This window comes from Chitinophaga sp. NPDC101104 (genome assembly GCF_050277495.1).
GTDB lineage: Bacteria > Bacteroidota > Bacteroidia > Chitinophagales > Chitinophagaceae > Chitinophaga.
This window is the reverse complement of sequence record NZ_JBNNSF010000001.1, coordinates 3,889,448-4,574,353: the sequence shown is the minus strand read 5'-3', so window position 1 is coordinate 4,574,353 and position 684,906 is coordinate 3,889,448. Positions and strand designations below refer to the sequence as shown.

At 55.5% G+C, this 684,906-nt stretch carries 537 protein-coding genes, 8 tRNA genes and 3 pseudogenes (1 of these 548 running past the window's edge); 309 read left to right on the top strand and 239 right to left on the bottom strand.

Annotation, left to right across the window (positions count from 1 at the left end):
• Window positions 1-314 precede the first annotated feature (314 nt).
• The 6 genes from ACQKLP_RS18480 (at window position 315) to ACQKLP_RS18455 (ending at window position 7,047) form a co-directional block, all read left to right on the top strand.
• Window positions 315-2,780 (top strand): TonB-dependent receptor domain-containing protein, encoded by a 2,466-nt coding sequence (locus ACQKLP_RS18480; protein WP_427324349.1) that lies wholly within the window; start codon window positions 315-317, stop codon window positions 2,778-2,780.
• 157 nt (window positions 2,781-2,937) lie between these two features.
• Window positions 2,938-3,504, top strand: a complete 567-nt coding sequence (locus ACQKLP_RS18475; protein ID WP_427324347.1) for an RNA polymerase sigma factor — start codon at window positions 2,938-2,940, stop codon at window positions 3,502-3,504.
• On the top strand, window positions 3,501-4,043 hold the full coding sequence (locus ACQKLP_RS18470; RefSeq protein ID WP_427324345.1) for a hypothetical protein: 543 nt from the start codon (window positions 3,501-3,503) through the stop codon (window positions 4,041-4,043). The genes ACQKLP_RS18475 and ACQKLP_RS18470 overlap by 4 nt, the downstream gene beginning before the upstream one ends.
• Window positions 4,033-5,100, top strand: coding sequence for a hypothetical protein (locus ACQKLP_RS18465; protein ID WP_427324344.1), 1,068 nt, complete (start codon window positions 4,033-4,035; stop codon window positions 5,098-5,100). Before ACQKLP_RS18470 ends, ACQKLP_RS18465 begins: the two co-directional genes overlap by 11 nt.
• Window positions 5,101-5,135: 35 nt before the next feature.
• Window positions 5,136-5,858: a head GIN domain-containing protein gene (locus ACQKLP_RS18460; protein WP_427324343.1), complete on the top strand. Its 723-nt coding sequence runs from the start codon at window positions 5,136-5,138 to the stop codon at window positions 5,856-5,858.
• A gap of 40 nt (window positions 5,859-5,898) precedes the next feature.
• Complete coding sequence (locus ACQKLP_RS18455) at window positions 5,899-7,047, top strand: C1 family peptidase (protein WP_427324342.1); 1,149 nt, start codon at window positions 5,899-5,901, stop codon at window positions 7,045-7,047.
• Window positions 7,048-7,095: 48 nt separating this feature from the next.
• On the opposite strand, the gene ACQKLP_RS18450 is transcribed toward ACQKLP_RS18455, so the two are convergent.
• From ACQKLP_RS18450 to ACQKLP_RS18380, 15 genes are all read right to left on the bottom strand, one after another.
• Window positions 7,096-7,326 carry a helix-turn-helix transcriptional regulator gene (locus ACQKLP_RS18450; RefSeq protein ID WP_341840533.1) on the bottom strand — a complete coding sequence of 77 codons (231 nt, stop codon included), beginning with the start codon at window positions 7,324-7,326 and terminating at the stop codon, window positions 7,096-7,098.
• Window positions 7,327-7,482: 156 nt separating this feature from the next.
• The gene (locus ACQKLP_RS18445) at window positions 7,483-7,752 is read right to left on the bottom strand and encodes an acylphosphatase (protein ID WP_427324341.1); all 270 of its coding nucleotides are present in this window, start codon (window positions 7,750-7,752) and stop codon (window positions 7,483-7,485) included.
• Window positions 7,753-7,799: 47 nt separating this feature from the next.
• Complete coding sequence (locus tag ACQKLP_RS18440) at window positions 7,800-8,096, bottom strand: hypothetical protein (RefSeq protein WP_427324340.1); 297 nt, start codon at window positions 8,094-8,096, stop codon at window positions 7,800-7,802.
• A 1,538-nt stretch (window positions 8,097-9,634) separates the two neighbouring features.
• Window positions 9,635-10,222 (bottom strand): 2'-5' RNA ligase family protein, encoded by a 588-nt coding sequence (locus tag ACQKLP_RS18435; protein WP_427324339.1) that lies wholly within the window; start codon window positions 10,220-10,222, stop codon window positions 9,635-9,637.
• Window positions 10,223-10,408: 186 nt separating this feature from the next.
• Window positions 10,409-11,167: a triose-phosphate isomerase gene (tpiA, locus tag ACQKLP_RS18430; RefSeq protein WP_427324338.1), complete on the bottom strand. Its 759-nt coding sequence runs from the start codon at window positions 11,165-11,167 to the stop codon at window positions 10,409-10,411.
• A 42-nt stretch (window positions 11,168-11,209) separates the two neighbouring features.
• Window positions 11,210-12,376 carry a putative sugar nucleotidyl transferase gene (locus ACQKLP_RS18425; RefSeq protein WP_427324337.1) on the bottom strand — a complete coding sequence of 389 codons (1,167 nt, stop codon included), beginning with the start codon at window positions 12,374-12,376 and terminating at the stop codon, window positions 11,210-11,212.
• 70 nt (window positions 12,377-12,446) lie between these two features.
• Window positions 12,447-12,701 (bottom strand): type B 50S ribosomal protein L31, encoded by a 255-nt coding sequence (locus ACQKLP_RS18420; protein ID WP_126248846.1) that lies wholly within the window; start codon window positions 12,699-12,701, stop codon window positions 12,447-12,449.
• Window positions 12,702-12,765: 64 nt separating this feature from the next.
• Window positions 12,766-13,257: a YajQ family cyclic di-GMP-binding protein gene (locus ACQKLP_RS18415; protein ID WP_427324335.1), complete on the bottom strand. Its 492-nt coding sequence runs from the start codon at window positions 13,255-13,257 to the stop codon at window positions 12,766-12,768.
• Between the two features lie 132 nt (window positions 13,258-13,389).
• On the bottom strand, window positions 13,390-15,810 hold the full coding sequence (locus ACQKLP_RS18410; protein WP_427324334.1) for a M56 family metallopeptidase: 2,421 nt from the start codon (window positions 15,808-15,810) through the stop codon (window positions 13,390-13,392).
• Window positions 15,811-15,817: 7 nt separating this feature from the next.
• Window positions 15,818-16,255 carry a BlaI/MecI/CopY family transcriptional regulator gene (locus tag ACQKLP_RS18405; RefSeq protein ID WP_427324333.1) on the bottom strand — a complete coding sequence of 146 codons (438 nt, stop codon included), beginning with the start codon at window positions 16,253-16,255 and terminating at the stop codon, window positions 15,818-15,820.
• Window positions 16,256-16,292: 37 nt separating this feature from the next.
• Window positions 16,293-17,195 carry a sterol desaturase family protein gene (locus ACQKLP_RS18400; RefSeq protein WP_427324332.1) on the bottom strand — a complete coding sequence of 301 codons (903 nt, stop codon included), beginning with the start codon at window positions 17,193-17,195 and terminating at the stop codon, window positions 16,293-16,295.
• A 123-nt stretch (window positions 17,196-17,318) separates the two neighbouring features.
• The gene (locus tag ACQKLP_RS18395; RefSeq protein ID WP_427324331.1) at window positions 17,319-17,933 is read right to left on the bottom strand and encodes a hypothetical protein; all 615 of its coding nucleotides are present in this window, start codon (window positions 17,931-17,933) and stop codon (window positions 17,319-17,321) included.
• A 40-nt stretch (window positions 17,934-17,973) separates the two neighbouring features.
• Window positions 17,974-18,846, bottom strand: a complete 873-nt coding sequence (locus ACQKLP_RS18390) for a DUF4249 domain-containing protein (RefSeq protein ID WP_427324330.1) — start codon at window positions 18,844-18,846, stop codon at window positions 17,974-17,976.
• 18 nt (window positions 18,847-18,864) lie between these two features.
• Window positions 18,865-21,237: a TonB-dependent receptor gene (locus tag ACQKLP_RS18385; protein WP_427324329.1), complete on the bottom strand. Its 2,373-nt coding sequence runs from the start codon at window positions 21,235-21,237 to the stop codon at window positions 18,865-18,867.
• Window positions 21,238-21,548: 311 nt separating this feature from the next.
• The gene (locus ACQKLP_RS18380; protein ID WP_341840522.1) at window positions 21,549-21,758 is read right to left on the bottom strand and encodes a hypothetical protein; all 210 of its coding nucleotides are present in this window, start codon (window positions 21,756-21,758) and stop codon (window positions 21,549-21,551) included.
• Window positions 21,759-21,853: 95 nt separating this feature from the next.
• On the opposite strand from ACQKLP_RS18380, the gene ACQKLP_RS18375 reads away from it, so the two are divergent.
• Window positions 21,854-22,846: a helix-turn-helix domain-containing protein gene (locus tag ACQKLP_RS18375; RefSeq protein WP_427324328.1), complete on the top strand. Its 993-nt coding sequence runs from the start codon at window positions 21,854-21,856 to the stop codon at window positions 22,844-22,846.
• Between the two features lie 69 nt (window positions 22,847-22,915).
• Here the strand turns inward: ACQKLP_RS18375 and ACQKLP_RS18370 are convergent, their stop codons facing one another.
• From ACQKLP_RS18370 to ACQKLP_RS18310, 13 genes are all read right to left on the bottom strand, one after another.
• Window positions 22,916-23,776 (bottom strand): NmrA family NAD(P)-binding protein, encoded by an 861-nt coding sequence (locus tag ACQKLP_RS18370; RefSeq protein WP_427324327.1) that lies wholly within the window; start codon window positions 23,774-23,776, stop codon window positions 22,916-22,918.
• A 54-nt stretch (window positions 23,777-23,830) separates the two neighbouring features.
• Window positions 23,831-24,241 (bottom strand): Rrf2 family transcriptional regulator, encoded by a 411-nt coding sequence (locus ACQKLP_RS18365; RefSeq protein ID WP_427324326.1) that lies wholly within the window; start codon window positions 24,239-24,241, stop codon window positions 23,831-23,833.
• Between the two features lie 104 nt (window positions 24,242-24,345).
• Entirely contained in the window at window positions 24,346-24,885 is a 540-nt protein-coding gene (locus ACQKLP_RS18360; protein WP_427324325.1) for an adenylyl-sulfate kinase, read from the bottom strand.
• 153 nt (window positions 24,886-25,038) lie between these two features.
• Window positions 25,039-26,253, bottom strand: a complete 1,215-nt coding sequence (locus ACQKLP_RS18355; RefSeq protein ID WP_427324324.1) for a glycosyltransferase — start codon at window positions 26,251-26,253, stop codon at window positions 25,039-25,041.
• A 75-nt stretch (window positions 26,254-26,328) separates the two neighbouring features.
• Window positions 26,329-27,315: a hypothetical protein gene (locus ACQKLP_RS18350; RefSeq protein ID WP_427324323.1), complete on the bottom strand. Its 987-nt coding sequence runs from the start codon at window positions 27,313-27,315 to the stop codon at window positions 26,329-26,331.
• 201 nt (window positions 27,316-27,516) lie between these two features.
• Window positions 27,517-29,742 carry a sodium-translocating pyrophosphatase gene (locus tag ACQKLP_RS18345; RefSeq protein ID WP_427324322.1) on the bottom strand — a complete coding sequence of 742 codons (2,226 nt, stop codon included), beginning with the start codon at window positions 29,740-29,742 and terminating at the stop codon, window positions 27,517-27,519.
• A 123-nt stretch (window positions 29,743-29,865) separates the two neighbouring features.
• Window positions 29,866-31,377: an NAD(P)H-hydrate dehydratase gene (locus tag ACQKLP_RS18340; RefSeq protein ID WP_427324321.1), complete on the bottom strand. Its 1,512-nt coding sequence runs from the start codon at window positions 31,375-31,377 to the stop codon at window positions 29,866-29,868.
• A gap of 74 nt (window positions 31,378-31,451) precedes the next feature.
• Window positions 31,452-31,988, bottom strand: coding sequence for a hypothetical protein (locus ACQKLP_RS18335; protein ID WP_427324320.1), 537 nt, complete (start codon window positions 31,986-31,988; stop codon window positions 31,452-31,454).
• 37 nt (window positions 31,989-32,025) lie between these two features.
• Window positions 32,026-32,496: a hypothetical protein gene (locus ACQKLP_RS18330; RefSeq protein ID WP_427324319.1), complete on the bottom strand. Its 471-nt coding sequence runs from the start codon at window positions 32,494-32,496 to the stop codon at window positions 32,026-32,028.
• 86 nt (window positions 32,497-32,582) lie between these two features.
• Window positions 32,583-33,770, bottom strand: a complete 1,188-nt coding sequence (nhaA, locus tag ACQKLP_RS18325; RefSeq protein ID WP_427324318.1) for a Na+/H+ antiporter NhaA — start codon at window positions 33,768-33,770, stop codon at window positions 32,583-32,585.
• Window positions 33,771-33,791: 21 nt separating this feature from the next.
• Window positions 33,792-35,438, bottom strand: a complete 1,647-nt coding sequence (locus tag ACQKLP_RS18320; protein ID WP_427324317.1) for an OstA-like protein — start codon at window positions 35,436-35,438, stop codon at window positions 33,792-33,794.
• Entirely contained in the window at window positions 35,435-36,430 is a 996-nt protein-coding gene (locus ACQKLP_RS18315; RefSeq protein ID WP_427324316.1) for an MlaD family protein, read from the bottom strand. Before ACQKLP_RS18315 ends, ACQKLP_RS18320 begins: the two co-directional genes overlap by 4 nt.
• Window positions 36,431-36,536: 106 nt before the next feature.
• Window positions 36,537-37,724, bottom strand: a complete 1,188-nt coding sequence (locus tag ACQKLP_RS18310; RefSeq protein ID WP_427324314.1) for an N-acetylmuramoyl-L-alanine amidase family protein — start codon at window positions 37,722-37,724, stop codon at window positions 36,537-36,539.
• Between the two features lie 323 nt (window positions 37,725-38,047).
• Here ACQKLP_RS18310 and ACQKLP_RS18305 point away from each other — a divergent pair, with 323 nt between their 5' ends.
• Window positions 38,048-40,741, top strand: coding sequence for a putative LPS assembly protein LptD (locus ACQKLP_RS18305; protein WP_427324313.1), 2,694 nt, complete (start codon window positions 38,048-38,050; stop codon window positions 40,739-40,741).
• Between the two features lie 80 nt (window positions 40,742-40,821).
• Here ACQKLP_RS18305 and ACQKLP_RS18300 read toward each other — a convergent pair whose 3' ends face one another.
• Together ACQKLP_RS18300 and ACQKLP_RS18295 are read right to left on the bottom strand one after the other, a co-directional pair.
• Window positions 40,822-41,406 carry a hypothetical protein gene (locus tag ACQKLP_RS18300; RefSeq protein ID WP_427324311.1) on the bottom strand — a complete coding sequence of 195 codons (585 nt, stop codon included), beginning with the start codon at window positions 41,404-41,406 and terminating at the stop codon, window positions 40,822-40,824.
• A gap of 148 nt (window positions 41,407-41,554) precedes the next feature.
• A complete protein-coding gene (locus tag ACQKLP_RS18295; RefSeq protein WP_427324310.1) occupies window positions 41,555-41,788 on the bottom strand; it encodes a hypothetical protein in 234 nt (77 codons plus the stop codon).
• 106 nt (window positions 41,789-41,894) lie between these two features.
• On the opposite strand from ACQKLP_RS18295, the gene ACQKLP_RS18290 reads away from it, so the two are divergent.
• Complete coding sequence (locus tag ACQKLP_RS18290; RefSeq protein WP_427324309.1) at window positions 41,895-42,173, top strand: helix-turn-helix domain-containing protein; 279 nt, start codon at window positions 41,895-41,897, stop codon at window positions 42,171-42,173.
• Here ACQKLP_RS18290 and ACQKLP_RS18285 read toward each other — a convergent pair whose 3' ends face one another.
• Entirely contained in the window at window positions 42,174-42,914 is a 741-nt protein-coding gene (locus ACQKLP_RS18285; protein ID WP_427324307.1) for a glycosyltransferase family 2 protein, read from the bottom strand.
• Between the two features lie 153 nt (window positions 42,915-43,067).
• On the opposite strand from ACQKLP_RS18285, the gene ACQKLP_RS18280 reads away from it, so the two are divergent.
• The 3 genes from ACQKLP_RS18280 (at window position 43,068) to ACQKLP_RS18270 (ending at window position 46,241) form a co-directional block, all read left to right on the top strand.
• Window positions 43,068-44,027 (top strand): hypothetical protein, encoded by a 960-nt coding sequence (locus ACQKLP_RS18280; protein WP_427324306.1) that lies wholly within the window; start codon window positions 43,068-43,070, stop codon window positions 44,025-44,027.
• A 17-nt stretch (window positions 44,028-44,044) separates the two neighbouring features.
• Window positions 44,045-45,064, top strand: coding sequence for a hypothetical protein (locus ACQKLP_RS18275; RefSeq protein ID WP_427324305.1), 1,020 nt, complete (start codon window positions 44,045-44,047; stop codon window positions 45,062-45,064).
• A 121-nt stretch (window positions 45,065-45,185) separates the two neighbouring features.
• Window positions 45,186-46,241, top strand: coding sequence for a DUF5694 domain-containing protein (locus ACQKLP_RS18270; protein ID WP_427324304.1), 1,056 nt, complete (start codon window positions 45,186-45,188; stop codon window positions 46,239-46,241).
• Window positions 46,242-46,417: 176 nt separating this feature from the next.
• On the opposite strand, the gene ACQKLP_RS18265 is transcribed toward ACQKLP_RS18270, so the two are convergent.
• Window positions 46,418-46,491: transfer RNA gene (locus ACQKLP_RS18265), tRNA-Arg, on the bottom strand.
• A gap of 91 nt (window positions 46,492-46,582) precedes the next feature.
• Between ACQKLP_RS18265 and ung the strand changes: the two genes are divergently transcribed.
• Window positions 46,583-47,254 carry a uracil-DNA glycosylase gene (gene ung / locus ACQKLP_RS18260; RefSeq protein WP_427324303.1) on the top strand — a complete coding sequence of 224 codons (672 nt, stop codon included), beginning with the start codon at window positions 46,583-46,585 and terminating at the stop codon, window positions 47,252-47,254.
• 26 nt (window positions 47,255-47,280) lie between these two features.
• Entirely contained in the window at window positions 47,281-48,024 is a 744-nt protein-coding gene (locus tag ACQKLP_RS18255) for a lysophospholipid acyltransferase family protein (RefSeq protein WP_427324302.1), read from the top strand.
• Here ACQKLP_RS18255 and ACQKLP_RS18250 read toward each other — a convergent pair.
• Together ACQKLP_RS18250 and ACQKLP_RS18245 are read right to left on the bottom strand one after the other, a co-directional pair.
• Window positions 48,015-48,395 carry a VOC family protein gene (locus ACQKLP_RS18250; RefSeq protein ID WP_427324301.1) on the bottom strand — a complete coding sequence of 127 codons (381 nt, stop codon included), beginning with the start codon at window positions 48,393-48,395 and terminating at the stop codon, window positions 48,015-48,017. The genes ACQKLP_RS18255 and ACQKLP_RS18250 overlap by 10 nt on opposite strands.
• Window positions 48,396-48,459: 64 nt before the next feature.
• A complete protein-coding gene (locus ACQKLP_RS18245; protein WP_427324300.1) occupies window positions 48,460-49,254 on the bottom strand; it encodes an AraC family transcriptional regulator in 795 nt (264 codons plus the stop codon).
• Between the two features lie 165 nt (window positions 49,255-49,419).
• Between ACQKLP_RS18245 and ACQKLP_RS18240 the strand changes: the two genes are divergently transcribed.
• The 3 genes from ACQKLP_RS18240 to ACQKLP_RS18230 all read left to right on the top strand — a co-directional run bounded on the left by ACQKLP_RS18240 (window position 49,420) and on the right by ACQKLP_RS18230 (window position 54,556).
• Window positions 49,420-50,694, top strand: a complete 1,275-nt coding sequence (locus ACQKLP_RS18240; RefSeq protein ID WP_423737976.1) for a Gfo/Idh/MocA family oxidoreductase — start codon at window positions 49,420-49,422, stop codon at window positions 50,692-50,694.
• Window positions 50,695-50,721: 27 nt separating this feature from the next.
• Entirely contained in the window at window positions 50,722-54,129 is a 3,408-nt protein-coding gene (locus ACQKLP_RS18235; RefSeq protein WP_427324298.1) for a DUF1080 domain-containing protein, read from the top strand.
• Between the two features lie 226 nt (window positions 54,130-54,355).
• Window positions 54,356-54,556 (top strand): hypothetical protein, encoded by a 201-nt coding sequence (locus tag ACQKLP_RS18230; protein WP_427324297.1) that lies wholly within the window; start codon window positions 54,356-54,358, stop codon window positions 54,554-54,556.
• A 25-nt stretch (window positions 54,557-54,581) separates the two neighbouring features.
• Here ACQKLP_RS18230 and msrA read toward each other — a convergent pair whose 3' ends face one another.
• The gene (msrA, locus tag ACQKLP_RS18225; protein ID WP_427324296.1) at window positions 54,582-55,136 is read right to left on the bottom strand and encodes a peptide-methionine (S)-S-oxide reductase MsrA; all 555 of its coding nucleotides are present in this window, start codon (window positions 55,134-55,136) and stop codon (window positions 54,582-54,584) included.
• 330 nt (window positions 55,137-55,466) lie between these two features.
• Here msrA and ACQKLP_RS18220 point away from each other — a divergent pair, with 330 nt between their 5' ends.
• The 5 genes from ACQKLP_RS18220 to ACQKLP_RS18200 all read left to right on the top strand — a co-directional run bounded on the left by ACQKLP_RS18220 (window position 55,467) and on the right by ACQKLP_RS18200 (window position 64,844).
• Window positions 55,467-57,572: an endonuclease MutS2 gene (locus ACQKLP_RS18220; RefSeq protein WP_427324295.1), complete on the top strand. Its 2,106-nt coding sequence runs from the start codon at window positions 55,467-55,469 to the stop codon at window positions 57,570-57,572.
• Between the two features lie 77 nt (window positions 57,573-57,649).
• On the top strand, window positions 57,650-58,537 hold the full coding sequence (locus ACQKLP_RS18215; protein WP_427324293.1) for a helix-turn-helix domain-containing protein: 888 nt from the start codon (window positions 57,650-57,652) through the stop codon (window positions 58,535-58,537).
• Between the two features lie 456 nt (window positions 58,538-58,993).
• Complete coding sequence (locus tag ACQKLP_RS18210) at window positions 58,994-60,175, top strand: efflux RND transporter periplasmic adaptor subunit (protein WP_427324292.1); 1,182 nt, start codon at window positions 58,994-58,996, stop codon at window positions 60,173-60,175.
• Window positions 60,176-60,252: 77 nt separating this feature from the next.
• Window positions 60,253-63,420 carry an efflux RND transporter permease subunit gene (locus tag ACQKLP_RS18205; RefSeq protein ID WP_427324291.1) on the top strand — a complete coding sequence of 1,056 codons (3,168 nt, stop codon included), beginning with the start codon at window positions 60,253-60,255 and terminating at the stop codon, window positions 63,418-63,420.
• A gap of 17 nt (window positions 63,421-63,437) precedes the next feature.
• The gene (locus ACQKLP_RS18200; protein WP_427324289.1) at window positions 63,438-64,844 is read left to right on the top strand and encodes an efflux transporter outer membrane subunit; all 1,407 of its coding nucleotides are present in this window, start codon (window positions 63,438-63,440) and stop codon (window positions 64,842-64,844) included.
• Window positions 64,845-65,480: 636 nt separating this feature from the next.
• Here ACQKLP_RS18200 and ACQKLP_RS18195 read toward each other — a convergent pair.
• The gene (locus ACQKLP_RS18195; RefSeq protein ID WP_427324288.1) at window positions 65,481-66,404 is read right to left on the bottom strand and encodes a bestrophin family protein; all 924 of its coding nucleotides are present in this window, start codon (window positions 66,402-66,404) and stop codon (window positions 65,481-65,483) included.
• A 21-nt stretch (window positions 66,405-66,425) separates the two neighbouring features.
• Complete coding sequence (locus tag ACQKLP_RS18190; protein WP_427324286.1) at window positions 66,426-66,908, bottom strand: hypothetical protein; 483 nt, start codon at window positions 66,906-66,908, stop codon at window positions 66,426-66,428.
• A 185-nt stretch (window positions 66,909-67,093) separates the two neighbouring features.
• Between ACQKLP_RS18190 and ACQKLP_RS18185 the strand changes: the two genes are divergently transcribed.
• The 5 genes from ACQKLP_RS18185 to ACQKLP_RS18165 all read left to right on the top strand — a co-directional run bounded on the left by ACQKLP_RS18185 (window position 67,094) and on the right by ACQKLP_RS18165 (window position 72,519).
• On the top strand, window positions 67,094-67,801 hold the full coding sequence (locus ACQKLP_RS18185; protein WP_427324285.1) for a response regulator transcription factor: 708 nt from the start codon (window positions 67,094-67,096) through the stop codon (window positions 67,799-67,801).
• Window positions 67,788-69,155, top strand: a complete 1,368-nt coding sequence (locus ACQKLP_RS18180; protein WP_427324284.1) for a sensor histidine kinase — start codon at window positions 67,788-67,790, stop codon at window positions 69,153-69,155. Before ACQKLP_RS18185 ends, ACQKLP_RS18180 begins: the two co-directional genes overlap by 14 nt.
• An 84-nt stretch (window positions 69,156-69,239) precedes the next feature.
• On the top strand, window positions 69,240-71,681 hold the full coding sequence (locus tag ACQKLP_RS18175) for an alpha/beta hydrolase-fold protein (protein WP_427324282.1): 2,442 nt from the start codon (window positions 69,240-69,242) through the stop codon (window positions 71,679-71,681).
• Window positions 71,682-71,807: 126 nt separating this feature from the next.
• Window positions 71,808-71,892, top strand: a tRNA-Ser gene (locus tag ACQKLP_RS18170).
• A gap of 539 nt (window positions 71,893-72,431) precedes the next feature.
• Window positions 72,432-72,519: transfer RNA gene (locus ACQKLP_RS18165), tRNA-Ser, on the top strand.
• 186 nt (window positions 72,520-72,705) lie between these two features.
• Here ACQKLP_RS18165 and ACQKLP_RS18160 read toward each other — a convergent pair.
• On the bottom strand, window positions 72,706-73,092 hold the full coding sequence (locus ACQKLP_RS18160) for a hypothetical protein (RefSeq protein WP_427324281.1): 387 nt from the start codon (window positions 73,090-73,092) through the stop codon (window positions 72,706-72,708).
• A gap of 146 nt (window positions 73,093-73,238) precedes the next feature.
• On the opposite strand from ACQKLP_RS18160, the gene ACQKLP_RS18155 reads away from it, so the two are divergent.
• The 8 genes from ACQKLP_RS18155 to ACQKLP_RS18120 all read left to right on the top strand — a co-directional run bounded on the left by ACQKLP_RS18155 (window position 73,239) and on the right by ACQKLP_RS18120 (window position 79,895).
• Window positions 73,239-73,928: a helix-turn-helix transcriptional regulator gene (locus ACQKLP_RS18155; protein WP_427324279.1), complete on the top strand. Its 690-nt coding sequence runs from the start codon at window positions 73,239-73,241 to the stop codon at window positions 73,926-73,928.
• 99 nt (window positions 73,929-74,027) lie between these two features.
• The gene (locus tag ACQKLP_RS18150; protein WP_427324278.1) at window positions 74,028-74,453 is read left to right on the top strand and encodes an ester cyclase; all 426 of its coding nucleotides are present in this window, start codon (window positions 74,028-74,030) and stop codon (window positions 74,451-74,453) included.
• 43 nt (window positions 74,454-74,496) lie between these two features.
• The gene (locus ACQKLP_RS18145) at window positions 74,497-75,027 is read left to right on the top strand and encodes a hypothetical protein (RefSeq protein ID WP_427324277.1); all 531 of its coding nucleotides are present in this window, start codon (window positions 74,497-74,499) and stop codon (window positions 75,025-75,027) included.
• Window positions 75,028-75,038: 11 nt separating this feature from the next.
• Complete coding sequence (locus ACQKLP_RS18140; RefSeq protein ID WP_427324276.1) at window positions 75,039-75,713, top strand: class I SAM-dependent methyltransferase; 675 nt, start codon at window positions 75,039-75,041, stop codon at window positions 75,711-75,713.
• Between the two features lie 74 nt (window positions 75,714-75,787).
• The gene (locus ACQKLP_RS18135) at window positions 75,788-77,248 is read left to right on the top strand and encodes an alpha/beta hydrolase-fold protein (protein WP_427324274.1); all 1,461 of its coding nucleotides are present in this window, start codon (window positions 75,788-75,790) and stop codon (window positions 77,246-77,248) included.
• A gap of 90 nt (window positions 77,249-77,338) precedes the next feature.
• Complete coding sequence (locus ACQKLP_RS18130) at window positions 77,339-77,845, top strand: GNAT family N-acetyltransferase (RefSeq protein ID WP_427324273.1); 507 nt, start codon at window positions 77,339-77,341, stop codon at window positions 77,843-77,845.
• A 227-nt stretch (window positions 77,846-78,072) separates the two neighbouring features.
• A complete protein-coding gene (locus tag ACQKLP_RS18125; protein ID WP_427324272.1) occupies window positions 78,073-79,344 on the top strand; it encodes a hypothetical protein in 1,272 nt (423 codons plus the stop codon).
• Window positions 79,345-79,355: 11 nt separating this feature from the next.
• Entirely contained in the window at window positions 79,356-79,895 is a 540-nt protein-coding gene (locus ACQKLP_RS18120) for a cupin domain-containing protein (RefSeq protein WP_427324270.1), read from the top strand.
• Between the two features lie 57 nt (window positions 79,896-79,952).
• Here ACQKLP_RS18120 and ACQKLP_RS18115 read toward each other — a convergent pair whose 3' ends face one another.
• From ACQKLP_RS18115 to ACQKLP_RS18085, 7 genes are all read right to left on the bottom strand, one after another.
• Window positions 79,953-80,255, bottom strand: coding sequence for an antibiotic biosynthesis monooxygenase (locus tag ACQKLP_RS18115; protein ID WP_427324269.1), 303 nt, complete (start codon window positions 80,253-80,255; stop codon window positions 79,953-79,955).
• 15 nt (window positions 80,256-80,270) lie between these two features.
• Window positions 80,271-80,489: a hypothetical protein gene (locus tag ACQKLP_RS18110; protein ID WP_427324268.1), complete on the bottom strand. Its 219-nt coding sequence runs from the start codon at window positions 80,487-80,489 to the stop codon at window positions 80,271-80,273.
• 175 nt (window positions 80,490-80,664) lie between these two features.
• Window positions 80,665-81,270, bottom strand: coding sequence for a YceI family protein (locus ACQKLP_RS18105; protein ID WP_427324267.1), 606 nt, complete (start codon window positions 81,268-81,270; stop codon window positions 80,665-80,667).
• Between the two features lie 18 nt (window positions 81,271-81,288).
• Window positions 81,289-81,753: a cupin domain-containing protein gene (locus ACQKLP_RS18100; RefSeq protein ID WP_427324266.1), complete on the bottom strand. Its 465-nt coding sequence runs from the start codon at window positions 81,751-81,753 to the stop codon at window positions 81,289-81,291.
• Window positions 81,754-81,881: 128 nt separating this feature from the next.
• The gene (locus ACQKLP_RS18095) at window positions 81,882-82,640 is read right to left on the bottom strand and encodes a LytR/AlgR family response regulator transcription factor (RefSeq protein ID WP_427324264.1); all 759 of its coding nucleotides are present in this window, start codon (window positions 82,638-82,640) and stop codon (window positions 81,882-81,884) included.
• Window positions 82,627-83,715, bottom strand: a complete 1,089-nt coding sequence (locus tag ACQKLP_RS18090) for a sensor histidine kinase (protein WP_427324263.1) — start codon at window positions 83,713-83,715, stop codon at window positions 82,627-82,629. Before ACQKLP_RS18090 ends, ACQKLP_RS18095 begins: the two co-directional genes overlap by 14 nt.
• Before the next feature lie 99 nt (window positions 83,716-83,814).
• A complete protein-coding gene (locus ACQKLP_RS18085) occupies window positions 83,815-84,144 on the bottom strand; it encodes a DMT family transporter (RefSeq protein ID WP_341840463.1) in 330 nt (109 codons plus the stop codon).
• 137 nt (window positions 84,145-84,281) lie between these two features.
• On the opposite strand from ACQKLP_RS18085, the gene ACQKLP_RS18080 reads away from it, so the two are divergent.
• A complete protein-coding gene (locus ACQKLP_RS18080) occupies window positions 84,282-84,752 on the top strand; it encodes a GNAT family N-acetyltransferase (RefSeq protein WP_427324262.1) in 471 nt (156 codons plus the stop codon).
• Here ACQKLP_RS18080 and ACQKLP_RS18075 read toward each other — a convergent pair whose 3' ends face one another.
• Window positions 84,753-85,481, bottom strand: coding sequence for a DNA alkylation repair protein (locus ACQKLP_RS18075; protein ID WP_427324260.1), 729 nt, complete (start codon window positions 85,479-85,481; stop codon window positions 84,753-84,755).
• A gap of 47 nt (window positions 85,482-85,528) precedes the next feature.
• Here ACQKLP_RS18075 and ACQKLP_RS18070 point away from each other — a divergent pair, with 47 nt between their 5' ends.
• The gene (locus ACQKLP_RS18070; protein ID WP_427324259.1) at window positions 85,529-85,996 is read left to right on the top strand and encodes a GNAT family N-acetyltransferase; all 468 of its coding nucleotides are present in this window, start codon (window positions 85,529-85,531) and stop codon (window positions 85,994-85,996) included.
• Here the strand turns inward: ACQKLP_RS18070 and ACQKLP_RS18065 are convergent.
• The 3 genes from ACQKLP_RS18065 to ACQKLP_RS18055 all read right to left on the bottom strand — a co-directional run bounded on the left by ACQKLP_RS18065 (window position 85,993) and on the right by ACQKLP_RS18055 (window position 88,321).
• Entirely contained in the window at window positions 85,993-86,952 is a 960-nt protein-coding gene (locus ACQKLP_RS18065; RefSeq protein ID WP_427324257.1) for a hypothetical protein, read from the bottom strand. The genes ACQKLP_RS18070 and ACQKLP_RS18065 overlap by 4 nt on opposite strands.
• A gap of 69 nt (window positions 86,953-87,021) precedes the next feature.
• Entirely contained in the window at window positions 87,022-87,456 is a 435-nt protein-coding gene (locus tag ACQKLP_RS18060; RefSeq protein ID WP_427324256.1) for an FKBP-type peptidyl-prolyl cis-trans isomerase, read from the bottom strand.
• 58 nt (window positions 87,457-87,514) lie between these two features.
• Complete coding sequence (locus ACQKLP_RS18055) at window positions 87,515-88,321, bottom strand: DUF6232 family protein (RefSeq protein ID WP_427324254.1); 807 nt, start codon at window positions 88,319-88,321, stop codon at window positions 87,515-87,517.
• Window positions 88,322-88,509: 188 nt separating this feature from the next.
• Between ACQKLP_RS18055 and ACQKLP_RS18050 the strand changes: the two genes are divergently transcribed.
• Window positions 88,510-90,975, top strand: a complete 2,466-nt coding sequence (locus tag ACQKLP_RS18050) for a phosphocholine-specific phospholipase C (RefSeq protein ID WP_427324253.1) — start codon at window positions 88,510-88,512, stop codon at window positions 90,973-90,975.
• 2 nt (window positions 90,976-90,977) lie between these two features.
• Here ACQKLP_RS18050 and ACQKLP_RS18045 read toward each other — a convergent pair whose 3' ends face one another.
• A complete protein-coding gene (locus ACQKLP_RS18045) occupies window positions 90,978-91,625 on the bottom strand; it encodes a sigma-70 family RNA polymerase sigma factor (protein WP_427324252.1) in 648 nt (215 codons plus the stop codon).
• A 123-nt stretch (window positions 91,626-91,748) separates the two neighbouring features.
• On the opposite strand from ACQKLP_RS18045, the gene ACQKLP_RS18040 reads away from it, so the two are divergent.
• Window positions 91,749-92,123 carry a hypothetical protein gene (locus tag ACQKLP_RS18040; protein WP_427324251.1) on the top strand — a complete coding sequence of 125 codons (375 nt, stop codon included), beginning with the start codon at window positions 91,749-91,751 and terminating at the stop codon, window positions 92,121-92,123.
• A gap of 2 nt (window positions 92,124-92,125) precedes the next feature.
• Window positions 92,126-92,512: a GTP cyclohydrolase I gene (locus tag ACQKLP_RS18035; protein ID WP_427324250.1), complete on the top strand. Its 387-nt coding sequence runs from the start codon at window positions 92,126-92,128 to the stop codon at window positions 92,510-92,512.
• 65 nt (window positions 92,513-92,577) lie between these two features.
• Here ACQKLP_RS18035 and ACQKLP_RS18030 read toward each other — a convergent pair whose 3' ends face one another.
• Window positions 92,578-93,180: a YdeI/OmpD-associated family protein gene (locus ACQKLP_RS18030; protein ID WP_427324249.1), complete on the bottom strand. Its 603-nt coding sequence runs from the start codon at window positions 93,178-93,180 to the stop codon at window positions 92,578-92,580.
• 171 nt (window positions 93,181-93,351) lie between these two features.
• Here ACQKLP_RS18030 and ACQKLP_RS18025 point away from each other — a divergent pair, with 171 nt between their 5' ends.
• The 4 genes from ACQKLP_RS18025 to ACQKLP_RS18010 are packed head-to-tail and all read left to right on the top strand — an operon-like array spanning window position 93,352 to window position 96,058.
• Window positions 93,352-93,888 (top strand): hypothetical protein, encoded by a 537-nt coding sequence (locus tag ACQKLP_RS18025; RefSeq protein ID WP_427324248.1) that lies wholly within the window; start codon window positions 93,352-93,354, stop codon window positions 93,886-93,888.
• Window positions 93,889-93,913: 25 nt separating this feature from the next.
• Window positions 93,914-94,579: a hypothetical protein gene (locus ACQKLP_RS18020; RefSeq protein ID WP_427324247.1), complete on the top strand. Its 666-nt coding sequence runs from the start codon at window positions 93,914-93,916 to the stop codon at window positions 94,577-94,579.
• A 10-nt stretch (window positions 94,580-94,589) separates the two neighbouring features.
• Window positions 94,590-95,330, top strand: coding sequence for a sensor histidine kinase (locus tag ACQKLP_RS18015; RefSeq protein WP_427324246.1), 741 nt, complete (start codon window positions 94,590-94,592; stop codon window positions 95,328-95,330).
• Window positions 95,331-95,389: 59 nt separating this feature from the next.
• The gene (locus ACQKLP_RS18010; RefSeq protein WP_427324245.1) at window positions 95,390-96,058 is read left to right on the top strand and encodes a response regulator; all 669 of its coding nucleotides are present in this window, start codon (window positions 95,390-95,392) and stop codon (window positions 96,056-96,058) included.
• Between the two features lie 3 nt (window positions 96,059-96,061).
• Here ACQKLP_RS18010 and ACQKLP_RS18005 read toward each other — a convergent pair whose 3' ends face one another.
• Window positions 96,062-97,012 (bottom strand): quinone oxidoreductase family protein, encoded by a 951-nt coding sequence (locus ACQKLP_RS18005; RefSeq protein ID WP_427324244.1) that lies wholly within the window; start codon window positions 97,010-97,012, stop codon window positions 96,062-96,064.
• 107 nt (window positions 97,013-97,119) lie between these two features.
• On the opposite strand from ACQKLP_RS18005, the gene ACQKLP_RS18000 reads away from it, so the two are divergent.
• The 18 genes from ACQKLP_RS18000 (at window position 97,120) to ACQKLP_RS17915 (ending at window position 115,200) form a co-directional block, all read left to right on the top strand.
• Window positions 97,120-97,506 (top strand): winged helix-turn-helix transcriptional regulator, encoded by a 387-nt coding sequence (locus ACQKLP_RS18000; RefSeq protein WP_427324242.1) that lies wholly within the window; start codon window positions 97,120-97,122, stop codon window positions 97,504-97,506.
• Between the two features lie 50 nt (window positions 97,507-97,556).
• Window positions 97,557-99,959: a S9 family peptidase gene (locus ACQKLP_RS17995; protein WP_427324241.1), complete on the top strand. Its 2,403-nt coding sequence runs from the start codon at window positions 97,557-97,559 to the stop codon at window positions 99,957-99,959.
• A 120-nt stretch (window positions 99,960-100,079) separates the two neighbouring features.
• Window positions 100,080-102,995, top strand: coding sequence for an outer membrane beta-barrel protein (locus ACQKLP_RS17990; protein ID WP_427324240.1), 2,916 nt, complete (start codon window positions 100,080-100,082; stop codon window positions 102,993-102,995).
• A gap of 50 nt (window positions 102,996-103,045) precedes the next feature.
• Window positions 103,046-103,612, top strand: a complete 567-nt coding sequence (locus ACQKLP_RS17985; RefSeq protein WP_427324239.1) for an RNA polymerase sigma factor — start codon at window positions 103,046-103,048, stop codon at window positions 103,610-103,612.
• A 46-nt stretch (window positions 103,613-103,658) separates the two neighbouring features.
• A complete protein-coding gene (locus ACQKLP_RS17980; protein WP_341840442.1) occupies window positions 103,659-104,003 on the top strand; it encodes a hypothetical protein in 345 nt (114 codons plus the stop codon).
• Window positions 104,000-104,527: a Spy/CpxP family protein refolding chaperone gene (locus ACQKLP_RS17975; RefSeq protein WP_427324238.1), complete on the top strand. Its 528-nt coding sequence runs from the start codon at window positions 104,000-104,002 to the stop codon at window positions 104,525-104,527. Before ACQKLP_RS17980 ends, ACQKLP_RS17975 begins: the two co-directional genes overlap by 4 nt.
• 26 nt (window positions 104,528-104,553) lie before the next feature.
• Window positions 104,554-104,949: a hypothetical protein gene (locus ACQKLP_RS17970; RefSeq protein ID WP_427324237.1), complete on the top strand. Its 396-nt coding sequence runs from the start codon at window positions 104,554-104,556 to the stop codon at window positions 104,947-104,949.
• A 123-nt stretch (window positions 104,950-105,072) separates the two neighbouring features.
• Window positions 105,073-106,545: a cardiolipin synthase gene (cls, locus tag ACQKLP_RS17965; RefSeq protein ID WP_427324236.1), complete on the top strand. Its 1,473-nt coding sequence runs from the start codon at window positions 105,073-105,075 to the stop codon at window positions 106,543-106,545.
• A 64-nt stretch (window positions 106,546-106,609) separates the two neighbouring features.
• Entirely contained in the window at window positions 106,610-106,879 is a 270-nt protein-coding gene (locus ACQKLP_RS17960; RefSeq protein WP_109698935.1) for an ArsR/SmtB family transcription factor, read from the top strand.
• 75 nt (window positions 106,880-106,954) lie between these two features.
• The gene (locus ACQKLP_RS17955; protein WP_427324235.1) at window positions 106,955-107,713 is read left to right on the top strand and encodes a glucose 1-dehydrogenase; all 759 of its coding nucleotides are present in this window, start codon (window positions 106,955-106,957) and stop codon (window positions 107,711-107,713) included.
• A gap of 134 nt (window positions 107,714-107,847) precedes the next feature.
• On the top strand, window positions 107,848-108,333 hold the full coding sequence (locus tag ACQKLP_RS17950; protein ID WP_427324234.1) for an acyl-CoA thioesterase: 486 nt from the start codon (window positions 107,848-107,850) through the stop codon (window positions 108,331-108,333).
• A 185-nt stretch (window positions 108,334-108,518) separates the two neighbouring features.
• Window positions 108,519-109,127: a TetR/AcrR family transcriptional regulator gene (locus ACQKLP_RS17945; RefSeq protein WP_427324233.1), complete on the top strand. Its 609-nt coding sequence runs from the start codon at window positions 108,519-108,521 to the stop codon at window positions 109,125-109,127.
• Window positions 109,128-109,175: 48 nt separating this feature from the next.
• Window positions 109,176-110,429: a TolC family protein gene (locus ACQKLP_RS17940; RefSeq protein WP_427324232.1), complete on the top strand. Its 1,254-nt coding sequence runs from the start codon at window positions 109,176-109,178 to the stop codon at window positions 110,427-110,429.
• 1 nt (window position 110,430) lies between these two features.
• Entirely contained in the window at window positions 110,431-111,327 is an 897-nt protein-coding gene (locus ACQKLP_RS17935) for an HlyD family secretion protein (protein ID WP_427324230.1), read from the top strand.
• A 5-nt stretch (window positions 111,328-111,332) separates the two neighbouring features.
• Window positions 111,333-112,247 carry an ABC transporter ATP-binding protein gene (locus ACQKLP_RS17930; RefSeq protein WP_427324228.1) on the top strand — a complete coding sequence of 305 codons (915 nt, stop codon included), beginning with the start codon at window positions 111,333-111,335 and terminating at the stop codon, window positions 112,245-112,247.
• Window positions 112,244-112,975, top strand: a complete 732-nt coding sequence (locus tag ACQKLP_RS17925) for an ABC transporter ATP-binding protein (RefSeq protein ID WP_427324226.1) — start codon at window positions 112,244-112,246, stop codon at window positions 112,973-112,975. The genes ACQKLP_RS17930 and ACQKLP_RS17925 overlap by 4 nt, the downstream gene beginning before the upstream one ends.
• Before the next feature lie 3 nt (window positions 112,976-112,978).
• Window positions 112,979-114,085: an ABC transporter permease gene (locus ACQKLP_RS17920; RefSeq protein WP_427324225.1), complete on the top strand. Its 1,107-nt coding sequence runs from the start codon at window positions 112,979-112,981 to the stop codon at window positions 114,083-114,085.
• A complete protein-coding gene (locus ACQKLP_RS17915) occupies window positions 114,085-115,200 on the top strand; it encodes an ABC transporter permease (protein WP_427324224.1) in 1,116 nt (371 codons plus the stop codon). Before ACQKLP_RS17920 ends, ACQKLP_RS17915 begins: the two co-directional genes overlap by 1 nt.
• 59 nt (window positions 115,201-115,259) lie before the next feature.
• Here ACQKLP_RS17915 and ACQKLP_RS17910 read toward each other — a convergent pair whose 3' ends face one another.
• Window positions 115,260-116,672 carry a PLP-dependent aminotransferase family protein gene (locus ACQKLP_RS17910; RefSeq protein ID WP_341840427.1) on the bottom strand — a complete coding sequence of 471 codons (1,413 nt, stop codon included), beginning with the start codon at window positions 116,670-116,672 and terminating at the stop codon, window positions 115,260-115,262.
• A 90-nt stretch (window positions 116,673-116,762) separates the two neighbouring features.
• Here ACQKLP_RS17910 and ACQKLP_RS17905 point away from each other — a divergent pair, with 90 nt between their 5' ends.
• From ACQKLP_RS17905 to ACQKLP_RS17850, 12 genes are all read left to right on the top strand, one after another.
• Window positions 116,763-117,233 (top strand): DinB family protein, encoded by a 471-nt coding sequence (locus tag ACQKLP_RS17905; RefSeq protein ID WP_427324223.1) that lies wholly within the window; start codon window positions 116,763-116,765, stop codon window positions 117,231-117,233.
• Window positions 117,230-117,787: a methylated-DNA--[protein]-cysteine S-methyltransferase gene (locus ACQKLP_RS17900; RefSeq protein WP_427324222.1), complete on the top strand. Its 558-nt coding sequence runs from the start codon at window positions 117,230-117,232 to the stop codon at window positions 117,785-117,787. The genes ACQKLP_RS17905 and ACQKLP_RS17900 overlap by 4 nt, the downstream gene beginning before the upstream one ends.
• Before the next feature lie 184 nt (window positions 117,788-117,971).
• Window positions 117,972-119,399, top strand: coding sequence for a pyridoxal phosphate-dependent decarboxylase family protein (locus ACQKLP_RS17895; RefSeq protein WP_427324221.1), 1,428 nt, complete (start codon window positions 117,972-117,974; stop codon window positions 119,397-119,399).
• Window positions 119,400-119,481: 82 nt separating this feature from the next.
• Window positions 119,482-120,396, top strand: coding sequence for an EamA family transporter (locus ACQKLP_RS17890; RefSeq protein ID WP_427324220.1), 915 nt, complete (start codon window positions 119,482-119,484; stop codon window positions 120,394-120,396).
• Window positions 120,380-121,315, top strand: coding sequence for a GNAT family N-acetyltransferase (locus ACQKLP_RS17885; RefSeq protein WP_427324219.1), 936 nt, complete (start codon window positions 120,380-120,382; stop codon window positions 121,313-121,315). Before ACQKLP_RS17890 ends, ACQKLP_RS17885 begins: the two co-directional genes overlap by 17 nt.
• Window positions 121,302-121,742: an N-acetyltransferase family protein gene (locus tag ACQKLP_RS17880; protein WP_427324217.1), complete on the top strand. Its 441-nt coding sequence runs from the start codon at window positions 121,302-121,304 to the stop codon at window positions 121,740-121,742. The genes ACQKLP_RS17885 and ACQKLP_RS17880 overlap by 14 nt, the downstream gene beginning before the upstream one ends.
• Window positions 121,743-121,830: 88 nt before the next feature.
• Window positions 121,831-122,388: an NUDIX domain-containing protein gene (locus tag ACQKLP_RS17875; protein ID WP_427324216.1), complete on the top strand. Its 558-nt coding sequence runs from the start codon at window positions 121,831-121,833 to the stop codon at window positions 122,386-122,388.
• Window positions 122,389-122,407: 19 nt separating this feature from the next.
• A complete protein-coding gene (rlmB, locus tag ACQKLP_RS17870; RefSeq protein ID WP_341840419.1) occupies window positions 122,408-123,181 on the top strand; it encodes a 23S rRNA (guanosine(2251)-2'-O)-methyltransferase RlmB in 774 nt (257 codons plus the stop codon).
• A 32-nt stretch (window positions 123,182-123,213) separates the two neighbouring features.
• The gene (locus tag ACQKLP_RS17865) at window positions 123,214-124,059 is read left to right on the top strand and encodes a hydroxymethylglutaryl-CoA lyase (protein ID WP_427324215.1); all 846 of its coding nucleotides are present in this window, start codon (window positions 123,214-123,216) and stop codon (window positions 124,057-124,059) included.
• A 25-nt stretch (window positions 124,060-124,084) separates the two neighbouring features.
• Window positions 124,085-125,059, top strand: a complete 975-nt coding sequence (locus tag ACQKLP_RS17860) for a GSCFA domain-containing protein (protein ID WP_427324214.1) — start codon at window positions 124,085-124,087, stop codon at window positions 125,057-125,059.
• Between the two features lie 144 nt (window positions 125,060-125,203).
• On the top strand, window positions 125,204-125,818 hold the full coding sequence (locus tag ACQKLP_RS17855) for a hypothetical protein (RefSeq protein WP_427324213.1): 615 nt from the start codon (window positions 125,204-125,206) through the stop codon (window positions 125,816-125,818).
• A 59-nt stretch (window positions 125,819-125,877) separates the two neighbouring features.
• Complete coding sequence (locus ACQKLP_RS17850) at window positions 125,878-126,255, top strand: hypothetical protein (protein WP_427324212.1); 378 nt, start codon at window positions 125,878-125,880, stop codon at window positions 126,253-126,255.
• Window positions 126,256-126,368: 113 nt separating this feature from the next.
• Here the strand turns inward: ACQKLP_RS17850 and ACQKLP_RS17845 are convergent, their stop codons facing one another.
• Entirely contained in the window at window positions 126,369-127,865 is a 1,497-nt protein-coding gene (locus ACQKLP_RS17845) for an MFS transporter (protein WP_427324211.1), read from the bottom strand.
• Between the two features lie 113 nt (window positions 127,866-127,978).
• Here ACQKLP_RS17845 and ACQKLP_RS17840 point away from each other — a divergent pair, with 113 nt between their 5' ends.
• The 4 genes from ACQKLP_RS17840 to ACQKLP_RS17825 all read left to right on the top strand — a co-directional run bounded on the left by ACQKLP_RS17840 (window position 127,979) and on the right by ACQKLP_RS17825 (window position 131,473).
• Complete coding sequence (locus tag ACQKLP_RS17840; RefSeq protein WP_427324209.1) at window positions 127,979-130,201, top strand: patatin-like phospholipase family protein; 2,223 nt, start codon at window positions 127,979-127,981, stop codon at window positions 130,199-130,201.
• A gap of 26 nt (window positions 130,202-130,227) precedes the next feature.
• On the top strand, window positions 130,228-130,551 hold the full coding sequence (locus tag ACQKLP_RS17835) for a hypothetical protein (RefSeq protein WP_427324208.1): 324 nt from the start codon (window positions 130,228-130,230) through the stop codon (window positions 130,549-130,551).
• A gap of 63 nt (window positions 130,552-130,614) precedes the next feature.
• Window positions 130,615-130,968 carry a hypothetical protein gene (locus ACQKLP_RS17830; protein WP_427324207.1) on the top strand — a complete coding sequence of 118 codons (354 nt, stop codon included), beginning with the start codon at window positions 130,615-130,617 and terminating at the stop codon, window positions 130,966-130,968.
• Between the two features lie 31 nt (window positions 130,969-130,999).
• A complete protein-coding gene (locus tag ACQKLP_RS17825; RefSeq protein WP_427324205.1) occupies window positions 131,000-131,473 on the top strand; it encodes a hypothetical protein in 474 nt (157 codons plus the stop codon).
• 62 nt (window positions 131,474-131,535) lie between these two features.
• Here the strand turns inward: ACQKLP_RS17825 and ACQKLP_RS17820 are convergent, their stop codons facing one another.
• Window positions 131,536-132,135, bottom strand: coding sequence for a tRNA-(ms[2]io[6]A)-hydroxylase (locus tag ACQKLP_RS17820; RefSeq protein WP_427324204.1), 600 nt, complete (start codon window positions 132,133-132,135; stop codon window positions 131,536-131,538).
• Between the two features lie 55 nt (window positions 132,136-132,190).
• Here ACQKLP_RS17820 and ACQKLP_RS17815 point away from each other — a divergent pair, with 55 nt between their 5' ends.
• The 4 genes from ACQKLP_RS17815 to ACQKLP_RS17800 all read left to right on the top strand — a co-directional run bounded on the left by ACQKLP_RS17815 (window position 132,191) and on the right by ACQKLP_RS17800 (window position 136,419).
• A complete protein-coding gene (locus ACQKLP_RS17815; RefSeq protein WP_427324203.1) occupies window positions 132,191-133,294 on the top strand; it encodes an aminotransferase class I/II-fold pyridoxal phosphate-dependent enzyme in 1,104 nt (367 codons plus the stop codon).
• A 47-nt stretch (window positions 133,295-133,341) separates the two neighbouring features.
• Entirely contained in the window at window positions 133,342-133,827 is a 486-nt protein-coding gene (locus ACQKLP_RS17810; protein ID WP_427324201.1) for a hypothetical protein, read from the top strand.
• A 5-nt stretch (window positions 133,828-133,832) separates the two neighbouring features.
• Window positions 133,833-136,247, top strand: a complete 2,415-nt coding sequence (locus tag ACQKLP_RS17805; RefSeq protein WP_427324199.1) for a penicillin acylase family protein — start codon at window positions 133,833-133,835, stop codon at window positions 136,245-136,247.
• A gap of 99 nt (window positions 136,248-136,346) precedes the next feature.
• Window positions 136,347-136,419: transfer RNA gene (locus ACQKLP_RS17800), tRNA-Lys, on the top strand.
• 176 nt (window positions 136,420-136,595) lie between these two features.
• Here ACQKLP_RS17800 and ACQKLP_RS17795 read toward each other — a convergent pair.
• Window positions 136,596-138,203, bottom strand: coding sequence for a hypothetical protein (locus ACQKLP_RS17795; RefSeq protein ID WP_427324198.1), 1,608 nt, complete (start codon window positions 138,201-138,203; stop codon window positions 136,596-136,598).
• Window positions 138,204-138,557: 354 nt separating this feature from the next.
• Here ACQKLP_RS17795 and ACQKLP_RS17790 point away from each other — a divergent pair, with 354 nt between their 5' ends.
• The 8 genes from ACQKLP_RS17790 to ACQKLP_RS17755 all read left to right on the top strand — a co-directional run bounded on the left by ACQKLP_RS17790 (window position 138,558) and on the right by ACQKLP_RS17755 (window position 145,406).
• Window positions 138,558-138,842: a hypothetical protein gene (locus ACQKLP_RS17790; RefSeq protein WP_427324197.1), complete on the top strand. Its 285-nt coding sequence runs from the start codon at window positions 138,558-138,560 to the stop codon at window positions 138,840-138,842.
• A gap of 558 nt (window positions 138,843-139,400) precedes the next feature.
• Window positions 139,401-140,393 (top strand): hypothetical protein, encoded by a 993-nt coding sequence (locus ACQKLP_RS17785; RefSeq protein ID WP_427324195.1) that lies wholly within the window; start codon window positions 139,401-139,403, stop codon window positions 140,391-140,393.
• Between the two features lie 53 nt (window positions 140,394-140,446).
• Complete coding sequence (locus ACQKLP_RS17780) at window positions 140,447-141,223, top strand: hypothetical protein (protein ID WP_427324194.1); 777 nt, start codon at window positions 140,447-140,449, stop codon at window positions 141,221-141,223.
• 171 nt (window positions 141,224-141,394) lie between these two features.
• Complete coding sequence (locus ACQKLP_RS17775; protein ID WP_427324193.1) at window positions 141,395-142,558, top strand: hypothetical protein; 1,164 nt, start codon at window positions 141,395-141,397, stop codon at window positions 142,556-142,558.
• A 120-nt stretch (window positions 142,559-142,678) separates the two neighbouring features.
• Window positions 142,679-143,272, top strand: coding sequence for a hypothetical protein (locus tag ACQKLP_RS17770; protein ID WP_427324192.1), 594 nt, complete (start codon window positions 142,679-142,681; stop codon window positions 143,270-143,272).
• A gap of 98 nt (window positions 143,273-143,370) precedes the next feature.
• Complete coding sequence (locus ACQKLP_RS17765) at window positions 143,371-144,015, top strand: Crp/Fnr family transcriptional regulator (protein ID WP_427324191.1); 645 nt, start codon at window positions 143,371-143,373, stop codon at window positions 144,013-144,015.
• A gap of 112 nt (window positions 144,016-144,127) precedes the next feature.
• Window positions 144,128-144,802, top strand: coding sequence for a hypothetical protein (locus ACQKLP_RS17760; RefSeq protein ID WP_427324190.1), 675 nt, complete (start codon window positions 144,128-144,130; stop codon window positions 144,800-144,802).
• Entirely contained in the window at window positions 144,786-145,406 is a 621-nt protein-coding gene (locus tag ACQKLP_RS17755) for a hypothetical protein (protein ID WP_427324189.1), read from the top strand. Before ACQKLP_RS17760 ends, ACQKLP_RS17755 begins: the two co-directional genes overlap by 17 nt.
• Window positions 145,407-145,458: 52 nt before the next feature.
• On the opposite strand, the gene ACQKLP_RS17750 is transcribed toward ACQKLP_RS17755, so the two are convergent.
• On the bottom strand, window positions 145,459-145,665 hold the full coding sequence (locus ACQKLP_RS17750) for a hypothetical protein (RefSeq protein ID WP_427324187.1): 207 nt from the start codon (window positions 145,663-145,665) through the stop codon (window positions 145,459-145,461).
• A gap of 44 nt (window positions 145,666-145,709) precedes the next feature.
• Complete coding sequence (locus ACQKLP_RS17745) at window positions 145,710-146,468, bottom strand: hypothetical protein (RefSeq protein WP_427324186.1); 759 nt, start codon at window positions 146,466-146,468, stop codon at window positions 145,710-145,712.
• Window positions 146,469-146,654: 186 nt separating this feature from the next.
• Here ACQKLP_RS17745 and ACQKLP_RS17740 point away from each other — a divergent pair, with 186 nt between their 5' ends.
• From ACQKLP_RS17740 to ACQKLP_RS17725, 4 genes are all read left to right on the top strand, one after another.
• A complete protein-coding gene (locus ACQKLP_RS17740; RefSeq protein WP_427324185.1) occupies window positions 146,655-146,864 on the top strand; it encodes a hypothetical protein in 210 nt (69 codons plus the stop codon).
• 192 nt (window positions 146,865-147,056) lie between these two features.
• Window positions 147,057-147,578 carry a hypothetical protein gene (locus tag ACQKLP_RS17735; protein WP_427324183.1) on the top strand — a complete coding sequence of 174 codons (522 nt, stop codon included), beginning with the start codon at window positions 147,057-147,059 and terminating at the stop codon, window positions 147,576-147,578.
• Between the two features lie 60 nt (window positions 147,579-147,638).
• Complete coding sequence (locus ACQKLP_RS17730; RefSeq protein ID WP_427324182.1) at window positions 147,639-149,078, top strand: hypothetical protein; 1,440 nt, start codon at window positions 147,639-147,641, stop codon at window positions 149,076-149,078.
• A gap of 14 nt (window positions 149,079-149,092) precedes the next feature.
• The gene (locus tag ACQKLP_RS17725) at window positions 149,093-149,539 is read left to right on the top strand and encodes a hypothetical protein (RefSeq protein WP_427324181.1); all 447 of its coding nucleotides are present in this window, start codon (window positions 149,093-149,095) and stop codon (window positions 149,537-149,539) included.
• A gap of 74 nt (window positions 149,540-149,613) precedes the next feature.
• Here the strand turns inward: ACQKLP_RS17725 and ACQKLP_RS17720 are convergent, their stop codons facing one another.
• The gene (locus ACQKLP_RS17720; protein ID WP_427324180.1) at window positions 149,614-149,850 is read right to left on the bottom strand and encodes a helix-turn-helix domain-containing protein; all 237 of its coding nucleotides are present in this window, start codon (window positions 149,848-149,850) and stop codon (window positions 149,614-149,616) included.
• Window positions 149,851-150,036: 186 nt separating this feature from the next.
• On the opposite strand from ACQKLP_RS17720, the gene ACQKLP_RS17715 reads away from it, so the two are divergent.
• Window positions 150,037-150,300, top strand: coding sequence for a hypothetical protein (locus ACQKLP_RS17715; RefSeq protein WP_427324179.1), 264 nt, complete (start codon window positions 150,037-150,039; stop codon window positions 150,298-150,300).
• A 36-nt stretch (window positions 150,301-150,336) separates the two neighbouring features.
• Entirely contained in the window at window positions 150,337-150,774 is a 438-nt protein-coding gene (locus ACQKLP_RS17710; RefSeq protein WP_427324177.1) for a hypothetical protein, read from the top strand.
• 280 nt (window positions 150,775-151,054) lie between these two features.
• Here the strand turns inward: ACQKLP_RS17710 and ACQKLP_RS17705 are convergent, their stop codons facing one another.
• Entirely contained in the window at window positions 151,055-151,684 is a 630-nt protein-coding gene (locus tag ACQKLP_RS17705) for a sensor histidine kinase (protein ID WP_427324175.1), read from the bottom strand.
• 358 nt (window positions 151,685-152,042) lie between these two features.
• On the opposite strand from ACQKLP_RS17705, the gene ACQKLP_RS17700 reads away from it, so the two are divergent.
• From ACQKLP_RS17700 to ACQKLP_RS17685, 4 genes are all read left to right on the top strand, one after another.
• A complete protein-coding gene (locus ACQKLP_RS17700; protein WP_427324174.1) occupies window positions 152,043-155,972 on the top strand; it encodes a hypothetical protein in 3,930 nt (1,309 codons plus the stop codon).
• Window positions 155,973-156,013: 41 nt separating this feature from the next.
• On the top strand, window positions 156,014-160,384 hold the full coding sequence (locus ACQKLP_RS17695; protein WP_427324172.1) for a DUF6443 domain-containing protein: 4,371 nt from the start codon (window positions 156,014-156,016) through the stop codon (window positions 160,382-160,384).
• Window positions 160,385-160,386: 2 nt separating this feature from the next.
• Window positions 160,387-160,887 (top strand): hypothetical protein, encoded by a 501-nt coding sequence (locus ACQKLP_RS17690; protein WP_427324171.1) that lies wholly within the window; start codon window positions 160,387-160,389, stop codon window positions 160,885-160,887.
• 354 nt (window positions 160,888-161,241) lie between these two features.
• On the top strand, window positions 161,242-161,550 hold the full coding sequence (locus ACQKLP_RS17685) for a YbbC/YhhH family protein (RefSeq protein WP_427324170.1): 309 nt from the start codon (window positions 161,242-161,244) through the stop codon (window positions 161,548-161,550).
• A gap of 210 nt (window positions 161,551-161,760) precedes the next feature.
• Here the strand turns inward: ACQKLP_RS17685 and ACQKLP_RS17680 are convergent, their stop codons facing one another.
• Window positions 161,761-162,135 carry a hypothetical protein gene (locus tag ACQKLP_RS17680; RefSeq protein WP_427324169.1) on the bottom strand — a complete coding sequence of 125 codons (375 nt, stop codon included), beginning with the start codon at window positions 162,133-162,135 and terminating at the stop codon, window positions 161,761-161,763.
• 565 nt (window positions 162,136-162,700) lie between these two features.
• Here ACQKLP_RS17680 and ACQKLP_RS17675 point away from each other — a divergent pair.
• From ACQKLP_RS17675 to ACQKLP_RS17665, 3 genes are all read left to right on the top strand, one after another.
• Complete coding sequence (locus ACQKLP_RS17675) at window positions 162,701-163,696, top strand: DUF1573 domain-containing protein (RefSeq protein ID WP_427324167.1); 996 nt, start codon at window positions 162,701-162,703, stop codon at window positions 163,694-163,696.
• Window positions 163,697-163,832: 136 nt separating this feature from the next.
• Complete coding sequence (locus tag ACQKLP_RS17670; protein WP_427324166.1) at window positions 163,833-164,117, top strand: carbohydrate-binding module family 14 protein; 285 nt, start codon at window positions 163,833-163,835, stop codon at window positions 164,115-164,117.
• A gap of 490 nt (window positions 164,118-164,607) precedes the next feature.
• On the top strand, window positions 164,608-165,657 hold the full coding sequence (locus tag ACQKLP_RS17665) for a DUF5694 domain-containing protein (RefSeq protein ID WP_427324165.1): 1,050 nt from the start codon (window positions 164,608-164,610) through the stop codon (window positions 165,655-165,657).
• Between the two features lie 102 nt (window positions 165,658-165,759).
• On the opposite strand, the gene ACQKLP_RS17660 is transcribed toward ACQKLP_RS17665, so the two are convergent.
• The 9 genes and pseudogenes from ACQKLP_RS17660 to ACQKLP_RS17620 all read right to left on the bottom strand — a co-directional run bounded on the left by ACQKLP_RS17660 (window position 165,760) and on the right by ACQKLP_RS17620 (window position 177,297).
• Window positions 165,760-167,328: a S8 family peptidase gene (locus ACQKLP_RS17660; RefSeq protein ID WP_427324164.1), complete on the bottom strand. Its 1,569-nt coding sequence runs from the start codon at window positions 167,326-167,328 to the stop codon at window positions 165,760-165,762.
• Window positions 167,325-167,891: a TlpA disulfide reductase family protein gene (locus ACQKLP_RS17655; protein ID WP_427324163.1), complete on the bottom strand. Its 567-nt coding sequence runs from the start codon at window positions 167,889-167,891 to the stop codon at window positions 167,325-167,327. The genes ACQKLP_RS17660 and ACQKLP_RS17655 overlap by 4 nt, the downstream gene beginning before the upstream one ends.
• A 2-nt stretch (window positions 167,892-167,893) precedes the next feature.
• Entirely contained in the window at window positions 167,894-168,658 is a 765-nt protein-coding gene (locus tag ACQKLP_RS17650; RefSeq protein WP_427324368.1) for a peroxiredoxin family protein, read from the bottom strand.
• 39 nt (window positions 168,659-168,697) lie between these two features.
• Window positions 168,698-169,015 (bottom strand): annotated as a pseudogene (locus tag ACQKLP_RS17645) (DUF4369 domain-containing protein); the annotation flags it as partial.
• Between the two features lie 68 nt (window positions 169,016-169,083).
• Complete coding sequence (locus ACQKLP_RS17640) at window positions 169,084-170,535, bottom strand: RagB/SusD family nutrient uptake outer membrane protein (protein ID WP_427324161.1); 1,452 nt, start codon at window positions 170,533-170,535, stop codon at window positions 169,084-169,086.
• Between the two features lie 18 nt (window positions 170,536-170,553).
• The gene (locus ACQKLP_RS17635; RefSeq protein ID WP_427324159.1) at window positions 170,554-174,192 is read right to left on the bottom strand and encodes a SusC/RagA family TonB-linked outer membrane protein; all 3,639 of its coding nucleotides are present in this window, start codon (window positions 174,190-174,192) and stop codon (window positions 170,554-170,556) included.
• 132 nt (window positions 174,193-174,324) lie between these two features.
• Window positions 174,325-175,503 carry a FecR family protein gene (locus ACQKLP_RS17630; protein WP_427324158.1) on the bottom strand — a complete coding sequence of 393 codons (1,179 nt, stop codon included), beginning with the start codon at window positions 175,501-175,503 and terminating at the stop codon, window positions 174,325-174,327.
• A gap of 154 nt (window positions 175,504-175,657) precedes the next feature.
• Complete coding sequence (locus tag ACQKLP_RS17625) at window positions 175,658-176,272, bottom strand: RNA polymerase sigma factor (protein WP_427324157.1); 615 nt, start codon at window positions 176,270-176,272, stop codon at window positions 175,658-175,660.
• A 368-nt stretch (window positions 176,273-176,640) separates the two neighbouring features.
• Entirely contained in the window at window positions 176,641-177,297 is a 657-nt protein-coding gene (locus ACQKLP_RS17620; RefSeq protein ID WP_427324156.1) for a DUF1266 domain-containing protein, read from the bottom strand.
• A gap of 441 nt (window positions 177,298-177,738) precedes the next feature.
• Between ACQKLP_RS17620 and ACQKLP_RS17615 the strand changes: the two genes are divergently transcribed.
• The 5 genes from ACQKLP_RS17615 to ACQKLP_RS17595 all read left to right on the top strand — a co-directional run bounded on the left by ACQKLP_RS17615 (window position 177,739) and on the right by ACQKLP_RS17595 (window position 183,234).
• Complete coding sequence (locus ACQKLP_RS17615) at window positions 177,739-178,257, top strand: hypothetical protein (RefSeq protein WP_427324155.1); 519 nt, start codon at window positions 177,739-177,741, stop codon at window positions 178,255-178,257.
• Complete coding sequence (locus tag ACQKLP_RS17610) at window positions 178,155-178,775, top strand: hypothetical protein (RefSeq protein WP_427324154.1); 621 nt, start codon at window positions 178,155-178,157, stop codon at window positions 178,773-178,775. Before ACQKLP_RS17615 ends, ACQKLP_RS17610 begins: the two co-directional genes overlap by 103 nt.
• Window positions 178,776-178,790: 15 nt before the next feature.
• Window positions 178,791-180,842: a tetratricopeptide repeat protein gene (locus ACQKLP_RS17605; RefSeq protein WP_427324153.1), complete on the top strand. Its 2,052-nt coding sequence runs from the start codon at window positions 178,791-178,793 to the stop codon at window positions 180,840-180,842.
• Between the two features lie 18 nt (window positions 180,843-180,860).
• Window positions 180,861-182,339, top strand: a complete 1,479-nt coding sequence (locus ACQKLP_RS17600) for a PQQ-binding-like beta-propeller repeat protein (RefSeq protein WP_427324152.1) — start codon at window positions 180,861-180,863, stop codon at window positions 182,337-182,339.
• A 211-nt stretch (window positions 182,340-182,550) separates the two neighbouring features.
• Window positions 182,551-183,234, top strand: coding sequence for a TetR/AcrR family transcriptional regulator (locus ACQKLP_RS17595; protein ID WP_427324151.1), 684 nt, complete (start codon window positions 182,551-182,553; stop codon window positions 183,232-183,234).
• 137 nt (window positions 183,235-183,371) lie between these two features.
• Here ACQKLP_RS17595 and ACQKLP_RS17590 read toward each other — a convergent pair whose 3' ends face one another.
• The 5 genes from ACQKLP_RS17590 to ACQKLP_RS17570 all read right to left on the bottom strand — a co-directional run bounded on the left by ACQKLP_RS17590 (window position 183,372) and on the right by ACQKLP_RS17570 (window position 187,955).
• The gene (locus tag ACQKLP_RS17590; RefSeq protein ID WP_427324150.1) at window positions 183,372-183,716 is read right to left on the bottom strand and encodes a hypothetical protein; all 345 of its coding nucleotides are present in this window, start codon (window positions 183,714-183,716) and stop codon (window positions 183,372-183,374) included.
• 224 nt (window positions 183,717-183,940) lie between these two features.
• A complete protein-coding gene (locus ACQKLP_RS17585) occupies window positions 183,941-184,678 on the bottom strand; it encodes an SDR family oxidoreductase (protein ID WP_427324149.1) in 738 nt (245 codons plus the stop codon).
• A gap of 62 nt (window positions 184,679-184,740) precedes the next feature.
• The gene (locus ACQKLP_RS17580) at window positions 184,741-185,607 is read right to left on the bottom strand and encodes a helix-turn-helix domain-containing protein (RefSeq protein ID WP_427324148.1); all 867 of its coding nucleotides are present in this window, start codon (window positions 185,605-185,607) and stop codon (window positions 184,741-184,743) included.
• A gap of 234 nt (window positions 185,608-185,841) precedes the next feature.
• Entirely contained in the window at window positions 185,842-187,038 is a 1,197-nt protein-coding gene (locus ACQKLP_RS17575; RefSeq protein WP_427324147.1) for a serine hydrolase, read from the bottom strand.
• Window positions 187,039-187,253: 215 nt separating this feature from the next.
• Window positions 187,254-187,955, bottom strand: coding sequence for a DUF2461 domain-containing protein (locus ACQKLP_RS17570; RefSeq protein WP_427324146.1), 702 nt, complete (start codon window positions 187,953-187,955; stop codon window positions 187,254-187,256).
• A gap of 198 nt (window positions 187,956-188,153) precedes the next feature.
• Between ACQKLP_RS17570 and ACQKLP_RS17565 the strand changes: the two genes are divergently transcribed.
• Entirely contained in the window at window positions 188,154-189,041 is an 888-nt protein-coding gene (locus tag ACQKLP_RS17565; RefSeq protein WP_427324145.1) for a winged helix-turn-helix domain-containing protein, read from the top strand.
• A 7-nt stretch (window positions 189,042-189,048) separates the two neighbouring features.
• Here ACQKLP_RS17565 and ACQKLP_RS17560 read toward each other — a convergent pair whose 3' ends face one another.
• The gene (locus ACQKLP_RS17560; protein ID WP_427324144.1) at window positions 189,049-189,543 is read right to left on the bottom strand and encodes a RidA family protein; all 495 of its coding nucleotides are present in this window, start codon (window positions 189,541-189,543) and stop codon (window positions 189,049-189,051) included.
• Window positions 189,544-189,750: 207 nt separating this feature from the next.
• On the opposite strand from ACQKLP_RS17560, the gene ACQKLP_RS17555 reads away from it, so the two are divergent.
• Together ACQKLP_RS17555 and ACQKLP_RS17550 are read left to right on the top strand one after the other, a co-directional pair.
• On the top strand, window positions 189,751-190,170 hold the full coding sequence (locus tag ACQKLP_RS17555) for a hypothetical protein (protein WP_427324142.1): 420 nt from the start codon (window positions 189,751-189,753) through the stop codon (window positions 190,168-190,170).
• A gap of 83 nt (window positions 190,171-190,253) precedes the next feature.
• Entirely contained in the window at window positions 190,254-191,033 is a 780-nt protein-coding gene (locus ACQKLP_RS17550) for a CHAD domain-containing protein (protein WP_427324141.1), read from the top strand.
• Here ACQKLP_RS17550 and ACQKLP_RS17545 read toward each other — a convergent pair.
• The 5 genes from ACQKLP_RS17545 to ACQKLP_RS17525 all read right to left on the bottom strand — a co-directional run bounded on the left by ACQKLP_RS17545 (window position 191,017) and on the right by ACQKLP_RS17525 (window position 194,885).
• The gene (locus tag ACQKLP_RS17545) at window positions 191,017-191,448 is read right to left on the bottom strand and encodes a DUF1801 domain-containing protein (RefSeq protein WP_427324140.1); all 432 of its coding nucleotides are present in this window, start codon (window positions 191,446-191,448) and stop codon (window positions 191,017-191,019) included. The genes ACQKLP_RS17550 and ACQKLP_RS17545 overlap by 17 nt on opposite strands.
• A 421-nt stretch (window positions 191,449-191,869) precedes the next feature.
• Window positions 191,870-192,331 carry a GNAT family N-acetyltransferase gene (locus ACQKLP_RS17540; protein WP_427324139.1) on the bottom strand — a complete coding sequence of 154 codons (462 nt, stop codon included), beginning with the start codon at window positions 192,329-192,331 and terminating at the stop codon, window positions 191,870-191,872.
• A gap of 11 nt (window positions 192,332-192,342) precedes the next feature.
• A complete protein-coding gene (locus tag ACQKLP_RS17535; protein WP_427324138.1) occupies window positions 192,343-192,714 on the bottom strand; it encodes a hypothetical protein in 372 nt (123 codons plus the stop codon).
• A 14-nt stretch (window positions 192,715-192,728) separates the two neighbouring features.
• On the bottom strand, window positions 192,729-193,400 hold the full coding sequence (locus ACQKLP_RS17530) for a M24 family metallopeptidase (protein ID WP_427324137.1): 672 nt from the start codon (window positions 193,398-193,400) through the stop codon (window positions 192,729-192,731).
• A 339-nt stretch (window positions 193,401-193,739) separates the two neighbouring features.
• A complete protein-coding gene (locus ACQKLP_RS17525; RefSeq protein WP_427324136.1) occupies window positions 193,740-194,885 on the bottom strand; it encodes a serine hydrolase domain-containing protein in 1,146 nt (381 codons plus the stop codon).
• 132 nt (window positions 194,886-195,017) lie between these two features.
• Between ACQKLP_RS17525 and ACQKLP_RS17520 the strand changes: the two genes are divergently transcribed.
• Together ACQKLP_RS17520 and ACQKLP_RS17515 are read left to right on the top strand one after the other, a co-directional pair.
• Window positions 195,018-196,028: an NAD(P)-dependent alcohol dehydrogenase gene (locus ACQKLP_RS17520; RefSeq protein WP_427324135.1), complete on the top strand. Its 1,011-nt coding sequence runs from the start codon at window positions 195,018-195,020 to the stop codon at window positions 196,026-196,028.
• A 146-nt stretch (window positions 196,029-196,174) separates the two neighbouring features.
• A complete protein-coding gene (locus ACQKLP_RS17515; protein WP_427324133.1) occupies window positions 196,175-196,552 on the top strand; it encodes a hypothetical protein in 378 nt (125 codons plus the stop codon).
• A gap of 54 nt (window positions 196,553-196,606) precedes the next feature.
• Here the strand turns inward: ACQKLP_RS17515 and ACQKLP_RS17510 are convergent, their stop codons facing one another.
• Window positions 196,607-197,362, bottom strand: coding sequence for a sulfite exporter TauE/SafE family protein (locus ACQKLP_RS17510; protein ID WP_427324132.1), 756 nt, complete (start codon window positions 197,360-197,362; stop codon window positions 196,607-196,609).
• Window positions 197,363-197,725: 363 nt separating this feature from the next.
• Here ACQKLP_RS17510 and ACQKLP_RS17505 point away from each other — a divergent pair, with 363 nt between their 5' ends.
• The 5 genes from ACQKLP_RS17505 (at window position 197,726) to ACQKLP_RS17485 (ending at window position 205,624) form a co-directional block, all read left to right on the top strand.
• Window positions 197,726-198,292 (top strand): RNA polymerase sigma factor, encoded by a 567-nt coding sequence (locus tag ACQKLP_RS17505; RefSeq protein ID WP_427324131.1) that lies wholly within the window; start codon window positions 197,726-197,728, stop codon window positions 198,290-198,292.
• 69 nt (window positions 198,293-198,361) lie between these two features.
• Window positions 198,362-199,645, top strand: coding sequence for a FecR domain-containing protein (locus ACQKLP_RS17500; RefSeq protein ID WP_427324130.1), 1,284 nt, complete (start codon window positions 198,362-198,364; stop codon window positions 199,643-199,645).
• Between the two features lie 56 nt (window positions 199,646-199,701).
• Window positions 199,702-202,911, top strand: coding sequence for a SusC/RagA family TonB-linked outer membrane protein (locus ACQKLP_RS17495; RefSeq protein WP_427324129.1), 3,210 nt, complete (start codon window positions 199,702-199,704; stop codon window positions 202,909-202,911).
• Window positions 202,912-202,952: 41 nt separating this feature from the next.
• Window positions 202,953-204,713, top strand: a complete 1,761-nt coding sequence (locus ACQKLP_RS17490) for a RagB/SusD family nutrient uptake outer membrane protein (RefSeq protein WP_427324128.1) — start codon at window positions 202,953-202,955, stop codon at window positions 204,711-204,713.
• A 20-nt stretch (window positions 204,714-204,733) separates the two neighbouring features.
• Window positions 204,734-205,624 (top strand): metallophosphoesterase, encoded by an 891-nt coding sequence (locus ACQKLP_RS17485; protein WP_427324126.1) that lies wholly within the window; start codon window positions 204,734-204,736, stop codon window positions 205,622-205,624.
• A 61-nt stretch (window positions 205,625-205,685) separates the two neighbouring features.
• On the opposite strand, the gene ACQKLP_RS17480 is transcribed toward ACQKLP_RS17485, so the two are convergent.
• From ACQKLP_RS17480 to ACQKLP_RS17470, 3 genes are read right to left on the bottom strand one after another with little or no spacing between them, the layout of a single operon-like run.
• The gene (locus ACQKLP_RS17480) at window positions 205,686-206,096 is read right to left on the bottom strand and encodes a DsrE family protein (RefSeq protein ID WP_427324125.1); all 411 of its coding nucleotides are present in this window, start codon (window positions 206,094-206,096) and stop codon (window positions 205,686-205,688) included.
• Between the two features lie 11 nt (window positions 206,097-206,107).
• Window positions 206,108-207,031 (bottom strand): c-type cytochrome, encoded by a 924-nt coding sequence (locus ACQKLP_RS17475; protein ID WP_427324124.1) that lies wholly within the window; start codon window positions 207,029-207,031, stop codon window positions 206,108-206,110.
• Between the two features lie 3 nt (window positions 207,032-207,034).
• Window positions 207,035-207,730 (bottom strand): twin-arginine translocation signal domain-containing protein, encoded by a 696-nt coding sequence (locus ACQKLP_RS17470; protein ID WP_427324122.1) that lies wholly within the window; start codon window positions 207,728-207,730, stop codon window positions 207,035-207,037.
• A 560-nt stretch (window positions 207,731-208,290) separates the two neighbouring features.
• On the opposite strand from ACQKLP_RS17470, the gene ACQKLP_RS17465 reads away from it, so the two are divergent.
• The 7 genes from ACQKLP_RS17465 to ACQKLP_RS17435 all read left to right on the top strand — a co-directional run bounded on the left by ACQKLP_RS17465 (window position 208,291) and on the right by ACQKLP_RS17435 (window position 220,273).
• The gene (locus ACQKLP_RS17465; RefSeq protein ID WP_427324120.1) at window positions 208,291-209,109 is read left to right on the top strand and encodes an HAD-IIA family hydrolase; all 819 of its coding nucleotides are present in this window, start codon (window positions 208,291-208,293) and stop codon (window positions 209,107-209,109) included.
• Between the two features lie 195 nt (window positions 209,110-209,304).
• The gene (locus ACQKLP_RS17460; RefSeq protein WP_427324119.1) at window positions 209,305-209,931 is read left to right on the top strand and encodes an RNA polymerase sigma factor; all 627 of its coding nucleotides are present in this window, start codon (window positions 209,305-209,307) and stop codon (window positions 209,929-209,931) included.
• A 64-nt stretch (window positions 209,932-209,995) separates the two neighbouring features.
• Window positions 209,996-211,168 (top strand): FecR family protein, encoded by a 1,173-nt coding sequence (locus tag ACQKLP_RS17455; RefSeq protein WP_427324117.1) that lies wholly within the window; start codon window positions 209,996-209,998, stop codon window positions 211,166-211,168.
• 197 nt (window positions 211,169-211,365) lie between these two features.
• Complete coding sequence (locus tag ACQKLP_RS17450; RefSeq protein ID WP_427324115.1) at window positions 211,366-214,842, top strand: SusC/RagA family TonB-linked outer membrane protein; 3,477 nt, start codon at window positions 211,366-211,368, stop codon at window positions 214,840-214,842.
• A gap of 28 nt (window positions 214,843-214,870) precedes the next feature.
• Window positions 214,871-216,364: a RagB/SusD family nutrient uptake outer membrane protein gene (locus ACQKLP_RS17445; protein ID WP_427324113.1), complete on the top strand. Its 1,494-nt coding sequence runs from the start codon at window positions 214,871-214,873 to the stop codon at window positions 216,362-216,364.
• Window positions 216,351-217,838, top strand: coding sequence for an FG-GAP repeat domain-containing protein (locus ACQKLP_RS17440; protein ID WP_427324111.1), 1,488 nt, complete (start codon window positions 216,351-216,353; stop codon window positions 217,836-217,838). Before ACQKLP_RS17445 ends, ACQKLP_RS17440 begins: the two co-directional genes overlap by 14 nt.
• Window positions 217,839-217,861: 23 nt before the next feature.
• The gene (locus tag ACQKLP_RS17435) at window positions 217,862-220,273 is read left to right on the top strand and encodes a GEVED domain-containing protein (protein WP_427324109.1); all 2,412 of its coding nucleotides are present in this window, start codon (window positions 217,862-217,864) and stop codon (window positions 220,271-220,273) included.
• A 52-nt stretch (window positions 220,274-220,325) separates the two neighbouring features.
• Here the strand turns inward: ACQKLP_RS17435 and ACQKLP_RS17430 are convergent, their stop codons facing one another.
• A complete protein-coding gene (locus ACQKLP_RS17430) occupies window positions 220,326-222,965 on the bottom strand; it encodes an ABC transporter permease (protein ID WP_427324107.1) in 2,640 nt (879 codons plus the stop codon).
• A 1-nt stretch (window position 222,966) separates the two neighbouring features.
• Window positions 222,967-223,299 (bottom strand): PadR family transcriptional regulator, encoded by a 333-nt coding sequence (locus tag ACQKLP_RS17425; RefSeq protein WP_427324105.1) that lies wholly within the window; start codon window positions 223,297-223,299, stop codon window positions 222,967-222,969.
• A gap of 166 nt (window positions 223,300-223,465) precedes the next feature.
• Here ACQKLP_RS17425 and ACQKLP_RS17420 point away from each other — a divergent pair, with 166 nt between their 5' ends.
• Window positions 223,466-224,224, top strand: a complete 759-nt coding sequence (locus ACQKLP_RS17420; RefSeq protein ID WP_427324103.1) for a DUF3667 domain-containing protein — start codon at window positions 223,466-223,468, stop codon at window positions 224,222-224,224.
• A gap of 54 nt (window positions 224,225-224,278) precedes the next feature.
• Here the strand turns inward: ACQKLP_RS17420 and ACQKLP_RS17415 are convergent, their stop codons facing one another.
• Together ACQKLP_RS17415 and ACQKLP_RS17410 are read right to left on the bottom strand one after the other, a co-directional pair.
• Window positions 224,279-224,707, bottom strand: coding sequence for a VOC family protein (locus tag ACQKLP_RS17415; protein ID WP_427324102.1), 429 nt, complete (start codon window positions 224,705-224,707; stop codon window positions 224,279-224,281).
• A gap of 87 nt (window positions 224,708-224,794) precedes the next feature.
• Complete coding sequence (locus ACQKLP_RS17410; protein WP_427324100.1) at window positions 224,795-225,598, bottom strand: pseudouridylate synthase; 804 nt, start codon at window positions 225,596-225,598, stop codon at window positions 224,795-224,797.
• A 162-nt stretch (window positions 225,599-225,760) separates the two neighbouring features.
• Between ACQKLP_RS17410 and ACQKLP_RS17405 the strand changes: the two genes are divergently transcribed.
• The 4 genes from ACQKLP_RS17405 to ACQKLP_RS17390 all read left to right on the top strand — a co-directional run bounded on the left by ACQKLP_RS17405 (window position 225,761) and on the right by ACQKLP_RS17390 (window position 234,059).
• Window positions 225,761-225,833 (top strand) — tRNA-Lys (locus tag ACQKLP_RS17405).
• A 421-nt stretch (window positions 225,834-226,254) separates the two neighbouring features.
• A complete protein-coding gene (locus tag ACQKLP_RS17400; protein ID WP_427324098.1) occupies window positions 226,255-228,345 on the top strand; it encodes a family 20 glycosylhydrolase in 2,091 nt (696 codons plus the stop codon).
• Between the two features lie 635 nt (window positions 228,346-228,980).
• Window positions 228,981-232,286 (top strand): SusC/RagA family TonB-linked outer membrane protein, encoded by a 3,306-nt coding sequence (locus ACQKLP_RS17395; RefSeq protein ID WP_427324096.1) that lies wholly within the window; start codon window positions 228,981-228,983, stop codon window positions 232,284-232,286.
• Between the two features lie 30 nt (window positions 232,287-232,316).
• The gene (locus ACQKLP_RS17390; RefSeq protein ID WP_427324094.1) at window positions 232,317-234,059 is read left to right on the top strand and encodes a RagB/SusD family nutrient uptake outer membrane protein; all 1,743 of its coding nucleotides are present in this window, start codon (window positions 232,317-232,319) and stop codon (window positions 234,057-234,059) included.
• A 97-nt stretch (window positions 234,060-234,156) separates the two neighbouring features.
• On the opposite strand, the gene ACQKLP_RS17385 is transcribed toward ACQKLP_RS17390, so the two are convergent.
• The 4 genes from ACQKLP_RS17385 to ACQKLP_RS17370 all read right to left on the bottom strand — a co-directional run bounded on the left by ACQKLP_RS17385 (window position 234,157) and on the right by ACQKLP_RS17370 (window position 241,915).
• Window positions 234,157-234,987, bottom strand: a complete 831-nt coding sequence (locus tag ACQKLP_RS17385) for a TylF/MycF family methyltransferase (RefSeq protein WP_427324092.1) — start codon at window positions 234,985-234,987, stop codon at window positions 234,157-234,159.
• A gap of 258 nt (window positions 234,988-235,245) precedes the next feature.
• Complete coding sequence (locus ACQKLP_RS17380; RefSeq protein ID WP_427324090.1) at window positions 235,246-238,980, bottom strand: glycosyltransferase family 2 protein; 3,735 nt, start codon at window positions 238,978-238,980, stop codon at window positions 235,246-235,248.
• Window positions 238,977-240,311, bottom strand: a complete 1,335-nt coding sequence (locus ACQKLP_RS17375) for a glycoside hydrolase family 2 TIM barrel-domain containing protein (protein ID WP_427324088.1) — start codon at window positions 240,309-240,311, stop codon at window positions 238,977-238,979. The genes ACQKLP_RS17380 and ACQKLP_RS17375 overlap by 4 nt, the downstream gene beginning before the upstream one ends.
• Window positions 240,312-240,523: 212 nt before the next feature.
• Window positions 240,524-241,915, bottom strand: a complete 1,392-nt coding sequence (locus ACQKLP_RS17370) for a DEAD/DEAH box helicase (RefSeq protein WP_427324086.1) — start codon at window positions 241,913-241,915, stop codon at window positions 240,524-240,526.
• A gap of 65 nt (window positions 241,916-241,980) precedes the next feature.
• Here ACQKLP_RS17370 and ACQKLP_RS17365 point away from each other — a divergent pair, with 65 nt between their 5' ends.
• Entirely contained in the window at window positions 241,981-243,408 is a 1,428-nt protein-coding gene (locus ACQKLP_RS17365; protein ID WP_427324084.1) for an MFS transporter, read from the top strand.
• 78 nt (window positions 243,409-243,486) lie between these two features.
• Entirely contained in the window at window positions 243,487-245,415 is a 1,929-nt protein-coding gene (locus tag ACQKLP_RS17360) for a hypothetical protein (RefSeq protein ID WP_427324082.1), read from the top strand.
• On the opposite strand, the gene ACQKLP_RS17355 is transcribed toward ACQKLP_RS17360, so the two are convergent.
• Window positions 245,416-245,790, bottom strand: coding sequence for a glyoxalase (locus ACQKLP_RS17355; RefSeq protein ID WP_427324080.1), 375 nt, complete (start codon window positions 245,788-245,790; stop codon window positions 245,416-245,418).
• 82 nt (window positions 245,791-245,872) lie between these two features.
• Window positions 245,873-248,209 (bottom strand): S41 family peptidase, encoded by a 2,337-nt coding sequence (locus ACQKLP_RS17350; RefSeq protein ID WP_427324078.1) that lies wholly within the window; start codon window positions 248,207-248,209, stop codon window positions 245,873-245,875.
• A gap of 159 nt (window positions 248,210-248,368) precedes the next feature.
• Between ACQKLP_RS17350 and ACQKLP_RS17345 the strand changes: the two genes are divergently transcribed.
• Window positions 248,369-249,007: a class I SAM-dependent methyltransferase gene (locus ACQKLP_RS17345; protein WP_427324076.1), complete on the top strand. Its 639-nt coding sequence runs from the start codon at window positions 248,369-248,371 to the stop codon at window positions 249,005-249,007.
• A 74-nt stretch (window positions 249,008-249,081) separates the two neighbouring features.
• On the top strand, window positions 249,082-249,240 hold the full coding sequence (locus tag ACQKLP_RS17340; RefSeq protein ID WP_427324074.1) for a hypothetical protein: 159 nt from the start codon (window positions 249,082-249,084) through the stop codon (window positions 249,238-249,240).
• A 92-nt stretch (window positions 249,241-249,332) separates the two neighbouring features.
• Here ACQKLP_RS17340 and ACQKLP_RS17335 read toward each other — a convergent pair whose 3' ends face one another.
• The 7 genes from ACQKLP_RS17335 to ACQKLP_RS17305 all read right to left on the bottom strand — a co-directional run bounded on the left by ACQKLP_RS17335 (window position 249,333) and on the right by ACQKLP_RS17305 (window position 255,796).
• On the bottom strand, window positions 249,333-249,746 hold the full coding sequence (locus ACQKLP_RS17335; RefSeq protein ID WP_427324073.1) for an EamA family transporter: 414 nt from the start codon (window positions 249,744-249,746) through the stop codon (window positions 249,333-249,335).
• Between the two features lie 9 nt (window positions 249,747-249,755).
• Window positions 249,756-250,148: a VOC family protein gene (locus ACQKLP_RS17330; protein ID WP_427324071.1), complete on the bottom strand. Its 393-nt coding sequence runs from the start codon at window positions 250,146-250,148 to the stop codon at window positions 249,756-249,758.
• Between the two features lie 34 nt (window positions 250,149-250,182).
• On the bottom strand, window positions 250,183-252,108 hold the full coding sequence (locus ACQKLP_RS17325; protein WP_427324069.1) for an LTA synthase family protein: 1,926 nt from the start codon (window positions 252,106-252,108) through the stop codon (window positions 250,183-250,185).
• 283 nt (window positions 252,109-252,391) lie between these two features.
• A complete protein-coding gene (locus ACQKLP_RS17320) occupies window positions 252,392-253,099 on the bottom strand; it encodes a phosphatase PAP2 family protein (protein WP_427324067.1) in 708 nt (235 codons plus the stop codon).
• Window positions 253,100-253,111: 12 nt separating this feature from the next.
• Window positions 253,112-254,410 carry a sensor histidine kinase gene (locus ACQKLP_RS17315; protein WP_427324065.1) on the bottom strand — a complete coding sequence of 433 codons (1,299 nt, stop codon included), beginning with the start codon at window positions 254,408-254,410 and terminating at the stop codon, window positions 253,112-253,114.
• The gene (locus tag ACQKLP_RS17310) at window positions 254,407-255,075 is read right to left on the bottom strand and encodes a response regulator transcription factor (RefSeq protein WP_427324063.1); all 669 of its coding nucleotides are present in this window, start codon (window positions 255,073-255,075) and stop codon (window positions 254,407-254,409) included. Before ACQKLP_RS17310 ends, ACQKLP_RS17315 begins: the two co-directional genes overlap by 4 nt.
• A gap of 169 nt (window positions 255,076-255,244) precedes the next feature.
• Window positions 255,245-255,796, bottom strand: a complete 552-nt coding sequence (locus ACQKLP_RS17305; protein ID WP_427324061.1) for a dihydrofolate reductase family protein — start codon at window positions 255,794-255,796, stop codon at window positions 255,245-255,247.
• Window positions 255,797-256,061: 265 nt separating this feature from the next.
• Here ACQKLP_RS17305 and ACQKLP_RS17300 point away from each other — a divergent pair, with 265 nt between their 5' ends.
• The gene (locus ACQKLP_RS17300; protein ID WP_427324059.1) at window positions 256,062-256,661 is read left to right on the top strand and encodes a hypothetical protein; all 600 of its coding nucleotides are present in this window, start codon (window positions 256,062-256,064) and stop codon (window positions 256,659-256,661) included.
• Window positions 256,662-256,776: 115 nt separating this feature from the next.
• A complete protein-coding gene (locus tag ACQKLP_RS17295) occupies window positions 256,777-257,223 on the top strand; it encodes an SRPBCC family protein (protein WP_427324058.1) in 447 nt (148 codons plus the stop codon).
• Window positions 257,224-257,304: 81 nt separating this feature from the next.
• On the opposite strand, the gene ACQKLP_RS17290 is transcribed toward ACQKLP_RS17295, so the two are convergent.
• Window positions 257,305-259,638 (bottom strand): TonB-dependent receptor domain-containing protein, encoded by a 2,334-nt coding sequence (locus ACQKLP_RS17290; RefSeq protein WP_427324056.1) that lies wholly within the window; start codon window positions 259,636-259,638, stop codon window positions 257,305-257,307.
• A 200-nt stretch (window positions 259,639-259,838) separates the two neighbouring features.
• On the opposite strand from ACQKLP_RS17290, the gene ACQKLP_RS17285 reads away from it, so the two are divergent.
• Together ACQKLP_RS17285 and ACQKLP_RS17280 are read left to right on the top strand one after the other, a co-directional pair.
• The gene (locus ACQKLP_RS17285) at window positions 259,839-260,915 is read left to right on the top strand and encodes a sensor histidine kinase (protein WP_427324054.1); all 1,077 of its coding nucleotides are present in this window, start codon (window positions 259,839-259,841) and stop codon (window positions 260,913-260,915) included.
• On the top strand, window positions 260,912-261,631 hold the full coding sequence (locus ACQKLP_RS17280; protein WP_427324052.1) for a LytR/AlgR family response regulator transcription factor: 720 nt from the start codon (window positions 260,912-260,914) through the stop codon (window positions 261,629-261,631). The genes ACQKLP_RS17285 and ACQKLP_RS17280 overlap by 4 nt, the downstream gene beginning before the upstream one ends.
• A 59-nt stretch (window positions 261,632-261,690) precedes the next feature.
• Here the strand turns inward: ACQKLP_RS17280 and ACQKLP_RS17275 are convergent, their stop codons facing one another.
• The 7 genes from ACQKLP_RS17275 to ACQKLP_RS17245 all read right to left on the bottom strand — a co-directional run bounded on the left by ACQKLP_RS17275 (window position 261,691) and on the right by ACQKLP_RS17245 (window position 272,375).
• On the bottom strand, window positions 261,691-263,061 hold the full coding sequence (locus ACQKLP_RS17275) for a TlpA family protein disulfide reductase (RefSeq protein ID WP_427324050.1): 1,371 nt from the start codon (window positions 263,059-263,061) through the stop codon (window positions 261,691-261,693).
• Window positions 263,062-263,140: 79 nt separating this feature from the next.
• The gene (locus ACQKLP_RS17270; RefSeq protein ID WP_427324048.1) at window positions 263,141-264,589 is read right to left on the bottom strand and encodes a PKD-like family lipoprotein; all 1,449 of its coding nucleotides are present in this window, start codon (window positions 264,587-264,589) and stop codon (window positions 263,141-263,143) included.
• Window positions 264,590-264,619: 30 nt separating this feature from the next.
• Window positions 264,620-265,369 carry a DUF4843 domain-containing protein gene (locus ACQKLP_RS17265; RefSeq protein WP_427324046.1) on the bottom strand — a complete coding sequence of 250 codons (750 nt, stop codon included), beginning with the start codon at window positions 265,367-265,369 and terminating at the stop codon, window positions 264,620-264,622.
• 32 nt (window positions 265,370-265,401) lie between these two features.
• Window positions 265,402-266,817 carry a RagB/SusD family nutrient uptake outer membrane protein gene (locus ACQKLP_RS17260; RefSeq protein ID WP_427324045.1) on the bottom strand — a complete coding sequence of 472 codons (1,416 nt, stop codon included), beginning with the start codon at window positions 266,815-266,817 and terminating at the stop codon, window positions 265,402-265,404.
• 11 nt (window positions 266,818-266,828) lie between these two features.
• A complete protein-coding gene (locus tag ACQKLP_RS17255; RefSeq protein ID WP_427324044.1) occupies window positions 266,829-270,257 on the bottom strand; it encodes a SusC/RagA family TonB-linked outer membrane protein in 3,429 nt (1,142 codons plus the stop codon).
• Window positions 270,258-270,489: 232 nt separating this feature from the next.
• Window positions 270,490-271,704: a FecR domain-containing protein gene (locus tag ACQKLP_RS17250; protein ID WP_427324043.1), complete on the bottom strand. Its 1,215-nt coding sequence runs from the start codon at window positions 271,702-271,704 to the stop codon at window positions 270,490-270,492.
• Between the two features lie 77 nt (window positions 271,705-271,781).
• The gene (locus ACQKLP_RS17245) at window positions 271,782-272,375 is read right to left on the bottom strand and encodes an RNA polymerase sigma factor (protein WP_427324042.1); all 594 of its coding nucleotides are present in this window, start codon (window positions 272,373-272,375) and stop codon (window positions 271,782-271,784) included.
• Window positions 272,376-272,596: 221 nt separating this feature from the next.
• Between ACQKLP_RS17245 and ACQKLP_RS17240 the strand changes: the two genes are divergently transcribed.
• Window positions 272,597-273,301, top strand: coding sequence for a DUF481 domain-containing protein (locus ACQKLP_RS17240; RefSeq protein WP_427324041.1), 705 nt, complete (start codon window positions 272,597-272,599; stop codon window positions 273,299-273,301).
• Between the two features lie 4 nt (window positions 273,302-273,305).
• Here ACQKLP_RS17240 and xth read toward each other — a convergent pair whose 3' ends face one another.
• Entirely contained in the window at window positions 273,306-274,079 is a 774-nt protein-coding gene (gene xth / locus ACQKLP_RS17235; RefSeq protein WP_427324040.1) for an exodeoxyribonuclease III, read from the bottom strand.
• A 107-nt stretch (window positions 274,080-274,186) separates the two neighbouring features.
• On the opposite strand from xth, the gene ACQKLP_RS17230 reads away from it, so the two are divergent.
• Window positions 274,187-275,281, top strand: coding sequence for a Gfo/Idh/MocA family protein (locus ACQKLP_RS17230; RefSeq protein WP_427324039.1), 1,095 nt, complete (start codon window positions 274,187-274,189; stop codon window positions 275,279-275,281).
• 50 nt (window positions 275,282-275,331) lie between these two features.
• On the opposite strand, the gene ACQKLP_RS17225 is transcribed toward ACQKLP_RS17230, so the two are convergent.
• The gene (locus tag ACQKLP_RS17225) at window positions 275,332-276,468 is read right to left on the bottom strand and encodes an energy transducer TonB (protein ID WP_427324037.1); all 1,137 of its coding nucleotides are present in this window, start codon (window positions 276,466-276,468) and stop codon (window positions 275,332-275,334) included.
• A 352-nt stretch (window positions 276,469-276,820) separates the two neighbouring features.
• On the opposite strand from ACQKLP_RS17225, the gene ACQKLP_RS17220 reads away from it, so the two are divergent.
• Complete coding sequence (locus ACQKLP_RS17220) at window positions 276,821-277,270, top strand: hypothetical protein (RefSeq protein ID WP_427324036.1); 450 nt, start codon at window positions 276,821-276,823, stop codon at window positions 277,268-277,270.
• Window positions 277,271-277,420: 150 nt separating this feature from the next.
• A complete protein-coding gene (locus ACQKLP_RS17215; RefSeq protein WP_427324035.1) occupies window positions 277,421-278,056 on the top strand; it encodes a response regulator transcription factor in 636 nt (211 codons plus the stop codon).
• Window positions 278,057-278,106: 50 nt separating this feature from the next.
• Here ACQKLP_RS17215 and ACQKLP_RS17210 read toward each other — a convergent pair whose 3' ends face one another.
• Genes ACQKLP_RS17210 through ACQKLP_RS17195 form a run of 4 tightly spaced genes read right to left on the bottom strand, consistent with a single transcriptional unit; the run spans window position 278,107 to window position 285,093 of the window.
• Entirely contained in the window at window positions 278,107-280,269 is a 2,163-nt protein-coding gene (locus ACQKLP_RS17210) for a c-type cytochrome domain-containing protein (RefSeq protein ID WP_427324033.1), read from the bottom strand.
• Window positions 280,269-281,294, bottom strand: a complete 1,026-nt coding sequence (locus ACQKLP_RS17205) for a 6-bladed beta-propeller (protein ID WP_427324032.1) — start codon at window positions 281,292-281,294, stop codon at window positions 280,269-280,271. The genes ACQKLP_RS17210 and ACQKLP_RS17205 overlap by 1 nt, the downstream gene beginning before the upstream one ends.
• Before the next feature lie 10 nt (window positions 281,295-281,304).
• Window positions 281,305-282,759, bottom strand: coding sequence for a DUF1501 domain-containing protein (locus ACQKLP_RS17200; RefSeq protein WP_341840255.1), 1,455 nt, complete (start codon window positions 282,757-282,759; stop codon window positions 281,305-281,307).
• Between the two features lie 21 nt (window positions 282,760-282,780).
• Window positions 282,781-285,093: a PSD1 and planctomycete cytochrome C domain-containing protein gene (locus tag ACQKLP_RS17195; RefSeq protein ID WP_427324031.1), complete on the bottom strand. Its 2,313-nt coding sequence runs from the start codon at window positions 285,091-285,093 to the stop codon at window positions 282,781-282,783.
• Between the two features lie 920 nt (window positions 285,094-286,013).
• On the opposite strand from ACQKLP_RS17195, the gene ACQKLP_RS17190 reads away from it, so the two are divergent.
• Window positions 286,014-287,318 carry a hemolysin family protein gene (locus tag ACQKLP_RS17190; protein ID WP_427324030.1) on the top strand — a complete coding sequence of 435 codons (1,305 nt, stop codon included), beginning with the start codon at window positions 286,014-286,016 and terminating at the stop codon, window positions 287,316-287,318.
• Between the two features lie 62 nt (window positions 287,319-287,380).
• On the opposite strand, the gene ACQKLP_RS17185 is transcribed toward ACQKLP_RS17190, so the two are convergent.
• Window positions 287,381-287,950 carry an RNA polymerase sigma factor gene (locus tag ACQKLP_RS17185; RefSeq protein WP_427324029.1) on the bottom strand — a complete coding sequence of 190 codons (570 nt, stop codon included), beginning with the start codon at window positions 287,948-287,950 and terminating at the stop codon, window positions 287,381-287,383.
• A 317-nt stretch (window positions 287,951-288,267) separates the two neighbouring features.
• On the opposite strand from ACQKLP_RS17185, the gene ACQKLP_RS17180 reads away from it, so the two are divergent.
• The 6 genes from ACQKLP_RS17180 to ACQKLP_RS17155 all read left to right on the top strand — a co-directional run bounded on the left by ACQKLP_RS17180 (window position 288,268) and on the right by ACQKLP_RS17155 (window position 298,364).
• Complete coding sequence (locus tag ACQKLP_RS17180) at window positions 288,268-289,296, top strand: FecR family protein (protein WP_427324028.1); 1,029 nt, start codon at window positions 288,268-288,270, stop codon at window positions 289,294-289,296.
• 240 nt (window positions 289,297-289,536) lie between these two features.
• The gene (locus ACQKLP_RS17175; RefSeq protein ID WP_427324027.1) at window positions 289,537-292,905 is read left to right on the top strand and encodes a SusC/RagA family TonB-linked outer membrane protein; all 3,369 of its coding nucleotides are present in this window, start codon (window positions 289,537-289,539) and stop codon (window positions 292,903-292,905) included.
• An 18-nt stretch (window positions 292,906-292,923) separates the two neighbouring features.
• Complete coding sequence (locus tag ACQKLP_RS17170; RefSeq protein ID WP_427324026.1) at window positions 292,924-294,705, top strand: RagB/SusD family nutrient uptake outer membrane protein; 1,782 nt, start codon at window positions 292,924-292,926, stop codon at window positions 294,703-294,705.
• Between the two features lie 143 nt (window positions 294,706-294,848).
• On the top strand, window positions 294,849-295,244 hold the full coding sequence (locus ACQKLP_RS17165) for a hypothetical protein (RefSeq protein ID WP_427324025.1): 396 nt from the start codon (window positions 294,849-294,851) through the stop codon (window positions 295,242-295,244).
• A gap of 283 nt (window positions 295,245-295,527) precedes the next feature.
• A complete protein-coding gene (locus ACQKLP_RS17160) occupies window positions 295,528-296,349 on the top strand; it encodes an alpha/beta fold hydrolase (protein WP_427324024.1) in 822 nt (273 codons plus the stop codon).
• A gap of 269 nt (window positions 296,350-296,618) precedes the next feature.
• Window positions 296,619-298,364, top strand: coding sequence for an alpha-1,3-galactosidase-related protein (locus ACQKLP_RS17155; RefSeq protein ID WP_427324023.1), 1,746 nt, complete (start codon window positions 296,619-296,621; stop codon window positions 298,362-298,364).
• A 93-nt stretch (window positions 298,365-298,457) separates the two neighbouring features.
• Here ACQKLP_RS17155 and ACQKLP_RS17150 read toward each other — a convergent pair whose 3' ends face one another.
• The 8 genes from ACQKLP_RS17150 to ACQKLP_RS17115 form a co-directional block, all read right to left on the bottom strand.
• Window positions 298,458-300,059: a RagB/SusD family nutrient uptake outer membrane protein gene (locus ACQKLP_RS17150; RefSeq protein ID WP_427324022.1), complete on the bottom strand. Its 1,602-nt coding sequence runs from the start codon at window positions 300,057-300,059 to the stop codon at window positions 298,458-298,460.
• 18 nt (window positions 300,060-300,077) lie between these two features.
• Window positions 300,078-302,990, bottom strand: a complete 2,913-nt coding sequence (locus ACQKLP_RS17145; RefSeq protein ID WP_427324021.1) for a SusC/RagA family TonB-linked outer membrane protein — start codon at window positions 302,988-302,990, stop codon at window positions 300,078-300,080.
• A 525-nt stretch (window positions 302,991-303,515) separates the two neighbouring features.
• Entirely contained in the window at window positions 303,516-304,031 is a 516-nt protein-coding gene (locus tag ACQKLP_RS17140) for a hypothetical protein (protein ID WP_427324020.1), read from the bottom strand.
• A 206-nt stretch (window positions 304,032-304,237) separates the two neighbouring features.
• Window positions 304,238-305,305, bottom strand: coding sequence for a DNA polymerase beta superfamily protein (locus ACQKLP_RS17135; protein WP_427324018.1), 1,068 nt, complete (start codon window positions 305,303-305,305; stop codon window positions 304,238-304,240).
• Entirely contained in the window at window positions 305,299-306,048 is a 750-nt protein-coding gene (locus ACQKLP_RS17130; RefSeq protein ID WP_427324017.1) for a nucleotidyltransferase domain-containing protein, read from the bottom strand. Before ACQKLP_RS17130 ends, ACQKLP_RS17135 begins: the two co-directional genes overlap by 7 nt.
• A 42-nt stretch (window positions 306,049-306,090) precedes the next feature.
• The gene (locus ACQKLP_RS17125; RefSeq protein ID WP_427324016.1) at window positions 306,091-308,331 is read right to left on the bottom strand and encodes a hypothetical protein; all 2,241 of its coding nucleotides are present in this window, start codon (window positions 308,329-308,331) and stop codon (window positions 306,091-306,093) included.
• Between the two features lie 141 nt (window positions 308,332-308,472).
• Window positions 308,473-308,605, bottom strand: a tRNA-OTHER gene (locus tag ACQKLP_RS17120).
• A gap of 154 nt (window positions 308,606-308,759) precedes the next feature.
• Window positions 308,760-308,881: transfer RNA gene (locus ACQKLP_RS17115), tRNA-OTHER, on the bottom strand.
• 241 nt (window positions 308,882-309,122) lie between these two features.
• Between ACQKLP_RS17115 and ACQKLP_RS17110 the strand changes: the two genes are divergently transcribed.
• The 3 genes from ACQKLP_RS17110 to ACQKLP_RS17100 all read left to right on the top strand — a co-directional run bounded on the left by ACQKLP_RS17110 (window position 309,123) and on the right by ACQKLP_RS17100 (window position 312,677).
• A complete protein-coding gene (locus ACQKLP_RS17110; protein ID WP_427324015.1) occupies window positions 309,123-310,178 on the top strand; it encodes a helix-turn-helix transcriptional regulator in 1,056 nt (351 codons plus the stop codon).
• A gap of 293 nt (window positions 310,179-310,471) precedes the next feature.
• The gene (locus ACQKLP_RS17105; protein WP_427324014.1) at window positions 310,472-311,731 is read left to right on the top strand and encodes an ROK family transcriptional regulator; all 1,260 of its coding nucleotides are present in this window, start codon (window positions 310,472-310,474) and stop codon (window positions 311,729-311,731) included.
• A gap of 61 nt (window positions 311,732-311,792) precedes the next feature.
• Window positions 311,793-312,677, top strand: a complete 885-nt coding sequence (locus ACQKLP_RS17100) for a DUF4349 domain-containing protein (protein WP_427324013.1) — start codon at window positions 311,793-311,795, stop codon at window positions 312,675-312,677.
• On the opposite strand, the gene ACQKLP_RS17095 is transcribed toward ACQKLP_RS17100, so the two are convergent.
• Entirely contained in the window at window positions 312,674-314,077 is a 1,404-nt protein-coding gene (locus tag ACQKLP_RS17095) for a DUF4157 domain-containing protein (RefSeq protein ID WP_427324012.1), read from the bottom strand. The two genes, ACQKLP_RS17100 and ACQKLP_RS17095, sit on opposite strands and share 4 nt — an antisense overlap.
• A gap of 209 nt (window positions 314,078-314,286) precedes the next feature.
• A complete protein-coding gene (locus ACQKLP_RS17090) occupies window positions 314,287-315,321 on the bottom strand; it encodes an energy transducer TonB (RefSeq protein WP_427324011.1) in 1,035 nt (344 codons plus the stop codon).
• Window positions 315,322-315,453: 132 nt separating this feature from the next.
• On the opposite strand from ACQKLP_RS17090, the gene ACQKLP_RS17085 reads away from it, so the two are divergent.
• The 12 genes from ACQKLP_RS17085 (at window position 315,454) to ACQKLP_RS17030 (ending at window position 330,477) form a co-directional block, all read left to right on the top strand.
• A complete protein-coding gene (locus ACQKLP_RS17085; RefSeq protein ID WP_427324010.1) occupies window positions 315,454-316,134 on the top strand; it encodes a FadR/GntR family transcriptional regulator in 681 nt (226 codons plus the stop codon).
• A gap of 318 nt (window positions 316,135-316,452) precedes the next feature.
• Complete coding sequence (locus tag ACQKLP_RS17080; protein WP_427324009.1) at window positions 316,453-319,800, top strand: SusC/RagA family TonB-linked outer membrane protein; 3,348 nt, start codon at window positions 316,453-316,455, stop codon at window positions 319,798-319,800.
• Between the two features lie 25 nt (window positions 319,801-319,825).
• Window positions 319,826-321,304, top strand: coding sequence for a RagB/SusD family nutrient uptake outer membrane protein (locus ACQKLP_RS17075; protein WP_427324008.1), 1,479 nt, complete (start codon window positions 319,826-319,828; stop codon window positions 321,302-321,304).
• A 10-nt stretch (window positions 321,305-321,314) separates the two neighbouring features.
• Complete coding sequence (locus ACQKLP_RS17070) at window positions 321,315-322,472, top strand: sialidase family protein (RefSeq protein WP_427324007.1); 1,158 nt, start codon at window positions 321,315-321,317, stop codon at window positions 322,470-322,472.
• 12 nt (window positions 322,473-322,484) lie between these two features.
• Window positions 322,485-323,633 carry a sialidase family protein gene (locus ACQKLP_RS17065; RefSeq protein WP_427324005.1) on the top strand — a complete coding sequence of 383 codons (1,149 nt, stop codon included), beginning with the start codon at window positions 322,485-322,487 and terminating at the stop codon, window positions 323,631-323,633.
• A gap of 17 nt (window positions 323,634-323,650) precedes the next feature.
• Complete coding sequence (locus tag ACQKLP_RS17060; RefSeq protein ID WP_427324004.1) at window positions 323,651-324,613, top strand: dihydrodipicolinate synthase family protein; 963 nt, start codon at window positions 323,651-323,653, stop codon at window positions 324,611-324,613.
• 4 nt (window positions 324,614-324,617) lie between these two features.
• The gene (locus ACQKLP_RS17055) at window positions 324,618-326,126 is read left to right on the top strand and encodes a LamG-like jellyroll fold domain-containing protein (RefSeq protein WP_427324003.1); all 1,509 of its coding nucleotides are present in this window, start codon (window positions 324,618-324,620) and stop codon (window positions 326,124-326,126) included.
• Window positions 326,127-326,189: 63 nt separating this feature from the next.
• Complete coding sequence (locus tag ACQKLP_RS17050) at window positions 326,190-327,233, top strand: galactose oxidase (protein ID WP_427324002.1); 1,044 nt, start codon at window positions 326,190-326,192, stop codon at window positions 327,231-327,233.
• 38 nt (window positions 327,234-327,271) lie between these two features.
• Window positions 327,272-328,525 carry an MFS transporter gene (locus tag ACQKLP_RS17045; protein WP_427324001.1) on the top strand — a complete coding sequence of 418 codons (1,254 nt, stop codon included), beginning with the start codon at window positions 327,272-327,274 and terminating at the stop codon, window positions 328,523-328,525.
• Window positions 328,526-328,548: 23 nt separating this feature from the next.
• A complete protein-coding gene (locus tag ACQKLP_RS17040) occupies window positions 328,549-329,163 on the top strand; it encodes a class I SAM-dependent methyltransferase (protein ID WP_427324000.1) in 615 nt (204 codons plus the stop codon).
• A gap of 48 nt (window positions 329,164-329,211) precedes the next feature.
• Window positions 329,212-329,652, top strand: coding sequence for a PepSY-like domain-containing protein (locus tag ACQKLP_RS17035; RefSeq protein WP_427323999.1), 441 nt, complete (start codon window positions 329,212-329,214; stop codon window positions 329,650-329,652).
• A gap of 21 nt (window positions 329,653-329,673) precedes the next feature.
• Window positions 329,674-330,477, top strand: a complete 804-nt coding sequence (locus ACQKLP_RS17030) for an alpha/beta hydrolase (protein ID WP_427323998.1) — start codon at window positions 329,674-329,676, stop codon at window positions 330,475-330,477.
• Window positions 330,478-330,496: 19 nt separating this feature from the next.
• On the opposite strand, the gene ACQKLP_RS17025 is transcribed toward ACQKLP_RS17030, so the two are convergent.
• The 3 genes from ACQKLP_RS17025 to ACQKLP_RS17015 all read right to left on the bottom strand — a co-directional run bounded on the left by ACQKLP_RS17025 (window position 330,497) and on the right by ACQKLP_RS17015 (window position 335,809).
• Window positions 330,497-332,908, bottom strand: coding sequence for an ABC transporter permease (locus tag ACQKLP_RS17025; protein WP_427323997.1), 2,412 nt, complete (start codon window positions 332,906-332,908; stop codon window positions 330,497-330,499).
• A 24-nt stretch (window positions 332,909-332,932) separates the two neighbouring features.
• Window positions 332,933-335,371, bottom strand: coding sequence for an ABC transporter permease (locus ACQKLP_RS17020; RefSeq protein WP_427323996.1), 2,439 nt, complete (start codon window positions 335,369-335,371; stop codon window positions 332,933-332,935).
• Window positions 335,372-335,452: 81 nt separating this feature from the next.
• Window positions 335,453-335,809, bottom strand: a complete 357-nt coding sequence (locus ACQKLP_RS17015; protein ID WP_427323995.1) for a DUF3088 family protein — start codon at window positions 335,807-335,809, stop codon at window positions 335,453-335,455.
• A 202-nt stretch (window positions 335,810-336,011) separates the two neighbouring features.
• On the opposite strand from ACQKLP_RS17015, the gene ACQKLP_RS17010 reads away from it, so the two are divergent.
• Complete coding sequence (locus ACQKLP_RS17010) at window positions 336,012-338,840, top strand: FAD-binding and (Fe-S)-binding domain-containing protein (RefSeq protein WP_427323994.1); 2,829 nt, start codon at window positions 336,012-336,014, stop codon at window positions 338,838-338,840.
• A gap of 3 nt (window positions 338,841-338,843) precedes the next feature.
• Here the strand turns inward: ACQKLP_RS17010 and ACQKLP_RS17005 are convergent, their stop codons facing one another.
• Window positions 338,844-339,215, bottom strand: a complete 372-nt coding sequence (locus ACQKLP_RS17005) for a DUF1801 domain-containing protein (protein WP_427323993.1) — start codon at window positions 339,213-339,215, stop codon at window positions 338,844-338,846.
• 112 nt (window positions 339,216-339,327) lie between these two features.
• Here ACQKLP_RS17005 and ACQKLP_RS17000 point away from each other — a divergent pair, with 112 nt between their 5' ends.
• Window positions 339,328-340,362, top strand: coding sequence for a linear amide C-N hydrolase (locus ACQKLP_RS17000; RefSeq protein WP_427323992.1), 1,035 nt, complete (start codon window positions 339,328-339,330; stop codon window positions 340,360-340,362).
• 6 nt (window positions 340,363-340,368) lie between these two features.
• On the opposite strand, the gene ACQKLP_RS16995 is transcribed toward ACQKLP_RS17000, so the two are convergent.
• Window positions 340,369-340,683, bottom strand: a complete 315-nt coding sequence (locus ACQKLP_RS16995; RefSeq protein WP_427323991.1) for a DUF1905 domain-containing protein — start codon at window positions 340,681-340,683, stop codon at window positions 340,369-340,371.
• A gap of 111 nt (window positions 340,684-340,794) precedes the next feature.
• Window positions 340,795-341,871, bottom strand: coding sequence for a hypothetical protein (locus ACQKLP_RS16990; RefSeq protein WP_427323990.1), 1,077 nt, complete (start codon window positions 341,869-341,871; stop codon window positions 340,795-340,797).
• 129 nt (window positions 341,872-342,000) lie between these two features.
• Here ACQKLP_RS16990 and ACQKLP_RS16985 point away from each other — a divergent pair, with 129 nt between their 5' ends.
• A complete protein-coding gene (locus ACQKLP_RS16985) occupies window positions 342,001-343,269 on the top strand; it encodes a hypothetical protein (protein WP_427323989.1) in 1,269 nt (422 codons plus the stop codon).
• A 151-nt stretch (window positions 343,270-343,420) separates the two neighbouring features.
• On the opposite strand, the gene ACQKLP_RS16980 is transcribed toward ACQKLP_RS16985, so the two are convergent.
• Window positions 343,421-344,230, bottom strand: a complete 810-nt coding sequence (locus ACQKLP_RS16980) for a class I SAM-dependent methyltransferase (RefSeq protein ID WP_427323988.1) — start codon at window positions 344,228-344,230, stop codon at window positions 343,421-343,423.
• Window positions 344,231-344,838: 608 nt separating this feature from the next.
• On the opposite strand from ACQKLP_RS16980, the gene ACQKLP_RS16975 reads away from it, so the two are divergent.
• The 6 genes from ACQKLP_RS16975 to ACQKLP_RS16950 all read left to right on the top strand — a co-directional run bounded on the left by ACQKLP_RS16975 (window position 344,839) and on the right by ACQKLP_RS16950 (window position 354,636).
• A complete protein-coding gene (locus ACQKLP_RS16975; RefSeq protein ID WP_427323987.1) occupies window positions 344,839-345,402 on the top strand; it encodes an RNA polymerase sigma factor in 564 nt (187 codons plus the stop codon).
• 94 nt (window positions 345,403-345,496) lie between these two features.
• Window positions 345,497-346,684 (top strand): FecR family protein, encoded by a 1,188-nt coding sequence (locus ACQKLP_RS16970; protein ID WP_427323986.1) that lies wholly within the window; start codon window positions 345,497-345,499, stop codon window positions 346,682-346,684.
• 291 nt (window positions 346,685-346,975) lie between these two features.
• Window positions 346,976-350,296, top strand: a complete 3,321-nt coding sequence (locus ACQKLP_RS16965; RefSeq protein WP_427323985.1) for a SusC/RagA family TonB-linked outer membrane protein — start codon at window positions 346,976-346,978, stop codon at window positions 350,294-350,296.
• Window positions 350,297-350,334: 38 nt separating this feature from the next.
• Complete coding sequence (locus ACQKLP_RS16960) at window positions 350,335-352,098, top strand: RagB/SusD family nutrient uptake outer membrane protein (protein WP_427323984.1); 1,764 nt, start codon at window positions 350,335-350,337, stop codon at window positions 352,096-352,098.
• A gap of 36 nt (window positions 352,099-352,134) precedes the next feature.
• Window positions 352,135-353,109 carry a discoidin domain-containing protein gene (locus tag ACQKLP_RS16955; protein WP_427323983.1) on the top strand — a complete coding sequence of 325 codons (975 nt, stop codon included), beginning with the start codon at window positions 352,135-352,137 and terminating at the stop codon, window positions 353,107-353,109.
• Between the two features lie 54 nt (window positions 353,110-353,163).
• Window positions 353,164-354,636, top strand: coding sequence for an alpha-L-fucosidase (locus ACQKLP_RS16950; protein ID WP_427323982.1), 1,473 nt, complete (start codon window positions 353,164-353,166; stop codon window positions 354,634-354,636).
• A 73-nt stretch (window positions 354,637-354,709) separates the two neighbouring features.
• On the opposite strand, the gene ACQKLP_RS16945 is transcribed toward ACQKLP_RS16950, so the two are convergent.
• From ACQKLP_RS16945 to ACQKLP_RS16925, 5 genes are all read right to left on the bottom strand, one after another.
• Window positions 354,710-355,414 carry a LytR/AlgR family response regulator transcription factor gene (locus ACQKLP_RS16945; RefSeq protein ID WP_427323981.1) on the bottom strand — a complete coding sequence of 235 codons (705 nt, stop codon included), beginning with the start codon at window positions 355,412-355,414 and terminating at the stop codon, window positions 354,710-354,712.
• A complete protein-coding gene (locus ACQKLP_RS16940; RefSeq protein ID WP_427323980.1) occupies window positions 355,411-356,418 on the bottom strand; it encodes a sensor histidine kinase in 1,008 nt (335 codons plus the stop codon). Before ACQKLP_RS16940 ends, ACQKLP_RS16945 begins: the two co-directional genes overlap by 4 nt.
• A 21-nt stretch (window positions 356,419-356,439) precedes the next feature.
• Window positions 356,440-357,639 (bottom strand): acyltransferase family protein, encoded by a 1,200-nt coding sequence (locus ACQKLP_RS16935; RefSeq protein ID WP_427323979.1) that lies wholly within the window; start codon window positions 357,637-357,639, stop codon window positions 356,440-356,442.
• Between the two features lie 253 nt (window positions 357,640-357,892).
• Window positions 357,893-358,630: a class I SAM-dependent methyltransferase gene (locus tag ACQKLP_RS16930; protein ID WP_427323978.1), complete on the bottom strand. Its 738-nt coding sequence runs from the start codon at window positions 358,628-358,630 to the stop codon at window positions 357,893-357,895.
• A gap of 90 nt (window positions 358,631-358,720) precedes the next feature.
• Entirely contained in the window at window positions 358,721-360,118 is a 1,398-nt protein-coding gene (locus tag ACQKLP_RS16925; RefSeq protein WP_427323977.1) for a hypothetical protein, read from the bottom strand.
• A 181-nt stretch (window positions 360,119-360,299) separates the two neighbouring features.
• Between ACQKLP_RS16925 and ACQKLP_RS16920 the strand changes: the two genes are divergently transcribed.
• From ACQKLP_RS16920 to ACQKLP_RS16880, 9 genes are all read left to right on the top strand, one after another.
• A complete protein-coding gene (locus tag ACQKLP_RS16920; RefSeq protein ID WP_427323976.1) occupies window positions 360,300-360,659 on the top strand; it encodes a hypothetical protein in 360 nt (119 codons plus the stop codon).
• 153 nt (window positions 360,660-360,812) lie between these two features.
• Window positions 360,813-361,418 (top strand): hypothetical protein, encoded by a 606-nt coding sequence (locus ACQKLP_RS16915; RefSeq protein ID WP_427323975.1) that lies wholly within the window; start codon window positions 360,813-360,815, stop codon window positions 361,416-361,418.
• A gap of 543 nt (window positions 361,419-361,961) precedes the next feature.
• On the top strand, window positions 361,962-363,725 hold the full coding sequence (locus ACQKLP_RS16910; RefSeq protein WP_427323974.1) for a hypothetical protein: 1,764 nt from the start codon (window positions 361,962-361,964) through the stop codon (window positions 363,723-363,725).
• 54 nt (window positions 363,726-363,779) lie between these two features.
• On the top strand, window positions 363,780-366,953 hold the full coding sequence (locus ACQKLP_RS16905) for a SusC/RagA family TonB-linked outer membrane protein (RefSeq protein ID WP_427323973.1): 3,174 nt from the start codon (window positions 363,780-363,782) through the stop codon (window positions 366,951-366,953).
• 19 nt (window positions 366,954-366,972) lie between these two features.
• Window positions 366,973-368,868, top strand: coding sequence for a RagB/SusD family nutrient uptake outer membrane protein (locus tag ACQKLP_RS16900; RefSeq protein WP_427323972.1), 1,896 nt, complete (start codon window positions 366,973-366,975; stop codon window positions 368,866-368,868).
• Window positions 368,869-368,903: 35 nt separating this feature from the next.
• Window positions 368,904-372,011 carry a SusC/RagA family TonB-linked outer membrane protein gene (locus ACQKLP_RS16895; protein WP_427323971.1) on the top strand — a complete coding sequence of 1,036 codons (3,108 nt, stop codon included), beginning with the start codon at window positions 368,904-368,906 and terminating at the stop codon, window positions 372,009-372,011.
• A 33-nt stretch (window positions 372,012-372,044) separates the two neighbouring features.
• Complete coding sequence (locus tag ACQKLP_RS16890; RefSeq protein WP_427323970.1) at window positions 372,045-373,802, top strand: RagB/SusD family nutrient uptake outer membrane protein; 1,758 nt, start codon at window positions 372,045-372,047, stop codon at window positions 373,800-373,802.
• A 21-nt stretch (window positions 373,803-373,823) separates the two neighbouring features.
• Complete coding sequence (locus ACQKLP_RS16885; RefSeq protein WP_427323969.1) at window positions 373,824-375,635, top strand: hypothetical protein; 1,812 nt, start codon at window positions 373,824-373,826, stop codon at window positions 375,633-375,635.
• A gap of 76 nt (window positions 375,636-375,711) precedes the next feature.
• Window positions 375,712-377,412: a GMC oxidoreductase gene (locus ACQKLP_RS16880; protein WP_427323968.1), complete on the top strand. Its 1,701-nt coding sequence runs from the start codon at window positions 375,712-375,714 to the stop codon at window positions 377,410-377,412.
• Window positions 377,413-377,502: 90 nt separating this feature from the next.
• Here the strand turns inward: ACQKLP_RS16880 and ACQKLP_RS16875 are convergent, their stop codons facing one another.
• Together ACQKLP_RS16875 and ACQKLP_RS16870 are read right to left on the bottom strand one after the other, a co-directional pair.
• Window positions 377,503-377,775: an RNA recognition motif domain-containing protein gene (locus ACQKLP_RS16875; protein WP_427323966.1), complete on the bottom strand. Its 273-nt coding sequence runs from the start codon at window positions 377,773-377,775 to the stop codon at window positions 377,503-377,505.
• Window positions 377,776-377,807: 32 nt separating this feature from the next.
• On the bottom strand, window positions 377,808-378,557 hold the full coding sequence (locus tag ACQKLP_RS16870) for an acyl-CoA desaturase (RefSeq protein WP_427323965.1): 750 nt from the start codon (window positions 378,555-378,557) through the stop codon (window positions 377,808-377,810).
• A gap of 282 nt (window positions 378,558-378,839) precedes the next feature.
• On the opposite strand from ACQKLP_RS16870, the gene ACQKLP_RS16865 reads away from it, so the two are divergent.
• Together ACQKLP_RS16865 and ACQKLP_RS16860 are read left to right on the top strand one after the other, a co-directional pair.
• Window positions 378,840-379,286 (top strand): SRPBCC family protein, encoded by a 447-nt coding sequence (locus ACQKLP_RS16865; RefSeq protein WP_427323964.1) that lies wholly within the window; start codon window positions 378,840-378,842, stop codon window positions 379,284-379,286.
• A 109-nt stretch (window positions 379,287-379,395) separates the two neighbouring features.
• The gene (locus ACQKLP_RS16860) at window positions 379,396-380,553 is read left to right on the top strand and encodes a serine hydrolase domain-containing protein (protein ID WP_427323963.1); all 1,158 of its coding nucleotides are present in this window, start codon (window positions 379,396-379,398) and stop codon (window positions 380,551-380,553) included.
• Here the strand turns inward: ACQKLP_RS16860 and ACQKLP_RS16855 are convergent.
• Complete coding sequence (locus ACQKLP_RS16855; RefSeq protein ID WP_427323962.1) at window positions 380,550-381,110, bottom strand: HD domain-containing protein; 561 nt, start codon at window positions 381,108-381,110, stop codon at window positions 380,550-380,552. The two genes, ACQKLP_RS16860 and ACQKLP_RS16855, sit on opposite strands and share 4 nt — an antisense overlap.
• Window positions 381,111-381,194: 84 nt before the next feature.
• Between ACQKLP_RS16855 and ACQKLP_RS16850 the strand changes: the two genes are divergently transcribed.
• The gene (locus ACQKLP_RS16850; RefSeq protein ID WP_427323961.1) at window positions 381,195-382,139 is read left to right on the top strand and encodes a sugar phosphate isomerase/epimerase family protein; all 945 of its coding nucleotides are present in this window, start codon (window positions 381,195-381,197) and stop codon (window positions 382,137-382,139) included.
• On the opposite strand, the gene ACQKLP_RS16845 is transcribed toward ACQKLP_RS16850, so the two are convergent.
• From ACQKLP_RS16845 to ACQKLP_RS16830, 4 genes are all read right to left on the bottom strand, one after another.
• Window positions 382,136-382,360 carry a helix-turn-helix domain-containing protein gene (locus tag ACQKLP_RS16845; RefSeq protein WP_427323960.1) on the bottom strand — a complete coding sequence of 75 codons (225 nt, stop codon included), beginning with the start codon at window positions 382,358-382,360 and terminating at the stop codon, window positions 382,136-382,138. The two genes, ACQKLP_RS16850 and ACQKLP_RS16845, sit on opposite strands and share 4 nt — an antisense overlap.
• Window positions 382,361-382,362: 2 nt before the next feature.
• Window positions 382,363-382,992 (bottom strand): DUF2975 domain-containing protein, encoded by a 630-nt coding sequence (locus tag ACQKLP_RS16840; RefSeq protein WP_427323958.1) that lies wholly within the window; start codon window positions 382,990-382,992, stop codon window positions 382,363-382,365.
• A gap of 97 nt (window positions 382,993-383,089) precedes the next feature.
• Window positions 383,090-383,863, bottom strand: coding sequence for a response regulator transcription factor (locus ACQKLP_RS16835; RefSeq protein WP_427323957.1), 774 nt, complete (start codon window positions 383,861-383,863; stop codon window positions 383,090-383,092).
• A 5-nt stretch (window positions 383,864-383,868) separates the two neighbouring features.
• On the bottom strand, window positions 383,869-386,991 hold the full coding sequence (locus ACQKLP_RS16830) for a two-component regulator propeller domain-containing protein (RefSeq protein ID WP_427323956.1): 3,123 nt from the start codon (window positions 386,989-386,991) through the stop codon (window positions 383,869-383,871).
• Window positions 386,992-387,321: 330 nt separating this feature from the next.
• Here ACQKLP_RS16830 and ACQKLP_RS16825 point away from each other — a divergent pair, with 330 nt between their 5' ends.
• The 10 genes from ACQKLP_RS16825 to ACQKLP_RS16780 all read left to right on the top strand — a co-directional run bounded on the left by ACQKLP_RS16825 (window position 387,322) and on the right by ACQKLP_RS16780 (window position 402,330).
• Window positions 387,322-390,495, top strand: coding sequence for a SusC/RagA family TonB-linked outer membrane protein (locus tag ACQKLP_RS16825; protein WP_427323955.1), 3,174 nt, complete (start codon window positions 387,322-387,324; stop codon window positions 390,493-390,495).
• A 17-nt stretch (window positions 390,496-390,512) separates the two neighbouring features.
• Window positions 390,513-392,408 carry a RagB/SusD family nutrient uptake outer membrane protein gene (locus tag ACQKLP_RS16820; protein WP_427323954.1) on the top strand — a complete coding sequence of 632 codons (1,896 nt, stop codon included), beginning with the start codon at window positions 390,513-390,515 and terminating at the stop codon, window positions 392,406-392,408.
• 18 nt (window positions 392,409-392,426) lie between these two features.
• Window positions 392,427-393,134, top strand: coding sequence for a DUF3823 domain-containing protein (locus ACQKLP_RS16815; RefSeq protein WP_427323953.1), 708 nt, complete (start codon window positions 392,427-392,429; stop codon window positions 393,132-393,134).
• A gap of 20 nt (window positions 393,135-393,154) precedes the next feature.
• Complete coding sequence (locus ACQKLP_RS16810) at window positions 393,155-394,216, top strand: 1,4-beta-xylanase (protein WP_427323952.1); 1,062 nt, start codon at window positions 393,155-393,157, stop codon at window positions 394,214-394,216.
• A gap of 26 nt (window positions 394,217-394,242) precedes the next feature.
• Window positions 394,243-395,820, top strand: a complete 1,578-nt coding sequence (locus ACQKLP_RS16805) for an MFS transporter (RefSeq protein WP_427323951.1) — start codon at window positions 394,243-394,245, stop codon at window positions 395,818-395,820.
• A gap of 4 nt (window positions 395,821-395,824) precedes the next feature.
• On the top strand, window positions 395,825-399,031 hold the full coding sequence (locus ACQKLP_RS16800) for a PVC-type heme-binding CxxCH protein (RefSeq protein WP_427323950.1): 3,207 nt from the start codon (window positions 395,825-395,827) through the stop codon (window positions 399,029-399,031).
• Window positions 399,032-399,036: 5 nt separating this feature from the next.
• Entirely contained in the window at window positions 399,037-399,750 is a 714-nt protein-coding gene (locus ACQKLP_RS16795) for a ThuA domain-containing protein (protein WP_427323948.1), read from the top strand.
• Between the two features lie 30 nt (window positions 399,751-399,780).
• Window positions 399,781-400,890, top strand: a complete 1,110-nt coding sequence (locus ACQKLP_RS16790; RefSeq protein ID WP_427323946.1) for a Gfo/Idh/MocA family protein — start codon at window positions 399,781-399,783, stop codon at window positions 400,888-400,890.
• Window positions 400,887-401,750 carry a sugar phosphate isomerase/epimerase family protein gene (locus tag ACQKLP_RS16785; RefSeq protein WP_427323945.1) on the top strand — a complete coding sequence of 288 codons (864 nt, stop codon included), beginning with the start codon at window positions 400,887-400,889 and terminating at the stop codon, window positions 401,748-401,750. The genes ACQKLP_RS16790 and ACQKLP_RS16785 overlap by 4 nt, the downstream gene beginning before the upstream one ends.
• A 208-nt stretch (window positions 401,751-401,958) precedes the next feature.
• On the top strand, window positions 401,959-402,330 hold the full coding sequence (locus ACQKLP_RS16780) for a VOC family protein (protein WP_427323944.1): 372 nt from the start codon (window positions 401,959-401,961) through the stop codon (window positions 402,328-402,330).
• Here ACQKLP_RS16780 and ACQKLP_RS16775 read toward each other — a convergent pair.
• Both ACQKLP_RS16775 and ACQKLP_RS16770 read right to left on the bottom strand, forming a co-directional pair.
• On the bottom strand, window positions 402,234-402,494 hold the full coding sequence (locus ACQKLP_RS16775) for an HNH endonuclease (protein WP_427324367.1): 261 nt from the start codon (window positions 402,492-402,494) through the stop codon (window positions 402,234-402,236). The genes ACQKLP_RS16780 and ACQKLP_RS16775 overlap by 97 nt on opposite strands.
• 227 nt (window positions 402,495-402,721) lie before the next feature.
• Window positions 402,722-403,582 carry an AraC family transcriptional regulator gene (locus tag ACQKLP_RS16770; protein ID WP_427323943.1) on the bottom strand — a complete coding sequence of 287 codons (861 nt, stop codon included), beginning with the start codon at window positions 403,580-403,582 and terminating at the stop codon, window positions 402,722-402,724.
• A gap of 149 nt (window positions 403,583-403,731) precedes the next feature.
• Between ACQKLP_RS16770 and ACQKLP_RS16765 the strand changes: the two genes are divergently transcribed.
• From ACQKLP_RS16765 to ACQKLP_RS16715, 11 genes are all read left to right on the top strand, one after another.
• Window positions 403,732-405,267 (top strand): sodium:solute symporter, encoded by a 1,536-nt coding sequence (locus ACQKLP_RS16765; protein ID WP_427323942.1) that lies wholly within the window; start codon window positions 403,732-403,734, stop codon window positions 405,265-405,267.
• 13 nt (window positions 405,268-405,280) lie between these two features.
• Window positions 405,281-406,219, top strand: coding sequence for a dihydrodipicolinate synthase family protein (locus ACQKLP_RS16760; RefSeq protein ID WP_427323940.1), 939 nt, complete (start codon window positions 405,281-405,283; stop codon window positions 406,217-406,219).
• Window positions 406,220-406,315: 96 nt separating this feature from the next.
• Complete coding sequence (locus ACQKLP_RS16755) at window positions 406,316-406,909, top strand: RNA polymerase sigma factor (RefSeq protein WP_427323939.1); 594 nt, start codon at window positions 406,316-406,318, stop codon at window positions 406,907-406,909.
• Window positions 406,910-407,126: 217 nt separating this feature from the next.
• Window positions 407,127-408,104: a FecR family protein gene (locus ACQKLP_RS16750; protein ID WP_427323938.1), complete on the top strand. Its 978-nt coding sequence runs from the start codon at window positions 407,127-407,129 to the stop codon at window positions 408,102-408,104.
• Window positions 408,105-408,124: 20 nt separating this feature from the next.
• Window positions 408,125-411,577 carry a SusC/RagA family TonB-linked outer membrane protein gene (locus ACQKLP_RS16745; protein WP_427323937.1) on the top strand — a complete coding sequence of 1,151 codons (3,453 nt, stop codon included), beginning with the start codon at window positions 408,125-408,127 and terminating at the stop codon, window positions 411,575-411,577.
• 17 nt (window positions 411,578-411,594) lie between these two features.
• On the top strand, window positions 411,595-413,061 hold the full coding sequence (locus ACQKLP_RS16740; protein WP_427323936.1) for a SusD/RagB family nutrient-binding outer membrane lipoprotein: 1,467 nt from the start codon (window positions 411,595-411,597) through the stop codon (window positions 413,059-413,061).
• A 7-nt stretch (window positions 413,062-413,068) separates the two neighbouring features.
• Window positions 413,069-414,292, top strand: a complete 1,224-nt coding sequence (locus ACQKLP_RS16735) for a metallophosphoesterase (protein ID WP_427323934.1) — start codon at window positions 413,069-413,071, stop codon at window positions 414,290-414,292.
• On the top strand, window positions 414,289-416,553 hold the full coding sequence (locus tag ACQKLP_RS16730) for a hypothetical protein (RefSeq protein WP_427323933.1): 2,265 nt from the start codon (window positions 414,289-414,291) through the stop codon (window positions 416,551-416,553). The genes ACQKLP_RS16735 and ACQKLP_RS16730 overlap by 4 nt, the downstream gene beginning before the upstream one ends.
• Window positions 416,554-416,568: 15 nt before the next feature.
• On the top strand, window positions 416,569-418,707 hold the full coding sequence (locus tag ACQKLP_RS16725) for a hypothetical protein (protein WP_427323932.1): 2,139 nt from the start codon (window positions 416,569-416,571) through the stop codon (window positions 418,705-418,707).
• An 18-nt stretch (window positions 418,708-418,725) separates the two neighbouring features.
• Window positions 418,726-420,381 (top strand): alkaline phosphatase PafA, encoded by a 1,656-nt coding sequence (pafA, locus tag ACQKLP_RS16720; RefSeq protein ID WP_427323931.1) that lies wholly within the window; start codon window positions 418,726-418,728, stop codon window positions 420,379-420,381.
• 208 nt (window positions 420,382-420,589) lie between these two features.
• Complete coding sequence (locus tag ACQKLP_RS16715; protein ID WP_427323930.1) at window positions 420,590-420,868, top strand: hypothetical protein; 279 nt, start codon at window positions 420,590-420,592, stop codon at window positions 420,866-420,868.
• Between the two features lie 95 nt (window positions 420,869-420,963).
• Here the strand turns inward: ACQKLP_RS16715 and ACQKLP_RS16710 are convergent, their stop codons facing one another.
• Genes ACQKLP_RS16710 through ACQKLP_RS16695 form a run of 4 tightly spaced genes read right to left on the bottom strand, consistent with a single transcriptional unit; the run spans window position 420,964 to window position 430,001 of the window.
• Entirely contained in the window at window positions 420,964-423,663 is a 2,700-nt protein-coding gene (locus ACQKLP_RS16710) for a sugar-binding domain-containing protein (RefSeq protein ID WP_427323929.1), read from the bottom strand.
• The gene (locus ACQKLP_RS16705) at window positions 423,656-427,012 is read right to left on the bottom strand and encodes a DUF5107 domain-containing protein (RefSeq protein WP_427323928.1); all 3,357 of its coding nucleotides are present in this window, start codon (window positions 427,010-427,012) and stop codon (window positions 423,656-423,658) included. The genes ACQKLP_RS16710 and ACQKLP_RS16705 overlap by 8 nt, the downstream gene beginning before the upstream one ends.
• 17 nt (window positions 427,013-427,029) lie before the next feature.
• Window positions 427,030-428,370, bottom strand: coding sequence for a sugar porter family MFS transporter (locus tag ACQKLP_RS16700; protein ID WP_427323927.1), 1,341 nt, complete (start codon window positions 428,368-428,370; stop codon window positions 427,030-427,032).
• Window positions 428,371-428,399: 29 nt separating this feature from the next.
• A complete protein-coding gene (locus ACQKLP_RS16695) occupies window positions 428,400-430,001 on the bottom strand; it encodes a glycoside hydrolase (protein ID WP_427323925.1) in 1,602 nt (533 codons plus the stop codon).
• Between the two features lie 318 nt (window positions 430,002-430,319).
• Here ACQKLP_RS16695 and ACQKLP_RS16690 point away from each other — a divergent pair, with 318 nt between their 5' ends.
• The 7 genes from ACQKLP_RS16690 (at window position 430,320) to ACQKLP_RS16660 (ending at window position 438,381) form a co-directional block, all read left to right on the top strand.
• A complete protein-coding gene (locus ACQKLP_RS16690) occupies window positions 430,320-431,204 on the top strand; it encodes a helix-turn-helix domain-containing protein (RefSeq protein ID WP_427323924.1) in 885 nt (294 codons plus the stop codon).
• A gap of 55 nt (window positions 431,205-431,259) precedes the next feature.
• The gene (locus ACQKLP_RS16685; RefSeq protein WP_427323923.1) at window positions 431,260-431,721 is read left to right on the top strand and encodes a YhcH/YjgK/YiaL family protein; all 462 of its coding nucleotides are present in this window, start codon (window positions 431,260-431,262) and stop codon (window positions 431,719-431,721) included.
• A 41-nt stretch (window positions 431,722-431,762) separates the two neighbouring features.
• Window positions 431,763-432,956: a glycosyltransferase family 87 protein gene (locus tag ACQKLP_RS16680; protein ID WP_427323921.1), complete on the top strand. Its 1,194-nt coding sequence runs from the start codon at window positions 431,763-431,765 to the stop codon at window positions 432,954-432,956.
• 62 nt (window positions 432,957-433,018) lie between these two features.
• Window positions 433,019-434,488 (top strand): hypothetical protein, encoded by a 1,470-nt coding sequence (locus tag ACQKLP_RS16675; RefSeq protein WP_427323920.1) that lies wholly within the window; start codon window positions 433,019-433,021, stop codon window positions 434,486-434,488.
• A 94-nt stretch (window positions 434,489-434,582) separates the two neighbouring features.
• Window positions 434,583-436,343 carry a cytochrome-c peroxidase gene (locus tag ACQKLP_RS16670; RefSeq protein WP_427323919.1) on the top strand — a complete coding sequence of 587 codons (1,761 nt, stop codon included), beginning with the start codon at window positions 434,583-434,585 and terminating at the stop codon, window positions 436,341-436,343.
• Between the two features lie 96 nt (window positions 436,344-436,439).
• Complete coding sequence (locus ACQKLP_RS16665; RefSeq protein ID WP_427323918.1) at window positions 436,440-437,444, top strand: outer membrane beta-barrel protein; 1,005 nt, start codon at window positions 436,440-436,442, stop codon at window positions 437,442-437,444.
• Between the two features lie 538 nt (window positions 437,445-437,982).
• A complete protein-coding gene (locus ACQKLP_RS16660; protein ID WP_341840152.1) occupies window positions 437,983-438,381 on the top strand; it encodes a GreA/GreB family elongation factor in 399 nt (132 codons plus the stop codon).
• Window positions 438,382-438,663: 282 nt separating this feature from the next.
• On the opposite strand, the gene ACQKLP_RS16655 is transcribed toward ACQKLP_RS16660, so the two are convergent.
• Both ACQKLP_RS16655 and ACQKLP_RS16650 read right to left on the bottom strand, forming a co-directional pair.
• On the bottom strand, window positions 438,664-439,194 hold the full coding sequence (locus ACQKLP_RS16655) for a hypothetical protein (protein ID WP_427323917.1): 531 nt from the start codon (window positions 439,192-439,194) through the stop codon (window positions 438,664-438,666).
• 7 nt (window positions 439,195-439,201) lie between these two features.
• Entirely contained in the window at window positions 439,202-443,458 is a 4,257-nt protein-coding gene (locus ACQKLP_RS16650; RefSeq protein ID WP_427323916.1) for a DUF6443 domain-containing protein, read from the bottom strand.
• 973 nt (window positions 443,459-444,431) lie between these two features.
• On the opposite strand from ACQKLP_RS16650, the gene ACQKLP_RS16645 reads away from it, so the two are divergent.
• Window positions 444,432-444,920, top strand: coding sequence for a hypothetical protein (locus tag ACQKLP_RS16645; protein ID WP_427323915.1), 489 nt, complete (start codon window positions 444,432-444,434; stop codon window positions 444,918-444,920).
• 497 nt (window positions 444,921-445,417) lie between these two features.
• On the opposite strand, the gene ACQKLP_RS16640 is transcribed toward ACQKLP_RS16645, so the two are convergent.
• From ACQKLP_RS16640 to ACQKLP_RS16625, 4 genes are all read right to left on the bottom strand, one after another.
• The gene (locus ACQKLP_RS16640) at window positions 445,418-446,107 is read right to left on the bottom strand and encodes a type 1 glutamine amidotransferase domain-containing protein (RefSeq protein ID WP_427323914.1); all 690 of its coding nucleotides are present in this window, start codon (window positions 446,105-446,107) and stop codon (window positions 445,418-445,420) included.
• A 2,066-nt stretch (window positions 446,108-448,173) separates the two neighbouring features.
• Window positions 448,174-448,410 carry a hypothetical protein gene (locus tag ACQKLP_RS16635; RefSeq protein WP_427323913.1) on the bottom strand — a complete coding sequence of 79 codons (237 nt, stop codon included), beginning with the start codon at window positions 448,408-448,410 and terminating at the stop codon, window positions 448,174-448,176.
• A gap of 93 nt (window positions 448,411-448,503) precedes the next feature.
• Window positions 448,504-449,082 (bottom strand): Crp/Fnr family transcriptional regulator, encoded by a 579-nt coding sequence (locus tag ACQKLP_RS16630; protein ID WP_427323911.1) that lies wholly within the window; start codon window positions 449,080-449,082, stop codon window positions 448,504-448,506.
• A gap of 249 nt (window positions 449,083-449,331) precedes the next feature.
• Window positions 449,332-449,769: a hypothetical protein gene (locus ACQKLP_RS16625; protein ID WP_427323910.1), complete on the bottom strand. Its 438-nt coding sequence runs from the start codon at window positions 449,767-449,769 to the stop codon at window positions 449,332-449,334.
• A 138-nt stretch (window positions 449,770-449,907) separates the two neighbouring features.
• On the opposite strand from ACQKLP_RS16625, the gene ACQKLP_RS16620 reads away from it, so the two are divergent.
• The 4 genes from ACQKLP_RS16620 (at window position 449,908) to ACQKLP_RS16605 (ending at window position 456,981) form a co-directional block, all read left to right on the top strand.
• Window positions 449,908-450,774, top strand: coding sequence for a helix-turn-helix domain-containing protein (locus tag ACQKLP_RS16620; protein WP_427323909.1), 867 nt, complete (start codon window positions 449,908-449,910; stop codon window positions 450,772-450,774).
• A gap of 5 nt (window positions 450,775-450,779) precedes the next feature.
• A complete protein-coding gene (locus ACQKLP_RS16615; RefSeq protein WP_427323907.1) occupies window positions 450,780-451,214 on the top strand; it encodes a DUF983 domain-containing protein in 435 nt (144 codons plus the stop codon).
• A gap of 134 nt (window positions 451,215-451,348) precedes the next feature.
• Window positions 451,349-455,473, top strand: coding sequence for a hybrid sensor histidine kinase/response regulator transcription factor (locus tag ACQKLP_RS16610; RefSeq protein ID WP_427323906.1), 4,125 nt, complete (start codon window positions 451,349-451,351; stop codon window positions 455,471-455,473).
• A gap of 92 nt (window positions 455,474-455,565) precedes the next feature.
• On the top strand, window positions 455,566-456,981 hold the full coding sequence (locus tag ACQKLP_RS16605; RefSeq protein WP_427323905.1) for an alpha-L-fucosidase: 1,416 nt from the start codon (window positions 455,566-455,568) through the stop codon (window positions 456,979-456,981).
• A gap of 49 nt (window positions 456,982-457,030) precedes the next feature.
• Here ACQKLP_RS16605 and ACQKLP_RS16600 read toward each other — a convergent pair whose 3' ends face one another.
• Together ACQKLP_RS16600 and ACQKLP_RS16595 are read right to left on the bottom strand one after the other, a co-directional pair.
• Window positions 457,031-458,584 (bottom strand): PAS domain S-box protein, encoded by a 1,554-nt coding sequence (locus tag ACQKLP_RS16600; RefSeq protein WP_427323904.1) that lies wholly within the window; start codon window positions 458,582-458,584, stop codon window positions 457,031-457,033.
• Between the two features lie 96 nt (window positions 458,585-458,680).
• A complete protein-coding gene (locus ACQKLP_RS16595) occupies window positions 458,681-459,316 on the bottom strand; it encodes a hypothetical protein (RefSeq protein WP_427323903.1) in 636 nt (211 codons plus the stop codon).
• Between the two features lie 107 nt (window positions 459,317-459,423).
• On the opposite strand from ACQKLP_RS16595, the gene ACQKLP_RS16590 reads away from it, so the two are divergent.
• From ACQKLP_RS16590 to ACQKLP_RS16550, 9 genes are all read left to right on the top strand, one after another.
• Window positions 459,424-460,245: an N-acetylmuramoyl-L-alanine amidase gene (locus ACQKLP_RS16590; RefSeq protein ID WP_427323902.1), complete on the top strand. Its 822-nt coding sequence runs from the start codon at window positions 459,424-459,426 to the stop codon at window positions 460,243-460,245.
• A 566-nt stretch (window positions 460,246-460,811) separates the two neighbouring features.
• Window positions 460,812-461,582 carry a DeoR/GlpR family DNA-binding transcription regulator gene (locus tag ACQKLP_RS16585; protein ID WP_341840136.1) on the top strand — a complete coding sequence of 257 codons (771 nt, stop codon included), beginning with the start codon at window positions 460,812-460,814 and terminating at the stop codon, window positions 461,580-461,582.
• A 37-nt stretch (window positions 461,583-461,619) separates the two neighbouring features.
• Window positions 461,620-462,105 (top strand): hypothetical protein, encoded by a 486-nt coding sequence (locus ACQKLP_RS16580; RefSeq protein WP_427323901.1) that lies wholly within the window; start codon window positions 461,620-461,622, stop codon window positions 462,103-462,105.
• An 81-nt stretch (window positions 462,106-462,186) separates the two neighbouring features.
• Complete coding sequence (locus tag ACQKLP_RS16575) at window positions 462,187-462,696, top strand: hypothetical protein (RefSeq protein WP_427323900.1); 510 nt, start codon at window positions 462,187-462,189, stop codon at window positions 462,694-462,696.
• A gap of 176 nt (window positions 462,697-462,872) precedes the next feature.
• On the top strand, window positions 462,873-463,367 hold the full coding sequence (locus tag ACQKLP_RS16570) for a hypothetical protein (RefSeq protein WP_427323899.1): 495 nt from the start codon (window positions 462,873-462,875) through the stop codon (window positions 463,365-463,367).
• Window positions 463,368-463,872: 505 nt separating this feature from the next.
• Window positions 463,873-464,889 carry an efflux RND transporter periplasmic adaptor subunit gene (locus ACQKLP_RS16565; protein ID WP_427323898.1) on the top strand — a complete coding sequence of 339 codons (1,017 nt, stop codon included), beginning with the start codon at window positions 463,873-463,875 and terminating at the stop codon, window positions 464,887-464,889.
• Window positions 464,890-464,910: 21 nt separating this feature from the next.
• The gene (locus tag ACQKLP_RS16560; protein WP_427323897.1) at window positions 464,911-468,012 is read left to right on the top strand and encodes an efflux RND transporter permease subunit; all 3,102 of its coding nucleotides are present in this window, start codon (window positions 464,911-464,913) and stop codon (window positions 468,010-468,012) included.
• Between the two features lie 25 nt (window positions 468,013-468,037).
• Window positions 468,038-469,375: a TolC family protein gene (locus ACQKLP_RS16555; protein ID WP_427323896.1), complete on the top strand. Its 1,338-nt coding sequence runs from the start codon at window positions 468,038-468,040 to the stop codon at window positions 469,373-469,375.
• Between the two features lie 24 nt (window positions 469,376-469,399).
• Window positions 469,400-470,839 (top strand): MFS transporter, encoded by a 1,440-nt coding sequence (locus ACQKLP_RS16550; protein WP_427323895.1) that lies wholly within the window; start codon window positions 469,400-469,402, stop codon window positions 470,837-470,839.
• Between the two features lie 78 nt (window positions 470,840-470,917).
• Here the strand turns inward: ACQKLP_RS16550 and ACQKLP_RS16545 are convergent, their stop codons facing one another.
• The 3 genes from ACQKLP_RS16545 to ACQKLP_RS16535 form a co-directional block, all read right to left on the bottom strand.
• Window positions 470,918-471,970, bottom strand: a complete 1,053-nt coding sequence (locus ACQKLP_RS16545) for a sialidase family protein (protein ID WP_427323894.1) — start codon at window positions 471,968-471,970, stop codon at window positions 470,918-470,920.
• A 62-nt stretch (window positions 471,971-472,032) separates the two neighbouring features.
• Window positions 472,033-472,506 carry an SRPBCC family protein gene (locus ACQKLP_RS16540; RefSeq protein WP_427323893.1) on the bottom strand — a complete coding sequence of 158 codons (474 nt, stop codon included), beginning with the start codon at window positions 472,504-472,506 and terminating at the stop codon, window positions 472,033-472,035.
• 9 nt (window positions 472,507-472,515) lie between these two features.
• Window positions 472,516-472,995 carry a hypothetical protein gene (locus ACQKLP_RS16535; RefSeq protein WP_427323892.1) on the bottom strand — a complete coding sequence of 160 codons (480 nt, stop codon included), beginning with the start codon at window positions 472,993-472,995 and terminating at the stop codon, window positions 472,516-472,518.
• A 177-nt stretch (window positions 472,996-473,172) separates the two neighbouring features.
• Here ACQKLP_RS16535 and ACQKLP_RS16530 point away from each other — a divergent pair, with 177 nt between their 5' ends.
• The 3 genes from ACQKLP_RS16530 to ACQKLP_RS16520 all read left to right on the top strand — a co-directional run bounded on the left by ACQKLP_RS16530 (window position 473,173) and on the right by ACQKLP_RS16520 (window position 476,605).
• Complete coding sequence (locus tag ACQKLP_RS16530; RefSeq protein ID WP_427323891.1) at window positions 473,173-474,474, top strand: O-acetylhomoserine aminocarboxypropyltransferase/cysteine synthase family protein; 1,302 nt, start codon at window positions 473,173-473,175, stop codon at window positions 474,472-474,474.
• Window positions 474,475-474,584: 110 nt separating this feature from the next.
• Entirely contained in the window at window positions 474,585-476,114 is a 1,530-nt protein-coding gene (locus ACQKLP_RS16525; protein WP_427323890.1) for a M60 family metallopeptidase, read from the top strand.
• 53 nt (window positions 476,115-476,167) lie between these two features.
• The gene (locus ACQKLP_RS16520) at window positions 476,168-476,605 is read left to right on the top strand and encodes a nuclear transport factor 2 family protein (RefSeq protein WP_427323889.1); all 438 of its coding nucleotides are present in this window, start codon (window positions 476,168-476,170) and stop codon (window positions 476,603-476,605) included.
• 19 nt (window positions 476,606-476,624) lie between these two features.
• Here the strand turns inward: ACQKLP_RS16520 and ACQKLP_RS16515 are convergent, their stop codons facing one another.
• Window positions 476,625-477,194 carry an NAD(P)H-dependent oxidoreductase gene (locus tag ACQKLP_RS16515; protein ID WP_427323888.1) on the bottom strand — a complete coding sequence of 190 codons (570 nt, stop codon included), beginning with the start codon at window positions 477,192-477,194 and terminating at the stop codon, window positions 476,625-476,627.
• Between the two features lie 93 nt (window positions 477,195-477,287).
• Here ACQKLP_RS16515 and ACQKLP_RS16510 point away from each other — a divergent pair, with 93 nt between their 5' ends.
• Window positions 477,288-477,656 (top strand): winged helix-turn-helix transcriptional regulator, encoded by a 369-nt coding sequence (locus ACQKLP_RS16510; protein ID WP_427323887.1) that lies wholly within the window; start codon window positions 477,288-477,290, stop codon window positions 477,654-477,656.
• 72 nt (window positions 477,657-477,728) lie between these two features.
• Here the strand turns inward: ACQKLP_RS16510 and ACQKLP_RS16505 are convergent, their stop codons facing one another.
• Genes ACQKLP_RS16505 through ACQKLP_RS16490 form a run of 4 tightly spaced genes read right to left on the bottom strand, consistent with a single transcriptional unit; the run spans window position 477,729 to window position 487,308 of the window.
• The gene (locus ACQKLP_RS16505) at window positions 477,729-479,468 is read right to left on the bottom strand and encodes a RagB/SusD family nutrient uptake outer membrane protein (RefSeq protein WP_427323886.1); all 1,740 of its coding nucleotides are present in this window, start codon (window positions 479,466-479,468) and stop codon (window positions 477,729-477,731) included.
• Between the two features lie 14 nt (window positions 479,469-479,482).
• Window positions 479,483-482,557: a SusC/RagA family TonB-linked outer membrane protein gene (locus ACQKLP_RS16500; RefSeq protein ID WP_427323885.1), complete on the bottom strand. Its 3,075-nt coding sequence runs from the start codon at window positions 482,555-482,557 to the stop codon at window positions 479,483-479,485.
• 18 nt (window positions 482,558-482,575) lie between these two features.
• Window positions 482,576-484,255 carry a RagB/SusD family nutrient uptake outer membrane protein gene (locus ACQKLP_RS16495; RefSeq protein WP_427323884.1) on the bottom strand — a complete coding sequence of 560 codons (1,680 nt, stop codon included), beginning with the start codon at window positions 484,253-484,255 and terminating at the stop codon, window positions 482,576-482,578.
• An 11-nt stretch (window positions 484,256-484,266) separates the two neighbouring features.
• Window positions 484,267-487,308: a SusC/RagA family TonB-linked outer membrane protein gene (locus tag ACQKLP_RS16490; RefSeq protein WP_427323883.1), complete on the bottom strand. Its 3,042-nt coding sequence runs from the start codon at window positions 487,306-487,308 to the stop codon at window positions 484,267-484,269.
• Window positions 487,309-487,796: 488 nt separating this feature from the next.
• On the opposite strand from ACQKLP_RS16490, the gene ACQKLP_RS16485 reads away from it, so the two are divergent.
• Complete coding sequence (locus ACQKLP_RS16485; protein WP_427323882.1) at window positions 487,797-488,687, top strand: chromate resistance protein ChrB domain-containing protein; 891 nt, start codon at window positions 487,797-487,799, stop codon at window positions 488,685-488,687.
• A 277-nt stretch (window positions 488,688-488,964) separates the two neighbouring features.
• Here ACQKLP_RS16485 and ACQKLP_RS16480 read toward each other — a convergent pair whose 3' ends face one another.
• Genes ACQKLP_RS16480 through ACQKLP_RS16450 form a run of 7 tightly spaced genes read right to left on the bottom strand, consistent with a single transcriptional unit; the run spans window position 488,965 to window position 496,534 of the window.
• A complete protein-coding gene (locus ACQKLP_RS16480; protein WP_427323881.1) occupies window positions 488,965-489,474 on the bottom strand; it encodes a ferritin in 510 nt (169 codons plus the stop codon).
• Between the two features lie 56 nt (window positions 489,475-489,530).
• Window positions 489,531-490,358, bottom strand: coding sequence for a glutamate racemase (gene murI / locus ACQKLP_RS16475; protein ID WP_427323880.1), 828 nt, complete (start codon window positions 490,356-490,358; stop codon window positions 489,531-489,533).
• An 8-nt stretch (window positions 490,359-490,366) separates the two neighbouring features.
• On the bottom strand, window positions 490,367-491,785 hold the full coding sequence (locus tag ACQKLP_RS16470) for a DHA2 family efflux MFS transporter permease subunit (RefSeq protein WP_427323879.1): 1,419 nt from the start codon (window positions 491,783-491,785) through the stop codon (window positions 490,367-490,369).
• Entirely contained in the window at window positions 491,775-492,935 is a 1,161-nt protein-coding gene (locus ACQKLP_RS16465; RefSeq protein ID WP_427323878.1) for an ABC transporter permease, read from the bottom strand. The genes ACQKLP_RS16470 and ACQKLP_RS16465 overlap by 11 nt, the downstream gene beginning before the upstream one ends.
• Complete coding sequence (locus tag ACQKLP_RS16460) at window positions 492,910-494,094, bottom strand: ABC transporter permease (protein ID WP_427323877.1); 1,185 nt, start codon at window positions 494,092-494,094, stop codon at window positions 492,910-492,912. Before ACQKLP_RS16460 ends, ACQKLP_RS16465 begins: the two co-directional genes overlap by 26 nt.
• Window positions 494,091-495,080 (bottom strand): HlyD family secretion protein, encoded by a 990-nt coding sequence (locus ACQKLP_RS16455; protein WP_427323876.1) that lies wholly within the window; start codon window positions 495,078-495,080, stop codon window positions 494,091-494,093. Before ACQKLP_RS16455 ends, ACQKLP_RS16460 begins: the two co-directional genes overlap by 4 nt.
• Entirely contained in the window at window positions 495,077-496,534 is a 1,458-nt protein-coding gene (locus ACQKLP_RS16450; protein WP_427323874.1) for a TolC family protein, read from the bottom strand. Before ACQKLP_RS16450 ends, ACQKLP_RS16455 begins: the two co-directional genes overlap by 4 nt.
• Before the next feature lie 111 nt (window positions 496,535-496,645).
• On the opposite strand from ACQKLP_RS16450, the gene ACQKLP_RS16445 reads away from it, so the two are divergent.
• Together ACQKLP_RS16445 and ACQKLP_RS16440 are read left to right on the top strand one after the other, a co-directional pair.
• Complete coding sequence (locus ACQKLP_RS16445) at window positions 496,646-497,065, top strand: hypothetical protein (protein WP_427323873.1); 420 nt, start codon at window positions 496,646-496,648, stop codon at window positions 497,063-497,065.
• Between the two features lie 187 nt (window positions 497,066-497,252).
• Complete coding sequence (locus ACQKLP_RS16440) at window positions 497,253-498,116, top strand: KilA-N domain-containing protein (protein WP_427323872.1); 864 nt, start codon at window positions 497,253-497,255, stop codon at window positions 498,114-498,116.
• Between the two features lie 127 nt (window positions 498,117-498,243).
• Here ACQKLP_RS16440 and ACQKLP_RS16435 read toward each other — a convergent pair whose 3' ends face one another.
• Window positions 498,244-501,165: an FAD-binding and (Fe-S)-binding domain-containing protein gene (locus tag ACQKLP_RS16435; protein ID WP_427323871.1), complete on the bottom strand. Its 2,922-nt coding sequence runs from the start codon at window positions 501,163-501,165 to the stop codon at window positions 498,244-498,246.
• Between the two features lie 519 nt (window positions 501,166-501,684).
• Entirely contained in the window at window positions 501,685-502,590 is a 906-nt protein-coding gene (locus ACQKLP_RS16430) for a DUF72 domain-containing protein (protein WP_427323870.1), read from the bottom strand.
• Between the two features lie 139 nt (window positions 502,591-502,729).
• Here ACQKLP_RS16430 and ACQKLP_RS16425 point away from each other — a divergent pair, with 139 nt between their 5' ends.
• Window positions 502,730-503,278 (top strand): HAD domain-containing protein, encoded by a 549-nt coding sequence (locus ACQKLP_RS16425; RefSeq protein ID WP_427323869.1) that lies wholly within the window; start codon window positions 502,730-502,732, stop codon window positions 503,276-503,278.
• 79 nt (window positions 503,279-503,357) lie between these two features.
• Here ACQKLP_RS16425 and ACQKLP_RS16420 read toward each other — a convergent pair whose 3' ends face one another.
• Window positions 503,358-503,870, bottom strand: coding sequence for a DinB family protein (locus ACQKLP_RS16420; RefSeq protein ID WP_427323868.1), 513 nt, complete (start codon window positions 503,868-503,870; stop codon window positions 503,358-503,360).
• A gap of 340 nt (window positions 503,871-504,210) precedes the next feature.
• Here ACQKLP_RS16420 and ACQKLP_RS16415 point away from each other — a divergent pair, with 340 nt between their 5' ends.
• From ACQKLP_RS16415 to ACQKLP_RS16405, 3 genes are read left to right on the top strand one after another with little or no spacing between them, the layout of a single operon-like run.
• Window positions 504,211-505,632, top strand: a complete 1,422-nt coding sequence (locus ACQKLP_RS16415; RefSeq protein WP_427323866.1) for a glycogen synthase — start codon at window positions 504,211-504,213, stop codon at window positions 505,630-505,632.
• 15 nt (window positions 505,633-505,647) lie between these two features.
• Window positions 505,648-506,919: a glucose-1-phosphate adenylyltransferase gene (locus ACQKLP_RS16410; RefSeq protein ID WP_427323865.1), complete on the top strand. Its 1,272-nt coding sequence runs from the start codon at window positions 505,648-505,650 to the stop codon at window positions 506,917-506,919.
• A gap of 35 nt (window positions 506,920-506,954) precedes the next feature.
• A complete protein-coding gene (locus ACQKLP_RS16405; protein ID WP_427323864.1) occupies window positions 506,955-508,418 on the top strand; it encodes a glycoside hydrolase family 130 protein in 1,464 nt (487 codons plus the stop codon).
• Here the strand turns inward: ACQKLP_RS16405 and ACQKLP_RS16400 are convergent.
• On the bottom strand, window positions 508,415-509,473 hold the full coding sequence (locus ACQKLP_RS16400) for a glycosyltransferase family 4 protein (protein ID WP_427323863.1): 1,059 nt from the start codon (window positions 509,471-509,473) through the stop codon (window positions 508,415-508,417). The genes ACQKLP_RS16405 and ACQKLP_RS16400 overlap by 4 nt on opposite strands.
• A 6-nt stretch (window positions 509,474-509,479) precedes the next feature.
• Window positions 509,480-511,753, bottom strand: coding sequence for a glycosyltransferase (locus ACQKLP_RS16395; RefSeq protein WP_427323862.1), 2,274 nt, complete (start codon window positions 511,751-511,753; stop codon window positions 509,480-509,482).
• A 200-nt stretch (window positions 511,754-511,953) separates the two neighbouring features.
• Between ACQKLP_RS16395 and bshC the strand changes: the two genes are divergently transcribed.
• A complete protein-coding gene (bshC, locus tag ACQKLP_RS16390) occupies window positions 511,954-513,567 on the top strand; it encodes a bacillithiol biosynthesis cysteine-adding enzyme BshC (protein WP_427323861.1) in 1,614 nt (537 codons plus the stop codon).
• A gap of 11 nt (window positions 513,568-513,578) precedes the next feature.
• On the opposite strand, the gene ACQKLP_RS16385 is transcribed toward bshC, so the two are convergent.
• Window positions 513,579-515,810: an FUSC family membrane protein gene (locus ACQKLP_RS16385; protein WP_427323860.1), complete on the bottom strand. Its 2,232-nt coding sequence runs from the start codon at window positions 515,808-515,810 to the stop codon at window positions 513,579-513,581.
• Between the two features lie 375 nt (window positions 515,811-516,185).
• Between ACQKLP_RS16385 and smc the strand changes: the two genes are divergently transcribed.
• The 5 genes and pseudogenes from smc to ACQKLP_RS16360 form a co-directional block, all read left to right on the top strand.
• Window positions 516,186-519,716, top strand: coding sequence for a chromosome segregation protein SMC (gene smc / locus ACQKLP_RS16380; protein ID WP_427323858.1), 3,531 nt, complete (start codon window positions 516,186-516,188; stop codon window positions 519,714-519,716).
• Window positions 519,717-519,842: 126 nt separating this feature from the next.
• Window positions 519,843-521,306 carry an MFS transporter gene (locus ACQKLP_RS16375; protein ID WP_427323857.1) on the top strand — a complete coding sequence of 488 codons (1,464 nt, stop codon included), beginning with the start codon at window positions 519,843-519,845 and terminating at the stop codon, window positions 521,304-521,306.
• 43 nt (window positions 521,307-521,349) lie between these two features.
• A complete protein-coding gene (locus ACQKLP_RS16370; RefSeq protein WP_427323856.1) occupies window positions 521,350-521,775 on the top strand; it encodes a hypothetical protein in 426 nt (141 codons plus the stop codon).
• Window positions 521,776-521,899: 124 nt separating this feature from the next.
• Window positions 521,900-523,153 (top strand): annotated as a pseudogene (locus ACQKLP_RS16365) (DUF7133 domain-containing protein); the annotation flags it as partial.
• Between the two features lie 327 nt (window positions 523,154-523,480).
• Window positions 523,481-524,122 (top strand): annotated as a pseudogene (locus ACQKLP_RS16360) (c-type cytochrome); the annotation flags it as partial.
• Window positions 524,123-524,199: 77 nt separating this feature from the next.
• Here ACQKLP_RS16360 and ACQKLP_RS16355 read toward each other — a convergent pair.
• Window positions 524,200-524,871: an SDR family NAD(P)-dependent oxidoreductase gene (locus tag ACQKLP_RS16355; protein ID WP_427323854.1), complete on the bottom strand. Its 672-nt coding sequence runs from the start codon at window positions 524,869-524,871 to the stop codon at window positions 524,200-524,202.
• Window positions 524,872-525,059: 188 nt separating this feature from the next.
• Here ACQKLP_RS16355 and ACQKLP_RS16350 point away from each other — a divergent pair, with 188 nt between their 5' ends.
• Window positions 525,060-525,695, top strand: a complete 636-nt coding sequence (locus ACQKLP_RS16350; protein WP_427323853.1) for a LuxR C-terminal-related transcriptional regulator — start codon at window positions 525,060-525,062, stop codon at window positions 525,693-525,695.
• A 2-nt stretch (window positions 525,696-525,697) separates the two neighbouring features.
• Here the strand turns inward: ACQKLP_RS16350 and ACQKLP_RS16345 are convergent, their stop codons facing one another.
• The 4 genes from ACQKLP_RS16345 to ACQKLP_RS16330 form a co-directional block, all read right to left on the bottom strand.
• Window positions 525,698-526,243 (bottom strand): DUF192 domain-containing protein, encoded by a 546-nt coding sequence (locus ACQKLP_RS16345; protein ID WP_427323852.1) that lies wholly within the window; start codon window positions 526,241-526,243, stop codon window positions 525,698-525,700.
• Window positions 526,244-526,331: 88 nt separating this feature from the next.
• Window positions 526,332-527,513 carry an aminofutalosine synthase MqnE gene (gene mqnE / locus ACQKLP_RS16340; RefSeq protein ID WP_427323851.1) on the bottom strand — a complete coding sequence of 394 codons (1,182 nt, stop codon included), beginning with the start codon at window positions 527,511-527,513 and terminating at the stop codon, window positions 526,332-526,334.
• Window positions 527,510-529,678, bottom strand: a complete 2,169-nt coding sequence (locus ACQKLP_RS16335) for a M43 family zinc metalloprotease (protein ID WP_427323850.1) — start codon at window positions 529,676-529,678, stop codon at window positions 527,510-527,512. The genes mqnE and ACQKLP_RS16335 overlap by 4 nt, the downstream gene beginning before the upstream one ends.
• Before the next feature lie 94 nt (window positions 529,679-529,772).
• Window positions 529,773-531,407, bottom strand: a complete 1,635-nt coding sequence (locus ACQKLP_RS16330; protein WP_427323848.1) for a NupC/NupG family nucleoside CNT transporter — start codon at window positions 531,405-531,407, stop codon at window positions 529,773-529,775.
• A gap of 210 nt (window positions 531,408-531,617) precedes the next feature.
• On the opposite strand from ACQKLP_RS16330, the gene ACQKLP_RS16325 reads away from it, so the two are divergent.
• A complete protein-coding gene (locus ACQKLP_RS16325) occupies window positions 531,618-534,233 on the top strand; it encodes a gliding motility-associated C-terminal domain-containing protein (protein WP_427323847.1) in 2,616 nt (871 codons plus the stop codon).
• 97 nt (window positions 534,234-534,330) lie between these two features.
• Here the strand turns inward: ACQKLP_RS16325 and trxA are convergent, their stop codons facing one another.
• Window positions 534,331-534,648, bottom strand: a complete 318-nt coding sequence (gene trxA / locus ACQKLP_RS16320; RefSeq protein WP_126246403.1) for a thioredoxin — start codon at window positions 534,646-534,648, stop codon at window positions 534,331-534,333.
• Between the two features lie 114 nt (window positions 534,649-534,762).
• Window positions 534,763-538,401, bottom strand: a complete 3,639-nt coding sequence (gene dnaE / locus ACQKLP_RS16315; RefSeq protein WP_427323846.1) for a DNA polymerase III subunit alpha — start codon at window positions 538,399-538,401, stop codon at window positions 534,763-534,765.
• Window positions 538,402-538,569: 168 nt separating this feature from the next.
• On the opposite strand from dnaE, the gene ACQKLP_RS16310 reads away from it, so the two are divergent.
• Window positions 538,570-539,172, top strand: a complete 603-nt coding sequence (locus tag ACQKLP_RS16310) for a C40 family peptidase (protein WP_427323845.1) — start codon at window positions 538,570-538,572, stop codon at window positions 539,170-539,172.
• Here the strand turns inward: ACQKLP_RS16310 and ACQKLP_RS16305 are convergent.
• Window positions 539,165-540,037 (bottom strand): FkbM family methyltransferase, encoded by an 873-nt coding sequence (locus ACQKLP_RS16305; protein ID WP_427323844.1) that lies wholly within the window; start codon window positions 540,035-540,037, stop codon window positions 539,165-539,167. The genes ACQKLP_RS16310 and ACQKLP_RS16305 overlap by 8 nt on opposite strands.
• Between ACQKLP_RS16305 and ACQKLP_RS16300 the strand changes: the two genes are divergently transcribed.
• On the top strand, window positions 540,013-540,987 hold the full coding sequence (locus ACQKLP_RS16300; RefSeq protein WP_427323842.1) for a glycosyltransferase family 2 protein: 975 nt from the start codon (window positions 540,013-540,015) through the stop codon (window positions 540,985-540,987). The genes ACQKLP_RS16305 and ACQKLP_RS16300 overlap by 25 nt on opposite strands.
• Here the strand turns inward: ACQKLP_RS16300 and ACQKLP_RS16295 are convergent.
• Window positions 540,976-542,460 (bottom strand): lipopolysaccharide biosynthesis protein, encoded by a 1,485-nt coding sequence (locus ACQKLP_RS16295; protein ID WP_427323840.1) that lies wholly within the window; start codon window positions 542,458-542,460, stop codon window positions 540,976-540,978. The genes ACQKLP_RS16300 and ACQKLP_RS16295 overlap by 12 nt on opposite strands.
• Before the next feature lie 118 nt (window positions 542,461-542,578).
• Here ACQKLP_RS16295 and ACQKLP_RS16290 point away from each other — a divergent pair, with 118 nt between their 5' ends.
• The 6 genes from ACQKLP_RS16290 (at window position 542,579) to ACQKLP_RS16265 (ending at window position 550,068) form a co-directional block, all read left to right on the top strand.
• Complete coding sequence (locus ACQKLP_RS16290; RefSeq protein WP_427323838.1) at window positions 542,579-545,257, top strand: CshA/CshB family fibrillar adhesin-related protein; 2,679 nt, start codon at window positions 542,579-542,581, stop codon at window positions 545,255-545,257.
• Between the two features lie 48 nt (window positions 545,258-545,305).
• Complete coding sequence (locus ACQKLP_RS16285; protein ID WP_427323836.1) at window positions 545,306-546,142, top strand: alpha-1,2-fucosyltransferase; 837 nt, start codon at window positions 545,306-545,308, stop codon at window positions 546,140-546,142.
• 5 nt (window positions 546,143-546,147) lie between these two features.
• Window positions 546,148-546,969, top strand: coding sequence for a glycosyltransferase (locus ACQKLP_RS16280; protein WP_427323834.1), 822 nt, complete (start codon window positions 546,148-546,150; stop codon window positions 546,967-546,969).
• On the top strand, window positions 546,962-548,122 hold the full coding sequence (locus ACQKLP_RS16275) for a glycosyltransferase family 4 protein (RefSeq protein WP_427323832.1): 1,161 nt from the start codon (window positions 546,962-546,964) through the stop codon (window positions 548,120-548,122). The genes ACQKLP_RS16280 and ACQKLP_RS16275 overlap by 8 nt, the downstream gene beginning before the upstream one ends.
• Before the next feature lies 1 nt (window position 548,123).
• A complete protein-coding gene (locus ACQKLP_RS16270) occupies window positions 548,124-549,035 on the top strand; it encodes a glycosyltransferase family 2 protein (protein WP_427323830.1) in 912 nt (303 codons plus the stop codon).
• 79 nt (window positions 549,036-549,114) lie between these two features.
• Window positions 549,115-550,068 (top strand): hypothetical protein, encoded by a 954-nt coding sequence (locus tag ACQKLP_RS16265; RefSeq protein WP_427323828.1) that lies wholly within the window; start codon window positions 549,115-549,117, stop codon window positions 550,066-550,068.
• Window positions 550,069-550,133: 65 nt separating this feature from the next.
• Here the strand turns inward: ACQKLP_RS16265 and ACQKLP_RS16260 are convergent, their stop codons facing one another.
• The gene (locus tag ACQKLP_RS16260; protein WP_427323826.1) at window positions 550,134-552,650 is read right to left on the bottom strand and encodes a YfhO family protein; all 2,517 of its coding nucleotides are present in this window, start codon (window positions 552,648-552,650) and stop codon (window positions 550,134-550,136) included.
• Between the two features lie 120 nt (window positions 552,651-552,770).
• On the opposite strand from ACQKLP_RS16260, the gene ACQKLP_RS16255 reads away from it, so the two are divergent.
• The 3 genes from ACQKLP_RS16255 to ACQKLP_RS16245 are packed head-to-tail and all read left to right on the top strand — an operon-like array spanning window position 552,771 to window position 554,247.
• Window positions 552,771-552,995: a hypothetical protein gene (locus ACQKLP_RS16255; protein WP_427323824.1), complete on the top strand. Its 225-nt coding sequence runs from the start codon at window positions 552,771-552,773 to the stop codon at window positions 552,993-552,995.
• Window positions 552,992-553,786 (top strand): queuosine precursor transporter, encoded by a 795-nt coding sequence (locus ACQKLP_RS16250; RefSeq protein ID WP_427323823.1) that lies wholly within the window; start codon window positions 552,992-552,994, stop codon window positions 553,784-553,786. Before ACQKLP_RS16255 ends, ACQKLP_RS16250 begins: the two co-directional genes overlap by 4 nt.
• An 11-nt stretch (window positions 553,787-553,797) precedes the next feature.
• Window positions 553,798-554,247 carry an NUDIX domain-containing protein gene (locus tag ACQKLP_RS16245; RefSeq protein WP_427323822.1) on the top strand — a complete coding sequence of 150 codons (450 nt, stop codon included), beginning with the start codon at window positions 553,798-553,800 and terminating at the stop codon, window positions 554,245-554,247.
• Here the strand turns inward: ACQKLP_RS16245 and ACQKLP_RS16240 are convergent.
• Genes ACQKLP_RS16240 through ACQKLP_RS16230 form a run of 3 tightly spaced genes read right to left on the bottom strand, consistent with a single transcriptional unit; the run spans window position 554,244 to window position 556,916 of the window.
• A complete protein-coding gene (locus ACQKLP_RS16240; protein WP_427323821.1) occupies window positions 554,244-555,182 on the bottom strand; it encodes a magnesium transporter CorA family protein in 939 nt (312 codons plus the stop codon). The genes ACQKLP_RS16245 and ACQKLP_RS16240 overlap by 4 nt on opposite strands.
• A gap of 44 nt (window positions 555,183-555,226) precedes the next feature.
• A complete protein-coding gene (gene dapF / locus ACQKLP_RS16235) occupies window positions 555,227-556,006 on the bottom strand; it encodes a diaminopimelate epimerase (RefSeq protein WP_427323820.1) in 780 nt (259 codons plus the stop codon).
• Window positions 556,007-556,040: 34 nt separating this feature from the next.
• Window positions 556,041-556,916 (bottom strand): nucleoside phosphorylase, encoded by an 876-nt coding sequence (locus tag ACQKLP_RS16230; protein ID WP_427323819.1) that lies wholly within the window; start codon window positions 556,914-556,916, stop codon window positions 556,041-556,043.
• 108 nt (window positions 556,917-557,024) lie between these two features.
• Between ACQKLP_RS16230 and ACQKLP_RS16225 the strand changes: the two genes are divergently transcribed.
• The 5 genes from ACQKLP_RS16225 to ACQKLP_RS16205 all read left to right on the top strand — a co-directional run bounded on the left by ACQKLP_RS16225 (window position 557,025) and on the right by ACQKLP_RS16205 (window position 560,416).
• A tRNA-Cys gene (locus ACQKLP_RS16225) sits at window positions 557,025-557,095 on the top strand.
• Window positions 557,096-557,337: 242 nt separating this feature from the next.
• A complete protein-coding gene (locus tag ACQKLP_RS16220; RefSeq protein WP_427323818.1) occupies window positions 557,338-557,931 on the top strand; it encodes a Crp/Fnr family transcriptional regulator in 594 nt (197 codons plus the stop codon).
• Between the two features lie 60 nt (window positions 557,932-557,991).
• Window positions 557,992-558,864, top strand: coding sequence for a pirin family protein (locus ACQKLP_RS16215; protein ID WP_427323816.1), 873 nt, complete (start codon window positions 557,992-557,994; stop codon window positions 558,862-558,864).
• 78 nt (window positions 558,865-558,942) lie between these two features.
• Window positions 558,943-559,590 (top strand): hydrolase, encoded by a 648-nt coding sequence (locus ACQKLP_RS16210; RefSeq protein WP_427323815.1) that lies wholly within the window; start codon window positions 558,943-558,945, stop codon window positions 559,588-559,590.
• A 325-nt stretch (window positions 559,591-559,915) separates the two neighbouring features.
• Window positions 559,916-560,416, top strand: coding sequence for a hypothetical protein (locus ACQKLP_RS16205; RefSeq protein WP_427323814.1), 501 nt, complete (start codon window positions 559,916-559,918; stop codon window positions 560,414-560,416).
• 88 nt (window positions 560,417-560,504) lie between these two features.
• Here ACQKLP_RS16205 and ACQKLP_RS16200 read toward each other — a convergent pair whose 3' ends face one another.
• The 10 genes from ACQKLP_RS16200 to ACQKLP_RS16155 all read right to left on the bottom strand — a co-directional run bounded on the left by ACQKLP_RS16200 (window position 560,505) and on the right by ACQKLP_RS16155 (window position 575,306).
• Window positions 560,505-562,877: an ABC transporter permease gene (locus ACQKLP_RS16200; RefSeq protein ID WP_427323813.1), complete on the bottom strand. Its 2,373-nt coding sequence runs from the start codon at window positions 562,875-562,877 to the stop codon at window positions 560,505-560,507.
• A 228-nt stretch (window positions 562,878-563,105) separates the two neighbouring features.
• Window positions 563,106-563,636, bottom strand: coding sequence for a discoidin domain-containing protein (locus tag ACQKLP_RS16195; RefSeq protein WP_427323812.1), 531 nt, complete (start codon window positions 563,634-563,636; stop codon window positions 563,106-563,108).
• A 3-nt stretch (window positions 563,637-563,639) separates the two neighbouring features.
• Entirely contained in the window at window positions 563,640-565,166 is a 1,527-nt protein-coding gene (locus ACQKLP_RS16190; protein ID WP_427323810.1) for a RagB/SusD family nutrient uptake outer membrane protein, read from the bottom strand.
• An 11-nt stretch (window positions 565,167-565,177) separates the two neighbouring features.
• The gene (locus ACQKLP_RS16185) at window positions 565,178-568,369 is read right to left on the bottom strand and encodes a SusC/RagA family TonB-linked outer membrane protein (RefSeq protein ID WP_427323809.1); all 3,192 of its coding nucleotides are present in this window, start codon (window positions 568,367-568,369) and stop codon (window positions 565,178-565,180) included.
• Window positions 568,370-568,713: 344 nt separating this feature from the next.
• Entirely contained in the window at window positions 568,714-569,865 is a 1,152-nt protein-coding gene (locus ACQKLP_RS16180; protein ID WP_427323808.1) for a FecR family protein, read from the bottom strand.
• 72 nt (window positions 569,866-569,937) lie between these two features.
• On the bottom strand, window positions 569,938-570,516 hold the full coding sequence (locus ACQKLP_RS16175; RefSeq protein ID WP_427323807.1) for a sigma-70 family RNA polymerase sigma factor: 579 nt from the start codon (window positions 570,514-570,516) through the stop codon (window positions 569,938-569,940).
• An 85-nt stretch (window positions 570,517-570,601) separates the two neighbouring features.
• Window positions 570,602-571,342, bottom strand: a complete 741-nt coding sequence (locus ACQKLP_RS16170) for a 3-keto-disaccharide hydrolase (protein ID WP_427323806.1) — start codon at window positions 571,340-571,342, stop codon at window positions 570,602-570,604.
• 5 nt (window positions 571,343-571,347) lie between these two features.
• Complete coding sequence (locus tag ACQKLP_RS16165; RefSeq protein ID WP_341840051.1) at window positions 571,348-572,634, bottom strand: Gfo/Idh/MocA family oxidoreductase; 1,287 nt, start codon at window positions 572,632-572,634, stop codon at window positions 571,348-571,350.
• Window positions 572,635-572,701: 67 nt separating this feature from the next.
• Window positions 572,702-574,207 carry a magnesium chelatase gene (locus ACQKLP_RS16160; protein WP_427323805.1) on the bottom strand — a complete coding sequence of 502 codons (1,506 nt, stop codon included), beginning with the start codon at window positions 574,205-574,207 and terminating at the stop codon, window positions 572,702-572,704.
• A gap of 4 nt (window positions 574,208-574,211) precedes the next feature.
• Window positions 574,212-575,306 (bottom strand): vWA domain-containing protein, encoded by a 1,095-nt coding sequence (locus ACQKLP_RS16155; RefSeq protein ID WP_423735024.1) that lies wholly within the window; start codon window positions 575,304-575,306, stop codon window positions 574,212-574,214.
• 160 nt (window positions 575,307-575,466) lie between these two features.
• On the opposite strand from ACQKLP_RS16155, the gene ACQKLP_RS16150 reads away from it, so the two are divergent.
• From ACQKLP_RS16150 to ACQKLP_RS16140, 3 genes are all read left to right on the top strand, one after another.
• The gene (locus ACQKLP_RS16150; protein WP_427323804.1) at window positions 575,467-576,309 is read left to right on the top strand and encodes a sugar phosphate isomerase/epimerase family protein; all 843 of its coding nucleotides are present in this window, start codon (window positions 575,467-575,469) and stop codon (window positions 576,307-576,309) included.
• A 301-nt stretch (window positions 576,310-576,610) separates the two neighbouring features.
• Window positions 576,611-577,429, top strand: a complete 819-nt coding sequence (locus ACQKLP_RS16145; RefSeq protein WP_427323803.1) for a helix-turn-helix domain-containing protein — start codon at window positions 576,611-576,613, stop codon at window positions 577,427-577,429.
• Between the two features lie 13 nt (window positions 577,430-577,442).
• On the top strand, window positions 577,443-578,126 hold the full coding sequence (locus ACQKLP_RS16140) for a hypothetical protein (RefSeq protein ID WP_427323802.1): 684 nt from the start codon (window positions 577,443-577,445) through the stop codon (window positions 578,124-578,126).
• A gap of 117 nt (window positions 578,127-578,243) precedes the next feature.
• Here ACQKLP_RS16140 and ACQKLP_RS16135 read toward each other — a convergent pair whose 3' ends face one another.
• The 6 genes from ACQKLP_RS16135 to ACQKLP_RS16110 form a co-directional block, all read right to left on the bottom strand.
• Window positions 578,244-581,468, bottom strand: a complete 3,225-nt coding sequence (locus ACQKLP_RS16135) for a glycosyltransferase family 117 protein (RefSeq protein ID WP_427323801.1) — start codon at window positions 581,466-581,468, stop codon at window positions 578,244-578,246.
• Window positions 581,469-581,564: 96 nt separating this feature from the next.
• Complete coding sequence (locus tag ACQKLP_RS16130; protein ID WP_341840044.1) at window positions 581,565-581,861, bottom strand: antibiotic biosynthesis monooxygenase family protein; 297 nt, start codon at window positions 581,859-581,861, stop codon at window positions 581,565-581,567.
• A gap of 19 nt (window positions 581,862-581,880) precedes the next feature.
• The gene (locus tag ACQKLP_RS16125) at window positions 581,881-582,705 is read right to left on the bottom strand and encodes an SAM hydrolase/SAM-dependent halogenase family protein (protein ID WP_427323800.1); all 825 of its coding nucleotides are present in this window, start codon (window positions 582,703-582,705) and stop codon (window positions 581,881-581,883) included.
• A 123-nt stretch (window positions 582,706-582,828) separates the two neighbouring features.
• Window positions 582,829-583,632, bottom strand: coding sequence for an SDR family oxidoreductase (locus ACQKLP_RS16120; protein WP_427323799.1), 804 nt, complete (start codon window positions 583,630-583,632; stop codon window positions 582,829-582,831).
• A 308-nt stretch (window positions 583,633-583,940) separates the two neighbouring features.
• Window positions 583,941-585,161: an RNA polymerase sigma factor gene (locus tag ACQKLP_RS16115; RefSeq protein ID WP_427323798.1), complete on the bottom strand. Its 1,221-nt coding sequence runs from the start codon at window positions 585,159-585,161 to the stop codon at window positions 583,941-583,943.
• A 10-nt stretch (window positions 585,162-585,171) separates the two neighbouring features.
• Window positions 585,172-585,516, bottom strand: coding sequence for a YciI family protein (locus ACQKLP_RS16110; protein ID WP_126246436.1), 345 nt, complete (start codon window positions 585,514-585,516; stop codon window positions 585,172-585,174).
• A gap of 2,032 nt (window positions 585,517-587,548) precedes the next feature.
• Here ACQKLP_RS16110 and ACQKLP_RS16105 point away from each other — a divergent pair.
• The 8 genes from ACQKLP_RS16105 to ACQKLP_RS16070 are packed head-to-tail and all read left to right on the top strand — an operon-like array spanning window position 587,549 to window position 601,854.
• Window positions 587,549-590,524, top strand: a complete 2,976-nt coding sequence (locus ACQKLP_RS16105; protein WP_427323796.1) for a SusC/RagA family TonB-linked outer membrane protein — start codon at window positions 587,549-587,551, stop codon at window positions 590,522-590,524.
• 17 nt (window positions 590,525-590,541) lie between these two features.
• Window positions 590,542-592,026: a RagB/SusD family nutrient uptake outer membrane protein gene (locus ACQKLP_RS16100; RefSeq protein ID WP_427323795.1), complete on the top strand. Its 1,485-nt coding sequence runs from the start codon at window positions 590,542-590,544 to the stop codon at window positions 592,024-592,026.
• A gap of 11 nt (window positions 592,027-592,037) precedes the next feature.
• Entirely contained in the window at window positions 592,038-593,660 is a 1,623-nt protein-coding gene (locus ACQKLP_RS16095) for a carbohydrate-binding protein (protein WP_427323794.1), read from the top strand.
• Window positions 593,661-593,671: 11 nt separating this feature from the next.
• A complete protein-coding gene (locus tag ACQKLP_RS16090; protein ID WP_427323793.1) occupies window positions 593,672-594,733 on the top strand; it encodes a DUF5007 domain-containing protein in 1,062 nt (353 codons plus the stop codon).
• A 32-nt stretch (window positions 594,734-594,765) separates the two neighbouring features.
• Window positions 594,766-597,999, top strand: coding sequence for a SusC/RagA family TonB-linked outer membrane protein (locus ACQKLP_RS16085; RefSeq protein WP_427323792.1), 3,234 nt, complete (start codon window positions 594,766-594,768; stop codon window positions 597,997-597,999).
• A gap of 18 nt (window positions 598,000-598,017) precedes the next feature.
• Window positions 598,018-599,514 (top strand): RagB/SusD family nutrient uptake outer membrane protein, encoded by a 1,497-nt coding sequence (locus ACQKLP_RS16080; protein WP_427323791.1) that lies wholly within the window; start codon window positions 598,018-598,020, stop codon window positions 599,512-599,514.
• Window positions 599,515-599,534: 20 nt separating this feature from the next.
• Window positions 599,535-600,236, top strand: a complete 702-nt coding sequence (locus tag ACQKLP_RS16075) for a hypothetical protein (protein WP_341840034.1) — start codon at window positions 599,535-599,537, stop codon at window positions 600,234-600,236.
• A 7-nt stretch (window positions 600,237-600,243) separates the two neighbouring features.
• A complete protein-coding gene (locus ACQKLP_RS16070; RefSeq protein ID WP_427323790.1) occupies window positions 600,244-601,854 on the top strand; it encodes an IPT/TIG domain-containing protein in 1,611 nt (536 codons plus the stop codon).
• Between the two features lie 47 nt (window positions 601,855-601,901).
• Here ACQKLP_RS16070 and ACQKLP_RS16065 read toward each other — a convergent pair whose 3' ends face one another.
• The 3 genes from ACQKLP_RS16065 to ACQKLP_RS16055 form a co-directional block, all read right to left on the bottom strand.
• A complete protein-coding gene (locus ACQKLP_RS16065) occupies window positions 601,902-603,164 on the bottom strand; it encodes a DEAD/DEAH box helicase (RefSeq protein WP_427323788.1) in 1,263 nt (420 codons plus the stop codon).
• 222 nt (window positions 603,165-603,386) lie between these two features.
• Entirely contained in the window at window positions 603,387-603,794 is a 408-nt protein-coding gene (locus tag ACQKLP_RS16060) for a hypothetical protein (RefSeq protein ID WP_427323786.1), read from the bottom strand.
• 11 nt (window positions 603,795-603,805) lie between these two features.
• Window positions 603,806-604,159 carry a hypothetical protein gene (locus ACQKLP_RS16055; RefSeq protein WP_427323785.1) on the bottom strand — a complete coding sequence of 118 codons (354 nt, stop codon included), beginning with the start codon at window positions 604,157-604,159 and terminating at the stop codon, window positions 603,806-603,808.
• A gap of 174 nt (window positions 604,160-604,333) precedes the next feature.
• On the opposite strand from ACQKLP_RS16055, the gene ACQKLP_RS16050 reads away from it, so the two are divergent.
• From ACQKLP_RS16050 to ACQKLP_RS16040, 3 genes are all read left to right on the top strand, one after another.
• Window positions 604,334-604,996: a hypothetical protein gene (locus ACQKLP_RS16050; protein WP_427323784.1), complete on the top strand. Its 663-nt coding sequence runs from the start codon at window positions 604,334-604,336 to the stop codon at window positions 604,994-604,996.
• A 237-nt stretch (window positions 604,997-605,233) separates the two neighbouring features.
• Complete coding sequence (locus tag ACQKLP_RS16045; protein ID WP_427323783.1) at window positions 605,234-607,570, top strand: family 10 glycosylhydrolase; 2,337 nt, start codon at window positions 605,234-605,236, stop codon at window positions 607,568-607,570.
• A 90-nt stretch (window positions 607,571-607,660) separates the two neighbouring features.
• The gene (locus ACQKLP_RS16040) at window positions 607,661-608,941 is read left to right on the top strand and encodes a DUF5690 family protein (RefSeq protein ID WP_427323782.1); all 1,281 of its coding nucleotides are present in this window, start codon (window positions 607,661-607,663) and stop codon (window positions 608,939-608,941) included.
• On the opposite strand, the gene ACQKLP_RS16035 is transcribed toward ACQKLP_RS16040, so the two are convergent.
• The 7 genes from ACQKLP_RS16035 to ACQKLP_RS16005 form a co-directional block, all read right to left on the bottom strand.
• The gene (locus ACQKLP_RS16035) at window positions 608,918-609,280 is read right to left on the bottom strand and encodes a DUF1304 domain-containing protein (RefSeq protein WP_427323781.1); all 363 of its coding nucleotides are present in this window, start codon (window positions 609,278-609,280) and stop codon (window positions 608,918-608,920) included. The two genes, ACQKLP_RS16040 and ACQKLP_RS16035, sit on opposite strands and share 24 nt — an antisense overlap.
• 117 nt (window positions 609,281-609,397) lie before the next feature.
• On the bottom strand, window positions 609,398-610,321 hold the full coding sequence (locus ACQKLP_RS16030; protein WP_427323780.1) for a glycerophosphodiester phosphodiesterase family protein: 924 nt from the start codon (window positions 610,319-610,321) through the stop codon (window positions 609,398-609,400).
• A gap of 4 nt (window positions 610,322-610,325) precedes the next feature.
• Entirely contained in the window at window positions 610,326-610,922 is a 597-nt protein-coding gene (locus tag ACQKLP_RS16025) for a histidine phosphatase family protein (protein WP_427323779.1), read from the bottom strand.
• Window positions 610,915-612,330 carry an FGGY-family carbohydrate kinase gene (locus ACQKLP_RS16020; protein WP_427323778.1) on the bottom strand — a complete coding sequence of 472 codons (1,416 nt, stop codon included), beginning with the start codon at window positions 612,328-612,330 and terminating at the stop codon, window positions 610,915-610,917. The genes ACQKLP_RS16025 and ACQKLP_RS16020 overlap by 8 nt, the downstream gene beginning before the upstream one ends.
• 27 nt (window positions 612,331-612,357) lie before the next feature.
• On the bottom strand, window positions 612,358-613,803 hold the full coding sequence (locus ACQKLP_RS16015; protein WP_427323776.1) for an FGGY-family carbohydrate kinase: 1,446 nt from the start codon (window positions 613,801-613,803) through the stop codon (window positions 612,358-612,360).
• Window positions 613,796-614,803 carry a 2-hydroxyacid dehydrogenase gene (locus ACQKLP_RS16010; protein WP_427323775.1) on the bottom strand — a complete coding sequence of 336 codons (1,008 nt, stop codon included), beginning with the start codon at window positions 614,801-614,803 and terminating at the stop codon, window positions 613,796-613,798. The genes ACQKLP_RS16015 and ACQKLP_RS16010 overlap by 8 nt, the downstream gene beginning before the upstream one ends.
• A gap of 1 nt (window position 614,804) precedes the next feature.
• Complete coding sequence (locus ACQKLP_RS16005) at window positions 614,805-616,061, bottom strand: MFS transporter (RefSeq protein ID WP_427323774.1); 1,257 nt, start codon at window positions 616,059-616,061, stop codon at window positions 614,805-614,807.
• A gap of 226 nt (window positions 616,062-616,287) precedes the next feature.
• Here ACQKLP_RS16005 and ACQKLP_RS16000 point away from each other — a divergent pair, with 226 nt between their 5' ends.
• The 5 genes from ACQKLP_RS16000 (at window position 616,288) to ACQKLP_RS15980 (ending at window position 623,582) form a co-directional block, all read left to right on the top strand.
• A complete protein-coding gene (locus tag ACQKLP_RS16000) occupies window positions 616,288-617,052 on the top strand; it encodes a DeoR/GlpR family DNA-binding transcription regulator (RefSeq protein WP_427323773.1) in 765 nt (254 codons plus the stop codon).
• Window positions 617,053-617,317: 265 nt separating this feature from the next.
• The gene (locus tag ACQKLP_RS15995; RefSeq protein WP_427323772.1) at window positions 617,318-619,288 is read left to right on the top strand and encodes a tetratricopeptide repeat-containing sensor histidine kinase; all 1,971 of its coding nucleotides are present in this window, start codon (window positions 617,318-617,320) and stop codon (window positions 619,286-619,288) included.
• Between the two features lie 32 nt (window positions 619,289-619,320).
• Window positions 619,321-621,348, top strand: coding sequence for a tetratricopeptide repeat protein (locus ACQKLP_RS15990; RefSeq protein WP_427323771.1), 2,028 nt, complete (start codon window positions 619,321-619,323; stop codon window positions 621,346-621,348).
• A 34-nt stretch (window positions 621,349-621,382) separates the two neighbouring features.
• Window positions 621,383-623,218 (top strand): ABC transporter ATP-binding protein, encoded by a 1,836-nt coding sequence (locus tag ACQKLP_RS15985; protein WP_427323770.1) that lies wholly within the window; start codon window positions 621,383-621,385, stop codon window positions 623,216-623,218.
• Between the two features lie 49 nt (window positions 623,219-623,267).
• Window positions 623,268-623,582: a DUF3817 domain-containing protein gene (locus tag ACQKLP_RS15980; protein ID WP_427323769.1), complete on the top strand. Its 315-nt coding sequence runs from the start codon at window positions 623,268-623,270 to the stop codon at window positions 623,580-623,582.
• A gap of 96 nt (window positions 623,583-623,678) precedes the next feature.
• On the opposite strand, the gene ACQKLP_RS15975 is transcribed toward ACQKLP_RS15980, so the two are convergent.
• Window positions 623,679-624,176, bottom strand: coding sequence for a DinB family protein (locus tag ACQKLP_RS15975; RefSeq protein ID WP_427323768.1), 498 nt, complete (start codon window positions 624,174-624,176; stop codon window positions 623,679-623,681).
• A gap of 107 nt (window positions 624,177-624,283) precedes the next feature.
• On the opposite strand from ACQKLP_RS15975, the gene ACQKLP_RS15970 reads away from it, so the two are divergent.
• The gene (locus tag ACQKLP_RS15970) at window positions 624,284-624,718 is read left to right on the top strand and encodes a hypothetical protein (RefSeq protein ID WP_427323767.1); all 435 of its coding nucleotides are present in this window, start codon (window positions 624,284-624,286) and stop codon (window positions 624,716-624,718) included.
• 4 nt (window positions 624,719-624,722) lie between these two features.
• On the opposite strand, the gene dusB is transcribed toward ACQKLP_RS15970, so the two are convergent.
• From dusB to ACQKLP_RS15950, 4 genes are read right to left on the bottom strand one after another with little or no spacing between them, the layout of a single operon-like run.
• On the bottom strand, window positions 624,723-625,760 hold the full coding sequence (gene dusB / locus ACQKLP_RS15965) for a tRNA dihydrouridine synthase DusB (protein ID WP_427323766.1): 1,038 nt from the start codon (window positions 625,758-625,760) through the stop codon (window positions 624,723-624,725).
• A gap of 23 nt (window positions 625,761-625,783) precedes the next feature.
• Complete coding sequence (locus ACQKLP_RS15960) at window positions 625,784-626,515, bottom strand: metallophosphoesterase family protein (protein WP_427323765.1); 732 nt, start codon at window positions 626,513-626,515, stop codon at window positions 625,784-625,786.
• Between the two features lie 39 nt (window positions 626,516-626,554).
• Complete coding sequence (locus tag ACQKLP_RS15955; RefSeq protein WP_427323764.1) at window positions 626,555-627,109, bottom strand: GNAT family N-acetyltransferase; 555 nt, start codon at window positions 627,107-627,109, stop codon at window positions 626,555-626,557.
• 18 nt (window positions 627,110-627,127) lie between these two features.
• Window positions 627,128-627,922 carry a helix-turn-helix domain-containing protein gene (locus ACQKLP_RS15950; RefSeq protein WP_427323763.1) on the bottom strand — a complete coding sequence of 265 codons (795 nt, stop codon included), beginning with the start codon at window positions 627,920-627,922 and terminating at the stop codon, window positions 627,128-627,130.
• Between the two features lie 187 nt (window positions 627,923-628,109).
• Between ACQKLP_RS15950 and ACQKLP_RS15945 the strand changes: the two genes are divergently transcribed.
• Together ACQKLP_RS15945 and ACQKLP_RS15940 are read left to right on the top strand one after the other, a co-directional pair.
• Entirely contained in the window at window positions 628,110-629,615 is a 1,506-nt protein-coding gene (locus ACQKLP_RS15945) for an arylsulfatase (RefSeq protein WP_427323762.1), read from the top strand.
• 58 nt (window positions 629,616-629,673) lie between these two features.
• The gene (locus ACQKLP_RS15940) at window positions 629,674-632,244 is read left to right on the top strand and encodes a family 78 glycoside hydrolase catalytic domain (protein WP_427323761.1); all 2,571 of its coding nucleotides are present in this window, start codon (window positions 629,674-629,676) and stop codon (window positions 632,242-632,244) included.
• A 100-nt stretch (window positions 632,245-632,344) separates the two neighbouring features.
• Here ACQKLP_RS15940 and ACQKLP_RS15935 read toward each other — a convergent pair whose 3' ends face one another.
• On the bottom strand, window positions 632,345-634,084 hold the full coding sequence (locus ACQKLP_RS15935; RefSeq protein WP_427323760.1) for a thiamine pyrophosphate-dependent enzyme: 1,740 nt from the start codon (window positions 634,082-634,084) through the stop codon (window positions 632,345-632,347).
• A gap of 82 nt (window positions 634,085-634,166) precedes the next feature.
• Between ACQKLP_RS15935 and ACQKLP_RS15930 the strand changes: the two genes are divergently transcribed.
• From ACQKLP_RS15930 to ACQKLP_RS15870, 13 genes are all read left to right on the top strand, one after another.
• Entirely contained in the window at window positions 634,167-635,027 is an 861-nt protein-coding gene (locus tag ACQKLP_RS15930; RefSeq protein ID WP_427323759.1) for an SDR family oxidoreductase, read from the top strand.
• Between the two features lie 97 nt (window positions 635,028-635,124).
• Window positions 635,125-635,541: a DUF4345 domain-containing protein gene (locus tag ACQKLP_RS15925; RefSeq protein WP_427323758.1), complete on the top strand. Its 417-nt coding sequence runs from the start codon at window positions 635,125-635,127 to the stop codon at window positions 635,539-635,541.
• Window positions 635,542-635,937: 396 nt separating this feature from the next.
• Window positions 635,938-636,549: an RNA polymerase sigma factor gene (locus tag ACQKLP_RS15920; RefSeq protein WP_427323757.1), complete on the top strand. Its 612-nt coding sequence runs from the start codon at window positions 635,938-635,940 to the stop codon at window positions 636,547-636,549.
• A 37-nt stretch (window positions 636,550-636,586) separates the two neighbouring features.
• Window positions 636,587-637,726, top strand: a complete 1,140-nt coding sequence (locus ACQKLP_RS15915) for a FecR family protein (protein ID WP_427323756.1) — start codon at window positions 636,587-636,589, stop codon at window positions 637,724-637,726.
• 241 nt (window positions 637,727-637,967) lie between these two features.
• Complete coding sequence (locus ACQKLP_RS15910) at window positions 637,968-641,357, top strand: TonB-dependent receptor (RefSeq protein ID WP_427323755.1); 3,390 nt, start codon at window positions 637,968-637,970, stop codon at window positions 641,355-641,357.
• A gap of 44 nt (window positions 641,358-641,401) precedes the next feature.
• Window positions 641,402-643,294, top strand: coding sequence for a RagB/SusD family nutrient uptake outer membrane protein (locus ACQKLP_RS15905; protein ID WP_427323754.1), 1,893 nt, complete (start codon window positions 641,402-641,404; stop codon window positions 643,292-643,294).
• A gap of 30 nt (window positions 643,295-643,324) precedes the next feature.
• A complete protein-coding gene (locus ACQKLP_RS15900; protein WP_427323752.1) occupies window positions 643,325-644,530 on the top strand; it encodes a DUF4959 domain-containing protein in 1,206 nt (401 codons plus the stop codon).
• 32 nt (window positions 644,531-644,562) lie between these two features.
• Window positions 644,563-645,639 carry a DUF4998 domain-containing protein gene (locus ACQKLP_RS15895; RefSeq protein WP_427323750.1) on the top strand — a complete coding sequence of 359 codons (1,077 nt, stop codon included), beginning with the start codon at window positions 644,563-644,565 and terminating at the stop codon, window positions 645,637-645,639.
• A gap of 39 nt (window positions 645,640-645,678) precedes the next feature.
• Window positions 645,679-646,542: a hypothetical protein gene (locus tag ACQKLP_RS15890; protein WP_427323749.1), complete on the top strand. Its 864-nt coding sequence runs from the start codon at window positions 645,679-645,681 to the stop codon at window positions 646,540-646,542.
• Between the two features lie 425 nt (window positions 646,543-646,967).
• Window positions 646,968-648,767 (top strand): 3-keto-disaccharide hydrolase, encoded by a 1,800-nt coding sequence (locus tag ACQKLP_RS15885; RefSeq protein ID WP_427323748.1) that lies wholly within the window; start codon window positions 646,968-646,970, stop codon window positions 648,765-648,767.
• Window positions 648,768-648,788: 21 nt separating this feature from the next.
• Window positions 648,789-650,762: a hypothetical protein gene (locus tag ACQKLP_RS15880; protein WP_427323747.1), complete on the top strand. Its 1,974-nt coding sequence runs from the start codon at window positions 648,789-648,791 to the stop codon at window positions 650,760-650,762.
• 338 nt (window positions 650,763-651,100) lie between these two features.
• Entirely contained in the window at window positions 651,101-652,087 is a 987-nt protein-coding gene (locus ACQKLP_RS15875) for a helix-turn-helix transcriptional regulator (RefSeq protein ID WP_427323746.1), read from the top strand.
• Between the two features lie 153 nt (window positions 652,088-652,240).
• On the top strand, window positions 652,241-653,956 hold the full coding sequence (locus ACQKLP_RS15870) for an OmpA family protein (RefSeq protein WP_427323744.1): 1,716 nt from the start codon (window positions 652,241-652,243) through the stop codon (window positions 653,954-653,956).
• A gap of 69 nt (window positions 653,957-654,025) precedes the next feature.
• On the opposite strand, the gene ACQKLP_RS15865 is transcribed toward ACQKLP_RS15870, so the two are convergent.
• Together ACQKLP_RS15865 and ACQKLP_RS15860 are read right to left on the bottom strand one after the other, a co-directional pair.
• On the bottom strand, window positions 654,026-654,928 hold the full coding sequence (locus ACQKLP_RS15865) for a DUF4349 domain-containing protein (protein WP_427323743.1): 903 nt from the start codon (window positions 654,926-654,928) through the stop codon (window positions 654,026-654,028).
• A gap of 64 nt (window positions 654,929-654,992) precedes the next feature.
• Entirely contained in the window at window positions 654,993-656,009 is a 1,017-nt protein-coding gene (locus tag ACQKLP_RS15860) for an LLM class flavin-dependent oxidoreductase (RefSeq protein ID WP_427323742.1), read from the bottom strand.
• Window positions 656,010-656,132: 123 nt separating this feature from the next.
• On the opposite strand from ACQKLP_RS15860, the gene ACQKLP_RS15855 reads away from it, so the two are divergent.
• The 7 genes from ACQKLP_RS15855 (at window position 656,133) to ACQKLP_RS15825 (ending at window position 666,378) form a co-directional block, all read left to right on the top strand.
• Window positions 656,133-656,750 carry an RNA polymerase sigma factor gene (locus tag ACQKLP_RS15855; RefSeq protein ID WP_427323741.1) on the top strand — a complete coding sequence of 206 codons (618 nt, stop codon included), beginning with the start codon at window positions 656,133-656,135 and terminating at the stop codon, window positions 656,748-656,750.
• A 47-nt stretch (window positions 656,751-656,797) separates the two neighbouring features.
• Window positions 656,798-657,946, top strand: a complete 1,149-nt coding sequence (locus ACQKLP_RS15850) for a FecR domain-containing protein (protein ID WP_427323740.1) — start codon at window positions 656,798-656,800, stop codon at window positions 657,944-657,946.
• Window positions 657,947-658,265: 319 nt separating this feature from the next.
• The gene (locus ACQKLP_RS15845; protein ID WP_427323739.1) at window positions 658,266-661,622 is read left to right on the top strand and encodes a TonB-dependent receptor; all 3,357 of its coding nucleotides are present in this window, start codon (window positions 658,266-658,268) and stop codon (window positions 661,620-661,622) included.
• Between the two features lie 20 nt (window positions 661,623-661,642).
• Window positions 661,643-663,187 carry a RagB/SusD family nutrient uptake outer membrane protein gene (locus ACQKLP_RS15840; protein ID WP_427323738.1) on the top strand — a complete coding sequence of 515 codons (1,545 nt, stop codon included), beginning with the start codon at window positions 661,643-661,645 and terminating at the stop codon, window positions 663,185-663,187.
• 24 nt (window positions 663,188-663,211) lie between these two features.
• Window positions 663,212-664,045, top strand: a complete 834-nt coding sequence (locus ACQKLP_RS15835; protein ID WP_427323737.1) for a hypothetical protein — start codon at window positions 663,212-663,214, stop codon at window positions 664,043-664,045.
• 51 nt (window positions 664,046-664,096) lie between these two features.
• On the top strand, window positions 664,097-664,951 hold the full coding sequence (locus tag ACQKLP_RS15830) for a glycoside hydrolase family 16 protein (RefSeq protein WP_427323736.1): 855 nt from the start codon (window positions 664,097-664,099) through the stop codon (window positions 664,949-664,951).
• Window positions 664,948-666,378: a glycoside hydrolase family 30 protein gene (locus tag ACQKLP_RS15825; RefSeq protein WP_427323735.1), complete on the top strand. Its 1,431-nt coding sequence runs from the start codon at window positions 664,948-664,950 to the stop codon at window positions 666,376-666,378. Before ACQKLP_RS15830 ends, ACQKLP_RS15825 begins: the two co-directional genes overlap by 4 nt.
• 82 nt (window positions 666,379-666,460) lie before the next feature.
• On the opposite strand, the gene ACQKLP_RS15820 is transcribed toward ACQKLP_RS15825, so the two are convergent.
• The gene (locus ACQKLP_RS15820) at window positions 666,461-668,551 is read right to left on the bottom strand and encodes a DUF5916 domain-containing protein (RefSeq protein ID WP_423735073.1); all 2,091 of its coding nucleotides are present in this window, start codon (window positions 668,549-668,551) and stop codon (window positions 666,461-666,463) included.
• Window positions 668,552-668,808: 257 nt separating this feature from the next.
• A complete protein-coding gene (locus ACQKLP_RS15815) occupies window positions 668,809-669,375 on the bottom strand; it encodes a hypothetical protein (protein WP_427323733.1) in 567 nt (188 codons plus the stop codon).
• A gap of 149 nt (window positions 669,376-669,524) precedes the next feature.
• Between ACQKLP_RS15815 and ACQKLP_RS15810 the strand changes: the two genes are divergently transcribed.
• A complete protein-coding gene (locus ACQKLP_RS15810; protein ID WP_427323732.1) occupies window positions 669,525-671,153 on the top strand; it encodes a DUF4139 domain-containing protein in 1,629 nt (542 codons plus the stop codon).
• Window positions 671,154-671,210: 57 nt separating this feature from the next.
• Here the strand turns inward: ACQKLP_RS15810 and ACQKLP_RS15805 are convergent, their stop codons facing one another.
• The 4 genes from ACQKLP_RS15805 to ACQKLP_RS15790 form a co-directional block, all read right to left on the bottom strand.
• Window positions 671,211-671,504, bottom strand: coding sequence for a putative quinol monooxygenase (locus ACQKLP_RS15805; protein WP_427323731.1), 294 nt, complete (start codon window positions 671,502-671,504; stop codon window positions 671,211-671,213).
• Window positions 671,501-672,115, bottom strand: a complete 615-nt coding sequence (locus ACQKLP_RS15800; RefSeq protein ID WP_427323730.1) for an NAD(P)H-dependent oxidoreductase — start codon at window positions 672,113-672,115, stop codon at window positions 671,501-671,503. Before ACQKLP_RS15800 ends, ACQKLP_RS15805 begins: the two co-directional genes overlap by 4 nt.
• A 23-nt stretch (window positions 672,116-672,138) precedes the next feature.
• On the bottom strand, window positions 672,139-673,122 hold the full coding sequence (locus ACQKLP_RS15795; RefSeq protein ID WP_427323729.1) for an aldo/keto reductase: 984 nt from the start codon (window positions 673,120-673,122) through the stop codon (window positions 672,139-672,141).
• Between the two features lie 129 nt (window positions 673,123-673,251).
• Window positions 673,252-674,436, bottom strand: coding sequence for an MFS transporter (locus ACQKLP_RS15790; RefSeq protein ID WP_427323728.1), 1,185 nt, complete (start codon window positions 674,434-674,436; stop codon window positions 673,252-673,254).
• Window positions 674,437-674,526: 90 nt separating this feature from the next.
• On the opposite strand from ACQKLP_RS15790, the gene ACQKLP_RS15785 reads away from it, so the two are divergent.
• Both ACQKLP_RS15785 and ACQKLP_RS15780 read left to right on the top strand, forming a co-directional pair.
• Window positions 674,527-675,432, top strand: coding sequence for a LysR family transcriptional regulator (locus tag ACQKLP_RS15785; RefSeq protein ID WP_427323727.1), 906 nt, complete (start codon window positions 674,527-674,529; stop codon window positions 675,430-675,432).
• A 172-nt stretch (window positions 675,433-675,604) separates the two neighbouring features.
• Window positions 675,605-676,129 (top strand): GNAT family N-acetyltransferase, encoded by a 525-nt coding sequence (locus tag ACQKLP_RS15780; RefSeq protein ID WP_427323726.1) that lies wholly within the window; start codon window positions 675,605-675,607, stop codon window positions 676,127-676,129.
• A gap of 73 nt (window positions 676,130-676,202) precedes the next feature.
• Here ACQKLP_RS15780 and ACQKLP_RS15775 read toward each other — a convergent pair whose 3' ends face one another.
• The 4 genes from ACQKLP_RS15775 to ACQKLP_RS15760 all read right to left on the bottom strand — a co-directional run bounded on the left by ACQKLP_RS15775 (window position 676,203) and on the right by ACQKLP_RS15760 (window position 682,092).
• Window positions 676,203-678,059: a PQQ-binding-like beta-propeller repeat protein gene (locus ACQKLP_RS15775; protein ID WP_427323725.1), complete on the bottom strand. Its 1,857-nt coding sequence runs from the start codon at window positions 678,057-678,059 to the stop codon at window positions 676,203-676,205.
• Between the two features lie 272 nt (window positions 678,060-678,331).
• Window positions 678,332-679,588, bottom strand: coding sequence for a tetratricopeptide repeat protein (locus tag ACQKLP_RS15770; RefSeq protein WP_427323724.1), 1,257 nt, complete (start codon window positions 679,586-679,588; stop codon window positions 678,332-678,334).
• Between the two features lies 1 nt (window position 679,589).
• Window positions 679,590-680,912 (bottom strand): AAA family ATPase, encoded by a 1,323-nt coding sequence (locus ACQKLP_RS15765; RefSeq protein ID WP_427323722.1) that lies wholly within the window; start codon window positions 680,910-680,912, stop codon window positions 679,590-679,592.
• 28 nt (window positions 680,913-680,940) lie between these two features.
• Window positions 680,941-682,092 (bottom strand): putative sensor domain DACNV-containing protein, encoded by a 1,152-nt coding sequence (locus ACQKLP_RS15760; RefSeq protein ID WP_427323721.1) that lies wholly within the window; start codon window positions 682,090-682,092, stop codon window positions 680,941-680,943.
• Window positions 682,093-682,246: 154 nt separating this feature from the next.
• On the opposite strand from ACQKLP_RS15760, the gene ACQKLP_RS15755 reads away from it, so the two are divergent.
• Window positions 682,247-684,190 carry a lectin-like domain-containing protein gene (locus tag ACQKLP_RS15755; RefSeq protein WP_427323719.1) on the top strand — a complete coding sequence of 648 codons (1,944 nt, stop codon included), beginning with the start codon at window positions 682,247-682,249 and terminating at the stop codon, window positions 684,188-684,190.
• A gap of 16 nt (window positions 684,191-684,206) precedes the next feature.
• On the top strand, window positions 684,207-684,596 hold the full coding sequence (gene gloA2, locus ACQKLP_RS15750) for an SMU1112c/YaeR family gloxylase I-like metalloprotein (RefSeq protein WP_427323718.1): 390 nt from the start codon (window positions 684,207-684,209) through the stop codon (window positions 684,594-684,596).
• Here the strand turns inward: gloA2 and ACQKLP_RS15745 are convergent, their stop codons facing one another.
• Window positions 684,597-684,906: the final stretch of a Gfo/Idh/MocA family oxidoreductase gene (locus ACQKLP_RS15745; protein ID WP_427323716.1), read on the bottom strand. It continues 1,058 nt past the right edge of the window; the window shows 310 of its 1,368 coding nt (coding positions 1,059-1,368); the start codon falls outside the window, past its right edge — the gene reads right to left on this strand; the stop codon is at window positions 684,597-684,599.

The following is a 684,906-nucleotide window of genomic DNA, read 5'->3' as shown; positions in this document are numbered from 1 at the left end:
AGCAAAGTATTCGTTCTGGCGATGAGATTGACTTTTTTCCTGCTGACCGCAGCTTTCCTGATTTTTTCAAAATGTTTGTAACCAATCCCATTACGGGTCGTCTTTCTCATAGTAACAGCAAACCAGTTTGCAGGTTTCCCAAACTGTTTCCTCCGATTTTACCAATCATCACTTTCTAATGACCACTTATGTATAATTATGTACTATGCAAAACATACTACCTACCTTAGCACTGTAGTTGATAAAGAAAGGAACTACTCAAACAAAGGTTCTAATCAATCTACAGTTCTAAATCCATCTATAATCCGCCTTATATGAAATCGTTTTACAAAGTGTTGATCCTCAGTGGCCTCCTGGCCGGAACCATCACTTCCGTCCATGCCCAATCCCAAAACGGCGCTTCTTCGAAAGGGGAGATCGCCGGTAAAGTGACCCGTACCACGAACGCTCCCGTAGAATTCGCCACCGTAACCCTCCTCCGCGCTAAAGACTCCGTACTCGTTAAAGGCGTGCTGGCCGACATCGCCGGTAAATATGCCTTCGAAGGTGTGCCCGGCGGCAGGTACATCGTGGCGGCAGCCAATATGGGGCTGAAGAAAGGATATTCCCAGCCTTTCACCCTCAACGGGTCCCCCGTCAACCTCCCCGCCATCGTGCTGGGAGAAGACACCCGCAACCTCAAAGCGGTGGACGTAACCGGCAAAAGGCCTTTCATCGAGCAGAAAGCCGATAAAATGGTCGTGAATGTCGAAAACTCCATCGTGGCCGCAGGCGGCACCGCGCTCGAAGTGCTCCAGCAATCGCCCGGCATCCAGGTGGATAAGGACGATAACATTTCCATGCGCGGCAAAAACGGCGTCATCATTATGATCGACGGTAAAGTATCGAACATGTCTCCCCAGGATATTGCCATGTTGCTCAAAAACATGCCCAGCTCCAACATCGACCAGTTGGAACTGATCGCCAATCCTTCCGCCAAATACGATGCAGCGGGCAATGCCGGGATCATTAATATCAAGCTGAAGAAAAACAGCAACTATGGCACCAACGGCAGTGTGAACCTGGGCTACAACCAGGGCACACTGCCCAAGGCCAACGCAGGCATCAACCTCAACTACCGCAGCAAAAAGGTGAACCTGTACGGCTCTTACAACTACAGCTACAACCGCAACTACGAGTTCCTCAAAATACTCCGCGATAACAAAGAAGCTTCCGGCCGCAGCGTGTTCGACCAGGTTTCCAATATCGACAAGGAATCCGCATACCAGGGCGGTAAAATCGGGCTCGACTATTTCCTGAACAAGCACCACACCCTGGGCGTGATGGTGGATGTCGCAGGCCATAACTGGACCGGCGACGGTATCGCCACCACCAATATCGGCGATGGCGTAAAACTGGATTCCGTCCTCTACACGAAAACGGACAACGAACAACGCTGGAGGCGCCAATCCTACAACTTCAACTACAAAGGCAAGCTCGACACCACCGGCAAAGAGCTCAACATCGACCTCGATTATTCCCGCAACACGGAAAAGAGCGAAAACATACTCTATTCCACGTATAAAAATGCGACAGACGAAGCCATGCTGCGCCAGGACGCAACCCGCGCCCACCAGCCCGGCATCATCAATATCAAAACCTTCAAACTGGACTATACGCATCCGCTGCGCCACAACGACAAGTTCGAGGCAGGGGTGAAGTTCAGCTGGGTGGATTCCGATAACAATTCCCGCTTCGATTCGCTTCGCAAAGGTGGTTGGGTATACGACGCCAATCGTTCCAACTACTTCATTTACAAGGAAAACGTAAACGCCGCCTATATCAATTACAGCCGCCAGTTCAAAAAACTCGGTGTGCAGGCGGGGCTCCGGGCCGAGCAATCCAACGTCACCGGCACATCGGTCACCATCAAGAAAGTGAACGATACCACGTATCTCAACTTCTTCCCGAGCGTGTTTTTCAGCTACAACGCGAGCAAAGACCACCAGTGGGGCGTGTCTTACAGCCGCCGCCTCCAGCGCCCCAGCTACGACGACCTGAACCCTTTCGAGTTCTACATCGACCGGTACACGAAAGGCGCGGGCAACCCGAACCTCCGGCCGCAGTTCTCCAACAACTTCGACCTTACTTACACCTTCAAGTCGTTCCTGACCGCGGCTGTCGGCTACAGCCATACGAAAGATATGCTGTCGCGCATCCTGGAACCTTCGGTAGACGAAGCCACGGGCGATACCACGATCGTTACGTATAAATATATGAACGTGGCCAAGAAAGACAACATCAACTTCAACCTGTCGGCCCCTTACCAGATCACCAAATGGTGGAAAACGTTCACGACGGTATCGGTTTTCTACAACCGTTTCCAGACCGAGGTGAAGGGTGAGGAGCTGGACCGCAGTTCCGGCGGCTTCTTCGGCAACACTCAACATACTTTTACCCTGGGCAAAGGCTATACGGCTGAAGCTGCTTTCTGGTACAATTCCCGCCAGGTGGCCGGCGAAGGGCTCTTCGAGATGGAACCGATGTACGCGCTGAACCTGGGTTTGCAGAAACAGGTCCTTAAAAAGAAGGGTACTATCAAACTGAACGTGCAAGACGTTTTCCAGACGCAGCGCTTCCGCGGCCAGTACCACATCACGAACCGCGACCTGTCGCTCAAAACCGGCTGGGACAGCCGCCAGGTGCGCCTTAGCTTCAACTACCGCTTTGGCAACAGCAACGTAAAAGAGGCCCGCAACCGCAAAACCGGCCTCGAAGACGAGCAAAACCGGGTGAAGTAGGCAATCAACTCCGACCTAATCATGTTTTAGGTATATAAGGATGGAAAGAACGCGGCCCTTCTGGGTCGCGTTCGCTTTTATATCCGCGTGGTTTTCAGTATATTGAAAAAAAGATCCCGGCCCCGTGCAACCTTCCTGACGACACACCGTCTTTTATATGAATTTACACTCGAAACGCTTGGAACAAATGCCTGTAACAGACCAGCTCATGGCCAGATGCCGCAAGGGTGACGCCCGTGCGTTCCATGACCTGTATCATGCATATTCAAGGGCGATGTATAATATTTGCCTCCGGATGACGGGCCACCAGGCCGACGCGGAAGATGTGCTGCAGGAGGCGTTCGTACAGATCTTTAAAAATTTGGACAACCTGGCTTCAGACACCAGTCTCACCGCATGGATCAAGCGGATCGTCGTCAACCACTGCCTCAGTTACCTCCGGAAAAAGAAAGTGTATTTCGAGGAAGTGGAAGACCAGGAGTGGAAGCAGGAAGAGGGGATAGACGAAACCGAGCATACGCTGACGGTAGCCGCCGTGAAAGACGCCATCGGCCAACTGCCGGCGGGATACAGAACGGTACTGAACCTGTATATTTTCGAGGATTACAGTCACCGCGAAATCGCCGGACTGCTCAATATCTCGGAATCGACCGTCAAAACCCAATATATGCGGGCGAAGGAAAAAGTCCGCCAGATCGTGAAACTTAAATCGAAGCAGATATGAACCTGGAAGAGTTTATCCGGCAGAACAGGAGCGGATTTGAGGAAGAAGGGCCGGGTCCGGGCGTCTGGGCCGCGCTGGAAAAACAGCTGCCGCAGCCGAAAAAAGAGCGGGGCAGGGTAGTGGCCATGATAGCCCGGCATTGGTGGAAAGCCGCCATACTCGTGGCTTTGATCGCTAACGCCGGCCTGCTGGTGAAGTATTTGAACACCCGGCAACCGGTAGCGGTCGTGATCCCGGAAATCAGGGAAATGGAAACGTATTATTCTGCGCGCATCGAACAGAAACTGGAAACGCTCAAACAGCTCCCCGCCGCGGAAACGGGGCTCGACAGCCTGACCATGAAAGAGCTCGAACTGCGCAACGATACTTATAAAATGCTGGAAAAGGAACTGGCCGCCAATCCCGGGAACGAACGCGTTCGCGCGGCCATGATCCGGTACTACCAGATGAAGCTCGAGCTCCTGGACAAGATCCTCGATGAGCAGAACAAATACACAAACGATTCTACTTCAACTTCAACTCAAAAACATGTTCTCTAAATCTACCATACTTTTTCTTTTACTCTGTCCCTTTTTCGCATTCGCCGCGAAAGGCGATGAGGAACATAAGGTCGTCATCGTCAAGGAATTCAACGTAAGCGCCAATTCCAGCGTCAACGTCAACACCAAATACGGTAAGGTGACGGTGTATATCTGGGACAAGCCCGTCTGCAAAGCCACCATTACCGTTACCGGCTTCGGGAAAGACCAGGAGCAGGCGCAGCGGATGACCGAAACGATCGATGTGAAAGCCATGGAATCGGGGAACAGCGTCAATATCACGGCCTCGTCCAACCCGGGTTCCCGCTGGTTCAGCAACAAGAAAGACAATAAGGATTACGTCAATATCGACATCGATGTATATGTGCCCTCGAAACTGAAAGCGATGAACATCGACAGCAATTTCGGGGACGTGATCGCCCGGAAGCTGCCTTTCCCTTCCAACCTGAAAGTGAACTACGGTTTCATCGATGTGGCGGAAGCGGGCAAACTCTTTCTCAGCATCAATTACACCAACAAAGCCCGTATCGGCAAAACGGACGTGCTGACCGTGCAGGCTTCCTATTCGTCGCTGAACTGTGAAAGCGCCAACGAAGTGAACTGCTCGTCCAACTACGGCAGCTACAACTTCGGTAATGTGGGCGAGATGAAAGTACAATCCAATTACGACGAGCTGAAATTCAGGAACATCGGGAACCTGGTGCTCAGGGCGAATTATACCGATGTGAAGATGGAAGGGCTGGGCTCCAGCGCCATCATCAGTGCCAACTACGGCAATGTCCGGGTCCGGAAGATCGACAAGAACTTCAAATCCCTGAATGCCGACGTCAATTACACAGATATCCGGCTGGGCGTGCAATCGGGTACACCGTTCCGGATGCGTGCCGAGATCAAGAACGGGAATTTCAGTGCCGACGGCTTTGTGTTCAAGCACGTCAGCGAAAACCGCAACAAAGGAAACCTCTCCTATTCCGCCATAACATCCAACGCCGGCGAAGCATCTCCGCTCATTTCCGTGAACGGTAAACATTGCGACGTCAAAGTTGAAGAGGATTAATCCAATTTGTCCATCAACACAAAATCATGACCCAAATGAAAAAATTTGTCGCGCTCTTCGGAGCGGCCCTCCTGACCTTTGCCCTTACCGCAACGGCGCAACGCACCAAAGTTACCGGCAACGGTAACATGAAAAAAGAAACCCGTACCGTTTCCCAATCGTACACCGAGCTTGGCGTTTCCGGCCAGTTCAATGTGCTGATACGGCAGGGGAGCAAGGCTTCCATCGAAATCGAGGCAGACGAGAACATCCTGCCGCTGATCGAACTGGAATTCAAGTCGAACGAGCTCCAGATCCGCTACAAGCAGCACACCGACGTGCGGCCCAGCAAGCAGGTGAACGTATGGATCACCAATCCCGAGATCGCCGAACTGGCCGGTAGCGGTAAAGTGACCTTCAAATCCGACGGCAAACTGAAAGGCGACAAGCTGGAAGTGGCCCTGAGCGGCATCGGCGAAGCCGACCTCGATGTCGATTACGAAAAGCTCGAAGTAGCCATGAGCGGCAACGGTAAAGTAAGGCTCGCCGGCAAGGCAGACAAAACCGAAGTAGCGATTTCCGGTTCCGCCGACGTGGATGCGCCCGGGATGACGGCCCAGGAAGCGGAAATAGCCATTTCCGGTTCGGGCAAAGCTTTCGTGAACGTGAGCAAAAAACTCGAGATCGCCATTTCCGGCAGCGGGAGCGTGCGGTACAAGGGCAATGCGATCGTAGAGCAGTCGGTTTCCGGCAGCGGGCGCGTTTCTCATGAAAACTGATCCGGCTTTCGTATTTTAGCGTTAAATACCCATGCTGCTTATGAGACTACAAATTTTGACGGGTGTTGCGCTGGTAGCAGGATTGGCCGCCGCCGCACAGGAAACGCCCCGGAGTATCGCCAATCCGCCCGCACAGGAGCTGACCGTGATCAAAAACAACGCTGCCACGGCCGTGAAGAGCCAGGGCATGACGGGTACCTGCTGGTGTTTCAGCACGGTGTCGCTCATCGAAAGCCAGTGCATGAAAGCTGGCGCCGACGCGAAGCCCGACCTGTCTGAAATGTTCGTGGTGCGGAATGTATACCTGATGAAAGCCCGCAACTACGTGAAGCGCCAGGGCGCCGCGCAGTTCGGGGAAGGGGGCCTGGGGCACGATGTGCTCATTGCCGCCGGGAACTACGGTCTCATGCCGGAATCGGTGTACAGCGGGAAACTGCCCGGTCAGAGCGAGCTGAACCACAGCAAGATGGCCGATACCCTGAAACAGTTCCTGGACACGCTGCTGGCCCGCCGGCCGATAGATCCGAAGTGGGAGCAGGGCTTCACCGCGCTGATGGACCATTACATGGGCCAGGCGCCGCCCGCGAAATTCGAGTATAACGGTAAAACATACACGCCGCAGGAATACGCGACGAAAGTCGTGAAGTTCAGTCCGGCCGATTATGTAAGCCTTACCTCGTTCACGCATCATCCTTACTATACTTCTTTCGTGCTGGAACTGCCTGATAACCATGCCAACGGCAGCTTCTACAACGTGGCCCTCAACGAGTTGATCGGTGCTACCTGGAATGCCGTGCAGAAAGGATATACGGTGATGTGGGATGCGGACGTGAGCAATCGTGGGTTTGCGCACAACGGCGGTTATGCCCTGAGCCCGAAGTACGATAGCCTGATGGACCGCAAGCAGCCCAACCCGGCCATTCCGGAAGTAGACGTTACGCCGGAGTACCGCCAGGAGCTGTTCGAGAAACTGGTTACGCAAGACGATCACCTGATGCACATCACGGGGATCGGGAAAGGGGAGGGCGATAAACGCTTTTTCATTGTGAAGAATTCCTGGGGAACGGGGTCCAAATTCGATGGTTACCTGTATGTTTCCGAGCCTTACTTTGCGGTGAACACGATCAATGTGATCGTTCCGAAAGCTGCGCTGGATAAGGAACTGATGAAGAAATTACATATACTCTGATTGGGGTGTATCATGCAACTTGAAAGCAGGACGATCGTCCTGCTTTTTTTATGTTTTGCGGTCGGCCAGCAGTTCGAGGATCGCTACTTCGAGCGCGTCTGCCAGTTGCGACAGTGTGCGAAGGGTGACGTTTATCTCACCGTTTTCCATACGGGAAATATCTGCATTGTCGACGTTGCAACGTGCAGAGAGCTCGCGTTGGCTAAAGCCTCTTTCCTTTCTGATCCGGCGGAGGTTGGTGCCGAAAAGGCGCAATATATCCGGGGCCTGGGTTGACATTTTTTAGTTTGCTTCCTAAAGGTTCAAGATCATCGAATTATTTCTTTTTTCCGCTGGGCAGTGGCCCAACGGGAGCAAAAAACATTTCGACAGGTTGCTGTAACTCTTGCGGGTAAAGAGTTGTAGAGAATGTGAATGAGGAAGCAATACGAAAAATCAATGCAGGATACTGAAGTCTTTAAAGTGCTGCAATGGTCCGTCGGTGATGTCGAGCCCGGTGACTTTGGCGCCTGAGGGGCCGATGCGGCACCAGCTGATAAATTCGTCCATCGCGTCTTTTGGCCCTTCCGCAACGATCCATACATGGCCGTCGGGCAGGTTTTTGACTGCGCCGGTGAGGCCCATTCCTACGGCGACGGACCGGGTGGTGGCCCTGAAGTAAACGCCCTGTACCATTCCTTTGACTACGATTTCTTTGTGCAACATAACTACGGGATCGATTTTATAAATAACAATATCGTTTGCGGGGTGGTTTACCCGGCGGCGATGGTGGCTTTCAGCTCCGGGATGCCGGAGGCTGCGAGTGTCCGTCCGCCGGGGTAGAAGATAAAGAAACGGGCCAGGCCGGTTTCAGGATCTTCTACCATGTGGATCTGTATGTATTTGGATGGATGAAAGTAAAAGTATTCGGTGACAGGCGGTTCTACGCTTCTGCGGAGCATTTCCAGCTGAAAGCCGGCGCGGCTGAGCCAGGAAAAGACGGTTTGCTCTGCGGATGAGGGCAGATGGCCTGGTGGTTTGTAAGTCGGTTTGATCGGTACCCATTCCATGAGATAATAAATTTACATGGGACAATTGATCCAACTGTGGGGTTTTAACCCAACGGCCGGAAATTTCCTGATTGATACTGTTTCGTTTACGGACGAGCGGGCGCCCGGGTTGCCGGGCGGAGCTGCGGAAAGCTGCCTTCCGGCAGGATTTCAGCGGCGCGGCGCCAGCTACTGAGGGCCTGTCTGGGCCCAATAGTACTACGGAGCCATGACGAAGCCTGGAATCGGCCGTATCCGGCAAAATCAAGGCATGTCTGGAGGCGCTTTGGTACTGCAAATACCCATGCAAGCCCAGGAACCCGCCGTACGAGGCAAACCAAAGCATGTCCGGAGGCGCTTTGGTACTACAAGCGTCCATGCAAGCCCGCGAACCCGCTGTACGAGGCAAGCCAAGGCATGTCCGGAGGTGCTTTGGTACTACAAGCATCCATGCAAGCCCGCGAACCCGCTGTACGAGGCAAGCCAAGGCATGTCCGAGGCGCTTTGGTACTGCAAATACCCATGCAAGCCCGCCGTACGAGGCAAACCAAGGCATGTCCGGAGGCGCTTTGGTACTTCAAGCACTCATGCAAGCCCAAGAACCATCCGTCCCCAGCAAACCAAGGCATGTCTGGAGACGCTTTGGCATTACAAGCACTTATGCAAACCCATGAACAGCCGTATCCTGCAAATCAAGGCATGTCTGGAGGCGCTTTGGTACTACAAGCACTCATGCAAGCCCATGAACCATCCGTCCCCAGCAAACCAAGGCATGTCCGGAGGCGCTTTGGTACTACAAGCACTCATGCAAGCCCAAGAACCATCCGTCCCCAGCAAACCAAGGCATGTCCGGAGGCGCTTTGGTACTACAAGCACTCATGCAAACCCAAGAACCATCCGTCCCCAGCAAACCAAGGCATGTCCGGAGGCGCTTTGGTACTGCAAGCACCCATGCAAACCCAGGAACAGCCATTCCCGGCAAACCAGGGCATGTCTGAAGGCGCCATAAGCCCCATGGGGAACCAAGCCATACCAAAGAGCCCACAGTATCCGGGAACACGCATATCAAGCGCACCCCGGGGCGCACGGGCCCGTGAATCCCGGCAGATCTTCCGGCAACCGGCCCATCGCATTGACGACGATGAACTGGCACCGGCATATCAGCCGATGATCCCATTTTCCATATATTACCGGTGCATGCCAATAGCATGCGAATGCAAGGGTTCGTTTCCTGAATCGGATGGGTCGTAAGTAGATGGGTAGGGTAGAAGGGGCCGGGTGATAAACGCCCGACCCGTAACTAAATGATACTGACTCTAAAAAATATCTTTAACATCAATATTTTCCGCAGTAACACCTTCTACAGCAATATTTTGAAGGACCGCCTTTCGACGAGCCTTTTTGTTTCTTAGTCGATTTTTAGTCGTTTCAGTTGTATCCGGTTATTACCGGTTGTCTTTCAGCTATTTATAGTCGTTCGACAGTTGTTTGAATATCCTTCATTACCAGCAATTGCGCGGTCATATCGGTCATATCCTTTACAATACTTTTGCATGGCATCAGGCAGCACGGTGAAACAGCGGATTGCTCGAAGGGACTTCCTTGCCGAACGTGAACTCACGGACCAGTTCGTACCGGTCACTACCAGCCGCACGTTTCATCAAACTGAAACTGTGGCAATGGAAACTGCGGACAAACACCTTACCCGACAGATAGGGCGACAACTGCGTGAACTGATGCGGCTGCAACGACCGCGCCAGCGCGATATGCGGACGATAAGACGCCGGCTCCAGCTCGAAGGCGGTCAGCACTTTTTTGTGCAGGTCTTCCAGCGGCTTCGGATTGGCCACGTTCACATAAAACATATGCCGGCCGTTCGATTGACGGGCATGGTCGATCCGGGAGGTATACACCGTAAAGGCCGATTGATTCGCCACCAGCCCCTCCAGCATCGTCACGAACACCTGCTCGTAACGCTCCGGAAATTCCGACCTGAAAAGCGCAATGTGCGCCTGCGTAAACGAACCGGGAGCCGATCCCAATTCCTCCGCGATCAAATGCTTGTACATGCTCACGTCCTGGACCGTTTGCGCGTCCGGATGCACCACCAGCATGTAATCATGTAATACTTCCTGTTCCTGTTCCATGTCATTATGATTTTGCAATCATCAATTCGAAATAACCGTTATCATGTACAGCAGCGTGATAACAGCTCCTCCTTTCACAATACAAATATAGGAAGAAAAATGGCAAATACTAAAAAAGTTAGCAAAAAATACTAAAAAAAATGGCTGAAAGGCATAAGCCCCTCAGCCACCATATCTTATAAATTATTACAAGCTCTTGATGATCGCGGTAAAGTCTGCCGCCACCAGCGACGCACCGCCGATCAGGCCGCCATCCACGTCGGGAGAAGCAAACAGCTCCGCCGCATTAGAAGGCTTCGCACTGCCGCCATACAGGATCGACAGCCCCAAAGCCGCTTCCCGTCCGTATTTCGCGGCGATCTGCGCGCGGATGAAAGCATGCATGTCTTGCGCCTGCTGCGCGCTGGCCGTCAAACCCGTGCCAATGGCCCAGATCGGCTCATACGCGATCACGATGTTCTTCAACGCTTCCGCATCCAGGTGATAAAGGCTTTCCTCCAGCTGCTTCGCCACGTACGCGTTCTGCGTTTCGGCCTGGCGCACTTCCAGCGGCTCGCCGCAGCAGAAAATGGGCTTCAGTCCGTTCGCCAGCACCTGGTCGATCTTTTTCGCCAGCTGCGCGTTCGTTTCATTGAAATATTCCCGGCGCTCGGAGTGGCCGAGGATCACGTAGTCGATACCTACGGAAGCCAGCATGGCTGCAGACACCTCGCCGGTATATGCGCCCGATTTCTCGCTGGCGCAGTTCTGCGCAGCCACGAAAATGCCGGGATAGTTACGGGTGAGCTGTTTCACCTTCTGTACATACGGAAAAGGCGGGGCAATCACCACAGCCTGGCCTTCGGGTAAGTTGATGCCGGCGGCCAGGATGTCGTTCACCAGTTGCTCGCCTTCTGCGAGGGTCAGGTTCATCTTCCAGTTGCCTGCTACGATCTTCTTTCTCATGATTTTACGATGCTTTTGATAAGTGGCGCGAAAAATACGCATTTATCCCCGAAATATCCGGGTCAGAATTTCCCGGTCGGCCTCCTGCAGCCCGGCGCCCTTCAACCGCATCCAGGCGTCCGCGTCGCGGAGCGCCTCTTCCAGCCGGTACCTGTCCGTCAACCCCGCACCGCCCCAACTGAAGGAGGGCAGGTATTTGGGCGGAAAATTCCCGCCGAACACGTTGCAGCTCACGCCTACGACCGTCCCAGTATTGAACATGGTATTAATGCCGCATCTGCTGAAATCGCCCATCAGCACACCGCATTTGGTGCCCGCAGACCAGTACTCCTGCTTCGCTTCCATCCATATCCGCACTTCGCGGGCATTGTTCTTCATGTTGGAACAGCTGGTATTGGCGCCCAGGTTGCACCATTCGCCGATCACCGCATCGCCCAGGTAGCCGTCGTGCCCCTTGTTCGAATGGGCGAAAAACACGGTATTCTTGATTTCCCCGCCGGCCACGCACCGCGGCCCCAGCGTAGTGGCGCCGTAAATACGGCTCCCCATCTTCAGCACGGCGCCCTCGCCCATGGCGAAAGGCCCCCGCACCAGGTTCCCTTCCATGATCTCGGCGTTTTTGCCGATATAAATGGGCCCGGTAGCAGCGTTCAGCACGCTGCATTCCACCCTGGCGCCGGGTTCCAGAAAAATCTGCTCCGGGTTCACCACCTGGTTGGTCGGGGAAACCGGGGCCGATTTCCGGCCCTTCGTCAGCACCGCGAAATCGTCGCGCAGGGCGGCGTCGTTATGCTGCACAATGTCCCAGGGCCGGTCTACCCGCCGGATGTCTCCCTCGAATTCGAGCCGCACCAGCGTAGCGGGCGCAAAGAAATCGTCGCCGCTGATGAGCTTGGCCAGCAATCTGCCGTTCTTGTACAGTTCCTGCCCCGGCTCCATGGCCGAAATGGTGCCGACGAGGTCGGCGGATGGGAGGAGGTGCCCGTTCAACAGGACGGTAACCGTGCCTGGCGGGGCTTTCTGCAAGGGGAACTTCGCCTGGAGGTATTCAGCGGTAAAACTGCTGAGCGGCCCGGTTTCGAGCCATTTTTCCCACTTTTCCCGAATGGTGAGGATACCCGTGCGGATGTCCCCGACGGGCCGGGTGTGGGTGAAGGGGTAGAGTTCGTCACGCTCGGGCGTATCAAACAGGATGTAATGACGGTCCATATACCGGCTAAAATAAAAAAATCCCGCCGAATGCTCTCGGCGGGACCAGTAAAAATATGCTGAAATAGCCTTATTTGGCGTCTTTCTTGTAACGTTTGTTGAATTTGTCGATACGGCCTGCAGTATCCACCAGCACGTTCTTACCGGTATAGAACGGGTGAGAAGTGTTGGAGATCTCCAGCTTGATCAGCGGATACTCGTTCCCGTCTTCCCAGGTGATGGTTTCGCGGGTGGGAGTAGTGGATTTGCTCAGAAAGCTGTCCCCGTTGGACATGTCTTTAAACACTACGAATCTATAATTTTCCGGATGAATTCCCTGTTTCATATCAATAAGTTAATAAATACAGAGCGCAAAGGTAGCGCAATATTTTAAATAAGCAAAGAAAAATTTAGCTTTTCATATTCACGTACTGGAGGGGGATACCCAGGTTGGATTCGCGCATTTTCTGGATAACGTCCTGTAAATCATCGATTTTCTTGCCGGTTACGCGAACGATGTCGTCCATGATGGCGGCCTGTACCTTCAGCCCGGAATCCTTGATCAGTTTCACGATTTTCTTGGCATCGTCCTGTTTGATGCCGTTGCGGACGGGCACTTCCTTCTTCACCACCTTTCCGCTCACGTAATGATCCTTGCTGAGGTCGTAAATCTCGGCGGCGAGGCCCTGGCGCATGCTCCGGCTGATCAGCACGTCTACCACCTGGGAGAGTTTCATATCGGTTTCCACTTCCAGCTTCAAGGTCATTTCCTTCTTGTCCAGGTCGATTTCCACCGGCGAGCCCTTAAAATCGTACCGGTTGTTGATTTCCTTTTTAACGGTATTGATGGCGTTGTCCAGCGTCTGGAGGTCAACTTTGCTCACGATATCGAAAGACGGCATATCTGCGGGTTTTTGAATAATGAATAAACGAGGGGCAAATATAAGAAAAAACCGCCACCGGAACCGGCAGCGGGAATTTGCATTAGAATGGCGGAGAATGGTTACATGAGTGGGTAAAGAGCCTCCCTGCGCTTAATTTTCGTTATCCCGCGCATGGATATGGAGGTTCGTTTTATCCCCTTTAATAGTAACGTTATCGTTTTTGAGATATTGCTTGTATTTGTTTTTTATGTCGTCTGCCTGTTTTTTACCATTGATGAAAAGGTCTTCCCCCTTCTTTTCGATGTTGTACCCGGATTCCCGGTCGATGAGTTTGTCGGCCTCCATGGCTTTCAGCAGATCGTTGTACACGCGGGTGGTGGCCCTGTTTTTCTCGGTCAGTTCACGGGATGCTTCGGCGTCGAAGCGGGCGCGTTCGTGGTTTTTGACGGCGCGCTCGTGCTCGCGGGCGGCGCGTTGCTGGTCGCGCACGGCTGCTTCGGCGGCAAAACGCTGGTCCCTGACGATTTTATGATGCTCGGCGAGCGCACGGTCGGACTCCGCCCGGGCTTCCGCCTGGAAGCGGGCCACATCGCGTTGATATTTCAACTGTTCGGCTTTGAAACGGGTTTGATCGTTCCGGTATTTCTGCGCTTCCTTGCGGTATTTCAGTTCTTCTTTTTTCAGTTGCTCGATGGCCTTGTTGATTTCCTGCTGCTGCTTTTTCCAGTCGATCTTCTTCAGATTCTTCTGCGTGTCCCTGATGACCTTTTCCCAGTCTTCCTTTTTCAGGTTTTTGCGGACGTTCTCGTCGAGGTTTTCCCATTTCATATCCGACAAGGCATCGAGGTTGCCCTGGAGTTTGGACAAATCGAGGTTTTGGAGCGTCTTGAGGGCGTTGGCCTGCATGAGCTTGATATCGGCGTCGTTGAAGCGGAAGCTGGAATCGAACTTCAGATCGAAATGCTTGTCGAATTTGAAGTCCTCGTTGAATTTGAAGTTGAAGTTCCGGTTCTGGTTCTGCAGCTGGATGTAGCTTTCTTCGAACTGTTTCCGTTCTTCGGCAGACATATCGTCTATCGAATTATAGGTTTTCTGGTTGCCGTTTTTGTCGATGATCTTGATACGGCCACCGGGAACAACTGTATCGCCGGGGGAGTAAAAGGTCACCTGTCCACCGCGCCTGTCGAACACGATCCCGTTACCGCCGGATGTGTAAAACATTGGCGTAGGGGGTGTGGGCGGCATGGCGGGAGCGGGCGGCATGGGCGGAACGGGAGGTACCGGGCCGGCGAACGCCAGGGGTGCGGGTGCGGATGCGGGCGGAATGGGGGCGGAAGGAGGGGCTGGCGGAACGGGAGGAACGGGCAGTTCGGGTTCCGTGATGAAATCGGGCACGATCGTGTCTGCGGGGCAAAGGTCGCTGACGGCGGCCGGAGCGGGCGAAGATGAAGGTGCTGAAGCTGAAGCGATCGCCGGTTTAGGTTTGGGAGCGGCAGCGGCGGTGGTTTCCGCCTTCTTTTCCTTTTTGTTGCGCTTGCTGTCGGGCGTCAGCCAGGCGATGGAGACCAGGCCGGTGACGATGATCAGGAGCGCCAGGAATCGCTGGCTATAGTTGAGATGTTTTGTTTTCATTTCCATGATGCGTTTGATGCGATGAAATAAATGTTGCCGGTCATGCGCGGCAGCCATTGCCATCGGGTTCACGGTAAGGCGGAATTCTTCCAGTGCCACCAGGGCTTTGGCGTAGTGCATGGGCTGAACTGTGCTGGCGAGCACGAGGTCGTCGCAGCAATGTTCGCGTTCCAGGCGGATGTTGCGGGAAATCCACCATACGAACGGGTTGAAGAAAAGGATCGTTTCTACAATGGATTGGAAGATATTCAGGAGATAATCGTTGCGTTTGATGTGGGCGAGCTCATGCAGGAGGATGGCCTCCAGCTGCTCGGGGCTCAGATTGTTGACCATGGCCGTAGGGAGGAGGATCACCGGTTTCATGAACCCGATCATCACCGGCACCTGCAGATGCCTGGAAATGAAGAGCCCTACCTTTTTCCCGATGCCCATCCTGCGGGCGAGGGCAGCGAGATGTTCTTCCCAAACGGGGCCCAGTTGCGTCAACCCCTGGCGGCGCAGCGTTTTCAGCTGTGCGAGGTCGATGCAAAGGCGTATGGTCATCACCGTTACTCCCACCACGTAAATACCGACCAGCAGGGGGAAGTACGCTTCCATTCCCGGGAGCGCGGCTTTCAGGCCCTCAGCGGGCGCCGGTGCGCTGGCGAAAGCCATGGGTACGTGGGCCGGCAGGGCACTCATCCCGCCGTTCACCGCTACCATCGTTTCGGAAGCTTCCCGGATCGATCCCAACTGCGTGGCAAACGTGGCGCCGAACCATCCTGCGATACCTGTCAAAGACAAAAAGGAGAGATGGTATTTGATGGACGGGCCGGCCTGTGGCCAGAGCCACAGCACGATGCGCAGGCTGAGAAAGACGCAGCAACCCTGCCAGAACGAGTGCAGGATCGTCCAGCCGAAGGCCTGGATAAGGTCGGTAAAAGGAAGTAACGAGTGCATAAAACAATTATTTCGACTGTTTTTGATCGATTTCGTTCAGGTATTCACGAATGCGGTCGAGTTCCTCCTGCGAGGAGCGATGGCCACCGAGGGCCTGCATAACCAGTTGTGACGCAGAACCGGAAAAAACCGTGTCGATCATCTTTTTCAGCAACTGCGCCTGTGTTTCTTCCTTGGGAATGGCAGCTTCATAAATGTGCGTCTTTGCGCTTGCATCCCGCTGCAGCAAGCCCTTGTCGTGCATGATCTGCATCAGCTTGAGGGTAGTGGTGTAACCCGCTTCCTTCTGCTTCTCCAGTATCTCATGCACTTCCCTCACCGTGCTGGCTCCGCGCTCCCAGAGGATCGTAAGGATTTCCAGCTCGCTTTCGGTTGGACGTACATTCTTGTTATTAGCCTTGTTTTCCATGATTTCTCTCCTTTGTACGAATTTCTTCGTAATCAAATGTACGATAGTTTTCGTAAATGCAAAATATCCATGATCATTTTTGGATGAGCGGCAGGTTTTGGGCAGAAGGGGAGGACGTATCGAGTGACCGGCGGAGGGCCCTGGCCGTTTTCCCGTTTCCGTCCACATCCCATCCCGGCGCCCCGAAAACGTACATCCACGCTTCCTTCCAGGTGCGCGCCCGGCGGAGGTCGCGCCCGATGGCCGCCCATTCGTGTGTGGCGATGCGGAGGGGATTATAGGTATCGATATTGACCGTCAACCCATACACCGGCCTTTCTTCCTCGGGCTGGAAGGTGCCGAACAGCCGGTCCCATATAATCAGGACGCCGCCATGATTGCGGTCGAGGTATTTGATCTCGGAAGAATGGTGCACGCGGTGGTGCGACGGGGTGTTCAAAACGAACTCCAGCGGCCGGGGGAGCCTCCGGATGGCTTCGGTATGGATCCAGAACTGGTACAGCAGGCTGATGGATTGCATGGCCATGATCATGGCGGGGTGGAAACCGGCCAGGGGCATCCATATCCAGAAGAGGAAAGCCCCGCTCAGGTTGCCCGTCCACGTCTGGCGGAGCGCGGTGGCCAGATTGTAGCGGCGGCTGGAGTGGTGCACCACATGCGAAGCCCAGAAATACCGGATCTCATGGCTGCAACGGTGGAACCAGTAATAAGTGAGATCGTCCGCGAAGAAACATACGATCCAGACCCACCAGACCGTGGCGTCGAGCGTAAAAAGGCGGAATTCGTATGCGAAACTGTAAATGAGGTAGATGACGGCCTTGGTGAACAGCCCGATGATGACGTTCCCCAGGCCCATGGCGATGCTGCTGGCGGCGTCTTTCGTTTCGTAGAGGTCCCGCTTTTCGACCGCCGAAAAAACGACTTCCGCGGTGATGAGCAGGATAAAACCAGGTATGGCGAAATGTATCAACTCCATAAAAAACGGATCATCTTTAACGGTAAGGGAGGTGTGCGCGGTTTATTCCTTTTGCCAAAAGTTAATAAAAATTCCCGTGCCGGCCGTTCCCGCCGTAAAAGATGATCCGCCAGTGACCGGGCCTTAGAAGCGGCCGGCCTTGATGGTGAAGTGGGCGGAGGGGCCGCTCAGCTTCTCGTCTGTAATGCCTTCCGTTCCGGAGCCGCGGACGAACCGGTACGATCCGCCGATGCCTAGCCGCAGGTAGGAAGTGATATTGAGCTCCAGGTTCACGTGGGGCTCGCCCACGAAGAAGCTGCTGTAGCCGATGGATTCGAATTCGTCCCAGCTCTTATACCTTTCGTTCTTCATGACGCCGCCGCCACCCACGAGGGCGCCCACGGCGAGGTGAACAAGTTTGTTGCCTTTGATGGTATACTCCGGCACAAAACCCGTGTACCACATGTTCCAGTATAACGCCGGCCCAGCGGGATCCTGGCGGGGCGCTTCGATGTTGTTGACCAGCGCATAGGCGCCTGCTCCCAGCATGAGCCGGCTATTGAGCATCACACCGGCGTAACCGCCGAGGAGCACGCCCATCTGATCGTCGAACGTCGTGAATTTGATGGTAGGGGCGCCGAAGCCGCCCACTCTTACCTTTCCGCCGCGGGAAAGACTTTCGATTTTTTCCTGCGCGAGTGCCGGCGTAGTGCAAAGCACGGCCAGGGCAAGCAGCAGGCGCTTACCTGATCTTTTCATGTTTGTTGTTTTTACGGGGTGAACTGTAGGTTGATAATCTTTATTTATGCATGGTCTTTTCCTTGAACGATACTGCCGAAGTCCCGAACCATCCCAGCACACGCCCTTTCGCGTTTTTGTCGGTGTTCAGCACGTTGGTGGGCACGTTTTCCAGGATTTTGGCGAACAGCCCGCCGTTATCGATCTGCTGCTGCACCTGGTCGAGGAATGCGTGGCTCCGCTTCGTAACGGAAGCGATGCGGACGATCACTTTCTCGCCTTCCTGGAAGGGCTTGTCGTAATCGGTGATCCCCTCCGCGATAGGCTGGATGAAGTTCAGCCCGTCCGCCACATCTTCGGCATAGGAACCGTCGATGGTGAAAATGTCTTCCACGCGGCTTTGCATCGTATTGCGGTAGCTACGCACCCAGTACCAGTCGGTCGCACCTGCGAGATCCTTGGCGTAGAACCGGGCAAAAAAGCCTTCCTTCCCGGAAATCGCTTCTTCTTTCGTTTTGAAGTCGGCGGCGATGGAATCGATGAGGGGCACACGTTTGAGGGTGTCCGTCGCTTCGAAAACGCCTTCCTTCAGTTCCAGCCGCATCTTGTACACGTGGCCCACTTCGCCGATCTTCTGGCCGGCGCCGGGGTCGTAGCTATACACGCCGTTGGCATATGTAAAATTGTAGGTCTTGTTGGCGGTGATGTCCGTTACCGTGATCTTCGCGTCGCTCACGGCAGGCGCGGTGCCCTGGTTGGTGTAGGGGACGGTGGTGGTCAGGCGGATCTGCTGTTTCCCCGGCACGTCCGTGATCCAGCCGTCCACTACGGTGAAGGTCTTTCCGTTCGGTACGTCGAGGTCGATCGTGTCTTCGCAGGCGGTGAATCCGGCGGCGACGAACAGAAGAGCGATGGCGGTGAGGTTCCTTTTCATATGATACATGCTTGGAGATTAGAATTTGAAGTTATAAGTGATACCGGGGATGATAGACCCGATGATGCTCAGGCGAACGGCCTCCTTCTTCGAAGGATCGTCCGGGTTCTGCCGGAAGTATACGGTATAGGCGTTTCTCCGGGCGTACACGTTGTAAAGGCTGAACACCCATTCGCCTTTCCAGCGTTTCAGCTGGCGGCCCTTGTACGTGAACGAAAGATCGAGACGGTGAAAGGGCTTGAGGCGGTAGTTGTTGCGCTTTTCAGTGGTATTGTAGGGAATGTCCCAGTCCTGGAACTCGAGGCGGCTGTCTGCAAATGTTGCCGGCGTACCGGATGCGAACATCCAGTTGGCGCTCATGCTCGCGCGCTTCGTGAATTCGTGGCTGGCCACGATGTTCAGGTTGTGGGTACGGTCGTACCGGTTGATGAACCATTCGTTCAGGCTCAGGCCTGGCGTTTTACGCTCGGAACGGCTCAGGGTATAGCTGATCCAGCCCGTGGTATTGCCGATGTCTTTTTTCACGTACAGCTCCAGGCCGTAAGCGCGGCCTTTCGCGTTGAGGAGGTCGGCTTCGATGAACTCGTTGAGGTTCAGGTCGGCGTTATCAATGAAGTCCAGCTGGTCTTTCATGGATTTATAGAACACCTCGGCCGACAGTTCGAATTTATCGCCGGGCGCGTTATAGAAATACCCGGCCGTTACCTGGTCTGTCAGCTGCGGTTTCACGTTGTTGGAAACGGGCGTCCAGATGTCAACAGGCGTTGGGGAAGCGGTATTGCTCAGCTGGTGCATGTATTGTGCGGAACGGCTGAAAGCCGCTTTGATGGCTGATGTGGAGTTAACGGCGTAGCGTGCGGAAAGGCGGGGCTCGAGGAAATAGTAATCCGCGATCTTCTTGCCGCTTTCGTAATCCTGCGAACCGATGAAGCGTTTACGTGTACCCGCTACCGTGTCTGCATAATAATACGCCGTGCCTTTGCCCATGTATTGGAAACCGGAGAGCCGCAAGCCATATTGAATACCGAACTTGTTGCCGGCTTTCCATTCGTGATCGAGATAGAGCGCGCCTTCCAGGGCGTTCTTGTCTTTGAGGACGATCCGGTGCTCATCCGCGTCCTGGCGGGAAAGCGTACTGCCGGGCTTGAAGGTATAATAGGTGCCCTGTACCCCGAAATGCAGCGTGTTGCTGGAATTCAGGTAGTAAGTAAAGGCCGGTTTCACGCCGTAGTTGATGATGTTCGATTTCCAGCTGAACTCCTGGTCGGTGGTGGATTTCTCGTCGCTGGTGAACCGCAGGCTATAATCGTATTTCGTATAGTAAGTGGTGAGGTTCATGAACAGGCGGTTGTTGAAGATGTGGTTCCAGCGCAGCGATGCGGTGTTGTTGCCCCAGTTCATGTTGGCTTCTTTCCCGAACCCGAACACGTCGCGGCCGAAATACCCGCTCACGAAAAGACTGTTGTTCTTATCCAGCTGGAAGTTCACCTTGGCCGTGAGGTCGTAGAAATAAAGCTTGGTATCTTTCATATCGCCTTTGAGGAAAGGCTTCATGAGCACGTCCATATACGATCTGCGGCCGGCGATGATGAAAGAGGATTTGTCTTTCTGGATGGGCCCTTCCAGCGCCAGGCGACTGAAGATATTCCCGATGCCGCCCGTCATGCCGAATTTCTGGTTGTTACCGTCCTTCATCCTGATATCGAGCACGGAAGCCGTTCTGCCGCCGTATTCCGCGGGGAACCCGCCTTTGATGAGGTTGATGTTCTTCACCGCGTCCGGGTTGAAAACGGAGAAGAAACCGAGCATGTGGGTGGAGTTGTAAACAGGCGCTTCGTCGAGCATGATGAGGTTTTCATCGCCGTTGCCGCCGCGCACGTTGAAGCTGGCGGCGCCTTCGCCCACGGTATTTACACCGGGCAATGTCTGGATGGTACGGATCACGTCTACTTCACCCATGAAAGTGGGCAGTTTTTTGATCTCCGCGATATCGAGCTTGTTCAGGCTGGTATTGAGGGTATTGATATTCTTCTCCTGTTGCTTGCCGGAAATCACCACTTCGCTCAGCTGGCGGTCCGCCTGGCCCAAACGGATGTCCATCCGCTTGTTGGCGGTAAGGTCGAGGGTGAATTTCTGGGGTTGATAACCGATATAGGAGAACTGGATCTCGTGCGTACCCGCCGGCAGTGTGAGGGAATAAAAACCGTACTCGTTGGTAACGGTCCCTATCGAAGTGCCGGGTTTACCGATGGAAATGCCGATGAGGGACTCGCCGGACTTTTCGTCTTTAACGTAACCGCTGATGGTATACCGTTGCTGTTGCGCCAACGCTGCAGTGGTCGCAAACAAGATAAGTAGGAGGGTGCTCAGCAGTCGGGCTGTTGCTTTCATATTGGTTTTCAGTTTATAGTGATGGCGGAAGACGGTTCCGGATGGTGATTCCCGTTGTTTTCCGATCATATGACGTGCAAAATAGAACATACCCCTATGGATGGGAAATTAATTCTGCATAACAAAAGAAAACCGCCGCAGGCCTTACTGGTTTTCCAGTAGCCGGCGGCGGAAACAAGTAATGTATGTGAAAATTCCCCGGAGGGAAAGAAATGGAACGGGCGGGACGGCCGTTTATAGAAGGCGGAATCTGATGGAAATCATGTTTTTTCCGGCCGAAAGGGCGGAATTTCATCATCGCGTACGATTCACTATTCCAAAACGGCGCACTGGTACCCCAGGTCGCGTACGAAGGAGATCACCTGGTGCTCCTGCATTTGCGGGCAATCCACCCGTAACACCTTATCGCAGTCCTCGAGGTCGAGGGTGCACATGGTGGCGGAAAACTCGCCGGACAAGGCGCGGATCACCCGGTTTTTTTCCTTTTGGGTATTGATATTTGTTTTGAAGATGCCGATCATGGTCCGATTTTGAATTAATTTGCCTCAAAATTCGCACCTCGCAAGTTGGCAGGCTTGCATTAAACGGATTAAAATTTATATAAAACGGATTTTCTATGCCATTTACCGTCAAAAACGAACGCAAAGAAGTCTTGTTTCACGATGAAACCGTGATGTGCCCCGAGTATTACCAGGGCCGCGATCTGACGGAGCGCCATCACAAGCTCGACCTCAAAGCCGGCAACGCCGAATTCAGCGAGATCTGTTTCGACGGGGTGTTGATGGGGTTTGGCAGGGCGTCTATCCGCGAAAAGCTGGAAGTGGAAAGCCACGACACGCTCAAGCGCGTAGGCATGCATTTCATGCTCAAGGGCGAAGTAACGGCCAAGATCAGGAGCGCGCGGAAAACCTTCCATACCCGCCAGCACGAACATAATCTCGTCTACAGCCCCGAGCCAGAAGAGCAGGTGAGCGTCGAAAAACAACCGGAAATCAATGTATTCGCGCTCACTTTCCTCAAGGAACGATTCATCGAGCTCGCCTATCACAACGGCCCGGTGCTGGAGCGGTACGGAGAAAGCGTGGAGCTCGACCGGCCGGTATTCCCCGATCACGCTTACCAGATGACGCACCGGATGCTGCAGGTGATCGATGAAGTGAAGAACTGCCATTTCACCGGCGGGCTCAAAAAGCTCTTCCTCCAGTCCAAAGCCATCGAGCTGCTGGCGCTCCAGTGCGAGCAGATCGAGTTGTACGACGGCAGCCGCCAGCAGAAGCCGGTTTTCGGCCGGTCAGACGAGGAAAAGATCCGCTACGCGCGCGATCTGCTCCTGGCCAATGCGCAGCAACCATTGTCGCTGGCCGACCTTTCCCGGCAGGCCGGGCTGAACGAGTTCAAGCTGAAAAGCGGGTTCCGCAAGGTTTTCAACAATACCGTGTTCGGTTACCTCAGCGAACACCGGTTAGAAGAGGCGCAGCGCCTCATCCGCGCCGGGGACCGGAGTTTCACGGAGATCGCCGACGATCTGGGGTATTCGTCGCTGCAGCATTTCAGTCATGCTTTCCGGAAAAAATACGGTTGCAGCCCGCGGGATTTTCAAGCCAGATAACCTAACGAACAAGACATTAAAAAAGGCCGTACTGCACTGCAGTACGGCCTTTCCGCTTTATTGGACCGTTCAGGAGAAAAAGGCTTTGTTGGCTTCCGCGAAGGTTTCGAACGACAGCGGCTCTCTGCCGGTGATGTCTTTCACGGCCGTGGATACGGGGGCGAAATGCCCGTCCCTTACTGCCGACAGGAGGAAAGACATAAACCCGGCGGCGCTTTCCGGTGCTCCGGAGGCGATTATTCCCGCTACCATGGCCGATTCGGGGATGTTTTCGTACGTAACGTCCTTCCCGCTGGCTTTTGCAATGATGGCCGCCACTTCGTGGTTGTCGATGGCTTTGGGGCCGGTGAGCGTCAGCGCTTTGCCGTTATGCGCTTCGTTGAGGAGGAGCTCGGCAGCCACGGCGGCGATGTCTGAAGCGGCGATGAGCGACCATTTCCCGTCGGCCGCGGGGATGAGGATTTTTCCCAGCTGGCGGATGGTGGGACTGAAATGGCTTTCGGTGAATACTTCCATGAAGAAGTTGGGCCGTACGATGTTGTAGGGAATACCGGAAGCGATGAGGTGCTGTTCGATCTGGCCCAGGGGCGACTCAGGCGCATGTTCCACGCCCATGGCGGAAAGGAATACGATTTTCTTTACGCCGGCCTTTTTCGCCTCGTCGATGAACGGGCGCAGCTTGGAGGGGGCTTCCAGGTCCAGCGGAACGGCGGAAAGGAACACGAGATCGACGCCGGCAAGGGCGGGAGCAAAGGTTTCGGCGTTTTCCTGTACGAGATGGACCGGGGTTACGTTGGTTGCGGGGGCGGTGTATTTTTCGGGGAAGCGGGTGGCGGCTTTCACCTGTACGCCTGGTTTTCCGGCGACGGCTTTTACGACCTGCCTGCCTGCGAATCCTGTTGCTCCGAGTACGAGAATAGTGTGTGTCATATGATTTGCGGTTTAAATTGTAATGAAAATAGTTACAGTTATGTTTAAAAAAAATTAAAGGAGTTTCGAAATGAAATCGGCCAGTGAGATTTTCGAGAGCTCACGGGTGATGGATTGATCGAGACCGGTGAACATGGTGTCGAGCGCGTTATTGATATTGCGGCCAACGGGGCAGTCGGGGTTCGGATGGTTGGGGGCATATCCGAAAATATGGTCATCCTTCACGACGGCGAAAACATCCGAAAGAAGGATGTCTTTCATGGGTTTGGCGAGCCGGCAGCCGCCATTTTTACCTTCCTTGCTTTCGATGAGGCCGGCGTTGCGCAGCTCGCTCAGTTCCTTGCGGACGAGCGCGGCATTACTGTTCAGCGACCCCGCGATCAGATCGGAGGTGAGCCATTCGCCATGGAATTTGCCCATGAGCGAAAGGATGTGAACGTGTATGGCGAATTTACTGCGGATCAATTCTGTAATATTTATAATTACAGTACAAAAGTAGCGTAATTTTTATCTCCACCAAAAATATTTTCGGCGGAAGGTAAGTGTATGAACGGATTCCTGGCGGACCGTCACCTGATCGCCGCTCCCAGGGCCAGGGGAAGCAGGAATTCATAGAGCCGCTGGCCGGATTCAGCTTCGGTTTCCTGGTGGGTGCGGATGATAAGGTCTGGCTTGAGGGGATGTTCGAAAACGCCGTTTACGCCGGAAAGACCGGTAATCTTGTCTGGATGCCCTTCGGGGAGGTAGGCGCGTTTGTAGCGCCCTTCCGTGTCGCGCCGGATCAGTTCCTCCAGCGCGCAATCGATCTCGATGGTGGCGGCAATGCGGTACTGGTATTGGATTTCGAGCCGGATGCGGTCGAGCGGGTTGATGGCGCAGAGAATGGTAAAAATGCCGTGCCGGGAGAATCGGTTTGCCAGCCATGCCATCCGCCGGATGTTTTGCGCCTGGTCTTCCAGGCTCATGCCCAAATCCTTAAAAAGTTGGTGCCGGAGGTCGTTTTCGTCCAGCACTTCCACGGGATACCCGTTTTCGAGGAGTTTGTGTTCCGCAAACCTTGCCAGGGCTGATTTTCCGGCGCCAGACATGCCGCAGAGCTGTACGATCATAATGCGTAAGGTATTTCGGTGTCGTATCCGTTAGCCGTATCGGGCCGCAGCACTGCTGCTTCGCAGATCAACATCACCGCGCCGGCATGTTTTAACAGGAAGGAACGGCAGGAGTGGTTGCCTGCGGCGCGACGGAATGGGGCGCCGGATGGATTATTGGATTTTCGCATGATCGTTGAGAAGGATTTGTTCGAAATGTTGTTCCCACATCCGTACAACGCCCCCGGCCGACCAGGCCACCTGCGAAGCATTGCGCAAGCCCGCCTGCAGGAGGGAATGATAATGCCCGTTGTCTTCGTACAGCCGTTCCAGTTGCTCTGCGATGGCGATGGGCTCCACCAGTCCGCCGGTGAGCCATCCGTTCCCGTAGACCTGGGGTTTGGCGGGCAGGAGGGCGGCGGCGCCTTTCCAGATTTCCGTACAGGCGGTATGGTCGGGCAGTACCTGCGGTGCCCCGGTGGCGGCGTGCTCCATGCTCACCAGGCCCCAGCTTTCGCCCATGGCGGTATTGAGACCCACATCGCAGGCATTGTAGAGGAGATTGAGCTTTTCCGCGGGCCAATGGGGATGTTTGCTGCCGGGGTCTGTCAGCACGAGCCGGTCGAAAATCCCCAGTACGCGCGCTTCCTGCTCCACATTGGTTTGCTGGCCTTTGGTGGCCATGTGCAGGCATAGCCGTACGTTTTCCGGCTTGTTGCGGGCAAACTCCGCGAAGCCGCGCAACGTGAGATCGATGCGTTTGCGGTGCTGGTTTTTGTTGGCGTTCAGCACCCAAAAGCCCCGGCGCAGTTCGTCTTTCCCCGGAAACAGCGCTTCCCGCGCAGCGATGCGCCGGCCGGTCGTGGTACCGCTTAAAGGGTGGAACCGGCCGCCATCCAGCGGATGGGGGATCACGGCCATGCGGCGGAACGGCGGATGGCGCGCTATCCCCAATTGCGTGGCGCAATCTTTCAACACCCGTTTCCCGAAAGCCGTGAAAGCCACCACGGAACTAAGCTGCGCCAGTCCCTTGGCGAACTCCGGGTGATTGAGCTGACCGTCCACGGGGATGTACCCTGCTACCGGACAATGATGCGCCGCCTTCCTGATGGCGGACATATACCTTTCTGCGAACCAGATTTCGCAATACAGGAGCATTACGTCCGGCTGCAGGGTATCGATGAGCCCGGGGAGCGTTCCTTCCCCGAAAACATCGGCGGGGTGCGGATTGTAGTGTAAATGGAAATTGCCTTGGAAGGGCCCTTTCTGGAAAGTATCCGTCCCGAACACATGCATTTCGTGCCGGGCGGCGAGGCCTGCCGCGAGCAGCTGCGTGATGCGCGCCATGCCGGTCTGTTGTGCGAACTGTCCTATCAATAAGAGCTTCATACGTTGTGCTGTGGTGTAAAATCTGGCGGCAGGGAGAACCCCGCCGCCGCATTCATCTGTATGCTGTCTGAGTTTCTAAACTGTTTGATTTTCCCGTTCTGCGAAAATTTCGTCACAATCAGGAATGGTGCATGCCAGTGAGCGCAAAAGCGTGACAGACTGGAGCATGCCTACGATTTCCATATTGTTGTTGACGAGCACCGCGCCGGAATCTCCGGGAACGGCGTAGTGGTCCGTTAAGTTGATCATGTTTTTGAACCAGGCGTACCGGTCGCCGAACACGTTGATGATGCCCTGGTAGGTAGTTGATTTGATGGATGTTTTGGTTACCTCGTTCGTAACCGCCCCGAAGTAGCTTACTTCCATGCCCACGGCCGGTGCGGCGAATCCCGTGGGTACGCCTATGTCCTGGATCTCGGGGGAACCCGACGTGGCGGCGATGTTGCACCAGGCAAAGTCTACCGTGTTGTAATAGGGGTCCTGCTGGTCTTTGGTGGGATAAGTCGTGAGCTTGACGTAATCTGTGACCTGGGTGAGGTAATAGTATTGTTCGGTCATATCAGGCTGGTACACATCCGTATACATCCCGTTACAGGAAATGACGTGGTTGCAGGAAATCATCCGGTACTTGTTGTTGTATTTGATATTGGCGCCGAGCGTGCCGTAAGACGGAAGCCCGGCGGCCTGGATCTGGTAGCCACCGGGGCAGGGGCGCTCAAAATCACCGGGGTCGCCGGCCTTCCGCTCGCGCGCAGGGTATTTGATGTCGATGGGGCCGATCTCCTGCACGTCTGTCGGAACATTCACCATCACATGCCCGCCGCCGGATTGCGGAAAAGGCAATTCGAAATACGGGGGAATGGGCGTGTCTCCGTCCAACGCCAGCCTGTCGGGCGATTTTTTGTATTCCACGTGCAGCACAACGGCATACTGATCGGTCTGTTTGCCGTTTTTCATTTTCAGGCCGGCGTACATTCCTACGATATTACCGCGGAGCCAGCCCTGGAGGGCAGACATATGCGGTTCAATGTCTGTCCGCTGGATTTGTTGGGTGGTTTGCATGAGAGGGGAGTTTAGGTTTAACAAAAGGATGACGGTCCTGGCTTATCGAGGTTCAAAGTTCCTGCTTTTCAACATCTTAGATGAGGCTGGAAACGGCTTTTCGAAAGGTGGTTTTTCGGGTGGGAACAACAATACCGTTTGTGGGAATAAAAAAAGCCGGTCCCTGTAAGAGACCGGCTTTCGGTATGCAATGATGTGAATTTACAACTTCACGGCTGCCACTTCCTTAGTGGGAGCTTCGGGTGCGGGCTGCTGTTTGGCAACCGGCGGCTCCTGTTTGTGGATGTGGATTTCAGCGAGCGTGGGCGCAATTACGAGCGATACGATGGACATCAGTTTGATGAGGATGTTCATCGACGGGCCGGAGGTGTCTTTGAAAGGATCGCCTACGGTGTCGCCGGTAACGGAAGCCTTGTGGGGCTCGGATTTTTTGTAAAAGGTTTCGCCGTTGATCTCAACGCCTTTCTCGAAAGATTTCTTGGCATTGTCCCACGCACCGCCGGCATTGTTCTGGAACATGCCCATGAGCACGCCGCTCACGGTAGCGCCTGCGAGGAAACCGCCCAGCACTTCGGGGCCGAAGATGAAGCCGATCAGCAGGGGAGACACCAGTGCGATGGCGCCGGGCAGCATCATTTTACGGATAGACGCTTCGGTGGAAATGGCCACGCATTTGTCGTATTCCGGTTTGCCGGTGCCTTCCATGATACCGGGAATGGTGCGGAACTGGCGGCGCACTTCTTCCACCATCGACATGGCCGCTTCGCCCACCGCGCGGATGGCGAGGGAGGAGAAGATGAAGGGGATCATGGCGCCGATGAACAGGCCTGCCAGCACGTCGGCTTTATAAATGTCGATCCCGGAAATGCCTGCTACGCCTACGAATGCGGCAAAGAGCGCCAGGGCGGTCAATGCTGCGGAAGCGATCGCGAAACCTTTACCGGTGGCAGCGGTGGTATTGCCCACTGCATCGAGGATGTCGGTTTTTTCACGCACGTCTTTGGGCAGTTCGCTCATTTCGGCGATACCACCGGCGTTGTCGGCAATGGGGCCGAACGCGTCGATTGCCAGCTGCATGGCCGTGGTGGCCATCATGCCCGCTGCCGCGATAGCAACGCCATAGAGGCCTGCGCAGGCGTAAGAACCGTAGATGCCGGCTGCCAGTACGATGATAGGGAGCAGGGTGGATTCCATCCCTACGGCCAGGCCGCCGATCACGTTCGTTGCGTGGCCGGTGGAAGATTGGCGGATGATGGACATCACCGGGCGTTTGCCCATGGCGGTATAATATTCCGTGATGATGCTCATGAGGGTACCTACGGCAAGCCCTACGAAGATGGCGCCGATGACACCATTTTGCGTAATGGCTTTAGCGCCTTCGCGGAGTGCGTCGCCGCCGATGAAGTCGCGCTGCAGGTAAAAAGCTTCAGCGGGGAGAATCCAGTACACGAGGCCTACGGAGGCGATCGCCGTGAGCACGATGGAGCCCCAGTTGCCCATGTTCAGTGCTTTCTGAACGGGACCGGTGCTGAGCCCGGCGCTGTCGCTGATGCGCACGAAGAAGGTAGCGAGAATGCTGAAGATGATGCCGCTGGCGGCGATCACCATGGGCAGCAGGATCGGGGAGAGGCCGCCGAAATTGTCCGTGGCGCGGGCTTCACTGCCCAATACCATGGTGGCGAGCACGGTGGCTACATAGGAACCGAAGAGGTCGGCGCCCATACCTGCCACGTCTCCCACGTTATCGCCCACGTTATCGGCGATGGTAGCGGGGTTGCGGGGATCGTCTTCAGGGATCCCCTGTTCCACTTTACCTACGAGGTCGGCCCCTACGTCGGCCGCTTTGGTATAAATACCGCCACCCACGCGTGCGAACAGTGCGATGCTTTCCGCACCGAGCGAGAAGCCGGTGAGCACTTCAATGGTTTTAACCATTTCGGCGGTGTTGGGAGCCGCTCCGAAATAGGCTTTGAGGAGGATGAACAGGCCACCGAGCCCGAGCACGGCCAGCCCCGCTACGCCCATGCCCATTACAGAGCCGCCGGTGAAGGAAACCTTCAGGGCTTTGGCAAGCGAGGTACGCGCCGCCTGTGCAGTACGAACGTTGGCTTTAGTGGCAATGCGCATACCGATGAAACCCGCCGTGGCGGAGAATACCGCGCCGATGATAAAGGCCAGCGCGATGGTCCAGTCGGAATTCTCGTGAGAGAATCCCATGTAGCCCAGCAAGAGGGCTGCGATGATCACAAAATAGGTGAGGATCTTGTACTCTGCCTTGAGGAAGGCCATAGCGCCTTCAGCAATATGCCTGGCAATGTCCTGCATCCGCTCGTTCCCTGCATCCTGTTTGGACACCCAGGCGCTCTGTACCGCGGTAAATAATAGTGCAATCAGTCCGAACAGTGGAATAATGTAAGCTATACTCATACTCTTTTAATCCGTTTAAAATTTCAAGGCTTTAGATTATGATTTTCAAGGTTGACGAAGATAAAGTATTAGAATTTATTTTACTAGTAGTCTCTTATATTTAGTTTAAGTGTAATATGGACGCTACTGCTGTATTTCGGCATATGCGTTGGCGAGGTGGCCGATGATATCGGAAGCGATCATGGCTTCGGGGGATACGGCGGCGGCCAGATCGCCGGCCTTGCCGTGGAGCCATGCACCGAGAATGAGCGCCGCTTTGGGGGCGTACCCCTGCGCCAGGAGACCCGTTAATATCCCGGTGAGCACATCGCCGCTGCCGGCCGTCGCCATACCGGGGTTGCCGGTGGGATTGAAGAATACCGACCCGTCCGGGCAGGCCATGGCCGTGAACCGCCCCTTCAGCAGGATGTATTGTTCCAGCTCCGCCGCCTTTGCCCGCAGCAATTCCAGCCGCTCGAAATGGTTGCCCGTAGCCCCGAAAAGCCGCTCGAACTCTTTGGGGTGCGGCGTCAGGAGGCAGTGTTTGGGCAACAGTTGCAGGAGCGACGGCCATTTCGACAAGATGTTGAGCGCGTCGGCGTCCAGCACCATCGGCCCTTGCCAAAGGCCCAGCAAGCGTTCCAGGGCTTTGGCGGTAGCGGGTTCCGTACCGGTGCCCGGCCCGATCCCGATCACGTCGTATTCCGGGGCGCGCCGCAAGCGGAAAGGCTCGTCGAAATGCGCGGAAAACGTGGCTTGTTCTTCGGTTTCGCACATCGCTTCGGGGAATGCCGTCTGCATGATCCCGTACCCGCAATCCGGCACATGTACCGTCAGCAAGCCCGCGCCGGCGCGCATGACCGCTTTCGCAGAAAGCACCGCCGCGCCCATCTTCCCGTAACTTCCCGCCACCAGCAGCGCATGCCCGTATGTGCCTTTGTGCGCGAAGGGGTCGCGGGGCCGGTAGATCGTCCGGACCATCTCCATATCCGTAAGATGGTATTCCGTCTGCACCGCCGCCGTATACGCAGGATGCAGGCCGATGGGGACCAACACGGTTTCTCCCGCGAACGCTCCGTTCTCCGGCAGCAGCAACGCCAGTTTCCAGTATTCGAACGTGAGCGTATAACGCGCATGGATACACGGATTGCCTATCGTGCTTTTGTCCGCCATCAGCCCGGAAGGCATGTCGATGGCAACAATGTCGTGCCGCCCGCGCTGGCCGTTGATCTGGTGGACGATCGCGGCAGTCCATCCTTCCAGGGGGCGGTTCAGCCCTGTCCCGAAAAGCGCGTCTACGATCACGCCGGGCGCTTCCATCCGCGGGAATTCCCCCGGCTCGTGGATCGTTTGCAGGAATGGGACGCGGGCCTGATTGGCGAGGTTATCGGGCGAAGGGTCTCCCTGCGCCACGAGCCACGCCTGCACGTTAAAGCCCTCGTCAGCCAGCAACCGGGCAATCACCAGCCCGTCTCCGCCATTGTTCCCCGGTCCGCAGAAAATGTAGAAGGGGCGGGCAGTGCCGCGATAGGTATCCATCAGCCACTGTGCGCATGCGGCTGCCGCGCGCTCCATGAGCCGGAGGCTGTCTACAGGCTCATGCGCGATCGTGTAAGCGTCTGCTTCACGGATTTGCCGGGCGGACAAGATTTTCATATCCCCCAATATAACAAAAAAAGCGGCTGCTCCCTTGCCGGGAACAGCCGCAAACAGATTTGAGAATATGCGCTTTAAAAAGCGTAACGGGCAGACACGCCGCCGATTTGCTCGCCGATGAAGTCGTTGTAACCGTTAAAGTTGAAATACGGTTTCAGGTCGGCGCTGAGGTTCAGCGGGATCTTTTTGAACGTGTACTCCACGCCGAAGATACCGTCGAGACCAGCCACGGCTTTGGTTTTCTTGTCGTACCTGCGGCCATTGTCCCAATCCCAGTCGCGCCAGAGGCCCAGGTGGGCGCCGCCGCCGGCATACATGTTCCATTCGGATTTACCGAACACGTTCCAGTGGTACTCGTAGAGACCGGTGAAGGTAACGTTGGTGGGCTCGTCGTTGCCGTTGAAATAATGGGTAACGAGGCCTTCGATGGCATGCGGCCCTTTAATGAAGTGTTTCACGGTGAAGCCTACGAGCCAGGGATTGAGGCGCACGCCCAGCGCGGTGTTGTAATCGGCCGGATTGCCGCCTCCGCCGCTTCTGCGTTGTGCATTAGCCTCGAAGGTCGTCATCATCAGTGAAAGTACTCCGAAGAGCAACAGAATCCTTTTCATATGTGCATTTTAGATTAAACGGTGGTATTTGGATGATTTACTTTTTGCTGCCGAAAATGTAACGGGCCGACACGCCGAAATCCGCCAGGTCAGACGAATTGCCGAAATGAACGGCGGGCTTCCAGTCGAGGCTGAGGTTGAGGGGAATATCGCTGAAATTGTAATTCAGCCCTGCTACACCATCTACTCCGCCCAGGAAGCGGTAGGAGCCGTCTACGTCTCTCGTGCCGAGATGCGCACCGCCGCCCGCATACCACCCGAATCCGGGAATGGTGAGGGCAGACAGGTCGAAATGATATTGATACAATGCCGTTACGGTGAAAGTGCGGTTATACAATCCTACGATCCCTTCCGCGGCCGACCGGTCTGTGAAGAAATACCGCCCGGTAACGCCCAGCGGAAGCCCCAGCCGAACGCCGGCTTCCTTTTGACCTTTCAACGACTGCTGTGCGCTGGCGCTGCCGGCCAGGCATAGCAACATAATGGCATAGATGAATCGTTTGTTCATGCGATGAATCATTTGCAATAACAATGCCAAAGGGGGACAGATGCGGGAAACAGGTGACACAGGTAGCCAATAAACGGCTGCCGTCGCTATTTATTTTGTGTTTTGCTCAAAGCGCGTAAAAAAATGAACCCGGCGATGGATGCGAGCAGCGATGCGAAGATCACCGACATGATAGACACCACCTGGATGTCGATTTCCTTGAACGCCAGCGAAGCGATGAAAATACTCATCGTGAAACCGATCCCGGCGATCATGCCCACGCCCCAGAGCTGCTTCCAGTTGGTTTGATCGGGCAGGCTGGCGATGCGGAGCTTCACGGCCAGGAAGCTCATCCCGAAAATGCCGAGCGGCTTGCCCAATACGAGTCCCGCCATGATGCCGTAACTCACCGGATGCGAAAATGCGGCCAGCAGATCGGCCGGGAAAACGATCGCCGTGTTGGCCAGCGCAAACAGCGGCATGATGAGGAAATTCACCGGGTCGTGGAGCGCATGTTCCAGCTTCGGGATTTTACTTAACGGGATGCAGAACGCCAGTACCACGCCCGCAATGGTAGCGTGGATGCCGGAGTTGAAAATACAATACCACAGCACGATGCCGGGAATAAAGTAGAATATCGCCGGCTTCACTTTCAGCAGGTTGAAAATCACCAGCAATGCGATGATGCCGGCGCCGCCGAGCAAATAATTGGTATGCAGTTCCGCCGTATAAAAAACAGCGATGGTCAGGATGGCACCGAGATCGTCGATGATGGCCAGGGCGGTGAGGAAGATCTTCAGCGGCAGCGGCACGCGGCTCCCCAGCAGGGAAAGCACCCCGAGCGAAAACGCGATGTCCGTAGCCATGGGGATGCCCCAGCCATGATGATAGTCGGTATTACTGTTGAAGAGGGCGTAAATGAGCGCGGGCACTACCATCCCGCCGACGGCGGCCAGCACCGGCAGCATCGATTTGCGGATGGATGCCAGTTCGCCCGTTGTCAGTTCCCTTTTGATTTCCATCCCCACCAGGAAGAAGAACAGCACCATGAACCCGTCGTTGATCCAGAGCAGCCAGGAATTGGGGAGGTGCAGCCCGTTCCATTCCATATGATGCCCGCCTTGCGGCTGGAACAGGTGGGTGAAGAAATCGATGTATGCAGGGCCCCATCCGGAGTTCGCTACGATCATGGACACTACTGTGCAAAGGATGAGCACGATACCGACGGCGCGACTGTCGTGCAGAAATTGCCAGATAGGAGATAGTAAGCGTTCTTTGATGGAGAAAAGCTGCATGATAATTTTTTAGGTGAAGCATTACTGCCCGAGCAGTTCGTACTTGGTTTTGGGCCTGCGGCCGATCTCCCAGCGGAATCCTTTGAGTTTTTTCTCTTCCGCGGGGATTTTGGAGAGGGGGTACATCGTCCCTTCCGGCTGTTTCACGAATACGATCCTTTCCAGTTCGCCTTTCTCGAAATATACACGGGTGTTGGCGGTCTGGAGTTTATTCACGGATATGAACGCACTGTCGTCGTCCTGCACGTAATATACGTTTTCCGAGTTGCCGTTCACGTACATGGAATCCAGTTTTTCTTCCCCGAAATAACCCAGGATGGTATTCCCTTTGATCTGGTTGAACATATCGGGCCCCACTTCGTTGATGATCATGGCGTTCTGATCGAGCAGGAGGCGATCTGCCTTCCGGTTTTTGGTGAACAGGAAGATGGTATCGCCGATGAGCTGGTTGCCGTTGGCCCACAACACGGGATCGCGGTAGAGGCGGAAAATGGAGTCCGCGCTGGAATAATACAGGCTATCGGCCACGCCCTGCAGCGAATCGGAGAAGATGCGGACGTGATGGTAGGCGATGATGAAACGCTTTTCCGTGGTGTCCTGCTTCGCCGCGAGGCTGTCTTTCCCATTTACTTTTTTATCCTGCAGTACGATGCTGCTGTCTATCAAACGCGGCAGCACGCCGGAAAACAGGGTGTCGCCGGCTACGAACAAGGTGTCCGTTTTGCCTTCGATGAGCGTGACGGGCTTTTGTGTGGCCAGTACCGATTTCTGTTGCTGGTTGATGATGCCGTAATTGGCCAGCACGGCTATTTTCTGGGCGGTGTCGCGCCAGATCATGTTGCCTGTGGCGATGGAAATACCGGTTTGTTTGTCGGTCTGTATCTCGTTGGCGGTGAAGGTGTTGGTGCTGTCTTCGATCACGGGGCGCTGGCCGAACTGGCCGTACCCGCGGTCGGTATTATAATAACCGTCGGTCACGTACATGGTCATTTTGCCGTCGTTGATGGTGGTCGGCGCCATGATCGTCGCGATCTTCGTTTCGGTATTGTACATGAGGGTATCCGTTCCCAGCGTGAATTCCGGGTCGATCACCACTACTTCTTTCTTGAAATACACGTCTTTCGTACTCCCGTAATAGATACCCTCGCGGCTGGTGAGCTCGGTGGTTTCGTTCACGAGTTTGCCGCCCTTGTCGTACGTCCCGATTTTGGTGGCAAGGTCGTAGTTAAGGGTGGGAGAAGTGAGCACGATCTTGCTGTCGGTCAGTTTCGCGTTGCCGGTGAGGATGGCTTTGCGGTCGTTCCCGAAATAGGTGAGCGCGTCGGAGTAGGTGTGGACGCTGTCTGCCTGGTTGATGTGCACATTACCCCAGGCGAAAACGATGTTCTTGTTCTTATCGAGCATGGCGCTGTCGCAATACAGCCGGCTGGTGCCCTGCTGGAACTCCACTTTCCCCACGAACCGTTGTTCGGCGGCGGAGTCTGTCTGGATGATGATCATCCGTTCCGCGTTATGGAGGCGGATGACCTTGGTGGTATCTTCCTGGTAAAGGTTGCGGGACCGTGCGGGCAGCGTGCTGCTTCCGGCAGACAAGGCGCCTGCAGCGCCTATTCCGCCGATCAGAACGAGGCCGTATATGGAATATTTGAACATTGTTGCGGTAATCATTGTACGGTTGCGGTGTCGGAGGGAATGGTCACTACCTTGTTCTTTCTTCCGAAAACGCTCAGGTGCACGTATCTCCAGGGGTTGTACCGCAGGTCTTCGAGCAGTTTGTTGAGGCTGCCGAGGGAATGCTGCAGGTTGTTATAGACTTTCCGGTCGTTCATGAGCAGCCCCAGCGAACCGTCGGTGCTGCTGATTTTGCCTGCCACTTCGTTCAGCCTGCCGATGGTGCTCTGGAGGTTGTGAAGGGTGGAATCGATCTGGCCGTTGGCGAAGGCGCCGGAGGCTTTATCGAAGTTGGTGAGTATGTTGGAAATCTTGTCGTTATTGTTTTTCAGGTTGGCGGACACGGCGTTGAAGTTATCGAACGTGCCGGAGATTTTGCCGCCGTCTGCCAGCATGCCGTTGATGTTACGGGTGGCGTTGTTGAGGTTGGCGAGGGTGCCGTTGAGGCCGGCTACGGCCTGGCGAATGTTCTGTTTGGTGGCGGTGTCGAACACGGAGTTGACGGTGAGCAGCAGGGTGTCTACGGCGCCGAGTGTACTTTCCAGTTTCTTGACGAGGGGGCTGAGCTGTTCTTTGAGGGCGTCGGTGATGGAGCCGTCTACAGCTGCGTAAATGGTGTCTTTGTTTTTGAGGAATTCGTCGGTGTTGCCGAAATCGATCTCTACTTTCCGGGTGCCGAGCAGGTCTGCGCTGATGCGGGCCACGGAATTCCTGGGGATTTCGATGTTTTTATTGATCTGCAGGGTGACCAGGATGCGGCCGGCGCGTTTGTCCATCACTTCGAGGCTTTGGACGGTGCCGATCCCCAGGCCGTTGACCATAACGGCATTGGAGGGTTGCAGGCCATTCACCTGCGTATATACGGCGTAGATGGTTTTTTTAGTGGAAAAGAGGCTTCTGCCTTTCAGGATGTTGAACCCCAGCACAAGCAGCACGATGGCGAGCACGGTCAGAATACCTACTTTCGTTTCATTATTAACTTTCAGCATCGGGTAGAATTAGTTCGTTTGCAAAAATAGTTAAAACAATGGTGCGTCAGTCGTAGGTAACAGAATTAATGCAAAAGGCGGGCCAGCCGGGTAGGGGAAACAGGGGTCAGTCGATCCGTTCGCCGTTCCTGTATGTGAGCACGAAGGCGTCTTTGAACCCGTTTTTGCGGGCTTTGTAGAGGGCGGCATTGGCTTCTGCTTCGGTGCGGAAGTTGCCCCAGATGTATTTATTGATGGATTTCCCTTTCTGGCGGAGCGTTTCGCGGTCTACGCCGCCTTTCAGGTTTTTAAAGAGGCTGGACCGGGAGGTATATACTTTTTCGGTGGTCAGCAGCTGCACCCGGAAATCGGTGCCCGCAGCGGCGGAGGCCCCAGCAGATGCTGCGGGGGACTCCTGGGCCGGGTTCACCTTTGCAGGCGGGAGCGGTTCGGGACGCTGTTGGGCGGGCGCGGGCGTTTCGGCCGGCCGGGCGGAGCCGCCGGCTTTATGCGTCCTTTCCAGTTCTTCCTTGTATTTCTTGACCGCCCTGGCGATGCAGTGGGCCATTTCGTTCTGGCCGTCGGCGGAATTCAGGTAGTTCTCTTCTTCGGGGTTGCTGATAAAGCCCAGTTCCACCAGCACGCTGGGCATGGCGGTGGCATGCAGTACCAGGATCCCTTTTTCGTTCCGTTGGCGCGCCCCGCGGGAAATCCGCCCGGCGTTGGTGAACTCGTCTTCCACGAGGTTCGACAGCCGGAGGCTCTGATCGAAAAACGCGTTGCGGAGGGTATTGAGCATGATAATGGTCTCCGGGTCATTGGTATCCATCAATTGCTGCGTTTCCTCCGAATTGGCGTCGAACACGATCACGGAGTTGTTGCGGAGCGATTCTGACTTCGCATTGTTCTTGCTCGTGGCCCAGATATACGTTTCCGTTCCCTTGGCAGGATTGGGGTACGATTGATAAATGGGCACCTGGCGGGTACGCTTGCGCTTCTTTTTGTCGCGGTAAGTCTGGGTCTTGTATCCCGTTACCCGCTTGATGTCCGGCGCGGCATTGCAATGGATGGAAATAAAAAGGTCGCCCTTGGCTTCGTTGGCGATGGCGGCCTTGCGGTTCACATCGTCGAACCGGTCCACCTTCCGCGTATACACGATCTTTACGTCCGGGAACATTTCTTCGAGAACTTTGCCCAGTTTGAGGGAAACGGCGAGGGTCACGTCCTTTTCACTGGAGTATTCCCCGCGGGCGCCATGGTCGGAACCGCCGTGGCCGGCGTCCACCACGATGGTGCGGATCGGTTTTTCCTGCACAGGGCTTCGGGAATCCGGTGCAGTTTTTGCTTGAATGAATAAGGTATAGAGCATTCCTATGCCTAATCCTGAAAATAAAACTCTTTTCCAGCGCATGTCAATACTGTATTTTAATGGGTTGTGTCCGATTCGTTCGTCACGGGCCCGTTCCCTGCCGCTGCACTTACCTACATTTTCTATTTACGATCTATTTAATAAATTGTGCAAAATCATGTAGGTTTGTGCCCGCTTAACACATGGACCCTTTCTGCAAAAATAATTTAAAAAACTTTTTAAGGCGGCGGTTCCTGCCGCTGACGGTACTTTTATTCGCGGGCTGGTCCTTGCTGAAAGACGAAATAGGCTTCGCTGCTGCGTTTCAGCCGATCCACTTTAACAAAATTTTCACAGACACCGTTCCCCGGCCTCACGCGGTGACTTTCCCGAACAGGGATTCCCTTTCCCGCGATACCTCGCGCCCGCGCCCCATGCCCGCGCGCGATTCCGTACCCCCGGCCGTGGCCGACTCCGCCAACCTGGACTCGTCCCGGGTAGCGAAAGACACCACGGGCATCAAGCTTTCCAAAGACAGCCTCACCGCGCCCGTCAATTATAAAGCGGAAGACTCCATCGTCATGTACGTGAAGAAAAAGGAGTTCCGCCTATATAATAAGGCCGATGTGAAATATGAGAACACCCAACTGACGGGGAATACGATGGACTTCAACCAGGCCACCGGCATCCTCACCTCCAGGATGGGGATCGATACGGCCGGCAAGCCGAAAGATAAAGCCGTGCTGAACGACGGGGCCACCAGTTCCGAAATGGACTCCGTGCAGTACAACTTCAATACCGGCAAAGCCATGATCTACCAAACCCGCGCGCAATACGGCGAAGGGTTCGTGGCCAGCCAGAAAGTGAAGAAGCAGCCCGACAATACCATTTTCGGTTTCCGCAACGGTTACACCACCTGTAACCTGGATACGCCGCACTTCGCGTTCCGCGCCAAAAAGATCAAGGTAATTCCCAATAAACTGATCGTGTCCGGCCCGGCGAACCTCGAGATCGAAGGTATCCCGACGCCGTTGTTCATCCCCTTCGCGATTTTCCCCATCAGCTCCGGCCAGCGTACCGGCCTGCTGCCGCCGCAATACGTGGTGAACCTGCAAAAAGGGCTTGGCCTGGAAAACGGCGGGTACTACTTCGGGCTGGGGGAGTACCTCGACCTTACCGTCCGCGCCAATATTTATTCCTACGGCAGTTGGGGAACGATCTTCAGTCCTACCTACCGCAAGCGGTATAAATATAACGGCGGGTTCAACTTCGCCTATTCGCTTACCCGCATCGGCGACCCCGAGATCAAGGATAACTTTACCCGTTCGAAAGACTTCAGCGTGACCTGGAGCCACAGCCAGGACGGCAAGGCGCGGCCGGGAACGAACTTCGGCGCCAGCGTGGATTTCAGAACGGCCAGCTTCAACAAGAATAACGTGTACGACGCCCGGCGGCGCCTCAATAATAACATCGGCTCTTCCATCAACTATTCAAAAAGCTGGGTGGGAAAGCCTTACAACATGACGCTCGCGGCCCGGCACTCCCAGAATAACGAGACACGGCAATACGACATCAGCCTGCCCGACGGTTCGTTCAACGTCAATACCATTTACCCGTTCCAGCGGCAGGAAATGGTCGGCAACCCGAAATGGTACGAAAAGATCGGCGTCAGCTATAACGCATTGCTGCGCAACAGCGTGCGTTTCGCGGATTCCACTTTCGGCAAACCCGCGATGTTCGATAACCTCCAGGCCGGCATGCAGCACCAGATCCCCATCACGCTGTCTATCCCCGTCACCCGGAACATCATCATGACGCCGAGCGTGAACTATACGGAGAAATGGTACGTCCGCCGCCAGACGCTGACCTACAATCCCAATAAAGTAAGTTTGCTCGATACTACCTACGAAGACGGGTTCTACCGCACCAGTGCCATGTCTACCGGCGCTTCGCTGAGCACGGCACTGTACGGTATGTATGGTTTCAAAAACAAGAATTCGCGCGTGCAGGCCATCCGCCACGTAATGCGCCCCAACTTCGGGTTCAATTATTCTCCGAGCCTGGCAAAAAACGAATGGGAATATATCCAGATGGACCCCGACGGTAGGAAAGACTGGTATTCCCACTACGCTGGCTCGGCTTTCGGCGGATCGTCGAGGGAAACTTTTGCCGGGCTTACGTTCGGGATAGATAACAACCTGGAAATGAAGGTACGGTCGGACAAGGACACTTCCGGTTTCCGGAAAGTGAAGCTGCTCGACGGTTTCGGGATCAGCTCGAGCTATAACCTCGTGGCAGACAGCTTCAAGTTGTCTGATTTCGCGCTGAACGCGCGCACAAACTTGTTTGATAAGCTGAATGTTTCGGCGAGCGCGACGGTGAGCCCTTACCAGGTGGACCATATCGGTCGCCGGATAGATAAATATGCGTGGAACGGCGATAAATTCAGCCTGGGCCGATTGACGAACGCCAACATCGCGTTCAGTACATCGTTCCAGAGCCAGGATGCCAAGTCGAAGGAAAAGGAAAAGAAGAAGGAGGAAATGGAGGAAGACGGGGTACTGCCAGAAGCGCAACTGGAAGAGCAGCGGCGGCAGCTGGAACTGATGCGCGCCAACCCGGGAGAATATGTCGACTTCGACATTCCCTGGCGCGTAGACCTGTCTTACAGCTTCAACTACAGCCGCATCCGTTCGGTAGACCGGTCCCGCGATTCCACGCAGTTCACGCAGTACCTGAACGTCAACGGCGATTTCAGCCTGACGCCCAAGTGGAAGATCCTGCTGAACAGTGGTTTCGACTTCGTGAACAAGCAGGTTGCCTATACTACGCTGACGATTTCGCGGGATTTGCACTGCTGGCAGATGAGCATCAACTTGGTGCCGTTCGGCAGTTACCGCCAGTTCAGCATCACCATCAACCCGAAAGCGGGCATTCTCCGCGATCTCCGCATCAACCGAACGCGGCAGTTCCTGGAATTGTAGCGGGGGAGCGGTGTTCCCGGATAAATAAAAAGGCTGGCCAAAGCGGTCAGCCTTTTTATTTGGGTAAAGGGGCCGGGGGATCAGAAGTTGAAGATGCCCGCGATGCCGATGAGGTCCATTTTGTTTTCGTTGACGCCTTTGAAGTAGGAGGCCTTGATTTCCAGGGTGTTGCCCATATCACCTATGGCGAACCGGACGCCGGCGTTACCGGTGTACCCGAATGTGGTGCCGCCTACGTTTTTTACGTTGCCGTTCTGGTCCAGCTGATCGGTGGAAGCGCCCCAATGGAAGCCGCCGCCGCCGCCGATGAAGCCACCGAGGCGGCTTTCGTTATCGGGGGTGGAACCTGCGCCGAAGTTGAGGTTCACGATCACGGGGGCGTTGATGAGGATGCCCAGCTTGAAATCGTCGGTAGCTCCTTCGCGGGAATTGTACTGGCCGCTGCCGGAGAAGGCCAGGCTGATGGGAATGCCGACGGAAACGGACATGCTTTCGGTTTCCACGAAATTGAGGCGCGGGGAGTAGGTGAAACCGACGGCGGTGCTCATGTCTACGTCCTTATACTTCTCGAAAAACGCCGAAACGCCGGCTCCGTGCATGAAAGATTGGGAAAAGGCACAGGTGGAAGACAGGCATACGCCAAACAGCAATAGCAGTTTTTTCATGTGGGTGTGTAGTGTAAGGGATTAAAGAAATTTAAATATGTATAAATATAAGGCCCTGATTTTACAATTGAAAGCGGGGTGGCTTATCAAGATAAAAAAACCGGGCAGGAATGCCCGGTTGGTATGATGTCCATAATGTATTAAAAATTCACCGGGGGTGAATATCTTTTGCGAGGATAATGACGCTGGATGAAACGGGGGAAGCCGGGAAATAGTGTTGGGAGGTGTAGGGTTCGCCATCCACCGAAACGGAGCGGATGGGAAGGTTGTGCAGGTAATGGGTTTCGTTGCCGGTAAGCCGGATGTGTACGAACGTGGGGCCCAGGTGCTGCAAACGTTCCAGGAAACGAAGGATCTTTTCGTGAAGGGGGTGTTCGGTCATGGGTTTGGATGAATTTGTCAATGGGAAGTTAAGGAAATTTTGCCTTGTTGGGCCATGGCCCAACAACTTTTGGAAAGAAAAAAGTCAATTTGGCTGCCGCTATCGCATGGCGAACGGCAACCATCATATAGAAAGGAAAGCCATTGGTCAGAACATCAGGAAGATCAGGCAATCTGCGGGGCTCAGTCTCCGGAGGCTGGCCGCCATGTGCCGGGTAGACCATGCCAGCATCTCCAAGATCGAGCGGGCCGACATCGATCCGCAGCTCTCCACCCTCCTGGAGCTGGCAGAAGCCCTGCGCGTGCATCCCCACTCATTTTTCTCCGTGGTCCCGGCAGAAAGTAACCATTCCCCCCATATCAACGGCAATTCCTATCCTTCCTGATTACCAGTCGAGATCGCCTTCCCGTTTTTTCTTCCATCGCTTCAGCTCCAGCCGCCAGTACACCAGCCAGCCGAGGTGCTGCCGCACCAGCGCCGGCTTGTCTGCCCGGAACTCCATGTCGCGCATCGTAGAGGAAAAGCCGTTCATGTTGTAGCTCGCGATGTAGAGGGGCACATAACGTTTTTTATACTGCCGGTTGCCCCAGAGCTGGATGTTGAGGGCGTAATCGGCGAAGATCTTGTACTTGAGGTTGTAGGAATGGGTGGCGAAGATTTTTGTGGGGTAAACGATCGCCTGGTGGTTCACCGGGTATTTGGCGATGCGGTAATTGCTGAATTTGCCGCCGAGCAGGATGTAATCGGGCTTCGTGTCCCCATAATACCATTCCTCGCTGTTCGCATAATATATGGTGTCGGGATCGCTGAGCTGGTCTGCCAGCGCGGAGAAGCCTTCCAGCAACCGGTCGTCCGACCCCAGGAACTGCACCCAGGTGCCTTTCGCCATGCGCGCGCCCTTGTTCAGCGCGTCGTAGATGCCTTTGTCTTTTTCGCTCACCCAGCGCAGGTGCGGCCATTCCAGCGAGCGCACGTACTCCACCGTTCCATCGGTACTCCCTCCGTCCACGATAACGATCTCCAGGTCTGTCCGCCCCAGCCGCTGTATAGATGCGAGGCATTCGGGCAGATGCACCATGGCGTTGAATGTGGCGATGACGATGGAAACCTTCGGGACGGCGTTCATACTTTCTGGTATTGCTTTAGGAGGGCAAATGTAGGATTTTGGTCCCGCATCCGCCGCTTCATTCCTATCAGAAATTTATTACATTTGAACGAAGATCAGGCAAGCAGGGCCATTTTGTAACATATCGGCGCTGCGATCCGTTTGCTTTGGGACATGACAGAATATAAGGTACAATCGCCCGTGTTGTTCATCGTTTTCAACCGGCCCGGCACTACGCAACAAGTTTTCGACCGCATCCGCGCGGTCAAACCCTCCAGACTGTATATCGCAGCCGACGGTCCGCGGGCCGGCCGGCCAGACGATGAAGCCGGTTGCGCGGAAGTGCGCCGCATCGTGCAGAACGTGGATTGGGACTGCGAAGTGAAAACCCTTTTCAGCGAAGTCAACAAAGGCTGTAAGATCGCCGTTTCCGATGGCATCACCTGGTTTTTCGACAACGAAGAAGAAGGGATCGTGCTGGAAGACGATTGCCTCCCTGCCACGAGCTTTTTCGCCTTTTGCGACCAGATGCTGGACCGTTACCGGCACCACGACCGGATTTTCCATATCGCGGGCACCAACAAGCAATTCGGGAAGCAATGGGGCGAGGGGAGCTATTATTTCTCCGGTTACCTCAATGTCTGGGGATGGGCCAGCTGGCGGAGGGTTTGGCGGCAATACGACCGTAATCTCGACCGTTATACCGATGCAGGGGCCGAAGCTGCGTTGAAAAAAGTGATGAAAGACCGATTCCTCGTCAGCGACTGGCTGTACATTTTCCGGAAACTCAAATCCGGCGAGATCAATACCTGGGATTACCAGTTCAACTTCCTCGCTTTTTTCGAAGGAGGGTTGAGCATTGCGCCGAATGTGAACCTGATCACCAATATCGGGTTCGGGACGGGGTCTACCCATACGCATGCAGATAAGCCCGATCCGTTCGCGTTCATGCCCATCGGGGAAATGCCCATGCCGATCGTTCACCCGGCGTCGATAGTGCCTCAAACCGAGGCGGATGCAGCGTTCCTGCGGAAGGAACATCATCTCGACGCGCGCTGGAAAAGTTATAATTCGCCCGGAAAACGGATCGTCCGCTGGTATAAGCGGACGTTCGAAGGGAAGAAGGACCTTTGAATACCTGATTACATCCTATGCACCGTACCCTCATTTTCCCCATTTTACTTTTACTCATAACGGGTTGCCAGCAGCAAGGCGCGCCCGGCGGCGAGACCGGTGCCACGCGCATCGATTCGGCTATGCGGACGGCTTTCGTGCCCGTGCCCAACCACCCCGGCGAGCCGGGAGACAATATCATTTATGCGGCGAGCTTTGCGTTGGCGTGGGACAGTCTTTGCGGCTTCATGGGCGGCGACCAGGAAAGCACATTGCCGCTGATCCGCCGGTTGAATGCATCGCGGAAGGAGGAGAAACCCCTGCTGCCGGGAGACTACCAGGCAACAGTGGAAGTAATCGGCGATGAAATAAAAGTAACGGCGGCGTTCCAGCGCAATTTGCCTTTTGCGGTGCCTTTCGATATCGTGGAAGGCGGGATGGTTTTCGGGAAGAAATCGAGGGTGAAAGCGTTTGGCATGCCGGTCTTCAACCATGCACAGGCAGGGCAGGTCGGGGTGCTGTATTATGAGAGCGACGATAAATTCGTCATCCGGCTCACGCCGGGCCCGGAGCGGGACGAGATGGTCCTGGCGAAAGGGTTTAGCGAGGGCGAAAAGCTTTCCAATATGCGCAGCCGTGTGGAGGCGGCGATCGTCAAAGGGCAGCAGGAAAAGGCGAAGGGGAAGCATCCCTGGAAATATTTCATCGGGGAGGAGGATGAGGTCAAAATCCCGGTGGTGCGCTTTCATTTGTCCACGGTTTTTCCGGAATTGATAGACCAGCTCGTGGCGGCCCGCGGCCAGATGCTTCAAATCAAGGTGGCGGAACAGCGCACCGCTTTCGAGCTGGATGAAAAAGGCGTGATCATCGAAAGTGAAGCGGTTATCGCGGACAGCGCCGCCACAGTCATCGATGACGTGTTGCCTGTGAAGCACCTGTATTTCGATGAGCCGTTCCTCGTGATGGTGAGCCGGAAGGGAGCGGAGAACCCTTATTTTATCATGAAAGTAGCGAATGCGGAGTTGATGCGGGAAGTGAAAGGGGAGACTGCCAAATAAATTTGAGGGCACCATTAACAGCTGAATTTATCTGTAAATTTAGTATGTTAACGGCTTCCGGAGCAGCCTGTCTGCAACGCCCGAACTATGGCCCGGCTTTAACCAAAAAGGTACAGAATATATGAAGTATATTTTTTTATTCCTTTCCTTCATTTCGATAAACGCCAGCGCGCAGATAGTTGACATTGTGCTGATCGGTGTTTCCCATGATTACAGCAAATACCCTGTACAGGATTTTACCAGCATTCATAACAAGATCAGGAAGTTTAAGCCCGATGCTTTTTTCGGGGAGTTTTTGAGCAAAGAGGATGAGCGGCTTGTAATGGATTACTGGTGCAAACCGCAAAATATCAACCGGCTGAATAATCTCAGGCGCAATCGTATGATAGCTGAAAGCTTATTGCCACATACGATCGACAGCCTGAAAAAAATATCGCTTTTAAAACCCGATGACTATCGTGTGAAAGTTGATCTGGCCCATGCTTATTACCTTGATCAGGATGTCGCAAACGGGCACTATCAATATTGGCAGGTCCTGAACAGCCTCCGGGAAAAACCGGATGCCGGGCTTGAAAAGTATGTAAACGCAGTACTGAGCCCTCAGTTGGACACGACAGGCCGAAGCATGAGAAGGCTGAAAACCTCCGAATATGCTGTAATAGCATTTCCCATGATGTTAGCGTCAGGGATCCGCGAATTGCTTTCAATGGATTGCCAGGATTATGATTTGAACTGGCAGGCGTCCTGGGTAGCATTCGACGCAAAGTTCAGTTTATTTAAGAACGACCCCGCCGACCTTGCAAATCAACTGGAGGCGAATCTGTCTGTTATAAAAAAGGGTTATGAAAAGTACGATCGTGTCGAGAAGTCTTCAAAAAATGTAACGGAATGGTTGAACACGGATGAGGCTGCTGCGACTGCCGCCTCGGGAGATTTTTACTTGCCGGAAATGTACGATATGAGGGGCTTCCCCAAAGAGGAAATGCTATCAAAAATACATTGGTGGTTGATGAGAAATAAGGGCATGTGTTTAAATGTTGTGAACCGGGCGAGAAAGACAGGAGCGAAAAAAGTCGTTGTGCTTGCGGGTGCCAATCACAGGAAATATATGCAGGACATTTTCCGGGATATGCCTGATGTACGCGTGAGGAACATCAATGAGGTGGATGAAGATTGAATTTATATAAGACGTGTATATAGAAAAAGCGTCATATTATTGGTTTGATGTTTGACGGGGATCGAATGTCGAACCATTCGCATCAATGACAGCTTTGAGGATGGTATACGCCTGGCAAGGACTTCTGCTAAATTAAAAAGGACAAACCTGTATGGATACTGGTTTGTCCTATTAAGTGAACCGGATTGGATTCGAACCAATGACCTGCTGCTTAGAAGGCAGCTGCTCTATCCAGCTGAGCTACCGGTCCGGATTCACAATAAATTTTTTTATTGGGAGTGCAAATTTATATAATTTTCCGTCAATAAATCAAATTTATCCTCTGAAACAAAGTTACAGCAATGGACGTAAAGATTGAAAGCAGTTGGAAAGAAGCGCTGAAAGAAGAGTTCCAGAAGTCGTATTTCGAGCAGATCGTGATGTTCCTCAAGCACGAAAAAGCCCTCGGGAAAACGATCTATCCGAGTGGAAACCAGATTTTTAACGCCTTCGAGAAAACCCCCTTCTCCCAGGTGAAAGTAGTCATCCTCGGGCAAGACCCTTACCACGGGCCCGGGCAGGCGCATGGTTTATGCTTCTCCGTTCAAAAAGGCGTGAAACCACCGCCCTCCCTCGTCAATATCTACAAGGAAATGAACAAGGACCTCGGCATGCCCATCCCCGACACCGGAGATCTCACGCCCTGGGCCGAAAGCGGCGTGCTCCTCCTCAACGCTTTCCTCACCGTGCGCGACGGCGAGCCCGCTTCGCACAGCAAAATCGGCTGGGAAAACTTTACGGATGCCGTCATCCGCAAAATCTCCAACGAAAAGGAAGGCGTCATCTTCATGCTCTGGGGCCGCTTTGCACAGGATAAACAGGTATTGATCGACGCCACCAGGCACCATGTCCTCAAAGCCGCCCATCCTTCGCCGTTCAGCGCCGACAAAGGATTCTTCGGCTGCCGGCATTTCTCGAAAGCGAACGAATTGCTCGTCAAACAAGGCCAGGAGCCCGTCAACTGGCAATTATAATATCCGAATACCTATTTTGCACACTGATGAATTGGCTTAAAAATATCGTTGGACGAATTTATGCCGTTTACGGTTTGCTGCTCTTCGCAGTAACCCTGCTCATCGTCCTTATCCCTATCTGGATCATCTCTTTCCTGCCCGATCCCCGCAAAACCCGCTATTTTCTGGGTATCGGCCGCGTCTGGATGAAGTTTTACATGCCTATGATCGGATGCCCCGTTTTCCGCAAAGGGCTCCAATTCTTCGAAAAAGGCCGTCAATATGTTGTGGTTTGCAACCATAATTCACTCATAGACGTGCCCGTGACCACGCCCGGCGTTCCCGGCGTCAATAAAACGCTCGCCAAATCGTCTATGGGCAAAATCCCGCTGTTCGGCATGATGTACCGCATCGGCGGCATTATGGTAGACCGCAGCAGCGAAGCCTCCCGCCGCGAAAGCATCGTGAAAATGAAAGAAGCGCTGGACATGGGCATGCACATGGTCCTCTTCCCGGAAGGGACCCGCAACCGCACCGGCCAGCCGCTCAAAGAATTCTACGACGGCGCTTTCAACCTCGCCATCGATACACAAACCCCCATCATCCCATCACTTCTCTTTCACACCCGGAAGATCCAGGTGCCCGGGAAGTTCCTCTACGCCTGGCCCCATCGCATCGACTACCATTTCCTGGAACCGGTAGAAACGACAGGCCTCACGCGCGACGATACCCCCGCACTGAAGGAAAAAGTGTTCCGCATCATGTGGGATTATTACACCGCTCACACCTGAGTGATCCACCAGGTATTGCCGAACGGGTCGCGGAAGCCCGCCGCCCGGCCGTAGTCTTTGTCTTCCGGCGCCTGCCGCGACTCGCTTCCCTGCGCAAGTGCCTTTTTATAAATACCGTCGGTATCGCCGACATACACGAAAACACTGCCCGTCTCCGCAGGCCATTCCGGCTTCGCCACACCGAACATGATGCCGCCATCGTCGCCCAACCGCAATTGCGCATGGATGATCTGCCCGTCGTCGCTCCGGTACACGCCGTTTTCCGTGGCGCCAATTACATCCTTCAGGAATCCGAGGAATTTTTCGCCGTCGTTGACGATGAAATAGGGGCTGACGGTGTTGCTGCCCGCGGGTTTGTTCACAGTAGTCATAACAAATGATTTTTATCAAAGTTAAAAGCACCGGTAGCGGGAAAATAGGAGAAAAGCGACATGGTTACTCCCTGTATTCGATGCCTTCCGGCCGCCCCATGAAATATTCGCGCGGCAGGTAACCGGAAAACTCCCTGAAATCATGGATGAAATGCGACTGGTCATAATAACCGCATTCGTAAGCGAGGCCCGCGAGATTGCCGTCGAACGCGCCGTAAGCGTTCAGCGCGCGGTGGAAGCGGATGATTCGCGTGAATAATTTCGGGGTGAAGCCCGCTGCCGACTTGAAGTTGCGCTCGAACTGGCGGGTAGACAGGCTGACGGACGATGCGAGCTCGCCGATATTGACCATCCCGTCTGCCGCGAGGATCGACCGCACGGCGATCTGCACGGCGGACGCTTCCTGTTTGCGTTGCCGGAGAAGGGAAATGAGGTATTCGGAAAGGATTTCTACCCGTTGATGATGATAGCGGGCGGTGATGATGCGTTCTTCCAGATCGATGCCGCTGCGGCCCATGATGCTTTGCAGATCGGGCATGCAGTTGGCGACGGCGGCCGAACTATGGCCAAACAGCGCGGGAACGGCCGTAGGGTAGAGGTATGCGCCGAAAATCCCGAAGCTCCCATGCGTGAGGAACCGCGAATGCCGGCTGGTCTGTGCGTGAAGATGCGAAAACCCCGCGCCCTCCGTGCCTGTTAGCGGCGCAAAACGGTTCCGGTAATGAAATATCAATTCCGCACACCCGTCGGCCATCGACCGGTACACATACGCCTCGCCCTGGGGTACCTCGTGCTCGAAGACCCAAAACATCCGGACGTACCCGGAAAGTTGCGGCGGTGGCGGAAAAGTGGCAAACATTTCTTTAAAGTTAATTAAACTTCTATAAAATCTTTATTAAAGTCCCTTCGTTCGATAAATACTGGTATAAAGTTCATCATCTTTTTGTGGAATAGTATTAGAATATGAATGTTGAATTTGTATTTTGTCCCACCAAATTCACGTTTTACCTTTTTTACAAAGATCATGGGAAAAAAAGTCAATCATCCTTCCAGGCGGTCATTTGTCCGTAATTCCCTGGGAGCGTTAGCGGCCTTTACCATCGTTCCCCGTCACGTTCTCGGCCGCGGTTATCTCGCCCCGAGCGATACGCTGACGAAGGGCGTAGTGGGCACCGGCGGCATGGGCCGCGGTCACTTCGGTTATGCGGGCACCCGCGTAGTGGCGATCTGCGACGTCGATAAAGGTCATATCCAGCAGGCCATGAACCAGCTGGGCGACAAGGGAGTGAAAACGTTTACGGATTACCGTGAGCTCATCCAACTCCCCGAGGTAGATATCGTACACGTAGCCACGCCGCCGCACTGGCACGGCATCATCGCTGCAGACGCGGCACGCGCCGGAAAGGATGTATGGTGCGAAAAGCCCATGACCGCCACGATCGGGGAGGGCAAGCGCCTGGTGGAAGCCGTGCAGCAACATGGCCGCATCTTCCGCCTCAACACCTGGTTCCGTTTCGCAGACCGTTTCTACGGAATGGGGACCACCGTTCAACCTATCAAGAAGCTCGTGGAAAGCGGGCTCCTCGGCTGGCCGCTCAAAGTGACCGTTAGCCGCCACACCGGGTTCGACTGGAAGTTCTTCTGGGTGGGTAAAACCAACCTCGAGCCCCAGGCCGTTCCCAAAGAACTGGACTACGATATGTGGCTCGGTCCCGCCCCTTACAAACCCTACCACCCGCACCGCGTACATGGTACGTTCCGCGGATACTGGGATTATGATGGCGGTGGGTTGGGTGATATGGGCCAGCACTACCTGGACCCCATCCAGTATTTCCTCGGCAAAGATGATACCAGCCCCGTGAAAGTGGAGATCGACGCTCCCCAGCAACACTGCGATGCAGTGGGCACCTGGAGGAAGATCACCTACACCTATGCCGACGGTTGCCAGATCGTGCTCGACGGTGCCGGCACCGAAACAGGCGCCGCCTATATCGAAGGGCCTAACGGTAAACTGTACCCCGGGTTCAAATCCACGATCCCCGACCTGGAAAAGAAACTGGCCGCATTCCCCGACCCGGCGCCGCAGGTGACCGATTTCGTGGATGCCGTGAAGAACCGCAAGAAGTTCGCGCTCAACGAAGAAAACGGCCATCGTTCCGCTACCATCGTCAACATGGGCAAAATCGCCCTGCAACTGGGCCGCAACCTCGAGTTCGACCCCGTGAAGCAGGAATTCGTGAACGACGAAGGCGCCAACCGCCTCATCTTCCCGGCCATGCGCGGACCCTGGACCATCTAGCCCTTCACCTTTCCAACAGCATCACAGATGAAAAAAACATTACTGATCGCAGCCTGTTGCCTCGCCCAGTTGGCCGTTTTCGCCCAACCGAAGCCCGATAACCGTGCTGCACATACGAAAGTGGCGGATTTGCTGCAACAGCAACCTGCCAATACCAACGCCGCCCTCGAAGCCAATATGAAGGCCCTCGCCGAAATGGGCGAAGAAGGCGTGCTCGGCATCGCTTCCATGATGGCCGCTCCCGGCAAAGGCGACAACACCGCCGCCGAATACGCCCTCACCGGTTACGCGTTTTACGTGACCCAACCCGGTAAGGAAAGCCTCAAGGCCGCCGCCGTTAAATCTTACGTGAAAGCACTCGAAAAAGTGCAGGACAAAGAGGTGAAGGAATTCTTCATCCGCCGCCTCGAAGCCATCGGCAACGATGACGCCGTTCCCGCACTGGCCGGGTACCTGGCAGACGAGCGCCTGTCCGGCATCGCCGCCCGCACCCTCGTGCAGATCAACTCCGCAGCTTCCCGCAAAGCATTGCTCGACGGCATCAATAAAGCACAGGGCCGCAACAAGCAAAGCCTCGTGCTCGCCATCGGCGACGCCCGCGTGCCCGAAGCCGCCACCGTACTGGTGCCCCTGGCTTCGTCTACCGACAAAATGCTGGCAAAAACCGCACTGTACGCCCTGTCGTACATCGCAGCGCCCACTTCGGCCCCCGTGCTGGAAGGCTTCGCCAAGCGCGCCGGTTACAAATACGACGAAACCAACGCCACCACCGCGTACCTCGCTTACATCCAGAACCTCGCCGCTGCCGGTAAAAAAGCAGAAGCCGCAGGTTTGGCCGAGAAACTGCTGGCCACCGCCAAAGACCCCGCCCAGAACCACGTGCGCATCGCCGCACTGTCGCTGCTCGACGAGCTCCAGGGCGATCAGAACCAGAAAAGACTGCTGGCTGCCTATCATGAGAATGACGCGTATCGTGTAGCCGCTCTCAAACTGGCCGGCAAACACCTCAACGCCGCGAGTATCGCAGGCTGGCTGAGCGCGCTGAAAACAGCGTCTCCCGGTGCCAAAGCCGATATCATCGAAATGCTGGGCAATAATAAAGTAGACATCGCACTGCCTGCCGCTTACCGCCTCCTGGGCGATAAAGACGCAGGCGTTCGCCTCGCCGCTATCACCGCTGCCGGCCAGATCGGCGGCGCACAGGCCGTTCCCGCCCTGCTGCAGGTGCTTTCCAAAGGCAACAGCGCAGAAGTGGCAGCGGTACAGTCAGCCCTCAAAACCATCAAAGGCAATGAAGTAGCTACGCAGTCGGCCGCGGCCCTGTCCGGTGTTCCCGCCGGCGCACAGGTCGCCCTGCTCGATGTGCTGGCTGCCCGCCAGGCAGACGGTGCTTTCGCACAGGTGCTGCCCCTCACCAAATCTCCCAACGAAAACGTTCGCAAAGCGGCTTTCGCTTCCCTGAAAGACGTAGCCAGCTCCGCTAACCTCGCCACCCTGCTCCAGCTGCTCAACAGCGCAGGTGCACAGGAAGTGAGCGGCATCCAGGATGCCGTGATCGCTGCCGCTGGCGCAGGAGACGCCGCAACCGTGATCGCTTCCATGAAGAGCGCGCCGGCAGACAAACGCGGCCGTTACTTTACCGTGCTCGGCGGCATCGGCGGCGCTTCTTCTCTCGCTATGGTGAAAGAAGCGGCCGATAAAGGCGACGCCGCGCAGAAACAGGCTGCCGTGGCCGCCCTCAGCGCCTGGAAAGACGCTTCCGCCATGCCCGCACTGCTCGACATCGCCCGGAAAGACGCCGGCGCCCGCAACGAAGCCCTGAAAGGCTACGTTCGCCTCGCCAAAGCCGAAACCCGCGCCGAGCAACGCCTGCTGTACCTGGAAAACGCCATGCAGCTCACCAAAGACGCTGGCCTGAAGAAAGCCATCCTGCAGCAAGCTGAACAATGCAAAACCTTCCCCGCCCTCGTTTTCGCCGGCCAGTTCCTGGACGATAACGATGCCCAGCAGGAAGCGGCCCAGGCCGTGATGAACATCGCCCTGGCAGATAAAAGCTACGGCGGCAACATCGTAAAAAGCCTCCTCGAAAAAACTTCCTCCGTGCTCAAAGGCGGCGACGCCGGCTACCAGCGCGAAGCGATCCGTAAATACCTCTCCGAAATGCCCGCCGGCGAAGGGTTCGTGTCCATGTTCAATGGCAAAGACCTCAGCGGATGGAAAGGCCTCGTGGCCGACCCCATCAAACGCAGCAAAATGGACGCCGCTACCCTGAAAAAAGAACAGGAGAAAGCCGATGCCAAAATGCGCGAAGGATGGAGCGTGAAAGACGGCGTACTGTGGTTCAACGGTCATGGCGACAACCTCTGCACCGAAAAGAAATACGGTGATTTCGAGATGTTCGTTGACTGGAAGATCGAGCCGAACGGCGACGCAGGCATCTACCTCCGCGGCACCCCGCAGGTACAGATCTGGGACACTACCCGCCGCGACGTAGGCGCTGAAGTAGGTTCCGGTGGCCTGTACAACAACCAGAAAAACGCTTCCAAACCGCTGAAACTGGCAGACAATGCCATCAACGAATGGAATAACTTCCGCATCATCATGAAGGGAGATCGCGTAACGGTTTACCTGAACGGCGAACTGGTGGTAGATAACGTGATCCTGGAAAACTACTGGGACCGCAAGCTGCCCATCTTCGCTTCCGAGCAGCTTGAACTGCAGGCGCATGGTACCAACGTGTACTACCGCAACCTGTACGTTCGCGAGTTCGAACAGCCGAAACCTTATGAACTGAGCGCCGACGAGAAGAAAGAAGGGTACAAGGTCCTGTTCGACGGTACCAACATGCACGAATGGACCGGTAACACCACCAGCTACGTGATGGAAGACGGAGCCATCGTATGCCGCCCCGGCGGCCATGGTGGCGGTAACCTCTACACCAAAGACGAGTTCGCCGATTTCGTATACCGTTTCGAGTTCCAGCTGACCCCCGGTGCCAACAACGGCCTGGGCATCCGCGCACCCCTCACCGGAGACGCAGCGTACGAAGGCATGGAGCTCCAGATCCTCGATAACGAAGCGGATATCTATAAAAACCTCCAGGTGTACCAGTACCACGGTTCCGTATACGGCGTGATCCCCGCAAAACGCGGATTCCTGAAGCCGGTAGGCGAGTGGAACTACGAGCAGGTGACCGTGAAAGGCACCCGCATCACCGTGGAACTGAACGGCACCGTGATCCTGGACGGCGATATCGCCGAAGCGCGCGACAAGGGTACCCTCGACCATAAAGACCATCCCGGCCTGAAAAGGACCACCGGGCACATCGGGTTCCTGGGCCACGGCTCTGTTGTGAAATTCCGCAACATCCGCATCAAGGACCTCACTGCCGAGGCGCCCAAAGCCGAAACCAAAGGCAAAAAGAAAAAGAAATAAGCCGCAGCCTGCAAAGGCATCGCACAAAAAAGGGACCGTCCGGAAGGGCGGTCCCTTTTTTGTGCCGTATTTCCCCGGTCATGGGGTACGTTCCGTGGCAGGTTATCCACATTTTCGCCGCCGGGAACTAACTTTATCCACGCCTGTAAACTTTGTTGGCAATGGCACGTTATAGGATGTAAATATTTGGACAGTTCGAAAGTTTAACCCTTAAAGTATACCTAAAATGAAAACGGTAACCTTCATTGGCGGAATAACCGGAGTGATCCTGGCGGTTCTTGCCTATTTCGCGGAAATCAACAGCTGGATGCAAACCGGAACGGCCATGGCCCTGGGGTTTGCAGGATATGTGCTCATTATCACGGCAGTCGCTTATTTTTTGCTGTCCTGGCTATACCAGGGCTCGAAAAACATCGAACTGCTTTAACATAAAAATAGACGCTCCAGGGCGTCTATTTATTTAACTTGTTGGCGAAAGCCTTCTTGAATTTCTCCAGCTTCGGCTTCACCACGTAATAACAGTAGGGCTGCGAACCGTTCTGGTTGTAGTAGTCCTGGTGATAGTTCTCCGCCTTGTAAAACGCCGTAAAAGGCGATATTTCGGTGACGATCGGCTTGTCGTACGCCCCGGACTCATTCACTTTCTTCCTGTAAAACTCCGCTTCCTTTTGCTGTTCGGCATCGTGGTAGAAGATCACCGAGCGGTACTGCGTGCCTACGTCGTTGCCCTGGCGGTTGAGCTGGGTAGGGTCGTGGGCGAGGAAAAACGCTTCCAGCAGTTCCGCGAAGCTGATCTTAGCCGGATCGTAGGTGATCTGCACTACCTCGGCATGGCCGGTATTGCCGGTGCAAACTTCTTCGTAAGTGGGATTGGGCTTTGCGCCGCCGGAATATCCGGATTCGACCCGCAATACCCCTTCCAGCTGCTGGAACTGGGCCTCCGTGCACCAGAAACACCCCGTTCCGAAGGTGGCCTGTGCGGTTTTTGTGTCTTTTGGAATTGTCATGTCTCCTGGTTCTTGATTTTTTTCAGCCGTCTGCCTGCCGCAGGATGCCAGGCTGGAGCCCAGCAGCGACAGTATGATCAGGCTATGTTTCAGTAAGTTCATTTGGAAGTATTGTCCTCAAATTAACGATATCGGGGGCGCATTGGATCGACAAGTTAAGTAACTTTAACATTCTTTTGCGTACGGACGGGTGATGAACCGCATTTGTCATTCGTTGCCGGTTGTTGATCAATCAGTTTTGAGCAATTGCCGGGTATAGGCCAACTTTGCGGAACGAAAAAAGGAAAGGCTGCTTCTGGGCCGGCAGCCAGTATTAAAATTGACAAAAAAGTGAAATTATTTCCGGATTCGGCGCTTTTACAGCTCGAATTTGACAAAGTAAAAAATTTGCTGCAGGAGCATTGCAAGACGGAATTGGGCAAAACGATGGCCGCCGAACTGCGCCTGCATACGCATATCGATTTCGTGAGAACTGCCTTGCAGCAGGCGCATGAATACAAGCAGCTGGTGCTTTTGCAGCAGCATTTCCCGAACGATTACGTCCTTAACCTGAAAAAGGAGCTCCGCCTCCTCGAAATCCAGGGGGCCGTGCTCACGGGAGAGCAATTTATGCTTATCCGCAAGCTGACGGAAAGCATGGGCAGCATATTCCGGTTCTTCGACTCCGACAGGCGGGTCACCTATTCCGCCCTGTACAGTGTCATCGAACGGACGCATTACGAAAAGAAGATCGTGGCGATGATCGACGAGGTGCTGGACGAAACGGGGCAGGTGTTGGACAATGCCACGCCCGACCTCGCCAGGATCCGCATGAACCTCTACCGGAAACGGACGGAGCTGCGGCGGGTTTTTGAGCGCATCCTCTCGAAGCTCCAGAAGCAGGGGTACCTGGCAGACATCGAGGAAAGCTTCCTCAACGGGCGCCGGGTAGTGGCCATTTTCGCGGAACAGAAGCGCATGGTGAAGGGGATCCTTCATGGCGAGTCGGACACCCGGAAAACGGCGTTCCTCGAACCGGAGGAAACCATCCAGCTCAATAACGAAGTGTTTTCCCTGGAAAGGGACGAGGAAAAAGAGGTGTACCGCATCCTCCGCACCCTCACTTCCGACCTGGCCAAACACCACGACCTGCTGAGCGGCTACCACGACATCCTCGGGATTTACGATTTCATCCGCGCAAAATCGCGGCTGGCGCTGGATATCAACGGGAATTATCCCATGCTGGTACCCCACGCCCAGGTGCACCTGGTGGAAGCATACCACCCCCTGTTGCTGCTGTACAACCGCAAACAGGGGAAGCCGACCATCCCCGTGAACCTCACGCTCGACAAGGATAACCACATCCTCGTGATCAGCGGGCCGAACGCGGGTGGCAAAACCGTGACGCTCAAAACCGTAGGCCTCATCCAGCTCATGCTGCAGGCGGGGCTCCTGGTGCCGGTGCACCCCACCAGCCAACTGGGCATCTTCCGGCAGGTCATGATCCATATCGGCGATACGCAAAGCCTGGAGTTCGAACTGTCGACCTACAGCTCCCATCTCAAGAACATGAAACACTTCATGGAAAACGCGAACGGGAGAACGCTCTTCTTCATCGACGAGCTCGGTTCCGGTTCCGATCCCAACCTGGGCGGGGCTTTCGCGGAAGTGATCATGGAAGAGCTGGCCAGGAAACATGCCTTCGGCATCGTTACCACCCACTACCTCAACCTCAAGGTCATGGCCGGAAAGGTTAAAGGGATCGTGAACGCGGCCATGGGCTTCGACGAGCAGAACCTCGCACCCATGTACCGCCTCATCGTGGGCAAACCCGGCAGCTCGTATACCTTCTCCATCGCGCAGCGCATCGGGCTGGACCCGGCGCTCATCAACCGCGCCAGGAAACTGGTGGACGAAGGGCACTTCCGGCTCGATAAGCTCCTCAACAAGGCGGAGCAGGATATGCAGAAGGTGGAAAGCAAGGAGAAAGACCTCCATAAACTGTTGAAAGAAAACGAGAAACTCAAGAAAGAATACGAAGTGCTGTCGGACAAGGAACGAAAACAGCATGAATATACCCTCCAGAAGCTCCAGAACAAGATCCGTGAAGAGGAAATACAGTATCTGAAAGACATGGAGCGCAAGCTCAAACAGATCGTGATCGAGTGGAAGCGGACAGACGATAAGAACAAGGTGATCCGCCAGGCGGAAGAGCTGCTCTTCCATAAACGCACAAAAGCTGCCAACGAAAAGATACAGAAGAAGATAGATACCAAGTTCGAAGAGATCAAAGGAGATGTAAAGGTGGGCGACCGGGTGAAGATCCGGACCAACAACCAGGTGGGCAAAGTGCTCGAATTACGCGCCAAAGCCGCCGTGGTACAGGTCGGGAACATACCGATACAGGTCAAACTGTCTGACCTTGTACTGGTCCAGGAACGCCAGAAGGTGGAATAGCCTTATCTTTACAGCCGGAAATTATGCTTATTGAAAAACCGTCGGCACGGGAATGATGACCTTAAAACACACGACCCATGCAACTGACAAAGTACAACCATATACCCCTGGTGAGCGTGCAGGATTCTCCGCTCGCGGAAGAAGGATCGCAGTTCATGATCCACCTGGCCAACTTAAAGGAGATCGACTGGGAAGGGATCGCATCCCCGCACCGGCACGATGGATATACCATTGACATCCTCCTCAAGGGAAGCGTCACGCAATACATTGATTTCGAAAAACATACGATACAGGCGCCCGCGCTGATCATGCTGGAACCGGACCAGATCCACCAGCACGACAGAAGCGCGGACGCGGAAGTGCTGGCCATGTACTTCACCCGGGATTTCCTCATCACGGAAACGCTCGGCGTGCTCAGTTGCTGGCAGTGCATCTTCAAGGACAGCATCCTCCACCTGGAAGACCACCAGTTGCAGGAGCTGTTGTCGTTTGCGAGGATCCTGCTGCACGAGTACCGTGGAGACAAACCCCGCAAGGAAGCGATCATCCGCAACGTACTGTCTGCCTTTATCATCGCCTGCGGGCGCATCGCACGGCCAGACAGGGCGGAGTACCGGACGGAGCATTACGGCGGCAACTCGCTGGGCGTGCAGTTCAAGGTGCTGGTAGACGTGCATTTCCGGGATAAGGTGCAGGTGAGCGAATATGCGGAAATGCTGCATGTGACACCCGGCCATCTCAACGATACGGTAAAAAATACCATCGGGCGGAGCGCCAAGCAGGTGATCGACGCCAAGCGGATCATGGAAGCCAAAAGGCTGCTGTTCTGGCAAAAACACTCCGTGAAACAGATAGCGGGGGAGCTGAACTTCGACGACGACGCCTACTTTTCAAGGTTCTTCAAAAAGCATACGGGGCAGACGCCTGCGTTGTTTCAAAAAAGCATCCGCGAAAAGTACAATTAATCCCGTGATTAGGAATGTACAAGCAAATGTGACTTTTTATAGATTTGCAGTGTCAATTGCAACGCATCAATTCTTACGATCATGAAAGTTAAGTAACCTAACTGTAACAATATCCGATAGCGCATGGACAGCAACTTGCGCTGAAGACCCTGATCGTTACAGCTTTACTGCGGCCCAGGCAGTATGTAGTCTTTCCTTTTTTCACACCATGTTTTGAATAGCCAGGCACGTCCATGCCTGAATGTTCTGTAATGTCTATTGCTTTTTTACATAAAAAAAGCAATGCTTATGCCGCGTGCATAAGGCCGGACGGTATTGAAACAACTAATGGCGAAACCAAAAAACAGCTGAAATACAGCATACCACAGCATGGGTCTGTTAACGGCAACAAGTTCAACATGGGCTTGCCTTGCCGGTTAAACCGGGCTCACGTTAAATTCTATAACACTATAACACATGGAACTATCACTCAAGAAAATGACCACCCACAAGCCACTCGGTTACTTGTCAGGCATCCTGATGTTGGCTGTATTATTATATAGCTGCTCGTCTCCCCAGGCTGGTCCCCACCAGCAGGGCCCCCCGCAGTTGCCCGTGATGGTGGTTACATCGGCCCCGGCTACCACTTACCTGGAGTTTCCCGCTTCGCTGGAAGGAAAGGTGAATGTAGACGTGCGCCCGCAGGTATCCGGCTACCTCGAAAAAATATTTGTGGATGAAGGCGCTTATGTAAAAGCAGGGCAGCCTTTGTTTAAAATAGATCCGAAGGTATATGCCGAACAATTGAACAGCGCCGCTTCTAACCAGCTTGCTGCGCAGGCTAACCTTGAAAAGATGCAGGTTGAAGTGGACCGCCTGACCCCGCTGGTTGCCAGCAACGTGATCTCTGAGGTACAGCTGAAAACGGCGAAAGCAAACTATGAAGCAGCAAAAGCCGCTTTGGCCCAGGCCAAGGCAGCAGCAGGCAGTGCGCGGATCAATGTAGGCTATACCCTGGTCACCGCGCCGGTAAGCGGTTACATCGGAAGGCTCCCCTATAAGGTGGGCGCCCTCGTAAGCAACGTCGATGCCCAGCCCCTTACGGTGCTTTCCGAAGTACGCGAAATGTACGCTTACTTTTCAATGAGCGAAGCGGACTTCATCACGTTCAAGAACAACTTCCCCGGCAAAACGCTGGAAGAGAAACTGAAGAATGCACCTCCGGTTGAACTGATCCTGGCAGATAACAGCACGTTCACCGAGAAAGGAAAAATAGGAACGATAGACGGGCAGTTCAATAAGACCACCGGCGCCATCACTTTCCGCGCCACTTTCCCCAACCCCGATGGCATACTGCGTACGGGCAACACGGGCAAAGTAAGGTTTGCACAGGAAGTTCCCGCTGCTATCACCATTCCGCAGGAAGCTACGTTCGAGATCCAGGACAAAGTGCTGGTATACACCGTGGCAGACAGCAACAAAGTGGCCAGCAGGCCCATCCGGATTTCCGGAAAGACAGCCAACTTTTATTTTGTAAGCGACGGGTTGAAAGCAGGCGAGAAGATCGTGCTGTCCGGAACCGGCAATTTAAGGGACGGGGCAGTCATCGCACCGCAGCCGGTACCGGCAGACAGTGTGCTTAAATCAAAAACATTGTAAGTAACAGGCCATACTTTACCTGTAAAGTATGACATGCAAGCATCAAATTTTACTTACGATCTAAAAGTGAATTAATCATGTTAAGAAGATTTATATTAAGGCCGGTGCTTTCAACGGTAGTGTCCATAATCCTGTTATTATTGGGCATTATCTCCTACTTTGCCCTGCCTGTTACGTTGTTTCCCGACATCGCGCCGCCCAGCGTGACGGTGACGGCCGTCTACCCCGGCGCCAACGCCGAAGTAGTGGCCCGTTCCGTGGCCAACCCGATAGAGGAAGCGGTGAACGGGGTGGAGAACATGACCTACATGACCTCCAACTCCAATAACGACGGCAGCATGGTGTTGACCGTCTTTTTCAAACAGGGGACCGATCCTGATATCGCTGCCGTGAACGTGCAGAACAGGGTGTCCAAAGCCACCAGCCAGTTACCTGCAGAAGTGGTGACCGCGGGCATCAGCACGCAGAAGGTGCAGAACGGTTTCATTATGTTCATGGGGTTGTATAGCGAAAACCCCAAGGAATACGATGAAAAGTTCCTGCAAAACTATATCAAGATCAACCTGATCCCCCAGATCCAACGTGTGCCCGGCGTAGCGCAGGCGCAGATCTTCGGCGCCAAGGACTATTCCATGCGTATCTGGCTGAAGCCCGACCGCCTTGCAGCCAATAACCTGGCCCCGCAGGACGTGTTGAACGCGATCAGGGACCAGAACATTGAATCCGCCCCCGGCCGTTTGGGCGAAAGCAGCGGGGAAACCTTTGAGTTCGTATTGAAATACAAAGGCAAGCTGAACCTGAACGAGGACTACGAGAATATTGTTATCAAGGCCAACAGCGACGGGTCCATGCTTCGCTTGAAAGACGTGGCCCGCATAGAATTCGGGTCGCTCAACTATGGTGCGAACAACCTGCTGGACGGCAAGCCTGCCGCAGGTTTTGCGATCATTCAAACCGCCGGCTCCAACGCCAATGAGATACTGGACAATATCGAGCATCTGCTGGTAGATTTCAGGGCTTCTCTCCCCACCGGTGTGAAAACAGAGGTGATGTATAACGCCAAGGACTTCCTGGACGCGTCTATACACCAGGTGCGTGAAACGCTCGTGATCGCATTTGTGCTGGTGTTCCTGGTGGTATACCTCTTCCTGCAGGACTTCCGTTCTACGTTGATTCCCGCTATTGCGGTACCAGTGGCCATTTTAGGCACATTCTTCTTCCTGCAGCTGTTTGGTTTCAGCATCAACCTGCTCACCCTGTTCGCCCTGGTGCTGGCAATCGGTATCGTGGTGGACGACGCGATAGTGGTGGTGGAAGCGGTGCACGCCAAGATGGAACAAACGCGCTGGCCGGCGAGGAAAGCCACCCTGAAGTCCATGGACGAAATTTCAGGTGCCGTTATTTCCATTACCCTGGTGATGATGGCGGTATTTATTCCCGTTGGCTTTATGCAGGGCCCCGCAGGCGTATTCTACAGGCAGTTTGCCTTTACGCTGGCCATTGCGATCATGATCTCCGCGATCAACGCATTGACCCTGAGCCCCGCGCTGTGCGCCCTGTTCTTAAAACCTGAAGGAGGGGAGCATGGCGAGAAGACGGGTTTTGGCAGCCGCTTCTTCAATGCCTTCAACGCCGGTTTCCGTTCTATGACGAACCGGTACGTGAAGAGCCTCAAATTCCTGATCCACCGCAAGGCGATAGCCATCGGCCTCCTGGCCGTGGTGACCATCGCCGCCTTTATACTGGCCAGGAGGGCGCCTACCGGGTTTATTCCCACGGAAGACCAGAGCTTCGTATTATATGCCCTGAACACGCCTCCGGGCAGCTCCCTGGACAGAACGCACAAGTCTACCCAGAAAATAGACGAGGCGCTTCGGCAGATACCCGCAGTGAAGCATACATGGACGGTGGACGGTTTTAACTTCATCAGCAACGCCGCCGCCTCTCCTTATGCAGCAGGCTTCGTGCGCCTGAAAGACAGGGGCGAAAGGGGCCCTGTAGAGAATATCGACCAGATCACCGGGATGATGTACGGGCCGGCGAGCCAGCTGAAAGACGCGAGTGCCTTCTTCTTTACCTTCCCGACAGTACAGGGTTTCGGTAACGTGAGCGGCTTCGAGTTCATGCTGCAGGACAAACAGGGCCGCCCGCTGGATCAGCTGGGTAATAACGCCTGGGCTTTCATCGGGGCTTTGATGCAAAGAAAAGAGATCGGCGCGGCCTTCACCACCTTCTCTGCCGGTAACCCTCAGTACAGGGTGGAAGTGGACAATTTCAAGGCCAAACAATTGGGCGTGTCTATTAACGAACTGATGCAGACCCTGCAGATATATTACGGCAGCAGTTATGTTTCGGACTTCAACCGTTTCGGAAAATATTACCGTGTGGTAGCGCAGGCCGACGTGCCTTACCGTACCGACATCCATTCGCTCGACGGAATTTATGTGAAGAACGGCCAGGGTGAAATGGTGCCGGTGAAATCGATGGTGTCGCTGAAGCGTGTATATGGCCCGGAAACGGTGACCCGCAACAACATGTTCAATGCCGTGACCATCAACGGTACGCCCAAGCCGGGTTATAGTACGGGTGATGCCATTAGGGCCATTGAAGAGACAGCCAAAACGGCTTTGCCGGCTGGTTATGGGTATGAATGGACCGGTGCGACCCGCGAAGAGATCAGCGCAGGCGACCAGCAGATCTACATCTTCCTGCTCAGTATCATATTCGTATACTTCCTGCTGGCAGCCCAGTACGAAAGCTATGTGTTGCCGCTCGCAGTTATCCTCACCATACCGACCGGTATCCTCGGTGTATTCGCCTTCATCGGATTTGCCGGCCTGGACAATAACATCTATGTACAGATCGGTATGATCATGTTGATAGGCCTGCTGGCGAAAAACGCCATCCTGATCGTGGAATTTGCCGTGCAGCGGCGGCGCAACGGGATGGGCCTGCTCGAATCGGCGCTTGCCGGGGCAAGGGCCAGGCTTCGTCCTATCCTGATGACTTCATTCGCCTTTATCGTAGGTTTGATACCCCTGGTATTTGTGCAGAAAGGTTCCGCAGTGGGTAACCACTCCATTGGTTATAGCGCCATCGGCGGTATGTTGACCGGTGTGATCCTGGGTGTATTTATCATTCCTGTGCTGTATGTGATATTCCAGTTCCTACAGGAAAAAATAACCGGCCGCCCCGGCTTAAGGGTTTATGAAGAGGAGATGGAAATGGAAGAAGCAACCGTATAAGTAAAATCAAGGCAATTATGACGCAATATTCAAAATACTTAATAGCGATACTCACGGCAGCTTCGTTTGCCGCCTGCAAAGTCGGGAAAGACTTTCAGCGGCCCGAAGTGGCCGTACCGGCGCAGTTCGGCAATGCCGCGGCAACAGACAGCACCATTGCCGATGCGCAATGGAGGCAGTTTTTCCCGGACCCGGCATTGCAAAACCTGATCACTGACGCACTGCGGAGCAACTTCGACCTCCAGCTGGCGCTCAAACGGATCGAAGCCGCCTCTTCCTACGTAAAACAGGCGAAAGCGGCCCTGCTGCCTTCCATCAACGCCAACGCAGCGGCCAACACGTCGTTCCCTTCCAAAAACAGCCTCAACGGGCTTAGCCTCAACAACTTCCTGAAAACCGACCATATCGAGGATTACACACTCGGCGTCGGCCTTTCCTGGGAAATCGATGTTTGGGGCAAGATCCGCCGGCAGAAGGAAGCCGCGCTGGCGCAATACCTCCAGACATTCGAAGCCGCCCGCGCCGTGCAAACCGGCATCGTGGCCCAGGTAGCCAACAGCTACTTCAACCTCCTCATGCTCGACGCACAGCTCGATATCGCCAAACGCAACGCCGCATTGAGCGACACTATCGTGCAAATGATCCGCATGCAGAAAACGGCCGGCGAAGTGACCGAACTGGCCGTTCAGCAAGCCGTAGCGCAACAGCAACAGGCAGAACTGCTCATCCCGCAGCTGGAACAGGCCGCCACCATCCAGGAAAACGCCATCCGCATCCTCATGGGCGAACTGCCCGGCACGGTGAACAGAAGCGCTTCGCTCGACGGGTATAAGGTGTGGGATAGCCTGCAGACCGGCGTTCCCGCCAAAGTGATCGCCAACAGGCCAGACGTGAAGGCCTCCGAAATGGGGCTCAAAGCCGCCAATGCCAACGTAGGCGCCGCGCAGGGGGCCATGTACCCCACGCTCAGCCTCACGGCCAACGGCGGGCTCAACGCCTACGAAATCGGGAAATGGTTCCAGGGGCATTCGCTCTTCGGTACGGTAGCGGGCAACATCGCCCAGCCGATCTTCCAGCAACGCCGGCTGAAAACCCAGCTGGAAATCGCGAAGAACGAACGCGACCAGGCCGCTATCCGGTTCAAACAATCCGTAACCGTTGCCGTCCGGGAAGTGACCGACGCGCTGGTGCAGCTGGATAAACTCCAGCAGCAGCAAACCATCGCCGGTTCCCGCTTCCAGACCACCCAGCAGGCCGTGTCCAACGCCCGCCTGCTGTTCCGCAGCGGCCTGGCCAATTACCTGGAAGTCATCAACGCTCAAGGCAGCAGCCTCCAGGCGGAACTGACCCAGGCAGACATCAAACGCCAACGCCTCACCGCCATGGTAGACCTGTACCGGTCGCTCGGCGGCGGCTACCAATAACGGCGATCCCGCAGGCAGATGATAGTTGTTGAATTCAAATCAACAGACAGGTTGGAAGGAAGTAATGCACCGGCAACTGTCATCTGTCAGTGGTTATCGCTCAGTTGACCATATAGAAGATAGCTGCGGATGGTTGATGATTTTTCGACTCAACAGACAGGTAAAGGAAGTAATGCACATCACGATTGTCAACTGTCTGCGGTTATCTGATTCAAGGAAACTAACAGTTTATAAAGGAAAGTTGAAAGTTGAACACAATAGGTAGTTGCGGACAGTCGATAGTTGTCTTACTCAAATCAACAGACAGGTTGTAAGGAAGTAATGCACAAGGCAGCTGTTTACTGTCCGCGACTATCGCTCTTCATGAACATCAGGTTGTACCGGCAGGAGAAATCCTGCCGGTTTTTTTGTGCATGGGGTCCATTCATCGGTTTTGTATAGCTGAAAGTATTTCGATCCGGACCAAATAGTACCGGCAGGCCGAAGCCTGCCGGATTTTGTTTCTACCTTCCTTGCGTACATCTATCTAACCTATAAAACACGTCCTGTCGGGAATTGCCCGGCTTTTGGATGAAAAGCGGTGATGGGAACCGGCAGGCAGATGCCCGCCGGGCTTTGCTGTATATGACTGCATGCTTAGAGGATGTAGTAATCCGCGGTTTCTTCCTGCGGCGCCACTTCCGTGTCTACCGGCATGGTATCTTCTTCGGCGATCTGCAGCAGGTCGCGCTCCACTTTCCGGGCGATGGTGGTCATCGGTGTATCCGTAGGCTTGTTCTCGAAAGGGTCCTGCAGGTTGATGGCCATTTTTTCGATCAGGAGGAATGAAGCCGAAATAGCGGCTACCAGCGGCACTTCCACGATACCCAGCGAATCGATGAGCGCGAACGGCAGCAGGAGGATGAAGAAGATGACGGCGAAATGCGTATACAGTGAATAGGTGGCGGGGAAAACGGTGTTCTTGATGCGCTCGCATTTGCCCATGGCGTCGCACAGGCGCGTGAGGGTCCTGTCCAGCTCGATCTGCTGGTAGGGATTGAGCCATTCCTGCTGGAGGGCATAACGGACGTCGCGGCTATGCAGCTGGAGGATGCCGGCCGGCACATTGTCGTACCGCAACAACAGGTTCAGTTCCCGGCGGGAGAGGAGCCTTTCCAGTCCGCGCAGGGGGTCTTTCTTCCGGAGGCTTTGTCCCAGTGCGTAATTCCAGGCGATCTGCCTTTTGATGAAGTGCTGCCGGAAATGGCGGAATTCTTCCGAATCGTCGCCATCTACGATAGACATCATCTGCCGGGCCAGCGACCGGGAATCGTTGACGATGGCGCCCCAGATCGTGCGGGCTTCCCACCAGCGGTCGTACGCCTGGTTGGAGCGGAAGGCGAGCAGCAGCGACAACACGGTGCCCAGTACCATCGGCACCGCCAGCGGAATGGAAATTTCCTTCAGCCCGTATTGATAGTACAGCATATTGATGATCAGCGTGTACACGGTAACGGCGAGGATTTCGTATTTGATCTTTCCGAAGATGTACCCCAACGGAATGCCTTTCTTCAGTAACATACGCGAGTTTTTTTAAGTGAGTCAAACCTGGACGCCGAGCAGGGCGGAAATGGACGCCGGGGCGGTGACCACTTGCCTGGGGGCCGTCATTATGAGAGCGGAAACGGGCAGTTTCATATGCCGGAAAAGGCTTTCCGGGTTATAGCTGTTTTCGCCGGCGTTGCGGTAATGCAATTGGTCGGGAACGGCGATACGGGTGATGCCGTGCGCCCGGATGAAATTGCGCAGCGCGGGGGCGGTAGTGCCGTAGAAGAACTCCACGCCGATATGGGAAAACACCTGGGCATAGCGGTTCTTCATCACTTCGCAGGCTTCCCGGAAATCGTCGGGCACATGCACGTAGCGGTGGCTGCGGCTGAAAGGCCAGCAATCGAGTAGGGAATCCGGGAGGCGGAGCGCGTGCATGAGGGTGATGCGTACGGGGCTTTCGGTTTGGGAAGCCAGGTGATGAAGGTAGCCCAGCGAGCGGATGCTGAGATCGGTAGGAATCATGACATGTTGCATACGGTTCGTTTTGAATGCAAAGCTACCGGGGCGGGGTTAGGGACCGGTAAATTCCGGTTAAGGATGTGGATGCAAACTTGTAAGAATGTGTTGAGCAGGAAGTAAGAATCCGGTAAGAATATCGGCGGACCGCGGGTTTTCCGGCTGTCAGCCCTTATTTTTGAAAGGATCAAGATGCATGCAGTATGAGAATTTTGTTGGTTGAAGACGAGCCGGCGGTAGTGTCGGTGATTTCGCGGGGATTGACGGAGTCGGGATATGAGGTGAGCGTGGCGCCGGACGGGCTCCTGGGGCTGGAGATGTCGCGCAGCGGCGAATTCGTGCTCATTATCCTCGACGTGATGTTGCCGGGGATGAACGGGATCGAAGTATGCCGGCAGATCCGTGCGGAGAAGAACGGGACCCCTATTCTCATGCTCACCGCCCTTTCCACGATCGATAATGTGGTGATGGGGCTCGATTCCGGGGCAGACGATTACCTCACCAAACCCTACAAGTTCCAGGAGCTGGAAGCCCGCATCCGCTCCCTGGTTAGGCGGCAAAACGGCAACGTTACCCCGGCCGCAAAGCCCTCCAACATCCTCCGCCTCGGCGATCTCGCGCTCAATACAGACACCCGACAGGCCAGCCGCAACAACCGCATCTTCACCCTCACCGCCACCGAATACCGCCTGCTCGAATACCTGCTTTCCAATCCGCGGAAAGTCTTATCCCGTGCGGAAATCCTCGAACACGTGTGGGGCATCGATTTCAATATGAATACCAAAGTGGTGGACGTGTACATCAACTATCTCCGGAAAAAAATCAATAAGGAGTCCGAACCGGAAATGATCCACACCATCGTTGGCCATGGATATATGTTAAAAGAAACCCTCGCCGATGAAGATCAGTAACAAAATCATGCTCCTCTTTTCGGTGCTGACCTTTTCCATCATCCTGCTGATGAGCTTTTTCGTGTATTACCTGGCCAACCGGTATTCTTTCGGCGACTTCTACAAACGCCTCGAAATCCGCGCCTACGTCACCGCCAACGCCGCCTATCCGCCCAACGGCACAGACACTACGGCCTACAACATCATCCGCGACCGCCATCTCGAAAAACTCCCTTCCGAAGAGGAATACATCATTCCCGTCGCCTATGCGGCCGGGCGGTTCGTCAGGCCCGCGAAGCCCAACCTTCCTCACAATTTCTACGACGAAGTGGTGCGCCAGGGCCAGAACACCTATCGCTACAACGAACGCTTTTATGCCGGTATCCTCATCTCACACGGCGGCGGGCGAAGTGTGGTGGTGGTTTCGGCCGTCAACGAATACCGCAGCCAATACATGGCCGAACTCCGGAAAATCCTCGTTATCTGCTTCCTGGTAGCCACCGCGCTCATCGTGGGAGCCGGCGTTTTCTTTTCGCAGTACATCCTGGCGCCGGTGCACCGCATCATGCACCAGGTGAAAAATATCAGTTCCAACAACCTCCATCTCCGCGTCAGCACCGAGCCCGGCGAAGATGAAGTGGGGGAGCTGGCGGGCACTTTCAACAATATGCTCGACCGGCTGGAAACGGCTTTCGAAACGCAGAATAATTTCGTGAGCAACGCGTCCCACGAACTGGGGACCCCGCTCACGGCCATTATCGGCGAAGCGGAACTGGCCCTGCGCGGCAACCGGGATGCAGACAGCCTGCGGGCGTCCATCTCCCGCATGCTCACCGAAGCCGAGCGCCTCAACCACATCACCCGCAGCCTCCTGCAACTGGCGCAGACGGGGTTCGACGGCAAAAAGCAGCACTGGGAGCTCATCCGGACAGACGAGCTCCTGTTCGCCGTTAAACAGATGACGGACAGGCTGAGCCCCGGCAACCACGTGTCCATCGACTACAGCCTGTTCCCCGAAGAGGAAGACAAAATGAGCATCACCGGCAACTTCCAGCTGCTGGAACTGGCCATTACCAACATCGTCACCAATGCCATCAAATATTCCAGCAACCAGCCTGTTTCGCTGGCGCTCGCGGCAACTGACACGAAGAATATCGTCATCGTGAAAGACAACGGGATCGGCATTCCCGCTCAAGACCTGCCTTACATTTTTTCGCCGTTTTTCCGTGCCAGCAACACGAGCAGCTTCGAAGGCTACGGCATCGGGCTGCCGCTCACCAATACCATCATCCGGATGCACAAGGGTGAGATCATCGTGGAAAGCCGGATGAACGAGGGCACGGAAATCAGGGTGGTATTGCCTTCCGTGACCTGACGGCGCTTCCCGCCTTTCATCAAAATGAGTTCCGCTTTTATCGGGCGATGTGTATATTGTTTTCGAACAATGAATTAGCTCCCGATGACGCGTATCTACACATTCCTTTTGCAGGGCGCCCTGCTGCTGGCGCTCGTTCCTGCCCTGGCGCAGGACACGTACACCTTCCGCGACGCCCTGTTTGTGGCCAGTCCGCAGCGGTATGGCCGCGAAGCCATTTATTCCGACGCCCTCGCATACCGGCTCTATGCCAACGATCTGAAGCCGCCGAAAGACGGTGATGTTTTCAGCGATACCCTTACCTGGCGCGCCGTTACGGCGGATTCTGCCCAACGCCTCTTCCGGCGTGGCGGCGGGCGGGGCAGCTTCGGGCGGGGCGGGTATTTTTACCTGACATACCGGTCCGAAAAGGCGCAGACGGCGCTGCTGAACATCCGCGGCAACAGCGGGCTGTACATCAACGGCGAACCGCATACCGGCGATCCCTACAACTCAGGGTGGCTCTACATTCCGGTGCAACTGAAAAAGGGCTTGAACGAATTGTACGTCCGCGGGACGATGATCACCGCCAGCCTCAGTTTCCCCGGGAAGCCGGTGCAGCTGCAGGCCGCAGACGCCACGTTGCCGTCGATCGTTTCGGGGAGGGGCGATACGCAATTGCAAGGTGCGCTGGTAGTGATCAACAGCGCTTCTGCGGAAAAGCGGAAACTGCGGTTGAAAGCCGTTATCGGCGGACGGGAGATGCTGACCGAAGTGCCCGCCGTTCCGAAATATTCCTCGCGAAAAGTGCCGTTTACCTTCGATCCTGCGGGCGTGACCGCTCCCGGGAAGGTGGTATGCACGGTTTCCCTGCTGGAGGGCGACCGGCTGCTCGACGAAGCCAAAGTGACGATAGAAGCCGTTTCCCCGGCGGAAAAATATAGTAATACATTCATCAGCGCCATCGACGGCAGCCTGCAATATTACGCCGTGGCGCCAGAGGCGGGCGGTTTCCGGAAGGGATCGGCGCTGTTCCTGTCCGTCCACGGCGCGGGCGTGGAAGCGATCGGACAGGCGAGGGCTTACCAGTCGAAAGATTGGGGAACGCTCGTGGCCGCAACGAACCGCCGGCCGAGGGGTTTCAACTGGGAAGACTGGGGGAGGATCGATGCGCTGGAAGTGCTGGCCCTGGCCCGCCGCTCGTTCGAGCCCGATCCGCAGCGCATCTACCTGACCGGGCACTCCATGGGCGGCCATGGCACCTGGTTCCTGGGGGCTACCTATCCCGACAACTGGGCCGCCATTGCGCCGAGCGCAGGATATCCCACGCTGAAAGGATATGGTTCGGCAGACGGGCTCGTGCCCGACGGCAGCAACGACCCCATGGAGAAAATGCTGCTCCGCGCCGGCAACCAGAGCGACGTGGTCCGGCTGGCGGAGAATTACAAGCCGCTGGGCGTGTATGTTTTTCATGGAGATGCGGACAGGGTTGTGCCCGTGACGTATGCCCGCCAGATGCGCGAAGTGCTGGCCAGATTCCATCCCGATTTCAGTTACTGCGAATATCCTGGCGGGGAACATTGGTTCGGGGACATCAGCGTAGACTGGCAGCCGATCTTTGATTTCTTCCATTGGCGCCGCCGCCCGGTGGATTCCGCCGTCAACGTCATCGACTTTACCACCGCCAATCCCGGGATTTCCGAAGCGTACCGCTGGGCGGCCATCTATCAACAAAAACAGGCGCTGCATTACAGCCGCATCCGCCTGAAGCGCGACCGGGCCGCGGGTATCATCGAAGGTCAAACGGAGAACGTCCGCCTCCTCCGCCTCGACCTTTCCGAATTCGCCGGTAAAAAACTCACCCTGAAGCTGGATGGATCGGAACTGCAACACACCGCATCCGCGCAGCCCTTATTCCTCCTGCAAACGGAAACCGGCTGGCAGCCTGCGCCCGCGCCTTCGAAAACGGAAAAAGGGCCTCACCGTTACGGCACGCTGAAAGATGCTTTCAACCACCGGATGGTGTTTGTCTACAGCACCGGCGGCACCCCGGAAGAGAACGAATGGAGCTTCAATAAAGCCCGTTACGATGCCGAAACCTGGTACTATCGCGGCAATGGCGCTATTGACATTATTGCGGACAAGGAATATGAACTGCAAAAATATGCAGACAGGGGCGTTATCCTCTACGGCAACCAAACCACCAATAAAGCCTGGAACACGCTGCTGTCGGGCGCGCCGATTCAAATGCAGCGCAACAGCATCACAGCCGGCGGCAAAACCTGGACGGGCCCGGGCATGAGCGCCAGCTTCGTATGGCCCTTACCGGGATCGGAGAGGGCGTCGGTAGCAGTGATCGGCGGCACGGGTATCATGGGGATGAAGGCGGCGTATGCGAACCAGTATTTCGCCGGTGCGAGCGGGTTTCCCGACTACATGATCTATGATGCCGGCATGCTGCTTTCCGGCGCGAAAGGCGTTAAAATGGCGGGTTTCTTCGATCATGCGTGGCGATTAACGGATGCCGACAGGATTGTCGCGGAATAAACGGAGTGCCTGAAATGCAGTCCGGTCAACCGTTTGCGCGGTTGGCCGGATTGTTTTAGGATGAGATAAAATGAGATTGCGCAAAAAAGTTTTTGTTTAATTCATCCGGAGTTTTACTTTTGCGGCGGAGGAATGGCAGAGCGGTCGATTGCGGCAGTCTTGAAAACTGTTGACTGTAACAGGTCCGGGGGTTCGAATCCCTCTTCCTCCGCATCATTTTTTCCCGATCAATGAATCGGGAATTTTTGTTTTTGGGGTGCGGCCGTCTTTGAAAAGTTGATGTTGACTGTAACAGGTCCGGGGGTTCGAATCCCTCTTCCTCCGCATCATTTTTTCCCGGTCATGTATCGGGAATTTTTGTTTTTGGGGGTGCGGCTGTCTTTGAAAGTTGATGTTGACTGTAACAGGTCCGGGGGTTCGAATCCCTCTTCCTCCGCATCATTTTTTTCCCGATCATGTATCGGGAATTTTTGTTTTTGGGGTGCGGCCGTCTTTGCATAGTTGAGAGCACCAGGGTTTCACCAAGAAATATTACGAATAGAAGGCACAAATAATAGCGAAAGCATGAAGCAACAACGGAGGATCAGGACGATCAGTGGAAAAATGGATAATCTTCCCCCGAAAAGCCGAAAATCGAGTAATTCCCTAAAAAAGTTTTTTTAATCCGTCGGGATATTTACATTTGCGCCCGGATTAATGGAATCGCCCCGCTTGGAAAAAAAGCAGAATTTCGTTAAACTCGCAGTAACCGGAGAGATGTCAGAGCTGGTTGAATGTACCTGACTCGAAATCAGGTGTACTCGAAAGAGTACCGGGGGTTCGAATCCCTCTCTCTCCGCTCAAAGCCCAACGGCGAAAAGCCTGTAAATACATATGTTTACAGGCTTTTCTCATTTCTATAAGCATAATTCACAAAAATACCGTTCACCCGCCAGCATTCTAAATGCCGGTCGCATCGCGATATATTGTTATTAATCAATCCATTGCGTCGTATTTGGGACTGAGAATGTATGCACGGCGTCCGCTACATGGGCTTAAAGCTCGTACCCGCCCGGGCGAAGAAATCCAGCACCGCCTGGTTGTACCTGCTTTTCGGGGGAACGGAAAACTTTATCATATCATCTTTATTATGCAGGTTTTCAAAAGCCGTTTCGCTATAATCCACCGAAAAATCGAGCTGGGCCTTATCGCCGGGAAGCCTCGATAACGGGGCCCCGGTATAAACATATTTCCTGACAGCCGCAAAATCCTCATACGCCCGGGCCCGGTACCGGCTATCGATCTTATACAGTACGATACATGCCCGGCTAATCGTCGATTTGTAAATCCCGACCATCTCATAGTGTGGTCCCTGGCCTTTGCTCGCCAGGAATGTAGCTACCAGCATGATCGCAATGATGAATATTTTCATACGCTGATTTTTTGGAACTTCTCCCGCAAAATTCGGTGACCGGGCGGCGGGAAAATTGTACATTCCTGCTGACTTTCCCCCGCCGGCCTGTTTTGATGGAATACATATTTCGGGTTATCTTAGTAGCAACAGCATTTCGGGCACGCATGGCAATCCATTTCATAGACGACGGGATCGTTTCCTTCTCCAAAAAGAACTATTACGCTGCATCGCATTCGCATTACGCCCTGGAACTGGCTTTCGCCATATCGGGCCACCTGGATATTTCCTCCGGCAACCAGCATTTCAACGGCATCCAGGCAGCCATTATAGCGCCCAACACGCCGCATACCTTCGATTGCCTGCATGGTGAAGCTTTTATCTATTTTATCGATCCCACCACTACCACCGGCGAACATCTTATCAGTCTGTACGATCTCGATAACAAATCCATCATGGTGTTGCATGCGGAAGAAATCAACCAATATAAAAATGGCCGGCAGTTTTCGCTTCCCGGATTTGACAGGAAAGACGATAAGAAGGTCAGCACATACACCAGCGAATGTGTCAGGTTGATACACGACCATATCACCGAAGCCGATTGGAGCGTCGACGAGCTTGCCCGGAAATTGTTCGTTTCAGAAAGCCGGCTGGCGCATATCTTCAAACAGGATATGAATATCTCCATCCGCCAATACATCCTTTGGAAAAAAATCGAAACCGCCGCAACGAAATCCCAGACCGGTTGCTCCCTTACCGAAAGTGCCCACTTTGCCGGATTTACGGATTCCTCTCACTTCATTAAAACCTTCAGGAAAATGTTTGGCGTCCGCCCCTCGTTCGCCATGAAAAGTTAGCAGGATTGTACAATTTTCCCGTTCACCGTTCGTCTAATTTTGTAACATCAATCGCTTGCAATCCCTCATTACGGGCAGATGGCCGATAAACCAATTCTTATGACGAACGATAACCTGATAGACAACAAAACGCTCATCCACAAACTGTATAAAGAAGTTTTGGCGGACTGGAACATGGCGATGGTGGATGCGTTGCTTGCAGCAGACTTCATTTCGCACGACTGGCCGAAAGGCACGCCGGCGGGGCCACAGACGTTCAAGGGCTTCTATGCGAAGATCAAGGCCGCATTGCCGGATGCCCGTTACGAACTGGACGATGTAATAGCCGAAGGAGAAAAAGTAGTGACCAGGTGGCGTTTGCTCGGTACGCATGACGGTCCGTTCGATGGAATGGCCCCAACAGGCAGGTCCATCGTATTGAACGGCATTGCCATTTACCGGGTCTCGAATGGGAAAGTGCAGGAGAGATGGGTGGTTACGGATTTGCATGCCCTATTGCAACAGGCTCCCGGGGCGGTTCAATAATCGCCGGAGCGGGAAAAACATCTCACACTAAATAACATAGAATATGCTGTATAATCTCGCGCTCTTCCTCCATATTTCGGGGGTCATACTGATTTTCGCAGGTCTTGCCATTGAATGGGTCTGCATCTCAAAGATCAGCAACGCAACCAGGCCTGACCAGACAAGAGAAGCGGTGCTGCTGTATGCGAAGTTATTGATCGCAGGGATAGGTGCCGCCCTGACATTCCTTGCAGGCGCTTACATGGCTGCCACCGTCTGGGAAGGCACCAGCTGGGTGATCGCGGGCCTGGTGGGGTTCTTTCTCATTGCGCTTTTAGGCGGACTGACCACCGAAAGAAAGATGAAAAGAGCCAGAAAAATGATAAAAAGCGGAGAAGGGGACCTGGCCGGATTGTTCGGGAACACCCGGATGTTGTGGCTTTCTTTCCAGGTGAGGACCGCCATTCTGTTCGGGGTGGTTTATCTCATGACGGCAAAGCCCGGCCCGGTGAGCTGCGCGATCATATTGCTGGCATCGGTTATTGTTGGCCTGATCCCGTTCAGAAAGGCGAATACGGCCATCAGTAAGGCATGAAACACAAGGTCATGGCAGAAAAAAAGACATATATACCGGCATTGGGATATGGTTTTTTGACGGGTTGGTACGACCTGGCCATCAAGCTGACCATGCCCGAACGAAAATTCAGGGGCAGGCTGGTAGACGAGCTGGCCCCCCGGGATGGAGAAGCGATATTGGAATTCGGCTTCGGCACGGGACAGAACATCATTTTCGCACACCGGCGCAACAATAAAACGGCACTGACGGGAATCGATATCGACCCTGCCATCAAAGCAATAGCGGAATATAAGTTCAATAAACTGGGACTGGACGTTGCGCTGCAACTATATGACGGCGCAACCTTTCCATTTGCAGACAACTCGTTCGACAAAGTGTTCAGTGCATTGGTTTTCCATCAACTGGACCGGGAAACGAAACTGGCCTGCCTGGAGGAAATTTTCAGGGTGTTGAAACCGGGCGGGCGACTGGTTATCGGCGACTGGGGCAGGGCAAGGAATAAATCCGCCAGAATGGCCTTTTACCTGGTCCAATTGCTGGACGGGTTCAAAACTACCAATGACAACGTAAACGGATTGCTGCCCGCATTTATCGAACAGACCGGTTTTCAGCAGGTAAGGGAAACGGGTTTTATCAATACCGGGATCGGGACTTTTTCGTACTATACGGCGATTAAGTCGACGAAACCGCCCCTTTGTCGATAAAACCGGGTTGGGAGGGGAACGGGTTGCAACTTTTGGCGGGGAGGCGCGTCTTCTCTTAAACACCGTCAAAAGTCATGAAACGATTCGTATTCCCACTTTTATTTTCCCTCTGCAGCTCCGGCGCCATCGCGCAGGTCAAATTGAGCGTACAGCTGGACGCGTCGCTGAAAGGCCCCTATACCGGCCGCCTTTTCGTATACACCCTCAAAGACACCGCCGCCAGGTTCACCGACCGTACCATGGCGGAAGAACCTGCCTTTTACCAGCCGGTCGCCAATTGGCTGCCGGGTGAAAGCATCAGTTTCGAAAAGGGAAGCCAGCCCTCGCACAAGGCCCTCGAAACCCTCGATCCCGGGGTTTACAAGATCGTCGCCATCCTCGACACCAATACGAAGGAAAGAGGCAACACCGCCCCGGGGAACCTCTTCAGCCGGCAGGAAGGCCTGCTTCATATCGCCGAAAAAGGCAGGGGCGAAGGCACTGTTACCCTCAATATGGCCTTCCCCGAACGCCCTTTCCGGGAAACGGACCAGGCGAAGGAAGTAAAAATGCGATCTGCCCTGCTGAGTGATTTCCGGAAAGAGGACATTTTCATCAAAGCCGCCGTCATATTGCCGGAATCGTATGCGAAAGACACTTCGCGGCAATACCCCGTGGTGCTCATCATCCCCGGATGGGGCGGAACGCATTACCATGGCGCCATTCCCGATAACCAGCGCGTGTTCGGGATGGGGCAGGGGAAAGACAAGATCTACGTCTACCTCAACCCCGAGACCCAAACCCCCTGGGGCCTCCATGCCTTCGTGGATTCGCGGGTGAACGGCCCCTGGGGCAAAGCCCTCGTCACCGAACTGCTGCCTTATCTCCAACAACGGTTCCGGATCAGGAAAGATCCCAAACAAACTTTTATCACCGGCCAAAGCTCCGGCGGATACGGCGCCGTTTGGCTCGCCCTTCATTACCCCGCCAGTTTCGCCGGCTGCTGGGCCACGGCCCCCGACCCGCTGGATTTTTCTTCCTTCACGGGCGTAAACCTCTATACGGCCAAAAATTATTACCGGGACGAATCCGGCAAGGAACGGGGCTTCCTCCGCATGAACGGAGCTTTCCGGCAAACCCAGCGCGATGCCAGGATGGCCGAACTGTTTGCCGGCGATGGCGGGCAGCAGCAATCCTTCGAAGCGGAATTCGGGGTACCGGGAAAAGACGGCCGCCCGAAGGAGCTCTTCGATCCCCAAACCGGCGACATCCGCAAATCGGTGGTGCAGGAATGGAAACCCTACGACCTCGCCCTTTACGTGCAAAATAACTGGCAAAAGATCAAAAAAGCCGGCGTAGGGAAGATCACCGTCTATGCGGGAACGGAGGATAATTTCCTGCTGAACGAATCGGTGGCGGCTTTCGGCCGGAAAGCGGCAGCGGCAGGGGCAGACATCCGGGTGGTGCTGGTGCCGGGGGCAGACCATTTCACGCTGCGGAACGAAGCCTGGGCGAAGGGCTTGCAGGCGGAAATCGATGCGCTCATCGGGGATTGAACCGGTTTTATATCGACCGGATGCCCCTTCGGTCGATCCGGTGTTTTGCATACATCCCGATCCCTTAATTTTGAACCAGCAATGAACCCCATGGAAAATATAAGGTTGCGGGCCCTCGGGCCCGGCGATACCGAAATGATCGGCCTCGTGGCTGAATGGTACAACGAAGAATGGAACCTGCCGCTGCAGAAAACCCGCGAGAACCTGCTGACTGTTTGCTCCGGTGAATCCCAATTCCAGGCGGTGCTGACCGTAGGCGGCCGGCCCGTGGCCACGGGTGGCGTTTATCATCATGTAGGGCTGTGCGATCGCGTGCCCCGTTTCCGGCAATACCGCCACTGGCTGGCGATGGTGTATACCGTTCCCATGTTCAGGAAAAAGGGATATGGCGCGCATTTGTGCCGTTACCTGCAGGATTTGAGCAAGGAGAAAGGGATCGGGTCCCTCTACCTTTTTACCGACTCGGCAGAGCGGTTATATACCCGCCTCGGGTGGGATGTGATGGAACGATTGGAAACCGGTGGAAGGGACCTCGCGGTGATGCACCTCGCGTTAGCCGGGAAACCGCTATCAGATAACGGTTGCGCATGCTTATGAAAAAAATAAACGGTAAATAGTTAACGGACAAGTTCTGGCGAGAACGAAGAAAGCGTTGCGGCTCGAAAGTGCGGCGGCGCTTTCGCTTTTTCCGGCTGTGCATGAAATCATCGACCGGCAGCGGTTTCTATCTATGCTTTCGTGTATCCGTCGACTTTATTTTCTCTTCCTGCGCGCGCGCACCAATTTTGCCGTTCACACGAAACCTGAATTTAAAAAATCATGCTATGATCAGAAAAATGAAGCGGAGCGTTTTCTTCGTGCTCCTGCTCGCTGCCGCCGTATCCTGTAAAAAGAGCGGTGAAGGTGAAGCGCCGGCGCCTACGCTCCCCGAGCCCCAGCCAGTTACGCACGGCATTCCGGAAGGAACGCCCGTCACCAAAACCATCGGCGCAGCCGGCGGCACCATCCAGTCGGCCGATGGCAATATCGCCATCGAAATCCCCGCAGGCGCTGTGTCTGCCGCCACCAACTTCTCCATCCAGACCGTGAGCAGTACGCTCACCGCCGGCACAGGCCCTTCGTACCGGCTGCTGCCTGAAAACGTGCAGTTCCAGAAAGACGTAAAGATCACGCTGAAGTACGCAGATACGAGCCTCATCGGCACTACGGAAGACGATCTCTACCTGGCCTACCAGGACAAGGAAGGGTTCTGGCACCGGGTGATCATGACGGCCATCGACAAAACGAATAAAACCCTCAGCGCCCAAACCCGCCATTTCAGCGACTGGACCATCGAACGGATATTCCGCATCGAGATCGCGCAAAGCGATCGCATCCTGGAAGCCAACGAGCAAGCGATGTTGATGGTAATGTACCAGGATGTCAAAAAAGGAACGGACCAGATCATCCAGGGAGTATGGGTGCCCGACCAGAACATTGAAACGTGGTTCGCCACCGGCCCGGGCACGTTCGATAATACCAAACATCATAAAGTTTATTTCAAGGCGCCTGCCAGTATCCCGCAGCACCAGGAAATAGCTGTGGGCGTACGCATCAGGAACCTGGTAAGCCAGCGCCATCCCGACAGGCCGGGCAATGGCGGCCTGGTGATCGTACAGGTGCCGGTAACGCTTCTTCCGGAAGAGTATTTCATCTGGTATGTGGACGGCACTACGAACGTCGCCTATTCCATGGACGCGGCGCTGTTGGGTACCAATACCACGCTGTTGGGAACGGGTATCACGGGCGGGGTCGGCATATTCATGAATGGTGCCGGGTTGGGCAAGTATGTGTCGGGCAGCGCAATGGAACCGAAGAAATTCAACGTGCAGTTATCGATCTCCAACGGCAATCCCCCGATTTACCTTTCGGAATATTATCCCTGTGGCGGTACGGGCGTGATGTACGGCAGCGGGGATTTGAACATCAGCAGTTACGGGAGCATCGGGCAATCCATTTCCGGTTATTTCACGGCTATGGTGTATGCACCGGGATCGGGCTGTAATCCTAAACCTAAAAAAGTTTCCGGAAGTTTCCGCCTCAAAAGGAAAGTGTAAAATCCCCCATCATGAAAGCAACCATCGTCAACCCCATCATCAAAGACCAGGTCACCTTCGCCGAAACCTCCGCATCCACCGGCGGGCGCATTTCCCGGCTGGAAGTAACGCTCATGCCCGGCGGCGGAACGCCCATGCATTACCACCGCAATTTTTCGGAAACTTTCGTAGTCACCGAAGGCGTGCTGACCGTCACCCTGAACGGCCGCTTCGTGCGCCTGGCGCCCGGCGGGCATTTCACCGTTGAAAAAGGCGTGCCGCACCGCTTTTCGAACGAAACCAGCGAGCCCGTGCGCTTCACCACCATCGTGGAGCCCGGCTCCACGGGGTTCGAGAACGCCCTGCGCATCCTGTACGGCCTCGCGGAAGACGGCATCACCGATAACAGGGGAATGCCCCGCAACCCGCTGATCCTGGCCGCTATCTCGGATATGAGCGATATGCACCCGGCCGGCGCCGCCATGCTGTTCCTGCCGGTTTTCAAGCTGCTGGGGCTCATCTCCCGCATCAGCGGCACGGAAAAACGCCTGTTGAACAAGTATTGCCAATAGCTCGTTTACAGGCAAAAAAAAGCGGCGGTCCCAATGTCGGGACCGCCGCTTTTTCGTTCAGATGATCGGCCGGACCGCATCCGCCAGGTGCAGCACCTCGATCTGCGGCTCGCCGGTCAGGCCGCTGGCGTCGCGCTGTTGCTGGAACGCGAGGAAAGAAGGCACCGCCAGTACCCGCTGCTGGACCGCCGCATCGTTGTGGTGGGAAATATGGGTGAAGGTATTGCCATCGGCGGAAGTGTAAACGGCGTACTGAAAGCCTTCCATCCGCCTGAAATCATCCATGAAACGGCGGATGTTTGCCAGGTTTTGCTGCGCGAATGCCGGTTGAACGGTGTAAGTAACTTTAACGGTTATCATGATGGCTGGTTTTATTTATTTTTTAAAACGATTGATGACATGGTAATAGAACGGCAGGATGATATAATAGACGACCGGCACGGCTATGATGGTAAGGATGCCGGTCCTCAGCGGCAGGGGAAAATGTTCGATATGCCCGCCCAGCACGAACAGTAATAAAGTGATCAGGGGGTATATCGCCAGCCAGATCAGGACCGGCGCCAGGTGTTTGTTGTGTGGTCGATCGTTTGTCATAGTGTGTTTGAATTATCTGTTTGAAATAATAATGCGCGGATAAAACAGGATTGGACAAACGGAGCAGTATTTTTTTCAGGGATGGACGAATGCCGCCGGCACCGGGTCATCAAACGGAAAAAGGACGCCTCGTGCTGAGACGTCCTGTTTTTCCCTTTTTTGGGGACAGATGGCGTTATTTTGCCGGGGTTCCTTTGATATCGATCGAAATCTCGATTTCGGGCAGAATGTACAAAGGCCCCGCGGGATCGCTGTAGGCGTTCATTCCCCAGTCGAGCCGGGGGAGTTTAAAGCTGCCGGTCGCGGAGATTTTGTCTTTCGTAACCTGGATGGCGGCAGGGAAGCTGAGCGGGTGCGTTTGCCCGATCATCGTGAATTCACCGGAGATTTTTGCGTTGATGCCAGGCACGGAGGCTTCCTTGAAGTCTTCCACTTTCGTGACGTGGAACTTTGCTTCGGGATACATGGGAACGTTGAAAAACGTATCGCTTTTCAAATGGTTGAGCAGTTGCTGTTTCGGCGGCCCGGAAAGGTCTTCGTTGTCGATACTGGCGATGGGGATGGTAAAATCGCCGCCCGTAACCCGGTCGTCTCCATTGGTGAGCAGGCTGCCCGTCACCTTGAAGCTGCCTTTATGGAAATGGGTAGGGGCTTTGCCGATCCATGTGATCACCGAAGCATTTTCATCTACCTTGAAGCTGGGAGCGATGCCTTTGTCTTTGTTGGAACAGGCCGCCAAAACGAGGAGCATGGCGGAGAAGAGATAGTGATGGCGTTTCATGTCGCGAGTGATTGTTTTTTATTTGGTTTCCAGAAAATGTACGTTGTATCGTTGCGTGATGGTCTGCAACATCTTCCCGATGGCTTCCATATCTGGCGCCTGTGGCGGTGCGATGGAGGGCTCGCCTTCCAGCGGTGTGCTGAATTCCTCGAAGAACCCGCTCAGCCGGCCGGGGGTGATCAGGTTGAGCAGTTTGGCCGTAGGCGTAAGAATGCTGAACGCGTGGGGGATTTTTCTCGGGGCGAAAGCGGCATCGCCGGGGCCCAGTTCGGTGATCACATTGCCGACCTGCAGGCGGATGCTGCCTTCCAGGACAACGAAACTTTCGTCTTCCTCTTGATGCACATGTAATGGCGGTTCACCGCCGGCGGGCAAGGTAAATTCCAGCAGTGCGATGCCGCCTTTCGTTTGTCCGGGATGGATGAGCGTCCTGTAAAAGCCTCCCTGGTAGCGCCGGAAGCCGGACGTAGATCTTAATTCCATTTGAATTCCTGTTTTTGGGAATGCAAGGTTCGGACATATCCGGGGCGGGTGCAACTAAGATCGACCGGCGCAGGGTTCGGTCGCCGGAAGGACGTGTTGGTAGATGGATGTTCGACGGATGGATGCCTTTATTCCGCAGTTTCCCCGCCGGGGCCGAACTGCTCCAGGCAGGCCTGTTTGTAGTTGCGGCCGATGGGCACTTTCTTGCCGGCAACGATCACGTAATTGGGGTTGTATCCTTCCACACTGTCTACCGGGATGATGAAAGACCGGTGTACGCGCAGGAAGCGCCCCATGGGCAGGAGTTTTTCGGCCACGCTGATCTTCTGTTTGGTCATGTAGGTTTTCTCTTTCGTCACCACCCGGATGTAATCCCGCACGCTTTCGATCCAGTGGATGTCTGCCGTGTCCACTTTGATCGATTGCCGGTCGATCCGCAGGTACAGGTAATGCCGTGCGGCCGGCTGAACGGGCGCTTCCCGGGGCTGGGCGTAAACGGCGGGGGCACGGTCTCCCCGGAGGGCGTGCATCACTTTATCCACGGCCCGCAGGAACCGGTTCAGCGGGATGGGTTTTACGAGATAATCCACCGCATCGAGGTTGAACCCTTCTACCGCGTACTCATGGTAAGCGGTGGTGAACACGATCTTGGGCGGGTTTTTCAGGCTTCTGACGAGGTCGGTGCCCAGCAGGCCGGGCATTTTGATATCGATGAAAAGCAGGTCTACCGCCTGCTGCCGCAATACCTGTGCTGCCTGCATGGCGTTGTTGCAGGTGCCGATCACTTCCAGTTCCGGGACGTTCGCGGCGTATTTCCGGATGATCTGCAGGGCGTGGGGCTCGTCGTCCACGATCAGGGTCCGTATTTGTGTGTCAGGCTGCGTCATGGGCGGATAATTTAACCATTAATTCGATGATGAAGCATTCTTCTTCGTCGTACCAGGCCAGCGAGTGCGCTTCCGGATAGAGCAGCCGCAGGCGGTTTTTCACGTTCGACAGGCCGATCCCGCCGCTTTGCTCCGTTCTGCCGGGCACCGGCTGTTCGGGCTTGCTGTTGCTGATCTTCAGGTGCAGGGCGCCGTCGCGCACCAGCAGTTCCATATTGATCCAGGCGCCTTCGACCGTTTCGCCGACACCGTGCTTGAAAGCGTTTTCCAGTAACGGCAGCATGAGCAGCGGGGCTATCCGGTACCGGCCGGGCGGCTCGCCTTCGATGCGCACGTTCAGGTCCAGCCGGTCTTCGTACCGCAACTGCTCCAGCCGGATGTAGTCGTTCATGATCTCGATATCGCGCTCCAGCGAAACCCGGTCAGCCGCGCATTCGTAAATCACATACCGGAGGATGTTCGACAGCCCCAGCACCACGCCCGGCGTTTGCGGCGCATTGTCCAGCGAAAGGGCGTAAATATTGTTGAGGGAATTGAACAGGAAATGGGGATGGAGCTGCCCTTTCAGGGAGCTGAGCTCCGCCTGCAGGATGGCGTTTTTCCGTTCGTGCCACATCATGAACAGCTTGGAGGTGAGGCCGATCCAGACCACCACGTTGCTTCTTTCCACGGCGTTCACGAAATCCCCGGGGCTGACGAACTGCTGCCACCGCGATTTGGCCAGTTTGCCCCAGGTGAAATCCGGATCGTCCCGGATGTAGAAATCGTAGATGTAGGGATCGGTGACAAAAATCTCCGCCAGCCGGTACAAAACGGCCATCAAAACCATCACCGCCAGGCCGGCAACGACCGTCTGCAGATACCGCCCCTTGAAAAAACTGGGAAGCACCTGGTGAACGAGGAGGTAATAGTAAAGCATATGAACGGGCAGCAGCATAAGCACCACTACCGTGCCCAGCCGGTAACTGCCGAAAGCAGTGCTGTAGATATAGGTAAGCAGCAGGAACGCGAAAGCCCAGAAGAGGAGATGCGTTAAAAACCGCCCGTTTTTCAGGTAGGAAAATGCTGATTTCATGGTACAAACTTAGCGCACTTGATAACAGCCGCGGCGCACGGTACCCAATATACGGCTTCCGGATCGACGGACAACCCGAATTATCGACGAACGGTGGCTTTAATGCTCCGTGCTCTTCGAAAATACGTTCACGACGATCACCCCGGCCACGATCAGCAGCATCCCGATAATAGCGCCCGCATCCAGCTTCTGCTTATACAAAATCCAGCCGGCGGCAGATACCAGTACGATGCCCAGGCCCGACCAGATCGCATAGGCGATGCCCACCGGGATGGACTTCAACGTCAGGCTCAGGCAATAGAACGCAATGCCGTACCCCGCGATGACGATCAGCGAAGGCCCGGTTCTGGAGAAGCCTTCAGACGCTTTCAGCGCGGAAGTAGCGATCACTTCGGAAACGATGGCGACGGCCAGCAGGACATATTTCATAGACCTTGTTTGATAGGGTAAAAATATCGCTGCCAACCGGAAATAAAAATATTTTTATCCCGCCGGGAAACAGGCGCGCCCGCCATGGGAATCTCGCGTTTTTTAAGGACATTCGTCTATTATCAAAGCTGAAAGACATGACCATCCGCCCCTACGAACCTTCCGATTTCGATGCCTGCATCGCCGCTTTCAAAGGCAATATGCCGAAGTATTTCCTGCCTGAAGAACTGGATGATTATGCCAACTGGCTGAAGAACTATGAAAAAGGGATTCCCGCCAAACCCGACGGGGTAGAAGCATATTTCGTGGCGGAGGAAGATGGCCGACTGGCGGCCTGTGGCGGCGTTTTCATGGAAAAACAAAACAACATCGCCGGAATGGTGTGGGGGATGGTCGATAACCGGCTGCACCGGCAGGGCATCGGCCGGCGGTTCCTGCTCTACCGCATCGATTATATCCGCCGCAATTGCACCACCTGCGGCATCAAACTGGATACCACGCAGCATTCGCGCCCATTCTTCGAAAAATACGGTTTCGCCGTGGTGAAATACACCGAGAACGGTTATGGGGAAGGGATGCACCGGTACGATATGCTTTTTGGCGCCTGATCATTTCTCCATCGCCCGGGCTTTCCGGTCGGCGGGCATTTTCTCGATCGCGTATCGCAGCGCCGTGCGGGGCATGTCGGTTTTATGGCGCATCACGAACCGGAAAACCGCGTCCTCATGCTTTTCAGCGGCCGATTTCAGCAGCCATCCGTAACCCTTGCGCACCATATCGTCTTCATCGTGCAGCAGCAGGGTAGCGATGCGAAGCGATTCCTCCAGCATCCATCCCTTCCTGGCCGGAACGATCAGCGATACGGCCGCTCCCCGGCGTACCCACCGGTTTTTAGATTTCGCCCATTTTTCCAGCACCGGCAAGCGGTCCGGATACCGGATGAGGAATTCCCCCACCGTATGGTTGCAGAACGTATCGCAGGCGGCCCAGTTGGTTACGTAAGCGTGCAGCCATTTTTCGAACAAATGGAGGTCTGCCGGCACAAATTCCTTCCGCCGCGAATACGAAAGGTCGCAGGCGATGAGCGTTTCCTCCATCATCCCGTCTTTCCACATCTCCTCGCAAATAGAAAACACGGTTTCCTTCGTTTCGGACCGGAGCGCCTTCATGTACGGCCTGGCGATCGCCTTTACCGTGGCGGATTTCACGCCGTGCGTTTTAATGTCTTCCTTGAAAAACCTGCGCGCGGAGTCCTGTCCGGCCGGGGTGCCGGCCGCCTGGAGATCCTGCCTTAATTGTAGGATGAGCGGGGTCATGCGCAAATATAAACGTTCCATCGGTCTGCGCGGGAGGTTGTTTGCGGGTTGACGTATCTTCGCGCAACATGGAAAATACCCCGGATATTATGTTGCGGCCCGCCGTGGATGCGGACCTTCCTGGGATCAGAACGCTTTTCAGGTCGACGGTCCTACACGTTTGCGCCGGCGACTACGACGCCAACCAGTTGCAGGCATGGGCTTCCGGCGCAGATGACCCCGAACGCTGGCAAAAGCTGCTAAACACCACCGAACTGATCGTTGCCGTGGCGGGCGATGGCCGGCTGGCCGGGTTCGCGGCGCTGGAGCGGCCTTCGCATATCGAAATGATGTATGCAGGGAAAGATTTTCAGGGGATGGGCGTAGCCGCCAGGTTGCTGCGCCAGCTGCTGTCTCGAACCACCGGCCCGGTAACCGCCCATGTCAGCCGGACGGCCCGGCCGTTCTTCGAAAAACACGGATTCTTGGTCACGGAAGCGCGGTTTCCCGTCCGGAACGGCATCGTGATCCCCAACTTCGCCATGACGAAACCCTAACGCGCTTCCGCCCTCCGGCGGACCACCTGGAGGATGTTGTCCTGAATGTCTTCCATGATCCAGCCGGCCCAAATGCTGGCGTACCAGTTAAACGTGGTCGCGAGTTTGAAGTGGCTGTATAAATGCAGCCGGCAGGTAGAATCGTCCAGTTGCTCCAGTTCGTAGGTGCCGTTGAGCACGTCGAAGAACTGGCCGCCGATGACGATGTGCTCGTCCATGGTGGTGGAGGGAATGTCGTACGGATTGGCCTTTATCGTGAACCGCATGAACTCCTCGTGCCGGTAAGCCTCCACGGTTTCGTCGAACACCAGTCCACCGGTAAAAACCGCCTTCCGGAAACCGCCCGTCCCTTCTTTATCCAGTTCTGCCCTTACCGGTTGCGGGAATAGCAGCCAGCGTGTGATCCCGGCTTTGTTCTCTTCGGCGCTGATGTCGGAAACGCGGGTCACCAGGGGCCAGATGCGGTTTTTGGGCGCCTGGATGTCGATAAACGTATAGGTTTTGTACCGGCCGGGAATTTTACCCATCCATTGCTCGATGGGGCTGATGAACAAAGGGAGGAGCAGCAGGATGGAAACGTATGTTTTGCCGTGCTTTTGCCGGCGGCGCATCCAGCGGCCCGTGAGCCCGCCCAGCGTACCGGCCACCATAAACAGGGGGAAAATCATCACCCAGCAAGCCCATCCTTCCATTCCCAACGCCATGGAAAGCACGAGGAAAAGGACCATGGAAGCCCAGGGGAGAAAGATGGAAACATCGCGCCGCTGCGATTGCGCGTAGCTGGCCAGCCAGGTGTTGAGCACGCCCATGGCAAAGGGAACGAAAAACAGGAATGAGATGCTCATCACATCCGACAGTTTCCATCCGTCGAATGCTTCGAAAATGTAAAGCATGAAGGTGCCGAAAGCGACCGGCGCAAAAAGGGAGAGCAGGAAAGAACGGGTGTCGCGGTCCATAGGGGAGGGAGTTGGTATGGGATGGATAAAAAAATCCGCCTGGGCATACCAGGCGGATTTTGGAATGGCTTAGCTGATACCGAGCAGTTCCACATCGAAGATCAGCGTGCTGTTGGCACCGATCTGCGCGCTTACCTGGCGGTCGCCGTAAGCGAGGTCTGCCGGGATGAAGAAGCGCCATTTGCTGCCCTGGGGCATGAGCTGGAGGCCTTCCGTCCAGCCCTTGATTACCATGTTCAGGGGGAACGTGGCCGGCTGGCCGCGTTGTACCGAGCTGTCGAACACGGTGCCGTCGATGAGGGTGCCGTGGTAATGGCAGGTCACTTTGCTGGTAGCCGAGGGCTTGGGGCCGGTGCCTTCCGTAAGGACCTGGTATTGTAAACCGCTGGGAAGCGCCGTGATACCGGGCTTTTCCTTGTTGGCGGCAAGAAATTCCTGCCCGGCCTTCAGGTTGGCGGCTGCTTTTTCGTTTTTCATGTTGAAGAGTTTGTCTGCTATGCCCATATTCCGGATAATTTTTAATGTCGGGCAAAGGTACGACAAATGGAGGTTGGATGCGATCTCAGCTCCAGCCGAAGAAATGGGAAAGGAGGTTGATGAGCAGGCCGGCGGAAATTTCCTTCCCCATACCGCCTGCATGTTTTTCCACCATCCTGCCAATCCAGCTCTCGGTGAGCTTGCCGGGTGTACGATGTTGATGGTCTGGCTGTTCCGACTGAAGGATCAGTTTCAGCTCTTCGATGTCTTTGGACGAAATGCCCAGCTTTGCCAGCTCGTCAGACAATATATTCACCCGGTTACTGAAATTACCGGAATTGCTATTGTCCGTAGATTGGTAATTGATTTTCGCGTTCGGGCTATTATTGATCTCGTTGTGAATATTCTGCATATTGTCGATTTTAATGGACCCATGTCCGAAATGTGCGTGGAAAATCTTTTCGTCCGATTCGAGGGCAACGGTGATGGCATCGTACAATCGTTTGATACCTTGCTGATCGCTGCTGTAAATGTTTTTGTGCGACCCCGAGTTCATTTCGATGGTAACACCGAACAATCGGGGCTTCCAGCGTTCAAGAAGGCCGTAAAGCAGCACCAGCCCGCATGGAATGGCGATGATGGGCCACAGCTTCCCGAGGAACAGGGACGCGAGTACGCCCAGCCCCATCAGGAGCATGCCTGCATTGCTGACTTTGAAGCTGCGCTGGATGTTGTAAATGTAGACGCTGGAGATATTCTGTCGCAGCACCGTCTGGCCGCCCCAGGTAATCGTATTCTTCCCGAATTGAAACCCGCCCACATACGATTCCTGCGCTGCGAGCGGCGAGTGAAAACTCGACGCGCCCGCCGGATTGGATTGAAAAGGTAACATAAGAAGGATTTTTGTCTGTATACAATGATCGCTTTTTCTGGAGAAAGGGTGAAAAAAATAACTTTTTTGGGGGGAAATCTTCATTTCTGTGTCCTTCCTGTGCATCGCCATTCATATTAATTTGACTTTGCCGGACGGGAATAATTCCTATTTTGGCCCATCGGCTTTTAAATCTTAGAACGATCTATATGGACTCAAGAAGAGAATTTCTCAGGAAGGCCGCACTGCTTTCCGGAGCGGGCGGACTGGCCAACATCCTTCCCGAAACCATCCAGCGGGCAATGGCCATCGACCCCGCGCCCGGCAGCACTTTCCTGGACGCTGAGCACGTCGTTTTCCTCATGCAGGAAAACCGCTCCTTCGATCACTGCTTCGGCACCCTCAAAGGCGTTCGCGGTTTCAACGACCCCCGGGCCGTGAAAACCCCCAACGGCACCAATGTCCTCTTCCAGCCGGATAAAGACGGAAACCTCGTGCCCCCGTTCCGGATGGACATCAAAGACACCAAAGCCACCTGGATGAGCGCCCTGCCGCATGGCTGGAGCGACCAGGTAGACGCCCGCAACGGCGGCAAATACGACCGCTGGGTACCCGTGAAACGCTCCGGCAACAAAGAATACGGGAAAGTCCCCATGACCATGGGCTACTATAACCGCGAAGACATTCCCTTCTATTACGCCCTGGCAGACGCTTTCACCGTGTGCGACCAGCATTTCTGCTCCTCCCTCACCGGCACCACCCCCAACCGCCTCTACCTCTGGACCGGCACCATCCGCGAAAAAATGAGCGGCGACGCCAAAGCCAACGTCTGGAACTCCGACGTCGACTACGGCGAAGAAGCCCACTGGAAAACATATCCCGAAGTGCTGGAAGAAAACGGCGTTTCCTGGAAAATATATCAGAACGAAATCAGCGTGGGCGTGGGCCTGGAAGGCGAAGGCGATGCCTGGCTCTCCAATTTCACCGACAATCCCATCGAATGGTTCAGCCAATACCATGTGCATTACCATGAACCGCACCTGCGCTATATCCGGAAAGTGCAGGACGAACTGCCCGGCAAAATTTCCGATATGGAAAAACAGCTGGCAGCACTGGCGGCCGATTCCAAAGACCGCGCAAACCTCGAAAAACGCATCAAAAATGCCCGCAGCCAGCAGGAAAAAATAAAATCCATCCTCGATAAAGTGGCCGCCACGCCTTTCAGCGCATTGCCGGAAAGGGAGCAGCAGCTGCATAAAAAAGCATTCACCACCAACGTCGGCGATCCGGATTACCACCAGCTGTCCGACTTGCAGTACAAAGACGGGGAAACGGAACGGAAGATGCAGTTGCCCAAGGGCGATGTGCTCCACCAGTTCCGGCAAGACGTAAAAAACGGCCAGCTGCCCGCCGTATCGTGGATCGTTGCGCCGGAAAACTTCTCCGATCACCCCGGCGCGCCCTGGTATGGCGCCTGGTACCTGTCTGAAGTGATGGACATCCTCACCAGCAATCCCGAAGTCTGGAAGAAAACGATATTCGTGCTGACTTACGACGAGAACGACGGTTATTTCGACCACGTTCCTCCCTTCACCGCGCCCGATCCCTCGCGGCCGGAAACCGGGAAAACCTCGGCGGGTATTGATACCTCGCACGAATGGGTGAGCCGCGCCGCACAGCGCAACTGGCCCGACGATATCCGCGAATGCTCCATCGGCCTGGGATACCGCGTCCCGCTCGTGATCGCTTCGCCCTGGTCGAGAGGCGGATACGTGAATTCGCAGGTGTTCGACCACACCTCCAATATCCAGTTCCTCGAAAAGTGGCTGGAGCACCGGCATAAAAAGCCCATGACCTGCGAAAACATTACCAACTGGCGGCGCGCGGTGTGCGGCGACCTCACTTCCGTGTTCCGCCCTTACAACGGCGAAAAAATCCCCGCGCCGAAATCCATCGAGCGGGAAGCGTTCGTCGAAACCATCCACAACGCGAAATTCAAAGCCGCGCCGGCTAATTTTACGGTATTGAAGGGAGAGGTGAAAGATCCGCAGAAGCATTTGCCGCTGCAGGAAAAAGGGACGCGACCGGCCTGCGCGATCCCGTACGAGCTGTATGCGAAACTGGTCCCCTCGGCCGATGGTTCCGTTCAGCTCGCCCTCGAAGCCGGCAACAAAAGGTTCGGCAAAAAATCGGCCGGCGGCGCGTTCAATGTGTACGGAAAAAATATGTACAACCGCTCTTATGCCGTAACGCCGGGCGGTAAAGTGGAAGACGTCTGGAAAGGAGACCTGTTCCCCGGCGGCGATATCGATATTACCGTGTATGGCCCCAACGGTTTCCTGCGCGGGTTCCGCGGGCAGGCGGGCGAACTGCCGCATGGGTTCACTATCGAACAGCAGCCCTCAAAAGGCAACGAGCTGTTTTTCAGCTGGCACAATGCCGGTAAGAAAGACGTGAAACTGCAGATGAAAGACGCTTACGGACAGGCCGATAAAAAAGTGCACATCGTGAAACCCGGCAGCCGCGCTACGCTGGTAATGCCCTTGCTCAAAGCCCAGGGCTGGTACGATGTAACCGTGTCGGTAAACGGAGCGGCGGCGGAATACCGCTTCGCCGGGCACCTCGAGACCGGCAAATCCACCATCAGCGACCCGATCATGGGCGGGCTGATGTAATTTCAGCTATTCGCAATACCCAGTTGTTGCATGACATGAAAGACCACGGTATCGCATTTCGACAAATGAAAGGCGTACACGTGGTCTTTCATATATCCCTCCAGGCTGCGGCGGAGCATCGTTTTCGCCCGGTTGAGCCGCACTTTCACGTTCGTTTCCCCGATGGTCAGCGTTTCGGCCGTTTCGCGGACGGAAAGGTCCTCGATTTCGCGCAGCATGAACACCAGCCGGTACTTTTCCGGGAGCTGTGCGATGGCCCTTTCCAGTATTGCGTTCAATTCCTTGTTAACCAATTCGTTCGCTGGCGTTTTCATGTGTATTGGATTGAGAGGGTGCCCCATTCCCGTGAGCCGGTAACCGGCTTTCCGTTGCTGTTCCAGGCATTGGTTCAGCATGATGCGCGTGAGCCAGGTGCTGAATTGTGACCGGTTTTCGAAGCCGGAAAGGTGCTCATACGCCTTGATGTAAGCCGTCTGCATCGCGTCCTGCGCTTCGGCGTCATTGTCCAGCACAGACATGCCGATCCGGTACAACCGCTGGTTGTATTTGCGGACCAGCAGTTCGAAAAGCCGCTTTTCTCCCGCCAGTATCCGTTCAATGATCGCTGCGTCCTCCATGGGCGCCGGTAGGATGGAAGTGGTATCTGTCATGGCAAAAGATGGAACTGTTTGACTATTGGATGGATTTCGGGGGATGAGGTTACAAAATTCCCTAAATTTCTGTAACCTTTCCCGGTTTCACCGATCTAACGGTTATATCAAAATCTTAACAACATGGCCACGATCCGGCAACTCCAGGCTACTTTACGCCTTACTTACGGTCTTGTACCCATCGTAGCGGGGCTCGACAAATTTACCAATCTCCTCGCGCAATGGTCCGATTATCTCGGCACCAACGGGCGGCTGATCCCTTTCGACCCCGCGGTGTTCATGAAAGCGGTGGGGATCATCGAGATCATCGCGGGCATCCTGGTGCTGGCGATACCGCGCATAGGCGCATTCGTCGTAATGGCCTGGCTGCTTTGCATCGCCGCACAACTCGTGGTGAGCGGGCATTATTTCGATGTGGCCGTGCGCGATATCGTGATGGCCATCGGCGCCTGGACGCTGGCGCAATTGTCGAAAATGCAACCTTCAAACGCGGAATAATCATGCAGACAGAGGAATCCATCGCTTCCGTGCTGGCGCGCGGCAGGCAGGCACTGACCCAAGCGGAAAAAATCGAAACGATACGGCACCATTTCCGCGAAATCATGCTGGCGCTGGGGCTCGACCTGGAAGACGACAGCCTGAAAGACACGCCCGCACGGGTTGCAAAGATGTTTGTGAACGAAGCGTTTTCAGGGCTCGACCCTGCCAGCGAGTCGGCCGTCACCCTGTTCGAAAACAACTTGGCGGTGATCATCAAGGCGGAACATTTGTGCGTGGCGTCGCGCGGGGTGAACCATACCGGTTGTGCCACGGTTACAAGCAGTTACCATGGCCAGTTCCTGACCGGGCCCCGTAGCCGGGAGCTCCACGCGCTGCTGGCGGTCTGAAGTGCGATAAAGAATAAGCCGGGGACCTGTTGCGGCGGGTCCCCGGCTTTTTATTTTACGGCGGCTTATTTTTTCGCGTATTTCCAGTTGCGGCCTTTCCCTTCGGCGATCCATTCCACGGCCTGCGCGATGCGTTTATCGCGTGTGGGGTCGGTTTTCGCTTCGTTGATCCATTCGATGTATTCTTTCCGGTGAGAATAGCTGAAGGCCTGGAATTGCTTTTCGGCCGGTTTGTTCTTTTTCAGCGCGGCGGCCAGGGCGGCGGGCACTTCCAGTTCGGTTTTCTCCGAAACGGGCCTGGCGGGCAGTTTGATGCCCTCGCGGTTCAGGCGGTCGGCTTCGCGGATGTAGGCGATGAGGGTTTTGTCGGCCGGGAGGTCTTTGAGCGACGCGATCTTCCCCAGATGCCCCATGGCGGCTTTCTCCATGAGCGTGAGAATGCCTTTCGGATCGTGCATGATGGCGGCTTTCCAGAACCCCAGGGCACAATGCTGCCGGAAGGCGGCCATGTGACAGAGTTGGTCTCCATGGGTCATGAAATAAGGCATGCCCCATTTAAGGGTTTCTTCCACGTGCGGACAGGCCTCGTGCACCAATTCCCGGATATGCTGGAGGATGGGTTGGGCGAAAGGGGCCGATTTGGCGATGTAGGCGTCTATTTTGTCCATCGTATAATATTATGGAAAAAAGCTATCTTGTTAAACACTTTTACCCCGCCCCATGTTCATTCCGGTAATTACCTACCGTATTTATACGCGACTATTTCGGGAAGATGTACGGTGCCTGCCGTTCTGCCCCTGTATTAATTTGCATCCTATCACATCAAACCAACAATTGTTATGAAAAGAACATCCTTTTTGCCATGGTTCCTCGTGCTGGTCCTGCTGGTCCTGCTGATCTGGGCATGGTTCTTCCGTCATGGCCCGGTCGGTGAAATCCCTTACAACCGCGAGGCCGCAAAGGAGCATGTGATCCCTTTTACCTCGGCCATCGAGTACGTTAAATCGTACCGTGGCGCCAAAGCGGAGCTCCAGCGCCAGTTGCAGGATTCCGGGTATCTCGACCGCAATTTCAACCTGCCCGCGGCCGAAATGTTCAACCGCGACATCTTCGCCGCCCTGCTGGACGCCAGGGGGGCCGAAGGCATCCGTATCTACCTGGGGCTGAATGAAAAGAAGGAAGTTTGTTTTGTGATGGTACCGGTGGATGGGAAAGGCAACGACATGCGGGGCCGCATCGTCAACGAAAAGCCCGCTACCGCATGGATCCCCGGTATTTCCGCTGCCTACGCGCTCCCGCCGGTTGAAGACGAGGCCGCCGAGAAAGGGCACCGCTGTCCCACGATCTGCCCTTCCGGAAGCGACCTGTACCCCTGAGCCTGAAAATTTCATCCTGTAATACATGACCTACCTCGCTTCGGCACTGTTAAGTTTTACGATTGCCATCCCGCTGGTGTTGGCACTGGTACGGGTCCATAAGGTCCGTACCAGTTACTTTCCCTTCATGGTGCTGCTGTTACTGGCATTTACCACCGAAGTGGTCAGCGAGATCAGCCTCCGCCTCACCCGTGGAAACACTACCGTCAGTAATATCTACACCCTGTTGGAATTTGGCGTGATCCTGTGGCAGTTTTATGCCTGGGGTTTCCTCCGCCGGCGCAAGGCGCTGCTCATATTGCTGGCCGCCGCCAGTTTCTTCACCTGGGTCACGGAAAACATCGGGTACGGCCGGCTGGAGTTACATTTCTGCTCTGCGTCCGTGTTCATTAACAGCCTCATCATCGTATTTCTCTGCATCAATGAAATCAATGCCCTCATCGCTTCGTTCAGCGGCCACCTGTTCCGTAATGCGCGGTTCCTCATCTGCATGGGGCTCATGATCATCAGCATTTACAGCCTCATTACGGAAGGCACTTTGCTCATCGATCCGCAGAATGCCGTGGTAGACTGGCCGATTTTCAATATCTTTTCATTTGTCAACGCTTTCGTGAACATCATTTACGCGATCGCCGTATGCTTCATTCCCGTCAGGGACGATTACTATTTTTCCCGCAGATTCAAAGCCTGACCGGCCGCTTATGGAAGAAAGGATTTTTTACATCACCGTATTTCTTTCCTCATTGCTGGGGGTGATCATCGCGTTTTTCATCACCTCCATCATCCGCTATCACCGCCGCTATGTGCGCATGCAGCGCGAAAGGATCACGGCGGAAGTCAGGTTGCTGGAAAACGAAAGGAAACGCATCGCGGGCGATCTGCACGACAGCCTGGGGCCGCTCCTCAGCTCCGTGAAACTCAAAATCAGCAGCGTGGAAGTGCCGGATGCGGAAGACCGGAAAGTCATCCAGCAGTCCGCCAAACATATCGATGAGATCATCTCCAGCATGCGGCAGATTTCGTACGACCTGCTGCCCATCGCCCTGGAGCGCAAAGGGCTCATAGAAGCCGTCCGCGACTTCGTGCGGCACCTCGGGCGCGAAGACCAGCTGGAAGTGAGCGTGTACACCATGAATGACGTAAACCCGCATCCCGAGCAAGACATCCACCTGTACCGCATCCTCCAGGAAATCATCCACAATACGCTGAAACACGCCAACGCCTCCCGGCTCGATATCGGCTTCCGGCAGGAGGCAAACGAGCTGCTGCTGCTGGTGCAGGACAACGGGCAGGGCTTCAGCGTGGAAAAAGCGCGGGAGCACTCGCGCGGCCTGGGCCTCAAGAGCCTCGAAACGCGGACAGACATCCTGAAAGGCTCCATCCACATCCGTTCCGCCGTAGGCGAAGGCACCCGCTACTACATCCGCATCCCCCGTACTTGATTTATTTGGGTATATTTGAGACATGCCGTATCAACCTGCGGCGTGTAACCTCAATTTCAATGAAGTACGATATCCGCCTCGCCGTTGCCGACGATCATGAAATTTTCCTGGACGGGCTGGCCCTGATGCTGTCGCGCCAGGAGCACATCACCCTCGTGGGCCGTGCGGCCGACGGGCGCGAGCTGCTCGAACTGGTGCACCGCGAAAAGCCGGATGTGGTGATGACGGATATCAAAATGCCGAAGATGGACGGGATCGCCGCCACGCGCCAGCTGGTGCAGGAATTGCCCGGTATCAGGGTGATCGCCCTGTCGATGTTCGACGAGGAAGGTCTGATCGTGGAAATGCTGGAGGCGGGCGCGAAAGGGTACCTGCTGAAGAACGCCGACAAACTGGAAATCCTCGAAGCCATCGAGCACGTGTACGAAGACCATACCTACTATTGCAAAAGCACTTCCGCGAAACTCGCCGGGATGATCGCCCGGAGCAAGTTCAACCCTTACCGGCAAAAGGAAGCGGTCACCTTCACCGACCGCGAACAGGAGATCATCAAACTCATTTGCCTGCAACAAACGGCCCAGCAGATCGGCGACCGCATTTTCCTCAGCAAGCGCACGGTAGAAGGCTACCGCACCCGCATCCTCGAAAAGATGAACGTCCGCAACACGGCGGGCGTGGTGATGTACGCGCTGAAGCATAATCTGATCCGGGAAGAAGACCTGGTTTAATTTTTATTCCATCCGCAAAACGATCCTTCCCGGTACCTGCCTGCTTTCCAGCGCGGCGAAAGCGGCGGCGTAATCTTCGAATGCGTACCCGGAGGACGGGATACGCAATCTTCCGTCTGTCACCGCTTCCACCATTTCTTCGTGCCAGCGCTGCTTGTCTGCCACTGTGGCCGCGAACACCGATGCGCCAATGATCTTCAGAGATCTGAATGCCAGCAGGTTGCCGTCGGTTTCCACCGGTTGGCCAGACATGTTGCCGTATAAAACCGCGGTGCTGCCGGGAGCCAGTAGGGAAAGGAGCTGTGTGGCAACGGGGCCGCCTCCGGCGTCGAGCAGGAGGGAATAACCTTCCGGGGCGGCGCTTTGCAGCGTTTGCAGCCAATTTGGGGATTGATGGGATACGGAAGCGGTAGCGCCCAGGTCCCGCAGATAATCCAGTTTTTCCGCTACGCCGGCTACTGCCGCGATAACCGGAATGCCCCGCAGTCGCGCCAGTTGAACGGCGAATGAACCGATAACCCCTGCGGCACCGGTGATCAGTACGGAATGAATAGGCTCCGGCGCCTGGTCCAGCAAATGGTATGCAGTGAACCCGCCGGATAATAGTCCCTCCGCCACAGCAAGCCCTTCCGGCAGCGGGTATGCCTGGGATGCATGTACCACGGCATATTCCGCGAAGCCCTCCGTCGAAACGCCCGTTACGCGCTGGCCAGGGCGGAATGTATCCGCGTCCGGGCCCACCGCCACAACGTAACCTTCCAATTCGCCGAGCATCACATGCGGGAACGGCGAGGGAGCGGGGAAGACGCCGTTGCGCAGGAGCTTATTGGCGTGGTTGACGGCAATGGCGGAAACTTTCACGAGCAATTCGCCGGATTTGGGTTGCGGGAGGGGCATGTCGCGGAGGGTGAGCACTTCCGGTCCGCCGGTACCCGTTTGAACGATAGCTTTCATAGCATTGGATGTTTTGTCCGGCAAAGATGGGGTAGGATGGAGGTACGGCGGCTGTGGGTTACCTGCAGGGAAGTTCGTTCCATCGCGGTAATGCGTATATTTAGGATATGTCAACGATCACAGGAACAGCGGAGCGCAATTGCCGGGAACGCAGGCTGGCGCTGCAAGACACCATCCAGGCGCTGGGTGGCAAATGGCGCATTTTCATTCTATGCGCCCTGCAAAACGGAGATCTCCGCTTCTCCGATCTCGAAACCCGGCTGCCCGGCATCCGGCCGAAAGTGCTCGCCAGCGATCTGAAATCCCTCGAAGCACATCTCCTCGTAAACCGCCAGGTAAATCCTACGCGCCCGGTCACCGTCACCTATTCCCTCACCCCGCACGCACGGCACCTCTGGCCGCTCGTGGATGCGCTCGTCGGCTTCGGGCTCGAGCACCGGCGCTCCGTAAAAGCGGGGATGAAAGCCGGCAACGCCCATGTAATAACCCTATGACGGTTTGGCCGCTTTCCCTATATTGTTCCCGACTTATCATCTGAACCGCTATGAAAAAATCCATATTCCTGGTGGCCCTCCTGGCCGGAAGCGCCGCTTTCGCGCAGGATAACGGCACCTATCAGCGCCCGCCTGCCGTGATCGAGGAATTGCTGCTGGCCAAACCCACGCCCACCGTATCCATTTCCAAAACCGGGGAATGGATGCTCCTGTCCCAGCGCAACCCGTTCCCGTCTGTGGAAGAACTGGCCGAACCGGAACTGCGCATCGCAGGCCTGCGCCTCAATCCGCGCAACTTCGGCCAGAGCCGTGGCGTGAGCAATGCCAGCCTCCGGCTGAAGCACCTGAAAAGCAATACCGAATTCGATATTAAAGGCATCCCCGAGCCGGCGCGGATTTCCGGTGTATCCTGGAGCCCCGATGGCCGGCAGGTGGCTTTCCTGCACACGGGCGCGGAGCGCATCGACCTGTATGTTTTCGATGTGGACGCAAAACAGGCCGTGCAGGTCAATCAGCAACCCCTGAACGCTACCATGGGCAATCCTTACGCCTGGATGGGCAATGAAACGCTCGTGTACCGGGCGGTACCCGCGGGCCGGGGCGCCCTGCCGAAAGCACCCGCAGCGCCAACCGGCCCGGTAGTGCAGGAAAGCAAAGGCCGCAGCGCCGCGTCCCGCACGTACCAGGACCTCATCAAAACGCCCTACGACGAAGCACTTTTCGCATACATGGCCACTTCACAGATCGTACTGGTTACCGGCAAAAAGGAAACGCCGGTAGGCGAGCCGGGGATTTACGCTTCGGTGAGCGTATCGCCCGATAAGCAATTCCTGCTCACCCGCCGCATCGAAAAGCCTTTCAGCTACCTGGTGCCCGCTTACGGGTTCCCGCATGTCTGGGAAGTGTATGGCAACACCGGCAAACTGGTGAAAACACTGGTGAGGAACCCCTCCTCCGAAGGCGCGCCCATCGGGTTCGACGATGTTGTGACCACCCCGCGCGATTTCGGCTGGAAAGACGATGAAGCGCATACCGTCACGTTCATAAAAGCCCTCGACGGCGGCCTCGGTAAGCAGAAAGCCGAGTTCCGCGATGCGCTGTATGTGCAGGACGTAACGTCGGACGGCGCGCCCAAAGAACTGTTCCGCACCCGCCGACGTTTCGAAGATGTGATCTGGGGAACGCGGGAACTGGCGCTCGTTTACGAATCCATGTTCGCCGACCGGAAGGAGCGCATCAGCATCCTCAACCAGCAGGCCGGCCGCCTCGATTCGCTCTACGAACGCAGCAGCAACGATGCTTACAGCGATCTGGGCACGCCTTTCACCACCCGCAACCTATTCGACCGACCCGTACTTTTCACCGGCCGGAAAAACGAATTGACGTTCCGTTCGCAGGGCTCCTCGCCGGAGGGCGATATGCCGCTGGTACAAACCCTCGACTTGAAAACCGGCAAAAAGAACATCCTCTGGCGCTGCCAGGCCCCGTTCTACGAAAGCGTGGTGGAAGTGATCGATCCGGAGAAACTGGTGGTGCTTACTTCCCGCGAAAGCAATACCGAAGTGCCCAATTATTATATCCGCGACCTCCGCAAACGCTCGCTCCTAGGCACGAAAGTGACCAGCTTCGAAAATCCCTATAAAGCGATGGAAGGCGTCTCCAAACAAAAGATCACCTATAAACGTGCCGACGGCATCCAGCTCACCGGCGATCTATACCTGCCCAAAGGTTACGAACCGGGGAAAGACGGCCGGCTGCCCGTGTTCATCTGGGCGTACCCGCGCGAGTACAAATCTGCCGCAGACGCAGCACAGGTGCGGGGCTCGAAGTATACCTTCACCCGTGTGGGCTATGGCGGCCCGCTCTTCTGGGTCACCCAGGGTTACGCTATCCTCGACAATGCCGAAATGCCCATCGTCGGCGAAGGTAACAAGGAACCCAACGATAATTTCATCCCGCAGCTGTACCTCAATGCCCACGCGGCGATCCAGGCGCTGTCGAAAATGGGGGTGGGAGATAGCAACCGTGTGGCCGTGGGCGGTCATAGTTACGGTGCGTTCATGACGGCTAACCTCCTCGCGCATACGAAGTTGTTCAAGGCGGGGATCGCGCGGAGCGGGGCTTACAACCGTACGCTGACGCCGTTCGGGTTCCAGGCGGAGGAGCGCACGTACTGGGAGGCGCCGGAAGTGTATTATAATATGAGCCCCTTCAGCTTCGCCAACTCGATCAAAACGCCGCTGCTGCTCATCCATGGCGAAATGGACAACAATCCCGGTACTTTCCCCATCCAGAGCGAACGGCTGTACAACGCGGTGAAAGGGCACGGGGGAACGGTGCGCTTCGTGCAGCTGCCTTACGAAAGCCACGGCTATTCCGCCCGCGAAAACATCCTGCATATGCTTTGGGAGCAAACGCAATGGCTTAATCAATACGTCCGCGACGCGAAATAACGACTGATAGCATATTACCCGGAACGGGGCGCCAACGGGTTGGCGCCCCGTTTTTTTGTGATGAGCGGCAGAGGTTTTGGTCCGGATTGGCGTCCAACATTGCAGAATAACCACCGAATTATGCGGCATGCACTGATCTTTACATTAATAATGCTGACCTGCGCACAGTTAACAAAAGCGCAGACCCTGGTACTGAAAGGTGTGTTGAAAGATAAGAGCGATAGTACCGTGCTGAAAAACGCCACCATAAGGGTCAGCAGCCCGGAAGACGCGAACTTCCGCAAACAGGCGCTGACCGGCCCCACGGGCGCCTTCGAAATCACCGGCCTTTCGCAAAAGCCTTACCTGCTGACCATTTCGTATGTCGGCTATGGCGAACTGCAACGGGCTATCATGCTGCAGGCGGAAACGCAGGACCTTGGGACCATCTTCCTCCCCAAATCTTCCCGCGAACTGCAGGAAGTGGTCATCAAAGGCCAGGTGCCCCCTTCGCAAATGAAAGGGGACACGCTCCAGTATAATGCCGATGCCTATAAAGTAAATCCCGACGCCAGCGGTGAAGACCTCATCCGCAAAATGCCCGGCATCACCGTGGAAAACGGTACCGTGAAAGCCGGCGGCGAAGAAGTGAAAAAAGTGACGGTAGACGGGAAGGAATTTTTCGGGGAAGACGCCACCCTGGCGCTCCGGAACCTCCCTGCGGAAGTCATCTCCAAAATAGAAGTGTTCGACCGGATGAGCGACCAGGCCCGGTTCACCGGGTTCGACGACGGCAACACCTCCAAAGCCATCAACATCGTGACCCGCGCAGAAATGCGCCAGGGCCAGTTCGGCAAGCTTTTCGCCGGATACGGCACCGAAGGCCGGTATTCCGCCGGCGGCAACGTGAACCTTTTCAAGGAAAATAAACGCATCTCCATCATCGGGATGACCAATAACGTGAACCAGCAGAACTTCTCCTCGCAAGACCTCCTGGGCGTGCAGAACGCCGGCGGCGGCCGTGGCGGCGGAGGAGGACGGGGCGGTCGCGGTGGCGGCGGCGGCCGTGGTGGCGGAGGTTTCGGCGGCGGGGGAGGAAGCAATTTCCTCGTGGGCGGACAAAACGGCCTGAACAAGACCAACTCCATCGGGATCAACTACAACGACCAATGGGGAAAGAAAGTCAATTTCAACGCCAGCTATTTCTTCAATAACAGCAACAGCAGCAACCTGGAAATCACCCGCTCGCGCACCCAGCTGCCCGAAGGCATACAGGAAGAAAATGATACCGCGTACACAGGAAGCCGCAACTATAACCACCGCGTAAACATGCGGCTGGAGTACAACATCGACTCCAACAACTCCATCATCTTCACGCCCAGCGTGAGTTTCCAGAACAACGATTCCTGGTCCAACAACTTCGGCCTCACCAGGTTCCAGGAGAAACTGCTGAGCACCAACCTCCGCAATACCGACAATACCAACTCCGGATATAACTTCAACGGCAACCTGACCTATCGCCATGCTTTCGCGAAACGCGGCAGGACCATCACTTTCGGCATAGGCGGCAGTACCAACGACCGCCGCGGTACCAACTTCACGAACAGCGATCTCGACTACCCGCAGGACCCCTCGAACAACGACTCCCTGCGCCAGCGCGTGCGCCCGCTCTCCAGCGGCAAATCGCTCAACATGAACGTGTCGTACACCGAGCCGGTAGGTAAAATGGGACAGTTGCAGCTGAGCTACAACCCCAGCTGGTCGCACAACGACGCCGACCGCCGGGCTTACCAGTTCGATTATACGGGTAAAGACTACACCATCCTCGACCCCACGCAGTCGAACATGTTCAACAACCAGTACAACACCCAATCCGCCGGCCTCAGTTACCGCATCGGTAACCGCGACCGCATGCTGAGCGTGGGCGCCAATTACCAGTACGCCGAAATGCAGAGCGAGCGCACATATCCCACAACGGCAGCCGTGAAACAGCATTTCGCCAACGTATTGCCCAACCTCATGTTGCAGGCCAAAGCGGGCGAATACGGGCGGATCAGGCTGTTCTACCGCTCGTCTACCCAGCAGCCGAACATCGACCAGCTGCAGGACGTATACATTTATTCCGGCCTCACGAACGTGTCTATCGGTAACCCGGACCTCAAGCAGATGTACGGGCACCAGCTGGCCGGCCGGTACAATTATACCAATACGAAAAACGGGAACAACTTCTTCGCCAACGTGTTCGTAAATACCCGCCAGGATTACATCGCAAACGCGATCTATACGGCAACGCGGGCGGATTCGCTCCTCACGCCGACGGATACACTGAAACGCGGCGGCCGCCTGTCCAAAGCCGAGAACATGGATGGGTATTTCAGCGCCAATTCATTCTTTACTTACGGCGTTCCCCTGAAGTTCATCAAATCCAACTTCAATATGAACGTGGGCGGCGGCTATACGAAGACCCCCGGCATCACGAACCAGGTGAAAGGCTTTACGCACAATTACAATTACAACCTCGGCGCCGTGGTGAGCAGCAATATCAGCGAGTACATCGATTTCACGGTGTCTTACGATGCGGTGTTCAACGTCATCAAAAATACCATCGAACCTACGGCCAACGCGAACTATTCCACCCACAACGCGCGCGCGTCCGTGAACCTGCTCAGCAAATCCGGATGGGTGTTGCAGAACGAGATCAACCACACCTTTACGAAAGGCCTGGGCGAAGGGTTCGATCAGCGCTTCTGGCTCTGGAACGCCAGCGTAGGCAAGAAATTCCTCAAAAACCAGCGCGGGGAACTGCGGGCCTCTGTGTTCGACCTGTTGAAACAGAACCGGAGCATCAACCGGAGTATCAATGGTTTAGAGACGATCGACTCCCAGAACCAGGTGCTCACCCAATATTTTATGCTTACATTTACTTACCGGCTGCGGAATTTCGGCAAGGCGAAGCAACCTGAAGGCGGAGAGCGCCGCAGGTTCGAGCGCGGGCCCGGCGAATACGGCCCTCCCGGCGGCGGAGGCATGAGGGGCAGGCCCGGCGGCGACTTTTAACCTTTTCCAAATTCCGTAGTACCGATTTAACCAAACTATAAAACCGCCAATTGACGGACAACATCGCAAATTTGAAGCAGGGGAGCGAAGCGGCTTTCAAGGAGCTGGTGGAGCAGTGGCAGGGCATGGTGTACAACACCGCGCTCGGTATGCTGCAAAACACGGCCGACGCGGAAGACGTATCGCAGGAGGTGTTCATGCAGGCGTATGAGTCTATCGGTTCGTTCAAGGGCGAAGCAAAAATATCCACCTGGCTGTACCGGATCACGGTCACCAAGTGCCTGGACTTCCTCCGCAAAAAAACGCGGAAGAAGCGGTGGGGGAAAGTGATGAGCATTTTCGGGGAGAACCAGGAATTGCTGGTAGATCCGCCCGATTTTCACCACCCCGGCGTGGAACTGGCCAATAAGGAACGCTCGCAGCTCCTTTTTAAGGCCATCGGCCGGCTCCCCGACAGCCAGAAGGCGGCTTTCGTGCTCCACAAGCTGGAGGGCCTGAGCAGCAAGGAAATAGCTGGTGTGATGGACGCGAGCGTGTCTGCCGTGGAAGGGCTCCTGCACCGGGCGCGGCAGAATTTGCGGCAACAATTGGAAAAATATTACCGGGAAGGGGAATAACATGAAAGGTTTTTAAAGAAACGTCGTCTAACTAAAATAAGCGATCATGAACAAGCGAAGAGACATAGAACAGGAAATTGAACGGACGCTCTCCAGCCTCGACGGTACGGAGCGCGCGCAGCCGGATCAGTTCTTTTTTACCCGTCTCAGGGCGAGAATGCAGCGTGTACAGCCGGCAGACGCCTGGGAGCGTATTATCGCCGTCATTTCCCGCCCGGCCATCGCGATTACCGCTATCGCGCTGATTTTGGGGCTGAACGGGACGCTGGCCTTCATGCAATGGAAGCCTGCCGAACGCACGGAACAGGCCTCCCTGCAGCAGGCGTTTGCAGACGAATATGCCTTGGGAATCAACACTTTTTATGATATTGAAAAAAATGATCCGCAATGAGGGAAACCTTCGCTAAGCATAAAGTTTTAAGCGTACTGGTGGTCCTGTTGCTGCTGACGAACCTGTTCCTGGTGTTTTTCATCGTACTGAAGAAGCCCGAACCTCCTGGCAGGGGGAACCATCCTTCCCGCGGCGAGGTCATGCAGCTCCTGGAAAAGGAAGTAGGGTTCAGCAAGGATCAGCTCGAATCGTACCGCCAGCTTAAAGAGCAGCATTGGGACCGGATGAAACCCTCGTTCACCGGGATGCGGAACGCCAAAGACGAATTTTATAAACTGCTGAGCCTGTCTTCCGTACCCGACTCCGTCGTGAATGCGATGGCCGATACGATCGCGGCGCGGCAAAAACAGATAGATCTCCAGACATTCCGGCACTTCCAGCAGGTGCGCGCCCTTTGCACGCCCGAGCAGCAGCCGCGGTTCGATTCCGTTGTGCAGCTGGTGCTGAAGAAGATGAACGGCCCCTGGCGCAAAGGCCCCCCGAAAGACGATAGCGCCCGCCGGCAGCCCGCGCCCGACCGCTAAACACGAAACCCTCAAATACGCACCACATGAAACAAAGATTTCTGTTGACAGTGGCCCTCGTACTCACGATGGGCCTGGGAGCCTACGCCCAGCAAGGCGGTGGAGGCCAGCGCCGCACCGTTGAAGAACGCGTGAAAGCCACCCTCGAAAGACTCACCACCGAACTGAAACTCTCGCAAGATCAGGTCGTTAAACTCGACACCGTGTTCGCCCGCAGCTACAAGGAAATGCAGAAAATGCGCGAAGACGCGCAAGCCTCCGGCAACCGTCCCGACCGCGACGCATTCATGAAGCTGAACAATGACCGCGACGAAAAAGTGAAGGCCATTCTTTCCGAAGAGCAATTCAAAAAGTACAAGGAGCAGCAGGAAGCCATGCGCCAGCGTGGGGGCGGACCCCGCGGAGGCGGCGGCCAGCGCTAGCCTCTGATGTCATGAGCCCGGGCCGTACCACGCAGCGTATAACCATGAAGAATGCACGCTGGGAGGTACGGCTTTTTCATGCCCTTGCGGATTTGTCGTATTATTGCGGCAGATAATCCGTCCATGCTGAATTTCCTCAAAGATCACTGGCAGTCTATCGGGATCGTCATCCTCTACGGCATCACTTTCCTGGTAGCCATCAAAGCGCTGCTGGAAACCCGGTCTACCGGAAAAACACTGGCCTACCTGCTCCTCCTTTTCTTCCTCCCGGGTATCGGTGTGCTCGTGTACCTCGCTATCGGCGTGAACCGCCGCATCAACCGCATCTACAGCCGCAAATGGATGAGCAACGTCCGCCTCAGCGAACGCCTCCAGGATTACCTCCAGCGCGAGAACCGCCAAACCCTCCTCGAACATTCCGACCTCGTTACCAATAAAACCGGCATCGCACGGCTGCTCTTCCGCGATTCTTTGTCGCCCCTCACGCCCGATAACCAAACCGTGCTCCTGCTGAACGGGGAAGAGAAATTCCCCGCCATGCTCGACGCCCTCCGCACCGCAAAGCATCATATCCACCTCGAATATTACATCTTCGAAGATACCGGCATCGGCCGTGAAGTGATGGACGTGCTCAAGGCCAAAGCGGCCGAAGGCGTGGAAGTGCGATTCATTTACGATGATTTCGGCAGCGGCGATATCAACCGCCGCTTCCTCCGCGAAATGCGGAACGCCGGGGTGGAAGTGTTCCCCTTTTACCGGGTGCGCCTCCTCGCCAACCGCCTGAACTATCGCAACCACCGCAAGATCGTCGTGATCGACGGGCATACGGGCTTCATCGGCGGGATCAATGTGGCAGACCGGTACATCAACGACCCGAAGTACCGCATCAAGCATAAGAACTGGCCGTACTGGCGCGATACGCATCTTTGTATCAAAGGCCAGGGCGTGCATACGCTGCAGTTCCTCTTTATGGGCGACTGGAATTTCTGCGCGGAAACGGACCTGCCCATCACCCACGAATTCTTCCCAGATATCCCCGTTGTGGGGAAAGACCTGGTGCAGATCGCGGCGAGCGGACCGGATTCGGAGCGCTCTTCCATCATGCTGTCGTACCTCGCGGCCATCAACCAGGCCGAGCGATCGGTGTATATCACCACGCCGTATTTCATCCCCAACGAAGCCATTTACAATGCGCTGCAACAGGCGGCATTATCGGGCGTAGACGTGCGGCTGCTGGTGCCGGGCGTGAGCGACAGCCGGCTTGTGAACCTGGCGGCGGAATCGTTTTACGAAGATTTGCTGGCCTGCGGCGTGAAGATCTTCCGTTACCAGAAAGGGTTCGTACATGCGAAAACGATGGTGGTGGATGATAACCTGAGCGTAGTGGGCACGGCTAACATGGACATCCGGAGCTTCGATTTCAATTTCGAGGTGAATGCATTCGTTTATAGCCGCGAAATGAACTGGAAGCTTTCCGAGGCCTTTTTGCAGGATTGCCTGTACACTGAGCAGCTGGAGCTGGAGGCGTGGAGGGCCAGAGGGCGGGGAAGGCGGCTGCTCGAGGCGGTGGTACGGCTGTTCAGTCCGCTGCTGTGACCCCGTCAAAAAAAAAATCTATCGATGAATTTCGATATTTCAAAAAAGTACCTATATTTGCATCATGGACGCAGCGATGATCGAGAAGGCGGCAAATGCTCTGGCGGATAAAAACCGGATGGCTATACTGTTGAAGTTGGCCAGGCAGGAGAACTGTTGCTGTGGCGAAATCCAGGACATGATTTGCCTATCTCAACCTACTGTATCCCATCACATCAAGATATTGGTGGATAGCGGCGTGCTTATCAGCACGAAGGAGGGCCGGAATGTAACGCTTACCATCAATAAGGAGATGATGAAACACCTGTCAATGTTCTTTCTTCAGCTGAGTTAAAAAGCTGATTTTTTTTCACCTAATGTATCGATATTTTTAAATAAATCGATACAATACACATACACACACTACGATATGAGCTTGCAAAATAAAGTAGCCGTCGTTACCGGAGGTAACAGCGGTATCGGGCTCGCTACGGCCGAAGAATTCGTGGCCAGGGGCGCAAAAGTTGTCATCACGGGCAGAAATGCCTATGCGGTGAGCGCCGCGGCGGAAAAACTGGGCAGCGGTACACTGGGCGTGACCGCCGACCAGTCGAGCCTCGCGGATGCCGACAAATTGGTGGCGGAAGTAAAGGAACGTTATGGGAAGATTGACGTGCTGTTCGTCAACGCCGGTATCGGCGCCTTCGCACCCGTGGCCGATGTCACCGAAGCCGACTTCGATGCCATTATGAACACGAACTTCAAAGGGGCATATTTCACCGTACAGAAGTTTTTGCCCATTCTGAACGACGGCGGGTCGATCATCCTGCTGTCTTCCGTGAACGCCTTTACCGGTATGCCGGGATCGAGCGTATACTCCGCCAGCAAAGCCGCCTTGAATGCGTTGGGCCGCACTTTGAGCGCAGAACTGGCTACGCGGGGCATCCGGGTGAACACGGTGAACCCCGGGCCGATCATTACCCCCATCCTGTCCAAGGCCGGCCTGGATGATAACAGCATCACTGCTTTCCGTCAAAAATTCGCGGAGCGGATACCGCTCAATCGCGCCGGTGAATCCGCAGAAGTTGCCAAGCTCGTGGCGTTCCTCGCCTCCAGCGACGCTTCTTTTATCACCGGTGCGGAATATAACATCGACGGTGGACTGACCGTCCACAAGTTGGTGGGATAAGAAAGAAAGTAAGACTGCAAACTTGCATAATCGTTTGAAAACCCTGATGCGTACTTCAAATTGACATATTAATGCCGGGGCGGTTTCGCACCGCTCCGGCTTTTTACGGAACTTAGCGGTAAAACCTGACTATTATGACCAAGGAACCAGGCAGCATGTACATCATCCGGTTTAACGATTGCGACCCGTTCGGGCATCTCAACAACGCGGCGTACCTCAATTATTTCATGAACGCCCGCGAAGACCATCTCGCGGAACATTACCAGCTGCACCTGAAGGATTTTGCCGCCAGGGGCAGGGGATGGGTGGTGGCCGAGCACCGGATCGCCTACCTGAAACCCGCTGTAGTAGCGGAAAAAGTATACATCTTCACCCGCGTCACCGATTTCTCGCACCAGCATATTGCCGTAGAAATGTGGATGACCGACGAGCAGCAGCACAAGGTGAAAGCGTTCCTCGTGACCCGCTTCGCGCATGTAGACCTTAAAACCGGCAAGCGCGCCGATCATGATGAGGAGCTCGTGCAATTGCTGACCAACATCCGTGTAGACCATAACCCCGACGAAACTTTTGAACAGCGTCTGGCCGCGAGGCTGCAGGCGCCTTCCATCCAGCTGTGACACCCCAAACCTAACTTAGCGATTAGTAAACAGTTGTAGGTAACAGCCGCCGGGGCATTCCTGCCCCGGCTTTTTCATGCCCATCCGCCAGACTTAGGATCTGGTGGCAAAATTTATTTGGCGGATCCCGGATAATACCTACCTTTGAACCGTTAACCAAATGGTTAAACACTTCAGTTGAACACATGCAGACGACCAACACCACCGAACAACAGATCATCGAAGCGGCGCGCAAGATATTTATGCACAGGGGCTTAACCGGCGCCAGGATGCAGGATATCGCCGACGAGGCGGGGATCAACAAGGCGATGCTGCATTATTATTACCGCAGTAAGGATAAGCTGTTCGACATCGTTTTCACCGAAGCGGTGGAAATGCTCCTCAGCCGGGTGAGCGCCATTTTTACGGCAGACCTGCTGCTGGAAGATAAAATCCAGTCGGTCATCGGCAGCTACATCGGCTCCATCAGCGAAAACCCTTACCTGCCGCTCTTCATCCTGAACGAAATCAACCAGAACCCGGACAGGATCATTCAGCGGTTCGTGAACACGCCCAGCTTTCCGAACATACAGGGTTTTGTGATGTTGTTGAAGGAAGAGATGGACAATGGCCGCATCCGGCGGGTTGACCCCGTGCAGCTCATGATCAGCGTGATCTCGATGTGCGTCTTCCCCTTCGTGGCCAAACCCTTGATGAAAGCCGTTTTCAAAATCGACGACGAGCGGTTCAAATTGTTTATCGAAGAACGGAAAACGTTCGTCAGCGCATTCGTGTTGAGCGCGCTGCGGCCGTAAAATTTTTTATCCAGCAATTAACCAGTTAGTTAAATAAAAGAGTTAACGATGTTCAGATTCCTCATGCCGGCGCTGCTGCTGCTTTCCGGGAGCGCCCTGGCACAGGGCTTCCCCCTGGATTCCGCCTGGGCCGCCGCCCGCAGGCATTACCCGCTGCTCCGGCAGCAGGAAGCCACCGACCGCGCCGCGGCACTCCAGCTCCGCAACATCCGCACCGGCTACCTCCCCCAGGCGGAAATCAACGGGAAGGCGACGTACCAGTCAGACGTAGTGGCCATCCCCATCAAGCTGCCCAACGTCAGTATTCCTTCCATCCCGAAAGACCAGTACAACCTTACCCTAGACGTTCGCCAGCTCATATACGACGGCGGCGCCACTGGCGGCCAGCGCGATCTGGCCCTCGCCCGCGCGCAAACCGAGCGCCAGCGCGTGGAAGTGGATTTGCACCAGCTCCGCCAGCAGGTATCGCAGGTATATTTCAACGCCCTCATCTGGGACGCGCACATCGCCGCCCGCAAAGAGATGATCGCAGAAGTGAAACAGCGCCGCGAAAGGCTCCAGGCAGGAGTAGACAACGGCACCGTGCTCGCCAGCCAGGTAGACATGCTCCAGGCTGAAGCCCTCAAAGCCGAACAGCAGCTGGAAGAGGCCGTCAACGGGAAACAGGCCGCTCTGGCCACTTTGGCCCTGCTCACCGGGAAGCCTGCCGCCGACATGGAACACCTCGAGCTGCCCAAACCCGCATCCACCGGCAATGATCCCATCCAACGCCCCGAACTGGCGCTGTTCCGCTACCAGCAAGCCGTGCTGGGATCGCAGGCCAAACTCACGGAAACGGCTACACGCCCAAGGCTCAGCGCATTCGTGCAGGGAGGCTACGGCCGCCCCGGGCTGAACATGCTGTCCGATAAATTCGATTTCTATTACATGGGCGGCCTCCGCCTGCAATGGACCCTCTGGAACTGGCGCTACCAGCACACCGAGCGCGCCGCGCTCCGCGAACAGGAAACGGGCATCCAGGCGCAGGCAGACGCGTTCGACCTCCAGACCCGTGCCAAACTCCTCCAGCAACAGGCGGAGATCAATACGCTGGAATCCGCCATGGCAAAAGACCGTGAGATCGTGAGCCTCCGCGGGAAAGTGAAAGCCGTATCCGCCGCGCAGCTCGATAACGGCGTGATGACCGTCCATGATTACCTCACCGATCTTTACGCGGAAACTGCGGCCATCATCGCCGGAAAAACCCGCGAGATCCAGTTCGTATACGCCACCATCCAGTACCAGGTTATAAAAGGTTATTGACATGAAAACTACCATCGCAGCCGTTTTGAGCATCGCATTCCTCGCCGCCTGTTCTTCGAAAGAAAACGGGGCAGACGCTTACGGCAATTTCGAATCCACCGAAGTGATCGTTTCCGCGGAAGCGACCGGCCGCCTCCTCCGGTTAGATGTGGAAGAAGGGCAGGTGCTGGCAGAAAATACCGTTGTGGGCGGGATCGACTCCACGCAGCTGCACCTCCGCAAAGCCCAGCTGGGCGCCAATATCAAAGCGGTGAAAAGCCGCGTGCCGGAAGTGAATCCGCAATTGGCCGTGATCCGCCAACAGATCGCCACCCAGCAAAAGGAAAAAGCCCGCATCGAAAACCTCCTCAAAGCCAACGCCGCCACGCCCAAGCAGCTGGACGATATCAACGGCGCCATCGCCCTGCTCGAAAAGCAGTATTCGTCCACCGCTTCCACGCTCAACACGCAGGTGACCGGCCTCAGCACGGAAACCCAGCCCCTGGAGTTCCAGGTAGAGCAGGTGAAAGACCAGCTCGCGCAAACGCGCGTCCTCAATCCCGTGAACGGTACGGTGCTGGTCAAATACGTGGAAACGGGCGAAGTGGTGAGCTATGGCAAACCGCTTTACAAACTCGCCGACCTGCGCACCATGTACCTGCGCGCATACATCGGCGGCGACCAGCTATCCGCCGTGAAAACGGGGCAGCAGGTGAACGTGGGCATCGATCAGCCGGATGGCACCGTCAAACAGCTCAGGGGAGAGATCAGCTGGATTTCGCCGGAAGCGGAATTCACGCCGAAAACGGTGCAAACGCGCGACGAGCGCGTGCGGCAGGTATATGCGCTGAAAGTGCGCGTGCAAAACGACGGCAGCCTGAAGATCGGGATGCCGGGAGAAATGCGGATCACCAAATAAGCGACATGCAACCCATCGTTGTTCAACATATCAGCAAATCGTACGGCAAGGTGAGCGCCCTGCGCGACGTCAGCTTCACCGTGGAGCCGGGCGAACTGTTCGGCCTCATTGGCCCGGACGGCGCCGGCAAAAGCACGCTGTTCCGCATCCTGGCCACGCTCGTGCTGGCGGATAAGGGGCAGGCGTTCGTGAACGGGAAAGACGTGGTAAAGGATTACCGCGCCATCCGCCGCGAAGTAGGATACATGCCGGGGCGTTTTTCACTCTACCAGGATTTGACGGTGGAAGAGAACCTCCGGTTCTTCGCCACCATTTTCAATACGACGGTAGATGCCAATTACGACATGATCCGCGACATCTACGAACAGATCGCGCCGTTTAAGGACCGCCCGGCAGGGAAATTGTCCGGCGGTATGAAACAGAAGCTGGCATTGAGTTGCGCGCTCGTGCACCGGCCATCCGTCCTGTTCCTCGACGAGCCCACCACGGGCGTAGACCCCGTTTCCCGCAAGGAGTTCTGGGAAATGCTGCAAAGGCTCCGCCAGCGCGGGATCCCCATCCTCGTATCCACGCCTTACATGGACGAGGCCACGCTCTGCGACCGGGTAGCCCTCATCCAGAACGGCGCGTTGATGCGGATAGACACGCCCACGGCCATCGTGGAGCAGTTTACGACGAAAGTCTGGGCTTTCCGCGCTGCCGATACCTGGCGCCTCATCCGCGACCTGCGGGCGTACCCGGGCGTGGAGTCGTGCTTCGCGTTCGGCGAGTTCCTGCATGTGGTGATGAGCGCCGATCCGGAAAAGGTGAAGCAGGATTTGCTGGCGGCGGGGCATACGGACGTGGTGTACCAGCCCGCGAACGCCGGTATCGAAGATGTTTTCATGGCCCTTATGCGGGCGCAAACCGAAGTATCATGAACCAACCGGCTATTATCACCAATGCGCTCACCAAGCGTTTCGGCGATTTCATCGCCACCAACGGCATTACGTTCGAAGTGGCGCAGGGCGAGATATTCGGGTTCCTCGGCGCCAACGGGGCCGGCAAAACAACCGCCATGCGCATGCTTTGCGGGCTCCTGAAACCCAGCAGCGGAGAAGCCCGCGTGGCGGGGTTCGATATCTACACCCAAACGGAAAAGATCAAGCAACGGATCGGGTACATGAGCCAGAAATTCTCGCTCTACGAAGACCTCACCGTGAAAGAGAATATCCGCTTCTATGGCGGAATTTACGGGCTCAGCCGCCGCCAGATCAAAGAGAAAACGGCTGCCCTGCTCGGGAAACTGGAGATGGAAAAAGAAGCGGACATGCTCGTGAGCGCCCTGCCGCTGGGCTGGAAACAGAAGCTGTCGTTCTCCATTGCCATCATCCACGACCCGTCTATCGTGTTCCTCGACGAGCCCACGGGCGGGGTAGACCCCATCACCCGCCGGCAGTTCTGGGACCTGATCTACGAATCGGCCGACAGGGGCGTCACCATTTTCGTGACCACGCACTATATGGACGAGGCGGAATATTGCAACCGCATCTCGATCATGGTAGACGGGAAAATCCGGGCGCTGGACACGCCGTCGGCGCTCAAGCAACAGTTCGGCGCCACTACGATGAACGATGTTTTCCTGCAGCTCGCAAGGGCCAAATCCTGAATCATGAAACAGTTTTTCGAGTTCGTCAAAAAAGAATGCTTCCATATTTTCCGCGACCGGCGCACGCTCCTGATCCTTTTCGGGATGCCGGTGGTGCTGATCGTGCTGTTCGGGTTCGCCATCACCAACGAGATCCGCCACGCGCGCATCGCGGTGCTGGACCAGTCACAGGACCCCCTGAGCCATGGGCTCGTCCGCAAGATCACGGCTTCCACGTACTTCGACCTGGCCGGGAACCTCCGCAGCGAAAAAGACATCATGCCGGCTTTCAAAAAGGGCGATATCCGGATGGTGATCGTGATCCCGGGCGGCTTCCAGCGCGATTTCATCCGGGAGCGGAAAGCTGCCGTGCAATTGCTCACCGACGCGTCTGACCCCAATACCGCCACCACGCTCATCAATTACGCCAATGCCATCCTCATGCAGTACCAGCAGGAGGAAACGGGCATGAAGCACCTGCCGCTCACGATCCAGCCCGAGGTGCGGATGGTATATAATCCCACCCTGAAAAGCGTTTTCCTGTTCGTGCCCGGCGTGATGACGCTCATCCTCATGCTGGTTTGCGCGATGATGACGTCGATCACCATCACGCGGGAAAAGGAACTGGGAACGATGGAAATCCTCCTGGTATCGCCGTTGCGGCCGCTCATGATCATCGCGGGGAAAGTGGTGCCGTATATTTTGTTGTCGTTCGTGATCGCCATCATCATCCTGGCGCTCGGTGCGGGCATTTTCGGGATGCCGCTGAAAGGGAGCCTGGCCTTGCTGCTGCTGGCCTGCGGATTGTTTTGCCTCACGGCCCTTTCGCTGGGGATCCTCATTTCCAGCGTAACGAATTCGCAGCAAACGGCCATGATGATGTCGATGATGGGGCTGTTGCTGCCCACGATCCTGCTCAGCGGCTTCGTGTTCCCCATCGAAAGCATGCCGCTGCCGCTCCGCGTACTGAGCAATATCATTCCCGCAAAATGGTTCATCATCATCCTGAAAGACATTATGCTGAAAGGCAGCGGGCTTCGCCAGATTGCCCTGCCGATGGGCGTTTTGAGCGGGATGACGCTGTTTTTCCTCGTCGTGAGCCTTCGCAAATTCAATATCCGTTTAAGCTGATGCGTACCATATTTTTCATATTGCAGAAGGAGTTTTTGCAGATTTTCCGCAATAAATCGATGCTGCCCATCATCTTCGTGGTGCCGGTGGTGCAGCTGCTCGTGCTCGCCTTCGCCGCCAATTACGAAATCCGCAACCTTTCCATCGACATCGTAGACCACGACGGCGGCAACTGGAGCCAGCAGCTGAAAGGAAAACTCCTTTCCTCGGGCTATTTCCAACTCTACGCCCAAACGGGCGACGATGCCGCGTTCGACGACCTGGAGACCAACAAGGCCGACCTCATCCTCACCATTCCCCGGCATTTCGAGCGGGACCTCGTCCGCGACGGGGACGCCAAAGTGCAATTGCTCGTGAACGCCATCAACGGCAGCAAAGCCGGCCTGGCGGCGGGGTACGCCCAAAGCATCATCGGGGATTTCAACCGCCGCATCCGGCTGGACTGGCTTGCGCTCGACGAAGACGATGCGCCTTCGCATTTCGACATGAGTTTCCGTTACTGGTTCAATCCCCATCTGAATTACAAGCACTTCATGGTGCCGGGGATTTTGGTGGTGCTGGTGACGCTGATCGGCGCGTTTCTATCGGGTATGAACATCGTAAAGGAAAAGGAGATCGGGACGATCGAGCAGCTCAACGTAACGCCTATCCGCAAGCATCATTTCATCATCGGGAAACTGCTCCCGTTCTGGATCATCGCGCTGTTCGAACTGGCATTCGGGTTATTGGTGGGCAAGCTCGTGTTCAGCCTGCCTTTTGAAGGTAGCATCGGATGGGTGTTCCTCTTCGCGGCCGTTTACCTGGTGGTGATGCTGGGCCTGGGGCTGCTGATTTCCACTTTCACGGAAACGCAGCAACAGTCGATGTTCGTGACCTGGTTCTTCCTCATCATCTGCATTCTCATGAGCGGGCTGTTCACGCCCATAGAAAGCATGCCGGAATGGGCGCAGCGCATCACGCAGTTCAATCCCGTCGCGTATTTCGTGAAGGTGATGCGGATGGTGATGCTGAAAGGGAGCGGGTGGGAAGATATCCGCATGGACCTGGGCATCATGGTAGTATTTGCCGTGGGCCTGAACGCGGTGGCGATCTGGAATTACCGGAAAACCGTATAAATTTTTAACAGTGTAACAGTTGTAGGTAACGGAGACCGGGGCATTCCTGCCCCGGTTTTTTATTTCATGAGCTGGTGCGCCAGTTTGCCGAGGGTTTTCAGGCCGTCGTCCACCGCTTTGCTCCAGGGGTTGGAGTAGCTGATGCGCATGCAGTTCGTATAGCGGTCTTGCAGCGTGAAAATGCGCCCCGGTGCAAAGGAGATCTTGCGCCGCAGGGCCTGTTCGTACAGTTCGATGGTATTGATGTTCTCGTTCAGCTCCAGCCACAGCACGTAGCCGCCTTGCGGGCGGGTAACGCAGGTGTCTTCCGGGAAATAGTCGGCCACGGCCTGCTGGTAGCGCAGGCATTGGGTGTGGAGCATTTTACGGAGGTTGCGCATATGGTGCTCGTAGCGGCCGTTTTCGAGGAAATGCCCGATAGCGGCCTGCGGCAGTGTGGCGCTGGAAATGGTATGGTTCAGTTTGAGGCGGAGCACGCGTTCCTTGTACTTTCCGGGAACGGTCCAGCCCACACGGTACCCCGGCGCGAGGGATTTGCTGAAGGAATTGCAGAGGAGCACATTGCCGTTGCGATCGTATTGCTTGCAGCTGCTGGGCCGGAGTTTACCGAAATAGAGATCGGCGTAGATATCGTCTTCGATGAGGGGGATGTCGTACTTGTTCATGAGCCGCACCAGTTCCCGCTTGTTTTTATCGGGCATGCAGGAGCCGATGGGGTTGGAGAAGTTGGTCACGAAAACGCAGGCTTTGATCTTGAATTTGGGGATGGCTTTGTCGAGATACTCCAGGTCTGGGCCGCAAATGGGGTTGGTGGGCACTTCCAGTACCTTAAGGCCGAGGCTTTCGGCGAGCTGGAATGTGCCGCTGTAGGCGGGGCTTTCCAGGGCGATGACGTCGCCGGGCTGGGTGGTGGCCGACAGGCAGAGGGTGAGGGCGTCCATACAGCCGGTAGTGGTGACCACATCGTGTTCCGTGATGCTGCCGCCCCACTGGATGCTCATCCGCGCGATCTGGCGGCGGAGTGGCAAGTTGCCCTGGAGGTTCTCGTAAATGAGGCCGCCGTTATTCTCCCGCAGCGCCGCGATCATGCTTTTGGCGAGTTTGGCGGAGGGGAGGAGCGGTTCAGACGGGGAAGCGGTGGAAAACCGCAACAGGTCGGGCCCGTGATGGGAAAACACTTCCGTGATCATTTCGCTGACGTTCACGTCTGTCGCCCGTTTGACGGGGCGCGTGGCGCTGGGGAGCTCCGGCAGCCGCCGGGGCGAAAACCGCACGTAGTAGCCTGATTTAGGCCGTGGTTCGATGAAGCCCTTGCTTTCCAGGTGGTAATACGCCTGGAAGACGGTGCTCATGCTGATGCCCTGCTCCTTGCTCAGCGAGCGGACGGACGGCAGCTTGTCGCCGATGCGGATCACTTCCTTTTCGATCATGGCCTGGATGCGGTCGGCCACCTGGAGATACAGATGTTCCATGGTTTTGCGAATCTGATATGGTCAAAAGTACGAAAATGGAATCTGTTCCAATTAAAAAAACATATCTTTCCATGATAAAACGGATTTGCTATGCAACACCTGCCTTTCAGTGTGGATTTACGCCTGCGCACGCAGCATCTTTCGATCGGGGAAATGACCGGCGGCGTGGCCGACGAAGTGCTCCGGCAGGAAGTCCATCCCGGTAAATGGTCGGCCATCGATAACATCGCACACCTGGCCGTGTTCCATCCCATATTTCAGCGGCGGCTGCAGCGCGTGGCCGACGAGGAAACGCCGCTTTTCGAGCCGTATGTCTGGCAGGAAGATGCGCTGTTCGCGGAATACAGGCAGTTGTCGAACCGCGAGCTGCTGGCCCAATACCGGCACGACCGGGAAGGGTTCGTCCGTTTCGTGGAGGGGCTGAAGGCCGGGGATTTCCGGCGGCAGGGGCGCCACCAGCTGTATGGCACCATTTCCGCGGCGCAGCTTATCGAGATGTTCGTCCTCCACGAATCGCATCACCTGTTCACCATCTTCAAACTCCTTAATTTCGGGAAATGAGCGCGTTGTATATGGATTCCCCGCTGGGGCGCATCATGATCGTTGAAACGGAGGGATACATTTCGAAGGTTTCTTTTATTGATAAAGAACCTGCGCCCTTGCTCCAGGACGATACCGTTCAGCCAGGCGATCAGCCAACGGAAGCGGCTATACCCTTTCATTATGAAACCTCTATCCAGCAAGCCTTTCCCGCCGAATCACCCACGCCCTTGCTCCGAGAATGCGCCGCCCAGCTGGAAGCGTATTTCCGGAAAGACCTCCGCGCGTTCGACCTTCCGCTCCGGCAGGAAGGCTCCCCGTTCCAGCAACTCGTCTGGCAAAACCTGTTGACCATTCCCTTCGGCGAAACCATTACCTATCTCGCCCTCGCCAAGCGCCTCGGCAACGTGAAAAGCATCCGCGCGGCCGGTACCGCCAACGGCCGGAACAACATCGCCATCATCGTGCCTTGCCACCGCGTCATCGGCTCCGGCGGCGCCCTCACCGGCTATGCCGGCGGCATCTGGCGCAAACAGTTCCTCCTCGACCTCGAAAAGGGCGGCCTGCTCTTCTGATATCCTTCCCACTCTGTAAGCACTTACATATTCAGGATCGTACGGTTGACGAATGACGTTCGTCATGGACTTTTATGGTTCATACTGTCATCTGATCTGGTCAAAAAACTCAAAACTGAATCTGTTTTTTCTGCGGGAATAGCTGGAATTTTGAGGCGTCATTTCAACGTTAATACGCCACCATATGAATGCAATTTTCCGCGAGGACCTTTCCCGATTCGATGAACTTTTGCAACAGACCGCAGATTACGCCGCTGATTTCCTCGGCCGCATCAACGAACTGCCGGTGAGTATGGAAATGCCCGCCATCCCGGTGCCCGGTTTGCCTGAAAAGGGGATCGGCGGCCAGGGGGCTTTGGAGCTGTTCGATAACCGGTTCGGCGCCTACCTCACCGCCAGCGCGGGCCCCAGGTATTTCGGCTTCGTGACGGGCGGCGTAACGCCGGCGGCGCTTTCGGGCGACTGGCTGGCCAGCGCGGTGGATATGAACGCGGCCGACAAATCTTCGCTCGCATTTACCCTGGAGAAAGAGACGTTGCAGTTGCTCCGCCAGTTGTTTTCCCTGCCGGAAGCGTACGAAGGCGTTTTCGTGACGGGCGCTACCATGTCCAACTTTACAGGCCTGGCAGCCGCTCGGCAATGGCTGGGCGAGCAATACGGGGTGAACGTGGCCGCGCAGGGCGTAGGTGCGCTTCCCGATATAAAAGTACTGGCCGCTACGCCGCATTCCAGCGTGGTAAAGGCTTTGTCGATGCTCGGCCTGGGCCGCAACAGCCTGGTGACGCTTTCCACCCTTCCGGGGCGCGAAGCGGTGGATGTGCGGGCCCTGGAGCAATGGATCGCCTATAACCCGGACACGCCTTTCATTTACGTGGCTTCGGCCGGCACGGTGAACACCGTGGATTTCGACGATATCGCCGCCATCGCGGCACTTAAACATAAACATCCGTTCTGGCTGCATGTAGACGCGGCCTTCGGAGGGTTTGCGGCCGTCAGCCCCCGTTTCCGGCACTTTCTCAATGGCTGGGACCAGGCAGACAGCATTACCATCGATGCGCATAAATGGCTGAATGTGCCCTACGACTGCGCGATGCTTTTCAGCCGCCACCCCGGGCTGCAACTGGAAGTGTTCCAGAATGCCGGTGCGGCGTACCTGGGCGACCCGGCGCAAAACTTCAACTACATTAACTACGCTCCCGAAAACTCGCGCCGGCTGCGGGCTTTGCCTGCCTGGTTCTCCCTTCGCGCCTATGGTGCGGAAGGCTACCGCGACATCGTGGAGCAAAACGTAAACCAGGCCCAGCGTTTCGGTGAAATGCTGGAAAAAAGCGGGCACTTCCGCCTGCTGGCGCCCGTGAAGATGTGCGTAGCCTGCTTTACGTTCAATATGGAAGACAGAAAACTGGCCGAACATATCCGCGTCTTTTTACAGGCGCTCAACAAGCGGGGCGTAGTGTACGTCACCCCCACGCAATACGCCGGCCTTCCGGCGATGCGGGCGGCGCTGGTGAACTGGCGCACGACGGATAAGGACATCGAACTGGCGGTGCAGGAGCTGGAAGCAGTGGCAGCGGCCATCCAGGGCGTGTCGGCCATTCTTGAAAATAATTGATTTAGAGGTTGATATTAGTATTATTGGCGATGGGTTTCTACCCATCGCTTGCTAACATCTTCCCCGGTTTAACCTGATGAATATGCAACAGCGGAACCATACCAACGCTTACGTGGCGCTCGTCATCGTAAGTATCTTTTGGGGAACTACCTACCTGGCGGCCCGGATCGGCGTGCAGCACATGCACGGCATGATGCTGGCGGGCCTCCGGCAAACGAGCGCCGGCGTTATCCTCGTGGCGTTTTTCCTCATGAAGGGGTACAAACTGCCGCAGTTTCCCGTACTGTCCAAATTATTCGTGATCGGTACCATCATGCTTTGCGGCAGCAACGGGCTCATGACCTGGGCCATGCAATACATCCCCAGCGGGCTGGGCGCCATCATCGCGGCCACCGTTCCCATCTGGATCACGATCTTCAGTTATTTCCTCGTGCAGAAAACGAAAATTACGGTGCAACTGGTTGTAGGGATGTTGATCGGGCTGTTGGGGATCGGGGGCATCTTTTACGACAACCTGGCCCAGCTGATGAACGAGGAATACCGTTTCGGGGTGATGCTGATCACCCTGGCCTGCGTGTTCTGGGCGCTGGGGTCGGTGCTCACGGCCAAGTGGGCGCTGGGCGTCAATTACCTGTACGGCGCCGGGTTCCAGATGCTGTTCAGCGGGGTAGTGATGCTCGTTATCGCGGGGTTCATGGGGCAGCACCTGCATTTTGCGTCCTTTACGGGAGAATTATGGGGCAGCTTGCTGTACCTCGTTTTTATCGGATCTTTGTTAAGTTATTCCGCATACGTTTTCGCCCTGAACAATTTACCGCCTTCGCTGGTATCCATATATGCCTACATCAATCCCATCGTTGCCGTCATCCTCGGATGGCTGATCCTCCAGGAAAAACTGAACTGGCTCATGGGGCTGTCGTGCATGGTGACGCTGCTGGGCGTGTACCTCGTCAACAAGGCATTCAACAAGCAAAAAAGTTATGAACGCAGCAAATGATATCCGCATCCTGAGCTGGCACCCAGACTACCAGCCGCATTTCGAACGGCTGAACAAGGCCTGGATCAGCAAATTCTTCCGGCTCGAACCGGTAGACATCGCCGTGCTGGAACATCCGCACGAACATATCATCGCCCCGGGCGGCGACATCATCTTCGTATCCATCGGCAACCAGGTGGTGGGCACGGTGGCTTACCGGCTGAAGTCGGACGATACGGTGGAAATGACGAAAATGGCCGTGGACGAAAGCTTTCAGGGCCGCAAGCTCGGCTGGGCACTGGGCAAGGCCATCATCGAAAGAGCGGCGGAAAAGGGTTTCTCGAAAATGGTGTTGTACTCCAGCCGCCGGCTCACCCCGGCCATCACCATGTACCATAAACTGGGGTTCGAAGAAGTGGAAGTGGAAAACGGGGTATATGAAAGATGCGACATCAAGATGGAAATTTCGCTCCGGGAACCGCCGCTGGCGGCACTGTCGAGGGCATTGAAGGAAGAAGTGCTGCAGGCGGAGCTCCGGCTCCTGCAGTTCACCGATGAAGAGGCGGCTGCCCGTCCTTCCCCCGAAAAATGGAGCAAAAAGGAAATCCTCGGCCATCTCACCGATTCGGCCCTCAACAATTACCCGCGTTTCATCCGCGCGCAGCAGACCGCTTTGCTGGAAGCGCCCGGCTACGACCAGGATTTCTGGGTGGAGGCGCGGCAATATATGCGGGAAGACTGGCGCGAGCTGGTGCAGATCTGGAAAAGCGTGAACCTGCACATCGTCCGCCTGCTGCCCCTCATTCCGGCCGAAGCGTTGGGCAATGTGCTCGTGATCGGCCAGAACCCGCCGGCTACACTGGAATTCTGGGCCAACGATTACCTTCGTCACTTACAACATCACCTCCATCAAATATTCCCCGTACATGCAAATTATTAAAGCCACGGCAGACCGGCTGGACGCCCTCGCCGCATTATTCGACGCCTACCGGCAACATTATGAACAGGCCCCGGACCTTGCAGGTGCCGCGCAGTTCCTGGGCGAGCGCCTCCGGCAGCAGGACAGCGTCATTTATCTCGCCATCGACGAAAACGAAGTGATCGGCTTTACACAGCTGTATCCGGTTTTTTCCTCGATCGGCATGAAGAAAGCCTGGATTTTGAACGACCTGTTCGTGACCCCGTCCGCCCGCCGGAAAGGCGCGGCGCGTGAGCTGCTGGCAAAGGCCCGGGAGCTGGGGCAGGAAACGGGCAGCCGTTACCTGATGCTCCAGACCCATTTCAACAATGAAAAAGCCAGGTCGCTGTATGAAAGTACGGGCTGGCAGCTGGACGAAGAATTCGCGTATTACTACCTCTCCTTATAGACAGAAATACAGTTACAAGAAGCTATGTACGAAGCGGGCATCGGCCCGCTTTTTTTTCGTTTCGGGGCGAATTGCGTTTATTTGCCGGATGGAACAGCATCAAAACCCCTGGCGCTTCGAGTCTGCCAGCATTCCTTACGAAAACCCCTGGATCAGGGTCACGGAGCGCCGCGGCATGAACCCGGCGGGGAAACCGGGCATTTACGGGACCGTGCATTTCAAGAACGTGGCCATCGGCGTGGTGGCGATGGACGAGGAGCAGCACATCTGGCTGGTCGGGCAATACCGCGTGCCGCTGGAGGCCTGGAGCTGGGAAATTCCCGAAGGCGGCGGGCCCCATGGCGAAGACCCGCTCATCGCCGCGCAAAGGGAGCTGCTGGAGGAAACGGGGCTTACGGCCAAACATTGGCGGCCGGTCGTGAAGATGCACCTATCCAACTCGGTATCCGACGAATCCGGGATCGTGTTCCTGGCGCAGGGGCTGGAGATGGGGGAGGCGGAGCCGGAGGAGACGGAACAGCTGGTTTTGCGCCGCGTTCCCTTCGAAGAAGCCTACCGGATGGTGAAGGATTTCGAGGTTACGGACTCCCTTTCCGTAGCCGCGATCCAAAAGATAAGGCTCATGATGCTGGAAGGGGAGCTTTGAATCCCGTATCTTTGCGCCGATGAACCACCGTTTCAAACCACAGGCTCCCAAGCCCAAGCAGTCTTCCCTCATCATCGGCCGCCAGCCCCTGCTGGAAGCCATGAAGAACGGAAAGGCCATCGAGCGCATCTACATGCTCAAAACCGCCTCCGGCGATATCATACCGCAAATCCGCAACCAGGCCACCGAACTGCGTATCCCCATCAACTACGTACCGGTGGAAAAACTCAATAGCCTCACCCAGGCCAACCACCAGGGCGTAGTGGCCCTGGCGGCTTCCGTGGCCTATCTCGACCTGCAGGACGTGATCTCCCATACGGTCGAAAAAGGCGAAACACCCCTTTTCCTCATCCTCGACGGCATTACCGACGTCCGCAATATCGGCGCCATCGCCCGGAGCGCGGTCTGCTGCGGGGCGCAGGCCATCATCATCCCCGACCGGGGTATCGCCGCGCTGAACGAGGAAGCCCTCAAATCTTCCGCCGGCGCGCTGGAGCGCATCGCGATCTGCCGGGTGAACAGCCTGCTCAAAGCCATCGACGAGCTGCATCTCAACGGCATCAAAGTGGTGGCCAGCGAGATGGAGGCCAAATCGAAGCTGCAGGACCTGCCCTGGCGCGAGCCGGTGGCGGTGATCATGGGCTCGGAAGACAAGGGCGTGTACCCGGCGCTGTTGAAAGCGGCCGACGAGCAGTTCCACATCCCCATGCAGAATAATTTCGAATCGTTCAACGTGTCCGTCGCCGCGGGGATCATCCTCTACGAAGCCATGAAACAGCGGTTGGACGCCTGATGGATGAACGGGGGAATTCGTTATTTTAGCGTATGCTCAAAATCATCGAATGCCCGCGAGACGCCATGCAGGGCTGGCCGCGCCAGATCCCTTCCCAGGAAAAGACCGCCTACCTCAACGCCTTGCTGCGCGTAGGCTTCGATACGCTGGACTTCGGCAGCTTCGTGTCTCCCAAAGCCATTCCCCAAATGGCGGACACGGCGGAGGTGCTGGCGGGGCTGGACGAATCGGCGACGAAATTGCTGGCGATCGTGGCGAACGTCCGCGGGGCAGAAGATGCGGTGGGGCATGAGCGTGTCCATTACCTGGGGTTCCCTTTTTCCATCTCTGAAACCTTTCAGCTGCGCAATGCCAACAAAACGATCGCCGAGTCGCTGGAGCAGGTGCAAACCATCCAGGAGCTCTGCATTAAGAACGAAAAGCAGCTGGTGATCTATATTTCCATGGGTTTCGGCAATCCGTACGGCGATCCGTACAGTCCGGACGTGGCGCTGGAATGGGCAGACCGGTTCGCGGCCATGCACATTCCCATTATTTCCCTCGCAGATACGGTGGGCGTGGCGAAGCCGGAGGGCATTGCGGCGCTGTTCTCGAAGCTGGTGCCGGCTTATCCGGATGTGGAGTTCGGGGCGCATTTCCATTCCACGCCGCAGGCCTGGGAGGAGAAGATCGCGGCGGCCTGGGATAACGGGTGCCGGCGGTTCGACAGTGCTATCCGGGGCATCGGCGGTTGCCCCATGGCGCAGGATGACCTGGTGGGCAATATTGCTACGGAAAACCTGCTGTGGTTCTGCCAGCAGCGTGGGATCGGTACCGGGCTGGATGCAAAGGCTTTTGCGGAAGCGATGGTGCAGGCCGATCGCGTGTTCGGACATTAGCCCGAAATTTTGATACTTTTGCAGCATGAATTTTCGCCTCACTTTCCCGGTAGAGCCGCTGGGGCCTTCCATACAACATGCCGACAAAGTGCTGCTGTCGGGCTCCTGTTTCGCTGAAGAGATGGGTGCGCGGCTGGAGCAGCACAAGTTTGACGTGATGCTCAATCCCAACGGCATCCTGTTCAACCCGCTGAGCATCGCCCGGAGCATGACTTCCTACCTGGACGATAAACGCTATACGGCCGACGAGCTGTTTTTACACGAAGATATCTGGCATAGCTGGGACCATCATTCCCGTTTCTCCGGAACCGACCGCAACACGGTGTTGCAGCGCATCAACGATTCGCAGGCGGCTGCCGCGGCGCGTTTGAAGGAGGCAGACTGGCTGGTGATCACGCTGGGTACGGCCCACGCCTGGTACCTGAAGGAAGACGGCCGCCTGGTGGGCAATTGCCACAAAGTGCCGGATGCGTCGTTCACGAAAAAACTGGTGCCGCTGGATGAGATCATTTCAGCGCTGGACAACATGATGCACCGGTTGTTTTTCGTGAACCGGAAAGTGAACATCCTGTTTACGGTGAGCCCTGTGCGGTATGTGCGCGACGGGGTGGTGGAAAATAATCTGAGCAAGGCGGTGTTGTTGCAGGCGGTGCATCATTTGGTGCATAAATTCGACCGGCTGTTTTATTTCCCCGCATATGAGTTGGTGTTGGATGATCTGCGCGATTACCGATTCTTCAAGGAAGACATGGTGCATCCGAACGAGCAGGCGTTGCAGTATGTGTGGGAGCATTTTTTGAAGGCCTGCGTGCAGCCCTCGTCGCAGGAGGTGGCGCGGCAGGTGGCGGAGTTGTTGCGTGCGAAAGGGCATAAGCCATTCAATCCTGAAAGCCCTGCGCACAAACAGTTTCTGCAGGCGATGGCGAAGAAAGCGCGCGCGTTGCAGGAACAAAATCCTTCTCTGGATTTCGGAGATTTGTTGCACTATTTTGAAACGTAGTACTGTAGTGTATTGTAAGATATCGAAGCCGCCTTTTTTAAGGGCGGCTTTTGTTTTTATCACTGTCAATCTCCGATTTTCGGAGATGCATATTTTGGCTGGAATTGTTTGGCCTTCTAACTTTGGAAAAAATAGATTTCAGTTATGGAAAAACAAGAATTACTAGTCGCGATCACCGAAAAAATGGATGAGATTTTTGGAAAGATTCAAGTGGAAAATGCATCGTTGAGGGAGGAGATGCGTGAGGTGAAGCAGGAGGTGAAGTTAATGAAACAAGAGATGGTGCAGTTGAAAGAAGAAGTGGGGCAGTTGAAACAAGGGGTGGTGCAGTTGAAGCTGGAAGTGGGACAGTTGAAACAAGAGGTGGGGCAGTTAAAACTGGAAGCGGGACAGTTGAAACTGGAAGTGGGGCAGTTGAAATATGAGATGGTGGAAGTGAAGAAAAACTTGAATGAACTTGATCAGCGGATAGTTAAGCAAGACTTACGGTTGCAACTCGTAGAGGCAAATGTGAGTGAATTAACCAGGAATGTAGCTACGCTGAATGAAAACATGTTTGCGATGCTGAGTAATTTTAATATTCATCAGCACAAGCAAAACAATGAGTATGAAGAATTCAAAGGTTATTTTGATTTGCTGCGTAGCAGGATGGACAAATTGGAATCATGTCAGGCGGAAACCAACCGCAGATTGGAATCGCTGGAGGAGACGGTGAAAGTTCACAACGTTACCATTGCGGATCTACATGTTGTAAGATGAGTTTTGCGATGTCAACAAAATCAACTGGAAAACAATCTTAAAACCCAAAACAATCAAAAATGGTACAAGAAATCTCATTAGTAACGTTCATGGAAAGAATGGACGAAAAGCTCGGCCAAATCACATCGGAAATCGCAGATTTCAGGCAGGAAAACAAGGCGCAATTTGAAGTTTTGCATCTGCGCCTGGAGAAGGTCGAGCAGCGAATGAATTTGCTGGAGTTGCACGTGAGGAAATCTGAGGAAAGAATTAATTGGGATAATCTGAATACGCAGATAGTTGCGAACAGGTTGACGGATATTGAAAACTACATGTTCAAATATGAAACATATCTTCAGGAAATTAAAACTCGGTTGTTAAGCGTCGAGCAAAAAAACGCAAAGATAACTGGTAAGGCAGCCTTGGAGGGAAATAGAATGTTCGTTGTCCGTAATTGAATAATGAATTGTTTTATTCTACTTCCAAACGCCGATCGCAGACCATCAAAGCAAAACAGTCTGCCGGATCGCAACCCCGCAGACTGTTTTATATCATTTGAGATAACCCATTCTTATACTTCCGGATCTTCTTCGAACCCGTCTGCAGTCTTTCTTTCTTTGATGAACACGACGCCGATCACCATACATACGATGGCAATAGCAACCGGGTAAATGAGCCCTGCCAGGTGGTTATTGTATTTCTGTACGAGTAAGGTGGCGATAGCCGGGAGCATCCCGCCGAATACGCCGTTACCGATATGATAGGGCAGCGACATAGACGTGTAACGGATGCGCGTGGGGAAGAGCTCCACCAGGAATGCGGCGATGGGGCCGTATACCATGGTAACGAACACGACCTGCACGAATACAAGGAAAATGATCCAGATGGTTTGCGACTGGCCGAGCTTCACTTCTTTCACGGCAGCTTTTTTGTCGGGGCTGGTGATTTCCGTGACGAGGGTACCGTCGGTAAACTCGCGGGTTTTGCGCGTGGTTTCCACGAGCGTGCCGTTATGGGGCGTAAGGGTGCTTTCGATGCGATAGCGCTCAACGACCTCCTGTTTGCGGGACAGGTCTACCGTGGTATCCATGGCATGGTAGATGGGGAAGTAGCTGATGGCGGCTACGAGCATGCCGATCATCATGATCTTTTTCCGGCCGATCTTGTCGGATAGGTGGCCGAAGAAGATAAAAAGCGGCGTGCCGAACAGGAGCGCCGTGGCGATGATGATGTTAGACTGTACGAACTCGATCTTCATGGTGTTTTGCAGGAAGGAGAGCGCGTAGAACTGGCCGGTGTACCATACTACGCCCTGGCCCATGGTGGCGCCGAAGAGGGCGAGGAGCACGAGCTTGAGGTTTTCCTTCTTGCCGAAACTTTCCTTCAGCGGGTTGGTGGAGGTTTTGCCTTCCGCTTTCAGCTTGGAGAACAGGGGGGATTCATGGAGCTTGATGCGGATGTAGTAGCTCATCATCACCAAAAAGATGCTCAGCCAGAAGGGAATTCGCCAGCCCCAGTCGTTGAACGATTCCGGGGTCATAAGGAGCCGGGTGGCGAGGATCACGCCCAGGGACACGAAAAGCCCCAGGGTGGCCGTGGTCTGGATGAAACTGGTGAAGTATCCGCGCCGGTTGGCGGGGGAGTGTTCCGCTACGTAAGTGGCCGCGCCGCCGTATTCCCCGCCGAGCGCCAGGCCCTGGGCCAGCCGGAGGATGAGCACGAGGATGGGCGCGAAAACGCCGATGGTGGCGTAACTGGGGATCAGGCCGATGGCAAAGGTGCTGCCGCCCATGATGAGGAGCGTGAGGAGGAACGTGTATTTACGGCCTACCATATCGCCCAGGCGGCCGAATACGATGGCGCCGAAGGGCCGCACCACGAAGCCGATGGCGAAAGTGGCGAGGGTGGCGATATAGGCGAGGGTAGGATTGGTGTCCGGGAAGAATTTTTCTGCCAGGATGAGGGAGAGGCTACCGAAAATGTAAAAGTCGTACCATTCGATAAGGGTTCCCGCGGAAGAAGCGAATATGACCTGCCAGATATTCTGCTTCGGGTTCGATGCATTCATAAAGTGAAATTGTTATCCGGAAAAGATAGAAAATTAGCTGAATGTTTCCAACCTTCCGGAGGTTTGCATTGTTTTTACCGTTAACTTTAAGAAACTACCTTCGGAAATACCTAATGCTGCGGATTCTCGTTTTTTTACTGATTTTTGGGGGACTATATCCTATTTCGCTTTCGGCCCAGCGGCCCAAAGTAGGCCTTACGCTGAGCGGGGGCGGCGCCAAAGGGCTGGCGCACATCGGCATCCTCCAGGCGATCGACAGCGCAGGGCTCCGGGTAGACGTGCTCACGGGCACGAGCATGGGCAGCATCGTAGGCGCCCTCTACGCCATCGGGTATTCGGGCGACTCCATCGAGGTGATGGCCCGGAAGCTCGACTGGAGCGGGCTCTTCTCCAACCAGCCCGTCATGTCCGACATCAGTTACGAAGAAAGGAACGAATATAACCGGTACATGATCGAGATCCCGTTCGAATACGGGAAACCCAAGCTGAATTCGGGCGTGATTTCCGGGGAACAGCTGTGGCTGGAGCTGGCGAAAATGTGCTGGCCGGTCCGCGATGTGAAGGATTTCTCGAAATTCAACATCCCCTTCAAATGTATCGCCACCGATGTGGCCACCGGCGATGTGGTAACGCTCGGCAAAGGCGAGATCGTAGAATCGATCCGGGCGAGCATGGCCATCCCTTCCGTGTTTACGACCGTGAAAATCGACGGGCGCAAGCTGGTAGACGGGGGCGTGGTGAGGAATTTCCCGACGGTGACCGCCAGGGAAATGGGCGCCGATATCATCATCGGGAGCAATGTGAGCGGGGGATTGCGTACGGCTGAAGAACTGAATACACCTATTGATATCCTTTACCAGCTTGGTTTTTACAAAGACGCGGCCGATTTTGTGGAAGCCCGGAAACTGGCAGACGTGTACATCGAGCCGGAGCTGAAAGGCTATTCCGCCGCGAGCTTCGGCAGTGTGGATTCCATCATCGAGATCGGCAAGCGGGCAGGGCGGGAGATGTATCCCGTTTTCAAGCGCATGGCCGATTCCCTGAACGCGATCCATCCCTTGGCGGCGCAGCCCAAGATCCGTCTGCCGGTAGTGCCCGATATCGAGATCATGAAGATATCGGTCTCGGGGCTCGTCCATTCCGACGAGAAGTTCTTCCGGGGCAGGCTGGGCCTGGAGGCCGGCGGCTGCTATTCGCCCGACATGATCCGCGAAGCAATCCTGAACATCTATGGTACGCGGTTCTACAAGCAGATCACCTATCATCTTCGCCCGCTGGGGTATGGCCGCAGCGAGCTGGAGATACAGGCGGAGGAGAACCCGCTCACGTACGTCAAATTCGCGCTGCATTACAATACCTACACGAGCGTGAGCGCCATCGTGAACATCACGCAGCGCAATTTCATCGTGCCCAACAGCCGTGCCCTGGTATCGGCGGCCATCAGCGAGAACCCGCGCCTCCGGGCCGAGTTTTTCAAGTACCTCGGCCGCAAGCGCAACGTGGGCTTTGGATTGGGCGCCTATTACGAGAACAACCCGCTGAGCTATTACCTGGATTTCCGGAAAGTACTCGAGTACCGCACCAAATACGCCAATGTGAGCGGTTCTTTGCAATTCATGCTGAACCGCGTCATGGCGGTGGGGATCGGCTCGCGCTGGGAGTACATCCGGGTGAAGCCCAAAATCTCGCCTTCCATCCAGATCGACGGCAATACCAATCAACTGAATTCCTTCGTTTTCTTCGGGTTGAACACCCTCAACCGCCAGCAATACCCGACCCGCGGCGCCACCATCAACTTTGAAGCGGGGACGGTGCACAGCCAGAACCCGGACATTTTTGTCCGGCAAAACGGGCACGATCTGCCCCTGGATAGCATCGATTTCAGGTTTAACAACTATAGCCGGGTGTCCTTCAAATCGAACTATTACGTGCCCGTGGGCCGGAAATCGTCGCTGCTGATGGGGGCATACGCGGGATTCAATTTCAATTATAATCAGCTGCTCATCAACGATTTCCGGATCGGCGGGGTGACGGACTTCAGCCGGAACCAGATCCCTTTCGTGGGGCTGTACGACGGGGAAGTGAATACCGCCAGCGTAGGTGCGTTGCAGCTGGGCTGGCAATACGAAGCCCTTCGCAATGTATTTGCCATCCCGCGGGTATCCGGCGCGGTGTATGATTTCATCGGCAACGTGGAACCCAAGTACCGATATGTGACCGGCTATGGCCTTACGCTGGCCTACAGCACCAAGCTTGGCCCCATGGAAGCCACCCTTATGTACGGCGACCAGGCGCAGATCCTGAAGGCTTATGTGAATCTGGGGTTCCATTTTTAGCTGGAGACCCGTTAATTCCGCAACCTATGTATACGATTTTACTGCATTTCGTATTACTTCTCCAGCCCGGAGAGCCCGTCCGGCAGCAACATCTGTTGAAAGGGAGATGGGGGAGCCAGGAGGATAGCCGCTCCAGAGTGGAGTTTCATGACAGGGCGTATTACCGAATTTATGACAAAGACACCACGGCAAAGGGGACTTACACCTGGAGCCATCAATCCTGCGATACTAGCTACTACAAAGGGCCTGACCGGAAGTTGGAATTCATTCGTTTGGACGATGGGAGCTATTATGAGATCACGGCGCTGACGAAGCAGAATTTATCGTACAGGTATACGGTGAATGGCTAGCTGCATCGCTTTAAGCGATTGAAATAGCTAGTTGTGTTTTCTAATTTTAACCTATAATAAATCATGGACGCAGCACAATTTGTAGCCATCGTGAAAATGGCGGTTGGCAGGCCAGCGGCAATTGAAGCCACGAGTGAATTGGATTACATCAGTAAGCACAATCCTGATATGGAAAAAGCTGCGGTATTTTACAATGGGCTTGGGGAGAATGAAAAAGCGTTCGTAAAAGACATCGTACATGAAGCAATACATAGTACGCTGTTTGGTTTCTTTTGCGTGCTGGACGGGGTGAGAGCCATTGAAGATGGAAAAGAGAAGGGTAGGCTGGAACTTTGGTATAAAAACGATCATAACGGCAAATCAGTTTTGCTAAATGACGGTGATAACGAGTTTTTACACGATGTATTCAATGATTAATTGGAAATGAAATTTTGAATATTTCAAGTCAATGAATAATCAGCAAGAAATATTGCTCGGGGAATTGAAGGTTACGCTTCAAACAAAGGGGACGGCTGTCAGGTTGCTTTGTGAAGACAATAATGCGCTGCTGGAACATCAGTCGGTGGAAGAAGTGACGGACATTCTCACCCGGAATTTCGAAAAAGTAACGCAGTATTACCGGAATGCGGCGCAGCAAAAAGTGGCCGAAGTCGATTTGCAGCGCATGTCCATCTCGATTGTCGTCCACTATTTATACATGTACAATAAATGGCGGAAGATGTATACAGGGATGGCAGATCTGGAATTGGGATTTAAGGAGGAAGATTTCGAGCATCCCGGGACATACGACATCATTCTTTATTACTGCAAACAGCATTTTCCGAAAGATTGGGTGTCGAAAGCTGCAGCGATGGTCGGGAAGACGGACGACGAAGTGCGCGGGTACGACGAGCGCCGGCAGCAATTCTTCGATATGCGATGAGTGGATGTCACATTTTGCTGTGGAACGTCCTATTCCTGCTTGTTGTTATGCAGCAGGGGATATCAATGCATCCGGTCCCCGCGCACCGGGAGCTTCGCGATCATTTCCGCCTCAAAGGCCAGCCATTCCGTCCACCGCTGACGTACTCTTTCTTCGGGGATGTATTCGTTAGCGAGGTCGATGAACAGGCGGTAATGCCCGGCTTCGGAGATCATGAACTTACGGTAGAACTCGCGCAGGTAGGCATCTTCCAGCCCCTCGCTCAATAATCGGAACCGCTCCGCACTGCGGGCTTCGATGAGGGCGAACTGCAGCAACCGGTCGAGCAGCACCACATCCGGCGCACCGCCTTTCTGCTGGAAGATCATCAGTTCATTTACATACAGGTCTTTCCGTTGTTTTCCCAACGCAAAACCACGCTTCTTCATTTCAGCGAGCACCTGGCGGAAGTGCCCCCATTCCTCCGTCACGATTGGCGCCAGTTCATCTACCAGCCGCGTACGGTCTGGGTATCGTTGTATGAGCGAGATGGCCGACGTGGCTGCCTTTTGCTCGCAGAAAGCATGGTCCGTGAGGATTTCTTCCAGGGAAATAGCCGCCAGGTCTACCCAGCGCGGGTCTGTAGGTAATTTCAGGCCGAGGATCGAAACTTTACTGCTCATACGCTGTTGTTAATTGAAGCAGCAAAGTTACAGATAAGATAATTAGTTTTGAAGCATGCAACACGAAGACTTTCTCCGCATCGCCCTCGATAAACGCCGCGAACAGCACGCCTTCCGCCAACTGCGGACCAGCGGCCAGCTCGTGGATTTCTGTTCCAACGACTACCTCGGCCTCGCGCGCAGCGAGCGCATCCAGGAAGCGGCACACCAGATCAGCCGGCAGCTCCCGCAAGTGCATGGCAGCGGCGGAAGCCGGTTGCTGGCCGGGAATTACGAACTGGTGGAAGAAGCCGAAAAACTGATCGCAACTTTTCATGATGCCCCCGCCGGGCTCATCTTCAATTCCGGGTACGACGCGAACCTGGGTTTTTTCGCCAGCGTTCCCCAGAAAGGCGACGTCATCATTTACGACCAGCTCATCCACGCTTCCATTCGCGACGGCATGCGGCTCTCGGCGGCGCAGACGTTTTCTTTCCTCCACAACGACCTGAACGACCTCGAGAAAAAGCTCGCCAATGCCGACGGACGGGTATTTGTGGCCGTAGAGTCCGTGTACAGCATGGATGGCGACATTGCGCCCCTCGTTGAAATCGCCGCCCTTTGCGGCCGGCACCATGCGCTGCTGGTGGTAGACGAGGCCCACGCCACGGGCGTGGTAGGCGAGAAAGGCGAGGGGCTGGTGCAGGCGCTGGGCCTGCAAAACCGCTGTTTCGCGAGGGTTCATACATTCGGGAAGGCCGTGGGCTGCCACGGGGCCATTGTGCTGGGATCGCCCATCCTCCGCGATTACCTCATCAATTTCTGCCGGGCGTTCATCTATACCACTGCTTTGCCGCCGCAGGCCGTGGCCGTTATCCTGGCCGCGTACGATATTTTCCCGGACCTGAACGAAGAACGGCAGCACCTAATGGGGCTCATACGGCTGTTCAGATCGCGCCTGGGCGGGGCCAGCGAAACGCCCATCCAGGTGGTGATGGCCCCGGGAAACGAGCAGGCGCGCGGATTGGCGCAGCATTTGCAGGGCAAGGGCATGGACGTGCGGGCCATTCTGCACCCGACCGTCCCGAAAGGGCAGGAGCGGCTGCGGGTGGTGCTGCATAGTTTCAATTCGGAAGAGGAGGTGGAAAACCTGGCGGCCACTGTCTTGTCATATTCCTGAAAAGGTGTATATTAACTGTAGATTTCCTAACCTTCTAAAACTATTTTATGGAGATGCATCCCGTCTGGAAAAAAGTATTAGAAGAGGTCGAATTTGTATCCTGGTACCACGCTTTCGCAGAGCAGTTTCAAACCATGCCTCCCTTTACCGACCACAGCGTTACCGAAGCCCAGGATATGATCATGGAATTTGGGTTCCGCAAAACCGTCTATGATCCCGCAAATTCCCTCTACATGGTAGAAGGTGTGGACGATACCCGGTCCATCAAAGGCCTCGGCTCCGGCCTGAGTATTTCCCTGAAAGAAGGCAAAATCGAAGTGGATGTGGCGTTCGACCTGGACCACGACACCCGTGTGGGGGGCAAGTTCTCCCTGATTCCCGCACAGGTGGGTTATGAAGGGCCCGCCATCCCGATGCCGGTTTTCACTAACTACAAGGAGCTGTACGCAGCGCTGAAACAGATCTTCGGCATGTACGAAGACATTGGGAACAAAGTAATCGATATCTTCCTCGCCGAACCGGCTACCATGTAATCGCTATGAGAATCCTTCCTTTACTGCTTACCATCGCCCTCGTCTGGGCGCTCAATCATCGTTTTGCCAATAAGCCTGCCTTCGGGATGCTGTTCAGTCCACAGCATGGATGCTGGGTGCATGCCGAACCCGCAGGCCCTGCTTCGTCCGATTCCCACATCTCGCTGCCGGCGTTAAAAGACTCCGCCAGCGTGTGGTTCGACGAGCGCATGGTTGCGCATGTTTTCGCGCGGAACGATTACGACGCCTATTATATCCAGGGTTACCTGCACGCCACCAACCGCCTCTGGCAAATGGAATTGCAGACCCACGCCGCCGCCGGCCGCCTCTGCGAGATACTGGGCGAAGGTCTCCTGCAATACGACCGCCAGAAGCGCCGGGAAGGGCTTACGTACGGCGCCGAACAGGCCGTGAAGGCCATGGACGCCGATCCGGTCTCCAAACTGATCACAGACGCCTATACAGACGGTGTGAACGCATACATCCAATCCCTCCGCGAACGCGATTACCCGCTGGAATACAAGCTGCTGGGCTACGCGCCGGAACCCTGGACCAAACTCAAATCCGCCCTCCTCATCAAATACATGGCGTACGACCTGGCGTCGACCGGCGACGATATCGCCTATTCCAACGCCCGCAAACGTTACGGGAAGGATATTTTCAACCAGTTGTACCCCGACTGGCCCGACGTGATAGCGCCCATCGTTCCGGTGGGCACGCCTTTCGCTGCGGCAACGAAAAAAGCCGTGGCGCCGCCGGACAGTATCGTAACGGCAGGGATCGGCGCTTTCGATCCCGGATCGCGCCCCGATCCGGACAACGGTTCCAACAACTGGGCCGTGGCAGCGTCCAAAACGAAGAACGGCGCGCCTATCCTGGCCAACGATCCGCATCTTACGTTATCCCTTCCCTCGATATTTTATGAAATGCAGCTCCATACGCCCGACGTGAACGTGTACGGGGTTTCCATTCCCGGCGCGCCCGGCGTCATCATCGGTTTCAACGATCACATCGGCTGGGGGCTGACGAACGGGTATATGGACGTGCTGGATTATTATACGATGGATTTCCGGAACGGGAAAAGCGAATACCGCTTCAACGGCGAATGGAAAAAAGCAGATATGCGGGTGGAAGAGATCCGCATCAAAGGCCGCGAGCCCTTCCGCGACACCGTGGCTTATACCGTTTGGGGCCCCGTGGTCTACGATCCCGGATTCGGCGGCGATGGTTTCGGCGACGGGTACCTGGCCATGCGGTGGACCGCCCACGACCCCTCCAACGAGCTGCTGAGCCTTTACCGCCTCAACCGCGCGAAGAATTACGCCGATTATACGAATGCGCTGCAGATCTGGAGCTGCCCTGCGCAGAACTTTATTTTCGCCAGCAAAGACGACGGTATCGCTATCTGGAACAACGGGAAGCATCCCCTCCGCTGGAAAGACCAGGGGAAATTCGTGATGCCGGGTGCGGACAGCACGTTTGCATGGCAGGGCTACATCCCGATGAGCGAGAACCCGCATGTACAGAATCCCGCGCAGGGATTCCTGCAATCGGCCAACCAGCACCCTACGGATAGTACGTTCCCGTACCGCATGTTCGGTTATTATTCGATCTATCGCGGGTTGCAGATACAGGAGCGCCTGACCGCGATGCAAAACATTACGCCGGAAGACCTGATGCGCCTGCAAAACGACAACACGAACCGCCTGGCCGTGAGCGCCATGCCTTTCCTGGCGGATTTTGTGGCACCGAACGTCCTCACCGCCGCACAGCGCCCGTATTGGGAAATGCTGTTCAAGTGGGACGGTGTGGCTTCGCCGGACAGTAAAGCCGCGACGCTGTTCAATCTCTGGTGGGATAACCTGAATGCCCGCCTTTGGCGCGATGAGATGCCGGTGAAAGATAGTCTTGCCTGGCACATTCCCAATGCGGAAGCCACGCTGTACTGGCTGATGCGCGACAGCGCGATGCGCTTCGTAGACAACATCCGCACGCCGGTCCGCGAAACGCTGACGGAGCTGGTTACCGGTGCGCTGCAGGAAGCGGCGGATACGGCGGCAGCGATATCTTCCCGCGGCGATCTGGCGATCGGGAACGACCGTGGTACGGATATCCGTCACCTGAGCAGGAGCATCCCTGCATTCAGCCGGATGGGCTTGCGTACGGGCGGTGGAGCGCATATCGTGAACGCGACGAAGAAAACGCATGGCCCCTCGTGGCGGATGGTCGTAGAGTTAGGCAAGGAGACGAAGGGGTGGGGGATTTACCCCGGCGGGCAAAGCGGCAACCCCGGCAGCAAATTTTATGATAACATGGTAGACGATTGGGTGGCCGGAAAATATTATTCGTTGCACGTATATGACGAACGCAAATCGGCGGACGCAAACGTGCGGAAAATATTTTTTATTCCCGGGAAGTAGGGTGGTGGCTGGTTTCGGGCGACATGATGAAATTAATTCATGAAATATTTGGCAGGAAATATTTAATTCCTATCTTTGCAATCCCAAACGAAACGGGATGATTCCGTAGCTCAGTTGGTAGAGCAATACACTTTTAATGTATGGGCCCTGGGTTCGAGTCCCAGCGGGATCACAAACAAATCTTAAAACCTGCGCCTAGCGCGGGTTTTTTGTTTTTACTCTATAAATTCATATTGCGCGATTCGGAACTCAGAACTCAGAACCTTACAAGTACTGATCTATCTAAATAAAGTTAAGGGAAAAATTAGTTTCTTAAATGAGCGTGGACGTCTATTTAATTTGGCCTATCTACTCCTGCTTAATTTTTATTCCCATCCTTGAAATTAAACTATTAAAGGACGAATGAAGCAATTTATTAGTTTTTTTGTTATCAACTTTTTGAGAAAAGTAAGTACCGATCATCCACTGGAGAGTAGTTTGGTCGTCTACTTTTTCCAAAAGTAGTTCGACAACATTTAACCCCTCGTGCAATGCTTGCCCAAGCAATTCAATTTCACTTATAGAAGCAAATTGGAAATTTTGTGCTTTATTATTATACTGCCTTTCAATAACTGGTAATAGGTTTAAATTCAAGAACGGAGATTCATCATAACATACAAGAATTTTAATTACCCTGTTGACGTTTTTCAATTCACGTTTTGAGATTTTACCAGCAAGAATTGCATCTTGAAATTCATCCAGCTGGATTAATGCTTTTTGAATGTTTCCGCGCTGTACCTCATGTTCCAATAGTTTATTGTCGAAAAAAGTTCGTGCATTTAACCCTAGAATAGTCGTTTTGACCTCTAACAAGACGCAAGTGTCATTTGAAACTAGCGCTATATCTGGGATTTTTCCTGATGAATAGTCAATTGTATCCAAATCCAGTATGTATATAGTTGGACAACTTGATTGAAGAAGTTGCATAAGTATGTATTCTTTTAAAACAGGTCCAAATGCAACTCTGAATGGATTTTCAGATTTGTTACCCTTCTGTTCAGCTATTTCTTTTTCAGCATCTGCTAATAGATGAAAAATACCATTGACTGTTTTGTCGAGCAAGTATTTGGGCTGAGGAACCAAGTAAATTCCATTACTAAGCCCTGGATATATTCCGCTTTTAATAATTGGCTTATATACAAAGGGGTCTAATCCAAAGTATTCCTGCTTTTTACTAGTTATCAAGTATTGTTTATCTTTTCTAAAAAATGCTCTATATTCTTTATACGTGCAAGAGCAAAGCCTCAAGAAAACAGATTGTAATTCTTTATTAGCGATTTGTTCTAAACCTTCTATTTGGATGTTTGTTTTTTCATCTAGAGTTCCGTTGCAATGAAACCACAATGCCATTCCAGTTAGCATAAACTCAATTGAGCCGATACCATGAAATTTTTTCATGTTTTCATCAAAATCATAATCTAATTTTAGTCTCGAGGGGATTTCGGAAAAAAGAAGGTGACCTCGTCCAATTACATTTAATCGCTTTGCTTGTAAGGGTAGTTGCCACGAAGCAAGTCGTCCCATCAACATTGGAATTGAAGCATTTGAAACAGTTGAGTCTTCAACATCCTTGTCGTAAAGGTGTTCTGTCATATAAATTGCCTTAGCAAGCGTAGTGGATCCTGCTTTAAGCACAGGACTTCTGTTATCATTCGAGCCAGATAATATTAGAAACCTCGATAGCCTTGAAAGTGTGATTGACAAGAGATTCAGTTTGATATTTTTGGCAATAAGGTCATTTAGCCAATTAACAATGTGAGATGGAATGTTTAAATTGTATAATTTTGAAGAGCCAAAACCATACCGCGTTACAGCATTTATAGCGCTAATCTCATAAAGACTTCCAGTTAAATGAAATCTACTCAAATAATCGTAGAGTTCTTGCAGGCCTATTTCTTGAATGTTGTTTGATACCATTATTTGGTTTTTGCTAATTTCTGTAAGAACTTAGATTTCGCCAAATGCATATAGGGTTGTTTTACCGACTAGTAACGCATTAAAATAAATAGTTATGAAAGTAATGCTTTTTATGCGATTAAATCATTTATTTTATTTGAACAACCTTTTGATTATCAATATCTCATCACTCGTTTCCTCCGAACTCATGAAAAATATCAGTAGGATTTTGATAGTTGGCCAACGGCTGCGACCCGACGGAAATTAATCAACGACTTTTGGTTTTGGGCCTTATGCCATTATACGGCCTTGGTAGCCATTTGCGGAACAGTATTCCTGGTCGTGCTGGCCAGCTTTAATATACCTTATCTCCTTATGGTACTAGTCGTGGGGATTCTACTTTATTTGCCCTTATATGTCCTTTTATATCGCCCAGCCTTTACCAGTGATTTTCTTCCTAAACTGGAAACCGTGATAGCGGAATTCGAAGGGAACCAGCGGGTTTGGGTCGAAAAGAGCAAGCAAGAGCAACTTTCCACGCGGGGGCTTGTATTGCTTTACTACATCTTGGACAAATGCGCGGAAATCAATTACTTGACCCCAAGCGATAAATCCGCAAGCCTCCTGCTCAAAATCTTCGGTGTCAGCCAAAAGGGCTAAAAAAATGAACTTGATCTACTGTTTAAAAAGGAATGCCTGTTCCTTGCAGGTGGGCAACCGATAAACTTCTCCAAACCGCAAAGACAGTTAATACGCTTTCTGAATAACAGGATAGCGGCTAAAAAGGAGTTCACCCCTTTGCTGTTGCTCCCTTGTCCAGAGCCGGTGGTATTTGAACAGCAAATACCTGCTGAGGGCCAGTAACTTTTTAAGCGTATCTCCGTTAGGTAAAACCTCGGGATGATAAGTCTGTTGCAGCTTACGGGCCTGTTCATTGAACAGATTTTCCTGCTCCAGCGCTACCCACCGGTAATGAATAAGATGATACGCATGTTACGACGAACCTGAACAGCGAGGAGCTGGAGGCGGTATAGGGATAGGGTGAGGAGCAGCATGAGAGAGATGTTTAACTTAATTATTTTTTCTGATAAAACGAATGATAAGCGAACGTAGCATTTAGGCTGTGGGTTCTGCTGCTTAAGTATTTCTTGATCTAATTGATTAATTGCGGGCTACTCGTATATTATTTTTAACTATCTTATATTTATAGAAAATTCCATGACAGCATTAACTTATGAAATAACTGCGGTTCCAAATGGGTTCGATCCGTCATTCAAAGTTCGTTACCCTTTGGGATATGCGTTTGAAACACCTACGCACTTTGTTCATTATTTTGGTCAAAAAACGAGTTGGCATACGGTTCAAAATGAACTAGCCATTTCGGAGGGGAAAAGCGGCACGCTTGAGGATTGGATAAAGAATACATTTGGCGCGAAGAATATAACTACTATGATTAACAATGTCGGGGACTGCATAGAAGGAGTTTGGCGGCCAGGTCTTTACAATGTTGATATTGTGATAGATTCGCTGAACTACACCGAAGCTGAGATTCGATTTGCGCAGCAGGCGCTGCGACTTTTAATATCAAAGTTGGACGACCTTTTTTTGTACATCGAACCTAATGGGAGCGGGTTGAGTGCCTATAGTCATAAAACAAGGGAGCTGCTGCTGTTGGCTTGCACGGAATTGGAAAGTTATTGGAGGACTTATATGGATAAGGTTTATGGTGTGTTTGCTACGAGCCGATATACTACTAACGATTATATCAAACTCTTACCTAAATTACATCTAAAGGATTTTGAATTTGGGCTGACTGCTTTTCCATCATTTCCGGCGGAGGTGCCTTTCGGATTATGGACATCATCATCTCCGACCGGAAGCTTACCATGGTATGATTCTTACAACAAAATTAAGCATGATAAAATCGGAAATTTTCACTTGGCGACACTTCATTACTGTATTAGTGCGGTTTTGGCGAATTTGGCAATGTTCTGCGCTCGTTTTGGCCCAGAGCCATTATTTGCAGATAATAACACTTTTGGGATGTTGGTCAATCAGCATTTCTATTTAAATCTAAAAAATCCCCAAATAGAAAGCTTTTATTTAAATGCAGTGAATATTCCATCTACAGTTCGACTGGATCTAATTCCTTTGTCGCCAGGTCGAAATGGCTACTTGTTACCTTTTAATTCAGTGCCATTAACTCTATAGTATTGATGTGTAGATAATATAAAATAATCTGAATCTTTACCTCAACTATTACGATGGAGAACTATCTTAATTATTATCTGAAGGCTGACAATCTTTTGAAACTTGTCATAAAAAGTCGTGATCAGCAAGTTATTAGAAAGAATTTACCCAAATTTTATTCTGATGATTCCACTATAACAATATTAGAAGTAAACGGATTACTTGAAGTAATCAAGGATGGTGAGGAGAGGATATTGGTAGCAACCGTGGCGGGAAAGCATCATGTCACAAATGGAGGATTTACGGCAATTCTTGGTATTGAAACGGTACCGCCGGTTGCAATATCTTTTAAGCAGCACCTTGAAAATAACACGAATCTGCTTACAATATTTGGGATACTTAATGCGGTAATTCTTTTTTCCAGCCAAGAGATTGAGGTGAAAGATGATAAACTCAAGTTTATTGAGAATGGAATGCAGTTTATCAGCATCTCTATGTACTTGCTATCATTGATGGTTCTCTTTGAAATCATACGTGGCACGATCGATTATGCTAGTGAGCGATGGGAATTTCAATTCTTCTATTTTTTGCTATGCACAACAACAATTGGTGTTGGGATGCTGTTCTTTCAGCAGTATTGGCCTGTTTTGGGAGGTTTTTTGTTTTTTTTGGCATTTATAGGTGGTGCCATTGGTCTGTCCTTTTTGCAATTTAGATTGCTGCAATATATGCCTGATCGATTTTTTCCCCGAAGAAAACAACAAAGGGAACGAGTGATATTCATATTTTTGTTCATTGGGCTTTTTGTTATGTATTTTGTCGTGAGGGCATTAAAGAAGTTTGCTTTTTAGTCGTTTGCGCTTTGCTGAGGCTACATTTTACTCGTTTGATGCCGAATCGGAGTAAAGTGTTTTCGGGGACTTGGGTAAGCGTGTGTTTAACACTTAAGCTCGATTTGTTTCGAATGAAACGGTGAACTGTTTAGCGCGAGAATTACCAAGTTAGTTGTAAATAAATGTAAAATGACAGAACATCAAATTGCTTTTGACTCACATTTTGCCACCAAGGGAGGTCTTTTTGTTCCTGCTTTCAAGGATGATAATTTAAACGAGTATTTTAAATGGCTCTTAATAGAGTTTAGTTGGCAAAAAAGGAACTATGGATTTTCGGGGGAGGAGCCAGTTAATCCGCCCTTTGTTAACACGGAATTTATAAATGCTTTGAGTCTGAATGCTTACGCGGGTGCGAAAGATGGTAATTATTTTATAGGCATCAATGCCGCAACGGTAATTCTAGTCACTGCCTTATTCAATCGAATGTTAGCGAACCCCAATATTTTAACTTCCGTTGGTGATCCCCTTGAAGAGGAGCCAGGATTGAAAGTTTTTAACCCGGAGATTACGCATTTCGATCAATTATATTTATCGTCAGAGGAAATACTAATATTCCCTAAAAATGAGGTACGCCGTAAGTTTGCATTTTTGTTAGCACGTACTGCTCTTAACTTCCTTCATAATCATGAATACGCTCATATTATCCTTGGGCATGTAGATTATTCTCATGCTGAAAGAGGTGTATTTGAACTTGCGGAATCGGAACAAAATATTGGGATGAACAATTTGGATGTACAAACATTAGAACTAGATGCTGATATTATGGCGACATATATGGGGCTAAAATTTATCAATTTTGCAAATTTATCTAACGCTAATCTCGACTCTAATGAACGCAGTTTTTACACTGATTGGCAGAATGGTACTTTTAATTTTTCTTTTGCCGTTTACTCCTTGTTCCGGCTATTTGGGTTTAAGAATCATTCCACATCGGAATTATTAAATTTTGATCATCCTCCTGAGGGGGTGCGACAGGTAAATATTTTTAACACCATTTTGAAAGGATATACTGATGCCGAAAAATATCAGCAGGTACCCGAAATTTGTTTTTTGGCAGCCAAGCAAGTAGAATTTGCTTTTCAAGAAATGGCTGAAAAAGTTATGTCAAATAATGCCATTAAATTTGCATTTAACTATGATGTTTTAGTTCATACGAATCTAATAACCAATAACTGGAATAATTTGATAGAGAAACTGAAGAAGTATTGTTTTGTGCCGTTGAAGCCTTATGTAGAGCGCGATTTGATAGATGTTGAACGATTTCGAAATTTCGACGCAGATTTACTATATTAGATCGCTTTCAATTTTATTAGTTCTGGGTAAATATTAGAAAAACAATCAGAGTTACAGCTGGATACGCGACGCCCTTCCTAATTGGTTATATATATTTAATGGTTTAAATTAATTTTAAGTATGACACCTCTTATTAAAGAAAAGTTTGAGTTTTTCTTTCGTCACCCTACGATTTCCCCTAAAGGTGGTTTAGATAATAACTTTTCAACTCTCTATTTATTGCGCCGTGATGTTGCGATGTGTTTTGGATTCAATCCTAATAATGGGACCAAACTTGAGCCGGGATATCAGGCATTATGGCCTGGTGTTATGGGGATTTTTGCCGGTATAGATCTGTTGTCAAAGTTTGCCGAAGGTGATTCAAAAGGAAAGGTTGGAGAGCGCTTCCAAAACTATATTTCCCGATATATTTCGAGATCAAATGCTTTTGAGATCTATGGACTTAGGAACAGTATGCTACATTCCTTTGGCCTCTATAATGAGAGCAAAAATGGTGTTCAACGTTTTGTACTCGCAGGTGGTAATTTTGGTGATCAATTAGTGACACAATTATCCGAGACAACGATAGGAGTTGACATTTTGAAGTTGTATGGGCTTTTTGAAAATAGTATCCCAGCATTTCAGGCAGCGTTAGAATCGGGTCATTTTTCAATTGTTCTTTTTGAGGAAATGTTTGAGAAGTATGGAGGAATCCAAATTAAAAGACAAGTTTAAGTTTTCAAATACCTTAGAAAATTCTATATTCGCACGTCCCCTCCCCATACCACAAACCCCTTTGCCCCAGGTTAACCTATCATCCAAAACAAACCTGTATGCGAAAATCCACCCGTGGCAAGGTCCTTCCATTCGATTACCCCTTTACAGACACCGCGTCTGCCTCAGCATTCGAGACCCTTTTCACAGGCCTTCAGAAATTCAACCCCGAGCTCACGGAAGCCGTCATGAGCGACATCGCCACCCACTGCATCCACGTGCTATTTAAGCCCAATGAAATTATCCTGGATTACGGCGAGATCTGCGAATACGTCTATTTCGCCATCAATGGCCTGGTGACATCCCTCGAGAAGGAAGACGGAAAGGAATTCAACTGCTGGTTCATGTCCGACGGCGATGTGATCATTGCTATAGACAGCTTCTTCATGCAGCACCGGAGCAGAGAGCGGTTGGTGACGCTCGCCAACACGGAGTGCATCGCGCTCCATGTGGATGACCTGAACATGCTGCGCGAGAAACACCCATCCTTCGCTTTTCTCGAGCTGATGCTGACCAGGTACTACTACCAGCAAACCTTTAACCGCACGAAATGGCTGCGTAAGGATGCCAAAGGAAAGTATCAGATGCTGAAAACCCACTACCCAACGCTGATCCAGCGGGTAACCCGTGTGGCGCTCGCCTCGTTCCTGGGCGTATCCCGCGAGCATCTGAACAGAATATTGAGAGAAGAAATTGCAGGATGAGACATATGTCACATTTTTGATAGATGGGTATGCCCTAGTTTTGAAGCATTGTTGGCCACCAATTACCATGCAACGTTTTTAACCACATTCTGTAAAACCAATCTAGTTGAGTATGCACATCAATTACATTCACCAGCTATCCTGTTTTTTCTTCCGCCTGGAAAGGCATAGCAGCATGCGCCCTTCGCACGTAAGTTTGTATCTGGCGCTGTTCCGGCAGTGGAACTCCCTGAAATTTTGCGTAACCATGACCGTTAGCCGGCTGCAGCTGATGCTGGTCAGCAAGATCGGCTCCAAAGACTGTTACCACCGAACGCTGAGAGAGCTCCATGCCTGGGGCTTCCTGGAGTATCACCCGGCCGAGCATCCGCGCGATCAGGCCAAAGTATCGATGAAGAACCTCACCCTGATCGAGCAGCAGCTATCCTTGCCGGTGGATGCGGACTGCATTCTGGCAGATGTTGAACCGGAAAATGAGCCGAAACCGGTCCCGAAACCGGGACACATTAATAAAACAATACAAACAGTAAACAGAAAAGAAAATACTCCCCCGCAATTCGATGAAGTGTTGGCCTGCTTCGAAGCCGGAGGCCACGCGGAAAGGGAAGCCCGGAAATTCTTCAACTACTACGAATCCACGGGCTGGATGCAGGGCGGGCATACGCCCATCGTAAACTGGAAGGCAAAAGCCAGCAAGTGGATGCTGGATAAGCACACGGCAAAGCGTCGCGGTTGGCAAAGGAAGAATGAACTGGATAACCCCCAGGACTATGGAGCCCCACTATAACTACGCCGATTATCAGCGGATGGTTGAGGAGAAGGGGCAAGCGCTATACGGACGCCGTTACAGCATCCACCCCGTAGATCAACCCTGTATTCAACGGATGATCGCCTACTTCCTGCAAGACCAGGCAAGGGCGAAGGAGGAGCGGATTTTCCTCTGGAAAGGCTTAATGCTCAGCGGCCCGGTAGGATGCGGGAAAACAGCCCTGATGCAGATATTTACCGCCATGAGCGGAGGTGCATTCGTCCCGAGGATCGTAAGCACCCGGCAGGTGGCCATGGAATATGGCAGGCTGGGGCATGAGGTGATCCGTAAATACAGCGATCTGGCGTTCGATAAGGAAACCCATCTGCCCGTCGTCTATTGCTTCGATGGCCTCGGTGCGGAAAGCGACATGCAGTACTATGGACAAACCTGTAACGTGATGGGAGAGATACTGCTATCGCGGGGAGACCTGGCCCGCCCGCATAATATGCTGACCCATGTGATCACCAGCCTGGACGCCGCATCATTGGAAAAACGGTACGGTAAACAGGTACGGAGCCGGATGCGGGAGATGTTTAACCTGGTGGCTTTCAGTGCGAACAGTGTAGACAAACGTGTATGAAAAAAGCCCCGGCGAAGCGCCGGGGCGATACAACAAGAATCGATGCGCGAGTTTACTCGCTTTTAACGGCCGCCTGTCCCAAGCCAGCCATCATGGAGCCGGCAACAGCCAACCCGCCTGCGATCTCGAGCACCGTAAGGGGTAGCTCCAGCTCCAGCGGAAGGCCTATTACCGCCGACGCAACAGCGGTCAGCAGCAAGCCCAGGTTGCGCACCTTCTGGAAGAAAGGAGGCGTGGGAGCGGTTAAACGGTTGAGCAATTCCATATTTAAAGGATTTTAAATGTTAGAAAATGAATGTTCCCTTAAGGTGCCACGTTCACCGCAACCAGCCGCATAGCGTTGTACGCGCTGTTCAGCACATCGGCCTGGTGGGTACCGTCTTCCTTGATAAACTCGATGCTGATGGCCAGCATCAGCACATCGGCCGAGTTAGGAGGCAGCGGTACGGAAAGGTCGATAGGCGCGGTGTTCCCATCCAGCGGGAGCGGTTCCGTAGCGATTTGCCCGGACACGAATTTGTACTCGCCGAAGTTCAGCGCCGCAGCAGAAGCCCGCATCCTGAAATGGGTGGCATTACCGGGCGGGATCACCATTTCCGCCGGGCTGAATACCGGAATGTTAATACCTGCGGATCCGGCCACCCGATCGAACGTATGCGTGAACTGCGCAAGGAACGAGGTATCGAGCGGGCTTTGCGCATTGAACTCGAACTTTTCCAGTTTGGACATTTCTCCTTCGAGCAGCTGGCGTTTCCCTGCCTCGTTCAGCGCATCGGATTTGATGATGGACTTGCAGAGGGCAGTAAGCCGGTTGCTGACGCCCTTGTCTGCGATATTCTTCATCGCCACCCCGAACGCCGCACGGATGAGCTTGCCGGCACGCCCGGCCTGGCCGAACTCGATGCCATTGGCCCGGAGCATCGCGAATTTGGGATCGGTAGCGATCCGCTGGGGGCTGATCCCCGTTTTCTGGCGAACGGCGAAGCCACCATTCCGGGTTTTGTAAAAAGAGAGGTTGCCGATGGCACCATTAAACTGTAATAAACCATCTTGTTTAGCCATGATTAAAAGCTTTAAAAGGTAAAAGAATGGGGCATTTCCGTAGCCATGCCCTGTTGGGCTCTTCACGTGATCAGCGTGGGGTGTAATTACATGGCGAAGGTAAATGCGGGCAAAAGGGCAAAAAAGCCAGGGGTGGCAAAACGGTACATTTTGGCCGTTTTGGGTCTTATCACGTAAACTTTCATCATGGTAAAAAAAGTGCCGGACAGGCTGATCATTTACACGCAAGACATCGAAAACATATTGGGCAAAAGCGCCCGGTCGGCCAGGAAATACATGAGCCGGCTGCGAAAGATCTTCCAGAAGGAGCGGGGGCAGTTTATTTCCGTGGAAGAGTTTTGCGCGGCAAGCGGATTAACGGAGGAGCAGGTGAGGATTTTTATCGGGAGGGGTTGAGGGTCGGGTCAGGCCCTGAAATAGGTCTACAGTATAGATACAGTAGGGATATAGTAGGGATACAGTATTGATACCGTACTGTAACCGTAGTAATTCATTTTGGCACTAGTACGCCACTAAGTATCATTCTATTGGTTATCAATTATTATCAAATAGAATAATTAAAGTATGTAAATATTAATTCAACACACTATGAACTCATGGAATTATCTTATCGAATCGGGGATGGCTGAAGTAGTAACGGCAGAAACCGCTGCAACGATGATCGCAGATTTATTGGCCAAATTTAAAAGAATGATGCCCAATATCCCCGATTCTCTTCTTGAGATTGTTGCCAGCCGATGTGAAGTAATTCGATTCAAAAAGGATGCAGTAATTCTCGAATATGGTGAGAATCATTCCCACCTGTTCTTCAGGAATAGCGGAGCAATAAAGACATTCTTTATTCATGACGGAAGGTTAAGGGCCGAAATCTCTTCAGAACATGATTGGATATTAGCGACAAATAACTTTTATATGGCAGGTAGTGCGACGAAGATGGTCGTTGTAAAGGATGGGCTGTTTGTTACAGTACGATGGGATCGACAAGAATTTCATGCGCAAAGTTGTTTGGAATTTAGCTTAATAGGAATAATGACCGCAGATAGATATCAAAAGCAGGTTATGAAAAGATTTAGGAGGAAAGTAGAGAAGGAGAAGTTAAGAGTTGTATGAAGTACAAATTGAAAGGATGATTGAAATGTAATTTTTTTTTTTTAGTTAAACCTCAATACTATGAAGCCAAAACAAATCTTAAGAAACTATTTCATTATTTTTTGCACGACGTTGTATTTTATTTTCAATTTTTATGGATGTAAAAAGTATGATCAATCGCCCATAAATAAACTCCGGCAGCACGAATTTGTGAAAATTCCAGTTGGCTTAGATGAAAGACTTTATGGATATGCCGATTCGCTGTTGGTTCAGGAAGAAAAACATCCATGGATGGACAGCACTATGGCCGCCCTCGGAAAACCAGGATGGGAATTCACGACATTTGGGCTTCAAGGAAGAAGTCCTATTGCAATGGTCCCTCTGATAAACGATGAAGCTAAAAAGGTAGTAGGGCTGTTGGTAATGATCAAAGGGAGCAGAGGGTTTCGCTTTAGAGTATTTGACGCCCGAAGGCCTTTACGATATGGAAGCAACAATGGTCGGAATCACGCAAATGCCAGAACTGTGTTCATTGCTGCCGATTTGTTTAATCAACGGGCTTTCGCAGACAAGCCGTCAGTACTTTCAGACCGCTGCTTGATGACGAGGAGGGAACGTTTTAATTTTGAAGCTGCAAGAAGGAGTGGCGTTGCTGGTAGCTTGATCGTAAAAGCAACTCCTTATGCCATTTCAATATCATGTTACACAACGGTGGCATGTACTGGAGATGGTAAAGGAAATTGTATTGGGAATGTTACTTATTCAACTGATTGTGTTTATAACTACATTTGGATTGATGAATATTCAGAAGGCGGTTATGAGGGGGATGGAGGTTATTCTGGAGGAAGTACTGGCGGAAGTACTGGAGTAGGAGGCGGTAATGTCGGTACGTCAACAGGTACAACGGTTCCAACGGCGTGCGTCGGCGCCCCTGACGGCTTAAGCAAGCCCCTGATTGTAATGCCCCCATTAAAGCCGATAAGCGATGTGACAGCTTACTTGAAGTGTTTTTCAAGAGCCGCAGGAGCGAATATCACGTTTTATGCAGATCAGCCGGTGCCGGGAACTACTCAGTATGTTTCCATAAAGGAACTCGTAGGTCATGCTTATATCTCAATTGAACAGGCTGTTGGGGGAGTAGTAGTTCGACGAACGATTGGATTTTATCCAGCTAAAGATATCGATGCTGTTTTTACAACTTCTTCCTTGAGTGCATTTGGTGATGATTCGGTTACGGAGTATGATGTAAAGTATAGTATAAATGTTTCGGCAGATAAATTAAAGGCAATACTAACAAAAATTGAGAACCCACAACGGGTTTACTACTTGGATAGTTATAACTGTGCGAATTTTGTACTGGATATTGGAGATGTTTGTGGACTTAAACTTCCAAGAACTAAATCTCATTGGATTTTTGGAGAAGGAGTTAATCCCGCCCAGCTTGGCGAAGATATGAGAAAATTACCTGGTGCACAATTTGGAAAGCGCGATTCGCCAACGAACGTTGGAACTTGTAAATAGCATAATCTTATTTTATGAAAAATACTCGTTTATTATTACTCGCTTTTTTTGCCTCATGTTTTGGGCGGGCAACGGGACAGATTCCGGAGGAAAAAGTAATACGTGATTTTATGACTTATGTTAGTAGCCCTTCTCTTGATATTGATACAGTTGATTTGAAGTATGTTGTACCCTATCCGGTTGATACTCCCGTTGGTACTAAATACAAACGCCAAGAGTTGCTGCGAATCATGGCTTTTGGTCTTAAGAATCATATCAAAACAGCTGAATTGAAGACGCTTAAAATTGTACCATACAAAAAAGCTCCGGAAGAGCTACAGGATTTGATATTGGACGAGGATCTTACTGAACGAGCATTCGTTGCTTTTGATGGAAAGAAATTTGCCCGATACTTTTTAATTAAAGACAGCCAAATTCAAGCTTTTGATAGATTGGGGTTTGCGTTTTTGGTGATGGATTAACAATCTTTAGTTCGAACTTGTAAATAAGAAGAGTTACACGTAATTCACAGGTGCAGGTCTGTTGGCCTGCATTTTTATTTTATTGATCTTGAACCTATTAATTCATTCGGAGTAATATCAAGCGCTTCAGCAAGCGCCAGGATCATGAACAGGCCTGGTTCAACCTTACCGTTCTCCATACGACTAATATAGCCGGGGTAGCTTTCGATAGCAACTGCCACATCCATCTGCGTCATATTTCTGGCTTCCCGGTATTTTGCAAGGCGTTTGCCAAAATCGGATAGAATAGCTTCTTTCCCTTTTTCTTTCATAATTAATGACAAACGTATAAAAAGCTAGCGTTATAACATATGCACTTAAGAGTATGTAATAAAATGTATGCACTAAAGAGTATATTTTCACGATATTTCCGTATATTTGAATTACAGAATGAAGGTGTAATAGCATTTTTCAAGCCGCCATCGTTTTTGCAAATCGTCTTCTTAAACCAAACCACCATGAAATCAAACGAATCCATTGTTTACGCCCAGCTTCCGCAAGTCATTTCCGTCCTCAACCTCCTGAGCGATGCCGTTTACGCCCGCATTTGCATAGAATGCGGATGGGATGACGATACTTACCGTTATTATTTTACGCATAGCGATCGCATCCCGGCTGCATCCCGGCAAAAGATCAACAAAATCATCGCAGCGCAGATCCGCTACCTCGCATCCCGTCCGCCCCAAATACATCCCCATGATGAAAGTGTGCAACATAATTAACATCGAATTCTATCATTCATTTATTAATTAGTTAGCATGAAATTAGATTCAATTTCCGCACACAATCTGCAATCTTTCCAGCAGCTCCGTCTGCTGCATCCGTTTACCGAATCAAAGGCTGCAGCCATTGTAGGAGATGGCTTGCCTTTTGAAATAGTGGAAGATTTTATGGATGTAACAGACCTCAGCGTCTCCGATCTATGCTTCGCCGTCAACGCTACCGGCAGCAGTTTCCGGGCCTGGCGGGACAGGGGCGTATTCCCAAAGCCGATCAGCAACATTATTATGCAACTGGTGGAAATTTACGCATATGGTTATTGCCAGTTCGGCCAAAGGAAAAAATTCAATAGCTGGATGCAGGAACCCAGTATGCGCCTTGGTATGATTCCGCCCATGGCGTTGATCAGTGATGAGTTTGGTCTCCAGGAATTGTTACAGGCTTTAAAAGGAATGGAAGCGTTTGAATTGATGTAGGCGTCAATCAGTACGAGCGATCGTACCTATACCGTTTCTGAACGTGAAACCCGGCATCCCAAGGCTACGCATAAAAACGCACTACATTACGACGTTGTGCGTTTTTTTATGATCACAGGCAGAACCGGTATCGATAGCCGGCTTCCAGCTTCGGTAGGCGCAGCGCCTTGGGGCAATTCTGTCAGCATGCCCCCAGCATGAACCGGAATGTAGTTCCCTTGCCCGGTTCGCTTTGTATCGAAATAGTAATCTGGTGTAGATCGAGAATTTTTTTCACGATCTACAGTCGCAATCCCATTCCTTTGCTTTCGCCGTCTTGCTGCAACTGTTTATACCGTTCAAAAATAAGCGATTGTTGTTCATGGGGGATGCCGTCGCCATCGTCCCAAACGGCGATTTCGATTTGCGTGGCCGAGCGCTGGCTGAGCAGGATCCGGATGCTGCCGCCCGGATGGGTGAATTTCAGGGCATTGTCCATCAGGTTCTGTATCACCCGCTCCATCTGTGCGATGTCCGCCAAAATATGCGGCAGCCCTGAAGGAGCTTCCATACGTAGCAACACATTTTTATTCCGGGCTATCAGCTGATATTTGGTGAGGATGTCGTTCACCAGTTCGCTTACGAAGACAGGTTCGAGTACCGGGCCGGCCTGCCCCGCTTCCAGCTTGGAATATTCGAACAGTTGGGAAACGAGCCTCGACAGGTTTTGCGAACTGTCGTGCGCGATGCCCAGGAACTTTTGCTGTTCTTCCGGCGAAAGCCGGTCGTGCCGGATCTGCAGCGTTTCGATGTAGCCGTGCATGATCGCCAGCGGGGTGCGCAGGTCGTGGGAAACATTGGCGATCAGTTCCTGCCGCAGTTTATCCGTTGCCGATAACTGTTCGATGTTCCGGAAGATGGTATCCGCCATTTGGTTGAATGCTGCAGTCAATTGGTACGGTACCCCGCGCTAATTGACCGTTTTTTGAAAATCAAGCGTTTTACTTTCCGTTCGAAATTATGGCCGACAATTTCGGGAATCAAACCTTTTTGTACTTTTCCTAGCAATCTGGCCAAATGCTATTGGAAATATCATTTAAATTCTTTTACTTTAAAGTGTTATGTAAATATTCGAGTTGCACCCCGCGTATTCCCCCGGAAATTACTAAAGGTTAAACCCGTACCCATGATAAATCGCGACCCACGTACCTGAAGGCTGTAAGCCGACCGTACTTGACCCAATTACAGTATTACCTCGTTTTGATTTTTTAGTTCTTTAATCACCGATTATGTTCAGCAGACCTGTACCTGTAATTCTTTTGGGGATCTGCCTGCTCTTTACAGTTACCGTGAGGGCGCAGCAGATCCTTGGACAGACCAAGTTCGAGTATTCTCCCAAAACGCCCGAGATGGCGGCTATGCAGCAATTCCTTGATTTTCCCGTAAGTTATTTCACCGGGATCCCCAATATTTCTATCCCCTTGTTGAAAATTCCTTCTAAAAGCCAGGAAGTAAATATCAGTATCAGCTACCAGGGCGGAGGGATACGGGCCGATCAGCAAACGGGTGCCGTCGGTCTGGGATGGACATTAAACGCCGGTGGCATGATTACCCGGACGGTCAGGGGGAACCCGGACGAGGGAATCGGAATCAAAACGACGAAAGACACCACCAGGCAATGGAATAGTAATACGAGTCGTTGGGATACTACCATTGCCTGGGGTACCGAAACCAGCCGGCTTTGGTATGAAAACGGTTGGCAAGGCGGGAGATATATAGATAATGGCATGTATTTCGACCTGCCTGCATTGTATGCAACCCTCACAGCAAACAATCAAGCCGTAAAGAATAGCGGTACTCCCAATACAACCGGATTGGAAAGGTACTACGCCAGGCTGAGCGACGGTGAGCCGGATATCTTTTATTTCAATTTCGGCGGCCAGTCCGGCAAGTTTTTTTTCAATGGCAGGGAGGCTATCCTGCTTCCGCATAATCCGGATATAAGAATAACGCCCATATTTATCCAGGAAATTGATGAGCTCAAAAACACCCGTAATTACTTTGATGGGTTCGTCATCAATATGGCGGATGGAACGGAGTATCGATTCGGAGAAACGCCATCTGCGAAGATCAGCGGCGAGGTAGGATGGAACAGTGGTTTTTCCGCACCTAACGGGTGGGCGCTGACGATGAGCATCGATCGTACGTCGAAAGACACCGTTCGATTCGAATACGAACAAAGAATCGGGCTGTTCAGGAAACCCGCCGTTGTGCAGGCGTTTATTACCCAATCGAACTTTGACGCCTGTTCCAACCTCTGGGGAGGATTAAAGATCGACCGGTTTAACGAAGCCCGGCTGACGCGCGTGTTGACCCGGAAAGCGGAAGCCCGGCTATATTATTCGGACATTCGCGAAAGGTACGCGGAAACCTCCAGGCTCGATTCTATCCGGATGTTTGACCGGGTGACCGCATTGCCGGACAGGAAAGTACAGTTCGACTACGGGAACTTCAAGTCGGGCAGGATGAAGTTACAAACCTGTCTGACGATAGATAAGACGAACAAAGTAGTGATGCCCTACCAGTTTGGTTATTATGACACGGCTTTCCGCAAGGATCCATCTGCTCCCGCGGAAGATTTCTACAGCCCTTATTGCCAGGATTACTGGGGCTTTTATAACGATAGTATCAGGAACGACCAGGAAAAAAGCCTGATCCTTCAATGCGGCAATTCCGGCAACAGGAAAGCGGCCTGGCCCCAGATGCAGCGCGATGCGCTGGTTTCCGTGACTTACCCGACTGGGAACAAAACAATCATGGAATATGAACCGCACGATTTTTCTTCAGGCCGGAAGTTCGACGGAACGATCGGCGCAGGCGATTTTTACAGTACGGATTATCATCACAATTTTGATATCGGCGATATCGTAGGCGGTCTGCGAATAAAAAGGGTCCTGAATTACGATCCGCTCCGCGGTGACACGCTGATCCGGCGGATCACATACCGGGACTTCACCAATCCGGCCAATTCTTCCGGGCACCTGGATATTTCACCATCGCTGATTACATCAGTTTTGTCATACTGCAGTGTATCCAACACGCCGAGGTACCTGGTGTCTTCCCACAATCTTCAGCAAAGCGCCAACGGGGAAGGCCATATCGGCTACCGGTACGTAACGGTTACGGAGGAAAAGGGGGGAGCCGGCAACGGGCGCACGGAGTATGAGTTTTTCAACGATCTGAATACGGATTCTTCATTTTATTTTAATGTCTGCGACAGTGGCGTTAATAATTGCATAATCGGGAACTACGATATCATCACCAGCTGGCAACCGAAACGGACTATGCAAAACCTCTTGTACGGTATGGAAAAGGCAAAACGTATCTACAGCCAGGCGGGCCAGTTGCTGCAGGAATCCAGGACCAATTACCGGGCTATCAAATACGGCGGGATGACGCGCGCGGTTGTCATGAGCGCCGGTGCCAAGAATGAAATTTGTGGCACCACACCTGTTTTTGGTGAACCCCAACAAACGGTGCAGGGAAGGCCCGTTGTACTTGCGCCTAACCTCAGTTTCCAGTTCGTATATTCCTACATCATGGGAAAGATGGCCGTGCTGCCCAAAGAAATGATTAACGATACCTATACTACCACCGGATTAAAGAAGACGGATACAATATTTATGGAATATAATAGTCCTTTCCACCTGAATCCGACAAAAAAGCTGAGCCGGAGCAGTGAAGGGGACTTGAGGGTGGAGGAATCCTATTTTTCCCGAGATTTTACGGACCTGGCAGGGGATTCTACCTTCAAGTACCTCAGAAAAGGCGGGTATAATATACCAGTGGCTACGTTCCAGCAGGAAAACGGCAAGGTGACCGCCGGTGGGTACCGGAAGTATAAAATGGCGCATGCGGTAGATTCCGTGAGTATATTACCGAAAGAGGAATTCGCCTTGCTGACCGAAGAAGGCGAGCTGCCGTCTTCCCTGAACCTGACTTCGACATATCCTAAACAATTAAACTACCCCGCCGCGAAATTCATCCGGATCGCCAACCTGGATTATGATGTGAATAACAATGTCATACAGCTGACAGGTAAAGGTGGGTCGATCCGTTCCATCACCTGGGATTATGACAATACCAGCGCCGTGTCGGAAACAAAGAATGCAGCCATCACTGAAGTTGCCTATTCGAGCTTCGAAACTGCCGCCAACGGCCGTTGGTCCGGATCGGCGCTGCGGATTTCCGGCGGAATTATGGGGGAGAAAGCCTACAATTTGACAAATGGAGCATTGACAGTTTCCGGATTGCCGGCAGGGAAGGAATACCTGGTAAGTTATTGGTCTAACGGCGCCGCCGCTACTGTAAACGGCGTAGCAGCCGCGCAGGGGCCCTTAAAACAGGGCTGGCGGTACTATGAACATATTCTGCCTTCGACGACCACTTCCGTGACGGTCAGCGGAACGGTGGCGATCGATGAATTGAGGTTATACCCACGCCAGGCGTCCATGAATACATTCGCATATGCGCCCTTGAGCGGCGTAACGGAGATGGCTACGCCGAACGGCATTCTGCAGTACGAGTACGACGGGATGGGGCGCTTGTGGTTGCTGCGCGACCTCGATGGGAATATCACGAAGTCTGCGGAGTATTTCTACGCCGGTTTTGATCATACCAACCCGGTCTGGCTGAATTCCGGCGTCCTGCGTTGCAAGCCCTGCGCCGCCAATACCGCATATAACGATACGGTCCGCCAGGCAGAACAGATTGATTTTAATCCCCGTAGCAGCACTTTCAATACAAAACGATGGTCTGACATCGGCGTTTCAACTGCGTGCACGAATAATGCGGCATGGCAAAATACGGCTACGGCCACGCGTTGTAAAGTGTCGGGCGGATCCAATACCGGTGAAATAGAGCAGGAGCAAAAGGACATGAACCCCTGCAGCGCCACGTATAATACTATCCGTTGGGTGGTTATAGGAGTCAACACGACTACCTGTGTTCCCTGTACCGGCGTTAACAAAAAAATGATTAATGGTGTTTGCGAAACGGGCGTACGGGTGAATTTGTCGACCGTTAACGTTTCCATTCCAGGTCAGATCCGGCACAAATGTACGTACAGGTATGAATGGAGCGATTGTTCGAAGAGCCCCAATTACGAGGAAATAGGCCCGCAACCCTGTACGCTTAACGTGAGCTGCGATTTTAATTGATTTGTCCACATGTATCCCATCAATGTTTCAACGAGATTTTTATGAAAATGGAAGTTTTTTCCCTTCATACTTTCTGGCGTTTATCGATAGCCGCGCTGTTTGTACCCTTGACGCTCACCGCCCAGAATGCGCCCAACACCAGTGCCAGACCGGCAGCGACGCCAGTTGCAGTACCCGCAGCCTATAGCGGGGCGGCATTCAACTATATCCGGACCCGGGAGCCAGTGATGCCAATTTCGGATCCGGCAGTGGTCAATTCACCGTCACGAACAGTCCGGGAGGTGGTACAGCATACCCAATATTTTGACGGGTTCGGGCGGGAGGTGCAGAAGGTTTCCAAAGGACTTGGTGGCGTTATAGATACCAATGCAACGGGTGGAAAGGATCTGGTGAGTATGAAAATATATGACGTTTTCGGACGGGAACAATACCAATACCTTCCCTATGTTCACCAGGGAACGGGTAGCAGCGATGGGCTTTTCAAAACCGCACCATTCACTTCGCAGGCCGCGTTTTATCAAAGCGCCGTTTTAAGTCCCGGAGCAGTCGGCGAAACGGTTTATTATAGTCAGACTGATTTTGAGGCTTCTCCATTGAACAGGGTACTGAAAACATACAGTCCGGGTAATAGCTGGGCGAAATCCGGTGGGAACAGGCCGGTGGAGAAACAGTACCTCATCAATACAGTTGGGGATTCTGTCCGCATTTGGGATTTGCCGGCTGGGGGGATCATTCCCGTCAGCGCCGCCGGAAGGGTTTATCCTGCCGGTAAACTATCGAAAGAGGTCACCAAAGATGAAGCAGGTGCCGAAGTGGTGGAATACAAGAACAATGAAGGGAAGGTAGTAATGCGGAAAATACAGTCGGCAAATACTACAGGAACGGCGCATGTTGGGTGGTTCTGTACGTATTACGTGTACGATTTGATGGGGAACCTCCGATTTGTGATCCCTCCGAAGGCCGTTGAATCCGTTATCGGAAGTTGGGTAATTTCGGCCACAATCTCTCACGAACTTTGTTTTTTCTACCAATACGACTCCTATAAACGGCTGATAGTTAAAAAAGTACCTGGTGCCGGCCCGGTTCATATGGTCTACGATGCCCGAGACCGCCTTGTTTTTACTCAGGATTCGGTGCAGCGGGCCAAAACGCCCACCCGGGAATGGATGGTAACGTTTTACGACGGGCTTGACCGGGCGACCGTGTCGGCATTATACACTTCCAATGCGAGCCGGCAGCAGTTGCAGGATTCTACCAACAACCTGCCGGCTACAGGGAACCCGGTACCCAATATCACAGGTTATACGCCGATCGCCTATACCTATTATGACGACTATACTTGGGCAGGTAAACATAATATGGATTTAACTGATCTGGCTAAGCCGCAGGCCGGCGGAAATCCATATCCCGAAGCATCAACCGCAGCCAGCGTACTCACAAAAAGCGTCGAAACCGGTAACAAAGTGCGAGTATTGGGCGCACCTACTGAAAAATGGCTGGTAACAACGGTTTATTATAATGATAAAGGCCGGGTAATCCAGACAATTGCCGATAATGTTGCCGGCGGCAAAAGCATCATCACGAATCTTTATGATTTTTCCGGAAAGCTACTCAGCCAGTATGAAAAACATACGAATCCAATAAGTACATCCGACCCTTCCACAACTTTGCTGACGATGAACCGGTATGATGCCACCGGCAAACTCCGGACCGTAAAAAAGCGCCTAAACGATAACGCATCCTGGGAAAGGACAATTTCCGATAACAGTTACGAGGAGATGGGGAACCTGAAAGACAAGCGGTTGGGTGTTACAGGTGCCTCCACGCAACTTGAAAAGTTGACTCACGAATATAATATCAGGGGATGGTTAAAGGCCATCAACAAGCCCTATGCTACCACCGCAGGCAGCACGGCCAGTTGGTTCGGAATGGAATTGAGTTACGATTATGGGTTTCAGGTCAACCAATTCAACGGAAATATCGCCGGCACGAGGTGGAAAAGTAAGGGAGATGGTATTGCAAGGGCGTATGGATACTTTTACGATAAGACGAACCGGTTGAGCGGGGCTGACTTCAACCAGCTGAATACCAGCGCCAGCTCGGTTTGGGAAAAGAACCTGGCGGATTTTACCGTTAGTAACCTGGCCTATGACGCGGGTGGCAATATCCTCTCCATGAAACAAATGGGGCTTAAGGCCGGTGCGCCCGCGGTAGTAGATCAGTTAAGATATGAATATTACGCAGGTGGCAACAGGCTCCGGTTCGTGAGGGATTCTGCAAATGATGTGGCCAATACGCTTGGCGACTTTAAGGAACCGGCCGCGAATAATACGGCCAATGCCAGCGCACCTGCAACTGACTTCGACTACACCTATAATCAAAACGGCAGTCTCATCACAGACAAAAACAAAGACATTACAGCGATAACATATAATCATCTGCAACTGCCACAATTGATTACGATCACCGGAAAAGGCACGATCGCCTTCGAATACGACGCAAGCGGAATAAAACTCAAGAAAACCGTGACGGATAATACGGTAACTCCCGCGAAAGTTACGCGAACGAACTATCTGCCAGGACTGGTGTATGAAAATGATACACTACGGTTTGCAGGCCATAATGAAGGTCGAATAAGGACCATTCGTAAAACCGGTCAACCCGTTTCATACGCTTATGATTATTTCATTAAGGACTACCTGGGTAATACGAGAATGGTATTAACGGAGCAAACTGATTTTTCCATGTATTCCGCTAGCATGGAGCCGGAAAACGCTGCCATGGAAAATGCCTTGTTCAGCAACATAGACGCCAGCCGGTCAGCCAAACCTGTCGGGTATCCCGACGACGAAGCGACGTCTCAAAACTCGGCGGTCGCGAAGCTCAACGGGGCGGACCCCGACCGCCGGATCGGCCCAAGCCTGGTGCTGAAGGTGATGGCGGGAGATACCGTACGGATCGGGGCCCGGGCCTTTTATAAATCACAATCCGGAAACGGTCCGCAATCGTCCATGGCCCCGGCCGCCGATATGGCCGCGGCGCTCGTTCGGGCTTTTGGCAATGGAAGCGCCGCGAGCCCTGATGCCCACGGAGCAACCGGTATAGGCAATGCACTCCCGCTTAATAATAACTTCGTGAACGACAGCTGGGAACGCCTCAAGAAGAAGGAAAACCAATCGATTTTCAACCCGGACCGGCCGCGGGCCTACCTCAACTTTGTAATGTTCGACGAACAACTTAACTTGGTGGAAGGTAATAGTGGGGTGAAACAAGTTGCCGCTCAGCCAGACGAACTGCAGACGCTGGCCCAGGACAACATGGTGGTGGACGAAAGTGGTTATCTATACGTCTACACAAGCAATGAAACGCCGCAGGATGTGTTCTTTGATAATTTGAACGTCACAACGATATCGGGGCCACTGTTGGAGGAGACGCATTATTATCCGTTTGGGCTCTCAATGCAGGGCATATCTGGCAAGGCCTTGTACAGTCCTGAAAACAAGTTTCAATACAACGGAAAAGAATTACAGGGTAAAGAGTTTTCCGGCAATGGAGGTAGTGGATTGGATTGGTATGATTATGGTGCCAGAATGTACGATCCGCAGATCGGCAGATGGCATGCAATTGACGCAAAGGCTGAAAAATATGGAGGCGTTTCTCCATATAACTACGCGCTGGATAATCCAATATTGTTTGTAGATCCAGATGGTAAGGACGTTGGTGTTACAATTGACAGAGAGAATAAAAGAATGACATTATCGTCAACTATTTTTGTATTTGGAGCAAATGCGAAAGATAAGGTTGCTGAATATAATAAGGCAGCTGAAGGATTTGAGGGACTCAATGGAAAGTATACAGATGAGGAAGGTGTTGAATGGAGTATTTCAATAAAAATGAACTTCGCAGTAGGGTCTAAAGAAGATGAGAAAAGAATAGAAGGGGCCGGAAGCGGGGGGGCTGCTGAAAATATGCTTTTTTTGGATCCTGGAGAAAGTAATGCACATAATGAACCAATCCGTGATGCAAATGGTAGACCTGAAAAGAATACAATTGAGCTTTTTAACGAGCGAAACGTCGTAGTTGATAAGGAATTTCTAACATCTAGAAAGTCTATAATGAATAGCAGATCCGCGTATTATTCTTCGGCTGCGACAGCCATACATGAGACTTTACATACATACGGTTTAAGTGATAGATATGTAGGTAAAAATGGGCTGAAGGAAACGCCGGCCAATTTTAAAAATGATATTATGGGTGAGGGTACTTATCTGAGAAATTCAACTGTTAATCAGATACACTATAATAATATCGGGAGAAAATTATTAGAATTGAGCAAAGCAAAAGGAAGCGATAGCTTTATTTCTAATGCTGTTGTAGATAAAGATAAATTTGGTAATCTTAAAGGTCAATAATCATGATGCGAATCGCGTTGCTTTTTACAATGATTTTCGGAACGTTAGGCTGTAATTATTCTCTCTTTGTAAAGAAGGACAGAGTAATCAGTGTCAGATATGGTTATCTGCTACTTCATAGAGATCAGCAAATATTCTTTCCTGTTAAAAAAGCACAGGAAGTTATCTCACTCAGTCAAATTGAGGGAAAAGTTGGATATTTGATTTTTTTTGAAAACGAGTTACAGACTTATAGGGAAGCTGCACAAAAAGTCGCTGTGGAGTATACTTATCGGTATGGGTCTGAAATGGTATCCAGAATCGATTCAATTGGAATAATGGCAGTGGAAATTAGATCAGTTCCATATCAGAATAAAGGCAAACGAGGATTAGATACACTGAGTTTCAAACACGATCAAGTTCCTGTAAAGTTGAGATTTTACAATACCAATAATGAAGGAGTTTTATCGGTATATCCCATTTTTAATAATGATATTAAAAAGCTTCAAGAGTATTATAATTAACATTTCGATTGAAAATGAAACAGACTGATTCCTCGGTTGCCCAAGGCCAGCGAGAATCCAAGAGGTTCAGTTGCTGGAAAATGAAACATTAGTATAATGAATTATTGTTTCAGTATATAATCGTCGCAAATGAACTAAACAAAACGAATTTGTTTTAACACCATCCGGTAAAATATTGAAATATGACGTGAACTCTAAAAAAACACTTTGAGCCGGAGGGTGTGGCAAAAGATGTGTCCAGTCATCAAAACTTCCCAACACGGGTTAATAATGTTCCAGCGGTTGATACTAAACCTGTTTACATCGAGAAAAGAGGCGGTAAAAAGTATGGTATAATGAAGAAAGGAAAACACAATGAAGGCAATAACTTTTATATTCATTTTTATGCTCATTGCCTTAGGAAATGCGAGTGCGCAGAAAAAAGGCAATGCCGTAACTGACTATGTTCCAGATCATGAAACTGCTAGAAAAGTAGCGGAAGCTATTTGGTATCCAATTTTCGGGAAAAACATTTATTGGCAGAAGCCCTTTGAAGTAAAATTGATCGGAGATAGCGTTTGGGTAGTAACTGGAACGCTCCCAAAGGGGAGGCGAGGAGGGGTTGCTTATATAGAAATAGTGAAAAGCGATTGCAGAATACGTAAAATCGCACATGGTAAATAAATGTAATTTTATGGCAGTAGATGTTGTTCATCGAGTTGCCGGGTGTACTTCTCCTTTTGCAGGTGTTTAGCCAGCTAAAGAGGGCATCGTAGATCAAATCGCCCTTCTCCGGTAGAACGTGGTCGTCGCCGTGGTTGTAGGCAATCCCTGCGGAGCGAAGTCATGGCGGTCGGTATCAGCTCCGCGGACGATGGGTGCCATCTTTAGGGATTATTCCAAAGTATAACCTTCCAGATTCTCAAATAAAATAAAATCCTGATCGGTTTCCGATATTGTAAATCGATCAGTTTCGATATCCGGATCGAAACATAGATAGAACCCTTTATTAGATTTGAAAAACTTAAAATCTTCAATAGTCTCAAAGTAGCTTCGGTTCTGATAAAAAAAAGAATAACAAATTACACTTTTGCATGCCAGTAGTACTTTCAGCTTCGACTTTGCATAGATCGATTGATACTTGATCTCGACATTTACGATACCAATATTGTCAACTGCAATAACAACTGAAAGCAGCTTCCCGCTAAGTAAATTATACTCCGCCGCCACTCGTGCTATCAGGTCTTCACCTTGTCCTAAATAATTCATAAATTCAATTTTGATTCCTTCTTTCAAAATCCTTTAATGCTTCATTCCTTTTCAGTGGGCTGCGCGATTACAAAGCATGCAAAAGCATATGCTGACAATAACGCCGTACAGTTTGCGCAGGCTCTTTGGTTACAAATCAATGATATGTAGGCTAATCATTTTTTATTCAAATCTTTTGGATTTTATTTTCAGCAGAAAGGTACCAAAAGTACCATAATGTAGAACGCACAACCTTGCAGTGTTGTACGTTTTTTTAATGACTATGGCAGGTTAAAGCGGATATCAGTTCTGCGGAGCTAGAATACATTTGTATTGTAGCATCTTCGATGAAAAGCTGGAGCCACTGGAAAGTGGATCTGCCCAAATAATCTATCCCTCCATCTTTCCACAAAAAATCCCACTGCAACATTATCGCAGTCATATATTATAGTTTAGAGTCATATACGATACGCAATTCGATTACCCTAACCAACCATTACATACAATGAGAATGTTGTCCCTATACCGAGGACTGGCCGTGGCGCTATGTCTGACCCAAATCTCCTGTTCCCGCATTCCCCGCGAAATGTCCGTAAGGTCCGGCTCCATGAGCGAAGCCCTGCATGCCGCCGCAGTGGAAAAGAAACACCTGATGGCCGTAGTAACATATGATGGATGCCCTTCCTGCGATAAATTGATGGACGCCGCCAATCATGAAGATGAATTCCGGGAAGTGTTCGAACAGTATCTCGTTTACCGGTTCAATGCCATGGAGCCCCAAAACCAATGGCTCGACCAATGGCTCTACGAAAAAGCCTATCCCATTACGCTGCTCTTCACTCCCGATGGTACCCTGCTGACCATCATCAAAAACGGTAATGCTGGTAAAATAAAAAACCTCGCCGCCAGGGCCCTCATCAATCCTAACGACACCGCCATTTTCCGCCACAGCCGCACCAAGCTCCCCTTCGGGCACGACACCCTCGTGCGCACGCTCGCCGCTGGATTTAACGGTTACATGGCCCTGCACGCCCAACCCGATCCCGCCCGCATGCGCAACGCCCTGTACAACATCGAACAAACCCTTCCCGATCAAGGCTATTTCTTCAACTATTACCTGCTGTCGAAACTCCATGATAAACTGGGCGACAGCTCCCGGGCCCGCCGCTTCGCCGACAGCGCCCTCGCCCGGAAAGGCCCGCTGGAAGCTATGCTCTACGCGCCCCTGCGCGCCGAGCTCAAATTCCAGGGCAATGCCAGTTACGATCAATACGACGATCCCTACGTGGCCATCAGCGAAACAAAAATCGATATCGGGGAAGTAAACCGCAACCAAAGCCCTAAGGCCACTTTCAAAATCAGGAATATCGGCAAAAAGCCCCTCCTCATCCAGGATCTGCGCGTAGGCTGCACCTGCACTTCGGCAGACTGGCCCAAAAAACCCATCCTGCCCGGCGAGGAAACGGTGGTGAGCCTCACTTACAAAGCAGCAAAAGAGGGAACCTTCACGCAATCGGCCTACCTGCTGACCAACGCGTTTAACAGCTCCATCCACATCACCATCAGCGGTTACGTGATGTAGCATATCCTTCAGACGATTTAATTGACGCAGCCAGTAAAAAAAAAGGGCCACAAAGGCCGCTGGGTTTGCTGTGTGGCTGCATGCACCCGCCAGCTTTTTTCTTTCACTTCTTTTATTCACCAAAAAACCAACAAACATGAAAAAGAATGTTTTCAAATGGAGCATGGTGCTCGTGCTGTGCGTAGCACTGGTTTCCGGATTTGTAATGCGCAGCGAAGCCTATCCGGTCGGTAGCTGCTTTGGTCACAATGGCGAAAAGCGCAACTTCCTGCCGGATTCCGAGTTTTGCGCCGCCTTTTACATCTGCGACGACTGGTACCAGCCCGTCTTACAGTGGTGCCCCACCGGCCTGCACTTCGATATGTACGAAGAAGTGTGCGACTGGCCGGCATTTTCGACTTCCTGGCCGGATTGCATGTAATTTCCAGCGCTTTTGAATTGAAAGCCGCCCTGCCCCGGAGCTTCCGGGCAGGGCGGTTATTTTTTTGAAAGGAGGCCTGCAACAGCAGCTCTGGTTTAGGAACGCATTCCTGGCATATATGTCCACATCTTCAATTTTCCGCGATGCGCCCCCCGTTGAGGAAGGTAGGATCAGGGCCGTCCGTAAAACAGGTCAACCGGTGCGATATGCATACGATTACTTCGTAAAAGACCATAACGGTGTGAAACAACTTGCCACCCAGCTGGATGAACTGCAGACTCAGGCATAGGGAATACATATTGATGGACAAAAGTGGTTATCTTTAAGTCTACACGAACAATGATCCCCCATAGGATGTGTTCTTTGATAATTTAACCGTAACAACGTTAACGGGACCACTGATGGAAGTGACGCACTATTATCCTTTGGGGTCGACAATGGAAAAATACGATTGCACAAACCGACAAACACTTTAAACAAAGGCAGAAATATGAAGTATTTCATTTTATTTATTTTCTTCATTTCAATAAACGCCCGGGCGCAACAAGTGGACATTATGCTGATAGGTGTTTCCCATAACTACAGCAAGTACCCTGCGCAGGATTTTTCCGGCATGCATAATAAAATCAGAAAATTCAAACCCGATGCTTTTTTTGGCGAATTCCTGAGTAAGGAAGATGAACGGCTTGTGATGGATTATTGGTGTAAACAGGACAATATCAAACGGCTGGATATGCTGAGGAACAATCGAAGCATAGCAGCAGCGTTACTTCCCAGGGCAATTGACAGTTTAAAAAAACTATCCCTGTCAAACCCCAAAGACTACCGGGTAAAAACGGATTTAGCCCATGCTTACTATCTGAATCAAGATGTTGCAAATGGCCACTATCAATTCTGGCAAGTTTTCAATTACCTGCAGCAGACGCCCGATGCTGAACTTGAAAGCTATGTCGATAAATTGCTTAGCCCTCAATTGGATACAACAGGGCGCAGCATGAAAAGACTGAAAACTTCCGAATATGCATTCATAGCATTTCCAATGATGCAGGAAATGGGAATGCACGAATTGCTTCCCATGGATTGCCAGGATTACGATTTGAATTGGGGAGCATCATGGGTAGCTTTCGATACGAAATTCAATGTATTTAAAAAAGATACCGCTGCGTCTTTTAGAAAAGAATTACAATCTGGTTTGGATAAAATCAGTAAGGGGTATGAAAAATATGCGCATATCGAAAGTTCTTCAAATAACATAACTGAATGGTTGAACACAGACGAAGCATCTGCCATCTCCGCTTCAGGTGATTTCTATTTGCCGGAGATGTACGGTATGGCGAACTTTCCTACAGAAGAAATGCTATCGAAAATACATTGGTGGATAATGAGAAATAAAGGGATGTGTGAAAATGTTGTAACCAGGGCGAGAAAGGCGGGAGCGAAAAGAGTGGTCGTTCTTGCGGGGGCCAATCATAGAAAATATATGCAAGACATTTTCAATACCATGCCAGATGTAAGGGTAAGGAATATTAATGAATTCTAATTGAAATTATCCACTACGGCTAACTGCCAGAACCCGATCCTAATAGGGGACAGCCTGGGACCCATCCGCCCCAGGCTGTCTTTACCCCAAAAAATCACGATATCATTTGCGCTCCGCAGCGGTTTCGGCCGCCAGCGCAATGGCTTTCGCGGCATTGGCCACACCTCCTGAAACAGACAATTCGCTGAAGGATATCCATCCCGGTGTTGCCGCTTTCCGGTCGATGACCGGGCCATCGTATTTCACCACAGACGCCATGATGATCTCTTTCACTTCTACCGCCGTTAGCCGGGGAAAGTAAGACCGGATCAGCGCTGCAATACCCGCTACCACCGGTGCGGCCATGCTCGTACCGTCCATATTGGCGTAATTGTTATGGGGCATGGCAGACCAGATGGCCACGCCGGGCGCGAAAAGGTCTACGGTATGTTTGCCATAATTGGAAAAGCCCGCCGGCAAATGATCACCCAGTTTGGGGCCGGAAGCGCCCACTTCCAGCCAGGCGACGGCCTCTCCACTGCCATCGGCGTACCGGCGGTTGGGATAGTTCTCCATCACGTCGAGGTCTTTGGTGTCGTTGCCGGCAGCATGTACCAGGAGCACGTCCTTCTGCATGGCGTATTTCACCGCTTCGTCCACCAATGGTTTGTTGGGGGAGATCGCTTTGCCGAAGCTCATGTTGATCACCTTCGCGCCATTATCCACGGCGTAACGGATAGCATTGGCGATGTCTTTATCGCGCTCGTCTCCGTCGGGCACGGCGCGTACGCTCATGATGCGGACGTTGTCGGCCACCCCGTCCAGCCCGAGGGCGTTGCCGCGGAGGGCGCCGATGATGCCGGCCACGTGCGTACCATGACTGGCATCTGGGCCCATGGCGTCGGCGGTGCCGTAGCGGGATTCGTGCAGGTCGGCCAAGTTATCGCCTACCAGCGTTGCACGCGGGTTATGGTCCAGGTTCCATTTATGGTCCACTTCCGTTTTGAAGTGATCGTAGGCGCCATCGATCTCCTTGGCCTTCCAGGCCAGTATGCTGGGGTAGTCTTTGCTGCCTCTCAACAACATCGACCGGAGCGATGCCTGTTGTACCGTGTTGGGCTGAAAAGCGAGCACGTCTGCCCGGGTTGGGTCTGGCTTGCCGATGGCCAGCAGCAGGCTGTCGGTCATCACTTTCATGCGGGTTACGCCGTTGAGTTGCAGCCTGGCCTTCGCCAGTTCCGACTGCCATAATTTGCGGCGCGTTTTGTACAGTGCCAGGCCGCTGGTGTCTGCAGGAAGATTGGCCAGGTCCGGGAACCGGCGCTGCCCGTCGCGGACGAATCGCGTCAGTTCCGCGTTTTCGTGGAGAATGCTGCCCCGGGCCGATCCGAGGAAACTCCAGCCGAACGTGTCGTCGGCATACCCGTTGCGGTCATCGTCTTTCCCGTTCTTTCGCTCGCGCGGGTTTTGCCACAAAACGGGGCGCAGGTCTGCATGTACCGAATCGATCCCGGAATCGATCACCGCCACCAGAACCGTCTTGCCTTTTTTCCCCTTCAGCAGTTCGTAGGCCTGCTGGGTGCTGACGCCGAAGATGCTGTCTGCCGCGAGGTCTTTATGCTGCCAGCCTTGCTGGGCAAACGCCGTTGCCAGGTAAAAACCGGGCAACAGCGTCAGAATGATTTTCTTCATGATTTATTTTTTTGAACGATCGCCTTGGCCTGGTCTACCGTCAGCTTGCCCTCTACGAGCAGCTGGAGGTGCTCCTCCGTCAGATCGAATGGATTGGTGATCCAGACGATTTTGTTGTTGCGGATCAGGAAGGTACGCGGGATACCGAAGGTGCCGGATGGCTTGAGCCAATGCCGGTCGAAAGGGGATTTATCCTTTTCGCCGTCGAATGCCACGAGGTTGTTGGCGAAAAATGCCGGGTTATCGGCGATGAATTGCCGCACTTTGGCGGTATCGCTTTCCCAGACGCCCTGCGAAATGAAAGTGATCTTATCCTTGAACTTCGCGGCCAGCGCGCTCATGTGCGGCATCGACTTGATGCAGGGTTTGCACCAGGTGGCCCATAGCTCGATCAGGTAGGTTTTGTCTTGATCGAACGCGGTGATGCCGTTGCCTTTGAGCCAGGTGGCCGCGGGATACTGATTCACCGGCTCGCCTACGTCCAGGAAAGAGTATAGTTTCTGCGCGCTGAGGGTTTGCGCCGCCGTCAATGCCACGGCGCATATCAACAGGATTTTTTTCATGGTTACTTGTTTATGATTTTTTTGATTTCCACTTCCGGATCGGTGATCAGGTTCAGGTCGCGCAGGAGGATCTTACCATCGGTCCCGATTAGGTAGGAGTGGGGGATGAATCCCAGCGAGAGGTTGTACGCCATGCCGATGGCGGAGGTGTCTGCATCAGCCGTTTGCTTCACCGGGTGGATGAGGTTGATGATGTTGGGCGCAACGAAACCGGCATCTTCCACTTCGGTGAGCCAGCGTTGCTGATCGTCGTTGCAGAATACGGTCAGGATCACGAGGTTATCGTCTTTACACTGGCGGCTGATCTTGTTGAGCGCGAAGGAAAAGGGCTCGAAGGGAATGAAGTTGCGGTTCCAGAAGCAGAGGAGTACATTCTTCCCTTTCAGTGAGGCGAGAGAGACGGCTTTGCCGTTCGTGTCGTTGAGCGTAAAATCCGGCGCCGCCACACCCGGTACCAGCTTTTTGGCTACTGCCAGGTTGGCGGCCACTTTCTTTCCGGAAGGCGTGTTGCGGATGGCGGGGGCGTATCTGTTGAACTCTCCTTCATATTTCAACGGGTCCTGGATGAAACCGTCGACCTGCCGGGCCCAGAGGCTGAAACCGACGAAGCTGTTGGGATGTGTCTTAACGAACTCCTGCTGGATCTCGCGGCGTTTCACGCGAAGCGCCTGCAGTTCCTGCCCGACTTTTTTCATATTCTCCTCGTCGCCGGCTTCCTGGTACTGTTTGAACTGCTTGTCCAGCTCCGGCCCTTTGGCCAGCTGCACTTTGTATTCTTCGAATAGCGCATCCAGGTCTACCTGCGACGGGCCGCCCTTCACCTGTGTGGAGAGCAGGTTGGCGTTGCCGGTCATGGTGAGGTCGGTGGCGGGGTCCGCGAAGATCTCCTTGTACTGGCCCTGGACAGAACGGTCGGCGGGAATGAATACGAGCGTAATGGCTACAGGTTCTTCCAGCTGGCCGCTGAACCGGAAAGCGCCGTTGCTTACTTTCACGGAGTCGTGGTACAGTTTGCTGAGGCTTTCGTAGCGGTAGGTCAGCATGCCTTGTTGGTCTTTGCCCATTTGTCCGTTTACGGTGAAGGGGCGTTGCTGCGCCTGCAGCGCGCAGGGTGCAGCGGTCATTGTAAGCATGGCTCCGCCAGCTAACACTTGTCTGAGTGTCATCATGATCTCTATTTTTTTGAAAGTTTTTAAGGATTGTTGGCCATGCCAGGATTGCCGTCCATGATATTGCGCGGCAGTTTAAGCACCAGGCGGTTAGGTAATGATAATGTGTATTCCGAGACCGTGCCATTGGCATGGTAGATCGTGTGTTTGGCGCTGAAGCCCGCGTACAGCGGGTCTACAGACAGGCGGCGCATGTCGAACCAACGGTACCCTTCCATCGCGAATTCCCGTACACGTTCGTCGATGATGAATTTGACGAGCGCGTTTTGGCTGACCGCGGTGGTTGCGGGCACCGCGGCGTTGGCCACGGGCATCCGGTGCCGGCGCAGGGTTTCCACATCGGCCACAGCGCCGGCGAGGTTGCCCGTCCGTGCTTTGCATTCGGCGCTGAGCAGGTACAGTTCCGGCAATTGGAGGCCGAAGCGGGCGTACTGCAGCCCGTATTTGCGGAGCCTTCCGGCGGCGTTGGGCGTATTGTCCGGGTTGCGCGCGGTGTAGAATTGCAGGCGCAGGTCGCCGGCGCCATAGAGCGCCGCCGCTTCCTGCGTGAGCACCAGGCCACTCTGGGTGAATTGCACATACGGGCCGCAGTTCCAGACCTTGGACACCACGGCTTCCCGTACGTCGGAAGGGTTCTGGAAGGGCGAACGGGGGCCGTTCATGATATCGATGGGAAGGAATGATCCTCCCGGCGCCAGCGTTTCGTTGTAATCGTAGAGCGTTGGACTGCCGTTGGCGGACACCTGTGCGAGGGCGCTTTCCAGGTAAGGCAGCGCTTCGGCGGGTTTGCCCATGAACAGGTACACCTTGCCCAGGAGCCCTTCGGCCGCAGGCCGGCTCATATGCGTGGCTACCGGGGGGGTGGCCGGCAGGCTTTTGATCGCCTCTTTCAGGTCGCTGATGATGAAATCATAGGTCTGCTGCAATGTGCCGCGGCTGAATTCCGCGACGTTCACGTCGGCCATAGTGATGATGGGGAAGCCTGCGTCGGCCGCTGCCGTGGCGGCCACATATGGCTTGCAGTAATAGTTCGCCATGTTGAAATAGCTCCATGCACGCGTGGCCAGCGCTTCGGCGCGGATGGCGGACTTTTGCTGCGGGGTGCCGCCTTCCGTCTCCATCACCTCGTTGATGATCTTGTTCAGGTTGTACAATTGGCTGTTGTGGAGATTGATGGCCGGGGCGGTTTCCTCGCTCAGGCGGTAAATGGAGTCCGCCCATTGGAACAATCTTTCCTTAAAGAGGTTCCGGTTCAGGAAATAGCTGCCTTCCGCCGCAATCTCGTCTCCCATAAACAACGGCTCCTGCCAGCCGCCTGACCAGGCGTAGAGATAATACGCAGGATCGTTCATCATCAACTCGTAATCTTTCACGTTCGTAGCCACCCGCTGGCCCATCGGCACGATCTCCAGCCAGCTTTTTTTGCAGGCCATGGTGGTGGAGACCAGGAATATATAGAGGATCGTTTTTTTCATCTGGTTGCGTTTATCGATTTAGAAAGAAAGATTGGCGCCGAGCGCGTAACTATGCAGCGGCGAACCGCTCTGCCAGCTGGGATCGATGCGGTCCCTGTTGGCCGCCCAGATCAGGTAATTGCTGGTTTGAAGGTAGCAGCTGAGCGATTGCACCTTCAGCAGCTCCAGCACGGAGGCGGGCAGGCTGTAGTTCAGCGTAACGTCGCGCAGTTTGATGTAGGATGCGCTCACCACATTGATGTCGGCGAATTTGTAATAATCTACGTTCCGGCGGCCATAATCGACCGACGGGCTCGCCACGTAAGAAGGCACCTGGATGCGGGCTTCGTCTCCGGGTTGCTTCCAGCGGTCGAGGAATTGCACGGAGTAGTTCGCCGTCCCGAAGTTGGAGCGGGTAGCCATCCTGCCGTTGTACAGCTGGTTTACCGGCGCACGCATCACGGCGCCGAAGCTGCCGACGATGTTGGCGCTCAGCGAAAACCGCTTATAGCTGAAAACGTTCGTGAGGCCCCCGTTGTATGGCGCCTGGCGCGTGCCAAGAAACACTACGTCGTCTGCCGCGGCGGCACCCGGGCTTTTGGTCACCCCGTCTTTCGCCGTATGGATCTGCGGATCGCCGAGGTTATCGAGGCCGGCGTATCGATAGGCGAAAAGCGGGCTCAACGGGTAGCCGGTCACGTAGCTGGCGCCGAGCCGCTGGCTGGCGGTATTCATCCAGGGCAGCACCGGCCCGTAAGAAACCAGCTTGTTCCGGTTATACCCCAGCTGGAAGCTGCTCGTCCACCGGAAATCTTTCCCGGCGATGTTGGCAGACGTCAGCGACAATTCCACACCCTGGTTGGTGAGTTCGCCCAGGTTCCCCGTAATATTGGGATGGCCGGTAAACGGGTTGAGGGGTTTGGAACCGAGCATGTCGGTGGTTTTGCGGTGATACACGTTGATGCTGCCGCCCAGCCGCCGGTTGAGCACGCTGAAATCGATCCCGAAGTTGATGGTGCGGGTGGCTTCCCATGCCAGGCCGCGGTTGGCCGGTTGGCCGAGCGTCAGCGCATCCCCGGCGATGATGCCCGCCTGCGAAGACGCGTTGATGACCCGCAGCACGTCGTAGGTAGAGGCAGAACCGATATAGGGCGAGTTGCCGGTAAGGCCATACGTGGCACGCAGGCCCAGCTCGTTGAGCCAGGTCAGCGGTTGCATGAACGGCTCTTTGCCCATCTGCCATTTGCCGCCGATGCTCCACACGGGTTTGTTCTGGCTGGCGAGGTCGCTGCCGAACTGGCTGCTGTAATCCTGCCGCCAGCTGGCATCCAGGCTGTACTTCTGCCTGAAGGTATAGCTGGCCAGCCCGAAATAAGAGATGAAGCGCGATTTTTCCTTCATGGGGAAGAACGCCTGGTATGGCAAAAAGCCGTAACCGGTAATCGTTCCGGGGATGCCGTTCTGCATCCGTTTCCAGTCGATCGCCGCAAAGGTGCCCAACGCCTCATCGTACCCCAGGAGCGTGGTGGTATTGGAATGCATGCTGGTTTCCTGGGCTTCCTGGCCTACCTGTACGAGGATATTGTCTTCGCCCTTACGCGGCCTGGCTTCATAAATGAGCTGATTGCGGACCGTCCAGTTGCGGGAGTTGTTTTCACCGGTCATGAACACCCCGCCGTTTTGCGGGAAATGGTATATGGGCGCGACGCCGGGGCCTGGTACTTCGGTCAGGCTCAGGGCCGTTTGGCGGACGGAGAAGATGCTGTTGTCGGCGAAAGAAGAACTGGTGCCCGGGGCGGTCTGGTAGCCATAGGAACCGTTGAAGCGCAGTCCCTTCCAGATGGCCACGGCGATGTTGGCGGTGATGTTGGCCGAAAGGGTGCTGCGTTTGGTATAGCTCTTTTCGATTTCGTTCAGCGGATAATAGTCGAGGTTGATCCCGCTTCTTTCCTGGTAGTCGAGGCGCAGGGAGTCCTGGTAACCGCTGAGGTAATTCATGGCCAGCGCATTGCCGTTTGCGTCGCGGAACATTTGGTAAGGGAGGAAATCGTTGCCGATGGTGATGATGTTTTTGCCGCGGGTGTCGCGGTTGACCAGCGAGGTGCTGAGGCTGACGTCCACCCGCTTGCCCACATGCAGCTTCTGGTTGAAATTCAGTTTGAAAGCGTTGTCCTTATTGCCGGGATTGTTATCCTGGACGCCGGTGTAACCCAGCGAGCCGTAGAAGCTGTAGGTATTGTTGCCCCCGCCGACGGAAACGGTATGGTTGGTGGTCATGGCCGGCCGTTGCCACAGTTCCCGGATTTGCCCCATGTTGTTCATCGACGCGAGGCTGTCGAGACTTTTGTTGGCCTGTTCCGCGGAAATTTTCCCGCGGTACTGGTCGTACAGGACCTGATCGTGCGGGGCCACTACTTCGTAGGTGAGCGCGGCCCAGGGATTGGCTTCGGGATCGAAGGTTTCGCGGGCGGCCTGGATGTACTGGCGGCTGTCCATCACTGGTATCTTGCCGTAATGCGGCCGGCCGGAATAGTTGACGAAGCCGCTGTAGTTGACCGACAGCCTTTTGTTTTTGTTCCCCGATTTGGTCGACACCACCACTACGCCGTTAGACGCCCTGGCGCCCCAGATCGCCGCGGCGGCCGCGTCTTTGAGGATCGTAATGTCCTCGATATCGTCCGGGTTGAGGGCGCTGAAGTCGGGCACAATCACCCCATTGACCACATAAAGCGGATCGGCGGTCAGCAATACGGATGCCTTCCCCCGGATGGTGCTCATGATCGTGGAGTTGCCGTTGTAGCGGCTGGTATTGGTAGCGCGCGTGGGCGACAAGACCAAACCCGGCACCAGCCCTTCGAGCCGCCCGATCACGTCCATCGTGCTGGTACGGTTTCTCACCACTTCCATATCCGGTTTACTGAACGCGCCCGTGGCCCTTTCGCGGGAGAGGAGCTGGTATCCCGTGTTCAACTGTTCCACCACCACCGCTTTCAACTCGGTGATCTGCACTTTCAGCACGATGGTGTTGAACGGCAGCGCGGGATTGCCCTTTACCTCGCGGCGTTCGTACCCGATGGCAGACACCACCAGCGTAGCGTCTCCGCGGTCGGCGAAAATGGAGAAATAACCCCCGTCGTTGGTGGCCACAGAGATGGGGCCACCCAACGTGCCTACCGTGGCGCCGGGAATGGGTTCGTTCTTTTCATTGAACACCCGCCCCCTGATCTCGACGGTGGCGCTGTACACCGGCGCCGGCCTCGCCGGTGTTACGCCTTCATTTTTCCACGATACGATGATCGTGCGGCCCATGATCTCATAAATTAATGGTTGGTTTTTGAATACGAGATCCAGAAACGCCGGCAGGGCCATTTTCTTCACATCTACCGTTACGGGGCGGGCGCGGACGAAGATGTCTTTATTGCCGGTGGCGCTGTAGCCTGTCTGCGACTTTACAGCAGCCAGCACTTTTTGCAGGGAAAGGTCGGTGCCTTTGAGCGTAACCGTTTGGGCGCGGGCATTCACGGATGCCATCAGGCAGCATGCCAAAAGCAGGAAAACGACGGGTGGGAGGATGTTGTTCCTGATGCGCATTACGGTCGTTTGCAGGCGGCTGCCTGGTAGATCTGGTTGGTGGCGGGCATAACTTCCCGGGCCTTCGGAATAAGCATTTCTTTGCATACTTTTGCAAGGATTTGGTTGATAAATAAGCAGTCTTCGCGGACATGCGTTTAGGACGCGACCAGATTCCGGCCGGTAGTGCTTCGACCCACTTCCGGCCTTTTTTATGGCCCTGGCTTTGCTTGCGGATGTCTAGTGTATGATGAGTTGTCTCTTTTGAATGTCCATGGTAAACCGCACGCCCGAACGCTCCAGCAGATGCAGCATCTGCGCCAGGCTTACGTTGCTTTCTATTTCCCCGAAGAACGTAATGTCGGGTACCCCTTTTTCATATACGATTTGAATGTCGTACCAGCGGGCCACCTGTTTCAGTACGGTGGGCAGCGGCTGGTCCTGGAAGTGGAAGATGCCGTTCTTCCATGCCACGGCGGCATCGGTGTCGGCTGCGCGCACATCGATCCTGGCCGTTACCTGCGCCTGCTGGCCGGGCTGGAGGACGGCGGAGGCCTGTCCCTGCTTCACCTTCACGGAGCCCTCCAGCAGCGTCACCCGCGCGGCGGGCTCGTCGTTGTAGCTATTAACATTGAAATGGGTGCCGAGCACTTCGGTGGTGGTGGTCCCCGAGTTAACAACGAACCTGTGCGCAGGGTCTTTGGCTACTTCGAAATAAGCCTCGCCGTTCAGCTCCACTTTCCGCTCGCCTTTCCCTACGCCACTGAAAAAGCGCAGGCTGGACGCGCTGTTGAGCCATACCCGTGTACCGTCTGCCAGCCTGATGATGGCCACTTTGCTGCCGCGGGGGTTGGAGAGCGTATTGTAAGTCACTTCATCCTCGGCGGGCCCGTTATCGGCAAACCGGATATCCCCGTTGTCGTCGCGCAGCACATCCACATCGCCCTGTTTGGCCAACAGGCCGTTGGCGGCACTGTCCAGCGCGATGCGTTGCCCGTTTGCCAGGGTGATCATCGCTTTCACCGCGCCGGGAGCCTGCACGTCGCGCAGGCCGGCCATCTCGTCGCTTTGCGGGCCAGCCGGCCGCAGCATCCATATCCAAAGGGCTACACCTGTGATAACGAGCACGCTGGCGGCGATCGCGATCCGGCGCAGTATGCGGAACCTGGCGATTTTGGCGGTTTGCGTGATGACCTGGCTGCCTTCATGCCGCAGGATGCCCGACAACATTGCGGCTGCGGCCGCTTCGGACATATCTTCGGCATCGCCCGTCTTTTCCCACGACTGTTGAATAAGTTCCTTCACCTTCTCCTCGTTCTCCGCCGCCAATGCCAGGGCGGCCAGGGCTTCCCTGTCTTCCGGGCCGGCGGTTTTATCCAGGTACCGTTCAAATAGTTCGATGAGTCGATCTGCATCCATATTCACGGTTTAATATTGACAGGCACTTTATGTGCCGTACTGCCATATATGACGCACGGCAATCCAAACAGGAGTAGATGCGCTTCATATTTTTTTATTCATCATGTTTCTTGCGCCAGTTTCCGTAAAAATCGTAGTGGTGTAGCGAAGGTTTTCAGGGGTGGCAAATATCGAACAGTACGTACAGTGCCACTGCGTAAGGGCCGTACGTATCGCTGATGGCGCGGCGGAGGTGGTGGAGCGCGGCTGACAGGTGCTTTTTGGCGGTGTTCTGCGAAATCCCCAGCTGCCGGGCGATCTCGTCGGTTTTCAACCCGCCGTCGCGGCTGAGCAGGTATACCGATTTCTGCTGGGGCGTCAGCTTGTCGACCGCCTGACGGATGAAGGCCTTCACCTCTTTGGTCATCAGCTGGTGCTCGGGTTGCGGGGGCTGGGTGGTCAAGGCCTGTCCGGCTTCTTCTTTTTTCAGTTCACTGATTATTAACGTTTCCTTCGCCATCCGCCTGAAGCCGCTAATGGCCTGGTTGCGGGCCATGCGCTGGAGATATGCACCGAAGTTATCGACGTTGGTGAGGGACGCCCGGTTGAGCCATACTTTCAGAAAAACTTCATGAACGGTGTCTTCCGCCGTCTGGCGGGATTCGGTGAGACGGTAAATATTGGTGTAGAGTTTCTTCCGGTAGGCATTGAACAGTGCTGCAAATGCCCGCTCGCTCCCGGCCGCTACCTCATGCAGTAGTTCCTTTTCGGTATCAGGTGTAAGTTCCAACAATACGGTAAGACAATTTTTCCCCGCAATAAATATACAAAAAAAGGGGATTTCGTTTTTTTGAGTTTCTCACGCAGGAGTAACGCCAGGAACGATGGCGTCCGGTCATGAGGTTGTGCAACCATCGCCGTCGGTAGCTCCTTCGCGCAAGATCGTAACACCGAATGGTTGATGGCGTTGCCGGCACCGTGTGCAACGCGCCGTATGCGGAAGGTCCGCATCCGAACCGGTAAATATTGTCAGGGTATTTTCGACTGCCTGGCCGGATTGCAGGAAATTTCCGGCGCTTTCGAATGGAAAACCGCCCTGCCCCGGAAGCTCCGGGGCAGGGCGGCGATATTATATGAGACGAGGTAAAGGGATCTGGATTAGTTCAGGAATGCAAACCTGGTATATATGTCCACATCCTCGATTTTCCGTAATGCGGGCCCTTTGCCAGTAAGTATTTGTTTGGTTGTTATGATCAGATCTTCTAAATCAAAACCTTGTATCGTTCTGCCCAATAAAAATGAGACGGTGTAATCCGACCAGTTTTTTCCTTTGGTGGCTGCGATTTCAGACGCAGCTTTCATCACTCCCCAGGTTTCGTTTTCCGTTAAATAGCCAGCCCAATAGCACCATTTTGCCAAAGATACCGCCCGGCAGATATCCCAGGCATAGGCGGATTTTACCTGTGCAACACTGGCCAAATCGAGCCCCAGGCCTTTGGCGATATCTTTCTGAATGCCGCTTAACTCCTTCGACGGCTGAAGGAAAATAGGCTCGAATTCCGTGCTCCGCTGCAATGCGAGCAAGCCATTCAGGGTGTCTTTCGCCTCGGCGCTGTTGGTGATTTCCCATTGCTGCTGCAACCCTCCGATATATTCATTGATGTTACTTTCGGGTTTGATGCCGAGGATTTTTTCTCCCCGGTAGTAAAACAGGATCCCTCCGAATGCGAGCAGTCTTTTTTGTTCTTCGGTTAATGGTTGGCCGGAATGATTGGCGTTAAATGCCGCTAATTGTTTGTCATTTCTTTTCTTCATGATCGTTTTCAGGAAAATCAGGTATGCCATGAATACGAGGGCGATCCCGCCGATGATTAAGTAGGTGTTCGTTGTCATAGTGTTTGTAATGCTGATGGTTTTGTTGCTAAAATCGGAATTACAATCGCCGCGGGCGGGAGTAGTTTAAAAGCGTCCGGTGTACATTTTAAATGTTTAAAAAGTATAATACATAAAGTATTTATTTAATAGATTTTGGCATCTTTTGCAAAAACAGGGTGGCTTCCGGCATTTATTATTTGTAAAACGGAGATGTTATTCGCGGTGGGTCACAAACAGCTTGACAAGCCTTCCGGTCCATTGGAAAGGTGAATGAATGACCCTTTCATAATTTCCCTTCCTCATCCGGAAATCATCTTTTTTAATGATTGCCCCCATCTGTAAGCTCATTTATTTTTATGCGGTAATAAAAAATCCATAACGATGAGAAAATCAACCACTCAATTGCTGCTGTCACTATTTTTTATAGCATGTATAGCGGGCTGTTCAAAATCCGATATAAAAGATGAGGGCGACAGCAACAATCAGCCGGGTGCTGTTTGGGTAGTGGGGTATGAAGCTAAGAATAGTAGTGGTGTGGCCACGATATGGAAAGACGGCAAAGCCCAACGTCTTACCGATGGTGCGACCGATGCCAGCGCCGCTTCCGTTTTTGTGTCGGGAAACGATGTGTATGTTGCAGGAGATGGATCTGATGGCACGATCGGCGTAGCCAGGTTATGGAAAAACGGCGTGGCCCAGAAGCTTGAAACAGGGGCCAATACGACTTTCGCAAATAGTGTATTTGTTGCTGGTACCGATGTATATGTGACCGGCCAGGAAATCACCGGAATGGCGGCGTGGCAAAACTATGGAAAAATGGCGTGGCGCAAAATCTTACCAATGGCACAAGCGACGCCATCGCAAAAGAGGTATTTGTTGCAGGAACTGACGTGTATGTAGCAGGATTTGAGCTTGTTAATTTTATACATGTCGCTAAAATCTGGAAGAACGGGGTGGCACAAAACCTTTCCGATGGAACGTTGAATGAGTATGCGAACAGCGTTTACGTTTCGAAAGGCGATGTATATGCAGCGGGCTATACATACAACGGGAACAAATTTGTGGCCAGGAGCTGGAAAAATGGCGTGGCGCAAAATCTGGGGAATGGCGCGAATAATGGTTTTGCCAATAAAATAGTTGTTTCCGCCGGTGATGTGTATGTTGCCGGATCGGAGTACAATGGTACCGTGTATGTCGCCAAATTATGGAAGAACGGCGTGGCGCAGCATCTTAGTAGTGGTACCGTAGATGGGTATGGAAATAGTGTGTATGTATCAGGTGGTGATGTATACGTAGCAGGAATGGAGCGCATCGGGACCGGCTATAAAGCTGTAGCCCGGTTATGGAAAAACGGTGTGGTACAAAGCCTTACCGATGGTAATAATGGTGCGGAAGCATTTTCTGTATTCGTACAATAATTCAAATCTGCTATTATGAATCTGAATAAACATATCGCCACTTTATTCATGGCACTCGTTTCTGTCATGACGGTGCTGGCGCAATCCAGGAACCCGGCCAGCCAAAAGGAAATACAGGATAAGATTAATCAGGCGCAGCAGCAACTGGACAAACTTTCCCCCGAACAAAAAAGGATGATGGAGCAGTTGGGCATGTCTGCCAAAGTTCCCGCTCTGCCTGCTGGTGTTTCCGATGCTGATGTGAAAGCAGCTGTAAGTAGTGGAGAGGGATTTGGCGTGCCGTCAAAAAATATGGCACTTATTGGCGCCATCCCGCAAATAACATTGGTTGCTGCTACGGTGCCGTCTTATGTTAAAACGCTTAACGGGTATGTGGAAAAGAGTATTGCAAACGATGCGAAATTATTCGGGCAGCAGGTTTATAAGGATTTTAAAGTTAACAATTTTGATGCCCTTGCCATTGGTAATGCGGCCGTAGGGCATTGGACAACAGGTAACCCCGAAGTCGCTGTTTATTTGATGGGCCGGGCCTGTGCCGATAATGCCGCCGATGATGACTTGCTCTGCAACTTTGCCGCCATGTTAAGTATGGGCGGTGCACCGCACCGGGCTATTCCATTGCTTGAATACCTCGGCAAAAAATATCCCGACAATACCACCATCCTCAATAACCTGGGACAAGCATGGTTTTACCTGGGAGAAATGGATAAGGCGAATGAAAAATTGGATAAAGCAGTAAAGGCTTTCGCCTATCATCCACAGGCAAACTATACCCAATGCCTTATCGAACAAAGCAAGGGAAACACAACAAAGGCGGTTGACAAAATGAAAAATTCATTGTCATACAGCGCTTCGTTGAGTAAAATTAATATGTTGCGTAAACTGGGCTACAAAATAAAGGGCAGTGATATGCGGAAACCATTTAAGCCCGACCCCAACCCGTTGGGGCTAAAAAATATTATTCGCCCTGCAGCGCCCACTAATTATGCGTCTGAACTGAAGTTGAAAGCTGAATGGGATGCCTTTGAAAAGCAGGTAAACGAGAAAAATAGCGAATTGACGAAAAAACTGCAGCCATATCTTACCGCCAACAATAAGAAAGCACTGGAAACCTACAACAAGATACAAGGGAAAACAGCCAATGAAATACTTGCAGCAGGTCCTACACTTTCAAAAAACAGCGACGGGCGTAGCGTGTATGCCGTAATGGCCGACATCAACCTCAATGAAATGGGTAAAGATGGCGGAATGAACTACCGGATCAAAACTGCAAAAGCCGCTATTAACGCTTTGCTGAAAGATTATAATGCAAAAAAAGACGCGAAGATTAAAGAACTGGAAAAAGCATATAGGGAACGTGCCGGGGAAACATCTGAATATGCAAAAAAAGGAGAGGATTTGGGAACAGACGAGTGCAAGGTAAAGCAGCTATTCAGTCAATGGGTGTACGACAATTATAACAAGCCGCTGGAAGAAGCATATCAAAATTACCTGCACCAGCTATACATTAAAATTACCGAAGAACTATATTGGAAGCAATTCAAATATACCGATGCTGAATTTGAGCAGGTAAAAATAGGGGCGAAGCAGGAATGGCTGGTTGCGGTGAGTGCAAGGTATATTGAAACCTATCATGGCGAAACACATTGCAATGCGCAGCAGGTTGAAGGATCTGGATATAAGCTGGCAGATTTTGATGACATGCATTGCAAGTACCATACCTCATTGAACTTTGGCGGTGGCAATAGTATAGAAACGCATTGCAATAAAATGACGGTTAAATTTAACGGCGGGCCTTTAAGCGGAAATCTCAACTACAAATCTGACAGCAAAGGCATTGACCGCTTGGTGAATGGGACCGTGGAAGCAACGGTTTTTGAAAAAAGTATAGGCAAAGGCCCGCTGGAAGCCTCGGTAAAAGCCGGTATGGGCGTGGAGTTTACAAGTAAAGGTGTGGAAGACGTATATGTAAATGGCGAGGCTTCGGCAGGAACTGTATCGGCAACCGGAAAAATGAGTTTGATTTCCGGAAGTATGACAGGTGCAATCAGCGGATTCGGAAAATAATTGTTAAAATCATTGAGTATGAAATGCTTCATCGAAAGGATATCTCCCATCAAAGGTTTCTCATTACTGATTTTGCTGGCTGCAAACCCGGTTCAGGCACAGGTACCCGACGACTCGCCCAGGGCAAGGGAGGCGGCCATGGCCAGGTTAAGGAAAGTTACAACTTATACGCCATGCAACGATGCCTCCAATATGACCAGGGCGTTTGGAACAACCTGTAACAGCCGCGAGTTCGCGGCACCGCCAATTTTAGATGCTCCCAAGGTTCAATGGGAAATAAACCCCGGATGGTGGAGCGTATGGGCGCCGTTCCTTGCCGGGAATTACATGCTCACCGGCAGTTGCAATAATGAAACCAATGCCGGGCTCTCCATTATCGATAAATCATCCGGGAAAATCGTCTGGCGGATCAGCGATATTTGTGCAACTGGGAACAGGCGAGGCTCAATGGGCTCCATCCAGTTTTTTGAATTGCCTTCCAATGAAGTGTTGATGTGGTATGCCCGTGAAGATGGAGGCCCCGCAGACTACTATGTGATCAGTTTAAAGACCGGTAAGATCGTGCGCTCATTAAAATTGATAAAGTCCGGTGCGCCCATCAGGAATTATGGCAATGTATTTACTGCAGTAACACAATCTACCAGAAACGGGTATAGCATATTAAGCGGCTTGAATACAAGTCTCGATCAGGTACTTTGGGAAAATACCGGTTTTATGCTGGCAATGCCGGATAAACTGGACCCGCATTATCAACCCACTTTCAGCGCCGGCGCGGCCGAGGGCGGGGTGTTATTTTTATCTGCAAGAAGCAAAGACCAATCCGATCCGCCGACCCGCCAGCTGCATGCCATTGATTTGAAAGACGGCAAAACGCTTTGGCGGCACACGGATCAGCCGATTACCGAAAAAAGCGGCAATAATGCGTACCGGTCGGATGATGGGTTGCCGATTATCGTAAACCACAAAGTGATCATTAAAGTAAAAGGCCTCGACGGGGCAACCGTTCCCAATAGTGAGCCATATGGCCAGGCATTAAGGGCCTTTGATGAGAAAACGGGCAAAATCCTTTGGACCACGAAGCCTCAACCCATGCAACAAATCATCAACCGCATAGGAGCAGGAACCATCGTAGTAGCAGAAGTAGTAACAGGTAAGGAAAAGGAAATCTGGGGTTACAACACAACCGATGGAAAGCTGGTATGGAAAAGGCGAATTTCCGCAAATGCTGGTTTGCTTTGCGGTTCAGGCGGTGCATTTTATGTAGGGGAAAGAATTGTCGATGAAAGCAATAAATGGAAAGACACACGGCTGCAAGGTTTTGACGGAGAAACAGGAACATTGCTATGGACAGGCAGCCTGCCCGAACGTTTTTTCCAATATGATGTAAATAGTCCCTGGAATATTGAATCGAAAACCGGTGGACTTCCCGTTTGGACAATTGACAAGGACGGCGCCATCTATGGTGTTACGTTGAAAGGGGCTTACAAATTAAAATAAGTCCGTGGCAGCGATAGTGGTTTATCCTGAAGCGGATATCGCCGTGGTCCTGCTGACCAATCTTGGCGGCTGCGCTCCCGATCAAATGGCTGTTGTGATCGCAGGCTATTATTTTGACCGCAGACCCCGGGGCGCCGGGCGTGCCTGGCTCGTTTGTCAATGACTAACTTCCCTGCCAGGATACAGGAATCCGGGAAATCATAAATATCCCTTGAAAATCGATGGGAAAGTCGGAAATTGTCAGGTACCAACATGGCAAAAAATGGCAAGAAAAATTACCAGCGGCCCTATCAGAGATAAAGAAAGAACCAAGAGCAAGCTTTTAAAGGCGGTCGGTGCTATTTTGAAAAAGGAGGGTTTTCCCGGATTGAATATCAGCCGGGTAGCCGCAAAGGCAGATGTGGACAGAAAACTGATTTACGAGTACTTTGGAAGTTTGGAAAACCTGGTAAAGGCGTATCTGAATAACAAGGATTACTGGAAAGTGAACCTGGTGAACATCGATGAAATCATAGAAGAAAGCAAGGCGGATTTCGGCAAGCAGATCGCCTATTCCACGCTGGAAGGGCAGTTTGATGCTTTGATGGCCGATAAGGAAATGCGGAAGATAATTACCTGGAGCCTGTGTGAAAATTTCAAACCCCTGACAGACCTGAATAAGGAACGCGAACGCCTGGGCGAAGCGCTTTTCAGCAGTATCAGCGATAATTTTTTCAAGGATAAGGAAGTCGATATCAGGGCTGTGCAAGGACTGCTGATCGGCGGCGTTTACTATTTAACCCTGCAAGCCAAGATGAGCGGCCAGACCATGTGCGGGATCGATATCAATACAGAAGAAGGGCAGGAGAAAATAAAGAAAACCCTGAAGCAGATAATTGAATGGGCTTTTTCTTAGTAGCCCCATTAAGCATACCGCGGATACGGCAAATTGTAAAATACCCCAGGCCCGCCTGGGGTATTTTTAAAGAGGGGAGCCGTCTGCTACACGCTTTCAAGACTGATTTTTAAACTTTGTTCTGGATATGTAAAAGATTACAGGCCATGAAAGCACCCGTTGCTGTCTGCACCGGCTACAAAGTCATGCTGGGCTACGCCATACATCTGGGAGTAGGTTGCGGTGCTGGGTCCTGAAACGTAAATAATCCACATATTGCCGCACGCATCTTCAAAAAGGAATTTTCGCTGGATACGGAAATTTCCTTCCTTCATTTCACTTTTGGTGGTTGAAACGGTGAATTCGTTTCTGTTTTCTTTCGAATTTGTTTTTAATGCTACCTTCTTCGTTACAACGGGGGCAGTCGATTTGGGAGTTGCATGGTTGGCTGAACCGGTGAGCCAGATGGTCGTGCAAATTAATGCACCAAGTAGATGTTTCATGTTTCGTTTTTTAAGAGATGATTGACAAACAAAATCTTTCAAGTGGCAGCAAATGGCGTTGCATCGCCCTCTTCTCCATGCGAAGGTAGAAATTAAATATTAAATCACACCAATGTGAATTAAAATTCGAAAAATTGATTTATGCTATATAAAGATAACATGTGTTGTGTGTTCAGATACAATATGTAGTCGAACAATAAGCCGATTATTTATTTTCTTCCCCGCTACCACGGAATTTCCCCTGTGTCCGGATTATTCTCCTCGCTGAAGAACTTCCCGGTAGGGCCATCGTCGCCGATCAGTGCATATTTCACTACCCGCTTCCCGGCATCTTCGACAGTTCCCGGGCCACGGTGCCCGTTGAAATCCGTTTTCGTATACCCGGGGCAAACGGCGTTTATTTTGAATTGGGTGTCTTTCAGTTCGTACGCCAACACAACGGTGTACATATTCAAGGCGGATTTGGACGAAAGGTACACCGCGGCCTTGTAGTCATAGTATTTATATGCAGGATCGCTGTGGAGGGTAATAGAGCCCTGGCTCGAGCTGACGTTGACGATGCGCGGCGCCGGCGATTGTCGCAATAAATCGATAAACGCCTGCGTCACCCTTACGGCGCCATACACATTGGCGTCATAGGTGGCCCTGAATTGGTCGATCGTGGCGTTGAGCGCGGTTTGCGGATGGCCGCCGAACATACCCGCATTGTTGACGAGGATGTCCAGCACTTTTGTTTTCTTGCCGATTGCTGTACGGGCCTTACTGACGGAGGCATCGCTGGTAATATCGAGCGCAATGGCTTCTACATGTTCGAATCCCATCGCTTTTAATTTATCAACGGCTGCAGCGCCGTTTGCTTTATTGCGGCTGCCGAGGAACACATGGACCCCTTCCCGGGCAAGCTGGCATGCCACTTCGAAGCCAATGCTTTTGTTGGCCCCTGTTACTAATGCAAATTTCATGAGGATGAATTTTATACGGCAAAAGTAGCGGGCCGTACAATGGCGGAAATGGACAAATCCGCCTATTTCCCCGACAAATCCTGCCTGGGCAGAAATTCGGTGATGCTCTTGCCGGTACTTTTCTTGAAGAGCCTGGAGAAATAATCCGGGTCGTTAAAGCCCAATTCATACGCCAGCTCCTTGACGGAAGTATTGGAATAGCGTAACCTGCGCTGGGCTTCGGTTATCAGGCGGTTGATGAAGTAATCTTTGGGCGAGGTGCCGGCGTATTCCTTCACGATCCGGTATAGGCTGTTCGTAGACAGGGCCAGCTTCTCCGCGATTTCATGGATGGAAGGTTGCTCCGTGAGCGACGATTCCACGACCAGTTTGAACTCCACGAACTTGGAAAGGTTCGCGTTCACGATGTTGACGGGCCCGTTGCCCCTGAAATAGGCGCTATTGAATTCAGACAACAAAGTATTCAGATAGGCCAGGATAATTTCAGTGTCCTGGTTTGCAGCAGTCATCAATTGATCTAAAATCCCGAAAACCACCGTGGCCCTTTCTTTCGCAGGGCTTTCCAAAGCGATGGTTTGACTGTTGGAAGGGTTGAGTAAAAAGGCGAATGGCTGCGGCAACAGCGCCAGGGTATTTTTATCGAACAGCAGCTTGAAGTACCTGAGATCGGCTGTTTTGGCCGGCGGTACCAGCGTTTGATTGGGCATGGCAAAAAGCAGCTGGCCGCCGGTAAGGGGAAAGTCCTGCCCGTCAATATTGTAAGTAATGGCGCCGCTTTCGATGAAAACGATAAAATACGAAGTCAGCTTGCGGGGCTGCAGGAGCTTGTTTTGCAGGTCCGGCGAAACATAGGGATTGTCGTTCGAGCGGATCTTTACACCCAGCTCATCGTTCGGAAGGTCTTTATGTTTCCCTTTTGGGTCCTGCATAAATTGAAAATAATGATGCGGTCGGAAGTTTTCCAACAATTGTAAATCTACTAAAAAAATAGGCGCGGGGCTTATTCCTCAAAAGCCATGGGTTGATGCCGGCGTTCACAGGCAAAAAAGAGGATGACTGCAAATCAACCTCTTCCTGCGCATCCGTCCGCTTCGCTCGCCGTTTCGGCCGTTCCCCGCTGCGGCGGACGTGAATTTCAATTTTATGCTGGATCAGCCCTCCGGTTAGTACGTCCACGCATTTTCATATGCCGCAATGATCACATCTTTTACCACGCCGATATCGTTCGAGATGGAGTTCGTGTTCCACGCCAGCTGCACATTGTTGGGGAAATGCGCGATCATGGTGTTGACGCCGCGGAACTTGCTGTCGTAGGCCATTCCGGATTTAAAGTAGTAGGTGCCATGCCGCCCCCTGTATTGGCTGTCGAAGCCCATGAGCTTGCTTTTCATGCGCTGTAACATCGCGTCTGACACGAATTTTCGCGATTCCGCCGCTGCATGGACGAGCGCCAGTTCCTTTGCGCTCAGGTACCAGTTGCCCGCGCCGCCCGATTTGTAGTCCGTATAAATCGAAATGCCGTGGTAAACCGGCTCCGAATAATTGTAGTACAGTGTTTGGGAGCTCCCGGGAGAATTGGGGTTCCAGACAGGGCCCAGGTTGTTCCAGGGGCCGAGGTCGGCCAGGTAGTGGTTCGATATGCCAGCAGGACCGAGAATGACCTGGCGCACGTAGCTCCGGTGGAATTGCGATACTGCTTCATCCGCATTGTTGTCGGACATGGGCGCATACCAGCCCGCGCCGTTGACGATGCAGGCCAGCAATACCCGGCAAAGATGGTAGTTTACCACGGTGTTTTTATGGTAAGCGTCGCCGTAACCCGTGGTGGGTGTTTGCATGGTGGTGCGCAGCGAAGTATAGTCGTAACCGATGTACTTCAGTCCCGATGTGTGCGTCAGCAGGTGCGCGACGGTGATTTTCCTGTTCGCTGCCGGAATGTTCCAGTTGAGCGGGAGCAGCTGCCAGACAAAGGCGTTTTCGTCCATGCCTTTGGCTTCCAGCGCTTTCAGGATGGCGAGCGCGGTGATGGTTTGCGTGGCCTCCGCCGTTCCCTGGTGCGTAGTCGGCAAATAGGGATGGTGCCCGTCCATCAGCCGGCGGGAGTCGCCCGCCGTAATCGTTGTTACCACTTCTCCGTTTTGTGCGATCGAGAAGCCGTAACCAATTGTTTTGCCCGTGAAACTTTTCATCAGGGCCTGGGTGAAAAGCGACCGGTTGAATTTGAGGGAAGTACCGGGTGCCTGGGCCAGCGTACCTTCCGGTTTTTCTTTGGGGATGATTACCTCTGGCTTTTCGCAGCCAGCCAGCAGGGCGCCGGCGAACAGCAGTGTCCCGGCGGATCTTTTCAGTAAAGTTTTCATTTGTGTGGTTTGAGGTTCTTGCGGCAAAGATGCAGTGGGCGGGAAAGAAGGAGGGAGCTGTTTTAATGAATGCGGGGATTGGATTAACGAAAGCAGGGGAATGGCACGAAGACAGGAGTTTTCGTTCGGGCGGGTTTTTATTCCTGGTTCGTGCCTGTATACATTAACGTCGGTGAGTTGATGTAAATCGCAGCATCACATGCTGTTCTGCAGCATTACCCAGCTTGCCCGTTCGGATCGCTCGTCAGCACTTCGCTCATGTAATCGAAAAACGGGCGCATGGCCTGGAACGTCTGGTCGGCTACGGCAGCGAACCCGGGCGACAGCACCTCCGCGTCCGTGAACCGCCGGATGAGCAGGAACTGTTTGTACCGGAGCAGGTCTACCGCTTCATGGGCCGTATCGAACCCCTTGGGCGCGGTTTTCAGCTGTTCGCCCTCCAGCTTCCCGAAAGTGGAAATGAACGTGTCGGCCTGGAGTATCTTCCGCAACGGCGCGGGATCGAAGGCGATATCTTCCCGCACCTTTTTCAGGTCTTCCGGCACCGGCCCCCAGAACCCGCCGGCGATCATGCTGTTACCGGGCTCGATGTGGAAGTAATACCCGCCGCGGCGGAACTTCGTCGCCCGTTTGAACCCGCCGCTCCAATTGCTTTTGTACGGCCGCTTATCGCCCGAAAACCGCACGTCGCGGTATATGCGGTGAAGGCTTTTCTTTCCCGAAGGCGTTTCGATAAGGTCGTGCCGCGATAACTGTTCCAGCAGCACGTCCGCGAACGCCTCGATATGCTGTAATTCTTCCTGGTACACCGGTTTGTGGGCGTTGAACCAGTTGCGGTCGTTGTTGGCGGCGAGGTTGCCCAGGAATTCGAGGCTCGAGGGCCGGATCTGCGCCGGGGATGTATATTTACTGGCCATAATTGACGGAAACGGATTTGATGACCGCGAAGATAGGGGTACTCCCGTCACCCTTAAAATATTTTTACAGGCAATGAATTTACCGCTCCGATGGCGGCACGCACAGATAAAATTTGATACAGCAAAAGTACTTTGGTACCTTTCTATACGGGAATCGGATGGTGATCCATCCTGTACCCTTCAAAAACCGGAAATCGTATGTCCCATCACGCAAATCCCGGCTCCCGGAAGCCCAGGTACCTGGTTGGCTGGATCATCCTCCCGATCATCGCCATCATCGGCATCGCCTTCAGTTTGACGGGCCAGGACGGCCTCGAGATCGCCAGGAGAGAAGTGCTGCTGCGCAGGATCGGGGATGAAATACTCGCGCAGTCGGGCGACCGCACCTCAAGGGTACTCCCGGTAACAAAGGTCGCGGCGAATGAATACAAGATAAGTTTTGAAAAAGGGCTTGCTTTCCGGCCGGATTCCCTGGTGAATACCACCCGGCGTTTGCTGGCCAAAGACCCCCTCGCCACAGACTACGTGGTGAACGTCCTGAACCCCAACGCCAGTGTAGCCTACGGCTTCGCGGTTGCAGCGGATAAAAAGGATGATATCATCGCCTGCATCGGAAGGGTCCAGCCGAAAGCCCCATATGTCATCGATGTAAAATTCAAACCCACAGGAATGAACCTGGCGAAGCATGGCTACCTTTTGGGGAGCCTGCCATTGCTGGCATTTGCCGGATTTGTGTTTTTCAGGTCGGTTTCACGGCGAAGGGAAGCCCCCCGCCAGCAGGATACCGAAATAATTGCGTTAGGCCCGGTGTTGTTCGATGCAAAAAGCCGGCAATTGACGGTACAGGGAAATACCATCGACCTCACCGCCACCGAAACGCGCATCATGGGGATCTTTGCCCAGGCCCCCAACGAAACCATCGCGCGAAGCCGGCTGCAAAAGGAGATTTGGGAAGATGAAGGGGTGATCGTAGGGCGCAGCCTCGACATGTTCATCTCAAAACTGCGGAAAAAACTGGAAGCGGAACCGGATATCAATATTGTGGTGGTCCGCAGTAAAGGTTATAAGCTGGAAGTGAGCGCGTAAGTATCCTTTATTTGCCGACTTCCGGGAGCTGTGCTACGATGTCCACTTCCAGCCAGGCGCCCGGTTCATACAGCCTGCTGATCTGCACCCAGGTGGCAGCGGGGAAGTCACCCTTGTAGAAGGATTTCCTGGCCTCGTTGTGCTTTTTCATCGTTTCTATATCCGTAGTGTACAGCGTTTCTTTCACGATGTTTTGCGGCGTTGCGCCAAAGGTTTTCAAACATTGGCCCAGGGCTTTGTATACGTTGGCGATACCTTTGGGGCTCACATCGTCTGTCGCAACGCCGGAAACATAAATCATATTGCCCGCCTTCACCACCTGCGCATATCCTGCACTGTCGTTCTGCTTTTGCGGATGGTTCCAGTGCCATTTCTCCTTTTTGAGGATATTGGATGTTAATCCGGACGTAGCCGGTTGTCGGGTGGCCACTTTGCTGTTGGAACAGCCGGTTATGGCGAATACCGAAACCAAGAAGCAGCGGAGAATTGTTGATGTAGTCATGGGCGACCGGTTGAAATAGTTATTGTATCGCTAAATATAGTCGATTGACGGTGATAATCCGGTTCCCGCAATACCTATGAAAACCAGGTATTACTGCCTATGCCGTGATGCCCGGATGCCCATTTGACGCATTTCCCCCGAAGGAATGACGTATTCGCCACCCTTTGGTCTTGTTTGCGGCAGGTAACTTAGCGGAAACAGTTTGCAATGGACATTATCACCATGGAGAGGGACGTTGTTGCCGTATATATGACCGCCACTTCTTTCCCCGACGGCATCCTGGATGCCCACCAGCGCCTGCACAAGATCGTCCCGTTTTCTACGGAACGCCGCTACTACGGCATTTCGCGGCCCGAAAAAGAAGGGGACATCGTATACCGTTCCGCCGCGGAAATCCTTTCCCCGAACGAGCCCGAACAGTTCAATCTGCCCACCATCGTACTGAAAAAAGGCAGGTACCGCCGCATCATCATCGAAAATTACATCCAGGACCTGCCAGCCATCGGCAAAGCGTTCGACGCGCTGCTGGCGCATCCGGACATCGATCCAAAAGGCTACTGCGTGGAATGGTACATTACCGGGAAAGACGTGCATTGCATGGTCCGGTTGCAGGACGAAGCCGCCTGACCTGCGCACGGCATTTCGATCGGAGCAGATACATACCCCGCGGTATCAGCGCAACACGTTAACTTTGTTATAGAACGTGGCGCATGCTTACACGGAAGAAGCAATACAATTACCTCATCAAAAGATGGCTCCTCATCCGGCGCCATCTGATGGCTTATTCGGCATCCGGCGACCAGGACGCGTTGCACAGGATACGGGTGGAGATAAAAAAGGTAAGGGCGTTCCTGCAATTTGCCGGTTCGCCCGGTGGCGGAAAGAAAGGCCCGTCCCAACCCCGGGCTTTGAAGAAGATGTTCCGCCGGGCCGGAAAGATCCGGGACGCCGGGATCCATCTCCAACTGATGCAGCAGTACCACATTACCGATGCAGCATTCTGCGTCGGGGAAACGCAGGAGATCGAACAGCGCTCGGTGGCGTTCCGGGAGGATGTCACGTATTTCGATAAAAGTCTCAGGCACACTTTCAGGAAGCTCCTCGGTACATTGCGCCCTGTCAGGAAGCGGGATGTCAGGCGTTGGCTGTCCCGCAAGGTGGGTGCCATTGCCGGAATGGTGGCATCGCCGGGCACAGATCAGTTGCACCCCGCCCGGAAGGAAGTAAAATCCCTCGTTTATTTTCTCGGTATGCTTCCGGGGCAGTTATCGCGCCGGTCAAAGATAAACGTCCCCTACCTCGATCAATTGCAGGATGCTATCGGCAAATGGCATGATCTGGATATTACCGTTTCCCTGGTCACTTCACGGAAGCCCGGAGGCAGTAAGGTCGTTAGCAGGCTGGAAAAAGCGCGGGACAGGGCAGGTGCAGCCGTTATCGCTATGGGCGCCGGTTTTGAGAAGCGCGTTTTTGCTAACGCGCATTCGTGAAGTTGACACCGTCTTTTATCGCTGCCGCGAGTATATCGATGTTAATATCCTTCAGGGTTTTGAATTTGATGCAATACCCGCTCACGCTGGCCTTGCCCAGTGTTTTCCCGTACGTTTGTGCCAGGTACGTCTTATCCTCAATACCGAGGATGTAGACGGAAATACCGGTTGTATTGGCGCTGAGGCCGATTTGATAAAACGCCCGGGATTTGCCATCTGCATATTTGATGGTGTACATTCCGTATCCGATATTGGGGTTGGACACGGTTTTGTTTTCGCTGTTCTTGCCATCGAGGAACCATAATCTGCATCCCGGCAACAGTTGCAATATGAACGCGTGCAAAGCGTGCATGTCGCTGCGCTTGGGCCCGGGTTGGCCGGCGATGTAATTGTCGATTTGATCCTCGATGTTCATGGGGGAAATATTATGATGATGCTGGATTTCCTTTGAACGATGAAGATACAAAAGCCACGAAAATCTGTGATCTGCGCGGCTTTTGTATTTAGTAGATTGAGAAGTTATTTCAAATTCCGTTCCTTCAACAACTCCTCCACCTCTTTGCGATTATATTTCGAATTGTTGATCAATTTATACGCAAGGAAGAAAAGTATCAGCGACAGGAACCCGAATTTGTTTCTCATGAGGCTGTAGATAAGGACGCCTATTACAAATCCTATCAGTACGGCATTCATGATGGCGGTTGCTTTCAGTTTCCGGGCAACCTGTAAAAGTTCGGCGTCGGTTAAATCGTGTAATTTTTTTTCAGTCATTTGGCTTGTTTCGGACGTTAAACTAGCGTTTCGGCGGAACTTTTGCAAATCAATCCTGCCGTGCTTCAGCAATCCATCCGCATCTCCACCAACACCTTCCTAAGCCCCGCTTTTTCATACGCGCGTACGGCGCTGGCGTTTTCGTCGTACACGTCCAGCCGGATTTCCTTCAATCCTTTCTCCACCGCCCATCCGCGCAACCGTGCAATAATGGCTGTGGCGATACCTTTGCCGCGATGTTCCGGCGCCGTGTACATAAAACCGATATAACCATGATGGCTGTTGGTTTCATAAGGTTTGTTGGCCCGGCGCAGGATGTAGCCGGTACCTGCCAACCGACCGTCGATTTCCGCCATGATGAGCAGCACGTCGTCCCGGCCGATCATGGCGCCGAGGTCGTAATAGGAGATAGGGTCTTTGGCGAGACCGGGATCGAAAGGGCGCTCCCAGGCGATGATGGCCTGCTCAGCTGCGAGGAGCGCCGGGAGATCGGCTTTGGTGGCGGGCCTTATGATATAATCAGACATATAATCAGGTTTTAAAAGATAACGGGGAGGAGAAACAGGATGAACCCCAGGATGAAGATACCCGTCAGTATCCGGACCATCCGGCTGTTGTGCCGCAGGAAAATGAACTGCTCGATGGTGCGGCCCAGCCAGAAGACGGCGTTCCCGGCGAGGAATGTTTTGCCCAGCGCCGTGGTGGCCAATTCACGGGGAAAAATGAAGCACATGGCCGCCGTGAACGCGAAAACGTAGATCAGGCGGAGGTTCAGGATCTGCAGGATGGCTTTGTTGTAAAAGCGCAGGTTGCTTAGGTCTTTCTTCCATCCGAACAGTTTCCAGAAGGCAATGTGGAAACCGGCGAAGCCGAGGCTATAAACGCCGCAAATGATCACCAGGGTTTGCATGGGCACGGATTGGTTCAGGTGAGCAATTGTTCGTGGAAACCGCCGATCTGCAGTTCTCGGTCCACGAAATGGACCTCCAGGATCCACTCGCGGGGCTGGCCGTTGGCATCCGGGGCGAACATGTCGTTGTGGTTGGACGGGTGCACGTACAGCCCATAGTTCCCGGGCTCCAGCCGCTCGTGGGGGAACTCGCCGATGAGGTGGCCGGCTATTTCACCGCCGAAAGTCCATCCTTTTTGTTCCGCCAGCGAAGCCACATAATGAAAATAATCCGCGCCGCTCAGCGTGCTGTGCTGATGGAACCAGGTTTTGGCCGTTTGCCAGGCATCTTCGATATCCCGTTTGAGGCGGAGCTTGTGGGGATCGTTGCCGATGACGTAGGTGCGGCCCAGGTCGGCCTCCCAGTCTTCCACAATGGGCCCGAAGTCGAAAAAGAGGATGTCGTCGTTTTGCAGGAACAGGTCAGGCGGATTTTCTTTGTAAGGATGCAGGGTGTTGGGACCGCTGCGGATGATGCGCTTATGCCAGTATTTTTTGATGCCGAACAGCTCGTCGGCCAACTGGAAGATCTCCGTGTTGAGCTGGTTTTCCGTTTTACCGGCAACGATGAGCCCGCGGCTTTCGGCGGCGGCAAATAGTTGTTCAGCGATGTGTTCTGCCTCGCGCAGTTTTTGTTTGGTGGTCATGATGGGTGTAATTAAGAGGGCGAGGTGAGATTAGTATTATCAGGGAAAACGAAAATAGGGAATTTCGGGTTAACAACCGCACTTGCCGGTTTCCGGGACATAGCCGATGTGGCACAGGAACAAATTTTTCCCCCAACTGAATCTTTTATCCCGTATTGATGGAACATTTGGCCTGTCCTGGTTTTGCTCCTGTAAACAAAAAAGCAAATCAAATGAAAGGTTCGGTAACAGTGATAGGATGGGGTTCCATGGTATCGGCGCTCGCGCAGGCATTCATCGCCGACCCCCCCGCAGGACATGCAGGACAGAAATAAATTTATCCCTGTCCTGCTGCGGTTTTTACCGTTGACCGAAGCGCCGGACCAGATCATCCTTCAGGCCGGCCAGCCTGTCCTGGCCGCTGCTGTCGTTCACCAGCAAGATAATTGCCGTGCCGCTGTCCGGATAAAGGTAAAGCAGTGCGGAAAAGCCGCATCCATCTCTGCCGGTATGCATGATGTATGGCATCCCGTTTTCTTCCTCGCCCATCATCCAGCCCAGGCCCATGCGCATGCCGTCAGGTTTGGTAAAGGTAGTTTGATGGGATAGCCGGATGGCGGCATTCCTGCTTTCCAGGTTGGCTGCGGCGAACCTGAGCATATCGGCCGGCGTCGAAAACATGGAAGGCGCTGCCCTGAAACCCGCGTCCGGAATGAACGGCAAGGGTTTCCCATCCGCATCATGACCAGGCGGTAACCGCTTTTCTTCTTCCTCCGTAGGCAAGGGCGTGGTATGTGCCATTCCCAATTGGCGGCGGAGGAAAGAAGTCACCAGCTCCTTGTAGGAAGTGCCATACACCCGCTCGAGGATGGCGGTCAACACCATCATGGCGTTGCCGTTATACCGGTATCGGGTGCCGGGAATGGTATCCGGCCTGAAATGATGCATGTCCCGGAACAGGCTGTCTGCCGTATAAACACGGTAAAAATCCCGGAAGAGGCGGGGTGGCAATTTGACGATGTTGTCGAGATAACTTTCGTCATACTCCCTGGACATGGCGGGCAGCCCGGATGTGTGGTTCGCCAGATCTGCAATCCTTACAGGCTGGCCGTCGTATTGCAGATCGGGATATTGGCCGGGGAGATATTTGCGGATATCATCGTCCAGTTGCAGCTTCCTGTCTATTACGGCCTTTGCGAGCAGGATGCCGGTAAAAGTCTTGGCGATGGAGCCCAGGCCGAAAAGGGTGGCTTTGCTGCTGAGGGGGCCCGGCCCGCGGTGGTAGAAATATTGATGGGAGATGCCGTTTTTGATGATCCCGATGGATAGGTCAAATGTGACCGGCGACCGCATATATTGCTCCGCAGCCCGGTGGACAAGGCTGTCTAACCGGGTTTTGAGGGGATTATTGCTTTTTATGGCAGACGGGTCATGTGGTGTTTGCCCGTTACTGTACTGCGATAAGCAGGTAAAGGCGGCGATGAGCTGCAAGGCGATTTTCTTCATGGGTTTCCGGGATGAGGGCTTTTTTTAAAAAGCTACATAAAATACGCCTTTTTGAAAAGTTAATTTTACGGGCCGCCCGGCTCCCGGCGAAAAATTTCCGCATGCCGAGATTCAACGCATTCCATTATATTTATGGCAATAAACCTAACGCAGCAACCTATACTTTCCATGAAAGCGATCCGCTACCATCGATATGGCTCCCCAGACCAATTGCAAATCCAGGAAATTCCCGTTCCCGTTCCCAAAGATGATGAAGTGCTGGTGAAAGTCCATGCCGCGTCCATCAATTCGTGGGACTGGGACCTGTTGTTGGGAAAACCGTTCCTGGTGCGGCTGATCGGCGGTTTGCGCAAGCCCCGGTGCCCGGTGCTGGGCGCAGATGTGGCCGGAACGGTGGCCGCCGTAGGGAAAAACGTCAGTGATTTCCGGCCGGGCGATGAAGTGTTCGGCGATATCGCGGAGAGCGGGTTCGGCGGGTTTGCGGAATATGTTGTTGCGAAAGGGAAACTGTTGGCAAGGAAATCGCCAGCCATGACTTTCGCGCAGGCCGCAGCATTGCCCCAGGCCGGTTTGCTGGCTTTGCAGGGATTGCGGCACTTCGGGCCCGTACAACCCGGGCAGCGCATCCTGCTCAACGGTGCCGGTGGCGGCGTAGGCACGCTGGCGCTGCAATACGCCAAATCCATCGGCGCGGAAGTGACCTGTGTGGACCTGTCTTCCAAATTCGACATGCTGCGCGGACTTGGGGCGGACCATTGCATCGACTATACGGTGACAGACTATACGCGTACCGGCGAGCAATACGATAAAGTGCTCGACGTGATTGCGCACCGGTCGGCCGCCGATTACAAAAGGGCGCTCCGGCCCGGGGGGACATTCTCCATGATCGGCGGATCCATGGGCTGGCTGCTGTTCCAGATGATGGTGCTGCCTAAATTGATTTCCGCCGGCTCCGGCCGGAAGCTGGGGATCATGGGGTACCGCCCCAACAGGGAAGACCTCGGACTGTTGTCGCAACTGTTCGAAGCGGGGCAGCTGCAGGCGGTCATAGACCGGGAATATCCGCTCGCGGAAACGGCGGATGCGTTCCGGTATTTCGGTACGGGGAAAGTGAAGGGCAAGATCGTTATTGTTGTTGCATGAGCCGATAATTTTATGTCGATATAATTCGATAATTTTAAGGAGGATGACTTCGTCATTATTGCAATTCTCCTTTTTACCGGGAACCACGCATGTTGTTGGAAACGCTTTGATCATGGACATGCGTTCCCTGCCGGAATACATCGCATATGAAACTGAAAGCACTGTTTATCATGGCCTCGGTTTACCTGGTGATCGCGGGCCTGGGCTTCATCCTGGTACCGGAGGTTTTCGGGGTGGGAGCGGTCCCCGCCGATCCTTCGCCTGCGCTGATCGCTTATTTGCGGGTGTACGGGAGCCCGTTGCTGGGCATCGCCGTACTGGACTGGATGGTACGGAACGAACCGCCATCCCGGGCGCGGAGCGCGATCGTGATGGGCAACATTGTCGGCTTTTCGACGATCGCCCTGCTGGATATCTGGGGGCTTTTTCATCATGCCCGGCCCGCGACATACATTTTTGTGGCGGTGCATTCGTTTTTCGCGATCGCTTTCATCGCCATGGGCCGCAAACAGCCGATACCGTAATACATTTGGTTTTGCTGAAATAAAAAGGCACATCCGGAACGATGTGCCTTTCCGTTAATGCAGTTCCTGCGCCAACCCGGCCATCGTGAAAAAAATCAGCAATGCACCGATAGCGATCAATCCGCCATACACGTACTTGTAGAACGCGTTGCCCTGTAATTTCCGGTTGAGGTATTTGCCCAGGAAGATTGCCGGCAGCATGGCCGGCAGGCAGATGAGGAAGTATTGCAAAACCGTCCACCCCAACATCCCCTGCACCGCATATCCCACCACACCGATGAAGCTCGCCGGCAGAAAGTAGGCCTGCAGGGTGGCCCTGAAATGCTGCGCGCTCCAGCCCCTTTTGTTGCCGTATACTACGAGCGGCGGCCCGTTGATCCCGTATGCCCCGCCCAAAACGCCGGATAAAAAACCACAGATGAACAGCCAGAACGGACTGTCGTGCTCCAACTTTGCGGACTGCCTGGCCTGCAATGCGAAAATGCTGTATCCGATGATGAGCGTACCCAGTCCGATCTTCACCCAATATTCGTTCCCGTAGGAAAGAATGAGCAGCCCCACGGGAATGCCCAGCAAAGCATACAGGATAAGCCATTTGGCGCTGTTGAAATGAATGGCCCTGTGGTCTTGCACCACCACCACCGCCGCCACGAAAATCGACATCAGCACGGACAAGGGTACGGCCACGGAAAGGGGAATGAAAAGCACGAAAAGCGGAACGGCGATCAGCGATTCGCCGAACCCGAAAGTGGAACGGACCAGCGTGGCGAGAAAGCTGATCGATACTAAATATATAATGGTCAAAAGCATACTTCCGATACCCCCGCAACGGGGAAAATGAATAGTAGAACGGTTCCCGGTAAATCTTCACAAGATAATAAAAATGAACGGGTTATCCATGGTTTGAAAGGCGTTTTCCGGAAACTTTATGGCGCCTGTCCTGCAGGAATAAATAATTTTTTCTACATTCGTTCGAGCGTCGGCACAACCAGAATTTGCAATTAGTGTTTTTTGATTCGTATTTGTTTTAAATGCCTGTAAGCCTGTTAAGTTAATATTAATAAACCGCCCGGAAATTAGATAAGCATTTTATAAATATTAACTTGCCCCGGCAGTTCTATATCGCACGTTACTGATCACTTTTCTTCGAAATCCGCACACAAGCAATAAACTATGGACGCGAACAGAGTAGCGGCTTTACAATCAGGGGATTACTCGGCCTTCACGGACGTTTTCGGGATGTTCTGGGAGAAAGTGTACGATTACCTGGCGCGGAAAACCCATAGTCCTGAAGCTGCCAAAGACCTTACCCAGCTGGTTTTTATCAAGGTTTGGAAATACCGCGCCACATTGGCCGCAGACGTGCCCCTCAACGAACAGATCTTCCGGAAAACGAAACAGGTTTTCATCGACTGGCTCCGCCAGGAAGCCCGCAAGCGCCAGCACTTCCCTGATTTTGCCGAACTGCCCGATATCGCGATGCCCGGGTCGGCAGACATCGCCTTCGAAATGCGGACAGACGTGCAATCCGCCTTGAAAACCCTTCCCCCGAAAAGGAAAGAAATATTCGAGCTGCGCCACATTTATGGATACTCCTACAAGGAAATCTCCGAACTGCTGGGCATCTCCACCAAAACGGTCGACAGCCAGCTCGTGAAAGCCAATATCCAGCTGCGCAAAATCCTCCAGACCTCCATTTACCTCGCCGTCATTTCGCACATCGTCCAGGAAATGAATTAATTTTTTTTAGCCGGATAGGGAACTCTTGATTATTCAGCGTACTTATGTATAGTATCGCTGCTAAGAACTATGGACAAACGGGAACTGATCAGGAAATTTCTCAATAATGAATGCAACCGGGAAGAAGCCGCCATCGTGGAGGAATACCTCGCGTCCGACCCCGGTCTGCTGCACACGTTCCTGCCGCAGGAGGAGTGGGAGCAGTCCGGCAACGCTGCTATGGCCGGCGATACAGCCCTGAAACAGGAGATCTGGCAACCGGTAGAGGCCGCTACGCGGAAACGGACGATTCACCGCAGGCTGTACACGGCGGTCGCCATCGCCGCCAGCATTTTGCTGCTCATTACGGCGGGCGCTTATTTCTCGAACTACTTCCCGTCGGCTCCCTATACAGCCCATGTTCCGGCGAACGCCGCTTCGCTGGTAGCGCAGAACCATTCGGAAACCGCCAGCACGTTCCGGTTGCCCGACGGCTCCACCGTGACCCTGTACCCGAACACCACCCTGCGATACAGCGCAGACTTCACGCAGAACAGGACGGTGCACCTGCTGTCCGGCAAAGCCATTTTCGACGTGGCCACCGATCCCGTCCACCCGTTTACCGTGTATTCGGCGAATATCGCCACCACGGCGCTGGGAACGCGGTTTCTGGTAGACCATTCCCAAAAAACGGTCAACGTGCAGCTGTACGAAGGCAAGGTGATGGTCAAATACCTCAGCAAAAACGCCCAGGTTTTACCGGCCGTCCTTTTACCGGGCGAGCAGTGCTTCGTCAACCTCCGGATCGACGGCATCGCCATCGCGCCGGTGAAAACCGACAACAACGGCAAAGCAGTGCCACAGGGCACCCTGGCCGCCGGCAAAGCCAGTATGCTTTCGTTCGACAACGTGCCGCTCAACGATGCGTTCGACATCCTCGGCGGACTGTTCCACCAGCGGATCATCTACAACACCAGCGAGATGGAGCGCATGTATTTCACCGGCCGGTTCAGCGTCAGCGATTCGCTTTCCTCCATCCTGCACATCTTTACGGCCGTCAATGGTTTGGCGGTGGAAAACGCGGATGGCGGCATCCGTATCGTGAAAGCGGCACAGGCGGCCGGCGGCAAGCCCGCGGCCGGGCCCGGGGAAATACAATACTCCGGTACCTCGCTGGAAGCGCTTTTCAGCGAAATGGAAATGATGTTCCATGTGAAGATCCGGTACAACAGGGAAGACATTGCGCATAAATATTTCACGGGCACTATTTCACCGGCAGACGATGCCGCCAAAATGCTGGCCGTCATCTGCAGGATGAACCAGTTGCAGGTGATCAAAGACAGCACAGGATTCAGGATCATGAGCATAAAATAGAACACCAATACATATCAACCAGCAGTTCAAAAAATAATTTTTTAAAATCACGCTACATGAAAATCATTAAAAAGATTCACCGCATTTGCGGAGCGGGGATGCTATTGCTACTCTTTATCCCGCTGCTCGTGCAGGCACAGCAGCAACCGAAAGTTACCGGGGCGGTGCTCGACGAACAATCCAGCCCCATTCCCGGCGTGAACGTCAGGGTCCGCAACGACCAGGATTCCACGCAACAATTCATCACGGTGACGGACGAGAACGGTATTTTCGTTTTCACCCGGCTCAACGCCAACAGCCGCTACTCCTTCACCTTTACCCATATCGGTTTTGAGCCGCAAACCCTGAAAAACCAGCTGGTAAAGGAAGCCGATAATAATTCCATCATGGTCAAATTGTCGGACTCGAAAAATTCCAGTTTGAGTGAAGTGGTGGTAGTAGGATATGGCACCCAGAAAAAAGTAAACCTCACCGGCTCCGTAGTGGTGGTAGACGGCGCGAAGCTGCAGAACCGCCCGGTCAGCAACGTATCGCAGGCATTGTACGGCACCGTTCCGGGCGTGACCATCGCGTACGGCAACCGCGGCGCTGAGCCCGGCGCGGCCCCTTCCGTGCAGATCCGCGGCCAGGGCGCGCCTTATGTGCTGATCGACGGTACCGCCGGCGATATCAACACCCTCGATCCCAATACCATCGAAAATATCTCGGTGCTCAAGGATGCGGCTGCCGCCGCGATCTACGGTGCCCGCGCACCATACGGCGTGCTGCTCATTACCACCAAATCCGGTAAAATGAACCAGAAGCCCCAGGTGGATTTTTCGGTGAACGGCGGCCCCACGTCCATCATCCGGAAACCGAAAATGGTGGACTCGTACACGTTCGTCCGCGCCATCAACGAAATGCACGACAACCAGGGCGTGGCGCGCCTGTTCGCCGAATCCACCATCGATCGCATCATCGCCCGGATCAAAGACCCCAGTCTTCCCGAAACGGTACCCGACGCCACGAACCCTTCGAAATGGTCGGCCTATCAGCTTTCCAACGGCAACAACGACTGGATCGATATCCATTACGGCTCCGGCAACCGCACGCAGGAAAATCTTTCCCTGCGCGGCGGCTCCAAAGAGATCGCCTACTTCCTTTCCGCCGGCCATGCGTCGGAAAAGGGGCCGTTGCAGATGGTGGACGACAAATACCATCGCTATAACCTGAACGCCAAACTGGACGCCAATATCAACAGCTGGTGGAAAATCAGTTCCAACACCCGCATCACCAACGAAGTGCGCGACCGGCCCATTTACAACGGTGAAGGCGGATATGGCATGATCATCCACCAGATTTTCAGGACGCATCCCGAAGTGTTCCTGAAATCCCCCAACGGGTATTATTCCCAGCTGTCGAGGGTGCCGCAAATGCGCGCCGGGTACGAGAAATTCACGGACAACAACCTGCTGCAGCGTATCGCAACAGAGATCAGGCCGCTGAAAAACTGGAGCATCAACGCGGATTATTCCATCGATTATACGGTGAACAACTACGATGGACTGAACCTCGTGGCGTACGAAGACCAGGTAGACGGAACGCTGGTGCCCATTTCGCTGACAGTACCGTCGTCCATCTCGAAAAACAAAGCCAACAAGACATATAAGGCGCTGAACCTGTTCTCGTCCTACAAGCCCACGATCGGCCTGCATCATCATATCGAAGTGATGCTGGGGTACCAGCAGGAGTCCAACAATTACGATTTCCTCAGCGGGCTCAAGCGCGAGCTCATCACGTCGGAAGTGCCTTCCATCACCACGGCAACGGGGGATATGCAGGCGGCGGATGATTTGTCGCATTGGGCCACCAAAGGGTATTTCGCGCGGCTCAACTATAATTACAAGGACCGTTACCTGCTGGAGTCGAACGTTAGGTACGACGGTACTTCGAAATTCGCGGAGGGCAAGCGATGGGGGTTCTTCCCGTCCGTTTCCGCGGGCTGGAACGTGTCCCGCGAGAAATTCTGGGAGCCGGTGGCCGGTTACGTCCCTTACCTGAAGCTGAAAGCCTCGTGGGGGATGCTGGGGAACCAGGGCGTTTCCGCCTACCAGGACCTTGCCCTCATCGGCGTGAACACCAACCTGGGGTGGATCCTCAACGGCAAGCGGCCCGCTTACACAGGATCGCCGAACCTCGTGAACCAGTACCTGACCTGGGAATCGTCGCGCACCACCAACCTGGGCATGGAAATGGGGCTGCTGGACAATAAGCTGCAAATCGAATTCGAATATTATCAACGCCTGACCTTCGACCGCCTCGGGCCTTCGAAAGCATTGCCCCTGGTGCTGGGCGCCGCCGTTCCGCAGGAAAACAATTCGGAATTGAAAACGCAGGGCTGGGACGCGGCCATCACTTACAAAGGGAAAGTAGGGTCGGATTTCAATTTCTCCGTATCGGCGAACGTGTTCGACTATTTCAACGTGGTGACTCAATATCCCAATCCCACGGGCATTCTCACGACCGATTACCCCGGCAAGCGCGTAGGGGAGATCTGGGGATATGAAACGGTGGGGCTCATCCAGACGCAGGAGCGGGCAGATGCCATCAACACCGCCAAATCGCAGGCTTTCATCAACGGGCAGGTTTGGCGAACGGGCGATGTGGAGTACCGCGACCTGAACGGTGACCATGTGATCAACAACGGGAAAAATACCGTGAACGACCATGGCGATCTCCGAGTGATCGGGAATACCACCAGCAGGTACCAGTTTGGCCTGAACCTGACGGCGAATTACAGGAACTTCGATGTGGGGGTGTTTTTCCAGGGTACCGGTAAGCGCGACCTCTGGCTGAGCGGGAATATCTTCTGGGGCTTCAACCAGTGGAACCAGTCGAGCCTGTTCCCCCATCACATGGACTACTACCGCGACGCCGAAGCCTCCGCCTATTCCGGCCTGGGCGTGAACACGGATTCCTGGTTCCCGCGGCCCTACAGCAACGCCACCCAATACGCGAAGAACCAGCAGGTGCAAACGCGTTACCTCCAGAACGGCGCTTACGCCAGGCTGAAAAACGCCCAGCTGGGATATACGCTGCCGGCATCGGTGCTCAAAACCCTCCACCTGAAAAGGGTAAGGGCGTTTTTCTCCGGCGAGAACATCTGGACGATCACCGGCCTGCCGGTAGGATTCGATCCCGAAACCGCTTCGCTCGGTGAATTCGGCGCGGGCAAAAGCATGTTCACGCAGGCGATCTGGGCATTCGGGCTGAACGTTTCGTTTTAACCGTAAACCGGAAGCAATTACAGACCATTCAAACATCGACAATGAAAAAATACCTGATCCATATAACCGCTTTCAGCATCCTGCTCACCGCATTTTCCTGCACCAAAAACTTCCTGGACAGGCCGCCGCTCACCCAAATCGATAACGAAGCGTATTGGCAGACGGCGAGCGACCTGGAAAAATATACCCTCCAGTTTTACCCGGAATTCCCATCGTTCGGTACCGTTGGCAGTTACCTGGGGCTGATCGGCTGGGACGGCACCCGCGGTTCCGACGTGCAGATCGCCGCATCTCCCTCCACTTTGTGGAATGGCACCAATCAGCCCGTAACCGCCACCGGCAACTGGAACTGGGCGAAAATCAGGAGCGTGAACGTGTTTTTCAAAAATTACGGCAAATGCAAAGACCCTTTCGCGAAATACCAGCAGTTCGTCGGCGAAGCGCATTTCTTCAAAGCCTGGCTGTATTTCGATAAAGTGAAAGCTTATGGGGACGTACCCTGGTATACCGGTCCGCTGGAAATGGACGACCCCGGCCTCTTCAAGCCCCGCGATCCGCGGACCCAGGTGGTGGATTCCATTCTGTGGCACCTGGACAAAGCAGCGGAATTCCTCAAACCGCTCAAGGAAGTGGATGGCGGCAACAACCGGCTGTCCAAAGAAGCGGCGCTCCTGTTCAAATCCAGAGTGGCTTTATACGAGGGCACCTGGCAGAAATACCATAAAGGCACGCCGTTCGGTACCGCCGGCGCCGACCCGGACAAATACCTCCGCGCAGCCGTGGCCGCCGCAGAAGAACTGATGAAACCCGTTCACAACCGCGCGCTATATTCCACCGGCGATACGGAAAACGACTACCGCATGCTGTTTTCGCTCGTGAACCAGGCGGCCAGCCGGGAAGTGATCCTCTGGAAGGCGTATTCGGTCAACCTGCAACTTTCGCATTCGTTCCAGATTTACGTCTCCGACCGTACGGCCGGCATTTCCATGACGATGCAGCAGGTGTACCATTACCTCGACCGGAACGGCAACGCGTATGATTATTTCAATACCGGCAAAACGGTGAAAGGGAATGCTTTCCTCACGAAAATAGGCCAGGAGTGCGATCCGCGCCTGTCGCAAACCGTATGGGTGCCTGGCGGCGTGATGTGGGACAACGGGTTCGGCAAAGGCGTATTCACCGCGCCCTTCCTCGATAAATCCGGCGAAACGCTGAACAACACCGGTTTCCAGATCAGGAAAGGGAACGATCCGAAAGATCCGCAGGCCGGCAGCGGCGTTTCCTGGAATACCAGCTGCGAAACCGGCGCCATCGTGTTCCGGTATGCGGAAGCTTTGCTGAACTATGCGGAAGCGAAAGCGGAACTGAACGAATCCGTGGATTACGGTAAATCCATTGATTTGTTGCGGGCCAGGGCGGGAATGCCGGCGTTCAAGGTGCAGGGCGATGCCAACCGCGCCAGGTACGCGGATTATGGGTACGCACTGTCTGACGAGCTGCACGAGATCCGCCGCGAGCGGACGGTAGAGCTGGGGGCCGAGGGCTTCCGGTACGACGATATCCGGCGGTGGGCGGCGCACCGGCTGCTGAAAGGGAAACGGCCGCAGGGGTATCCGTTCGACAAAAACGAATGGACGGGCAGAACCATCAACTATAAAACGGATGCCGATGGGTTCCTCGACCCCTACGCCACCGCCATTCCCAACGGCTACGGCTTCAAGGAAAACCGGGATTACCTGGAATGCATTCCCCTCAACGAAATCACCCTCAACCCGAAACTGACGCCCAATCCAGGCTGGTAAAACGCTAAATCAGAATGTATATGAAACCGATGTTGAAGTATTTCGCGATCATGGTATTGCTGCTGACCGCCTGGCAAAGCCGGGGGCAGGTGATAAAATTCGGATTGATCGCCGATATCCAGTATGCCGATGTGGAAACCCGCGGCACGAGGGCGTACCGCAACTCCCTCCAGAAACTCGAAAATGCGGTCACTGATCTGAACCGGCAGAAAATGCCTTTCCTCGTCAACCTGGGCGATATCACCGACAGAAATGCGGCAGACTTGTCGCCCGTTTTGAAGGAGCTCCGCAAATTCCGCAAACACGTGTACAATACCACGGGGAACCACGATTACAAAGGCATCCGGAAAAACGATTCCCTGTACAAGGTGCTCGGCATGCCCGCCGAATATTATTCCTTCAAAAAAGGGAACTGGCGCTTCGTGATGCTGAACACCAACGAAGTGGCGGCGTATTCCAATGTGGAAGGCACTTTCAGGGAAAAGGAACTGGAAGGGATGATGGACAGGATCAAAGCCGCGAAAGGCCGCAACGGCGAAGAATACAACGGCGGCATCAGCAGCAAACAAATGGAATGGTTGAAGGCTTTGCTCGATGAAGCGCAACGGAAAGGGGAGCAGGTGCTGATTTTATCGCACCACCCGCTGGGTTGCGCCGAAGGCCTGACCGCGCTCAACGACAGCGATATCGTGGCCCTGCTGGACCGGTACAGCTGCGTAAAAGCGTTGCTGGCGGGCCATCATCATAAAGGCGGTTTCTGCATCCTGGGAACATTGCCCTGCATCATCGCGGAAGGAATGGTGGAAACCGTCGATGAGAACGCGTATGGCGTGGTGGAGCTGCATCCCGATAAGCTCGTGCTCACCGGCTACGGCCGGATGACGTCGCGGACGATCGAATTCAACAAGTAGATTGATAAACTGGAATGATGAATCGGCTGGCCGCATTTTCGGTCAGCCTTTTTTTATGGCTTTATTGCGCCACTTTGATGTATCCCCAGCCTTCCTTCTGCCGGGAAATGATCTCGTAGATCGCGTCTGGCACAACGCTTACGCCATCGATGAGGTCGGAAGGCTTTACCTGTTTGCGTTTCATGGTTTCGCCACAGACCTTGAAGGAAATCCGGCCGGTTTGCAGGAGGGATTCCAGTTCGGGTTTGAGGGTCGATTTTTCTTTGCAGACGAAGGGGAGGGCCTCGCTGTAAATGGCCACTTCCAATTGGGCGTCAGGCCGCATGCCGAGGATGCTTTTGGCCTGCCTTACCACGGCCTGGTGCGTGGCGGGGTCTTTACTGGTGAGATCGAAAACAACTTTGTACGGTGCGTCCTGTGCGATGGCGCAGGTGCCGGAAAGCAGCAGGAGTATGGAAAGCAGCGTTTTCATGATGTTTGTGTTTATGGTTTGACGGATGATGCCGGCAGCATGGACCCGAACGGGCCATACTTGTGCCGGGTTTCGGAAAAAGAATCTGCGTAGGGGCCGAACGGGTGATCGGGCGGTTTGGTGCGGATGTCGGGCCAATCGGCCGGGTAAGCTTTGTACGGCCGTGGCTGCGAAACGATCCACGCGGCTACGTCCCACGCTTCGTTGATGGTGAGCATTGGCTCCTGCCAGGTGGTGCCCTGCGGCATGTTGTTGTAAATATACCCGGCCATTTTGCTGATGCGGAAAATGCCCGCGCCGGTATTGAAGCTTTGCTGGCCCCACAGCGGCGGGTACAGGAATTCTGCGCCGGCCTTTTTGCCCTGGCCGTCTGGCCCATGGCAGGTGGTGCAATGGCGCATGTAGACGAGTTTTCCGCGCGCGGGATCGGCTGCCTGCGGTTGCCAGGGCAGTTGCGCGATGCCGCTGCCTGCGGGGCGCTCCCCGCGGGGCACTTTGTCCGCCAGCCATCGCATATAAGCCACCATGGCCTGCATTTCGCGGCCGGAGCTGTCGATGGGCCGGCCGTTGAGGCTCCTTTCGAAGCAGTCGTTGATCTTCTTCTCCAAAGATTCCACGCTGCCGCTGCGGTCGCGGTATTTGGGATAAGTCCCCCATGCCGCCGAGAAATTGTTGCCCCAGGGCGCGGTGCCGGCCGCGAGGTGGCAATTCTGGCAGTTCATGCCGTTGGCGGATTTCGCCAGGGAGCCCTCCGGCCCGAAGAACCTGGCCGTGTGCATGACGAGCGCCCGGCCATAGCGGACCGCATCGCCGGCGGGCGACCGGGCGATGGTGGCGGTATCGGGCGGAGTCCAAACTGCCGGCGGGCCGTGCTGTTGCCGGCGGCAGGCTATCAGCGCCAACATCAGCACCGGAACGATGCAACTGCGACGCATGGCTCAGCCTGCGAAGCAGTAGGCGCAGCCTTTTTCCTGCGCGCGCCCGATAGCCCACACGCCCGAAGGCACCACCTGGATGCCCGGGAGCACGCCCGCCAGCCATTCGGAGCGCACCTGTTCGGCGTCCATACCCATAGACGTGGCCGCTACGGCACTATACACCGTAAGGGCCATGTTGCAGACGCAGAACATGACGCCGCTTTTCTGGAGCTGGTCGATGCCGATTTCCACGGGGCCTACGCCCGGCACGCTGAAATCATTGGGCCCCGGCTGCCAGAAGGGATTGCGGAGCGAGGGGGCCTGCGTGGCGGGATCGTCGGCCTTGAACATTTCCCCGAACTTGTACTTGCTCCATAAATCGGTCTTCATGGCGTAAGGGATCGCATCGTGCCGCAACACCACCACTACCGAACATTCTTTTTCCGGCGTGCCGGTCATGGAATTGGTGATGAGGAAAACCTTCGGCCAGGCGAACGGGAAAATACCGTGCGGCCGCGGGGAATCGATCAGCAGGCGGTGCTTGCCGTTGATCTTTTTGAACCATTCGTCGGCCGCATCGGCCAGCACGGCGGTTTCTGCGGCAACCGCGGGCAGGGGGGATGCGAGCCAGCCAAGGCCCAATGCGGCTGCGCCCATGGCAGCCTGTCCGAGAAAATCGCGGCGGGAAGGAGAGGTGTTTGATAGTGACCTAGACATATGATACCAGTTTTTACGTGAACGATGATCATGTCCGGGTTTTTCATCTGGCGCTTTGGATAGGTCGGAAAATGGCAGCGCCTGCCGGGAGAGCGAATGGGGTATGACGAATACAAATTTCAGGATAATTCCTGACAGGCCGCGCCGGAAAGGCCTGCATTAACATTGTATTACCGAACCCGCGGGAGGGTTGGCGTTCTCAATCGGTTGCAATCTGGTGATGCCGGTAAAAAAAGATGGGTAACCGGGAAACGGCATGTGAACAGGCAGTACTATATGTAACGGATATACGTAGTTGTGCATTCGAAGTGTTTGCTAATGCAGTTGGGCTATTTTAGCTGGAAAAAATTTAATTAGTACGTTCCAACTATTGTTGTATATTTGAGATCATCAGGCCCGATCTCCATCCAGGAGCCAATTCCAGGGCCGCGCTTGCCTTTTTAATCTCCACGGACCAAATTCTGATTTCGCATTTCATTTTGCTGGACGGTACGCTTCGGCCGGGATGAATTCATGCCCTGCATGCCGGGTGGTACGTCTGCTTTCATTAAACCAAAATTATGGATCAGAAAGGATTTCTAATCGACATGGACGGCGTCATTTACCGGGGCTCGGAACCTATTCCCGGTGCAGTAGAATTTATCAACCATCTCAGGGACCAGGGATTCCCTTTCCTTTTCCTCACCAACAACAGCCAGCGCACCAACCGCGATGTATCCTACAAGCTGCGGAAGCTGGGCTTTAACGTGGAAGACGAGGACGTATTCACCTGCGGCATGGCCACCGCGCGCTACCTGGCGTCGCGCACGCCGGAGGCTACGGCCTATGTGATCGGCGAAGGCGGATTGCTGGCCGAACTGCATGCCGCCGGGTTTTCGATCGTAGATGATCATCCCGATTACGTCATCATTGGCGAAGGCCGCACGATCATGCTCGAATCGGTCGACAAAGCCATCAACATGATCATGAACGGCGCCAAGCTCATTGCCACCAACCTCGATCCCAATTGTCCGATCGGTAACGGGAAGTACCGCGCAGGCTGCGGCGCTTTCGTGGCGATGGTGGAGTTTGCCACCGGGAAACAGGCTTTCAGCGTTGGGAAGCCCAGCCCGGTCATGATGCGCATGGCCCGCAAAAAACTGGGCCTTTCCACCGACCAGACCGTCATGATCGGGGATACGATGGGGACAGACATCCTCGGCGCAGGTACCATGGGCTTCACCACCGTGCTCACCCTCACAGGGGTAACGAAGGCGGAAGACATCAGCCAGTTCAGCTACCGTCCGGATTTTGTTATCTCATCCATCAAGGATTTGCTGGACAGCGAACTGTTCGATCAGGTGCTGGGCAGTAAAAAGAAGCTGGAAGAAATCGCGTAGTACCGATATTAAAGGCAGATAATGAACGCACGAATATGAAAAAGCCGCCCGGGCCGCAGTGTCCAGGCGGCTTTTATTGTGAAACCCTGTCGCCGGGCCAAAAGGAAGAACGGGATCAGCCCCGCCCGCTGCCGCCCTTGCCCGGCGCTAAATTTTTTGATGCGGATATAAAAAAGAATATAAATTTACTTCGCAGTGAACAGCGAGAACAAAGGCACGGCGTTACAGGACGAAGAGCGTCTCTTCCGGCTCATAGCGGGCGGGAACGAAACCGCTTTCCGCCAGTTATTTGACGAGTACCGCCTCCGGCTGTTCAACTTCGCCCTGGAGCTGACGCACTCCCGCACCGATGCCGAAGAAATGGTGCAGGAAGTGTTCCTCAAACTCTGGAAAGGCCGCAGTAACCTGTCGGCCGTCATCTCCCCCCAAAAATACATCTACACGATGCTCCGCAACCAGGTGCTCGACCACCTGACCCGCATGGCCCGGGACAAAAAGCTCCGCGACCAGGCCTGGGCCAACATCCAGGCCGATGGCGATTACACGGAGCAGGCCATCCTGGCCGCGGAAACCGACGGGATCGTCCGCAAGGCGTTGCAGCAGCTCTCGCCCCGCAAGCAGACCATTTACCAGCTCAGCCGCCACGAAGGCCTCAGCCACCAGGAAATCGCCAGTCAGCTCGGGATTTCCGTTCCTACCGTCAAAAACACCATGGTGGAGATCCTCCGGTTCATCAAAACCTACCTGCGCCTGCAATACGGCCTCCTTTTGCTGGCGGGCACCGCAACCGTTGCCGCCTTTTTCAGTTTTTTTTCATTTTGACCAGTACCATTTCTTTTGAGGGCAGTCTATATAGGTAGGGGGTATATTTTCCCTGTACGAAGACATGACTGTTCCACCTAACGACCGGCTCCGGTACCTGCTGACACAATACGCAAGCAAACGCTGCACTGCTGCGGAAATGGACGAACTTTTAGGGTATATGAAAGACCCTGCGGGCCGCGCGTCCGCCGGCCAGGTGATAGACGAGCAATATGCAGGCCTGACCGCCGAAGTGGAAGGCGCAGACATAGACTGGGATTTTATGTACCGCCGGATCACCGCGGAAGCCCCCCGTTCCCGCATCCTTTATTTTTCAAAGATCGCTGCGGCCGTGCTGCTGCTGGTAGCGGCAGGCGGCTGGCTATGGCTGCGGCCCGGTAAACAACCGGCGGTGCCCGTTGCCGTTGCGGAGCAGCCCGCAGGCGATGCGCTTCCCGGCAGCAACAAGGCTATGCTGGTGCTGGCAGACGGCAGCAGCGTAGACCTTGGTGCAGACAGCAGCGGCCTCTTGGGCCAACAGGGCAATGCCAGTATCAATAAGGCGCCCGGGCACCTCACCTACAGCGCCGCGGCGGGGGAAAACGAAGCCCCCGTTTACAATAAAGTGGCCACCCCGCGCGGCGGGCAATACCAGCTCACTTTGGCCGACGGCACGAAGGTTTGGCTGAACAGCGCCTCGTCTATCCGCTTCCCCGTAGCGTTCCCGGATGGCGAAAGGCGGGTGGAGATCACCGGGGAGGCGTATTTCGAAGTGGCCAAAATGTCGAAGAACGGCAAACCTGTTCCGTTCCGCTGCATGGCCAACCAGATGGAAGTGGCGGTGCTGGGCACCCATTTCAACGTAAATGCCTACGACGACGAGCCGGAAGTGCGCACCACACTGCTGGAAGGCGCGGTGCAGGTGAAGCAGGGCGCGGCATCGCGGATGCTGGCGCCCGGCCAGCAGGCGCGGTTGGGCAAAGACGGGAACATCGCCCTGGCCACGCAGGTCAACCTCGAAGAAGTGATGGGCTGGAAGGAAGGGTATTTCGTGTTCGTGGAAGCAGACATCCGCCAGATCATGCGGCAGGTGGAAAAATGGTACAACGTGGAAGTGGTGTATGAAGGCGCCGTGCCTGACGGCAGCTACACCGGCCGCGTACCCCGCAACATCAACGCCAAACAGATGATGAAAGTATTGGAATTAAGCGGAATAAAATTCAGGATAGAAGGCAGCCGCCTCCTGATCAGATCGTAACGTTCACCTTCATTTACTAACAATTCAACCAAATCTACTTATGCCTACCGGGTAAATTACCACGTACGTACTTACATGCCACGTTCCTTTGGTCGTAAAAAGAAACCGCTTCATGTGCGAGATGAAGCGGCGGTATTTGGACCAAACGGCGTTCTATTTCCCAGAACTTTCTTGTCAAAATCCAAACAACCAAAATTATGCATTTACAGGCTTTCCAGAAAAAGAACTTCCCGGGAGCGGGGGAGCATTCCGTTCCCGCTTCCAGGTTCAGGAAAAAACTAACTAAACTGCTACTCATGAAATTGGCGGCTTTATTGCTGATCATCGGGTTGGAGATACCCTCCCTCGCCAGTTCGCAGAACATCACCATGAACGAGCGGAACGTCTCCCTTGAAAAAATATTCTCGCGGATCGAAAAGCAGACCGGCTATTCTTTCTGGTACAACGTCAAATTGCTGAAACAGGCCCGCCGGCTCGATATCTCCGTGAGCAACGCTTCGCTGCAGGACGTACTGGCGCTTTGTTTCAAAGATCAGCCGCTGAGCTACGACATCGTAGACAAAGTGGTGGTGGTCAACAAAAAAGACGAGCCCGCCATCGTGGCGCCGGCCCGCATCCAGGTAACGGGCAAAGTGACCGACGAATCGGGCACACCGCTGCCGGGCGTTACTATCCAGGTTAAGGGTACCAAACTCGGTACCAGCACGGACGGCAACGGTGTTTTCACCATCCAGGTGCCGGAGAATTCGTCGAAAATCCTCATTTTTTCCTTCATCGGGAAAGAACAGCGCGAAGTGGCGCTCGACGGTAAAACATCGCTCGACGTGGTCCTCAAACCGGAAATCGCCCAGCAGCAGGAAGTGGTGGTGATCGGGTATGGCTCCGTACGGAAGAAAACCGTGACCGGCGCTATTTCTTCGGTGAAAACGGCCGACCTCAACACCGCGGCTTCCACCAACATCGTGCAGGCCCTGGCGGGGCGCGCCTCCGGGATTTCCGCCATCCAGAGCAGCGGCCAGCCCGGCGCCGGCGTGAACCTCCAGATCCGGAGCAACCCTTCCTTCGCATCGCCCGGCGCATTATATGTGGTAGACGGCGTCATCATCAACGATAACCCCGGCGAGCCCTCGTCCAGCACCCGGTACGGCGGCTCGGGCGTAGACCGCTCCCCGCTCAACTTCATCAACCCGAACGATATCGAATCCATCGACTTCCTCAAAGACGCCTCCGCCACCTCCATCTACGGTGCGCGCGCTGGCGCCGGCGTGGTGCTTATCACCACCAAACAGGGAAAGGGCGAAAAACCCAAACTGGAATACGACGTCAACCACTCGTTCCAGAACGTGTTCAAGTTCTACGACATCCTCAACACCCGGGAATACATGGAAGAACGGAACAAGATCGGCCGGGAAAAGTGGATGCTCGACAACAAGATTGCGCCCTATGGCACCACAGACCCTTCCACCGTTACGCCCTACAAACCCAAATACACCCAAGCGCAGATAGACACCACTTCCATGCAGCCCAATGCCGTGGATGCCATTACCCGCAAAGGTTTTACGCAGCAGCATAACGTGTCGCTCTCCGGCATGGCGGGCAAAACGCGGTACTACGTTTCGGGGAATTACCTCAACCAGCAGGGCGTGCTCGAGCACTCCGACTATACCCGCTACGGCGGCCGGATCAGCCTCGACCAGGGCATCAGCCAGCACGTAAAAGTAGGCGTGAGCGTCATCGCTTCGGGCTCCAGGGCCAATAACGCCAACGTGGGCACGTCGCAGAACGAATATTCCGGTATGGTGCTTTCTGCCTTCTATTACCCCGCCACCATGCCGCTGCGAGCGGCCGACGGGAGCTATCCCATCAACCCCGACTACCAGAATTCCCCCAACCCGCTGTCGTTCCTCGAAATCACCGACTTCACCAAAAGCAGCCGCCTGCTCACTTCCGGATACGCGGAATGGACGGTGATCCCGGAACTGAAAGTGAAATACAATTACAGCTACGACCAGTCGTCCAGCAAAAGGAACGCCTATCTGCCCAAATCATTCCTCTACGGCGCCCGCTCCGGCGGCCAGGCCTCCATCAACGAAGCCAACTCCGTTTCCAAACTTTCGGAACTGACCGTGAGCTACGCCAAACGCTTCGGCGAGCACAACTTCCAGGCGCTGGCAGGGCATTCTTACCAGGTGAGCGATTGGGACGGGCTCGGGTTGTATAACGACCGTTTCCCAACAGACAACTTCCTGTTCTACAACATCGGATACGGTACCGCGCCGCGCCCCGGCGTGAGCTCTTACCGGAACCCCTCGCGCATCTGGAAATCTTATTTCGGCCGCGTGATCTACGACTTCGCGGATAAGTACATCCTCACCCTCAGCCTTCGCCGCGACGGCGCGTCCAACTTCGCCGCCAATAAAAAATGGGGCACTTTCCCCGGCGTGTCCGCAGCCTGGGTGATTTCCGAAGAGGAATTCATCAAAAACCAGCTGCCGGTTGTCAGCTTCCTGAAACTGCGCGCAGGCTATGGTACCACGGGCAACAGCAACATCGGCGGCAGCGCGTTTTCGTATTATACCTCGAACAGTCCGTACGTGTTCGGCGGCACCCAGCAGCCGGGCGTTACGCTGCAACAGCTGAGCAACGACGACCTCAGCTGGGAAACACAGCGCGATATCAACGTAGGCCTCGATTTCCAGCTGTTCAGCAACCGGATCGGCGGTTCGTTCGATTATTTCAACCGGACGATCGTAGACCTGCTGACCAATATCCCGCTCACGACCGACTTCCCCGTGAAAACAGTGGCAGGTAACGCCGGGAAAACCCGCAGCCGCGGCTGGGACATCAACCTGAACACCAAAAACATCGTGAGCAACAAGGAAGGCGGGCTCAACTGGTCTACCACCATCAACCTGTCCCACTATTTCAACTCCTGGGTAACGCGTTCCCCCAACGCGCTGCAGTCGCTCCCCAAATATGAAGCGGCAGACGGTCCGTTCAACGCCATTTACGGCTATGTGAGCGACGGTATTTTCCAGGGTGGGAAAGACGTGCCGAAACATATGCCCGGCATGCTTCCCGGCGGTATTATCGTGAAAGACCTGAACGGTTACGACGCCAGCGGCAACCTGACCGGCAAGCCCGACGGGCAGATCAACTCGGCAGACCGCGTGCTGCTGGGCATCAACGGCCCCGAGTACAGCTACGGGTTCAACAACACGTTCAGCTACCGCAGGTTCGATCTCGGCATTTTCATGTATGGCTTCATCCAGAAGAAGTATAATTCCGACATGGCTTCCTCGTTCAGCACCTATGCGCAACTGGGCCAGTTCGGATGGAACGTGCTGAGCGTGGCGAAAGAGCGCTGGAGCTACGACAATACCGGATCGAAATATCCTACCGGCCTCAACGATCCTTACGGCAGCTACGCCAGCGATTCCGACTACTGGCTGGAGAACGCCAATTTCCTCCGTTGCCGCGACATCACGCTGGGGTATACCTTCGGCCACCAGCTGATCGCGAAGCAGAACCTGCTGACCGGGCTGCGGTTGTACGCCAACGTGCAGAACCCATTCATCATCACCAAATACAAAGGCATCGATCCCGAGTTGCAGAATTACCTGGCCTACCCGATGTCCCGCTCTTTCACGATAGGCCTGAATGCGAAATTCTAGCCTGATTGTTCATGTCAAAACCACGAAAATGAGACGTAAGAAACAATACAGCAAGCTGCTCTCCATCATATTGGCCTTTTCCCTGGCACAAACCTCCTGTGAAAAGGCGCTCGAAGAAAAAACGTACGACCGCTTTTCTTCCACCACTTTCTATTTGAATGCCGAAGACGCGAAAGCCGCGGTGACCGGCATGTACGGCGGAATGCTCAACGTAGGCTTTTATGGCGGCGGATGGGGCGGCGCCAACGAAGGATGGGTGGCGCAAAGCAGCTTTATGACCGATGAACTGGTATGTTCCTGGGGATGGGACGGCTGGCGGAAATTCAACCAGCTGAACTTTTCCGAAGACTTTTCCCAGCTGCTGAACCATTACAACGGCCTCATGCCGAACGTATCGGAAATTACCATCAACCTGGAAAAAATCCAGGGCGTGAATATGGACGCCAACCTCAAAGCCAGGTACACCGGCGAGCTGAAGGCCCTCCGGGCCCATTACTCCTGGATCCTGTACAACTTCTATGGCCCGGTGCCCATCCGTGTAGACGCGAAGGAAGCCTCCAACCCCTCGGCCGCGCCGATCCCCAAGCCCGACAAGCAGTGGATGGTAGCGCAGATCGAAAAGGATTACAAGGAAGCCATGGCGATCGTCCCCAAAGCCAGCGACCTGGCCGCGGCGGAATACGGCCGTTTCACGAAAGACGCCTGCCTGATGGGCCTCATGAAACTTTACATGCATGAGAAAAACTGGAAAGAAGCCATTAATACGTTCAACATTCTGAAAACCTACGGCCACGGCCTGCAAACGAACTATGCGGATATCTTCAAATACGCCAACAAAGGCAATTCGCTGGAAGTGCTCCTGGCCGTTCCCTGCCGGTTCGATGCCGACAACAGCTCCAACCTCTGGCTGGCGATGTGCATGCCCGGCAATTACGTAGACCCGAATGGACTGTCGATCACCCAATGGGGCGGCTACAAAATGCCCTGGAAAACCTACGACCGGTTCAACCCGATAGACAAGCGCCTGGAGGTGCTCCTCGCCAAATGGCCCACCACCGGCGGCGTGATGTTCGATGCGCGCGCCAATAATTACATCGGTGCCATTCCCATGAAATACGGCCCCGATCCCGGCGCCATCAGCGAGCAAACCGGTACCGACATCGTGGTTTGGCGCTACGCGGACGCGATGCTGCTGGCCGCGGAAGCCATCAACGAAGACCAGGGCCCGGTGAAGGAAGCGTACGATCTCATCAACGCCGTGCGTACCCGGGCAGGTGTGCCGACCTACGCGCTGGGGCAATTCGATAAGACCGGCCTGCGCAACAAGATCATGGACGAGCGCCTGTTCGAGCTCTGGTGCGAAGGTTCCCGCCGCGAAGACATGATCCGCTGGGGCACTTACATCCAGCATGCGAAAGACGAAGGGTCGATTTTCGCAAAGCCGGAATACGTGCTGCACCCCATACCCCGTAAAGTGGTGAACGAAACAAAAGGTGTCGTAAAACAAAATGACGGTTACTAACCCATATCTCAGGAGCCTGGCTATTGCCAGGCTCTTCGTTTTGCTGGCTTTCCTGGCCGGTTGCAACGCTGCTCCTGACGTGGGGCGTGCCATAGCGGAGCGGCATTGCGGCTCCTGTCATGCTTTCCCGGAACCGGAACTGCTGCCTAAGGTCGTGTGGGAACAAAGTGTGCTGCCCGCCATGGGCGCGTTTGCCGATATCTACAAAGACCGCAGCGGCGAATACAAAATGCTGCCGGCGCATTTATCGCACCTCCGGGATACGATCATCGCGCCGCTCCGGACGTCCATTTCTCTGGCCGATTGGAAAGCGATCGAAGCATTTTACCTGCGCCATTCACCCGATAGACTGGCCATTCCCGACCAACCCGCCGCAACGCCCGCGAAGGCGTTTTCTTCCGTGTTGCCCGCCAAAAGAGCGCCTTCCTTTACGGCCTGCGTGTATTTCGATGAAAAGGAGCGGCTGCTCTTCCAGTCGGACGTGCATAGCCGGCTGCTCCGGGTCTTCGGTCCAGGACTGCAACAGACGGATACCCTGAAGGACTGTACCGTGGTGGATGTGGCGCCCTTTGGCGAAGGGCGCTTCCTGCTCACGAACATCGGCACCATCAATCCCGGCGGGCGGATCAGGAACGGCAGCGTGGAATCGATACTGGTGAAAGGTGGCCGTATTGTTGAACGGAAACTGTTGCAGGATGGATTGTACCGGCCCGTACAGGCGCTACAGGTGCCGGAAGGCCTCGTGGTATGCGAGTTCGGGTTTATGGAAGGGGCGCTTTCGCTGTTCACGCCGCATGGGAAAACAACGCTGGCCGCCATGCCCGGCGCCATCCGGGTGTATCCGGAGCCTCCCGGTAAAGATAGCGCCACGTCGCTGCTGGCCATGTTCGCGCAGGGAAGGGAAACCATCGTACGGTTCACCGGCGATGGTAAAGGGCACTTCCGGCAGGAAGCCGTGCTCGGTTTTCCGCCGGCTTACGGATCGTCTTATTTTCAACCTGCGGATATGGACGGCGACGGGAAAACGGACATCGTGTATACCTGCGGGGATAACGCGGACCAGTCGCCCGTATTCAAGCCCTACCACGGCGTTTACATTTTCCGCAATACCGGCAGCGGATATGAACAGGTGTATTTCCAGCATCTCGATGGCTGCTACAAGGCCGTTCCGGCAGACCTGAACGGCGACGGGCGGAAAGACCTGGCGGTGATCAGTTTTTTCGCGGATTTCGAAAAGCGGCCCGCGCAGGCGTTCGTATACCTGTTGCAGCAAAACAAATGGCAATTCCATATGGAGACAGACCCCGCCGCGCCGCTCGGGCGATGGGTTTGTATGGACGTAAAAGATGTGAATGCAGACGGCAGGCCAGACGTCATTGCCGGGAATATGGCCGCCAAACCGGGCAACAACACGGAGCTGATGCGGCGTTGGCTGCAGGGGCCCGAATTCATCGTCCGGGAAAACCACTATTGATCATTTCAAAAAAGTATTCCACTATGAAAAAGTTTTTGATCCTGATACCATTCATTTTTTGCACCATAACCGTTTTCGCGCAAGCCCCCGCAGCCCCCACTGGCCTGCAATTGCTCGGTACCCGCAGCTGGATAAGGCTGGAGTGGACGGACAATGCCACCAACGAACAGGGGTACCGTATCTACTGGTCTGCCACCGGCACCAAACCCGGGGCTCCCAATGCCACCATCGCCGCCAATGCCGGACGGTACTTCATTTCGCCGGTCTCGGAGCAGACCGCGTACACCGTTTGGGTGGAAGCATACAACGCATCCGGCAGCAGCAGCCACATTACCGGTTCCGCCACAACGGTCAGGAACTGGGTGCTGGTGCCCTCCGAAACGGCGAACCTTTCCATCGCCAGTTCCGCAGCCGTACCGGCCGGTATGGAGATCTTCTGGCACGATGAGTTCAACGACGAACTGCTGAACCGCAATAAATGGAGCACCAACTATTACTCCACGATCGATTTCCGGGATACGACCAACCTCACCAAAATGCGCACCAACACGCTGCCGCAGGCCGCTTACCGGATGACGGGCACCAGCATCAAACTGCTCGTATCCGCTGCCGCACCGGCGCAGGCGTACTGGTCCAACGGACGGAAGGTGTCGTCTATCCAGACCTACGACTGGAACAGCAACGAAAACTATCTCGACAATAAACGCGGCGGTTACTTCGAGATCAGGGTACGGCGCAGCAACACCACGGCGGCCACCAACCTGAACGCCGCCTACTGGTTCGATTCGCCCGGCCCGGATTTGAAATATTATGAAGAACTGGGCAACAGTTTCAATTCCAAAACCGGCCCCATCACGGGTGTAAGGCCCCGCGGACAGGTATTCGAGATCGATGTTTTCGAGCAGGGCGACAATGCCGCCACATCTACCATCACACCGTTTACCATCCACGGCAACGTAGCGGCCGACGGTACTTTCCAGGGGAACCTCGGCACGTACAACGCATCGCTTTCCGGCCAGACCAACTGGCATACCCACGGCATGTTATGGACGCCCACCAGCCTCAAATATTACATCGACGGCGTGTTGAAAAAGGAATGGTCGAGCAAAACCGATATCAAATCCCCGAACCATTTCATGAACACATTCCTGGGCATTTATGGCGCGGGAGACAGTGCCAGCATGGAAGTGGATTACATCCGCGGATACCAGTGGCCGGTTACCGGCGGGAACGAGCTGCCCAACAGCGGTGCGGAATACGGTCTGGCTTTGATGCCCTGGGAGGGAACGGCAACCGTATCAACAACTGCGAAAAGGTCCGGCAATAACGGTTTTTCACTCGCGGCCGGGCAGACTTTATCCCAATACATTTACCTCGACAACAATACCAATTACCAACTCGGCTACTGGGCTGCGGGCAGCGGCCAGCTTGATGTGAAGGTCGAGAACATCGCGCCCGTCAACGGTAGCACGCAGAACACTTTCCAACAGGCAGGAGCGGTTTCCGCAACGTTCGCCGCCGCCACGCTCGATTTTAAAACCGGGACGGAGTATGCGGACCATGTGAAAACCGTCAGGATCACGTTTACCAATACCGGCAGCAGTACGATCAAGCTGGATGATCTTTCCTGCATCAAAGGCGGTACCGGCGGCGCGCCGGCATATTGCACCGCGGCAGGAGGCGCCAACGCTACGGACCGTTACATCACTTCGCTGGGCAGTACCGGCGCTACGCATAACATTATGTTCAGCAACAGCGCGTACCCGGCCGGCGGATACGGGTTTTATACGGCAGATTCCATTACCACCGCACCAGGCGGCAGTTTCACGCTCAATATGACGAACAGTACCAATACGAAATGGGCCCGCGTGAACGTGTATGCCGACTGGAACGGCAACGGCAGCTTCTCCGATGCCGGGGAGCTGCTATTTTCCGTTGGCAATGCCAGGCAAGACAACAGCGCAACCGTGCTCAACATCAGCCGTGCCGTAAACGTTCCGGCTACGGCTACGCCCGGCGCCACACGGCTGCGGGTGCGTTTCTACGACGCCTGGAACACGGACCCCGGGCCATGCGGCCAGGCGGATTTTACGACCACGCACGATTTCAAGCTCCGGTTGCAGACTTCTGGCGGCGGCGGATTGGCGAACGCACGGACAATGGCTGCGGAAGAAGTAAAAGTAAACACCCGGATGCAGGTATATCCCAATCCCGCATCAGGGCAATTTTACGTGCAATACCAAAGCAAATCGGCCGCAGCAGGCCAGTTGCGCATTGCCAGTCTTTCCGGGCAAACGGTGCGCAGCAAAAGCGTAAGGGCGGAATCGGGGAATAACCGGTTCGAAATGAGCACAGACGGTGTGCCCGGAGGGGTGTACCTGGTGGTGATGGATTTGCACGGAATAAAAACGACGCAAAAACTCGTCATTCAATAGGCAAAAAAAATCCCGCACACGGTGCGGGATTTTTTTATGACGCCGATGTTCGTCATTCACGCTTCAAAACCGCTACCGGGTTGCTTCTTGCGGCCTTCAGCGTCTGCGACCCGATCATCACGAAAGCGATCAGCAGTACCACCAGCAAACCGGAAAACAATTCGGTAAACTGTACGGGCGTATGATAGGGGAAATTGGGCAGTACGAACATTTTAAAGAAAAGGTAAGTGGCCGGCAAGGCAATGAATGCAGAGATAGACAACAGCGACAGGAACCCGCGGCTCAGCAGGAAAATGAGGTTCCCCGCGCCTGCGCCCATCACTTTCCGGATGCCGATCTCCCGGAGCCGCGTTTCGGTGGTAAACACTACCATGCCGAAGAGCCCCATCGATGCGATGGAAATCGCCAGGAACGACAGGAAACCGATGATCTTGATCAGGGTCGAAAACTCGCTGTAGGCCTGCTCGATCTCCTCGTCGTAGAATTCGGCGGTAAAGGGGTGGATGCGGTCGGTCTGCCGCCATGCCGCCTCTATTTTGGCGACGGTGGCCGGCATATCGGTGCCTTGGATTTTGGCGCTGAGGATGGTCCGGTCTTCCGGCGTCCAGGGGGTGAATGCTACGGGGCCGATGAGGTTGTCGATTTTACCGTAGTGGAAATCCTGCATCACGCCTACGATCGTCATTTTCCGGCCGTTCAGGGTGATCTGTTCGCCGATGGCTTTTTGCGGATCGTTTCCGGCGATGTGGAAACGCTTCACGACCTGCTGGTTCACGATCACTTCGCTCACTGCTTCGGCGGTGGCGGGCCGGGCCACGAAATTGCCACCTGCAACGAGTTTGTAATCGTGGAGCGGCAGGTAATTTTCGTCGACATGGTTGGTCATCACCAGTTGCGAATCCCGCGAATCCCTGTATTTCATATTGCCGCCCCAGGCGTTGCCCACGCCGGTGGTGATCAGCGAACGCGATACACCGGTCACTTCCGGCATTTCGCCGAGCGCCTGCAACATGGCGTCTGGCTTGTTGTCCAGCATATTGATGTTGAGGATGTTCGTGGTATTGAACCCCAGATCGAACGCCAGGATGTTTTTATATTGTACATAACCGATGGCGGTAGTGGTAATGAAAATCAGCGTTACCGTGTATTGGACCACCACCAAAGCGCGCCGGAGCGTGAGGTGCCGGAAGGTTTTTACGGGGGAAACATTGCCGAATGCGTTGATGGCGCTTACTTTCGAGAAAAATACGGCGGGAAGGAAGCCCGCAATAACGCCAACGATCACTGAAAACACGATGAAAGCCAATACCATGGCCGGTGAAAGGTCGAGCTTGACCATCCGCTGCATCTCCGGTGCCATGTTGATGAGCAACGGCCTTAGCGCCAGGAACAGGAGAAAGGACAGGAGGAGGGCTGCCATGGAGATCATGACCGCTTCCGCGAGGAACTGTAGCCGCACCTCGTTCTTCCCCGCGCCGATGGCCTTGCGCAACCCGATCTCTTTCACCCGGCGCATGGCCCGCGCGATGGAAAGATTGGTGTAATTGAAGCAGGCCGACAGGATCACGATCAGCGCCAATGCGCCGAGTATCCACAGTACCGCCGGGGAAAGGTGCGGCCCCGTAAAACCTGGTCCGCCTTCGGATTGGCGGAGGCTTTCGCCGACCACGATATCGTATAAAGGAAGCAGTTCCAGCTGGATGCGGGTATTTTTATCGGCGAGGTTTTCTTCCTTCGCCAGCGCATCGAGCTGCGCGCGGATGGCGGCCATGTCGGCGTTTTTCGAAGGGAGGAGGTAGACGGAATACGGCCAGATGTTCGTCCATGCGCCGAAACCGGGATCGCTTTTAGCCATTTGTTCGGCGGTGGATAAGGACACCAGCGCTTCGAACCGGATATGCGAGAAGAAGGGAACGTCTTTCATGACCCCCGTCACCTGGTAGACCATCGCATCCACTTCGATCGCTTTGCCGAGGGCGGGCTGGTCGCCGAAAAGCTTGTTGGCAGCGGATTCCGTGAGCACGATGGAGTAGGGGGCCTTCAATGCCGTTGCAGGATCGCCCTGCAGCATCGGGAAGGTGAAAACCCGGAACAGCGAAGGTTCCGCCCAGTATCCTTTGATGGGAAGCTCGTTGCCGCCGACTTTCGCGTCGCCGGAAAAGTCGTTTTTTAGGGTGGTCACTTCCTCGATGCCGGCCACTTTTTCACGGATGAGCCGGGCGGTTTTGATGGATGCGGTGGCGAATTTCCCGCCCTGCTCGTTGTTGGAGGAGAAAATGCTCGTGATCCGTTGGATGCGGCCGCCATTTTCGTGGAACCGGTCGTAGGTGCGCAGATCGAGCAGGAAAGCGATCAGCGGCAGGCCGACAGACATGCTGATGGCCAGTCCGAGGATGTTGATGAACGAAAACAGTTTATTGCGCAGGATGTTGCGCCCCGAGGTTTTAACGTAGCTGCCGATCATGGTCCTGTTCATAAAAAGGTGAGCGAATAACGATTTCCTTACGGTATAACTCCTGAAGAATTTGAACGCATCGATGATATAGACCAGTTTTGCCCGTCGCGGCCCGATGGTGGCCACATTCCGCTCGAAACATTCGTGCAGGTCGCCCGTCAGGTCTTCCACGAGCCCTGGTTTGCAGTACCACTCCACGAATCGTTGCGCCCAGGCGGGCGGTTGGTGTTGTTTCATGTCAGCCGTTTTTCCATGCGAGTGACGGAATCTTGGCCCATAGCTGATCGCGCATGGCCCTGGCGTTGATGAGCGCCGCTTTTCCGGACATGGTGAGCTCGTAGAACCGTTTGCGCTTCCCGCCGCGGGCCTTCGTGGCTTCGCCCAGTTCGCTGGTGACCAGTCCTTTTTCTTCGAGCCGGTTCAGCACCGCGTGGACCACGCCCAGTTTCACCGCGCGGCCGGTGTGGCTGGCCAGCTCGTCGCAGATCGCTACGCTGTAGGCTTCCCTGAGCAGCGCGGCAACGGTGAGGAGCACCAGTTCTTCGAATTCTCCGAGGTTTGTGCCTTTCATATCCGATATTAATTACGTAAATGTATGTAATTACATCCTATAATACATACAAATAATGAATTATTATGCCCCAACGTATCCAGATCGCCTGCGTCGCCTGGTCAGGGGCGATCTTTCATATGATGACGAGTTGTAATCAGTCGGATTTAATTATCTTCGGAAGACTATGCACAAAACCCAGGTATGTAAAAACTGCGGGAAGGCCGCGGCCGGTAATTTTTGCCCGGATTGCGGGCAATCGTACCATGAAGGCAGGATAGACGCGCATTATTTCCTGCATGATATCCCGCATTCGGTGTTTCATGTCGACAAGGGATTTTTCTACACCTTTCTATCGCTGTTCACCCGGCCGGGCGGGATGATCAGGGATTACCTGGAAGGGAAGCGGGTGAAATATTTCCGGCCGTTTGCGTATGTGATCATCATGTCCACCATCTGCACCTTGCTCGTGAAGCTCATTACGGCGGGCATTGCAGGCACGTACGCAAAATATCATCCCGGTTATGTGGCGGAGGATAAAGGTGGATTTTTCAATCATTATTTCAGCGTATTCATTTTCCTCATGATCCCTTTCGCGAGCGTGATCACGTTTTTGTTCATGCGCCGCGGGAAGTATAATTTCTGGGAGCATTTTCTCATCAATACCTACATCGCCGCGCAACTGAACATCATGCAGGTGCTGGTGTACCTCGTGGGTTGGGCAATGATGCTGGTGACGCACCAGTTCGGCAAGATAGACATCGGGTTGTACATCCCGTTTTTCATGACGGCTTTCCTGTTTATGTACGGGTCGGTTTTCGGGTTCCTGATGAAGGATGAATACAGGAAAGGCTGGCTGGTATTGCGTTTGACGCTGATGAACTGTTTTCTCTTTTTCCTGTACTTTTCCGGTTTCCAGCTGACGGGGACCATGCGGCCCTGGTAAAGTTATATTTGAAAAGAAAACCGCGCCAATCGTACGACTGGCGCGGTTTTGCCGTTATTGTACGGCTGCTTTTCGTTGCAGGATTTCGAGGTAATGGGGGTTAGACATGATGCCGATGATATTGCCGAAGGGATCTGTGACGGAGGCAGTGAAGAAACCGCTGCCTTCCTGGCCGCGGGGTGTGATGGGCTCGAATTCCGTGGCGCCCATTTCCAGCAGCCGGTCGAACGTGGCTTTGATATCATCCACATGCCAATAGGTGACGGCGCCGCCGGTGGCGGATGACCGGGCCGAAGGGGCGTACCGTGCGTCGATGACGCCGAATTCATGCTGGTAGTCGCCCAGGCGGAACTCGAAATAGCCCGGCATATCGAAATAGGGTGCGATGCCGAAGAAAGCTATGTACCATTGCTTTGCTGCTGCATGATCTGCCGCGAAGAACGTGATGGTTGCCATGCCGCGGAATACTGATGATTGTGCCATTTTGGATAGTTTTTTTGTTTGTATGACAAAAGTAGCGGCGGGTTTTGACAGCCTTATGTCAGCAGGCTGCCCGACAGGAGAAAAAAATTATTCGCCCAGCATGAAATCCAGGATGGGGGCGCATTTTTCCTTGCAGGGCGGATAGAATTCCCCGTGCTTCCAGGTGGCGGACTTGGGGGAGAGACCCCACCAGAATTCCGCGAGGGCCAGGGGCTCCATGTGGTGGCGGAAGGCGTATTGGAGGAGCTTGGGCCCGGCGCATTCCCCGGCGCCTGCGGGCGGCTGTTTGTAGCCATGTGCCTCGAAGATATCGATCAGGTTCCGTGTTTGGCCGGCTTTGTTGCGGAAGTTGTAATGTTCGTGGAGTTTCCGTTGCAGGGCGATGGAGTGGGATTTGCGGGCTTCCTTGCGTTTTTCGACCGCCGCCAGATCGCCTTCCAACTCCAGGGTGGCAATTTCCGCGTTGATTTCCGACAGGCGGGCCATGCCGGTATTGAGGAAGCTGCCGGCGGTGAGCGCATCGAAGACCGGCTCCACGAACCCGCTGTGGTGGTTCCCGTTGGCCAGTTTCCCGGAAAATGCGGCCAGGTAGCCCAGTGAGCCGTCGTGCGACCGAACGGCCAGCACGCCGAACATCTTGCCGATCACGGCGCCGTTTCCACCGCTTCCCAGCCCGAAATTGTGTTGCCATTCCGTTTGATGGGCGAGGTGCTGTTGGAGCCCTTCCGCCGCTGCGATGCATAGCGGGTGGATGGGAGCGTTGGGGTGGAAGCGGAGCCCTTCCGCCAGGGAGCTGGCGGCATCCTGGTCGGAGAACCGGGTGAATACGCTGTTTGTTGGCTGATGTATTGCCGGAGCGGTTTGTGGGCAAACACCAGGTGTGGTGGTCATAATACTACGTCCTGTAAAGGTTTTTGCGAACGCAAAGGTACGGTTTTTCGGGGTGTGGGCCGTGGCAGTACGGGAACTGCCATCACGTTTTTTTAAAGAAAATTTGGCGGGGAAATAAATTTATGTAATTTCGCCGCCCCGAACGATGAAAATCTAAGGGATGATTTCGTAGCTCAGTTGGTAGAGCAATACACTTTTAATGTATGGGCCCTGGGTTCGAGTCCCAGCGGAATCACAAAGGAGCGGGCAATCGCTCCTTTGTCATTTAAGATCGTGTAGCAACACCGTTTTCGCGAATTCCTCCGTACAAGTTGACCGAAGATTGTGCAAACTGTTCGGATATCTTTTCGTATCTCCCTCCCGCAACTTAATTTTGGAAACTCGCATGGCTGTGCGTGAACGATTTTAGGCTATTCTTCCAACTTAAAACTTGACTTGTGCGAAACCGGGAACAGGCGGCTATCAAATCTTCACAAGACCAATGATGTTGCTTAATATCAATGCTTTTTTGACCATGCCGCACAGGCAATCCGTATTTTGATATCTTTACGATACCGTATCGGCCGGCATCATTCCACCGGTCCGGAAATCAACCAAAGTTGCCCCGGATGGCAGGATGCCGTTCGATGTGATAAGCGACTGCCAATTTGTTTTGTATGATAAAAGCCATTTTGTTTTCCGCATGCCTGCTCGGGTTATTTCAGTCTGATGCATGGTCTCAATCCACGAATCCCGTTCCTTTTGTAATCCCCGGCTTGCGCGAGTGGCATGGGGGGACGGGGGCATTCTCCCTGCGCGCTTCCTCCGCGATCGTACTGGAACCTGCATCTGCACAGGCTTTATCGGCCACAGCGGAAGTTTTGCAGCAAGACCTCAGGAAGCTGACGAACGGTACGGGCTTTCCCATAAAAACGGGAACGGCTGGGGCCGGTGATATTTTGTTAAGCCTCATCCCGTCGGATACGCTGCTGAAGAAAGAGGGTTATCTGCTGACTGCCACCCCGGATCACCTGCAGATCTCCGCACCGGAAGCCCGGGGCGTTTTCTGGGGAACGCGCACGTTGTTGCAGGTATTGGAGCGCGACAGCGGCCATGTCCGTTTCCCCTGCGGCGCCGCCAAAGATTATCCCCGTTACGAAGTGCGCGGATTCGTGCTGGATGTGGGCCGGAAGTTTTTTAGTATGGATTTCCTCCGGCAGTACGTGAAATTTATGTCTTACTACAAGATGAATGATTTTCACATCCACCTCAACGATAATGGTTTTTACAAACTTTTCGGGCATAACTGGGACAGTACATATGCGGCGTTCCGGCTGCAAAGCGAATTTTATCCCAACCTGACGGCCAAAGACGGAGCTTATTCCAAACAGGAATTCAGGGAATTGCAGGAACTGGCAAATATCTACGGGGTTAAAATCGTCCCGGAAATTGATGTGCCGGCCCATTCTCTGGCATTTTCAAAACTCCGTCCCGAAATCGGCAGCAAGAAATACGGGATGGACCATCTTGACCTGGATAATCCTGTTACCTATCGTGTCATCGACAGCGTGTTCATGGAATACCTTTCCGGGCCCAACCCGGTGTTTACCGGTCCGGAGGTACACATTGGCACCGACGAATATGCAAAGGAAGCGGCTGAACAGTTCCGCGCATTCACGGACCACTACATCCGCCTGGTGGAAAGTTACGGTAAGAAAGCCCGGATCTGGGGAGCGCTTACGCATGCCAAAGGCAATACACCCGTGAAGGTGAAAGACGTTACCATCAACGCATGGTACAATGGCTACGCCGATCCCGTGGAAATGAAGCGGCTGGGCTACGACCTTATCTCCACGCCCGACGCCTGGTTATACATCGTGCCCGCCGCCGGTTATTATTACGATTATCTCCGGTTGCGGACATTATATGAAAAATGGGAGCCCGTTCAGGTAAATGATATCCGGTTCAAGGACGGCGATCCGCAGATCAAAGGCGGGGCATTCGCGGTGTGGAACGACCGGGTGGGGAACGGCATTACTGAAAAGGACGTACACGACCGGGTGTTCCCGGCCATGCAGGTGCTCGCTCAAAAAATGTGGAGAGGGGCCGACAGTTCCCGGTCCTATGCTGCATTCGCAGCCGGGGCGGCTCAAATCGGCGAAGGTCCCGGAGCGAACATGCGTGGCAAATTGACCGGAAAGGATGGATTGGTGTTGGCCTTCATGACCCCCAAAAAGGCCGGGAAAAAGGTGGCCGGCAGCCAGGTGAACGCGGTTAGCATTTCCGGCGCAACCATTAAAAAAGATGGTTTGCATATAAACGGCGGGCGCAGCTTCGCAGCCTTGCCTGTCCCTGAAATCGGTTACGGCTATACGGTCAGCTTCGCCGTTAAACCTGCCGCGGGCAACGCACCCAACGCCGTGTTATTCAGTTCCCCCAATGCCGTATTTAAACTTACGCAGCAACATACAGGGAAATTGGGCTTTTCGCGGGAAGGGTATGATTATGTGTTTGATTACACCGTACCTGCCGACAAATGGACGAAACTGGCTGTCAGCGGCGACCATAAAGGCACGCGCCTGTACGCGGACGGAAAACTGGTGCAAAGCCTCCAGGGACAGAAAATTCCCGTCGCCGGTACGAAAGACACGTTGCTGAAAGTGCAGACGCTGTTCTTTCCGCTGCAATTCGTCGGAGATACCGCGCGGGCCTTTAAAGGCGTGATAAGGGATGTAAAAGTCTGGAATAGTGCGGATATGGTAGAATAACCCTTGATCGCCAATGAGTTTTGTCGCAGTTCTTCGCCGGAACGGCGATGCCAGTGCCTTCCGGAGCAGGAAAGGGATGTGTGGCGGGATCGCGTTGCAACGTGGAAAATACAGGCAAAATGGCCTGGTGCAAAGAAAACATAGGTTATAGTAAAAAAAGCAGTGGTATCCCCAAAGAGATTTTCAGACATTTACCGGGAGGTTCTGACTTTGTGTGCAGGTCCGCTTTTAGGGCTCATTTTGAAGATCGTTTGGCATTGAAGTAAATTGCGCAAATCTTAATATTATCAGGGCCGGCCGTATGTTGATTACGGCAGGCACAATGTTCACCGGGTTTCCGGTGAAGGGGTTTGGACCCGGTACGGCCCTGTTGAAGATGTAAACAGAAAAACAGATTATGCAGGTAATTCCACAGTGACTCCGCCCGACCATACGGGTGCGGGAAACGTTATGTACATGAGATAAAAAATCAGACGGTAAGTTTCTGGGCCAGGATGTGGCCAATATGCTGGTTATCGGTACCGGTAAGGATTTCTTTTGCATAGACGGCCCGCAGCGGCCGCGTTTCAACCACAGACTAACATAATAGCCAAGATTGTAGAAAGTTTTATTCACTATCAAAAACACAGCAAAGTATGAAGCAGATTTACAGTGATTGCCATGCGCAATCCCTTGAAAGTATTCAGCCACAGCCGGATGGATGCCGAATGGGGACGCTGATCATGTCGGATGGTCGCGGGCATGGGGATGATATTCGCCGGATTTTTCGCGCTGGCAAACTGGTTTGCATTTTAGCGGCATCGCTGACGCTGCAGGTGACGCCCGGCCCAACGGCCCGGGCAGGTGTGGTAGCAGGCAGCTATCATCCGGATTTCGTAAAACCCGCGCCTCCATTTACGATCGCAGGTGTAGTGAAAGACGAAAGCGGGAATGCGATACCCGGGGTAACCGTAACGGTCAAGGGAACACGTACCGGCGCCGTAACGGACGGCGAAGGCAGGTTCAATATTTCGATACCCGAAGGATCTTCGGGCGTGCTCGTATTCACGCACGTGAGCTTCGCGCCCCTGGAGCGAAAGGTGCAACAGGGCGAAGCCGTTACCGTCATCTTAAAAAGCGGATCGCTGATCGAGAATGAAGTGGTGGTAGTGGGATATGGTACCCAGAAACGCGCGAAAATGACATCTGCCGTTTCGTCTGTCAGCGGGAAAGATGTTGAACTGATTCCGGCCACTAACCTTTCAAATGTGCTGGCCGGCCGTATGTCGGGCACTTTCATCCGATCTTCCACGGGTACGCCGGGGATCGGATCGGCGGTGAAAGTGCGCGTGAGCTCGTCTTTCAGCAACTCCGCGGTAGAGCCGATCTATGTGATCGACGGTGTGGTGCGCGACAGGGTCAGCTTCAACGCCATCGACCCTAACGAGGTAGCCGATATTACCGTTCTAAAGGATGCTGCTTCAGCGGCCATCTATGGCTCCCGGTCTTCCAACGGCGCCATCCTCGTCACTACGAAAAAAGGCAAAAGCGGAAGGGCCGCGATAGATTTTAATGCGACCTACAATACTTTGCGTACGGGCCCCTTGCCGGAATATATGCCGGTGAAAGACGGTCTCAAACTGAGCCAGGCAGTAAACGGAGGATTGAGCGATGAAGAAATTGACTGGGTATTGAAAAACAACCCGAACGGCGACAATTATTACAAAGCTGCGTATTCCAATCCCTCCAGCCAGCGTTACGCGCTCAGCGCTTCCGGTGGTTCGGACAAGGTACGTGCGTATATCGGCGGGTCATACATTAAGGAAGACGGCTTCCTGCCGCAGGTTTGGTTCAAAAAATTCAACCTGAGGGGTAACATTGAGGCGAACCTGGTTAAAAACCTGACGCTGGGCCTGAACCTGAGCACCAATTATGGCACCCGCAACCGGTTCAACTTTACGTACGACTACGGATCCGACGACCTGAACAACCTTTGGGGCAAGCTGCTGTATTGGGACGTGTTCGCCTCCCCGTACATCAACGGGAAACCGAATAACCCCGGCTGGCTGGGCAACCCTGTGGAAATGATGCGCAACGGCGGCTACTGGAGAAATACCAACCAGCAAATTGACGCATTACTGACAGCGGAATACAAAATCCCGGCGGTGGAAGGACTGAGCATCCGCGGCGCTTACAGTAAGAACTTCAACAACAGCTATACCAAAACATTTGCGAAGAAACAGGACCTGTACAACTTCAAGAAAACAGGGCCCAACAGCCTCATCTATACGGATGAAATGATCGGCATGGTAAAGAGTGGCGATCCCGGCACCGAATACCTCGGAAATTTCTACAACAAAAACAACAGCTATCAGCTGAACGGGCAAATCAGCTACGACCGTACTTTCGGCAAGCATACCGTTGGGGCGACGGCCGTGTACGAGCAGTTTGAGCAGTACGACAATGGCTTTAACCTCACCCGGAACAACTTTCCGCTGATGGCCGTAGACCAGTTCCTGTACACAAGCGGCAATAATGCCGATTGGAGCACGGGTGGCGGTGAAAGCGAAGCCGGAAGGATGTCTTATATCGGAAGGCTCAGTTATGATTACGACGGGAAGTATCTCTTCAACGCATCCGTACGGAGGGACGGTTCCACGAACTTCGCGCCAGACAGGCGCTGGGGTTGGTTCCCATCCATTTCCGGGGGTTGGGTGATTTCTCGGGAAGATTTCTTCAGCGGCTCAAAAGCCGGTCAGGCGATCGACTTCCTGAAGCTCCGCGCCTCGTTCGCTACCACGGGTAACGACGTGCTTGATAAAGACGATCCGAACAGCCGGTGGAGATGGCTGGAGCAATATATCATTGGCGGCGCGTATTTCATGGGTGCCAACGGTGTGTCCGCACCCCGGCTCCGCTATGGCGGTACCCCCAATGCCGGCCTCACCTGGGAAAAATCAAAATCCTTCGGCGTGGGCCTCGATGCAACCGCGTTCAAAAACCTCCGTTTCAGCTTCGATTACTGGAAGCGCAATTCCTACGATATCCTCGGCTCACGCATCCTGGCCATCCCGACGGAGTTCGGCGCATCGCTGCCGCCTGAGAACTATGGCAAAGTGAGCTCCAACGGGGTGGAGATCGAATTAGGCTATGGTAATACCATCAGTAAAAATTTCAGCTATAACGTGAAAGGCATATTTACTTATGCGAGAAATAAGGTGATTAAAAAAGACGTAGCGGTGAACGCCCAGTATTATCAGGATCCCAATGGTAAAACCACCTCCTACGGCGTGGGTTACCAGGCACTGGGCATTATCCGCACCCAGGCAGATCTCGACAAACTGCCGGCCGGTTTCCTCATCAATGGCGTTGCGCCCGCCCTCGGCGATATGCTGTTCGCAGATCTCAGCGGCCCCCAGGGCAAGCCGGACAATGTTGTCGACAGCTACGACCAGATCGTTCTGGGCAACTATTTCGGAGCGGATAATGCACCGATTTCCTATGGCCTGAACGTTTCCCTGTCTTACAAAGGATTTACCGTGGAAACACTGCTTTCCGGCCTCACCGGGTACAAGATCAGCTATAACGACCCCTGGGGCAGAAACTTCGGCGGCGGCGGCAAAGTGCCTAAATATCATGAAGATTCCTGGACTCCGCAGAACCCGAACGGCTCCACGCCCAAAATCTATCCCTGGGGCGATGCGCACTCCGCCGGTTATACCTGGACATCCACTTTCAACGTATTCGACGGCGGCTTCCTGCGCATGAAATACCTCAACCTGAATTACAGGCTCCCCGATGTGCTGCTGAGGAAATTGACGATCAAAGACGCAAGGATCTTTGTTGCAGGCACCAACCTGTTCAACATCACCAGGTTCAAGCTGTACGATCCCGAAGTTTCACAGTTCATGAGCTACCCGGCCATGAAAACTTACACCATGGGGATCAGCCTGGGCCTGTAACAAAGCGTTCTTACATTCAAAATCACGATCATGAAGCAAAAGTTAAATCTATCGATACTCTTCCTTTCCACCGCTTTGATATCCGGCAGCTGCAACAAGGTGCTGGATAAAAATAACCTGGCTGCCGTTGGTCCCGACCAGGTATGGACGGATGCAAATATGGCCAATGCCTATCTCAACCAGGTATATAACGACAACATGCCCGGCAACACCAGTGGCGGTGGCAATGGCACAGACGAGGGCGTGCCCTATCAGAAACAGACAGACAGCTGGTTCAGGGGAACGGCTACCTTCGACTCCAAAAGTTCCTTCGGTAATTACAACAATGTCCGGAACATCAACATCCTCCTGGAGAAAATCGCACAGGCATCGTTCGCCGAATCGGAAAAAAACAAAATCAAGGGCCAGGCGCTCTTCTGGAGAGCATGGGCATATCACAGAATGGTGAGCGACCATGGCGGCGTGCCGCTGATCCTCGAAGCACAGCAACCCTCTTCCGACCTCACGCAGCTTCAGAAACCGCGTAACAAAACGTCGGAATGCGTAACGCAGATACTCAAAGACCTCGACGATGCCATCGCCCTGCTGCCCGACGCGTTTACAGATGCCGATTATGGGAGGGTAGACAAAGGCGTGGCCTTGGCCTTTAAAGGAAGGGTGCTGCTTTTTTACGCCAGCCCCCTGTTTAACGGCCTCGGCGGCGTTGCCAGCTGGACGAAAGCATTCAACGCCAACAAGGCGGCCAAAGAATTCCTGGATGCCCGCGGGAAAGGATTGTATAGCCCCTTCAGCAAGATCTGGGACGACGAGATGAACAAGGAAGTAGTGATGGTACGGCGCTACAATTACCCGCAGGCCACTTACTTCCAGGGTGGACTGATGCCACTGAACTGGTCGAAGGACGATGTCGGGTACGACCGCCCGTCGCTGGAACTGGTGAATGCCTTCCCTATGAAAGACGGATCGGCATGGGAAGCCCAGGTAAGAAGTTACGATACGCTGTTCCGCAACCGCGACGACCGGTTCTATGCCAATATTTATTACAACGGTGCGCCCAATCAATACCTGAAAGGTATGCGCGACGATAAATCTTACCTCTGGACGTATTTCACTTCCATTTCGAATTACAACGGCGCCACAGGTCTCGAAGGCGCGCATAACCAGGTAACATCCGACCCGCTGTGGTCCAACTCCAGCTTCTACCGCATCAAGGCGATAGACAAGGGTATCGACAAGGGAACGGTTTACAATGCTGCTGTGGACTGGATTGAGATCCGCTACGCGGAAGTGTTGATGAACTACGGGGAATGTGCCAATGAAACGGGCAATACCGCTGCAGCCGTGGATGTATTGAAACAGATCCGGGCAAGGGCCGGTGTATTGCCGGGCATGGCCGGCAATTACGGCATCACTGCGGCAACGCCGGCCGACATCCGGGCAGCGTATCAAAAAGAGCGTTTCGTGGAATTCAGCTTCGAAGGCAAACGCATGAACGACCTTCGCCGCTGGAAAATGTTCGGTTACCTGAGAAGCCTTCCGCAACGGCATGGTATCGCCGTGTTGCTGAAACCCGGTCAAACCGATGTTTCCCCCATGTCTGACATCAACATGGTGTGGGATAAGTTTACTTCCACCGTGATCACCACGGATGCGGTCGACATAGCGATCAAGGACCAGTATTACATTTACGGTATTCCGAAATCCGTTCTCGACAAGAATCCGTTGTTGAAACAGAACAACAACTGGGGTGGCGATTTTGATCCGCTGCAATAATGTGCATAACGCAGACAATCAATACGGAAAAGGGGCATCTGTTACAAGATGCCCCTTTCCATTTTCCAGAAGCCGCGCCGATGCGGCTAAACCTGCGTCATTGCTCCCTCTTCCAGTAAACCCCGATACCATCACCGATCTCCTGGATTTTGTCTGTAATCCCGTTTGCCTTGCGATAGTCGACCACCGCTTTGCGGCAGCCTTCCACCGCACCCCAATCGTCGATGATGATGAAGCCGCCGACGGAAAGTTTGGGATAAAGATAAGTGAGCGCATCGATGGTGGATTCATACATGTCGCCGTCCAGCCGCGCAACGGCCAGTTGTTCGATGGGCGCGTGTGGCAATGTATCCTTGAACCAGCCTTTGAGGAATTTCACCTGGTTGTCGAGCAAACCATATTTATCAAAATTATGCATGACTTCATCCATCGGGATCGCGAGTTCCTTGTAAATAAAATGGATATCGCCCTGGTCTGCGGCATATTTATCGGCTGGTTTGGGCAGCCCTTCGAAGGAATCCGCGACGAAAACGGTCCTGGTCGTATCATTCATGGCGTGGAGTATGGCCCGCATGAGAATGGTGGCCCCGCCTCTCCATACGCCGGTTTCGATCAGGTCTCCTGGTACCTGGTTCCGGATCACTTCCTTCACGCAGTATTCGATGTTGTTCATCCTTTTCATACCGATCATGGAATCTGCGTTCGCGGGCCAGTCCAGCCCGTTCCACCGTTGTTCGCGCGAGCTTTTCACTTCCCTGCAAATGGCCATCCGGCGGGGCTTGATCAATTTGTCGAGCATCCCCCAGATTTTTTGTTTGCCGAACAAGGTCACCTGCGATACGGGCACGTATTCGTTTTTGCCGATCCGGTGCATGTCCAGCAATACGTTTTTCAGGAGTTCGAGATAGTTGTCCCGGGTTTCAATCATGTTTTTTTGATTAGCTGTTATGTACTTAGTTAGGTTCTTGTTTGGGACCGGCCAAAAGGTTTCATTTCTCCCGTTTTGCCGGAGATATAAAGGGTCGACACAGGATATCCGCAGGCCGGTAGCATACGGCCATGCATTTTTTCATCCTGGTTTCCGGATGTAAATGTAGGATGGGTGAAAGCTGTCAGGAAAGATCATTTTTGACAACTTCGGATGTTATATTGATCGGACAACCGGGTTGATCAACGCGCCGGACCGTTATCGCGGGTTAACATTTTGCAGGAAAAGCGGGGTATTCAGCGGACTGTAATCCGTTGTCACGCTGCCGTTCCGGGTAGCTACCAGGTAAAGCCGGTAATGCATGGGCTCGCTGGGGATCGTGAGCGTGAGGAGCGGGCCTTCACCGACCCGTTGCAGTTGGAACGGATAGCCGTAATGATCTGTTTGCACGAGATACCATTCGTACCGCAACCTGTCTTTCCCGGGCTCGGGCAGCCGCCAGCCTCCGCCGGCGCTTAACAGCACGTTATAAGTGAGCTGGCTGCCGGGCAATACGGTACGCGAAGGCCGGAGTATTTTCACGCCCGGTAATGGCGGCGGAGCGGGCGCCTGATTCCATAGCTTTGCCAGCAGGTGCCATTCGGGTTTTTTCCGTCCGTTATGATCGGTGAGGCCGTCGAAAGACACGAAGTCGCGCGTTTCCTGGTCTTGCAGCGTGGTGAGGAACGCCGGTGCCGGCGGGAGCTTGGCGTAGGTGGCAACGGGGATTTTGCTGATGAAGCAGGGAACGTTTCCGGCCAGCAGGGTGCTGAGGCCCGAGGTGTCGCCGGTGGCTTCCAGGCCGAATGCATCAACTGCAGGCAGCTGCTGCCGGAGCCAGGCGAGCTCGGGCGCAACGCCCGGGTTGAAGATTACGTCTGTCGTAACCGGCCGCGATGGGTCGGCGGCCTTGATGGCCGCGGCCAATTGCTCCATCCAGCGGAGGTACCGTTGCTGCTGGTAAAGCAATGCCGGTTTGTAATGCTGCCTGGCCAGGCGCTGCCAGGCGTTGTTGCCCAGGTGCCATGCGGTGATGGCGGTATCGTTGCGGCGGCGGACGATGGCTTTAATGATGCTTTCCCCCATCCGCGCAAGCGCCGCGCTATCCTTGTCCATATCATTGACATTGGGCAGCCAGAACCCGTAATGGATGCGGATGCCATGGCTGGCGGCTTCCGCGAGCACATTCCGGTCGTACACACCCGGTCCGTACCGGCGGATGGTATTTACACCCAGTTGCTGCATCTGTTGCATATCCCGTGCGGCTTCGCGGCGCGTGAGGGCATACCGGTTCCTGAACCAGCTGTCCCCTTTCTGGTAAATTAGCCCCCGGATATCGTCAGGCAATTTATAGCGAGCCGGCAGTTCGGTTTCCGATGCGGGCGTAACGATCGGCGGGACTTGCACGAGAGGGGCCGGCAGCCGGGGCGATGCATTCAGTACCGTCATCAGCAGACCGGGCTGGCGGATGGTCCAGTCCAGGAACTTCGCCGTATCGCCGTTGGGCACGTTCGTGTCGTGGGCCGTATTGAAAAACACCTGTGCGTGGATGTTGGGGAAACGCGTACCGATGGCCCGGAACGCATCGCGGAACCAGCCTTCCTGGTTGCCGGCGTCGGGGAGGGAGCCCATTTCAGCGACCATCACGGGCAGGCCGGAACGGAAAAGCGGCAGGCTGTCGAACGGTTGGTACAGCGATTCGAAAGAATGCCATCCTTTCCCGCCATGCGCCGGCCCATAATTAAGCACGGTCACGCCTAACCAGTCTACATATGCCTTTCCCGGGAAATAAGACGCTGCATGGGCCGCATTCCAGGGGTTCCAGACCCAAATGGCGTTCACCGCCCCGCGGCGGAGGAACAGCGTATGCACATAGCGCCATGCCGTACGGAAGTCTTCGGGCGTATTGCCACCGGAGGGCGACCATGGATAGGCGGGATTGTCCGGCTCATGCGCAAACCGGAGGAACAGCGGGCGGTCCAGGGCTTTTACCTGGTCGGCGAACCGTTCCAGGTAACTGTCGAAAATACCGGTGGGGATGAGGGACATGATTTTCTGTTCATCTTTCAAGCCATCGATGCTCAGCCCGAACTTCGACCGCCAGGGCTCCCATGTGATCATGGGAATGGAGCCGCCATTGTAAACGGCCGCCAGGGAATCGGGCAGGAGATGCTCCGGCCCGTTGCCCCACGCAATGTACAGCGACGTAATCTGCATGCGCGGCATGCCCTGGCCCGGCGGATTGTACACGCCGGAATAAAAAACGTCGTGCCGGGGAGTGAGGCGCACTTCCGGCGCATGTGTATACTCGGATGTAAAATACCAGCTCAGGCCGATCGTGGCCAGCAATAACGGCAACCCGAGCTTGCGGATGCCGGAATATAGGTGGAGGTGACGGAAAACCCAGAATTGCCTTTTCAGCAGCAGCGGCACGATCAGCATCGTTTTGATCCAACCGTACTTCGCGGGGATTTTCCGCAGGGGGAGGCTGGCGATGATGTTGAATATCATGATCAGGCAATTGACGCCTGCAATGCCCGCCATAAACAGCGAATAGGGGTTCCAGTCATAATTCAGCCCGTAAACGATGGCCGCGAGCGATATGACGAGGATGGCGATATTGGGGATGTTCAGCCGCCAGTCGTCTGGCCCCGAATCGTCTTTCGGGGTGGGAAGGTAAGGCACTTTTTTCCGCGCGATGGTGTAGACGAGCCCCAGCAGATAGATCCACCAGGTGCCGATAAACAGCAATCCGCCCACGATATGGAATCCCCGTTCCTTCTCTTCCATCACCCATCGCTGCACATAGTGGCGGATGAGGAGGATGGAAGCGATCGCCGGGAATGCGTACAGCGAAAACTCCACCAGGTCTGCCCGGAAAGGGATATGCCCCGTCACCAGCGCAATCACCGGCACAAGGAAATTGATGAGAAATACGACGCCGGCCAGGTAATGCAGCGGAATAGTGCCGTAATGTATTTTTTGCAGCAAGGTAAACTGCCGGAACAGCTTCGGGTAGGAGGTGACCAGCAGCTCGAAGGTACCCCGCGCCCATTTCAGCTGTTGCGAATAGTAAGCAGACAATGTATTGGGAACGAGCCCGCGGGTCAGCACGATGGGCACATATACGGATTTCCAGCCTTTGGCGTGCAGGTGCATGGCGGTATGCATATCTTCCGCCAGCCCCGCGGCATGCCCTCCGATGGAATCCAGCGCGGCCCGGCGGAAAGTGCAGTTGGCGCCGATGGCCAGTACGGTACCGTAACTGTTCATGGTGGACATGATGGGGCCGTAGAACTGGAACGTTTGCTGTGCGGCGCCTTTGGCGATGATACTGTCTCCCAGGTTGCTGTATGCCTGAACGATCTGCACGAAACCGATCGCGGGATCGTTGAAATGATGCACTACGGCGTCCAGGAAATCGGGGGACGGCACATGGTCGGGGTCGAGCACCACGCAAAGCTCTCCCGTGGCGTATTGCAGGGCGTTGTTGATATTCCCTGCCTTGGCGTCTTTGCGGACGGTGCGCGTCACATGCCGCACGCCCAGGCGGTCGCAGACTTCGCGGAGATAGGGATCGTTGGCTTCGTCGCACAGCCAGGCGGTATGCGGGTACCTCATGGCCCTGATGGCGGTGAGGGTTTCGACGATCATTTCATACGGCTCGCCGGGGAAGTAGGTGGTCAGCACATCTACCGTGAAGGGATGTTTCGGCTCGGGGACCCGCGGCACGCGGATAGCGGCATAATGGTACCATTCATGGAGGATGGCGAGGCAATTGAAAGTGATGCCGGCCATCAACACCCAATAGAGCGGGGCGTAACCGATCTGCGTACGCCGGAACAGTACGATCAGCAGCATGCCTATGCTGGCAGTGCCGAGCAGTAACATGAGCCTCAGCGTAAACATTTCCCGCTTCGATGGCGGGGTTACCGGTTCCAGTTTTCCCTTCATGGCGCTATAACATAAAATGGTGTATTGGCGGATGCGAAATTGCCGTACGCGTCATGTACGGTAACGAATATACGGTACGGCCCTTCCGTCAGCGGTGCGCGGAAGGTAGCCTTCATACCTTCGCGGGAAGTCAGCAGGCTGTCCAGCGATGGCGGTTTGCGGGGATTGACGTCGCCGCGGAAACGGATGAACCAGTCTTCCGGCAGCACTTCCCATGTTAGCCGGAGCGAATCGTGGCCGGGGCTTTCCATGACCAACGCAGCGGAATGGGCCGTGCCGGGCCCCACCAGGATATTGTCCCTTGCCCCTTTATCGTCTACCAGCATAAACCGCAGGTTGGGCGCCTTGTGGGGCGGCTCATGCCCCGTCCAGATGTATTGCATGATCTGTGCGGTGGCGGAAGTCTCGCCGTTCCGGGAAAAGAGGCTGAACCAGGTATGCGTCACTTCCTGTTTCTGCCCCCAGAAGAACACGCAGGCGCCGAGGAAGCGGGGATCGTTCACGGGCATGTGCTCGGTGTACCGCTGATAATATTGTTCCGCTTTTTTGTTGGAAGTGTTTTCGATGGGGGCGCCCCAGGCGGTGGTTTCGGATTCCCAGGGCCCGTTGATGCCCCATTCGGTGATGAGGAATGGCCCGTTCCAGAACCAGGCGAATTGCCGCAGATCGTTGCGTAATTGGGGCAGTTCGCCGAATATGTTCAGGGAGATGAGGTCGAGCTGGGGCACTTTCCATCGGAGGTTATAAATATTGCGCCGGTCGAAATTGATAAGCGCGGTAGTAACGGGGTGATCGGGGTCCCGGTCGTGGATCATGCCGAGCAGCCGGTTATAGGCTTTGTAAAACGGGCGGAAGCGGGGCCTGTAGGGGAAATCGACTTCATTGCCGAGGCACCACATCAGCAGGGCCGGGTGATTTTTATAGCGTTCCACGATCTGTTCGTAAGCCTGGCAAAGGGCGGATACGGCGGCGGGATCCCGGTAAAATCCAAAAGAGCTGCTGACGGGGATCGACAGCCCGGCGATGACGGCAATGCCATTGGCTTCCGCTTCGTCGAGCAGGGCGCCGAGCTGCAGGGTATCCCAGGTACGGATGGTGTTGCCGCCCGCGCCCCGGAGCGCGGCAAGCTGTCCGGTGCCGGCCGCGCCCTTAACGGTGAAGGGTTGGCCATTCCGGAAAATGGTGTACCGGCCATTTGATTGCGCAATGTAGACCTTGCGGGCGCCGCCGCCGGGGGTACGCCGGCAGGCGGTCATGGCGCAGCAAAGCAGGGCCATGGAGATGACAGCCAGGTATCCAGGAGTGCGGCGTGTGAGTAGGTGTATTATCATGCGGGGCGCCTCGTACGACATAAATATAGGGGAAAGTTTTTAATGGGGGATGGGAGGGGACAAGACGATAGGAGCTGCCAATCGTCAAACGACTATCCAATCCGTCTTCACCCCGAAAAACAATACCCGGACCAAAGCCCCGGGTATCACTTAAAAAATCCCCTATCGCGCCGGTTGGATATCAAAAAGCGGGCTGGTAAAATTATAGGGAATTACTTCGCTACGCTGATCTTCACTTTTTTGTTCTTCAGTTTCTCGGATTGGATCAAATGCAGCGTAGCGCCGGCTTTGGACTTCCGAACGGCCACGAACGAAAAGAAATCCTTCACTTCGATGATCCCGATATCTTCCTTTTTCAGCATTCCCTTATGCGAAAGGAAGCCGACGATATCCACTTTGTTCACTTTATCTTTTTTACCGGCTGCGATGAACAGGGTCGTCCAATCCGGTTTGGGCGGTAATACAGCGGTATCGGGCAGGGTGATGACTTCCGGGGCCGGGGAAATGTAATCCGGGACCCTTTCGCCGGGCGCCAGCATGAGGATGGCGGTGCCGCTGGCTTCCATGCGGGCGGTGCGGCCGTTGCGGTGCACGAACGTTTCTTTCGTGTGGGGAAGCTGGTAATGGATGATGTAGCGGATATTGGGAATGTCGAGCCCGCGGGCGGCGAGGTCGGTGGTGACGAGGATATTCGAGCTGCCGTTCCTGAATTTGCAAAGGGCGGCGTCGCGCTCCTGTTGCTCCATCGCGCCGTGATAAAAGACGTTCAGGATGCCTTTGTCTTTCAGCATGCCGCTCACTTCCGCCACGAATTCCCGCTGGTTGCAGAATATGATGGTGGAACGGTTGCCCAGGGCGCAGATGAGGCGGAAGAGGGTTTCCGATTTGTCGGGCCCGTCGCTGTTGACCATTTTCACCGTCAGAGCCGGTGACGTTTCTCCTTTGAGGAAGTTGATTTCCGTGGGGTTTTCCAGTCCTACGAATGCAGGGATCTCCAGTGCTTCGGTGGCCGAGGTGAGGATCCTTTTTTGCAAAGCGGGCAGGGAGCCGATGATGAAGGCCATTTCCTTTTCGAACCCTTCTTCCAGCGATTTATCGAATTCGTCCAGCACCAGCGTTTCGATGTGAGCGGTGTTGATATTGCCCCTGCGGATGTGGTCGCCCAACCGGCCGGGCGTACCGATAATGAGCTCCGGCGCTTCTTTCAGGTTGTTTTCTTCCGTTTCGCGCAGGTGGCCGCCGTAGCAGCAGGTGACCTTGAAACCGGTTTTCATGCTTTTGAACACCCGTTCTATCTGGAGGGCCAGTTCCCGGGCGGGAACGATGATCAAGGCCTGGCTTACATTTTTGTTCTTTTTCAGCGACCGCACCAGGGGCAGCAGGAAAGCGAGCGTTTTACCGGAACCGGTATCGGCCAGCAACACCACCGCATCGCTGGTACTGTTCGTTTCCAGCGATGCCTGCTGCATGTCGTTCAAAGCCCCGATCTGCAAGTTGGAAAGGATATCGGCGATAGAAAAAGAAGAATGCTCCATCGGGCAAAAGTACGTCAAATATTGTTGTGTACCGAAGAGCGCTTCCCTGTCCAGAAAATACTTGTCCATTTACCGGTTGCCGGCGGGAAGACGTGCCGGTAATTTTGCTGCATCACAAAAAAAACGGAAACAACATGACGGGCAAAAAAGATGCAAGATGGTGGGTATTGCTGGTAATCCTTACGGCGCCACTGCTGTATGTGATCGATATTTTCATCATCAATATCGCCATCCCCACCATTAAATCGGGCCTCGGCGCCACGCAGGGAGAAATACAACTGGTCATAGCGGGCTATTTGCTGGGGAGCGCCTGTTTTCTCATCATCGGCGGCAGGGCGGGCGATTACCTGGGGCGGAAGAAGGTCTTCTTCTGGGGGATGCTTTCCTTCACGGTAGCGTCGTGTTTATGCGGAGCGGTGCAAACGATGCTGCAACTGAACATCGCCAGGTTCCTGCAGGGCGTGAGCTCGGCGTTCATGGTCACGCAGTCCATCGCCCTCATTCAAGACCTTTTCCCGGAGCCGCGGGAGCGCGCCAGGGCCATCGGCTGGTATGGCATCACGCTGAGCATCGCGGCCATCATCGGCCAGATCCTCGGCGGCTATCTCGCTGAAACCCGTACCGTTATTGAAGGCTGGCGGCTTATCTTTTTCATCAACGTGCCGGTAGGCTGCCTGGCGCTTTGGGCCATCCGCAAATACCTGCCGGAAACCGCGCGCCAAACCGGCGTCCGTTTCGATTATCCGGGCGCCTTGCTGCTGACGGTCGGCCTGGGCAGCTGCATCTATTCCATCACCGAAGGCCGGGAACAAGGGTGGCCGCTTTGGAGCCTGGTGGCGCTCGTTGCCGGCAGCGCGGTCATGACGGTGTTCTTCGTCCGGCAGAAAAGAAAGACCGCCGCCGGCAGCCATCCGCTCATGGATACGCAACTCTTCCGGGACAGGCATTTCATTATCGGATTACTGGCCGTGCTGTTCCATTTCATGTTCCATACGGCCTACCTGCTCATGGTGGCGGTGTACCTGCAAAACGGCCTGGGTATTTCCGCGCTGGAATGCGGGCTTTACTTCATCCCGCATGCGGTCCTGTTCATGGGAAGCTCCGTACTGGCGTCGAAATGGCTCGTGACGTACGGGAAAAAAGTGTTGCTCGGCGGACTGCTCATCATTTTCGCCAGTTTCGTTTTGCAGATGCAAATGTTCTCCACGCACAGCATGCCCGTTTTGAACATTGCGCTCATCGGCTTGTACGGACTGGGCAACGGCATGGTGCTGCCTTTTCTGTTGAACATCGTGCTGGACAGTATCCCGCCGCAGCATGCGGGCCTGTCGGCCGGGATCTTCTCCACCTTTCAGCAGATCGCTTCGGCGCTGGGGATCAGCATCATCGGGGGCATCTTCTACAACTCCGTTGGCAGTGAATCCGCCGCCGGTTACAAACTGGCGCTGGACAACGGGCTTGCGGCCGGCATCGTCTGCATGACGATCGTAGCGGGCATGCTGATGGCGTTGCCGGCTGGTGTGCGAAAGGACGGGCGCGCGAACGTGGTGTCGTTCGAATGAGGGAAATACTTAATTCTGGGTATGTGACGGAAAAGATGCAGTTGCTACATTTGCGGCTGTTTACCGATACCTGTCCTTATGCACCTACCTCGTTTATCCTTCCCGATCGCCGTGCTGCTCATTTGCGTCATGGCTTCCTGCAGCAAGAAAAGCACGCCCTCCACGCCTGAAGTAACGCTGGCGGAGAAACGTAAAGCCGACGCGGCGTACAACAATGGCATCACGCCGGGCGTGGGCAATGTACTGATCGAAGAAAAGCTGACGCCGAACGCGGCCAATCAGCTCGTATTCAAGATCGCATACAATGAAGATACGCTGGCGGGTTACGGCAAGATCGACGCCAACGGCAAGATGCGATACCTGACATCCACCGTGCTGGCCAAAAAAGGGAATACGGAACTGCTGGTGACCGAAATGTTCCCAGAAGTCTCCAAAAGCCGGATGTACACCATGCTGAACGGTAAGAAGGGCAGCATTGTGGTGGAAATGAACCATATTTCCCATACCCGTTCGGTGATGTCGGTATTGAATTACAACTGGGCAACGGGAACGTCGGAAGTACTGGTGAAATCCTACTTCGAGAACGGCAAGCAAACCGCCGGTTTCAGTGCATTGAAGGAAGGGGAAGGCGGCGACCGGGTGTACAACTGCATCGAGCCGCAACCTTCAGACGATGTCAGCAAATCGGTCGACAATACCCTCGATTACTTCCAGTGCGGCGGCCTGGCTTACGATACGCACCCGACGCTGGCCGCTATCAAAGCCGCGATCGTAAAGGGCATCGAATCGGTGAAGAATGCCGGCACTATGCAGGACAAAAAAGAAGAACTGAAAAGCCTGGAAGCCCGGTACGGCGAGCTGAACAATCTGTTTAAAAGCATCCAGGGAAAAGTTTCGGGGTACAAATTCGAGAAAACCATCCTGGCGGGCCTGTTGCGGAACCTCGCCGCCACGATCGCCGAGCTGAAAGCGGCGCTCATGCCGGATGTGTCCCTCAAACCCTTCGCAGAAGGCTCCCTGCTGGATTACGACGAGGTGACCGACGAGGAGATCAAGCTCACGTTCACCCTCATCGATAACGAAACGGACCTGCCATATACCAAACAGCCGGTAGGGGTCGATATGGCCTTTGTCATCCCCGGCACCAGCGAGGCCGTGTACATGGAAACGAAAATGACCTCCACCGCCAACGGTATGGTCACTTTCCGCCTCAACCCGAAAACGATCCCCGAATATGAAAAGTATACCAGGCTGACCGCCCGGTACGCCTTTTCGGGGGATAACTGGGACCCCAGCGCCACGCGCGACATCACCCTCAAATACATCAGGCCGAAACTGGTCATGGCCGACGGAAGCGACGTTCCATACCAGGCAACGTTCAATTCCGGCGTGAAAAAGACGTTCAAAGTGGTGAATGAAGACGGAAGGGCCATCCCCGTCAACTACAACGACGTCACCCTCCAAAACTCCAACACCAAAGTGGCCTATTCCATGCTGAAAGGGACCCAGGATTTCGATCTGACGTTGTCGCACGAGGAGGCAGCCGACCAGCTCACCAACATCGACGTCTACTACAAACAGCAAAAACTCCAGACTATTTCCGCGATCGTGATCCCGCCCTGCGGAACAGACCCCGTGATCACGGGCGTTACGATGGATTGCAACCCCAACGGCAATGGCATCCGGATTAAAATCGCATTCAAGGCCGATGGCCCGGGAATTTTGGCCTACGGCGGCTACGGCGCCTGCGACGTGACGCAAATCTGCTACCCCGTGCGCCTGTATTTCATGAACCCCGGCGCCCCCCGGTTCGAAGTTGCCGCCAACGGCTACGATGTGTCCCTGTTATCCGGAACGGTGAACGAAGGGGTGGTGGCTATTACCATTAAAAACTGCGTGCCCGGGAAAGACGCCCGCGGAAGCCTGGAAGCATATTATCCCAATTATCGCTGGCAGGTGCAGGTGATGAACCGCTGTAACAAACGGAGCGCTTTGGTGGATTTGTAACTAATTCGTTTTGGCGGAGAATTCCCCGAAATGCCACAGGATGCCGGAAGGGTCGTGCAGGAAGCATTCGCGGCCCCAGTCGGCCGTCCGGATGGCGCCCAGCCTTGCGGAAGGGTATTTACCGGGCAGATCGAGCGCGGTGAGGTAGTCCCAGAAATCGCTGACGTCGTCGACCTCCATGAAGATCATCGTATTGTCGATCCAGTCTTTAACGTTGGCGCGTTGCAGGTAGAAACCCAGTTTCCCGGTCGTGAAAAGCGACATGACGGGCGATAGCACCACTTCCCGGAAGCCCAGGTCTTTATAGAAACGGCTCGATACTTCGAAATCCGTTGCGCCGATGAACGGCCGGATAGATATGGCTTTGCCTTCCATGGTATTGTTTTTGACCGGAATGTAACGAAAAAGCCCCGCGGAACATGAACTTCCGCGGGGCTTTTTGCTTTTTATCTTCCATTTATTTCGCTTCCCGCCCGCTTTTTACGTTGGCCTGTCCGTTTTTGATGATTTCCACGGCCTTATCCAGGAGCTCATCTTTATTGTTGATAATTCCTTTGATGGTAGGAGCGATCAGCATATCGGGCTCAATGCCTTTCGTGAAATGCTGTGCGCCGTTGTGCTGGGTAACTTTCATCCCTGTAAAGCTGAACTTATACCCGCCGGGAAGGGTTACGCCGGTTACGTTGCCGTTGGCGCCCGCCGTTGGTTCGCCGATGATGGTTGCCAGCTGCTGGTCTTTGATGTATCCCATCACGGATTCCGCATAGCTGATGGCGCTGCCGTCTGTCAGGAAAACGGTTTTGCCGGCGATGTGCGGTTTCTTTGGGGCCAGGTTCCAGCCGAAGCTGTCCCATCCGGTATTTTCATGGTCGGGCCGTGCGATGCGCTGGGTATGCATCCATTTGTCCTTGTCTTTTTTCGTGATCAGGTGCCCGATGATCTGCGACCCGTTCTCATCTTTCGGATAGCCCCGCAGGTCTACCACCACGCCTTTCGCGGCGGCGATCTCGTCCATTTTCTCTTTCATTTCGTTCCAGCCCAGGCGGGAAAGATCGATGTATACGATCCCGCCGCCCAGCGAATCGAATGCCGCGGGCCGGGTGTTGGGCAGCTTCCCGTAATATTCGTTCGCCGGAATGCTGAAGGGGACCTTTTCCTGCCAGGTTTGCCCTTTTCCGGAACGGAAAGTGAGCTGAAGGCTGGAATCGGCTTTGGACACGCATAGCGAACCGATCGTCTGGCGCATCATGGCATTGGCGCTGCCGGCAGATACGAAGGCGGACCGCTGCTTGAGGTATGCCTGTGCCGGCATGCCGTTGATGGTGGTGATGACGTCGCCGCGCCTGGCTTTGGTGTCGGGGGACAATACGGCCTTCACCACGAGGCTGTTATCCGCCCAGGCCAGCTGGAACGGGAGGAAGCGCCGGTCTACGAACGTCTGCGGGCCAGACACGAAGGTGTGCCCATCATGCAGGCGTGCGTTGAGGCGTGCCAGCGTTCGCTCGAAGTCAGCAGGGGTTTTATCGCGGTAGCAGTCGGCGATGGCGGTTTGGAGGTCCTGGTCCCAGTTGGTCGTCCATTCCTTGAAATAGGGGTGGAAATGCTGGTAGATGTTCCAGGTGATGCAGACGTTGGCCAGGCGCAGATAGAGATTTTCGCCGGTGAGGGGAGGCGCGAGGCCGGCGGCGCGCTGCTGGCTGAGGGCCCTGGCGGCAACGGTATCGGTAACGGGGAAGGTCGTTTTTCCATCGCCCCACAGCGCCATCGGCATATCGATGGTGAGGCCGTTGCCGAGGTCTTTGTGCAGGAAGGTACCGGCGGCGAGGTCGATGGGGAAGAGCGTACCGGCGAATTCGGCTTTTATTGCTTCGCCCGCGCGCCCGAGCCGCAATGCCTGTTTGCCTTCCGGCGAAGGGCGGGATTCCACGGCCAGTACGATGGCCTTGTCGTTTTCGTTGTACGACCATCCCGATGGGTCTTTCCCGGGTTTGTCGTTTTCGAAGTTACCGTTGAAATCGAGTGTTTTCCAGCCTTCGGGCATTTCTACCTCCAGGCGGAGATCGTCTATGAGGAAATCGCCCTCGCGGATGACGAAGGCGCCGAAGTTGATGGTTTCCGCATCGGCATCGACCGTTCCGGCGATGGTATCGCGTCGCCATTTTTGGGAAACGCCCATGATCCGGCGGCTGTCCATATTATCGAAAAACCCGGGCCCGCCGCCCACGCGGTCTACCCGCACCCAGAACTGCCCGGCGGCATCGCGCAGGTTGGTGGCCAGCGAGGCCGCGGTGAAACGGAACCTCCGGCCGCGGTAAGGCTTGGCGTCCAGCTGGGTCATTACGTTACTGAACCCTCCGCCCAGGGGCCCTGCAGCCTTCGGCTGGAAGTTGTAACTGTTGGTCCGGATGGATTTGTAAATCCCCCCGCCAGGTCCGTACCCGCTGTGCTGCCACATCACCACCTTCATGCGGCCCGCATCCTGGGGCGCTTCCAGCGGGCCGGGAGCCGGCTTGCCGGTCTCGTATATCCGCAGCGTAGGGGCGATGGGGTGGAAAATGCCTTCCAGCGCACTTTTCAGTTCGGCCGCGTTTTTAGCGCCATCCACCGCCTGCGCCCCGTAAATGGCCAGCGCGTCCCAATCCGTGACCACGCCGGCATCAGACGGGTGAAAGAAACGGACGTATCCATACAGCCGGGCGAAGGTGTATTGATTGATGGCCTGGCGGGCAGTCTGCGCCAGTGCGGCCATACTGGAAAAGAGGAATAATGCAAGGAATAGCGATGTGCGGACCATACAGGGACAAGCTTTTTGGGTCAGGGTAAATCTTAGTTAGAATAAATATAATGCATTCGGCAGCAAAGGTAAATTTTATCCCGCAACATCATAAATACAGCTTAATTTCAGGGTATTGCGATCGTCAACCCTTCCGTTCATTAAACAAAAAACCCGATCATGAATTCACCGGAAAAAATACTGGAATGCTATAACCTCGTTGCCGGAGATTATGCGGTGGAACGGTGGGACGAGCTTTCGGGAAAGCACGTCGACCGCCTGCTGCTGCAAGCATTCGCCAGGGCGAATAAAGAAGAAGGATTATGTGCGGATTTCGGCTGCGGGCCGGGGCAGACCACGCGGTTCCTGCACGACCATGGACTGGAAAACATCGTGGGCATCGATCTGGCGCCGGCGATGGTCGAAGTAGCCCGTAAGCTGTCCCCGCAAATCCGTTTCGAGACGGGCGATTTGCTGCATATTGCATTTCCGCCCGGGCACCTGGGCAGTGCGCTGGCGTTCTATGCGATCGTTCATTTTTCGCTCGAGGAGGTCAGGCAGTGTTTCGGGGAAATCAACCGCGTGCTGAAAACGGGCGGCGATTTTTTGTTTTCCTATCATGTGGGGGAGGAGGTCAGGCATTTCGAAAAGGCGCACGACAAGGAGATCGACATCGACCTGTACTTCTTCAAAACGGACGATATCGTTCAGCTGCTCCAGGAAACAGGGTTCCGTATTATCGATGCCATCGAGCGGCGGCCGAATGAAAACATGGAATACCCTACCCGGCGGGCATATGTCTGGGCGGAGAAAAAGTAATGGCCAACAACTCCCGGATGGCAGCGATTGTGCGGGAACGGAGAAACCGGCAACTTTACGGCCATTGAAAATGCATGGCATCATCACCACTGAACGGTGGCGATGCCGGGTTCGCCATGCGGAAGGCGGATGGCGTTTTCCTCGAAGTGCCGTACATCGGCATGTCTCCCGAAGAATCCATTGAAATGGGCGCGGATTTTCTGGCTTTTTTACGGTACCTGTCCGGACACTGATGCACTGCCATCGCTACGCAAGCAAGCTTTTCATAACTGAACCGATCGTTTATTGGAAAAACTTAATCCGTACAATAAATGTAAAAGCCCTGTCAACGGATGAGCACGATCGTTCCCGCAATGATGAGCCCCGCGCCAACAAGGGTTTTCCAATCCACCGTTTCGTTCAGGAAGATGACCGACAGCCCGATCGCCACGGCCACACTGAGCTTGTCTATAGGCGCCACTTTGGAAACGGGCCCCAGTTCCAGCGCCTTGAAATACATTATCCACGACAGCCCCGTAGCGATGCCGCTCAGCACCAGGAACAGGAGGCTTCTGCGCCCGATGGATCTGATGTCCCTGATCTCGCCGGTTGCGATGATAATGCCGGATGCGACGAACAGGACCACCAGCGTCCGCACGGCCGTAGCCACATTAGACGGAACGCCTTTGATGCCGATTTTGGCCAGCACGGCCGTCATACCGGCGAAAAGCGCCGAAAGCAAAGCGTAATATTTCCACATAACGTTCAGTTACATCCCTTCTTCCAACACCAATACATTGAACCGGTGACCGTCGGGATCGGCAAACATGAACCCGTAATACCGGGAAGTATCCTGTCCATCGTTACCGTAAATCATTCCTCCCGCAGCCTGCACCCTTTCTTTCCATTGGTCCGCTTCCGCCCTCGACGAAGCGGCAAGGGTAAAGATGACCTCGGGGGAAGACGGGCCCGGCGGCAAATACGCATCAATCTGTGTGCCTTGCTGGAAGAAATGGATCACGAACCGGTCGTCACCAAAAAAGAAACTGGCCAGCCCGGGATGCGCGGATTTGTTTTCCGCAAACCCGAGTTGATGGTAGAACCTGGAAGTGCGCTCCACGTCTTTCACGCTGAAATTCGCCCAGATTTTCCTTGTTTTCATGCGGATGTGTTTTGTGGGAGATGACGGGCCGCCATTACTCTTTCGCCTGCAGCCCGCCATGTTTGAACAAATAATATGCCGTCTGGTAATACGCGATCGCTTCCCTGACGGTATGGTCGTCGGCTTTTACGGGCGCCTGGCTGTCGCTGGCGGCGGCGTATTGCATCGTTTCCACGCGTTGTTGCGGGGAAAGGATCACCATACCGTCGCCCTGCAGGTACGCCAGCTTCTGGTAAGTGCCCAGGAACGCCCGCGGGCGGTAACCGGGCTGCCTTACATCGAGGCCGTAAAGGTTGCTGTCGTAATTCCAGTGCAGGAGGCCGAACAGCGTGGGGAACAGGTCGATCTGGGAGCAACGTTGCGGAATGGAATCGGTCCGCGCAGCCGGCAGGTGGCAGATAATGGCGGGAATGTGGTACTTGGCGACGTCGATTTCGTTCTTCCCGGCGCTGCTGGCGCAATGGTCTGCCACGAAAATGATAACGGTATTGGCGTACCATGGCTCTTTTTGCGCGGCTTTCAGGAACTGCCCGATGGCGTAGTCGGTATATTGCACGGCGCCTTCGCGGCCGGAGCCGGAGGGGTAGCCGACTTTCCCGTCTGGATAGGTGAAGGGCCGGTGGTTGGAAGTGGTCATTACGAAGTCGAAGAACGGTTTGCCGCTGCGGTATTGCTTTCCGGCGTCGCGGATAACGGCGGCGTAAAGGTCTTCGTCGCAGATGCCCCAGGCATTGCGGAAATGGATGAGGCTGTCGGGGATTTGGGTCCTGCTGGCGGCGAACCGGTCGCCCAGGAGCAGGTTCCGGCCCTTGTCGACGATGTTGTAGCCATTGCTGCCGAAGAAAGCGTTCATATTATCGAAGAAGCCGTCGCCGCCGTAGATGAAGCTGGTGGCGTAACCTTTTGTGCGGAAGATGGCCCCCACGGTCGAAAGGTCCCCGTTTCCCGGCCGGCGGACGATGCTGCTGCCGGGTGTGGGAGGAACGGCGAGCGACAGCGCTTCCATGCCGCGGACGGTCCGCGTACCGGTGGCGTACATCTGGTCGAACACGAGATTGTCCCCGGCGAGGGAATCCAGCACGGGCGTAAGGCCCTGTTTGTTGCCGAAACGCCCGAGGAAGTCGGCGCTCAGGCTTTCGATCGTTACCAGGATCACGTTGGGATGCAATTCGGTACCATCGTGCCGGATGTGCCGCCAGATCGACGGGCCGTTTTCCAGATACTGGCTGTTCGGCTCCTGCAGGCAGGCGCGCACGGTGGAAAAGGCATCCTTTTCTTCGATGAGCTGATAGAAATGGTCGTAGTTCAGCTCATTGTTTTTGAACGCGGAAAAGAAGGAGTAAATCCCTGCTTTCGCCAGCTCGTCCTGATAGCGGTTGTGCCCGCGCTCCGGGAGGCCGTTCCCGATGAAAAATCCGTATATCCCGGCTACGGCCAATAACCCGGCGAAAACACCCGCCCGCTGCAGGAAGGGCGTTGTGCCCCGGTAAGCCGACCGGAAAATCCCCGCGTAGGCGAACGCCCAGGTTATGATGCCCGTCACGGCCAGCATGCACCCGATGAGGACCGGCAGGGGATAGGACTCGTTGATGTTCTGGACCACTTCGTAGGTGTAGACCAGGTAATCCACCGCAATAAAATTGAACCGGCTTTCGAACTCCAGCCAGAACGTGAACTCGGCGAAGAAGGAGAACATGAGGATCAGCGTACCGATGAAGAAAAATACCGGCGTCACGATGCGGTTGAACCAGCTGTTACTCCAACGGGCCGGCAGCAGCAGCAGGTACGCGGCGTACGGCAGGAGGAAGAAAGCGGCCACCCCGACGTCGAACAAGAGCCCGAACCCGAAAATGCGGAGGACCGCGAAGAACGTCAGGTCGGCGCTTTTCAGCGAAATAATCATCAAGATGAGCCGCAGCAGTGTGGAAAGGCCCAGGAACATGACCGCAAAGCCGGTCATCAGTCGATAGTTTTTATGGCGTGAAAAGAACATGTCTATGTTGGTTTAGCATTTCCAGTACCGGAATGGCGAACCGGCCGTCGTCCCGGCGTTCTGCTGTCTGCCGCCCGGTGCAGCGTAACGGTAACGAAAGCCAGCGGCTTTTTCCCGGATGCGCTGCGCGCTTGCCCGGAAATCGTTACGGATTGGGCGAAAGTGGGAATCGAAATGATCAGCAGGATGAAAAACAGGACACGCTGCATTTCTTTTTTCCTGTAAAGCTCGTACCCGAATTGGAAGAAAATTAGAACGGATCAGTTGCGGCTTTATGTTTTTTGTTCCATTTGTACCGGTGTGTCCAGTACGCCACTTTCATGGAAAGTATCCCGAGGCCGGCGCCCACCAGTACATCGCTGACGTAGTGGCGGTTATTGGCGATGCGGAGCCCGCCCACCGCGGAAGCCACGCCGTAGGCGGCATAAGGCATCCAGGGGAAGCGGTGCTTGTATTCTTCGGACAGGAAGGTGGCCGCGGCGAAGGCCTGCGCCGTATGCCCGGAAGGGAACGAGTTGTAGGTAGTGCCGTCTGGCCGGAGCTGGTGCGTGGTGTTTTTCAACAGGCTCACGGTGGCGAACATCATCGCTTCGCCTTTGATGAGGATGGCGGTGCGGTTCCGGATGTCTGTCCGTGACGGGATGCCCGCCGCATCCAGCCCGTACGCGATGGCGATGGGCGAGTATTGCAGGTAATTGTCGATATGGGTATGGAAGGCCGGCAAATGTTCGTTGCGCTCTTCCACCAGTTCCTTCTTAAAACCTTCCTGCCCGTTCCCGTTGGCCGCAATGCCCGCCAGGATGAGGGAACCGGGTATGAAAAGTTCCCGGCTAAAGTGGATGGGCCGCATGCGGTACAGGCTGTCGTAAGGGAGCGGCTGCTTGATTTCCTGGGCAAAGCAAGTGCCCGACAGCAGGAGCATCGCAGCCACCTGCCATCTGAAAGCGATGTTGAACATATGGTGTTGAAATTATTCTTCCTTTCCGCCGGTAAACCAAACGGTAAATTGATGCATGCCGTCCCGGAACCCGTAACTGACCTGCCATCCGTACAACTGACAGATCTGCCGCACGATGGCCAGGCCGAGGCCCGTGCCGGTAGTGTGGGCCGCTGCGGAAGAAAAACGTTTGAACAGTTTGTCTTCCGGAAGGGGCGAAGCGCCGGAATTGGCGATGCTGACCGATCCTTTTTTGATGACGGCCCGCATTTCTCCGCCGTCGGGCGAATGCCGGATCGCGTTCATGAGCAGGTTCGTGAGCAGTATCTCGACGAGCGCGGCGTTGCCGGTAACCAGACAGGTGCCGGGCGCATCCAGCTCCAGGCGGATATTTTTTTCCGTTAAAAAATCTTCCATGTCCCCCGTCAATTCCTTTACGATGGCCGTGATCTCCACCGTTTCCTCCGAAGCGAACTGCCCGTTTTCGATCTTGGCCAGCAGCACGAGGTTGCGGTTGATGCGCGACACGCGCGACAGCGAATGGTTGGCTGCTTCGATGATGCCGGACTGCTCCTCCGTCAACCCTTCCGTCTGTAAAAACAGGTCGAGTTTCGATTGTACGATCGCCAGGGGCGTTTGCAGCTCGTGCGACGCGTTTTCCGTGAATTCCTTCTGCTCGCGGTACGCCGCGATATTGCCGGCGATCAGCTTGCGGATGCCCGCGTGCAAAGATTCGAACTCGATGATATCGGTCTGCGGCAGGGGGATCTGCGACTGGCTTTTCAGGTCGTACGCCTCCAGCTTGCCCACGGTTTCATGGAACGGGGCCCACAGTCTTTTCGACAGTTTCTTATTGAGCAACAGGAACCCGCCCAGCAACAAGAGGAAGAACAATGCCGTCACCGCCGTGATCGCCGCGATGGTTTCGTAAGATTCCTCGATGTTGGTCTCGACGGTCATTTTATATGCCTGTCCGCCGGCCGTGAAATAACTGATAAGCCCATGGAAGCGGTCGAGCTCCTCGTGGCCGGAGAGGCTGCTGTAGCGGTACACGGTGTACACGCTGTCTTCGTCCATGGCGCTCACCGGCACGATGCCCGCTTCCGGCTGGATGCGGTTCCAGGCGTCGATGCTGGCGCTGAGCGCGGCCGTATCGCCGGAGAGCCGCTGGAAATGCTCTTTGGCCCGCAGCGCCACGATCTCGTTGTGCTCATGCAGCTCGGTGCGCCAGATGAAGTCGATGATGAGGAAATAAGCCGGCACGCTGGCCAGGAACACCACCAGGGCGTAGAGGAGATAAGCCTTCAGGTTCCTGTCGAGCAGTTTCTTCATATTTCCCATTTATAGCCCGTTCCGTACACGTTTTTAAGATAATTCCCATAGCCGGCTTCGGTGAGCTTGCGCCTGAGGTTTTTGATATGTGCGTACACGAAAGCGTGACTGTCTAGCATATCGGCCATGTCTCCGGAAAGATGCTCTGCCAGGGCGCCTTTCGAGATCACTTTGTTTTTGTTGCCGATGAAATACAGCAGCAGGTCGAGCTCCTTTTTGGTGAGGGGCACTTCATTCCCCGCCACGAACACTTTTTTCGACAGCAGATCGATCCTCACTTCGTGCTGTTCCACCACATTGGCGCTGGAAAACTGCTTCCGGCGGATGACGGAATATACGCGGGCGGCGAGCTCCGGCAAATGGAAAGGCTTGGCGATGTAATCGTCGGCACCATTGGTAAGACCGGTAATCTTGTCTTCCATGGCGTTCCGCGCGGAAATGATGATGATCCCGTCGTTCCGTTTTTCCTTTTTCAGCATATCCAATAAACGGAGGCCGTCGCCGCCGGGCAGGGTGAGGTCGAGCAGGATGCAGTCGTAGGTATACGTTTCGATTTTCTCCAAAGCCTGGGTGAAAGTAGCGGCGGTTTCACAGGTATAATCCGTGAGGTAGCCGGTAATGCTGGCTGCCAGTTCCGCTTCATCTTCGATCACCAGGAGTTTCATGCGTCAAAATTAGGCAGTGATTTGGAATAAATTTGGAATTCGGGGGATGGGGAACGTTATCGCTCCGTTAACGAATGTAACGATATTTTTACTTCATTATCAGGATGTTAACGTACGAAAGCCGCGGGGCCTTTCGACCCGCGCGGCTTCCGGGAATCGTATCGTACAACTATTTCGGGATATAAGTATTGGCGACAACCCCGTTTTTGAAAGTGAGGGATTCCGTGAGATGGAACGTTCTCCTGTCCGTAAAGATGGGAAGCCCCTTGCCCAGGGCCGCCGGGTTGATGAGCAGGTGGTATTCGTCCACAAGGCCGGCCGCGATAAGCTGACTGGAGAAATTGGCGCCGCCGTAAACGATGAGCTCCTTGCCGGGTTCATTTTTCAGGGCGTTGACCGTATCCACCAGGTCGCCGTTGGCCACTTCCGCATTCCGCGCCTTGATTTCCTTCAGCGTACGGCTGAAAATGATCTTCCGCATCTTCACCATCCGCTCGGCCATGGGCACCGGCACGCCGTTCGGCGGATTGTCGAACATAGATTCCCAGTAACCGAGGAACCCTTCCGACATGATGCGGCCCATCAAAATGGTATCGCAGCGGTCGGCCAGGTTGAGGGCGTATTCGGGGGCGGCACCGAGGAGGATCCAGTCCGTTTTGCCCGCAGGGTCGGCGATGAAACCGTCGAGGCTGATGTGGGATTGTAATATGAGTTTGCGCATGAAGATGATTTGAATGTTTGTTGTTGATGACTGTTGACGGATTAAAGGTGACGATAAATTCATCACCAAACAGGCGCCAAATCCGACATTTAACGGGCCAATTGCGACAAGGTGGTGCAAAGCCATGAAAACCCGTCTTCCGCCGGCGGTATCCCGTTCATGCCCGCAAAGTTCCGGAAGCAAGCGGGGGCAGCCAGCTAAAATGTCATTAAAATATGATGGTCCGCTGATGAATATTTATTACTTTTCTGCATATATGAATACTATGGAATTTTCATACGAAGGATCCTGGACGGCGCTGGAAGAAATTCTCGGGAAAAGGGAAGGGATCGCCGCATCATGGGAAGCATTGATAGATTTTCATGCACAGATCAAACCGGCCGCATACTGGAGCGCGCTGCGAAATGTCGATTTTACGGAAGAGCGGGCGGAAATGGCCGATTGGCTGCACGAACTGGCAGAAACCTATCCGCTGCCCGAATCCGTACAGGCGTTATGGATAGGTATCGTCCAGTTTTATGATGAAGAACAACGCAGGACCATCTATGCTTATCATGTGCTGGGTGCGGATGCGTACGACCCGCAGGATGCCGAATGGGCGACGGAGCCTACCTGGCAACCGGAACTGGGGCATTTCGTCCCCGATAGCCTGAAAATGCTCAATTCCGCGCTGGCCGAAGCTAAAGAGGATTTTTCGTTCCTCGACTGGCTTTTGCCCGTTGCCGCATCGGCTTTCGTTTTTGATAACATCATCCAGACACAGCTCGACCATTCGAAATTCCGCGTCGCAAATATGCCGCTGCCTGTAACCATTGGTTATGATAACGGGGATTTCATTTCCCTGTCGCCGATCGTTGCTTCATAAATTCCCGCATAGCTGGCCGAAAGGCTGCAATCGTCCAAAACACCACTGGAAGTTGTCCATTTTGCACCCGAAAGGTGAAACCGTGACGCGGTAATTTTGGGAAAAGCAAATTACCATGGCAAATATCTTGCACAGAGTAGGAATTAAAACGGCATCCATCGAATCGGTTTACCGCGCATTGACTTCCCGCGACCAGCTCGCCGCCTGGTGGACGACCGACACCAAAGGCGAAGGCGATAAAGTGGGCAATATCGTCGCTTTCCGGTTCAACGCCGATGGGTTCGATATGAAGGTGACCAAGCTGGATGCGCCGCATCATGTGGAATGGGAAGTGGTAGCTGGCCCGGCAGAATGGATAGGCACTACCATCACGTTCGATCTGAAGCAGGACGGCGACTACGTGATCGTGCTGTTCCGGCAGCTGAACTGGAAAGAGCCCGTCGAGTTCATGCATCATTGCAGCACCAAATGGGCCATTTTCCTGCTGAGCCTGAAAGCCCTGATCGAAACCGGCGAAGGCCAGCCTTTCCCGGACGATGTCAAGATCGATAACTGGAATTAAAAAAATCAAGCCACTGCAGTTTTTCGCAGTGGCTTTCTGTTAAACAATGGACGGCGGCGCCCGGGAAAATCTTCCAGCCGGTTATTTCTCCGCCGGCATCCGGTCCACCTGGCTTTTCTTCCGGTTGAAGCGGTACACTACATTTCCGGTATACACGACGCCCTGTTGCACGTAATGCGAATACAGGGAATATTCCGGCGTGTCCATTTCGGCTTCGTAGGTATTGGAGTTGAAGATGTTGTTGACGCTGAAGGAAAGCGAGAGCCGGTCGCCAAAGAAGTCCCTCGACAGGCCGATGTTGGCGCGGTATTGTTCGGCCACGGAAAGCTGTACTTCCCTGCGCTTCCCGCGGTAGGTAAAGCTGCCGTCGATATTCACGACTTTCGGGAAGCGCATGCTGGAGCGCAGGGTCGTGAACCAGGTGGTGGCATCGGCAGCGTAGGTTTTTCCGGCGTATTCACCGCGCTGGTCGAAGGAATACCAGTTTACGTCCCACGACAGGCGCCACCAGCCATAAGGGTTATACGTAGTCGTCATATCGAACCCGTACCGGTTTTCCCGGCCCATGTTCGCGAAGGTGCGCACGAAAGTGCCGTCGGGCTGGGGCTCAATCACCGCATCGAAGTAATTGGTGGTATGCTGGTAATACAGGCCCGGGTTCACGCTGATCTTGCCGAACTTCTTCAGCAGCGCCAGTTCCGCCACGCTGGTATACATGGGGTCGATGTTGGGGTTCCCGCGCTGGAGGAACCTTTGGTCAGACAAGCCCGAGAACGTGTTCAGCTGCCAGAACCGCGGCCGGTTGATCCGCCGGCTGTAGCTCGCCTGCAGGCTCAGCTCGTTCTTAAACCCGTATTGCAAATGAAGCGTGGGGAAGAAGTCGATATACCGCTTGCGCCGGCCGATCGTTCGCTCCCGGTCGCTGATGCCGATGTGCGACAACTCGCTGCGCAGCCCCACGAGGCCTTCCAGCTGTTTCCATTTTGTACCGTACTGGGCGTATGCGGCGTAGATGTTCTCGTCGTAAAACAGCTTGTTGTTGTTGCCCGGCAGCAGTTTCCCGTCCTGCGCGGCGGAATATTCGCTGCGGATGGCGCGCCATTGCCCGCGGACGCCCATGTCCAGCTGGCCCGTCTTCACCGGCAATTTGAAATCGCTTTGCAGGTAGATGTCCTTGCTGCTTTCGATGTCGCGGGTAACGAGGTGGATGGGCGTTGCGGCGGACGACCGCTGCCGGATGTCCTGGTTTTCATCGTCGTTCCAGAAATCGTACTGCATGTAGGTCGTCCATTTTTTACCGGGCTGTTTGAACGTTTTCGTGTAGTTGAGCTCCAGTTCGTTGAAGATCTGCGGTTCACGGTAGCTTTCGAATCGGGTGATGGTACTGTCTTGCGTGCCGTGCTGGTCGAAATACGCGTAATCCATGCGGTTGCGGTCGTTGTTGCGGATCTGGGTGCGATAGTAGCTGGCGGTGAGGGTGTTCTTCTCGTTCAGGTAGAAATCGGTTCCCACGTACAAATTGATGTTGTCTGAATTGGCGTCGGAGCGGTTGGATTGGCGGAGGAGAGTGTATGGGTTTTTATGGATGCGCCCGACGTCTTCCAGGAACAGCAGGGAACGGTCGCGGTACCCGATGTTGGTGAACAGGTTGAAGGTTTTCGTTTTGTAGCTGGCGTTGAGGTTGACGCTGTTGTTTTGCGGACTGGAGATCCCCGCCTGCAGCGAGGCATTGAAGCCCAGCGACGCGTTTTTCTTCAGTACGATGTTGATGATCCCCGCGCTGCCCTGCGATTCGTAAGCCGACGAAGGGTTGGTGACCACCTCGATCTTTTCGATGTTGGCCGCCGGGATTTGTGACAGGCCGTTGTTCTGGGTGAGCATAGACGGTTTCCCGTTGACGAGGATGCGCACATTGGGATTGTCGCGCAGGGATACGTTGCCCTGCATGTCCACATTCACGGATGGTACGTTGTTCAGGATATCGTTGGCGTTGCCGCCCCTCGACAGGATGTCTTTTCCCACGTTGAACACTTTTTTATCCGTTTTCAGATCGATGGAAGATTTTTCGCCCTGTACCTGCACGGTGGAAAGTTGTTGCACGTTGGCAGTGAGGCGTACGTCTCCCAGGTCCATATTCCCCTCCAGCACGACCGTGCGCAAATCCCCGTCGAATTGCAGGGCCCGGGCCTGGAAACTATATTTCCCGGCGGGGAGCATGAGGCGGAAACGGCCGTCTGCCGCGGCGGCGGTGCGGAATTGAAGGGCCGTGTCCTTTTGGGACCGGAGAAGCACGCTGGCGCCGGGAACGGGCGCCTGGTCTGATGCGGAAACCACCTTTCCTTCAAGGGAGAAGGATTGGCTGAAGGATGGGAGGGCGATGGCGAGGCAGTAAATCAGCTGGTATAAGCGCTTCATTTCTCAGGAGTTTCTGCAAATGTGGCACTATCCGCGGGGCGGTTCCGGGCGGGTCGACGAACGGGGGCGCGCAGGCCACAGACAGGGGGATAGGGACGGAAACCGGGGTTTGGCTGCGAAGGGGGCGTTTTCGGGGGCGGTGCGGGCAAATTCGTCGACGGGCGGCGCTGCGAGCCGCGAAGTTTGGTACTTTTGATACCATGCCGTTAATAGAGCGATTCATACAGTTTACCAGCAAATACCGGTTCCTTACCCATTTCACCTATTGGCTGTGCGTGTACATTTTATCGATCGCACGGTATAACACCTATACGAACCCGACGTATACATTTGGCCGGGAGCTGCTGAACAGTTTCTTCTTCATCGGGTTTGCGGCCATCACCTCGTATTTCCTCACGTATTTCTCCCTGCCGCGGTTGCTGGCGGGAAAGCATTACCTGCGCACGTTTTTGATAACCATGTTCGGCCTCTATCTTATCATGGCGTTGTCGAGAACGTTCGTCGTGTATTTCCTGGAGCCGATCATCCGGCCGAAGCCCTTCAGCCAGGAGCCTTTGCTCGAGATCTTCACCGACGTGGACTACCTGTTCTGGAATTACTTCATCCATTCGTTTTCCTTCGCGTTCGTGTTTATTTTCATCAAGCTGCTCAAAGACCAGTATGTGGTGAACAAGCGCGCGCTCGACCTGGAGAAGCAAAAGGCAGACATCGAGCTGAAGGCGCTCAAAGCGCAGCTGAACCCGCATTTCCTGTTCAATACGCTCAATAATATCTATTCCCTGTCCATCCTCCATTCCCCCAAAACTTCACCGGCCATCGCGCGGCTGTCCGAAATCCTGGATACGCTGCTGTACCGTTCGGGCAAGCCTTTCGTGCCGGTTTCGCAGGAGATAGCGTTGTTGCAGAATTACATCGAGCTGGAGAAGCTCCGGTACAACGACCGCCTGGCGGTCTCGTTCGAGCACCGCGTGGCGCAGGATGTGGAGATCGCGCCGCTGATATTGCTGTCGCTCACCGAAAACGCCTTCAAGCACGGCGCGGGAGAAGATGCGGGCTGCCCCGAGATCCGGATTTCGCTGACGCAGGAGAAAAACCAGTTCTTTTTCGAGATCAGCAATACGTTCAGGGAGAAGGTGAACGGGCAGCTGGGCATCGGCCTGGAAAATATCCGCAAGCAGCTGGCGTTGTTGTACCCGGAAACGCATACTTTTGAGATCATGGCAGACCAGCGCGTGTTTACGGCGAAGCTGGGGCTGCGCTTAAACCTGCCCGTGTGAAGATCAAATGCCTTATCGTGGACGACGAGCCCCTGGCCATCGCGCTCCTGGAGAACCATATCGGCCGCCTGAGCGCGCTGGAAGTGGTGGGCACCTGCGCCAACGCCATGCAGGCCGCGCAGGAGCTGCGTGCCAAGCCCGTAGACCTGCTTTTCCTCGATATCAAGATGCCGCAGATCACCGGTATCGAATTCCTCAAAACCCTCCGTCAGCCGCCCGCCGTCATTTTCACGACGGCCTACCGCGAATATGCGCTGGAAGGATATGAGCTGGATATCGTCGATTATCTCCTCAAGCCCATCACGTTCGAACGGTTTTTCAAGGCCGTGGAAAGGTATTATTCGCGCTTTTCCCCAAAAACACCGCCGGTGAGCCCAACGGCGCGGCAACAGCCGGAAGAGGAATACATCGCCATCAAAACCGGTAATAAATACAACCGCATCCCCGTAAACGATATCCTTTATATCGAAAGTGTGAAGGATTATGTGGTGCTCCACCGGGCCGATGGGTCTACCTTCATGGCCAAGTTCAAGATCGGCGATATGGAGATCGAAGTGAAAGACAAACGTTTTTTACGGATCCACCGCTCCTTCATCGTCAACCTCTCCAAAGTCACGGCCTTCACGGCGCAGGACGTGGAAATCGGAAGGCTGGAGCTGCCCATCGGCGCCAACTATCGCGACATCGCCTTCAAAGTCCTTAAAGACGGGCAATAACCCCGTAACAAAAAAAGAAGGGACGAGCCCTTCTTTCCTTACTTTTCCCGGATGCGTTATCAACCTTCCGCCAGCTGGAGCAGCAGCGCTTTCAGCGCGGGGTCCGATGGCCGGGGCGCATCCACCGTCACGATTTTCCCTTCTTTGTCGAAAATCAGGAAACGGGGGATGGCGTTGATCTTGTAGTATTTCGTGAATTCACTGAATCCCTTTGCGTACAATTGAATGCCCGTGAGTTTTTCCTTCTCCACGAACGCTTTCCATTTGGCTTCGTCTTTGGCTTCGTCGCAAGACAGGGAAACGAACGCGATGGCTTTGCTTCTCAGTTCTTCTTCCAGTTTCTGCAGATGCGGGATTTCCTCGCGGCAGGGCATGCACCAGGTGGCCCAGGTGTCTACCAGCACCACTTTCCCTTTCAGGCTGGCAAGCGAAACCGTGTCGCCGTTAACATCGGGATAGGCGAAGTTGTACGCCTTTTCCCCTTTGGCGTAGGAGGCCAGGGCGGATTCGCGGCGGAGATATTTTGCTTTGCTGGAATCGGTGAGAAGGTATTTTTTGAAAGGCGCCACGTCTTCGCGCAGCTTTTCGAGCGACTGGTACCGTTCCAGCCCCTGAACGAGGTAAATGCCTTTCAGCGTATCGTTGCAGAAGAGGTTGAGGGAGTATGAGAGCCGTTCTTCCCGGGTAATTTCGGTCCCGCTGTTCATGTTGCAGTACAGCGAGTAGCGGTCAATCCGGTCGAGCCCGTCGCCCAGTTGCAGGATGCGGGTGTCGCAGAATTTCTTCGGCTGCGGGATGGTTTTGTAGTACGCGGGATACTGTTCTTTGGTGGGATGGACCGACCGCGGCGTGTAGATAAACTGGATGGCGGCGTATTCCACGTCGCTGTCGATCACCATTTTGAGCAGTTCGTTGAACCGTTTATTCGGTGTGTTGACCTGTTTTTTGAACGCCGCCGCTTTGGGAATGAACGCGGTGAGGTTGGTGAAGTACTCGGGATACCCGGTACGGTCGTCCCAGAAAAGGAACGCAGGTACGGCGATGGGGCGGTACATTTGCTGCCATTCGTTCAACGCTTTGTTTTCGGGCGAGTTGCCGGATAGCTCCGTTCCGTTGGGATGGATGTTAAACGTCACCGCGTCGCCGGACTTCAGGTAGAGCCGGCCGGGCAACGATTTTCCGGCATTGTCCGTCACGTAGTAAAAACCTTCTTTTACTTCCGGCAGGGCAAAGGCGTAGTGGTGGCCGGCATCGAGGGTGGTGGAGGCATATTCGGTCATCTGGCCTTCTACCACCTGGAAGAGCTGCACTTTGGATGCGCGCTCTTTATCTACGGTGCCCCGGATGATGGTCAGCGGTTTTTGCGCGAGGGCCTGGAGGCCGGCGCACAACAGGAGGGCGGATAATATGACAGTTTTGTTGGTTTGCATGGTGATGGGTGATTTGAGGCATGACGGCGGGCCTCCCCTGCGGGAGGGCCCTGGCCATCATACCGGGATAAATAGTGGGTTAGTTACCGCTTTTGTAAGCAATGCCGTTGATTTTGCCGAACCCGTTGAAAACGGTCCGGTACGTGTTCCCTTCGAAGTTGCCGGTTACGGCCAGCGGGAAATAATATAGTTTTCCATGGCCGGCTTCGTTGGTAGCGATGCAGATGAGGCGATTATTGTCTGCGTCGTCGAAATCTTTCCAGTTGAAATACATTTTCATGTCGGCCACCTGCGTGCCGGCGGGGAAAGTATAGAGCAGGGTGGAGGTCTGGGCGAGGATGTCGAGCTTGTAGACTTTATTCCCGTTGGAGTAATAGAGGTAAGTCAGCGTTTTGGACATCCGGTAATGATCCGCCCCCAAAAGCCCGGGAACGCCGGTGACGTCGTATTTCGCGACGGCTGGGTTGGAAATGCCGGCATCGAGGACGTAAATAAAAAGGGAGTCGTTGTTATTGTTTTTGAAAAGCAGGTTGTGTACGTCCGTCACGTTTTGTTCCGCATACAGCAGCTTTTTGCCGACGTTGTTCATATTGTACGCATCCGCTGCCGGGTCGAACTGGGGGCAGGGGCTCAGCTCGATGTCGTACGGCCCGGCCCTGAAGAAGCGCTGGGAGATGCGGTCGTAGAAGAATTTGCCTTCGGAGATGGAAAAGATCGGATACGGCTCCATGTAGTAAGGCCCTTCCCCGGCGCCGATGAGCGGCAGGCCGAACGTGTATGGCGGGGGCAGCACGGTGGAGGCGGTATATACCAGCCCGTTGTTGTACATCACCTTGTCTGACCCGCCCAGCAGATAATTCCCTTCCGGTTTGGGCGCGGGCGCGTCGTAGAAGAACTGGTCGAACCGCTTGATCTTCGTAAAGTCGACATAATCTACCTGGACCATGTCTGCCGGCGAAAGGATGTAGATTTCCTGGCCGCGGTACTGGATGATGCTGATTTCCCTTGTGCCTGCGGGTAGTTTTTGCCCTTTGTTGCTGGTGGAGTAGATATTTTTAAAGATCTTCTTCCCGCGGGTAACGAGCCCGATGTCGGTAGTGCCGCCGTTCTCTTCGAGCACCATCCATCCTTCGCCGAACGCGCTTTCCACGCTGATCGAGAACCGTTTTTGAAAGCTGACGCCGGTCTTCTTGTCGGTCACGAAATAATCGAGGTTGTAATTCCCCGGTTTTTCGGAGATCATGGCGGTGAGGTTTTTCCCGGTGCCGAGCTGGCGGCGCTCCAGCGGCGTCCCGTTGGCAGCGTAAAGTACCCATTCATACGTAAGCCCGGCCGCATCGGGCATCGTTTGCTTCAGCTGCACGTTGATCCGGAGCGTATCCTGCTGCAGCACCACCACGGCGCTGGAGTCGCTGGTAATGGAAACCTCGTTGATATCGATGTAGTCGTAATTGCCTTTGTCTTTGTAACATCCTGCCATGGCTATGCCCAGCGAAATGCAACACAGGAGTTTTATATGTTTCAACATCTTGATCGGTTTAAGTCTTTTAGCAAATCATTAAAAAGTGACCGGATTGCCGAACTCGTCGATGAGCGTGCCATGCTCGGCTTCATAAGCCTCCAGCGCGTTCCGGCAGACGGACTCGAAATACTGAAACTGGCCGTAAGGAAGCGCATTGGGCCCGGTTTCGGGGAATTCCGCCCTGCCCGTGACGTCGATGATGAAGCCGTATTTCACCTGGCTGTAGGAGCCGAAGAAGTATTTCAGCCAGCTGTCCCAGTTATTGGGCTTGGTGAGGAAGTCGTTGATCTTGACCAGGTACCGGATCCCCGCGCCGGGATAAGCCCAGTCGCTGCCCCGGGCGTCGTCGATACCGGGCTTGAAGTCTTTCGATTCCCGGATTTCGAGCAGGAGCCGCACTTCCTTCGTTTTTTGCGCCGCGTTCCGGAGCACCCGCACGGGCACGTAAGCCGTGTAAGCCCCTGCAGGCACTTTGGCGGGCAGCACTTCATAATCGGTGCCGGCCACGGCGGTGGTAAGACTGTCTACCGTTCCCCAGGTCACCACCCGGTCGTAATCTTTGGCCGTTCCCATGATCCGGACGGGGATATGAACGGTATCGAACTGCATCGTCTCGCTCTTGATGGCGAAGGAATAAGACAGGCTGTCTTTCTCCGATAGGTTGGGGTCTTTGTAGAAGTAAATCATGTCTGGCTGGACGTATTCCACCAAACCGGTTTTTTCGCAGGCGCACCAGAAAGTGGCGGCAAAGGCGAGCAGACAAGTATATTGAAAGGATCGTTTCATGGTTGAGAAAATTTTAGGTGGACCATCGTTGCTTATTCGAACCGTTTTCCGAATTCGACCTCATCTTCGGGCAGTGGCAGCACGTACACCCTGGTGGCGTCTTTGCTGCTGCCGTCGATCAGCGGGTTGTTGATCCGCTTGAAATAGTAGAACAGCTGGCCTTCGCCGTAGCATTCCTTCTTGTATTCCTTGAGTATTTCGGCCTTCAGCTTGTCTGCCGTGATGTTGGTGTTGAGCTGTGCCAGGCCGCGGTTGTGGCGGACGGTGTTCAGGTACCCCACGCCTTCTTCCGTAGTGGCGGCGCATTCTGCGGCGATGTAATACATTTCGGAAAGCCGGACCATCGGCACGATGTTTTTCAGATAAGTGTTGGTGGCTTCCTGCCAGTATTTGCTGGTGGCGTATCCGCTGCCGATCTGGACGAACGAGTAGTTGAACCGGATGTCGGAGCTGCCGCCGCTCGTGGTTTCGAAAAGCGCCCGGGTTTTGGAAGTGGTGGTGCTGAGCAGGGGCAGGCCGCTGCTGGACTTGGTGTATGCTTCCGCATAGTCTTTCAGCTTGTACACCTGCAACGTGAAGAGGTGCTCGGTGGCGTAGAGGCGGTCGCGGTTGATGGTGGCCGAAGCCCTGGAAGGCTCCACGAAAGGGAACAGCTGTTGGTTGCCGATCACTTCCTGTGCAGCGGCCAGCGCTTTGGGCTTGTCGCCCGCATAGAGGTGGATGCGCGCTTCCAGCCCTTTTACGGCCCAGTAGTTCATGTAATTGCTGGTGGGGTCTTCGCTATAAAGAATATCCACTTCTTTATTGCCGTCCAGCAGCTGTTCCGCTTCGCCGAGGTCTTTGAGGCAATGGGCGATCACATCGTTCACCGGCAGCAAGGGATAAACGCCCACCCCGAAAGTGGTCACGTAAGGGATGGAGGGCTTGTTGCCGTCTACGACAGGTGCGGTGCCGAACAGGCGGAGGAGGTCGAAGTGGAGGTAGGCCCGCAGGGCGAGCGCCTGGCCTTTCACCCGTTCGAAGTTATCGAGGGTGAATTGCTTTTTCTTTTCGTCGATCTGTACGAGGAGGTTGTCCAGGTTGGCGATGCAGGCATAGGTTTCGCTCCAGATGGCGGCGATCCGGGCCTTCACCCTGTCGTCTGCATAATTGTACACGCCGGCCTGTCTGAACGTGTTGCTGGCATTGTCTGACCCGGCGAACGTGATGTTGTAGCACTGCGCCATCACATCGAGGAGCCCGTAAGTCATTTGCTGGCCGTAGAGGTTGCTGCTGCCGAGCTTGAGGTACACGCCGGTGAGCGCGTCCAGGAACCCCTGCTCGTTCTCGAACAGCTCCCTTTGGCGGATCTGGGTTTTGGGGCTTACGTCCAGCCATTTTTTACACCCGGCCGTCATCACGGCGAAAAGGGCGAATATGATGAGTTGCTTGAAATATCTGGGATTCATCGGTCGGCATTTTATTGGTTGATGGAAGTGGTGATGTTGAACGTGAAATTGCGTGCGAAGGGATAATCGAGCCCGCGTTCCATTTTGATGGTCGACCACCGTTTCACTTCATTGGCAATGAAGCCCAGGCGGGTATTGCTGAGCCCCCAGCGCCGGGTAACCCGGTCCGGGACCTGGTAGCCCAGCGAAATGCTGCCCAGGTTCAGGTAGTTGTTATTCTGCACAAAGCGGGAGGTGGCATTGCTGGGCGGGATGAAAATGCCGTTGCTGGCGTATATCAGCCGCTGGAAGTACTTCACGTCGCCGGGCTTCGTCCACCGGCCGAGCAGCAGCCTTCTGTCTACCTGGTACTGCAGGTCTGCGCCTTCCACACGGCTCTGGAGCGTTTGGTTGTACGCCTGTCCGCCAAACTGGAAATCGAAGTAAACGCCGAGCGTAAATCCGTGCAGCGTGATGTTGGTGCCGAAGTTGCCGTTCAGGTCGGGCGTAATATCGCCGGCGATCACCTTGTCTTTAGGGTCCCAGTCATACGTAAGCTTTCCGTCTTTCTTCACATACACCTCGCGGCCGTTGCTGGGATCGATGCCGTTGGAACGTACGGCCCAGATCACATTGGTGCTTTGGCCTTCCTCGAACCGGTATTGCGGTTTCGTTTGCTGGCCTTCATCGTTCTTATCGTTGGTCTCGTTCAGCTTCTTGAGCGAGTTGGAAATGCTCTTAATGTAGTTCCGGTTGTGGTTGCCGTTGACGAAAAAGCTCCAGTAGCGCTGGTTTTTCTCGCTTTTGACGACGAAGAACGTAGCATTGAACTCGTAACCGTTGTTCTGGAGCTTGCCTACGTTTTCCTTGTAGCTGGTTACCCCGTCAGACGGCGGCGTATTGATATCGAGGATGAGGCCGTTGGTATTTTCGCGGTAAATGTTGAAGGTGAGGTTGAGCCGGGTGTTGAACAGGGTGAGGTCGGTACCCAGGTTCTGCTTGACGGTTTGCTGCCAGGCGAGGTTTTCGTTGCCGTAGCCCATGAGCACGGCGCCTACTTTGGACCGGTAGTTCTGGTCCGTGTAATATTTGTAGGACGTGATGCCCATGAAAGGCGGGAACCGGTTATCGCCCGTGGAGCCCATGGAAGCGCGGATGCGCAGCCTGTTCACGACGTCTGACCGGCGGAAGAACTTTTCATTATGGACGTTCCATCCCAAGCCCGCGCTCCAGAACGGCGCAAAGCGCTTGTTGACGCCGAACTGGGAGGAGCCGTCGGCCCGGAAGCTCACATCTGCCAGGAACCTGCTGTCGTACGTATAGTTGAAGTTGCTGAACGCGGATATGCGGCGGGTAACGGCATTGCCGCCGTCGGGTTTCGTATTGGCCGGGTATCCGTTGCCGAAGCCGATGTCGTTCATCCTTTCATTGGGGAACCCCGTCACCGTAACGCCCACGTAATCGCTGTTCGTTTCCGCAATGTTGACGCCGGTGGTATTGTAGAGGTACCCGTTGCCCAGCTGCTTGTTGTAATCCAGCTGCAGAGAGCCGTCGTACGAAAAGAACTGGCTATGCGTTTGGGTGTAGCTGCCTCTTTCGGTAAAATCGTCTTCCTCGTAGAAGGAATTATGCTTGGCGGGCAGGAACTTGTCGCTCTGGTCGGTCTGCTTGTTGATGGCCAGTTTGCCGACGGCCCTGAAAGCATCGCTGATCCGCCATTCCAGGTTGGTCTGGTTGGTGATGCCGGTGTAGGTAGACTGGTCCACGATATGCAGCGTGGCGTTGTACAGCGGGTTCAGGTACGGGGTGGATTTGCTGCCCTGGATGGTATATTGTTCCACGACCTGCAGGGCATTGCCGTTTTCGTCGAAAGGCTCCCAATACGGGTTCATTTGGGAATATTCGCTGAAGGAGCCGTAGTTGGAGTTTTTGGCTTTGTTGAAGGCAACGCTCAGTACGTTTTTGATCAGCAGTCCTTTATGCCGGTAGCTGAGGTTCATGCCGCCGGTGTAATTGTTGCGCCCGCTGTTTTTCATGACGCCGGCGTTGTTGTTGTACCCGAAGTCGATGCCGTAGCGCACATAGTTGTCGCCGCCTTCCAGGTAAATGGAGTGGCGTTGGCCGAACCCGGTGTGGACGGGCTTGGAAAGCCAATAGGTGTTTACGCCGCGTTGCACATTCGTGAGGCGGTTGCTGTACAATTGGCGGTAATACGCGTCCAGTCCGGCCTGGGCGCCGTCGCTGTACCTGCTGTACACGCCCGCGAGGCGCTCCACTTCCAGTTTTTCGGCGGCATTGGTCAGGTCGTACACGGTGAGGTCGGGCGCGGTCACCTGTGCCTGTCCGCTGTAGGATAGGCGGAGCTTTCCGGGTTTGGGCTGCACCGTTTCCACGACGATCACGCCGTTGGCGGCGCGGGAGCCGTAGATAGACGTGGCCGCGGCGTCTTTGAGGATCGTGAAGCTCGCGATGCGGCTCATGTCGAGGTCGTATATTTTCTGGATGCTGACTTCGAAGCCGTCGAGGATGAACAGTGGCTGGTTGGGATTGCTCATGTAGTTAGACGAGAAATCGGCCCCGGAAACGGGCGCTTTGCTGTTGCCGCCCTGGGTGGGGAAGTTGTTGGTGCCGCGCAGGGTGATGGTGGGGAGCCGGTTGGGATCGGAGCCGTATTGCACGTTTTCGGGGATATGAACGGAAGCGTCGAACACTTTGAGCGCCTGCAGCACGTTCAGTCCGTTCACGCTGCGGAGCTGCTGGCCGGAGATGGTGGTCACGGCGCCGGTGAAGCTTTCTTTCGGCCGGTTGTAAATACCGAGGATGACGGTTTCGCCGAGGGATTCCACTTTGGGTGTCAGTGCGATGGTGATGCCGTTGGGCTTGCCGTTCGGGCCGGAGATGAAGCTCCGGGTGAGGAGGGCAGGGGTCACTATTACTTCGCGGGATTCGTAACCGATGAAGGAGACGGTGATGGTTTGGCCGGCCTGCAGTTCCATGTCGAACACGCCGTCCGCGTTGGTGACCCCGGTAATGCCGGTGCCTTTGACCTGGATGGTGGCGCCTGCGAGGGGCTTGCCGTCGGGCCCTGTGATCCGCACCGGTACCGGCGGTGCAGCGAAGGCTGCGAGGCCCGGCGGCATGGCGTACCGCTGTGTCCGCCTGCGGCCGGCGCTTTCAGACAGCGTGATCGTTTTACCCTGGATGATATAATCGAGCTGCTGGTCTTTCAGGACCACGTCCAGCAAAGCCGTTAGTTCCATATCGGTCACTTTCAGGGAAACGGGGCGGGTGCCTTCGAGCATTTCGCGGTTCGTGAAAAGAACGTAACCGGTTTGTGATTCAATGGTGGAAAAAACCTGCCTGAGCGTGAGGTCTTTTCCGGAGATGGAGACGGTTTGGGCCTTCCCGGAGGCAAATACCTGTAAAAGAGCAGCGGTGAGCAAAAAAGCGGTTAGTTTCATAACCAGCAGGATTTTGGTGATAGGGCGTCGCCAGGCCGGCCGCTCGGTTGCCGCGGGCAGGAAGGGACTCGCCCCAAAAGCGAATTTTGTCATACCTTTAGGTAAGTTTTGGTTGTTTAATGAAAGAGAATAGAAGCTCCATTCAGATCAGCCGAACTATCTGCCGGGAGTGTTCGAGCACTTCCGGTTTTGTTTTCACCGATCCGTTATGTATATGTGTTAATCTGCCTGTTTAAGGTAATACTACCAGTTTTCTCCCCTCCAGCCTGAAACGTACTTTCGATTTTTCCAACATCACCAGCAAACCCGCCAATGGAATATCTTTCGTCATTTTACCGTCGAACCTGATGTCCGGGACTCCGTTTTCATATACCACTTCAATATCGTACCACCGTTCCAGTTGTTTCATCACCTCTTCGAGCGTGGCGCCTTCGAAGTTGAACAGCCCGTTCTTCCAGGCCATCGCTTTATTGATGTCGGCATTGTTGATCACCGTCACGCCTTCGTTGTGGGTCATTTCCAGCTGCTGGCCGGGCACGATTACGCCTGCCGAAGTGCCGTGGTGCTGCATGCCGGGGAGCGCCCTTACCCTGACGCGCCCTTCCAGCAATGTGGTCGTAAACGTATTTTCATTGTCATACGCGTTCACGTTGAAATGCGTGCCCAGCACTTCGATCTCCATATCGTTGCCCACGCCCACGCGAAAAGGTTTTTCGGGGTTTTTCGCCACTTCGAAATACGCTTCGCCGTGGATGTCTACCCGGCGCTCTTTGCCGATAAACGCCGTGGGGAAGCGGATGGCGCTGGCCGAATTGAGCCAGACCTTCGTGCCGTCGGGCAGCGTGAGCTGATACTGGCGGCCTTTGGGCGTGGTCATCGTATTATATACCAGTTCGTCGGGCGTAACGCCGGTTTTATCATACGCCAGTTCCCCGTTTTTCAGCACTACGTCCGCACCGTTCTGCCGCGCCACCATCCCGTTTTCCAGGCTGTCGAGCACGATTCGCTCTCCGCCGGAAAGCGTGAGCACGGCGCCGTTCCGGCCTGGTAGGATGTCTTGCGCCAGTGCTGGCCGGTTACCGTTTCGCGCGTCCCCGCTACGGAATTTTTGCACCAGCAGGAAGCTGGAAGCGGCGAGCAGGATCACTGCCGCCGCCCAGCCCCATTTGCGGATGGAAGGTTGCCGGCGAACGGCCGGGTTGGTTTTTGATGCTATTTGTAAAGATGGTTTGTCGGCGCTCAATGCCCGATGGAAGAGGGGCCACAGCTTTTCATCGAAAGGCGCGAGCGCGGGGGCGTCTTCCAGCAGCGACGCGGCCACTTCCTGGTACAGTTCCCTGTTTTCCTCCGTCAGCACTTCGTCGATGAACGTTTGCCGTTCGGCATCGCTCAGGGTGTTTTGCATATAACCCTGGATGAGATAAGCCATTTCTTCTTTGTTCATCATCGGTGAAGGCAGTTTAAGTTGTCAGTATATAAGAGCCGGGAGAAAGCAGGGGTGTAATGCCGGAAAGCGATATTTCTTTAAAAAAGTATCCATGCCAGCCAGAAAATCTTCCCGGCCCGGAGGAGATAAGCCCTGATCTGGGCGAGCACGGCACTGATGGTGTTGCGGACATGCCCGCGGGAAAGTTGCAGCCGGCGGGCGATCTGGTCGGAATTGAGGCCTTCTTCGCGGCTGAGGCGGTAAATCTGCCGCTGTTGTGGCGTGAGGGTGGCCAGGGCTTGCTGGATAACCGCCTGGATTTCCTTGAAATGCAGGTGGTTGTCTGCACCGGGGTCGGGAGAAGGGAACCCGGCAACTTCCGCATCCTGCGGCGCCATCTGGGCATACCAGGCTTTCTGGCGCGCCAGGTGCCGGAAGCATTGGTGCGTGGTAACGGTTTTCAGCCAGGCGTGGATATGGCCCACTTCAGGCAGCTTGTCGCGGTACGTCCATATCTGGATGAATACGTCCTGCAAGGCTTCCAGCCGGCCGTTATCGTCTTTGACGAGCCGATGGATCCAGTGCTGCAAAAGCGGGCTCCATTGTCTGAAAAACCGGGCAAATGCATGTTCGTCGCCCTCTGCTACGAGCAAAAGCAGTTCCTGGTCATTATGATTTTGGTGGATCGGCAAGTGTTGGCTAGTTACGCGATGCAAACTATAATAAAAATGAATAGGTCGATAGTATAGGCGCCGAACTTTTTCCGCCGTTATGGTCCTGCCGAAGGTATGACAAGCCTTTCCATGCAAACGGCCGCCGGAGACGAGCAGGAAAATGCTGACAATCAATCAACAGGCACGTTAATTGCGGCGGCAGGAAGATGAAAAAGACGGGCTTGATCATTTTTGGTACGATGTGGCTAGCTTTGCAGGCCGCCGGACAGTTCTCGGATTCTACGCATTATTACATCAAATATGCCTCCACGGGCTCGGTCAACCGGACGCAGGACGCGAAGTCGTACCTGCTGAACAACTGGCTGGCCTTCAAGATCAGTAAGCGGAAGGTGGTGCTGAACGCGGATGCGGGATATATTTATGGCCGGCAGGATGCGTTGAAGACCAACAGCGATCTTTCGGCTTCGCTTAATTTTAACTGGTACCAGGGAGACGAGCGGCGCTTCTATTACTGGGGGCTTACCAGTTATCTCAAAAGCTATTCCCTCAAGGTGAACGACCAGTTCCAGGGCGGGCTGGGCGCGGCGTACGATGTGGTCAGCCGGCCCGCGGCGCACGTCAACCTCAGCAACGGGATTTTGTTCGAGAACAACGATCTGTTGATGAAAGACACGATCCCCGACGTGTACCATACTTTCCGCAATTCCCTGCGGCTGTATTACAAATTCACCATCAGCAAAATCGTGGTGCTGGAAGGCTCGCATTTCTACCAGCAATCGTTCCGGTATATCGACGATCACATCCTCAAAAGCACGAATTCCCTGTCCATCAAACTGCGGTCCTGGCTGGCGATCACGGCAGCGCTGCAATACAACAAGATCAACCGCACGGAACGGGAGAACCTGTTCATGAATTACGGGCTTACGATGGAAAAATATTTCTGACGGATCAGTTTTTCAATTCGATCCACACCGGCGCATGATCGCTGGATTTCTCCCATCCGCGGACATGCTTATCCACGCCCGCGCTTTTCAGCCGGCCTTTGATGGATGGGCTCAGCAGGAAATGATCGATCCGCAGGCCGGCATTCCGGCCGAACGCGTCGCGGAAATAATCCCAGAAGGTATAAATGGTTTCGTCGGGATAGAGGGCGCGCAGCGCGTCCGTCCAACCCTGGGAGAGCACTTTTTCGTAAGCCGCGCGCGTTTCCGGGCGGAAGAGCGCATCGTCGACCCAGCGTTCGGGTTTATATACGTCGCGGCCGGTGGGGATCACGTTATAATCTCCCGCCAGCACCACGGGTTTCCCGGAATCGATGTGCTGTTTCGCATGGAGGGCGAACCGTTCGAACCAGCCCAGCTTGTAGTCGAACTTGGGCCCCGGCGCGGGGTTGCCATTGGGCAGATACAGGCATCCGAGCGTGATGCCGCCCACTTCCGCTTCAATGTATCTGCTATGCAGATCTTCCGGGTCGCCCGGCAGCACGCGCGTCACTTCCACCGGCAAGCCTTGCCGCGAAAGGATGGCGACGCCGTTCCAGCTTTTCTGTCCATGCCAGATGGCTTCGTAACCGGCGTCGTTGATCGCCTGCAGGGGGAATTTTTCTTCGGGCGCCTTCAGCTCCTGGAGGCACACATAATCCGGCCGGCTTTCTTCCAGCCAGCGCAGCAGTACGGGCAGACGGCCATTCACGCCGTTCACGTTGTAAGTGGCAATTTTCATCTGCCGAAGATAGGATTTTCAGCGGATGGGATCTTCGGGGCCGGCACCTACACTTGTTCTTCCCCGGAATTCCCCGTATCTTATCTTACCTTAAAACCCGACATCCCATGAATCACACCCGTCGCGATTTCCTCCAATATTCGGCGATCCTTGGCGCTGCCGCCGTTACATCGCCCCTGACCGGCCTGGCCGGCTTTTCCCGCGAAAAGAAACTCGGCGTCGCCCTGGTAGGCCTGGGCGGTTATGCCACCAACCAGCTGGCGCCCGCCCTCCAGCAAACGCAGCACATCGAGCTGCGCGGGATCGTGACCGGAACGCCCTCCAAAATCCCGGTCTGGGTAGAGAAGTACCGCATCCCGGATAAAAACGTCTATAATTACGACAACTTCGATCAGATCGCCGGTAATAAAGATATCGACGCCGTTTATATCGTGCTGCCGAACTCCATGCACGCGGAATTTACCATCCGCGCCGCGAAGGCCGGGAAACACGTTTTCTGTGAAAAGCCCATGGCCGTCAGCGTCCGGGAAGGGCAGCAGATGATCGACGCATGCAAAAAAGCGGGCAAGCAGCTGGCTATCGGTTACCGGCTGCACTACGATCCGTTCCACCTGGAAATGATGCGCCTGAGCCGCGAAAAAGTGTTCGGAGCGGTGAAACTGGTGGAAGCCAGCGATGGTTTCCGGGCCGGAGATCCCAACCAGTGGCGCCTCAAGCACGCCCTCTCCGGCGGCGGCCCGCTGATGGACGTCGGTATTTACGCCATCCAGGGCGCGCGGTACACCATTGGCGAGGAGCCGCTATCCGTTACCGCGCAGGAGTTCCCGAAAACCGACCCGGTGAAGTTTAAAGATGTGGAAGAATCCCTGGCCTGGCAGCTCCAGTTCCCGGGCGGCGCTATCGCCAATTCGTTCACGACCTATATCGCCGGCGTCAACCGCTTGTACGCCGCGGCGGAGAAAGGCTGGTTCGAAGTGAACAATGCTTTCGGGTATGGAGGACAACAGGGCCGTACCAGCAACGGCCCCATGCCGTTTACGCACATCAACCAGCAGGCCGCGCATATGGACGGCGTGGCCAAAGCGATCCTGGAAAACCGTCCGAACAACGTGCCCGGCGAAGAAGGCCTCCGCGATATGAAAGTGATCGAGGCGATTTACGCTTCCGCCGCAGCAGGAGGGAAGTCTGTCAAAATTGGATAAAAACGTTTTTGCATAAAAAAGCCTCCGGCGACCGGAGGCTTTCCAACAAATTATCGTTGCAACGAAAACCGCAATGGCAGGTTAAATTGTACCGCCACCGGTTTCCCGTCCTGTTTCCCGGGCTTCCAGACGGGCATAGCCTTCACCACGCGAATGGCTTCCTCTTCCAGTCCGCCTCCTTTCCGGGGGCCGACCGTCTTCACGTTTTTCGTTTTCCCTTCCGCATCGATCACGAACGCCACGTAAATAGTGCCGGTAATGGCGCTGTCTGCGGCCGCTTTGGGATAGCGGAGGTTGTTCGACAGGAAAGTGGTCAGCGCATCCTGGCCGCCGGGGAACGTGGGCGGCTGTTCCACAAAAGTGAAAACGTCTTTTTCCTTCAACTCCTCCGATGGCGTAATATCCGCCAGTGTAATGCTTTCCCTGCGCCGGCCGTTTTCATCGAAATCGGCGATGCTCAGTTCCGCGAATTCGGACTTTGGCTCGCCCCAGACGAATTTACCTGCCGGTGTGCACTCGAAAAACTCGTTGTAGGTTTCTTCGTTGTTGAGCGTCCCCAGCACGCCATTCATAAATATATATCCCTGTGAAAAGCCGTTCACCGTGATCTGATCGCCAATCACCTTTCCACGCAGCACTTCGTCCGGCTTGCTTTTGTCTTTGTGGTAAGAATTGCCCGGCGCGGGGTACGACCGGATCTCGATGTCGTTGCCGGTAGCGATAAGCAGGTAATACCAGGCGTTTTCCGGGTCACGGAAAAGCTTGGCGCCATAGAAGAGTTTTTGTCCCGCGGGGGCATGGCCGCGCTGTTCATTGTCTTTTTTAGCGAGCAGGTACAGCGCGTATTCCGAAAGCGGTTTCAGGTGTTGCGCAGGTATCTGCAGGGTAGTGAGGTATTTTTTGTGCCCGCCGGGATTGCCGGCGGCGAGGAAGGTCGCGTGCAGTACGTCTTCCAGCACCTGTTTGTTTTTGCCGGTCTGCGAAAGCAATTGCTGCAGGTTGAATTGCGGGGCGTTTTTGCCGAGCATCCGCGTGTAATACTGGCGGAAGCCGTTCTTGTCGGCCGAGTAGGCGTTCATCATGGCTTTCGAAAAAGCATTGACATCGGCGGCCGAAAGCTGTAAAGGCTGCGCTGTTGCGGTAAACGATGCCATCATTATAATGAGCGGCATCCATCTTTTTTTCATGGGAATGGGATAAGGGTATTTTTACGGCAGCAAATATATAATAAAAATACTTAATTCAACGGACTGTTTCAGGGCTGCCCGTTGAGGTGGGAGAGCTCGTTCTTCAGGGATTTGAAGCGACTCCTATCCGCCGGGAGACACCTCGTTCTTTTGGGCCGGTCCTCATTCGGGTCCGGCATTTTTGTTTCATAAGCACGCCATGCGATACCCTACAATTAGGAGGGTGAAAAGCACCGTTTACCGGTATTGACCGGGGTAGGATGCGGGGCTACCTTTGCGTTATTCCTCACATTTTAACGCTGAAAAAGTAATGGAAACGAAAAGAACAAAACGCATTTTATCCGGGCTGTGCTTGTTGGCAATGACTGCTTTTGTGTCTACCGGCTGTGGTGGTAAAGACGACGATCCCGCACCCGGCGCGAAGAAAATGAATATGAAAGTCACCATTTCGGTGACAGGGGCAGAAGCCGATGATAATATGTACTGGCAGATCTCCGCCGCCAACCTCGATGCCACCCACTACGGCGCCCCGGTCTGGAAAGTGAACGGCGTTACCCAGGGCAATACCCACATCGTGGAACTGGACGAAACCAAATTCACCGGCAACACCAAAACATACGTCATGGAAACCGTGAAAGCATTCCACACCGGCTCGCTGAACTTCGATTACACCAACCTCGGCGCCCCTATGACCATCAGCTACAAGGTGGAGCTCGACGGTAAAACGGTGACCAACGTACAGAACAAGGTAATTCCCGCCGGCGGAAAAGACAATCAGAACCTGACTTACAAACCGGAATAAACGGAAAACCGGCCATTTGCACGCAGCATTATCAGGGAAAACGCACGAAAGTGCGTTTTTCGCTTTACAGGCGGTCCCGGTCCATTGTTTGTTAAATGCCCAAACATCGATAATTTTATCCTTCCACATTCTCGGAACAACATAGATCGCATGACGGAAAACGGAAAAATACTGGCGGTGGTAGACGATCATCCCATCCTGGCAGACGGGCTGCGCTCGCTGCTGATGGAGCATGGCGGATTTGAAGACGTCCGCAGTTTCAATTCCGGGAAGGACTTCATGCAGTTCCTCGCCGTCAACGCCGTAGACACCGTGCTGCTGGATATCGCGCTGCAGGATGCCAATGGGGTGGAGCTGTGCCGTGAAATCAAGCTGCTGTCTCCGGGAACGATCGTGTTGGGGCTGAGCAGCCAGGCGGAACGGGGCGTGGTATTACAGATGATCACCAACGGGGCCGGCGGATATGTGTTGAAAAGCACCGCTACCAGCGAGCTCATCGAATGTATCCGCGAAGCGCAGGCCGGTTGCGTGGTTTTTTGCAGTGATGTAAAAAGGGTACTGGCCAAAGTGCCCGTCCATCCGCAACGCACATTGCCCTCGCTTACCAACCGCGAAAAGCAGATGCTGCAATTGCTGTCTGAAGGCAAAACCACCCCCATGATCGCAGCCGAGCTCCACCTGAGCCGCCTCACGATCGATACCTACCGCAAAAACCTCCTCCAGAAATTCGAAGTGAAAAATATAGCCGAACTGCTCGTGCTCGTAGTGCGGGAAGGGTTATTGTAGCGCACGGCCCGGAGGCCATGCGCTTTATTGGATAGTTGTGCCCTTAAAAATCAGTTAAACATCAATTCGTCGATGAAAGCCCAGCCATGGCCGCCCTTGCCGGGATGCCACACGGGAATCTTGCCCAGCGGTTTCATGACGATCTTCACACACGAAACTTCCGCTTCCGGGAAATCGCAGTTATAGGTGATCGGCGCCACGGGATCGCCCTGTTTTGCGGGGGGTAACGATGTTTTGCGGAGCAGCCGCAGGTTGTTTTTATCCGTTCCGCCCCAGACTTCGATCTGCTCCGGCGGGAAGATATACGCATCCTGGTGCCGGAAGGTGCTGAAGGATACCTGCTTCAGCGGCACCGCCTTTTCGAACCTGACCACCGCCTCCAGCGGATGGTTGACGTACCCGAGCCACTTGCCGTCGCTGTAATTGAAAGTGCCTTTCTCGGCATCGTTGAGCGTTTTGGCGCCGTTGCCCGTGTATTGCCCTTCCGGCTGGCTGATGAGCGTGATACTGTCTGGCCGGTAAGTGGATTTGCTGAAGGAATATTGCACGGGATCGCTCACGTTCCAGCCTTTTTTACAGGCGATGGCGCGGATCACGGTGCTTTCGGTGAGGCGCAGGCTGTCTTTGAAAACAGGGGAGTTGATGCTGTCGGGCGCAGAGCCGTCTGTCGTATACCGGATTTCCACACCTTTCACCCGATGTTTCATCACCAGCTGCATGTCGTTTTTGAAGATAGCGGTGGTATTGACGATTTCAGGCTGGTTGAGCTTGAGCTGTTCCTGTCCGTCGCTGATAAATCCATTCACCAGTTCCACGCCGGGGAAAGTGGATTGTATTTTTTGCATTTCGGTGGATGAGATCCCCGTGTTCCAGGCGTAAATTTTATCCAGTTTGGGCGCTTTTTTCAGGGCCAGCAGCTGTTGCGCCGCCACGGGCGTTCCTGCAACCGAAAGCCTTTGCAGATGCGGCAGTTTGGCCAGTTCGCCGAGGGTTTTGCCGGTGATCTGTGTAAACCCGAGGTTGAGGACCCGCAGCTCGCGGAACTCCGCCAGCAGCGCCAGGTCTTCGTCTTTAACGGGCATCTTCTGCAGGTGCATTTCCGTCAGCTGTGCTTTGAGCGGCAGCAATTCCTTCACCGACGCGATGTCGAACTTATCCCGGTTATACCAGTTGGCTACCAGCGGCGCCGCATAAAGCGCCACGGGGTACACCACGCGGTAGTTGTTGTTCAGTTTGGCGACGAGCTTTTCGTCGGCAGGGGGGAGGTCCAGCTGTTCGGTACCGCCGGGAGGCGTGAGGCGCGCGGCGGCGAGCTGGTAGAGCGTATCCTGCGGCGGGAGGGATTTTACCTTTCCGTCGAACTTCGCACCGTTTTGGATCCAATGGTGGAGGATGGCGATCTCCGCTTCCGTCAGTTGCGGTTTGCCGGCAGGCGGCATGTGTTTTTTGTCGGCATCGGGGAGATGCAGGCGCAGCATGAGCAGGCTCGCCGCGGGATCGCCGGCAATGAACAGCTCGCCGGTTTTGCCGCCGGCCAGCATTTGCACGGAATCTTTCATGGACAGGCCGCCTTTCGCCTTACCGGGATTATGGCAGCTCATGCATTTTTCTTCCAGGATCGGCTGCACCACATGCGCGAACAGCTCCGCCTGGTCGACGGGCACTACCGGCCGTACGAACGCGGGCGTCACCGGCGCCAGCACGAAGTTTTCGCCGTGGGTGACAACGGCCCCGAAGTGCCCCGTCACCATAAGCAGCACGATCATCCCGAGCGAAAATCCCCGGTTCCCCCAACCCTTCAGACTATTCCGTAACCAGTAAAGGGCGGAAGCCGTCCACAGCAACAGGGCGCCGCCCCATTTGTGCCAGAACAGCGGCCCCTCGGCCGAATAGCCTTCTTCGCGCGACAAAAACAATCCCATCATCACGGTTACGGCCGCACTGAGCGCGCCCAGCAGCAACATCACCGCCGTCACCTGGTTCCTCCAGGCCACCGCTTCCGGGTTGCGCATCGGTACGAACGGCAGTACCGCGCCGATCAGCAGGAGCACGATCGGGAAGTGCAATACCAGCGGGTGCATGCGCCCCGCCACCTGGAGCCATGAAGGCACGGCGAGCCGGTCGCCCGCCAGGAGCAATACCAAAACGAATAGGTTACTGGCCAGCAGCAGGCTTCCGCCGATGCTTTGCCATTTTGTGCTTTGTTGGTTCATCAGACTCTGCTGAGTTTATAGGGATATACTTTTCCGGACGCCCATTGCGCCACATACAGGTTCTCGTCGTTGTCCACGCACACGTCGTGCGGGTGCACGAAGATCTTTTCCGCCTGCTGCATGGGCTGCAGTTTACCGTCTGTGTACTTCGGTTCCGTACCGCCGATGTTCGACACCACTTTATTGTTTTTGTCGAGGATCGTCACGAACCCGCTGGCCTCTTTGCCCATTTCCGGGGAACGGAGCACGGCGGCGTACAGGTGATCGCCTTTGATGACGGGCCGGCACACGCAGGCGCCGGGCAGGGAGATCACTTCCAGCAATTGCCCGTCCATGCTGAACCGCTTGAAGCAATTCCGCGTGCGGTCGGTGACCAGCAGGGTAGGCGCACCGTTCCGGCGATCGATGCAGATACCGTGGGCATTGTCGAGATGGGCGTCGCCTTCGCCGCGGCCGCCGAAAATATGCAGCAGTTTGCCGTTCCGGTCGAACCGCGAAATGAATTGCGCGCCGTAACCGTCCGCGATGTAGATATCCCCATTTTCCGCCACGGTGGTTTCCGTGGGCACGAACGCTTCCTTTTTATCGTATTTCCCGCTTTCCTTCGGGAAGTCGATCGTCAGCAGCACCTTCCCGTCGAGCGTGGTTTTGTAGACCTGGTGCAAATCCGTATCGGTGATGAGCAGGAATTCTTCCCCGTTTTCCTTCGCCAGGGTGAGGCCGTGCGCACCGGGGAATTGGGTTCCCCAGCTTTGCAGCAGTTTCCCGGATTTATTGAAGATGAGGACGTTGTTTTTCGTCTCGTTCGTGAGCAGAATGATCCTGCCCTTCGCGTCCTGCACCATTTCGTGGCAGTCTTTCACGGGGAAGCGGGACACGTCGGCCTTTGCCCACTTTTCGTCGAGCGTGAACCGCATTTTGTTATGCCCGTAAACGGGGCCTTTCGGCCGGGCAAAGAGGTCGCGGGAGATGTAGAACCCGGCAGTGGTGAGCGCCGCGGCGCGGATGAATTTTCTTCTTTCCATGTTTCGGTATTTAGGCCATCAGTCCGGGAATGACTTGTCCCGCAACGTCTGTGAGCCGGTAACGGCGTCCCTGGTGTTTGAATGTGAGTTTTTCGTGGTCGAGGCCCATGAGGTGCAGCACGGTGGCGTGGAAGTCGTGTACATGCACCGGGTCTTTGACGATATTGTACCCGAACTCGTCGGTTTCGCCGTAAACGATGCCGGGTTTCACGCCGCCGCCGGCCATCCAGATGGAGAAGCAGCGGGGGTGATGGTCGCGGCCGTAATTGTCGGCCGTCATTTTCCCCTGGCAATAATTCGTGCGCCCGAATTCGCCGCCCCAGATCACGAGCGTTTCATCGAGCAGCCCGCGTTGTTTGAGATCGGTGATGAGCGCTGCGGACGCGCGGTCCACATCCTTCGCCTGCCCGGCCATTTCGTTGGGCAGGTTCCCGTGCTGGTCCCATCCCTGGTGATACAGCTGGATGAAGCGCACGCCGCTTTCGGAAAGCTTCCGGGCCAGCAGGCAGTTCGCGGCGAAGGTGCCGGGCACCATGCATTCCGGGCCGTACATTTTAAGGATATCGTCCGGCTCGCGCGAGAGGTCGGTCAGTTCGGGAACGGCCGTCTGCATGCGGTATGCCATTTCGTATTGCTGGATCTTGGTGCTGATTTCCGGATCGCCGAATTCCTTGTACGATTTATCGTTCAGCGCCGCCAGCTGATCGAGCATTTGCCGGCGGTTGGTGGAATCGATGCCTTCGGGATTGTTGAGGTACAACACCGGACTGTCGCCGCTGCTGAACTGCACGCCCTGGTGGATGCTGTCGAGGAACCCGTTGCTCCAGAGCTTGGAGTACACGCCCTGGCCGTTGCCTTTCCCGCGGGACAGCAGTACGCAAAATGCGGGGAGGTTTTTGTTCTCGCTGCCCAATCCATAACTCATCCACGATCCGAAACTGGCCCGGTTGCCTTGCTGGGCGCCGGTCTGGAAGAAAGTAAGCGCCGGGTCGTGGTTGATGGCTTCGGTGAACAGGGAACGAACGATGCAGATATCGTCGACGATCTTGGCGGTGTGCGGAAAGAGGTCGCTGATCCAGGCGCGGGCCTGGCCGTATTGCTGGAAATCGAAATGGGAGCCGACGAGGGGGAACGACGACTGTCCGGCCGTCATGCCCGTCAGTCTTTGTCCCATGCGGATAGACGCCGGGAGCTCCTGGCCCATCATTTCGCGGAGTTTCGGTTTGTAGTCGAAGCTTTCGAGCTGCGAGGGCGCGCCGTTCTGGAACAGGTAAATGACCCGTTTGGCTTTGGGCGCGAAGTGCGGCATCCCCGGCACAAAGGCCGCTTCTTCCGGTGTGCGGCTGCCGAAGAGGTCGGGGATGAGGAGCGAGCCGAGGGCCACGCTGCCAACGCCGAGGCTGAGATTCGACAGGAATTTGCGGCGGTTCATGTTCAGGTGCCGCTCGATGAATTCATTTTTCATGGCGCGTATTTTTACCGGGGATCAGGTTTTGGATAAAGTTTCTTCCAGGTTGTAAATGGTGGTGATGACCTGCATCATGGCGGCCCAGGAGGAGGCATCGAGCCCCTTGGCCATGGGATATTCGCCATGTTTGAGGAGCTTCTCCGCTTCGGCGGGCTTGCTTTTGAACCAGGCCTGCTGCTGCGCGAAGTATTTGGACAGGATGTCGACCTCGGCCGCTTCCGGCGTCCGGCAAACGATGGCGTGGAACGCCTGGCGGATGTTCTTTTCCGTATCGCCGCCCTTTTGCAGGAGTCTCCCCGCAAATACCCGCGAGGCTTCCAGGACCGTTGGGTCGTTGAGCATGATGAGCGCCTGCAGCGGCGTATTGGTGGCGGAGCGTTTCACTTCGCACTGGTCGCGGTTGCTGGCGTCGAAGATCATCATGGACGGGGGCGGGACCGTTCTTTTGATGAATGTGTACAATCCGCGGCGGTACAGGCTTTCGCCATGGTCTTGCCGGTAAGTGGCCAGCTGTCCCCGGCCGGAAGTGGCCAGTTCCCACAAGCCCGCGGGCTGGTAAGGTTTCACACTGGGGCCGCCGATGGTGCGCACGAGCATCCCGCTGGAGGCCAGTACCAGGTCGCGCACGGTTTCCGCAGGCAGGCGGAACCGCGGCCCGCGGGAGAGGTAAATATTATCAGGATCTGCTTCCAGCTTGTCTTTCGTGATATTGGCCGATTGGCGGTAGGTAGCCGTCATGACCATCTGTTTCATCAGCCGCTTCACATCCCATCCATGCTGCATAAAATCCACCGCCAGCCAGTCGAGCAGTTGCGGATGGCTGGGCAATTCGCCCTGCATCCCGAAATCGCCCGTGCTTTTCACGATCCCTTTCCCGAATACCTGTTGCCACATCTGGTTGACGAACACGCGCGCCGTGAGGGGATTTTTCGCATCGAAGAGCCAGGTGGCCAGTCCCAACCGGTTAGGCGGCAGAACGGCCGAATTGAAGGGCATGATGGAAGCCGGGGTGCCGGGTTTCACCTCGATGGTCGGGTTGTCGAACACCCCGCGGCCGAGAATGTAGGATTTGCGCACGGAGTCCTGCTCGCCCATGATGGATACGATGAGGCGGTTGGTGTCTTGCCGGTTGATGAACCGGAGCGCGCCTTCCATGTCTTCGCGGGTGATTTCCATGAAGGGCTTCTTGGCGTAGGTTTCCGGTCCGCCCACAACGGATTCCAGGCCCACTTCCTTCACGTTGTTGAAGAAAGCGTAGAGCTCGTAATATTCCTTCTGGGAGAAGGGATCGTATTTATGGTCGTGGCACTGGGCGCATTCCATGGTGACGCCGATGAGGCTTTTGCTGAAGGTGTTGGCGCGGTCTATCACGTAGGAAACGCGGTATTCTTCGTCGATGACGCCGCCTTCTTCGGTGATTTTATGGTTGCGGTTGAACCCCGAGGCCAGGAGCTGCTCGCGGCCGCCGCCGGGCATCATGTCGCCGGCGAGCTGCCAGGTCACGAAATCCTTGTAGGGAAGGTTTTTATTGAAAGCGTAAATCACCCAATCGCGCCAGGGCCACATGGAGCGGTAGTTATCGTCCTGGTACCCGTGGGAATCGGCGTATCGGGCCACGTCCATCCAGTGAACGGCCATTTTCTCGCCATAGGCGCTGTCTGCCAGCAGTTCATCGACCATTTTCTCGTACCCGCGCTCGCTGGTGTCTTTGGCGAAGCGCTCCATGCGGTCGGCGGTGGGGGGCAGGCCGGTGAGGTCGAAGCTGAGGCGTTTGAGGAGGCGTTCGGGATCGGCGGCGGGGTTGGGAGCGAGGCCTTTTTCTTCCATCCTGGCCAGCACGAACCGGTCGATCTCGTTGCGCGCCCATCCGTCGCCGTCTTTGGGAACGGCAGGTTTGACGGGGGCAACAAAGGCCCAGTGGGGCTTATATTTGGCGCCCTGTTTGATCCATTTTTCGATGAGTTTGATCTCGAAGGCGGTGAGCGTCATGTTGGAAGCCGGCGGGGGCATGCGCAGGGTGCTGTCTTCCGTCGAAATACGGAGGAAAACGGCCGATTTCATGGGGTTCCCGGGCACGAGGGCGTGCATTCCCGGAGACTCCTTCAGGGCTTTGTAGGCGCTGTCGGCGATGTCTAGCCGGAGGCCGGCTTCGCGCTTGTTGGCATCGGGCCCGTGGCAGGCGAAACACCGGTCAGACAAAATCGGCCGGATATGGAAATTATAATCCACGGAATCCGGCATGGCTTCGGCGGTGCGGTGAGGCCCGCTATCGTTGCAGGATGTAAAAACGGCGAGCGCGCCGAATGCGAAAATTATATAACGTTGGAACATGGTACGGACGTGCAAGATTTCATTGTTCACAAATATCGATCACTACTTTACGTGGCTGTTAATGGTGTCAGGATTGCCCCCGGGGCGCTGCTTATCTTTGACGCTATATTGATAATAGTTAACGCAATATTTGCAACTATTTTGACGCGATTCTACTTTTGATTGACTATTGATTGTGAATTTAACATTTATATTTTAAAATTCACTGAAATTGTTGCCAGTGGTTGCTTTTCGGCGGGCCCGCCGTCCCGCGAACCCTTCAGGACCGGTGGCAAATCCCCGTAATTAATACCAGCTTGCGGCCTTTGCCATCTGCGGTCAATAAACGGTAAGTTCTATCGACCGGCGAATGTGTACGGATGAAGCGCAAAGCCACTGCTCCGGCGATTTCCGCAGTATGCATCGGGCTATGGGAAAGCTGCAATGCATCATGGCGATGAAATTAAGATTTATTGCGTGGATGTAATGGGAATTATGATTGCCGGTGCGGACCATTTTTACCGGGATGTCTCGTACAGGAGGCTATTTCAGCCGGAATTAAAAAGTATACATATTCGCAGACATATTCCCGTATTTACGGAGCCCGGCCGGGGGCAAGTCAATCCCTCAGGCAGGTAACGATTCATCCAGTGATTTGCCGTATCATGAATTGCGCATACATTACATACATATGGTTTCGTTTAGGACGGAATGCGTGCGGTTTTACAATAACCGTATCTTCAGCGATGGCAATAAACACAAGTGGTATGAACGGCAATGCCTGGAACGGGGAAGGGAACTTTTGATATAGCATTATTGGTAGAACATTTCTCGGGATTCCGGGTTAAGGCACAGATTGAAATACATATAAAATCAAAATAATCCCTTGCGCGGCGCCCCACATTACCCTATCTTTATATCTTCACCATGTTTAACAAGTAATGGCTTTCGACATCCTGCTTACTTTATTTCTCGTATTACTCAACGGTTTTTTCGTAGCGGCGGAATTCGCCATCGTAAAAGTCCGTTCTTCACAGATAGAAGTCAGCTCCGGCCGCAGCGCCGCCGTGTCCGGCGTCGCAAAAAGCATCGTCAATAACCTCGACGGCTACCTCGCCGCCACACAACTCGGCATCACCCTCGCTTCGCTCGGGCTGGGCTGGGTAGGCGAAGATGTGATGACGACGCTCATCCTTTCGGCCTTCAACAGCCTGGGCCTGCACATCGAACCGGCCATGGCGCATAACATCGCGCTGCCCATCGCGTTCCTCTGCATCACCGTGCTGCACATCGTGTTCGGCGAACTGGCGCCCAAATCCCTCGCCATCCGCAAGCCCGTTCCTACCACGTTTGCCGTGGCCGTGCCGCTCAAGATCTTCTACGCCGTGTTCCGCCCGTTCATCTGGGTGCTCAACGGCTTCGCCAATGCCATCCTCAAACTCATCGGCATCACGCCCATTCACGAACATGGCGACATCCACTCGGAAGAAGAACTGAAAGTCATCATCGCCGAAAGCCACCAGGGCGGCGTGATCGAAGAAACGGAGAAAGCCCTCATCCAGAACGTGTTCAGCCTCGGCGACCGGCAGGCTTCCACGCTCATGACGCCCCGCAACGAGCTCGTATGGCTCAATGTCAACGATGCGGCCGACGTCAACCGGGAAAAAATCCTGTCCAACAAACACACCCTGTATCCCCTCACCAATGGCGACCTCGACGCCGTGTACGGATTCGTGTATTCGAAAGACCTGCTGAGCGACAGTCTCACCGATTCCCTCCAGCGCCTGGAATCCTATAAAAAGAAACTCCTCCTCATCACCACGCATAACCGCACTTACCAGATCCTCGACCTCTTCCGCAAGGAAAAAGTGTACCAGGCCATGGTGGTAGACGAGTTCGGCGCCGTGAAGGGCATGATCACGATCAACGATATCGTGGACGCGCTGGTGGGCGATATTTCCGAAACGAACGAATTCGAATATGAAATGAAACGGCAGGACGATGGTTCCATCCTCGCCGATGCGCAAATCCCTTTCGTGGAATTCCTCGAACGGATGCACATCCCGGCCGACCAGAAGAAGCTGAACCTCGTGAACTTCGCCACCCTCGGCGGTTTCATCCTCGACCGGATGGGGAGGATCCCCGCTGCCGGCGACAGCATCCAATGGCGCGGGCTACGGTTCGAAGTGAAGCAGATGGACCAGCACCGCATCGCCAAAGTGGAAGTGCGCGGCGAAGCGCAATAAACAGCATTGTCATAAAAAGAAAAGCCCACCATGCGGTGGGCTTTTTTCATATCGTAGAGGGATCAGATTTTCTTCATCACTTTCATTTCCAGCCGGAAGGTGACGGCGGTGGTGAGTTTTTTGAGGGCGATGGCCAGTTGGTTCTCTACCGTTTTGGTAGACAGTTCCAGGATGGCGGCCACTTCCTTGTACCGGAGGCCGTATTGTTTCACGAGAATGAATATCTCGCGGCATTTGGGCGGCAGCTCGCGGATGGCTTCCTCCATCTTTCCCATCATTTCTGACGTGATCAGCAACTGTTCCGGATCGGGCGAGAATTGCAACTGCTCCTCGTCGCTTTCCTGCAGGGGAAGGCTGCGCAGCTGCGATTGCCTGCGGGTATGGTCTACCACTTTGTTACGGGCGGCCACGAAAAGATAGACCTGCGGATTGCGCACATCACCCAGCTCATGCCGCTTCTGCCAGCATTGTACGAACACGTCGTGCGTGATCTCTTCCGCCACTTCCCTGTCTTTCAGCAAAGAGCAGGTGAAACGGAACAGCGTCACGAAGAAATGGTCGTAAAACTGCCGGAAAGCAAGTTGGTCGTTCTCCGCCGTCATTTTCCTGAATAAGGCTGCAGTGTCAGTCATACCGGCTGCAATTTATCATACGTAGATTATGCTAAAGTTAACAAAAGACCCAGATGAAAAAAATAATATAGCGATTCGATTTCCGGTAAAGTATGAAATATTCGCGGGAAAAAACAAACTCCCTTTTATTCCGAGGCATCGTTTTTTTATCAAACTAAAACTGTAGTTGTGTTTTGCAAACGATTGACAGGACGGAGTTCCAGGCGATTGAAAAAAAAGGGGATTTTCTTTTGGGGGTTTTTGGAAGCGGACATCGTCCTTCTGTTGTAAAAGGTCCTATTCAGATGCATGAAACACAAGAGCGCTTATTTTTATTGATGTCCAGGAAAGTGGCGAACGAGGCAACGGCGGAAGAGCTCAAGGAGCTGGAGCGGTTGCTGGTTGCCGTGCCCGGGCTTCACTATACCTTGAACATGGTGGAAGAACTGACCCCGCTTCCCAAACCTGGCGACGCCGCCACGGAAGATGAATTGCGCCGCAAACAGCGCGGGCTGGGCAAGCTCGACGAGCTGCTGGCGACCGCCCCGGCCATCCGCCGGAAGATGATGCCCAGGCAGTGGCTGGCCGCGGCCGGCGTGGCCCTGCTGGCCGGCGCAGGCGGGGTACTGTATTGGATGACGGGCGCATCGGGCCGGGAATCCGTCGCGGAAACGGCTTTTGGCGTAACGAAGAAAGAAGTGCTGCTGCCCGATGGGTCGCGCGTGGTACTCAACGCCGGCAGCAAACTGACATATGATTCCGCTGCGCTGGCGAAGGGAGACAGGACCGTGACGCTCACGGGCGAAGGGTTTTTCGACGTGAAAGCCAGCGCGGAGCATCCGTTCGTCATCCGGACGGGGAAGGTGGACGTGCGGGTGCTGGGCACCACTTTCAACCTGAAAGCCTATCCGAAAGACAATCGTGTCGAGACATTCCTCATTACCGGGAAGGTGGAGATCGCTTATAAAACGAAAGGGGAGGAAGCCCAGGTGAGACTGCGGCCCCTCGAGAAGCTGGTGATCGATCTGCCGGCTGCGGGAGACGCACCGGCGGCTACCTTGAAACCGCAGGTCCCGGACACCCGGATTCAAACCACCGGCAACAACACGGCCGTGACCATTTCCAGCTCCGAGCCCGCCTGGATGCAGGGGCGGCTGGAATTCGAGAACGTTACGTTCGAACAGCTGGCCAATGAGCTGGAACGCTGGTACAACGTTAGTATAACATTGAACAATGATAAGCTGAAAGGCGAGGTCTTCTCCGGCGCCTTTAACAACAAACCGCTGCCCGAGGTACTCCAGGCGCTGCAATTGACGATGCAGTTCCAATACAAATCACTGGGCGATCATCAAATTGAAATCTGGTAAACCATTCACGTATCAAAAAGCTGCGCCTATGATATAGCAACATTACTCCGCTGACCATGGCCATAAAAAAAAGGAAGTGCGGCAACACCTCCTTTTATATGCTGGCCGAAAAACTGCCGCCTTGTCTTGAGAACACAGGGGACGGCCATCTTATTCAACCGACAATCCAAAAATATGAAAAAAATCCGTACATGCATTTTACCTGTACCTGAAGAGCGATTAAAAAAAATATTACTGCGTATGAAATTGACTTCCGTACTGCTGCTGGCTGCATTCCTGCAGGTTAGCGCAAATGGATATTCGCAGGAAAAGCTCAGCCTGGATTACGCCAACATCAATATCAAGAAACTGTTGACGCTGGTAAGCAAGAAAAGTGACTACACTTTCCTTTACCGCAACGTAACCATCCCTGACAAAACAGTGAACATCCGCGTAAAAGACGCGCACGTGATCGACATCCTGCGGGAAACCCTCGCGGGCACCGATCTCACCTTCAGACTGCTTTCCGGAAAGCTGATCGTCATTACGCCCAGCGGGGAAACCGTTGTGGCCAGGCCCATCCGCGGCATCGTGCAGTCGGAAGACGGGACGCCGCTCATCGGCGTGACCGTGATGGTAAAAGGTTCTTCCAAAGGCACGCAGACCGATGCTACGGGGCATTTTTCCCTCGAAGCGCCGGAAGGGGCCATCCTCGTGTTTTCCTACATCGGGCATGAAGCGCAGGAAGTAAAAGCCGGCACCGGCGATCTCAACATCGTCCTGAAAGCCGGCTCCAGCGGGCTGACGGAGATTGTGGTAGTTGGATATGGCGCGCAGAAGAAAGTGAACCTCAGCGGCGCGGTAGACATGGTTTCCGGCAAGGAGCTCCAGAACCGGCCCATCAACAACATCGCCACCGGTCTGCAGGGCCTGCTGCCCAACCTCAATATCACCCTCAGCAATGGCCGCGTTACTTCCAATCCCGGATTTAACGTGCGCGGTCTTACTTCGCTGACGGAAGGGGGGCCATTTATCCTCGTAGACAACGTTCCGGCCACGCCCGATGAGCTGAACCGCCTCAACCCGGCCGATATCGAGAACGTGACCGTGCTCAAAGACGCGTCTGCCGCAGCCATCTACGGTGCCCGCGCCGCATTCGGCGTGATCCTCATCACCACCAAATCCGGTACTTCCGACAGGATCTCCATCTCCGTGAACACGAACTACGCGCTCCGCAACCTGGGCGCCGTTCCGAAGCTCGTTACCGATCCATACCTGACGATGGACTATAAACACCGCGCCGCCACGCCGCTCTACAACCTGTACCCGGACGCCGTGCGCGAATACGCGAAGAAACGCTCCGCCGACCCTTCGCTCCCCGCCGTGATCGTGGACCCTACCGACGCTACCAGATACGCCTATTACGGTACCACAGACTGGCTCCACGAAGCCTATAAGAACTCCGCGCCCACGTCTACCACCAACTTCAGCGTTTCTCAAAAGAGCGATAAAGTGGCGTATTACCTCTCCGGTGAATACTTCCGTTACGAAGGCCAGCTGAAATACGGCAACGACATCATGAACCGGTACAACCTCCGCGCAAAAGTGAACTATCAACTGTCTGACCGCATCAAACTCGGCGCCAACACTACGTTCACAAACCGCGACTACGATGCACCGGTATTCCTCGACGGCAACTTTTTCCATGAACTGAACCGCATTCCGTCGCTGTCCGTTCTCCGCAACCCCGACGGCAGCTGGACCAAAGACGGCGGCTACATCTTCGGCAGGTTGCAGACAGGCGGCCGTACCAAGAATTACATCAACGAATATACCGCCACGCTCAACGGTGAGCTGAACATCATCAAAGACGTGTGGGACCTGAAGGGCGACGCTACCATCCGCCGCACCAACAATACCATCAATTCCTTCGACATCCAGGTGCCGTACTACGACGGGCCCGGCCAACCCGTAAAATACACGGGCGCCAATCCTTCCTACGCCACCACCGGCAGCGACGCCGCACGATACAACGTGTTCAACGTGTATACCGATTTCCACAAAACTTTCGCCAAGAAGCACTATGTGCAGGCGTTGGCAGGTTTTAACCAGGAATACCGTTACGACGAATCCGCCCGCACCACCCGCCAGGGCCTGATCAGCACATCGCTGCCCACGCCGCAGCTGGCCACAGGCACCATTACCCAGCGGCAGACGATCACCGACTGGGCGGTACAGGGGCTGTTTTACCGGTTGAATTATATCTACGACGACAGGTACATCCTGGAACTGAACGGCCGGTACGACGGCACGTCGCGCTTCCCGACCAAAGACCGCTGGGGCTTCTTCCCGTCGGTATCGGCCGGTTGGGTGGTAACGGGCGAGAACTTCTTCAAGCCGGTGGCGCAAGCCATTCATCTCGATTTCCTGAAGCTGCGCGGATCGTACGGTTCGCTCGGTAACCAGGCCATTTCGCAGGCATACGCTTACATCCCCACCATGGGCTCGGGCCAGATCGGCCAGATCCTCGACGGGGCGCGGCCGATGATGGTGAACCAGCCCGGGGCGGTTTCCGCTTCCCTCACCTGGGAAAAGATACAGACGCGCAACTTCGGCGTGAATATGTCGTGGCTCAACAACCGCCTGGGCATCGACGCCGATATTTATACACGCGAAACCAAAGGCATGCTCGTGAAAAGCAAAACGCTGCCCGCCGTGTTCGGTACCGGCGAGCCCCGTGAGAACGGCGCTTCGCTGAAAACGAAAGGATGGGAGCTGAGCCTGAAATGGAGCGATAACGTGCAGGTGGGCGGATCGCCGCTGAACTATTCCGCGAGGTTCATCCTGGCAGACAGCCGTGCCTATATCACCAAATACGACAATCCTACCCGCCTGATCGGCGACCGCTACGTGGGCGAGGAATGGGGCGAGATCTGGGGCTTTACCTCGGCAGGGTTCTTCCAGTCGGAAGAGGAGCTGAAAAACTGGCCCGACCAGACGGAAGTGGGCTCCGACGATCAGAAGTACAAATTCTATGTGGGCGACCTGAAATTCGCCGACCTGAACGGCGACAAGAAGATCGATTATGGCAAAAACACCGTGGACGATCCGGGAGACCGCCGGGTGATCGGCAACAGCAGCATCCGTTTGCCCTATAGCCTGGACCTGAGCGCCGACTGGAAGGGCTTCGACCTGCGGGTGTTCCTCCAGGGCGTGGGCAAGCGCGACTGGTACCCCAACCCCAGCAACCACTACTTCTGGGGCGTATACGCACAACCATGGGCCAACGTACAGGTGCACAACCTCGACGCCTGGACCCCCGAAAATCCCAACGGTTACTTCCCCCGTCTCAAATCCTATATCGCCGAAGACGGTTCCGAACTGGGCGCCGCGCAAACCGGGTACCTCCAGAACGCAGCCTACCTGCGCCTGAAAAACGTGACCGTCGGCTATACGCTGCCGGGCTCGCTGACCCGCAAAGCCCGCATCGAAAGACTGCGTATTTATTTCAGCGCGGAAAATATCTGGACCCGCTCTCACCTGAAAGCGAAGATCGATCCGGAAGGACTGGACGGTTCCGTGTATCCCTTCCAGCAAACCTACTCCGGCGGCCTGAACCTGAATTTTTAACGGATAAGCTAACAACACATGAAAAAGATCAATTTTTATATATGTTTCGGAATGGTGACGGTGGCGGCCGTTTCGTGCAAAAAGAACTTCCTCGACCGGTTCCCGAAAACAGAAGTGACGAAAGAAGTGTTCTTCAATAACCCGCAGGACCTCGAGACCTACAGCAACGGCTTTTATGGGATGCAACCCGTTCCATACCAGGATATCGAATCCGATAACACGAGCAACTACCAGGCCGCAGGGTACGTGGACGGTCTCGTGCGCGGGACTGTGACGCCGGTGACAGTAGGGGGATGGAATAACTGGGGAGACCTGCGCCGCATCAACTTCATGCTGGTGAACGCCGGCAAAGCGCAGGGCGACGCCACGGCGATCCGTCATTTTATCGGCATCGCGAAGTACTTCCGGGCGATGTTCTACTTCTCGAAACTGCGCGATTATTCCGATGTGCCCTGGTACGGAAAGCCCCTCGCGACCGACGACGCTGATCTTTACAAAGGCCGCGACACCCGCGCGCTCATCGCGGATTCCATCCTGGCAGACCTGAACTACGCCGTCGAAAATATCAAACCCGACGAAGGCAACCGCACCCGTGTCACCAAATGGGCCGCCCTGGCTTTGCTGAGCCGGTTCGGCCTGTACGAAGGCACATTCCGGAAGTATCATCCGGAAGTAAACCTCACCAACGAAGGAAAGAAATTCCTGGAACGTTCCGTTTGGGCTTCCGAGCAGATCATGGGCAGCAACCGGTTTACCATCAACAATACCGGGAAGGGCGGGGAAGACTACCGCGCCCTGTTCTGCAGCGCCACCCTCAACGGCGTGAAGGAAATCATCATGTGGGCCGACTACCAGCAGGCGCTGGGCGCGGCCAACAACACCCATACCGTTTTGGGCTACCAGTGGGCGCTGAGCAACAGCCTGGCCGAAACCTACCTCATGAAAGACGGGACGCCTTTCACCGCGCAGCCCGGCTACGCCACAAAAACCTTGCTGGAAGTGCTCGCCAACCGCGACCCCCGCATGAACGAGACCATCGCCTCGCCCGGTTTTTCGCCGAACCAGGATAGCAAGCCTTATGTGATCAAGCCCACCATCGGCGGGTACGACCAGGTGAAATTCTACCCCCGCCTGCCGTCGCAGCGCCAGGGTTGGGACGCGAACTACACCGCACTCCCCATCTACCGTTACGCCGAAGTGCTGCTGAACCTCGCAGAAGCGAAAGCCGAACTGGGGACCCTCACGGCCACAGACCTCAACAATACGGTAAACCTCCTCCGCGCCCGGGTGCAGATGCCCGCCATGACGCTGACGCCCGCCGCAGATCCCGTACTGGCCGCCCAGTACCCCGGCGTGACGAGCTCCCTGCTGCTGGAACTGCGCCGCGAAAGAAGGGTAGAGCTCGCCTGCGAAGGCCTGCGCTTCTCCGACCTCATGCGCTGGAAAGCCGGCGCCCGCCTGCAAGACGCGCAGGGCGGCATGTACGTGCCCGCGCTCGGTGCCATGGACGTGACGGGGGACGGTAATCCGGATATCGCCATCCTGGCCAGTCCGAACGATGAATCCCCCATCGCCGGGCTGCCGGAAGACGTGAAGAAAAACCTCACGAAATTCCACCTCAAAGATGCCGCCGGGAAGGATAACAACTTCTATCTCTCCGGAGGCACCAAAGGCCGCATTATGTTCACCGTAGACCGCGACCAGCCGCGGACCTTCGTGGAACCGAAATATTACTATCGCCCGATACCCCAGACGCAGACGGTGCTGAACCCTGCGCTGAAACAGATATTCGGTTGGTAATGGAAAGGGACCGAAATCCAACAGCTACCGGTGCCTGCACCGGTAGCTCTCTTTTCCCGCCATCACCCTATCGGACCACGGCTTGACTGCTGCTTTGCGTGGGCTTTAATTCCTCATTGTTCACTTCCAGAAAATTAAAACCCATGAAAAAAATCCTTCTTTGCACCCTGTTTTGTTTCATCGCATTTGCGCCCGCATTCAACATCTCCCAGGCTAACGCTGCCGTAGCGAAAGTCTTCAGCCAGGTATACGGTTTCAAAACCTGGGACGATTACCCGCATTCGCCCGCCCCGGCCAGCTATACCGTTGCCCTGAACACCGGCGGTTCCGCCACGATGATCGTGTACGGCAACCCGCTTTCTCCCGACTATATTACGGTAGACGGTTACCCGATGACCGTCACCAGCACCAATCATTCCTTCGACGGCCTCGAAACGATCGAAGAATGGAACGGCACCGTGAATGGTACGCCCATGCGTTTCAAAGCGAGACAAATCTATAACTACCTGACGCTCCAGGGCTGGTACGGTAGCTTGTAAACTTACCCGCCTGCGCAAAGCAGAGTATGGCCCAGGCAAACGGGCCCCGTTGCAACGGGGCCCGTTTTGTTGTTAGGTGCGGGTTAATTTTCAGGTTTGGCGCAGGGGCGACGAACAACGTGCAGGCATTGGTTGTTAGGGGATTTACAGCTGAACGGTCGCGCGCCGTTGCCTGGAACCTGTAAACTGATGCCGGATTGCCTCCGCTGGCGCGCTCGCATGGAATTGATACGTAGTTTGGTGGAACAAAGCATTATTTCTTCAACTCTAAAAACGCACCCAAATGAGCAAGATCACATTAAGAGACGGAACCGAAATGTATTACAAGGATTGGGGGAAGGGCCAGCCGATCGTGTTTCATCACGGATGGCCGCTGTCTGCCGATGACTGGGACGCGCAAATGTTCTTCTTCCTCGAACAGGGCTACCGCGTGATCGCGCACGACAGGCGCGGGCACGGCCGTTCTTCCCAGGTAGCGCACGGCCATGACATGGACACCTACGCCGAAGACGTATCGGAGCTGGCCAAAGCCCTCGACCTCAGGGACGCCATCCACGTCGGCCACTCCACCGGCGGTGGCGAAGCGATCCATTATGCGCATAAATTCGGGAAGGGCCGCGTGGCGCGCGTGGTGCTCATCAGCGCCGTTCCGCCCATCATGGTGAAATCCGCCACCAACCCGGGCGGCGTGGATATCACGGTGTTCGACGAAATCCGCAGCAACACCGCCAAACACCGGCCGCAATTTTACCAGGACATCACCATCCCGTTCTACGGCTACAACCGCCCCGGCGCGAAAATCTCCCAGGGCATTCAGGACAACTGGTGGCGCCAGGGCATGATGGGCGCCATCAAGGCGCATGTGGATTGCGTGAAGGCATTCTCCGAGACGGATTTCACCGAAGACCTGAAAGGGGTAGACGTTCCGGTGCTGGTCATGCACGGGACGGACGACCAGATCGTGCCCTACGAAAATTCCGCGCCCAAATCCGCGAAGCTGGCCAAAAACGGCACGCTCATCTCGTACGACGGTTTCCCGCACGGGATGCCCACCACGGAAGCGGAAACGATCAACAAAGACCTTTTGAACTGGATCAGATCATAAGCCAGGAATTAGCGAACAGCTCGTTCTTTCCTTTGAAAACCTGCATGGATTGCAGGTTTTTTTGCTTTCGCTGGTTTGCAAACGGTTCCGTAATACTTTTTTCCGATTTGCTGGCGGAATATTCTCCCGGGATTGGAAGACCGGTACATTAAGTGTACATTAGACATCTACAGTCCGCTGCGCCCGCTTCCTCCCGGGAAGGGCGCCATTCCACGCGAAAATTGGATAACGATAAAGTCAGGATAATGCTACTCAAAACTACCTGTGCAATGGCCGCCATACTGGCCGGCACGATCTCAGCAACAGCTGCCGCCCCGGGCGATACCGTTCGCGCGGCGGATTTCGGGGCGCGGCCCGGCACGTACGAAGATGCTTTGCCCGCCATCCAGCGCGCCATTGCGGCATGTAAGGAGAAAAATGCGGCGGTGCTGGTGCTGGAACCGGGGCGGTACGACATCTGGCCCGAACACGCCGCCGAAAGGGAATATTACATTTCCAATACCTCTTCCGAAACGGAATGCCCGTCCAAAATGAAGAAAACCGGCCTGCTGTTCGAACGGATGGAAAATTTCACGCTCGAAGGCAACGGCGCGTTGCTCGTTTTTCATGGGAAGATGATCACCTGGGTGGCCGATCATTGCAGGAATATCACGATCAAAGGCATCCGGGTGGATTTTGAAAGGCCCAGCATGTCTGAGCTTACCATCGCCGCCGCCAGCGATTCCGTTGTGGAAGCCGCCATTCACCCGGATTCCCGTTTCGACATCCGCGACAGCAAATTCCAGTGGTACGGGGAAGGCTGGGGGATGAAACATTTCCACGCCATCAGGGTGCATACGGCCGACAGCACGAACTGGTACGACAACTGGGCACCGTTCGACCGGAGCAAGGCCCTTCTCACAGGCCCGTTCAGCGTGCGTTTCAGCGGCAATTTCAGGAACAGGAAATTCGTTCCGGGAGATGTGCTGACCGTCCGCGATCCTATCCGCGACCATGTGGGCGCTTTCATCAACCGGTCGGAAAACGTGCGCCTGCACGACGTACGGATGCATTACATGCACGGCCTCGGCATCGTGGCGCAGTTTTCGGAGAACCTTTCGTACGACAGCGTTTTCGTCATCCCGCGCAACAATGGCCGGCGCATCGCCGCATTTGCGGACTGCATGCACTTTTCGGGCTGCCGTGGCCAGATCACGATCGAAAACTGCCGCTACAACGGCGCGCATGATGATCCGGTGAACGTGCACGGTACGCACCTCATCGTACAGGAAGTCGTGGGCCCCCGTAAACTGAAGCTCCGTTTCGGCCACGCGCAGACCTATGGCATGGAGGCTTTCTTCGCCGGAGACAGTACCGCCCTTCTCGACGCCGCTTCCCTTAAAATATATGCATATCCGGTAGTGAAGTCCGCAAGCCTGGTATCTGAAAGGGAAATGGAAGTGGAATTCACCAAAGACGTGACCGGCGTCAAAAAAGGCGATGCGCTGGAAAACGTAACCTGGACGCCCGCGCTCACCGTGCGGAACTGCCGTTTCGAGGGTACGAACACGCGGGGATTGCTCGTGACCACCCGCCGGAAAGTCCTCATCGAGAACAATGTCTTCTTCCGTACCGGCATGCACGCGATCCTCATCGCTGACGACGCTTCCGGCTGGTACGAATCCGGCCCCGTTACTGACGTGACCATCCGCGGAAATACTTTCCAGGAATGCGCCTACAACAGCGGCGGCCACAATTATACCATCGCCATCGAGCCCGAAGTGAAGAAAGCGGCGCCGGGGAACTTCGTCCACCGCAACATCCGCATTTACGACAACACCTTTTTACAATACGATTATCCCGTGCTGTTCGCGCGTAGTACCGATGGGCTTTCCTTCACCAATAACCGCATCATCCGTACGGATTTCCGGCCTTCCGGCCAAGCCCGGCCCAACATCCGGCTGGAAGATTGCGCCAATGTGAAAGTGGGGAAGAATTCGGAAAAGGGATTCGGGAAGATAGAGGTATCGAAATAAGCAATGTTTACTGGGAAAAGGGAAAGCCGGTCAAATCGACCGGCTTTCCTGTATTATGTATGCAGACAAATGGTGTCGGCGTCAAACGCTGCGTTAATATCCGGGATTTTGTTTGAGCCCGGGCTCCACTTTCAGGCTGTTTTCGTGGAAAGGCCAGAGGTAGTTGTTGGGACGGAAGGTGCGGTCTTCGATCTTGAGTGTTACTTTCTGACCATTGACCATCCGGGTGTGGCCGAGGGCGGGCTCGTTGAGCACTTTCTCGGCGATGCGCCAGCGGATGATATCGTCGTATCTGCGGCCTTCTCCCGCCAGCTCGATCCTGCGCTCGTTGCGGATAAGATCGGTCCACTGTTGCTGGGTGTAACCTGCATATTTGGCGAGGGTCACGTCTGCGGCGGCCATATCGAGGCCAGCGCGGCGGCGCACGTCGTTGATGCACTGTTTGGCCAGGGCGTCTACCTGGTTGAGCATGATCTTCGCTTCGGCATAAGTGAGCAGCACTTCGGCATAGCGAAGATACGGGAAGTGCATGTTCCCGCCGGTTTTGAAGGCGTCCGTCTGGTCAACGAACTTGCGGAACCAGAAGCCGGAGCGGCTGGCGCGGGCATTTTCGTAGTACATCGGGTTATTGGGGTCGTAGATGTTGATCGCTTCGGTGGCGAACATATCGCCCGGCATGTAGATGCTGGCGGCCAGGCGCGGGTCGCGGTTGAGTTTCGGGTTCAGTTCGTATTGTTCTTTGGTATACTGCGTGCTTTTGTCGATCGGGTCGCCCTGGAGGGTCCAGTAAGCGTCTACGAGCGATTTCAGCGGCACAACGAACGATTGCCCGTTGCCGGTGCGGTATTGGGGGGCCAGGTGCTGGAAGGAGTTGGTGGCCGAGTTGGAATGGCTTTCCATGTCCATGGTAAAGATGAACTCCTTGTTGGTTTTGTCGGCTTTGTATTGGAAAAGGTCACCGTAATTCGGATGCAGTTCGTATTTACCGCTGTCCATGATCTCTTTGGCGAGGCGCGCCGCGTCCGCGTATCGCCCGAAATACAGGTAATAGCGCATGATAACGGCTTTCAGCGAAAACTTATTGAACATGTAGCTATCGGCGGTATACGTCTGGGGCGGCAGTTTATTGGCGATCTCTTCTGCCATGGGGAACAGCACGGAAAGGATCTCGTCTTTCGTTTTGGACGGCTGTGTGGCGGATTCGATATCGGCCGGCTCCAGGTAGAACGGTACGTTTTCCCAGCGGGAAACCAGCCAGAAATAATGCAGGCAGCGGATGCCTTCCAAAACGCCTTTGTATTTGGCGCGGACGGCTTCGTCTTCCACATAGGGAAGGTCGGCATTGGCGATGAACACGTTCAGGCGGCCGAGGTGCTTCATGTGCAGTTCGTAGTAATAGAGGAATGCCTGGGTGTTGGAGTTGAAGTTGCCGTTGGCGATCAGCTGATGATGATGGCTTTCCGTGCGGCTGTAGGCGTTGTCGGACTTGCCGTCTTCCATGTACGGCAGTTTGGCGGTGAGGCCGGGGCCGGAGAAAACGTCGGTCATGCTGGAGTATACCACGCGGCGAAGGTCTTCTTCCGTATTGAAGAATTCGTTGAACTTGGTGGCAGTCGGGTCTGTCTTGTCGAGGAATTTCTCGCACCCGCCGAGCGCTGTGGCGCAAATGAGAGAGGCGTATATAAACTTCTTCATATCTGGATAATAAGTTGATTAGAACATGGTAGCTTTCAGGCCGAGGCTAAATACGGCCATACGGGGATATCTGCCGTTGCCGCCGTTTCTTTCCGGTTCGAGGCCTTCCCATTTGGTGAAGGTGATGGCATCCTGTGCGTTGAAATAAACGCGGACGTTACGGATGTTGCCACCGATCTTCGGGAACGTGTATCCCAGCTGGATCATCTTGAAGCGGAAGAAAGACGCGTCGCCCAGCCAAACATCGCTCAGATAGGTGTTGGTGCTGGCGCCTGTCCATACGCGGGGGAAGCGGCTGTTCTGGTTTTCGGGCGTCCAGCGGTTGTCTGCATAGTATTGGCGCGGGGCTCCCAGCGCGTTGGTGGCTCCGTCGACCAGTACGGGATAACCTTCCATTCCGCCGAGGCGGCCGGTACGCTTGCCTACGCCCTGACCGATCACCCCGAAATCCCAGCGCTTGTAGCCAAGGTTCAGGTTGATGGCGTAGTTCATATGCGGGAAGGGATCGCCCAGGTTCACGCGGTCGAGATTGTTGATCACTCCGTCGCCGTTCTGGTCGATGTACTTGATGTCGCCGGGCAGCGTGTTCGGCAGTTTGGCGGGCGTCTTCGCTACATCATCCGCATCGCGGAAGTAACCATTGGATTGATAACCGTAGAAGTTATCGATGGATACGCCGGGGAACCATACTTTATCGGTATTGTCTTTGAAGATGAGCGTATCATTGGCGCGGTAGCCTGCTTTCAGCACTTCGTTTTTATTGTCGAAAAGCATGCCGCCGATGCTGTATTGGAAGTCGCCGATCTTGTCGCTCCAGTTCAGCGACAGTTCGAAGCCCTTGTTGTCCACTTCGCCGATGTTCACTGCGGAGGTGAGGTAGTAGGAACCGGTCAGCGGCGGAACGGGGAATTCGCCGTATATCAGGTCGAAGGAATGTTTTTTATACACTTCCGCGCCGAAGGTCAGGCGGTTATTGAGCGTGGTCAGCTCCATGCCCACGTTCCATTGTTTCTGTTTCTCCCAGGAGAAGTTCAGGTTGGGCGTGCGCATCGTCCAGCCCCAGGTGTTCACGATTTCCTCCCACAGATAGGGGTCTACGTTTTCGTTACCGATCAAACCGTAGGAAAGGCGGAATTTGAGGTTATTGATGGCGCCGCTTTTCACGAGCGGTTGCAGGAACGATTCGTTGGAAGCGTTCCATGCGAACGCCGCGGAGGGGAAGAAGCCCCAGCGGTTGTTGGGCGCGAATTTGGAGCTGCCGTCGCCGCGGGCCGTCAGCTCGAGGATGTAACGGCTGTCGAGCGAATAGTTCAGTTTGCTGAAGAACGAAGCCTTGCTGATTTCCTTGTAATCGGAAAAGATCCAGTTCATGGCTTCGGCGCCGGCGGTGAAGTAGATTTTGTCTTTCCGGCCGCGCAAATTGCCGGTGTAATTCAGCAGCAGGCGGGAAGTGAGCTGGCTTTCGGCCACGTTTTGCGTAGCGCCGACGGCGTTTGCCCAGGTGGTAACGGGTTTGCCGTTGCCGTCGTAGAATTTGAAGGTGGGGCGCTCGTATTTCTCTGCGGATTTTTTGATCACGTACGAAACGTTCCCTTCGATATTGAGGTTCTTGGTAATGTTGTATTTGGGACGGAGGTTGATGGTGCTCCAGTCGTGCATGTAATTCTTGGTGCCGCCGCGGTTGATGGAAGCTACGGGGTTCATGCTGTTGTGCAGTTGGTAGTGCTCCGCGATGTTGAGCCCGTTGTTGGGGTAGAACACTTGCTGGGAGGCGTTCATCCTCCAGGCGATGGAGTACAGGCCGTGGCCGTCGTCATTGGCGTAAAGGCGGTCTACCTGCAGGCGGTGGGCGTAAAAGTCGGCCATGAGCACGAATTTGTCGGCGATATTGATGTTGGTGTTGAAGCGTGCGGAGAATTTCTGGGTGCCCTCGATATCGTTGAGGCCGCCTTCGTTCTGATAGCCAAGCATGAGGTTGAAAGTACCCACGCCGCCGCCGCCGGAAACACTGAGATTGGTGTTGCTGGAAGTCGCGTTCCGCTGGATCACCTCATCGAGCCAGTTTACGCTGGGCAGTTGGCCGGTTGCCATTTTCATGATGGAATCTTCGGAGAAGATGGGTGCCTGGCCCTGCATCGTACGGGCTTCGTTGTTGAGGCGCATGTAATCTGCGCCGTTCACGAATTTGGGCAGGTCGATGGGTTTGGAGATGCCGTACCAGGAGTTCAGGTCCACCTTGAATTTGCCGGTCACGCCCCGCTCGGTTTCCACGATGATTACGCCGTTGGCGCCACGGGAACCGTACATGGAGGCGGAGGCTGCATCTTTCAGGATGGTGATGCTCTTCACCTGGTTGGGATCGATGTCGGTGAGCGACATTTCCATCCCGTCCACGATCACCAACGGCTCGGCGTTCTGAAGGGTGCTGATGCCCCGGATGGAAATAGTGCCGGGCACGGATCCGGGCAGATTGGAGCCCTGCATCATGGTCACACCCGGAATGGTGCCGGAAAATGCTTCCTGCATTTTTGCGATTGGCCGGGTTTTGGCCTGTTTCATGTCCATCTGCGCCACAGAAGAAGCGACGTGGCGCTTTTCCACAGTGGAGAAACCCATGACCACCACGCCTTCGAGGTCTTTGCCTCCTTGGGAAAGCCGGATGTTGAAATGGGTTTGCGTGCCTACGGTTACCTCGCGTTCGCGAAAGCCGATGGAGCTGATGATGATAACGGCATTGTTGCCGGGAACGCTGATCTCGAAGCGGCCATCCTCACCGGCGGCCGTGCCGATATTGGTTCCCTTTACGATGACCGTTGCGCCGGGAATGGGCGCACCCGTGGTGTCTGAAACGCTGCCCCGCACGGTTTTCTGCTGGGCGTCTGCCTGCAGCATGCATAGCAGGAGCGATGATAAAAGGAATAGATACTTCATAGCGGTATGAGTGGTTGAAAGAATTTCCATGGCAGCGTTAGGTAAATGGCAGGCATAGCGATGTCACTCCGGGCGCGCATGGCACCACAGCATGCCTGCATTGGGCAGGATACGGAAAGCTTCGGCTTCCGGAATGGATCAGCTGGTCAGGTCAGCAAAACGTGGATGAAGTAAATGATGTCAAGAATCGATAGACTGGTTGATACTGTTCATCGGTTCGATTTTGATTTATTATCCAAATAGACTTTAATTATGTTTTTCGATCGATTGGATTATATTTCGATATATTTTGAATGTATGCGTTTCAAATATCTGTAGTTATTTCAGTTTGTTTCATTAATTTTAAATACTTTAAGATTAACAGATAACTTCGATTAAAATTTTCATAAAGAAGCATACGAAATCCGAAAAATGCACCTGTTATACATGGTGATTTATTAAGCTTTTTTGGGGGAGACGGTTGCAGGGGGCTAAATGGAAATACAGAGAAAGAAAGCTTTTTCAACCAGTAAATGGAAGGAGTATTCAGGAGGTATGGCTACGCAGCAGGTTGTCGATCCGCAACCGGTTATACTGTTGCAGGATAATGGCCGCCACATTGAAAACGAGGTTGGTGGCAAGGTTGAGCGTCCCTAATATCCAATGGCCAAACGTAAAAGCGTGCAGTCCGGAAAAGAGGAAAAAGAAGCCGCAGATGAGGTGGAAACGTTCGTACATGTTGATGGTGGCACGGTATCTTTCCGCACCGGCGAGGTTGCCGACGGTGTTACCGGCACTGCCAGTGGCGGCATTGGCCCAGTCGCCGTTTTGCGTGAGCTTCCGGATGGCTTTCACGCCCAGTTTTTCGAATCCCCGGCGGGTGGTGGCCAGTTGCGTCCATCTCAGCAATGAACGGGGCAGCAGGCCCATCACGCACGAAACGGTGATAAATATCCAGGCCCAAACGTCCCACCCGGCCAGGAGCCAGTACCAGAGCAGGGGAGCGCAGCACAGGGCCATCCAGAAAAAGTTGATGAGCTGGTTGAGGATGTGGGTTTTCATGCCGGGCGATTTTGTCCGTAACCGGAAGTTACGGAAGATTTTCAGCATCGAGGGGGCAATGGTAAGTTCGCTTTGCGCAGCAGCGTGTTTTTTCCGCCGGTTGACTATCCTCCGGGGAACCCCCGAAATCCGGAAGCCCGCCTTTTCAGGGGCGGGACATTCCGTTTCGGTATAGGGCAACAATCGGCGGGCTAAACCCGCCCTTATCAGAGAACAGCAGGGTAATACAGTATTTCGCGCACGGCCGCCAGGGCATTTCGCGCGGCACCGGTATCGGGCTTACCGGGCAGCGGGCTCTTCTGCGCGGCGGATGCGATGGCCGCCATGAGCGTTTCCGCGTCGCGGAGCAATGCATCGTAATCCCGTTCCCCGCGCTTGATGGCGAGCAGTTCTTCCCGGTCGCCCCGCCATACCCGCAATTCGCCTTCGGTAAACAGTTCATGCGCCATGCGCAACAGCCGGATGGTGTGCATCATGTTCTTCGCATCGAACCCTTTGCCGTGCGCCTGGTTGCCGGTGAACCGCGCTTCGTTGCGCTCGCTCACCCATTTCCAATACGCGGCGTAAGTCCGGCAATGTGCGGAATACGCTTCCTGGTTGAAGAAAAGGTACGCTTCCGGCACCGTTCCCTTTGCCACGGGCGAACAATGCACATCATCGCTTTCCGCGCCGGAAACGATCCCCCGGTATCCCGCACCTTCATCGTAATACAGGGCGTACAAGCCTTTGGTATGCGGCATCGCCGTGAGGCCGCAATGTTCCGGGCGCCTGCGCGTGGCCCGCAACCAGGCCGCCAGCGATACCGTTTTGCCTCCTGCCGTCACGTAACAGCAGTCCATTACGGTTTTGCGCGTTTCGGGCTCGGGGTTGTTGATCTTCTTGTTCAGCCCCTTCGCTTTTCCGATCTGCGACCAGGCGTACCCGGCGAAGGTTTCCTCCGCCAGTTTCGATAGGAACATTTCCTTCGGGAACGCGTCCATCAACGGGTGCCGGAAATTTACCGCAGCTGCCGGCGTGCAGAGCAATTCCAGCATGTTGGGATTGTTCTTGCACAACAGCTCCACGAACCGCCCCAGTTCGTAATACACCACGTCGTTCGAAGCGTTGGCTACCTGCGGCACATATTCCCCCGAAAAGAACAGATGCTGCGGGAGGTAAAACACGCCTTTCACATCGGTGTCGGACGATGGCGTGTCCAGCCCGTAAGCCCGGCTGCCGCTCAGGGCCTCAAAAAGCACGAGGCCATTCGCTTTCAGGTAAGCTATGTCTAACATGACAGCATTTTTTGGAAGTATGCGTCCAGCGGCGCAGTGGAAACGGACATCCTGTTTTCGGAAGGTGCCGATTCCGCGAGCGATCGCATACGTTCGGTCATAAATTGCATCAGTTCTCCGGGAACTTCCACCGGCGCACTTTCTACGGCTTCCGTTTTCCATCGCATCAAATCGTTCACCATCCGTTGTATGCTGGCAGGAGCCAGTTCCAGCAAGGGCTGCAGGGTCATGGGCGGATACTCGCCTATTGTTGCTATCCAGTTGGCGGCGAGCAGCGGGCGCAATACATAGAACAGTTTCTTGACGCCTATCTGCTTTCCCTGCATCGTGGCAAGCGCGCCCTGCGCGATGCCGAGATAGTGATGCACCTGCCTGCGGCCATTGAAATACAGCGGGAGCAGGTCTGTCATGCTTTCGCGGAAACCTTTCTGCTCCATGTACACCACCGGCGATTGCAGCCATTCGAAAGGCGTGCAGTTCGATTTGTACAGCAGGCGCAGCGCCTTGCGGAGGTCCCATCCGCATATGTCCAGCTCGCCGGTCAGCGGCAGCGACAATTGCTCTTTAGCGTCGCTGAGCGAAAGGTAAGCTTCCGGTTTTTGAACGTATATGAACCTTGCGTCGTAATCGCTGTCCGGCGATGGGAACCCCCAGGCCCGGCTGCCCGATTCGCAGGCGAAGAGTATTTTCACCTGGTGGGCAGCCACGAGGGATTGCAGCGATGTCGTTATTTGTTGTCTCATTGGGTTATGGATGTAAGGCCGGCGATGCCCCGAAGGGCGTCGTCAGTCGGTCAGTAATTGTGTTACGGCGGCGATGTTGCGCGCCCATTCTTTTGTATACGCCTCGTCGGCATCCTGCGCTTCTTCCACGATGGTCAGCCCTTGTGCCCGGGCTTTCAGTTCCAGCAGCCGTCCCACGGTAGTCCGCGCCTGGAGCTTTGCCAGTTGGAGTTCCAGCGTTTTCAGGTTCAGGTTGTAGGCCGTTTGCCCGTCGAACGCCTGTTCCAGCCAGATGATCTCGCCGGCGGCAATGTCGAGCACGCCGAAGATCAAGCCTTTGGTCAGCGGCTGCGTGATCCGCACCTGGTGCTGCACGCAGGAAGGGTCGTAAGCCACTCCGGTATCGGCATCCACTTGCATCCGATGTGCGCTGTTCATCCACCCGGCCACGAGGTTGGGGGAGATGGCGCCGTTGCTGTAGGCGTTGCAGGTGAACACGGCGTACCGTGCTCCGGCCTTTTGCAGTACGTCGAGGTCGATATCGATGTACTCCGCTGTACCACGCCGGTTCGGGATGGCGCGGATGTCTCCGCTATGCCGTGCGCCGGTAATGCTCAGTTTCCCGAAGTTGCAGATCTCCGTTTTCTTTTCGTACACGATGCCTGCGCTCAGGTCCATATCCAGGTGCTGCGCCGGGAGGTCTTTGCCCCATTGCATGAAGAGCCGCACCTGGTTGCCCGGAACGGGAAAGCGTGTTCCCATGAGCGCGGACGGCAGGTCTTGCACGTTCTCCGAACGTGCTCCTACGGGCATCGGCATCATCTGCAATACCGGGTCGATGAAGATGGTGCGGCTCGCGGTGGGCTGTGCGGCGTAGCGGTCGGACATCGTTTCCAGGAACACCTGTTCGATCCCCTGTGCCATGGCCTCCCGCTGTTCGTCCGGGTACAGCGCCAGCAGCGGGTTGGGTTTCACCTGTTTGGTGGTCCCTCCCAGGGGCTTTACGGCCCGGGGCATTTTCAGCACGAAGTAGTTTTCCGCGTAGCTGTTCAGCGTCAGCAGCAACCGTGCGGGCACTTGTCCCTTCACTTGCCCGAATGCCTGCAGCGTTTCTTCTTTCCCGAACCACAGCATGTTGGAGAACAGTGCCCGTGCGAATTGCCCGGGGCGTTCCTGCAGCAAACCGAATGCAGTGGCTGCGTCGTGGCGGATGCGCGCCTGTTCCAGTTTTCCGGCCCATACTTCATATTTCCGGTGATAGAAAACGTCCATCAGCCGTTCCAGTTTTTCCATGCCCGGCCGGTGGCTGAATTCAGCGAGGCGGAGCGCCCGGATGTAACGTACCCAGATTTCCCTTTTCGGGTGCATCAGTTCCGCCGCTTTTTCGGCAGACAGAGGCATGCTGTTGATCCATCCTGCTACCATGCGCGCTTCCTTTCTTCCGTACTTCAGTTTCAGCCGGGATTTGGAGGCGGCCTGCGCTTTCTGTGCTTTTCCGGCGCTGGGCGCGATGTGCAGGTTGTTCCGCGCCGTGCGTTTTTCGATAACGGACGGCTGCACGATCTGCAGGAACCCCGTATGCCGGAACCACAGGTATCGCAGGATGTCTCCGGGCGATTGCAGGAGCTTTCCCGCTTCCTTTCCCTTGCCGGCGGCTGCCAGCGCGGAGATCACGAGCATGAGGGTTTCTTTCATCCCGATGGCTACGTCGGGCAGCGGGTAATGCGCCAGCAAAATGCGCAGCGAATCGGCCTGTGTGGCATCCAGCGCGGTTTTGGAGGTCAGCAGGTCGTGGAGCGCGGTTTGCATGGAAGCATCCGTCCACAGCGTGAGCAGTTTGTATTCGGTGCCTTGTCCCGTGAAAATCTTTACACCGGTTTCGAACGGCATTCCGCAGAACGGGCAGCCGTTGTAACGTTCGAGGGGGAACGTATGGTCGGGGATGAGGTGCCCGCAGGCGAGCGCCGTTCCTTCGAAATCTTCACGGAAAATATTGGCGATGGCGGCGATCCAGTGATGGGAGCGCTTTTCGCCGGTAGGCTGGTCCCATCCCTTCACGAGGGGCGTCCAGTTCCGGTTGACCTGCAGTGTTTCGCGGAAAGCTTCGTACACGGCGAGCACGGCCGGCGCGGGCAGCTGGTTCACCTGGTGGAGGAGGGGCTCGTCCATCCGGAATCCCAGCTTCGCGAGGTTCACGGCCAGGCTGGCCGCGGGCTCCCGGAGTGTTTTGGAAACACAGGCGCCCGTTTCCGGGATGTAAACCGCCTGGTGGCGGATGGCGACTGTTTGTAATTGTTTGTTCATGTTGGTTTGTTGAAGGAGGTGATCCCGCCGCTCGTCATTTTGAGTGATGGGAGTAAGCGGCGGTTGACCTCCGGTGAAGTAATCGCCCGGCTGGATTCCTGGTTGGCCTTTTTACAGGCGAAGTAAGCCGGACTTGACCGTTGGCGGAACAGGCGGGGTTCGAACCCGCAACCCCATCATCCAAAAATGAGCAATAAATCCCAGCTTGACCTGCACACAGGTAACCGGTGGATTTCATACATAATGTGCGCTAACCACTTTGCGCTACTGTTCCGTCGAAATAAAGAACTTAGGTAATTTGTCCGCTGCGTTCTAAAAGGAAGTTGGCAGTAAGCAGACATTGACCTGAACGGTAATAGCCCGGCTCCAAAAGGCAGGATTCGAACCTGCATGAGCCGTGTTGGAAGTAAGCCGGACTTGACCGATTGCGGAACAGGCGGGGTTCGAACCCGCGACACGGGCGTTCAAGGCGCGTGAAGTAAGATCAGCCTGGCCGCGCATGTCGGGCAATCGCTGAACTATCCTGCTCTACCAGCTGAGCTACTGTTCCGTTTTTGCGTCGTAAAGAACTATCGTTGTTTGACAATGCAAATATTTGCGCAGTAGGATGCAGGGGACGTGCGCAGTGGCAAGAAATTTTAAAATATTTTGTAATTAATTGAATGGTAATGTTTTATTTAGAAATTAATTGGCAGGATGAATGACGGGTTGGACAAACTGCGCAACTGTATTGCGTAGTTTTGTTGCGTAATTGGACGGGGTGGGATATATTTACCGGAAATCCCCTTCCTATGGCGATACATAAAGTTGCCCTGATCCGTTACAAAACGATCGACCAGTGCCTCCGCAACAGCCACCGCAAATGGACGCTGGACATGCTGATCGAAAAAGTGTCGGAAGCCCTGTACGAATACCAAGGCATCACCGGTGGCGTGAGCAAGCGCACCGTTCAGGCCGATATCCAGCTCATGCGCAGCAACAAGCTTGGCTACAATGCGCCCATCGTGGTGTTGAACAAACGGTACTACACGTATTCCGACAGCAATTACAGCATCAACCATTCGAAAGTGACGGATGCCGATGTGGAGAAAATGTCGGAGATCGTGAGCGTACTGCGCCAGATGAACGGGTTCGATTATTTCGATGATATGAACGATATCATTGCCCGGCTGGAAAACAGCCTCCATAAATCCGTGAACCGCGAGCATAACCACATCCAGCTCGAAGGGAATAAACTATTGAAAGGCCTGGAGCACATCCTGCCCCTGTACCAGGCCATCCGCAAAAAAGTGCCGCTGCTCATCACGTACCAGTCTTTCAAGGCCAAAGCCCCCGTCCCCGCCGTGTACCACCCGTACCTGCTGAAGGAATACCGCAACCGGTGGTTCCTCATCACCCATCCGCGGAAAGGCAGCGCATTGGTGACCCTGGCGCTCGACCGGATCGTGGAGTTCATGGAAATGTCCCCCAAAGACTATGTGCCCTACACGGGCGTCGACTTCGAACGGTATTTCGGCGAAACGCTCGGGGTCACGCGGTCGGAGCGCGACCGCCCGCAGAAGGTCGTCCTCTGGGTGCATCCCAACCAGGCACCCTACGTACTGACCAAGCCCCTTCATCATTCGCAGCAACTCCTCCGCCAGGAGGCAGACGGGAGCATCATGGTCCGGATCGACGTCACGCTGAACTTCGAACTGGAGCGCGAGATCCTGGGTTTCGGGGAAATGATGCGGGTACTGGCGCCCAGGAACCTCGTGGGGTTCATCCGCAAAAGGCTCCAAAAGGCCGCGGAACAGTACGCCGTTGTCAAAAAGGAATTGAAAACCACCGGGTTCGGGCAAAATTGATCCAACTGGGTAAAATAGAAAAACCGGCCCTGCCGGCCGGTTTTTTCAATCATCATCTCTGTCGCTTTTTGCTGCTTTTTGCCAAAATGCCTGTCTGTCGTAGAAATCCCCGCTGCTGCAGGCCGGTCGTTTTGCATGTTGTATCCGGCCTTCCCCATGAATTTGATGTATGCAGATACAATAACGGGACTAATTTTTCCATGCCGAAATCTTTTTTGATTTTTTAATAGAAATTATTGACTTCATTAAAAAATTTTTCAAAGATTTGTAGGGAACCGGAAAACGCAGGTCATATGAACGTTAATTTGTTAAACCGCGAGCCTTTCGCGATGGACCCGACTTTGAGCAAAAAGCAGATCCAGTTGAGATACAGGCTGCTGCAACATCTTTATACCAACGGCCCCTCGTCCATCTCGAGCCTTTGCGATACCATTGGCATCAGCGCGCCTACGGTTTTCAAAATGCTGGCGGAGCTGACGCGGGAGAAGATCGTGGAGAAGCGCGGGGTCGGGGAATCGATCGGCGGGCGGAAACCAGACCTTTTCCGCCTCCAGCGCAATGTGATCTTCGAAATCTGCATCGATATAGAACTGTTCAAAACGAGCATGGCGATCGTGGACAATAACAACCACTTCGTAACGCCCGTCAAAACCGTGCCCGTGGCCCTTTCCCGCAACCGGAAAGCCTTCTTCGAAACGCTCATCGAGCATGTGCGCGACCTCATCCGCACCGCCAAGATCGAAGAATCCCGGCTCGTAGGCTGCTCCGTGGGCATGCCCGGGCTCATCGACCCCATCAGCGGCGAAAACTACAGCTACCTGCTCGATGAAACCGACGGCCTCACCCTGCGCGAAGCCTTCGAGCAGCAACTCGGCATGCCCGTAGTGATCCAGAACGACGTGAAAGGCTCCGCCCTCGCCGAATTGCGGTACGGCCACGCCATCGGCCGCAAGAACGTACTGGTGATCCTTATGGACTGGGGCATCGGCCTCGGCATCATCATGGACGGCAAAGTGCAGCACGGCAGTTCGGGATTTTCGGGGGAAATGGGGCATATGCCTTTCGTCGAAAACGGGGAATTGTGCTACTGCGGCAAATATGGCTGCCTGGAAACGGTGGCGTCGGGGATGACGTTGTCGAAAATGGCGCGGGAAGGGATTTTGTCGGGACAGAACTCTATCATCAACGACCTGTCCAACAAAGAAATATACCGCATCGAAACGGAACTGATCATCCGCGCGGCCAACAAGGGCGACCAGTATTCCATCCAGCTGCTGTCCAACATCGGGACGAACCTCGGAAAAGGCATTTCCATCCTCATCCAGCTGTTCAACCCGGAAATGGTGATCCTGAGCGGTAAGATCGCGGCGGCCCGGCAATATATCACCCTGCCCATGCAGCAGGCGATCAATACGTATTGCATGACGCAGATCCGGGAAAAGACGCAGATCGTTTCGTCTGAACTGGGAGACGATTCGCGGCTGCTGGGGTACGCGGCGGCAGGGATCACCTGGTTTTTCGAGGCCATGATCGCCGATGCGAAAGACCGGTGATGCATTTATGGAATTTTACATCCCCCTACATCCTTAACCTTTGAAATAACAACCTTTCTCCATGAAATCTCCCTTCCTCAAACGTGCCTGGCGCCTCGGCCGCTGGTTCATCGCCGGCTTTATGCTGCTTTTCGTATTCAGGATGATCGTCGGGTATGTGAGCCCTTCGGCCGCCAGCTCGTCTTCCCGCAGCGGTTTCTTCGACGGCATCGAAAATATCCGGAAAAACTATGCTTCCGAAAAGTTCTCCATGCCGCAGGTAAAAATGGATGCGCCTCACATGAACAGCAATGTACCGTCGCCGCAGAAGTACGAGAAAACTGCGGAAGTTACTTCCCGCTCCTCGAATTTCGAGAAAGACGGTCATGCTATCCGCAGCAAAACCGCTGATTTTCACGGCATGGTCCAGTATGAACATGCAGACGGCCTCAAAGGGGCGCGCGAATTGCACCTCGTCATCGGCGTACATCCGGAAAAGTTCGACACCTTCTATGCTGTGGTCTGCCAGATAGGCGAAATCCGCTCGATGTCCGTAGAGAAGGTCGATAAAACCAACGAGTACGCGCAGCTCAATGCCCGTAAGGCGTCGCTGGAAAAAACACTGGCTTCGCTCATGGAGTTGAAGACGAAAGGCGGAGAAATCGGGGATTTCGTATCGCTGCACGATAAAATCCTGGAAACCGAAACCAAACTCCAGGAACTTGGCGTGCAGCTGGACGATTTCAATGCCGATAATGAATATTGTACCGTGAAATTTTCATTGTTCGAAGGTCGCGCCAAACAGGGCATATCTATCCTCCACCGTATGAAAACGGCGCTGGAATGGACGGTCCAGTACAATTGCATCCTGCTGGGCATCGTGTTCCTGGGTACGTTATCGGTTTTCATCCTCCTGCTGATCATCGACAAATTGAAGATCATGCAGATCGTGAAGGGAAATGATTAGATGAACTTGTCCTTCACCCCGGACGATTTCGGCAAACCCGCGTCGATATTGCGGTTCCACCAATCCTGCGCTTTCACCACCTTGCTATGGTTGGTTTCGTTATCGTAATTTTTCTGGTAAGTGCCGAGGGTTTTGCGGATGGCTTTCATTTTGTCCGACAGCTTTTTGCGCTGGCTTTTCAGCTCCTTTTCGGCAGCGGCCAGCGCATTTCCTTTTCCGCAGGCTTCCACTTCCTTCGTGGCGAACGAGGAGGCGAGGGTCTGCATTTCGGTGCTGATCTTTTCGGCCACCTGGTGCGTGATGTCGAAATGGCGCTGCTCGTGGTTCAGGAGCGATGTGCTGGAATCCGCCAGACCTGTATTGATGAGGCCTTTCTTGAACGAGGTTTTGCAATCGCCCAGCTTGGACGCTTCCACTTTCACGTTGTTATGGTTTTTCCATTGGTATTTGACGCTGCTCATCCGGTCTTTCACGCAATTGGGCTTGATATTCCCGCAATCTGCCGGGTCGGTGACGGTGGTGTTGTAGATTTTATAGGAGGCGAGCTTCTTTTTCTTCATTTCCGCGGCGCAGGTCTTCACGTCGTTGTCGCACGCTTTTTCTGAAGACGTCTGGCTTTTGTTGAACTGGCTTTCGCAGGCGGGCACGAATGTATCGGCGTGGGCTTCGCGCTCTTTGGGGTCGTACAGCCATTTTTTGGCCCAGGATTCTTCCTGTCGCATGTAGGCTTTCACTTTGAGCTTGCTCGTATCGCCTTCGATGTTCACTTTGTAGGCTTTGTATTTCTCCGGATGTTCGGCGGCTTTTTTGTCTTTGTCTTTTCCTTTCTCGCAATCGGTCACCTTTTTGCCCGATTGGAAAGAGGTGCCGTTTTCCGTTTCGGTGAGTTTTTTGAAAGGGTATTTAGATACGTCGAAATCTTCGATGTCCGATTTCGTGGCGGCTTCGAACCCGGTCGTTTTCTTGGGGACGTCTGCCGTGAAATCGGCCCAGGTGAGTTTGCGGTGATGGATATCCGCCCGCTGGATGCGCCTTTTGGAGGTGTTGCCCTGTTGGAGGACATGCGTCAGTTCGTGGGCGAGGAGGTGCTGGCCTTCGGGCGTATGGGGCTGGTATTGTTGATGGTCGAAGTAGATATCGCTTCCGTAAGTGAAAGCTTTGGCCTGCACGTCGGCGTTCAGTTCCGCGGCCGATGCGCCGGTGTGGATGTGGACGTTGGAGAAATCGGCGCCGAAGGCGTTTTCCATGAAATGGCGGGTGGGGGCGGGGATGGGCTCGCCCTTTCCGGCCGTGGAGGCCAGTTTGTGCCGGGTAGCCGAAGCCTGCGGCGGGTTGAAGAAAGACGGCTGGGCGGAGGGTTTCCGCGAACTGTTGTTCGGATTGCGACGGGTGCTGCGCATGGCAAAACAGGTTGCGCCCCCGGCGGAGGCGGTGATCAAATTTTTATCGGGCTGCGATGTACGAAGGGTAATGCCGGGGTTTCGTGTTTCGGGGGCTGATGGTCCGTATGATCTGCTGAAGGTTTGCTCCGGGCTGATGGACCCAAATGTAAGCCAAACGATCGAAATAGGCAAAAAGAGGGCCCGCGGTGGGCGAGCCTTCATATTTTTTATTGTGTGAAGTGAAGCGGCAGGCTGAAACGGACGTTCACCGCCTTTCCCTTCTGACGGCCGGGTAGCCAATCGGGCATGGCGCTTACGACGCGCAGGGCTTCTTCTTCCAGTCCATATCCCTTGGGCGCTCCCATGGTTTTGGCTTCTGCTATTTTACCGGTAGTATCGACCATGAACGATACAGTAATGGTAGCGGAGATGTTTTTTTTGCGGGCGCGCTCCGGAAAACGGATGTTTTTGGACAGGTATTCCTCCAGTGCGGCATCTCCGCCTGGGAAGATGGGTGGATGGTCGGGTGGGTTCGGGGCGAGCTGCGCCGCGGCGGTGGGGATATCGGCTGGGATGATGCCTTCGAAGGCGGAGACGCTGATGTTGCGGACGAAAGCGCCGTGCGGACTGGCCTCGAAGTATTCATGCGCCACTTCGCTGCCATTGTATTCTCCCAGTACGCCGTTGAGGAAGAAGAGGCGGAGGGTCGTATCGCGTTCTTCCGGAACGATAGCGTTGCCGTACAGGCGGCCGGTTACAATTGTTTCCGGAGCGCCGTTATCGCCTACGGCATATTTCCGCAATGCTATCTTCGGGTTGGTGATGGTCACTATATAATACCGGGAACGGGCGGTATCCATAAACAGTTTCACGCCGTAACGATACCCGGAAGCCAGCATGGGATCAGCCGGCAGGCGGAGGGAATGCAGGTAAAAAGCATATTCGGCAACGCGGGTAGCGAGGGTATCGGCCATGCCGTTTTCGCGGAGATAGTCTGCGAGGTTCTTCGGGTTTCCGAACATCTCGAACGCGGCGGTGGCCAGTTCCATGAAAGTGGCGAGGTCTGCTGCCGCTTTCGGGATTTTATCTTCAGCGCTCTTTAATTGCCTTTTCAATTGTTTGGCGGTATAACTGTCGCGGTCCCGGAAATCCTGCGCGATGGCCTGTGAAAGCGCGGCCATGTCGGAAGTGGACGGAGAAAGCTGCTGTGCCTGCGTTTGCAGCGCGATGCAACTGGCAAAAATCAGTAAGATCCGTTTCATAGATATTGGAAGAGGCTGCAAATTAATCTAATTGGATGAGCCGGCCTTCCGGCGCGGGAGAATTTTTGGTTATCGATAAGAATCCCCGGCAAATGAGTATATTTGTTCACTTGTGGTACAAAAACAAAATGTATGCTGAACGGTATCAAACCGATTGCCGCCAAATCCATGGCTGAGCGCGTAGAAGCGAGCCTGCGCGAGTATTTCGCCAAAGAGAACTTCAAGCCGGGAGACCCCCTTCCCACGGAACTGGAACTGGCCGCCGCCCTGGGCGTGAGCCGCAACGTGGTCCGCGAAGCGCTCAGCCGGTTCAAGATGCTGGGCATCATCGAAACGAAAAAGAAAACGGGGATGGTCATCAGCAACCCCGATATCATGGGCACCTTCGAAAAGGTATTGACCCCCGAGATCATCGACGAATCTACGTTGCAGGACCTTTTCGAGCTGCGGCTCGTCCTCGAAATGGGCATCGCCGACCTGCTGTTCATCCACAAAACCCCGCAAGACATCGCCGAGCTGGAAGACATCGTGGCCCGCGAAACGAAGGGCGACAACTTCCGGATCAACAACGAAATCGCCTTCCATGGCAAGTTATACCAGATGACCGGCAATGAAACGATGAAGCGTTTCCAGACTTTGCTGCTCCCCGTTTTCGGATATGTGATGAAACTGGAGAACAAACAATACGTCTCCGGGAAAATCACGCACAAAGACCTGGTGCGCATCCTCAAAAAAGGGACCGTACAGGAGTTTAAAGACGGAATGGCCTCGCACCTGCAGCCGCATCTCGACCGGCTGCGGCAATCGAAATAAATTGGAAGTCCGCCGGAACCGGCGGACTTTTTTTTCACTTTTTTTACCGTTCACAAAAATTAATACTTGGATTTTGTTAAAAATCCCTACTTTTAATATGTAGAACATAACTACTAAATAGGGCATGAACGTTATGATCAACTGTATTCCAGCGTTAGAGGAACTGTAGCGTCCTCCCACCATTATTTTATTCAACCACCGCCGCCCGGCGGGCCGTACTGCCTGTGAAAGCGCGGTAAGGCCGGGCATTTGCCGCCAACGTGAGAACGGGGCGGGGCGGACTTTCCATTCAATCACATGTACACAAAACTTCCACACATGACATTGCTAAGATTATGTTGCTGCTTCCTGCTGCTGCTGACCGCATTGCCGGGGTTCAGCCAGGCCGGCGGCCAACCGGTGACGGGCATGGTGCGCGACTCCGCATCGCGCGAGCCCATGATCGGCGTGAGCGTGTCCGTCAAAGGCACATCACGGGGCACCGTTACAGACGGGAACGGCCGCTTTAAATTGCAGGCCGGCGCCACGGAAACGCTCGTGTTCAGAATGATGAACTATGCCTTGAAAGAAATTACCGTGGGCAATCGCCACGAGATCAACGTCGACCTCGCCGAAACATCCTCCCAGTTGGGCGAAGTGCTCATCGTCGGCTACACCGAGCAATCGACCCGCAAAAACACCGCGGCCATTTCCAAACTGGACGTAGCGGAACTGAAAAATAATCCCAACCCCAACCCGGTTCAATCCATGCAGGGCAAAATCGCCGGTGTGTCGATCCCCATCACGCAGGGCCAGCCGGGCATCGGGGCCACCAACATCATCATCCGCGGCGGCACCAAACCGAACGTCTACGGCGCCGGGCTGGGCAATAACAACGGCGCGTCCATCGGCTCGTCTGACGGCAGCAACCCGCTCATCGTGGTGGATGGCGTTTTCCGCTCCACGATGAACGACATCAACCCGGAAGACATCGAATCGTTCCAGGTGATGAAAGACGCGGCTTCCACCGCGATCTACGGCGCCCGCGGCGCCAACGGCGTAATCGTCATCAAAACGAAAAGGGGAAAGATGAACACGCGGGGCAGTATTACACTCTCGCACCGCAGCACCTGGGAAACACAGGCGCGGGATTACGATTACCTTTCCGCCGAAGAATATCTCCGCCTCGCCCGCGTGACGGTGGCCAATACCTCCGACGCCATCGACAAGAACAATCTTTTATATAATGGCGGGTTCTCGGCCGGCACGCGCACCTTCACCAAACGCGGCGATTACGGCAAAAGCATGTACCTCACGGCGCTGTACGACAATATCGTGCAGGTGGAAGGACAGGCATACGTTGACAACCTGTTGCAACGCGGCTGGCGCGTGATGGACGATCCCATCAATCCCGGCACCAAACTGCTGTACGCCGATAACCAATACCAGCAACAACTCTGGGGCACAGGGCTTTCCAATACCGACAACGTGACGCTGACCGGCGGCACCGATAAAGCCGATTACAACTTCTCGATGGGGTATACCGATCAGAAAGGCATCCTCGTGGGCACGCGCTACAAGCGCTATAACGCGCTGGGCAATTTCGGGTACCAGGCGTCGGACAGGCTCCGGCTGGATTTCATGGTCAACTACCAGTTTACCAAACCGAATTATGTGGATGCGTACCAGAACGACCTGGTCCGCGCGATCCGCATCACACCGCTGATCCGCACGTTCAAAGACGACGGAAAGCCCACCACAGGCGAGAACTGGACGGTCCGCAACCGCTTCCATACGCTGGAATACGACGATATCCGCACGTCTACGGAACGCGTAGTGTCTCGCGTGGCGGCCGATCTGACCATTATCAAAGGCCTGCATTGGAAACCTTCGCTTTCTTACGTGATCGACGATTACAAGGAACTGACGATGCGCAGGGCCACGCCGCCGGACGAGATCCAGCCATCCATGCGCCGCTGGAAAGACGATTATACCAACAACTCCCGGCAGCTGATGCTCGACCAGGTGTTGCAGTACGATACGGATTTTAATAAAGATCACCGGCTGACGGTGCTCGCGGGCATGAACTTCACCCGCAATACCAACCACTCCAAGGATATGGGCTCCCAAAGGGCCATTACCGACTACATTTACACGATCGATGAGCCGCCATTGACGACGGTGAACGGCAACGCCACCACCAACGTGGCGGATTTCCGGACGGCATTGGGAGAATCGCGCTCCGCGAGCCTTTTCGGTCAGTTCAGCTACGACTACAAAGCGAAATACATGCTGGGCGGTACGTTGCGGTACGACGGATTCTCGAACTTCGCGCCGGAAAACAAGTACGCGCTGTTCCCTTCTGTTTCCGCCGGCTGGAACATCGACCGGGAGAACTTCTGGAGCAGCAATACCGTGAGCGCCCTGAAACTGCGCGCCAGCTGGGGCATGGCCGGGCTCAGCGGACTGAGCATCGTGGACACCTACGGCGAATATACCGGTGTGGCCTACGCCACTTATGCAGGTGTGGTGCGCTCCGGGCTGGCCAATCCGCGGCTGCGGTGGGAGTCTACCGTTACGACAGACATCGCGCTGGAAGCGGGTTTGTTCAGGAACAGGATCAATCTTTCCGTAGACGTGTATGACAAGCTGACGAAAGACCGCCTCACTTCCAAACCCCTCCCTTCGGAATCGCCGTTCACCTCTATCGCCTACAACAACGGCGCCCTCCGTAACAGGGGCATCGAGATCGCGATCGGCGCCAACATCATTAAGAACAAGGAATTTAGCTGGAACACGAATTTCTCCTTCGCGTTCAACCGCACCACCATCGCCGAACTGCCGGACAACGGCCGCGCAAAGAACCGCCAGGGCGGCGATATGGTATTCGATAAAACCACGGGCCAGCTCATAGAAGCGGGCGGCCTGGCGGAAGGCGAGCGCCCTTACGGCGTGTATGCCTTCAACGTGCTGGGCGTTTTCGCGACAGACGCGGAGGCGGCCGCCTGGAACGCGAAGATCAAGGACAACCTCGCGTCGCCGCAGGGCATCATCGTCGGGAAGCGCGGCGGGGATTTCATTTTCGAGGATGTGAACAACGACGGCATCATCGATATGAAAGACCAGGTGTTCATCGGCTACCGCAATCCCGACAAGATCGGCGGGATACAAAACACGTTTTCCTATAAAGGCGTTTCGCTCCGCGTGAATGCGGACTACGCCATGGGGCATATGATCAGCAACGGCGCGCTGGCCCGCTCGATGGGGCAGGGCAGGGCGTTTAACGAAGGTGCGCCTTCCGAAGCGCTCGCAGAAAACGTCTGGAAGAACCAGGGCGACGCAGGCCGTAAATATGCGCGCTTCTCTTTCGCCGATTACGATTTCGGGCAGCGCAACTACCTCCGCAACGGGAGCCTCGGTAACAACAGCAGCTACAATTCCGATGTGTCTGTCATGTTCCAGAAGGGCGACTTCCTGGCGCTGCGGGAAATCACGCTGTCGTACGATCTCCCTTCCACCTGGGTGAAAAAGTTCCGCTCCACCGGCCTCAATGTGTATGCCTCCGTGTACAACGTAGCCTACCTGACGGCTTACAAGGGGCTCAATCCCGAAGTGTACAGCGGCTTCGACCCGGGCGGTTATCCGCGTCCGCGCCAGTTTTCACTGGGAGCCAACCTGAAGTTTTGATTGCTTAACGAATTAACACAGAGTTATGAAAAAATGGACGATACGAATCTGGTCTGCCGTCACGGCCGCGTTCCTCCTTTCCGGTTGCGATGCCATCCTGGAAGTGAAGCCGCAATCCAGTATTACGGATGAAGTGTATTTCCGCGACGAGGGCGATTTCGAGCCGAATGTGATCGGTATTTACACCGTGGTGCGCAGTCTGGCCAACAACATCACCTACGGCACGGAGCGGAGCGAGGAACTGATTTCCGCGCTGAACTCGCGGTTTACCGTGGCCTGGTCGCATACTTTGTCGCCCACGTCGGGCGCGGTGAACTACGCCGAATGGTACCGTGGCATCGGGCATTGCAACCTGCTGCTGCAGAAAATACAGCCTTTTCCTTTCAATTCCGATCCCGATCTGAAAAAGACCATACAGGCCGAAGCCTACGCGCAGCGCGCCTGGTTCTATTATCACCTCCTGCGGGTGATCGGCGATGCGCCCATCATGCTGGAAGCGGTGGTGGATGAAAATGTGCCCCAGTTGCCGCGTTCGCCGGCCGCCGATGTGATGGCGCAGGTATTGGCCGATGTGGAAGCTTCGCTGGAGCTGTACAGATCCTCCTCCAAATTCTCCAAAACCGCCTATCCTTCCCGCTATCGCTTCTCCTACGGATCGGTGCTGGCGCTGAAAGCCGACGCCCTGTTATGGAAAGCCAAAGTGCTCGGCGGCGGGAACGCGGCATTGCAACTGGCCGTGGAAACCATCAGCGAGATCGAGACCACCGGCGTTCGCCTCAACGCCGATTTCGCGGACGTGGCCGGCAAGCGCGCCGCCGATAACCCGGAAGTGCTCATGGCCGCTTACTACCACCGCGACGAAACGCCCGGCGGCAACTACGCCAAAAACGCATTGCCGTTCGAAGAAGGCATCAAAGGCGCGCTCAACAAGGATTCCCTTCCTTGGACGGCCACTTCCGTCAACGGCCAGGGCGCTTACCAGATCAGCCCGGCCTCCCGCGCACTGTTCACCAACGCCAACGACGTTCGCATCCGCGACACCTGGGTGGTGGAACTGCAGTCCACCGGCCCGAAAGTAGCCTGGATCAACAAGCTCCCCGGCACTAGGTACCTCGACGATCGCGTGTCCGACAACGACGTGGTGCTCTGGCGCCTGGCCGATATTTTCCTCCTGAAAGCCGAAGCCTACGCCGCGCTGAACGATGGCGCCAACGCCAAACTGTACCTCGATAAAGTGCGCGCCCGTACCGCAACCGGTGTATATTCCGGCGCCATGGACAAGCAGAGCCTCGAAAAGGAAATCCTCAACGAGCGCGGCCGCGAGCTGTTCTTCGAGAATAAGCGCTGGTTCGACCTCGTGCGGTTCCACAAAGGCGGTACGCTGGACATCTACCAGTACGTGCCCAACCTCGCCGGCAAGACCACGCCGCTTTTCTGGCCCCTCAACAGCACGGTGCTCGCCAACAATCCCAACATCAAACAAACGGAAGGATATCAACCATAAAATCATCCAGATGAAATATATGCAAAAGCTGCTGGCACTCGTTTGCATCGCACCGATGGCGCTGGCCTGCAACGACGATACCGGGAAGGTTTTCCCGAAGATCGAGCCACCGTCCACAGTGCTACCCTACGTATTCCAGCAGGGGACGGAAGGATACAGCTGTTTCCGCATCCCGGCCATCGTTATGACCAACAACGGTCAGCTGCTGGCGTTCGCGGAAGGACGGAAAAACGATTGCAGCGATGAAGGCGACATCGACCTCGTCATGAAACGCTCCCTCGATTCCGGAAAAACCTGGAGCAAGCTGCAGCTGGTCTGGAGCGATGCGGACAACACCTGCGGCAACCCGGCCCCCGTGGTAGACCGCAATACCGGTACCATCCGGCTGCTCATGACCTGGAATTTCGGGCACGACGATATCGGCAAGATCAACGCCGGTACCAGCAAAGATACCCGCCGCGTGTACCTCACATCTTCCACGGACAACGGCAATACCTGGGACGCGCCGAAGGAAATCACCACCACCGTAAAAGCCCCCGCATGGGGCTGGTACGCCACCGGGCCCTGCCACGGCATCCAGATCACCCAAGGCCCTTACAAAAACCGGATGGTAGTGCCGTGCGATTATATGGAAGTGGGAGCGGGGAGAAGAGGGAATTCTCACGTCATTTACTCCGACGATGCCGGCGCTTCCTGGACACTGGGCGGCAAAGTACCGCAGATCTCCGGTCTCAACCCGAACGAAAGCACCGTGGCGGAATTGTCTGACGGAAGACTGATGCTCAACATGCGCGTAGGCGGCAACGATTACAAGCGCCTCGCCAGCATCAGCAGCGACGGCGGCCAGACCTGGGGCGCGGCATACGATGAAGCGACGCTGACAGACCCCGTGTGCCAGGGATCCCTGCTGTCGGCCATGGTGAAAGGCAGCCATCGGCTGTTTTTCTCGAACCCCGGCGCCACCACGCGCACGAACATGACCGTTCGCATGAGCGGCGACGACGGTGCGAAATGGGACAAGAAGAACCTCGTGTTCGAGGGGCCTTCCGGTTATTCCGATCTCGTGATGCTCGACGATTCCAGGATCGGGCTGCTGTTTGAAGGCGGGCTCGCGAAGTATTTCAACGGCATCGCGTTCCGGACGGTCGCACTTTCCAACATTAAATAAAGAAACGCAAATATGAGAATAAACCGAAGTTTACCGGTAGCGGCCGCCATGGCGATGATCGGGCTCGCGGCATGCAGCGCCCAGCGGCCCGTGGCGCAACCGCCGGCGGAGGAGACGCACGTCGTTTTTGAGCCGGGCGGATTGTACGCTTCCATGCGCATCCCGGCGCTGGTGGTGACTAAAAAGCATACCCTGCTCGCTTTCTGCGAAGCCCGCATCGGCACGGCCAGCGACTGGGCGGATATGCACCTGGCCCTGCGCCGGAGCACCGACGACGGAAAGACCTGGAGCCCCATCCATGTGCTCGACAGCTTCAAACAGGGGCCCGTGGGCAATCCCGTTCCCATCGTAGACGATCGCGGAACGGTGCATTTGCTTTACCAGAAAGATTATAAAGACGCGTTTTATATTTCTTCCGAAGACGATGGGAAGACCTGGTCCAAACCCCGGGACATCACGCCCGTGTTCGACCGCTTCAAGCCCGAGTACGACTGGAAAGTGCTGGCGCCCGGCCCTGGGCACGGCATCCAGCTGAATAATGGAAGGCTGCTGTCGGCCGTTTGGCTGGCGGATTCCCGGAAGCTCACGCCCCGCAGGAGCCATCATCCTTCCTGCATGGCCACCGTGTACAGCGACGATTACGGCAAAACCTGGGAGCGCGGCGCCATCGTGGCCGACAGTTCCGCCCTCATTTCCAATCCCAACGAAAGCCAGCCCGTTCAACTGCCCGACGGAAAAGTGCTCATGAGCATCCGTAGCCCGTCGGCCGTGAAGCGCCGCGCTTTCAGCGTCAGTGCCAACGGGATTTCGGACTGGAGCGGGGTCCGATTTGCGGAGGAGCTTTTCGATCCCACCTGCATGGCTTCCATCGTCAGCGTAAAATCCGCGAACGGAAAGAACGCGCTGGTGTTCGTGAACCCGGACAGTAAAGACATCGAGAAAAATCCGCGGAAGAACCTCGTGGCCAAGGCTTCGTTCGACAACGGGCAGACCTGGCCCGTCTCCAAAGTCCTCGACCCCGGCGCCGCCGGGTACAGCGACCTGGCCGCCGGCCCCGGCAACATTATCTATTGCCTCTACGAAACCAATACGAAAGACAACAAAGGCTGGAACTACAGCCTCGTGCTCAAAAAATTTTACACCAATTGGATAACCCGTTAAAACCTACACACCACACCATGAGAATACAAGGATTGATCGCCGCCACATTCAGCTCGTTCCATGCCGACGGCTCGCCCGACCTCACCCGCATCCCTTCGCTGGTAGACCAGCTCATCGCCGATGGCGTGAAGGGCGTTTTCATCTGCGGTACCAACGGCGAAGGGCCGAACCTGACCATCGAAGAGCGGATGCAGATCGCGGAAGCGTACGTGAAAGCCGTGAACAAACGTTGCCTGGTGCTGGTACACGTTGGCCACCCCGCCATCGCGGAAGCGCGCAAGCTGGCGGAGCACGCGCAACGCATCGGTGCAGACGCGATCTCGGCGGTAGCCGCGTTTTACTTCAAGCCGTCGTCTGCCCAAAACCTCGTGGATTGCATGGCGCAGATCGCTTCGGCGGCGCCGGAGATGCCATTCTACTATTACCACATCCCCGCCATCACCGGCGTGGCCATGGATTTGCTGGAGTTCCTGCAACTGGCGGAACCCGCGATCCCCAACCTCGCAGGCATCAAATACACCGCGTCTACCTTGCACGAATACCAGGCATGCGTGCAATACGGCAACGGCAAATTCGATATCCTTTTCGGGTACGACGAATTGCTGCTGCCTGCGCTGGCCGTTGGCGCGAAAGGCGCCATCGGCAGCACGTACACCTTTGCCGCTCCGCTCTACCGCAAGGTGGTGGCGTGTTTCGAAGCGGGAGACATGGCCGGTGCGCAGCAGTGGCAGTACGAAGCGGTGCGGATGATCCGTTGCCTGGGGCGGTATTCGCCCATCCCCACGCAGAAAGCGATCCTGAAAATCCTCGGTACGGACCTCGGCCCGTGCAGGTTGCCACTGGCGCAATTGAGCCCGCAGCAGACGGAAGACATCCGTCAGTATCTCGAAGACATCCGGTTTGCCGAAACGTTGCGGGCCGCGGGGGCTTCCCTGCCCGGGAACGTCGCAGCCGGCCATCATTCCCCTCACAAAAGCTAACAACATGAAACATTCCCGTTACCTGTTTTTTTGTCTCGCAGCCCTGTCGATGGCCGCCTGTAAGAAAGACGACGGTCCCGACGATACCGTGATCCGCGAAGTGGCGTTCGAATCGGACAAGCAGGAGATCAGCGCCGGAGACAGCATCGTGTTCAAGGATTTTACCGATGGATACGTGACCCACTGGCAGTGGAACTTCCAGGGCGGCCAGCCGGAATCCTCCACTTTGTCGGCCCCCAAAGTGATCTACTCCCAGCCCGGCACTTACGAAGTGACGCTGGAAGTGAAGAACGCCCATACACAAAAGTCCATCACCAGAAAAGCATATATCAAAGTGGATTACAACCGCGTGCGTGCCGATTTCAAAACGGCCGCCGCGGTTTATTTCCAGCACGAAGACGTAGCGTTCAGGGACACCAGCGCCGGCAAGCCGCAGACCTGGGCCTGGGAGTTTACGCCCCTGAAAGGCGGTGCCACGCTGCGTTCTACGCAACAGCACCCGGTAATGAAGTTTGCAGACACGGGCTATTACCGTGTATCGCTCACGGCATCCAATCCGCAGTTTACGGACCAGGTGGTGAAAGAAAATTTCATCAGGATACTTGACCCCGCATCCATCAGCGCCGATTTCACCAGCGATCAACCCGCTACGTACACGGGCGGGAAAATCAAGTTGAAAGACGCTTCCGTTGGTGCGGTAAGCGGTTGGGAATGGACGATCAGCGGCCCCGAAGCGCATGCCTCCACCGACCAGAACCCGGAATTCACGTTCACGCAGCCGGGAAGGTATAAGGTGTCGCTCAGGGTGAGCAATCCCTACAATTCACATGTCAAAACGATGGACAAATTCCTGCTCGTGATCCCCTCCGGCAACTTGTCGGCCTTCGTTCCGTTCAACCATTCGGCGATCGATGCGGGGCCGAACGGCATTGCCATGTCGGCCGTTGGCGGCGGCGTCGCTTTCGGGCAGGACCGGTTCGGGGGAACGGGGCTATCCGCTACGTTCAACGGCGCTTCCGGCGTATTGCTCTCCGATCATGCCGCAACGAATTTCGGCGCGGATGATTATACTGTTTCCCTTTGGGTGAAAACCGGATCGAACAGCAAAATGATGCTCTGGCAGGAATCCGGGCGCAACGGGAGCAAAGACAACCAGACCTGGGTGCGCCTCAACGACAATACCAGCGACCGCCGGATGCGTTTCTGCATCGAGGACGGGGTAGGCTCTACGTTTGTGAACCTCGGCGCCGCGGGCAACGTGAGCGACGATGCGTGGCATCACGTGGTGGCGGTGCGCAGCGGCACTACGACTGCGGTATATGTCGATGGTGTGAAGGTGGGGTCGGCCACTGCGCCCGCATTGCGGACGGTGTCGAACGGACAGGACTTCAAGATCGGGTTCCAGGAAGGGGCAGCGGCCAATTCCAGCTATTTCTCCGGTCAGCTCGACGATGTCATCATCTACCGCAAAGCTTTGACAGACGCGGAAGTGCTGGCATTGTACCAACTATAGCGTATGAAAAATTTTCTCTTTCTTTTGATCATATCGATGTGTTGTATGGCAACAAGTTGCAGTATGCGAAAAACGGAAACCGGCCGGGCGGCGTATCATTGGGATACGCTGCCGGCCATCCCCGACGAAAAAGGTTTCGCGGGATCATTTGCCGGCGTTTCGAACGGGGCGTTGCTGGTGGCGGGAGGAAGTAATTTCCCCGGCAACGGTACGCCCTGGAACGGCGGCGTCAAAACCTGGTACGATAAAGTGTTTGTGCTGGAAGATGCGAATGGCGGCTGGAAGGAAGCCGGAAAACTACCGCGGCCTTTGGGCTATGGTGTTTCCATTACGACTGACGACGGCTTGCTGTGCATCGGCGGCAGCAATGCCGAAGGGCATTATGCGGATGTGTTCCTCCTCCGCTGGAAGAATGGTGCGCTGGAAACGGTCCCTTTTCCGCCGTTGCCCTTTCCATTGGCCAATGCCTGCGGCGCGATGGCCGGGAAAAAAGTGTACGTGGCCGGTGGGCTCCGTTCGCCCGGAAGCCTGGATGCCGCCAGTGATTTCTACCTGCTCGACCTTTCCGAATCACCAGAAAAATGGCATTGGCAGCAATTGCCCACATGGCCCGGCGCGCCGCGGATGCTGGCAGTAGCCGGCGTTTCGGGGGATTCGTTCTTTATTTTCAGCGGAGCGGGCCTGCAGAACGGCGCGCGCAGTTACCTCACCGACGCCTGGCGCTACGATCCTGCAAACGGCTGGACCTCCTGCGCGCCCATGCCGGCGCCAACGGTGGCCGCGCCCACGCCCGCAGCTACGGACGAACAAGGAACGGTCCGCATTTTCGGGGGAGATAATGGCGCCGACGCGGCCAACGCCGCCACCCTCCGCGAACGCCATCCGGGGTTTTCGGATTCCATCTATGCCTATGACCCTGAAAAGGATGCCTGGTCGACCGGTGGCCGCATCCCTACTGTCCATCTCGCCGATGCTGCGAACGATCCGAACAAAAGCCTCTGGGCGCCCGTGACCACGCCGCTCACACGCTGGAACGGCCGGCTGGTGATCCCCGGCGGCGAAGTTCGCCCGGGAACGCGCACGCCCCGCGTTCGCACGGCGGAGTGACAATATTTGACTAGTTTTAAAAATCCACGGAACCAGGAATGATGAAAAACGCAAGATATTACCCATGGCTCGTTGTGGCGCTCCTCTGGCTGGTAGCGCTGCTCAATTACCTCGACCGGCAGATGCTGTCTACCATGCGCCCAGCCATCCAGATTGATATCCACGAGCTGGAAAGCGCCACCAACTTCGGAAGGCTCATGGCGGTTTTCCTGTGGATTTACGGGTTGATGTCGCCCCTGTCCGGCCTCGCGGCCGACCGTTTCAACCGCAAATGGCTTATCACCGGAAGCCTTTTCGTCTGGTCTGCCGTAACGCTGCTCATGGGCTATGCAGGCGATTTCTGGCAGCTCTATGCCTTGCGGGCGGTCATGGGTGTGAGCGAAGCGCTTTACATTCCCGCGGCGCTTTCCATGATCGCGGATTACCATACCGGGAAAACACGATCGCTGGCCGTGGGCATTCATATGACGGGCCTCTACATGGGCCAGGCGCTCGGCGGCTTCGGCGCCACCATCGCCGCGGTGGCTTCCTGGCAGGCCACTTTCCACTGGTTCGGGCTCATCGGCATCGCGTATGCAGTTGTGCTGATGGCCTTCCTCCATGAGAAAAGGCCCGAAATGCCGGCCGGTCCGGTTTCCGGGCAGCGCAAACCCCTGTTCGGCGGATTGAAAGGCCTGCTGGGGCTGCTGCCGTTCTGGGTCATCTTCCTGTATTTTTCCATTCCCAGCATCCCCGGATGGGCTATTAAAAACTGGCTGCCGACGCTATTCTCCGGCAGTCTGGGCGTGCCCATGAGCGAAGCCGGCCCGCTGGCTACCATTACCATCGCAGCTTCGTCGCTCATCGGCGTGGTGGCAGGCGGCATGCTGAGCGACCGATGGGTGCAGCATAACCTCCGGGGGCGCGTGTATACCAGCGCCATCGGGCTATCGCTCACCATTCCCGCGCTGCTGTTCCTGGGCCTGGGGAATTCGGTGTTCTTCCTCGTGGCCGCGGCGTTCTTTTTCGGCGCGGGCTTCGGGATGTTCGACGCCAACAACATGCCCATTCTCTGCCAGTTCGTTAGCCCGCGCAACCGCGCCACGGCATACGGGATCATGAATATGGGCGGCGTATTTTCCGGCGCGCTCATCACTGGCTGGCTCGGCCGGTCTACCGACGCCGGGAACCTCGGGCGCGATTTCGCCCTCATGTCTGTCGTGATCCTCGCCGCGGTGGTCATGCTCCTCGTTACCCTCAAACCCGGATCCAGGGATTTCCAGGACGAAACGGCAGACGCTTCAAATCCGTAACTTTGCCGTTCAATCAACGGAAAATGGACCAAACGCAAAAACAGTCGCACTGGGAAAAGGTATATCGTGAAAAAGGCCCGCAAGACGTGAGCTGGACGCAGGACAAGCCCGAACTTTCGCTGGAGCTGATCCGGCAGACGGGCCTCGGGAAAGACGCCGCCATCATCGATATCGGCGGGGGCGACAGCCGGTTGGCCGACTGGTTGCTGGAAGAAGGGTACACCAACATCACGGTGCTCGATATTTCCGCGGCGGCGCTGGAAAAAGCGAAAGCGCGGCTGGGGGAGAAGGGTACCGGCGTGAAGTGGATCGTATCCGACATCGACGCCTTCGAAGGCGGATCGTACGACATCTGGCACGACAGGGCCGCCTTCCACTTCCTCACCACGCCCGAACAGATTGCCCGCTACGTGGAAACGGCCGGTCGCTCCGTAACCGGCACGCTCATCATCGGCACTTTCTCCGAAACCGGCCCCGAAAAATGCAGCGGACTGCCGGTGACGCGCTATTCCGAAGCAAAAATGACGGAAACCTTTGCGCCGCATTTCCGTAAAAACGAATGCCTCACACACTTGCATACCACGCCTTTCGGCACCACGCAGGATTTCAGATTTTGTATCTTCACGAAAACAGCCTGAGCAACCTTTGCCGGCAGATTTTGTTAATATTGATAAAATCGATTGATAATGAATTCATTACTGCTGATGTTGGTGTTGTGCATTTCCGGAAGCGCCTTTGCGCAGGACGTCCGCGTGCAGCAATCCATTCCACCGGTCGTGGAGAAAAATTTCAAGAAGAAGTTCCCCGCCGCCAAGGATGTGGAGTGGCATCGCCAGGGCGACAGGGTGCTGGCGGATTTCGACGTGAACCGGGTAGACCATAAAGCCCTGTACGAGGCCAACGGCAAGCTCCTGGCCTGGAAGTACGACGTCCGCTCCGGGGCGCTCCCGGCGCCGGTGACGCGCGCCATCCGCACGCAATACAAAGGCTTTAAGGTCGACGATGCCGAAATGATCACCCGGGGCAAGGAGATTTTCTACCAGGTGGAGCTCGACGGCAAGCCGGACGATCTTAAAGTTGTTTTCGATAAGGAAGGAAAGGTGATCGAGAACGCGGATTGGTGGTGATAATTTTCTATTTTAACCCGCATGAAACACCTGTTATCCTTCCTGTTCCTGTTGCTGGCCGTTACTGCTTCCGCACAGGATACCCTTTCATATCAGCGCAAAGACAATATTCCTTACCGCACCGGTGAGCAGGACGCCTACATGCGGGAACGCTGTGTGCTGGATGTGTATTACCCTTCCCGCCCTGCGAAACTCCCCGTAATCGTGTGGTTTCATGGCGGAGGGATCACGGGTGGCAATAAATTCATTCCGAAAGAACTCATGAAGCAAGGCGTAGTAGTGATGGCGGTGAACTATCGCCTGAGCCCGAAGGTAAGCTGCCCGGCGTATATTGAAGACGCCGCGGCCGCGGTGGCCTTCGCTTTCCGGCATGCGGCCGAATATGGTGGCGATACATCGCGGATTTACGTGGCGGGACATTCGGCCGGGGGGTACCTCACGGCCATGGTGGGGCTGGACAAACAATGGCTCGCCCGGTATAACTTAGACGCCAACCGCATCGCAGCGCTTTTTCCCTTCAGCTCCCAGGCCATTACGCATTTTACCGTCAGGAACGAACGGAAAATCCCCGAACTGACGCCCATCATCGACGCATTCGCGCCCCTTTACCACGTTCGCCCGGACGCGCCGCCGCTTTTCCTCTACACCGGCGACCGCGAAAAGGAAATGATGGGCCGCTACGAAGAAAACGCCTACTGGGCGCGGATGATGCAGCTAGCCGGCCACAAAAACACCCATCTCTACGAATTCGACGGCTACGAGCACGGCAACATGCCCGGCCCCGCATACCCATTGATGCTGCAGGAAATCAGGAAACGGAAATGATGATACACCGGCCTCTTCGTCACTCCGTCCGCAAACTCTTAACAGGGTTGGCGTTCGCCGCGCGGAAAGTTTGAATGAAGATCAATACGGCCGTCACACCCGCCAGCAACACGAATGCCGTAACGAAAGGCAATGGTGTGATATGGATGCGGTAAGTATAATCGTTCAGCCAGTGATGCATAATGAAATAGGCGATAGGGAAGGCGACCAGCATCGCCACGAGGATCACTTTCATGAATTCCTTCACGAACAGCCCGATGATCCCGGGGACGGACGCCCCCAGCACTTTGCGCACCCCGATCTCTTTCGTACGCTTTTGAATACTGAACGAGATCATGCCCGTCACCCCAAGCAGCACGATCACCAAAGCGAGCCCCGTGGCGGCATATGCGGCGTATTTAAGCCGAAGCTCTGTGTCGTACATCCGCGCGAGCATGTCGTCGGTAAACTTGTATTCGAACGGCGTGCCGGGCATCAGTTCTTCCCACTTCGCCTGAACGGCCTGCATCTGCGCCGCGATCCCGTTGCCAGGCGCGAGCTTCAGCGACATATACCGGTAAATGTTCGTAGCAGAAGGATGGATGAACAGGATCGGTTGTACCGCCTGTTGCATCGATGAAAAATGAAAATCCTTCACCACGCCGGCCACCGTCAGCACAGCACTGAAACCTGCCACCCGAATCTGCTGGCCGATGGCGGATTGCGGGACCTCCCAGCCGAAAAGCCGCGCCAGCGATTCGTTGATGACGATCGTTCCCTGCGGGAATTGTTGCCCCGCTTCGGCAAAGAACCTACCCGCCGCCATAGACATGCCGTAGGTCTGCGCGAAATATTCGTCGGTATATAATTGTAAAGTCGTAACCGCGTTCGCAGAATCCCTCCCAGCACCATACACATTGATGCTGCCGCCGTTGTTGCCGTCAGGGATTTCGAAAGACACGGCCGCCGATCGCACTTCCGGCAGCTGCGCCAACTGCCCGCGGACGTTCTGCATCCGGGCGAGGCCTTCGGGCGTCCAGTCGCGGGGAAGCGGGAGCGAAACGAGCCGGGTTTTATCGTACCCCAGCTGATCGCTGAAGAACAGCTGCACCTGCCGGCTGATGATAAACGCCGCCACGAGCACCACCGCCGCCGTGAGATATTGAAAACCGACGAGCGATTTGCGGAGGTTCACTTTTTCGTGCGTGGCTTTCAGCTTGCCTTTCAGGGCGTCCGTAGCCCGGAAGCCGGACAGGACGAATGCAGGATACAACCCCGCCGCGAGCCCCGTGAGCACGATGAGCGCCAGCGGGAAGGCGATGAAATACGCGGGGAAGTCGCCCAGGCCGGGCAATTCCTTGCCCAGCAATTGTGAGCACGGCACTTTCAGCGCAAAATACAAGCCCGCGCCCACCACGGCCGACGCAATCACGAGCATGGCCGATTCCAGCATGAACTGCCAGATGAGTTGTTTGCGCCGTCCGCCCAGCGCTTTCCGCACGCCGATCTCTTTCAGGCGCGACGAAGCCCTGCTCACCGAAAGATTCACGAAATTGACGATCGCCATCAGCAGGATGAACAACGCGATGCCGGAAAGCGTATACAGCATGCGGCGCACGAGCCCGTTGCCGCTGTTGAGGTAATATTCGGTCAGGGGGACGGCTTCCACGCGGAGATTGGCCACCACGGCAGCGTCTGTATGCGTTTTCAGCAGTGCGGCGAGCGGTTTTTCGAGGTCGGCGGCGGTTACGCCTTCGCGGAGCTCCACGAGGCCCACGATGAAGGGGCTCGTCCAGTTATTCATGTCCCTTCCGAAAAAAGTGATCGCGGAAGAAGGAAGGTAAATGCCGTTTTGATTGCGGGAATCGATGTGGGTGACGGTATTTTGCGCCGGCGTTTCGATCACCGCATCGATCGTGAAGGGCAGCCGTTTTCCCGCAAAATTGGAAATCTCGATCGTATTGCCCGCCACATCCGTTTTTCCGAAGAATTTCCGGGCGATGTCCGCGTTGATCACCGCGGAAGTGGGCGCCTGCAAAGCGTGGGCCACGTCGCCGGAAAGCACCTTGAACCCGTACATTTTCAGGAACGAGCTGTCGCCGATCTGCAATCCTTCCCGGAAAGCCTTTTCGCCGATGTTCACCTGTCCCGTCACCCCGTCCCACCGGTAATAGTTTTCCACCAGCCCGGGATATTCCTCCTTCAACGCCACCGGCAGATTCCCGAAGGTCGCCAGTTCGAATCCGAAATTGGGGTCTTTCCATTTGCTGAGGAGGATGTGCTGGCGGGATGCGTGCTTCAAGCCGCGGTTCACCTGCAATTCGCTCCAGACGTAGGCCAGCACGAGCATGGCAAACGCGATGCCCGTTGCCAGGCCGGCAATGTTGAGGATGGAATGGAACCGGTATTTGACCAGGTTCCTTTGTGCTATTTTAACGTAGTTAGCGAGCATATGGAATAGTTGCGGGATGGAACATTATTCGGAGCGCAGGCTGTTGACGGGGTTGGCAGCAAGGCCTTTGAGCGCCTGCAGGCCCACCGTCAGCATCGTCAGCCCGATCAGGATACCTCCCGCCGCGGCGAAAACCAGCCAGCTGACGGGCGTACGGTAACTGAAATCCTTCAGCCAGGATTCTGCCGCCCACCAGGCCAGCGGAAGCCCTACGCAGATGGCGACGAGCGACAGCCGCACGAATCCGCCCGACAGCATCAGCAAAATGCTGCCTGCCGATGCGCCCAGTACTTTCCTGATCCCGATTTCCTTGAAACGCTGGCGAACGGTGTAGGCCGACAGCCCGAAAAGCCCCAGGCAGGCGAGCACCACGGCCACGAGGGCAAACACGTCCATGCTGCGGCCCAGCCTGATCTCTGCATCGTACAAATTGTTGAAGTCCTGGTCCATGAAAGTATATTCGAACGGCCGGTGCGGCGCCATTTTTTTCCAGACGCTTTCGATGTGGGAAATGCTTTTCGGCATGTTGTTCCCATCCAGCTTCACGATCATTTTCTGCGACCATTCCGGTGGGAAGAGCACGAACGGCTGGATGGAATGGCGGAACGATTCGAAATGGAAATCGGCCACCACGCCTTTTACATAACCGGGACGCGAATCGTCGAGCCACAAACGCTGTCCCACGGCCTGTTCGGGCGTCCAGCCCAGTTGTTTGGCCGCGGATTCGTTGAGTACGAACCGGTAGCGGTCCTGTATCGATGTGTCTTCCGCATTTTTAACGTCTTGCGCGGAAAATGATTCCCCGGCGATGAGCCGCATGCCGGATGCGCGGATATAATCTTCGTCTACCGGGTTGGCGGTTACGTTCATTTGCTGGTCTGCCGGCATCTGCGCGGAGCGCATGTTGTACCCGCCGCCGCCTTCGATGGGCGTACGCACGCATCGGGATACTTCTTGCACGCCCGGCCCGGATTTCAGGGATTGCTTGAGTGCGTCGAACTGTTCCAGCATCTTGTTGTCGAGCGGCAAAACGAGGATATGATCGCGGTCGTACCCCAGTTTCTTTTCCTGTATGAATTTTAATTGCTGGCGAACGATGAAGGTGCAGGCGATGAGGAACACCGAAATGGCGAACTGGAATGTGATCAGTGATTTGCGGACCCATTGCCCGGAATTCGTACGCTGGAAGGCGCCCTTGAGCACTTTCACGGGTTGGTAGCCGGTAAGGATGAGTGCGGGATAGCTGCCGGCCGCGAGGCTGACGAGCAGCGCAACGCCCAGCGATGCGGTAATGAAGGGGACGGAAAGGAGAGACGTAAGCGAGAGCGTTTTGCCCGTGAGGTTGTTGAAACCCGGGAGCAGCATGGCGGCCAGCAGCGCGGAAACGCCCACGGCCACGGCGCAAAGCATGGCGGATTCGGTCATGAACTGCCCGAAAAGCTGGTGCTGGCCAGCGCCCATCACTTTACGGACGCCCACTTCACGCGCCCTTTCCAGACTGCGGGCGGTACTGAGGTTAATATAGGTGAAGCAGGCGATGAGGAGGACCAGCAGGGCCACGGCGCCCATTACATAAACGGCCATGATGCTGCCGTTCGGCTCGAAAGCCGCATATTCAGAATGCAGGTGGATGTTCCGGAAAGGCTCGAGGAACAACCGGATGGTGGCACCGTAGTGTTTCGACTCCTCTTTCATGAAAGGATCGATCTTGGCCTGCATCGGCGCGAAGGAAGCCGCATCTTTCAGCAGCACATACGTATTGTAATTGGCGTTCCAGTAAGTGGATTCGCCCTCCGGTGAAATGTTCATGGTCCGGAAAGACGCGAGGAAATCATACCGGATCTGCGTATTGGAAGGGCAGTCGGCCGTAATCCCGGTGATTTCCAAAGGCTGGGCCTTTGTGCCTACGATGAGCGTTTTTCCCAGCACGTTCGTGCTGCCGAAATACTTTTTGGCGGCCGATTCGGTGAGCACGATCTTGTTGGGCCCTGTAAGGGCGGTTTTGGGGTTGCCTTGCAGCAACGGAAAAGAGAATACCTGGAAAAAAGTGGAATCGGCGAACAGAAATTGCTGCTCGTTGAGAACTTTGTCTCCCTGGCGCACGATCTGCGGCCATTTGCTCATCCTGACGGTGGTTTCCACTTCCGGGAAGTTTTGCTGGAGCACGGGCCCAACGCGGACGCTGGTGTAGTCGCCCTTGGTAGGCTGCCCTTCAGACCCGAACTGATATTCCATCAACACCCGGGCGATGCGGTCGCGGTTTTGGTGGAAATCCTCGTACCGCAACTCGTGCTGCAGGTACAGCGCGATCAGCATGCAACAGGTAAAACCGATACTGAGACCGGCCAGGTTGATGACCGCGATGCTTTTATGCCTGAGCAGGTTCCTCCAGGCCGTCCGAAAGTAATTCTTGAGCATGCCGGGCAGGGCGCAAGCGGCATGCCAATCCGCTACATGCAGCACAGACGGGCTTTTCGGGGAAGGACGATGGCGGCAGGTGTCCGGAATCGGACAATCGCCGTACACCGGCGGACATTCACCCGGTCAGGGATGCGGCAGCGAAATCCCCCATTTCTCCGCGAAAAACCGCGCGATGACCATTTTGTCGTTCGTGAAATGACGCCCCGCGGCGTAAGTGAACTGTCCGGTCAACGGCCAGGGATCTTCTTCCGGGCTGAACACCAGGGCGGGACAGGCCTGGTGCTGCGGCCCCAATACGGCTTCCAGGGCGGGCCTGGGGCGGGGGAAGTCTACATAGATAACGTCCATCCGGCCTCTCAGCGAAGGATAATAATGCAGGATACCTTCGATCCAGGCGCAATCGGGGCAATACCAGGTTTGCCAGGCGGGACCGAAGTTTTCATCCCGGTATCCGGGTCTCAACAGGAATAATTGGATCATAATCGTCTAACGTGTCGTTCCCGAAAATTAGCCGTGGAAACGGCCTTCCGCCAAATCCCCGGCGCTGTACTGTACGTCGGGCCGGCCGGGGTGAAGGAATTGCCGGCTAAAGGCCGCTTTCGTGCCGGGGGCATTGGCATTTTTCCGCCAAACCCGTACCTTGGGGTGTTTTTATTTCAACCACGGAAACAAACCTGAAGGAATGGAGGCTATCGGACGCGCATTGGAAGCGATTCTCCCGGCAGATCGCATTAAAACGAGATTGATCGACATCCTGTCGTACGCCGCAGATGCGGGATTTTACCACCTGGAGCCCAAAGCCGTCGTGCAGCCTATTGGCGAAGACGAAGTGAAAGCTCTGTTCCGCTTTTCCCACCTGCACCGCATCCCCCTCACTTTCCGCGCCGCCGGCACCAGTCTTTCCGGCCAATCGGTGACAGACGGCATCCTGGCCGATCTCAGCCGGCATTGGCAGTCGATGAAGATCGAGAACGACGGCGCCACCGTGCGCGTGCAACCCGGCATTACCGGCGGGATCGTGAACGCCAGGCTGCGGCAGTTCGGCAAAAAGATCGGCCCCGATCCGGCCAGCATCAACTCCGCCATGATGGGCGGGATCCTTTCCAACAACGCCAGCGGCATGTGCTGCGGCGTCAGCAAGAATTCCTATCACACGGTGCGGTTCATCCGTTTCATCCTTCCCAACGGTCTGACCTTCACCACTGAAAATCCCGGGGATTACCAACGGTTCCGCGAGCAATGCGGAGAGCTGTATAATACTTTATTGCGGCTGCGCGACGAGGTCCGCAGCAACGAGCAGGTCCGCGAGCGCATCCGGGCCAAATACCGCACGAAAAATACGGTCGGCTATTCCGTGAACGCATTCGTGGATTTCGACGATCCGCTGGATATACTGGCGCATCTGCTCATCGGCGCAGAAGGCACGCTGGGCTTCATTTCCGAAGCGGTGATGCGCACCGTTCCCGATTACCCGGAAAAATCCACCGGCCTGCTGTATTTCCCCGACATCCATACGGCCTGCGAAGCCATCGTTCCCCTTACGGAATCGGGCGCGGAGGCGGTTGAGCTGATGGACAGGGCGTCCCTCCGTTCCGTGGAGCACCTGCCCGGCATCCCGGAACTAGTGAAAACGCTGCCCGAACCGGCGGCGGCGCTGCTGGTGGAGTACCAGGGCAATACGCTGGAAGAACTGAAAGCGAAAAAAGAGAAATTCCTCGCGCTGTCGGGCGCCATTTCCCTCATCGTGCCGCCCAGCTTCACGGAAAACCCCGTGGAGCAGGCCTACCTCTGGAAAATCCGCAAAGGCATGTTCCCGTCGGTAGGCGCCGTACGCCAGAGCGGCACTACCGTGATCCTCGAAGACATCGCCGTGCCGGTGGCCCGCCTGGGCGACGCCATCCTCGACCTGCAGGTGCTGTTCGGAAAATACGGGTATGAAAACGCCATCATTTTCGGACATGCGAAAGACGGGAACATCCACTTCGTGGTGACCCAGGCGTTTGACACGCCCGCCGAAATCCAGCGGTACGATGGGTTTATCCGCGAGGTGGTACAACTCATCGCCGGGAAGTACGACGGTGCGCTGAAAGCCGAGCACGGCACGGGCCGCAACATGGCGCCATTCGTGGAAACAGAGTGGGGGCCGGGCATCTATGAAGTCATGAAGACGCTGAAATCCGCCATCGATCCCGAAAACCTCCTCAATCCGGGCGTGCTCATCAATGCCGACAAAGAGGCGCATATCAGAAATCTGAAAGATCTGCCGCGTGTGGAAGAGGAAGTGGACAAGTGCATGGAATGCGGGTTCTGCGAATATAAATGTCCCAGCCGCGAGCTCACGCTTACGCCGCGCCGCCGCATCGTGGTGCGCAGGGCGCTGGTGAAACTGAAACATCAAAACCGGAAGCAGGATTACCGCCAATTGCTGAAGGAATATCAATACGACGGGCTCGATACCTGCGCGGTAGACGGCCTCTGCGCCGTGGCCTGCCCGGTAGACATCAATACCGGTATGCTCGTGAAGCGCCTCCGCCGGGAGAACCACAGCGGGTTTGCCAATAAGGTTGCCCTGCAGGTAGCGAAGAATTTCAACTTCGTGTCCAAAGTCGTGTGGGTAGGCCTGAAAGCAGGTGCCGCGGTGAACGCGGTGTTCGGCGATCACGCCATGACGGGCCTCACCAAAGGCATGCGCAAGGTGGTACCCGCCATGCCGTTGTGGAGCCCGCACCTCCAACCCTCCAGCTGGAAGCCTTCCCCGGCGGCCACCGTGGCCGAAGGCGACGGGCCGCGGGTGGTGTATTTCCCTTCGTGCATCAACCGGATCATGGGCGGCTCCGAAAATGGGAAAAGGAACATCACCGATACTTTCGCTTCCGTATCCCGCAAAGCGGGCATTTCCCTCATACAACCCAACGATATCGGCGGCAATTGCTGCGGACAGATCTATTCCTCCAAAGGCTACGGCCCCGCCTACACGCATACCGTGAACGCCACCGTGGAAAAACTCTGGAAATGGACGCAGGAAGGCAAATCGGCGGTGGTACTGGATATTACGTCTTGCACGCACACGCTGCGCGACTGCCGCCCGGCGCTCACGCCGGAAAACAAGGCGAAGTTCGACGCCATGCGCATTCTCGACAGTATCGAATACCTGCTGGAAGAAGTGCTGCCCCGGGTAGACGTGAAGCGCCGCAAAGCCAGCATCGCGCTGCATCCGGTGTGCTCGCTGCAGAAGATGGGCATCGAAAGCAAGTTCACGCAGGTGGCGAAACAGCTCGCCGAAAACGTGATGGTGCCGGTAAACGCAGGTTGTTGCGGAATGGCCGGCGACCGGGGATTCCTCTTCCCGGAACTAACGGCATCGGCCACACGACCTGAAGCTGCAGACGTGAAGGGCGGCTGCCACGACGGGTATTACTCCAGCGCCAAAACCTGTGAAATGGCGATGTCGGAAGCCGTGGGGAAAAATTATGAGTCGATCGTCTATCTGCTCGACGAATGCGTGGATTAATCCTTATTTCTTTTTAATGGGAATGATGCCTTTGCGGTAAAGATCGAGGGCTTCGTTCAGCATGTCCTGTAAAATTTCGATGGGAAGGTCGGCTTCCGGGTCGAAGTGCATGACTTTCATCCGGGCGCGGTTTCCCTGCACGAGGCCCGGATAATCGAGCCGTTTGCCTTCCACCATGCCGATGTAGGGCGTTTGCGTTTTAACGTCGGTGCGGATGTAGCAGAACATCTTCCCCTTGTAGCAATACATGGGAATGGCGTATTTCCATTCGGCGGTAATGTGCGGGTCTTGCGACATGATGATGGCCTGCACGGCCAGCAGGCAGCTTTTTTGTGGCTCGGGGAGGCATTGGAAGTAGTTGTCGACTTGTTTCATGGGGGCAGGCCGGAAGTTTACAGGCCGTAAATTAAGGTATTCCCATGAGCGGCGGCTAAACATTTGCGGGATGGGACTGTTGTATAGGAAAATGCGTGTTATGGTTTTTTCTATGCGAGCCCTTATGATGGCGGGATTGTTGGCGGTGGCCACGCCGCTGGCGGATGCGGATGCCTGTACCCGTGTGGTGTACAAAGGCCTGAGCGGAACGTTGCTCACAGCCCGGTCTATGGACTGGAAAGAAGACATTCAGACCAATCTCTGGATTTTCCCCCGGGGGATGCAGCGCACCGGGGAAACGGGGCCCAACACGGTGAAATGGACATCGAAGTATGGCAGCGTGATCGCTTCGGGGTACGATATTTCCACGACGGACGGTATGAATGAAAAAGGGCTCGTGGCCAACCTGCTCTTTCTTGCGGAGTCGCAGTACCCGCCGTTTTCGGCAGACAAGCCCGGGCTTTCCATTGCGGCCTGGTGCCAGTACCTCCTCGACAATTTTGCGACGGTGAAGGAATGTGTGGACGCCATGCGCGCGGAAACTTTCGTCATCGTTACCGATAAGATCCCGGGGATGGACAGGCTCGCCAATCTGCATTTGTCTGTGTCCGACCCATCGGGCGACAACGCCATTTTCCAGTTCATCAACGGTAAACTCGATATCCACCACAGTCACGATTACAACGTGATGACCAATTCTCCCATCTTCCAGAAACAATTGGCGCTGAACGAATACTGGCAGGAGATCGGAGGAACGGTGATGTTGCCGGGCACCAACCGCTCGGCCGACCGCTTCGTGCGCGCCTCGTTCTACGCGCAGGCCATCCCTAAAACGGACGATACCCGGTTAGCCGTTGCGAGCGTGTTCAGCGTCATCCGGAATTGTTCCGTGCCCCTGGGCATTTCGACACCGGGGCAGCCCAACATTTCCTCTACCCGCTGGCGCTCGGTTTCCGACCACAAGAACCTCGTGTATTATTTCGAGACCACCCGCACGCCGAATACATTCTGGGTAGATTTGAAGAAAGTGGATTTTTCGCCGGGTTCCCCCGTCCGCAAGCTCCCCCTTACCAAAGACGAAACCTACGCGGGAGACGCGGGCAGGCAATTCGTCAAATCCAACCCGTTCAGGTTTATGGGGATTTGATCCGCGTCAGCGGCGCTCTTCCAGCACAACGTCCACCGTGTCGCCGGCGGATTTGCCCAGCACGTCGCGCAGTTCGGCTTTGACCGGCAATTTGTGCGTACCGTTCCCCAGCGCCATGAAGGAGCTCTGGAACGGGTGCCCGTCTATCTTCCCGCTGACTTTTACCAGTCCGCGCGTACCGAAGAACGCAACGGAATCCGGCCAGACGAGGTACGTCCAGCCGCCTTTGTTTTCACTTTTCAGCAATTTCCCGGTAAACCGGGCGGCTATTTTCCCTTTTTTGGGAGCGGTTTGGGTGAAAGAAGATGCGGTATTTTTCATGACGAAAGTTTTTAATCGCTTCCCTCCGAAATTACCGCATTTCTGAACTATAACGCGGGCGGAACGCGCCAATCCTCGTGGTTGATCGCGCCACTGCCCGCGATGTTGCCGTTACTCCAGCCGGGCTTTCACGCCCCATCCCCCGAAATCTTCCGAAACCGCGATCCACACTTCATTCTGTCCTTTCTTCAGATCGAGCCACACCGCGTCGAAATAGCCGATGGTGCCCAGGAAACGGTAATCCCTCGACATGAAATTATCTGCCCCGGCATACAGCAGTTTCCCGTTCAGGAACAGCCGCGCCCGGTCCGAAAACCCGAAAGCGAATTTCCGGACCGTGTCGCGGTCGGCATGGATCACTGTTTTCACGAATACCGTGTTGGTGTCTTTGGTGATGCCGTGGAGGATCGACAGGTCTGCGATCCCCATTTCATCTGCGGCCAGTTTTTCCCAGGAAAGCATAGCATGAAGGGCGGAGGAGAGGCGGGTTTCGCTGGCGAGCAGTTTTTCGGGGAAGGGAGACGAGACTTCCCATCCCGCAATGGTACCTGCCGGAAGGGGCGAAATGGGGAGGGGCTTGCTTTTGATGGGCAATCCGTTTTCCGGCGTAACGCTGACGTTGGCGTACCAGGCGTCTTCCGGCGCGAGGTTCGTCAGGGCGATCATACCCGCCGCCGGCGAGCGTTTCAGTTTGGAAATGAAAAGCACGGGCTCGGGATGATCGTCGAAAAATACTTCGGCCTGCCGGTCGTTCACGACGATGGTGACATGCAGCCAGCGGTCGAACGGGAGGGGCGCGGCATTCGTAAACCCCGGGCCATAGTACAATTGCCAGCCACCGAGGCCGTGGTACACCGGCATATACTGCATGGCGTCCGGGTTGCCGCTTTGGTGCGGCCGGATGTAAAACTCTTCGAAATCGTCCTGGCCCTGAATGCGGAACCGGATGGAGGGGAAATAGCGGGCCTGCCTGATGGAAATGTCGAAACTGATGGTGCCGTTCGTGAAATTCGCGTCTGCCAGCACCGCGCTGCCCTGGTTCAGGCGGAGCGCGTTTTTGCCCATACGGATCTCCGGGACGGTCGTTTTGCCGTAAAACTTCCAGCGGGGGGAATCGAAAGGCACCGGCGTTCCGGCAACGGCGGCCTGCGCGGCGAGACAAAGAAAAATAAGGAGGATACGATGCATGTGTTGAAATTTGTAATATTGGGATAGCGATCAGCGGCAAGATAGATTCCCCGAAAGATGCAACCCGAGCAGCCGCGGATCAATCGCGTTCAAAACAGGTCCAAGAACTTAATTAATTGATTATCAATTGTGAATAACCAGGAGGTTTTGCAGGAATGTTGCCGGCAGATCGAAGCCCGGATGGGCTGGGGCCGGAGCGCCGAATGGCAGCGGGGGGATTTCGAGACCCTTTCCGGCCGGATCCAGGAGGAAACGGGCGTGCTCCTCAGCGTAAGCACGCTCAAACGGGTGTGGGGGAAAGTGAAATACGACAGCCTGCCGTCGCTCACGACGCTGAACACCCTGGCGCGGTTTGCGGGGCATGGCGGATGGCGGGAGCTGAAGCAGCAGTTCCCGGATGGCGATGCGGATGAAAAGGGACCGCAGGTGCAGGAGGCGGAGCCCCGGCGCAGCAACCGGCTGTTATGGGCAGGGCTCGGCTGCCTGTTCGTGCTGCTGGGGATCTGGATGGGTATCCGCTGGCTGAAAGGCCAACCGGTGCGGGCCAGGGGGATCTATTCCTTTTCCGTGGAGCCGCTGTCGGACGGGATCCCCAATTCCGTCGTGTTCCATTACGATGCCCGCGCCGCCGGGGACGATTCGGTATTTTTCCAGCAGTCGTGGGACCCGCGGCGCCGCGTGGCCGTGCCGGCTACCGGGAATGTGTATACGTCGATCTATTATTATCCCGGTCACTTCAAGGCCAAGCTCATCGTGGGGAAAGACATTGTAAAAGAACAGGAACTGTTGATCCGTTCCGGCGGATGGCTCACGGCCGTGGAGCAGGACCATCCCGTTCCGGTATATTATTCCAAAGCCGAAACGGTCCATGACGGCGCCTGGCGGTTGACGGCCCGGCAGCTGGAGGCCCGCAACATCCCCCTTCAACCCAAACCGCCCGTTACCAAACTGTTCTATATCGAAGATATGAAAGGCCTCAGCGCCGACGATTTCATTTTCGAAGCCACGTTGCGCAATGAATACGTGCAGGGCTCGGCGATCTGCGGCGGCATCAGGATCGTGCTGCATGGTACGGAAAGCGCGCACATCGTTCCCCTGGCGAAGCCGGGCTGCGTGGGCGAAATGTTCCTCATGATGGGAGACACGTCGTTCATGGCCACCAACGCCGATCTTTCGCGCCTGGGCTGCGACGTGAGCCAATGGGTGAAGCTGCGGTATGAAGTGAAAAACCGCCAGGCGAAGGTGCTCGTGAACGGCAGGGAAGCATTCCGGCATACATATGTCAAAACCGCGGGCGAACTGGTGGGCCTGAGCATCCGCTTCGACGGCACCGGCGCCGTGGATTCCGTGGCATTTGCCCGGCCCGACGGTACGCCGGTGCTTACGGAAACGTTTTGATGGAAATCGCCAGGGTTAGATCGTTCAAGACAGTCTGGAAATTTGGGTTTTGACCCATCAACTTATTCGCGATGCGGATTTTACAGGCCATGGCCAGCGAATCGGACGGATCAAGAATCCGGAAATTGGGTTTTAACCCATCATTCACGCATCATTCCGGATTTTTCCCAGTTACGGCGAGCAAATACAGCTGCATGGATTTCCCTGGTCCGGCGAGCCACGCATTATAATCGGCGATGGCGGCAAGGCGCTCTTCTTCGGTGATATATCCGTCGTTGACGAGCTGCACGCCGCGGGTGGCGGCTACTTTGGTCCAGATGCCGGCGGTGGCTTCGAAGTGCGGGTCGCCGGCGGTGGAAGATTCGTGGAAGGGCTGGATGGTGATATTGATGAATCCTGCTTCGCGGAAGAGATGCACCAGCCGGTCGGCGATGCCGTTATCGAAGCCCGCGTCTTTGCGCCATTGGAGGAACGCGTCGTAGAACCGGCGCATGGATGGCGGCGGCGCGGGGTCCCAGGATATTTTTTCGTGGTTGTAGTCGAGGATGGAAACGATGCCGCCTGGCTGAAGGGCTGCTTTCATGCAACGGAGCGTTTGCAGCGGATCGGGCAGCCATTGCAAAACGCGCGCGGCGGAAACGAGATCGTATTTTTCGGCGGGAGAATAATCGTGGATGTCGGCGATCTCGAATTGGAGTCCGGGTACGCCGGCGAATTGCTGTTGGGCTTGCCGGATGAGGGATTCGCCGGTATCGATGCCTGTAACGCTGCCACCGGGCGCCACGCGCCCTGCGATCCCTGCGGTGATGGCGCCAGTGCCGCATCCGGCGTCGAGCACGCGGAGGCCGGGCCGCAGCAGCGGCAGGAGGTTGCGGTTGTCTGTTTCTACGGTCCTGCGGTCGAGGACGGAATTGGTACCTTCGGGCATGCGGGCCCTGTCTGTAGCTACGGAATCACTCATGAATAAGGGTTTGCGTCAAATTACGGCGTTTCCCGCAATTATCCGCGCTTCCCACGCCGCGGAGCGCGGATCATCCGGTTTGCGCGAACGGCTCCGGTCCCCGGAATATCCTGGCAGGCAAAGCTGAAATACTTCGGCGGAGCGCTGATCATTCCCGTTACCATTCCCGTTCCCGGAAGTCCCGGCCAGCTGATCGGCTCGTTGAGCAAACGCAAAGCATCGTGCATTCATGCCCCGCGCATTTTAAGGCTTCGGCGGTTCACTACGACGGAGCCCGGTGCCGAAACGCGCAATCTCCCCGCTTTCCCAGCAAATATTTTCATGCGCATGCCGGCGACGGCCGATTTTCTCCGTTTTGAGCTGGCCGCGTATGCTATCGATTTCGCGCTGCGGGCGGCTTTTGCATCTGCATGTCCGATATTTTATCTCTCCGCCTGCTGATGACCGCCGTTTTTATATATTTGTGGCTACAGGCCGGGCGGCATACACCGGCCTGCAATGTATCCGGTAGTCCGTTGTTTGGTTGCGCGCCCGATGCGTTACCCGTTTTATCATTTAAACGATTGCCGTAGGTCCGATTGGAAGTTAATTCGCTACATAACGAACAAGTGTTGCTCCGGGAGATCGCCGACGGGGACGGACATGCGTTTGCCACGCTCGTCGTCCATTATGGCCCACTGCTGGAAAAGGCCGTTTTCCAGGCCATTCGGACGGAATGGGCGGTGAAGGATATCGTACAGGACGTGTTGCTGCAGATCTGGCTCGACAGGGAAAAGCTGCCGGAGCTGGAAAATCCCCGGACCTGGTTTTTTCGCATCGCATATTATCGCAGCTATGCCTGGCTCCGCCACCGGGGCGTGCAGGAAAGGGGGCAGGTGGTGATGCAGGGCTCGGCGCTGCCGGGGCCCGCATTGCATGACACCGAGCAACGGTTATTGTTATCTGAAACCCGGCGCAAGATCGCCGCAGCAGTGGCACAGCTGCCGCCAAGAATGCGCACCATTTACCTGATGAGCAGGGAAGAACTGCTCCGCCCCGCGGAAATAGCCGGGAAACTGGGCCTGTCGGTCCAAACGGTCAAAAATACCCTGACCAATGCACTGGTCCACCTCCGGGACAGCCTCGCCCGCCAGGGGATCCTCCTTCCGCTGGTACTGTTTATGATGATTTAAATTTTTTTTTGCTGGAATAGTACGATCCTGATTATCGGGATAGGAATAGTTATGTGCGGTATTCCCGCAACGCCAAAACCAAAACGAAAAACTGTTGCAAAATATCCAACGCATCACTTACCTGGTAGAAAGAGCGGCAGCCCGGGCGGCTACGGACGCTGAGCTGGACGAACTGACGGCTATCCTTCGCGACGACGTTTCCGGAGAAGCCACGCGCCTGGTGGATGGGCTGCTTTCCGCTCCGGCCGGTCTGCCTCAGCGCGATGCCGCTTATTGGACGGCCATGGCCGAAGGTGCTGTGGATGAAGCCCGTGGCTTGCACGAGGGCCTGGAGGTTCCCCAAAGAGGAAAGTATCGCTGGCTGGGCTGGGCTGCTGCTGCGGCTGTGTTGCTGGCCGTGTCCATCTTTTCGTGGCATCAGCGGGAAAGCCGGCAACCGGGCCATACGACGGCGCAACGCCAGTATCCCGGAAACGCGCAGCGGGTAACGCTTACTATGGCAGACGGGAGCACTATGGAGCTGGACAGCACCGGCAACCAGGTGATCCAACAGCAAGGCATTACCCTCCACCGCGAAGGCACCCTGCTGCAGTACGAGGGAGCGGAAGAGGGTGCGGTCGTGCCGGGGATGAATACCCTGTCTACCCCCAGGGGAAGCCGGTTTTCGGTCCGCCTGCCCGACGGCTCCCGCGTCTGGCTGAACGCGGCCAGCTCCCTGCGGTTCCCATCGGCGTTCAGTGACAGCGCCAGAACGGTGGAAGTGAACGGCGAAGCGTTCTTCGAAGTGGTGCAAGACGCGCAAAGGCCTTTCCGCGTGATGGTCCGCGAGCACATGCAGGTAGATGTGCTGGGCACCGCCTTTAATATCAGGGCCTATGCCTCCGAGCCTCAAATCGCCGCCACCCTTACCGAAGGCAGCATCAAAGTGATCGCCGGCAATGCAGGCGCGCACAGGCTGGAGCCCGGGCAACAGGCCCGATTGTCGCCCGAGGGCGATATCCGGATCGCTTCCGACGTCAATACCCGCGAAATCACTGCCTGGACGAACGGTGAGCTGGTATTCAACGACGTAACCCTCGAAGAAGCCGCTCCCATGCTCGAGCGATGGTTCAACATAGACGTAGCAATTAAAAATCCACGCGCTTCCGGTTGCCGTTTTACCGTATCGTTCCTGAAAGGCGAGTCGGTGGAACAGGTAATGGGCATCATTTCCAAATACAACGGGATCAACTATCGCATAACTGATCGAAAAATCGTCATAGACGGCTCCGAATGCCGGTAAACACCAGGTTCCACTGATTTCTTATCAACCAAATAATACGTTATGAACATGCAACTGTACCTACGTTCCGCATCTCCTCCGTGAACGGACATTCCAGCAAAGAAAATGGGCCGTCGCGACGCCAATCACAACGGCCCGGAGCCCGCTGCAGCGTGTTGCAAACGACTGCCGCGGATGATTTAAACAAGGATTCATCATTGCCTAAAATCGACTAAAATTATGGATTTTTTTCCAACTGGTCCCGGTAACAGGGCCCGGATTCCGCTACCTGTCAGTTTAATGCTTCGCTTTATGAGATTGTCGGTGCTCGTAATGTTTATTGTCCTGTCGTGCTCGGGCGTATTATCTGCCGCCAGATCGTCGGGCCAGGACCTTTCCAAAGTCATGATCACGCTCGGCGTGAAGGATAAGAGCCTGGAGCGGGCCCTTAAAGACATCGAGCAGGCCACGAGCTTCCGGTTCGCCTACAAAGCCTCGCTGTTGAAGCCCTACGCCAGCGTAAACCTCCCGAAAGGATGGCGCAGCGTGGAAGAAACGCTTAAGCTCCTGCTGGCGGCCACACAGCTCGGCTTCGAGCAGCAGCAGCATTATATCTTCATCAAAGCCATTCCCCAGCCGGGAGCAGCGGCGCCTCCCGTTGCGGAGCTCAGGATCACCGGAACTGTCAAAGACCAGCTGGGCAAGGAGCTGATCGGGGTCACCGTCCGCAATATCGCCACCGGCAAGGGAACAGTGACCAACGAAAACGGGTTCTACACCATCGGCGCCGAACAGGGCCATGTGCTGGAGTTTTCCTATATCGGATACAATCCGCAACAGGTGACCATTTCGGAGCGCATCGTCCATAACATCACCATGGAAGCCCGCGCCGGCAGCCTGAACGATCTCGTGGTAGTAGGGTTCGGCCACCAGAAAAAAGTGACCACCATCGGCGCGCAAACATCCATCCGCGCGGAAGAGCTCAAACAGCCCGTCGCCAACCTGTCTAACGTCATCGCCGGCCGCGTTGCCGGCATGATCGGCGTGCAGCGCAGCGGCGAGCCGGGGTACGACAATGCCGAAGTCTGGATCCGCGGGATCTCCACGTTCACGAACAGCAGCCCGCTGGTGCTGGTAGACGGTGTGGAAAGGGCCTTCAACAACATCGATCCTGAAGACATCGCCAGCTTCAGCATTCTGAAAGACGCGTCTGCCACCGCCGTTTACGGCGTGCGCGGCGCCAACGGCGTGATCCTCATCACCCTCAAAAAAGGCAAGGCCGGCAAGCCTTCCATCAATTTCCAGTACAACCAGGGCGTCACCGCATTCACCCGCGTCCCCGATTTCGCGGACGGCGTCACGTATATGCACATGGCCAACGAAGCGTATAAAAACAGCAATCCCAACGCCGTAAACCCGCTGTATTCGCAGGAAGCCATCCAGAAAACGGCCGACGGCAGCGATCCAGACCTGTATCCGAATGTGGACTGGTACAAGGAAATGTTCAACAAGACCGGGCAGAACAAACGCGCCAACCTCAATGTCAACGGCGGCTCCGACAACGCACAGTATTACATCTCGCTCAGTTATTTCGATGAAAAGGGATTGTACAAAGTGGACGAGCTGTCCAAATACAATTATGCCGTCAAATACAGCCGGTTCAATTTTACCTCGAACCTGAATTTGCGGATCACCAAATCCACGAAGCTCGACTTCGGCGCCTCGGGCTATATCACCAACGGCAACTATCCCGGCAACAGCGCTTCCGATATCTGGGGGCTCGCCACGCTGGTGCCGCCTATCGTGCATCCGCCGAAATACTCGAACGGCCTTTTCGCGCAGCAGCGCTCGGGCGACTTGTGGAATCCCTACACCCAGCTCACGCAAAGCGGATATTCCACCGAAGTGCGCAGCCAGCTTTGGAGCAACGTCCGCGTGACGCAGGAGCTCGACTTCATCACAAAAGGGCTGTCGGCCACCACGATGTTCTCTTTCGACAATTACAACAACCACGAGATCAACCGCCGCAAAACGGTGGACGGATATATCGCCACCGGGCGGGATGCCGACGGCAAGCTGATGCTGGACCAGACGAGGGTGGGGCAGGCTTATCTCGGATATAACCGCGCCAATGGCGGCGATCGCCGGATTTATACCGAATCGGCCATCAACTACGCACGTACTTACGGCAAGCACGACGTGGGCGGCATGGTGCTGTTTAACCAGAGCGATTATGTGAATGCCTTTGCGGGAGACTTCATGTCGTCTATCCCCAACCGTTACCGCGGCCTGGCCGGCAGGCTGACGTACGGGTACGACAGCCGCTACCTGGCCGAAGCGAATTTCGGCTACAACGGCTCGGAGACGTTTGCGCCGGACAAGCGTTACGGGTTCTTCCCATCTTTCGGGCTGGGATGGGTGCTGACGAATGAAAAGTTCTTTACCGATTTTACCAAAGCGGTGTCTTTCCTCAAGCTGCGCTTCTCTTCCGGGCTGGTGGGCAACTCCAGCATCAACGGCCGCCGGTTCGCTTATATTTCGACGGTGGACGGCGGGAACGGCGGATATACTTTCGGCAAATCGATGAACAACCGGTTCGACGGGTATGATATCGGGGATTATGCGGTGGAAGTATCCTGGGAAAAGGCGCACAAGAGCAACCTGGGCGTTGATCTGAAACTGCTCGACAATAGCATTTCCCTTACGGCGGACGTGTTCCGCGAAGTGCGGACGGGGATATTCCTGCAACGGGGAGACATTACGCAATACATGGGTATCCGCAACCTGCCCTGGGGCAACCTCGGGGAGATCCACAACAAGGGCCTGGACGCCACGCTGGAGTACAACAAGCGTATCGGGGCGGTGGACGTAGGCTTCCGCGGGAATTTCACCTGGAACCGCGCGACGGTGATCGACGACGCCAGGGCGCCGTTGCCATATCCCTGGCAGCAAACGAAAGGGCGGAAACTGGGGCAGCGGTTCGGATTGATCGCGCTCGGATTGTTCAAAGACGATAAGGAGATCGCCAACAGCCCGTACCAGACCGGCATCAACAAGCCGGGCGACATCAGGTACAAAGACCTCAATGCAGACGGGATGATCAACGATAAGGACAAAGGCCCCATCGGCAATGGTTCCATCCCCGAAATCGTATACGGCTTCGGGCCTACGCTGGGATGGAAAGGATTTTCGCTGGGCGCGTTCTTCAAGGGGATCAGCAAGGTGGACATTTACCTGAACGGTTCAGGCCTGCAGCCTTTCAGCCACGGCAGTACCCGCGGCAACCTGTTCACGGAGATCAGCAACCGCTGGACGCCGGAAAACCCCGATCCGCGGCCATTCTATCCGCGCCTGACCTACGGAACGGAAAACATGAACTACGAAACCAGCAGCTACTGGGTGAAAAACGGGGCTTTCCTCCGCCTGCAAAACCTGGAATTCAGCTACACTTTCCAGAAGCCGGACTGGTTCCGCAGGGTAGGACTGGCCAACATGCGGCTCTATTTCCTCGGCTACAACCTGGCCACGTTCAGCAAGTTCAAAATGTGGGACGTGGAGCTGGGTGATGGGAAGGGAGCGATGTACCCGCTCATCAAAACCTACAACATCGGCATCGATTGCCGCTTCAGATAATTTCCACCTTATTTAAAACATTCAGCTAAATCGATTTTATGTTGAAGCAAAGATTAATCGCGATAACGGGCCTGCTGGCAGTGATGCTGGGCGCGGCTTCCTGCAGCAAGTACCTGGACCAGGTGCCGGACGACAGGATCACGATCGAAGAAGTTTTTCAGAAAAAAGAAGCATCGGAAAGATACCTCGCCAACGTGTACAGCTATATTATGGATAGCGAGGGCAACCAGTGGGACAGCAACCCCTGGACCACTTCCTGCGACGAGATACAGGATTCCTGGACATCGCATGCCTGTACCAAGCTGAACCTGGGCGTGATCAACTCGGGGAACGTTCCCTTCGCCAAATGGGGCCATTATTACAAGGGGATCCGTTCGGCCTCGTATTTTATCAATCATATCAACGAAAACCGCGAAATCCTCCAGCTCAACGGCCAGCAGCTGATCGACCAGTACAAGGCCGAAGCGCGCTGCCTCCGGGCCTGGTTCTACTTTTGCCTCATGCGGCAATACGGACCGGTGGTGTTGCTGGGGAATGAAGAGATCAAGGCGGACGCAACGGAGATCCAGTTCCCCCGCAACAGCTTCGACGAGTGCGTGGCCTGGGTGTCGCAGGAGCTCGATGCTGCAGCCGCCGTGCTGCCGCTCGTTCCTTCCCGCAACGGCCAGCCGAGCGACCAGGAATATGGCAGGATGACCAAGCCCATCGCCATGGCCATCAAGGCCCGGATGCTGTTGTACGCCGCCAGTCCGCTGTACAACGGGAATGCCGATTATGCCGGCTACAGGAACCAGGACGGCAAGGCGCTGATCTCGCAGACGTTCTCCAAAGCCAAATGGGAAGCGGCCGCGGCCGCCAGCAAGGCGGTGATAGACCTGGGGATTTTTGAGCTGTACAAATCTGCTGACGGGAACCCGGTTACTTCTTACCAGTATATGTTGCTGGAACCCTGGAACAAGGAGATCATCTTCGCCCGGCCGGCCAACAACCTCTGGGATTGGGAAAACCACTGCAACCTGCGCTCCGCCGGGGGATGGAACGGGATGTCGCCCACCCAGGAAATGGTAGATGCCTATTTCATGGCCGACGGGAAATCCATCTCCGAATCCGGCCTCTACAGCGAAAGCGGCTTCACCAACGGCGTGTATAACATGTACAAAAACCGCGAGCCCCGCTTCTACGCCTCCATCACCTTCAACCGCAGCACCTGGCAGGGCGGCGCGCTGACGCAACCCACCACCGTGAACCTCGACTATTCCGGCCGCGATGGTAAGCGCGACGGCAAGGAAGATTATAGCCATACCGGGTACCTCTGCCGCAAAAACCTTCACCCCGGCTCCAACCGGCTCACCAATTCTTTCGTGGACCGGCCGCAGGTCAACATCCGCCTCGGCGAAATTTATCTCAACTACGCGGAAGCCCTCAACGAAGCAGACCCCGGGAATGCCGACGTCCTCAAATACCTCAACCTCATCCGCCAGCGCGCCGGTATCCCGCAATACGGGAGCGCTGCACTGCCCGTGCCTGCCGGCCAGGCCGCCATGCGGCAAAAGATCCGTGCGGAGCGCCGCATCGAGCTCGCTTTCGAAATGCACCGCTGGTTCGATATCCGCCGCTGGAAAGTGCTCGACCAGTACGTTAACGGCCCGCTGCACGGGATGAACGTAGACGGCGACGGGGAAGATTTTTATCAGCGCAGGGAAATGACGCGGCGCGTTTACCGCCCGGCCTATTATTGGTTCCCGATCGAGCAAACGGAGCTCGACCGCGCGCGGCTCGTGGTACAGGCGCCTTACTGGTAATGAATTTCATTTGTCAACTCTTTGATCCTAACACGCATGAAGACATTATATAATTTCCTTGCATACGCGATGATCGCCGCTTCCGTTGTTTCCTGCAGCGATGATGCGGTAGACCTGCCCGACCAGCCTTTGTGGAAGTACGAGAAAGTGTACATGCCGCAGGCGGTGAACAATCCTGCCAGGTATACGCTGTTGGTGACCGACCAGCCGCAGTCGCTGGTGTACGGCGCCAATTACGGGGGACAGGAATACCCCGCGGCCGACATTCCCGTTTCATTCACGATCGAGCCGAAAATGGTGGATACGTTCAACGAAAAGAACGGCACTTCCTGGCCGATACTTCCCGCATCATCCTACGAATTTGTCCAGAAAGAAGGCGTGATCCCCAAAGGCGGGCTCTCCACCCAGCCGTTCGAGATCAAGGTGAAAACGACCGGTACGGGCGCTATCGACGTGCTGACATGGTACCTGCTGCCGGTGACGCTGCATGTAGGCAAGGGCAGCATAGCGGTGAACGAAGAACTGAAAACCACTTATTACCTCGTGCGCTCCCAACCCAATATGGCCGACTATCCGGAGTATGCGCGGGATAAGTGGACGATCGCGGGCTTTTCGTCGGAAGAGCCTGCCGAAGCCCAATGGGGGAACGGCGGGCAGGCGGTCCATACGCTCGACGGCAATAACGGGACTTTCTGGCATTCCGCCTGGAAAGACGCTTCGCCCGGGCCGCCGCACCATATCACTGTGAGCCTCGGCGAAGAAAAAGAATTACATGGCCTGTGGTTTATAGACCGGCAAAACGACCAGGATGGAAAGCCGAAGGAAGTGGAAGTGCAGATCAGTATGGACGGCACCACCTGGACCACGGCCGGGGCATTCACCCTGGAAAAGACGCTCAGCAAGCAAAAGCAGTTCCTGAGCGGATTCCGGAAGGCCAGGTATTTCAAGGTGATCTTCAAATCCGCATACGACGCATCTTATTGCCACCTGGCCGAGCTGGGCGCATTTTAACATTCCACCGCCTCTCCGCCGCCATTCAACAATTAATTAAAAACAAGCCAAGCCATGATGGGATTTATTGGGAAAATAGGAAAATGTTTACCGGCTCTATTACTGGGCCTGCCTTTCTACACCGCGGCGCAAGACGCGCCGCGGCCAGTGGGGCCCGTGCCGAACGCCCGCCAGATAGAATGGTACAAGCGCGAAATGATCGCTTTTTTCCATTTCGGGATGAATACGTTTACAGACGACAATGAAGGCGACGGTACCGCGCAGCCCGAAATGTTCCAGCCCACGGCGCTCGATTGCCGCCAGTGGACCCGCGTGCTCAAGCGCGCCGGCATCCCTTCCGCCATTCTCGTAGCCAAGCACGCCGACGGTTTCTGCAACTGGCCGTCTGCCCACACCGACTACTCTTTGAAATATAGCTCCTGGCGAAACGGGAAGGGCGATGTTGTTAAGGAATTCACCGATGCCTGCAAGGCAGACGGCATCAAGGCCGGCATTTACCTCGGGCCGCACGACCGGCACGACAAGCGCTATGGCACACCGCAGTATGCCGATTATTATGCAGACCAGCTGTCCGAGCTGCTCCGCAACTACGGCCCGATCTGGGAGATCTGGTGGGACGGCGCCGGTGCCGACAAGCTCACCGAAGCGTTTTACACCCGCTGGGCCGATACGGTCCGCAAACTGCAGCCGCAATGCGTGGTGTTCGGAACGAAAAATTCCAACAAATTCGCCGATTGCCGCTGGAACGGGAACGAATCCGGTATTTCCGGCGATCCCTGCTGGGCGAATATCGACTTGTCGGCCATCCGCGACGAAGCGCAGCATATCGATGACCTCAACAAGGGCCAGCAGAACGGATCTGCGTTCGTGCCTGCAGAAGCGGACGTCTCTATCCGCCCCAGCTGGTTTTACCACACCAACGAAAACGGAAGGGTGAAAACGGTACGTGAACTGTGGGACATCTATTTCCAGTCTGTAGGCCACAACAGCGTGCTGCTCCTCAATTACCCGCCCGACCGGCGGGGGCTGGTACATGAGATCGATGCACAGCGGACAGACAGCCTGCGGCTGCTGATCGACGGCACGTTCAAGAACAACCTGGCCAAAGGCGCCGTGGTAACGTCACTGCATCCGCGTGGAGGCCGGTTTGGCGCCCAACATTTGCTCGACGGCAAGCCCGGTACCTATTATGCGGGAACGGATGCGCACAGTACCGATACGCTGGTATTCCAGCTGCCTGCCGCAAAAACTTTCGACGTGATCATGCTGCAGGAAGTGATCGAGCTCGGGCACAGGACCACGGAGTGGTCGGTAGATTATTCGGAAGACGGGAAAAGCTGGCTCGCCATTCCCGAGGCTACGGCCAAACAGTCGGTCGGCTATAAATGGCTGATCCGCCATGAACCGGTGAAAGCGAAGGCGGTAAGGCTGCGCATTACCGGCGGAAAGGCATGTCCTGCCCTTCACACCTTCGGGATCTATAAAGAACAATTCGCTAAAAAACGGCCGGAATTGGCTAAGAAATAACCGTTCCATCCATTGTCACTGTTACTACATTGCATAAAGGGCGCGCCTTTCCAGGTGCGCCGTTTTTGTTTCGTCACTTCTTCAGCAACCGGTCGCGCAGCAGGCGCTCCAGCACGGCTTCCCGCAGGGATCGCGACAGCGGCACCTGCCATTTTCCCAGTTCGATGACATTGCCTTCGATGCCGGTTATTTTGGACGTGTTGACGATGTAGGATTTGTGGGTTTGGAGGAAAGGAGGGTCGGGAAGGTGCTCCAGCACAGATTTGAGCGTGGCATGCGTGATGTGCGTGGCTTGAGGTGTATGGATGCGGACGTAATTTTCCATGCCTTCTACGTAGAGGATGTCCGTCCACTGGATACGGACGAACTTGTCGTCTGTGCGGATGAAAAGATGATTGTCGGCGGGTGTTGCAGGTTGTGTGGAAAGTAGATCGTGCGCGCGGTTGGCGGCTTTTAGGAACCTTTCGAACGTGACGGGTTTCAGGAGGTAATCCACGGCTTCCAGCTCGAACCCTTTCAGCGCATATTGCTCGAAAGCCGTCGTGAATATGACTTTCGGCGGGCGCTGGAGGCTTTTCAGCAGGTCGATGCCGCTGAGGTAGGGCATTTCGATGTCGAGGAAAACGAGGTCGACATCGGTGGTGCGCAGCAGCTCGTTGAGCGCCATGGCGTTTTCGCAAACGCCGGCCAGCTCCAGGAACGGCACCTGTTCCACATATCCTTTGAGGCCTTTGCGGGCCTGGGGCTCATCGTCGGTGATGGCGCATCGGATCTTCATACGTCGATTTTTAAAGTCACGGAATAAAACCCGGGCTGGTTGACCGTTTCCAGCGAATGGCGGCCAGGATATAGCAGGGCGAGCCTTCTGCGGAGGTTTTCCAGCCCGATGCCGCCGTCTTTCACTTCTGCGGCGATGGGCGGCTTGGCGTTGGCGGCTTTGAAAACGAGTTGCCCGTCTTCCAGGTCAGCACTGATCTTTATCCAGTAATCGCCGCCGGCATATTTAAATGCGTTTTCGACGAGGGGCAGGAGCAGGAGGGGATAAACGGGCTGATCGCGGAGCTGATCGCTGAACGCGACCTCCAGGCGCAGGTGCGCGTTCATCCGCTCGCGCTGTAGCCCGATGTAGGCGTCCAGGTGCTGGATTTCGCGGTGGACGGGCACGGTTTGCTGGCGGTCGTACAATTGGTAGCGCAGGAGGTCGGAAAGGGAAGTGATGGTCCGCTTGGCCTGGGGCACATCGTCATCCATCTGGAAGTACACCGTATTGAGCGCGTTGAAAAGGAAATGCGGGTGATATTGCGCTTTCAGGAACCTGAGCTCCGTTTGCAGCCGGTCGTTATTGATCTGCTCGATGAGCAGTTGCTGTTCGTAGCTTTTCCGCACCCAGGCGTTCCCCCGCGCAAAGGCGTAAAACAGCAGCCAGTACAGCAGCGGGATGAGGTACAGGTTCACCACGTCGTACCACTGGCAGCCATCGTCCGTGAACGCTGCCAGGGGCAGGAGCGTGCAGGAGGAGATCAATTCGATGTAGAACGCGGCTTCCAGCAGCTCGCGCGATGCGGGCCGGGTGGCGCTCAGGCGCTTGCGCAGCAGCCGCATGAGGACGAAGAAATATACATAGCTCACTGTGAAGCAAGTCGCAAGTTCCCAGGCGTTGATGCTCCAGTGCCGCTCCCAGAACCGGGTGTCGGAAATGACGTCGTTCACCAGCCTTACGCTTGCATAAATGCAGAGGCCGTACAGGGGAGGGAACAACCAGCGCCAGCGTTTACCGTTCATATCTTTCAAGTTAACCAAAATTCAGGATACCTGCGGCAGGTGCGCCACTTCCGGCTCCGCCGCCTTTTCTTTTACCGCACCGGTTTTCATCCCCATCAGCAACCGCACCCACGCAAACGGCCGGATAAACAGGTGGATGATGAGCACCGAAGCCAGCAGGGAAGCGATGGTGATGAAAAGGTACTTCATCCCGATGGTGTCGCCTGTTTTTACCACGTAGAACGCGATGATGACGATGATGGTCTGGTGGAGGATGTAAAACGGGTAGACGGACTGGTTCACATAATCCGGAACGGCGCGCCAGCGCGAAAGGTAACGCTTTCCGTAACCGGTGAGCGCCATCACCCAGCACCACGACAACAGCGGCCAGCGGGCAATATAGAGATAGGTTACCGGGTTCGTTTCCCAATCCGGCAGCCAGCTTTCCAGCCCGATGTCGTTCCAGCGAAGGTAATTGATGCCCAGCAGCAGCACGAACGCGAACGTAAGGGAGGTGCGCCGGTTGCGCTCGAGGCTGTCCATCAGGGCAGGCTGCATCATAAAAAGGAACCCTGCCACCACGAACAGCATCCAGTAAGGGAAGTAGCAGTAATCGTGGATGAGGTCGTTGGTGCCGGGGTGCCGCAACGCCTTCGCGGAGAACCATACCACGGAAGGTAGCATCAACAGGTACACCCTTTTTCCGGCGGCGAACCACCGCAGTTTTTCGGTGAAGGCTTTGGCCTTCGGCGAGGCCGCCCAGGCGAAGAACGGCGCCAGGAGGATGTCGTACAGGAAAAGGTAAGCGATGAACCAGAGATGGTGCCAGCTGAAATCGCCTTTGGGGTACGGTTGGAAACGGAGCACCTGTCCGTAGAAATCCAGGAAATTCCCTTTGAAGCCCTGGTTCACACGCTCCATATATACCTGTGGGGGAACGATGAGGAACATGCCCACGGCGAGCGGGATGAACAGCCGCCGAAAACGCAGCGCCACAAAGCCCCCGGCCGTACGCCGCCGCATCATGTACCAGGTAACCGCACCGGAAATGAAGAAAAGCAGGTGCATCCGGAAACGGCTCAACCAGAATGCGAGCTCCGTCAGCACTTCGCTGCTGGCGGCGTTGTTGATATGCCAGGGATCGTCGACCATGAAAGGCCGGGCGGCGTGGTAAAGCAATACGCCGATGATCGCGAAAACGCGGAGCCAGTCGAGGTAATGTTGGCGAATGTGTGTGGCCATGTTACAGGATTTGCTGCAAACTTATCCGCCTTCGCGGATTCCGGCCGCCGCCGTTTGACCACCGGTAGCGAAGATTTGACGAACTGCAGGCCGCTGCGTAAATATCAGATGCTGGTACTGTTCCAGTACGGTATCCCTACTATATCCGTACTATATCCCTACTGTATCTGTACGGTATCCCTGCGTTAGTACGGCAGCACGCTGGCCGCTATTTGTCGCAAATGCATTCGCATGCCCGTAAAAGGTCAGCCGGCTATCCGGGTTTTTGAGCGGAAACGAGGAGGAAAATGGGCCGGCGGGTCTCGTCTTTCATTTCGGGGTACTGGGCGATAACGTCTGGAGCGGGTTGCGGTTCGGCGATGGATTGTATCCGGAAACCGGCGTTCGTCAACCCGTTGAGGAGGGTTTCCAGCGTGCGGTGGTATTTGAGGACGGAATGGCCCAGGAACGAAGTTTCGCGGAGGCCCTGGTCCTGGTAGCGGTCTACCGGCCAGTGGAGCCGGTCCCCGTTGCCGTCCGTGAACCAGTCCTGCTGCGGCAGTGCAGTAAATACGGGATGTTCGCAGGAGAAAACGAATGCGCCGCCAGGCTTGAGGCAGTTGAATACCTTGCGGCAGACTTCCGTGTAAGGCCCCACATAATGCAGAGCCAGCGAGCTGAAGACCACTTCGAAGCTGTTCGCCGGAAACCCGATGTCTTCGATCGGCATCCGGAGATATTGAATGGCGGGGTCGCTGGTGGTTTGACGGGCTTTTTCCAGCATCTTTTCCGAAATATCCACCCCCGTCACCATAGCAGCGCCCTGTTCCCGCACGTACCGGCAATGCCATCCGAAACCGCACCCGAGGTCGAGCACGTGTGCCCCTTCCAGCCCAGGCAGCATCCGGCGGAAAACGCTCCATTCTCCCGCGGCGTTGAGCCCGTGAACGGAACGGGGCATCTGGCTGTATTCGAGGAAAAATGCAGGATCGTCGTATTTATTCTGTTGCATGGTGACCGCGATTTGTCTTAAAGTTAATCCATCCGCAACGAAAAACGGCCCCCGTACCGGGAGCCGCCGTCTATTCATATGCCATTCACATCACGCAAACCGTAGGAAGCGGAACGTCACTTTCAGGTGATGCACCAGGAAGGCGCACTCGGTGGGACTGGCAGGTTTATACACTTTCCCTTCGAAGACGCCCTCAATGGGTTCGCCTGCGTTGCCGACTTTGGTGATCGTCAGTTTACCGGTGGAATATTGCTCCGTGCTGACACCGTCGATCAACTTGCAGTACCTCGACAGCGCAAACCGGTTGGCGTCGAAATGCAGTTCCACGGAAGCTTCGGTAGCATTACCTTCCATGGCGCCGCAGGGCCAGCTTCCCGCGAGGGGTTTGGTGAGCACGAGTTTGCAGTTCACGCTATTGGGCGCACCGGTCTCGAAAACCGCTACTTCGCCATCGTCCCACACTGCGTACATGGGTTCCTGCGGGGCATGGATGGCTACCGGTTCGTAATCGACTTCGATTTTCATGAAGGTGGCGTTGCCGGCGGGCTCCACTTCGAATTTTTTGCGGAGCACGAGCTTTTCCGGTTTGCGGGTCCCGTTGGGGGCGGCGGGGTCTTTCAGCCCGAGGAGCCCTTCCAGCGTCACTTCCACTTCGGCATCGGTGATGGTGCTCACGGTGGCGGGGGCTTTGTAAACGGCGTTGCCGTCGAGGTTGAAGGGGTTTTTCTGCACGGTGATCTCGCCGGGCCCGCCGGATACTTTCCAGCCGGTGGCGCGGGCGGCGTATTTGTCGTGCAGCATGGAATAATTGCTGGCCACGGCGCGGCCGAAACCGTTATCGTCGATACGGTGCTGCAACGGCGCCAGCAGGGAATCCTGGTTGACGCTGATTTCCTGCACGCCTACGCGTAATGCGAGCGTTTCGCCCGCTTTCACGCGGGTTTTGGCGGCAAACAGCTCGAACTGTTCGTAGAACGCGATGTCGCAGAAATGCGTCACGTTCGCGGAAACGGTGTGGTTCGTTTTGTTGAGCGTGGTGGGCAGAGGGTGCCAGGTGCCGTTATTGTCTTGCCAGGCGAGCATGAGCATTTCTTCGGCGCCGTCGGTAAGGTCGAACTCGTCGTAGCGGAGCGTCACGGTCACGGGTTGTTGGAAATTGACGCCTTCGGGCAGGAGCCGGAAAGCGGTCAGGGGTTTGTCGGGCCGGAGGGTGTTAGATACTGCCTGGATGCTGAAGGTCTGGTTCCCGGTTACGGCGCCGGCGGGCACGCTGACGGAGATATCGAATTCCGATGTATGGAGGTTGCCTCCCGCGGCGGTGATCACGGCGGTGGTGGGGTTCCCGGCAACGGCGCCTTTGGATGTCGTAAAAGGTTTGCCGGTGACGGCCGGAGGCGGGGACCCCGGGCCGGGGGCATCGGTCGAAGGCTTTTTCTTGCAAGCAGCAAGCGTGATGAGGGCTAAAGCCCAAATTGCATGGCGGATCATAGGGGTTATAGCTTGGTTCCGTTTGTGAAGTTACCGTGTGGGCCCGTGGAAGGAAAACGCCGAACCCCCAAATGGAGGATAACCTGCCTGAAACGGGGTTTTACGGCGGCAGGGAAACGAATGGGGCGTTTGTATGTTGAAAAGCCGCATCGTACATTGCAACTTCATCATTTGCACAGCTATGCAAACGCTCCTGGATTTCATGAAAAGAATACCTGCCGTACGCCCTGAAATCGCCAACGGTACTGAAAGTGATGGCACCTGGTGGATCAAATTTTCGCTGGACGTCAGGCACGATCTGGCCTGGAATGTGGTGCAGGAGCTGGGGCATGTCTGCAATTGGCTGTCGGTCGATGAACGGCTGCCGACCCGGTTCTACCCCGTATCCGCGCCGCCGTACCTGAACGGCGGGCCGGAAGATTTCCTGTACTGGATCATCGCATCCACCGAACATGCATTTTCCCCGGCCCTTGCCCTGGAATGGCTGGAAGGGCGACTTCCCAACCCTGTCGATGATCTGGAAAATTGGAACGTCGATTGACGCATGCCTGCCGAAGATGCAATATCCATGGGCAGATACATTTATTATTGCTGTTCGCGCTGCAATGACGGCATCTAGCGGACTGGCCTGCCGTCATCGATTTCCGCTGAAAGCCATGCTGGAGATGGCAGGATTCTTGCTGCTATTTCCTTCATGAAAAACCTGCTTCCCATTTTTGCCATGGCCTTCGTGGCCGCCTGCCACGCCGGCCCTGACACCAGCAACGCCGATGCCGTTCCCCCGATGGAAGATTCCGTTGTGACGGATGTTGTGCCGGCCGACAGCCTCGTAAAGCCCGGTGTTTCCGCAGGTGCCTTCGTACTGGGTGCCGATGCCGCTACGGTGCTCGCGAAAATGGGGAAGCCCGACAGCGGCGATGCCGCCATGGGCAAAGCGATGGCCATCTGGAAAACGAATGGCGCCCTCACCTCGCTGTACACCGAGCGTAATATGGGGGTAGACGATACCGCCCGCATCAAAATGTTCCGCACTACCGATCCATCTTACCGCACTTCCGGCAACGCCGGCACCGGCACCGCACTGGCCGACCTCACCCGCAGCTTCGAGCTGAAACAAACTGCCTGGTACCGCGCAGGCGCAGACACCATCCGGGTGCTGACAGCTCCGGAAGGGATCACGTTTGAAGTCAACCAGAAAATGTTTTGCACCGGCCTTATCGTTCACGCGCCCGGCGCCGATCCTTCCGCATCGTACCTGCCCTTCCTCCCCGGCGCCGTGAAAACCGGTCCGCAGCAGTGATCCATTCGTATAATTGTTTCCGTTAGTGATGCGGATGCATGTTCATTCGTACAGGCTGCTCCGTAAGTAATTTTTTTCCTCATTTCCTGATCCGTAGGGCCCGGTTGCCGCCCCCTTGCGCGCTTGCCCCGCAGCGATAATCTCCCTTCCCCCGAAAAAAAATCAAACCCAATTTGATTTGCGATCAGCCGCCATGGCCCGTTCCGGCGTTCCGTGCAGGACGGTGCAGGACGGAAGGCAGGATGGAGCAGGTTGCAGGGAAAATATTATTCGAGTATTATTGATTCGTTAATGAGTAGACAGCAAGAGACGGATGCGGACTTGATACAAAAATAAACGGCCCGGAAACCCTGTAGACAATGGTTTGGCAGCGAAGCAGGACAGGTGGGCAGCATCGCGATCCCTTACATAAGACATGCATCACCACGCGCAAAAAACTGTCGCCGCCGGATATTATCAGCCGGGTACAGATTTGCCACGTTTGAAAAACAGTGCGCCTGAACAGCTAAAGGGGCGTCACCAACTATTGCTTATTCTTTTAGTATGTATACATCCGCTCTCCGGCACGCAGCCGGTTTATGTTTGCTATTGTCTTTCCTGCAGCCGCTCCGCGCACAGGATGCCCTGCGCAACTATTCCGCCACGCTGCCCGCAACGGACGCCCTCGGCCGGAAACTCCCCGTCAGCGCAGCGACGGGACCGGAAAAGAAAGGGAAGTACGTCGGTATTTTTTACTGGACCTGGCATTACCACCAGGCCCACCTCGCACCGAACAACACCACCGCGTTCCTGCAGCAATACCCGGAAGCCCTTCATGATTACCACCATCCGAAGTGGCCCGCCAATATCATGAACTTCTGGAACGAGCCCCTGTTCGGATTTTACACCAATACCGACAAATGGGTCATCCGCAAGCACGCCGAAATGCTCGCAGATGCAGGCGTGGATATGATCATGTTCGACTGCACCAACGGCGACCTCGTCTGGAAACCCGCCTACATGGCCCTCTGCGAAGTGTTCGACCAGGCCCGCAAAGACGGTGTGCGCACGCCGCAGATCGCGTTCATGCTCGGTTTCGGCGCCAGCAAACATACCCTCAGCGCCATCCGGCAGATCTACCGCGATCTCTATCAGCCAGGCCTCTACAGGGATTTATGGTTCCAGTGGAAAGGGAAACCCCTCATCATGGCATACCCCGATAATATCGACGATCCCGAAATACGCAATTTCTTTACCTTCCGCCCCGGGCAACCGGTCTACGATAAAGGCCCCCAGCGAAAGGACCACTGGGGATGGCTGGAAATCTTCCCCCAGCACGGTTTCGCGCAAAACAGCGATGGCAGCTTCGAACAGATGACCGTAGGCGTGTCGCAGAACTGGACCAAACACAACGGCCTCAGCGCCATGAACATGCCCGGCTCGTTTGGCCGCAGCTACACCGACAGAAACGGCCAGGACCCCAGGCCCGACGCGCATCGATACGGATTGAACTTCCAGGAACAGTGGGACCGCGCCCTCGGCCAGAACGTGGAGCTCGTTTTTGTTACGGGCTGGAACGAATGGATCGCCGGGCGGTACGACGTCTGGCAGCAACAGCCCAACGCGTTCCCCGACCAGTTCGATACCGAGCACAGCAGAGACATCGAGCCCATGAAAGGCGGCCATGGCGACAATTATTACTATCAGCTCATCGCCAATATCCGCAAATTCAAAGGCATGCCGGCGGAAGAGAAAGCCTCCGCACCGAAATCTATCCGGATCGACGGCAACTTTTCCGACTGGGAAGGCGTATCCCCCCATTTCCGCGCCCACAAAGGCAACACAGGGCACCGCGATTCCGACGGTTTCAAGGGAACGCACTACACGAACAACACCGGCCGGAACGATCTCGTGGCCGCACGCGTGGCCCGCGACGCGCAAAATGTGTACTTCTATATCGAAACGGCCGCGCCCATCACGCCGCATACCGGTCCGGCCTGGATGCGCCTGTTCATCGATACGGACGCCGATGCGAAAACGGGTTGGGAGGGATACGATCTCGTCCTGAACAGGAACGCACCGGGCAAAAAAGCCATCCTGGAAAAATCGGTGGCCGGCTGGAACTGGAAGAAAGCGGCGGAGGTGGAATACCGGTATGAAGGCAACCGGATGGAAGTCCGCATCCCGCGGAAACACTTCGGCAATGGGCCGCTGCGGTTCCAGTTCAAATGGTCGGACAATATGCAGGAATCGGGCAACATCATGGACTTCCTCGTCAACGGCGACGTAGCGCCCGCCGGCCGCTTCAATTACGCTTACGCTGAATGATCCACGTATATCGTCAACAAATCCACAACATGTAAAAGAAAAACTGTCCACGTCATGATGAAACTGAATACTCGAATCCGGGTAACATGCTGTATGTTCCTGGCGGTGATGCTATTTGCCTTGCCGGCCCGGTCGCAAAACAAAATAACCGTTAAGGGAACGGTCTCCGACTCCGCCGGCGCCACGCCGCTGCCCGGGGTCACCGTTCGCGTGGCGGGTGCCGGCATCGGCACGCAGACGGACGCACTGGGGAGTTTCTCCCTCAACGTTCCGCCCGATGCCGTGCTGATCTTCGGCTTCCTCGGCTACAAAGGCCAGCAGGTGCCGGTCAACGGGAGGGAACGGCTCTCCGTTCGCCTCGCCGCTTCCAACGAAAGCCTCAACGAAGTGGTAGTGGTCGGTTACGGCCAGCAGAAAAAACTGTCCGTCACCGGCGCGGTATCTTCCATTACCTCCGAAGATCTGCGGATGACCACCTCCGCCAGCCTGGCCGTGGCCCTGGCGGGAAAACTCCCCGGCCTTACATCCATCCAGTCTGCCGGCGGCCAGCCCGGCCGCGACGATGCCACGCTGTACCTTCGCGGCGTAGCCACTACCAACGGCGCCAGCCCGCTCATCCTGATCGACGATGTTCCGCGGGACAATATCCGTACCATCGACCCCAACGAAGTCGCGTCCATCACCATTCTCAAAGACGCGTCCGCCACCGCGGCTTTCGGGGTGCGGGGCGCCAACGGCGTAATTCTCATTACCACCAAGCGCGGCCAGCCCGGAAAGGCGGAACTGAGCCTGAGCGTAGACCAGAGCTGGGCATCATTCACGCACGAGCCCGCGCGGCTGCACTCGGTCGACTACATGCGCCTGCGCAACGAAGCGTCGAAGAACGACGGCATCACCACACCGCCATTTTCCGAAGAAGTGATCGCCAAATACCAAAACCCGCTCGCCGGGCTCGATCCCAACGATCCGGATTATGAAAGGAAAGCGGAAGTGCGCCGGTACATGTATCCCGATCACGACTATTACCGCGAGCTCATCAAGCGATATGCGCCGCAGACGCGGGTGAACATGGGGATTCGCGGCGGGACGGACAAAGTGAGCTATTTCGCCAATGCGAACTACCTCCACCAGGGGGGCAACCTCAACGTGGAACCGAAATCGAAGCTGGGTTACGACCCATCGGCGAAGATGGACCGCTGGAGCTTCCGTTCCAACCTCGATTACAAGATCACCAATTCCCTGAAAAGCTTCCTGAACATCGGCAGCTATATCGAACGGGTGAACATGCCTTCGGCAGGCGTTTATCCCAACAGCAGTACCGACTGGATGATCTCCGACCTCATCTACCAGGCGCAGACGATCCTTCCCATTACGCCCGGGCCCACGGCGCTGCCGGGTTTCGGCGTGGCGGAAGGGGCGATCATCGATCCCGGGTATCTCGACCGTTCGGCTTTCGAAGTGATGAACCGGCAGGGTTACCGGCATGAAGTGCGCTCCAATCTCAACAGCTCGCTCGGCCTCGAGTGGGACCTCGGCAAGCTGATCACGCCCGGCCTGAGCATGCGCGGCATGATCTCGTTCGATTCCCGCGGCACCACGGCTATGCAGGGTGCCAAACTGGAACCGTTGTACCTGGCGCAGGTCAATTATGAAACGGACGAGCTCGTCTATTCCGTTAAACGCACGGGGCAAAACCGGTTGTCGCTCGCCAAGGGCGCCGATTCCCGCTACAACATCAACATGCAGGGGCGGATCAATTACGCCCGCCAGTTTAACCGCCGGCACGACGTCACCGGCATGGTGCTTGCGCAGCGGGATTACTGGGAATCCACCGGCGGCGAAATCCCCTTCAACGTGATCGGCATTTCCGCCAGGGCTACTTACGGATACGATAACCGTTATTTCGCGGAATTGAACGCCGGTTACAACGGCTCCGAGCAATTTGCGCCAAGCAAACGGTACGGTTTCTTTCCGGCGGCTTCCGTGGGATGGGTGATCAGCAACGAACGGTTTCTGAAAGGGAACGATGTCATCACCAACCTGAAACTGCGCGGCTCGTATGGGAAAGTGGGGAACGACAAGATCGGCAGCGCGCGGTTCCTGTACCAGAGCAATATCACGATGGGCGGCGGTCCGCTGGGCAGCCTCGGCCTGGGCCAGGGCGTGAGCCAGGGCCTCCTCGGCAACCCGGACATCACCTGGGAAGAGGCGCTGAAACGGAACGTGGGACTGGATCTCCAGCTCTTCCGCGACCTCAGCATCACCTTCGATTACTTCACCGAAGACCGCACCAAAATCCTCATCACCCGCGGTACCATCCCGGCCATCCAGGGCGTGCCGCTGGGCAATATCCCGAAAGTGAACCTGGGCGAGATCGAAAACCGCGGCTTCGAAATCGAACTGGAATATCACCGGCAGCTGAACCGCGACTGGTCCGTGCAGTTCCGCGGCAACTACGGTATCAACCGAAACGAAGTGCGCTTCGTCGACGAAGCCATCAACGACGAATCTTACGCCTACCGCCTCCGCCGCACGGGCTACATGCTGGGGCAGCATTGGGGATATGAAATAGACCGCAGCAACGGAAACGGGTTTTTCAATTCGCAGCAGGAGCTGGACGCTTATCTGTCGAAAACGACGTACGGTTTCGGGAGCCCGCGCGTGGGGGATTTCATCTACAAAGACCTTAACGGCGACGGCGTCGTGAACGATAAAGACATGCAGCCGCTCCGCTACAGCCATATCCCGGGATTCACCTGGGGCGCCACGTTCGCCGCCACCTGGAAAATGATCGACGTCACCGTTTTCTTCCAGGGCGTGGGCAAATACACGGGGCGGTATGCAGACAACGGGGTGTATGAGATCATCAAACAAGGCACGTTCTTCGACTTCCACCGCAACGCCTGGACGCCCGGGCGGTACGCGGCAGGGGAGAAGATCACCTATCCCGCCCTCAGCACCAAATCGAACACCAACTTCACCGCCAACGATTTCTTCATTACCGACCGCGCTTTCACCCGCCTGAAAAATGCGGAAGTGGCCGTCAACCTCCCGAAGTCCTGGATCAGCCCCATCGGGTTGAAATCCGCAAGGGTGTACGTAGGTGGACAGAACCTCATGACGCTGTCCAAAAACTTCGTCATGACGCACCTGGACCCGGAAGCGAACAACGCCATCGGATACCCGATCACCCGGACGTTCAGCGTCGGTTTCAACACCTCATTCTGATCATTCAAACCTGTCTAACATGAAATCGAAATATGCCTTTCTGCTGATGTGCGCCATCGTGGCCATATCCTGTAACAAGGCGCTGGATATGGCGCCAGACGGGAAGCTGACGATGGACGAAATCTTCAGCGACAACAATAAAGTGGCGGCGTTCCTCAATTCCTGCTACGCCAACGTGCCCAGCAAGGGGCTGGGATATTTTTTCACCTCCCGCGGGCCCGTCAACCTCAGCGACGATGCCTGGGACACCGACGCCGAAGCCGAGCCCACGCTCATTTCCGGAAGGATGTACAATGGCGACGCCGCGCCCGGCGCACATCCGGTCGACAATCCCGCCAGCATCGACCAGAACAACGGCAACTACTGGAACCGTTACTGGAACTCCATCGGCAACCTCAATCTTTTCCTCAGCCGCATCGATACCGCCACGGTCGACGATCCGGCGCAGCGCAGCCGCTGGAAAGGGGAGGCGCAACTGCTCCGCGCGTTCTACTACACGGAACTGCTGCTCTGGTACGGGCCATCCGTTCCCATCGAAAAGGCGCCGCACAAATTCACCGACGATTTCTCCAACCTGAAAAAAGCCACCTATTACGAAGTAGCGAAGTTCATCATGGAAGATTGCGACGCGGCCCTGGCTACACCCGAAATTCCCTGGCGCATCACCGTAGACGCGGAAGCCGGCCGCTTCACCAAAGCCCTCGCCGCCGCCATCAAAAGCCGGATGATGCTGTTCGCGGCCAGTCCGCTCTACAACAACGGGCAAAACCACTGGGACGAAGCCTACAACGTCACCAAACAGGCACTCGCCAGCCTGCGCGCCAATGGCTACGAGCTGTACAACAAAGTGAACCTGCCGCATCTCTACCTCGTTCCCGACGCGTATCTCGGGCCCAACCTCAACCCGCACACCGCGCTGTACAACGAGTATTTCACACAGCCGATGAAGCACCAGGACAATCCCATCGACAAGGAAACCATCTATCAGCACCGCAGCAATACCGGCAACATCTATCACGTAGACGGCGTGGGGGCGCAGAACGGGTACAAATCCGGTACCTGTCCAACCCAGGAGCTGGTGGATGCCTACGAGACCTCCGACGGCAAGCCCGTCCTCAACCTCGACAATCCCTATCTCGACGAAAAGCATACCCAGCCCAACTATAACCCGGACAATACGCTGTACGACGCCGCCAATCCGTACGCCAACCGCGATCCCCGTTTCTACGCCACCATTTACTACAACGGCTCCAAACGGAAAGCGCGATGGGGCTTCGCGGAAACGGCGGCTTCACCGGAAAACTATCCCGCCGGCATCGGGAACCGTACGCGCATCATCACCACATATGTTGGAGAGCCTTTTACCGGCATTCACGCATCGGTGAGAAGCGCCACCCGCACCGGTTATTACGAGCGCAAATTCCTGTACCCGACTTCGGGCGACGATAACGGTGTGGCTGGCGCTCCGCATAAATGGTACCGCCTGGGGGAAATGGTGCTGAATTTCGCGGAAGCCGCGGCAGAAGCCGGTAAGCTCGACGAAGCGAGGACCGCGGTGAACGAGATCCGCGCCCGCGCCGGCATGCCCGATCTGCCGGCCTCACTTTCCAAAACACAGCTCATCACCCGCATCCGCAACGAAAGGAGAGTGGAACTGGCATTGGAAGAGAACCGTTATTTCGATGTGCGCCGATGGACGGCCCCCGGCGGCGATCTCGCCAAAACCGACAAATGGGTAACGGCGATGGAGATCACCCGCAACGATGACGGGACGTACACTTACAAGCGCCGTCCGGTGCGGGAAGTGGAACGGAAGAACTATACGGCGAAGTTCCTGTACCTGCCCCTGCCGCTGGACGAGGCCAACCGCCTGCGCTCCATCACCGGGCAAAACTGGCAAAACCCCGGCTGGTAAGCGCGGGATCGTTTTCTGACTGAAACCTCAATCACATGCAACAACGACATCAACATATACTTTCGCTGGCGCTGGCGGCACTCTTCGCCTCCGCTGCGATCCCCGCTTCGGCCCAGCAGGCAGGCGTTTTCCGGACTGGCCGCGTGACAGACGCGCAGGGCCGTCCGCTGGCAGGCGTTACCATTCAGTCGCTGGACGGGCGCACCGGCACTTCCACCGCCGCCAACGGGAAGTTCTCCTTACCGGCAGATATGGCCCAGGCTACCCTCACCGTCTGGATGCGCGGTTACCGGCGGGATACCGTGGAACCGGGTGCCGAAACCGACATCGTGCTGGAAAAAGACGTGCATCAGCTGGATGAGCCGGTGTTCCTCGGATATACTTCCCCCAACCGCCGGTCGCTCACCGCGGCCGTGTCCACCGTATCGGGCGAAGCGCTGGAACGCTCGCCGGTCGCCAATCTCAGCATGACCTTCGCCGGGCGGTTGCCGGGCCTTTTCACACAGGAAACCGGCTCGGAACTTTCGCGCGCCAGCACCGATATGTTCATCCGCGGATTATCTTCCGCCCGCAAACAGGGGCCGCTGGTGATCATGGACGGCACGCTCGTTTCCTACAACAGCCAGCAAACGCTGGAATACATCACCGCCGCGGAAATCGAATCCGTATCCGTGCTCAAGGACGCGGCGGCGCAAGCCCTGTACGGCATCCAGGGCGCCAACGGCATCATCGTGGTAACCACGAAGCGCGGGAAAAAGGGGCCGTTGAAAGTGGATGTGCGGCTGGACCAGTCGCTGCAGGAAGTGAGCACCCGGCCCACCTGGTACAATTCCTACGACTACGCCACCATGCGCAATCAGGCCGCGAAAAACGATGGCCGCGGGGATTTCGCGATATTCAATGAAACGCAGATGGAAGGGTTCCGCACCGGCTCCGACCGCAACCTGTACCCCGAAAACAACTGGTACGACCGCTACATGCGCGACTTTGCGCGGATGGAACGGGTGAACGTCAGCCTAACCGGCGGCAACGACCGCGTGCAGTATTTCTCGAACCTGAACGTCATGCACCAGGGCGGGCAATGGAACATCGATACCGACAAATACAAATCGGACGCCAACAACGTGTGGGTGAACTACCGGTCTAACCTCGACATGGACCTGCACAAATACATCAAAGCCTTCCTGCGCCTGAGCGGCAACATCAAGCGCGAGCGCACGCCCGGCTCCGGTAACGCCACGGTGTATACGAGCCTGTTCCAGATGGCGCCAACGGTATACGGTCCGCTCACGCCGGCCATCACCGACCCCTCGGGCAAAAGTTCCCCGGCAGGCGGCCAGGTGATCACGACCGACAAAATCGGATCGCCCACCTACGGCATGCTCAACCGTTCCGGGTATTTCCGCCATACCGTGGTGAACATCAACTCGCAGGTAGGCGTGGAAGCCGATCTGTCGTGGTTGACGAAGGGATTATCGCTCACCGGCACCTTCGCCTACCAGACCAATTCCGTGGGCAGTCTTTCCACCACCCAGAACTACGAACGCTGGATGCGCACCGACCGGCGCGATACGCTCGCGTTCCAGAAGAAAGGCGGGGAAACGAATACGCCGCTCGGGTACGGGAAAACGCACAGTTACTATTATCACCTGACGTATCATAGCCAGCTCGATTACAGCCGCGATTTCGGCAGGCATCACATCGGCGCGGTGGCGTTCGGGTATTTCCAGAACCTCACCACGGCAGACAACGGCGCGCCGGGAATGTTGCCGTACAACCGGCTGAGCCTGGGCGGGGAAGTGGCTTACAGTTATGCCGGTAAATATTTCCTCCAGCTCGATCTGGGCCGCTCCGGCTCCGAGCAGTACGCCCGAGATGTGCGGTTCACCAGTACGCCGGCGGTTTCCGCCGCCTGGCTGTTGACGGGAGAGCGGTGGATGGAAGGGGCGAAGTGGCTGAGCCTCCTCAAGCTGCGGGGCTCCTGGGGCAAAACGGCCAACGACAGAACGGGATTGCCCCGGTTCGCCTACCTCGATAATGTGACCTTCGGCGGCGGCGGCCCGCTCGGCTACCTCCAGTACAACATCACCGAAAACCTCGTAGGTAACCCCGGCATCCGCGCGGAAGTTTCTACCAAACAAAACGCCGGCATCGACCTGGGACTGTTCCATATGGTCCACATCACGGCAGACGTGTTCAAGGAAAGAATGACGAACATGGTGGTGGGCGCCGTAAACAAAATCCCCCAGTACCAGGGCATCCCGTTAGGCAATTATCCCCGCACGAACATGGGCGTTTTCGAAAATAAAGGGTTCGAGATCACCGCATCCTTCTACAAACAACTGGGCCGCGACTGGAGCTTCCACCTGGGCGGATGGTTCGCCCATGCGAAAAACACCATCATCAGCTGGAACGAGGCCAAACGTCAGGCGGATTACGCATACCGCAACTGGGAAGAAGGATTTTCGCTGGGAACGGAATTCGGGTACGTGGTAGACCGCTCCAACGGCAACGGCTACTTCAACTCGCAGGACGAGATCACGCAAAGCGGGCTGACGTATACCTTCGGCACCCCGCGCCCGGGAGACCTGCGCTATGCCGATCTCAACGGCGACAAGATCATCGACCAGAAAGACAAAGCGCCAATGGGCTACGGCAACACGCCGCGGCAGCAATACGCCATCAACGGCGGGGTGAAGTTCCGTTCGGTGGAATTGAGCTTCCTGTTCCAGGGCACCGGCCAGTATGCTACGTCCTATTCCGGGCTGGGCGTCCGGGAAACGGAATTCGACGGGGTATACGGCTCGCTCCACCGCAATGCCTGGACGGCCGAGCGTTTCGCAGCAGGGGAGCCGATTTCCTACCCCGCGCTTTCCATGGTGAAAACGGTCAATCATGAAACGAACACGTTCTATTTCTACGACCGTTCCTATCTCCGCCTCAAAAATGCCGAGATCGCCTGGACGTTGCCGGAATCCGTGGCCCGGAGGCTCGCGGCGCAGAAAGTCAGGGTCATGCTCAGCGGGCAGAACCTGCTCACCTGGGATAAGCTCCCTACTTCCGACTTCGGCCCCGAAAGTGGCGGCTATGGCTCGTTCCCCGTGTACAAAGTGTATAACGCGGGCGTTCAGTTGCAATTCTAATCACCGAGACGTTGACATGTTAAAAATAACGGCATGAAAAAATTATTCCCCTTCCTCCTCGCCGCCGCAGCCCTGGCCTGCAACAAGCAGCTCGACCTGCCGCAAGACGGCCGCATCACACTGGGAGAAGTTTTTAACGATTACGACTACACGCGCGGGTACCTCAATTCCTGCTACGGTTTTGTTCCCGGGCCGCATGTAGACCGCTCGTCGTTCACCGACGAAGCGCAGGATTGCGACGATATCACTGCCAATTCCCGCTACCGCGCCTGGTACGCCGGCGATGTAACGGCCTCCAGCTATGCGGGGCAATCTTCCGATGGCCAGCCCTGGCAGCGCCTGTTCGAAGGCATCCGCAAAACGAACGTATTCCTCAGCGGCATCCGCTCCGCCAATATCGTGGCCACACCGGAAGAGCGGAATTCCTGGGTGGCGCAGGCACATGCGCTGCGGGGGCTGTATTACTTCCAGCTCATCAAACGGTACGGCGGCGTGCCCATTTTCGATAAGCCTTTGCCCATCGGGTACGATTTCTCGAAAGACCGCCGCGCGAAGTTCTCCGAAGTGGTAGCGTTCATCGTGAAGGAATGCGATTTGGCGCTGATGGTACCTCCCGGCCGGCCGGGCTTCAACTGGGATATCTACGAAAACCAGTACGGTATCATGACCCGCGCCGTAGCCTACGCCGTCAAATCCCAGGCGATGCTCTATGCCGCGAGCCCGCTCTGGAACGATGGTTCGTATTCCTGGCAGGATGTTGCCCAAACCACCGGAGAAGCGCTGGGCGCCTGTCTTTCCAACGGCTATAGCCTCTTCAGCGAAGTGCCCGATGCCGCCATTGCGCAGAACGGGTATGCGTTGTACCATTTCATCACTTCCAACGACATGCGCACCCGCGACAAAGAAACCATCTATCACGTTGGCGGCCAGATGGCCATGTGGCAAAACGCCGGCCTGCCCAGCACGCCGGGCATGACCAAAGCCGGGCCCAATCCCACACAGGAGATGATCGACCGGTACGAAATGGCCAACGGCGAAGCGCCCATCCTCGGCTACAGCGATGCCGACAGGCTGGTGCCCATCATCAACCCGGCTTCCGGGTACGATCCGCAAAACCCCTACGCCGGCCGCGATCCCAGGTTTTATGCGTCGATCTGGTACAACGGCGCTGTACGCAGGCTCGATCAGCCCGCCGGGAAAAAGATCGAAACGTTCGTCGGCGGAACGGAAGGGATCAGCGAAGATAACCGGCGCAATACCCGCACCGGTTATTACATCCGCAAGTTCAACAACTGGAAATCGGCCCAGAACGCGAACGCCGACGGCTCCGTGCGCCTCATCCGCCTCGCAGAACTGTACCTCAATTTCGCCGAAGCCGCCAACCAGGCCGTGGGGCCGGATGCGAAGGTGACGATGGGTGCCTTCAGCATGAGCGCCCGCGAAGCGGTGAACGCCGTGCGCGCAAGGGCCGGTATGCCGGCGTTCCCGGCCGGGATGAGCAAGGAAACCTTCGAGAAGAAATACCGGAACGAACGCGCGGTGGAACTGGCTTTCGAAGAGCATCGCTTCTTTGACGTACGGAGATGGAGAATCCTGCAACAGACAGACCAATTCGTGACCGGCATGCGGATCACGAAAACCAACGATGTTTTGTCTTACCAGCGGTTTAAATTTACCGCACGCGCATCTAACGAAGACCGGTTCCTCCTGTACCCGCTCGACCAGGGCGAGGCAGATAAAATCCGCGAGTTGACCGGTGTGAACTGGCAAAACCCGGGATGGAACGAATAACGAAAACCATGCAATCGCATCATGAATAAGATCATTTTCACCGCCTGCGCCGCCATCATGGCCGCGCAGGCGGTTTTTGCACAGCAGGGCACAACGCCCGTGGCCGTTCCGCCGCACCGGGCCGATGAATGGGCGGCTACCGACGGGTTGGGTAGGACTATTGTGCCGGGGAGCTATCCCGCCCCGAAAAAAGACCGGTACGTCGGGATTTTCTATTTCATCTGGCAAGGCGCGCACGGCTACGACCGGCACGTTGCCGGCGGACCGGGCGGCGGCGTAGTCCCCAAATCGCCGGGCGATACGGTGAGCCCCTACGACATCACGGAAATGCTGAAAGCAAATCCCGCCAACCCCCAATACGGCCCGGTGCACGCGTTCCACCATTGGGGCGAGCCTTACTTCGGGTATTACCTGCCGGACGACGAATGGATCATCCGGAAACACGCGCAAATGCTTACCGATGCAGGCATCGACGTGATCATCTTCGATGTTACCAACGGGCCCATTTACCTTCCGCAGGTCACCAAAATCGCGGAAACGTACCGGAAACTCCGGGCAGCAGGCGAAGCGGCGCCGTCGATCGCGTTTATCGTGAACAGCGCGCCGGAACAAACCGTGCAGAACATTTACCATTCGATCTATAAAAAGGAACTGTTCAAAGACCTGTGGTTTTACTGGAAAGGCAAACCCCTGCTGCTGTGCCCGCCGGAAGCGGTGACGCCGGAGATCGGCGCGTTTTTCAGCGTGCGGCAATCGTGGGCATGGAGCAAAGGGCAAAAATGGTTCGGCGATGGGAAAGACAAATGGACCTGGCTCGATCATACGCCGCAATCGTACGGCTGGCATGAGTCGAAAGACAGGCCGGAGCAGATCAGCGTGGCCGTGGCGGAACATCCCGTGTCCAACATCGGGCGGAGTTTCCATAACGGGAAACAGCCGGAAAAACCTTCGACCGAAAAGGGACTGTATTTCGAAGAACAATGGAAACGCGCGCTGGAAGTGGACCCTGAGTTCGTGTTCGTGACGGGATGGAACGAATGGGTGGCGATGCGGTTCAAGGCAGGAAGCGCGGGACAGGATTTTCTGGGGAAGAAAGCGAAGGAAGGGGAGACGTTCTTCGTAGACCTGTACAACGCGGAATTCAGCAGGGACGCGGAGCCGGCCAATGCCGTCACCGCCGATCATTATTATTACCAGCTGGCGTCGTTCATCCGGCAATACAAAGGTGTCCGCAAGCCGGAAGCGGCCAGGGGAGCGGATAAGATCACGGTGGACGGGGATTTTTCGGACTGGGCGGATGCCGGAACGCGCTATACGGACGACAGGGGTGACGTGCTGCACCGCGATCATCCCGGCTGGGGCCGCATCCAGTCATATACGAACGCCACCGGCAGGAACGACATCATCGCCGCGGCGGTTGCATCCGACGGGAAAAATATCTACTGCTACGTGAAAACGGCGGAGGATATGTCGCCCCGCACAGATCCCGACTGGATGCGGTTGTTTCTGCAGGTGGAAGGCCAACAGGGCGCTACCTGGGAAGGGTTCGGCTTTACCGTTCAGCATCCTTCGGGAAAAGCGGACGTGGCTACGCTGCAACGCTTTACCGGCGCGGGAGGCTGGTCGTCCGGCAGTGAAATAAAATGCCGGCAGCGGGGCAACGAACTGGAATTGGCGATCCCGAAGAAAATGCTGGGCATCAAAGGCGGTAAATTTGCGTTGCAGTTGAAATGGGCGGATAATTTCCCCCTGGGCGCAGGCGGCATCGGCTGGCTGGATAAAGGAGACGCTGCGCCCAACGCGCGTTTCGCCTGGCGGTACGTGCATGAATAACCAAAAATGTGATGGCTGGCGCGGATTTCTGGGGGATTTTTAGTTGTTTAGGAAGCAGAAACCTAACTATACGACGATGATCCACCTGAACCTGAAAGCAAAAGCAGCCAATACCTACGACGCCATCGTGGTGGGGTCCGGCATCAGCGGCGGATGGGCCGCGAAGGAACTATGCGAAAAAGGCCTGAAAACCCTCGTGCTGGAACGCGGCAAACAATTCGAGCACGTCAAGGATTACGAAAACGCGACGAAAGACCCCTGGGAGATCGAACACCGCGGCCGGCTCACGACCGGCCAGGTCAAAGACCATCCCTACCTCACCCGCGAAAGGGTGTACTCCGGGTTCAACGATAAATACTGGATAAAAGATACGGACAGCCCGTACACGGAATCCAAACGCTTCGACTGGACGCGGGCCGACATCGTGGGCGGGCGTTCCATTATGTGGGGGCGCGGTTCGCTGCGCCTCGGGGAGCAGGACTTCGAAGCCAACGCCAAAGAAGGCATTGGCGTCGACTGGCCGATCCGGTACAAAGACCTTGCGCCCTGGTACGACCATGTGGAATCCTTCGCCGGGATCAGCGGCCAGGCCGAAGGTCTCCCGCAGGTGCCCGACGGCGTTTTCCAGCCGCCCATGGAAATGAATTGTTTCGAAAAAGCCGTGAAAGGCAGGATCGAAACGGCGTTCCCCGGCAGGAAGATGACCATGTTCCGCACCGCCAACCTGACCCGGCCCATCGGCGATCGCGGCAGTTGCCAATACCGCAACCTCTGCGATCGCGGCTGCCCCTTCGGCGCGTATTTCTCCAGCAATTCCTCGACCCTGCCTGCGGCTGCCAAAACAGGTAACCTCACGCTGCGGCCCGATTCCATCGTCAATTCCCTCATCTGGGACGAAAAGGCGCAGAAAATCACGGGCGTCCGTGTGATCGACAAGCACACGAAAGAAATGACGGAGTACTACGCCAAAATCGTATTCCTCAACGCCTCGGCCATGTCGAGCACTTTTTTACTGCTGAACTCCACTTCGGCGAGGTTCCAGAACGGCGTGGGCAACGATCATGACATCGTGGGCCGCTACCTGATGGACCATCACTTCCACGCCGGCGCCAGCGGGATTTCAGATGAGTTCGCCGATAAATATTATTACGGCCGCCGGCCCGCGGGGTTCTTCATCCCGCGGTTCGTGAACCTGAACGGCGACAAGCGCGATTACCTCCGCGGGTTCCAGTACACCGGCTTCAGCGCGCGGGGCAACTGGGCGAGGGGCGTGGCGGAACTGGGTGTAGGCGCGGCTTTCAAGGATTACCTGACGGAGCCGGGCCCCTGGCAGATGGGGCTGATGAGCTTCGGCGAATGCCTTCCTTATTACGACAACCGTGTGGTGCTCGACCGCTCGAAACAGGACGCCTGGGGCCAGCCGGTGTTACAGTTCGATGCCGAGTTCAAGGAAAACGAAAAGAAAATGCGCAAGGATATGGATGGGGAAGCCGTTGCCATGCTGGAAGCAGCCGGACTGAAAAACGTTACCCCCTTCAACCGCGACTCCTTTCCAGGACAGGCCATTCACGAAATGGGGACCGCCTGCATGGGCCGCGATCCGAAAACGTCTGTCCTTAATGCCTGGAACCAGGTGCATGCCGCGCCGAACGTATTCGTGACAGATGGCGCCTGCATGACTTCCAACGCCTGCCAGAACCCTTCGCTGACGTACATGGCGCTCACGGCAAGGGCGGCTGACCATGCGGTGGGGGAACTGAAGAAAAGGAATCTCTGATCAGAATGGCCGTCTCAAAAAGAAATCCCCTTGCCGCGCAGGCTGGCCGGCGGCAAAGGGATTGTTATTCCATTGATATGGTATGTGCGATTAGTATCTGCGGTCGCTGCGGTCGCGGTCTACGCGAGGCTTGGCTTCGGATACGCTGATCTGGCGGCCTTCGATGTCGCGGCCTTCCAGCTCGCGGATGGCGTCGAGGGCTTCCTGGCGCTCGGGCATTTCCACGAACCCGAACCCGCGGGATACGCCGGTATAGCGATCTACGATCACTTTACAGGATTCCACACGGCCAAAGGCGGAGAAAATATCGAAAAGGTCTTCATCGCGCAGAGACGACATGAGATTGGAAACATACAGGTTCATAGTGAACTTATTTTTGAATTAAAAGAAAAAAGTTAATGCGCTTCCGCCAGCTGCGGCCTGTTGAGCCGGATCACCCGCAGCCAGGCCAGCAGCTTGATCACCGGGTAAACCGGGTCCAGCTCGTGCCAGCGAAAACCGAAGTTGACGGAGGAAGGACGCTTGTGATGATTGTTATGATAAGATTCTCCCAGCATGAAAATATCGAGGTTGAACAGGTTGCGGGAAGTATTTTTCATCTTGAAGTTGTGGTAGCCGTATTTATGTGCGAACCAGTTGATGATGGCGCCATGCACGGCGCCCATCGTGATCACCACGGGCAGCAGCAGCCACAGCCAGGGAGAGGTGGCCCACAGCGCAAAAATCGTAGTGTAAATCCCCACCCACAACAGACGGCTCCAGGCGCTGCCTGCCCAACGGTCGAACGCGGGCCATTCCGGCAAACCCTTCAGGAAACGTTCCTCCACTTCGGCCTTTTCTCCCACGATATTGAGATAGACGCGGCGCGTACGCCACATCATGGCGAACACATTGGGCGAGAATTGCGGCGAATGCGGATCTTTCTCCGTGTCCGTATAAGCATGATGCATGCGGTGCATGATCGCGTAGGCGCGGGGGCTCATGTATGACGACCCCTGGGTGACGTAAGAAAATATATGGAAAAACTTTTCCCAGAAACGGTTCATCTGGAAAGCGCGGTGAGAGGCATAACGGTGTTGAAAAAAAGTCTGCGAGAACAGCGACAAATACCAATGCAGGATAAAAAATAATAATATAAAAAGCATTTTTGAACTTACTGATGAAAGATGTTGTGAAAAGCAGCAAATTCAAGAGATAAGACCGTCAGAAAAAGAGAGGGAGCACTAAAAGAGACGGTGATAAGAGAAGAATTCAGTGAGTTTCTATCGTGGTAAAGGTAAGCTTAATAACGTTAAGAAAAGCACAAACCTTGCTTGTGGCGAAAATAACCCCCATTTTTGTCGTAAGCGCACCGCGGCGGATTTGATCCCGTTCGGCATCTTTGTTGTGTGGAATCACTATCCATTCACCTAACAAAATCCAGAGTCATGAACAAGCAAACACACCAGATCGACATCCGCGCACCCCGGGAAAAAGTATGGGATACGCTGTTTGGCGTTGAAACCTATCCGCAATGGACCAAAGCCTTCAACGAAAATTCACAGGTGACGACCGACTGGAAAAAAGGCAGCCGCGCCCTGTTCACCGATGGTAACGGCGATGGCATGGTTTCCCGGATCGCGGAGAACATCCCCAACGAATTCATGTCTATCGAGCACCTCGGCACCATCATGGGTGGTGTGGAAGACACCACGAGCCCCGAAGTACAACAATGGAATGGTGCACATGAAAACTACCGGCTGCAGGACATCGACGGCGGCACGCGACTGCTCATCGAAATGGATATCGACGATAAAAGCGAATACGCCGAAATGTTCGCCGGCATGTGGCCCAAGGCATTGGCCGCGGTGAAGGAAATTTCCGAAAAGAACTGATCTGCATACTATTTAAACTCAAATCCCGCAAATTGAACGATCAAATCGCGATTTGAGTAGTTATTCATGCGTTGGATACGGATGTTTGCGTCAAAAAAAGATCGACCATATGCTCCGTAGTTCCATCCTGACCATTCAGTTGCTGCTCTCCGTCGCCCTCGCGGCGGCGGGTCAGCAGCTTGCCACCGACCGGATTTCCCGGCTGGGGGATTCCGCATACATGACCTCCTTCCGCCAAAAAATCGAACAGTATAGAACGCGGTACCACATCCCCGGTCTCAGCGTAGGCATTGTGGCCAACGGCCGGCTCGCCTGGAGCCAGGGCTTCGGCTTTGCCGATATCGACAGGGGTATCGTGCCAGACGAGCACACCAATTACCAGGTGGCTTCCGTGACGAAGACCTTCGGCGCGGTGATCCTCATGCAGCTGGCGTACGAAGGCAAATTGTCCATCAACGATCCCATCAATAAATACGGCATTCAGCTCGGTGCCCGCTGGGGCAGCGATCCCCGCATCAAACTGAAGCATTTGCTCACCCATACCGCCATGGGCACCGATTTCAACGGCTTCAGGCCCGGGCGGACGTTCATCTACAACGGCGGCTGGTACAACCAGTTGAGATTAGCGATCGAACAGGCGGCTGGCCGGCCGTTCGGGGAACTGCTCATGGAAAGGATCATCCGGCCGCTGGGTATGTCACAAACGGCCCCCAGCCCCGACGATCCCGCCAGTTTCCGGCTGGCCGGGCTCGATAGCGCGGCGTTCGCCGGCACTATGGCCGTTCCGTACGACTGGAACAAAAAGGAGCGCAAACTGGTAGAGGTGAAAAACTTCCATTACGGTTTCGGGCCGGCGGCGGGATTGGTGAGCAATGTGGCCGATCTGGCCAGATACGCCGTGGCGATCGACGAACGGCAGTTCCTTACTCCGGCGCAGTGGGACACGATGTGGACGCCGTTCGTGACCCCGAAAGGGAAGTCCATCCAGTACGGACAAGGCTGGTTTACAACGAAATACAAAGGCGAGAAAGTGGTGTGGCATACCGGTTGGTGGTACGGTTATTCGGCGCTGTTCCTCATGGTGCCGGGCCGTAAGCTCACCTTTATTATTCTCGGCAATTCGCAGGACGTTTCCCGCCCGTTTTACCACATCGTGCAACCCGCGAAGTTCCTCCCGGCCAGGCGCGTCCCTTTCAAAAAGAACCTGGCCAGGAAGGTGGAGGCCTCAGATTTCGCGCGGGCGTTCCTGGAAAGTTTTGTGGACTAGCGTTTTTGGGACAATGCGTTCAGTTCCTCGGCGATCACGGATTCCGCGCGCTTTTTGAGCTCGGCGTTTCCTTTGTCCATCATATTGAGCAATTGCCGGCATTCGTGGAGGAAAACAGGGGCGAAGTCGGAATCGTGGCCGGAAATGCCGGTGCAGTTGTCGAGGATGTCGGCATATTTGATCGTTTGCGCTTCGGGGCTGTTTCCGGCGATGCGCTTTGCTTCGGCGGCCTTGCGCTTGCGGCGGTTCCAGGTGGGGTAGGCTTCCTTGGTGAACACGTCCGTCAGTTCCACCACCAGCTGCATCGTGCGCTCGGCTTCGCGCGGGGGCATGATGCCGTGAAGGAAGCGCGCCAGCTCGTTTTTGTGGACGGGCGTATCTTCCAGCACATCGTGCAGGATGGCGGCGGCGAGTACGGGCGTGGCCTGCGTATAGCCTTCACATATCCGCATGACGCGCATGGGATGCACGATGTAGCGGTCTGGCGAGTATTTCCGGGTTTGACTGCCATGCGCCTGGTCGGTAAATTTTTCGATTTCGTGGAGGATGACGTCCATAGCAATACGTCAGCAAAAAAAATGCCGCAGGCGGCGTGGCAGATTTTGTGTATTTTGAAGGGAACCCTTTAAATAACAGTGAATATGTCTATCTCCCGTCGCGAATTCATGCGGAACGGCCTGGGCAGCGCCGCGCTGCTGGGCATCCCCGCAGGATCGGCCATAGCGGCCGCCACGAGCCCCGCTGCTCCCGTAAATCCCTTCAAACTGGCGATTTCCACCTACTCCTACTGGCATTTCAAAACACCGAAAGTGCCCATCGAAAAAGTGATCGATGAAGCCGCCGCGCTCGATGTGGAAGGGGTCGACATCCTTCACCGCCAGATGGAAAGCGAAGACAACGCCTACCTGCAAAAACTGAAACGCCATGCTTTCCGCAACGGAGTAGACCTCGTGTCGCTGTCGATCCACCAGGATTTCGTGTCGCCCGACGCGGCCGAGCGGCAGAAAGACATCGACCATACCATCAAATGCATCGAGCTGGCCTATAAAATGGGCATTCCCTGCATCCGCCTGAACTCCGGGCGCTGGGGCACCATCAAATCGTTCGACGATCTCATGGCCGCCCGCGGCGTGGAGCCCGCCATCCCGGGATACACGGAAGACGATGCGTTCAAATGGTGTATCGACAGCATCCGGCAATGCCTCGCCAAAGCCGCGGAATGCGGCGTGATGCTGGCGATCGAGAACCACTGGGGGCTCACGTCTTCGCCCGAAGGATTGCTGCGCATCCGCAAAGCCATCGATTCGCCCTGGATGGGATTGTTGCTCGATACCGGCAACTTCCTCGAAAACCCGTACGATAAACTGAAGATGGTAGCGCCTTACGCGGATTTCGTGCAGGCCAAAACCTACTACGGCGGCGGCGAATGGTACACGCTCGACCTCGATTACCAGCGCATCGTCCGCATCTTCCGCGAAGCGAATTACAAAGGTTATATCTCCATCGAATTCGAAGGCAAGGAAGCGGCGGAAACGGGCGTCCGCAAAAGCGTGGACATGCTCCGCAAAGCTATGGCGCAGCCTTAACCTTTTTTATCCGGCCGGTCGGGCACGTACTCGAGTATGTCGCCCGGCTGGCATTGCAATATTTCACAGATCATTTCCAAAGAAGAGAACCGGATGGCTTTCGCCTTTCCGGTTTTTAGAATGGACAGGTTGGAGAGGGTAATGCCCATCCGGTCCGACAGTTCCGTCAGCTGCATCTTCCGTTTGGCGAGCATGACGTCTAGATTGACGATGATAGGCATACTTATATCGTTAACTGGTTTTCCTGATAAATTTCCACACCGCGTTTGTACACCACGGCCAGCGCCAGGAGCAGCAGTCCCATCCAGAAACTGTTCCCTACATCCACCAACTGCTGGAAATAAGGCGTGAAATAAGGATTGGTCATCCGGTTGAAAATGAAATACCCGATCAGGCGCGCCGCGTCTGCCGCAATGAGCAGCAGCCCGATATTACGGATGCGTTTGGCGTTGATGGCAAGGAAAGGTACTTTCTCCGAAGTATCCCTGAAAATCTTCCGCAACCATCCCATGCCGGTTATCACTGCGATGGCGCCAAGTATCGTAATAAAGAAACTGTAAATGCCCAATGGGGAACGGGCGGTGGTGCGGAGCGTATACATGTCCTGCTTTTTCTCCAGTGCCGCATTTTTCAAACTGCCGTAAATAAGTTGCGGAGGCAGCGTGTCTTTGGGAGGGAACGCCTTCACGTCGAAATTGACGGTCAATTGCCGGGTGGTATCCGTCAGTTCATTGCTGCCCATTACGAACGCCATGGATTTTAATATCACGACAACCAACGCCAGCAGCGTCACTGCATAATAGACGACGTTGACAAATGCCCTGACAGCGGTAAAAGTTCTTTGTCCTTGCATCGGTAATTCTTTTTTGTTAGGACAAAAGTAGATCGTGTTTTTCGAAAATCAAAATAAATTTATCGAAAAACAATAAATAATAGCTGGTAAAGGATGATCATTCCGCGGTGATGCCGCGTTGTTGCTGCACGTATTGGCTGGGGGATACGCCGAATTGTTTGATGAAATTCTTGCCGAAATGGGTTTGTGATTTGAACCCGGTCATCATGGCCACTTCATAAATCCGGAGGTTCCGTGAGGTGAGGAGCTCCGCGGCTTTTTTGAGGCGGGTAACATTGATGAGCTCATGGGGCGTGAGGTCGGAGATGGCCTTGATCTTACGGTAGAGGCTCACCCGGCTCATGTTTACGTGGCGGGAAAGGTGCTCCACGTCCAGCTCGGTATTTTCCAGCTCCTGCAAAATGAACTGGTGGATGGAATTGAGGAACGCCGCGTCTTCGCTCGTGTGCGCCATCGCCTGGATGGGCGCCTGCGGCGTGCTGGCGAAGTACTGGCGGATTTTATTGCGGTTGCTGAGCAGGTTGGCGATCTGGACTTTGAGGAAAGCCGTGGAAAAGGGTTTTTCGATATACGCATCGGCCCCCGTTTCCAGTCCTTCGATCTTGGAGCGGAGGGTATTTTTCGCGGTGAGGAGGATGACGGGGATATGGCTGATGGCGAACGTGGTCTTGATGGTTTTACACAGCTCGAAACCGTCCATGAACGGCATCATGACGTCGGAAATGACGAGGTCAACATTCTCCTGGTGCAGCAGCGTTACGGCATCGCGGCCGTTTTCGGTGCGGATGACCTGGTATTCGGGTTGAAGGATGGAGGAAACGAAGTCCAGGATTTCTTCGTTATCGTCTGCCAGCAGTATAACAGGTTGCATAGGTGTTAATTTTCCATGTTGATGGACGCTCCTTCGGGGATGGTCCAGGTGAATATATTGAGGCCGCTTTCGGCGGTAACGTACAATTCTCCCTTGTGAAGCGCCGTCAGCGACCGGCAGATGCTCAGCCCGATGCCCGTGCCTTTCTGCTTTTCGTTTTCCCGCAGGCGCACGAAGGGCGCAAAGATGCGCTCGCGCATGTCTTCCGGGATGAGCGGCCCGTCGTTTGCCACGGTCAGGCGTACCTGTCCTCCGGCGCTTTCCAGCCTGGCTTCCACCTTCGTCTGCCCGTATTTGATGGCATTGCTGAAAAGATTGCTGAAGATTTTGTTGACGCTTTCCTCGTCGGCCCAGGCGTTCAGTTCGTTTTCCGGCAATTCCACGTGGAACTCGAGTTTGCGTTGCTGCGCGGGAAGGCGGAAGTTGTCGTACGTGTCCTGCAATATCTTCCGCAAATCCAGCAGTTCGAAATCCAGCCGGAACCCCGATGCTTCGGTCTGCCTGAAATCCAGCAGCTGGTTCGTGAGCTGGACGAGCCGGTTCGTGTTCCGTTCCATTATAGCCAGGTGATGTTTGTTTTCGGCCAGTGCGCCCGGGTGCTCCATGATCTCTTCCAGCGGCCCTTTGATGAGCGTGAGCGGCGTATTGATCTCGTGCGCCACATTGGTGAGAAAGTCTACCTTCGCCTGGTACAGTTCCTTTTCCTTCTTCAGCTGCAAAGCTTCCATCCGCCGCTTCTGTTTGAACGTTTGCTGCCGGTGGTACCGCGCAATGGCGTAATAACCCGTGGAAACGAGCGCCAGCACGTATAACAGGTACGCCCACGAGGTGGCCCAGAACGGCGGCGTGATCTCGATCTGGAGCATCGCCGCACCGGGCCGGCGCTTGCCGTTCGCATCGGTTGTGGTGACGTAAAACGTGTAGTGGCCCGGCTTGAGATCGGTAAAATACACGGTACGGTTGTTTTTCAGCCATATCCAATCATTGTCGAGCCCCTCCATCCGGTAAGCATACGAAATGAGATCGGGCGCCGTGAAGCTGAGCGCGGCGAAGGCGATGTTGAAATTCGCTTTGTCGTACGGCAGCGTGATCTTCTTCGAATAGTGGATGTTCCGCTTTTCGTCGGGGCCCATGGTCATGTTGCGCACGTCCATCCCTGTAATGTACACCGGCGCGGCGGAAGTATCTGGCAGGAATTTGTCGGGATTGAAGCGGATCATGCCCTTTACGGAGCCGATGTACATATTGCCGTCTTTGTCCTGGTACCCGGAATTGTAGTTGAACTGGTTGTTGAGGAGGCCGTGGCTCGTGGTAAATATCTTCACCGCGCCGGATTCCGGCTCCAGCTGCACGAGCCCCCGCGACGTGGTGGCCCATATCCTGCCTTTGCGGTCTTCCAGCAGCCGGAAAATATAATCGCTGGGAAGCCCTTCGGCCATGGTGTAATGCCGCCACCGGCCGCTCCCGTCCAGCCGCGAAATCCCCCGTCCCTCCGTGCCCGCCCAAACCCGCTGCGACCGGTCGATCAAAATGGTATTGACATTGTTCCCCGCCAGGGAAAACGAATCTTTCGGGTCATGATGATATTCGCCATGCTCGCCGGTCCGCTTGCGGTACCATTGCACGCCGTTGTCGGAAGTGGCCATCCACAGTGTTCCGTCTGCCGCTTCTGCGATGCTGCGCTGGCTGCTGACCGGCACTTCCTCCACTTTGCGGAAACGCCCCGCTGCGGAGTCGTAGCGCGCCAGCTCGCGGCCGGTGCCTACCAGCATGTCGCCGTCGCGGGTGCGGTAGAAATACAAAATGAAGTTGCTGGAAAACGATTCGGGGCCGGCGGCGAAATGGGCGAGGGTATTGCCGGTCCGGATGTCCATCACATCCACGCCGTTGTCCAGCGTCCCGATCCAGAGGCGGTTCCCGTCTGCGTACAATCCATGGATATTGGTGTGGGAGAGGGATTTACAGTTGCTGTTGCGGGGCGTGTATTGCCGGATGCGCCCGGTTTTTACATCCACGCGGTTCACGCCGTTGTCTTCCGTTCCCGCCCAGATGTTCCCGTACATGTCCTGGCAGATCTCGCGGACGGCGTTGCCGCTGAGGGTTTGCGCGGTATTGTCCGGCCAGTATTTTTCGAAATACGTGTATTGTTTGGGATAGTAATTGATGCCCCCGAAATAGCTCCCCGCCCACATGCCGCCTTCCCGGTCTTTGTGGAGGCAGTAAATGGCGTTGTCGGTAAGACTGTACGGATTATTGTATTGCTTCCGCAGGTTGATGCAATGTTTGGTGGTTACGTTGAAGATGTAAATCCCCGACTCGGTGGCGATCCAGTAATCATCTCCGCTGTGATGGGCGATGTACCGCACATAGACACCGACGTCGCCGTCTGACCAGGTGATGATGTCTTCATACGTGTTCTTCGCGGGATCGAGGAGTTTGAGCCCCTGGTTGGCGGTGCCTGCCAGCAGTCTGCCGTCTGGCAATGCACACAGATGGGTGATGAGGCGGGTGTGGGGTTTGGGGGAATGATGCCATACGTCCCACCGGCCCAGGGAGTCGCCGAGCAACCGGATGTCTCCTCCCGGCGTGGCGAACCATACTTTGCCATCTTTGGCGATATGGATATTGCTGACGGCCGGCGGAACGCCGCTGCCTTCCACGGGCGCGCAGCTATTTTTGTTGGGGTCGTACCGCCAGGGGCGCCCCCAGCTCACGAACCAGATATTCCCCAGCCGGTCTGCCCGGAGCGCGTTGGCGTCCTGGCCCGCCGGAGACGGCACCCGTTCGAAGCTTTCCGTGGCCGCGAGGTAACGGTACAGGCCGTTCCCGGTTCCCACGTACAGCTGGCCGTTGTCGTCCACACACAAAGAGAAAATGAAATTGTCGCCGATGGCCGTGCTGTCTCCCGCCTTTTCCCGGAACACGCGGAACTCGCGCCCGTCGAACCGGTTGAGCCCGTCTTTGGTGCCCGCCCAGATGAACCCCTGCTTGTCCTGCACCACGCAGAACACGGTGTTGTGGGACAGCCCGTCTTCCACCTGGTAGTCCCTGAAATAGAATTGCTGCGCCGCTACGGGCGTAGCGAAGGAAAGGCATAGCAAAGTCAGTATGGAAACGATCGGCTGCAACGTAGTGGAATTATAAGGCTACGTAAATATAGAAATATCCGGGAGGATGGTACGCGATTGAAACGAAATGGCGAAAAATTGAAATGAATCGGCCAATGCTTGCCGAATGTTTTTTCTTTCTTTGATCCGCGTTGAAGAAAAACTGATATCAGCCAGTAATATGACAGCTCCCCGCGAAAACCGGTCCCACGGCCGGACAGGGCTTCTATTGCGTATGCGGAGGTAGGAACATCACACGTCTAATGGTTCGTCGAATTCAAGGTATGAAAAAGACCGGCACAGCCGGGGATTGAAGACAGCATCCTTTAATCACCCAAAATCATTTCACGTATGAACGACACTGCACTACAAAAAGCAGCGACGGCGGGTATCCCGAAGATACTTCTACTGCTGTTGCTCTGCCTGCCCCTGGCAGGGGCCTTTGCGCAGACAGGCCCGCAAAAGGTTTCGGGTTTCGTGCGCGACAGCGCCGGATCGCCGCTCCCACAGGTTACCGTGTATGAAAAAGGTACCCGCAACGGTACGCTTTCCGGGGCCGACGGGCAATTCACCATCCAGGTGAGACCCAATGCCATTCTCGTTTTTACCATGGTAGGCTTCCGCACCCGGGAGCTGGCCGCTACGCCGGGAACGGCCATGAACGTGGCCCTGCTCAGTTCCGCCACGGAGCTGACGGACGTGGTGGTGGTAGGATATGGCGCGGCTCGGAAAAAATCCCTCACCAACGCGATCTCCAGCGTATCCGCACAAGACATCGGCAATGTGCGCGGCGGCGCCACCGTGAGCTCCACGCTCGCGGGGAAAGTGCCCGGCGTATCGTTCCGGATGGCCGACGGACGGCCCGGCGCTTCCGCATCCATCCAGATCCGCAACCTCGGCCGGCCGCTTTACGTGATCGACGGGGTGCAGCAGGACGAAGGGCAGTTCAACAACATTTCACCTAACGACATCGAAAGCATTTCTTTCCTCAAAGACGCGTCTGCCGCCATTTACGGTGTGCGCGCGGCCAACGGGGTGGTGGTGGTACAAACCAAAAGGGGCCGCATCGGCAGCCGCAGTTCCATCAACCTCGACGCCAACTGGGGCTTCCAGAGCTGGACACGGTTCATCGACGTGCTCGATAATTCCCACGAGTACATGAAACTGAAGGCCGAAGCCGAAATGAACCGGTTCCCCAATATCGGCGACAATCCCATCACGACCAACATCACGCCCGAAGAACTGGAGAAATACCGGCTGGGAACGGATTACGGCTATAAAAGCTTCAATTGGCGCGATTTTATCGTCAAGGAAAACACGCCGCTCAACCAGTACAATCTCAACTTCACCGGCGGTACCGATCGCGTAACGTATTATGTTTCCGCTACGCGGACGTTCCAGAACTCCGTGCTGGGGCGCGAATACAAATTCACCCGCACCAATATCCAGAGCAACATTTCCGCGAAAGTGGCCAACGGCCTGCGCGTCGGAACGAGCATCAACGGCCGCGTGGAAACCCGCGACAACCCCGGGGTTCCCGGTGGGGACGACTATTGGCAGGCGCGCTTCGCCATTTTGCGGAACACGCCCATGGAGCGCCCTTTCGCCAACGACAATCCGGCTTACCTGAACGATATCAAGCATAACGAAACCAACTGGGGCTACCTCAATACCCGCTACGCCGGCAAGTTCAAAAACGAATGGCGCCAGCTCCAGATGAACCTCGACGCGGAGTGGGACGTTCCCTTCGTGGAAGGCCTCAAGATCAGCGGCCTGTACTCGTATTACATTGCGGATAACATCCTCAACAACCACGAGTACACCTACGATACCTACACCTACAATCCTTCCACAGACACATACACCCGCACGGGCGGCTCCACCAACCCCTGGCGCGAACGTAACCAGGAAAAGCAGATCAACCAGAGCTCGCAGGTCCGCATCGGGTACGAAAGGAAGTTCGGCGACCATAAGATCAACGCCATGGTGGTGAGCGAGCGCATCAACAACCAGCGCCTCCGCAACTGGATCCACGCCGTGCCCATCTCGAACCAGCTGCCGCTCATCTATTTCAATACTTCGGATACCTACACCGACCAGGACAACCGCCAGACGCGTACCGGTATCGCCGGCCGCCTGAACTACGAATATGGCAACAAATATTTCATCGAAGGCCTCATGCGCCGTGATGCCTCGTTCCTCTTCGCACCCGGCAAGCGCGTGGGCTACTTCCCCAGCGTATCGGCCGCATGGCGCGTCACGGAAGAAGGGTTCATGAAAAACCTGGTGGGCAACGGCAGCATCCTGTCGGATTTCAAGGTCCGCGGTTCGTACGGGATTTTAGGGGATGACGGCGAGGCGCTCGGCCTGGCGGAATTCGCCTACTACGAAGGCTATAACTACAACGACGGTATCGCGATACTGGACGGCGTGGCCGTTGTGGGCTCGCGCGACAGGGGCGTCCCCATCACGAACATCAGCTGGCTGGAAAGTTCTATCACCAACGTGGGCTTCGATTTCAGCATGCTCGGCGGACGGTTGAACGGCGCTTTCGATTACTTCGTACGCAAACGGAACGGGCTCCGCGGCCGCAAGCAGGACATCCTGCTGCCCTCCGAGCTCGGATATGCGCTGCCGGACGAAAATATCAATAAAGACAAGCGTTTCGGACAGGATTTCTCGCTCAGCTACAGCGATAAATCGGGGAAATTGTCGTACCGCATCGGCGGGAACATTTCCTATTCCCGCGGCCAGTTCATTTCTTCCTACAATCCCCTGTTCTTCAACTCGGTGGACCGCTACTTCAATTCCGGCGAAGGCCGTTTGCAGGGCTTTACCTGGGGATGGGAAGCCATAGGGCAGTTTAAGACGCAGGAAGAGATCGACAACTATCCCGTCAACATCGACGGAAAGGGCAACAGGAGCCTCCTGCCCGGGGATATCATCTACAAAGACGTGGACGGCGACGGGCGGATCACCGATAACGACCGCCGGCCCATGGGCTGGGCTTCCGGCCAGCAGCCCAACATGAACTTCGGCCTGCAGATCGGGCTGGGATATGAAGGGTTCGATTTCACGGCCGATTTCTCCGGCGCTTCGCACTTTACCTGGATCCAGGAATGGGAGATGAAAGTGCCTTTCATCAACGACGGCAACCTGAACAAGATATTCACCGACCGCTGGCACAGGGAAGATATTTACGACCGCAACAGCGCATGGCAGTCCGGCAAGTATCCCGCGCTGCGCTACAACGACCAGGGGCATAGCAACAACCGCGCGTCTACTTTCTGGAACCACAACATCACGTATTTCCGCGCCAGGACGATTGAGCTGGGGTATACCTTGCCCACGCCGCTGGTGAACCGTGCGAAAATCCAGAAAGCGCGCTTCTACGTGAATGCGTACAACCTCTTCATCCTCGACAACATGAAAGCCTACAGCACCGACCCGGAGATCACGGAAACGAACGGGTTGCAATATCCGCAGAGCAAGGTGTTCAACGTTGGCTGCAGTCTTTCATTCTAATCCTTCAATCATCCGTTATGAAAAAGATTTTTTCCATCATATTACTGGCGTCGATGTTTGCGGGGGGATGCAAGCCCGAAAGCGAATTCCTCACCGTAGACCCGACGAACATTCTCAATAACGAGCAGGCGTTCAACGATCCCGCGCTGGTGCTGTCGATGCTCGCGAATTTCTATAGCCGGCAGTCCGATTTTTCCACCGTGAAGAACTGGGAATCGATGGCGGATTTCAGTGAAAGCTTTCCGTCGCAGAACGGCGGGCCGAAGTCGATCGTGGAGCGCAACCAGTGGGATTTCGGGTCCTGGAGCACCTGGGACTATACCCTCATCCGCGAGCTGAACCTCTTCCTGCAAAGGCTGAGCGCGGCCACCAAGCTGAAAGACGACGAGAAAAAGCGTTTCGCGGCCGAAGGGCGCTTCCTCCGCGCTTATTACTATTTCGAAATGGTGAAAAGGATGGGCGGCGTGCCACTGGTCCTCGAGCCCATGACCTGGGATTACAAGGGCGACCCTACGTACCTCCAACATGCGCGGGCTACCGAAGCGGCCATGTACGACTTCGTGATCGCGGAAATGCAGGCCATCCGAAACGATCTGCCGGCCGATGTGAACGTGAAATCGCGCGCCAGCCGCGGGGCGGCCCTGGCCATGGAGTGCCGGGCGGCGCTGTACGCGGGCTCCATCGCCAGGTATGGCGGGCTCACGCCTTCGGTGTCTTTACCGGGCGGCGAAGTGGGCATCCCTGCCGCAAAAGCGCAGGATTACTACACCAAATCCCTCGCTGCCGCGCAGCTCCTCATCAACGGTACAGCAGGCACTTACGCGCTGTACAAGCGCAACGCCGACCTTTCCGAGAATTTCGCGGCGCTGTTTTACGATAAGGTGAGCAATCCCGAAAGCATTTTCATCGAAGACTTCAAATTGAAAAGCGGGAAAGTGCATGGCTTTACGCAGGTGAACCAGCCGCGCTTCGGGGCCGAAGAGGAAGAAGGCGGGAGGATCAATCCTTCCCTGAACCTGGTGCAGGCTTTCGAAAAACTGGACAACACCTTTGGGCCGCTGCCGATCAAAGACGGCGCGGGCAACCCGATCTATTACAACAACCAGACGGATATTTTCGCCGGCCGCGATGCAAGGCTCGCCGGCACGGTGATGCTCCCGGGCACCAGCTTCAAGCGCCGCCAGGTCGATATCTGGGCGGGATATGTGCTGGCAGACGGTTCCGTGATCACGGGAGACGACCGCGGTTCCCAGAAAACCCTGCCAGGGCAAACGCAGCCGGTACAGGTAGTGGGGTTCGACGGGCCCATCCACGGCAAGGAATTTACCGCGCAATCCGGTTTCTATCTCCGCAAGTACCTCGACCCCACCGTGGGATCGGGCTCACGGGGCACGGGGAGCGAAGTACCGTTTATACGGTACCGTTATGCGGAAGTGTTGCTGAACGCTGCCGAAGCCGCCTTTGAACTGGGGCAGTCCGGCGTGGCGGCGGGCTACATGAACCAGGTGCGCGGGCGCGCAGGGCTCATCGTACCCCTCGGCGCGGGAGACATCAACCTCGGCCGCATCATGCACGAGCGCCGCGCGGAGCTTTCCTTCGAAGGGCATATCGTGTTCGACCAGAAAAGATGGCGCAACGCGCATGTGCTGTGGGATGGCGTGCCCATGAACGAGGCAGACCTGCTGTCGAACATCGGTTCGCCGGCCAAGCACAACACGCAGCCGTATTCGCTCTGGCCGTATAAAATCCATCATCCCGGCAGCCCGACGCACGGGAAATGGATTTACCGGATCATCAAATCGCCGCTGGTGACGGGCACCAACCGGTTCCGGCTCGGCAATTACTATTCGTTCATCAACAATGATATCCGGTCCAACAACCCGAAGATCGTTCCCAACCCGAACCAGGACTAAACCCAAAATCATCCCATCATGAAAAAACGTTTTGCATATATACTTCCCTTGTTGGCCGTGCTGGCGGCTTCGTGCAAGAAAGACAACTACGATCCGCCGCAGGCGCGCCTCCACGGCCGGCTCGTGTACCAGGGCCAGGGCATCCCGGTAGAATACAACCAGGTGCCGTTCCAGCTGTACCAGTTCGGTTTCGGGAAAGTGGGGCCCGTGTCCAACACCACCTTTACGCAGGAAGGCACTTTCTCCGTGCTGCTGTTCGAAGGCGATTACAAGCTCACCGTGCCCAACGGCCAGGGGCCTTTCCTCTGGAAAAAACTGCCCGACGGGCGGCCGGATTCCATCGCCATCAAGATCAGCGGCGATCAGCAGCTCGACCTGGAAGTGACACCCTTCTACATGATCCGCAACGTGAACATGAGCGCGGCTTCCGGAAAGGTAACGGCCACTTTCGCGCTGGAAAAGATCGTGAACGGGGCGGATGGCAAGAACGTGGAGCGCGTCAACCTGTACATCAACAAAACGGCATTCGTATCCAGCGGCGGCGATTACAGCATCGCATCGTCGCAGAAGAACGCGGGCGCCATTACCGATCCGGCGAGCGTGTCGATGGAAGTGACCGTTCCCGCACTGGTGCCGGCCCAGTCTTACATCTTCGCAAGGGTGGGATTGAAGTTGCAGGGTGTGGAAGACATGATATTTTCTCCTGTCACCAAGATTAACCTTTGACAATAGTTTAAATGAGTATTATGAAAAGAAAGATGGTGCATGTATGGCTGATTTGCCTGGCGTTCGTGATGCCGGCGAAAGCGCAAAACGAAAGGCCGGTATGGTCAAAAGAGCAGGCATGGAAATGGCATAAGTCCACTCCCTGGATGGCGGGGGCCAATTTTTACCCGGCGTCGGCCATTAACCAGCTGGAGATGTGGCAGGCGGGATCGTTCGACACGGCCACCATTTCCCGGGATCTCGGCTACGCCGCGGGTATCGGGATGAAAGTGATGCGCGTGTACCTCCACCACCTGGCCTGGAAAGAAGACAAAGCCGGCTTCAAGCAGCGCATGGATACATACCTCACCATCGCAAACCGCCATGGCATCCGCACGATCTTCACCATTTTCGACGACTGCTGGAACACTACATACGCCGCGGGAACGCAGCCTGCGCCCAAACCGGGCATCCACAACTCGGGCTGGGTGCAGGACCCGGGGCGTCTTCTCCACGACGATCCCTCGCTCATGGCCACCCTGGAAACCTACGTGAAAGACGTGCTCGCAACTTTCGCCAAAGACCGCCGCATCCTGCTTTGGGACCTTTACAACGAGCCCGGCAACTCCGGATGGGGCGATAAATCCATGCCGCTCCTGAAAAACGTTTTCATTTGGGGCCGTACCGTGAATCCCAGCCAGCCCCTGAGCGCGGGCGTATGGAACTTCAACCTGAAGAACCTCACAAAATTCCAGCTGGAGCAATCCGACGTTATCACTTACCACGACTACACAGACCGGCACCTCATCGTTGCGGATTCCCTGTTGAAGGCCACCGGCAAGCCGCTGGTGTGCACGGAATACATGGCCCGCACACGCAACAGTCATTTCGCCAATACCTTGCCCGGATTGAAAGAGCGGGGCATCATTGCCGTGAACTGGGGCCTGGTGCAGGGCAAATCGAACACTATTTACGCCTGGGACACGCCCATGAAAGACGGCGCCGAGCCGAAGGTGTGGTTCCACGATATCTTCCGGCCCGACGGGCGCCCTTACGATGCATCGGAAACGGCGCTCATCCGCCGGTTGACGCTGGGCAGATAGCAGGCAGACACTAAAAAAATTCAAGTATGGATATGATTACAACCGCCCCGCCGCATGCCGCCAAGGCTGCGGCGGACCAGGGCGGAAGAGACCGCCGTTTGCTCTTCTGGGGCTGTTTTACGGTGCTGGTGGCCTCCGCGTTCGGGTTCGTTTTCCGTTCTTTTCTCATGGACGGATGGGGCATGCAGTTCGGGCTCAGCAAAACGCAGCAGGGCGAAATCTTCGGCGTGAGCTTCTGGCCCTTCGGGATCAGCATCGTGCTGTTCAGTCTCGTCATCGATAAAGTCGGCTATAAATCGGCCATGATATTCGCTTTCGCCTGCCATTGCGCCTCCGTGCTGCTCACTGTTATGGCCACGGGTTACTGGATGCTCTATTTCGGAACGCTGCTTTTCGCGCTGGGCAATGGCGCAGCCGAAGCGGTGGTGAACCCGGTAGTGGCCACCATGTACCCGCGCGAAAAAACGAAATGGCTCAACATCCTCCATGCCGGATGGCCGGCGGGAATGGTACTGGCCGGATTGCTGGGCATTGCGCTGATACATTTTCATGTGAGATGGGAGATCATGATCGGTTGCATTTTGTTGCCGGTAATAGCCTATGGATGGATGATCATGGGGAAGCAATTCCCGGTGAGTGAAAGGGTGCAGGCGGGCGTTTCGTACCTCGACATGGTGCGCGAAGTGGGCATCCTCGGCATTCTGCTCATCGTGTCGCTGTGCGTGTTCCAGGCCGGAAGCCTGCTGAACTGGTCGCTGGCGGGAAAGATCGCCGTAACGCTGGGCATCACCGCGGCCGCGGGGATCGTGGTAAAGTCATGGGGGCGGCCGATGTTCATTCTCCTGTTGCTGGTCATGGTTTTACTGGCCACCACCGAGCTGGGGACCGACAGCTGGATCACCGACCTCATGACGCCCGAAATGGCCAGGATGGGCCTCCAGGGCGGGTGGGTCCTTATTTATACTTCGCTTATCATGGCGGTATTGCGCTTTTATGCCGGGCCGATCGTCCATCGTTTTTCCCCATTGGGCCTGCTGGCCGTGAGCGCCGCCGTCGCCTTCGCGGGATTGCATTTCCTGTCGTGGTCCACCGGCGCGATGATCCTCGTAGCGGCTACGGTGTACGCATTGGGCAAAACGTTTCTGTGGGGCACGATGCTGGGCGTTGTGGCCGAGTGCTTCCCCCGGGGCGGCGTGCTCGCACTGAACTTCACCGGGGCCGTGGGGCAGGTGGGCGTAGGCGTTATCGGTGCGGTGATCCTGGGATTTGTGCAGGATAAGCAGCTGGACAAGAACCTCGTCCGCTACGACGCCGAAAACCAGACCGCCCTTCACGCCACCTATCTCACCCAGGAACGCAGGAGCCTCTTCGGCGAATACCGCGTGCTCGATAATGCAAGGCTGGAAACCGCGCCCGTGGCTGCAAAGGAAACCATCCGGGATGTCCGTGAAGGCGCGAAGAAAGACGCGCTCCGCACCGTTTCCATATTCCCCGTCATCATGCTCCTCTGCTACCTGGGCCTGATTTTCTGGTTCAGCAGGAGAGGCGGGTACAAACCGGTGCTGCTGGCGCCTGCGGAATCCCATCCATCATCAAACAACTGACGACATGAAACGAATACTGGCTATATTACTGACAGGAATTATCTGTGCCTGGGCGCCCGCGCCCCGAAACGATGCGGGGAGAAGAGCGGAAGCCCTGTTCGTCGGCAGCGGCAGCAACGTGCAGGCCACCTGGCTGGCTACGAAGCTATTCAAAAGCGGCGTCAACATTACCTACACCGAACGGCAGGACGATCTCCAGCCCGCAAAGCTCGCCGCGTTCGACGCCGTGATCTATTGCACCGCCAAACCGCCTTCCGCCGCCGCACAAGCCGCGCTCCGAGCCTTCGTTGACGGCGGGAAAGGATTGCTGGTACTGCACCAGGGCGCAGAAGGCCTCCGCGCCCTGACCTGGACGAAGCTATCCGGTAACCCGGTCAAAGGGCGCGTGGTCGTGTTCCCCGATGGTAAAAACGACGAGGCCTGGAAGCACGTCGCTTTCCTCGACCGCATCCGCAATGCCGTCATGGAAGCGATCGGGGAGGAAGCGAGGGGCCGCATCGCGGCAGCGAAAATCCCCGACGTAGATATCTACAATTCCGACACCATCGCGGATTACACCAAACGCTACAACGTTCCCAAATTCCAGGAAGCCCTGCCGCCCGCGGAGTCCAACAAGCTGACGCAGGTGCCAACGGGATTCGAAATTCAACTGTTCGCGCAGGAGCCCGACATCACCAAACCCATTGCCATGGCCTGGGATGAGCGCGGCAGGCTATGGATCGTGGAAACGGTGGACTATCCCAACGATTTCGTGGAAACGGACTCCACGGCCAACGACCGCATCAAGATCTGCGAAGATACCGATGGCGACGGCCGGGCGGATAAATTCACCGTCTTCGCCGACAGCCTCAACATCCCCACCAGCATCGCTTTCGCCAACGGCGGCGTCATCGTGTCCATGGCACCGAACTTCCTCTTTCTGCAGGATACGGACGGAGACGATAAGGCTGATGTGCGCAAGGTGATTTTTACAGGCTGGGGAAAACAGGATACGCACGCCGGCCCGTCGAACCTCCAGTACGGCTTCGATAATAAGATCTGGGGCGTAACGGGGTATTCCGGGTTCGACGGCACCATCAACGGGGAACGGCAGAAATTCCCGCAGGGCGTGTATCATTTCAGGCCCGACGGGTCGGATTTCAAGTTCCTCGGCCGGACGTCCAACAATACCTGGGGCCTGGGTTTTACGGAAGACAACCACGTTTTCATTTCCACCGCCAACAATACCCACAGCGCCTGGTTCTCCATGCCGTTCTGGTACATGCAGCGCAAGCTGGACGTGGGCGCCGCCGATCCCGTGCAAAAGATCGACGGGCACTACGACGTGCATGCCATGACGCCGAACCTCCGCCAGGTGGACGTTATGGGCGGGTTCACCTCCGCCACCGGCCACCATTTCTATACGGCCCGCAGTTTCCCGAAGGAATACTGGAACCGGGTGGCTTTTGTCAACGAACCGACCGTCCGCCTCGTGCATAGCGCCATCATCGAAAAAGATGGGGCCGGGTTCAAGGAGAAAGACGGCTGGAACCTCATGGCGAGCTCCGACGAATGGTTTGGCCCTGTTCATGCCGAAACCGGCCCCGATGGCGCGGTTTGGGTGGCCGACTGGTATAATTTCATCATCCAGCATAACGTGTTCGTGAAGGAACAGGCGCCCCGGGAAACCATCCTTCCCTTCACCGAACAGCCCCATGGCAAGGGCAATGCTTTCGAGAGCGAGCACCGCGACGTATCGCACGGCCGTATTTACCGGGTGGTGTACAAAAACGCGAAACCCTACGTGCCGGTGCGCCTTTCAAGAAACGACACGGCTTCGCTCCGCAAGGGATTAATGAACGATAATATGTTTTGGCGGATGACGGCACAGCGCCTCATCGTAGAAGAAAAACACACGGACATGGCGCCTGTGCTGCGCAAAATAGCTGCCGGCAGGATGGTAGATGCGGTAGGATTGAATAGTCCGGCCGTACACGCCCTCTGGACGCTCCACGGCCTGGGCCTCGAAGACGCGGCCACGTTCCAGGTGTTCGTGGCGGCATTGAAACATCCGGCGTCCGGCGTGCGGAAAGCGGCGGTGGAAGTGCTGCCCAAAACCGCGAAAGGCCAGGCGGCTTTGATCGCCAGCGGGATTTTGCAGGACAGGGATTTGCAGGTGCGGCTGGCCGCCATCAAGCAACTGGTGGAATATCCGGAGTCGGAAGCCGCCGGTGCGGCGGTGTACCATATGAGCGCGGTGGCGCAGAACGGGAAAGACCCCTTCCTCGCCAAAGCCTTGCTGGCGGCGGCGGTGCGCCATGAGAAAGGGTTTTTGTCCGCCGCAGGCAAAGCCACAGTGCCCGCAGGCGCATTCACGAAGCAATTAACGGAAGCGTTATATCACGAAGACTATGCTTTAGATCCCCGCGGATTCATGCCCGCCGCGCCCGACGTAAATGGTAAGGAAATAACGATCAGGGCCGCGGTGGGTGCTTCCCGGGAAGTGAAAACGCCTTCCGGTACGGTCCTTTCGCAGGGCGATGCCGCTAACGGCTACACGCTCGCCGTACGGAACGGCAAACTGCAGATGGATGTGGTGCAGGCCGGGAAGACCTACAGCGCCGTTTCTACAGATGAGTTGCCCGAAAAGGCCGACGTGGAAGCCCAATTGGGGAAGAACGGGAACATCCGCCTGAAGGTGAACGGAGAAGCGGCAGGAAGCGGCAAGGCGCCGGGGCTGTTCACTGTAAAAACGGATGGCTGGCGGATGGAAGACCGCTTCGCGGGACAACTGCGCAACGTGACCCTCACGCTCGACCGTTCCGCGCCCAAGCCCGCTTCCGAAGCGGCGCCTGCACTGGTGATCGATCTGAAGGTCGTGAAAGACATCATGCAGTACGACAAGAAAAAACTCAGCGTGAAAGCCGGTCAGAAAGTAACGATCCGTCTCGAAAACCCGGACGGGATGCAGCATAACCTGCTCATCCTCAAACCCGGTACCCTCGCGAAAGTAGGCGCCGCTGCCGATGCCATGGTCCGCGATCCGAACGCTTCCAAAATGCAATACGTGCCCAAGGTGCCGGAAGTGCTGCATGCCACGCGGCTGCTCAATCCGGGGGAAACGGTGAGCCTCACGTTCACGGCGCCCGCCCTGCCGGGGGATTATCCTTTCGTATGCACCTTTCCCGGCCACTGGCGCGGGATGAACGGAATTCTTCAAGTTGTTAAATAAATGGTATGAACAGCAAACATTTTCTCCGTCAGATTTTCGCTTTCGTGTTGCTGCTGGCCGCTTTGCCGCTGGCTGCGCAGAAAGCCCCGCTGCGCGTGCTCATCGTGGGCGGCGGCGGCTCGCATGATTTCGATCGATGGTACAAACAGGAAGACGCCGCCACGCTGGAGCGCGACGGTCTCGCCAAAGTCACCTACACCAGCGATCCGGCTACCATCGCCGCACAGCTCCCCGAAACGGACGTGCTCCTGCTGGCCAACAACCAGCCCATCAACGACCCCGCCACCCGCGCCGCCATCTTTGCGCATGCCGCCGCCGGTAAGGGTTTGGTGCTGGCGCACGCCGCCATCTGGTACAACTGGAAAGACTGGCCGGAATACAATGCCCGTCTCGTTGGCGGCGGCAGCCGCTCGCACGAGAAGTACGGGCCTTTCACCGTGGCGCTCAGGGGCAAGCATCCGGTTACACGCAAAGTGCCGAAGTCTTTCACGCTCGACGATGAGCTGTATCACTTCAACGCCGACCCTGCCGCCGCGAAGATCACCGTGCTGGCGCAAAGCACCAACGACAAGGGCGTGACGCATCCCGCCGTATTCGTGGTGGAGCATCCTAATGCGCGCATCGTAGGCCTGGCGCTGGGGCACGACGCCAAATCGCACGAGCTGGCGGCGTACCAGGCGCTGCTGCGGAACGCCGTGAAATGGGCGGGCCGCCGTTAATTTATCACTCATCAAAAAAATCAGGATATCATGAAACAGATCACGGTTGTAATCGTAGGGATGGGATTCGGAAAGGAGTTTATCCCCATTTACCAGCAACACCCCAACATCAAGCGGGTAGGCATTTGCACGCGGAATCCCGCTACGCTGAAAGAACTGAAGGAACGCTTCAACCTCGACGACGATCTTATCTTTACCAACTTCGAAGACGTGCCCAAACGCGCCGATGTAGACGCCATCCACATCGTGACGCCCGTTCCCGAGCACGCCCGCATGACCCTCGCCAGCCTCAACGCCGGCAAACATACTGCCTGCACCATTCCCATGGCCATGACGGTGGAAGACTGCACCGCTATCGTAGAAGCGCGCCGCAAATCCGGGAAAGTGTATATGATGATGGAAACGGCGCTTTACACCCGCGAGTTCCTGTACGGCCTGAAACTGGCGGAAACCGGCCAGCTGGGCCGCATCCAGTTCGTTCGCGGATCGCATATCCAGGACATGAGCATGCCGGGATGGGACGAATACTGGAAAGGATATCCGCCCATGCTCAACGGCACCCACGCTATTTCGCCGCTGCTGCGCATCAATAATACAAAAGCGGAATCCGTGGTTTGCCATGGTTCCGGCCGGTTGAGCGATGACCTCGCATCCCGCTATGGCAGCCCCTTTGCCGTGGAAACCGCCACTTTCACCCTGAAGAATTCCGACGTGGTGGCCGAAGCCACCCGATCGCTGTTCGATGTGGTAAGGCAATACCGCGAGAGTTATGATGTGTATGGGACGAAGATGTCTTTCGAATGGGAGCAGCTGCAGGATGAAGGTCATTCCGTGTTCGACGGCGGTGAGAACGCCCGGCGGATGGAATGCCCCGATACCGACGAGATGCTCATTCCCGAGATCGCGCATTTCACCAAACGGGAGAAGATCGACGATCCGAACCACGTATCGTTCCTCCAGGGCGCAGGCCATGGCGGCTCGCATCCGCACCTGGTGCAGGAATTCGTTGCGGCTATCGTGGAAGGGCGCGAATCCGCGGTAGACGCGCATCTCGCCGCCAACTACACCTGCGCGGGGATCTGTGCGCACGAATCGGCCATGAACGGCGGTAAACGCATCCAAATACCGGATTTCGAATGAGTAAGCAAACGACCATCCAAACCGGCATCAGCACGTTCGTGTACGCGTCACCGTTCAAAACGGCGGATTTCCACCTGTTGCCGAAGATCAAATCCACGGGGTACGACATCGTGGAAGTGGCGGTGGAACAGGCGGGCCTCATCGATTGGGACCTGCTCGTTTCCATGACGGCCGACCTGGGCCTCGACATCACGCTCAGCGGTGCTTTCGGGCCGCGGCGCGATATTTCGTCGGACAACGCCGCGTTCCGCAAGGAGGGGCTGGATTATATCCTGGAATGCATCCGGCTGGCGGAGAAAACGGGGAGCCCGCTTTTCGGCGGGCCGCTGTATTCGGCCGTGGGCAAAACGCGCATCGTGCCGGCGGAGCAGAAGCGGCAGGAGCGGGCCTGGTGCCTGGAGAATCTCCGCATCGCCGCCACAGCCGCGGCCGACCATGGGATTTTGCTGGGCGTGGAACCGCTGAACCGTTTCGAGACGGACATGATCAATACAGTAGACCAGGCGCTGGCGCTTATCGCGGAGGCAGACCATCCATCGTTGCGGTTGTCCCTGGATACTTTCCACGCCAACATCGAGGAAAAGGACATTCCGGCGGCCATCCGCAAAGCCGGTAACCTGCTGTTGCATGTGCAGGCCAACGAAAGCGACCGGGGGACGCCCGGTACGGGGCATCTTCCCTGGCCGGCGATCCGGCAGGCGCTGGACGAGATAGGGTACCGGGGCGCGGTGGTGCTCGAAACATTCGGCGAGCCGTCCGAAGAACTGGCCCGCGCCGCCTGTATTTGGCGGCCGCTGGCAGGCAGTGCAGACGAAATGGCTACCGAAGGTGCTGCATTTTATAAACGCATGTTTACATAAGAAGCTGTCAAATCATACCTTTGACTGTAACGTAAAGACGTGTGGAAAAGGCCGTCCGGTTTTCCGGACGGCTATTTTTTGGGTAGGGTCGCAACGTTCCTGCGCCAGGGAAACCGGCTATTGGGGCATTGGGTGCTAAATATTTAGCTGGAATTTGTACGGATTAACGGATATTTGCGCGGGGAAACCGATAAAATCCCCGCTGAGGATGATACGTTTTACGAAGATCGACCATGTGGCAGTCATGATCCCGACCGGCCAGCAAGCCGCAGCCCGGCAATTTTACGGGCAACTTTTACAACTGAAGGAAATTCCCGGCCAGCATCCGCGCAACGCTATCTGGTACGAAATCGCAGATATTCAATTGCACCTGGTGGAAGAGGAAAAGACCACCGAGCTCCCCAGCGGCCGGCACCCCGCTTTCGAAGTGGAAAGCCTCGAAGCGGCGAAAGCCTATCTCCAGTCTAACGGCGTTGCCATCGCTTATACATCGAAAATCGAAGGCCGGGAGCGCGCGTTTTTCCGCGATCCTTTTGGGAATAGGGTGGAGATGATTGAGTTTGATAAGGTCTTTTTTTGATGTTGGTCACCGTGACAAGATTTGCAAACAGATACTAACCAATCAATTGGTTCTTTGCCGATCTTCTTTTTCAGATATCTTGTATGATGTACCTGGGACGCCTGCTCACCACAATAAACGCATCGCCAGTTATCCCTTTTCAAAACAACATAACGTTTTCGCATCCACGCATCCGATTTAAGATAAACATTCCGATAGTAATCTCGTCTGCGTGCGCGTTTCAAATTATACAGCCATTGATTGCATAGCATAGCTATGAGAATTCCGGTAAATGTTACCAGGAATGCAAGGGTTTTCATAGTATAAGGGTCTATTAACGATACGAGGTTAATAAACTAAATATACTAAAAAATAACTATGTAATATTTGTCGGGACGAAAAAAGATCCATCCTAACTCTTCTCCCGAAACCCCTTAGGCGACACACCCATGATCAGCTTGAAAGTCCGCGAGAACGTATATTGGTCCGGGTACCCCATTTCCTGCGCGATCTCCTTCACCGTCAGGTTCGTTTCTTTCAAAAGCTGACTGGCCTTTTGCATCCGTAACGATGTAAACAGCTGGATGGGAGAGTAGCGCGTTTTCTCCTTGAACAACGCGGACAGATAGGAGGCCGACAAATGCGCCTGCGCCGCGAGATCGGCCAGGGTAAGGTTCTTGTCGAGCTGCTGCTTCATGATCTGTATGCATTGCTCGATCTGGTTGTCTGACCCCTGTTTCATATAATTGAAGACAGACAGCCGGAAAGTACCGAGGAAACTATAGAACCGGAAGTTGGCGTACAGCAGGTTCTCGATATTGTTCATGAGGTCGAGATGATGGAGGATGTCCCAGAACTGCGCGATGCGGCCCACGAGCGGCGGCGTGGTGTGGATGGGCTTGCCGTTGGTCAGGTAATCACAGAGCTCGTCGGCCAGGAGCCCCGTGAACTGGGCGGTGTAGAGCCGCCAGGGATTGCGGGGATCGGGACCGCAGCGAAATGGCGTGTTTTTCGTCAGCAACACATATTGATTGGCTTTCACGGTATGGCGCTCGCCCGAAACTTCGTACCAGCCGCTTCCATGGGCGGAATACAGGAGGCTGTACACCGGGGCGCCCTTCGGCTCGCCCCATTCCTTCGCGTCACTTTCAGGATAAAAACGGATAGCGGTGATGTATAGGTTGCGGCCCAGCGGATGTTCGTCCAGCTTGCGTTGCAGCTGTTCGGGCAAGGTCCATGCGGTGGAAATGTTGGCGTTGGATTGGCTCTTCACGGCAGTAATTTAAGCTATTCTTTTCATAACATTCAACATTGTTTAGCCAGAAAAATCTCCGCAACTTGCCAAAGGATCGGACGAAGAGCCGGTTCAAATAAATCCACGTGAGGAATGGCAATATCAACCATGAGATAGCATTTTAAGACATGCAGCAACTGCCTATTACAGACCTGGCGGTAATCGGAGCGTATTTGCTCGGAATGATCCTGATCGGCGTATATTTTTCGAGAAAGAATAAAAATGCGGCACAATTCACGACAGCTTCAGGCACCATCCCCGGATGGGCGCTCGGTCTTTCGCTGTACGCCACTTTTTTGAGCAGCAACACCTTCCTGGGCGTTCCCGGAAAATCGTTCGGCGGCAACTGGAACGCTTTCGTGTTCAGCCTGTCGATGGTCCCCGCCGCATGGATCTCGGCGAAATATTTCGTTCCCTTCTACCGCAACAGCGGCGAAGTGAGCGCCTATACGCACCTCGAGCACCGCTTCGGTCCCTGGGCCCGCACCTACGCCATGATCTGTTTCATCCTCACCCAACTGGCGCGGATGGGTTCCATCTTCTTCGGCGTAGCCCTGGCGCTGCAGGCTCTCACCGGCCTCGACATGCGCACCATCATGGCCGTAACGGGCGTCTGCATCATCATCTACACCGTGCTCGGCGGCATGGAAGCCGTGATCTGGACGGAAGTGTTGCAGGGCCTCATCAAAACGGCGGGCGCCATCATCATCCTCTGGCTGGTGATAGACGGGATGAAAGGCGGCGTGAGCGATATTTTCAGCGTGGGCTCGGCGGAAGGGAAATTTTCCCTCGGCAGCCTCAGCCTCACGAATTTCAGCACATCGACCGCCTGGGTGGTTTTCCTGTACGGATTTTTCATCAATCTCAACAACTTCGGAATGGACCAGAACTATGTACAACGCTATCACGCCGCCCGCAGCCAGAAAGAGGCTGCCAAAAGCGTGTGGCTCTGCGTATACTGGTACCTGCCCGTGAGCGCGGTTTTCTTCTTCATCGGCACCGCGCTGTACGCATATTTCCTGCAACATCCGGAGATGCTCAACGCCGTGCGGGAACAGGCCGCGCTGGAAAGGGGCGTGGCGGCTTCGTCGCTCGCGCCGGCCGATTACGGCGACAAGATCCTGCCGTATTTTATGGTAAAAAAAGTTCCGGCGGGATTGCTGGGGCTCATCATCGCAGCGATCCTTTCCGCCGCCATGAGCACCCTCAGCAGCGGCATGAACAGTTCCGCCACGGTTTTCCTGAAAGATATCTGGCAGCGGTACGTACGTCCCAACCCTTCGCCGAAGGAAGAAATGAAAGTCCTGCACCTGGCCACCGTAGTGTCTGGCATCATGGCTATTTTCTTCGGTATCGCCATGATCGGTGTTAAAAGTATACTGGACATCTGGTGGGAGCTTTCCGGCATTTTCGCCGGCGGCATGCTTGGCCTCTTCCTCCTGGGGATCATCTCCAAAGCGAAGAACGCCGCAGCCGTGGCCGCCACCGTCATCGGCATCCTCGTGATCCTCTGGATGAGCCTGTCGAAATATTTTCCGGAAGATCTGCAACGGTTCAAAAGCCCGCTCCACATCCATATGGTGATCGTGGTGGGCACGCTGGCGATCTTCCTGGCGGGACTGCTGTTCTCGCGGATGCAGCGCCGTCTTCATTCCCAATCTTAAAACCCTGTTTGTTATGCAAAAGAAATTCGTACCGGTGATGATCACGCCCTTCAACCTGAAAGCGCGCATCGACCTGGGCATGGTGGAGCAACTGATCGATTTTTACCTGGAAGCCGGGGTGAAGGGCTTCTTCGCCAACTGCCTTTCTTCCGAAATGTACAGCATCAGTGAAGATGAGCGGCTGGAACTGACGCGCCACGTGGTCAATTACGTGAACGGCCGCGTGCCGGTGGTGGCCACCGGTTCTTTCGGGCTCACGATCCCCGACAAGGCGCAATTCATCCGGAATATCCATGATACGGGGGTGGATGCGGTGATCATGATCACGGGGCATTTCGCGAACGTAGACGAACCGGATGCCGTGCTGATCGACCGTTTCCATCAGATGTTCGACCTCACCGGCGATATTCCGCTCGGGCTGTACGAATGCCCCGCGCCCTATAAAAGGGTGCTGAGCGCCGAAGTACTGAAAACACTCCTCGATTCCAACCGGCTGATCTACCATAAAGACACGAGCTGCCAGGTGGAAAGCGTCCGGGAGAAACTGGCGGCGATCAACGATCCGAAATTCGAGTTCTACGATGCGCATACGCCCAATGCCGTGGATTCCCTGCGCATGGGGGCGGCGGGCATGTCGTCCATCTCCGGGAACTTTTATCCTGAAATCCTCGTATGGCTTTGCAATAACGCGGCCGACCCTTCGAAGGCGGAAGACGTGGCCTGGATCCAGGAAGAGCTTCGCCGGGTAGACCCGCTCATCCATATCGCATACCCCATGAGCGCGAAGTATTTCCTGCAGCTGAGGGGCATACCCGTGCGCACGATCAGCCGCGCGCACGTGCTGGAGCTTACGCCCGAGCAGAAAGAAGTGCTGCAGGGCATCCACCGCGATTTCAAAGGATGGTGCGAGCGGCTCGGCATCCGCGAAGCGGCAACGTCGCACGCACTGTAACAAATTAAAAAATGGTTATTTTACGAAGATAGGTTGGAACGGCAGCGAAGGGTGATGTAGATTGCATGCTTGATCCTTATTCCTAAATTTCGCTTTATGAACACCGGCGCCTTTTATCCGCAGCAAGACGATAAGGTCCTTTGGGATCGCCTCCGGGAAGGGGACAGGGAAGCTTTCGGCGAAATCTACCGCCGGTATTTCCCGCCTCTTTTCAGCTATTGCAGCCGTTTTACACAGGATGCCGGTTTGGTGAAAGACACCTTGCAGGATTTTTTTACCGACCTATACCTCCGCCGCCAATCCCTTCAAACGCCGGATAAGCCCAAAAGCTACCTGCTGGTGGCCGTACGCCGCAAACTTGTGAGGGTGTTGGGGAAAACGCCGCGATCCCAGGAGCTGACAGACACCGAAGCGCCCGCATTTTTCCTGGAATTATCGCCCGAAAGCTATCTCATCAGCCGGCAAAACGCCGCGCTGGCGGAGCGCCACGTGCAGCAAACCATCGCCCGGCTTACGCTGCGCCAGAAGGAAGCGGTGTATCTCCGGTTTTATGAAAGTCTTTCGTATGAAGAGATCGCGGAAATCATGCAGCTCAAAGCCGTGAAGTATGCCCGCACGCTCGTGTACCGCGCCCTCACCGAGCTGAAACCTTTGCTGGCGGGCGCGGAAACGCTGCTGTACAGCCGGTAGAAGTGCCGCATGAAAAGCCGTTCGATCGGGTCGCCTGCATACAATCTGATCTCCCCTACAAATGTGACGACCCCTTATCCCAAAAAATAGATGGTAAATATTTTATGGGTTGATCGTCAATTCGTTAATGCCAGGGAAAAAATATTTTGAAAAACTTCCTTTTTCCTGAGGGCATTTCCTCACCTGCGTGCCTCCTTATTACGTACAAGGCTTAATTATGTCATATCAAGATTACGAAGCGGCGGATTTTGCGGCGGAAGCTTCCTTCCAGGCCTGGGTGCAGCGCACAGACGATGCGGCTGCCCGGTTCTGGGAGCAATGGGCCGCGGCGCACCCGGAGAAACGGGAGGCGCTGCGCGAAGCGCAATGGATGGTCCGTTCGTTCAGATTTCATGCCACTGAAGTTGACCCTGCCGAAATGGATGCCGTAAAAGCCGCCATAGACGGCGTGCTGGATGCGGAAGACCGTAAAAAAAACCGGCGCTTCCCCGTCAGAAGGCTCATCATTGGCGCCACCGCCACCGCAGCGGCCATCGCGGCATTCCTCGTGATGCGGGTACCGGCACCGGCCGCGGAAATGCTGACGCTCAGCACCACTTTCGGTGAAACCACGACCGTCACCTTGCAGGACGGTACCGAGGTCTGGCTCAACGCCAATTCATCCATCCGTTACCCATCCGCTTTTAACGGCAAAGACATTCGCACCGTGTCATTACAGGGCGAAGCATATTTCAAGGTGAAGCATGCGCCGCAGGGATTGCATCCCCGGTTTGTGGTGCATACGGACATGACCGATGTGGAAGTGACCGGCACCGCCTTTAATGTTTACCACCGGCACGATTCCGCCGCCATCGCGCTCCTGGAAGGCAGCGTAACGGCATCCGGACGGAAGATGAAGCCCGGAGACCTCCTCCAGCAAAGCGCCCTGGGCATCTCGCTCACGCAGGCGCCCGCAGGCGGGTTCACGGCCTGGATGGAAAAACGCGTGGTGATAAGGGAAGGTACGCTGGCAACGGTGGCCCTGCGCATGGAAGACCTCTACGGCAAGCGCGTCCGATTCAAACGCACCGGCATGGAAACGCTGCCCTTCACCGGGTCTGCCCCGATGGACCAGCCGGAATTGCTCCTGAAAGCGGTGTGTACGGTGCACGGACTGAAAATGCGGGAAGAAAAAGATTTCATCATTCTCGAATAAGATCTTTAAAACTTACACTTATGCAAAAGAGCTTTACGAAGCTTTGCGCGGTGCTATGCATCCTGCTCGCTTGCGCGGAATCGCGTGCGCAGGACGCCATGGTGCGCGGCACCGATGCCCGCCGCCATGCCGGCATGATCTCCATGAAGGAGATGTTCACCGCCCTTGAAAACAGTCTGCAGGTGGCCTTCAGCTACTCCGCCGCGCAGGTGGAGGGCAAACTGGTGGCCGACCGCTATGCCCGTATCCCTGCCGCCCAGCTGGAAGCACAGCTGGCTAAAGTACTTGCCCCCGCAGGCCTTCAGGCCGTGCGGATTTCCGCGCGCGATTACGCCATCCGCACCATCGCCGCTCCCGCCGCCGCCAAAACCGTTGACCTCCAGGTAAGCGGTGTGGTTACGGACGACAAAAATGAGCCGCTGCCCGGCGTGAGCGTGCATGAAAAAGGCACCTCCAACGGTACGGCCACCAACGCACAGGGCCGATACACCATCCGCGTGGCCGGACCATCGTCCGTACTCGTGTTCCGCTCCGTAGGCTTCGCCACCCAGGAGAAGCCCGCGGGCAGGGGAGACCTGAACATCAGCATGGCGCCGGATGTAAAGGAACTGAACAGCGTCGTGGTAACCGCCCTCGGTATCAAAAGGGAAGAAAAAGCCCTCGGCTATTCCATCGCCACGCTCAAAGGAGACCAGGTGGCTACCGTGAAGGAAGTGAACGTGGCCAACGCGCTCTCCGGTAAAGTAGCCGGGGTGAACGTGCGCTCCGTTTCCTCCGACCCCGGCGCTTCCGTGTTCGTGAACATCCGCGGCCAGCGCACCCTCACCGGCGATAACTCCCCGCTGTACGTGGTAGACGGTGTGCCCGTAGCCGGCGGCGTCCGCAGCCCGAAAGAGCCTGTAGGCCGCGGCGTGGTGGATTACGGCAGCCCGATCTCCGACATCAACCCCGACGATATCGCCACCGTAACCGTGCTCAAGGGCGCCAGCGCCTCCGCACTCTACGGCACCCGCGCACTCAACGGCGTGATCCTCATCACCACGAAATCGGGCAACGGCGCCAAAAAAGGCCTCGGCGTTTCCGTGAACTCGTCCGCCATGTTCGACAAAGCCTGGCTGTTCCCCCAGTTCCAGAACGAATTCGGCTCCGGCAACCGCCCCGGTTCCAACGAAACCATTTCCACCTCGTCCTGGGGCCCGCGCCTCGATATCGGTACGAAGCATATCCAGTGGGACAGCCCGCTCGACGGCAGCGGCAACCGCATCCCGACCGATTGGGTTTCCTATCCCGACCGGCACAAGGACTTCTACGAGACCGGCTACACGCTCACCAATAACATCGCCATCACCGGCGCCAACAACGACGGCGATTTCCGCCTGTCGTTCACCAATCTCAAAAACGGCGGCATCGTTCCCAATACCGACCTCGACCGTAACACCGTCAACCTCGCAGCCGGCTACAAGCTGAGCCCGAAGGTGCGGGTGAGCACCAACGTCGGCTATACGAAGAACCACAGCAACAACAGGCCCACGTTCAACCGCGAAAGCCCCAGCAATATCATCTACACCACCACGCCCAACGTAGACGTGAATAAACTGCGCAACTACTGGGTACCCGGAAAGGAAGGCCTGGAGCAATTCTCGCATGTGCCCGGCAGCGTAGACAATCCCTTCTTCGTAGCTTACGAATTCATCAACGGCTATAACCGCGACCGCATTATGGGGAACGTAGAAGTGAACATCGACCTGGCCAAAGGGCTCACCCTCATGGGCCGCACGGCGATGGACAACTACAACGAAGCCCGCGAAAGCAAACGTCCCTTCGGCGCCATCCGCACCAAAAGAGGCGCTTACTCTTATGAAACGGAAAGGCTGCAGGAAATCAATGCCGACTTTTTGCTGTCGTACCGAAAGGATATCAACCAGGACTTCAATTTCAGCGTTTCCGGCGGTATGAACCGGATGCACCGGAAGTTCAAGTCGGCCTTCCAGAGCGCGAACGCCTTGTCGGTACCGGGTATTTTCAGCATCAAGAACGCCGCGGCAGGTTCCGTTACCAACGATATGTTCGAATGGGAACAGCGCATCAACAGCTTATATGGCATGGGCCAGCTCGCTTACCGGAACTACCTCTTCCTGGACGTGACGGCGCGCAACGACTGGGCCAGCACCCTTCCTCCGGAAAACAATTCCTATTTCTATCCTTCCGTTTCCCTCGGTTGGGTACTGAGCGACATGCTCCAGATCAAATCCGGCCCGATCTCCTTCATGAAGCTGCGTGCCAACTGGGCGCAGGTAGGTGGCGAACCGGGGCCGCTGCAGCTGTATAACACCTATAATTTCGGTGCGGACTGGGCCGATTATAAACGCGCACTGCAGGACGGGACGCTCAAGAACAACCGCCTCAAGCCGTTCATCTCCACCTCCACCGAGATCGGTGCCGACCTGCGGTTCTTCAATGGCCGGCTGGGCGTGGATTTCAGCTGGTACAACTCCGTAACGTCCAACCAGATCCTGCGGATCGGGACCACCATGGCTTCCGGATACAGCAACAAAGTGATCAACGGCGGACGGATCCAGAACCGCGGGATCGAAGCTTCCATCACCGGTACGCCCGTAAAAGGGACGTTCCAGTGGGATGTGACCGCCAACTTCACACGTAACAAGAATAAAGTACTGGAGCTCGACGAAGGGATGACGGCCTACCAGCTCGGCAGCTCCGAAGGCGTGAACTACGAAGCGCGCGTGGGCGAGGAACTGGGCAATATGTACGCCCGCAGCTGGGCCACCGTTCCCGACGGGCCGCATAAAGGCGAACCGCTCATTACCGACGGCGGTGAATACGAACGCGTGAGCGTCTGGACAAAAATCGGCAACTTCAACCCCGATTTCATGGTGGGCTTCTCCAATACCTTCAGCTATAAAGGATTTGCGCTGAACGTGCTGGTAGACTGGCGCCAGGGCGGACAGTTCCACAGCTACGTGGCCAAGAACCTCCTCAGCGACGGCCGCACCAAAACCACCCTGCCCGGCCGCGACCAGGCTACCGGCGGCTTGCCCTGGACAGATGATTCCGGTGAAAAGCGTAACGACGGCAGCATCCTGTACGGGTATTACCTGGACGATGCTACCGGCGAATACAAGCTCAACGACAAAATCCTCGAGCCCGAAGCATATTACGGCGCTTACTACTGGGATTTCCTGAGCCGTTCCACTTTCGACGCATCTTATGTGAAACTGCGCGAAGCATCGCTCACGTATAATTTCCCGAAAAAAATGCTGGGCCGCCTGCCGATCGGCAACCTGAACATCTCGCTCATCGCGCGGAACCTCTTTACCTGGACCGCCGCCGACATGGGCTACGATCCGGAAACGGCGATGACGATCTCCGGCAGCGGGATCGGACAGGGCGTAGGTAGCTGGTCGCTGCCGTACACCCGCTCCTTCGGTGCCAAACTTGGATTCAATTTCTAAACTGCAAATCAACGGTTATGCAACGCATACGTTTTAAATACCTGGCTTTTGCCGCACTGCTGATGCTCGGCGCCTGCGGGAAAGACATCGAAAAATACAACGAAGACAAGAACGGCGCGGAGTACATCAATCCGGAATACCTGCTGTCGTCCATCATCCTGTCTACCGCGTCCGATTACCAGCGGGAGGCGTATATGGACAAACCCGCATCCGCCGGCCGGTACATCACCATGGTACGCAACGAGGGGAACGACAAGTTCAACTGGGGCCCGCAGAGCTGGGACGGTATCTACAGCCGCCTGTCTTACAACAAAAGCCTGTTCGAGATGATCGAGCATTTCGGCCAGCCGGAATATCTCCCTTATGCAAGGATCATCCGCGCGTTCAACTTCGCCTATGCCACCGATCTTTTCGGCGATGTACCCTATTCCAAGGCGCTGCTGTCCAAATCGGAAGGCAACATCCGCCCGGAATACGACCGCCAGGAAACGATTTACCCCGACCTGGTGAAAGAGCTCCGCGAGGCCAACGATCAGCTGGCGGCGCAAACACGGGAGATCAACAAAAGCCAGGACGGGCTGTATAAAGCCAATCCGCTGAAATGGCGCAAATTCGCCAATTCGCTCCGCCTCCGCCTCCTGCTGCGCATGTCCAAAAACTACCCGGCCGCCTTCACGGAAATGCAGGCCATCGTTTCGGATAAAACGAAAAATCCCATCTTCGAATCCAATGCCGATAATGCCGAAGTACAGTATGCAGGCACGCAGAAAGACAACAGCTGGCCCGGCGGCACCATGGCCACGTCTTACGAAGAATTCGACAAACGAAAGCCCAGCAAGGAAATCATCGACGCGCTCTACGCCCGTAACGATCCGCGACTGGAAGCCTGGTTCGAAAAAGTGAAAACCCATGGCACTGTAGACACACGGGATTACGTGGGCGTTCCCAACGCCATCCAGGCACCGTACGACTACAACGGCGGTTACGATTACATCTCCCGCCTCGCGCCCATGTTCAACGGCGATAAGGGCGCCATGATCCCCGCTTCGCTCATGACATACGCCGAAGTATGCTTCATCCTCGCCGAAGCCGCACAGGCCGGCAAGATCACCGTGCCGGGCAAAACCGCCGAATCGCTGTATTACGACGGCATCCGCGCCAATATGCTGTTTTACGGCGTGCTCGACGAAGCGGAAACCGCCAATTACTTCGATCAGCCGGTCGTGAAATACAACGGCACACTGGAACAGCTCATCAACCAGAAATGGATCGCCATGTTCCTGAAAGGCAGCGAAGGCTGGTTCGACCATCGCCGCACCGGATTCCCGAAATTCGTGCTCGGCCCGTTGTCTTCCTCCACAACGCTGCCGAAACGGTACATGTACCCCGACAGCGAAACCCGCACCAATCTCGACGCGTACAACCGTGCCGTGGCTGTGTTCGGACAAGACAAACAAACCACGCTTATGTGGTATCTCAAGTAAACTATCTATGAACATACACTATGCAGGCAGGTGGCTCCTCGCCACCTGCTTTTTCTTACCACAGGCCCGGGCGCAGCAGTCACGGCCGGACAACATCGTACTGAACGTAACCGCCGATCCCTCGCGTTCCGCGGCCGTGAACTGGCGCACGGGCGCCGCTACCGACTCCAGCTACGCCGAGATCGCGCCGGCATCGCCCGATCCTGCGTTCACGGCCAAAGCCATCCGCGTGCCGGCCGCCACCAGCGGCGTAATTTCCGATACGATCGCCGCACGGTACCACTCCGTCGTGTTCAACGACCTGCAGCCCAACACCGAATATGCGTACAGGGTAGGGAAGGGCAACGACTGGAGCGAATGGTTCCAGTTCCGCACAGCCGGCCTCCCCGGCCAGCCGTTCTCTTTCATTTACCTGGGAGACGCGCAAACCAACCTCCGTTCCCTGTGGTCCCGCGCGATCCGCAAGGCATGGTCGGCCGCGCCGGACGCCAGGCTCATCATCCATGCGGGCGACCTCGTCAACCGCGGCAACAATTACGACGAATGGCAGCAGTGGTTCGAAGCGGGAAGCTTCATCCATGCGTCCGTTCCAGGACTGATGTCGCCCGGGAACCACGAATACCATTACCCGAAAGACAGCGGGCAGGTATCCGTGTTCTGGCGGCCGCAGTTCGCGTTGCCGGAAAACGGGCCCGCCGGACTGGAGGAAACCTGCTACTACACCGATGTGCAGGGCACAAGGTTCATTTCCCTCAATTCGCAGGAAATCGAGATCAACGAAAGGCTCCTCCATTTGCAGCGCGACTGGCTGGAAAAAGTACTGCAGGAAAACAAGCAGCGATGGACGATCGTGACTTTTCATCACCCGGTGCTTTCCACGAAAAAGACCCGCGACAATAAGTTCATCCGCGAATACATCAAACCCTTGCTGGACAAGTATAAGGTAGACCTCGTGCTGACCGGGCACGACCATACCTACGCCCGTGGCCGCGATGGCAACCAGGGTCCCGTGTACGCCGTTTCAGTGAGCGGGCCGAAGATGTACGAGCTCGATCCCGCGCCATGGATGGCGGTTACGGGATCGCACGAACAATTTTACCAGATCATCCGCGTGGATGACAAAGCCATACGTTACACTGCCTATACGGTGGACGGCGAAGTGCACGACGCCTTCGAGCTGACGAAGCAGCCCGGCCGCCAAAATTTGCTGAAGAATGTAAAGAAACCATGAGACGAATCCTTTTGACCCTCTTACTGTTTCCGCACGTCTGCCTGGCTATCCGTAATACGCCGGGTGGACTGTGGAGGCAGGTATCGATCGTTTGCAAGCCCGGCCACATTGCCGGTACCGTTCTGCAGGAGGAAGTTTTCCGCCGGACGGGGCTGCGGTGGCCGCTGGTGGCTACTTTACCTGCTGCCGGAGATGCGGTGGTGATGGAAGAAAGGCCGCTGGCCGCGGAGGCTTTCGCTATTCATTCGGGCGAACGGAACGGAAGGAAGGTGCTCCGGATCACGGGCTCGCCGCAGAGAGGTCTGCTTTACGGGGCAGGACGGTTGTTGCGGTTGATGCAGATGCGGAAAGGATCAGTGACGATGCCGGTTTCGGTGGATGTGGAAGCCGCGCCGCAAAAGGCCATCCGCGGGCACCAGATCGGTTACCGCAACCTCGCGAATTCTTACGACGGATGGTCGCCGGCGCAATACGACCGCTATATCCGCGAGCAAATCATTTTCGGTGCCAATAGCATCGAAGCCATTCCCTTCATGCCGGCTTCCCCGCATTTCACCGTTTCGTCGCGGGAGATGACGCGCCGGATGTCGGAAATCTGCCAGCGTTATGGCGCCGACTTCTGGGTGTGGACGCCGGCTACTTTCGATTTGAACGACACTTCCAAACGCAACTACTTCCTTCGCCAGTTCGACACGCTCTTCCGTGAAAGTCCCCGCCTCGACGCGGTTTTCTTTCCCGGGGGCGATCCCGGCAACAATCCGCCGGAGCTGGTAATCCCGCTGCTGGAAGAACTGTCCGTTCCCCTGCAAAAATCCCATCCGGAAGCGATGATATGGCTGTCGCTGCAAGGCTTCGGGCCGGCCCAGTGCAAATTCGTGTACGGTTACATCCGCGATAAAAAGCCCCGCTGGCTGGCAGGGCTGGTCGTAGGCCCGGGGAGCCCTTCGCCGGAAGATACCCGTTCGGCCATTCCGGCGCCATACAAACTGCGTCATTACCCGGACATTACACATACCGTACGGGCCGATTTTCCCGTAGCCTGGTTCGATCCCGCATTCGCGTTCACACTGGGCCGCGAGCCCGTGAACCCGCAACCTTACTACTATTCCATGGCTTACCGCGCCATCGAGCCCTACATCGACGGCTTCATCGGTTATTCCGACGGGGCGCACGACGATCTGAACAAAATGGTCTGGAACCAGCTGGGCTGGGACGCGAACGCCGATCCGCGCGAAACCGTCCGCCAGTACGCTTCCTTTTTCTGGGGGTCGGACGTCCGCGACGCGGCGGCAGACGGCATCCTGGCGCTGGAACGGAACTGGGTAGGCCCAATCGTGGAGAACGGCGGCATCGCCGCTACGCTGAGCCACTGGCAGCGCCTGGAAGCTGCGGCGCCCGCGCTCCGGGGCAACTGGCGGTGGCAGATGATGCTGCTCCGCGCATATTATGATGCATATACCCGGCTTCGCCAGATCCGGGAAAGCGAACTGGAAACCGCGGCCTGCAAGGCTTTGCTGGCCGGTCCGCAAGCGATGGGCGAAGCCGAAAGTATACTTTCCCGGGCCGATTCCTGCGTGATGCCGGCCTGGCGGAACAGGATCGTGGAATTGTGCGAGGCGCTTTTCCGCTCGGTGGCTTTGCAAACGAGCGTAAAGAAATACAAGGCTTCCGGGCCGGAACGCGGTGCTGTGCTGGATTTCGTGGACCGCCCGCTCAACAACCGCTGGTGGCTCGAAGACGAATTCAAACGCATCCGGCAACTGCCCCCGGCGGAACAGCGCCTGGCCATAGACACCATCGCCCGGTGGGAGGACCCCGGGCCGGGGAGTTTTTACGACGATGTCGGACATGTGGGAAAAAGCCGGCACGTGGTGCGGGGAGAAGACCTCAACACCGACCCCCTCATGCGCCGGAGCGATAACCCGGGCTTCGACTGGTGGGACGGCGGGATGAGCCGCAAACGGCTGTCGTGGATGACGAGCATGCGCTGGCCCACAGCGATGCGGTACGACGGGCTCGACCCTTCGGCACAGTACATCGTGCGGATTTCCGGGTACGGCGAAAGCCTCGTGCGCGCCAACGGCCAGCGATTGAAAGCGACCGTGTATGGCAAAGGGATCGGGGAGATCAAGGAATTCCCCGTGCCGCAGGAACTGACCCAAACCGGCAGTCTTTTATTGACCTGGGACGCCATCGACGAAGAGCACCTCAACTGGCGACAGCATTCCCGCGTGGCCGAGGTGTGGCTCATCAAACGATAAAAAAAAGCAACCAAAATGCATAAAATCCTATTTTGCCTGTTGGCAATTTCCGCACCCGCATGGGCTTCCGGGCCAGACGAGCCTTTCGTGCAGGCTGTATCCAGCAAATACCCGCTGCCCAAAGGCATCCATCCCCTCAAACTGGTGACGGACTACAATAACAATGTGCACGTTCTCGCCAAAGAGGGATTGTATTACTTCACGGAAAACGACGTGGTGCGCGACGTGCGCTTCCGGCCGCTGGCCGATAAAATCCCGGTAGACGTGACCGCCCAGGAAACCCACGGGCATCTGTATTACCTGCTCGGCGATAAACTCATTACCAACGGCTATGCCGGCGTTCCCTACGTGACGTTCCCGGCCGGTACCTACGACCGCGCGGTAGTGAACGCTGCCGGCAACGCATTGCTTTCCGGTAAAGGGAAACTGGCCGTGGCCGAAGGGAAAAACATCCAAGTGCTCGACGCGCCCGAAGAAGGCGTGCGCGAACTGTTCGTGAACGACGGCATTTTTTACGCACTGACGCCGAAAGCGCTGTACCGCTTGGCCGGCAGGGAACTGCAACGATTGCATACCGGGAAAGACGTGCGCACCGTGGCTTTCCGCGGGAACGATATTTTATTGGGAACGCCTGCGGGATATTACGCCATCCGCCGCGAGAACGGCGATACGGCCATGACGCTGCAGCGTAAAGTGCCGGTACCTTCCGTAGCCCGCCTGATGGTTGCCGGCGGGAAAATCTGGGCCGGTACTAACGAAGGCGCCTATACGGAAAATGGATCGGGGGGATACCGTTACTTTGCTTCCGGGCGCTGGCTGGACCAGGATGAGGTGAAAGATATGGCGGCCGATAAAGACGGCAATATCTGGATCCTCACTCCCTCCGGGCTCAACAGGATCGCGTTCAGGCGGCAGTCGCTCGCCGAAAAAACGGATTACTTCCAGCGGAAAATCCGCACCCGGCATATCCGTTACGGTTTCATCGCCAACATCCATCTCCTCACCCCGGGCGACGTCCGCACCGCCGAAATGGCCGATACGGACAACGACGGGCTGTGGAGCAGCTTCTACCTCGGCAGCCAGGCATTCCGGTACGCCACCACCCGCGAGCCCGAAGCCAAGCGCTTCGCCTGGGAAGCGTTCGAGGCGTTCGAAAGGATATTGTCCATCAACCAGCTCAAAGGTTTCCCCAGCCGCACGTTCGAGCGGAAAGGCTACAAAAACTCCGATCCCGAGCGCTGGCGCGATTCCCCCGACCCGGAATGGGAATGGAAAGGGCACACCAGCTCCGACGAATTCGTGGCCTACATCTGGATCGCGGCGGTACTCAATGAAATGGTCGCCGAAACGGCCGACGAGAAACGGCGCGTGGCCGATTTTATGGACAAGATCATGACCCATATCATCGACAACAAATGGTACCTCGTAGACATCGATAATAAGCCCACCCTTTGGGGCCGCTGGAACCCGGAATACATCAACTGGTACCCCGAAACCATCGGCGACCGCCGTCTCGGCAGCACTACCATCATCGCCGGGCTGCAACTGGCCTATGCGCTCACAGGCAAGGAAAAATACAAGACCGAAGGGATGAAATTGCTCAACAAACATCATTACCTTCAGAATATCCAGATCGATTACCGGAAGATCGCGCCCACCAAAGGGTATTTCCACGATGGCATCGATATGGGCACCGGCCCCTGGAACCATTCGGACGATGAAATGGCTTTCCTGACTTACTGGGTGCTATATCGCTACGCGTACAACGACGACCTGAAACGCCAGTACGCCGGCGCTATCCGCAACCATTGGGAAATAGAACGGCCCGAGAAAAACGCGGTGTGGAACCTCATCACCAAGGGCCTCATCGGTGATTTCGACGAGGAAGCGACGATCTGGTGGCTGCGCACTTTCCCCATGGATATGATCAGCTGGAAGATCAAAAATTCTCACCGGCAGGATTTGACTTTTATTCCCGAAAATTTCCGCGGCCAAACCACCGAAACGCTCATCCCGCTCGATGAACAGCCGCTTCACCGTCACAATGCCAACGCTTTCAACCTCGATGGCGGCAATGGCGGAAGAACGGAGCTCGCGGGCGATGAATACCTGCTGCCATACTGGATGGCCCGCTACCTGAAGGTGATCGAATAAACCGAAATCAACGAAACCATGATACAGACTTTTATCCGCCGGGCCATGCCCGTATTGGCAATGGCGCTGCTGCTAACCGAAACCGCGCAGGCACAGGTGCAGCAGCGGCGAGCGGCCTGCCCGAAAATAGTAGTGGGAATGATGGTAGACCAGATGCGCTGGGATTTCCTGTACCGGTATGCCGAACGCTACGGCGAAGGCGGGTTTAAAAGGCTCCTGCGCGAAGGGTTCCGCTGCGAACAGACCTACATCAATTACGCGCCCACCGTTACCGCCTGCGGACATACTTCCGTGTACACCGGCAGCGTGCCCGCCGTGCATGGGATCGTGGACAACGACTGGTTCAGCCGGGAAAAGGGCAGGGGTGTTTATTGCACGGAAGACAGCTCGGTAATGCCGGTCGGGATTTCGGCCACCAAAGGCGGCATGTCGCCCCGCAACATGCTCACCACCACCGTGACCGACGAGCTGCGCATGGCCACCAACTATGAAAGCAAAGTGGTAGGCGTGGCGCTGAAGGACAGGGGCTCCATCCTTCCCGCAGGCCACGCGGCCAACGCGGCTTTCTGGTATGACGGCAGTTCCGGCAACTGGATCACGAGTACATATTACATGCAGGAACTGCCGGGCTGGGCGAAGCAATACAACGCGGCCAGGCGTCCGCAGGCGTTGCTGGCGAAAGGATGGGAAACACTCTATCCTGTTTCCACCTACCATCTCAGCGAAGCGGACGACAAAGACTACGAAAACACTTTCAAACACGAGCAGGCGCCGGTTTTTCCGCACAGTTTCACGGGAATGGAAAGCGGTTCCATCCGTTCCACGCCTTTCGGTAACACGCTCACTTTCGAATTCGCCAAAGCGGCGATCGAGGGGTATGGGCTGGGAAGCGGCAAGGCGACGGATTTCCTGGCCGTGAGCTTTTCCTCGCCCGATGCGGTGGGCCATCAATTCGGCCCCAATTCCATCGAAACGGAAGATGTGTACCTCCGGCTCGATAAAGACCTCGCCGATTTCTTCGGATATCTCGACGGCCGTTTCGGCAAAGGGAACTGGCTGTATTTCATCACGGCCGATCATGGCGTGTCCCATTCCCCCGGCTATCTCGAAGAACATCGCCTGCCCACGGGGACGCTGGACGCAAAAGGCGTTATCGCATCGCTCAATACCGAACTGGAAAAAAAATACGGTGTGAAAAACGCCATCATGGCTACGGCGGCCGATCAGTTGTACCTCGACCGGCCAGCCTTCGCGGCTAAGAACGCAGACATGAAAGCCGTGTCGGACTTCATCATCCGCCGCCTCCGCGAAGTGCCGGAGATCGCCGATGCCGTATGGCTCCCGGAAATCGGTACCGCTGGCCTGCACGAGCCGCTGCAAACGATGCTGCAAAACGGTTATAACCGCAAACGCGGCGGCGATATCGTCATCATCATGCATTCCGGCGTCAAGAACGGCAGCCGCAAAGGCGCCACGCACGGCCTCTGGTACCCGTACGACGCCCACATCCCGCTGGTATGGATGGGCTGGGGAATCAACAGCGGCGGCCGCAGCTTCCGGACGATGGGTATGACAGACATCGCGCCCACGGTAGCCGCCCTCCTCAACATCCAGGTGCCGAGCGGCAACATCGGGCACGTGATCGAAGAGGCCATCCGGGCAGATAAACCTTAAGGGACAAACGTTGAAAGAGCAGACAATAGCAAGCCGGTCTGGCGGCTCAGGCCAATCGGCAGACAGGGCATAGGGCCAGGGAAGAACGTGCTCCTGGTTTTACAACTTGTCGGAATGGATCGAAAGCCACCTTCGCGGTGGCTTTTTTTTGCGCAGGCAGAATTTAATGTGTAATTATACTACTCCAATCATTTATACGCTATCCGTCATGAAAGTCGCAACGCATATTTTTTTGATCGTCGCAGCCGGTTTTTTGTTTTTCCTAACACTTGTCATTTCCCCTTATAAATATGAATGGGAGCCGGAATTGAAGCAGCTTGACGAGGGTTCCGTCGTTTTATTGTGGTTTGTTTATGGCACGCTTTCGCCATTATTGATGGTCGGATTTTTCGTGGCGCGCAGGTATAAACAGGCTGTAAGTTGGGTTTACGTGCTGCTCCTACTCGTGGCAGTGTGGCGGATGACCAGTTTATGGTTGGTGAAGTGATATGAATTGGGGTGGGTGGGATTGGGCCCAGGTACCGACGGTAAAAAGTTACCGTCGGTACGTTTCATGAGCCATATGTAAAAAAAGACGTGTGCCTATTTCAATAACGATTGCACCTGTTCAACCGTCAGGGTAGTTTTCGGTTGGAAGCGCCCCCCGTGCATATAAGCCATCAAACTGCGTTTGAGCTGCTGCGCACCGGGGTCGTTGGTGAGGTTGGCGGACACGAGCATCAGTTTGCCGCTGCCTACCTTCGCTTCGATCACATTCGCCATTTTACGGTTTTTGAAGAAGTTGTCGATTACGCGCACCACCGGGTCGATGGGCGGTAGCTCGTCGAGCACCATGGTTTTGGAGGCGGTGATGATGTGCCACCACTGCCAGTCGGACCAGGCTTCCGTCGGGAAATCCGCCAGGGCAGGGTGCTTCGGGTCGCAGAGCACGCCCATGGTGCCGGGCTGGTCGGGGAAATGGACCGGGCTCCAGAACACCGGTGCAAAGCGGCCCGCCACGCCGCGGATGTTCGCGGTATCGGGGTTGAGGAGCACTTTTTTGCCTTGATTTAGCAATTCCATGGCCTCGTTGGCAGAACGGGTATAGTGCACACCGGCGAATTCGTCGGTTTGTTTTTCGGGATACACCCAGATGTTCCAGCGGTTGTGCCTTTCACCGATCCGCAGTTCGATGGTCAGCGCCGTGGCTTTGGCGATCCCTGCCAGGGGGAAGCTGAATGCACCCAATTGCTGCCCCGTTCCTTCGGGGATGTTCTGCTGGCGGAGCTTTCCGCGGAACAGCACTTTCCCGTCTTTCCCGGAAACGGTCCATTCGGGCGTAACGTTGTGGAGGATGCCGCCGCTGAAATTGGCCGCTTCGGCAGCCGCGGAGAAGGTTTCCCCGTTCCGGTAGCTGGCTTTTTCGAACCGGAGGAGCGGTACCGCAGGTTGACAGTACATCCGGTGCTCCGCGGGCGTTACCAGGCCCTTACTGTCCCAGAATGCGTCGAGGATGCCGATGAGGGCGGTGCCCTGGCCGGGGAAATCGTGCAGGTCCAGCAGCTGGAAACCGCTGAAGTACTTCGTCTTCATCGCCCGTTCGATCTCTTCCTTATATAACAGCGCGGCGAATTTCCCGCTCGATCGGAGGAAACCGGGCGCGAGGTGCAACAAACCTTTTCTTTGCAGATCGTTCCGGATGGCCTTGAAGTTCAGCGGGTCGAGGACGCCGGTGTACTTTTTGATCTCCTCCATATTCGGGAACACGGAATATTGCCCGATCTCATGCGTGATGATCGGCACGGGAAGGCCTTCCGTTTCTTTGGTATAGTCGTTGTTGAAAGATGGGGCGATAGTGTTGAAGATGCCTTGTCCGCGCACCCATCCTTTTTTCGTCCATTGGGTGATGAAGAACTCGTCGCCGGGTTCGGGCCAGCCGCCGTGATCTTTCTGGAACGTGAAGCTGGTGGTGGTATAGAGGTGACGGGGATCGGCTTTCTTCAGCTGCGCCACCATCGTTTCCAGCCAGTCGAAATTCCCTTCCAGCTCATTGCCCATGCTCCAGAACGCGAACGACGGATGGTGGCCGTACTCGCGGCTGATATGTTCCGCTTCCAGCGCCAGCCAGCGGTTCATGGCGGTATCTTTCCCGGCGTTGTTGTTCCAGAACGGAAGCTCCACCTGCAGATAGAAGCCCATCGAGTCCGCCACGGCGAAAGCCGCTTCCGGAGGACACCACGAATGGAAGCGCAAATGGTTGAGGCCGTAAGCTTTGGCGGAAGAAAACACTTTCGCCCAACCTTTACGGTCCATCGGCGGGTGACCGGTGAGCGGGAAAATGGCGCATTCCAGCGTGCCGCGGAGGAACATGCGCTTGCCGTTGATCTGCAATTGCGCGTTCTTGTTGGTGATTTCGCGCCAGCCGAAACGAAGCTGCTGGCGGTGTGTAGAAACGGGCGTTTTCAGTTCGGCGGAAAGCGTGTGCAGCACGGGTTTGAACTCGTCCCACTCCGCAAATCCCTCCGGCACCGCCAATTCCGCTTCCACTTTGTTTTCCCCTTCTTTCAGCTGTACCGGCACCACTTTCTTCAGGCGTGCAGTTTGTAAAAGCAGGGTCCCGGACGAAACGGGGCCTGCGTTCATGATGTTTATAGTGATGCGAAGTATGCGGTGTTGCAGGTCGGGCCAGGTTTGCACGTTGGTGATGTGCGCCGCGGGCCGGGATTGCAGTTCCAGTTTGCCCAGGAGCCCGTTCCACATGATCTGCGTGCCGTCTGTATAGGCGTGCGCCATATTGTTGGAGCTCATGTCGTACTGGCGGCGGTTATCGACCCGGACCACGATGCGGTGTTTGCCGGGCGTGAGCGATTTGCCGAGGTCGTACCGGTGCGGCGTGCTGAGCAGTTCCCGCGAACCGATTTCCTTGCCGTCGATCCAGACGTGGGTGGTCCAGAGCACGCGCTCCAGGAAAAGCGATACCTCGTTCCCTTTCCAGTTTTGGGGAACGACGATCTCCCGCGCATACCAGGCCGGGCCGATGTAGCGGTGCTTCCTCGACAGCATGAGCAATACGCTGCGGGTGAGGGAATCGGCCGACAGCGAAGGCTTCGCGCCCACGCCGGCATCGTCGAGCGTGCCGGGGAGGCGGAGCGTTTGCGGGAATGTTTTGTTTTGCCAGCCTTCGGAAATCCCTTTGTCCAGCGAATCGGTGGCAAACTGCCAGGTGCCCGCCAGCGAAAGGTTTTGTGCCGCAGCCGTTATGGAAAGCAGAATGAAAAACGATATGAAAATAAGTCTATGCATGGTTTGCGTTGGTTTTTGCGGAAGCAGACTTCGTTGTTTCCTGGATGATGGACAAATGTGCTTTGGCGGCGAAGTGCATGTCTTTCCCCAGTACTTCATGGAAAGCGGCCGACGCGGCATTGGTGTCGCCGAGGCCAAGATAGCCCAGTCCTTTCAGAAATACGCAATGCAGGCGGTTTCTTTCGGTGAGATCGTCTTCGAAAATGAGCAGGTCGGGCAGCGATACCGCGAAATATTCGATGCGCACTTCATCTTCCGCGTGCAAGGTACCATAATCGAGCAGTTTGCTGAAAATGGCGTCTGCATTGTCTTTCCGGCCAAGGGCGGCCCATGCCAGGCCCTGGTAGAAGATCTTCTCGGGCGGCGCGTCGTTGTAGTACATGGCGGCCGTTGGCTCGGAGGTGCCTTCCGTGGCCCGCGTGAAATATTGGACGGCCTCTGCGCTTTTGCCCATGGCTTCGAGGGCTTTGCCCATCCAATAGTGAATATCGTTTTCGCGGATGCCGAACAGTTTGCCTTCTCCCAGGGAATCGGGCCACTGCTGCGCGCTGCGGAGCTTTTCCACCGCGGCCTCGGGCATGCCGTTAGCCAGGTCTTTACGGGCCAGCGCAGTGAGGGCGTAGACGTATTGGCCGCTCACTTTACCTTCGCCGCCTTCCCAGGGATGGAATTTCCTTTGGAGGATACGTTGCAGGGCGGTTTCATGCTCGCCGAGGAAATTGTACAGCGCGGCATGTTCGAGGTAAAGATCGTCGCGCCACTGCACCGCCGCGGGGTAGCGTTCCAGGCGGCTGAGCCGCTCCCGGGCCGGGGAACCCAATCGTTTATGCAGCTGGTCGAGCTCCATGAGCACGCGCGCATCTTCCGTATCCAGCGAAAATGCTTTTTCGAAATGTTGCAGCGCGCCGGCGGCGTCGTTGCGCTTGTTGTACAGCGCGATGCCGAGGTTGCGGTGAACGGTGGGGAAGGAATCGTCTCTCCGGATGGATTCCTGCCACATCGCGATCGCTTCGTCGTATTGTTTTTTATCGTACCACAGGCTCCCGAGGTAATACGGTGCTTTCCCGTCTGCGGGGTTTTGCGCGATGGCGAACTGCAGGATGTTCACGTCTTCCATCCGGTTCGGGAAGCAAAGGTAGGGATCCGCCGCCGCGGCTTGTTGAAGGGCTGCCGTGGCCGATTGTGCATCGCCGGAGCGGTGGTGGCTCCAGGCCAGGTAATAAAATTTCAGCGGCGAGGCGTCATCCGGCAGGAGGCCCAACCAGGCGATGGCTTCTTCGAAAAGCCCTGCGGCCATCATGTCGAGGGCATTTTCGAGGTAATTGGGCGCATGGCCCCGGGCCAGGCGCTGCAAAGTGTTTTTGGCGGTTTCCGCTTCGCGGGGTTTGCCTGTTGTATGGAAAGAGAGTAGCTGTTCGAGGTACAGGCCGAGATTGAAAAGATCGCGGCGGAGGCCTTCGGTGCATACGGCCAGCGCTTCGTCGTACCGTCCCATTTTGCGGAGGACCGCCGCTTTCAGCACGCGGGCTTTGTTGTTGCGCCCGTTCCTGTCGATCGACCAATCGATCTGCTCCAGCGCAGTTTCATACGCGCCGCGCGCGATGCTGAGCTGCGCCAGGGCAAAATATCCGCTGTCTTGCCAGGCGCTGTTCCAAACCGCTTTGTGGTACTGTTCGTAAGCTTCGTCGTGGCGGCCCTGCATTTGCAGGCACAGCCCCAGGTTGTAGAGCGGCTCGCCGTCGTAAGGGTTGGGATTGCGCTGGGTGAGGGTTTCCACGGCTTTGCGGAGAAATGGCTCCGCTTTGGAGAATCGTCCGCGGCGGAGGTACCAGGCGCCGAGCGCATTGTTGCAGCGCACGTCTTTCGGGTCGCGGCGCAGCGCCTCGGTGTAATAATCCACGGGCGAATACGTGGCGTGGCGGTATTGTTCGAGATGGAGCCCCGTGAGGAAAAGCTGTTCGTTGTTTTCGGTGTCTGCGGGCGATTTGGCGGCTTGTGCGGGCGCGGGGATCTCGGTTTCCGTTTTTGCGGAAGCCTGGTACCGCAGCCGAACGTTCCCGTCCGTTCCGCGGATGAGCGTTTCGATGGCGGATTCCGGGGTTCCCGCGGGCAGGGGCACCCGCTGTTCGAACACCTGTTCCGGCGACACGTTGAATATGTCTTTAAAGATGCTTTCGCCGTTCAGTTTTACTTCCAGCGATTGCAGCGTTTCCGCGCCGGTGGCGAACACTTTCACGAGGAGCGCGCCTTTGTCCAGGGAGCTGTGGAGGAGGAGGTCTTTACTGGCGTTCTGGATAAGGCCCAGTTGCCGGTATGGAAGGAAATACTGGGTGAAGGATTTCTCTTCATAAGGCATCAGCCAGCTGAAATCGGGCTGGTTATCGGTATAAACACCGGTCATCAGCTCGATGTACGGCCCGTCTTCATCGGTGAGGTTTTTGTCCCACGCCACCCCGAAATCGCTATGCCCCCAGGTCCACTGTTTTTTGCCGGGCGAAATGTGGTGATTGGCCACGTGCAGCACGCCGGCTTCCGTATCGTGCTCGTATCCCCCCACAAAATCGTAATCCGAGCGGATCGCCATGTAAGAAGTAGGGACGGGAATGTTCTTATATCTCGAAATATCCGTTCCCGGTGCATAATCCACTTTGTAGTACGTGCCGGTGGCGATGGGGAAGGAAGATACGTCGCGCTTGCCGTGATCGAATACCGCATGCACATCCGGCGGAAAAACGGATTGGTAATGATCGTTCACTTTCACGGCGGGGTTCGCCCACCAGAGGAAGGTCTGGGGCAGGGGCGTGCGGTTGTATAATCTGCCTTTGATCTCGAGGTACGCCTTGTCCGGATGCAACGTGAAACCGGCCATGCCTTTGGTCCGGAACATTTTTTCGATCTCGTTCACCCAAACGGTCACGCTGCCGTCTGCATTCGTTTCTATGGAATGGTCCACCGCTTCGTAAGTGCTGGGCCGGTGATGCTGGGGCCAGTTGAATTCGATGCCGCCGGAGATCCACGGTCCGCAGAGCCCTACCAGTGCCGGTTTGATGACCTGGTTATAATAAATGAAATGCCTGTTGCCGATCTTGTCGAACGCCATCTGCACACGCCCGCCCAGTTCCGGGAGTATCATGATCTTCAGGTACCTGTTTTCCAGGAATACCGCCTTCCAGCTCACGTCCTCCTTGTTATCGAGGATTTTTTCGATCACCGGATTGGGATATACCGCCCCGCTGGAGCCCTGGTATACCCGTTTTTCGAAGAACATGGGGTTCCTGTCGGGACGGCCGACCCCGTAGGTCGGGATGATGATACTTTCTTCCCAGACCTTCACAGCGTTGTTGCTCATTGCCTTTTATGGTTTAATTAATGTCCAGTTATTTGATGTTCCAGTTGTTCCAGCGTTTTACCTTTCGTTTCCGGCACTTTCCGGCGAACGAACAGGAAGCCCAGGAAACAGATGCCCGCATAGAGATAGAAAGGCCCGTAAGTGCCGAGTTTTTCGGCCAGTATGGGGAATGTGAACACGAGTACGAAATACGCGCCCCAAAGCGCCACGATGGCTACGGACGACGCCAGGCCGCGCACTTTGTTGGGGAAAATCTCGGAGATGAGGACCCAGGTCACCGGCGCCAGCGACGTAGCGTACAGCGCAATGGCCGCCAGTACGAACACAGACACGAGCCCCACGGCCGCCTGCTGCTTCAGCAACAGCGCCAGCACGATATAGACGACCGACAATCCCAGCGATCCCGCCAGCATCAAAGGCCTCCGCCCCAGTTTATCCACCTGCCACATCGCCACCAGCGTGAAAACGAGGTTCACGATCCCGATGGAGATGGTCTCGAAAAGCTGGCTGTTAAGGTCGGCCCCCACGGAAGCGAATATGGTGGAAGTGTAATTGAACACGATATTGATGCCACACAACTGCTGGAACACCGCCAGCACGATGCCCACCATCACCGCCGGCCGCACGGCCTTGCTGAACACCATTTTCAGGTTGGGACGGCTTTCGCCGGACAGGGAAGCGGAAATGTCGCGCAGGGTGTTGGCCGCAAAATCTCCCGCGCCGATGCGCGCCAGGATACGGGAGGCCTCATCCAGACGGCCCTGCGCCGCGAGCCAGCGCGGACTTTCCGGGAGCCGGCTCACGCCCAGCAAAAAGATGAACGACGGTACCGCGCCCAGCCCGAACATCCAGCGCCAGGCATCCACGCCTTTGCCGGCAAGGAAATAGTTGACGAGGTTCGTGATGAGGATGCCGATGACGATGGTGAGCTGGTTGATGGATACGTTCCTTCCCCGTAAATGCGCTGGCGAAATTTCGGCGATGTACAGCGGACTGAGGATCGAAGCCATGCCCACGCCGATCCCTGCTGCAAAGCGCATGGTGGTGAACACGGTGAAGGAATGGGAGAACGCCATTCCGAGAGACGACAGCGTGAATATCAGCGCCGCCAGCAGCAGTCCGGGTTTGCGGCCGAACCGCTCCGCCAGTGCCCCGGCCATCGCGCATCCGGCCATGCATCCCAGTGCGAGGGAGCCGGTGAGGAAGCCTTCCCACCAGGCGTTCAGCCCGAAAGTCTCGCGGAGGAACGGCAGCGCACCGGAGATCACGGCGAAATCGAAGCCGAACAGGTAACCGCCCAGCGCGGAGATGAAGGAAATACCCAGGATGTAGCGATGATGGAAGGTCGTTGTCTGCATGTTTCTCTATTGTTGTATCCAGTTCAGTTTTATTGATATTTTCCCGTGAGCGTAACGATAGACCGCGCCGGCAGCACCACGTCTGCCGGGTTGGCCCAGGCGCGTTTGCAGTTGCGCGCTCCGTCGGTAATATATTGATTCAGCCGGCCTTTGATTTTCACGCCATTGAGCCGGATGTGTTTTTCCGAAGATTCGAAATTGATGAGGACGGCCGCCAGTTCTTGGGTGGCTTCGTTCGTATACGCCGATACCATGAGCGTGGAGGCGTCGGCATAAGGCCCGCCGGTCCCGGAAACTGCCGTCTCCACCCGCTGCATCCCCGGCCGCACGAACCGCGCGTATTGCCCGAAAGCCCACAGTTGCTTGGAGTCTTGCACCATCCCGTCCGTTTTGCAGTTGGCGGGGTCCATCTTTCCGTTCACGTCGCTGATGTAGACCAGCGCGTCGCTGTAATCGTACGGGCTCACCGCGAGCCACCATTGCCAGCTGGAAACGCCCATCACGGTGAGGTCGTGATGCAGCACCTTAGCTACATACAGGCCGTAATCGATACCGGTATTGCGCGGCGCGCCGTTGTACTGCCCGCAGATATCGCCCAGGATACCGAATTCGGTTTGCCAGATCTGGAGGCCTGCGCCCGTTTGCGCGGCGCGTTCCGCTACTTGTTGCCGGACGTTGATGAGGTTCGAATCCGGACAGGTCGTAAAATAACTGTGGCCGGAAATGATATTGGCGATGTGGGGTGTATTGCCGAGGAAGTTGGGGGAGGAAGGAGAGAAGAACTGGCGGATCTGGTCGCCGCGCTGGTCTTGATTCTTGCCGTACAGGAACTCCAGCGTCCCCGCTTCACCGATCACTACTTGCGCATGCGTGCCGGATAACCGTTGCGCCGTCAGTTTCGACAGTTCGGCGATCTGGCCGTTCGTGGCCTGGGTGCCTTCCTGGCTCGACTGGTCGTTCTTCCCCCAGTTCCATTGCGGTTCATTTACCGGGCTGAGGTAATCGAACCCGAAATGTTTCGTCACTTCTGCGAGGAATTCCGCATAGGCGGCCATTTTTCCCGGTTGAATATTCATGCCGGGCGATGTGGTGCCGTTGAAGGCTTTGCCGTTATTGGTAAGATGTACCTGTGGCGAGATCGAGAAGCCGAGGGTGTATCGGACGCCACGCTGCTTCGCGGCGCGGAGGAACCATTGCTGTCCCTGGGATTTCGACCAGTCGTATGACCCGTCGGCCGACTGGAAACATTCTTCCCGCCGCCATTCGTCGCCGATATGGCTTCCGGCGCCCTGTTCGAAGCTTCCGGCACCGATATTGAACCGCCAGAGCGAGAGGCCGATGCCTTTGGGGGAACCGTCTTGCGCAGTGTCGAGGCTGAAAAGATAATCCGCCACCTGTTCCTTTTTGGATGTGTTGGCCCATGTGCCGATGAATTTGGCCGTCCAGCAGTCGGATGCGCCGAAGGAATGGATGACCTGGTGTTTTTCGCCGGGGCGGATGGTTACGGTTTGCGGGGATTTGTCGATTCGGCCGTTTCCGGGGAACGGCCCCGGCACGGAGCTGCCTCCGCTTCCGGAATGGAAGGCGGAAAGGAAGGTAATGCCGAGTATGTTGATTATTTTTAGGATCATGGTCTTAAAAATAGTCCGGATTTTAAATGATCGCATCTTCCGGCAGCAGTTTCCGCCCATACCGCTGACCCGGCGGCCATGCGGCGCCAATGGAGAAGTTCGGTAAAACGGCGGATTCCCTTTTTCATAACCGGTAATGTAAGTGATGTGGAGCTGCGGATCGCAGGATACAAATATTGGATTTGCTGCGTTGGGGTTCAATGGCCTTTCTTATGGTTATGATGGACAATATTACGATTTCGATATTTTGCTATTTTTGTAGCAAGCCGTATTTATTATATTTAACATGGATTTTATTATGATAAAAATTGCCAGCTTGTGATACGGAAGAAAGAGGGGTTCGATGGCCAGCGGGCCGTGGTGCTGCCGCGGAAGATCATTGCCGGGCCCTGTGCGGCCGATCCCCTCGTCAATGGGCTCTACATCACCGACATCGGGTATTATCCCAAGGCGCGGTACCATTTCCGGCAGCGGAACAATGGGGTAGACCAGCATATCCTTATTTATTGCCGCGAAGGCCGGGGAACGGCTGCCGTCGACGGACGGGAATACGCCCTGGGGCCGGACGATTTCATCCTCATTCCCGCCGGAAGCGCTCATCACTACGCCTCTGACGATGCCGATGCGTGGACGATCTACTGGGTCCATTTTAAAGGCCCGCGTGCCACAGACGCCGTTTCCGCCCTCACGCGCCGGTTCGGCGGCCATATGGGCCGCGTCACTTTCCAGCAGAAGCGCCTGGCCCTGTTCGAAGATATGTATGCCAGCCTGGAGCGCGGATATGGAAGCGATAACCTCGGCTATGCCAATATGTGCCTCTGGCATTACCTGTCCGGCTTCCTGTACGAAGAGCCGTTCAGTCTTTCCGAAAACCGCACCAGCCGCGATGCGGTGGAGCAATCCATCAGCCACATGCGCGAAAACCTGGCGGCCACGCTCACCCTGGCCGACCTGGCGGGGGCCGTCAACCTGTCGGCCAGCCATTATTCCGCCGTGTTCCGCAAGCGAACGGGGTATTCGCCGCTGGAGTATTTCCATCACCTGAAAGTGCAGAAAGCGTGTCAGTACCTCCTTTTCACGGATATGCGGATCAAGGAGATCGCCTGGGCGGTGGGGGTGGAAGACCCGTATTATTTCTCGCGGATGTTCAGCAAGCTCATGGGCGTGGCGCCCCAGCAATATCGTTTGCGGCGCGGCGGCTGAAACGGGGTTTTGCGGAACGGGGAAACGGTGTATCTTGCCCGCCAATTTTATATCCATGATCATCGACACATTAGCGAACGCAGGTTTATACGCCGGATTGGGCGATCGTTTCCAGACTGCATTCCGCTGGCTCCGGGAAACCGACCTTGCCAGCCTGGAAAAAGGGAAACACAGCATCGAGGGCGACCGTATCTTCGCCATCGTCAACGAATATGATACCATTCCCGCCGAAGGCGAGCAAATGGAATCCCATCGCAAACATATCGATGTGCAATACATCGTTTCGGGGGAAGAGCTGGTGGGGCACGATATGCTCCGCAGCCAGCAGGTAAGCCGGCCTTACGACGACAGCGACGATTTCATGCTGTACGCCGACCGGCCTTCTTTCTACACCAAACTCGCCGCAGGCGATTTCGCGATATTCTATCCCACCGATCTGCACATGCCCAATTTGATCTCCGGGAAGTCCGTTCCCGTGCGGAAGATCGTCATCAAGATCGCGACGGATAAAAAATAGCGGGGCTTTTACTAATTTGCGCCCGTATCTAAAAAATGATCATGTCTAATAAACGGTTCACACTGGCCTGGCTGGGCGAGAAGGAGTGGCTGGCGATGCTGCTCTGGTTCGGGTTGTCTATGGTGGTGGGCATCAAGGAATTCGCTGTCCATAATTATAACAACTATACGATCTTCAAGCACGTATACCTGCATACCATCAACGGTCAAACGATCTACGGGCCTTATCCCGACGTTTATTTTGACGTGAATAACTACGGGGTGCTGTTCAGCATGCTGATCGCACCGTTTGCCCTTATGCCCGACTGGCTGGGGAGCATCCTGTGGGTGCTTACCAACGCGGCGGTGCTGATGCTGGCCATCCGGACGCTGCCGCTGGGGCGTATCCAGCAGAACCTCATTATGATCTTCGCGAGCCATGAGCTGATGGCGGCGAGCAGCTATTTCCAGTTCAACCCCATCGTGGCGGCGTGTATCATTTTCGGCTATACGCTGATGCGGAAGGAAAAGGATTTCTGGGCCGCGTGCTTCATCATGTTCGCCGCATTTACGAAGCTCTATGGGATCGTGGGGCTGGCGTTCTTCTTCTTTTCCCGCCACAAGCTCAAATTAATCGGCAGTTTAATACTCTGGAGCGCGATCTGGCTCGTGTTGCCCATGGCGATCTCTTCGCCGGAATTCGTGCTCCGCAGCTACCGCGAGTGGTACGAGGCGCTGGTGCTGAAGAACGACAAGAACGCGCAGATCGACCATGGCGTGGTGTTGCAGGATATTTCCGCGATGGGCTTCATCAAGCGCACGTTCCGCCTGCCTTATTTGCCGAACATCGTAGTGATGGGCCCGGCGCTGGTGCTCTTCGCCGCACAGTACATCTGGCTGAAATACTGCCATGACGTGCGCTACCAGCTGCTGATCCTCTGTTCCACGCTGCTGTTCACGGTACTGTATTCCAGCAGCTCGGAATCGCCCACCTACATCATCGCCTTCCCCGCGGCCTGCATCTGGTTCCTGCTGCAACCGCGGAGCACGGCGGCCAATATTTTCTTCGTATACCTGCTCATCGGCACCAGCTTCTCGCATTCCGACCTGGTGACGGCATGGGTGAAACGCAACCTGGTAGTGCCTTACGCGGCAAAAGCAATGCCCAGTCTTATTCTGTGGCTGCTCATCGTGTACCAGGTCCTTTCGCGGAGATTCCTGCGCTGGCCGGAACCGGGAACGCAGTTTTCACATTAATTTCATCTTGCAGTAACACAGGGGAAACATCCGGCGGGGATATTGCATCAAAATTGCAAATTATGTATCTGAACCGCCGGAAGCTTCCCCTGTTTCCTTTAGCCTTCGCATCCATGCTGGGCGCCTGTAACAACAACGACAAACCTAACGAACAGCCCCAGCTTCCTGAGCTGAAATCCTATTCCGTAACGCCCTCGCTCGTAAAAACGATGCCGGGTTTCGGCGACGTGAAGATCATTCCCCTCATCAGTTCCGACGATAAACTGGAAGGCACTCCCAATTTCGTGTACGGCGCGCAGCCCGATGGTGGCGGCATGTTGAAAGACCCTTCCGGCAAAGGTTTTGTCATGGTGCAGAACCACGAGATCCTTTTCTCCGTATCCCGCGTGTATCTCGACAATAACCTCAAACCGCTCCGCGGCGAATATATCGTAGACGCAAAAGGCGGCAAGATGCGCCTCTGCTCGGCCACTATGGCCACTCCGGAAGAACATGGCTTCGGCCCGCTGTTCCTCACCGCCGGTGAAACCGACGGAGAATCCATGATCCACGGCATTCCGCCGTTCGCACCCGCGGGCGACAAACAAACCGACCGCACCCTGCCCGCACTGGGCAAATGCAGCGCCGAGAACGCCGTGCCTTTGCCCAAAACCGTATATCCCGGTAAAACCGTCATCTTTATCGGCGAAGACGAAAGCTCCCGCCAGGGCCTGGGCCAGGTGAATATCTATGTAACCGCTTCCACCGGTAACATGACCAACGGTACGCTGTACATGCTGCGCCGCAAAGACCTCAATACCGTGGAAACCGATATGGAAGTCGGCAAAACCTACGATGTGGAGTTTGTGCCCTACGAAAACGTTGCCGCCAGCACCGGCGTGCAACTCGCCGCGCAGACGATCGATAAGAAAGCCATCCAGTTTGCCCGTGTGGAAGACCTGGATTACGGCAAAGGCAGTGCCGCCAACAACCGCAAGCTGTATTTCACGGCAACCGGTGTAAGCCAGGCCGACAAAACAACGCCCGTAGAAGGGCTCACCATGTGGGGCCGCGTGTACCAGCTGGAGCTGGACGCCGCCGATCCCCTGAAAGGCAAGCTCACCGCTATGGTAGACGGGAACGCAAACCCCGGCAACAGCATCGTGAACCCGGACAACCTGTGCGTAACGCAGAACTTCGTGTATATCCAGGAAGACGGCGACTCGTACTACAAAGCCAATAAGCACGACGGCCGCATCTGGCAGTATAACCTGGCCACCAAAGAACTGAAGCCTTTCCTGGAAATGAACCACCGCCGGGAAGATGCCACGTTCAACGGCAAGTACAATCCCGGGAACGATCTCCGCCTCAGCAGCTGGGAATATGGCGCCATGTACGATATCTCCGACCTTACCGGCCGGCCCAACACGTTCATCGTAAATATTCATCCCCATACCTGGGTAGACGATAAATTCCGCAACGCAGACGGCTCCGGCATTACCACCAACAGGGAAGGCGGGCAGACCGTTATCGTGACCGGCGTACCTCGTTAAACCTAAGATCGAATAGTCCCCCTTTTATTCTTAGCATCATAAGCACGAAGGGTTCCCCTGTTTCCAGGGGAACTTTTTTCGTAAATGAAGATATATGAAACAATCCGTAACACTTATGCTGGCGCTTTGCGCGGGATGGATGATCTGCTGGGCGGCCTGCGGCCGGAAGCCGGAAAACTTCGATGTGAGCGTCCGTACGTTGCTGCTGGCGCAGACGGATACCTTGCAACGGCGGACAGACAGTTTGCTGGCCATGGCCGAACGGGGCGAAGGCGAACCGGCGCTGCAGGCGGCTTTCCTGGATTGCCGGCGGGTGTACAAGCAGCTCGAGTGGTTCAGTGAATACTACGCGCCCGGCACGTCGCGGTTGCTGAACGGGCCGCCGCTGCCGGAAGTGGAAACGGAAGAAACGAAAATGGCCGATCCTGCCGGGTTGCAGGTGGTGGAGGAAGCTTTGTACCCCCTGGAAAGGGAATCCCTCGCGCCTGCGGTCCGTTCTTTCGCGGCGTCTATCATCGCCCTGCGGCGGACGGCCGGCAATACCCTTTTCGATACCGCCCACGTGTTCGACGCGGCGCGCATGGCTATGTTCCGCCTGGCGGCGCTGGGTTTGAGCGGGTTTGATACGCCCCTCAGCCGGCAGGGCATCGCCGAAGCCCGGGAAACGCTGTTGTCCGTGAAATTCCTCATGGGAATGATCGGCGCGCCGGATTCGTTGCTTCGCCGCTTCGATTCAGCGGTTGCTGCTGCGGCGGGATCGCCGGATACGTTCGATTTCGCGGGATATTATACCACGCAGCTGCATCCGTTGTCGCGCGCGATGATGCATTGGTATAACGTTTCCGGATATACGCAGGTGAAGGAATTACTGGCCATCGATCCGCTGGCGGGCTCGTTGTTTGACAGTGGTGCGATCCGTGCGGCGTTTTTCGTCCATCAGCCGGATGCTATCCCTACACCGGCAAAGATCGCCCTGGGAAAGCTGCTTTTCCACGACCCGAAACTCGCCGGTACGGGGAACCGCAGCTGCGCATCCTGCCACAACCCGGACAAAGCGTTTACGGATGGCCTGGCCAGGAACGTATCGCTGCACGGCGGTATGCTCATTGCGCGGAATACGCCCACGGTGATGTATGCGGGCCTGCAGCAGGGCCAGTTTTACGATATGCGCTCGCCCACACTGGAGAACCAGGTGATGGACGTGCTGCAGAACCCCCATGAAATGCGGTCTTCCGCGGCAAACGTAGCGGAATGGATTTCCCGCGATCCTTTGATGCGCGGGATGTTCGTACAGGCGTTCCCGGACATGGGGGCTTACGTGCGGCCGCGTTACGTGATGGCGGCCATTGCGGCGTATATCCGTTCGTTACAACCGTTCTCTTCGCCGTTCGATGCGTTCATGCGGGGCGATGGGGAGATCGGGGAGGAGGAGCGACGCGGGTTCAACGTTTTCATGGGCAAAGCGAAATGCGCCACCTGTCACTTTTTGCCGCTTTTCAACGGAACGGCGGCGCCGGCGTTCACTTCCACGGAATCCGAAGTACTGGGTGTGCTGGCATCGCCCGACATCCGCCGGCTCGACAGCGACAGCGGCCGCTATGTGCATGTGCCGCTGGAGCCATTGCTTTTCGCTTTCAAAACCCCTACGCTGCGCAATATCGCGAAAACGGCGCCTTACATGCATAACGGGGCTTACCGTACGCTGGCGGAAGTGGTGGATTTTTACGATAGGGGCGGTGCCGCGGGCATCGGTTTATCGCTTCCCAACCAGACCCTGCCGCCGGATTCGCTCCGGCTCACGGCCCGGGAAAAGCAGGACCTCGTGCGCTTCCTCGAAAGTTTGACAGACCGTTAGCAGGGTTGTTAAATGCGAGCGGAATGGCAGATAATCGACTGAAAATCCTTAACTTAGAAGGAGTACGCTTAATCTGTCACCAAAACAACCATGCATATGAACCGGATAAACCATGCAATCCTGGGGTTGACGGCGTTATTGTTGGCCCAGGGCGCACAAGCCCAGAATATCCCCAAAAAGATGTACCTCAAGGTAGCCGGCGGTTACTTTTTCAGTGTTTCGCCGGGCCAGTTCCCGGATGTTGGCCCATATCCTCCCAGAGACATCCGTAATAACGTGAACCCGGCTACGGGCGCGGTTACGGAAGTGTTCGAAAAGGTGTTGACGGGGTCTTACGGCGAAGGGGTGCGCGGCGGCATCTCTATCGGGTATAATTTTAACAGGAATGTGGCCATCGAGGGTACGTTCAACTATTACCACAGTAAAAACAACCTCATGACGCGGAATGTCAGCGTGTTCGAGGGTCTGAACAAAGACGCGGCCCGCATCGAGTCGGACGGTCACGTGAATGCGGTCGATTTTGCACCGAGTCTTGTGCTGAGCCCGGGTTACGAGAAATTTAACCCTTATGTGCGCTTCGGGTTCGTGGTGCCGCTGTGGGGTAGGCTGTACATCGAAACGGAAGCGATGCGGATGAGCCGTCCTGCGGGGCTGCCGCTGCCTGCGGGCGCCATGGTGCGCACGGATATTTCCCGGAAAGAGGAGATCAAACCGAATCCTACCATTGGTTTCCAGGGCGCGATGGGCTTTAATTACAACGTTTCCCGCCGGATAGACGTGTTTGCCGAGGCGGAATACCGCAATGTGCCGGTCAGGAGCAAGAGCAAGGAAGTTACAGCCTACAGCGAAACCAACAAAGTGGTGAATCTACAGTCGGGCCAGGAATTAAGCCAGCTTCCGGGCCGGTCGATCGGCGATCTCAGTACGGCCGAGCGCGAAACCGAATACGTGACCGTGCTGGATGAGGGTTCCAACACGCCTACGGGCACTTCCGGCTCAAAAACGACATACAAGAACGATAATGCCCCTGCCAACGACCTGAAGTCGTACATAAATATTGGCGGTTTGGGCCTGAATGCGGGCGTCCGCATCAAATTCTGATGATTTTGCCGGCGGCTCGTTGGGCCGCCGGTTTTTCTTTCCGGGTATTTTTAGTATATTTGCTGCATGTCAGGATTGATCATACAGCCCATTCTCCGCATCGCCCGGTACGCTACACCGGTTGCAGGGCCTACGTATGCCTGCAATAACGTATCATTCCGAACATTTTGCAAGAAGTTGTATTACTTCTCAAATTTTAAGGACTTCAATACGCTTGCCCTGAACCGCTAAAAAATGTGTCTCCGGGTTCAGGGGTTTTTCTTACTGCTTTTATTTCGATGCTAAATTGAATTGCTCAGATGCGAAATCGAGAAAAGGTTTCCATCGGCGGCATGATTTTGCTCGTTTTGGTGATCGCCAACGCGCTGATACTGCGTACTGCGTTGACCACTAACGCGGGCTGGTACCGGGCTTTATACATATCCCTGCCATTGCTGCTGATAGTTATTGTCGGAATGTTCCGAAAGCCTGGTGCGAAGCCATAAGAACCGCGCCGGAAGGCCATTATCATTCATTTAATTTTTTTAAATCTTTTACCATGCAAAAGAAACAGCAACCTATTTTCAGGAAGGATGACTATGAAGTGATCCAGACCTGCCTGCAGGAAGGCGCGAGAGAGAGTACTTTCGGCCCGGCAGTCGTGGAATCGCTGCTGGCGGATTTCAAGAAAGGCAGGCTGGTGAGCAAGGAAGCGTTCCCCGCAGACGTAGTGCGGCTCAATTCCCGGGTGGTAATCCAGGAAACGGATAAGCCCAAGGAAATGGAAGTGACCGTTGTATTACCTGAACAAGCCGATATCAAACAAAGAAAAATATCCGTTATGGCGCCCGTGGGCGTTGCCCTCATTGGTTTTGGAAAAGGCCAGGAAGTGATGTGGCAGGTGCCCGGTGGGAAGAAAAAGTTTACGATTAAAGAAGTGTTTAACGAACAAGACTGATAGCTCTAATTGGAATTTACAATAACGGGCGCCTTTTGAGGCGCCCGTTTATTTTATACGATCTTCTTGCGGGGATCAATTGAAGCATTGTACTGGTAAACTGCGAACATGCATGACAGTCCCAAGTGCTGATAGGGTTTCGGATTCCAGCAGGAAGTTGATTTTTCACCATTATATCGAAAGTTTATCGAATTGCCAGGCCGTTGGAGGCGGCAATTGTCCAAACGGCCAGATTCCTGGAGAAAAATATCAATTTATTGAGATGACTATTTTCTACTTCGGTTATTCAATATCTCTTTTAGGATCTCCTCCCTGCATTAAGAAGAATTTTTTGCAAGTAGGGGCGTTACATCCATAGAAATTAGTCGTATCGTCATTTGAAATTGTGAAAAATGATCCAGCATTAATACTATAACTGTATAGTTCACGATCAATTTCAACAGACCCTTTTACTTCACACGGTAGTACATAGTACAGATAGGAAAAATCGTGCATGTCGATTGGAGCCCCATTTTTTAGTATCGTCTCTATGGACTCATGCGTCAGGCTCCAGTTTTTGCACTTGTAAACCATACTGTCATTGGGTCTTGCATCTTTTTGCACCCAATTAATGGATTTAACCTTAATAACTGAATTGGGGGTTAATGCTATTTTTTTTAAGTTGCTGTTGGTGGCTTTGTCCGTTGAAGGAACTTTTAAGTCCACCACTGGGTTTGCGCTATCTTGCCCTCCATTTAAAGTATGATTTCTGGAGCCACAAGCGGTTGTTAATCCAACCGAACCTACAATCAATGTCAAGTAAACGAGTTTCATAGAAAATTTATTTGGTTAAATATTGCATCCACCAGGGAATATTTGTGTTGGAGATGTTTAAAGGAGGAGGTACCAAATATTGTGAAATAGCATGTCTTACTACACTGCCTTCACCGTTGGTTTTGTATGAGATGTCTTCATGATTATATACCTGTGCATTTGTTAGTTTATAGGTGGTTTTCAAACTATTGGTGAGAAACGAAGTCGAATTAATCTGTTCGTCAGTGAGAGGTTCCCACTTTTCTGTTTTATAATCATAATTCCCAACAACTTCAATTCCAATTGAGGTAGCGTTTGTTGGATATATGTTACTCCTGGTTTTTCCAACATGCAAGGTGTAGGCATCCAGACTTGCAGTTTGAAGGATTTCTCCTTTCTTACCCACAAGGAAATGCGTACCATAATTTATGCCATCTCTTCCATTTTCAAACGCCCGAAGCGTACTTTCAGTTGAACTGGAGGCTGTTCTATGCAACACCACCCCATTGACATTGTCCAAAGAGCCACGTTCGAGTGCTTCCACTCTGTTGGTTGAAATGCGATTGTTTTGCACAAACCCTGCAGTTAAATTAAGCATACTGCCATTTGTTGTCTTGTTGTCATTGAAATGTAATTGGGCTGCGTTCTGGTTTGCATATGGGCCATAGTAATTTATTGATGCACCGATCCCATTTTTAATAGACCATTTCTCCAATCCTTCCAACTCAACATGTGCTGTAACATGATTTTCGGAAAAAGCATACGTTGAGTTATACACGTATTTGTCAGATAAGGGATCTGCCTGAATAAACCTGCCAATTTGCGGATCGTGATTCCTGTATTTGAATCCATACCAATTTAGCCCCAGGTCATCGTCGAACGGCTGCCCCTGGAATTTTTGTTCTTTATTTACTGGGTTATACATGCCTTTCTCGCTCAAGCCATCCATAACGAGCCCAAACGGATAGTAATGTGTTTCCTCCAGCACGGGGGTACCTGCCAATACAAGGGTAATATTGTCAAAGAATACATCTTGGGGCGCTTCATTGCTGGTATAAACATACAAGAAGCCAGATTGTTTTATTACCAGGTTATTTACAGCCAACGTCTGCAATTGGCCGGGACTGGCAGCAACCTGCCGGACACCACTGGAGCCTTCTGCCAGTTTGAACTGTTCGTCGAACAGTACAAAATTGAGATATGACTTCGGGCGGTTGGTATTGAGGGCGGCTTGTGGCTCTTTGTCCCGGAGCCGTTGCCAGCTGTTGCTTACGAAATCATTCCCGAATGGAGGGCTTTGCGGACCACCGCCAAGACCATGTGTACCTCGAGCCAGGATGGCCGTCTTCCCAAAGGCACTCAGTAGCGCAGCGGCCATGTCGGCGGCGGTTGCGGAAGCATTTTGCTGTTTTCCGGGTTCAGAGGATTTATAAAATGCCTTCGCGCCCAGGTTTATGGTATCTCCGGTCTTTACTTTCAGGACAAGGCTGGGGCCGATCCTCCGGCCGGGATCGTTGCCGTTGAGCCTTGCCACTGCGGTATTGGTGCTGGATTGCGGGTCGTCCGGATAGCCCGGGGGCTTGTTGGACCTGGTGTCATCGATATTGCTGAAGAGGGAGTTTTCAACTACGGCCTGCTTAGGTTCCATGCTGGCGACATATGCTTGCTTCGGTGGATTAACTTCCGCCAATACCATGCGAACATTACCGAGGTGGTCTTTTAGGAAATAGTCATACGTGAAGTCTCCGCTGGCTAGCGGTCTTATCCGGCCCTCTTCATGAGTGATCAGCTGCAGGATGTTATTCCCGAATACCGCGGGCCCGAGGTAGTCCGTCCGTGTGATTCGAACGGGCGTAACGGAATTGTCGGTGACTATCTTGGCAAGTTTGCGTCCATTGGCATCATACATGTAACTAATGGTGCCTTTGCCGGTCAATGTGACGGTTTTCGGCAGGTTCAGGTGATTGTAACGAATCGCTGAGATTTTCTTGTTTTCGTCCTTTGTCAAGTTTCCGTTCCTGTCATAAGCATAATCGAAGGCAGAGGTGGGCTGCTGGTCGGTAAAATCACCCAGTGTGGACTTTGGATCATTGACGGCATCCACAACTTTATACAGTTTGTTGGAGGCGGTCAAACCTGTCGAATCATAAATTGTGTAAGTTAGATCATCGATCCTGGAATTGGTACTGGTCCCTTTCGCACCCCATTGCTGCATCCGCCGGATGTTTCCATTGGCATCATAAGCGGTTGCGTAATTGATGCCATCGCCCATCCACGAATCGTAATTATGGAGGGTTTTTCCCCATGTAATTGTGCCGGTAGATTGTGTAAAGTTCGCCTTAATAAGTCGGCCTGCCGCATCGTAAAGATAGCCATAGGCATTGGGAGTGCTGATTTTAGCGCCCTTCCACGTCATTCCCGCGATATTGCCGGTGTATTCCCGATTGGTGAAACCCGCATCGTAATGCAGTTCCTGTCCAAAATACCGGGTTTCAGTGCCTTTCACGTAATTCCGGTTAATGCCTTTGAGCCATCCGCGGATATTGTAGGTGTAGGTCATGCTTTCAACAACGTTTCCTGAAGCGCCCCGGAATTCCTTCCGCTGTAGCTGACCAATGGCATCGTAGCTGTTGGTGGCGATGTCCCGTCTATAGGCAGCATTATCGTTGAGTTGTTTGGTCACTTTGATAAGGCGATCGGCGTGATCGTATGTCCGGTTTGTCAGCAGGCGGATGATCCCAGCAGCGCCGGCAGAGGGATTGTTGAGATATTGGTAGGTGCTGAGCAGCTTCCCGCAGAAGTCATAAAGGTTGGTCGTGATGTCTGTCCCGTTATTATGATTGTCGCTAACTGTCTGGACCAGCCGGCCCTTGGGATCATAGTATTGGCTCGTAACGAGGAATTGTGACGTTTCCAGCACGCGGACCTTTGTGCCGGTAACTAGTCCCTTGGCCTTTGAGTTAACGGTAATGGTTTCCGGATACAAGTTGGTGCCCGGTTGCGGTTTAATGAAATAGCTGGGTTGGACGGCCTTGGCTCCCGGATAGGAGTAGTTGTCATAGTAGGTGTAAGTCAGCGGGTCGAGGTTGGCTGGCAGGATGGAGTTGGCTCCGGGTGATGTGCTTTGCGCGATGATCAATTGGCCATGAGTGCTGGTACTGGAATATATGCCGGTCATAGTCGGCCGGTTAAGGTTGTCGTAGAGCGTGGCCAGCCATTTGTCGCCTGCGGCGCGCAGGTTGCCGTCGCGCTGCAATATGAGACGGTCCCGTTGATCGTATACCATTTCTATGGAATCTGCACCCGGTATTTTTTTGATGATCATTCTGTTTCGGCTATCATATTCATACCGGAAACAGAGCGATTTGCTGAATGTGGGGGTGATGGTCCAGCCTGCGGATGCCAGCATTTCAACTGCTTTGGGTGGAATTACGAAACGCAGGTTTCGCTGGGCGTCGTACACGTAATAGGTGCATAGCCACCCTGTGTGGTTAGTTCCCGGCGCAGGTGCGATCTGAATTTTTTTCAGGATCATTTGATCCTCTTTGTCAAGATATTCCACAGTTTGCCTGCCGTGCTCGTCGATCGTTACATGCTTCTGTAATGTTTCAGCGGGATAAATTCCTGGAGAGGCAATATTTGAATAGGGTACGTTGCCGGTAATGACAGTAGTTACATTCCATCGCCTTACCTCATCGCTGGCGGCGTTCACCAGGTATCTTTTCGAAATTCCGCGGCCGGAGCCTGCCCAGTTATTGCCAGGCGACATGACTTTGACGGTGCGATTTAACGGTGAGTGTTCAAAATCCGTTTTACCATAATAGATGTCTTCCTTGTTGTTATCGGTGGTGGTAAACAGTGCGTCGTAGCATGCTTTCTGCTCTGCAAACGCATTTACCTTAAAGGCTCCGTCGGCCGATGGGCTTATGTATGGCAGGTATTTGAAAGCAACACGGCCGTACGCATCGTAAAGCACCGGTGTTACAAGGTCCTTTTTCGAAAGTGGGGCAACGCCTCTGTTGACTGTCTGGAGTAAGCGCCCCAGACCGTCGAAATAATCGGTGGACTGTGGAGCTGCGCCGATGTCCGTGGTACGGTATGCAATTGTTTGGTCGGTAGTTGGCTGGTTGGGTGACCAAGTACGAACGAAATTCACTTTCACGCCAGGGGACAATGATTGCGGAATGGCGCGTGCCGTTTTTACGGGAGGCGAGCTGTTGTCTGGCTGCTGACTAAAAGCAGCTGAGGTGAAAAACAGCAGGTTAACAAAGAAACGTAATCTCATAATGATGTTTTAAACGTACAACGGATGATATTGATAAAATGGGTCGGTTAACAACAATGCGGACGTTAATTTCTTGTTATAAGAAGCTTCGCTGTAGCATTTTGTTAAGTGGTTTATTTTATAATGATTGGTAACATTTCGGGGACTAAATATATAGTCAGCTAAAGTTAAAATAGTGTCGCTTGACTATGAATTTTATCATTTTTCATCAATGAATTTGTTGTGAAAAATATTGTTTTGAATTCGGACGATGTAAAAATAAGTAGAAAGTAGATGTGAAAAATAGTGAGGAAATAAGGGTCGGTTTTTAAAACACAAAAAAAAGTGAAAATAACAGGTGCTGTTTGTTGATTATTGACTGTTGAATTATTTGTGTGTTTTTGTAGCATCCTTTATAGTTATGGCTTTTGAGGTTTTAGTATAGAAATATTGAATTAAAAAAGAAAGGATCACTAACAAGTTTGAATTCTCCGAAAAAACGAGAAATTATCAGTGAAATATTTCACTAAAAATGTCGTTCGTATTTTCCATTTGCTTAATTTTGTTTCATGTTAATCCCGGAGAAAGAATTATTTCGCAAGCATGTATGTGGGGCACTATTTGATGAGATATAGGTTTGATATGCGTACTTAGGTGTCATGGAAGCGATACTTAAAGTAAAGCATGGAAGTGATAGGCTTTAATTTAAGAATGCCATTACTGCCTACGTTATTTCGGTGGAGTAATCAAAGCGAAATAGAACAACTTCTCAAACTTGTGGGAGTGATAATTGAGATGATGAAGAGTGGCCCGGATTGGGGAAGAGGTAGGATGTAACTATCATGTTAATCTGTTGCATTTTACGAATTAACGTCATTGAAGGCGTGAATGTGCCTATACGTATAAGGGTGATACTTTGTATTCCCGGTTTTTCATAGTTCCCTTTCATTTAAGTTCGAATACACTTTTTAATAACAACCAAAAAGAAAGCTAAATGCCAAAGAAGCCTTTAGACGAGAACTCCTGTTACCATGTTTGTGTAGATTCAGTGATTGATCTCGCTACCAAAGCCATTAACCCAAAGCGTGCACTGGGTAAAAGGAAACTGACTACTGAGCAGTTCCGTGAATTTGTAAGGATGTCGGAAATTTCCTGGCTGGAGCTAAGTTATGTGTTTCGGCTCGATGCGTTGCAGGTGCCGAAATACCTGGCCACAATTGATTTGGAGGACAAAGTGCATCAGCAATTCCTCGAAGTGTTGGCCATTTACGGAATGGGATATTCGCGCCGCGGAATGCCAGGTCTGTTTAATATGTGGATGCGGCAGGAGCGGGCATCCATGGGTTATCTGTCGCCATTATCATTGCTTTCTACGCAAATGGGGCGGAAAATGGTGTCTGACTGGATCAAAAAGGAGCTGTGGAGCGGCGGAGGAAGGCATTTACCGCTTGCGGGTAGGAGAACCGAAGGGGGTAGGGCGTAGTCGTGTTTATGATAGCGCGGATGTCGGAATACTTGAGGTTCTGATGCAATTCATGCTTCGCTGATGAAGTGAATGACTGATCATTAGGACTGTGCCGGATGATAGTTGCCTTTGTATTCGTCGGTAATAATGTGTGTATTGGTCGCTTGATTATGCTTCCTTATAGTGATGGATGCGCATATTGTTGCAGGCGGATTTTGATGCTTTATCTGTTGCGGATTGGGAACGCATCGGGCATTCTATTGGATATTGGCGCTTGTAGCTTGCCTTTTGCAGGCTGAGAAAACCTGGATGGATTTTCGGTTGGATTTTTCGTGGGATTGGTGGTGGATGCCTGGGTTTTCCGAGTAAAGAGGAATGCTGGCGCTAATGGCTGGTACTACAATGCAAAGTGGTTGGTGAAGCGGGATTAATGTGGGTAGGTGCTGGTGATGCAAAAGCCCGGAGGCGAATGTCTCCGGGCATATATTACCGAGTTTGAAACCTACTGGGTTCAGTTATTTTTTCAATAGTTCGAGTAATTGCTTTGCAGCTTCCTCCGAAGAGGCGGGGTTTTGGCCGGTAATGAGTAGCCCGTCTTTGAGGACATAGCTGCTCCAGTCGGGACCTTTGCTATAAATACCGCCGTTTTTCTTGAGTTCGTCTTCCAGCAGGAAGGGGACAACTTTCGTTAATTGTACGGCTTCTTCTTCGTTGTTGGAGAAGCCGGTTACTGTAAGGCCTTTCACCAGCGGTTCGCCGTTGGCTTTCTTAGCGTGCAGGAGCACGGCGGGAGCGTGGCACACAGCGGCTACGGGTTTTCCGTTGTTGTAGAATTGCTCAATTAGCGCGATGGAAGTCCTATTGTTTGTTAAATCCCAAAGCGGCCCGTGGCCCCCGGGGTAGAATATGGCATCATATTCTGCCGGGTTGATCTGTGTCAAAGGAATGGAGGAGGCGAGTTTCTCCTGGAGCGCTTTGTCGGCGAAAAACCGACGGGTGGCATCGGTCTGCGATTCAGGTGATTCGCTTTTCGGGTCAATGGGCGGTTGGCCTCCCTGTGGGGAGGCGATGGTGATTTGTGCGCCTGCATCAGCCAGCGCATAATAAGGCGCAGCGAATTCTTCAACCCAGAATCCGGTTTTGTGACCCGTGTCGCCGAGCTGGCTATGGGAAGTGAGTACGATGAGAATTTTGAGGACGTTCATGATTTTGTTTTTTGCTGAATTTGGGTGTTTGGTTTGGCCGTTGTGGCTACACAAAATTAAAACAGTACCAAAAGGCAATAGTTGCGGCGACGCACTAAAAAGCTGTGACTTGGCTCACACCCTGAGTTTGCACCATTGATAGGAGCGCGATCATTGGTCTGAAACATTATGTTGTAAAGTTTGCGCCACGTTGCTGCTGCCACTGGTTATGGGAATCGTCTGTCGCGCTATGAAAGCATGGCAGTTAAGATAAAGTGCATTGCGACAGAGGGGGAAGGGCGCTTAGTAAGGTGTGGACATATTTCATGCTGATTAGCTTCCATTCATAATGGAAACGGCTTGGTGTGCGGTAGAAGTTCGGTGTTGGGTGCTTTTTGTGAGGAGTGGATGGGTTTCATGCTGCCCGGCTTCTATTAATTATGGGATCGGCTTGGTGTGTGGTAGAAGTTCGGTGTTCTGGGCGTTCTGTGAGGAGTGGATGGGTTTCATGCTGCCCGGCTTCCATTAATTATGGGGATCGGCTTGGTGTGCGGTAGAAGTTCGGTGTTTTGGGCTTACTGAGATAATGAACGACCTTATGGTAAGGTGTGGACAGGGTTCATGCTGCCCAGCTTCCATTAATGGGAACGGATTGGTATGCGAAGTTCGGTGTGTGGCACTTCCTTTGGAAATGAACGGCCTTATAGTAAGGTGTGGATTGGTTTCAAGCTGCCCAACTCCCACTAATAATGGAAACGGCTTGGTGTGCGGTCGAGTTCGGTGTTGGGTGCTTCACGTGAGAAAGAACGGCCTTATAATAAGGTGTAGATGGGATTTATGCTTTCCGGCTTTCATTAATTATGGGAACGGTTTGGTATGCGGTAAAAATTTGGTGTTTGGGCTCCCTGTGAGAATGAACGACTTCAAAGTAAGCTGTGGACCGAGTTCATGCTGCCAGCTTCCATTAATTATGGGAACGGATTGGTATGCGGTAAAAGTTTGGTGTTTGGGGCTACCTGTGAGAATGAACGACTTCAAAGTAAGCTGTGGACCGAGTTCATGATGCCGAGCTTCCATTAATTATGGGAACGGTTTGGTATGCGGTAGAAGTATGGTGTTTGGGGCTTCCTGTGAGAATGAACGGCCTCATAATAAGGTATGGACAGAGTTCATGCTGCCCAGCTTCCATTAATTATGGGAACGGATTGGTATGCGGTAAAAGTTTGGTTTTTAGGGCTTCCTGTGAGAATGAAAGACTTCATAGTAAGGTGTGGACGACTTTCATGCTGTTCGGCTTCCATTAATTATGGGAACGGTTTGGTATGCGGTAGAAGTTAGGCGTTTGGGGCTCCCTGTGAGAATGAACAACTTCAAAGTAAGCTGTGGACCGAGTTCATGCTGTCGAGCTTCCATTAATTATGGGAATGGCTTGGTGTGCGGTAGAAGTATGGTGTTTGGGGCTTCCTGTAAGAATGAACGGCCTCATAATATGGTATGGACAGAGCTCATGCTACCCAGCTTCCATTAATTGGGAACGGATTGGTATGTCAAGTTCGGAGTGTGGTGCTTCCTTCGGGAATGAACGACCTTTTAGCAAGTTGTGGACGGGGGGCATGCTGTCATGCTTCCGTTCTTATGGGAACGGCCTTATAGTAAGGTATGTATGGATTTCATGCTGCCAGGCTTCCACTAATAATGGGAACGGATTAGAGTGCTGTAGAATTTTGGCGTTTGGGGCTTCCTGTGAGAAAGAACGGCCTTATAATAGGGTGTGGATAGGATTTATGCTTCCCGGCTTCAATCACATATGAAAACGGCTTGGCGTGCGATTGTAGTTCGCGTTTGTGGCATGCTGTAAGACGGAAAGGCATTTTAGTTAGGTGTAGACATATTTCATGCTGCGCAGTTCCAATCGTTATGGGAGTGGCTTGGTGCGCGTAGTATCCAGGTATTTGTTGCTTCCTGCAGAAAAGAGGGACGTTGTAATGGTAATGTTCCTTACTTCGTGGCTTTCTTTCTTTATTACATTGACTTGGTGAGCGAAAGTGTAAGGTAATTAGTGCGCTCCTGGCTTACCGTTTCCGGCATTAGAAAAGGTGGCCTGTAATTTGGCGCGTTAGGATTTCATTTTTCGCAGCTTCCAGTAATTTTAAAAACGACAGGCCGCACGATATGATTGGGTATTGGTTGCTTTCTGCAGCAGGGAAAGGGACAGCCATATAGACCTTGATTGCTAATGAGCTGTGGTCCGCGGTTTCCGTTAAATCATTGAAACGGCTAACTGTGCAAAAAACATCTGCTTTCTTCAGGGCGAAAGTCTCCATCACCAGGTGTGATTGAATCTTACGCTTCGCTGATGCCTATAGTTATGGATTAGCTTGATGGGCGATAGAAGAAAACATCTACAGTCAACAGGCTCACAACTCTCCCTGGTACAATCTGCTAAGGCTCTCCCTGGAAACACCCAGATAAGAAGCCAGCAATACCTTCGGGACCCTCTGCAACAGGCGCGGCTGTAATTGCTGCAATCGTTCGTATCGCTCGCGTGGATTCTTGAAAAGCAGCAGCAATATCCGTTGCTGCAACCCAACATATCCACCGTTTTTCTTCTGCAGGAAGAAATTCGAGAAAGCATGTATTTCCCTGGTTAATTTTTGACGGTCTTCGTCGGAAAGCACCAATACCTCGCTGTCCTCAATACAATCGACCGTCAAAGAAGCGGGAGTATGATTATATAGCGCCTGGTAGTCGGATATCCACCAATCTTCCATGGCAAACTGGAGAATATGCTCCTTGCCCGATTCATCGGTATAGCTGGACTTGATCAGCCCCTTCGCCACCCAGTAGTGGTACTTGACCGTATCGCCTTCCTGGATGAGAAACTGCCTTTTCCTGTACTTTTTCAAGGTGAAGTGGGTCCATATGTATTCGAACTCCTCATCCTTAAGGCTGACGATCTGTAAAAAATGCTGGCGAAGCTGTTCTTTTATATCCATAACTGCCGTGAATTTAGCGAATTCCCGCGGAGTTGGAAAAATGGGGCTGTTGGATATTGGAAGGCATTGCCGTCTTCAATAGTAGGATCCAGCTTGTTGCATCCTTTCGTTCAGCTTTCATGGAATTGGACGTCCTGGTTACTCGGATATCAACCCTCAAAACCTCCATTCACAACATTCCCTCATAAGAATGCCGATCGCCGGAAATGAAACACGCAGCCCCCCAAAGCACCCCAAGCCTCCCAATCATCAAAGCTCCACCACCTCCACGCGCGGGAATTTCCCGCAGATATTGTTGACAACCTGCTCACTCCGGGTATGTACCACCCAAAAACCTCCGTCCTCCAATTCCAACACATATTCAGCCGCCTCCAATATCTCTTCGAAAGGCATCGCCCTCCGCAAATGGCTCACCCGTTCCCCGCCCACAACCATCATTTCGATCACCTGCGCAAAACGGTCCTGCATCTGCTGCAACGCATCCCAACCATAAACGATCCCATGGATCTCAGCCTCCGCCTGGAACTTCAGCACATCCAAGTCCCCCGGAAGCCCCAGTGCATCCATATGCAGCAACGCCCATTCCCGCCTTTCTCCCAACGGGATGCAAGACAGGATATCGGCCAGAGAGACGTCTTTTTCATCGGAAAGCCCGAAATATATGGTAACTTCTTTGTATGCATTCATCAGGGAATGGATTTAGGCCGCAATGATACCATTTCCCCGCCACCCGAAAGGTATTTTCTCCGCTTCCGGTAAAAAGTACCATAAAAGCCCCAAATGTGAAAAGTACCGCAAACGGCCGTGCCGTACCTTTGTGATGTCATGAAACCTTCCATCCCGGTATACGATATATGCACCGTTTCAGACGGTCACAGCCACCCGGACCTGCTCACCGAGCGCCTCGGTTCCTACCTCAAGAAGAACTACCAGCGCGTCCACCAGCAGCATGGCCACTCGTTTTACCACCTGGTGCTTTTTACCGGGGGCAGCGGCTCCCATACGCTGGATTTCACCCGCTACCCGGTAGAGCCCTGGCAAATGTACTTCATGGCTCCCGGCCAGGTCCATTCCTGGCATTTTGGCCCGGAAACCGAGGGATATGTCGTCCATTTTTCGACCGCGTTTTTCCGCTCTTTCCTCGCCAACCCGGATTACCTCGACCGCTTCCCGTTCTTTTCCGGACAAAGCGCCGACCAGGTAATGGCCATCCCGGAAAAGCTTCGTCCCTCCATCCGCTCGGTATTCGAACAGGTGCTGCAGGCGGGAGACGATAACGAGCCCGATCTCGTGCGCGCCCTGCTGCTACAGCTGTTCCTGGAAACAGACCGTCACATCGCCCGGGACGGCGAGCCCGGCGTTCCCCAGCAAAAGCAGCTCGTATTGCGGAACTTCATGGCACTCATCAACCGCCATTACCGCTCCATGCGCCTGCCCCGCGAATATGCCGAACAGCTCTACATCACGCCCAACCACCTCAACGCCCTCTGCCAGGACCTCCTCGGCAAAACGGCCGGAGAAGTCATCCGCGAACGCGTACTGCTGGAAGCCAAACGCCTGCTCACCAACGAACAGAAATCCGTCTCCGAAATAGCCGGGGAGCTCAATTTTCCCGATAACAGCTACTTCTCGCGGTTCTTCAGAAAATACACCGGCCAATCGCCGGAAGAATTCAGAAAAAGTCTAAACTGAAAAATATGTGTGCCGAAAGAAACGACCATAAACCGAACGTAATCCTCAGCGCCCTGCAAAACAAATGTCCCCGCTGCCGCAGAGGCCAGCTTTTCGTGGAATCCAACCCCTACAAACTGGGCGCTTTCATGAAAATGAACGAACGCTGCCCCGAGTGCGGCCAGCTCAGCGAACCGGAAACCGGCTTCTTTTTCGGGACCGGCTACGTAAGCTACGCCCTGTCCATCGCCCTGTCTGTAGCCACCTTTGTGGCCTGGTGGGTACTGCTGGGGTTCAGCCTCCACGATAACAGTGTGCTCTACTGGCTGGGCGTCAACGCCGTGCTGCTGGTATTCATGCAGCCGCTGCTCATGCGCCTGAGCCGCACCATCTGGCTGTACTTTTTCGTGTATTATGACCGCAACTGGCGCAGCGAACGGCTCACCGCCCACACCAGCTAATGAGGAGGACAGGAGCGCCGGAACGCCCGCGCCCCGGCATCCCGCAATTGTACGATTTTAACCAATTCTTCCTCTAAACGCGCATTCCGCCCATCTGCCTTGTGCCATTTCCGCGCAGTTGTTAATTTTCAGGTATGATGAAGCGATTATGGAAAATGGTCCTGTGTTGCCTGCTGGTAACGGGCGGAATGCGTGAATGGGGGATGGCCCAGCAACCTGTCGTCCGGTTTTCGCACCTGGGTATCGCGCAGGGCCTGCCGCAAAGCTCGGTCTACTGCATGTTCCAGGACAGCAAAGGCTTCATATGGCTTGGTACCAGCCAGGGCATCAGCCGGTACGACGGCTACGGCTTCCGCAACTTCACCTACGATCCTGCCAACCCCTTTTCCATCCACAGCAACGATCCCCTTTCCATCCACGAAGACGCCGCCGGCAACCTGCTCATCGGCAGCGAGCAAGGCCTCGAGCTCTTCGACACCCGCACCGAAAAATTTCACCGCATCAATGCATTCGATGGCAAAACGGAAATTCCCTATCGTCATGTAAAAGCGTTGATCAAAGACCGCGAAGGCCGCATTTGGGCGGGTTCCACGATCGGATTGCTGCGATACGACGAAAAAGAACGCCGCCTCATCCGCGAGATCCATGTGAAAGAAGGGAAGTTCCAGCTGAACTACATCGCGGAAGATAACGCAGGCATCCTCTGGCTGGGCGGCTATTCCGGCCTCCGCCGCTATAACCCGGAAACGAAGCGCATGCTCCCCATCCCGGAAAGCATTTCTAAAAACCCATTCTACGATAAAAGCGTGCTGCAGTCCATGAAGCTGGACAGCGCACAAAACCTCTGGCTGGGCACGGCCAAAGACGGACTGATCGTCTGGAACAAAGCCTCCGACAGCTGCGAGAACTTCCATTCCGGATCGGGCGATAAGGCCGTGAGCAGCGAAATGGTCCGCGCGATCGGGTTCCATGATGGCGATGCATGGATCGGTACGCGCCACGGCGTGTATGTGATCGCCGGCAACCGTTCGAAAGTGCGGAATTTTATGGTGAACCGCGACGATCCCTGGTCGCTGTCGTCCAACTCCGTATTGAGTTTCATGAAAGACAATGCCGGCAGCGTCTGGATCGGCACCTTCTCCGGTGGCGCCAGCATCCTCCACCCGGGCAACAATAACTTCAGTTTCATTTCCGACCGTACGAGCCCGCTGCCGGGCCTCAGTTACCGGGTCACCAGCAGCATCGTGGAAGACCGCCATGGCCGGTTCTGGATCGGGACGGAAGGCGGCGGCGTCAATTATTACGACCGCGAACTGGGCGTCATCCGCCACGTCCGCATCGGGAACGGGCCGCAACACACCATCAACCCGCAAATGGTAAAATCCATCGCGCTCGACGATCGCGATGTGCTCTGGATCGCGACCCTCGATGGTTTGTACAGCTACCATACCGTTTCCGGGCAGATGCAGCGCCACCCGCTCAAACAAACACCCCTCAACTCGCTCGACGAAGTCGCCTACAGCGTGATCACGGACGGCGACCGCCGCTGGATCGGCACCAAAGCCGGGCTTATCAGGCGGGATGCCGATGGAAGCCTTATCCATTACCGCCACCGGAAAAACGATCCCCGCAGCCTGGTGTTCGACGATATCAACATCATCCTCCGCGACCATGCCGGCGCCATCTGGGCAGGCACGGAAGCCGGACTGGCCTGTCTTCCCGCAGGCGCCGACCGGTTCGAAAATTACCCGCTCCCTTACGATTCGGTATATAACAAAGACGCCATCATCGCACTGTATGAAGACGACCGCCACCAGATCTGGATCGGCACCCGCAACGGCCTCAAGCTCCTCGACAAACAGCGCCGCACCTTCCATTCGCTCGACGTTTCCTTCGGCATGCCGTCCAACATCGTGCGGGCCATCAGCCAGGACGGGCGCGGCGATTACTGGATTTCGCAGGACAGGAGCATCACCCGCCTGGTGCTTCGCAAAGCCACCGGCCCATTCTCGAAAGCGGACGTCGAAATCCGGAATTATCCCATGACGGGCGGTAGCAGCGCCAATGAATTCCTCGCCGCCAATTGCAAAACTTCCCGCGGAGAACTGATGTTCGGCGGAAGCGGCGGCGTGGTCAGCTTTTCTCCGGAAGCGCTGGTCAGCAACCCGGTACCGCCGCCGGTAGTGCTGACGTCGTTCCTTATCAAAAACCAACCGGTAGAGATCGGCGGCAAAAATTCCCCGCTACATGAAGCCATCACCTATTCCGATCATATCACCCTCAGCCACGACCAGGCCTATTTCACGATCGGGTTCGCGGCGCTCAACTATATCAAACCCGGTAGTAACCAATACGCATACACGCTGGAAGGGCTCAGCGGCACGCCGGAATGGAACTTCGTTGGCCGCCAGCAACAGGCTACCTACACCAATCTCGATGCCGGGGAATATGTTTTCAAAGTGAAAGCCGCCAATAACGACGGGCTTTGGAACGATCAGTATACCCAACTCCGCATCACCGTGCTGCCGCCAATCTGGAAAACCTGGTACGCCTGGCTGTTTTACGTGGTGGCGGCGGGCGCGGTCCTTTATTTTTGCTGGAAGTACTCCCTGAAAACCGCGCGCCTCCGGCACGAGCTGGTGCTGCAACAGCGGTCGCGCGAGAAAGACCGGGAACTGGCGCAGCGGAAGCTTTCGTTCTTCACGCATATCTCCCACGAGATCAAAACCCCGCTCACCCTGATCCTCGCGCCGCTGGACAAGCTGGTAGACCAGGAGAAAGGCAATGCCCGCCTCCTCAACCAGTTGCTCCTCATGCAACGCAACGGTGAACGGCTGCTTCGCCTCACCGACCAACTGCTCGATTTCCGGAAACTGGAAGCCGGCCACATGCAATTGCAGGTTACCGAGCAGGATGCGGTACAGCTCGTCCGCGAAGTGGTACTGTCGTTCGACGCATATGCCCGCCAGCGCGGGGTGCGGCTCACGCTTTCGTCCCAGGAGCCCGGAATGGCCGCCTGGCTCGACCGAGACAAGGTGGAGAAGATGCTCTGCAACCTCATTTCCAACGCCCTGAAGTTCACGCCGGCGGGCGGAAGGATACGCGTGTCGGTAAAGCGGGAAGGGCAGGAGCTGTTGCTGATGGTGGAAGACAACGGTGCCGGGATCCCTGAAAAGCATATCGGGAAGATCTTCGATATGTTCCAGCATTTCAGCGCATCGGGGCAGGATGTGGGCGGAACGGGCATCGGGCTGGCCTTCACGAAAGGGCTGGTGGCGTTGCATCATGGTTCGGTTTCGGTGGAAAGTACGCCCGCGGCCGAAAGCCAGCCGGGGCAAACGTGTTTCCTTATCCGCCTGCCGGTGGGCCCGGCGGAATATCCGCTGCGCGAGCGGCTGGCGGGGACCGTGGCGCCGGAAGCGCAACCGGAGCGCCTCGTGGCGGAAGCCGCCGATGCCGGAGAAGGAGACGCAGGCGCGGGGAAACCCGTCATGCTGATCGTAGAAGACAATGAAGAGATGCTGGGCTTCATCGCCGGGCATTTCAGGGATATGTACACCGTTCACGAAGCGAAAGACGGGAAGGAAGGCTGGCGCATCGCCACGAACGTGCTCCCCGACATCGTCATTTCCGACGTAACCATGCCGGGCATGAGCGGAACGGATTTCTGCCGCCAGCTGAAAAAAGACGAGCGCACCTGCCATATCCCGGTGATATTGCTCACGGCGCGGACGCCGGTAGTTTTCCAGATGGAGGGGCTGGAAACCGGGGCAGACGATTATGTGACCAAGCCTTTCAACATCGGCCTCCTCCAGTTGCGGGTGCAAAACCTGCTCGTGTCGCGCGCGCTGCTCCGCGAACGGTACAGCCGCGACGTGACGCTGCAGCCCCTCAACATCGCCATCACTTCGGCCGACGAACAATTCCTCTCCAAAGTCATGCGCTTCATCGACGATAACATCATGGAGCCGACGCTCAACGTGGAACAGCTCGCCCGTGAAGTGAACCTCAGCCGGATCACGCTGCTCCGGAAGATCAAGGCGCTCACCAATCAATCCACCATCGAATTCATCCGCAGCTACCGGCTCAAAAAGGCGGCGCAGCTCCTCGGCACCGGGCACAACGTCACCGAAGCGGCCTATATGGTCGGGTTCTCGGACGTGGACTATTTCCGGAAATGGTTCAAGTCGGAATTCGGCAGCACCCCGAAGGAATATGCCGCCAGCCGCCAGCAAAGCGGCCCTGCGAAAGGGAATTGATGGATTTCACCGGTATAATTGACGCAAATGAAGGGTGTTTCGGGGGATAAGCGCGCCTATTTTTGGTGCCAGCTAAGAATAAGATCAACTACATGAAACACATCACCACCACCCTGGCATTAGCCATTTCCCTTGCGGGTACCGCACAGGTAAAGCAGCCGGTGCCACTGAAATACGGCGCCCAAACCACGGGCAAGCGCACCGACGAAGCCATGCAGAAATGGCGAAGCAACCGGTTCGGGCAGTTCATCCACTGGGGCCTGTACGCCATCCCCGGAGGCGTATGGAACGGAAAAACCTACAATTACGCCGCGGAATTCCTCAAGTCCAGCGCCCGCATTCCCACCGCCACCTGGGATTCGCTCATGTACCAGTTCGATCCGCAGCAGTTCGACGCGCGCGCCTGGGCCAAAATGGCCAAACAGCTCGGCGCGAAGTACATGACCATCACCACCAAGCACCACGAAGGCTTTTGCCTCTGGCCCAGCCAATACACCGATTTCAACGTGGGCAACACGCCCTTCCGCCGCGATATCCTCAAAGAGCTCGTGGAGGCTTACAATGCCGAGGGGATCGATGTCAATTTCTATTATTCCGTGCTCGACTGGCATCATCCGGACTGGCGCTACGATATCAAATCGCCCGAAGACAGTATCGCCTTCCGCCGGTTCCTCGGTTTCGCGGGTAACCAGCTGAAGGAGCTGGCCACCAATTATCCCACCGTGAAAGGCTTCTGGTTCGACGGTACCTGGGATTCCAGCATCAAGAAAAACGGCTGGTGGACGCTGGAGATGGAACAAATGCTGAAATCCGTGCGCCCCGGTGTGGTGGTGAATTCCCGGTTGCGGGCAGATGATTTCGGGAAACGCCATTTCGACTCCAACAACCAGCTCATGGGCGATTATGAATCCGGGTACGAGCGCCGGTTGCCCAATGCCACGAAAGATCTCCAGGTCACCAAATGGGACTGGGAAGCCTGCATGACCGTTCCAGAAAACCAGTGGGGATATCATAAAGACTGGACCGTCAGCCACGTAAAATCTCCGCTCGAACTGCTGGAAATGGTGGTGCATGCCACGTCTATGGGCGGCAACTTCCTGCTGAATTTCGGGCCGGACGGGAATGGCGGTTTCCGGAAAGAAGAGCGCCACATCGCCGGAACCATCGGCAAATGGATGGAGAAAAACGGCCATGTGATCTGGAATTGCGGCTACGCCGGATGGGAGAAACAGGATTGGGGTTATTTCACCCGGCAGAACGGCAGCACTTCCGTCAACATGATCGTTTTCAACCGCCCCGTGTCCGGGTTATTGAAAGTGAAAGTAACGAACGGCGTGAAAATTCTGTCGGCGCGTTCGGGCAATGCCGCTTTCAAGGTCGAGGAAATAGCGAAGAACGAATATCTTATCCACCATACCATTAAAAAGATGACCGCCCCGGAGGTGATCGTGCTGGAAACCGATACTTCGGCCCAAAATACCGACCGCTACCAGGACGCCAAAACCTGATGGCCGGTCCATCGTAAAAGTGAAGGAGGCTCCCGCGCGGGGGCCTTTTTTATTTATCTTCCACGCCCTGGAAAATGCGGTTGCATTTATCCGCCACGGTATGGATGATCTCGTCCATCTCTTTCGCTATTTTTTCGATACCGGCCAGCAGCGGGAGGTTGGCGGGATCGGTGAGGTTGTCTTTATTGATGAGGCCTACCACGCCCAGCATCGACGCCACGGGCCGGCGCAGGCTGTGCGAGCTCATATGCGCCACTTTCTGGAGCTCTTCCACGTACAGTTTTTTGTCTTCGATATCTTCCATCGCGCCGATCATGCGGATGGGATGGCCTTCTTCGCCGTAGCTGATGTACACCCGGTCGAAAACGTGCCGGTATTGCCCGTCGGCACAAAGGAAGCGGTACTCTGCCGCGTACGTGTTGCGTTTCTCCGCAATGGCCAGTTTCAGGCCGCTGATGATCTTGGGCGCGTCTTCCGGATGCACGTGCCGTTCCCACCAGTCTTCCGTTTCATCCGCTTTCCGGTGGCCGAACTTGGTGGCGAGGTTGTTGTTCCAGTGCATGGTATTGGTGACCAGGTCGTAATCCCAGATCACGTTGCTGGTGGCAAAAGAAACCATGTCGTAGCGTTCGAGCGCCTTTTGCAGGCTCAGTTCCTGTTGCTTGCGCTCGGTAATGTCCCGCGCGAAGCACGACACGCCCACCACGCGCTGCTGTTTGCGCATGGGCCGGAAGTGGATTTCGGCGATGGACACGCCGATCCCTTTCAGTTCGCGCGTTTCTTCCACGGTGTGCGCCTCGCCCTGGAGGCCGCGGTCGTAATACTGTTGCCAGCGGCGGGCTTCGTCTTCATTGGCGCCGGGGAGGAGGGGATCGCCCACGTGCACTTCGTGCCCGGTGTATTGGCGGATGATGTCGCGGAAAGCGTTGTTGAAAGCGGTGTAAGTCTTGCGGTCGTCTACCGCCCAGATGAGATCGTCGGTGCTGTTCATGATGGAATTGAGCAGCAGCTCCTGGCGCGAAAGGGCTTCGAAGGCGATGTGCTTGTCGGTAACGTCCGAAATGGAAACGATCTCCACTTCGCGGCCTTTGTAATGCGTGCCGAAAGTGCGGATGTCCACGAAAATGAGGGTGCCGTCTTTTTTAAGGTGCTTCCAGGTCCCGAAGTTCTGGAAGCCGGTAGTGGCGAATCGCGTGGCGTCGAGCACTTTCTGGACTTCTTCTTTCGGGCGTACCTGGAGGATGGTCATATTGAGGAATTCTTCCAGCGTATAGCCGTACAGGTGAATGGCGGCGTCGTTCACGTCCACGAATTCGAGCGTTTTACGGTCGTAGATCCACATGGGCTGGGGGCTTTCGCGGAACACCCGGATGTAGGCCATTTCCAGCCGGCGCACCGAGCCGCGCGATTTGGACAGGAGCCAGAACAGCAGTAGGGAAGAAAGGAGGACGAAAAGGAAACCCTTGGCATACTGGCCGCCCAGCAAGAGCGCGGGCGAATGCTCCGCAAGCCATTGCAGGAGGGAATCCGTCAGCAAAATCCAAAGTACGCCGGCTGCAAAATAGATGAGCACGGTACGTAGGGGCGACAGTAGGTGAGACATATTCAGCTGTTTATCAAGACGATCAGACCCCGGAAATTACAGAAAAAATCCGTCGGACCGTTGCCTGGCAGCCGAATGCCGCAAAAAATGCGCCGCTTAGTTGAGTGAGTGGTCGATTTCAAGGATGGCCGAGAAGAGGGGCTCGCTTTTTCCCGGCAGGCAGGCGCTGACCCTGACGGGCACATAGTCTGCGATGAGATGGAAAATATCTTCTTTTTCGAGGGAATGGCATTCGAGCTGGGGGTAAGGGGCGTTCCGGTCGAGCTTGAGGCGGATGGGAAGGGTGTGGATGCCGGAAACGACCATCCCGCGCCAGGGATTGATCTCGTGATCGGGCCTGAGGGTGATGTGGCGGCCGTGGAGCGGCAGCTGGAGCGGGGTTTGCCGGGCCGAGGGGGCTTTTACGGCCAGTATGGCGATGGTCGAGGAAAGGTACAACAGGAAAATGGTCACCATGCCAGGCTCTGAATTGCCCGCGAGCACCGTTACCGGAACGAGGCCCATCACATTGCAGAGCCAGATCATGGCCTTGCGCTGATATTCGCCGATGTGGGCAGCATACAATTGTTTCATGCAAAAGCCCGCGAACACGGCTGCCGGTCCCATGTAGGTTAAGGTGTTGAAAAGGAATTTGTCTTGCTTTTCCAGCGCGATCGTGAATGCACCATAATACCAGCAGACATACAAAGATGGGGGTAGCGCAGCAATGAGCCAGATTTTCAGGGTATACAAAATAAAAGTTTTCATACAGGCTCCAAAGAACGGAAATTATCGTCATCCGGACAATACCCGGGGCCGTAGTTAACAACGGTTCTCTGTTAATTTTCGTAGATTTAGGGATGTGGAAAAAACTACTGATCGTAACAACAGTAACGGCTATAGGTGCCTGTTCGCCGCAGCCTTACAAAGCCACCAATAAAGTGTACCGCACGGAGGCGAAACGATGGTCGGGCGTAGTGAAAGCCCAGCCGGACAATATCGCCGTAGCGGCCGTTGCACCGCCTGTATGGGCGGGCACCGTCAACTTCAACCTGCGCAAGCCCAACTACGTCATCATCCATCATACGGCGCAAAATTCCTGCGAGCAAACGCTGCGCACGTTCACGCTCGAGCGCACGCAGGTGAGCGCGCATTACGTGATCTGCAGGGACGGCACCGTGCATCACATGCTCAACGATTATCTCCGCGCATGGCACGGCGGATTATCGAAATGGGGCAGCATCACCGACATCAATTCCGTTTCCATCGGCATTGAGCTGGATAATAACGGGTCCGAACCGTTCGACAGTCTGCAGGTACGCAGCCTGCTGGTGGTGCTCGATACCCTGAAGCATCGCTACAACATTCCTGCCGCCAATTTCATCGGTCATGGCGACATTGCGCCCCGCCGCAAAAACGACCCCAGCGCCCTGTTCCCCTGGGACCGGCTCGCGGATAAAGGATTCGGGTTATGGTACGGCGACACCGCGCGCATCGCGGTGCCGGAGAACTTCAGCCATTTACAGGCGCTCCGCCTGATAGGGTACGATCTCCAGGATACCACGGCCGCCATCCAGGCCTTCAAGCGGCACTTCGTGCCGGGCGATTCGCTGACGGCACCGGCTTCCCTCACCGACGGGGCAAAGAAAATACTGGTCGGCGTCATGCAACAGGCGCTGTAAAAACACGAAAAGCGGAGTGGGAACACTCCGCTTTTTCTTTTTTCCACGTTACTCCAATCTATGTATGATCAATAGAACGGATACAATTTAACCGGGGGCGCATCTGCACGCCGCCTGTTCGCCAGGCTCGCCCCGGGGCGTCGGTCTTCACAAAAAAAATGGATTTTTTATCTTCTCATAAGCATGATTCCCGTTTCCCTCAACCGGTGACCCGGTATTATATATAAGTTCGATTTTCGCTTTAGTTGCTTTCGTTTCGCTTCAAAACTAATAAAAATAAAATAAAAGTAAATAAATTGAAAGTATTTTACGAATTAAACAGGGGAGACGGGGAATGATCGCGATGCGGGTATAAATGGACGTTTCTGGAAAAGTTGGGCGACCTAAGTGCTTGATTACTGCTGGTTAAGCGAATATTAAGTTATATTACGCCGCGGGGGGCATGGTCGTAATTCGGAAAAACTGCCGTAATTTGGGCCATCTTCAACCAGCTATCAGACGAGAAAGGATTGATATTCAATATACCGTAACTGGATGTTCTACGTTTAACCGAAATAAAATACCCAATGTCAATAATTAATATCGCGGAGCGGCACAAATTCATTTTGGGCAGATTGTATGAAAAAGGATACGTTAATGTCGTGGAACTGTGCAAGGAACTGGACGTTTCGGGTGTAACCATCCGAAAGGACCTGAAGCTGCTGGAAGATAAGTCGCTCCTCTACCGTTCCCATGGCGGCGCCACCATCCAGAATCCCTATACGAACGACAAGCCCGTCAACGAAAAGGAAAAGATCCAGCGGGAGGAGAAGCACAATATCGGCAAAATGGCCGCTTCCCTTATCGTTCCGGGAGATGCCATCATCATCGCTTCGGGGACTACCGTACTGGCCCTGGCCAAGCACATACAGCCCAGGGGGCCGCTCATGATCATTACGTCTGCCCTGAACGTGGCGCTGGAACTGAACCGTTACCACGAGATCGAAGTGGTGCAGCTCGGCGGCGTGATCCGCAATAATTCCTCGTCCGTTGCCGGGCCCTATGCCGAAAAAATCCTCGAAGACTTTTCCTGCTCCAAGCTCTTTTTGGGGGTAGACGGGATCGACGTGGAATTCGGCCTCACCACCACCAGCATCGCGGAAGCGCATCTCAATCAGCAGATGATCCGCGCCGCGCAGAAAACCATCGTACTGGCAGACTCTTCCAAATTCGGCAAACGCGGTTTCGGCCGGATCTGCCGTCTCGAAGAAGTAGATCAGATCATTACCGACAAAGGAATTTCAGAACATATGGTGAAATTGCTGGAAGACATGGGCATTGAAGTCGTAATTGTGTAATTCTCCGGCGAATTATTATCCCTTATACCGAATAGATATGCAGGACACGAACCCTACCGAAGACTTGCTCCAGGGAGACGATCTCCAGGATTTTACCTACCGATCCACGCTCATGCCCGGCTGGTTCAAGCTCAGCCTGGGTTTTCTCGGCTTTGTATATCTGCTACAGTTTTTCGGAGTACTTTTTGGCATGGTGGCATTGCGTGGCAATCAGTCGATGTTCAATGTCGACTACAACGTCACGATGATCATATATGCGGTGTATATGCTGTACGCCGTGGCCACGATTGCCGCATCCATTTTGTTTTTCATGCAATCCGCTTACGCCATGAAGCTTGGGCTTCCGGTACTGATCGCGGTGCTGCTGGTGGCGGTTTTGTCGGCAGTGGGTTGCATGTTGGCTCCCGTGACCAGCGACTGGCTGTTGATATTCGTTATGCTCCACTTCGTGGCCGTTACTGCTGCGGTCGTACATTGTTTCCGTATCCGGAAGCAATGGGCCGAAGCGATCGTTGTTCGGTAACCAATTTTTTACGCCGGCTGTTCATGTGCTGAAAAGCAGGAAAGGAACATAGCCGTTGAACGACATCAAATATCTCACACCATGGAAGAATGCAAATCTACAGGTATGTTGACCCGTGATCTGCTGGCCAGTATACGGCTGCAAGCGCCGCCGCGCGCCTCGCTCGTGCCGCTGTGGATGCATCTGCTCATGGGGCTCCTGGTTTTATTGTATGTGCTGTGCGTGTTCATCGGCATTTTTACGATTGAGGAAACGTTGCAGGGAAAGGAAGATGCGATCTACAAAAAATGGTTTTCGTTTGTCATGTCTCTTGTAATTTTCATGTTTGCCGCCCTGGTGGCGGGTTGTGTTTTGATCTGGTGCAGTTGGCGGCAGGCTGTCAATTTCACGGTGGCGCCTGCGGTGATGGTGTCGTTGCTCATGTTATTATGCGTTGTTGTTTGCTTTGCGGATGAGCGTTCGTGGCGTGCGATCTATGTAGTGCTGCCGTTTACCTTCCTGCAGTTAGCCTTCAATGTTCGCCTGTTCCTCATCCAGCGTCAGTGGAAATTGCGTCCACGTAAGAAAGGCGATAGGTATGAAAATAAATAAGGAGGAGGAAGTGCTTTGGATTATATGAATTATTTACTATATTTATTATGATCTTTTGGGTGCTGGTTTATTTCCGGATGGCTGATCCACGTTGTTCGCATCGATAAAAGCTGGCGGAATGGGCTGCCCTGAGAATGGAAATGACCTGATACTCCTCATCCCTGCATATCCCGACTATGACCAACTACATGCATACAGACGATCTGCTGCCCGGTTTTCCCGATAACCCCGATTATCGCTCGAACCTATTGCCTAACTGGGTGAAAGGGCTCGCCAACGTTATCGTATTCGTGGCGCTGTTGTCGCTGGTCATGTTATTTATTAAACTGAGCGTGTTCCGCTCAATTGGCAGCAACGATTTGGTGATGTTGTTATGTTTGCTCCTGGGAATCTGCAGCGGCGTTGCTGCGGCGGGACTAATCCTGGAATATGAATGGGCTATGCGGTTGTCGCTGCTCACGTCTGCCGGCGTACTCCTCCTTTTTACGGCCTTCCTTGGATACGACTTGTTTTTTTTCAGGACGAAGATTTGGACGCTTGTAGGTATTGAAATTTTTGTACTGACGGTTTCGTTCCTCTACTTCCGTGCGTTGTGGAAAGTGCGGCGTGATTGGGAGTTGCCAAGGCCTGTGAAACCTCTCAACAAAGAGAAAGCAAATGCACGCTTATGATCAAATGCCCCTTGCGCCGGCGAAACCTGCTTCCGCCCGCCGTATATCTCCTTAGAAGGTGTATTGTGATAGCTACACCGGCACAGCAAGCTGAAAGGTAAATACACGGAAGTAAAGGCAAGGCGCAAACCTTGCCTTTACTATTAATATAAACGGGACAGCGTTTCCCGAATTATGCAAGTCTTTTCCATAATAATGCAACCGCGGCTTTTCGAAGCGCGGTAATTTACACCGGTAATTACGGACGAAAGAACACTCCGCGCTGCTTTGAAAAACCGGCGCGGCATTGCTATTTCCATATCTGTTGTAATTATTTGTGGTAAAGGGTTTGCGGCGACAGGACTAATTACCGCTCCTCATTGAAATTTTATAAACCTTACCTTTTATTGTGTAATGGGAAGGGCTTTCCCGGCATCTACATTTGTGATCATAAATCATCACGTTAATCGCAAATGTTATGTTTCAAAAAATAATTTATCCGGTCATATTTTCATCGGCAGCCCTCATGACCCTGCTTACCGCCTGCGGCGATGGCAAATCCGCCGCTGCACAGGCAGCTGCCGGCCCTTCCGCCGCGCCGGCGCTCCCGGTCGATGTCATCGTTGCACAGGAGCAAGACATCGCGCAGCATGAAGTGATCACCGGCACCACGGTCCCTTTCCGGGAAGTAACGATCAAAAGCGAAGTGGCCGAACGCGTGCTGCAAGTGGGTTTCCAGGACGGTGCACTGGTATCTGCAGGGCAGCTGCTCTATAAACTGAACGACGCCGATCTGCGGGCCCGGCTCAAACAATTGACGGCCGAACTGAAAATGGCGCAACTGACCGAACGCCGCCTGGCCGCGCTCCTCAAAACGGAAACCGTCCGCCAGCAGGAATACGACGAAGTGGCCACCCGCCTCCAGGTGCTGGAGGCACAGCAGGAAATCCTGAAGGCCGGTCTTGCCAAAACGCTGGTCACGGCGCCTTTTAGCGGCAGGATCGGAATTACGAAAGTGGTGGCCGGCGCTTACGTAGCGCCGAATATGGAACTCGTCAGCCTGCAAGACCAGCAGCAGATCAAGATCAATTTTTCCGTGCCGGAGAAATATCTTCCCCTGATCAAAACCGGTGCCACGGTGCGTTTCACGACAGAGCTGGGGCCGGATGAGCATGTAGCCACCATCAAAGCCACCGAGCCCGGGGTAGATGCCACCAACCGGAGCATCCTCGTACAGGCACTTGCGACTAACGCCGGGAACAGGCTGCGGGCGGGCCTTTCCGCCAGGATCCTCTTCTCTACCGCCGGTGCCGGCACGAAAGGGATCGCTATACCCACGGAGGCCTTGCTGCCCGGCGGAGATGGCTATGCCGTGTACGTGCTGAAAGGCGGAACGGCTCAAATCACCCCGGTTTCCATCGGTAACAGAACGGAATCGCAAGCCATCATAACAACCGGCCTGCAAAACGGCGACAGCATCATCGTGTCGAACACGCTCCGGCTGGGCAACGGCGCACCGGCCGTGGCGGTTGCGTCCAAATAATCATTTCTAATCATCTCTGTTATGAACTTACCATCGCTTAGTATAAAAAAGCCGGTGCTGGGAGGCGTATTTTCCTTACTCATCGTCATCCTGGGGCTCGTGGGCCTCAAGCAGCTCGGCATCCGCGAATTCCCCCTCACGGAAGCCCCGGTGATCTCCGTCGTCACTTTCTACCCCGGCGCCAGTCCGGACGTGATCGCCTCCAAGATCACCCGGCCCATCGAAGAATCGCTGGCGGAAGCCGGCGGCGTGCGCACCATCTCCTCCGAATCGCGCGAGCAGGCCAGCATCATCTCCGTGGAATTCAACCGCGAAGTAGATCTGGAAGATGCGCTGAACGACGTCCGCGATAAAGTCGCCAAATCGCGCAGCCAGCTGCCTGCCGACGTAGATCCGCCCATCGTGGAAAAAGCCAGCTCGCCCGATAACCTCGTGGCTTTCCTCGAAGTGGAAAGCGATACCAAAGACATTAAAGAAGTCAGCCACCTCGCGTCAACCGTGATCAAAGACCGGATGCAATCCATCCCCGGCATCAACCGCGTGGCCGTGGTCGGCGAACATAAATACGCCATGCGCCTTCGCTTCGACCCTGTAAAGCTCGCGGCGTACAAACTGTCGCCGGAAGATATCCGCCAGGCGCTGTTGCGCGAGAACATGGACCTGCCCGCGGGAAAGATCGAAGGCAGCAGCACGGAACTGAGCGTGCGCACCATGGGCCGCCTCACTACCACTGCGGAGTTCAACGAAATGATCGTCAAACGGTCGGGCACCTCCGTCATCCGCCTCAAAGACATCGGCTACGCCGAGCTGGGCGAACTGAACGAACGTACGGCCATCATCAACGAAACCGGGAACGCCAACCGCGTGGGCGTAGGCATCGCGATCCAGATCCAGCGGGGCGCCAATGCCATCGAAGTCGTGGATGAATTCTACCGCCGGCTCGATCAGTTGCGGAAAGAGGTACCGAAAGAATTCCGGCTCATTGTGGGTTTCGATTTTACCAAACCCGTACGCGAGTCCATCAAGGAAGTGGAAGAAACGCTCTTCATCGCCTTCGGGCTCGTGGTGCTGATCATTTTCCTGTTCCTCCGCGACTGGCGTTCCACCATCATCCCCGTACTGGCCATTCCCGTATCTATCCTGTCTGCGTTCTTCATCATGTACATAGCAGGGTTTTCCATCAACGTGCTTACGCTGTTGGGGCTGGTGCTCGCCATCGGGCTGGTGGTCGACGATGCGATCGTGGTGCTGGAAAATATCTATAAAAAAGTGGAAGAGGGGATGACGCCCGTTCAGGCGGCGTTCAAGGGATCGAAGGAGATTTATTTCGCGGTGATATCCACCACCATCACGCTCGCCGCGGTGTTCCTGCCGATCGTGTTCATGGGCGGTATCAGCGGACAATTGTTCAAGGAGTTCGCGATCGTGGTATCCGGATCGGTACTGGTGTCGGCTTTCGTGGCACTGACGCTGTCGCCCATGCTGAGCGCGTATTTGCTGAAGAAGCAGGACCGCCCCAACTGGCTGCACCGTAAAACGGAGCCGTTCTTCATCTGGCTCAACAATGGCTACGCGCATTTGCTGAAAGGCTTTATGAAAGCGCGCTGGCTGGCCTGGGCATTCCTCGTTGGCGCGGGTGTGCTGATCTATTTCGTCGGTAAAAAACTGCCGTCGGAACTGGCGCCGGTGGAAGACCGTTCCAACATGAGCCTGATCGCCATTGCCCCGGAAGGCGTTTCGTTCGACTATATGAAAAAGCAGATGACCGCCGTGGGCAAATACGTCAACGATTCTACCGACGGGCTGTATCAAACCTATTCGATGGTGGCCGTTTCCTTTATTCCGGCGCCGGCGCCCACGAGTTTCGCGGTGCAGAGCATTTACCTGAAGGAGCCCAAAGCCCGCAAGGCTTCCGTGCAAGACCTGTATAACCAATACGCGGCCGCATCGGGCAATTTCAGGGGGCTGTTGTTGTTCCCCTATTTACCGCCCACCATCGGAACACGGTATGGCGGCGGGATGCCGGTGCAGTTCGTGCTGCAGGGCGCCAATCTCGACACGGTTTCCGGCGCATTGACCAAATTCCTGCAGGCGGCCCGGCAAAGTAAAAAGCTCATGTTCGTGGATGCAGACCTCAAGATCAACAAACCCGAACTGCAAATCAGCATCGACCGGCAGAAGGCGGCGCTCATGGGCGTTTCCATCCAGGAAGTGGGCAGGGCTTTGCAGCTTTCGTTGTCTGGCCAGCGGTACGGGTACTTTTTGCGGAACGACCGCCAGTACGAAGTGATCGGACAGCTGGAAAAGGAGAATCGCAGCAAGACCGGGGACCTGCGCTCCATCTATGTCCGTTCCGCGAACGGCGACATGATTTCGCTGGACAACCTGGTAACGATCCGGGAGAGCATCAGTCCGGCGGCGATTTACCGCTACGACCAATACACTTCCGCTACCGTTTCCGCGGGCCTGGCGCCCGGAGTGAGCCTGGCGGAAGGGATCGAAGAGATGAAGCATATCCAGCGAACCGTGCTTGGCGCCAATTTCAAGACATCGCTGGCGGGGCAGTCGAGGGATTATGAAGAAAGCCAGGGGAACATCCGCTTCACGCTCATACTGGCGCTCCTGCTCATTTACATGATCCTCGCCGCGCAATTCGAAAGCCTGCGCGATCCGCTCATCATCATGCTCACGGTGCCTATGGCGGTAACTGGCGCCATTCTCAGCCTGAGCTGGTTCGGCCAGAGCCTGAACGTATTCAGCCAGATCGGGATCATTACGCTGGTGGGGCTTATCACCAAAAACGGCATCCTCATCGTGGAATTCGCCAACCATCTGAAGGAAACGGGCCTTTCGAGGTACGATGCCGCCATTCAGGCCGCGGAGCAGCGTTTCAGGCCCATTCTGATGACGTCGCTGGCCATGATATTCGGGGCGCTGCCCATCGCCATGACGCATAACAGCCGGCAATCGCTGGGGATCGTTATCGCGGGAGGGCTCATTTTCGCGGGGATCCTGACCCTGTTCATCATCCCGGCGGTGTATTCCTACCTGTCTGGCAGCAAACGAAGGGTAGAGCCGGTAGAAGAAGAAGAGCCGGTTGAAGTGGAAGAAATGTACGCCTGATCCATCATATCCAAATAATCCAATCATGAAACTGATAACATACATCATACCCTTGCTGCTACTGGCAGTCGGCAGCCGGGGACAGGCGGTAAGAAAGATAAGTCTGTCCGAAGCCCTGTCGCTCGCCGCAACGGCCAACCGGCAGGTGCAGGTCCAGTCGCTGGAAGAAGTGCGCCAGCAAAGCGTGACCCGCGAAGTGCGCAGCCAGCTCCTGCCCAGCGTGAATGCGGGCGCCGGGTATCAGCATTACTTCGACCGGCAGGTGATTTTTCTGCCGGGGTATTTCGCAGGAACGGCGAAACCGGTGCAGGACGTGGCCGTTGGAGGAAAGAACGCCATGAACGGGCTCATTTCCGCCAGCCAACCTTTGCTGAACGAAACGGCGAGGCAACAAACGAAAGCGGCACAGTACGACGAGCGCATCCAGCACGAAAAATCCGCCGAACTGCAAAGCGCGCTCGGCGAACAGATTTCCATCACTTATCTCGATATGCTGTTCATGCAATCGCAGATCGGTTTGCAACGGCAAAGCCTCGCCAGGAACGAAAAGGCACTGGCCGATACCCGCTCGCTCTATGCACAGGGCAGAAGCCTGAAAGCCGATACCCTGCGGGCTTTCATCTCCGTCGAAAATCTCAGGTCCTCCATTTCCTATCTCGATAACCAGGTCGAAGTAACGGGCATCTGGCTGAAGCGGCTCATCGGGATCGATGAGGCCGATGTCATCGCCCTTACCGACAGTCTCGGCATTTCCGGTGAAGATGCGGGCGCTTCCGAACTGGCGCAGGCACTGGCAACGGCCGCGCAAAGCCGCAACGATATCGCTATCCGCAAGCTGTCTGTCGAAAAAAGCCAGGTGGCGCTCGCTGCCGCAAAATCGGAACGTATCCCCAAAGTGATGGCGATAGGGCAATACCAGTTGCAGGCGCAGGCAGATAATGTGAAACTGGGTCAATACGTGTGGCCGCGGACTTCCTTCATCGGCGTCCAGGTGGCGGTGCCGGTATTCAACGGCAACCGCGTCAGATCGCAGATCAGCCAGGCGGCCATCCGCGCCAGGCAGGAAAGCATCGGGCTCGACGATCTGCATCGTTCCGTGAAGGCGGAAATCGCGGCGCTCGTTTCGCAGCGCCAGGAAGCGGTGCGGCAACTCGCCATCCAGCAGCGAACGGTGGAGCTGGCGGAAGTGAGTTATGCAATGATGGACGAGCGTTACCGCAACGGGCTCGGCACGCGGCTGGAGCTCACCGATGCGGAGCTCGCCCTCACGCAATCGAAAATCAACTACCTGCTGGCGATCTACCGGCACAAGGTGGTCCAGGTACAACTGCGCCGCGCGCAGGGCCTGCTCCAATTACAATAATCCTTTACCAATCAAATACGAAATATGCTTACTGAAACCGTACAATCGCCCAAACAGGCCCTTCCTTATAAAAAACGCTGGTCTGCCCTCGCGTTGCTTTGCACTGCGCAGTTCATCGTCATCATGGACACTTCGATCATCGGGGTGGCGCTGCCTGCCATCAAAAGTGACCTGGGCTATTCGCAGTCCGGCCTCCAATGGATCTTCAATGCGTACGTGATCGTGTTCGGCGGGTTCCTGCTGCTGGGCGGCAGGCTATCCGACCTGTTCGGGGCGCGGAAGATTTTTATGTGGGGATTCGCCGTGCTGTCTGCCGCGTCGTTGCTCGCAGGCGTGGCCTGGTCGGAAGCTTCGCTGAACATCGGCAGGGCTTTGCAGGGCCTGGGCTCCGCACTGATCGCACCATCGGCGCTCACATTATTGCTCACCAAATTCACCGATCCCAGAGAGCTGAACAAAGCCCTGGGCTTCTGGGGTGCAGCGGCCGCAGCGGGCGGCTCGGCGGGCGTGTTCCTGGGTGGCGCCATCACGCAGTGGCTGTCGTGGGAATGGGTGTTCCTCATCAACATTCCCGTGGGCCTGATCGTGCTGGTATTAAGCCCGTCTCTGTTACTGAAAGGCGCCCACCGCAAAGGGAGCATCGATTTTGCAGGCGCCATCCTGGCCACGGCGGCGTTCGTCATCATGGTATACGCCATCGTGGCGGCGGAAGGGAATGGATGGAGCTCCGCGAAGACCTGGGGGCTGCTCGCGTTTTCCGTGCTGCTGCTGACCGCGTTCATCGTTTTGCAGAAAACGAAGAAGGAGCCGCTCATGCCGTTGTCCATTTTCAAAGCGTTCAACCTTTCGGCCGGCAACATCGTAATGGCGTTGATGGCCGCGGCCTGGATCCCATTGTGGTTTTTCCTCAATCTTTATTTACAACAGGTGTTGCAGTTGCCGGCGTTCAACAGCGGACTGGCATTGCTGCCCATGACGGTTACGATCATGCTTTTCATGATGGTCATTACCGGGAAACTGATGGGCAGGTTCGGGATTAAGCCGAATCTGGTAGCGGGTTTGCTGGTATTGAGCCTTTCATTGCTCATTTTCAGCGCGGCACCGGTGGACGGGAGTTTTATCACGCATGTGCTGCCGGCGTCGTTGCTGGGCGCCATCGGGATGTCGCTGGCGTATATTCCGGGAACGGTGGCGTCGATTTCGGGCGCGCGGCCGGAGGAGTCGGGCCTGGCATCCGGCCTGGTCAACACCAGTTACCAGATCGGGTCGGCATTGGGCCTGGCGGTGATCGTCGCCATTTCTTCGGCGAAAACGGGCAGCCTGAAATTGTCTGGCGAAGGAGATGTAGCGGCATTGAACGGCGGTTTCCAAACGGCGTTCCTCGTGGCGGCGGTGATCAGTTTCGCCGGCGCGATCGTTGCGGCTGCGGGCATTAAAAAAGCGCCGCAGCCTGAAAATAACTAACAGTTGAAAGTTGATATAGCAGAATATCGAAGGCGGCGCCGTTCCCGGCGCTGCCATTTTTTTTACGTGAACCCCGGTTTATTCCGCGGTGAGCGGGGCGATCCGCATCATGCAATAGCGGATGTTTTTCCGGTCGGCGGTGTAGGTGATATGGATGAGCCCGTCTTTCCCCTGGATCACCGCCGGGTAGCTGAATTCGCCTTTGTCGCCGTTTTCGAGCACGGCCGCATCTTTCCAGTTGATCCCGTCGCGGCTGATGGCCACATACAGTTTGGCGCGCCCTGCAGCCCAGTTGCCGCCGCGCACGGCGGGGTTGTAGACGATGAGTTTGTACCCATTGTCCAGCGTCAGCGCATCCGTCCCGGAATTGGGGTTGGGCAGCAGCGTGGCGGTTACGGGGCTCCAGGTTTTACCGTTGTCGGCCGACCAGCTCTGTACCACATGATCGTTTTTGCTGCGGCAGAGGAGTTGCAGGCTATCGTGCGGATACCGTAAAATACTGGGCTGTATCGCCTGGAAAGTATCGTTCGGTATTTCGATGCGCGACCAGTTGCCGCCGTTCTTATCCGATTTTTCGAGATGTATTTTCCAGATGTTCTTATCTGTGCTCTCGGTGCTGGTAGGGTAGAGGATGTCTCCGTTCGCCAATTGGAAAGGTTTGTTCTTGATGGGGCCGAGCATGCCGTCGGGCAGCCGTTGCGGTGCGGACCAGGTTTTTCCGTTGTTGGCCGAGCTCATCATCATGCCCCACCATTCGCGCGGATTGGGGCCTACTTTGTAATACAGGAACAGTTTTCCGGCTTTGGTGCGGAACAGCACGGGATTCCAGGCAGGGTAGCGGGTAGTGGCGTCGACCACACCGTTCACCAGTTCTTTCGGTTGGCTCCATTCGCCGTGCTGATAGGTGGACGTCCAAATCCCGACGTCCTTTTTACCTTCCTGGGTACCGCCGAACCAGGCAGCCATGAGCTTTCCATTGTCGAGCTCCACGATGGTGGAAGCGTGGACTTCGGGCACGGGGGGATTTTCCATGATGAAAACACGGGTGTGCATCTGCGGCACCAATTCCTTCTCCTGGGCGCGGGCCGCGGAGCAGGCGAGGAGGGACAAGGCCAATAGGGAACGGAACATACGATCAGTTTTCATGAACTAAGACCCATGAAAATAGGCAATATCCCCGGAAAATGCCAGCATTATGCCCCGTTGTTTCCCAGCAGCTTGTCAACAGCGGAGGTCCGGAAGCGGAAAAGGCCTTCCAGCTGGCGTTGCACGAAGAGGGAATTGGCCACGTCGCCCAGCCATCCGAGGGGAATGCGGTAATGTACGATATCGGTCATGAGCGTGCCATTGCCCTGTTGCTCGAAATGGTGCTGGTGGTGCCAGAAGCTGTAGGGGCCGAACCGCTGCTCGTCGATGAACATGCGGCCCTGCTCTACCCGCGTGATTTCGGTCATCCAGTACATGGGGATGCCGAGAACGGGTTTGAGGCGGTATTCGATGATCTGCCCTGCATAGATCCGCCCCTGGTGAGGCTCACTGGTGACGGTGAACCCCATCCGGGGCGGCGTGATGCGCCGGAGGTTGGACGGGTCGCTGAAAAAATCCCAGGCGGCGTCCACGCTTACCGGCAATAATTGCGATTTACGGATGCGGTATGTGCGCGACATACCGTAAATCTAACACAATAACGTCAAAACCGATTGCCCGGGGACCCAGGAAGTGGTAGACGCATGCAGGCGGAAGGAGGCCATCAGCTGCCCCTTCGGCAGCTCGTTGGCGGAATAGACGAATGAAACGTTCTGCTGGCGGAGCTGGAGGATCTCCTTCACGGGGATCACCATGCCCGACTGCTTGCCTTCGGCATTGGCGAAGGCCCACTCGCGCAGGGTTTTCCCCTTCGCATCGCGCACCACCACCTTACGGTCTGTCCCGATACGGCCGCAATGGCTGTAATGGAAGGTCAGCTTATCGTTCAGATTGCTTTCATCCAGCGGCAATTCATCGATCGTGATCTTCTCGCCGAGCCATTTTTCGACGATCAGCTTGTTGTTGAGATACACTTTGAACGAATCTCTGCCGCCGCCGGCGTACAGCGAGGCGATGGTAAACAGGCCGGCCAGGGTGGCCAGGGCGCTGAACAGGAATTTGTGTTGCATGGGTAGGATTTTAGAATGAGGAAATATCGCTGCCCCAAAACACGCAAATCCACGCCAGCCGCGCAAAAGCCTTTGATGTACCGTTCCATCGGCTTGACGAACCGCTATTTTTATGGTTGTTTTATTTTGATATTAGAAATAGTCTAGTTATTTTGTAGACTACAAAAAGCATACATCATGTCAAACAACTCCTTACGATTTGAGACGCTCCAGGTCCACGCAGGCTACCAGCCAGACCCCGTAACCCATTCGGCAGCCGTTCCCATTTACCAGACCACCTCCTATACGTTCGAAGATGCGGGCCATGCGGCAGACCTCTTCCAGCTGAAACAGTTCGGCAATATCTATACGCGGATCATGAACCCCACCACCGACGTCTTCGAGAAGCGCATCGCCGCGCTGGAAGGCGGTGTGGGCGCGCTGGCGGTGGCTTCCGGCCAGGCGGCGCAATTCATCGCCCTGCACAACATCCTGCTCCCGGGCGATAACTTCGTGACCTCTTCGTACCTCTACGGCGGTACCTATAACCAGTTCAAAGTCAGCTTTAAAAGGATAGGCGTGGAAGCCCGGTTCGCGGACCTCGACAATCCCTCCAGCTTCGAAGCCCTCATAGACGGCCGCACCAAAGCCATTTACGTGGAAACGATCGGCAACCCCGGCTTCGCCATTCCCGATTTCGAAAAAATCAGCGCCATCGCGAAGAAGCACGACCTCCCGCTGGTGGTAGACAATACCTTCGGTGCGGGCGGCTACCTTTTCCGCCCCCTGGAACATGGTGCCAACATCGTGGTGGAAGCCGCCACCAAATGGATCGGCGGCCATGGCAACAGCATCGGCGGCGTGATCGTGGACGGGGGGAACTACAACTGGGGCAACGGCAAGTTCCAGCAGTTCTCCGAACCGGACGAAGCCTACCACGGCATGAAGTTCTGGGAAGTGTTCGGCTCGCACAGCCCCTTCGGCAACATCGCCTACATCATCCGCGCCAGGGTGACGGGCCTCCGCAGCTGGGGTCCCTCACTGTCGCCGCAGAACGCCTGGCTGTTCCTGCAGGGCCTGGAATCCCTCAGCCTGCGGGTCGACCGCACCATCCAGAACACCCAGGCGCTGGCGGAATGGCTCCAGCAGCAGCCCCAGGTGGAATTCGTGAACTATCCCGGCCTGCCCGGCAACAAGTACAACGATCTGGCGAAGAAATACCTGAAAAGAGGCGCCGGCGGGGTATTGTCTTTCAAAGTGAAAGGCGGAAAGGAAGCGGCGGATACGCTCGTGCAAAGCCTGGAGCTCATCTATCACCTGGCCAATGTGGGCGACAGCAAAACGCTCATCATCCATCCCTCCACCACCACGCACCAGCAGCTCAGTGAGGAAGAACAGCGCAAGGCAGGCGTAGAGCCGGGCCTGTTGCGCATTTCCCTCGGCATCGAACATATCGATGATATCAAGGCCGACCTGGCGCAGGCATTCGCGAAAATCTAGCTGTAATACGATAAAGGAAAGTCCGGCCGCCGAAAAGTGGCCGGCTTTTTTTTGCCGCTCATCCGGAAAATCCGGAAAGGAAATGGCCGGCAATGTATATTACCTGAAAGATGACTACTCTTATGATCAGGCAATCCACTATCAGCTGCGCCCTCATGCTGGCCGCGCTGACGGCCGGGGCGCAACAGCTCGCGCCCGGCAACGTCCTCATTACACCCGAAAACCGGCTTTCCGTAAAGGACAAAGACATGCGCAATGCCATCCGCGACTGGAGCAGGGAGCAGCTCGCTTCCACCAGCTACGCGAAGATCGTTGCACACCCTTCGGCTGCCGTGTTTCCCGGTAGCGTAGACAAAAGCGCGGCGCGGGTAACGGAAACCGTTTCCATCGCCCACAACCGGATCAGCGACGCGCTGGCGCCCGTGGTGGCCACGCTGCATTATTCCCAACCCTGGCGCAACAATATGTACAGCACCGGATTGTACGCCGTGGCGGGGGAATACATCGAGGTGACCGTTCCCGAATCGCTCATCGGTAAAAACGTGAGCATCCAGATCGGCGCGCATTCAGACAACCTTACGCGCTGGGTGGCCGGCGGGGAAGACTGGCGCCGGATGCCCGACATCGTGCGGGTAGACACGCTCCGCAAAAAGACGACCCGCATCACATCTCCTTTTGGCGGCCTCATTTACATCACCGCATCGCCCAAATCCGATTCATGGACGGCCGATGTGAAAATCGCCCGGGCCGTGAAAGCCCCGCTCTTCATCGCCGGAAAAACGACCGCGGAGGAGTGGAAGCAGCAACTCGCCGCCAGCAAGGCGCCCTGGGGAGAACTGGCCACCGAAAAGGTCATCCTCACCATTCCCGATTCCATCCTCCGGCAGGTGAACGATCCGGAAAACGTGCTGAAGCTCTGGGATTTGATCGTGGGCGGCGAAATGGAGCTTGCGCAGATCCCGCAGCCCTATTACCGCCCGCAGCGCATGGTGATAGACGAGCATATCGGCGGAGGGTTCATGCACAGCGGGTACCCGATCATGATCCACCATTCGCCCTCGAGCGGGATGCTGTCCGCCGACGTGATCGCCGATCCGGCGAAGCTCATGAAAGGCAGCAAGGGCGGCGCTAACTGGGGCTTCTTCCACGAGATCGGGCACAACATGCAGAATAACGATTGGGTATTCGGCGGCACTACTGAAGTAAGCTGCAATTTCTTTTCGCTGTATATGTTCGACCGCCTGCTCGGTGGCCGCGACGATGCGCATACCGGCGTTTCCAACGACGAAACCCAGAAAGCCATGAAAAACTATTTCGCGGCGGGGCCGGCTTACCAGAAGTGGCAGCAAAGCCCTTTCCTGGGGCTCATCATGTTCCGCCAGCTGCAGGAAGCGTTCGGATGGGAAACGTATAAAAAATTCTTCCGCGAATACCAGGCCCTCGCCATCGCCGACCCTTCCGGGGAATATGCGCGCGGCGATCAGAAGAAGCGCGACCTCTGGGCCAAAACCTTTTCGAAAGTAAGCGGCCGCAACATCGCGCCGTTTTTCGAGAAATGGGGCATTCCCATCAGCGACGACGTGGAAAAAGAACTGGCTTCCCTGCCCGGATGGATGCCGTATAACTTCCCGCCGCAGTAATTTTTTAATCGGGGATTTCGTATTTTGATGGGACTTCCACCAATATGAAAACGATGAAAAAAATGGTATCCCTGCTGGCGCTCATGGCTTTCAGCCAATTGGGCCAGGCGCAATCCAAAGACGAACGGGACGTTGCCGCCGCCGTGCTGAAGCTGCGGGAAGCGATGATCTCGGCCGATAAGCCGGCCCTGGAATCGCTTACCGCGCCCACGCTCACCTACGGCCATTCCAACGGCCGGATCGAAAACCAGGCCGAGTTCGTGGATTACCTCGTGAGCGGCAAAGGCGACTTCGTCACGATAGACCTTTCCAACCAGACGATCATCATGAACGGCAATACCGCCATCGTGCGGCATACGCTCCAGGGCGATACGGCAGATGGCGGAAAGCCCGGCAAAGTGAACCTCTACGTGATGCTCGTGTGGGCCAAATCCGGCAAACAGTGGAAACTGATCGGCCGGCAGGCCGTGAAAGTGCCGCCTACACCCTGAGCCGGCCGGAAATTTATCTTCATGCCCGTTCCTGCACTGCCGGGGACGGGCATTCCGTTTTCAGCGATTCCAGGAATCCCAGGAAAGGCGCCACACTGGCTTCCACCCACTCTTCAGACGCGTTCTGTTCCATGTCGTAATACACGTATATGCCCTTGTAATCGGCGTGGATGTACTGGAATGTGAGCTCGAACGGGGTGGTGAGCGTTTCCATGGTGTATTTGTATTTGCCCTCCGGGCGATAGCCTTCTTCTCCGATGCCCGCCGTGATGGCCAGCGCTATTTTCTTGCCGCCCAGTTTGTACCCGCTGGATTTGCCGTAGGCCCAGCCGTAGGTCAGCACTTCGTCCAGCCATTGTTTCAGCAGCGGCGGACAGTTGAACCAATAAAAAGGGAACTGGAATACGATATGATCGAACCGTTCGAGCAGTTCCTGTTCTTTTTTGACGTCGATCTTACCATCCGGGTAGACTTCGTACAGCGAATGCACATAGTATTTTTCCGGGTGCTTTTCCAGTTCAGCGGTCCATCTTTTGTTGATGACGGATTTTTCGATAGTGGGGTGGGTTACGATCACGAGTGTTTTCATGTTACTGTTGATTTGTGATTACAAAACTAAAGCAGGTAGCGATGATTACGTATATTGCCATCCAATTGTGCGGTACTATAAAAAAAGTAAGTAATGACCAGGATCAAGGAAACTTCGACCCATTATGCCAACAAGAAAATGATGGAAGACTGGTGCCCGGAGGTCTATGCCGCGAGCATCATCGGCAACCAGTGGTCGCTGGCGATCTGCTGCTTCCTCATTAACGGCAAGTTGCGGTTCAGCGAGCTCCGCAAGAAGATGCCGGGCATCACCGAACGGATGCTCACCATCCAGCTGCGGCGGCTGGAAGAAAACGGGGTGGTGACGCGGAAGGTGTATCCGGAAGTGCCGCCGCGCGTGGAATACGAAATGACGGCCATCGGAAAGCAGCTCAAAACGATCACGGAAGCCCTGGAAGCATGGGGCCTCGCGCACAGGCGGCTGCAATCAAAATCCAGGTAACGGAACTACATAACTGAAAAAGACCGGCTCCTTTTCGGAGGCCGGTCTTTTTTTATACAGGAAGGGAAACTGCTAGTATCCAGGGTTCTGGACCATGGCGGTGTTTTTCATGACTTCGGCCATGGGCAGCGGGAAGAAGTAGTGGAGCGACTGGAACACACGAATGGGGTTCTTGTCTACGGGCAGCTCCGCATACGTCCACTGATTGTCGGCCACCTTGGTGATCATGAGGCGGTAAATGGTGGTGTTGAGGTCTACCGGCGCCGTTTTCCAGCGGCGCACGTCCCAGAATCGGGAATCTTCCAGGCAAAGTTCCACTGCGCGCTCGTTCTGGATCACGCTGGTCCAGTAGGCTTTGTCGCCCGAGGTTTTGAGGCCGTACCGTCCATCGCCGCCGGGCTTGATGCCGGCGCGTTTGCGGACCATGATGATCTTTTCCGCAGCTTTCTCGAACTGGCCTTCTTCGATGGATGCTTCCGCGTACATGAGCAGGATGTCTGCATACCGGATGATGGGCATCACGCGGTCTGTCTGCGACCCGCCGTTGCCGGTGGTGGCTTCGCTGCAGAATTTCCGGAAGAACATGCCGGTGTACACGAGGCTGGCGTCTACGCCGTCAGTTTCCGCGCCGATGTGGGTCCAGATGGGAACGGCGGTGCTGCTGGCGTTGGTGCGCCATTTATCGCCGTTGTTGAGGATCGTGTATTTGAACCGGGGATCGCGGTCTTTGAAGGGATTGGCGGGGTCGTACCCGGAATTCTGGTCGGTGATGGGCAAACCGTTGTTCATCCCGAAACGCTTGGCGGCGTTGAGGCTGGGGCATCCGTTCACGTTGCCGTTGCGGGAGCGGGGAAGGAAGTTGGCTTCCATGGTGCGGTTCTGACCGGCCATCGCAGGGAAAATGAATTCGCTGTTTTTACGTTCGATGAACAGATCGTAGAAACCCTTTCCTGCCGTACCGTTTTCCACCAGAGAATACCATCCGGTGTTGATGAGCGCTTCGGCCGCTTCGCGTGCGGTCGTCCAGCGCTCGGGCTTGTTGTCCATATAACCTACCAGCGGTTTCTGCGCCGCGGAGGCGATGGATTCCTGCCCGCCGTTATACAGCTTGCTGGCCGCATTGAGGAGGATGCGGGCCTTGAGGCCCATGCAGAACCCTTTGTTCACCCGGCCGTAATCTTCGGGGCGCTGTTCGGTGGGCGCTACCACGAGGTCGGCCGCTTCGTCGAGCTCCTTCACCAGGTAATCGATACAGTCTGCATACGAAGCGCGGGGCTCCAGGATGGTATCGTCGAGGGTATAGAGCTTGTCGCCGATGAGCGGCAGGCCGCCGAAGTGTTGCACCATCGTCCAGAAGTACCAGGCGCGGAGGAATTTCACTTCGCCGAGCAATTGGTTTTTGGTTTCTCCGGCCAGCGGCAGCTTACCGAAATTCTTCAGGAAGGTATTGACGCGGCGGATGTTGTTCCAGCCGTTGTTGTACACTTTTTCGTAAGGCGTGGTGCGCGTGGCGTTGAGCGTGCCGATCATGAGCGGCACCCAGGCCTGCGTGGCGCCGAAGAGGCGGGAAACGGACTCGTCGGAACCCTCGGCCAGGCTTCCCCCGTTGCCATACCGGCTGTTGAAGGAATTGGCGCCCAGCTCGCTGTAGATCGACGTCACGAACGCCATCGTCCTAACGCTGTCGCCGAAGGTCAGCTCTTCGTTCAGGGAACGTACTACCGTAGGGTCGAGCAGGTCTTTCTTCGCGCAGGATGCAAGCAGGCCCGCGCTGGCCACGGCGGCGAAACAGTATTTATAAATGCTTTTCATGTGCTTCCGGTGTTTTAAAAGTTAACGTTCAGGCCTACGTTGAATACGCGCTGTGTCGGGTATACCCCGCCTTCGGTCCGCGAGCTCACCTCGGGGTCTAGGTCGTACAGGTTCGGGCCGAGCATCCAGGTGTGCAGGTTGGAACCGTTCACGTACAAGCGCACCTGTTGCAGGTGCAGCGAGCTCACCATCCGGCGGGGCAGCGTATAGCCGATCTCGGCATTGCGCAGCTTGATGTAATCGCCTTTCACGGTCCAGAAGTCGGACGGGTTGCTGAGCGCGTTGCTGATGTTGTCCATCGTGGAAATCCGCGGGAACTTGGCGTTGTCGCGGTTTTCAGGCGTCCACGCGTCCAGGTGCACCTGGCGGAGGTTCCCGAAGAACGGCGTCACCGCTTCGGCGAACTGGCTGAGCACGAAGTTGGTGGCCGACTGGAACGTGATGGAGAAGCTCAGTCCTTTCCAATCCCCGCCCAGGGTCATGGCATATTGCGTGGTGGGCGTGTTGGAATATTTGTTGTAAGCCATGTCGTACGGGTCGATTTTGTTGTCACCGTTCAGGTCTTTGTACTTCAGGTCGCCGGGCTTCGGTTTGGGGCCCACGGGGAGGGGACTTTTCGCGATATCTTCGTCATCATAATAAAACCCTTCCGTCACGTAACCCAGTTCACGGTTGGTAGGCCCGCCGGTCTGGCGGAGCCAGGGATAGGGGGGATTCCCTTCGTCCATGAATTCGATCCGGTTTTTGGCGACGGACATGTTCGCGTTGATGCGATAGTTGAACTTGTTGAGCTTGTTGCTGTAATTGAGGTTCATCTCGAACCCGCGGTTGGAAACCTGCGCGAGGTTGGACGGCGGCAGGCCGATGCCGATGATGGCGCTGAGGCTCTGGCGCGGCAGCAGGATGTCGGTCCTTTTCCTTTTGAAGACTTCGGCGGTGAACGAAAGTTTGTTGCGGAAGAAGTTCATGTCCGTTCCCACGTTCCATTGCAGCTCTTTTTCCCAGCTAACGTTCTCGTTGCCGAGGATGCCTTCGTAAATGCCGGAGAACGCTTTCTGGTTTTCGCCGAAGTTGTAACCGAGGCCTTCCAGGTATACGTGCTCGTAGAGGTATTGATAAGTATTGTCGATATCATCGGTACCGGTCATACCCACAGACCCCCTGATCTTGAACAGGTCCATGAATTTAACGCGGTCTTTGAAGAACGGCTCCTCTGCGATGTTCCAGCCGCCAGACACCGCGGGGAAGAAGCCATATCGGTTGCTGGCCTTGAAGCGGTCCGTCCCGTTATAGGCGCCATTGAACTCGATGAGATATTTTTTGCGGTAATCGTATCCGAGGCGGAACGTATAGCCGCGGAAGTTTTCCGGCAATGCCGCGCCTTCCGTTTCGGAGAACTGGTTCAGCAGCACCAGGGCGTAAACGTGGTGTTTCTGGCCGAAAGTGCTGTCGTAGTTGAGGGACAACTGTGTGTTGAGGCGTTTCTCAACAGTGGCGGAAGTACTGCCGAGGGTATACTTCTCGTCGCGGTAAGTATTGGGCAGCAGCGGGGTGTAGGTTTGTGTTTTGCTGTTGTAGATGAACGACAGGAAGTTGGTCCTTCCCAGGTCGCGGCTGAAGCCCTGGTTGCTGGAATAGCTCACGAGGGCGGAGAGTTTGAGGCCGCTGGCGATGAAGTTCAGTTTCTGGGAGGCGCGGATGTTCACCTGCATATCGTTCTCGAAATCCCGGCGGTAACCGCCTTTCATGAGCCTGCCCACGATGTTGTTCCCCGCGCCGTTACCGGTCACCACGGTTTCGGGCGCAGCGCCGAAAGTACCGTCTGGGTTGTAGATGGGATAGGCCATGGGCGGCAACGCCTTGTAATCGTACAGCTCGAACCAGATCCGGTTACGGTTGGCGCGGCCGCGGGTGTTGGGCTCGTTTTCTTCCCCGAAATACCCCGATACGTCGAGCCCCAGGTCCAGCGAGGGCGTCACCTGGAAGTCGAGGTTGGAGCGGTAGTTATAGCGTTTCAGGTAGTAGTTCGGGTTCACGGAAGAACCGGGCTCGCGGAAATCTTTCAGGATGCCGTTCTGGAACAGGTGGCCTACCGACACGAAGTATTTCATCTTGTCGGAACCGCCGGTGATGCTGAGGTTGTTCTTGGTCTGTGTGGTGGATTTGCGCATGAGCACGTCCCACCAGTCGATGTCCGGATGGCCGTAGGGGTCGCTGCCGGTGCGCCAGGCTTCGAGGTCTTCATCGGTATATTCTTTCGGCAGGCCGTCGCTCACCAGTGCTGCGTTGCGGAGGCGGGCATGGTCGTATGCGCTGAGGAATTCCGGGCGGATGCTGTTGCCCTGGCGGCCGTAGTTGCTCGTGAGGCGGATCTGCGCCTTGCCGCTCTGGCCGCGGATGGTAGTTACCACGATTACGCCGTTGGCGCCCTTGATCCCGTACACGGCGGCGGAAGCCGCATCTTTCAGGATGGTCACGTTGGCCACCTGTTCGGGATCGATGTCGGAAAAGTTACCGGTAAATTCGACGTCGTCCACGATGATGAGCGGCGTGAGGTTCCGGTTGTTGGAAAAGGTGGAAGCGCCGCGGATGAGGAATTCCGCCCCGTCTTTACCGGGCTGGCCGCTACGCTGCATGGCGAGGAAGCCGGGCAGTTTGCCCACGAGGGCGTTCTGCAGGCTGGCGGTGGGCACGCGGCGGATCTCGTCTCCGGTCACGGAGCTGGTAGCTACGGTGTTGCTCAGTTTGGTGGTGCGGCCGTAGCCCACTACCATCACTTCCTCCAGGCCTTTCACGTCTTGCTGCAAGGTGACGTTGATCTCGCTTTTGCCGGTAACGACCACTTCCTGTTGCAGGTATCCCACGAATTTGAATACGAGTGTGTTGGCTTTGCCGCGGACGGTCAGGTTGAAACCGCCTGTTTCGTTGGATACGGTGCCGTTGCCCGGCACGTCTTTTTCGAAGATGACTACCCCGGGAACCGCCCCGTTGGCGTCCCTGACGGTGCCCCTCACGTTTCTGCGCTCTTGCTGGGCCATGGCCGGGACCAGCAGGCAGATCAATATAAGGGTGGAAAATATTTTTTTCATAACGGAGGCTTTATCGGATTACCAAAGGGGATTTTGTACCAGGTTGCGGTTTCTGTATAACTCAGTCTGGGGGATAGGATAGAGGTGCATCCGGTCGTTGAATGCTACTTTTCCTACTGCAACTTTGGTATATGTAACGGTACCGTCGTCTGCGCGAACGATTTGCTGTCCGTGGAGGTCGCCGGTGAACAGTTGCCTGGCGATCATCCATCGGCGGATGTCCCAGAAACGGTGCTCCTCGAAGCATAATTCCACACGGCGCTCGTTGCGGATCAGCGTCAGCAGCTCGTCTTTCGGTACGGAATTCGGTACCGCGGTTTTCATGCCCCCGCGGGAACGGATTTTGTTGAGCGCCGCCACGGCATCGGCCTGGGTGGCATCGTTGGCTTCCGTCAATGCTTCGGCGTAGTTCAGGTACACTTCTGCGAACCGGAACAGGGGGAAGTTGTGCGGCTGCGCGCCCAGCGAGCTGGCAGTCTCGGCGTTGTACATGAACTTCCGGAGGTAATAGCCGGTCTGCGTCTGCGTGATGTTGCCGCCGGGCCTGTCCAGCCCGCCGTCAAACGTTTCCACGGTCCTTTTCAGCCATTTGCTGCCGTTGAAGAAGAACACGAGGTTGAAACGGGCGTCGCGGTTCACGTTGGGCTTATCCGGATCGTACCCGGAAGTGGGATCGGTGATGGGCTTGCCGTTGGTCATGAGGAACGCTTCGGCGAGGTCCTGGGTAGGACTGGTATACCCTCTGTGGCTGAACTTGGTAAAGCCCACGGGCCCGTTGTTCTGTTCCACATCGCTCGTGTTGGCGCGGAGGTAGGAAAGGATGATCTCCTTGCTGTCGCGCGTGATGAAGATGTTGATATATCGGTTATTGGGCTCGATGATGTGCGTGTTCAGATCGATGAGCTCCTTCGCCACGTCTGCGGCTTTCTGCCAGCGGGCTTTTACGGCGCCGGCGGAAACGTCCGTGTAGCCGGTCAGTTCCTTGTTTTGCGTGCCGAGGTTGCCGGCGTTGAAAAGCGGGCTGGCGGCGTAGAGGTGCAGCCTGGCCTGGAGGGCGAGGGCCGCGGTGTTGGTGATGCGGCCGAAATCGCCACCGGCGGCGGGGCCGGTGCGCAGGAGCGGTTTGATGGCGTCCAGTTCACCGGAAACGTAGTTCACGCAGGCTTCGAAGGAGCTGCGGGGCACCTGGAGATCTTCGGCCAGCGTTCCGATCCTTTCACCCATCAAAGGCACACCACCGTAGCGTTTCATCAGTTCGAAGTAGGCATAGGCGCGCAGGAAACGGGCTTCCGCTTTCCAATACCCTTTCACCTCGTTCTCGATCGGCACGCGGTCTACCTTGGCGAGGAACACGTTCACTTTGCGGATAACGGTATAGCGGGAAGTCCATACATCGTCCGGATTGCCGAAGGGATCGATACGGCCGAAGCGGAGGTCTTCGATGGAGCTGCCGCGCATAGACGGTACCGCGTCATCCGTGGCGGCGTCGAGCATGGAGTTGCCGATCCGGTTCCAGCCGTTGGGCATGTTGCCGTAAATATCGTTCAGGAACTGGTCGGCATACGAACCGTTCTTGTCTACCGGGTCGAAGATGAAAGACGAGTCGAGGTTTTCCAGCGGCCCTTCTTCCATGTTCTTATTGCATCCCACTGCGGCGAACAGTGCAAATGCGGGTATGATATAGATGAGTTTTTTCATGATGATGCGCGTTAGAGTTTGATGTTGATACCGGCGTACATGACACGGGATACGGGGTAGTTGCCGTTCAGGTTCTCGGGATCGGTATCCTTGAACTTCGACCAGGTCAGCAGGTTGGTACCGTTCAGGAAGAAGCGGGCGGATGCGAGGCGGAACCGGCGGGCGAAGCGCTCCGGCACATTGTACCCCAGCTCCGCATTCCGCAACCGCAGGTAGGAAGTGTTCCTGATCCAGTAACTGGATGCTTGCGAGTTGTTGAAGTTGGAACCGATGGTGAGGCGGGGATACGTGGCGGAAGCGGCCGTTTCCGGCGTCCAGCGGCCAAGGTGGTGCTCGAAGGCGTTGCCCTTGCCGTTGTCGGCGAACTCGTAAATGGCCACGCTGCTGTAACGGTTCCCCGTGCCCTGGAACAATAGGGAAAGGTCGAGCCCTTTCCAGCCGAAGCCCAGGTTGAGGCCATAGTTCACGCGCGGCTTCTCGGGCGTGATGAGCGACTGGTCGAACTGGTTGATGCGGCCGTCGCCGTTCAGGTCTTTATACCGGATATCGCCGGGCTTGGGGCGGTAACCGTCGATCCAGGTGCCCCGTTCGATCTCATCTTCCGATTGGTACAAACCATCGGCCTGGTAACCGTACAGCATGCCGGTGTAATTGCCGGTGCGCACGAGCCAGGGATAAGGACGGGCCGTTTCGTCGAGATACACGTTGATGCCATGTTGTGCAGACAGTACGCCGGTTGCATAATAGCTCAGCGCGCCGGCCGTTCCGCGGTAGGTAGCGGTGAATTCCATGCCTTTCACGCGTGTCTTGCCCAGGTTCTCCTGCGGGTAGCCGATGCCCAGCAGGGCGGTGGCGGTACCGCGGGTCAGCAGCAGATCGGTGTAGAGATCGTTATAGATGTCGGCGGTAAAGGCAACGCGATTGTCGAGCGCCTCCACATCCAGGCCTACATTGAATTTGCGCGCTTTCTCCCAGGAAATGAACGGGTTGTTGAGTGTGCCTTCCCGGACGCCGGAAACAGCGGAGTGCGATGTGCCGAAGCTGTAGCCGGTGCCGCCTACGTAGTATTGGTTATACACGAAGTAGGATTCCCCGGAGCCGGAAGTCCGGGTGGAGTTGAACGCGTCTCCGGTAAGACCGTAGGTAGCGCGCAGTTTCAGCATATTGAGCCAGGTGGCGGCAGACAGGAAGTTTTCTTTGGCGAGGTTCCATCCGATGCCGAACGCGGGGAAGGTGCCGTAGCGGCGGTCCGGGTGGTAACGGTTGGTGCCGTTGCGGCCTACCACGGCTTCGAACATATATTTCTCCGCGTAATCGTATTGCAGGCGGGCGGCCCCTCCGAGGAAGAACTGCGCCAGTTGCGATCCGAGGATGCGGTTATCGTAATTGAGGCCGAGCATGGCGTTGAAGTGATGCTGCCCGAAACCGCGCGTCCAGCCCAGTTGCGCGTCCGAATTGAAGAAGCGCTCGGTGCTGCTGGATTCGCGGGTGTTGCCCATGTCGGTATCTTCACCGGTTTTGAGATAGGAGGTTTCTCCGGTCGCGGGATCGGTGTACAGCTGGTACACGGCATTCCGCTTGACGCGGACGATATACTCGGCGAAGTTGGTGTAGTACGAACCGCCCACGCGGAACCACATGCCGGGCGTGATATCGCTGAGGTCTGCACGGATGTTCAGTTCTGCGTTCACTTCGCGGGCATACCGGTTGGCATAGCCGCTTCTCATGGTGAGGCCGTAGATGTTTTCGGAGTAGGTGCTGTTGCCGCCCAGGGAACCGTCCGGGTTGAACACCGGGTATGCGTTGCGCGGCGTATTGCGGATCTCCTGCATGATATTGGGGCCGAAGCCGCCCGGCTCGTTATTGTTCTGGATGCGGCCGGAAAGGTTCAGCGAAGCGGAAATGCTGCGGTTGATCTGCACGTCTACGTTGGAACGTACGAGGTAACGCTGCATGTCGGCGTTGGTATTGTATTTATTGATGGCGTCGGTTTTGAAAGGACCGGCCTGGTTGGTGTAGTTCAGGTCTACGAAATAGCGCGCATTGCCGCGGGCGCCCGAAATATTCAGGTCGTACCGCTGCATGAGGGCGTTTTTCTTCAGCACTTCGTTGCGCCAGTCTACGTCCGGGTGGCCGGTAGGATCAGTGCCGTTGCGGTAAAGATCGAGGTCCTCCTGGGAGTAGGTGGCCGGAATGCCGTCGTTGGCCTGTGCTTCGTTATACAGCCTGGCGTAATCGTAGGCGCTGAGCTCCTTGTAGCTTTTGAGCATCTGCGAAGTGCCGACGCCGGCGGTGAAGGAGATGCGCTGGCCGGAAGACCGCTCGCCCTTGCGGGTGGTGATGAGCAGGATGCCGTTGGAGGCGCGCATGCCGTACATGGCGGTGGAAAGCGCGTCTTTAAGCAGGGTGACGGACTCGATCTGTTCCGGGTTGATGTTGGTCATGTTCCGGGCCGGTGCGCCGTCGATCATGATCATGGGAGAGGTACCGCGCATTTCGGGGGAGAAGGATTCGTCTCCCGGGATCCCGGGCACATAACTGAGGTTGAACCCGGCGAGCCTGCCGGCCATCATCCCGTGGAGGCTGGTGGAAAACGTGCGGTTGAGGCTGCGTTGCCCGATCTGGGCGATAGCGGCTACCGATGTGGCTTTCCGTTGCTGTCCGTAAAGGATGTGGTAGAGGGAATCGCTGTCTTGCAGGGAAGGGAGCATCCTGACGCGGAAATTCTCACCTGCGGAAGCGGTGGCTTCTATGGCGCGGAATCCGGGATGGGAGAACACGAGCGTTTCGCCCGGGTCTGCGGAAAGGGAGAAATTCCCGTCGGCGTCCGTGATGGCGTTCCCTGCGCCGGATTTGCGGCGAACGAGCACGCCGGCTACAGGTTTACCGAAGTCGTCGATAACGGAGCCCTTGATGGCGGCCCATCGGGCGCTGGTGCCTGAGGGGGTGCCGGGGCTGTTAGGGACCGCCGATGCGGGGAAGGCCCAGAGGCCGGCAGCCAGGAAGCCTGCGCCGGGTAGCAGCAGCAGCTTTCTAACGTGAAATTTTCTCATCAATAATCAGTTTTGACTGGTGATTGTGATTGCATTGTATAGCTTGTTGGGCCGGAACGCGGTACCGGCGTATATTTCATAGATTCCTGAAAGTGTATTTTACCGGGAAACTCTTCTTCATAACGCTACGTCGGAGATCGTCACAACATGGTATGGAATTCAGCTGTCCTGATGCTTTTTTGACTTTTCAGATAACGTGTAATTTTGGTTGACCCCTTTCAGGATGCAATCGTTTGCACTAAAAAAGTGCAAACGATTGCATTTTAGGCCAAATAATAAAATTTATCCCGGATTCCCAAATTTTTTTTACGGAAAATTAGCTGTGTGGGATTGTGTTCCAAAGACATTAAGTCGCCCAAGCCCTGCATCGTCGCCGCTTCGGGGAAGAATTTCATGGATTAGGAATCGCTTAACAGGGATTCTGCAGGAAAAGTTCCATTTTCTACCCATCAACCATATTCAAATCATATCATAAACCGCGTCTTATTATGAAATGGGTCACCCGATTACATCCGAAGCTGGACCGGATCGCCTGTATCTGGCTCATCCGTAAACTGATCGACCAGCAAGCAGATATTCAATACGTTCCCGAACACCGCGTCATCCCCATTTCCAGGAACGAAGGGGCCATCGCTTTCGACATGTCCGGCTCCGAATACTTCGCCTGGGGAGACCAATGCCTGTTCGATGTATTTCTGCGCAAACACCGCCTTCAAGACCCGGCACTGGCCGTTATGTCGCCCATCATCCGCAGCATGGCCCTCAACAAACCCGACCCCTCGCCGTACGCCGCCGGGTTCCGCGCCGTAGCCGAAGGCCTCGCGATTTCCATCCCTCCGGGCGACGAGCTCACCCGCCAGGGCGTCATTCTCTTCGAAGCCCTCCATGCCTGGGCTTCCCAGCTCCCCGGCATCAGCCAGCCACCCGAATATTCCGAGCACGTGCTCATGGAAGTGTTCCACAAATTCGTCACCCAAAAATATTCCGACCGCGTCCGCAAACCCATGTGGGTACAGGAAATCGCCGCCATCGTGCAAGACCAGATCGATACCAACCTCGCCCTGAGCCTGCCCGAACTGTCGCGCAAGCTCAACGCCAACCCCGAATACCTGTCCAACGAGTTCTCCCGCGATTTCGAAGACATGACCTTCGGCGAATACATCCGCAAAAAACGGATCGAAAAAGCACTCGAGCTCATGGAAGAAGAAAAATACTCGCTCACGGAAATCGCCTATATGACGGGCTTCTCCGACCAAACGCACTTCTCCCGCATCTTCAACCGCCACTTCGGAAAAACACCTACCGGCCACCTCAAAACCATCCGCGCCCAGAAGAACCGGGAAGTCGCCGAAACCGTTGAAGAAGAGGAAGAAGGTTAAGGAAACGTTTGCATGGAAAATGGGATATTCCGTGGAGCTTCGCATCGGGCCTGCGTTTCAGCTTGTCCACTTTCCGGGCGCCACCGTCCGCAGTTATATTTCGTCTTGCATCTAAAATGAACGCTAACCGCGAATCGTTAGCAAAAATGATCCCGGAGAGCTTCTAAACCGGGTAGAACAGCGAAACCACGCGTCTGCGTGGTTTTTCAATTTCCCCCTTACATAAAAAGGGGCCGGTCGCATTGCCGGCCCCAACATGATTTTATGTGCTCCCTTATCAGCCCTTGGAAATCTGGGCGCGATAGTTCATAATGTCGCGGTCGAACAGGTAGAGGCCGCTCTTATCTTCACCGATAAGCTCCAGCTTATCGTTCAGCGTACGCGCGAGGCGCTCTTCTTCGATCTGTTCGGAAACATACCATTGCAGAAAGTTATGGGTGGCATAGTCTTTTTCCTGCAGCGCCTGGTGCACCAGGTCGTTGATGCTTTCAGACACCTTGATCTCGTGGGACAGGAATTCTTCGAACGCCCGCTTGAGCGACAGGAAGGTAATGATGGGCTGCTTCAGCTCGGGCACCACACCGAACCCGCCACGCTCGTTCACGAACTTGAGGAGCTTCAGCATATGCACCCTTTCCTCGTCGGACTGCTGGTAGAAAAAGTCGGCCACACCCTGGAGCCCCGGCTGGATATCTGCCCAGGAAGCCATCGCCAGATACGCCTGCGATGACGCCGCTTCCAGCGCCACTTGTTTGTTCAGGGCTTCCTGAATGGTTTTACTTAGCATAGTGAAGTGAATTTAGATGAAAAGTACTGATTCCAATGTACGGAATTTTTACAACCCTACAATGCGAGATGACGGCTCTCTACCGGCTGCTCGAAAAAAATGCCGGCGGCGCGGTCGAACGTCTGCGTATCGTCTGTCGTATAAAACACGCGCGTCCCTCCCGTACTGCATTTCTCCCGGATTTCAGGGTGCCGCTCCAGGTAGTCGGCCAGGCTCGCCGCAGCGATGGTACCCTGGGAAAGCAGGGTCACGTCGTGCGGGAGGTACTTCCTGATCTTGTCGGCCAGCAGCGGGTAATGGGTGCATCCCAGCACGATGGTATCGATGTCTTCCGATTGCACCATGAGCTGCCGGATGTATTTTTTGATGAAGAAATCGGCCCCTTCGCTTTCGTACTCCGCATTTTCCACCAGCGGCACCCACATGGGGCAGGCCTGCTGGAACACGGTGATATCGGGGAAGAATTTCTCGATCTCGATGGGATAGCTTTGGGAATTGACGGTGCCTGCCGTCCCGAAGATCCCCACGCTGCGGCTTTTGGAATAATCGCCCACGATCTCGGTGGTAGGCCGGATAATGCCCAGCACGCGGCGCTCCGGGTCGATCTTCGGCAGATCGTTCTGCTGGATGGTGCGCAACGCCTTGGCAGACGCGGTATTGCAGGCCAGCACCACCAGGTGGCATCCCATCCGGAACAGGTGCTGCACGCATTCGAGGGTATAATGGTAAACGGTTTCATAAGACCGGCCGCCGTAGGGCGCCCGCCCATTGTCGCCCAGGTAGATGTAATCGTATTCCGGCAATGATTTGACGATCTCCTTCAGAACGGTCAATCCTCCATATCCCGAATCAAAAACGCCGATGGGCCCTGGTTTTTTCTGCATGCGCCAATTTACGGAATTTTTGCCGTTGCAGCCTGTGGATGATGCTGCGCCCGGCGGTTGGAAATGAAAAGCGCGGGAATGATGGCTACTATCAGCAAAGCAGCCGATACGCTGAAACTGTATTGCAACGCCAGGTGCTCGGCCGCAGGCTCAGTATATCCCCGGCCCAGGAAGTGATCGCCGGCCTGCTGGTGCACGACAGACAAGACCGCCACGCCGATGGCCCCCGATACCTGCAGCACCAGGTTGTTCAGCGAAGAAGCCTGGGTGATGAGGGGGCGCGGCACCGCGTTCACCGTGGCCACTGTCACGGGTGTCATCAGGCAGCCCAGCCCCATCCCGCGGATGAGCATCGTGATCACGATGAACGTTACGCTGCTGCCCACGTCCATCCGGCCGAAAAGCACCATCGTCAGCGACAAAAGCAATAATCCTGTAATAGCGATGCCCCGTGGGCTGTGATGGTCTACCCAATTACCGGCCAGTGGCATCATCGCCGCCAGCGTGAGGGAAGCGGGGAGGAGCAGCAGCCCGGCGTTCATTTCGGAAAAATGCATATGCCGCTGCAGCAGGAACGGCAACAGGAACACCCCGCCGAAAAGCGCCGCCGATCGCACGCCGGTCACCATCAATGCGGAAACGAACGTCCAGTTGCGGAAAATACGGATGTCGTAAATCCCGTCCCGCCGGCCCCTTTCCCACAAAATGAAAAACACCAGTGCCAGCACCGCCACGGCGAAATACAAAACGAACCCGTATACCGTGGCGCTATCCTTTTCCAGCCGCGAAATCCCCAGCTGCAGCGTCACGAGGAACGTGGTCAGCAACAGGAATCCCGGCGTGTCGAACCGCTGCTTCACCTTTTCCTGTTGCCGCATGAAACCGAGGTATACATAACACATTACGAGGGTGAGGATGCCGATGGGCACGTTGATCCAGAAGATGGACGGCCAGCCCAGGTGCTCCGTGAGCACGCCGCCCAGCGTAGGCCCGAGCGCCGGCCCGATCACGACGCCGAATCCCCACCAGCCCATCATCTTCCCCCTTATTTCCGGCGGGAAAATATACGTCAGCATGGCCAGCACCGTAGGCTGCAGGGCGCCGCCGCCAATGGCCTGTATCACACGGCTCACCACCAGGCCTTCCAGCGAATGCGATAAACTGCACAGCAACGACCCGATCGTGAAAATACCCAGGCTGGCCACATATAAATTAAAGAACCCGATGCGGTTCTTCAACCAGTTGGTCAGCGGCATGAACACGGAAAAAGCCATCATGTAGGCCGTTACCACCCACTGCACTTCGTCCATCCGGCTGCCGAACTGCTCCTGCATGATGGGCAGGGAGATGTTCACGATGGAACTGTCCAGCGAAGCCATGATGGTGCCCAGCATGAGGGTAACGAGTATGCCGGCCTTAGACCGCATGGGCTACGGCGTTGGGTTTATAGAGGGAACGCATCTTCCACAGGCAGATAGCGGCATAAAAGCACCACAGCCCCAGGAGATGGTACAGGTCGGGCAGCCTGTCGGTAATATGCGCGCCCTGTTGCACAACGCCCTGGTACAATCCTAAAAACGGCGTGATGGGCAACAGGTACGATACGGCTTTGACGAACGGCGGCATTTCCGACAGCGGCCAGCTATACCCGGTAATGAGGAAGATGGGATAGGTCGAAAACACCATGAGCTGCGTGGCCAGCAATTGCGATTTGAAGAGCAGGCCGGTGAAAATGCCCATGGGGATGAGCGACAGCAGGAAGATCATCGTGATGACGGCCAGTTCCCAGCCGCTGCCGAGGATCTCCAGCTCCAGCACACGAAAGTTGACGGTAAGGAAGAAGTAAGCATAGGCGCAGAACAGCAGGAAGTAAAACAGCCCCTTTCCCCACAGCGCCACGGAAGCGTTGCCGCCGGCCATCTGCATCCATTCGGAAATGGAACCGCGCTGCCTTTCGGCCGCGGAACCGCCGGCCAGCCCGATGAGCAGGGTTTGCTGCAATATCATGGCGATCAAACCCGGCAGCAGGAACGTGCCGTAATCCGACCGGCTGTTGAACATGGGCCTGTAGTCGACGTTGACCGGCATCACTTCCTGCATGCTCATCTCCGTGTTCATGCCCTTTTTCTGCAGGTATTGCAACCGCACGCCCGCGCCCACCGTAAGCCCGATCTGCGTAATGGCGCCCGCCACTTCGCTGGAAGGGAGGAAGCGCGCGGCATTCACGGCCAGGACCATATCCGCCTGCTGGAGCGACAGCACCTTTTGTTCCATGCCTTTTTCGATGTATAAAAATCCCTGTGTATGGCCCTGGTACATGCTTTCCTTCGCGCCTTCCAGCGTGGTGCGGAGGGCAACGTCCACCATCTGCGAATTGTCGATCTGCGTGATGAGCGTTTGCGAAAGGCCCGTACGGTCTTCGTCCACCACGGCGATGGGCACTTCTTCTTCGGCTTTGTACTGGTAAATACTGCCGTAGAAAAATACGTACACCAGCGGCGCGAGCAGCAGCGTCAGCACGAGGCTATGGTCTGCCGCAATTCTTTTCACTTCACGAAGCAGTAACCGGAGCAGCATGCGTTTGCGTTTTATCCAGCCGTTTCTGGAGGAAGAACACGGCGATGAAGAATGTAAAACCTATGAACAGCAGGAGCCGCAACGCTTCCGGACCGGCGTACCGCAGCGGCAGCTCCATGAAATACAGTTTGAAGAACGCGTCCAGGAAAGGCGTGTAGGGCATGATGGCGGCGTAATACTGGTCGTACCACGGCATGCCCCATCTCGGAAAGGTAAACCCGCTGAACACAAAGGCCGGCGAGGTGTAGAATATCCCGAAATCCAGCGCCAGCATCACATCCAGCATGATGACGGAAACCATCGCGCCGATCCCGATACAGGCCAGCGACATGAGATTGAACATCACGAAAAGGCTCCACCACGTACCGGCATGATACATCGAAAAGATGGGAAAAATGATCCCGAACACCAGCGCGAAATTGATCCACGACGCGGTGAGGTGCGCCAGCGCCTTTCCCGTGAAAACCACGCCGGCATTGCCTTTTCCTATTTCAGCCAGTTCCTGTTCCGTCCCTTCTTCCCATTCCTTGTTGAAAATGAGCACCGTCACCATAATGATCATCATCATCATGGCCACGGTCACCAGTCCGGGAACGAGGTAGTTTTGATAGTTGTAAGTTGGGTTGTATAAGGTGAATAGTTGCAGTTTGACGGGCATGATGAGGGCCATGGCCTTTCCTTCCGTCATTCCGGTCTTCATGAATTTCTGCAGGTTGACGCCCGACCCCGCCGTGATGATGACCGCGGCGGCATCCTTGTACACGAGCTTGCTGGGGATGAGGGCCGACGCATTTGTGTACACGGCCACTTTCACGGGGTGGCGGCTTTTGATGTCTTTCTCCATGTTCTTCGGAAAATGTACCGCGCCGATGATCTTCTTTTCCTGCATCAGCTGCCGCAATTCGGTTTCGCTGGAAACGGAAGCGGTGATGTGGATGCTGGCCGTTTGTTCGAGCAGGAAAGTGATCTGGCGGGACACGGCCGACCGGTCGTCGTCCCAAATAGCCACGGGCAGGTCTTCCGCCTGTTGCTTGTCGAAAATGAAGGCGTAGAAGAAGAACAGGAACGCAGGCAGAACGAGGAGAACGATGTAATGGTCTTTCCGCGTGAGGATGCGTTTCCATTCCCGGAGTGCTATCTGTGCGGTGGCGCGGATCATGGCGTGAGGAGCGAGGCTGTCATACCCGGCCGCAGGCCCTGTATGGTGTTGACGGTAACGGGTTTCATCTCGATGGTGAATGTCCGTAGTTCGAACGCGCCTTTTTCCTTGGTCGGCACCCAATTGGCGAACTCGAGGGAAGGCGCCACGGCAGACACCTGCACGTCGAACGTTTCCGGGTCGCAGCCGGGCACTTTCACCCTGACTTTGGCGCCGAGCGGGTAGGCCGCGGCCTTGTCCTGCCGGATGTTGAACCGGATGAAATACGACATATTCTTCTGAAGCGTCATCATGGGGTAGCCGATGCTCACGATCTCGCCCTGGTGGATAACCAGGTTGGAAATGATGCCGTCGGCCGGCGCATGGATGCGGGTATTGTCGGTCAGTGCTTTCGTCAGTTCATAACCCTGTTCCGCCTGTTTGAGAATGGCGGTGGCGGTCTGGATGATCTCCGGCTGGGTGCCTTTTTCCAGCATCTGCTGGTTCAGCCGGGCGATCTCCATTTCTTTCTTGGCCGCCTGGAACCGGAAATGGATCACGTCGCGCTCGGTGCCGGAAACCACGCTGTCGTTGTAGAGCCGTTCCATCCGTTCGTAGGTTTTGCGGGCCAGGTCGTATTGTTCCTGCGCGATCTTGTACAGATTGCCGGCGTTGGTGATGATCTCCGGCCGGGCGCCTTTTTCCAGGAGCTTCACCTGCGACTGCGCCGCTTCAATGGCCGCTTCGGCCTGGTTGCGGATGGCGTTGATCTCGGTGGTGCGCAGCACGCCGAGGAGCTGGCCTTCCCGCACGGTATCCCCCTGTTCCACGAAAAGCGAATCCAGCCGGCCGGGGAATTCCGCGGCAACGTCAACATACTTCGCGTCTACCATGCCGAGGAATTGATCGCCGGCCGCGGGCGACTGGCGGACGAGGAACAGTACGGCGATCAGGAGGATGATCACGGGTATGAGGAGGGCCCAGTATTGCGTGATGAATTTTTTCATTGTATCAAAGCGGAGATTTGTTGAGGCGTTCCAAGAATGTTATAATATTCGGCGGCTGCGAGCATGTAGCCGAAAAGTGCGGTGTAATAGGCTTTCCCGAGCTCTTCTTCCACGAGCAGGGCTTCGTTCACGTCTTTGACGGAGGAAAGCTGTTCGGCCAGGCGCTCCTGGACCTGTGTGGTGGTGAGTTGCGCCTGGTCGCGGGCCTGGAGGAGGCTTTGGAGGTCGCGCTCCAGCACGGTGACTTTATTGCGGACTACCGTGGCGGCGGCTTCCAGCAGGGCCTGGGTGTTCTCCGACGCGATTTTGGCTTCTTCCACGAGTTGCCGGGTGGCTTTCACGCGTTTCTCGCGGGAGAACCCGCTGAAGAGGTTCCACTGCATTTCCACGCCCACGAGCCATGGCGGCGTGGTTACGGGGAGGTCGCGCTGATAGAGGTTCAGGCTGGCGATGCCGAAGATATTGGGGAGTTGCAGCGATTTACTGGCTTTGACGGTGGTTTCGGCGAGGGCGGTTTTGGTGTCTACGGCTTTCCAAGCCGGGTTGCCGCGCCAGAAGCCCGGCGGCGGCGCCGGGTCGGGGAGGCGTTGGTAGCGGAGGGTGTCGGTGACGATGAGGACCGTATCCTGCGGCAATTGCATCAAGCGTTTCAGTTCCACCATGCCATTGATCTTTTCCAGTTCCAGGTTGTGCATACGGCTGCGGGCGTACGTCAGTGCCACGGTGGCCCAGTTGCGCTGGTAGGGCGGGATGATCTCGTTTTTTACCAGCGAAATGGCGTACCGTTCGTTGCGCTCCATGGCGGCCACGATGCGTTCCTGCGAAGCCATCATGCCGTTGACCCAGAGAATTTTGAGGTAAGCCGCGGCCAGCGCGAAGTCCATTTGTTTTTCCACCAGTTCCAGGTTCACGATCCCGGCGTCGTACTGTGCTTTGGCGATGTTGCGGGCAGTGGCGAGCTTGCCGCCGAGGTAAATGGGTTGGCGCAACGCGAGCGCAGCCACGAAATAGCTTTGTTTGGCCAGGGCTGGGTTGTAGTCGGGGTAAACGGCGCTGATGATATTTTCGGACGATTTGAAGATGACGTCCTGCACATTTTGCGGCAGATCGTTGCCCGTGATCTCTTTGAAGACCGTATTGGCGGCGTTGACGCTTTGGCGAGAGGAGCCTTCCACGATCCCGCCTTTTACCTGCTGAAGATTGATTTCCAGTGGTTTGCTGAGATAATTATACCCCGCCAGCAGGTCTACTTTCGGGAAATAGGTGGCCTGTTCGGCTTCCAGTTGATATTGCCGGGCATTCAGCGAGCGGCGGGCCTGCTCCACGGCCAGGTTTTTATGCCGGGCGATGCGGAAACAGTCTTCCAGCTTCAGTTCGCCCGATTGGGCGAAAACCGCGGCAGGGCCGGATAGCAGGCATAGGACGGTGGTGATGAGTCGGGCTGATGGATTCATATTCTCCATTTTAACAGGAAGCCGCCTTCATTTGTTCGTGCCATTCACATATTTATGTGGTTGTTTCCCCTATGAAACCTGCCTAATTTTGACTTCCAAACCCCAATGAATATGCTTCGAAACGTAACCATGCTATGCATCGCCATGGCTTTTTTTGCATGTAAAAAATCCCGCCAGCTGCAACCGCAACCCACCAACCAGGATATACAGGGTACCTGGACGGGCCGGTATGGATATTCCTACGGCAACGAAGAAGGCGATACCACATTTGCCGGCTATTTCGGCCATTTCAGGATGGAATTCTACCAGAATGGGACGCTGATCGTTCATGATGTGGGATCGCAGACGATGACGGCGCGGGGAACGTATGTGCGCAACGGGAAAGATTTGTATGCCCGGTATAAATATGACATGGGCACGGATAATATCTTCTCCTTCAAAGCGCGCCTGGAGCGGCCAGACAGCCTGGCCGGGAAGTGGATGATCGGGTACGACGGGCCTACGGGCGGGGAGTTTTTCGTCAGGAAATAAAGGATAAAAAAAACATAGCACGGGGAACAGCGGGGCAACTTGCTGTTCCCCGTCCGTTTTTCGGAGATATTCTCTGTTTTTCCGGGATATTCTCGCCTTTTTTTCATTGCTGCAGTTTTCCTGCTATCGACCTTTATCTTCTCATTTTTCAAAGAAGTGTTCATTCAAAATATTAAAGAGAAAGGCGATGATAAAGAAAAGAGAAATTAAAGTAAATGACAATGTCATTGGCATAGTCGGTCATAAAAATGACGACTATATTTCCTTGACGGATATGGCCAGGAATTTACCCAATAGTCATTTGGTGATAGGAAACTGGCTAAGAAAAAAGGACACGATCGAATACCTGGGTTTATGGGAGCATTTGTATAACCCCGATTTTAAACTCTTCGAATTCGAAGAGTTTAAAAATGGTTCCGGGACGAACAGGTTTTCCGTATCCCCACAGCAATGGATTGAAAAAACAGGTGCAATCGGCATCCTGTCGAAGTCCGGTAGGTACGGCGGTACTTTTGCGCATAAGGATATCGCTTTTGAATTCGCATCCTGGATCAGTCCATCATTTAAACTCTATTTAATCAAGGAATTCCAGCGGCTGAAGGAAATTGAGAGCGATACACACCATCTTGAATGGAACTTCAGGCGCAGTTTAGCGGCAACCAATTACAAAATTCATACGGATGCCATTAAAGAGAAGCTTATTCCCTGGGCGGATACGCCGCAGAAGAATGAAGTTTTTGTATATGCAGAAGAAGCCGATTTAATAAACCTGGCATTGTTCGGGCTTACGGCCAAGCAATGGAGGGAACAGCATCCGGAAGCGGCATCCGGCCGAAATACGATCAGGGATAGTGCCGACACGCATCGCCTTATTGTGCTGTCCAATCTTGAAAATTTAAATGCAGCTTGGATCAGACAGGGGATTGGCAAGAAGGAAAGGTATGAAATGATGAGGGATGCTGCGATTGCTCAATTAGCATCGCTTCAAAAGTATCTGATCGATCCGGCTGCGATAGAAAATCCGAAGGGGAAAAGAATTAAACCTGGATAAGTTACCGGATAAAGGTTTCGGGTTTCTTTAAATCCGGCTATTCCCAAAGACCGCCCTACATGTAAAATAAAAAATCCCCCGGCCAAATAACCCTGGCCGGGGGACAATATCCATTCAGGTAAATGAATTATATCAATGCGTCGTACAGGATTTCGACGGGGTGCATGGCGTGTGCGCCGGTGCCGTCTTTGATCTGATGGCGGCAGCTGGTGCCCGGTGCGGCGATGAGGGCTTCGTTGCCGGCTTTGCGCACGGCCGGGAAGAGGACGAGTTCGCCGATGTTCATGGATACTTCGAAGTGTTCTTTTTCGTATCCGAAAGATCCTGCCATGCCGCAGCATCCGGAGGGGATGACGTCTACGGTGTAGCCTTTGGGCAGGCTGAGGATTTTTTTGCTGTGGAGCACGGACGAGAGGGCTTTTTGCTGGCAATGGCCATGCAGTTTGATGTTTTGCTCGCCGGCGCGGAACATCCCGCTGTGGATGGCGCCTTTGTCGGCTTCCATGGCGAGGAACTCGTCTACCAGGAACACGTTTTTGGCGAGGGCTTTGGCTTTGTCGCGCAGCGCGTCGCCTACGAGGTCGGGATATTCGTCGCGGAACGTGAGGATGGCGCTCGGTTCGATGCCGATGAGGGGGGCATCTGCCGTCACGATATCTGCGAAAAGGGCTACGTTTTTCTCGGCGAACACTTTGGCCTGCCGCAGGAATCCTTTGGATAGGAGGGCACGGGCGCTTTCCGGGTGGTCTACGGGCGTAACGTCGTATCCGAGTTTACGCAGCAGTTGCACGGTTTTGATGCCGATGTGGGTATCGTTGTAGTTGGTGAACTCGTCACAGAAGAGGTACACTTTCTTCCCGCCTTTGGCCGGTGCCGGGTTGCGGCGGAGCCACTTCCGGAGCGTGGTGCTTTGGAGGGTGGGCATGGAGCGGTCGGGTGCGAAGCCGCTGAATTTTTTGATGAGCTTCGAGGTGGTATTATTCTTCACGAGGAAGTTGTAGACCCCGGGCGCGATGGCGGCCAGGCCGGTGAGGCGCGAGAAGTTGCCGATGAGGCGAGCGCGGAGGGGAACGCCGTTGGCATCGTAATAATGCTGGAGGAATTCCATCTTCAGCTTGGCCACGTCTACGTTGGAGGGGCATTCGCCCTTGCAGCCCTTGCAGGCGAGGCAGAGGTCGAGCACGTCGTAAATTTCTTCGTGGTCGAATTTGTTTTCCTTCGTGCTGTTGGTGAGGAATTCACGGAGGATGTTGGCCCTGGCGCGGGTGGTATCTTTTTCGTTGCGGGTGGCCATGTAGCTGGGGCACATGGTGCCGCCGCTGAGGTGCGTCTTGCGGCAGTCGCCCGATCCGTTGCACTGTTCCGCATGTTGGAGGATGGTCTGCTCCGGGAAGTGGAAAACGGTTTTGATATCGGGGGCTTTCTTGCCGGGCTCGTAGCGCAGCATGCTGTTCATGGACGGCGTGTCCACGATTTTGTTGGGATTGAAGATGTTTTCCGGGTCCCAGGTGTATTTCACCTGACGGAGGAGCTCGTAGTTGCGCGGCCCGATCATCTGCGCGATGAATTCTCCGCGGAGGCGGCCGTCGCCGTGCTCGCCGCTGAGGGATCCGTTGAATTTCTTCACCAGCGTGGCGATTTCTTCCGCGATGGTGCGGAAGAGCTGGTTGCCTTCTTTCGTTTTGAGATTGATGATGGGCCGGAGGTGGATCTCGCCGCTACCTGCGTGGGCATAGTGAACGGCGTAGAGGTTATATTTTTTCAGGATGTCGTTGAACTCCGCGATGAATGCCGGGAGGTCTTCCACGGCAACGGCGGTGTCTTCGATCACGGGCACGGCTTTTTCGTCGCCGGGCAAGTTGCCGAGAAGGCCGAGGCCTGCTTTGCGGAGGGTCCAGATTTTCTTGGTGTCGTCGCCGAAGAGGAGGGGAAAGTGGTATCCCAGGCCGGCAGATTGCATTTCGGCTTTTACCTGGTCGGCGATGGCGATGATCTCTTCGCGGGTATTCCGGCAGAATTCCACCACGAGGATGGCGCCGGGGTCTCCCTGTACGAAAAAGCGGTTTTTGCTCTGTTCGATATTATCCTTGGTGCATTCCAGGATGTAATGATCGATCAGCTCGCTGGCGCTGGGTTTATAGCGCATGGCGATGATATTGGCGCGGAGGGATTCGTCGATGGTATTGAAGTGCACGCACAGCAGCCCGGTTTCTTTGGGCGGCAGCGGCTCGATGTTGAGCTTGATCTCGGTGAGGAAGGCGAGGGTGCCTTCCGATCCGGCGATGAGCTTGCAGAAATTGAAGTCTTCCTTGCCGGCGGTGAAGGGGGCCGTTTCGAGGAGCAGGTCGATGGCGTACCCGGTATTCCGGCGGAGGATTTCCGGTTTGGGGAATTCCTTCCGGATTTCGGATTGGTTGGCCGCATTCCCGAGAATGGTACGGATTTGCCTGTATACGGCGGTTTCCAACCGGCCGTCGTTCGCTTCGCAGCGGGCGTGGAACGCTTCGGGCGAAAGCTTTCCGAAAGTAGCGTCGCTGCCGTCGCTGAGGATGGCTTTCACTTCGAGGAGGTGTTCGCGGGTGCTGCCGTAAACGACGGAGTTGGAGCCGCAGGAGTTGTTGCCGACCATCCCGCCAATCATGGCGCGGTTGGCGGTGGAGGTTTCCGGGCCGAAGTAGAAACCGTAGGGTTTGAGGAACATGTTCAGCTCGTCGCGGATAACGCCGGGCTGCACGCGGACCCATTTTTCTTCGGTGTTGATTTCGAGGATTTTGGTGAAGTTCCGGGAAACGTCGGTGATGATCCCGTTGCCAACTACCTGTCCTGCGAGGGAAGTGCCGGCGGTGCGGGGGATGAGCGAGGTTTTATGCTGCCGGGCGAAGCGGATCAGTGTTTTGAGATCGGATTCGTCCTGGGGGATGGCCACGGCCAATGGCATTTCCCGGTAAGCGGATGCGTCGGTGGCATAGAGTGTCCGCATGGTGTCGTCGGTATACAGTTCGCCTTTCAGCTCCTGGCCCAGCTGTAATAGCTCGTCTCGCTTGATCATGAAGGCGAAATTAATACATTGGCCGGAGCATTAAAAGGGGGGAGCGGGGCCAGATACTGTACTTTTTGGGAAAATCGCCGTGGGTGGGGCTTTTAGTGCCATCCGGATCTACGAGTCAGGGGACGGGGTGCGGCATGCCTGTCCCGGGCGCTGATTTGGGGGCGTCAGCCAAATGCGGCCGGTGGATCGGGGTAGAGAATACGCTTTGGACCAGGATGCATGGTTTTCGCGGAGAATTTCGGGGCATCAGTAGAGCTTATTCAGCTAAAGCGCAGTGCGAGGCTGACAATAGCTGTCCTATGCCAGTGCATCGGAATGGCGCAATTCAGTTGTAGGCAGTTTTTTCGGCCTATGAAGATGACAATGCTGGTCTATGCCGATGAATCGTAATGGCGTATCCAGTTATAGGCAGTTTTTTCGGCCTATGAAGATGACAATGCTGGTCTATGCCGATGAATCGTAATGACGCAATCCCATTAAAGGCAGTTTCTGTTTCCATTTGCACAACCAACCTAGGGATCAGAACAGCGTATTCTCCTTAAAGCTCCTGGGCTTGCGGATCTCCAGCCCGGGGAACCCTTCCAGCCGCTCGGCGAAATAGGTCGCAAGCTCGTTCACCCCGTCGTCGTTATGCTGGTGAACGAAGATATACGCCTCTTCCAGCCCGTTCTCCAGCCAGAAATGAAGGCGGTTGATCCAGTCGTCGGCCCGTTGGAAATCGCTAGGATGGAGGCTGTTGCCGACAAAACGCACCATCGCCCGGGGAACGGGCAGATGCATATGCACCACGTCGCGCCGGCCGGCCGTATCGGTAATGATGAGGCCTGTGTTGAGTTTGCGCAGCGTGGAATACAGCTCCTGGCTGTTGTGGGGATCGGCGAACCAGTCCGGATGCCTTAACTCTGCGAAAAACTGCAGATCGGTCGGCAGGGAGGCCAGATAGGAAAACAGGGAATCCCTGCGGTTGGGGGTGAACGATTCGCCCACCTGCAGGAAAATCGGCCCCAGCATCTCCCCGAAGGCCGAAACCCCTTCCAGGAAGGACGTGGTGGCCTCCCGGGCGTTCACGAGATTACTGTAATGGCTGATGGATTGCGGCACTTTGGGACAGAACCGGAAATCGGGGTTCTTCACCTTCTCCGCCCAGCCCGCGATCGCATCCGGCCCGTAAATTTTGTAGTGCGTCGCATTCAGTTCCACGCTGGCGTAAGAGCGGGCGTATTCGGTGAGGAAATCCTTTTCCTTTGTGCCTTTAGGGTAGATGTCGCCTATCCAGTCTTTCCGGTTCCAGGTGGTACATCCCAGCCGGATGACCGGTTTTGCCGCGGGTTTCCCCGGTAATACGCCCCGGTTGAAAGCGGGCTCGGCAGGTAGCTTGAAGTCGGTCTCGTTGAGGAGCACCTCGTCGATCTGGCCAAATTTCATAACTGCAAAATAGGCTTTTCAGGGAAATTGCCGTTACGTGCGGAACCCGAGGCAACAGGTCCATATTGCCTGGCCGGGAATGTAAAATATCGCGGATATGGCAGTAGATATTATGTAAATTGCTGTTGTTAACGAAGTTATGAAGCAATATATTTTACTTGATATCGATGGCGTAATGGTTCCCGCAAATAGCTGGAAGCCGCCGGAACTGGAAGCCGACGGGTTTTATCGGTTCAGTCCTGTCGCTGGCGATCGACTTCGATGGTTGCTGGAGAAAACCACTGCAACCCTCATTTTAACAACCTCTCATCGGACAAGATATTCCAGCCTGCAGTGGACGGAATTATTGCGTCGAAGGATAAGCGCCGTTAAGGATGTGTATACGCTGGAGGATGTATTCAACCCAACTTCGGCGTTCTATAACCCGACCAAACAAGCAAACGGAACGGGAGCAACTGAAAGCCAGCGCAACCTGCATCCGGTTTTTACAAGTTCCCGGCTCGACGATGTCCTGAAATGGGCTGAACGGTTCGGGACGGATGCTTATGTAATAATAGATGATGACCCGTCGCTCAACCAGCTTCCACCGGGTGTCAAGAAGCATTGGGTGAAAACCTCTCCAGGCATCGGTCTCAATGATGTTACAGCCGCAGCCGCCCTTACCATATTAACTTCTGGAGGGGTGTAATCCAGCCCGCCCAATATTAGATATCAATGTCAGGATCGCCTCCCGCATCCAGCGAAATGCTTCCTATATCATCCCGCAATCATCCCGCTTTCTGCGGCTGATTTTGTTCATATGTTGGCCCGTACAGCCCCGGTACTTTATTCCCCGAAGCCCGCAAATAGACGATCATTTCGCCGCGATGATGGTACAAATGGTTGAACAGGAACCCCCGGGCCACAGCGCCCCGGGGCATCGGGCCGAGCACTGTCCGGCCACCGACCTGCATCGTCCAGTTTTCCTTTAGGCTATCTTCGGTAGCCGCCTGCAATGCTTTCCGGGCCAGTTCCACGTTCTTCTCGAACAGCTCCCGCGTAGCCTGTATGTCTGACGGGGCGCCACGCTCGATGCGGTCGGCCGACAAGTCATAAACAGCCTTCGTAAACGTACCGGTATACCAATAATAAATGGTCGCGATATGCTGCGCCAACTCCCCCATGGTCCAGGAAACCGGGGAAGGCTTGAAGTTGATATCCTTTTCGGGGACGGCTTCCAGCAGCTTCCGGGTACTGTTTACTTCCTGCTCGAACTCCGCGCGTAATGCTTCCAGTATCATAACCAGTTGAATTTGATGAATGTTTTTAAAAACTAAATTTTATGCCAGATTGTTGACTGCGCACCCGTTTTTGACGATGCTCCAGCCGCATATGGCGACGCCGGCCAAAGGGAATATTAATAGAACGAACGATGAACGCATGGGTAAAAACTACCACCAAATTATAGTTCTCAGGAGGAGTTTTATCAGGCCAGATCGCCTCAAAGCTGCCATTCGTTGTCCGAATAATGGATGGAACGGCCGGATTGCACCTCCTGGAACCCTCCACAGCGCTGAAGATCATATTTTTATGCACGATTCCTTTGTAATCTGGACTTTCCGGATTAAATTATAATCAAGTATGGAAATATTGCACGTCAGCGCGGAATGTTACCCGGCCGCCAAGGTAGGCGGCCTGGCAGATGTAGTGGGCGCACTCCCCAAATACCAGGTCCAGGAAGGCGCGATCGCCAAAGTGGTGATCCCTGCCTACAGGAACCCCTTCCGCGAAAGCGGGAAACAAAGCTTCGAGCTCGTACACCAGGGTGGCCTCTGGCTGGGGCACGATTGGTACCATTTCAATGTCTGGAAAGAAAGCAACAATGCCCTGGGGTTCGATTTCTACCAGGTCGACATCCCCGGGTTGCTGGACACCCCCAACGTCTACGGTTATTCCAACGACACCGAGCGGTTCCTCGCTTTCCAGGTGGCCGTGCTCGACTGGCTCAGCGAATGGCAGCACCAGCCCGATGTGGTCCATTGTCACGATCACCACACCGGCCTCATCCCGTTCCTGCTCAAATATGGACGGAAATACACCGGACTGGCGCACATCCCCACCGTGCTCACCATCCATAATGCCCAATACCAGGGTCAATTCGGGTGGGACAAACTCTACCTCATCCCGTCGTTCGACCTCTGGAAAAGCGGTATGCTCGACTGGAACGGCGCCATCAACCCGCTGGCCTCGGCCATCAAATGCGCCTGGCGCATCAATACCGTGTCTCCCAGCTACATGGAAGAGCTCTACCACGCCGCCAACGGGCTGGAAGGCCTGCTGAACGCCGAAAGGGCCAAGGCACGGGGCATCCTCAACGGGATAGACGACGACGTGTGGGACCCGAAGTCCGACCCCATGGTGCCGGTGAACTTCGGCATAAAAGATGTTACCAAAGGGAAGAAAGCCAATAAGGAAAACATCTGTGAAGAATATGGATTCAACAGCAGCCTGCCGCTTTTCGTGTTCATCGGCCGGCTCGTGGGCGACAAAGGGGCCGATTACATCCCCGACGCCGTGAGCCGGGCGCTGTACGAGCATCCCGGGGCGTTCAACTGCCTGATCCTCGGCAGCGGGGATGCACATATCGAATGGCTCATGCAACAGGCGCGCCTGTTAAACGGTGAACACTTTGGCGTGTACATCGGTTATAACGAGGCGCTCAGCCGCCGTTTGTATGCCGGCGCGGACTTCCTGCTGATGCCTTCGCGGGTGGAGCCCTGCGGGCTGAACCAGATGTACGCCATGCGATACGGTACCATTCCGATCGTCCGCACCACCGGCGGCCTCCGCGATACGGTGACGGATTTCGGGGACGAGGGCGGCACCGGCGTGAGGTTTTTCCAGCCAACGGCGGGCGACCTGAATCACGCCATCGGCCGCGCGCTGGAACTGTACAGCACCAAAACCGCATTCAATAAAATCAGGAAAACGGGCATGCAGCAAGACCATTCGTGGAACAAAGCCGCCCGTCAATACATGGACCTTTATACCAGCCTATCATAAATAATACCGTACGTTATGTCTAACGAAGTGATCTCGATCATCCTTGGCGGAGGCGCCGGAACGCGTCTCTATCCCCTGACCCGCAGCCGCTCCAAACCCGCTGTGCCCGTAGCCGGAAAGTACCGGCTCGTGGATATTCCCATTTCGAACTGCCTGAACGCCGATCTGCACCGCATTTTCGTGCTCACGCAATTCAACTCGGCCTCGCTGAACAAGCATATCAAGAACACGTACCACTTCAGCAGCTTCAGCAAAGCTTTCGTGGACATCCTTGCCGCCGAGCAAACGCCCGACAACCCCACCTGGTTCCAGGGCACGGCAGACGCCGTCCGGCAAACGATCCGGCACCTGGAGAACTTCGATTACAAATACATCCTCATCCTTTCCGGCGACCAGCTCTACCAGATGGATTTCCGGGAAATGATCCGCAATCATATCGAGAAGGGAGCCGATATCTCCATCGCCACCATTCCCGTTCACGCCCGGGAAGCCACGGAATTCGGCATCCTCAAAACCGATCCCGAAAACTTCATCTCCTCGTTCATCGAAAAGCCGAAAAAAGAGCTCCTGCCAGACTGGACCTCCGACACCGGCCCGGACATGGAACGCGAAGGCCGCAATTACCTCGCCTCCATGGGCATCTATATCTTCAACAAAGGCCTGCTCTACGAATTGTTGCACAACCAGCCGGACGCTACGGACTTCGGGAAGGAAATCATCCCCAACTCCATCGGCGAGCATAAAGTGCTGAGCTATCAATATGAAGGCTATTGGACGGACATCGGGAACATCTCCTCGTTCTTCGAAGCCAACCTCGGCCTTACGGACGATATTCCCCAGTTCAACCTGTTCGACGATACCCGCACCATCTTCTCCCGCGCGCGCATGCTGCCGCCGGCGAAAATTTCGGGGACGACGCTGGAAAAGACCATGATCGCCGACGGCTGCATTATTAATGCCAGCCGCCTGGAACGTTGCGTGGTCGGCATCCGGACGCGCATCGGGAAAGGGACCACTATCAGCAATGCGTACCTCATGGGGAACGACAGTTACCAGACGCTGGACGATATCAACCGGGCGAAACAGGAGGGCCGTCCGCCCATGGGCATCGGCGACCGCTGCTATATCAACAACGCCATTATCGACAAGAACGCCTGTATCGGCAACGATGTGCGGATCAACGGCGGGAAGCATCTCGAAGATGGTGATTTCGAAAAGTATACGGTAAAGGATGGCATTGTTGTTGTGAAGAAAGGAGCGGTGCTGCCCGACGGCTTCCAGTGTTGATCCGGCGGGCGCAAAGGCTTTAAAAAAAACGGCATATGCGCATACCCATCGAAAGGCAGAAGGCCAAGATCACTCCGGACCTCAAACGTGTGGTGGCCCGGTTCTTTTTCAACGGAGACGCCCGGGCAAAGGGCATTATTCTGAGAGTAACGGAAATGTCCGACACGGATGTGGAAGGGGCGATCATCCCGCTGCTCCGCGAATTCTCGCGGCGGCACCGGAACATCACCCGGATATTCGAACGGCACGCGGAAAAGGTGAAACCCCTCGTTCAGGCGCTGGGCCTGGATTTCGACCAGCTCGGCATGAAAAGGAAACTCCTCATCGGTTCCTATTTCACCAACGAGTTTTCCATCGAATCCGCCGCCTTTTTCAATCCTTCCATCGTCGAAGACCCCGACCAGAGCAATCTCGAAGAAGGTGAAAAACGGGTGATCCTCAGCTTTCGCGCCGTGGGAGAAGGGCACGTGTCGTCCATCGTTTTCCGGCAGGCGATCGTAGACCGCGATAACAACGTTACCATCATCCCGGCGGGGAATTATGTCGACGAACCGGATATAATCCGCAACACCATCTACCACAAAAACATTTTTTTCCAGAATGCCGTTTCCATCAGCCTGCCCGATTCCGTGCTCCGCGAAGTGGCCGGCTCCCTGCCCGATACGTTCGATTATGTGGGGCTGAAGAAAGTCATCCGCGAAATGCAGCAGCGCTACCAGGTCGACCATCTCATCAAACGGAACCTGGAACGGCTGCTATGGCTGGCAGACAGCTATTATGAAATCAATTTCTCGCTGGATACCGATATTTCCGACCGCGTGATCTTCCCGTATTCCGATGCGGAAAGCCGGGGGATAGAAGATGCGCGGTTCGTGAAATATACGGGTGATACGAGCGGCGTCACCTATTACGCCACCTACACGGCGTTCGACGGCGTCACCATCCAGCCGAAACTGCTCGCCACGCGCGATTTCTATCATTTCAAGATCATGCCGCTTTACGGGGAAGGCGCGCAGAATAAGAACCTGGCGCTGTTCCCGAGGAAGATCAAAGGGAAGTACGCGATGATGTCGCGCATCGACGGGATCAACAATTACATCATGTATTCCGACAAGATCAATATCTGGGAAAACCCCGAGATCCTGCAAACCCCCAAATACCCCTGGGAGTTCGTCCAGATCGGGAACTGCGGCTCGCCCATAGAAACCCCGGAAGGCTGGCTCGTCATCACCCACGGCGTGGGTCCCATGCGGACGTACTGCCTGGGCGCAACGCTGCTCGACCTCGAAGATCCCAAGATCGAGATCGGCCGGCTCCGCGAACCGCTCATCATTCCCAATAAAGACGAACGCGAAGGCTACGTACCCAACGTGCTCTACAGCTGCGGCGCGCTCATTCATAACGAAGAACTGCTCATACCGTATGGCCTGTCGGATTACGCGTCTACCTTCGCGACCGTACATCTGAAAGATTTGCTCGAAAGAGTGAAGGAAGGTTAATTGAACCTGCCCATGATCGCCGGCGTCATGGGGCCTTTCGGCGGCGACTTGGCCAGCACCGATTTGTACACTTCGATGTAATCATCCACCATCCTGTCTACACTGAACCTCGACTCCGACCAGGCGCGGCATTGCCCGCGGTCGAGCGACGGTATGTCTTTCACCGCTTCCGCCGCTTCGGAGGCATTGCTCACGATGAATCCCGTTTCCCCGACCTTGATGAGCTCGGGCATCGACCCGCGGTTGTAAGCGATGACGGGCGTTCCGCACATCATGGCTTCCGCTACGCTGAGCCCGAACGGCTCTTCGAAGTAAATGGGATGCAGCAGCGCCAATGCGCCACTCATGAGTTTGCGGCGCTGTTGGGGATCGGCAGTACCTACGTACTGGATCTGGTCGCCGTCGATAAACGGCTCCACCTGTTCTTTGAAGTACTCCTTGTGCTGGATGATCCCGGCGATGAGGAGGCGCTTGCCGCAGAGTTGCGCGATTTTGATGGCATCGTGCGCGCCCTTGTGCGGATGCAGCCTGCCGAAAAACAGGAGGTATTCGCCCGGTGTGTCGCTGAAATCGAACTGCGCGGGATCGATGCCGTTGTAGACCGTGGCTTCATACCGCAGGTCGGGATGGCGGTCGGCTTCGCTGATGGAAACGTAATGCGTGTTCCGGTTGTACCGCTTGAAAACGGGAACGATGTGCTCCGACGAAAATCCATGGATCGTGGTCACGATCGGCGTGCGGACGAGCCGGCTGAACGTGAGCGGATGGAAGTCGAAGTGATTGTGGATGATGTCGAAGTACCGCGCTTCTTCCATCAACATGCTGATGTGCATGCATTCCTGGACCTTGGCGTCTAGCGAATGGTCTTCTTCATAACCTTGGGGACAAACAGCTTTGAGCTTAGCGCCCGTGATCGAATTTTGGGTGGCAAACAGTGTTACGTCCAGACCGCGGCGGACCAAGCCTTCCGTCACGTTGGACGCGATTTGTTCCCAGGGGCCATAACTAACGGGCGGTGTGCGCCACGCTACTGGGGAAAGGATCGCGATTTTCATGGGTTGTTAACTGATTTTACTGACAACATTTGTTGAAATGATGGTAGTACGTACGGATTTTTCCGGTTTTGGGATGGCCTCACAAGTTTGTAATACGGCAATATGTGAAATAAAATATGCCAAAGTGGATTCTGCGCCCTGGTTCCGGTTCAGCCCCGCGGCCGATAATCCGTCGCAACAGCCGTGTGTTTCATGGTCGTACAGCGGAATGCGGAGCACGTTTTCGCCGAGGAACCATTGGTAACACGTGTACATTTTCCGGAGATAGTCTGTTTCGTTTGTGGCCGCATACGCTTGCTGGTACAGTAAGACCATGGCCATGGTTTCGATCGCCTGCTGGTCGAACAGTGGACAGGCGCCGCCTTCGCAGTGCCATCCGTTGTTGCCCACGGGCGAAAAATAACCATGCGCCATGGTGAGGTTTTCCAGGAAGGATAGGCTGGTCAATGCAATATTGCGCCACTTTTCGTTGCCGGTCGCTTCTGCGGCGTGTAGCATGGCGAGTGGAAGGATACCGTTATCGTAGGTCATGGATTTCTCGAACCATTGCCATTCGTCCGTAGCATTCCGTTCCCAGGCATCGATCATGGGCTGGATGAGCTGTTCGAGGACATGGACCATCCCTTCGTCTGCCGGGTGGTGCAGAATATAGTGACAAACGCCTATGATGCTGTTGGCCCGGCCGCGCAGGTGCTCCAGCGCCGCGAAGTGCTGGATGGAGCGGTGGAACAGTTCATAAGCGAATTCGCGGTAGGAATTGTTGGGGGCGAACCGGATGAGGTAGCCCAGCGCCCAGACGGTCCGGCCGAAAGAATCTTCGGAACCAACTTCATCGAGGTACTGCCGGCTGAAGCTGAGGAAATTCCTGAAATTGCCGTCGGGCGTCTGCATGTAATGGATGAAACTGAGGTATACGGGCAACAGCTCGGGCGCTTCCTTGCCTTTGCGGAACTGTTGCGCCATGAGCGTCATCATGAGGGCGCGGGCATTATCGTCTACACAATATCCTTCTTTCAGGTTGGGAATACCGTATTTGGCGTGCTGTACGATGCCCGTATCGTCCGTCAACCGCCGGATGTGGGTGAGGTTGAGGGGAGGGAGCGCGGAGGGATCGGGCAGCGGGTCGGGCAATACGGTGGGGCGGGGGATGCTCAGGACTTTTACCGCCAATTGGAGATACCTGGCGCCCATCCGGCTCCATTGCAGCTCGCGGCCGTATTCGGAGGCTTTTTCGCGGAGGGCTTCCAGTTTGGCGGGCTCGTTGAGCAGCGAGAGGATCATTTGCCCGAGGGTTTCGTGCTGCGCGAAACCGAACAGCTTCCCGCGGCCGTTGGCCAGCAGCTCCGTTGCGTACCAATAAGGTGTGGAAAGCACCGCGGCGCCGGCACCCAATGCGTAAGTGAGCGTTCCGCTGGTGATCTGCGCTTCGCTCAGGTACGGCGTTACGTAGATCTGGCTGCGCGTGAGCCAGGCGAAAAGGTCGTTTTCCGTGAGGAATTTATCGAGGAAAAGCACATGGTCTCCCAGCCCCAGGTTGTTTACCAGCTGCTGGAGGCTCTGGCGGTATTCTTCCCCGCTATTGCGCAGCACGGCCGGATGCGTTTTGCCGGCCACCACGTACATCACGTCGGGATGCCTTTCGATCACCTGCGGCAATGCGTTGATGACGGTTTCGATGCCCTTGTTGCGGCTCAGCAGCCCGAACGTGAAAATGAGCTTCCGGTCGCGGAGGTTATCGGGCACCACATCCGCACGGATCGATAAATTCCCGAAATCGGGCACGCCGTGGGGGATATGTGAAATCTTGTCGGGGGATACTTCATAAATATCTTCGAGGAAAGAGATGGCGAGCCGGCTCATTACGACCACCCGTTCCGCCTGCCGCGATATTTCGCGGACGATGCTTTTCTGCAGGAACGAAGGCTCCTTCAGCACCGTATGGAAGGTAGCGATAAAAGGAACTTTCAACCGGTGAAGGAAGGGCAGGAGGAAGATCCCGCTTTCACCGCCGAAGATGCCGAACTCGTGTTGCACAACAACCAGGTCTATCCCGCTGCCGTTCACCCAATCTGCCGCATCCAGGTAATCCGACATTTGCTGCTGCCGGATGGTGAACGCGACTTCCGGCGGATAGTCATATTCCTGTCCTTCATCATTCATCGCGATCACGCTCACTTCGGGCGCTTCGTACTGGCACTGCATGGCCTTGATCAAATGCTCTGTAAAAGTCGCGATTCCGCACTCACGGGGGTAATACGAGGCTATATATGCAATTCTCATAAGATAAAAAGTTTTTTTAAGCTAAGTGTAGAATTCCGGTCCGGGTCAACGTAGATTTTACAAATCTGGCGCCAGATTGTTGTGCCACAATATGTAGCGTTCGGGGGTAATTTTGATAAATGGCAGAAATGGCAGGTAGGAAATACGTAGATTCGTAATGCGTAATTGACGTAAATTCGTGTCCTCAAAAAGCAGACTCAGTGATCCAACATACTCATCCGGGCATAACGTTCCACACGGTACCGATCGAAGATACAGGTTATTTCAGTCCCATCATTGCCAATTTTCTGTCCGGACAGCCGCCGTTACGGGAATTTTACGCTTATAGCCCCACGGAGCCCGACTTCCGGGTGGCTATTAAATTAAAGGAAGGGCAGCCCTTGCGCCGGGACATTCTGGCAGAAACGCTCTATCAGCAATACGCCCACCTGGAAATCCGGGAGGAGGTCCGCGCCAATATCGGGCTGCTGCAGGCTACCAACACCTTCACGGTCTGTACCGCCCATCAGCCCAATATCTTCACCGGTTTCCTCTATTTCGCCTATAAAATCCTGCAAACCGTCAAACTGGCGCAGGAGCTCGCCCGCCAGCATCCCGGCAAGCATTTCGTGCCCGTTTACTATATGGGCAGCGAAGACGCCGACCTCGACGAGCTGGGATCCATCTGGCTGGATGGGCGCAAACTCACCTGGGAGACCGGCCAGACCGGGGCCGTGGGGCGCATGCGCACCGAAAACCTCGAACCGATGATCCAACAAATTGGTGACAGTATCGGCTTCCTGCCGTACGGCCCCCAATTGACCGACATCCTCCGCAAAGCCTACCTCGAACAGCCCAATATCCAGCAGGCTACCTTGAGCCTCGTCAACGAGCTTTTCGGGTGCTATGGCCTGGTGGTGCTCATCCCCGACCATCCCAACTTCAAACGGCAGCTGATCCCCGTCATGAAAGACGAACTGCTGCACCAAAGTTCCGAGCCGATCGTTTCCAAAACGATCGACAAACTGTCAGCCCATTTCAAGGTACAAGCCACGCCCCGCGAAATAAATCTTTTCTATCTCATCGACGACAAACGCGAGCGCATCGTGAAAGATGGGGAATTGTGGAAAGTTCTACACACACCGTTGTCCTTCACGCGCGACGAATTGCTGAACGAGCTGGAGGCCCATCCGGAGCGTTTCAGCCCCAATGTTATTCTGCGCGGCATCCTCCAGGAAACCATCCTTCCCAACATCGCATTCATCGGCGGCGGCGGCGAAGTGGCGTACTGGCTCGAGCTGAAGGATTTGTTCCAGTATCATAAGGTACCGTATCCCGTGATCCTGCTCCGCAATTCGTTTTTGTGGGTGCGCCGGGAGGAACATGCGCGCCTGCACAAGCTGGGCCTCACGCCCGACGCGCTGTTCGAAGACACGGGGCTCATCATCAGCAAATTCGTGCACGAACATACCAACGCGGCGCTCGTGCTGCGCGACGAATATGCGGCAGTCGAAAAACTCTTCAACGAGCTGGAAGAAAAGGCGAAGCAGATCGATGTAACGCTGGCGGCCAGTGTGAACGCCGAACGCTCGAGGGCGATCAAGTCCATCGGGAAACTGGAGCACAAGTTCCTGCGCGCGGAAAAGAAGAAATTCGCCTGGCAGACGGAGCAGATCCAGACGGTGAAAGACCGCCTGTTCCCCGGCAACTCGCTGCAGGAGCGGAAAGAAAACCTGCTGCCGTACTACGCGGAATACGGGCCGGCGTTCTTCGACCATATCCTGCAATTCTCCATTCCCGTTACCGATCAGTTCATCATCGTGACGGAATTGTAGCCATCAACATATTAATCATTGATCTGGGCCGCGTGGATCGCGGCCTTTTTCATGTCTTTCAGGACGGAATAGAGCGCCTGGAGCTGATCGCGGACGTGCTTGATCTCCAGCATTTCTTCCCGCTCCACGGTTTGCCCCTGGCCCTGGTTGATCTGTTCCTGCCGCACGGCGATGAGGTGCGTGAGGCGTTCTTCGAGGGAATGGAAGGCGGCTGGCGCGGCGGGGTCTTCGCCCCAGGTGCCGGTATTGACGTATTGCACCACCTGGTCCATGAGCGTGTTGAGGAACAGCATGATATCCTTGTACTCCGGGTGCTGGTATTGCAGCCGGTGTTGGAGGGCGTAGCCAGATAACTGGGCGATGTGGCTGGAAAGGGAATGGCTCAGCACCACGAAATGGTAGAGCTGCGAACCGTGTTTCTGTTTGCTTTTGGGCTCCGACAGCATCCGCTGGAAGGCGGAAGTGAGGTTGGCGGTGGTCACGTGTACGTCTTTACGCGCCAGTTTGTACGCGATGAGGCTGAAAGGCTTGCCGGTATAGAGGTTGGTCACTTCCTGGAGGTACGCGCGGTTGGCTTCCATGGTTTTGATCATGTATTCGGGGAGGAAGCGGTACTCCCAGCTCGGCCAGAAAATGTAGTTGAAGAGGAATGCGATACCGCCGCCGATGAGGGTGTCCAGCACGCGCTGGGTCACGTTCTCGAAATCGGCCGGGTGGAGGAAATGAAGGAGGAAAACGATGAATGGCGTCATGAAGATCACGCTCGTCACGTAATGGTAAGTCTGGAAGCTGTACGCGCCCAGGATGCAGACGAGCATGACGGAAAAAATGACGACGTCGTTCTTGGTGAGCCACAGGATTCCCGCCGCGCAGATCGCGCCGATGATGGTGCCGATGATCCGCTGGAAGCTACGGGTCTTGGTAAGGCTGAAACCGGGTTTCATGATCACCATGATCGTCAGCAATATCCAGTAGGTCTTGCTCAGATCGAGCGCATGCCCCAATAGAAAGCCCGTGACCATGGCCAGGGCGGTGCGCAGGGCGTGGCGGAAGATGTGGGAATTGAAGGTCAGGTTGTTGCGGAAGGTCTCCACATCGTACCGCTGCCGCGTGGTGAAGGCGGAAAGCTCCAGCTGATGGTCGAACGAGGCTTCCTTGGCCCTTTCCAGCCGGGTGAGGCGGTGGAGGTTGTAGAGGCGCTGCGCGATGTGCTCCAGGTTGTCGAAAACACCGTCGAACGGAATGAGGTCTGCCCGTTCGCGCAGGGTGGGCAGGGAGGCTTGATAGGCTTTGAACGCCCGCCGCGATTTTTCCAGTTCCAGTTTGAGGTTGACGTGCGGGAGAGACCGTAGCCCCGCCGAAACCGCAATACCGATATGATCGAGCTCGTCGGCGAACTGGACGATGGTGTGGTGCAGCTGTTCGATGACCTGGGTGCCGGCGAATTTCTTTTGCAGCGAGGTATAGTCGATCTGGGAGGCCATGAACTGCTCGTGCATATCTACCAGGTCGAGGAATATCAGCACCATGGATTTGGAGATGGACGTGGTGCCCTGCTGTGCGGAGCGCATTTTCAGGAGCAGTTCGCGTACGGCTTCCATCTTTTCGTTGACGATCACCTGCTGGGCGAGCACGTCTTTATAAGTAGTGGTAATGTCTTTTTCGGGGCGGTAGAAGTCTGCCCGCAGGCGGAGGTACCGGGCGGTTTGCTGGATACAGTCGCCCAGGGTCTGCTGCACGGTGAGGTACGGCCGGATCTGCCAGAGCAGGAGGGCCAACAGGGCGTACCAGATGGAGCCGGAGAGCGTCAGCAGCGATACTTCGATCGCCATTTGCCAGGTCAGGTGCTCGGCCATGACCGATACCATGACCAGGAGGCCCCCCACGCCGATGTTCCCGCCGCGGTTGCCGTAGATGAGCAGCATACTGTAAAAGAAGCTGCAAAGCCCCACCCAGACCACGAGCGCCGGCGTGTAGGGTAGGAGGAGCCCCGTGCCCAGGGCCGTCAGGAAAATAAGAATGGTGCTGATAATCAGTCCATTGCGCTTATGGATGATGGTCCCCGGCACATCGGCGAGCGCGGTGCAGAGGGCGCCCATCGAGATGGCGATACCGGTAGACAAATGGCCGCTGAGGCCGAAAATAAGGGAGGGGACAACCACGCTCAGCGTTGTGCGCAGTCCGTTGCTGAAATGGTAACTGAAAATAAAGGCTTTCGCTTCTTTGGTCCAACGTTCTTGCATTGCGGGCAAAATTACGAATAAACCCGGCATCGGCCCCGGCGGGCGGCGGCAGGTGCGGATCTATGCGCAGGTGAGCGTATTTGATTCGTTATCAGTAAGATAGTGGTTATTGTTTAATATTGTGGTGTATAAATTATCCCCAAGTGTGTATAAATTCCTTATCCACATTTACAGGTTTGCGATAACTTACTGAAGAGAGATCGGATGCCCCGTTGCCATATCTGAAAACCGCCGCCACGGCTGGCAACCCTGCGCAGTGCTGTAATCAGCAGAATTCGATTATCTTTGGCGGCCAAATCATGGCGCAGGAATGTTTCGGGAACGGTGTTTCCGGGGATTGCTGCTTCATCTTTCGTAATTCGTAATCCGACAAATGTGCGTTTAAAAACATTAGAGATCAAGGGTTTCAAAAGTTTTGCGGATAAGACCGTACTGCATTTCGACGAAGGCGTGACCGGTGTGATCGGCCCGAACGGCTGCGGAAAGAGTAATATCATCGACTCTATCCGCTGGGTGATCGGCGAGCACAAGATCTCCAACCTCCGCTCCGAAAACCAGGCCGGCCTCGTCTTCAACGGCTCCCGCACCCGTTCCGCCTCCGGTATGGCCGAAGTGAGCCTCACTTTCGAGAACAACAAGAACGTACTCCCGACGGAATTCACCACGGTTACGATCACACGCAAATTCTACAAAAACGGCGACTCCGAATACCGGCTCAACGATGTGGCCTGCCGCCTGAAAGACATCCACAACCTCTTCCTCGACACCGGCGTCAGCACCGACTCCTACGCCATCATCGAGCTCGGGATGGTAGACGATATCATCAAGGACAAGGAAAACTCCCGCCGCCGCATGCTCGAGCAGGCCGCCGGGATCTCCATCTACAAAACCCGGAAAAAAGAAGCCAAATCCAAGCTGGACGCCACCGAAGGCGACCTCAACCGTATCGAAGACCTGCTCTTCGAAATCAATAACAACCTCAAAACCCTCGAGAGCCAGGCCAAAAAAGCCGAACGCTACTACGAGATCAAAAAAGACTATAAAGAAGCCAGCATAGAGCTCGCCAAAGCCGCCCTCGAAGGTTTTAACATCACCTTCCGCGACCTCACCGAGCAACAGCAGCAGGAAACCGACCGGAAATTCGCACTGGAAGCCGAAATCTCCACAGACGAGGCCGCCGTGGAACAGGACAAGCTCCATTTCGTGGCCAAGGAACGCGAGCTCCAGGTACTGCAACGCTCCTTCAACGAGCTCGTTTCCACCATCCGCACGAAGGAAAACGATAAAAACCTCGCTTCCCAGCAGCTGACCTACCTCCGCGAACGGGAAAAAGGCATCACCGACTTCCTCGGCAGCGCGGAAGGGCAGCTCAACGGCCTCACCGAATCCATCGCGTTCACCGAAACACAGGTGACCGACGAGGCCGAAGTGTTCGAATCCATGCAAGACGAACTGGAAACCCTCCAGGAAATGGTGGACGAGAAAAAACAACACTTCTCAGAGAAAAAACTCCACCTCGAAAACCTCCGCCGCGATCAGCAACAATGGCAACGCCAGCAGTTCGAAGCGGAAAAGAAAGTGGCCGTGGCCGATACCTCCGTCCAGAACCTCCAGCGCGGCATCCAGCAGCTCCAGGAGGAAAAGACGACCCGCCTCGCCCAGATCCAGCAGCTGGAAGATGAAAAAACAACGCTGCAAGACAACCTCCAGACCTCCAAAGAGGAACTGGAAGACATGATCGCTTTCCAGGAAGAGACCAAAGGCAAGATCCTCACCGCCCAGGGCGAGATCGAAGGGCTGCGCGACAAACTGGTAGACGAAAACCGGAAACTAGATTCCAAAAAGAACGAGTACGACCTCCTCAAATCACTCGTAGACAGCCTGGAAGGCTATCCTGAATCCATCAAGTTCCTCAAAAAGAACAATGAATGGAACAACAAGGCGCCCATCCTGTCCGACATATTCTTTTGTAAGGAAGATTACCGCACCTGCATCGAAAACCTGCTGGAGCCGTACCTGAACTATTACGTGGTCAACAACGCCGTGGAAGCCGTTCAGGCCATCCGCCTGCTCGACGGCAACAAGAAAGGCAAAGCCAACTTCTTCATCCTCGACCAGTTCAACCACCAGGCCGGCAGCCTTTTCACGCCGCCCGCCACCATCCCGGCGCTCGATCTGGTAGAGATCGACGAGAAATACAAAGGCCTGGGGAATTATCTCCTCGGCAAAGTGTTCGTGGCCGAAGATCTCGCATCCATCAACTTCAGCGAGCTCCCGGAGCAGGACGTGCTCATCACCGAGAAATCGGGCAAGATGCACCGCGGGAAATATAGCATGAACGGCGGTTCCGTAGGTTTGTTCGAAGGGAAGAAGCTCGGCCGCGCCAAGAACCTCGAAAAGCTCGACGCCGAAATCCGCGAGCTGGAAGGCGTGGTCAGCTCCCTCAAAACGAAACTCCAGGCCAAGCACGACGAAGTGCTGGGCTACAACAGCCAGCTCAACGAAAACAAGATCAACGCCGCCCGCGAGCGCGTCAATCAACTCAATAACCAGCTGTTCGGCCTCCAAAACCGTATCGAGAACTTCCACCACATGATCGAAACGGGCAATAAACGCCTCGCCGAAATGGAAGGTTCCCTCGCTACCAACGAACAGTCGATCTCCACCGTGAGAGACGAACTGGATACCCTCAACGACCGGGTGAACAGTCTGCACGACAGCATCGTGGCCGCCGAAAGGGCCAGCCAGGAAGCGGAGCAGCAGTTCAACCAGGCCAACGTCCAGTACAACAACCAGAACCTCCAGCACACGCGCCAGCAAAGCAAGGTGCAGGCCCTCAAACAGGAACTGGAATTCAAGCGCAAGCAACTGACCGACCTGCACGCCCAGATCGAAAGCAACCGCAGGCAGCTGGAAGACACCGCCGGCAACATCGCCGCGGCCGAAGACCGCCTCAGTACTTCCGAAGACGGATTGCTGGAACTGTTCCGCCGCCGCGAGGAAGAGGAAAAAGCCGTGAACGAGAAAGACCAGGAATACTATAACTTCCGTAACCACCTCCAGGAACTGGAAAGCGTGCTCCGCTCCAAGCAGAAAACGCGCGATATGCTCGATCAGCAGCTCAACCAGATCAAAGACAAGGTGAACGAACTGAAACTGCAACTGGCGTCCATGAAAGAGCGCCTCAGCGTGGAGTTCAAAGTAAACCTCGACGAGATACTGGACGAAGACCGTACGGGCACGCAGTCTGTCGAAGACCTGCAGGCCAACGCCGAACGGCTGAAAAAGCGCCTCGAGAACATGGGCGAGATCAACCCCACGGCCATCGAAGCGTATACCGAGATGAAGAAGCGGTACGAGTTCATCCTCGAACAGAAAAACGACCTGGTAAACGCCAAGGAATCGCTGCTGGCAACGATCCAGGAAGTGGAATCCACCGCCAACCAGAAGTTCCTCGACACGTTCAACCAGGTGAAGGAAAACTTCATCCGCGTGTTCAAGGCGCTGTTTACCGAAGAAGACCAATGCGATATGATCCTGAACGACCCCACCAACCTCGCGGATACCGGTATCGAGATCATCGCCAAGCCGAAAGGGAAACGGCCTGCCGCCATCACACAGTTGTCGGGTGGAGAGAAAACCCTCACCGCCACGGCGCTCCTGTTCGCCATTTACCTCATCAAGCCCGCGCCGTTCTGTATCCTCGATGAGGTGGACGCGCCGCTCGACGATGCCAACGTAGGTAAGTTCACCAACATGATCCGCAAGTTCTCCGACAATTCGCAGTTCATCATCGTTACGCACAACAAGCAGACGATGGCCGCGGTAGACGTGATCTACGGGGTAACCATGCAGGAAGCCGGCGTGAGCAAACTGGTGCCGGTAGACTTCCGCAGTCTCAACTAGCTACTAAAACATCACATGCGATAACTGCAGGCGCCTCCGAAAAGGGGCGCCTGTTTTGATTTATTATCAACCGGTTAAGCGGCTTTATCCGGCACAAAGATTGCGCACCAACCCCAAACCGGGCACATGAACTTACAGCCGAAAGACGTATTGACGGAACAGGAAGTGGAAAAAGGACTGCGGAAGGTAGTTTGGGACGGATTGTTCTCGGAAGCGATGACCACGCTTACCGGGGGCGCTTTCATCGTGGCGATGGCCATCCTGCTGGGGGCAAACAACCTACAGCTGGGTCTTATCGCGGCGTTGCCGACCATGGTGAACATGTTCCAGCTTATTTCGATCTGGCTGGTGCGGCAGTTCAACAACCGGCGGGCCATTACGGTAATTTGTTCGTTGCTGGCGCGTTTGCCGCTGGTGCTCATCGGCCTGGTACCGCTCATTTTCCCCGGTGTACTGTCTTTGGAACTGCTCATTCCCGTACTTTTCTTTTACTATTTGTCTGGCGCCATCGCCGGCGCCAGCTGGAATTCCTGGATGAAAGACCTGATACCCGAAAACCGCCTGGGTGCTTTTTTCGGGCGAAGGAGCGCCTTCATGCAATCGCTGAACGTGGTGCTGAGCCTGCTGCTGGCGCTGGGGCTCGATTATGTGAAGGATAATTTTCCTGCATTTGAAATGCAGAGTTATGGCCTGATGTTCGTGCTGGCGGGAACGTCCGGGATCATCGGGTCGTCGATGCTGGCGGGAACGCCGGAACCGAAGAAGATCCTGCCGCGGGAAAACGTGTTCGTCATGCTCCGCCGGCCGCTGCGCGACCCGAATTTCCGCCGGCTGCTCGTGTTCAATTCGGCCTGGGTGTTTGCCGTGAACATCGCATCGCCGTTCTTCAACGTGTTCATGATGAAAAGCATGAACCTGCCATTGTCGTACATCATCGGATTAACGATCCTCAGCCAGGTGAGCAGCATCCTTACGATCCGCATCTGGGGCCAGTTCGCGGACCGGTATAGTAATAAGACCATCATTGCCATCGGGGCGCCGCTGTATATCATCTGTTTGCTGGCCTGGTGTTTCGTGGGGCTTTGGTCGTACCTCTGGCCGAACCTCGTATTGCTTTCGCTTATTCATATTTTGATGGGTTTCTCGAACGCGGGGATCAATCTAAGCCTCACCAACATCGGCCTGAAACTGGCGCCCACGGCCGATGCGATCATTTATCTCTCCGCCAAGAACATCATTACCGCTATTTTTTCCGCGCTGGCGCCGCTGGCCGGCGGTATCCTGGCCGACTACTTCACGGGCCGCCACCTGAAAGTGGACGCGGAGTGGGGAGGGCCCCGGTGGACGAAATCCCTGCACATCATCGAACTGCAGGACTGGAACTTCCTTTTCCTGTTCGGCGCGCTGCTGGGGCTGATCGCGGTCAATCTGCTGGCGAAGGTGAAGGAGAAAGGGGAGGTGGAGAAAGATGTGGTGGTGCGGATCATGCGAAGTACCGTGCGCAACAACCTGAAAGAGAATTTCGTGGTGGGAAGCTTGATGAACGGGTATTCGCAGATCAGGAACGTTTTCAGGCGGAAGTTTTTTTGATCCGCTTGAATTTGTACTTTGGCCGTAAAGTAAAATTACTTGTATGAACGTAACATCTGGTCCCGGGGAAGAAAGCGCGGCATATTATGAAGCTGAGGCGTTGCTCATTGCTTTATTAGGTGATGACCCGGATATGCTGGAATCCGTTATCAAAGCCGGTGGAGATGTAAATACAGCTTTCGAAGACGGGCAAACGCCGCTGCATATTTTAATGGACGTCGCGATAGATGGCATGATGCAGGAAAATCTGGATACCCCTGATCCTGAAACCATGAAAATGATCGGGCTTTTGCTGGGAAACGGGGCTGAACTTTCCCGTTTAAATGATGCCGGAGAAACACCGTTGGACATACTAAACGTTTATGCCGCCGGCAGTAAAGAAGGCTTCGAACGCCTGAAAGACATATTCCGCGGCCTCATTCCGGATATCGACGACCGGATAACTTATATTTCTGGAAGTTCGGTTTAACCACCTACCACTGATCAAGATTTACATCGTTTTTGCCCTTCCAAATCTTATTTTAGCCCCCGCAAATTTTTGACTTCCGGGCAGGATTTGTATATTTTCGACTTAATACAATCGATTTCAAAGCATGAAGGGAGGCTTTAGCACCAGGAAACTGACTTATCTCGGGGGATTGCTCGTGCTGTGGGCACTTGCCGCCTGCCAGCCCGCAGGCAAAGGCGCCAAGGCAGATTCGCTCGCCATGCGCAGGGATTTCGCGGAAAGCCCCGTGCTTTCTCCTGAAGATGCCCTCCGTTCCTTCCGGCTCGAAGAAGGCTTCACGATCCAGTCCGTCGCCGCCGAGCCACAGGTCGTAGTGCCCGTGGCCATGACGTTCGACCGCAACGGCCGTATGTGGGTCGCGGAGATGACCGGCTATATGCCCGATACCGCCGGCACCGGCGAAGACGTTCCCAACGGAAAGATCGTTATCCTCGAAGATACCAACGGCGATGGCCGGGCTGATACCCGCACCGTGTTCCTCGACTCCCTCATCCTCCCGCGCGCCCTCGCCATCGTGGGCAACGGCCTGCTGGTGGCAGAGCCCCCACGGCTCTGGTACATCGAAATCAACCACGACAAACCCGGCCGCAAAACCCTCGTCGATTCCCTGTATACCGAAGGCGGCAACGTGGAACACCAGCCCAATGGCCTCCTCCGGGCTATGGACAACTGGATCTATTCCGCCAAATCCTCCAAACGCTATCGCCTCGAAAACGGGAAATGGCGCAAAGAGGAGACCCATTTCCGCGGGCAGTGGGGCATCACGCAAGACGATGAAGGCCGCCTTTTTTACAATAATAACTCCGAAAACCTCCTGGGCGATTATTTCTCTCCCGGCCTCGGCAGCAATAATCCTAACCAGCGCCGCGTGGAAGGGTTCAACGAAAACATCGTCCCCGATAACCGCACCTGGCCCATCCGCCCCACGCCCGGCGTCAACCGCGGATATATGAAAGGTGTGCTGGACGATAGCCTCCGCCTCGTCAATTTCACCGCCGCCTGCGGCCCCGTGATCTACCGCGATCCGCTTTTCGGCGCCGCATTTCTGAATAATCCCTTCGTGGCCGAACCTTCCGCGAACCTCATCAAACGTAACATCCTCAGCGATAGCGGCTATTTCGTCAAAGGAAAACAGGCCTACGCCGGCCGCGAATTCCTCGCCAGCACAGACGAGCGGTTTCGCCCCGTGAACCTCTACCTCGGTCCCGATGGCGCGCTGTACGTGTTAGACATGTATCGCGGCATCATCCAGCATAAAACTTACCTCACGCCATATCTGAAAAACGAGATCGGCATGCGCGGGCTCACCGATCCGCTGAATTGTGGCCGTATTTACCGCATCTTTCCCAAAAACTCGAAGCCGCAAACTTTCAAAATCGGCGATACGCCCGCAGATTGGGTGAATGCACTGCAACATGAAAACGGCTGGGTGCGCGACAAAGCGCAGCAATTGATCGTGGACGGACAGCGGAATGAACTTGTTCCGCAATTGCGTGAAATATTACGGGCTGGCAATAATAATTACAGCCAACAGCACGCGCTCTGGGCGTTGGAAGGCCTCCACGCGCTTACGGCTGCAGACATATTGCCGTTGCTCGATACCACGAAAGCGGCACTTTGCCGCCAGGGGCTGTCGGTTTTGCCATCCGTGCTGAACAAATCCAATATGCAGCAACTCCTTCCGAAAATGACGGAGGCCGCTACCGCGAAAGTAACCGCGCCGGTTGCCGCATACATACTCCCGTTCGTGGCGAAGGTGGACCCGGCGGCCGCAAAAGCCCTCCTGGCAAGCATCTGGCAACGCTATCCCAATGATAAGGTTATCGCGGACGCGGTTATCAGCAATGCGAAGGACAAAGAAGCTGAACTGCTGGCTGCCATCAAAACCTGGAACGCCGATACTAACCTCGTCATCCGCCGCCGGCTGGAAAAGGTGCTGGTCGATATTTCCAATCACCGCAAAGCCCGGCTGGACGAAGCCCTCGTCCGCGAGTTCCCCCGCGGCAACCTGCTCTTCAAAACCATTTGCCAAACCTGCCATGGCGCAGACGGTGAAGGCATTCAATCCCTCGCGCCGCCGCTCAACCACTCCGAGATCGTGACCGGGAAAAAGGAACGCCTCATCGCCATCGTGCTCTATGGCCTCACCGGGCCCGTGCAGGTCAATGGCAAAGTGTACAAATCCCCCGAGATCAACGGCGACATGCCGGGCATCGCCAGCAACGACGAGTTCTCCGACGCAGACATCGCGCAGCTGATGAGCTTCCTCCGCAACGCATGGAGCAATAAGGCCGAAAAGGTCTCGGAAAGCGATGTGCAGGCCGTCCGCAAAAAGTACAGAGGCCGCCAGAAATCGTTTACGATGGAAGAGCTGAAGTAATTTTTCTACAGCGCGAAATGCTTTCCGGTAGCCACATTCCGGAATTCGCCGCTATTTTTCTGCGCGAAAATAATGTCGAGGATCCCTGCTGCGGAGGCTTCCGGCAGCAACGGCGCCTGATCGCCGCCCAGTTTGGTGCGCACCCAGCCCGGGTGCACCGCCGTCACCGTTATCTTCTTTTCCGTTAACCGCTGCGCAAGCATTTTCGTGTAAATATTCACCGCGCCTTTCGACATCCGGTAAGCCGGGCCGTTCATGGCGATTTCCGTGAGCAGCGACATGTCTGTCGAAATGTTGATGACCTGTCCGCCGGGAGGCACCAGCCCGATCACGGCCTCGGTAAAGAATACGAGCCCGGTGACGTTGGTGGAGAAGGTGTTTTCAAAGGAAGTTCTTTCCGGAACGGTCTGGAATACATCGTCGGCCACGCCTGCGTTGTTGATGAGCAGATCGATGGAGACAGACATGCCGGTGAGGGATTGCCGGCAGGCTTCGATGCTGGCGGGGTCGCGCACGTCGAGCTGGAGGCAGAAGAATTGCGGATGGCTCAGCGCGTCGATATACCCGGAGCGCGAAGTGCCGATCACGCGGTATCCCTGGCCGAGGAGCCTGGCAGACAGCGCGAGGCCGATGCCGGCGTTGGCGCCGGTGATGAGAGCAGTGTTGGGTCGCTTCATGAGAGAGGTTTACCGCAAAATTATCCCGCAGCCGGTGCCGCGGCCTACGCAGCAGCGCGTAATTTTCCGGGCAGCACTGCCTAAGTACCACTACTACCACATAAGCATGTGATACGTACCCTGCTAAACCATGCATTTCCAACGCCTGATGAGTAATTTCGTCCTTTAACCTCAAAATGCCATATAGTATGAAGATCAGGTTGGGAATTGCCGATGCCCACCCCGTGATCGGCAAAGGGATCGCGGCCATGCTTGCTCCATATCCGCATATCGAGACGGTTTTCTCGCTGACGGACTGGCGCGACCTGGGCGCCGAACTGAGCCGTGTGCCGGTTGACATTCTCCTGCTCGATCTCCACATGCCCGAGCAGAACGTGGCAGGATTGTGCAAAATGCTGCGGAGGGATTTCCCGGAATGCCGCATCGTGGGCATGTCTGCCACCCAGGAAACCGTGGAGGTAAAGCAGGTCATGCGGGCCGGAGCGGCCGGTTACTTATTGAAGAGTATGGACGAAGAAGGGTTGCTGGCCGCGCTGGAAGCGGTTTACGAAGGGAAACAGTATATCGATACCAAGGTAAAGGCGATGTTGCTGGAAGATTTGTTCCAGCACAAAAAGCGATTGCGGAAGAAGGATGTGCTGACCCGGCGCGAAACGGAGATACTGGAACTGATCGCGCGGGAATTCAGCAGCCGCGAAATCGCAGACAAGCTGTTTGTCAGCCTGCGGACCGTTGATACCCACCGTTTCAACATCATACAGAAATTGCAGGTAAAGAACGCCGCAGGACTGATCAAGGAAGCTTACAAGCGAGGGCTTGTATAAGTTTATTTCAGTTTGGTGAACTCGATCTTGTCGCCCACCTGCACATGATATTTGTCGGAGAACCCGGCATTGGTTTCCACCACATATTGCGCCGGTTTGAGGGACGGAACGCCGTCTTCGCTGAGCGGGGTGGTGTATTTGCGGATGGAAACGATCTCCTTATTGGCATCTACGTACATGATATCCAGCGAAATGTAGGTGTTCTTCATCCAGAACGATTGTTCGGCCGCGGCTTCGAAAATGAACAACATGCCTTGCGTGTCTTGCATGGTTTTGCGGTTCATGAGGCCGAGCGCGCGCTCTTCGTCTGTCTGCGCCAGTTCGATATCGATGGTTTTGATCGTATCGCCTTTTGCTTTGCTGATGAAAGACAGTTCGCCTTCCTTGGTGAACACCGGGCCATCGTCTACCGCCGGCGTAGTGGTGGCGGGGGAGGTGGTCGTGTCTGTAGTAGCGGAGGCGTTATCGCCCTGTTGCCCGTCTTTCGGCTGGCAGGCGGCCAGGTACAAAGCGCCCGTGAGGGCCAGTACCAGGTTGAGTTGCTTCATTTTGCGGATTTTTAGAGGCTTGAAGGTAGTAAAAAAGCAAAAGAGGAAAAGCGATGCCTTTCCTCTTTTGGAAATATTAACAGTTCTGTCAGTTTTTGAATTCATCGTCCGTGAACTCCACATTGGAAAAATCGCGGATTTCGTTGTAGACCGTGTCCCTTTCGATGGGCGACCTCCCGGCCTGGCGGATCAATATGGCCAGTTCGGCGGTGCTCATAGACGGTTTCTGCTCTTCGGCGCCTGCCATGGAGTAGATTTTGGTGGTATCGTCGATGGTGCCGTCGAGGTCGTTCACGCCGAAGGAAAGCGTCAGTTGCGCCGTGCTGCGGCCGAGCATGGGCCAGTACGCTTTCAGGTGGGGGAAGTTGTCCATATAAAGGCGGGCAACGGCGTACATTTTCAGGTCTTCCACGATGGAGGATTCCGGAACGTTCGCCATCTCGTTGTCTTTGTTGCGGAACTTGAGGGGGATGAAGGTGTTGAAACCATGGGTTTCGTCCTGCAGCCGGCGGAGTTGCTCCATATGGTCTACCCGGTGCCAGTATTGCTCCACGTGGCCATACAGCATGGTGGCGTTGGTGACCATGCCGGTGTTGTGGGCGGCGCGGTGGATGGCGAGCCAACCGTCTCCGTCCACTTTATCGTGGCAGATCTGCGCGCGGATGTCGGGGTGGAAAATTTCTGCGCCGCCGCCGGGCAAGCTTTGCAGGCCGGCTTCGTGCATGAGGCGCATCCCTTCTTCGATGCTCACTTTCGCCTTGCGGAACATGTAATCCAGCTCCACGGCGGTGAAGCCTTTGATGTGAAGGTCTGGCCGGTGGGCTTTGATCTTGCGCATGAGGTCCATGAAGAACTCCATCTGCATCTTGGGGTGAACACCGCCCACGATGTGGACTTCGGTCACGGGCTGGCCATCGTACTTCTTCACGATGTCGAGCATTTCATCAACGCTCAGTTCCCAGCCTTCTTCACGGTTTTTGTATAATTTGGAATAGGAGCAGAATCTGCAGGTAAAAACGCAAACGTTGGTCGGTTCGATGTGAAAGTTGCGGTTGAAATACGTCTTGTTCCCGTGCATCCTTTCGCGAACGTGATTGGCCAGGGCGCCGAGCAATCCTACATCTCCCTTTTCAAACAGCACGATGCCGTCTTCCTGCGAAATCCGTTCCTGCGCCAATACCTTGTCTGCGATCGTCTTCAGCTGGCTGTCGAGCGTAGTAGCTGCAAGGAGGGCGGCAAGCGCCGGTTTCGGTCCTGAGTTCGTCGTCATTTTGCTTTCACTATTTTATAAGTCCTTACCGATTGGCTATAGAATAACTTTACAAAGTAAACACCATTTGGGGCATTTACCAAATCAATTGTCAGCCTGTTCCCGCTCCGCTGCAGCGATTCCCGGCGGTACACTTCACGCCCCAGCGCATCGTAAACGGCCACGCCTTTCAGGTCTTCCGGCCACTGTAAAAACTCCACGAAAAACCGGTCGCGGAAAGCATTCGGCCAGATAAGCAGCCCTTTTTCCCGCAGCTCCGGGTGCACAGGCCGGCTTTCCAGCTGGATATTATCGAGATACACATTGTTCTCCCAGTTGCAGGTATTGCGGAACACGACACGGAAGGCCCGTCCCTTGAGGATATGCGTCAACTCCACCGTATCGCGCCTCCATTCGCTGGCCGTCGGGTAGAATTCCGTATCCGTCGGTATGCGGCGCGTCACCAGCGAAGTCCCCCATTTCTTGTAACCCGTGGGGATGAACGTTTGCCCGCAATCGAAGGTGACCATCACCTCCAGCGTATCCCACATCGTTCCGGCCGTACCGATGGGCGTTGTGGTGGCCGCCGCGATATCGAAAACGAGGCGGACGGAATCGCTGCCGGTAGTGGTCATACCGGGGCCCAGCAGGTCGTCTATCGCATGGTTGGTACTGTAAAAGAAGTTGCGCATCACGGCGGAATGTGTGCTGTTGCTGCCGTAATCGGTCCGCTGCCAGGTAGGGCCACGGTCCGGGTTAAGGACGGTAAATCCGGCAGGAGGGAATCCCGCGTTCTCGAACCCTTCCGCCAGCGGGAAAGCCGACGGCGTCGCAAACGTCATGTTTACGGAAGCAGAATCGTTCTCCGGCTGCTCGTCGGCCACCCCGTTGGGGTTCACGGTATAGGCCTGCAGCGTGGCCGCGCCGATCGGGGCGGTAAACGGCGGCAGTTCCACCACCGCCTGCGCCAGGGAGCCCAGGTTGCCCGTCCAGCCGAAATCCACCGGCGCGCCGTTATTCACGGTGTAGCGAATGGTTACTTTCGTCAAAGCCGCCGATCCCCGGTTCTTCAGCACCACGCGCGGCGTTTGGCCGGGTTCGCAAAGGTAGCCAATGGGCCGTTTCACCGCGTTCACGGAAGCATCGTTGGCTTTCTGGTCTACCGGCTGGCAGCCGTCGGAGAACATCAGCGAAGCGCGCTGCGTTTCCAGGGCGGTCCGCATACGGTCGGTCTGCCCCGAAGTGAAGAAATGCATGCAGGCATCGTTCACGTAATCCATGTAATTCATGTACATGAGCCCCGGTGCTGCAGGACTGCAATTGTCTGTCAGCACGCCGTTCGGGCAATCATAGTTCTGTTCGCCCTGCGGCGGCGTATCGGCCACGTTATCGTCGTCAGTACAGGTATTGCTGTCGGTATTGCCCCAGATGTGGTAAAGGTTGAAGAAGTGCCCGATCTCGTGTGTGAGCGTGCGGCCGAGGTTGAACGGCGGGCGGGCAGAACCGGAGCTGCCGAATGCCCTGTAATGCACCACCACGCCCTGTTCTTCCGGCACATATAACTGCGGGAAGGTGGCCACGCCGAGGTAGTTGTCGCGCAGTTCACAGACCCAGATGTTGAGGTAACGGTCTGAATCCCAGGCGGCCACACCACCGGTACCTGTATATTTCACTTCGGCGCCGGCATTGTCGATCGGGAAGGTGCGGTTGGAGACGGTCCGCGTGATACCGTTGGTCGGGTCGCCGTCGGGCGTGCGTGCGGCCAGGCAGAACTGTATTTCCGGGTTGCCGGTGAGGGCTTGCCATACGGCGGGGACCTGCGATACGTCCGTGTTCTGGGCGATATAGTCGAGATTGAGGGATGCCAGCTGATCGAGGATCTGTTCGTCCGTCACCTGCGCCGGGTCCGGCAGCACGATGTGGACCACAACGGGGATCGTGACGCGGTTGAAGGTCCGGAAAGGGCCGGGTTGCGTTTTGGGGCGACGGAGCTGTTGTTCCATCACGCGCAGTTTATCCTGCAGGAGCGGTTGCGACTGAAGTTTTTTCTGGAGCGCGACGTCGGTACCGCATTTCCGTTGGGCGAAAGCGGCGGCAGACGTGGCCATAAGGGCGATCAGGAAGAAAATACGCAATCGGATCTGGTTATAGGTGATAGTGATATGATTGATTGTAAAAGTAAACATGGAAAACGTTATTTGGAGGGCTATCCTGCAAAAAGGCGGATTTTCCGGCCAAAGACGCTGAATGCCAGGTTTTACCGCCCGGAAGGAATTTTTTTTAGCTGAGCGCCCCGGCGATGCAGCCGCACATCAGGCAGGCGATCGTTCCGCCGATGAGGGCCTTCAGCCCCAGTTCCGTGAGGTTTTTGCGCTGGTTGGGCGCCAGTTGGCTGATGCCGCCGATCTGGATGCCGATAGACGCGAAATTAGCGAAGCCGCACAGTGCGTAAGTGGCGATGAGGAGCGACTTGGGATCGCGGATCACGTTGGCTTCCTTCATTTGCGACAGCGATTGATAGGCGAGGAATTCGTTCAGTACGGTTTTGATGCCCAGGAGTTGCCCTACTGCCAGGATATCCGTTGAGGCTACGCCGATGAGCCAGGCAACGGGGGAGAAGAGGTAGCCGAGGATCATGTCCAGCGAAAGGGAGGTGTACTGCCCGCCGCTCATATTGGTGATGTACGCGTTCAGGTTGGTTTGATCGCCGACCCAGCCCAGCATGGCGTTTACGACATACATCATGGCGGTGAACACGATGAGCATGGCGCCCACGTTCACGGCGAGTTTCAGGCCGTCTGTGGTGCCGAGGGAAATGGCGTCGAGGAAGTTGTCGCCCAGTTTTTCTTTGGGGATTTGCAGGTCTTTCTGAATGAGATGGTCCTGCGTTTCGGGGAACATGAGTTTGGCGCAGACGATGGCGGCGGGGGCGCTCATGATGCTCTGGCTGAGCATGTGGAGCGAAAAGTATTCCTTGGCCAGTTCGTCCGTTCCGCCGAGCATGCCCACATAGGCGGCCATGACGCTGCCGGCGGTGTTGGCGAATCCGCCGACCATGATGAGCATGATCTCGGAGCGCGTCATTTTGTCGAGATACGGCCGGATCATGAGGGGCGCTTCGGTTTGCCCGAGAAAGATATTGGCGGCGGTGGAAAGGCTTTCCGCGCCGGAGATCTTCATCTTGTTCAGCAGGTATGCGAAAACGAAAACGATTTTCTGGAGAATGCCGAGGTAGTAGAGGATAGACGACAGCGCCGCGAAGAAAATAATGTTGGGCAGTACCTGGACGGCGAAAATATAGGCCCAGGAGCCCGAGGGGTCGGCGAGTTTCCCGAACATGAAGTCTGTCCCTTTATGGCTGATGTTGATCAGGTCTACGAAAGCGGAGGATACGGTGCTGAGGGCGCGGCGGAACACGTCTGGCGGGCACCATTGCAGGTATACGGAGATCGTGAGGAGGAAGCAGGCGGCCAGCACGGTCCATTTGAGCAGTTCGAGGTTCCTTTTGGGGAGGAATTTCGCCATGACGAAGATGGGGACCAGTCCCGCCGCAAAGGCAACCGCCGGCAACTGATAATCCGGGCTGCGCACGATCCCGAAAAAGAACCCCGCGAGCGCCGCCAGCGATAACAGCCAGGCAACAGGGTCTCCCATCGGCCCGAACCCTTCCTTTGCCCTGCGCAGCACCCGCCGGACGGTGAAAACGGTGATCAGGATGCCAAAGAGCAGCCAGAATACCGGCTGCCCGCCCACGCGCGTGTCCAGCACGCCCATGGCGAACATGACCTGCGCACAGATCCCCATTCCTACAAGCCGCCAGTTAACAGCGCGCCGGTTGTTGCTCAGGAGGTAACATACGAGCACAAGAAACGTCATGCCCAGTGCACCACGGGCGATATTCTCCCAATGTAACATGTGGTATGAAAGTAAGATAAGGTCAAGACAAGAGGTGATACACCCGGCAAAATAAGGAAAGTAAATAAAACTGGAATAAAATATCGAAAAAAATAATATCTTTCCCGCGCCGAATCATATTGAATCGTCAAAGTAATGCGCTCATACCTATACCTCATTTGTTTGGTCCTCTGTCAGTCCCTTTCCGTTCACGCCCAAACAGCCAGCTTTATGGCGCCGGACACGGTTTGTGTCGGTACCCCCGTCAACATCACGGACCAATCCGCCGGTGTGGGCACCTGGTTCTGGAATTTCTGTTCCGGCAGCCTCTTCACCCAACCCCGGCTCACCAACCTCGGAAACTTCGGTGCGAGCCTGAACGGGCCCGTCCATAGCGTTATCACGGAAGAAAACGGACGGTTTTACGTGTTCGTGATCAATAACTTCGATCGCAACATCACCCGCCTCGATTTCGGGAACAGCCTCCTCAATACGCCGACATTCACCATGCTCACCCAATTCACCGCCATAATGCCCGACAATGCCGAAGGCGTGCAGGCGGTGGAAGACGCGGCCGGGAAACACCTCATCGTAGTAGGCGGCAACTCCTTCGCCGTTCCGAAGATCGTTCGGCTGGATTTTGGCGCTTCCTGGGCCAATACGCCCACCGGTGGCGTAGACTGGGGCAATGTCGGCAATGTGCTGGCTTACCCTTACGATCTCTTTATCGTCCAGGAGGGCGGCAGATATTACGGTTTCGCCACCAACCAGCAAAACCATACTTTGACGCGGTTCGATTTCGGTACCGATTTTACGACGGTCCCGGCGATGGTGAACCTCGGCAATATCGGCGGCCTCATGAACGTACCCTATGGATTGCAAATGGTGAAAGAAGGGACCAACTGGCATATGTTCGTCACAAACCAGAACAGCCACCTGGTACGGTACGATTTCGGGGCCAGTGTCACGAATGCGCCTACCGGGACCGACCTCGGTACCATGGGCGGACTGCTGAGCGAGCCGCGCGACGTAACCGTGTTCCAGGATTGCGGGGAAACGTTCCTGCTGGTCATCAACAACGGGAACAACCTGTTGGTGCGGGTAGACCTCGCTGGCGGGATTACCGGCACGCCAACGGCCACTTCATTGGGCAACCCCGGCGGTTTGCTGGACTTCCCACCCTCTATCTCTACGATTTTCCGTACCGGGAACGATCTGCATGCGTTCATCCCTGATGTGGGAACGGGCGGGATCACACGGCTCACGGTCAGCAGTTGCAATAATTCCTCCATCCCCAATTTCGCCGGCCAAACGCCGCCTTCCATCACATACGATCAGCCCGGCACCTATACCATCAACCTGATCACCGACATTGGCACCCTCAACCAGCGGAGCTTCTGCAAGAATATCGTAGTACTGCCCGTTCCCACCGTGGAGCTGGGCCAGAACAATATCGTGATCTGCAATGGCTCGCCCGTGTCCCTCGACGCAGGGCCCGGGCCGAATTTCAGGTATAGCTGGACGAACGGGGAAGACGATCGCGCCATTACCGTAACCGGCTCCGGCACTTTCGGCGTGAGCGTGTTCAATGGCGGATGCACCGTCACCGACGCCATCGATATTTCCATCACTTCCGCCGTAGTGACGACCGGCACAGTGCAGGACGTAGATTGCAACCACGCAACAGGCGAAGTGCAACTGCAGGTTTCCGGCGGAACGGCGCCCTATGCGTTCCGGCTGAACGGCGGTGCTATCGGTGCCATTCCCGAATTCAAGAACCTCGCGATAGGGAATTACGTAGTCAACGTTACGGACAACAACGGCTGCTCCGGGCTCTACAACTTCGCAGTGACCCGAGACCTGCTGCGGACGCTTACCACCAGCGCCACCAGCAACGATCCCAGCTGTTTCGGGATGGCCAACGGCTCCATCCTGGCGCAGGTAAGCCAGGGCACTGCGCCGCTGCAGTTCGCGCTGAATAACGGCGCTTTCGGAAGCTCGCCCGATTTCCAGAACCTGGGCGCCGGTTCATATAAAGTTTACATCAGGAATGCTTATTGTATTGACAGCCAGCAGGTTACGCTTGTGCAGCCGGATGCGCTCATGTTGCCTTACACGGCCTGGCAAGATACCTGTAACCGGTTGAAAGGATGGGTGGATTTCAGTCCGCAGGGCGGTGTGGCGCCTTACAGCCTTACCTGGAACGGGAATGTGGTGAACGGTACGGAAGTGAAAGGCCTGGGCGTGGGGATTTACAGCGCGCAGCTCATGGATGCCAATGGCTGCCAGCAGGCGGCGAGCATTTATGTGCCGAACCTGAACCTGGGGAGGATGAGGATCCTGACGCCAGATACCATCGTTTCTATCGGGGATGCGTTTACGCTCAGGGCCGGCAACGCTGCGGACTACATCTGGAGCCCCGTGACGCAGGGCAACATCGCCTGCCCGGTATGCCCGGAAACGCCCGCCAGGCCGCTGGTAGCCACGCAATACATCGTGCGTACCCTCACCGGCGCCAATTGCATCGCAGCGGATACGGTAAACGTCATGGTCGATTATGCTTCCATGCTGGCGATGCCGAATGCGTTTTCCCCCAACAAAGACGGGGTGAACGACGTATTCCGCCCCAAATCGAAAGCGGTGATGGCGTTCAGCATGCAGATCTATAACCGGATGGGCAATCTGCTCTTCACGACCACAGACCACCGCAAAGGTTGGGACGGTACCCACAACGGCGAACCGCAACCCGTCGGCACCTATGTCTACGTCATCCGGTTCGGCTTCTGGCAGGCAGATGGAAAATTGGAGCTGCAAGACAAAAAAGGGACATTCGACCTCATCCGTTAGTGGAGGTAATGGAAGTTTAATTATTGACAATCAATTCATTAAAATAAAAAGCCGTCCGGTATTAACCAGACGGCTTTTTCAATATGCTCAAACCCGATTAGAGGTTAGCCTGAATCTTTTTATCCAGAACTGCTTTCGGAGCAGCGCCCACTTGTTTGTCTACCACCTGGCCGTTTTTGATGAACAGGATAGCGGGGATGCTGGTGATGCCGTAGTTCATGGACACCTGCGGGTTGTTGTCCACGTTCACTTTACCGATGTTCACTTTGCCATCGTAGTCTTTCGCCAGCTCTTCGATAACCGGACCGATCGCGCGGCAGGGACCGCACCATTCTGCCCAGAAGTCGACCACGGTGAGTTTATCCGAATCGAGCACGTTAGATTTGAAGTTCGCATCTGTGAATTCTAAAGCCATTTTGTATAGATTTAAAAGTTTATAATTTAATGATTGGTGTTGATGTATACTCAAAAATCAATCCGATGTAAAACTACTGCTTTTTTGACATCCGTAGTTATAGGATTTCTCTACTTACTTATTGGCAATATCTATCCAGACATCCAGGTCCGGCTGCTGGTCCAGCCAATGTGCCAATTCGTCATTCATTTCCACGTGTTTATTGAAGGTATGCATGCGGACGGACAGGTTCTCGTCACGGTCCACCAACTGGAAGTAGATCTCGCTTTTGCCGGGGTTGCGTGACACATTGTCTGCCAGGAAATCCACGATCTCCGGCGTGATGAATTGCGGCATCGTCACGATACCGATTTTCCTCGTCTGGTTCCGTTTCACTTCCTGCAGCAGCTGCATGCTGTTGATCTTGAATTCGTACTCGTTTTCGTTGAAGCGCCTTGGCTTGAAGCCGCCGTTCACGTACAGGCAAAGGCCCTGTTTGAAATAGTTCGTGAACTTGAGGAAATCTTCGCTCCAGAGCGCAAATTCGAACTTGCCGGAATAATCTTCCAGCGTCATGATGCCGAATTGCTTGTTGTTGCGGGAGATGCGCTCCACCGCGCCGCTGACATACACGGCCATGCGGAAATCCTTCGCTTTGCCTTTGTTATTGTCGGACGCACCGCTGATCTGGTTCTGGTATTCGGTGATGTCAGACAGCGGGCTCATATGGTAATGCTTCAGCTCGAACTTGTAATCGTCGAGCGGGTGGCCGGAGATGTAGATCCCCGTTACCTCGCGCTCATTGTTCAGCTTGATGGTCAGCGGCCAGGGATCGCAGGGCGGGATTTTCGGCGGAACGATCTCCGCCATGAGCGAATCCCCGAAAAGCCCGCCGGAAGTGGCGTTTTCCGCGGAAACCTGTTGCCCGAACTTCACGATCTTTTCCAGCCCGGTAGTGGTATCGCCATCCGGTTTGTGGAAATACTGTGCACGGTGCAGTTCCGGGAAGCAGTCGAGCGCGCCCGACATGGCGAGCGCCTCCAGCGATTTCCGGTTCACCGCGCGCTGGTTCACCCGCTTGATCATATCGAACATCGTCGTATACGCACCGTTCTTCTCCCGTTCTTCGATGATATTCTCGATCGCCGCTTCGCCCACGCCCTTGAGGCCTGCCAGCCCGAAACGCACCTGGCCTTTCCGGTTCACCGCAAAGCCCTTGAACGATTCATTCACGTCGGGCGGCAATACGTCGAGCCCCATTCGCTTACATTCCTCCATGAAGAAAGTGATCTTTTCCAGGTTGGAGGCGTTGTTCAGCACCGATGCCATGTATTCGGCCGGGTAATGCGCCTTCAGGTAAGCCGTCTGGTACGCCACGAAAGCGTAACAGGTGGAGTGCGATTTGTTGAACGCGTAGGATGCGAACGCTTCCCAGTCGGTCCATACCTTGTCGCACATCTTCAGATCATGCCCGTTCTGCTTGCAGCCTTCCATGAACTGGGCTTTCATTTTGTCCAGCACCGCCTTCTGTTTCTTACCCATGGCCTTACGCAGGATGTCGGCGTCGCCTTTGGAGAAGTTGGCCATCTTCTGGCTGAGGAGCATTACCTGTTCCTGGTATACGTTGATCCCGTAAGTTTCCGCCAGGTATTCCTCCATCACGGGCACGTCGTACGTCACCGGTTCCAGGCCGTGTTTACGGCGGATGAACAGGGGGATGTACTCGAGCGGGCCCGGGCGGTACAGGGCGTTCATGGCGATGAGGTCGGCGAATTTGTCGGGCTTCAGCTCGCGGAGGTATTTCTGCATGCCCGGACTTTCAAACTGGAACGTGGCGTTGGTTTCAGCGCGCTGGTACAGCTCGAAGGTCTTCTGATCGTCCAGCGGGATATTGTCGATAATAATGTCGATGCCGTGGTTCTTCTTGATCATTTCCAGCGCGCCCTTGATGATGGTCAGGGTTTTCAGGCCCAGGAAGTCCATCTTGATGACGCCGGCGCTCTCGATCACGTTGCCCTCGAACTGGGTCACGAGCAGGTCGGAATCCTTCGCCGTGGTCACCGGGATGAGCTCGGAAAGGTCTTTCGGCGCGATGATGATCCCCGCCGCGTGGATGCCCGTATTCCGCACGGAACCTTCCAGTACGCAGGCCTCGCGGAGCACTTCGCCCTGCAGGTCATCGCCCTTGATCAGTTCCCGCAGCTTTTTCACGTTCTCCATGTCTTCCGGGCCCAGGCCTTCCTTGTCCTGCAGGCTCTTGTCCCCGTCCAGCGGGGCGTTGAAGATCCTGCTCAGCTGGATCCCCGGCTTATCGGGCACCAGCTTCGCCAGCGCGTTGGATTCCTGCAGGGGCAGGTCCATCACGCGGGCAACGTCCTTGATCGACATTTTCGCCGCCATGGTACCGTAGGTGATGATCTGGGCCACCTGCTGCTTGCCGTATTTTTCCACCACATAATCGATCACGCGTTGCCGGCCTTCGTCGTCGAAGTCCGTATCGATATCGGGCATGGACTTACGTTCCGGGTTGAGGAACCTTTCGAACAGCAGGTCGTATTTAATGGGGTCGATATTGGTGATCCCGATGCAGTATGCCACGGCGGAGCCCGCGGCGGAACCGCGGCCCGGGCCGATGAACACCCCGAGGTCGCGCCCGGCCTTGATGAAGTCGGACACGATGAGGAAGTACCCGGCGAATCCCATTTTCTCGATCACGTCCAGCTCGAAATTGAGCCTTTCCTCCACTTCCGCCGTGATTTCCGCGTACCGGCCGCGGGCACCTTCGTAGGTGATGTGCCGGAGGTATTGGTCCTGCGTGAAAAATTCCTTCGGAATGGGGAAGTTGGGGAGGAGGATATCGCGCTTCAGGTCGAGCAGCTGCACCTTGTCCACGATCTCGTTGGTATTGTCGATGGATGCGGGCAGATCGGCGAAGAGCTTGGTCATTTCTTCGGTCGACTTGAAATAGAATTGATCGTTATAGAAAGCGAAACGCCTGTTTTTTACCATGACGTCGTCGTCGGAAAACTCCTTCATCGACGGCGTGCTTTTCTTTTCGCCGGTGTTGATACAGAGGAGGATGTCGTGGGCGTTGGCATCGGCCTGGTCAACGTAATGCGAGTCGTTGGAGGCGATGATCTTGACGTTGTATTTCTTGGCGAAGCGCACGAGCACTTCGTTCACTTTTTCCTGTTCGGGAATGCCGTGGCGTTGCATTTCGACGTAGAAATCCTCGCCGAAAATGTCCAGCCACCATTTAAATTCCTTTTCGCCTTCTTCTTCGCCTTTTTTGAGGATGGTCTTGGGAACGGAGGCGCCGAGGCAGCAGGTGGTGGCGATGAGGCCCTGGTGGTATTGGAGGATGAGCTCCTTATCGATACGGGGATACTTGCCGTACAGGCCTTCGATATACCCGAGGGAGCATAATTTGATGAGATTGCGGTATCCCTGGTCGTCTTTCGCGAGTAAAACCTGGTGGTAGCGGATGTCTTTTTCTTCGCGGGTGAACTGGCGTTTGTGCCGGTTTTCCACGAGATAAAATTCGCAACCCACAATAGGCTTCACTTTCAGGCGTTTATCTTTAGGGTCGTCGGGGTTAAGCCGGTGATTATAGGCTTCCGCCACGAACTGGAATGCCCCGAACATGTTACCGTGGTCGGTGATGGCGAGCGCGGGCTGGCCATCGCCCATCGCTTTTTTATAGAGCCCCTTGATGTCGGCGGCCCCGTCCAGCAGCGAAAACTGCGTATGCACGTGCAGGTGTGAAAACTTCATCGTCGGATCTGGGTTGAGGTGATTTTTTTCAGCGATTGCCAAAGGGCAAAAATCGGAATTTATTATATTGCAACCAATTTTTAAAAAAACGCCGGAATGAAGAGAAGATCGGGAATGCGAATTTACAGGTTGTTGCCATTGGGGGCCTTATTGCTGGGAAGCTGTGCCATGTTGAAGAAACAGCCGCAGCAAACCGCCGCAGAAAAGCCCGCGGAGCCGCGCCAGATGGAATTCATCGATGGCATCTCCATCTCCCGCGATCCCAAAACCAGCGACCATAGCCATAAAAACCGCAGTACCACCCTCCGGGAATCCCCCGGCCGGGTAGCCGGCATCGAAGAAGCCCGCTGGTGGCAGTTCAAATACGCCCAGCTGCTCGATCTGCCCGTAGAAAATGTGGTGAACGAGAAATTGTTCAGTTTCATCGAAGAATGGTATGGTGTGCCTTACCGCATGGGCGGCAGCTCGAAAGACGGGATCGATTGCTCCAATTTTGTGAATACGTTTATGTCGGCTGTTTTCCAGATCAGCCTGACCGGCAATTCCGGCCAGCTGTTCCACCAGGTGAACCGCCTGGCCAAACGGGCAGACCTTCAATATGGCGATCTCGTCTTCTTCGCCATCAACCGCAAAAAGCGGATTTCCCACGTGGGCGTGTATCTCGATAACGACCGTTTCGTGCATGCCTCTTCCAGCAACGGCGTCATGATCAGTGACCTCCGCGAGCCTTACTGGGTAAGGTATTACGCCGGTGCCGGCAGGATCAACTGATCCTTCTCGCAAAAATATTCAACTGCTGTTCGTATTCGCTGCCGCATTCGCCGGGAACGAAGGGATGGGCCACATTGTCGGCCGCTTCCTTGATGTAATACTCGAACCCGCTTTGTTGCAGGATGTCGAGCATATGCGTCAGTTCATGGCTTTTGCCGATCTGGCCGTGGTATTCGAGGAAAAGACAGCGCACATTGTGGAGATATGGCGCACAATCGAGGATCACGGGATATTCCGCGCCTTCGATATCGATTTTCAGAAAATCGACGGGTTGCTGCAACAGATCGGCCAGCCTGCGGCAGGGAACGCTGACGGTGTTGGTCCCGCCTTCCTGGATGTGGCTGCCCTGGCCGCCGGTAGAGGTGAAAGTGATGCTGCCGGTGTGGGTCCATACCGCTTCACGGATGGGCTCGGTGCCGGTCAGCTGATTGTCCTGCACGTTTTTTGTCAGCAATCCGAAGTTATGCGTATCCGGCTCGAAGGCCATGATGCGTGCTTTGGGATAGAGGCGCTGGAAATAGAGCGCACTGAGGCCGATGTTGGCGCCGCAATCGAGGATCAGCGGCGCGTCTGTCGAAGATTTGAACCGGTATATTTCCTGGGTGATGATCTCGTCGAACGAATGCATGAGCTCCCAGGATTTGGTGAACCAGATCTTCCCGCCTTTCCAGTTGATATGCTGTAAGGGCCCCTGGGGCAAGTGCTTGAGGTACTTGACCATCCAGAAGGAAAGACGGTCGCCGTCGGTTCGCTTCGGCATGAGCTTTTTACGGACGCCGCCGAGGATTTGCCCCAGCATGGAACGGGATTGCGCGCTGTTCGAGGAGTTGGCCATGTAATATGATCGATAAATATATCTTTGCAAAATATACCATTTACATGAATAATCCACGGATTTCCGTTTGTATACCGGCTTACAAACAGCCGATATTGCTCGAAAGATGCTTGCACAGCCTGCGTTTGCAGGAGCATGCCGAATTCGAGGTGATCGTGACCGACGATTCGCCGGACGATTCCGTGGCCGATCTCGTGCGCGATTTCCGGGCCGGGTTTCCGGTACGGTACGAAAAAAATCCCTCCGCCCTCGGTTCCCCCGAAAACTGGAACGCCGCCCTCGCCCTCGCGAAAGGCGAATATGTGAAAATCCTCCATCACGACGACTGGCTCCGCTCGCCCAACGCCCTGGCCACTATCGCAGATCAGCTCGACCGCCACCCCAGCGCGTCGATGGCGTATTCGGCTACGGTAGACGTATATCCCAACAACGCGGAAGTCGTTCATGAGACCACGCCCGCACAGCTCCGCCAGCTCAACCGCCGCCCGGAATCCCTGCTGCTGGGGAATTTCGTGGGTGCGCCGAGCGGCGTCACTTTCCGGAGGCATCCCGGCCTCCGTTTCGATCCGCAGTTGAAATGGCTGGTAGACATCGATTTTTACCTGGAAGCGCTCAAGCACGGCCCCGCCGTGTATATCCCGGAACCGCTCGTCAACATCGGCCTCCACGAAATGCAGGTCACCAATGCCGTGCAGCATGATCCCGCCGTGGTGCTGCCCGAATGGGCGCGTGTGCTGGGCAAAGATCCGCGTTACGTGAAACAGGGTTGGAAGATGTATGATCTGCTCTGGCGGATGTTCCGGAATTTCGGGGTCCGCAGCCAGGACGAGCTGGTGAGGTATTGCGCCGGGAACCCCGTTCCCGCGGTGTTCCGGCAGATCGTACAGGCACAGGGCCAGGTGCCCGCCGCGTTGTTGCGCATAGGCCCCGCTTCCAAAGCGGTCATGTCGGCCGCGTGGGTCCGCAGTTTATGGCTTTAACCTGCTTTTGATGAATTTATCGAACGCTTCCGACACGTCGTCAGACAGCCGGAAAGCGATCACTGCGCCGCCGAAAAGGCCGCCGAACACCGCTGTGCGCAAAATGAGGCTCAGCCAGGGATTGGCGATCCCGATCAGTTGCGCCACCCAGTAACAGGCGAGGCCGAGCAGCACGATGTATAACGTACGAAGGGAGAAAGGTTGCAGTTTGAAACGGAAATACAGGAACGAGAACCGCACCAGCCCGAAGATGAAGGCAGACAGCAAATTGGCGATGGCATTGCCCTGGATGCCGAAAAGCTTGTTGAACCAGATGTTGAACGGAATGGCGATGGCGCCCGCCAGGAGGTTCGAATAGAACTCGAAACGCCAGTGGTTGGAGGTACCCGTGATCTGGCTGGATACGCCGAAACTCATGTCCATCACAGATTTCAGGCCCATGAAAAAGATCACCGGTTTGCCGGCGTCGAAGATATCGTCGAGTTGCAGGATATCAAATGCATTGTCCACATTCAGCCAGATCAGCCCGAAAAGCAGCACCGCATAAGTGAGCATGGAATTGCTGGAGCGGCGGTAAATGTTGCCGATGGCCGATACATCGCGGTTTTTCCAGTTGGCAGACAGCACGGGGATGGCGATGGCTACGATATTGCGTTGGGGGAGGAGGATGAGCGTGCTGATATAGGTCGCGAATTCGAAAACGAAGCCCAGGCTCAGGCCGTCTCTGCTGGAAATGGACAGGTTGTCGATGTTCTGGGATACCACGGCGATCACCGCGCCGATGTACAGCGTGGCGTTGAAAGTGATCATGCGCCTGGCGAGCCTCCGCGTCACGTTGCTGATGGAAAAGGAAAAAACGAGATCGCCCTGGCGGTACAGATAAACGAACAGGAACCCGAAAATCACCAGGTACACGAGGGAATACGACAGCACGAAATGCGGCAATGCCAGCGCCCCGAAGAAGAACAATACGTACAGCACGAGCTGTTCCACCCGCAGGCCTACTTCTTTCAGCAGGATGGGGTAAACGCTTTTATACTGGTTGTAGGAAAAGTTTTCGAAGATAAAGAACAGCAGGTAAAACAGGGAAAAGGGGATGAGGTAGAAGTAGTAATCCACCACATAGGCGCTCTTGGTGCCGAACTTCCGGATGATGAGGTCTTCGAACAGGAAGAAACCCGCCGTACAAAGGAGGAACCCGATCCCGCAGAGGATCAGTACGATCCCGAAAATATCGCGCCGGTTGGCCGGCAGCAGATCGCGGTACCAGGGGTAGAATTTGTTCAGCATGGAAATGGAGCCCAGGTTAGACAGGGCCGCCACGATGAGGGCGATGCTGATGAAAAACCGCGTCAAGCCCACCACTTCCGGGTCTACGAACTTGGCCGCCAGGATGGTGGTGAGGCCGCCGATGCCGAATCCTACGAACGTGATGATGGAGGTACGAATACTTTGACTGCGGATGATGCCCATTATTCTTTCAAACTTAACGGCGAATATATAATGATTTTGGTTTGCTCCGGGAATTATTAACTTTAACGACGGGGCCCCATGCCAATCCATCCCGTATCACGTTCATTCCGATTTCCTTATGCCGAGGCTTGCCGTCAAAACACTCTTTTCCATCTTGTTCCTCATCGCCGGTACCACCGTACGGGCGCAATATGCAGACCGCGGCACCGGGAAGCTGAAGCCTTACATCTGGTTTTTCGACTGGAACGGTTTTACCGTCGCCAACGGCGCCACGCGCATGTTTACGACGGCCGACGGTATCCGGGTCAACATCCGGTTCAGCAACGTGACCGGCACCCTGGAGCCGGATGTCATGAACACCTGGTTCGGCGCGGTGCTGCATAACCTGTACGAGTTTTCCGATACGCGCATGCGCCCCTCGCTCCACAGCCGGCAAACCGCGGCCACGGTCACGTTCGACATGGAAATCACCGCCCGGCGGAACGGGGTTTCCATCCCGTTTACCCTCGTGGCCGCCGACGCGGAAGCTTCAATTCCCACCGAAGTGACGCATTTCAACACTACCGGCGGCGCCTGGCAGGCGGTCGATTATTTCAAGAACGTACTAACTACGCTCAATCCCCTCACGGGATGCAATACGCAAACCATCCAGATCGCCAATACCTACGGCGGCGGTTCCGGAATGGGCGAGAACATGATGATGGCCACCTGGTCTGACGGGGTGGCGCCCCTGGTCGTCAAAACCACCCTGGAACGCCAAAACGGCGATATCGGCGGGATGGCGGTTACCTTCGGGATATTGGCGCCCATCGACTGGGGAGACCTTCCCGGCCCTTATCCCTCCGCGCAGCATGCCATCAACTGGAGCGCCGTCAACGGCTGCTCCTTCGCGCCGCCGGGGCCCTCGCTGATCCCGGAGTCGCGCCTGTTCCTGGGCAACGTCATGGCCGATCCGGACGATGTGCAGGGCGCGGATGATAACCTGCTGGGGGCCGACGAGGAAGCGGTATCCGTTTTCCCCGCATACAACGGCAGCACCGGTACGTACGCGCTCAACGTGGCCGTCACGAACCAGACGGGGGCAACGGCATACGCCGGCGGGTGGATGGACTGGAACCGCGACGGGGTGTTCAGTGCCAACGAAACCATCGTGCTGACCATACCGCCCGGCGCTACCAGTGCGGTTTTCAGCTGGACAGGCCTCCCGTATTCGCTGGCAGACGGCCCCTCGGCCCGGTGCGCCTTCCGGTTCCGCATCGCGTCTACCCGCGCGGCAGTGGAATCGCCGGAAGGCTTCGCTACGGATGGGGAAGTGGAAGATTACCTGGCGCCCGTCCTGCAAACCTGCAACATCACGAAAGTAGATGCAGGCAGGGACGTGGCCATCTGCGAAGGCCGGAACACGCGGCTGCAGGCTTCCGGGGCAGACCGTTACCAATGGCAGCCCGATCCGACGCTGACGGCGGTCAATATCCCCGGTCCATCCGCCAACCCATCTGCCACCACTTCCTATTATTTATACGGTGAGCATGCCAACGGCTGCCATAGCCGCGATACGGTGATCGTGCGGGTACATCCGCTTCCCGTACTTGACGTAACGCCGGGGAGCTACGCCGTTTGCCAGGGCGCCAGCATCACGTTTACGGCCATAGGGGCAGATAACGTAACCTGGAGCGATGATACGGGCGCCGGCGTGGGAACGGGCAATACGCTCACCGTGACGCCGCAGGTTTCCGGGCCTTACACCGCAGTGTTGTCAGAAAACCTTTGCGGACAGCGGGCTACCATCACGCTCCCCGTGATGGTAACGCCCCGGCCCGTAGTCAGCGTAACGCCGCTGAACGCCACCATCTGCGAAGGTGATGCAGTCACGTTCACCGCAACCGGCGGCTCCATTACCTGGACAGACGCGCAGCAAAATATCATCGGCACCGCAGGGCAGCTGCAGGTACAGCCAGCGAACAGCGGCCATTACGGGGTGCGGATCCGGCATGCCGTGTGCGGGATAGACGAAGCTTTCGTGTTGCCGGTTACGGTGCGGAAACTTACGGATATGGGCGTTTCGCCGCTGCAGGGCTTCGCCTGTAAAGGCGAGCAGGTGCAGTTCACGGCGCGCGGAGCGGATGAAGCGGTTTGGGAACGGGAAGATTTTACGGTGATCGGTACGGGCGACCGTTTGACGACGGCCCCCGTCACATCGAGCACCGTTTACCATGTGACGCTCCGCGACCGGGCGTGCGGACAGGAACAACGGGTGACGCTGCCGGTCAGCATGCGCCCGCCGCCGGATGTGACCATTTTCAAAAGCAACGATATCGACTGCATGCATGGCGACGCGACGCTGACGGCTTCGGGCGCCCTGGAATACCGGTGGAGCGCGGGACCGGGGATTTCCGATCCTGCGATGCACATCCAGTCCGTTTCGCCGGTGACATCGTACAAATATTTCCTCTCGTCCAAAGATATTTATGGCTGTTCCGCCCTCGATTCGGTGACGGTCGCCGTTTCCTACACCGGCCAGCGCCCGCATTTCCAGCTGCCCAGCGCGTTTACGCCCAACCGTGATGGCGTCAACGATTGTTTCGGGATCAAATCCACCGGGCCGGTAACCCGCTTCGAGCTGACGGTGTTCGACCGGTGGGGGAAGATCGTTTTCCGGACGGGCAAAGCCAACGATTGCTGGGACGGTACCTACAAAAACGTTCCGCTGGACATCGGCACCTTCGTGTATGTGTTGCGGATCGCTTCCGAATGCGGGCCGGTGGAACGGAAAGGAACGGTTACGCTGCTGCGCTGATCGGATTAATGGACGAAAAAGGATAATTTTGCGCCAAAACGAACCCATTTGATCCTTGTTCAATTAAAAGGCGGGCTGGGCAACCAGATGTTCCAATACGCCGCCGGCCGCACGCTGGCTTTGCGTTACGATGTTCCGCTGTACCTCGACAAGGGGAGTTATGAGCCCCGCCAGGCCGCGATGTACGGTCTCGACGGACTAAAAATCCACGCCGCCGCGGCCTCCGAAAACATGGTCCCACGTCCCGGGCCGCTGGGAAAGATCTTCAACCGCCTGGCCCCCGTATCCATGCGGAGCATCCTCCGCGAAGCGCATTTCCACTACGATCCCGCGTTCGAAGCCGTTAAACCGCCCGTGTACCTGAAAGGCTACTGGCAGAGCTGGAAATACTTCGCGCCCATAGCCGATGTTATCCGGGAGGATTTCACGTTCAGCATCGCTTTTTCAACTGAAATACTGGCCAAAGCGGAAGTATTGCGCAACAGCGACAGCGTGGCCATGCACTTCCGCCGGGGCGATTATACGAGCACTTCTGCCGCGGCGTACCACGGCATCTGCGGACCGGAATATTACCAGCGGGCGGCGGCACGGTATCCCGGCGCTACATTTTATATATTTACCAACGATCCGGCATGGGTGAAAGACAATCTTCCCGCGGGCATCCGCTACGAAATCCTCAGCGGATCGTTGAGCGGCACGCAATACGAAGACCTTTTCCTCATGAGCCAATGCAGGCACCAGATCATCGCCAACAGCAGTTACAGCTGGTGGGCGGCCTGGCTGAACCGGTTCCCCGGCAAAAAGATCACCGCGCCGAAGCGTTGGTTTCTGGCGGAGGGATTGCATGATCACGACCTGGTCCCGGCGTCATGGGACAGAATTTAGCACACATGGAAAAAGCACCGCTCATATCCGTCATATTGCCCGTTTACAACGGCGGCCCTTTCCTGCGGCAAACGTTGGAAGCATTGCTGGCGCAGACGTTGGAGGATTTTGAACTGATCGTCATCAACGACGGGTCTACCGACGACAGCGAGGCTACCATCCTCTCTTTCAACGATCCCCGCATCCATTATTTCCCGCAACCGAACCAGGGCTTCATTTTCAGCCTGAACCGCGGCATCGCGGCGGCAAGGGGGCAATACATCGCGCGGATCGATGCAGACGATGTTTGTTTGCCCGAACGCTTCGAACGGCAGGCGGCCTGGCTGGCTGCTCACCCGGAAGCTGCGGTGGTAGGGTGTTTTGTCACTTTTATCGATGAAAATGGCCGGGAAACGGGCATCTGGCCGGAAGACAGGGCCTGCGTCACGAACGGGCAGATCCGCAGGGCGCTTCCCAAATTCAACTGCATTGCCCACCCCGGCGTGATGGCCAGGGCGGAGGTGTTCCGCGAATATCCTTACCGGAAAGAACAAAAACATATCGAAGACTATGACCTTTGGCTTCGCCTGCAGGGCGACGGTAAAGTGATGGAAAAGGTGCCGGAGCCGTTGTTGCTGTACCGGGTCCATTCGGGCTCGGTGACGGTTTCGGTCATCAAGAAAAACAATATTTTCCTGCGGCATTTCCATTGCAAGCGCCGGTACCTGGCCCTGCGCCTGGCACAGGGGAAATGGAACGGGTTCGATTGCCGGGTGCTGGCCGGTATGTGCCGCGACGCGGCCATCGCCATGGTGAAATCCTTCAAACAACGCAATGCCCATGTATAAACTGTTCCTTCTCAAACGGCGCCTCGAAGCCCTGGCGATCTTCCCGTTTGCCCTGCTGGGCAGGCTGATCGCCCGTTTGCGCCCGCTGGAAGGGGAGTTCGACCTTTTCCTGTTCTTCCCGTTCTACCATGTTGGCGGCGCGGAAAAGGTGCATGCGCAGATCGCACAGTTGTTCCCCGATAAAAAGATCATCATCTTTTTCACGAAAAAATCGCAGGGCGATGCGCTGCTTCCCCAGTTCAAAGCCCCGAATATCACCGTGCGCGATGTTTCGCGGTATACGGACAATAAGTTCATGTACTGGAATAACCTGATCTGGCGCGGCATTGCGGCGGAATACATCCGCCGGCAGCGGGTGCGGCCCATAGTGTTCAACGGGCAGTGCAATTTCGCGTACAAGTTATCGCCGCATGTGCCGAAGCGCGTCCGCCAGGTCGAACTGATCCATTCTTTCTGCAGTTTTTCGTATATCCGCATCCCGTTCATCCCGTTTTACGAAACGTCGGTAATGATCAGCAGAGACAGCATCCGCAAGCACCTGGAGCTGTACCGGAAATTCAGCGTCCCCGCGGCTTTCGGCGAGCGCATCCGCCTCATCATGAACGGGATCCCCATTCCTGCGGATGTAAAGCCGCTTCCCGAAGCGGCGCGGTTGCTGTACGCCGGTCGCGGAACCGCGGAGAAACGCCCCTGGCTGGTTGCGGCCATCGCGCAGGCGGCGGGGGAGAAGGCCGGCATGCTGGGCCCGCTGGAAACGGCCATCCCGGCCGATTTGCAGGGAAGCTGCGTGTTTTATGGGGAACAGTCGGCCCCGGAGGTGATAGACCGCATTTACCGGGAGCACCGGATCGTCGCCATCACCTCATCCACCGAAGGTTTTCCCATGGTGATCATGGAAGCGATGGCGCGCGGACTGGCCGTTTTATCGACCGACGTGGGCGATATTCCGTATCATGTGCAGCATGGCGTGAATGGCTGGCTGATTTCGCACCGGCAGCCGGAAACGGAGATCGTGGCGGAAGGGGCGCGGCTGCTGCGCGAAGCGGGGCCGGATGCGCTGGCCGGCATGCGGGAAAGGAACATCGCCTACGCAAAGGAACATTTCAGTCTCGAAGCGTTCGCTGCCGCTTATCGCAGCCTTTTGTCGAATTGATATGAAGCCATTAACCGTCATCATCATCACCTATAACCGGCCAGACGATCTCCTGTTGCTGGTCCGTAACCTTGCTGCCCAAAAAAATGCGGATGCATTGCTGGAAGAAGTGATCATCGTCAATAACGCGTCTACCGCCGATTACAGCGAAGTAAAAGCCTTCATGGCCGCGCTTCCCTTTTTCCGCTACATCGAGTCCCCCGAAAACCTGGGCGTGGCCAGGGGGCGCAATCTCGGTATTTCACTCGCCAAATCGCCCGTGCTCGTTACGATCGACGACGACGCCTGGTTCCGTGACGATACCGCCCTGCAACACATCGCCGAAGCCTTCGATGGACCGTACCTGAGAGACCATCATGCAGGGATCCTCTGCTTCAAGGTGCTGTATGCCAGCACGGGACAGATGCAGGTGAACGCCTTTCCGCAGAAACAATTCGAAAAATATAAGAACAAGCCCCGGTTCCTGGCGCCCTACTTCATCGGCGCAGGACACGCCATTCTGAAGGAAGCGTACGACAAGGCTGGACTGTATCCTGAAGATTTCTTCTATGGTATGGAGGAATACGACCTCGCTTACCGCGTCATCGAGAACGGATTTACCATCGCTTACCTGTCGGATATCGTGGTGATGCACAACGAATCGCCCCTGGGCCGGACGCCGCATGCCGATAAAATGCGGATGCTGTGGGTGAATAAGGCGAAAGTGGCGTTCCGCTATCTCCCGAAATCGTGTTTCTATACCACCGCCATCATGTGGTCACTTGAATATTTGAAGAAAACGAAGTGGGACTGGATAGGTTGGAGGAAGGGTTGGAAATCGGTTTTCAACATACCCAGACAAGAAAAGCGTACGCCCCTGGGACCCGCCGCCCGCGTATATCTCCGGGAAACGGAAGCGCGCTTGTGGTATTGACCGCCGCAGTGTTTCGTTTCATTTTTCAGGGCCGATTCCATTATATTGTTGAGGTATTTCAAAACCCAAATACCTGTACATGCATTTAACCCGACTTTCTACCATGCTTTTGCTGGCTTCGTCCATCTCTTTGGCGTATTCCTGCAAGAAAAAAGACAATCCCTCGCCCAAAGTACCCGAAGTTGGCCCCGGATTCGCCGCTACCTACCGTAATGGCAACGATACGCTTCACCTGTTCGCAAAAAATCATGAAGGCAAGCTGCTCCATCGGTATTGGTCTAAAACCGGCGGCTGGACGGGATGGCAAGACCTCGGCGGCCGGATTACTTCAGAGCCCGCGGTGGTTTCCCGGAGCGCTTCGTCTATCAACGTTTTCGCGAAGGGAAATAATAATAACCTGGTGCACATCCGCTGGGTCAGGGACGAAGGCTGGAGCAATTGGACAGACCTGGAAGGCAATATCACCTCCGCACCGTCCGTAGCCTCCGGCCGGCCCGACAAAATGGAGGTTTACGCACTTGGCAACAACGGCCAGCTGCAATCGCGCACATATTGGGGCGACGAAAAAGTAGGGCATTTCCTGCCCTGGGAAGACCATGGCGGTAAATTCGCGGACGCACCCGCGGCCGTTTACCATGGAATCGATACCGTGCATATTTTTGGCCGCAGCGTTGATAACAAGCTGATCCACCGCACCCGGATAACCGGCCAGCCATGGTCGAACACGGAGGTGGTAGGCGGCAATATCCAGGGTGCGCCTGTGGCCGTTGTCAGGGGGCTTAGAACGATACAGGTTTTTGTGAAGGGAGCTGCCAATAACCTGCAAATCATCGAATGGAACAATTACGGCTACGCCTACCTCCCCTGGAGCACCTGGGGCGACCTCGGCGGCGATTTCAGGAGCATACCCGCGGCGGTGTCGAAGCAGGCGAGCCATATTGAAGTATTTGCCGGAGACGCCAATGGCACGATCCAGCAAGCTAACTGGATCGAAGCCAGCAACACCTGGAGCCCCTGGGCGCCGTTGCACTAGTTCGGCCAGGATAAAAAAAAGCCCGGTGATCATCGATCGCCGGGCTTTTTCTTTATAAGTGAAAATTACTTCGCTTTGTTGGACGGTTTGCCGCTTTCGGGCGCTACTTCCTTGCCGGCATTGGCTTTCCGCTGGCGGATAATCTCGAAAGCGATGGCCAGGGCGAGGAGGATCAGCATGGCGATAGACGAAAACGCCGTGATCTTGTTGCCCAGGTAATAGCTGCGCGGCTCGAATTTCATGACGATGTCGTGATCGCCCGCGGGGATTTTGGCGGCGCGCAGGAGGTAGTTCGCACGGAGGATTTCTTCTTCCTTACCGTCGATGAACAGTTTCCAACCTGCGGGATAGTAGATCTCCGAGAACACTGCGAGGCCGGCCTTGCTGTTGGAGCTGCGGTAATGCAGCTCGTTGAGGCCGTATTTGGTAAGCCGGATGTGGCTGGCGGAATCTTTTGCGGGAACGAGGCCGTTCAGCGAAGGGCGGAACCGCTCGTCGACCACGGCGGCATGCGCGGTGGGCAGGCTGTCGAGCGTTTTCATTTCCGCATCGGCGTTCTTCGCCCACACGAGGCTGTCTACGAACCAGGCGTTGCCGAGTGCTTCGGGGTTGCGCTGGTAGGAAAGCTGGCCCTGCGGGGTCTGGAAGATGACGTATTTGGTGTTGAGCATGTTCACCACGCCCGGGGTGCCTTTAGACAGCTGATGCTCGATCAGGTCCTGGTAACGGGCGAGCTTCACGGGGCTATAACCGCCCACGCTCTTATGGTGGTACGAACTGATGGCGTCTTCGAAACGGGCGGTATTGAAAACGCGGTAATACGGATCGGGATCTTTCTTGATCTCGATATCCACGGGAGACGGCGCAAAAATGGCGCTATAGTCAGACGGGGTTACATAATTTTCTTTCCCGAGGTAGCGGTTGGAGATCCACATCTGGTCAACGGCTACGAGGCCGGCAAGGATGGCGAGCGCGGGCATTGCGGCCAGCCGGCCTTTCAGCCAGGCCCAGCAAAGAGCGAACGCGGCCACGATGAAGAAGAGGCTCCTCAGCGCATCGATCCGCAGCAGCGAAGCACGGTCTGCCTTCAGGGCGGTGATGATCTGGCCGAGCATATTCTGGTCGCCACCCACGAACTGGCTGAAATATTGCAGCGCGAAATCCTGGCTGTGGGTGAAAGACAGTACCCCGAAAGAGCAGACCACGAGCAGCAGCGCGAGGCCGCCGGTCACGTACAGCGCTTTCTTCAGGTCTTTCATCGCCAGCGTTTTATCCTGCGCGTCGGTCATCAGCTGGTTGAGCCCCCAACATGCGAAGAAGGGCACCAGTACCTGCGGGATCACCAAAGCCTGCGCCGGCGCGCGGAATTTATTGTACAGCGGGAGATGGTCGAACAGGAAATAGTTGATAAAGGAAAGATTGCTGCCCCAGGCAAGCACCACGCCCACGATACAGGCCGCCACGATCCACCATTTATTGAAGTCTTTCACGATGAACAGCGCCAGCACGAAGAAGAACAGTATGATAGCGCCCCAGTACACGCCGCCGTCGGTCATCGGTTGCGAGCCCCAGTAGCGCGGCATGTTCTTTACGAACTCGTTGGCCTGCGCTTCGGGAACGCCCATGGTGGTCAGTTGCTTGTGCATTTCGCCGTTGTCGGGCAGCGGGCCGGTGGAAGGACCGCCGTAGAGGTTGGGCGCCACGATGGTTAAGGTTTCGAAAATACCTTCGCTCCAGTTGAAAGCGTAGCTTTTATCGAGGCCGCCTTTCGTTTTATCGCTTTCCGTTCCGGCGGCGGGCGTCAGTTCGCTGTGGCCGCCGCGCATGGTGTATTTGCCGAATTCGGTGGTGGTCCAGATAGTAACGGTGCTGGGGAGAACGGACAATGCGCCGAAAACCAGCAGTGTTCCCGTGGCTTTCAGGAATTGGGGCACCTGTCGGGTCTTGACGGCATGAACGAGATAGCCGATCCCTATGCAAAGGCACACCAGCAGCATATAATAAACCATCTGGTAGTGGCCGGATGTGATCATGAGGCACAGCGTGATACAGGTAATGATCCCGCCGATGAAATATTTGCCGCGGTAGGCGAGGAGGATGCCTGCGAGCAGGGGGGCCATGTACGCGATGGTAAACATCTTCGTATCGTGCCCCGCCGCGATGATCATCGCGTTATACGAACCGAACCCGAAGGCGATGGCCCCCATCACCGCGATCCACCACCTGAAATTCATGACAGACAGCAGGAAATAAAAACCGATCATCGCCAGGAAATAAAAGTTCACCGGCTTCGGCAAACCCAGCGTGAAGATCTCGTGCAGGTAATACGTAAAGTTGTCCTGCGCCATATAGATCTGGTATGTAGGCATCCCGCCAAACATGGCGTTGGTCCACACAGGATTAATGCCTGTGCTGTCATGATATGCACGCGCTTCCTGGGACATGCCCTTCCACGACACGTTATCGGTCTGCCGCAATTCCATGTCGTTCAACACGGGCGAGCAGAACAGGAACGCGAGCCCCAGGAAGATCAGGATGGCATACACATGTTTCAGGAGGCCTTTTTGCCAAGTTTGTTGCATCGGGTTTTTCCGGTTTAGTTGTAAAAGAATCCAAAATAACTGTATTTTATCCGAAATTTCAATATGAGGCTCGTCCGCTTTCTGATAAAATTGAGCTTTATCTGTAATATCTGCTACTGGTTGGGTTTTGTCATCCGGATGATGGGAGATCCCGAAGCGTGGGACTTCCTCGTCAAGCACGTCACCATCCTCGGCTGGCTCGTGGCCGCGCCCCTCAATATCGTCACCATTCTCCTCACCATCGTCATGCTGCTGCTGAAAAAGGTGCGTTTTGCCGGTATTCATCCATACGTTTTTGTACTGAATGTCATTACTTTGCTTTTCCAACTCGTATCCCCCATATGATTACCAATATATTGAAAGACAAGCCCACCCGGGTTTTCATCATTCTCGCCGGCATTTTCGTGGCCAACGCCCTCATCGCCGAGATCATCGGCGTCAAGATCTTTTCGCTGGAAGCCACCTTCGGCCTGAGCCCCGTGAACATCATGATCTTTGGCGACGCGTACAGTTTCAACATGACCGCCGGCGTACTGCTCTGGCCCGTCGTTTTTATCATGACCGATATCATCAATGAATATTTCGGCGTGAAAGGCGTCCGTTTCCTGTCGTACCTCACCGCCGCGCTCATCGCCTTCGCTTTCATCATCTTTTACATCGCCATCCGCCTCGATCCCGCCGCATTCTTCGTGACCAGCAAAGTGGAAGCCGGCGTCCCGGATATGGACAAGGCGTACGGGCAGATCCTCGGCCAGGGCTCCATGATCATCATCGCGTCGCTCACGGCTTTTCTGCTGGGGCAGTTGGTAGACGTGTTCACGTTCCACAAGATCAAAAAAGTGACCGGAGAGGGGAAAATCTGGCTCCGTTCTACCGGCTCCACGCTTGTTTCGCAACTCATCGACTCGTTCGTAGTGCTGTTTTGCGCGTTCTACCTGTTCCCGCTCATCGCCGGTCAAAAAGGACAGGTGTGGCCGCTGGGACTGGTGATCAGTGTATGCATCATCAATTACATCTATAAATTCACGGTCGCCATCGTGCTCACACCGGTCATCTATTGGGTCCACGGCATCATCGAAAGATACCTGGGCCATGAACTGGCGGGGGAAATGAAGCGTGCGGCCATGAACCGGTAAATATTTCAAAAATGCCTCAGTTTACGGTCCGTGTATACGGTATCATGATCAATGAAAAGAAACAGGTGCTCGTGAGCGACGAGTACATCCGCGGCGGTTATTACACCAAATTCCCGGGCGGCGGGCTCGAGTTCGGCGAAGGAACGCTGGAATGCATGGTGCGGGAATGGCAGGAAGAGCTGCGGCAGGACGTGGAAGTGGTGGAACATATCTATACCACCGATTTTTTCCAGATATCCGCGTTCGACAATACCAACCAGATCATTTCCATTTACTATCTCGTAAAGCCGTTGTCGCCGTTCGTGGCGCCTTTGCTGGAGGAGCCTTTCGGGTTCGAGATCCCGGAAGGGGCAGACCAGGTGGAGGGTGTGAGATGGGTGGATTGGGACGATTTTTCGGCACAGGCGGTAACCCTGCCGATCGACAAGGTGCTGGCGGATATCGTCAAATCAAAATACTAGAACCACTTTTTCTTCATGAAGTACCAGCTCATGACGATGGCCGTGATAATGGCGATCGTTACGGGGATGTAGAAGCTGTATTTGGAATGGGCGTAGGGGATTTCCACGTTCATTCCGTAAATGCTGGCTACGAGTACGGGCAGCGTGAGCACGATCGTGATGGACGTGAGGCGTTTCATCACGAAGTTGAGGTTGTTGGAGATGATGCTCGCAAACGCGTCCATGGTAGAGGAAAGGATGTTGGTATAGATATTGGCCATTTCCAATGCCTGGGAAGTGTCTACGATGAGGTCGTGCAGGAATTCCTTTTCGTCTTCGTTGAGGCCGAGGAAGTTGGTGCGTTCCAGCTTCATGAGAAGCAGTTCGTTGCTGCGCAGGGCGGTGACGAAGTATACGAGGGATTTCTGGATGCGCATAAGGTACAGCAGTTCCTCGTTCCGGTTGGAGTCGTAGAGCTTCTGTTCGAGCAGATTGCGGCGCTGGTTGATCTCCTTGAGGTAATCGAGGAAGTTCATGACCACTTTCTCGAAAATCTTCAGCACCATCATGTTCCGCTTTTCGGGATGGCGGTTGTGGAAGGTGTTGAGGAATTTCTTGATGGCGGCGTTGTCGAAGGAATTGACGGTTACGATCTGGTTGTGGGTGAGGATGATCACGATGGGGATCGTGATGTAGTAGCTGTCGCTTTCGTTGATGGAGTTATTTTCCGTGGGGGTTTTGAGAACGATGAGCTTCACATTGTCTTCCAGCTCGAAACGGCTTTTTTCGTCGATATCCAGCGAGTCGGTCAAAAAGTCCAGCGGGATGTCCAGCTCTTCCGACAGCTGTTCGAACTCGGATTGTTTCAACGGCGGGGTAATATTCACCCAGGCGCCGTTGTCCGGCTCCTTGATTTCCACCGTACGGGCATCGATATTTATGAAGTACTGGATCATCCGGGCGCAAAGGTAACGGAATTAATTTACCAAAAGCGGGCCGCCTAAATTTTAATATTTCCTTCAAATACAGGCGTGGCGGGGCCGCAGAGCCATATGTCCTCGAAGCTGCGCTCGCCCGTCCGCAGGTACCTGACTTCCAGGTGTCCGCCGAGGGTTTCCACGGGGATGGCGTACTGTCCGGCTTCGCCGGGGGCGGCGGTGAGGGCGGCGGCGGTAACGCCGGTGCCGCAGGAATAGGTCTCGTCTTCCACGCCGCGCTCATAGGTGCGCACGAAAATGCCCTGGTCGGTTTCCTGCACGAAGTTAACGTTGGTGCCCACGGCGGCGAAGCGCTCGTTGTAGCGGATACCGCGCCCTTCTTCGTATACGTCCACTTCCTGGATATCGGTCACGAAGCGCACGAAATGCGGGGAGCCGGTATTGAGGTAGAAATAGTTGTTCCCCATCTCCACCTGGTCCACATCCTTCATCTTCAACTCTACCCAGCCGTTGTCGCGGAATTTGGCGTCATGCTCGCCGTCAGACGCGATGAACCGGAGCGTATCGCCCTTAATGCCCATGTTCCGGGCGAAAGCGGTGAGGCACCGGCCGCCGTTCCCGCACATGCTGCCTTCGCGGCCGTCGGAATTGTAGTATTTCATCCGGAAGTCGTACCCGTCCTGGTTTTCCAGCATCATCAACCCGTCTGCCCCGATGCCGAAGCGGCGGTCGCACAAATGTTCGATCTGTTCGGTCGTAAGGCCGGAATATTCGCCGGAACGGTTGTCTACGATCACGAAATCGTTCCCTGTTCCCTGGTATTTATAGAAATGGATCTGCATGATGGGGCAAAGTTACGCATTGTTGCGGTGGGATTCAAGCGGCGATGATGGGAAGGGCGGTGGTAATGAGTTTTTCCACCGCGGCGTTCCCGTCTGCGCTGAATTCGCCCCTCACGCGATTGGCCACGATGGCGCTCAGCGACAGGCAACGGTGCCCGAAAACGCGCCCCAGCCCGTATATCCCCGAAGTTTCCATTTCGAAGTTCGTGATGCGCTGGTTTTCGAAAGAGAACCTGCCCAGCTGGTCGATCAGCTCGGGGTGGGACAGCGCGCCACGGAGCTGGCGGCCTTGCGGGGCGTAGAATCCCGGGCAGGTAACGGTGATGCCGGAATGGAACCCTTCGCCGAAAAGCCCCAGTAATTCCGGCGCGGCCTCGAACAGGTAAGGCCTGGCGGCGTGGGGCTGAAGCCGCACCTGCCCGCGGAAGGCTTCCAGGAGCTGGAGCTCCTCGGGCGTATTGTGCCAGGTATAATACGGTAGCAGGTTATCGAGCCCGATGGCGTGCGACGAAGCCACGAAACTATCGACCGGGATATGTTCCTGCAGCGAGCCCGACGTTCCCAGCCGAACGATCCGCAGGCTGGTCAGGGAGTCCTTGATCTGCCGGGTCCCGAAATCGATGTTCACCAGGGCGTCGAGTTCGTTGAGGACGATGTCGATATTGTCTGTCCCGATCCCGGTCGATACCACCGAGATCCGCGTGTTGCCGACGTACCCGGTGTGGGTGACGAACTCGCGGTGCCGGAATTGCCCTTCCACCCGGTCGAAATGTTTGCTGACGTTCGCAACCCGGTCAGGATCGCCCACGGTAATGATGGTGTGCGCGATTTCTTCGGGCCTGACGTCCAAATGGTAAACGGCCCCGCGGGCGTTGAGGATCAGTTCTGATGCGGCAATTCCTGTTGACATAAATCGATTTTTTTTATTCCGTAAAGAAATATCTTGTAATCAGATTTGGCAAATATCTAAAATTTACTACTTTTGCAGTCCATCAAAAACGGATGGGCACAAAAACAAGGTACCGTGGCCGAGAGGCTAGGCAGAGGTCTGCAAAACCTCGTACAGCGGTTCGAATCCGCTCGGTACCTCGAAAATCCCCGTAAAACCCGCCCTCGTGGCGGGTTTTACATTTTCCGGAAGTGACTGCAAAAGTGCCAACATCCTGCAGTCTAATTTCAAACAACGTATTAACGGGAATTTGGTTGTATTTCGCAGCAGGATGCCGTATTCCGGCAGCAGTGCAGCGCAAAATTCATGCTTGATCGCCCTCCGCTGGTAAAATTCCGGAATTTTCCATGCCGTATCTTTGCAGCAGTTTCAAACTTTGTGCATGGCATCGTCCCGACTGGCGGAATACCTCGCCAACAATACCCACATCGGCATCGAAAGCGCTACAGAACTGGCAGCTTCCCTGAAAACCGTTACCGTGCCCAAAGGCGCATTCCTGCTCCGGCAGGGCGAAGTATGCCGGAATTCTTTTTTCGTGGAAGAAGGATTGCTGCGGTATTATTCCATCGACGATAAAGGAAAGGAACATATCCTGCAGTTTGCGCCGGAAAGCTGGATCGTGTCTGACCGGGAAAGCGTGTATTTCGGGCATCCTTCGAAATATTTCATCCAGGCGCTGGAAGACAGCCGCGTGATTTCGCTCGACGAAGCCTTCGTGCTGGAAATCTCACGCCGCGATCCCGCGTTCACCGAAGCCAATAACCGCCTGCTCCATAATCATATCCGCCATTTGCAGGACCGCGTCAATGAACTGCTCAGTTTTACGGCCGAAGCGCGCTATCTCCGTTTTATCGAATTATATCCCAGTCTTTTGCTGCGCGTCCCCCAATCCATGGTCGCTTCCTATCTCGGCATCGCACCCGAAAGCCTCAGCCGCGTCCGCAAGGAAATGGCCCAGCGCCATCACGGATCTTAACATAGGTCAATGGACGGGCAGGGCCGCCCGTCGTAGTTTTGCTGTAGAAAATTAAAAACTATGGCAAAGAAAAATATCGAAAAAGTCATCGCGCCCCGGGCGCCTCATTTCGTGGGCGACGGCTTCCGCGTACATAATTTTATTCCGAGCGGGATGACCCAGCAGCGGACAGACCCCTTCATCATGCTCGATTACAACTCCACCTGGAACGTGCCGGCAGGCAACGAGCCGAAAGGCGTGGGCGTGCATCCGCACCGCGGCTTCGAAACCGTGACCATCGCGTATAAAGGCCGCGTGGAACATGCAGACAGCAGCGGCGGCGGCGGCGTGATCGGCGAGGGCGACGTGCAATGGATGACGGCCGCTTCCGGCGTGCTGCACAAGGAATTCCACGAAAAGGAATGGAGCCGTAAGGGTGGGGATTTCCAGATGGTACAGCTGTGGGTGAACCTCCCCGCGAAAGATAAAATGAGCCCGCCCAAATACCAGGCCCTGAAGCACGAAAACATGGCGAAATCGGCTTTGCCCGGCGGAAAAGGGTATGTGGAAGTGATCGCCGGGGAATTTAATGGCACCAAAGGCAGCGCCACCACTTTTTCGCCCGTGCATTTGTACAACGTGTACCTGCAACCCGGTGGCGATGCGGCATTCAGCTTCCCCGCAGGCTATACTACAGGTCTCCTCGTGATCAAGGGGGCGGTGCAGGTAAATGGCGATACGCCCGTGGCGCAAGACCATTTCGTACTGTTCACCAACGATGGGGAAGAAGTGCAGGTATCTGCTTCGGAAGACGCTACCGTACTGCTTTTGAGCGGTGAGCCGCTGCGAGAGCCCATCGTGTCTTACGGTCCGTTCGTGATGAACACCGAAAAAGAGATCGAGGAAGCGATCCGCGATTTCAACACCGGTAAATTCGGTTACCTCGAAGATTGATATTGCGGCGGGTGCCGTTCGGGCGCCCGCTATCCAGAAAATACTCATCATTATTTACATCACTTAAATCGGATTGCTATGGCTAGTTTACCCATCCGCGATCAGCAGCACGACCATCTGCTGACGCCGGAGAATGCAGCGCTGATCATCATCGATTACCAACCGGTACAGGTTAATTCCATCGCCTCGATGGACCGGCAGTTGCTGGTTAACAACATCACCGGCGTAGCCCGGATGGCGAAGTTGTACGGCCTCCCGATCGTATTGTCTACGGTGAACGTGAAAACCGGGTTCAATAAGGAAACGATCCCGCAATTGAAGCGGGAGCTGGATGGCGTTCCTTCTTACGACCGTACCACGATCAATTCCTGGGAAGATGCGGAATTCCTGGCAGCGGTGAAAGCCACCGGCCGGAAGAAACTCATCATGACCGCGCTGTGGACGGAAGCCTGTCTTTCGTTCCCCGCATTGGATGCGCTCAAGGAAGGATACGAAGTATACCCGGTCGTGGACGCGGTAGGCGGTACCTCGCTGGCGGCGCACGAAGCGGCTTTGCGCCGGATGGAGCAGGCGGGCGCGCAATTGACGAGCGTTCCGCAGCTGTTCTGCGAACTGCAGCGCGACTGGGCCCGGTCGGCCACGGTCCCGGGATTCATGGAACTGTTCATAAAAACGGGCGGTACCGCGGGGATCCAGTTCTCGTACGACCGTACCGAATCCAAATAACGCCTCATGGCGGACCATATCCTGCATCCGGCTCCCTTGGGGCCGGATGTTCGTTTCAGCCCCATGCGGATGGTTGCAATTGGTTTTTAACGGATTTTATTTACTTACAATTTCTTTAATAATAGTGTAGATTGTATTGAAAATTGATTAAATTGTATTGATATCAGTGGAAGGCTTACGTTTCCTTAAACTTTTCAATTTCTTAACGCTGCAGGCGCAGCCGTGAGCCGGGGTAGCCGTAAATTGTTGTTCGTTGGCCGGAAAGTTCGGTTTGTGTAACCAGGGGAACCATATTCGTTTATTTAAAACCCTCAATAAAAGCTCCATGAAAACAATCCTGAAACTGGCGGTGGCTTCCATGTCCCTGTTGTTCCTGCCCGCCCTCGTGAAAGCCCAAAGCACCAACATCCTCGACGTCGTGAATGCGGAAAGGAAATTCGAAAAACACCTGAAAAACGCCGCCGATCCCTGCAACGATTTCGTCATTTCGTACATGGAATCCAGTTCCAATGGCCTGGGTGGCGGTTCCACGCTCTGCAACCATCCTTATGATTTCGACGATTATGTGAATACGTTCCGCGCCTGGCTGAACCAACCGTTTTCCGTAGGTGCCATCACGCTGCATTACGAGGTTTGGGACGGATCGGGCAACATCGTGTCGCAGGGGAATATTTACAATTTCTCCGACACGAATGCCTACGCGCTGCCGGCCTCGTTGCCGGTGGGTTTTTACAGCATCATCGCTACGGTGACGGTGAGCGGCTGCCCGGAAGTGAGCGAGTATTACGAACTGCCGGTCGAGTACGCCAATTGCGGCGGTAAATAAGTATTTCCTCTTTTTTGACCAATACGAAAAGCTCCGCCGGTTCATCCGGAGGAGCCTTTTCTTTTTCAGGGGTTGGCGATACGGAATGCTATTGTCTTAACGACTGCACCGGGTTGGCCAAAGCCGCTTTAATGGATTGAAAACTGATGGTCAGCAGTGTGATCGCCACCATGGCGCCACCGGCAATGAGGAACACATCTGCCCCGAAGCGCACCCGGTAGGCAAAGCCGTCCAGCCACTCGCGCATCACGTACCATACGAGCGGGAAAGCGATCAATGCCGCCAGCAGCAAGAGTTTGAGGAAGTCTCTCCAAAGCAGCAATACCACGCCGCCCACCGTTGCGCCCAGCACTTTCCGGATGCCGATTTCTTTGCGCCTTTTCTGCGCCGTAAACGCGGCCAGGCCAAACAGGCCCAGGCAAGAAATGAGGACCGCCAGCGCCGTGAAGTAGCGCGATAGCACGGCTACCTGGTGCTCGGAGGCATACATCGCCTGGTATTCATCGTCCATATAACTGAACTCGAAAACATGCCCTTTGAAGAACTGGTCGAACGTTTGACGGATGTTGGTCAGCGCGTTGGACGGATCGCCGTTCCCCAGCTTCACGATGATGTTGGGCATCACGGGGTAGGTCTGGAAGAAACACGGTCCCACGTTGTTGTACAGGGATTCGAAATTGAAATCGGCCGCGATCCCCACGATCCGGCGGTCCTGGTCCCAAAGCCGGACCGTTTTGCCGATGGGGTCGGGCAGGCCCATTTGCCGGATAGCCGTTTCGTTGAAGATGATTTCCTGCTGTGCCACCGCGCTTTCCGAAAAGTACCGTCCTGCTTTCAGTTGGATGCCGGTAGTTTGCAGGAAGCGAAAACCGACTTCCAGATTCGCGAGATTAACGCCCTTGCCGGAAGGTTTGCCGGGCCATTGCAGGTCGCCCACTTCGCCGTGCTTCCCGAGCAGGTTATGCCCGTAGCTGGAGGCGTCCGTCACGCCGGGCAACTGCCGCAGCGCGCCCACGAAACTTTCCGCCGCCGCGAGTTTGGCGGGCTCCATTTCCAGGGGGATTTCGAAATGTATGATGTGGCTGCGGTCGTAGCCGAGATGTTTATGCTGGATGTAGCGCACCTGCCGGTAAATAACGAGCACGGCGCAGATCGCTGCTACCGACAATGCAAACTGGAAAACGACCAGTCCTTTCCTTATCCAGGCTTCGCCGTTGCCCGCTTTGAAGCTTCCTTTCAACGCTGCTACGGGCCGGAAGCGGGAAATGTACCAGGCGGGATAGCTGCCTGCCAGCAAACCGGTAATCAAAATGATGGCCAGCATGGTCAGCACGAGTGGCAATTCGGGCCGCAATACGAGGCTTTTGCCGGTGAACTGGTTGAAGGCGGGCAACAGCAGCCCGATGAACAAAAGCGCCAGTATACCGGCGCAAACGCTCATGAGCATCGATTCGCCGAGATGTTGCAACACCAGGTGGCCACGGGTGGCGCCGGCCGCTTTACGGATGCCGGTTTCTTTCATCCGCCGGGCGGCCCTGGCGGTGGAGAGGTTCATGAAGTTGATACAGGCTATAAAGAGGATAAAAACCGCGATCAGCGTAAACAATCTTACATATGCGATGCGCCCGCCTTGCCGCACGCCGTTTTCGTACTGCCCGTACAGGTACCGGTCCGCGAAAGGCCGCGCGAATAATGTACTGCCTTCGTGTTGCTTCCGGTCCTGGAAAAAGTGTTCGAGTTTCTTTGTAAATGCGGCAAGGTCCGCGTCTTTACGGAGCAGTACGTAAGTAGCCGGATCGCTGTTCCCCCATTCGCGCAACCCGGCGCGTTTTTCAAGGAAGCTCTCGAAACCGAGGAGGATATCGAAAGGTTGGGAATTGGCAGCCTGCGCTTGCGCGAACACGGCCGTCACAACATATTTGCCGCTGAATTCATCCAGCTGGAAGTCGGCCGACCGGCCAATGGGGTCCACGCCGGGGAACAGGCGCGCCGCCAGCTCGTCGGATATGGCAATGGTGCGGCCGTCGTTGAAAAGCCTGGCCGTGTCGCCGCTCAAAACGGGATAGCTGAACATCCTGAAAAAACCTGCACTGGCAAATTGTGCGTTCGCCTTCATGCGAATATCCCCGTTGGCAATGCCGGCCCTCGCCGAAAACCAGGAAGGCGTCATCACGGTGGCGGCTTCTTCCACTTCGGGAAATTCCGCTTTCAGCGCTGCCGCCAGCGGACCGGGCGTATTGGGCGTTGTTTCGATACCGTTTTCGTGGCGGATGTTTTGCATCACCTGGTACAACCGCTTGTCTGCGGTGTGGAAGTGGTCCATGGCCAGTTCGTCTACCGTCCATAGCCAGATCAGTAATGCGCAGGCCAGGCTGATGGAAAGGCCCAGCAGATTGATGATCGCGAACTGGCGGTCGTTCAGCAGGGAACGCCAGGCCATCTTGAAGTAATTGTACAACATGCCGACGGGTTTTGGTTGGGGGGATGAACAACGGCACCACCCGGGAACGGGGCACAACTGTTATGCCAGTATGTTAATCGGTTGTGTTTTCGCTTGTTAGCATTTCCGGCGTAAGCATATATGTCCGTTTCCGGACAGTGGAGTGTGCGGGAATGAGGAAGCCCGTGCGCTTGCGCGTCACGGGCTTCGGGGGTTCAGAGTAGCATCTACCGTTGGCAGGTATGATGATCATTTAGTTGTGTATACTTCTATTTCGGACAGGAAGGTTTTCCGGATGGGCCCCGCCAGCGCCGTGAGCCGCAGGTACCGGTACGTTCCGGAAGAGGGCACGGGATAGCTTTGGGCGGTACGCGTGGTGGGAACGAAAGCGAGATTGTCTTTCAGCAGCGTCCATGCAGCGCCGTCGGTGCTGCCTTCCAGCTTGAAGCGCGTCATCCCGTTGGCATCGTTCTGCCGGGCAATGATGTCGATCGTCACGAGATGGATGGCGTTTTTCATATCAACGGTGATGGAATGCGGGTAGGGCAACACGGTCGGGCAACCCTGCGAGCTCCAGTAAGTGGCGGTTTTACCGTCGAGCACGAGATTGGCCGTGGCGGTTTCGCAAGTGGTTTCCTCGCTGGAGGCGGTGGCGGTCCAGCCGGTGCGGTCGGCTTTCATCACGGTGGATTTGTCCTGGAAGAAAACGGCGTCGGCTTTGCCGCAACCTGCCGCCGCGATACATGCCATGAGATATAAATAGAGAATTGATGGTTTCATGCTTTACGGATTTTGGGTGAGGTTCGGGTTCACCAGGCGCTCGCGGTTGGGGATGAAATAGATCACCCGGTTGTCGGAGGGCAGGATGGTTTGCTGGATGTTGGTGCTGGGCGTGTTGTTGAGGGAATGCGTGCCGGGGTAATTCCTTTCCAGCGGACGATTGTTCCGGAACAGATCGTACGCCCGGTGCCCTTCGAACGCGAGCTCCAGTTGTCTTTCCTCCAATACTGCATCCAGTACGGATTTGCCGGCTGCGGCCAGACTGGCGAGGGTATGCAATCCTGTGCCGGAAAGCCCTGCGCGCTGGCGCAGCGTGTTCAGGTCGTCTACCGCCAGCTGCAGCCCTGCGCCGCCCTGTTTGGCGTTCGCTTCCGCGCGGATGAGGTACATCTCGGCCAGCCGCAGGTATACGGGCGAACTGAGGTTTACCAGGCCTTCCTGGTAATTGTACTTATTGATGTAATACATGGGCGTGTTGGGATTGAGGCGCGTATTCATCCGGATATTCGCCACGGGCACGGCGTACGGCCATCCCAGCACATCGCCGGCGTTGGTGTACGGGGAAATGAAGGCATGCCGGAGGTCGGCGGGCTGCTGATCGAGCAGGGCCATGTATTGGGTGGAAGCGTAAATCTCGCCCCAGCCGGTCTGTCCCTGGCCGCCTTCGCTGAAGTACATGGAGCCGATGGCGCTGAAGTCGCGGTTCTCGGCCTTGGTGTGGCGGATGCAGAAAATGGTCTCGCGGTTGTCTTCGGGCACGCTGCGGAAGTAATTCTTGTACGCATCGCCCGTCAGCAGGCCGTAGCGGCCGGAATTGATGACGAGATTGGCGAATTCGATGGCTTTGGCGTTGTTGCCCATATAGAGGTACACGCGGGCCAGGAGTGCCTGCGCCACTTCCTTCGACGCGAAATTGTTGCTTTTCCTTTCGGTCATCAGGTCGATGGCTTTAAGCAGATCGGCTACCACCTGGTCGTAGATTTCCTTCACGGAATTGCGGGCCGGCAGCTCGGTGGTGGTAGATTCCAGGATGAGGGGCACGGCTTCGTTGGTGCCGTTGCCCTGGGTATACGGCCGCCCGAAAATGCGGACGAGGTTGAAGTAGATCATGGCGCGGAGGTACAGGTTTTCGCCCTTCAGCTGCTTCATACCTGCCGAAGCCCCGTCCGGCGTAAATGCGATCACCTTGTTGGCGGCGTTCACTACGCCGTAAGATTGGCGCCAGACGTTGTTCACATGGCTCATATCCACCAAATGCGTATATCTGTACGCGTTAGACAGCGCATCCGAGGATGTCTGTGCCTGCGCGATATTGTCGCCCTGGTATTCCGATAAAAAGTGGAAGGAGCGCACATAGTCGGCGTTTTTGAGCACCGCGTAAGTGCCGATGGTGGCGGATTTCACGTCCGCCTCGTTTTTGAGCGCATCGTCCTCGTTCTTGGCGGTCGATGGCTCGAAGGTCTTCTTGCAGGCGGTGCCGAGGCTCAGGGCCAGCACGCCCAGCAGGAGAAAGCGGTATGTTGATGTCATTGTTCTCATTTTTAGAAACCGATGTTTACGCCCAGTAATATTTTCTTGCTGATCGGGTACTTTGTGCCGGAAACGCCTTTGGTAAAGCCGTTCGCGTTCACGAAAGACACCTCGGGGTCCATGCCGGAGAATTTGGTGCCGGTCCAGAGATTGTCGCCGCTGAGGAACACGCGGATACTGCCGATCTTGATCCTTTGCAGCATCGCCGCGGGAAAGTCGTACCCGATCTGCACGTTGCGCAGGCGAACGTAGCTGCCGTCTTCCAGGAAGCGCGACGATGGTTCGTTAGACGCTTTATTGCCGCCCAGCAAGGGTTTGGGATGGGTGGCCACGTCTCCGGGCTTGCTCCACCGGCTCCAGCCTTCGGCCAGTACCATCTGGTTGTAGCTGTCGTAAATACCGTCGGAATCGAAGAACTGGCGCGAGCTGTTGAACACCTCGTTCCCGTACACGAAATTGAAGAACGCGCTCATGTACACTCCTTTGAAGCTGAACGTGTTCAGCATACCGCCGGTAAATTTCGGCGCGGAGGATGTGCCGGTGTATTGCAGCGTGGCGGCATTGTAGCTGTTGGTATAGGTGAGGTAGGTTTTGCCGTCGGCGTCGGTCACTACGCGCTCCCAGAGCGGGTCTCCGGTGGCGGGGTCTACGCCGGCCCAGATGCGCATGTACCATTTGTCTACATCTTCGTTGAGGCCCACGGGCTGGTTGGTGCCGGGGCTGGCGAACTTGTCGTTCCCATTCAGCTTCGTCACCTTGTTGCGGTTCAGTGCGAAGTTGAGCGAGGTTTCCCATTTGAATTCGTTGACGAGGTTCTTCGTGTTCAGGGTGATTTCCATCCCGCGGTTGCGCATCGAGCCGATGTTTTCCATCACGCTGGTATAACCGGTCGTGAGCGGCAGCGGGCGCAGCATGAGGAGGGATTTGGCCTGTTTGTCATACAGGTCCACGTTCAGCTCGATCCTTTTGAAAAACGACACTTCCACGCCCAGGTTGTTCACCCGGATCTTTTCCCAGGTGAGGTCTGGATTGGCTTTCTGGAAGGGGAACGATCCGCTCTGCCCGGCATACGAGGCCGATTGGTCGTATTGGTACAACCCCAGCGCCTGGTAGTTCTGGATGGGCGGATTGCCCACGGTGCCATGGCTCGCGCGTAGCTTCAGGAAAGAGATGGTGCGGTTGCCGGCGAGGAAATGCTCGTTGCTCAAAATCCAGGAAGCGCCGATCTGGTAGAAATTCCCGCCCGGATTGTTGTTGCCGAATTTGGAACTGATATCCCGTACGAAAGAGGCGAGGAAGAAATACCGGTTATCGAAATTGTAATCGCCCTGCACCAGCCATTTCTGGAAGCTGTATTCGTCGCGGCCGCCGGTGGGCGTGGATTTCGCTTCCGTAGCGGTGCTCATGGCCGTCATCCCCGCGGGCAGCCCCCGGCCAACGATGCCGTTGTTGTCGCCATAGAATTTCTCGGCTTCGGCCACGCCGAGCACGGTCAGGTTATGATCGCTCCAGCTGTTTTCGTACCGGAGGCGGTTGGAGCTGAGCAGCGTGTTCGTGTAGTTGATGTTGTGCGCCAGGTACCCCTTGTCGGCAGTGCCCTCCTTGGAGCGCTGGTCCCAGTACTCGGTGGATTTGTAATTGTAAATGTTGGCGCGGTTATACGTGCTGAACGTGAAATGCCGGTTGATGGCATAGTCCAGGTTCAGGTCGCCGTTGAAGGTCATGGCGCGGTTGAACGACTGGTTATACTGCAGCGAGTACAAAAAGTTGTGCTGCTCGCGCCCCAGCCAGCCGGTGCCGCTGCCGAAGCGCGGAGTGCCGTCGGGATTGTAGGGCTTGTCCCACGGCAGGTTGGTATACGCGCCGTACAGCGTGCTGCTGTGGTGGTTGTTGGCTTTTTCGTAACTGCCGTTGATCAGTACGGCCAGCTTCACTTTGCTGCTTAGTTTGTGCGTAATGTTGGCGCGGAAGTTATAGGCGGATTTGCTGTTGGTAAGCAGCGTGCCGTCTTCCTTGTAATACGTTCCCGCGGTATAGAACTGCGTCTTTTCGCTGCCGCCCGATGCGGACACGGTGTAGCTCTGCGTCATGGCGGTGCGGAAGGCGATATCCAGCCAGTCGGTGTCCGTATTGAGAACGGTGTCTGAGCGCGTGGTGAAGGTTTTCTGGTAGTCGTACAGCTCGCGGCTGTTCATCAGTTTGAACTTCCCGAAATCGGCTTTGTTGAAGCCGGTGACGGCGTTCACTTCGATGCGGGTCTTGCCGGCGCGGCCCTGGCGGGTGGTAACGATGATCACGCCGTTGGCGGCGCGGGAACCGTAAAGCCCCGTTGCGGCGGCGTCTTTGAGAATGGTGACGGACTCCACGTCGGTGGGGTTGAACGATCCGCCGATGTTGCCGTCTACCACCATGAGCGGGGAGGGGTTGCCGGCCAGGGTGCCCTGTCCGCGGATGGTAACGCTGTTGCCGGATGCGGGATCGCCGGAGCCGGAGCTCACCACTACGCCGGGCGCTTTGCCCTGGAGGAGGTTGGAAAGGCTGTTGCTCGTCACGTCGCGGAGCTTCTCGCGGGAAACGGTGCTCACGGCGCTGGACAGGTATTTGACGTTCTTGGAGGAATATCCCACCACCGTCACGCCTTCGATATCCTTACTGGCGGGCATCAGTTGCAGATCGAGCGCCGTGCGGCCCTGGACGGCCACTTCGCGCGTTTCGAACCCGATGTAGGAAATGATGAGGAACGCATCTTCCGGGATGTTGGAAATGCTGAAAACCCCGTCGGAGTTCGTGGTGGCGCCGCGCCCGGTACCTTTCACCTTGATGGAAACCCCCGGCAGCGGCAGGCCCCGGTCGTCGGTGATGCGGCCGGAGATGTTGATGGGCGGTGGCATGTCCGGCAACGATTCCACCGGCTTGCGCGAGATCACGATCACCTTGTCTTCGATGGAATATTCGAGGAACTGGCCGCGCAAAGCTTCTTTCAGGAAGTTTTCCAGCGGCTGGTTGCTGGCGTTGATGCTGATGGTGGCCCCATCACGGACGATACTCTTGTTGTAGAAGAAAACGAATCCCGTTTGCTTCTTCACGGCGGCGAACACCCTGGCGAGGGGAACGTCTTTCCCGGAAAACGTGATCGTTTGCGATAGGCTTTTTGCGCTGACGTGCATGCAGACCGCAAAAAGACAGGCGGCGGTTAATTTCATCGTATTCACGATTGTGGTGAAGCGGCTGCTCCGGTACCTCCCGGAACCGGGCCCCGCCTTGCATAGATTTTGGCCTGCCTTCCATTGCAGGCAACGGAAGACATACTTACAAAAAGTCCAAAAATTCATACTTTTGTAAAGGTTTAAGGTGGAGTAAATAAGTAGCTTGTTCCAACGGGCCGTTTTATCGATCTGCCTGAACTTATCCGGGGAAGTGGTACGAACACTTCCCTTTTTTATTGCTGGCAGACAATACTTCCCCTCACCGTCGTCGACGGTACTTTTTTGAGCGTATTAACATGGCAATATGTTTCTGTCTTTAGTTAGCTGTTACAATTTCACTGTTACGGCAATACGATCAGGCGTTTGCCTTCTTCGATCCTGAATTTTATGTTGACTTTGGTTAATATCCTTGTTACCTGTGATAGCTGGAGCGACTGTGGCAGTTCTCCTTCAAAAATCTGGTCGGGCACGTTCCCTTCGTAGATCACGTCGATATCATACCACCTGGCCAGTTGCCGCATGACGTCGCGGAGCGGCGCGCCCTGGAAGAGGAAGACCCCGGATTTCCAGGCGGTCACTTGTTCCAGGTCGGGTTGCAGTACCGTCATAGCGCCACCCTGCACGATGCGCGCCTGCTGGCCGGGCACGAGCACCCGCGAGCCGGTGGCGTTGCGCACGCGCACCGAGCCTTCCAGCAATGTGGCCTGGATGTGGGGCTCGTCTTCATACGCATGGATATTGAACGCGGTGCCCAGCGCCTGCACGTCCGTTCCGTCGCCGATGCTCACGAAGAAAGGGTGTTTTGCGTCTTTGGCCACTTCGAAATACGCTTCGCCGGTCATTTCCACGCGGCGCTCGGCGCCGGAGAAAGCGGTGGGGAAGCGGAGGGAAGATGCGGCGTTGAGCCAGACCTTCGTGCCGTCGGGCAGCACGAGCTGGAACTTGCGGCCGCGGGGCGTGGTCATGGTATTGAAGGTGATCTCGCTGGCGTCGGCGGCGTCGTAGGCAAGACTTCCGTTTTGCAGCGTAATGCGGGTGCCCTGCTGGCTGGCCACGAGGCCGTTGCCGAGGGAGTCGAGGATGATCTGCCGGCCGCCCGCCAGGGTGAGGATTGCGCCTTCCTTTCCGGGGGCCACGTCGTGTGGGCCGTTCACCGCTACACCCGCAGGCTGTTTCGCTTTCCAGTACTGGTATCCAAAGGGAATGGCGATGGCAAGCGCCAGCATGGCGGCGGCGGCGTACCACCAGCCCAGGCGCCATACGGGGGCCGACTGCGGGCGATGCAGGATGCGGTCTGCGATCGCGTCTTTTGTTTCGTCCGTCATAACCGGGCCGGGCCGGAGCTGTTCCCAGGCGTCGCGGAGGTGGGGAGCCAGCGCGTCTGCGCCCTGCCGGTCGAGCAGTTCGAAGAAAGCTTCCTTTTCGGCCTCGCTGGCCTGGCCGCTCATCCAGCGTTCCAGTAATTCGGGCAGTTGTGACGGATTCGTTTGCATAGTGGTTGTATATAGGGACAACGGTGAAAAGAAAAAGGGGCTATGCCCGGTAAAAAATTTTCGGGAATTTTTTCAGAGGGAATGGAGGATGCAGATGGCGAGCAGTGTCGTGGTGCGGCTGGTCACGTACCTGACGATCGATTGCGTGGCGTACTGGATGTACTTTTTGACCGTTTCGCGGGAAAGCTGCATTTCCCGGGCGATCTCGTGGTATTTTTTGCCCTGCCGCCGGCTCAGGAGCCAGGCTTTCTGTTGCTGGGAGGGCAACTGGCGGATGGCTTCTTCCACAATGTCGAGATCGGGCTCAGGGGTGGAAAGCGGTGTATCTGCAATGCCCCGCGCCAGTTCCCATTCCATCGCCCTTTTCCTTTCCCGCATCATTTTTTTGATGGCGTTCAGGGCGTGGTTCCGGGCGATCACGAAAAGATAGTTCCGGAAATTGCGGACACCGGCCAGCGCCTCGCGGCTGATCCATATCTGGAGGAAAATGTCCTGCACCACTTCCTCCGCCAGTTCGCGCGACTTCGTCAGCTGCCAGATGTAGGCGTAGAGATGGTCGGCATATAGGCGGAAGAGGTCGCGGAAGGCGTTTTCATCGCCCCGGGACACGTCCTGTAACGTGGCACTGATATCAACAACGTTGTTCGGCAACAGGGTGAAGTTTGTGTGTGGCCGTAAACATAAAGAAAAAGCCCGATGCGGAGTGCATCGGGCCTTCTAAAATTTGACAGGCGGATTAGAGTTTGCGCAGCCAGATGTTGCGGTAGCTCACCAGATCGCCATGGTCTTGTAATGCGATGGGCAGATCGCCGTGCTTTTCGTAGAACGGCTTGCCGATATAGAGCGTTTTACCGAGCAATGCGTAGTTGTTCTGCACCAGCACGCCGTTGTGGAGAACGGTCACGCGGGCGGGAGATGCCACGGTACCATCGTCCTTGAAGCGGGGCGCGGTATAGATCACGTCGTACGTTTGCCACTGGCCCGGAGGCAGGCAGGCGTTGGCGAGGGGAATGGCCTGTTTGTAGAGGCTGCCGGCCTGGCCGTTGGAATACGTCTTGTTATTGTAGTTATCGAGCACCTGCAATTCGTATTGTTCCTGCAGGAAAATGCCGCTGTTGCCGCGGCCCTGGCCTTCGCCTTTCACGACGGAAGGTGCGCGCCATTCGATATGCAGCTGGAAATCGCCGAAGGATGCCTTGGTTTTGATGCCGCCTTTGCCGGGCGCTACGGTGAGGGCGCCGTCTTTGATCGTCCAGGGCGCAGCACTGCCGTCTTTGTCAGATACCCAGCTGTCGAGGTTCTTGCCGTCGAACAGCACGATCGCATCGGAAGGGGCCGTGGTGGCCGTTCCGGGCGTTACTTTAGGGGGCACGGGCTCCCATACTTCAGTGTCTTGCGGCTTGGCGTCTTGCGCAGACGCGGATAATGCGGGCGCGGCCAGGGCAGCGCAGAGGAAGAGTTTCGTGATCCGTTGCATGTCGGTTATTTGGGAAGTTTGTAATTGTTATGATATTCGGGCGTGATGAAGGCATTGGCTTTTTTGTTGTCGAATTTACCTTCGTACGGACGATAGTAAATCCGTTCCCCGGTGCGGAACGCGATGTTGCCCATCTGCGCGTTGGTGGCTACGTTGGCGCCGGTGCGGATGTCGCAGTGCAGATCGGTCAGCTTGCGGGATTTGATCACTTCCAGCCAGTTTTTGGTGTGCTTGTCCAGCCCGTTGTCGTTCGCCTTGATCCGGCTGATGGGTTCCATCTTGTCTTTCTCCGCGATCACTTCCCATCCCCCGCGGTCCAGTACCAGCGTACCGTTGTTGCCGATGAAGGCGATGCCGTGGTCTCTGCCGTAGGGGCCGCCGTTGATGCCGGTAGCATGTTCCCACTGCATATTGAAATCGTCGAACTCATAGAGGGCCGTGAGGGTGTCGGGCGTTTCGGCGGCATCGTCGGGGTAAGCGAATTTTCCGCCTGCTGCCACTACGCTTTTGGGATTGGAGGCTTTCATGCCGTACAACGCGTAATCGATGAGGTGAACGCCCCAGTCGGTCATGAGGCCGCCGGCGTAATCCCAGAACCAGCGGAAGTTGAAATGGAAGCGGTTGGCGTTGAACTCGCGCATCTGGGCGGGGCCCAGCCAGGTTTTATAGTCCACGCCGGCCGGCGGCATGGCGTTGGCCGCCACGGGCACGGGCTTCATCCATCCCATATACGCCCAAACCTTTACCAGTCTTACCTTACCGAGTTTCCCGGAATGTACGTAGGCGATGGCGTCGTTGAAATGGTTCATGCTGCGTTGCCATTGCCCTACCTGTACCACGCGCCCCGTCCGCTCCTGGGCGTTCACCATGGCGCGGATCTCGGCGATGGAGTTGCCGATGGGCTTTTCGACGTATACGTCTTTGCCGGCGCTCACGGCGTCGACCATCTGCAGGCAATGCCAATGGTCGGGCGTGCCGATCACAACTGCGTCGATGTCCTTGTTTTCCAGCAGTTTGCGATAATCGCCATAGAGCGCGGGTTTTTTGCCGGTTTTTTGCTGCAATTCGCCGGCGCGCTTGTTCAGGACGGTTTCGTCTACGTCGCAGAGCGCAACGCAATTGGTCTCAGGGTGCTTCAACAGGGCGTTCAGGTTGCTCCAGCCCATCCCGTTCACACCGATCACTGCGATATTGACGCGGTCGCTGGGAGCCAGGGCGCGGAGGGATGAGGGCAACAGGGCCGATCCGGCCAGGAATGCGGAAGTGTTGAACAAAAAGTTCCTTCTGTGCATGTTTTCATGTTTTGACGTGGAAAGAAATAAAAATAACTGTTAAGTTGACAATATAAAAAAAATCCCGTTAAAGTTCTTCATCTTCTTCCGGATCTTCCGTGGTACTGAAATTCATCATGGTGCCCAGCAGGTCGGAGAACCGGGTGGCGTTCCCGATGGATTTCTTGCTGAGCAGCGAATGCGCCGCCAGGCCATGGAGCACCATTTCCATGAGGAGCAATTGTTCTTTTTTATTGGCTTTGGGGAACATTTTCTCTACCAGCTCCTTCAGGCCGGCCACCTGTTGCAGGGCCGATGCGTATTCCTTGTCGGGCGCGTCCTGCAGCAACTGGAGCGCATTGCCCGCGTCGAACCACTGGATGATGGGGCGGTAGGGATTGGCGTCCTGCGCGCCGGCGGCCTTGCGTTTCTTAAAGGTTTCGGGGTTAGGGAAATATTGTGCGAACGTGGTGCGGAGACTTTTGTCGAGCAGGTTGAGGGCTACCTGGAGCGGCCCTTCCTGTTCCCCTTCGTATACCAGCTCGATCTTGCCGGTGATGGCCGGAACGATGCTCTGGAGGTCGCTGATACGGACGTAGGTGGAGGGCTCGCTGTGCAGGAGGGTCCGCCGTTCCGCGGAGCTCACAGCATTTTCGAACGCGGCGATGGTCAAACGGGCGGAAACCCCGCTTTTCTTGTCCACATATTCACTTCCCCGCGCTTCGAACGCCACCTGCTCGATGATCCTTTTGATCAGGTCGGGCATCGTGACTTTGCCTTGCTGTTCCTCATGCACGCCAGCTTCCTGTTCGGTAATGAGCAGGCTGTTTTCCAGCGTTTTCGGGTAATGGGTGATGATCTGGCTTTCGATCCGGTCCTTCAGCGGCGTCACGATGGAGCCGCGGTTGGTATAATCTTCCGGGTTGGCGGTGAAAACGAACAGCATATCGAGCGGCATTCTCACCTTGAACCCCCGGATCTGGATATCCCCTTCCTGCAGAATGTTGAACAGCGCCACCTGGATGCGTGCCTGCAGATCGGGCAGCTCGTTGATGACGAAAATCCCCCGGTTCGAGCGCGGAATGATCCCGAAATGGATCACCCGTTCGTCGGCATAACTGAGCTTTTCGTTCGCCGCCTTGATGGGGTCTACGTCGCCGATGAGATCGGCTACGGACACGTCCGGCGTGGCGAGCTTTTCACCGTACCGCGCTTCCCGCGGCACCCATTCGATGGGCGTTTCGTCGCCCATTTTGGCCACGAGGTCGCGCGCGTAGCGGGAGAGGGGCGCATACGGGTGATCGTTGACTTCCGATCCGGCCACGATGGGCACGAATTCGTCGAGCAGATCGACCATTTGCCGCGCCATTCGGGTTTTTGCCTGTCCGCGCAGGCCGAGGAAGAGGATATTGTGGCGGGAAAGCAGGGCCCTTTCGGTGTCGGGGATCACGGTATCGTCGTAGCCGATGATACCCGGGAAAGTGCTTTCCTTTCTTTTGAGTTTGGCGATGAGGTTCTGTCTGATCTCTTCTTTGACGGACTTTTGCTGATGTCCGCTCTTCTTTAGTGCGCCGAGCGTTTTGATTTGTTCCATGTCTTTACAACTTTTTCCTTTTCCCGCTCTCGAAATCGTGGAACAGGAACTGTCCCAGGTTATCGGTCCCGGAGAAAAATGCTTTACCGTTATTGGTTTCCGTGAATTCGTTGACGAATTGCTGCAGCCACGGGTCGGTGGCTACCATGAAGGTGGTGATGGGGATTTTCAGTTTTTTGCATTGGGCGGCGAGGTTGAGGGTCCGGTTGAGGATCTTCCGGTCGAGCCCGAAGCTGTTTTTATAATACTGTTTCCCCTGTTTGAGGCAGGTCGGCTTCCCGTCGGTGATCATCAGGATCTGTTTGTTGGGATTGCGCCTGCGGCGGAGGATGTCCATCGCCAGTTCCAGCCCCGCCACGGTATTGGTGTGGAAAGGCCCGACCTGCAGATAGGGCAGGTCCTTGATCTCGATCTGCCAGGCGTCGTTCCCGAACACGATGATGTCCAGCGTGTCTTTCGGGTACCGGGTGGTGATGAGCTCGCTGAGCGCCATGGCCACTTTCTTGGCCGGCGTGATGCGGTCTTCACCGTAGAGGATCATGGAATGGGAGATGTCGATCATGAGCACGGTGGACGTTTGCGTCTTGAAATCCGTTTCCCGGATCTCCAGATCATCCTGCTGCATGGAAAACGTCTCGATGCCGTGGTTGATCTGCGCGTTGCGGATGGAAGCCGTCATGTCTATCTGCTCCAGCGCGTCGCCGAAGAGATAGGGCCGGGTTTCGGCATTCTGCTCGTCGCCCTGGCCGGATTTGCGGATATTATGGTCCCCGATGCGGGATTTCTTCAGTTTCCCGAAAATTTCCTCCAGCGCGCGTTTGCGGATCGACTGTTCCGTTTTGGCGGTGATGGAGATAGTGCCTTCTTCTTCATTGTCCCGGATGTAACCCTTGTCTTTCAAATCCTGTATGAAATCCCCGATCCCGTATTCCTCGCTGGTCAGCTGATATTCCTTGTCCAGTTCGGTCATCCATTGCAGGGCCTCCGATACGTCGCCGCTCGTGTACGTCAGCAGCTGGGTAAATACGTCCAGCAGCTTTTCGAACGAGGGTTGGCTGTCGTCTGACGGGTTGAAACGGGTAAATATAAACCCTTTCATAGCTTACTAAATTACGGAAAAACAAAACACACATTTGTTTGTCATGGCCGTATCACATGGGGAAATACGGCCGTTCGTCCGTAACGACTTGTAAATCTGGAAACTACCGTGTATTTTGTACACTAATACATACTTACGGCAATTTTTAAAATACACGTCTATGATCTCAATGAGAAAATCGCTGGTGCTGTTGGGCGCGGCGGCATTAATGTTCGCGCAGCCGGTACTGGCGCAGAAGAAGGAGGCTAAACTGGGCTGGAAGCTTGGTGCGCAGGCGTATTCCTTCAATCGTTTCACCCTTTCCGAAGCCCTGGACCGTATCGATTCCTGCAAGCTGCAGTATGTGGAATGCTATAACGGGCAGACCATCGGCGGCGGTATCGACGGGAAGATGGATTTCAAGATGGATGCGGCGAAGCGGCAGCAGGTGAAAGACCTGTTCAGGCAGAAAAAGAAGACCCTCGTGGCGTACGGCGTCGTTTCCCCGAACGGTGAGGAAGAATGGAAGCAGATGTTCGAGTTCGCCAAGGCGATGGGCATCCAGATCATCACGTCAGAACCGCGCCTGGCCGACCTGGACGCGCTGAGCCGCCTGGCAGACGAGTACAAGATCAAAGTGGCGTTCCACGACCATCCGAAACCGAGCCATTACTGGCATCCGGACAGCGTGCTGGTCAATATCCAGGGCCGCAGCAAATACCTCGGCGCGTGTGCGGACATTGGCCACTGGGTGCGTTCCGGCCTCGATCCGGTGGAGTGCCTTCAGAAGCTGAACGGTCATGTGTTCAGCCTGCATTTCAAAGACCTCCACGAGAAGAGCCCCAAAGGCCACGATGTGCCCTGGGGAACGGGCGTATGCAACATTCCCGGCGTGCTGGCGGAGCTGAAGAAGCAGAATTTCAAAGGTGTTTTCAGCGCGGAGTATGAATACCATTGGGACCGTAACTGGCCCGAGATCGCGGAAGGCGTGAAGAACGTGCGGGAGATGATCTCGAAACTCTAAGGGAAAAACCATAATTTCAGAAACGCCGGGCAGATTGTCCGGCGTTTTTCGTATCCTTAAATAATACCTATGGAAGTGGCGAACTACCTTTCCGTACAATTCGAATGGCTGCAGGCAGCTTTAGCCGCTGCGTGTACAATCGGTTTATTCGAAATGAAAAATCGCCAGCTGCCGCCAACTTGACCGCGTCCCGCGTTTCTGATCTTGGAGATCTGTAAGCTGGCGGAAAAACAGCTTATAGCAAGATCTGCACATCCCATTTCGCATTCAGCCGTTACTTTTGCATTGTAAACGATAATAAATGACGAGCGAAGTCCTTCTATACATCCACCACCACCTCGACAGCAAGATTTCCCTGGAATCCCTCGGCAAGGTGACCGGCTATTCCCCCTTCCACCTCCAGAAAAAACTGAGCAGGGAACTGGGAACGCCCCTGGGGAAGTATATTCAGGAACAGCGCCTCCACACCGCCGCTTACCTGCTCGCACTCACGCGCCTCCCGATCCTCGATATTATGGCCATGGTCGGTTTTGAAGACAACAGCGCATTCGGCCGGGCGTTCAAAAAGTTGTATGCCGTTCCGCCGCTGCAATACCGGACTTCACAAACCCACCAGCAAGCGCATCCCCATCAAACATCCCGGTACATTTCCACCAACGGCATCATCTGCCGGGAAGCGCCGAAAACCGCCAGGATCTTCACTTCCCGCGGCGATTACTTCTCCCGCGAAAGCTTCGCCATCTGGGAAGACGTTGCCGCATACATCGCTTCCATCGGCAGAACGCCGGATGATTTCGAGCATTATTCCGTCTTCCACGAGTGCCCGCACATCACCGGCAGCCGCGACTCCCGCTTCGATGCGGCCATCGTTCCGAAAGGGTTCACCCTGCCGGCGGAGCCTTTCCTGCAATCCCAAATTTTAGACGGGAAGTTTATCAAATTCAATTTCTGCAGCGCTGTGCAGGAGTACGAAAGTGTGAGCGCGGAAGTTAACAACGCCGTTGCCGCACAACCGGAAATCCGCCACAGGGAAGGCGCTTCGTATTTCCGGTATGATTCCATGCCAAGCCCCCGCAACCCCGATAACCTGTTCATCAACTGGTATCTCCCCATCGCGTAATCAAATCTGACATATGAAAAATAGAATCGTAGCATCCCTTTGCTGTTTAGGGGTGGCTGGGCTCGTATTTGCCTTTGGCGACCTCCTCATCGACCAGGAAAACGTCATTTTCAAAGCCAACCAGGAGCCGGAGAAATTCGCGGCGCTCACTACGTCCGGCGCGTACTACTGGTGGGCCGGGCGCGGCTTCCTGGGCGTTTTCCTCGAAATGGTGGGCACCCTCGGCCTGTATTTCCATCTGCAACAAACGAAGGCGGAAAAATGGGCCTTCGCCGGGCTGCTCCTCACGCTAACGCATCAGTTGCTGGGAATGGGTGTTTTCGCGATCGCGTATTTCCTGTTTCCCGCCGCCGGCGCACTATACCAGAACGGCATCCCGCAGGCGATCCCCTTCGTTACGATGCAAGGTGCGCTGGGATTGTTTTTCGCGCTGTCGCTCGTTTGTACGATGGCGGGCCTGGCCTGTATGGCCGTGGCGGTCCAAAAGAGCGGGAAACTCCCCAAACTTTCCGGCTGGCTGGCTTTACTGGGGTTTGCGCTGATCCCCGTTCCGGGCGTGATCGTCCAGTTCGTGGCCAACATCACCTGGGGCGCGGCGTATTTCTGGATGGCGTGGCATATCGTTAAAACGATGGCCGCCACAAAGTTGCAGCGGAATGAAGCCATCGGGCGACTGCAGGGGGTATTGAAGGATTAGGCAGTAGGCGGCGTCATGATCCTCGCCATCGAGCTGGCGGGTTGGCATCAGTCGAGAAATCAAAAAAAAAGCCGGTCAACACGTCGTTGACCGGCTTTTTCATTATCGGAAATCTCATTATGGTTTCGGAGAATCCTGCGCTGGCGCGGGAGCGTTGCCGAATGGTTGGTTGCCTTCGAGCAGCTTCGCGCTGTCGGAACTGAACTGCTGTTGCCATTGCTGGAGCATGGCTTTGAACTGTTCGGCACGGCGTGCATCGTCCTGCAGGTCGTTGGTGAACTTGGAGGACGGCAGTGCACGGTAGTAGCGCATCTGCTGGTCGAGGTCCTTGATGATCTGAGCGGAGATGTCCTGCGCTTTCTTCGCGTCGCCGGCAATGTAGTAAGCGTACACGATTTCCATGCCCCAGAGGTTGTGCATGTTGCCGGGCGATGTCATGGCGTAAGGCATGTTGCCGGGCAGGAACATGGTGTCCTGGCGGTTGAGGATGGCCAGCGCCTTATCTTTCTTGCCTTCGTTTACCAGGGCAACGGCCAATTTGGTGTGGGCGTTACGAATGGTCTGGAGCATGCGGCGGTTAGGCTCGTCGAAGTACACACCGGGCACGTTTACGCTGCCATACTGGAATTTCTCCATGATGGTCTGGAACGTGCGTTTGGTATTCACCTGATCGTTCAGGCCGGGCAACATCTGGTCGGGCGTGTTGCGGCGGGTGGGCGACAGTCGGTAGGTCATGCCTTCCACAGACAGGAAGTCGTTGAAACCAAGATCGATCGGCGAAGTGAAGTAGATCGGGCGCTTCCAATCGTTGGTGGCGATAATGTCGTACACGGCGAGATCGTTCTTGAAGATCATCTGCTTGCTGATAACGAACGGCACCTGTGCTTCGATGCGCGCGCTGTCTGCCGGGTCAACCGTGCCATTGGCCAGTACGGCGGCTTTATTCACGGGAATGAACAGTTTCTGCGTGGGCAGGTAGTTCACTTTTTCGCCGGTGTTCAGGGGCACTTTGGCGTTGTCGCTGTCGTCTCCCAGGAACCCGATCACTTCTTTCAGGTTGTAGAAGCGGTCTTGCGGGATTTTGCCGTTGTCGAAGAACATCACGTAGTTGCGGTTTTCGCCGCGGTATTGTTCCGACGTGAGCGTCATCGGGATGGCGGGGCTCTGGTTGGTGGCGTTGCGGGCCTGGTCGATGTACCAGTCCACACCCAGGAGGCTGAGGTTGATCACGCGGATGTCCGGGCGAACGCCTTCCACTTCCTGAGCGTACCAGAGCGGGTATGTATCGTTGTCGCCCACAGTAAAGAGGATGGCGTTGGGCGCGCAGGATTCGAGGTAATCTTTGGCCACGTCGCGGGCGATCACTTTTTTGGAACGGTCGTGATCGTCCCAGCCCTGTTGTGCCATGAGCACGGGAGCAGCGAGGAGGCTGATCACCACGGCGAGGGTGGCCGCCGCGGGGAATTTACGCTTCTCGAAGAAGCTGTAGATGCTCATCACGCCCAAACCGATCCAGATGGCGAAGGCGTAGAAGGAGCCAACGTACGCGTAGTCACGCTCACGCGGCTGGTTGCCGGCCTGGTTGAGGTACAGCACAATGGCCATACCGGTGAAGAAGAACAGCAAACCTACGATCAGCGCGTCTTTCCTGTGGCGGCTGTAATGGAACAGGAAGCCCAGCAGGCCGAGGAGGAAAGGCAGGAAGAAGAAGGTATTGTGTGCTTTGTTGTTTTTCAGGCTATCGGGCATTTCGGACTGGTCGCCGAGGAAGATATTGTCGAGCGGGGTGATGCCGGAGAGCATATTCCCGTCGCGCGGGTTCCCGAAGCCCTGGGTATCGTTCTGTTTGCCGATGAAGTTCCATCCGAAGTAACGGATGTACATGTGCCATACCTGGTACCCGAGGAAGAAGCGGATGTTGTCGCCGAAAGAAGGTTTTTCCCCGTCTCTCAGGCCCAGGAACGCTTTATAGTAGTCGGCGTGGCCCTGGTCGTTGGAGGCGTCCCACACGCGGGGGAACAGCATCATATCGGACGCGGCGTATACCGGCACCTGTTTTTTACCGGCTACGATGTACTTGTTGCCGGCACGGGCGTAAATGTTGTTGGTTTCCTTGTAGGATTCCGGGCGGGCGGTGAACACCTGTCCGTAGATCAGGGGGAAATCGCCGTATTGCTCACGACCGAGGTAGCCCACGAGGGAAACCGGGTTGTCGACGTTGTACATGTCTACCGTCGGGTTGGCCGAAGAGCGGATCATGGTGGTGATGTAGGTGGAGTAGCCCATCAGCAGGAAGAAGATGCAGGAATTTACCAGCTGAACGGGATGCCTGAGCCTGTTGAAATCGATCTTCACGCCGAAAGCCTTCACCAGGTAAGGGATGGCCAGGACGGCGATAGCGAAGATCACCCTGCCGGCACGCGCCGCGCCGCCCGAGCCTTCGGGGAAGGCGGGGATGAGCACTACGGTGGCGATGAGGATGAGGGGAGCGTATATGCCCACTTTCGGTTTGAAATAGCCGATCACCAGGAGGGCGAGTATACCTACGAAGTAGAAGATGAAACCGGAGAAGAAGGGCAGGCTGAGGGAGTTCACGAAGTAAACGTCCATCATACCGGCCACCTTAATGGTATCCTGGATGACGAATTTCTGCACCGCGCCGGTGATAAGACAGCCGATCACGAAGGCCCAGAAAGCGCCCCAACCGGTGGTTTTCTTGCTTTTCCTGAAGTACCAGATCAGCACCATGGCCGGGATGGTCAGCAGGTTGAGGAGGTGGACGCCGATGGAAAGGCCCATCAGGTAAGCGATCAGCACGATCCAGCGGTCGCCGTACTCGGAATCCGCGGCATGTTCCCATTTGAGCATGGCCCAGAAAACCACGGCGGTGAAGAGGGACGACATCGCATACACTTCGCCTTCCACGGCGGAGAACCAGAAGGAGTCAGAGAAAGTATAGGCCAGCGCACCCACGGCGCCGGCGCCCATTACCACGATGAGCTGGTTACGGCTCAGTTCGCCGCCATGCTGCGTATAGATGCGGCGGGCGAAGTGGGTGATGGTCCAGAAGAGGAACAGGATGGTGAAACCGCTGGAAAGGGCGCTCATGATGTTGATGCCGAGGGCTGCGGAGCCGGGGGAGAAGGGCAGGGTGAAAATCCGGCCGATCAGTACGAACATCGGTGCACCGGGGGGGTGGGGTACCTGTACTTTATAGGCCGCGGAAATGAACTCGCCGCAATCCCACAGGCTTCCCGTGGCTTCCATGGTCATTAAATAAACAGCACAGGCGATGATACACACGATCCAGCCTGTAATGTTATTAATCCTGTTAAAATTCATAAGTCGATTTTAGATAATTCCGACAAAAATAGAAAAACTAAGCAATTAAGCTAATCGCCGGTACAGTTTTAACTTTTTATAAATATTTTAACACATTCACCTGTTTGCGGATGCGATACGGTCGAGGCTCCAGGCCTCGGGTTTACCTGAGAACCATGGTTTTATGGTGGCCCAGGTGTTGGCAAACAGGTCGGAGTGGCGATAGGCGTCCAGCGCGTCGGGGCCGGACCAGGTACTGTAGGTGCAATAAACGCCGGGCCGGGAGCGGTCTTTCCATAGTTCGAGGTGCGCGCATCCGGGAAACTGGCGGATATCGCTGCGGAGGGTTTCGAACAGCGATTCGAAGGCGGCGCAATGGGCGTCGGCGAACGTGAGTTGAACGATTCGGATCATCGGCCGAAGATACGGATCGTTATTCGAACAGGATGCGGACGGTCTGGTAGAAGGAAAGTTGCTGGTAAGCCTGCTGCTGGAGCTGGTCGCGGCGGAAGCCCTGGAGCCCGAAGAGCCCGGCGGCGTTGCCCTTGTTCACCGCGATTTCCAGGTAGCCGGCGGCGTTGAAGAGCGCGAGCTTCTGGCCCTCGGCCACGTCTGCGTAGGTTTCGCTGAGCTGGGTGATCATTTCGTCGCGGCGGAAGAAGATGGCGAAGCGGCGCCCGTTCCGCTGGGCATGGAACTGCTCGCGGGTGATGTTGACCACCACGTTCTCGAAATTATCGATATGGAGGATCTGTCCTTCGATGTAATCCTCACCGGTGAGGGGCTGCAGGTTGTTCTTCACGACGATCTCCGGTGCCGGGGTCCCGAACTGGGCGGGCGTTTCGCCGCCGAAGAGGCGGGCGAGGGCGCGGGCCATGACGGTCACGATGCCGAGGGTGTTGCGGATTTCGGCGGATTCGAGGGAGATGCGGTACACTTCCTCCGGCATCCCGCCGGCGATCATGGTGAGCAGCCCGTTGTCTGCGCAGCAAATGTATTGCCCCTGGTGGCGCGCGAGGAGGATGAAGTCCGTCTTGCGGTCGAACAGGTTATTGAGCACCAGATGGACGGTGTCTTTCGGGTAATAGCGGAAGGCGCTGCGGCAGATGTAAGTCGCCTGCGGCAGGTTGAAGGGGGAGATGTGGTGGGAGATGTCCACGACCTGGGCATTCGGACAATGCTGCAGCAGCAGGCCTTTTATAGCGCCTGTCAGGTAGTCCTGCAATCCAATGTCTGATGTCAGCGTAACGATGGGCATAATGAGTTCAACGGTCGCGCTTTCTACAGGGGTTTAGAATCCCTGCAAAGAAAGGCATTATTTCAGTGTAATGATGAAAAAAATGGAATTAAATCAAACGGTGCAAAAGCGGGGCCAGACTCTTCAGGAGAGGGGCGAGCCGGGTTCCTTGCGGAAATGGTTGAAGACCAGTTTGTCTGTCAGCCCCGGGAGCAGTTTGCTGAGAAAAACGGTGAGCTTGCCCTGCGAAGTCAATACCAGTGTCCGTTTTCGTTTCGCGATGGCCCGTAGCGTGTGTGCGGCCACGGTTTCCGCGCTCATGAGGCTGCCCTCGTCCAGCGGTGTTTCTTGTTGGGACCGGCCGCTCTTGTCCAGCGCGGTGTTCCGGATATTGGAGGCGGTGAAGCCCGGGCAGATCCACATGACGTTGACGCCTGTATGCAGATTTTCGGTCCGCAACGCCTCCAGGAACCCCTGCATGGCGAATTTGGAAGCGGAATAGCCGGTTCTTCCCGGCAAGCCGCGGTATCCTGCGATGCTGCTCACGCCCACAACGGTGCCTTTCTGTTCGAGGATGGAGGGGAGGGCGTATTTGGTGCAATACACGGTGCCCCAGAAATTAATGTCCATCAACGTTTTCAGGACATCCGGCGTAGCGTCCCGGAAGAGGGCACGCATGCTGATGCCGGCGTTGTTGACAAGAATGTCGATCTTCCCGAACTTTTCCAGCACACTGCCGATAAAAGCCTTGCAATCTTCCTCGATGCTCACGTCCGCCCTGAACACATGCAGCTCCGGCACTTCGGCCTGCAGGGCGCGAAGGGTTTCCGCTTTGCGGCCGCATACGGAAACGTGTGCGCCTGCACGAAGGAACGCCAGGGCCAGCGCCTTCCCGATACCGGATGTGGCGCCTGTGATTACGACGGATTTGTGGAGGAAGCTTTGCATGGTGCAAAAATAATGGGACGCGCTAAAACAGTGAAATAATGTTAGACACAGTGAATAAATAAAAATCCACGCGGGTATTGGTTTTTCATGTTTATTTAGTATAAAACGCTGATCTGCAGCGGGTATGAGAACCTCAACTTTTACTTGAAGCAAGCACATGGCGCGTTTGAGCGCCATATTCGTGTGCGCGCCCGGGGTTGAATGCGTATAACGGATTCTCGGCGCGTTGGTTGGACGGCGCAATTAAATTGGAGGTCGGGATGTGGAATGCTGAACAGGGAAATTTTTTTTTTTAAAGATGAACGGGATCAGGAAGAAAGGCCGTTCCCGAGCAGCGCTGCGATCTTTTTCCGGAAGAAAGCCGCTTCCCCGGGCGTAGGCTTGCCCTGCAACGCCTTGCGGTAGTGCTTCAACGCCCCCGGCACATTGCCTCCGTCTGCACATATGCGTGCCAGCGTAGCCTGCAGCAAATGATGATGCCGCATGAACGGATCTGCCTGCAGCGCGTCCAGCATGTCCATGGCCGCGCGTGCCTGTCCTGCGAAATATAAAGCGATGGCATGACTGAGGTGCACGAACGGCGAAGGCGCAACGGCCGCCAGTTGCCGGTACAGCCCGGCGATCTGCAGCCAGGGCGTTTCCGCGAAGGAATTCGCCGTGGCGTGGAACCAGGCGATCGACGCCTCGAAATGATAAGGGCTTTCTCCTTCCGCCACCGCGGCCTGCTTCAGGTAATCGGCCGCCACCCGGATCATATCGCGGTCCCAGGCGCGTCGGTCCTGCTGCTCCAGCTCCAGCAGCTCGCCCATGGGGCCCGTGCGCGCCTCCCAGCGGGAGAGCTGGAAAAGCATAAGGGCGTACAAGGCCTTGGCGTCGGAAACATGGACGCGCGCCCGGCGGATGGTTTCCCGGGTAAGGCTGAGGGCGTCTTCGCAAAGGGCTTCGTCCATGATCTTCCAGCCTTCGGTAAAAATGATGTACAATACTTTCAGCGCCAGTTGCACTTTTTCCGCGCTCCACCACACGAACCCCGAGCGGAAAGCGATATCGCCCGCACGGAGCTGCTGCCGCTGGCGGTATAAAACCTTCGACACACTGTCTGCCTCCATCCCCAGCAATTCCCCGATCTGCTGGACCTGTAGCCCGAAAACGTAGCGCAGCGCCGTGATGAGCTGCACTTTCGGCGGGAACTTCGCGTGCATGCAGGCGAACAGGAGCCGCAACAGCTCGAGGTCGCCGTTTTCCGGCGGACTTTCCGGCGCCGGCGCCGCAGGCAGGTGGGTGAGGGGGATGATGGTGGGCTTGCGGGCGTGGCGCCGCCTGCTCATATTGCGCACGGCCGCGTACAGCCAGGCTTCCGGCTGCTCGGGCACGCCGCGCGCCCAGGTGGCGGCGGCGGAGGTGAAAGCCTCCTGCACCATATCTTCCGCGTCGGCGAGGCAAAGGGAACCGTCCATAAACAGCAGGTGGCCGGTCATTTTCCCGAAGCTTTTGCGGTAGAGCTGTTGCAGGAGCGCTGTCAATTGCATGTTGGGCGCATCAGGCATAGATCATCAAAGGTCGGACTTCTATGGCGATTTTATCTTCCTGCAGGGATGGACAGCCGGCGGCCAGTTGTGCGGCGTGGTCGAGGCTTTCGGCCTGGATGAGGAAGTAGCCGCTCACGGATTCGCGGGTTTCCGCGAACGGCCCGTCGGACGCGATGTGGTTTTTGCGTAGGTAGCGGGTTTCCGGTTCGAGGGGCTCGCCGGAAAGGAGATGCCCGCCGGCGGCGAGGGCTTCGGCCCAGGCGGTCATCGCTGCAATGTCTTCCTGGAGCTCGGCTTCCGTCATGGCGGCCAACCGGGCCAGGTCTTCCCGGATGAGGAACATAAATTTTTTCATGGGTTGCTTTGTTTTTCAATATAGTGCCGGTTGGCCGATAAATCCGGACAAGGGTTGGGAATTTTTTTTGAAAGATAGGAAATACGCCTTCCCGGTGATGTCTCGGAGTACGGGCGAATGCATAGGGATTATTGGCTGGGAGACCTGTGGTAACGCTGGTCCTGCAGTTGAATTATCGTACCATTCATGCATATATCGCAGTTTAACTGCCTTTAATCCGGTACTTATAAATTGAATGCCGGTATGTATATGGCGAGAACTGAAACCAAAATAAATGAAGGTATGCATGCTGAGTATACCGACCAGTTTTCTGTAGCGCGTGGCGTAAGCCGGGACGAAACCTGCTGATGAAAACCGGTATAAATGAAGGAATTCTGCGAATACTGACGAAGTGCCTGCATCGCGTAGCGAGAGCTGGCGCATGCCAGTTCATGGTTAATCGGTAAAAAAGAAGTCATATATTCTGCTTGAATAAACGAGGTTTTGGAATCGTTGGCGAGGGCTGGGGATGGTCGGTGATGGGTGGCTTTATTTATCAAGGCGTGCATGCTGTGTGTGCAGACCGGTTTTCTGCATCGCGTGGCGAGAGATGCGCAATACATGTTGATTGAAAACCGGCATAAAATGAAGACATATTTTCTGCCTGTGCAGACCAGGTTTTGGAATTGTTGGCGAGGGCGAGGGGATGGCCGGTGATGGGTGGCTTTATTCATCAAGGCGTGCATGCTGTGTACATACCGGTTTTCTGCATCGCGTGGCGAGAGCTGCGCAATACATGTTGATTGAACCGGCATAAAATGAAGACATATTTTCTGCCTGTGCAGACCAGGTTTTGGAATTGTTGGCGAGGGCGAGGGGATGGCCGGTGATGGGTGGCTTTATTTATCAAGGCGTGCATGCTGTGTACATACCGGTTTTCTGCATCGCGTGGCGAGAGCTGCGCAATACATGTTGATTGAACCGGCATTCAATGATGAAGTATTTTCTGCGTGTGCAGACGGTTTTCGGCATTACCGGGTGACGGCTGACGCATTACCTGTTGATGGAAAATGGGGGTACATCAGGACATGGAAGCGATCCCTTTTGTGCAAACCGGAATTGAACAGTTATAATGGAGCGCAAATAAATAAAAACGAATATTCGAAACTCCCAAATTAATACATGTAACAAGTACTACATAACTACTTGAATATAGCTGAAACACCGGATTGGCGGCGTTTCGCGGGGTGTCGATATAAGTGTCTGAAATACACAGTTATTGGATCGGAACCCACTTTCATTTCCCTTTATGTAATGCTTCATTTCTGGAAAACCTTGCCTATTCCGTGGTTCAGTATGGGAACGCTCCCATTGAACCACTAGATTTGAAAAATGAAATCGATTGTGCGCGGGAAAAATCCAGACATGAGCACTTTAGTTTCTTTCAATGATTTCAAAAATCTTTCGTTAACATTAAAATAATGTAAAAAAGAAAGGTAAAATTAATTGAATTCAATACTTTTAAACTGTCATTACGATCGTTCGTCATATGATTTTGCTAAATATTTAAGAAATTTTAACATTTGACGTTTAATTTGTATGCAAAACAGCCTTCATGCTTGACGGGAATCGGGAGCCGATGTATCTTTCAATCCAACTTGTATATCGCAGATCGTATTTCCGGAAGGATGGATAAATATCCCTTCATTATTCAAACCACGTTCAACATGCACTATTTATCACCCGCTGCCCAAACATTCCGCAGCTTCGGATAACCCTCGATCCCCATCGGCTTCCCCCTGGCCCCCGAATTTGAAATGAGGCAGTAACCTATACGAATACACGTGACGCCCGAACTGCCATGCGTAAGATCCACCAAGGGGAACTCCGGTATCAAACTGAGGGTCCACACGTATTATCAGCAGAAATTATCGAAGGTATGAATTCCTGACGGCCACCATGGCGCGTTCAGGCATTGTCATGCCACATTCCCGCCACCTCCATGCCGTGGCGGGCAGGGAAACCTATATATGCTAACAACCAATTGCTCCATATGACATATTTCTACCCACCTCTCCGCAAAAAGCAGGTCATCCTGCTCGCTCTGCTGTTGATGGGGACCGGCGCCGCCGCTCAGAAAAAGGTGTTCAACAGGGCCGACAGCTCCAAGCCGGCCGCTAATGACGCCACTGACCGGCTGAAACAGCTCCCGGCTTCCTCACTCGACACAGCCGGTTACTTCCGGAATACGGATATGATGCTCCGCAACAGGGGCGCCGTTTCCTCGCCGGACCTCGACCAGGCCCGCAAACTCCCCTACATGGGGATCAACGCCGTGCTGTCGGGCCGCGCCACCGGTGTGGACGTACGCATCCCCTCCGCCGAGCCCGGCAAACGGAACGCCCTCTTCATCCGCGGCGCCTCCGGCCTGCTCCTGAAGAACGGCGATGTCTTCGCCGCACAACCCCTGTATGTGATAGACGGCATGCCTTTGCAATACGATCATGCCTTTGCTTATGACATCCAGCGGTTCGACTTCAACCGCATCGGCACCGAAATCGACCCGCTCGCTTATATCGACGTCAACGATATCCGCAGCATCGAAGTGCTGAAAGACGCCGCCGCCACCGCGAAATACGGTCCGTCGGCTTCCGCCGGCGTTATCCAGATCTCCACCCGCGGACCCCGCACCGGTGAGCTCCGCGTGGAAGTGAACGGATACGCGGGCATGTCGCTCAAACCCTCCATGAAAGTGGTCAACGGCCGCTGGGAACGCGATTTCCGCCTGCCGTTCTACGACCGATACGCCACCGCCGAACAATACCGCAGCTTCCCCGCGTACCTGGCGGATTCCACCAACGCACAGTATTACGGCGCCGCCGACTGGGACGAAGCCTATTACCGCAACGGTTGGATGACGGGCCTCCACGCAGGCGTGAGCGGCGGCAACCGCCTCGCCAGCTTCCGTTTCGGCGTCGGGCAAGCTACGCAGCAGGGACAGGACAACACCCTCGCGCGCCGCTACAACGTCAACTTCGGGATCAACATCACACCGGCCAAACGGCTCGACTGGAGCACCTACATCAGCGCGTCCATGCTGAACAGGAAAAGGAACCAGTCGCTCCGCGACCGCATGGGCGACCAGGATTACATCCTCAACCTCGACCGGCCGCCTTCTCCCAACAAAAGCCTCCTCGAAGCCTATTACGGGTACCTGGACGACGGCATCGACAATAACCGCAACACCAACGTGCGCGTACTGAACAATCTTTCCTACCAGTTTGCGCCCTGGCTGAAATTCAACTCCCGTTTCTCCATCGATTACGGGCAGAATTTCCGTGACCTGTTCATGCCCAGCACGGTGAACGACGGCAATAACTTCGCCTCCAACTTCGATGGCCTGCAAAACCGCATGACGCTCGACAATTCGCTGGAGTTCAGCCGCTACCTCGGCAAGCGGCACCACCTGACCGTGACGGCCGGCCAGTACAACCAGTGGGACCGCTGGAGCTACATGTACGGCAAAGGTTACCGCGGCAAGAGCGACTACATCAAGATCTACCAGCCCAGTTCGCCCGGCAATCCGGACAACGGGTCTCACAACCTGCGGCTCACGGCCAATTTCAAGGACCGCATCCGCGCGGCGCTGGCCAGCTTTTACGGCAACATCGAATACGATTACGCCGGCAAGTATAACGTGATGCTGTATCTGCGGCAGGACGGCAGCTCCAACGTTACGGAAGAAAACCGCTGGAAGCTGTTCCCCACGGCCGCGGTGTCCTGGAACGTTTCCAACGAGCCCTTCCTCCAGGATTCCAAAGCCCTCAGCACGCTTCGCCTGCGCGGCAGCGCAGGGCGCATGGGCAAAGTTTTTTCCCTCGACTATTATAAAGACGGCCCCATTTACAACGTGGAGATCGGATGGGAGGGAACGCCCAACCTGGCGACCTACAACGCCTTCCCCGTGCTGAATGCGGCGTATGAACTGGGGTACGTGGCGCCCGGGATCGGATGGGCGTATACCGACCAGATCAATGGCGGCATCGATTTCGGATTTGCGAACGATCGCATCAAGGCGTCTGTAGACGTGTATGCGCGCACCGACCGCGACCTGCTGCTGAAAACGCCGGTGGCACAGGAATACGGCTATTCCGGCGTATGGCAGAACGGGATGGATATCCGCAATTCCGGCGTGGAGCTCACGCTGGAAGCATCCATCATCCAAAACAAAACCTTTGCCTGGTCTTCCGCCATCAACGCCTCCATGAACCAAAACAAACTGCTGGCGCTGCCGGGCGGGCAAACCGCCGTGGTGCTGGGCAACCGCCGGTTCGAAGTGGGCTTTCCCACAGACCGGTTCTGGTTGTTGCAGAACGAAGGGATGTATGCTTCCGACGCCGACGTTCCCGGGGGCATGACCTACCAGGGCATCGCCATGAAAGGCGGAGACCCGATCTGGATCGACCGGAACGGCGATAACGTCATCGACGATAATGACCGCATCATGGAAGGCTCCCACAATCCCAAAGTGCAGGGCGGATGGGCCAATACGTTCAAATACCGCGATTTCGAGCTGAACTTTTTGCTGAGCTACGCTTTCGGCCGCAAGCTCATCAACGAAAACCTCGCCGCGCGCTACGACTTCGCCAACCGCGAAGGTGCAGACGATATCGGTGCGGTGAAGGAAGTGTTTTACTGGGCAGAGCCCGAGGGAGACATGGACCGCGTCCCGCGGTACAACCCCTGGAGCGCCGTGCGCCCGTACCAGGTGAACCAGACGCTGTTCCTGGAAGACGGTTCCTACGTGCGCCTGCGCTCGCTGACCCTTACCTATAACTTCCGCAGCGCATGGCTCGCCAAACGCGGCCTGCAAAATCTGCGTGTATACGGTACCGGTAACAATCTCCTGACCTGGACCCGTTACCGCGGCGGCGATCCGGAAGCGTTCAGCTACCTGGGCTACGACCAGGGCGGGTATAACTGGGCCCAGCCGAAAAGCTTCACACTGGGCTTCAACTTACAGTTCTAATGCAAAAAAGCAATCTCATGCGAAAAATATGGATAGGCGGACTCACCCTTCTGTTGGCCGCCGGCTGGTCGTCGTGCAAAGACATGCTCGACATCGAAAGTACCCGCGCCGTCACCCAGGAGAACATGTGGGCCACTAAAAACGACGCCTGGGCGGGCAGCTTCGCCTGCTACGGCCTGCTGCGCGCGGCACTCTGCAATGAAAATGCCTATTGGGCCCATGGCGAGATGCGGGCTGGGCAATTCACCGTTACGCAGCGCGGCGATCTCCAGGCCGTGCGCGACAACCGGCTCACCGCCAACTTTGCTACCATGGATACCTGGCGCGACTGGCGCAAGTTCTACGCCACCATCGCCCAATGCAATATCGCCATCGCCAAGCTGCCGCAGATCCCGGCGTTGGACGAGCGGTATTCCAAAACCGAAATGGAGCTGGACCTCGCACAGGTCCGCTACATCCGCGCGTTCACCTACTTCTACATGGTGCGCATCTGGGGAGACTTGCCGCTCATCACCGAGCCCGGCAGCGGCGATTTCACCACCGTTGCCCGGACCGACCAGAACGAGGTGCTGAACTTCGCGTACAACGAAGTGAACACGGCGATCAACAAGCTGCCCTGGCAGTTCGACGGCACCAATCCGGAGCAGCCCGGCAACTATCGCGGGCAGGGCATCAGCCACTGGCGCGGCATCCTGGCCACCAAGGGCGCGGGGCTTACGCTGCAGGCCCACATCCGCGCCTGGCAGAAAGATTACGAGGGTGCGCTGGACGCCATTGAGATCGTGCGGGGCAATGGTTCCAAAACCGGGTATGCCCGCGTTTCCGTTACCGACCTGACGAGCAACGGCGGTACGTTCCGCGGCCGCAGGAACGAAAATATCTTCCAGTTGGATATGAACTTCGACCACGCGGAAATTTCCACCACCGGCCAGCTCGAGAACTGGACGCTGCGCTACCCGGAAGTGTCGAAGAAGGAAGCGGATATTTTCGTGTCGAAAGACAGTATCCTCAACATCTTCCACCTCGCCAGCGATACGCGCATCGCCACGTTCTTCACCGATATGGGCGCCATGCAGCCGATGTTCTACAAGATCAAAATGCTGAACAACGCCGTGAAGAACCCCACGCTGCGGTTTTTCAACTCCGCCATTTCGGTTTTCCGGTACGAAGAACTGCTGCTGCTGCAGGCGGAATGCATGCTGCGGACGGGCGACTTCAGCGGGGCGCTGGGCCTGCTCAACGACCAGCGCGCCAACCGCAACCTGACACCGGTGCTGAACACGGTTTCGGAAGATGAACTGATGGAAGAGATCTTCCAGGAGCGCAGACGCGAACTGATCGGCGAAGGATGGCTGTGGTACGACCTCGTGACCTTCGGCAAGGTGCCCGAATATACCGGGCTGTCCCAAACCGACGTAGACAACGGGGCTATTTACTGGCCGATCTCCCGCGCCGCGCTCGGCCTCAATCCCAAACTCGTTCAAACCCATTACTGGAAGTAAAAACCGGCTATATGAAAAAGTTTTCCTTCAGTATCCCCGTTCTTATCGCCGGCCTCATGGCCGCCACCTTCTCCTGCGTGAAGAAGAACGAGGAATTCCGCGACATGCAGCCCATCCGGGAAGTTAAAATGTCGACCTACGATTTTCTCAAAAGCGCCAATAAAGGCGGATTGTACGATACGCTCATCTATCTGCTGGACAAGACCGGCCTCGCCGAAAAACTGAAATCCGGCAAGGTCACCTTCTTCGTTCCGCAGGATTTTTCCATCGCGGCAGCGATGTACGACATCAATTTCACCCGCGAAAAACGCGGTGATCCCGGTAACTGGACGGTAGACAGCGTTCGCCTCGGCATCTGGGACACGCTGCTGTCCCGCTACATGCTCGAAGGCCTGTACGACCTCGATACCCTGCGCTATGCGGACGGTATGAACCTCGTAACGCCCTATGGCTACGAAATGAACGGCAAGGCCATCATCACCACCGCTTCCGGCATCGAGAACGGCGGATCGATGGTGATCCAGTATTCCGACAAGAACGAAAGCCGCATCATGAAAAACTGGGTGATGACCACCACGGAAGCCGCCAATCTCAAAACCACTACCGGCGTGGTGCATATGCTGGAGCCCAAGCACATATTCGGGTTTTCCTCTTTCACCCGCATGGGCTACCCGCCCGTTCGCCGGCCGTATTTTTCCCAGCCCATGGGCATTCCCGGGCATATCGAACTGGGATATTACGACCATGGCGGGGAAGGACTGGCGTATCATGACAACGAGATCGCGGCGCGCGGGACGGCCAATTTCCGGAAAGATGAAGGCGTTGACCTCGATAACTGTACCGAAGGACTGTACAATACCGGTTACACCAACATCAACGAGTGGCTGAAATTCACCGTGAAGATCAACTGGACCGGAAAGTACCGCCTGTACGTGAAAGTAGCATCGCCCAACGACCATGGCCGGCTGCGCATCGAGGTGAACGACGTGAACGTTTCCGGCAGCCTGGCAGTGCCCAAATCGGGCGGTTACCAGACCTGGAGAACGCTGACCGTTCCCGGCGTGCAGTTGACGGAAGGCGTGGCCACTATTTACCACTTCCTGGAAACGGGCGGTTACAACGCAGGCCGTTTTGCATTCATCCCGGAGGAAAGGGTGCCCTACAACATGCAGCCCGCCAGCATTCCCGGCGAGATCTTCGCCACCGAGTTCGACTTCGGCCTGCCCGGTCAAACGTATTTCGATTCCGACGAAGGCAACAAATCGAACAGCAAGGCGGAATACCGCGTGTTCGAAGGGCCGGACTGCGAGAAGAACGCTTCCGTTCCCGGGACCTATTCCCTCAGCCACGGCGTGAAAGGGGAGTGGACTTCCTATACGGTAGACGTTAAGCAGGAAGGCGATTATAAAATTTCGTTCAACTACAGCAGCGGCGGTACCGCCGGAAAACTGCACCTGGAGATAGACAACGTGGCCATCACCGGCATCCTGAGCGTGCCTAACTCCGGCGGCTACGGTGTCTACAAGGATTTCGACGGGCCCGTGGTGCACCTTACCGCCGGCCAGCACATCCTCAAGTTCGTGGACGACAACGCCGGATTTAACCTGTATAAAATCAAATTCACCGCCCAATAAAAAGAGAACCCATGCAAAAGAAAAATTCCTGGGACCTGGGGCGCCTGTATGCCGCCGCGGCGCTCTTTGCCACGCTGCTGGGCGCCACCGGATGCTATAAAGACCTGCTCCCGGACGAACAGGACCACCTCAGCAACAACATGAACTATACGACCGAGAACTTCGTGGCCGTGCTCGGCAAAACGAACGTTTTCATCAACGTATTCAACGCAGACTATTCCACCCAGCCGCTCACCTTTACGCTCGAGAACATACGCACCGGCGATAAACAGCCCGCGCCCATTCTCCGCCAGCAGATCGATACCCGGCAGTGGAAAACCTGGTATAGCGGGTTCGAAAAGACGATAGACGAGATCATGTCCAAAACCTTCGTCACCAAGCGCCCCATTCTCGACATCCGCGAAAACTCCGGGGAGATCATCTTCTGGAACGTGGATTCCAACACCGTGGCTTACGGTAAGTATTTCTTCGATGTGCGGGTGAAGAACAAGGCCGGGGAACGCGTGTTCACCAACCTCACGCTCGACGTCCGCCGCCCGCACCCTTACGAGCCTTACACGATCGACGATATCACCGGCATCCAGAAACCGCTGGCCAGCGGCGGCCTCGTAAAAGCGCACGACGCCAGGAACGTTCGCGACTACATGCAGCGCCTGCTGCCGAAAGACAGCATCGACGTGTTTTTCGTGAAAACGGGCACGGCGAAGAACACTGTTTCCGTGCGGTTCTTCAATCCCGATTCCACCGTCATCCCCCTCACTGTTTTCGATATGCAGCGTTGGGACAGCCTGTACTATTACAGTCCGCAAGCCGCCACCCGCGTGAAGTTCGGCTTCAACCAGCGGTTCGATGCCGACAGTACGATCGTGACCTGGGACATTCCCAGTCCTTTCCCCGTGCTGACCGACGTTTCCGGCGGGCTGGATATGGCGCAGATCGGGTTCGATTTCAAGCGCGTGAATTTCGGCCGGCAGGAAGCGGGGTATGTGATGGTGCGATTCGCCATCCAGGAGCCCGGAGAATGGACGGTGGCCGTCAAATTCAGGCAGAAGCCAAAATTCGAGGACGACTGATATCGTAAAACCAATTCAAAAAAGAAACTGATATGCGAAATATATACCCGAAAGTGGTGGCGCTCTGCATGATCGTACTGCTTTTTGCCGGCGTAACGGCCCGGGCGCAGCAGCGGATCACGGTGAAGGGAAGAGTGACGGACGCGCAATCGCACGCCGGCATTCCCGGCGTCAGCATCGTAGACGCCGAGCTGAAGAAAGGCATCGCCGTAACCGATCCCAACGGTAACTACTCCGTTACCATAGAAATGAACAAAACCTTGCTGTTCCGGTTCATCGGATACGAAGACAAGGCCATCAAAGTCACCAAAGCCGAGCTGAACCTGCAAATGGCGCCGGCGGAGAAATTCCTGAAAGAATCCGTGATCGTGGGGTACCAGAAGCGGACCAAGGAAACGGTGACCGGTGCCGTTTCTATGGTCAGCCATAAAGACATCCAGGACGTGCCCGTTACCAACCTGGAACAATTGCTCCAGGGCAAGGTAGCCGGTATGAACATCCAGAACATCAGCGGCGCCCCCGGCTTCGGCGGCACCATCAACATCCGCGGCATCTCGCAGCTGAACGTGACCGGAAGCGGCGACGAAGCCTTCCTGTCCAGCTCCAACCCCCTGCTCGTGATCGACAACGTGCCGGTGGAGTACGACGGCGGTATCGACCAGTCGATGTTACAGCCCGGCGCCGCAACCGGCCCGCTTTCGCTGCTGCCGCCGGAAGACATCGAGTCTATCGAGATCTTTAAAGACGCGCAGGCCGCATCGCTTTACGGTTCCCGCGGTGCCAACGGGGTGATCGTGATCACCACGCGCCGCGGCAATTCCCCGGTTCCCATCATCAACTTCAACAACTCCGTGTTCATGAACACGCCGCCGCAGCTGCGCCCGGTTTGGGGCGGACAGCTGGAGCGCGACTTCCGGACGTATACCATCCTGAACTACAGCGAGTACGACTTCCTGGCCAAGCTCCAGTTCGCAAACGCGCAGTTCATTACCGACAGCTTGAACGGATTCTACAATAACAGTACCGACTGGCAGGGGCTCTTCTATCAGAAAACCTTCAACTCCAACCACAACCTGCAGATCAGCGGCGGTAACGCGAAGATGAACTACAAGGCGAACATGGGGTACCAGATGTACCAGGGCGTTATCAAGAACACCGGCTTCAACCGCTATACGGCCAACCTGCAGCTGAACCTGCAGCCCAACGAGCGTTTGCGCATCAGCGGCCAGCTGTTTGCCGCCCTCGGCCAGAAACAGCGCGGCAACGGCGGCGGCCTCACCGGCAACGGTGCCGGCAGCGCCTTCTCCAGCTCCCTGCTGCCCGGGCCCTCGCACTTCCTGGACTTCCCGGAACTGCGGGCCTACATCGAAAACGTGGACGACAACAACACCATGAACATCCGCTCGTACCTGAGCGTGGACTACGAGCTGCTCAAAGGCCTCCGGCTTACTTCGGCTACCTCGTACGACTATACGACCGACACGCGCGACCGCTTCAACCAGGCGTTCAGCAACAACAACCAGACCATGGTGTACGGCTACATTTCCCGCCGCGGAGAGCTGAACACGCGTAATGGCCTGGCGTACAACTTCACTACCAATCCCGCCAACAGCGAAAAGGCGCACAACCTCCTGGTGACCGCCTTCACCGAGGCCAACATCAAGGAGCTGGAAACGCACGTCCGCGACCTGCGCAACGGCCCGAGCGATTACTATTGGGGCCCCCGCGGCTACAGCCCCCGTTTCTACCCGGGCAACCCCTGGAACAACGCGGATGGCTGGAACACCAACGGCACCCTCAACAGCGCCACTTACCACGCACTGTCTTTCGCCGGAGTGATCTCCTATAACTTCCGTACGAAATACAACGTCGATTTCTCGTACCGGGCAGACGGCAACTCCGCTTCCGGCACCAAGAGCCGCTACGCCATCAACCCCTCGGTGGGCGTGCGTTACAACTTTACCAAAGAGCCGGTTTTCAAGGAGATGAACTTCATCGACTACGGTTCCGTTCGCGGTTCTTACGGGATTAACAGCCGTCCGGCCTCCACGCGCGTGAACTCGCTCGGCTATTACGCCATCTATTCCGATTACAACAACATGCCGGCCATCGGGCCCGACTGGGGCAAAATGCCGAACCCATTCCTGCAGTCCGAAAAGGCGTACCAGTACAATTTCGGGTTCGAGATGAGCCTGTTCAAAGGGCGCGTTTCGGTGACGTATGATACCTATTTCAAGGAGTCTTACAATATCCTGCAAGACCAGCGGCTGTCGGACATCACCGGTTACAACGATATCCAGGTGAACGGCGGCGCGATCGTGAACTACGGGCATGAATTCGTGCTGGGCCTCCGGCCGTTCGTGTCCAGCAAAGCAGGCGGTTTCCAATGGAACCTCAACTTCAACGGCGCCATCGCGCGGAGCGTGCTCACCCAGCTGCCCGCAGGGCTCCAGATGGCGAGGTTCGACGACGGTGGTCCGTTCTACATCGACCTGGCGCGCAAAGTGGGCCGTAATCCCTTCAGCAACTACATCTACCAGACGGAAGGTATTTACCAGAACAACACCGACGTACCGGTAGACCCCATCCGTGGCGTTCGCTACAAAACCGGCCGTGGAAACGGTGTTACGTACTTCCAGGCCGGCGATCCCCGGTGGAAAGACGTCAACGGCGATTATTTCCTCGACGACCGCGACGACAACGTGCTCTCCGGCAATCCCGAGCCGATGGTGACCGGCGGTATCAGTTCTACCTGGAGCTATAAAAACTTTTCGCTCAACGTGTTCGCTTCCTACCTGTTGAAACGCACGATCCTGAACACGGCGATGACCTCGCGCCTCATGAAGCTGACGCAGCCTGCCAATACGGAGTATACCGGCCCTGGCGGCGGTTCCGTCAACATCTACGACCTCGACCTGATCGATTACTGGCAGAAGTCGGGCGACATGTCCAAATACCCCAACATTTACTATGTGTGGAGGAACGGGCAGATCCAGCCTTTCCGCGCCGACCAGACGCTTTGGGAAGAAGACGGTTCGTATTTCAAGCTGAACCAGGTGACGCTGGCGTACACCTTCCGCGATTTCAACTTCATGAAACGCCTGAAGCTGCGCTCGCTGCGTGCTTATGCCACGGCGTTCAACGTCGCCATCTTCTCGCCCTATTCCGGCCCGAACCCGGAAAACGTGAGCCAGCTGGGCCGCGACAATATCAATGGCTATCCCTCCGCACGTACTTACACCGCGGGTTTCACAGCCGAGTTTTAACGTAGAAAAAGCAAGACAATGAAAAAGTGGTTAACTATAGGGTGTGTGGCAGGATTGATGGCGGGGGCCGGATTGAGCTCCTGCAAAAATTTCCTGGACGTAAAGCCCAACGACAGTTTCACAGGGGCCGACTACTGGCGGAACGCGACGGATGCGCAGATGGGCGTGAATGCGGCGTATTCGCTGCTGAGAGACCAGTTCACCCGCTGCATCCAGTATAATTACGGAGATTTCAGGCCGGGGAATTACGACTTCTGGAATAAGACCAATTTCCGCGCCATCGCCCAGAACGATCTGCGCAGCCCGCTCATCGGGTCCACCGACGGTGCGCAGGCACCGCGCGAAGGCTGGGACGTCTGGTACAAATCCATCGCCGCGGCCAACCTCGCCGTGGCCCGCATCAGCGCGATGGACGGTACGCAGATCTCCGAGTCCGAAAAGGCGCAGCTGGTAGGGGAAGCCCGGTTCGTCCGCGCCTACGACTACTATTGCCTCATACAAAGCTACGGCAGCGTGCCTTTCCAGTTTTCGCCTTACGACATCGAGATGAAACCGAAAATGGACCATGTGAAGATCCTCGATTCCTGCATCATCGATCTGCGCAAGGCGGCCGATGCGCTGCCCGTTTCCTACAACGATCCTACCTACCGCGCCGTTCGCGCCACCAAAGGCGCCGCGCTTACCCTCATGGCCCATATGTACATGTGGCAGGCAGGGTTCGACAAGGGGAGGGCCACCGAGCTGAACCGCAATGCGGCAGCGGTTTGTAAGGAAGTGATGGACCTCAACATCTACAAGCTCCTGCCATACGAGGAAGAGCTCTTTCATACCATTTTCAAAGGCCGTTCCGAAGAAGGGATCTGGGAAATTTCCATGGACGTGAACTACGGCAACGTAACCGGCAACTTCATCTCGCAATGGGTGCTGCATCAGCCGGTCATCGCTTCTTCGTCGACCCTCTACGGCGGCCTCGGCAGCGAAATCACCGTGAAGCGCGAGTATATGGACATCCTGTACCCGCCCGGCGAATCCGACAAGCGGTTCGACCTCTGGTTCGAAGACCCGTACAATTCCGTGAACCCCCAGTCGCAGATGTTCCTGAAGTTCTCCAGCGTGTCCGACCCCGTGGCACGCCGGTACGACGCCAACATGATCATCTTCCGGTACTCCGGGCTCCTGCTGCTCCGCGCTGAAGCACTGGCCAATATCGGGCAGGACGGCGATGCGCGCGAACTGCTGAACGAAATCCGCCGCCGCGCGCAGGCTTCCGAAGTGATCGGCCTGGAAGGGCCGGCGCTGAAAGACGCCATTTTCCTGGAAAGGACCCGCGAGCTCTGGGGCGAAGGCCACCGCTGGTACGACCTCGTGCGCACCGGCCGCGTGACCGATTTTTCGCAGTGCGAGAACGCCCTCACGCAAGACCAGTATGAGCGCGGCGCCTGGACGTGGCCCATCCCCATCTCCGCCATGCGCAGAAATCCCAAGATCACGCAAACAGCCTTCTGGGCCCAATAACCTACCCAAACCAGATGATTATGAAAAAAACGATCACCTGCATGTTGCTCCTGGTAGCCGGCTGCATGCTGTTCACCTCCTGCAAGAAGGAGTACTATAAAGACGGTGGCCTCGCCAACCCGATATACGACGGTACCATTTACGATTACCTGACAGAAAAAACGCTGTATTTCGACAGCGTTAAACATATCATCGACCTGGCCGGCATGAAAGACATGTTCGTCAAAGACACGATCACTTTCTTCGCCTTTACCGACGATGCGATCAAAGCCGCGATGGACGATCTCAACGCCCAGCGCTTCGCCAACCAGGAAGATTCCGTGACCCTCGACGATATCGGGCCCGAAGTCTGGAAACAGTTCATCAGCATGTACATCCTCACCGGAAAGCGGCTCGCAAGCGCATTCCCGCGCGTGCAGCGCGACAATATCCGCGCTTTCCCCGGCATCAACTACATCATGCTGAACGGGTACATCCTCAACATCGGCCTGGAATACACGAACTATCGCGGTGTGGAAGCCGTGGGCGCCAGGATCATCCAGCTCACCGATGTGACGTTCGACCCGGTGGATTTCCGGAAGAACAGCTACATCCGCGTAGCGTCTTCCGACATCCAGCCGCGCAACGGCGTGATACATGCATTGAGTTATCTGCATACGCTCGGTTTCCGCGGCGCGGAATTCAGGCGGGTGGCGCTCGATTATTTAAGGACCAAAGAATAACGCAAACATGAAAATCTGCATACACAAACAGCTGCTCGCCCTGGCGATGATCGCGCTGCTGGCGGCTTGTACGAAGGAAACGGTAAACAGCAGCGGGAAGAGCCCTTATGGCGATCCCATCCTGCCTTCCATCACCTTCGCGGAAAATTCCGTGAACCCGGCGAAAGGTTTCGTGAACGATGAAGTGCTCGTTCGCGGCACGGGTTTCCTCAAGAACAAAGACAAACTCGAAGTGCTCTTCAACGGCGAAAAAGCGGAAATCCTCGAGACCACGGATTCCGCCGTCCGCGTACGCATCCCCGCCATGGCCAGTACCGGCGCCATCAACGTGAAAGTGGGCGATGAATTCTATTTCGGGCCTTTCTTCCAGGTGTTCGGCGGATTGGTGGTAGATACCACTTTCGCCACGAAAGGCGGCGCCAGTGCGCTCATTACCGCTATTTTCCCGGGAAATGACAACAAATACATCATCGCCGGACGATTCAATAACTACGACAACGTCAACAAGCCCGGCGGCGTGAACCGCATGGCGCGCCTCCTCAACGACGGTACGCTCGACAATGCCTGGGAATACGGCTGGCAAACCGGTCCGCAGGGCGATGTCTACTCCGGCGTTTACCTGCCCGACGAACAGAAGTTCCTCGTAGCGGGGAGCTTTAACCGGTACGCACGTACGCAGAACGTGTTCAGTATTGCACGGCTGGGTTTCGGGGGGATGATAGATTCCACCATCATCGAACTGCCGTCGCAGAACACGGCCATCGCTTCTTCGCTGGCAGGCGGCGTGCGGGGCGTGGTGAACAACCTGCACCTGCTGCCCGACGGGAAAATGCTCCTGGTAGGCGATTTCAGGTATTATGTACGGCCCAACTTCAACCTGGTGGCTGCTTCCGGCGTGGATTCCATGCACCTGGACTCCACGTTCGTACAGCATATCATCAAACTGCATCCCAACGGCGAACTGGATTCTTCCTGGAACTACGATCTTGCACAGCATCGCGGGCTGCCCACGGTGAACGGGCGTATCTATAAATCGCACCTGCTGCCCGACGGGAAGGTCCTCATCGCGGGGAACTTCACGACCTACAAGGGCCAGCCGGCGCCGCGCATCGCGCGGATCAATGCCGACGGTACGCTGGACAACTCTTTCAACCCCGGTTCCGGTGCGGATCTGCTCATCTATGACCTGTTCGTGCAGCAAGACGGGAAGATCATTGTGGCGGGGGGCTTTACCCGGTTCAACGGCACGGGCGCCAACCGCGTGGTGCGGCTCACGGCCGATGGCGCGGTAGATCCCACGTTCAGTGTCGGCGCCGGGCCGGATGGCACCAAAATCGACCAGATCGGCGTGCTGCCCAACGGCGTGATCATCCTCACGGGTACGTTCCGGAAGTTCAACAACCTCCAGCGCAACAACTTCATCGTGCTCAATGCCGACGGGTCTATCCATCCCACCTACAACGCCATCGGCGGCCTGCGCTATGCAACGGCGTCAGATGATGGTACGGTGATGGATATCATGAATGTGAAAGGGGAGAATTCGGTGATTTTGGTGGGCAACTTCGATGTGTTCGACAACCGGATGGCCAACCGGATCGTGAAGCTGAAATTCCAGTAGGGTTTTCGAAAAAGGACGATAAAGAAAAAAGCCATAAGACTTTTGTCTTATGGCTTTTTCTGTTGTTTGGGCCGGTTATTTCTTCGTTTGTTGCCGCTGCTGCCGTTTCCACCGCCGCCGCCGTTATTTCCGCTGCGGGGCTTTCCTTTCCCGCCGCCGCGATGGCCGCCGCCACGGTTACCTCCTCCGCCGCCACCCGGCCTGCGGGTTTTGGGGGAATATTCCGGTACGGGGCCCAGTTCCGGGGGAACGGTGGCCTTGGCTACGGGCGCGCCCAGCAACTCTTCGATTCGGGAGAAGCGGCCCTGTTCTTTCGGGCTGATGAACGTGTAGGCGGTGCCGTCTGTTGCGGCACGCGCGGTACGGCCGATGCGGTGGATGTAATCCTCGCCGTCGTTCGGCACGTCGTAGTTGATCACCAGGTCAATGTCTTCGATATCGATCCCGCGGCTGAGGATGTCTGTAGCCACGAGGATGTTCGACTTGCCGTTCTTGAAATTCAGGAGGGCCTGCTCGCGCTTGTCTTGCTCCAGGTCGGAGTGGATTTCTTCCACGGCGTACCTGGCGCGGTTGAGCACGGCAGTGAGCGTTTTCACGTTCTGCTTGCGGGAGCAGAATACGATCACGCTTTCCTTCTTGCGGCTGTCGAGGATATGTTTGACCAGGGGCACTTTCTGCTCATCGAACACCACGAACGCTTCCTGTTTGATGCGCTCCGGCGGTTTGGAGATGGCGATGTTCACCTGGATCGGGTCCTGGAGGATCTTGAGCGCCAGTTTGCGCATTTTGTCCGGCATGGTGGCGGAAAAGAGCAGCGTCTGGCGGTCTTTCGGAAGAAAAGAGATGATCTTCTCGATATCGTCGTGGAAACCCATGTCGAGCATGCGGTCTGCCTCGTCGAGGATGAGATATTTCAGTCCCTTCAGTTTTACATACCCCATGTTGAGGTGGGCGATCATGCGGCCGGGCGTGCAGATAACGATATCCGCACCGTGGGAAAGCGCCTTCTTCTCGATGGCGAACGATGCGCCGTCGCCCCCGCCATACACGGCAATGGAGCTGATGTTCGTGAAATAAGACATCCCTTCGAGCGCCTGGGCGATCTGGACGGCCAGTTCCCGGGTGGGAACGATGATCATGGAATTGATCTGGTGGTCGTCTTTCGTATGAGTGAGGATATTCTGAATGGTGGGGAGCAGGAAGGCTGCCGTTTTGCCGGTGCCGGTCTGTGCGGAGGCGATCAGGTCCCGGCCGGATAAAATGACGGGGATAACTTGTTCCTGTACCGGTGTAGCGGTTTTATATCCCATCGCATCTATACCATCCAACAGATCATCGTCAAAATCAAATTCGTGAAAATACAATGTATATATGCTTTTTTAAATATAGGTAATATGTAAAGATAAGGATTTATCCGGCACTGCGGGCACGATTCATCATTAAATCGGCCATAATCATGCATTTGCCCGGAAACAAATGCCGGAAGCCGCGCTGGGCGGACTTCCGGCTGGGTAAAGGGATGAATGGGCCGGTCAGGGTGCGGGCGGCGTCTGGCGCAAGCCGGCCAGGACCTGCGCGTTATGTGCGCGCTGTTTGCTGATCCGGCGCCCGCGGAAAAAGAGGTACAGGTTGAAAAAGAGCATGATGCCGAGATAGATGCAGAAGCCGCCCAGCTTGGTGCTCAGCACTTCCAGCATGGTCTGCCGGTCGGGCACCTCGCTGGCGATGGTCATGATGTAGAACGCGCAGCCGAGGTTGAGCAGGTAGAACCCCGTTTCGAATAATTTGTTGGTGGCCAGGGCGATGTCCGTTTTCCCGTTGAAGATGTCGAGCATGAACACGCGGCTGTTGCGGAAGAGCGTGTGCGCTACGAACCAGGTCAGGAAAATAACGGCGGGCAGGTATACGAGATAGGCGAGGAAGTGAAATGTGGTGGTCATGGTGAGTGGATTTAGGAATGAGGTATCGTTGTATGTTGCTTGCTGAAATAATAGATCGCGGCCATGTTGCCATAATGGACGAGCGCCAGGGTGAGCACGATGCGCCCGGTCATGACCATAACGCTGGCCAGCAGGCCCGTCCAGTTTTCCACGCGTTCCCAGGTGCTGATCATCAGCGCGGCGTACCCGAGGTTGAGGAGGTAGTACCCGGTGAGGAGGAGGCGGTTGATGGCGTCTGTCAACGTCGCATTGCCGTGAAGAAGGTGCAGGATGAAGGCGCGGCCGTTGCGGAAAAATATCCATCCTACTTTGAAAGTAATGAGGCCGGTAATGCAGCCGTAAACGAGGTATGCCATCGTATTCATATTGGCTTGCTTTTGATAGGTCAAAGGTATAAGTAAGTATTGAACTTTCAAAACATATTGAAAGAAAAATATTTTATCGGTGGATGGAAATCCGTTTTCCGTAGGTTTTGCTCCGTTTCGCGTAGGTGCCGGAACGGGGGAGTGGAATATCTTTGCGGCGACAAAAACAAGATCATGAAAAAGTTAACCCTGCTATTCCTTACCATCGTTCCGCTCATCCTGCTGGCAACCGCTGCAGGCAAGCGTTCTGGCCGGACGAAGCAGCCCCCGGCCCCGCAAGCCCCCATCGCTCAACCGGCTTCCCGGCCATTACATATAGAAGGCCAGGCCTTCCGCCTGCCTGCCGGCGTTTCCCTCGAACAGGGCTCCATGAAAGGGCACAACACCCTGGAATGCTCCTGCGAAAGCGCCCGCTCCGTTCAGCGCTACGGCGACGGCTGCATCGTGCGGCTGCGCTTCCGCCTCCGCAACCACACCGCAGCGCCCGTGAAGGTCGTGCTCCCGGCGGGCCTCGTGTTCCGCCACCGGGCAGACCGCGCCAATGATGCGCTCCTGGCGCGCCCCGTCACCCTCGTGCTGCCCGCCGGCGCCGCACCCTGGCTGCACCTCGACCTGTTCGGTCTCAACGAATCCATCGTGCAGCCCGGCCCCGTGGGGCCCTACCGCTTCGGGCCGGTGGCAGCCAATTACGACCTGCAGGCACTGCTGATGACGCTGGAAGATAAATCCCTGGCAGATGTGCATAGCCTCGCCATCGCCCAGCAAGCCATCTGGGAGGTAACCAGCGGTCATACGCTGGAAGCCTCGCTGGCAAAAAAGATCGCAGCATTGCCTTAACGACGGGAGTTACAAATGGCCATATCCAACGTGCGGCCCGTGGCGGGATTTCATCGCTCGGCTGCTATGGTGCCGCCTGAAAAACCGGAGAAACAGAGCACGATGGCTGCAGGTTACATACCGCAGTGGCCGCCCCTCGAAAGGGCGGCCTTTTATTTTGGGACGGCATAACGGTTTGAGATCGTCAATCGCTCTTATAGGAAGAAAACCGCTTTTCGTCAACCAAAACACCCCTGTATGCCTGGAATTTTACGCACCCTGCTGCTTTGCAGCCTTTTCCCGGCCGTAACCCTGGCGCAGTCGCCCCCGAAACGTGAACTTCGCGGCGCCTGGGTAGCCACTTATCTGAACATCGATTGGCCGAACAAGACACAAACGCCCGCCCAGCAAAGGGCCGCCTTCATCGCCATCGCCGACCATCACCGCGCCACCGGCCTCAACGCCCTTTACGTACAGGTGCGCAGCCAGTGCGACGCGCTGTACCCCAGCGACCTGGAGCCCTGGTCTGCCGACGTCACCGGCACGCAGGGCGTACCGCCCTCTACGCCCTGGGACCCGATGGCCTTCGCCATCGAGGAATGCCACAAACGCGGCATGGAATTCCACGCCTGGATCAATCCCTACCGCGCCGTCGGCAATTCCAACAACCTCCCGGGCTTCGCCAATTCCCACGTTGCCAAAACGCACCCGGAATGGCTCCTCAGCCAGGGCACGCTCCGCGTCCTCGATCCCGGCCTGCCGGCCGTGCGCGACCACATCTCCGCCGTGATCTCGGATATCCTCCGCCGTTATGATGTGGACGGCATCCATTTCGACGATTACTTCTATCCCCCCAACGCACCCGCCGGCACGGCGCCCTACAACGATTCCGCCACGTTCGCGGATTATCCGCGCGGGTTCACCGTGAAAAACGACTGGCGCAGGGATAACGTCAACCTGCTCATCCAGCGGGTGTACGACAGCGTCAAGACCATCAAGCCCTGGGTGAAATTTGGCGTGAGCCCGTCCGGCATCTACCGCAACAGCACCAATCCCGACATCGGTTCGCCGACTTCCGGGCTGGAGCATTACACCACGCTGTACGCCGACACGAAACGCTGGCTGCAGGAAGGTTGGGTAGATTACATCATGCCGCAGGTGTATTGGTGGATCGGGCAGCCCGGCGCCAATTACGGTGTGATCGTGCCCTGGTGGAACAACCAGGCCAACGGCCGCCACATCTATATCGGCATCGCCGGGTATAAAATGGGAGATGCCGCCGCAGGTGCGGGATGGACGGATTCCACCCAGATCCCGCGCCAGATCCGCATGAACCGCAGCCATGCCAACGTATATGGCCAGTCGGTATACAACACCACAAGCATGCGGGTGAACACCAGGAAAGGCTTCCGCGATTCGCTGCGCCTGTTCATGTATGCGAAGCCCGCGCTGTTGCCGGCCATGAAATGGCGGGACAGTATCGCTCCGGCCGCACCATTCGGTTTATATGCCGAACAGGCGGGAGAAGATGTACGCCTCATCTGGTGGCACAACGGCGATCCGCAAGACCAGTTGAACAGGGCCCGCCAGTTTGCCGTGTACCGCTCCACCACGCCCGCGATCGATACCAGCGACATTGGCCAGCTCCTGGCCGTAACACCCATGGATTCCATCGCATATACCGATACTTCCGCACTGCCCGGCGTCACGTATTATTATGCCGTGACGGCGCTGGACCGCTATCATAACGAAAGTCCGCGCTCCGCGCTGGCGGCCAACCTGGCGCCCACGCTCCAGGGCCCGGGGAACCAGTGGCTGACCGGTGACCCGGATTGCGGCGCTTCGCTCCCGGATTACCGCGATTCTGCAACGGTAGAACCGGCCGAAGGCGTGACCATCACCCAATATCCCGTTCCGGGCAGCCGCGTACGGCACGATGATTTCGTGCACCTCATCGCCACGAACGCCGGCGGCAAATCGGATACGGCTTCATTCGCCATCTGGATGAAAGACACGCTCGCGCCGGTTATTTCCGACATCACACCGTCGCCGGCGCTGCTCAATACGCCGAACAACAAGATGGTGACGGTTTCGCTGGATTATTCGGTGACGGATTGCAGTCCGGTCCAGCGCACCGTGACGGTTACCAGCAACGAGCCCGACAACGGCAGTCCGGACATCGAGATCGTGAACGACAATACCGTGAAGCTCCGCGCCCAAAGGAATCCGCTAGGTAACGGACGCGTATATACGATAACAGTGACGGTTACGGATACGGCCGGCAGATCGGGCGTACAAACCACGCATGTGCTCGTGCCGGGTAACAAGCCCTGGACGCATGGCGACGGGCTGGCGGCCACGGTGCTGCCCAATCCCACGATCCACCAGTTCGTGCTCATGCTGATCAGTAAAAACCAGCAGCCGGTCAACGTCCGCGTTTACAACAACGGGGGCCAGCTGGTGGAAGCAAGGCAGGGCCTGGCACCGAACAGTTCCGTAACGCTGGGCGGTAATTACCAGCCGGGCGTTTATTACATCGAAATTATCCAGGTGAACGTGCGCCAGGTCATGAAAGTGATCAAGCTGGGGCATTAGAAATGGCAAATACATCCGGATCTTTAAACGACAGGGCTGCCAGCTGGCGGCCCTGTTTTCATTTCCGGTAATTCAGCGTATATTCCGTACATGCAATTTTCCCGCCGCGAGCTGGGTGTGGCGGCCTTTGCGGCCGTTACCGCCTTTTGCGCCTACACTGCCATTTTCAGTTTCCGGAAAGCCTTTAACGTTGGGGCTTTCGGGGGGTATACGCTTTGGGGGATGGATTACAAGACGGTGCTGGTCGTATCGCAGGTGTTCGGGTATATGCTCAGCAAATTTTACGGTATCCGTTTCATTGCCGCGATGCAGCGAAAAAACCGGCATTGGCTCATCCTGGGTTTGACGGGCGTTGCCTGGCTGGCCTGGGCGCTTTTTGCCGTGGTGCCGCCGCCGCATAACTGGTGGTGCCTGTTCCTCAACGGCTTCCCGCTGGGAATGCTGTGGGGCGTCGTGTTTTCGTATATCGAAGGGCGGCGTACCACAGACATGATCAGCGCGGCATTGGCCGTGAGCTTCATTTTCGCTTCAGGCCTGGCGAAGAGCGTGGCGCAGTGGGTGATGGAAGGATGGGGCGTGAGTGAATACGGGATGCCTTTCGTGGTGGGATGTGTGTTCATGCCGGTATTGATCGTGTTCGTGCTGCTGCTGGAAAAAATCCCGCCGCCCGGGCCTGCCGACAGGGAACAGCGGATGGAAAGGCTGCCGATGTCTGCGGCGGAACGGCGCGGGCTGCTGCGGCGCTTCTGGCCGGGGATCGCGCTGCTGGTGGTGATCTACATCCTCGTGACGGTCCTGCGCGAAGTGCGCGACAGCTTCATGGCCGACATGTGGCGCGCGTCTGGAGAGCCTTTTCAGCCGGGCGTTTTCGCGGGAACGGAAAGCCTGATCTCGCTCATTATTTTGTTATTGATCGCCGCCATGAGCTGGCTGGACCATAATTTCAGGGCGTTCATCGTAACGCAGTGGATCATGCTGGCGGGATTCGCGGTAACGCTTTGCGGGGCCATGCTGTTCTCCGCCGGCCACCTGGGCATGTACGCCTGGATGCTAATGGCGGGCCTGGGGCTGTACATGGTGTATATTCCGTTCAACAGCCTGTTGTTCGATCGTTTCATCGCCGCGTTCCGGTTTACGGGGAACGTGGGTTTCCTCATTTACATCGCCGACGCTTTCGGCTACCTGGGCAGCGTAGGCGTAATGCTGGCCAAATCCGTTTTCCAGCTGCAGCTGAACTGGCTGGAATTTTATACCGGTCTGGTGAAGATCGCCGGCGTAACGGGCCTTGCAGGCACCGTAGCGGCGATGTACTGGTTCCGGCGAAAGTACCGGAAAAGCGCGCCCCTATTACAGCAACCAGATCAGCAGTAGGGTGACCAGCGCAGGAAGCGCCTGCACGAAAAAAATACGCCGGGTTGCCGTTGCGGCCCCATAGATTCCCGCCACCGCCACGCAAGTCAGGAAAAATACCGCCACATGTTGCTGCCAGGCCGGGTCTCCAATACAGAGGCTCCAGATGAGCCCCGCCGCCAGGAAGCCGTTGTACAAGCCCTGGTTGGCGGCCAGCGCCTTCGTAGGCTCGAACATTTCTTTGGGTATCTGCCGGAACACTTTCGGGGCGCGCGTGGTCCACGCGAACATTTCCAGCCAGAGGATATACAGGTGCTCGATGGCGATGAGCGTAATGAGGACGAGGATAACGATTGCCATGGGGATGCTTTTCCTTCAATTTACCCAATTTATCACCGCATTGTTCAATTCCCTTCCATAAAAAAGCCGGTCCTGGCAAAAAGGACCGGCCGTGATGCACGTTACTGGTAATACTCGCTATTTCGTAATGGAGAAGAATTTCTTTTTCGGGCTTTGGGCCGGAATGAGGGGCAGGATGGCTGCTCCGGCTTCCAGCGAACGGTCTGCCTCGATGAGGCTGGCGCCGTCTTTAATGATGGCCTGGTACGCTTTGGTGCGTTCCGCGGCATCGGGAAGTTTGTCGTACGTAGGCGCTGTGGAAATCATGCACATGACCCCGCGTTTGTTCAGGTTTTCGTAGAGCGGCTTCAGTTCCGGCTTGTTATCCGGGCCAACATAGGCCATGATGTGCGTCCAGGGGATGTTTTCCTGTTCGTATTCTTCTAGCGCCTTTTGGGTTTTCACAAAGGCTTCGAAGACGATTTCCGGGTTGCGGCTGTGGTACCATTTCGCTTCTTTCGCGGTGTGGACGGTCACCATGACATGGCCTTCGGCTTTGTTTCTGCGAATAATGTCGGCCGTCATTTCGAACGGCACGTCTTTTTTATCGAGGATGAGGACGGTTTTGCCGCGCGCCCATTTGATGGCTTCTTCCAGTGTGGGGATCTGGAAATCGGTCAGGTTGCCGTCCACATCCTTCAGGCGCATTTTCTTCAGCTCCGCGAGCGTATAATCGCCCACTTTGCCGGTACCGTTGGTGGTGCGGTTAAGGGTGGCGTCGTGCATGAGCACGATGGCGCTGTCTTTGGTGAGCCTCGGATCGATCTCGAACGTGGCGGGCGTATGGCGGAGGGTGTTTTCGAACGCCTCGATGCTGTTTTCCGGGAAACCTTTGTTGACGCCGCCGCGATGGCCGGAGATGAAGGGGATATCGTTGCCGGTGAACCGGAAGAAGGAGCGGAGTTCTTTTGCGTTCCTGATTTTCAACACATGCAGGCCCGATTGGGCGAAGCCGGTGATGGTGCAGCAAAGCAATGCGCTGCCGATGAGGATTCGTTTCATGGGATCAGAATTTGGCATTAAGGTGTTGTAATGTGAAGCCGCCACCGGCGTCGAGCGTGAACATGGTGACGGAAGCGTTTTCCTGGACGAGCATGCGGTAATTGCGCAGGGGCATGCCCAGTTTATAAGCGAGGAACAGGCGGTTGACGCCGTTGTGGGCGGCCACGAGGATGTTGCCTGATGGGTGTTTGCGGTGGACGTCGCTGAAGAAGGCATCTACCCGCTCCACGATCTCCCGGCCGCTCTCTCCCGATCCGCCGGCACGGTGGGTGTAGGGGTCTTCCATCCAGCGGTGCCAGTGTTCCGGCGCTTCTGCGATGAATTCCTCTTTGGTTTTGTGTTCCCATCCCCCGAAATCCGCCTCAATCAACCGTTCGTCTTTTTTGACATAAGCCCCGGAAGCGATGTTCGCCGTCATGAAGGCGCGCTCCAACGGTGAGGAATACACGCCGTCGAATTCGATGCCTTTCAGCTGTTCCCGAACGGCTTCCGCCTGCTGGATGCCTTTGGCGGTGAGCGGAATGTCTGTCCGGCCGCAATACCGGTTGTTGTCTGCGTTCCAGGCTGTTTGTCCGTGCCGGAGCAAATAAACGTTAAGCATATCCTTTTTCTTTCAGTTTTTCCCTGAACGACCGGTACCCTTCGGCGTAGGCGCCTTGCAGGCCGGGTTCGGGCAACATGGTTTTGTCGATGTGTGCCATGGCTGCCGCGGCTTCGCTGATGCTGCCATAGTACGTTTGTGAAGCAGCGAGGATGGCGGCTCCCGCGGCACCGCTCACTTCCTGCATTTTATGCACGGGCACTCCCAGCACGCAGGCCCTGATGCGCAGCCACAGATTACTGTTGCTGGCGCCGCCGGCGGTGTACACGGCTTTCACCGGCTCGCCGGACAGCTGTTCGATGAGTTCGTACGCCATTTTTTCGATGTAGGCGACGCCTTCCATCCCGGCTGCGAATTTTTCCGCGCCTTCCAGTCCGGGCGTTTCGAAAGCCTTTGCCTGCGGCGCTATGAAAGGGAATCGCTCGCCCGGTTGTTCCAGCGGCCAATACAATTTTCCGGTGGGCACCATGGCGGCGGCGGCTTCGTTGAGCGCGGCCAGGTTGCCGGGGAAATGTTTCGATATCCAGTCGGCTCCCGTGTTGCTGGCGCCTCCCGGCATCCAGAAACCTTGCGGATGGCGGTGGTTATACAAACGGCCGAGCGGGTCGTATACCGGTTTTTCCGTCACGCCTTTCACGACGAGCGTGGTGCCGATCGTGGTGTTCCAGGCGCCGGGCGTTACCGCGCCCGAAGCGATCTGCGAGGCGCATCCGTCTGTCATGCCCGCCGTTACCAGCACGTTTGCGGGCATACGGGCGATGTTGGCGGTTACGGTGCCGATGGGCGTTCCGGACTGGATTACCTCCTGCAGCCATTCCCGGCGGATGGGCAAATGCCCCCAAATATATTCCGGCCAGCGTTCGTTTGCTACGTCGTAACCGGATTTTAACACATTGGTAAAATCGGTGACGTTGAAATTGCCGGTGAGTTTGCCGGTGATGAAATCGGCGGCGTGGATGAATTTGGAGGTCCGGCGCGCCTTTTCGGGGAACTGTTCGGCGAACCAGACCATTTTCGGTAATCCGCTGGTGGTATTGAACGCCGTGTATCCCTGCGGGTGATATTTTTGGGCGAGCGCCTTGCAGCGCTGCCCGGTTTCGGCCTGCCGCCCGTCGCTGTACATAATGGCCGGGTGAAGCGGGGTGCCGGCTTCGTCCACGGGGATCACGGTGCCGGAAGTGCTGGTGACGCCGATAGCGCGCAACGATGCGGCTTCCGGCCGTTGGAGGATTTGTGCGAGCAGCCGTTCGCAGGCTTCCCACCATTGTTCGGGCGATTGTTCCTCCCGCGATGCGGCGCTCAGTGCGAAGGGCTCGCTGAATGATGCCAGCACCCGGCCATGCGCGTCGGTGAGGATGGCCCTGGCGCCCTGGGTGCCCACGTCCAGTCCGATAAAAGTATGTTCCATGAATAATTTGCTATTGTGCCGCGGCGGTCAGTTCATGTTCCTGAAATAATCCCGCGTCTTTTCCCATTCCGCATAGATGCCGGCGTAGTGCGCCTCGTCTTGCGGGGCCACCGTTTCGATGGTATCGTCCATCCGCCCGTCGATCCCCAGTGCTTCGTTGCAGACGAGCGCGCCGCCCACGGCAGACGATTGCTGGAAGCCCCTGCGCATCTGCACTTTTTTACCGGTGAGGTTGGCGATGAGCTGGCGGAGGGTCAGGCTTTGCAGGCCGCCTCCGCATCCCCAGATGTAATCGGGATGATGGCCCGCCACTTCGGCGAGTATTTTGTAGTTTTTGACGATGGAACAGGCGATGTCTACCATCGTGGCCCAGACGAAGCTGCCGCGGGTGAGCAGGTGCGAAACGGGCGCGGGGAAGATGAAACCGCCGCGGGTGAGCGACACTTCCTCGTCTGCCAGCAGCGAACCGAGGCTCGCCATGCAGAAGGTGTGCCGGTTGTCGGCGAGCTCTTTTTCGATAACGTCGTAGCCTTCGTTGGGATAGAAGATTTCTTTCAGGCGTTGATAGTTCAGCCCGGTTACGCCGGCGTTGGCTTCGAAGACGAAGCGCCCCGGCACGATGTCCCGGCTCGTCCAGGTCCGTTCTTCGGCATCGAGGGTATAGCCGCCCGTGAGCTTCACGATGGGCGTGGTAGTGCCCGACACGATGACCATATCGTCTACCGCCGGCCGCGTGCTCTTGATGGCCAGCTGGGTGTCTCCGCCGCCGGTCACTACGATCGCCGAAGGCGCGATGTTCAGTTCCTTCGCCACGTCCTTTTTTACTTCGCCCAAAACGCCCGCAGATGCCCGCAATTCCGGCAGGAGCGAAGGGCTTAGCCCGAAAATGCTGCAAAGTTCCTTGCTCCATTCTTTCCGCTCCACGTCGAACAGCAGCGTTTCCGAAGCCTGGGAATGTTCGTATTTGGCGATGCCGGAGAACTGGTATTCCACCCAGTCGGAAATACTGAGGAACGATGCCGTTTGCGACCATATTTCGGGTTTCCTTTCGCGGATGCCCACCAGTTTGAGCGCGGAAAACAGCGAAGTGGGATAGCGGCCGGTCAGTTGATAGACGCGGCTTTTATCGGAAATGAGGTGTTCCCATTCGCGGCCACGGTGGTCGATATTGGGAAGGCCGGTGAGCGATTTGCCGGCTGCGTCGAGCAAAACAATGCCTTCGCGCTGGCTGGTGGCTGTGATAGCGCGGATTTCGGCCTGGGGCGCCGCTGCGAGCGATTGTTTCGCCAGGCGGAGGATCTGTTCCCAGAGCGCGCCGGGGTCGAATTGCAGGGCGTCCGGGTACAGCGGGTCCTTTTCGTACCGGATGTCTTCGCGGGAAACGCCGAGCACTTCGCCGCCGGGCGTTGCGATGGCCACGCGCACGTTGCCGGTGCCGATGTCAGCTATGATGTATGCGGGTTGTTTATCCATTGACGGGAGTTGGCAGTATTTGGCGGTTCGCCAGTTCTCGTACTTGGCGGTTTCCGTTGGCGAACCATTGTGTTAGTGCATTGTTCATGATGGCGACGTGGTGGTCTTCCACCTCGAAAGTTGCGCCGGCGATGTGCGGCGTGGCGATCACGTGCGGCTGGTCGATGATCCGGTAATCCGTTGCGTCGGGCGGTTCGTGGTCGAACACGTCCAGCACCGCACCGCGGATCGCGCGGGTTTCGAGGGCGGCGAGCAGGTCTTCCCGTTTCACCACTGCAGCACGGGCCGTGTTCACAAAAATGGCGTCTTTTTTCATCAATGTCAACAGCCGGCCGTCGATCATGTTTTTCGTTTCCTCCGTAACGGGCAGGTGGATGGACACGATATCGCTGGTAGCGAACAGTTCTTCGATCGTACATTTCACGTAAGCCGGGTCGTGTTCCGTAACATACGGATCATAAAACCGGATGTTGCAGGGGTAATGGCGGACCATGCCGGCGATCAGCTGCCCGATGGCGCCGAACCCTACCATCCCCACTGTTCTCCCGGCAAGCTCGTTGCCTTTGAAATGGAGATAGGAATCATGTGCCCCGGCTTGCCAGTTGCGGCCTTTCAGCCAGTCGATGCCCGGGAGGGTATTGCGCAGCAGCATGATGACGTTGGAGATGAACATTTCGGCCACGGCCTGTGCGTTGCGCGCGGGCGTGAAGAACACGGGGATGCCGTGCGCCGTTGCGGTGGCTACGGCCACATTGCTGGGCGTGCCGCGGCAAACGCCGATGAATTGAAGGTGCGGGAAGGATTCGATCACTTTGGCGGTGACGCCGTCGTGTTCCGTGATGAGCGCGTCTGCTTTGGTTTCCGCCAGCATCGAGATCAGTTCCGCTTCGTTCCAGGCGCGGCCGTTGGGTTTCCACGACCGGTACACGGTTTCGCCGAAAAGTTGTGCTATCGCCTGGATGCCTTGCTGATGGTAAGGAGCTGTAATTAAAATGCGCATTTTATATCGGTTGTATGGTTGCTTCGGGTTGCGTTTGATGGAGGGTTTTGGCGTTGTTGGGAAGGGTGATGAACCGCGTGATGATGGCACTGATCACATATAGTACTGCCAGTATCCATATAACGCCCTCTTCGCCGGCGGTACCGATGAACAGCCCTACGATGGCCGGCCCCACAAATACCGGGAGCCCTGCGCCCAGGTTGAGTATCGCCATGGCGGCGCCTTTGTCTTTTTTCACGAGCGAAGGAACGAGGGCGGTAAGCGGTACGTACCCCGCCAGCAGCGCGCCCCAGATGATGCCGGCCGTCATCACGGCCCAGTAGCTGCCTTCCCAGATCTGCGGTGCGTAATAAAACAGGAGTGTGCTGAGCGCGCAGCCGACGCCGCCGAACCACATGATGGTGTTTCTCCAGCCGAAATGATCGCCGACGAAACCGAAAATGAGGTTGAAAATGATATTGGCCGTGAAAATGGTGCCCCAGATCGTCAGCCACTCCGTTGTATCGAAGCCGTGCCGCGCCATGTACATGGGGAGGAACACGGGGAACGCGAATTGCGCGGTGGTGTTGATGATGCGGACAATGCCGCCCAGCAGGACTTTCGGTTCTTCGCGGACGATCGTCAATCCTTTCACCAGTTCCTCCATTTTCGACCCGCCGGCAGATTGCCTTGCCGGTTTGCTGCGGTTCAGCAGCAGGGCGAGCACGGCGCCGAGGAGCGCCCAGAACAGGGAAGTCCATAAAGTGTTGAGATGCCCGAACCTGGTGATGGCCCAGCTGGAATAGTAAGCCCCGAGCACGTTGAGCCCGCCGGTGAATACGAACCAGAACCAGCCCACGGCGCGGCCGAGCTGATGCTGTGGACTGCTGTACGCGATCCACACGAGGAAGGAGTACGCGAACAGCGGGTACCCGAACCCGCGAAGGGCGTAGGTGAGGAGCATTACCGGAACATTGAGCTGCGGCATGCCGAAGCCGACGAAGCCCACGGTGCCGAGGCAATAGAGGAGCAAGCCGAGCGCCATGGTGCGGCGGACGCCGTAACCCTCTGCCAGTACGCCGGAAAACCAGGCGGAGATGGCGATGGTGATGCCGTAAACGGTGAATAAAGTGGCGGATTGCTGAACGGTCATGCCGTGGTCTACAAGGTAAGGGCTCAGCCATCCCTGTTCGATGCCATCGCCCATCATGAAGATCATCACGCCGAGATAACCCCAGATGAGTTGGGAGGGAATGCCTGCTTTTTCTACAATACGCATGGTATCAGTTGTTTCGTGGAATAAAATGGAACCGGATTGAAAGTTCCTAAAAGTAAAAATTAAACTTAATTAAACAAAATTAAATTAAAATTAAGTGTTGGCGGGAATTCCTTTTCTCCTTGCAAATCAATGGTTAACATGAAAATAATAACGGCAGTTAGGGAAATCGTCCTAAAGAATGTACATTTGATGAAAGATAATTTAACATTCAGAAAGCCCCACGCATATGAACATCACGGAAAGGCACCAATTGATACTCCAGGAGCTGCAGGAGAAAGGGAAAGTCGATATCCAGGAACTGAGCGAAAAGCTCCAGGTTTCCGGCGTCACCATCCGCAAAGACCTCAAGCTGCTGGAAGAAAAGAAACTCCTCTTCCGCACCAAGGGCGGCGGCTCCACCCAAAACCCCTACGCCATCGAGCGCCCCATCAACGAGAAGGAATTCATCCGCATGGAGGAAAAGAAGAAGATCGCCCGCGCAGCCATGGAGCTCATCGGCCATAACGATTCCATCATCATCGGCTCCGGCACCACCGTCTTCGAACTGGCCCGCATCCTCCACCCGTCCAAACACATCACCGTCATCACCCCCGCGCTCAAAGTGGCACTCGAGCTCTGCAACCGCCCGAACGTAGACGTGCTCCAGATCGGCGGCCTCATCCACCAAAGCTCGTCTGCCGCCGCCGGCTCCTTTGCCGAACGGCTGCTCGACGATATCTCCTGCGGCGTCCTCTTCGTCGGCGTAGACGGCATCGATCCCGAATTCGGCCTTTCCATCACCAATCTCGCCGAAGCCAGCCTCAACATGAAAATGATCGGTCTTGCCCAAACCGTGGTCGTAATGGCAGACAGCTCCAAATTCGACCGCCGGGGCATCGGCCGCATCTGCAGCCTCGAACAGGTGGATTTCATCATCACCGATAACCAGGTAGACAGCGCCACCGTGCAGATGTTGCAGGACCGCGGCGTGAAAGTCATCCTCGCCCCCTGATTTTTTTTGCCGGCTATTTAAAAAGTTGAGTACATTTACGCAATTCGAAAAATGCGCGGTTTACTCAGCGAAACTTCGTATGCCGTTCAAACCGGCCATCGGCGCATATTAGCAGCATATTCCTGGTTTTTTTACAGAGCAGTCGGGCGCATTCCGGATACCATCCGGGACAGATCCGCTGTGTGCCAGCAGCATATGTCCGGAAAGGGAAACGGGTGTGTGACCAATTGTATCATTCGTATCAACCTTTTATAGAACGCCCTGTATGTTCCGCATCCTCTCTTCATTCAGCTTTCGGTCGCTGCCGGCCGTTATATCGCTCGTTGTGTGCGCGTATGCCTGCCGGCAACCCCTGCCTGTGCCGGAAACCATTACGGCCGTCCCTTCCGCCGATACCGCGGCCGTCCGCACTTTGCTCCGCTCCGCCAAAGCCATCGCCGAATCGCTGCCCGATTCCGCGTCGAAAATGTATGATTCCGCCTGGCGGATGAGCCTCGCGGCCAAAGACACCTGGGCCATCAGCATGAGCCTTTTGGGAAAAGGGAATGCCGTTTCCGATACCGATTTTATCCTCGCCCGCGAATATTACCGCGGGTCGCTCCAGCTCGCCCTCGCGGTCGACAGTTTCGGACTGGCGGGCAGGGCCGCCACCAGCGCCGGCAGCACTTTCCTGCAGACCGGTCCGCCCGATTCCGCCGTGAAAGCCTACCTGTACGCCCTCGATCTCTATTCGAAAACGGACGATCCAACCGCCAGGTCCAGCACCTATAACAATCTCGCCATCGCATTCACGCAACTGGAGCAGGACGATAAATCGAAGGAATACCGGAGGAAAGCGATCGCCGGCTACCGCACGGCGAGCGACACGCCGAACCTCGTGCGCAGCCTTATCAACATGGGTTCCCGGCTGGAATACCCGGAGGCCATCCCGTACTTTCTTGAAGCGATCTCGCTGAGCGACAGGTCCAACTTCCCGCTTGGGAAATTTTATGCGCGCCTGGGCATCGGGGAAATGTACATCTCGAAAGCGAACTATGATTCCGCTTCCCATTTCCTCCGGCAGGCGGAAGCCATTACCGCGCTGCAACCCGTCAGCAAACCATACATGAGCGTCATGTACGCCGTGATGGCAAGGATGTATTACCTGCAGCGGCAGTACGCCACATCGCGCGCGTATTTCGGGAAGTCGACGAAGATCGCCCTGGAACTGGGGAAGCTGGACCTGCTCGAAAAGCAATACCGTGTGCTCACCAAAGTGAATATCATGCTGGGTTTACGGGAAGAGTCGGTGGAAGCGTTCGATAAATTCAACACCTATCGCGATAGCATGCAAAACCTCCAGGTCGAGCAATCGATCAATGAAATGGAAACCCGGTACCGCACGGCGGAAAAGGACCTCCAGCTGGCGCAGCAGGAGCGCAACCTCGCCCGCAAACAACTGGAGATCCGCAACCGGAACGCGGGCATCTACGCGCTTTCGGGCATCGTGCTGCTGCTCATCGTGGGCGGCGGGACGTATATGCTGCACATCCGCCAGAAACAGCTGCTCGCCGCGCAGCAACTGCTGACAATGGAACGCGAAGCCGAACTGGTAAAGGTGCAGGCCGCGATGGAAGCCGAAGAGAAAGAACGCGCCCGCATCGCCCGGAACCTCCACGACGGCGCGGGCTCCATCCTGTCTGGCGTAAAGCTGTACCTCGCTTCCCTCGAAAACCAGTACCGCGACCTGGCGGGATCGCCCGCATATAAAGACACGATCGGCCTGCTCAACGACGCCGTTTCCGAAATCCGCGAAACATCCCACAACCTCATGCCCAAAACCCTCCACCTCGAAGGCATCCATTCCGCCATCCGCGACTATTGCGAAAAAGTAGGCCGGAGCGAGCAGCTGGATGTGGAATTCCAGTCGTACGGCGAGCCCGCGCGGTTCGATATCGATTTCGAACTGATGATCTTCCGCACCTTCCAGGAACTGCTGAACAATGTTTTCAAACATGCCCAGGCTACGCAGGTGTTCGTTCAGCTGTCGTTTTCGCCGGAAGTGTTTTCATTGACGGTGGAAGACGACGGGAAAGGGATGAACGGCAATCCGGGAGACGGTATCGGGATGTTCGCCATCCATGCGCGGGTAGAGGCTTTCCGCGGAACGATGGATGTGGGTTCCTCCGGGTCCGGCACGTCTGTCCACCTTCAGTTTCCCGTTCCCGCAACAGCCGTCATCGAAAAAATATCATAACATCCATTCCATTAACCTGACATTCCCGGAACATGCAACCACGAAATTCCCGCACCCGCACCATCATCGGCATCTGTATGCTGATCTTCACAATAACGGCTTTCCACGCCCGCGCGCAAACGCTCGGGGAAGTGCACCGCATGCATAAGGCAAAGCTGCAAAACCTGAAAGAAGATACGCTGATGGCCGACCGCCTCTACGATTACGCCGCCGATCTCAACGAGCTCGACAACGATACCGCGCTCATCCTCATCGACCGGGCGCTGGCTATCAGCCAGCGGTTGGGCGACCGCAGGCGCACCGGCCTCATGTACGAAGGCCGTGCCAGCATCCTCCTCGCCAAAGGGCTCCTCGATTCCAGTATTTCCGCGTATGGCAAGGCGTTGGAATACCATGTGCCGGAAAAGAATTTCTACCGCGTGGGAACGGCCTGGACGGGCATCGGGAACGCGTTCATGCAGAAAGGCATGCTCGATACCGCGGCGCAGGCCTACTTCCGCGGGCTGGAAGCCTACCGGCAGGCGGGCGATTCCATCCGCATGGCGCATGCTTACAACGGCCTGGCCATCACGTTCAGCCAGATGGAGCAGCTGGAAAAAAGCCTCGAATACCTGAAAAAGGCCGACGCGCTCTACGTACTTGCCCGCGACACGAGCAACCACGTCAAAATGCTCATCAATATGGGCGATAAATTTACACGTATCGATCGGGCAGACGATGCGCTGACGGTGTTCCGGGAAGCGGTGCGGGTGAGCGATCTGGGCAAGTACCAGTTCGGTCGGTTTTACAGCCGCGTGGCGATGGGGGATCTGTACGCCACCAAAAAGCCGTATCCCGATTCGGCGCTGCTCTACCTGCGCGAAGCGGAGGCGATCTCCAAAGGGTTTAACCTGCCGCAGCTGTTCATCAGTTCCATGCAGGAAACCTTCGGGCTGGCGTTCTACGAATCCGGGAAATTCACCATGGCGCGCGATTACCTGCTGCGCGCAGAAGCCGGGCTGCTGGATGTCGGCCATGTGCCCACGCTCATGCAGCACTATCTGCTGCTGACGAAAGTGAATGTGAACCTGGGGCTGAAGGATGCGTCCATCAATACGCTGGCATCCTACGTCCGCTTCCGCGACAGTTTGCAGAAAACGGACGTCACAACGAAAGTGAACGAGCTGGAAACGAAATACCGGACACTGGAAAAAGACAAATCACTGGCCGATCAGCAATTGTCGATCACCAAAAAAGACCTGGAGCTGCGGAAGAAAAGCCAGCAGCTCGTTTTGCTCGGCGGCGGATTGATGCTGGTGCTGGCGCTCGCCGGCGGAGCGTATTTCCATTTCCGCCAGAAGCAACAATTGCAGCAGCAGCATTGGCAACTGATGCAGAAGGAGTCGGAACTGGCCGTGGCGCAGGCGTCGATGGAAGGGGAGGAGAAAGAGCGCGCCCGCATCGCGAGGAACCTCCACGACGGCGCGGGCTCCATTCTTTCCGGTGTGAAATTGTACCTCAATTCCCTCGAAAACCAATATAGCGAGCTCACGAAATCGGCTGCTTACCGCAATACGCTGGGCCTGCTCAACGAAGCGGTGACGGAAATCCGCGATACCTCGCACAACCTCATGCCGCGCCTGCTGTTCGAAGAAGGGCTGGATGCGGCCGCGGGCGCTTACTGCGAAAAGTTGGGCCGCAACAATTCGCTGGCGTTCGAATACCAGGCAACGGGCGAGCCCCGCCGGTTCCATCCCCGGTTCGAGCTCATGGTATACAGGATGTTGCAGGAGCTGCTGGGGAACGCCATCAAGCATGCCGAAGCCACGCAGGTGCTGGTACAATTGGAATTCAACGAAGATGGTTTGGGGATGACGGTGGAAGACGATGGAAAGGGCATCGATGCGTCCAAAGGCGACGCGGGTATCGGGATGTTCAGCCTGAAATCCCGCGCGGCGGCGTTTCGCGGTACGATGGACGTGGACTCCTCCGCACAGGGCACTTCCGTCCACTTCGATTTTCCTTCCAGCAGCCTCACCGCCCGGATGCATGCCACTTCGGACGAAGCGCCGGCCGGGTGACCGATTCCCGCGAAATCCGTAACTTCAGTGCCGCATGAGAAGACCCAGCAGAAAACCCGGAGAGCCCGATGTGAGCTTCAGGCAGCGGATGGCGGCGCTGAAGAATCTACCCGCCTTCTTTAAACTGGTCTGGCAAACCAGTCCCTGGATGACCACCTGGAACATCCTCCTCAGAGCCGCACAATCGGCCACGCCGCTCGGTTTGCTGTATATCAGCAAGCTGATCATCGACGAGGTGGTGCGCCTCACCCAATCCGCCGGAGATACCGGCTACACGTACCTCTGGCAACTGGTGGCCGCGGAATTTGCGCTGGTCGTTATTTCCGGGGCGCTCGGGCGCGCCATTGCGCTGGTAGACGGGCTCCTGGGCGAGCGCGTCGCCAATCACACCTCGGTGCGCATCATGCAGCACGCCGCCACGCTCGACCTCGACCAGTTCGAAGATTCCACCTTTTACGACAAACTGGAACGCGCGCGCCAGCAAACCGCCGGCCGCACGCAGCTCCTCAGCCAGGTGCTCACACAGGTGCAGGACGTTATCACCATGATCTTCCTCGCCGCCGGCCTGGTCACCTTCAGCCCATGGCTCATCCTGCTGCTGCTGGTGGCCGTGCTGCCGTCGTTCTTCTCCGAAACCCACTTCAACGACCGGTTCTATGCCCTGGCCTGGGGTGAAACCTCCGCCAGGCGGGAGCTCGATTACATCCGGTTCCTCGGTGCGAGCGACGAATCCGTCAAGGAAGTAAAGATTTTCAACCTCAGCCGCTACCTGGTCGACCGTTTCCGGGCGCTGGCGGATAAGTTTTACCGCGACAAAAAATCACTGTCCATCCGCTACAACATCTGGGCGGTGGTGTTTTCACTCGTGGGCAGCGCGGGATATTACGCCGCGTACGTCATTATCATCCTGCAAACCGTCCGCGGGCAGCTCTCCATCGGCGACCTGGCGTTTCTCGGCGGATCGTTCCGGCAGTTGCGCGGGTTGCTGGAAGGCGTGCTGATGCGGTTTACCAGCGTAACGCAGGGCGCCATTTACCTGCGCGACCTGTTCGAGTTTTTCGAGATTTCGCCCCGTATCACGCAGCCTGCGAAGGCGCGGCCTTTCCCGGACCCCATCCGTGAAGGGTTCGTGTTCGAAAATGTGGGCTTCAAATACCTGAATGCCACGCGCTGGGCCAACCGCCACCTCAATTTTACCCTCCACGCCGGTGAGAAACTCGCGCTGGTAGGGGAGAACGGGGCAGGTAAAACAACGCTGGTGAAGCTGCTCGCCCGTTTGTACGATCCAACGGAAGGCCGTATCCTCCTGGATGGGCACGACCTGAGGGAATACGATCTGAACGAGCTGCGGATGCAGGTGGGCGTGATTTTCCAGGATTTCCAGCGCTACCAGATGACCTTTTCGCAGAACATCGCCGTGGGCAACATCGCCGAAGTCGATAACCAGGCGCGGATCGAGCAGGCGGCGGAGAAAAGCATGGCCGATCTCCTCTATGGCCGCCTTCCCGCCGGCTATAACCAGATGCTGGGGCGGCGTTTCAGCAACGGGGTGGAACTGTCGGGCGGGGAATGGCAGAAGATCGCGCTGGCGCGGGCTTATATGAAGAATGCCCAGCTCCTCATCCTCGACGAGCCCACCGCCGCCCTGGACGCCCGGGCGGAATATGAAGTTTTCCAACGGTTTGCCGACCTCACCCGGGGCAAAACGGCCGTCCTCATTTCCCACCGCTTTTCCACGGTGCGCATGGCCGACCGCATCCTGGTGCTGGAAGGCGGGGAACTGCTGGAGATCGGTACGCACGAGGAACTGATCGCCAAAAAAGGGCGGTACGAAGAATTGTTTACCCTGCAGGCGGCCGGTTACCGGTAAACTGATCATAATCATATTTCGGAACGGGATTCCGGCGTAGGTTTGCGCCATGGAAAAACAACAGGACGCGCAAAAAAGCGCCCGGTCCATCAAACGTTTCAGGATCATCGCATGGCTCGAAGGGATTTCTTTCCTGGCGATCCTCTTCATTTCCATGCCGTTAAAACACTTTTTCGAAGAGCCCTGGCTCAATAAACAGCTGGGCATGGCCCACGGGCTCCTGTTCGTGCTGTACGTGGTGCTGGCCATCGAGCTGAAAACCATTCTGCAATGGTCCATGAAGAAAACGGCCATCGCCCTCGGTGCATCTGTCGTGCCGTTCGGGACGTTCTTCATCAACGAAAAATGGATCCACAAACAATAGTATTCTCTATCTTTCTTTACGATAATTTAGGCAAGCAAAAAAAAAGGGAGGCGTTTTCGCTTCCCTTTTCGTTTGTATGCGGTGAGGCACGATGCTTTACATCGAAGGCTCGTCGGCACTCGGCCCGTAGCTGCCGGGGATCGGGATGTCGAGCAGGCGAAGGTATACGCCCAGTTGCGCCCTGTGGTGGACGGTCTGGTTGTACGACATGCGGATCACCTCCGATTTGGGGTTCACGGCATGTATCTGGTCGCCGGTGCGTAGGGTCCAGGGTTGGCCGAAAGTAGATTCATCCGCCTGTTCGAGGCTGCTGGTCCCTTCCTGCAAAGCCTTTTCATGGATCGCCAGCAGGTCTTCGGCGCTGGACGCAGGCGTAGGCGTCCAATCCAATCCGGCGAAATCCAGCTCATCGGTCTCGATGGCCATTTTCGTCCAGGAAGGCAGCTCGGCGATATGAACGGCCAGGGTGCGCATGTCCATGCTCTTCGGATGCGGGCGCCAGTCGAGCTTGTCGGCCGGAATGCGGCTCAGCATCTTGCGGGTGGTTTCGGCCTCGCGGGCCATTTCTTGCAGTAAAGCGGGAATAGTTGTCATGATCTCAGTTTTTTTGGTTTGATGGTACAAAGATGAAACCGGGGCTTGACAACCCTATGTCAGCAGCTTTCATTTTTTTTTGTGTAGATTTAAAAAAATAATCTCCGATGCGAACTGCTGTTTTACTATCCATACCCGTTATCCTTTTCGCCTGCCAGTCTTCCCCGTCGGCCGGTCATTCCGCCGAAGGCGAAGCCAGCGCCCATTGTTACCGGAAGGTGACGGGAAAAGATACGTTCGAGTTGCAGCTGGTCGTGGATGATACCGACGTGAAAGGCGTGCTGGAATACAATTTTTTCGAGAAAGACAAGAATAAGGGTACTGTAAGCGGTACGTTGAGCCATAATATCTTCAGGGGCACATATCATTTTACGAGCGAGGGCGTTACGAGCGACCGCCCGGTGGTCTTCAAAATGATGGGAGATCAGCTGTACGAGGCGCTCAATAACGACATAGATTCCAATGGGGTGGTTGTTTTCGCGAAAGACGATGCCCATCTCACATTCGATCCTTCCCCTTACACCAAAACCGATTGCAGGTAAGTCGTTAAATCGGGCAATTTTCGTGGTAATCGATGAGCTGGATGGGTTCTTTTTCCATCTCGAAGCCTTCGTATTTCCGGAGCACTTCGTCCAGTACGGATTTGATCGCTTCCGGATCATTGAGGGTAACGAGGCGGTTGCGGAATTCTTTGATGCCGGGGAGGCCTTTCAGATAGGTGAGATAATGGCGGCGCATGGAGTAAATGCCTGCCTGCCCGCCCCGCCATTGCAGCGATTTATCGAGGTGCTGCTTGCACACGGCCACGCGTTCGGCCACGGTGGGCGCGGGGAGCTCCTGGCCGGTATTGAGGAAATGGCGCACTTCCCGGAAAATCCAGGGGTAGCCGATGGCGGCGCGGCCGATCATGATGCCGTCTACACCGAACCTTTCTTTATATGCCTTCGCTTTTTGCGGGCTGTCGATATCGCCGTTGCCGAAAATGGGAATGTGGATGCGGGGATTGTTTTTTACTTTGGCGATGAGCGACCAGTCGGCCTCTCCTTTATACATCTGGCAACGCGTTCTGCCGTGGATGGTGAGCGCCTTGATGCCCACGTCCTGCAACCTTTCGGCCACTTCTTCGATGTTTTTGGAATCTTCGTCCCACCCCAGCCGGGTTTTCACGGTAACGGGCAGGGAAGTGGCTTTCACGCAGGCGGCGGTGAGCCGGGTCATGAGATCGAGATTTTTCAGTACGCCGGAACCTGCGCCCTGCGATACGATCCCTTTTACGGGGCATCCGAAGTTGATGTCGAGGAAATCCGGTTTCGTGAGGTCTACGATCGCGGAGGCCTGGGCCATGCGGCCTTCATCCCCGCCGAAAATCTGAACGCCGGCGGGGCGCTCTTCGTCGAAAATATCCAGCTTGCGGCGGCATTTCGCCGAATCGCCCACCAAACCTTCACTGGAAATGAACTCGGTATACAGCAGATCGGCCCCGTTGGCTTTGCAGACCACCCGGAACGGCGGATCGCTCACGTCTTCCATGGGCGCCAGCAACAGGGGGAATTCCGGCAGTGTGATATGTTCGATTTTGACCATCGCGGCCGCAAAATTACGAAAAATCAGGGATTCCGGCCTTTTTCGCCGGGGTAGAGGTACATGACGGTGTCGCTCTGGGTACAATCCCCGGACCGGAGCTCCAGGGCCGATAATTTCCCGGCAAACCCGGCGCCGGTATCAACGTTCCAGACGTTGCCCGCGTGCATCGGCCTGAACTCGCCGTAATTGGTGGTGGGCGTGTGCCCGATGATGATTTCGTGGAAGAGCCGCAGCCGTTTGGGATATTGTACGTCCGTGGTTTTCAGTTTGGGATTGAGCGAAAGCGCCATTTCCCAAAGCGTACGGTCCCACATGTAATTATATTGATACCGTTCGAACTCGGGGCCGTGCATGGATGCGAACCCGGCGTGAATGTAAAGCCGGTTGTGCTCGTCGGTATAAAACTGCCGCATACGGCGGAAAAACGCGAGGTGCTGCAGCCTTTTTTCCTGGGAAAGTTTCTCGTAGCTCGCCACCGTGGCCATGCCGCCGTGCTGCAGCCAGAGGTCCAGCGCAGGCTCGCCGGCCAGCCAGGATTCGCACCAGGCGTCGTGGTTGCCGCGGAGAAAGATACAATCGTACCGCTGCTCCAGCTCCATCAGGTAGGCAATGGTTTCGGCGGATTCGGGCCAGCCGTCTACGTAATCGCCCAGGAAAACCAGCCGGTCGCCGGTCTGGGGCCGGATTCTTTCGATAATCTGTTGCAACGCCCGGTACGCCCCGTGGATATCGCCGATCGCAAAAGTTCTGCTCATGTGATGGCGAATGTACATTTTTTGGCGCTAACCTGTTTGTCAGCGATGCGGCGAGAGGAGGGAAAAGACGAAGATATCGGAGAATTTCCCGTTCCAGTACGATGCTTCGCGGAAAAAACCTTCCTTCACGAATCCTGCATGGGTCAGCACTTTTTCGCTGGCGGAATTGGCCGGGTCGATGATCGCTTCCACCGAATGCAGCCGGTACGTAACGAAACCATGTTGCAGCACGGCGGCGAGGGCTTCGCGCAGGATCCCCTTGCCGTGGTACGCGTCGTGCAGCATATATCCCACCTCGGCGCGGTGATGGGCGGCCTGCATCCGCACATACCCGATCACCCCGATCACTTTATCTTCGCCTTTCAGCGTAATCCCCCAGTTGATCGCTTCGTTGCGTTCCGCCATATCGGTAAACCGGTTGATGAGCTCCAGCGCATCTTCCTTTCCCGCCGCTCTCGGCCGGGGAATGAAATGCATCAACTGCGGATGGGAGCGCAGGTACAGCACTTCATCAACGTCTGACGGGCGAATCTGGCGGAGCAACAACCGGTCTGTAACGATCTCGGGTATGGGCGATAATTGTAAGGTGAGCATGCGGCAATTTAAACCAAATCAGGCTTCCATCGACAGCTCTTTCTTGTAATTGGTGAAATTCTTTCCCGAAGCGTTCTTAAAGTACTTCGAGAAGTGCGATTTGTCTTCGAACCCAAGATGGTACGCGATTTCCTTCATCGAATAATTCTCTTTGTGCGTGGCCAGCATCCGGGCTTCCGACAAAATCCGCCGGCGGATGTGCTCGCTCGCCGTTACGCCCGTCAGCTCCTTCAGCGTCGTGTTGAGGTGGTTGGCGGTGACGTGGAGGTGGGATGCGTAGTCGGTCACTTTTTTGAGGAGGATGAACTGCTGGTCGAGCAGCGAAATGAACTGCCGCACGAGCCCCGTTTTCCGGTCGGCCGAGTAGCCGGTCCGCGGTGCTGGCAAACATCTTGCGATCTGCCGGAGGAGGATTTTGAGGTAATCGCGGATCATATCGAGCCGGTAAGGCCGGTCGGATTCCCATTCTAGGCGGATGAGGCGGAGCAGCTGGAGTACGTCGCCCCGTTGCAGGTTATCCACACGGAGCACGGGTTTCCCGGCGGCGCCGAGCAGGCAGAGCTCATACACGAGCGGGATGTAATGGATGAAATCGTGGGTGAAAGTGAAGGCATGGCCTTTGGCGTCGCGGGAAAAAGCGCCTTCGCCGGATGCGGCGCTGCGGATGAAATAGAGGCCTTCCGCGGCGGGGGGCTGCTGGTCGAACAGGCAGGCGCCCTGTGTGAGGTGGACCAGCTGGATTTCGTTGCTGGCGCCGCCGGTACGGGCAGGGAGCGGCTGGAGGCGGAACGCCGGAACATCTTGTAATTGCATGATATTGGATTTTGGCGCTAATAACAACGATTGTTGTGCCAGCTGGTCTGGGACGAGCCGGAATCGCCTGTGGCGGAGGGTTTGGGGGATGGAAGGGAGCGCCCGGGCCGGCGGGTTTTTCCGCGAAATGCCGGTGCCGCCACGAAATATCATGACAGGTGCAACCGCCTTGTATTATCTTCAGGCAATGAAACGTATGATAAGCATTGGTCTCCTCCTGCTCGGGCTCTTCGTGCAGGAAGCGTCCGCCCAGCGCAAAAAGACTTCCGGCAGGAAGCCCAACATCATCCTGATCTATGCCGACGATCTCGGTGTCGGCGAAGTAGGCGCCTACGGCCAGCAAAAGATCGCCACGCCGCATCTCGACCAACTCGCCGCCCAGGGCATGAAATTCTCGAACTTTTACACGAGCACCCCCGTTTGCGCCCCCGCGCGGTGCATGCTCATGACGGGCCGGCATGGCGGGCATAGCTACATCCGCGGCAATTACGAAATGGGCGGCTTCGCCGATTCGCTGGAAGGCGGACAGATGCCCCTGCCCGAGAACACCCTCACCATCGCCCGGATGCTGAAAAGCGCCGGCTATAAAACGGGCGCCATCGGCAAGTGGGGTCTCGGCATGCATTACAATACCGGCAACCCCAACGATCAGGGATTCGATTACTTCTACGGATACTACGATCAGAAACAATCGCATAATTTTTACCCCAGCCACCTTTGGGAAAACGGCCGGTACGATACGCTCCGCAACCCCCCGATGTACGTGCACACGCCCTTGCAGCCCGCATCGGCCACGGATAAGGATTTTGAGCAATTCACGGGAAAAGAGTACGCCATCGATAAAATGACCGGCAAGGCACTGGAATTCATCCGTAAAAACGGCGACCAGCCATTTTTCCTCTACCTGCCCTATACGCTGCCCCATGTTTCCCTCCAGGCGCCAGACAGTGCCGTGCAGGCGTATGTCGGCAAATTCAACGAGCAACCTTACTACGGCAACAACGGCTACGCCGCCGCCAAATACCCGCTCAGCACGTATGCCGCCATGATCACCTACCTCGATTCGCAGGTCGGCATCGTCATGGAAGCCATACGTAAGGCCGGGCTCGATGGGGAAACGGTGGTCCTTTTCTCGAGCGACAACGGCGCTACCTTCAACGGCGGCGTGCAGGCGGCGTTTTTCAATAGCGCGGCAGGACTGAGAGGATTGAAAATGGACCTCTACGAAGGCGGTATCCGCGAGCCCCTCATCGTTCGCTGGCCCGGGAAAATTCCGGCCGGTTCTACGTCGGGCTTAATTTCCGCGCAATACGACCTCCTGGCCACTTTCGCTGAAATGGCCGGCATCGCCGTGCCGGAAAACGACGGTATTTCGCTGCTGCCCGAAATGAAAGGGAATCCCCGTCAAACCGCCCGCCGGGAATACCTCTATTTCGAATATCCCGAAAAAGGCGGCCAGCTGGCCATCCGCATGGGTAAATGGAAAGCCGTGAAAACCGGCCTGAAACAGGACATCACACGCCCCTGGGAGCTGTACGACCTCGATGCCGACCCCGCGGAACAACACAATGTGGCCGCTGCACATCCCGGCCTGATCCCCCGTTTCGACGCCATCGTGAAAAAGGAACACCGCCCCGCGCACATCCGCGAATGGGAATTCCTCGATGTGAAATGGCCGAAAGACACGAAATAACGCTTGAAGCAGGACGCACCGGGACAGTTGATCCCGGTGTTTTTTTATATTACGCGCCATGAAGCGTATATATTTCCTGGCAAGCCTGTTGGCCACCCTCCCAACTTTCGGACAGCAACCCGACGGCCTGCGCTGCGAGCACCTGGTAAATCCATTGGGCATCGACGCCGCACAACCACGGTTTACCTGGCGCATCGGTTCGGGGGAGCAGTCCAGCAGCCAGGTAACCGTCAGCAGTAGCGGCCATACCGTTTGGACATCGCCGAAAGTGAGCGGCGGAGCGGGTTTTATGCGATATGACGGCCCTGCCCTGGCGCCGTTTACCGATTACGAATGGAAGGTGACGGTGTGGGACGGCAGCCAATCTGCCGCCGCGACCGCCCGCTTCGAAACGGGCATGATGGGGCAGCGCGCATGGAAAGGCGCCTGGATCAGTGATGTGAACGACTTGGACCTCAAGCCAGCGGCCCTTTTCAGGAAATCGTTCCGGGCGAACGGGAAAGTCCGCAGCGCCAGGGCGTACATCGCCGCCGCCGGGTTGTACGAACTGTATGTGAACGGCCACCGCATCGGGGAGCATCGCCTCGATCCCATGTACACACGTTTCGACCGGCGGAACCTGTACGTTACCTGGGACGTGACGCGGGAAATGCAGTCCGGCGAAAATGTATTGGGCGTCATGCTGGGGAACGGATGGTACAATCACCAGTCCACCGCCGTGTGGGATTTCCATAAAGCCCCCTGGCGCGCGCGTCCGGCTTTCTGTATGGACGTGCGGATCACTTACGATGATGGCCGGGTGGAGACCATTTCCACCGGGAAAGACTGGAAAACCGCAACGGGTCCCGTCATTTTCAACAGCATTTACACCGCAGAGCATTACGATGCCCGCCTCGAAAAGGATGGTTGGGCCGATCATGGGTTCGACGATCAGGGATGGAAGCACGTGTTGCTGCGCGCGGCGCCTTCCATGAACGTGACCGCCCAGGCCATGGTACCTGTGGTGGCGAACGATACCTTGCCGGCGCAGCATTTTCGCAAATTCAGCGGCCAGCGTTACCTGTACGATCTCGGCCGGAACATTGCCGGTGTTTCGAAAATCACGGTGAAAGGGCCTGCCGGTACCGTGCTGCGGCTCCGCCACGCCGAAAGGCTGGATTCCTCCGGGCATGCCGATCAATCCAATATCGACGTGCATTACCGTCCCACAGACGATCAGGACCCGTTCCAGACGGATATTTTCATCCTGTCCGGCAAAGGGGAGGAAACGTTTATGCCCCGCTTCAATTACAAAGGTTTCCAGTTCGTGGAAGTGGAATCGAGCCGGCCGGTAGAACTGAAAAAGGAAAGCCTGACAGGATATTTCCTGCACAGTCAGGTTGCGCCGAAGGGATTTGTTCGTACATCCAACACCGTTATAAACAGGATTTGGGAAGCCACCAACAATTCGTACCTCTCCAACCTGTTCGGCTACCCGACGGATTGTCCGCAGCGGGAGAAAAACGGCTGGACGGGCGATGCGCACCAGGCCATCGAAACGGCGCTCTACAACTTCGACGGCATCACGGTTTACGAGAAGTGGCTCAACGATCATTTCGACGAGCAGCAGCCCAACGGCGTATTTCCTTCCATCATCCCGACCGGCGGCTGGGGCTATGAATGGGGGAATGGCCCGGATTGGACGAGTACCATCGCCATCATCCCCTGGAATATTTACCTTTTCTATGGCGATACCACGCTGCTCGCCCGTTCCTACGAAGCGATGCGCCGGTATGTAGACCATATCACGGAAATTTCGCCGTCCGGCATTACCACCTGGGGCCTCGGCGACTGGATTCCCGTCAAATCCAAAACGCCCGTTCCTTTCACTTCCACCGCATTCTATTTCACAGACGTTACGATCCTGGCGAAAGCCGCGAAACTGCTCGGTAAAGCAGATGACCATGTGCGATATTCCGCACTCGCCAGCCGCATCCGGAATGCGTTCAACGAAAAATACCTCAATGCCGCGGCCGGCATATACGGACAAGGCGTCCAAACCGAAATGAGCGTGGCATTGTATTGGGGATTGGTCCCCGATTCGCTCCGCGCCAAAGTTGCCGCCAATCTTTACAAACGCGTGGAAGCCGATAACTTCCACCTGGATGTGGGCCTGATCGGCAGTAAATCCATCCTGAACGCCCTCAGCGAAAACGGTTATGCGGATGCGGCGTACCGCATCGCGAGCCAGGAAGATTATCCAAGTTGGGGATGGTGGATCAAAAACGGTGCGACTACGCTGTACGAAAACTGGCCCATCAACGCCAAAAGCGATATTTCCCTCAACCACATCATGTTCGGCGAAATCGGCGCCTGGCTGTATAAAGGCATCGGCGGCATTTTTCCGGACGAGCGCAGTCCCGGGTTCCGGCATGTGCGCATGGTCCCGCATTTCGTGAAAGGCCTCGATCAATTCGAGTGCCACCACGACGGCCCCAATGGCCGCATTGTTTCTTCCTGGAAACGCAAAGGCAAAACCGTGACCTACACGATGACCATCCCGCCAAACAGCACGGCTACGCTGCAATTGCCCGGCAGGCCGCCGGTAACGGCAGGCGCGGGCAAGCATACTTACGAAATAAAGGACTGACCGATACGTCGATGTTACAAGCTAAAAAGCCTGTCGCCGCGGTTCCGGCGGACAGGCTTTCTTTTTTCGCCAGGGGTGAACCGGCGGATGGGAGGGGTTTTCAAAGTAATTCCTTCGCGTGGCGGATGTTGCTTTTGATGGTTTCCCAAACTTCTTCGAATTCGCCGTTCAGCATCAGTTTCGTCATGGAAGCCGCCATTCCGCGGACTTGTTTGAATTCGATTTTCGGAGGCATCGCGAGCGCGTTGGGGTCTGTCATGATGTTCAGCAGCACTGGCCCCGGCTGTGCGAAAGCGTTGCTGATGGCGGCTGTCACCTGACCGGGCTGTGAAACGGTGATACCGGGAAGGCCGTAAGCCTGTGCCAGCATCGCGAAATCCGGATTGTGCATGTCTGTCTGCCAGTCGGGCAGGCCGGCCACTTCCATTTCGAGTTTCACCATGCCCAGTGATCGGTTATTGAACACGATGATCTTTACCGGGAGTTTGTATTGTGCGATAGTCGCCAGGTCGCCGGTGGTCATGGACAGTCCGCCGTCGCCGCAAAGCGCCACCACGGCACGTTCCGGGGCGCAGAGCGCCGCGCCGATGGCCTGGGGCAGCGCGTTGGCCATGGAGCCATGGTTGAAGGAGCCGAGCAGTTCCCGGTTGCCGGTGGCATCGAGGTAGCGGGCGGCCCAAACGCAGGTCATACCCGTATCTACGGTGAAAATCGCGTCTGGCGGGGCTTTTTCGTTGATGGTGGCGGCAACGTATTCGGGATGGATTTTATTTTCGTCGCCGGCGTCTTTCACATAAGATTGCAGGCGGTCTTTCACTTTGGCGTAGAGTTTCAGTTCGTCGTCCAGGAAATCGCCGTTGGTTTTGGGTTGGATGAGGGGCAGGAGCGCGGCGATGGTTTCGCGCACGGTGCCGTGGAGCCCCTGGTGCAGGTGCGCCCTTCTTCCCAGGCGTTCCGCCTGCGCTTCGATCTGGATGATGCGGATATTATCTGGTAAGAACGGCGTGTAGGGGAAATCCGTACCCAGCAACAGCAACGTGTCGGCGTGATGCATGGCGTGGTAGGCGGAAGGCAATCCGAGCAGGCCGGTCATACCCACTTCGAACGGGTTGTTGTGCTGGACGGCCATCTTCCCCCGGAAAGAATATCCCACCGGCGCCTGGAGCGCCTTTGCGAGGGCGAGTATTTCGGGGTGCGCGCCTGTGGCGCCGATACCGCAGAAAATGGTGACTTTCCCGCTGCTGTTGAGGGTGTCGGCCAAGGCAGACAGTTCGCCGGGGGAAGGAATGATGCCGCTTTGCGTGGGGAACACGGTGTGCGAGGATTCCCCTTTTTCCGCGTCCAGTTCGGAAACGTCGCCGGGCAATCCGAACACGGCCACGCCTTTCCGACTAAGGGCGGTTTGCATGGCCATTTGCAGCATACGCGGCGCCTGGGCGGCGGTGGTGGCCATTTCGCAGTAATAACTGCAATCGTCGAACAGCTTATGGATATTGGTTTCCTGGAAGTATCCGGAACCGAACTCGCGGGACGGGATCGCCGAGGCGATCGCCAGCACGGGCGCGCCAGACCGGTGCGCGTCGTACAGTCCGTTGATGAGATGCACGTGCCCGGGCCCGCAACTCCCCGCGCAACAGGCGATCTTGCCCGTCAATTGCGCTTCGGCGCCGGCGGCATAAGCCGCGGTTTCTTCATGCCGCACGTGGATCCACTGGATGTTACCGTCGCGGCGAACGGCGTCGTTGAGATGGTTGAGGCTGTCTCCCGTAACGGCGTAAATCCTTTCCACGCCCGCGGCGCGCAGCATTTGAACGATCTGTTCTGCAACAGTTTGGGCCATTTGTGTGTTGTTTTTCAGAGTTATAACAGGCTTTCGGCCGAATAGTTGTCATGATATTTGTCATATTTAAAAAGTATCGATTATGATTTTGGTAACAGGCGTTACAGGGCATCTTGGCAAAGCCGTTCTCCGGGACTTGCTGCAGCGCACGGATGCGGGCAACGTGGCCGCGCTGGCCCGCAACCCGTCGAAGGTGGAAGGATTGCACGTGGCCGTCAGGCAGGCGGATTACAACGATCCCGCATCGCTGGTACATGCGTTCCGCGGCGTCGATACATTATATTTCGTGTCGGGGAACGACGTGCAGCGGCGGTTGGAGCAACACGGGAACGTAGTGAATGCGGCGAAGGAAGCAGGGGTTGGGCATATCGTTTACACGAGCTTCCAGCGGAAAGACGAATCCGGCCGTTCGCCCATCGCCGACGTGGCCGGCGGGCATCTCAAGACGGAAGCCGCCATTCGCGCATCGGGTGTTCCATTCACCTTCCTGCTGCATAATCTTTACCTCGATTTCATTCCGTTTTTCATCGGGAAAGACGTGCCGGATACCGGCGTCGTCTATCAGCCCGCGGGCAACGGGAAAACGGCGTTCGCCTCGCGAAACGATCTTGCGGAGGCGGCGGCGAATATTTTATTGTCGGCCGGCCATGAAGGGAAATCGTATAATTTTTCCAATACATCGGCCTGGAGTTATGGAGACATTGCGGAGATCATCGGCGGGATCGTGGGGAAGAAGATAGCATATGTTTCGCCCGCGCCGCAGGAGTTCCTGGCAACGTTGCAACAGCAGGGTGTTTCAGCGGAAGCGGCAGACGGGGCGCTGGCATGGGCCCTGGCGATCAGGGCAGGGGAATTCGATACGCCGGGGCAGGACCTGGAGCGGATATTGGGCCGTTCGCCCATGCAGCCGCACGAATTGCTCGCGAAGGTGTATGGAAAATGATCAGCTGCTCCACCGGTCTTGAAAATCTTGGCAGGCGCCAAGATTTTTTTTGTGCGGACGGGGCATTTTTGTGGCGTAATCAAAACAGATCTCCATTATGAAATCAAGCAAAACACTCCGCATCCTGTCCCGCATCTATATCTTCTTTTCCGCTGCCAGCCTGCTGTACGTGAGCCTGATGGCGTTCGCGAGCCCGCAGGCGGTGATGGACCTCGTGCAGGTAAAACTGCCGAACCCGGATTCCTTCAGCTCCATCCGCGGCGTATATGGCGGCGTCGGCCTCACGATCGTGGTGATGCTGGTGCGCTGGGCGCTGCGCGACGAGCGGCAGGGCACGCTTTTCCTTACGATGCTCTGGGGTTTCTACGCCATTTCGCGGTTGATGACGCTGGGCATGGAAGGGCCTTTGGGCGCTTTCGGCATGCAGTGGCTCATCACGGAATCTTTCCTCTGCGCAGTGGGCTCGATATTATTGATCTTCCAACTGAAGGCCGCCCGTATCGCCCGGGCGTAAACGGTCTGCACAGGCTTGTGTGCGGAGAGATCCAATCCGGTGGGCCCATGGCCTGCCGGTTTTTTCGTTTCTGGAAGGTAGTTGCCAGTGTCAGGGAATTATGAACCGATGACCTCAGCTACCAGGTACCGGCGGGATGCAAATCGCTCCGCAAATAAAACATCAAAAATCATCAAAATCGGCCAGATCCGGCTTGCGTTGACGGGGTATCTTCGGAATACGGGCACCGTTATCCCGTGCAAACACCACTAACCGCAGACGATATGAACGCACCGAAGCTATATGCTGCCGGGCCGGGTGCCTGGTCCACAAAGGCTGAAGCCCCTGCCGCCAATCACGTGTTGCCATGAAACAAGGACTGAAATAGGTATCGTCTAATTTTTCAATGTACTCCACGTGACCGCTGAAACCCATAATTACCTGGAACTGCTGGCCAATGGCGACCAGCCTGCTTTCCGCCGGCTATTCGAACGATATTCCGACAGGATATACGGCGTGGCCGTAGCTTACACGAAATCGCATACGCTGGCGGAAGAAGCCGTGCAGGAAATTTTCCTGAAACTCTGGACCAAACGCGCTTCCCTTCCTGCCGTCAACCAACTCGAATCCTACATCTTTATCCTCACGCGCAATCATATGCTCAATGTTTTGCGCAACATCGCCAGGGAACGCGCATTCATCCGGGAACAGTTACTGGCCGGGGAAGAAGCGGGCCCGCCGGCACCGGTGTCCGCTATCATCCGCAAACAATCCCTCGAGATACTGGAAGAAGCCCTGCTGCAGCTGCCGGCCCAGCAACGGGCCGTATTCCGCCTTACCCAGGAGCAGGGTATCAGCCTCAACGATGCCGCCGCCGAACTGGGGCTTTCACGGAATACGGTACGGAACCATCTCGCCAGGGCGATGGCTTTTATCCGCGCTTATGTAAAAAAACAGGAACATACCGTTCAACTCATTTTCCTCCTCGCCGCAGAAATTTATCACCGGCACTGGTACACTTTGTCTTAACCGGTGTCTTTATACCTGATCACATACCTGATGTTCCATGAAGCATGAAAACGGCGCAAGCCCGGAGTTCAGCATCCTGTTGCAAAAATACCTCAGCGGTAACCTGACCGATGCAGAGTCAGACGTACTGTTCCGCTTGCTGCCAGACCATATCGATGAGCTGGACGATCGCCTGGCCGCAGACCTGGTTTCCGGCAGGTTCGACGGTTTTACGGACCCGGAGTTGCGCAACCGCTTGTTCGCCCGCCTGCCATTGCAACGCAGGGCGCGGGTGTATCGCTGGCTGCCTGCCGCGGCTGCGGCGGTTTTGCTGATGATCGCGGGCCTGTGGGCGCTGAACGCGGGGCGTCCGGCAACGGGGCCGGTACAGGTAAAATGGGCCGCGCCGGCTGTTCCGGCAGGTAACAAGGCCGTGCTCGTTCTGGGGAACGGCGAAGTCATTCAGCTGGATAGCGCGGGGAACGGCATGTTGGCGCAGCAGGGCGGAGCGGCCGTTTCCAAAGTAGATAGCGGCATGTTGTCGTATAAAAAGCAAGCGGTGGATGCGGAGCCCGTTTTCCACACGATCGCCACGCCGAAAGGCGGCACCTATGCCATCGTGCTTCCCGACGGGAGCAGGGCCTGGCTCAATGCAGCTTCCTCCATCCGCTTCCCGACCGTGTTCGGCGAAGTGAGAACGGTGGAAGTGAGCGGTGAAGCCTATTTCGAAGTGGCGAAACGACAGGGATCGATATTCGAAGTGCAGGTAAACGGGATGAAAGTTTCGGTGCTCGGAACGAAGTTTAATGTGAAAGCATATGCAGACGAGATAGATACGAAAGTGACGCTGGTGGAAGGATCGGTGCGGTTCGCTGCCGGGGCCGGCAGTGCGCTGCTGCGGCCCGGCGAGCAGGGCATATCCCGGCAGGGCGCGTTCACCGTGGCGCCGGCCGATGTAGAAGCCGCCACGTCCTGGAGGAACGGGATGTTCCATTTCGATAACCAGCTGCTGGGAGATATTATGCGCGAAGTCGGCCGATGGTACGACGTGGAAGTTCAGTACACCGGAAGCGCCGCCGGACGGCGGTTCTCAGGGATCATGCACCGGAGCGGGAGCCTCGGGGACGTACTGAAATACATGCAGTTGGCCGGCGTAAAATGTGAGTTGAATGGCAGGATAATCCTGGTAAAACAATAACCCGAATTTCAATATTCCGGCTGAGCCCAAAATAAAAAACCGTTCCGTGAGGAAGACGGAACGGCTATGCCATTGGGTGACGCCGGCAGATGAAGCCGGTCATAAACGATTGTCGGAAAGTTTATTTATCAACCAACTACCGTGATGCCAAAGCAAAACGGCCTAAAACAAATGTATGCATTTACAACCAAAGTCGAACCGGCCATGGCGGCCCGGTAATCGCTTCTATTCAAAATTGGCCATGAAACTAACAGCGGCATTCTTATTAACCGGGGTCTGTATGCAGGTGAGCGCCAGCAGCTACAGTCAGCAGATCACCCTGTCCGGCAGGAATATGCGGTTGAAACAGATCTTCCGGGAAATCAACCGGCAAACCAGCATGCAGTTCTTCGTTGAAGACGAATTGTTAAAAGATGCCGGCCGGATCGATGTAGACATCCGCGACAAACCGCTCGATGCCGCATTGAAAACCTGCCTGGAAGGCTTGCAGCTTGATTACGCGATCGTAGACCGCACCATCGTCATCACCAAAGCCGTTCCCCGCACCACGGCGCCTGGGCCCGTCGTCCCCGAAATACTCGTCGTCACGCTGAAAGGCACCGTCACAGACGAGCATGGCATGCCCTTACCGGGCGCCACCGTCAAACTGAAAGGCACGGCAAAAGGCGTAGCCACCGACGCGCTCGGCCGGTTCACCCTTGAGGTGCCCGACAAGGGCGCCGTGCTGGTAGTGTCTTACATCGGATATGAGCCGCAGGATGTTGCGGTAACCGGCAGCGGGCCCGTTTTGGTGGCGTTGAAGCCGGTAGAAGGGAAAGTGGAAGAAGTGGTGATCGTAGCGCACGGGCGGCAGAAGAAGTCGGAAGTCGTAGGGGCGGTAACCACTATCAAACCCTCCGAGCTGAAAATCCCCGTCAGCAACCTCACGAACGCACTGGCAGGGCGCCTGGCGGGCGTGATCGCCTTCCAGCGCAGCGGCGAACCGGGCTTCGATAACGCCGACTTCTTCGTGCGGGGCGTCACCACATTCGGTTATCGCAAATCTCCCCTTATCCTCATCGATAACATCGAGTCTTCCTCCACCGACCTGGCGCGACTGCAGGTAGACGACATCGCGAGTTTTTCCATCATGAAAGACGCAACGGCCACAGCGCTCTACGGATCCAAAGGCGCAAACGGCGTTATCCTCATTACCACCAAACAGGGGCAGGAGGGAAGCGTCACGCTTTCGTTCCGCGCGGAAAATTCCCTTTCCCAATCTACCCGCAACGTGGAAATGGCAGACCCCATCACCTACATGGAGCTCGCCAACGAAGCCATCCTCACCAGGAACCCGCTGGGCGGGCTGCTGTATTCCAAAGACAAGATCGAAAATACCCGGAATGGCACCGATCCGGTGGTTTTCCCTTCCACCGACTGGCAGAAAATGCTGCTCAAGAATTCCACGAACAACCAGCGCTTCAATCTCAGCCTCAGCGGCGGCGGAAAAGTTGCGCGATACTACGTTTCAGGTTCCATGAACATCGATAACGGTATCATGAAGGTGGATAAAAAGAACAATTTCAACAGCAACTCCAAACTCAAATCCTACTCCATCCGCAGCAATATCAATATCAACCTCACGCCCACCACGGAAATGATCGCGCGGCTGTCTGGCAGCTTCGACGATTACAACGGCCCGTTGAAAGGCGGCGCGGATATATATGCGCAGATCATGCAGTCGAATTCGGTGTTGTTCCCGGCTTACTACCATCCAACGGACGAAACCCGTTACGTGAAGCACATCATGTTCGGCAACGCGGCGGAAGGAAAGTATAACAATCCATATGCGGACCTCATGAAAGGCTACCAGGAATCCAGCCGCTATAATATCAATGCGCAGATCGGGCTGAACCAGAAACTGCATTTCATCACCCAGGGCCTGTCTGCCCGGGGAATGATCAACGTACAGCGGAACGGCGCGTTTGGCGTCTCGCGCGCGTACAATCCGTTCTACTATATCGCGTATAATTACGATTACGCTACGAAAGGCTATTCCATCCGGCCCATCAACCTGGAAGACGGGCAATCCGAGGCACCGGCCGGTACGGAATACCTCGATTACAAGGAAGGTCCCAAATCGCTCTCGGCCGACTTCTACAGCGAGCTGGCGGTTGATTACAGCCGTATGTTCGACAAGGTGCATAGCCTGGGCGGCACATTGGTGGGCATTGCCAAAAGCAGTCTTACCGGTAATGCCGGTACGCTGCAGGGCTCGCTGCCTTTCCGGAACGTAGGTGTGTCGGGCCGCGCCACTTATGTGTATGATGGCCGGTATGCGCTGGAGTTTAACTTCGGGTACAACGGGTCCGAACGCTTCCATAAATCCCACCGGTTCGGGTTCTTCCCGTCTGCAGGCGTCGGCTACACGGTGTCCGAGGAGAAATTCTGGGAGCCGTACAAAAGCTGGATTTCCAGGTTGAAATTCATGGCCACGTACGGACTGGTGGGGAACGATGCGATCGGCGACCCTACAGACCGTTTCTTCTATCTGTCGAACGTAGACATGAAAGCCGGTGGATTGGGCATGACGTTCGGCACGTTGAAGAATTACTCGCTGTCGGGGATTGGCGTTTCCCGGTATGCCAACAACGACATCACATGGGAGAAAGCCGCGAAAACGAATCTGCGGATGGAAATGTCGGTAATGGGCAAGTTGAACATCGAAATGGATGTTTACCGGGAGCACCGGTCCAATATCCTGATGGACCGTGCCTCGATCCCTACTACGATGGGGCTTTCGGCGATGTCGCGCGCCAATGTGGGGAAAGCGCATTCGCAGGGACTCGATTTTGCGATGGATTTCAACCACCAGATCACCCGCAAATGGTGGGCGAAGGGCATGGCCAACTTCACGTATGCCACCAGCGCCTTCGACGTGTATGAGGAGCCCCAGTATAAGGAATCCAACAAACTCCACGTGGGCCGCTCGCTGGGGCAGCAATGGGGGTACATCGCCGAGCGGCTGTTCGTCGACGACCTCGATGCCAGGAACTCGCCCCGGCAGAATTTCGGCCCCTACGGCGGGGGAGACATCAAGTACCGCGACCTGAACGGCGACGGTCAGATCACCGAGCTCGACCAGGCGCCCATCGGCTTCCCCACCACGCCGGAGATCGTATATGGCTTCGGGGTTTCGTCTGGCTTCGGCCGGTTCGACGTCTCGGTATTTTTCCAGGGGCTCGCCCGCGAATCGTTCTGGATCGATGCCGACAAAACTTCACCTTTCATCGGCGAACAACGGCAATTGCTGAAAGTATGGGCAGATAACCATTGGAGCGAAGACAACCAGAATATTTATGCGCTCTGGCCGCGGCTGAGCATCGGTAAAAACGACAACAACATCCAGACGAGCACCTGGTTCATGCGCAACGGCGCCCTGTTGCGGATCAAATCCGCAGAGGTCGGTTTCACTTTGCCCGCCTATCTCATGAAAAGGCTGCGGCTTACCAATGCGCGGTTCTACCTCAACGGGAACAATCTTTTCACCTTCAGCAAATTCGATCTCTGGGATGTGGAAATGGGCGGCAATGGGCTTGGTTACCCCATCCAGCGGGTATTCAACGCCGGCGTGATGCTGTCTCTCAAATAAATCCCGTAATCCTTCAACATCCTGTCACGAAAATGAAAATTACCATGAAAATCATACGCATTCTGCTGGTGGCGTGCCTGGCCACGATGGCGTCCTGCAACAAGTACCTGGACATCATCCCGGATAACGTGCCTACGCTCGACCAGGCTTTCCAGCTCCGCGCTACCGCCAAAAAATACCTGTTCACCTGTTATTCCTATATCCCGCAGCTCGGCGATGTGTCTGCCAACTACGCCATCCTGGGCTCCCGTGAGATTTCGACGCCGTATCCCGGCTCCCAGTCGGGTGTCCGTAATTCCATCATCGAGCTGGCGTACGATTACCAGAACATCGTGAACCCGATCGCCAATTATTGGAGCGGCGGCGGCGATTATGGCGGAACGCCCATGTTCATCGCCATCCGTACCTGCAACACCTTCCTGGCCAACATTCATAAAGTACCCGACATCCAGGAGCCCGAGCGGAAGCGCTGGATCGCCGAAGTGAAAACGCTGAAGGCGTTCTACCATTTCTGGCTGCTGCGGATGTACGGGCCAATCCCCATCGTGAAGGAAAGCCTTCCCATTTCGGCCGATGTAGAGGCCGTGCGCGTGAAACGCCAGCCGGTAGACGAAGTGGTGGCCTATATCGTGCAACTGCTCGACGAAGCAAAAGCCGACCTTCCGCTCATCATCACCAACCAGCGCGAAGAACTGGGGAGAATGACGCAGCCCATCGCGCTGGCCATCCGCGCCTATACGCTGATGTTGAACGCGAGCCCCCTTTTCAACGGGAACAAGGACTACGCGGGATTCGGACATACCACTTCACAACCCCTGTTCAGTCCCGAATTCAGCGCCGCAAAATGGACGCTGGCCGCCAAAGCATGCGAAGAAGCGATCGCCGCCGCGCACGATGCAGGATACAAGCTCCACCGGTTCGTTAAGCCTTTCGATATGAAAGATATCGGCGATTCTACCCGCATCTGTATGGACATCCGCGGCGCCGTCACCGAAGAATGGAATTCCGAAGTGATCTGGACGCTCACCCACAGCAGCACCGGCGCCCTGCAGCGGCAATGCGCGCCCAGGAACGATGTATATTCCTATACCATTTCACTGTGGGCCGCCAATATGAAAGCCTGCGAGATCTTTTATACGAAAAACGGTGTGCCCATCGACGAAGATCCTTCCTGGGATTACGCCAATCGATACACCACGCTCAAAACCGTTCCCGCCACGCACCGTGCCATCCTGAAACCCAACTACACGACTTCCGCATTCAACATCGACCGGGAATACCGGTTTTATGCCGACCTGGCGTTCGACGGTTCCTCTTATTTCATGAAACAGCGGTCTAACGAAGATAATTTACTGTACATCAATACGATGTGGGGCTCGTCTTCGTCGAACGGGCTTTCCCGGACTTCATTTACCGGTTATTGGCCGAAGAAGATGGTGAGTTGGAAGACTTCCGGCGACGGAGGTTCCTACGCGCCGGATGCCTACGCCTGGCCGGCGGTCCGCCTCACCGCGCTCTACCTCATGTACGCGGAAGCGCTGAACGAAACGGAAGGCCCCGGCGCAAGGGCTTACCAGTATCTCGACAGCGTTCGCGCGCGGGCAGGCCTCAAAGGCGTTGTGGAATCCTGGGCCAATTACTCCCGCAATCCCGCCAGGCCCGCTTCCAAAGAAGGCCTCCGCGGCATCATCCAGCACGAAACGATGGCGGAATTCATCTTCGAAGGGGAAAACTATTGGAACATGCGCCGCTGGAAACGGCTGGATTATATGAACCGACCGGTCACCGGCTGGGATATCCAGCAGAATACGCCCGCCATGTTCTACCGGATGCGCACCCTCTACACGCCCAACAACTCGTACAGGGAATTCCTCGCGCCGATCGCGGAGCGCGACCTGAACGTAAATCCCAATCTGGTGCAGAACCCGCTTTGGTAATCCCGCTTTTCCAACATCAAACAAAGAAACATGAACATAACATCCCGATATATCACCTATAGCCTGCTGCTCCTGGCCGGCATGATCGTTTCCGCCTGCCAGAAACAGACCGGTACCGACAGGGACCCCATTTACAATAGCGGCAAAAAACCGTCGCCCGTGAAGAACGTGCGCGTCACCAACTTTCCCGGCGGCGCAACGATCGTGTACGACATCCCGGCCGAGCCGGAAGTATTGTATGTGCAGGCCGATTTCAAAATCAATGCCACCGCGTCGCAACAGGTGAAATCGTCGTTTTATACAGATACCATCGTAGTGAAAGGTTTCGAACGGGAGGGAGATTACAAAGTGACGCTTTCCACCGTGAGCCGCAGCGAAGTGAAGTCCGACCCGGTGGAAGTGACCGTCCATCCCGGTATCCCGCCGTATCAGAGCGTAAAGGCCTCGTTGAAGGTTTTCGGGGATTTCGGCGGAGCGAATATCGCGTTCGAAAACCCGACCGGCGGCGAAATCGCGATCGTTTCGCTCGTAGATACCATCGGGAAAGGCGAATACGTCTACACCCATTACACGAAGAGTACGGCCGGCAATTTTTCCATGCGCGGCTTCTCGCCGGGCGACCGCCGGTACGGCGCCTGCGTGCGCGACCGCTGGGGCAACACGTCTGATACCGTTTGGGCAACCGTGCGGACGATGAACGAAGTGGAGCTGGACCGTACCATCATGAAGGCGCTCGTGCTGCCCGGCGATCAGACCGCCTGCTGCGGCTCTGACCTCAACGTGCCCCTCCGGAATCCCTACCGCGCCGCCGACTATTCTTTTTACGGCGTGAAGAACGCGAACGATTCCATGCCGCCGCGGATCACGATAGACATGGGCAAGCCCATCGTACTGAGCCGGTTCCGGTATTACATGCGTAAGAACGGCGGGGCCGAATTCAGGAACGGCACGCTGAAATTCTTCAAAATATACGGCAGCATGAACCCAAATCCCGATGGCTCGCTCGACGGCAGCTGGACGCAGATCGGCGGCGTATACGAACTGGTGAAACCCTCCGGGTTGCCTTATGGCCAACAGAACGCGGCCGATTATGAAGTGATAGACAGCGGCTCGGAATTTACCATGCCGTTGCCGGCCGTGCCCATGCGCTATTTCAGGCTGGTATTGCTCGAAACTTTCAGCGGTGGCCTGGGGATGGAGATCTCTTCCCTCAAGTTCATGGGCGATTACCAGTGACCCCGATTCCACACATCAAAAAAAACATTCGCATGATTCAAAAATATTTGCTGATGACGCTTGCGGCAGCCCTGATGGCCGGCTGCACAAAAATGGACAACGCCTACGCGCCTTACCTGGAGAATGGCGAACTGTTGTACCCGGGCGTGCCGTACCGATTGGAAACGCACGCCGGAAGGGAGCGGATCGAAGTACAGTTCACCCAGTCCAGGGACCCGAACATTTCAAAATACATCCTGTATTGGAATAACCGGCAGCGAAAGATGGAAGTGGCGCCAGACCGGCAGCAGGCCGTGATGAAAGTGATCGTCCCGCAGCTGGCGGAAGGCGATTATACGTTCGAGATCGTGTCTGCCTATAAAGACGGCACCGGGTCCACCCCTAAATCGGCGATCGTCAGCGGGCGGGCGCTCGGCAGCCGGTTCGAGTCGGAGCTGTTCATCCGGAAAATCCAGGCGGCCAATTGCCGGAAAGGCTTTGCGCTGCAATTTTTCCCGGTGGATGCGACCAGCAGGTTTACCGATGTGAACTACCGGAACACCGGGGGCGCAACGGCACAGAAACGATTTACGGATATGGCTGCCTTGTCGGATACGCTGGCAGATATACATCCGGAGGCGAGGTCGCTGGTGCTGCGGACGGCCTATGTCCCGGAGAACTGTATCGATACCTTTTATGCCGAAGCTACGGTGCCGGTGCATCCTGCTTCCGGCAGCTTTGTTTGTTCGGGTAGCATGACCGATTACACGAATGCCGCGCTTACGGGGCCTTATCCCTGGAACATAACGTTGCGGCAGGTGAATGCCCACACACTGGAATTGGTGGATGATGACCAGACGCATGATGTGTTCCATAAGATCCTGAACGGCGGATCGCCCTCATACTACGGTTCTTTCGGGGTAGTATTTACGATAGACGATGCGAACAAAGTGACAGCGGTGGTGAACAAATACGGCCAGCCTTCGGGTAACGACCGCTCCGCCCAGCTCGATCCTTCCGGCGTCAACAAATACGATCCCGTCACCAAGGTGCTGCAGGTGAAATACTGGATGAACCAGCCCGGGGCCACGCACCGTACGCTGTTCGACGAAACGATGACGATGAAGTAAGCGCTTTCCGGCATTCTTTCACCATTTATAACTCGACACATGTTTACAGGAATTCGTGCCGGCAAGCTATTGCTGGTTTTGCTGATCGGCTGTATGGCCATCGCTTCGTGCAAAAAGGACGCATCTTCCGGTCCCGTCCGGGAAAAAATCCGCCCGGAACAGGGTCGGATGAATATCACTTCAGGCAATATCCAAAACCTTGGAATGGATTTGTGGTATTCGCAGAACGGGCCTCCCTACATCCTGGTGCAATGCGCATATACGGGGTCTGCCACGCAGCTCGAAACGGCCATCACCTACAATGGCCATACCGATTATGGGTTGATGTGGGCTTCCGGGTCAACGAGCACGGCTTATTTCCAGTTGTCGGCCGGCAACGTGCCGACCAGCCGCTATTCCGTTTCGGTGAAGGTGGACGATAACCTTGGCAATACCGCCACAACGAGCCTCAGCGTGAATCCGCCGCCGGGCGGGTCGGGAACGCCGATCAAGGGCGCCCTGTCGGAAATGAAGGGCTCGCAGATGCTGGAGCAATGGTCGAACATCGAGCGGCATTACTTCCGGTTCAGTTGGGTGTACAACCCCGTTAATTACCTGTATACGAACGAAACGGTATATGTCGGGATGAGGTTTTACGATAGCCAGGGCTACTTTGTTGGGGCGGTTACCGGTTCCCAGCAAACGAACATGCAATCTTCCATGGAAGTGAACATCCCGGCGGATATCGTGGCAGAGGCCGTGTATGTGAAGATACTCGCGGGTTCCAGCTACAGCGGGGTGGACCCTTACAATTACAATGAGCGGTTCGATAACCTGCAATACCTGACGCCGGTTTCGTTTTCGTCTTACGATCAGAACCGTGTGGGATGGGTGTTCAGGGATAAGACGATACCGGTCAACTGACCTGTCAACCACTTTCCACTTTGCATCTCCATTAACCATTTGAAGGCCGCGGGCGTCTGCCCGCGGCTTTTTCCGGAAATGACCGGTTGGCGGGAGCGGGGTGCAGGACGATTTCCGGGCGAGAAAGCCCGGCGGCCCGCGTACCCTGTTTTACCGCCGGCACCGCTTTCCGGCCGTTCATGTAGGTAGTACGCAAAGTGGGACAGGCGGGTTACGGCCCGTTTAGCTAAAGCGTTTTGCCACGCCAATTGCCCGTTTTTCAGGGGAGTCAAACGTTTTCATGCTAAAACGATATAGCCAAGGGGCGGCAGAAGGGTAGGGAGCACGCTTTACCATCCGTAATATTTTGCCTTCAAACCCATCAACAATAATTATTTTGAGCAACTATGGTACAAAAATCGAATCGCACTTTTGTAAGCCGGTCCATGATCGGCTTTTTGTATGCATGCGGTGCCGGCCTGATGCTGGCCCAGCCTGCTGCAGCGCAATCCGGGAAATGGCCGCTCACGGACCTTTCCGCCTTCCGGCAACCCGGCGGGACCTGGCAGATCGCCGGCGACGTAGCCGCCCGGCTCGGGAAACCCAACACGCTCGAAACCGCCAAAGGCACCGGCGTCCTGGTAAACCAGCCCGGCAAAAAGCAGCATGGACAAGATCTTTATTCCAATGTAGAGCATGGGGACATCGACCTCGAGCTCGATTACATGATGGCTGCCGGCTCCAACTCCGGCATCTATTTCCAGGGGCGTTATGAGCTTCAACTGTTCGACAGCTGGGGCAATCCCGCTCCCCGTGCGGCCGACAACGGCGGCATCTACGAACGCTGGGACGATTCCCGCCCCGAAGGCCAGCAAGGCTACCAGGGCTACGCCCCCCGGCAGAACGCCAGCAAAGCCCCCGGCCTCTGGCAACACCTGAAGGTTTCCTTCCAGGCCCCCCGGTTCGACGCTTCCGGTAAAAAGATCGAAAACGCCCGTATCATCCGCGCCGAACTGAACGGCGTCGTGATCCACGAAAACGTGGAGCTCCAGGGCGTCACCCGCGGCGCCAACGGCAACGAAGCCCCCACAGGCCCCCTGCGCATCCAGGGAGACCATGGCGCCGTTGCCTTCCGCAATATCAATATCACCGAATATCCTGCGGCCCGTCCTACCCTGACAGGCCTCACCTACACCGTTTATAAAGCGGCCAACGCCCGGGAGCTCGATCCCGCTACGGCCAAAGCCGAAGCAAAGGGCACCGCGCCTACGCTCACCGCGAACGCCGGCCCCTTCACCCACGGCTACCAGCTCCGCTACACCGGCAAGCTCAACGTAGAAAAAGCCGGTGATTACAACGTGGGCGTATATGCCCAGGGAGGCGGCGCCAGCCTGTCCATCAACGGCAAACAGATCGCCGGTTATGGCGGTAACGGCCGCGGTAAGGCAACCCTTCCCGCAGGTAGCTCCGACGTGGAAATCATCTACGGCCGCGAAGGCGACTGGGGCGCCCCCACACTCGGGCTCTACATCGCCGGCAACGGTCTCCGCGAAATCCAGTTCGGGGACGCCATCACGCCCGACAATACCGATCCCATCCTCCTCGAAGCCGATCAGACCACCATCCTGCGCAGCTTCATGGACGCTCCGGGCCGCGAAAAGATCACCCACGCCGTATCCGTAGGCAGCCCCGAAAAAGTGCATTACACCTACGATCTCGATAATGGCATGCTCGTTCAGGCCTGGCGCGGCGGCTTCCTCGAAACCACCCCCATGTGGCACGAGCGCGGCAACGGCACCGCACGGCCCGTTGGCACGCTGCAACGCTTCGGTCAGACGGCCTTCACCCTCAACCGCCTGGCAGACGCCGGCGCGGCCTGGAGCGAAGATTCCGCCGGGACCGGCTTCCGCCCCAAAGGATATGTGCTCGATGAAAAGGACCGTCCCACTTTCCGCTACCAGGCTTTCGGCAGCAACGTGTCTGACGCCATCCGCATCCTGCCCGACGGTTCCGGTTTCACCCGCGACCTGGAAGTGACCGCCCCCGCGGCCGACCTTTTCGCCAAACTGGCCGAAGGCGCGCAGATCGAACAGGTGGAAAAAGACCTGTACGTGGTAGACGGCAAGTCGTTCTACCTCCGCATCACGGATGCCGGCGGCGCCAAGCCCGTTGTGCGCACATCCGGCAACAAACAGGAACTCATCGTTCCCGTTCGCGGCAAGCTGAGCTATTCCATCCTTTTCTAAACCAATGACTGAATCATCGCAATGAAGCATATAATTAAAAAAGCGGCGATGTGCCTGCTGCCGCTGATGACGCAACTGTCTTCCTTTGCGCAGGAAACGCCGAAAGAAGAAGACTATTTCCGCATCCTGAAGGTGAGCGCACCGGAAGGTACCCTGCTCGAAGTCGGCGGCCTCACCGTGCTGCCCAACGGCGATCTGGGCGTGGCCACCCGCCGCGGCGATATCTACATCGTGGAAAACCCCACGAGCCGCCGCCCGCATTTCCGGAAATTCGCCAGCGGCCTCCACGAAGTGCTGGGCCTCGCTTACAAAAACGGCGACCTGTACTGCGCGCAGCGCGGCGAACTGACACGCCTGTCCGACACCAATAACGACGGTAAGGCAGACGTGTACGAAACCGTATACGCATGGCCGCTCTCCGGTCACTACCACGAATACAGCTTCGGGCCGAAACTCGCGCCCGACGGTTCTTTCTTCGTTTCCGGCAACGTAGCGTTCGGCAACGAGGAATGGTGGCGCGGTGAAAGCCGCGTTCCCTGGCGCGGTTGGGTGATGCATATTTCCGCAGACGGCAGCCACATGGAGCCCTGGGCTACAGGTATGCGCTCCCCCTGCGGCCTCGGCATGATCGACGGCGAACTGTTCTACTCCGAAAACCAGGGCGACTGGATGGGTTCCGGTGGCGTTTGGCAGGTAAGGAAAGGCGACTTCGTTGGGCACCCCGCAGGTCTCCGCTGGTCGGATATGCCGAATTCTCCTATCAAACTGAAAGACGAAGACCTTTACAAACAGGTGGACCAACGCCGGATCCGTAATGCAGAAGGCAGAATGGTGAAACCGGAAAACGTGGTGGACGAGCAATTCAAAACACTGTTCGAAGTGAAGAAAGCCATCCCGCAGATCAAACTGCCGGCCGTTTGGCTGCCGCACGGCGTACTGGGTATCTCCAACTCCGAAATCCTCCCCATCCCCGAAAATACCTTCGGCCCGTTTGCAGGCCAGCTCCTCGTGGGCGACCAGGGCCAGAGCAAGATCATGCGCGTGGTACTGGAGAAAGTGAAAGGTGAGTTCCAGGGCGTGGCGTTCGATTTCAGACAGGGCTTCCAGTCGGGCGTGTTGCGCATGGCCTGGGGGAACGACGGTTCACTGTTCGTAGGTGAAACCAACCGCGGCTGGGGCTCCGCCGGCGACGCGAACGAAGGTTTGCAGCGCCTGGTGTGGAACAACCGCATCCCTTTCGAAATGAAGACCGTCAAAGCGATGCCCGACGGCTTCGAGATCGAGTTCACCCTTCCGGTAGACCCGAAATCGGCCTCCGATCTGGCAGCCTATTCCGTGGAAAGCTTTATCTACAAGTACCACCCGGTATATGGCAGCCCCACCGTCAACAACGAAAAATGCGAAGTGAAAGGCGTGAAAGTGTCTGAAGACGGTACGAAAGTTCGCCTGATCGTCGACAACCTGCGTCAGTATTACATCCACAACATTTCCGTGGAAGGCGTGCGCGAGAAGGATTATTTCTATTCCGCCGTGCATCCCAACGCCTATTACACGCTCAATAACATCCCCGAAGGTGCCAAACTGGCCATGACGGGTGTGAGCACCCGCAATTCCGTGAAGGAAGCAGCAGCAGCTGCCGCCAAAACGAAAGCCGCCGAAGCTGCCAAAGCCAAAACCGCTCCCGCGAAAGCCGCCGCCAAACCCGGGGAAACCGCTGCCGTAAAACCCGCCGCCAAAGCGGCCACTTACGAAGAAGTGAAGCCCCTGCTGGCGAAATACACCTGCGCCGCCTGCCACAACGCAGACAAAAAACAGGTAGGCCCCGCGTTCAAGGATATTGCGCGTAAGAAATACACCAACGATATGATCGTGAAGCTGATCTACAATCCCAACCCGGAAAACTGGCCCGGCTACGCAACTGAAATGCCGCCCATGCCCCAGGTGCCCAAGGCCGATGCCCTCCGCATCGCCAGCTGGATCAACTCGCTGAACTGATCCGGGATACCGGAAATATCACCAGCGGCGGAAGACCTCAGGGTTTTCCGCCGCTTCTTTTTGTTGCACCCTGAGAAAATATTTTCGGACCGATACACCCCTCGGGGTATGTTTTTGCATTATTACTATGATAATTAGATGCAGTAATTACGTATCAAAAAAGCGAAACTTCAGACGCTTGTTTCTCCAACTTAACTTATCCGTGCATTCGCGATTCACGGGCGGCAAACTATCACTATTGAATACCCCGTTTTAAATTTTTCTCCAATTGGCTTCGGGCAAATTCAGCCGTCGTATTGAATAACCGTCAAAATGATTGCGGTATGGATATGCCATTATTGCCAACCAGAATTCTGTGGATAGACAGGCCGGAACATGCCGAGCCCATCCCGGTAGCCAGCTTGCCGAAAGATCAGCTGAAGGGCCTTTTGTGGAGCGCCCGTGTGTATTTCGAGGATGATGCGGACTGTAAGATCGTGACCCAGGAAATACCGCTGGGCCCCCTTTCCGTCTGGTTCCACCACGTGATGCCCAAAACCTCCATGATCCTTTTCCCGCAAACGCCTTTCCAGAACGTCATCCTCCACGTTATGCTCGGCAGCCACGTGCGCGTGCTCATGGGGAACGGCCGTTTGGCGGATTTGCGGAACCAGCGGATGGACCTCTTCAACCTCCGGGATTACCTCAACACCGTGCCGCTCGAGCCAGGGCAATGGTTCGACAGCTTCCATCTCAATTTCCGGCCGGAAATGGCGAAAGAATTGATAGACGAATACCCCGAACTGAACGGACTCCTCACGCCGGCCATCATGCAGGGGGAAGGGCATCTGAACACGCGGTCGGTCTTTTTCAATGAAGTTTGCCAGCGCGCGCTGAAGGAAATCCTCTGCTGCAAACAGATCGGCGACCAGGGCGGGTATTTCATCCGCCGGCAGGCCGTCAATATCCTGACCGTTTTCCTGCGGACGATGCACCTCAGCGCCGGGGCGTACAAAATGTCGACCAAGAACCGCCTCAAAACCGCCGCCTGCTATCACTTCCTCCGCCGGAACTTCACGGGGCCGCATACGCCCGACAGCCTGGCCGAACGCTTTTCGCTGGACGCCCAACTGCTGGAGGAGTGCTTCCTGGCCCGGTATGGCCGCAGCATCGGAGAATTCATCACCGATCTGCGGATGAACGTAGCCTATCATGCTTTGATGAAAACGAAAGCCAGTCTTACCATGATCGCCGCCGACACCGGCTACGATTCCCTGGCGGCTTTCCATATCGCCTTCCGGAAATACTTCCGGGTAGGGCCGGTGCACCTCATCAAGGCGCAATAAAGTCATACCATATTCCTATGATAAAACCAATATGGTACCTGCCAGCCAGGTACTATACGAGGGGCTTGTCCGGCCGGGCAACCCCTTTTTTATGCCCGTAACTCCTTTTCTTACAAACAATTCTGCGGGATGGGGGTTATTATGATAGGTTACATGAAAAACTATCCGATGTGTAAAAAGCCGCATTTATTCGCCCTCGGTTGCCTGGGGGCCGTTTTAACCCTTCCTGCCTCGGCACAGCAACAACCCACTTACGAACAGTTGGGAGACCGTTATTTCGTGACCTGGCAGTTCGACAAAGCCGCACCGGTATACCAGAAACTCGCAGGCCAGAAGCGGGCCAAACCTTACGTTTTTTACCGGCTGGGATACAGCGCCGAAATGAACGGAGATGCCCCCGGCGCCATCGCCGCGTACCGGAACTGCATCTCCCGGGACCCCGCGGCCGATAGCCTCTGGGTCCGCATCGGCGATCTTTTCAAATCGGAAGAGCGATACGATTCCGCCCGCCAGGCTTACGCCCGTTACCCCGCCAGCGGCCCCGAAGCCGCCCGCGTTCGGGTTCGCATGTATGGCTGCGATTCTGCGCTGTTATGGCGCGCCAACCCGGAAACCGTTCACGTCAGGAACGAAGACCAGGTCAACAGCACCTACTCCGACTGGGGCGCTTTCCGCCGCCAGCAGCAACTTTGGTACACCTCGAATTTCAACCGGCTGAACAGCCTCGATCAAAAAATATCCAAACAAACACATTTGCCTTATTTCGCCGTTTTCCGCTGGAACGATGAAAAAGCCAGCCAGATGAACGTCGACAACCTGGCGCATATGCTCGACCTCAGTAATTTTCATGCCGGCCCGGTATGTTACGGTGGCGATACGGCCTACCTGACCATCAGCCGGCCCGGCCGCCCGGAAACGGAAAGGCTGGGGTGGAGGCGCGCCCTCCGCGTGAAAACCCGGCGGCTGGAACTGTTCCTCGTTTCAGGCGAAACCGTCACGCCGTTCCCCTACAACGATCCCAAAAACTTTTCCGTAGGCCACGCAGCGCTAAGCCCCGACGGACGAACTTTATACTTCGTTTCCGACCGGCCCGGCGGTCAGGGCGGCACCGATCTATGGTTTTCCCCGCGCGGCACAGACGGCAGCTGGGGCACGCCGGTGAACTGCGGTCCGGGCATCAATACGCCCGACGACGAAATGTTCCCTGTGTTCCAGCCCGACGGGTCGCTGTCGTTCGCCAGCGAAGGGCATGCCGGAATGGGCGGGCTCGATATTTTCAACACCACCGGCAGCGGTACCAACTGGTCTGCCCCACGCAACCTCCATCCGCCGTTCAATTCCGGCAGAGACGATTTTTATTTCGTGGAAACGGAACCGCTGAACGGGTATTTTGCATCGGACAGGCCCGGTGGAAAGGGCAGCGACGATATCTATGCCTTCGCCGTCGTTCCGCCGCCACCGCCTCCTCCGCCACCACCTCCGCCGCCACCGCCGCCGCCGAAAAAAGGCGAAGTGTTCGTGCTGAAAGATTTGTATTACGACTTCGACAAATTCGCCATCCGCTACCCGGATGCCACGCATGTGCTGGATTCGCTGGCCATCATCCTGCAGGAGCATCCTACCATGCGCATTTCGCTGGAATCGCATACGGACAGTCGCGGCAACGATGCGTACAACATGCGCCTGTCTGACCGGCGCGCCGAATCTGCCGTGCAATATCTCGTGCAGAAAGGCATTGCGCAAAACCGGCTGGAATGGAAAGGTTACGGCGAATCGCGGCTGGTCAACCGTTGCTCGAACGGTGTGAAGTGTACGGAAGAAGAGCACCAGGCGAACCGGCGCACCGAAGTGCGGATACTTGAAGAATAGATCCTGATCTGGTATACAAATGGAAAGGCGGTCCCCAACATGGGGCCGCCTTTTTCTTTTTGCGTGACATCAGGGTTGGGTCTTTTCGGCGGCAGCCACCTTCAGCCGCGGAATCCATCTGCGATAGAGGAACCACGTGATACCAGCCACCAGCAGCAGCGGCCAGATGTTGAGGAGGAAAATGAGCGCGGCGCGGAAACCGGACAGTCCGTTGCCCAGCGCCTGCGAAGCATCCGCCATGAAATAGCTGCGCGCGAATTTTTCAGGATCGGGGATGATGGAAACCACCGCCAGGTCCGGCTGCCGGAGATTGACGGTAAGCGTGGAAAACGCCGCCAGCTGGTCGATCCCGAGGTTTTCGATCGTGCGGCCGATAGCGCCGCGCTTCGCTTCGTCTTCGTACTGGCGCACGTCGAGCTCCTGGTCCGGTTTGGTATGCTCCAAGGCCCGGCCGGGTTGTTGGGTGAGGTGGTTGAGGAGGTTGTTTTGCAGGTGCTGGAGCGAAAGATCGGCATCGGCCAGCGAGCGGAATTCCACGAACGCGGCCATGCCGGTGATGGCATGCACGACGGAATCCATCATCCTAACGGGAACGCGCAAACGCAAAGTAGCTTCGGGCGCATACCAGGTAACGCGGCGGAGGGAATCGCTGCTGTAGCGGGTATCGTCTTGCCGGCCACTGGTTTGCCTGATCTCGCTTTGCTCGACGATACCGCCGGCGCGGGTTACGAGCTGCTCCATGCGCACGGTGGCTTGCACGACGTTGTCTACCTGCAACCGCATTTCGCCCGTCTTTACACGCTTTTCGGGGATGGTGGCGGCGTTGAGCGAAACGTCGGCCGGGGAGGGATAGGTGGAGTCGGATACCGTTTCGCTATCGGCCTGGCGGGCTGATTCGAGGTTGTGCCCGCAGGCATAGAGGGTCAGTACGGGCAACAGCGCGGCTGCCCACAACATGGAATGACGTTGCATAAGGAGGAGGATTTTCCCTTTATACACAACGCCTGCAAAATGTAACCTTAGCGAAATGTTAAAATCAGTTGCGGGGCGAAAGTCCGAATGCTTTGGCTAGCAGGCGGAAAGATTCCAGTCGTTCTTCGTGACTTTCGGCGATGGTGCTGATCACAGCCTCGTCCACTTCATACTGTTCGCAAAGCGCGGTGAGCTTCGCTTTCACTTCCTCCGCCGATCCGCATACCATGCGGCGGCGGTTGTAATTGACGCGCAGTTGCTCGTCGGGCATGTATTCCTGTTCGCGGATTTCTTCGTACGATGGCAAAGGTGCATCGCGCCCGCGCTCTATCTGCAGCATGCGGTAATCCATGATCGTTTGCCAGCGGTCCACCGTTTCGGGGTTTTCGGAAGCGAACGCGAAAATGCCGAAGTTGGCGAGGGGAGCGGAAAGGGTTTCCGAGGGACGGAAAGCTTCGCGGTATTGATGCACTACTTCCGGTCCGCCGCTGGGATTGATGAAATGGGCGAAGGAAAGCGCCGTGCCGAAATGCGCCGCTACGCTGCCGCTACCGCCGCTGGAAGTGAGCAGCCAGATGGGAGGCGCCGTTTCCGCCTGGGGCATGGCTTTCACTTTTTCATACAATGTGCCCTCGGGCGCATTGTCTGTAAGGAAATGCTGCAAGTCCATGATCTGCTGCACGAAATCCTTATCGCTGAACGTATTCTGCGGATTGAGGATGCGCGCGGTAAGGCGGTCGCCCCCGGGCGCGCGCCCCACGCCGAGATCGATGCGCCCTGGCGCGAGGGCTTCGAGCATGCGGAAGTTCTCGGCTACTTTCAGCGAACTGTGGTTGGGCAGCATCACCCCGGCGGAGCCCAGGCGGATGTTCTCGGTGTGCGCGGAAAGAAAAGCCAGCAATACTTCCGGCGTGGAGCCGGCGATGGTAGAAATGTTGTGGTGTTCAGACACCCAGAAGCGCGAATAGCCCAGTTTGTCGGCCAGCTGCGCCAAAGCCATGGTTTCCAGCAAGGTTTCCCGTACGTTACTGCCGGTCCGGATCACGGACTGGTCCAGTACACTCAATTTTATCTGCTTCATCTTCTGTCGGTTAGATCCATCCGGTATATCCGGACTATAAATGTAGGCAATATGACCGATTTGGCGATTTAGCGAATTTAATTAGCTTTACAACCAACCAGACAACCAAAATTTACAGTCGGCATGGATAGCACCCTATCCGGGACGGATTTGCTGATACGGATGAAGAACGGCGACGAGCAAGCGTTTGCGGCCGTATACCGTCAGTACCACCCATCCCTTTACGTTTTTATGCTGCGATATTGCAAGGTGCCTTCGCTGGCGGAGGACCTTGTCCACGACGTATTCCTGAAAGTCTGGGAAATCCGTGACCGCATCCAGCCGGAGCTGCCGTTCGCCGGGTATCTATACCGCATCGCCCGGAACCATGCGTTCAAGACCCTCCAGCGGGCGGCTACTGACCGCAGCCTGCGGGAACAGATCCTGGCGCAGCTGAACATTTCCCCGGAATCCGGCAACCCGGAACAGCTCATCAAGTCCAAGGAATACGACCGGCTTTTCCACGAAGCCCTCAACCATATGCCGCCCCAGCGGCTCAATGTTTTCCGCCTCTGCCGGCAGGAAGGCCGGACGTACGACGAAGCCGCCGAAATCCTCGGCATTTCCCGCAACGCGGTGAAGAAACACATGGTGCTGGGCATGCGTTTCATCCACGATTACATCTTCCGGTACGGCGGTATTTCCCTCGCGATCGCCTTCCACCTGAAAAATTATTTTCCGGACGGGGTACCCTCTTTGTGATTTCCGGGATATTATTTGCAGGTACCGCGTAAAAGGTGCCGGCTGATATGTCAACATCCACGGACCACGAAAAACTGCTGCAACGATATCTCGACGGGCAAATGACCCCTGAAGAGGCCACCGGACTGATGGAATGGCTCCGGCAAACGGGTGCGCACCGGCAGGTGCTGCAACGGATGCAGGAAGAGTTCCGGGAACTGGTGGCCGAACGCCCGGAGATCGACCCGGTAGTCAGCCAGCGTATGGAAACCCGACTGCTGGAGAGTATCCGCGCCACGCGCGTTCGCCGATTGCCCGTTCGCCGCTGGGCCGCCGCCGCGGCCATCCTGGCGCTCCTCGGCGCCGGGGGGCTCTACTTCCTTACCCGTCCATCTATTCCAAAGCAAACCATTGTGCAGGCAAACCCTGTTTCCCCGGCAGACATTGCGCCGGGCTCCGACAAGGCGGAACTTACGCTGGCAGACGGGTCCGTGGTTACGCTCGACAGTGCCGGCAACCAGGTGATCCGCCAGGGCGAAACGCTCGTCCGCCAGCAGAACGGACAATTGCTGTACAGCAACGGTACCCAACCGGCCGTAGGTTACAACACCCTCACCGTGCCCCGTGGCGGGCAATTCCAGATCGTATTGCCCGATGGCAGCCGCGTATGGCTGAACTCCACTTCCAGGCTCCGCTTTCCCACGGCTTTTCATGACGGCCGGCGCATCGTGGAGCTGGAGGGGCAGGCGTATTTCGACGTGAGCCCCGACGCGCAGCGGCCGTTTATCGTGCACACCCGCGCCGCCAACGTGGAAGTGCTGGGAACGGGGTTCGATGTGATGGCGTACCCGGACGAAAAAACCATGAACACTACGCTGGTGGAAGGTGCGGTGAAAGTGAAGGACGTGAAGCTGAAACCCGGACAGCAGGCCCGCGTGGAGCACGCAACGGGTACCATTACGGTGGCGCCGGCAGACGTGCCGCAGGTCATTGCCTGGAAAACAGGCTTCTTCGAGTTCGACAATGCCGATATCGAAGACATCCTCCGCCAGGCGGCGCGCTGGTACGATGTGGACGTGACGTACCGCGGGAAGCGGGGAGACCTGCGGATCGGGGGGCGCATCAGCCGCAACCTGCCCCTGTCCGAACTGCTCAAAATGCTGGAAGCCAACGGCGCGAAGTTCAGCCTGGAAGGCCGGAACCTCATCGTGCTCTAGTCTGACGAATTACCATTCAATTACATAAACCAAAACTAAACGCAACGTTATGAACAGACATTCCACCTCATGAAACTAACGGACGCCCTGCAATAAAAAAGCCGGAAGCGCTCGCAACACTTCCGGCATATCCGGGCTCCGAAAAAAAGACCTCTGACAGCACTTTTATCTCGTAATTCCCAAACACTGCAAAAGTATGAAATTTAACTTTAGCGGCGGAGCTTCCTTTGTCCGGCTCGTTCGCGCTGTTTATCCCGCATTCCACGTTATCCCGGGGTACAGACCATGGAAGGAACGCTTCGGTAAATTCTGCATTGTTATGAAACTCACCACCTTTATCCTGCTGGTTGCCTGTCTACAGATCAGTGCCAAGGGTTTGTCTCAGCAGATCACCCTCAAGGAGCGGAACGCGCCCTTAAAGAAGGTGTTGAAAGAAATATCGCGCCAGTCGGGCCTGTCGATCGTGTACGACGAAAGTTTGCTCGCCGGCACCAGCAAAGTCACCATCGACATTAAGGACGTTCCTGTAAAACAGGCCATGAACCTGCTGTTGCTGAACCAGCCAGTGGGTTATATCGTGGAGGGACAGAAAATCGTTATCCGCCCCATGACCGTTCCCGTTATGGCGGCAGACACCACGTTCCCCGTGACCGGGACCGTCACCGATGAAAAAGGCGCGCCATTGCCCGGGGTAACCGTGCGCGTCCTCAACACCAGCATAGGCACCACTTCCGACGCGAGCGGCCGCTACAGCCTGCGCGTGCCGGGCAAAAGCGGGCAACTGGTTTTCAGTATTCTAGGTTATACGCCGCGCACGCTCGGTACCAGCGGCGGAACGCTCGACGTGCAGCTTGCCCTTTCCGAAACTTCCCTGACGGAAACGGTAGTGGTGGGATACGGCACGCAGAAAAAAGCGGTGGTGACGGGGGCGATCTCGTCTGTCCGCGCCAAAGACCTGGAAAACATGCCCATCAACCGTGTGGAGCAGGCGCTGCAGGGCCGCACTTCCGGCGTGATCATCGCCTCCAACTCCGGCCAGCCGGGCTCCGCGGCCACGGTGCGCATCCGGGGCCTTACGACGTTCAATAACAATAACCCGCTTTGGGTGGTAGACGGTGTGGTAGTGGATAACGGCGGGATCGGGTTCCTCAATCAAAACGACATCGAATCCATCCAGGTGTTGAAAGACGCCGCGTCGCAAGCCATCTATGGCGCCCGCGCTGCGGCCGGTGTCATCCTCATCACCACCAAAAAAGGGAAGGCGGGCAAACTGCTCATCAATTACAATGGCTATTACGGCGTTTCGAGGCCCGCCCGTAAACTCGATCTCATGGACGCGCGGGAATACGCCACGATGGTGAACGAAGCCAATGTGAACGACGGCGCCGCACCGAAATATGCGGACCCCGCGGCGCTGGGGAAGGGATCGGATTGGCAGTCGACCATCTTCAACAACAGCGCCGTCCGCCAGAACCATGAGCTGAGCATCAGCGGCGGCAGCGAGAAATCGACGTTCTACACATCTTTCGGTTACCTCTCGCAGGAAGGCATCGTGGCCAGCGATATTTCCAATTACAAACGCTTCAACGCACGCCTCAACTCCACGTACAAAGTAACGCCATGGCTTACTTTCGGGGAGAACGTCGGGTATTCTTACGATAAATCCGTCGGGTTGGGGAACACCAACTCCGAATTCGGCGGCCCCCTCAGTTCCGCCATCAACCTCGATCCCATCACGCCCATCGTGGAAACCGACCCGGCGAAGATGAACGCGGAACCGTATAATCACCCGTTCGTCCGCAGGAACGCACTGGGCCAGCCTTACGGCATTTCGACGGTCGTAACGCAGGAAATGACCAATCCGCTCGCCTACATTTCCACCCGCCTGGGCAATTACAACTGGAGCCATAACATCGTGGGCAATGTCTACCTCGAGGCGGAACCGGTGAAAGGATTGAAGGCGCGCTCGTCCGTAGGTTCCAAACTGGCGTTCTACGGCCATGAAGCGTTCACGCCCAAATTCCTGCTGAATTCGTCCACCAATCAAACCATCGCGATCTTCAACCGCGGCATCAACAACATCTTCTTCTGGAACATCGAGAACACCCTTTCCTATACCCGCGAAATAGGGCTGCACACAGGAACGGTGCTCGTGGGCCAGGGCGCCTACAAGGAAGGCGGCGCGCGGAGCTCGGAGATTTTCTTCGACGATGTGCCTGCCACTACGTTCGATGAGGCTTCCTTCAACTACAAAGTGGCCAAGGAAAAGCGCCGGGCAGACGGCAGCGAGGGGATCGATCACCTCGTGTCGTCCATCTTCGCGCGGTTGAATTACAATTACGATGAAAGGTATATGCTGGAAGGGATCATCCGCCGCGACGGCTCCTCCCGATTCGGCGCCAACAACAAATACGGTATTTTCCCTTCGTTCTCTCTTGGATGGGTGCCCAGCCGCGAAGCCTTCTGGCCGCAGAACGACGTGGTAGACCTGCTCAAGTTCCGCGGCGGTTACGGTGTGGTGGGCAGCGACGCTATCGGCGATTTTTCCTATCTCCCCACCGTAGGCAGCGGCCGGAACTACACCATCGGTTCCCTGCCAACCAGCGCGGAAGGCTCCAGCCCCAACGCGCCCGCAAACCCCGATCTGAAATGGGAAGAAACCCATCAGACCAATATCGGTTTCGAAGCGTACCTCTTCAAGAAACTGAACGTACAGTTCGACTGGTTCAAGAAAAACACCAAAGACATCCTCATGCAGCGCAGGCTGCCCTGGTACGTGGGCTCCGTAAGCGATCCCAACGCCAACATCGGCTCCATGGAAAACGCCGGTGTGGAACTGGAACTTTCGTACAACCAGGAGCTGGGAGATCTCAACCTGAACCTCAGCGGTAACGTGAGCTACATGAAAAACAAGGTGACCTACCTCGGTGAAAACCGGCAGTTCCTTTACCTCGGTTCCGCGTCGTTCCAGAATATGGGCAATATCACCCGCGCCGAAATCGGCCGTCCGTTCAACGCGTTCTACATGTTCGAGCACATGGGCATTTTCCAGAACCAGGCGGAGATAGACGCATATGTCAATAAAGATGGACAGAAGATCCAGCCGAAAGCGAAGCCGGGCGATTTCAAATGGAAAGATATCAACGGCGACGGACAGATCAACGACGACGACCGCGATTATATCGGCAACCCCACGCCCAACTGGACGTACGGGATGACGATCAACGCCGCTTACAAGGGTTTCGATCTCGTCATCTTCGGACAGGGCGCCGCCGGCAACCAGATCTTCCAGGGCCTGCGCCGGCTGGATATCCTGACCGCCAACTGGCAGCAGAAATCCCTCAACCGCTGGCACGGCGAAGGCACGTCGGACACCCATCCCCGGATGACGTTCACCGACGATAACGACAACTATTCCCGCGGTTCGCAATTCTACCTCGAAGACGGTGATTACTTCCGCATCAAAATCCTCCAGCTCGGGTACACCCTGCCTTCCCAACTCGTGAAAAAAGCCGGCTTCGAAAGGGTGCGGGTGCATGTGATGAGCGAGAACCTGCTCACTTTCACGAAATATACCGGCTACGATCCCGAGATCGGCGGCGGCATCCTGAGCATCGACCGGGGCATTTATCCGCAGGCGCGGACGTTTATGGTAGGACTGAACTTTACCTATTAATCGCAAAAGAAGATCCACACATGAAACCGAGATATTTTCCCATCATATGTGCGCTGGCGGCCGGTTTAACGGTTAGCTCCTGCGCCGATTCCTGGCTGGAGCCCGAATTGCGCGGCACCGACCTCGAACAGAATTTCTATAAAAACGAAACGGAAGCCTTTAAAGGCCTGGTAGCGGTGTACGACGTGGTAGGATGGCAGGGCGGGGGATACGTGACCCGCACGGGCATGGCCAACGCGGCATCCGACGATCACTTCGCCGGTGGCGGCGGCGCCAGCGACGTGAACGATCTGCAGGTGATGACCCGCTGGGAACTGACGCCCGAGATCGGGCCGCACAACGACCTCTGGCGCAAAGGCTTCTCCGGGATTTTCCGCGCCAACAAGCTCCTCGAAAAACTGCCCGCCATTCCCATGGACGAAGCCAAAAAAGCGCGCTTCGCGGCGGAGTGCAAATTCCTCCGGGCCTACTTTTACTTCGATCTGGTGCGGATGTTCAAAAACATTCCCCTGTTCGTGAAACCCGTCGAGATCAACCAGATGTTCGAAGCCACGCAGGCCGCGCCGGCGGAAGTATGGGCGCAGATCGAAAAAGACCTGAAAGAAGCCATTGGCGAAGCCCAACTGCCCGACCGGATTCCGCCTGGAGATGAGAAAGCGCGCGTCACCAAAGGCGCGGCGCACGCCCTGCTCGGCAAAGTCTACATCTACCAGGAAAAATGGGCCGCGGCGGCAACGGAACTGGCGCTGGTGAACGCTACCCCCGGCATGGCCAACCCGACGTACGGATATAAGCTCCTCACCAACTTCGGCGACCTTTTCAAATCCACGCCGCAGTTCAAGTTCAACGAAGAATCGATTTTCGAGATTTCGTATACCAACACCTCGCAGGGCACCTGGGATTGCGTGGCCTGTACGGAAGGCAACGTCCTCAATATCATGACCGGCCCCAGGAGCTATACGGCCAAAACCGCGGACGCGCCGGATTATGTGTCGGGCTGGAGCTTTTTGACGGTGACGAAGGAGTTGTACGCCGTGATGAAGGACGATCCCCGGTTCCCTTATACCATCGCCGATCTGAAGGCGCTCGTGGCCGCGGGAAAAGCTTCGTATTCCCCGGGGCACGACGATACCGGGTACTTCCTCGAAAAATTCGCCGGGCGCGCGTCTAACCGCGTTCCCAGCGGTATCCCGGAACTGAACTTCCCGCAGAATATCTACGATATGCGCCTGGCGGATACCTATCTCCTGGAAGCCGAAGCCCTCGTGCGCCAGGGCCAGGGCGGCGGCGCGGGGTCGCGCGCGTATGCGCTCCTCAACGCCGTGCGCGGACGGGTAGGATTGCTGCCCGTAGAAGCTACAATCGACAATATCTTCCTGGAAAGAAGGAAGGAACTGGCCGGTGAAGGGCATCGCTTCTTCGACCTGCTGCGGACCAAACAGGCCGAAGTAGTGCTGAAATCACGCGGGTTCGACGAAAAAAAGAACTACGTGTTCCCGATCCCGTTCAACGATCTGCAAAGCACGAAAATGGGGCAGAACAAGGAATGGGGCGGCTCGAAATAATCCTTCACCACAAAAAACGAACACATGAAATTCTTACCATATATCGCAGCGGCCGCCATGTTGATGGCCGCCTGCTCGCCAGACGCCGGCGATGCGGAGCTGGGGCCTTTGCCCGAGGTTTCCTTCACCGCCACGCCCATGCCCAACAAACCGCATAAGATCATCGTGGAAAGCACCACGCCCGGCGCGTTCCGTTGGCTGTGGTACAACGGCGTGACCGCCAACCCCATCGGCACCCGTTCACGGGACACGCTCACGTTCCCCGAAGCGGGAGAATACGTGATCTCGCTCAGGGCTTTCGGGAAAGGAGGCTCCGCCACGGCATCCAAAAAAATGACGATGGAAGGGATCCGCCGGATCAATATCCTCAAGGGCAGCGACATGGAAACAGGTGCCAGCGCGCACTGGACCATCCTCAACACTGGCGGCGACCAGACGGCCATCCAGTTCACCGGCGGAAAACTGGTGTTCTCGAACACGGGGAACTCCAACGGCGCCATTTACCAGGCCGTAACAGTGAAAAAAGACGTGGAATACACCTTCGCCGGGAAAGTGAAGGGAAATGGCGCCACGAACACCTGGTTCGAAGTGATCATCGGCACCGCGCAACCCGAACAGGGCAAGGACTACGCGGCTTTCAAGCTCGTGTCGCTCAACACCTGGGCCGGTTGCGGGAAAGTGGCGTTCGAAGGCAATCTTACGGCGCTCAGCTGCTCCAGCGACGGGGCCAACACCGGCACCATCAAATTCGATAAAGACGGAACGGTGTATCTTGTGATCAAAGCCGGCAGCAGCGGGGGCACCCTGGGCACCGGCGGCATCCAGATGGACGATGTGCAATTCCTCGAAGAACAATAATAAAACCCATCCGGGGCCGGGCTTTCCGGCCCCGGTTTTTACCGAAACGTTATGAAAACGATCCACTTTCTGCCGGTTGTGCTGATCGGCCTGCAAATATTCGCCTGCGGCGGCAAAAACAACGATCCCGCGCCGCCGCCTTACATTCCGCCGACGCCCGTCGACAAAAACTGGCAATTCGAAGCCACGCCCGTTTGGGCCGACGAGTTCGATTACAACGGCCTGCCCGACCCCGCTAAATGGACTTACGACCTCGGTGGCGGTGGCTGGGGCAACAACGAACTGCAATATTATACCGACAAGCCCGCCAACGCACAGGTTGCCAACGGGATGCTGTCGGTCATAGCCCGGAAGGAAAAAATGGACAACCGGGATTATACCTCCGCGCGCCTCGTTTCCAAAGGCCGCGGCGATTTCCTGTACGGCAGGTTCGAGATCAAGGCGAAACTGCCCGCAGGCAAAGGGACCTGGCCCGCCATCTGGATGCTGCCGACCGACTGGGCGTACGGCGATTGGCCGAAATCGGGGGAAATCGACATCATGGAACACGTGGGCTACGACCCCAACCGTGTGCATATGAGCGTGCATACCGAAGCTTACAACCACTCCATCGGTACCCAGAAAACCGCTGCCACCACGGTCGATAAAGCGATCGGGGAATTCCATGTGTACCGGGTAGACTGGACACCCTACGCCATCCGCGGGTATATCGACGGGTCCCTGCTGTTCACTTTTACCAACGAAAGCAAAGGCTACAAAACCTGGCCATTCGACAAAAAATTCCATTTCCTCCTCAACATCGCCGTAGGCGGCAATTGGGGCGGGCAGCAGGGGATAGACGATTCCGTTTTCCCCGCCACCTTGGAAATCGATTATGTACGCGCCTATAAAATGATCGACAAATGAATTTTCCGATAAAGACACTCGCACTGGGCGTCGTTTGCTGCGTTTTCAGCTGCAAGGGCAGCGGCGGTCCCGGGCCGGCAGATCCGCCGGGGCCGAAAGGCCCGTCTGACGTGGCTTTCTGGCTCACGAAGGGCGACAGGTCCGTCCTGTTCAAAAAGCAGGACGTTGTCCTCAACTTCAGCGACCAACTGAATGCATGGCCAAATATAGCGGTAGACGAATCGCAGACTTTCCAGGGGATAGACGGGTTCGGATATACGCTCACCGGTGGTAGCGCCACACTCATCAACCAATTGCCTGAATCCCGGAAAGCCGCGCTGCTGGACGAATTGTTCCGTTGGGACAGTACGCACATCGGCGTGAGCTACCTCCGGATCAGCATCGGCGCGTCTGACTTGAGCGCGGCTACTTTCAGTTACGATGATATGCCCGATGGGCAAACCGATCCCACGCTGGCGAACTTTTCCATCCAAATGGAGAAAACCGATCTGATCCCGGTGCTGAAGCGGATATTGGCCATCAATCCCGCCATCAAGATCCTCGGTTCTCCCTGGTCGCCGCCGGTGTGGATGAAAACGAATGGCAATTTCAAGGGAGGAAAGCTGAAAAGTGAATATTACGCGGCCTATGCGCAGTATTTCGTGAAATATGTGAAGGCGATGCAGGCCGAAGGGATTCCCATCGATGCCATTACGCCGCAAAATGAACCGCTGCATCCGGGCAACAATCCCAGCATGGAGATGCTGGCGCCCGAACAGGCGGATTTTATCGGGAACCATCTCGGCCCCGCGTTCCGCGCGGCGGGCATCGCCACCAAGATCATCTGCTACGACCACAACGCCGACCGACCCGATTATCCGGCAACGGTGCTGCAAGACGCGAAGGCGGCGCAATTTACCGACGGTTCCGCATTTCACCTTTACGGCGGCCCCATTTCCGCGCTCACGGAGGTGCACAACGCTTTTCCCGACAAGCATATTTATTTTACGGAGCAATGGGTAGGAGGGCCGGGTAATTTCGGGGAAGACCTGAAATGGCACGTAGCGAACCTCATCATCGGCGCGCCCCGTAATTGGAGCCGCAACGTACTGGAATGGAACCTCGCCGCCACGGCCGATTACAAACCCCACACTCCGGGCGGCTGCACTACCTGCCTGGGCGCCGTAACTATCGGGAACGATTACACGAAAAATGTGGCGTACTACATCATTGCCCACGCATCGAAATTCGTGCGCCCCGGATCGGTGCGCATCGCTTCCGCACAATCGGGAACGTTGCAAAACGTGGCTTTCCGCACGCCGGAAGGCAAAAAAGTGCTCATCGTGCTCAACAGCGGCGGCAATGCACAGCCGTTCAACATCCAGTACAAGGGCAAACAGGTGACCACGGAGCTGGCGCCCGGAGCGGTCGGCACATACGTGTGGTAACGCCTGCAACCAAGCGTGTTTAGTAGGTTCGATAAATGGTAACGAAAGCCGGGGCGCGATGGCGCACCCGGTTTCTTTTTGGCTAGAGGTTCAGCCAGTACACGAGCTTAAGCACCAGCGCCCGGTTTTTAACGTAGAAAGGCTCGGGCAGGTAATTGTCGGTATAAACGATGAACAGGTCGGAAGCCGGGCGGTAACGCCATTGCAGCCGGGTGTTCAGGTTCATGTTCTTCATTTGCTCGTTGTACTGTACGAATCCTGTGAAGAAAAGCGTGTTGGTCATGGTTACGTCGAGCCGGGGGCCTACGAGCCAGAAACCATTGTCGCCCCAGGGTTGCGGCAGGCTCAGGCGGTTGTAGTTCGCGCTCATGGCGATGCTCACATAAGGCTGGAAACGGTAGCCCAGTTCCCCCGTGGCCGTGAACCGCTTCCCGCCGGCGTAATAACCGCCGTACCGGGCGCTGAGGGCGTAGGTGAGGAGGCTCTGCGGTTTGGACACATAATCCGCGCCCACGGTATTCCAGCTGTGTTTGCTGAAGGCCTGCAGGCTGTCTTTCCCCAGGTTCAGCGGGTCGAATGGTTGCAGCAGCTGGATATAAGTGGTGCTGGCCCAGATGTTCAGGGTGTTTCTGGCGCGCCAGACCATGCCGTAATTCAGCATCACTTCGTTATCGGTGCGTTCCATTTTTTCGGTGAAGAAGTTGGTGGACGTGAGCTGCGGCCCGTGGCTGAGCAATGCGCCCGATTTCGGGAAAAACAGGCGGGTGGCGGTAGGCGCTATCTTGATGTAGCCCGTCCGCGGCACGTATCCCACTTCCGCTTTGTAATTTTTACCGACGTATTCGTGCTGCCAGCCGATGCTCCAGTTTTTGCTCGTGTATTGCAGGTTGCCGGCATGCGCCCAGTCGCGGCTGCTGAGCCCGGGCGAGAAGGATTTGAGCACGAGCGCCTTGCCCGTCCAGAAGTTATTGGCGGAAGCGAGGTTGTACTCCATCCCGAAGTTGCGGTTGTAGCGGGAATAGACGGGGTCTCCGGGTTTTACGTCGGCAGGGTTGTAATTGATCGATTCCTTGTTGATGAGCAACACGCCAACGTTAGATCGGGAGAACACCCTGCGCTGCAACGCGGCAACGGTGAAATTCTGCGCGGGCTGCGCCGTGGCCGACTGTTTGCCCGTCTGCATGTTCATCACGCCCAGGCGCCAGTTGCGGTTCAGCTTGCCGCTGAGGCGCGCGCCGAAATGGATGGGCGCGCCCAACCCGATGCGCCGCGAAAAGAACGGGCGGAGCGTGCTGTACCCGAAGTTGGTGAACTGGTCGCCGTTTTCGAGGAAGAATTGGCGCCGCTCGGGAAAGAACAGCTCGAAGCGGTCGAGGTTCGTCACCTGCTTGTCTACGTCCACCTGCGAGAAGTCGGGGTTCACGGTCAGGTCGAGGTTGAGGGACGAGGTTACGGCGATCTTGGCGTCCAGCCCGGCGTCTCTCCGCCATTTGGTGGGATTGTCTGAAATATAGTCTTTGTTGAGGCCGCCCAGTACGTAGGGGATAAGGGAGATATTGGGCCCTGCTTTCGGGGGAACGGTATCCCAGTCCAGCACACCGGTATAGGCGAGCGAGGCGGAGGGGAACTGCCTGGGCACGGGGGCCCAGCTGCTTTTTTCGGTGGTTTTCAGATCGTTCCTCCCGAAATTGATCCCCCATTGCCGGATTCCCTTCTTGTACCGGATGGTTTTGAAAGGGATGGAGGCTTCAAACACCCATTTGTCCGGGTAATTCTTTACGACGGACGTCCATTTGTTCTCCCAGCTGAGGTCTACCTTCCCGCCGTCGTACATCAGCCCGTCCCACTGCGCGCCTGCGGCGTTGGAGCCGAATGCGAAGCCGTTGGTCTGATCGTCGAAGGGGTCGAGGAACATGAGGAAGTTATCGTTTTTGAGGAAAGACCAGTCGCGGCGGAGGCTTTCCACCATATAAGGCCCCGGGGCGCCATTATAGTTGATGACCAGGAGGTAAATCTGGTTATTGTCGTACGTCATCTTCACGTCTGTCCGCACTTTGGCGAAGCTCGTGTCCATCGGCAGGATCATGAAAAAGTCGGATGCCGAGTCCGCGTTCTGCCAGGCGGGCTCGTCAACGATCCCGTCGATCTTGATAGCGGAAGTCGCTTTTCGCATCTTCAGCCGGTAATTTTCGTTTTTTTTCTGTGCCGCCGCATGGAGCGTGAATATGCAGCCCAATAAACATGGAATGATTCGTCGCAATGTGTGATGTGTTTCCGGGTTAGGGGGGCCAAAATACGCAAAACGTGGCCGGGTTGTATCTCCGTTCATGTAAAAAGCAAAAGACCGGCATAAAGCCGGCCTTTTAATCCTCTACTGAAAACACTCACACGATTCCTTTCGCTCACACTTACTTGCTGTTGATTCTTTGATTAAATCGTTTCGTTATATATCGTCTTTAGTTTGAACATTTTTGAAAACTCGTCGTACCGCGCCAGTTCGTCGTTGCTGCGGAACTGCATATCGAGCAGCTGGTGGAATTTCCCGTTGCCGGGGAATGCCTGTTTGAGGTTGCCGACGGTCAGTTCTTTCACTTCGCTGCCGGGATGGGCACTGAAATAGAATTTCGTTTCCTTCACACGGCCTTTGCCTTTCGTCACTTCCACATCCCTGCTATATATCGGGAATCCTTTCGCGTCGATGATTTTGTAGGCGTCGTTCCCTACAAACCTGAAATCCTGCTGTTTTTTATCGCGGTAACCGTATAACTGGCTTTTTTCGAGCATCATGGACTGATCGCCATGCATTACTTTTACTTTACCGTGCTGAAAGGGTACGTTGGGCCTGATCTTGTGATGGGCGGCCCCGTAGCTCACCTTTCCGGCCGCAAAATCGTCTGCCGAAAGATAGAGACCGGTTTTACCGGTTTGCGCCATCGCCGGAAGGCTGAGCGCAACACCTAACAAGGCGGCAGATAAAGTCGGAAATATGCGCTTCATGCTGTTCGTTTTGGTGTAAGGCAAATGTACCGCGGAACGCTTCCCCCGATCATGACAAAAATCATGTTACAACACCTTTTGGGATTTTTTAACATTTCATTTATGGAAAAGGAGAAAATACCGCATCCGGAAGGTAAAAAAGCACGGCTATGATAAAAGGAATCACAATTTTCGGGCTGGTAACATTAATGGCGCTGAACGCCGACGCGCAACAAATTTCTCCCGCCGCGCTCAAATCGGTGACGGTTTACGGCGATGGGGCGGAAATGGTACATACGGCACGCGTGCTGGTTCCCAAGGGCGTCAGCAAGGTGATCATCACGAAAGTGGCGGGCAATATCGACGAAAGCAGCATCCAGGTAAGCGCCCCGGGCGGCGTCACCATCATGAGCGCCACTTTCGGCCGGAATTTCCTGCCGGTGATCGAGGAAAAACCGGGATTCCGGATGTTGAAAGACAGCCTCGAATCCGTGAAATTGTCCCTGTCCAGGATCCGGAACGTGCGCACGGCGCAGGAAGGCACCCTCGCGCTGCTGGACAAGAACCAGTCGCTGGGAGGTAAAGACGCCACGGTGGCCGAACTGACCAAGCTGGCGGAATATTACACTGCCAAGCAGATCGAGCTGCGGAACAGTATTTATGGACTGGTGGAAAAGGAAACGAAGCAAATGCAGCTCATCGCGCGGATCGAACAGCAGCTCAGGGAGATGAACGAAAACCCCGAAGCCGCCGGCGGCCAGATCGCGCTGCAGCTCACATCACCCGCGGAAGTGAACGGTATGATGGAAATCCGTTACGTAACCCCCGACGCAGGCTGGGAAACGCATTACGACCTGAAGCTCGAATCCATCGCCAAACCCCTGAAACTCATTTACAAAGCGAACGTGCATCAAAACACGGGCCTCGACTGGAAAAATGTAAAGCTCACCCTGAACACGGGCAATCCTTCCAGCGCCGGCACCGCGCCGGAGCTACGCACCTGGTTCCTCTATCCCGAAATGCAGCATGTGCTGGGGGGAAAGGTAGCTGGATTGAGCGAAGTGGTAGTGGTTGGGTACGGTAATGCAAAAAATGAGGAGGCGGATATGCAATTCAGCAAAAGAGCGAAAATGGCCCCCGCGCCGCCTCCGCCGCCCGTTTCTGCCGTTCCGGCTTCCATCGTACAACACCAGACCAGCGCGAGCTTCGACATCGATATTCCCTATGACATCGCCGGCAATGGCGAAAATCATTCGGTGGTACTGAAGGAAATGGACATGCCGTCCGGGTACACCTACTATTCCGTTCCGAAACTCGACCAGGATGCGTTCCTCGTGGCCAACGTGAAAGATTTCGCGGCTTACAATTTACTGCCCGGCGAAGCGAATATCATGATCGGCAATCTGTACGCCGGCAAAACGATGATCGATCCGCAGGCTACGGAAGATACGCTGAAAGTGAGCCTCGGCCGCGACAGGCAGGTAGTGGTGCGCAGGGAGCTTATGGCGCAGACGAGCGGCACGAAAATGATCGGCAGCTCCGTCCGCAAAACGTTTACCTACGAAATCAGGGTGCGCAACGGGAAGCAGGAGGCGATCAGGCTGCAGTTGAAAGACCAGTATCCCGTGTCGACCGACAAAAACGTCGAAGTGGAGCTGACCGAAGCGTCCGGCGCGGAAAAGAACGCCGAAACCGGGGAGCTGACGTGGGAGCTGGATATGAAGCCCGGCGAATCGAAAACGCTCCGTCTCACTTATACCGTCAAACATCCGAAAGGCATGCAATACCAGGGTTTATAGGATAGCGTCAATCATGACGGATGCGCGGGCGAAAGTCCGCGCATTTTTTTTGAAATTTCAAGGATCAATGATGTGAGTGACATAAATCTGTGGTGGTTCCAGTAATTTGGCCTGCGCTATATTCCCAAATTCCAGGATATAAGGTTGTTGGTTATGTGCATCTAAACCTTGCTGATCTTTCCAGATCTCGTAGAAAACAAAAACATGTTTATCGTCCAGTCCCTGATGCAGATCGTACTGTATGCAAGCTGCTTCTTTCCTGGTTTCGGTAACCATATTGCGTACAGCTTTTTCAACTTCGGGCAGATATTCGGGCTTTACTTTTATGACAGCGGTTAAATAAATCTTCATGCGTATTGATTTTCTAGTTGAAGGACCTTGTTTAAATGTGCGATATATGCTTTGCGATAATTTTCGATGCGTTCGCTGGTGGCATTCTTTTCCAAATCGTGGAAATGGAATCCTTCGAGCCTTTCCATGCCGGTAAACTGGTTCATTTTATGAAAACCGAACAATATCCCGTCATCGACGGCAACCTGGTCAAAAAATTCTCCCGGTAAAGTAAAGGCGGTTTCCGGGGCATTCCAGGTGGAGTTGACCATGTATTTTTTTCCATGCATCAAACCGCCTGTTCCGTAGTTGATATCTGGATTTTGCCGGGAGCGCCCGTCGTTCTTATAGATGCCGTTTTCATGACCTGCGGTAAAAACTTCATCGATGTAAAACTTCAACCGGTTCGGCACCTGAAACCACCAGATGGGCATGTGGTAAATGATCATATCCGCCCACTTGAAATTTTCCACTTCCGTTTTAGGATTGAATTCGTCGTTGACATTGAAACCCCTGACATGATATCCGTTTTTCTGCAGCGTTTCTTTTGTCCACCTGTTAAGGGTGTTGTTGAATGCTCCGCCGGAATGTGCAAATTTTTGTCCGCCATTTATTATGAATATATTTTTCATTCTTTTTTAGATTTTAGAAAGATTTAGATTTTAGAAAGACTTGCATTGATAAATGCAATTTCTTCGGGAGTAAGATCAATATCCATTGCTTTTGCATTCGCAATGGCCTGCTCTGCATTTCTTGCGCCCGCCAATACTACGGTAATAGCCGGTTGAAGGGTTGTCCAACGTAATACCAGCTGCGATAAACTTGCGTTTTTACCTGCTGCGAGCGGCTCGATCGTTTGTAGAAATGTTTTTACTTTTTCAAGATCGAACTGTTGAAAATAGCCGTTCCTGTGATCATTGCCCTTCAGTTTTCCTTCCTTGAAGTATTTTCCCGTAAGCAAGCCCCTTTCCATAGGGCTGTAGGCGATAATTCCCAGGTTATTTTCCAGCGCATAGGGGACCAGTTCGTTTTCAATGCTTCTGTTCAACATGCTGTATCCCATTTGATTGCTGGCTATGTGCAATGTTTTACGGGCTTCTTTTACCTGCTCCAGGTTGTAGTTGCTTACACCTGCAGCGCGAATTTTCCCTTGTTGTAAAAGGATTTCCAATGCTTCCATGGTTTCAGCAATGGGAGTGGTGTTATCCGGCCAGTGGATCTGCAACAGGTCGATGTAATCCGTGTCCAGGCGTTTCAGGCTTTCTTCCGCTTCCTTTATCACATTGGCTTTGGAGGCATATTTATAAACCGGGATCGTTTTACCGTTTTCTTCGGCATCAAAGAAGAACGCTCCTTTTCCCTGGTTGCTGCCATCCCATACCAGGCCAAATTTCGAAAGCAATTGGATTTTGCTCCGGTCATAACCCTTGATCGCTTCACCGATCATTGCTTCGCTCAGGCCGAAACCATAAAAAGGTGCGGTGTCCAGCGTGGTTACACCGTTATCAATGGAGGCTCTTACCGATGCGATGGAGTCTTTTTGTTCGTTGCCGCCCCACATATTTCCGCCGATAGCAAAGGCTCCGTATGTAATGGCTGATAATTTCAAATCTGATGTTCCTAGTACTCTGTATTCCATTTTTATTATTATTGTAATTGATTGTGCAAAGTTCTATCATATTAATGATTCACTAAAATAGTATGAATGATAGGTTGGTAACATTAGGATGATAGATCGCTCCACTTCTTTCCTATTCATTTCCTGCTACTATTTTGATTGAAAAACAGGTTTAGGTATGGCGCGGTGCGGCTTCATGTAGCGTACCATGATGATAATACCGGCAATGGTCATCAACGCGCCGATCAGGACCGGCGAAGTATAGCCGTATCCTTTTTCGATGGGAACGCCGCCCATGTACGCGCCCAGTGCATTGGCAATGTTAAAACAGGCAGGCCCTAAAGAAGCCACCAGCATTTCCGAGCCACTTTTCACGTTATTCAGCAATAGTAAAGTGAGGGAAGGCACCAGCGCGAATGTGATAACACCGGTCAGAAACGTCATGGCAACGGAAGCCCAGGCCGTAGGGGCCGCGTAGTAAATTCCCATCATACAGATCAACTGGAATATCAGTACTACTGTCACAACAATGGAAGGGGAAAAGGCGTCCGTCAGTTTCCCGCCGATAAGATTGCCCACAAACATACCCAAACCTGCCAGCACCATGATGTAGGGCATATTTTGTTCTGCAATGCCCGACACTTCGGTCATTAAAGGCGCGATATAACTGATCCAGGCGAAAAGTGCAGCCGGTGCTACTGAAAAGATCAATACCATCAACCATACATTGCTGTCACGGAAAATCGCAAGGTCTTTCCAGGGGCTCGCGCTTCTTTTCACGGCAATCTTTTCAGGCAGCCATAATTTCAGGGCAATTACGGTGATAATGCCTATGGCCACGATCAATAAAAAAGTATATCGCCAGGAAAAATGATGCCCGATATAGGTGCCTAATGGTACACCTAACAGGTTTGCAACCGTTAAGCCTGAAAACATGATAGACACCGCCTGTGCTTCTTTCCCTTTATCGGCAAGGCGGCTGGCCACAACGGACCCCACACCGAAAAAGGCGCCATGCGGCAAACCCGAAACAAACCGTGACACCAATAAAAAATTATAGTTGGGTGCAATGATGGAAAGCCCGTTAAAAATGGTGAACAAAACCATTAGCACCGTTAAGACTTTGGTGGGTGATAAACGGTTCATCCCCAATACAAGCAATGGTGCGCCAACCACGACCCCAAGCGCATAGGCGGTGATCAAATACCCGGCTTCGGGAATAGAAACGCTCAGGCTTTTTGCAACGTCGGGCAGCATGCCCATCATGGTGAATTCTGTGATCCCTATTCCAAGCCCCCCTAATGCAAGCGACAATAAGCTCCTCTTTATTTTCATAGTTTTATTATTGATACTGCAAATTTCTATCATGTAAACTTGCTATTGAAATAATTTAAATAGTATCTTTGTATCATTAAAATAATAGAAATGAGGTGGAATCTGGAATGGTTACGTACCTTTAAGGCGATCTACGAAACCGGGACCTTATCGGCAGCGGCGCAGGAATTGTATATTTCGCAACCTGGCGTTAGCCTGCATCTGAATTCTTTAGAGGCTTATACAGGTTATAAGTTATTTGACAGGGCTGCCAGGAAAATGGTGCCGACTGAAAAGGGGAAAATGTTCTATAATTTTTTAATTGATCCGCTGAAAAAATTAGAGCAGGGCGAAGAACTTTTTCATAAACGGTCGGAGCGTGACCGAACTACCATCAGCTTAGGATTGTGCTTTGAGACTTTTCAATATACACTGGAAGAGCATATCAATCAGCTTCCGTTCAATCTTATCATAAAGTTCGGGGAGTATCCGCAGATGCAGCAGGACCTGGATAATGGTTTGTTGGATTTAATCATAACGCCACAAAAAGGAAATCAGCAAAACTTACAATACCAGCCTTTTTCCAAAGAGCGGATCATTTTGATTGCGGGAAGCAAAACGGATACCGCCGTATTGGTAAAGGTATTGAAAAAAGGGAATGTAAAAGAAGCTAAGGAAATTTTAAAGCAACAGCTCTGGTACAGCACAACTGCCGATACTGAAAATTTAAAGAAATTCTGGTTGGAACATTTTGGTGAACATCCAGACTTTAGTCCCAATTACATAGTTCCAAATATCAGTTCTATTATCCGCTGTTTGAGTGATAGCACTGGTTTCTCAATCGTCCCCGATTTCCTCTGTAAAGATTCAATTGCCGAAGGAAAGGTTAAATTGGTATGGGAAGGTAAAAATCCGTTGGAAAACATTCTATATTTTGGTACGCGGAAAAAAACCATGTATACGGAAGAAATAGCGCGGTTGCAGGGGTTATTTATTGAAAAATTGGACGTAAAATAAACAGGATAATATCCGCGGTATCTGTTTGCAGGTTTTGTTCTGCTTATCGTCGCTTTTGTCCGATCTTTTAAAAATCACACTTTTTCCTGCGCGCTCTTTGATGGTTGTAAGCGATAATCCCGTTACATTTGGGACAGTTATCAAAAAGTAGAACGTTAACCCTGCACAACACATGAAACTTACTATCAGACCAGAAAATCCGGCCGACCAAAAGGCCATCTTCGAAATGAACGCGCTGGTATTCGGCCAGGAAGGGGAAAGCCGGTTGATCGACGAACTGCGCGGCACGGAATGGTTCATTCCGGAATTATCCATCGTGGCATTTGCCGGAGAACATCTCGTAGGGCATATTTTACTGACGCGGCTGCCCTTGCTGGGAGACGACGGTAAAACGTACGAATCGCTGGCGCTGGCGCCCATGGCGGTTACGACGGCGTTGCACGGGCTGGGCATCGGCGGCCAGATGGTCCGTCATGCTTTGCAGGAGGCGCGGGCGCTGGGCTTTGGCTCGGTGATCGTGCTCGGCCATGCGGAGTATTATCCGCGCTTCGGTTTCGTGCCGGCATCGAAATTCGGCATCCGCACGGCGTATGATGTGCCGGACGATGTTTTCATGGCCCAGGAACTGACGCCGGGCGCGCTGGCCGGTAAAGCCGGTCAGGTATCGTACCCGGGTCCGTTCGAAGCCGTGAGCTGATCCCAAAAGGGAAAGCCGGTCAGGTTAACCCCGCCGGCTTCCGATGTTCTGGATGATTCCCGTTCGAAATGATTTATGGTGCCACTTCCAGGCAAACGAGCTTCCCGTCCATGGATGAGGCGAGCACGCGATTGCCGGTGAGCGGTTGTACGGTATTGACGAGACAGTCGGAGAACTGGTGCTTCCAGCGCAAGGCACCGTCTGTAGCGGAAATGGCGCAAACCAGGCCCGATTGTCCGGCGATGAAGACCACGCTGTCCTTTTCGGCGATGGGGGTGGGACAAATCTCATATCCCAGTTGTACGGGCGATTGCCAGACAACTTTTCTTTCCGTTGCGCCTGCATCGAATGCGAGGATGTTCCCCTGCATGGTTTTGGCGTAGACGCGAGAACTGTCTTCCGACATCCCGATCGATTCGCGGACCCATTGCGCATCGTCGCGGAAGCGCCAGATGTTCCGGCCGTTGTCCGTATCGATGACGGTCATGTACCTGTCCGGCGACACGATCCATGCGCGGTTGCGGGAAGCCACGGGCCAAACGGCGGCCGGGGAGAACATCCGGTTGGCTGCGCCGTTGGTCCACTGCCAGAGGAAATCTCCCGTTTGCGCGTTGAGGGCGTAGAACCGGTTGCCCCAGGTCCCGAACAGCACTTTGTTGCCGTACACGAGCGGCCGCATTTCCGCGAAGCCCTTGATGCCCGGGCGCTCCCAGGCTATTTTGCCCGTAGCGATATCCCATGCGCGGCAATACCCGTCCGATCCCGCGATGATGGCGAGGTTGCCCCACAGCGCGGGCGATGAAACGATCGCCATGCCGGTTTCCCGGATCCATGCGCGCTTTCCGTTCGACAGCCAGAGGCAATACACTTTCCCGTCGGAACAGGGGACGATCACCTTCCCGGCGTGGACGAGCGGCGTGGCATATATCTTACCGCCGGCTTTGTAGCGCCAGCGGAGTTTACCGGTTTGCAGATCGGCGGCTTTGATATCGCCGTTCGTGGTGGTGTAAATGACTTTCCCGTCAGCGATGGCCACTGCGCTGCCCATGTCTCCGTCTTCCTGGATTTGCCATTTGATCTTCACATTCGGGAACGAGTCGTTGACGCGTTTGGCGGCATCGTTCGCGATCGGCGGATACTTGTCCGCGCCACCCGTTACCAGGGGCATGCGGTGCCAATCGGGGAGCGTTTGCACGGCGGGGCGCCTTTCGGCGAACAGCACGGAGTCCCGGCGAACGGTCACGAGGTTGTAGCCGCCCACGCTGTCTTTGGCGCGGAGGTTGGAGCGGCACATCACGTTGGGGATGGCCGTGCGGGTGTAGATGCGGTTGGCATGGCCATGGCCGCAAAGCATGAGCTGTACGTTCTTTTCGCGGAGCATGCCGTAAACGTCCAGCCAATTGTTGAGGCCTTCGTCGAGCGGGTAGTGGTTGATGTAAACGATGGGCATGGAAGCGGGGGTACGGTCGAGGGTGTTGTGGAGCCAGACCATGTTTTCCCGCGGCACCTGCCCCGGGCCCATGCGCATGTTGGGGCCGCTGTTGGTGCCGATGAAGCGGTAGCCTTTGTGGTCGAACAGGAAGGTTTCGCTGCCGAACACGGTGCGGAAGGAATTGCAGCCGCTTTCCGACCACTTGGTGTCGTGGTTCCCGGGGATGACGTGCCAGGGTTTCCCAAGCTTGTCCATGGCCTGTTTGGCCATTTTCAGTTCCGCGTCCGACCCGAACTCGGTGACATCTCCCGAAAATATGACGAAATCGATCCCGGGAAGCTGGTTGAGGTCGCGGATGGTGCGCTCCAGGTCGTTCAGCCCCGTTTCCGTGCCAACGTGCGTATCGGTGACGAGCGCGAAGCGGAAAAGGGTGTCCTGCGCGGTGGCAGTGCCGGAAAGCAGGAGCGCTCCCAGCAGCCAGGCTAAGCATGTTTTCATGGTCCCCAAGATACCACGCCGCGGCGGGAAATAAAATGGTTAGCGGGATAACGGCGGAATGGAGGAAGATTGTCGCGCAGGAATAAGTTGGTGTTGGAAAGATGCTTTTTTGCCAGGCCGGAGCTTTTATGATCGCATCATTCATCCAGCAACAAAACGCAGCTTTACGCTGCTGGCGCCGGGCCAGCGCGAATCATTCATCCAGATACAAAAAAAAAGACCGCGGCACAAAGTGCCGCGGGCCATATAACGCACCCTTTTCACAAGGGAATTTATCTGTTGTTTCTCCGGATCATCATGAAATTCACCACCCACTGGAAAGCGATGAACCCGAAAAGGTAAATCATCGACCAGGTGGAGAATGGCTTTCCGGTCATAAAGCCCGTTACGATCGCGGCGATCGCCAGCGCACCCAGCCCGTAAATATACGCCTGCATCAGTAATTGCTGCTTGAACGTGCGGTTACGAACGCTGAGGGGGATCATGTACGAAATGCCCGCGTAGATCATCACGAGCCATCCCGCGCCGCCGCCTGTCGCCAGCATGCCGATGATGCCGGCAACGGCCACGCCAAGGCTCACCGCCACCCAGTTGGAAGCGCTGATCTCCTTATCGTCGAGCATATATTTGCCGTATTTGTTGAACCGGAGGAAAAGGTTGCTCACCGGTTCCATCACCCAGGTCGTAAATGCGAACGCGATGATGAGGTAGACCACGGGCATAAGGTAAGGTGCGAGCTCGGGCCTGGCGGTAGCCATACCGCTGAGGAACCTTGTGGCGAGGTACAGCCCGATGATAAAGGCCCATTGGAATTTTTCGCTGAGCTTGGCCATGAAGAACGCGTACTTCAGGAAGAGGCGGTACACGAGGTATCGGCCTTTCAATGCTTCCACCATGCCGGCCTGCGCCATTTGCATGGACGGATCGATGCGCAGCGCTTCCCGGAAATGCTCCAGTGCTTTTTTGGAATCGCCTTTTTCGAGGAGGCCCCAGCCGTAGTTGGCGTGCGTATAGGCGTTCTCGGGATCGTGGCGGAAAGCGTTTTCCATGCCCTCGAACGATTCTTCCTTGCGGTTCAGTTTCAGGAGCGCCGTGCTGCGGGCGTTGATGGCATATATGTTCTCGGGGTCAATCTGCAGGCCCCGTTCGGCCATGGCCAGCGCTTCGGAGAATTTCTTGCGCTGGTTGAGCAGCAGGGCGTAGGTAGCATAATATCCCGCTTCCTGCGGATCGAGGCGGATGGCTTCGCGCAGGTCGGCTTCGGCGGCGTTGTAATCTTCGTTATTGAGGTGGATGCGCGCGCGCTGGTAATACAGCCTGTCGTCTGCCGGGTCGAGGCCGATGGTATCGTTTACGATCTGGAGGGCTTCGTCGTGCTGGTCCAGCTGGATCTTCACTTCGGCCAGCAGTCCCAGGGCGTTGGTGTCCATAGGGTAGCGGGCCAGCGTTTGCTGGATTGCGGTTTCCGCTTCGCGGTATTTTCGGTGCTGCATAAGGTATACAGCGCGTTCGATCATGTTGTGGTCCATGTCATTTCATGTTTTTCAGGTACAGGAGGATGTCGTCGTACAGCCCAGCTTCGTTGGCATACAGGGCAAAGTTCTTGGCCACGGAAAACCATTCCCGCGTACTGGCCCGGTGGCGCTTGGCCGCCGCCAGCAGGTCTTTGGTGCGGATGGGCTGGGGGATGCCGTCTTTGAAGGATTCTTCCAGTTTTGCTTCTACCGCCATATCGATCACCGCTTCGATGTCGGCGCCCGAGAACTCGGGGATTTGTTTGCTGATGGCTTCATAATCCACCTGTTCCACCGGCTTGCTCTGCAATTTCTTTTGCAGCATGGCCGTGCGCGCGGGCTGGTCCGGCGGGGGAACGAAAATCATCCTGTCGAACCGGCCGGGCCTGCGGAACGCGGGGTCCATATGCCAGGGCGTATTGGTAGCGCCCAGGATAAGGATGCCGGAATTGTCGTATTCCACACCATCCAGCTCCTGTAAAAACTGGTTGATGAGCTGGCGCCCGGCGGATTGCTTCATATCGTTGCGGTTGGCGCCGATGGCGTCTATCTCGTCGAAGAAAAGCACGCAGGGCGTATTGTCGCGCGCATATTCGAAAATACGGTGAAGGTTTTTCTCGCTGTTGCCGAGGTACATATCGAGGATCTCGTTGAGCCCCACATTAATGAACCGCGCGTTCACCTGTCCGGCAGTGGCCTTGGCGATCATGGTTTTGCCGCATCCCGGCGGGCCGTACAGCAAAATGCTGCCGCCCGTCTTTTTCCCGTACGCCTTATACAGTTCCGGGTGCTGCATGGGCCGGATGATCTTGACGTCGATCTCCTTTTTTACATGTTCCATCCCGCTCACGTCCGCAAACGTGATGTCGGGTTTTTGCATGAACATCGTGAGGTTTTCTTCGTCGTACTCATCATCGTCGCCACCCATGTCGTTCGTGAAACTGCGGACGCGCAGCTGGCTGTCCAGTTCCGGGTCCGAGAATTCGGGATGGATGTCCAGCAGCTGCTGATAGGTGCGGATGGCGGTATCCATGTCGTTTTCCTTCAGCAGGGAGCGGGTATATAGGAGGAGCACGTCCAGGTTATCGGGTTGTGTGCGCATGAGGTCTTCCAGGATCACATTGCAGGTGGCATAAGCGCCCTTGCGATAGTAAACCCTGGCCAGGCCGATCAGCGCTTTTTCGCCGGGAGCTTTGGCGAGGGCTTCGCGGAATTCCTGCTCGGCTTCGTCGAACCGGTCCATTTGCAGGAGGGTTTCGGCGAGATGGAGCCGTAGCGGCACATTGTCTGGCGAAAATTTCAACGCCTCGCGGAGGCTATCGATCGTTTGTTGTGACATAATGGTGAAATCGGGAAATGAGAGATGGTCAGATCAGTAAAACGTCTATCCGGTGCGCCATGACGATCTGCGAGTCGGGCGACCAGGAGAAGACGGTGAAATAGCCGTCCTGCGAAGCTACCAGCGCCTGCGCATCGCGCTGGTCGTACACGAACTGCGCGGCGGAAAGGTGCCTGGTGCCGCCGAGGCGGGAAGGGTGCATGAGAAGCGGCTGGCGGTCGGTAACGGGCTCGGTGAGCAGTACTTCTTCGACGGGTTGGGAGTTGGCGGCCCGGGTGATCTTGGTGCCGAAGGCCAGCAGTTCGTGGCGGTCGTTGATGACGGTGGCGCCGTCTACCGCCGTCAGTCCCGTTACATAGGCGACTTCGCGGCGGAGCGCGTTTTGCCAGTAGATCTCGCTGGTGGGCTCGCCGTCTTGCCGGATGAGGTCGGCCACGCCGCTGAAAGCGGGGGATACGGGATAGGTGAGCGGCTGCACGATGGATTCTTTCCATTTATCATGCTGGTGGGGCGTCACGAGGAGCGTTCCTCCGCGGCGGTGCGCCCGCATCGACACGGCGATCTGTATCAGCACGTTCACCGGGTGGTTCCACAGCGGCGAGGCGTGGATCCCCAGGAGCGAAGTGAGCATGTTCGGGCAATCGGTCCGGATGCCGCATTGTTCGTTGACCACTTTCACCGAATCGCCCTGCAGCACGGCCACGTTGATGAACTTGCCGAGCCCTGCGGCGCGGCGGTGCTTCACCACCAGGAGCCCCGGTTCGGACACGTCCAGCACGAAACAGTATTTCGGCAGGGTGAGGGTAGTACCCCAGATCACCATTTCCCCGTTCTCTTCCCACACGCCTACATGCACGCCGGCCCGCTCCACGCCCGGCGCCAGCTTGGCCAGCACTTTGGGCGAATAGGGCAACCGGTGCTCGAAAAGCAGGGGCTTGCCGGCTTCCGTGGGTTGCAGAAATGCGATCGAGATGCGGGTAGGGAGGCCTTCCTCTTTCCGTAAACTGGCCCAGAAGGCCACGTCGATGATCTGTTCGATTTGCCGGGCCGTGGGCACGCTCGCCAGTCCTTCTTCGTCTTGCTGCGCCCGGGCTTCGTCCAGGTGCCGCAAAAAATGCTGCTCGATCGTTCCGGCTACATTAGCGGCCGCCTGGTAGGTGGTGCCGTTCTTCCATTCCATATGCACGTTTCTTGGAGGTGCTAATTTAGACTTTTTCGGGGCAATCAGGCAGTTCACATTACCTAAACCAGTAAAATATCCCGGATTCTCCCGCACATCGCCCCATCCCGCCCGTTTTTTACCTATCTTGTCCGGATATCGCCCAGCAATCGTCATGAAGCGCGCCAACAGCCTTATTTCCTGTCTGCTATTTTCGTGGATCACCGCATCGGCACAGTCTGCACAGCAGCCCTACATCCTCAATGGCTCCGCTACGCAACAGAGCTGCAACTGCTACGTGCTCACGCCCGACCAGCTGCAATCCAGCGGCTCGGTGTGGAATAAAAACAAGATCAGCCTCCTGCAGTCTTTCGATTATACGTTCGAAATTTATCTCGGATGTAAAGACCAGGCCGGGGCCGACGGGATGGGCTTCGTGCTGCAGACCAAAGGCACCAACCTCGGCGGCAACGGGCAGGGCCTCGGGTTTAAGGGGATTTCCCCTTCAGTGGGCATCCTCGTCGACACCTGGCACAATGCAGACGAAAACGATCCCGCGTTCGATCATCTCTCCATCCAGATCAACGGCGTGTCTAACCATGCCGCGCCGGAAAACATCGCCGGGCCCACGCAACTGCTGGCCGGGAAAGATAATATCGAAGACTGCCAGTGGCATCTTTTCCGCATCCGGTGGAACGCAACGGCGCACCAGCTGGATGTTTGGGTAGACGGGCAGCTCCGGCAGTCGGTCGTGAAGGATCTGGTGGGCGAAGTTTTCGGGAACGACCCGATGGTGTTCTGGGGCTTTGCCGCCGCTACCGCCGGCGCTTCCAACCTGCAGCAATTCTGCGCGGCGCTCCGCCCGAAATTCCAGTTCAACGGTGGACAGATTTTCTGCGACGGAACGCCCGTTACCTTTCTCGACAATTCCAGCTCTTTTGGCACCATCACGCGCTGGTACTGGGATTTGGGCGACGGTACGAAGCTCGGCGATCCGCTTCCGAAGCCGCATCTCTATCCCGAAGCGGGGAAATATGAAGTGAAGATGGTGATCGAAGACAATAGCGGATGCATTTCCGATACCCTGAAAAACACCGTGACGATCGGTTCCTATCCCGAAGCGGACTTCGGACACGACACCCTCTGCACCGGCGCCCCGCTACAGCTCAACGACGCCTCCACGGTGGAAGTGGGCACCCTCGGCAAATGGCGCTGGGATTTCGGCGGCGGCAAAACCAGCACCGCACAGCACCCGGTGGCGCCGTATACCGCGCCCGGAACGTATTCCGTAACCCTCGAAACCACGTCTGAAGAAGGTTGTGGCGATATTGTCACGAAAGATATTACCGTTTACCCCACACCAGAAATCTCCGCAACGGCAGCGCACGCCTGCATCGGGGAACCGACCGTTCTGCGGGCTGCCAATCGCACACCGGCCATCACGATCGCCGATTGGTACTGGCAAATCGGCGGGAAAGAAACCATTCACCGGCAAAACACAGGCTACCGCTTTCCGGAACGGGGCAGCTACGCCGTAACCGCATACGCCATTTCCGGTGACGGATGCGCGGCGAAACCCATCGCCCTGGAAGCGAAAGTGACGGACATCGGGCTGGAAGCAGGGCGCGATACGGTCGTTTCCCGCGGACAGCCGCTCCAGCTCCACGCCGTGGCCACAGGCTCCAACCTGCAATACCGCTGGTGGCCCTCCACGGGCCTCAGCGATCCTTCGTCGCCGGAAACCATCGCAGTTCCGGAGAGGGACCAATCGTACCGGCTGACCGTCCGCTCGCCGGAAGGTTGTGTGCAGGAAGACGAACTGATGGTGAAGGTATATACCGGCCCGGAATTCTACGTTCCTACCGGGTTTACGCCGAATAATGACGGTGTGAACGACCGTTTCCGTGTCATCGCGCCGGGCGTTACGCAACTGTCTTTTTTCAGGGTGTGGGACCGTTGGGGCAAGATCGTCTGGGAATCGAAATCGCTGTCCGACCACTGGAACGGCGAAGTGAACGGCAACCCCGCGCCTGCCGGCACTTATGTCTGGATGGTGGAAGGAACGGATTATACGGCAAGGAAATTCAGTCGCCGGGGAACGGTGACCCTCATCCGCTGATTCCTTACCTTTGCCTATGCTGCAACTGCAAAACATCCACCATATCGCCATCATCTGCTCCGATTATAACCGTTCGAAACAGTTTTATACGGAAGTGCTGGGGTTCTCCGTCATCGCAGAAAACTACCGCGCCGCGCGCGACTCCTGGAAGCTCGATCTCGCCCTCAACGGCATATATACCATCGAACTCTTCTCTTTCCCGGAACCTCCGCAAAGGGTTTCATCGCCCGAAGCGCGGGGATTGCGCCATCTCGCGTTTTCCGTCCACGATATCGATGCGGCGGTGAAAAGCCTGGCCGCGCATGGCGTCGCCTGCGAGCCGGTGCGCATCGATGCATTCACGGGTAAAAAATTCACTTTCTTCACGGACCCCGACGGTCTTCCGCTGGAGCTGTACGCGTCCTGATCAGACCAGCAACGCTGCCGGATGCTGCCAGTTGCCGCGATAGGGGCGCTGGAGGAGCGCCGTGGCTTCGCGGTCATTTTGGATGATGCGGCTTTGCGGATCATAGATCACCGGCCGTCCGGTTTGCATGGAAATATTGGCGAGAATGCAGCTCGCCGTGCTGATGTGCCCTTCTTCGATATCGGCTATGGGCCTGCCTTTGCTGGTAATGGCTTCGAGGAAGTTGAGCATATGGAGCCGGGTGGCCGGCGCGGCGTTCAGCTCGATGCCTTTTTCGTTGACGTCTTCCGGGTATTTTTCCTTTTCGTAC

Excerpts from the sequence above, each read along its gene's own strand:
- ACQKLP_RS16790 (WP_427323946.1), top strand. The coding sequence starts at position 399,781 with ATGAAACAGATCACGGTTGTAATCGTAGGGATGGGATTCGGAAAGGAG.
- ACQKLP_RS15830 (WP_427323736.1), top strand. The coding sequence starts at position 664,097 with ATGAAAACGATCCACTTTCTGCCGGTTGTGCTGATCGGCCTGCAAATA.
- ACQKLP_RS16510 (WP_427323887.1), top strand. The coding sequence starts at position 477,288 with ATGACCAGGATCAAGGAAACTTCGACCCATTATGCCAACAAGAAAATG.
- ACQKLP_RS16600 (WP_427323904.1), bottom strand. The coding sequence starts at position 458,584 with ATGTCTCACCTACTGTCGCCCCTACGTACCGTGCTCATCTATTTTGCA.
- ACQKLP_RS17960 (WP_109698935.1), top strand. The coding sequence starts at position 106,610 with ATGGACGCAGCGATGATCGAGAAGGCGGCAAATGCTCTGGCGGATAAA.
- ACQKLP_RS17640 (WP_427324161.1), bottom strand. The coding sequence starts at position 170,535 with ATGAAAAAAACGATCCTCTATATATTCCTGGTCTCCACCACCATGGCC.
- ACQKLP_RS17295 (WP_427324058.1), top strand. The coding sequence starts at position 256,777 with ATGGCAAATATCTTGCACAGAGTAGGAATTAAAACGGCATCCATCGAA.
- ACQKLP_RS16375 (WP_427323857.1), top strand. The coding sequence starts at position 519,843 with ATGAACTTACAGCCGAAAGACGTATTGACGGAACAGGAAGTGGAAAAA.
- ACQKLP_RS16405 (WP_427323864.1), top strand. The coding sequence starts at position 506,955 with ATGCGCATACCCATCGAAAGGCAGAAGGCCAAGATCACTCCGGACCTC.
- ACQKLP_RS17540 (WP_427324139.1), bottom strand. The coding sequence starts at position 192,331 with ATGTCTGATTATATCATAAGGCCCGCCACCAAAGCCGATCTCCCGGCG.
- ACQKLP_RS16885 (WP_427323969.1), top strand. The coding sequence starts at position 373,824 with ATGAATAAGATCATTTTCACCGCCTGCGCCGCCATCATGGCCGCGCAG.
- ACQKLP_RS17095 (WP_427324012.1), bottom strand. The coding sequence starts at position 314,077 with ATGCGCAGCACCCGTCGCAATCCGAACAACAGTTCGCGGAAACCCTCC.
- ACQKLP_RS17030 (WP_427323998.1), top strand. The coding sequence starts at position 329,674 with ATGAAACACCTGTTATCCTTCCTGTTCCTGTTGCTGGCCGTTACTGCT.
- ACQKLP_RS17600 (WP_427324152.1), top strand. The coding sequence starts at position 180,861 with ATGAAATGCTTCATCGAAAGGATATCTCCCATCAAAGGTTTCTCATTA.
- ACQKLP_RS16035 (WP_427323781.1), bottom strand. The coding sequence starts at position 609,280 with ATGGCAATCGTTATCCTCGTCCTCATTACGCTCATCGCCATCGAGCAC.
- ACQKLP_RS18160 (WP_427324281.1), bottom strand. The coding sequence starts at position 73,092 with ATGAAAATATTCATCATTGCGATCATGCTGGTAGCTACATTCCTGGCG.
- ACQKLP_RS16060 (WP_427323786.1), bottom strand. The coding sequence starts at position 603,794 with ATGACCACCACATTTCACTTCCTCGCCTATCTCGTATACCTGCCCGCC.
- ACQKLP_RS15905 (WP_427323754.1), top strand. The coding sequence starts at position 641,402 with ATGAAAATCATACGCATTCTGCTGGTGGCGTGCCTGGCCACGATGGCG.
- ACQKLP_RS16190 (WP_427323810.1), bottom strand. The coding sequence starts at position 565,166 with ATGACATCAACATACCGCTTTCTCCTGCTGGGCGTGCTGGCCCTGAGC.
- ACQKLP_RS17195 (WP_427324031.1), bottom strand. The coding sequence starts at position 285,093 with ATGTTCCAACGTTATATAATTTTCGCATTCGGCGCGCTCGCCGTTTTT.
- ACQKLP_RS16385 (WP_427323860.1), bottom strand. The coding sequence starts at position 515,810 with ATGCAAGAACGTTGGACCAAAGAAGCGAAAGCCTTTATTTTCAGTTAC.
- ACQKLP_RS17255 (WP_427324044.1), bottom strand. The coding sequence starts at position 270,257 with ATGAAACTAACCGCTTTTTTGCTCACCGCTGCTCTTTTACAGGTATTT.
- ACQKLP_RS17160 (WP_427324024.1), top strand. The coding sequence starts at position 295,528 with ATGAGCAAGATCACATTAAGAGACGGAACCGAAATGTATTACAAGGAT.
- ACQKLP_RS17345 (WP_427324076.1), top strand. The coding sequence starts at position 248,369 with ATGAATTCACCGGAAAAAATACTGGAATGCTATAACCTCGTTGCCGGA.
- ACQKLP_RS18140 (WP_427324276.1), top strand. The coding sequence starts at position 75,039 with ATGGCAGAAAAAAAGACATATATACCGGCATTGGGATATGGTTTTTTG.
- ACQKLP_RS17680 (WP_427324169.1), bottom strand. The coding sequence starts at position 162,135 with ATGAATTATTTAGGACAAGGTGAAGACCTGATAGCACGAGTGGCGGCG.
- ACQKLP_RS17125 (WP_427324016.1), bottom strand. The coding sequence starts at position 308,331 with ATGAACAAACAATTACAAACAGTCGCCATCCGCCACCAGGCGGTTTAC.
- ACQKLP_RS17845 (WP_427324211.1), bottom strand. The coding sequence starts at position 127,865 with ATGAATGCATCGAACCCGAAGCAGAATATCTGGCAGGTCATATTCGCT.
- ACQKLP_RS18270 (WP_427324304.1), top strand. The coding sequence starts at position 45,186 with ATGAAGTATATTTTTTTATTCCTTTCCTTCATTTCGATAAACGCCAGC.
- ACQKLP_RS18450 (WP_341840533.1), bottom strand. The coding sequence starts at position 7,326 with ATGTCAACCCAGGCCCCGGATATATTGCGCCTTTTCGGCACCAACCTC.
- ACQKLP_RS16180 (WP_427323808.1), bottom strand. The coding sequence starts at position 569,865 with ATGCAAACGAATCCGTCACAACTGCCCGAATTACTGGAACGCTGGATG.
- ACQKLP_RS15815 (WP_427323733.1), bottom strand. The coding sequence starts at position 669,375 with ATGAAGCGCATATTTCCGACTTTATCTGCCGCCTTGTTAGGTGTTGCG.
- ACQKLP_RS16470 (WP_427323879.1), bottom strand. The coding sequence starts at position 491,785 with ATGCGGTCTAAGGCCGGCATACTCGTTACCCTCATGCTGGGCACCATC.
- ACQKLP_RS18375 (WP_427324328.1), top strand. The coding sequence starts at position 21,854 with ATGCCATTTACCGTCAAAAACGAACGCAAAGAAGTCTTGTTTCACGAT.
- ACQKLP_RS17475 (WP_427324124.1), bottom strand. The coding sequence starts at position 207,031 with ATGCGTCGCAGTTGCATCGTTCCGGTGCTGATGTTGGCGCTGATAGCC.
- ACQKLP_RS17500 (WP_427324130.1), top strand. The coding sequence starts at position 198,362 with ATGGACAAACGGGAACTGATCAGGAAATTTCTCAATAATGAATGCAAC.
- ACQKLP_RS17300 (WP_427324059.1), top strand. The coding sequence starts at position 256,062 with ATGGAATTTTCATACGAAGGATCCTGGACGGCGCTGGAAGAAATTCTC.
- dapF (WP_427323820.1), bottom strand. The coding sequence starts at position 556,006 with ATGCAGATCCATTTCTATAAATACCAGGGAACAGGGAACGATTTCGTG.
- ACQKLP_RS17550 (WP_427324141.1), top strand. The coding sequence starts at position 190,254 with ATGCTTACACGGAAGAAGCAATACAATTACCTCATCAAAAGATGGCTC.
- ACQKLP_RS16055 (WP_427323785.1), bottom strand. The coding sequence starts at position 604,159 with ATGAATACGATGGCATACCTCGTTTACGGCTGCATTACCGGCCTCATT.
- ACQKLP_RS15805 (WP_427323731.1), bottom strand. The coding sequence starts at position 671,504 with ATGAAGATTTATTTAACCGCTGTCATAAAAGTAAAGCCCGAATATCTG.
- ACQKLP_RS16700 (WP_427323927.1), bottom strand. The coding sequence starts at position 428,370 with ATGCAGACAACGACCTTCCATCATCGCTACATCCTGGGTATTTCCTTC.
- ACQKLP_RS17000 (WP_427323992.1), top strand. The coding sequence starts at position 339,328 with ATGCGAGCCCTTATGATGGCGGGATTGTTGGCGGTGGCCACGCCGCTG.
- ACQKLP_RS17150 (WP_427324022.1), bottom strand. The coding sequence starts at position 300,059 with ATGAAGAAGTTTATATACGCCTCTCTCATTTGCGCCACAGCGCTCGGC.
- ACQKLP_RS16395 (WP_427323862.1), bottom strand. The coding sequence starts at position 511,753 with ATGAGAATTGCATATATAGCCTCGTATTACCCCCGTGAGTGCGGAATC.
- ACQKLP_RS18200 (WP_427324289.1), top strand. The coding sequence starts at position 63,438 with ATGACGCAATATTCAAAATACTTAATAGCGATACTCACGGCAGCTTCG.
- ACQKLP_RS17810 (WP_427324201.1), top strand. The coding sequence starts at position 133,342 with ATGGAGATGCATCCCGTCTGGAAAAAAGTATTAGAAGAGGTCGAATTT.
- ACQKLP_RS17875 (WP_427324216.1), top strand. The coding sequence starts at position 121,831 with ATGGAACAGCATCAAAACCCCTGGCGCTTCGAGTCTGCCAGCATTCCT.
- ACQKLP_RS17035 (WP_427323999.1), top strand. The coding sequence starts at position 329,212 with ATGAATTCATTACTGCTGATGTTGGTGTTGTGCATTTCCGGAAGCGCC.
- ACQKLP_RS18005 (WP_427324244.1), bottom strand. The coding sequence starts at position 97,012 with ATGAAAGCTATCGTTCAAACGGGTACCGGCGGACCGGAAGTGCTCACC.
- ACQKLP_RS15870 (WP_427323744.1), top strand. The coding sequence starts at position 652,241 with ATGAAAAACTATCCGATGTGTAAAAAGCCGCATTTATTCGCCCTCGGT.
- ACQKLP_RS18315 (WP_427324316.1), bottom strand. The coding sequence starts at position 36,430 with ATGCTGAAAGTTAATAATGAAACGAAAGTAGGTATTCTGACCGTGCTC.
- ACQKLP_RS16740 (WP_427323936.1), top strand. The coding sequence starts at position 411,595 with ATGCAACGCATACGTTTTAAATACCTGGCTTTTGCCGCACTGCTGATG.
- ACQKLP_RS16095 (WP_427323794.1), top strand. The coding sequence starts at position 592,038 with ATGAAAAAGTTTTCCTTCAGTATCCCCGTTCTTATCGCCGGCCTCATG.
- ACQKLP_RS17175 (WP_427324027.1), top strand. The coding sequence starts at position 289,537 with ATGAAATTGACTTCCGTACTGCTGCTGGCTGCATTCCTGCAGGTTAGC.
- ACQKLP_RS17700 (WP_427324174.1), top strand. The coding sequence starts at position 152,043 with ATGTTCAGCAGACCTGTACCTGTAATTCTTTTGGGGATCTGCCTGCTC.
- ACQKLP_RS17350 (WP_427324078.1), bottom strand. The coding sequence starts at position 248,209 with ATGGTCCGCACATCGCTATTCCTTGCATTATTCCTCTTTTCCAGTATG.
- ACQKLP_RS17605 (WP_427324153.1), top strand. The coding sequence starts at position 178,791 with ATGAATCTGAATAAACATATCGCCACTTTATTCATGGCACTCGTTTCT.
- ACQKLP_RS17825 (WP_427324205.1), top strand. The coding sequence starts at position 131,000 with ATGAATAATCAGCAAGAAATATTGCTCGGGGAATTGAAGGTTACGCTT.
- ACQKLP_RS18065 (WP_427324257.1), bottom strand. The coding sequence starts at position 86,952 with ATGGACCGCGACACCCGTTCTTTCCTGCTCTCCCTTTTTGCGCCGGTC.
- ACQKLP_RS17575 (WP_427324147.1), bottom strand. The coding sequence starts at position 187,038 with ATGAAAACTTTACTGAAAAGATCCGCCGGGACACTGCTGTTCGCCGGC.
- ACQKLP_RS16725 (WP_427323932.1), top strand. The coding sequence starts at position 416,569 with ATGCATAAAATCCTATTTTGCCTGTTGGCAATTTCCGCACCCGCATGG.
- ACQKLP_RS18445 (WP_427324341.1), bottom strand. The coding sequence starts at position 7,752 with ATGTTGCACAAAGAAATCGTAGTCAAAGGAATGGTACAGGGCGTTTAC.
- ACQKLP_RS17890 (WP_427324220.1), top strand. The coding sequence starts at position 119,482 with ATGCAACAGCGGAACCATACCAACGCTTACGTGGCGCTCGTCATCGTA.
- ACQKLP_RS16520 (WP_427323889.1), top strand. The coding sequence starts at position 476,168 with ATGAAAAAAATGGTATCCCTGCTGGCGCTCATGGCTTTCAGCCAATTG.
- ACQKLP_RS16445 (WP_427323873.1), top strand. The coding sequence starts at position 496,646 with ATGCTTCGAAACGTAACCATGCTATGCATCGCCATGGCTTTTTTTGCA.
- ACQKLP_RS17620 (WP_427324156.1), bottom strand. The coding sequence starts at position 177,297 with ATGAAGAAAAGAAATGACAAACAATTAGCGGCATTTAACGCCAATCAT.
- ACQKLP_RS17440 (WP_427324111.1), top strand. The coding sequence starts at position 216,351 with ATGACGGTTACTAACCCATATCTCAGGAGCCTGGCTATTGCCAGGCTC.
- ACQKLP_RS15890 (WP_427323749.1), top strand. The coding sequence starts at position 645,679 with ATGTTTACAGGAATTCGTGCCGGCAAGCTATTGCTGGTTTTGCTGATC.
- ACQKLP_RS16120 (WP_427323799.1), bottom strand. The coding sequence starts at position 583,632 with ATGCAAAGCTTCCTCCACAAATCCGTCGTAATCACAGGCGCCACATCC.
- ACQKLP_RS17325 (WP_427324069.1), bottom strand. The coding sequence starts at position 252,108 with ATGACCGGCTTTGCGGTCATGTTCCTGGGCCTTTCCACACTGCTGCGG.
- ACQKLP_RS17570 (WP_427324146.1), bottom strand. The coding sequence starts at position 187,955 with ATGGCCAGTAAATATACATCCCCGGCGCAGATCCGGCCCTCGAGCCTC.
- ACQKLP_RS18435 (WP_427324339.1), bottom strand. The coding sequence starts at position 10,222 with ATGGAACAGGAACAGGAAGTATTACATGATTACATGCTGGTGGTGCAT.
- ACQKLP_RS16845 (WP_427323960.1), bottom strand. The coding sequence starts at position 382,360 with ATGCCTATCATCGTCAATCTAGACGTCATGCTCGCCAAACGGAAGATG.
- ACQKLP_RS17225 (WP_427324037.1), bottom strand. The coding sequence starts at position 276,468 with ATGAAAAAAAGATGGATGCCGCTCATTATAATGATGGCATCGTTTACC.
- ACQKLP_RS18080 (WP_427324262.1), top strand. The coding sequence starts at position 84,282 with ATGACCATCCGCCCCTACGAACCTTCCGATTTCGATGCCTGCATCGCC.
- ACQKLP_RS17510 (WP_427324132.1), bottom strand. The coding sequence starts at position 197,362 with ATGCTTTTGACCATTATATATTTAGTATCGATCAGCTTTCTCGCCACG.
- ACQKLP_RS16415 (WP_427323866.1), top strand. The coding sequence starts at position 504,211 with ATGGAAATATTGCACGTCAGCGCGGAATGTTACCCGGCCGCCAAGGTA.
- ACQKLP_RS17090 (WP_427324011.1), bottom strand. The coding sequence starts at position 315,321 with ATGAAACGGATCTTACTGATTTTTGCCAGTTGCATCGCGCTGCAAACG.
- ACQKLP_RS16245 (WP_427323822.1), top strand. The coding sequence starts at position 553,798 with ATGCCTCAGTTTACGGTCCGTGTATACGGTATCATGATCAATGAAAAG.
- ACQKLP_RS17040 (WP_427324000.1), top strand. The coding sequence starts at position 328,549 with ATGGACCAAACGCAAAAACAGTCGCACTGGGAAAAGGTATATCGTGAA.
- ACQKLP_RS18190 (WP_427324286.1), bottom strand. The coding sequence starts at position 66,908 with ATGCAACATGTCATGATTCCTACCGATCTCAGCATCCGCTCGCTGGGC.
- ACQKLP_RS17525 (WP_427324136.1), bottom strand. The coding sequence starts at position 194,885 with ATGAAGAAAATCGCCTTGCAGCTCATCGCCGCCTTTACCTGCTTATCG.
- ACQKLP_RS16860 (WP_427323963.1), top strand. The coding sequence starts at position 379,396 with ATGCTCCGTAGTTCCATCCTGACCATTCAGTTGCTGCTCTCCGTCGCC.
- ACQKLP_RS16160 (WP_427323805.1), bottom strand. The coding sequence starts at position 574,207 with ATGGAACAAATCAAAACGCTCGGCGCACTAAAGAAGAGCGGACATCAG.
- ACQKLP_RS18340 (WP_427324321.1), bottom strand. The coding sequence starts at position 31,377 with ATGAAAATCTTGTCCGCCCGGCAAATCCGTGAAGCAGACGCTTACACG.
- ACQKLP_RS17270 (WP_427324048.1), bottom strand. The coding sequence starts at position 264,589 with ATGTTGAAACATATAAAACTCCTGTGTTGCATTTCGCTGGGCATAGCC.
- ACQKLP_RS16545 (WP_427323894.1), bottom strand. The coding sequence starts at position 471,970 with ATGTTCCGTTCCCTATTGGCCTTGTCCCTCCTCGCCTGCTCCGCGGCC.
- ACQKLP_RS15810 (WP_427323732.1), top strand. The coding sequence starts at position 669,525 with ATGATAAAAGGAATCACAATTTTCGGGCTGGTAACATTAATGGCGCTG.
- ACQKLP_RS17215 (WP_427324035.1), top strand. The coding sequence starts at position 277,421 with ATGACGGAAAACGGAAAAATACTGGCGGTGGTAGACGATCATCCCATC.
- ACQKLP_RS18470 (WP_427324345.1), top strand. The coding sequence starts at position 3,501 with ATGAACCTGGAAGAGTTTATCCGGCAGAACAGGAGCGGATTTGAGGAA.
- trxA (WP_126246403.1), bottom strand. The coding sequence starts at position 534,648 with ATGGCTTTAGAATTCACAGATGCGAACTTCAAATCTAACGTGCTCGAT.
- ACQKLP_RS16540 (WP_427323893.1), bottom strand. The coding sequence starts at position 472,506 with ATGTCGCGCACATACCGCATCCGTAAATCGCAATTATTGCCGGTAAGC.
- ACQKLP_RS16140 (WP_427323802.1), top strand. The coding sequence starts at position 577,443 with ATGAAAAATAGAATCGTAGCATCCCTTTGCTGTTTAGGGGTGGCTGGG.
- dusB (WP_427323766.1), bottom strand. The coding sequence starts at position 625,760 with ATGGTCAAAATCGAACATATCACACTGCCGGAATTCCCCCTGTTGCTG.
- ACQKLP_RS17530 (WP_427324137.1), bottom strand. The coding sequence starts at position 193,400 with ATGACCACCAAACAAAAACTGCGCGAGGCAGAACACATCGCTGAACAA.
- ACQKLP_RS17445 (WP_427324113.1), top strand. The coding sequence starts at position 214,871 with ATGAGACGTAAGAAACAATACAGCAAGCTGCTCTCCATCATATTGGCC.
- ACQKLP_RS17055 (WP_427324003.1), top strand. The coding sequence starts at position 324,618 with ATGAAACATTCCCGTTACCTGTTTTTTTGTCTCGCAGCCCTGTCGATG.
- ACQKLP_RS16220 (WP_427323818.1), top strand. The coding sequence starts at position 557,338 with ATGGCATCGTCCCGACTGGCGGAATACCTCGCCAACAATACCCACATC.
- ACQKLP_RS18120 (WP_427324270.1), top strand. The coding sequence starts at position 79,356 with ATGAAAGCAACCATCGTCAACCCCATCATCAAAGACCAGGTCACCTTC.
- ACQKLP_RS17990 (WP_427324240.1), top strand. The coding sequence starts at position 100,080 with ATGCGGCATGCACTGATCTTTACATTAATAATGCTGACCTGCGCACAG.
- ACQKLP_RS15895 (WP_427323750.1), top strand. The coding sequence starts at position 644,563 with ATGATTCAAAAATATTTGCTGATGACGCTTGCGGCAGCCCTGATGGCC.
- ACQKLP_RS18385 (WP_427324329.1), bottom strand. The coding sequence starts at position 21,237 with ATGAAAGCAACAGCCCGACTGCTGAGCACCCTCCTACTTATCTTGTTT.
- ACQKLP_RS16815 (WP_427323953.1), top strand. The coding sequence starts at position 392,427 with ATGAAAAAACGTTTTGCATATATACTTCCCTTGTTGGCCGTGCTGGCG.
- ACQKLP_RS16745 (WP_427323937.1), top strand. The coding sequence starts at position 408,125 with ATGCAAAAGAGCTTTACGAAGCTTTGCGCGGTGCTATGCATCCTGCTC.
- ACQKLP_RS18095 (WP_427324264.1), bottom strand. The coding sequence starts at position 82,640 with ATGACGCAGCCTGACACACAAATACGGACCCTGATCGTGGACGACGAG.
- ACQKLP_RS16450 (WP_427323874.1), bottom strand. The coding sequence starts at position 496,534 with ATGAATCCATCAGCCCGACTCATCACCACCGTCCTATGCCTGCTATCC.
- ACQKLP_RS17465 (WP_427324120.1), top strand. The coding sequence starts at position 208,291 with ATGGATCAGAAAGGATTTCTAATCGACATGGACGGCGTCATTTACCGG.
- ACQKLP_RS17815 (WP_427324203.1), top strand. The coding sequence starts at position 132,191 with ATGCAACACGAAGACTTTCTCCGCATCGCCCTCGATAAACGCCGCGAA.
- ACQKLP_RS17515 (WP_427324133.1), top strand. The coding sequence starts at position 196,175 with ATGAAACTGAAAGCACTGTTTATCATGGCCTCGGTTTACCTGGTGATC.
- ACQKLP_RS18370 (WP_427324327.1), bottom strand. The coding sequence starts at position 23,776 with ATGACACACACTATTCTCGTACTCGGAGCAACAGGATTCGCAGGCAGG.
- ACQKLP_RS16310 (WP_427323845.1), top strand. The coding sequence starts at position 538,570 with ATGTTGAAGAAACAGCCGCAGCAAACCGCCGCAGAAAAGCCCGCGGAG.
- ACQKLP_RS16330 (WP_427323848.1), bottom strand. The coding sequence starts at position 531,407 with ATGTTACATTGGGAGAATATCGCCCGTGGTGCACTGGGCATGACGTTT.
- ACQKLP_RS15800 (WP_427323730.1), bottom strand. The coding sequence starts at position 672,115 with ATGAAAAATATATTCATAATAAATGGCGGACAAAAATTTGCACATTCC.
- ACQKLP_RS17835 (WP_427324208.1), top strand. The coding sequence starts at position 130,228 with ATGTATACGATTTTACTGCATTTCGTATTACTTCTCCAGCCCGGAGAG.
- ACQKLP_RS18105 (WP_427324267.1), bottom strand. The coding sequence starts at position 81,270 with ATGAAACGCCATCACTATCTCTTCTCCGCCATGCTCCTCGTTTTGGCG.
- ACQKLP_RS17260 (WP_427324045.1), bottom strand. The coding sequence starts at position 266,817 with ATGAATCCCAGATATTTCAAGCAACTCATCATATTCGCCCTTTTCGCC.
- ACQKLP_RS16015 (WP_427323776.1), bottom strand. The coding sequence starts at position 613,803 with ATGGATAAACAACCCGCATACATCATAGCTGACATCGGCACCGGCAAC.
- ACQKLP_RS16855 (WP_427323962.1), bottom strand. The coding sequence starts at position 381,110 with ATGGACGTCATCCTCCACGAAATCGAAAAATTTACCGACCAGGCGCAT.
- ACQKLP_RS17430 (WP_427324107.1), bottom strand. The coding sequence starts at position 222,965 with ATGAAACAACACCAACCGCCCGCCTGGGCGCAACGATTCGTGGAGTGG.
- ACQKLP_RS16870 (WP_427323965.1), bottom strand. The coding sequence starts at position 378,557 with ATGCTTTTTATATTATTATTTTTTATCCTGCATTGGTATTTGTCGCTG.
- ACQKLP_RS16005 (WP_427323774.1), bottom strand. The coding sequence starts at position 616,061 with ATGCGTATTGTAGAAAAAGCAGGCATTCCCTCCCAACTCATCTGGGGT.
- ACQKLP_RS16605 (WP_427323905.1), top strand. The coding sequence starts at position 455,566 with ATGAAACACATCACCACCACCCTGGCATTAGCCATTTCCCTTGCGGGT.
- ACQKLP_RS18300 (WP_427324311.1), bottom strand. The coding sequence starts at position 41,406 with ATGAAAAAACTGCTATTGCTGTTTGGCGTATGCCTGTCTTCCACCTGT.
- ACQKLP_RS17395 (WP_427324096.1), top strand. The coding sequence starts at position 228,981 with ATGAAGCAGATTTACAGTGATTGCCATGCGCAATCCCTTGAAAGTATT.
- ACQKLP_RS16865 (WP_427323964.1), top strand. The coding sequence starts at position 378,840 with ATGAACAAGCAAACACACCAGATCGACATCCGCGCACCCCGGGAAAAA.
- ACQKLP_RS16805 (WP_427323951.1), top strand. The coding sequence starts at position 394,243 with ATGGATATGATTACAACCGCCCCGCCGCATGCCGCCAAGGCTGCGGCG.
- ACQKLP_RS17710 (WP_427324177.1), top strand. The coding sequence starts at position 150,337 with ATGAAATTAGATTCAATTTCCGCACACAATCTGCAATCTTTCCAGCAG.
- ACQKLP_RS17780 (WP_427324194.1), top strand. The coding sequence starts at position 140,447 with ATGGAGAACTATCTTAATTATTATCTGAAGGCTGACAATCTTTTGAAA.
- ACQKLP_RS16670 (WP_427323919.1), top strand. The coding sequence starts at position 434,583 with ATGAAACAATCCGTAACACTTATGCTGGCGCTTTGCGCGGGATGGATG.
- ACQKLP_RS16455 (WP_427323876.1), bottom strand. The coding sequence starts at position 495,080 with ATGAAAAAATTCATCACGCAATACTGGGCCCTCCTCATACCCGTGATC.
- ACQKLP_RS16795 (WP_427323948.1), top strand. The coding sequence starts at position 399,037 with ATGAACAGCAAACATTTTCTCCGTCAGATTTTCGCTTTCGTGTTGCTG.
- ACQKLP_RS17025 (WP_427323997.1), bottom strand. The coding sequence starts at position 332,908 with ATGCTCGCTAACTACGTTAAAATAGCACAAAGGAACCTGGTCAAATAC.
- ACQKLP_RS16115 (WP_427323798.1), bottom strand. The coding sequence starts at position 585,161 with ATGCAATTGACAGCGCTCCTGCAACAGCTCTACCGCAAAAGCTTCGGG.
- ACQKLP_RS16715 (WP_427323930.1), top strand. The coding sequence starts at position 420,590 with ATGAAAGTCGCAACGCATATTTTTTTGATCGTCGCAGCCGGTTTTTTG.
- ACQKLP_RS17170 (WP_427324026.1), top strand. The coding sequence starts at position 292,924 with ATGAAAAAGATCAATTTTTATATATGTTTCGGAATGGTGACGGTGGCG.
- ACQKLP_RS18040 (WP_427324251.1), top strand. The coding sequence starts at position 91,749 with ATGGCCACGATCCGGCAACTCCAGGCTACTTTACGCCTTACTTACGGT.
- ACQKLP_RS15925 (WP_427323758.1), top strand. The coding sequence starts at position 635,125 with ATGAAATCAAGCAAAACACTCCGCATCCTGTCCCGCATCTATATCTTC.
- ACQKLP_RS17715 (WP_427324179.1), top strand. The coding sequence starts at position 150,037 with ATGAAATCAAACGAATCCATTGTTTACGCCCAGCTTCCGCAAGTCATT.
- ACQKLP_RS17905 (WP_427324223.1), top strand. The coding sequence starts at position 116,763 with ATGCAACACCTGCCTTTCAGTGTGGATTTACGCCTGCGCACGCAGCAT.
- ACQKLP_RS17535 (WP_427324138.1), bottom strand. The coding sequence starts at position 192,714 with ATGCAAACCCTGGTGATCATTTGCGGCGTTTATAGCCTCGGCTTCGCC.
- ACQKLP_RS18455 (WP_427324342.1), top strand. The coding sequence starts at position 5,899 with ATGAGACTACAAATTTTGACGGGTGTTGCGCTGGTAGCAGGATTGGCC.
- ACQKLP_RS16800 (WP_427323950.1), top strand. The coding sequence starts at position 395,825 with ATGAAACGAATACTGGCTATATTACTGACAGGAATTATCTGTGCCTGG.
- ACQKLP_RS17805 (WP_427324199.1), top strand. The coding sequence starts at position 133,833 with ATGAGAATCCTTCCTTTACTGCTTACCATCGCCCTCGTCTGGGCGCTC.
- ACQKLP_RS16915 (WP_427323975.1), top strand. The coding sequence starts at position 360,813 with ATGAAAAACCTGCTTCCCATTTTTGCCATGGCCTTCGTGGCCGCCTGC.
- ACQKLP_RS17755 (WP_427324189.1), top strand. The coding sequence starts at position 144,786 with ATGGAGCCCCACTATAACTACGCCGATTATCAGCGGATGGTTGAGGAG.
- xth (WP_427324040.1), bottom strand. The coding sequence starts at position 274,079 with ATGAAAATTGCCACTTACAACGTGAACGGCGTGAATGGCCGTCTGCCC.
- ACQKLP_RS16515 (WP_427323888.1), bottom strand. The coding sequence starts at position 477,194 with ATGAAAACACTCGTGATCGTAACCCACCCCACTATCGAAAAATCCGTC.
- ACQKLP_RS16065 (WP_427323788.1), bottom strand. The coding sequence starts at position 603,164 with ATGGGATATAAAACCGCTACACCGGTACAGGAACAAGTTATCCCCGTC.
- ACQKLP_RS18415 (WP_427324335.1), bottom strand. The coding sequence starts at position 13,257 with ATGCCGTCTTTCGATATCGTGAGCAAAGTTGACCTCCAGACGCTGGAC.
- ACQKLP_RS15900 (WP_427323752.1), top strand. The coding sequence starts at position 643,325 with ATGAACATAACATCCCGATATATCACCTATAGCCTGCTGCTCCTGGCC.
- ACQKLP_RS15860 (WP_427323742.1), bottom strand. The coding sequence starts at position 656,009 with ATGAAGCAGATAAAATTGAGTGTACTGGACCAGTCCGTGATCCGGACC.
- rlmB (WP_341840419.1), top strand. The coding sequence starts at position 122,408 with ATGAACCACCGTTTCAAACCACAGGCTCCCAAGCCCAAGCAGTCTTCC.
- ACQKLP_RS17155 (WP_427324023.1), top strand. The coding sequence starts at position 296,619 with ATGGCCGCCATACTGGCCGGCACGATCTCAGCAACAGCTGCCGCCCCG.
- ACQKLP_RS18070 (WP_427324259.1), top strand. The coding sequence starts at position 85,529 with ATGGAAAATACCCCGGATATTATGTTGCGGCCCGCCGTGGATGCGGAC.
- ACQKLP_RS17005 (WP_427323993.1), bottom strand. The coding sequence starts at position 339,215 with ATGAAACAAGTCGACAACTACTTCCAATGCCTCCCCGAGCCACAAAAA.
- ACQKLP_RS17665 (WP_427324165.1), top strand. The coding sequence starts at position 164,608 with ATGAAGTATTTCATTTTATTTATTTTCTTCATTTCAATAAACGCCCGG.
- ACQKLP_RS18110 (WP_427324268.1), bottom strand. The coding sequence starts at position 80,489 with ATGACAAACGATCGACCACACAACAAACACCTGGCGCCGGTCCTGATC.
- ACQKLP_RS17490 (WP_427324128.1), top strand. The coding sequence starts at position 202,953 with ATGAAAAAATACCTGATCCATATAACCGCTTTCAGCATCCTGCTCACC.
- ACQKLP_RS17790 (WP_427324197.1), top strand. The coding sequence starts at position 138,558 with ATGGTACTAGTCGTGGGGATTCTACTTTATTTGCCCTTATATGTCCTT.
- ACQKLP_RS17725 (WP_427324181.1), top strand. The coding sequence starts at position 149,093 with ATGAAAAATACTCGTTTATTATTACTCGCTTTTTTTGCCTCATGTTTT.
- ACQKLP_RS18460 (WP_427324343.1), top strand. The coding sequence starts at position 5,136 with ATGAAAAAATTTGTCGCGCTCTTCGGAGCGGCCCTCCTGACCTTTGCC.
- ACQKLP_RS17775 (WP_427324193.1), top strand. The coding sequence starts at position 141,395 with ATGACAGAACATCAAATTGCTTTTGACTCACATTTTGCCACCAAGGGA.
- ACQKLP_RS18025 (WP_427324248.1), top strand. The coding sequence starts at position 93,352 with ATGAAAAGAACATCCTTTTTGCCATGGTTCCTCGTGCTGGTCCTGCTG.
- ACQKLP_RS16355 (WP_427323854.1), bottom strand. The coding sequence starts at position 524,871 with ATGAAGCGACCCAACACTGCTCTCATCACCGGCGCCAACGCCGGCATC.
- ACQKLP_RS16840 (WP_427323958.1), bottom strand. The coding sequence starts at position 382,992 with ATGCAAGGACAAAGAACTTTTACCGCTGTCAGGGCATTTGTCAACGTC.
- ACQKLP_RS15930 (WP_427323759.1), top strand. The coding sequence starts at position 634,167 with ATGATTTTGGTAACAGGCGTTACAGGGCATCTTGGCAAAGCCGTTCTC.
- ACQKLP_RS16655 (WP_427323917.1), bottom strand. The coding sequence starts at position 439,194 with ATGAAACTCGTTTACTTGACATTGATTGTAGGTTCGGTTGGATTAACA.
- ACQKLP_RS17180 (WP_427324028.1), top strand. The coding sequence starts at position 288,268 with ATGTCCAGGAAAGTGGCGAACGAGGCAACGGCGGAAGAGCTCAAGGAG.
- ACQKLP_RS17065 (WP_427324005.1), top strand. The coding sequence starts at position 322,485 with ATGAGAATAAACCGAAGTTTACCGGTAGCGGCCGCCATGGCGATGATC.
- ACQKLP_RS16835 (WP_427323957.1), bottom strand. The coding sequence starts at position 383,863 with ATGCAACCTGTTATACTGCTGGCAGACGATAACGAAGAAATCCTGGAC.
- ACQKLP_RS18195 (WP_427324288.1), bottom strand. The coding sequence starts at position 66,404 with ATGTTACTGAAGAAAGGCATTCCGTTGGGGTACATCTTCGGAAAGATC.
- ACQKLP_RS16630 (WP_427323911.1), bottom strand. The coding sequence starts at position 449,082 with ATGGATATAAAAGAACAGCTTCGCCAGCATTTTTTACAGATCGTCAGC.
- ACQKLP_RS16775 (WP_427324367.1), bottom strand. The coding sequence starts at position 402,494 with ATGCGAAAACGTTATGTTGTTTTGAAAAGGGATAACTGGCGATGCGTT.
- ACQKLP_RS18425 (WP_427324337.1), bottom strand. The coding sequence starts at position 12,376 with ATGGACCGTCATTACATCCTGTTTGATACGCCCGAGCGTGACGAACTC.
- ACQKLP_RS16505 (WP_427323886.1), bottom strand. The coding sequence starts at position 479,468 with ATGAAAAGCATTTATAAATACTGTTTCGCCGCCGTGGCCAGCGCGGGC.
- ACQKLP_RS16070 (WP_427323790.1), top strand. The coding sequence starts at position 600,244 with ATGAAAATCTGCATACACAAACAGCTGCTCGCCCTGGCGATGATCGCG.
- ACQKLP_RS15865 (WP_427323743.1), bottom strand. The coding sequence starts at position 654,928 with ATGCAACGTCATTCCATGTTGTGGGCAGCCGCGCTGTTGCCCGTACTG.
- ACQKLP_RS16660 (WP_341840152.1), top strand. The coding sequence starts at position 437,983 with ATGCAAAAGAAACAGCAACCTATTTTCAGGAAGGATGACTATGAAGTG.
- ACQKLP_RS16030 (WP_427323780.1), bottom strand. The coding sequence starts at position 610,321 with ATGAAACGAATCCTCATCGGCAGCGCATTGCTTTGCTGCACCATCACC.
- ACQKLP_RS18355 (WP_427324324.1), bottom strand. The coding sequence starts at position 26,253 with ATGAAGCTCTTATTGATAGGACAGTTCGCACAACAGACCGGCATGGCG.
- ACQKLP_RS16090 (WP_427323793.1), top strand. The coding sequence starts at position 593,672 with ATGCAAAAGAAAAATTCCTGGGACCTGGGGCGCCTGTATGCCGCCGCG.
- ACQKLP_RS16480 (WP_427323881.1), bottom strand. The coding sequence starts at position 489,474 with ATGCTAAGTAAAACCATTCAGGAAGCCCTGAACAAACAAGTGGCGCTG.
- ACQKLP_RS16525 (WP_427323890.1), top strand. The coding sequence starts at position 474,585 with ATGACTACTCTTATGATCAGGCAATCCACTATCAGCTGCGCCCTCATG.
- ACQKLP_RS16000 (WP_427323773.1), top strand. The coding sequence starts at position 616,288 with ATGAACATCACGGAAAGGCACCAATTGATACTCCAGGAGCTGCAGGAG.
- ACQKLP_RS17685 (WP_427324170.1), top strand. The coding sequence starts at position 161,242 with ATGAAGGCAATAACTTTTATATTCATTTTTATGCTCATTGCCTTAGGA.
- ACQKLP_RS17320 (WP_427324067.1), bottom strand. The coding sequence starts at position 253,099 with ATGTTCAACATCGCTTTCAGATGGCAGGTGGCTGCGATGCTCCTGCTG.
- ACQKLP_RS18100 (WP_427324266.1), bottom strand. The coding sequence starts at position 81,753 with ATGGAATTAAGATCTACGTCCGGCTTCCGGCGCTACCAGGGAGGCTTT.
- ACQKLP_RS16705 (WP_427323928.1), bottom strand. The coding sequence starts at position 427,012 with ATGAGCAACAACGCTGTGAAGGTCTGGGAAGAAAGTATCATCATCCCG.
- ACQKLP_RS17690 (WP_427324171.1), top strand. The coding sequence starts at position 160,387 with ATGATGCGAATCGCGTTGCTTTTTACAATGATTTTCGGAACGTTAGGC.
- cls (WP_427324236.1), top strand. The coding sequence starts at position 105,073 with ATGCTGAATTTCCTCAAAGATCACTGGCAGTCTATCGGGATCGTCATC.
- ACQKLP_RS16765 (WP_427323942.1), top strand. The coding sequence starts at position 403,732 with ATGCAGCAACTGCCTATTACAGACCTGGCGGTAATCGGAGCGTATTTG.
- ACQKLP_RS17850 (WP_427324212.1), top strand. The coding sequence starts at position 125,878 with ATGGTACAAGAAATCTCATTAGTAACGTTCATGGAAAGAATGGACGAA.
- ACQKLP_RS18335 (WP_427324320.1), bottom strand. The coding sequence starts at position 31,988 with ATGAAAAGGATTCTGTTGCTCTTCGGAGTACTTTCACTGATGATGACG.
- ACQKLP_RS18155 (WP_427324279.1), top strand. The coding sequence starts at position 73,239 with ATGGCAATCCATTTCATAGACGACGGGATCGTTTCCTTCTCCAAAAAG.
- ACQKLP_RS17375 (WP_427324088.1), bottom strand. The coding sequence starts at position 240,311 with ATGATAATACACCTACTCACACGCCGCACTCCTGGATACCTGGCTGTC.
- ACQKLP_RS17335 (WP_427324073.1), bottom strand. The coding sequence starts at position 249,746 with ATGTGGAAATATTACGCTTTGCTTTCGGCGCTTTTCGCCGGTATGACG.
- ACQKLP_RS17975 (WP_427324238.1), top strand. The coding sequence starts at position 104,000 with ATGAGGGAAACCTTCGCTAAGCATAAAGTTTTAAGCGTACTGGTGGTC.
- ACQKLP_RS18085 (WP_341840463.1), bottom strand. The coding sequence starts at position 84,144 with ATGAAATATGTCCTGCTGGCCGTCGCCATCGTTTCCGAAGTGATCGCT.
- ACQKLP_RS16260 (WP_427323826.1), bottom strand. The coding sequence starts at position 552,650 with ATGCAACAAACTTGGCAAAAAGGCCTCCTGAAACATGTGTATGCCATC.
- ACQKLP_RS16585 (WP_341840136.1), top strand. The coding sequence starts at position 460,812 with ATGTCAATAATTAATATCGCGGAGCGGCACAAATTCATTTTGGGCAGA.
- ACQKLP_RS17050 (WP_427324002.1), top strand. The coding sequence starts at position 326,190 with ATGCGAAAAACGGAAACCGGCCGGGCGGCGTATCATTGGGATACGCTG.
- ACQKLP_RS18390 (WP_427324330.1), bottom strand. The coding sequence starts at position 18,846 with ATGAAAAGGAACCTCACCGCCATCGCTCTTCTGTTCGTCGCCGCCGGA.
- ACQKLP_RS17675 (WP_427324167.1), top strand. The coding sequence starts at position 162,701 with ATGTCCGTAAGGTCCGGCTCCATGAGCGAAGCCCTGCATGCCGCCGCA.
- ACQKLP_RS17425 (WP_427324105.1), bottom strand. The coding sequence starts at position 223,299 with ATGAAAGGCACAAACCTCGGAGAATTCGAAGAACTGGTGCTCCTCACC.
- ACQKLP_RS15755 (WP_427323719.1), top strand. The coding sequence starts at position 682,247 with ATGAAGCGCGCCAACAGCCTTATTTCCTGTCTGCTATTTTCGTGGATC.
- ACQKLP_RS17070 (WP_427324007.1), top strand. The coding sequence starts at position 321,315 with ATGAAATATATGCAAAAGCTGCTGGCACTCGTTTGCATCGCACCGATG.
- ACQKLP_RS16755 (WP_427323939.1), top strand. The coding sequence starts at position 406,316 with ATGAACACCGGCGCCTTTTATCCGCAGCAAGACGATAAGGTCCTTTGG.
- ACQKLP_RS18295 (WP_427324310.1), bottom strand. The coding sequence starts at position 41,788 with ATGACCGAACACCCCCTTCACGAAAAGATCCTTCGTTTCCTGGAACGT.
- ACQKLP_RS16820 (WP_427323954.1), top strand. The coding sequence starts at position 390,513 with ATGAAAAAGATTTTTTCCATCATATTACTGGCGTCGATGTTTGCGGGG.
- ACQKLP_RS17310 (WP_427324063.1), bottom strand. The coding sequence starts at position 255,075 with ATGAAACTCCTGGTGATCGAAGATGAAGCGGAACTGGCAGCCAGCATT.
- ACQKLP_RS18280 (WP_427324306.1), top strand. The coding sequence starts at position 43,068 with ATGACAGAATATAAGGTACAATCGCCCGTGTTGTTCATCGTTTTCAAC.
- ACQKLP_RS17110 (WP_427324015.1), top strand. The coding sequence starts at position 309,123 with ATGGCGATACATAAAGTTGCCCTGATCCGTTACAAAACGATCGACCAG.
- ACQKLP_RS17880 (WP_427324217.1), top strand. The coding sequence starts at position 121,302 with ATGCAAATTATTAAAGCCACGGCAGACCGGCTGGACGCCCTCGCCGCA.
- ACQKLP_RS17915 (WP_427324224.1), top strand. The coding sequence starts at position 114,085 with ATGCGTACCATATTTTTCATATTGCAGAAGGAGTTTTTGCAGATTTTC.
- ACQKLP_RS16570 (WP_427323899.1), top strand. The coding sequence starts at position 462,873 with ATGACCAACTACATGCATACAGACGATCTGCTGCCCGGTTTTCCCGAT.
- ACQKLP_RS17085 (WP_427324010.1), top strand. The coding sequence starts at position 315,454 with ATGCTGAACGGTATCAAACCGATTGCCGCCAAATCCATGGCTGAGCGC.
- ACQKLP_RS18145 (WP_427324277.1), top strand. The coding sequence starts at position 74,497 with ATGCTGTATAATCTCGCGCTCTTCCTCCATATTTCGGGGGTCATACTG.
- ACQKLP_RS17400 (WP_427324098.1), top strand. The coding sequence starts at position 226,255 with ATGATAAAAGCCATTTTGTTTTCCGCATGCCTGCTCGGGTTATTTCAG.
- ACQKLP_RS17840 (WP_427324209.1), top strand. The coding sequence starts at position 127,979 with ATGCTGCGGATTCTCGTTTTTTTACTGATTTTTGGGGGACTATATCCT.
- ACQKLP_RS18410 (WP_427324334.1), bottom strand. The coding sequence starts at position 15,810 with ATGCACTCGTTACTTCCTTTTACCGACCTTATCCAGGCCTTCGGCTGG.
- ACQKLP_RS18395 (WP_427324331.1), bottom strand. The coding sequence starts at position 17,933 with ATGAAAAGATCAGGTAAGCGCCTGCTGCTTGCCCTGGCCGTGCTTTGC.
- ACQKLP_RS18125 (WP_427324272.1), top strand. The coding sequence starts at position 78,073 with ATGATCAGAAAAATGAAGCGGAGCGTTTTCTTCGTGCTCCTGCTCGCT.
- ACQKLP_RS18360 (WP_427324325.1), bottom strand. The coding sequence starts at position 24,885 with ATGATCGTACAGCTCTGCGGCATGTCTGGCGCCGGAAAATCAGCCCTG.
- ACQKLP_RS17200 (WP_341840255.1), bottom strand. The coding sequence starts at position 282,759 with ATGAAAAATGAATTCATCGAGCGGCACCTGAACATGAACCGCCGCAAA.
- ACQKLP_RS16200 (WP_427323813.1), bottom strand. The coding sequence starts at position 562,877 with ATGTTGTACAATTACTTCAAGATGGCCTGGCGTTCCCTGCTGAACGAC.
- ACQKLP_RS17455 (WP_427324117.1), top strand. The coding sequence starts at position 209,996 with ATGACTGTTCCACCTAACGACCGGCTCCGGTACCTGCTGACACAATAC.
- ACQKLP_RS17940 (WP_427324232.1), top strand. The coding sequence starts at position 109,176 with ATGTTCAGATTCCTCATGCCGGCGCTGCTGCTGCTTTCCGGGAGCGCC.
- ACQKLP_RS17590 (WP_427324150.1), bottom strand. The coding sequence starts at position 183,716 with ATGAAACATCTACTTGGTGCATTAATTTGCACGACCATCTGGCTCACC.
- ACQKLP_RS17435 (WP_427324109.1), top strand. The coding sequence starts at position 217,862 with ATGAAAAAGTTTTTGATCCTGATACCATTCATTTTTTGCACCATAACC.
- ACQKLP_RS16165 (WP_341840051.1), bottom strand. The coding sequence starts at position 572,634 with ATGCACAGAAGGAACTTTTTGTTCAACACTTCCGCATTCCTGGCCGGA.
- ACQKLP_RS15955 (WP_427323764.1), bottom strand. The coding sequence starts at position 627,109 with ATGCTCACCTTACAATTATCGCCCATACCCGAGATCGTTACAGACCGG.
- ACQKLP_RS17820 (WP_427324204.1), bottom strand. The coding sequence starts at position 132,135 with ATGAGCAGTAAAGTTTCGATCCTCGGCCTGAAATTACCTACAGACCCG.
- ACQKLP_RS18350 (WP_427324323.1), bottom strand. The coding sequence starts at position 27,315 with ATGCAAACCACCCAACAAATCCAGCGGACAGACATTGAACCGCATATG.
- ACQKLP_RS18255 (WP_427324302.1), top strand. The coding sequence starts at position 47,281 with ATGAATTGGCTTAAAAATATCGTTGGACGAATTTATGCCGTTTACGGT.
- ACQKLP_RS18345 (WP_427324322.1), bottom strand. The coding sequence starts at position 29,742 with ATGAGTATAGCTTACATTATTCCACTGTTCGGACTGATTGCACTATTA.
- ACQKLP_RS16150 (WP_427323804.1), top strand. The coding sequence starts at position 575,467 with ATGATCTCAATGAGAAAATCGCTGGTGCTGTTGGGCGCGGCGGCATTA.
- ACQKLP_RS17185 (WP_427324029.1), bottom strand. The coding sequence starts at position 287,950 with ATGACTGACACTGCAGCCTTATTCAGGAAAATGACGGCGGAGAACGAC.
- ACQKLP_RS15780 (WP_427323726.1), top strand. The coding sequence starts at position 675,605 with ATGAAACTTACTATCAGACCAGAAAATCCGGCCGACCAAAAGGCCATC.
- ACQKLP_RS16635 (WP_427323913.1), bottom strand. The coding sequence starts at position 448,410 with ATGGAGACTTTCGCCCTGAAGAAAGCAGATGTTTTTTGCACAGTTAGC.
- ACQKLP_RS15960 (WP_427323765.1), bottom strand. The coding sequence starts at position 626,515 with ATGAGCAGAACTTTTGCGATCGGCGATATCCACGGGGCGTACCGGGCG.
- ACQKLP_RS17140 (WP_427324020.1), bottom strand. The coding sequence starts at position 304,031 with ATGAAAACCCACATCCTCAACCAGCTCATCAACTTTTTCTGGATGGCC.
- ACQKLP_RS16890 (WP_427323970.1), top strand. The coding sequence starts at position 372,045 with ATGAAAAAATTATTCCCCTTCCTCCTCGCCGCCGCAGCCCTGGCCTGC.
- ACQKLP_RS17190 (WP_427324030.1), top strand. The coding sequence starts at position 286,014 with ATGGCTTTCGACATCCTGCTTACTTTATTTCTCGTATTACTCAACGGT.
- ACQKLP_RS16685 (WP_427323923.1), top strand. The coding sequence starts at position 431,260 with ATGATCATCGACACATTAGCGAACGCAGGTTTATACGCCGGATTGGGC.
- ACQKLP_RS16930 (WP_427323978.1), bottom strand. The coding sequence starts at position 358,630 with ATGCAACAGAATAAATACGACGATCCTGCATTTTTCCTCGAATACAGC.
- ACQKLP_RS18205 (WP_427324291.1), top strand. The coding sequence starts at position 60,253 with ATGTTAAGAAGATTTATATTAAGGCCGGTGCTTTCAACGGTAGTGTCC.
- ACQKLP_RS16010 (WP_427323775.1), bottom strand. The coding sequence starts at position 614,803 with ATGCGCATTTTAATTACAGCTCCTTACCATCAGCAAGGCATCCAGGCG.
- ACQKLP_RS15910 (WP_427323755.1), top strand. The coding sequence starts at position 637,968 with ATGAAACTAACAGCGGCATTCTTATTAACCGGGGTCTGTATGCAGGTG.
- ACQKLP_RS16615 (WP_427323907.1), top strand. The coding sequence starts at position 450,780 with ATGTGTGCCGAAAGAAACGACCATAAACCGAACGTAATCCTCAGCGCC.
- ACQKLP_RS15790 (WP_427323728.1), bottom strand. The coding sequence starts at position 674,436 with ATGAAAATAAAGAGGAGCTTATTGTCGCTTGCATTAGGGGGGCTTGGA.
- ACQKLP_RS18215 (WP_427324293.1), top strand. The coding sequence starts at position 57,650 with ATGCAACTGACAAAGTACAACCATATACCCCTGGTGAGCGTGCAGGAT.
- ACQKLP_RS16350 (WP_427323853.1), top strand. The coding sequence starts at position 525,060 with ATGAAGATCAGGTTGGGAATTGCCGATGCCCACCCCGTGATCGGCAAA.
- ACQKLP_RS16920 (WP_427323976.1), top strand. The coding sequence starts at position 360,300 with ATGCAAACGCTCCTGGATTTCATGAAAAGAATACCTGCCGTACGCCCT.
- ACQKLP_RS17950 (WP_427324234.1), top strand. The coding sequence starts at position 107,848 with ATGACCAAGGAACCAGGCAGCATGTACATCATCCGGTTTAACGATTGC.
- ACQKLP_RS18400 (WP_427324332.1), bottom strand. The coding sequence starts at position 17,195 with ATGGAGTTGATACATTTCGCCATACCTGGTTTTATCCTGCTCATCACC.
- ACQKLP_RS16270 (WP_427323830.1), top strand. The coding sequence starts at position 548,124 with ATGAAGCCATTAACCGTCATCATCATCACCTATAACCGGCCAGACGAT.
- ACQKLP_RS16325 (WP_427323847.1), top strand. The coding sequence starts at position 531,618 with ATGGCGCCGGACACGGTTTGTGTCGGTACCCCCGTCAACATCACGGAC.
- ACQKLP_RS16675 (WP_427323920.1), top strand. The coding sequence starts at position 433,019 with ATGTATCTGAACCGCCGGAAGCTTCCCCTGTTTCCTTTAGCCTTCGCA.
- ACQKLP_RS17165 (WP_427324025.1), top strand. The coding sequence starts at position 294,849 with ATGAAAAAAATCCTTCTTTGCACCCTGTTTTGTTTCATCGCATTTGCG.
- ACQKLP_RS16370 (WP_427323856.1), top strand. The coding sequence starts at position 521,350 with ATGAACGTAACATCTGGTCCCGGGGAAGAAAGCGCGGCATATTATGAA.
- ACQKLP_RS16265 (WP_427323828.1), top strand. The coding sequence starts at position 549,115 with ATGCATTTAACCCGACTTTCTACCATGCTTTTGCTGGCTTCGTCCATC.
- ACQKLP_RS15785 (WP_427323727.1), top strand. The coding sequence starts at position 674,527 with ATGAGGTGGAATCTGGAATGGTTACGTACCTTTAAGGCGATCTACGAA.
- ACQKLP_RS17450 (WP_427324115.1), top strand. The coding sequence starts at position 211,366 with ATGCATTTACAGGCTTTCCAGAAAAAGAACTTCCCGGGAGCGGGGGAG.
- ACQKLP_RS16980 (WP_427323988.1), bottom strand. The coding sequence starts at position 344,230 with ATGAGTGATTCCGTAGCTACAGACAGGGCCCGCATGCCCGAAGGTACC.
- ACQKLP_RS17655 (WP_427324163.1), bottom strand. The coding sequence starts at position 167,891 with ATGAAAAAAATCCTGTTGATATGCGCCGTGGCATTGACGGCGGCGCAA.
- ACQKLP_RS17240 (WP_427324041.1), top strand. The coding sequence starts at position 272,597 with ATGTGGCTAGCTTTGCAGGCCGCCGGACAGTTCTCGGATTCTACGCAT.
- ACQKLP_RS17705 (WP_427324175.1), bottom strand. The coding sequence starts at position 151,684 with ATGGCGGATACCATCTTCCGGAACATCGAACAGTTATCGGCAACGGAT.
- ACQKLP_RS15915 (WP_427323756.1), top strand. The coding sequence starts at position 636,587 with ATGAAGCATGAAAACGGCGCAAGCCCGGAGTTCAGCATCCTGTTGCAA.
- ACQKLP_RS15765 (WP_427323722.1), bottom strand. The coding sequence starts at position 680,912 with ATGTCACAACAAACGATCGATAGCCTCCGCGAGGCGTTGAAATTTTCG.
- ACQKLP_RS17895 (WP_427324221.1), top strand. The coding sequence starts at position 117,972 with ATGAATGCAATTTTCCGCGAGGACCTTTCCCGATTCGATGAACTTTTG.
- ACQKLP_RS16810 (WP_427323952.1), top strand. The coding sequence starts at position 393,155 with ATGAAAAGAAAGATGGTGCATGTATGGCTGATTTGCCTGGCGTTCGTG.
- ACQKLP_RS16750 (WP_427323938.1), top strand. The coding sequence starts at position 407,127 with ATGTCATATCAAGATTACGAAGCGGCGGATTTTGCGGCGGAAGCTTCC.
- ACQKLP_RS18175 (WP_427324282.1), top strand. The coding sequence starts at position 69,240 with ATGACGCGTATCTACACATTCCTTTTGCAGGGCGCCCTGCTGCTGGCG.
- ACQKLP_RS18035 (WP_427324250.1), top strand. The coding sequence starts at position 92,126 with ATGCAGACAGAGGAATCCATCGCTTCCGTGCTGGCGCGCGGCAGGCAG.
- ACQKLP_RS18240 (WP_423737976.1), top strand. The coding sequence starts at position 49,420 with ATGGGAAAAAAAGTCAATCATCCTTCCAGGCGGTCATTTGTCCGTAAT.
- ACQKLP_RS17230 (WP_427324039.1), top strand. The coding sequence starts at position 274,187 with ATGAATCACACCCGTCGCGATTTCCTCCAATATTCGGCGATCCTTGGC.
- ACQKLP_RS15880 (WP_427323747.1), top strand. The coding sequence starts at position 648,789 with ATGAAGCATATAATTAAAAAAGCGGCGATGTGCCTGCTGCCGCTGATG.
- ACQKLP_RS17045 (WP_427324001.1), top strand. The coding sequence starts at position 327,272 with ATGATGAAAAACGCAAGATATTACCCATGGCTCGTTGTGGCGCTCCTC.
- ACQKLP_RS17080 (WP_427324009.1), top strand. The coding sequence starts at position 316,453 with ATGACATTGCTAAGATTATGTTGCTGCTTCCTGCTGCTGCTGACCGCA.
- ACQKLP_RS17105 (WP_427324014.1), top strand. The coding sequence starts at position 310,472 with ATGAACGTTAATTTGTTAAACCGCGAGCCTTTCGCGATGGACCCGACT.
- ACQKLP_RS16195 (WP_427323812.1), bottom strand. The coding sequence starts at position 563,636 with ATGAAACCATCAATTCTCTATTTATATCTCATGGCATGTATCGCGGCG.
- ACQKLP_RS17955 (WP_427324235.1), top strand. The coding sequence starts at position 106,955 with ATGAGCTTGCAAAATAAAGTAGCCGTCGTTACCGGAGGTAACAGCGGT.
- ACQKLP_RS16425 (WP_427323869.1), top strand. The coding sequence starts at position 502,730 with ATGAAGCAATATATTTTACTTGATATCGATGGCGTAATGGTTCCCGCA.
- ACQKLP_RS17250 (WP_427324043.1), bottom strand. The coding sequence starts at position 271,704 with ATGATGAACAAAGAAGAAATGGCTTATCTCATCCAGGGTTATATGCAA.
- murI (WP_427323880.1), bottom strand. The coding sequence starts at position 490,358 with ATGCAGAAAAAACCAGGGCCCATCGGCGTTTTTGATTCGGGATATGGA.
- ACQKLP_RS17390 (WP_427324094.1), top strand. The coding sequence starts at position 232,317 with ATGAAGCAAAAGTTAAATCTATCGATACTCTTCCTTTCCACCGCTTTG.
- ACQKLP_RS16280 (WP_427323834.1), top strand. The coding sequence starts at position 546,148 with ATGGAAAAAGCACCGCTCATATCCGTCATATTGCCCGTTTACAACGGC.
- ACQKLP_RS16110 (WP_126246436.1), bottom strand. The coding sequence starts at position 585,516 with ATGAAAAAATTTATGTTCCTCATCCGGGAAGACCTGGCCCGGTTGGCC.
- ACQKLP_RS18480 (WP_427324349.1), top strand. The coding sequence starts at position 315 with ATGAAATCGTTTTACAAAGTGTTGATCCTCAGTGGCCTCCTGGCCGGA.
- ACQKLP_RS17695 (WP_427324172.1), top strand. The coding sequence starts at position 156,014 with ATGAAAATGGAAGTTTTTTCCCTTCATACTTTCTGGCGTTTATCGATA.
- ACQKLP_RS16880 (WP_427323968.1), top strand. The coding sequence starts at position 375,712 with ATGATCCACCTGAACCTGAAAGCAAAAGCAGCCAATACCTACGACGCC.
- ACQKLP_RS17585 (WP_427324149.1), bottom strand. The coding sequence starts at position 184,678 with ATGAAATTTGCATTAGTAACAGGGGCCAACAAAAGCATTGGCTTCGAA.
- ACQKLP_RS17075 (WP_427324008.1), top strand. The coding sequence starts at position 319,826 with ATGAAAAAATGGACGATACGAATCTGGTCTGCCGTCACGGCCGCGTTC.
- ACQKLP_RS17855 (WP_427324213.1), top strand. The coding sequence starts at position 125,204 with ATGGAAAAACAAGAATTACTAGTCGCGATCACCGAAAAAATGGATGAG.
- ACQKLP_RS16040 (WP_427323782.1), top strand. The coding sequence starts at position 607,661 with ATGCAATTTTCCCGCCGCGAGCTGGGTGTGGCGGCCTTTGCGGCCGTT.
- ACQKLP_RS17795 (WP_427324198.1), bottom strand. The coding sequence starts at position 138,203 with ATGGTATCAAACAACATTCAAGAAATAGGCCTGCAAGAACTCTACGAT.
- ACQKLP_RS17060 (WP_427324004.1), top strand. The coding sequence starts at position 323,651 with ATGAGAATACAAGGATTGATCGCCGCCACATTCAGCTCGTTCCATGCC.
- ACQKLP_RS16910 (WP_427323974.1), top strand. The coding sequence starts at position 361,962 with ATGTATACATCCGCTCTCCGGCACGCAGCCGGTTTATGTTTGCTATTG.
- ACQKLP_RS16025 (WP_427323779.1), bottom strand. The coding sequence starts at position 610,922 with ATGCTTAACGTTTATTTGCTCCGGCACGGACAAACAGCCTGGAACGCA.
- ACQKLP_RS16645 (WP_427323915.1), top strand. The coding sequence starts at position 444,432 with ATGCCAAAGAAGCCTTTAGACGAGAACTCCTGTTACCATGTTTGTGTA.
- ACQKLP_RS16430 (WP_427323870.1), bottom strand. The coding sequence starts at position 502,590 with ATGAAATTTGGCCAGATCGACGAGGTGCTCCTCAACGAGACCGACTTC.
- ACQKLP_RS16465 (WP_427323878.1), bottom strand. The coding sequence starts at position 492,935 with ATGCTGCTCCGGTTACTGCTTCGTGAAGTGAAAAGAATTGCGGCAGAC.
- ACQKLP_RS17945 (WP_427324233.1), top strand. The coding sequence starts at position 108,519 with ATGCAGACGACCAACACCACCGAACAACAGATCATCGAAGCGGCGCGC.
- ACQKLP_RS18150 (WP_427324278.1), top strand. The coding sequence starts at position 74,028 with ATGACGAACGATAACCTGATAGACAACAAAACGCTCATCCACAAACTG.
- ACQKLP_RS17745 (WP_427324186.1), bottom strand. The coding sequence starts at position 146,468 with ATGGCTAAACAAGATGGTTTATTACAGTTTAATGGTGCCATCGGCAAC.
- ACQKLP_RS17330 (WP_427324071.1), bottom strand. The coding sequence starts at position 250,148 with ATGAAAACAAGGAAAATCTGGGCGAATTTCAGCGTGAAAGACGTGGAG.
- ACQKLP_RS18320 (WP_427324317.1), bottom strand. The coding sequence starts at position 35,438 with ATGATTACCGCAACAATGTTCAAATATTCCATATACGGCCTCGTTCTG.
- ACQKLP_RS17360 (WP_427324082.1), top strand. The coding sequence starts at position 243,487 with ATGCACCTACCTCGTTTATCCTTCCCGATCGCCGTGCTGCTCATTTGC.
- ACQKLP_RS18030 (WP_427324249.1), bottom strand. The coding sequence starts at position 93,180 with ATGGACAAAATAGACGCCTACATCGCCAAATCGGCCCCTTTCGCCCAA.
- ACQKLP_RS16075 (WP_341840034.1), top strand. The coding sequence starts at position 599,535 with ATGAAAAAAACGATCACCTGCATGTTGCTCCTGGTAGCCGGCTGCATG.
- ACQKLP_RS16135 (WP_427323801.1), bottom strand. The coding sequence starts at position 581,468 with ATGAATTTTAACAGGATTAATAACATTACAGGCTGGATCGTGTGTATC.
- ACQKLP_RS16100 (WP_427323795.1), top strand. The coding sequence starts at position 590,542 with ATGCGAAAAATATGGATAGGCGGACTCACCCTTCTGTTGGCCGCCGGC.
- ACQKLP_RS17365 (WP_427324084.1), top strand. The coding sequence starts at position 241,981 with ATGACGGGCAAAAAAGATGCAAGATGGTGGGTATTGCTGGTAATCCTT.
- ACQKLP_RS18045 (WP_427324252.1), bottom strand. The coding sequence starts at position 91,625 with ATGACAGATACCACTTCCATCCTACCGGCGCCCATGGAGGACGCAGCG.
- ACQKLP_RS17545 (WP_427324140.1), bottom strand. The coding sequence starts at position 191,448 with ATGAACATCGAGGATCAAATCGACAATTACATCGCCGGCCAACCCGGG.
- ACQKLP_RS17265 (WP_427324046.1), bottom strand. The coding sequence starts at position 265,369 with ATGAAACGATCCTTTCAATATACTTGTCTGCTCGCCTTTGCCGCCACT.
- ACQKLP_RS15990 (WP_427323771.1), top strand. The coding sequence starts at position 619,321 with ATGCAACCACGAAATTCCCGCACCCGCACCATCATCGGCATCTGTATG.
- msrA (WP_427324296.1), bottom strand. The coding sequence starts at position 55,136 with ATGACAATTCCAAAAGACACAAAAACCGCACAGGCCACCTTCGGAACG.
- ACQKLP_RS17770 (WP_427324192.1), top strand. The coding sequence starts at position 142,679 with ATGACACCTCTTATTAAAGAAAAGTTTGAGTTTTTCTTTCGTCACCCT.
- ACQKLP_RS16170 (WP_427323806.1), bottom strand. The coding sequence starts at position 571,342 with ATGCAACGGATCACGAAACTCTTCCTCTGCGCTGCCCTGGCCGCGCCC.
- ACQKLP_RS17520 (WP_427324135.1), top strand. The coding sequence starts at position 195,018 with ATGGCAATAAACCTAACGCAGCAACCTATACTTTCCATGAAAGCGATC.
- ACQKLP_RS16535 (WP_427323892.1), bottom strand. The coding sequence starts at position 472,995 with ATGCAACACAAATTCCTGTTCAGCGCCCTGGCCACCCTGGCCGGCCTG.
- ACQKLP_RS16295 (WP_427323840.1), bottom strand. The coding sequence starts at position 542,460 with ATGGGCATCATCCGCAGTCAAAGTATTCGTACCTCCATCATCACGTTC.
- ACQKLP_RS17920 (WP_427324225.1), top strand. The coding sequence starts at position 112,979 with ATGAAACAGTTTTTCGAGTTCGTCAAAAAAGAATGCTTCCATATTTTC.
- ACQKLP_RS16945 (WP_427323981.1), bottom strand. The coding sequence starts at position 355,414 with ATGAAGATCCGATGCGCCATCACCGACGATGAGCCCCAGGCCCGCAAA.
- ACQKLP_RS16215 (WP_427323816.1), top strand. The coding sequence starts at position 557,992 with ATGGCAAAGAAAAATATCGAAAAAGTCATCGCGCCCCGGGCGCCTCAT.
- ACQKLP_RS16495 (WP_427323884.1), bottom strand. The coding sequence starts at position 484,255 with ATGAAAAAACTCATCTATATCATACCCGCATTTGCACTGTTCGCCGCA.
- ACQKLP_RS16640 (WP_427323914.1), bottom strand. The coding sequence starts at position 446,107 with ATGAACGTCCTCAAAATTCTCATCGTACTCACTTCCCATAGCCAGCTC.
- ACQKLP_RS17370 (WP_427324086.1), bottom strand. The coding sequence starts at position 241,915 with ATGGACAAGTATTTTCTGGACAGGGAAGCGCTCTTCGGTACACAACAA.
- ACQKLP_RS16050 (WP_427323784.1), top strand. The coding sequence starts at position 604,334 with ATGAAAAAGTTAACCCTGCTATTCCTTACCATCGTTCCGCTCATCCTG.
- ACQKLP_RS18135 (WP_427324274.1), top strand. The coding sequence starts at position 75,788 with ATGAAACGATTCGTATTCCCACTTTTATTTTCCCTCTGCAGCTCCGGC.
- ACQKLP_RS15845 (WP_427323739.1), top strand. The coding sequence starts at position 658,266 with ATGAAACTCACCACCTTTATCCTGCTGGTTGCCTGTCTACAGATCAGT.
- ACQKLP_RS16875 (WP_427323966.1), bottom strand. The coding sequence starts at position 377,775 with ATGAACCTGTATGTTTCCAATCTCATGTCGTCTCTGCGCGATGAAGAC.
- ACQKLP_RS18250 (WP_427324301.1), bottom strand. The coding sequence starts at position 48,395 with ATGACTACTGTGAACAAACCCGCGGGCAGCAACACCGTCAGCCCCTAT.
- nhaA (WP_427324318.1), bottom strand. The coding sequence starts at position 33,770 with ATGCAGCTTTTCTCCATCAAAGAACGCTTACTATCTCCTATCTGGCAA.
- ACQKLP_RS16935 (WP_427323979.1), bottom strand. The coding sequence starts at position 357,639 with ATGGCCACACACATTCGCCAACATTACCTCGACTGGCTCCGCGTTTTC.
- ACQKLP_RS16730 (WP_427323933.1), top strand. The coding sequence starts at position 414,289 with ATGAGACGAATCCTTTTGACCCTCTTACTGTTTCCGCACGTCTGCCTG.
- ACQKLP_RS17970 (WP_427324237.1), top strand. The coding sequence starts at position 104,554 with ATGAAACAAAGATTTCTGTTGACAGTGGCCCTCGTACTCACGATGGGC.
- ACQKLP_RS18115 (WP_427324269.1), bottom strand. The coding sequence starts at position 80,255 with ATGATAACCGTTAAAGTTACTTACACCGTTCAACCGGCATTCGCGCAG.
- ACQKLP_RS15795 (WP_427323729.1), bottom strand. The coding sequence starts at position 673,122 with ATGGAATACAGAGTACTAGGAACATCAGATTTGAAATTATCAGCCATT.
- ACQKLP_RS17290 (WP_427324056.1), bottom strand. The coding sequence starts at position 259,638 with ATGAAGCGCTTATACCAGCTGATTTACTGCCTCGCCATCGCCCTCCCA.
- ACQKLP_RS17275 (WP_427324050.1), bottom strand. The coding sequence starts at position 263,061 with ATGCAAACCAACAAAACTGTCATATTATCCGCCCTCCTGTTGTGCGCC.
- ACQKLP_RS16925 (WP_427323977.1), bottom strand. The coding sequence starts at position 360,118 with ATGATCCGCCATGCAATTTGGGCTTTAGCCCTCATCACGCTTGCTGCT.
- ACQKLP_RS16105 (WP_427323796.1), top strand. The coding sequence starts at position 587,549 with ATGACATATTTCTACCCACCTCTCCGCAAAAAGCAGGTCATCCTGCTC.
- ACQKLP_RS16665 (WP_427323918.1), top strand. The coding sequence starts at position 436,440 with ATGAACCGGATAAACCATGCAATCCTGGGGTTGACGGCGTTATTGTTG.
- ACQKLP_RS15770 (WP_427323724.1), bottom strand. The coding sequence starts at position 679,588 with ATGGACCACAACATGATCGAACGCGCTGTATACCTTATGCAGCACCGA.
- ACQKLP_RS15945 (WP_427323762.1), top strand. The coding sequence starts at position 628,110 with ATGAAACGTATGATAAGCATTGGTCTCCTCCTGCTCGGGCTCTTCGTG.
- ACQKLP_RS16020 (WP_427323778.1), bottom strand. The coding sequence starts at position 612,330 with ATGGAACATACTTTTATCGGACTGGACGTGGGCACCCAGGGCGCCAGG.
- ACQKLP_RS18290 (WP_427324309.1), top strand. The coding sequence starts at position 41,895 with ATGGCGAACGGCAACCATCATATAGAAAGGAAAGCCATTGGTCAGAAC.
- ACQKLP_RS16240 (WP_427323821.1), bottom strand. The coding sequence starts at position 555,182 with ATGATCCAGTACTTCATAAATATCGATGCCCGTACGGTGGAAATCAAG.
- ACQKLP_RS18420 (WP_126248846.1), bottom strand. The coding sequence starts at position 12,701 with ATGAAACAGGGAATTCATCCGGAAAATTATAGATTCGTAGTGTTTAAA.
- ACQKLP_RS16555 (WP_427323896.1), top strand. The coding sequence starts at position 468,038 with ATGAAACTGATAACATACATCATACCCTTGCTGCTACTGGCAGTCGGC.
- ACQKLP_RS16435 (WP_427323871.1), bottom strand. The coding sequence starts at position 501,165 with ATGATCAAGCGAGACGAGCTATTACAGCTGGGCCAGGAGCTGAAAGGC.
- ACQKLP_RS18000 (WP_427324242.1), top strand. The coding sequence starts at position 97,120 with ATGTCAACGATCACAGGAACAGCGGAGCGCAATTGCCGGGAACGCAGG.
- ACQKLP_RS17420 (WP_427324103.1), top strand. The coding sequence starts at position 223,466 with ATGCACAAAACCCAGGTATGTAAAAACTGCGGGAAGGCCGCGGCCGGT.
- ACQKLP_RS16300 (WP_427323842.1), top strand. The coding sequence starts at position 540,013 with ATGATCGATAAATATATCTTTGCAAAATATACCATTTACATGAATAAT.
- tpiA (WP_427324338.1), bottom strand. The coding sequence starts at position 11,167 with ATGAGAAAGAAGATCGTAGCAGGCAACTGGAAGATGAACCTGACCCTC.
- ACQKLP_RS15950 (WP_427323763.1), bottom strand. The coding sequence starts at position 627,922 with ATGCAATTACAAGATGTTCCGGCGTTCCGCCTCCAGCCGCTCCCTGCC.
- ACQKLP_RS16145 (WP_427323803.1), top strand. The coding sequence starts at position 576,611 with ATGACGAGCGAAGTCCTTCTATACATCCACCACCACCTCGACAGCAAG.
- ACQKLP_RS17145 (WP_427324021.1), bottom strand. The coding sequence starts at position 302,990 with ATGAAGTATCTATTCCTTTTATCATCGCTCCTGCTATGCATGCTGCAG.
- ACQKLP_RS16680 (WP_427323921.1), top strand. The coding sequence starts at position 431,763 with ATGTCTAATAAACGGTTCACACTGGCCTGGCTGGGCGAGAAGGAGTGG.
- ACQKLP_RS17560 (WP_427324144.1), bottom strand. The coding sequence starts at position 189,543 with ATGACTACATCAACAATTCTCCGCTGCTTCTTGGTTTCGGTATTCGCC.
- ACQKLP_RS16760 (WP_427323940.1), top strand. The coding sequence starts at position 405,281 with ATGCAAAAGAAATTCGTACCGGTGATGATCACGCCCTTCAACCTGAAA.
- ACQKLP_RS16530 (WP_427323891.1), top strand. The coding sequence starts at position 473,173 with ATGTCAAACAACTCCTTACGATTTGAGACGCTCCAGGTCCACGCAGGC.
- ACQKLP_RS18180 (WP_427324284.1), top strand. The coding sequence starts at position 67,788 with ATGAAGATCAGTAACAAAATCATGCTCCTCTTTTCGGTGCTGACCTTT.
- ACQKLP_RS16080 (WP_427323791.1), top strand. The coding sequence starts at position 598,018 with ATGAAAAAGTGGTTAACTATAGGGTGTGTGGCAGGATTGATGGCGGGG.
- ACQKLP_RS17505 (WP_427324131.1), top strand. The coding sequence starts at position 197,726 with ATGGACGCGAACAGAGTAGCGGCTTTACAATCAGGGGATTACTCGGCC.
- ACQKLP_RS17555 (WP_427324142.1), top strand. The coding sequence starts at position 189,751 with ATGGACATTATCACCATGGAGAGGGACGTTGTTGCCGTATATATGACC.
- ACQKLP_RS17980 (WP_341840442.1), top strand. The coding sequence starts at position 103,659 with ATGAACAAGCGAAGAGACATAGAACAGGAAATTGAACGGACGCTCTCC.
- ACQKLP_RS17630 (WP_427324158.1), bottom strand. The coding sequence starts at position 175,503 with ATGGATGCAGATCGACTCATCGAACTATTTGAACGGTACCTGGATAAA.
- ACQKLP_RS16905 (WP_427323973.1), top strand. The coding sequence starts at position 363,780 with ATGATGAAACTGAATACTCGAATCCGGGTAACATGCTGTATGTTCCTG.
- ACQKLP_RS16335 (WP_427323850.1), bottom strand. The coding sequence starts at position 529,678 with ATGTTTACTTTTACAATCAATCATATCACTATCACCTATAACCAGATC.
- ACQKLP_RS15840 (WP_427323738.1), top strand. The coding sequence starts at position 661,643 with ATGAAACCGAGATATTTTCCCATCATATGTGCGCTGGCGGCCGGTTTA.
- ACQKLP_RS17485 (WP_427324126.1), top strand. The coding sequence starts at position 204,734 with ATGAAACCGATGTTGAAGTATTTCGCGATCATGGTATTGCTGCTGACC.
- ACQKLP_RS17765 (WP_427324191.1), top strand. The coding sequence starts at position 143,371 with ATGCGAAAATCCACCCGTGGCAAGGTCCTTCCATTCGATTACCCCTTT.
- ACQKLP_RS17480 (WP_427324125.1), bottom strand. The coding sequence starts at position 206,096 with ATGAAAACGCTGCTTTCCATACTCCTGCTGCTTTCCGGCACCTGCGCC.
- ACQKLP_RS16230 (WP_427323819.1), bottom strand. The coding sequence starts at position 556,916 with ATGTCAACAGGAATTGCCGCATCAGAACTGATCCTCAACGCCCGCGGG.
- ACQKLP_RS16695 (WP_427323925.1), bottom strand. The coding sequence starts at position 430,001 with ATGATCCTAAAAATAATCAACATACTCGGCATTACCTTCCTTTCCGCC.
- ACQKLP_RS17470 (WP_427324122.1), bottom strand. The coding sequence starts at position 207,730 with ATGTCTAGGTCACTATCAAACACCTCTCCTTCCCGCCGCGATTTTCTC.
- ACQKLP_RS17010 (WP_427323994.1), top strand. The coding sequence starts at position 336,012 with ATGGAGGCTATCGGACGCGCATTGGAAGCGATTCTCCCGGCAGATCGC.
- ACQKLP_RS16210 (WP_427323815.1), top strand. The coding sequence starts at position 558,943 with ATGGCTAGTTTACCCATCCGCGATCAGCAGCACGACCATCTGCTGACG.
- ACQKLP_RS16440 (WP_427323872.1), top strand. The coding sequence starts at position 497,253 with ATGATAAAGAAAAGAGAAATTAAAGTAAATGACAATGTCATTGGCATA.
- ACQKLP_RS16185 (WP_427323809.1), bottom strand. The coding sequence starts at position 568,369 with ATGAAATTAACCGCCGCCTGTCTTTTTGCGGTCTGCATGCACGTCAGC.
- ACQKLP_RS17730 (WP_427324182.1), top strand. The coding sequence starts at position 147,639 with ATGAAGCCAAAACAAATCTTAAGAAACTATTTCATTATTTTTTGCACG.
- ACQKLP_RS16045 (WP_427323783.1), top strand. The coding sequence starts at position 605,234 with ATGCCTGGAATTTTACGCACCCTGCTGCTTTGCAGCCTTTTCCCGGCC.
- ACQKLP_RS16125 (WP_427323800.1), bottom strand. The coding sequence starts at position 582,705 with ATGCCCATCGTTACGCTGACATCAGACATTGGATTGCAGGACTACCTG.
- ACQKLP_RS17015 (WP_427323995.1), bottom strand. The coding sequence starts at position 335,809 with ATGATCCAATTATTCCTGTTGAGACCCGGATACCGGGATGAAAACTTC.
- ACQKLP_RS15940 (WP_427323761.1), top strand. The coding sequence starts at position 629,674 with ATGAAGCGTATATATTTCCTGGCAAGCCTGTTGGCCACCCTCCCAACT.
- ACQKLP_RS17865 (WP_427324215.1), top strand. The coding sequence starts at position 123,214 with ATGCTCAAAATCATCGAATGCCCGCGAGACGCCATGCAGGGCTGGCCG.
- ACQKLP_RS17580 (WP_427324148.1), bottom strand. The coding sequence starts at position 185,607 with ATGCAGGACCCAAAAGGGAAACATAAAGACCTTCCGAACGATGAGCTG.
- ACQKLP_RS17830 (WP_427324207.1), top strand. The coding sequence starts at position 130,615 with ATGGACGCAGCACAATTTGTAGCCATCGTGAAAATGGCGGTTGGCAGG.
- ACQKLP_RS17670 (WP_427324166.1), top strand. The coding sequence starts at position 163,833 with ATGAAAAAGAATGTTTTCAAATGGAGCATGGTGCTCGTGCTGTGCGTA.
- ACQKLP_RS15935 (WP_427323760.1), bottom strand. The coding sequence starts at position 634,084 with ATGGCCCAAACTGTTGCAGAACAGATCGTTCAAATGCTGCGCGCCGCG.
- ACQKLP_RS16620 (WP_427323909.1), top strand. The coding sequence starts at position 449,908 with ATGAAACCTTCCATCCCGGTATACGATATATGCACCGTTTCAGACGGT.
- ACQKLP_RS15775 (WP_427323725.1), bottom strand. The coding sequence starts at position 678,059 with ATGAAAACATGCTTAGCCTGGCTGCTGGGAGCGCTCCTGCTTTCCGGC.
- ACQKLP_RS17135 (WP_427324018.1), bottom strand. The coding sequence starts at position 305,305 with ATGTTAGACATAGCTTACCTGAAAGCGAATGGCCTCGTGCTTTTTGAG.
- ACQKLP_RS16580 (WP_427323901.1), top strand. The coding sequence starts at position 461,620 with ATGCAGGACACGAACCCTACCGAAGACTTGCTCCAGGGAGACGATCTC.
- ACQKLP_RS16205 (WP_427323814.1), top strand. The coding sequence starts at position 559,916 with ATGAAAACAATCCTGAAACTGGCGGTGGCTTCCATGTCCCTGTTGTTC.
- ACQKLP_RS16965 (WP_427323985.1), top strand. The coding sequence starts at position 346,976 with ATGAGATTGTCGGTGCTCGTAATGTTTATTGTCCTGTCGTGCTCGGGC.
- ACQKLP_RS18020 (WP_427324247.1), top strand. The coding sequence starts at position 93,914 with ATGACCTACCTCGCTTCGGCACTGTTAAGTTTTACGATTGCCATCCCG.
- ACQKLP_RS18245 (WP_427324300.1), bottom strand. The coding sequence starts at position 49,254 with ATGTTTGCCACTTTTCCGCCACCGCCGCAACTTTCCGGGTACGTCCGG.
- ACQKLP_RS15995 (WP_427323772.1), top strand. The coding sequence starts at position 617,318 with ATGTTCCGCATCCTCTCTTCATTCAGCTTTCGGTCGCTGCCGGCCGTT.
- ACQKLP_RS15975 (WP_427323768.1), bottom strand. The coding sequence starts at position 624,176 with ATGACAACTATTCCCGCTTTACTGCAAGAAATGGCCCGCGAGGCCGAA.
- ACQKLP_RS18055 (WP_427324254.1), bottom strand. The coding sequence starts at position 88,321 with ATGTTACCTTTTCAATCCAATCCGGCGGGCGCGTCGAGTTTTCACTCG.
- ACQKLP_RS15855 (WP_427323741.1), top strand. The coding sequence starts at position 656,133 with ATGGATAGCACCCTATCCGGGACGGATTTGCTGATACGGATGAAGAAC.
- ACQKLP_RS18010 (WP_427324245.1), top strand. The coding sequence starts at position 95,390 with ATGAAGTACGATATCCGCCTCGCCGTTGCCGACGATCATGAAATTTTC.
- ACQKLP_RS17285 (WP_427324054.1), top strand. The coding sequence starts at position 259,839 with ATGCCGTTAATAGAGCGATTCATACAGTTTACCAGCAAATACCGGTTC.
- ACQKLP_RS18075 (WP_427324260.1), bottom strand. The coding sequence starts at position 85,481 with ATGGAACGTTTATATTTGCGCATGACCCCGCTCATCCTACAATTAAGG.
- ACQKLP_RS17355 (WP_427324080.1), bottom strand. The coding sequence starts at position 245,790 with ATGGAAGGCAAAGCCATATCTATCCGGCCGTTCATCGGCGCAACGGAT.
- ACQKLP_RS16290 (WP_427323838.1), top strand. The coding sequence starts at position 542,579 with ATGCCGAGGCTTGCCGTCAAAACACTCTTTTCCATCTTGTTCCTCATC.
- ACQKLP_RS18475 (WP_427324347.1), top strand. The coding sequence starts at position 2,938 with ATGAATTTACACTCGAAACGCTTGGAACAAATGCCTGTAACAGACCAG.
- ACQKLP_RS16780 (WP_427323944.1), top strand. The coding sequence starts at position 401,959 with ATGATACGTTTTACGAAGATCGACCATGTGGCAGTCATGATCCCGACC.
- ACQKLP_RS17495 (WP_427324129.1), top strand. The coding sequence starts at position 199,702 with ATGAAAATCATTAAAAAGATTCACCGCATTTGCGGAGCGGGGATGCTA.
- ACQKLP_RS17635 (WP_427324159.1), bottom strand. The coding sequence starts at position 174,192 with ATGCAAAGAAATGCTTATTCCGAAGGCCCGGGAAGTTATGCCCGCCAC.
- ACQKLP_RS15850 (WP_427323740.1), top strand. The coding sequence starts at position 656,798 with ATGTCAACATCCACGGACCACGAAAAACTGCTGCAACGATATCTCGAC.
- ACQKLP_RS17305 (WP_427324061.1), bottom strand. The coding sequence starts at position 255,796 with ATGCGCAAACTCATATTACAATCCCACATCAGCCTCGACGGTTTCATC.
- ACQKLP_RS17740 (WP_427324185.1), top strand. The coding sequence starts at position 146,655 with ATGGTAAAAAAAGTGCCGGACAGGCTGATCATTTACACGCAAGACATC.
- ACQKLP_RS17925 (WP_427324226.1), top strand. The coding sequence starts at position 112,244 with ATGAACCAACCGGCTATTATCACCAATGCGCTCACCAAGCGTTTCGGC.
- ACQKLP_RS17910 (WP_341840427.1), bottom strand. The coding sequence starts at position 116,672 with ATGGAACATCTGTATCTCCAGGTGGCCGACCGCATCCAGGCCATGATC.
- ACQKLP_RS16485 (WP_427323882.1), top strand. The coding sequence starts at position 487,797 with ATGAAATGGGTCACCCGATTACATCCGAAGCTGGACCGGATCGCCTGT.
- ACQKLP_RS16710 (WP_427323929.1), bottom strand. The coding sequence starts at position 423,663 with ATGCATAGACTTATTTTCATATCGTTTTTCATTCTGCTTTCCATAACG.
- ACQKLP_RS17565 (WP_427324145.1), top strand. The coding sequence starts at position 188,154 with ATGTCCCATCACGCAAATCCCGGCTCCCGGAAGCCCAGGTACCTGGTT.
- ACQKLP_RS17930 (WP_427324228.1), top strand. The coding sequence starts at position 111,333 with ATGCAACCCATCGTTGTTCAACATATCAGCAAATCGTACGGCAAGGTG.
- ACQKLP_RS16940 (WP_427323980.1), bottom strand. The coding sequence starts at position 356,418 with ATGAACGGTAAACGCTGGCGCTGGTTGTTCCCTCCCCTGTACGGCCTC.
- ACQKLP_RS18050 (WP_427324253.1), top strand. The coding sequence starts at position 88,510 with ATGGACTCAAGAAGAGAATTTCTCAGGAAGGCCGCACTGCTTTCCGGA.
- ACQKLP_RS18330 (WP_427324319.1), bottom strand. The coding sequence starts at position 32,496 with ATGAACAAACGATTCATCTATGCCATTATGTTGCTATGCCTGGCCGGC.
- ACQKLP_RS15970 (WP_427323767.1), top strand. The coding sequence starts at position 624,284 with ATGCGAACTGCTGTTTTACTATCCATACCCGTTATCCTTTTCGCCTGC.
- ACQKLP_RS17885 (WP_427324219.1), top strand. The coding sequence starts at position 120,380 with ATGAACGCAGCAAATGATATCCGCATCCTGAGCTGGCACCCAGACTAC.
- ACQKLP_RS17785 (WP_427324195.1), top strand. The coding sequence starts at position 139,401 with ATGACAGCATTAACTTATGAAATAACTGCGGTTCCAAATGGGTTCGAT.
- ACQKLP_RS16735 (WP_427323934.1), top strand. The coding sequence starts at position 413,069 with ATGAACATACACTATGCAGGCAGGTGGCTCCTCGCCACCTGCTTTTTC.
- ACQKLP_RS17385 (WP_427324092.1), bottom strand. The coding sequence starts at position 234,987 with ATGATTGAAACCCGGGACAACTATCTCGAACTCCTGAAAAACGTATTG.
- ACQKLP_RS17720 (WP_427324180.1), bottom strand. The coding sequence starts at position 149,850 with ATGAAAGAAAAAGGGAAAGAAGCTATTCTATCCGATTTTGGCAAACGC.
- ung (WP_427324303.1), top strand. The coding sequence starts at position 46,583 with ATGGACGTAAAGATTGAAAGCAGTTGGAAAGAAGCGCTGAAAGAAGAG.
- mqnE (WP_427323851.1), bottom strand. The coding sequence starts at position 527,513 with ATGACGACGAACTCAGGACCGAAACCGGCGCTTGCCGCCCTCCTTGCA.
- ACQKLP_RS16460 (WP_427323877.1), bottom strand. The coding sequence starts at position 494,094 with ATGATCCGCGCCACCGCACAGATAGCACTCCGGGAATGGAAACGCATC.
- ACQKLP_RS17205 (WP_427324032.1), bottom strand. The coding sequence starts at position 281,294 with ATGGAAAGAAGAAAATTCATCCGCGCCGCGGCGCTCACCACTGCCGGG.
- ACQKLP_RS15825 (WP_427323735.1), top strand. The coding sequence starts at position 664,948 with ATGAATTTTCCGATAAAGACACTCGCACTGGGCGTCGTTTGCTGCGTT.
- ACQKLP_RS16155 (WP_423735024.1), bottom strand. The coding sequence starts at position 575,306 with ATGAAAGGGTTTATATTTACCCGTTTCAACCCGTCAGACGACAGCCAA.
- ACQKLP_RS16345 (WP_427323852.1), bottom strand. The coding sequence starts at position 526,243 with ATGAAGCAACTCAACCTGGTACTGGCCCTCACGGGCGCTTTGTACCTG.
- ACQKLP_RS16420 (WP_427323868.1), bottom strand. The coding sequence starts at position 503,870 with ATGATACTGGAAGCATTACGCGCGGAGTTCGAGCAGGAAGTAAACAGT.
- ACQKLP_RS16130 (WP_341840044.1), bottom strand. The coding sequence starts at position 581,861 with ATGATCCGAATCGTTCAACTCACGTTCGCCGACGCCCATTGCGCCGCC.
- ACQKLP_RS16995 (WP_427323991.1), bottom strand. The coding sequence starts at position 340,683 with ATGAAAAATACCGCATCTTCTTTCACCCAAACCGCTCCCAAAAAAGGG.
- ACQKLP_RS18185 (WP_427324285.1), top strand. The coding sequence starts at position 67,094 with ATGAGAATTTTGTTGGTTGAAGACGAGCCGGCGGTAGTGTCGGTGATT.
- ACQKLP_RS17100 (WP_427324013.1), top strand. The coding sequence starts at position 311,793 with ATGAAATCTCCCTTCCTCAAACGTGCCTGGCGCCTCGGCCGCTGGTTC.
- ACQKLP_RS16500 (WP_427323885.1), bottom strand. The coding sequence starts at position 482,557 with ATGAAAAAAATATTTTCCACCCTTATATTGATCTGCCTGCTGGTCCCG.
- ACQKLP_RS17415 (WP_427324102.1), bottom strand. The coding sequence starts at position 224,707 with ATGGCACAATCATCAGTATTCCGCGGCATGGCAACCATCACGTTCTTC.
- ACQKLP_RS16275 (WP_427323832.1), top strand. The coding sequence starts at position 546,962 with ATGTATAAACTGTTCCTTCTCAAACGGCGCCTCGAAGCCCTGGCGATC.
- ACQKLP_RS17130 (WP_427324017.1), bottom strand. The coding sequence starts at position 306,048 with ATGAGACAACAAATAACGACATCGCTGCAATCCCTCGTGGCTGCCCAC.
- ACQKLP_RS17935 (WP_427324230.1), top strand. The coding sequence starts at position 110,431 with ATGAAAACTACCATCGCAGCCGTTTTGAGCATCGCATTCCTCGCCGCC.
- ACQKLP_RS18235 (WP_427324298.1), top strand. The coding sequence starts at position 50,722 with ATGAAAAAAACATTACTGATCGCAGCCTGTTGCCTCGCCCAGTTGGCC.
- ACQKLP_RS17735 (WP_427324183.1), top strand. The coding sequence starts at position 147,057 with ATGAACTCATGGAATTATCTTATCGAATCGGGGATGGCTGAAGTAGTA.
- ACQKLP_RS17210 (WP_427324033.1), bottom strand. The coding sequence starts at position 280,269 with ATGAACCAACAAAGCACAAAATGGCAAAGCATCGGCGGAAGCCTGCTG.
- ACQKLP_RS15980 (WP_427323769.1), top strand. The coding sequence starts at position 623,268 with ATGGAAAAACAACAGGACGCGCAAAAAAGCGCCCGGTCCATCAAACGT.
- ACQKLP_RS18090 (WP_427324263.1), bottom strand. The coding sequence starts at position 83,715 with ATGAAATCAGCATTTTCCTACCTGAAAAACGGGCGGTTTTTAACGCAT.
- ACQKLP_RS16560 (WP_427323897.1), top strand. The coding sequence starts at position 464,911 with ATGAACTTACCATCGCTTAGTATAAAAAAGCCGGTGCTGGGAGGCGTA.
- ACQKLP_RS16575 (WP_427323900.1), top strand. The coding sequence starts at position 462,187 with ATGGAAGAATGCAAATCTACAGGTATGTTGACCCGTGATCTGCTGGCC.
- ACQKLP_RS18465 (WP_427324344.1), top strand. The coding sequence starts at position 4,033 with ATGTTCTCTAAATCTACCATACTTTTTCTTTTACTCTGTCCCTTTTTC.
- ACQKLP_RS16955 (WP_427323983.1), top strand. The coding sequence starts at position 352,135 with ATGAAGACATTATATAATTTCCTTGCATACGCGATGATCGCCGCTTCC.
- ACQKLP_RS16085 (WP_427323792.1), top strand. The coding sequence starts at position 594,766 with ATGCGAAATATATACCCGAAAGTGGTGGCGCTCTGCATGATCGTACTG.
- ACQKLP_RS16900 (WP_427323972.1), top strand. The coding sequence starts at position 366,973 with ATGAAATCGAAATATGCCTTTCTGCTGATGTGCGCCATCGTGGCCATA.
- ACQKLP_RS15760 (WP_427323721.1), bottom strand. The coding sequence starts at position 682,092 with ATGGAATGGAAGAACGGCACCACCTACCAGGCGGCCGCTAATGTAGCC.
- pafA (WP_427323931.1), top strand. The coding sequence starts at position 418,726 with ATGATACAGACTTTTATCCGCCGGGCCATGCCCGTATTGGCAATGGCG.
- ACQKLP_RS16650 (WP_427323916.1), bottom strand. The coding sequence starts at position 443,458 with ATGAGATTACGTTTCTTTGTTAACCTGCTGTTTTTCACCTCAGCTGCT.
- ACQKLP_RS17660 (WP_427324164.1), bottom strand. The coding sequence starts at position 167,328 with ATGAAGAAAATCATTCTGACGCTGTTGCCCGGTTTTTACCTGGCAACG.
- ACQKLP_RS18440 (WP_427324340.1), bottom strand. The coding sequence starts at position 8,096 with ATGGAATGGGTACCGATCAAACCGACTTACAAACCACCAGGCCATCTG.
- ACQKLP_RS17340 (WP_427324074.1), top strand. The coding sequence starts at position 249,082 with ATGGCATCATCACCACTGAACGGTGGCGATGCCGGGTTCGCCATGCGG.
- dnaE (WP_427323846.1), bottom strand. The coding sequence starts at position 538,401 with ATGAAGTTTTCACACCTGCACGTGCATACGCAGTTTTCGCTGCTGGAC.
- ACQKLP_RS18210 (WP_427324292.1), top strand. The coding sequence starts at position 58,994 with ATGGAACTATCACTCAAGAAAATGACCACCCACAAGCCACTCGGTTAC.
- ACQKLP_RS17315 (WP_427324065.1), bottom strand. The coding sequence starts at position 254,410 with ATGAAGAAACTGCTCGACAGGAACCTGAAGGCTTATCTCCTCTACGCC.
- ACQKLP_RS16610 (WP_427323906.1), top strand. The coding sequence starts at position 451,349 with ATGATGAAGCGATTATGGAAAATGGTCCTGTGTTGCCTGCTGGTAACG.
- ACQKLP_RS16895 (WP_427323971.1), top strand. The coding sequence starts at position 368,904 with ATGCAACAACGACATCAACATATACTTTCGCTGGCGCTGGCGGCACTC.
- ACQKLP_RS15820 (WP_423735073.1), bottom strand. The coding sequence starts at position 668,551 with ATGCGAAAAGCGACTTCCGCTATCAAGATCGACGGGATCGTTGACGAG.
- ACQKLP_RS18230 (WP_427324297.1), top strand. The coding sequence starts at position 54,356 with ATGAAAACGGTAACCTTCATTGGCGGAATAACCGGAGTGATCCTGGCG.
- ACQKLP_RS16250 (WP_427323823.1), top strand. The coding sequence starts at position 552,992 with ATGATTACCAATATATTGAAAGACAAGCCCACCCGGGTTTTCATCATT.
- ACQKLP_RS17760 (WP_427324190.1), top strand. The coding sequence starts at position 144,128 with ATGCACATCAATTACATTCACCAGCTATCCTGTTTTTTCTTCCGCCTG.
- ACQKLP_RS17995 (WP_427324241.1), top strand. The coding sequence starts at position 97,557 with ATGAAAAAATCCATATTCCTGGTGGCCCTCCTGGCCGGAAGCGCCGCT.
- ACQKLP_RS18275 (WP_427324305.1), top strand. The coding sequence starts at position 44,045 with ATGCACCGTACCCTCATTTTCCCCATTTTACTTTTACTCATAACGGGT.
- ACQKLP_RS16565 (WP_427323898.1), top strand. The coding sequence starts at position 463,873 with ATGACCCTGCTTACCGCCTGCGGCGATGGCAAATCCGCCGCTGCACAG.
- ACQKLP_RS17860 (WP_427324214.1), top strand. The coding sequence starts at position 124,085 with ATGAATTTTCGCCTCACTTTCCCGGTAGAGCCGCTGGGGCCTTCCATA.
- ACQKLP_RS18060 (WP_427324256.1), bottom strand. The coding sequence starts at position 87,456 with ATGGGCATAGCAGACAAACTCTTCAACATGAAAAACGAAAAAGCAGCC.
- ACQKLP_RS18285 (WP_427324307.1), bottom strand. The coding sequence starts at position 42,914 with ATGAACGCCGTCCCGAAGGTTTCCATCGTCATCGCCACATTCAACGCC.
- ACQKLP_RS18015 (WP_427324246.1), top strand. The coding sequence starts at position 94,590 with ATGGAAGAAAGGATTTTTTACATCACCGTATTTCTTTCCTCATTGCTG.
- ACQKLP_RS16785 (WP_427323945.1), top strand. The coding sequence starts at position 400,887 with ATGAGTAAGCAAACGACCATCCAAACCGGCATCAGCACGTTCGTGTAC.
- ACQKLP_RS16625 (WP_427323910.1), bottom strand. The coding sequence starts at position 449,769 with ATGAATGCATACAAAGAAGTTACCATATATTTCGGGCTTTCCGATGAA.
- ACQKLP_RS17380 (WP_427324090.1), bottom strand. The coding sequence starts at position 238,980 with ATGAAGGGAAAACTGGAACCGGTAACCCCGCCATCGAAGCGGGAAATG.
- ACQKLP_RS17900 (WP_427324222.1), top strand. The coding sequence starts at position 117,230 with ATGAGCGCGTTGTATATGGATTCCCCGCTGGGGCGCATCATGATCGTT.
- ACQKLP_RS16990 (WP_427323990.1), bottom strand. The coding sequence starts at position 341,871 with ATGCATCGTATCCTCCTTATTTTTCTTTGTCTCGCCGCGCAGGCCGCC.
- ACQKLP_RS16960 (WP_427323984.1), top strand. The coding sequence starts at position 350,335 with ATGTTGAAGCAAAGATTAATCGCGATAACGGGCCTGCTGGCAGTGATG.
- ACQKLP_RS18380 (WP_341840522.1), bottom strand. The coding sequence starts at position 21,758 with ATGATCGGCATCTTCAAAACAAATATCAATACCCAAAAGGAAAAAAAC.
- ACQKLP_RS15885 (WP_427323748.1), top strand. The coding sequence starts at position 646,968 with ATGATCGGCTTTTTGTATGCATGCGGTGCCGGCCTGATGCTGGCCCAG.
- ACQKLP_RS15835 (WP_427323737.1), top strand. The coding sequence starts at position 663,212 with ATGAAATTCTTACCATATATCGCAGCGGCCGCCATGTTGATGGCCGCC.
- ACQKLP_RS15985 (WP_427323770.1), top strand. The coding sequence starts at position 621,383 with ATGAGAAGACCCAGCAGAAAACCCGGAGAGCCCGATGTGAGCTTCAGG.
- gloA2 (WP_427323718.1), top strand. The coding sequence starts at position 684,207 with ATGCTGCAACTGCAAAACATCCACCATATCGCCATCATCTGCTCCGAT.
- ACQKLP_RS16825 (WP_427323955.1), top strand. The coding sequence starts at position 387,322 with ATGAACGACACTGCACTACAAAAAGCAGCGACGGCGGGTATCCCGAAG.
- ACQKLP_RS16400 (WP_427323863.1), bottom strand. The coding sequence starts at position 509,473 with ATGAAAATCGCGATCCTTTCCCCAGTAGCGTGGCGCACACCGCCCGTT.
- ACQKLP_RS16590 (WP_427323902.1), top strand. The coding sequence starts at position 459,424 with ATGTGGAAAAAACTACTGATCGTAACAACAGTAACGGCTATAGGTGCC.
- ACQKLP_RS16950 (WP_427323982.1), top strand. The coding sequence starts at position 353,164 with ATGATGGGATTTATTGGGAAAATAGGAAAATGTTTACCGGCTCTATTA.
- ACQKLP_RS16410 (WP_427323865.1), top strand. The coding sequence starts at position 505,648 with ATGTCTAACGAAGTGATCTCGATCATCCTTGGCGGAGGCGCCGGAACG.
- ACQKLP_RS16550 (WP_427323895.1), top strand. The coding sequence starts at position 469,400 with ATGCTTACTGAAACCGTACAATCGCCCAAACAGGCCCTTCCTTATAAA.
- ACQKLP_RS17410 (WP_427324100.1), bottom strand. The coding sequence starts at position 225,598 with ATGACCACCACACCTGGTGTTTGCCCACAAACCGCTCCGGCAATACAT.
- ACQKLP_RS18130 (WP_427324273.1), top strand. The coding sequence starts at position 77,339 with ATGGAAAATATAAGGTTGCGGGCCCTCGGGCCCGGCGATACCGAAATG.
- ACQKLP_RS16490 (WP_427323883.1), bottom strand. The coding sequence starts at position 487,308 with ATGAGAAAATTTCACGTTAGAAAGCTGCTGCTGCTACCCGGCGCAGGC.
- ACQKLP_RS16850 (WP_427323961.1), top strand. The coding sequence starts at position 381,195 with ATGTCTATCTCCCGTCGCGAATTCATGCGGAACGGCCTGGGCAGCGCC.
- ACQKLP_RS17615 (WP_427324155.1), top strand. The coding sequence starts at position 177,739 with ATGAGAAAATCAACCACTCAATTGCTGCTGTCACTATTTTTTATAGCA.